This window comes from Pseudonocardia sp. Cha107L01 (assembly GCF_052566575.1).
On record NZ_CP199579.1, the window covers coordinates 4,604,067 to 5,526,812 of the forward strand.

The 922,746-nt window shown below is 71.7% G+C and carries 809 protein-coding genes, 7 pseudogenes and 1 riboswitch; of the genes and pseudogenes, 505 read left to right on the forward strand and 311 right to left on the reverse strand.

Features of this window, described 5'->3' with window-relative positions; translation table 11 throughout:
- Positions 1-21: 21 nt before the first annotated feature.
- Complete coding sequence (qcrC, locus tag ACTXG6_RS21695; protein WP_445189625.1) at positions 22-867, reverse strand: cytochrome bc1 complex diheme cytochrome c subunit; 846 nt, start codon at positions 865-867, stop codon at positions 22-24.
- Positions 868-914: 47 nt separating this feature from the next.
- Positions 915-1,526, reverse strand: coding sequence for an aa3-type cytochrome oxidase subunit III (gene ctaE / locus ACTXG6_RS21700; protein ID WP_445190071.1), 612 nt, complete (start codon positions 1,524-1,526; stop codon positions 915-917).
- A 218-nt stretch (positions 1,527-1,744) separates the two neighbouring features.
- Between ctaE and ACTXG6_RS21705 the strand changes: the two genes are divergently transcribed.
- Both ACTXG6_RS21705 and trpD read left to right on the forward strand, forming a co-directional pair.
- Positions 1,745-2,131, forward strand: a complete 387-nt coding sequence (locus tag ACTXG6_RS21705) for a hypothetical protein (RefSeq protein ID WP_445190072.1) — start codon at positions 1,745-1,747, stop codon at positions 2,129-2,131.
- Between the two features lie 25 nt (positions 2,132-2,156).
- A complete protein-coding gene (gene trpD, locus ACTXG6_RS21710; RefSeq protein ID WP_445189626.1) occupies positions 2,157-3,260 on the forward strand; it encodes an anthranilate phosphoribosyltransferase in 1,104 nt (367 codons plus the stop codon).
- A gap of 114 nt (positions 3,261-3,374) precedes the next feature.
- Here the strand turns inward: trpD and ACTXG6_RS21715 are convergent, their stop codons facing one another.
- Positions 3,375-3,917 (reverse strand): DUF3291 domain-containing protein, encoded by a 543-nt coding sequence (locus tag ACTXG6_RS21715; protein WP_445189627.1) that lies wholly within the window; start codon positions 3,915-3,917, stop codon positions 3,375-3,377.
- Between the two features lie 213 nt (positions 3,918-4,130).
- Positions 4,131-4,382, reverse strand: a complete 252-nt coding sequence (locus tag ACTXG6_RS21720) for a hypothetical protein (RefSeq protein WP_445189628.1) — start codon at positions 4,380-4,382, stop codon at positions 4,131-4,133.
- A 581-nt stretch (positions 4,383-4,963) separates the two neighbouring features.
- Here ACTXG6_RS21720 and ACTXG6_RS21725 point away from each other — a divergent pair.
- The 3 genes from ACTXG6_RS21725 (at position 4,964) to ACTXG6_RS21735 (ending at position 6,962) form a co-directional block, all read left to right on the forward strand.
- On the forward strand, positions 4,964-5,158 hold the full coding sequence (locus ACTXG6_RS21725) for a DUF3046 domain-containing protein (protein WP_445189629.1): 195 nt from the start codon (positions 4,964-4,966) through the stop codon (positions 5,156-5,158).
- A 176-nt stretch (positions 5,159-5,334) separates the two neighbouring features.
- Entirely contained in the window at positions 5,335-6,381 is a 1,047-nt protein-coding gene (gene recA, locus ACTXG6_RS21730; protein WP_445189630.1) for a recombinase RecA, read from the forward strand.
- Positions 6,382-6,383: 2 nt separating this feature from the next.
- A complete protein-coding gene (locus ACTXG6_RS21735) occupies positions 6,384-6,962 on the forward strand; it encodes a regulatory protein RecX (RefSeq protein WP_445189631.1) in 579 nt (192 codons plus the stop codon).
- Positions 6,963-7,048: 86 nt separating this feature from the next.
- Here ACTXG6_RS21735 and ACTXG6_RS21740 read toward each other — a convergent pair whose 3' ends face one another.
- Positions 7,049-7,978 carry a LysR family transcriptional regulator gene (locus ACTXG6_RS21740; protein ID WP_445189632.1) on the reverse strand — a complete coding sequence of 310 codons (930 nt, stop codon included), beginning with the start codon at positions 7,976-7,978 and terminating at the stop codon, positions 7,049-7,051.
- A gap of 77 nt (positions 7,979-8,055) precedes the next feature.
- On the opposite strand from ACTXG6_RS21740, the gene ACTXG6_RS21745 reads away from it, so the two are divergent.
- From ACTXG6_RS21745 to ACTXG6_RS21770, 6 genes are all read left to right on the forward strand, one after another.
- Complete coding sequence (locus tag ACTXG6_RS21745; protein WP_445189633.1) at positions 8,056-8,778, forward strand: succinate dehydrogenase cytochrome b subunit; 723 nt, start codon at positions 8,056-8,058, stop codon at positions 8,776-8,778.
- Positions 8,779-8,781: 3 nt separating this feature from the next.
- Entirely contained in the window at positions 8,782-10,737 is a 1,956-nt protein-coding gene (locus tag ACTXG6_RS21750) for a fumarate reductase/succinate dehydrogenase flavoprotein subunit (RefSeq protein ID WP_445189634.1), read from the forward strand.
- Positions 10,734-11,489, forward strand: coding sequence for a succinate dehydrogenase/fumarate reductase iron-sulfur subunit (locus tag ACTXG6_RS21755; protein ID WP_445189635.1), 756 nt, complete (start codon positions 10,734-10,736; stop codon positions 11,487-11,489). Before ACTXG6_RS21750 ends, ACTXG6_RS21755 begins: the two co-directional genes overlap by 4 nt.
- A 245-nt stretch (positions 11,490-11,734) precedes the next feature.
- Positions 11,735-12,535 (forward strand): hypothetical protein, encoded by an 801-nt coding sequence (locus ACTXG6_RS21760; RefSeq protein ID WP_445189636.1) that lies wholly within the window; start codon positions 11,735-11,737, stop codon positions 12,533-12,535.
- Between the two features lie 28 nt (positions 12,536-12,563).
- The gene (locus ACTXG6_RS21765) at positions 12,564-14,501 is read left to right on the forward strand and encodes a fumarate reductase/succinate dehydrogenase flavoprotein subunit (protein WP_445189637.1); all 1,938 of its coding nucleotides are present in this window, start codon (positions 12,564-12,566) and stop codon (positions 14,499-14,501) included.
- On the forward strand, positions 14,498-15,265 hold the full coding sequence (locus ACTXG6_RS21770) for a succinate dehydrogenase/fumarate reductase iron-sulfur subunit (protein WP_445189638.1): 768 nt from the start codon (positions 14,498-14,500) through the stop codon (positions 15,263-15,265). Before ACTXG6_RS21765 ends, ACTXG6_RS21770 begins: the two co-directional genes overlap by 4 nt.
- A 200-nt stretch (positions 15,266-15,465) precedes the next feature.
- Here ACTXG6_RS21770 and ACTXG6_RS21775 read toward each other — a convergent pair whose 3' ends face one another.
- The 4 genes from ACTXG6_RS21775 to ACTXG6_RS21790 form a co-directional block, all read right to left on the reverse strand.
- A complete protein-coding gene (locus ACTXG6_RS21775; protein WP_445189639.1) occupies positions 15,466-16,347 on the reverse strand; it encodes an amino acid ABC transporter permease in 882 nt (293 codons plus the stop codon).
- Positions 16,344-16,991 (reverse strand): amino acid ABC transporter permease, encoded by a 648-nt coding sequence (locus tag ACTXG6_RS21780; protein WP_445189640.1) that lies wholly within the window; start codon positions 16,989-16,991, stop codon positions 16,344-16,346. The genes ACTXG6_RS21775 and ACTXG6_RS21780 overlap by 4 nt, the downstream gene beginning before the upstream one ends.
- 82 nt (positions 16,992-17,073) lie before the next feature.
- Positions 17,074-17,961, reverse strand: coding sequence for a glutamate ABC transporter substrate-binding protein (locus tag ACTXG6_RS21785; RefSeq protein ID WP_445189641.1), 888 nt, complete (start codon positions 17,959-17,961; stop codon positions 17,074-17,076).
- 127 nt (positions 17,962-18,088) lie between these two features.
- Positions 18,089-18,817, reverse strand: a complete 729-nt coding sequence (locus tag ACTXG6_RS21790; RefSeq protein ID WP_445189642.1) for an amino acid ABC transporter ATP-binding protein — start codon at positions 18,815-18,817, stop codon at positions 18,089-18,091.
- A 164-nt stretch (positions 18,818-18,981) separates the two neighbouring features.
- Here ACTXG6_RS21790 and ACTXG6_RS21795 point away from each other — a divergent pair, with 164 nt between their 5' ends.
- The gene (locus ACTXG6_RS21795; protein WP_445189643.1) at positions 18,982-19,662 is read left to right on the forward strand and encodes a response regulator transcription factor; all 681 of its coding nucleotides are present in this window, start codon (positions 18,982-18,984) and stop codon (positions 19,660-19,662) included.
- Between the two features lie 10 nt (positions 19,663-19,672).
- Positions 19,673-21,079 carry a sensor histidine kinase gene (locus ACTXG6_RS21800; protein ID WP_445189644.1) on the forward strand — a complete coding sequence of 469 codons (1,407 nt, stop codon included), beginning with the start codon at positions 19,673-19,675 and terminating at the stop codon, positions 21,077-21,079.
- On the opposite strand, the gene ACTXG6_RS21805 is transcribed toward ACTXG6_RS21800, so the two are convergent.
- Positions 21,076-22,059, reverse strand: a complete 984-nt coding sequence (locus ACTXG6_RS21805) for a TAXI family TRAP transporter solute-binding subunit (RefSeq protein ID WP_445189645.1) — start codon at positions 22,057-22,059, stop codon at positions 21,076-21,078. The two genes, ACTXG6_RS21800 and ACTXG6_RS21805, sit on opposite strands and share 4 nt — an antisense overlap.
- A gap of 746 nt (positions 22,060-22,805) precedes the next feature.
- Between ACTXG6_RS21805 and miaB the strand changes: the two genes are divergently transcribed.
- Positions 22,806-24,305, forward strand: a complete 1,500-nt coding sequence (miaB, locus tag ACTXG6_RS21810; RefSeq protein ID WP_445189646.1) for a tRNA (N6-isopentenyl adenosine(37)-C2)-methylthiotransferase MiaB — start codon at positions 22,806-22,808, stop codon at positions 24,303-24,305.
- Positions 24,302-24,778, forward strand: coding sequence for an Rv2732c family membrane protein (locus ACTXG6_RS21815; protein WP_445189647.1), 477 nt, complete (start codon positions 24,302-24,304; stop codon positions 24,776-24,778). Before miaB ends, ACTXG6_RS21815 begins: the two co-directional genes overlap by 4 nt.
- 116 nt (positions 24,779-24,894) lie before the next feature.
- On the opposite strand, the gene ACTXG6_RS21820 is transcribed toward ACTXG6_RS21815, so the two are convergent.
- Positions 24,895-26,259, reverse strand: a complete 1,365-nt coding sequence (locus ACTXG6_RS21820) for a DUF349 domain-containing protein (RefSeq protein ID WP_445189648.1) — start codon at positions 26,257-26,259, stop codon at positions 24,895-24,897.
- A gap of 483 nt (positions 26,260-26,742) precedes the next feature.
- On the opposite strand from ACTXG6_RS21820, the gene ACTXG6_RS21825 reads away from it, so the two are divergent.
- From ACTXG6_RS21825 to hflX, 4 genes are read left to right on the forward strand one after another with little or no spacing between them, the layout of a single operon-like run.
- Positions 26,743-27,525: a hypothetical protein gene (locus ACTXG6_RS21825; protein WP_445189649.1), complete on the forward strand. Its 783-nt coding sequence runs from the start codon at positions 26,743-26,745 to the stop codon at positions 27,523-27,525.
- Positions 27,522-28,445: a tRNA (adenosine(37)-N6)-dimethylallyltransferase MiaA gene (gene miaA / locus ACTXG6_RS21830; RefSeq protein ID WP_445189650.1), complete on the forward strand. Its 924-nt coding sequence runs from the start codon at positions 27,522-27,524 to the stop codon at positions 28,443-28,445. The genes ACTXG6_RS21825 and miaA overlap by 4 nt, the downstream gene beginning before the upstream one ends.
- Before the next feature lie 16 nt (positions 28,446-28,461).
- Complete coding sequence (gene dapF, locus ACTXG6_RS21835) at positions 28,462-29,328, forward strand: diaminopimelate epimerase (RefSeq protein WP_445189651.1); 867 nt, start codon at positions 28,462-28,464, stop codon at positions 29,326-29,328.
- A 57-nt stretch (positions 29,329-29,385) separates the two neighbouring features.
- The gene (gene hflX, locus ACTXG6_RS21840) at positions 29,386-30,867 is read left to right on the forward strand and encodes a GTPase HflX (RefSeq protein ID WP_445189652.1); all 1,482 of its coding nucleotides are present in this window, start codon (positions 29,386-29,388) and stop codon (positions 30,865-30,867) included.
- Between the two features lie 60 nt (positions 30,868-30,927).
- Here hflX and lexA read toward each other — a convergent pair whose 3' ends face one another.
- Positions 30,928-31,734 (reverse strand): transcriptional repressor LexA, encoded by an 807-nt coding sequence (lexA, locus tag ACTXG6_RS21845; protein WP_445189653.1) that lies wholly within the window; start codon positions 31,732-31,734, stop codon positions 30,928-30,930.
- 202 nt (positions 31,735-31,936) lie between these two features.
- Between lexA and ACTXG6_RS21850 the strand changes: the two genes are divergently transcribed.
- The 4 genes from ACTXG6_RS21850 (at position 31,937) to ACTXG6_RS21865 (ending at position 36,514) form a co-directional block, all read left to right on the forward strand.
- The gene (locus tag ACTXG6_RS21850) at positions 31,937-32,665 is read left to right on the forward strand and encodes a hypothetical protein (RefSeq protein ID WP_445189654.1); all 729 of its coding nucleotides are present in this window, start codon (positions 31,937-31,939) and stop codon (positions 32,663-32,665) included.
- Between the two features lie 119 nt (positions 32,666-32,784).
- A complete protein-coding gene (gene nrdR / locus ACTXG6_RS21855) occupies positions 32,785-33,237 on the forward strand; it encodes a transcriptional regulator NrdR (protein ID WP_445189655.1) in 453 nt (150 codons plus the stop codon).
- Between the two features lie 84 nt (positions 33,238-33,321).
- Positions 33,322-36,147 (forward strand): vitamin B12-dependent ribonucleotide reductase, encoded by a 2,826-nt coding sequence (locus ACTXG6_RS21860; protein ID WP_445189656.1) that lies wholly within the window; start codon positions 33,322-33,324, stop codon positions 36,145-36,147.
- 187 nt (positions 36,148-36,334) lie between these two features.
- Complete coding sequence (locus ACTXG6_RS21865; protein ID WP_445189657.1) at positions 36,335-36,514, forward strand: hypothetical protein; 180 nt, start codon at positions 36,335-36,337, stop codon at positions 36,512-36,514.
- A gap of 26 nt (positions 36,515-36,540) precedes the next feature.
- Here ACTXG6_RS21865 and ACTXG6_RS21870 read toward each other — a convergent pair whose 3' ends face one another.
- Positions 36,541-37,548 (reverse strand): alpha/beta fold hydrolase, encoded by a 1,008-nt coding sequence (locus ACTXG6_RS21870; protein ID WP_445189658.1) that lies wholly within the window; start codon positions 37,546-37,548, stop codon positions 36,541-36,543.
- Between the two features lie 175 nt (positions 37,549-37,723).
- Positions 37,724-38,671 (reverse strand): proteasome assembly chaperone family protein, encoded by a 948-nt coding sequence (locus ACTXG6_RS21875; RefSeq protein ID WP_445189659.1) that lies wholly within the window; start codon positions 38,669-38,671, stop codon positions 37,724-37,726.
- A 143-nt stretch (positions 38,672-38,814) separates the two neighbouring features.
- On the opposite strand from ACTXG6_RS21875, the gene ACTXG6_RS21880 reads away from it, so the two are divergent.
- Together ACTXG6_RS21880 and ACTXG6_RS21885 are read left to right on the forward strand one after the other, a co-directional pair.
- The gene (locus ACTXG6_RS21880) at positions 38,815-40,137 is read left to right on the forward strand and encodes an MFS transporter (RefSeq protein WP_445189660.1); all 1,323 of its coding nucleotides are present in this window, start codon (positions 38,815-38,817) and stop codon (positions 40,135-40,137) included.
- A 106-nt stretch (positions 40,138-40,243) separates the two neighbouring features.
- Entirely contained in the window at positions 40,244-41,212 is a 969-nt protein-coding gene (locus ACTXG6_RS21885; protein ID WP_445189661.1) for an ATP-binding protein, read from the forward strand.
- A 124-nt stretch (positions 41,213-41,336) separates the two neighbouring features.
- Here the strand turns inward: ACTXG6_RS21885 and ACTXG6_RS21890 are convergent, their stop codons facing one another.
- Positions 41,337-41,807, reverse strand: coding sequence for a winged helix-turn-helix transcriptional regulator (locus ACTXG6_RS21890; protein ID WP_445189662.1), 471 nt, complete (start codon positions 41,805-41,807; stop codon positions 41,337-41,339).
- Between the two features lie 115 nt (positions 41,808-41,922).
- On the opposite strand from ACTXG6_RS21890, the gene ACTXG6_RS21895 reads away from it, so the two are divergent.
- A complete protein-coding gene (locus ACTXG6_RS21895) occupies positions 41,923-43,269 on the forward strand; it encodes a 4Fe-4S binding protein (RefSeq protein ID WP_445189663.1) in 1,347 nt (448 codons plus the stop codon).
- A 95-nt stretch (positions 43,270-43,364) separates the two neighbouring features.
- On the opposite strand, the gene ACTXG6_RS21900 is transcribed toward ACTXG6_RS21895, so the two are convergent.
- Complete coding sequence (locus ACTXG6_RS21900; protein WP_445189664.1) at positions 43,365-44,084, reverse strand: PadR family transcriptional regulator; 720 nt, start codon at positions 44,082-44,084, stop codon at positions 43,365-43,367.
- A 192-nt stretch (positions 44,085-44,276) separates the two neighbouring features.
- Here ACTXG6_RS21900 and ACTXG6_RS21905 point away from each other — a divergent pair, with 192 nt between their 5' ends.
- Positions 44,277-44,930, forward strand: a complete 654-nt coding sequence (locus ACTXG6_RS21905) for a hypothetical protein (protein WP_445189665.1) — start codon at positions 44,277-44,279, stop codon at positions 44,928-44,930.
- Between the two features lie 1,133 nt (positions 44,931-46,063).
- Positions 46,064-46,447 carry a YkvA family protein gene (locus ACTXG6_RS21910; RefSeq protein ID WP_445189666.1) on the forward strand — a complete coding sequence of 128 codons (384 nt, stop codon included), beginning with the start codon at positions 46,064-46,066 and terminating at the stop codon, positions 46,445-46,447.
- Here ACTXG6_RS21910 and ACTXG6_RS21915 read toward each other — a convergent pair whose 3' ends face one another.
- On the reverse strand, positions 46,448-47,299 hold the full coding sequence (locus tag ACTXG6_RS21915) for a helix-turn-helix domain-containing protein (protein WP_445189667.1): 852 nt from the start codon (positions 47,297-47,299) through the stop codon (positions 46,448-46,450).
- A gap of 251 nt (positions 47,300-47,550) precedes the next feature.
- Here ACTXG6_RS21915 and ACTXG6_RS21920 point away from each other — a divergent pair, with 251 nt between their 5' ends.
- Both ACTXG6_RS21920 and ACTXG6_RS21925 read left to right on the forward strand, forming a co-directional pair.
- On the forward strand, positions 47,551-48,498 hold the full coding sequence (locus tag ACTXG6_RS21920; RefSeq protein ID WP_445189668.1) for an NADP-dependent oxidoreductase: 948 nt from the start codon (positions 47,551-47,553) through the stop codon (positions 48,496-48,498).
- A gap of 134 nt (positions 48,499-48,632) precedes the next feature.
- Positions 48,633-50,954 carry an FdhF/YdeP family oxidoreductase gene (locus ACTXG6_RS21925; RefSeq protein WP_445189669.1) on the forward strand — a complete coding sequence of 774 codons (2,322 nt, stop codon included), beginning with the start codon at positions 48,633-48,635 and terminating at the stop codon, positions 50,952-50,954.
- 10 nt (positions 50,955-50,964) lie between these two features.
- On the opposite strand, the gene ACTXG6_RS21930 is transcribed toward ACTXG6_RS21925, so the two are convergent.
- The 3 genes from ACTXG6_RS21930 to ACTXG6_RS21940 all read right to left on the reverse strand — a co-directional run bounded on the left by ACTXG6_RS21930 (position 50,965) and on the right by ACTXG6_RS21940 (position 53,462).
- On the reverse strand, positions 50,965-51,819 hold the full coding sequence (locus ACTXG6_RS21930) for an alpha/beta fold hydrolase (RefSeq protein ID WP_445189670.1): 855 nt from the start codon (positions 51,817-51,819) through the stop codon (positions 50,965-50,967).
- Positions 51,816-52,256, reverse strand: a complete 441-nt coding sequence (locus tag ACTXG6_RS21935) for a helix-turn-helix domain-containing protein (protein WP_445189671.1) — start codon at positions 52,254-52,256, stop codon at positions 51,816-51,818. Before ACTXG6_RS21935 ends, ACTXG6_RS21930 begins: the two co-directional genes overlap by 4 nt.
- A gap of 93 nt (positions 52,257-52,349) precedes the next feature.
- Positions 52,350-53,462, reverse strand: a complete 1,113-nt coding sequence (locus ACTXG6_RS21940) for an ABC transporter ATP-binding protein (protein ID WP_445189672.1) — start codon at positions 53,460-53,462, stop codon at positions 52,350-52,352.
- A gap of 196 nt (positions 53,463-53,658) precedes the next feature.
- Between ACTXG6_RS21940 and ACTXG6_RS21945 the strand changes: the two genes are divergently transcribed.
- Genes ACTXG6_RS21945 through ACTXG6_RS21965 form a run of 5 tightly spaced genes read left to right on the forward strand, consistent with a single transcriptional unit; the run spans position 53,659 to position 58,852 of the window.
- Positions 53,659-55,137, forward strand: a complete 1,479-nt coding sequence (locus tag ACTXG6_RS21945) for an extracellular solute-binding protein (RefSeq protein ID WP_445189673.1) — start codon at positions 53,659-53,661, stop codon at positions 55,135-55,137.
- A complete protein-coding gene (locus ACTXG6_RS21950) occupies positions 55,134-56,054 on the forward strand; it encodes a carbohydrate ABC transporter permease (protein WP_445189674.1) in 921 nt (306 codons plus the stop codon). The genes ACTXG6_RS21945 and ACTXG6_RS21950 overlap by 4 nt, the downstream gene beginning before the upstream one ends.
- Entirely contained in the window at positions 56,051-56,968 is a 918-nt protein-coding gene (locus ACTXG6_RS21955; RefSeq protein WP_445189675.1) for a carbohydrate ABC transporter permease, read from the forward strand. Before ACTXG6_RS21950 ends, ACTXG6_RS21955 begins: the two co-directional genes overlap by 4 nt.
- Positions 56,965-57,993, forward strand: coding sequence for an NAD(P)-dependent alcohol dehydrogenase (locus ACTXG6_RS21960; protein WP_445189676.1), 1,029 nt, complete (start codon positions 56,965-56,967; stop codon positions 57,991-57,993). Before ACTXG6_RS21955 ends, ACTXG6_RS21960 begins: the two co-directional genes overlap by 4 nt.
- 52 nt (positions 57,994-58,045) lie before the next feature.
- A complete protein-coding gene (locus tag ACTXG6_RS21965) occupies positions 58,046-58,852 on the forward strand; it encodes a DeoR/GlpR family DNA-binding transcription regulator (protein ID WP_445189677.1) in 807 nt (268 codons plus the stop codon).
- A 4-nt stretch (positions 58,853-58,856) separates the two neighbouring features.
- On the opposite strand, the gene ACTXG6_RS21970 is transcribed toward ACTXG6_RS21965, so the two are convergent.
- Genes ACTXG6_RS21970 through ACTXG6_RS21980 form a run of 3 tightly spaced genes read right to left on the reverse strand, consistent with a single transcriptional unit; the run spans position 58,857 to position 61,231 of the window.
- Entirely contained in the window at positions 58,857-59,618 is a 762-nt protein-coding gene (locus tag ACTXG6_RS21970; protein WP_445189678.1) for a 2-keto-4-pentenoate hydratase, read from the reverse strand.
- Positions 59,618-60,439: a 2-keto-4-pentenoate hydratase gene (locus ACTXG6_RS21975; RefSeq protein ID WP_445189679.1), complete on the reverse strand. Its 822-nt coding sequence runs from the start codon at positions 60,437-60,439 to the stop codon at positions 59,618-59,620. Before ACTXG6_RS21975 ends, ACTXG6_RS21970 begins: the two co-directional genes overlap by 1 nt.
- Before the next feature lie 3 nt (positions 60,440-60,442).
- Positions 60,443-61,231: an IclR family transcriptional regulator gene (locus ACTXG6_RS21980; protein WP_445189680.1), complete on the reverse strand. Its 789-nt coding sequence runs from the start codon at positions 61,229-61,231 to the stop codon at positions 60,443-60,445.
- A gap of 172 nt (positions 61,232-61,403) precedes the next feature.
- Between ACTXG6_RS21980 and ACTXG6_RS21985 the strand changes: the two genes are divergently transcribed.
- Positions 61,404-64,979: an indolepyruvate ferredoxin oxidoreductase family protein gene (locus ACTXG6_RS21985; RefSeq protein WP_445189681.1), complete on the forward strand. Its 3,576-nt coding sequence runs from the start codon at positions 61,404-61,406 to the stop codon at positions 64,977-64,979.
- A 132-nt stretch (positions 64,980-65,111) separates the two neighbouring features.
- Here the strand turns inward: ACTXG6_RS21985 and ACTXG6_RS21990 are convergent, their stop codons facing one another.
- On the reverse strand, positions 65,112-65,540 hold the full coding sequence (locus ACTXG6_RS21990) for a DUF6069 family protein (protein WP_445189682.1): 429 nt from the start codon (positions 65,538-65,540) through the stop codon (positions 65,112-65,114).
- Between the two features lie 203 nt (positions 65,541-65,743).
- On the opposite strand from ACTXG6_RS21990, the gene ACTXG6_RS21995 reads away from it, so the two are divergent.
- A complete protein-coding gene (locus tag ACTXG6_RS21995) occupies positions 65,744-66,490 on the forward strand; it encodes a TetR/AcrR family transcriptional regulator (RefSeq protein ID WP_445189683.1) in 747 nt (248 codons plus the stop codon).
- 16 nt (positions 66,491-66,506) lie between these two features.
- On the opposite strand, the gene ACTXG6_RS22000 is transcribed toward ACTXG6_RS21995, so the two are convergent.
- Positions 66,507-67,430 (reverse strand): proline dehydrogenase family protein, encoded by a 924-nt coding sequence (locus ACTXG6_RS22000; protein ID WP_445189684.1) that lies wholly within the window; start codon positions 67,428-67,430, stop codon positions 66,507-66,509.
- 5 nt (positions 67,431-67,435) lie between these two features.
- Positions 67,436-69,070, reverse strand: a complete 1,635-nt coding sequence (pruA, locus tag ACTXG6_RS22005; RefSeq protein WP_445189685.1) for an L-glutamate gamma-semialdehyde dehydrogenase — start codon at positions 69,068-69,070, stop codon at positions 67,436-67,438.
- Between the two features lie 156 nt (positions 69,071-69,226).
- Here pruA and ACTXG6_RS22010 point away from each other — a divergent pair, with 156 nt between their 5' ends.
- Both ACTXG6_RS22010 and ACTXG6_RS22015 read left to right on the forward strand, forming a co-directional pair.
- Positions 69,227-70,903: a PucR family transcriptional regulator gene (locus ACTXG6_RS22010; RefSeq protein ID WP_445189686.1), complete on the forward strand. Its 1,677-nt coding sequence runs from the start codon at positions 69,227-69,229 to the stop codon at positions 70,901-70,903.
- A gap of 188 nt (positions 70,904-71,091) precedes the next feature.
- Entirely contained in the window at positions 71,092-72,189 is a 1,098-nt protein-coding gene (locus ACTXG6_RS22015; RefSeq protein WP_445189687.1) for a DUF4192 domain-containing protein, read from the forward strand.
- Between the two features lie 17 nt (positions 72,190-72,206).
- Here the strand turns inward: ACTXG6_RS22015 and galE are convergent, their stop codons facing one another.
- Together galE and ACTXG6_RS22025 are read right to left on the reverse strand one after the other, a co-directional pair.
- Complete coding sequence (gene galE, locus ACTXG6_RS22020; RefSeq protein WP_445189688.1) at positions 72,207-73,178, reverse strand: UDP-glucose 4-epimerase GalE; 972 nt, start codon at positions 73,176-73,178, stop codon at positions 72,207-72,209.
- A 114-nt stretch (positions 73,179-73,292) separates the two neighbouring features.
- Positions 73,293-74,012, reverse strand: a complete 720-nt coding sequence (locus ACTXG6_RS22025; protein WP_445189689.1) for an iron dependent repressor, metal binding and dimerization domain protein — start codon at positions 74,010-74,012, stop codon at positions 73,293-73,295.
- 113 nt (positions 74,013-74,125) lie between these two features.
- Here ACTXG6_RS22025 and ACTXG6_RS22030 point away from each other — a divergent pair, with 113 nt between their 5' ends.
- From ACTXG6_RS22030 to ACTXG6_RS22040, 3 genes are read left to right on the forward strand one after another with little or no spacing between them, the layout of a single operon-like run.
- The gene (locus tag ACTXG6_RS22030; RefSeq protein WP_445189690.1) at positions 74,126-74,995 is read left to right on the forward strand and encodes a sulfurtransferase; all 870 of its coding nucleotides are present in this window, start codon (positions 74,126-74,128) and stop codon (positions 74,993-74,995) included.
- A gap of 19 nt (positions 74,996-75,014) precedes the next feature.
- The gene (locus ACTXG6_RS22035; RefSeq protein ID WP_445189691.1) at positions 75,015-76,184 is read left to right on the forward strand and encodes an acetoin utilization protein AcuC; all 1,170 of its coding nucleotides are present in this window, start codon (positions 75,015-75,017) and stop codon (positions 76,182-76,184) included.
- 3 nt (positions 76,185-76,187) lie between these two features.
- A complete protein-coding gene (locus ACTXG6_RS22040; RefSeq protein ID WP_445189692.1) occupies positions 76,188-78,920 on the forward strand; it encodes a bifunctional acetate--CoA ligase family protein/GNAT family N-acetyltransferase in 2,733 nt (910 codons plus the stop codon).
- A gap of 28 nt (positions 78,921-78,948) precedes the next feature.
- Here ACTXG6_RS22040 and ACTXG6_RS22045 read toward each other — a convergent pair whose 3' ends face one another.
- Both ACTXG6_RS22045 and ACTXG6_RS22050 read right to left on the reverse strand, forming a co-directional pair.
- Positions 78,949-80,601 (reverse strand): fumarate hydratase, encoded by a 1,653-nt coding sequence (locus ACTXG6_RS22045; protein WP_445189693.1) that lies wholly within the window; start codon positions 80,599-80,601, stop codon positions 78,949-78,951.
- Positions 80,602-80,779: 178 nt separating this feature from the next.
- Positions 80,780-81,793 (reverse strand): sigma-70 family RNA polymerase sigma factor, encoded by a 1,014-nt coding sequence (locus ACTXG6_RS22050; protein WP_445189694.1) that lies wholly within the window; start codon positions 81,791-81,793, stop codon positions 80,780-80,782.
- A 399-nt stretch (positions 81,794-82,192) separates the two neighbouring features.
- Between ACTXG6_RS22050 and ACTXG6_RS22055 the strand changes: the two genes are divergently transcribed.
- From ACTXG6_RS22055 to ACTXG6_RS22065, 3 genes are all read left to right on the forward strand, one after another.
- Positions 82,193-83,932 (forward strand): PHA/PHB synthase family protein, encoded by a 1,740-nt coding sequence (locus tag ACTXG6_RS22055; RefSeq protein WP_445189695.1) that lies wholly within the window; start codon positions 82,193-82,195, stop codon positions 83,930-83,932.
- Positions 83,933-84,016: 84 nt separating this feature from the next.
- The gene (locus ACTXG6_RS22060) at positions 84,017-84,469 is read left to right on the forward strand and encodes a helix-turn-helix domain-containing protein (protein ID WP_445189696.1); all 453 of its coding nucleotides are present in this window, start codon (positions 84,017-84,019) and stop codon (positions 84,467-84,469) included.
- A 112-nt stretch (positions 84,470-84,581) separates the two neighbouring features.
- Positions 84,582-84,911 (forward strand): hypothetical protein, encoded by a 330-nt coding sequence (locus tag ACTXG6_RS22065; protein ID WP_445189697.1) that lies wholly within the window; start codon positions 84,582-84,584, stop codon positions 84,909-84,911.
- 90 nt (positions 84,912-85,001) lie between these two features.
- Here the strand turns inward: ACTXG6_RS22065 and ACTXG6_RS22070 are convergent, their stop codons facing one another.
- Positions 85,002-86,423: an NAD(P)/FAD-dependent oxidoreductase gene (locus ACTXG6_RS22070; RefSeq protein WP_445189698.1), complete on the reverse strand. Its 1,422-nt coding sequence runs from the start codon at positions 86,421-86,423 to the stop codon at positions 85,002-85,004.
- 144 nt (positions 86,424-86,567) lie between these two features.
- Here ACTXG6_RS22070 and ACTXG6_RS22075 point away from each other — a divergent pair, with 144 nt between their 5' ends.
- Complete coding sequence (locus ACTXG6_RS22075; RefSeq protein WP_445189699.1) at positions 86,568-87,029, forward strand: Lrp/AsnC family transcriptional regulator; 462 nt, start codon at positions 86,568-86,570, stop codon at positions 87,027-87,029.
- Here ACTXG6_RS22075 and ACTXG6_RS22080 read toward each other — a convergent pair.
- Positions 87,008-87,742, reverse strand: a complete 735-nt coding sequence (locus ACTXG6_RS22080) for a TetR/AcrR family transcriptional regulator (protein WP_445189700.1) — start codon at positions 87,740-87,742, stop codon at positions 87,008-87,010. The genes ACTXG6_RS22075 and ACTXG6_RS22080 overlap by 22 nt on opposite strands.
- A gap of 137 nt (positions 87,743-87,879) precedes the next feature.
- Between ACTXG6_RS22080 and ACTXG6_RS22085 the strand changes: the two genes are divergently transcribed.
- Positions 87,880-88,122, forward strand: a complete 243-nt coding sequence (locus ACTXG6_RS22085) for a hypothetical protein (RefSeq protein WP_445189701.1) — start codon at positions 87,880-87,882, stop codon at positions 88,120-88,122.
- A gap of 15 nt (positions 88,123-88,137) precedes the next feature.
- Positions 88,138-89,760: an amidohydrolase gene (locus ACTXG6_RS22090; RefSeq protein ID WP_445189702.1), complete on the forward strand. Its 1,623-nt coding sequence runs from the start codon at positions 88,138-88,140 to the stop codon at positions 89,758-89,760.
- Here ACTXG6_RS22090 and dtd read toward each other — a convergent pair.
- Positions 89,748-90,212, reverse strand: a complete 465-nt coding sequence (gene dtd, locus ACTXG6_RS22095; RefSeq protein WP_445189703.1) for a D-aminoacyl-tRNA deacylase — start codon at positions 90,210-90,212, stop codon at positions 89,748-89,750. The genes ACTXG6_RS22090 and dtd overlap by 13 nt on opposite strands.
- The gene (locus ACTXG6_RS22100) at positions 90,209-91,819 is read right to left on the reverse strand and encodes a DUF7782 domain-containing protein (RefSeq protein WP_445189704.1); all 1,611 of its coding nucleotides are present in this window, start codon (positions 91,817-91,819) and stop codon (positions 90,209-90,211) included. The genes dtd and ACTXG6_RS22100 overlap by 4 nt, the downstream gene beginning before the upstream one ends.
- 136 nt (positions 91,820-91,955) lie before the next feature.
- Here ACTXG6_RS22100 and ACTXG6_RS22105 point away from each other — a divergent pair, with 136 nt between their 5' ends.
- Together ACTXG6_RS22105 and ACTXG6_RS22110 are read left to right on the forward strand one after the other, a co-directional pair.
- Complete coding sequence (locus tag ACTXG6_RS22105; protein WP_445189705.1) at positions 91,956-92,528, forward strand: HhH-GPD-type base excision DNA repair protein; 573 nt, start codon at positions 91,956-91,958, stop codon at positions 92,526-92,528.
- Positions 92,529-92,635: 107 nt separating this feature from the next.
- Positions 92,636-92,977 (forward strand): DUF3099 domain-containing protein, encoded by a 342-nt coding sequence (locus ACTXG6_RS22110; RefSeq protein ID WP_445189706.1) that lies wholly within the window; start codon positions 92,636-92,638, stop codon positions 92,975-92,977.
- Here the strand turns inward: ACTXG6_RS22110 and ACTXG6_RS22115 are convergent.
- Positions 92,964-93,902, reverse strand: coding sequence for a pseudouridine-5'-phosphate glycosidase (locus tag ACTXG6_RS22115; RefSeq protein ID WP_445189707.1), 939 nt, complete (start codon positions 93,900-93,902; stop codon positions 92,964-92,966). The two genes, ACTXG6_RS22110 and ACTXG6_RS22115, sit on opposite strands and share 14 nt — an antisense overlap.
- A 212-nt stretch (positions 93,903-94,114) precedes the next feature.
- On the opposite strand from ACTXG6_RS22115, the gene ACTXG6_RS22120 reads away from it, so the two are divergent.
- Entirely contained in the window at positions 94,115-94,396 is a 282-nt protein-coding gene (locus tag ACTXG6_RS22120) for a DUF3039 domain-containing protein (protein ID WP_445190073.1), read from the forward strand.
- Between the two features lie 217 nt (positions 94,397-94,613).
- Positions 94,614-96,224 carry a hypothetical protein gene (locus ACTXG6_RS22125; protein WP_445189708.1) on the forward strand — a complete coding sequence of 537 codons (1,611 nt, stop codon included), beginning with the start codon at positions 94,614-94,616 and terminating at the stop codon, positions 96,222-96,224.
- 53 nt (positions 96,225-96,277) lie between these two features.
- Here ACTXG6_RS22125 and ACTXG6_RS22130 read toward each other — a convergent pair whose 3' ends face one another.
- Positions 96,278-97,390, reverse strand: a complete 1,113-nt coding sequence (locus tag ACTXG6_RS22130) for a YihY/virulence factor BrkB family protein (RefSeq protein WP_445189709.1) — start codon at positions 97,388-97,390, stop codon at positions 96,278-96,280.
- 320 nt (positions 97,391-97,710) lie between these two features.
- Here ACTXG6_RS22130 and ACTXG6_RS22135 point away from each other — a divergent pair, with 320 nt between their 5' ends.
- Both ACTXG6_RS22135 and ACTXG6_RS22140 read left to right on the forward strand, forming a co-directional pair.
- Positions 97,711-99,459 (forward strand): DEAD/DEAH box helicase, encoded by a 1,749-nt coding sequence (locus ACTXG6_RS22135; protein ID WP_445189710.1) that lies wholly within the window; start codon positions 97,711-97,713, stop codon positions 99,457-99,459.
- 269 nt (positions 99,460-99,728) lie between these two features.
- Positions 99,729-100,994 (forward strand): cysteine desulfurase-like protein, encoded by a 1,266-nt coding sequence (locus ACTXG6_RS22140; RefSeq protein ID WP_445189711.1) that lies wholly within the window; start codon positions 99,729-99,731, stop codon positions 100,992-100,994.
- Between the two features lie 41 nt (positions 100,995-101,035).
- Here ACTXG6_RS22140 and ACTXG6_RS22145 read toward each other — a convergent pair whose 3' ends face one another.
- Positions 101,036-101,218 (reverse strand): DUF7455 domain-containing protein, encoded by a 183-nt coding sequence (locus ACTXG6_RS22145; RefSeq protein WP_445189712.1) that lies wholly within the window; start codon positions 101,216-101,218, stop codon positions 101,036-101,038.
- A gap of 296 nt (positions 101,219-101,514) precedes the next feature.
- Here ACTXG6_RS22145 and ACTXG6_RS22150 point away from each other — a divergent pair, with 296 nt between their 5' ends.
- Entirely contained in the window at positions 101,515-102,420 is a 906-nt protein-coding gene (locus ACTXG6_RS22150) for an EamA family transporter (RefSeq protein WP_445189713.1), read from the forward strand.
- Positions 102,421-102,558: 138 nt separating this feature from the next.
- On the opposite strand, the gene ACTXG6_RS22155 is transcribed toward ACTXG6_RS22150, so the two are convergent.
- A complete protein-coding gene (locus ACTXG6_RS22155; RefSeq protein ID WP_445189714.1) occupies positions 102,559-102,756 on the reverse strand; it encodes a DUF7455 domain-containing protein in 198 nt (65 codons plus the stop codon).
- Between the two features lie 361 nt (positions 102,757-103,117).
- Positions 103,118-104,650: an RNA polymerase sigma factor gene (locus ACTXG6_RS22160; RefSeq protein WP_445189715.1), complete on the reverse strand. Its 1,533-nt coding sequence runs from the start codon at positions 104,648-104,650 to the stop codon at positions 103,118-103,120.
- A gap of 160 nt (positions 104,651-104,810) precedes the next feature.
- On the opposite strand from ACTXG6_RS22160, the gene ACTXG6_RS22165 reads away from it, so the two are divergent.
- Positions 104,811-105,617: an inositol monophosphatase family protein gene (locus tag ACTXG6_RS22165; RefSeq protein ID WP_445190074.1), complete on the forward strand. Its 807-nt coding sequence runs from the start codon at positions 104,811-104,813 to the stop codon at positions 105,615-105,617.
- Between the two features lie 206 nt (positions 105,618-105,823).
- Here ACTXG6_RS22165 and cei read toward each other — a convergent pair whose 3' ends face one another.
- Both cei and ACTXG6_RS22175 read right to left on the reverse strand, forming a co-directional pair.
- Entirely contained in the window at positions 105,824-106,501 is a 678-nt protein-coding gene (gene cei / locus ACTXG6_RS22170) for an envelope integrity protein Cei (protein WP_445189716.1), read from the reverse strand.
- Positions 106,498-106,860, reverse strand: a complete 363-nt coding sequence (locus ACTXG6_RS22175; RefSeq protein ID WP_445190075.1) for a phosphotransferase family protein — start codon at positions 106,858-106,860, stop codon at positions 106,498-106,500. Before ACTXG6_RS22175 ends, cei begins: the two co-directional genes overlap by 4 nt.
- A gap of 259 nt (positions 106,861-107,119) precedes the next feature.
- Between ACTXG6_RS22175 and ACTXG6_RS22180 the strand changes: the two genes are divergently transcribed.
- A complete protein-coding gene (locus ACTXG6_RS22180) occupies positions 107,120-107,419 on the forward strand; it encodes a DUF4193 domain-containing protein (RefSeq protein ID WP_445189717.1) in 300 nt (99 codons plus the stop codon).
- Positions 107,420-107,514: 95 nt separating this feature from the next.
- Here the strand turns inward: ACTXG6_RS22180 and ACTXG6_RS22185 are convergent, their stop codons facing one another.
- Positions 107,515-108,021 carry a DUF3093 domain-containing protein gene (locus tag ACTXG6_RS22185; protein WP_445189718.1) on the reverse strand — a complete coding sequence of 169 codons (507 nt, stop codon included), beginning with the start codon at positions 108,019-108,021 and terminating at the stop codon, positions 107,515-107,517.
- A gap of 25 nt (positions 108,022-108,046) precedes the next feature.
- Between ACTXG6_RS22185 and dut the strand changes: the two genes are divergently transcribed.
- Together dut and ACTXG6_RS22195 are read left to right on the forward strand one after the other, a co-directional pair.
- Entirely contained in the window at positions 108,047-108,562 is a 516-nt protein-coding gene (gene dut, locus ACTXG6_RS22190) for a dUTP diphosphatase (RefSeq protein ID WP_445189719.1), read from the forward strand.
- On the forward strand, positions 108,563-110,800 hold the full coding sequence (locus ACTXG6_RS22195) for a DUF3710 domain-containing protein (protein ID WP_445189720.1): 2,238 nt from the start codon (positions 108,563-108,565) through the stop codon (positions 110,798-110,800).
- 51 nt (positions 110,801-110,851) lie between these two features.
- On the opposite strand, the gene ACTXG6_RS22200 is transcribed toward ACTXG6_RS22195, so the two are convergent.
- Positions 110,852-111,589 (reverse strand): alpha/beta fold hydrolase, encoded by a 738-nt coding sequence (locus tag ACTXG6_RS22200; protein ID WP_445189721.1) that lies wholly within the window; start codon positions 111,587-111,589, stop codon positions 110,852-110,854.
- A 144-nt stretch (positions 111,590-111,733) separates the two neighbouring features.
- Here ACTXG6_RS22200 and ACTXG6_RS22205 point away from each other — a divergent pair, with 144 nt between their 5' ends.
- Together ACTXG6_RS22205 and ACTXG6_RS22210 are read left to right on the forward strand one after the other, a co-directional pair.
- A complete protein-coding gene (locus ACTXG6_RS22205; protein ID WP_445189722.1) occupies positions 111,734-112,111 on the forward strand; it encodes an OB-fold nucleic acid binding domain-containing protein in 378 nt (125 codons plus the stop codon).
- A complete protein-coding gene (locus tag ACTXG6_RS22210) occupies positions 112,108-112,812 on the forward strand; it encodes a DUF3159 domain-containing protein (RefSeq protein WP_445189723.1) in 705 nt (234 codons plus the stop codon). Before ACTXG6_RS22205 ends, ACTXG6_RS22210 begins: the two co-directional genes overlap by 4 nt.
- A gap of 18 nt (positions 112,813-112,830) precedes the next feature.
- On the opposite strand, the gene ACTXG6_RS22215 is transcribed toward ACTXG6_RS22210, so the two are convergent.
- Together ACTXG6_RS22215 and ACTXG6_RS22220 are read right to left on the reverse strand one after the other, a co-directional pair.
- Entirely contained in the window at positions 112,831-113,490 is a 660-nt protein-coding gene (locus ACTXG6_RS22215; protein ID WP_445189724.1) for a potassium channel family protein, read from the reverse strand.
- Between the two features lie 7 nt (positions 113,491-113,497).
- Positions 113,498-114,160 (reverse strand): potassium channel family protein, encoded by a 663-nt coding sequence (locus ACTXG6_RS22220; RefSeq protein WP_445189725.1) that lies wholly within the window; start codon positions 114,158-114,160, stop codon positions 113,498-113,500.
- Positions 114,161-114,258: 98 nt separating this feature from the next.
- On the opposite strand from ACTXG6_RS22220, the gene ACTXG6_RS22225 reads away from it, so the two are divergent.
- Positions 114,259-116,460, forward strand: coding sequence for an APC family permease (locus ACTXG6_RS22225; RefSeq protein WP_445189726.1), 2,202 nt, complete (start codon positions 114,259-114,261; stop codon positions 116,458-116,460).
- Positions 116,461-116,528: 68 nt separating this feature from the next.
- Positions 116,529-117,713 (forward strand): class I SAM-dependent RNA methyltransferase, encoded by a 1,185-nt coding sequence (locus ACTXG6_RS22230; protein ID WP_445190076.1) that lies wholly within the window; start codon positions 116,529-116,531, stop codon positions 117,711-117,713.
- Positions 117,714-117,785: 72 nt separating this feature from the next.
- Here the strand turns inward: ACTXG6_RS22230 and ACTXG6_RS22235 are convergent, their stop codons facing one another.
- Positions 117,786-118,847 (reverse strand): prenyltransferase, encoded by a 1,062-nt coding sequence (locus ACTXG6_RS22235; RefSeq protein ID WP_445189727.1) that lies wholly within the window; start codon positions 118,845-118,847, stop codon positions 117,786-117,788.
- 170 nt (positions 118,848-119,017) lie between these two features.
- On the opposite strand from ACTXG6_RS22235, the gene dxs reads away from it, so the two are divergent.
- From dxs to ACTXG6_RS22250, 3 genes are all read left to right on the forward strand, one after another.
- Complete coding sequence (gene dxs / locus ACTXG6_RS22240; RefSeq protein ID WP_445189728.1) at positions 119,018-120,988, forward strand: 1-deoxy-D-xylulose-5-phosphate synthase; 1,971 nt, start codon at positions 119,018-119,020, stop codon at positions 120,986-120,988.
- Positions 120,989-121,130: 142 nt separating this feature from the next.
- Positions 121,131-121,796, forward strand: a complete 666-nt coding sequence (locus ACTXG6_RS22245; protein ID WP_445189729.1) for a response regulator transcription factor — start codon at positions 121,131-121,133, stop codon at positions 121,794-121,796.
- A gap of 57 nt (positions 121,797-121,853) precedes the next feature.
- Positions 121,854-123,050: a HAMP domain-containing sensor histidine kinase gene (locus ACTXG6_RS22250; RefSeq protein ID WP_445190077.1), complete on the forward strand. Its 1,197-nt coding sequence runs from the start codon at positions 121,854-121,856 to the stop codon at positions 123,048-123,050.
- A 379-nt stretch (positions 123,051-123,429) separates the two neighbouring features.
- Here the strand turns inward: ACTXG6_RS22250 and ACTXG6_RS22255 are convergent, their stop codons facing one another.
- A complete protein-coding gene (locus tag ACTXG6_RS22255; RefSeq protein ID WP_445189730.1) occupies positions 123,430-124,056 on the reverse strand; it encodes a class I SAM-dependent methyltransferase in 627 nt (208 codons plus the stop codon).
- A gap of 32 nt (positions 124,057-124,088) precedes the next feature.
- Positions 124,089-125,105 carry an NAD(P)/FAD-dependent oxidoreductase gene (locus tag ACTXG6_RS22260; RefSeq protein ID WP_445189731.1) on the reverse strand — a complete coding sequence of 339 codons (1,017 nt, stop codon included), beginning with the start codon at positions 125,103-125,105 and terminating at the stop codon, positions 124,089-124,091.
- Positions 125,106-125,170: 65 nt separating this feature from the next.
- Between ACTXG6_RS22260 and ACTXG6_RS22265 the strand changes: the two genes are divergently transcribed.
- Positions 125,171-125,764, forward strand: a complete 594-nt coding sequence (locus ACTXG6_RS22265; RefSeq protein WP_445189732.1) for a helix-turn-helix domain-containing protein — start codon at positions 125,171-125,173, stop codon at positions 125,762-125,764.
- Between the two features lie 7 nt (positions 125,765-125,771).
- Here ACTXG6_RS22265 and ACTXG6_RS22270 read toward each other — a convergent pair whose 3' ends face one another.
- The 3 genes from ACTXG6_RS22270 to ACTXG6_RS22280 form a co-directional block, all read right to left on the reverse strand.
- Positions 125,772-127,013, reverse strand: coding sequence for an HRDC domain-containing protein (locus ACTXG6_RS22270; protein WP_445189733.1), 1,242 nt, complete (start codon positions 127,011-127,013; stop codon positions 125,772-125,774).
- A 179-nt stretch (positions 127,014-127,192) separates the two neighbouring features.
- Entirely contained in the window at positions 127,193-127,846 is a 654-nt protein-coding gene (locus tag ACTXG6_RS22275) for a LuxR C-terminal-related transcriptional regulator (RefSeq protein ID WP_445190078.1), read from the reverse strand.
- Positions 127,847-128,183: 337 nt separating this feature from the next.
- On the reverse strand, positions 128,184-128,762 hold the full coding sequence (locus ACTXG6_RS22280; protein ID WP_445190079.1) for a DUF3000 domain-containing protein: 579 nt from the start codon (positions 128,760-128,762) through the stop codon (positions 128,184-128,186).
- Between the two features lie 149 nt (positions 128,763-128,911).
- Here ACTXG6_RS22280 and hemE point away from each other — a divergent pair, with 149 nt between their 5' ends.
- Genes hemE through ACTXG6_RS22300 form a run of 4 tightly spaced genes read left to right on the forward strand, consistent with a single transcriptional unit; the run spans position 128,912 to position 132,601 of the window.
- Positions 128,912-130,012 carry a uroporphyrinogen decarboxylase gene (gene hemE / locus ACTXG6_RS22285; protein ID WP_445190080.1) on the forward strand — a complete coding sequence of 367 codons (1,101 nt, stop codon included), beginning with the start codon at positions 128,912-128,914 and terminating at the stop codon, positions 130,010-130,012.
- A 37-nt stretch (positions 130,013-130,049) separates the two neighbouring features.
- Complete coding sequence (hemG, locus tag ACTXG6_RS22290) at positions 130,050-131,630, forward strand: protoporphyrinogen oxidase (RefSeq protein WP_445189734.1); 1,581 nt, start codon at positions 130,050-130,052, stop codon at positions 131,628-131,630.
- Positions 131,627-132,334, forward strand: a complete 708-nt coding sequence (gene hemQ, locus ACTXG6_RS22295) for a hydrogen peroxide-dependent heme synthase (RefSeq protein WP_445189735.1) — start codon at positions 131,627-131,629, stop codon at positions 132,332-132,334. Before hemG ends, hemQ begins: the two co-directional genes overlap by 4 nt.
- A 9-nt stretch (positions 132,335-132,343) precedes the next feature.
- Positions 132,344-132,601, forward strand: a complete 258-nt coding sequence (locus ACTXG6_RS22300; protein ID WP_445189736.1) for a hypothetical protein — start codon at positions 132,344-132,346, stop codon at positions 132,599-132,601.
- A gap of 45 nt (positions 132,602-132,646) precedes the next feature.
- Here ACTXG6_RS22300 and msrB read toward each other — a convergent pair whose 3' ends face one another.
- Positions 132,647-133,072, reverse strand: coding sequence for a peptide-methionine (R)-S-oxide reductase MsrB (gene msrB / locus ACTXG6_RS22305; protein ID WP_445189737.1), 426 nt, complete (start codon positions 133,070-133,072; stop codon positions 132,647-132,649).
- Positions 133,069-133,464 (reverse strand): hypothetical protein, encoded by a 396-nt coding sequence (locus ACTXG6_RS22310; RefSeq protein WP_445189738.1) that lies wholly within the window; start codon positions 133,462-133,464, stop codon positions 133,069-133,071. The genes msrB and ACTXG6_RS22310 overlap by 4 nt, the downstream gene beginning before the upstream one ends.
- 69 nt (positions 133,465-133,533) lie before the next feature.
- Between ACTXG6_RS22310 and ligD the strand changes: the two genes are divergently transcribed.
- Entirely contained in the window at positions 133,534-134,565 is a 1,032-nt protein-coding gene (gene ligD / locus ACTXG6_RS22315; RefSeq protein WP_445189739.1) for a non-homologous end-joining DNA ligase, read from the forward strand.
- Positions 134,566-134,854: 289 nt separating this feature from the next.
- Here ligD and ACTXG6_RS22320 read toward each other — a convergent pair whose 3' ends face one another.
- The 5 genes from ACTXG6_RS22320 to ACTXG6_RS22340 all read right to left on the reverse strand — a co-directional run bounded on the left by ACTXG6_RS22320 (position 134,855) and on the right by ACTXG6_RS22340 (position 141,748).
- On the reverse strand, positions 134,855-134,995 hold the full coding sequence (locus ACTXG6_RS22320; RefSeq protein ID WP_445189740.1) for a hypothetical protein: 141 nt from the start codon (positions 134,993-134,995) through the stop codon (positions 134,855-134,857).
- A gap of 141 nt (positions 134,996-135,136) precedes the next feature.
- Positions 135,137-136,738: an alpha/beta hydrolase gene (locus tag ACTXG6_RS22325; protein WP_445189741.1), complete on the reverse strand. Its 1,602-nt coding sequence runs from the start codon at positions 136,736-136,738 to the stop codon at positions 135,137-135,139.
- Between the two features lie 105 nt (positions 136,739-136,843).
- Positions 136,844-137,572: a pyrimidine reductase family protein gene (locus tag ACTXG6_RS22330; protein ID WP_445189742.1), complete on the reverse strand. Its 729-nt coding sequence runs from the start codon at positions 137,570-137,572 to the stop codon at positions 136,844-136,846.
- 31 nt (positions 137,573-137,603) lie between these two features.
- Positions 137,604-139,820, reverse strand: a complete 2,217-nt coding sequence (locus ACTXG6_RS22335; RefSeq protein ID WP_445189743.1) for a RecQ family ATP-dependent DNA helicase — start codon at positions 139,818-139,820, stop codon at positions 137,604-137,606.
- 785 nt (positions 139,821-140,605) lie between these two features.
- Positions 140,606-141,748, reverse strand: a complete 1,143-nt coding sequence (locus ACTXG6_RS22340) for an acyl-CoA dehydrogenase family protein (RefSeq protein ID WP_445189744.1) — start codon at positions 141,746-141,748, stop codon at positions 140,606-140,608.
- Between the two features lie 45 nt (positions 141,749-141,793).
- On the opposite strand from ACTXG6_RS22340, the gene ACTXG6_RS22345 reads away from it, so the two are divergent.
- The 5 genes from ACTXG6_RS22345 to ACTXG6_RS22365 all read left to right on the forward strand — a co-directional run bounded on the left by ACTXG6_RS22345 (position 141,794) and on the right by ACTXG6_RS22365 (position 146,962).
- Positions 141,794-142,852, forward strand: coding sequence for an alpha/beta hydrolase (locus ACTXG6_RS22345; protein ID WP_445189745.1), 1,059 nt, complete (start codon positions 141,794-141,796; stop codon positions 142,850-142,852).
- The gene (locus ACTXG6_RS22350; protein WP_445189746.1) at positions 142,845-143,486 is read left to right on the forward strand and encodes a TetR/AcrR family transcriptional regulator; all 642 of its coding nucleotides are present in this window, start codon (positions 142,845-142,847) and stop codon (positions 143,484-143,486) included. Before ACTXG6_RS22345 ends, ACTXG6_RS22350 begins: the two co-directional genes overlap by 8 nt.
- 158 nt (positions 143,487-143,644) lie before the next feature.
- Positions 143,645-144,265, forward strand: coding sequence for a malonic semialdehyde reductase (locus ACTXG6_RS22355; protein WP_445189747.1), 621 nt, complete (start codon positions 143,645-143,647; stop codon positions 144,263-144,265).
- 76 nt (positions 144,266-144,341) lie between these two features.
- The gene (locus tag ACTXG6_RS22360; RefSeq protein WP_445189748.1) at positions 144,342-145,724 is read left to right on the forward strand and encodes an FAD-binding oxidoreductase; all 1,383 of its coding nucleotides are present in this window, start codon (positions 144,342-144,344) and stop codon (positions 145,722-145,724) included.
- 5 nt (positions 145,725-145,729) lie between these two features.
- Positions 145,730-146,962 (forward strand): class I SAM-dependent methyltransferase, encoded by a 1,233-nt coding sequence (locus ACTXG6_RS22365; RefSeq protein WP_445190081.1) that lies wholly within the window; start codon positions 145,730-145,732, stop codon positions 146,960-146,962.
- A gap of 127 nt (positions 146,963-147,089) precedes the next feature.
- Here the strand turns inward: ACTXG6_RS22365 and ACTXG6_RS22370 are convergent, their stop codons facing one another.
- A complete protein-coding gene (locus ACTXG6_RS22370) occupies positions 147,090-147,323 on the reverse strand; it encodes a hypothetical protein (RefSeq protein WP_445189749.1) in 234 nt (77 codons plus the stop codon).
- Positions 147,324-147,579: 256 nt separating this feature from the next.
- On the opposite strand from ACTXG6_RS22370, the gene ACTXG6_RS22375 reads away from it, so the two are divergent.
- Together ACTXG6_RS22375 and ACTXG6_RS22380 are read left to right on the forward strand one after the other, a co-directional pair.
- A complete protein-coding gene (locus ACTXG6_RS22375; protein WP_445189750.1) occupies positions 147,580-147,858 on the forward strand; it encodes a DUF3040 domain-containing protein in 279 nt (92 codons plus the stop codon).
- Between the two features lie 145 nt (positions 147,859-148,003).
- Positions 148,004-148,792 carry a TIGR03084 family metal-binding protein gene (locus tag ACTXG6_RS22380; protein ID WP_445189751.1) on the forward strand — a complete coding sequence of 263 codons (789 nt, stop codon included), beginning with the start codon at positions 148,004-148,006 and terminating at the stop codon, positions 148,790-148,792.
- 9 nt (positions 148,793-148,801) lie between these two features.
- On the opposite strand, the gene ACTXG6_RS22385 is transcribed toward ACTXG6_RS22380, so the two are convergent.
- The 3 genes from ACTXG6_RS22385 to ACTXG6_RS22395 form a co-directional block, all read right to left on the reverse strand.
- On the reverse strand, positions 148,802-150,853 hold the full coding sequence (locus ACTXG6_RS22385) for an Hsp70 family protein (protein ID WP_445189752.1): 2,052 nt from the start codon (positions 150,851-150,853) through the stop codon (positions 148,802-148,804).
- Positions 150,854-150,960: 107 nt separating this feature from the next.
- Positions 150,961-151,872, reverse strand: a complete 912-nt coding sequence (locus ACTXG6_RS22390; RefSeq protein ID WP_445189753.1) for an LLM class F420-dependent oxidoreductase — start codon at positions 151,870-151,872, stop codon at positions 150,961-150,963.
- A 74-nt stretch (positions 151,873-151,946) separates the two neighbouring features.
- Positions 151,947-152,399, reverse strand: a complete 453-nt coding sequence (locus tag ACTXG6_RS22395) for a hypothetical protein (protein ID WP_445189754.1) — start codon at positions 152,397-152,399, stop codon at positions 151,947-151,949.
- Positions 152,400-152,463: 64 nt separating this feature from the next.
- Here ACTXG6_RS22395 and ACTXG6_RS22400 point away from each other — a divergent pair, with 64 nt between their 5' ends.
- Together ACTXG6_RS22400 and ACTXG6_RS22405 are read left to right on the forward strand one after the other, a co-directional pair.
- A complete protein-coding gene (locus ACTXG6_RS22400; RefSeq protein ID WP_445189755.1) occupies positions 152,464-153,198 on the forward strand; it encodes an alpha-ketoglutarate-dependent dioxygenase AlkB family protein in 735 nt (244 codons plus the stop codon).
- A gap of 45 nt (positions 153,199-153,243) precedes the next feature.
- Entirely contained in the window at positions 153,244-153,594 is a 351-nt protein-coding gene (locus ACTXG6_RS22405) for a hypothetical protein (RefSeq protein WP_445189756.1), read from the forward strand.
- Between the two features lie 53 nt (positions 153,595-153,647).
- On the opposite strand, the gene ACTXG6_RS22410 is transcribed toward ACTXG6_RS22405, so the two are convergent.
- The 3 genes from ACTXG6_RS22410 to yaaA all read right to left on the reverse strand — a co-directional run bounded on the left by ACTXG6_RS22410 (position 153,648) and on the right by yaaA (position 157,580).
- Positions 153,648-155,027: an FAD-dependent oxidoreductase gene (locus tag ACTXG6_RS22410; RefSeq protein ID WP_445189757.1), complete on the reverse strand. Its 1,380-nt coding sequence runs from the start codon at positions 155,025-155,027 to the stop codon at positions 153,648-153,650.
- Positions 155,028-155,194: 167 nt separating this feature from the next.
- On the reverse strand, positions 155,195-156,142 hold the full coding sequence (locus tag ACTXG6_RS22415; protein WP_445190082.1) for a serine protein kinase RIO: 948 nt from the start codon (positions 156,140-156,142) through the stop codon (positions 155,195-155,197).
- Between the two features lie 682 nt (positions 156,143-156,824).
- On the reverse strand, positions 156,825-157,580 hold the full coding sequence (gene yaaA, locus ACTXG6_RS22420; protein WP_445189758.1) for a peroxide stress protein YaaA: 756 nt from the start codon (positions 157,578-157,580) through the stop codon (positions 156,825-156,827).
- Positions 157,581-157,862: 282 nt separating this feature from the next.
- Between yaaA and ACTXG6_RS22425 the strand changes: the two genes are divergently transcribed.
- Entirely contained in the window at positions 157,863-159,614 is a 1,752-nt protein-coding gene (locus tag ACTXG6_RS22425; RefSeq protein ID WP_445189759.1) for a proline--tRNA ligase, read from the forward strand.
- A gap of 39 nt (positions 159,615-159,653) precedes the next feature.
- On the opposite strand, the gene ACTXG6_RS22430 is transcribed toward ACTXG6_RS22425, so the two are convergent.
- Positions 159,654-160,874: a hypothetical protein gene (locus ACTXG6_RS22430; RefSeq protein ID WP_445189760.1), complete on the reverse strand. Its 1,221-nt coding sequence runs from the start codon at positions 160,872-160,874 to the stop codon at positions 159,654-159,656.
- Positions 160,875-161,244: 370 nt separating this feature from the next.
- A complete protein-coding gene (locus ACTXG6_RS22435; RefSeq protein WP_445189761.1) occupies positions 161,245-161,655 on the reverse strand; it encodes a secondary thiamine-phosphate synthase enzyme YjbQ in 411 nt (136 codons plus the stop codon).
- A 49-nt stretch (positions 161,656-161,704) separates the two neighbouring features.
- On the opposite strand from ACTXG6_RS22435, the gene ACTXG6_RS22440 reads away from it, so the two are divergent.
- Positions 161,705-162,736, forward strand: a complete 1,032-nt coding sequence (locus tag ACTXG6_RS22440; RefSeq protein ID WP_445189762.1) for an aminotransferase class V-fold PLP-dependent enzyme — start codon at positions 161,705-161,707, stop codon at positions 162,734-162,736.
- 38 nt (positions 162,737-162,774) lie between these two features.
- Here ACTXG6_RS22440 and ACTXG6_RS22445 read toward each other — a convergent pair whose 3' ends face one another.
- Together ACTXG6_RS22445 and ACTXG6_RS22450 are read right to left on the reverse strand one after the other, a co-directional pair.
- Positions 162,775-163,470, reverse strand: a complete 696-nt coding sequence (locus tag ACTXG6_RS22445) for a ferritin-like domain-containing protein (RefSeq protein WP_445189763.1) — start codon at positions 163,468-163,470, stop codon at positions 162,775-162,777.
- Positions 163,467-163,898, reverse strand: coding sequence for a hypothetical protein (locus ACTXG6_RS22450; RefSeq protein WP_445189764.1), 432 nt, complete (start codon positions 163,896-163,898; stop codon positions 163,467-163,469). The genes ACTXG6_RS22445 and ACTXG6_RS22450 overlap by 4 nt, the downstream gene beginning before the upstream one ends.
- A 225-nt stretch (positions 163,899-164,123) precedes the next feature.
- Here ACTXG6_RS22450 and rimP point away from each other — a divergent pair, with 225 nt between their 5' ends.
- The 7 genes from rimP (at position 164,124) to ACTXG6_RS22485 (ending at position 171,809) form a co-directional block, all read left to right on the forward strand.
- Positions 164,124-164,690 (forward strand): ribosome maturation factor RimP, encoded by a 567-nt coding sequence (rimP, locus tag ACTXG6_RS22455; RefSeq protein WP_445189765.1) that lies wholly within the window; start codon positions 164,124-164,126, stop codon positions 164,688-164,690.
- On the forward strand, positions 164,687-165,730 hold the full coding sequence (nusA, locus tag ACTXG6_RS22460; protein ID WP_445189766.1) for a transcription termination factor NusA: 1,044 nt from the start codon (positions 164,687-164,689) through the stop codon (positions 165,728-165,730). Before rimP ends, nusA begins: the two co-directional genes overlap by 4 nt.
- Positions 165,731-165,876: 146 nt before the next feature.
- Entirely contained in the window at positions 165,877-166,203 is a 327-nt protein-coding gene (locus ACTXG6_RS22465; RefSeq protein ID WP_445189767.1) for a YlxR family protein, read from the forward strand.
- A gap of 93 nt (positions 166,204-166,296) precedes the next feature.
- Positions 166,297-169,419: a translation initiation factor IF-2 gene (infB, locus tag ACTXG6_RS22470; RefSeq protein WP_445189768.1), complete on the forward strand. Its 3,123-nt coding sequence runs from the start codon at positions 166,297-166,299 to the stop codon at positions 169,417-169,419.
- A gap of 84 nt (positions 169,420-169,503) precedes the next feature.
- The gene (locus ACTXG6_RS22475; RefSeq protein WP_445189769.1) at positions 169,504-169,800 is read left to right on the forward strand and encodes a DUF503 domain-containing protein; all 297 of its coding nucleotides are present in this window, start codon (positions 169,504-169,506) and stop codon (positions 169,798-169,800) included.
- Between the two features lie 30 nt (positions 169,801-169,830).
- On the forward strand, positions 169,831-170,280 hold the full coding sequence (gene rbfA / locus ACTXG6_RS22480; protein WP_445189770.1) for a 30S ribosome-binding factor RbfA: 450 nt from the start codon (positions 169,831-169,833) through the stop codon (positions 170,278-170,280).
- Positions 170,281-170,516: 236 nt separating this feature from the next.
- Positions 170,517-171,809, forward strand: a complete 1,293-nt coding sequence (locus tag ACTXG6_RS22485; protein WP_445190083.1) for an MATE family efflux transporter — start codon at positions 170,517-170,519, stop codon at positions 171,807-171,809.
- 206 nt (positions 171,810-172,015) lie between these two features.
- Here ACTXG6_RS22485 and ACTXG6_RS22490 read toward each other — a convergent pair whose 3' ends face one another.
- On the reverse strand, positions 172,016-173,401 hold the full coding sequence (locus ACTXG6_RS22490) for a cation:dicarboxylate symporter family transporter (RefSeq protein WP_445189771.1): 1,386 nt from the start codon (positions 173,399-173,401) through the stop codon (positions 172,016-172,018).
- 101 nt (positions 173,402-173,502) lie between these two features.
- Here ACTXG6_RS22490 and truB point away from each other — a divergent pair, with 101 nt between their 5' ends.
- The 11 genes from truB (at position 173,503) to ACTXG6_RS22545 (ending at position 184,741) form a co-directional block, all read left to right on the forward strand.
- On the forward strand, positions 173,503-174,390 hold the full coding sequence (truB, locus tag ACTXG6_RS22495) for a tRNA pseudouridine(55) synthase TruB (RefSeq protein WP_445189772.1): 888 nt from the start codon (positions 173,503-173,505) through the stop codon (positions 174,388-174,390).
- Positions 174,391-174,400: 10 nt separating this feature from the next.
- Positions 174,401-175,342, forward strand: a complete 942-nt coding sequence (locus tag ACTXG6_RS22500; RefSeq protein ID WP_445189773.1) for a bifunctional riboflavin kinase/FAD synthetase — start codon at positions 174,401-174,403, stop codon at positions 175,340-175,342.
- Positions 175,343-175,681: 339 nt separating this feature from the next.
- Positions 175,682-176,218, forward strand: coding sequence for an XRE family transcriptional regulator (locus ACTXG6_RS22505; protein ID WP_445189774.1), 537 nt, complete (start codon positions 175,682-175,684; stop codon positions 176,216-176,218).
- Between the two features lie 6 nt (positions 176,219-176,224).
- On the forward strand, positions 176,225-176,944 hold the full coding sequence (locus tag ACTXG6_RS22510) for a 2'-5' RNA ligase family protein (RefSeq protein WP_445189775.1): 720 nt from the start codon (positions 176,225-176,227) through the stop codon (positions 176,942-176,944).
- Between the two features lie 124 nt (positions 176,945-177,068).
- Positions 177,069-177,338 carry a 30S ribosomal protein S15 gene (rpsO, locus tag ACTXG6_RS22515; protein WP_445189776.1) on the forward strand — a complete coding sequence of 90 codons (270 nt, stop codon included), beginning with the start codon at positions 177,069-177,071 and terminating at the stop codon, positions 177,336-177,338.
- 301 nt (positions 177,339-177,639) lie between these two features.
- Positions 177,640-179,901: a polyribonucleotide nucleotidyltransferase gene (locus tag ACTXG6_RS22520; protein ID WP_445189777.1), complete on the forward strand. Its 2,262-nt coding sequence runs from the start codon at positions 177,640-177,642 to the stop codon at positions 179,899-179,901.
- A gap of 2 nt (positions 179,902-179,903) precedes the next feature.
- The gene (locus ACTXG6_RS22525; protein ID WP_445190084.1) at positions 179,904-181,217 is read left to right on the forward strand and encodes a M16 family metallopeptidase; all 1,314 of its coding nucleotides are present in this window, start codon (positions 179,904-179,906) and stop codon (positions 181,215-181,217) included.
- 55 nt (positions 181,218-181,272) lie between these two features.
- Positions 181,273-181,758: a DUF456 domain-containing protein gene (locus tag ACTXG6_RS22530; protein ID WP_445189778.1), complete on the forward strand. Its 486-nt coding sequence runs from the start codon at positions 181,273-181,275 to the stop codon at positions 181,756-181,758.
- A gap of 18 nt (positions 181,759-181,776) precedes the next feature.
- Entirely contained in the window at positions 181,777-182,577 is an 801-nt protein-coding gene (dapB, locus tag ACTXG6_RS22535; protein ID WP_445189779.1) for a 4-hydroxy-tetrahydrodipicolinate reductase, read from the forward strand.
- Between the two features lie 142 nt (positions 182,578-182,719).
- Positions 182,720-183,304 (forward strand): GNAT family N-acetyltransferase, encoded by a 585-nt coding sequence (locus ACTXG6_RS22540; protein ID WP_445189780.1) that lies wholly within the window; start codon positions 182,720-182,722, stop codon positions 183,302-183,304.
- Between the two features lie 198 nt (positions 183,305-183,502).
- Positions 183,503-184,741 (forward strand): winged helix-turn-helix domain-containing protein, encoded by a 1,239-nt coding sequence (locus tag ACTXG6_RS22545; RefSeq protein WP_445190085.1) that lies wholly within the window; start codon positions 183,503-183,505, stop codon positions 184,739-184,741.
- 18 nt (positions 184,742-184,759) lie between these two features.
- Here ACTXG6_RS22545 and ACTXG6_RS22550 read toward each other — a convergent pair whose 3' ends face one another.
- Both ACTXG6_RS22550 and ACTXG6_RS22555 read right to left on the reverse strand, forming a co-directional pair.
- Positions 184,760-186,079: a DUF4097 family beta strand repeat-containing protein gene (locus ACTXG6_RS22550; protein WP_445189781.1), complete on the reverse strand. Its 1,320-nt coding sequence runs from the start codon at positions 186,077-186,079 to the stop codon at positions 184,760-184,762.
- A 10-nt stretch (positions 186,080-186,089) separates the two neighbouring features.
- The gene (locus ACTXG6_RS22555) at positions 186,090-186,689 is read right to left on the reverse strand and encodes a toxin-antitoxin system HicB family antitoxin (protein ID WP_445189782.1); all 600 of its coding nucleotides are present in this window, start codon (positions 186,687-186,689) and stop codon (positions 186,090-186,092) included.
- Positions 186,690-186,810: 121 nt separating this feature from the next.
- Here ACTXG6_RS22555 and thyX point away from each other — a divergent pair, with 121 nt between their 5' ends.
- The 10 genes from thyX (at position 186,811) to ACTXG6_RS22605 (ending at position 197,780) form a co-directional block, all read left to right on the forward strand.
- A complete protein-coding gene (gene thyX / locus ACTXG6_RS22560) occupies positions 186,811-187,563 on the forward strand; it encodes an FAD-dependent thymidylate synthase (protein ID WP_445189783.1) in 753 nt (250 codons plus the stop codon).
- 5 nt (positions 187,564-187,568) lie between these two features.
- The gene (locus tag ACTXG6_RS22565; protein ID WP_445189784.1) at positions 187,569-188,234 is read left to right on the forward strand and encodes a maleylpyruvate isomerase family mycothiol-dependent enzyme; all 666 of its coding nucleotides are present in this window, start codon (positions 187,569-187,571) and stop codon (positions 188,232-188,234) included.
- 49 nt (positions 188,235-188,283) lie between these two features.
- The gene (locus tag ACTXG6_RS22570) at positions 188,284-188,919 is read left to right on the forward strand and encodes a TIGR03085 family metal-binding protein (RefSeq protein ID WP_445189785.1); all 636 of its coding nucleotides are present in this window, start codon (positions 188,284-188,286) and stop codon (positions 188,917-188,919) included.
- A gap of 296 nt (positions 188,920-189,215) precedes the next feature.
- Positions 189,216-190,889, forward strand: a complete 1,674-nt coding sequence (locus ACTXG6_RS22575) for a ribonuclease J (RefSeq protein WP_445190086.1) — start codon at positions 189,216-189,218, stop codon at positions 190,887-190,889.
- Between the two features lie 119 nt (positions 190,890-191,008).
- Positions 191,009-191,389 carry a YciI family protein gene (locus tag ACTXG6_RS22580; protein ID WP_445189786.1) on the forward strand — a complete coding sequence of 127 codons (381 nt, stop codon included), beginning with the start codon at positions 191,009-191,011 and terminating at the stop codon, positions 191,387-191,389.
- Complete coding sequence (locus tag ACTXG6_RS22585) at positions 191,386-192,639, forward strand: RNA polymerase sigma factor (protein ID WP_445189787.1); 1,254 nt, start codon at positions 191,386-191,388, stop codon at positions 192,637-192,639. The genes ACTXG6_RS22580 and ACTXG6_RS22585 overlap by 4 nt, the downstream gene beginning before the upstream one ends.
- 416 nt (positions 192,640-193,055) lie before the next feature.
- Positions 193,056-194,192 carry a sugar ABC transporter substrate-binding protein gene (locus tag ACTXG6_RS22590; RefSeq protein WP_445189788.1) on the forward strand — a complete coding sequence of 379 codons (1,137 nt, stop codon included), beginning with the start codon at positions 193,056-193,058 and terminating at the stop codon, positions 194,190-194,192.
- Positions 194,193-194,291: 99 nt separating this feature from the next.
- Positions 194,292-195,065 (forward strand): ATP-binding cassette domain-containing protein, encoded by a 774-nt coding sequence (locus ACTXG6_RS22595; RefSeq protein WP_445189789.1) that lies wholly within the window; start codon positions 194,292-194,294, stop codon positions 195,063-195,065.
- A 15-nt stretch (positions 195,066-195,080) separates the two neighbouring features.
- On the forward strand, positions 195,081-196,517 hold the full coding sequence (locus tag ACTXG6_RS22600) for a sugar ABC transporter permease (RefSeq protein WP_445189790.1): 1,437 nt from the start codon (positions 195,081-195,083) through the stop codon (positions 196,515-196,517).
- Between the two features lie 81 nt (positions 196,518-196,598).
- Positions 196,599-197,780 (forward strand): ROK family protein, encoded by a 1,182-nt coding sequence (locus ACTXG6_RS22605; RefSeq protein WP_445189791.1) that lies wholly within the window; start codon positions 196,599-196,601, stop codon positions 197,778-197,780.
- A gap of 390 nt (positions 197,781-198,170) precedes the next feature.
- On the opposite strand, the gene ACTXG6_RS22610 is transcribed toward ACTXG6_RS22605, so the two are convergent.
- On the reverse strand, positions 198,171-198,812 hold the full coding sequence (locus ACTXG6_RS22610) for an MBL fold metallo-hydrolase (RefSeq protein ID WP_445189792.1): 642 nt from the start codon (positions 198,810-198,812) through the stop codon (positions 198,171-198,173).
- Positions 198,813-198,913: 101 nt separating this feature from the next.
- Here ACTXG6_RS22610 and ACTXG6_RS22615 point away from each other — a divergent pair, with 101 nt between their 5' ends.
- Positions 198,914-201,490: a DNA translocase FtsK gene (locus tag ACTXG6_RS22615; protein WP_445189793.1), complete on the forward strand. Its 2,577-nt coding sequence runs from the start codon at positions 198,914-198,916 to the stop codon at positions 201,488-201,490.
- Between the two features lie 34 nt (positions 201,491-201,524).
- Here the strand turns inward: ACTXG6_RS22615 and ACTXG6_RS22620 are convergent, their stop codons facing one another.
- A complete protein-coding gene (locus ACTXG6_RS22620) occupies positions 201,525-202,022 on the reverse strand; it encodes an amino-acid N-acetyltransferase (protein WP_445189794.1) in 498 nt (165 codons plus the stop codon).
- Positions 202,023-202,154: 132 nt separating this feature from the next.
- Here ACTXG6_RS22620 and rimO point away from each other — a divergent pair, with 132 nt between their 5' ends.
- The 4 genes from rimO (at position 202,155) to ACTXG6_RS22640 (ending at position 206,035) form a co-directional block, all read left to right on the forward strand.
- Positions 202,155-203,597: a 30S ribosomal protein S12 methylthiotransferase RimO gene (gene rimO / locus ACTXG6_RS22625; protein WP_445189795.1), complete on the forward strand. Its 1,443-nt coding sequence runs from the start codon at positions 202,155-202,157 to the stop codon at positions 203,595-203,597.
- Positions 203,598-203,671: 74 nt separating this feature from the next.
- Positions 203,672-204,367 carry a CDP-diacylglycerol--glycerol-3-phosphate 3-phosphatidyltransferase gene (pgsA, locus tag ACTXG6_RS22630; protein WP_445190087.1) on the forward strand — a complete coding sequence of 232 codons (696 nt, stop codon included), beginning with the start codon at positions 203,672-203,674 and terminating at the stop codon, positions 204,365-204,367.
- A gap of 170 nt (positions 204,368-204,537) precedes the next feature.
- A complete protein-coding gene (locus tag ACTXG6_RS22635) occupies positions 204,538-204,891 on the forward strand; it encodes a helix-turn-helix domain-containing protein (protein ID WP_445189796.1) in 354 nt (117 codons plus the stop codon).
- Positions 204,892-205,195: 304 nt separating this feature from the next.
- On the forward strand, positions 205,196-206,035 hold the full coding sequence (locus ACTXG6_RS22640) for a PspA/IM30 family protein (RefSeq protein ID WP_445190088.1): 840 nt from the start codon (positions 205,196-205,198) through the stop codon (positions 206,033-206,035).
- A 97-nt stretch (positions 206,036-206,132) separates the two neighbouring features.
- On the opposite strand, the gene ACTXG6_RS22645 is transcribed toward ACTXG6_RS22640, so the two are convergent.
- On the reverse strand, positions 206,133-206,936 hold the full coding sequence (locus tag ACTXG6_RS22645) for a DNA-formamidopyrimidine glycosylase family protein (RefSeq protein WP_445189797.1): 804 nt from the start codon (positions 206,934-206,936) through the stop codon (positions 206,133-206,135).
- 37 nt (positions 206,937-206,973) lie between these two features.
- On the opposite strand from ACTXG6_RS22645, the gene ACTXG6_RS22650 reads away from it, so the two are divergent.
- On the forward strand, positions 206,974-208,161 hold the full coding sequence (locus ACTXG6_RS22650; RefSeq protein WP_445189798.1) for a pyridoxal phosphate-dependent aminotransferase: 1,188 nt from the start codon (positions 206,974-206,976) through the stop codon (positions 208,159-208,161).
- A 10-nt stretch (positions 208,162-208,171) separates the two neighbouring features.
- Here ACTXG6_RS22650 and ACTXG6_RS22655 read toward each other — a convergent pair whose 3' ends face one another.
- Entirely contained in the window at positions 208,172-212,806 is a 4,635-nt protein-coding gene (locus tag ACTXG6_RS22655; RefSeq protein ID WP_445189799.1) for an ATP-dependent helicase, read from the reverse strand.
- 72 nt (positions 212,807-212,878) lie between these two features.
- On the opposite strand from ACTXG6_RS22655, the gene ACTXG6_RS22660 reads away from it, so the two are divergent.
- On the forward strand, positions 212,879-213,022 hold the full coding sequence (locus tag ACTXG6_RS22660; RefSeq protein WP_445189800.1) for a hypothetical protein: 144 nt from the start codon (positions 212,879-212,881) through the stop codon (positions 213,020-213,022).
- A 2-nt stretch (positions 213,023-213,024) separates the two neighbouring features.
- Positions 213,025-213,477, forward strand: a complete 453-nt coding sequence (locus tag ACTXG6_RS22665; RefSeq protein WP_445189801.1) for an HIT family protein — start codon at positions 213,025-213,027, stop codon at positions 213,475-213,477.
- 653 nt (positions 213,478-214,130) lie between these two features.
- Here the strand turns inward: ACTXG6_RS22665 and ACTXG6_RS22670 are convergent.
- Complete coding sequence (locus ACTXG6_RS22670; protein ID WP_445189802.1) at positions 214,131-214,409, reverse strand: Lrp/AsnC family transcriptional regulator; 279 nt, start codon at positions 214,407-214,409, stop codon at positions 214,131-214,133.
- A gap of 112 nt (positions 214,410-214,521) precedes the next feature.
- On the reverse strand, positions 214,522-216,234 hold the full coding sequence (locus tag ACTXG6_RS22675) for a DEDD exonuclease domain-containing protein (RefSeq protein WP_445189803.1): 1,713 nt from the start codon (positions 216,232-216,234) through the stop codon (positions 214,522-214,524).
- Between the two features lie 182 nt (positions 216,235-216,416).
- Between ACTXG6_RS22675 and ACTXG6_RS22680 the strand changes: the two genes are divergently transcribed.
- The 4 genes from ACTXG6_RS22680 to ACTXG6_RS22695 all read left to right on the forward strand — a co-directional run bounded on the left by ACTXG6_RS22680 (position 216,417) and on the right by ACTXG6_RS22695 (position 222,605).
- Positions 216,417-217,727 carry an NYN domain-containing protein gene (locus ACTXG6_RS22680; RefSeq protein ID WP_445189804.1) on the forward strand — a complete coding sequence of 437 codons (1,311 nt, stop codon included), beginning with the start codon at positions 216,417-216,419 and terminating at the stop codon, positions 217,725-217,727.
- A 1,220-nt stretch (positions 217,728-218,947) separates the two neighbouring features.
- A complete protein-coding gene (locus ACTXG6_RS22685) occupies positions 218,948-219,943 on the forward strand; it encodes an NlpC/P60 family protein (RefSeq protein WP_445189805.1) in 996 nt (331 codons plus the stop codon).
- A 116-nt stretch (positions 219,944-220,059) separates the two neighbouring features.
- Positions 220,060-221,355 carry a peptidase MA family metallohydrolase gene (locus ACTXG6_RS22690; RefSeq protein ID WP_445189806.1) on the forward strand — a complete coding sequence of 432 codons (1,296 nt, stop codon included), beginning with the start codon at positions 220,060-220,062 and terminating at the stop codon, positions 221,353-221,355.
- 86 nt (positions 221,356-221,441) lie between these two features.
- The gene (locus ACTXG6_RS22695) at positions 221,442-222,605 is read left to right on the forward strand and encodes a glycosyltransferase family 4 protein (protein ID WP_445189807.1); all 1,164 of its coding nucleotides are present in this window, start codon (positions 221,442-221,444) and stop codon (positions 222,603-222,605) included.
- Here ACTXG6_RS22695 and ACTXG6_RS22700 read toward each other — a convergent pair.
- Entirely contained in the window at positions 222,578-224,404 is a 1,827-nt protein-coding gene (locus ACTXG6_RS22700; protein ID WP_445189808.1) for an AMP-dependent synthetase/ligase, read from the reverse strand. The genes ACTXG6_RS22695 and ACTXG6_RS22700 overlap by 28 nt on opposite strands.
- A gap of 275 nt (positions 224,405-224,679) precedes the next feature.
- Between ACTXG6_RS22700 and ACTXG6_RS22705 the strand changes: the two are divergent.
- The 9 genes and pseudogenes from ACTXG6_RS22705 to ACTXG6_RS22745 all read left to right on the forward strand — a co-directional run.
- Positions 224,680-225,066 (forward strand): annotated as a pseudogene (locus ACTXG6_RS22705) (polyketide cyclase / dehydrase and lipid transport); the annotation flags it as partial.
- Between the two features lie 178 nt (positions 225,067-225,244).
- Entirely contained in the window at positions 225,245-226,033 is a 789-nt protein-coding gene (locus ACTXG6_RS22710; RefSeq protein WP_445189809.1) for a metallophosphoesterase family protein, read from the forward strand.
- 82 nt (positions 226,034-226,115) lie between these two features.
- A complete protein-coding gene (locus tag ACTXG6_RS22715) occupies positions 226,116-226,550 on the forward strand; it encodes an SRPBCC family protein (protein WP_445189810.1) in 435 nt (144 codons plus the stop codon).
- A gap of 91 nt (positions 226,551-226,641) precedes the next feature.
- The gene (locus ACTXG6_RS22720) at positions 226,642-227,919 is read left to right on the forward strand and encodes an ArsA family ATPase (RefSeq protein ID WP_445189811.1); all 1,278 of its coding nucleotides are present in this window, start codon (positions 226,642-226,644) and stop codon (positions 227,917-227,919) included.
- Positions 227,916-228,485 carry a hypothetical protein gene (locus ACTXG6_RS22725; protein ID WP_445189812.1) on the forward strand — a complete coding sequence of 190 codons (570 nt, stop codon included), beginning with the start codon at positions 227,916-227,918 and terminating at the stop codon, positions 228,483-228,485. The genes ACTXG6_RS22720 and ACTXG6_RS22725 overlap by 4 nt, the downstream gene beginning before the upstream one ends.
- The gene (locus tag ACTXG6_RS22730) at positions 228,479-229,453 is read left to right on the forward strand and encodes an ROK family protein (RefSeq protein ID WP_445189813.1); all 975 of its coding nucleotides are present in this window, start codon (positions 228,479-228,481) and stop codon (positions 229,451-229,453) included. Before ACTXG6_RS22725 ends, ACTXG6_RS22730 begins: the two co-directional genes overlap by 7 nt.
- Positions 229,454-229,459: 6 nt before the next feature.
- On the forward strand, positions 229,460-229,705 hold the full coding sequence (locus tag ACTXG6_RS22735; RefSeq protein ID WP_445189814.1) for a hypothetical protein: 246 nt from the start codon (positions 229,460-229,462) through the stop codon (positions 229,703-229,705).
- Between the two features lie 103 nt (positions 229,706-229,808).
- Positions 229,809-229,997 carry a hypothetical protein gene (locus tag ACTXG6_RS22740; protein WP_445189815.1) on the forward strand — a complete coding sequence of 63 codons (189 nt, stop codon included), beginning with the start codon at positions 229,809-229,811 and terminating at the stop codon, positions 229,995-229,997.
- A gap of 92 nt (positions 229,998-230,089) precedes the next feature.
- Positions 230,090-231,466, forward strand: coding sequence for a DUF4032 domain-containing protein (locus ACTXG6_RS22745; RefSeq protein WP_445189816.1), 1,377 nt, complete (start codon positions 230,090-230,092; stop codon positions 231,464-231,466).
- Positions 231,467-231,569: 103 nt separating this feature from the next.
- Here ACTXG6_RS22745 and ACTXG6_RS22750 read toward each other — a convergent pair whose 3' ends face one another.
- On the reverse strand, positions 231,570-231,911 hold the full coding sequence (locus ACTXG6_RS22750) for a hypothetical protein (protein ID WP_445189817.1): 342 nt from the start codon (positions 231,909-231,911) through the stop codon (positions 231,570-231,572).
- Between the two features lie 267 nt (positions 231,912-232,178).
- On the opposite strand from ACTXG6_RS22750, the gene ACTXG6_RS22755 reads away from it, so the two are divergent.
- The 4 genes from ACTXG6_RS22755 (at position 232,179) to ACTXG6_RS22770 (ending at position 235,971) form a co-directional block, all read left to right on the forward strand.
- Entirely contained in the window at positions 232,179-232,901 is a 723-nt protein-coding gene (locus ACTXG6_RS22755; protein WP_445189818.1) for a lysophospholipid acyltransferase family protein, read from the forward strand.
- Between the two features lie 17 nt (positions 232,902-232,918).
- Positions 232,919-233,434, forward strand: coding sequence for a polyadenylate-specific 3'-exoribonuclease AS (locus ACTXG6_RS22760; protein WP_445189819.1), 516 nt, complete (start codon positions 232,919-232,921; stop codon positions 233,432-233,434).
- Positions 233,435-233,447: 13 nt separating this feature from the next.
- The gene (locus tag ACTXG6_RS22765; protein ID WP_445189820.1) at positions 233,448-234,473 is read left to right on the forward strand and encodes a 6-phosphofructokinase; all 1,026 of its coding nucleotides are present in this window, start codon (positions 233,448-233,450) and stop codon (positions 234,471-234,473) included.
- A gap of 106 nt (positions 234,474-234,579) precedes the next feature.
- Positions 234,580-235,971 (forward strand): class II 3-deoxy-7-phosphoheptulonate synthase, encoded by a 1,392-nt coding sequence (locus tag ACTXG6_RS22770; RefSeq protein WP_445189821.1) that lies wholly within the window; start codon positions 234,580-234,582, stop codon positions 235,969-235,971.
- A gap of 78 nt (positions 235,972-236,049) precedes the next feature.
- Here the strand turns inward: ACTXG6_RS22770 and ACTXG6_RS22775 are convergent, their stop codons facing one another.
- Positions 236,050-237,885, reverse strand: coding sequence for a protein kinase domain-containing protein (locus ACTXG6_RS22775; protein ID WP_445189822.1), 1,836 nt, complete (start codon positions 237,883-237,885; stop codon positions 236,050-236,052).
- A gap of 101 nt (positions 237,886-237,986) precedes the next feature.
- On the opposite strand from ACTXG6_RS22775, the gene ACTXG6_RS22780 reads away from it, so the two are divergent.
- Positions 237,987-238,352, forward strand: coding sequence for an Rv2175c family DNA-binding protein (locus tag ACTXG6_RS22780; RefSeq protein ID WP_445189823.1), 366 nt, complete (start codon positions 237,987-237,989; stop codon positions 238,350-238,352).
- 384 nt (positions 238,353-238,736) lie between these two features.
- Here ACTXG6_RS22780 and ACTXG6_RS22785 read toward each other — a convergent pair whose 3' ends face one another.
- The 6 genes from ACTXG6_RS22785 to ACTXG6_RS22810 all read right to left on the reverse strand — a co-directional run bounded on the left by ACTXG6_RS22785 (position 238,737) and on the right by ACTXG6_RS22810 (position 245,597).
- The gene (locus tag ACTXG6_RS22785; RefSeq protein WP_445189824.1) at positions 238,737-239,726 is read right to left on the reverse strand and encodes a phytoene/squalene synthase family protein; all 990 of its coding nucleotides are present in this window, start codon (positions 239,724-239,726) and stop codon (positions 238,737-238,739) included.
- The gene (gene mptB / locus ACTXG6_RS22790; RefSeq protein ID WP_445189825.1) at positions 239,719-241,347 is read right to left on the reverse strand and encodes a polyprenol phosphomannose-dependent alpha 1,6 mannosyltransferase MptB; all 1,629 of its coding nucleotides are present in this window, start codon (positions 241,345-241,347) and stop codon (positions 239,719-239,721) included. The genes ACTXG6_RS22785 and mptB overlap by 8 nt, the downstream gene beginning before the upstream one ends.
- Before the next feature lie 52 nt (positions 241,348-241,399).
- Positions 241,400-242,947 (reverse strand): phytoene desaturase family protein, encoded by a 1,548-nt coding sequence (gene crtI / locus ACTXG6_RS22795; protein ID WP_445189826.1) that lies wholly within the window; start codon positions 242,945-242,947, stop codon positions 241,400-241,402.
- Between the two features lie 82 nt (positions 242,948-243,029).
- Complete coding sequence (locus ACTXG6_RS22800; RefSeq protein WP_445189827.1) at positions 243,030-244,145, reverse strand: polyprenyl synthetase family protein; 1,116 nt, start codon at positions 244,143-244,145, stop codon at positions 243,030-243,032.
- 100 nt (positions 244,146-244,245) lie between these two features.
- Positions 244,246-244,923: an LppM family (lipo)protein gene (locus tag ACTXG6_RS22805; RefSeq protein WP_445189828.1), complete on the reverse strand. Its 678-nt coding sequence runs from the start codon at positions 244,921-244,923 to the stop codon at positions 244,246-244,248.
- A 26-nt stretch (positions 244,924-244,949) separates the two neighbouring features.
- The gene (locus ACTXG6_RS22810) at positions 244,950-245,597 is read right to left on the reverse strand and encodes a GNAT family N-acetyltransferase (protein WP_445190089.1); all 648 of its coding nucleotides are present in this window, start codon (positions 245,595-245,597) and stop codon (positions 244,950-244,952) included.
- Positions 245,598-245,823: 226 nt separating this feature from the next.
- On the opposite strand from ACTXG6_RS22810, the gene ACTXG6_RS22815 reads away from it, so the two are divergent.
- Together ACTXG6_RS22815 and ACTXG6_RS22820 are read left to right on the forward strand one after the other, a co-directional pair.
- Positions 245,824-246,141, forward strand: coding sequence for a hypothetical protein (locus tag ACTXG6_RS22815; protein WP_445189829.1), 318 nt, complete (start codon positions 245,824-245,826; stop codon positions 246,139-246,141).
- 53 nt (positions 246,142-246,194) lie between these two features.
- Positions 246,195-246,611 (forward strand): SAV_6107 family HEPN domain-containing protein, encoded by a 417-nt coding sequence (locus tag ACTXG6_RS22820; protein ID WP_445189830.1) that lies wholly within the window; start codon positions 246,195-246,197, stop codon positions 246,609-246,611.
- On the opposite strand, the gene ACTXG6_RS22825 is transcribed toward ACTXG6_RS22820, so the two are convergent.
- Positions 246,583-247,479: a ParA family protein gene (locus ACTXG6_RS22825; protein ID WP_445189831.1), complete on the reverse strand. Its 897-nt coding sequence runs from the start codon at positions 247,477-247,479 to the stop codon at positions 246,583-246,585. The two genes, ACTXG6_RS22820 and ACTXG6_RS22825, sit on opposite strands and share 29 nt — an antisense overlap.
- Positions 247,480-247,683: 204 nt before the next feature.
- Here ACTXG6_RS22825 and ACTXG6_RS22830 point away from each other — a divergent pair, with 204 nt between their 5' ends.
- Positions 247,684-248,481 (forward strand): class I SAM-dependent methyltransferase, encoded by a 798-nt coding sequence (locus ACTXG6_RS22830; protein WP_445189832.1) that lies wholly within the window; start codon positions 247,684-247,686, stop codon positions 248,479-248,481.
- A 576-nt stretch (positions 248,482-249,057) separates the two neighbouring features.
- Positions 249,058-249,435, forward strand: a complete 378-nt coding sequence (locus ACTXG6_RS22835) for a DUF3040 domain-containing protein (RefSeq protein WP_445189833.1) — start codon at positions 249,058-249,060, stop codon at positions 249,433-249,435.
- Positions 249,436-249,633: 198 nt separating this feature from the next.
- On the opposite strand, the gene ACTXG6_RS22840 is transcribed toward ACTXG6_RS22835, so the two are convergent.
- From ACTXG6_RS22840 to ACTXG6_RS22850, 3 genes are read right to left on the reverse strand one after another with little or no spacing between them, the layout of a single operon-like run.
- Entirely contained in the window at positions 249,634-252,399 is a 2,766-nt protein-coding gene (locus ACTXG6_RS22840; protein WP_445189834.1) for a transglutaminase family protein, read from the reverse strand.
- Positions 252,399-253,643: a DUF58 domain-containing protein gene (locus tag ACTXG6_RS22845; RefSeq protein WP_445189835.1), complete on the reverse strand. Its 1,245-nt coding sequence runs from the start codon at positions 253,641-253,643 to the stop codon at positions 252,399-252,401. The genes ACTXG6_RS22840 and ACTXG6_RS22845 overlap by 1 nt, the downstream gene beginning before the upstream one ends.
- Complete coding sequence (locus ACTXG6_RS22850; RefSeq protein ID WP_445189836.1) at positions 253,636-254,688, reverse strand: AAA family ATPase; 1,053 nt, start codon at positions 254,686-254,688, stop codon at positions 253,636-253,638. Before ACTXG6_RS22850 ends, ACTXG6_RS22845 begins: the two co-directional genes overlap by 8 nt.
- 331 nt (positions 254,689-255,019) lie before the next feature.
- Here ACTXG6_RS22850 and mraZ point away from each other — a divergent pair, with 331 nt between their 5' ends.
- From mraZ to ACTXG6_RS22955, 21 genes and pseudogenes are all read left to right on the forward strand, one after another.
- Positions 255,020-255,451 (forward strand): division/cell wall cluster transcriptional repressor MraZ, encoded by a 432-nt coding sequence (mraZ, locus tag ACTXG6_RS22855; RefSeq protein WP_445190090.1) that lies wholly within the window; start codon positions 255,020-255,022, stop codon positions 255,449-255,451.
- Between the two features lie 179 nt (positions 255,452-255,630).
- Positions 255,631-256,608, forward strand: a complete 978-nt coding sequence (rsmH, locus tag ACTXG6_RS22860; protein WP_445189837.1) for a 16S rRNA (cytosine(1402)-N(4))-methyltransferase RsmH — start codon at positions 255,631-255,633, stop codon at positions 256,606-256,608.
- 85 nt (positions 256,609-256,693) lie between these two features.
- Positions 256,694-257,557, forward strand: coding sequence for a hypothetical protein (locus ACTXG6_RS22865; RefSeq protein WP_445189838.1), 864 nt, complete (start codon positions 256,694-256,696; stop codon positions 257,555-257,557).
- Between the two features lie 107 nt (positions 257,558-257,664).
- Positions 257,665-259,401, forward strand: a complete 1,737-nt coding sequence (locus ACTXG6_RS22870) for a peptidoglycan D,D-transpeptidase FtsI family protein (RefSeq protein WP_445189839.1) — start codon at positions 257,665-257,667, stop codon at positions 259,399-259,401.
- A 647-nt stretch (positions 259,402-260,048) separates the two neighbouring features.
- Positions 260,049-261,755, forward strand: a complete 1,707-nt coding sequence (locus ACTXG6_RS22875; protein ID WP_445189840.1) for a UDP-N-acetylmuramoyl-L-alanyl-D-glutamate--2,6-diaminopimelate ligase — start codon at positions 260,049-260,051, stop codon at positions 261,753-261,755.
- Complete coding sequence (locus ACTXG6_RS22880) at positions 261,752-263,224, forward strand: UDP-N-acetylmuramoyl-tripeptide--D-alanyl-D-alanine ligase (RefSeq protein ID WP_445189841.1); 1,473 nt, start codon at positions 261,752-261,754, stop codon at positions 263,222-263,224. The genes ACTXG6_RS22875 and ACTXG6_RS22880 overlap by 4 nt, the downstream gene beginning before the upstream one ends.
- Before the next feature lie 8 nt (positions 263,225-263,232).
- Complete coding sequence (mraY, locus tag ACTXG6_RS22885; RefSeq protein WP_445190091.1) at positions 263,233-264,303, forward strand: phospho-N-acetylmuramoyl-pentapeptide-transferase; 1,071 nt, start codon at positions 263,233-263,235, stop codon at positions 264,301-264,303.
- 60 nt (positions 264,304-264,363) lie between these two features.
- Positions 264,364-265,770 carry a UDP-N-acetylmuramoyl-L-alanine--D-glutamate ligase gene (murD, locus tag ACTXG6_RS22890; protein WP_445190092.1) on the forward strand — a complete coding sequence of 469 codons (1,407 nt, stop codon included), beginning with the start codon at positions 264,364-264,366 and terminating at the stop codon, positions 265,768-265,770.
- A complete protein-coding gene (gene ftsW, locus ACTXG6_RS22895) occupies positions 265,767-267,233 on the forward strand; it encodes a putative lipid II flippase FtsW (RefSeq protein ID WP_445189842.1) in 1,467 nt (488 codons plus the stop codon). Before murD ends, ftsW begins: the two co-directional genes overlap by 4 nt.
- Positions 267,230-268,327, forward strand: coding sequence for an undecaprenyldiphospho-muramoylpentapeptide beta-N-acetylglucosaminyltransferase (gene murG / locus ACTXG6_RS22900; RefSeq protein ID WP_445189843.1), 1,098 nt, complete (start codon positions 267,230-267,232; stop codon positions 268,325-268,327). The genes ftsW and murG overlap by 4 nt, the downstream gene beginning before the upstream one ends.
- 26 nt (positions 268,328-268,353) lie before the next feature.
- Positions 268,354-269,805, forward strand: a pseudogene (murC, locus tag ACTXG6_RS22905) (UDP-N-acetylmuramate--L-alanine ligase); the annotation flags it as partial.
- 143 nt (positions 269,806-269,948) lie between these two features.
- The gene (locus ACTXG6_RS22910; RefSeq protein WP_445189844.1) at positions 269,949-270,725 is read left to right on the forward strand and encodes a cell division protein FtsQ/DivIB; all 777 of its coding nucleotides are present in this window, start codon (positions 269,949-269,951) and stop codon (positions 270,723-270,725) included.
- Positions 270,726-270,879: 154 nt separating this feature from the next.
- A complete protein-coding gene (ftsZ, locus tag ACTXG6_RS22915; protein WP_445189845.1) occupies positions 270,880-272,157 on the forward strand; it encodes a cell division protein FtsZ in 1,278 nt (425 codons plus the stop codon).
- A gap of 50 nt (positions 272,158-272,207) precedes the next feature.
- Entirely contained in the window at positions 272,208-272,915 is a 708-nt protein-coding gene (gene pgeF / locus ACTXG6_RS22920; protein WP_445189846.1) for a peptidoglycan editing factor PgeF, read from the forward strand.
- Positions 272,912-273,661: a YggS family pyridoxal phosphate-dependent enzyme gene (locus ACTXG6_RS22925; RefSeq protein ID WP_445189847.1), complete on the forward strand. Its 750-nt coding sequence runs from the start codon at positions 272,912-272,914 to the stop codon at positions 273,659-273,661. The genes pgeF and ACTXG6_RS22925 overlap by 4 nt, the downstream gene beginning before the upstream one ends.
- Positions 273,662-273,759: 98 nt before the next feature.
- Positions 273,760-274,452, forward strand: a complete 693-nt coding sequence (locus ACTXG6_RS22930; protein WP_445189848.1) for a cell division protein SepF — start codon at positions 273,760-273,762, stop codon at positions 274,450-274,452.
- 238 nt (positions 274,453-274,690) lie between these two features.
- Positions 274,691-275,569 carry a DivIVA-like cell division protein Wag31 gene (gene wag31, locus ACTXG6_RS22935; protein WP_445189849.1) on the forward strand — a complete coding sequence of 293 codons (879 nt, stop codon included), beginning with the start codon at positions 274,691-274,693 and terminating at the stop codon, positions 275,567-275,569.
- Positions 275,570-276,200: 631 nt separating this feature from the next.
- The gene (locus ACTXG6_RS22940) at positions 276,201-277,136 is read left to right on the forward strand and encodes a hypothetical protein (RefSeq protein ID WP_445189850.1); all 936 of its coding nucleotides are present in this window, start codon (positions 276,201-276,203) and stop codon (positions 277,134-277,136) included.
- 260 nt (positions 277,137-277,396) lie between these two features.
- The gene (gene ileS, locus ACTXG6_RS22945) at positions 277,397-280,624 is read left to right on the forward strand and encodes an isoleucine--tRNA ligase (protein ID WP_445190093.1); all 3,228 of its coding nucleotides are present in this window, start codon (positions 277,397-277,399) and stop codon (positions 280,622-280,624) included.
- Between the two features lie 62 nt (positions 280,625-280,686).
- Entirely contained in the window at positions 280,687-280,965 is a 279-nt protein-coding gene (locus tag ACTXG6_RS22950; protein WP_445189851.1) for a DUF167 domain-containing protein, read from the forward strand.
- A gap of 279 nt (positions 280,966-281,244) precedes the next feature.
- Positions 281,245-282,027 carry a class I SAM-dependent methyltransferase gene (locus ACTXG6_RS22955; protein WP_445189852.1) on the forward strand — a complete coding sequence of 261 codons (783 nt, stop codon included), beginning with the start codon at positions 281,245-281,247 and terminating at the stop codon, positions 282,025-282,027.
- 72 nt (positions 282,028-282,099) lie between these two features.
- Here ACTXG6_RS22955 and ACTXG6_RS22960 read toward each other — a convergent pair whose 3' ends face one another.
- Positions 282,100-282,258: a hypothetical protein gene (locus ACTXG6_RS22960; RefSeq protein WP_445189853.1), complete on the reverse strand. Its 159-nt coding sequence runs from the start codon at positions 282,256-282,258 to the stop codon at positions 282,100-282,102.
- Positions 282,259-282,274: 16 nt separating this feature from the next.
- Between ACTXG6_RS22960 and ACTXG6_RS22965 the strand changes: the two genes are divergently transcribed.
- From ACTXG6_RS22965 to dnaE (ACTXG6_RS22990), 6 genes are all read left to right on the forward strand, one after another.
- Positions 282,275-282,505, forward strand: a complete 231-nt coding sequence (locus ACTXG6_RS22965) for a hypothetical protein (RefSeq protein ID WP_445189854.1) — start codon at positions 282,275-282,277, stop codon at positions 282,503-282,505.
- Positions 282,506-282,678: 173 nt separating this feature from the next.
- Positions 282,679-284,169 (forward strand): potassium/proton antiporter, encoded by a 1,491-nt coding sequence (locus ACTXG6_RS22970; protein ID WP_445189855.1) that lies wholly within the window; start codon positions 282,679-282,681, stop codon positions 284,167-284,169.
- 11 nt (positions 284,170-284,180) lie between these two features.
- Positions 284,181-284,792: a signal peptidase II gene (gene lspA / locus ACTXG6_RS22975; protein WP_445189856.1), complete on the forward strand. Its 612-nt coding sequence runs from the start codon at positions 284,181-284,183 to the stop codon at positions 284,790-284,792.
- Between the two features lie 41 nt (positions 284,793-284,833).
- Positions 284,834-285,721 (forward strand): RluA family pseudouridine synthase, encoded by an 888-nt coding sequence (locus ACTXG6_RS22980; RefSeq protein WP_445190094.1) that lies wholly within the window; start codon positions 284,834-284,836, stop codon positions 285,719-285,721.
- On the forward strand, positions 285,714-286,616 hold the full coding sequence (locus ACTXG6_RS22985) for a hypothetical protein (protein ID WP_445189857.1): 903 nt from the start codon (positions 285,714-285,716) through the stop codon (positions 286,614-286,616). The genes ACTXG6_RS22980 and ACTXG6_RS22985 overlap by 8 nt, the downstream gene beginning before the upstream one ends.
- Before the next feature lie 153 nt (positions 286,617-286,769).
- Positions 286,770-290,381 (forward strand): DNA polymerase III subunit alpha, encoded by a 3,612-nt coding sequence (dnaE, locus tag ACTXG6_RS22990; RefSeq protein ID WP_445189858.1) that lies wholly within the window; start codon positions 286,770-286,772, stop codon positions 290,379-290,381.
- Between the two features lie 93 nt (positions 290,382-290,474).
- Here dnaE (ACTXG6_RS22990) and ACTXG6_RS22995 read toward each other — a convergent pair whose 3' ends face one another.
- A complete protein-coding gene (locus ACTXG6_RS22995; RefSeq protein ID WP_445189859.1) occupies positions 290,475-292,271 on the reverse strand; it encodes a tetratricopeptide repeat protein in 1,797 nt (598 codons plus the stop codon).
- A gap of 219 nt (positions 292,272-292,490) precedes the next feature.
- On the opposite strand from ACTXG6_RS22995, the gene ACTXG6_RS23000 reads away from it, so the two are divergent.
- Both ACTXG6_RS23000 and ACTXG6_RS23005 read left to right on the forward strand, forming a co-directional pair.
- Complete coding sequence (locus tag ACTXG6_RS23000) at positions 292,491-294,164, forward strand: benzoate-CoA ligase family protein (RefSeq protein ID WP_445189860.1); 1,674 nt, start codon at positions 292,491-292,493, stop codon at positions 294,162-294,164.
- The gene (locus ACTXG6_RS23005; RefSeq protein ID WP_445189861.1) at positions 294,161-294,997 is read left to right on the forward strand and encodes an amidohydrolase family protein; all 837 of its coding nucleotides are present in this window, start codon (positions 294,161-294,163) and stop codon (positions 294,995-294,997) included. Before ACTXG6_RS23000 ends, ACTXG6_RS23005 begins: the two co-directional genes overlap by 4 nt.
- 3 nt (positions 294,998-295,000) lie before the next feature.
- Here the strand turns inward: ACTXG6_RS23005 and ACTXG6_RS23010 are convergent, their stop codons facing one another.
- Positions 295,001-295,885 (reverse strand): PaaX family transcriptional regulator, encoded by an 885-nt coding sequence (locus ACTXG6_RS23010; RefSeq protein WP_445189862.1) that lies wholly within the window; start codon positions 295,883-295,885, stop codon positions 295,001-295,003.
- Between the two features lie 65 nt (positions 295,886-295,950).
- Here ACTXG6_RS23010 and ACTXG6_RS23015 point away from each other — a divergent pair, with 65 nt between their 5' ends.
- From ACTXG6_RS23015 to bsaP, 6 genes are all read left to right on the forward strand, one after another.
- Positions 295,951-297,249: an adenosylmethionine--8-amino-7-oxononanoate transaminase gene (locus ACTXG6_RS23015; protein WP_445189863.1), complete on the forward strand. Its 1,299-nt coding sequence runs from the start codon at positions 295,951-295,953 to the stop codon at positions 297,247-297,249.
- Between the two features lie 476 nt (positions 297,250-297,725).
- Positions 297,726-299,342 carry a SulP family inorganic anion transporter gene (locus ACTXG6_RS23020; protein ID WP_445189864.1) on the forward strand — a complete coding sequence of 539 codons (1,617 nt, stop codon included), beginning with the start codon at positions 297,726-297,728 and terminating at the stop codon, positions 299,340-299,342.
- A gap of 71 nt (positions 299,343-299,413) precedes the next feature.
- Positions 299,414-300,604: an 8-amino-7-oxononanoate synthase gene (locus ACTXG6_RS23025; protein WP_445189865.1), complete on the forward strand. Its 1,191-nt coding sequence runs from the start codon at positions 299,414-299,416 to the stop codon at positions 300,602-300,604.
- The gene (bioD, locus tag ACTXG6_RS23030) at positions 300,601-301,302 is read left to right on the forward strand and encodes a dethiobiotin synthase (protein WP_445189866.1); all 702 of its coding nucleotides are present in this window, start codon (positions 300,601-300,603) and stop codon (positions 301,300-301,302) included. Before ACTXG6_RS23025 ends, bioD begins: the two co-directional genes overlap by 4 nt.
- Before the next feature lie 32 nt (positions 301,303-301,334).
- Complete coding sequence (gene bioB / locus ACTXG6_RS23035) at positions 301,335-302,345, forward strand: biotin synthase BioB (protein ID WP_445189867.1); 1,011 nt, start codon at positions 301,335-301,337, stop codon at positions 302,343-302,345.
- Positions 302,342-302,581, forward strand: a complete 240-nt coding sequence (bsaP, locus tag ACTXG6_RS23040; RefSeq protein WP_445189868.1) for a biotin synthase auxiliary protein BsaP — start codon at positions 302,342-302,344, stop codon at positions 302,579-302,581. Before bioB ends, bsaP begins: the two co-directional genes overlap by 4 nt.
- A 12-nt stretch (positions 302,582-302,593) precedes the next feature.
- Here bsaP and ACTXG6_RS23045 read toward each other — a convergent pair whose 3' ends face one another.
- Positions 302,594-303,274 carry an LON peptidase substrate-binding domain-containing protein gene (locus ACTXG6_RS23045; RefSeq protein ID WP_445189869.1) on the reverse strand — a complete coding sequence of 227 codons (681 nt, stop codon included), beginning with the start codon at positions 303,272-303,274 and terminating at the stop codon, positions 302,594-302,596.
- Positions 303,275-303,278: 4 nt separating this feature from the next.
- Complete coding sequence (locus tag ACTXG6_RS23050; RefSeq protein ID WP_445189870.1) at positions 303,279-304,046, reverse strand: NUDIX hydrolase; 768 nt, start codon at positions 304,044-304,046, stop codon at positions 303,279-303,281.
- Between the two features lie 78 nt (positions 304,047-304,124).
- On the opposite strand from ACTXG6_RS23050, the gene nadA reads away from it, so the two are divergent.
- The 11 genes from nadA (at position 304,125) to ACTXG6_RS23105 (ending at position 319,224) form a co-directional block, all read left to right on the forward strand.
- Positions 304,125-305,117 (forward strand): quinolinate synthase NadA, encoded by a 993-nt coding sequence (nadA, locus tag ACTXG6_RS23055; RefSeq protein WP_445189871.1) that lies wholly within the window; start codon positions 304,125-304,127, stop codon positions 305,115-305,117.
- Positions 305,114-306,766, forward strand: coding sequence for an L-aspartate oxidase (locus tag ACTXG6_RS23060; RefSeq protein WP_445189872.1), 1,653 nt, complete (start codon positions 305,114-305,116; stop codon positions 306,764-306,766). Before nadA ends, ACTXG6_RS23060 begins: the two co-directional genes overlap by 4 nt.
- Positions 306,763-307,686, forward strand: a complete 924-nt coding sequence (gene nadC, locus ACTXG6_RS23065; protein WP_445189873.1) for a carboxylating nicotinate-nucleotide diphosphorylase — start codon at positions 306,763-306,765, stop codon at positions 307,684-307,686. Before ACTXG6_RS23060 ends, nadC begins: the two co-directional genes overlap by 4 nt.
- 738 nt (positions 307,687-308,424) lie before the next feature.
- Entirely contained in the window at positions 308,425-309,753 is a 1,329-nt protein-coding gene (hisD, locus tag ACTXG6_RS23070; protein WP_445189874.1) for a histidinol dehydrogenase, read from the forward strand.
- A complete protein-coding gene (locus tag ACTXG6_RS23075) occupies positions 309,750-310,853 on the forward strand; it encodes a histidinol-phosphate transaminase (RefSeq protein ID WP_445189875.1) in 1,104 nt (367 codons plus the stop codon). Before hisD ends, ACTXG6_RS23075 begins: the two co-directional genes overlap by 4 nt.
- On the forward strand, positions 310,850-311,461 hold the full coding sequence (gene hisB / locus ACTXG6_RS23080; protein ID WP_445189876.1) for an imidazoleglycerol-phosphate dehydratase HisB: 612 nt from the start codon (positions 310,850-310,852) through the stop codon (positions 311,459-311,461). Before ACTXG6_RS23075 ends, hisB begins: the two co-directional genes overlap by 4 nt.
- Positions 311,462-311,486: 25 nt before the next feature.
- Positions 311,487-312,122: an imidazole glycerol phosphate synthase subunit HisH gene (gene hisH, locus ACTXG6_RS23085; protein WP_445189877.1), complete on the forward strand. Its 636-nt coding sequence runs from the start codon at positions 311,487-311,489 to the stop codon at positions 312,120-312,122.
- A 184-nt stretch (positions 312,123-312,306) separates the two neighbouring features.
- The gene (locus tag ACTXG6_RS23090; RefSeq protein ID WP_445189878.1) at positions 312,307-313,908 is read left to right on the forward strand and encodes an APC family permease; all 1,602 of its coding nucleotides are present in this window, start codon (positions 312,307-312,309) and stop codon (positions 313,906-313,908) included.
- 28 nt (positions 313,909-313,936) lie between these two features.
- Positions 313,937-315,922 (forward strand): primary-amine oxidase, encoded by a 1,986-nt coding sequence (locus tag ACTXG6_RS23095; protein ID WP_445189879.1) that lies wholly within the window; start codon positions 313,937-313,939, stop codon positions 315,920-315,922.
- Positions 315,923-315,973: 51 nt separating this feature from the next.
- Positions 315,974-316,711: a bifunctional 1-(5-phosphoribosyl)-5-((5-phosphoribosylamino)methylideneamino)imidazole-4-carboxamide isomerase/phosphoribosylanthranilate isomerase PriA gene (gene priA, locus ACTXG6_RS23100; protein ID WP_445189880.1), complete on the forward strand. Its 738-nt coding sequence runs from the start codon at positions 315,974-315,976 to the stop codon at positions 316,709-316,711.
- Positions 316,712-316,893: 182 nt separating this feature from the next.
- Positions 316,894-319,224 carry a helicase gene (locus ACTXG6_RS23105; protein ID WP_445189881.1) on the forward strand — a complete coding sequence of 777 codons (2,331 nt, stop codon included), beginning with the start codon at positions 316,894-316,896 and terminating at the stop codon, positions 319,222-319,224.
- An 18-nt stretch (positions 319,225-319,242) separates the two neighbouring features.
- Here the strand turns inward: ACTXG6_RS23105 and ACTXG6_RS23110 are convergent, their stop codons facing one another.
- Positions 319,243-319,659: a PPOX class F420-dependent oxidoreductase gene (locus ACTXG6_RS23110; protein ID WP_445189882.1), complete on the reverse strand. Its 417-nt coding sequence runs from the start codon at positions 319,657-319,659 to the stop codon at positions 319,243-319,245.
- A gap of 117 nt (positions 319,660-319,776) precedes the next feature.
- On the opposite strand from ACTXG6_RS23110, the gene hisF reads away from it, so the two are divergent.
- From hisF to hisI, 3 genes are read left to right on the forward strand one after another with little or no spacing between them, the layout of a single operon-like run.
- Positions 319,777-320,550, forward strand: coding sequence for an imidazole glycerol phosphate synthase subunit HisF (hisF, locus tag ACTXG6_RS23115; RefSeq protein ID WP_445189883.1), 774 nt, complete (start codon positions 319,777-319,779; stop codon positions 320,548-320,550).
- Positions 320,547-321,524: a hypothetical protein gene (locus ACTXG6_RS23120; RefSeq protein WP_445189884.1), complete on the forward strand. Its 978-nt coding sequence runs from the start codon at positions 320,547-320,549 to the stop codon at positions 321,522-321,524. The genes hisF and ACTXG6_RS23120 overlap by 4 nt, the downstream gene beginning before the upstream one ends.
- Positions 321,525-321,529: 5 nt before the next feature.
- Positions 321,530-321,880, forward strand: coding sequence for a phosphoribosyl-AMP cyclohydrolase (gene hisI / locus ACTXG6_RS23125; protein WP_445189885.1), 351 nt, complete (start codon positions 321,530-321,532; stop codon positions 321,878-321,880).
- 103 nt (positions 321,881-321,983) lie between these two features.
- Here the strand turns inward: hisI and ACTXG6_RS23130 are convergent, their stop codons facing one another.
- On the reverse strand, positions 321,984-322,619 hold the full coding sequence (locus ACTXG6_RS23130; RefSeq protein WP_445189886.1) for a TetR/AcrR family transcriptional regulator: 636 nt from the start codon (positions 322,617-322,619) through the stop codon (positions 321,984-321,986).
- A gap of 97 nt (positions 322,620-322,716) precedes the next feature.
- Here ACTXG6_RS23130 and ACTXG6_RS23135 point away from each other — a divergent pair, with 97 nt between their 5' ends.
- From ACTXG6_RS23135 to ACTXG6_RS23230, 20 genes are all read left to right on the forward strand, one after another.
- Positions 322,717-324,420 carry an anthranilate synthase component I gene (locus tag ACTXG6_RS23135; protein ID WP_445189887.1) on the forward strand — a complete coding sequence of 568 codons (1,704 nt, stop codon included), beginning with the start codon at positions 322,717-322,719 and terminating at the stop codon, positions 324,418-324,420.
- Positions 324,417-325,040, forward strand: coding sequence for a Trp biosynthesis-associated membrane protein (locus ACTXG6_RS23140; RefSeq protein ID WP_445189888.1), 624 nt, complete (start codon positions 324,417-324,419; stop codon positions 325,038-325,040). Before ACTXG6_RS23135 ends, ACTXG6_RS23140 begins: the two co-directional genes overlap by 4 nt.
- A 170-nt stretch (positions 325,041-325,210) precedes the next feature.
- On the forward strand, positions 325,211-326,020 hold the full coding sequence (gene trpC / locus ACTXG6_RS23145) for an indole-3-glycerol phosphate synthase TrpC (protein ID WP_445189889.1): 810 nt from the start codon (positions 325,211-325,213) through the stop codon (positions 326,018-326,020).
- Positions 326,017-327,369: a tryptophan synthase subunit beta gene (gene trpB, locus ACTXG6_RS23150; RefSeq protein WP_445181450.1), complete on the forward strand. Its 1,353-nt coding sequence runs from the start codon at positions 326,017-326,019 to the stop codon at positions 327,367-327,369. The genes trpC and trpB overlap by 4 nt, the downstream gene beginning before the upstream one ends.
- Before the next feature lie 76 nt (positions 327,370-327,445).
- Positions 327,446-328,240 carry a tryptophan synthase subunit alpha gene (trpA, locus tag ACTXG6_RS23155; RefSeq protein ID WP_445181451.1) on the forward strand — a complete coding sequence of 265 codons (795 nt, stop codon included), beginning with the start codon at positions 327,446-327,448 and terminating at the stop codon, positions 328,238-328,240.
- Between the two features lie 33 nt (positions 328,241-328,273).
- Positions 328,274-329,461 (forward strand): prolipoprotein diacylglyceryl transferase, encoded by a 1,188-nt coding sequence (lgt, locus tag ACTXG6_RS23160; RefSeq protein ID WP_445181452.1) that lies wholly within the window; start codon positions 328,274-328,276, stop codon positions 329,459-329,461.
- 268 nt (positions 329,462-329,729) lie between these two features.
- Positions 329,730-334,298, forward strand: a complete 4,569-nt coding sequence (gltB, locus tag ACTXG6_RS23165; protein ID WP_445181453.1) for a glutamate synthase large subunit — start codon at positions 329,730-329,732, stop codon at positions 334,296-334,298.
- Between the two features lie 83 nt (positions 334,299-334,381).
- Positions 334,382-335,902: a glutamate synthase subunit beta gene (locus tag ACTXG6_RS23170; protein ID WP_445181454.1), complete on the forward strand. Its 1,521-nt coding sequence runs from the start codon at positions 334,382-334,384 to the stop codon at positions 335,900-335,902.
- Between the two features lie 123 nt (positions 335,903-336,025).
- On the forward strand, positions 336,026-338,131 hold the full coding sequence (locus ACTXG6_RS23175) for a RecQ family ATP-dependent DNA helicase (RefSeq protein WP_445181455.1): 2,106 nt from the start codon (positions 336,026-336,028) through the stop codon (positions 338,129-338,131).
- A gap of 10 nt (positions 338,132-338,141) precedes the next feature.
- Positions 338,142-338,777 (forward strand): DUF2461 domain-containing protein, encoded by a 636-nt coding sequence (locus ACTXG6_RS23180; RefSeq protein WP_445181456.1) that lies wholly within the window; start codon positions 338,142-338,144, stop codon positions 338,775-338,777.
- Positions 338,778-339,009: 232 nt separating this feature from the next.
- On the forward strand, positions 339,010-340,434 hold the full coding sequence (gene pyk, locus ACTXG6_RS23185; protein ID WP_445181457.1) for a pyruvate kinase: 1,425 nt from the start codon (positions 339,010-339,012) through the stop codon (positions 340,432-340,434).
- A 45-nt stretch (positions 340,435-340,479) separates the two neighbouring features.
- Positions 340,480-341,403 (forward strand): acyl-CoA thioesterase, encoded by a 924-nt coding sequence (locus ACTXG6_RS23190; RefSeq protein WP_445181458.1) that lies wholly within the window; start codon positions 340,480-340,482, stop codon positions 341,401-341,403.
- Positions 341,404-341,434: 31 nt separating this feature from the next.
- Positions 341,435-342,148 (forward strand): dienelactone hydrolase family protein, encoded by a 714-nt coding sequence (locus ACTXG6_RS23195; protein ID WP_445181459.1) that lies wholly within the window; start codon positions 341,435-341,437, stop codon positions 342,146-342,148.
- Positions 342,141-343,205 carry a cation diffusion facilitator family transporter gene (locus ACTXG6_RS23200; RefSeq protein WP_445181460.1) on the forward strand — a complete coding sequence of 355 codons (1,065 nt, stop codon included), beginning with the start codon at positions 342,141-342,143 and terminating at the stop codon, positions 343,203-343,205. The genes ACTXG6_RS23195 and ACTXG6_RS23200 overlap by 8 nt, the downstream gene beginning before the upstream one ends.
- A gap of 28 nt (positions 343,206-343,233) precedes the next feature.
- Positions 343,234-344,529, forward strand: coding sequence for an O-acetylhomoserine aminocarboxypropyltransferase/cysteine synthase family protein (locus ACTXG6_RS23205; protein ID WP_445181461.1), 1,296 nt, complete (start codon positions 343,234-343,236; stop codon positions 344,527-344,529).
- On the forward strand, positions 344,526-345,008 hold the full coding sequence (locus ACTXG6_RS23210) for a CoA-binding protein (protein ID WP_445181462.1): 483 nt from the start codon (positions 344,526-344,528) through the stop codon (positions 345,006-345,008). The genes ACTXG6_RS23205 and ACTXG6_RS23210 overlap by 4 nt, the downstream gene beginning before the upstream one ends.
- On the forward strand, positions 345,005-346,147 hold the full coding sequence (gene metX, locus ACTXG6_RS23215) for a homoserine O-acetyltransferase MetX (protein WP_445181463.1): 1,143 nt from the start codon (positions 345,005-345,007) through the stop codon (positions 346,145-346,147). Before ACTXG6_RS23210 ends, metX begins: the two co-directional genes overlap by 4 nt.
- Positions 346,148-346,252: 105 nt before the next feature.
- A complete protein-coding gene (locus ACTXG6_RS23220) occupies positions 346,253-346,705 on the forward strand; it encodes a hypothetical protein (protein ID WP_445181464.1) in 453 nt (150 codons plus the stop codon).
- A gap of 35 nt (positions 346,706-346,740) precedes the next feature.
- Positions 346,741-346,965, forward strand: coding sequence for a hypothetical protein (locus ACTXG6_RS23225; protein ID WP_445181465.1), 225 nt, complete (start codon positions 346,741-346,743; stop codon positions 346,963-346,965).
- Positions 346,966-347,272: 307 nt separating this feature from the next.
- On the forward strand, positions 347,273-347,836 hold the full coding sequence (locus ACTXG6_RS23230; RefSeq protein ID WP_445181466.1) for a DUF6529 family protein: 564 nt from the start codon (positions 347,273-347,275) through the stop codon (positions 347,834-347,836).
- Between the two features lie 26 nt (positions 347,837-347,862).
- Here the strand turns inward: ACTXG6_RS23230 and ACTXG6_RS23235 are convergent, their stop codons facing one another.
- The 5 genes from ACTXG6_RS23235 to treZ form a co-directional block, all read right to left on the reverse strand.
- Complete coding sequence (locus tag ACTXG6_RS23235) at positions 347,863-349,275, reverse strand: DUF2252 domain-containing protein (RefSeq protein ID WP_445181467.1); 1,413 nt, start codon at positions 349,273-349,275, stop codon at positions 347,863-347,865.
- Between the two features lie 86 nt (positions 349,276-349,361).
- Positions 349,362-350,345: a methylmalonyl Co-A mutase-associated GTPase MeaB gene (gene meaB / locus ACTXG6_RS23240; protein ID WP_445181468.1), complete on the reverse strand. Its 984-nt coding sequence runs from the start codon at positions 350,343-350,345 to the stop codon at positions 349,362-349,364.
- Between the two features lie 5 nt (positions 350,346-350,350).
- Positions 350,351-352,588, reverse strand: coding sequence for a methylmalonyl-CoA mutase (scpA, locus tag ACTXG6_RS23245; protein WP_445181469.1), 2,238 nt, complete (start codon positions 352,586-352,588; stop codon positions 350,351-350,353).
- 73 nt (positions 352,589-352,661) lie between these two features.
- Positions 352,662-354,563, reverse strand: coding sequence for a methylmalonyl-CoA mutase family protein (locus tag ACTXG6_RS23250; RefSeq protein ID WP_445181470.1), 1,902 nt, complete (start codon positions 354,561-354,563; stop codon positions 352,662-352,664).
- Between the two features lie 161 nt (positions 354,564-354,724).
- Positions 354,725-356,458, reverse strand: coding sequence for a malto-oligosyltrehalose trehalohydrolase (treZ, locus tag ACTXG6_RS23255; RefSeq protein ID WP_445181471.1), 1,734 nt, complete (start codon positions 356,456-356,458; stop codon positions 354,725-354,727).
- A gap of 166 nt (positions 356,459-356,624) precedes the next feature.
- Here treZ and ACTXG6_RS23260 point away from each other — a divergent pair, with 166 nt between their 5' ends.
- Positions 356,625-357,638, forward strand: coding sequence for a LacI family DNA-binding transcriptional regulator (locus ACTXG6_RS23260; protein WP_445181472.1), 1,014 nt, complete (start codon positions 356,625-356,627; stop codon positions 357,636-357,638).
- Between the two features lie 62 nt (positions 357,639-357,700).
- Here ACTXG6_RS23260 and ACTXG6_RS23265 read toward each other — a convergent pair whose 3' ends face one another.
- The 5 genes from ACTXG6_RS23265 to glgX all read right to left on the reverse strand — a co-directional run bounded on the left by ACTXG6_RS23265 (position 357,701) and on the right by glgX (position 366,365).
- Positions 357,701-358,711, reverse strand: coding sequence for a substrate-binding domain-containing protein (locus ACTXG6_RS23265; protein ID WP_445181473.1), 1,011 nt, complete (start codon positions 358,709-358,711; stop codon positions 357,701-357,703).
- A 15-nt stretch (positions 358,712-358,726) separates the two neighbouring features.
- On the reverse strand, positions 358,727-359,905 hold the full coding sequence (locus tag ACTXG6_RS23270; protein WP_445181474.1) for an ABC transporter permease: 1,179 nt from the start codon (positions 359,903-359,905) through the stop codon (positions 358,727-358,729).
- Complete coding sequence (locus ACTXG6_RS23275) at positions 359,902-361,491, reverse strand: sugar ABC transporter ATP-binding protein (protein ID WP_445181475.1); 1,590 nt, start codon at positions 361,489-361,491, stop codon at positions 359,902-359,904. The genes ACTXG6_RS23270 and ACTXG6_RS23275 overlap by 4 nt, the downstream gene beginning before the upstream one ends.
- A 265-nt stretch (positions 361,492-361,756) precedes the next feature.
- On the reverse strand, positions 361,757-364,177 hold the full coding sequence (gene treY, locus ACTXG6_RS23280) for a malto-oligosyltrehalose synthase (protein ID WP_445181476.1): 2,421 nt from the start codon (positions 364,175-364,177) through the stop codon (positions 361,757-361,759).
- Between the two features lie 34 nt (positions 364,178-364,211).
- The gene (glgX, locus tag ACTXG6_RS23285) at positions 364,212-366,365 is read right to left on the reverse strand and encodes a glycogen debranching protein GlgX (protein ID WP_445181477.1); all 2,154 of its coding nucleotides are present in this window, start codon (positions 366,363-366,365) and stop codon (positions 364,212-364,214) included.
- Between the two features lie 170 nt (positions 366,366-366,535).
- Here glgX and ACTXG6_RS23290 point away from each other — a divergent pair, with 170 nt between their 5' ends.
- The 6 genes from ACTXG6_RS23290 to ACTXG6_RS23315 all read left to right on the forward strand — a co-directional run bounded on the left by ACTXG6_RS23290 (position 366,536) and on the right by ACTXG6_RS23315 (position 373,142).
- Positions 366,536-366,961, forward strand: coding sequence for an HIT family protein (locus tag ACTXG6_RS23290; RefSeq protein WP_445181478.1), 426 nt, complete (start codon positions 366,536-366,538; stop codon positions 366,959-366,961).
- Entirely contained in the window at positions 366,961-367,611 is a 651-nt protein-coding gene (locus ACTXG6_RS23295) for a histidine phosphatase family protein (protein WP_445181479.1), read from the forward strand. Before ACTXG6_RS23290 ends, ACTXG6_RS23295 begins: the two co-directional genes overlap by 1 nt.
- Positions 367,612-368,223: 612 nt before the next feature.
- On the forward strand, positions 368,224-369,462 hold the full coding sequence (locus tag ACTXG6_RS23300) for a diguanylate cyclase (RefSeq protein ID WP_445181480.1): 1,239 nt from the start codon (positions 368,224-368,226) through the stop codon (positions 369,460-369,462).
- 609 nt (positions 369,463-370,071) lie between these two features.
- The gene (locus ACTXG6_RS23305) at positions 370,072-371,244 is read left to right on the forward strand and encodes a 5-methyltetrahydropteroyltriglutamate--homocysteine methyltransferase (RefSeq protein ID WP_445181481.1); all 1,173 of its coding nucleotides are present in this window, start codon (positions 370,072-370,074) and stop codon (positions 371,242-371,244) included.
- 178 nt (positions 371,245-371,422) lie between these two features.
- Positions 371,423-372,292: a MaoC/PaaZ C-terminal domain-containing protein gene (locus tag ACTXG6_RS23310; protein ID WP_445181482.1), complete on the forward strand. Its 870-nt coding sequence runs from the start codon at positions 371,423-371,425 to the stop codon at positions 372,290-372,292.
- Between the two features lie 28 nt (positions 372,293-372,320).
- A complete protein-coding gene (locus ACTXG6_RS23315) occupies positions 372,321-373,142 on the forward strand; it encodes a TrmH family RNA methyltransferase (protein ID WP_445181483.1) in 822 nt (273 codons plus the stop codon).
- Positions 373,143-373,169: 27 nt separating this feature from the next.
- On the opposite strand, the gene ACTXG6_RS23320 is transcribed toward ACTXG6_RS23315, so the two are convergent.
- The 7 genes from ACTXG6_RS23320 to ACTXG6_RS23350 all read right to left on the reverse strand — a co-directional run bounded on the left by ACTXG6_RS23320 (position 373,170) and on the right by ACTXG6_RS23350 (position 380,995).
- Positions 373,170-375,197 (reverse strand): prolyl oligopeptidase family serine peptidase, encoded by a 2,028-nt coding sequence (locus ACTXG6_RS23320; protein ID WP_445181484.1) that lies wholly within the window; start codon positions 375,195-375,197, stop codon positions 373,170-373,172.
- Positions 375,194-376,447 carry an MFS transporter gene (locus tag ACTXG6_RS23325; RefSeq protein WP_445181485.1) on the reverse strand — a complete coding sequence of 418 codons (1,254 nt, stop codon included), beginning with the start codon at positions 376,445-376,447 and terminating at the stop codon, positions 375,194-375,196. Before ACTXG6_RS23325 ends, ACTXG6_RS23320 begins: the two co-directional genes overlap by 4 nt.
- An 85-nt stretch (positions 376,448-376,532) precedes the next feature.
- Positions 376,533-377,672 (reverse strand): serine hydrolase domain-containing protein, encoded by a 1,140-nt coding sequence (locus tag ACTXG6_RS23330; protein ID WP_445181486.1) that lies wholly within the window; start codon positions 377,670-377,672, stop codon positions 376,533-376,535.
- 79 nt (positions 377,673-377,751) lie between these two features.
- A complete protein-coding gene (locus ACTXG6_RS23335) occupies positions 377,752-378,756 on the reverse strand; it encodes a LacI family DNA-binding transcriptional regulator (protein WP_445181487.1) in 1,005 nt (334 codons plus the stop codon).
- 235 nt (positions 378,757-378,991) lie between these two features.
- The gene (locus ACTXG6_RS23340) at positions 378,992-380,197 is read right to left on the reverse strand and encodes an amidohydrolase family protein (protein ID WP_445181488.1); all 1,206 of its coding nucleotides are present in this window, start codon (positions 380,195-380,197) and stop codon (positions 378,992-378,994) included.
- A gap of 38 nt (positions 380,198-380,235) precedes the next feature.
- The gene (locus ACTXG6_RS23345) at positions 380,236-380,619 is read right to left on the reverse strand and encodes a hypothetical protein (protein ID WP_445181489.1); all 384 of its coding nucleotides are present in this window, start codon (positions 380,617-380,619) and stop codon (positions 380,236-380,238) included.
- Positions 380,606-380,995: a Rieske (2Fe-2S) protein gene (locus tag ACTXG6_RS23350; protein ID WP_445181490.1), complete on the reverse strand. Its 390-nt coding sequence runs from the start codon at positions 380,993-380,995 to the stop codon at positions 380,606-380,608. Before ACTXG6_RS23350 ends, ACTXG6_RS23345 begins: the two co-directional genes overlap by 14 nt.
- Before the next feature lie 110 nt (positions 380,996-381,105).
- Here ACTXG6_RS23350 and ACTXG6_RS23355 point away from each other — a divergent pair, with 110 nt between their 5' ends.
- From ACTXG6_RS23355 to ACTXG6_RS23365, 3 genes are all read left to right on the forward strand, one after another.
- Positions 381,106-383,775, forward strand: coding sequence for a LuxR C-terminal-related transcriptional regulator (locus ACTXG6_RS23355; RefSeq protein WP_445181491.1), 2,670 nt, complete (start codon positions 381,106-381,108; stop codon positions 383,773-383,775).
- Between the two features lie 51 nt (positions 383,776-383,826).
- Positions 383,827-384,585 (forward strand): ArsR/SmtB family transcription factor, encoded by a 759-nt coding sequence (locus ACTXG6_RS23360; RefSeq protein WP_445181492.1) that lies wholly within the window; start codon positions 383,827-383,829, stop codon positions 384,583-384,585.
- A gap of 219 nt (positions 384,586-384,804) precedes the next feature.
- Positions 384,805-385,431: a TetR/AcrR family transcriptional regulator gene (locus ACTXG6_RS23365; protein ID WP_445181493.1), complete on the forward strand. Its 627-nt coding sequence runs from the start codon at positions 384,805-384,807 to the stop codon at positions 385,429-385,431.
- Between the two features lie 300 nt (positions 385,432-385,731).
- Here ACTXG6_RS23365 and ACTXG6_RS23370 read toward each other — a convergent pair whose 3' ends face one another.
- On the reverse strand, positions 385,732-386,733 hold the full coding sequence (locus ACTXG6_RS23370) for an aldo/keto reductase (protein ID WP_445181494.1): 1,002 nt from the start codon (positions 386,731-386,733) through the stop codon (positions 385,732-385,734).
- A 131-nt stretch (positions 386,734-386,864) separates the two neighbouring features.
- On the opposite strand from ACTXG6_RS23370, the gene ACTXG6_RS23375 reads away from it, so the two are divergent.
- The 3 genes from ACTXG6_RS23375 to ACTXG6_RS23385 all read left to right on the forward strand — a co-directional run bounded on the left by ACTXG6_RS23375 (position 386,865) and on the right by ACTXG6_RS23385 (position 389,691).
- A complete protein-coding gene (locus ACTXG6_RS23375; protein ID WP_445181495.1) occupies positions 386,865-387,287 on the forward strand; it encodes a hypothetical protein in 423 nt (140 codons plus the stop codon).
- Positions 387,284-387,997 (forward strand): GntR family transcriptional regulator, encoded by a 714-nt coding sequence (locus ACTXG6_RS23380; RefSeq protein WP_445181496.1) that lies wholly within the window; start codon positions 387,284-387,286, stop codon positions 387,995-387,997. The genes ACTXG6_RS23375 and ACTXG6_RS23380 overlap by 4 nt, the downstream gene beginning before the upstream one ends.
- 215 nt (positions 387,998-388,212) lie before the next feature.
- Positions 388,213-389,691, forward strand: a complete 1,479-nt coding sequence (locus tag ACTXG6_RS23385) for an aldehyde dehydrogenase (RefSeq protein ID WP_445181497.1) — start codon at positions 388,213-388,215, stop codon at positions 389,689-389,691.
- 167 nt (positions 389,692-389,858) lie between these two features.
- Here ACTXG6_RS23385 and ACTXG6_RS23390 read toward each other — a convergent pair whose 3' ends face one another.
- Entirely contained in the window at positions 389,859-390,635 is a 777-nt protein-coding gene (locus tag ACTXG6_RS23390) for a hypothetical protein (RefSeq protein ID WP_445181498.1), read from the reverse strand.
- A 451-nt stretch (positions 390,636-391,086) separates the two neighbouring features.
- Between ACTXG6_RS23390 and ACTXG6_RS23395 the strand changes: the two genes are divergently transcribed.
- From ACTXG6_RS23395 to ACTXG6_RS23415, 5 genes are all read left to right on the forward strand, one after another.
- The gene (locus ACTXG6_RS23395) at positions 391,087-391,242 is read left to right on the forward strand and encodes a putative leader peptide (RefSeq protein ID WP_445181499.1); all 156 of its coding nucleotides are present in this window, start codon (positions 391,087-391,089) and stop codon (positions 391,240-391,242) included.
- A gap of 174 nt (positions 391,243-391,416) precedes the next feature.
- Positions 391,417-392,328, forward strand: coding sequence for a TauD/TfdA dioxygenase family protein (locus ACTXG6_RS23400; protein ID WP_445181500.1), 912 nt, complete (start codon positions 391,417-391,419; stop codon positions 392,326-392,328).
- Complete coding sequence (locus ACTXG6_RS23405) at positions 392,325-393,380, forward strand: ABC transporter substrate-binding protein (RefSeq protein ID WP_445181501.1); 1,056 nt, start codon at positions 392,325-392,327, stop codon at positions 393,378-393,380. Before ACTXG6_RS23400 ends, ACTXG6_RS23405 begins: the two co-directional genes overlap by 4 nt.
- Positions 393,381-393,430: 50 nt before the next feature.
- On the forward strand, positions 393,431-394,279 hold the full coding sequence (locus tag ACTXG6_RS23410; protein WP_445181502.1) for an ABC transporter ATP-binding protein: 849 nt from the start codon (positions 393,431-393,433) through the stop codon (positions 394,277-394,279).
- Complete coding sequence (locus ACTXG6_RS23415; protein ID WP_445181503.1) at positions 394,263-395,111, forward strand: ABC transporter permease; 849 nt, start codon at positions 394,263-394,265, stop codon at positions 395,109-395,111. Before ACTXG6_RS23410 ends, ACTXG6_RS23415 begins: the two co-directional genes overlap by 17 nt.
- Positions 395,112-395,117: 6 nt before the next feature.
- Here ACTXG6_RS23415 and ACTXG6_RS23420 read toward each other — a convergent pair whose 3' ends face one another.
- Together ACTXG6_RS23420 and ACTXG6_RS23425 are read right to left on the reverse strand one after the other, a co-directional pair.
- Complete coding sequence (locus ACTXG6_RS23420) at positions 395,118-396,713, reverse strand: purple acid phosphatase family protein (RefSeq protein ID WP_445181504.1); 1,596 nt, start codon at positions 396,711-396,713, stop codon at positions 395,118-395,120.
- A 98-nt stretch (positions 396,714-396,811) separates the two neighbouring features.
- Complete coding sequence (locus ACTXG6_RS23425) at positions 396,812-397,882, reverse strand: LacI family DNA-binding transcriptional regulator (protein WP_445181505.1); 1,071 nt, start codon at positions 397,880-397,882, stop codon at positions 396,812-396,814.
- 205 nt (positions 397,883-398,087) lie between these two features.
- On the opposite strand from ACTXG6_RS23425, the gene ACTXG6_RS23430 reads away from it, so the two are divergent.
- From ACTXG6_RS23430 to ACTXG6_RS23460, 7 genes are all read left to right on the forward strand, one after another.
- Positions 398,088-399,119, forward strand: a complete 1,032-nt coding sequence (locus ACTXG6_RS23430; protein ID WP_445181506.1) for an asparaginase — start codon at positions 398,088-398,090, stop codon at positions 399,117-399,119.
- A gap of 1 nt (position 399,120) precedes the next feature.
- A complete protein-coding gene (locus ACTXG6_RS23435) occupies positions 399,121-399,999 on the forward strand; it encodes a polysaccharide deacetylase family protein (protein WP_445181507.1) in 879 nt (292 codons plus the stop codon).
- Between the two features lie 141 nt (positions 400,000-400,140).
- The gene (locus ACTXG6_RS23440; RefSeq protein ID WP_445181508.1) at positions 400,141-401,466 is read left to right on the forward strand and encodes an MFS transporter; all 1,326 of its coding nucleotides are present in this window, start codon (positions 400,141-400,143) and stop codon (positions 401,464-401,466) included.
- Positions 401,467-401,487: 21 nt separating this feature from the next.
- Positions 401,488-402,237 (forward strand): SDR family NAD(P)-dependent oxidoreductase, encoded by a 750-nt coding sequence (locus ACTXG6_RS23445; RefSeq protein WP_445181509.1) that lies wholly within the window; start codon positions 401,488-401,490, stop codon positions 402,235-402,237.
- A gap of 66 nt (positions 402,238-402,303) precedes the next feature.
- Positions 402,304-403,023 (forward strand): SDR family NAD(P)-dependent oxidoreductase, encoded by a 720-nt coding sequence (locus tag ACTXG6_RS23450; protein WP_445181510.1) that lies wholly within the window; start codon positions 402,304-402,306, stop codon positions 403,021-403,023.
- A gap of 195 nt (positions 403,024-403,218) precedes the next feature.
- Positions 403,219-403,914: a hypothetical protein gene (locus ACTXG6_RS23455; protein WP_445181511.1), complete on the forward strand. Its 696-nt coding sequence runs from the start codon at positions 403,219-403,221 to the stop codon at positions 403,912-403,914.
- Positions 403,915-404,301: 387 nt separating this feature from the next.
- Positions 404,302-405,540: a DUF222 domain-containing protein gene (locus tag ACTXG6_RS23460; protein WP_445181512.1), complete on the forward strand. Its 1,239-nt coding sequence runs from the start codon at positions 404,302-404,304 to the stop codon at positions 405,538-405,540.
- Here the strand turns inward: ACTXG6_RS23460 and ACTXG6_RS23465 are convergent.
- The 5 genes from ACTXG6_RS23465 to ACTXG6_RS23485 are packed head-to-tail and all read right to left on the reverse strand — an operon-like array spanning position 405,527 to position 410,032.
- Positions 405,527-406,579, reverse strand: a complete 1,053-nt coding sequence (locus tag ACTXG6_RS23465) for an alcohol dehydrogenase catalytic domain-containing protein (RefSeq protein ID WP_445181513.1) — start codon at positions 406,577-406,579, stop codon at positions 405,527-405,529. The two genes, ACTXG6_RS23460 and ACTXG6_RS23465, sit on opposite strands and share 14 nt — an antisense overlap.
- 56 nt (positions 406,580-406,635) lie before the next feature.
- Positions 406,636-407,454, reverse strand: coding sequence for an SDR family NAD(P)-dependent oxidoreductase (locus ACTXG6_RS23470; protein WP_445181514.1), 819 nt, complete (start codon positions 407,452-407,454; stop codon positions 406,636-406,638).
- A gap of 52 nt (positions 407,455-407,506) precedes the next feature.
- Entirely contained in the window at positions 407,507-407,971 is a 465-nt protein-coding gene (locus ACTXG6_RS23475) for a hypothetical protein (protein ID WP_445181515.1), read from the reverse strand.
- Complete coding sequence (locus ACTXG6_RS23480) at positions 407,968-409,002, reverse strand: phosphotransferase family protein (protein ID WP_445181516.1); 1,035 nt, start codon at positions 409,000-409,002, stop codon at positions 407,968-407,970. The genes ACTXG6_RS23475 and ACTXG6_RS23480 overlap by 4 nt, the downstream gene beginning before the upstream one ends.
- Positions 408,995-410,032, reverse strand: a complete 1,038-nt coding sequence (locus ACTXG6_RS23485; RefSeq protein WP_445181517.1) for a hypothetical protein — start codon at positions 410,030-410,032, stop codon at positions 408,995-408,997. Before ACTXG6_RS23485 ends, ACTXG6_RS23480 begins: the two co-directional genes overlap by 8 nt.
- Before the next feature lie 140 nt (positions 410,033-410,172).
- Here ACTXG6_RS23485 and ACTXG6_RS23490 point away from each other — a divergent pair, with 140 nt between their 5' ends.
- Positions 410,173-410,823 (forward strand): TetR/AcrR family transcriptional regulator, encoded by a 651-nt coding sequence (locus tag ACTXG6_RS23490; protein ID WP_445181518.1) that lies wholly within the window; start codon positions 410,173-410,175, stop codon positions 410,821-410,823.
- A gap of 13 nt (positions 410,824-410,836) precedes the next feature.
- Here the strand turns inward: ACTXG6_RS23490 and ACTXG6_RS23495 are convergent, their stop codons facing one another.
- The 3 genes from ACTXG6_RS23495 to ACTXG6_RS23505 are packed head-to-tail and all read right to left on the reverse strand — an operon-like array spanning position 410,837 to position 414,983.
- Positions 410,837-412,522 carry a thiamine pyrophosphate-binding protein gene (locus tag ACTXG6_RS23495; protein WP_445181519.1) on the reverse strand — a complete coding sequence of 562 codons (1,686 nt, stop codon included), beginning with the start codon at positions 412,520-412,522 and terminating at the stop codon, positions 410,837-410,839.
- On the reverse strand, positions 412,519-413,472 hold the full coding sequence (speB, locus tag ACTXG6_RS23500; protein ID WP_445181520.1) for an agmatinase: 954 nt from the start codon (positions 413,470-413,472) through the stop codon (positions 412,519-412,521). The genes ACTXG6_RS23495 and speB overlap by 4 nt, the downstream gene beginning before the upstream one ends.
- Before the next feature lie 41 nt (positions 413,473-413,513).
- Positions 413,514-414,983 (reverse strand): sodium:solute symporter, encoded by a 1,470-nt coding sequence (locus tag ACTXG6_RS23505; RefSeq protein ID WP_445181521.1) that lies wholly within the window; start codon positions 414,981-414,983, stop codon positions 413,514-413,516.
- Between the two features lie 118 nt (positions 414,984-415,101).
- Between ACTXG6_RS23505 and ACTXG6_RS23510 the strand changes: the two genes are divergently transcribed.
- Positions 415,102-416,721 (forward strand): PucR family transcriptional regulator, encoded by a 1,620-nt coding sequence (locus ACTXG6_RS23510; RefSeq protein ID WP_445181522.1) that lies wholly within the window; start codon positions 415,102-415,104, stop codon positions 416,719-416,721.
- Positions 416,722-416,738: 17 nt separating this feature from the next.
- On the opposite strand, the gene ACTXG6_RS23515 is transcribed toward ACTXG6_RS23510, so the two are convergent.
- The gene (locus ACTXG6_RS23515; protein ID WP_445181523.1) at positions 416,739-417,713 is read right to left on the reverse strand and encodes a LysR family transcriptional regulator; all 975 of its coding nucleotides are present in this window, start codon (positions 417,711-417,713) and stop codon (positions 416,739-416,741) included.
- Between the two features lie 362 nt (positions 417,714-418,075).
- Here ACTXG6_RS23515 and ACTXG6_RS23520 point away from each other — a divergent pair, with 362 nt between their 5' ends.
- On the forward strand, positions 418,076-418,282 hold the full coding sequence (locus ACTXG6_RS23520) for an NAD(P)-dependent oxidoreductase (protein ID WP_445181524.1): 207 nt from the start codon (positions 418,076-418,078) through the stop codon (positions 418,280-418,282).
- Complete coding sequence (locus ACTXG6_RS23525) at positions 418,279-418,452, forward strand: hypothetical protein (protein WP_445181525.1); 174 nt, start codon at positions 418,279-418,281, stop codon at positions 418,450-418,452. The genes ACTXG6_RS23520 and ACTXG6_RS23525 overlap by 4 nt, the downstream gene beginning before the upstream one ends.
- A gap of 80 nt (positions 418,453-418,532) precedes the next feature.
- On the opposite strand, the gene ACTXG6_RS23530 is transcribed toward ACTXG6_RS23525, so the two are convergent.
- The 5 genes from ACTXG6_RS23530 to ACTXG6_RS23550 form a co-directional block, all read right to left on the reverse strand.
- Positions 418,533-419,102, reverse strand: coding sequence for a hypothetical protein (locus ACTXG6_RS23530; RefSeq protein ID WP_445181526.1), 570 nt, complete (start codon positions 419,100-419,102; stop codon positions 418,533-418,535).
- Between the two features lie 220 nt (positions 419,103-419,322).
- On the reverse strand, positions 419,323-420,591 hold the full coding sequence (locus tag ACTXG6_RS23535) for an OFA family MFS transporter (RefSeq protein WP_445181527.1): 1,269 nt from the start codon (positions 420,589-420,591) through the stop codon (positions 419,323-419,325).
- A 402-nt stretch (positions 420,592-420,993) separates the two neighbouring features.
- A complete protein-coding gene (locus ACTXG6_RS23540) occupies positions 420,994-423,138 on the reverse strand; it encodes an acetate--CoA ligase family protein (protein ID WP_445181528.1) in 2,145 nt (714 codons plus the stop codon).
- A 2-nt stretch (positions 423,139-423,140) separates the two neighbouring features.
- Positions 423,141-424,370, reverse strand: a complete 1,230-nt coding sequence (gene frc / locus ACTXG6_RS23545; RefSeq protein ID WP_445181529.1) for a formyl-CoA transferase — start codon at positions 424,368-424,370, stop codon at positions 423,141-423,143.
- A gap of 28 nt (positions 424,371-424,398) precedes the next feature.
- Positions 424,399-424,590, reverse strand: a complete 192-nt coding sequence (locus ACTXG6_RS23550; RefSeq protein ID WP_445190335.1) for a hypothetical protein — start codon at positions 424,588-424,590, stop codon at positions 424,399-424,401.
- Positions 424,591-424,757: 167 nt separating this feature from the next.
- Between ACTXG6_RS23550 and ACTXG6_RS23555 the strand changes: the two genes are divergently transcribed.
- Positions 424,758-425,735: a 2-dehydropantoate 2-reductase gene (locus ACTXG6_RS23555; RefSeq protein WP_445181530.1), complete on the forward strand. Its 978-nt coding sequence runs from the start codon at positions 424,758-424,760 to the stop codon at positions 425,733-425,735.
- A gap of 87 nt (positions 425,736-425,822) precedes the next feature.
- Here the strand turns inward: ACTXG6_RS23555 and ACTXG6_RS23560 are convergent, their stop codons facing one another.
- The 4 genes from ACTXG6_RS23560 to kdgD form a co-directional block, all read right to left on the reverse strand.
- On the reverse strand, positions 425,823-427,151 hold the full coding sequence (locus tag ACTXG6_RS23560) for an MFS transporter (protein WP_445181531.1): 1,329 nt from the start codon (positions 427,149-427,151) through the stop codon (positions 425,823-425,825).
- 64 nt (positions 427,152-427,215) lie between these two features.
- Complete coding sequence (locus ACTXG6_RS23565) at positions 427,216-428,541, reverse strand: glucarate dehydratase family protein (protein WP_445181532.1); 1,326 nt, start codon at positions 428,539-428,541, stop codon at positions 427,216-427,218.
- Between the two features lie 35 nt (positions 428,542-428,576).
- Entirely contained in the window at positions 428,577-430,166 is a 1,590-nt protein-coding gene (locus ACTXG6_RS23570; RefSeq protein ID WP_445181533.1) for an aldehyde dehydrogenase (NADP(+)), read from the reverse strand.
- Positions 430,167-430,174: 8 nt separating this feature from the next.
- Positions 430,175-431,110 carry a 5-dehydro-4-deoxyglucarate dehydratase gene (kdgD, locus tag ACTXG6_RS23575; protein WP_445181534.1) on the reverse strand — a complete coding sequence of 312 codons (936 nt, stop codon included), beginning with the start codon at positions 431,108-431,110 and terminating at the stop codon, positions 430,175-430,177.
- Between the two features lie 108 nt (positions 431,111-431,218).
- Between kdgD and ACTXG6_RS23580 the strand changes: the two genes are divergently transcribed.
- Complete coding sequence (locus ACTXG6_RS23580; protein ID WP_445181535.1) at positions 431,219-432,124, forward strand: LysR family transcriptional regulator; 906 nt, start codon at positions 431,219-431,221, stop codon at positions 432,122-432,124.
- 36 nt (positions 432,125-432,160) lie between these two features.
- On the opposite strand, the gene gcl is transcribed toward ACTXG6_RS23580, so the two are convergent.
- From gcl to sucC, 5 genes are all read right to left on the reverse strand, one after another.
- Positions 432,161-433,861, reverse strand: coding sequence for a glyoxylate carboligase (gcl, locus tag ACTXG6_RS23585; protein WP_445190095.1), 1,701 nt, complete (start codon positions 433,859-433,861; stop codon positions 432,161-432,163).
- A 14-nt stretch (positions 433,862-433,875) separates the two neighbouring features.
- Positions 433,876-434,754 (reverse strand): 2-hydroxy-3-oxopropionate reductase, encoded by an 879-nt coding sequence (locus ACTXG6_RS23590; protein WP_445181536.1) that lies wholly within the window; start codon positions 434,752-434,754, stop codon positions 433,876-433,878.
- On the reverse strand, positions 434,751-435,650 hold the full coding sequence (locus tag ACTXG6_RS23595; protein WP_445181537.1) for a hydroxypyruvate isomerase family protein: 900 nt from the start codon (positions 435,648-435,650) through the stop codon (positions 434,751-434,753). Before ACTXG6_RS23595 ends, ACTXG6_RS23590 begins: the two co-directional genes overlap by 4 nt.
- A gap of 75 nt (positions 435,651-435,725) precedes the next feature.
- A complete protein-coding gene (gene sucD / locus ACTXG6_RS23600; RefSeq protein WP_445181538.1) occupies positions 435,726-436,664 on the reverse strand; it encodes a succinate--CoA ligase subunit alpha in 939 nt (312 codons plus the stop codon).
- Positions 436,665-436,667: 3 nt separating this feature from the next.
- Positions 436,668-437,837 carry an ADP-forming succinate--CoA ligase subunit beta gene (gene sucC / locus ACTXG6_RS23605; RefSeq protein ID WP_445190096.1) on the reverse strand — a complete coding sequence of 390 codons (1,170 nt, stop codon included), beginning with the start codon at positions 437,835-437,837 and terminating at the stop codon, positions 436,668-436,670.
- A gap of 193 nt (positions 437,838-438,030) precedes the next feature.
- Between sucC and ACTXG6_RS23610 the strand changes: the two genes are divergently transcribed.
- Complete coding sequence (locus tag ACTXG6_RS23610) at positions 438,031-439,386, forward strand: MFS transporter (RefSeq protein WP_445181539.1); 1,356 nt, start codon at positions 438,031-438,033, stop codon at positions 439,384-439,386.
- A 178-nt stretch (positions 439,387-439,564) separates the two neighbouring features.
- Here the strand turns inward: ACTXG6_RS23610 and ACTXG6_RS23615 are convergent, their stop codons facing one another.
- Entirely contained in the window at positions 439,565-440,290 is a 726-nt protein-coding gene (locus ACTXG6_RS23615) for a GntR family transcriptional regulator (protein ID WP_445181540.1), read from the reverse strand.
- 513 nt (positions 440,291-440,803) lie between these two features.
- Here ACTXG6_RS23615 and ACTXG6_RS23620 point away from each other — a divergent pair.
- A complete protein-coding gene (locus tag ACTXG6_RS23620) occupies positions 440,804-441,328 on the forward strand; it encodes a DoxX family protein (RefSeq protein WP_445181541.1) in 525 nt (174 codons plus the stop codon).
- 96 nt (positions 441,329-441,424) lie between these two features.
- On the opposite strand, the gene ACTXG6_RS23625 is transcribed toward ACTXG6_RS23620, so the two are convergent.
- Positions 441,425-443,305: a bifunctional homocysteine S-methyltransferase/methylenetetrahydrofolate reductase gene (locus ACTXG6_RS23625; protein WP_445181542.1), complete on the reverse strand. Its 1,881-nt coding sequence runs from the start codon at positions 443,303-443,305 to the stop codon at positions 441,425-441,427.
- Positions 443,302-444,630, reverse strand: a complete 1,329-nt coding sequence (locus ACTXG6_RS23630) for a PucR family transcriptional regulator (RefSeq protein ID WP_445181543.1) — start codon at positions 444,628-444,630, stop codon at positions 443,302-443,304. The genes ACTXG6_RS23625 and ACTXG6_RS23630 overlap by 4 nt, the downstream gene beginning before the upstream one ends.
- Positions 444,631-445,025: 395 nt before the next feature.
- Between ACTXG6_RS23630 and ACTXG6_RS23635 the strand changes: the two genes are divergently transcribed.
- Positions 445,026-445,565 (forward strand): methylenetetrahydrofolate reductase C-terminal domain-containing protein, encoded by a 540-nt coding sequence (locus ACTXG6_RS23635; RefSeq protein WP_445181544.1) that lies wholly within the window; start codon positions 445,026-445,028, stop codon positions 445,563-445,565.
- Positions 445,562-446,602: a methylenetetrahydrofolate reductase gene (locus tag ACTXG6_RS23640; RefSeq protein WP_445181545.1), complete on the forward strand. Its 1,041-nt coding sequence runs from the start codon at positions 445,562-445,564 to the stop codon at positions 446,600-446,602. Before ACTXG6_RS23635 ends, ACTXG6_RS23640 begins: the two co-directional genes overlap by 4 nt.
- 72 nt (positions 446,603-446,674) lie before the next feature.
- On the opposite strand, the gene ACTXG6_RS23645 is transcribed toward ACTXG6_RS23640, so the two are convergent.
- The 7 genes from ACTXG6_RS23645 to ACTXG6_RS23675 all read right to left on the reverse strand — a co-directional run bounded on the left by ACTXG6_RS23645 (position 446,675) and on the right by ACTXG6_RS23675 (position 454,315).
- Complete coding sequence (locus tag ACTXG6_RS23645; RefSeq protein WP_445181546.1) at positions 446,675-447,622, reverse strand: DMT family transporter; 948 nt, start codon at positions 447,620-447,622, stop codon at positions 446,675-446,677.
- 39 nt (positions 447,623-447,661) lie between these two features.
- Complete coding sequence (gene cobF, locus ACTXG6_RS23650) at positions 447,662-448,444, reverse strand: precorrin-6A synthase (deacetylating) (protein ID WP_445181547.1); 783 nt, start codon at positions 448,442-448,444, stop codon at positions 447,662-447,664.
- 214 nt (positions 448,445-448,658) lie between these two features.
- Positions 448,659-450,356 carry a glycerol-3-phosphate dehydrogenase/oxidase gene (locus tag ACTXG6_RS23655; RefSeq protein ID WP_445181548.1) on the reverse strand — a complete coding sequence of 566 codons (1,698 nt, stop codon included), beginning with the start codon at positions 450,354-450,356 and terminating at the stop codon, positions 448,659-448,661.
- Complete coding sequence (locus ACTXG6_RS23660; RefSeq protein ID WP_445181549.1) at positions 450,353-451,276, reverse strand: class II aldolase/adducin family protein; 924 nt, start codon at positions 451,274-451,276, stop codon at positions 450,353-450,355. The genes ACTXG6_RS23655 and ACTXG6_RS23660 overlap by 4 nt, the downstream gene beginning before the upstream one ends.
- The gene (locus ACTXG6_RS23665) at positions 451,273-452,787 is read right to left on the reverse strand and encodes an FGGY family carbohydrate kinase (protein WP_445181550.1); all 1,515 of its coding nucleotides are present in this window, start codon (positions 452,785-452,787) and stop codon (positions 451,273-451,275) included. The genes ACTXG6_RS23660 and ACTXG6_RS23665 overlap by 4 nt, the downstream gene beginning before the upstream one ends.
- On the reverse strand, positions 452,784-453,431 hold the full coding sequence (locus tag ACTXG6_RS23670; protein WP_445181551.1) for a class II aldolase/adducin family protein: 648 nt from the start codon (positions 453,429-453,431) through the stop codon (positions 452,784-452,786). Before ACTXG6_RS23670 ends, ACTXG6_RS23665 begins: the two co-directional genes overlap by 4 nt.
- 56 nt (positions 453,432-453,487) lie before the next feature.
- Positions 453,488-454,315: a DeoR/GlpR family DNA-binding transcription regulator gene (locus ACTXG6_RS23675; RefSeq protein ID WP_445181552.1), complete on the reverse strand. Its 828-nt coding sequence runs from the start codon at positions 454,313-454,315 to the stop codon at positions 453,488-453,490.
- Positions 454,316-454,655: 340 nt separating this feature from the next.
- Between ACTXG6_RS23675 and ACTXG6_RS23680 the strand changes: the two genes are divergently transcribed.
- From ACTXG6_RS23680 to ACTXG6_RS23735, 12 genes are all read left to right on the forward strand, one after another.
- On the forward strand, positions 454,656-455,414 hold the full coding sequence (locus tag ACTXG6_RS23680) for a histidine phosphatase family protein (protein ID WP_445181553.1): 759 nt from the start codon (positions 454,656-454,658) through the stop codon (positions 455,412-455,414).
- Complete coding sequence (locus ACTXG6_RS23685) at positions 455,411-456,856, forward strand: extracellular solute-binding protein (protein WP_445181554.1); 1,446 nt, start codon at positions 455,411-455,413, stop codon at positions 456,854-456,856. Before ACTXG6_RS23680 ends, ACTXG6_RS23685 begins: the two co-directional genes overlap by 4 nt.
- 70 nt (positions 456,857-456,926) lie before the next feature.
- The gene (locus ACTXG6_RS23690; RefSeq protein WP_445181555.1) at positions 456,927-457,883 is read left to right on the forward strand and encodes a carbohydrate ABC transporter permease; all 957 of its coding nucleotides are present in this window, start codon (positions 456,927-456,929) and stop codon (positions 457,881-457,883) included.
- Positions 457,883-458,749, forward strand: a complete 867-nt coding sequence (locus ACTXG6_RS23695; RefSeq protein ID WP_445181556.1) for a carbohydrate ABC transporter permease — start codon at positions 457,883-457,885, stop codon at positions 458,747-458,749. Before ACTXG6_RS23690 ends, ACTXG6_RS23695 begins: the two co-directional genes overlap by 1 nt.
- On the forward strand, positions 458,749-459,936 hold the full coding sequence (locus ACTXG6_RS23700) for an ABC transporter ATP-binding protein (protein ID WP_445181557.1): 1,188 nt from the start codon (positions 458,749-458,751) through the stop codon (positions 459,934-459,936). The genes ACTXG6_RS23695 and ACTXG6_RS23700 overlap by 1 nt, the downstream gene beginning before the upstream one ends.
- Entirely contained in the window at positions 459,933-461,129 is a 1,197-nt protein-coding gene (locus ACTXG6_RS23705; protein ID WP_445181558.1) for an ABC transporter ATP-binding protein, read from the forward strand. The genes ACTXG6_RS23700 and ACTXG6_RS23705 overlap by 4 nt, the downstream gene beginning before the upstream one ends.
- On the forward strand, positions 461,126-462,190 hold the full coding sequence (locus ACTXG6_RS23710) for an NAD(P)-dependent oxidoreductase (RefSeq protein WP_445181559.1): 1,065 nt from the start codon (positions 461,126-461,128) through the stop codon (positions 462,188-462,190). Before ACTXG6_RS23705 ends, ACTXG6_RS23710 begins: the two co-directional genes overlap by 4 nt.
- Before the next feature lie 142 nt (positions 462,191-462,332).
- Positions 462,333-463,526, forward strand: a complete 1,194-nt coding sequence (locus ACTXG6_RS23715) for a purine-cytosine permease family protein (protein ID WP_445181560.1) — start codon at positions 462,333-462,335, stop codon at positions 463,524-463,526.
- Positions 463,520-463,993, forward strand: a complete 474-nt coding sequence (locus ACTXG6_RS23720; protein ID WP_445181561.1) for a hypothetical protein — start codon at positions 463,520-463,522, stop codon at positions 463,991-463,993. Before ACTXG6_RS23715 ends, ACTXG6_RS23720 begins: the two co-directional genes overlap by 7 nt.
- A 340-nt stretch (positions 463,994-464,333) precedes the next feature.
- Positions 464,334-464,651 carry a hypothetical protein gene (locus tag ACTXG6_RS23725; RefSeq protein WP_445181562.1) on the forward strand — a complete coding sequence of 106 codons (318 nt, stop codon included), beginning with the start codon at positions 464,334-464,336 and terminating at the stop codon, positions 464,649-464,651.
- A complete protein-coding gene (locus tag ACTXG6_RS23730; RefSeq protein ID WP_445181563.1) occupies positions 464,648-465,310 on the forward strand; it encodes a class F sortase in 663 nt (220 codons plus the stop codon). The genes ACTXG6_RS23725 and ACTXG6_RS23730 overlap by 4 nt, the downstream gene beginning before the upstream one ends.
- A 519-nt stretch (positions 465,311-465,829) precedes the next feature.
- Positions 465,830-466,849, forward strand: a complete 1,020-nt coding sequence (locus ACTXG6_RS23735; protein ID WP_445181564.1) for a zinc-dependent alcohol dehydrogenase — start codon at positions 465,830-465,832, stop codon at positions 466,847-466,849.
- Positions 466,850-466,856: 7 nt separating this feature from the next.
- Here the strand turns inward: ACTXG6_RS23735 and ACTXG6_RS23740 are convergent, their stop codons facing one another.
- Positions 466,857-467,435 (reverse strand): TetR/AcrR family transcriptional regulator, encoded by a 579-nt coding sequence (locus tag ACTXG6_RS23740; RefSeq protein ID WP_445181565.1) that lies wholly within the window; start codon positions 467,433-467,435, stop codon positions 466,857-466,859.
- Positions 467,436-467,881: 446 nt separating this feature from the next.
- On the opposite strand from ACTXG6_RS23740, the gene ACTXG6_RS23745 reads away from it, so the two are divergent.
- The 6 genes from ACTXG6_RS23745 to ACTXG6_RS23770 all read left to right on the forward strand — a co-directional run bounded on the left by ACTXG6_RS23745 (position 467,882) and on the right by ACTXG6_RS23770 (position 475,194).
- Entirely contained in the window at positions 467,882-468,664 is a 783-nt protein-coding gene (locus ACTXG6_RS23745; protein WP_445190097.1) for a response regulator transcription factor, read from the forward strand.
- 14 nt (positions 468,665-468,678) lie between these two features.
- The gene (locus ACTXG6_RS23750) at positions 468,679-470,484 is read left to right on the forward strand and encodes an ATP-binding protein (RefSeq protein WP_445181566.1); all 1,806 of its coding nucleotides are present in this window, start codon (positions 468,679-468,681) and stop codon (positions 470,482-470,484) included.
- 165 nt (positions 470,485-470,649) lie between these two features.
- Positions 470,650-470,871, forward strand: a complete 222-nt coding sequence (locus ACTXG6_RS23755) for a DUF4332 domain-containing protein (RefSeq protein ID WP_445181567.1) — start codon at positions 470,650-470,652, stop codon at positions 470,869-470,871.
- Between the two features lie 59 nt (positions 470,872-470,930).
- Entirely contained in the window at positions 470,931-471,962 is a 1,032-nt protein-coding gene (locus tag ACTXG6_RS23760) for an NADPH:quinone oxidoreductase family protein (protein ID WP_445181568.1), read from the forward strand.
- Positions 471,952-473,838: an ABC transporter ATP-binding protein gene (locus ACTXG6_RS23765; protein ID WP_445181569.1), complete on the forward strand. Its 1,887-nt coding sequence runs from the start codon at positions 471,952-471,954 to the stop codon at positions 473,836-473,838. Before ACTXG6_RS23760 ends, ACTXG6_RS23765 begins: the two co-directional genes overlap by 11 nt.
- A 195-nt stretch (positions 473,839-474,033) precedes the next feature.
- Positions 474,034-475,194 (forward strand): LLM class flavin-dependent oxidoreductase, encoded by a 1,161-nt coding sequence (locus tag ACTXG6_RS23770; protein ID WP_445181570.1) that lies wholly within the window; start codon positions 474,034-474,036, stop codon positions 475,192-475,194.
- A 294-nt stretch (positions 475,195-475,488) separates the two neighbouring features.
- Here the strand turns inward: ACTXG6_RS23770 and ACTXG6_RS23775 are convergent, their stop codons facing one another.
- Both ACTXG6_RS23775 and ACTXG6_RS23780 read right to left on the reverse strand, forming a co-directional pair.
- Positions 475,489-477,249 (reverse strand): DUF4407 domain-containing protein, encoded by a 1,761-nt coding sequence (locus ACTXG6_RS23775; protein WP_445181571.1) that lies wholly within the window; start codon positions 477,247-477,249, stop codon positions 475,489-475,491.
- 188 nt (positions 477,250-477,437) lie between these two features.
- A complete protein-coding gene (locus ACTXG6_RS23780; RefSeq protein WP_445181572.1) occupies positions 477,438-478,244 on the reverse strand; it encodes a DUF427 domain-containing protein in 807 nt (268 codons plus the stop codon).
- 130 nt (positions 478,245-478,374) lie between these two features.
- On the opposite strand from ACTXG6_RS23780, the gene ACTXG6_RS23785 reads away from it, so the two are divergent.
- From ACTXG6_RS23785 to ACTXG6_RS23800, 4 genes are all read left to right on the forward strand, one after another.
- Complete coding sequence (locus ACTXG6_RS23785) at positions 478,375-478,680, forward strand: SDR family NAD(P)-dependent oxidoreductase (protein WP_445181573.1); 306 nt, start codon at positions 478,375-478,377, stop codon at positions 478,678-478,680.
- A gap of 60 nt (positions 478,681-478,740) precedes the next feature.
- On the forward strand, positions 478,741-479,619 hold the full coding sequence (locus ACTXG6_RS23790) for an LLM class F420-dependent oxidoreductase (protein ID WP_445181574.1): 879 nt from the start codon (positions 478,741-478,743) through the stop codon (positions 479,617-479,619).
- 151 nt (positions 479,620-479,770) lie between these two features.
- Entirely contained in the window at positions 479,771-480,820 is a 1,050-nt protein-coding gene (gene ppk2 / locus ACTXG6_RS23795; protein ID WP_445181575.1) for a polyphosphate kinase 2, read from the forward strand.
- On the forward strand, positions 480,817-482,355 hold the full coding sequence (locus tag ACTXG6_RS23800; RefSeq protein ID WP_445181576.1) for a CYTH and CHAD domain-containing protein: 1,539 nt from the start codon (positions 480,817-480,819) through the stop codon (positions 482,353-482,355). Before ppk2 ends, ACTXG6_RS23800 begins: the two co-directional genes overlap by 4 nt.
- Positions 482,356-482,358: 3 nt before the next feature.
- Here ACTXG6_RS23800 and ACTXG6_RS23805 read toward each other — a convergent pair whose 3' ends face one another.
- The gene (locus ACTXG6_RS23805) at positions 482,359-483,624 is read right to left on the reverse strand and encodes an MFS transporter (protein ID WP_445181577.1); all 1,266 of its coding nucleotides are present in this window, start codon (positions 483,622-483,624) and stop codon (positions 482,359-482,361) included.
- Positions 483,621-484,289: a GntR family transcriptional regulator gene (locus tag ACTXG6_RS23810; RefSeq protein WP_445181578.1), complete on the reverse strand. Its 669-nt coding sequence runs from the start codon at positions 484,287-484,289 to the stop codon at positions 483,621-483,623. The genes ACTXG6_RS23805 and ACTXG6_RS23810 overlap by 4 nt, the downstream gene beginning before the upstream one ends.
- Positions 484,290-484,494: 205 nt before the next feature.
- On the opposite strand from ACTXG6_RS23810, the gene ACTXG6_RS23815 reads away from it, so the two are divergent.
- Positions 484,495-485,697 carry a hypothetical protein gene (locus ACTXG6_RS23815; protein WP_445181579.1) on the forward strand — a complete coding sequence of 401 codons (1,203 nt, stop codon included), beginning with the start codon at positions 484,495-484,497 and terminating at the stop codon, positions 485,695-485,697.
- A 55-nt stretch (positions 485,698-485,752) separates the two neighbouring features.
- Here ACTXG6_RS23815 and ACTXG6_RS23820 read toward each other — a convergent pair whose 3' ends face one another.
- Positions 485,753-486,040 (reverse strand): hypothetical protein, encoded by a 288-nt coding sequence (locus ACTXG6_RS23820; protein WP_445181580.1) that lies wholly within the window; start codon positions 486,038-486,040, stop codon positions 485,753-485,755.
- 40 nt (positions 486,041-486,080) lie between these two features.
- Between ACTXG6_RS23820 and ACTXG6_RS23825 the strand changes: the two genes are divergently transcribed.
- Genes ACTXG6_RS23825 through ACTXG6_RS23840 form a run of 4 tightly spaced genes read left to right on the forward strand, consistent with a single transcriptional unit; the run spans position 486,081 to position 491,167 of the window.
- Positions 486,081-488,111: a tetratricopeptide repeat protein gene (locus tag ACTXG6_RS23825; protein WP_445181581.1), complete on the forward strand. Its 2,031-nt coding sequence runs from the start codon at positions 486,081-486,083 to the stop codon at positions 488,109-488,111.
- Between the two features lie 5 nt (positions 488,112-488,116).
- Entirely contained in the window at positions 488,117-489,190 is a 1,074-nt protein-coding gene (locus ACTXG6_RS23830) for a PP2C family serine/threonine-protein phosphatase (protein WP_445181582.1), read from the forward strand.
- 10 nt (positions 489,191-489,200) lie between these two features.
- Positions 489,201-490,481 carry a vWA domain-containing protein gene (locus ACTXG6_RS23835; RefSeq protein WP_445181583.1) on the forward strand — a complete coding sequence of 427 codons (1,281 nt, stop codon included), beginning with the start codon at positions 489,201-489,203 and terminating at the stop codon, positions 490,479-490,481.
- Positions 490,478-491,167 carry an FHA domain-containing protein gene (locus tag ACTXG6_RS23840; RefSeq protein ID WP_445181584.1) on the forward strand — a complete coding sequence of 230 codons (690 nt, stop codon included), beginning with the start codon at positions 490,478-490,480 and terminating at the stop codon, positions 491,165-491,167. Before ACTXG6_RS23835 ends, ACTXG6_RS23840 begins: the two co-directional genes overlap by 4 nt.
- Positions 491,168-491,221: 54 nt before the next feature.
- Here the strand turns inward: ACTXG6_RS23840 and ACTXG6_RS23845 are convergent, their stop codons facing one another.
- On the reverse strand, positions 491,222-491,902 hold the full coding sequence (locus tag ACTXG6_RS23845) for an IclR family transcriptional regulator (RefSeq protein ID WP_445181585.1): 681 nt from the start codon (positions 491,900-491,902) through the stop codon (positions 491,222-491,224).
- 227 nt (positions 491,903-492,129) lie between these two features.
- Between ACTXG6_RS23845 and ACTXG6_RS23850 the strand changes: the two genes are divergently transcribed.
- Positions 492,130-492,453 carry a hypothetical protein gene (locus tag ACTXG6_RS23850; protein ID WP_445181586.1) on the forward strand — a complete coding sequence of 108 codons (324 nt, stop codon included), beginning with the start codon at positions 492,130-492,132 and terminating at the stop codon, positions 492,451-492,453.
- Positions 492,454-492,571: 118 nt separating this feature from the next.
- Complete coding sequence (locus ACTXG6_RS23855; protein WP_445181587.1) at positions 492,572-494,395, forward strand: hypothetical protein; 1,824 nt, start codon at positions 492,572-492,574, stop codon at positions 494,393-494,395.
- Here the strand turns inward: ACTXG6_RS23855 and ACTXG6_RS23860 are convergent.
- Positions 494,383-495,366 carry a transporter substrate-binding domain-containing protein gene (locus ACTXG6_RS23860; RefSeq protein WP_445181588.1) on the reverse strand — a complete coding sequence of 328 codons (984 nt, stop codon included), beginning with the start codon at positions 495,364-495,366 and terminating at the stop codon, positions 494,383-494,385. The two genes, ACTXG6_RS23855 and ACTXG6_RS23860, sit on opposite strands and share 13 nt — an antisense overlap.
- On the reverse strand, positions 495,363-496,706 hold the full coding sequence (locus ACTXG6_RS23865) for a hypothetical protein (RefSeq protein ID WP_445181589.1): 1,344 nt from the start codon (positions 496,704-496,706) through the stop codon (positions 495,363-495,365). The genes ACTXG6_RS23860 and ACTXG6_RS23865 overlap by 4 nt, the downstream gene beginning before the upstream one ends.
- Positions 496,707-496,910: 204 nt before the next feature.
- On the opposite strand from ACTXG6_RS23865, the gene ACTXG6_RS23870 reads away from it, so the two are divergent.
- From ACTXG6_RS23870 to ACTXG6_RS23890, 5 genes are all read left to right on the forward strand, one after another.
- Positions 496,911-497,114 carry a cold-shock protein gene (locus ACTXG6_RS23870; protein WP_445181590.1) on the forward strand — a complete coding sequence of 68 codons (204 nt, stop codon included), beginning with the start codon at positions 496,911-496,913 and terminating at the stop codon, positions 497,112-497,114.
- Between the two features lie 1,597 nt (positions 497,115-498,711).
- Entirely contained in the window at positions 498,712-499,983 is a 1,272-nt protein-coding gene (ectB, locus tag ACTXG6_RS23875; RefSeq protein WP_445181591.1) for a diaminobutyrate--2-oxoglutarate transaminase, read from the forward strand.
- A 28-nt stretch (positions 499,984-500,011) separates the two neighbouring features.
- Complete coding sequence (locus ACTXG6_RS23880) at positions 500,012-504,124, forward strand: Pls/PosA family non-ribosomal peptide synthetase (protein ID WP_445181592.1); 4,113 nt, start codon at positions 500,012-500,014, stop codon at positions 504,122-504,124.
- Positions 504,121-504,801, forward strand: coding sequence for a BPL-N domain-containing protein (locus ACTXG6_RS23885; protein ID WP_445181593.1), 681 nt, complete (start codon positions 504,121-504,123; stop codon positions 504,799-504,801). Before ACTXG6_RS23880 ends, ACTXG6_RS23885 begins: the two co-directional genes overlap by 4 nt.
- A gap of 134 nt (positions 504,802-504,935) precedes the next feature.
- Complete coding sequence (locus ACTXG6_RS23890) at positions 504,936-505,904, forward strand: IS481 family transposase (RefSeq protein WP_445190098.1); 969 nt, start codon at positions 504,936-504,938, stop codon at positions 505,902-505,904.
- A 385-nt stretch (positions 505,905-506,289) separates the two neighbouring features.
- Here ACTXG6_RS23890 and ACTXG6_RS23895 read toward each other — a convergent pair whose 3' ends face one another.
- Positions 506,290-506,706 (reverse strand): nitroreductase family deazaflavin-dependent oxidoreductase, encoded by a 417-nt coding sequence (locus tag ACTXG6_RS23895; RefSeq protein ID WP_445181594.1) that lies wholly within the window; start codon positions 506,704-506,706, stop codon positions 506,290-506,292.
- 163 nt (positions 506,707-506,869) lie between these two features.
- Between ACTXG6_RS23895 and ACTXG6_RS23900 the strand changes: the two genes are divergently transcribed.
- Positions 506,870-507,631 (forward strand): response regulator transcription factor, encoded by a 762-nt coding sequence (locus ACTXG6_RS23900; protein WP_445181595.1) that lies wholly within the window; start codon positions 506,870-506,872, stop codon positions 507,629-507,631.
- Positions 507,628-509,193: a sensor histidine kinase gene (locus ACTXG6_RS23905; RefSeq protein WP_445181596.1), complete on the forward strand. Its 1,566-nt coding sequence runs from the start codon at positions 507,628-507,630 to the stop codon at positions 509,191-509,193. The genes ACTXG6_RS23900 and ACTXG6_RS23905 overlap by 4 nt, the downstream gene beginning before the upstream one ends.
- On the opposite strand, the gene ACTXG6_RS23910 is transcribed toward ACTXG6_RS23905, so the two are convergent.
- The 6 genes from ACTXG6_RS23910 to ACTXG6_RS23935 all read right to left on the reverse strand — a co-directional run bounded on the left by ACTXG6_RS23910 (position 509,162) and on the right by ACTXG6_RS23935 (position 516,915).
- Positions 509,162-510,067, reverse strand: coding sequence for a hypothetical protein (locus tag ACTXG6_RS23910; RefSeq protein WP_445181597.1), 906 nt, complete (start codon positions 510,065-510,067; stop codon positions 509,162-509,164). The genes ACTXG6_RS23905 and ACTXG6_RS23910 overlap by 32 nt on opposite strands.
- 75 nt (positions 510,068-510,142) lie before the next feature.
- Complete coding sequence (gene atzF, locus ACTXG6_RS23915; protein ID WP_445181598.1) at positions 510,143-511,885, reverse strand: allophanate hydrolase; 1,743 nt, start codon at positions 511,883-511,885, stop codon at positions 510,143-510,145.
- Positions 511,882-514,029 (reverse strand): 5-oxoprolinase/urea amidolyase family protein, encoded by a 2,148-nt coding sequence (locus ACTXG6_RS23920; protein ID WP_445181599.1) that lies wholly within the window; start codon positions 514,027-514,029, stop codon positions 511,882-511,884. The genes atzF and ACTXG6_RS23920 overlap by 4 nt, the downstream gene beginning before the upstream one ends.
- Entirely contained in the window at positions 514,026-514,670 is a 645-nt protein-coding gene (locus ACTXG6_RS23925) for an urea amidolyase associated protein UAAP2 (protein ID WP_445181600.1), read from the reverse strand. Before ACTXG6_RS23925 ends, ACTXG6_RS23920 begins: the two co-directional genes overlap by 4 nt.
- Positions 514,667-515,359: a DUF1989 domain-containing protein gene (locus ACTXG6_RS23930; protein ID WP_445181601.1), complete on the reverse strand. Its 693-nt coding sequence runs from the start codon at positions 515,357-515,359 to the stop codon at positions 514,667-514,669. The genes ACTXG6_RS23925 and ACTXG6_RS23930 overlap by 4 nt, the downstream gene beginning before the upstream one ends.
- Positions 515,359-516,915: an amino acid permease gene (locus ACTXG6_RS23935; protein ID WP_445181602.1), complete on the reverse strand. Its 1,557-nt coding sequence runs from the start codon at positions 516,913-516,915 to the stop codon at positions 515,359-515,361. The genes ACTXG6_RS23930 and ACTXG6_RS23935 overlap by 1 nt, the downstream gene beginning before the upstream one ends.
- A 1,012-nt stretch (positions 516,916-517,927) precedes the next feature.
- Between ACTXG6_RS23935 and ACTXG6_RS23940 the strand changes: the two genes are divergently transcribed.
- Positions 517,928-519,490, forward strand: a complete 1,563-nt coding sequence (locus ACTXG6_RS23940; protein ID WP_445181603.1) for an efflux RND transporter periplasmic adaptor subunit — start codon at positions 517,928-517,930, stop codon at positions 519,488-519,490.
- A gap of 97 nt (positions 519,491-519,587) precedes the next feature.
- On the opposite strand, the gene ACTXG6_RS23945 is transcribed toward ACTXG6_RS23940, so the two are convergent.
- The 6 genes from ACTXG6_RS23945 to ACTXG6_RS23970 form a co-directional block, all read right to left on the reverse strand.
- On the reverse strand, positions 519,588-520,301 hold the full coding sequence (locus tag ACTXG6_RS23945) for a GntR family transcriptional regulator (RefSeq protein WP_445181604.1): 714 nt from the start codon (positions 520,299-520,301) through the stop codon (positions 519,588-519,590).
- Positions 520,302-520,400: 99 nt separating this feature from the next.
- Positions 520,401-521,075: a hypothetical protein gene (locus tag ACTXG6_RS23950; protein WP_445181605.1), complete on the reverse strand. Its 675-nt coding sequence runs from the start codon at positions 521,073-521,075 to the stop codon at positions 520,401-520,403.
- Positions 521,072-521,899 (reverse strand): HAD-IIA family hydrolase, encoded by an 828-nt coding sequence (locus ACTXG6_RS23955; protein WP_445181606.1) that lies wholly within the window; start codon positions 521,897-521,899, stop codon positions 521,072-521,074. The genes ACTXG6_RS23950 and ACTXG6_RS23955 overlap by 4 nt, the downstream gene beginning before the upstream one ends.
- A complete protein-coding gene (locus ACTXG6_RS23960) occupies positions 521,896-523,341 on the reverse strand; it encodes an iron-containing alcohol dehydrogenase (protein ID WP_445181607.1) in 1,446 nt (481 codons plus the stop codon). Before ACTXG6_RS23960 ends, ACTXG6_RS23955 begins: the two co-directional genes overlap by 4 nt.
- Positions 523,338-524,816, reverse strand: coding sequence for a xylulokinase (locus ACTXG6_RS23965; protein ID WP_445181608.1), 1,479 nt, complete (start codon positions 524,814-524,816; stop codon positions 523,338-523,340). Before ACTXG6_RS23965 ends, ACTXG6_RS23960 begins: the two co-directional genes overlap by 4 nt.
- A 3-nt stretch (positions 524,817-524,819) precedes the next feature.
- The gene (locus ACTXG6_RS23970; protein ID WP_445181609.1) at positions 524,820-526,325 is read right to left on the reverse strand and encodes an APC family permease; all 1,506 of its coding nucleotides are present in this window, start codon (positions 526,323-526,325) and stop codon (positions 524,820-524,822) included.
- A 190-nt stretch (positions 526,326-526,515) separates the two neighbouring features.
- Here ACTXG6_RS23970 and ACTXG6_RS23975 point away from each other — a divergent pair, with 190 nt between their 5' ends.
- The gene (locus ACTXG6_RS23975) at positions 526,516-527,604 is read left to right on the forward strand and encodes a CobW family GTP-binding protein (protein ID WP_445181610.1); all 1,089 of its coding nucleotides are present in this window, start codon (positions 526,516-526,518) and stop codon (positions 527,602-527,604) included.
- A 444-nt stretch (positions 527,605-528,048) separates the two neighbouring features.
- Here the strand turns inward: ACTXG6_RS23975 and ACTXG6_RS23980 are convergent, their stop codons facing one another.
- From ACTXG6_RS23980 to ACTXG6_RS24010, 7 genes and pseudogenes are all read right to left on the reverse strand, one after another.
- Positions 528,049-528,207 carry a hypothetical protein gene (locus ACTXG6_RS23980; protein ID WP_445181611.1) on the reverse strand — a complete coding sequence of 53 codons (159 nt, stop codon included), beginning with the start codon at positions 528,205-528,207 and terminating at the stop codon, positions 528,049-528,051.
- 130 nt (positions 528,208-528,337) lie between these two features.
- Entirely contained in the window at positions 528,338-528,709 is a 372-nt protein-coding gene (locus ACTXG6_RS23985; RefSeq protein WP_445181612.1) for an STAS domain-containing protein, read from the reverse strand.
- Positions 528,710-528,879: 170 nt separating this feature from the next.
- Positions 528,880-529,140, reverse strand: a complete 261-nt coding sequence (locus tag ACTXG6_RS23990) for a DUF4235 domain-containing protein (RefSeq protein ID WP_445181613.1) — start codon at positions 529,138-529,140, stop codon at positions 528,880-528,882.
- Positions 529,137-529,505 carry a DUF3618 domain-containing protein gene (locus ACTXG6_RS23995; protein ID WP_445181614.1) on the reverse strand — a complete coding sequence of 123 codons (369 nt, stop codon included), beginning with the start codon at positions 529,503-529,505 and terminating at the stop codon, positions 529,137-529,139. The genes ACTXG6_RS23990 and ACTXG6_RS23995 overlap by 4 nt, the downstream gene beginning before the upstream one ends.
- Positions 529,495-529,914, reverse strand: a complete 420-nt coding sequence (locus ACTXG6_RS24000) for a phage holin family protein (RefSeq protein WP_445181615.1) — start codon at positions 529,912-529,914, stop codon at positions 529,495-529,497. The genes ACTXG6_RS23995 and ACTXG6_RS24000 overlap by 11 nt, the downstream gene beginning before the upstream one ends.
- Positions 529,915-529,950: 36 nt before the next feature.
- Positions 529,951-530,103, reverse strand: coding sequence for a hypothetical protein (locus tag ACTXG6_RS24005; protein ID WP_445190336.1), 153 nt, complete (start codon positions 530,101-530,103; stop codon positions 529,951-529,953).
- Positions 530,104-530,156: 53 nt separating this feature from the next.
- Positions 530,157-530,390 (reverse strand): annotated as a pseudogene (locus ACTXG6_RS24010) (GAF domain-containing protein); the annotation flags it as partial.
- A gap of 364 nt (positions 530,391-530,754) precedes the next feature.
- Between ACTXG6_RS24010 and ACTXG6_RS24015 the strand changes: the two are divergent.
- Genes ACTXG6_RS24015 through ACTXG6_RS24060 form a run of 10 tightly spaced genes read left to right on the forward strand, consistent with a single transcriptional unit; the run spans position 530,755 to position 536,244 of the window.
- Positions 530,755-531,495 (forward strand): hypothetical protein, encoded by a 741-nt coding sequence (locus tag ACTXG6_RS24015; RefSeq protein WP_445181616.1) that lies wholly within the window; start codon positions 530,755-530,757, stop codon positions 531,493-531,495.
- Positions 531,492-532,688 carry an SRPBCC family protein gene (locus ACTXG6_RS24020; protein WP_445181617.1) on the forward strand — a complete coding sequence of 399 codons (1,197 nt, stop codon included), beginning with the start codon at positions 531,492-531,494 and terminating at the stop codon, positions 532,686-532,688. The genes ACTXG6_RS24015 and ACTXG6_RS24020 overlap by 4 nt, the downstream gene beginning before the upstream one ends.
- A gap of 6 nt (positions 532,689-532,694) precedes the next feature.
- Positions 532,695-533,150, forward strand: a complete 456-nt coding sequence (gene gvpJ / locus ACTXG6_RS24025) for a gas vesicle protein GvpJ (RefSeq protein WP_445181618.1) — start codon at positions 532,695-532,697, stop codon at positions 533,148-533,150.
- Positions 533,147-533,878, forward strand: a complete 732-nt coding sequence (locus ACTXG6_RS24030; RefSeq protein WP_445181619.1) for a GvpL/GvpF family gas vesicle protein — start codon at positions 533,147-533,149, stop codon at positions 533,876-533,878. Before gvpJ ends, ACTXG6_RS24030 begins: the two co-directional genes overlap by 4 nt.
- A 6-nt stretch (positions 533,879-533,884) precedes the next feature.
- A complete protein-coding gene (locus tag ACTXG6_RS24035; protein WP_445181620.1) occupies positions 533,885-534,148 on the forward strand; it encodes a gas vesicle protein GvpG in 264 nt (87 codons plus the stop codon).
- Positions 534,138-534,608, forward strand: a complete 471-nt coding sequence (gene gvpO / locus ACTXG6_RS24040) for a gas vesicle protein GvpO (protein WP_445181621.1) — start codon at positions 534,138-534,140, stop codon at positions 534,606-534,608. Before ACTXG6_RS24035 ends, gvpO begins: the two co-directional genes overlap by 11 nt.
- A gap of 1 nt (position 534,609) precedes the next feature.
- Complete coding sequence (locus tag ACTXG6_RS24045) at positions 534,610-534,975, forward strand: gas vesicle protein (RefSeq protein WP_445181622.1); 366 nt, start codon at positions 534,610-534,612, stop codon at positions 534,973-534,975.
- The gene (locus tag ACTXG6_RS24050; RefSeq protein WP_445181623.1) at positions 534,972-535,736 is read left to right on the forward strand and encodes a GvpL/GvpF family gas vesicle protein; all 765 of its coding nucleotides are present in this window, start codon (positions 534,972-534,974) and stop codon (positions 535,734-535,736) included. Before ACTXG6_RS24045 ends, ACTXG6_RS24050 begins: the two co-directional genes overlap by 4 nt.
- Before the next feature lie 41 nt (positions 535,737-535,777).
- Positions 535,778-535,966 carry a gas vesicle protein gene (locus tag ACTXG6_RS24055; RefSeq protein ID WP_445190099.1) on the forward strand — a complete coding sequence of 63 codons (189 nt, stop codon included), beginning with the start codon at positions 535,778-535,780 and terminating at the stop codon, positions 535,964-535,966.
- On the forward strand, positions 535,963-536,244 hold the full coding sequence (locus tag ACTXG6_RS24060; RefSeq protein ID WP_445181624.1) for a gas vesicle protein K: 282 nt from the start codon (positions 535,963-535,965) through the stop codon (positions 536,242-536,244). Before ACTXG6_RS24055 ends, ACTXG6_RS24060 begins: the two co-directional genes overlap by 4 nt.
- Positions 536,245-536,424: 180 nt before the next feature.
- Here ACTXG6_RS24060 and ACTXG6_RS24065 read toward each other — a convergent pair.
- A pseudogene (locus ACTXG6_RS24065) lies at positions 536,425-536,478 on the reverse strand (hypothetical protein); the annotation flags it as partial.
- 60 nt (positions 536,479-536,538) lie between these two features.
- Between ACTXG6_RS24065 and ACTXG6_RS24070 the strand changes: the two are divergent.
- Positions 536,539-536,679 carry a hypothetical protein gene (locus tag ACTXG6_RS24070; RefSeq protein WP_445181625.1) on the forward strand — a complete coding sequence of 47 codons (141 nt, stop codon included), beginning with the start codon at positions 536,539-536,541 and terminating at the stop codon, positions 536,677-536,679.
- 55 nt (positions 536,680-536,734) lie between these two features.
- On the opposite strand, the gene ACTXG6_RS24075 is transcribed toward ACTXG6_RS24070, so the two are convergent.
- Positions 536,735-537,547 (reverse strand): family 1 encapsulin nanocompartment shell protein, encoded by an 813-nt coding sequence (locus tag ACTXG6_RS24075; protein ID WP_445181626.1) that lies wholly within the window; start codon positions 537,545-537,547, stop codon positions 536,735-536,737.
- Positions 537,548-537,549: 2 nt separating this feature from the next.
- Positions 537,550-538,206: a hemerythrin domain-containing protein gene (locus ACTXG6_RS24080; protein WP_445181627.1), complete on the reverse strand. Its 657-nt coding sequence runs from the start codon at positions 538,204-538,206 to the stop codon at positions 537,550-537,552.
- Positions 538,207-538,327: 121 nt separating this feature from the next.
- Between ACTXG6_RS24080 and ACTXG6_RS24085 the strand changes: the two genes are divergently transcribed.
- The 5 genes from ACTXG6_RS24085 (at position 538,328) to ACTXG6_RS24105 (ending at position 540,896) form a co-directional block, all read left to right on the forward strand.
- Positions 538,328-538,897: a type 1 glutamine amidotransferase domain-containing protein gene (locus tag ACTXG6_RS24085; protein WP_445181628.1), complete on the forward strand. Its 570-nt coding sequence runs from the start codon at positions 538,328-538,330 to the stop codon at positions 538,895-538,897.
- On the forward strand, positions 538,890-539,108 hold the full coding sequence (locus ACTXG6_RS24090; protein ID WP_445181629.1) for a hypothetical protein: 219 nt from the start codon (positions 538,890-538,892) through the stop codon (positions 539,106-539,108). Before ACTXG6_RS24085 ends, ACTXG6_RS24090 begins: the two co-directional genes overlap by 8 nt.
- 13 nt (positions 539,109-539,121) lie before the next feature.
- Entirely contained in the window at positions 539,122-539,448 is a 327-nt protein-coding gene (locus ACTXG6_RS24095) for a plasmid stabilization protein (protein ID WP_445181630.1), read from the forward strand.
- A gap of 124 nt (positions 539,449-539,572) precedes the next feature.
- The gene (locus ACTXG6_RS24100; protein WP_445181631.1) at positions 539,573-539,899 is read left to right on the forward strand and encodes a DUF2267 domain-containing protein; all 327 of its coding nucleotides are present in this window, start codon (positions 539,573-539,575) and stop codon (positions 539,897-539,899) included.
- 430 nt (positions 539,900-540,329) lie between these two features.
- A complete protein-coding gene (locus ACTXG6_RS24105; RefSeq protein WP_445181632.1) occupies positions 540,330-540,896 on the forward strand; it encodes a hypothetical protein in 567 nt (188 codons plus the stop codon).
- Position 540,897: 1 nt separating this feature from the next.
- On the opposite strand, the gene ACTXG6_RS24110 is transcribed toward ACTXG6_RS24105, so the two are convergent.
- On the reverse strand, positions 540,898-541,554 hold the full coding sequence (locus tag ACTXG6_RS24110; protein ID WP_445181633.1) for an HAD family hydrolase: 657 nt from the start codon (positions 541,552-541,554) through the stop codon (positions 540,898-540,900).
- 109 nt (positions 541,555-541,663) lie between these two features.
- Between ACTXG6_RS24110 and ACTXG6_RS24115 the strand changes: the two genes are divergently transcribed.
- Both ACTXG6_RS24115 and ACTXG6_RS24120 read left to right on the forward strand, forming a co-directional pair.
- Positions 541,664-542,662, forward strand: a complete 999-nt coding sequence (locus ACTXG6_RS24115; protein WP_445190100.1) for a TIGR03557 family F420-dependent LLM class oxidoreductase — start codon at positions 541,664-541,666, stop codon at positions 542,660-542,662.
- A 134-nt stretch (positions 542,663-542,796) separates the two neighbouring features.
- Positions 542,797-545,322, forward strand: a complete 2,526-nt coding sequence (locus ACTXG6_RS24120; protein WP_445181634.1) for an ATP-dependent Clp protease ATP-binding subunit — start codon at positions 542,797-542,799, stop codon at positions 545,320-545,322.
- A gap of 96 nt (positions 545,323-545,418) precedes the next feature.
- Here the strand turns inward: ACTXG6_RS24120 and ACTXG6_RS24125 are convergent, their stop codons facing one another.
- Entirely contained in the window at positions 545,419-545,928 is a 510-nt protein-coding gene (locus ACTXG6_RS24125) for a mycothiol transferase (RefSeq protein WP_445181635.1), read from the reverse strand.
- Positions 545,929-546,071: 143 nt separating this feature from the next.
- Between ACTXG6_RS24125 and ACTXG6_RS24130 the strand changes: the two genes are divergently transcribed.
- A complete protein-coding gene (locus tag ACTXG6_RS24130) occupies positions 546,072-547,646 on the forward strand; it encodes a Na+/H+ antiporter (RefSeq protein ID WP_445181636.1) in 1,575 nt (524 codons plus the stop codon).
- 363 nt (positions 547,647-548,009) lie between these two features.
- Here ACTXG6_RS24130 and ACTXG6_RS24135 read toward each other — a convergent pair whose 3' ends face one another.
- Together ACTXG6_RS24135 and ACTXG6_RS24140 are read right to left on the reverse strand one after the other, a co-directional pair.
- Positions 548,010-548,507, reverse strand: coding sequence for a VOC family protein (locus ACTXG6_RS24135; RefSeq protein ID WP_445181637.1), 498 nt, complete (start codon positions 548,505-548,507; stop codon positions 548,010-548,012).
- A 62-nt stretch (positions 548,508-548,569) separates the two neighbouring features.
- Complete coding sequence (locus tag ACTXG6_RS24140; RefSeq protein ID WP_445181638.1) at positions 548,570-549,331, reverse strand: pirin family protein; 762 nt, start codon at positions 549,329-549,331, stop codon at positions 548,570-548,572.
- 101 nt (positions 549,332-549,432) lie between these two features.
- Here ACTXG6_RS24140 and ACTXG6_RS24145 point away from each other — a divergent pair, with 101 nt between their 5' ends.
- Positions 549,433-549,894, forward strand: coding sequence for a MarR family winged helix-turn-helix transcriptional regulator (locus ACTXG6_RS24145; RefSeq protein WP_445181639.1), 462 nt, complete (start codon positions 549,433-549,435; stop codon positions 549,892-549,894).
- Between the two features lie 114 nt (positions 549,895-550,008).
- Here ACTXG6_RS24145 and ACTXG6_RS24150 read toward each other — a convergent pair whose 3' ends face one another.
- Entirely contained in the window at positions 550,009-550,494 is a 486-nt protein-coding gene (locus tag ACTXG6_RS24150; protein WP_445181640.1) for an SRPBCC family protein, read from the reverse strand.
- A 139-nt stretch (positions 550,495-550,633) separates the two neighbouring features.
- Between ACTXG6_RS24150 and ACTXG6_RS24155 the strand changes: the two genes are divergently transcribed.
- The gene (locus tag ACTXG6_RS24155; RefSeq protein ID WP_445181641.1) at positions 550,634-552,631 is read left to right on the forward strand and encodes an ATP-dependent Clp protease ATP-binding subunit; all 1,998 of its coding nucleotides are present in this window, start codon (positions 550,634-550,636) and stop codon (positions 552,629-552,631) included.
- Between the two features lie 34 nt (positions 552,632-552,665).
- Here ACTXG6_RS24155 and ACTXG6_RS24160 read toward each other — a convergent pair whose 3' ends face one another.
- Together ACTXG6_RS24160 and ACTXG6_RS24165 are read right to left on the reverse strand one after the other, a co-directional pair.
- Complete coding sequence (locus ACTXG6_RS24160) at positions 552,666-553,469, reverse strand: SDR family NAD(P)-dependent oxidoreductase (protein WP_445181642.1); 804 nt, start codon at positions 553,467-553,469, stop codon at positions 552,666-552,668.
- Between the two features lie 13 nt (positions 553,470-553,482).
- A complete protein-coding gene (locus ACTXG6_RS24165; RefSeq protein ID WP_445181643.1) occupies positions 553,483-554,439 on the reverse strand; it encodes an SDR family NAD(P)-dependent oxidoreductase in 957 nt (318 codons plus the stop codon).
- 302 nt (positions 554,440-554,741) lie between these two features.
- Here ACTXG6_RS24165 and ACTXG6_RS24170 point away from each other — a divergent pair, with 302 nt between their 5' ends.
- A complete protein-coding gene (locus ACTXG6_RS24170; protein WP_445181644.1) occupies positions 554,742-554,933 on the forward strand; it encodes a hypothetical protein in 192 nt (63 codons plus the stop codon).
- A 37-nt stretch (positions 554,934-554,970) separates the two neighbouring features.
- Here ACTXG6_RS24170 and ACTXG6_RS24175 read toward each other — a convergent pair whose 3' ends face one another.
- Both ACTXG6_RS24175 and ACTXG6_RS24180 read right to left on the reverse strand, forming a co-directional pair.
- On the reverse strand, positions 554,971-555,192 hold the full coding sequence (locus tag ACTXG6_RS24175) for a hypothetical protein (RefSeq protein WP_445181645.1): 222 nt from the start codon (positions 555,190-555,192) through the stop codon (positions 554,971-554,973).
- 201 nt (positions 555,193-555,393) lie between these two features.
- Positions 555,394-557,010, reverse strand: a complete 1,617-nt coding sequence (locus tag ACTXG6_RS24180; protein ID WP_445181646.1) for a thiamine pyrophosphate-binding protein — start codon at positions 557,008-557,010, stop codon at positions 555,394-555,396.
- Here ACTXG6_RS24180 and ACTXG6_RS24185 point away from each other — a divergent pair.
- Genes ACTXG6_RS24185 through ACTXG6_RS24195 form a run of 3 tightly spaced genes read left to right on the forward strand, consistent with a single transcriptional unit; the run spans position 557,009 to position 559,896 of the window.
- Positions 557,009-557,551, forward strand: coding sequence for a pyridoxamine 5'-phosphate oxidase family protein (locus ACTXG6_RS24185; RefSeq protein ID WP_445181647.1), 543 nt, complete (start codon positions 557,009-557,011; stop codon positions 557,549-557,551). The genes ACTXG6_RS24180 and ACTXG6_RS24185 overlap by 2 nt on opposite strands.
- A 16-nt stretch (positions 557,552-557,567) precedes the next feature.
- A complete protein-coding gene (locus ACTXG6_RS24190) occupies positions 557,568-558,746 on the forward strand; it encodes an FAD binding domain-containing protein (protein WP_445181648.1) in 1,179 nt (392 codons plus the stop codon).
- 52 nt (positions 558,747-558,798) lie between these two features.
- Positions 558,799-559,896 carry an alpha/beta hydrolase fold domain-containing protein gene (locus ACTXG6_RS24195; RefSeq protein WP_445181649.1) on the forward strand — a complete coding sequence of 366 codons (1,098 nt, stop codon included), beginning with the start codon at positions 558,799-558,801 and terminating at the stop codon, positions 559,894-559,896.
- Between the two features lie 210 nt (positions 559,897-560,106).
- On the opposite strand, the gene ACTXG6_RS24200 is transcribed toward ACTXG6_RS24195, so the two are convergent.
- From ACTXG6_RS24200 to ACTXG6_RS24220, 5 genes are all read right to left on the reverse strand, one after another.
- A complete protein-coding gene (locus ACTXG6_RS24200) occupies positions 560,107-560,304 on the reverse strand; it encodes a hypothetical protein (RefSeq protein WP_445181650.1) in 198 nt (65 codons plus the stop codon).
- A gap of 50 nt (positions 560,305-560,354) precedes the next feature.
- A complete protein-coding gene (locus tag ACTXG6_RS24205) occupies positions 560,355-561,989 on the reverse strand; it encodes a purine-cytosine permease family protein (protein ID WP_445181651.1) in 1,635 nt (544 codons plus the stop codon).
- A 126-nt stretch (positions 561,990-562,115) separates the two neighbouring features.
- Positions 562,116-563,411 (reverse strand): amidohydrolase family protein, encoded by a 1,296-nt coding sequence (locus tag ACTXG6_RS24210; protein ID WP_445181652.1) that lies wholly within the window; start codon positions 563,409-563,411, stop codon positions 562,116-562,118.
- Between the two features lie 31 nt (positions 563,412-563,442).
- Positions 563,443-564,204 carry an alpha/beta fold hydrolase gene (locus tag ACTXG6_RS24215; protein ID WP_445181653.1) on the reverse strand — a complete coding sequence of 254 codons (762 nt, stop codon included), beginning with the start codon at positions 564,202-564,204 and terminating at the stop codon, positions 563,443-563,445.
- 59 nt (positions 564,205-564,263) lie between these two features.
- Positions 564,264-565,148 (reverse strand): fumarylacetoacetate hydrolase family protein, encoded by an 885-nt coding sequence (locus ACTXG6_RS24220; protein ID WP_445181654.1) that lies wholly within the window; start codon positions 565,146-565,148, stop codon positions 564,264-564,266.
- Positions 565,149-565,295: 147 nt separating this feature from the next.
- On the opposite strand from ACTXG6_RS24220, the gene ACTXG6_RS24225 reads away from it, so the two are divergent.
- Complete coding sequence (locus tag ACTXG6_RS24225) at positions 565,296-565,958, forward strand: FadR/GntR family transcriptional regulator (protein WP_445181655.1); 663 nt, start codon at positions 565,296-565,298, stop codon at positions 565,956-565,958.
- Between the two features lie 535 nt (positions 565,959-566,493).
- On the opposite strand, the gene ACTXG6_RS24230 is transcribed toward ACTXG6_RS24225, so the two are convergent.
- The gene (locus ACTXG6_RS24230; protein WP_445181656.1) at positions 566,494-567,414 is read right to left on the reverse strand and encodes an NmrA family NAD(P)-binding protein; all 921 of its coding nucleotides are present in this window, start codon (positions 567,412-567,414) and stop codon (positions 566,494-566,496) included.
- Between the two features lie 208 nt (positions 567,415-567,622).
- Here ACTXG6_RS24230 and ACTXG6_RS24235 point away from each other — a divergent pair, with 208 nt between their 5' ends.
- The 5 genes from ACTXG6_RS24235 to ACTXG6_RS24255 all read left to right on the forward strand — a co-directional run bounded on the left by ACTXG6_RS24235 (position 567,623) and on the right by ACTXG6_RS24255 (position 577,406).
- Positions 567,623-568,639: an alcohol dehydrogenase catalytic domain-containing protein gene (locus ACTXG6_RS24235; RefSeq protein WP_445181657.1), complete on the forward strand. Its 1,017-nt coding sequence runs from the start codon at positions 567,623-567,625 to the stop codon at positions 568,637-568,639.
- Between the two features lie 94 nt (positions 568,640-568,733).
- Positions 568,734-570,209: a hypothetical protein gene (locus ACTXG6_RS24240; RefSeq protein ID WP_445190101.1), complete on the forward strand. Its 1,476-nt coding sequence runs from the start codon at positions 568,734-568,736 to the stop codon at positions 570,207-570,209.
- Complete coding sequence (locus ACTXG6_RS24245) at positions 570,206-571,003, forward strand: hypothetical protein (RefSeq protein WP_445181658.1); 798 nt, start codon at positions 570,206-570,208, stop codon at positions 571,001-571,003. The genes ACTXG6_RS24240 and ACTXG6_RS24245 overlap by 4 nt, the downstream gene beginning before the upstream one ends.
- 15 nt (positions 571,004-571,018) lie before the next feature.
- A complete protein-coding gene (locus ACTXG6_RS24250; protein ID WP_445181659.1) occupies positions 571,019-575,533 on the forward strand; it encodes a hypothetical protein in 4,515 nt (1,504 codons plus the stop codon).
- A 67-nt stretch (positions 575,534-575,600) separates the two neighbouring features.
- Positions 575,601-577,406 carry an ABC transporter ATP-binding protein gene (locus ACTXG6_RS24255; RefSeq protein WP_445181660.1) on the forward strand — a complete coding sequence of 602 codons (1,806 nt, stop codon included), beginning with the start codon at positions 575,601-575,603 and terminating at the stop codon, positions 577,404-577,406.
- A gap of 33 nt (positions 577,407-577,439) precedes the next feature.
- On the opposite strand, the gene ACTXG6_RS24260 is transcribed toward ACTXG6_RS24255, so the two are convergent.
- Together ACTXG6_RS24260 and ACTXG6_RS24265 are read right to left on the reverse strand one after the other, a co-directional pair.
- Complete coding sequence (locus tag ACTXG6_RS24260; RefSeq protein ID WP_445181661.1) at positions 577,440-578,075, reverse strand: universal stress protein; 636 nt, start codon at positions 578,073-578,075, stop codon at positions 577,440-577,442.
- A 215-nt stretch (positions 578,076-578,290) separates the two neighbouring features.
- Positions 578,291-579,394: a malate/lactate/ureidoglycolate dehydrogenase gene (locus tag ACTXG6_RS24265; RefSeq protein ID WP_445181662.1), complete on the reverse strand. Its 1,104-nt coding sequence runs from the start codon at positions 579,392-579,394 to the stop codon at positions 578,291-578,293.
- Positions 579,395-579,580: 186 nt separating this feature from the next.
- On the opposite strand from ACTXG6_RS24265, the gene ACTXG6_RS24270 reads away from it, so the two are divergent.
- From ACTXG6_RS24270 to dnaE (ACTXG6_RS24280), 3 genes are all read left to right on the forward strand, one after another.
- Entirely contained in the window at positions 579,581-580,486 is a 906-nt protein-coding gene (locus ACTXG6_RS24270; RefSeq protein ID WP_445181663.1) for an alpha/beta fold hydrolase, read from the forward strand.
- 89 nt (positions 580,487-580,575) lie between these two features.
- Entirely contained in the window at positions 580,576-581,805 is a 1,230-nt protein-coding gene (locus tag ACTXG6_RS24275) for a CoA transferase (protein WP_445181664.1), read from the forward strand.
- A gap of 547 nt (positions 581,806-582,352) precedes the next feature.
- A complete protein-coding gene (gene dnaE, locus ACTXG6_RS24280; protein WP_445181665.1) occupies positions 582,353-585,922 on the forward strand; it encodes a DNA polymerase III subunit alpha in 3,570 nt (1,189 codons plus the stop codon).
- On the opposite strand, the gene ACTXG6_RS24285 is transcribed toward dnaE (ACTXG6_RS24280), so the two are convergent.
- A complete protein-coding gene (locus ACTXG6_RS24285; RefSeq protein WP_445181666.1) occupies positions 585,906-586,322 on the reverse strand; it encodes a Zn-ribbon domain-containing OB-fold protein in 417 nt (138 codons plus the stop codon). The genes dnaE (ACTXG6_RS24280) and ACTXG6_RS24285 overlap by 17 nt on opposite strands.
- 17 nt (positions 586,323-586,339) lie before the next feature.
- Complete coding sequence (locus ACTXG6_RS24290; protein WP_445181667.1) at positions 586,340-587,548, reverse strand: thiolase family protein; 1,209 nt, start codon at positions 587,546-587,548, stop codon at positions 586,340-586,342.
- A 65-nt stretch (positions 587,549-587,613) separates the two neighbouring features.
- Between ACTXG6_RS24290 and ACTXG6_RS24295 the strand changes: the two genes are divergently transcribed.
- Positions 587,614-588,105 carry an NUDIX hydrolase gene (locus tag ACTXG6_RS24295; protein WP_445190102.1) on the forward strand — a complete coding sequence of 164 codons (492 nt, stop codon included), beginning with the start codon at positions 587,614-587,616 and terminating at the stop codon, positions 588,103-588,105.
- Between the two features lie 397 nt (positions 588,106-588,502).
- Here ACTXG6_RS24295 and ACTXG6_RS24300 read toward each other — a convergent pair whose 3' ends face one another.
- A complete protein-coding gene (locus ACTXG6_RS24300) occupies positions 588,503-590,233 on the reverse strand; it encodes a GMC oxidoreductase (RefSeq protein ID WP_445190103.1) in 1,731 nt (576 codons plus the stop codon).
- 222 nt (positions 590,234-590,455) lie between these two features.
- Between ACTXG6_RS24300 and ACTXG6_RS24305 the strand changes: the two genes are divergently transcribed.
- The 3 genes from ACTXG6_RS24305 to ACTXG6_RS24315 are packed head-to-tail and all read left to right on the forward strand — an operon-like array spanning position 590,456 to position 591,935.
- Positions 590,456-590,713: a hypothetical protein gene (locus tag ACTXG6_RS24305; RefSeq protein ID WP_445181668.1), complete on the forward strand. Its 258-nt coding sequence runs from the start codon at positions 590,456-590,458 to the stop codon at positions 590,711-590,713.
- Positions 590,714-590,718: 5 nt separating this feature from the next.
- Entirely contained in the window at positions 590,719-591,174 is a 456-nt protein-coding gene (locus ACTXG6_RS24310) for a hypothetical protein (protein ID WP_445181669.1), read from the forward strand.
- Positions 591,171-591,935: an enoyl-CoA hydratase/isomerase family protein gene (locus ACTXG6_RS24315; protein WP_445181670.1), complete on the forward strand. Its 765-nt coding sequence runs from the start codon at positions 591,171-591,173 to the stop codon at positions 591,933-591,935. Before ACTXG6_RS24310 ends, ACTXG6_RS24315 begins: the two co-directional genes overlap by 4 nt.
- 10 nt (positions 591,936-591,945) lie before the next feature.
- Here ACTXG6_RS24315 and ACTXG6_RS24320 read toward each other — a convergent pair whose 3' ends face one another.
- Positions 591,946-592,722: an SDR family NAD(P)-dependent oxidoreductase gene (locus ACTXG6_RS24320; RefSeq protein ID WP_445181671.1), complete on the reverse strand. Its 777-nt coding sequence runs from the start codon at positions 592,720-592,722 to the stop codon at positions 591,946-591,948.
- Between the two features lie 114 nt (positions 592,723-592,836).
- On the opposite strand from ACTXG6_RS24320, the gene ACTXG6_RS24325 reads away from it, so the two are divergent.
- The 3 genes from ACTXG6_RS24325 (at position 592,837) to ACTXG6_RS24335 (ending at position 597,217) form a co-directional block, all read left to right on the forward strand.
- Positions 592,837-594,951: an acetate--CoA ligase family protein gene (locus ACTXG6_RS24325; protein WP_445181672.1), complete on the forward strand. Its 2,115-nt coding sequence runs from the start codon at positions 592,837-592,839 to the stop codon at positions 594,949-594,951.
- Positions 594,952-594,999: 48 nt separating this feature from the next.
- Positions 595,000-596,145 (forward strand): NAD(P)H-dependent flavin oxidoreductase, encoded by a 1,146-nt coding sequence (locus tag ACTXG6_RS24330; protein ID WP_445181673.1) that lies wholly within the window; start codon positions 595,000-595,002, stop codon positions 596,143-596,145.
- Positions 596,146-596,248: 103 nt separating this feature from the next.
- The gene (locus tag ACTXG6_RS24335; RefSeq protein WP_445181674.1) at positions 596,249-597,217 is read left to right on the forward strand and encodes a zinc-binding dehydrogenase; all 969 of its coding nucleotides are present in this window, start codon (positions 596,249-596,251) and stop codon (positions 597,215-597,217) included.
- 74 nt (positions 597,218-597,291) lie between these two features.
- On the opposite strand, the gene ACTXG6_RS24340 is transcribed toward ACTXG6_RS24335, so the two are convergent.
- Complete coding sequence (locus tag ACTXG6_RS24340; protein WP_445181675.1) at positions 597,292-598,107, reverse strand: nuclear transport factor 2 family protein; 816 nt, start codon at positions 598,105-598,107, stop codon at positions 597,292-597,294.
- A gap of 59 nt (positions 598,108-598,166) precedes the next feature.
- On the opposite strand from ACTXG6_RS24340, the gene ACTXG6_RS24345 reads away from it, so the two are divergent.
- From ACTXG6_RS24345 to ACTXG6_RS24420, 16 genes and pseudogenes are all read left to right on the forward strand, one after another.
- Entirely contained in the window at positions 598,167-599,405 is a 1,239-nt protein-coding gene (locus ACTXG6_RS24345; protein WP_445181676.1) for a cytochrome P450, read from the forward strand.
- 47 nt (positions 599,406-599,452) lie between these two features.
- Positions 599,453-600,112: a TetR/AcrR family transcriptional regulator gene (locus ACTXG6_RS24350; RefSeq protein WP_445181677.1), complete on the forward strand. Its 660-nt coding sequence runs from the start codon at positions 599,453-599,455 to the stop codon at positions 600,110-600,112.
- A 157-nt stretch (positions 600,113-600,269) separates the two neighbouring features.
- Positions 600,270-601,436, forward strand: coding sequence for an acyl-CoA dehydrogenase family protein (locus ACTXG6_RS24355; RefSeq protein ID WP_445181678.1), 1,167 nt, complete (start codon positions 600,270-600,272; stop codon positions 601,434-601,436).
- Positions 601,433-601,894 (forward strand): hypothetical protein, encoded by a 462-nt coding sequence (locus ACTXG6_RS24360; protein WP_445181679.1) that lies wholly within the window; start codon positions 601,433-601,435, stop codon positions 601,892-601,894. Before ACTXG6_RS24355 ends, ACTXG6_RS24360 begins: the two co-directional genes overlap by 4 nt.
- Entirely contained in the window at positions 601,891-602,322 is a 432-nt protein-coding gene (locus ACTXG6_RS24365; RefSeq protein ID WP_445181680.1) for a MaoC/PaaZ C-terminal domain-containing protein, read from the forward strand. The genes ACTXG6_RS24360 and ACTXG6_RS24365 overlap by 4 nt, the downstream gene beginning before the upstream one ends.
- Positions 602,319-604,082, forward strand: a complete 1,764-nt coding sequence (locus tag ACTXG6_RS24370) for a class I adenylate-forming enzyme family protein (RefSeq protein WP_445181681.1) — start codon at positions 602,319-602,321, stop codon at positions 604,080-604,082. The genes ACTXG6_RS24365 and ACTXG6_RS24370 overlap by 4 nt, the downstream gene beginning before the upstream one ends.
- Positions 604,072-605,190, forward strand: a complete 1,119-nt coding sequence (locus tag ACTXG6_RS24375) for an NDMA-dependent alcohol dehydrogenase (protein ID WP_445181682.1) — start codon at positions 604,072-604,074, stop codon at positions 605,188-605,190. Before ACTXG6_RS24370 ends, ACTXG6_RS24375 begins: the two co-directional genes overlap by 11 nt.
- 110 nt (positions 605,191-605,300) lie before the next feature.
- The gene (locus tag ACTXG6_RS24380; protein ID WP_445181683.1) at positions 605,301-606,812 is read left to right on the forward strand and encodes a flavin-containing monooxygenase; all 1,512 of its coding nucleotides are present in this window, start codon (positions 605,301-605,303) and stop codon (positions 606,810-606,812) included.
- A 105-nt stretch (positions 606,813-606,917) separates the two neighbouring features.
- Positions 606,918-607,748, forward strand: coding sequence for a hypothetical protein (locus ACTXG6_RS24385; RefSeq protein ID WP_445181684.1), 831 nt, complete (start codon positions 606,918-606,920; stop codon positions 607,746-607,748).
- A gap of 797 nt (positions 607,749-608,545) precedes the next feature.
- On the forward strand, positions 608,546-609,277 hold the full coding sequence (locus tag ACTXG6_RS24390; RefSeq protein ID WP_445181685.1) for a cytochrome P450: 732 nt from the start codon (positions 608,546-608,548) through the stop codon (positions 609,275-609,277).
- Positions 609,278-609,296: 19 nt separating this feature from the next.
- Positions 609,297-609,617, forward strand: a pseudogene (locus ACTXG6_RS24395) (AMP-binding protein); the annotation flags it as partial.
- Between the two features lie 88 nt (positions 609,618-609,705).
- Positions 609,706-610,482 (forward strand): class I adenylate-forming enzyme family protein, encoded by a 777-nt coding sequence (locus tag ACTXG6_RS24400; RefSeq protein WP_445181686.1) that lies wholly within the window; start codon positions 609,706-609,708, stop codon positions 610,480-610,482.
- A complete protein-coding gene (locus tag ACTXG6_RS24405) occupies positions 610,479-610,814 on the forward strand; it encodes an AMP-binding enzyme (RefSeq protein WP_445190104.1) in 336 nt (111 codons plus the stop codon). Before ACTXG6_RS24400 ends, ACTXG6_RS24405 begins: the two co-directional genes overlap by 4 nt.
- A 227-nt stretch (positions 610,815-611,041) precedes the next feature.
- A pseudogene (locus tag ACTXG6_RS24410) lies at positions 611,042-611,170 on the forward strand (Rieske 2Fe-2S domain-containing protein); the annotation flags it as partial.
- Between the two features lie 103 nt (positions 611,171-611,273).
- The gene (locus tag ACTXG6_RS24415; protein WP_445181687.1) at positions 611,274-611,729 is read left to right on the forward strand and encodes an SRPBCC family protein; all 456 of its coding nucleotides are present in this window, start codon (positions 611,274-611,276) and stop codon (positions 611,727-611,729) included.
- The gene (locus ACTXG6_RS24420) at positions 611,726-612,487 is read left to right on the forward strand and encodes an SDR family NAD(P)-dependent oxidoreductase (RefSeq protein ID WP_445181688.1); all 762 of its coding nucleotides are present in this window, start codon (positions 611,726-611,728) and stop codon (positions 612,485-612,487) included. Before ACTXG6_RS24415 ends, ACTXG6_RS24420 begins: the two co-directional genes overlap by 4 nt.
- 13 nt (positions 612,488-612,500) lie before the next feature.
- On the opposite strand, the gene ACTXG6_RS24425 is transcribed toward ACTXG6_RS24420, so the two are convergent.
- Positions 612,501-613,529: a mechanosensitive ion channel family protein gene (locus tag ACTXG6_RS24425; protein WP_445181689.1), complete on the reverse strand. Its 1,029-nt coding sequence runs from the start codon at positions 613,527-613,529 to the stop codon at positions 612,501-612,503.
- Positions 613,530-613,760: 231 nt separating this feature from the next.
- On the opposite strand from ACTXG6_RS24425, the gene ACTXG6_RS24430 reads away from it, so the two are divergent.
- Both ACTXG6_RS24430 and ACTXG6_RS24435 read left to right on the forward strand, forming a co-directional pair.
- Positions 613,761-614,546, forward strand: coding sequence for a tyrosine-protein phosphatase (locus ACTXG6_RS24430; RefSeq protein ID WP_445181690.1), 786 nt, complete (start codon positions 613,761-613,763; stop codon positions 614,544-614,546).
- A 155-nt stretch (positions 614,547-614,701) separates the two neighbouring features.
- Positions 614,702-615,997 carry a cytochrome P450 gene (locus ACTXG6_RS24435; RefSeq protein WP_445181691.1) on the forward strand — a complete coding sequence of 432 codons (1,296 nt, stop codon included), beginning with the start codon at positions 614,702-614,704 and terminating at the stop codon, positions 615,995-615,997.
- Positions 615,998-616,082: 85 nt separating this feature from the next.
- On the opposite strand, the gene ACTXG6_RS24440 is transcribed toward ACTXG6_RS24435, so the two are convergent.
- Positions 616,083-616,913, reverse strand: coding sequence for a mycofactocin-coupled SDR family oxidoreductase (locus ACTXG6_RS24440; protein WP_445181692.1), 831 nt, complete (start codon positions 616,911-616,913; stop codon positions 616,083-616,085).
- A gap of 256 nt (positions 616,914-617,169) precedes the next feature.
- On the opposite strand from ACTXG6_RS24440, the gene ACTXG6_RS24445 reads away from it, so the two are divergent.
- Together ACTXG6_RS24445 and ACTXG6_RS24450 are read left to right on the forward strand one after the other, a co-directional pair.
- The gene (locus tag ACTXG6_RS24445) at positions 617,170-617,970 is read left to right on the forward strand and encodes an enoyl-CoA hydratase/isomerase family protein (RefSeq protein WP_445181693.1); all 801 of its coding nucleotides are present in this window, start codon (positions 617,170-617,172) and stop codon (positions 617,968-617,970) included.
- Between the two features lie 102 nt (positions 617,971-618,072).
- Positions 618,073-618,657, forward strand: a complete 585-nt coding sequence (locus ACTXG6_RS24450) for a peroxiredoxin (RefSeq protein ID WP_445181694.1) — start codon at positions 618,073-618,075, stop codon at positions 618,655-618,657.
- Between the two features lie 784 nt (positions 618,658-619,441).
- Here the strand turns inward: ACTXG6_RS24450 and ACTXG6_RS24455 are convergent.
- Positions 619,442-619,765, reverse strand: a complete 324-nt coding sequence (locus ACTXG6_RS24455; RefSeq protein ID WP_445181695.1) for a hypothetical protein — start codon at positions 619,763-619,765, stop codon at positions 619,442-619,444.
- Positions 619,766-620,118: 353 nt separating this feature from the next.
- A riboswitch (SAM riboswitch) is annotated at positions 620,119-620,232 on the forward strand.
- 217 nt (positions 620,233-620,449) lie between these two features.
- Here ACTXG6_RS24455 and ACTXG6_RS24460 point away from each other — a divergent pair.
- Positions 620,450-621,538 (forward strand): LLM class flavin-dependent oxidoreductase, encoded by a 1,089-nt coding sequence (locus tag ACTXG6_RS24460; protein ID WP_445181696.1) that lies wholly within the window; start codon positions 620,450-620,452, stop codon positions 621,536-621,538.
- 152 nt (positions 621,539-621,690) lie between these two features.
- Here ACTXG6_RS24460 and ACTXG6_RS24465 read toward each other — a convergent pair whose 3' ends face one another.
- Entirely contained in the window at positions 621,691-621,981 is a 291-nt protein-coding gene (locus tag ACTXG6_RS24465) for a hypothetical protein (protein WP_445181697.1), read from the reverse strand.
- 305 nt (positions 621,982-622,286) lie between these two features.
- On the reverse strand, positions 622,287-623,123 hold the full coding sequence (locus ACTXG6_RS24470) for an LLM class flavin-dependent oxidoreductase (protein ID WP_445181698.1): 837 nt from the start codon (positions 623,121-623,123) through the stop codon (positions 622,287-622,289).
- An 82-nt stretch (positions 623,124-623,205) separates the two neighbouring features.
- On the opposite strand from ACTXG6_RS24470, the gene ACTXG6_RS24475 reads away from it, so the two are divergent.
- Both ACTXG6_RS24475 and ACTXG6_RS24480 read left to right on the forward strand, forming a co-directional pair.
- Positions 623,206-623,817: a hypothetical protein gene (locus ACTXG6_RS24475; RefSeq protein ID WP_445181699.1), complete on the forward strand. Its 612-nt coding sequence runs from the start codon at positions 623,206-623,208 to the stop codon at positions 623,815-623,817.
- Between the two features lie 70 nt (positions 623,818-623,887).
- A complete protein-coding gene (locus ACTXG6_RS24480) occupies positions 623,888-625,363 on the forward strand; it encodes a pyruvate, phosphate dikinase (protein WP_445181700.1) in 1,476 nt (491 codons plus the stop codon).
- 11 nt (positions 625,364-625,374) lie between these two features.
- Here the strand turns inward: ACTXG6_RS24480 and ACTXG6_RS24485 are convergent, their stop codons facing one another.
- Together ACTXG6_RS24485 and ACTXG6_RS24490 are read right to left on the reverse strand one after the other, a co-directional pair.
- On the reverse strand, positions 625,375-626,088 hold the full coding sequence (locus ACTXG6_RS24485) for a TetR/AcrR family transcriptional regulator (RefSeq protein ID WP_445181701.1): 714 nt from the start codon (positions 626,086-626,088) through the stop codon (positions 625,375-625,377).
- Positions 626,085-627,947 (reverse strand): AMP-dependent synthetase/ligase, encoded by a 1,863-nt coding sequence (locus tag ACTXG6_RS24490; RefSeq protein ID WP_445181702.1) that lies wholly within the window; start codon positions 627,945-627,947, stop codon positions 626,085-626,087. Before ACTXG6_RS24490 ends, ACTXG6_RS24485 begins: the two co-directional genes overlap by 4 nt.
- Positions 627,948-628,161: 214 nt before the next feature.
- Between ACTXG6_RS24490 and ACTXG6_RS24495 the strand changes: the two genes are divergently transcribed.
- Genes ACTXG6_RS24495 through ACTXG6_RS24505 form a run of 3 tightly spaced genes read left to right on the forward strand, consistent with a single transcriptional unit; the run spans position 628,162 to position 632,625 of the window.
- Positions 628,162-629,553: an aromatic ring-hydroxylating oxygenase subunit alpha gene (locus tag ACTXG6_RS24495; RefSeq protein WP_445181703.1), complete on the forward strand. Its 1,392-nt coding sequence runs from the start codon at positions 628,162-628,164 to the stop codon at positions 629,551-629,553.
- 1 nt (position 629,554) lies between these two features.
- Positions 629,555-630,937: a cytochrome P450 gene (locus tag ACTXG6_RS24500; protein WP_445181704.1), complete on the forward strand. Its 1,383-nt coding sequence runs from the start codon at positions 629,555-629,557 to the stop codon at positions 630,935-630,937.
- Positions 630,937-632,625 (forward strand): PEP-utilizing enzyme, encoded by a 1,689-nt coding sequence (locus ACTXG6_RS24505; RefSeq protein WP_445181705.1) that lies wholly within the window; start codon positions 630,937-630,939, stop codon positions 632,623-632,625. Before ACTXG6_RS24500 ends, ACTXG6_RS24505 begins: the two co-directional genes overlap by 1 nt.
- An 804-nt stretch (positions 632,626-633,429) precedes the next feature.
- On the opposite strand, the gene ACTXG6_RS24510 is transcribed toward ACTXG6_RS24505, so the two are convergent.
- A complete protein-coding gene (locus ACTXG6_RS24510) occupies positions 633,430-634,110 on the reverse strand; it encodes a TetR/AcrR family transcriptional regulator (RefSeq protein ID WP_445181706.1) in 681 nt (226 codons plus the stop codon).
- Between the two features lie 133 nt (positions 634,111-634,243).
- Here ACTXG6_RS24510 and ACTXG6_RS24515 point away from each other — a divergent pair, with 133 nt between their 5' ends.
- Positions 634,244-635,008, forward strand: a complete 765-nt coding sequence (locus tag ACTXG6_RS24515) for a hypothetical protein (protein WP_445181707.1) — start codon at positions 634,244-634,246, stop codon at positions 635,006-635,008.
- Here ACTXG6_RS24515 and ACTXG6_RS24520 read toward each other — a convergent pair.
- From ACTXG6_RS24520 to ACTXG6_RS24530, 3 genes are read right to left on the reverse strand one after another with little or no spacing between them, the layout of a single operon-like run.
- The gene (locus tag ACTXG6_RS24520; RefSeq protein WP_445181708.1) at positions 634,973-636,577 is read right to left on the reverse strand and encodes a phytoene desaturase family protein; all 1,605 of its coding nucleotides are present in this window, start codon (positions 636,575-636,577) and stop codon (positions 634,973-634,975) included. The genes ACTXG6_RS24515 and ACTXG6_RS24520 overlap by 36 nt on opposite strands.
- Before the next feature lie 15 nt (positions 636,578-636,592).
- A complete protein-coding gene (locus tag ACTXG6_RS24525; RefSeq protein WP_445181709.1) occupies positions 636,593-637,156 on the reverse strand; it encodes an aromatic-ring-hydroxylating dioxygenase subunit beta in 564 nt (187 codons plus the stop codon).
- The gene (locus ACTXG6_RS24530) at positions 637,153-638,496 is read right to left on the reverse strand and encodes an aromatic ring-hydroxylating dioxygenase subunit alpha (protein WP_445181710.1); all 1,344 of its coding nucleotides are present in this window, start codon (positions 638,494-638,496) and stop codon (positions 637,153-637,155) included. The genes ACTXG6_RS24525 and ACTXG6_RS24530 overlap by 4 nt, the downstream gene beginning before the upstream one ends.
- Positions 638,497-638,616: 120 nt before the next feature.
- Between ACTXG6_RS24530 and ACTXG6_RS24535 the strand changes: the two genes are divergently transcribed.
- From ACTXG6_RS24535 to ACTXG6_RS24560, 6 genes are all read left to right on the forward strand, one after another.
- Complete coding sequence (locus tag ACTXG6_RS24535; protein ID WP_445181711.1) at positions 638,617-639,321, forward strand: TetR/AcrR family transcriptional regulator; 705 nt, start codon at positions 638,617-638,619, stop codon at positions 639,319-639,321.
- Between the two features lie 123 nt (positions 639,322-639,444).
- On the forward strand, positions 639,445-640,281 hold the full coding sequence (locus ACTXG6_RS24540) for a hypothetical protein (RefSeq protein ID WP_445181712.1): 837 nt from the start codon (positions 639,445-639,447) through the stop codon (positions 640,279-640,281).
- Between the two features lie 71 nt (positions 640,282-640,352).
- Entirely contained in the window at positions 640,353-641,012 is a 660-nt protein-coding gene (locus ACTXG6_RS24545) for a TetR/AcrR family transcriptional regulator (RefSeq protein ID WP_445181713.1), read from the forward strand.
- A 167-nt stretch (positions 641,013-641,179) separates the two neighbouring features.
- Complete coding sequence (locus ACTXG6_RS24550; protein WP_445181714.1) at positions 641,180-642,169, forward strand: thiamine pyrophosphate-dependent dehydrogenase E1 component subunit alpha; 990 nt, start codon at positions 641,180-641,182, stop codon at positions 642,167-642,169.
- Positions 642,166-643,149: an alpha-ketoacid dehydrogenase subunit beta gene (locus ACTXG6_RS24555; RefSeq protein ID WP_445181715.1), complete on the forward strand. Its 984-nt coding sequence runs from the start codon at positions 642,166-642,168 to the stop codon at positions 643,147-643,149. The genes ACTXG6_RS24550 and ACTXG6_RS24555 overlap by 4 nt, the downstream gene beginning before the upstream one ends.
- Before the next feature lie 12 nt (positions 643,150-643,161).
- The gene (locus ACTXG6_RS24560) at positions 643,162-643,389 is read left to right on the forward strand and encodes a biotin/lipoyl-containing protein (RefSeq protein ID WP_445181716.1); all 228 of its coding nucleotides are present in this window, start codon (positions 643,162-643,164) and stop codon (positions 643,387-643,389) included.
- A 98-nt stretch (positions 643,390-643,487) separates the two neighbouring features.
- On the opposite strand, the gene ACTXG6_RS24565 is transcribed toward ACTXG6_RS24560, so the two are convergent.
- Positions 643,488-643,688: a ferredoxin gene (locus ACTXG6_RS24565; RefSeq protein WP_445181717.1), complete on the reverse strand. Its 201-nt coding sequence runs from the start codon at positions 643,686-643,688 to the stop codon at positions 643,488-643,490.
- A gap of 292 nt (positions 643,689-643,980) precedes the next feature.
- Between ACTXG6_RS24565 and ACTXG6_RS24570 the strand changes: the two genes are divergently transcribed.
- From ACTXG6_RS24570 to ACTXG6_RS24580, 3 genes are all read left to right on the forward strand, one after another.
- A complete protein-coding gene (locus tag ACTXG6_RS24570; protein WP_445181718.1) occupies positions 643,981-644,289 on the forward strand; it encodes a 2Fe-2S iron-sulfur cluster-binding protein in 309 nt (102 codons plus the stop codon).
- 127 nt (positions 644,290-644,416) lie between these two features.
- Positions 644,417-645,046, forward strand: a complete 630-nt coding sequence (locus tag ACTXG6_RS24575; RefSeq protein WP_445190105.1) for a TetR/AcrR family transcriptional regulator — start codon at positions 644,417-644,419, stop codon at positions 645,044-645,046.
- 156 nt (positions 645,047-645,202) lie between these two features.
- On the forward strand, positions 645,203-646,087 hold the full coding sequence (locus ACTXG6_RS24580; RefSeq protein WP_445181719.1) for an SDR family NAD(P)-dependent oxidoreductase: 885 nt from the start codon (positions 645,203-645,205) through the stop codon (positions 646,085-646,087).
- Positions 646,088-646,114: 27 nt separating this feature from the next.
- Here the strand turns inward: ACTXG6_RS24580 and ACTXG6_RS24585 are convergent, their stop codons facing one another.
- The 3 genes from ACTXG6_RS24585 to ACTXG6_RS24595 form a co-directional block, all read right to left on the reverse strand.
- Positions 646,115-647,317 carry a thiolase family protein gene (locus ACTXG6_RS24585; RefSeq protein WP_445181720.1) on the reverse strand — a complete coding sequence of 401 codons (1,203 nt, stop codon included), beginning with the start codon at positions 647,315-647,317 and terminating at the stop codon, positions 646,115-646,117.
- Complete coding sequence (locus tag ACTXG6_RS24590; RefSeq protein ID WP_445181721.1) at positions 647,314-647,718, reverse strand: Zn-ribbon domain-containing OB-fold protein; 405 nt, start codon at positions 647,716-647,718, stop codon at positions 647,314-647,316. The genes ACTXG6_RS24585 and ACTXG6_RS24590 overlap by 4 nt, the downstream gene beginning before the upstream one ends.
- A 117-nt stretch (positions 647,719-647,835) precedes the next feature.
- Complete coding sequence (locus ACTXG6_RS24595; protein WP_445181722.1) at positions 647,836-648,666, reverse strand: enoyl-CoA hydratase/isomerase family protein; 831 nt, start codon at positions 648,664-648,666, stop codon at positions 647,836-647,838.
- A 185-nt stretch (positions 648,667-648,851) separates the two neighbouring features.
- Here ACTXG6_RS24595 and ACTXG6_RS24600 point away from each other — a divergent pair, with 185 nt between their 5' ends.
- Genes ACTXG6_RS24600 through ACTXG6_RS24610 form a run of 3 tightly spaced genes read left to right on the forward strand, consistent with a single transcriptional unit; the run spans position 648,852 to position 652,721 of the window.
- Entirely contained in the window at positions 648,852-650,000 is a 1,149-nt protein-coding gene (locus tag ACTXG6_RS24600; protein ID WP_445181723.1) for an acyl-CoA dehydrogenase family protein, read from the forward strand.
- A complete protein-coding gene (locus ACTXG6_RS24605; protein WP_445181724.1) occupies positions 650,000-651,100 on the forward strand; it encodes an acyl-CoA dehydrogenase family protein in 1,101 nt (366 codons plus the stop codon). The genes ACTXG6_RS24600 and ACTXG6_RS24605 overlap by 1 nt, the downstream gene beginning before the upstream one ends.
- Positions 651,101-651,104: 4 nt before the next feature.
- A complete protein-coding gene (locus ACTXG6_RS24610) occupies positions 651,105-652,721 on the forward strand; it encodes a long-chain-fatty-acid--CoA ligase (RefSeq protein ID WP_445181725.1) in 1,617 nt (538 codons plus the stop codon).
- A 16-nt stretch (positions 652,722-652,737) separates the two neighbouring features.
- Here the strand turns inward: ACTXG6_RS24610 and ACTXG6_RS24615 are convergent, their stop codons facing one another.
- On the reverse strand, positions 652,738-653,514 hold the full coding sequence (locus ACTXG6_RS24615) for an SDR family NAD(P)-dependent oxidoreductase (RefSeq protein ID WP_445181726.1): 777 nt from the start codon (positions 653,512-653,514) through the stop codon (positions 652,738-652,740).
- Between the two features lie 222 nt (positions 653,515-653,736).
- Here ACTXG6_RS24615 and ACTXG6_RS24620 point away from each other — a divergent pair, with 222 nt between their 5' ends.
- A complete protein-coding gene (locus tag ACTXG6_RS24620; protein ID WP_445181727.1) occupies positions 653,737-654,462 on the forward strand; it encodes a hypothetical protein in 726 nt (241 codons plus the stop codon).
- Positions 654,463-654,474: 12 nt separating this feature from the next.
- Here the strand turns inward: ACTXG6_RS24620 and ACTXG6_RS24625 are convergent, their stop codons facing one another.
- Together ACTXG6_RS24625 and ACTXG6_RS24630 are read right to left on the reverse strand one after the other, a co-directional pair.
- Positions 654,475-654,876 (reverse strand): nuclear transport factor 2 family protein, encoded by a 402-nt coding sequence (locus tag ACTXG6_RS24625; protein ID WP_445181728.1) that lies wholly within the window; start codon positions 654,874-654,876, stop codon positions 654,475-654,477.
- 36 nt (positions 654,877-654,912) lie between these two features.
- Positions 654,913-655,671, reverse strand: coding sequence for an SDR family NAD(P)-dependent oxidoreductase (locus tag ACTXG6_RS24630; protein WP_445181729.1), 759 nt, complete (start codon positions 655,669-655,671; stop codon positions 654,913-654,915).
- Between the two features lie 198 nt (positions 655,672-655,869).
- Between ACTXG6_RS24630 and ACTXG6_RS24635 the strand changes: the two genes are divergently transcribed.
- Positions 655,870-656,577, forward strand: coding sequence for a hypothetical protein (locus tag ACTXG6_RS24635; RefSeq protein WP_445181730.1), 708 nt, complete (start codon positions 655,870-655,872; stop codon positions 656,575-656,577).
- A 166-nt stretch (positions 656,578-656,743) separates the two neighbouring features.
- Here the strand turns inward: ACTXG6_RS24635 and ACTXG6_RS24640 are convergent, their stop codons facing one another.
- Positions 656,744-658,096 carry a protoporphyrinogen/coproporphyrinogen oxidase gene (locus ACTXG6_RS24640; protein WP_445181731.1) on the reverse strand — a complete coding sequence of 451 codons (1,353 nt, stop codon included), beginning with the start codon at positions 658,094-658,096 and terminating at the stop codon, positions 656,744-656,746.
- Positions 658,097-658,176: 80 nt separating this feature from the next.
- Between ACTXG6_RS24640 and ACTXG6_RS24645 the strand changes: the two genes are divergently transcribed.
- From ACTXG6_RS24645 to ACTXG6_RS24660, 4 genes are all read left to right on the forward strand, one after another.
- A complete protein-coding gene (locus tag ACTXG6_RS24645; RefSeq protein ID WP_445181732.1) occupies positions 658,177-659,790 on the forward strand; it encodes a PEP-utilizing enzyme in 1,614 nt (537 codons plus the stop codon).
- A complete protein-coding gene (locus tag ACTXG6_RS24650; protein WP_445181733.1) occupies positions 659,787-660,791 on the forward strand; it encodes a DUF7064 domain-containing protein in 1,005 nt (334 codons plus the stop codon). Before ACTXG6_RS24645 ends, ACTXG6_RS24650 begins: the two co-directional genes overlap by 4 nt.
- A gap of 130 nt (positions 660,792-660,921) precedes the next feature.
- Complete coding sequence (locus ACTXG6_RS24655) at positions 660,922-662,178, forward strand: cytochrome P450 (RefSeq protein WP_445181734.1); 1,257 nt, start codon at positions 660,922-660,924, stop codon at positions 662,176-662,178.
- 78 nt (positions 662,179-662,256) lie between these two features.
- The gene (locus ACTXG6_RS24660; protein WP_445181735.1) at positions 662,257-662,694 is read left to right on the forward strand and encodes an SRPBCC family protein; all 438 of its coding nucleotides are present in this window, start codon (positions 662,257-662,259) and stop codon (positions 662,692-662,694) included.
- Positions 662,695-662,732: 38 nt separating this feature from the next.
- Here the strand turns inward: ACTXG6_RS24660 and ACTXG6_RS24665 are convergent, their stop codons facing one another.
- The 3 genes from ACTXG6_RS24665 to ACTXG6_RS24675 all read right to left on the reverse strand — a co-directional run bounded on the left by ACTXG6_RS24665 (position 662,733) and on the right by ACTXG6_RS24675 (position 667,031).
- Positions 662,733-664,376, reverse strand: a complete 1,644-nt coding sequence (locus tag ACTXG6_RS24665; protein WP_445181736.1) for a phytoene desaturase family protein — start codon at positions 664,374-664,376, stop codon at positions 662,733-662,735.
- A 15-nt stretch (positions 664,377-664,391) separates the two neighbouring features.
- Complete coding sequence (locus tag ACTXG6_RS24670; protein ID WP_445181737.1) at positions 664,392-665,273, reverse strand: hypothetical protein; 882 nt, start codon at positions 665,271-665,273, stop codon at positions 664,392-664,394.
- Between the two features lie 144 nt (positions 665,274-665,417).
- Positions 665,418-667,031: a PEP-utilizing enzyme gene (locus ACTXG6_RS24675; protein ID WP_445181738.1), complete on the reverse strand. Its 1,614-nt coding sequence runs from the start codon at positions 667,029-667,031 to the stop codon at positions 665,418-665,420.
- A gap of 166 nt (positions 667,032-667,197) precedes the next feature.
- Between ACTXG6_RS24675 and ACTXG6_RS24680 the strand changes: the two genes are divergently transcribed.
- The 3 genes from ACTXG6_RS24680 (at position 667,198) to ACTXG6_RS24690 (ending at position 669,828) form a co-directional block, all read left to right on the forward strand.
- Entirely contained in the window at positions 667,198-667,830 is a 633-nt protein-coding gene (locus tag ACTXG6_RS24680; RefSeq protein WP_445181739.1) for a TetR/AcrR family transcriptional regulator, read from the forward strand.
- Positions 667,831-667,975: 145 nt separating this feature from the next.
- Entirely contained in the window at positions 667,976-668,545 is a 570-nt protein-coding gene (locus ACTXG6_RS24685; protein ID WP_445181740.1) for a hypothetical protein, read from the forward strand.
- A gap of 425 nt (positions 668,546-668,970) precedes the next feature.
- Positions 668,971-669,828, forward strand: a complete 858-nt coding sequence (locus ACTXG6_RS24690) for a hypothetical protein (RefSeq protein ID WP_445181741.1) — start codon at positions 668,971-668,973, stop codon at positions 669,826-669,828.
- A 95-nt stretch (positions 669,829-669,923) separates the two neighbouring features.
- On the opposite strand, the gene ACTXG6_RS24695 is transcribed toward ACTXG6_RS24690, so the two are convergent.
- Positions 669,924-670,619: a GntR family transcriptional regulator gene (locus ACTXG6_RS24695; RefSeq protein WP_445181742.1), complete on the reverse strand. Its 696-nt coding sequence runs from the start codon at positions 670,617-670,619 to the stop codon at positions 669,924-669,926.
- A 63-nt stretch (positions 670,620-670,682) separates the two neighbouring features.
- On the opposite strand from ACTXG6_RS24695, the gene ACTXG6_RS24700 reads away from it, so the two are divergent.
- Positions 670,683-671,069, forward strand: coding sequence for a hypothetical protein (locus ACTXG6_RS24700; RefSeq protein ID WP_445181743.1), 387 nt, complete (start codon positions 670,683-670,685; stop codon positions 671,067-671,069).
- 6 nt (positions 671,070-671,075) lie between these two features.
- On the opposite strand, the gene ACTXG6_RS24705 is transcribed toward ACTXG6_RS24700, so the two are convergent.
- The gene (locus ACTXG6_RS24705) at positions 671,076-671,957 is read right to left on the reverse strand and encodes a hypothetical protein (RefSeq protein ID WP_445181744.1); all 882 of its coding nucleotides are present in this window, start codon (positions 671,955-671,957) and stop codon (positions 671,076-671,078) included.
- A 279-nt stretch (positions 671,958-672,236) separates the two neighbouring features.
- Here ACTXG6_RS24705 and ACTXG6_RS24710 point away from each other — a divergent pair, with 279 nt between their 5' ends.
- The 3 genes from ACTXG6_RS24710 (at position 672,237) to ACTXG6_RS24720 (ending at position 675,261) form a co-directional block, all read left to right on the forward strand.
- Complete coding sequence (locus ACTXG6_RS24710; protein ID WP_445181745.1) at positions 672,237-672,497, forward strand: SDR family oxidoreductase; 261 nt, start codon at positions 672,237-672,239, stop codon at positions 672,495-672,497.
- Positions 672,494-674,215 (forward strand): PEP-utilizing enzyme, encoded by a 1,722-nt coding sequence (locus tag ACTXG6_RS24715; protein ID WP_445181746.1) that lies wholly within the window; start codon positions 672,494-672,496, stop codon positions 674,213-674,215. The genes ACTXG6_RS24710 and ACTXG6_RS24715 overlap by 4 nt, the downstream gene beginning before the upstream one ends.
- A gap of 236 nt (positions 674,216-674,451) precedes the next feature.
- The gene (locus tag ACTXG6_RS24720) at positions 674,452-675,261 is read left to right on the forward strand and encodes a FadR/GntR family transcriptional regulator (protein ID WP_445181747.1); all 810 of its coding nucleotides are present in this window, start codon (positions 674,452-674,454) and stop codon (positions 675,259-675,261) included.
- 10 nt (positions 675,262-675,271) lie between these two features.
- Here ACTXG6_RS24720 and ACTXG6_RS24725 read toward each other — a convergent pair whose 3' ends face one another.
- Together ACTXG6_RS24725 and ACTXG6_RS24730 are read right to left on the reverse strand one after the other, a co-directional pair.
- Positions 675,272-676,636, reverse strand: a complete 1,365-nt coding sequence (locus tag ACTXG6_RS24725) for an aromatic ring-hydroxylating oxygenase subunit alpha (RefSeq protein ID WP_445181748.1) — start codon at positions 676,634-676,636, stop codon at positions 675,272-675,274.
- Between the two features lie 52 nt (positions 676,637-676,688).
- Positions 676,689-677,498, reverse strand: coding sequence for a hypothetical protein (locus ACTXG6_RS24730; RefSeq protein ID WP_445181749.1), 810 nt, complete (start codon positions 677,496-677,498; stop codon positions 676,689-676,691).
- Between the two features lie 492 nt (positions 677,499-677,990).
- Here ACTXG6_RS24730 and ACTXG6_RS24735 point away from each other — a divergent pair, with 492 nt between their 5' ends.
- Entirely contained in the window at positions 677,991-678,749 is a 759-nt protein-coding gene (locus ACTXG6_RS24735) for a COG4705 family protein (RefSeq protein ID WP_445181750.1), read from the forward strand.
- Positions 678,750-679,048: 299 nt separating this feature from the next.
- Here ACTXG6_RS24735 and ACTXG6_RS24740 read toward each other — a convergent pair whose 3' ends face one another.
- Positions 679,049-679,699: a TetR/AcrR family transcriptional regulator gene (locus ACTXG6_RS24740; protein WP_445181751.1), complete on the reverse strand. Its 651-nt coding sequence runs from the start codon at positions 679,697-679,699 to the stop codon at positions 679,049-679,051.
- Positions 679,700-679,833: 134 nt separating this feature from the next.
- Here ACTXG6_RS24740 and ACTXG6_RS24745 point away from each other — a divergent pair, with 134 nt between their 5' ends.
- The 5 genes from ACTXG6_RS24745 (at position 679,834) to ACTXG6_RS24765 (ending at position 684,204) form a co-directional block, all read left to right on the forward strand.
- Positions 679,834-680,625, forward strand: coding sequence for a citryl-CoA lyase (locus tag ACTXG6_RS24745; protein ID WP_445181752.1), 792 nt, complete (start codon positions 679,834-679,836; stop codon positions 680,623-680,625).
- Positions 680,618-681,814, forward strand: a complete 1,197-nt coding sequence (locus ACTXG6_RS24750) for an acyl-CoA dehydrogenase family protein (RefSeq protein WP_445181753.1) — start codon at positions 680,618-680,620, stop codon at positions 681,812-681,814. The genes ACTXG6_RS24745 and ACTXG6_RS24750 overlap by 8 nt, the downstream gene beginning before the upstream one ends.
- Positions 681,811-682,986: an acyl-CoA dehydrogenase family protein gene (locus ACTXG6_RS24755; RefSeq protein ID WP_445181754.1), complete on the forward strand. Its 1,176-nt coding sequence runs from the start codon at positions 681,811-681,813 to the stop codon at positions 682,984-682,986. The genes ACTXG6_RS24750 and ACTXG6_RS24755 overlap by 4 nt, the downstream gene beginning before the upstream one ends.
- 31 nt (positions 682,987-683,017) lie before the next feature.
- The gene (locus ACTXG6_RS24760) at positions 683,018-683,842 is read left to right on the forward strand and encodes a helix-turn-helix domain-containing protein (protein WP_445181755.1); all 825 of its coding nucleotides are present in this window, start codon (positions 683,018-683,020) and stop codon (positions 683,840-683,842) included.
- A 161-nt stretch (positions 683,843-684,003) separates the two neighbouring features.
- A complete protein-coding gene (locus tag ACTXG6_RS24765; RefSeq protein ID WP_445181756.1) occupies positions 684,004-684,204 on the forward strand; it encodes a hypothetical protein in 201 nt (66 codons plus the stop codon).
- Here ACTXG6_RS24765 and ACTXG6_RS24770 read toward each other — a convergent pair.
- A complete protein-coding gene (locus tag ACTXG6_RS24770) occupies positions 684,197-685,306 on the reverse strand; it encodes an NAD(P)H-dependent amine dehydrogenase family protein (protein WP_445181757.1) in 1,110 nt (369 codons plus the stop codon). The two genes, ACTXG6_RS24765 and ACTXG6_RS24770, sit on opposite strands and share 8 nt — an antisense overlap.
- A 149-nt stretch (positions 685,307-685,455) precedes the next feature.
- Between ACTXG6_RS24770 and ACTXG6_RS24775 the strand changes: the two genes are divergently transcribed.
- From ACTXG6_RS24775 to ACTXG6_RS24785, 3 genes are read left to right on the forward strand one after another with little or no spacing between them, the layout of a single operon-like run.
- The gene (locus tag ACTXG6_RS24775; RefSeq protein WP_445181758.1) at positions 685,456-686,193 is read left to right on the forward strand and encodes a hypothetical protein; all 738 of its coding nucleotides are present in this window, start codon (positions 685,456-685,458) and stop codon (positions 686,191-686,193) included.
- 21 nt (positions 686,194-686,214) lie between these two features.
- Positions 686,215-686,580 (forward strand): hypothetical protein, encoded by a 366-nt coding sequence (locus ACTXG6_RS24780; protein ID WP_445181759.1) that lies wholly within the window; start codon positions 686,215-686,217, stop codon positions 686,578-686,580.
- The gene (locus tag ACTXG6_RS24785) at positions 686,580-686,774 is read left to right on the forward strand and encodes a PEP-utilizing enzyme (RefSeq protein WP_445181760.1); all 195 of its coding nucleotides are present in this window, start codon (positions 686,580-686,582) and stop codon (positions 686,772-686,774) included. The genes ACTXG6_RS24780 and ACTXG6_RS24785 overlap by 1 nt, the downstream gene beginning before the upstream one ends.
- A gap of 24 nt (positions 686,775-686,798) precedes the next feature.
- Here ACTXG6_RS24785 and ACTXG6_RS24790 read toward each other — a convergent pair whose 3' ends face one another.
- Entirely contained in the window at positions 686,799-687,896 is a 1,098-nt protein-coding gene (locus ACTXG6_RS24790) for an NAD(P)H-dependent amine dehydrogenase family protein (RefSeq protein WP_445181761.1), read from the reverse strand.
- Between the two features lie 176 nt (positions 687,897-688,072).
- The gene (locus ACTXG6_RS24795; protein ID WP_445181762.1) at positions 688,073-689,629 is read right to left on the reverse strand and encodes a long-chain-fatty-acid--CoA ligase; all 1,557 of its coding nucleotides are present in this window, start codon (positions 689,627-689,629) and stop codon (positions 688,073-688,075) included.
- A 344-nt stretch (positions 689,630-689,973) separates the two neighbouring features.
- Here ACTXG6_RS24795 and ACTXG6_RS24800 point away from each other — a divergent pair, with 344 nt between their 5' ends.
- From ACTXG6_RS24800 to ACTXG6_RS24810, 3 genes are read left to right on the forward strand one after another with little or no spacing between them, the layout of a single operon-like run.
- Positions 689,974-690,948 (forward strand): thiamine pyrophosphate-dependent dehydrogenase E1 component subunit alpha, encoded by a 975-nt coding sequence (locus tag ACTXG6_RS24800; RefSeq protein ID WP_445181763.1) that lies wholly within the window; start codon positions 689,974-689,976, stop codon positions 690,946-690,948.
- Positions 690,945-691,976, forward strand: a complete 1,032-nt coding sequence (locus ACTXG6_RS24805) for an alpha-ketoacid dehydrogenase subunit beta (protein WP_445181764.1) — start codon at positions 690,945-690,947, stop codon at positions 691,974-691,976. The genes ACTXG6_RS24800 and ACTXG6_RS24805 overlap by 4 nt, the downstream gene beginning before the upstream one ends.
- A 28-nt stretch (positions 691,977-692,004) precedes the next feature.
- On the forward strand, positions 692,005-692,436 hold the full coding sequence (locus ACTXG6_RS24810; RefSeq protein WP_445181765.1) for a hypothetical protein: 432 nt from the start codon (positions 692,005-692,007) through the stop codon (positions 692,434-692,436).
- Positions 692,437-692,555: 119 nt separating this feature from the next.
- Here the strand turns inward: ACTXG6_RS24810 and ACTXG6_RS24815 are convergent, their stop codons facing one another.
- The 5 genes from ACTXG6_RS24815 to ACTXG6_RS24835 all read right to left on the reverse strand — a co-directional run bounded on the left by ACTXG6_RS24815 (position 692,556) and on the right by ACTXG6_RS24835 (position 697,297).
- Positions 692,556-693,299, reverse strand: a complete 744-nt coding sequence (locus tag ACTXG6_RS24815; RefSeq protein ID WP_445181766.1) for a hypothetical protein — start codon at positions 693,297-693,299, stop codon at positions 692,556-692,558.
- On the reverse strand, positions 693,296-694,255 hold the full coding sequence (locus ACTXG6_RS24820; protein WP_445181767.1) for a TIGR03564 family F420-dependent LLM class oxidoreductase: 960 nt from the start codon (positions 694,253-694,255) through the stop codon (positions 693,296-693,298). The genes ACTXG6_RS24815 and ACTXG6_RS24820 overlap by 4 nt, the downstream gene beginning before the upstream one ends.
- Before the next feature lie 17 nt (positions 694,256-694,272).
- Positions 694,273-695,067 (reverse strand): SDR family NAD(P)-dependent oxidoreductase, encoded by a 795-nt coding sequence (locus ACTXG6_RS24825; protein ID WP_445181768.1) that lies wholly within the window; start codon positions 695,065-695,067, stop codon positions 694,273-694,275.
- Between the two features lie 53 nt (positions 695,068-695,120).
- Positions 695,121-696,479 (reverse strand): cytochrome P450, encoded by a 1,359-nt coding sequence (locus ACTXG6_RS24830; protein ID WP_445181769.1) that lies wholly within the window; start codon positions 696,477-696,479, stop codon positions 695,121-695,123.
- Between the two features lie 107 nt (positions 696,480-696,586).
- Positions 696,587-697,297: a TetR/AcrR family transcriptional regulator gene (locus tag ACTXG6_RS24835; RefSeq protein ID WP_445181770.1), complete on the reverse strand. Its 711-nt coding sequence runs from the start codon at positions 697,295-697,297 to the stop codon at positions 696,587-696,589.
- 90 nt (positions 697,298-697,387) lie between these two features.
- On the opposite strand from ACTXG6_RS24835, the gene ACTXG6_RS24840 reads away from it, so the two are divergent.
- The 9 genes from ACTXG6_RS24840 (at position 697,388) to ACTXG6_RS24880 (ending at position 705,606) form a co-directional block, all read left to right on the forward strand.
- The gene (locus tag ACTXG6_RS24840; protein ID WP_445181771.1) at positions 697,388-698,701 is read left to right on the forward strand and encodes an aromatic ring-hydroxylating oxygenase subunit alpha; all 1,314 of its coding nucleotides are present in this window, start codon (positions 697,388-697,390) and stop codon (positions 698,699-698,701) included.
- A gap of 3 nt (positions 698,702-698,704) precedes the next feature.
- On the forward strand, positions 698,705-700,069 hold the full coding sequence (locus ACTXG6_RS24845) for a protoporphyrinogen/coproporphyrinogen oxidase (protein ID WP_445181772.1): 1,365 nt from the start codon (positions 698,705-698,707) through the stop codon (positions 700,067-700,069).
- Between the two features lies 1 nt (position 700,070).
- Positions 700,071-700,844, forward strand: a complete 774-nt coding sequence (locus ACTXG6_RS24850; protein ID WP_445181773.1) for an enoyl-CoA hydratase/isomerase family protein — start codon at positions 700,071-700,073, stop codon at positions 700,842-700,844.
- Complete coding sequence (locus tag ACTXG6_RS24855) at positions 700,841-701,869, forward strand: acyl-CoA dehydrogenase family protein (protein WP_445181774.1); 1,029 nt, start codon at positions 700,841-700,843, stop codon at positions 701,867-701,869. The genes ACTXG6_RS24850 and ACTXG6_RS24855 overlap by 4 nt, the downstream gene beginning before the upstream one ends.
- Before the next feature lie 20 nt (positions 701,870-701,889).
- A complete protein-coding gene (locus ACTXG6_RS24860) occupies positions 701,890-702,162 on the forward strand; it encodes a biotin/lipoyl-containing protein (RefSeq protein ID WP_445181775.1) in 273 nt (90 codons plus the stop codon).
- Between the two features lie 13 nt (positions 702,163-702,175).
- The gene (locus ACTXG6_RS24865; protein WP_445181776.1) at positions 702,176-702,613 is read left to right on the forward strand and encodes an Imm1 family immunity protein; all 438 of its coding nucleotides are present in this window, start codon (positions 702,176-702,178) and stop codon (positions 702,611-702,613) included.
- A 174-nt stretch (positions 702,614-702,787) separates the two neighbouring features.
- Positions 702,788-703,705: a universal stress protein gene (locus ACTXG6_RS24870; RefSeq protein ID WP_445181777.1), complete on the forward strand. Its 918-nt coding sequence runs from the start codon at positions 702,788-702,790 to the stop codon at positions 703,703-703,705.
- Between the two features lie 155 nt (positions 703,706-703,860).
- The gene (locus ACTXG6_RS24875; protein ID WP_445181778.1) at positions 703,861-704,445 is read left to right on the forward strand and encodes a TetR/AcrR family transcriptional regulator; all 585 of its coding nucleotides are present in this window, start codon (positions 703,861-703,863) and stop codon (positions 704,443-704,445) included.
- A 102-nt stretch (positions 704,446-704,547) separates the two neighbouring features.
- Entirely contained in the window at positions 704,548-705,606 is a 1,059-nt protein-coding gene (locus tag ACTXG6_RS24880; RefSeq protein WP_445181779.1) for a hypothetical protein, read from the forward strand.
- Between the two features lie 9 nt (positions 705,607-705,615).
- On the opposite strand, the gene ACTXG6_RS24885 is transcribed toward ACTXG6_RS24880, so the two are convergent.
- On the reverse strand, positions 705,616-706,272 hold the full coding sequence (locus tag ACTXG6_RS24885; protein WP_445181780.1) for a hypothetical protein: 657 nt from the start codon (positions 706,270-706,272) through the stop codon (positions 705,616-705,618).
- A 288-nt stretch (positions 706,273-706,560) separates the two neighbouring features.
- On the opposite strand from ACTXG6_RS24885, the gene ACTXG6_RS24890 reads away from it, so the two are divergent.
- From ACTXG6_RS24890 to ACTXG6_RS24900, 3 genes are all read left to right on the forward strand, one after another.
- Positions 706,561-707,328 (forward strand): hypothetical protein, encoded by a 768-nt coding sequence (locus ACTXG6_RS24890; protein WP_445181781.1) that lies wholly within the window; start codon positions 706,561-706,563, stop codon positions 707,326-707,328.
- Between the two features lie 58 nt (positions 707,329-707,386).
- Positions 707,387-707,944 carry a MarR family winged helix-turn-helix transcriptional regulator gene (locus ACTXG6_RS24895; RefSeq protein ID WP_445181782.1) on the forward strand — a complete coding sequence of 186 codons (558 nt, stop codon included), beginning with the start codon at positions 707,387-707,389 and terminating at the stop codon, positions 707,942-707,944.
- A 75-nt stretch (positions 707,945-708,019) separates the two neighbouring features.
- On the forward strand, positions 708,020-709,105 hold the full coding sequence (locus ACTXG6_RS24900; protein WP_445181783.1) for a homogentisate 1,2-dioxygenase: 1,086 nt from the start codon (positions 708,020-708,022) through the stop codon (positions 709,103-709,105).
- A 29-nt stretch (positions 709,106-709,134) separates the two neighbouring features.
- On the opposite strand, the gene ACTXG6_RS24905 is transcribed toward ACTXG6_RS24900, so the two are convergent.
- From ACTXG6_RS24905 to ACTXG6_RS24925, 5 genes are all read right to left on the reverse strand, one after another.
- Positions 709,135-710,304: a CaiB/BaiF CoA transferase family protein gene (locus ACTXG6_RS24905; RefSeq protein WP_445181784.1), complete on the reverse strand. Its 1,170-nt coding sequence runs from the start codon at positions 710,302-710,304 to the stop codon at positions 709,135-709,137.
- Positions 710,305-710,378: 74 nt separating this feature from the next.
- Entirely contained in the window at positions 710,379-710,660 is a 282-nt protein-coding gene (locus ACTXG6_RS24910) for a cytochrome C oxidase subunit IV family protein (RefSeq protein ID WP_445181785.1), read from the reverse strand.
- A 4-nt stretch (positions 710,661-710,664) separates the two neighbouring features.
- Positions 710,665-711,270: a cytochrome c oxidase subunit 3 gene (locus ACTXG6_RS24915; RefSeq protein WP_445181786.1), complete on the reverse strand. Its 606-nt coding sequence runs from the start codon at positions 711,268-711,270 to the stop codon at positions 710,665-710,667.
- A gap of 45 nt (positions 711,271-711,315) precedes the next feature.
- A complete protein-coding gene (locus ACTXG6_RS24920; RefSeq protein WP_445181787.1) occupies positions 711,316-712,053 on the reverse strand; it encodes a hypothetical protein in 738 nt (245 codons plus the stop codon).
- A gap of 145 nt (positions 712,054-712,198) precedes the next feature.
- Positions 712,199-713,215, reverse strand: a complete 1,017-nt coding sequence (locus ACTXG6_RS24925; protein ID WP_445181788.1) for a spirocyclase AveC family protein — start codon at positions 713,213-713,215, stop codon at positions 712,199-712,201.
- Between the two features lie 223 nt (positions 713,216-713,438).
- Here ACTXG6_RS24925 and ACTXG6_RS24930 point away from each other — a divergent pair, with 223 nt between their 5' ends.
- The 15 genes from ACTXG6_RS24930 to ACTXG6_RS25000 all read left to right on the forward strand — a co-directional run bounded on the left by ACTXG6_RS24930 (position 713,439) and on the right by ACTXG6_RS25000 (position 728,547).
- Positions 713,439-714,065, forward strand: a complete 627-nt coding sequence (locus ACTXG6_RS24930; protein ID WP_445181789.1) for a TetR/AcrR family transcriptional regulator — start codon at positions 713,439-713,441, stop codon at positions 714,063-714,065.
- Between the two features lie 183 nt (positions 714,066-714,248).
- On the forward strand, positions 714,249-715,451 hold the full coding sequence (locus ACTXG6_RS24935) for a cytochrome P450 (protein ID WP_445181790.1): 1,203 nt from the start codon (positions 714,249-714,251) through the stop codon (positions 715,449-715,451).
- Positions 715,452-715,612: 161 nt separating this feature from the next.
- Positions 715,613-716,323, forward strand: a complete 711-nt coding sequence (locus tag ACTXG6_RS24940) for a TetR/AcrR family transcriptional regulator (protein WP_445181791.1) — start codon at positions 715,613-715,615, stop codon at positions 716,321-716,323.
- A gap of 486 nt (positions 716,324-716,809) precedes the next feature.
- Complete coding sequence (locus ACTXG6_RS24945; RefSeq protein WP_445181792.1) at positions 716,810-717,631, forward strand: MlaE family ABC transporter permease; 822 nt, start codon at positions 716,810-716,812, stop codon at positions 717,629-717,631.
- A gap of 19 nt (positions 717,632-717,650) precedes the next feature.
- The gene (locus tag ACTXG6_RS24950) at positions 717,651-718,508 is read left to right on the forward strand and encodes an MlaE family ABC transporter permease (protein WP_445181793.1); all 858 of its coding nucleotides are present in this window, start codon (positions 717,651-717,653) and stop codon (positions 718,506-718,508) included.
- 5 nt (positions 718,509-718,513) lie between these two features.
- Positions 718,514-719,734 (forward strand): MCE family protein, encoded by a 1,221-nt coding sequence (locus ACTXG6_RS24955; RefSeq protein ID WP_445181794.1) that lies wholly within the window; start codon positions 718,514-718,516, stop codon positions 719,732-719,734.
- A complete protein-coding gene (locus tag ACTXG6_RS24960) occupies positions 719,734-720,909 on the forward strand; it encodes an MCE family protein (protein WP_445181795.1) in 1,176 nt (391 codons plus the stop codon). The genes ACTXG6_RS24955 and ACTXG6_RS24960 overlap by 1 nt, the downstream gene beginning before the upstream one ends.
- A gap of 7 nt (positions 720,910-720,916) precedes the next feature.
- Positions 720,917-722,068 carry an MCE family protein gene (locus tag ACTXG6_RS24965; RefSeq protein WP_445181796.1) on the forward strand — a complete coding sequence of 384 codons (1,152 nt, stop codon included), beginning with the start codon at positions 720,917-720,919 and terminating at the stop codon, positions 722,066-722,068.
- Entirely contained in the window at positions 722,068-723,363 is a 1,296-nt protein-coding gene (locus ACTXG6_RS24970) for an MCE family protein (protein WP_445181797.1), read from the forward strand. The genes ACTXG6_RS24965 and ACTXG6_RS24970 overlap by 1 nt, the downstream gene beginning before the upstream one ends.
- Positions 723,363-724,598: an MCE family protein gene (locus tag ACTXG6_RS24975; protein ID WP_445181798.1), complete on the forward strand. Its 1,236-nt coding sequence runs from the start codon at positions 723,363-723,365 to the stop codon at positions 724,596-724,598. Before ACTXG6_RS24970 ends, ACTXG6_RS24975 begins: the two co-directional genes overlap by 1 nt.
- Entirely contained in the window at positions 724,591-726,000 is a 1,410-nt protein-coding gene (locus ACTXG6_RS24980; protein WP_445181799.1) for an MCE family protein, read from the forward strand. The genes ACTXG6_RS24975 and ACTXG6_RS24980 overlap by 8 nt, the downstream gene beginning before the upstream one ends.
- Positions 725,964-726,575 (forward strand): hypothetical protein, encoded by a 612-nt coding sequence (locus tag ACTXG6_RS24985; RefSeq protein WP_445181800.1) that lies wholly within the window; start codon positions 725,964-725,966, stop codon positions 726,573-726,575. The genes ACTXG6_RS24980 and ACTXG6_RS24985 overlap by 37 nt, the downstream gene beginning before the upstream one ends.
- Positions 726,572-727,234, forward strand: coding sequence for a hypothetical protein (locus ACTXG6_RS24990; protein WP_445181801.1), 663 nt, complete (start codon positions 726,572-726,574; stop codon positions 727,232-727,234). The genes ACTXG6_RS24985 and ACTXG6_RS24990 overlap by 4 nt, the downstream gene beginning before the upstream one ends.
- Before the next feature lie 65 nt (positions 727,235-727,299).
- On the forward strand, positions 727,300-728,325 hold the full coding sequence (locus tag ACTXG6_RS24995) for an ABC transporter ATP-binding protein (RefSeq protein WP_445181802.1): 1,026 nt from the start codon (positions 727,300-727,302) through the stop codon (positions 728,323-728,325).
- A 15-nt stretch (positions 728,326-728,340) separates the two neighbouring features.
- The gene (locus ACTXG6_RS25000; protein ID WP_445181803.1) at positions 728,341-728,547 is read left to right on the forward strand and encodes a hypothetical protein; all 207 of its coding nucleotides are present in this window, start codon (positions 728,341-728,343) and stop codon (positions 728,545-728,547) included.
- On the opposite strand, the gene ACTXG6_RS25005 is transcribed toward ACTXG6_RS25000, so the two are convergent.
- Positions 728,544-730,421, reverse strand: coding sequence for a hypothetical protein (locus ACTXG6_RS25005; RefSeq protein WP_445181804.1), 1,878 nt, complete (start codon positions 730,419-730,421; stop codon positions 728,544-728,546). The two genes, ACTXG6_RS25000 and ACTXG6_RS25005, sit on opposite strands and share 4 nt — an antisense overlap.
- Before the next feature lie 134 nt (positions 730,422-730,555).
- Between ACTXG6_RS25005 and ACTXG6_RS25010 the strand changes: the two genes are divergently transcribed.
- From ACTXG6_RS25010 to ACTXG6_RS25045, 8 genes are all read left to right on the forward strand, one after another.
- Positions 730,556-732,187: a class I adenylate-forming enzyme family protein gene (locus ACTXG6_RS25010; RefSeq protein ID WP_445181805.1), complete on the forward strand. Its 1,632-nt coding sequence runs from the start codon at positions 730,556-730,558 to the stop codon at positions 732,185-732,187.
- 62 nt (positions 732,188-732,249) lie between these two features.
- Positions 732,250-733,461: an FAS1-like dehydratase domain-containing protein gene (locus tag ACTXG6_RS25015; RefSeq protein ID WP_445181806.1), complete on the forward strand. Its 1,212-nt coding sequence runs from the start codon at positions 732,250-732,252 to the stop codon at positions 733,459-733,461.
- Positions 733,458-734,681, forward strand: coding sequence for an acyl-CoA dehydrogenase family protein (locus ACTXG6_RS25020; protein WP_445181807.1), 1,224 nt, complete (start codon positions 733,458-733,460; stop codon positions 734,679-734,681). The genes ACTXG6_RS25015 and ACTXG6_RS25020 overlap by 4 nt, the downstream gene beginning before the upstream one ends.
- A gap of 12 nt (positions 734,682-734,693) precedes the next feature.
- Complete coding sequence (locus ACTXG6_RS25025) at positions 734,694-735,854, forward strand: acyl-CoA dehydrogenase family protein (protein WP_445181808.1); 1,161 nt, start codon at positions 734,694-734,696, stop codon at positions 735,852-735,854.
- A 51-nt stretch (positions 735,855-735,905) separates the two neighbouring features.
- Positions 735,906-737,429: a class I adenylate-forming enzyme family protein gene (locus tag ACTXG6_RS25030; RefSeq protein ID WP_445181809.1), complete on the forward strand. Its 1,524-nt coding sequence runs from the start codon at positions 735,906-735,908 to the stop codon at positions 737,427-737,429.
- Positions 737,426-738,202, forward strand: a complete 777-nt coding sequence (locus ACTXG6_RS25035) for an enoyl-CoA hydratase/isomerase family protein (RefSeq protein ID WP_445181810.1) — start codon at positions 737,426-737,428, stop codon at positions 738,200-738,202. The genes ACTXG6_RS25030 and ACTXG6_RS25035 overlap by 4 nt, the downstream gene beginning before the upstream one ends.
- Complete coding sequence (locus ACTXG6_RS25040; RefSeq protein ID WP_445181811.1) at positions 738,135-738,608, forward strand: acyl-CoA dehydrogenase family protein; 474 nt, start codon at positions 738,135-738,137, stop codon at positions 738,606-738,608. The genes ACTXG6_RS25035 and ACTXG6_RS25040 overlap by 68 nt, the downstream gene beginning before the upstream one ends.
- A gap of 22 nt (positions 738,609-738,630) precedes the next feature.
- Positions 738,631-740,073: a DUF222 domain-containing protein gene (locus ACTXG6_RS25045; protein WP_445181812.1), complete on the forward strand. Its 1,443-nt coding sequence runs from the start codon at positions 738,631-738,633 to the stop codon at positions 740,071-740,073.
- A 32-nt stretch (positions 740,074-740,105) separates the two neighbouring features.
- Here ACTXG6_RS25045 and ACTXG6_RS25050 read toward each other — a convergent pair whose 3' ends face one another.
- Positions 740,106-741,290, reverse strand: a complete 1,185-nt coding sequence (locus tag ACTXG6_RS25050; protein ID WP_445181813.1) for an aromatic ring-hydroxylating oxygenase subunit alpha — start codon at positions 741,288-741,290, stop codon at positions 740,106-740,108.
- Positions 741,291-741,680: 390 nt separating this feature from the next.
- Positions 741,681-742,394, reverse strand: coding sequence for a TetR/AcrR family transcriptional regulator (locus ACTXG6_RS25055; protein ID WP_445181814.1), 714 nt, complete (start codon positions 742,392-742,394; stop codon positions 741,681-741,683).
- Between the two features lie 88 nt (positions 742,395-742,482).
- Here ACTXG6_RS25055 and ACTXG6_RS25060 point away from each other — a divergent pair, with 88 nt between their 5' ends.
- Positions 742,483-743,694 (forward strand): cytochrome P450, encoded by a 1,212-nt coding sequence (locus tag ACTXG6_RS25060; protein ID WP_445181815.1) that lies wholly within the window; start codon positions 742,483-742,485, stop codon positions 743,692-743,694.
- A gap of 49 nt (positions 743,695-743,743) precedes the next feature.
- On the opposite strand, the gene ACTXG6_RS25065 is transcribed toward ACTXG6_RS25060, so the two are convergent.
- Positions 743,744-744,379, reverse strand: a complete 636-nt coding sequence (locus ACTXG6_RS25065) for a TetR/AcrR family transcriptional regulator (protein ID WP_445181816.1) — start codon at positions 744,377-744,379, stop codon at positions 743,744-743,746.
- A gap of 244 nt (positions 744,380-744,623) precedes the next feature.
- On the opposite strand from ACTXG6_RS25065, the gene ACTXG6_RS25070 reads away from it, so the two are divergent.
- The 7 genes from ACTXG6_RS25070 to ACTXG6_RS25100 all read left to right on the forward strand — a co-directional run bounded on the left by ACTXG6_RS25070 (position 744,624) and on the right by ACTXG6_RS25100 (position 751,447).
- Positions 744,624-745,475: an SDR family NAD(P)-dependent oxidoreductase gene (locus ACTXG6_RS25070; RefSeq protein ID WP_445181817.1), complete on the forward strand. Its 852-nt coding sequence runs from the start codon at positions 744,624-744,626 to the stop codon at positions 745,473-745,475.
- The gene (locus ACTXG6_RS25075) at positions 745,475-745,684 is read left to right on the forward strand and encodes a ferredoxin (RefSeq protein ID WP_445181818.1); all 210 of its coding nucleotides are present in this window, start codon (positions 745,475-745,477) and stop codon (positions 745,682-745,684) included. Before ACTXG6_RS25070 ends, ACTXG6_RS25075 begins: the two co-directional genes overlap by 1 nt.
- Positions 745,685-745,710: 26 nt before the next feature.
- Entirely contained in the window at positions 745,711-746,883 is a 1,173-nt protein-coding gene (locus ACTXG6_RS25080) for an aromatic ring-hydroxylating oxygenase subunit alpha (RefSeq protein ID WP_445181819.1), read from the forward strand.
- A gap of 34 nt (positions 746,884-746,917) precedes the next feature.
- Positions 746,918-747,883, forward strand: coding sequence for a hypothetical protein (locus ACTXG6_RS25085; RefSeq protein WP_445181820.1), 966 nt, complete (start codon positions 746,918-746,920; stop codon positions 747,881-747,883).
- A 70-nt stretch (positions 747,884-747,953) separates the two neighbouring features.
- Complete coding sequence (locus ACTXG6_RS25090; protein ID WP_445181821.1) at positions 747,954-748,697, forward strand: Zn-ribbon domain-containing OB-fold protein; 744 nt, start codon at positions 747,954-747,956, stop codon at positions 748,695-748,697.
- Positions 748,694-749,860: a thiolase C-terminal domain-containing protein gene (locus ACTXG6_RS25095; protein ID WP_445181822.1), complete on the forward strand. Its 1,167-nt coding sequence runs from the start codon at positions 748,694-748,696 to the stop codon at positions 749,858-749,860. The genes ACTXG6_RS25090 and ACTXG6_RS25095 overlap by 4 nt, the downstream gene beginning before the upstream one ends.
- Positions 749,861-749,902: 42 nt before the next feature.
- Positions 749,903-751,447: a class I adenylate-forming enzyme family protein gene (locus tag ACTXG6_RS25100; protein ID WP_445181823.1), complete on the forward strand. Its 1,545-nt coding sequence runs from the start codon at positions 749,903-749,905 to the stop codon at positions 751,445-751,447.
- Between the two features lie 8 nt (positions 751,448-751,455).
- On the opposite strand, the gene ACTXG6_RS25105 is transcribed toward ACTXG6_RS25100, so the two are convergent.
- Entirely contained in the window at positions 751,456-752,100 is a 645-nt protein-coding gene (locus ACTXG6_RS25105; protein WP_445181824.1) for a TetR/AcrR family transcriptional regulator, read from the reverse strand.
- 118 nt (positions 752,101-752,218) lie between these two features.
- On the opposite strand from ACTXG6_RS25105, the gene ACTXG6_RS25110 reads away from it, so the two are divergent.
- Genes ACTXG6_RS25110 through ACTXG6_RS25120 form a run of 3 tightly spaced genes read left to right on the forward strand, consistent with a single transcriptional unit; the run spans position 752,219 to position 755,100 of the window.
- Positions 752,219-753,559: a protoporphyrinogen/coproporphyrinogen oxidase gene (locus ACTXG6_RS25110; RefSeq protein WP_445181825.1), complete on the forward strand. Its 1,341-nt coding sequence runs from the start codon at positions 752,219-752,221 to the stop codon at positions 753,557-753,559.
- A gap of 2 nt (positions 753,560-753,561) precedes the next feature.
- Positions 753,562-754,326 carry a hypothetical protein gene (locus ACTXG6_RS25115; RefSeq protein ID WP_445181826.1) on the forward strand — a complete coding sequence of 255 codons (765 nt, stop codon included), beginning with the start codon at positions 753,562-753,564 and terminating at the stop codon, positions 754,324-754,326.
- 18 nt (positions 754,327-754,344) lie between these two features.
- Positions 754,345-755,100, forward strand: a complete 756-nt coding sequence (locus tag ACTXG6_RS25120; RefSeq protein ID WP_445181827.1) for a hypothetical protein — start codon at positions 754,345-754,347, stop codon at positions 755,098-755,100.
- Between the two features lie 32 nt (positions 755,101-755,132).
- Here the strand turns inward: ACTXG6_RS25120 and ACTXG6_RS25125 are convergent, their stop codons facing one another.
- Genes ACTXG6_RS25125 through ACTXG6_RS25140 form a run of 4 tightly spaced genes read right to left on the reverse strand, consistent with a single transcriptional unit; the run spans position 755,133 to position 760,072 of the window.
- A complete protein-coding gene (locus ACTXG6_RS25125; RefSeq protein WP_445181828.1) occupies positions 755,133-756,185 on the reverse strand; it encodes an NAD(P)H-dependent flavin oxidoreductase in 1,053 nt (350 codons plus the stop codon).
- 16 nt (positions 756,186-756,201) lie between these two features.
- Positions 756,202-757,404, reverse strand: coding sequence for a cytochrome P450 (locus tag ACTXG6_RS25130; RefSeq protein ID WP_445181829.1), 1,203 nt, complete (start codon positions 757,402-757,404; stop codon positions 756,202-756,204).
- On the reverse strand, positions 757,401-758,960 hold the full coding sequence (locus tag ACTXG6_RS25135; RefSeq protein ID WP_445181830.1) for an AMP-binding protein: 1,560 nt from the start codon (positions 758,958-758,960) through the stop codon (positions 757,401-757,403). The genes ACTXG6_RS25130 and ACTXG6_RS25135 overlap by 4 nt, the downstream gene beginning before the upstream one ends.
- On the reverse strand, positions 758,960-760,072 hold the full coding sequence (locus ACTXG6_RS25140; RefSeq protein WP_445181831.1) for a hypothetical protein: 1,113 nt from the start codon (positions 760,070-760,072) through the stop codon (positions 758,960-758,962). Before ACTXG6_RS25140 ends, ACTXG6_RS25135 begins: the two co-directional genes overlap by 1 nt.
- Positions 760,073-760,185: 113 nt before the next feature.
- Here ACTXG6_RS25140 and ACTXG6_RS25145 point away from each other — a divergent pair, with 113 nt between their 5' ends.
- Positions 760,186-760,884: a TetR/AcrR family transcriptional regulator gene (locus ACTXG6_RS25145; RefSeq protein ID WP_445181832.1), complete on the forward strand. Its 699-nt coding sequence runs from the start codon at positions 760,186-760,188 to the stop codon at positions 760,882-760,884.
- Here ACTXG6_RS25145 and ACTXG6_RS25150 read toward each other — a convergent pair.
- Both ACTXG6_RS25150 and ACTXG6_RS25155 read right to left on the reverse strand, forming a co-directional pair.
- Positions 760,827-762,080, reverse strand: a complete 1,254-nt coding sequence (locus ACTXG6_RS25150) for a cytochrome P450 (protein WP_445181833.1) — start codon at positions 762,078-762,080, stop codon at positions 760,827-760,829. The two genes, ACTXG6_RS25145 and ACTXG6_RS25150, sit on opposite strands and share 58 nt — an antisense overlap.
- 10 nt (positions 762,081-762,090) lie before the next feature.
- Positions 762,091-762,630, reverse strand: coding sequence for a glutathione peroxidase (locus ACTXG6_RS25155; protein WP_445181834.1), 540 nt, complete (start codon positions 762,628-762,630; stop codon positions 762,091-762,093).
- A 260-nt stretch (positions 762,631-762,890) separates the two neighbouring features.
- Between ACTXG6_RS25155 and ACTXG6_RS25160 the strand changes: the two genes are divergently transcribed.
- Complete coding sequence (locus ACTXG6_RS25160) at positions 762,891-763,241, forward strand: hypothetical protein (RefSeq protein ID WP_445181835.1); 351 nt, start codon at positions 762,891-762,893, stop codon at positions 763,239-763,241.
- A gap of 25 nt (positions 763,242-763,266) precedes the next feature.
- Here the strand turns inward: ACTXG6_RS25160 and ACTXG6_RS25165 are convergent, their stop codons facing one another.
- Positions 763,267-763,839, reverse strand: coding sequence for a hypothetical protein (locus ACTXG6_RS25165; protein ID WP_445181836.1), 573 nt, complete (start codon positions 763,837-763,839; stop codon positions 763,267-763,269).
- A gap of 81 nt (positions 763,840-763,920) precedes the next feature.
- On the opposite strand from ACTXG6_RS25165, the gene ACTXG6_RS25170 reads away from it, so the two are divergent.
- Positions 763,921-764,397: a Rieske (2Fe-2S) protein gene (locus tag ACTXG6_RS25170; protein ID WP_445181837.1), complete on the forward strand. Its 477-nt coding sequence runs from the start codon at positions 763,921-763,923 to the stop codon at positions 764,395-764,397.
- Positions 764,398-764,451: 54 nt separating this feature from the next.
- Here ACTXG6_RS25170 and ACTXG6_RS25175 read toward each other — a convergent pair whose 3' ends face one another.
- Positions 764,452-766,935, reverse strand: coding sequence for an Hsp70 family protein (locus ACTXG6_RS25175; RefSeq protein ID WP_445181838.1), 2,484 nt, complete (start codon positions 766,933-766,935; stop codon positions 764,452-764,454).
- Positions 766,936-767,019: 84 nt separating this feature from the next.
- Complete coding sequence (locus ACTXG6_RS25180; RefSeq protein WP_445181839.1) at positions 767,020-768,348, reverse strand: PucR family transcriptional regulator; 1,329 nt, start codon at positions 768,346-768,348, stop codon at positions 767,020-767,022.
- Between the two features lie 268 nt (positions 768,349-768,616).
- On the opposite strand from ACTXG6_RS25180, the gene ACTXG6_RS25185 reads away from it, so the two are divergent.
- The 4 genes from ACTXG6_RS25185 to ACTXG6_RS25200 all read left to right on the forward strand — a co-directional run bounded on the left by ACTXG6_RS25185 (position 768,617) and on the right by ACTXG6_RS25200 (position 774,470).
- Positions 768,617-770,938 (forward strand): PEP-utilizing enzyme, encoded by a 2,322-nt coding sequence (locus ACTXG6_RS25185; protein WP_445181840.1) that lies wholly within the window; start codon positions 768,617-768,619, stop codon positions 770,936-770,938.
- A 66-nt stretch (positions 770,939-771,004) separates the two neighbouring features.
- On the forward strand, positions 771,005-772,606 hold the full coding sequence (locus tag ACTXG6_RS25190) for a pyruvate, phosphate dikinase (RefSeq protein ID WP_445181841.1): 1,602 nt from the start codon (positions 771,005-771,007) through the stop codon (positions 772,604-772,606).
- Positions 772,603-773,565, forward strand: a complete 963-nt coding sequence (locus ACTXG6_RS25195) for a DUF7064 domain-containing protein (protein WP_445181842.1) — start codon at positions 772,603-772,605, stop codon at positions 773,563-773,565. Before ACTXG6_RS25190 ends, ACTXG6_RS25195 begins: the two co-directional genes overlap by 4 nt.
- Positions 773,565-774,470: a DUF7064 domain-containing protein gene (locus ACTXG6_RS25200; RefSeq protein WP_445181843.1), complete on the forward strand. Its 906-nt coding sequence runs from the start codon at positions 773,565-773,567 to the stop codon at positions 774,468-774,470. Before ACTXG6_RS25195 ends, ACTXG6_RS25200 begins: the two co-directional genes overlap by 1 nt.
- 260 nt (positions 774,471-774,730) lie before the next feature.
- On the opposite strand, the gene ACTXG6_RS25205 is transcribed toward ACTXG6_RS25200, so the two are convergent.
- The gene (locus ACTXG6_RS25205; RefSeq protein WP_445181844.1) at positions 774,731-776,032 is read right to left on the reverse strand and encodes a cytochrome P450; all 1,302 of its coding nucleotides are present in this window, start codon (positions 776,030-776,032) and stop codon (positions 774,731-774,733) included.
- A 322-nt stretch (positions 776,033-776,354) separates the two neighbouring features.
- On the opposite strand from ACTXG6_RS25205, the gene ACTXG6_RS25210 reads away from it, so the two are divergent.
- The 5 genes from ACTXG6_RS25210 to ACTXG6_RS25230 are packed head-to-tail and all read left to right on the forward strand — an operon-like array spanning position 776,355 to position 780,863.
- The gene (locus ACTXG6_RS25210; protein ID WP_445181845.1) at positions 776,355-777,428 is read left to right on the forward strand and encodes an extradiol ring-cleavage dioxygenase; all 1,074 of its coding nucleotides are present in this window, start codon (positions 776,355-776,357) and stop codon (positions 777,426-777,428) included.
- Positions 777,428-778,270 (forward strand): alpha/beta fold hydrolase, encoded by an 843-nt coding sequence (locus ACTXG6_RS25215; protein ID WP_445181846.1) that lies wholly within the window; start codon positions 777,428-777,430, stop codon positions 778,268-778,270. The genes ACTXG6_RS25210 and ACTXG6_RS25215 overlap by 1 nt, the downstream gene beginning before the upstream one ends.
- A gap of 12 nt (positions 778,271-778,282) precedes the next feature.
- The gene (locus ACTXG6_RS25220) at positions 778,283-779,584 is read left to right on the forward strand and encodes an aromatic ring-hydroxylating oxygenase subunit alpha (RefSeq protein ID WP_445181847.1); all 1,302 of its coding nucleotides are present in this window, start codon (positions 778,283-778,285) and stop codon (positions 779,582-779,584) included.
- Positions 779,581-780,090 carry an aromatic-ring-hydroxylating dioxygenase subunit beta gene (locus tag ACTXG6_RS25225; protein WP_445181848.1) on the forward strand — a complete coding sequence of 170 codons (510 nt, stop codon included), beginning with the start codon at positions 779,581-779,583 and terminating at the stop codon, positions 780,088-780,090. The genes ACTXG6_RS25220 and ACTXG6_RS25225 overlap by 4 nt, the downstream gene beginning before the upstream one ends.
- Positions 780,087-780,863 (forward strand): SDR family NAD(P)-dependent oxidoreductase, encoded by a 777-nt coding sequence (locus ACTXG6_RS25230; RefSeq protein ID WP_445181849.1) that lies wholly within the window; start codon positions 780,087-780,089, stop codon positions 780,861-780,863. The genes ACTXG6_RS25225 and ACTXG6_RS25230 overlap by 4 nt, the downstream gene beginning before the upstream one ends.
- A gap of 44 nt (positions 780,864-780,907) precedes the next feature.
- Here ACTXG6_RS25230 and ACTXG6_RS25235 read toward each other — a convergent pair whose 3' ends face one another.
- Together ACTXG6_RS25235 and ACTXG6_RS25240 are read right to left on the reverse strand one after the other, a co-directional pair.
- Positions 780,908-782,890 carry a NosD domain-containing protein gene (locus tag ACTXG6_RS25235; RefSeq protein ID WP_445181850.1) on the reverse strand — a complete coding sequence of 661 codons (1,983 nt, stop codon included), beginning with the start codon at positions 782,888-782,890 and terminating at the stop codon, positions 780,908-780,910.
- Positions 782,887-784,566 (reverse strand): glycosyltransferase, encoded by a 1,680-nt coding sequence (locus ACTXG6_RS25240; protein WP_445181851.1) that lies wholly within the window; start codon positions 784,564-784,566, stop codon positions 782,887-782,889. Before ACTXG6_RS25240 ends, ACTXG6_RS25235 begins: the two co-directional genes overlap by 4 nt.
- A gap of 695 nt (positions 784,567-785,261) precedes the next feature.
- On the opposite strand from ACTXG6_RS25240, the gene ACTXG6_RS25245 reads away from it, so the two are divergent.
- The 3 genes from ACTXG6_RS25245 to ACTXG6_RS25255 all read left to right on the forward strand — a co-directional run bounded on the left by ACTXG6_RS25245 (position 785,262) and on the right by ACTXG6_RS25255 (position 790,661).
- Positions 785,262-785,597 (forward strand): hypothetical protein, encoded by a 336-nt coding sequence (locus ACTXG6_RS25245; protein WP_445181852.1) that lies wholly within the window; start codon positions 785,262-785,264, stop codon positions 785,595-785,597.
- Positions 785,598-786,552: 955 nt separating this feature from the next.
- Entirely contained in the window at positions 786,553-789,117 is a 2,565-nt protein-coding gene (locus ACTXG6_RS25250) for a hypothetical protein (RefSeq protein ID WP_445181853.1), read from the forward strand.
- A gap of 170 nt (positions 789,118-789,287) precedes the next feature.
- Positions 789,288-790,661 (forward strand): NADP-dependent succinic semialdehyde dehydrogenase, encoded by a 1,374-nt coding sequence (locus ACTXG6_RS25255; protein ID WP_445181854.1) that lies wholly within the window; start codon positions 789,288-789,290, stop codon positions 790,659-790,661.
- A gap of 41 nt (positions 790,662-790,702) precedes the next feature.
- Here the strand turns inward: ACTXG6_RS25255 and ACTXG6_RS25260 are convergent, their stop codons facing one another.
- Positions 790,703-791,707: a glutathione S-transferase family protein gene (locus ACTXG6_RS25260; protein WP_445181855.1), complete on the reverse strand. Its 1,005-nt coding sequence runs from the start codon at positions 791,705-791,707 to the stop codon at positions 790,703-790,705.
- Positions 791,708-791,845: 138 nt separating this feature from the next.
- Positions 791,846-793,417, reverse strand: coding sequence for a pentapeptide repeat-containing protein (locus tag ACTXG6_RS25265; RefSeq protein ID WP_445181856.1), 1,572 nt, complete (start codon positions 793,415-793,417; stop codon positions 791,846-791,848).
- Between the two features lie 570 nt (positions 793,418-793,987).
- Between ACTXG6_RS25265 and ACTXG6_RS25270 the strand changes: the two genes are divergently transcribed.
- Complete coding sequence (locus ACTXG6_RS25270) at positions 793,988-794,485, forward strand: right-handed parallel beta-helix repeat-containing protein (protein ID WP_445190106.1); 498 nt, start codon at positions 793,988-793,990, stop codon at positions 794,483-794,485.
- 85 nt (positions 794,486-794,570) lie between these two features.
- Here ACTXG6_RS25270 and ACTXG6_RS25275 read toward each other — a convergent pair whose 3' ends face one another.
- A complete protein-coding gene (locus ACTXG6_RS25275) occupies positions 794,571-795,416 on the reverse strand; it encodes an LLM class flavin-dependent oxidoreductase (RefSeq protein WP_445181857.1) in 846 nt (281 codons plus the stop codon).
- A 26-nt stretch (positions 795,417-795,442) separates the two neighbouring features.
- Complete coding sequence (locus ACTXG6_RS25280; RefSeq protein WP_445181858.1) at positions 795,443-796,495, reverse strand: zinc-dependent alcohol dehydrogenase; 1,053 nt, start codon at positions 796,493-796,495, stop codon at positions 795,443-795,445.
- Between the two features lie 54 nt (positions 796,496-796,549).
- Between ACTXG6_RS25280 and ACTXG6_RS25285 the strand changes: the two genes are divergently transcribed.
- The 4 genes from ACTXG6_RS25285 (at position 796,550) to ACTXG6_RS25300 (ending at position 800,894) form a co-directional block, all read left to right on the forward strand.
- Positions 796,550-797,137 (forward strand): TetR/AcrR family transcriptional regulator, encoded by a 588-nt coding sequence (locus ACTXG6_RS25285; RefSeq protein WP_445181859.1) that lies wholly within the window; start codon positions 796,550-796,552, stop codon positions 797,135-797,137.
- Between the two features lie 31 nt (positions 797,138-797,168).
- Positions 797,169-798,197, forward strand: coding sequence for an L-glyceraldehyde 3-phosphate reductase (mgrA, locus tag ACTXG6_RS25290; RefSeq protein ID WP_445181860.1), 1,029 nt, complete (start codon positions 797,169-797,171; stop codon positions 798,195-798,197).
- Between the two features lie 286 nt (positions 798,198-798,483).
- Positions 798,484-799,605 (forward strand): serine hydrolase domain-containing protein, encoded by a 1,122-nt coding sequence (locus ACTXG6_RS25295; protein WP_445181861.1) that lies wholly within the window; start codon positions 798,484-798,486, stop codon positions 799,603-799,605.
- A gap of 506 nt (positions 799,606-800,111) precedes the next feature.
- Positions 800,112-800,894, forward strand: coding sequence for a hypothetical protein (locus ACTXG6_RS25300; protein WP_445181862.1), 783 nt, complete (start codon positions 800,112-800,114; stop codon positions 800,892-800,894).
- Positions 800,895-801,203: 309 nt separating this feature from the next.
- Here the strand turns inward: ACTXG6_RS25300 and ACTXG6_RS25305 are convergent, their stop codons facing one another.
- From ACTXG6_RS25305 to ACTXG6_RS25315, 3 genes are all read right to left on the reverse strand, one after another.
- A complete protein-coding gene (locus tag ACTXG6_RS25305) occupies positions 801,204-803,141 on the reverse strand; it encodes a primary-amine oxidase (RefSeq protein ID WP_445181863.1) in 1,938 nt (645 codons plus the stop codon).
- A 38-nt stretch (positions 803,142-803,179) separates the two neighbouring features.
- Positions 803,180-804,577, reverse strand: a complete 1,398-nt coding sequence (locus ACTXG6_RS25310) for an APC family permease (RefSeq protein WP_445181864.1) — start codon at positions 804,575-804,577, stop codon at positions 803,180-803,182.
- Between the two features lie 720 nt (positions 804,578-805,297).
- Positions 805,298-805,948: a GntR family transcriptional regulator gene (locus tag ACTXG6_RS25315; protein WP_445181865.1), complete on the reverse strand. Its 651-nt coding sequence runs from the start codon at positions 805,946-805,948 to the stop codon at positions 805,298-805,300.
- Between the two features lie 83 nt (positions 805,949-806,031).
- On the opposite strand from ACTXG6_RS25315, the gene ACTXG6_RS25320 reads away from it, so the two are divergent.
- A complete protein-coding gene (locus ACTXG6_RS25320) occupies positions 806,032-807,054 on the forward strand; it encodes a cupin domain-containing protein (RefSeq protein WP_445181866.1) in 1,023 nt (340 codons plus the stop codon).
- Between the two features lie 119 nt (positions 807,055-807,173).
- The gene (locus ACTXG6_RS25325) at positions 807,174-808,094 is read left to right on the forward strand and encodes an isochorismatase family protein (protein ID WP_445181867.1); all 921 of its coding nucleotides are present in this window, start codon (positions 807,174-807,176) and stop codon (positions 808,092-808,094) included.
- A gap of 1 nt (position 808,095) precedes the next feature.
- Here the strand turns inward: ACTXG6_RS25325 and ACTXG6_RS25330 are convergent, their stop codons facing one another.
- Positions 808,096-808,857 (reverse strand): alpha/beta fold hydrolase, encoded by a 762-nt coding sequence (locus ACTXG6_RS25330; RefSeq protein ID WP_445181868.1) that lies wholly within the window; start codon positions 808,855-808,857, stop codon positions 808,096-808,098.
- Positions 808,858-809,083: 226 nt separating this feature from the next.
- On the opposite strand from ACTXG6_RS25330, the gene ACTXG6_RS25335 reads away from it, so the two are divergent.
- Positions 809,084-809,839, forward strand: coding sequence for a transglutaminase-like domain-containing protein (locus ACTXG6_RS25335; RefSeq protein ID WP_445181869.1), 756 nt, complete (start codon positions 809,084-809,086; stop codon positions 809,837-809,839).
- Between the two features lie 21 nt (positions 809,840-809,860).
- On the opposite strand, the gene ACTXG6_RS25340 is transcribed toward ACTXG6_RS25335, so the two are convergent.
- Positions 809,861-810,883 (reverse strand): NADP-dependent oxidoreductase, encoded by a 1,023-nt coding sequence (locus ACTXG6_RS25340; protein ID WP_445181870.1) that lies wholly within the window; start codon positions 810,881-810,883, stop codon positions 809,861-809,863.
- Between the two features lie 102 nt (positions 810,884-810,985).
- Positions 810,986-812,236 (reverse strand): MFS transporter, encoded by a 1,251-nt coding sequence (locus tag ACTXG6_RS25345; protein WP_445181871.1) that lies wholly within the window; start codon positions 812,234-812,236, stop codon positions 810,986-810,988.
- A gap of 90 nt (positions 812,237-812,326) precedes the next feature.
- On the opposite strand from ACTXG6_RS25345, the gene ACTXG6_RS25350 reads away from it, so the two are divergent.
- A complete protein-coding gene (locus ACTXG6_RS25350; protein ID WP_445181872.1) occupies positions 812,327-812,881 on the forward strand; it encodes a TetR/AcrR family transcriptional regulator in 555 nt (184 codons plus the stop codon).
- A gap of 114 nt (positions 812,882-812,995) precedes the next feature.
- Here ACTXG6_RS25350 and ACTXG6_RS25355 read toward each other — a convergent pair whose 3' ends face one another.
- The 3 genes from ACTXG6_RS25355 to ACTXG6_RS25365 form a co-directional block, all read right to left on the reverse strand.
- The gene (locus ACTXG6_RS25355; protein ID WP_445181873.1) at positions 812,996-813,574 is read right to left on the reverse strand and encodes a hypothetical protein; all 579 of its coding nucleotides are present in this window, start codon (positions 813,572-813,574) and stop codon (positions 812,996-812,998) included.
- A 130-nt stretch (positions 813,575-813,704) separates the two neighbouring features.
- The gene (locus tag ACTXG6_RS25360) at positions 813,705-814,904 is read right to left on the reverse strand and encodes a fatty acid desaturase family protein (RefSeq protein WP_445181874.1); all 1,200 of its coding nucleotides are present in this window, start codon (positions 814,902-814,904) and stop codon (positions 813,705-813,707) included.
- A gap of 11 nt (positions 814,905-814,915) precedes the next feature.
- Entirely contained in the window at positions 814,916-815,998 is a 1,083-nt protein-coding gene (locus ACTXG6_RS25365) for a ferredoxin reductase (protein WP_445181875.1), read from the reverse strand.
- Between the two features lie 63 nt (positions 815,999-816,061).
- Here ACTXG6_RS25365 and ACTXG6_RS25370 point away from each other — a divergent pair, with 63 nt between their 5' ends.
- Positions 816,062-816,835: a MerR family transcriptional regulator gene (locus ACTXG6_RS25370; protein WP_445181876.1), complete on the forward strand. Its 774-nt coding sequence runs from the start codon at positions 816,062-816,064 to the stop codon at positions 816,833-816,835.
- Positions 816,836-816,853: 18 nt separating this feature from the next.
- Here the strand turns inward: ACTXG6_RS25370 and ACTXG6_RS25375 are convergent, their stop codons facing one another.
- Positions 816,854-817,471 carry a class I SAM-dependent methyltransferase gene (locus tag ACTXG6_RS25375; protein WP_445181877.1) on the reverse strand — a complete coding sequence of 206 codons (618 nt, stop codon included), beginning with the start codon at positions 817,469-817,471 and terminating at the stop codon, positions 816,854-816,856.
- A 27-nt stretch (positions 817,472-817,498) separates the two neighbouring features.
- Positions 817,499-818,215: a TetR/AcrR family transcriptional regulator gene (locus ACTXG6_RS25380; protein ID WP_445181878.1), complete on the reverse strand. Its 717-nt coding sequence runs from the start codon at positions 818,213-818,215 to the stop codon at positions 817,499-817,501.
- Between the two features lie 57 nt (positions 818,216-818,272).
- On the opposite strand from ACTXG6_RS25380, the gene ACTXG6_RS25385 reads away from it, so the two are divergent.
- Positions 818,273-819,343 carry an aldo/keto reductase gene (locus ACTXG6_RS25385; protein ID WP_445181879.1) on the forward strand — a complete coding sequence of 357 codons (1,071 nt, stop codon included), beginning with the start codon at positions 818,273-818,275 and terminating at the stop codon, positions 819,341-819,343.
- Here the strand turns inward: ACTXG6_RS25385 and ACTXG6_RS25390 are convergent.
- On the reverse strand, positions 819,291-819,515 hold the full coding sequence (locus tag ACTXG6_RS25390; RefSeq protein WP_445181880.1) for a hypothetical protein: 225 nt from the start codon (positions 819,513-819,515) through the stop codon (positions 819,291-819,293). The two genes, ACTXG6_RS25385 and ACTXG6_RS25390, sit on opposite strands and share 53 nt — an antisense overlap.
- 144 nt (positions 819,516-819,659) lie before the next feature.
- Between ACTXG6_RS25390 and ACTXG6_RS25395 the strand changes: the two genes are divergently transcribed.
- The 11 genes from ACTXG6_RS25395 (at position 819,660) to ACTXG6_RS25445 (ending at position 828,980) form a co-directional block, all read left to right on the forward strand.
- On the forward strand, positions 819,660-820,883 hold the full coding sequence (locus tag ACTXG6_RS25395; protein WP_445181881.1) for a cytochrome P450: 1,224 nt from the start codon (positions 819,660-819,662) through the stop codon (positions 820,881-820,883).
- The gene (locus ACTXG6_RS25400; protein ID WP_445181882.1) at positions 820,880-821,338 is read left to right on the forward strand and encodes a phenylacetate--CoA ligase family protein; all 459 of its coding nucleotides are present in this window, start codon (positions 820,880-820,882) and stop codon (positions 821,336-821,338) included. Before ACTXG6_RS25395 ends, ACTXG6_RS25400 begins: the two co-directional genes overlap by 4 nt.
- Complete coding sequence (locus ACTXG6_RS25405; RefSeq protein WP_445181883.1) at positions 821,335-821,607, forward strand: hypothetical protein; 273 nt, start codon at positions 821,335-821,337, stop codon at positions 821,605-821,607. Before ACTXG6_RS25400 ends, ACTXG6_RS25405 begins: the two co-directional genes overlap by 4 nt.
- Positions 821,608-821,618: 11 nt before the next feature.
- Positions 821,619-822,668, forward strand: a complete 1,050-nt coding sequence (locus ACTXG6_RS25410) for an alpha/beta fold hydrolase (RefSeq protein WP_445181884.1) — start codon at positions 821,619-821,621, stop codon at positions 822,666-822,668.
- 174 nt (positions 822,669-822,842) lie between these two features.
- Positions 822,843-823,340 (forward strand): DUF6616 family protein, encoded by a 498-nt coding sequence (locus ACTXG6_RS25415; protein ID WP_445181885.1) that lies wholly within the window; start codon positions 822,843-822,845, stop codon positions 823,338-823,340.
- A 61-nt stretch (positions 823,341-823,401) separates the two neighbouring features.
- Positions 823,402-823,551, forward strand: a complete 150-nt coding sequence (locus ACTXG6_RS25420) for a hypothetical protein (protein ID WP_445181886.1) — start codon at positions 823,402-823,404, stop codon at positions 823,549-823,551.
- Positions 823,552-823,994: 443 nt separating this feature from the next.
- Positions 823,995-824,561 (forward strand): histone-like nucleoid-structuring protein Lsr2, encoded by a 567-nt coding sequence (locus ACTXG6_RS25425; protein WP_445181887.1) that lies wholly within the window; start codon positions 823,995-823,997, stop codon positions 824,559-824,561.
- 124 nt (positions 824,562-824,685) lie between these two features.
- Positions 824,686-825,021 (forward strand): histone-like nucleoid-structuring protein Lsr2, encoded by a 336-nt coding sequence (locus tag ACTXG6_RS25430; RefSeq protein WP_445181888.1) that lies wholly within the window; start codon positions 824,686-824,688, stop codon positions 825,019-825,021.
- A 38-nt stretch (positions 825,022-825,059) separates the two neighbouring features.
- Entirely contained in the window at positions 825,060-827,438 is a 2,379-nt protein-coding gene (locus ACTXG6_RS25435) for a penicillin acylase family protein (protein ID WP_445181889.1), read from the forward strand.
- Positions 827,435-828,097, forward strand: a complete 663-nt coding sequence (locus tag ACTXG6_RS25440) for a TetR/AcrR family transcriptional regulator (RefSeq protein WP_445181890.1) — start codon at positions 827,435-827,437, stop codon at positions 828,095-828,097. Before ACTXG6_RS25435 ends, ACTXG6_RS25440 begins: the two co-directional genes overlap by 4 nt.
- A gap of 220 nt (positions 828,098-828,317) precedes the next feature.
- Positions 828,318-828,980 carry a peroxiredoxin-like family protein gene (locus tag ACTXG6_RS25445; RefSeq protein WP_445181891.1) on the forward strand — a complete coding sequence of 221 codons (663 nt, stop codon included), beginning with the start codon at positions 828,318-828,320 and terminating at the stop codon, positions 828,978-828,980.
- Positions 828,981-829,022: 42 nt separating this feature from the next.
- Here the strand turns inward: ACTXG6_RS25445 and ACTXG6_RS25450 are convergent, their stop codons facing one another.
- Complete coding sequence (locus tag ACTXG6_RS25450; protein ID WP_445181892.1) at positions 829,023-830,153, reverse strand: DmpA family aminopeptidase; 1,131 nt, start codon at positions 830,151-830,153, stop codon at positions 829,023-829,025.
- Entirely contained in the window at positions 830,150-830,779 is a 630-nt protein-coding gene (locus ACTXG6_RS25455; protein WP_445181893.1) for a TetR/AcrR family transcriptional regulator, read from the reverse strand. The genes ACTXG6_RS25450 and ACTXG6_RS25455 overlap by 4 nt, the downstream gene beginning before the upstream one ends.
- Positions 830,780-830,895: 116 nt before the next feature.
- Here ACTXG6_RS25455 and ACTXG6_RS25460 point away from each other — a divergent pair, with 116 nt between their 5' ends.
- Both ACTXG6_RS25460 and ACTXG6_RS25465 read left to right on the forward strand, forming a co-directional pair.
- Positions 830,896-832,305, forward strand: a complete 1,410-nt coding sequence (locus tag ACTXG6_RS25460; RefSeq protein ID WP_445181894.1) for an APC family permease — start codon at positions 830,896-830,898, stop codon at positions 832,303-832,305.
- A 487-nt stretch (positions 832,306-832,792) separates the two neighbouring features.
- Positions 832,793-833,962: a branched-chain amino acid ABC transporter substrate-binding protein gene (locus ACTXG6_RS25465; RefSeq protein ID WP_445181895.1), complete on the forward strand. Its 1,170-nt coding sequence runs from the start codon at positions 832,793-832,795 to the stop codon at positions 833,960-833,962.
- 55 nt (positions 833,963-834,017) lie between these two features.
- Here ACTXG6_RS25465 and ACTXG6_RS25470 read toward each other — a convergent pair whose 3' ends face one another.
- Positions 834,018-834,851, reverse strand: a complete 834-nt coding sequence (locus ACTXG6_RS25470) for a methyltransferase domain-containing protein (RefSeq protein ID WP_445181896.1) — start codon at positions 834,849-834,851, stop codon at positions 834,018-834,020.
- Between the two features lie 29 nt (positions 834,852-834,880).
- On the opposite strand from ACTXG6_RS25470, the gene pdxR reads away from it, so the two are divergent.
- Together pdxR and ACTXG6_RS25480 are read left to right on the forward strand one after the other, a co-directional pair.
- Positions 834,881-836,386 (forward strand): MocR-like pyridoxine biosynthesis transcription factor PdxR, encoded by a 1,506-nt coding sequence (gene pdxR / locus ACTXG6_RS25475; protein ID WP_445181897.1) that lies wholly within the window; start codon positions 834,881-834,883, stop codon positions 836,384-836,386.
- 31 nt (positions 836,387-836,417) lie between these two features.
- Positions 836,418-837,050 carry a DedA family protein gene (locus ACTXG6_RS25480; RefSeq protein ID WP_445181898.1) on the forward strand — a complete coding sequence of 211 codons (633 nt, stop codon included), beginning with the start codon at positions 836,418-836,420 and terminating at the stop codon, positions 837,048-837,050.
- A 52-nt stretch (positions 837,051-837,102) separates the two neighbouring features.
- Here ACTXG6_RS25480 and ACTXG6_RS25485 read toward each other — a convergent pair whose 3' ends face one another.
- The 4 genes from ACTXG6_RS25485 to ACTXG6_RS25500 all read right to left on the reverse strand — a co-directional run bounded on the left by ACTXG6_RS25485 (position 837,103) and on the right by ACTXG6_RS25500 (position 841,571).
- Positions 837,103-837,981, reverse strand: coding sequence for an amidohydrolase family protein (locus ACTXG6_RS25485; protein WP_445181899.1), 879 nt, complete (start codon positions 837,979-837,981; stop codon positions 837,103-837,105).
- 298 nt (positions 837,982-838,279) lie between these two features.
- Positions 838,280-839,386: a DNA alkylation repair protein gene (locus ACTXG6_RS25490; protein WP_445181900.1), complete on the reverse strand. Its 1,107-nt coding sequence runs from the start codon at positions 839,384-839,386 to the stop codon at positions 838,280-838,282.
- Between the two features lie 86 nt (positions 839,387-839,472).
- On the reverse strand, positions 839,473-841,209 hold the full coding sequence (locus tag ACTXG6_RS25495) for a pyruvate dehydrogenase (RefSeq protein ID WP_445181901.1): 1,737 nt from the start codon (positions 841,207-841,209) through the stop codon (positions 839,473-839,475).
- Positions 841,182-841,571: an acetyl-CoA hydrolase/transferase C-terminal domain-containing protein gene (locus tag ACTXG6_RS25500; protein ID WP_445181902.1), complete on the reverse strand. Its 390-nt coding sequence runs from the start codon at positions 841,569-841,571 to the stop codon at positions 841,182-841,184. The genes ACTXG6_RS25495 and ACTXG6_RS25500 overlap by 28 nt, the downstream gene beginning before the upstream one ends.
- Between ACTXG6_RS25500 and ACTXG6_RS25505 the strand changes: the two genes are divergently transcribed.
- From ACTXG6_RS25505 to ACTXG6_RS25555, 11 genes are all read left to right on the forward strand, one after another.
- A complete protein-coding gene (locus ACTXG6_RS25505) occupies positions 841,488-842,375 on the forward strand; it encodes a LysR family transcriptional regulator (protein ID WP_445181903.1) in 888 nt (295 codons plus the stop codon). The two genes, ACTXG6_RS25500 and ACTXG6_RS25505, sit on opposite strands and share 84 nt — an antisense overlap.
- Before the next feature lie 566 nt (positions 842,376-842,941).
- Positions 842,942-843,955 carry a LacI family DNA-binding transcriptional regulator gene (locus ACTXG6_RS25510; RefSeq protein ID WP_445181904.1) on the forward strand — a complete coding sequence of 338 codons (1,014 nt, stop codon included), beginning with the start codon at positions 842,942-842,944 and terminating at the stop codon, positions 843,953-843,955.
- 272 nt (positions 843,956-844,227) lie between these two features.
- On the forward strand, positions 844,228-845,532 hold the full coding sequence (locus ACTXG6_RS25515; protein WP_445181905.1) for an ABC transporter substrate-binding protein: 1,305 nt from the start codon (positions 844,228-844,230) through the stop codon (positions 845,530-845,532).
- Positions 845,533-845,573: 41 nt separating this feature from the next.
- Positions 845,574-846,563, forward strand: a complete 990-nt coding sequence (locus ACTXG6_RS25520) for a carbohydrate ABC transporter permease (RefSeq protein ID WP_445181906.1) — start codon at positions 845,574-845,576, stop codon at positions 846,561-846,563.
- Entirely contained in the window at positions 846,556-847,395 is an 840-nt protein-coding gene (locus tag ACTXG6_RS25525) for a carbohydrate ABC transporter permease (protein ID WP_445181907.1), read from the forward strand. The genes ACTXG6_RS25520 and ACTXG6_RS25525 overlap by 8 nt, the downstream gene beginning before the upstream one ends.
- Before the next feature lie 36 nt (positions 847,396-847,431).
- A complete protein-coding gene (locus tag ACTXG6_RS25530; protein WP_445181908.1) occupies positions 847,432-849,399 on the forward strand; it encodes a glycoside hydrolase 5 family protein in 1,968 nt (655 codons plus the stop codon).
- The gene (locus ACTXG6_RS25535; protein ID WP_445181909.1) at positions 849,399-850,778 is read left to right on the forward strand and encodes a GH1 family beta-glucosidase; all 1,380 of its coding nucleotides are present in this window, start codon (positions 849,399-849,401) and stop codon (positions 850,776-850,778) included. The genes ACTXG6_RS25530 and ACTXG6_RS25535 overlap by 1 nt, the downstream gene beginning before the upstream one ends.
- A gap of 78 nt (positions 850,779-850,856) precedes the next feature.
- Positions 850,857-851,831: a formyltetrahydrofolate deformylase gene (gene purU / locus ACTXG6_RS25540; RefSeq protein WP_445181910.1), complete on the forward strand. Its 975-nt coding sequence runs from the start codon at positions 850,857-850,859 to the stop codon at positions 851,829-851,831.
- Between the two features lie 220 nt (positions 851,832-852,051).
- Complete coding sequence (locus ACTXG6_RS25545; protein WP_445181911.1) at positions 852,052-852,312, forward strand: MbtH family protein; 261 nt, start codon at positions 852,052-852,054, stop codon at positions 852,310-852,312.
- The gene (locus ACTXG6_RS25550) at positions 852,305-853,726 is read left to right on the forward strand and encodes a salicylate synthase (RefSeq protein WP_445181912.1); all 1,422 of its coding nucleotides are present in this window, start codon (positions 852,305-852,307) and stop codon (positions 853,724-853,726) included. Before ACTXG6_RS25545 ends, ACTXG6_RS25550 begins: the two co-directional genes overlap by 8 nt.
- The gene (locus tag ACTXG6_RS25555; protein ID WP_445181913.1) at positions 853,723-855,360 is read left to right on the forward strand and encodes a (2,3-dihydroxybenzoyl)adenylate synthase; all 1,638 of its coding nucleotides are present in this window, start codon (positions 853,723-853,725) and stop codon (positions 855,358-855,360) included. Before ACTXG6_RS25550 ends, ACTXG6_RS25555 begins: the two co-directional genes overlap by 4 nt.
- 48 nt (positions 855,361-855,408) lie before the next feature.
- On the opposite strand, the gene ACTXG6_RS25560 is transcribed toward ACTXG6_RS25555, so the two are convergent.
- Positions 855,409-856,416: an iron-siderophore ABC transporter substrate-binding protein gene (locus ACTXG6_RS25560; protein WP_445181914.1), complete on the reverse strand. Its 1,008-nt coding sequence runs from the start codon at positions 856,414-856,416 to the stop codon at positions 855,409-855,411.
- 222 nt (positions 856,417-856,638) lie between these two features.
- Here ACTXG6_RS25560 and ACTXG6_RS25565 point away from each other — a divergent pair.
- Positions 856,639-857,432: pseudogene (locus ACTXG6_RS25565) on the forward strand (DUF899 family protein).
- A gap of 60 nt (positions 857,433-857,492) precedes the next feature.
- On the opposite strand, the gene ACTXG6_RS25570 reads toward ACTXG6_RS25565, so the two are convergent.
- Both ACTXG6_RS25570 and ACTXG6_RS25575 read right to left on the reverse strand, forming a co-directional pair.
- Entirely contained in the window at positions 857,493-859,220 is a 1,728-nt protein-coding gene (locus ACTXG6_RS25570; RefSeq protein ID WP_445181915.1) for an ABC transporter ATP-binding protein, read from the reverse strand.
- Positions 859,217-860,941, reverse strand: a complete 1,725-nt coding sequence (locus ACTXG6_RS25575) for an ABC transporter ATP-binding protein (RefSeq protein ID WP_445181916.1) — start codon at positions 860,939-860,941, stop codon at positions 859,217-859,219. The genes ACTXG6_RS25570 and ACTXG6_RS25575 overlap by 4 nt, the downstream gene beginning before the upstream one ends.
- Positions 860,942-861,147: 206 nt before the next feature.
- Here ACTXG6_RS25575 and ACTXG6_RS25580 point away from each other — a divergent pair, with 206 nt between their 5' ends.
- The 3 genes from ACTXG6_RS25580 to ACTXG6_RS25590 all read left to right on the forward strand — a co-directional run bounded on the left by ACTXG6_RS25580 (position 861,148) and on the right by ACTXG6_RS25590 (position 878,193).
- A complete protein-coding gene (locus ACTXG6_RS25580; protein WP_445181917.1) occupies positions 861,148-865,143 on the forward strand; it encodes an amino acid adenylation domain-containing protein in 3,996 nt (1,331 codons plus the stop codon).
- 67 nt (positions 865,144-865,210) lie between these two features.
- Positions 865,211-874,687, forward strand: coding sequence for an amino acid adenylation domain-containing protein (locus ACTXG6_RS25585; RefSeq protein ID WP_445181918.1), 9,477 nt, complete (start codon positions 865,211-865,213; stop codon positions 874,685-874,687).
- A gap of 35 nt (positions 874,688-874,722) precedes the next feature.
- Positions 874,723-878,193 (forward strand): amino acid adenylation domain-containing protein, encoded by a 3,471-nt coding sequence (locus tag ACTXG6_RS25590; protein WP_445181919.1) that lies wholly within the window; start codon positions 874,723-874,725, stop codon positions 878,191-878,193.
- Positions 878,194-878,207: 14 nt separating this feature from the next.
- Here the strand turns inward: ACTXG6_RS25590 and ACTXG6_RS25595 are convergent, their stop codons facing one another.
- Both ACTXG6_RS25595 and ACTXG6_RS25600 read right to left on the reverse strand, forming a co-directional pair.
- The gene (locus ACTXG6_RS25595; protein ID WP_445181920.1) at positions 878,208-879,959 is read right to left on the reverse strand and encodes an ABC transporter ATP-binding protein; all 1,752 of its coding nucleotides are present in this window, start codon (positions 879,957-879,959) and stop codon (positions 878,208-878,210) included.
- Positions 879,956-881,638: an ABC transporter ATP-binding protein gene (locus tag ACTXG6_RS25600; protein ID WP_445181921.1), complete on the reverse strand. Its 1,683-nt coding sequence runs from the start codon at positions 881,636-881,638 to the stop codon at positions 879,956-879,958. The genes ACTXG6_RS25595 and ACTXG6_RS25600 overlap by 4 nt, the downstream gene beginning before the upstream one ends.
- Before the next feature lie 96 nt (positions 881,639-881,734).
- Between ACTXG6_RS25600 and ACTXG6_RS25605 the strand changes: the two genes are divergently transcribed.
- Both ACTXG6_RS25605 and ACTXG6_RS25610 read left to right on the forward strand, forming a co-directional pair.
- Positions 881,735-882,106 (forward strand): alpha/beta fold hydrolase, encoded by a 372-nt coding sequence (locus ACTXG6_RS25605; RefSeq protein ID WP_445181922.1) that lies wholly within the window; start codon positions 881,735-881,737, stop codon positions 882,104-882,106.
- Positions 882,082-882,249, forward strand: coding sequence for an alpha/beta fold hydrolase (locus tag ACTXG6_RS25610; protein WP_445181923.1), 168 nt, complete (start codon positions 882,082-882,084; stop codon positions 882,247-882,249). Before ACTXG6_RS25605 ends, ACTXG6_RS25610 begins: the two co-directional genes overlap by 25 nt.
- 104 nt (positions 882,250-882,353) lie before the next feature.
- On the opposite strand, the gene ACTXG6_RS25615 is transcribed toward ACTXG6_RS25610, so the two are convergent.
- The 4 genes from ACTXG6_RS25615 to ACTXG6_RS25630 form a co-directional block, all read right to left on the reverse strand.
- On the reverse strand, positions 882,354-883,151 hold the full coding sequence (locus ACTXG6_RS25615) for a YqcI/YcgG family protein (RefSeq protein WP_445181924.1): 798 nt from the start codon (positions 883,149-883,151) through the stop codon (positions 882,354-882,356).
- Complete coding sequence (locus ACTXG6_RS25620) at positions 883,151-884,593, reverse strand: hypothetical protein (protein ID WP_445181925.1); 1,443 nt, start codon at positions 884,591-884,593, stop codon at positions 883,151-883,153. The genes ACTXG6_RS25615 and ACTXG6_RS25620 overlap by 1 nt, the downstream gene beginning before the upstream one ends.
- 442 nt (positions 884,594-885,035) lie before the next feature.
- Positions 885,036-885,527 carry an Lrp/AsnC family transcriptional regulator gene (locus tag ACTXG6_RS25625; RefSeq protein ID WP_445181926.1) on the reverse strand — a complete coding sequence of 164 codons (492 nt, stop codon included), beginning with the start codon at positions 885,525-885,527 and terminating at the stop codon, positions 885,036-885,038.
- 71 nt (positions 885,528-885,598) lie between these two features.
- Positions 885,599-886,978 carry an aspartate aminotransferase family protein gene (locus tag ACTXG6_RS25630; protein ID WP_445181927.1) on the reverse strand — a complete coding sequence of 460 codons (1,380 nt, stop codon included), beginning with the start codon at positions 886,976-886,978 and terminating at the stop codon, positions 885,599-885,601.
- Between the two features lie 206 nt (positions 886,979-887,184).
- Here ACTXG6_RS25630 and ACTXG6_RS25635 point away from each other — a divergent pair, with 206 nt between their 5' ends.
- Both ACTXG6_RS25635 and ACTXG6_RS25640 read left to right on the forward strand, forming a co-directional pair.
- A complete protein-coding gene (locus tag ACTXG6_RS25635; protein WP_445181928.1) occupies positions 887,185-888,633 on the forward strand; it encodes an aminobutyraldehyde dehydrogenase in 1,449 nt (482 codons plus the stop codon).
- Positions 888,626-890,200: an APC family permease gene (locus ACTXG6_RS25640; protein WP_445181929.1), complete on the forward strand. Its 1,575-nt coding sequence runs from the start codon at positions 888,626-888,628 to the stop codon at positions 890,198-890,200. Before ACTXG6_RS25635 ends, ACTXG6_RS25640 begins: the two co-directional genes overlap by 8 nt.
- Positions 890,201-890,242: 42 nt before the next feature.
- On the opposite strand, the gene ACTXG6_RS25645 is transcribed toward ACTXG6_RS25640, so the two are convergent.
- Positions 890,243-890,965: a dienelactone hydrolase family protein gene (locus ACTXG6_RS25645; protein ID WP_445190107.1), complete on the reverse strand. Its 723-nt coding sequence runs from the start codon at positions 890,963-890,965 to the stop codon at positions 890,243-890,245.
- A gap of 547 nt (positions 890,966-891,512) precedes the next feature.
- Between ACTXG6_RS25645 and ACTXG6_RS25650 the strand changes: the two genes are divergently transcribed.
- The 7 genes from ACTXG6_RS25650 to ACTXG6_RS25680 all read left to right on the forward strand — a co-directional run bounded on the left by ACTXG6_RS25650 (position 891,513) and on the right by ACTXG6_RS25680 (position 899,556).
- The gene (locus ACTXG6_RS25650; protein WP_445181930.1) at positions 891,513-892,373 is read left to right on the forward strand and encodes a DeoR/GlpR family DNA-binding transcription regulator; all 861 of its coding nucleotides are present in this window, start codon (positions 891,513-891,515) and stop codon (positions 892,371-892,373) included.
- Positions 892,370-893,989: a rhamnulokinase gene (locus ACTXG6_RS25655; RefSeq protein ID WP_445181931.1), complete on the forward strand. Its 1,620-nt coding sequence runs from the start codon at positions 892,370-892,372 to the stop codon at positions 893,987-893,989. Before ACTXG6_RS25650 ends, ACTXG6_RS25655 begins: the two co-directional genes overlap by 4 nt.
- The gene (locus tag ACTXG6_RS25660; protein WP_445181932.1) at positions 893,977-895,011 is read left to right on the forward strand and encodes an autoinducer 2 ABC transporter substrate-binding protein; all 1,035 of its coding nucleotides are present in this window, start codon (positions 893,977-893,979) and stop codon (positions 895,009-895,011) included. The genes ACTXG6_RS25655 and ACTXG6_RS25660 overlap by 13 nt, the downstream gene beginning before the upstream one ends.
- A gap of 69 nt (positions 895,012-895,080) precedes the next feature.
- Positions 895,081-896,625: a sugar ABC transporter ATP-binding protein gene (locus ACTXG6_RS25665; protein WP_445181933.1), complete on the forward strand. Its 1,545-nt coding sequence runs from the start codon at positions 895,081-895,083 to the stop codon at positions 896,623-896,625.
- On the forward strand, positions 896,622-897,647 hold the full coding sequence (locus ACTXG6_RS25670; protein WP_445181934.1) for an ABC transporter permease: 1,026 nt from the start codon (positions 896,622-896,624) through the stop codon (positions 897,645-897,647). The genes ACTXG6_RS25665 and ACTXG6_RS25670 overlap by 4 nt, the downstream gene beginning before the upstream one ends.
- Entirely contained in the window at positions 897,644-898,744 is a 1,101-nt protein-coding gene (locus ACTXG6_RS25675) for an ABC transporter permease (protein ID WP_445181935.1), read from the forward strand. Before ACTXG6_RS25670 ends, ACTXG6_RS25675 begins: the two co-directional genes overlap by 4 nt.
- Before the next feature lie 194 nt (positions 898,745-898,938).
- Positions 898,939-899,556 (forward strand): Rv1733c family protein, encoded by a 618-nt coding sequence (locus tag ACTXG6_RS25680; protein ID WP_445181936.1) that lies wholly within the window; start codon positions 898,939-898,941, stop codon positions 899,554-899,556.
- Between the two features lie 117 nt (positions 899,557-899,673).
- Here ACTXG6_RS25680 and ACTXG6_RS25685 read toward each other — a convergent pair whose 3' ends face one another.
- The 4 genes from ACTXG6_RS25685 to ACTXG6_RS25700 all read right to left on the reverse strand — a co-directional run bounded on the left by ACTXG6_RS25685 (position 899,674) and on the right by ACTXG6_RS25700 (position 904,409).
- Positions 899,674-900,642 (reverse strand): ABC transporter permease, encoded by a 969-nt coding sequence (locus ACTXG6_RS25685; RefSeq protein ID WP_445181937.1) that lies wholly within the window; start codon positions 900,640-900,642, stop codon positions 899,674-899,676.
- Positions 900,643-900,743: 101 nt separating this feature from the next.
- Positions 900,744-901,721, reverse strand: a complete 978-nt coding sequence (locus ACTXG6_RS25690; RefSeq protein ID WP_445181938.1) for an ABC transporter permease — start codon at positions 901,719-901,721, stop codon at positions 900,744-900,746.
- Positions 901,702-903,246 (reverse strand): sugar ABC transporter ATP-binding protein, encoded by a 1,545-nt coding sequence (locus tag ACTXG6_RS25695; protein ID WP_445181939.1) that lies wholly within the window; start codon positions 903,244-903,246, stop codon positions 901,702-901,704. The genes ACTXG6_RS25690 and ACTXG6_RS25695 overlap by 20 nt, the downstream gene beginning before the upstream one ends.
- A gap of 53 nt (positions 903,247-903,299) precedes the next feature.
- Positions 903,300-904,409, reverse strand: a complete 1,110-nt coding sequence (locus ACTXG6_RS25700; RefSeq protein ID WP_445181940.1) for an ABC transporter substrate-binding protein — start codon at positions 904,407-904,409, stop codon at positions 903,300-903,302.
- Positions 904,410-904,588: 179 nt separating this feature from the next.
- Here ACTXG6_RS25700 and ACTXG6_RS25705 point away from each other — a divergent pair, with 179 nt between their 5' ends.
- The gene (locus ACTXG6_RS25705) at positions 904,589-905,593 is read left to right on the forward strand and encodes a LacI family DNA-binding transcriptional regulator (RefSeq protein ID WP_445181941.1); all 1,005 of its coding nucleotides are present in this window, start codon (positions 904,589-904,591) and stop codon (positions 905,591-905,593) included.
- 20 nt (positions 905,594-905,613) lie between these two features.
- Here the strand turns inward: ACTXG6_RS25705 and ACTXG6_RS25710 are convergent, their stop codons facing one another.
- The 3 genes from ACTXG6_RS25710 to ACTXG6_RS25720 all read right to left on the reverse strand — a co-directional run bounded on the left by ACTXG6_RS25710 (position 905,614) and on the right by ACTXG6_RS25720 (position 910,420).
- Complete coding sequence (locus ACTXG6_RS25710; protein WP_445181942.1) at positions 905,614-907,050, reverse strand: glucose-6-phosphate dehydrogenase; 1,437 nt, start codon at positions 907,048-907,050, stop codon at positions 905,614-905,616.
- Positions 907,051-907,148: 98 nt separating this feature from the next.
- Complete coding sequence (locus ACTXG6_RS25715; protein ID WP_445181943.1) at positions 907,149-908,879, reverse strand: MDR family MFS transporter; 1,731 nt, start codon at positions 908,877-908,879, stop codon at positions 907,149-907,151.
- 116 nt (positions 908,880-908,995) lie between these two features.
- Complete coding sequence (locus tag ACTXG6_RS25720; protein ID WP_445181944.1) at positions 908,996-910,420, reverse strand: WS/DGAT/MGAT family O-acyltransferase; 1,425 nt, start codon at positions 910,418-910,420, stop codon at positions 908,996-908,998.
- Between the two features lie 165 nt (positions 910,421-910,585).
- Here ACTXG6_RS25720 and ACTXG6_RS25725 point away from each other — a divergent pair, with 165 nt between their 5' ends.
- Both ACTXG6_RS25725 and ACTXG6_RS25730 read left to right on the forward strand, forming a co-directional pair.
- Positions 910,586-910,813, forward strand: coding sequence for a hypothetical protein (locus ACTXG6_RS25725; RefSeq protein ID WP_445181945.1), 228 nt, complete (start codon positions 910,586-910,588; stop codon positions 910,811-910,813).
- A gap of 39 nt (positions 910,814-910,852) precedes the next feature.
- Positions 910,853-912,292, forward strand: a complete 1,440-nt coding sequence (locus ACTXG6_RS25730) for a DUF2867 domain-containing protein (protein ID WP_445181946.1) — start codon at positions 910,853-910,855, stop codon at positions 912,290-912,292.
- Between the two features lie 207 nt (positions 912,293-912,499).
- Here ACTXG6_RS25730 and ACTXG6_RS25735 read toward each other — a convergent pair whose 3' ends face one another.
- The 5 genes from ACTXG6_RS25735 to ACTXG6_RS25755 all read right to left on the reverse strand — a co-directional run bounded on the left by ACTXG6_RS25735 (position 912,500) and on the right by ACTXG6_RS25755 (position 919,842).
- On the reverse strand, positions 912,500-913,357 hold the full coding sequence (locus tag ACTXG6_RS25735) for an alpha/beta fold hydrolase (RefSeq protein WP_445181947.1): 858 nt from the start codon (positions 913,355-913,357) through the stop codon (positions 912,500-912,502).
- 67 nt (positions 913,358-913,424) lie between these two features.
- Positions 913,425-914,939, reverse strand: coding sequence for an MFS transporter (locus ACTXG6_RS25740; RefSeq protein ID WP_445181948.1), 1,515 nt, complete (start codon positions 914,937-914,939; stop codon positions 913,425-913,427).
- Between the two features lie 26 nt (positions 914,940-914,965).
- On the reverse strand, positions 914,966-918,139 hold the full coding sequence (locus ACTXG6_RS25745; protein ID WP_445181949.1) for a DUF3604 domain-containing protein: 3,174 nt from the start codon (positions 918,137-918,139) through the stop codon (positions 914,966-914,968).
- 161 nt (positions 918,140-918,300) lie between these two features.
- Positions 918,301-919,209, reverse strand: a complete 909-nt coding sequence (locus ACTXG6_RS25750) for a LysR family transcriptional regulator (protein ID WP_445181950.1) — start codon at positions 919,207-919,209, stop codon at positions 918,301-918,303.
- 21 nt (positions 919,210-919,230) lie between these two features.
- Entirely contained in the window at positions 919,231-919,842 is a 612-nt protein-coding gene (locus tag ACTXG6_RS25755; RefSeq protein ID WP_445181951.1) for a TetR family transcriptional regulator, read from the reverse strand.
- Positions 919,843-919,961: 119 nt separating this feature from the next.
- Here ACTXG6_RS25755 and ACTXG6_RS25760 point away from each other — a divergent pair, with 119 nt between their 5' ends.
- The gene (locus ACTXG6_RS25760) at positions 919,962-920,492 is read left to right on the forward strand and encodes a PaaI family thioesterase (protein ID WP_445181952.1); all 531 of its coding nucleotides are present in this window, start codon (positions 919,962-919,964) and stop codon (positions 920,490-920,492) included.
- On the opposite strand, the gene ACTXG6_RS25765 is transcribed toward ACTXG6_RS25760, so the two are convergent.
- Positions 920,476-921,702, reverse strand: a complete 1,227-nt coding sequence (locus tag ACTXG6_RS25765) for a cytochrome P450 (RefSeq protein WP_445181953.1) — start codon at positions 921,700-921,702, stop codon at positions 920,476-920,478. The genes ACTXG6_RS25760 and ACTXG6_RS25765 overlap by 17 nt on opposite strands.
- A gap of 31 nt (positions 921,703-921,733) precedes the next feature.
- Positions 921,734-922,699, reverse strand: a complete 966-nt coding sequence (locus tag ACTXG6_RS25770) for a PDR/VanB family oxidoreductase (RefSeq protein ID WP_445181954.1) — start codon at positions 922,697-922,699, stop codon at positions 921,734-921,736.
- Between the last annotated feature and the right edge of the window lie 47 nt (positions 922,700-922,746).

Here is a 922,746-nt window from a genome sequence, read left to right on the forward strand (position 1 = left end):
CTCGCTGTCGGCCTCGCGCGCTCATGCCTTTGCTCCCAACCACAGCGTGAAGCCGACCAGCGCGCCGATCCCGACCAGGAAGGCGATCAGGCCCTCGGAGACCGGTCCGATCCCGCCGAGCCCGTTGCCGCCGGGGTCGTTGCCGCCGTCAGCCACGGTCTTGACATAGGCGATGATGTCCTTCTTCTCGTCCGGCGACAGCTGCCGGTCGGAGAAGTGCGGCATGCTCTGGGGGCCGCTGAGCATGGCGGTGTAGATCTGGTCCTCCGTCGCGGGACTCAGCGGCGGGGCGAACTTGCCGGAGGACAGTGCGCCGCCCTGGCCGGTGAAGTTGTGGCACTGCGCACAGTTCAGCCGGAACAGCTCGCCGCCGCGGGCCGGGTCCGGGCCGCGCAGCGCGATGCCGCTCTCGGCCGGCCGCTGCGGACCGCCACCGTTCGCCTGGACGAACGCGGACAGCGCGTCGATGTTGTGCGCGCCGATCGCGGTGCTCGGGTTCAGGTCGGCCAGCGGGTGCTTGCGCTCGGCCTGCGCCTCCTGGCGGGCCAACGGCATCCGCCCGCTGGACACCTGGAAGTAGGTGGCCGCCGAGCCGACGCCGATCAGGCTCGGCCCCCGGTCGGTGACGCCCTGGAGGTTGGCGCCGTGGCAGGTGATGCAGTGGTTGTCGAAGACCTGCTGGCCCTGGGCAACGAGCTGGGAGTCGTCGGCCGCGACGGCGGTCTGCGGCCTCGGTGCGAACACGGAGTACAGCGCGCCGGCGCTGAGCAAGGCGATGCCCAGGGCGAGCGCACCGGCAATGCGGCGACGCAGCTTGCTCCGCGCGGACCGGCTCGTCGAACGGCGCTGTGTGGTGGTGGTTCTCATCGCGGAGTCTCGAACCCTCGCTGTCAGATCGGGCGCTCGGAGAGCGGTCAGCGGATGAAGTAGATCACGGAGAACAGGCCGATCCAGACGACGTCGACGAAGTGCCAGTAGTACGACACCACGATCGCCGCGGTTGCCTGGGCTGGGGTGAACTTGCTGAGCTTGGTGCGGATCAGCAGGAAGATGAACGCGATGAGGCCGCCGGTCACGTGCAGCGCGTGGAACCCGGTCGTCAGGTAGAAGACCGTCCCGTAGGCACTGGACGCGATCGTGGTGTGGTGGTTCACGATCAGGCCCCGGTACTCGTTCACCTGGCCGAGCACGAACAGCGTGCCCATCACCAGCGTGATCAGGTACCACCGACGCAGCCCGAACACGTCGCCCCGCTCAGCGGCGAACACGCCGTACTGGCAGGTGAACGAGGACGCGACCAGGATGATGGTGACGACCAGCGCGTAGGGCACGTCGAGCTCTGTCGGGGGCGGTGGCCACTCGCCGACGTTCTGGGCCCGAGCGGTGAAGTAGATCGCGAATAGCCCCGCGAAGAACATCAGTTCGCTGGACAGCCAGACGATCGTGCCGATGCTGACCATGTTCGGCCGATTCAGCGAATGGATCCGCTGACTGATGTTGGGCGCTGCCGTCGTCACGGGGGTCATTATTACCCGCGAGGTCAGCCCGGTCCGTTCAGGGTTGGGCACTATCGGTCACACGTCTGGATCACATGTCCCGCGCGGACCCGCCCGGGATCGCCTGATCGCCCGGATATCATCGTGCGCGCCGCCGATGTGGGAGGAAACTGAGCCTCGTGAGCAACACCGTGAGTAGTGCAGGAAACGCGGGGAATTCGAGTGCGTCCTCGGGTGCGGTACGGACGATCCTGGTGTTCAGCCACCGTGCCCCGGTCCGGGAGTCGATCACCAACGCGGTGGGGCGACGCCCCGCGCCGGACGTCGGTCGGGTGAAGTTTCTCGAGGTCGGCGGGGTGGCCGAGGTCCTGGCCGCGATGGACTCCGGTCAGGTGGACCTGGCGATCCTGGACGGCGAGTCGCAGCCGACCGGCGGGATGGGACTGTGCCGGCAGCTCAAGAACGAGATCACCAACTGCCCCCCGATCGTGGTTGCCGTGCAGCGACGCGACGACCGGTGGCTGGCGACCTGGTCGCAGGCCGACGCGGTGCTGGTGCACCCGCTGGACCCGCTGACCGCCGCCGAGACGGTGGCCGACGTGCTCCGCGGCGGCGTCCCGGCCGTCCGACACTGAGCCGGCGTTCGGTTACCGGGGCCGCATGACGCCGCCGACCGAGACAGGCGCTGCCTCCGCAACCAGCGCAACCGGTGCCGCCGATACCGGGGAACGGAGCTGGCCGGGGCTGCTCAGCAGGTTGCTCGCCGGCACCGACCTGACCGCGTCCGACACCGCATGGGTGATGGACGAGGTGCTCGCGGGTGACGCGAGTGATGTCCGTCTCGCCGGTTTCCTGACCGCGCTGCGCGCCAAGGGGGAGACCGCCGAGGAGATCGCCGGGCTCGCCGAGGCGATGCTGTCCCGCGCCCGCCGGGTTCCGCTGGCCGGCGCCGCGGTCGACGTGGTGGGCACCGGCGGTGACCACTCGCAGAGCGTCAACATCTCGAGCATGGCGGCCATCGTCGTCGCGGCCGCCGGTGTCCCGGTGGTCAAGCACGGCAACCGGGCCGCGTCCTCCCGGTCCGGCGCGGCCGACCTGCTCGAGGCACTCGGGGTGGCGATAGACCTGCCGCCGGACGGTGTGTCGCGGTGCCTGGCCGAGGTCGGGATCGGGTTCTGCTTCGCGCCGGTGTTCCACCCGGCCATGCGCTACGCGGCAACCGCCCGCCGGGAGCTGGGTGTGCCGACCGCGATGAACCTGCTCGGCCCGCTCACCAACCCGGCGCAGCCGCCGGCCGGCCTGATCGGCTGCGCGGACCTCCGGCTGGCCCCGGTGATCGCCGCCGTATTGGCCGGTCGGGGGGCGTCCGCGCTGGTGGTGCGTGGTGACGACGGTCTGGACGAGATCACCACGACCAGTACGACCTCGGTGTGGCTGGTGGCCGGCGGGGCGGTGCGGCTGGAGTCGCTGGACGTCGCCGAGCTGGGCGTACCCAGGGCCACCGCCGCTGACCTGCGCGGCGGCGATGCGGCGTTCAACGCGGACGTGGCGCGGCGGTTGCTGGCCGGCGAGACCGGGCCGGTGCGCGATGCGGTGCTGGTGAACGCGGCGGGTGCGGTGGCCGCTTTCACCGGATTGAGTGACGATCTCCTCGCCGACCTGCGCGCGTCATGGGACCGGGTGGTCGAGGCGGTGGACTCCGGCGCCGCTGCCGCGCTGCTCGCGCGGTGGGCCGAGTTGTCCAGCTCGCTGCGGGGGGCCTGAGCCGGGGCTGGCCGCTCAGGCCGGGCACGGGCGAGTCGTGATCCCGGGTGAGTCGTGATCCCGGGCGAGTCGTGACCGGGTGAGTCGTGACCGAACTGTGCCCGTGCGGGCCGCTCAGGCCGGGCAGAACCAGTCGTCCCGGGCGGTGGGGGCGGCGGCGGGTGCGGTGGGCGCCGCACCGGCGGGCGCCGCACCGGCGGGCGCCGCACCGGCGGGCGCCGGGAACGGCGTGCGGAAGGTGAACGCGTACTCGGTCGGGCCATGGGTGCGCAGGTGGGCGAGCCGCTGTTCCGCGTCCGCCATCGTGGGCAGCTGCCCGGCCGGCACCCACCACAGCACCTGGTAGGCCTCGCCCATCGCCTCGAACCACTCCTTGCGACGGCGCAGCACCCGGACGTGGCCGCTGCGGTAGGCGTAGTCGGCCAATGCGTCCAGTGAGATCCAGACACTCATGTTCACGATCAACCGGTCGTCGTCGAAGGCCCGGACGGCGGTCGCGTCGCCGTCCTCGGTCTGCAGCCGCCAGACGAACCCGGGCGCCGCGTCGGCGAGCGCGTTGATCTCGTCCAGCGCCGCCACGAAGCCGGCCAACCGCGGTGAGGTCAGCGGCTCGATGGGCAGCGCGATGTTCAGCTGGGCGAGCTGGTGGCTGGTCACCCACAGAAGCTAGCGCCCGCACAGCCGGAAACGGACCGAATTTCCGGTCACGACCCCGGAGGGACTTCGCTCGGCTTTCGGTGGCGCGGGTTTCGGTGGCGCGGGTTTCGGTGGCTCGGCGTCGGTGTCGGCGTCGGTGGCGCGGCGTCGGTGGCTCGGCGTCGGTGGCGCGGCGTGGTGGCGCGGCGGTGGCGCGGCGTCGCGGGGGCCCAGCTAGCGCCGGCGCTGCCACCACCAGCGTGCCAGCACCACCAGGCTGGCCACCAGTCCGGCCAGCACCACCAGCTGGCCGAGCGGCGAGGAGAGCCCGGTCGGGTCCGGCGAGGTCAGCACCCCCGCACGGTACCCGGACCGGCGGGCACCGTGCCGCCGGCGGCGCACGCCGCCGCCGCGAGTGTTACCGAGCTGCACACCAGGCAGGTTGTGGGCGCCCGCGGCATGCCTGGTGTGCAGCTCGGTAACCACAGGCAGCTGCCACGGCAGCCTGGTGGCCGGTTCGGTGACTGATGACGCAGGCGTTGGGCAGTGAGCCGCCCTTGGCCGGCCGCCTGAGCAGGGCCCCATGATCAGCGGGACTTCAGGGTTGTTCTCGCGGCCTCGAACAGCCGTGGTGTCCCGTTGATCACTCGCCGGCGGTTCATGCGGAGTCGTGCGTGAGTGTCGGTGCGCCGAGCGCCTTGTTACCGAGCTGCACAGGGTGCAGGTCTAGCGGCCGAAAAACCTGCACCCTGTGCAGCTCGGTAACAGCGGACCGGCGGGACCGGCGCCGCGCGGCTGGCCGCGGACCGGCGGGAGCTGCGGGGGGCCGGCGGCGCTGCGCTGCCGGTGGGATCGGCGGCGACGCGGGCCCGGCGGCGCTGCGCTGCCGGTGGGATCGGCGGCGACGCGGGCCCGGCGGCGCCGCGCTGCCGGTGGGAGCGGCGGGCCCGGCGGCGCTGCGCTGTCGGAGCGGCGCTGCGCTGTCGGAGCGGCGCTGCGTGGCTGGTCGGGGCGGTGCCGTGCGGCCGGTTGGCTGATTTCGGCGGGCACGCTCTAGCGTGGGGCGGGTGCGACTGAGTCAATTCCGCGAGCTGATGGCCGACGAGTTCGGTTCGGTGCGGGCCAGCTCGCTGGCCACCGACCACGTGTTCGCCGAGCTCAACGGGCAGACCGTGAATCAGGCGCTGGAGGCCGGCTGGGACCCCCGGGACGTCTGGCGGGCGGTCTGCGGTGCCTTCGAGGTACCCCCCGAGCGGCGGTGAGCGCGCCGAATTATCCCGTATCGGCGTGTCCTGTCGGATTCGAACAGCCGTTCGGCTAAGGTGTTGTCCACACCCGGTGGAGTTGTCCACAGACGACGCCCGCGGTCACCAAACCGTCGGTCGCGCCGCCTAGCGTCAGCCGTACCGCGTTCCCTACTTCAGCAAGGTGGCATTCGATGAGCGCAGCTCCCGACCGCGAGAAGGCGCTAGCACTCGCGCTCGCCCAGATCGAGAAAAACCACGGCAAGGGCTCGGTGATGCGCCTCGGTGACGAGGTCCGTGCGCCGATCAGGGTGATCCCGACCGGGTCCATCGCGCTGGACGTCGCGCTGGGCGTCGGCGGGTTGCCCCGCGGCCGGGTGGTGGAGATCTACGGCCCGGAGTCCTCGGGTAAGACGACGGTCGCGCTGCACGCGGTGGCCAACGCCCAGGCCGCCGGCGGCGTCGCCGCGTTCATCGACGCCGAGCACGCGCTCGACCCGGACTACGCCAAGGTCCTCGGCGTGGACACCGACTCGCTGCTGGTCTCCCAGCCGGACACCGGTGAGCAGGCGCTTGAGATCGCCGACATGTTGATCCGCTCCGGCGCGATCGACCTCATCGTGATCGACTCGGTGGCCGCGCTGGTACCGCGCGCCGAGATCGAGGGCGAGATGGGCGACAGCCACGTCGGCCTGCAGGCCCGGCTGATGAGCCAGGCCCTGCGGAAGATCACCGGTGGGCTGAGCAACTCGGGCACCACCGCCATCTTCATCAACCAGCTCCGCGAGAAGATCGGCGTGATGTTCGGCTCGCCGGAGACCACGACCGGTGGCAAGGCGCTGAAGTTCTACGCCTCGGTCCGGCTGGACATCCGGCGGATCGAGACGCTCAAGGACGGCACCGACGCGGTCGGCAGCCGCACCCGCGTCAAGGTGGTGAAGAACAAGGTCGCCCCGCCGTTCAAGCAGGCGGAGTTCGACATCCTCTTCGGCCACGGCATCAGCCGGGAGGGCTCGCTGATCGACGTCGGGGTTGAGCAGGCGCTGATCCGCAAGTCCGGTGCCTGGTACACCTACGAGGGCGACCAGTTGGGCCAGGGCAAGGAGAACGCCCGCAAGTTCATGCTGGAGAACCCGGACGTGGCCGACGAGATCGAGAAGAAGATCAAGGAGAAGCTCGGCATCGGCGCGAAGCTCGATGCCGACGCCACCATCCCGGCTCCGGCCCCCGTCGACTTCTGACCGTGCGACGGGAACCGACCCGGGCATCGACCAATCCGGCAGGTGAGCAGGCGGATCCGGACGGCGATCCGGAGACGGCGGCCCGGGCGATCTGCCTGCGACTGCTCACCGACCGGGCGCGTACCCGTGCCGAGCTGGCCGGGGTGCTACGCAAACGCGGCATCCCGGACTCGGTGGCCGAAGGGGTGCTCAGCCGGTTCTCCGAGGTCGGGCTGATCGACGATGCCACCTTCGCCGAGCAGTGGGTGCGCACCCGGCACTCGACGCGGGGGCTGGCCCGCCGCGCGCTGGCCGCCGAGCTGCGCCGCAAGGGCGTGGACGGCGAGGTGGCGGGTCAGGCTGTCGCGGCGCTGGACCGGGACAGCGAGGCCCGGCGGGCACGGGAGCTGGTGGACCGCCGGCTGCGCACGCTCTCGGCGAACGACGCCAGGGTGGTGCCAAGGCTGGTCGGCATGCTCGCCCGCAAGGGCTACCCGTCGGGGCTGTCCTACCAGGTGGTCCGGGAGGCGCTGCGCGAACACGGCGTGGACGGTGTGCCGGACGAGGCCGACTTCGAGCTCGACCACCTCGGCGACAGCTGATCCCGGCGACAGCTGATCCCAGCGACAGCTGATCCCAGCGACAGCTGACCCCGGCGACAGCTGACCCCGGCGACAGCTGACCCCGGTCAGCGCCGCAGCACGGTGATGTCGGCGTCGAGCCGGCCGCTGGCGGGCAGCGCGCGCAGGAACGACAGCAGCACCCCGTCGAACGCCGCCGTGGCATGCGTCGGGGCGACCTCGGCGCGGCGCGCCAGCGCGACGGTGCGATACAGCGGCGGGGTCAGCGTGGTGCGGCGCAGCCGCGGCCGGCCGGCGAACACCAGGTCGGGTACCACCGCGACGCCGGTCCCCGCTTCGACCAGCCGGAGCACGGCGTCCATCTCGCCGCCCTCCACCGCGAACCGGGGCGCCACGCCGGCCTCCCGGTAGGCCTGCAGCGTGACCTCCCGCAGGTCATAGCCCTCGCGCACCATGACCAGCGACCGCCGGGACAGCTCGGTGATGGTCATCGACCCCCGGCTGGACGGCGGCCGACCGGACCGAGGTGACGCCACCGACAGCCGCTCGCGCAGCAGCGGGGTGATGTGCAGCGCGGGGTCGAGGCCGGTCGGCGGCACGATCACCAGCGCCACGTCGAGGGCACCCCGGGCGAGGTCGTGCACCAGTGGCTGCGATCCGTTCTCGGCCAGCACCAAGTGGATCTCCGGGTGCTGCTCGTGGAACACCCGCAGCACGTCGGCCAGCACACCGATGCACAGGGAGGGGGTGGCACCGACCCGCAGGCGCCCCCGGCGCAGACCGACGATCTCGGCGACGGCGGTGTGCGCGCTGTCCGCGTCGGCGAGCATCCGCCGCGCCAGCGGGAGCACGGCCTCGCCGGCCGGCGTGAGTGTGATGCTCTTGCCGCGGTTCACCAGCGGGGCGCCCAGTTCGTCCTCCAGCGCCTTGAGCTGCCGGGACAGTGTGGGCTGGGCGACACCGACAAGTTCCGCCGCCTGAGTGAAGCTGCGCACGTCGGCAACCGCGACGAAGTAGCCGAACTGCTGAAGTGTCACTTGTATAGCGTACGTGCATCGAAGTCAGTGCCTCGATGCATTGGACGGCCGGATCGTCCGATAGTGCACTGGAGTTCGTGAAATCCCTAGTCTTCAGCAGGCAGACCGCGGTGGGGGTGACGCCACCGGCCCGGCACGTGAAGCTGCCGTCGGTCCTGCTCAAGTTCGTGATGGCGGTCAGCGGCGGGTTCATGCTGCTGTACCTCGTCCTGCACATGGTCGGGAACCTGAAGATCTTCCTCGGCGCCGCCGCGCTGGACGGGTATGCGGCCTGGCTGCGCACCATCCTGGAGCCGGTGGTGCCCTACGGGGGCACGCTGTGGCTCGTCCGGTTCCTGCTGGCGGTGTCGGTCCTGGCGCACATCTGGTCGGCGGCCCTGCTCACCGTGCGCGCCCGCCAGGCCCGGCCGGTGAAGTACGCGGTGCGCAACAAGGTCCCCGGCAGCTACGCGGCGCGGACCATGCGCTGGGGCGGCGTGATCGTGGTGCTGTTCGTGATCTACCACCTGCTCGATCTGACCACCGGCACGCTGAACCCGCACGGGGTTCACCTGCAGGTCTACGACAACCTGCACGCCGACTTCACCCCCGGGCGCTGGTACGTGACGCTCTTCTACGTCCTCGCCGTGGTGGCCGTCGGGTTTCACATCCGGCACGGCCTGTGGAGCGCGCTGCAGACGCTCGGCTGGTCCAACAACGCCAGGCAGGCGCGGCTGAAAGCCGTCTCCACCGCCTTCGCCGTCCTGCTCACCGTCGGATTTCTGTCCGTACCGCTCGCTGTCACCTTCGGATTGGTCTAGGTCATGAACTTCTCCGAGTACACCGTCGGTTCGCCGATCGCGGACATGGTCGCCCCGGACGGGCCCATCGAGACCCGCTGGGAGCGCCGCCGCTTCGACATGAAGCTGGTCAACCCGGCCAACAAGCGCAAGCTGCACGTCATCGTGGTCGGCACCGGCCTGGCCGGCGGGGCGGCCGGGGCGTCGCTGGGGGAGCTGGGGTACCAGGTCAGCTCGTTCTGCTACCAGGACAGCCCGCGCCGGGCGCACTCGATCGCCGCGCAGGGTGGGATCAACGCGGCGAAGAACTACCGCAACGACGGCGACAGCGTGTTCCGGCTGTTCTACGACACGGTCAAGGGCGGCGACTTCCGGGCCCGTGAGTCCAACGTGCACCGCCTCGCCGAGATCAGCCGGCAGATCATCGACCAGTGCGTGGCGCAGGGCGTGCCGTTCGCCCGCGAGTACGGCGGCCTGCTGGACACCCGCTCCTTCGGCGGGGTGCAGGTGTCGCGCACCTTCTACGCCAGGGGCCAGACCGGACAACAGCTGCTGATCGGCGCGTACCAGGCGCTGGAGCGCCAGATCGGCCCTGTCAACGGAGCCGGCAACGTGAAGATGCACTCCCGGCACGAGATGCTCGAGCTGATCGTGGTGGACGGGCGGGCTCGCGGCATCGTGGCCAGGGACATGGTCACCGGCGAGATCAGCACCCACCTCGCCGACGCCGTGGTGCTGGCCTCCGGCGGCTACGGCAACGTCTTCTACCTCTCCACCAACGCCAAGGGCTGCAACGTCACCGCATCCTGGCGGGCGCACCGCAAGGGCGCGCTGTTCGCCAACCCGTGTTACACGCAGATCCACCCCACCTGCATCCCGGTCTCCGGCGACCACCAGTCGAAGCTGACCCTGATGTCGGAGTCGCTGCGCAACGACGGGCGGGTCTGGGTACCCGAGCGGGCGGGCGACGACCGCGCGCCGAACGACATCCCGCACGCGGAGCGGGACTACTTCCTGGAGCGGATGTACCCGGCGTTCGGCAACCTGGTGCCCCGCGACATCGCCAGCCGGGCCGCCAAGAAGATGTGCGACGAGAAGCGCGGCGTCGGCCCGACCGGGCTCGGCGTGTACCTGGACTTCGACGACGCGATCCAGCGGATGGGCCGACCGGCCGTCGAGGCCAAGTACGGGAACCTGTTCCAGATGTACGAGCGCATCACCGGCGAGGACCCCTACCAGGTGCCGATGCGCATCTTCCCGGCCGTGCACTACACGATGGGCGGCCTGTGGGTGGACTACGACCTGCAGAGCACCATCCCCGGCCTGTACGTCGCCGGCGAGGCCAACTTCTCCGACCACGGGGCCAACCGGCTCGGCGCCTCGGCCCTGATGCAGGGGCTGGCCGACGGCTACTTCGTGCTGCCGAACACGATCGGCGACTACCTGGCCAGCAACAAGCTGGACCCGGTCGCCCCCGATGCGCCCGAGGTGGTGGCGGCCGAGCGGGAGGTGAGCGACCGGATCGAGCGGCTGCTGTCCATCAAGGGCAACCGGACCGTCGACTCGTTCCACCGCGAGCTGGGCCACCTGATGTGGGACTACTGCGGCATGGAGCGCAGCGACGAGGGCCTGCGCAAGGCGCTGGACCGCATCCCGGAGCTGCGCCGCGAGTTCTGGACCAACGTGACGGTGCCGGGTACCGGCGCCGCGCTCAACCAGAGCCTGGAGAAGGCCGGCCGGGTCGCCGACTTCCTCGAGCTCGCCGAGCTGATGTGCCTGGACGCGCTGCACCGCACCGAGTCCTGCGGTGGGCACTTCCGCGCCGAGAGCCAGACCGAGGACGGCGAGGCGGAGCGCGACGACGAGAACTTCTCCTACGCCGCCGCCTGGGAGTACGCCGGTGCGGGTCAGGCGCCGGTGCTCCACAAGGAGGAGCTGGACTTCGAGTACGTGCACCCGAGCAAGCGGAGCTACAAGTGAGACTGAAACTGCGGGTCTGGCGTCAGGACGACACCAAGGCCAAGGGCAAACTCGTCCGCTACGAGGTCGAGGACGCGACCGAGGACATGTCGTTCCTCGAGCTGCTGGATGTGCTGAACGAGAAGCTCATCCTGCGCGGCGAGGAGCCGGTGGCGTTCGACCACGACTGCCGCGAGGGCATCTGCGGCGCGTGCAGCATGGTCATCGACGGGGAGCCGCACGGCCCGGCGAAGGCCACCACCACGTGCCAGCTGCACCTGCGCCAGTTCGCCGACGGCGACACGATCACCGTGGAGCCGTTCCGCTCCGGCGCCTTCCCGGTGCTGCGCGACCTGGTGGTGGACCGCGCCGCGTTCGACCGGATCATCCAGGCCGGCGGCTACATCACCGCACCGACCGGGTCCGCCCCGGACGCCGCCGCGATGCTGGTGCCGAAGACCGCCGCCGACCGCTCGTTCGCCGCCGCGAACTGCATCGGCTGCGGGGCCTGCGTGGCGGCCTGCCCGAACGGCTCGGCGTCGCTGTTCCTCGGCGCGAAGATCACCCACCTCGGCGAATTGCCGCAGGGACAGCCGGAGCGCTACGAGCGGGTGCTCAGGATGGTCGAGGCCCACGACGACGCCGGCTTCGGCGGCTGCACGAACACCGGCGCCTGCACCACCGTCTGCCCGAAGGAGATCCCGCTCGACGTGATCTCCCAGCTGAACCACGACTACCTGGCCGCGAAGGTGGGTGGTCGGGCGGCGAGCTGACGCGCGGCAGGCGCTACCGGCGCGGCCCGGTTCCCCATCGGCGGGACTGGGCCCCTCGGCATGCCCGCGTACTCGGGTGATCTTCATCCGGTCTTGTGAAACGCGTCTCGGCCTGGTCAAAGTTGCCGACCTGACACGGCTGCCCCGTGACGCGAGTCGTACGCTCCGTGAGATCCGAACGACACGGCGCGGTGCGTTCTCCGAGCGTATGGCGTCGACACCGAAGCAGATGAGGACTCTCCGACGTGTCATCCACCACAGAAGCGTCCGCCGGTCGGGCGCAGATCGCGGCCAGAACCCTCCGCACGGACCGATGGTGGCTGCCGCCGCTGATGACCGTCATCGGTCTCGCCGCGTGGGTCATCTACGCCACGGTCCGGGTGTTCATGCAGAAGTGGTACTGGGTGCCGGAGTACCACTACCTCACCCCGTTCTACTCGCCCTGTGTGTCGCTGGGTTGTGACCCGGAGGCATCACTGTTCGGGCGGTTCCTGCCGGACTGGCCGATCCTGCCGTTCGGCGCGATCACGCTGCCGTTCCTGCTGCTCTTCCGGCTCACCTGCTACTACTACCGCAAGGCGTACTACCGCAGCTTCTGGCAGTCCCCGCCGGCCTGCGCCGTCGCCGAGCCGCACGCGCGCTACACCGGTGAGACCCGCTTCCCGCTCCTCGGGCAGAACCTGCACCGCTACTTCTTCTACATCGCGGCTCTCATCTCGGTGGTCAACACCATCGACGCCGTGGAGGCGTTCAAGGGCAAGGGCGGCGGCTTCGGTGTCGGGCTGGGCACGCTGATCATCGTGGCCAACGTCGTCCTGCTGTGGGCCTACACCGCGTCCTGCCACTCCTGCCGCAGCATCATGGGCGGGCGGCTCAACCACTTCTCCAAGCACCCGGTTCGTTACTGGCTGTGGTCGCAGGTGACCAAGCTCAACGCCAAGCACCAGCAGCTGGCCTGGACCACGCTGGGCACCCTGGCGCTGACCGACTTCTACGTGATGGCGCTGGCGGCCGGCTGGTTCGCCGACCCGCGGATCGTGAACTGAGGCGCCGGACATGACAACAGGTGAAGGCATGAGCGAGTCCACAAGCGAAGCATCGGCAGCGACCGACATCGAGCGGCACTCCTACGACGTCGTGGTGATCGGGGCCGGCGGCGCCGGGCTACGGGCCGCGATCGAGGCCCGGCTGCAGGGCAAGAGGACCGCGATCATCAGCAAGTCGCTGTTCGGCAAGGCGCACACCGTCATGGCCGAGGGTGGCTGCGCGGCGTCGATGGGCAACGTGAACCCCCACGACAACTGGCAGGTGCACTACCGCGACACCATGCGCGGCGGCAAGTTCCTGAACAACTGGCGGATGGCCGAGCTGCACGCCAAGGAGGCGCCGGACCGGGTCTGGGAGCTGGAGACCTACGGCGCGCTGTTCGACCGCACCAAGGACGGCAAGATCAGCCAGCGGAACTTCGGCGGGCACACCTACCCCCGGCTGGCGCACGTCGGTGACCGGACGGGCCTCGAGCTCATCCGCACCCTGCAGCAGAAGATCGTGTCGCTGCAGCAGGAGGACTTCAAGGAGACCGGGGACTACGAGTCCAAGATCAAGGTCTTCCACGAGTGCACCATCACCGACCTGATCAAGACCGACGGCAAGATCTCGGGTGCGTTCGGCTACTGGCGCAACACCGGCGGGTTCATCCTGTTCGAGACCGCCGCCGTGGTGCTGGCCACCGGCGGTATCGGCAAGTCGTTCAAGACGACGAGCAACTCGTGGGAGTACACCGGAGACGGCCACGCGCTGGCCCTGCGCGCCGGCGCGACGCTGATCAACATGGAGTTCATCCAGTTCCACCCGACCGGCATGGTCTGGCCGCTGTCGGTGAAGGGACTGCTGGTCACCGAGTCGGTCCGGGGCGACGGCGGGGTGCTGCGCAACTCCGAGGGCAAGCGGTTCATGTTCGACTACGTGCCGGACGTGTTCAAGGACCAGTACGCCACCACCGAGGAGGAGGGTGACCGCTGGTACACCGACGCGGACAACAACCGGCGCCCGCCGGAGCTGCTGCCGCGCGACGAGGTGGCCAGGGCGATCAACTCCGAGGTCAAGGCCGGTCGCGGCTCACCCCAGGGCGGCGTCTACCTGGACGTCTCCACCCGGATGAAGCCCGAAGAGATCATCAAGCGGCTGCCGTCGATGCACCACCAGTTCAAGGAGCTGGCCGACGTCGACATCACCAAGGAGCCGATGCAGGTCGGCCCCACGTGCCACTACGTGATGGGTGGCGTCGAGGTCGACCCGGACACCGGCGCCTCGAAGGTGCCCGGCCTGTTCGCCGCCGGTGAGTGCTCCGGCGGCATGCACGGCTCGAACCGCCTCGGCGGCAACTCGCTGTCCGACCTGCTGGTCTTCGGGCGCAGGGCCGGGATCGGCGCGGTCGACTACCTGACCGGGCTGGGTGGCGCCCCGGCGGTGAACGAGCACGACGTGGCCGCCGCGCACGACCGGGCCCTGCTGCCGTTCCACACGGCCGGCGGCGAGAACCCCTACACCGTGCACATCGAGCTGCAGCAGACGATGAACGACCTGGTCGGCATCATCCGCAAGGGCGACGAGATGGAGATGGCCCTCAAGAAGCTCGAGGACTTCGCCACCCGCACCCGCCAGGTCGCGGTGGAGGGCCACCGGGAGTTCAACCCCGGCTGGCACCTCGCGCTGGACCTGCGGAACATGCTGCTCGTGTCGCTCTGTGTGGCCAAGGCCGCCCTGGAGCGCACCGAGAGCCGGGGCGGGCACACCCGCGACGACTACCCGGTGATGGACTCCGACTGGCGGCACGTGCTGCTGGTGCTGTCCGCCAACGGCGAGGACGACGTGCACCTGCGGCGCCAGGAGCAGATCGCCATGCGCGGCGAGCTGCTGGATCTGTTCGAGCTCGACGAGCTGAAGAAGTACTACACCGGTGAAGAGCTCGGCGATCACAGGGCTGACGCCGGGAAGGGCGGTTCGGCATGAGCACCTACTCGGCGCACTTCCGGGTCTGGCGCGGCGACTCGGAGAAGGGTGACCTGGTCGACTACCAGGTCGACGTGAACGAGGGCGAGGTCGTCCTCGACATCATCCACCGGCTGCAGCAGACCCAGGCCGGCGACCTGGCGGTGCGGTGGAACTGCAAGGCCGGCAAGTGTGGCTCGTGCAGCGCCGAGGTCAACGGCCGGCCTCGGCTGATGTGCATGACCCGGATGAACACCTTCACCGAGGACGAGGTCGTCACGGTGACCCCGCTGCGGACCTTCCCGGTGGTCCGTGACCTGGTCACCGATGTCGAGTTCAACTATCAGAAGGCGCGCGAGATCCCGGCCTTCGCGCCGCCGGTCGGGGTGGCTCCGGGCGAGTACCGGATGCAGCAGGTCGACGTGGAGCGGAGCCAGGAGTTCCGCAAGTGCATCGAGTGCTACCTGTGCCAGAACACCTGTCACGTGGTGCGCGACCACGAGGAGAACAAGGCCGAGTTCGCCGGGCCGCGGTACCTGATGCGCATCGCCGAGCTGGACATGCACCCGCTGGACTCCGCCGACCGGCAGCGGGCGGCCCAGGAGGAGCACGGCCTCGGCTACTGCAACATCACCAAGTGCTGCACCGAGGTCTGCCCCGAGCACATCAAGATCACCGACAACGCGCTCATCCCGCTGAAGGAGCGTGTGGTCGACCGCAAGTACGACCCGCTGGTGTGGTTGGGCAGCAAGATCTTCAAGCGCGGCGAGAAGACCGACGCCTGAGGCGCTGAGCCGACGAAGGGGCGCCGCCCCGACCACACCGGTCGGGGCGGCGCCCCATCTTTGTCATTCGGCGGCCGTCGTTCGTCGAGTTCAACCCCAGCGGCTCTCGATCATGGTGCGCGGCCGGCTGTGGTTGAACTCGGCGAAGTTCATGGCCCGGCACCGCCCCCTGTGGCGTATAGCTACGCAGAGCTGAGCGGTCAGTCCGTGGACTGTGCGGCGACCACTTCACCCTCCGCCTTGGCCTTGGCGGCCGGGTCCAGTGCGGCGATCTTGGGGTTGCGGCGGGTGCGCCGCTCCAGGTAGTTGGCCAGCATGGAGAGCAGCAGACACATCGCGATGTAGATCACCGCCACCACCATGGCCACCGGCAGGATCGGTGAGCCCAGCTGACCCTGGCTGCCGAGGAAACGAGCCTGGTAGAGCAGCTCCGGGTAGAGGATCAGGAACCCGAGCGCGGTGTCCTTGAGCACCACGACGAGCTGGCTGACGATGGTCGGCAGCATCGCGCGGAGCGACTGGGGCAGCAGCACGTTCGTCATGACCTGGGTCTTGCGCATGCCCAGCGCGTAGGCGGCCTCGCGTTGGCCCTTCGGCAGTGCGAGCACGCCGGCGCGGAAGATCTCGGCGAGCACCGACCCGTTGTAGAGCGTCAGGCCGAGCACCAGCGCCCAGAACGTGCTGATGTTGAAGCCGAGACTGCGGGATACCCCGTAGAACAGAATGAAGATCAGCACCAGCAGCGGGATCGCGCGGAAGAACTCCACCACGACCGTCGCGGGCCGGCTGACCCAGCGGTGTTCGGACAGGCGGCCGGCGGCGAGGACGGCACCGGAGACCAGGGCGAGCACCGCGGCCACCGCGAAGGCTGCCAAGGTAGCGAGCAGCGAGTTCAGCAGCAGGATCTGGATCGCGGAGTACTGGATCCACTCCCATTCCCGCGCGGAGAACTGGCCGGTGACGATCAGTCGGTAGATCACGAAGCCGATCGCCGCCACGATCAGCACGACGCCGACCACGCCGGTGCCCGCGTTGCGCACCCGGGCCTTGGGACCCGGGATGTCGTACAGCACCGCGGTCATCGGGCCGCGCTCCAGCGCTGGTCCAGCCGCCGTTGCAGCAGGGTGAGCGGGATGACCAGGATCAGGAAGCCGAGGGCCACCCAGAGCAGGCCGACCAACACGCTGTAGCCCCGGTCGGACAGCGTGCTGTAGATGCCGCCGGCCTCGATCACCGAGAAGCCGGCGGCGATCGTGGTGTTCTTCAGCAGCGCGATCTCGATGTTCGTCAGCGGCGGGACGACCGCTCGCACGGCCTGCGGAAGGACGATGCTGGACAGCGTCTGGTTGAAGGTGAAGCCGAGCGCACGGGATGCCTCGGCCTGCCCGACCGGCACCGTGTTGATGCCCGAGCGGACCACCTCACAGACGAACGCCGAGGTGTAGACGATCAGAGCCAGGCAGGCCCGGGTGAAGAACGAGAGGTCCGCGATCTCCAGCCTCGGATAGGCGAAGGCGAAGAGCAGCAGGACCAGGGTGAGCGGGGTGTTGCGGACCGTGTTGACGTAGGCCGCGCCGAACGTGCGCAGGATCGGCACCGGGCTGACCCGCATGCCGGCCAGGACCGTGCCGCCGATCAACGACCCGACCGCGGCCACGACGAAGAGCTTGATCGTGCCGAGGAAACCCTGACCGAACAGCCCGAGATTGTCGAGGAGGACGTTCACCGGCAAAGCTCCTTGTCGGAGACTGGGCCCGTCGGGGTGGTGGCCGGCAGTACCGCGCCAGCCACCACCCCGGACGGCCGGGTCAGTAGCGCTCGAGCTTGGGCGGGCTGGCCGGCGAGCCGGACTTGCCCAGCGTGCCGTCGTAGATCTTCTGCCAGGTGCCGTCGTCGAACGAGGCCTGCAGGATGTCGTTGACCTTGCCGCGCAGTGCGGAGTCGTCCTTGGGTAGGCCGACGCCGTAGGGCTCGGTGGAGAACGCGTCACCGACCAGCTTCAGCTTGTCGGGCTGCTGTGCGGCGTAGCCCTTGAGGATCGCGTCGTCGGTGGTGAGCACGTCGACCTGGCTGTTGAGCAGCTGGTCGACGCACTGGCTGTAGGTCTGGAACTGGACGATGTTGGCGGCCTCGGTGAGCTGTTGCTGCTGCACCCGCTGGATCGGCGTGGACCCGGTGACCGAGCAGACCTTCTTGCCCTTCAGGGTGTCCTTGCCGGTGATCGCGGTCTCGTCCTTGCGGACCAGCAGGCCCTGGCCGGACACGAAGTACGGGCCGGCGAACGACACGCTGTTCTTGCGCTTGGCGTTGATGGTGTAGGTGCCGACGTAGTAGTCGACGTCGCCGCGGGAGATGGCGTCCTCACGGGCGGCCGACGGCACGGTCTTGAAGGTGATCTTGTCGGTGCCGTAGCCGAGCTTGGCGGCCACCAGGCGGGCCACCTCGATGTCGAAGCCGGAGTACTCGCCGGTGGTCGCGTCCTTGAACCCGAGGCCCGGCTGGTCGTCCTTCACACCCACGACCACGCCGCCGCGCTGCTTGATCTTGTCGAAGGTGGGGGAGCCGGCCACCTGCACGTCGGCGGCCGCCGGCTCACTGACGACGGAGCCGCCGCCTCCGGGGCTGCCTTCCTTGCCACACGCGGTCAGGGACAGGGCGCCGACGAGCAGGCCGACGGCGAGCGATCTCCACTTCATCCGGTTCTCCAATTCTTGTTGTCGCCAAGGCGACACGTGGTGTGCTCGGAACCCGTGCCCGGGTGAGTAGTGCTCAGGTGAGCCGTGCTCGGGTGAGGGGGCGGCGGGCGCTCGGTGGCCGCCCCGGCTAGTGGGTGAGGATCTTGCCGAGGAAGTCCTTGGCCCGCGCCGAGCGCGGCTTGGTGAAGAAGTCGTCCGGGGTGGCGTCCTCGACGATCTCGCCGTCGGCCATGAACACCACCCGGTGCGCGGCGCGGCGGGCGAAGCCCATCTCGTGGGTGACCACCAGCATGGTCATGCCCTCCCTGGCCAGCCCGGTCATCACGTCCAGCACCTCCTGGACCATCTCCGGGTCCAGTGCCGAGGTGGGCTCGTCGAACAGCATCACCTTGGGCCGCATGGCCAGCGCCCTGGCGATCGCGGCCCGCTGCTGCTGGCCGCCGGACAGCTGGGCCGGGTACTTGTCCCGCTGGTTGGCGATGCCCACCCGCTCGAGCAGTTCGAGGCCGCGTTGCTCCGCCTCCGCCTTCGGTGACTTGCGCACCTTCAGCGGGGCGAGCGTGACGTTCTCCAGGATCGTCTTGTGCGCGAACAGGTTGAAGCTCTGGAACACCATGCCCACATCGGCGCGCAACCGGGCCAGGTCCTTGCCCTCGGCGGGTAACGGCTGGCCGTCCACCTTGATGGTGCCGCTGTCGATCGGCTCCAGCCGGTTGATGGCCCGGCACAGCGTCGACTTACCCGAGCCGGACGGCCCGAGCACCACCACGACCTGGCCGGCCGCTACTTCGAGATCGATGTCCTTGAGCACGTGCAGCTCGCCGAAGTGTTTGTCGACGTGCTGGATCTGGATCATGGGAGCACCGGCAGGTCCGGGTCGATCCACGGTCTCAGCGTCCTCTCAGTAGAGGATAGGTTGGGCGAGGCTAAGCGGCGCCGGTCACTATCGTCCAGGGCTTTGAGCAACACTTAGGGTCTCAACTCGGTCACGCGTGAGTGATCTATTACCAGGAGCGACAGTTGCGGATTCTGCTGGTCGAGGACGACGACCGGGTTGCAGCGGCGTTACGGCCGGCGTTGCGGCGGCATGGTATGAGCATCACGCGGCTGTCCGGCGGCCGGGATGTGGTGGCCCATCTCGGCGACGTCGACGTGGTACTGCTCGATCTTGGACTGCCAGACGTGGACGGGGTGGACGTGTGCCGCACCATCCGGGAGACCTGTGATGTGCCGATCATCATCGTGTCCGCGCGGGGTGAGGTCGACGACCGCATCCTGGGGCTGCACTCCGGCGCGGACGACTACCTGGTGAAGCCGTACGACGTGGGCGAGCTGGTCGCCAGGGTGGAGGCGGTGTACCGGCGGCGCCGCGCGGCACAGCCCGGGGCGATGGTCCCCGAGCTGATCGAGGTGGACGGGGTGGCCCTGGACCTGGCCCGGCACACCGTGGTGGTGGACGGGGAGTCGGTGACGCTGTCCCGCAAGGAGTTCCAGGTGCTCGCCCTGCTGGCCACCGCCGGTGGCGCGGTGTGCACCCGCAACCGGATCGTGGCCGAGGTGTGGGGCCGGAGCTGGCCGGGGGCGAACCGAACCCTGGACGTGCACGTGGCCACCCTGCGGACCAAACTCCGCCGGCCGGAGCTGGTGCAGACCGTGCGCGGTGTGGGCTACCGCCTCGGCCTGCCCGCCGCGGGCGAATAGAGGACGGGCGGTGCGGCGCCGGTTGCTGGTGACCGTGATGGTGCTGGTCGCCATGGTGCTGCTCGGGCTCGGCGTCCCGCTCGCGGTGGCCGGCGCCCGAGGTGCGCTGCAGGCCCAGTTCGTGGACCGCCTCGCCGACACCGTGCGGTTCGCCTCGCTGGCCCAGCGGCCGCTGGTGGAGGCCGACCCGGCGGCACTGCTGCCGGAGATGCAGCGCTACGACGAGGTCTACGGCATCTCGGTGGCGCTGGTGGCCAGGGACGGCGCGATCCTGGCCGCATCCCGGCCGGGGCTGGCGCTGTCCACCGCCGACCGGGTCCGGGTGGCGTTGGCCGGCCGCCGCTCCGAGCCGTACCCGCTGGTGCTGCCGTGGAACGGGGCGCCGATGCTGCTCGCCGAGCCGGTGCTGGTGGACGGCGAGGTGCGCGGCGCCGCCGTCACCGTCTCGCCCACCGACACGCTGCGCCACGACGTGCTCGCCGAGTGGCTGCTGCTGGTCGGCGCCGGCCTGGTCGCGCTGGCACTGGCCGCGCTCGGTGCACTGCCGGTGGTGCGCTGGATCCTGCGGCCGGTGCGGCGCCTCGACGCCGGGCTGTCCCGGGTGGCCGCGTCGGTGCTGTCCGGCGCGGCGGCCGAACCGGTCGGGGAGAGCCGGGGACCGGCCGAGCTACGCCAGCTCACCCGCTCGTTCGACCAGATGGCCGTCACCGTGACGCAGGCGCTGGCCGCCCAGCGCGCCTTCGTCGCGGATGCCTCGCACCAGCTGCGCAATCCGCTGACCGCGTTGCGGCTGCGGCTGAACAACCTGGACGGCAACGGCACCAACGCCGTCGAGGAGCAGGCGGCGGCGCTGGAGGAGGCCGACCGCCTCGGCGAGGTGCTGGACGGGCTGCTCGCGCTGGCCAGGGCGGAGCGGGCGCCGACGGAGCTGGCGTCGATCGAGCTGGACGCGGTGCTCGCCGACCGGTTGGACGCCTGGCGGGTGCTCGCCGAGCACGAGGGGCTGCGGTTGCGCCGCACCGGGCAGCCCGGGTTGCGGGCCCGCGCGCCCGCCGGTGCGGTGGAGACGGTGCTGGACGCGGTGTTGGACAACGCGATCAAGTTCAGTGCGCCGGGCGGCGAGGTCGAGGTGCACACCCGGCCCGCCGGTGAACACGTGCTGCTCACGGTCCGCGATCAGGGGCCCGGGCTGGCCCCGGACGAGCTCGAGCGGGCCACCGACCGGTTCTGGCGCAGCCCCGCCCAGCACAACGTGGACGGGTCCGGGCTCGGCCTCGCGATCGCGCTGAGCACGGTGCGCCGCGGCGGTGGTGAGCTGAGCCTCGAGTTGCCGGAGGGTGGCGGGCTGCGGGTCGCGGTGCGGCTGCCCGTCGCCGAACCCGGGCTGGCAGGCCCCGGGACGACCCTCGCGACCTAGTCGTACTCCTTGGCCGAGCGGTAGAAGCGCTCCGCGCCGGGGTGCAGCGGTACCGGCTGGGTACCGATGGCGGACCGGGTGTCGATGGCCCGGCCGGCCGGGCTCGCCCGGACCAGCCGGTCCCGCTCGGCGAACATCGCGGCCACCAGCCCGCCGGCCAGATCGTCCGGCAGCTCGGCGGCGACCAGCAGGAAGTTGCGCACGAACAGGGTCGTGACCGGGGCCGGGATGCCGTAGGTGGCGGCCGGCACAGTGCCCACGTCGTAGACCGGGTAGCGGGCGCGGATGGCCGGCACCACCGGGAGCAGGTCCAGCAGCCGGATGGGGCGCACGGCGGCCAGCCCGGTGAGCCCGCCGGTGGGCAGCCCGCCGGACCAGAAGAACGCGTCGATGGTGTTGTTGCGCAGCGCGACGACCGACTCGTCGATGCCCAGGGTGCTGGCCGAGAGGTCCTTCGCCGGGTTCAGCCCGGCCGCCGTGAGCAGGCGGTTCGCCGCCACGATGACCTGCGAGTCGGCCGCGCCGAGGGAGACCTGCCGGCCACGCAGGTCGGTGAGCCGGGTGATCGGCGAGTCCGCCGGCACCACCACCTGCAGCGCGTCGTCGTAGATTCGGGCCAGCGCGCGCGGTGCCCGGCCGGGCGGGCTCGCGGCGGTCAGCGCGGCGTCCGCGACGTCGGCCGCGCTGAAGATCACGTCGACCGACCTCGCGGCGAGCAGGGCGAGGTTCTCCACCGAGCCGGCGGTCGGGCGCACCACGGGATGCTCGGCCAGCCCCAGACCGTCCTGCCAGGCGTCCGCCAGTGCGCCGCCCAGCGTGTAGTACACCCCTTGCGACCCGCCGGTGCCCAGCGTCAGCCGGGTACCGGCGAACCGCGAGCCGCAGCCCAGCGCGCCGGCGCCGACCAGCGCGCCCATCGCCGCCAGCGCCCCGGCGCGCAGCACTGTGCGCCGCGACGGTGATCCCCCTGCGGCACGCACGCCGGCATCCTGCCTCGCGAGGGCTCGCTCGCGCTATCTCCACGGCCGGGTCCGGTCCCCGGCCGGGTGCTCGGCCGAGCCGACCGCCTTGCCGAGCCGACCGCTTTGCCGAGCCGACCGCCTTGCCGAGCCGACCGCCTTGCCGAGCCGACCGCCTTGCCGAGCCGACCGCCTTGCCGAGCCGACCGCCTTGCCGAGCCGACCGCCTTGCCCAGCCGACCGCGATCGTGACGACGGCCCTGCCGGGCCGACCGCCTTGCCGCGTGGCTAATTGGTGCCGGGCCCGACCTCGAGCGTGGCGGCGGTTCTCGGCGCGACTCGTCCGGTCGGGGGTGCACCTCAGGCCCCCGACCCGGGCGACTGGGCCTGATAGTAACGCCAGTACTATTTGACCTTGATAAACGCAGTACTGAGGTTACTGTCGAGGTTGTAGACGGCCCGAATCGGAACTGGCACCGGAACCGCGGCGGCCCGCGTCCGGCGCCGTGCCCGCCCGCCGTGCCCGCTGGGTCGTGCCCGAGCCCGCTCGATGTGCCCACCCGTTCCCGCCGTGCCGGACCCCACCCGCTGTGCCCACCCCCGCGGGCCGAACGCCATGTGCTCGGCGGAGGCCACCCGTCAAGCTTGCTTACCGACAGGTCCCCGGGGCCGGCCGGCACAGGTCCCGGCGGTTGCGGGGCATACCCTGGTGGTGCACCCGATTGACCGACCGCCGCCGCAGCCGGCGGACCCCGGAGAGGCTCAGCGTGACCCGCAGCTACGCGATCCGCACCTACGGATGTCAGATGAACGCACACGACTCCGAGCGGTTGGCAGGCATGCTCGAATCCGCCGGCTACGAGCCGGTGGCGGACGGCGCCGATCAGGCCGACGTGATCGTGTTCAACACCTGCGCGGTACGGGAGAACGCGGACAACCGGCTGTACGGCAACCTCGGCCACCTGCGCCCGGTGAAGGACGCGCACCCCGGCATGCAGATTGCGGTCGGCGGCTGCCTGGCGCAGAAGGACCGCGCCGAGATCGTGCGCCGGGCGCCCTGGGTGGACGTGGTGTTCGGCACCCACAACCTGGGCTCCCTGCCCGCGCTGCTCGAGCGCGCCCGGCACAACGAGGTCGCCCAGGTCGAGATCAAGGAGTCGCTGGAGGTCTTCCCGTCCAGCCTGCCGGCCCGGCGCGACTCGGCGTACTCGGCCTGGGTGTCGATCTCGGTGGGCTGCAACAACACCTGCACGTTCTGCATCGTGCCCTCGCTGCGCGGCACCGAGGTGGACCGCCGCCCCGGCGACGTGCTGGCCGAGGTGTCCGCGCTGGCCGCCGAGGGTGTGCTGGAGGTGACCCTGCTCGGGCAGAACGTGAACTCCTACGGCGTGGAGTTCGGCGACCGGGCCGCGTTCGGCAAGCTGCTGCGGGCCTGCGGCGAGATCGACGGGCTGGAGCGGCTGCGGTTCACCTCGCCGCACCCACGCGACTTCACCAGCGACGTGATCACCGCGATGGCCGAGACGCCGGTGGTCTGTCCGCAGCTGCACATGCCGCTGCAGTCCGGCTCCGACTCGATGCTGAAGGCGATGCGCCGGTCCTACCGGTCGGCCCGCTACCTGGGCATCCTGGACGAGGTGCGCGCCGCCATCCCGGACGCCGCGATCACCACCGACATCATCGTCGGCTTCCCGGGCGAGACCGACGCGGACTTCGAGGCCACCCTGGACGTGGTGCGGGCGGCCCGGTTCGCGAGCGCGTTCACCTTCCAGTACTCGCCCCGGCCCGGGACGCCGGCCGCCACGCTGGCCGACCAGGTGCCCAAGGCGGTCGTCACGCAGCGCTACCAACGGCTGGTCGCGGTGCAGGAGGAGATCTCCTGGGAGCTCAACCGCGAGCTGGTCGGGCGCACCGTGGAGCTGCTGGTCGCCCAGGGCGAGGGACGCAAGGACGCGGCGACCAGCCGGCTGAGCGGTCGCGCGCGGGACGGTCGGCTGGTGCACTTCGCGCCCGGCGCGGCCGTCGGAGCCGCTGCCGTGCGGCCCGGTGACGTGGTCGAGGCGACGATCACCTACGCGGCCCCGCACCACCTGGTGGCGGACGGGCCGCTGGTCGCGCACCGCCGGACCAGGGCCGGCGACCTGTACGGCCGCCCCGGCGCGGCCCCGGCCGCCGGCACGGGGGCCAACGTGACCGGTCTGGGGCTGCCCGGGATCGGCCGCCCCGGCGCGCTTTCGATGCAGTCTTCGGTGGGAGGTACCCGATGAGTTCGATGCCTGACGGTCTGGACCGGTTGGACCGGGAGCTGTCCGGTTACCGGGCGTGGCCGCGGCTCGACCCGGGTCCGGCGGCGATGGTCGTGTCCGTCGGGGTACTGCTGCTGCTGGTCGCGCACGCGTTGCCCTGGACGGGCTCGATCAGCGGCTGGAACGTACTGCTCGGCGACGGCCAGCTGGGCATCCTGCCCCGGCTCTTCGCGATCACCTCGCTGCTGTTCGGGGTGATCGGCTCGACCAGTGCGATCCTCACCCGGCTGTGGGCCATCGGCTGGGCGTGCGCGCTCGGCTGCGGGTTCTCGGTGGTCAACGGGCTGTGGGCGGTGTGGTCGCGCAACACCGCGCCGAACGGAGCGCCCGGGCCGGGAATCGGGCTGATCCTGTCGGTGCTGTGCATGGCGCTGCTGGCCATGATGTGGGTGCGGCTCGCCTGGTCCCGCCCCGGCGGCCGGGCGGACGGCTGACCGCCTCGGCTCTCGGCCGGGCGGACGGCTGACCGCCTCGGCTCGCGGCCGCACACCCGGTTCGGTTGCCGCGCACCCACTGCAGTGGGTGCGCGGCAACCAGAGTGGGTGTGTCCCTAGCGCTGGACGGCCTTCTCCGCGGTCGCCAGCCATTCGCGCCACTGCTCGGCCTGTCCCTCGGCCTGCGCGGCGCGGCGGGCGTCGCCGGCCGCCCTGGCCTTGGCCGCCTGGGTCTCGAACTGCTGCACCCGGTCCCGGAACTGCGCCACCCGGGCGTCCACCTCGGGGTCGGCGCGGCGCCAGCGGCGTTCGAGGTCCTCGCGGATCCGGTCCTCGACCGTCTTCAGCCGGTCCTCGAACTCCCGGATCCGCTCCCGGGGCACCTTGCCGGCCTCTTCCCAGCGCTCGTGGATCGAGCGCAGCGTGGCCCTGGCGTTGTCCGGGTTGCCGGTGTCGATCTGCTCGGCTTCCTTGAGCAGCTGTTCCTTGCGGGTCGCGTTGGCGGCGAACTCGGCGTCCCGCTCGTTGAACACCGCCGAGCGCCTGGTGAAGAACGCCTCCTGGGCGCCGCGGAAGCGCTGCCACAGTGAGTCGTCGGCGTCCTTCTGAGCCCGGCCGGCGGCCTTCCAGTCGGCCATCAGCTGCTTGTAGCGCACTGCGGTGGCACCCCAGTCGGTCGACTCGCTGAGGCTCTCCGCCTCCGTGACCAGCTCTTCTTTGCGGGCCTTCGCGGTGGCACGCAGCCGGTCCAGCTCGGCGAAGTGTGAGCCGCGGCGGCGGTTGAACGCGTCCCGGGCCCGGGAGAAACGCTTCCAGAGCTGCTCATCGGTCTTGCGGTCGATGCCGCGGATGGCCCGCCACTCGTCGAGGATGGCCTTGAAACGGTCGCCGGCCTGTTTCCACTGGGTGGTCTCGTTGGCCAGCTGCTCGGCCTCCTCGGCGAGCTCCTCCTTCCGGGCGATGGCCTGGGTCCGGACCGCCTCACGGGCCGACCGGGCCCCGCTGACCGCCTCCTCGGCCTGGCCGACCAAGGTGTCCAGGAAGCCGCAGAGGCCGGTGACGTCGCCGACAACGGCCGCATCGGCCAGCCCGTCGCGGAGCTGTCGGGCACTGGTCAGCGCGTGTTTGGGATCGCTGCCGCCGGTGCTCAGCCGGGCGGCGAGCAGCTCGGCCTCGGTGAGCAGGTCGTCGAACCGGCGGGCGAAGTGCGCCAACCCCTCGACCGGCTCACCGGCCTGCCAGCAGCCGACCGAGCGCTCGCCGTCGGAGGTACGCAGGAAGACCGTGCCGTCCTCGTCGACCCTGCCCCAGCGGGACGGATCGGAGCTGGCCTGCGGTACCGGGTGCACGATCGCCGTCGCCGGGGGTGCCGACGGAGCCACCACGGGGGCCGCGGCCGGGCCGGGTGCCGCCGGGGCCGGCCGGGGCGGTGCCGCCGGTGTCGGGCGCGGGCCGGGCGGCGGTGCCGGTCGCGGTGGCATCGGCCCGCCGGCGCGCGGCGCGGCCGGACCGGGCACCGGCCGGGGGGCCGGTGCGACCGGGCGAGGTGCGGGGCCAGGTTCGTGTTCCGTCCGGGGGGCCGGCGTCACCGAACCGGCCGGTGCCGTGTCCCGATCGGGCTGGGCTGCCTCCTCGGACTCGGTGCCCGACCGCTCGAGCCCCGCAACGTCCGTTCCGGTCCTCTCCTGATGCCCCACTATCGGCCTCCCTGATCCAGCCCGGTCGCCGTGGCGGTCGGGCGCTCCGCACGAGGCGGAGCCTGACGTTAGGGCACGCCCACCCGCGGGCCCGACCGCGATTGAAACAGCTCAGAGGGCATACCGAAACCAACTCCACCGCATCCGAGCAGTCAGCGGCACCCCCAGAGAGACGAGTCGACGTCCCGGCGGTCCCCATGGCGGACCCCGGCAGGCGGTCCGACGGCACGATTACGCTGACCGGTTGTGGTCGAAATGGTGGCGGTCGTGCCCCAGCCGCCGCTGATGCTTCCTCAGCTCACGGTGGGTCGCGCGGCGGAGTCGGAGCCCATGCGGGCGGCGTGTCTGGACGTGGCGGCGCGACTTGCGGCGGTCGCGGACCGGTGGATCGTGGTGGCCGCGGACCCCGGCGGGCGGCAAAGCATGGATCATCCGGTCGGGGGAACGTTCCTCGGCTACGGAGTGGACGTGCCGGTGACCCTGGCGCCGGCTGGGCCCGCCGCGGCGGAGGGCGCCGGGCCGGTGCGCGACGACCTGCCGCTCCCGCTGCTGATCGCCGGCTGGCTGCGCGGGCAGGCCGCGCCCCGGGTCGTCGTCTCGGCCGAGCTGGTGCCGCCGGACCTGCCCACCGAGGACTGCCGCCGCCTCGGCACCCGGATCGCCGCCCGCGCCGCCGCCGAGGCCTCCCCGGTGGCGCTGCTGGTGGTCGGTGACGGCGCGACGACCCACGGCGAGAAGTCGCCCGGTTACCTGGACACCCGGGCCGGGCCGTTCGACGAGGCGGTGGCGGCCGCGCTGGCCGCTGCCGACCCGGCCGGGCTGCTCGCGCTGGACCCCGGGCTGGGCCTCGAGCTGAACGCGGTGGGCCGGGCGCCCTGGCAGGTACTGGCAGGGGTGGTCGAGGGTCAGCGCGACGCCCGGGGTGACGCTCGGGATGACGCTCTGAGTGACCGGACCTGGAGCGGCGAGCTGCTGTACTCGGCCGCCCCGTTCGGGGTGGCCTATCACGTGGCGCTGTGGCGGCGCGGTCAACGGGGGGTGCAACGGTGAGCGAACCGGCGCGATCCCGGGTGCGGCTGGTCGCGGTGCTCGGCCCGACCGCCACCGGCAAGTCCGACCTAGGCGTGGAGCTGGCGCTGCGGCTCGGCGGCGAGGTGCTCAACGCCGACGCGATGCAGCTCTACCGGGGGATGGACATCGGTACCGCCAAACTCAGCCTCGACGAGCGCCGCGGTGTGCCGCACCACCTGCTCGACGTCCTCGAGGTCACCGAGACCGCCTCGGTGGCCGCCTTCCAGCGCGAGGCCAGGGCGACGGTGCAGCGGGTGCTCGACGCGGAGCGGGTCCCGGTGCTGGTCGGCGGCTCGGCGCTCTACCTGCGCTCGGTGCTCGACGAGATGTCGTTCCCCGGTACCGACCCGGTGGTGCGGGCCCGGCTGGAGGGCGAACTGGCCAGCGAGGGGCCGGCGGTGCTGCACCGGCGGCTGGCCGAGCTGGACCCGCCGGCGGCGGCCGCGGTGCTGGTCGGCAACGCGCGGCGGATCGTCCGCGCGCTGGAGGTCATCGAGATCACCGGCCAGCCGTTCAGCGCGCAGCTGCCCGAGCTCGGCGAACCCAGGTACGGCGCGGTGCTGCTCGGGCTGGAACTGCCGACCGACGTGCTCGACTGGCGGATCGGCGACCGGGTCCGCCGGATGTTCCAGGCCGGGCTGGTCGACGAGGTACGCGGGTTGGCCGAGCGCGGCCTGCGGGAGGGCCGGACCGCGTCCCGCGCCGTCGGCTACCAGCAGGTACTCGCCGCGCTGGACGGCGACGGCGACCTCGAGCGGGCCCAGGCGGAGACCACCCGGGCGACCCGCCGGCTGGTGCGCCGGCAGCGGTCCTGGTTCCGCCGGGACCCCCGGATTCACTGGCTGGACGGCCTGGACAACCCGGTGGACGCCGCCTTGGGAGTGCTCGCCGGGCACTGACCCGTACCCTGGTGGGGTGGCTGATCCGGAAGCGGGCATCCCGTTCCGCAAGGGGCACGGCACGGAGAACGACTTCGTGCTGCTGCCGGACCCGGATGGTGCGCTGGAGCTGACCGAGGCGCGCGTGCGGGCACTGTGCGACCGGCATCGGGGCCTCGGCGCGGACGGCGTACTGCGGGTGGTGCGCACCGCCGCGCTCGGTGAACGGGTGGATGCGCCGCCGGCCGCCGAGTGGTTCATGGACTACCGCAACGCGGACGGCTCGATCGCGGAGATGTGCGGCAACGGGGTCCGGGTGTTCGCCCGGTACCTGGTCGAGGCCGGGCTGGTCGGGGCCGGCGAGCTGGTGGTGGCTACCCGCGGCGGTCCGAAGCGGGTCTGGTTCGAGCCTGCGGGCGGGGCCGACCTGCCGGACGTCGGCGTTGCGATGGGTGCGGTCGGGCTGCTGGGCGGGAGCGTCGCCACGGTGGCCGGGCGGCGGTTCCCCGGGCTGGTGGTCGAAGTCGGCAACCCGCACCTGGCCTGTGTCACCGAGGTGCCGCTGGACGAGCTGGACCTGCGCGACGCGCCCGGTTACGACCCGGCGGTGTTCCCGGCCGGGGTGAACGTCGAGTTCGTCAGTCCCGCGCGGGATGGCGTGACCCGCATGCGGGTGTACGAGCGAGGGGTGGGGGAGACCCGCTCCTGTGGCACCGGGACGGTGGCCGCGGCCGCCGCCGCGCTGCGCCACGACGGCCGGTCCGACGGCGTGCTGACCGTGCGGGTACCCGGTGGCCGGGTGCGGGTCGAGCTGACCGGCGGCGCCGCCACGCTGACCGGCCCGGCGGTGCTCGTCGCGGCCGGCGAGCTCAGCGCGGACTGGTGGCGTTCCCTGTCCCGCTGAACCCGGCGGGGTCAACTCCGGGAAATCGGATGCAAAGCGTGGGACGATGGTTGGTATATGAATCAACCGACTGTGTATCTGGAACCGTCCACCGGGGACCTGGAGCTCGAGGAGCGGTCCTCGCTGCGGCGGGTGGCCGGACTGTCCACCGAGCTCACCGACGTCACCGAGGTCGAGTACCGACAGCTGCGCCTGGAGCGCGTCGTCCTCGTCGGAGTCTGGACCGAGGGCTCCGCCGAGCAGGCCGCCGCGTCCCTCGCTGAGCTCGCCCGACTCGCCGAGACCGCCGGCTCCGCCGTGCTCGACGGGCTGGTGCAGCGCCGCCAACGGCCGGACCCGGCCACCTTCGTCGGCTCCGGCAAGGTCGAGGAGCTGCGCAACGCGGTGCTCGCCAACGGCGCCGACACGGTGATCTGCGACGGCGAGCTCTCACCCGGCCAGCTGCGCCAGCTGGAGGAGAAGCTCAAGGTCAAGGTGATCGACCGGACCGCGCTGATCCTGGACATCTTCGCCCAGCACGCCCGCTCCAAGGAGGGCAAGGCTCAGGTCGAGCTGGCCCAGCTGTCCTACCTGCTGCCGCGGCTGCGCGGTTGGGGTGAGGCGCTGTCCCGGCAGGTCGGCGGCCGCGCCGCCGGCGGTGTCGGCATCGGTGGCCGTGGCCCCGGTGAGACCAAGATCGAGCTGGACCGCCGGCGCATCCGCACCCGGATGTCGAAGCTGCGCCGCGAGCTGGCCGGCATGCGTACCGTGCGGGATACCAAGCGCGGCTCCCGGCGCCGCAACGAGGTGCCCGGGGTGGCCATCGCCGGCTACACCAACGCGGGCAAGTCCAGCCTGCTCAACGCGATCACCGGCGCCGGTGTGCTGGTCGAGGACTCGCTGTTCGCCACGCTGGACCCGACCACCCGGCGGAACCAGACCGCGGACGGCAGGGCATACACCCTGACCGACACGGTCGGGTTCGTCCGGCACCTGCCGCACCAACTGGTCGAGGCGTTCCGCTCCACCCTCGAGGAGGTCGCGCAGGCCGACGTGCTGTTGCACGTGGTGGACGGCAGCGACCCGATGCCCGAGGAGCAGATCAAGGCGGTGCGCGAGGTACTCGCCGAGATCGGCGAACAGCACGGCGGGTCGATGCCGCCGGAGCTGCTGGTGATCAACAAGGTGGACACCGCCGACCAGCTGCAGCTCGCCCGGCTCCGGCACCTGCTGCCGGACGCGGTGTTCGTCTCCGCGCGCAGCGGGATCGGGATGGACCGGCTGCGTGAGGTCATCGCGCAGCGGCTGCCCCGACCGCACTACGAGCTCGAGGTGCTGCTCCCGTACACCGAGGGCGGACTGGCCGCGCGGATTCACGAGCACGGTCAGGTACTCGACGAGGAGCACCGCGCCGAGGGCACCTGGCTGCGCGCCCGAGTGTCGGAAGACCTGGCGGCGGCACTGCGCGACTACCGGGTCGCCGGGGCGACGGGCCCTCGGGGTGAGGCGAGCCCTCGGGCCGAGGTGGCCGCCGCGTCGGGGCACGAACGGCTGGCCTGACGGGCTCGATCGGCGCCTCCTGGACCGGCCACACCGCGCGGCGGCCGGTCCCCGGTCGGGCTACAGCCGGCGCAGTACCGCGACCACCCGGCCCAGCACGGTTGCCTCGTCGCCCGGGATCGGCTCGTACGCGGGGTTGCTGGGGAGCAGCCAGATGTGTCCGTCGCGGCGCTTGAAGGTCTTCACGGTGGCCTCACCATCGATCATCGCGGCCACGATGTCGCCGTTCTCGGCCACCGACTGCTGGCGGACCACCACCCAGTCGCCGTCGGTGATCGCCGCGTCGACCATCGAGTCACCACTGACCGTGAGCAGGAACAGGGTGCCCTCCCCGACGATCTCGCGGGGCAGCGGGAACACGTCCGAGATGGCCTGCTCGGCGAGGATCGGCCCACCGGCGGCGATCCGGCCGACCACCGGTACGAACGCCGGCGTCGGGCGCAGCGCGCGCAGCTCCTCGGTGACCTCGGGGCCGTCTCCGGGGTCGTGGACAGCGATATTGGTGACGCCACCCTCGAGGTTGCCCTCGTCCGGGCCCCGGACGTCGACCGCGCGGGTGCGGTTGGGGTCGCGCCGCAGGTAGCCCTTGCGTTCCAGGGCACGCAGCTGATGGTGCACCGACGAGGTGGAGGTCAACCCCACCGCGTCGCCGATCTCCCGCACACTCGGCGGGTACCCGAAGCGCTCCACCCAGTCCCGGATGACCTCGAGGACCTTGCGCTGCCGGGGTGTCAGCACGGTCGGTTCCGCCTCGGGTGGGTCCGGAAAGGTGTGGACCTCGGCGCCGACCGCTCCTGCTGCCTCGACCGCTCCGGCTGTCCCGGCTGCCCCGGCTGCCCCACTGTCGTTCGTCGATCCGCGCGCCATGGTCGCCGATCCTCCCTGCCCAGTCGGCATCGTTCGCTAGTTTGTTCGACTCGCACGGTAGACCGGCGGGGGGACAAGTCCAAACACATGTTCGAACGACACGCCCGCGATTTCCCAGTTTTGTCGGACCCCGGTGGTACACAGATCGCACGCACGTTCGATCGAACGGGCGTGCGATTCGGTGTTACGTCGAGGAGGCGTGATGGGCGGGAGTGCGAGCTCGGTGCGGGTGATGTCGGCCGATGCGACGGGTCGGGTCCCGGTCGCGCTGCCCGGCCCTGTGCCGACCGAGGTGACAACCGAGGTGTCGACCGAGGTGACAACCGAGGTGCTGACCGTGATGTCCGGGGCGACGTCCGGAGAGGTGTCCGGCGTGATGTCCGCCGGGGTGCCGGTCGAGGTGTCGGTCGGGAAGCTGGCCGGTGGCTCGGTGCGGCGGCTCCCGGCCCGCCGGATCGGCCCCGGTCCGGAGCCGACGGGCCCGGGGCGTCCGGTTCGCCACGCGGCGCCGGCCCGGGCGCGTGCGCGCTCATGTGCGGCGGTCCGCCGGGCGCCGGCGGGTCGGGCCAGCGCGGCGCGGCCGGTGTCGGTACGGCCGGTGTCGGTGCGCTCCCTGGGCGGTCGCGGCGGGTTCGCCCTCGAGGCGCGCTACGCCACCCGTCGGATGGTGGCCCAGTTCGTGCTCGTGGTGCTGGCCGCCGCGGTCGTGGTCGGGGGTCTGGGCCTGCTGGCCGACGGAGTGCGCGCGGCGCGGGTCCCGGCGGCCACCGGGATGGTGCAGGTACACGCCGGCGAGTCCATCTGGCAGGTCGCTCGGCGTGCCGCCCCGTCCGCCGATCCGGGCGCGGTAGCTGCCCGGATCGTCGAATTGAACGACCTTGCCTCACCGTCGGTGCGCGACGGGCAGGTCCTGGTCAGCCCCATCGGGTGAGTTTCGCCATTAGGGCGCCATATAGGGTTAGATGGCTTTGCCAACCCCCACATGTTGTGGTTACATGGTTGTAGTTCGGCTAGTGCCGAGCTGGGACGTGTGGGGGAGGATGTCCGCAGGTGCGCTGCCCGTTCTGTCAACACGCGGACTCCCGGGTGATCGACTCCCGGGACGTCGACGAAGGCAAGGCCACCCGCCGCAGGCGGTCCTGCCCGGAGTGTGGGCGCCGGTTCACCACGGTCGAGGAAGCTGTGCTGGCCGTGGTCAAGCGCAGTGGTGTCACTGAACCATTCCTGCGTGACAAGGTCGTCAGCGGGGTACGCCGGGCGTGTCAGGGCCGGCCGGTCACCGAGGACGCGTTGCAGCACCTCGCGCACCGGGTCGAAGAGGCTATTCGCGCAGGTGGGTCCGCTGAGGTGCCCAGTCACGAGGTGGGGTTGGCGATCCTCGGCCCGCTCCGCGAACTGGATGAAGTTGCGTATCTGCGCTTCGCAAGCGTCTATCGCTCGTTCTCCTCTATCGAGGACTTCGAGAAGGAGATCGCCGACTTGCGCCAGATCGCACCCGACTAGATCAGCCGTCCGGCCGCCGCGCCGCGCACCGCCGGACAGCCAACTGACGCCAAGACTGTGCACGCTAGAGAGGGACGAACACGCATGACCGACGTGGTGGGACATCGGGACCCCGGCAACGACCAGCCGATCGTGGAGAACGGCGGCAAGACGCGCAAACGGTTGAAGGTCGAGCGGGTCCACACCACGCCCGGCGTGCACCCCTACGAAGAGGTCAAGTGGGAGCGCCGCGACGTCGTCATGACGAACTGGCGGGACGGCTCGATCAACTTCGAGCAGCGCGGCGTGGAGTTCCCCGATTCCTGGTCGATGAACGCGACCAACATCGTGACCAGCAAGTACTTCCGCGGTGCTGTCGGTAGCGCGCAGCGCGAGAGCAGCCTGCGTCAGCTGATCGACCGGGTCGTCTCCAGCTACGTCGCGGCCGGCATCGAGCACGGCTACTTCGCCGGCGCCGACGACGCCGAGGTCTTCGAGCACGAGCTGACCTGGATGCTGCTGCACCAGGTGTTCAGCTTCAACTCGCCGGTCTGGTTCAACGTCGGCACCTCGTCCCCGCAGCAGGTCAGCGCCTGTTTCATCCTCTCCGTGGACGACACCATGGAGTCGATCCTGAACTGGTATCGGGAAGAGGGGCTGATCTTCAAGGGCGGCTCCGGCGCCGGGCTGAACCTGTCCCGGATCCGGTCCTCCAAGGAGCTGCTGTCCTCCGGCGGCACCGCCTCCGGCCCGGTCTCGTTCATGCGCGGGGCGGACGCCAGCGCGGGCACCATCAAGTCCGGCGGCGCCACCCGGCGGGCGGCCAAGATGGTCGTGCTGGACGTGGACCACCCGGACATCGGCGAGTTCGTGCAGACCAAGCTCCGCGAGGAGGAGAAGATCCGGGTCCTGCGCGACGCCGGCTTCGACATGGACCTCGGCGGCTCGGACATCGCCTCGGTGCAGTACCAGAACGCGAACAACTCGGTCCGGGTCTCCGACGAGTTCATGCGCGGGGTGGAGGGCGACAAGGAGTTCGGGCTGCGCGCCCGGATGACCGGCGACGTCATCGAGACGGTCCCGGCGCGGGGGCTGTTCCACGACATCGCGCACGCCGCCTGGGCCTGCGCCGACCCGGGTCTGCAGTACGACGACACCATCAACGACTGGCACACCTGCCCGGAGTCCGGCCGGATCACCGCGTCGAACCCGTGCAGCGAGTACCTGCACCTGGACAACTCCAGCTGCAACCTGGCGTCACTGAACCTGATGAAGTTCCTGGCCCCGGACGGCACGTTCGAGGCCGCCCGGTTCGCCAAGGCCGTCGAGCTGGTCATCACCGCGATGGACATCTCGATCTGCTTCGCCGACTTCCCGACCGACCCGATCGGTGAGACCACCCGGGCGTTCCGCCAGCTCGGTATCGGCTACGCCAACCTGGGCGCGCTGCTGATGGCCACCGGCCACGCCTACGACTCCGAGGGTGGCCGCTCGCTGGCCGCCGCGATCACCTCCCTGATGACCGGCACCGCCTACCGGCGCTCGGCCGAGCTGGCCGGGGTCGTCGGGGCGTACGACGGCTACGCGCGCAACGCCGAGGCGCACCAGCGGGTGATGCGCAAGCACGCCGCCGCGAACGACTCGATCCGCACGCTGAACCACGTCGACTCGAGCGTGCACAAGCTGGCCACCAAGGCCTGGCAGCAGAACCTCAAGGTCGGCGAGAAGTACGGCTGGCGGAACGCGCAGGCCAGCGTGCTGGCGCCGACCGGAACCATCGGCCTGATGATGGACTGCGACACGACCGGTATCGAGCCGGACCTGGCGCTGGTCAAGTTCAAGAAGCTGGTCGGCGGCGGTTCGATGCAGATCGTCAACCAGACCGTGCCGCGCGCGCTGGCCTCGTTGGGCTACCAGCCCGAGCAGGTCGAGGCGATCATCGAGTACGTGGCCGAGCAGGGCCACGTGGTGGACGCGCCGAGCCTGCGGCCGGAGCACTACGAGGTCTTCGACTGCGCGATGGGCGAGCGGTCCATCCCGGCGATGGGCCACGTCCGGATGATGGCCGCCGTGCAGCCGTTCATCAGCGGCGCGATCTCGAAGACGGTGAACATGCCGGAGGCGGCCTCCGTGGAGGACGTCGAGGAGATCTACCTGCAGGGCTGGAAGCTCGGCCTCAAGGCGCTGGCGATCTACCGGGACAACTGCAAGGTCGGTCAGCCGCTGTCCAACGCCAAGCCCGCCAAGGCCGTCGAGGAAGCACCGGTGGTGGTCGAGTCGCGGCCGGTGCGGCGGCGGCTGCCCAAGAAGCGCCCGAGCCAGACCGTCTCGTTCACCGTCGGCGGCGCGGAGGGCTACCTGCACGCCGGCTCCTACCCCGACGACGGCCTCGGCGAGATCTTCATCAAGCTCGGCAAGCAGGGTTCGACCCTCGCCGGTGTGATGGACGCGTTCTCCATGTCCATCTCGGTCGGGCTGCAGTACGGCATCCCGCTGGAGTTCTACGTCTCCAAGTTCTGCAACCAGCGCTTCGAGCCGGCCGGCATGACCGACGACCCGGACATCCGGATCGCCACCAGCGTTCTGGACTACCTGTTCCGCCGGCTGGCGCTGGACCACCTGCCCTACGAGAAGCGTTCCCAACTGGGCATCTTCTCGGCTGACGAGCGCACCGCGCAGGTTGCGGAGAACTACAACGACGGCACTGTCGACCTCGTCGAGCTGCGCACCACGGTGGAGGCCGCACCGGCCATAACCTCGGTCGGTGCCTCGCCGGCACCGGTGGAGGTGGGCAGCTCGACCGAGCTGCTGGAGCTGCAGCAGGGCAAGCTCGCGGACGCTCCGCTGTGCCTGACCTGTGGCACCAAGATGCGGCCGGCCGGTTCCTGCTACGTCTGCGAAGGCTGCGGATCCACCTCCGGCTGCAGCTGACCCAAGCCCAGTCCGCTCCCCGCGCTGACGGTCACCATTGCGCTTTGATGGTGGCCGTCAGTGTTCTCCGGGGCTTCCCCTGAGATACCGGCGCGGGTGGTCGCCCGTGCCGGGTCAGGGGTCGTCGGGGGGCGGGATCGGGGTCTTCCCCGATGTCGGGCGCCGGCCGGGGCGGTTGACTGGTGTCATGTTGAAGCTGATCGGGATCGCGGCCGTCGTGGTCGTCGGAATTGTGTTGCTCGGCTACGTGGCGAAGGCGGTGCTCTGGATCGCGCTGATCGGCGTGCTCCTGGTCATCGGCCGGGCCGCGTACCAGGTGATGTCCAGCTCGCGGCACGCCGACGAACTGAAGTCACCGACGAGCTGACGAGAGGTCGCCGGTCGGTCGCCGGGTCAGGTGGCGCTGCGCTCGCTGGCGCTGTCGGGCACCTCCAGGGCGGCCGACGGAACCCGGCCGTTGCGCAGCAGTTGGCGCCACTGTTCCAGGTTCCAGGTGGCCGGCATGGTCTCGTCGAGGAACCGTTCCACCGTCGAGACGAACCGCGCCGGGTCGGTGTGGAACGGGAAGTGGCCGGCGCCCTCGAAGATCTCCAGCTGGCTGCCCGGCATCGCGGCGTGCGCCCGGTGCCCGTGTTCGACCGGCACCACCGCATCCCGCGAGCCCCAGACCAGCAGCGTCGGCATGCCCTGGGTCAGGTAGCAGCGGTCCAGCATGGTGATCACCTGGCCGCGCCAGTCCACCACCGAGCGCAGGCTGCGGATGAACGCGGCACGGGAGGTGGCGTCGGGCAGCGCGTCGACGACCCGGAGCAGATCCGGTGCGTCCTGCCCGAGCGCGGTGCCCATGGCGCGCAGCGCGGACACCACCAGCCCGGTCTGCCAGCGCGCGGTGGGCAGCCGGAGCAGGTGCAGCAGAGCCTCGCCGCCGGGCAGCGCGAGCATCCGCAGCACCGGGCTGACCTCCGGGCCGCCGCCGCCGCTGCCCACCAGCACCAGCCGTTCGGTGCGCTCCGGGAACTGGTAGGCGAACTGCATGGCCACCCCGCCGCCGAGCGAGTGCCCGACCAGGGTGGCCCGCTGGACGCCGAGCACACCGAGCAGGTCCCGAACCCCGTTGGCGTACGCGGCCACCGAGTAGTCCGCCCGGGGTTTGTCGGACTGGCCGTGGCCGAGCAGATCGGGTGCGATCACCAGGTGGTGCCGGGCCAGCGCCGGGATGATCGCCTCCCAGGTCGCCGAGTTGTCGCCGATGCCGTGCACCAGCACCAGAGGCGGGCCGGAGCCAGCCACCCGGAAGGCCCTGCGGTAGCCGTGTACGAGCCGAAAGCGCAGGTCAGGACTTCGGACCGGGACCGGACCGAGTCGTCCCTTGCTTCCGCTGTAGATCCGGCTGGCTGTCATCTCCGGTGCACCCCGCCACGCTCGTCAGGGCGCTCGGCCCCTGTGTGAGGCGAGGCTAGAGGTGATCGGCGGCGACGAGTTTCCGGTGACGTTTCCACCGTGTTGCGGGCGACGCAAAGCTCACCCGGCGCGCCGGGTGGGCTTGCGGTGTCGGACGGTAGCGGCAGGCGGCGGCTCAGTTCGAGCCGTGGTCCTCCTGCTCGGCCAGGAACCGCTCGGCCTCGGCGCCCAGCTCGTCCGCGGTCGGCAGCGGCTGGTCGTCGGCGAGCAGGGAGGGCCGGCCGTCGGCGGCCACCGTTGAGTCGTAGCGGCGCTCCAGCGCGCGGACCACCCGGCTGGCCTGCTCCGAGCCGGCCACCTTGCGCTCGATGTCGGCGCCGATCTCCTCGGCCGCCTCGGTCAGCGCGTCGGTCGGCAGCAGCAGCCCGGTGCTGACGCTCACGTGGTCGAGCAGGGTGCGCGCCGCCTGCGGGTACTCGGTCTCGGCCAGGTAGTGCGGCACGTGCGCGGCGAGCCCCATGGCGTCGTGCCCGGACTGGCCCAGCCGCAGCTCCAGCAGCGCGCTGGCACTGCCCGGCAGCTCGGCGGTGTTCGACCACTGCTCGTGGTCGCTGATCAGGTCGGGGCGGGTGGCGTGCGCGGTCAGACCGGCCGGGCGGGTGTGCGGCACGGCCATCGGGATCGCGGTCAGGCCGACCGTGATGTCCACGCCGAAGCGCTCGATCAGCTCGCCCACGGCGGCGGCGAAGCGCTCCCACTGGGTGTCCGGCTCGGGGCCGGTGAGCACCAGGAACGGCGTGCCGGCCAGGTCCCGCACGGAGTACAGAGCCAGCAACGGCTCGTCGTAGTCGGCCCAGTGGTCGCGGTCGAAGGTCATGGTGGGGCGACGCGAGCGGTAGTCGAGCAGCTGGTCCACGTCGAAGGTGGCGATGATGGTGGACGGCAGCACGGTGAGCAGGTGGTCCATCGCCAGCCGCCCGGCGTGCCCGGCGTCGATGTAGCCCCCGAGGTGGTGCACCAGCACCCTCGGCTCCGGCACGGCGTTGACCAGCGCGTCCTCGGACGGAGCCAGGCTCGCCTCGGCGTCTTCCTCGACCTGGTACAGCTCGGTGGGATCCAACACTTCGGACCTCCTACTTCTCACGCTCCACTCCGGCGCCCCGTTGTCGGGCGTTCGGCGTTCTCTAGAAGTGTCAACGCCGCGCACCGTCAGATCCATCCCATTTCGGTGACGGGGAACGTTGGGTCCGTCACCATGGGGACGTTATGAATACGCGGCGGAGTCCCTGGTTGGTCTGGTCGGTGGGTGTCTTCGCCTATCTGGTGGCGGTACTGCAGCGGTCCTCGTTCGGGGTCGCGGGGCTGGACGCGACGGCGCGCTTCCACACCGCGCCGGCGGTGCTGTCCACCTTCGTGGTGCTGCAGCTGCTGGTCTACGCGAGCCTGCAGGTGCCGGTCGGGCTGTTGTTGGACCGCTTCGGCGCCCGCCAGCTGATCGTAGCCGGTGGCCTCACCATGGCCGCCGGTCAGCTGCTGCTGGCGGTGGCCACCTCGCTGCCGGCCGCGTTCCTGGCCCGGGGGCTGGTCGGGGCCGGCGACGCGCTCACCTTCATCAGCGTGCTGCGGGTGCTCAACGCCTGGTTCCCGCCCCGCCGGGTGCCGGTGATGACCCAGGTCACCGCCCTGGTCGGGCAGTTCGGCCAGGTGCTCAGCGCGATCCCGCTGGTGCTGCTGCTGCACGGCCCGGGCTGGACCGCCGGATTCGGCTCGGCCGCCGGGCTCGGCGTGCTGGCCACGGTCCTGGTGCTGCTGGTGATCAAGAACCGCCCGGACCAGAAGTCGGCGCCGGTGGCCGCGCCCGAGGCCACCAGGATGTGGCCCGGGATGTGGCAGAGCCTGCGGTCCGCCTGGCTCACCCCGGGCACCCGGCTGGGCTTCTGGTCGCACATGGGCACCCAGTTCTCCGGCACTGTGTTCGCGCTGCTCTGGGGGGTGCCGTTCCTGGTCGCCGGGCAGGGACTGAGTCCGGCCGGGGCGAGCGTGCTGCTCACCCTGTTCGTCGTGGCCGGTCTGGTGGCCGGCCCGGCGATCGGCGAGTTCACCGCCCGGCACCCGCTGCGGCGCTCCTGGCTGGTGCTCACGGTGATCGGTATCACCGCGTCGGTGTGGACGGCGGTCCTGCTGGTGCCGCCGCCGGTGCCGTACTGGCTGCTGGTGCTGCTCGTGGTGGTGCTGGCGCTGGGTGGCCCGGGTTCCATCATCGGGTTCGACTACGCCCGCACGTTCAACCCCGGCTGCCGCCAGGGCACCGCGGTCGGGATCGTGAACGTCGGGGGTTTCAGCGCGTCGGTGGTCGTGGTGCTCGCGGTCGGCCTGCTGCTCGGCGCGGTCGCCGGGCCGGCCGGCTACACCCCGGCGGCGTTCCGGGTGGCGTGGTGCGTGCAGTACCTGGTGTGGGTCGTCGCCGTGGTCGGCGTGTTGCGGACCCGCCGGCTCGCACGGCGACGGATGGCGGAGGACGGCGTGGTCGTGCCGCCACTGCGGGTCGTGCTGGCCCAGCGACGGGCGGAGCGCACCCCAGCCCGGTGAGTGTCCGGCCGGTGAGTCGATCACCCCTTAGTGAGAATGACTACCATGTTCTCCTGAGTCGATCGCAGGGCCGATCGCGGTATTCGGGAGAAGGGCTGACGCGGCAGTGCGCATTGCGTTTGTGGGCAAGGGAGGTAGCGGCAAGACCACGCTCGCCGCTCTGTTCACCCGGTACCTCGCCGAACTCGACCGGCCGGTGCTGGCCATCGATGCCGACATCAACCAGCACCTGTCGGCGGCACTGGGGCTGGACCAGGCGACCGCGCCGCGACCGCTCGGTGCCGACCTCGGCTGGCTGAAGGACCACCTGCGCGGCACCAACCCGAGGATCCCCTCGGCCGCGGAGATGATCAAGACGACGCCGCCGGGTCGCGGCTCCCGGCTGCTCGAGCTGTCCGAGGACGACGAGGTGCTGGACCGGTACGCGGTGCGCTGCCCCGGCGGCCATTCGGGCATCCGACTGATGGTCACCGGTGAGTTCGACTCCGAGGATATCGGGGTCTCCTGCTACCACGCCAAGACCGGCGCGGTGGAGCTCTACCTGAACCATCTCCTCGACGGTCCCGGCGAGTACGTGGTGGTCGACATGACGGCCGGCGCGGACGCGTTCGCCTCCGGGCTGTTCACCCGCTTCGACCTGACCGTGCTGGTCAGCGAGCCGACCCAGCGGGGGATCGGGGTCTACCGGCAGTACCTGGCGAACGCGGCCGCACACCGGGTGGCACTGCGGGTGGTCGGCAACAAGGTGGCGGACCAGACAGACGCGGACTACCTCGGCGACCAGGTCGGGCCGGCTCTGCTGACCACACTCGAGCACTCGGCGTGGGTGCGGGCCGCCGAGCGCGGCACCCCCAGGCCGCTGGACACACTCGAGCCGGCGAACCGGTCCGCGCTGGGCGAGGTCCTCGCCGCACTGGACGCCACTGAGCGGGACTGGGGCGCCTACCACCGCGACACCGTGGAGTTCCACCTGCGCAACGCCCGCGCCTGGGCCAACCAGTCCGTCGGCCGCGACCTGAGCGACCAGGTCGACCCCGGCTTCGTACCGGGTACCGCGACCGCCGGCCTCAGCTGACCTCCGCCGGCCCGCTGCTGGTCGAGGGCCTTCCCCGTGATCATCAGGACCTCACGGCTGTTTCGGGCCGCGGAAACAGCCCTCAGGTCCTGATGATCACGGATTCCGGGCGGGCCGCTGTCGGTCAGGGGCAGGTGGCGCCGGGGCCGGGGACGAGCTGGATCCGCTGGTCGGTGGGGTGCGGGTGCACGGGCTGGCCGCAGTGCCGGCAGGTCGCGCCGATCACCACCGCGCCGCCGCACCCGGTGTGCTCGGCCAGCCGGGGTGGCCCGGCCGGCCCGGCCAGGTGCGTGTCGCCCCACTGCATGAGCGCCAGCACCGGTACCGACAGCGCCCGGCCTCGGTCGGTGAGCCGGTACTCGTAGCGGTCCGGGCGGCGCTGGTAGCGCTCCCGCTCCAGGACACCTGCCTCGACCAGGCGGCCCAACCGGTCGGTGAGCACGTTGCGGGCCAGCCCGAGGCTGTCGGAGAACTCCTCGAAGCGGCGCAGCCCGAGCAGCGCGTCGCGCACGATGAGCAGCGACCAGCGCTCGCCGACCACCTCGAGCGCCCGCGCGAGCGAGCAGACCTGGTCGTCATAGGTTCGGCCCAGCACAGCGTCCCCTTTCCGCCGGTGACGCTAGCAGAGTTAGTTGCTTCACAGGACTGAAGTGCTCTACGGTTCAGTTTCGTGATGCAATGCACTGCGAGCTGATCGGAGGACGCCGTCCATGGCCAAGCTCGACAGGCACCCCAATGTGATCGAGGTCCGCCGCCGCGCGGCCGCCGGGCAGACGCGGGTCCCGCCGGCCGTGCTGGACGCCGACTGGCTGGCCCAGGTGTGCCGCCGCGCCGGCGCCGACGACGTGGGCTTCGTGGAGGTGGAGCGCCCCGAGCTGGCCGAGGAGCGGCCGCATCTGGAGGCGGCCTTCCGCCGGCCCCGGGCGCTGATCAGTTTCGTGTGCACGATGAACCGGGAGGCGGTGCGCAGCCCGGCGCGTTCGGCGAGCAACCTGGAGTTCCACCTGACCAACCACGACACCAACGAGGTGGCCCGGCGGGTGGTCGGGGAGCTGGAGTCGATCGGGGTGCGCGCGTTCAACGGTTCGGTCGGCTTCCCGATGGAGATGGACCGGTTTCCCAGCGAGCGGATCTGGGTGGTCGCGCACAAGCCGATCGCGGTGGAGGCCGGCCTCGGGCGGATCGGCATCCACCGCAACGTCATCCACCCGAAGTTCGGCAACTTCATCCTGCTCGGCACGGTCGTGCTGGACACCCCGGTCAGCGAGTACTCCCGGCCGCTGGACTACAACCCGTGCCTGGAGTGCAAGCTCTGCGTGGCGGCCTGCCCGACCGGGGCGATCAACCCGGACGGCCGGTTCGACTTCTCCGCCTGCTACACGCACAACTATCGGGAGTTCCTCGGCGGCTTCGGCGACTGGGTGGAGCAGGTCGTGGAGTCCGACAGCGCGGCGGACTACCGGGCCAGGGTGACCGAACCGGAGACCGCGTCGGTGTGGCAGAGCCTGTCGTTCGGGCCGAACTACAAGGCGGCCTACTGCGTGTCCGTCTGCCCGGCCGGCGAGGACGTGCTCGGGCCGTTCCTGGACAGCCGCAAGACGCACCTCGCCGAGGTGGTCAAGCCGCTGCAGAACAAGGCGGAGACGGTCTACGTGGTGGCGAACTCGGACGCCGAGGCCCACGTCAGGCACCGTTTCCCGGCGAAGCGGACCAAGCGGGTGGGCAACGGTCTGCGGGCCCGCACGGTGGACGCGTTCATGGTCGGGCTGCCGCTGATCTTCCAGCGCGAGGTGTCCCGGGGGCTGGCCGCGACGTACCACTTCACCTTCACCGGCGCCGAGGACCGGACGCTCACCGTGGTCATCCGGGACGGCGAGCTGACCATCGAGGAGGGCCACCACGGCGTCGCCGACCTGCGGGTCCGGGCCGATACGCGGAGCTGGTTCGGCTTCCTGGCCGGCGAGCGCTCGCTGGTCGCGGCGCTGCTGCTGCGTCGGATCCGACTGAGCGGTCCGCCCCGGCTGCTGGTCGCGTTCGGGCGCTGCTTCCCGAGCTGAAAACGAGGAACGGCACACACCGCGCGGCCGCCGCACACAGGTTTGGACCTGTGTGCGGTGCCGTCACGATGTGTGCCGTGGGTTGCCGCCCGAGCTCAGTCCTCGGCGAGGAGCCGGTAGATGGCCTTGCGGGCGTCGGCCAGCGCGGTGGCGGCGGTCTCCCGCTGCTCATCGGTGCCCGCCGACATGATCTGTGCCACGGCGGCGTGCAACTGGCCGTACTGGGTGCGCAGGTTGGCGACGGCGATACTGACCTCGTCACCGACCACCGCCTCCCAGACCTTGGTCAGCTCGTCGCGGTGTTCCTCGACGTAGCTGGTGCCGGCCTCGGTCAGCGCAACCGTGCGCCGGCCGTCGGAGTCCTCGATGAGCACCAGGCCCTCGTCCGCCAGCTGTTGTAGCGTCGGGTAGACCGAGCCGGGGCTGGGGCGCCATGAGCCCTGGGTGCGCTCGTTGATCTCCTGGATGATCTCGTAGCCGTGTCTGGGCTGCTCGGCGAGCAGCGCCAGTACGGCGAGCCGGATGTCGCCCCTGGACCGGCGCCCGCCCCGGCGGCCTCGGCCGCGCGGGCCGGGCCCGAACTCAGGTCCGAACCCCGGCGGGAAGTCGGGCCCGAAGCCCGGGCCGTCGAAGCCACGTGGGCCCCGTCGGCGGCCGGGCCTGCCAGGCCCACGTGGGCGTTCAAAGCCCGGACCGCCGAGTGCATCGTCGTCGCCCGGACCCCGCTGGGCGAATGCCGCCATCCGGCCGCGGTGCCGCATGGCACCTCGGAGCGCGGTGAAGCGTGGGTCCCAGGCTGCGTTAATGCTAGTCATGGTGATACCTCCTGGATATCTCTCGTCATGTTGCGACTGTCATCGCTGCAGTCACGATATATCGTAACGTGTCGGTTGGCAAGAAATTCCCGCGGCCGATCGGGTGGCGGACTGAACCGGCTGTCAGTCGACCCCGTGTGAGGTGGGACGCGCCGTATCCCCAGCCGGCGCGGGATGACCGAGGAGAGAGCCATGTTCAGGCCCATGCCCCTGCTGGTGGGCGCGGCGTTGGCGCTGGTCGCCCTGGGCGGCTACGACGTCCTGCGCGGAGCGCCCGAGCCCGTCGCCCCGCTGCCGGCGGCCGCCGCGCCCGCACCGATCGAGCTGACCGCGAGCCTCGCCCCGATCGGCGAGGTGGTGACCAGTTCCGGCGCGACGCTCTACCGGTTCGACAAGGACACCGCGAAGCCGGCCAAGTCGAACTGCGCCGGGCAGTGCGCGACGACCTGGCCGCCGGTGCTGGCCGTGGACGGCGCGCCGAAGCTCACCGGCATCGAGCCGGCCCTGGTCGGTATCACGGTCCGGGCCGACGGCACCCGACAGCTCACCCTGGCCGGCTGGCCGCTCTACCGCTACACCGGCGACACCACTCCGGGCCAGACCAGTGGCGAGGGCGTCGGCGGCAGCTGGCACGCGGTCGGGCCGCTCGGCAAGCCGGCGGTGGTCGCCGGCAAGTCGGCGAAGCGGTCGTCCCAGTCGGTGGGGTCGTCCGACCCGTCGGGGTCGGCCGGCGCGGGGGGGTCGGATTCGGGGTCGGGTCCGGCCGCGGTTCCGGCGCCGGCCCCCCACCCGGCCCCCGCGCCGGACCCGGAGTCGAGCGACAGCGGCGGCGGGTACGGCTACTGAGCGCCGGGGGAGTTCCGGTCCACCGACTTCGGCGCCCAGGGCCGACGTCCGGACGAGCCCGGCGCGCGGGGTCGTCGGCGGACGCGACGGGTGCGTTGGCCGCCGGCTGTCGGATGGGCCGGGCGCGCGGGGTCCTGGCCGGACGAGACGGGCGCGCGGGGTCGTGGCCGGACGAGACGGGCGCGCGGGGCCGTCGCCGGACGAGACGGGCGCGTTGGCCGTCGGCCGTCGGCGGTCGGGAGTCGGACGGGCCGGGCGACGCGCCGGTGGCTGTCGGCCGCGGGCCGTCGGCTGTCGGACGAGGTCGGCGACCCGCGCCGAGTTGAACACCACGCTGGTCGACCCGTCGAACCAGTCCGGTCTTCGGCTCGGCGTCGGATTTGAGGTCGTGGTCAGGTCAACTGTGGGCGGCTCGCCGCGGAACGGCTCGTTCCGTCCCATGAGAGTAACTTCAGGCCGGTTTTGGCAAGCGAGAACCGGACTCAAGTTACTTTGATCTTCGGGCTCGCATACGACAGTGCCGGCTCCGGTGCCCCAGACTCCCGCGCTCGACCCCGCGCCGCGCGCCGGCGGGGTACGGCTCATGAGCTGCGCGACCACCCGATCCTGGCACGCGTTCGTCGGCCGTCGGTCGAGGTCGGCGACCCGCGCCGAGGTGAACACCAAGCTGGTCGACCCCGTGATCGAACCAGTCTGGTGTTCGGTTCGGCGTCGGTTGCGGGCCGGCGAGATGCGACCGCGAGTTGCTTGGTCCGCCTAAGGCAGCCACGCCGCTGCCCGGCTCTGCCGGCCACGCCGCTGCCCGGCTCTGCCGGCCACGCCGCTGCCCGGCTCTGCCGGCCACGCCGCTGCCCGGCCACGCCGCTGCCCGGCTCTGCCGGCCACGCCGCTGCCCGGCTCTGCCGGCCACGCCGCTGCCCGGCTCTGCCGGCCACGCCGCTGCCCGGCTCTGCCGGCCACGCCGGTCCCCAGCCACGCCACAGCCCAGCCCAGCCCAGCCTGACCCGGCCTGACCCGACTCGACCCCGCCGCGCCCTGGCAGGCCCGGCCCGACCCTGCCGGCCCGGGACCAACCCCGGAACGCGGCCCGGAACCTCCGGCATTGCCCGGGCGTTGGGGCTGGTGTGGCGGCAATGTTGAACCCGCGGCGGATGTCCGCGTTCCGAGCGCTCTGGCGCGCGGTCGCGCAGGGCCGCAAGCCGGGTGCGCCCGGCCTCGGTGAGCGGGCCAGGGCGCTGCCGCGGCTGGCCGGCGCGTCGATGGCCGGGCGGTACCGGGAGCTGAGTCGGGGCCGCCTGGCGCTTTTTGTGGTCGGCCTGGCCTACCTGGTCTCGCCGGTCGACCTCGTGCCCGAGCTGCTGTTCAACGTGTTCGGCCTCGGCGACGATGCTGTTGTCGCGCTCTGGCTGGGGGGCTCGTTCCTGGTGGAGACCGACCGGTACCTGCGGTGGGAGCGGGAGCTCGGCGGCGGGGCGCCGGGCACGGCCGGCGGAGAACTGGGCTGGGTTGGCGACTGATCAGTTGGCGACTGAGTCGCCCAGCTCCAGCGCGAGCGTGGCGATGAAGTCGAACGCGCGCTGGCCGTGGCTGGCCGCGTCCCAGTAGGTGTCGAACAGTCGCGCGTAGAGCGCGATGTCCTCGCGGTCCCGGATGGCCAGCTCAGCGTTGATCGTCTCGATCAGCACCAGGGAGTCGTCGAAGATCCAGAAGCCGTGGCTGGTTGCCTTGAGCAGCTGCGCGGTGGCGGGGAGCACCGACAACTCGACGTTCTCCATCCCGGACAGCGCCAGCAGCCGGTCCAGCTGGGCGCGCAGCACCGGCGGCGGGCACAGCCGCGCGCGCAGGGCCGCCTCGGTGACCAGGAACTTGAACTGGCGTTCGGGCTGGTAGAGCGCCTCCTGGCGGCGCATCCGGGAGCGCACCGCGTCCTCCACGTCGTTGGGGCTGCGGTAGAGCTCGGACAGGCCCTGGAAGACGTGCCGGGCGTACTCGGCGGTCTGCAGCAGCCCGGGCACGATCGCGGTCTCCACCGCCCGCAACCGGGTGATGGAGTCCTCCAGCACCACGCCGGCCCGCTGCCGGGGGGCGAGCCCTGAGCGGTACTGGCGCCGCCAGGTCGCGTACTCCACGCGCAGGCTGCGCAGGTCCGAGACCAGCTCGTCGCGCAGTTCGGTGGGTGCGCTGAGCGCGGTGGCCCAGGCGCGGACGTCGTCGGCGGACGCGGTCTGTCGGCCGTTCTCCAGTCGGGACACCTTGGACGCGGGCCAGCCCAGCCGCTCGGCCAACTCCTTGCCGGACAGCTCGGCTTCCTCGCGCAACTGACGGAGCCGGATGCCGAATCCGCTCCGCCCGTCGTGGTGCTCGGTCACGGTCCTCCAGTGGACACATCCGGGGTCGACGAGATCAACGGTCGGCCCCGGGGCGTTTGCTTCGCAACGTAGTACTTCCGCGGTACGGCATGTGTCAGGTTCAGCTCAAAGATCCGGAAATGTGGCGCGTGAGGCTGACCAGTCCGGTTGGGGCGCCTGGTCGTATCGATTGTCTCCCGACCGGGCGTCCCGGCCTGGCAGGCGGCGTGCCGGTGCGAACCGTGTCGCGTTGATCCGATAGACAGCGGGGTATGGACTTCATGCGGGCGGTCAGCCTGGACCGATTCGGCGACCCCGAGGTGCTCTCGGTGGTCCAGCGCCCGGTACCGGTGCCGCTGCCCACCGAGATACGGGTCCGGGTGGCCGCCGCCGGGGTGAACCCGGTGGACTGGAAGACCCGCGCCGGGCAGGGCATGGCGGCCGCGCTCGGCGACCTGCCGGTGGTGCTCGGCTGGGACGTGGCCGGCGTGGTGGACGCGATCGGGCCGGGGGTGACCCGGTTCGCGGTCGGTGACCTGGTGTTCGGCATGCCGTGGTTCCCGCGCCAGGCCGCCGGTTACGCCGAGTACGTCACCGGCCCGTCCCGCCAGTTCGCCGCGCTGCCACCGGAGCTGGACCCGCTCGCCGCCGCCGCACTGCCGCTGGCCGGGCTGACCGCCTGGCAGGCCCTGGTGGACGTCGCGCGGCTGGTCGAGGGGCAGCGGGTGCTGATCCACGCCGCCGCCGGGGGAGTCGGCCACCTGGCGGTGCAGATCGCGAGGAGCCTCGGCGCGTACGTGATCGGCACGGCCAGCTCGGCGAAGCACCGCATGCTCGGCGAGCTCGGGCTGGACGAGGCGATCAACTACCGGGGTACCGACTTCGAGAAGGTCGTCGAGCCGGTGGACCTGGTGCTCGACCTGCTCGGCGGTGAGGTGGCGACCCGCTCGCTGGACGTGCTGCGCCCCGGCGGACTGCTGATCTCCCTACCGTCCCGCACCGCCGCCGCCGCGGTGGCCGAGGCATCGGCCAGGGGCCTGCGGGCCACCGGCATGGTGGTCGAGCCGGACGGGTACGGCCTCGAGCAGATCGCCGCACTGGTCAGCGCCCGGCGGCTGCGCCCGGTGCTGGCCGAGACGTTCCCACTGGAGCGGGCCGACGCCGCGCACCGGCTGGGGGAGGCCGGCAGGACCACCGGCAAGATCGTGCTCACGGTCTGAGACACCCTGTGCTGAGGGCCACCTAACTGAGGGGGGCCGGTCCCCTCCCCGATCGTGTAGCGCGACTAAATTCGAGGTGGAAGGACGTCTCGGCATCGGTGCCGAACTTGCGGTCCCGTAGCCAGGAGGTCAGTTTGTCCACGCCCAGGGTCGACCCGCCGATCGATGCGGAAGAGGCGGACCTGCGGGTCAGCGAGCCCAAGACACACGCCGCCGGGCTGACCGCCGTGCGGGTCAGCCTGACCATGGCGGTCAAGCAGATGGGTGTGGCCGGCTCCGCGCGGAACCTGACGCGGCTGAACCAGGTCGACGGTTTCGACTGCATGAGCTGCGCCTGGCCGGACCCGGACCAGAACCACCGGCACAAGGCCGAGTTCTGCGAGAACGGCGCCAAGGCCGTGGCCTGGGAGGGCACCAGGGACCGGGTCGGGCCGGAGTTCTTCGCCGCGCACTCGATCGCCGAGCTGGAGGGCCAGACCGAGCACTGGCTGGAGAAGCAGGGCCGGCTGACCCACCCGATGGTCCGCCGCCCGGGTGGCACGCACTACGAGCCCATCGAGTTGGCCGACGCGTTCGCGCTGATCGGGCACCACCTGAACGGCCTGATCAGCCCCGACGAGGCGCTGTTCTACACCTCGGGGCGGGCGTCCAACGAGGCCGCGTTCGTCTACCAGCTGTTCGCCCGTGCCTACGGCACCAACAACCTGCCCGACTGCTCCAACATGTGCCACGAGTCCACCGGGGTCGGGCTGTCCGAGACCATCGGCATCGGCAAGGGCTCGGTCTCCCTGCGCGACGTGCAGGAGGCTGACCTGATCGTGGTCTCCGGGCAGAACCCGGGCACCAACCACCCCCGGATGCTCTCCGCGCTCGAGCTCGCCAAGCAGCGCGGCGCGAAGATCCTGGCGGTCAACCCGCTGCGCGAGGCCGGCCTGCTCAAGTTCGACAACCCGCAGACGCCGCGCGGCATGGTCAAGGGCACCGCGCTGGCCGATCTGTTCCTGCAGATCCGGTCCAACGGTGACCTGGCGCTGTGGCAGGCGATCGGACACCTGCTGATCGAAGCGGAGGACGCCGCCCCGGGCACCGTGCTGGACAGCGAGTTCATCGAGGCGAACACGGTGGGCTTCGAGGCCTACCGCAAGCACATCGGCGAGCTGGACTGGGACGAGGTGCGCGACGCCACCGGGCTGGCGCGCGACGAGGTCGAGGCCGCCGCCGCGATGTTCCTGGCGTCGCGCAAGACCGTGCACTGCTGGGCGATGGGCATCACCCAGCACCGCAACGCGGTGGCCACCATCAAGGAGATCGTCAACGTCGCGCTGCTGCAGGGCATGATCGGCAAACCGGGCGCCGGCCTGTGCCCGGTGCGCGGGCACTCCAACGTGCAGGGCGACCGCACGATGGGTATCTGGGAGCAGTCCCCGGACTCGTTCCTGGACGCGCTGCGCGACGAGTTCGGGTTCGAGCCGCCGCGCAAGCACGGGTTCGACGCGGTGAACGCGGTCCGGGCGCTGCGGGACGGCCAGGCCCGGGTGTTCGTCGGGCTGGGCGGGAACTTCGCCGCGGCGATGTCGGACACCGCGGTGACCGAGGCGGCGCTGCGCTCGGCCGAGCTGACGGTGCAGATCTCCACCAAGCTGAACCGCTCGCACCTGACCCACGGCGAGACCGCGCTGATCCTGCCCACCCTGGGGCGCACCGAGAAGGACCTGACCGGCGGCCTGGTGCAACGGGTCACCGTTGAGGACTCGATGTCGGCGGTGCACGCCTCCCGGGGCCGCTCCGAGCCGGCCGGTGAGCTGCTGCGCTCCGAGGTCGACATCCTGTGCGGCATCGCCTCGGCCACGCTCGGTACCCGCTTCGACATCCCGTGGCGCGAGTTCGCCGCCGACTACGACCAGATCCGGCAGCGCATCGGCCGGGTGGTGCCGGGCTGCGAGGGCTACGCGGAGACGATCCGCGAGCGCGGCGGGTTCACCTTGGCGCACCCGCCGCGCGACTCGCGCACGTTCCCCACCCCCGAGGGCAAGGCGGTGTTCACGGTCAGCCCGCTGTCCGTGCTGACCGTGCCGGAGGGGCGGCTGGTACTGCAGTCGCTGCGCAGCCACGACCAGTTCAACACCACGATCTACGGGCTCAACGACCGCTACCGGGGCATCCACTCCGGCCGGCGGGTGGTCTTCATCTCGGCCGCCGACCTGCGCGAGCTCGGCTTCGCCGACGGCGACATGGTGGACCTGGTGAGCGAGTGGACCGACGGTGTGAAGCGCCGCGCGGACGCCTTCCGGCTGGTCGAGTACTCGACGCCGAAGGGCTGCGTCGCCGCCTACTACCCGGAGACGAACCCGCTGATCCCGCTGGACTCCACCGCGCTGGACAGCAACACGCCCACCTCGAAGTGGGTCGTCGTGGGCCTGGAGCGCCGGGAGCCGGCGGCCGCCCCGACCGACTGAACCGACCTCGTCAGCTGGTCAGGAAGGCGTGCTCGACGGCCGGCCGCGGGGGCACGAAGTGGCCGACGCCAGGCAGCAGGCGCACGGTCGCACGCGGCGCAACCGCCTCGAGCCGCCGCTTGGTCTCCCGGGAGTCGAGCATGACGTCCAGCTCGCCGGCGAGCACGTGCACCGGCATGGTGAGCCGGCGCAGCGCCGCGTCGTCGAACACCGGCAGGTCGCCGGAGCGGTAGCGGTAGTTGCGCGCCACGAGCAGCACCTGGTCCAGCACCATGGCCGTCTCCGCCGGGGCGAGGGACGCCAACCCGGGGCCGAGGACCAGCCGCACGCCCCTGAGCCGGCCCCACCGGCCCAGCAGGTTCAGCAGCAAGGCCTTGACCAGGAAACCCTTGCGCTGCCGGCTGACCCCCGCCGGGCAGGACAGCGCCAGCCGCTCGACCCGGTCGGGCCGGCGGGTGGCGTAGTCCAGCGCCACCCAGCCGCCGAGGGAGACCGCCATGATTGGTACCCGGCCCAGCCCCAGGGCGTCCAGCACGGCGTCCAGCCAGCCCGCGTAGCGGTCGGAGTCCAGCGGCGGCCGGGCCGGCGCGCTGAGCCCGGGCTCGCCGATGATGTCGATCGCGTAGACCCGGAACCGGGCGGCGAGCTCGGCGACCCGGCTCATCCACTGCGTCGAGTTGGCGCCGGAGCCGTGCAGCAGCACCAGCGGGTCGGCGTCGGCGGGGCCGCAGCTGAGCACGAACGTCTCGCCCTCCGGCGTCGGCACGCGGTGCTGCTCGTGGTCGACCGGCCAGTGCGTCAGCGCACGCAGGTAGTGCTCCCGCAGCAGCTGGGCCCCGGCCTCGGACCGGTATATCTCGCTCATCTGTCCGGCTCCTCGAGGACGGCGTTGATCAGGCTGAAGATGTGCGCGCTGGTGGCCAGGCTGCCCAGTACGACGATCTTCAAGTGGGCGCGCCGCTCGTCGTAGATCGTCTCGATGCGCAGCCGCTCGTCACCCTCGCGGCGGTGCGCGGTGGCGCCGGTGAGCAGCGTGCTCACGCGGCTGGCCGTGTCGGGATCGACCGCGTCGGCGTCCACGATGCTGGACGCCTCCACGTGGCGGTGTCGGCCGGCCGAGTCCCGCGCGGCGGGTTCGACCGGCCGGCCGGTGAACGCCTCCAGGTCCGCCCTGGCGATGCGGTACTGCTTGCCGATCCGGACGGCGGTCAGCCGGCCGTCCCGGACGTAGTTGCGCACCGTCCGCACGTGCAGGCCCAGCCGGTCGGCCACCTCGTCGGCGGTGAGCAGCTCCTGTGCCATACCAACGACCGTAACACTCCCTAAACTTCCCTCGGTAACGGATTTATAGGGAGTGTTTCGGTAGTTTTCGGCAGTTCAGGTTCGGGCCGACGCTCAGGGCCCGATCCGCTCCCCGGTCGCCGGCACGAACAGGTGGTGGCCGCCGGGCTTGACCCGCAGCCGCACGGTGTCGCCCGCGCGGGGTGCCTGGCCGCCGGTGATCCGTGCGACGACATCGAACTCGTCGTCGGTGTGCTCGATCCCGGGGATGGTGCCGTACAGGTAGGCGTCCGACCCGAGGTCCTCGACCAGCCGGACCGCGACCTCGAAGCCGGACCCGTTGCTGTTGCCGTCGCCGACCAGCTCCAGCGCCTCCGGCCGGAACCCGACCAGGGCGCTCGTCGCGCCGGCGGCCCGCAATGCGCCGAGCTCGGCGCGCGACAACGGGGTGCGGTACCCGCCGATCGCCACCGCGTCGTCGATGACCGGGAACTCCCGGATGTTCATCGCCGGCGATCCGATGAAGCCGGCCACGAAGGCGTTCGCGGGGCGCTGGTAGAGCACGGACGGGGTGTCGCACTGCTGCAGCTGACCGTCCTTGAGCACCGCGACCCGGTCGCCCATGGTCATGGCCTCGACCTGGTCGTGGGTGACGTAGACGGTGGTCACCCCGAGCCGGCGCTGCAGCGCGGCGATCTGCGACCGCGTGGAGGTGCGCAGCTTCGCGTCGAGGTTGGACAGCGGTTCGTCCATCAGGAACACCTGGGGCTCACGCACGATCGCCCTGCCCATCGCGACCCGCTGGCGCTGGCCGCCGGAGAGTGCCTTGGGCTTGCGGTCGAGGTAGGGCACCAGGTCGAGCAGTTGGGCCGCCTCTTCGACCCGCTGGCGGATGTCCGGCGCGGACCACTTGGCGATCTTGAGTGCGAAGCCCATGTTCTCCGCGACCGTCATGTGTGGGTAGAGCGCGTAGTTCTGGAACACCATCGCGATGTCCCGGTCCTTCGGCGGGAGGTTGCTGACGTCCCGGTCGCCGATGTGCACGGTGCCCCGGGTGACGTCCTCCAGGCCGGCCAGCATCCGCAGCGAGGTGGACTTGCCGCACCCGGACGGGCCCACCAGCACCAGGAACTCGCCGTCGGCGATCTGCAGGTCCAGCGAGTCCACCGCTGGGCGCTCGACCCCCGGGTAGACGCGGGTCGCGTGGGCGAAGGTGACGGTTGCCATGGCGTTCCCCTCGGGGGTCTCCCGGGACAGTGGAACAGCCACGCCCGCATGGTGGAGGGCCGGGCCCTAGCCGACGCGAGCGTGACTGTGATGTCAGATGGTAAGTCACCCATGAATTCCTCACAATTATTGATTGATCCGGGGGTTGGTGTTAGACATTCAGGGCCGTGACCAGCGAATGCTCCCTGGAGGGCCGATGATCACTCCCCGAGCCGCGAGCGGTGTCAGCCGGCGGGGTTTCCTGGGTGGCGCGTTGGGCGGTGCCGCGGCACTGGCCGCCACCGGTCTGCTCAGTGGTTGCGGCGGATCCGGGTCCGGCGTGTCGCGGCACCTCGACGCCGGAATGTGGCGGCAGTACGCCGGATCGACGCTGAACTTCATCTCGGAGAACACCGCGCCGACCGCCGCGATCGCCGCGAACGTGACGCCGTTCACCGAGCTGACCGGCATCAACCTCAACATCGTCACCCTGGAGCTGTCCGCGCTCGTCCAGAAGGTGGCCCTGGACCTCGCCTCCGGCCACTCCACCTACCAGGCGATCTACGCCGACCCCTACCAGGTGCTCGCCCCGTACTCGAAGGGGCTGGTGGACCTGCGGGAGCTGATGGCCGACCGGTCGCTGCCCCAGGTCCCGCTCGGGGTGGGCGACTTCATCCCCACCCACCTGGAGGCGGCCGGCAAGTTCGTCTCGCCGGACACGATCTTCGCGCTGCCCTACGACTGCCCGACGCTGATCTGGCAGTACCGCCGCGACCTGTTCGAGAAGTACCACGACCGGATGGCGCACGACCTCGGCTTCGACCCGATGCCCGGCGACACGAGCACCTGGGACCAGTACTACGCGATCGCCCGCTGGTTCAACGACAACGCCCGCGACGACGTGCCCTACGGCACCGGGCACCAGGCCAAGCAGCACGACTCGCTGATGAACGACTTCTCGAACGTGCTGTGGGCCCACGGCGGCGACTACTTCGACAACGGCGGGCAGGTGGGTGGCCTCGGCACGGTCGACCCGGGCCCGTGCCGCCTGGACAGCCCCGCCGCGATCGAGGCGGCGAACTTCTACTCGAAGCTGCTGTCCATCGCCCACCCCGGTTCGCTCACCTGGGACTGGGACGGCCTCGGCAACGCCTTCGCCGCCGGGCAGGTGGCCATGTGCCCCAACTGGCACGAGTACGCGGCGACCAACGAGTCGAAGCTGCCCGGCAAGGTCGACTACGCGCCGATGCCCCGGGGGCCGGTGCGCTCGGCGAACATGTACGGCGGCACCGGGCTGGGCATCAGCGCCAGCACCACCGACGACGAGCGCCGTGCCGCCTGGCTGTTCGCGGTGTGGGCGACCTCGCCGGAGATCGAGCTGGCCAACCTCAAGAGCAAGGCCGGCGGCGGCACCCCCACCCGCACCTCGGTGTACCAGCTGCCCGAGGTCGCCGCGGCCGAGCACCGGCCCTCGTCGATGCCGAACATCCTCACCGCGCCGGCGGTGAGCAAGGCCTGGCGACCGGAGAACATCGGGCTGCGCCCCAAGATCCCGATGTGGAACGAGTGCGACACGGCGATCTTCACCCAGCTGTCCCGGATGCTCGTCGGTGACTCCCGCCCGGACGAGGCGATGCGCGCCACCACCGACCAGATCAACCGGATCGTCTCCCGGGGATGGGTGGCCTCGTCATGACCACGACCGCGCCGGTGCGGCCCGCGTCCGCCGACACCGCACCACCCCGGCGCCGCTGGCTGAGGTTCGAGGGCCGGTTGTTGGCGCCGGGCATCCTGCTGCTCGCACCGCTGTCGCTGCTGCCGTTCGTGTTCATCGTGGCGATGAGCCTGTCCCGGGTGCACCTGCTGGGCGGGGTCCGGTTCGACTTCGCCGGGCTGACCAACTGGGTGCGGGTGTTCACCGATCCCGACATCGGGCTGGCCTGGGTGCGCTCGCTCGTCTACTTCGTGCTCACGGTGGGCATCGAGATGCTGCTCGGCGTGGTGTTCGCGCTGTGCCTGTGGCGGCTGCTGCGCGGTCGCAACACGGTGCTGAGCCTGCTGCTGCTGCCGATGTTCGTCGCACCGGTGTTCGTCGGGCTGCTCGGGCGCTTCCTCACCGACTCCACGTTCGGCCTGTACGCCTGGGTGCTGCGCCACCTCGGCATCGAGACCGACGTGCTGGGCTCGCAGGGCACCGCCTTCGCCGCGGTGGTGCTGATGGACGTCTGGGAGTGGACACCGCTGATCACGATGATCGCGCTGGCCGGGCTTTCCTCGGTGCCGCTGGCGATCCGCGAGGCGGCCGCACTGGACGGCACCAGCGGCTGGCAGCTGCTGCGGTACGTGGTGCTGCCGTCCATCTCCAGCGTGCTGCTCGTGGCGCTGCTGATCCGCTCGATGGACGCGATCCGCTACTTCGACATCATCTGGGTCACCACGAACGGTGGCCCGGCGGACGCGACGAAGATCGTCCCGGTGCGGCTGTACGAGGTCGCGTTCCGCTTCTTCGACCTCGGCTACGCCGCCGCGATCGGGTTGCTCATGCTGGTGGTGTCGATCGTCATCGCCAGGGCGTTCGTCCGGTTGCTCGACCAGAAGGGGCTGGCCCGATGACACCCTCGACGGCACCCGAGACCGCCGTGCCCGGCACCGAGGCTCCCCGGCACTCGCCCGCGCTGGCGGCGGCCACCCCACTGGACCGGGGCACGCCCCGCTCCCGCACCGCGAACAAGGTCATCCTGGCCGTCGGGCTGCTGTGGACGCTGGTCCCGCTGGTGTGGATGCTGCTGTCCTCGTTCAAGTCGAAGACCGACGTCACCGCGCCGACCCCGACGCTGTTCTTCACCCCGACCCAGGACAACTACGTCGGCCTGTTCACCGGCGCCAACAACCTGACCCCGTACCTGGTGCACAGCGTGCTCGCCGCCGGCTTCTCGGCGATCCTCGCGGTCGTACTCGGCGCGCTCGCCGGCTACGGTCTCGCGCACACCCGGATGCGGGGCAAGAAGCACCTGTCCTTCTGGATCATCTCGACCCGGATGGCACCGATCGCGGCGGTCGTGCTGCCGCTGTTCATGATCTTCCGGGGACTCGGCCTGATCGACTCCATCCCGGGGCTGATCCTGGCGTACCTGACCTTCGACCTGCCGTTCGCGATCTGGCTGATGAGCGCGTTCTTCGCCGACCTGCCGCCCTCGCTGGAGGAGTCCGCGCTGGTCGCCGGGTGCAGCCGCTGGCAGGCCTACTGGCACGTGGTGCTGCCGCTGACCCGTTCGGGCCTGGTCACCACGTTCGTCCTGTGCCTGGTGTTCGCCTGGAACGACTACGCGTTCGCGCTGGTGTTCAGCGGGCCGAGCTCGCAGACCCTTCCGATGGCGGCTAGCCAACTGGTCACCCAGACCGGTATCGACTGGGGTCAGCTCTGTGCGATCGGGGTGTTCGTGGTGGTTCCGATGATGCTGGCCGGACTGGCCGTACGCCGGTGGCTGGTCACCGGCCTGACCCTGGGGGCGGTGACCGGCGAATGACGGACTCGATGCGCGCGGCCGTGCTGCGCAACGTGCGGGACGTGGTGACCGAGGAGCGCCCGATGCCGGTGCCCGGGCCGCGCGAGGTGCTCGTGCGGGTCAGCTCGGTGGGGGTCTGCGGATCGGACGTGCACTACTTCGAGCACGGCCGGATCGGCGACTTCGTGGTGAACGCCCCCCTGGTGCTGGGCCACGAGGCGTCCGGCGAGGTCGTCGCCGTCGGTTCGGACACCACCCACGGCCTGCTCGGCAAGCGGGTCTCGCTGGAGCCCGGGGTGCCCGACCTGACCTGCGAGCAGTGCCGGGCCGGCCGCTACAACCTGTGCCCGAACGTCCAGTTCTTCGCCACGCCGCCGGTGGACGGGGCGTTCTGCGAGTACGTCACGATCCTGGAGGAGTTCGCCTACCCGGTCCCGGACACCATCGACGACGACGCCGCCGCGCTGCTGGAGCCGCTGTCGGTGGGCATCTGGGCCTGCCGCAAGGGCGAGGTCACCGCCGGGTCCCGGGTGTTGGTCACCGGTGCCGGGCCGATCGGGCTGATGGCCGCCGAGGTGGCCAGGGCGTTCGGCGCCGCCGAGGTGGTGGTCACCGACGTCAACGCCTACCGGCTCGCGCTGGCCGCCGACCTCGGCGCGACCGGCATCATCGACGTCGGCCGGGACAGCCTGGAGGACTCCGGCTTCGAGCCCGACGTGCTGCTGGAGTGCTCGGGCAACGCCGGCGCCACGGTGGCCGGCATCCGCAGTGTCACCCGGGGCGGGCACGTGGTGCTGGTCGGCATGGGCGGCGGTGCGCTGCCGCTGCCGGTGTCCGACATCCAGACCCGCGAGCTGCGGCTGACCGGCACCTTCCGCTACGCCAACACCTGGCCGTCCGCGATCGCGCTGACCAGCTCGGGTGCCGTCGACCTCAACCGGCTGGTGACCGGCCACCACGGGCTCGACGACGTGACGGGCGCGCTGACCGGCGCGGCCAAGGACGACCACGTGATCAAGGCCGTCGTGACCCCCTGGGCGGACTAGCCCCGGGTCAGCCGGTCCAGCCGTGGCTTTCCCGTCAGCGCAAGGAGACAGCATGGGGCGCGCGCGCCCACCGGACGCGGTTGTCGCCGCGCGCCGCGAACGCATCATGGAGCGTGTCGGCGCGGCGGGCGAGGTGTCCATCGCCGACCTGGCCGACGAGCTCGGCGTCAGCCTGATGACCGTGCACCGCGACCTCGACGAGCTCGCCGGGCGGAGCCTGCTGCGCAAGCTGCGCGGCCGGGCCAGCGCGCTGCACTCGATGCACGCCGAGTTCGCCATCCAGTTCCGCCGGCGCAGCATGGTGGCGGAGAAGGAGGCGATCGCGGCGGCAGCCATCGAGCTGGTCGGCTCCGGCTCGACGATCCTGCTGGACGACTCCACGTCCTGCCTACCGCTGGCGGCGAAGCTCGCCGACCGCGCCCCGCTGACCGTGATCACCAACTTCCTCGAGGTGGCCAGGGTCATCGGCGGCGCCGAGGGCATCGAGGTCCTGCTCCTCGGCGGTGAGTACTCGGCGGACTTCGACGCGGTGTTCGGCCACGACGTGCACCAGGGGCTCAGGGGCATCCACGCGGACTACTTCTTCTGTTCCGCGCCGGCGGTCACCGCCGGCGCGCTCTACCACCCGGTGCGGCGCTCGGGCAGCATCAAGCGCTCGATGCTCGAGGCGTCGGCGCGGCACGTGCTGCTCGCCGACCACACCAAGTTCGGCCGCACCGCCCCGTTCGTGGTCGCGCACGCCAGGGACTTCGACGTGCTGGTCACCGACGAGAACGCGCCGGAGGAGGAGCTCACGGTGTGGAGCACGGAGGGCGCGACCGTCACGATCGCACCCTCCGCCGACTCCGCACCCGTCTAGCAACTCAGCGGCAGCTCAGCTCGACGGTGCCGAGGCGGTCCACCGAGGCGACCACCACGTCACCGGGCGCGACCGGCACCGCGGCGGTCAGCCCGCCGGACAGCACCACCTCGCCGGCGCGCAGCCCCTCGCCCTCGGCGGCCAGGGCCCGGACCAGCCAGGCCACCGCGGCGGCCGGGTGCCCCAGCGTCGCGGAGCCGGACGCGGTGGCCACCACCTCGCCGTTGCGCTCCAGCACCACGCCGACCAGGCGCAGGTCGATCCCGGCCGGGGGCACCGGGGCGCCGATCAGGTAGCGCCCGGCGGAGGTGTTGTCGGCGACCACGTCGGCCATGGTGAACCGGTAGTCCCGATACCGGGAGTCCAGGATCTCCACGCCGACGGCCACCCCGGCGGTCGCGCGGAGCACATCGGTGGCGGTGACGTGCGGGCCGGCAAGGTCGCTGCCCAGGGTGAACACGATCTCCGGTTCGGCGCGCGGCTGGATCAGCTCGCCGGTGTTCAGCGGGGCGCCGAGATCGAGGGCGTTGCCGGCGGCCAGGAAGCCGTAGATCGGGGCGCTCACCCCGACCTGGGCCTGCTTGGCCCGCGAGGTCACCCCGAGCTTCCAGCCGGACAGCGGGCCGGCCTGCTCCCGCAGCGCGCGCTGTACCGCGTAGCCGGTGGCCAGGTCCAGGTCCGGTGCCTCGTCGGAGAGCTGGTCGATCGCGGTGCGGTCGGCGACCGCCTTGCTCAGCCGGGCCGCCAGTTCGGTCACGTTCGCCATCAGGACCCCTCCGCCGCCGCACTCGTGGTACCGCTGCCCCCGACCACCCGGACGGTGACCGGACCCAACCGGTCGAACTCGGCGCGGAACACGTCACCCGAGTTCATCGGCACCGCCGAGTGCAGCGCCCCGGTCATCACCAGGTGCCCGGGTTCGAGCGCCACGCCGTTCTCGCCGAGCACGTTCGCCAGCCAGGCCACCACGGCCACCGGGTCGCCCAGCGCGGCCGCGCCGGCCCCGGTGTCGATCAGCTCGCCGTTGCGGGTGAGCGTCATCCCGATCAGCCGGGTGTCCAGGCCCTCGAGCGGTACCAGCCGGCTGGCCGTCGCGACCGCGCCGTTGGAGGCCAGGTCGGCGACGGTGTCCGCGAGCTTGATCCGCCAGTCCTCGATCCGCGAGTCCACGATCTCCATCGCGGCCGCCGCACCGGCGATGGCCTGCCGCGCCTCGATCGGGGTGACCCCCGGGCCGGCGAGCCGGGACCCGAGCACGAACACGATCTCGGCCTCGATCTTCGGCGCGATGAAGCGGTCCAGCGGGATCGCGTCGCCGTCGCCGTACACCGTGGACGCGAGCACCGGGCCGTAGTCCGGCGAGTCGACCCCGATCATGCGCTGCATCGGCTTGGAGGTCAGGCCGACCTTGTAGCCGATGATCCGGTCGCCGTCGGCCAGCAGCAGCGGCACCAGCTCGCGCTGGATCGCGTAGCCGTCGGCCATGCCCAGGGTGGGGTCGGCGTCGGTGAACGGTGGGATCGGCACCCTGGTTCGCCGGGCTTCGTACAGCGCGCGGGCCTTTCCGGGCGCGTCGGTCACGGGCATCGGTCAGCTCTCCTTACGGTGGGCGTGTTCGGGGGCCCAACCCAGCCGGCGCGAGACAGCCGCGGCGGCTTCGGTGACAGTTTGGGCCAGGCGGCGCCTCGGCACCCCTCGAAACCGGCTGACCGAGGCGTTCACGCTGAGCGCGGCGACCACGCTCCCGTTGAGGTCCCGGACCGGTGCGGCGAGCGAGGCCGTCCCGACCTGCCGCTCGTTGATCGCCTCGGCCCAGCCCCTGGCGCGGACCGTTTTCAGTTCGCCGCGCAGCTGCACCGGGTCGGTGATGGTGTGCCGGGTCAGCGGTGTCAGGCGGACCCGGGCCAGGTAGTCGGCCCGCTCCGGGTCGCTCCGGAAGGCCAGCAGCACCTTGCCCGAGCTGGTGCAGTACAGCGGTGCCCGGCGCCCCGGTTCGCCCAGCAGCCGCAGCGTGTGCGCGCTGTCCAGCCGCTCGACGTAGATCACGTCGTCGCCGTGGGCCACGCCCAGCTGCACGCTCTCCCCGGTCTCCTCGCGCAGCTGCAGCAGCACGGTGGCGGCGGCGCCGTGCAGGTCCATGTGCAGCCGGACCGCCTCGCCGAGCTCGAACATCACGATGCCCAGCCGGTACCGGCCGGTACGGGCGTCCTGCTCGACCAGACCCTCGCCGAGCAGCGTGGTCAGCAGCCGGTGCACGCTGCTCTTGCCGAGCCCGAGCCGCCGGGACAACTCGGCGACGCCGAGCTCTTCCTCCCTGGTCAGGAAGGCCTTGAGTAGCCGGGCGGCATTGCGCACGGTGGACAGCGTCGCGTCAGACATCACCGGCCGCCCGTCATGTTCTGATATCCGGAACGCTCATCGTCCCTCCGGGAAGCTAGGTCGGACATCGCGGAGCCGTCAAGCGCTGTCGGTGCGGGCTCGGCCGGTGTGGGGCAGAGTAGGTCCATACCCGCCGGGCGTTCGGCGGGCGGAGCGATCACAGGAGTGCCCGGTGACCCTGCAGTCCGAAACGGCCGGCTCAGCGACCCCGGTGGAGTTCTCGCTGGCGCAGCGGTACCGCGCCGGAGCCGGGCCGGTGCTGCTCACCGGCGTGCAGGCGATCGGCCGAATGTTGGTCGAGCAGCACGCCGCCGACGCCCGCGCCGGCCTGAACACCGCCTCGTTCGTCTCCGGTTACCAGGGCAGCCCGCTCGGTGTCCTGGACAAGGCACTGACGAGTGCGCCCGAGCTGGTCGAAACGGCCGGGCTGAAGTTCGTCCCCGCGGTGAACGAGGAGCTGGCCGCGACGGCGATCTGGGGCAGCCAGGTGGCGGTGCCCGGCCGGCGCCGCGGCGTGGACGGCGCCGTCGGGCTCTGGTACGGCAAGGCGCCCGGGGTGGACCGGGCCGGCGACCCGATGCGGCACGGCAACATCTGCGGCGCCGACCCGCGCGGCGGTGTGCTGGTGCTCGCCGGCGACGACCCGGCCTGCAAGTCCTCCACGATCCCGTGCATCAGCGAGCGGGCGCTGGCCGGCTTCGGGCTGCCGGTGCTGTTCCCGGGCAGCGCGGAGGAGATCGTCCGGCTGGGCCGCTACGGCGTGGCACTGTCGCGGGCCTCCGGCCTGTGGGTCGGCATGAAGATCGTGGCCGACGTGGCGGACGGTGTGTGGACGGTGGACGGCTCGGTGTCCGACGTGCCGATCACGGTGCCCGAGCTGGAGTGGGAGGGCCGGCCGTGGCGCTACGTGCAGGTCCCGATGCTGCTGCCACCCGCGTCGATGCACGCCGAGGAGCAGCTCTACGGCCCCCGCTGGGCGATGCTGCACGAGTTCCTGGCGGCCAACCCGGTCAACACCGTCGAGGTGGACACCCCGGATGCCTGGTTGGGCATCGTCGCCGCCGGCAAGGCGTTCCAGGACGTCCGCCAGGCGCTGCGCGACCTCGGGCTGGACGACGACGCGCTGCGCCGTTCCGGTATCCGGCTGCTGCGCCTCGGCATGATCCACCCCATCCAGCGGGACCTGGTGCGGCGCTTCGCCGAAGGCCTGGACACGGTGCTGGTGGTCGAGGAGAAGACGCCGTTCGTCGAGGCGGCGATCCGGGACGCGCTGTACCGGCTACCGGGCGCACCCGAGGTGATCGGCTCGGCGGACGCGGCCGGCGCCCCACTGGTGCCGGTGGCCGGCGAGATCACCGCCGGCGCGTTGGCCGGTCCGCTGCGCCGGGTGCTGCGGGTCCGCCCCGAGGTCGCCGAGCGGCTGGCACCACCGGACCTGGCATCCCGCCCGATGCTCGAGCTGCTGCCGGTGAGCCGCACGCCGTACTTCTGCTCGGGCTGCCCGCACAGCCGCTCCACCCTGCTGCCGGAGGGCTCGGTGGCCGGCGGCGGCATCGGCTGCCACGCGATGGTGGCGTTGGCCGGCCGACCGGGCACCGAGGTGAGCTCGCTGACCCAGATGGGCGGTGAGGGCGCCCAGTGGATCGGCCAGTCCGCGCTGCTGGACGGCTCAGCTGGCCCGCCGCACATGTTCCAGAACATCGGCGACGGCACCTTCGCGCACTCCGGCCAGCTGGCCGTGCAGGCCTGTATCGCCGCCGGGGTGTCGATCACCTACAAGATCCTCTACAACCGGGCCGTCGCGATGACCGGCGGGCAGGACGCCGAGGGCGGCCTCGAGGTACCCGCGCTGACCCGCAAGTTGGCCGCCGAGGGCGTCGTCAAGATCATCGTGTGCGCGGACGAGCCGGAGCGGTACAAGGCGATGGAGCCGCTCGCCGCCGGCACCCAGCTGTGGCACCGGGACCGGCTGGACGAGGCGCAACGCGAGCTGGCGGCGGTGTCCGGGGTGTCCGTGTTGATCTACGACCAGCGCTGCGCCGCCGAGTCCCGCCGGCTGCGCAAGCGGGGTACCATCCCGATCCGGCCGACCAGAGTGGTGATCAACGAGGCGGTCTGCGAGGGCTGCGGCGACTGCGGGGTCAAGAGCAACTGCCTGTCCGTGCAGCCGGTGGACACCGAGTACGGCCGCAAGACCCGGATCGACCAGACGTCGTGCAACACCGACTACAGCTGCCTGCGCGGCGACTGCCCGTCGTTCGTCACGGTGCAGGTCCCGTCCGGGCGGCCACCCACCCCCCGCCGCGCACCGCGCAGCCGCCCGGAGCCCCCCGAGGTGCCCGAGGTGACCGGGCGGGCGGCGCAGCTGTCCCGGGTCGGCACGGTGGACGTGTTCCTGGCCGGCATCGGGGGCACCGGCATCGTCACGGTGAACCAGGTGCTGGGCAGCGCCGCCGTGCGGGACGGGCTGGCCGTGCACGGGGTGGACCAGACGGGGATGTCGCAGAAGGCCGGCCCGGTGACCTCCCACCTGCGGGTGGCCGCCGACGCCGCCGAGCTGGCCCCGGCGAACCGGGTCGGGTCCGGGCGGGCGCACTGCTACCTGGCGTTCGACGCTCTCGTCGGCGCCGACGCGAAGAACCTCTCCTACACCAGCCCGGAGACGACCACCGCCGTCGTCTCCACCACCGAGGTGCCCACCGGCGCCATGGTGCGGGACGCCTCGGTGCTGGCGCCCGGCGGCGACACCCTGCTCGGCCGCATCGCCGGCAGCGTGCGCGAGCTGGTGTCGCTGGACGCCTCGGCCGCCGCGCTGGCACTCTTCGGCGACTCGATGCCGGCGACGTTCCTGCTGGTCGGAGCCGCTTACCAGAGCGGCGCGCTGCCGTTCTCGGCGGCCGCGATCGAGTGGTCGATCGAGCTGAACGGAGTCGCGGTGGCCGCCAACACCGCCGCGTTCCGGTGGGGGCGGGTCGCGGTCGCCGACCCGTCGGCATTCGCCTCGGCGACCGCCACCGAAGGGACCGGCTCGGAAGGTTCCGGCTCAGCCTCCGGGGTCGGTGACACGCCAGCCGCCCCGGCCGGGCCACCCGAGCTGCCGGCCGGGCTGGACCTGGGCGAGCTGGCCGGGGAGACCCGCCGGCTGGCCGCCGTCCGGGCCGCGCAGCTGGTCGGCTTCCAGAGCGTGGCGACCGCGCGCCGCTACCTGGGTGTGGTCCGGGCCGCCTGGCGCGCCGAGCGGGCCCTGTCCCTGCCGGGGGAGGGTACGGCCTACAGCGAGGCGGTGGCGCGGGGGCTGCACCGGCTGACCGCCTACAAGGACGAGTACGAGGTGGCCCGGCTGCTCACCGATCCGGAGTTCGAGCGGCGGTTGGCCGCCGAGGTGCCGGGTGGGACGAAGCTGCGCTACCGGCTGCACCCGCCGGTGCTGCGCGCCATGGGCCGGGACAAGAAGATCGCGTTCGGGCCGTGGCTGCGCCCGGTGCTGCGCGGGTTGGCGCGGGGCAAACGGCTGCGCGGAACCCCGCTGGACCCGTTCGGCCGTACCGAGGTGCGCCGGTTGGAGCGGGAGCTGCGGGACTCGTACACCGCGATGATCACCCGGCTGACCGGGGCGCTGACCGCCGGGAACTACGACACCGCGGTAGCCGCCGCCGAGGCCGCCGACCTGGTGCGCGGCTACGAAGGCGTCAAGGCCGCCAACGTGGAGCGCTACCGGGCGCGGCTGGCCGAGCTGGGCGTCGGCTAGGTCGGCCCGGGCCGACCTAGTCTGGCAGTGCCGGCCTGGTCAGGCCGGCACTGCTAGGACCGACGGCACCGGCCGGGACCTCGGCGCCGGTCACCATCCGGTCAGCACCGCCCTCGGCCCGACGGGCACTGTTCAGCGGGCGGTCCGGGTCCGGCGGAACGCCGGGACCAGGACCGCGGCGACCGCGAGGTGCAGCACGGTCAGCGCGACCCGGGTCGCGGTGCTGGCGCCCTCGAGGAAGATCGGCACGATGGACAGCAGGGCCACCGCCACGGCCAGGCCGGTCCAGATGGCGACGGCCCGGCCGGTGAAGCGCTCCAGCAGCGCCAGCGTGCCCCAGCCGAGCAGCCCGAAGATCGCCGTGAAGATCACCGCGACCGGCAAGGTCACCACGCCGGTGCCCGTCGAGTCGGTGAGTACAAAATCCGCGCCCAGCAGGCTGGCGATGCCCCAGAGCACGGCGTTGAGCGCCATGGCACCGACAACGGCGGTGCCCCGCGCGATCCGGCGCTGGGCGGCGGCCGAGCGGGTGGTCCCGGGGGATGAGGTGGCGGCGGTCATGGTGTCCTCCGTTGAGTTGGTCCGTTGCTGTCACGTCGAGTGGTGGAGCCTGGAATCGACATGCCCGGAGAAGCGTTCCTGAACTGTGTCTCAGGGACACTGTGTATGATAGACACAGTTTTTCGGCTCTGACAACGGCGAAACTGCCGCGGCGACACTGCTCTGAAGAAGCTGCTCTGACGAAATCTGGGATGTGACGGCGGATGGTCCAGGCGGGTACCGGCGAGATCGATGCGGACCAGGGCACAGTCGCCCTGTTGTGGGGGTTGCGCGAGCCGCCCCGCCGGGGACCGCGGCCAGGGCTCACCGTCGAGCAGATCGCCCTGGCGGCGATGCGGATCGCGGACGCCGACGGACTGGACGCCCTGTCCATGCAGCGCATCGCCGCCGCGCTGGGCGTCACCAAGATGGCGCTGTACCGCTACGTGGCCGGCAAGTCCGACCTGGCGGCCATCATGATCGAGGCCGCCGTCGGCGAGCCGCCTGATCTGAGCGGCGTGCCGGGTGGCTGGCGCGCGCGGTTGGAGGAGTTCGTCTCGCTGCTGGTCGAGACGTGGCGGCTGCATCCCTGGTTGCCCTGGGCGACCGTCGGTGACCGGGTGATGGGGCCGCGCGAGCTGGGCTGGGTGGAGAGCGCGGTCAGCGCGCTGGACGGCACGCCGTTGGACGGCACCGAGCGGCTGGACGCGGTGTTCGTGCTGTTCGGGCACATCCGCACCACCCAGTCCCTGTCCACCGCGGGCACCCAGCCCTGGACGGACGACAAACGGGTCACGCGCCAGCTGCTCGCCGCGCACCGGGAGCGCTACCCGGCGCTCACCCAGGTGTTGTCCGCCGAGGGTTCGCTGGGGGGCTCGGCGGACAACGGCCGCGAGTTCGGGCTGCGCCGGCTGTTCGACGGCCTGGAACAGCTCGTCGACCAGCGCGGCGGCACCGCGCCGGTCGAGTAAGCCGGTCGGCGCCCGGTCAGTGGCGGCTGGTGACCGAGCGGAGGAAGAACATCATGTTGGCCGGGCGTTCGCCGAGCCGCCGCATGAAGTACGGGAACCAGGCAGAGCCGTACGGCAGGTACACCCGCACCTGGCGGCCCCGGGCGGCCAGCTCGCGCTGCGCCTCCGGGCGGACCCCGTAGAGCATCTGGAACTCGAACCCGGTCGCGTCCCGCCCGGTGCTGTCGGCGAGCTCGTCGGCGTAGCTGATCAGCGCCGGGTCGTGGGTGGCCACCATCGGGTAGCCCTGCCCGCCCATCAGCACACGCAGGCACCGCCGGTAGGACTCGTCCACCTCGGCGCGCTCCCGGAACGCCACCGAGGCCGGCTCGTCGTAGGCGCCCTTGCACAATCGCACCCGCGAGCCCGGCCCGGCCAGCGACGCGCAGTCCGCCTCGGTACGGCGCAGGTAGGCCTGCAGGACGGCGCCGGTGCCGGGCCAGTCCCGGCGCAGTGCGCGGACCGTCTCCAGGGTGGCGTCGGTGGTGGTGTGGTCCTCCATGTCCACCGTCACCGTGGTGCCCACCGCGGCCGCCCGGGCACAGATCCGGGCCGCGTTGTCGGTGGCCAACGTCGGACCGCCCGGCAGCGCCTGCCCGAGCGCGGAGAGCTTGACCGAGACCTCGACCCGGGCGGCAAGGCCCTCGGCGCCGAGCCGGTCGAGCAGCCCCAGGTACGCCTCGGTGGTGGCGGCGGCCTGGCCGGGGTCCTCGGTGTTCTCGCCGAGGTGGTCCACCGACACGAGCCGGTCGCCGACCAGCGTCCGGACCGAGGTCAGCGCCGCGTCCAGGTCGGCACCGGCGACGAACCGGTCGACCAGCGGCCGGGCCAGGGCGGAGTGCTCGGCGGCCGAGCGCAGCACCGGTGAGCGGGCCGCGGAGAGCAGTGCCGATCGAAGCATGTCACTCACCCCTGGTGCGGGTAGCCGGAGGACACCGGCGGGTTGAGGTTCTCCTTGATCGAGCGCGGGCTGGTCCAACGCAGCAGGTTGAAGATCGAGCCGGCCTTGTCGTTGGTGCCCGAGCCGCGCGCGCCGCCGAACGGCTGCTGGCCGACCACCGCGCCGGTGGGCCGGTCGTTGATGTAGAAGTTGCCGGCGGTGAACCGCAACGCCTCGCTCGCCTTGGTGATCGCGGCCCGGTCGGTGCCGATGACCGCGCCGGTCAGCCCGTACGCGGAGCCCCGGTCCACGGTGCCCAGTACCCGCTCGAACGCGGTGGCGTCGCTGTCGTCGTAGACGTGCACCGCGAGCAGCGGGCCGAAGTACTCGGTGCGGAACACGTCGTGCTCCGGGTCGGTGCCCTGCACCAGGGTGGGCTGCACGAAGTAGCCCTCGGAGTCGTCAGCGCCGCCGCCGGCCAGTACCTCGAGGCTCGGGTCGGCCGCCGCCCGCTCGAGCGCGCCGCCCAGGCGGTCGAAGGCCCGCTTGTCGATCACCGCGCCGGTGAAGTTGCCCAGGTCGGCCACGTCACCCACCCGCAGCGAGGCCACCTCGTCGACCAGGTCGTCGCGCAGCCGCCGCCACACGGAACGGGGCACGAAGGCCCGGGAGGCCGCCGAGCACTTCTGCCCGGAGTATTCGTAGGCGCCCCGGACCAGCGCGGTACGCAGTACGTCGATCTCGGCCGACGGGTGCGCCACCACGAAGTCCTTGCCGCCGGTCTCGCCGACCAGCCTGGGGTAGCCCCGGTACTGCCCGATGTGCGCGCCGACCTGGCCCCACAGGTGCTGGAAGGTGGCGGTGGAACCGGTGAAGTGGATGCCGGCCAAGTGCTCGTCGGCGAGCAGCACCTCCGACAGCGCCCGGCCGTCCCCGGTCACCATGTTGATCACGCCTGGCGGCATGCCGGCCTGCTCCAGCAGTCGCATGGTGTACCACGCGGACAGGGTCTGGGTCGGCGACGGCTTCCAGATCACCGTGTTGCCCATCAGCGCCGGCGCGGTCGGCAGGTTGCCGGCGATGGCGGTGAAGTTGAACGGGGTGATCGCGTAGACGAAGCCCTCCAGCGGGCGGTGGTCCATCCGGTTCCACACGCCGGGGGAGGACTCCGGCTGCTCGGCCAGGATGCGCCGGGCGAAGTGCACGTTGAACCGCCAGAAGTCGGCCAGCTCGCACGCGGAGTCGACCTCGGCCTGGATCGCCGTCTTGGACTGGCCGAGCATGGTGGCCGCGTTGAGGGTGTCGCGCCACGGCCCGGCGAGCAGGTCGGCGGCGCGCAGCAGCACCGAGGCCCTGGCCTCGAAGGGCAGCTCCCGCCACGGCGCGGCGGCCCGCAGCGCCGCCTCGGTGGCGGCCTTCGCGTCGTCGGCGGTGGCGGTGCCGAAGGTGCCGAGCACGTGCGCGTGCCGGTGCGGGGCCACCACGTCGACGGCGGCGCCGCCGCCGAGCCGCTGCTCGCCGTCGATGGTCTGGGTGAGCTCGTGGCGCTGTCCGGCCAGCTCAGCGAGCCGCGCGGTCAGGCTGGCCCGCTCGGTCGAGCCGGGGGCGTAGTCGTGCACCGGCTCGTTGCGGGGCGTCGGGGTCGTGGCGATCGAGTCCACGTCGGTACACCTCCCGGGTGCGGTTGATGCTGGAAACGGTAGCCCCGCGAGACCTACCGGCATCTGGCCAACTGGCTATAGTCGGGATCACAATCTTGTCCCATCGGACAATATTGTGGTTGGAGTGACGGGGGCGGAGTGGCAGAAGGTGCCGTCATGCGCGGAACCCCGTTGGACCAGCTGCTGGAGGGGATCGAGGGCGCCCTCGTCGAGCTGCCGGTGGTGCCCGCCGGCGGGCACCCGTCGGTGGTCGGGGTGGCCATCCTGGACCCGGACGACGAGCTCGGTGACCACCACGACCAGCTGGTGCTGGTGATCGGGGTGCGCGGCCGGGCGTCGCTGCCGTTCCTGCGGGCGGCGGCGCGCAGCGGTGCGGTCGCGGTGGCGGTCAAACCGGGCCCGTCCGGGTCGGTGGGCGAGCTGGTGGGGGCCGCGGCGGAGGCCGGGGTGGCGCTGCTCGCGGTCCGCCCACAGGTCCGGTGGGACCAGCTGGGCGCGCTGCTGCGGGAACGGCTGGACGCGGCGGAGCTGGTCGCCGACCGGTCCCCGGACGCCTCGGGCACCCCGGGGGACGACCTGTTCGCGCTGGCCGAGGCGACCGCGCTGGTCACCGGCGGGATCGTGGACATCGAGGACCACGGGAACCGGGTGCTGGCCTACTCCCGCTCCGACGACGCGGTGGACGAGCTGCGCAGGCTGTCCATCCTGGGCTGGCAGGGCCCGGAGACGTACATGAAGATGCTGCGCGACTGGGGCGTGCTGGACCGGTTGCGCGACGGTGAGCGGGTCGTCCGGGTCGACGCCCGCCCCGAGCTGGGCGTCCGGGCCCGGCTGGCGGTCGGCATCCGGGCGGGACAGCGCTATCTGGGCACCATCTGGGTCCAGCAGCGGTTCTCCCCGGCGGTCGTGCCGTTCGCCGAGCGCGCCGAGGAGGCACTGGTCGGCGCGGCCCGCCTCGCCGCCGCCGAGATACTGCGCCGCCGCACCGGGGCCGGGCCGGTGTCGAGCGGGACGCAGCTGACCGAGCTGCTCACCGGCCCCGCCAACACCGACCTGGTGGCAGGGCGGCTGGGACTGGACCCGGCGGCCGCCGTACTGGTGGTCGGCTTCGGCGGGTCGGTCGAGCTGGATGCGCCGGCCCGGGCGCTGCATGCCGACCAGGTGCGCGGGGTGGTCTCGGTCTACGCCACCGCCTACCACCGGTCGGCGCTGGTCGGCGTGGTCTCAGACCGGGTCTACGCGGTGCTCTCCGGGGTGCCCCGGGGCCGTATCGAACCGGCGCTGATGTCCTGGGTGCGCGACGCCGCGGCCGTGGCGCGGGACCGCACCGGCCAACCGTGGCGGGCCGGTGTGGGTTCGCCGGTGACCACGCTGGCCGACCTGCCGGACGCCCGCGCCGAGGCCGACCGGGTGCTCGACGCGCTGTCCAGGCCGCCCTCGGTGCGCGGTTCGCGGGTATCCGGGCCGGCGGTGGCCACGATCTCCGAGCTGCGTGCGGAGATGCTGCTCGGCGAGGTGCACGGGGTGCTGGGGGAGCACCCCGAGCTGCGCCATCCCGGTGTCGCGGCGCTGGTCGAGCACGACGAACAGCGCGGTGGCGAGCTGGTCACCTCGCTGCTGGCCTACCTGGACGCGCTCGGCGACGTCCGGTCGGCGGCGGCCACCCTGCACGTGCACCCGAACACGCTGCGGCACCGGTTGCGTCGCGCCCGCGCGGTGTCGCGGATCGAGCTGGACGACCCGACGGAGCGGCTGTCCTGCCATCTGCAGCTGGTGCTGGTCGGCCGGGAGACCCGGTCACCCCGGTCACCCCGGCGGTCCGCTCGACGCTAGCGCCCTGCGTCCCTGCGTCCGGGCCGCGGCGCGGCCATACCCGGGCCGCGGCGCGGCGATACCGCGACGGGCGGACAGTTCCGTGCGCGGCGGCGCGGTTCATCCACAGTTGGCGGCTTCAGCTCGAGTTGTCCACAGCCAGCCCCGCCGAGCCGCCCGGCGCCGGCCTCGCGGCGCACGCTGGGCAGATGAGTTTCGATGCCAGCCAGCCCACCGACCACGAGACCGCGCTGGGGTTGCGTACGCCGGCCGACCTGGTGGCCGCCGTTCCCTACCTGCTCGGCTTCCACCCCGCTGACTCGTTGGTGCTGGTGAGCACCAGGACCGCCGGCCAGCCGGGCGTCGAGTTCACCCTGCGGGTCGACCTGCCGCCGCCGAGGGCGGTCGCCGACCTGGCCCGCGAGCTGGCCGGCGCGGTGCGGGCCCAGCGGTGCGACGAACTGCTGCTCGTCGTGGTCGGTGGTGGTGCCCCGGTGCCGGTGCCCCGGGCGCCGAGGGCCGGTCGCCACGTCGACCCACCCCGCGCCGAGGTGGTGGCCGCGGTGGTCGAGGCCTGCACGAACGCCGGCGTTCTCACCCGCGCGGCGATCTGGGTGGCCGAGGTCGCGGCCGGCACCCCGTGGCGTTGTTACGGGGAGTGCGGGTGCGTGGGTGCCCTGCCGGATCCCACCTGCTCGCCGGCCGCCGCCGCCGCGGTGGCCGCCGGCCAGGTGACCTACGCGGACCGGGCCGAGTTGGAACAGGTGGTCGCGCCGGCCCCGAGGCCGGTCCTACGGCGTCGCTCGGCCCTGCTGAACCGGCGTCTCGACGAGCTCTGCGAGGCCGGTGAGCCGATCCCGCCGAGCGGCCCCGAGGTGGTTCTCGCGTTGGAGCGCTGGATCGACCTGGCATCGGGCGACGGGCCGCGGTTGTCCGACGAGGACGTGGTGGACCTGTGTCTGGCGCTGAGTGACCCGCTGGTCCGGGATGCCGCGTTCGGCTTCGCCTTCGACTCCCGGGCGGCCGGCGCCGAGCGGCTGTGGAGCACCCTGGTGACCGAGGCGCCGGCCCCGGAGTCGGCGGAGGCAGCGGTGCTGCTCGCGCACAGTGCGCTGATGCGGGGGGACGGGGCACTGGCCGGCATCGCGCTGGCCCGCGCGCAGGAGATCTGGCCCGGGCACCGGCTCAGCGCGATGATCCGGTCCGCGCTGGAGGCCGGCATCGGCCCGGACCGGCTGCGCGACTGGTTCGTCGAGGGCAGCCAGCGTGCCACCGAGCTGTTGGAGCGCCGGGCGGAGCAGTGGTGAGCCGGCGGTCCGGTGGGTCAGCCGGCGTCCGGGGTCAGGTAGCGCTGGGTGAACCGCCAGGCGTCGGTGACGATCCGGTTCAGGTCGGTGCGGGTGGGCCGCCAGCCGAGTTCGTCGCGGGCCCGCTCGCTGGAGGCGATCAGCACCGCCGGGTCGCCGGGTCGCCTCGGGGCAACCTGGGTGGGCAGCGGGTGGCCGGTCACCGCGCGGCAGGCGTCGATCACCTCGCGCACCGAGAAGCCGGTGCCGCTGCCGAGGTTGTAGATCCGGTGCTGCTTCGGGACGGCGTGCTCGAGAGCCAGCAGGTGTGCCTCGGCCAGATCGTCGACGTGGATGTAGTCCCGGACGCAGGTGCCGTCCGGTGTCGGCCAGTCCTCGCCGTAGATCTGCACCGATGCCCGGCGCCCGGTGGCCACCTGCAGCACGATCGGGATCAGGTGCGTCTCCACGGCGTGCCGCTCGCCGAACCGGTCGTGCGCACCGGCCACGTTGAAGTAGCGCAGGCTGACCCCGGCCAGCCCGTGGGCGCCGGCGTAGGAGGTGATCGCGTGGTCGATCGCGAGCTTGGTGGCGCCGTAGGTGTTCGTCGGGCGGGTCGCGGTGTCCTCGGTGACCGGCACCTGTTCCGGCTCGCCGTAGGTGGCGGCGGTGGAGGAGAACACCAGGCGCGGGGTGCCGTGCGCGCGGATGGCCTCGAGCAGTCGGAACGTGGTCACCACGTTGCCCTGCCAGTACAGCTCCGGGTGCTCCATCGACTCGCCCACCAGCGATTTCGCCGCCAGGTGGAGTACGCCGTCCATTCCCTCGGCGAGGATGGGCTCGGCCGCATCGGCCACGTCGCCCTCGACGAACCGGCAACCGTCCGGGACGGCGTCGCGGTGGCCGGTGGACAGGTCGTCCAGCACCACCACGTCGTGTCCGGCCTCGACCAGGTGCGCCGCGCACACACTGCCGAGGTAGCCGGCCCCGCCGGTCACCAGAACTCGCACGCTGTTCCCCTCGCCGATCGGATCCGCCCCTGGCGCAGCGTCTCATGCCCGGGCGGGGGCACTCCAACGGACCGGCACGGGACTACTCGTCCCTGGCCGGCCCGGAGCGCGGCCTCAGCGAGCGCGCACCAACACCGCGTGCGCCAGCAGCGGCTGCACCCTGGCCTGCTCGCCCTCGGAGTTCACCGGAACCGCGTCGCCGAACCGCGGGATCGCGCTGACCTCGACGTCCTGACCGGGCACGATCCCGGCGCCCTTGAGCTCGGTCATCAGGTCGGAGTCGGCTTGTACGTGCTCCGCGATCCTGCGGACCTCCACAGTGCCGCCACCGCGGCGGGCGAACTCGTCGAGCCGCTGCAGGCCCAGTTCCAGGGTCGGGATCGCGGTCGGTCCGCGCTCCGCCTCGGGAACGGACGAGCTGAGCTCGTCGAGGCCGGGGATCGGGTTTCCGTAGGGCGAAACCGTCGGGTCGCCGAGCAGCCGTACCAGCTTGCGTTCCACGGCATCGCTCATCACGTGTTCCCAGCGGCACGCCTCGGCGTGCACGTGCTCCCACTCCAGGCCGATCACGTCGGTCAGCAGCCGCTCGGCGAGGCGGTGCTTGCGCATCACCGACACCGCCCGGGACCGGCCGGCCTGAGTGAGCTCGAGGTGGCGGTCCCCGGCGACGATCACAAGTCCGTCCCGAGACATCCGGGCGACGGTCTGGCTCACCGTGGGGCCGCTCTGCGCGAGTCGTTCGGCAATGCGCGCCCGCAGCGGGACGATGCCCTCCTCTTCCAACTCGTAGATGGTGCGGAGGTACATCTCGGTAGTGTCAATGAGATCGTTCACAGCTGCCGCCCCTTCTTTCACCACCAATGGTATCCGTTCCGGGGCGGTACGGATTCGGCCGACCCTTCCGGGTTAACCGGTCGCCGGAGTGAGGTAGGAGCAGGATGCACGGCGTGTCGCCCCTGATCTCGCCAGCGGACCTGGCGCAGTTGATGACCGAGTCCGGTACGGAGAGTCCGGTGGTGCTCGATGTGCGGTACCGCATCGGTGGCCCACCGGCTCTGGCCGACTACCGCGCCGGCCATCTGCCCGGTGCCGTGTTCGTTGATATGAACACCGTGTTGGCCGGTCCGCCGGGCACCGCCGGTCGGCATCCGTTGCCCGATCCGGCGCGGTTGGCCGGCGACCTGTCCTCGGCCGGAGTCGGCGACCGGTCGGTCGTGGTCTGCTACGACGACGTGGACGGTTCGGTGGCAGGGCGCGCCTGGTGGCTGCTGCGCTGGCTCGGGTTGGCGGCCGACCGGGTACGGGTGCTCGACGGCGGCTACGCCGGCTGGGTCGCCGAAGGTCTGCCGGTGAGCGCCGACGTGCCCACTCCGGCTCGCGCCGTGCTGACGCCCCGGCCTGGCTCGATGCCGGTGCTGGACGCCGACGGCGCCGCCGACACCGCCCGTCGCGGTCTGTTGCTGGACGCCCGCGCGCCGGCCCGGTACCGGGGTGAGACGGAGCCGATCGATCCGCGCGCCGGGCACGTCCCCGGCGCGCGCAACGCCCCGTTCGCCGAGCACCTGGGCCCGGACGGCCGTTGGCGCGCCCCCGCCGACCTCGCCGAGCACTACCGCGGTCTCGGGGTCGCCGACGCCTCGACGGTGGGCGCGTACTGCGGTTCCGGGGTCACCGCGACCTCCGTGCTGCTCGCCCTGGAGCACTCCGGGCTGCGGTCGCCCGAGCACCCAGCCGCGCTGTACGTCGGGAGCTGGTCGAACTGGAGCGCCGACCCGGGCCGCCCGATCGCGGTCGGCGCCGAGCCGGAGTCGTCGTGAACGCCTACGGTTCGTACTCATGAGCACCTCGCCCGCCGTCGTCTGGACCCCGCGCTACCTCGGTTACCGGCTCAGCGAGACCCACCCGCTGGACCCGATCCGGCTGGACCTGACCATGCGACTGGCCACCGGGCTCGGTGTGCTCGAGGGCATCGACATCCTCACCCCCGAGCCGGCGCCCGACGAGGAGATCGAGCGGATCCACCGGCCGTCCTACCTGGCCGCGGTGAAGACCGCGCCGGAGGCGCCGTTCGACGTCGGCCACGGTCTCGGCACGCCGGACAACCCGATCTTCTTCGGCATGCACGAGGCCAGCGCGTTGGTGTGCGGGGGGTCGCTGCTGGCCGCCAAGCAGATCGCCGACGGGCGGGTCGACCGCGCGGTGAACATCGCCGGCGGGCTGCACCACGCGATGGCGGCGTCAGCGTCCGGCTTCTGCGTCTACAACGACTGCGCGGTGGCCATCTCCTGGCTGCTGGACCACGGCTTCGACCGGATCGCCTACGTGGACGTCGACGTGCACCACGGCGACGGCGTGCAGGCGGCCTTCCAGGACGACCCCAGGGTGCTCACCATCTCGGTCCACCAGCACCCGATGACGCTGTGGCCGGGCACCGGGTGGCCCCGCGAGGTGGGTGCCGGCGCGGCCGAGGGCACCTCGGTCAACCTGGCGCTGCCACCGGGCACCCGCGACGGTTCCTGGTTGCGCGCCTTCCGCGCGGTGGTTCCCTCGCTGCTCGCCGAGTTCCGCCCGTCGCTGCTGGTCACCCAGTGCGGCGTGGACACCCACCACGAGGACCCGCTGGCCGAGCTGAGCCTCACGGTCGACGGCCACCGGGCGATCTACCAGGAGCTGCGCCGGCTGGCCGATGCCACCGCCGGTGGCAAGTGGCTGGCCCTTGGCGGCGGCGGGTACTGCCTGTTCCGGGTGGTGCCCCGGTCCTGGACGCACCTGATCGCCACCGTGCTGGACCGGGACGTGGACGCCGACCGCGGTATCCCCGCCGACTGGGTGGCGCATACCGCCGGGCTCACCGGTCGCCCGCTGCCGACCACGATGGGCGAGAACGCGCCGGTGGACCACCAGCCCTGGGGCACCGGCGGCGACCCGGTGGACGACGCGGTACGGGAGACCAGGCGCGCGGTCTTCCCGCTGCACGGGCTCGACCCCGACGATCCCCGGGACTGACGGATGTCCGGTGCCGAACGCGGCTACGGGGCGGGGCAGCACACGGCGCCCGAGCCGGAGCCCGCCGGGCCGGTCACCGCGGCACCCGGCCCGGAGGACAGCGGCTACCCCCGGCACCGGGAGGCCGACGTGGTCGCCTCCGACGGTGGAGTGGTGCACCTGCGCCCGATCCGCCCCACCGACGCCGACGCACTCGTCGAGTTCCATGCCCAGCTCTCCCCGCGCACCCGCTACCTGCGCTACTTCGGGGCGTACCCGCGGATACCACCGCGCGACCTGGTCCGGTTCACCGTCGTCGACCACCACGACCAGGTCGCCTTCGTCGGTCTGCTCGGCAGCGAGATCGTCGCGGTCGGGCGCTACGTGCGACTCGACGACAGCCTGTCGGCCGAGGTCGCGTTCGTGGTCCGGGACGACCACCAGGGCCGGGGGTTGGGCTCGATCCTGCTCGAGCATCTGGCGGCGGCGGCCCGGGAGAGCGGACTGCGACGCTTCGAGGCAGAGGTGCTGGCGGAGAACACCCAGATGGTGCGGGTGTTCCGCGACGCCGGCTACCAGGTCAGCCGCGAGTACGCCGAAGGAGTGCTGCACCTCGAGTTCGACGTCGACCCGACGGAACGGTCGCTGGCCGTGCGGGACGCCCGGGAGCAGGCCGCCGAGGCTCGCGGTGTGCACAACGCACTGCACCCCAGGTCGATCGCGGTGATCGGTGCGTCCAACGACCCCGCGAAGATCGGCCATGCGGTGCTGGCCAACCTGCTGCGGGGCAACTTCAGCGGCCCGGTGTTCCCGGTGAACCCGTCGGCACGGTCGGTGCGCGGAGTGCGCGCGTACCGCTCGGTCACCGAGATCCCGGACGAGGTGGACCTCGCGGTGATCGCGATCCCGGCCGCCGGCGTCGACAGCGTGATGGACTCCTGCCTGGCCAAGGGCGTGAAGTGCCTGGTGGTGCTCAGCTCCGGCTTCGCCGACGCCGGGCCGCCGGGGGTGGCCGCACAGCGACGGCTCGTCGAGCAGGCCAGGGCGCACGGCATGCGGGTGATCGGCCCGAACGCGCTCGGCGTGATCAACACCGCGCCGGAGTACTCGCTCAACGCCACACTCGCACCAGAGCTGCCCGGCCGGGGCCGGGTCGGGTTCTTCTGCCAGTCCGGGGCGCTCGGCATCGCCATCCTGGCTGGGCTGCGCGACCGGGGCCTGGGGCTGTCCACCTTCGTCTCCGCCGGCAACCGCGCCGACCTGTCCGGCAACGACCTGCTGCAGTACTGGCAGACCGATCCGGCCACCGAGGTGGTGCTGCTCTACCTGGAGACGTTCGGCAACCCGCGCAAGTTCGCCCGGCTGGCCCGGCGGGTGGCCCGGACCAAGCCGGTGGTGGCGGTCAAGAGCGGGCGGTTCGCTGCGCAGCTGCCGTCCTTCGGCACCAACGGCGAGCCGGTCGACGACGCGAGCGTGCAGGCGCTGTTCGAGCAGGCCGGGGTGATCAGGGTGCAGACCCTGCCCCAGCTCTTCGACACCGCGCAGCTGCTGGCCTACCAGCCGCTGCCGGCCGGCCCCCGGGTGAGTGTGGTGGGCAACTCCAGCGCGCTCGGGCTGCTGGTCACCGACGCCCTGCTCGACGAGGGCCTGTACCCGGCCGGCCCCCCGGTGGACGTCGGCACCGCGGCCACCCCCGAGCAGTTCGCCGAGGCCGTCTCCGCCGCCGCGCACTCGTCCGACACCGACGCCCTGATCGCGGTGTTCGTCCCGCCGGTGGCCACGCCGGGGCTGGAGTACGCCCGCGCGTTGCGGGCCGCCGCCGACGGGGCCGGCAAGCCGGTACTGAGCACGTTCCTCGCGGTCGAGGGCGTGCCGGCGGAGCTGGCGGTGCTGGGTCCGGACGGCCAGCCGGGACGCGGGTCGGTGCCGAGTTACCCCAGCCCGGAGCGGGCGGTCGCCGCGCTCGCGCGGGTCCTGCGCTACGCCCGCTGGCGGGATGCGCCGGCGGGGGAGTTCGTCCGCCCGGACGGCATCCGGCGGGAGGACGCTCGGGCGCTGGTGCACGAACGGCTCGGTGCCGCCGCCGCGTCGATCCCGCTGGCTGACCCGGACGCCACCGCGCTGCTGGCCTGTTACGGGATCGAGGTCACCCCGTTCCGGCTGGTCGACTCGCTCGACTCGGCGCGGGCGGCCGCCGAGGAGTTGGGCTACCCGGTCGCGATCAAGGGGGTGGGCGAGCGCTGGCAGGGGCCCGAGCTGATCGGCATCCGGCTCGACCTGGGCTCCCCGGACGCGGTCGCCGACGCCTACCGCGACCTGGCCCAGGTGACCGACCGGGCCGAGCTCTACGTGCAGCGGATGGCGCCGAAGGGGCTGTCCTGCGTGTTGGAGGTGCTGGACGACCCGTCGTTCGGCTCGCTGCTCTCCTTCGGCCTGTCCGGTATCGCCACCGAGCTGCTCGGCGACCGGGCACTGCGGGTCATCCCGCTGTCCACGGCGGATGCCGCCCGGCTGATCCGGGCGCCGAGGGCGGCCCCGCTGCTGTCCGGCTACGGCGGTGCGACGCCGGTCGACCTGGCCGCACTGGAGGATCTGGCGCTGCGGGTGAGCTGCCTGGCCGAGGACCTGCCGGAGGTGCGGTCGCTGCGGCTGGGTCCGGTGCTGGCCTCGGCCGAGACGGCCTCGGTCACCGCCGCCCGGATCGTGCTCGGCCCGCCGCCCAACTGGCAGGACAGCGGGCCGCGCCGGCTCGCCTGAGCGCGCCGACTAGTGCCGGACCGCCGGGTCAGCGGAAGCTGACCTGCAGGGTGGGCTGGCTGGTGGAGGCGAAGAAGTCGTTCCCCTTGTCGTCGACCACGACGAACGCGGGGAAGTCCTCGACCTCGATCTTCCAGACCGCTTCCATGCCGAGCTCCGCGTACTCGAGCACGTCGACCTTGCGGATGCAGTCCTTGGCCAGCCGGGCCGCCTGGCCGCCGATCGAGCCCAGGTAGAACCCGCCGTGCCGCTGGCAGGACTCGGTGACCTGACGGGACCGGTTGCCCTTGGCCAGCATCACCATCGATCCGCCGGCGGCTTGGAACCGCTCCACGTAGGAGTCCATCCGCCCCGCCGTGGTCGGGCCGAATGAGCCGGACGCGTAACCGGCCGGGGTCTTGGCCGGCCCGGCGTAGTACACCGGGTGATCACGCAGGTAGTCCGGCATCGGCTCGCCGGCATCCAGCCGCTCGGCGATCTTCGCGTGCGCGATGTCCCGAGCCACCACCATGGATCCGGTCAACGCCAGGCGGGTCTTCACCGGCAGCTGGGACAGCTGAGCGCGGATATCCGACATCGGCCGGTTCAGATCGACCCGGACGACGTCGGTCTCGGTCGGCAGCTCCTCCTCGGCCACCTCGGGCAGGAACCGGGCCGGGTCGCGTTCCAACTGCTCCAGGAACACCCCGTCGGCGGTGATCTTCGCCTTGGCCTGGCGGTCGGCCGAGCAGGACACGGCGATGCCCACCGGCAGTGACGCCCCGTGCCGGGGCAGCCGGATCACCCGCACGTCGTGGCAGAAGTACTTGCCGCCGAACTGCGCGCCGATGCCGAACTGGCGGGTCAGCTCCAGTACCTGCGCCTCGAGGTCGCGGTCACGGAACGCCTCGCCCAGCCCTGAGCCGCGTTCCGGCAGGGTGTCCAGGTAGCGCGCCGAAGCGAGCTTGGCCACCTTGAGGGTGTACTCGGCGGACATCCCGCCGACCACGATCGCCAGGTGGTACGGCGGACAGGCGGCGGTGCCGAGCGAGCGCAGCTTCTCGTCCAGGAACTGGGCCAGCCGCGTGGGGTTCAGCAGCGCCTTGGTCTCCTGGTACAGGTAGGTCTTGTTGGCCGACCCGCCGCCCTTGGCCAGTACCAGGAACTCGTACTTCGGCCGGTCGCCGGGGATGTGCGTGAGCTCGATCTGGGCGGGCAGGTTCGAGCCGGTGTTGCGTTCCTCCCAGAACGTGGTCGGCGCCATCTGCGAGTAGCGCAGGTTGAGCTCCTGGTAGGCGTCGAACACCCCCCGGGAGATCGCGGCCTCGTCGGCACCGCCGGTCAGCACGCCCTCGGTGCGCTTGCCGATCACGATCGCGGTGCCGGTGTCCTGACACATCGGCAGGATGCCACCCGCTGACACGCAGGCGTTGCGCAGCAGGTCGGTGGCGACGAAGTGATCGTTCGCACTCGCTTCCGGGTCGTCGATGATCGAGCGCAGCTGCGCGAGGTGGGACGGGCGGAGCAGATGTTGGATGTCGGTCACGGCGGCCTTGACCAGGCCGGTGAGGGTGGCGGGCTCGATCCGGAGGAAGTCCTGGCCGTCAACTCGAAGCGGCGTGACGCCGCCCAGGTCGAGCTGGCGGTACTCGGTGTCGTCCGGGCCGAGCGGGAGTACGTCAATGTGGTGGAACTCGGGCACGAGCAGAAAGGTACCCGGCTCAGACGAGTGTGGCCGCTCGAGCGGCGGACCCCGGCTCGCACAGACCGGGCGCCGGCCGCGCAGACTCTGCGGCGTCTGTGCGGCCCGCGGCAGGTCTGTGCGGCCGGGGACTGGGGCGTGGTGGGTGGCGCCGCCGTAGTGGCGGGGCGCCGGTCGGTCAGCTGGCGTAGGCGCGCAGCCGGTTGGCCCGGTCGCCCACTCGCAGCTTCGCCATGACCTCACGCTCGATCTGGCGGACCCGCTCGCGGGACAGCCCGAACGAACGGCCGATCTGGTCCAGGGTGCGCGGCTGGCCGTCGTCAAGGCCGTAGCGCATCCGGATCACGTTCTGCTCCCGGTCGTCGAGCGTGGCCAGCACCCGGCGCAGGTCGTCGTGCAGCAGGTGCGAGATGACCGTGGTCTCGGCGTCGGTGGCCTCGGCGTCCTCGATGAAGTCGCCCAGGGGGGCCTCTTCCTCGTTGCCCACCGGCATGTCCAGGCTCACCGGGTCGCGGGAGTGGTCCAGCAGGTCGGCGATCTTCTCCTCGGCGATCCCGGACTCCGCCGCGATCTCCTCGTGGGTGGCGTCCCGGCCGAGCCGCTGGTGCAGGTCGCGCTTCACCCGGGCGATCTTGTTGACCTGCTCCACCAGGTGCACGGGCAGCCGGATGGTGCGGGCCTGGTCGGCCATGCCACGGGTGATGGCCTGCCGGATCCACCAGGTCGCGTAGGTGGAGAACTTGAAGCCCTTGGCGTAGTCGAACTTCTCGACCGCGCGGATCAGGCCCAGGTTGCCCTCCTGGATCAGGTCGAGCAGCGGCATGCCGCGACCGGTGTAGCGCTTGGCCAGCGACACCACCAGTCGCAGGTTCGCCTCCAGCAGGTGGTTGCGGGCCCGTTCGCCGTCGCGCACCAGGGCGCGCAGGTCAGCGGCCTGCTGGAGGGAGAGTTCGGGGTCCGTGTTGAGCATGTGGTTGGCGAAAACGCCGGCTTCGATACGCTTGGCGAGATCAACCTCTTGCTCAGCCGTCAAAAGTGCGCGTTTGCCGATACCATTGAGATACACCCGCACGAGGTCGGCGGCTGGGCTCTGCGCGTCCAGCTCTTCGGCCGTCGGCTCGAGCTCCAGGGTCACCGACTCCGGAGCGGCTGAGGCGATCCGTCGACGTTCCATGGTCTGCGGCGCAGTCATAGTGAGGTCCCTCCCTACGCGTACCGCTGGGGCATCTCGCGGTGTCCTCTGTGCGGCTTCACCATGTAAGACGCATCAGGGGGGACAATCGTTCCCAAAACCGGGACGTGGCCTGGCGCACTCCTGAGTTTCCTGAGAACCGCAACCAGGCCCGTGTATGAGGTATACAACGTCTGACCAGGCAATCTGTCCGGGCGGCGGATCCGGCCGCAGCTGAGGGTCACCGGACGTGGGTGTGACCGCCGTCGCCGATCCGCTCGCCGATCCGCTCGCCGGACCTCCTCCCGGGTGCCCGCCCGGCCCAGCCCGCCCGGCCGGCGCGCTCCCGATGGCCCTCGGCGTGTGCGTACTGACCGGTAGGACGGCAGGATGCCCTGGGAACGTGGAGGAGGCGCGACTGTGACCAGCACCGAAGAGTCGCTCACCCGGGTCAGGGAGACCGCCGCCGAGATCGTGTCCGGTCTCCGCGAGCTGCTCGGCACCGACGACATGTTGCCCAGGCTGGACCCGGTCGGCTTCGGGGCCGCGCTGCGCCGGGCCGCTTTCTCACTGGCCGGCCGACCGCTCCCGGTGGCCCGGGTCACCCTGGACTACTGCGGCGGTACCGGGCGGGCCGCGGTCGCGTCGGTGCTGCGCGCCGCCGGGGTGGACGTGCCGGGGCCGGCGGAGGTGGCGGACGACGACCGCCGTTACCGCGACCCCGCGTACACCTCAAACGCCTGGTTCTACCTGTCCCGCCAGCAGCACGTGCTGTTCGCGGGCTACCTGCGCGCGCTGTTCGATCACGCCGAGGTGGATGACCGGACCCGGGCGAAGGTGGACTTCGCGCTCGGCCAGATCATCGATGCCACCGCGCCGGCCAACTTCCCGATGACCAATCCGACGGTGCTCAAGCGGGCGTTCGACACCGGCGGGCAGAGCCTGCTGCACGGGCTGCGCAACATGGTCCGCGACCTGGCGACCAACCAGGGCCTGCCGCGCCAGGTGACGCCTGGGCAGTTCACCGTGGGCCGGGAACTGGCGGCCACCCCGGGCAAGGTGGTCTTCCGCAACCGGCTGATCGAGCTGATCCAGTACGCCGCGCAGACCGACACGGTGCACCAGGTGCCGATGCTGTTCAGCCCGCCGTGGATCAACAAGTACTACGTGATGGACCTGGCGCCGGGGAAGAGCCTGGTGGAGTGGGCGGTCAAGCACGGCCACACCTGCTTCATGATCAGCTACCGGAACCCGGACGAGAGCCTGCGCGACGTCGGGATGGCCGACTACCTGCGGGAAGGCCCGCTCGCCGCGCTCGAGGTCATCGAGGAGATCACCGGTGAGCCGGAGGCCAACATGGTAGCGCTGTGCCTCGGCGGCACGCTGGCCACCGCCACGGCGGCCTGGCTGGCCGCCCGGCGGCGGCCCGGCGTCGCCTCGCTGACCCTGATGAACACGCTGCTGGACTTCGAGGTGCCCGGTCAGCTGGGCGTGTTCGCCGACCCCGACGCGGTCGCCAACCTGAGCCGGCTGATGCGGCGGGACGGCTACCTGCCGGCACAGAGCATGAAGGCCACCTTCGACGCGTTGCGTGCAACCGACCTGGTGTGGAACTACGTGGTCAACGACTGGCTGCTGGGCGCGGACCCGGCTCCGTTCGACCTCCTCACCTGGAACGCCGACTCGACCCGGATGCCGGCGACCATGCAGACCGAGTACCTGCGCACCTGTTACCTGGAGAACCAGCTGGCCAAGGGCAAGATGGAGCTGGCCGGCGAGCGGCTGGACCTCAGCGACGTGCAGCAGGACGCCTACGTGATCACCGCCGAGTCCGACCACATCGCCCCGTGGCACTCGGTGTACACCGGCGCCCGGTTGCTCGCCGGCCCGGTGCGGTTCGTGCTGTCCAACTCCGGGCACATCGCCGGCGTGGTCAACCCGCCGAGCCCCAAGTCCCGGCACTGGTGCGCCGAGGGCGCCGACCTGCCGGCCGACGTCGCGGACTGGCGGGCCGCCGCGGTCGAACGCACGGCGAGCTGGTGGACCGACTGGACACCCTGGATCGAGACGCGCGCGGGCCGGCGGGGACGCCCGCCGGAACTGGGTAGCGCCGCCCATCCGCCGCTCGCGGACGCCCCGGGCAGCTATGTGCACGCCTGACTGGGCGCCCGCCGGCCGCGGCGAAGCGGGCACCTCCAGTGCTGCCTGTGGATCAACCGATTCTTCCGGGACACAATGAGGGGTATGAGCGAGCAACGGCCCGACGAGGATGCCGGGCGGCCGGGCACCGATCCCTGGTCGGCGCAGATGGATGCGCTGGGCGGGTTCATCCGCGCGCAGCGGCACCTGGCGAACCTGTCGCTGCGTGAGATGGCCAGCCTGACCAGCGTGTCCAACGCGTACCTCAGCCAGATCGAGCGCGGCCTGCACCAGCCTTCCCTGAAGGTGCTGCGCTCGATCGCGGACGCGCTGAACCTGAGCACCGAGCAGTTGCTCGCCCAGACCGGCTGGATGCGCGGGAACGGCCACCGGGCGGCGGGCGCGGTGGCCGAGGAGTCGGCACCGCCGAGCCGGGGCGCGGCCGGCGCCCCGGACACCGAGGACGCGATCCGGCGGGACCCCCGGCTGTCGCCGGCCCAGCGTGAGGCGCTGCTCGGGGTGTACCGCAGCTTCACCGCCGGCGGATCCACCGGCTGACCCACCCGCTGACCCGCCGGTGAGACAGGTCATGCGGATCTTTGATTGAAATACTTAACACGGGTGCGTAGTTTGATGGGCAGACACCGTGAGCATCTCGGAGAGGCACCCCATGAGCACCGCCCAGGAACAGTTCACCGACTTCGCGCAGCGCGGCCAGCAGGCGCTGATCAATACCGTCAAGGACTGGACCGACACCGCGGCGGGGTACGCGCGGACCGTCGCCGGCGCACAGCCGGAGCTGCCGACCGCGGGTGACGTGGTGAGCAACGTCTTCGACTTCGCCGAGCAGCTGCTGCACGGACAGCGTGAGCTCGCCGCCAATCTGGTCGCCGCCGGCACCGAGGTTGCCGAAGCGACCCGTAAGGCCGCCGAGCAGGCCACCCAGGCAGCGACCGCCGCCGCCGACCGGGTGATCACCCGGACCGGCGCGACCGGCTGAGCCGGTGAACCAGCCCGGGCCCGCCGCTGAGCCGGCGAACCTGGCCCGCCCGGCTGAGCCGGCGAACCAGGCCCGCCCGGCGAGCGGGGATCAGCTGTTGAAGCCCATCCCGGTCGCGTCCATCGCGCGCAGCCAGGCGTTGCGCCGCCCGTCCCTGGCGTCGGCGCGGGCCAGTGACCAGCAGGTCAGCTGCGCACCGAGCCAACGCAGCGGCTCCGGCGGGAACGGTAGCGGGGTGCTGCGCACCATCTTCAGCGCGGTCCGCTCGGTCTGCTCGCCGTCCAACAGGTCGAGCATCACCTGGGCGCCGAACCGGGTCGCGGCCACGCCGAGACCGGTGAAGCCGAGTGCGTAGCTGATGCGGCCGCGCCCGGCGGTGCCGAAAAAGGCGCTGTAGCGGCTGCAGGTGTCGATCAAGCCGCCCCAGCTGTGGGTGAAGCGCACGTCCTCGAGCTGCGGGAACGTCTCGAAGAAGTGGCCGGCCAGGGTCCGGAAGGTGGCCGGCCGCTGATCCAGTTCGGCACCCACCCTGGACCCGAAGTGGTAGACCATGTCGTAGCCGCCCCACAGGATCCGGTTGTCGGCGGTCAACCGGTAGTAGTGGAACAGGTTGGCCGCGTCCGCGATGCCCTCACGCCCCCGCCAGCCGATCGAGTCGAGCTGCTCGGCGGTCAGTGGTTCGGTCACCAGCACGTGGTCGTAGACCGGCACGATGTAGCGGCGCAGCCTCGGTACCAGCGGCTGGAACGCGTTGGTGGCCAGCGCCACCCGCCGACCGGTCACCCGCCCGTACGGGGTGTTCACCGCCGTGGCGGCGCCGCGCCGCGCCAGCCCGGTGGCCGGACTGCGCTCGAAGATACGCACGCCCAGTTGCAGGCAGACCTGCTTGAGGCCCCAGGCCAGCTTGGCCGGGTGCACCATGGCCACCCCGCGCGGATTGCGGACCGCGGCCAGGTAGGTCGGTGAGTGGACCGCCGCGCGGATCGCCTCCCCGTCCAGGAACTCCAGCTCCGACCCGTGCCGGGGACCCTGCTCGGCCTCCTCGACCAGCGCGGCGACCTCGTGCGGCCGGGTCGCCACATCCAGCTGGCCGGTGCGTTCCCACTCGCAGTCGATGCCGTAGCGGCGCACCGTCGCCTCGAGCTCGTCCAGGTTCTCCAGTCCGAGGCGCTGCAGGGTGTCCAGCTCGCCCGGCCACCGCTGCAGCCCGTTGTGGAACCCGTGGGTGAGGGTCGCCTCGCAGAACCCGCCGTTGCGCCCGGACGCCGCCCAGCCGACCTCGTGCGCCTCCAGCAGCACCACGTCACGCCCGGGGTCGCGTTCCTTGGCGAGCAGCGCGGTCCACAGTCCGCAGTAACCGCCGCCGACCACCACCAGGTCGCAGTCCGTGTCGCCGACCAGTGCGGGCCGGGCCGCCGGCCGGGCCGGGTCGGTCAGCCAGAACGGGGTCGGCTCGGCTTCGACGAGTGAGCGCGCTGGGTCGCGTTGGGACACTGATCCCGGCGTAGACATGACACAAGCATACGTAATTAGTCGTCGAAGATGTTAGTAGCAACGGATATCGTTGTTCTGGATGTCACAGGCTTGTTCCTGGTCGGTCGGCCTACCGGCCTGTCGCACACCGCTCCGGCGGGCTGGCGCTGTTGTAATGGCCGGGTGACACGCGAGACCGCGCCGCTGGACGAGATCTCCAAGCGGATCATCGAGCAGTTGCAGGAGGACGGCCGGCGGCCCTACGCCACCATCGGCAAGGCCGTGGGGCTGTCCGAGACCGCTGTCCGGCAGCGGGTGCAGCGGCTCTCCGAGTCCGGAGTGATCCAGATCGTGGCGGTCACCGACCCGCTGCGGGTGGGCATTTTCCGCCAGGCGATGGTCGCGGTGAACGTCGCGGGGCCGATCGAGCCGGTCGCCGATGCGCTGGCCGAGATGCCCGAGGTGCCGTACGTGGTGATCTGCGGCGGGCGCTTCGACATTCTGGCCGAGGTGGTCTGCGTGGATGACGCGAGCCTGCTCGAACTGATCTCCAGCCGGATCCGCACGCTGCCCGGGGTGCGCAACGCCGAGGCGCTGGTCTACCTGCGGCTGCGCAAGGACTCCTACCGGTGGGCCATCCCGTGACGATTCTGGCGGCCGGCGCGCCGGCCCTCCCTCGGCGCGGTCTCCAGCGCGGTCAGGAACAGCTCAAGGGCCAGCGGGAACGAGCTGCTCGAGAGTCTGGGCAGCAGCTCGTCGAAGGTGGCCGCGATGTTCGGGTACTGCTCGGGCGGCAGCGAGGCGTACCCGGTCCGCCAGGCGCGCTCCGAGGAGTCCGTCCCGGGACCGGACTGGGCGGCGGCGTCCAGTGCCGAGAAGGCGAGCACCAGGTCGATGAACGACAGGTAGTGCCGGACCGCCTCGGCGTCGTCGAAGCCGGCGCCGCGCATGATGCCCAGCATCATCTCGACGGTCTTGATCTCGTTCGGCCGGCCGGTGATCCGGGACGCCGCGAGCACCGCCGTGCGCGGGTAGGCCAGGTTCCTGCGGTACACCAGCACGGCCAGCTGGCGCAGGTCGCCGATCCACTTGCCGGTGGGGCGGAACAGCTCCAGCGACCGGCCGATCAGCTCGTCCGCGACGGCCAGCAGCAGCTCGTCCTTGCTCGGGAAGTACCGGTAGATCGCGGTGGCGTCCGAGCCCAGCGCGGCGCCGAGGCGGCGCATGGACAGTGCCTCACCGCCGTGCTGCTCGATCAGCCGCATGCTGGTCTGCACGATCAGTTCCTCGGAGAGCACCTGCCCGCTGCGGGTCGGGCGCCGTCGGCGCCGCTCGGCGGGGACCCGGTCGCTGGCCATTCGAGCAGGGCAACACGGGTTCGACCCTTATGTCAACACTATTGACCTAGTAGTGGTGGGCGACGTTCCATAAGTTCACCTCCCGGGGTGAAGGGGTCGGCGTTGGCGACATCGGGGTATCGACCAGAGCGTCCGGGGTGGCGGCCACCACGAGCATCGGCATCGGCATGGGTTCGCTGGCCAGCATTGTGGGCAACCAGCTGCCGATCCTGCTGGTGCTCGCGTTCCTGCCGATGCTGGGTATCGCCGGTGCCTACGCCCGGTTGAACCGGGTGGAGCGCAACTGTGGGAATGGCTATGTGTGGGTCGGCATGGGGCCGGCGCTCGGAGTACTTCCGCACCGGTCAGGGCACCGACGACCTGACCTGCGGACCTGCTGACCCCGGAGGCCGACCGTGTCCGCTGACCTGATCTTCACCGGCGGCCCGGTGTACCTGGGCGGGGCGCGGGTCGGCACCGGCGTCGCGGTGACCGGCGACCGGATCAGCGCGGTGGGCGCCGACGCGGCCCGCGTGCTGGCCGGCCCGCGTACCGAGGTGGTCGACCTGGCCGGGCGGCTGCTGCTGCCGGGCTTCATCGACGCGCACGTGCACGCGGTGAGCGGGGGCGTCGAGCTCGGCCAGTGCGACCTGAGCGGCGCCGAGACCGCGCCCGACTACCTGAGGCTGGTCGCCCGGCACGCCGCCGCGCACCCTGGTGAGCCGTGGGTTCGCGGCGGCGGGTGGGCGCTGGCCCCGTTCGCCGGTGGCATCCCCACCCGGGAGCTGCTCGACGCGGTGGTGCCGGACCGGCCGGTGTACCTCGTCAACCGGGACCACCACGGCGCCTGGGTGAACAGCAGGGCACTCGAGCTGGCCGGGATCGACCGGCGCAGCGCCGACCCGGTCGACGGGCGGATCGAGCGCGACGCCGACGGGGTGCCCAACGGCATGCTGCAGGAGGGCGCCGCGCACCTGGTCGGGCGGCTGTTGCCGGCGGTCACCGCGGCGGACCGGCTGGCCGGGCTGCTGCGGGCGCAGCGGCTGCTGCACTCGCTGGGCATCACCGCCTGGCAGGACGCACTGCTGGGCTCCTTCAACGGGATGGGCGACCCGAGCGAGGCCTACCTGGCCGCGGTCGCCGGCGGGCAGCTCACCGCGCGGGTCAGCGGCGCACTGTGGTGGGACCGGGCGCTGGGGGCCGAGCAGATCGACGACCTGTTGCGGCGGCGGGCGCTGCTGGCGGCACCGCCGCTGCGGGCGCGCACCGTGAAGATCATGCAGGACGGGATCGCGGAGAACCACACCGCCGCACTGCTGGAGCCGTACCTGACCCCGTGCGGCTGCGCGGGCGCGAACCGGGGCCACAGCTTCGTCGACCCCGCGGAACTGGGCAAGTACGTGGTCGCGCTGGACGCGCTGGACTTCCAGGTGCACTTCCACGCGCTCGGTGACCGGGCCGTCCGGGAGGCGCTGGACGCGGTGGCCGCCGCGCGGGAGGCCAACGGCGACCGGGGCAACCGGCACCACCTGGCGCACCTGCAGGTGGTGCACCCGGACGACATCCCGCGCTTCGCCCAGCTCGGCGCGGTCGCCAACATCCAGCCGCTCTGGGCCTGCCACGAGCCGCAGATGGACGAGCTCACCATCCCGTTCCTGGGGCCCGAGCGGACCGCGCGGCAGTACCCGTTCGGCGCGCTGCTGGCCTCCGGGGCCCGGCTCGCCGGCGGGAGCGACTGGCCGGTGAGCAGCCCCGACCCACTCCAGGGCATCCACACCGCGGTGAACCGGGTCGCCCCGGGCGCGGACGGGCCGGTGTTCCTGCCCGAGCAGCGCATCGGGCTGGCCGCCGCGCTGGACCTCTATACGGCGGGCTCGGCCTACGTCTGCCACACCGACGACACCGGCCTCATCGCCGAGGGCCACCTGGCCGACCTGACCGTGCTGGACCGCGACCTGCAACGCCAGCCGCCGGAGCGGATCGCCGACGCCTCGGTGGACCTGACCTTCGTCGGCGGGCGGTGCGTCTACGCGCGCTGAGCGCCCGGCACCGCCGGGGCCGGCGGGTTCGCCTCGACGAGCACGGTGAACGGGCCGTCGTTGACCGACTCGACGGCCATCATCGCGCCGAACCGGCCGGTCTCGACCCGCGCGCCCCGCTCCCGCAGCAGCGCCACCACCCGCTCCACAAGCGGTTCGGCCAGCTCCGGCGCCGCGGCGGCCGACCAGGACGGGCGGCGGCCCTTGCGGGTGTCGCCGTAGAGGGTGAACTGGCTGACCACCAGCAGCGGCGCTCCGACGCTCGCGCAGGACTGTTCGTCGCGCAGCAGCCGCAGCTCGTGCAGCTTGCGGGCGAGCACGGCGGCCTGCTCAGGGCCGTCGTCGCGGTGCACCCCGAGCAGCACCAGCAGCCCCGGCTCGTCGATCGCGCCGACCACGTCGCCATCCACCCGCACCGCCGCGCTGCTGACCCGGGCGGCGACCGCCCTCACCCGAGCCGCCCAGTGGCCGGCGCGGGGGCCGGGGCACTACCGGCCACCGGGTCCGCCCGGGCAGCGGCCCACTCCGCCGGCACCAGCAGGCCGTGGCGCACCAGCTCGCGCACCGCCGGCAGACTGGCTGCCACCAGCTCGTCCACCGGACGGTCCTGGGAGAAGGAGAGCAGCGCCAGCAGCTCGCTCAGCGGCAGCGCGCCCTGACAGCCGGCCAGCAGCGCGGCGGCCACCTCGTCCACCTGGTGCCGCCAGCCCGGCCCGTCCACCCGGCGCACGGTGGAAAGGACGGACTCCCAGCCTTCCTCGCCGGCCCGGGAGACGTTCTCCAGCACGACCGAGGGCGCCACCGCCAGCCGGGCGTCCAGCAGCCCTTCGTCGTCACGCCGGCGCAGCCAGTCCACCCGGTCCAGCCAGCCCTCGGTCTCCACGCCCAGCGGGTCGGCGAGCGCCTGGGGCAGGTCCTCGCAGAGCACGGTCGGCTCCACCCGGCCGGCGGCGGAGCCGGTGTTACGCAGAGTGATGAACCCGAAGCCGACGCCCTCCACCCGGTTGCGGTCGAACCAGGAGAGCCACTCCTCGGCGTCGCGGCGGCCGGCGGGGGAGGACGGGTCGATGCCGGAGTCGCGCATCCAGGTGCCCACGTAGAGCGCCGGGTCGGCCACCTCACGCTGCACGAACCAGGCGTCCAGCCCACCCGCGGGGCCGTTCCCGGGGAGCCAGGAGGTCACCCGGTCCGGCCAGTCCTCGCCGCGCACGTGCAGCCAGCAGGCCAGCAGCTGGGCCACGCCGCCGTCGGCGAGCAGCCCGGGCAGCGCGCCGACCAGCCGGGCCGCCACGTCGTCGCCGGCCAGCCCGGAGTCGCGGTAGGTGTGGCGCACCCGGGGTGGCCCGACCACGAACGGCGGGTTGCTCACGATCTGGTCGAACCGCTCGCCGGCCACCGGCTCCAGCCAGGAACCGGCGCGCAGCTCGACGTCCACCCCACTGAGCGCGAAGGTGGCCCCGGCCAGCGCCAGCGCGCGCGGGTTCACGTCGGTGGCCACCAGGTGCTCGGCGTAGCGGGCCGCGTGCAGCGCCTGTACCCCGCAGCCGGTGCCGAGGTCGAGCAGGCGGCCGACCGGGCGGCGCACCGTCGCCGACGCGAGGGTGAGCGATGCCTGGCCGACGCCGAGCACGTGGTCGGCGCGCAGCTCCCGGGACTGGCTCATGGTCCGGTCCCGGTCCAGGTCGGAGACCACCCACCAGGCCCCGTCGTCGTCGCCGTGCGGACGGACGTCGAGCGCGGCGTCGAGCCCGGGACCGTCCCCGTTGCGCTCGCCGTGCTGGAGCAGGCCGGCGGCGAGCGCCCGCTCGACGGTCACCGGGGCCAGGGCCTCGGCCACCGCGTCGGCCGGCTCGGTGTCACCGAGCAGGAACAGCCGCACCAGGGTGCCGAGTGGGCCACCGTCCGCGCTGGCCAACCGGGCCGGCACCGGCTCGTCGCGGCCCAGTGCGGCGTGCGCGTCCTCGCCGAGCAGCTCCGGCACCCCGTCGACGTCGTAGCCCACCCGCTGGAACGCCGCGCGCAGGGCGGCGCACAGATCGGGATCCAACCGAGGAATCATGAATCGATCCTGTCACCGAGCCTGTCGCCCGGGCCCCGAGACCCCACGGGGTAGCCTGGTCGTCCCTTCACGAACGGTGGGTGGCGGGCGGTGCCGACGGTGCCGTCCGCCAGCCACCACTGTCCCGGGAGAGATCGTGGCCCTGAGTCTGAGCCTGCGCGACGACGCCGACGCCCTGCTGGACCGGGATCCGCTGGCGCTGCTCGTCGGCATGGTGCTGGACCAGCAGATTCCCCTCGAGCGCGCCTTCTCCAGTCCGTACGAGCTGACCCAGCGACTGGGGCACGACCTGGATGCGCGCGAGCTCGCCGAGTTCGACCCGGAGGCGCTGGCCGCGGTGTTCGGCCAGCCGCCGGCGCTGCACCGGTTCCCGAAGTCGATGGCCGGCCGGGTGCAGGAGGTGTGCCGGGCACTCGTGGAGCGCTACGACGGTGACGTGACCGGGTTGTGGGCCGACGTGCCGGACGGCGCCACGCTGCTCAAGCGGCTCAAGGCGCTGCCCGGCTTCGGGGAGCAGAAGGCGAAGATCTTCCTGGCGCTGCTGGGCAAGCAGCGCGGGGTCACCCCGCCCGGTTGGCGGGAGGCCGCCGGGGTGTACGGCGAGGACGGCTCGTACCGCTCCGTCGCGGACATCGTGGACTCCCAGAGCCTCGGCAAGGTCCGGGCGTACAAGCAGGAGATGAAGGCGGCGGCGAAAGCCAAGGCCTGACAGGCCGACAGCGCCGGTGAGCTCGTGCACCGCTGGGCGCGGCGGGGACCTCGCACCGCTCGGGCGGACGTGACGAGGAGTAGGGTGCTGACGGCGGAGGTGGTGTCGTGAAGAGTCCGGATCCGGGCGACGCACCGGTCCTGATCACCGACGCGGCGCGGTCGTACGAGGAAGAGTTCGCCACCCGCCGGCGCCGCTACTCGATCATGATGGCGATGCGGGTGCCCTGCCTGGTGCTGGCCGCGGTCTTCTACCACACGCCCTGGCTGGCAGCGACGCTCATCATCGCGTCCATCCCGCTGCCGTGGATGGCCGTACTCATCGCCAACGACCGGCTGCCGCTGAAGGCCTCGAGGTTCAAGCGGTACCGGGACGAGACCGGCGCCCAGCAGGTCGGTTCCGGTGCCAAGCAGCTCGAGGCCAAGGACCACCCCGTCATCGAGTCCTGACCGCGCCGGCCAGTGCGATCCCGCCGGCGAGCGCACCGGCCACCCGTGCGGCCAGGCCCACGTTGGCCCGCACCAGTGCGATGTTGCAGGCCAGGCTGGCCCGGCCGGTCGCGGTGTGGAAGTAGTCCAGCAGCATCGGCGTGACGTCCCGCCCGCGCACCGCGCGCTGCTCGGCCAGTGCGAGCGCCTCACCGAGGACCCGGTCGTGCAGCGTCCGGTCCAGCTCGTCGGCCGCCGGCACCGGGTTGGCCAGCACCAGCCCAGACGGGCTGCCCAGCGCCCAGTGCGCGGCGGCGATCTCGGCAACCTGGGGCACCTCGTCCACCCGCCACGGCGTGGGGCAGCCGGAGTCCCGCAGGTAGAAGCCGGGGAAGGCGTCGGTGCCGAAGCCGAGCACCGGTACCGACAGCGTCTCCAGCTGCTCCAGGGTGGCCGGTACGTCCAGCAGCGACTTGACCCCGGCGCACACCACCAGCACCGGGGTGTCGGCGAGCACACCCAGGTCCGCCGAGACGTCCCAGCTGTCCCTGGCACCTCGGTGCACCCCGCCGAGGCCGCCGGTGCCGAACACGGCGATGCCGGCCAGCCGGGCCAGCAGGCAGGTGGAGGCCACCGTGGTGGCGCCGTCCAGGCCGAGCCCCAACGCCACTCCGAGGTCGCGGCGGGACAGCTTGGCCAGTCCGCCGCCGCACACCCGGTCCAGCTCGGCCGGGGTCAGCCCGACGACCGCCGTGCCGTCCAGCACCGCGATGGTGGCCGGCACCGCGCCGCCCTCCCGGACGACCTCCTCCAGCTCGGCGGCCACCTCCCGGTTGTCCGGGGCCGGCAGGCCGTGCGCGAGCAGGGTGCTCTCCAGTGCGACCACCGGGCGGCCCTCGGCGACCGCATCGGCCACCTCGGGCGCGACCCGCACGGCGTCGGGCATGTGTCCTCCTCCGCGTCGGGCACCTCACCGTCGCCGGCGTAGAAACCTACCCGGCGCACCGGGACGGAGATCGATCCGCCCACCGCGAGATCGACGAGTTTCCGGTTCGATCTTGAAATATCCAGATCCCGTCGATCTCGGCGCCCGACGTAGCCGGCGTGCGGTGCCGTCGGTCCCGCGGGGCGGCCGAGGTGCCGGCTCGCTCCCCGCTCATGGTCCCGGTGCGGCATCATGGTCGGGTGAGCACCTCGACGCAGACGCTGCCAGACGTCGACACCCGCCCGGAGGAACGGCACTCTACGGGTGACGACACCCCGAAGATGTTCCACTACGTGCGCAAGGAGAAGATCGCGGAGAGCGCGGTCCTTGGAAACCACGTGGTCGCGTTGTGCGGGGAGACCTTCCCGGTCACCCGGGCCGCGAAGCCCGGTTCGCCGGTGTGCCCGGACTGCAAGAAGATCTACGAGTCGATGCCGGCCGGCGGGGACTCCTGACCCCGGGCGGTTGCTGACCCCGGCGGGTCACTGGATCGGGTGATCCGAACAGCTCGCCGGGGCCGTTTGCAATCGCACACGATCCGTCCCGTTCGGCCCCGGCGCGCGGGGGTGACGGTGTTCGCTGCCCGGTATGACGTGGCCTGGGCAGCGAGCTGGATACCGCCGCGGTGGCCCCCCGCGCACCGAGCGAGGCGATCTCGCCCGCACAGCGGTGGTGATCGGTGCGGTCCTGGCGGCCGCCGTGGTCTTCGTCGCGACGCTCACCGTGGTCCTCGGCCCCTCCCGGGGCCACGGTCTGTCCTCCTTCCTCGGCTCCGTGCCGGCCAAGAGCGACTCCAGCAGCAAGGACTCCGGCAGCAAGAAGGACAAGGGTTCCGGCGACTCCGGCGACTCGAGCGGCGACTCCGCCAAGGGTTCTGACAAGGGCTCGGGGGACTCCGGCGACGATTCGAGCGGTGACTCCGACATGGGCTCGGGCACCGACGACTCGGGAGACGACTCGGGGGGTGACAAGTCGGACGCCTCCGACAAGTCCAAGGGCTCCGACGGGGACTCCTCGGATTCGGGCGGCGGCTCGTCGGGCGGCGGTTCGGGCGGGAGTTCGTCGGGCGGCGGCACATCGAGCGGCGACTCGGGCGGGAGTTCGTCGGGCGGGAGTTCGTCGGGCGGGAGTTCGTCGGGCGGGGGATGGGGCGGCGCCGGCTCGAGCGCGGGCGGCAGTACCGGCCCGACGGGCATGGCGAGCCCTGGCGCCGGATCGGGCGCGGGGTCGAGTTCGGGCGCCGGCCCGGCGGGGCAGGGCGCCGGCCCGAACGGGTTCGGCGGACCGGGCGGCGGGTCGGCCGGTCCGGGTGCGTTCAACGGGTCGGGCGGGTCGGGCGGGTCGGGCGGTGGCGAACGGGCCACGGTCGGCAGCGGGAACGGCACGACCCAGGTCAACTGTTCCAGGGTGGTGTACGACCAGGCCGGCCTGCGGGACGCGCTGTCCAGCGCCAGCCCCAACGACGTGATCTGTGTGAAGGGCAACCTGAGCCAGCCCGGCGGCCCACCGGCGCCGTCGTCCAACTCGTCGGGTTTCCCCAACCCCGGCGGGTCCGGTAGCACAGGCGCACCCGGCAATCCGGGCGGCTTCGGCGGTGCCACCGGCGGCAGCTCGGGCGGGCCGAACGGCTCGGGCGGCTTCGGCAGATCGGGCGGGCCGAACAGCTCGGGCGGCTTCGGCAACTCGGGCGGGCCGAACAGCTCGGGCGGCTTCGGCAACTCGGGCGGCCCGAACGGCGCGAACGGCCCGAACGGCTCGGGTGCCTTGAACAACTGGACGGGTTCCGCCGGCCGGTCCGGGTCCGGCAACACCTCGGCGGCGCCGTCCGCGTTCTCCCCGGGGCCGAGCAGGCAACTGCGTATCTGGCTCACCGGGTACTCCTGGCAGGACAACACCCCGCCCGGGTCGTCGACCGTCAGCCACCCGATCCTGCACAAGGACGCCGGCGGCACCGGCACCTACGCCGACCCGATCACCGTCGCGGTGCCCGGCCAGGGCGATGGCATCTGGAAGGCCGGCAGCCGGTTCTACCTGCCGACGGTCAAGCGCTACGTGATCGTCGAGGACACCGGTGCCAGCCCGCCGCCGTCGGGTCAGGACGGGCACCTGGACATGTGGATCGGTGGCCAGGGCGGGTCCCGGTCGGCCACCGACGCGTGCATGGACAAGATCACCGGCACCAATGTGCCCGCTCAGCTCAACCCGCCGCCCGGCCTGCCGGTCATCCAGGGCCCGGTCTACGGCAACGGGGGCTGCGACGTGCCCGGCGACGCCAAGCCCTGAGCCGGCGAGCGGGGCGAACCGGGCCGAACCGGGCGAACCGGGCCAGCCGGGGCTCAACGCCCGGGTTGCTGCTCCGAGCCGCCGGCCAGCTGGTCCTGCGCAGCCCGTGCGCGCCGGGCCACTCCCGGCCTCGGCCGGGGGTGGCCGGGCGGGTGTGTTCCCGGCGGGCTGGGCGCGGCCTCCCGATCGATACCGAGCGACTCGGTCAGCTGCCGCACCCCGAGCATCCGCTGGATCCGCCGCCTGCGCTGCTGCGGGTGCACCGGCCAGATCTCCTGGATGGCGTTGTTCAGCTGGGCCCCGAGCACCACGGCGAACCCGATCAGGAACGCGAACAGCAGGAACGCGATCGGGGTCGCCAGCGCGCCGTAGGTGTAGCCGGTGCTGGTGATGGCCGCGATGTAGATCCGCAGGCCGAGGGCCGAGATGGCGAACACCAGCATCGCGAGCACCGCGCCGGGCAGCAGCCGGCGCCACGGCAGGCTGCGCGGCAGCGAAACCTTGTAGAGCGTGGTCAGCCCGAGCACGATCACCACGACCACGACCGGGTAGTAGAAGGTGTTGATCAGGCTGAGCACCGCCGGTGCCCACGAGCTGGGCAGGATCCGCTTCAACAGTTCGGGGCCCAGAGTCAGCAGCGGAAGTGTGATGACGGTCACCACGAGCGCGACCAGGTAGATCAGCAGCGCGAAGATGCGCTGCCAGGCAGGGTGCCGGATGCTGTACTGCCCGTGCGCGAACGTGATCGAGTCGACCAGCGAGGAGATCGCCGACGAGCCGGCGACCAGCGCGATCGGGAAGCCGATCGAGACGATGTCGGCCCGGCCCCGGCTGAGGATGTCGCCCACCGTCGGCTCGATGAACTGGCTGACCACCTCGTGGTTGAAGATGGTGCCGGCGAACCGGATGATGCCGTGCTGGACCTGGATCAGGCTCTCCGGGCCGATCCAGCCGGCCACGTAACCCATCGAGCCGAGCAGCCCGAGCAGCAGCGGCGGCAGGGACAGCGTCTCCCAGTAGGCGGCCTGCGCGGCCATCGCGAAGATTCCGTCGTCCCACGACTTCGAGAGGGTGCGTCCGGCCAGGCGGCGCGCGGGCGAGCCGGAGACCGGCACGGCCGGCGCGGCGGCCTCGCCGTCCGCCGCTGAGCTCCCTTGCGTCCTCATTGCGAAGTAAGTGTGCGGCACCGCGGCGGAATACGGGAGTTCCCGGCGACGACTCGCCGGCCCGGGTGCCCGATCCGGTGGCAGTGCCGGGAACTAAACTCCAACCGCCCTCGCGGCCTCGCGGCGTGACTCTCCCGCCGCGCTCGACTGCGGGTCCCGAACACCGAGGTGGTGGGCGGGTGGCACGGGGAGGGCGTATTCGAGTGTCCCTGACGCGGCACCGCCGCTGCGTCCTGACGCGGTCGTCGTCCCCGAGCCGGGGCGTCGCCGCGGAGAGGAGTCGTGTGTCCGAGCTGGGCTCTCGTTCACGATCGTCAGCCGTGCGGACAGCACCGGAGGCAGCGCCGGAGACAGCACCGGCCGCGCCGGCCGGACCTGGTCTGCGGGGCTGGCAGCGGCGTGCGCTGGCGCGGTACCTGGCGGCCTCGCCGAAGGACTTCCTGGCGGCGGCCACCCCGGGCGCCGGCAAGACCACCTTCGGCCTGCGGATCGCCGCCGAGCTGCTCGCCGACCGCACGATCGCCGGGATCACCGTGGTCACCCCGACCGAGCACCTGAAGTACCAGTGGGCGGAGGCCGCCGGCCGGGTCGGCATCGCGCTGGACCCGGAGTTCCGCAACACCAGCGGCGCGACCTCCCGGGACTACCACGGGGTCGTCGTCACCTATGCGCAGGTGGCCGCCCACCCGGTGCTGCACCGCGCGCGCACCGAGACCCGGCGGAGTCTGGTGATCCTGGACGAGGTGCACCACACCGGCGACGCCAAGTCCTGGGGCGACGCCATCCGGGAGGCCTTCGAACCGGCCACCCGGCGGCTCGCGCTGACCGGCACCCCGTTCCGCAGCGACGACAGCCCCATCCCGTTCGTGAACTACGAGCCGGACGGCGAGGGCGTGCTGCACAGCAAGGCCGACCACTCCTACGGCTACTCCGATGCGCTGCGCGACGGCGTGGTGCGGCCGGTGGTGTTCCTGGCCTATTCCGGGCAGGCCAGCTGGCGGACCAGCGCGGGCGAGGAGTTCACCGCACGCCTCGGCGAGCCGCTGACCGCCGAGCAGACCGCGCGGGCTTGGCGCACCGCGCTGGACCCCGCCGGGGAGTGGATCTCCTCGGTGCTCAGCGCGGCGGACACCCGGCTGAGCCAGCTGCGCGCCGGCGGGGTGCCCGACGCCGGCGGGCTGCTGATCGCCAGCGACCAGACCACGGCCAGGGCCTACGCCGGGCTGATCACCCAGCTGACCGGGACGCCGCCGGTGCTGGTGCTGTCCGACGAGGCGGGCGCGTCGGCCCGGATCGCCTCCTTCGCCGACTCCGACGCCCGCTGGCTGGTCGCCGTGCGGATGGTGAGCGAGGGCGTCGACGTGCCCCGGCTGGCCGTCGGGGTGTACGCCACCAGCGCCTCCACACCGCTGTTCTTCGCCCAGGCGATCGGCCGCTTCGTCCGCGCCAGGAAGCCGGGGGAGACCGCCAGCGTGTTCCTGCCCAGCGTGCCCGCGCTGCTCGAGCTGGCCAGCGCGCTGGAGAAGCAGCGCGACCACGTGCTCGGTAAGCCGGACCGGCCGAAGGAAGGCTGGGAGGACGACCTGCTCGCGGACGCGCTGAAGCAGAAGGACGAGCCCGGCGAGGACGAGAAGGCCTTCACCTCGCTGGGCGCCGACGCCGAGCTGGACCAGCTCATCTTCGATGGCGCGTCGTACGGCACCGCCGCGTTCGCCGGCTCCGACGAGGAGCAGGACTACCTCGGTCTGCCCGGGCTGCTCGAGCCGGACCAGGTCCGGGCGCTGCTGCAGAACCGGCAGCAACGCCAGCTCGACCGGCCCGGCGGGGCCGTCCCGGTGGTGGAGGCGCCGGCGCGCCCGGCCGCCGACCGGCCCGTGTCGGTGCACCAGCGGCTGTCCGAGCTGCGCCGGGAGCTGAACACGCTGGTCGCGCTGGTGCACCACCGCACCAGCAAGCCGCACGGGGTGATCCACGGCGAGCTGCGCCGGTCCTGCGGTGGGCCGCCGACGGCGATGGCCTCCGCGGATCAGCTCCAGGAGCGGATCGCGGCTCTGCGTTCCTGGCGCTGAGCGGCTCCGGGCGGCTCCGGGGGAGCTTCGGGCGGCGCTGAGCGGCTCCGGGCTCCGGGCGGCTTCGGGTACGCCGCCGGGCCCGGGGCACGAGTGCCCTGAGTCCGAAATCTGTCACCAGTCTCCGGCGCCCAGATGGCGCCTCGCGGCGTTGTCGTCGCGGCCGATACAACAGCGGTATCGGCCACTCCTCCGCCTTGCGATGCATCCATCTGGATCACCGGATACTGGCAACGAACTTCGGACTCAGGGCACTAGCGTCGGCTGCTGTGGACTTCGACGTAGCGGCCGTACGGGCCCGGTATCCCGCGCTGGCCGACGGGCGGGTGTGGTTGGACGGTGCCGCCGGCACCCAGGTGCCGGACGCCGTCATCGACGCCGTGAGCGAGGTCTACCGGACCGGGCTAGGGAACCAGGGGGCGGCGTTCCCGGTCAGCCAGCGGCTCGGTGAGGTGGTCGCGCGGGCCCGTCAGGCCGTTGCCGACCTCCTCGGCGCGCCGGATCCGGCCGGTGTGGTGTTCGGCCCGAGCACGACGGCGCTGACCTACCGGTTCGCCTCGGCCCTGGCGCCCGGCTGGCGCGCCGGTGACGAGATCGTGGTCACCGAGCTGGACCACGAGGCGAACCTGTGGCCGTGGGTTCGGGCCGCCGAGCGGGCCGGGGTGCGGGTGCGGACCGCCCGCCTCGACCGGGCCAGCGGCACACTTCCGGTCGAGGCGGTCACCGAGCTGCTGTCCGAGAGGACCCGGTTGGTCGCGGTCACCGCGGCGTCGAACCTGCTGGGCACCATGCCGGATGTGGCGAGCATCACGGCGGCCGCCAGAGGCGTCGGCGCGGTGAGCTACCTGGACGGCGCGCACCACTGCCCGCATGCGGTGGTGGCGCTGCCGGAGCTGGGCGCGGACTTCTACGTGACCAGCGCCTACAAGTGGTACGGGCCGCACCTGGCCGCCGTGGTGACGACCCGCCCCGAGCTGCTGGACGGGTTGGCCGTGGACAACCTGCGGCCGGTGACCGGGCCCGGTCCGGTGCGCTTCGAGCTGGGCACCAACCCGTTCCCGGCGCTGGCCGGCGTGGATGCCGCCGTCAGCCACCTCGCCGACCCCGGGTCGAGCGCGCCGGCGAACGGCGTCGGCCGCGGCGCGCGGCTGGTCGGCGCCCGGGCCTCGGCGGTGGCCCACGAGCGCGACCTCGCCGCGCGGCTGCTCGCCGGGCTCCGCGGGATCGAGGGGGTCGAACTACTGCCCGGGGCGGACGCTCCGGTGGACCGGCGCACCCCGACGTTCTCGTTCCGGGTCGGTGGCCACGAGCCGCGCGCGGTGGCCGAGGCGCTGGCCCGGGCCGGGATCAACGTATGGCACGGGCACGCCTACGCCGTGGCGGCGGCCGCCGCGCTCGGCATCGCCCAGGGAGACGCGGCTGGCGCGGTGCGCGCCTCGGTGAACCACTACAACACCGTCGAGGACGTGTCCCGGCTGCTCACAGCTGTCTCCGAGTACGTCTCCGAAAATACGACAGGGCGGAGGCCCTGGTAGGCCCCCGCCCCGTCGCGGTAGTCGGTGGAGTGCAGTTGCGCTCAGGCGCCCGTCTGCAGTTCGACGGACAGTTCCTTCAGCTTTGCTTCGTGGGCGCGCGCGTGGTGGCCGCAGAACAGAAGCTCGCCACCGGACGGAAGAACCGCGCGTACTTTCGCGGCTGCTCCGCAACGGTCGCAGCGATCGGTGGCGGTGAGCTCGGGCCGGACAAGTGTTCCTGGCATAGCTGCCTCCTCCGTCTCCGACACCGGTACTCCCGGTGCCCTCGTGCGGGAACTCACCGCGCAACCGCGGTCCCATCACTCTTCCAGACGTTCGGCCCCCCCGCACTTGTTCCCGGCCCAGACGCGACATGTGTCACGGTCATTTAGCGTGTCGGTTACACACGGGGTTGCCGATTGACTACGCAATGCATCATCCGTCGCCACCCCCTGTTCAGGCAATCCGGCAATAGCGGTAACCAGTCGTGGTGAGTTGCTTCCTCTGCGTGAGCACCTGAGGAGGTGTCAAGAAGGGTGCGATGAGCGGGAAAACGTCTCAGGGTCTTGCGCGTGTTCCGGCTCCCGCGCTCTTCCTGCTCGGCGGCGGCTCGCAGTACGTGGGTGCCGCGGTCGCCGTGGGCCTGTTCCGGGAGCTCGAACCGGCTGCGGTGGCCTGGCTGCGGCTACTCGGCGCGGCGGTCGTGCTGGTGGCGTGGCGACGCCCGCCGGCGGCGGCCTGGTGGGGCCGAGGACTGCTGTTGGCCGGGGCGTTCGGGCTGGTCACCGGGGTGATGAATGCCGCGTTCTACGAGGCCATCGACCGGCTCCCGCTGGGTACGGCGGTCGCCGTGGAGTTCTGCGGACCGGTCGCCGTGGCGGCCCTGGCGTCGCGCGGCGCGCGGGACTGGGCGGCTCTGGTGCTGGCCGGGCTGGGCGTGGTGCTGATCGCCGACGTGCAGTGGGCGGGCAGTGCGTCCGGGGTGCTCTGGGCACTGGCCGCCGCGACCGCCTGGGCCGGCTACATCGTGCTCGCCAAGCGGGTGGCCCAGGGCGGCAACGGGGTCGACGGCCTCGCGGTGGGGTTCGCGGTCGCCTCGGTGCTGCTGGTGCCGCTCGTGCTGGGTTCCGGGCGGCTGTGGGGGAGCCCCCGGCTGCTGCTGCTCGGCGTCGGCGTCGGCGTGCTGAGCAGCGTGCTGCCCTACGTGCTGGACCAGGTGGTGCTGCGCCGGATCGGCCGGGCCCGGTTCGCGGTGCTGCTCGCGCTGCTGCCGGTCACGGCGGCCCTGGTCGGGCTGGTGGCACTCGGCCAGGTTCCCGGGTGGGCCGAGGGCGCCGGCATTCTCGCGGTGATGGTCGCGGTGATGCTGAGGTCCCGCGACGACGACCCGGAACGGGCCGGGGCGCCGCCGGCGGGTGCCGGCGGCCCCGGGAGCGCCTCGGTCTGACACTGGCAGGAGGCCGGAATGGCCTCTGGTTGCCCTGTGGAGGGCCTAGCTGACGGACTGTGTGGAACAACGAGCGGCGGGGAGCTGGCTGCGCTCGGGTGCCCTGTGAGGGGCGCTCCTAGCTGGCGGACTGCGCTCCTAGCTGACCGACTGCAGGGCCACCGCGGCCTGGCGCAGGCTGTCCTCGTGGGCGCGGGCGTGGTGGCCGCAGAAGAGCAGCTCTCCGCCGCTGGTCAGTACCGCGCGGACCTTGGCCTTGGCACCGCAGCGATCGCACCGCTCAGCGGCTTCGAACGGGCGGGTCCCGGCCAGGGACGCACTCTCGATGGCGGACATCGGCGTCTCCATTCTGTGGGGGAGCGTGTGCCGGGAAGATCGGCATCCAGCTGCCCCCCGTTACCTACCCCTCGCACGGTCGGGTTATCCCTGTTCGGACCGACCAGTTTGTCCGAGGACGTCGCGGGCGCGTGCCCGGGCGGGTCGACAGGTGTCGCCCGGGCGCCGTTCTGCCCGCTCAGAGGGTGGACCGTGGACCGGGCACGCCAGACCGCCAGTGACCGGGGCAACAGCGCCGGGGAGTTGTCCGGCCTCGTTGCCCGGCACCGGCTTCACCCGATGGGTACCTCGCTCCGCCGGGGTGGCCTCCTGCGGCCACCCCGGCGTCGCTCGGTTCGACCGCTCAGTCCAGCCCGGTCGCTCAGTCCAGGTAGTCGCGCAGCACCTGGGACCGCGACGGGTGGCGCAGCTTCGACATGGTCTTGGACTCGATCTGCCGGATCCGCTCGCGGGTGACGCCGTAGACCTGGCCGATCTCGTCCAGGGTGCGCGGCTGGCCGTCGGTGAGGCCGAAGCGCAGCCGGACCACGCCGGCCTCCCGCTCGGACAGCGTGGCGAGTACGGACTGCAGCTGGTCCTGCAGCAGGGTGAACGACACGGCGTCGACCGCGACGACCGCCTCGGAGTCCTCGATGAAGTCGCCGAGCTGGCTGTCGCCCTCGTCGCCGATGGTCTGGTCCAGGGAGATGGGCTCCCGGGCGTACTGCTGGATCTCCAGAACCTTCTCCGGAGTGATGTCCATTTCCTTCGCGAGCTCTTCGGGAGTGGGCTCGCGGCCAAGGTCCTGCAACAGCTCACGCTGAATTCGGCCCAGCTTGTTGATGACCTCGACCATGTGCACCGGAATGCGGATGGTGCGGGCCTGGTCGGCCATCGCCCGGGTAATGGCCTGGCGAATCCACCACGTCGCATAGGTGGAGAACTTGTAGCCCTTGGTGTAGTCGAACTTCTCGACCGCGCGGATCAGGCCGAGGTTGCCCTCCTGGATCAGGTCCAGGAACGCCATGCCACGGCCGGTGTAGCGCTTGGCCAGCGAGACGACCAGCCGCAGGTTCGCCTCGAGCAGGTGGTTCTTGGCGCGCTCGCCGTCGCGGACGATCCAGTTCAGGTCGCGGCGCAGCTGCGGGGAGGCGGCCTTGTTGTCCTCGGGGGACTTGCGCACCCGCTCGGCGGCATAGAGCCCGGCCTCGATCCGCTTGGCGAGCTCCACCTCCTCCTCCGCGTTGAGCAGCGCGACCTTGCCGATCTGCTTCAGGTAGGCGCGGACCGAGTCGGCCGAGGCGGTGAGCTCGGCGTCCTTGCGCGCCTGGCGTAGCGCCTCCGACTCCTCCTCGTCCCAGACGAAGTCGCCGGACTTGCGCGCCGTCGGCGGCAGGTCCCGCTGCGCCCGGCCGGTCAGCCGCCCGGGCTCCGGCTCCGGCTCCGCCTCGTCCTCGTCATCGTCGTCGGTGGCGCTGCCGGCCGGGACCGCGCCCGAGGGGGTCTCCTCGTCGGCGACGTCCAGCGTCACGTCGACCTCGACCTCGACGTCGCCGAGGTCTTCGACATCGGGGCTGCCCTCAAGGTCTACGTCCTCACCGTCGGCCAGCGCGGCCTCGTCGTCCGGCGCTGCCTTGGCCTTGGCCGGACCGGACTTGGCGGCACCGCGGGTCCGGGTCGCCGTCGTGGTGGCGGCCCCTGCGCCGCGGCGCGTGCGTCGCGCGGAGGCCGTCGTGCCGTCGACGGTCGTGTCCGGTTTGGTTGCGGGTTCTACGGCTGCCACAGGGGCCCTTTCGCGACGTGTACGGCTTGGCGAGTGACATTCCGAACTAGGCCGGTTGCCCTCAGCTCTGCGGGTGCCCGTCGAGCCGGCTAGGCCGATTGGCCGGTGCGTCCCGGCGCGGGCACTCGTCATTGTAACGAGCCGGTGCCCGCCTGTGCTGACCTCGGGCATCCGCGAGTTGCCCTGATGTTTTCCAGACGCTCGGCGAGACCCTTCGATGTGCTCGAATAACGGTATGGACGGCGGCGTGCACAACGATAGGGACACTGGTCGGGACGGCAGCGCCGAGGAGATGAATCCGGAGCAGCTGCGCGGCGTGGCGGTACGGGTGGCGGCGGAAGCGGCACAGGTCGCGGGCCGGCTGCGGCCGAGTGCTATCACGCAGGTCCGGACCAAGTCCTCGGCCACCGACCCGGTGACAGCGGCCGACACCGCCACCGAGGAACTGCTGCGCGCCAGGCTGGCAGAGCTGCGCCCGGCGGACGCGATCCTGGGGGAGGAGGGCGGCTTCTCCGGCAACGGTCGGGCGGTGCGCCCGGGGCAGCTGTGCTGGTTGCTCGACCCGATCGACGGCACGGTGAACTACGTCTACGGCTTCCCCTGGTACGCGGTGTCGGTGGCGGTCACCCGGGACGGCGTCGCGCTCGCCGGCGCCGTGGTCGAGCCGGCCTCCGGCCGGGTGTGGAGCGCCTCGCTCGGCGGCGGCGCCAGCCTGGACGGGCAGCCGTTGCGCGCCTCCTCGGCGGACCGGCTGGACATGGCGCTGATCGGCACCGGGTTCAGCTACGCGCGGGACCGGCGGATCCGCCAGGGTGAGCTGGCGGCGGCGCTACTGGGCCGGGTCCGGGACATCCGCCGGGCCGGCGCGGCGTCGCTGGACCTGTGCGCGGTCGCCGCCGGTTGGCTGGACGGCTACTACGAGCACGCCACCAACCCGTGGGACTGGGCGGCCGGCGCGCTGGTGGCGACCGAGGCCGGCGCCGTCGTGCACCCACCGGACCCGGCGGCCGCGTACGGCGACGCCATCGTGGCCGCGGCGCCCGGTATATCCGATGAGCTGAGCGGCCTGCTGGCCGAGCTCGGCGGTGCCGGCATCTAGCGCGGGCAGCCGGCGGGGGCAGTTGGCGCGGGCAGCCGGCGGGGGCAGTTGGCACGGGAAGTTGGCGCGGGAAGGTGCGCGGCGCGCTCTGACCGTGCGCGAGGTCCACGGGACGTGCGCGGCGCGCTCTCACCGTGCGCGCGAAGCACGCGAGGTGCGCGGCCGGAAGTGCGCGGCGGGACGTGCGCGGCGCGGCGCAGGTCGCGTCAGCAGGGCACCTCGCGGGCCCTGGCCAACAGTTCCGGGTCGGCGGTCGGGCTCGCGCCGGCGTCCCCGGAGTCGGTCTGGCCGGACGGCCCGCCCAACTGGTCGAGCGCGTCCCTGGCGGCCTTGCTCGGGTTCACCTCGCCGAACGAGCTGCCGATGGCCACGTCGACCGAGTCGTCGGCGCGCCCGTCGCTGACCAGGGCCACGCAGGGCAGCACCAGGCTGACCGTGCGGGCCGCCGCCGCGCCGTTCGGGCCGTAGCGGATGTTTCCCCGGCAGACCAGGTTGCCGTCCGGGTAGTACGGGTCGTTGGTCGGGTCGGCGGCCTCGGTGAACCCCAGCTCGCCGAGCTGGCTGGCCACCAGGGTCGCCTGGCCGCGCTGCCCGCCGCCGTTGAGCACCCTGATCCGGACCGCGTTCGGCGGCGCGGGCGCGACCTGGTCCAGGGCGGTGCTGGGCTGCGCCTCGCCCAGCCCGGGCAGGCCGGCGGGCGCGGCGCTGGGCTGGGGGCAGACCGATCCCTGCGGCCCGGTGGACGACTTGCTGAGCACGACCGACCAGGTCACCACCACGATCACCGCGAGGACCGCGACCAGGATGGTCACCGGGCGGGAGGTCCGCCGCTGGTAGGCCCGCCCCGCCCGGCCGAGGGCGGCGGGCCGCCGGGGGCCGGTCACGTCAGTCCCTCGGCGGGCAGGTCGCGCCCGAGTGGGTCCACCGGCTCGCCGCCGCTGCAGTGGGCGAGCACCCGGGGCACCGGTACCGGGGCGCCGGCGAGGGCCGTGAGCACCCGCTGCTCGCGGGCCATGTCGTGCGTGGTCGCGGCCACCGAGCCGACCGGCGGGCGACCCGGAACGACCGCTCCCGCCGGGCTGCTCACCCGATAGGTGCGGTTTGACCGGCCGTGCCCGATGCTGCTCATCTCACAGTCCCGCGACCCGGAGTCGCCCAGCCGCTCGGCCAGCCACCGCCCGACGTACCCGGGTTCCGTGCCCTTCGGGCTGGTGGTGACGGGGGTCGCCTGGTCGGCGGGCATCTGGGTCACAGCGAGCACCCTAATGCGGTAAGTGGCGAAGCTCGCGCAACGCGCGGCGGTCTCGATGGTTACACCTGGCGTGAGCTGGGCTATCCTCTCGCCGCCGATGCCGACGGACCCTGGGGGACGGCGCACGGACGGCAGTGGAATGGCCCCTCTCAGGGTGAGACGGGAGTCACTCCGATGCCGGGCACAAAAGCCGGAGCTGGGACGTTGTGCTGCGGCACGACACATGACTGAGTTGTTGAGGGTGGGAGCAATGGCGACCGACTACGACGCACCGCGCCGCAACGAGACCGACGACATGGCGGAGGACTCCCTCGAGGAGTTGAAGGCGCGTCGGAATGAGGCGCAGTCCGCGGTGGTGGATGTGGACGAGTCGGATACGGCGGAGAGCTTCGAGCTCCCCGGCGCCGACCTGTCCGGTGAAGAGCTGACCGTGAAAGTGCTGCCCAAGCAGGCAGACGAGTTCACGTGTTCGAGCTGCTTCCTGGTTCATCACCGCAGCAGGTTGGCCGCGCACCACAACGGTCAGCCGATCTGCCGGGACTGTGCCTGATCCGAGGGCAGTGCCTGATTTCGAGGGCTGCGCCGGTTCCGAGGGCGTGGCGCGATGAGGTAAGACGGCTGTGGCGCGCTGACCGGCTCGACGGGTCAGCGCGGGCGTGCGCTCCGGAGGCACTCGAGCAGTGCCTCCGGATGGCGCACGCTGAAGACCCAGTATGGCGTGGGGTCCTCAGGATCGCTCAGCTCCACGCGTACCGCCGGCCCGACCCACGGGCGGTGTAGCACGAAGGCGCTCGGATTCAGTTCCGGGCCGAGAAGAGACTGTTTGTCCGCCGCCGTGACCGAGGTCGCCCCGGCGATGAAACGGCCGGGCAGACTTGCCGGCCCCACCCGCAGCAGCGGCTCGCCGTCGCGGTCCTCGGTGACCGTGACCCGCTGCCGGCTCAGCCGGATCAGTGCGAGCGCGGCGAGCGGCGCCAGGACGACCACGGGCACCCACTCGGGCACGCCCGGATGGCCCAACCGCACCGAGATCACGATCGGCACGATGATGACGGCGGCCAGCGGCCACCACCACCAGGGCACTGACAACCGTTCGTCGAACCGCACCGCGCCGGAGGGCGCAGGCGTTCTTGCGTGGCGGCGGACGATCACCTGGGTCAGGGTAATCTCGCCCGCCATGGGTGCCGGCAGCGGTGTTGAGGGCAGTGTGCGGGTGCAGCTGACGCGGCTCGACCCCGGCGTGCCGATCCCCTCGTACGCGCACCCCGGCGACGCGGGCGCCGACCTGGTGACGGTGGCCGATGTCGATCTCGGGCCGGGCGAGCGGGCGCTCGTGGGCACCGGTGTGGCCATCGCGCTGCCGCTCGGCTTCGCCGCGTTCGTGCACCCCCGCTCCGGGCTCGCGGCGCGGCACGGGTTGTCCGTGGTCAACGCGCCGGGCACGGTGGACGCCGGCTACCGGGGCGAGATCAAGGTGTGCCTGATCAACCATGATCCGCGCGAGGCGGTGCGGCTGCGCCGGGGCGACCGGATCGCCCAGCTCGTCGTGCAGCGGGTCGAGCGCGTGACGTTCGACGAGGTGCTCGAGCTGCCCATCTCGGTGCGCGGCAGCGGTGGCTACGGCTCGACCGGGCTCGACTCGGTGCTGGTGGCGGACTCCTCGGCCGAGGGGCCGAACGGCGGTGGTCGGTAGGTGTTCGGCCGCGCCAGTCAGGACATTGACGAACTCGACGAACTCGGGGAACTACCGCCCATCGAGCCGAGGCAACCGGTCGGCGAGCGGTTGGTGGCCGACCGGCGGGACGGCCCGTTCGACGTCGACGACCCGGACTCCTTCGACATCGAGGGTGGCCTGGACTTCGGGTCGCTGCGGCTGCCGATGCCGGCCAGGGCACAGCTGCAGGTCGAGCACGGTTCGGGCGAGCTGCTGCGCGCGGTGCACGTCCTGGTGCCCTCCGGTCGGGTCAGCCTGAGCGCACTGGCCGCGCCCCGCTCCGGTGCGCTGTGGCGCGACCTGGCCTCGGAGATCGCCGGTTCGCTGACCAAGGACGGCGCGCGGGTCTGGGCGGAGTGGGGAGGCTGGGGCCGCGAGGTGCTGGCCAGCTCCAAGGGGGCGCTGTCCCGGTTCGTCGGCGTGGACGGGCCGCGCTGGATGCTCTACGGGGTCGCCACCGGTCCGGCGGACGGCGCCGAGGAGCTCGCCGAGACGCTGCGCGAGATGATCAGGAACACCGTGGTGACCCGGGGCCCGGATCCGCTGCCGGTCAAGACGGTGCTGCCGTTGCGGCTGCCGGAGCACCTCGAGGAACGCGTCGAGCAGGCCAGGGCACAGTCCGCGCGGCGACCGGGTGTGGACATCGACGACGACATCGACGCCGTGGTCTCGGTGGAGCCGACCGGATCCGACGCGGTGGACGAACCCGGTGCCGCGGTGCCGTTCCAGGCGGGGCCGTTCCAGGCGGGGCCGTTCGGGGCCGTGCCGTTCGGGGCCGTGCCGCCTGCCGCCGTGCCGCCCGACGCCGTGCCGCCCGCCGCCGTGCCGTCACCGCCGCCGGCGGTGCCACCACCGGTGGCAGCGCCAGCGGTGGCCGCCGCTGCCGGCCCCGCCTACGACCAGCCGATCCCGGCCCGCCGGCCGGCGGCGCCCGAGCACGGGTCGCCCGGGCAGCGGCCGAGGCGATCCGGCCCGCCGACCGGGCCGGCGCGGATCGGCTACCCCGGCCAGTCGACCGGGCCGCGCCGGGTGCCGCCGGCACCGCCGTCCCGCGCCGCCCGCCCCGGCGGGTACCCGCCGGCCGAGACGTACCAACCGGCCGCCGCCGCACGGCCGCCGAGACAGCCGAGCGCCCCGCCGGGGCCGCCGTACCGGTCGATCGGGATACGCCCGACCACCCCCCCGACAGCGCCTCCGACAGGGCAGCCCACGCCGGCCTGGCCGGCCGGTCACCCCGGCGCGGCCGGTCCGAACCCGAGGGCCGCGCCCCCGCCACGGCCGCCCGCGCCGCCCGCCGGGTCGCCGGTCGCGTCACCGACCGGCCCGTTCCGCGGTCAGATCTCGGGTCAGGTCGCGGGCCGGGGCGCACCGGGGCCCGGCGACCGCCGGCGGGGGCTGCCACCCGTTCCGACCAGCTCGCCGCTGGACAGCAACGGTGTACCGGGGCCCTCGGTGGAGTCGACGTGGACGCTGGCGCAGCCGGTGGTCAGCGCCGACCAGGTGGCACAGCAGCCCGCCTGGGCGCTGCTCAGTGACGCACCGGCGTTCTGGCCGCACCCCAGCCCGCCCCGCCGACCCAACGTGCCCGAGCCGACCGACCACCGGAGGCGCGACGACGCAGGGGTGCCCCCGATGCGTCGCCAGGCGCCACCCCCGGCCCGTGGCGACACGCCGCCCCGGTACCGCCGGACCGAGCCGCCGTTCCGTTCCGACGCGCAGCCCCCGTACCGGCCGGCCGAGCTCCCGCCGGCTCCGACCGGACCGAGGTCCCGCCCGCCCGGGCCACCCCCGCACCCGCCCGCGCCGGCCTCCTACCTGGCCGGCCCGCCGTCGCACCTGACCGGGCCGCCGCCCAACCCGGCCGGCCCGCCGTCGCACCTGACCGGGCCGCCGCCCAACCCGGCCGGCCCGCCGTCGCACCTGACCGGGCCGCCGCCCAACCCGGCCGGCCCGCCGTCGCACCTGACCGGCCCGCCGCCCAACCCGGCAGGGCCGTCCCGCCCCGCCGGTCCGTGGCTTGGCCGGCCCGAGCGCGCCGGCCGGCCCGCCGCCGCGCCGCTGTCCCCAGCGGAGCTAGCGGAGTCAGCGGACCGCTCGGAGCCGAAGCAGCCGCCGCCGTACAACCCGGGCGACACGCTGCACCTGGCACTGACCCAGGACTGGGCGCTCGCCCAGGACGGGGTGGACCGCCAGGGTCGACACCGCCGCCCGGAGTAGTTCCGGCCCGGCTCCCGACGTCCGGATCTGAGCGTTGGTCTCAGCGTTGTCTCAGTGTTCTCTCAGCACCGTTCTCTCAGCGCTGTCCTTCTCAGCCTCTTCGCTCTGCGTGGCGGCCCGCAGCCAGGCCAGTGCCAGGGCACGCCCGAGGGTCGCCCGGTCCCGGCCGAACGCGGTCAACGTGGTGGTGACCAGCGCCGAGCGCGGGGCCAGCCGGGCCCACTCGCGGGCCACCGGCAGCGGATGCACCGGGTCGTCGCGCAGGCCCACCAAGGCGACCGGTACCCGCAGTCCGGCCAGTTCCGGCGCGGACGGGCCCGGGGTGGCCGCCGCGGTGTCCAGTGAGTCGGCCAGCCCGGGCCCGTGCCGGTGCCAGGCCCTGGCGAGCTCGTCACCCAGCCAGCGGGGGGTGGACTCCCGGGTCGACGCGAGGGTCTCGCCCAACCCGTCCCGGCGTACCGCGGCCGCGGTGACCAGCGCGGCCACGGCCGCCGGCGCCTCCCCGGGCGGCCCGATCCAGGCCGGCAGCGCGAGCAGCAGCCCGGCGAGCACGCCGTCGGTGCGCCGGGCCGCCCACCGCGCCGCCACCTGCGCGCCCAGCGAGATGCCGCCGACCAGCAGCGGGCCGCCGATCGCCGCCGCCTCGTCCAGTGCGTGCAGATAGCCGTCCACCACAGCGGGGCCGGACCGCACCGGGGGAGCGTGCACGGTCAGCCCGATCGCCCGCAGCGGCGCCTCCAGCGCGGCCCGTACGAACACCTCGTCGGACCCGCTGCCGGGCAGCAGCACGGCGATCCGAGGACCCCCTGCGGGACCGTGTGACGCACCCATGACGGGGATGGTGCCGTACCGTTACTGAATGGCGCTCAGGAAGGTTATTGTGGTAGCGCCGACCGGCTCGGCCGGCACGTACCGCAACACCCGGGAGAGGGCATGGGAACCACCGACGGTGGCCTCCTGAAAAGGTTCATCCGAAAACTCACCTCTGATGTCGAGGAACTCGACGCGGACGACCTGACCCGGGATACCGAGCTTTCCGGAGCACAGCGGGCCTGTGACTGCCGCTGCGGCGACGAGGTCACCATGGTCGGTAGGCTGCGCTGCGTGGAACTCAGCCCCAAGGACGCCGACGCCTCACTGCAGGCGGAGCTGTTCGACGGCACCGACGGAGTCACGTTGATCTGGGTCGGCCGCCGCCGGATCCCGGGTATCGAGCCGGGCCGCCTGATCAAGGTTCGCGGCCGCGTCGCGGTCAAGAACGGCCGCAAGGTGCTCTACAACCCGTACTACGAACTGCGGCAGGCCTCGTGACGGGACGGCACTCCCGTTCGAAGACCGACTCCACGACGGCCACCCCAGGCGCCGAGGAGTATGCCACCGCGGTGATCCCCAGGGTCGACGGCGAGGAGCCGCCGAAGTCCATCCTGGAGCAGCTCGGCGGCGTCTCCGGCATGATCTACTCGACGGTGCCGGTCGTGGTTTTTGTGCTGGTCAACGCGGTGGCCTCGCTGGGCCCGGCGCTCGTCGCCGCGATCGGTGTCGCGGTGGCCATCGCGGTGTGGCGGCTGGTCCGCAAGGAGCCGCTGCAGCCGGCGGTCTCCGGGCTGTTCGGCGTCGCGATCGGCGCGTTCATCGCGCACCGCACGGGTGAGGCGCGGGACTTCTTCCTGCTCGGCATCTGGTACAGCGCACTGCTCGGCGTGGTCTTCCTGGTGTCCGCGCTGGTCCGCTGGCCGTTGGCCGGCGTGATCTGGCACGGCATCAACGGCGACGGCCAGGGCTGGCGGTCGGACCGGGAGCTGCGCCGGGCCTACACGCTGGCCACCCTGCTGTGGGCGGTGATGTTCGGGGTGAAGTTCGCGGCCCAGCAGTGGCTCTACGACGCCAACCAGCCGGGCTGGCTCGCGGTGGCCCGGATCGCCGGCTACGCCCTGACCGGGCTCGCCCTGCTCGGCACCCTGTGGGCGGTACGCCGCGCCCGGGAACGCAGCGCCGCCACCCAGGCCGCCTGACCCGTCGGGGCCAGACCTTCAGTCCGTCCCGAGCGCGGTGCGGATCTCCTCCTCGACGTCCGCCGTGGCGACCAGCAGCAGCTCGTCGAGGCCCTCCAGCGAGTCGTCCGGCTGCGGCACGATCACCCGGCCGCCGCGCAGGATCACCAGCAGCGCCGCGTCGGTGGGCAGCCGCAGGTCACGCACGGCGCGGCCGGCCAGCTCGGTGTTCTCCTGCAGCGTCACCTCGACGAGGTTCGCCTGGCCCTGGCGCAGCGTCATCAGCCGCACCAGGTCGCCGACGCTGACCGCCTCCTCGACCACCGCGGCCAGGATCCGGGGCGTGGACACCGCGACGTCGACACCCCAGTTGTCGTTGAACAGCCACTCGTTGGTCGGGTCGTTGACCCTCGCCACCACGCGGCGCACCGCGAACTCCATCTTGGCCAGCAGCGAGACGACCAGGTTGACCTTGTCGTCGCCGGTGGCCGCGATCACCACGTCGCAGCCGTGCAGCCCGGCCTCTTCCAGGGAGGCGAGCTCACAGGCGTCCGCGTTGACCCACTCGGCCCGCTCGACGCTCTCCGGCTCGATCGCGGCGAGGTCACGCTCGATGAGCATCACCTCGTGCTCGTTGTCGATCAGTTCGCTGGCGATGGACCGGCCGACCGCTCCGGCGCCGGCAATGGCGACCCGCATGGTTCGCTCAGCTCCCCTCGGGCTCGCGCGCGGCGGCGGTGGTGACATCGCTGATGGTGCCGGACACCGCCGCGACGTACACGGTGTCCTCGGCCTGGATCACGGTCTTCGCATTGGGCAGCACGCCCGCGCCGAAGCGCACGATGAAGGCCACCCGGGCGCCGGTCTGCTGTTCCAGCTCGGCCACCGAGTGGCCGGCCCAGCCCTCGTTCAGCGGCGGCGCGAGCACCGCGACCTTCCCGGACGGGTCGCGCCATGCGCTGTCCACGCTGTCCGGCAGCAGCATCCGCATCAGCCGGTCGGTGGTCCAGGGCACGGTGGCCACGGTCGGGATGCCGAGGCGCTCGTAGACCTCGGCGCGGCGGGCGTCGTAGATCCGGGCCACCACCCGCTCGATGCCGAACGTCTCGCGGGCCACCCTGGCCGCGATGATGTTGGAGTTGTCACCGCTGGAGACCGCCGCGAACGCCGTCGCCTGCTCCACCCCGGCTCGGCGCAGCACGTCGGGATGGAACCCGATGCCGCACACCTGGTCGCCGCGGAAATCGCTGTTCAGCCGGCGGAACGCCTTGGGATCGCGGTCGATCACCGCAACCTCGTGGCCCTGCCGTTCCAAGCCGGCGGCCAACGCGGAACCCACCCGGCCACAACCCATGATCACCACTCGCACGGATGGAGTCTCCCCTCGGGTGCTGTCCGGCGGAACCCTAACGCGAGAAAAGGTGCCCAGCACCGGTGACATGCTCAGGCACCGCATAGGCTGCGCGCGTGCCGAAGGTAACCACCGCGCTCAAGCGGATTCTGGTGGGCCGCCCGCAGCGTAGTGATCGGCTGGGCGACACGCTGTTGCCCAAACGGCTCGCGTTGCCGGTGTTCGCCTCCGATGCTCTGTCTTCGGTGGCGTACGCCCCCGAGGAAATCTTCGTCACCCTGTCCATCGCGGGCATCGCGGCCTACTCGTTCTCCCCGTGGATCGGGTTGTGCGTGGTCGTCGTGTTGCTCACGGTGGTCACCAGCTACCGGCAGAACGTGCACGCCTACCCCTCCGGCGGCGGCGACTACGAGGTGGCCACGGTCAACCTGGGCCGCTACGCCGGCCTGACCGTGGCCAGCGCGCTGCTGGTCGACTACACGCTCACGGTGGCGGTGTCGATCTCGTCGGCGGCGGCCAACATCGGGGCGGTGGTCCCGTACGTGGCCACCCACAAGGTCGCCTTCGCGGTGGCGGCGACGGTGCTGCTCACGGCGATCAACCTGCGCGGCATCCGGGAGTCCGGCACCGCCTTCGCGATACCGACCTACGCCTTCATGTTCGGTATCGGGGTAATGATCATCTGGGGCCTGACCAGGATTCTCCTCCTCGGCGACCACGTCGAGGCGACGAGCTCGCACCTGCAGCTGGTGAGCGAGGGCAACCAGCTCAGCGGGTTCGCGATGGTGTTCCTGGTGTTGAGATCGTTCACCCAGGGCTGTGCCGCCCTGACCGGTGTGGAGGCGATCAGCAACGGGGTCCCGGCGTTCAAGAAGCCCAAGTCGAAGAACGCCGCGACGACGCTGCTGATGCTCGGCGCGATCGCGGTCAGCCTGGTCATGGGCATGATCGCGCTGGCGAGGCTGACCGGGGTCAAGGTCGCCGAGGACCCGGCCACCCAGCTGATCGGCGCGCCACCCGGCTACCAGCAGCAGACCATGGTCGCCCAGCTCGCGGACGCGGTGTTCGGCGACTTCCGCCCGGGCTTCTACTTCGTCGTGGTGTTCACCGCGCTGATCCTGGTGCTGGCCGCGAACACCGCGTTCAACGGGTTCCCGGTGCTCGGCTCGATCCTGGCGCAGGACCGCTACCTGCCCCGCCAGCTGCACACCCGGGGCGACCGGCTGGCGTTCTCCAACGGCATCGTGTTCCTGGCCGGCTTCGCCGTCGTGCTGGAGGTGGGCTTCCAGGCCGAGGTCACCCGGCTGATCCCGCTCTACACGGTCGGTGTGTTCGTCTCGTTCACGCTGTCCCAGACCGGCATGCTGCGGCACTGGAACCGGCTGCTGTCCACCGAGACCGACCCCGGCGCGCGGCGTCGGATGCGCCGCTCGCAGGGCATCAACGGGTTCGGCCTGACCATGACCGGCGTCGTGCTGGTGCTGGTGCTGGTCACCAAGTTCAGCGAGGGCGCCTGGATCGCGCTGGCCGCGATGGCCGGCGCGTACGCGCTGATGTTGGCCATCCACCGGCACTACTCCACGGTCTCCGCCGAGCTGCAGCTGGACGACGAGCTGCCGGTGCTGCCCGCGCGCAACCACGCCATGGTGCTGGTCTCCGGGTTGAACCGGGCCACCATCCGGGCGCTCGGCTACGCCAGGGCGACCCGGCCGGACGTGCTCGAGGCGGTCACGGTCAACGTGGACGACAAGGACACCCGCCGGCTCACCAAGCTCTGGGAGGACCGGGGGTTGCCGGTACCGCTCAAGGTCATCGAGTCGCCGTACCGGGAGATCACCCGCCCGGTGCTGGAGTACGTCAAGCGGGCCCGCACGGACAACCCCCGTGACGTGGTGACGGTCTTCATCCCGGAGTACGTGGTCGGGCGCTGGTGGGAGCAACTGCTGCACAACCAGAGCGCGCTGCGGCTCAAGGGCCGGCTGCTGTTCCAGCCCGGGGTGATGGTCACCAGTGTGCCGTGGCAGCTGGCCTCCTCGGAGCGGGCCAAGCAGCGCGCCATCTCGCGGGGCCGCCAGGAGAGCGCACCGGGCGCGGTCCGCCGCGGCCACCCGGGGGTGCCCGTCGGACCGGGCAGCACCAACGGGCCCGCCCCGACCGGACCCGGCGCGGCCGGTGACGGGCACACCCCGACCGGGCAGGCCCCGACCGGGCACACTCCGACCGGGCAGGCCCCGACCGGGCACACTCCGACCGGGCACACTCCGACCGGGCACACTCCGACCGGGCACACCACGGCCCCGCCGTCGCCGCCCCGATGAACCGGACCAGCGAGGAGACCGACCTGACGACAGGAACCCCGGCGGAACCGACCGAGGCGCCGCTGCCCGTGCCGGAGAGCTGGCTGGACCGGGTGCTGGACCTCGAGGTCGGCCCGGTCGCGCACGGCGGACACTGCGTGGCCAGGGCGGACGGCCGGGTGGTCTTCGTCCGGCACGCGCTGCCCGGCGAGCGGGTCCGCGCGGTCGTCACCGAGGACCGGCACGGCTCGTTCTGCCGCGCCGACGTGCTCGCGGTGCTGGTGCCGTCACCGGACCGGGTCGAGGCGCCGTGCGTGTGGGCGCGGGCCGGCGGCTGCGGCGGCTGCGACTACCAGCACGCCACCCCGGCGGCACAGCGGCGGCTGAAGGCGGACGTACTGGCCGAGCAGCTGCAGCGGCTCGCCGGAGTGGACCGCGCCGCCTTCGACACCGAGGTCGAGGAGCTGCCCGGCGGCGCGCTGGGCTGGCGGCACCGGATGCGGCTGGCGGTCGGCCCGGACGGGCAGGCCGGGCTGCGCGCGCACCGGGCCCACGACGTGATCCCGATTGCGGACTGCCTGCTGGCACCGACCGGCATGCTGACACCGGTGCTGGAGCGGACGTGGCGCCCCGGCGACGAGGTCCAGGTCGAGCTGGACGGCGACGGCGAGGTGCACGTCAGCTCAGGTGCCGGGCGGGACCGGCGGCCGGTGCCCCGGCGGGTGGCCGGGCGGGAGTGGCTGGTGCCGCCGGGTTCGTTCTGGCAGGTGCACCCGGCACTGGCGGACACCCTGTGCGAGGTGGTCGCCGAGTGGGCCGAGGCGCCGGCCGACGGCTGCGCGTGGGACCTCTACGGCGGCGCCGGCGTGCTGGCCTCGGTGCTCGCCGACCAGGTCGGCCCGGAGGGCTCGGTCACCGTGGTGGAGTCCGACCGGGACGCGGTGCAGTCCGGCGCCGAGGCGCTCGCCGACCTGCCGTGGGTGCAGTGGCGGGTCGGCCGGGTGGAGCGGGTGATGGCCGAGCTGGCCGAGATGTGGCGCCCGGACGTCGTGGTCGCCGACCCGCCGCGCAAGGGCCTCGGGCGCGGCGTGGTGGATCAGCTGGTGGCGGTCGGCCCGGCCCGGCTGGTGTACGTGGCCTGTGACCCGGCGGCGCTGGCCCGCGACGTCGCGCTGCTCGCCGAGCGGGGCTACCGACTGGAACGGCTGCGGGCCTTCGACGCCTTCCCGATGACCCACCACCTGGAGGCGGTCGCCCTCTTCCTGCGCGACTGACCGGGCGGGGCCGCTAGCAGTAGGCCCTACACCGCGTCTGGTGACCACACACCCACTGCGGTGGGTGTGTGGTCACCGGAGCGGGTGTGCGGCGAACCAGGGCAGTGCGCCCACCGCCAGGCCCAGGACCAGCAGCAAGCCGGCCTGGCGGGTGTGCAGCCAGGCCAGCGCGGCGTACCAGAGCGGCCAGACCGGGAAGTCCTTCGGCGGCTCGGGCGGCGGCGGGCGGCGGAAGTGCGGCCACACCTTGACCAGGCGGGGCAGTCCGAGCACCACCAGCAGGGCCGGCCACGGCATCGTGCCGAGCAGCACGGACAGCCCGACGAGCAGGTAGAAGCCGACCATCAGGCCGAGCGTGGCCGCGCGGGCCCGCCGGTCGCCGAGCAGCACCGGCAGCGTGTGGATGCCCAGCGGCCGGTCGAACGGGATCTTGTCGGTGTGCTTGCCCATCAGCACCGCGACGCACAGCAGCCCGTAGGGCAGCGAGGCCAGCAGCACCGGCCAGCCGACGTGGCCGACGGCGCAGTAGTAGGTGCCGCACACCATCAGCGGACCCCACACCACCAGCACGTCCGGCTCGCCGAGGCCGCGCTTCTTCAGCCGCAGCGGCGGTGCCGTGTAGGCCACGCTGAGCAGGAAACCGGCGAGCGCGAAGGCCACCACCGGCCAGCCCCTGGCCAGTGTCAGCACCACCAGGATGACCAGGTCGAGCAGGTTGACCGCGACCGTGGCGGCCACCAGCGCCCGCTTGGCGACCAGGCCGGACAGGATCGGGTGCGGGGCGTAGAGGGCGCGCGGGTACTGCGCGGTGTCCGAACCGGCCTGGGTGTCGTACAGGTCGTTCATCAGGTTGTTGGCCAGGTGGGCCAGGGTGATCCCGACGACGGCGAGCACCAGCCAGCGCCAGTCCAGCCCGGGTTCGCCGACCGCCAGCAGTGCCGCGACGAGCCCGGCGACCAGGGTCATCGGCAGGACGGCGGCGCGGCTGACCACGATCCACCTGGTCACCGGGTCGAGTGCGTCGATCGGGCCGGGCGGCGGGTTGGTGGTGCGCAGTGCGTACGCCCACGAGGACGCCAGGGTGGCCAGCCGGGACGGGGCCCGTTCGGTGGCGTCTCCGGTGGCGTCGCTCACCCGGCGCAGCCTACGCCGGACGGACGATGAACAGCCCCTGTGACCCGATCGGTATCTGGCCGCCAACCCGGCGATGCGCACGGGTCAATCCATTGACCTGAATGATCTCGGGGACGCTGACGCGGCCCTACGCCAGGACCGCTGAGATCGTCCTCCGTACACTCACCCGAGTGTCCTTGCTGCGGAAGATGCACGGCCCAGCCGACCTGAAGCGCCTCGGTACCGCCGAGCTGCAGACTCTCGCCGGTGAGATCCGGACTTTCCTGGTGGACACCGTGTCGCGTACCGGTGGACACCTGGGTCCGAACCTGGGTGTGGTGGAGCTCACCATGGCGCTGCACCGGGTGTTCGACTCGCCGCACGACGCGCTGATCTTCGACACCGGCCACCAGTCGTACGTGCACAAGCTGCTGACCGGTCGCCACGACGGCTTCGCCAAGCTCAAGGCCACCGGCGGCTACTCCGGATACCCGTGCCGCGCGGAGAGCGAGCACGACCTGGTGGAGAACAGCCACGCGTCCACGGCGCTGTCCTACGCGGACGGGATGGCCAACGCGTTCGCGATCACCGGGGCGCGGCGGCACGTCGTCGCGGTGGTCGGGGACGGCGCGCTGACCGGCGGGATGTGCTGGGAGGCGCTGAACAACATCGCGGCGCGCAAGGACCGCAACCTGGTCATCGTGGTCAACGACAACGGCCGCTCCTACCTGCCCACCATCGGCGGGCTGGCGGACCACCTCGCCTCGCTGCGGCTGCGGCCGAGCTACGAGCGGATGCTCGACGTCGGCAAGCGCGCGCTGTCGCAGACCCCGGTGGTCGGCCGCGCGGTCTACAGCGGGCTGCACGCGTTCAAGGTCGGCGTGAAGGACGCGCTGGCCCCGCAGGCGCTGTTCTCCGACCTCGGGTTGAAGTACGTCGGCCCGGTGGACGGGCACGACCTGGTTGCCATGGAGGCCGCGCTGCGGCGGGCCCGCGATTTCGGCGGTACCGCGATCGTGCACGCGGTCACCCGCAAGGGCTACGGCTACCTGCCGGCCGAGAACGACGACGTCGAGCAGATGCACGGGCCGGGGGCGTTCGACCCGGCGACCGGGGAGCCGCTCGGTGCCCCGAAGGCCGGCTGGACGAACGTGTTCGCCGACGAGATGGTGGCCCTCGGTGCCGAGCGGCCGGACCTGGTGGCCATCACGGCGGCGATGCTGCACCCGGTCGGGCTGGCGCCCTTCGCCGAGGCCTACCCGGAGCGCTGCTTCGACGTCGGCATCGCCGAGCAGCACGCGCTGACCTCGGCGGCCGGGTTGGCGATGGCCGGCATGCACCCGGTGGTCGCGCTCTACGCCACGTTCCTCAACCGGGCGTTCGACCAGCTGCTGCTCGACGTCGCGCTGCACCGCCAGCCGGTTACCGTGGTGCTGGACCGGGCCGGTGTCACCGGGACGGACGGCGCGAGCCACAACGGCATGTGGGACCTGTCCCTCCTCGGTGTGGTGCCCGGGATCCGGGTGGCCGCCCCGCGCGATGCGGTGAACCTGCGGGAGCAGCTCCGCGAGGCGGTCGCGGTGGACGACGGCCCGACCGTCCTTCGCTACCCGAAGGGCGCGGTGATCCCGGAGATCCCGGCCCTGCGCCGGGAGAACGGGCTGGACGTGCTGCGCGAGCCGGCGGGCGCGCCGGTGCAGGGCAGCACCGAGGTGCTGCTGGTGTGCGTCGGGTCGTTCGCCGAGCTGGGTCTGGCGGCCGCCGACCGGCTCGCCGACCAGGGCATCGGCGTCACGGTGGTCGACCCGAGGTGGGTGCTGCCGGTGTCCGGCGCGCTGGTCCAGCTGGCCGCCCGGCACCGGCTCGTGGTGACCGTCGAGGACGGCGGCGGCCACGGTGGGATCGGTTCGGCGGTGGCCGCCGCGCTGCGCGCTGCCGAGGTGGACGTGCCGCTGCGTGACGTGGCGCTGCCGCAGCGGTTCTTCGAGCACGGCAGCCGCGGCGAAGTGCTGAGCTCGGCGGGGCTGACCGCGCAGGACGTGGCCCGCCGGGTCACCGAGTGGGCCGCCGCGCTGCCCGCCGAGTTCGGCCGGCCCACCACCGCGACCGCGGACGGTACCGCCGCGGCCGACACCGACCAGGAATTCCGCCGCCGCACCTGACCGGCCGCTTCCCTCGTCCGCACAGACCCAGCACGGTCCGCACAGACAGTGCAGGGGCTGTGCGGGCGGTACTGGGTCTGTGCGGGCCCGGAGGAGGCGGGCACCCACGTCACCGTCGGGGTGAGCGCCTAGGGTGGTCGGCGTGCGGGTACTGATCGTGGAGGACGAACAGCCGCTGGCCGATGCGCTGGCCAGGGGACTGCGGCGCGAGGGCATGGCGGTCGACGTCGCCTATGACGGGGACGTGGGCCACGAGAAGGCCGCGGTGACCCGCTACGACGTGGTGGTGCTGGACCGGGACCTGCCGGGGATGTCCGGCGACGACCTGTGCGCCCAGCTGACCCAGGACGGCGGCACCACCAGGGTGATCATGTTGACCGCGAGCGGCACGCTGGCGGACAAGGTCGAGGGGCTGACCCTGGGCGCCGACGACTACCTGGCGAAGCCGTTCGACTTCCCGGAGCTGGTCGCCCGGATGCGAGCGCTGGCCCGGCGGGCGACTCCCGCGACGCCGCCGGTGCTCGCCGCCGGTGACGTGGTGCTGGACCCGGCCCGCCGCACGGTGCGCAGGTCCACCGAGCTCGTCGAGCTGACCCGCAAGGAGTTCGGCGTGCTCGAGGTGCTGCTCGGTGCCGGCGGCGCGGTGGTGAGCAGCGAGGAGCTGCTGGAGCGGGTGTGGGACGAGCACGCCGACCCGTTCACCACCACGGTGCGGGTGACCGTGATGACCCTGCGCAAGAAGCTCGGCGAGCCCGGGATCATCGAGACCGTGGTCGGCTCCGGCTACCGGGTTCCGTCGGCCGGCTAGGTGCCTGCGGTGGGACTGCCCCAGCTCACACGACGCCCCGGTAACCGGGCGCCGAGGCTGCGGTGGGAGCGCCCCGGACCGGCCACCCCGGCCACCCCCCGGCGGCGCGGGCCCGGTTTGCGGCTGCGCCTGACCGTGCTGTGCACCGTGCTGGCCGCGCTGGTCAGCGCGCTGCTGCTGTGGCTGGGCTGGCTGCTGGTCGGCGGCGTGGTGAGCGCGGTGCCGGCGCTGCCGCCGGGCACCACGGTGCGGGTGCACGACCAGGCGGTGCCGGCCGAGGCGCTCGGCAGGGCGCTCGCCGACGCCGCCAGGGCCGACGTGCTGCGCACCGGGCTGGTGGCCTTCCCGCTGGTGGTGGCCGCCGCCGCGGTGGTGTCGTTCCTGGCGGTCGGCCGGGTGCTACGGCCGCTGCGCCAGGTCACCGGGACCGCCCGGCGGCTGTCCGCCGAGTCTCTCGACGAGCGGATCGCGCTGCCCGGCTCGCACGGCGAGGTGACCGAGCTGGCGGACAGCTTCGACGCCATGCTGGACCGGTTGCACGCCGCGTTCGAGATGCAGCGCCGGTTCGTGGCGAACGCCAGCCACGAGCTGCGCACCCCGCTCGCGGTGATGCGCACCGAGGTGGACGTGACGCTCGCCGACCCGGGCGCCGACGTCGTCGAGCTGCGCCGGATGGCGGAGGTTGTCCGGGGCGCCACCTACCGGGCCGACGCGCTGGTGCAGGGCCTGCTGCTGTTGGCCAGGACCGAGGCCGGGGTGGCCGGCCCGGAGCGGCGGGTGGACCTGGGCGAGCTGGTCCGCCCGGCGCTCGCGGCGGTGCGCGGGGAGGCCGACGAGCGGCGGCTGCGGGTCCAGCTGCGGACCCAGCCGGCGCCGACCGTCGGCGACCCCGCGCTGCTGGAGCGGGTGGTGGGCAACCTGGTGGAGAACGCGGTGCGGCACAACGTCGAGGGCGGCTGGCTGGAGGTCGCCACCCGGGTCGGCGTGGCGGGCCAGCCTGAGCTGCGGGTGACCTCGAGTGGCGCGGTGGTCACCGACGCCCGACTGAACGAGTTGTTCGAGCCGTTCCGCCGCGGCGCGTCCCGGGCCTCCGGTACCGGGTCGGGCCTCGGCCTTTCCATCGTCCGGGCGGTGGTGTCCGCACACCACGGGACGGTGAGCGCCGCGCCGGTGGACGGCGGCGGGCTCGCGGTCACCGTCCGGCTCCGGCCGGCCGGTCCAGAGGCGGACAGCTTCGCCCGCGACAGCTCGTAGCAGGGCCCTGGGACCCTGGAACAGTGACGCTTGAGCAGCGTTGCCGGATGCCTACTGTCGATCAGTGGGGTTCGGACGCCCAGTGGCCTCCGAGGAGGACACAAACACCGGCATAACGCTCTTGGTGACGCCGCGTCACCGACAGGCGGCCCGGTGTTGACCCTGGCGCGCCCGATCGTCACCGAGACCAACGTCAGTCCGGAAATTCTCGATGAGAACCGGACTCACGTCGATGTCGACGCAGGGTCGCCCCAGGTCAGCGGTCTGATTTCAATCGACCAGTCACCAACTGTGACCGGCGCAGTCCCATCCCGACCACACACCGAGCCCAACCCCGGTACCGACGCCACGCCACCCGACGACAAGCGGAACGCCCAGCTCAGCTTGCACGCCGCCGGGCGCGGAGGACGGTGTCGTGGAGGGTGACCGGCTGGCCGGCCGGGTCGGTGGCCAGGCGTGGCCTGGCCTCGGCGGCGAGGATGTCCCACCGGTCCGGGTCCAGGGAGTCCGCGAGCTGCTCGGCGGAGTAGAACAGGTCGGGCTCGTGCGGGCGGTGCACCGTGGTCAGCAGGTCGGCGGGGTGGTGACCGACGATCAGGAGCGTGCCGGCGGGCGCGACCGACGCGGCGAGACCGGCGAACAAGGGGTCGCGCAGCGCCGGCGGGAAATGCACGAACTGGGCGCTCACCAGGTCGTACGTCCGGCCGTCCGGTGCCCAGCCGATGAGGTCGGCCTGTTCCCAGGTGATCCGGTCGGCGGTGTCGGGTTCGGCCCGGGCGGCGGCGCGGTCCAGGGCGACGGTGGAGATGTCGATGGCGGTGACCCGCCAGCCCCGGTGCGCGAGCCAGAGGGTGTCGGCGCCCTCGCCGCAGCCGGCGTCCAGTGCGGTGCCGGGCGTCAGGTCGGCGACCTCGAGCACCAGCTGCGGGTTCGGGCTGCCGCTCCAGATCTGGGTGCTCGAGCTGTAGCGCTCGTCCCAGAACCGCGCGGTGTACTGCTCGTGCATCGGTGCTCCTGTCCTCGGTGCGGGCGATCGGTTCATGGTGTGATCCCGTGCCGGCGGTCACCGAGGACGAGCAGGCAGTTGCGGGCCTCGGCGGCCGGGCTGAACGGGTCGCGGCGGCGTTCGACGGCCAGCCGGGTGTCCTCGGCGATGAGGTCGCTGTTGATCGCGGCGCCGGCGGTGACAGCGCCGGCGGCGGCACCGATGACCGGGGCCATGAGATCGGTGACGTTGCCGGCCGCCCAGACCCCCGGGACGGCGGTCCGGCCGGTCGCGTCGGCCACGATCTGGCTGCCGACGCCGGCCGGGTGCTCGGTGGTGGCGAGGCCGAGGTCGGCCGCGATGCCGCCGCGGCCGCTGAAGCGCGGCAGGACCGCCAGCGCCCGGGTCGGCACCACCCGCCCGGACGCCAGCCGGACGCCGGTGAGCTGGTCGCCGGTCACCTCGAGGGCGGCGACCTCACCGTCCACCACGGCGATCTCGCGGGCGGCGAGCTCCTCCCACTGCTCGTCGGTGGGCTCGGGCGCGGTGTGCGGGAACAGGGTCACCTCGGCGCTCCACTGGCGGAACAGCAGGGCCTGGCGCACGGCGTGCGGCCCGGTGCCCAGCACCCCGATCGGCTGGTCACGCACCTCCCAGCCGTGACAGTGCGGGCAGTGCAGCACGTCGCGGCCCCAGCGCTGGCGCAGGCCCGGGATGTCGGGCAGCTCGTCGACCAGTCCGGTGCAGAGCAGCAGCCGGCGCGCGGCGAACCGGCGACCGTCCCCGGTGCGCACCGTGAAGCCGGACCCGTCGGGCCGCGCCGAGGTGACCGAGGCGGCCAGGATCCGACCGCCGTAGCGGGTGACCTCGGCCGCGCCAAGGCGGATCAGGTCGGCGGGCGCGATGCCGTCCCGGGAGAGGAACCCGTGCACCCCGGCGGCGGGGGCGTTGCGCGGCTCGCCACCGTCGAGCACCAGGACCGAGCGGCGTGCCCTGGCCAGGGTCAGCGCCGCGCTGAGGCCGGCGGCGCCGCCACCGATGACGATGACGTCGAAGCTGAAGTCGTCCATGGCGCCACTGTCCGCCCCAGTCTGCGAACTTGACAAAGAATGTTGCTGTACTGGCAAATAATGGGATGACTGACGACGCGCCCGACCTGGATGACGTGCTGCACGCTGTCGGGCCTCGGCTGCGGGCCCTGCGGCGGCAACGCGGTACCACGCTGGCCCAGCTCGCGTCGGTCACCGGGATCTCGGTGAGCACCCTGTCCCGGCTGGAGTCCGGTCAGCGCCGCCCCACTCTGGAGCTGCTGCTACCGCTGGCCCGGGCCCATCAGGTCCAGCTGGACGAGCTGGTCGGCGCGCCCGCCACCGGCGACCCGCGCATCCATGCCCGCCCGTTCAAGCGCCACGGTTCGACGTTCATCCCGCTGACGCGGCGCCCCGGCGGGGTTCAGGCCTTCAAGCAGATCATCCCGCCGCACTGGCCGGAGGGTGAGCCGGACCTGAAGGTGCACGAGGGCTACGACTGGTTCTACGTGCTGTCCGGGCGGCTGCGCCTGCTGCTGGGCGAGAACGACCTGATCCTGACCGCGGGGGAGGTGGCGGAGTTCGACACGCACATCCCGCACTGGTTCAGCAACCCTGGCCCCGAGCCTGTCGAGGTACTCAGCCTCTTCGGACCACAGGGTGAACGGATGCACGTCCGCGCCCGCCCCGCCGGCAGGTGAACCGGGTTCAGGCCCGGGTTACTCCGACTGCTTGGGTCAGCGGCTCCGCGGTCAGCTCGACCTGCCAGTCCCTGGCCCCACCGGCCCGCAGCGCGTCCTCGACCGACGGGGGCGGTTGCCAGCACACCCGCCGGAGCAGGTCGGGCTGCAGCAGGTTCTCCACCGGCAGTTCGTAGCGCTTGCCGATCTCCGCGATGGCGGCGCGGGCGGCGGCCAGCCGGGCGGCGGCCTCGGGGTCGCGGTCGGCCCAGCGGCTGACCGGGGGAGGGCCGTCCGAGGTCAGGGTGGTCGGCGGCAGCTCGGCGTTCGGGAGGGTGGCCGCGCGGTTCAGCGCCGACCACCAGTAGCTGGCCAGCCTGCGCTGCGCCCTGCCGCGGAAGACCGGGAGCTTGGACAGGTCGTCGGCCGAGGTCGGGGCGGTGACCGAGGCTTCCACGATCGCCGAGTCGGGCAGCACCCGGCCGGGGGCTATGTCGCGCTGCTCGGCGAGTTCGTCGCGCGCGCGCCACAGCTCCCGGACTGCGGCCAACTGGCGCGGCCGGCGGACCCGGTGGATGCCCGAGGTACGCCGCCACGGGTCGGTCCTCGGCGGCGGCGGTGGCGCGGTGCGGACCGCCTCGAACTCCTGGGCCGCCCAGTCCCGCTTGCCCTGCCGGGTGAGCAGGTCGTCCAGCACGTCGCGCAGCTCGATGAGTACCTCGACATCGAGCGCGGCGTAGACCAGCCAGTCCTCGGGCAGCGGCCGGTTGGACCAGTCGGCGGCGCCGTGGCCCTTCTCCAGCCGTAGCCCGAGCAACTGCTCGACCATCGGTCCGAGGCCGACCCTGGGCAGCCCGGCCAACCGGCCGGCCAACTCGGTGTCGAAGAGTCGGGTCGGGTGCAGGCCCAGCTCGGCAAGGCAGGGGAGATCCTGGGAAGCCGCGTGCAGCACCCACTCCGGCCCGGCCAGTGCCTCGGCCAGCGGTGCGAAACGGCCGGCGATCGGGATCGGGTCGATGAGGGAGCTGCCGGCACCCTCGCGCCGCAGCTGAATCAGGTATGCCCTGGCCGAGTAGCGGAACCCGGAGGCGCGCTCGGCGTCCACCGCGATCGGGCCCTGGCCCGCCGCGATGCTGACCGCCAGGTCCCGCAACGCGGCCCCGGAACGCACCACGTCGGGAAGCCCGTCGGCCGGGGTGAGCAGCGGGATCGGCTCGGCCACCTCGGCCGGGCCGTCCCGCGACTCCGATGGACCGTCGCGTGCGTCCACCTGTCCGTCGCGGGCGGGCGTCAGCCCGTCCCGCGTGTCTACCAGCGGGCCCGAGGTACCTGAGGGCTCGTCCTGAACACCGGCGGGCAGCCGCCCGCCGTCGCTTCCGACCTGACCCGAGGGACGGATGTCCCCCGAGAAGGTCGCGTCGACGGCGCGGCTGGCCGGGCCAAGCGAGCTCAGCGGATGACTCCTGCGCGCATCGCGAGTGCCACCATCTGGGCCCGGTCACCTGTCCCGAGCTTGCGCCCGATCCTGGACAGGTGGCTCTTGACGGTCAGAGCGGAGAGGTTCAGGGCCTCGCCGATCTCTTTGTTGGACTGACCGTCGGCGACCAGTTGGAGCACCTCCACCTCGCGCGCGGACAACTCGCGCGGGGTGTTGTCGGTGCCTGGCACCCTGGTACCGGTGGCGAGCAGCGGCGCCACTGTCGGGTCGGCATAGACGCCGCCGTCCAGAACGCGCTTCACGCCGTCGGTGACGATTGCAGCCGATGCCGACTTCAGCAGATACGCCTGCGCACCGGCCTGGAAGGCCGAGCGCACCGCATACGGATCGTCGGACGAAGCCAGCACCACCAGTCGGTTCCATCCCATGGACCGCAACTCGGTGACCAGATCCAGACCACTGCCGTCAGGCAGCCCCAGATCCAGTACCGCGAGGTCACAGGGACCACTGGCCTGGGCTCTGGCGCGGGCCTCGGCCACCGAAGCGGCCTCGTGCACCGTGCCAGCACCCATGGTGCGCAGCCGCGCCGCGATTGCCTCGCGCAGCAGCGGGTGGTCGTCAACCACCAGCACCGAAAACAGCTCTTCCCGCGGATGCGGGACCATGGCGGGCGGCAACACGGCATTCACACCGGCGGTGCGAATAGGCGTGCCTTGGCCGACTACAGCCACGTCACTACCTCCCTGGAGTCGGTCGTGCCCCCCGACCGGCACCGGGACCTCGTCCGTTCGGCTGTGCAGGCCGCGCGTCCGAGGAGGTGTCGTGGACGCAGGGTAGCCCCCAAGCGGCCTAACCGCGCGGATTCATCGAAAGTTTTTCCTTCGAGATCTACGACGTTGGTCGAACTAGGCCACTCTTTTGGGCGATCGAGCTGACTTCGGAGAGTGACCCGCAGCTTGGTTTTGACCCTGATTGATCTCGAGGGGAGCACTGATGCCGAGATCAATTGTTACGTTCCGTCATTAAAGATACGCCGACTTCTGGTAACCCGATCGCGTGGGTCACCAATCGGTAGAACGCCTCGGCGTGTCGACCGAACTCTTCGTCGGTCGGAGTCCACGACGCGCGCAGCTCGACGTCGTCGGCCCTGGTCGGTCCGGGGATGTCCCCGAAGCGGGCCGAGCACGTCCGGGTGACGGTGCCGCCGAGCGCGGCGTAGCCGGCCCGGCAGGTCTCCAGGGCGTCGGTCAGCCAGGACCAGCCCACCGCGAGCAGCATTGGGTCATCGGCCTGCTCCACGTCCAGCGGGGCGCGTAGGTAACAGACCATCCGGAAGGTTCCGGCCCAGGCGTCGCGTGCCTCCGGGTCGTGCAGCAGCACCAACCGGCCGGTCACGTCGACCTCGGCGTCGGCCGGCCCGGTTTGATCGACGTAGTCCTCGGCCAGCTCCACCCCGAGGGCGAAGCTGTGCGGCGCGAGTCGGCGCGGCGGGTCGATGTCGACCAGCTGGAGCTCCGACCGCGGCTGGACGGCTTGCAGCGCGTCCACTGCCTGGCGGAATATCGGCGGGCTCACGTCGATCGAGAGTAGGTGGCGTGGCGCACCGCGGCAGGCAGGCGCGCCGCCGGCCGTGCGAGGATGGTTGGGACATGTCGAATCCCGTCGCACCCGAGACTCGGTCCGACGCCACCGTGGCGACAGCCGGCGGGTACCCCGCCGCGCCTGGTGTGATGCCGGACACAATACCCGCACCGACGTCGAACGCGCCGCATCCCGGCGCCGCCGCCGGGTCGCGTCGCGACCTGACCGGCGCGCCGTTCCTGGCCGCCGTCCGGCGCGAGCGCCCGTCCCGGACGCCGGTCTGGTTCATGCGCCAGGCCGGGCGTTCGCTGCCCGAGTACCGGGAGTTACGCAAGGGCACCGAGATGCTCGCTGCCTGCCTGACCCCCGACCTGGCCTGTGAGATCACCCTGCAGCCGGTGCGCCGCTACGGCGTGGACGCGGCCATCCTGTTCAGCGACATCGTGGTGCCGCTGAAGGTCGCCGGGATCGGCGTGGAGATCGTCGCCGGCACCGGCCCGGTGGTGGCCGAGCCGGTCCGCACCGCCGCCGACGTGGCCGCGCTGCCGACGCTCGAGCTCGAGGCGGTGGCCCCGGTCGCCGAGGCGGTCCGGCTGCTGACCGCCGAGCTGGGCACCGGCCCGTCCGGCACCCCGCTGATCGGCTTCGCCGGCGCGCCTTTCACGGTGGCCTCCTACCTGGTGGAGGGCGGCCCGAGCCGCAACCACGAGCGCACCAAGGCTCTGATGCACTCCGACCCGGACACCTGGCACGCGCTGCTCGGGCACCTCGCCGGGATCACGCTGACCTTCTTACGTGCCCAGATCGCGGCCGGGGTGGACGCGGTGCAGCTGTTCGACTCCTGGGCCGGCGCGCTGTCCGAGCGGGAGTACCGGCGGTTCGTGATGCCGCACTCGGCCGCCGTGCTGGCCGGCCTTGCCGACGCCGGGGTGCCCCGGATCCACTTCGGGGTCGGCACCGGTGAGCTGCTCACCGCGATGGGCGAGGCCGGCGCGGACGTGGTCGGTGTGGACTGGCGGATTCCGCTCGACGTGGCCACCCGGCGGATCGGGCCGGACAAGGCGGTACAGGGCAACCTGGACCCGTCGGTGCTGTTCGCCGGCACGGACGTGGTGGACGCCGAGGTACGCCGGATCGTGGCCGAGGGCAAGGCCGCGCCGGGGCACGTGTTCAACCTCGGGCACGGCGTGCTGCCGGAGACCGACCCGGACATGTTGGCCAGGGTTGTGGAGCTGGTGCACTCGCTGTGACCGGGGCGCGTTCGGGGCCGGAGCGGTGACTCGGCCGGTGACTCGGCCGGTGAGCGGGGCCAGCGCGCTGGTCCGGCCGGTGCACGTGGCCGTGGTCGGCGGTGGGATCTCCGGACTGGCCGCCGCGCACCGGCTGCGCACCCTGCTCGGGCCCGGCGCCCGCATCACCCTGCTGGACCGGGCCGAGCGGCTCGGCGGCGTGCTGCGCACCGTGGACCTGGCCGGGTTACCGATGGACGTGGGTGCCGAGGCGTTCCTGGCCCGGCGCCCCGAGGTTCCGGCGCTGGCCGCCGAGCTGGGGCTGACCGACCGGTTGGCGCACCCGTCCGGGGCGTCGGCCACCGTCCGGGCCGGCGGGCGCACCATCGGGCTGCCGGGCCGGACCGTGCTCGGCGTGCCCGGCAGCACCGCCCGGCTGGACGACCTGCTCTCCCCGCACGCGCTGGCCAGGGCCGGGGCGGAGCGGGAGCTGGCGTTGGACTGGGACGGCGCGGACCGCTCGGTGGGCGGGTTGCTGCGGGCCCGGTTCGGCGACGAGCTGACCGATCGACTGGTGGACCCGCTGCTCAGCGGGGTGTACGCGGGCCGGGTGGACGGTCTGGGACTCCGCGCCACGATGCCCGCGCTGGCCGCGCGACTGGACGCCGGCGCCACCTCACTCACCGCGGCCGCCGACACCCTGCTCCCGCCGGAGCCACCTCCCCCGCCGGGGCCACCGCCCCCACCTTCCCGCGAGTCGGGGGTTTCGTCCGGGCGAGTCGGGGATTCCGTCAGCCGGGATTCCTTCAGCGCGGCGGAACCCGCGATGCCAGCCCCGGTGTTCGGCGCGGTGCGCGGCGGTTACCGGGTGCTGCTCGACGCGCTGCGCGAGGCCGCCGGCGCCGAGATCCGGCTCGGGTTGCCGGTCCGTGAGCTGACGCGGCGGCCGTCCGGTTGGCGTCTCGAGGTGGGCACCGCCGTCGCCCCGGAGGTACTGGACGTCGACGCGGTGCTGCTCGCGGTGCCGGCCCCCTCGGTGCGCCGGCTGCTGGACACGCTCGCGCCGAGGGCCGCCAGGGCAGCCGCCGCGGTGGAGCTGGCCTCGCCGGTGGTGGTCGCGCTGGCCTACCGGGCCGACGACGCCGCCCGGCTGCCGGCCAGCTCCGGGCTGCTGATCGCCGCCGACGAGCCGTTCTCGGCCAAGGCGTTCACCCACACCGCGCGCAAGTGGCCGCACCTGGCGCCGACCGCCACCGACGGCCTGGTGCGGCTGCGGGCGTCGCTGGGCCGGGCCGGTGCCGACCTCGACACGGCGGCGGAACTGCGGGTGCCCGACGACGAGCTCGTCGCCCGGGTGCGCGCCGACCTGGCCACCCTGACCGGGATCACGGCCGCGCCGGTCGCGGTGCACGTGCAGCGCTGGGGTGGCGGGCTGCCGCAGTACGGCGTCGGGCACGGCGACCTGGTCGGTGAGCTGGAAGCGGCGGTCGCCGAGCTGCCCGGACTGGCGGTGGCCGGCGCGATGTTGCACGGCGTCGGGGTGCCCGCCTGCCTGGCCACCGCGCAGGCGGCGGCGGCGCGGATCGTGGCGGACCTGACGCGCCGCGCGGCCGCCCCGGGTGGCAGCATGGCGGTATGACCCGCACGGACTCGAAGCTCGACTTCAAAGCGCTGAACGACACCGTCCGCTACACCATGTGGTCGGTGTTCCGGGTCGAACCCGGGCGACTGGGGGAGGACCGCACGGCGGCCGCCCAGCAGGCCGGCGAGTTCATCGCCGCGCTGGAGGGGAAGGGCGTCGCGGTCCGCGGCGTCTACGACCTGTCCGGGCTGCGCGCGGACGCCGACTACATGATCTGGTGGCACGCGACTGAGATCGAGGCCGTGCAGGGCGCGTACGCCGACCTGCGCCGCGAGACCGCGCTCGGCCGGGCCAGCGTGCCGGTGTGGAGCCAGGTCGCGCTGCACCGGCCGGCGGAGTTCAACAAGAGCCACATCCCGGCGTTCCTGGCCGGCGAGGAGGCCAGGCGGTACGTCTGCGTGTACCCCTTCGTGCGGTCCTACGAGTGGTACCTGCTGCCCGACGAGGAGCGCCGCGGCATGCTCGCCGAGCACGGCAAGAAGGCCCGGGAGCACCCGGACGTGCGGGCGAACACGGTGGCCAGCTTCGGTCTCGGCGACTACGAGTGGATCCTCGCCTTCGAGGCCGACGAGCTGCACCGCATCGTCGACCTGATGCGGATCATGCGGGAGACGGGCGCCCGCCGCCACGTCCGCGAGGAGACCCCGTTCTACACCGGCCCCCGGCTGGATATCGCCGACCTCGTCGCCGTGCTCCCCTAGGGCGACGACATGCGCACCCTGGTGGCGGTCGTGGTCGGGCTGGTCGTCCTCGGGCTGTTCCTGCTGGCTGCCCGCCGACCCGGTGCCCGGGGCCGTCGGCTGTTCACCGTCTTCGTCGTGGTGTGGCTGGTGGCCTGCGCGGCCGACCTGACCGTCGGGGTCACGCACGGGTACGGCTTCGGCGAGGAGTTGGCGATCCACCTGCTGATCTTCGCGGTGCCGGCCGCGGCGGCCCTGGTGTTGGCCAGGACCGCCGCGGCCGGCTGAGACTCAGCGCTGGGGACTCAGTGCTGGGGACTCAGTGCTGGAGACTCAGCTCTCGGCCGGCTCCAGCTTGAGCGACACGCTGTTGATGCAGTACCGCAGGTCGGTCGGGGTGTCGTAGCCCTCGCCGGCGAACACGTGGCCCAGGTGGCTGTGGCAGTTGCCGCAGATCACCTCGGTACGGGCCATCCCCATGCTCCGGTCGACACGCTCGATCACCGCGCCCCCGGCCAGCGGGGTGAAGAACGACGGCCACCCGCAGTGCGACTCGAACTTGGTGTCGCTGCGGAACAGCTCGGCGCCGCACGCCCGGCAGGAGTACACCCCTACCGTCTTGGTGTCGGTGTACTCACCGGTGAACGGCCGCTCGGTGCCCGCCTCCCGGAGCACGTGGTACTCCTCCGGGCTGAGTTCCTCGCGCCACTCCCGCTCGGACTTGACCACCTTCGCATCGTCACTGGTGACTGGTTTCATGCCTCCACGCTAATACCGGCGGCCGGCTGCGTGTCGAACGAGTTGGTGACATGTGCGCTCTGGACCGTCGGCGCGGCCGGAAACCAGGTGGAAACGACGAACCCCATTGCGTCCATGATCAGGTACACGACCACGAGGAGTAACAGCAGCACCAGCACGACCGCGCCGAGACGACGTCCGCCCTGCGCCCGGTTCGCCGAGTCCGCGAAGTCCGAGACCCCGTGCAGGTAACCCTCAATGGTGAAGCTGGGGCGGTCGTTGCGCATCCGGCCCAGGTGCTCGGCGAAGGCCCGCGTCTCCGGGTCGTCCGGGTCCAGCCCGATCAGCTCGTCCTCGATCGGGTCGATCGGGTCGCTGGAGCGACCGGGGTCAACGGGATCGCGGCTGGGCATGTCTCCACGGTAGCGTCTGGCCGATCTGACCGAGGAAAGATCCCCGGTCAACTCAGGGAGGCGTGTCCGATGAGCCCGTCCCGATCGCCGGCCGTGGAGCTGACCGTGCCCGGGCCGGACGGCGACCGCGCGGTACGGGTCTCCAACCCGGACAAGGTGTACTTCCCGGCACTGGGCATCACCAAGCGCGAGGTCGTGGAGTACTACCTGACCGTCGCCGAGCCGCTGCTGCGGGCGATCGGCGACCGGCCGACCACGCTGAAGCGCTTCGTGGACGGGGTGGACGGCGAGCCGTTCTATCAGAAACGGGTGCCCAAGGGCGCCCCGGACTGGGTACGCACCGCCCAGATCACCTTCCCCAGCGGCCGCACCGCCGACGAGGTCTGCCCGAGCGAGCCCGCCGTGCTGGCCTGGGCGGCGAACCTGGGCACCCTGGACTTCCACCCGTGGCCGGTGCGCAGCGCGAACCCGGACCACCCCGACGAGCTGCGCATCGACCTGGACCCGCAACCGGGTACCGACTTCTCCGACGCGGTCGCGGTGGCCGCCGTGCTGCGGACGGTGCTCACCGACGCCGGGCTGGTGGGTTGGCCGAAGACCTCCGGCGGCCGGGGCGTGCACGTCACCGTCCGGATCCGGCCGGAGTGGACCTTCACCGAGGTGCGCCGCGCGGTGATCACGATCGGCCGCCGGGTGGTCGCGGAGCTGCCGGAGCGGGCCACGCTCGAGTGGTGGAAGGAGAGCCGGGGCGAGCGGGTCTTCCTGGACTACAACCAAGCGTGCCGGGACCGCACGGTGGCGAGCGCCTGGTCGGTGCGCGGCCGCCCCAAGGCCACCGTATCCATGCCGGTCACCTGGGACGAGCTGCCCGAGGTCGACCCGGACCAGTTCGACCTGCGCACCGTGCCCGACCTGCTGGCGCGCCGCGGCGACCCGCACGCCGAGCTGGACGCCCACACCGGTGGCCTGGAGGAGGTGCTGGGCTGGGCGGAGAAGGACGCCGCCGAGGGCCTCGGTGACCTGCCCTACCCGCCGGACTACCCGAAGATGCCCGGCGAGCCCAAGCGGGTGCAGCCGTCCCGGGCCAGGAAAGAGCCGTAGCGGGCGGGTGAGACCGGCGGGATGGCTAGAGCCGTAGCGGGACCGCTGGACCGGCTGGACGGCTAGACGGGCGGTACAGCGCCCGGTAGCCACTCGCGGCCGTCGCAGCCCGGACAGGAGCGCACCTCGTAGGGGTGCAGCGGCTCGTCCCCGCTCGTGACGGTGCAGCGGTGATAGCCGAGGGCGCCGTCTCCTCGGCACTCGTGGCACAGCGTGCGCAGCCGCCGCTGCGCTGGTGCGCGCCGTGCCCGAGGTATCACATGGCAGAGCATGCCAGGCGGCGAACGGCCTAGTCGTCCCGGTAGGCCTTGCGGCCGTTCCAGACGCGGTCCTGGTCGAAGCGGGCCCGACGGTTCTCGGCGCGCCATCGGCCGAGGTAGAACCCGAGGAATACGCCGACGAGCAAGATGAGCCACAGCCCAGAATCCATTACTGCCCACTAACGAGTGAGATACAGGTCTCTATCCTGAGAGGATCTCACGCAGGGTCATCAACGGCGCTGGTTCAACCGGGTGGTAGCGGCGCCGAGCCGTCACGCCGAGCCGTCACGGTGGGCGGTCACGGTGGGCGGTCACGGTGGGCAGAGCACGCTGGCCTGCGGCACCGTGCCGTCGACCCACAGCGAGTCCGCCGCCTGTGTCACACAGGGCGTGCGCGGGTAGGCACCGCGCCCGGCGCCCTCCCAGTTCACCACCCGCGCCGGCCCGAGCTGGTCGGCGGCCCGCTGGTAACCCTGCTCCGGCACCCGGGGGCTGACCGCGGTGGTGAGCACCAGCATCGGCGGCGCGGCGGCCGCCGGGCCGACCCTGGCCGGGTCCGACGGCACCGGCCACGCCGTGCACAGCAGCAGCTGCTGCGCCATCAGCGCGCCGAACAGCGGGTGGGCGGTCCGCCACTTGCCGACCAGCGCCATGACCTGCGGCGGACTGACCCGCTGCGTGGTGTCGTTGCACCGGGTGGCCAGGGCCAGGTCGAAGCGGCCGTTGAGGCCGAGCAGCTGGTCCAGGTACTGCAGCAACCCGGTCGGGTTGCCGGCCTTGGCCGCTCCGATGGCGCCGGCCAGCGCCGACCAGCCGTCCGGGTCGTCGAGCCCGATCAGCACCGCGTGCAGCATCGCGCTGGCGGTCAGCTGCTCGCCGTCCGGGCCGGTCTGCGGCCTGCCCCGCAGCTGGTCGGCCAGCTGGGTGACCGCGGCGCGCGGGTTCGTGCCCAGCGGGCACCCCGGGCGCGCGGCGCAGGACTGGCCGAAGGCATCGAAGGCCGCCTCGGCCGCCGTCGCGCGTGCCTCGGTGGAGCCGACCGAGTCCTGGGTCGGGTCCGGGGGAGCGTCGAGCACCAGCCGCCCCACCGAGCCGGGGAAGTTCTGCGCCCACACCTCGAGCGCCCGCGCGCCGTCACCGAGCCCGAGCGCGCTGAGCGTGCGCACCCCGAGCAGGGCCTTGGCCCGCTCCACATCCTGCGCGGTGTCGCCGGTGTCGTACCTGGTCAGGGTGTCGCCCTCGGTGAGATAGCACTCCTGGACCACCTCGCGGGCGTCGTCGAGCAACCGGCCCGCCGCGCTGGGGTCGGCGTCGGTCAGGTCGGTATCCAGGATGTCCTCGCGGACGTCCGGCGGCGCGCAGTCCAGCCGGCTGGTGCCCTCGCCACGGCGGTCCATGCCGACCAGGGTGAAGTGCTGCAGCAGCGTCAGCGGGACCTGGGCGGCCAGCCGGGCGGCCCGCAGCGTGCCGGTCTCCCCGTCGCTGTCGCCGAGCACCAGCAGCGGCGGCCTGGCCTGCGCCGGCTTGTCGGTCAGGGACACCCGCATCAGCCCGATCGAGGACTGCCGGCGGCGCCCGTTGTCGGAGTCGGTGTCCACCGGCATGTCGGCGCACTCGAACTTGAGTGCCCGACCGGCCGGGACCGGCACCGGCAGCACCGCCCGCATGTCGTCGGTGCAGTCGATGAAGTCGACGCGGCTGGCATCCCCGACGTCGGGCACCGGGACCTGGGGACCGGGCGGGACGGGCCGAGGGGGCGGCTCCGGGGCGCCGTCGCCGGTGCTCGACCCGTGCACGGCGACCGGGGGACGGATCGAGGGCCCGACCGCGCAGGAGCACAGCAGCAGCCCGAACGCCGCCAGCACCGCCGCCAGCACGGCCGGCCTGCGTGGTCGAGGGGCCGGTCGCGGCACGCCTGTCTCCCTGAGGTCACCCGCGGCGCGGAGTACGCCGCAACGTACAGACTGCTAGGCGACCGGTGAGGATCTGGTGAGCCGACGCCGATCGGGCGGAGCGAGTTACCGATCTCGCAGGTAGCGCAGCAGCAGGACGTCGTCCTCGGTGAGCGCGCTGGCGAGGCGCAGCCCGCGCGGCGGATGGTCCGGTCCCATCGCGATCCGGTTGATGCCGCCGCCGACCAGGATGGGGGAGACGGTCAGGCACAGCTCGTCCACCGCGTCCGCCGCGAGCAGGTCGCCGAACAGGTGCGGACCGCCCTCGCACAGCACCCGGTACAGCCCCAGCCCGGCCAGCGCGGTCACCACCTGCGCGCCGTCCACCCGGTCACCGGCCAGCGCCACCACCTCGGCGCCGGCGTCGGCGAGCCGGCGCAGGTTGGCCGCCGGTGCCGTGCTCGCGGTGAGAATCAACGGCGGTACCTGGGTGTCGGTGAACAGCCGGGCGGCCGGGTCCAGCTGCGCGCTCGCGGTGACCACCGCGATCCTGGGCGGTACCCCGGTCGTCCGGTTCGGCTTGCTGGCGCCGCCGTAGTTCTCCGCACGGGCCGTACCGGCGCCGACCAGGACCACCTCGGCCAGCTGGCGCAGCACGCCGAACAGCCGTCGGTCCGGCGCCGACGACAACCCTGCGGACAGGCCGTCGGCGGTGGCCGCCCCGTCCGCGCTGGCCACGAAGTTGACCCGGATGTAGGGCCGGTCCAGCGACTCGGGGTAGGCGTAGAGCCGGTCCAGCTCGTCGTCGCCGAGCGGGGTCGGGTCGGGCGCCGTCAGGGGCAACAGCTGGTACACCGGGCTATCCCACCACGGAAACCGCCGAGGGTCAGCCGGTGGAGGCCAGCGCGAGCGGCAGCACGGCCGGTGCACCGGCCCGGCGCAGCAGCATGGCCGCGACCGTCATCGTCCAGCCGGAGCTGATCACGTCGTCGACCAGCAGCACCGGGCCGGCGCCCAGCTCGAGCCCGGGCGGCACGGCCAGCCTGCGGTGCACCTGGGCCAGGCGCTGGGCCGAGTTCGGTGGCTCCGGCTCGGCCGCCATCTCCGGGTCGAAGTCCTCGTCGTCCGGGTGGTGCTCGACCGCGAACAGCGGCGGTGCCGAGTCGAGCAGGGTGCCCAGCAGCGGCAGCCGCCCGATCGCGGCGATCCGCTCGGCGAACGAGGCCACCAGCTCGGGGTGGGCCCGGGACGGCAGCGCCACCACGCCGGCCGGCCGGGTGTCCCACCCCCAGCCCTTGAGCACGTCGACGGCGGCGGCCACCACCTCGTCCGGGACCGGGCCGTCGGCGCGCAGCAGCGGCCGCAGTCGCGGGCCCCAGCCGACGTCGACCAGCCGGCCGATCACCCGGCCCTCCCCGGCGGCGTCGGCCGGGCCGAGCTTGCCGGACAGCGGCACGTCCAGCGCGGTCATCCCGGACGGCCACATCTTGCGCGGCGTGACCGGCACCCCGGGGCGGCCCAGCCAGTCGTCGGCGCCGCCGCGGACCTCCTCGGGCACCGAGCTGTCGTAACGGTGCCCGGTGCAGTTGTCGCAGCGCCCGCAGGCCACCGCGTCCGGGTCGTCCAGCATCCGGCGCAGGTACTCCATCCGGCAGCCGTCGGTGTCCAGGTACCGCAGCATCGCGTCCTGCTCGGCGCGCCGTGCTCTGGCCAGCCCGGCGTAGCGCGCGCCGTCGTACTCCCAGTCCTGGCCGGTGGCCGTCCAGCCGCCCTTGACCCGGCGCACCGCGCCGTCGGTGTCCAACACCTTGAGCATCATCTCCAGCCGGCCCCTGGCCAGCTCGACGTGCGGCTCCAGCGCGGAGGTGGACATCGGGCGCCCGGCGGCGCCGAGCACCGCGAGGGTGGCCCGCACCGCGGGCTCGGCCGGGAAGGCGAGCGAGGCGAAGTAGGCCCAGATGTCGCGGTCCTCCGGGCCGGGCAGCAACAGCACCTCGGCGTGCTCGACACCACGGCCGGCACGGCCGATCTGCTGGTAGTAGGCGACCGGCGAGCCGGGGGCGCCGAGGTGCACCACGAACCCCAGGTCGGGCTTGTCGAAGCCCATGCCCAGCGCGGACGTGGCGACCAACGCCTTGACCCGGTTGGCCAGCAGGTCGTCCTCGGAGCGCTGCCGCTCGGCCGGGTCGGTCTTGCCGGTGTAGGCGACGACCGGGTGGCCCCGCTCGCGCAGGTAGCCGGCGAGCTCCTCGGCGGCGCTGACGGTGAGCGTGTAGATGATGCCGGAGCCGGGCAGCTCGCCGAGGTGCTCGGCCAGCCAGCCGAACCGGTCCGTGCCGGTGGGCAGCCGCAGCACCCCCAGGCGCAGCGAGTCGCGGTCCAGCGGGCCGCGCAGCACCAGCGCGTCACCGCCGGTCACCCCGAGCTGGTCGGCGACGTCGCGGGTCACCCGGTCGTTCGCGGTGGCCGTGGTGGCCAGCACCGGGACCCCGGCCGGCAGGTCGGCGAGCAGTGAGCGCAGCCGCCGGTAGTCCGGGCGGAAGTCGTGGCCCCAGTCGGAGATGCAGTGCGCCTCGTCGACCACCAGCAGGCCGGCGGTGCGGGACAGCTCAGGCAGCACCCGGTCGCGGAACTCGGGGTTGTTCAGCCGTTCCGGGCTGACCAGCAGCACGTCGATCTTGCCGTCCTGCACCTGTTGGTAGACCAGCTCCCAGTCGTCGGTGTTCGCGGAGTTCACCGTGGCGGCCTGGATGCCGGCCCTGGCGGCGGCGTCGATCTGGTTGCGCATCAGCGCCAGCAGCGGCGAGACGATCACCGTCGGCCCCTTGCCCCGGGCCCGCAGCAGCGCGGTGGACACGAAGTACACCGCCGACTTGCCCCAGCCGGTGCGCTGCACGACGAGCGCCCGGCGACCCTGTGCGACCAGCGCGTGCACGGCCTTCCACTGATCCTCGCGCAGCACCGCGTCCGGTCCGGCCAGGGCCCGCAGCGCCGCCTCGGCCTCGGTGCGCAACTCGGCTTCGGTCCGCTCGGTCTCGGCGCGCTCGGTCTCGGCGCGCTCGGGGTCGGTCGGCTCGGGGTCGGTCGGCTGGGTCAGGCTCATGTCCCTATGGTGCGGCCCGACCCCGACAGCCTCGCGCCGGGGCAGGGTGGCGCCCCCGTCGCGGTGCCCGGAGCCTTGTGACGCAAGGTGCACGGGAGACTCGGTGTGCGGAGCCGCCACCCGACTTCCATGATCAACGGGACGTGAGTGCTGTTTTTCGGCAGGGAAACAGCCCTGATGTCCCGTTGATCATGAGGTGCCGATCCAGGGGGCTCGCACGGTGTTGTCAGCAGCCCGTGGTGAACGTTCGTCAACAGCGCTCGGTGATCATCAGTACTTGTGGGCGGTTCCGAGCGCGCGAAACAGCCCTCAGGTACCGGTGATCATGAAGTCGCTGCCGGGGTGCTTGGGGTCCGGGCGGAGCAACGTCGCGCACCTTCCGTGGCTCCCGCGTGCCTCGTGACCTGCGCGGCAACCCCGGAACGTACGCGACGTCGGCCCGCAAGGTACGCGGCAACTACGCAAGGTGCGCGGCAACTACGCAAGGTGCGGCAACTACGCAAGGTGCGCGGCAACTACGCAAGGTGCGCGGCGTGTTTCCGGACGCCGAGCGGTGTGCAGCCGCCAGCGGGGAACCATGCGTCCGCGGGCGGGGAACCACGCGAGCGGCGGCCCGGCCGCGACGGCTCCGCGCACCCTCTTTCTGCGCCGCGCACCCACTGCAGCGGGTGCGCGGCAACTACACGAGGTGCGCGGCGCGTACCCGGACGCCGAGCGGCGTGCGGCGGCCGGCCCGTGCGCGCCGGCGGCCCGCCACACAGGCGGCCGGCCTGCCCCCACCCCGGCTAGCTGAACAGACTGCGGCCGACGATCTCCTTCATGATCTCGTTGGTGCCGCCGAAGATGGACTGCACCCGGGCGTCCAGGAACGCCTTCGCGATCGGGTACTCCAGCATGTAGCCGTAGCCCCCGTGCAGCTGCACGCACCGGTCGACGGTGCGCTTGAGCAGGTCGGAGGTCCACCACTTGGCCATCGCGGCGTCGGTCACCGACAGGTTGCCCACGACGTGCTCGGACAGGCAGCGGTCCACGAACACCCGGGCGATCTGGGCCTCGGTGGCGATCTCGGCGAGCTCGAAGCGGGTGTTCTGGAACGAGGAGACCGACTTGCCGAACGCCTTGCGGTCCTTGGTGTACTGCGCGGTCGTGGCCAGCGCCTGCTCCACACCGGCCGTGCTGCCCACCGCGATGGACAGCCGCTCCTGGGGCAGGTTCTGCATCAGGTAGATGAAGCCCTGGCCGACCTCGCCCAGCACGTTCGCGGCCGGTACCCGCACGTCGGTGAAGGACAGCTCGGCGGTGTCCTGCGCCTTCAGGCCGACCTTCTTGAGCCGCCGGCCGCGTTCGAAGCCGGGCATGCCGCGCTCCACCACGATCAGGCTGAAGCCCTTGCTGCCGGCGTCGGGGTCGGTCTTGGCCACCACGATGACCAGGTCGGACAGGATGCCGTTGGTGATGAACGTCTTCGACCCGTTGACGATGTAGTCGGAGCCGTCGCGGACCGCGGTGGTCTGGATGCCCTGCAGGTCGCTGCCGGTGCCCGGCTCCGTCATCGCGATGGCGGTGATGATCTCGCCGGAGCAGAACCCGGGCAGCCAGCGGCGCTTCTGCTCGTCGTTGGCAAGCCGCAGCAGGTACGGCGCCACCACGTCGTTCTGCAGCGGGAACCCGATGCCGCTGGCCCCGGCCCGGACCAGCTCCTCGACGATGATCGCGTTGTACCGGTAGTCGTCCACCCCGCCGCCGCCGTACTCCTCGGGCACGTCGGTGCCCAGCAGGCCGGCTTTGCCGGCGGCCAGCCAGACCTCCCGGCTGACCTGCCCGTCCGCCTCCCACTGCTCGTGGTGGGGCTCGATCTCGCGCTCCACGAAGGTGCGGGCGAGGTCACGGAAGGCCCGGTGGTCGTCGTCGAAGATGTTCCGCTCCATGCACCGAGTCTCACATACATGCGCACCTGCCGGTAACCTCGCGCCATGGATCTGCTGGGCGCGGCCGCGAACGTGCGGGACAGGGCGGTCGCCGGGCACCTCGCCGACCTGCGCCGGATGCCCCGCGAAGTGATCGACGAGGCTCCCTCGGCCACGCTCTACCGCTACCTGCCGTTGGACGGCCAGGCGAGCCATCCCGACCCGGGCCTGGCGCCGGTGCTGCTGGTGCCGCCGCTCGGCGCCCCGGACTTCGCCTACGACCTGCGGCGCGGCTGCAGCCTGGTGGAACACCTGCTGGGCACCGGGCGGGACGTCTACCTGGTGGACTACGGCGACATCTCGTTCGGCCAGCGCGGTCTCGGGCTCGAATTCTGGGTGGAGAACGTGGTGCCGCGCGCGGTGCACCGGGTCAGCGCGCACCGGGACGGCACGCCGGTGCACCTCGTCGGGTGGTGCCTCGGCGGCATCTTCTCGCTGCTCGCCGCCGCCGACCGGGCCCAACTGCCGGCGCACACGATCACCGCCGTGGCCAGCCCGTTCGACGTGAGCGCGGTGCCGTTGGTGGCCCCGCTGCGCCCGCTGGCGGCGATCACCGGCGGACGGCTGGTCTCCTCGGTCTACCAGGCGCTGGGCAGCATCCCGGCGCCGATGGTGAAGTGGGCGTTCCAGCTCTCCACGGTGGACAAGTACCTGACCAAGCCGCTCACCGTGCTGTCCCGCCTCGACGACCGGGACGTGCTGGAGCAGATCGAGGCCGTCGACTACCTGATGAGCCACATGCACGGCTACCCGGGGCGCACGTTCGGCCAGATCTACCATCTGATGATGCGGGCCAACGACCTCGGCGACGGCGGGCTGGACCTCGCCGACCGGCGGATCGAGCTGGCCGAGGTGCGGGTGCCGGTGCTGGTGGTGGCCGGCGAGAACGACGTGATCGCGCCGCTGCGGGCGGTGCGGCGGGGCGCTGAGCTGCTCACCGGCTCGCCCGAGGTGCGCTTCGAGACCGCGCCGGGCGGCCACCTCGGCGTGCTGACCGGGCGCCGCGCCCGGGACACCACCTGGGCGTACCTGGACGAGTTCCTCGGCAAGCACGACGTTGTCTGAGGAGCCGCCCGCGCGGCGTCCGGTGCCCCCGCGACCCCGCCGCACCCAGGCGCAGCGCCGGGCCACCACCCGGGCGGCGCTGTTGGAGGCCTGCGTGGACTGCCTGCTCGAACAGGGCTACGCGCGCCTGACCACGGCCGCCGTGGTCAGCAGGGCCGGGGTGAGCCGGGGCGCCCAGGCACATCACTTCAGCACCAAGGCCGAGCTGGTGCTTGCCGCGCTGCGCCACGTCGCCGACCAGCTGGCCGCCGAGATGATCGAGGATCAGCCCCGCCCGCCGGAGCGACCCGAGCAGGCCCAGCTGGCGTTGCTGGACCAGTTGTGGGCCCTGCACACCGGCCGGCTCTTCCCGGCTCTGATGGAGCTCTGGCTGGCCGCCCGCACCGATGCCGAGCTGCGGGCCGGGCTGAGCGACTTCGAGCGGGAGCTGACCCGCCGGGTGGTCAAGTTCTGCCACGAGCGGATGCCGGCGCTGGCCCGGCGTCCGGACTTCCGGTCGTTCCTGGCCACCGTGCTGGCCGCGATCCGGGGTCTGGCGGTGCTCGACTTCCTGGACCGTGGCGACGAGATCGCCCGGATGTGGCCGGGGATGCGCGCCCAGCTGCATTCCATGGTGGCGAACGGCGCCTCCTAAGCGGTGCGGCCGCTCCTGTCAAGTGTTGTTGATTGAACACTCAACATTATGACCTGTCTCACTTCCGGAATCCCCGCCGGCCCAGTCGAGGTTTGCTGGGTCATAAGCGGTGCGCCCGGGGTCGTGCGCATTGACCGGCCCCTGTGAGGAGTTCAACCATGACTGAAAAGATCGCCGACTACTCGGACCTGCTGACGCTGGACGAGGAAGCCCGCAAGTTGCTGTTCACCGAGGCGCGCACCGCGAACACGTTCACCGACGAGCCGGTGAGCGACGACCAACTGCGCGCCATCTACGAGCTGACCAAGTTCGCTCCGACCTCGGCCAACACCCAGCCGATGCGGGTGCTCTACGTGCACAAGGGCGAGGCGCGGGACCGGCTGGTGCGGCACATGCTCGGCGCCAACGGCCCGAAGACCGCCGCCGCCCCCGCTGTTGCCGTACTGGCCGCCGACCTGGGCTTTCACGAGCACATCCCGACGGTCTTCCCGATTCGCCCGGAGATGAAGGACAGCTTCGAGGCCAACCCGGAGGGCCGCGAGGCGCACGCCAAGTTCAACGCGACGATGCAGGCCGGTTACTTCCTGCTCGGCGTCCGGGCGGCCGGACTGGCCGCCGGCCCGATGACGGGCTTCGACGCGGCGGGCGTGGACAAGGAGTTCTTCCCGGACGGTCGGCTGAAGAGCCTTGTGGTGGTCAACATCGGCTACCCCGGCGACGGAGCCTGGTTCGACCGGCTGCCGCGCCTGGAGTACGACGAGGTTGTTAGTCATATCTGAGACTCACCCGGAGTAGTGAGTGGGATAGAGCGGAAACACTAGGAATCTCAGGGTCCCAGCAATTAGCGTCTTCCCTGTGAATGCGTTAACGGGGCACCGGGCGGCTACCGCGGATCTGCGGGCCCGCTACGCCCGGCTGCCCGAGGGGCACGGCGTCCGGCTGGGCAAACCGACCTCCAACCTCTTCCGGTTCCGCTCCGACGGCGACCGGGTCAGCCGGTTGGACGTCGGGGCGCTGGACAAGGTGCTCGAGGTGGACCCGGCGGCCCGCACCGCCACCGTGCAGGGCATGACCACCTTTGAGCACCTGGTCGAGGCCACCCTGGCCCACGGGCTGATGCCGTTGGTCGTCCCACAGCTGAAGACGATCACCGTCGGCGGCGCGCTGGCCGGGCTCGGTATCGAGTCGACGTCGTTCCGGCACGGGCTCGCGCACGAGTCGGTGCTGGAGATGGAGGTGCTCACCGGGGATGGCCGGCTGATCACCGCGACCAGGGACAATGAGCACGCCGAGCTGTTCCGCGGCCTGCCCAACTCCTACGGCACGCTCGGGTACGCCGTCTCGCTGAAGGTGGAGCTGCAGCCGGTCACCCGCTACGTGGCGCTGCGGCACGTGCCGTTCGCGGACGCGGCCAGCTGCGCGGAGGCGATCGCGGCGATCAGCGCGACCGGCAGCCACGACGGCGTGGAAGTGGACTTCCTGGACGGCACCGTGTTCAGCGCGGGGGAGCAGTACCTGACGCTGGGCCGGTTCACCGACGAGCTGCCGGCCGGCTCCGGTGACTCGCCCAGCGACTACACCGGCCAGCGAATCTACTACCGGTCCATCCAGGAGCGGCGCGAGGACGTGCTCACCACGCACGACTACATCTGGCGCTGGGACACCGACTGGTTCTGGTGCTCGCGGGCGATGGGGGCGCAGCACCCGCTGGTGCGCCGGCTCTGGCCCAGCCGCTACCGGCGCTCCGACGTGTTCCGCAAGCTGGTCGCCCGCGACCGGCGGTACCGGATCAGCGAGCGGATCCGCGGCCGGCTGGGTCAGCCGGTCGAGGAGCCGGTGATCCAGGACATCGAGGTGCCGGTGGAGCGCCTAGCCGAGTTCCTGGCCGCGTTCCACGCCGACATCGGCATCACCCCGGTGTGGCTGTGCCCGGTGCAACTGCGCGACCCGGCCGGCTGGCCGCTGTACCCCATGGAGCCCGGCCGGCTCTACGTCAACGTCGGATTCTGGTCGGCCGTGCCACTGGCCCCGGGACAGCCGATGGGCACCCACAACCGCCGCATCGAGCAGCTCGTTGCGGACCTGGATGGGCACAAGTCGCTGTACTCGAACTCCTACTACACGCCGGAGGAGTTCGAGCGGCGGTACAACGGAGCGGCCTACCGGGCACTGAAGAAGGGCTACGACCCGGCCGGCCGGCTGCCTGACCTCTACGACAAATGTGTGCGGGAGCGCTGATGGCTATGCAGGTAGCGGAGCTGTTCCAGAGCGTCATCGGTCCGGACACCTCGGTGCGGGTGACCGGCTACGACGGCAGCGCGGTCGGGCCGCCGGACTCACCGTTCGGTATGCGCGTCCGCACCCCGAGGGCGCTGGCCTACCTCGCGGCGTCGCCCGGCTCGCTCGGCCTGGCGCGCGCGTACGTGACCGGTGACCTCGAGATCGATGGCGAGATGTCCGCGGTGCTGCGCGAGCTGGCCGACGTCACGCTGCACTCCATCCCGAAGGAGCAGCGGGTCAAGCTGGTCCGCTCGCTGCTCGGGGTCCGGCTGCGGCACCGGGCGCCCATCCCGGACGTCGAGTACCGGCCGCACGGGCGGCTGCACTCCAAGCGGCGCGACGCGGGCGTGATCGCCCACCACTACGACGTGTCCAACCGCTTCTACTCCTGGGTCCTCGGGCCCTCGATGGCCTACACCTGCGCGGTCTACCCGACCGGGCACGCCACCCTCGAGGAGGCGCAGCGGACCAAGCACGAGCTGGTGGCGCGCAAGCTCGGTCTGGAACCGGGTATGCGACTGCTGGACGTGGGTTGCGGCTGGGGCGGCATGGTGATGCACGCCGCCGCCGAGCACGGGGTCAAGGCGCTGGGTGTGACGCTGTCCCGGCAGCAGGCGGAGTGGGCGCAGAAGGAGATCGTCGAGCGCGGCCTGACCGAGCTCGCCGAGGTGCGGCACCTGGACTACCGCGACGTTCCGGAGACCGACTTCGACGCGATCTCCTCGATCGGGCTCACCGAGCACATCGGCGAGGCTCAGCTGCCGGCGTACTTCGCCTCGCTGTACGCCAAGCTCAAGCCGGGGGCCCGGCTGCTCAACCACTGCATCACCCAGCCGACCTCGCACGGGCCGAAGCAGGTCGACGCCTTCATCGACCGCTACGTCTTCCCGGACGGCCAGCTGCACGGGATCGGCCGGCTGGTCGACGAGATGAACGAGCAGGGCTTCGAGATCCGGCACGAGGAGAACCTGCGCGAGCACTACGCGCGGACCCTCTACGGCTGGTGCACCAACCTGGACGACCACTGGGACGAGGCGGTCCGCGAGGTCGGCGAGCAGCGGGCCAGGGTCTGGCGGCTGTACATGGCCGCCTGCGTGGTCGGGTTCGAGCGCAACAACATCCAGCTGCACCAGGTGCTCGGGGTCAAGCTGGACGACCGCGGCGAGTCGTCCATGCCGCTGCGGCCGAACTGGTGACGCTCTAGTTCGCGGCCCGGTTCGTTACCGAGCTGCACACCAGGCTTGTTCGATCATGCTTCGACAGGCCTGCTGTGCAGCTCGGTAACGGGCGTGTCGGTGGCGGGCGTGCGGCTCGGGGTTGGGGTCAGCTTCGCTGGGCGCTCTTGCCGGCACCCTTCTTGCCCAGCCGGCGCCACAGGACGAACGTGAAGATCACCGACCCGACCAGCAGTACCCCGCTGAACACCGCGCGGACCCACCAGCCGGCGCCCGGGGTGGACAGCGTCAGGTTGATCAGGAAGAGCACCAGCCAGCCCACCGAGGCCGCTGCGAACATGATGACGTGGCCGAGAGTCGGCTCAGCGGCGTTATTGCGCACCCGTTCAGCTTGACAGGTCACGCTGGGTATGACGACGACGGGCCCGAATCCACGTGAGCGTGATCTCTGTGACTCGAAAGGGGACCCCGCGGCCGTCTCAGGTCACGTTCCGGTAACCTCAATCGTGTCGGCCCGCGCGGATTGCTGGCGGGACCCGACGGTGAGATCCACTCGATCGGGCACTCCTCCCCGGTGTCGTCACGCTGCGCGTGGCGCCCCTACGGTGCCCCGGGTAAGAAACCGAGGAACCTCCGCCATGCCACTGAGCCCGAAAGAACGCGCGGACTTCGACGAGATCGTCCTGCGGCTACGGCTGGAGGACGCCGACATCGGCATGATCGCGCCCAAGCGACGGTCCTTTGCGCTGCTGATCAGTGTGATCGCCGCGACCCTGGTGTTCGGCCTCGGGGTGGCACTCGTCGGCCATGGCGTACTCGGTCCGATCCTGATCATCATGGTGCTGCTGGGCAGCCTGGCGCTGGTCGGCCGGAACTGGTGGCGCTCCCGTGCGAACGACCGCCGCCGTCGCCGCTGATCCTCGGTCCCGGTAGCCGGCGCACGGCCCGGCTGGACCCCGCGCCGGCCGGCGAGTGCCCCGGCGGTACCGGCGGTCATGGGAGAGAATGCCTCCACGGTGCGTCGGTGACGACGGTGACAACTCGGAGGAGAGGACGCCGCCCATGCCGGTCGGGATGGACCAGTTGGCCAACGATCTGCTGGGCGAGACCGAGGCGCTGCGGGTGCTGTTGGTCGGCCTGGACGACGCCGACTGGGAGCGACCCACCCCGGCCGAGGGCTGGTCGGTACGGGACCAGATCAGTCACCTCGCCTACTTCGATGACGCGGCGGTTCGCTCCGCCACCGACCCGGACGGTTTCCAGGCCGATCTGCGTCGGGTGGTGGAGAGCGGCGGGCTCTCGCCCGACGACATCGCCGCGCAGTACCGCGAGCTCGCCCCGGACCGGCTGCTGAGCTGGTTCGACGAGTCCCGCGGCCGCCTGATCAGCACCTTCGCCCAGCTCGACCCGGGCGCCCGGGTGCCCTGGTACGGCCCGCCGATGAGTGCGGCCTCCTCGCTCACCGCCCGGGTGATGGAGACCTGGGCCCACGGCCAGGACGTCGCCGACTGCCTCGGCGCCACCCGGGAACCGACCGACCGGCTGCGCCACGTGGCGCACATCGGGGTGCGGGCCATGCCGTTCAGCTACGCACTGAACGGCCGGCGGGCGCCCAGTACGCCGGTTCGGGTGGAGCTGACCTCGCCGGGCGGCGAGCTCTGGAGCTGGGGACCGGCGGGCGCCGCCGACCTGGTGCGCGGCCCGGCGCTGGACTTCTGCCTGCTGGTCACCCAGCGGCGGCACCGCGACGACCTCGCGCTCGAGGTGACCGGCCCGGTCGCCTCCGAGTGGCTGGCCATCGCGCAGGCCTTCGCCGGCGAGCCGGGCAAGGGTCGTGCGCCACTGGGGTGAGGGTGCCGGTCAGCCGCCGGGCTGGTTCTGCTCAGAATCGGGCGGGCCGGCCGGCTCGTCCGACTCGGGCCCGGCACCGGACGGCGGGTCGGCGGCCAGGACCTGCAACCGCGCGGTGGCGGAGCGGCCGGAGGTGAGCCCGGTCGCGATGATCACGTAGTTGCCCGGCGGGTCCCGCTCGAGGATCGGGCCCTGCACCTTCTTGCCGGTCGCGTCCGCGGGCAGGTCGTCCATCATGCCGTTGGTGGGCCCGGTCCAGCTGAACTTGACCTTCTCGTTCGGGGCGAACCCGGTCGCGGTGGCGAGGTAGGTGGTGCCCATCTTGACCTGGGTGCTGGTCAGCGACAGCTGGGCCGCGGTGGCGGCCGCCGCCGGTGGCCGCACCAGCACGATGTAGACCACGACAGCCAGCACCAGGATGACCGCCACGGCGATGCCGATCAGGAGCAGGCGCCGGGCAGAGCCGCGAGGGCCGGCCGAGCTCGGCGGCGGGCGGTTCGGTTCCTGCCACGGGGACGGCCCGGCACCGGGTGGCGGGTACGGCCGCTGGCGGGGTGGCGCGGGCGGCCGGACCGGCGCCATCCGGCCCGGCGGAATGGTGTTGGAGTGCGCGGGCGAGTAGGCGTGGGTGGGTACGGGCGCACCGGTCGGGCGCTGTCCCGCGCCCGGTCGCTGCCGCGGCGGCGGTGCCTGGTTCGGAGGCACCTGCCACGGCGGCCCCTGGGGTGGCTGTCCCTGAGGTCGGGGCCCGTGCGGCTGAGGTCCGCGCGGTTGGGGCATCTGCTGTTGGGATCCCGGTTGGGGGCCCGGTGGGGGTCGCTGTGCCGGGGGCCGCTGGGGTGGGGGTGCCTGTGCCGGCGGTCCCTGGGGCGGGGTCCCCTGGGGTGGGGGCACCACTTGGGTTGCCGCCGGGTCCGCCTGGGCGGACACCGGAGGTTCGGCCGGTGCGGGGGCCCGCTCGCCGCGGGCGAGGAGCACGGTGCGCACCTGCGAGGCGGGTGCCTGGGCCGCGAGGGTGGCGGCGCCGAGGGCGACCGCGTACTTGGGATGGGTGTCCACCACGGTCGGGCGCCCCAGCTCGGCCGACACCATGCGGGCCACCAGCGGGATCCGCGAGGAACCGCCGACCAGCAGGACCGCGCTGAGGTCGGCGGGTTCGACCTGCGCCGAGCGCAGCGTGCGGGACAGGGCCCCGATGGTGGAGTCGATCTGTGCCCGCACCAGGTCCTCGAAGTCCGAGCGGGTGAGGGGTATGCCGAAGTGCCGCCCCGGCAGGAACACCGGGATGGTGGTCTCGGTGTCCACCGAGAGGGTCTCCTTGGCGAGCACGCAGTCCTGGCGCAGCCGGGCCAGCGCGGACGCGGTCTGCGGGTCGCGCATGTCCAGCTCGTTCAGCGCGCCGTCGCTCTTGTGGCTCACGTAGCCCAGGATCGCCTCGTCGAAGTCGACCCCGCCGAGCCGTTCGACGCCCTCGGGCGTGCCGAGGATCTCCACCCCACCGGGCACCGCGCGCAGCACCGTGGCGTCGAACGTGCCGCCGCCAAGGTCGTAGACCGCTACGGTCTGGCCGTCGGCCAACTGGCGGGAAGCGGCGTAGCGGGCCGCCGCCGCCTCGGGCTCGGTCACCAGCTGGGCGTTCAGCAGTCCCGCGAAGCCGGCGACCTCCTCGAACAGGGCCCGGCGGAACGGCCCCCAGTTGGCCGGGTGGGTCAGCACCACCCGGTCGGGCGGGCCGCCCTCGCTCTCCACCACCCGGTCCAGCACGTCCCGGAGCAGGGTGCCCAGCAGCGCGGTGACCGAGTACGGCTGGCCGCCGAGGATCACCGGTGTCGGGTCGCCGAGGCGGCGCTTGAACACCCGGGTGGTGCGGTCCGGGTTGCTCAGCGCGCGCAGGCTGTTGACCGCCTCGCCGGTGAGCAGGACGCCGTCCTCCTGCAGGTACACCACGGCCGGCGTGACCTCCGAGCGGTCGCCCAGGGTGAACATCTCGACCCGGGACGACACGGCGAGCGCGGCCGCGACAAATGTCGTGCCGAGGTCCACGCCCAGGCTGTAACCCACCGCAACCCTCCGCTCACAGGGAAACCGATGGTAACGGCTGGGGCCAGATCAATGGCCGTTTCCGCATGATCAGCTGCCCCGCCCCGGGCGGCGGTGGGCCGGGGCGGCTACCGGTCGCGCAGCGACATCAGCGCCGGGGCCAGGTCGCGCCACTGCCCGTCCGGCACGCCGCGCTTCGTCTCGGGCAGCGCCTGCACGGCCACGTGGTCCGCGCCGGCGTCCAGGTGTTCGCGCACCCTGGCCACGATCTGGTCGGCGTCGCCCCAGGCCACCAGTGCGTCGACGAACTTGTCGCTGCCGCCGTCGGCCAGGTCCGCCTCGGTGAAACCCAGCTCCAGGATGCTGTTCACGTAGTTGGGCTGGCCCAGGTAGACCTTGGTGTACTCGCGCCCGATCGCCCGGGCCTTGTCCGGGTCGGACTCGAGGACGACGGCCTGCTCCGGGCACAGCAGCGGCCCCGCGCCGAGGGTCTCCCGGGCGCGCGCGGTGTGCTCCGGGGTGACGAAGTAGGGGTGGGCGCCGTCGGTCCGCTCGGCGGCCAGCCGCAGCATTCTCGGCCGTAGCGCGGCGAGTACCCGGCGCACCGGGGTGGTCGGGCGCTGCGCCAGGTACGGGGCCTTGTCCATGCCGTCCAGGTAGTTGCGCATGGCGGTGAGCGGTTTGTCGTAGTTGTGCCCGCGCAGGTCGCCGACCAGGTTCTGGTGGCTGACCCCGAGCCCGAGCAGCATCCGCTCCGGGAATGCCTCGGTCAGCCCCTTGACCGCGCCGGAGGTGGCCACCGCGTCGCGGGCCCAGATGTTCGCGATGCCGGTCGCGCCGATCAGCGTCCTGGTGGCCGAGAGGATCAGCGCGAGATGGACGAACGGGTCCCGGCCGGCCACCTCGGGCAGCCACACCGCGCCGTAGCCCAGCTCCTCCAGCTCGGCGGCCAGCTCGCGGGAGCGGCTCGCCGGCACCGTGTCCAGTGCGCCGGTCCAGATGCCGATCCGGGGGATGGGGAAGCGATCGCCGTCAGCCATGCGCCGAACCTATCGCCGGGGCCTCCCGGTCGCCCGGCGGAACCGCCGGATGCTCCGCGCGGAGCACCGTCGCACTAGACGTGCTGGTCGCGCGCACCCACCACACCGCGCAGACCCGAGCAGTTCACGCAGCCGGCGCAGCCGACACAGTCCCGGCAACCCACGCAGGCCACACACCCGACGCATCGGGTGCACCCGATGCAGAGCAGGCACGCCACGCAGGCGCTGAGCGCGACGCAGAGCAAGGTCAGGACGCTGCCGGCGACCCCGGCGCTGCCGGCGGTGGCGACGCTGCCGGCGACCCCGGCGCTGCCGGCGGTGGCGACGCTGCCGGCGACCCCGGCGCTGCCCGCCGTAGCGACGCTGCCGGCCACCGCGGCGCTGCCGGCAGTGGCGACGCTGCCGGCCACCGCGGCACTGCCGGCGCTGGCGACCGAGCCGATGACCGCGACCGAGTCGGCGGCGCCGGACTCCGGGTGCGCACCGGAGGGGTCGGATCCGGCGCGGAGCCCGCGGCTTGTGGTCACCGGATGAGCATGTCAGGTAACACCGTCGGCGCGGCAGCCCGGCGCCGGGCACACTGGCGATGTCATGACGTCACCCGCCTCGAGCTCGCCGCGCCCCCGAGCGGCCGCCCACCCCGCTGCCGGTCAGCCGGACGCGCTGATCCCTCGGCCCCGCCTCGAGGTCGCGCCCGGCGCGGTGCACCTGCCGGACTGGTTGGACCTCGACGAGCAGCGCCACCTGGTGCGGGCCTGCCGGGAGTGGGCGGCGCCGCGCGCGTCGGGCGAGCCCGGGATGCGGGCCACCCGGCTGCCCAGCGGTGGGGTGATGTCGGTCCGCTCGGTGTGCCTCGGCTGGCACTGGCGCCCGTACCGCTACTCCCGGACCGTGGACGACGGCGACGGCGGGCCGGTACTGCCCTTCCCGGCCTGGCTGGCGGACCTGGGGCGCCGCGCCGTCGCCGAGGCGTACCGCGACCCGGCCGCCGGTGCCGCCTACGAGCCGGACATCGCGCTGGTCAACTACTACGACGAGAAGGCCAGGATGGGCCTGCACCAGGACCGCGACGAGCGCAGTCGCGACCCGGTGGTGTCGCTCAGCCTTGGCGACACGTGTGTGTTCCGCTTCGGCAACACCGAGCACCGCAACCGGCCGTGGACCGACCTGGAGCTGCGCTCGGGCGATCTGTTCGTGTTCGGCGGGCCGTCCCGACTGGCCTACCACGGCGTGACGCGCACCATGGCGGGCACCGGTGACCCTGCCACCGGGCTGAGCAGCGGCCGGCTGAACATCACCCTGCGGGTGTCCGGTCTGGACACCTGAGGCGGGGGAAACCGCACGGGCCGGGTCTGGCGATCAGTTCACCGGATGACCGATACTTCGAACATGTGTTCGAGTTCAGAGAACTGGCAGCCACCGCCCGCGCCGGCCATCGCCCGGTTCGCGGCGCCCGCGGCGGCGCCGGACGTGCGGCCGGTCTGGGTCCTGCTGGAGCAGGTCGTCAGGCACGATCCGGCGGTGGCGCGCACCGTGGGCGACGGGCTGGACCTGACCGGTCGGGCCAAGGGTTTCCTGCTCGAGTGGCTGCGCAGCTCCCGGGGCGACTGGCTTGCCGTGGTGCACTACGAGGTGCACTTCGCGGACGGCAGGGAGACCACTCAGTGGTGGCGTGACCAGCGGGTACCCGGGTATGCACTGCTGCCGAGGCAGGAGCGGTGACCTGTGAGTGGTATTGGTCGCCCTGGCGACCAGTACCACTCACGGGTGCTGCGCTAGACGTCCGCCCGTGTCCGGTTCAGCGCGATGTCCAGCAGTGCGTCGGTGCGGCACAGCTTGACCCTGGGCCGGCCGTGCGGCTCGCCGGCGGTGCGCTCGGCTGCGTCGATGAGCTGCCAGCCCTGCTCGGTGACCAGGTCGGGCTGGCGCTCGGCGAGCCAGTCCTCGATGTCGACCGAGCCGTCCCGGTCGTGCCGGCGCAGCTTCCCGCTCGCCAGGTCGGCGAGCAGCTGGGTGACCGTCTCGACCGAGTCCTTCCGGTTGGTGCCGATGATCCCGGTCGGCCCGCGCTTGATCCAGCCGACCACGTACTCCCGCTCGGCGCCGACCACCCGGCCCAGCTCGTTCGGGATGACGCCGCGCCGCTCGTCGAACGGCAGGCCGTCGATGGCGATGCCCTTGTAGCCCACCGCGCGCAGCACCAGGCCGGTCCGCACCGTCTCCCGCGCGCCGGTGTCGTGCGCGCTGACCCAGCCGTCCTCGGCGGTACGCAGCTCGTTGTGGCCGAGCACCAGCTCCTCGACCCGGCCGTCGCCGCGCAGCTCCACCGGGGAGCGCTGGAAGCGCAGCGTGATGTGCCGCTGCCCGTACTCAGTGTCGCTGTCCGCGTAGACCCGCATCACCCCGAGGTTGCGCTTGGCCACCTTGGACAGCGAGTCCTCGTCGATGTCGGCGACCTGCTCGGGTGCCACGTCGACCCCGGACTCGGTGTACTCGGGCAGCTCCTTCAGCTCCGGGGTGGTGAAGGCGGCCTGCCCGGCGCCGCGCCGCCCGACCACGAGCACTTCGGTGATCTTGCTGTCCCGCAGCACCTCCAGCGCGTGGTCGGCGATGTCGGTCTTGGCGAGGCGGTCGTGCGGCGAGCAGAGGATGCGCGCGACGTCCAGTGCCACGTTGCCGTTGCCGATCACCACCGCCCGCTCGCAGCTCAGGTCGAAGGTGAGGTCGGCGTAGTCGGGGTGCCCGTTGTACCAGCCCACGAAGTCCACGGCGGCCACGCTGCCGGGCAGCTCCTCGCCGGGGATGCCCAGCTTGCGGTCGCCCTGGGTGCCCACGGCGTAGATCACCGCGTCGTAGCGCTCGGTGAGCTCGTCGCGGGTGATGTCTCCGCTGATTCCACCGCCGACCTCGACGTTGCCGAAGAACCGGAACGACTCCTGCGCGGCGATCTTGGCGTATACCGAGGACACCGACTTGATCTTCGGGTGGTCCGGCGCGACCCCGAAGCGGACCAGTCCCCACGGGGTGGCCAGCCGCTCGAACATGTCGACCCGGACGTCCAGGTCAGGGTTGTCCAGCAGTGCGCCGGCAGCGTAGAAGCCGGACGGTCCGGATCCGATGATGGCAACGGTGAGCGGGGCCTCGGCGACGGCCATGGGCTTCACATCCTGGATCGCGCGGTCGAGCGGCCGGGGGAGCCCGGCCGGTGGTGGCTCGTGAGCCCCACCTTGCCAGGTCCGGCCCGGTCCGGCCCGCTGGCCCGCCCGGCGGGTGGACCGGGCGGGCCGTGCACGATGGCCGGTTCTCCCGGTCGCCCGGCTGCTCACCCGGTGCCGAACGCCTCGCTGACCAGCCGCGCGAGCAGGGCGTCCGGGTCGCCGAGGCGCGCCGGCAGGCCGCGGGCGGCGAACCAGGTCGCGACGTTGTGCACGTCGCGGTGCAGAAACTCCGCGCCGCGCGGGTTGGCCACCACATCGACCACCTGGGGCAGGTCGATGAGGATCAGCCGGCCCCGGTGCACCAGCAGGTTGAACGCCGAGAGGTCGCCGTGTGCCAGGCCGTCGCCGGCCAGTGCCAGTAGTGCGTCGGTGAGCTGCGCCCACAGGTCGGCCAGCTGGGTCGGGTCCGGCCGCAGCTGGGCGAGCCGGGGCGCGGCGGTGCCGTCGGGCTCGCCGAGGAACTCCAGCATCACCTCGGTGCCGGCACGCTGGGCCGGGTAGGGGACCGGCGCGCCGACCCGCCACAGCCGGCTCAGCGCCCCGAACTCGGCCGCCGCCCACTGCTCGGCGAGCAGGTTGCGGCCGAACGCGGTGCGGCCGGTCATGGCGCGCATCTCCCGGGACCTGCGCACCCGGCGGCCCTCGAGGTAGCCGGCGTCCCGGTGGAACATCCGGTGCTCCGCCGGCCGGTACCGCTTGGCGGCCAGCAGACAGTGCCGGTCGGTCCCCGGGAGCACCCGCCGGACCAGGTGGACGTCGGCCTCCTTGCCGGTCTTCAGCACGCCCAGCTCGGTGTCCACGGCGGCCAGTTCGGTGATCAGCCAGCCGGGGTGGGGCTCCGGGCCGTGGTCCGCGCCGTCCCAGCTGGACCAGCGGTCACCGGCCGGTGGGCCGCCGGCGGTGTCCAGGTGGTCCTCGCGCTGCTGGGCGAGCCTGCCCCGCTCGGCCTCGGTCAGCCGACCGCGGCGGGTCGGTTCGGGTTCGTCGTCGAAACGCGGGCGCCGGCGCGGGCCGCCGCGGCGGGGCCGGGCCGGCCGTTCACCGCCGAACAGACCGGTGTCGGAGTAGCTGGAGTCGTTCGGGTGATCGTTCGGGTGATCGTTCGGGTGATCGGAGTGCGAGCGCACTGGGAGGTCTCCTGACCAGGGGTACGGGTGCCCCACCGGTGCTCGCGTACGACGCGGGAGCTACTCGGGAGGGGCGGGCGGACGGGAACGGGCCACGCCCGTGACGGCAGTCGTTCGCATCGGGCCACCTCCGTCGTCTCCGCCGGTCAACCGGCTCCTGATCTCCTCGGGCACCACGGTGCCCCGGATGCACACGCCTGACAACCGAGTTTCGCCGCGCCGGCTCACGCGGTTCCACCGGCTCCGGCGGCTCCGGCGGCTCAGAAGCTGAGCAGCGCGAAGGTGGTCGAGAAGACTTTGACACTTGGGCAGAGGACACACCGCCGCCGTTCCGCTGGGGGTGACGCCGAGTCACCGACAGGACGGCCCAGTGTCGACCCTGGTGCGTCCATCGTCACCGAGACCAACGTCAGTCCGGTAATTTTCGCCGGGAACCAGACTCACGTCGACCTCGACGCAGCCCGCCCCCAGGTCAACAGCCTGATTCAGTCGGCCGGTCACCGACTGTGATCCCGGCGACTCCAACCCGACCACCGACCGAGCCCCGCCCCGGCTCAACCACTCACCTCGGCGGTCCGGCCGAACCGGTGTCACGTCATCGCTTCCCTCAGCCGAGTGGGTCGGGCAGCACCAGGTCGAGCTCGTTCTCGGTGTCGCCGCGCTCGATCGGCAGCCCGGCCCGGCGCAGCACGCGCAGCAGCCCGGCCAGGTCCGTCGGCTCGGCCTTCGAGGTGGCCAACAACCGTGCCAGCCGCCCCTTGGACGCCTTGTTGTGGTGGCTGACCACGGTCCGGGAGCCGTCGGCGCGTTCGGTGAGCACTCGCACGGTGACTGCGCCCGGCACCCGGCCGAGCGCGGCGTAGGAGCCGGAGCGCAGGTCCACGACCAGCCCCTCGAGGCCGGCCAGTACCGGATCCAGGGTCGGTCGCCAGAAGGCGGCGAGGGTGCCGCGCCCGGGCAGCGCCGACCCGGCGGAGAGCCGGTACGCCGGGACCGGGTCGCCGGCCCGGAGCAGGCCGAACAGCGCGGAGCCGACCGCCAGCCGCTCGGTGGCCCTGGCCGCGCCGGCGCCGCGCAGTGAACCGGCGTCCAGCGCGTCGTAGAGCACCCCGGTGTAGCGCCGCAGCGCCGGGCTGGTCGGCGTCGACCAGAGCGCCGCGTTGCGGGCGACCTCGCCGTCCTGGCGCTGCGAGATGCCCAGTGCGGCGCGGCTGGCGGCGGGGTCGGCGGCGAGCGCGACCAGGTCGTCGATCAGTTCCTTGCGGGCCGGGTTGAGCTCGCCGAAGGACAGCTGGTCCAGCTCGAGCGGTGGCCCGTCACCGCCGTCGGACTTGGTCTCCGAGGGGGGCAGCAGGATCAGCACGAGTCGCAGGCTAGCCGACCGATCGGAGCCGACCTGAGGCCCGGTGTGACCATCGTTATTTAGGAAGCCTTACTTTATTTCGATACCGTGGCGCGGACGAACACTGCCCAGCGAGTGGAGGAATCGACCTCATGGTTCGGGTGCTGCGAGTGGCGGTCGTCGGGGCGCCACCTCGGCGACCCGGCTGGTCCTCTCGAGATCGATGTGCACCCGGTTCTTAGCGTCATGCCGGTGACGGTAACCGGGGGGACCGACGAAACCGGTCCTCAGTACGCTCGAGACGTGTTTACCAGGATGTCCTCGCTGTTCCTGCGCACTCTGCGCGACGATCCCGCCGATGCCGAGGTGCCGAGCCACCGGCTGCTGGTGCGGGCCGGCTACGTCCGGCGGATAGCACCGGGGGTCTACTCCTGGCTGCCGCTCGGGCTGCGGGTGCTGCGCAACATCGAGCGGGTGGTGCGCGAGGAGATGGATGCCATCGGCGCGCAGGAGATCCACCTGCCCGCGCTGCTGCCCCGGGAGCCCTACGAGGCCACCGGGCGCTGGACCGAGTACGGGCCGAACATCTTCCGGCTCAAGGACCGCAAGGGCGGCGACTACCTGCTCGGCCCGACCCACGAGGAGCTCTTCACGCTGACCGTGAAGGGCGAGTACAGCTCGTACCGGGACTACCCGGTGATCCTCTACCAGATCCAGAACAAGTACCGCGACGAGGAACGGCCCCGCGCCGGCATCCTGCGCGGCCGGGAGTTCCTGATGAAGGACTCCTACTCGTTCGACCTGACCGACGAGGGCCTCGCCGAGTCCTACCGGCGCCACCGCGAGGCCTACATCGCGCTGTTCGACCGCCTCGAGCTCAAGTACGTGATCGTCTCGGCGATGTCCGGCGCGATGGGCGGCTCGGCGTCGGAGGAGTTCCTGGCCGAGGCGGAGACCGGCGAGGACACCTACGTGCGCAGCACCGAATCCGACTACGCGGCGAACGTGGAGGCGGTGCACACCCCGGCGCCCCCGGCCCAGTCGATCGAGGACAAGCCGGCCGCCTCGGTGCACCACACACCGGACACCCCGACCATCGAGACGCTGGTCGACTTCTTCAACCGCGCCGGGCTCGGGCGCACCTTCACCGCGGCGGACACGCTCAAGAACGTCATGGTCAAGACCAGGACGCCGGGCTCGACCGAGTGGAAGCTGCTCGGGGTAGGCGTGCCCGGCGACCGCGAGGTCGATATGAAGCGGCTCGAGGCGGCGGTGCACCCGGACGAGGTCGCGCTGCTCGACGAGGCCGACTTCGCCGCGAACAGCTTCCTGCCCAAGGGGTACATCGGGCCGGTGGGGCTGGCCGCGAACGGGGTCCGTTTCCTGGTCGACCCCCGGGTGGTACCCGGCACCGCCTGGCTGACCGGCGCGGACAAGCCGGACCACCACGTCGTCGACCTGGTGTGCGGGCGGGACTTCACCCCGGACGGCACCATCGAGGCCGCCGAGGTCCGCCCTGGCGACCCCTCGCCGGACGGTCAGGGAACGCTGGTCGCCGCGCGCGGGATCGAGATCGGGCACATCTTCCAGCTCGGGCGCAAGTTCGCCGACGCGTTCGGGCTGGACGCGCTCGGGCCGGACAGCAAGCCCATCCGGATCACCATGGGGTCCTACGGCGTCGGGGTGTCCCGGCTGGTCGCGGCGATCGCCGAGCAGTCGCACGACGGCTCGGGGCTGATCTGGCCGCGCGAGGTGGCGCCGGCCGACGTGCACGTGGTGATCGCCGGCAAGTCCGAGGAGATCCGCGCCGGCGGGGAGAAGCTGGCCGGTGAGCTGGATGCCGCCGGGCTGCGGGTCCTGCTGGACGACCGCACCTCCTCGCCGGGGGTGAAGTTCGCCGACGCCGAGCTGATCGGGGTGCCGACCATCGTGGTGGTCGGGCGCGGGCTGGCCAACGGCGTGGTGGAGGTCAAGGACCGCCGCTCCGGCGAGCGGGCCGACGTGCCGGTGGACGGCGCCGTGGCCCACCTGGCGGAGTTGGTGCGAGCCCGGTAACGGCGGTGACAGCGGCGGTGGCGCGGCCGTGGCACTGGGTCAGTGGTCGGTGACCCGCACGCTGCTGAGGATCTCCGACACCACCTGAGGGTCGACCGGCGCCGGCGTCGCGGGACCCCCGGCCGCGTCGTGCGCCACGACGAGCAGGAGCACGCCGGTGCCGCCCGCCGCACCCTTTCTCGCGGTCGGCAGCGCCACCACGGTCAGCCGGCCGGTGAGGTCGGGACAGCCCGCCGCTGCCACCGGGCGCACCGTGACCAGCGACGTCGAACCGGTCAGGTTGCCGACGCTCAGCGGGGCCGGTGCGGTGGCGTTCGTGGTGGCGCCGGCGCCGTAGAAACTGGTGGCGAACAGCGGCCCGAAGTCGCGCGCGGCATCCTCGGGGCGTGCGTCGACACCGTCGCGGCGCATCAGGAACGTGCTGCCCACGGTGGCCCGGTAGCGCCCGTGCCCGCCGCAGACGTACCGGGCACCGGTGGCCACCCCGTCCAGCGCGACGCCCTCGACGGAGGTCTCCGGCCCGCCGGGGGTGAGCTTCCAGTCGGCCGGCACCAGGTAGCTGAGGTCCCTGGCCTTGACCGCCAACCCGTCCTGCCGCGCCCCGAGCCGGTGCGTCAGCAGAGCGGTGCCCGCGATGCCGAGCGCGCCGAGGGCGACTATCGCCACCGCCGCGACCACCCACCACCGCCGGCTCTGGCCCAGCCAGCCACCTCGGGCCCCGACCTGGCCGGCGATCGGCGGCAGGATCGGTGCCGGGTAGTGCATCGGCCCGAGACCGGCCGGTGGTTCGGTGACCCGCTGGTTCGGCGAGTAGAGCGCGGCCGGATCGCGGCGCCCGGGCCGGCTGCCCCAGACGGCGTTGCCCGGTGTGCCGGGGCCGGCGAGTCCGTCGGGGCCGGCGGGTGCGTTCGGGGCGGTGGGTGTGTTGGGGCCGGTGGGTGCGTTGGGGCCAGTGGGTGCGTTGGGGATGCCGGGTCGGGGAGCGCCGGGTGGGCTGAAGGTGCCGGGTGGGCTGAAGGTGCCGGGTGGGGTGATGGTGCTCAGGCGGGCCGCGCCGGTGCCTCGGCGGGTCGGTCCCGCCGGCGACCTCGGACGGCGGATCGGCGGCGTGGGAACCGGCCGGTTCGACCGTGGCCGCACCGCCTCCCCGGGGCCGCCGATGTCCGGTTCCGGCCCGCTGAACGGGTTGATGCCACCGCCCGAGCGCGCCGCGTCGGGGTCGGCGCTCCGGCGCGGTTCGAGTTCGTCGGACCAGGTCACGACCGCACGGTAGCGGGGCGCCCGGCGCCGCCGGGGCCGTTTCGCCGAACTCGGCCCGACCGGGACGGCCGCCCCGACGGACGCGTGGCCGGCCGTTGCGACGGCGCGCACCGTGCGTGGACGTCGCGCACCTCGCACCGTGCGCGAGGTCCACGGAGGGTGCGCGGCGTGGTGTCGCAAGGTGCGCGGGAGGTACGGGAGGTGCGCGGGCACCACGGGAAGGCGCGCGGCGCCATGTCGGGGTACGCGGGAACCACGGAAGGTGCGCAGCGCGGAGTCGGAGGGGTGCGCGGCGTGGTGTCGCGGGTGCGCAGCGTCCACACCAGGTGCCCGGCCGTTGCGACGCGGGCGCCCTCCCGGGACGGGCTCCTCAGCCCGGCAGGAAGGACAGCCGGACCGTGCGCACCGGGTTGTCCACGTTGGTGTCCACCAGGCACAGCGACTGCCAGGTGCCCCAGGCCGGGCGGCCGGCCAGCACCGGCACGCTCATCGACGGCGCGAGAACGGCGGGCAGCACGTGGTCCCGGCCGTGCCCCGGGCTGCCGTGCCGGTGGGTCCACCGGTCGTCGGCCGGCAGCAGCGAGCGCAGCGCGGTCAGCAGGTCGCGGTCGCTGCCCGCGCCGGTCTCGATGACCGCCAGCCCGGCCGTGGCGTGCGGTACCCAGGCGTGCAGCAGGCCGTCCTCGTCCGCGTGCTGGCGCAGGAACGCCGCCACCTCGTCGGTGAGGTCCACCACGGCCTCGTCCCGGCCGGTCCGGATCTGGATCTCCTCGCTGTGCACGGGCCCGACGCTACGCCGCGCCGGACCGCGCGTTGTAGCGTCCCTCGGCATGCGTGCGGCGTTCGGTCAGCAGTTCGACATGCCCGACGGCTACCTGAACACGGCGAGCATCGGGATGCCGCCGGTCGCGGCCGCCGAGGCGGTGGTGGAGGCAGTGCGGGACTGGCGGGCCGGCTCCGGGCGGGCCACCGACTTCGACGAGCCGGTCGCGGTGGCCAGGGCGGCGTTCGCCCAGCTGATCGGGGTCCGGGCGGACCGGGTGGCGATCGGCTCCTCGGTCTCCGCCCTGGTCGGCCTGATCGCGGCGAGCCTGCCCGACGGCGCCCGCGTGCTGGTCGCCAGGGGTGAGTTCAGCAGCGTCACGCTCCCGTTCACGATCCGGGCCGACCGGGGCATCACGGTCACCGAGGCGGACCTGGCGGAGCTGCCGGCGAAGGTCGGCGAGGCGGACCTGGTGGCGGTCAGCGTGGTCCAGTCGGCGGACGGCGCACTCCTGGACCTGGCGGCGCTGCGCGCCGAGGCGGCCCGGGCCGGCGCCAGGGTGCTGCTGGACGTCACCCAGGCCGTCGGTTGGTTGCCGCTGTCGCTGGACTGGGCGGACGCGGTGGTCGCCGCCGGTTACAAGTGGCTGCTCTGCCCCCGAGGGGTGGCCTGGCTGGCGGTGTCGGACGCGCTACGGGACAGCGTCGTGCCGCACAGCGCCAACTGGTACGCCGGTGCGGACCGCTGGAACAGCATCTACGGCGCCGCCCCCGCGCTGGCCGCCGACGCACGGCGCCTGGACACCTCGCCGGCCTGGCTGTGCCACGTCGGCGCGGCCGCCGCGCTGCCCTGGCTGGCCTCGCTGGACCGGGAGGCGGTGCGGGCGCACTGCGTGGCGCTGGCCAACCGGCTGCGGGTGGAGCTGGGCGATGTGCCGGCCGAGTCGGCGATCACCGTGGTGCACCGGCCCGGCGCCGCCGAGCGGCTCGGGGACGCCGGCGTGGTGGTCAGCACCCGCAACGGCGTCGCCCGGCTGGCCTTCCACCTGTACAACACCGAGGCCGACGTGCACCGCGCGCTGGCCGCGCTGGCGCGCTGAGCCCGGCGTCGACGCGCCCGCCGAGCCGACCCCGCGGTTCAGTCCCGGCCGGGGAACGCCGGTACCACCGGCTTGCTTCCCAGTTGCTCCGACCAGCGGGCGCCCCGGACGGCGGCGTCGGTGAGCCCGTCCAGTGCCATCCGGCGCAGCCCGGAGTCGTCGCAGCGCTCCAGTACCGAGCGCCAGGCCGCCGCCGCGTCCGACTCGGCGCTCACCACCAGCCGCATCGCCGAGTTCTGGTCGGTGACCGGCGCCGGGGTGCGGTAGGCGGCCTCGGCCGGTACCGCGCGCACGCCGCTGTCGGCGAGCAGCCGGATCGTGGCGTCGCGGCGCACGCGGTGCGCGGTGAGGTCCTCCCTGGCGTGCTTGTCCAGGGTCTCCGGCAGGAACGCCTCGATCAGGCTGTAGCACCAGACCGCCGCGTACTCGGTGCCCAGCGCGGTCTGCACGGCCGCCGTGGTGACCGGGTCCGCCGCCGGTTGGCCGGCCTTCGGCTGGCTCGGCGGCTCGGAGTACGAGCCGGCCGGGGCGGGCGCGGCGGGCTCGACGGCCGGGGTGCTGGAGGCGTCCACCGAGTCGGTCGGGCTGGGCGGGCTGGACGCGTCGGCCGAGTCGGACGGGGCCGCCGAATCCGACGGCCGGGCCGAACGCGACGACCGGGGTGAGTCCGCCGAATCCGCACCGGGCCGGGGTGACGGTGCGGGGGACGGCGTCGGCGTGGCGCTGGGGCTCACTGGAGCACCGCCTCGTAGGCCGTGCAGCACGCCGCGATCGAGCCGGCGAGTGCGGCGCGCTTGCGGGGCAGTGTGAGTACCCGCAGGCCGGCCTGCCGGGCGGAGTCGTTCAGTGCAGCCCGTACCCGCTGCAGGGCACTGTTCACGTCGGTCGGGCCCGGCGGGGTCGGCTCGGTCGAGTGGGGCGCCGTCGTCGGGCTGGTGTCGCCCAGCTCCACACCGAGTGCGACCGCGTGCTGCCGGCGGGCGTCGGCCACCGGCCCGAGCCGGGTCGACAGGACCGCGCCGAGGAGCCCGACGTTGAGAATCGAGTCGATCAGGGCGGCGTCCGCCCTGGCCCGGGTGGCGAGCGCCGCCAGCGGGTCCGGCTCCTCGGCGCCGCAGCCGGCCAGCAGCCCGGCCACCGGAACCGCCGCCGCGGCAGCCACCAGTCCGAGCAGAACCGGCCGTCGTGGCAGTCGGCGGATTACCCGATAACGGGTCGGGGGGGCACACTCGGGACTGACCACGCCGGATGATCCTGCCAGGCCGGTCGGACTAGGTCGGCGCGATACCCTGAGCGACCGGTGCGGAAACGCTGACTTCGCAGGCAGAGCCGCCGTCGGCAACGACTACGCCGCCGGCACCGAGATCGAGACCGAGGAGTGGACCGAATGCCCCGATCCGAGCAGGACCAGCTGAACGCGGAGCTGCGTCCGACGGTGGAGCAGGCGGTGGCATCCGTTGGCTTCGATCTTGAAGAGATCGACATCCGGCCGGCCGGCCGGCGCCGTCTCGTCCGTGTGGTGGTCGACGCCGACTCCGGCGTGGGCCTGGACGACATCGCGATGGTGAGCCGTCGGGTGGCGGCCGAGCTGGACGAGCACGACGAGGTACTCGGCGGGCCGTACACACTGGAGGTCACCTCGCCCGGGGTGGACCGGCCGTTGACCGCCCCACGGCACTGGCGGCGCGCGCGGCTGCGCCAGGTCGAGGTGACGCCCAAGGTCGGGGAGCTGATCACCGGTCGGGTCGGTGACGCCGGTGAGGACGCGGTTGCGCTGCTGGTCAAGGGGAAGCTGCGGGAGGTGCGCTACGCCGATGTGCAGCGCGCCGTCGTGGTGGTGGAGTTCCGGCATCCACCGGAGGAAGAGCTACGGGCGCTGGGCGGCAGAGAGTCCGCGAAACCGGCACCGAGTGATCGTCATGACGTTGGGGAAATAGCGGAGGAACACAAGTGAACGTCGACATCGCCGCCTTGCGGGCGATCGAGCGCGACAAGGACATCCCCTTCGACACGGTGATCGAGGCCATCGAGACAGCATTGCTGACGGCCTATCGGCACACGGAGGGCCACCAGGCACAGGCCCGCATCGACATCGACCGCAAGTCGGGCCTGGTGCGGGTGCTGGCCCAGGAACACGCCGACGACGGGCAGCTCGAGCGGGAGTGGGACGACACCCCCGAGGGGTTCGGCCGGATCGCCGCGACCACCGCGCGGCAGGTCATCCTGCAGCGGCTGCGCGACGCCGAGCACGAGCGCACCTACGGCGAGTTCTCCGCGAAGGAGGGCGAGATCGTCGCCGGGGTGGTGCAGCGCGACGTGCGGGCCAACGCCCGCGGTGTGGTCGTGGTGCAGCTGGGCGGCACCGAAGGGGTGATCCCGTCGGCCGAGCAGGTGCCGGGCGAGCGCTACGAGCACGGCGAGCGGATCCGCTGCTACGTGGTCGGGGTGTCCCGGGGCGGCCGGGGTACCCAGATCACCCTGTCCCGGACGCATCCCAACCTGGTCCGCCGGCTGTTCGCGCTGGAGGTACCCGAGCTGGTGGACGGTTCGGTGGAGATCTGTGCGGTGGCCAGGGAGGCCGGGCACCGGTCGAAGATCGCGGTTCGGGCCATGGTGCCCTCGGTCAACGCCAAGGGAGCCTGCATCGGCCCGATGGGTCAGCGGGTGCGCAACGTGATGAGCGAGCTGGCCGGCGAGAAGATCGACATCATCGACTGGTCGGACGAGCCGGCGGACTTCGTCGGGAATGCGCTGTCGCCGGCGAAGGTTATCTCGGTGACCGTGCTGGACCCCCGGACGAAGACGGCCCGGGTGGTGGTGCCGGACTTCCAGCTCTCCCTGGCCATCGGCAAGGAGGGGCAGAACGCCCGGCTGGCCGCCCGGCTCACCGGCTGGCGCATCGATATCCGCAGCGACGCCGACCCGCGACCCCTGGTGGACGCGCCCGCGCCAGCCGACTCGTCGGCCGGGCAACCGGGCGATTCGTCAGGGTGAGGCCGGGTGGGCGCGGCGAGCTGAGCGCGCCGGGGAGATCGGGCTTTGACCGTGACTTTGACCAAGGCATGGACCGAGGAATGGCGGTCGAGCGGGGACGCGCTACACTTCTCATGGCCTCCCGCCGCGATCCAGTTCCCGCAAGCATGTCCGCGGACCGCACCTCACGTGCGGCTCCGGAACGGACGTGCGTCGGGTGCAGGTCACGGTCCCGGGCCACTGGGTTGTTACGAGTCGTCACGGTTGCCGGGGTGCTGACCCCGGACCCGAGGCGGCGGTTTCCCGGTCGAGGTGCTTGGTTGCACCCTGATCTGGAGTGCCTGCGCCGCGCGGAGCGGCGGGGAGCGTTCCCGAGGGCGTTACGCGTCCCCGGTCCGCTCGCCGTCGAGGCCGTCCGGCACTACCTTCAACCTGAACCGAAGTGCGAGACCGTCTCGCACCTGGATCACGAGAGTCAGGTCGACCCGACATGAGCCAGCTGTGAAGATCGCACCATGAGTGTGCTGCGACAGTAGGGCGAGGTCGAGCGGGCACGATGCCGCCGGCCTCCGAGCAAGAGGAGAGCAGTGGCAGGCAAGGCCCGCGTGCACGAGCTCGCGAAAGAGCTCGGCGTCACCAGCAAGCAAGTACTGAGCAAGTTGCAAGATCTTGGGGAGTACGTGAAGTCGCCGTCCTCCACCGTGGAAGCCCCGGTTGCCCGCAAGCTGCGGGACTCGCTGTCCGGCGGTGGCGGCGCCGACGGCGGCAGGGGACAGGCCCGTGGCCGCCGCCCCGGCCAGGCTCGTCCCGGCCCGGGTGGTTCAGCGCCGGCGGCGGGTAGCCCCGCCACGCCGGCCGGCTCGGCACCGCGGCCCCCGGCCCCGTCCGGACCGTCCGCCGCACCGGGCCCCCGTCCCGGTCAGGGTCCAGGTCCGCGCCCCGGCGCGCCCCGGCCCGGTCCGGTCCCGCCCCGCCCGGCGGCGCCCGCGCCGGTCGCCGCCCAGTCGGCGCCCCCGGCCCCGCCGGTGGAGTCGGTTCGGCCGGCTTCGCCACCTCCCGCCCGGCCCTCGACACCGCCACCGGCGGCTCCGTCCGCCCCGGCCGAGCCGGCGGCGGCTCAGCAGCCGCCCGCGCGGACGGAGCCCTCGGCGGACCGCCCGGCTCCGCCCGAGCAGCAGCAACCGGCCGCCGCGAGCGCCGGCGACACCGCTGTGGTGCCGCCGCGCCGTACCGGGCCGAAGCCCGGCCCGAGGACCCCCCGGATCGGCAACAACCCGTTCGGAGTGGGCTCCGGCGCACCCGCGCAGCGGCCGCCGTCGGCCCGTCCCGGGCCGCCCAGCCCGGGTGGCCCGCAGCAGACGCCGCCGCCGCCCCGTCCGGGCGGCAGCAGCGGTCCCGGTAACCGGCCGGCCAGCGGACCCAGGCCCGCCAGCCCAGCTGGTCCGGGCGGTCCCCGGCCCAACCCCGGCATGATGCCGCCCCGGCCGAACCCGGGAATGATGCCCGGCCGTCCGGCCGGTCCCGGTCGCGGCGGCCCCGGTGGCGGCCGTCCCGGTGGCCCCGGTGGCCGTCCGGGTGGTCCCGGCGGCGGTGCTGGCGGCGGCGGTCGTCCCGGCGGCGGTGGCGGTGGCTTCCGTCCCGGTGGCGGCGGCGGTGCCGGTGGCGGTTTCCGTCCCGGTGGCGGCGGCGGTGCCGGTGGCGGCGCGCCCGCTGGTGGTGGCGGCGGTTTCCGCGGCGGCCCCGGTGGCGGCGGTGGCCGTCCCGGTGGTGGCGGTCGCGGTCGCGGTGGCGCGGCCGGTGCGTTCGGTCGTCCCGGCGGACCGGCCCGTAAGGGCCGCAAGTCGAAGCGGCAGAAGCGCCAGGAGTACGACGCCATGCAGGCGCCCAGCGTCGGTGGCGTGCGGCTGCCGAAGGGCAAGGGCGAGGTCATCCGGTTGCCCCGGGGCGCGTCCCTGACCGACTTCGCGGACAAGATCGGCGCGAACCCGGCGTCGCTGGTCCAGGTGCTGTTCCACCTCGGTGAGATGGTCACGTCGACCCAGTCGGTGTCCGACGAGATCCTCGAGCTGCTCGGCGGCGAGATGAACTACCAGGTGCAGGTGGTCTCTCCCGAGGAGGAGGACCGCGAGCTTCTGGACAGCTTCTCGATCTCCTACGGCGAGGACGCCGGTGGCGAGGACGACCTGGTCGTACGGCCGCCGGTCGTCACCGTCATGGGTCACGTCGACCACGGCAAGACGCGCCTGCTGGACTCGATCCGCAAGGCGAACGTGATGGAGGGCGAGGCCGGCGGCATCACCCAGCACATCGGTGCCTACCAGGTCATCACGGAGCTGGACGGCCACGAGCGCCCGATCACCTTCATCGACACCCCGGGCCACGAGGCGTTCACTGCCATGCGTGCCCGTGGTGCCCAGGTCACCGACATCGCGGTCATCGTGGTGGCGGCGGACGACGGCGTGATGCCGCAGACGGTGGAGGCGATCAACCACGCCCAGGCGGCCTCGGTGCCGATCGTGGTCGCGGTCAACAAGATCGACAAGGAGGGGGCCAACCCCGCCAAGGTCCGTCAGCAGCTCACCGAGTACGGGCTGGTCGCCGAGGAGTATGGCGGCGACACGATGTTCGTCGACGTCTCGGCGCGGGCGAACATCAACATCGACCAGCTGCTCGAGGCGATCCTGCTGACCGCCGACGCGGCGTTGGACCTGCGGGCCAACCCGGACATGGAGGCCCAGGGCGTTGCGATCGAGGCACACCTCGACCGCGGTCGTGGCCCGGTGGCCACTGTGCTGGTGCAGCGCGGCACGCTGCACGTCGGCGACTCGGTGGTGGCCGGCGATGCGTCCGGCCGCGTCCGGCGGATGCTCGACGAGCACGGCGGGGACGTCATCGAGGCGCTGCCGTCGCAGCCGGTGCAGGTCATCGGCTTCACCTCGGTACCCGGTGCCGGCGACACGTTCCTGGTCGTCGACGAGGACCGGGTGGCTCGCCAGATCGCCGACCGGCGCCGCGCCCGTGACCGCAACGCCGAACTGGCGTCGCGTCGCAAGCGCGTCAGCCTCGAGGACCTGGACGCCGCGCTGAAGGAGACCGACAGCCTCAACCTGATCATCAAGGGTGACAACTCGGGTACCGTCGAGGCCCTCGAGGACGCCCTGATGAAGATCGACGTCGGCGACGATGTCGAGCTTCGGGTGACGCACCGCGGTGTCGGTGGCATCACCGAGAGCGACGTCAACCTCGCTATCGCGGACAACACCATCGTGCTGGGCTTCAACGTCCGGGCCGAGGGCAAGGCCACTGAACTGGCCAACCGCGAGGGTGTGGAGATCCGTTACTACTCGGTGATCTACCAGGCGATCGACGAGATCGAGGCTGCCCTGAAGGGCATGCTCAAGCCGGAGTTCGAAGAGGTCGAGCTGGGTCGGGCCGAGGTGCGGGACGTCTTCCGCTCCTCGAAGGTCGGCACCATCGCGGGCTGCATGGTGCTCAGCGGGGAGATCCGCCGCAACGCCCGCGCCCGGTTGCTCCGCGACAACGTGGTTGTCGTGGAGAACCAGCCGATCAGTTCGCTGCGGCGCTTCAAGGACGACGCGGTCGAGGTCCGTGAGGGCTTCGAGTGTGGTCTGACGCTCGGCAACTTCAACGACCTGAAGGTCGGCGACATCATCGAGACCTTCGAGATGCGGGAGAAGCCGAGGAGCTAGTCCGGTGGCCGGGGGTGGCGCCGCGTGAGGCAGCGCCACCCCCGGCTCCGACACCGCTCCGCGGGATCGGGTACTAGTCAGGTCATGTACGTAGGAGCCCTGGAGCTCGACGTCCTGCTCGGGGACGTCAGCTCGCTGAAGGAGAAGCGGTCACTGGTACGCCCGGTGATCGCTGAGTTGCGCCGCAAGTTCGATGTCGCGGTTGCCGAGGCCGGCCATCTCGACCTGCACCGCAGGACCCTGATCGGGGTCAGTTGCGTGGCCGCCGATGCGGGGCAGGTGACCGGGGTATTGGATCGGTGCGAACGGCTGGTGGCCGCCCGCCCGGAGTTGGAGTTGCTCTCCGCCCGGCGGAGGACCATCGGCCCGCACGACGAGTAGCACGGGCCAGCCCGGGACAGGAGAGACATCGTGGTGGACCAGGCGAGAGCGAACCGGCTGGCCAAGCGGATTGCCCAGATCGTGGCAACCGCGCTCGAGCGCGAGGTGAAAGACCCTCGGCTGGCCATGGTGACGATCACCGACGCGCGGGTCACCGGCGACCTGCACGACGCGACCGTCTTCTACAGCGTGCGCGGCGAGACAGTGGACGCGGAGCCGGATGCTGAGGGCGCGGCCGCCGCACTGGCCAGCGCGACGGGAGTGCTCCGGTCGATGGTCGGGCAGCGCACCGGCGTGCGGTTCACCCCGACGCTCGCGTTCGTCCGGGACGCGATCCCGGAGGGCGTCCGGAAGTTCGACGACCTGCTCGCCCAGACCAGGGCGGCCGATGCCGAGGTGGCCCGGCTGGCCTCCGGCGCGAAGCCGGCCGGCGACCCGGACCCGTACAAGGCGCCGCGCGAGGACACCGACGAGGACTGACGCCAGGACCTCCTCTCAGCGTGATCCGCGCCACTTCTGTCCGGCCCTCGAAGCCGCGCCGGTCGAACCGACTCGTGCCGGCGGGTCCGGCCGGGCAGGCTGGGCCGGTGGCAGTACCGGAACCGGGAGCTGTACCGGATCGAGCGGACGGGGAGCGAGCCGGCGAATTGGACGTCAGCAAGGCCGAGCCGGCTGACGCGGACCGGGCTGACGCGGACCGGGCCGGCGCGCGCGAGCTGTTGCGGCTCGCGGTACCGGCGTTGCTGGTACTGGCCGCCGAACCGCTGTACCTGCTGGTCGACACCGCGGTGGTCGGACATCTGGGCGCGGTCCCACTGGCCGGCCTGGCGATCGGCGCCGTGCTGCTGGCGCAGGTGTCGTCCCAGCTGAACTTCCTGTCCTACGGCACCACCGCGCGGGCCGCCCGGTTGCACGGGGCCGGCCGGCGCGCCGAGGCGGTCGGCGAGGGCGTGCAGTCCACCTGGCTGGCGCTCGGGGTCGGCGCGGTGCTGGTGCTGATCGGTGAGCTGGTGGCCGGCCCGGTGGCCAGGGCGCTGGCCGGCGGCCCGGGACCGGTGTCGGACGCCGCGCTGAGCTGGCTGCGGATCGCCCTGCCCGGCGCGCCGCTGGTGCTGGTGACACTGGCCGGCAACGGCTGGATGCGCGGCGTGCAGGACACCGCCCGCCCGATGCGCATCGTGCTGCTCGGCAACGGGCTGTCCGCGATCGCGTGCCCGGTGCTGGTGTACGGCCTCAGCGGGGTGCCCGCGCTGGGGATGGTCGGCTCGGCGGTGGCGAACGTGTCCGGCCAGCTGGTCGCGGCCGTGCTGTTCATCCGGGCACTGCTCAGGGAACGGCCGCCGCTGGCCCCGGTGCCCGCGCTGCTGCGCGCGCAGCTGCGGATGGGCCGCGACCTGGTGTTGCGCAGCCTCGGGTTCCAGGCCTGCTTCCTCTCCGCCGCCGCCGTCGCGGCCCGGTTCGGCGCGCCCTCGGTCGCCGCGCACCAGGTCGTGCTGCAGCTCTGGAACTTCCAGGCGCTGGTGCTCGACTCGCTGGCGATCGCGGCCCAGTCACTGGTCGGGGCCGCGCTCGGTGCCGGCGGCGCGGACCGGGCCCGCCGGGTCGCCACGCGGGTGTCCCGGTACGGGCTGGTGCTCGGCTGCGGGTTCGGCGTGTTGTTCGCGGCGCTCGCCGGGGTGCTGCCCCGGCTGTTCACCAACGACGCCGAGGTGCTCACCGCCATCCCGGTGGCCTGGTGGTTCTTCGTCGCGCTGCAGCCGGTGGCCGGGCTGGTGTTCGCCCTGGACGGCGTGCTGCTCGGCGCCGGGGACGCCCGGTTCCTGCGCACCTGGACGCTCCTGGCCGCCTTCTGCGGATTCCTGCCGCTGATCTGGCTGTCGTTGGTGTTCCGTTGGGGGCTGGCCGGGATCTGGACGGGGCTGGCCATGTTCATGCTGGTCAGGCTGGTCAGCGTGGTGGCAAGGAGCCGCTCCGGGGCGTGGGCGGTGACCGGCGCGGTGCGCCACTGACTCCGGTTGTCCAGGACTCCGGTTGCCCAGCGCAGGTTGGTGAGCTAGTGTCCCGCGCCGGAAATTCGTGTGATAAGTCCGGTGATTCAGATGGTGGCTGGTAAGGCGCCGCCCGCAGCTCATACCGGGCGTATCCGCCAGGGCGGCAACGCCGCCAGGCGCCATCTGGGCGCCGGAATTATTGCGCAGATTTCCGGTGCGGGGCACTAGCTCGCCTGGCTCATCCGGCTCATCGCGTCGTCCACCAGGCTCGGGTCGTTCAGCACCGCCTGGAACCGCTCGTCGTCCCGCTCGCCCTGCAGCCGGGCGATCACCATGGTGGCCACCCCGTTGCCGATGCAGTTGGTCAGCGCGCGCCCCTCGCTCATCACCCGGTCGATGCCGACGACCAGCGCGATGCCGATCGCGACCGCCTCGGGGCTGAAGAACTCGCCGCCGAACGCCTGCAGCGACGCGGCCAGGGTGACCAGCCCGGCACCGGTGATGCCGGCGGCGCCCTTGGAGGTGAGCACCATGAGCAGCAGCAGCCCGATCTGGGTGCCGATCCCGATCTGCTCGCCGCCGGCCTGCAGGATGAACAGCGCCCCCAGGGTCAGGTAGATGCAGGTGCCGTCCAGGTTGAACGAGTAGCCGGTGGGGATCACCACGCCGACCGTCTGCCGGGACGCGCCGGCGGCCTCCAGCTTGGCCAGCAGCCGGGGGAGCACGGTCTCCGAGGACGAGGTGCCCAGGATGATCAGGAGCTCGTCCTTGATCAGTCGGATGAACTTGAAGATGCTGAACCCGCTCCACGCGGCCACCGCGCCGAGCACGCCGAACACGAAGACCGCGCAGGTGCCCCAGAACGCCAGCATCAGCAGCCCGAGGCTGCCCAGCGCGCCGCCGCCGAACACCGCGACCGTGTAGGCCATGCCGCCGAACGCGCCGAGTGGGGCCACCCACATGATGATCTTGATGATGCCGAAGATCACCTTACTGGCCGTGTCCACCACGCCGACCACCCGCTCGCGCAGCGCCGGGGCCAGCATCGAGGTGGCGCAGGCGGTCAGGATGGCCAGCACCAGCACCTGCAGCACCTGGTTGGTGACGAAGGGCTGCAGGAAGCTGGTCGGCAGCAGGTCCTTCGTGATGAAGTCGATCACACCGGCGTCGTGCGTTGCCGGGGCCAGCTGCGCCTGCGCCTGCTTCAGGTCCGCGGCGCTGGGCGGTGCGCTGAACCCGGCGCCCGGCTGGATCACGTTGGCCGCCACCAGCCCGAGGGCCAGCGAGGCCACCGTGGCCAGCAGGAAGTAGACCAGTGCCCGCACGGCCAGGCCGCCTGCCCTGGCCAGGTTGCCCAGCGAGGCGATGCCGACCACCACGGTGCAGAAGATCACCGGGCCGGTGATGACCTTGATGAGCTGCAGGAAGGTGTCGGCCAGCCACTTGGTGTTGCGGGCCACCCCGGGCGCCAACAGCCCGAGCAGGATGCCGGCCACGATGGCGACCAGGATCCAGAACCACAGCTTCGAGTAGTACCGGCCGCCGCGACCGCGCGCGGTTGGCTTCTCGGGCGGGGTGGTGGGTGTGTCTGTGGTGGCCTGATCGGACATGCCGCCTCCCCGCGGTCAAAGTGTGGCTCACCTTAGGAGCTGCATCCGGCGATGACCACCGGTTCGGGGCGCCGGACATCGCCGCGGCAGGATCGGTATCCATGAGCCCCCCATCCGGCCTGGTGGTCGTGGACAAACCAGGCGGCCTGACCTCGCACGACGTGGTCGGGCGGCTGCGCAGGTTGCTGGGCACCCGCAAGATCGGGCACGCCGGCACGCTCGACCCGATGGCCACCGGCGTGCTGGTGCTCGGGGTGGAACGGGCCACCCGGCTGCTCGGGCACCTCGCCCTGGACACCAAGGCGTACGCGGCCACGATCCGGCTCGGCGTCGCCACCAGCACCGACGACGCCGAGGGCGAGGTCACCGCGACCCGCGACGCCGGCGGGGTCGAGGAGGCGGCGGTGCGCGCCGGGATGGTCCCGCTGACCGGCGCGATCGAGCAGGTGCCCAGTGCGGTGAGCGCCATCAAGGTGGACGGCAAGCGCGCCTACCAGCGGGTCCGGGACGGCGAACAGGTGCGGCTGGCCGCCCGCCCGGTCACGGTCAGCGAGTTCACCCTGGACGCGGTCCGCCGCGGTCCCGGGTACACCGACCTCGACGTCCGGGTGGAGTGCTCCTCCGGTACCTACATCCGTGCGCTGGCCAGGGACCTGGGCGCCGGCCTGGACGTCGGTGGGCACCTCACCGCGCTGCGCCGCACCCGGGTCGGCCCGTTCGCCCTGGACACCGCGCGCACCCTGGACGAGCTGGCCGAGCGGCCCGAGCTGACGCACGACCTGGCGGCGGCGGTGACCGCGGCGTTCCAGGTGCGCACGGCGGACCCTGACGAGGCCGAGGCGCTGTCCCACGGCCGGGCGCTGACCGCCGCCGGCATCTCCGGGGTGTACGCGGTGACCGGTCCGGACGGGCGCGCGCTCGCGCTGGTCAGCGAGGTGGACGGGCGCGCAAGGCCGGTGCTCGTGCTGGCCCCCGCGAACGCCACGTAGGCTCGCGGCCGTGTTGCGCTGGCGAGGGCTGGACGACGTGCCCACCGGCTGGGGGCGGAGCGTGGTGACGGTCGGGGTGTTCGACGGGGTGCACCGCGGCCACCAGAAGTTGATCGGACGGGCGGTGGCGGTGGCCGCCGCCCGGGGTCTGCCGTCGGTACTGGTCACCTTCGACCCCCATCCGACCGAAGTGGTCCGGCCGGGGCACCACCCGGCACAGCTCACCACGCTGGCCCGGCGTGCCGAGCTGGTCGGCGAGATGGGTATCTCGGCGTTCTGCGTCCTGCCGTTCACCACCGAGATGGCCCGGATGCCGGCCAACGAGTTCGCCCACGAGGTGCTCGTCGAGCGACTGCACGCGGCCGCGGTGCTGGTGGGGGACAACTTCACCTTCGGGCACGGCGCCAAGGGCGACGTTCCGCTGCTGCGCCAGCTCGGCCGCCGCTTCGGCTTCGCCGTCGAGGGCCTGGAGCTGATCACCGACAGCACCGATCCCGGCAACGGGGTGACCTACTCCTCGACCTACATCCGGGCCTGCATCGACGGCGGTGACGTGACGCTGGCCGCGCAGGCGCTCGGCCGCCCGCATCGGCTGGAGGGTGTCGTGGTGCGCGGTGACCGGCGCGGCCACGAGCTGGGATTCCCGACCGCGAACCTGGCGCCGCCGCCGTTCTCGGCGGTTCCGGCGGACGGGGTCTACGCGTGCTGGTTCGTGCACGGCAAGCGGCAGCTGCCGGCCGCCGTCTCGGTCGGCACCAACCCGACGTTCTCCGGCCGTCAGCGCACCGTCGAGGCCTACGTGCTGGATGTGGACGAGGACTTCTACGGTCACCAGGTGGCGCTCGACTTCGTCGCCCGGCTGCGCGGGATGGAGCGGTTCGACAGCGTCGACGCGCTGGTCGAGCAGATGGGCCGGGACGTGGACCGCACCCGGGAGCTGCTCGCCGACTGAGCCCGGGGAGAGCTGGCGCCGCAGCGGTCACTGTCAGTGACCGGCGGGTAGGTATGGACTGCGTCGAGGTCGGCGTGAGTCCGGTTCTCGACGAAAATTACCGGACTGGCGTTGGTCTCGGTGACAAGGGACGGCCCCAGCCGTACCAGGGCCGACACCGGGCCGTCCGGTCGGTGACTCGGCGTTAACACCCAGCGGTGCGGCGGTGCTCAAGGCTTCCACCCGAAGGATCTCTAGCCGCCTGCCGGGGGAATTGCACCGGGAGATTCGCCATTCCGCCCCAGGGGCACCCGCCGGGCTGCGAGCATTCGCGGTGTCCGGCAAAGGAGTGGGGTCAGCGTGGCAGTCCAGGAGCGGGTAGAGCCCGGCGGTCGGCTCGGAGCCGAGGTCGGCGGGCCGGCGGACACGTCGGCCGAGGCCGCCGCGCGGGCGACCTTCGCCAGGAACGTGGCCCGCCAGCGGGAGCTCTACGGCGAGCCGCTCGGCGACCGGATCCGGCGGCTGCAGGCGGCGCTCGGGGTGTCCCAGGCCCGCCTGGCCGACGGGTTGGGACTGTCCACCGCGATGCTCAGCCAGCTGGTCAGCGCACGCCGGGTGAAGATCGGTGACCCGGGCGTGCTGGCCCGGCTCGCCCTGCTGGACCGGCATGTGCGCCGGCTGCCGCCCGGTGAGCCGGTGCGCGCCGACGAGCTGCTGGCCCAGCTCCGGCAGACCCGGCCGCACCTGGGGCTGCCCGGGGGAGGGCCGCAGGATCCGAGCGAGGCGTTGCGCGCGGTGGCCGCGCCGGCTCAGCTGGCCGCCGCCGCGAGTGTGCTCGGCCCGCGCTTCCCGGCGATCGCGGAACTGCTGCGGCGTGCCGCGGCCGAACGGAGGTGACCGCGGATGACCCGGTTGTTCACCGCGCTGTGGCCCTCGCGGGCAGCGGTGCTCACGCTGGACGGCGAGCTGTCCGCCCACCCGGACTGGCCGCCGGAGGGTTGGCGTGCCACGCCGACCGCCCGCTGGCACGTCACGCTGGGCTTCCACGGCGAGGCGGAGCCCGGCGTGCTGGCCCGTCGGCTCGAGGCGCGGGCGGGTGGCCTGGCGGCGCCCTGGCTGCGTCTGGCCGGCACGGTGTCGTTCCCGAAGGTGGCCGCGGTCGGAGTACTGCCCGCCGGGGCGGCCGACGCCGACGCGCTGGCCGAGCTGGTGGTGGCGGCCGGCGGTGATCCGGCCAGCTTCCGGGGGCATGTCACGGTGGCGCGCACCTCACGGCGCACCGACGCGCCGCCGTCCGCCGGGCCGCTGGGCCGGCACCGGGGGCCGTGGTGGCGCCCGGCGGAGGTGTGCCTGGTGCGTTCCGAGCTGAGCTCGGCGGGCCCCAGGTACACCGTGCTGCACCGGGTGCCGCTGCGCGCCCGGCCCGGCTCGGTGCCCCCGGGTGTGCAAATGTCGGTGTCAGTGTCTGTGCCGACGGCTGTGCCGGTGTCTGAGTCGGTGTCTGAGTCGGAGTCACGGCCGCCGGCCGGTGAGGGTGCGCCGGAGTCCGAGCAGGCCCGGCGGTGCGCCCCGCGACCGCGCGCGCGGCTCGCCCATGCCCGGCCGGCGTCGCTGCGTGAATAACGCCTGGTAAACTTTGTTGCTGGGTGCGGCTGTGGTCCGTGGCGGCCGGCACCGACTTACCTTCCGCGCCGAAGCCGAGCGCGGGACCGCACGGCACAGCACAGAACCGAGGAGTACCCCACCCGTGGCACTTGACGCCGCCGAAAAGAAGACCATTCTCACCGATTACGGTGTCCACGAATCGGACACCGGGTCGCCGGAAGCCCAGGTCGCGCTGCTCACCAAGCGCATCGTCGACCTCACCGAGCACCTCAAGCTGCACAAGCACGACCACCACTCGCGTCGTGGTCTGCTGCTGATGGTCGGCCGCCGCCGGCGCCTGCTGAAGTACCTCAGGCAGGTCGACGTGTCGCGCTACCGCGCGCTGATCGAGCGCCTCGGTCTCCGTCGTTGAGAGTCCGGCAGGGGGAGCGTCCGCGTCGCGGCGCTCCCCCTGCCGGCATTCCGGCCGCCGGGCCCACTCGGGCCGGCCCGGAGCAGAGCCAAAGATGAGCTAGCCAGACCTCTCAGAACGACACAGAACTACACATTTCAAGGCCACCGCGGCCCGGACCGGGAGGAACACCCGAATCGCCGGTCCTCGGTAGTGGCCCCCGGGCGCGGCGGAGAGCCGCGCCGAGGGCTTCGATCGAAGACCGGCCTCGATCCGGATCACGCGGTTGCCTCACCGTGAACCAAAGAGGAGATTTTTCTACATGTCAGATGACACCCGAGACGGGGTGCACGAGACCACCGCGGTCCTCGACAACGGGAGCTACGGCACCCGCACCGTGCGGTTCGAGACCGGCCGGTTGGCCAGGCAGGCGGCCGGTTCGGTCGTCGCCTACCTCGACGACGAAACCATGCTGCTGTCCGCCACCACGGCGTCCAAGCACCCGAAGGACAACCTCGACTTCTTCCCGCTCACCATTGACGTGGAGGAGCGGATGTACGCCGCCGGGCGGATTCCCGGCTCGTTCTTCCGCCGCGAGGGCCGGCCGTCCACGGACGCCATCCTGGCCTGCCGGCTGATCGACCGGCCGCTGCGCCCGACCTTCGGCGACGGCCTGCGCAACGAGATCCAGGTCGTGGTGACCGTGCTCTCGCTGCACCCGCAGGACCCCTACGACGTGCTGGCCATCAACGCCGCGTCCGCGTCCACCCAGATCTCCGGGCTGCCCTTCACCGGGCCGGTCGGCGGCACCCGGGTCGCGTTGATCGCCGACGAGGCCGGCAAGACCCAGTGGGTCGCGTTCCCGACCTACGAGCAGCTCGAGCGCGCCGTGTTCGACATGGTCGTGGCCGGCCGCATCGCCGGTGACGACGTGGCGATCATGATGGTCGAGGCCGAGGCCACCACCCGGACGATCGAGCTGGTCGCCGGTGGCGCCGCCGCACCGACCGAGGAGGTCGTCGCCGCGGGCCTCGAGGCCGCGAAGCCGTTCATCCGCGCGCTGTGCGTCGCGCAGCAGCAGCTGGCCGACGTGGCCGGTAAGCCGACCGGCGAGTACCCGACCTACCCGGCCTACCAGGCCGACGCGCTGGACGCGGTCTCCGACGCGGTCTCCGCCGAGCTGGCCAAGGCGCTCACCATCGCCGACAAGAAGGCCCGCGAGTCCCGCCTCGACGAGATCAAGGCCGAGGTGCTCGACCAGCTCGGCCCGAAGTTCGAGGGTCGCGAGAAGGAGCTGGGTGGCGCGTTCCGCGCGGTCACCAAGAAGCTGGTCCGCCAGCGCATCCTGCGCGACCAGGTCCGGATCGACGGCCGTGGCCTGACCGACATCCGGCCGCTGTCGGCCGAGGTCGAGGTCGTGCCGAGGGCACATGGCTCGGCGCTGTTCGAGCGCGGCGAGACCCAGATCATGGGTGTCACCACGCTGAACATGCTCCGGATGGAACAGCAGATCGACTCGCTGTCCCCGGAGACCAAGAAGCGCTACATGCACAACTACAACTTCCCGCCGTACTCGACCGGTGAGACCGGCCGGGTGGGTTCGCCGAAGCGCCGCGAGATCGGCCACGGCGCGCTGGCCGAGCGGGCGTTGCTGCCCGTGCTGCCCAGCCGCGAGGAGTTCCCGTACGCGATCCGCCAGGTCTCCGAGGCGCTCGGCTCCAACGGGTCGACCTCGATGGGCTCGGTGTGCGCCTCGACGCTGTCGCTGCTGAACGCCGGCTGCCCGCTGAAGGCCCCGGTCGCCGGCATCGCAATGGGTCTGGTGTCCGACGAGGTGGACGGGAAGACCCGCTACGTCGCGTTGACCGACATCCTCGGCGCCGAGGATGCCTTCGGCGACATGGACTTCAAGGTTGCCGGCACGAAGGACTTCGTGACCGCGCTGCAGCTGGACACCAAGCTGGACGGTATCCCGTCCGAGGTGCTGGCCAAGGCGTTGTCGCAGGCCCGCGACGCCCGGCTGACCATTCTGGACGTCCTCGCCGAGGCGATCGACGAGCCCGACGAGATGAGCCCGTACTCGCCTCGGGTGACCTCGGTGAAGATCCCGGTCGACAAGATCGGCGAGGTCATCGGCCCGAAGGGCAAGATGATCAACTCGATCACCGAGCAGACCGGTGCGGACATCTCGATCGAGGACGACGGCACCATCTACGTGGGTGCGGCCGACGGCCCGTCCGCCGAGGCGGCCATCGCCATGATCAACGGGATCGCCAACCCGCAGCTGCCGAAGATCGGCGAGCGGTACCTGGGCACGGTCGTCAAGACCGCCGCCTTCGGTGCGTTCGTCTCGCTGGTGCCGGGCAAGGACGGCCTGGTGCACATCTCCAAGCTGGGCAACGGCAAGCGGATCAACAAGGTCGAGGACGTCGTCAAGGTCGGCGACAAGCTCCGCGTCGAGGTCGTCGACATCGACAACCGCGGCAAGGTCTCGCTGGTCCCGGTCGCCGAGAACGAGGCACCCGCCGCTCCGGCCACGGATGCCCCGGTCGCCGCCGAGGCTGAGAAGGCCGAGGTCAGTTGACCCTGCTCGCACCGTCGGGCAACTCCGGCGGCGCGGGCACCCCGGAACCGGATTCGGTCACCCGCAGCCTGCTACCCAGCGGGCTGCGGGTGGTCACCGAGTGGGTGCCCGGGGTTCGGTCGGCGTCGGTCGGGGTCTGGATCGGCGCCGGTTCGCGGGACGAGACGCCCGAGGAGGCCGGTGCCGCGCACTACCTGGAACATCTGCTGTTCAAGGGCACGACCCGGCGCACCGCTGCCCAGATCGCCCAGGAGATCGACGCCGTCGGCGGTGAGCTGAACGCGTTCACCGCCAAGGAGCACACCTGTTTCTACGCCCACGTGCTTGACTCGGACCTGCCGCTCGCGGTGGACCTGCTGTCCGACGTGGTGACCGCGGCGACGTTCGCGCCCGGCGACGTCGAGCTGGAGCGGGCGGTGGTGCTCGAGGAGATCGCCATGCGCGCGGACGACCCCGAGGACCTGCTCGGCGAGGTGTTCGACAGCGCGCTGTTCGGCGCGCACGCGCTGGGCCTGCCGGTGATCGGCTCCGAGGAGTCCATCCAGGAGATGACCAGGGATCGGCTGCGGGGCTTCTGGCAGCGGCACTACACCGCGCCGCGGATGGTGGTGGCCGCCGCCGGCAACCTGAGCCACGAGCGGGTCGTCGAGCTGGTCGAACGAGCCTTCCCGGCCGGTGAGCCAGCCGTACCCGCTCCGCTGCGCACCGGTACCCCGCCGGCCACCGCGCCCGGTGAGCTCGTGCTGCAGAGCGAGGACACCGAGCAGGTGCACCTGATGCTCGGCGTACCCGGGTTGGTCCGCCACGACCCGCGCCGTGCGGCACTGGAGGTACTCAACACCGGGCTCGGCGGCGGGCTCAGCTCGCGGCTGTTCCAGGAGGTGCGCGAACAGCGTGGCCTCGCGTACTCGGTGTACTCGGCGACCACCAGCTACACCGATGCCGGCCAGCTCGCGGTCTACGCCGGCTGCCAGCCGGACCGCGTCGACGAGGTGGTCTCGGTGACCAGGAAGGTGCTGGCCGACGTGGCCGCAGGCGGGCTGACCGATACCGAGGTCACCCGGGCCAAGGGCGCACTGCGCGGTGGCCTGGTGCTCGGCCTGGAGGACACCAACTCGCGGATGAACCGCATCGGCCGCCACGAGCTGGACCTGGGCCGGCAGCGCTCACTGCGACAGAGCCTGGACGCCATCGAGGCGGTCACGCCAGACCAGGTCACCTCGGTGGCTGTCGAGGTGCTGGGCCAGCCGTTCACGGCCGCGGTGGTCGGCCCGTACGACTCGGTGGCCGAACTACCGGGCGCGCTCAAGTCGTGATCGCATGGCAGTGGTGATCGCGTGGCAGTGGTGATCGCATGGCAGTCGTGATCGCATGGCAGTGACGATCTATGCGGTGGTGGCCGGGCTGCTGGTCGCGGCCGGCCTCATCGGCTCCGTGCTCACCGTGCTGCCCGGCCTGCTCCTCGTGGTCGCCGGTATCGCGGTGTGGGCGGTGCCGCGCAACGACGTCGTCGGCTGGACGGTGCTGGGCGCGGCGGTCGGCATCGCGCTGCTCGGCTCGGTGGCGAAGTACCTGCTGCCAGGCCGGGCGTTGAAGGCCGCCGGGGTTCCCGGGCGCTCGCTGCTGGCCGGCGCGGTGCTCGGCATCATCGGGTTCTTCGTGATCCCGGTGATCGGGCTGTTCCTCGGCTTCATACTGGGCGTCTACCTCGCCGAGCTGTCCCGGCTGCGGGAGCACGCGCGAGCCTGGCCGTCCACCAGGGAGGCGCTGCGCGCGGTCGGCTGGAGCATCCTGATCGAGCTGGCGGCCGGGCTGCTGGCGACCGCGGTGTGGATCACCGGAATGATTGTCGGCTGACAGGCGGAGGTGTGCGGCGTGAGTGAGCCGGACGAGGTGGCGGCATCCGATACGGCGTCCGATACGGCCGAGGCGCCGATCCGGGTGGCGGTGCTGGGCGCGCGGGGCCGGATGGGGGTCGAGGTCTGCCGCGCGGTGGAGGCCGCCGACGATCTCGACCTGGTCGCGATGGTGGACGCGGGGGACTGGCTGTTCAACGTCGCCGACGCCGGTGCCCAGGTCGTCGTCGACTTCACCCACCCGGACGTCGCGCTGGAGAACGTCCGGTTCTGCATCGACCATGACATCGCCGCCGTGGTCGGCACCAGCGGTTTCGACGCCGCCAAGCTGGCCACCGTGGCCGACTGGTTGACCCACAAGCCGGGCCTCGGCGTACTGGTGGCGCCGAACTTCGGCATCGGTGCGGTGCTGACCATGCACTTCGCCCAGCTGGCCGCGCGCTTCTTCGACTCCGCCGAGGTGATCGAGCTGCACCACGCCGGCAAGGTCGATGCGCCCTCCGGCACCGCCGCGCACACCGCCTCGCTCATCGCAGCCGCGCGGGCCACCGCCGACTCGGCCCCGATGCCGGATGCGACCACCCAGGAGTCGCCCGGCGCGCGGGGTGCCACCGTCGACGGGATCCGGGTGCACTCGGTGCGGATGGCCGGCCTCGTCGCCCACCAGGAGGTGCTGTTCGGCACCGAGGGCGAGATGCTGACCATCCGGCACGACTCGCTCAGCCGGACGTCGTTCATGCCCGGCGTGCTGCTCGCCGTCCGCGAGGTCCTCGACCGCCCCGGCCTCACCGTCGGCCTGGAACCCCTCCTCGGCCTCTAGCACCTCACCCCGTAACCCTTCCGCGAGTCGGGCTTCTCAGCACACCGAGTCGGGGCTCTCAGCACACTCGGGCCGGCCGCGCCGTACTCGATCAGCCCGGGTCGGCGCCGCCGCTGCCTCGCCCGTCGTGTAAGCAGGTGCGATGGCTCTTGCGCAGGTCCGCGCCGCGACCCCGGACGACGTCGACGAGATCATCCGTATCCAGGCCGAGACCTGGCGGGTGGCCTATGCCGAGTGGGTGCCTGAGGACGCACTGGAGCAGCTGACCGGACCGGCCGCGCGGCAGGCCTGGGCGGCCGCGGTGACCGCGGGTCAGGGACACCACGTGCTGGTGGCGACCGAGGGTGACTGGATCGTCGGCTTCTGTGCCGCCGCTCCGGTGGACGCCGAGGAGGTCGGCGTTTCCGCTGATCAGGCCCAGATCGTCACGTTGCTGGTGGAGCCGAGGTGGGGCCGGCGCGGGCACGGGCGGCGGCTGCTGGGCGCCGCGTTCGAGGCGGTGGCTCAGGACGGCGCCCAGGGGGGCATTGCGTGGCTCCCCGAGCAGGATGTGGCGTCGCGGGCCTGTTACGACCGCGTCGGCTGGGATCCGGACGGTATGGGGCGCACCCTGGACGCCGGTGACCGCGAGCTGCGCGAGCTCCGGTTGACCGGCCCGCTCCGGGTGGAGAACCGGGACCCGAGGCGGCGGATCATGGAGTCCGGCGGCATCCCCGACCTGCCCTGACGGAATCCCCGACTCGCGGTGACAAAATCCGCGACTCGCGGTGTGCTGTGAGCCCCGACTCGGTGTGCTGTGAGCCCCGACTCGCGGTGTGCTGTGGGCCCCGACTCGGTGTGCTGTGAGGCCCGACTCGCGGGGGGCTGGGCGGCGGGGGGGGGCGGCGGGGCGGAAGTGTCGGGGGTGCGTGCGAAACTGCGCGGGATGGACACGATCACCGCGGCGGCGGCTCGGCGGGCCGCCCTCGCCGCTCAGGGGTTCGCCGAGCCACGACCGTCCGGGCCGGTCGGCCGCCGCCACCTCGGCCGGCTGACGGAGCGACTGCGGCTGCTCCAGCTGGACTCGGTCAACGTGGCGGTGCGGGCGCACTACATGCCGGTGTTCAGCCGGCTGGGCGGTTACCCGATGGCGCTGCTGGACGAGGCCGCCTGGTCGCACAGCGCGCGCCGGCCCCGGTTGCTGGTGGAGTACTGGGCGCACGAGGCGAGCCTGCTGCCGGTGCAGGACTGGCCGCTGCTGCAGTCCGGTGCCAAGCGCAAGGGCTGGTGGCGGCACTACCACGAGCTGGTGGACCGGGAGCCCGCCCTGGTGAGCGATGTGCTCGCCGCCGTCAAGGAGGTCGGCCCGGTCGGCGCGGGCGCGCTGGAGCAGCTGCTCGGCGCCGGCAGCGGGGTGCCCCGGCCCAAGGGTGCGTCCTGGTGGAGCCGGTCGGATGTGAAACGGATCTGCGAGTTCCTGTTCGGCACCGGCGAGCTCACCACCGGCACCAGGGTCAACTTCCAGCGGCTCTACGACCTGCCGGAGCGGGTACTGCCGCCGGAGGTGCTGGCCGCGCCGCCGGTCGAGTCGGACGAGGCGGCGCGGCGGCTGATCGGCTACGCGGGCGCCGCGCTCGGGGTGGCCACCGAGGCCGAGCTGCGCGACTACTACCGGATGGGCCCGGAGACCTGCCGGACGGCGGTCAGTGAGCTGGTCGACGCCGGTGAGTTGGAGCCGGTCGAGGTCCGGGGCTGGGCGAAGGTCGGCTATCGCCGTCCCGGGGCGCGGATGCCGCGCAAGGTCGCGGCCCGTGCCCTGCTCTGCCCGTTCGACCCGCTGATCTGGGAACGGGCGCGCACCGAGCGGCTCTTCGACTTCCGGTACCGGATCGAGATCTACACCCCGGCGGAGAAGCGGGAGCACGGCTACTACGTCTTCCCGTTCCTGCTCGACGACGCGCTGGTCGCCAGGGTCGACCTGAAGACCGACCGGGTGGCGAACGTGCTGCGGGTGCCGGGGGCGTTCAGCGAGCCCGGCGGCGAGATACCCAGGGTGGCCGCCGAGCTGGCCGCCGAGCTGCGGCTGATGGCTGACTGGCTGGGGTTGGACGACGTGCGCCTTGGCGAGCGGGGCGACCTGATCGCCCCGCTCGCCAAGGCACTGGCCGCACGGCCGGCGAGCTGACGAGCTGACGAGCACCAGCTAGCCGGCCGCCCCCGCCGGACTCAGCGCCCTGGTCACCAGGACGTCGCCGTTGCCGGTCCGGCCGTGGATGCGCAGCACGGCGGCGCCGCTGGTCGGGGCGGTGTCGCTGACGTCGAGCTCGCTGCGGGCGCGGCCGGAACCGGACTGCAGGTCGAGCTCGGCGGCCACCCCCGCGTGAACCCCGACCCGCAGGTTGCCCGAGCCGGTGGTCAGCTCGAGGCGGCCGGCCTCGGCGTCGTCGACGGTCACGTCACCGGAACCGGCGCGGGCGAACAGGTCGGCCCGCACGGTGCCCAGCCGCAGGTCGCCGCTGCCGCTCTGGACCTCGGCCGGGCCGTCCAGCGCATCCACCGCCAGGTTGCCCGAGCCGCTCTTCGCACTGGTGCGCCCGGACACCGCTCGCACCCTCGCCCCGCCGGAGCCGGTGGACAGCTTGAGGTCGCCGGAGACACTGTCCAACGCGATGTCGCCGGAACCGGTCCGCGCGCTCGCGGTGCCGGAGCGCCCGGTGACGCTGATCTGGCCGGCCTTGGTGCGCAGCGTGATCCGCGACCCGGCCGGCGCCCGCACGGTCAGCACCAGCGGCACGATCCGCAGCGGCATCGTCGACGAGTGCACCACCAGCCGCCGGGTCGGCTCCGACCAGGTCACCTCGGTGGCGCGGACGGCCTCGGCGGCCAGGTCACGGCCGGCCAGGTCGCGCAGGTCGAAGTCCGGGCCGCCCAGCCCACCGAGACCGCCCAGGCCACCGAGTCCGCCCAGGTTGCCCAGATTGCCCAGGTCACGGAGGGAGAACCCGCGACCGCCCAGATTGATGTCCCGGCCGCCGATCCGGATCGAGCCGCCCGGGCCGGAGGCCTCGTTCAGCCAGTTGAGCACCCCGGACAGTCCCTTGGTCCAGCCGCTGCCCGGGCCCTGCTCGGCCCGCAGGTCGACGTCGACGGACGAGGCGCTGTCGTCCAGCGCCACCTCGATCCGCCCGACGTCGATCGACAGGTCCAACTCGGCCGGCTCGGCACCCGGCCAACTCTCGGTTCGCACCGCCTCCACCGGCTCGTCGCCGGTCCGGTCGGCGCTCGTCGGTCCGGCGCCCGGCTCGGCGCCCGCTTCTGCGCCCGCTTCTGAGCCCGGCTTCTCGCCGGGTTCGCCGGCGCTGGCCGCGTCGGTCGGGCCGGCGGTGGCCGCGTCGGTCGGGTCGGCGGTGTCGCCGGTGCTGGTCGCCTCGGCCCAGACGTCGGCCGGGTCGCCGCCCGCCCCGGCTGCTCCGGGTGTCTCGGGTTTGCCGTGCTCGTCGCGCGGAGTGCTGTCCTCGGTCATGATCGCCCTCTCAGCCCTGTACCCAGCCGCGCAGCCGGCGGTCGTCGTCGCGTCCCCGGTCCCGGTTCGAGCCACCGTCGCCGCGTCCGTCACCCCGGCCGTCACCGCGACGGCCCTCACCGCGCCGGTCACGTCGGCCGTCGCCCCGACCCGACTGACCCCAGTCGCCCCAGTCCGGCGACGCGCCGTGCAGCGCGCCCTGCACGGCCTGCGAGATCCACGCGTTGAGCGACATGCCCTGCGAGTTCGCGGCCTGCTCGGCGCGGTTCTTGATCTGTTCCATCAGCCGCAGGGTGATCCGGCTGATGTCGCCGGCGTCGCCGAGCGGGGGGACCGGTGGTGGCTCCTCCGCCGGCCGGGGCCGGGTGGGTTCGCTGACCGCGACCCGCACCTGGCGCCCATCCAGGCGCACCTCCACGACCCGCTCGCCGTCGAGCGCTTCGGTGACCTCGGCGGCGAGGTCGGCCAGCGCGTTCATGACGGCCAGCCGGGCGGCTGGTTCGATCGCGGCCGCGAGCAGCGCCGCGGTGCGTTGGGTCTGTTCGTCTCCGGCGGAGGCGGCGGACATCAGGTCCTCGCGCAGCCCGGTGACGTACGGCGTGACGTCCATGACATCACTATGACGTCATTCATGGCGTCACGCAACGTCAATCTTGGACAGTTCCAGTGTTGCGAGTGGTGTCACCGGGAGGTCAGCACGGAGCGCCGAACGGCGCCGTTACGCTGCCGGCATGCCTGACACTGTGCCTCTGAGGGTCCAGCTGATCGCGAAAACCGAGTTCCTGCCGCCCGCCGACGTGCCGTGGGAGACCGACGCGGACGGTGGGCAGGCGCTCGCGGAGTTCGCCGGCCGGGCTTGTTACCAGTCCTGGAAGAAGCCGAACCCGGCCACCGCGACGAACGCCGGCTACCTGCGGCACATCCTCGAGGTGGGCCACCTGAGCGTGCTGGAACACGGCACGGTCACGTTCTACCTCACCGGGGTGTCCCGGTCGCTCACCCACGAGCTGATCCGGCACCGGCACTTCTCGTACTCCCAGCTCTCCCAGCGCTACGTGCCGGGGCGGGGCTCGGCGGTCGTGGAGCCGGGGGTGATCGCCTCGGAGCCGGAGCTGCACGCGGCCTTCGTGGAGGCCACCGAAGCCGCCGAGAAGGCCTACGACCTGCTGCTTTCCGGCCTCGAGCAGCGGTTCGCCGACGTGCCGAACGCCACCCTGCGCCGCAAGCAGGCCCGGCAGGCGGCCCGTGCGGTGCTGCCGAACGCGACCGAGACCAAGATCGTGGTCACCGGCAACTACCGGGCGTGGCGGCACTTCATTGCGATGCGCGCCACCGAGCACGCCGACGTGGAGATCCGCGAGCTGGCCATCGAGTGCCTGCGCCAGCTGCAGGATGCGGTGCCGAACGTGTTCGCCGACTTCGAGATCGGCACCCTGGAGGACGACAGCGAGATCGCCTCCAGCCCGCTGGTTTCCGAGGGCTGAGGCCGGTGTCACCGGGGGCGGTGACCGAAGCGGGCCGGGAGCGGGCGGCGCTCTGCGCGGAGTTCGAGCGGGTCGGGCCGGGCGCCCCGACCTGCTGCGCCGGGCGCGACACCGCGGAGCTGCTGGCCTATCTGCTGGTGCAGGAGCGCCGGTTCCTGGTCAGCCTGCTCGGCATCCTGGTCCCCCCGGTCGCACGGGCGGCCCAGCACAGGATGCGGCGGCTGCCCTGGTTGGACATGATCGAGCTACTGCGTACCGGGCGGAGCAGTTGGCTGCCTGCTCGCCGCCCGACCGACGGGCTGGAGTTCCTGCGGCTCTACGTGCACCACGAGGACATCCGCCGGGCGGTGCGCAACTGGGCGCCGAGGCCGGCCGAGAACTACCGGGACGAGACGCTCTGGCACAGCGCGGAGAAGCTCGGCCGGCTCGCTTACCAGCGCAGTCCGGTCGGGGTGCTGCTGCAGCGCCCGGACGGCTCGAGCTGGCAGGTCCGGCCCGGCCCCCGCCCGGTCACGGTGCACGGCGAGCCGGGTGAGCTGGTCGTACACATGTGCGGGCGGACCCGGGTGCGGGTCTGGCTGGCGGGGGAGACGCGGGACATCACCGCCGCGCTGGCCGCGCGGCCCGGCACCCTGTTCGGCGGCGCCACCGCGACGCATCCGACCAGCTGAGACGCACGCGGCACTAGGACGTACGACCCGAGGAAGAGGACTGACAGGCATGAGGCTGGTACCCGGCGAGCGCGCCGCGATCTGTGATCTGTTCGAGGCCACCGGCCCGGACGCACCCACCGTGCTGCCCGGTTGGCGCGCCGGGGAACTGCTCGCCCACCTGCTGGTGCGGGAGCGTCAGCCGCTGGCCGCGCCGGGCATCCTGGTCCCGGCGCTGGCACGGTTCGCCGAGTCGGCGATGGACACGTACAAGAAGGTGCCGTGGGCCGAGCAGGTGCGGTTGCTGCGCGACGGGGCGCCGCTCTGGTCGCCGTACCGGATTCCGCTGCTGGACGAGCGGGCCAACCTGCTGGAGTTCTTCGTGCACCACGAGGATCTGGCCCGGGCGCAGCCCGGCTGGCAGCCCCGGGCGGCGGAGCCCGATCGGGACGAGGCGCTGTGGTCGGCGCTGCGGCTGACGGCACGGCTGATGTACCGGCACAGCCCGGTCGGGGTGCGGCTGCGGCACGCCACCAGGGCGCGCGGCGCGGAGATCAACGCGCGGTCGGGACCGCGCCAGGTGACGGTGGTCGGCACGCCCGGCGAGCTGGTGCTGCACGGCTTCGGCCGCGAGCTGGCGCAGGTCGACCTGGACGGCGCGCCGGCCGATATCGAGGCACTGCAGGCCACCTCGCGGGGCATCTGACCCACCGCTGAGGAAGCCGCTAACCGGTCCGGTTGGCTTAGCGGTAATATCGGTGGTAATGCGCGCCTTCAGCCGATCTGGCGGCGCTAAGTGTGCCGGAGCCCCGATGCTCGCTGGCCCACCCCTGACGATGTCGCCCGCACTGCGCCGGCGACCATGACCTGGCCGGCCGAGCCGGCTACGAAAGTTGTTGCCCTGTGAGTCGTTCACACCAATCCAACCGCCGATCCTCGCGCGAGCGCGAGCGCGAGCGCGAGCGCGACCGCCCCACCGAGGCCCCGGCGCCGAACCCGGAGCTGCCGATCAGCCAGCCGCCCGAGCTGCCCGAAGGCGGCCTGCGGATCGTCGCACTGGGCGGCATCGGCGAGATCGGCCGCAACATGACCGTGTTCGAGTACGCCGGCCGGCTGCTCGTGGTCGACTGCGGCGTGCTCTTCCCGGCCGAGGACTCGCCGGGCGTGGACCTGATCCTGCCCGACCTGCGCGCCATCGAGAACCGGCTCGACGACATCGAGGCCGTCGTGCTCACGCACGGCCACGAGGACCACATCGGCGCCATCCCGTGGCTGCTGCGGCTGCGCCCGGACGTGCAGATCGTCGGCTCCAAGTTCACCCTCGCGCTGGTCGCCGCCAAGTGCAAGGAACACCGGCTCACCCCGCACCTGCGTGAGGTGCGCGAGGGGCAGAGCACCCGGCACGGCGAGTTCAACTGCGAGTACTTCGCGGTGAACCACTCCATCCCGGACGCGCTCGCGGTGGCCATCCGCACGCCCGCCGGCCTGGTGCTGCACACCGGCGACATCAAGCTCGACCAGCTGCCGATGGACGGCCGCCTGACCGACCTGGCCGGCTTCTCCCGGCTCGGCGACGAGGGCGTCGACCTGTTCCTGGTCGACTCCACCAACGCCGACGTGCCCGGGTTCGTCATCTCCGAGCGGGAGATCGGGCCGGTGCTGGAGAGCGTCTTCGACGACTCCAAGAGCCGGATGATCGTGGCCTGCTTCGCCAGCCACGTGCACCGCGTGCAGCAGGTCCTGGACGCGGCCGCCGCACGCGGGCGCAAGGTCTGCCTGGTCGGGCGGTCCATGCTGCGCAACATGGGGCTGGCCGCCGACATGGGCATCCTCAAGGTGCCGGACGGCCTGCTCGTCGAGCTCGACGAGGCCATGCTGCTGCCCGACGAGAAGCTGGTGTTGGTCTCCACCGGTTCGCAGGGCGAGCCGCTGTCCGCGCTGTCCCGGATGGCCCGCGGCGAGCACCGGCAGGTGCGCATCAAGCCCGACGACACTGTGGTGCTGTCCTCGTCGTTGATCCCCGGCAACGAGACCGCGGTGTTCGGCGTGATCAACGGCCTGACCCGGCTCGGCGCGCGGGTGGTGCACCAGGGCAACGCGCGGGTGCACGTGTCCGGTCACTCGCCGGCCGGTGAGCTGCTGTACCTGTACAACGCGGTGCGACCGAGCAACGTGATGCCGGTGCACGGAGAGTGGCGGCACCTGCGGGCGAACGCGGCGCTGGCGGTCAAGACCGGCGTGCCCGAGGACTCCGTGGTGATCGCCGAGGACGGCGTGGTCGTCGACCTGGTGGACGGCAAGGCGAAGATCTCCGGCCGGGTCGAGGTCGGCCGCGTGTACGTGGACGGTTCGGCTGTCGGCGACATCGGCGAGAGCACCCTGAGCGACCGTCTGGTGCTGGGCGAGGGCGGCTTCATCGCCATCACCCTGGCGATCGAGACGGCGACCGGGCGCACGGTCGCGCCGCCGACAGTCTCCGGCCGGGGCTTCTCCGACGACCCGAAGGCGCTCAACGGGGTGATCCCGCTGATCGAGGCGGAGCTGTCCCGCGCCGAGTCCGAGGGGGTCACCGACCCGCACCGGATCGCGCAGGGCGTGCGCCGCGTCGTCGGCCGCTGGGTGTCGGACAACTACCGGCGCCGGCCGATGATCGTCCCCACCGTCATCGCACTCTGAGTCGAGGCTGGCGCGAAGACAGTTCGGTGCGGGATTGCCGCGGGATGTCAAAGTGGGGCGGTCGGCCACGACCAGGGTGCGTATGTGCCCGCCGGGCGCCACCACCGCGAGGAGACGACGTGAAGTTCCTGCTGATCATGCACAACAACCCGGCGGTCTGGGAGTCACTGACCGAGAGCGAGCGGGACGAAGTGATGACCGGGCACGGCGATTTCATCAAGACGATCCAGCAGTCCGGCGAGATGATCGTGACCCAGGCGCTGGCCGACCCGTCGAACACCGTCGTGGTCCGGGTCCGGGTCCGGGGCGGGGTGCCGGTCGTGACCGACGGGCCCTACCTGGAGGCCAAGGAGTTCCTGGGCGGCTACTACCTGGTCGACGTCGCGAGCCGGGAGCGCGCCATCGAGCTGGCCGCGCTGATTCCGGACGCGCGGTTCGAGGGCCTGGGCATCGAGGTGCGGCCGGTGATGTTCTCCGCCGGTATGGAGATGGAGATTTGACCGAACCCGTCCGGGTGGACCGGCGCGTCGAGGACCTGCTGCGGGCGACCGCTCCCCGGGTCCTCGGCGCGTTGGTCCGCCGGTACGGCCATTTCGACGAGTGCGAGGACGCGGTCCAGGAGGCGCTGCTGGCGGCCTCCGTGCAGTGGCCGGAGCAGGGCGTGCCGGACAACCCGCACGGCTGGTTGAGCACCGTCGCGTCCCGCCGGTTGATCGACCAGATCCGGGGCGAGGCGGCGCGGCGGCGCCGCGAGGAGGTCGACTTCGCCCGGCTGCCGCTCGACGAGCAGGTCGGGGCCGCGGCGGACCGGGACGGCGCGGCGGACCGGGACGACACGCTCACCCTGTTGTTCCTGTGCTGTCATCCGGCGCTCACCGCCGCCTCCCAGGTCGCGCTCACGCTCCGTGCTGTCGGCGGCCTGACCACCGAGCAGATCGCCAAGGCCTTCCTGGTGCCCGAGGCCACCATGGGACCGCGGATCAGCCGGGCCAAGCAGCGCATCAAGGCGGCCGGCGCGACCTTCGAGCCACCGGCGCGCGGCGACTGGCCGGACCGGCTCCGGGTGGTGCTGCACGTCCTCTATCTGATCTTCAACGAGGGGTACACGGCGAGCTCCGGACCCGAGTTGCAGCGCGCTGACCTGGCCGCCGAGGCGATCCGGCTGACCCGCGCGGTGCACCGGCAGCTGCCCGAGGACGGCGAGGTGGCCGGCCTGTTGGCACTGATGCTGCTGACCGACGCCCGGCGCGCGGCGCGGACCACCGCCGACGGGGCGCTGGTTCCGCTGGCCGAGCAGGACCGGTCCCGCTGGCACCGGCCGGCGATCAGGGAGGGTCTCGAGCTGGTCACCGGGGCGATGGCGCGCTCGGAGCTGGGGCCGTACCAGTTACAGGCAGCGATCGCGGCGGTGCACGTGGAGGCGGCGCGGGCGGCGGACACCGACTGGGCCCAGATCAAGGTGCTGTACCAGATCCTCGAGCGGATCTCGCCGAACCCGATGGTCACGCTCAACCGGGCGATCGCGGTGGCGATGGCGGACGGGCCGGCCGAGGGGCTGGCGCTGCTGGAGCCGCTGGGCGAGGACAGCCGGATGGCCGGGCACCACCGGTTGCCGGCCGTCCGGGCACACCTGCTGGAGATGGCCGGCGACCGGAGCGGCGCCCGCGAGGCCTACGAGCTGGCCGCCCGGCGCACCGCGAGCCTGCCCGAACAGCGCTACCTGGCCGAGCGTGCCGACCGACTCCGCTAGCCCCGGGGCAGCCCGCACAGACGAGGTTCAGGTGGCACAGGGTCTGCAGGGTCTGTGTCGGCGGGACTGGGTCTGTGCGAGCCGGGTTCGGGCCTACTGTGCAGCTCGTGCACGGTGGGGCGGGGCGGGGGCAACAGGGTGGGAGTGACCGGCGGTACTGGTGGCCGGTTGCGGGTGTGACTGATGAGGCTAATGTGACTGCTGGTGAGTGGTTTCGGCGGACCCGGGGACGTGGCGCCGTCCGTGTCGAGCCGATGGCCGCATCTCAGCGGGATGTCATCGCCGTTGCGCAACCGTGACCCTGAATCGTTCGAGCCACCTTGTTGATGAGCTGCGGTCGGAAGTACGTTGTGCGCCACAACATATTCGGCGAAGGCTCGAAGGAGCGCCGCCGTCGAGGCTCAACCGGAGGAAACATGCGCAAGACCGGCAGGCGCGGCACCGCCCTGATTGCGGTGGGCGCGGGGCTGACACTCGTACTCACCGCCTGCGGTGCGAACAGTTCCGGCGGCGGGGGCGGCGCGGGATCCAGCAGCCCGTCGGCGGGCGCCGGCGGCGGCGCCAAGGTGGGTGTGGTCCTGCCCGACACCGCGTCCTCGGCCCGGTACGAGAGCTTCGACCGCCCGTTGCTGGACAAGGCGCTGCGCGCCGAGGGGCTCGACCCAGACATCCAGAACGCCCAGGGTGACGTGCAGAAGTTCTCCGCGCTGGCCGACGGAATGATCAACAACGGGGTCAAGGTGCTGATCCTGGACGCGCCGAACACCGACGTCGGCGCGGCGGTCGAGAAGAAGGCGCAGGCCGCCGGCATCCCGACCATCGACTACGACCGGCTGAACCTCGGCGGCTCCAGCGACTACTACGTCTCCTTCGACAACACCAAGGTCGGCGCGCTGCAGGGACAGGGCCTGGTCCAGGGCCTCGCCGGCAAGCAGGGCGCGCAGGTCATCGAGATCGAGGGCGCGGCCACCGACAACAACGGGACCCTGTTCTACGAGGGCCAGCAGACCGTGGTGGGCCCGCTGTACAAGTCCGGGGCGCTCAAGCTCGTCGCCAGCCAGCGCATCCCCAACTGGGACAACCAGGCGGGCGGCACCACGTTCGAACAGTTCCTCACCGCCAACGGCGGCAAGGTCGACGGCGTGCTCGCCGCCAATGACGGGCTGGCCGGCGCGGTGATCACCGTGCTGAAGAAGACCGGGCAGAACGGCAAGGCCATCGTCACCGGCCAGGACGCCACCCCGGACGGGCTGCAGGCCATCCTGCGCGGCGACCAGTACATGACGGTGTTCAAGCCGATCTCCGACGAGGCCAACGCCGCGGCGAAGCTGGCCGGCGCGCTGGCCAAGGGCGACAAGGCCGGCGCCGACGCGCAGGCCACCGCCAGCACCCAGGACACCAAGGCCAACCGGGCCGTCAAGTCGGTGCTGCTGACCCCGATCCTGATCACCAAGGACAAGGTCAAGCAGGTCGTCGACCAGGGCAGCGTCAAGGCCTCGGACATCTGCGTGAGCGAGACCCAGGCCGCCTGCGACCAGCTCGGAATCAAGTAGTCCGGCAACGGACTTGGCCGGGGCGCCCGTGAGTAGTCCGGGCGCTCCGGTCATCCACTGTGGTGTGTGAGACTGATGTGACTTTGATAGGAGGGCCCGGTGACCAAGCCGATCCTGGAGCTCACGGCGGTGAACAAGAGTTTCGGCCCGGTGCACGTGCTGCACGACGTGGACCTGGCGATTCGCCCCGGTGAGGTTACCGCGCTCGTCGGCGACAACGGCGCCGGTAAGTCGACGCTGGTCAAATGCATCGCCGGCATTTATCCGATCGACTCCGGCGAAATGCGTTTCGCTGGTGAACCGGTCAAGGTCAGCGGCCCGAAAGAGGCCGCAGCGCTGGGCATCGAGGTCGTCTACCAGGACCTCGCGCTCGCCGACAACCTCGACATCGTGCAGAACATGTTCCTCGGCAGGGAACGCGGCAAGGCCTGGGCGCTGGACGAGGCCAGCATGGAGCAGGCCGCCCGGGAGACGCTGGCGACGCTGTCCGTGCGCACCGTGAAGTCGGTGCGCACGCCGGTGTCCGCGCTCTCCGGCGGGCAGCGCCAGACCGTGGCCATCGCCAAGGCGGTGCTCTGGAACAGCAAGGTCGTGCTGCTGGACGAGCCCACCGCCGCGCTCGGTGTCGCGCAGACCCGCCAGGTCCTCGACCTCGTCCGCCGGCTAGCCGAGCAGGGCCTCGGCGTGGTGCTGATCAGCCACAACATGGCCGACGTCATGGAGGTCTCGGACCGGATCGCGACGCTCTACCTCGGCCGGCTGGTGGCCGACCTGCCGCGCCGCGACCTGACGCACAGCCAGGTCGTCGAGCTGATCACCGCCGGCCGGTCGGGCGAGCTCGGCCTGGCCCGCCCCGACACGGTAACGATCTAGCGGCGAGGACCGGACATGACTGAGACTTCTCCGGCCGGCGCGCCCCCCACCCCGGGCCGCTCGCCCCAGGCCGAGGCGGTATCCGACTTCGGCATCGACACCACCTCCCGCTCCACCACCGAGGCGGTCGGCGACTACCTGGCCAAGGTCCGAGGCGGTGAGCTCGGCTCACTGCCCGCCCTGTTCGGCCTGGTCGTGCTGCTGATCCTGTTCTCGGTGGCCTCGGACAGCTTCCTGACCCTCGGCAACATCGCGAACCTGCTGGCCCAGGGCGCCGGCGTGACCATCATCGCGATGGGCCTGGTGTTCGTCCTGCTGCTCGGCGAGATCGACCTGTCCGCCGGCACCGCGTCCGGTGTCACGGCGGCGGTGCTGGCACTGCACCTGGTCACCGGCGGCAACCTGCTCGGCAAGCTGGGCATCGGCGTGTTCGCGCTGTTCTGCCTGCTGCTGCTGGTGGCCATCGGGATCGCGGTCCAGCTGAAGATCTGGTACGCGGTGGCGCCGCCGGCGATCGCGCTGCTGATCGTGCTGATCGGGTTCGGTCCCAACCCGTGGCTGGAGATGGTGCTGGCCATCTGCGTGGGTACCGCGATCGGCCTGCTCACCGGGTTCCTGGTGTCCCGCATCGGCATCCCGTCGTTCGTGGTCACACTGGCCCTGTTCCTGGCCTGGCAGGGCGTGATCCTGCAGTTCATCGGCGACGGCGGCACCCTGTCCCTGCAGAACGACACCCTGTTCGCGGTGGCCAACGGCAACCTGCCGCCGTGGGCGAGCTGGGTGCTGTTCGTGCTCGCCGGCGGCGGCTACGCAGCGGTCGTGCTCGGGCGGCACTACCGCCGGCTGCGCAACGGACTGGTCACCCAGCCCACCCCGCTGGTGCTGACCAAGGTCGCGGTGGTCGTGGTGCTCGCCGCGATCGGCACCTTCCTGCTCGCGCTGAACCGGTCACAGAGCTCGCTGATCGTGATCAGCGGCGTCCCCTACGTGGTGCCGATCATCCTGGTGCTGCTGGTGGCCGGCACCTACGTGCTGGACCGCACCAGCTACGGGCGGCACATCTACGCGGTCGGCGGCAACATCGAGGCGGCCCGGCGCGCCGGCGTCAACGTGCCCCGGATCCGGGCCAGCGTCTTCGTGGTCTCGGCGAGCATGGCCGCCATCGGTGCCATCGTCTACTCCTCGAAGGTCGGTTCGGTCGACCCGAACGCCGGCAACGGCACCACGCTGCTCTACGCGGTGGGGGCCGCGGTGATCGGCGGTACCTCGCTGTTCGGCGGCCGGGGTCGGATGAGCAACGCGGTGATCGGCGGCACGGTGATCGCGCTGGTGCAGAACGGTCTGGGGCTGCTCAAACAACCCGCGTCGGTGGTGCTCGTGGTCACCGGTGTGGTGCTGCTGCTCGCGGCGAGCGTGGACGCGCTGTCCCGGCGACGGTCGGCGGTGCGGTGATCGGAATACCGGCACGGGGGGCGTTATCGGCACGGAACGAACTTTCGGCACGCAACCGGCGAGCCCGACGCGTAGTCCAGTGTGAGTAGCACGATCACCGAGGGCGCCCGTCCGGACGACGCGAGGCGACACAACAGAGGTGCGGTCCTGCGGCGACTGCACCTCGACGGACCGTGCACCCGTGCGGTACTGGCCACCGAGTTCGGCCTCAACCGCAGCACGATCAAGGCGGTGGTGGACGGGCTGGCGGACACCGGCCTGGTCAGCGAGCGGCTGCCGTCCCGGCGCAGCGGTGCCGGCCGGCCGTCGCTGTTGGTGGTGCCGAACCCCCAGGCCGCGCTGGTGCTGGCCACCGACATCCGGGTGGACCGGGTGGCGATGGCCCTGTTCGGGCTGGGCGGGGAGATCCTCGGCCGGCTCAGCTGGCGGCTGCGCCCCGGCTCCGCCTCACCCCGCGACGTGATCACCCGGGTGCTCGAGTCGGCGGTGGTGCTGGCCAGCGAGCTGTCGCTGCCGGTGGTCGCCGCCGGCGTCTCGATACCCGGTGTGGTGCGGCAGTCCGACGGCCTGGTGCGGGAGGCGCCGCACCTGCGCTGGGTGGACGTGCCGCTGGGGGAGCAGCTCTCGGCCGGGCTGCAGATGCCGGTCACGGTGGCCAACGACGCCGAGCTGGGCGCGCTGGCCGAGCTGACCCGGGGCGTGGCCCGCGGCGTCTCCGACGTGGTGTTCGTGGCCGGCGACATCGGCGTCGGCGGTGGGGTCATCTCCAGCGGCAAGGCGATGCGCGGCGCCGGCGGCTACCTGGGCGAGCTCGGGCACATGGTCGTGCGCCCGGACGGCCTGGAGTGCCACTGCGGCTGCCAGGGCTGCTGGGAGACCGAGGTGGGCGCGGCCGCGCTGTGCCGCGCGCTGGGCCTGCCGCTGGCCATCGGCCGCGGTGAGCTGCACGCCGAGCTGCGCGAGCTCGCCGACGACCCGCCCACCGCGCTCGCCCGGCTGTCGGACTACGTCGGCTGGCTGGGTCTCGGGCTCGTCAACGTGGTCAACCTGCTCGCGCCGCAGGTCGTGGTGCTCGGTGACCTGTTCGCCGCGCTGCCGGAGCCGGCGCTGCAGGTCGTGGCCACCCGGGTCCGGGAACGCAGCGTGGTGAGCCGGGCGGTCGGGCACACCCTGGTGGTGCGCTCCGCGCTCGGTCGGGACGCACACCTGATCGGGGCGGCCGAGGCGGCGTTCAGCCCGGTGCTGGACTCCGCCGCCGGCTAGAGATCCGCGGGCGTGGGAACCTTGGCGCTTGGGCAGAGTTTCTGGGCACATCCACCGCCGCGGCGCTGAGGCGTAACGCCGCGTAACCGACCAGGGCGGCCAGGTGTCGACCCTGGCGCGACTGGCGCCGTCCCCTGTCGCCGAGACCCACGTCAGTCCGGTATTTTTCGCTGATACCCGGACTCAGGTCGACCTCGACGCAATCCCCACCCTCGGGTCAGCGGCCTGAGTTCATCGGCTGGTCACCAACTGTGACTGTCGCGGCGTAGCGGCGGTCCGTCGATCATGACTGCGTGTCCCCGGGCGTGAGCGTCGGTCACATCGAGTCGCCCAGCTCGCAGCAGAGCATGCATTGTTCAGGGCACTAGACCCTGGGGGACCCCGGTCGGCTCACAGGTCGGTGCTCTCGCCCACCGGCAGCCGGACGTACTCCTGGCCGGTCCGCTCGCTGGTCACCCCGAGGATGTTGTCCACCACCATCAGCCCGACGTCGTTGAGCAGCCCGTCGTGGATGGAGAAACCCCGCCGGGCGCCGACCTTCTGGGCGTACTCCACCACCTCGATGGACTTGAGCCACGGCGCGTTGCTGGGCAGCAGCAGGGTGTCCACCGAGTCCTCGGGCACGGTGAGCGCATCGCCGGGGTGGAACACCCGCCCGCCGACCAGGTAACCCACGTTGTTGATCGGATCCATGTGCGTCGGCGCGTGCCACTCGCCGTACACGTGCACGTCCAGGCCGCCGATGCGCAGCACGTCGCCGTGCGCTGCCGGGTGCAGCCGCCCGGCCAGCTCGTCGATGCCGGTCAGCTGCGCGACCACCGAGGCGGGCGCCCAGACCACCAGGTCGGGGTTCGCGGTGGCGGCCGCTTTCAGCGTCTCCGGCACGAAGTGGTCGAAGTGCCCGTGGGTGATGAGCACCGCGTCCGCGTCGTAGGCCGCGGCCGGGTCGGTCAGTGCCCCCGGGTCGAGCACCACCGTGGTCCCGGCGTCCTCCAGCCGCACGCAGGCATGCCCGAACTTGGTCAGTCGCATGCACGTCACGCTACCTGTGCAGCCCCCGGCGGCGCCCGTCAAGCCGCGCGCGCCGAGGCGCTTGCGACGGTTTGACGGCCCGGCCGGCTACCGTGTTCGACATGGCAGGACGGTCGACCACGGGCAGACGCACGACCACATCCGGGGGCCGGCAGGCGCCCCGGGGCGCCTCCGTGAGTCGTTCCACCGCCCGCCGCGCGCCGGCCCGGCGCCCGGCCGCCCGGCCCCGCAAGGACATCATCACGGTGATCGGCATGGGGTTCGGTGGCCTGCGCCGCATCGTGGGCCGCACCCGCGACCTGGACCCGGCACACCGGCGGGACGGCATCGGCATCGTCGCGCTGGTCCTCGCCGTGGTGACCGCCGCCGGGATCTGGTGGAGCGCGGGTGGGCCGATCGGGGCCGCCGTCAAGATCGGGCTGACCACGGTGATCGGTGCCGCGTCGGCCCCGCTGCCGGTGGTGCTGCTCGGTATCGGGATCTATCTCATGTCCACCCCGTCGCACCCGGAGATCCGGCCCCGGGTCGTGCTGGGCGCCCTGCTGCTGGTGTTCGGCGGCCTGGGACTGATGCACGTGCTGCGCGGTGCCCCGGTGGATCTGCCCGGCTGGCGGCAGGCCGGCGGCGCACTCGGCTACGTCTCCGGCGCCCCGCTGACCCTCGGGTTGACCGGCTGGGTCGCCGCGCCGGTCCTCGCCCTGGTCGCGCTGTACGGGCTGCTGGTGCTCAGTGGCACCCCGGTGCGTGCGGTGGTGACCGGGCTCGGCTCGCTGATCCGCGGCGCCCCCGCCGAGAACGCCGACCCGGCGGGCACCACCGACGCCGACCGGCCGGTCGACCCCACCGAGCAGGCCGCGCTGGACGCCGTCCGGCTGCGCCGCCCGTCCCGCCGCCGCCAGGCCGGCAGCCTGGCCGACGCGGTCGCCGACGCCTTCGACCCTGACGGAGACCCACGAGACCCACGGGACGCCCGGGGCTCGGCAACCGGTCAGCCCAGCGTGGTCGAGGGGACCGTGGTGCCGCCGGGCAAGGCGCCCGCCAGGCCGCCGGCCGCCCCGCGCCGCCCGGCCGCGGCGGTCAAGCCGGCCGCCACCCCGGAGAAGGCGGCCGCCGCGGACTCGGACAAGCCGGTGGTCACCCGGGTCATCGACGGCGACTACAAGCTGCCGCCGTCGGACCTGCTGCCCGCCGGGGCGCCGCCGAAGACCCGCAGCGCCGCCAACGACGCCATGATCGAGTCGATCACCGGCGTGCTGGAGCAGTTCAACGTGGACGCCCAGGTCACCGGCTTCACCCGGGGTCCGACGGTGACCCGGTACGAGATCGAGCTCGGCCCGGCGGTGAAGGTCGAGAAGATCACCCAGCTGACCCGCAACCTCGCCTACGCGGTGGCCACCGACAACGTGCGGATCCTGGCGCCGATCCCCGGTAAGTCGGCGGTCGGCATCGAGGTGCCCAACACCGACCGGGAGATGGTCCGCCTCGGCGACGTGCTGCGCTCCGGCAACGCGCGCGAAGAGCAGCACCCGATGGTCATCGGGCTGGGCAAGGACATCGAAGGGCACTTCCTCTGCGCCAACCTGGCGAAGATGCCGCACCTGCTGGTGGCCGGCTCCACCGGCTCCGGTAAGTCCAGCTTCGTCAACTCGATGCTCGTCTCGCTGCTGTCCCGGGCCACCCCGGACGAGGTCCGGATGATCCTGATCGACCCCAAGATGGTCGAGCTGACGCCGTACGAGGGCATCCCGCACCTGATCACGCCCATCATCACCCAGCCGAAGAAGGCGGCCACCGCGCTGGCCTGGCTGGTCGAGGAGATGGAGCAGCGCTACCAGGACATGCAGGTCAACAAGGTCCGCCATGTCGACGACTTCAACCGGAAGGTGAAATCCGGGGAGATCACCGCGCCGCTGGGCAGCGAGCGGGTGTACCGGCCCTACCCGTACATCCTGGCGATCGTCGACGAGCTGGCCGACCTGATGATGACCGCGCCGCGCGACGTGGAGGACGCGGTGGTGCGGATCACCCAGAAGGCCCGGGCCGCCGGCATCCACCTGGTGCTGGCCACCCAGCGTCCCTCGGTCGACGTGGTCACCGGTCTGATCAAGACCAACGTGCCGTCCCGGCTGGCGTTCGCCACCTCCTCGCTCACCGACAGCCGGGTCATCCTGGACCAGCCGGGCGCGGAGAAGCTGATCGGCATGGGCGACGGGCTCTACCTGCCGATGGGCGCGGGCAAGCCGGTCCGGATGCAGGGCGCGTTCGTCAGCGACGAGGAGATCTCCGCCGTCGTCAACTTCGCCAAGGAGCAGGCGCAGCCGGACTACAACGACACCATCACCGCGCAGAAGGCCAGCGAGAAGAACGACGTCGACCCGGACATCGGCGACGACATGGACGTGCTGCTGCAGGCCGCCGAGCTGATCGTCACCTCGCAGTTCGGGTCCACCTCGATGCTGCAACGCAAGCTGCGGGTGGGCTTCGCCAAGGCCGGGCGGCTGATGGACCTGCTGGAGTCGCGCGGTGTGGTCGGCCCCTCCGAGGGCTCCAAGGCACGGGACGTGCTGGTCAAGCCGGAGGAGCTGGAGAACCTGCTCTGGTCCATCCGGGGCGGCGGCCCGGCCGAGGAGGACACCGACTACGACAGGGAAGACACCGACCCGGAGACCGAGTACTGACCCGGTGCCGGGCCGGTCTCCCGGCCCGCGCGGGTCAGAGCTCGAGCAGCATCCGCACGTTGCCCAGGGTGTTGGGGCGGACGTAGGCCAGGTCCAGGAACTCCGCGACACCGGCGTCGTAGGACCGGCGCATCTGCTCGTAGATCTCCGGCGACACCGGGGTGCCGTCGATCTCGACGAACCCGTGCCGGCCGAAGAACGTCTTCTCGAACGTGAGTACGAACACCCGGCGGACGTCGATCTCGCGGGCGGTCCGCAGCAGCGCCTCGACCAGCAGGTGCCCGATGCCCCGCCCGGCGAGCGCCGGGTCGACCGCGATGGTGCGGATCTCGGCGAGATCCTGCCACAGCACGTGCAGCGCGCCGCAGCCGATCACCTGTCCGTCCCGCTCGACGACCCAGAACTCCTGGATGTCCTCGTACAGGGTGATCAGGTCCTTGGCGAGCAGTACGCGCCCCGCGTACTTGTCCACCAGCGACTTGATCCCCACCACATCACCCGTGCGGGCACGCCGCGCGACCAAGGACGTCACGTCAGATCACTTTAGAGCGTGGCCCGGCGGCCATTCAGCCGGCCGCGCCACCAGTAGCGGCGCGGCGACCCGGACACCGCCGGATACCCTGGGGGTGTGCCATCAGGAAGAACAGAGCCGAGCGGACCAGCCATGCCCCGCGCGGCCCTGGTGACCCTGGGTTGCGCGCGCAATGACTTGGACTCCGAAGAGCTCGCCGGCCGGCTCTCCGCGCAGGGCTGGTCGCTGGTCGACGCGGACTCCGAGGGTGACCGGGCGCCGGACGTGATCGTGGTCAACACCTGCGGATTCGTCGAGCAGGCCAAGAAGGACTCCATCGATACCCTGCTCGCCGCCTCGGACACGGCCGCGGCGACCGGGGCCAAGGTGGTCGCGGTCGGCTGCCTGGCCGAGCGGTACGGCGCCGAGCTGGCCGCCGGGTTGCCCGAGGCCGACGCGGTGCTCGGCTTCGACCACTACGCCACCCTGGGTGACCGGCTGAACGACGTGGTCGCCGGGCGCCTGGTGGAGTCGCACAAACCGGTGGACCGGCGCACCCTGCTGCCGATCAGCCCGGTGCAGCGCCCCGCCGTGGTCACCGACATCGCGGTGCCCGGGCACGGCTGGGTGCCGGACGTGACCCGGCGGCGCCTCGACAACCGCCCGGTCGCGCCGCTCAAGCTGGCCTCGGGCTGTGACCGCCGGTGCGCGTTCTGCGCGATCCCGTCCTTCCGGGGGGCTTTCGTGTCCCGTCCGCCGGGGGAGATCCTGGGGGAGGCGGCCTGGTTGGCCGAGCAGGGCGTCCGGGAGCTGATGCTGGTGAGCGAGAACTCCACCTCCTACGGCAAGGATCTCGGCGACCTGCGCTCGCTGGAGCGGTTGCTGCCCCAGTTGGCCGCCGTGGCGGGCATCTCCCGGGTCCGGGTCAGCTACCTGCAGCCGGCCGAGACCCGCCCCGGGCTGGTCGAGGTCATCGCCCGGACCGAGGGCGTCGCGCCGTACTTCGACCTGTCCTTCCAGCACGCCAGCGAGTCGGTGCTGCGCCGGATGCGGCGGTTCGGCTCGGTGGACGCGTTCCTGGAGCTGTGCGCGCGGATCCGCTCGCTGGCCCCGGAGGCGGGCATCCGCAGCAACGTGATCGTCGGGTTCCCCGGTGAGACCGAGGCCGACCTGGCCGACCTGGAGCGCTTTCTGACCGAGGCCCGCCTCGACGCCGTCGGCGTGTTCGGCTACTCCGACGAGGACGGCACCGAGGCGCTCGACTACCCCGACAAGGTGCCGGCCGCCGAGATCCTCGAGCGGGTCTCCCGGATCTCCAGCCTGGCCGAGGAGCTGACCAACCAGCGCGCCGAGGACCGGATCGGAACCCGGGTGAGCGTGCTGGTCGAGGAGCTCGGCGACCCGGACGCGGCGGACGCCGACGGTGCCGAGGCCGGCGAGCCGGTCGGCGTGGGCCGGGCCGCGCACCAGGCACCGGACGTGGACGGGGAATGCATCCTGACCGGCGGTGGTTGGACTGTCGGGGAGTTGGTCGACGCCGTGGTGCTGGACGCTGAGGGTGTGGACCTGGTGGTGGCTCGCGCGGGGCAGCAATGACCACTGAACCGAGGCCGCCACTGAAGCCGGCCGAGTCGCCCCCGCCGTCGGGCCTGCCGTCGGTCGAGCCGGCGATGGCCGCGCCGCTGCAGTCGGTGCCGGCGGTGGTGCCGCCCGCGGCCGCGGCGCTGGCCGGGGCGTCCGCCTCGACGGCGTCGCCGGGATCGTCGGGCGAGCCGGCGCTGCTGAACGTGGCCAACCTGCTGACCTTGCTGCGGCTGGCCCTGGTGCCGGTCTTCATCGCGTTCCTGCTGGTCCAGGACGGGCACCAGGCCGGGTGGCGGCTGGCCGCGACCGGCGTGTTCGCGGTGGCCGCGCTGACCGACCGGTTCGACGGCGAGATCGCCCGGCGCCGCGGCCTGGTCACCAAGTTCGGCACCATCGCCGACCCCATCGCGGACAAGGCGCTGATCGGTGCCGCACTCATCGGGCTGAGCGCGCTTGGCGACCTGCCCTGGTGGGTGACGGTCGTGATCGCGGTGCGCGAGCTCGGGGTGACCGGCCTGCGGTTCTGGGTGCTGCGCCACGGGGTGATCGCGGCCTCCCGGGGCGGCAAGCTCAAGACGCTGGTGCAGAGCCTGGCGATCGGGTTCTACGTACTGCCGCTGACCGCGATGGCACCGGTCCCGGTCGTGGACTGGGTACGCTGGTGGTTGATGGCCCTCGCGGTCGCGCTCACGCTGGTCACCGGCGGCGACTACGTGTTGCGCGCGCTGCGGCTGCGGGCCAGGGGGTTGGCGGCGGCGCGCGCGGTCACCAGGGCGGGTTGAGCGGTTGCCCGGGCCGGCCGGTTACCCCAAGTGGTCACACGTTCGCCGTGGGCGGACAGGCCGGGAGGGTCGCGGCCGACTATCCGGCCCAGGAATCGGTAACGTGAGAGCACCAGAACATGAACCCATGAAGCGGAGCTCGCCGATGCGGGCAAGGGAGGTTTAGGCCGATGACCCTGCTACTGCGAGAGGCCATCGGCGGGAGCCTGCGCCGTGCCCGCACGCACCGCCGACGCACCCTGCGTGAGGTGTCGCACCAGGCGAGGGTGAGCCTGGGCTACCTGTCGGAGGTCGAGCGAGGCCGCAAGGAGGCGTCCAGCGAGCTGCTGGCCGCAATCTGCGACGCGCTGGAGTTCCCGCTGCCGGAGCTGTTGACCGAGGTGGCGGACGCGATGCGCCCGGTGCCTGTGCAGCCGCTGGTGCCGATCGGCACCCGGCACACCGACCTGCGTCGCCCTGTCACCGTGCCGCAGTCGGTGAGCGCGGGCACGCCGGCGACACCGCTGGTCAGCGTCGCCGCCTGAGCTCCCGGCACGGTGTCCGCCGCCGTCCGGCGCTGTCCGCCGTCGCTCCGTTCGTCGACGCGCCGCCGCCCGTCGTCCTACCGGTGCGCGGCCCGTGGAGCACGTCCTCGGGCCGCGCACCGCTGTGTTTGCGCACTGATCACCCGGCCCGGGCCTCAGGGGTGCCCGGAGGGCGGCGGTCAGGGGGAACCCCGATATCGTTCAAGTCCGGTGGAAGCGGCGCGCCGCTCCTGCCACCATGGATCTCGGGGGCGCGGGCGATCCGCGTCGCAGAGTCGGCTCGATGAACAGGCAGGCGGAGGAGATGGCCAACGGATTCGCGAAAGCCTGGAAGTATCTGGGGGCGTTGTTCTCGTCGAAGGTCGACGAGTACGCCGACCCCAAGATACAGATCCAGCAGGCCATCGAGGAGGCCCAGCGGCAGCACCAGGCGCTCTCCCAACAGGCCGCCGCGGTGATCGGTAACCAGCGTCAGTTGGAGATGAAGCTCAACCGCCAGCTCGGCGAGATCGAGCGGTACCAGGCCTCGGCGCGCCAGGCGCTGGTGCTCGCCGACCAGGCCCGCGGCCAGGGTGACGTGCAGAAGGCCCAGCAGTTCGAGCAGGCCGCCCAGGTCACCGCCACCCAGCTGGTCACCGCGGAGCAGTCCGTGGAGGACCTGAAGGTGCTGCACGACCAGTCGCTGGGAGCCGCCGAGCAGGCCAAGAAGGCCGTCGAGCGCAACTCCATGGTGCTCCAGCAGAAGATCGCCCAGCGCACCAAGCTGCTCAGCCAGCTGGAGCAGGCGAAGATGCAGGAGCAGGCCGCCAAGTCGCTGCAGCAGATGACCGAGATCGCCGCGCCGGGTAACACGCCCTCGCTGGACGAGGTGCGGGACAAGATCGAGAAGCGGTACGCGACCGCGCTGGGCTCGGCCGAGCTGGCGCAGAACTCGGTGCAGGGTCGGATGCTGGAGGTCGAGCAGGCCACCGTCGACATGGCGGGGTCCGCGCGGCTGGAGCAGATTCGCGCCTCGCTGGGCGGCGGTGGGGCCAGCGCGCAGCAGCAGCTCGAGGCCGACGCGCCCCGGCAGGTCACCTCCGGCAACTCGGCCGCACAGGACCAGGCCGCAACGCAGTCCCAGCAGCAGCCCAACCAGGGCTGAGTCAGCCGCCAGCGCTCGCACAGACCGGGTGCGGGCCGCACAGACGCTACGGGGTCTGTGCGGCCTGGGAGCGGTCTGTGCGGGCGTTTCAGGGCGTTCAGGGCGGGACCGGGCCGGGCTGACAGCGTGGGCAGTAGTACGAGGACCGGGCGTAGCCGATGTCGCCCTGCTCGCCGGTCCGGATCCGGGTGCCGCAGCGGCGGCAGGGCTGCCGGCCGCGCAGGTACACCCAGTGCTGGCGGCCGCGGCCCAGCTCGCCGGTGGTGGACTGCTCCGGCCGGTCGGCGTTGCGCAGCAGCAGGGTGCGGGCCAGCGTGACCGCCCGGGCCGGATCGGGCAGCTCGCCGACCGGCGACCAGGGCGACACGCCGAGCAGGAAGCAGACTTCGGACTTGTACAGGTTGCCGACGCCGGCCATGACCCGCTGGTCGAGCAGTGCGAGGCCGATCTCGGTGGCCGGGTCGGCGGTCAGGCGTCGCAGCGCCTCGGTCTGGTGGGTCTCCGACCAGGTCGGGTCCAGCAGGTCCGGGCCGAGGTGCCCGACCAGCCGCTGCTCGTCGTTGGTGGCCAACAGCTCGAGGTCGTGCAGCCGGAACCCGACGGCGACCCGCTCGTCGGTGGCCAGCACCGCCCGCACGTCGTGCGCGGCGCCGCGCCACCTGTCGGCGGGGCGGTAGAGGTGCCAGCTGCCGTCCATCCGGAGGTGACTGTGCAGACTGAGACCTGCGTCGAATTGAGTGAAAAGGTGTTTCCCGACACTACGCACGGCGAGCACGGTCCGGCCAGCTAGATCATGTGTTACCCAGCGCGGATGTCGCAGCTCTGCACGGCGCAGCCGATGACCGGCCAGCGCGGCGTTGAGCCGGCGCGCGGTCAGAAACACGGTGTCACCCTCGGGCATGGTGCACGATCGTGCCAGCGGGATGAGGGGAGTGCAGATGGTGCGGCCGGTAGCCGGGTTCGATCGGCTCGGTGAGGAGAACGCCTTCGCGGTGTTGGCTCGGGCTGCCGAGCTGACCGCGCAGGGCCGTGATGTGATCAACCTTGGCATCGGGCAGCCGGATTTCCGTACCCCGGACCACATCGTCGAGGCGGCGGTCCGCGCACTGCGGGACGGCAAGCACGGCTACACCGATGCGACCGGCATCCCGGAGCTGCGCGAGGCGGTCGCGGCCCATGTCGCGGGCAGCACCGGGGTCACGGTGCCGGCCGACCGGGTGATGATCATGCCGGGCGGCAAGGTGACCATGTTCGCCGCGATCATGATGTTCGGCGAGCCCGGGGTGGACATCCTGTACCCGGACCCGGGGTTCCCGATCTACAAGTCGATGATCGACTTCACCGGGGCGCGGGCCATCCCGGTGCCGATCCGCGAGGAGAACAACTTCGCGTTCGCGGCCGAGGAACTGCTGTCGCTGATGACGCCGAACACCAGGCTGGTCATCCTGAACTCGCCAGCCAACCCGACGGGCGGGGTCGCGCCGCGGGGTGAGATCAACCGGCTGGTCGCCGGCCTGCTGGACCACCCGTACGCGGCGGTGCTCTCGGACGAGATCTACGACCGGATGCTCTACGACGGGGCCGAGCACATCTCGCTGCTGAGCTTCCCGGAGATCCGCAACCGGGTGATCCTGCTCAACGGCTGGTCGAAGGCCTACGCGATGACCGGGTGGCGCCTCGGCTGGTCGATCTGGCCCACCGCGCTCGTCGACCGGGTGCGCCGGTTGGCGGTGAACGCATGGAGTTGCGTGAACGCGCCGGCCCAGTACGCCGGCATCGCCGCGCTGGAGGGCCCACAGGACTCGATGACCCGGATGGTCGAGGAGTTCGACCGGCGCCGGCAGGTCACCGTGGACCTGCTCAACGGCCTGCCCGGGGTGTCGTGTCTGCTGCCGCGCGGTGCTTTCTACACCTTCCCGAACATCTCCGGCACCGGCTGGTCGGCCAAGCCACTGGCCTCGGCGCTGCTGGAGCGGGCCGGGGTGGCGCTGATCGGCGGCCCGGACTTCGGCGAGCTCGGCGAGGGCTACCTGCGGGTCTCCTACGCCAACTCGGAGGAGAACATCCGCCAGGCACTGGGCCGGGTCAGCGAGTTCCTCACCGAACACCGGGCGGCCGCGCACTGAGTCGTCGGCTTCAGGCGCGCAGCCGCAGACCCTTCGGGGTGGCCCGGAAGCCGGCTTCGGTGAGTACCTCGGCCAGGTGGCTGCCCAGCGAACCGACCCCGTCGGCGCGCTCCACCGCCAGCGAGCCCAGCCAGCCCTCCCGCACCGCGCCGGCCAGTGCGTGCGCCGCCGCCCGCAGCGACTCCTCCCGCTCGGTGAAGCTCAGCAGCGACCGGCCGCCCCGCTCCACGTACAGCGCGGGGGAGCCGTCGACCAGCACGACCAGCGCTCCGGCCTTACGCCCGGGTCGGTGCTTGGACTCCCCGGAGGTGGCCGGCCAGGACAGCGCGGCGCCCCACGGCTGGGCCGGGTCGGCCGCCGCCAGCACCACGGCGCTCAGCTCGCCGGGGGTCTCGGCCGGGCGGGCCAGCGCGCGGAGCTGGTCGATCGCGCCGGGCACCGCGAACTGCGCGGCGCCGAGCCCCTCCACCACGTAGCCGCGCCGGCAGCGCCCGGACTCCTCCATCGCGCGCAGCACCCGGTAGATCCCGGCGAAGCCGCCCTCCACCCGTTCGGTACCCAGTGCGCCCCTGGTCAGCACGCCGTGCCGCTCCAGGAGCGCCTCGGCGCGGGCGTGTGCGCGGCGGGTGGTGTCGGCGGAGCGCCCGGCCGCCAGCGACCAGCGGCCGCCGACGGTCGGTGGCCCGCTGCGCGAGGGCATGCTCGGGCGGCCGGCGCGCAGCCGCGCGTAGCGCCCTCGGGGGGCCGACTGGCGGGGTTTGTGCGCGGCGCCCTTGCCGGCGGTGAGCGCCCGTACCGGGCCGAGGGTGTCGTTGCTGAGCAGCCCGGCCCAGACCAGCTCCCACATCGCGCTGACCAGGGTGGCGTCGTCCGGCGTCGGCTCTCCGGCGGCGACCAGCGCGCCCCCGACCGCATCGGCGAGCTGGCGGAAGAACAGCGCGCCACCGCCGGCCAGCGCGCCCAGCACAGCGGTGTGGAGCGGGCTGGCCGGCGGCTCCGGGTCGGCGTCCGGCAGCAGCAGGTCAGCCACGTCGGTGGGGGCGAGCGCGAGCCAGCCGTCCGCGCCGGCCAGCGGTCCGCAGCCGGTCCAGGTGACCTCGCCGGCCGCGGTCAGCTCGTCGAGCAGCGCCGGGCTGTAACCGGGCAGCCGGGCCGGCAGCACCAGTGACTCCAGCGCGCTGGCCGGGATCGGCGCGCCGGCCAGCTGCTCGACCGCCGACAGCACGTCCTCCGCGCCCGGTGCGCGGCGGATCCGGGCACCGATACCGTGCCAGGACGGCAGGAACCGACCCAGCGCCGCCGGCTCGACCGGCTCCACCTCGGCCCGCAGCCGGGCCAGCGAGGCGCGGCGCAGCCGGCGCAGCACCTCCGCGTCGCAGTACTCGAGCCCGGTGCTGTGCTCGCCGTGCAGCTCACGGACCGGCCGCAGCTCGCCGCGCACCAGCCGCCCGGTGCCGACCAGCCGGTCGAGCACACCGCGAACCACCGCCACGCCCAGCCCGAACCGCTGGGCCGCCTCGCTCGCCTCGAACGGGGTGCGGGTGCGGGCGTAGCGGATCAGCAGCTCACCCAACGGGTCGGGCACCGGCTCGGTGAACACCTCCGGCACGCCGACCGGCAGCGCGGCGCCCAGCGCGTCACGCACCCGCCCCGCGTCCTCGATGGCCAGCCAGCGCTGCTCACCGGCGATCCGGACCTGGATCACCCGCCGCGCCGACTCCAGCTCGGCCAGCCAATCCGCCAGCACGCCCCGCGCCGCGGCCTCCTCGGTGCTCAGGTCGCCCAGGAAACGCAGCAGGTCGGCGGCCCCCTCGGCATCGCGCGCCCGGCGGTCCGGCGCCAGCCGCTGCAGCTGGGCGGCCACCTCGACGAGCACCTCGGGGTCGAGCAGCTCGCGCATCGCCTCCGAGCCGAGCAACTCGGCCAGCAGCGTCGAGTCGAGCGAGAGGGCGGCGGCCCGGCGTTCGGCCAGCGGCGCGTCCAGTTCGTAGAGGAACATGCCCACGTAGCCGAACAGCAGGCTGCGCGCGAACGGCGACGGGGACGGCGTGGTGACCTCGACGACGTGGACCTTGCGGTTGGCCACGTCGCTCATCAGCTCGCGCAGGCCGGGCAGGTCGTAGACGTCCTGCACGCACTCCCGCATGGCCTCCAGGGACACCGGGAACTGCTCGTACTTGCTGGCCACCGTGAGCAGCTGGGCCGAGCGCTGGCGTTGCTGCCAGAGCGGCGTGCGCCGGCGTGGGTCGCGGCGGGGCAGCAGCAGCGAGCGGGCCGCGCACTCCCGGAACCGGGCCGCGAACAGCGCGGAGCCGCCCAGCTCGTCGACCACGATGCGCTCCACCTCGTCCGGCTCGAGCAGCACGTCGTCGGCCGACGGCAGCACCTCGGCGCCGGAGTCGTCCAATGCGTCGGGCAGCCGCAGCACGATCCCGTCGTCGGCGCTGGCCGCGCTGACCTCGATTCCGCGCCGCTCGCGCAGCCGGGCCGCGATGGCCAGCGCCCACGGCCCGTTGACCTGGGCGCCGAACGGGGAGTGCACCACCATCCGCCAGTCGCCCAGCTCGTCGCGGAAGCGCTCCACCAGCACCGTCCGGTCGCTGGGGACGTGCCGGGTGGCCTGGCGCTGCTCGTCCAGATAGCTGACCAGGTTGTCGGTGGCCCACTCGTCCAGCCCGGCCGCGGTGGCCCTGGCCCGCGCGGCCTCGGTGCCCAGCGCGGACATCTCCCGGACGAACGCGCCGACCGCCCGGCCCAGCTCCAGCGGCCGGCCGATCGCGTCGCCCTTCCAGAACGGCATCCGGGCCGGTTGGCCGGGCGCGGGGGTGACCACGACCCGGTCGTGGGTGATGTCCTCGACCCGCCACGACGAGGTGCCGAGCAGGAACGTGTCGCCCACCCTGGACTCGTAGACCATCTCCTCGTCGAGCTCACCGACCCTGGAGCCAGCGCCGTCGGCACCTCCCGGCGTCATCACGGTGAACAGGCCGCGGTCGGGGATGGTGCCGCCGGAGGTGACCGCCAGGCGCTGCGCACCGGGCCGACCGCGCAGCTCGTCGGTGATCCGGTCCCAGGTGATCCGGGCGCGCAGCTCGCCGAAGTCCTCGCTGGGGTAGCGACCGGCCAACATGTCCAGGGTGGCATGCAGCGCCGAGTCCGGCAGAGCGGCGAACGGGGCCGCGCGGCGCACCACCGCGGCCAGCTCGCCCACCTGCCAGGGCTCCATCGCGACCATCGCGACGATCTGCTGAGCCAGCACGTCCAGCGGGTTGCGCGGGTAGCGCAGAGACTCGATCGCGCCGGTCGCCATCCGCTCCGCGACCACCGCACAGGACACCAGGTCGCCGCGGAACTTGGGGAACACCACGCCCCGGGAGATCGCGCCGACCTGGTGCCCGGCCCTGCCCACCCGCTGCAACCCGGACGCCACGCTGGGCGGTGCCTCCACCTGGACCACCAGGTCGACCGCGCCCATGTCGATGCCCAGCTCGAGGCTGGAGGTCGCGACCACGCAGGGCAGCCGGCCGGCCTTGAGCTCTTCCTCCACGAGCGTTCGCTGCTCGCGTGACATCGAGCCGTGATGGGCCTTGGCGACCACCGGATCGGCACCGGTGGACAGCCCGGACTCGCCGATCGCCTCGGCCGGGAACCGATCGCCGGGCCGCAGCTCGGTCTGCTCGGCGGCGAGCTCGTTGAGCTTGGCCGTGAGCCGCTCGGCCAGGCGCCGCGAGTTGGCGAACACGATGGTGGACCGGTGTGCCCGGACCAGCTCCAGCACGCGGCGCTCCACGGCCGGCCAGATCGACGGGCGCTGCGCCGAGCCGGCCGCCGAGCCGATGACCTCCTCGTCGGTGCTGCCCGGCTCGGGGCGGGTGTCGAGCGCGGCCAGATCGGGGACCGGGACCTCGACGGACACCTCGATGGTCTTCGCGATGGGCGGCCGGATCACCTCGACCGGGCGGTTGCCGGCCAGGAACGCGCTGACCTCGTCCACCGGGCGGACGGTAGCGGACAGGCCGATGCGCTGCGCCGGGCCCGGCGCCGGCAGCGGCTCCCCGGCATCGGCGCTGAGCAGCTCGTCGAGCCGCTCCAGGGACAGCGCCAGGTGCGCGCCGCGCTTGGTGCCGGCGACGGCGTGCACCTCGTCCACGATCACCGTGCGGACCCCGCGCAGCGACTCCCTGGCCGCCGAGGTGAGCAGCAGGAAGAGCGACTCCGGCGTCGTGACCAGCACGTCCGGCGGGGTGCGGGCGAACCGGCGGCGCTCGTCGGCGGACGTATCGCCGGTGCGCATCCCGACGGTGATCTCCGGCTCGGGCAGGCCGAGGCGGTGCGCGGCCTGCCGGATGCCGGCCAACGGGGACCGCAGGTTGCGCTCGACGTCGACCGCGAGCGCCTTCAGCGGGGACACGTAGAGCACCCGGCAGCGGTGCTTGGGATCAGCCGGCGGCGGCTCGGCGACCAGCCGGTCGAGCGCCCAGAGGAACGCGGCGAGCGTCTTGCCGGAGCCGGTGGGCGCCACCACCAGGGCGTGCCGGCCGGCCCGCGCCGCCGCCCAGGCGCCCTCCTGGGCGGGAGTGGGCGCGGCGAACGCCCCGGCGAACCAACTCCGGGTTGCCGGGGTGAAGCCGTCCAGCGCGTTCACCCCACCATCATGGACTCAGGGTCCGACAGTCCGGTGCGGCCGGGCGGGCACGGGGTGCGGTAGGAATCACGCATGCGATCACCGCGGTCCCGCGAGGAGCTCCACATCCCGCCGGCCGGCCCCGGTCGGCTCAAGGTGCTGAGCCGGGGCGACACGGTGACCAACCGCCGCGGCCTGGCCAAGCTCACCGACCTGCGCCCCCGGTTGGCGGGGTAGAGGTGGCCCGCCGGGTCTCGCTGCCCTCCGAGGTAGCCGGCCAATGCGTGTTCTGCGGCATCGCGCGGGGTAGCCAACCGGCCAGTGTCGTCGCCGAGTCCGATGACGTGCTGGCCTTCTGCGACATCCAGCCGGTGCACCCTGGCCACCTGTTGGTGATCCCCCGCGCGCACGCCGGCGACCTGGCCGAGCTGCCGGAGGAGACCGGCCGGTCAATGTGGTCGCTGGGCCAGCGGCTGGCCGGCGCGGTGCGCGCATCCGGGTTGCCCTGTGACGGGGTGAACCTGTTCCTCGCCGACGGGGCGGCCGCCGGCCAGGAGATCTGGCACACCCACCTCCACGTGATCCCCAGGATCGCCAGGGACGGGATGCTGAGGATCAGCGCCAACTGGTCGCTGCCGCCGCGCGCCGCGCTGGACGAGACGGCGGCCCGGGTCCGAGCCGCGCTGGGTTGAGCTGGGCTGGGTGGGCTGGGCTGCCGCGAGGGGTTCCGCGGTCCGGGCGCGTGGGCCGGGGCCGGGCGCGTGGGCCGGGGCCGGGCGCGTGGGCCGGGGCCGGGCGCGTGGGCCGGGGCCGGGCGCGTGGGCCGGGGCCGGGCGCGTGGGCCGGGGCCGGGCGCGTGGGCCGGGGCCGGGCGCGTGGGCCGGGGCCGGGCGCGTGGGCCGGGGCCGGGCGCGTGGGCCGGGGCCGGGCGCGTGGGCCGGGGCCGGGCGCGTGGGCCGGGGCCGGGCGCTGCCTGGGCCGGGGCCGGCGCGTGGGCCGGGGCCGGGCGCACGATCCACCGCGCGGGGTGGCCGGGCGGGGAGCGCTGTTCGGAAGCCTTTGCTCTGCGTAGGTATACGCAACAGGCGACCGGGCGCGTTGGTATGTGTACGCAGAGCTGACGCGAGAGTAACGTCAGTCCTGTTCGATCTCGGCCAAGGCCGGACTGGGGTTACGTTGATCATGATCGAGCCGCCACCGGCCAGCCGCGCCGGTCGTACCGTCGGCCAACCGCGCCCGCCGGCCGACCGCGTCCGCCGCCGCCGGCCGACCGTACCCGCCGGCCGTGCGCCGGCCGCCGGCCGAGCGCGCCCACCTGCCGTCCACCGACTGAGCGCGCCCGGCGCTAGTCCTGGCCGACGGAGAAGCCTTCCTCCAGGTCGCGGCGGGAGTAGGAGCGGAACGCGATGTGGGTGTCGGTCTGCGTCACACCGGGCACCTTGCTGAGTCCACCGGCGATGACGTCGGCCAGCTGCTCGTGCTCGCGGACCTTCACCACCGCGATGAGGTCGACATTGCCGGCGCACGAGTACACCTCGGTCACGCCCTCGAGCTCGGCGATCGCCTGCGCTGTCTCCGGGATGTGATCGGCGGCGGTGTGGACCAGGACGAACGCGGTGATCACGACGGTGACTCCTTCGCAGGCGCGGGATGATTCGATCGTAGTGCGGCCCCGTCGACGCCCAGATCGGGCGGCAGGGCCCACCGCCCCTCGGCTCGACCCGACCGTGACGCGCTCAGTCCTCGCCGGCGTAGCCAGCCGGTGCGGCCCGCGCGACGGCCAGCCAGCCGGTCCACCGGCCGGCGCCGTGCGCGGGCTCGGTCCACGGTGTCGGGCAGTGCACCAGTCGGGTACCGGGCCGCTCCAGCCAGCGCAGCAGCACACCAGCCTCCTCGGCGGGCGCGCCGCGCAGCGGTCCCGGGCCGGGGCGGACCGTCTCGGCGCCGGCCCGCAGCGCGGCCACCACCGGCATCGGCGCCACCCCGCGCCGCGCCACACCGGCCGCCGCCAACCGGCCATGCCGCAGGACCGCGAGCTCCCAGCCACCGGCGCCGTCCGGGCGCGCCGCCACCATCTCGGGCAGCGCGGTCAGCGCGGCGAGGCGTTGACCCCGGCGCAGCGCGGTCAGCAGGTCGGCGAGCTTGTCGCGGCGGGTGGCCGCCGCCTCGAACCGCTGCGCCGCGCCGAGCCGCTCCACCTCCGCGGCCAATTCGCGCAGCGCGCCGTCGGACTGGCCGGCGAGCAGGTCGGTGACGGCGCCGGCGGTCACCGCGTACTCCACGACGCTCTGCCGGCCGGCGCACGGCGCGGCGCACCGACCCAGCTCGGCCAGCGCGCACGCGGTGCCCTTCGGGTTGCGCGCCGGGATGCGCTGCGTACAGCGGCGTAGCGGCACCGCGTCCTGCACCGACTCCATCGCGGCCACCGCGTCACGTCGCGACCGGAACGGGCCGAACGCGCCGTCCCTCGGCTCCTTGATCACCGAGAGCCGGGGGAACGGTTCGTCGGTCAGGGTCAGCCACCAGGCCAGGTAGGGCGTGCGGGACCGCCGGTTGAACCGGGGCCGGTGCGCGCCCAACAGCCGCAGCTCGCGGACCTGTGCCTCCAGCGCGTGCGCACACTCCACCGCGTCCACCCGAGTGGCCAGCGCCACCATGTCCCGCACCCGGCGGCGCCGTTCGGCGGCGGTGAAGTAGGAACGGACCCGACGGCGCAGGTCGCCGCTGGTGCCCACGTAGAGCACCTCGTCCCTGGCACCGCGGAACAGATAGACGCCGGGCGCGTTCGGCAGGTGCTCGGCCAGTCCGCGCTTGCGCCGCTGGGCGTCCGTCGGGCGGTTGCCGGCGGGGCTCGCGGCCAGCGTGAGCAGCTCCTCCAGGCTCTGCACGCCGAGGTTGCCGACCCGCTCCAGCAGCGCGTGCAGCACCTGCACGGTGGCGCGGGCGTCGTCCAGGGCCCGGTGCGTCGGGCGGACCGTGCTGCCGAACAGCTCGGCCAGCGCGGACAGCCGGGCCGACGGCGCCTCGTCCCGGCTCAGCACCGCCCTGGCCAGGCGCGCCGTGCACAGCACCGGCGGCTTCGGCCAGGCCAGCCCGTGCCGTTCGCAGGCGGCGCGCAGGAAACCGGTGTCGAACGGTGAGTTGTGCGCGACCAGCACGGAGCCGGCGAGGAACTCCAGCAGGCTCGGCAGGACCCGCTCGATCCGGGGCGCCCCGGTCACCATCGCCTGGGTGATCCCGGTCAGCGCGACGATCATCGGCGGGATGCCGCTGCCCGGGTCGACGAGGGTGGCCAGCTCGCCGAGCTGTTCGCCGCCGCGCATCTTCACCGCGCCCACCTCGGTGATCGCGTCGACCGCCGCGCTGCCCCCGGTGGTCTCCAGGTCGAGCACCACGAAGGTGACATCGCGCAGCGGCGTGCCGAGCTCGTCGAATGACAGCTGTGGCATTTGCCGGACGGTAGGGGCGGGCACCGACCATTTCCGGGCTTCGGTGGGGTCTGTGCGGGCAACAGTTCGGTCACGGGTTGCGGTCGGCCGGTCACCGGGGGCTCACCGACCGCCGGGATCCCGGTTGATCGAACCTGGCGGCTGAGCGTCCTCGACCACCCGGTGCGGACTAACCTGGGCCGATGGCGGAGCAGGCGTGGACCGAGCTGCCGGAGCCCGTTCGGGCTCGGCTGGCCGAGGTCGCGTCGGTCGCGGTGGGCGAGCTGCCGATCGCCGAGCTGCCGGCGGGGCTGCGCCGGCTGGCCAAGTTCACGCCGAGTAAGCGGGCCCGGCTGGGCGCCCGGATGCTGCTGGGCGAGCTGAGGGACTCGGCCGCGTTCCGGGCCGCTGTGCTGGCGTGGTGGGACGAGCACCGCCCCGGCGAGCTGACCGGGCCGGATGCGGATCAGGTCGGGAGCACCGCAGGCGCCGTGCTCGCCGACGCGCCGGACCTCGCCGAACGACTCAGCGAGGTCGCCGAGCGGGCCGACGTGGTGACACTGCGTGCGCAGCGCGACGCCGCGCTGGCCCGCGTGGAGAAGCTCACCAGCGAACTGGAGCGGCTGCGGACCGAACTGGCGGAGACCCGGTCGCAGGCGCGCGAGACCGACCCTGGTCGCGACCAGGAGCTCGACCGGCTGCGCAAGCGGTTCCGCGAGCAGGGCACCCGGCTGCGCCACGCCGAGGACGGCACCCGCGCCGCCGAGCACGAGCTCGCCGAGCTGCGCCGGACCAGTGCCGCCGAGCTCGACGCCGCCCTCACCGCCAGGGACCGGGCGCGGGAGCGGGCCGACGCCGAACGGGCCAGGGCGGCCAGGGCGAGCGACGAGGCCACCGGCGCCCGGCAGGCCGCCAGGGAGGCCAGGCAGGCCGACGAGGTCCGGCTCGAGCTGCTGGTGGACACGCTGGCCGGTGCGGTGGCGGGCCTGCGCACGGAGCTCGCGCTCGGCAATGGCGGCAGTGGCGGCGGCGGTGGCGGACCCCGGCCGGCGGACCTGGTCGGCGGGGTCCGGACGCCGGGGCGCGGCGGTGCCCGGATCGCCGACGCCAGTGGGCTGGACCGGCTGCTGCGGCTGCCCTCGGTGCACCTGATCGTGGACGGTTACAACGTCAGCAAGACGGGCTACCCGGAGCTCACCCTGTTCGACCAGCGCACCCGGTTGATCGGCGCGCTGGGTGCGGTGACGGCGCGGACCGGCGCCGAGGTCACCGTGGTGTTCGACGGCGCCGCCGTGGTGGCCGGGCCGATGCGGCAGCCACGCGGGGTCCGGGTGCTGTTCAGCGAACCGGGCGTGCTGGCCGACGACGTGATCCGCGAGCTGGTCGCGGCCGAGCCGGCTGGCCGGCCGCTGCTGGTGGCCACCTCGGACCGGGCGGTGGCCGACTCGGTCCGCCGCCGCGGTGCGCACCCGCTGCCGTCCTCGGTGCTGCTGGACCTGCTCGCCAGAATCTGACCCGGCGCCCGGGGTCGGGGTCGTGGGGTGGCTGGTGGGGGGCCTGTGGTCGTGGGTGGCTGTGGCCCGGTGGGCCGTGGCCCGTGACCGCTGCTGGTCGCCCGCGATCGGTGGGCGTGGCTCGTGATCGGTGGGCGTGGCTCGTGATCGGTGGGCGTGGCCGGTGGGTCGTAGGCGGTGCCCGGCGCGGCCGGACCGGCTAGCGGGGGACGGATGACCCGGGGTACCGGGTGCGGCGGCTCGGCGCGGCCGCGGCGCTGAGTGCGATCCGGCGTGCACCGGGTCTCCCTGCCCTCGGCAGGACCGCATTCATCGAGCCCGGGTCTTGCGGCGGCCACCGAGATCGACGAGATTCTGGATATTTCAAGATCGAACCAGAAACTCGTCGATCTCGCCGCGTGCGGGCCGGTCTGCGTGCAGGTGGTTGTCGCGTATACCTACGCAGAGCAAAGGCCCACATTAGGGGCTCTAGGTCTGGGCGCGGTCACTGTCCGGAAGGCTGGGTCGGACCGGTCGGTCGCCCGATCGGGGCATCCGTCCCCGGAAACTGTCGGAGCGTCGTCCTACGGTGCGCGTGTCGATTCAGAGCCGACCGAGGAGAGACCGACATGATCATCGACTGTGACCGCTGCGTGGTCCGTGGGAACGCCTGCCGCGACTGCGTCGTGGGGGTATTTCTCGGCCTGCCGGGCAGCGCCGGCGACGGAATTGATCAATCGGACCTGCCGTCCGGCGCTCGATCGGTACAGCTCGACGCACCAGAGGCTCGAGCGCTCAATGTGCTAGCCGAGCAGGGGCTGGTGCCAAGGTTGCGGCTGGTGTCTGTTGAGCCTCGGCGGGTGTCACCCACAACGCCGGATGAAGACGACTACAGTGACGTTGGGTGATAAGTCGACCGAATTCAGCGCTTTCCGGTCACCTCCAGTGATGATTGAGACCTGATCGCTCCCGCGCCACGCCGGGAGGGGCCCCTCCTGGACGTCGTCGCCCCGGCTTCGTAATCTCGCCGAGACCTTGCGGGGCGTCAGCCACTCGCTCCCCGATTGGCGCCGCGGGGTCGCCGCCGCAAAGGCTCGCGCGAGTCGAGTCAGGTCCCCCGAAGGCCTGACTTCGCCCCCAGACTCCGCGTATCCCGACCGGTGGTTCACGGAAGGGAGAGCGGCGTAGTGGCGTCGAGCGGTTATCTGCGCGCAGTGGCTGGCGCGCTTTCCGCGACCGCGATGGCAGTGACCGCCTGCATCGTGCTGAGCACCCCCGCCTACGGGGACCCGCCCGCGCCCGCACCGCCCCCGACCGCCTCCGATGCGGCCAAGCAGCTGGCGGTGGCCCAGCACGACGCCGAGGCCCTCACGGAGCAGTGGCACGCCGCCCAGGACGACCTGCAGGCCCGGCAGGACGACGCGGGCCGGGCCCAGGCCGCGGTGGCGCCGGCGCGCAGGGCAGCGGCCCAGGCCGATGCGGCCAGGGAGCGGTTCCAGGTCCAGGTCGACCAGGTCGCCACCGAGGCGATGGAGGGCGGTCACCTCGACCAGCTCAACGCGCTCGTGCTGAGTGACTCGCCGAGCGACTTCCTGGACCAGATGACCACGCTGGACTCGTTCACGGCCGACCAGAAGGACGTGCTGGACCACGCGCGGGAGCTGGTCGCGGCCACCCAACGGGCGCAGGCCGCGGCCACGGACGCGGTCGCGGCGGCGCAGCAGGCCACCGCGCTGGCGCGCGGGGCGTTCCAGGAGATCGACGTCCGCAAGCGGGCGGCCGACGTCCGCATCGACCAGGCGGAGCAGCTGCTGGGGCGGCTCAGCCCGTCCGAGCGGGCGTCCCGGATCGCCAGCGACGGTGTGCCGATCGGCGTCACCCTGGGCCGCGGCCTCGGCGCCCAGGCACTCAAGATGGCGATGACCCGGATGGACAAGCCCTACGTCTGGGGCGCCACCGGGCCGGGCACGTTCGACTGCTCCGGGTTGGTCTACTGGGCCTTCAAGAGGCTCGGCATCACCATGCCCCGGTCCAGCTCGGCGCAGTCCCAGGTGGGCAGACCGGTGTCGCGGGCCAACCTGCAGCCCGGTGACCTGATCTTCTTCTACCACCCGGTGAGCCATGTCGGTTTCTACGCCGGTAACGGCAAGGTGCTCAACGCGGTGCAGACCGGTGACGTGGTGCGCTACACGGACCTGTCCCGGATGAAGAGCTATGCCGGTGCGCGGCGGCTGTAGGAGCCCTGACGCCTCGAAGACCTAACCGCTCCCCAGCGCGGGCGGCGGCCGGTGATCGCAACCGGCCGCCGCCGCGGCTCGGCGGCAGCCGGCTGAACCTTCCCGCCGCGCTCGGCGTGGCGCTCGTACTGCTCGCCGGGCTGGCGGTGCTCGTCCTCGGGCCGGACCCCGACCGGTCCGTCCCGGTGGCGGGCCAGGGCGCGACCGCGGCAGCGTCCGCGCCCTCGCCAGCCGCCACCGAACCTTCGCCGACAGCCGCCGCCGGAGTGCGTGAGCTGCTGCGGCGCCGCGCCCGGGCCATTCTGGACCGGGACCGCGCGGCCTTCGCCGCGAGCCTGGACCCGCGTGCCGACCCGGGCTTCCGGGCCGCTCAGCTGGCCATGTTCGACAACCTCGACGGCGTGCCGCTGGCGCACTGGGAGTACGCGCTCGACCCGGCCGACCGGGCGCCGATCCCGCCCGGCGTCGCCGATCCGACCGCCGACGAGACCTGGGCGCCGGCCACCGAGCTGCGCTACGCGCTCGCCGGCGCCGACAGCGAGCCGACCACCCGCCCGGCCGGCTACCTCTACCTGCGCCGGGGCGCGGACTGGTACCTGTCCTCGGACACCGCACTGGACGCCGTGGGCCGCACGACCTGGCGTGGCCCGTGGGACTTCGGCCCCTGCCTGGCGGTCCGGGTCAGCGGCGGGCTGGTGATCGGCCATCCCGGCGCTGAGCAGCTCGTCAGGAGGCTGGCCGCCGAGCTGGACGCGGCGGTGGCGGCGGTCAGCTCGGTGTGGGGGACCGGCTGGGCGCAGCGGGTCGGTGTGCTGGTGCCCGGCACCCCGGCGGAGCTGCGCGCGCTGGTGGGGGACCGGTCGACCAACGCCGCCATCGCCGCGGTGGCCGTCGCGGACCAGGTCGACCGGGCGGCCGGGCGCGCCCGAGGCCAGCGGGTGGTGTTCAACCCGGACAGTGACGCCCTGCTCGGCCCGACCGCGCTGCGGGTGGTGCTGCGGCACGAGCTGACCCACGTGGCCGCCCGCGCCGCCACCGACGACCACACCCCGCTCTGGCTGCAGGAAGGGCTCGCCGAGTACGTGGCCTACCGGGACAGTGGGCTGTCGCCGGCCGCGATCGCGCCCGGGTTGACCGCGGCCGCCCGGGCCGGCCGACTACCCGGGCAGGTGCCGGCGGACGCGGTGTTCCAGGGCCCCGAACCGGACCTGGCCTACCAGCAGTCGTGGAGCCTCATGCGTTACCTGGCCGCCCGGATCGGCCCCGACGGGCTGGTCGCGCTGTACCGCCGGTTGGCCACCGATCCCGGCGCCGCAACCCAACCCAGGCTCGACGGCACCCTGCGCGCGGTGCTGGGCACCGACCTGGCCGGGCTGCTCGCCGCGTGGCACGGCGACCTCGAACGGCCCTGAGAGCTGGCTCAAAGGCACGCCCCGGCCAGGACCCGGCCAGGACCCGGCTCGGTCCGGGGGGTTCGCGCTGGTTAGCCTGCCTGGCGATGCCCACACTGCTGGTGACCAACGACTTCCCGCCGCGCGCCGGCGGGATCCAGAGCTACCTGGCGGAGCTGGCCGGGCGGCTGCCGGCCGGCGAGATCGTGGTGTACGCGCCCAGCTGGCCAGGCGCCGCCGAGTTCGACGCGGGGGCGAGCTACCCGGTGCACCGCCACCCCACGTCGCTGATGCTGCCGGAGCCCTCGGTGGCCCGCCGCGCGGCCGAGCTGGCCAGGGACTACGGCTGCGGCACGGTCTGGTTCGGCGCGGCCGCCCCGCTGGCGCTGCTCGGCCCGGGACTGCGCCGGACGGCCGGGGTGGACCGGGTGGTGGCCAGCACACACGGCCACGAGGTGGGCTGGTCGATGTTGCCGGGGGCCAGGCAGGCGCTGCGCCGGATCGGCGGTCGCAGTGACGTGGTGACCGTGGTGTCGCGCTACACCCGGCGCCGGTTCGCCGCCGCGTTCGGCCCGCTGGCGGCGCTGGAGTGGCTGCCACCGGGCATCGACAGCGACCGGTTCCGCCCGGACCGCGGCGCCCGCGACGAGCTGCGCGCTCGGTACGGCCTCGGCGACCGCCCGGTGGTCAGCTGTGTGTCCAGGCTGGTCGCCCGCAAGGGCCAGGACGTGCTGATCGCCGCGCTGCCCCGGGTCCGGCGCCGGATCCCGGGCGCCGCGTTGCTCCTGGTCGGCGACGGACCCTACGGCGAGCGGCTGCGCCAGCTGGCCGTCGAGCACGGCGTCGCCGAGCATGTCGTGTTCACCGGCCCGGTGCGCTGGGACGAGCTGCCGGCGCACCACGCGGTGGGCGACGTGTTCGCGCTGCCGTGCCGGACCCGGGGACGCGGGCTCGACGTCGAAGGCCTCGGCATCGTCCTGTTGGAGGCGGCCGCCTCCGGGTCGCCGGTGCTTGCGGGTGACTCCGGCGGCGCGCCCGAGACGGTGCGCGACGGTGAGACCGGTCAGGTGGTGCCCGGTCGCGATCCCGCCGCGGTGGCCGACGCGCTGGTCGAGCTGCTCGCCGACCCGGACCGGGCGGCCGCGATGGGCGCCGCCGGCCGGGCCTGGATGCGGCGGGACTGGCAGTGGGAAAGCTCAGCGGGCCGGTTGGCCGAGTTCCTCGGCGTCGGCCCCGAGCCGGCCTACCGGCGGGCGTCGTCCTTGCTGTAGAGCGCGGCGATATCGGCGGCGTAGCTCTCCGTCACCACGTTGCGCTTCAGCTTGAGCGTCGGCGTGAGCTCCCCGCCGGCCTCGGTGAAGTCGACCTTGAGCACGCGGAACTTCTTGATCGCCTCGGCGTGCGAGACGGCCTTGTTGGCCTCCTGCACCGCCTTGTCGATCGCCTCCAGCAGGTCCGGGTCCTCGACCAGGTCGGACGGGTCGGCCGGGTCCTGGGTGGCCGGCTTGCCGTGCGCCTCGCGCCAGCCGGGCAGCGCCTCGGGGTCGAGGGTGATCAGGGCCGCGATGAACGGCTGGCCGTCGCCGACCACCATGCACTGGCTGATCAGCGGGTCGGCGCGCAGCCGGTCCTCGAGCACGGCGGGTGCCACGTTCTTGCCGCCGGCGGTGACGATCAGCTCCTTCTTCCGGCCGGTGATCTTCAGGTAGCCGCTGTCGTCCAGCTCGCCGATGTCGCCGGTGTGGAACCAGCCGTCGCTGGTGGCCTCCTCGGACGCCTCCGGGTTGTTCCAGTAGCCGCGGAACACCAGGTCGCCGCGCAGCAGGATCTCCCCGTCGTCCTCGATCCGCACCCCGGTACCGGCCAGCGGCTGGCCCACCGTGCCGATCCGCTGCGCGGCCGGGGTGTTCACCGTCGCTCCGCCGCTGGTCTCGGTCAGGCCGTAGCCCTCGTAGACCGGCACCCCGATCCCCCGGAAGAAGTGGCCGAGCCGCTCGCCGAGCGCCGCCCCGCCGGACACCGCCGCGATGCACCGCCCGCCCAGCGCGGCCCGCAGCTTGCCGTAGACCAGCCGGTCGAACAGCGCGTGCCGGGCGCGCAGCAGCAGACCGGGGGAGGGTTGTGCCCTGCTCCACTCCTCGGCGGTGGACGCCGCGGCGTCGAAGATCTTGCCCTTGCCGGCCGCGTGCGCCTTCTGCTGCGCGGCGGTGAACACCTTCTCGAACACCCGGGGCACCGACAGCACGAACGTGGGCTGGAACGCCGCCAGGTCGGCGAGCAGGTTCGAGGTGTCCGAGATGTGCCCGACCGTGGTCCTGGTGTACACCCCGCCGCACTGGATGACCTTGGCCAGCACGTGCGCCAACGGCAGGAACAGCAGCAGCGAGTTGTCCTCGCTCATCATCGTGGAGAAGACCTTGCCGGCCGTCTTCAGCTCGGTGAGCAGGTTGCGGTGGGTCAGCTCGCAACCTTTCGGCCGGCCGGTGGTGCCGGAGGTGTAGATCAGGGTGGCCAGGTCGTCGGCGCGGATCCGGTCGCGGCGCTCGGTCACCCGCTCGGCCGGGACGGCGGCGCCCTCGGCGGTGAGGTGGTCGACAGCCGGCTGCTCGGCAGGGTCGGTGGGGTCGATCTGCCACACGTGGCGCAGGTTGGGCAGCTCCTCGCGCAGCTCGGCCACCACGGCGCGGTGCGCATCGGACTCGACGACGGCGGCGATCGCGCCGGAATCGCTGAGGATCCAGGCGATCTGCTCGTCGGAGGACGTCTGGTAGATCGGCACCGTGGTGCCGCCGACCGCCGCGATCGCGTAGTCGATCACCGTCCACTCGAACCGGGTGCGGGACAGCACGACGACCCGGTCGCCGGGGTCCACCCCGGACGCGATGAGGCCCCTGGCCACGTCGGTGACCTGTTCGGCGAACTCCTTGGCGGTGACGTCGACCCACCCGGAGTCCAGCTTGCGGCGGAAGCTCACGGCGGCGGGGAACTGCTCGGCGTTGTCGAAGACGGCGTCGGACAGGCTCTCCCCGTCGGCCACCTCGTCGATCGCCGGCGCGTCGTACTCGCGCATCCCGAACCTCCCCGACCTCTGCCGACCTCGTTGCCGAAGGGCCAACCTATAACGGTTACTCGTCCGTAGGGGAGGATTGTGATCGCCGCGTCCGGTTACCGATCGGGGCGGGCGCGCCGCCCGCTCCAGCGATCTTCGCGGACGTTCCACCGAGTCGGCGGCAGGTGCTACAGGCCGCCTGGATACGGTCGGGGCATGAGCACCGAGGGCGACAGCGAGCGAGCATCGCAGGGAGCGACAGCGACCGAGGAGCGGAACGAGCGCGGAGCCGAGGCATGAGCACCGTGGACGTGGTGGACGAGACCTTCCTCGCCGTCCCGCCGACCCGGGTGGCGGCCGAGTTCGCCGACCCGGCCGGCTGGCGCCGATTCTGGCCGGACCTGCAGCTCAGCGTGGTGATCGACCGTGGGCCCAAGGGTGTCCGGTGGACCGTGGCCGGGGCGCTGGTCGGCAGCATGGAGGTCTGGCTGGAGCCGGTGCTGGACGGCACCGTGCTGCACTACTACCTGCGCGCGGACCCGTCCGACCCGAACGGCCGGCCCGCGCCGCTGCCACCCCGGCGGGCCGGTGCCGAGATCTCCCGCCGCCAGCGCGCGGCCAAGGCGATCGCCCTGTGGCTCAAGGACGAGCTGGAGGAGGGGCGGCCCCCGGGGGTGGCGCCGGTGCCGCTGCCCTCGGCGTCCACCGCTCCGGTCGAGCCGGCGCCGTCCGCGTCACTCTCGGCCGCGCCCGCACCGCCGTTGAGCGGGCCCGGGACGCCGCGGTCGAGCGAGCAAGGTCACCCCTCACCCGGGACGACTCCCGGCGCGGGGACCACCGTCAGCCCGTAGGTTGGGCTCGATGCGGGTTCACGTGGTCGCCGATGTGCACGGCAACAGTGACGCCCTGGCCCGCGCCGGCGAGGGTGCGGACGCCCTGATCGTGCTCGGTGACCTGATCGACTTCGTGAACTACGACGACCACCGCGCGGGCATCCTCGGACACATCTTCGGTGCCGAGGTGGTCGGCCGGTTCGCGAAGCTGCGGGCCGACGGCCGTCCCGGCGAGCTGGGCCGCTACGCCGACTCACTGTGGGCCGGTCTGGCCGACCCCCGGGACACGTTGGAGAACGCGGTCCGGGAGCAGTACGGCAAGTTGTTCCCGGCGATGGCAGCGCCCTGCTACCTCACGCCCGGCAACGTCGACCTGCCGCACCTGTGGCAGGAGTTCCTCGGCGACGGCCAGCGGATGCTGGACGGCGAGGTCGTCGAGCTGGGCGGGCTGCGCTTCGGCTTTGTCGGCGGGCTGCCGTTGCCGGTGGGAATGAGCCCTTCGACGGACGGGGCGTGGCGGCCCTACGTCCGGCTCGGCACCGAGTACGACGCCGCCTGCGCCGCCCTGACCAGCGTCGACGTGCTGTGCAGCCACGTGCCGCCCCGGGTGCCCGAGCTGGCCTACGACGTGGTGACCCGCCGCGCCGAGGTGGCGAGCGCGGCCCTGCTCGAGGTGATCGAGCGGGACGCGCCGAGGGCGGCACTGTTCGGGCACGTGCACCAGCCGATGGCGGCCAGGGCCCGGTGGCGTCGCACCGAATGCGTCAACGTCGGGCACTTCCGCCTCACCGGGCGGCCCTACGTGCTCACCTGGTGAGCCGGCGGTCAGCTCGCGTTTGATCAGCTGAGCCCGGACACCCTAGGACCGCGCCCGGCCCGCGCCGGTAGCCTCTGCGGCCATGGCCGACTCCACCACTCAGTCCATCACCATCGACGCCGCACCGGAGGCGATCATGGCGGTGATCGCGGACTTCCCCGCGTACCCGGAATGGGCCAACGCGGTCAAGTCCGCCGAGGTGGTCACCGAGGGCACCGGTGACCACGCGGCGGAGGTGGCCTTCGGGCTGGACGCCGGGGTGTTCAAGGACGCGTACACGCTGGCCTACGACTGGGCCGACGACGGGCTCTCGGTGCGCTGGCACCTGACCAAGGGCCAGATCCAGAAGGCCCAACAGGGCTCCTACGTACTGGACCCCGCCGACGGGGTCACCACGGTGACCTACACGCTGAGCGTCGAGCTGAACATCCCGATGATCGGCATGCTGCGGCGCAAGGCTGAGAAGATCATCATCGACACCGCGCTCAAGGAGCTGAAGCGCCGCGTCGAGGGCTGAGCGGGCCGAGGTATCCTCGCCGGGCCGATCGCCGGGGCTCCCTGTCGGGCCGGCGCGGAGCTGGCACATCGTCGAAGCGGGGTAGGGCGCGTTGCGGATCCTGCTGTTCACCGGCAAGGGTGGCGTTGGCAAGACCACGCTGGCCGCGGCCACCGCCGCACGCCTGGCGCGCGCCGGGCGCAAGGCGCTGGTGATCTCGACCGACCCCGCGCACTCCCTTGGCGACGCACTGGACACCGAGCTCGGCGGTGAGCCCAGGGAGGTCGACTCCGGGCTGTTCGCCGCCCACCTGGACAGCAGGGCGCTGCTGGCCGGCGCCTGGGGCGAGCTGCAGGGCCACCTGCGCACGGTGCTCGCCGGCGCCGGGGTGGACGAGATGGTGGCCGACGAGCTCACCTGGCTGCCCGGTGTCGATGAGCTGCTCGCCCTGGGTGAGGTACGCCGGCTGGCGCAGGCCGGTCCCTGGGACGTGGTGATCGTGGACTGCGGGCCGACCGCCGAGACGCTGCGGCTGCTCGGGCTGCCGGAGGCCATCGGCAGCTACCTGGAACGGCTGTACCCGGCGCACCGGCGCGCGGTGCGCGGGCTGCTGGCCGGGATCGCCGGTGCCAGCCCGCCCCGCCCCGGCGCGCCCCGGGGCGGGCTGAGGAACTGGGACGAGGCGGCCGACGCACTGGGCCGACTCGCCGAACAGGTCGCCGCGCTGCGCGCCATGCTCGCCGACCACCACAACACCAGCATCCGGCTCGTGCTCACCCCGGAGCGGCTGGTGGCCGCCGAGAGCCGGCGCACCATGACCGCGCTGGCGCTGCACGGGCTGCGGGTGGACGGGATCATCGCCAACCGGGTGGTGCCGTCGATCGCGCCGTCGGTCCGCGGCCCGGCCGCCCGCTGGGTCCGCGCCCGCCGCGCCGAGCAGCAGGAGGTGCTCGGCGAGCTCGCCGCGCTGTGGGGTACCGGGGCGACCGCCGTGTCCGGGCGGCGACCGGTGCGCGCGGTGCCCTACACCGCCGCAGAGCCGATCGGGGTGGCCGCGCTCGTCGAGCTGGCGGACGCGCTCTATGGCGACGACGAGCCGCTGGCCGGGGCGGACGCCCCGCCGCTGCTCTCCGTGCGGCGTACCGGCGGCGACGGCACGGACCGCGACTCGGAGTTCGAGCTGGCGCTGCGGCTGCCCGGGCTGGACAAGCGCACCCCGCTCGAGCTGACCCGGATCGACGACGACCTGGCGGTGACCGTCGGCGGGGTGCGGCGGCTGGTTGCGCTGCCCTCGGTGCTGTCCCGCTGTGAGGTGCTCGGCGCCCGGGTGGGCATCGACGAGCTGGTCGTGGTGTTCCGCCCTGACCCGGCCGTCTGGATGGACCGGTGAGCGAACGCGGCTGCCAGGGCCACGCCAACCTCGCCGATGATCTGCGGGACTACGCCGGGGGCGCGTTGGATCTGCTGGAACCCCTGGTCGAGCGGATCCGCGAGCAGGTGCCGGGGGACGGTGCCGAGCCGGAGCCGGCCAGCTGCGCGGTCTGCCCGGTGTGTGCGCTGATCACCGTGCTGCGCGGCGGCCGGTCCGAGCTCGCGGTGCGCCTCGCCGAGCACGCCGCCGGTCTACTGGCGGTACTGCGCGCCGCGCTCGAGGAGGGCGGGGGCTCCCTCGGTACCCCGCCGCACCGACCCGCCGGAGCCCCGGCCGAGGACGGTCCGGCGGCGCCTGACCGCGCGCCGCCACCCGACCCGGCGGCACCGCCCCCGGCTCAGCACCCGACGGCCGGGACGCAACCGCCCACCGGGCCAGGTCAGCGGCCCCCGGCCCCGCCGTACCGACCGTCGCCGCCTCGGCACCGGCCGATGCCCCGGGGTGGGCCGCGTGGCGGGCGGGTGGTCCAGCACATCGAGATCACTCGGGACGGCCGGGGCCGGCCGTCTCCCGAACCGTGCTGACCATTGGTGTCGACGTCGGTGGTACCAGTGTGCGGGCCGGCGTCGTGGATGCCGAGGGTGCGGTGCTGGACACCGCCAGGGCACCCACCCCCGGCCAGAACGAGGCGCTGGAGTCGGCGATCGTCGGCGTGATCGACGAGCTGCGCGAGCGGCACGACGTGCGGGCCGTCGGGCTGGCGCTGGCCGGTTTCATCACCCCGGACCGCCGGGTGGTCCGGTTCGCCCCGCACCTGCCGTGGCGCGGGGTGCCGGTGGCGGACCGGCTGACCGCCCGCTGCGCGCTGCCGGTGGTCATCGAGCACGACGCGAACGCCGCCGCACTGGCCGAGCGCCGGTTCGGTGCGGGCGCCGGTGCCGGCTCCGGGTCGCGTTCACCGGCACGGACCTCGGTGTTCGTGGCGCTGGGCACCGGGATCGGCGCCGCACTGCTGATCGACGGCAAGCTGTACCGCGGCGCGCACGGGGTGGCCCCGGAGCTCGGGCACCTGCGGGTGGTGCCGGACGGGCGGGCCTGCCCGTGCGGCAAATACGGCTGCTGGGAGCGCTACTGCAGCGGGACGGCGCTGGTCACCACGCTGGTCGAGCTGCTGGCCGCCGACCCGGCGGCGTCCCCGACGCTGGCCCGGATGGCCGCCGTCGAGGCGCGCGGCATCACCGGCCGGCAGGTGGCCACCGCGGCCAGGGACGGCGACCCGCTCGGCCGGCGCGCGATGGCCGAGCTGGCCCGCTGGCTGGGGGAGGGCCTGGCCCTGATCGCCGACGTGTACGACCCCGAGCTGGTGGTCATCGGCGGCGGCGTGTCCGGGTCCGCCCCGCTGTTTCTCGACGAGGCCAGGGACCACTACGCGCGGGTGCTCACCGGCGGGCACCACCGTCCGCTGGCGCGGATCCGGACCGCCCAGCTCGGCGACGAGGGCGGCGTGATCGGCGCCGCCCAACTGGCCCGCGAGCGGTGTGGTCCACGGTGAGGGGGGATGCACGGTGCGAGGCGAGAAGGAGCCCGGCGTGAGCCTGGACCGGGCGGCCGCCCTGCGGCAGTAGGCACGGCGGTCGGCACGGCGGCGGGCGCGGACCGGGACAGCGTCACGCACATCGCCGGGGCCGCCGCCGAGTTCCCGGGGTGGGCCACCCTCCGCGCGCCGTGGCGGGAACGGGACGTGCGGATCGAGGGCGACGAAGCGCTCGGCGCCGCGCTGCTGGATCACATGAACGTCGTGTAAACCCTGCCGTGCTCCACCCGTGAAGCGGACCACATCGGCGCGACCAGGGGTTCGGTGGCGCGTTGAATTGACCAATCGGGTCACGCGTCACCAGGAGGACCCCATGTCGCCATTTTCGCCGCCACTGTGCGAGCGCTGCTGGCAAGCGGTGCAGCCCGCCGAGGAGTTCATCCGCCTGGGCCACATCGTGGACGTCCGGCCGGACGGCGAGCCGGTCTACCTCTGGTCGTACCTGCACGCCTACGACCCGGTCTCCGGCGGCTGCGACATCCCGGCGGCCGCCGCGGCCTGACCGGTCGTGCCACCGCAGCCGTTCGGGTGAGCCCGCCGGGCCCGGACCCGGGCAGAATCGGTGCGGTGCGACCACCGGAGCTGCGGCTGAGAGTGACCTCGCCAGGGTTGCTCGCGCTGCCCTGGGACCGGCCGCTGCGCGAGTGGGACGCCACCGAGGTCCCACTGCGCGACATCCCGGTCGGGCCGAGCCGGCACCTGGTCCGGTTCGTGGAGACCGACGGGCAGCTATGGGCGTTGAAGCAGCTCCCCGAGCGGATCGCGGCCAAGGAGTACGCGGTGCTGCGCGAGCTGGAGACGATGGGCCTGCCGGCGGTGCGCGCGGCCGGCCTGGTCATCCAGCCGGAGGAGCGGGCCGACGACTCCGGCACCCACGAGGACTCCGCGGTCCTGGTCACGCACTTCCTGAGCCAGTCGTGGCAGTTCCGGCGGTTGTTCATGCGGCTGCCGCCGAACCGGCCGAGGCACCGGGCGCGGTTGCTGGACGCGATGGCCACGCTGCTGGTCGAGCTGCACCGGCACGGCGTCTTCTGGGGTGACTGCTCGCTGGCGAACACGCTGTTCTCGAGGGACGGTCAGGTGCTGCAGGCCTGGCTGGTGGATGCCGAGACCAGTGAGGTGCACCGACAGCTCAGTGACGGGCAGCGCCAGTACGACCTGGACATCCTGGTGGAGAACCTGGCCGGCGGGATGATGGACATGGTCGCCCGGCTCGCGGAGCAGGCGGAGCTGGCCGGTGAGCAGCCGCCCGAGGACGAGGGCCTCGGCGCTGGGTTGAGCGCGGGCTTCGACGACCCGGACCTGGACGAGATCCTGATCGAGGAGGCGCGCGGGGTCGCGGTCCGCTACCGCGAGCTCTGGGATGCGCTGCACGCCGAGCCGACGTTCAACTTCGCCGACCGCTACCGGATCGAGGGCCAGATCCGCCAGCTCGAGGAGCTCGGCTTCGTGGTGGACGAGATCGCGCTGCAACCCGTCGAGGGCGGCGACGACCAGCTGCGCCTCAAGGTCGCGGTGGGGGACCGGCGGTTCCACGCCGAGTACCTGCGCAGGGTCGCCGGCCTGGACGTGGGCGAGGGGCAGGCCAGCATCCTGCTCGGCGACCTGCGCGCCTACCAGGGCATTCTGCGCCGCCAGTCGGGGCGGGAAGTGTCCGAGGCGGACGCCGCGGTCGGCTGGCTGGAACGGGTGGTGCTGCCCGGAATGCGGCGTGCGCACGATGCGGTGGGCGGCGTCGGCTCGCCGATCCAGGCCTACTGCGACCTGCTCGAGGTGCGCTGGATCCTCAGCGAGCGGGCCGGCTCCGACGTCGGCGACGCGGAGGCGCTGGAGGCACTGGCCCGAGGCGGGCCCACCGACTCGGCCGCCCGCATGGCCGTCGCGGACGCCCCGACCGGTCAACTGCCCAGGGTGACTGCCGGGCTGCTCCGCGAGCTCGACGCGACTGAGGAGAGTACCGGTTCGGAGTAACGGAGACCGGGTGACCGCGGGATGAAAATCAATGGAACAAGTCGGTCAAATCTAACCATTTGGCGTAACCGAAGCGTGCCTCTGCCTTCGGCGCGCAGCGTGGCTAGAGGACCGCGCCGTCGTCGCCGTCGTCGTCCGGCACCGACGGCCAGGACCGCAGCACCAGCCAGCCGAGCCCCAACGCGAGCGAGACCAGACCCAGCGGCAGCCCGAGGGAGGAGTTGGAGCCGAGCACGGCGGGCAGCGCGAGCAGCACGATGCCGAAGCCGAGCAGGGCGAGCCCGATCGACGCGGTGACCCCGATCCGGGGCATCGGCGGCGGGTCCGGCGGGATGAAGTGCTCGTCAAACGCCCTGACCTCGGGAGGCTGGGCAGGCGGGACCGGGGCACAGGCCGGCGGCGGCACAACGGCGGCCGGCGGCTGGACAGCTGTCACATCCGTCACGGCGGTCTCAGTTGCCTCAGCCGGGTGCGGAACTCCATCGGGCCATGTGGGTACTGTCCCTTCGGCGATCCATCCGGAGATGATCTCCTCGAAGCTGACCCCGTGCCCAGTGGCGTCGGCGGCGCGGCCGGCGTCCTCAGGTTCCGCCTGATTCACCGCGCCATCGTGACACGAACGACCCTCGGAAGGGGAGAGGTCCGCGTTGTCGATAACCCGGACGGCTCCGTAGGCTGGGTCCGCGGTCCGGGAGGGAGAGGCGGCGTCCACGTGCTGTATTGGTTGCTTAAGTTCGTGCTGCTCGGACCACTTCTACGGCTCTGGTGCCGCCCCACGATCGAGGGCGCGGACAACGTCCCGCCCGACGGTGGCGCAATCCTGGCCAGTAACCACCTCGCGGTGGCCGACTCGTTCTTCCTGCCGCTGCTGGTGCGCCGGCGGATCGTGTTCCTGGCCAAGCGCGAGTACTTCACCCAGCCCGGCTTCGTCGGGTGGCTGAAGCGCGAGTTCTTCTACGGGATGGGTCAGGTGCCGGTCGACCGGGGCAGCGGCTCGGCCGCGCGCGCGGCCCTGGACACGGCCAACCGGCTGCTGAGTGAGCAGCGGTTGGTCGGGATCTACCCGGAGGGCACCCGGTCGCCGGACGGCCGGCTGTTCAAGGGCAAGACCGGGGTGGCCAGGATGGCCCTGGAGACCGAGGTGCCGGTGATCCCGGTGGTCATGATCGGGACCGACAGGGTGAACCCGATCGGCTCCCGGATGTGGCGGCCGAGCAAGGTGCGGATCCGGATCGGTGAGCCGCTGAACTTCTCCCGCTACTACGGCATGGCGAACGACCGGTTCATCCTGCGTTCGATGACTGATGAGATCATGTACGCCCTGATGGAGCTGTCCGGTGCGGAGTACGTGGACATGTACGCCGCCAAGGCCAAGGAAGACGCGGCGCGGGCAGCGCGACCGCCGGCTCGAATGCCGGGAACCAGAGCCAGCTGATAGGGCATTTGATCTCCGTGCGCTTTTTCTATGACTGTGAGTTCATCGAGGACGGCAAGACGATCGAGCTGATCTCGATCGGCGTGGTGGACACCGACGGCCGCGAGTTCTACGCGGTGTCCACCGAGTTCGACGACCGCAGGGCCGGCGCGTGGGTGCGGGCCAACGTGCTGCCCAAGCTGCCCTCGCCCGGTGACCGGGCCTGGCGGTCCAGGGAGCGGATCAAGAGCGATCTGCTGGACTTCCTGACCGCGCCCGGCGAGGACATCGAGCTGTGGGCCTGGATCGCGGCCTACGACCACGTGGTGCTCTGCCAGCTGTGGGGCGCAATGCCCGCGCTGCCGCGCCCGCTGCCCCGGTTCACCAGGGAGCTGCGGCAGCGCTGGGAGGACGCCGGCCGGCCGCCGCTGCCGTCCCCGCCGCAGGACGCGCACGACGCCCTCGCGGACGCCCGGCACAACCTCGCGCGATGGCACACGATCGAGGAGCACCTTTCGCGCAAGCCTGGCTTGGTGCACCGATCGAGCACGTGAGAGTCTTCCGCACGTGCGCATTGGAGTGCTGACCGGCGGCGGTGACTGCCCCGGTCTGAACGCGGTGATCCGGGCGATCGTCCGCAAGGGTGTCCCGGAGTACAAGTACGAGTTCGTCGGTTTCCGGGACGGTTGGCGCGGGCCGCTGGAGAGCCTGACGATGACCCTGGACATCCCGGCGGTGCGCGGCATCCTGCCCCGGGGCGGCACGATCCTGGGCTCGTCCCGGACCAACCCGTTCAAGATCGAGGGCGGGGTCGACCAGATCCGCAGGACGCTGATGAACCTCGGCGTCGACGCGTTGATCGCGATCGGCGGCGAGGACACCCTCGGGGTGGCCAGCAAGCTGGCCGACCTGGGCGTACACGTGGTCGGCGTGCCGAAGACGATCGACAACGACCTGTCCGGCACGGACTACACGTTTGGCTTCGACACGGCCGTCGGCATCGCCACCGAGGCGATCGACCGGCTGCACACCACCGCCGAGTCGCACCACCGGGCGCTCATCGTCGAGGTGATGGGCCGGCACGCGGGCTGGATCGCGCTGCACTCCGGGATGGCCGGCGGCGCGAACGTGATCCTGATCCCCGAGGTGCCGTTCGACATCGCGAAGGTGTGCGACTGGGTGGAGAGCCGGTACCGCAACCACTACGCGCCGATCATCGTGGTCGCCGAGGGCGCCACCCCGCTGGACGGCACGATGGCGCAGGTCGCCGGGGAGAAGGACGCCTTCGGGCACGTCCGGCTCGGCGGCATCGGCGAGTCCATCGCCAGGGAGATCGAGTCGCGCACCGGCAAGGAGGCCCGCACCACGGTCCTCGGGCACGTGCAGCGCGGTGGCACCCCGAGCAGCCGGGACCGCTGGATGGCGACCCGGTTCGGGCTGCACGCGATCGACGCGGTGCACGACGGCGACTGGGGCACGATGGTGGCGCTGCGCGGCTCGGACATCATCCGGGTGCCGCTGGCCGAGGCGACCGAGAAGCTCAAGACGGTCGACCCGACGCTGTACGCCGAGGCCGAGGTCTTCTTCGGCTGACATGGCTGTCCGACGGGCGGCCGACGAGCGGCCGACGTGGTGGTCTCGGTCACCGGAGGCCCCGTACTGGAACGATCTTGCTTGTCGACGATTAGGCTGGGCGACCGTGAACTGGACCGTTGACGTGCCGGTTGAGGACCTCCCCGAGCTCCCGCCGCTGCCCGAGAAGCTGCGGGCGCGGCTGGACGACGCATTGGGCCGCCCGGCGGCGCAACAGCCTGACTGGCCGGACGCGGACGCCGTGCGCCAGGTGCGCACCGTGCTGGAGAGCGTGCCGCCGGTGACCGTGCCCGAGGAGGTCGACCGGCTGCGGCTTCGGCTGGCCGCGGTGGCGAACGGCGAGGCGTTCCTGCTGCAGGGCGGCGACTGCGCCGAGACCTTCGCGGACAACACCGAGCCGCACATCAGGGGAAACATCCGCACCCTGCTGCAGATGGCCGTGGTGCTCACGTACGCGGCGAGCATGCCGGTGGTCAAGCTGGGCCGGATCGCCGGGCAGTACGCCAAGCCGCGCTCGGCGCCGCTGGACGCGCTGGGCCTGCCGTCCTACCGGGGCGACATCGTGAACTCGATCAAGGCGACCCCGGAGGCCCGGGTCCCGGACCCGAGCCGGATGATCCGCGCCTACGCCAACGCCAGCGCCGCGATGAACCTGGTGCGGGCCCTGACCGCCGCCGGGATGGCCGGGCTGAACCGGGTGCACGACTGGAACAAGGACTTCATCCGCAACTCCGGCGCCGCCGAGCGGTACGAGGCGCTGGCCGCCGAGATCGACCGGGGGCTGCGCTTCATGGAGGCGTGCGGGGTGGACGACCCCAGCCTGCACAGCGTCGAGTACTACGCGAGCCACGAGGCGCTGCTGCTGGACTACGAGCGGGCGATGCTGCGGCTCGACGTCCGCGACGCCGCCGCGCCCAAGCTGTACGACCTGTCCGGGCACTTCCTGTGGATCGGCGAGCGGACCCGCCAGCTGGACGGGGCGCACATCGCGTTCGCCCAGGTGCTGGCCAACCCGATCGGGCTCAAGATCGGCCCGACCACCACGCCCGAGCAGGCCGTCGAGTACGTCGAGCTGCTCGACCCGGAGGGCGTGCCGGGCCGGTTGACGCTGGTCAGCCGGATGGGTAGCACCAAGGTCCGGGATGTGCTGCCGGCGATCGTGGAGAAGGTGACCGCCTCCGGGCACAAGGTGATCTGGCAGTGCGACCCGATGCACGGCAACACCGTGGAGTCCACCAGCGGGTACAAGACCCGCCACTTCGACCGGATCGTGGACGAGGTGCAGGGCTTCTTCGAGGTGCACCACGGGCTCGGCACCCACCCGGGCGGGCTGCACGTGGAGATCACCGGCGAGAACGTCACCGAGTGTCTCGGCGGCGCCCAGGAGATCTCCGACGCCGACCTGCACGGCCGCTACGAGACGGCCTGCGACCCGCGGCTGAACACCCAGCAGTCCCTGGAGCTGGCCTTCCTGGTCGCGGAGATGCTGCGCGGCTGAGCCGGTCGGCCCAGGCGGCGACCCCGGTCGGGCCAGGCGGGCGGAACGAGTCGGCCGGCCGGGGTGGCGCCGACCCGGTCAGTGGTCGCCGCGCAGCGCGCGCTCCAGCCCGTTGCGCAGCAGCTCGCCGATCGTGTCACCGGGGTTGTCGTCGCGTTGGCGCCGCGCCGGGGCCGGGCCGCTGCTCAGCACCAGGCCGACCGGGCCGCCCACCGTCACCTCGGTGCCGGCGGCGGGCGAGGTGCCGACCACCGAGCCGGGCGGTGCGGTCGGGTGCGCGGCGTAGCTCGCGGAGTCCTCGCGGGGGGTCAGGCCGGCGTCGCGCAGGATCCGTTCCGCGTCCGGAACCGCGGTGCCCGGTGGTACCGCCGGCACCCGGGGGTGGCCGGTGGACACCGTGAGGGTCACCGTGCTGCCCTTGCGGACCCGGGTGGCCTGGGCGGGCACCGCGTCGGCCACAGTGCCCGCTGGGTGGCCGTCATTTGGCTGCTCCCGCACCTCCGGCACCAGTCCGGCCAGGGTGACCAGCCGCTCGGCGCTGGCCCTGTCCAGGCCGATCAGGGCCGGGGTGCTGCTCCACTGGCCGGCGCCGGCGCCCCAGGCCAGCGTCGCGATCAGCACGGCGAGCAGCAGCACGGCGCCGATCCAGATCGCCTGGATGCGCCTGCTCCGGCGCCGCCGCGCCACGTGGTCGGGTGGGTCCACCTCGGTCGGCCAGGTCGACGGGTCGGTGCCGGCCACCGCCCAGCTCGCCGCCGGTGCCGAGTCGTACCCGGCCGAGTCGTACCGGGCCGCGTCGTACCCGGCCGCGTCGTACGGGGTCGGGCTGGCCGCGGTCATGGCCCTGGTCGGGCGCGGCGGGGCGGCGTGCCGGGGTGGCGGTGGCGGGTTCAGCGGCAGCGCGGCCGGCCGGGACGGTGCCGGTGGCAGTACGGCGGCGCTGGGTTGGCCGGGATAGCCCAGCCCGGTCCGGGCGGCCGGCGGGATGCTGCCGACCCCGGAGGCGCGGTTCGACCCCGAGCCGGGGTGCCCGGGGATCGGTACCGGCACCCGGGGGATGCCCAGCGCGGCCCGTACCCCGCGCACCGCGTGCAGCATCGTCTCGGCGTCCGGCGGGCGGGCCTGCGGGTCGCGGCGGGTGGCGCTGGCGACCAGGGCGTCCAGGTCCGGCGGCAGCCCCGGTACCAGCCGGGACGGCGGCGGCACGTTCTGGTTCACGTGCTGGTAGGCCACCGCGAGCGGGTGCTCGCCGTCGTACGGGGGCAGCCCGGTGAGCAGTTCGTAGAGCAGGATGCCGGCCGAGTACACGTCGCTGCGGGCGTCCACCGCACCGCCGGTGACCTGCTCGGGGGACAGGTAGGCCACCGTCCCCATGATCATGCCGGTGCTCGTCCCGTTGCCCTGGGCGGCGGCCGTGACCAGGCCGAAGTCGGCGACCTTGACCGCACCGGAGCGGCCGATCAGCACGTTCTCCGGTTTGACGTCGCGGTGGGTGAGGCCCTGGGCGTGCGCGGCGGCCAGCGCTCCGAGCACCGGTTCCAGTACCGCGAGTGCCTCCGGCGCCGGCAGCGCACCCCGCTCGCTGAGCAGGTCCCGCAGGGTGCCGCCCAGGATGAGCTCCATGACCAGGAAGACCACCGGATCGGGCGGTCCGCCGTGCTCGCCCTGGTCGTACACGTCGACCACGCAGGGATGGTCGATCCGGGCGATCGCGCGCGCCTCCCGCTCGAACCGGCCGCGGAAGCTCGGGTCGGCCGCCAGCCGGCTGTCCATCACCTTGATCGCGACTTCCCGCTCCAGCCGCAGGTCGGTGCCCCGGTAGACCCTGGACATGCCGCCGACGGCGAGCAGCTCACCCACCCGGTAGCGCTCCTCCAGAAGCACTCCGGACAGCTCGGGCTCGGTTGCGACCACGCCGGCAAGCGTACGAAAGCCGACCGGTGGGCGAACGGGGGGTAGTTCCAGGTGATCCCAACTCTGCCGGAACAGGGGTCCTCTGTGGCATGGTGTGCCGCGTGAGTGAGCGACCCGTTGCACCCGCCATTGCGGGCGACGACCTGAAGGCACTGTCCATCCCAGAGGTTGCGCAGCGGTTGGGGGTCCCGGTCAGCCGGGTCCAGCAACTGGTGCGTGACGGCCACCTACTGGCCATCCGTAGGGACGGGGCACTCGCTGTCCCGGAAGAGTTCCTCGGCGACGAAACCGTGGTCAAGGGCCTCGCCGGCACCGTGACGGTGCTGCGCGACGGCGGCTATGACGACGAGGAGATCGCCCGCTGGCTGCTCGAGGACGACCCCTCGCTGCCCGGCACGCCGATCGAGGCACTGCGGTCCAACCGGGGGCGCGAGATCAAGCGGCGTGCCCAGGCGATGGCGCTCTAGTGTCCTGAGTGATGCCGTTCGCTGCCAGCGGTGATCCAGTTGGATGCGTCACAAGGCCCTGACGTCTTCGGAGCGGCCGATACCGCTGATGTATTGGCCGCGACGACAACGCCGCGAGGTGCTGACTGGGCGCCGCGCAGGCAGAGCATTCATTGTCCAGGGCGTTCCCGGAGGCTTCGCCTCGGTCCGTCGGGGTCACAGTCGGTGACTGGCCGATTGAACTCAGGCGGCTGACCTTGGGGCAGGCTGCGTCGAGGTCAACGTGAGTCTGGTTCTGAGCGAAAAATACCGGACTGGCGTTGTTCTCGCTGACGAGGGCCGCACCAGTCGCACTAGGCCCGACACTGGGCCGCCCTGCCGGTGACTCGACGTTACCCCCGGCATTTAGGACGGTGTTTGTGCCCTGTCCGGAGCGCATGGCCCTGGCCGGGGCGTGGCGCGGCGGCGCGCCGTGTGGGACCCCACCAGTGCCGGCAGCGCCACCACCAGGCGGCGGTGCACCGGCACCGACACGCGGCGGTTCAGCACGTCGTAGTCGGCCGCCTCGATGTGGTCCAGGATGGCGCCGTAGAGCGTGTACGCCGTGTGCACGCAGGGCCGCGACACCGGGTCCAGCAGCGCGATCCCGGGCGCCGCGCGCCGGTAGACGGCCCGGGTGCGCGCCACCAGGTGGGCGAGCGCCCGGCGGACCCGGGGGTCGGGCCGGCGCCGGCGGTGGCACCAGGACAGCAGCGCCCGGTCCACGCCGAACGCGGCCAGCTCGTCGGCCGGCAGGTACACCCGGCCCCGGTCCAGGTCCTCACCGACGTCGCGCAGGAAGTTGGTGAGCTGGAACGCGACGCCCAGCGCCGCCGCCGAGTCCGCCGCGGCGTCCCGGTCGCCGACGGTGCCCAGTACCGGCAGCATCTGAAGCCCGATGACCGCCGCCGAGCCGTACATGTAACCGGCCAGCGCGTCGAATGTCGGGTAGTCGGTGACGTGGGTGTCCATCCGCATGGCGGCCAGGAACGCGGTGAACAGCGCCGCGTCGAGCTGGTAGCGACGGGCGGTGTCGGCCACCGCGACCAGCACCGGGTCGGTCGCCGGCCCGCCGTTCAGGGCCTCGAGCAGGGCGAGTTCGAGCCTGTCCAGCGCGGCCAGCTTCTCGGCCGCCGGCCGGGTGTCGTCGAGCGCGTCGACGATCTCGTCGACGTAGCGGGCGAAGCCGTAGAGGGCGTGCACCGCCGGCCGCCGCGCCGGGGTGAGCAGCCGGGTGGCCAGGAAGTAGGTCCGGCCGTGCTCGGCGTGCAGCGCACGGCAGCGGGTGTAGGCGTGCTGGAGAGCGGTGCCGGTGATCCCGGCGGCGTGCAGTTCGCGGACCGCCAGATCAGCCATCGGTTGCTGGTTGGGGAACCGGGCGGGACCGCAGCCGCAGCGGGTCGGGCTTGACCAGCGCGATCGCCGCCACCAGCGCACCGGCCATCACGAGCAGCAGGTAGCCGAACGCGTACAGCGAGACCTCGCCGTCCGGGAACGCCGCGATCACCAGGAACACCGACACGAAGATCACGACCTGCATCTGCCGGGCGGACCAGGCGATGCCGGCGAGCAGCGCCATGCCCCAGGTGTAGTACCACGGCAGGGTGGCCGGCGAGAGCAGCGCGACCAGCAGCAGCACCACGCCGGCGCGGCGCACCGCGTCGGGCCCGCCCGCCGCCCTGGAGGCGAGCCACTGGCGCACCCCGACGGTCAGCAGGATGATGCCGCCGATCACCCGGGTGACCGAGATGAACGGGGTCTTCGACAGGCCGCCGATCGCCCAGCTGACGATGTTGTAGACCAGCTCGCCGGCCCCGGTGGACAGGGACAGCCAGTTGACGATCATCGCCGGGGCGTTCAGCGCGGGCAGCCAGCCGAGGCCCACCTTGGCGGCGAGCGTGCAGGCCGCGAACACCGGCAGGAACACCCCGACGCCGGCGGCGGTGGCCTTGATGATCCGGGTGCGCTGCGGACCGGTCAGCCGCGCGGCCCAGACCAGCACCAGGAAGGGCAGTGCCACCCCGGCGGAGGCCTTGACCGCCATCGCGAGGGTGACCAGCCCGATCCCGGCGGCGTGTTTGCGGTTGAGCACCAGCAGGCTGCCCATGCTCAGCAGGCCGACCAGCAGCAGGTCGTTGTGCGGGCCGCCGACCAGGTGGACCACCATCACCGGGTTGGCCACCGCGATCCATAGCGTCACCGGCAGCCGGCCGCCGAGGTGGCGGACCAGGCCGGGCAGCGAGGCCACGAACAGCGCGAGCCCGACCAGCATGGCCAGCCGCATCAGCAGCACACCGGCGATCATGTTATCGCCGGTGACCGCGGCGATGCCCTTGGCGATCAGGATGAACAGCGGGCCGTAGGGCGCCGGTGTGTCCTGCCAGAACCAGTGCACGTTGTCCAGCACCGGCCCGCTCAGCACGTCGGGGCCGCCGCCGTACGGGTCGAACCCGCGCAGCGGCATGGTGCCCTGGGCCAGGTAGCTGAACACGTCCCGGGTGAACAGCGGCGGCGTGACGAGCATCGGCAGCAGCCACAACGCGGAGGTGGTGAGCACGGCGCGGGCGCCGGCACGCTTGGCCAGCACATCGCGGCCGAGCAGCATCCAGGCCCATACCTCGAGCCCGAGCCCGAGGTAGACGACCATCACCGCGAGGTCGTAGCCGTGCCCGAAGCGCCAGGCGGCGAGCGGCGTGCCCTCCAGGATCGGGTCGTGCACCAGCACCCCGCCGGCGCCGAGCCCGCCGAAGGCGAGCAGCAGGCTGCCGAGGAAGCCGAGGAACAGCGGCTTGGGCCTCGGGCTGCCGAAACGCTGCCACCAGCCCCACGCGGACGGCGTGGGCGGTGCCGCGAGAGCGGGCTCGATCAGTTCGGTTGTCGTCGTGCCCACCTGCGCGGCAAGGGCCGCCGGGGTGGCGCGGAGCGCCGCCTCGGATGCCTCGGCGGGGGTGGTCGACAGCTGCGGCTGGGACGTCATCTTGCGCCCTATGCTGCCACGGCCTTGATCGGCGGCCGGTGGCAGGTCCGGTTCAGACCCCGGTGATGCGCAGCGCGGCCAGTCGGCCCGAGATCAGCACCGGTGGCACCCCCACCCCCGGCGTGGTGCCGCAGCCGGCGAGCACCACATTCGACCAGCCACGGACCAGGTTGGCCGGCCGGAACGGCCCGGTCTGGGCGAACGTGTGGGCCGCCGAGAACGGCGTGCCGGCCGCCAGCCCGTCCTCGGCCCAGTCGTCCGGTGTCACCAGCCGGGAGGCCGCCATGTCGGCCACCGAGGCGCTCAACCCGGTGTGACCCCGGGCAGCGAGCACCCCCAGCAGCTCCTCGGCGTAGGCCGGGCCGATGCGGGACCAGTCCAGCCTGGCCCGCTGGGTGTTCGGGCACGGTGCGAGCAGGTAGTACAGCTGGTGCCCCGGCGGGGCCAGCGCCGGGTCGGTCGCGGTCGGGTTGGTGAGCAGCAGCGACGGGTCCGACATCAGCTGCCCCCGGTGCAGGATCTGCTCGAACGTCTCCGACCAGGCACGACCGAACGACAGGGTGTGGTGCGCCGGCGCGTCCCGCCCGCTCGGCGCCGTCCGGTCGGGCGCTCTCGGCGCTGTCGGGTCGGGGCCGCCGGCGTGCAGGACCAGCGCGGAGGGTGCCCAGCGCAGCGGCACCGGCCGCCGGGGTGTCCGCCGCAGCAGCCGGTACACGGCCGGCAGGTCGGGGGTGAGCACCACCGCGTCGGCGTCCACCCGCGCCGGTTCGCCGGACCCGTCGAGGTAGCGCACCCCGGTCACCCGGCCGCCCCGGCGGACCAGGCCGGTGGCGGTGGCCCGGTACCGGATGTCCGCGCCGGCCGAGGTCGCGGCGTCGGCGAGCGCGGTGGGCAGCGCCCGCATCCCGCCGCGCGGGAAGAACACCCCGGCGACCGTGTCCATGTACGCGATGACGCCGTACGCGGCCAGTGCGCGGTCCGGCGACACGCCGGCGTACAGCGCCTGGAAGGAGAAGATGCGGCGCAGCCGCTCGTCCTTGACGAAACGGCCGACCCGCCGGCCGAGGCGGCCGAACCCGCCGAGCGCGGCCAGCCGGGCCAGGTCCGGGGTGAGCAGGCTCAGTGGCGAATCCATGTTCGAGCCGATGAAGGTGTCGATCTCGGAGCGGTACAGGTCGGTGAGCCAGCCGCGCAGCCGCCGGTAGCCGGCGGCGTCGGCTGGGCCGACCTGCTCGGCGATCTCGGCCTCCATCTCGTCCGGGTCGGTGTGCACGTCGATCGTGGACCCGTCGGCGAACCGGGCCCGGTACGCGGGGTCCAGTCGGATCAGCTCGAGCCGGTCGGCGAGCTTCTCCCCGACCGGGGCCAGGGTGGCCTCCACCAGGTCCGGCATGGTGAGCACGGTCGGCCCGGTGTCGACCAGGTAGCGCCCGGCCGGCCCGTGCAGGTCAACCCGACCGGCCCGGCCGCCCGGGTGCTCGGCCCGTTCCAGCACGGTCACCCGCCGCCCGGCGCCGAGCAGGTGCAACGTGGCGGCCAGCCCGGACAGCCCGGCGCCCACCACCACGACGTGATCGGTGCGCCCTGCAACGGTGCGCATCGCTCTCCCCCCACCCCCGCGCAGGTCGCGGTCCGTGCTGTCGTCGGTGCGCTGTCCTCGGTGCGCTGTCGGCGGAGCGCCGTCAGGCCAGCCGTCTGGTGGCCGCGTGCGCCAGCTCGGGCAGCCTGGTGGCGGCCGGCTCGGCCACCTCGGCGCCGGCCAGCGCGGCCAGCGCGGACTCGGTGAGCTGCTCGATCCGCTGTTCCAGCACATCCGAGGTGCCCAGCTCGCACAGCGCCTCGCGGACCCGGTCCACCCCGTCGGCGTCGAGGCCCGGGTCGCCGAGCGCCTCGGTGAGCAGAGTCAGCGTGGCGCCGTCGCCGCGCTCCCGTGCCGCCTTCATCGCGAGTGCCATCAGCAGGGTGCGCTTGCCCTCCCTGAGGTCGTCGCCGGCCGGTTTGCCGGTCACCTCGGGGTCGCCGAACACGCCGAGCATGTCGTCGCGCAGCTGGAACGCGACCCCGATGTCGGCGCCGAACCGGCTGTAGGCGTCCACCAGCTCGGCCGGCGCGCCGGCGAGTGCGGCGCCCAGCTGCAGGGGGCGCTCCACGGTGTAGGCGGCGGTCTTGAACCGGTTCACCCGCAGCGCGGTCGCCGCTGTGTCGTCGCCGCTGACCTGGCCCCACACGTCCAGCAGCTGCCCGCCCACCAGGTCGGTGCGCATCGCGGCCCAGACTGGCCGCACCCGTTCGCGCACCGGCTCGGGCAGCTCGGCGGAGTGCAGCAGGTCGTCGGCCCAGACCAGCGCGAGGTCGCCGATGAGGACGGCGGCGGCCAGGCCGAACCGGTCCGCGGTGCCCAGCCAGTCCCGGTCCCGGTGCCGCGCGGCGTACGCCACGTGCACCGTGGGCCGGCCGCGGCGGGTGTCCGAGGCGTCGATCAGGTCGTCGTGCACCAGCGCGCTGGCCTGCACCAGCTCGAGTGCACTGACCGCGCGCAGCACCTGCTCGGCCAGCGCGCCGTCCGGCTGGCCACCCGCGCCGCGCCAGCCCCACCAGGCGAAGGTGGGTCGGATCCGCTTGCCGCCGCCGAGCACGAACCCGGTGAGCGCGTCGGCGGCGTCGGTGAACGAGTGGTGCACGGTCTCGGTGTAGCGGCGCCGCTCGGCCAGGTACTCGGCCAGCGCCGCCTCCACCCGGGTGACGAGCTGCTCGTCCAGCGGGTGCGGCGGGGAATCGGCGAGCGGTCGGGCGGTCATGGCTACTCCTCGGCGGGGCGGGTGCCCGGTGTGCAGGGTGACAGTCTCCGGCCATCCCCGCCCGGCGGTGCGGCCGGCACGGGCGGGCGGGGCCACCCGCTCAGGGACCACGCCCCGACCCCGGCACCGGCGGGTTGCGGTGCGCCTTGGCCAGCAGCACCACGGCGACCGCGGCGGCGCCCACCACGGCGGCGACCAGCAGGGTCCACCGCCCGACCGACGGGGTGGACGGGTCCGGCGAGCTCAGCACCGCGTTGAACTGGCTGACCTGCCCCGGGGTGAACACCCAGCTCACGGTGCCCGCGGTCGAGATCCCGTCGGTGCTGACCAGGTCGCCGGGGAAGGCGACCTTGAGCTGCACGTCCGCCCGGTCCACCGGCACCGCGCTGAGATCGACCTGGCCGCCGAGCACCACCAGGCCACCGGTGCGGCGCAGCTCGAAGCGGAACCGGCCGTTGGCCAGCGGCGCCACCGAGGTCAGCGAGTTGACCTGGTCGAACCGCAGCCCGCTGAACTGCAGCCGGGACCCCACGTAGCCGCTGTCCTGGTAGGGCGCCACCGATACCCGGCCGACCAGTGGGGCCGGCACGGTGATGACGGGGGCGGGCCCGCCGGCGGTGCCGATCACGATCTCGCCGGCCACCGTGTCGTCACTCTGGATGGCCAGCGCGGTACGCACCTGGGTGCAGCCGCCCAGCAGCCCCGCGGCCACGAGCAGGAACAGTGCCAGCGCGGCCCCGGCGAGGCGGCGCGGCGGCCGGGCGAGGGGGGAGCGCACCCGGCCATCGTGCCACCCGGGGTTCGTCAGCCGCGGCCGGACGGATACGGCTCGCCCGGTGAGCCCTCCGGCGGGCCGCCGGCGGCGGTCGCTCCGGGCGGTGGCGCGGGCAGCGGGAGGGACCGGCCGAGCACCGCGAACGGGCGCGGGTCGCCGACGAACCGGTGCTGGCGCAGCACGTCGACGAAGCCCAGCCGGCGGTAGAGCCGCCAGGCGCGCGCGGGTGCGGCGGGGTCGAGCTCCGGGGTGGACAACAGCACCGAACCCCGGTCGCAGCCCTCGAGCAGGGCGCGCAGCAGGTGTTCGCCGAGCCCACCGCCCTGGGCGCGGGGCAGCACGTGCAGCTCGGTGAGCTCGAAATAGTTGTTCAGCCAGTGCAGGCCGCGCGGATCGGTGCTGAGCAGGCCGCGCCGGACCTCCTCGTGCCACCACTGCCCTCGGGCGCCGATGTAGCCGTAGCCGAGCCCGAGCAGCGCGTTGCGCTCGTCCAGCGCGCCGACCGCCCGCCAGCCGGGGCGGTGCGTGTGCTCGCGCCACAGCGGCGCGCGCTGGCGGATCGCCGACCGCGGATAGCCCATCGCGGCCACGTAGACGCCCAGCGCGTCGGACAGCCGGTCGGTCAGCCCGAGCGGGGTCAACCGGACCACCCGCAACCGGGGCGGCGCGGCGGTCACCGGGCGGCCCCGGTGGTCGGGCGACACGCCGGCGGGGCGCCGGCGGGGTCCGGGGGCGCGGCGGGGGACGCGGCGGGCATGCACACATGACATCACATGTGGGGCCCGTGTGGACTTGACGATCGACCGCGGAAGCGCTGTACTTGTCGTATCGAACATGTGTTCGAGATCGGGTCGGGCCGGTGGCGCGACCGGGTTCCGGTGACGTCTGAGGAGTGTGGCAGCTGTGGGTGTGCTGACCCGCCGGTTCGGATCGCGGCAGCCGACGCCGGTCCAGGTTCGCTGGCAGGACGGCGAACCGGTCGAGTTCCAGCGGCGCCCGGTGCGGCGCGGTCCCCGGTTTCTCGTCATGGATGTGCGGGAGCGCTGGATCGAGGAGTCGCCGTGGCCGTTCCCGTCCCCGATGCCGGTCGGCGGGGATCGGCTGCGCTGCTGGCGGGTGATGGCGCGGTCGTCGGCCGATCTGGAGCGCCCGGCCGAGGAGTTCGTGCTCCGGATGCGTGCCGGGCCCGGCGTGTGGGACCTGATCCGGCTCGAGGACTGACGAGCTGGACGACGTGGCGAGCTGGCAGACGTGGAAGAGACGGGAGGTGTGAGATGACAGCAACGTTGCCGTTGGGGTTCGCAATGGTGGCCGGCCCGCCGCCATCGCAGGCCGCGTTGGGTCTGCTCAGGCAGGCCGAGCAGGGGTTGGCCGAGGCGGAGCGGCACACGGACCCGCTCCGGCGCTACGCGACCGCGCACCTGGCCGCGCTGCGCGCCGGTGCGGCGGTACTCGCGGTGCGGGCACAGCCGGCCCGGCCGAGGCGTGGCGGGCGCAGCGTCTGGCAGCTGCTCACGGCCGTCGCGCCCGAGCTGACCGAGTGGGCCGCGTTCTTCGCCGCCGGTTCGGCCACCCGTGCCGCCGCGGAGGCGGGCATCACCCGGCTGGTGACCGAGCGGGCGGCCGACGACCTGGTCCGTCAGGTGGCCCAGTTCATCGACGTCACTCGCTCGCTGGTGGGCCGCCGCTGAACATCGCGTGCCGGGAGCCGGGCCAGTTCGGAGCGTCGCGATCCGCGCTGCGCAGGATCCGGCCGAGCAAGCTGTTGAACACCGTGGACACCTCGCGGGCGCCGGGAGTGTCCCAATGCTGGATCGGCACGCACGCGCCCTGCGCCTGTTGGATGGCCGAGCGGTCCGGCACCGTGCCGGTGAGCACCAGCGGTCCGAACAGTTCGCGCAGCTCACCGACCCGGAAGGTGTGCTCGGCGGACCGCGAGCGCACCCGGTTGATCAGAACCCCGAGTGGCTGCAGTCGGGGGTTGTGCTCGACCCGCTCGTTCTGCACCGCCTCGAACGCGCGCTGCACGCCGGCCACCGCGAAGATCGTCGGGTCGGACACCAGCACCGCGCGGTCGGCGGCGACCAGCGCGGAGCGGGTGAGCTGCCCCAGCGAGGGCGGGCAGTCGATGATGACCAGCCCGTAGTCGGTTTCGTCGGTGCCGTCCGAGGCGGCTCTGTCCGCTCCGTCCGCCCCGTCTGCTCCGTCGCGCGGCCGCAGCCGGTCCAGCGCGCGGTCGAGTCGGCCCAGCTGCTTGAGCGACGGATCGGGGTTGTTGTGCCGCTCGTTGGTCTCCGACCCGACCAACACATCAAGATCGTCACCCCAGGCGCTCGGGCTGATCGCGCGGCGCAGCACGGAGCGGCGAGGGTCGTCCAGGACGTCGGACACGGTCGCCGCGGTCGGCTCCGGCTCCAGGGCCACGGTGGCATTGGCCTGCGGGTCGAGGTCGACGACCAGGGTGCGCACTCCGCGCTCCAGCGCCGCGCCGGCCAGCCCCAGTACCACCGTTGTCTTGCCCACCCCGCCCTTGAGGCTGAGCACGGCGATCACCTGCACCCGGTCAACCTACCGTGCCTGCTCATCGGCGGGACCGCTGCCTGCCTGTGCCTCCGGCGCGGCCCGGCGCCCGGCCGAGCGCTCGGCACCGCGTCGGCCCCGAGCGCCGATCATCCAGCCGGATCCCGCCGATCCGGCTGGATGATCGGCTGGGCACGCCCTAAGCTGCCGCCGTGCGTAGCCGGTGGGCCGGATGACGGTCGGATGAGGGTGGCTGGTGCCGGCGAATCCGGCCAACTGTCGGAGGGGGGTCTGCCCAGCGTGGACTCGGCCGTCCGTCGAGCTCTGCGCGCCGAGGTGGCGCGGGCCCGGGAGCGGCGCGGCGATCTGCCGGTCCGGGTGCTGGATGTGGGCGGGGGCAGCGGCGTCTGGTCGGTGCCGATGGCCGCCGCCGGGTGCCAGGTGACCGTGGTCGACCCCAGCCCGAACGCTCTCGCCGCACTGCGCCGCAGGGCCAGGGACGCCGGCGTCGCGGACCGGGTGACCGCCACCCAGGGCGACGTGCAGACACTCGCGGACGCCGTCCCGGCGGACGGTGCGGACCTGGTGCTCGGGCACGGGCTGCTCGAGGTCGTCGAGGACGTGGCCGCCGCCGTCGCCCAGCTCGCCGAGGCGACGGAGCCGGGTGGCGCGGTGTCGGTGCTGGTGGCCGGCCGCCACGGGGCGGCCCTCGCGCTGGCGCACGCCGGTCGGCTGGCGCAGGCGCGCACCGTGCTCACCGATCCCGGCGGTCGATCCGGACCGACCGACCCGCTGCAACGCCGACTGGACCTGGCCGGTCTGCGGGGACTGCTCGAGTCCGCCGCCCAGCTGTCCATCGAGCTGGCCCAGGGCGACGGAGTGTTCGAGGGCTGGCTGCCGGCGGCGGTGGCGGGAGATCCGGGCGGCGGGGACGGGCTGGCCGAGTTGGCCGACATCGTGGCCGGCACGCCCGAACTCCTCGTGCTGGCCGCCCGGCTGCACGTGCTGGCTCGCCGGCCCACGCCCGACTGGCCCGGCTGACGCCCGAGTGGCCCGGCTGACGCCCGAGTGGCCCGGCTGACGCCGAGTGGCCCGGCTGACGCCGAGTGGCCCGGCTGACGCCGAGTGGCCCGGCTGACGCCGATCCGGGTATCGCGGGGTTGCCCAGGGGTGGGGCCGAGGCCCGCGAAGATCAAGTGTGCTCCGCCACGCCACCCCATTTGGCTGTCACCCGATCCGGCGACATTTTGGGGTCGGATCCGGGGCGCTGGGGCGGCGACGAGCGGCTGACCACGGGCGACGGGGTGCGGTTCACGTTGCCCCGAACGGGGCGGTCCACCCCGTAGGGGACGTTGAGCTGGCGGCAAATGCCGCTCGGCGCGGATCGGACGCCGTTTCGGCGGTGCCAGCCGAGGTTGTCGACGAGGCTCGACGGAGCCGCCCGGCGCGGGCTCACGGGCTCCCCATGGAGTATCTTCCGGACCTCTTTTCAGGTCCGGGTAGTCGCATCTTGCCGAGGCTCGTATCCTGGCAGTAACGCCCGCTCCTGGGCGCTCGTTGGGTGGCGGTGGCACGGCGCGGCACCTGACGACCAGACCCTGTGCCGGAGGCGAAGACATGCCCCTCTCCGAGCACGAGCAGCGGCTGCTCGAGCAGATTGAGCGCGCTCTCATAGCGGAGGACCCCAAGTTCGCGTCGACCGTGCGCGCGGGCCGGTTGCGACGGCCAACCCGGCGGCGACGGCTGCAGGGATTGGTTCTGTTCGTCCTAGGTCTGGTAATGCTCGTCGTCGGTGTGGCGGTCCGCTCCATCTGGCTGGCGAACGTCCCAGTCGTCAGTGTCATCGGGTTCCTGGTCATGTTGACCGGGGCGGTTCTGGCCGTTACCTCGATCGGCGCAGGCAAGAAGGCACCGAACAAGAGCGCCGAGCCCGACCGCAACCGGTTCGGCGGAAAAATGGAAGAGCGGTTCCGGCGGCGCTTCGAGCAGGACTAGAAGCTTCCCGAATTCCCTCGCGCACCAGGCGGCCACCCAGCGGGTGGCCGCCTGAATCGCTATGGGCCCACGTTGCCGCGCTCAGCTAGCCCGGGTTCGCCAGTCAACCGCGGCCCACGTTGCCGAGGTCAGGCCGGCCCGCCGGTCAACCGCCGATGAGCCGCGCCGCCGGTCACCGCCGATGAGTCGGCCCGCCGGTCAACCGCCGATGAGTGAGCGGGCCCGGTTGCCGATTCGCTCGGTGAGCCGCCGCCACCACCGCCGGCCCGGCATCGCGGAACGCGGCCACAGTCGGGCGGGCAGTGTCAGGGGTGCCCTGGTGCTCAGCCCGGCGCGCACCGTGGTGACCGCTGAGACCAGCGCGGATCCGGGTCCCGGGTCGTGCCGCTCGGCGTACCAGCCGCGTTCGACCGCCCCGATGACCGTCTTCATCCCGTCGATGGCCGGCCCGTCGAGCCGGTAGGTCCGGACCAGTTGGCGCGCGGTGGCCCGAACCGTGTCGTTCTCGGCCGGCTCGCTGCCCCGGTCCCGGAACTCGGCGAGCACCTCGCGCCAGGCGGCCACCGCCCCGTCCGGGCCACCGCCGCCCGCGCGGGACATCCGCCGGCGGCGGCTGAGCGCGCGCACCGCGGCCGGGGTGAACGCCAGCGCGACGAGCGCCAACAGCACCAGCATGGCCAGTAGCAGCGCCCAGACCGCGACCAACAGCCCGGCGATGCTCAACTCCCGGCTGAGTCCCGTCCCGTTGTCGGCCGTCCCGTTGTCGGCCGACTCCTTGTCGCCCGACCCGTTCTGGTCGCCGGACCCGTCCTGGCCGCCGGTGGACTGATCGGCTGAGTCACCCGACTGGCCACCGGACGGGTCGGCCCCGGGCCGGTCACCGCCGGACTGGTCACCGCTGGACTGGTCACCACCGGCCGACGGGCCCGGCGCGGCGCCGGCCGCCGCGCCGGGCCCGTCGGCCGGTGGCACCGGAGCACCCTGGCCACCGGGCGGAGGGCTGGCCTGGGGGGCGGGGCCGCTGTCGCCCTGCTGGGGGTTGCCCGCGCCCGTCGAGGACGGGACGTTGATCGGCACCCGCGGCGCGTCGGCCACGTAGCCGGGCGTCACGGAGCGGCCGTCGTCCAGTGGGGTGGGGTCGAAGGTGAGCCAACCGATGCCGGCGAAGTACGCCTCGACCCAGGCGTGCGCGTCGCCGGTGGTGATCGAGCGGTAGGTGCCGTTGTCCTTGCCGGCGCTGAACCCGACGGCCACCCGCGCCGGCACCCCGACGGTGCGCAGCATCACCGCCATGGCGGAGGCGAACTGCTCGCAGTAGCCGGTCTTGCCGTTGGTCAGGAAGTCGACCAGGGCGTCGCCGGAGTTGCCCGGCCTGGTCTTCAGGCTGTATTTGAAGCCGAACGCCGGGTCCAGGAAGTACCGGTTCAGCGCCACGGTCCGGTCGAACGGGGTGTGTGCCTGCCTGGTGACCGCCTTGGCGATCGCGGTGATCCGGGGGTCCACTCCGCTGGTGTCCAGGAAGGTGGGGCTGACGTCGGTGGCCGGCGGGATGTTCTCCAGGGTCGCCACCGACGGGTTCGGCAGCCCGGCGCGCTCGGTCCAGGTCAGCTCGTGGGTCGGCAGGTCGGTGAAGGCGGTCCCGCTCAGCACGTCGTAGTGCCAGCGGCCGGGCACCACGCCGGTCACCCCCATGGGCAGCCCGTAGAGCGGCAGCCACTGGTCGAGGTATCCGACGTTCCTGATCTGCACCGTGGCGGTCGGGTTGTCGACCGGCACCGCCAGCCCGGACGGCAGGGACTGGTCCAGCGTGACGCCGTTGTAGCGGTCCGGCAGCAACCAGCCCTGCTGCGGCACGTAGCGGTTCAGGGTCAGCGCGCGCAGGTACAGCGGGCCGGGCAGCCCGGTGACCCGGAGCAGCTCGTTGGGATCGCCGTTGTCCAGTTGGCCGCGCAGCGAGGTGAACGGGTTGAGCCCGAACTGGCCGGTGGTCTCGGGGGAGGAGCCGATGCCGTTGCCGGTGAACCGGCCGTGGGTGCCGATCGGGGTGGCCAGCAGTCCGACGCCGATGGCGGCCAGTACCGCGACGGCCGTCAGCACCAGGGCCAGCGGCGCGCCGGCCCCGGTCGGCAGCACCCGGCCGACCCGGTGCAGCGTCCGCCGGGCCGAGGACAGCGGGGTGACGTCCGCCCGGACCGGCCGCGCGGTCGGGATCCCGCGCCGGGCCTGCCGGCGGCGGTGCTCGGTGACCAGCAGCAGTGCGTAGCCGACGGCACCGGCGGCGATCGAGAGGTCCGGCAGCGCCTTCGGGGCCAGCGCGGTGGGCACCGTGTACGCGCCGAGCAGCACCAGCCCGCAGACCGCCGGCCCCTGCCCGGCCACCGCCATGGCGTCCACGCCGATCGCCACCACGCCGAAGCCGACCGACACCAGCAGCAACATGGCCGGCGAGGTGGCCACCGGTGGCACGCCGCTCTCGATCTGGGTCATCGCGGCGGACAGGCCGTGCCAGAGATCGCCCAGCGCGGACGGCCCCGGCAGCACCCCGATCACCGGGTCGGTGCTGAACACCCCGGCCAGCAGCAGCGCCAACCCGACCAACTGGATGGCAGCCACGATCGCCACGTGCAGCCGGAACAGCCGGGCCAGCCCGCCGAGCACCACCACCAGGCTCACGACGGCCAGCGCGTACCAGAACCAGCGGTGTCCCTGCAGCACCCCGCTGAGTGCACTGGAGCTGAGTGCCACCGCGAGCCCGGCGGCCACCGGCACCAACCGGGGCGCCCAGCGGGCCGAGGCGGGCGTGGGCGGGCGGTGCTGCGGAGGCGCCGACCGGGAAGCCGGGTCCGCCGGCCACACCGGGCCGGCGCCGGCCGAGGTGCCGCCCGCCGAACCGGTTGGCGATCCGGTGCCGGAGTCGTCCCGGGGGCCGGCGGTCGCCGCCGGCGGCGCGGTCGGTGAACTCATCAGCCGCTGCCCAGCCGGACCGGCAGCCGCCGGCAGAAGTCGTTCCACACCTTGTCCGGTCCGCGTTCCGGCCGGCCCACCAGCACGGACCAGCCGGCCTCGGTGAATGCCCTGGCCGGTGCGGCGACGCCGGTCACCGGCCGGGTCTCCTGAGGCGCGGTCCAGGCGGCCACGTCGAGCAGCACCGCGTGCCCGTGCCCGCCGTGGGCGCCGGCGATCAGCGGCTGCACCAGGGCGGAGTCGACCGAGCCCAGTACCGCGAACAGCTCACCACCCTCGCTGGGCGGCGGCACCAGGCCGGGCTGGGTGCACGGGCGGACCGTGGCCAGTACGTCGAGCAGTGCCTCGGGGTCGCGCCCGGCGGCCAGCGTGGTGCCGTTCTCGGCGACCAGGGTTACCCGGCGGCCCGCGTTCATCAGGTGCCGGCAGACGCTGGCCACCAGCTCGATGGACCACTCCAGGCTGGCCTGCGCGCCGATGCCCCGGTGGGCGTGGACGCGCCGGTCCAGCAGCACGGTGACGCCGCCGTGCCACGGCCGTTCCTCGACCCGCACCATCAGCGCGTCCCGGCGCGCGGTGGAGCGCCAGTGCACCGTGCGCAGCGCATCGCCGGGCTGGTACTCCCGGACCATCGCATCGTGCTCGCCGAGACCCCGGCGCAGGCCGGTCGCGCCGGCGTCGCCCTCGCCCCGGCCGAACCCGTCCGGCAGCCCGGACAGCTCGGTGACCCGGGGGAGCACGGTGAGCTGGGTGCGGCCGGACAGCTCGCGCTCGTACTCGGCAAGGCCGAGCGGGTCGCTCACCCGCATGGTGAGCGGGCCGACCAGGTGCACCCCCCGGACCGTCGGGGTGATCTGGTAGCTCAGCTCCAGCGGCGGGTCGCCACGGCGGGGTGGCCGGGTGACGAACCGGGCCGAGCCGCCCAGCGCGTCCGGCAGCGCGTCGGAGAGCACCAGTCCGCCGCCGAGCAGCCGCCCCGAGGTGTGCACGGTCAGCTGGGCCGTGGCGGCCGACCCGGCGGACAGCCGCACCGGTTCCAGGGTCCGCTCGGCCCGCACCACCAGCCTGGTCCGGGCCGCCACCAGGGCGGCGAGCAGCGCCAGCACGATCACCAGCACGCCGATCCGCAGCAGGTCGCGCTCGTTGAGCACCACCGAGCACACCGACGCCGAGACGCCGGCGGCGATCAGGCAGCGGCCCAGCGTGGTCAGCCCGCTGGGTACGTGGTGGTGTTCCTCAGCCACGGGGCGCGCCGGGGCCGCCCGGTCCGTGCGGTACCGGCAGCCGGCTCAGCAGCGCACGCACCAGGTCGGGCGCGGTCCGCCGGGTGGTGAGCGATTCGGGGGTGAGCACCAGCCGGTGCGCCAGCACCGGTCCGGCCACCATGTGCAGGTCGTCGGGCACCACGTACTCCCGACCGGACAGCGCGGCCTGGGCCCGGGCGGCGCGGACCAGGTGCAGGGTGGCCCGGGGTGAGGCGCCGAGGCGGACCTCCGGCAGCCGCCGGGTGGCCGAGGAGATCTCCACGGCGTAGCGACGCAGCTCGGGGGCCACGTGCACGCCGCGCACGGTGGCCAGCAGGGCCTGCACCTCGGCCGTGTCGGACACCGGGCCGAGGGTGGCCAGCGGATCCTGGGCCGAGTGCTCGTCGACCATCGCCAGCTCGGCGGCCGGGTCCGGGTAGCCGATGCTGATCCGTGCGGTGAACCGGTCCCGCTGCGCCTCCGGCAGTGCGTAGGTGCCTTCCATCTCCAGCGGGTTCTGGGTGGCGACCACGAGGAACGGGTTGCCGAGCGGGTAGGTCATCCCGTCGACGGTCACCTGGTGCTCCTCCATGCACTCCAGCAGCGCGGACTGGGTCTTGGGGGAGCCGCGGTTGATCTCGTCGCCGATCACCACGTTGGCGAAGATCGGGCCGGGGCGGAACTCGAACTCGCTGGTCTCGCGGTTGTAGACGGACACCCCGGTGATGTCGCTCGGCATCAGGTCCGGGGTGAACTGGATCCGGCTGACCGCACAGTCGATGGACTTCGCCAGCGCCTTGGCCAGCGAGGTCTTGCCCACCCCCGGCACGTCCTCGACCAACAGGTGTCCCTCGGAGAGCAGGGTCACCAGTGCGATGCGGATGGCCTCCGGCTTCCCCGCGATCACCCGCCCCACGTTCTCGGTGATCCGCCCGGTGACGGTGGCGAGTTCCGGCAGCGACATGGGGGCGGGTCGGCTGCTCGTCGTCGTCATTCGACCTCCCCGTAATCCGACAGCGCCGGTCCGACACCGCCAGTCCGGCAATGCCGGTCCGGCAGCGCGCGATCAGTCTGTCAAACCGTGACCGGACGGTCATCGACTCGGTACCCCCACCTTCCCCCACGGCGACCCCCGCTGGTCCGGACGGGCCGCTCTGCCGCGGCATTTGCCCAGTTCCGCTGGGTCGAATGGGGTCCAAGCCGGTCTGCCAGGACCATGATCGGCACTCCGGCCACATTGCCGCCCCCACCTTCCCCCACCGGTTGTGAACTGGGGAAACCATCACTGATCGGGCGGTGCCGGGGGGAGTGCGCGTTGACTGTGGTGCAAAGTGGGGTAATGTGGTGATCGTTGGAGCCAAGGGGAGGCGATGCCGGTGTTTCTCGGCACGCACACGCCCAGGCTCGACGACAAGGGCCGGCTCACGCTGCCGGCGAAGTACCGGGACGAGCTGCGAGGGGGGATGATGATCACCAAGGGTCAGGACCGCTGTCTCTACGTGTTCCCCCGTGACGTCTTCGAGCAGCTGGCCCGCAAGGTGGCCGAGGCGCCGTTCACCAACGAGTCGGTGCGCGCCTACCAGCGCTACCTGTTCGCCGGCACCGATGAGCAGAACCCGGATTCGCAGGGCCGCATCCCGATCACCGCCGAGCTGCGCCGCTATGCCGGGCTGAGCAAGGAGTGCGTCGTCATCGGCGCGGTCAACCGGCTGGAGATCTGGGACGCCCAGGCCTGGCAGAGCTATCAGGAACGACACGAAGACGAGTACGCACAGGCGCAGGAAGAGGTACTGCCCGGCATGTTCTGACATGCCGCGGCGTGGCGAGGTTCGGGTGTCCCGAGGCCTCCACTCCGCTGCTGGTGGCCCTGGCGCACCTTCCCCGGTGCCAGGTCCGCCGGGAGGGGAGCGGAGACCTCGGGACATCCGGGTTCCGCGCCCGGTACACGTCCCGACCCTGCGCGAGTGACCCAGAAAGGGGGCGGCCGGTGTCAGACTCAGTCCCGGAACCAGCGCCGGGTGCCCAGCACGTCCCGGTGCTGCTGGACCGGGTCCTCGAGCTGCTCGCGCCGGCGCTGAGCGGCGGCCCGGCCGTGCTGGTCGACTGCACGCTGGGGCTCGGCGGGCACTCCGCCGCGCTGCTGGCCGCGCACCCCGAGCTCACCCTGGTCGGGCTGGACCGCGACCCGCAGGCACTCGAGCTGGCCGGGCGCCGGTTGGCCCCGTACGCGGAGCGCACCCACCTGGTGCACGCCCGCTACGACGAGCTGACCGAGGTCCTCGAGGAGCTGGACATCCCCAAGGTCCAGGGTGTGCTGCTCGACCTCGGGGTGTCCTCGCTGCAGCTGGACGCGGTGGACCGGGGTTTCGCCTACTCCCGGGACGCCGCGCTGGACATGCGGATGGACCCCACCACCGGCCAGACCGCCGCCGACGTGGTGAACACCTACCCGCCCGGTGAGCTGATCAGGGTGCTGCGCGACTACGGCGAGGAGCGGTTCGCCAAGCGGATCGTCTCCGCCGTGCTGCGTCGACGTGAGCGGGCTCCGCTGCGCACCAGCGAGGAGCTGGTCGAGCTGCTGTACGAGGCGGTGCCGGCGGCCTCCCGGCGCACCGGCGGGCACCCTGCCAAGCGGACCTTCCAGGCGTTGCGCATCGAGGTCAACGGCGAGCTGGAGTCGCTCGAGGGGGTGCTCCCGGCGGCGATCGACGCGGTCGCGGTGGGTGGGCGCCTCGTTGTGCTGGCCTACCACTCGCTGGAGGACCGGCTGGTCAAACAGGCATTCGCGGAACAGTCGCGCTCGCGCACGCCGCCCGGCCTACCGGTCGAGCTGCCCGGCCACGGGCCGAGGTGGCGGATGCTCACCCGAGGGGCCGAGGGGGCCGGCGCGGAGGAGACCGCCGAGAACCCGCGCGCGGCGTCGGTCCGGATGCGCGCCGGCGAACGAATCGCGGAGGCGGCATGAGTGGCACGGAGCGAGCGGGCGAGCGAGTCAGTGGCACGGAGCGAGCGGGCGAGCGAGTCAGTGGCACGGAGCGAGGAGGGTTGCGATGAGTGCACCCGCGGTTGAACGTCCCCGCCCGACCCGTGCGGCCCGCCCGGCTCGCCAGGCCCGCCCGACCATGCCGCGGCGGTCGACCGGGGTGCCCGCGCCCCGCGACGCCAACGGCGCGATCGGCCGCGCCTATGCCCGGCGCGCGGTGCGGGAGCGGCGCCAGTCCGGCGAGGCGAACGACGCCACGTCGGGGCGGTCCCAGTTCGTACTGCTGATCATGGTGCTGTTCGGGGTCGGCCTGGTCGCCTCGCTGTGGCTCTCGACCACGGCGGCCGCCGACTCCTACCGACTGGATGCCGCGCGGCAGGCCACCCGCGACCTGTCCGAGAGCAGCGAGTCGCTGCGCACCGAGATCGCGTCGATGCAGTCCGCCCCGGCGTTGGCCGCCGCCGCCCGGCAGATGGGCATGGTGCAGGTCTCCGACGTGGCCCGCTTGGTCGTGCGGCCGGACGGATCGGTGCAGGTCGTAGGCGCGCCGAAGGCCGCCGTCGCACCCGCCGCGCCGGCTCCGGTGCTGGCCCCGGCCGCCCCGCCGCAGGTGCCCGGCCAGCCGCCGGTCGACCAGCAGCAGGGGACCGGTACGCAGGTACCCGACCAGCAGCAGGGCACCGGGCAACAGGCCGCCGACGACCAGGTCGCACCCGAGCAGCCGGGGGTGCCCGCTGAGCAGGGACCGGTCCAGGGGACCGGGACGGTCCAGCAGGCACCGGTGCAGCAGGCGCCGGTCCAGCAGGCGCCGGTCCAGCAGCAGGCGCCGGTCCAGCAGCAGGCGCCGACCCAACAGGCGCCGACCCGACAGCCGGGCTATGCGCCGCCGGCCGCCGCCGCGGGCCCGTCCGTCGCCGTCGCCGGGCACTGATGCGCACCGCCACCCCACCCCGGACCCGTCCCAAAGCCCGCTCGAGCCCACCCGTCCGCCGTCCCCGGGGACCGGCCGCCGGCCGCGTCGACCACAACCGGCGGTTGGTGATCGGCCGACTGATCATGGTGACGCTGCTGGTGCTGGCCGGCGTGAAGCTGGTCACCGTGCAGACGGTGCAGTCCGGGCAGCTGCGCGCGGACGGTGACAAGCAGCGGGTCACCCGGCTGCCGCTGCCCGCCGAGCGGGGTTCGATCCTGGACCGCTCCGGCGCGCCGATGGCGTTCAGCGTGCAGGCCAAGGCGCTGGTCGCGAACCCGTTCCTGATCGGGCGGGACCAGGGCGCGAACGCGATCAACCGCAAGACCCAGATCGCGATCGGCATCGCCCAGCTGACCGGCGTGGACGCCTACCAGCTCTACGCCGCCCTGAACACCGACAAACACTACGTGATCCTGGTGCCGCTGGTCGAGCCGGCGGTGGCCCGCGCGGTCACGGAGCGCTTCCCGGAGATCGCCCAGGAGGACCGGGAGTCCCGGCAGTACCCGGGCGGCCCGCTCGCCGCCAACATCATCGGTGCCGCCTCCTGGAACATGGACCAGCACAAACTGCACGGCGTGGTGGGTCTGGAGGCGTCCCAGGAGAGCCTGCTGGCCGGCACCGACGGTTTTCGCGTGGTGGACACCGCCGAGGGCGGCAACACCGTCATCCCGGGCAGCGAGCGCGCCGAGAAGGCGGCGGTGCCCGGGTCGAACCTGCAGCTCACGCTGGACTCCGACCTGCAGTACACGGTGCAGCAGCAGCTGGCCGCCTACGTGAACCTGCACGGCGCCAAGGACGGCAGCGCGGTGGTGCTGGACGCGCACACCGGTGAGGTGCGCGCGCTGGCCACCAACGCCACCTTCGACCCGCGCGACCTGGCGGCGGCCAGCGCCAACCAGCTCGGCAACCCGGCGGTGACAACGCCGTTCGAACCGGGCTCGGTCAACAAGATCATCACGATGGCCGCCGCGCTGGACTCCGGGCTGGTCAACCCGATGTCGGTCAAGGACGTGCCGGACAGCATCAAGATCGCGGACCGGACCATCCACGACGCCTGGACGCACCCGACCCAGCGGTTCACCCTGACCGGGATCCTGGCCCGCTCGTCGAACGTCGGCACGTTGATGACGGCGCAGCAGATCGGCCCGGACCGGTTCTGGACGATGCTGAACAAGATGGGCCTCGGCAAGCGCACCGGCGTCGGCCTGCCCGGCGAGAGCTCCGGGCGGGTGCCGCCGAGAGACACCTGGTCGGGTTCCACGTTCGGCAACCTGCCGATCGGGCAGGGACTTTCGATGACCGTGCTGCAGCTCGCCGACATGTACCAGTCGGTGGCCAACGACGGGCTCCGGGTGCCGCCCCGGATCGTGGCGGCCACCATCGACCCGGACGGCACCCGGCACACCGAGCCGAGGCCCGACCCGGTGCGCGTGGTGTCCCCGCAGATCGCCCAGCAGCTGCGCCAGATGCTCACCGCGGTCACCCAGGCCGGCAAGGGCGTGCAGCGCGGCACCGGGGTGGACGCGGCGGTGCCCGGCTACGAGATCGCCGGCAAGACGGGAACCGCGCAGCAGGTCAACCCGGCCTGCGGGTGCTACTCGTCGAACAACTACTGGATCACCTTCGCCGGCATGTTCCCGGCGCAGGCACCCCGGTACGTGGTGGCGATCATGCTCGACGCGCCGACCCACGGCCAGAACGCCTCCGGACTCTTCCACCAGATCGCGTCCACCCTGGCGCAGCGCGACCAGATCCCGGTGGACCCGAACCCGGCGCCGATGGTGCCGCTGGTGGTCCCCTGACCGTCGGGTGTCGGCCTGTTACGTGCCGGCCTGTTACCGAGCTGCACACCAGGCAGGTTTCACGGCTCGGCAGCCGGCGTCCTGTGCAGCTCGGTAACAACGTGCGCTCGGCGCCCCCGCTCAAGGGGCCGGCCGCCGGGCTGCCGAGGCAGCTGCCTGTCGTTACCGAGCTGCACATCAGGCTGGTTTTTCGGCCGCCAGACCTGCACCCTGTGCAGCTCGGTAACAACGTGCGCTCGGCGCCCCCGCTCAGGGGGCCGGCCGCCGGGCTGCCGGGACAGCTGCCTGTCGTTACCGAGCTGCACACCAGGCTGGTTTTTCGGCCGCCAGACCTGCACCCTGTGCAGCTCGGTAACAACGTGCGCTCGGCGCCCCCGCACAAGGGGCCGGCCGCCGGGCTGCCGGGGCAGCTGCCTGTCGTTACCGAGCTGCACATCAGGCTGGTTTTTCGGCCGCCAGACCTGCACCCTGTGCAGCTCGGTAACAACTGGGGTGTCAGGCGGCGGGCCGGCCGTTGGTTGCCCGCTCGACGGTGATTCCCGGGTGATAGCAGCGTGGCGTCGCCCAGCGGGCGGTGCGGCACGACGGGCGGCCCGACGCCCCACCCACCCCAGCTCGGGGAGCCAGTGCCCCGCCAGGGCGCGATCATGACGCCGGTAGCCTTCCGCGACGTGCCCCCGACCCAGATCGCGGCCGCCGCGACGGCCGCCCCGCGGCCAGCGCGGATCGCGCCCACCGCGCTGGCCGAGTTGGCCGAGCTGGCCGGTGCGCGCCTGGTCGAGAGCCCGGTGCCCGGTACCGCGCCCGGTACCGCGCCCACCAGCACGGCCAGCAGCACGACCGGCAGCACGACCGGCAGCACGACCGCCAGCACGACCGGCAGCACGACCGGCAGCACGGCCGGCAGCACGACTGGCACCGTGACCGGCGTGACCCTGCGCACCCAGGACGTCCGCCCCGGCGACCTGTTCGCGGCACTGCCCGGGTCCCGGGCGCACGGCGCCGACTTCGCGGCGAAGGCGCTCGCCTCGGGCGCGGTGGCGCTGCTCACCGATCCGGCGGGGGCCGCCCGCCCGGCCGTCGCCGGCGCCGGCGTGCCGACCCTGGTGGCCGACGACCCGCGAGCGGTGCTCGGTGCGCTCGCCGCCCGGGTCTACGGCGACCCGACCGCCCGGTTGCCCGTCCTCGGCGTGACCGGCACCAGCGGCAAGACCACGGTGACCTTCCTGATCGAGGCCGGGCTGCGAGCCGCCGGCATGGTGACCGGGCTGGTCGGCACGGTGCGCACGACGATCGCCGGCGAGCGCTGGAACGCCTCGCTGACCACCCCGGAGGCCCCCGACCTCCAGGCGATGTTCGCGATCATGGCGGAGCGGGGCGTGACGCACGCCGCGATGGAGGTGTCCAGCCACGCGCTCGCGCTGCACCGGGTGGACGGCACCCGGTTCGCCGTCGGCGCGTTCACCAACCTGTCCCAGGACCACCTGGACTTCCACCACGACATGGCCGGCTACTTCGCGGCCAAGGAGTTGCTCTTCGACGGCCGGGCCGGCACCGAGGTGGTGAACGCCGACGACGAGTGGGGCCGGCGGTTGCTGCGCCCGCACACCGTCACGGTCTCCGCGCGCGGCCGGGTGGACGCCGGGTGGCGGGCCGAGTCCGTGCTGCCGACCGGGGACGGCGGCCAGCGGTTCGTGGCGATCGACCCGGCCGGTGCTCGCACCGAGGTCAGGCTGCCGCTGCCCGGGGCGTTCAACGTGGCGAACGCGCTGCTCGCATTGGCCTGCCTGGACCAGGTGGGCGTCCCGGCGGGCACCGCCGCCGAGGGGATGGCCGAGGTGGTCGTGCCGGGCCGGCTGGAGCGGGTCGATGCCGGCCAGCCGTACCTGGCGCTGGTGGACTACGCGCACAAGCCGGGCGCGGTGGCCGCCCTCCTCGACACCCTGCGGGCCCGGCTGGGCAGCCCCGACCTCGCCGGCGGCCGGCTGCTCGTGGTGCTCGGCTGCGGTGGCGACCGGGACGCGGCGAAGCGCCCGCTGATGGGCGCCGAGGCGGCCGGCCGGGCAGACCTGCTGGTGATCACCGACGACAACCCGCGCAGCGAGGACCCGGCCGCGATCCGGGCCGCGATGCGGGTCGGCGCGCTGTCCGCCCCACCGCTCGGCGAGGTCATCGAGGTGGGTGACCGCCGCGACGCGATCGCCGCCGCGGTGGCCAGGGCCGGTGACCGGGACGTGCTCGTGGTCGCCGGCAAGGGGCACGAGACGGGACAGGAGGCGGGCGGGGTGCGCCGGCCGTTCTCCGACGTCGACGTGCTGGCCGAGGCGATCCGCGCCCGCGAGGCCGGCCGATGATCCCGATGACGCTCGCCGAGGTCGCGGAGGCGGTCGGCGGCCGGCTGCACCGGGCGACCGGCGAGGAGCTGGTCTCCGGCCCGGTGGAGTTCGACTCGCGGGCGATCACCAAGGGCGGGCTGTTCGTCGCGCTGCCCGGCGAGCGGGTGGACGGGCACGACTACGCGGCCGGGGCGCACGCCGCCGGGGCCACCGCGGTGCTCGCCGCCCGCCCGGTCGAGGCGCCGGCGGTGCTGGTCGGCGAGCGGGGTGCGGCCAGCGCCGAGGCGCGGAGCGCGGCCGTGTTGGCCGCGCTGAGTGCACTGGCCGCCGAGGTGGCCCGCCGGCTGCCCGCGCTGGAGATCGTCGGGCTGACCGGCTCGTCCGGCAAGACGTCCACCAAGGACCTGGTGGCAGCCGTGCTGGCCCCGCTGGGTGCCACGGTGGCCCCGCCCGGCTCGTTCAACAACGAGCTCGGGCACCCCTGGACGGTGCTGCGCGCGGACCGGCTCACCCAGCACCTGGTGCTGGAGCTGGCCGCGCGGGGCCTCGGCCACATCGCGGCGCAGTGCGCGGTCGCCCAGCCCAGGATCGGCGTGGTGCTGAACGTGGGCAGTGCGCACCTGGGCGAGTTCGGCTCCCCGGAAGCGGTGGCGGTGGCCAAGGGCGAGCTGGTCGAGGCGCTGCCGCCGGCCGTCCGGGGTGGCGTGGCGGTGCTCAACGCCGACGACGGGCGGGTGGCCGCCATGGCCTCCCGCACCTCGGCCCGGGTGGTCACCTTCGGGGTGGCCGGCGAGGACCGTCCGGGGACGGCCGACGTGCTGGCCGCCGACGTCTGGCTCGACGACGCCGGCCGGGCCGGGTTCCGGCTGGTCACCCCCGCCGGCGAGACCGACGTCGGGCTGCGGCTGGTCGGCGCGCACCAGGTCGGCAACGCGTTGGCGGCGGCCGCCGTCGGCCTCGAGCTGGGCGCCGACCTGGAACAGCTGGCCGACGTGCTCAGCGCCGCCCGACCGACCTCGCGCTGGCGGATGGAGGTCAGTGAGCGGCCGGACGGGGTGACCGTGATCAACGATGCGTACAACGCGAACCCGGAGTCGATGCGGGCCGGTCTGGAGGCACTCGCCGCGATCAGCGGGTCCACCCGGCGCGGTTGGGCGGTGCTCGGCGCCATGGGGGAGCTGGGCGACACCGCGCCGGCCGCGCACGCCGGGGTCGGCCGGCTGGCCGCCCAGCTCGGGGTGCGCCACCTGGTCGCGGTCGGCGCCGCCGACTACCGCACCGGCTACGGGGAGGAGTCGATGGTCGTGCCGGACGTGGCGGCGGCACTGGAGGTGCTCCACGAGCGGCTGCGGCCGGGTGACGTGGTGCTGGTCAAGGCGTCCCGGGCAGCCGGGCTGGAGCGGGTGGTGGCCGGTTTGCTGGCGGGTTCGACGGTCGAGACGGGCCAGCCGGGCACACCGGCCGAGTCGACGGAGGATGCCCGGTGAGGGGCATCATGATCGCTGCCGGGGTTGCACTGGCGGTGTCCATCCTGCTCACCCCGTACCTGATCCGGTTCTTCGCCCGGCAGGGCTTCGGGCAGGAGATCCGGGCCGAGGGGCCGGCCAGCCACCAGGCCAAGCGCGGTACCCCGACCATGGGCGGGGTGGCCATCCTGATCTCGATCTGGCTGGGCTACCTGGCCGCCCACCTGGTCACCGGTGAGGCCGGGGAAGGCCCGACCGCGTCGGCCTGGCTGGTGCTGCTGCTGACCACCGCACTGGGCCTGGTGGGCTTCCTGGACGACTTCATCAAGCTGCGCCGCCAGCGGAACCTGGGGTTGAACAAGACCTCCAAGCTGGTCGGCCAGCTGCTCACCGCGATCGTCTTCGCGGTCCTCGCACTGCGCTTCACCAACGCCTCGGGGCTCAGCCCGGCCTCGGTGCGGCCGTCCTTCGTGCGCGACATCCTGGTGCTGTCCTTCGGCACCGTCGGGTTCATCCTGTTCTGCTACCTGCTGGTGACCGCCTGGTCGAACGCGGTGAACCTGACCGACGGGCTGGACGGGCTGGCCGCCGGCACCTCGGCCATGGTGCTGGCCACGTACGTGATCATCTCGTTCTGGCAGTTCCGCTACACCTGCGCGCTGCTCGAGCCGCACCCCGGCTGCTACTCGGTGCGCGACCCGCTGGACGTGGCGCTGGTGGCGGCCGCCGCGATGGGCGGCTGCGTCGGCTTCCTGTGGTGGAACGCCGCCCCGGCCCGGATCTTCATGGGCGACACCGGCTCGCTGGCACTGGGCGGGCTGGTCGCCGGTCTGTCCATCGTGACCCGCACCGAACTACTGCTGGTGATCATCGGCGGGGTGTTCGTGGTGGAGGCGCTGTCGGTCGCACTGCAGATCGTGGTGTTCCGCTCCACCCGGCGCCGGCTGTTCCGGATGGCCCCGTTCCACCATCATTTCGAGCTGGCCGGCTGGGCCGAGACCACGGTGATCATTCGCTTCTGGTTGCTCGCCTCGATCTGTTGCGCGCTGGGGCTGGGCATCTTCTACAGCGAGTGGCTGGCCGCCGCGTCCGGGGGTTAGGCCGTGTCGTCACAGGCGGAGTCGTCACAGGCGGAGCCGTCACAGGCGGAGTCGTCACCGCTGACCGACCTGCGCGGCCGGCCCGTGCTGGTGGCCGGCGCCGGTGTGTCCGGGCTGGCCGCGGCGGCGGCGCTGGTCGAGCTGGGCGCCGAGGTCACCGTCGCCGACGGGGTGGCGGAGCGGCTCGCCGAGCTGCCCCCGGGTGTCCGGGGCGTCGTCGGGCTCACCGACCCGCCGGCGGGCACCGCGCTGGTGGTGACCAGCCCGGGCTGGCGACCGGACGCGCCGCTGCTGGTGGCTGCCGCGCGGGCCGGCATCGAGGTGATCGGTGAACCCGAGCTGGCCTGGCGGTGGACCCGACCGGGTGGCCCGGGAGCTCCGGAGGCCGGTGGCGCGGGCGTGCGCTGGCTCGCGGTGACCGGGACGAACGGCAAGACCACCACGGTCGGCATGCTCGAGACCATCCTGCGCACCGCCGGGCGGGACGCGGTGGCCTGCGGGAACGTCGGCACCCCGGTGATCGACGCGGTTCGGGGCGCCGGCGCAGTAGGTGCCGGGACCAGGGAGCTGGCCGTCGAGCTGTCCAGCTTCCAGCTGTACTGGTCACCGTCGATCCGCCCGGCCGCCGGCTGCCTGCTCAACATCGCCGAGGACCACCTGGACTGGCACGGCGGCATGGCCGGGTACCTGGCGGCCAAGGCCAGGGTGCTCACCGGGGCGGTCGCGGTGGCCGGCGTGGACGACCCGCTGGCCGCCGCCGCGCTGGCCGACTCACCGGCCGCGCGCCGCATCGGGGTGACCCTCGGCGAACCGGCCGACGGGCAGTTCGGCGTGCTCGGGGCGACGCTGGTGGACCGGGCGTCCGGAGGCGACCCGGTGCCGCTGGTCGAGGTCGCCGACGTGCGCCCGGCCGGCCCACCCGGGGTGTTGGATGCGTTGGCCGCCGCCGCACTGGCCCGGGTCGCCGGGGTGGGCGCCGCGGCGGTGGGTGCCGGGCTGCGCGCGTTCTCGCCCGGCCCGCACCGCGGCGGCGTGGTCGGCGTGGTGGGCGGGGTCCGGTACGTGGACGACTCGAAGGCCACCAACCCGCACGCGGCGGCCGCCGCCCTGGGGGGCCATTCGAGGGTGGTGTGGATCGCCGGCGGCCAACTGAAGGGCGCTTCGGTCACAGATCTGATCCATCAACACGCACATAGGTTGGCCGGAGTAGTCCTCCTGGGTACCGATCGGGGGATGTTCCGTGACGCACTGTTGCGACACGCACCCGACGTCCCCACCGCCGAGGTGACGCCGGGTCAAGATGCCCCCATGACTGACGCGGTACGGCTGGCCTCCGAGATGGCCGCGCCAGGTGATGTGGTGCTGCTCGCTCCGGCGGCGGCATCGTTCGACCAGTTCGCCGGATATGCCGATCGGGGGCGGGCGTTCCAGGCCGCCGTCGCGGCACTCCCGGCGGTCTCCAGGTGACCGGGACCCGTACCGGCCGGTCCCGCCTCACCCAGTCCGACGCCTCGGTCGCGGCGGCCAACGCCGCCAAGGCACGGGCCGCGCTGACCGCCTGGCTGGCCCGCCCGCTGACCTCGCTGCACATCGTGCTCGGGGTGTTCGGGCTGCTCACGCTGCTCGGGCTGGTGATGGTGCTGTCCGCGTCCAGTGTGGAGTCCTTCGAGCAGGTGGGCTCGTCCTACTCGGTGTTCCGCCGGCAGCTGCTGTTCTGCCTCGGCGGCCTGGTGGTGTTCTGGGTCGGCATGCGGATCCAGCCGAAGGTGCTGCGCGCGCTGGCGCCGGCCATGCTGATCGGCGCGGTGCTGCTGCTCGTGGCGGTGCTGATCCCCGGGATCGGGCAGGTCCGGGGTGGCGCGCGCAGCTGGTTCGTGGTCGGCCCGATCTCCATCCAGCCGGCCGAGATCGCCAAGGTGGCGCTCGCGCTGTGGGGGGCGCACGTTCTGGCAGCCCGGCAGCGGGTACTCGGCAACTGGCGCCAGCTGCTGTCCCCGCTGCTGCCGGTGTCGCTGGTGATCTTCACCCTGATCGTGGTGGAGCCGGACCTCGGCACGTCGGTCTCGCTGGCCATCGTGGTCTACGCGCTGCTGTTCTTCGCCGGGGCGCCGGTGCGGCTGCTCGCCGCGCTCACCCTCGGCGGCGCGGTCGGCGCGGTGGTGCTCGGCTTCAGCGCCGGCTACCGGCAGAGCCGGATCATGTCGTTCCTGTCGCCGAACGCCAGCGACCCGCTCGGGGCCGCCTACCAGGCCAAGCAGGCGCTGTACTCGCTGGCCGACGGCGGCCTGTTCGGGGTCGGCCTCGGCCAGGGCCGGGCCAAGTGGAGCTACCTGCCGAACGCGCACAACGACTTCATCTACGCGATCATCGGCGAGGAGCTCGGCATGGTCGGCGCGATCGCCGTCCTGGTGCTGTTCGGCCTGCTCGCCTACGTTGGGCTGCGCATCGCGACCCGCAACACGGACCCCTGGCTCAAGCTGGTGGTTTCCACCCTGACGGTGTGGATGGTCGGCCAGGCCACGATCAATATCGGCTACGTGGTGGGATTGCTCCCGGTGACCGGCATTCCGTTGCCGCTCGTGTCCTCAGGAGGTTCCGCTCTGGTGACCGCGATGTTCGTCGGAGGTCTGCTCGCCAACGCCGCCCGGCACGAGCCGGAGGCGATCGCCGCGCTGCGTACCCACGGCCAGGGCCGGGTCGCCAGGCTGCTCGGGCTGCGGCTGCCCGAGCCGTACCGCTCGCCGGGTGCCCGTGCGGCCGCACGGTCGGCGGCGCCGAGCCCGCGTGCGCCCCGGGACGCCCGGCCGCCGGCCCAGCGGTCCGCCTCGTCGGGCTGGGGGGCCGGGTCCGGCCGGCGCGGTGCCGGGAAGCAGGTTCCCGGCCAGCGCGACGGGCGCCGGCAGGTGCCGGGGCAGCGGGGTCGGCGATGACCGGGCGCCCGCTGTCCGTGGTGATCGCCGGCGGCGGGTCCGCCGGGCACATCGAACCGGCGCTGGCTTTCGCCGACGCGGTGCGCCGGCTGCGCCCGGACGCCCGGGTCACCGCGCTGGGTACCGAGCGCGGGCTGGACCGCACGCTCATCCCGGCACGCGGCTACCCGCTGGAGCTGATTCCGCCGGTGCCGCTGCCCCGCAAGCTCACCCCGGAGCTGCTCACGCTGCCGGCCAAGGTGCTGGGCTCGGTGCGGGCCACCCGCGCCGTGCTGAGCAGGGTCGAGGCCGACGTGGTGGTCGGCTTCGGCGGTTACGTGGCACTGCCGGCCTACCTGGGCGCCCGGGGCCGGGTGCCGATCGTGGTGCACGAGGCGAACGCCAGGGCCGGACTGGCCAACCGGGTGGGTGCCCGGTTCGCCGCCAAGGTCGCGGCGGCGGTACCGGACAGCGGGCTGGCCGGCGCCGAGGTGATCGGGATCCCGCTGCGCCGCCAGATCAGCACGCTGGACCGCCCGGCCGAGCGCGCCGCAGCCCGCGAGCACTACGGGCTGCCCGCCGACGGCCCGGTGCTGCTGGTGTTCGGTGGCTCGCAGGGCGCGCGCTCGCTGAACACCGCGGTGGCCGAGGCGTTCGGTGCGCTGGCCGAGGCCGGTATCGCGGTGCTGCACGGGCACGGCGCGGGCAACCAGGTACCGGTGCCGGCCGGCGCCCAGGCCTCGGGTGGCCGCTATGTCGGACTGCCCTACCTGGAGCGGATGGACCTTGCCTACGCCGCCGCCGACGCGGTGCTGTGCCGCTGCGGGGCGATGACGGTGGCCGAGGTGTCCTCGGTGGGACTGCCCGCCGTGTACGTGCCGCTGCCGCACGGCAACGGCGAGCAGGCGCTGAACGCCGCGCCGGTGGTGCGCGCGGGCGGTGGCGCGCTGGTGCCGGACGCCGAGCTCACCGGGCAGCGGGTGCTGGCCGAGCTGATGGGGCTGCTCACCGACCCGGTGCGGCTGGCCGCGATGAGTACCGCCGCGCGCCGCTCCGGGCACACCGGCGCGGACGAGACACTGGCCAAGCTGGTCTTCGACGTGGTCGGCCAGTGACCGCACCGAATCGGGGGAGTGCCGGGATGACCGCGTCGACCGGGCAGCCGGCCGGAGTGTCCGCCGCGCCGCCCGCCGTGCTGCAGCGGGTGCACCTGATCGGCATCGGGGGCGCCGGGATGAGCGGGATCGCGCGCATCCTGCTGGCCAGAGGGGTACCGGTGTCCGGCTCGGACGCCAAGGACTCCCGCACCGTGCTGGCGCTGCGGGCGCAGGGGGCCAGGATCGCGGTCGGGCACGACGCGGCGAACCTGGCGCAGCTGGACGGACCGCCCACGGTGGTGATCTCCACCGCGATCCGGGCGGACAACCCGGAGCTGGCCGCCGCCCGGCAGCGGGGGCTGGTGGTGCTGCACCGCTCGGAGGCGCTGGCCGCGCTGATGGCCGGTCGCCAGGTGGCCTGTGTGACCGGTACCCACGGCAAGACCTCCACCACCTCGATGCTCACGGTGGCCCTGCAGCACTGCGGGCTGGACCCGTCCTTCGCGATCGGCGGTGACCTCGCGGCCGCCGGCTCCGGCGCGCACCACGGCGCCGGCGAGATCTTCGTCGCCGAGGCGGACGAGAGCGACGGCTCGTTCCTGCGGTTCAGCCCCCGGGTCGCGGTGGTGACCAACGTGGAGGCCGACCACCTCGACCACCACGGCACCGCGGCCGCCTACGCCCAGGTCTTCCGCGACTTCCTGGCCCGGATCACCCCCGGCGGCACGCTGTTGAGCTGCGCCGACGACCCCGGCGCCGAGGAGCTGGCCCGACGCGCCGAGCAGACCGGCCTCCGGGTGCGCCGCTACGGCCGGAACGCACCCGGCGCGGCGGGCGACGCGGTACTGCTGGACTACCGCCCGGCCGGCACCGGCGGCCGGCTGCGGGTGCGGCTGCCCGGCACCGGGGCCACACCCGAGGAGGAGACCCACAGCGTCACGGTGGCGGTCCCCGGTGAGCACATGGCGCTCAATGCGCTGGGTGCGCTGCTGGCCGGGCTGGAGCTGGGCGCGCCGGCGACCGGGATGCTCGAGGGGCTGGCCGAGTTCTCCGGGGTGCGGCGGCGGTTCGAGTTCAAGGGCCGGGCCGGTGGGGTCGCGGTCTACGACGACTACGCGCACCACCCGACCGAGGTGGCCGCGCAGCTGACGGCGGCCCGCTCGGTCGCCGAGGGACGGCTGCTGGTGGCGTTCCAGCCGCACCTCTACTCCCGCACCCGCACGTTCCACCGCGAGTTCGGTGCCGCGCTCGCACTGGCCGACGAGGTTGTGGTGCTGGACGTGTTCGCCGCCAGGGAGGACCCGGAGCCCGGGGTCAGCGGCGCCATGGTGGCCGACGCGGTGACGTTGCCGCCCGAGCGGGTGCACTACGTGCCGAAGTGGTCGGCGGTGCCCGAGGTGGTGGCCGGCCTGGCGCGCCCCGGGGACCTGGTGGTGACTATGGGCGCCGGCGACGTGACCGTGCTCGGCCCGGAGATCCTCACCGAGCTGAACCGCCGCGAGCCGGACCGGCGCGCGCCGGTGACCGGCTCAACGCCCGGCGAGGCGACCGGCCCGACCACCGGCGAGGCGACGGAGCAGGACACCGGACCGGACAGCCGGGCGGCCGGGCCGGCTACCGAGCGGCCGGAGCGGGCCCGATGAGCCCGGTGGACACCGCGCCGGACCGGACCCCGACCGATCCGGCGACCCCCCGCCCGCCTCGCCGAGGCCGGGACCGGCGGAACCAGGTGCGCTACCGCCGCAGGCGGCTGCTCGCGATCGTGCTGCTGCTGGTGCTGGTGGCCGGCGCGGCGCTGATCGGCGGCCGGGCCGCGCTGATGTACGGGGCCCGGTTCCGGGTCAACCAGATCGACGTCGTCGGGACCACCCAGCTGAACCCGGCGCTGATCCGGGCGGCGTCCGGCATCGAGATCGGCCAGCCGCTGCTCGCGGTGCGCGCCGACGAGGTCCGCCGGCGGCTCTCGGCCGTCCCACTGCTGGCCTCCGTCGAGGTGACCCGGGACTGGCCGAACACGGTCCAGCTGTCGGTGACCGAGCGCACCCCGGTGGCACTGGCGGCGTCGACGGCCGGTCCTCAGCTGGTGGACAGCACCGGGCTGCCGTACGAGCGGGCCCCCAAGCCGGCCCCCAAGCTGCCGAGGCTGGCCGCCGACCGGGTGACCCCCGGCGATCCGGACACCGAGGCCGGGCTCGCCGTGCTGGCCGCGCTCAACCCCGCCGTGCGGGACGAACTGCAGGTCATCGAGGTTGCCGGCCCCACCCAGATCACCCTGCGGCTGGCTGGCAACAAGCAGGTCAGGTGGGGCTCCTCGGACGACTCGGTCCGCAAGGCAGCGGTGTTGGCGGCGCTGCTGACCCAGCCCGGGACGATCTACGACGTGACCGCGCCGGACCTGCCGACCATTCGGCGCTGAGTACCAGCGCAATCCGGCCTGACGGCCTACCGGCGCGCCTGCTGGACCGCGACCGGTGGCGACCCTACCGTTCCCGTGCGAGGCAGATGGCTGACATAACTCTCAGTCTCTGGTCGAGAGAGACAGTGCTAGGCCAGTAAGGAAGGTGCCGCGCATGACGCCCCCGCACAACTATCTTGCGGTTATCAAGGTCGTCGGAATCGGTGGCGGCGGCGTGAACGCGGTCAACCGGATGATTGAGCACGGTCTGAAAGGCGTCGAGTTCATTGCGGTGAACACCGACGCCCAGGCACTGCTCATGTCCGATGCCGACGTGAAGCTGGACATCGGCCGTGAACTGACCAGGGGACTCGGCGCCGGGGCGAACCCCGACGTGGGCCGCAAGGCCGCCGAGGATCACCGGGAAGAGATCGAAGAGGTGATCAAGGGCGCCGACATGGTGTTCGTGACCGCCGGCGAGGGTGGTGGAACCGGCACCGGCGGCGCCCCGGTGGTGGCCAGCATCGCCCGCAAGCTCGGCGCGCTGACCATCGGCGTGGTGACCCGCCCGTTCACCTTCGAGGGCAAGCGGCGCGCGGGGCAGGCCGAGGACGGCATCAGCCAGCTGCGCACCGAGTGCGACACCCTCATAGTGATTCCGAACGATCGCCTGCTCCAGCTCGGGGATGTCGGTGTGTCCCTGATGGACGCGTTCCGCTCCGCCGACGAGGTGCTGCTCTCCGGTGTGCAGGGCATCACCGACCTGATCACCACCCCCGGTCTGATCAACCTGGACTTCGCCGACGTGAAGAGCGTGATGTCCGGCGCGGGCAGCGCGTTGATGGGCATCGGTTCGGCCCGCGGCGAGGGCAGGGCGGTGCAGGCCGCCGGCAAGGCGATCAACTCGCCGCTACTGGAGGCGTCCATGGACGGCGCGCACGGCGTGCTGCTGTCGGTCGCCGGCGGGTCCGACCTGGGTCTGTTCGAGATCAACGAGGCGGCGTCGCTGGTCCAGGAGGCCGCCCACCCCGACGCGAACATCATCTTCGGGACGGTGATCGACGACTCGCTCGGCGACGAGGTGCGGGTCACCGTCATCGCGGCCGGGTTCGACTCGGGCACCCCGACGCACAAGAAGCTCGACCCGGCCGCCTTTCGCGCACCCCGACCGGACAGCGGCAGCTCCGCCCGTCCCGCCCCGGGGAGCTCGAACAACGGTGGCGGCAGCAACGGCAACCTGAGCAACGGGGCGTCCAGGACCCCGTCGCCCAGCCAGTCCTCGGCCGCTTACGCACCGGCGCCGAACATCCCGCCGCAGTCCACCGCGCCGCACAACCACGCCGCCCCGGCGTCCCCGCCGCCGCCCCCGCTGCCGCCGCCCCCGGTGACGGCCCGGAAGGTGCTGGATTTCGAGGACGACGAGGTCGATGTACCGCCCTTCATGCGCCGCTGATCAACTAGCTCGCACGCCCACCACCGTCACCAGCTACTAGGGTGGCGGTGGTGCGCGTTCGGCGAGTGGTGACCACCAGGGCAGGCGGCGCCTCGCGCGCGCCGTTCGAGCGGTTCAACCTGTCCTCCGGGGTCGGTGACGACCCGGCGGCGGTGGCGGCCAACCGGCGTCGGCTGGCGGCCGGGGTCGGCCTGCCGGCCGGTTCGGTGGTCTGGATGCGACAGGTGCACGGCACCACCGCGGCCACCGTCAGCGCGCCGCCCGAGCGGGAGCTGGCCGAGGTCGACGCGATGGTCACCGACCGCCCGGAGCTGGCGCTGGCGGTGCTGGCCGCCGACTGCGTGCCGGTGCTGCTGGCCGACCCGGTCGCCGGCGTGCTGGGCGCGGCGCACGCCGGCCGGGTCGGGGCGGCGGATGGCGTGCTGCCGGCCGCGCTGGCCGCGATGCAGCGGCTGGGGGCCCGCCCCGAGCGGACCGAGGTGTTGCTGGGGCCGGCGGTCTGCGGCGCCTGCTACGAGGTGCCGGCCGCGATGCGCGCCTCGGTGCACGCCGCGCTGCCCGGCAGTGCGTGCGTGACGAGCAAGGGCACCCCCGGGCTGGACCTGCGGGCCGGGCTCCGCCAGCAGCTGCGCGCGCTCGGCGTGACCAGGGTGGACACCGACCCCCGCTGCACCGTGGAGGACCGCGACCTCTACTCGCACCGCCGGGACGGCAGGACCGGCCGGCTCGCCGCGGTGACCTGGCTCGATCCCCGATGACCGCGGCGCACCCGGTGCGGCGCGACCGCCGCGCCGAGCTGGCCGCCGCACTGGAGACCGTGCGTGGCCGGGTCGCGGCGGCCTGTACCGCCGCCGGGCGTTCGGCCGACGAGGTCGAGCTGGTCGCGGTCACCAAGACCCGCCCGGCCAGCGACGTGGCGCTGCTGGTCGATCTCGGGCAGCTGGCGTTCGGCGAGAACCGCCCGCAGGAGGCCGCCGCGAAGGTGGCCGAGCTGACCGAGCTGCGCGCCGGGTGCACGCCACGCTGGCACCTGGTCGGGTCGCTGCAGCGCAACAAGGCCCGCTCGGTGGCGGCCTGGGCGGCCCGGGTCGAGTCGGTGGACTCCGCACGGCTGGCCGATGCGCTGGACGCGGCCGTGCCGAGGGCGGTGGACAGCGGGGAGCGGGCCGGGCCGCTGTCGGTGCTGATCCAGCTCAGTCTGGACGGCGACCCGGCGCGGGGCGGGGTGCCGGCCGGGCAGCTGGCGGAGCTGGCCGACCGGATCGCCGGATCCGGGGGTCTGGTGCTGCACGGGCTGATGGCGGTGGCCCCGCTCGGCGGCGACCCGGACCGGGCGTTCGCCGCGCTCCAGGAGGCCGCTGGGAGGCTCCGGAACAGCCATCCGGGTGCTCGGGTGGTGTCCGCGGGGATGACAGCTGACTTCGAACGGGCGATCCGATACGGATCGACCTGTGTGCGTGTCGGAGCCGCCCTTCTGGGTGACCGGCCATTAGCCTCGCCCTGAGCGATAACGCGGTGTCACCGGACACGTAGATCGGGACGGTGACGCGACTTGATGCTGCCCGCGTTGGCTCGTGAGGCTGTCGGGAAGGGGGCGTGGCCATGAGCGCGCTATATCGGCTGAAGGCATACTTCGGGATGGTTCCGGCCGAAGATATGGACGCGTACCTCGACTACGACGATGAAGCCAGCTACTACGACGAGGGCCGCCCCGGGTATGCCGAACCGCACCCGGAACCCCGCGCCGAGCGTGCCGGCAACCCGACCGAGCGACCCTATGCCGAGCGGCACTACGGGGACCGTCCGCACACCGAGCGCGCCTCGCTGGACCGGCCCCTGCCGGCACCGGCCCCGATCGGTGTGCCGGCGGCGCGGAACGGCTCGGGCGGTGCCGGTCGGGCACCGCTGACCCGGGGGGCTCTGGCGGTCGAACCGCTGGCCGCGGCGCCGCCCCGGGTGCAGGAGCCGCTGACCGAGTCGAACCGCGCCACGGCCGCCGCCGCCAAGGAGGCGCCGCTGTCGCGGATCACCACGGTGCATCCGCGTAGCTACAACGAGGCGCGGACGATCGGGGAGAGGTACCGGGAAGGCATCCCGGTGATCATGAACCTGACCGAGCTGGACGACGCGGCCGCCAAGCGTCTGGTGGACTTCGCCGCCGGGCTGGCCTTCGCCCTGCGCGGTTCCATCGACAAGGTCACCAGCCGGGTCTTCCTGCTCTCGCCCACAGGCGTCGATGTCTCAGCGGAAGAGCGCAGAAAGCTCGCGGAGCGCGGCTTTTTCGGCCAAGATTGAAGCGTGTCCCTTCCCGCCATTTCGGCCCCCAATGGGCTCCGTAGCGTCATTACGGAGCGTGACCGGACCGGTGACGTTGGGGTGGCTGGGACTGGACCAGTGGATTATGGTTCTGCCCCTGGCCGTGTTCATACTGTTGACGTTCATCGGCACGGCCTGATGGATGATCCGTTCGATCCGAGGTCTCTATGAGACGTGTAAAGGGCCTCGGTTGCCCAGGACTGCGTGAGGTGATCCGATGCCGCTGACCCCGGCCGACGTGCATAACGTCGCCTTCAGCAAGCCCCCGATCGGAAAACGGGGTTACAACGAGGACGAGGTGGATGCCTTCCTCGACCTCGTCGAACAAGAGCTTGGCAAGCTCATGGAGGAGAACACCGAGCTGCGCGACCAGGTGAACGCCCTGGAGCAGCAGCTGGGCAACGCGCAGAGTGACCTGTCCGAGGCGCGCGCCCAGGCCTCCCGTGCTCCCCAGCAGCGCCAGCGTCCGGCGGAAGAGACCCGCCAGACCATGGCGATGGCCATGCCGCCACCCCCCGTCCAGGCCCCGCCGCCGCCTCCCCAGGCTGCTCCCCAGGCGATGATGGACCCGGTCTCGCTCGGTGGTGACCACCACGTGCAGGCCGCGAAGGTGCTGGGACTCGCCCAGGAGATGGCCGACCGGCTGACCGCCGAGGCCAAGACCGAGGCCGATGGCATGCTCGGCGATGCGCGGACCAAGTCCGAGCAGCTGCTCTCGGAGGCTCGTACCAAGTCCGACGGACTGGTCAACGAGGCCCGAGTGCGTGCCGAGACCATGCTGAACGACGCCCGGACCAGGGCCGAGACGATGGAACGCCAATCTCGTGACAAGGCTGCCGCGCTGGTCGGGGAAGCCGAGCGTAAGCACAGCGAGATCATGGGCGGTATCCAGCGCGAGAAGTCGGTACTGGACAAGAAGATCGACGAGTTGCGTACCTTCGAGCGGGAGTACCGTACGAGGCTGAAGACGTACCTCGAATCGCAGCTGCGGGACCTCGCTGGCCGGGGATCTGCCGCTCCGTCGGACGGTCGGGCAAACTCGAGTCAGGGTTACGCGGCCACCGGCTACGGCTCAAGGGCAGACGCCGGCAGCTGAACCTCGGCCCGGCCCCAACGATTTGGTGGCCGGCGCCACAAGCGACGTCGTCACCTCGGAGTGAACTGTGTTACTGCTGGTCTTGATATTCGTGCTGGTGGCCTTCGGGTTGCTGCTGGTCGCCCTGGTGACCGGTACCGCGGCTTGGGCCTGGATCTCGGTGGTGGTGAGCGTGGCCGCCGCCGGGGCTCTGGTCTACGACTGGGCACAGCGGCGCGCCGCGGTCAAGACCGGTGCCGGAGAGCGTGCGCCTCGCGGCCAGTTCGCCGCGCCGACCAACATGATCGAACCGCCGACCACGGCGATTCCGGTCATGGGTGGCGCGGTGACTGATCCGCCGACCGAGGTTTTCGCGGCGATACGGCCCAACTCCGGAGTTGGACCGTCCGTCGCGGATGCACCGGAGACGGTTGCGATTCCAGCTGTGCCGCCGCCGTCCGGCTCCCCCGATCGACCGTCTAGCGCTGTGCCAGATGGAAGCCAATCAGGGGATGCACAGTCACCAAGCGTGACATCCGCGAGTGGCGATCGCTCGAATGTGCCGAATTCCGGCGCATCGTCACTAACGGGTGACAATGCCGGGGAAAAGGCACCTTCGGAATCCGGCAAATCGGCCGACCGAATTGGCGGAGTGGCCGCTGGCGCCGCGGGAGTGGCGGCGGCGGGTGCTGTGGCGGCCGGTGCCGCCGCGGCCCGGTCCGCGGCCAAGGGGCGCGATGCCGAACCCGCCGAAGGGGACGACCGGGCCAGGGATGACCGGGCCAGGGACGACCGGGCAGCGGCCGGCCGCCCGGCGGATGCCCGGCCGGTGGACGCCGAGCGCGGCGCCGACAGGTCCGAGACGAGGGTCGGCGGTCCCGCCGAACCGGACCGCCCGGCCAAGGCCGGCGAGCCGGTCAAGCCGGACAGCGTCACGTCGGACGGCGTCACGTCGGACGGCGTCACGTCGGACGGCGTCACGGACGGCACAGCCCGGGAGGCCCGGACCGAGGCGGACGCCGCGCCCCGGGACGCCGCCCGGACCACCGAGGGCGCGGACGGCGACAACGGGAGTACCACGGTGTTCCCGGCCGTCGGCGCGGCCGGTGCCGCCGCGGCGGCCCAGTCCGGCGAGCGCACCCCCGAGGGCGCTCCGGGTGAGCCCACCAGGGCGGGTCGGCCGGACGACGACGACAGCCACACCGCGGTGATCGCGAGGACGAACGACACCGCCGACGGTGCCCCGGCGCGGGAGTCCACCCCGAGGGAGCCGGTCGAGGCAGCAGCGGCGGCCGACGGCGCGAGCGGCGCCCAGGCGGTCCCGCCGGTGCAGGGCGGGCCGCCGCCCGAGCCCGACGAGGAACGGACCAGCCCGGCCGCCGAGGCGATCGTCGCGACCCTCTCCGAGGAGGTGGCGGTCATCGACGAGCAGCCGCGCTTCCACCTGCTCAGCTGCCGGCTGCTCGCCGGCAACGACACGATCCCGCTGCCGGCCAAGGAGGCCGTCGAGTACGGCTTCACCCCGTGCGCGGTGTGCTCGCCGGTGCGCACACTGGCCGCGCGGAACCGGGCGGCGTCGTCCTCCTGACCCGCGCTATCCTGGAACCAGCACGACAGGCGTCGATCCGGCCATCACCGGGGAGCCTCCGGAAGAACAGGGTCACCGCCCGCGGCGGCGATCCCCAGTAGAACCGGACGGGTCGGCCCGTCACAGCCTGGCGTAACGAGCGGTCGCCGACGATGTATCTCACGCCGTCGGCGGCAAGCGGGGTGGTACCGCGGTCCGGGCGCAGCCCCGGGTTCGTCCCCGTGCGGAGCACGACAGGGCTGCACGAGGAGTACTGCGAGATGGTTTATCCCAAGGTCGACGTCACCAGCGCGGACGACGGCGCGAGCACCGGCGGCGGTTCGGTGCCGCCCCAGCCGTCGTTCCCGGTGCTGGAACGCACCGTGCTGGCCCGCTGGGAGGCCGACCGGACGTTCCAGGCGTCGGTCGACGCCCGCCCGGCCGGGGAGAACGGCGCCAACGAGTTCGTCTTCTACGACGGGCCGCCGTTCGCGAACGGCCTGCCGCACTACGGCCACCTGCTCACCGGCTACGTCAAGGACGTGGTGCCGCGCTACCAGACCATGCGCGGCAAGCACGTGGAGCGCCGGTTCGGCTGGGACACCCACGGCCTGCCCGCCGAGGTGACCACCGAGCAGGAGCTCGGCCTCAAGCACAAGTCGGATATCGAGGAGATGGGCGTCGCGGCCTTCAACGAGGCCTGCCGCGCCTCGGTGCTGCGCTACACCTCGGAGTGGCGGGACTACGTCACCCGCCAGGCGCGCTGGGTGGACTTCGACAACGACTACAAGACGCTCGACCTGCCCTACATGGAAAGTGTCATGTGGGCGTTCAAGACACTGTGGGACAAGGGCCTGATCTACGCCGGGTTCCGGGTGCTCTGGTACTGCTGGCGGGACGAGACGCCGCTGGCCGCCACCGAGACCAAGATGGACGACGCCTACCGGGACCGGCAGGACCCGGCGGTCACCGTCGGCCTGCGGCTCACCGCGCCCGGCGACGCCGACCTGGACGGCGCGCTGGCGCTGATCTGGACGACCACCCCGTGGACGCTGCCGTCCAACCTGGCCATGGCGGTGGGCACGGACATCGACTACGCGCTGGTCAGGGCGGCGAACGGGGAGCGCTACCTGCTCGCGGAGGCCCGCGTCGGGCACTACGCCCGCGAGCTGGGCGAGGTCGGCACAGACGGGGCAGCGACGGTGCTGCGCCGGCTCAAGGGCAGTGAGCTGCTCGGGCTCGGCTACACCCCGCCGTTCGACTTCTTCGCCGGCCGGCCGAACGCGCACCGGGTGCTCGCCGCCGACTACGTGACCACCGAGGACGGCACCGGCATCGTGCACATCGCGCCGGCCTTCGGTGAGGAGGACAAGGAGGTCACCGACGCGGCCGGTATCGAGGTCGTGGTCCCGGTCGACTCCCGGGGCGAGTTCACCGTCGAGGTGCCGCCGTACGCCGGCATGCACGTGTTCGATGCGAACGCCCACATCATCCGCGACCTGCGCGACGGCCCGAGCGGCGCGAACCCGCACGTGCAGGGTGTGCTGCTGCGGCACGAGACCCACGACCACCCGTACCCGCACTGCTGGCGCTGCGGCAACCCGCTGATCCAGCGCGCGGTGGACTCCTGGTTCGTCAGGGTCACCGCGTTCCGGGACCGGATGGTCGAGCTGAACCAGCAGATCACCTGGGTGCCGGAGAACGTCAAGGACGGTCAGTTCGGCAAGTGGCTGGAGGGCGCCCGGGACTGGAACATCTCCCGCAACCGGTACTGGGGCAGCCCGGTCCCGGTCTGGCAGTCCGACGACCCGAACTATCCGCGCACCGACGTCTACGGCTCGCTGGACGAGTTGGAGCGCGACTTCGGGGTCCGCCCGACCGACCTGCACCGCCCGCACATCGACAACCTGACCCGGCCCAACCCGGACGACCCGACCGGGCGCTCCACCATGCGCCGGGTACCCGAGGTGCTGGACTGCTGGTTCGACTCCGGCTCGATGCCCTTCGCCCAGGTGCACTACCCGTTCGAGAACGCCGACTGGTTCAAGTACCACTACCCGGGCGACTTCATCGTCGAGTACAACGGGCAGACCCGGGGCTGGTTCTACCTGCTGCACGTGTTGGCGACCGCGCTGTTCGACCGGCCGGCGTTCTCCTCGTGCATCGCGCACGGCATCGTGCTCGGCGACGACGGCCTGAAGATGTCCAAGTCGAAGGGCAACTACCCGGACGTCAACGAGGTGTTCGACCGGGACGGCAGCGACGCGATGCGCTGGTTCCTGATGGCGTCGCCGATCCTGCGCGGCGGCAACCTGGTGGTCACCGAGCAGGGCATCCGGGAGGGCGTCCGGCAGGCCATCCTGCCGCTATGGAACACCTGGTACTTCCTCGCGCTGTACGCCAACGCGGCCGGGCGCGAGGGTCGCATCAGGACGGACAGCCCGCACGTGCTGGACCGCTACATGCTGGCCAAGACGGCCGAGCTGGTCGACGCGGTGACCGAGGCGCAGGACCGCTACGACATCGCCGGCGCCTGCGCCATCGTCCGCGACCACGCCGAGGTGCTCACCAACTGGTACGTGCGCCGTTCCCGGGAGCGGTTCTGGGACGGTGACCAGGACGCCATCGACACCCTGCACACCGTGCTCGAGCTGACAGCCCGGGTGGTGGCACCGCTGCTGCCGCTTACCGCCGAGGCGATCTGGCGGGGGCTCACCGGCGGCCGCTCGGTGCACCTGACGGACTGGCCGGCGCGCGGCGAGATGCCGCACGACACCGCGCTGGTGGCCGGGATGGACCGGGTCCGCCAGGTCGCGTCAACGGCGCTGTCGCTGCGCAAGGCGAACAAGCTGCGGGTGCGGCTGCCGCTGACCAGGCTCACCGTGGCCGCCGAGGACGCCGCCCTGCTGGCGCCGTTCGCCGACATCCTCGCCGACGAGGTGAACGTCAAGGACGTCGAACTGTCGACCGAGGTGCGGCGCTTCGGCCGGTTCGAGCTGACCGTGAACGCCCGGGTCTGCGGGCCCCGGCTCGGCGGCGACACCCAGAAGGTGATCCGTGCGGTCAAGGCGGGCGAGTGGGAGCAGGCCGCCGACGGCACGGTGAGCGCCGCCGGCATCGATCTGCTGCCGGGGGAGTACAGCGAGCGGCTGGTGCCCGGCGAGGCGGTGGACGGCGCGTCCAACGTCACGGCGGCGCTGCCGGGCAGCTCCGGACTGGTCGTGCTGGACACCGAGGTCACCCCGGAGCTGGCCGCCGAGGGGCTGGCCAAGGACGTGGTGCGACTCGTGCAGCAGGCTCGCCGGGAGGCCGGCCTCGACGTGTCCGACCGCGTCGCGCTGACCCTCGACGCACCCGCCGAGGTGCTCGAGGCGGTACGGGCGCACCAGGACTTCCTCGCTGACGAGGTGCTGGCGACCTCGGTGACCTATGCGCCCGTGGCGGAGCCGACCCTCGCCGCTCCGGTCACCGGCGGTGCCGCTGTCACCGTCCACGTCGCCGCCGTCTAACCCTGTGAGTGGTATTGGTCGCCAGGGGGACCAATACCACTCACAGGGAATGTGGAGGTGCGGTGCGGGTTCGGGTGCGGGCGCGGCCCGGCGCACGTCGCGTCGAGGTCGGCGGCTGCTGGGACGGGCCGGGCGGGCCGGCGCTGCTGGTCGCGGTGCGGGCCAGGGCGGTCGAGGGCCAGGCCAACGAGGCGGTGGTCGAGGCGCTGGCCTCGGCGTTCGCCCTGCGCCGCGGCGAGGTGACGATCGCCGCCGGCCACCGGGGTCGGGACAAGATCGTCGAGCTGGCCGGCGAGCCCGGGGCACTGGCCGCCAGGCTGGCGGAGCTGCTGCGGCGCTGACACCCCGGCACCGCCCCCTGCACCCGGAACCCGCCGCACCCGGAACCCGCGCACCCGGAACCCGCCGCACCCGGAACGCGCCGCACCCGGAACCCGCCCGCGGCGCGTTACCGAGCTGCACACCAGGCAGGTTCTGAGCGCCCGCAACCTGCCTGGTGTGCAGCTCGGTAACAACAGGCGCCGCGCTGGCCCGGCCTGGCGCCAGCGGTGTTGCGTATACCTACGCAGAGCAAAGGGCTCACGGGTGGCGGCGGTCGGGCGCCCTGGCATGCTGAGCCGGTGACGAGTACCGGGACGGCCAGCGACCGCTGGCGGGAGTTGCAGGAGGCGCGGGGCATACCGCCGGAGATCGTGGCGAACGCCCCGGACAACCCGTGGCGACACGACCCGAAGCACTTCGGAGCACCCGCCGAGCCCCATGACACGCCCTCCCGGGACGCCGCGATTGCCCTGCTCAGTGCGGATGGGCCCCGGCGCGGGCCGTTGACCGTGCTGGACGTCGGCTGCGGCGGCGGGACCGCCTCGCTGGCCGTCGCCGACCACGCCGGCCTGCTCGTCGGCGTGGACCAGAACCCCGGCATGCTCGAGGTGTTCGCCGCTGACTGCGAGGCCCGCGGCGTCGAGTACCGCACCGTGCTCGGCGCATGGCCGTCGGTCGCCAACGAGGCCGGCATCGCCGACGCGGTGCTGTGCCACCACGTCGGCTACAACACCGTGGAGTTCCCGCCGTTCCTGGTGGCCATGACGGCGGCGGCGCGGCGCGGCGTGGTCATGGAGCTCACCGCCGCGCACCCGATGGCCTGGTTGGACCCGCTCTGGGTGCGGTTCCACGGACTGCATCGGCCACCACCGGCCACCGCGGACGACGCCGTCGCGGTGCTCAACGAGCTGGGCATCGAGCCGACCGTGGTGCGCTGGGACCGGCCGGCCCGGCTGCCCGAGGACCCGGAGTGGGTGGCCCGGCGGCTGTGCCTGCCGCCGGAGCGGATCGGCGAGGTGGCCGACGCACTCGCCGAACTGCCGGCCGGCCGCCCGAGGTCGACCGTCACGCTCAGCTGGTAGGGGCGAGCCGGGTCAGCGCCCGCTGACCAGCCACCGGGCGAGCAGGATGCCGAGCGGCCGCCCGGCCTGAGCTCAGCGCCGGACCGGTGCGGCCGGACCGGCACCGAGCAGCCGCCGTCCCACCCGCACCCAGAGCGACCACCGGACCGGCCGCGCCGGCGGGTCACCGACCGCGTACCCGGCCCGGTCCAGCAGCTCCTCCAGCACCGCGTCGTGCAGCCAGCGGATCACATCGGACGACCCGCTGGTGGCACCGACCGTGCGCCGGGTCACCCAGCGCCGGCTCGACTACCTGACCGGACTGTTCACCAGCCTGGACTTCGACCCGGTCTCGGCCGGCCGGCGCGCGCTGCTGGCGTACACCACCTACCTCGGGCACGCCCAGCTCGCCCGCACCGTGCCGGACGCGGTTCCGCCGGGCGGCCCGGAGCGGCAGGCCTACCTCGACTCGGTCCTGGCGACTCTGCTGGCCCGGTGAGGCTGGCCCGGTGAGGCTGGCCCGGTGAGGCTGGCCCGGTGAGGCTGGCCCGGTGAGGCTGGCCGGGCGAGGCTGGGCCGGTCTCGCTGGGGCCGGTGACCTGACCCGGTGATCGGCCGCGCCCGCCGCCGCGGTGAAATTACCGGTCAGAGCCGGCCGCGGACGGGGGTGCGATGAACGTCTCCCTCGAAGCGGTCCTGGGCATCGGCGCCGCCGTCGTGCTGCTCAGTGTGGTGGCGGTGCGCGCCTCGGTCCGCCTGGGGCTGCCGTCGCTGCTGCTGTACCTCGGGATCGGCGTGCTGCTCGGCGAGTCGGTGCTGGGCTTCCAGTTCTCCAACGCCGGGCTCACCGAGTCACTCGGGCTGGCCGCGCTGGTACTGATCCTCATCGAGGGCGGGTTGACCACCCGCTGGGAGGACGTCCGGCCGTCGCTCAACATCGGTATCTCGCTGTCCACGCTGGCCGTGGCCGTCAGCATCGGGGTCACCGGGACCGCGCTGCACCTGCTGCTCGGGCTGGACTGGCGCACCGCGTTCCTGTGGGGCGCCGTGCTGTCCTCGACGGACGCGGCGGCGGTGTTCAGCGTGCTGCGCGGGGTGGGGGTGCGGCGTCGGATGTCCGCGGCGCTCGAACTGGAGTCCGGGCTCAACGACGCCCCGGTGGTCATCGCGGTGGTCCTGCTCGCCGCCCCGGGACCGCTGCAGTGGTGGAGCCCCGCGCTGGTGGTCTACGAGCTCGCGGTGGGCGGCGCGGTCGGCGCGGCACTCGGCTTCGGCGGGGCGTGGGCGCTGCGCCGGGCCGCACTGCCGGCGACCGGGCTGTACCCGCTGGCCACCATGGCCGTCTGCGTGCTCGGCTACGCCGGCGGCCAGTGGTTGCACGCGTCCGGGTTCCTCGCCACGTACCTCGCCGCACTGATCCTCGGCAACTCGAACCTGCCGCACCGGGGCGGCGTGATGTCCTTCGCCGAGGGCACCGGATGGCTCGCCCAGATCGGGCTGTTCGTGCTGCTTGGGCTGTACTCCTCACCCGGCGCGCTGGGCGGCGCGCTGCTGCCAGCGCTCGTCGCCGGGCTGGTCCTGGTGCTGCTCGGCCGGCCGCTGTCCATCGTGGTGTCCATGCTGCCGTTCCGATTGCCCTGGCGGGAGCAGGCCTTCCTGTCCTGGGCCGGGCTGCGCGGCGCGGTACCCATCGTGCTCGCGCTGATCCCCGTGACCCGTGCCCCGGACAGCCAGGGCGCGCGGCTGCTGGTCGACGTGGTGCTGGTGCTGGTCGTCGTGCTCACCCTGCTGCAGGGCACCACGCTGCCCTGGGTGGCTCGACTGCTCCGCGTGTCGCGCGCCGCGGAGGCCACCGAGATCGAGGTCGACTCCGCCCCGCTGGACGAGCTCGCCGCCGACCTGCTGCAGGTGCGGGTGCCGGTCGGCTCCCGGCTGCACGGGGTGTACCTGCGCGAGCTGAGACTGCCCAAGGGGGCGCTGGTCAGCCTGATCGTGCGGGGCGGCGACGGCTTCACCCCCACCCCGGACACCCGGTTGCAGGAGCGTGACCAGCTGCTGGTGGTCACCACCGCCGCGGTCCGGAGCCGGGCCGAACAACGGATCCGCGCGGTCGACCGGGCCGGCCGGCTGGCCCGGTGGCGCGGTGAGTCCGGCCGGTCGTAGACAATTGACTCATGACCACGTCGTCCGAGCCCGAGGCCGCCGAGGAATACCCGCGGCCCGGCGGCGGTCGCGCCCCGGGCACCCGACCGCTGCGGGGGCTGACCCTGGCCGTGGTCGCCGCCGCGGTATGGGCGATCGACCTCAAGACCAAGATGCTCGCGGTGGACCACCTGGAGTGGCAACCCCCGCTGCGGGTCCTGGACGGCCTGGTCTATCTGCAGCTGGTGCGCAACCCGGGTGCCGCCTTCGGAATGGCCACCGGGATGACCTGGTTGCTCACTCTGATCGCGGCCGGCGTGGTGGTGGCCATCGTGCGGGTGTCCGGGCGGTTGCACTCGCGGGGCTGGGCGGTGGCCCTGGGCCTGGTGCTCGGCGGCGCGCTGGGCAACCTCACCGACCGGGTGTTCCGCTACCCCGGGATCTTCCGGGGCTGGGTGGTGGACATGGTCTCGGTGTTCGCCCCGGACGGGCGGGTCTGGCCGGTGTTCAACGCGGCCGACTCGGCGATCTGCACCGGCGGTGTGCTGCTCGTGCTGCTGGCGCTGATCGGTATCGAGCTCGACGGCACCCGGGGACGCAAACGGCGCCCCGAGCCCGGCCAGGACAGTGAGGCCGGCGAGTGACGGACACACGGGAGCTGCCGGTACCGGACGGACTGGACGGCATGCGGGTGGACGCCGGGTTGTCCCGGCTGCTCGGGCTGTCCCGGACCGTGGTGGCCGGGCTCGCCGAGAACGGCCAGATCCAGGTGGACGGGCGGACGCTGGACAAGTCGGACCGGCTGATCGCCGGCACCTGGCTCGAGGTCACGCTGCCCACGCCGGAGCGGCCGGCGCCGACCGAGCCGGCCGCCCGGGTCGACGGCCTGAACCGGCTGTACGAGGACGACGACATCGTCGTGGTCGACAAGCCGGTGGGGGTGGCCGCGCACCCGAGCCCCGGGTGGGACGGTCCGACGGTGACCGGTGGGCTGGCCGCGCTGGGGGTACAGCTGTCCACGTCCGGCGCGGAGGAACGCAAGGGCATCGTGCACCGACTCGACGCCGGCACCACCGGGATCATGGTGGTGGCCAAGTCCGAGCGGGCGTACACCGCGCTGAAGTGGGCGTTCAAGCAGCGCGAGGTGACCAAGCGCTACCACGCCATCGTGCAGGGCCACCCGGACCCGAGCCGGGGCACCGTGGACGCCCCGATCGACCGGCACCCCAGGCACGACTACCGCTTCGCCGTGGTGGCCGGCGGCAAGCCCAGCGTCACGCACTACGACACGGTGGAGGCGTTCCCGGCCGCCAGCCTGTTGGACATCAAGCTGGAGACCGGGCGCACGCACCAGATCCGGGTGCACATGTCCGCACTGCGGCATCCCTGCGTGGGTGACCTCACCTACGGCGCCGACCCGGCCCTGGCCGAGAAGCTGGGGCTGACCCGGCAGTGGCTGCACGCCCGCCAGCTCGGTTTCGCGCACCCCGGCGACGGCCGCCAGGTGGAGTTCACCAGTCCCTACCCGGACGACCTGCGGCACGCTCTGGACGTGCTGCGGGACGATGGCTGACGCCGGCACCGACAGCGACACCGGCGGGCGGACCGCGCACCGGCCGCTCTGGCCGGCGCTGCTCTGCGTGCTGCTGGTGCTGCTCGCGGTGGCCTGGGTGGCCGGCCGGCAGTCCCTGTTCGGCGCACCCGACCAGCCGGCCTCGCTCGACGCCGTGCGGCTCGGCCCCGACCCCGGCGCCCCGGTGGCCGCCTACCTGGCAGGTCTGCCCGCCCGGTGGCCGGCGCCCGGTGCGCCGGCGGTCCCCGCGCTGGTGCAGTTCGGTACCGAGCTGGACGGGGCGAGCGTCGCCCGGCTGCTCGCCGGCGTCACCCCGGCCACCGCGGTGATCCGGGTGCCGCTGCCCCGGGTGCAGACCGCGCTGCGGTTCGAGGCGTTGCCCCCGGTCGACCTGGCGGACCCGGTGCTCGACGCCCAGCGGCAGCTCGCGCTCGCCCAGCAGGCCGCCGCGCGGGACGCCTCGGCGGAGGCCGGCCGGCTGACCGGGCGGGCCGCCTCGGTGGCCCGCTACGAGGCCGCTGTACTGGGCGGAGGGCTGGGCGGCGCGGCGGGCGGTGCACCGAGCGGCGCGGCGCCTGGCGCACCGAGCGGCGCGGCGCCTGGGGGACCGAGCGGCGAGGCGGGCGGTGCACAGAGCGGCGCACCGAGCCCGTGTCGGTGTGTGCTCGCGGTGCTGGTGGTCGGCGACCGGGCGGCGCTGTCCCGGCTGGCCGAGCAGCCGGCGGTGCGCGCGGTGGACGCGGCCCCGGCGGGGACTCCGACGTCCGGGGTGGCGCTGGCGCCGCTGCTGCCGGAGCAGACCCAGGCGGCCGACCCGGTGCCGGACGACGGCCCGGTGCCCAGCTCGACGGGTCGCGGTCCCGGACCGGAGCCGACCGTGCCGGGTGGCTCCTGAGCTCCCTTTGCTCTGCGTAGGTATACGCAACACCGCAGGTCCGGGCAGCGCCATCGGACCCGCTGACAGGCAGGGCAACGTTGCCCACCGCACGGGACTGTCGGTGGCCCGGATTAGATTGGGGGCCGTTCCGGCGGGGAGGAGTCCTGTTCCATGTCGACTCGGTCGTCCGGCACCAGCCGGGACAGCTTCGTCCATCTGCACACCCACACCGAGTTCTCCATGCTCGACGGGGCCGCCCGGCTCGACGACCTGTTCACCGAGGCGTCCCGGATGGGCATGCCGGCGCTGGCCATGACCGACCACGGCAATGTGTTCGGGGCCTACGAGTTCTGGCGCAAGGCCAACGCGCACGGGGTCAAGCCGATCATCGGCATGGAGGGTTACCTGGCCCCGGGCAGCCGGCACGAGCGCAAGCGGGTGACCCTCGGCGGCCAGCAGGTCAGCGACGACAACCCGGGTGAGATGTACACCCACATGACGCTGCTCGCGGAGAACACCGAGGGCATGCACAACCTGTTCCGGCTCTCCAGCCTCGCCTCGCTCGAGGGCTACTACTACAAACCCCGGATGGACCGGGAGCTGCTGGCGACCTACGGCAAGGGCATCATCGCCACCACCGGGTGCCCGTCCGGTGAGGTGCAGCGGCTGCTGCAGCAGGGCCGGTTCGACGACGCCTGCCAGGCGGCCAGCGACTACCGGGACATCTTCGGCAGGGAGAACTTCTTCTGCGAGCTGATGGACCACGGCATCGCGATCGAGAGGCAGGTCCAGCAGCAGCTGTTCGAGCTGAAGAAGAAGCTCGACCTGCCCGGCCTCGCCACCAACGACCTGCACTACACCTACGCCTCCGACGCCAAGCCGCACGAGGTGCTGCTGTGCGTGCAGACCGGCAAGACGCTGGCCGACCCGAACCGGTTCAAGTTCGATGCGCAGGACTTCTACCTCAAGTCGCCGGAGGAGATGCGCCACCAGTGGGACCCCCGGTTCCCGGAGGCGTGCGACAACACCCTGGCCATCGCCGAGCGGGTCCACGTCGAGTTCACCGAGGGCCAGGACCTGATGCCCCGCGCCCCCGTCCCGGAGGGCGAGACGGAGCAGAGCTGGCTGGTCAAGGAGGTCGAACGGGGCCTGCACCGGCGGTTCCCGGAGGGCATCACCGGGCAGTACCGCACGCAGGCCGAGTACGAGGTCGGCGTCATCATGCAGATGGGCTTCCCCGGCTACTTCCTGGTGGTTGCCGACCTCATCCAGCACGCCAAGTCGGTCGGCATCCGGTGCGGCCCCGGCCGGGGCTCGGCCGCCGGCTCGCTGGTCGCCTACGCCCTGGGCATCACCGACCTGGACCCGATCAAGCACAAGCTGATCTTCGAGCGGTTCCTCAACCCCGAGCGCATCTCGATGCCCGACATCGACATGGACTTCGACGAGCGCCGGCGCGGCGAGATGATCCGCTACACCACGGAGAAGTACGGCGAGGACCGCATCGCCCAGATCATCACCTACTCCACGATCAAGGCGAAGGCGGCGGTCAAGGACTCCGCCCGGGTGCTGTTCGGCCAGCCCGGGTACTCGGTGGCGGACCGGATCACCAAGGCGATGCCGCCGCCGGTGATGGGCAAGGACATCCCGCTGTCCGGCGTGTTCGACCCGGCCCACAAGCGCTACTCCGAGGCGTCGGAGGTGCGCGCGCTCTACGAGGCCGACCCGCAGGTCAGGGAGATCATCGACACCGCCCGGGGGCTGGAGGGGCTCAAGCGGCAGTGGGGGGTTCACGCGGCCGGCGTGATCATGTCCAGCAAGCCGCTGATCGATGTGATCCCGATCCAGCGCCGGGAGGCCGACGGCGCGATCATCACCCAGTTCGACATGGGCGCCTGCGAAGCGCTCGGGCTGCTCAAGATGGACTTCCTCGGGCTGCGCAACCTGACGACCATCGACGACGCACTGGAGAACATCGAGCTCAACGGCAAGCCGGCCCTGACGATCGAGAGCGTCGAGCTGGACGACCCGGCCACCTACGCGCTGCTCGGCCGGGGCGACACGCTCGGGGTGTTCCAGCTGGACGGCGGCCCGATGCGCGACCTGCTGCGCCGGATGGCACCCACCGAGTTCGACGACATCTCCGCCGTGGGCGCGCTGTACCGGCCCGGCCCGATGGGCGCGAACGCGCACAACGACTACGCCGACCGCAAGAACAGGCGCCAGGAGGTCACCCCGATCCACCCGGAGCTGGCCGAGCCGCTCAAGGAGATCCTCGGTGAGACCTACGGCCTGATCGTCTACCAGGAACAGGTCATGGCGATCGCGCAGAAGCTGGCCGGCTACACGCTCGGCCAGGCCGACCTGCTGCGCCGCGCGATGGGCAAGAAGAAGAAGGAGATCCTGGACAAGGAGTACGCCGGCTTCGCCCAGGGCATGAACGACCACGGCTACTCCCCGGCCGCGGTCAAGACGCTGTGGGACATCCTGCTGCCGTTCTCCGACTACGCGTTCAACCGGGCACACTCCGCGGCCTACGGGGTGGTCACCTACTGGACCGCGTACCTCAAGGCGAACTACCCGGCGGAGTACATGGCCGCCCTGCTGACCAGCGTGCGCGACGACAAGGACAGGGCGGCCGGCTACCTGGCCGAGTGCCGGCACATGGGCATCACCGTGCTGCCGCCGGACGTGAACTCCTCGGTGCGCAACTTCGCCCCGGTCAACGACGACATCCGGTTCGGGCTCGGCGCGGTCCGCAACGTCGGCGTCAACGTGGTCGACGCGATCGTCGAGGCCCGCCGGGAGAAGGGCGCCTTCGTCGACTTCTCCGACTTCCTGCGCAAGGTCGACGCGGTGGTGTGCAACAAGAAGGTCATCGAGTCGCTGATCAAGGCGGGCGCCTTCGACTCGCTCGGGCACCCGCGCAAGGGCCTGTTGTTGGTGCACGCGGACGCGGTGGACGCGGTGATGAGCACCAAGCGGGCCGCCTCGGTCGGTCAGTTCGACCTGTTCGGCGGCGACGACGCCGCGGCGCTGGGCGGCGTGTTCGACATCCCGGTGCCGGACGAGCACTGGCCGGCCAAGCACCAGCTCGCGGTGGAGCGGGAGATGCTCGGGCTCTACGTGTCCGGGCACCCGCTGAACGGGTTGGAGGCGCTGCTCGCGGCGAAGACCGACACCCAGATCCCGACCATTCTGGCGGGCGAGGTCGCGGACGGCGCCCAGGTCACCGTCGGCGGCCTGCTCACCGGGGTGAACCGCCGGGTGAACAAGAACGGCGAGCCGTGGGCGTCCGCGCAGCTGGAGGACCTGGCCGGCGGGATCGAGGTGCTGTTCTTCCCCCGCACCTACACCGTGGTCGGGACGGACATCGCCGAGGACGCGGTCGTACTGGTCAAGGCCAGGGTGAACCGGCGCGACGACAAGGTCTCACTGATCGCCAACGACCTCGCGCTGCCGGATCTCACCGCCGCGACCGCTAGCACCGGCGGGACGCCCACCGTCGCCGCCGCCACCTCAGCCACCACTACCGTCGCCGCCGCCGGGGCGCCCACCGGGCCGCTGGAGGTGAGCCTGCGGGCCGACCACTGCACCCCGCGCCGGGTCGCCGAGCTGAAGGACGTGCTGGGCCGCCACCCCGGCCAGCACGAGGTGCACCTGCGGCTGCTCAACGGCACCAGGGCCACCGTGCTGAAGCTGGACGACGGGCTGCGGGTCAACCGGAGCCCGGCGCTGCTGGCCGACCTCAAGGCGCTGCTCGGCCCCGGCTGCCTGACTTGAACTGCCTGACCTGACCGACGGCGCCCGGCTCTCCGTCGGGCGGGCCCGCTCCGTCAGGCGGGGCGCTGACCTGACCGACGGCGCCCGGCTCCGTCAGACCGGGCGCTGGCCTGAGCGGTGCCGCCCTCGGGACGCCGGCTGCATCGCCCGGACCCGGGCCAGCGCACCGGCCACCGTGAAGGTCTGCGGGTTGTCCGCGCCGAGCACCCGGGCGTACTCGGTGTAGGCCCGGTCGTACTGGCTGGCCGCCTCGTCCAGCTGACCGGCGTACTCGTGGGCGTACGCGACCGTGTAGCGCGAAGCCAGCGTGTCCAGGTTGTCCCCGCCGAGCACCCGTTCGCGGGCGTCCAGCACGTCCTCAGCCAGCCCGATGCCGTCCGCCGCGCGCCCGGCCGCCACGTAGGCGATCACCAGGTTGTCCGAGGCGGCCAGGCTGTCCGGGTGCTCCGGGCCGAGCAGCGTCTCGCACTCGGTGCGGATGCTCTCCGCCAGTTCGACCGCGCGCACGCCGTCGCCGACCGCGCTGAGCTGCCGGGTGGCCCACTGCCGCAGGCCGAGGACCCGCTCGGTGGCCTCGGCGGACAGCGAGGCCGACGCCGAGCCGGCGTTGGTGGACAGCGCGGCGATGTGCGCGACGAGCTGGTCGCCCTCGCCGCGCCGGTCCCAAGCCTGCTCCTCGCCGAAGGTGGCCCGCCCGAGCAGGTCGGCCGCGTCCGCGATCACCCGCGGCAGGACGTCCTCCGCGCGCAGCCGGTCGGTCACCACCCGGCGGGTCAGCTCGTGCAGCAGCACCCCGTCGCGGTCCATCCGCGTCGACACCAGCGACCAGCGGGCCAGCCGGTTGAGGGTGTCGTCGACCTCGTTGGGGTCGGCGGCCAGGTACAGCAGGCCGCGGAACGGGCCGGCGGGGGAGAGCACCGCGAGCAGGCCGAGTAGCCGCCGGGTCACCGGGTCGGTCTCGAAGCCGGCGCCGTCCAACGCGAGCAGGGCGGCCTCGGCCGCCGCCGGCGGGTAGCTCTCCTCGTGCCGGGAGCCGTCCCGGCCGTCGCCGAGCAGCTCACCGGCGGCCACCGAGTCGAGCAGGTCCAGGTAAGTCTCCTGGCTGATGCCTTGCTCACGGACGGTAGCCGCGGCGAGGTCGACCGCGGCGGGCAGCAGGCCCAGCTCGCGGCAGGTCGACTCGGTCAGCCCGGACTGGGCCGCGAGGTCGCCGCCGGGGGCCAGGTCGAGGGGCAGCTCGATGCCGAGGGTGTCGGCGTCCGGTGCACCGGAGGTCACGATCACCCGCCAGCCGGGCATGGTCGGCAGGTAGGGCCGGACCGCCTCCACGTCCACCACGCCGTCGAACACGATGATCGACGGCTGGGTGCCGGTGGGCGGGTGCTGGCGCAGCCGCTCGACGGCGCGGGAGCTGCCCTCCTCGGGCACCCGCAGGCTCATCGCGTCGGCGAAGTCCAGCAGGCCGGCCAGCATCTCCTCCTGGCTGCCCGAGTTGATCCAGGCCACCAGGGGCCAGCCCTCGGACATCCGGGCCCGCGCGTAGCCGGCCGCGAGTTGCGTCTTGCCGACGCCGGACGGCCCGGTGACCACGACAACCGGGCTGCTCTTGCCCTTGTAGCCGTGGAACGCGCCGACCAGGGCAGCCTCGTCGGCCGAGCGCCGCAGCGTCCAGCCGGGCATCTCCGGCACCCGGCGCCAGGTCACCCAGGCGACCTCGGCCGGTTCGTCCAGCAGCTGACCGCGGAACGACCACCAGGACAGCGGCACGCCGATGGCCGCCGCGGTGACCGCGGCTATCTCCAGCGAGGTGGCGCTGCCCAGGTCGTAGACGTTCTCGCTGACTGCCCAGGTCAGGGCAAATATCAGCCCGACCGAGGCCGTTGCTATCAACCATCGCACCGACATCAACACGGTTCATCCCCTCGCCGGTTGCGTTGTGGTGCGGGTCAGAATACGGACCCGGTCCGGGGTGCTCCGCGCGGCCGAGCCGGCTACCAGCGATCATCACTCGGGGTTGCAAAAACTAGCCCCGTACTGGTGAGCGCGGGACGTGGACCGGCCTGCTCGGATACGCTCTGTACACACCCGCGCCGGTCATCGAGGGGGCCCATGTCCATCCCACCGACCAGCACCGCGCCACCGACCAGCACCGCGCCCGCGCTGTTCAACGCCGCCGAGTACCTGGTACACCGCCGGGTCGCCCTCGGGGACGGCGACCGCATCGCGCTGGTGCACCCGGGCGGCGAGCTGAGCTACGCGGCGGTGGCCGAGCAGGTGCGCGCGGTCGCGGCCGGGCTGACCGTGCTCGGGGTGCGTGCCGAGGAACGGGTGATGTTCTTCGCGGCGGACTCCGCCGAGCTGGCCGTCGGTATCCTGGCCGCGATGCACCTTGGCGCGGTGGCGGTGCCGGTGTCCACGATGCTCACCGTCGACGACCTGGTCGGCCTGCTCGTCGACTCCAGGGCCCGGGTGCTGGTCACCTCGGTGGAGTTCGCCGACACCGCGCGATCCGCCGTGGCCACCCTGGTGAAGTCGCGGACCGGGCCGGACGCGGCCCCTCCCGACCTGGCCAGGGTGATCACCATCGGCACCGTCGCCGAGGACTTCGCGGTAGCCGGCGTGAGCTGGTCGGAGCTGCTGGCCACCGGGGCCGGCACGCCCGCGCCGTGCTACCCCAGCTGGGCCGACTCGCCGGCGCTGTGGCTGTACACCTCCGGCACCACCGGCAGGCCGAAGGCGGCCATGCACCGCCACGGCAGCATCCGCTTCGTCTGCGAGAGCTACGGCCGCCAGGTACTCGGCATCCGCCCGGACGACCTGTGTTTCTCCGTGGCCAAGCTCTTCTTCGCGTACGGAATCGGCAACTCGCTGTTCTTCCCGTTCTCGGTCGGGGCGGCCGCGGTGCTGGAGCCGAGGCGACCCACCCCCGACCTGGTCGCCGAGGTCGTCGGCCGGTACCGCCCGACGCTGTTCTTCGGGGTGCCGACGTTCTACTCGGCGCTGCTGGCCAGCGCGATCCCCGACGACACCTTCGCCAGCGTCCGGCAGGGTGCGTCGGCCGGCGAGCCGCTGCCGGTCACCCTGTTCACCAGGATGCGGGACCGCTTCGGGTTCGAGGTGCTGGACGGCATCGGGTCGACCGAGGCGCTGCACATCTTCCTGTCCAACGTGCCGGGTGCGGTCCGGCCGGGCAGCTCGGGCACGCCGGTCCCCGGGTACGCGGTGCAGCTGCGCGACGAGACGGACGGGTCGGTGGTCACCGAGGCGGACACCGCGGCGGTGCTCTACATCTCCGGCGAGTCGGTCGCCACCGGCTACTGGTGCCGGGCCGAGACCACCCGCGCCGCGTTCCAGGGCGACTGGCTGCGCACCGGCGACACCTACCAGCGCAACGCCGACGGCAGCTACTCCTACCTCGGGCGCTCCGACGACATGATCAAGGCCGGCGGGATCTGGGTCAGCCCGAGCGAGGTCGAGGCACGGCTGCTGGAGCACCCGGACGTGGTCGAGGTGGCCGTGGTCGGGGTGCCGGACGAGGCGGGGCTGGACAAGCCGGTGGCGGTGGTGGTGGCCCGGCCGGGCGCGGTCGTGCGGGAGGATGAGCTGGTGGAGTTCTGTCGGGCCGGGTTGGCGGCCTTCAAGCGACCGCGGCGGGTGCTGCTGGTCGAGTCGCTGCCCAAGACGGCGACCGGCAAGCTGCAGCGCTACCTGGTGCGGGCCACCCTGGGCTCGACACCCGGCTCGACACCCGGCTCGACACCCGGCCCGGTGACCGCCCGGTGATCGTGGACGCACACGTGCACCCGGCGCGGCTGGCGACGTTGAAGCTGCCCTGGGACACCTGGCTCGGGCCGGCCGCCGACGCCGACGCGGTCGCCGCGCTGTACGGCCCGGACGGCGCGCTGGTCCCGGAGCGGTTCGACGCGCTGTTCGAGGCGGAGGGGGTGGACCGGGCGCTGCTGTTCTGCGAGTACAGCCCCCGGGTTACCGGCATCCAGGCGATCGAGGACATGCGGCCGCTCCTGGAGCACAACCCCGAGCGGTTCCGGGTGGTCGCCAACGTCAACCCGCACCTGCACTACCCGGTCGACGCCGAGGTCCGCCGCCAGCTCGACCTGGGCGCGGTGGCGCTGAAGGTGCACCCGGTGCACGGCAACTTCGCCCCGAACGACCGCGAGCTCTACCCGGCCTACGCCGAGTGCCAGGCCAGGGGCATCCCGGTGATCACGCACACCGGCCCGAGCTCGTTCCCCGGGGCGAGTGGGCGGCGCGGCGACCCGGTGCTGATGGACGACGTGCTGCGCGACTTCCCGGACCTCACCGTGGTGCTCGCGCACGGCGGCCGGGGCTGGAGCTACGAGACCGCCGGCTTCATGGCGCTGGCCAGGCCGAACCTGTGGCTGGACATCGCGGGGCTGCCCCCGAAGCGGCTGCCGCACTACTTCGAGCGGTTCGAGCTGGCCCGGATCGCCGCGAAGTGGATCTTCGGTACGGACTGGCCGGGCATTCCCGGGGTGGCCGCCAACATCAAGGCGGTCGCCGATCTCGGGCTGCCCCCGGCGGTGCTGGACGCGGTGCTGGGTGGCAACGCGGAGCGCGTCTACCGGCTGAGCTGACGCTCAGCCGGCGGACTCGAGCATCTCGCGCCACTGCCGCCGCGCCGCCGCGTCCCACTGCTCGTGCCGTTCGCGGAACAGCTCGGCGGCCTTCGCGCCGGCCCAGCCGCCGGGGAGGAGCTCAGCGGGCAGCTGCGGGTCCAGGAACGGGAACCGCCGCCAGGCGTGCACCAGGTGGATCTGGTCCCGCAGCACCTCCTTGGGGCTGGCCGGCTCGGCGGCGCTGAAGGTGGTGATGAAGTCCTGGTACGCCGCCTCGACCCCGGCCAGGTTCCAGGCCTCGGCGACCAGCTCGCGCTCCTTGCCGATCTGCCCGAACTCGCCGACGAAGGACGAGGTGACCTCCTCCAGTGCGAGCTCGTGGATGACCTCGGACACCTCCGGCTGCTTGCCGGGCTCGGGCGAGAGCCAGACGCCGGGTGCCGGGGTGCCGAGGCCGGCCCAGGCCAGGCGGGTACGCAGCCGGTGCCGCAGCTGTCGCCGGGACTCCGGCACGCTCACCAGCAGCACGAGCCAGCGCCCGTCCCAGCCGGTGGGGGACGCGCCGAACGAGTAGATCCGCTGCGCGCCGGTGGACAGCAGCTGGTGGCCGGTCGCGGTCAGCGACCAGCGCACCCGCCGCCCGGACCGGTCGGAGCTCAGCAGTCCCTCGGCGGCGGTGCGGGCCAGCGCCTGGCGGCCCGACTTGTGCTCGACACCGAGGTCGCCCAGCACGTCCAGCAGCACCTGGGTCCACACCGCCTCGTCGCGGGGCAGCACGAACTCGCCCAACACGGTGAGCAGCAGCGAGCGGGCGCTGGTGGCGCTGAGCTCACGGCGCCGCGACAGCACCGGGGGCGCAAAATCGGGGCCGGACTCACCCAGCGGATCGAAGTCAGGGCTGGTCATAGCCGCCCCAGAGTAGTCCGATCGGCACCGGCGTCGGCCAACCGCACACTCTAAGGTGCCCCAGAGTGACCCCCGAACAGCTGCTGGCGATCGACCGGATGCACGTCTGGCACCCCTACGAGTCGATGCCGGGGGTGTCCAGCCCGGTGCCGATCGCCGGTGCGGAGGGGGTCCGGCTGCGGTTGGGCGGCCCGGCGTTCGGCCGGCCGGCGGGCACCGAGCTGATCGACGGGATGTCCTCGTGGTGGGCCGCGATCCACGGCTACCGGCACCCCGCGCTGGACGCCGCGGTCACCGACCAGCTGGGCCGGATGAGCCATGTGATGTTCGGCGGACTGACCCACGAGCCGGCGGTGGCGCTGGCGCGGCGGCTGGTCGAGATCACCCCGGAACCGCTGCGGCACGTCTTCCTGGCCGACTCCGGCTCGGTCTCGGTCGAGGTGGCCATCAAGATGTGCCTGCAGTACTGGCGGTCCCGGGGGTGCCCGGCCAAGCACCGGTTGATGACCTGGCGCGGCGGCTACCACGGCGACACGTTCGGCGCGATGAGCGTGTGCGACCCGGACGGCGGCATGCACTCGCTGTGGGCCGACGTGCTGCCCCGCCAGGTCTTCGCCGGCCCGCCGCCGGTGGAGTTCGAGACGGCGTACGTGGCGGAGCTGGCCGAGCTCGTCGAGACGCACGCCGACGAGCTGGCGGCGGTCATCGTGGAGCCGGTGGTGCAGGGTGCCGGCGGCATGCGGTTCCACGACCCGCGCTACCTGCACGTGCTGCGCGAGCTGTGCCTGACCCACGACGTGCTGCTGGTGTTCGACGAGATCGCGACCGGCTTCGGGCGCACCGGTGAGCTGTTCGCCGCCGACCACGCGGCGGTGAGCCCGGACGTCATGTGCCTCGGCAAGGCCCTGACCGGCGGTTACCTGTCGATGGCCGCCACGCTGTGCAGCTCGGAGGTGGCCCGGGGGATCAGCGACGGCGAGGCGGGCGTGCTCATGCACGGCCCGACGTTCATGGGCAACCCGCTGGCCGCCGCGGTGTCGCTGGCCTCGATCGACGAGCTGCACCGGCGGGACTGGCGCGCCGAGGTCGCCGGTATCTCCGAGGGCCTGCGCTCCGGCCTGGCCCCGCTGCGCGGGCGGCCCGGGGTGCGGGACGTGCGGGTGCTCGGCGCGATCGGGGTGGTGCAGCTGGACCGCCCGGTGGACCTGGTGGCGGCCACCGCCGCGGCGGCCGCGCACGGGGTGTGGCTGCGCCCGTTCCGGGACCTGATCTACACGATGCCCCCGTACCTGACCGGGCCGGCCGACCTGGCCACCGTGACGGCCGCCATGGGTGCCGCGGCGGCCGCCGCGACGGCGATCTGACCGCCTTGTGAGCCAGCCCACCAAAGATCACACGTTGGTGCCAGTGGTACTCCTGAGGTGGGCGACACGTGGGTCGGGCGGCGACCTATAGGTCATATCGAGGGGTTTATAACGGACGGTCGTCACTCGATTGTCAGGTCAGGGCAACACATGGCGTGACATGACGTGCCGTGGATGGGCCACTGGGACGGGTGCGCGTTGGGCCGGTGGGAACTCGGCGGGCCCGGTGATCCGTTGGCAGGGTGCCGGTGCGGGCGACGGTGACCGCGGTCCGGCGACCCCTCTCGACGCCTATTCTGAGGAGCCGCATGCCCGCGCCACCGCCAAGGCAAGGCCCCCGGCACGCGATTGGCCGTGCCACCCCCCGGGCCACCTCGCGCCCCGCGCAACACCCGGATCAACAACGCCGGGACACCCGGGCCGACCTACCTGCGCGGACGGTGACCGAGCCCGTGAACGAGCCCGTGAACCAGTCTGTGAACGAGCCCGTGAACGAGCTGATGACCGAGCCGATGAGCAAGGTCCCGACCGAGCCACGCCGGCCGGGGGGCTGGCGGCCGGACTGGTCGGTGGCCAGGGCCGACGTCGGCGCCTCGCTGGTGGTGTTCCTGGTCGCGGTGCCGCTGTCACTGGGTATCGCCGTCGCCTCCGGCGCGCCGATCCTGGCCGGGCTGATCGCCGCCATCGTCGGCGGCATCGTGGCCGGGCTGCTCGGCGGTTCGCCGTTGCAGGTCAGCGGCCCCGCCGCCGGGCTGACCGTCGTGGTGGCGGAGCTGGTCACCACGTTCGGCTGGCAGACCACCTGCGCGATCGTGGCCGGCGCCGGACTGGTGCAGATCGGCTTCGGGCTCAGCCGGCTGGCCCGGTTCGCGCAGGCCATCCCGCCGGCCGTGGTGCACGGCATGCTGGCCGGCATCGGCGGCACGATCGTGCTGGCCCAGCTGCACGTGGTACTCGGTGGCTCGCCGCAGACCAGCGCGCTGGAGAACCTCGTCGAGCTGCCCGGTCAACTGATCAACGCGCACGGCGCCGCCGTGATCGTCGGCGTGTGCACCGTGGCCCTGGTGCTGGGCTGGCCCCGGCTGCCCGGCCCGCTGCGGGTGGTGCCCGGCCCGCTGGTCGCCGTCGCGGTGGCCACCGGGCTGAGCCTGCTGCTGGACACCGTCTCGGGCCGGCCGGTGCCCCGGGTGGACCTGCCCGGCGGGCTGCTCAGTGCGGTGCACATGCCGCTGCTGCCGGACGGCAACTGGGGCGCGGCGGTGGGTGGTGTGCTCACCGTGGCGCTGATCGCCAGCGTGGAGAGCCTGCTCTCGGCGGTCGCGGTGGACCGGATGCACAACGGCCCGCGCACGAACGCCGACCGCGAGCTGATCGGCCAGGGTGCGGCCAACACGCTGTCCGGGCTGCTCGGCGGCCTCCCGGTGACCGGGGTGATCGTGCGCAGCTCGACGAACGTCCGGGCCGGCGCCCGCACCAGGGCCGCCGCCGTGCTGCACGCGGTGTGGATCGCGGTGTTCGCGCTCGCCCTGGTGTGGCTGGTCGAGTCCATCCCGCTGGCCGCGCTCGCCGGGCTGCTCGTGGTGGTCGGTGTGCAGCTGGTCAAGCTGGCCGACCTGCGGACCGCCCGCAAGCACGGCGAGCTCGTGCTCTACCTGGTCACCGCATTCGGCGTGATGGCACTGAACCTCCTGGAAGGGGTCGGCCTCGGGCTGGCGCTGGCCGCCGTGCTGGTGCTGCGCCGGGCGGTGCGGGCCCGGGTACGCCACCAGGCGCCGGAACACGACGGCGAGCACCTCGTGGTGGTGGAGGGCCTGGCCACGTTCCTGTGCGTGCCGACCCTGTCCCGGGTGCTGGGGGAGATCCCGGCCGGCGCGTCGACCCGGGTCGAGCTGGCCACGCACTACGTCGACCACGCGGTGCGCGACCACCTGGACAACTGGGTCACCCGGCAGCGGGCCGGCGGCGCGGCGGTGATCATCACCCAGCGCGGGCCCGGCGGCCGGGGCGACCCGCCCGCACAGGACGGCCCAGCGCCTCGGCGGCACAGCATCGGCGTCCTCGACCGGCGCCTGCAGCAGGCCGGCGGGCGGTAGGACAGGGCAGTGCGGACAGGGCAGTGCGGACAGCGCGGCCCGGGGACGGGGCTGACGTAGGGTCAACCGCTGTGCCCGAGAATCCCCTGGACTGGCTGTCCGGCCACGCCGAGCGGCGGCGGGCCGCCGGGCTGCGCCGCGAGCTGCGCCCCCGCCCGGCCGGTGAGCCGGTGCTCGACCTGGCCGGGAACGACTACCTCGGGCTCAGCACCCACCCGGCGGTGATCGAGGGCGGGCTGGCCGCGCTGCGGACCTGGGGTGCCGGCTCCACCGGGTCCCGGCTGGTCACCGGCAGCACGGAGCTGCACGCGGAGCTGGAGGACGAGCTCGCGGCGTTCGCCGGTTACCGGGCCGGGCTGGTGTTCTCCTCCGGCTACCTGGCGAACCTCGGGGTGGTCGGCGCACTGAGCGGCCCGGGCAGCCTGGTCGTCTCCGACCGCGCGAACCACGCCTCCCTGATCGACGCCTGCCGGCTGTCCAGGGCCCGCGTCGAGGTCGTCCCGCACAACGACGTGGCCGGGGTGGACGCGGTGCTCGCGGGGCGGTGCGAGCGGCGTGCGCTGGTGGTCACCGACAGCGTGGGCAGTGTCGACGGCGACCACGCCCCGCTGGCCCGGCTGCACGCGGTGGCCAGGGCGCGGGGTGCGGTGCTGGTGGTGGACGAGGCGCACGGGCTGGGCGTGTGCGGCCCCGGCGGGCGCGGGCTGCTCGCGGAGGCGGGGCTGGCCGGCGCGGACGACGTGGTGGCCACGGTGACGTTGTCCAAGGCGCTGGGCAGTCAGGGCGGCGCGGTACTGGGCCCGGCCGCGGTGATCGAGCACCTGGTGGACACCGCGCGCAGCTTCATCTTCGACACCGGGCTGGCGCCGGCCAGTGTGGGCGCCGCGCTGGCCGCGCTGCGGGTGCTGGCCGCCGAGCCGGGGCGCCCGGCCGCCACGCTGGCGGCGGCGGCCGCGATCGCCGACTCGGCCGGGGTGCCGGTGCCGGCGTCCGCCGTGGTGTCCGTGGTCCTCGGTGACCCCGCGGTGGCGTTCGAGGCGGCGGAGCGGTGCCTGGCGCACGGGCTGCGGGTGGGCTGCTTCCGGCCGCCCTCGGTTCCGGCGGGCACCAGTCGGCTGCGACTCACCGCCCGGGCCACCCTGACCGCGGCCGAGCTGGCGCTGGTGCGCGGTGTGCTGGCCGAGGTGCTCGGCGACGTGCGCAGGTCCGACAGCCCGGCCGGCAGCGCCGCCGCCGGTGCGATCGGGGCGCCGGTTCGATGAGTGTGTTGATTGTCACCGGCACCGGGACGGGCGTCGGCAAGACGGTGGTGGTCGCCGCGCTGGCCGCCCTCGGGATCGCCGCCGGCCGCCGGGTCGCGGTGCTCAAACCGGCGCAGACCGGCGTGGGCCCCGACGAGCTCGGCGACCTGGACGAGATCCGGCGGCTGGTCGGCGAGACCGGGGCGCTGACCGGGGCGCTGACCACTAGCGAGCTGGCCCGCTACCCGGACCCGCTGGCCCCGGCCACCGCCGCCGCCCGGGTCGGCCGGGCGGCGGTGACGACGGAACAGGTCGTCGACGCGGTCGCCGAGCTGGCCCGGGACCACGACCTGGTGCTGGTGGAAGGTGCCGGCGGGCTGCTGGTGCGGTTCAGCGCAGGGGAGACCCTGGCCGACGTGGCCGCCAAGCTGGACGCCCCGGTGCTGGTGGTGGCCGCCGCCGGCCTCGGCACCCTCAACCACACCGCGCTGACCACGGAGGTGTTGGTGGCCCGGGGGCTGCGCCCGGCCGGTGTGGTGATCGGCAGCTGGCCGGCCGAGCCCGACCTGGCGGCCCGGTGCAACCTGGCCGACCTGCCGGCGGTCACCGGTGTCCCGCTGCTGGGGCAACTGCCGGCCGGTGCCGGCCGGCTCTCCCCGGGTGAGTTCCTGGCCACCGTCGAGGCGGCGTTCGGGGCGGCGCCGGCCTGGCTCGCCTAGGATCCGAACCACTTGACGTTAGGGAGAGCTGCATGGCCGCGCCTGTCCACACCGACCTCCTGTCCGAGCTGCGGGACTCGGTACTCGAGCGGGGCGTTCCGGCCACCTCGGCCCAGGTCTTGGAGCTGTTGAGGTTGCCGGACGAGCAGTTGGAGAACCTGCTGGCGCTGGCGCACGAGGTGCGGATGCGCTGGTGCGGACCGGAGGTCGAGGTCGAGGGCATCATCAGCCTGAAGACCGGCGGCTGCCCCGAGGACTGCCACTTCTGCTCGCAGTCCGGCCTGTTCGCCTCGCCGGTGCGCTCCGCGTGGCTGGACATCCAGATGCTGGTCGAGGCCGCCAAGCAAACCGCGAAGACCGGGGCCACCGAGTTCTGCATCGTGGCCGCCGTGCGCGGCCCGGACGAGCGGCTGATGACCCAGGTCGCCGCCGGCATCCAGGCGATCAAGGACGAGATCGACATCAACATCGCCTGCTCGCTGGGCATGCTGACCCCCGACCAGGTGCGGCGGTTGGCCGCGATGGGCGTGCACCGCTACAACCACAACCTGGAGACGGCCCGCTCGTACTTCCCCGAGGTGGTCAGCACGCACACCTGGGAGGAGCGCTGGGACACCCTGCGCCTGGTGCGCGAGGCGGGCATGGAGGTCTGCTGCGGCGGCATCGTCGGCATGGGGGAGACGCTCGAGCAGCGCGCCGAGTTCGCCGGTCAGCTCGCCGAGCTGGAGCCGGACGAGGTGCCGCTGAACTTCCTCAACCCGCGCCCGGGCACGCCGTTCGGTGACCTCGAGCTGATGCCGGCCGCCGATGCGCTGCGCACCGTGGCGGCGTTCCGGCTCGCGTTGCCCCGCACGGTGCTGCGCTTCGCCGGTGGCCGGGAGCTCACCTTGGGCGACCTCGGCGCCCGCAAGGGCCTGCTCGGCGGGATCAACGCGGTCATCGTGGGCAACTACCTGACCACGCTCGGCCGCCCGGCGGAGTCCGACATCGACCTGCTCGGCGAGCTGTCCATGCCGGTCAAGGCGCTGAACCAGACCCTGTGAACGACACCGCGCCGAGCGCCGCCGACACCGCGCCGAGCGCCGCCGACACCGCGTTCTGCGACCAGTGCGGGGAGCCGACGGAGGCCGGCGGTCACGAGCGGTGCGCGGCCCGCCGGGCGCTGGAACCGCCCAGGTACTGCGCGGACTGTGCGCGCCGGATGGTGGTGCAGGTGACCCCGACCGGCTGGACGGGCCGCTGCAGCCGGCACGGCGAGCGGCGCAGCGCGGGGTACTGAGCCCGGCCGGGCTCAGTTGTCGCTGTGCTCGACGGCGTAGCTGGACAGCGGCGCCGGCACTGCCCGCAACTCCGAGAGCAGCGACGCCTCCCGGTACAGCAGTGCGCGCACCATGCGCAGCCGACGGGTCGGGCAGGTCTGTTCCAGCAGCAGCTGGCGGTCCCGCATGGGCAGCAGGCAGTCGGCCGCGAGCAGGTGCGGCAGGTTCTCGCTGCCGACGTCGAGCGCCGGCTCGTGCCATTCCTCGGCCCGCCACGCGGTCCGGCAGTATCGCTGGTGCGCCGCCCGGGCAGCGCTGGTCAGGCCCAGCAGGCTGTCCTCGCCGGTGTCGTGGTCGGGTACGTCCGGCAGCCACTCCACGGTGCCGATCAGGTACGGCCGGGACCGGGTGTCCAGGTCCATCAGCCGGAAGCGCCGCGACCCCCGGGTCACGATGTCGAACCGGCCGTCCGGCAGCTTGCGCACGTCGCGCAGCTCGGCGGTACAGCCGACCCGGTGCAGGCCGTGGATCCCGTCGCTGTCCGGCGCCCAGCCCTCCCGTACCGCGATCACGCCGAACTCCTTGCCGGGGACCGTGCCGGTGACCAGATCGATGGTGAGCTGGCGGTACCTCGGCTCGAATACGTGCAGCGGCAGCGAGGTTCCGGGCATGAGGACGGTCCCGAGGGGGAACAACGGGAGCGTCTGGGCCACCCGGTTACGTTACGACGGTGTGGCCCTGATCGCTGGTTGAGCTCCCGTCCGGGTCGGGGTGGCCGGGCGCCGCGTCGGCCGCGTGCGACGGCCTGAGCACGGCGGATGCGTCGGTGACCCGCAGCCGCCGCTCGGCGAATCGGAACAGTGCGGCCGGGCGGCCACCGGCGGGGCCCGTCGGCGCGGTCCGCCCGGTCGACACCAGCACTCCCCGCCGCGCCAGCACCCGCTGCAGGTTGGTCGCCGACACCGGGTGGCCGAGCGCGCTCACGTAGAGGTCGCGCAGGGCGGACACCGAGAACTCGGCGGGAGCCAGCGCGAAGCCCAGGTTCGTGTAGGACAGCTTGGCGCGCAGCCGGTCCCGGGCGACCCGCACGATGGCGGCGTGGTCGAACGCCGTCGGGGGCATCGTGCCCACCGGGTGCCACTGCGTGTCGTCCGGCACAGCGGGATCCGCGTCACACGGCACCAACCCGAGGAACGCGGTGGCGACCAGTCGGATGCCCGGCACCCGGTGTGGCTCGCTGAATACCCCGAGCTGTTCCACGTGCGCGACTTCCCGCACGTCGACCTTGTCCGCGAGCTGGCGCAGGACCGAGGTCTGCACGTCCTCGTCGGCCCCCAGCGCCCCGCCGGGGAGCGCCCAGCGGCCCAGATCGGGCTGTTGCGCGCGTTGCCAGAGCAACACCTGGAGGGTGCCGTGGCGGATCTGCAGGACGGCGGCGAGCACTTCGTGTCCCGTTTCCGTTTTCCTGCTGGTAACATCGGCCATAGTTTTCGATTGTAAGGCGAAAACCATCCGACCGACAAGCGGGGGTGCCCGGCCACATCCGGCCGGGGAGGAGGAGCTGTGACGATCACCGAACTAGGCGCGCCACCGTTGCGGGCCGACTGGGCCGATGAGGTCCGTCGGCTGGCCCGCGAGCGCGACGCGGTGGTGCTGGCGCACAACTACCAGCTGCCCGAGATCCAGGACGTGGCGCACCACACCGGCGACTCGCTGGCCCTGTCGCGCATCGCGGCCGCCGCCGAGGAGTCCACCATCGTGTTCTGCGGCGTGCACTTCATGGCCGAGACCGCGAAGATCCTGGCCCCGGAGAAGACGGTCCTCATCCCGGACGCCGCCGCCGGCTGCTCGCTGGCCGACTCGATCACCGCCGACCAGCTGCGGGAATGGAAGACCGAGCACCCGGAAGCGGTGGTGGTGTCGTACGTGAACACCACCGCCGAGGTGAAGGCCGAGACCGACGTGTGCTGCACCTCGTCCAACGCGGTCGAGGTCGTCGAGTCCATCCCGGCCGACCGCGAGGTGCTGTTCCTGCCCGACCAGTTCCTCGGCGCGCACGTGCGCAGGGTGACCGGGCGGGACAACGTGCACGTCTGGGCCGGCGAGTGCCACGTGCACGCCGGGATCAACGGGGCCGAGCTGACCGCGAGGGCCGCCGAGGACCCGGAGGCGGAGCTGTTCATCCACCCGGAGTGCGGCTGCGCCACCTCGGCGCTGTACCTGGCCGGCACCGGCGCGGTGGAGCCCGACCGGGTCAGGATCCTGTCCACCGGCGGGATGCTGGACGCCGCCAGGGCCACCCGCGCGAAGTCGGTGCTGGTGGCCACCGAGGTCGGCATGCTGCACCAGCTGCGCCTGGCCGCCCCGGAGGTCGAGTTCCGCGCGGTGAACGAGCGGGCGTCCTGCCGGTACATGAAGATGATCACGCCGGAGAAGCTGCTGCGCGCGCTGCGCGAGGGCCGCGACGAGGTGACGGTCGACCCGGCGACCGCCGCGCGCGGTCGGGCGGCGGTCGAGCGGATGATCGCCATCGGCCGACCCGGCGGTGGGGAGTGACCGGGCCGGCGGCCACCTGGGAGGCGCGGGCCGACCTGGTGGTGGTGGGCAGCGGGGTGGCCGGTATGACCGCCGCCCTGGAGGCCCGTGACCTGGGTTTGCGGGTGCTGGTGGTGACCAAGGACGACGCCGACGCCGGGTCCACCCGGTGGGCCCAGGGCGGCATCGCCGTGGTGCTCGAGGACGGCCACGAGCCGGGTGACTCGGTGGACCGGCACGTGGCCGACACACTGGCCGCCGCCGGTGGGCTGGCCGACCCGGCCGCGGTGGGCAGCATCCTGGCCGACGGCCCGGCCGCGGTGGCCGCGCTGCGCCGCCGGGGCGCGGTGTTCGACCCGGCCGAGGGGGTGGGCGCGGCGGGGGCGCTGGCACTGACCCGGGAGGGTGGGCACACCGCCTTCCGGGTGGTGCACGCCGGCGGCGACGCGACCGGCGCGGAGGTGGAGCGCGCGTTGCTGGCCGCCGCCTCGTCCGCCGGGTCCTCGGCGGGTCCGGTCGCGATGTTGACCGGGCACGTCGCGGTGGAGGTGGTCCGCGCGGGCGGTGACCGGGGCCCGGTCGGTGGGCTCTGGGTGCTGGACGACACCGGCCGGCTCGGTCTGCTGCGGGCTCCGGCCGTGCTGCTGGCCACCGGCGGCTACGGCCAGCTGTTCGCAAGCACCACCAACCCGGACACCGCGACCGGGGACGGTGTCGCGCTCGCGCTGCGGGCCGGCGCGGTGGCCGCCGACCTGGAGTTCGTCCAGTTCCACCCGACCGTGCTGTACACCGGGCCCGGAGCGCGCGGACGGCGTCCGCTGGTCACCGAGGCGGTGCGCGGACACGGTGCGGTGCTGGTCGACAGCGCCGGCCACCGGGTGATGGCCGGTGAGCACCCGCTGGAGGACCTGGCCCCGCGCGACGTGGTGTCCGCCGCGGTCACCCGGCGGCTGGCGGCCACCGGCACGCGGTGCGTGTACCTCGACGCCACCGCGCTGCCCGGGTTCGCCCGCCGGTTCCCGACCGTGTTCGCCGCGTGCTCGGCGATCGGGGTGGACCCGGCGGCCGACCCGATCCCGGTGAGCCCGGCGGCGCACTACTGCTGTGGCGGCGTGGTCACCGACGTGGACGGCCGGACGGGTGTGGCCGGGCTCTACGCCGCCGGCGAGGTCGCCCGCAGCGGCCTGCACGGGGCGAACCGCTTGGCGTCGAACAGCCTGTTGGAAGGGCTCGTGGTGGGTCGGCGGGCGGCCCGCGCGGTCGCCGGGGAGCTGACCGGGCCGCGCCGGCTGCCGGCCGCCGTCGACGCCGTGCTCCTCGGCGGCTGGGCGCCTGCCGACCGGGACCTCGTGCAGCGGGCGATGAGCCGGGGCGCCGCGATCGGGCGGGACGGTGCCGGGCTGGCCGCCGCGTCCGACGCGATCGAGGCGGCCACCGCGCCGGCGCCGGGCCTGAGCCGGGCCGTTGTCGAGGACACCGCGATGACGCTGCTGGCGCAGGCCGTGCTGGCCGCCGCCGGCACCCGTACCGAGAGCCGGGGCTGCCACGTGCGCACCGACTTCCCCCGCACCGACGACACCTACCAGCGGAGCAGCCTGCTGGTCGGATGCAGTGGTGGCGCGCTGACCGTGCGCGGCGCCGCCGACGAACAGACCCAAGGAGTGGCATGAGCGAGCTGGTACGCGAGTCGGCGGTGCTGGGCGGGTTGTCGGCGTCGGGAACGGGACGGCCGCTGATCCCCGACGCCGACGACCTGGCCAGGGTGGTGGCCACCGCGCTGGAGGAGGACCTGCGCTACGGCCCGGACGCGACCACCGAGGCGACCGTCCCGGCCGGCGCCGTGGCCACCGCCGAGTTCACCCCGCGCCGCCCCGGCGTGCTGGCCGGGGTGCGCGCGGTGCGCGCGGTGCTGGACACGGTGCTCGGCGCCGAGGGCTACCAGGTGCTCACGCAGCGCACCGACGGCGAGCGGCTGGCCGCCGGTGAGCCGGCGCTGCGGGTGCGGGGGCCGGTGCGCGGGCTGCTCACCGCCGAGCGGACCGCGCTCAACCTGCTGTGCCACCTGTCCGGGGTGGCCACCGCGACGGCGGCCTGGGTGGAGGCGGTGGCCGGCACCGGAACGGTGATCCTGGACACCCGCAAGACGCTGCCCGGCCTGCGGCTGCTGCAGAAGTACGCGGTGCGCTGCGGCGGTGGGCAGAACCACCGGCTGGGCCTCGGCGACGCCATCCTGATCAAGGACAACCACGTCGTCGCGGCCGGCTCGGTGACCGCCGCGCTGACCGCCGCCCGTACCGCCGCGCCCGGCCTGCGCTGCGAGGTGGAGGTCGACTCGCTGGCCCAGTTGGACGAGGCACTGGCCGCCGGGGCCGAACTGGTACTGCTGGACAACTTCACCCCGGAGCAGTGCGAGGCGGCGGTGCGGCGGCGGGCCGAGGTGGGCGCGCGGGCGAAGTTCGAGGTGTCCGGCGGGCTGTCGCTGGAGGTCGCCCGCTCGTACGCGGTGGCCGGGGTCGAGTACCTGTCCGCCGGCGTACTCACGCACTCCTCGGTGGCCCTGGACCTCGGCCTCGACCTGCTCCCGGAGTAACCCACCGTGCGTGCGCGTGCACGCTTAGCTCTGCGTAGGTATACGCAGCAGCGCTCAGCTCTGCGTCCCGGTTTCAGGGAGTCGTCGCAACATCGCCGGCGGGCTGATCAGAACCGGCGGGCTCGACCAGGCCCGGCGGGCTGACCGGGCCACTCCCTGTCCAGGCCGTCGGAGCCGACCAGGCCGCACTCGGAACACCAGCCGGCCGTCGGTGTGGGCACCGGCGGCGTTCCAGGGGTGGTGCATCCGGCGACCCCCCGGCAATGGTCAACTCGACGAAATTCTGGTCAAATTCATGATCAAACCAGAAATACGTCGAGTTGACCATGAACGCGAGGTCGCGCGGGTCCGGCTGACCGGACAGGGGCGAGACGCGCGCCGGAACCACTCGCCCAGGACGTCAGCGCGGCTCTGCTCGGCCCAGGCCAGCGGGCCAGCAGGTGAGACTGCGCACCCGCACCCACCCGGAGCTGGTGACGCCCCGGTCACCAACCGGCAGTGGTAACACCAGGCATGTTCTGGCCGGCCCGTAGGTATACCCAGCAGCGTCGATCTCGGTGAGCGCGCAGGTCTCGCCGGAGATCGACGCCAGGGTCGTTCGATCTTGAAAATCCCAGCCCTACTGTCGATCTCGGCGCCGGCCCGGGCTCGGGCTGCGCCTTGTTCGGCGGACACCCACCGGGGCGGAGACCGGAGAGGCGCACAAGCCGGTCGCGGGCGCCTTCTAGAATTCAAGGCATGCTGACCCGGATCGACCTGCGCGACGGCCTGCCGCCGACCGCGGCGCTGCGCGCGCTGCTGCCCCGAGCCGACGTGGACGTGGACGCGGTCCTCGACCGGGTGCGGCCGATCGTGGCCGAGGTGGCCGAGCGCGGCGTCGACGCGGTGATGGACTTCGCCGAGCGGTTCGACAAGGTCCGCCCCGCCTCGGTGCGGGTGCCGGTCGCCGAGCTGGCCCGTGCGCTGCGCGAGCTCGAGCCCGCGGTGCGCGACGCGCTGCAGACCTCGATCGACCGGGCCCGGCTGGTGCACGCCGACCAGCGCCGCGAGGAGGTGGTCACCAAGGTGACCACCGGCGGCACCGTCACCGAGCGGTTCGTGCCGGTCCGCCGGGTCGGGCTGTACGCGCCCGGCGGGCTCGCGGTGTACCCGTCCAGCGTGGTGATGAACGTGGTCCCGGCGCAGGCGGCCGGGGTGGAGTCGCTGGTGGTGTGCTCGCCGCCGCAGTCCGAGCACGGCGGCCTGCCGCACCCGACGATCCTGGCCGCCGCCGCGATGCTCGACGTCGACGAGGTATGGGCGGTCGGCGGCGCGCAGGCGGTCGCGCTGCTCGCCTACGGGGGCATCGACTCCGACGGCGCCGAGCTCGAGCCGGTCGACGTGGTGACCGGCCCGGGAAACATCTACACCACCGCGGCGAAGCGGCTGCTGCGCGGGATGATCGGGATCGACGCGGAGGCCGGGCCCACCGAGATCGCCATCCTGGCCGACCACACCGCCGACCCGGTGCACGTGGCCGCCGACCTGATCAGCCAGGCCGAGCACGACCCACAGGCCGCATCGGTGCTGGTCACCGACTCGACCGAGCTGGCCGACGCGGTCGACGCCGAGCTGGTGCGACAGGTCGCGGCCACCAAACACACCGAGCGGATCGGCACGGCGCTGACCGGCCGGCAGTCGGGCACCGTCCTGGTCGCCGGCGTCAAGGACGGTGTCACGGTGGTGGACGCCTACGCGGCGGAGCACCTGGAGATCCAGACCGTGCGCGCCGCCGAGGTCGCCAGGACGGTGCGCAACGCGGGCGCGATCTTCGTCGGGCCGTGGGCGCCGGTATCCCTCGGCGACTACTGCGCCGGCTCCAACCACGTACTGCCCACCGGCGGCTGCGCCCGGCACTCCGGCGGCCTGAGCGTGCAGACCTTCCTGCGCGGGATCCACCTCATCGAGTACTCCGAGGACGCGCTGCGCGAGGTGGCCGACCAGGTGATCACACTGGCCACCGCCGAGGACCTGCCGGCGCACGGCCAGGCCGTGAGCGCCCGTTTCGCGAGCAGGTCCGGCGCATGAGCGTGCCCGGAGCCGACGTCACCCTGGCCGACCTGCCGCTGCGCGAGGACCTGCGCGGGCGCAGCCCGTACGGCGCCCCACAGCTGGACGTGCCGATCCGGCTGAACACCAACGAGAATCCCTTCCCGCCGCCGCCCGAGCTGGTCGCGGAGCTGACCCGCGAGGTCGGGCGGGTGGCCGCCGAGCTGCACCGCTACCCGGACCGGGACGCGGTGGCGCTGCGCACCGAGCTAGCCGAGTACTTCAGCCGTGCCACCGGGGTCGAGCTGCACACGAGCAACCTGTGGGCCGCCAACGGCAGCAACGAGATCCTGCAGCAGGTGCTGCAGGCGTTCGGCGGCCCCGGGCGCACCGCGGTGGGCTTCGAGCCGTCGTACTCGATGCACCCGATCATCGCCTCCGGCACCCGCACCGAGTGGTTGGCCGCCCCGCGCCGGGACGACTTCACCCTGGACGTGCCGGCCGCCGCCGCGCTGCTCGCCGAGAAGGCACCCGACCTGGCGTTCGTCACCAGCCCGAACAACCCGACCGGCGGCTCCATCGAGCCGGACGAGCTGGCCCAGCTGATCGACGCCGCGCCCGGCATGATCGTGGTGGACGAGGCGTACGCGGAGTTCTCCGACCGGCCCAGTGCGGTGTCCCTGCTCGCGGACCACGGCCACAAGCTGATCGTCAGCCGCACCATGAGCAAGGCGTTCGCGTTCGCCGGCGGCCGGCTCGGCTACCTGGCCGCCGCCCCGGCGGTGGTCGACGCGCTGCAACTGGTCCGGCTGCCGTATCACCTCTCGACACTGACCCAGGCGGCCGCCAGCGCGGCGCTGCGGCACGCCGAGGCGACATTGGGCCTGGTGGCGGTGCTGCGCGCCGAGCGGGACCGGGTGGTACCGGCGCTAGCCGCAATGGGTTACCACGTGGTGCCGAGCGATGCGAACTTTGTGTTGTTTGGCCGGTTTCCTGACGCAACAGCGAGTTGGCGTGCTTTCCTGGACCGTGGCGTGCTGATCCGGGATGTGGGCATCCCGGCGCATCTGAGGGTGAGCATCGGTGCCCCCGAGGAGAATGACGTCTTTCTGCAGGTTGCCAAGGAGATTGCATCGTGAAGGTCGAAGGCACTCGCACCGGGCGGGTGGAACGGATTACCAAGGAGTCCTCGGTACTGGTCGAGCTGGACCTCGACGGCACCGGGCGCACCGAGATCAGCACCGGGGTGCCGTTCTTCGACCACATGCTGACCGCGCTGGGCAAGCACGGCGCGCTGGACCTGGGGGTGCGGGCGACCGGCGACCTCGAGATCGACGTGCACCACACCGTGGAGGACGTATCCATCGTGCTCGGCCAGGCGGTGCTCGCCGCGCTGGGCGAGAAGGCCGGCATCCGCCGCTTCGGCGACGCCTGGATCCCCATGGACGAGTCGCTGGCCCAGGCCGTGGTGGACGTCTCCGGCCGGCCGTACTGCGTGCACACCGGCGAGCCCGAGTCGATGGCCGGGTTCGTGATCGGCGGGCACTACCCGACCGTGCTGAACCGGCACGTGTTCGAGTCGCTGGCCTTCCACGCCGAGCTCGCGCTGCACGTGCGGGTGCTCGCCGGCCGGGATCCGCACCACATCACCGAGGCCCAGTTCAAGGCGGTCGGCCGGGCCCTGCGCGCCGCGGTCGCCCCCGACGACCGGATCACCGGCATCCCCTCCACCAAGGGCGTGCTCTGACCCGAGGGACGGTAACCTGGCGGTCGTGTCGAGGATCGTCGTACTGGACTACGGCTCGGGCAACCTCCGCTCCGCCGAGCGGGCGCTGCGCCGGGTCGGTGCCGACGTCACGGTGACCGCCGACGCCGACGCGGCGATGGAGGCCGACGGGCTGGTGGTGCCGGGTGTCGGCGCGTTCGCGGCCTGCATGGAGGGGCTGCGCGCTGCCGGCGGCGAGAAGATCATCGACCACCGGCTCGCCGGCGGGCGGCCGGTACTGGGTATCTGCGTGGGCATGCAGGTGCTCTTCGAGCTGGGCGTCGAGCACGGGGAGCGCACCGAGGGGTGCGGGCAGTGGCCGGGCACGGTGGAGCGGCTCACCGCGCCGGTGCTCCCGCACATGGGCTGGAACACCGTGCGGCCGCCGGCGAACTCGACACTGTTCGCCGGGCTGGACGCCGACACCCGGTTCTACTTCGTCCACTCCTACGCCGTGCGGCGCTGGGAACTGCAGCCGGAGGAGCCGTTCCGCCCGCCGCTGGTCACCTGGGCGAACCACGGCGAGGACTTCGTGGCCGCGGTGGAGAACGGCGCCCTTGCCGCAACCCAGTTCCACCCGGAGAAGTCCGGCGACGCCGGCGCCACCGTACTGCGCAACTGGCTCCGCGAGGTCGTGGGCTAGCGAGCGCCGCGGCGGCCGACAGTTGCCGCCGGCTTGTTTCTGGCAGATGACCGGTAAATTCTCAGCTTGAACACGAACAGCCGACAGCGGTCACCCGTTCGTGATTTCGACGTCACACCTGGTGCAGAGAATCGGGGCCGAACAGGGACCCCCGAACGCGCATCGAGCACCCCGTGGAGCCGAAATGACCGAAGTGATCCTCCCGCCCGGCGGCAACGCCGGCGGCGGCGGTGCCGCGACCGAGGTGGCGCCCCGCCAGACCGGTCAGCTGGCCGGCCAGGCGCTGGGCCTGCCGTCCGTGCTGTTCTGCATCGTCACCGGTGCCGCCCCGCTCACCGCGATGCTGTTCAACGTCCCCGTCGCCGTGCAGGGCGGCGGCTACGCCGCTCCGGCCGCGTTCCTGATCGCCACCGTGGCGCTGACGATCTTCTCGGTCGGCTATATCGCGATGAGCCGCCGGGTCACCTCGGCCGGCGGTTTCTACACGTTCATCAGCCGGGGGCTCGGCCGGGTCGTCGGTGTCGGCTCGGGGCTCCTGATCGGGCTCTGCTACATCATCTTCTCCGCGTCGGTGATCGGCGTGATGGGCTACTTCGCCGCCACCAGCGTCAAGACCTGGACCGGCATCGAGCTGCCGGCCTGGTTCTACATGGTCATCGGGCTTGCGGCCATGAGCGCGCTGGCCTGGTTCCATGTCGAGCTCACCGCAAAGGTCCTCGGGGTCAGCCTGGTGGCCGAAGTGCTCGCACTGCTCGTGCTGGGGGTCGCGGTGCTCGGGCACGGCGGCGCCGAGGGCTTCTCCGCCGCGCCCTTCAACCCGGCCGAGGTGTTCGGCAACCCGGCTGCGATCAAGGTGTTCGGCGCGGCCGCCTCCGGGGTGGCGCTGTTCGCGGCGTTCTGGTCCTGGGTCGGCTTCGAGATGGCGCCGAACTACGCCGAGGAGTCGCGCGACCCGAACCGGATCGCCAAGATCGCCACCTACGGTTCGGTGATCGGGCTGGGCCTGTTCTACATGTTCATCTCGTACGCGTACATCACCGGCTGGGGCCTGGAGGGCGCGGTCAAGGCGGTGTCCGACCAGTTCAGCGGGGCCTACGCCTCGGCGTTCTACCCGCTCTCGGACCGCTTTGTCGGACACCCGCTGACGGTGATCATCCAGCTGCTGGCCATCACCAGCTCGTTCGCCTGCGCGATGGCGTTCTACAACACCAGCGCCCGCTACCTGTTCGCGCTGGGCAGGGAGGGGGTACTGCCGGGCAGGCTGGCGAGTACCTCCAAGCACCACAGCCCGGCGACCGCGTCGATGACGGTGACCATTCTGGTGGCGCTGTTCGTACTGGGCTTCGTGATCTACGACCCGAGCACCGAGGGCGCGCTGCTCAAGCTGGGCACCTGGTCGCCGCTGCTCGGCGTGCTGGGCATCCTGGCCGTGCAGGCATTGGTCTGCGTGGCGATCATCCGCTACTTCCTGACCACCGCGCGGGACGATTTCCGCTGGTGGAGCACGCTCGTTGCGCCGATACTCGGCTGTGTGGCCATGGTCGGCGCCTGCTACCTGCTGGTCAGCAACCGGACGACCCTGGCCGGTGCGACCGACGTCCCGTTCATCACGCTGCTGCCCTGGATGGTGGTGGCGATGTTCGTGGCCGGTGTGGTGATCGCCGTCGTGATGCGCACCCGGGCGCCGGCGCGGTACGCCGACCTCGGGCATTTCACCCTCGCCGAGATCGACACTGCCGAGCTCGACGCCGTCGAGGTGCACGCCGCCAAGCACGCCGCCCACTGACCACCCGAGCCAGAGGAGCAACCCGAGCATGACCGCCGTCTCCGACAGTCCGACCAGCACCGCGGCCCCCGTCGGCCCGCCAGCGCACCCGCTCGAGCCATTGTCCGCCGCCGAGATCGCCGCTGCCGGATCGCTGCTCCGCGAGCTGGCGGGGCTGGCTCCGACGGCCCGGTTCGTGTTCATCACGCTGCACGAGCCGGCGAAGGCGGACGTGCTGGCGTGGACACCGGGGGCGCCGGCCCTGCCCAGGGAGGCCGAGGTCACCGTCTACGAGCGTGCTGAGCGCACCACCTACGAGGCGGTGGTGTCGCTGAGCGCCGGTGAGCTGGTGTCGTGGCGGGCGGTGCCGGGGGTGCAGCCGCCGATCATGGCCGAGGAGTTCATGTCCTGCGAGGACATCGTGCGGGCCGATCCGCGCTGGCAGGAGGGCATGCGCAAGCGCGGGGTGACGGACTTCTCGCTGGCCATGATCGACCCGTGGGCATCCAGCTGGACCGGGCCGGAGGACGACCCGTCGGTGCGGCGGATCGCCCGCCCGCTGACCTGGGTGCGTTCGGCGCCCGGTGAGCACGGCTACGCCCGGCCGGTGGAGGGCCTGGTCGTGGTTGTCGACCTGGACGCCGGCGAGGTCGTCGATGTACAGGACCACGGGGTGGTGGAGCTGCCGCCGATGGCGGGCAACTACGAGGCGGCCTGGCAGTTCGATCCGGACAACGTGCCCGCTTTCGACGGGTACCGCGACGGCATCAAGCCGATCCAGATCACCCAGCCGGACGGGCCCAGCTTCACGGTGGACGGGCACGCCGTGCGCTGGCAGAAATGGGAGCTGCGGATCGGGTTCACCCCGCGCGAGGGCCTGGTGCTGCACCAGATCGGCTACCGGGACCGGGGCGCGCTGCGGCCGGTCATCTACCGCGCCTCGCTGGCCGAGATGTACGTGCCCTACGGCGACCCGAAGCCCACCCACCGGTTCAAGAACGTGTTCGACCAGGGCGAGTACGGGGTGGGCTGGCTGGCCAACCCGCTGACCCTGGGCTGCGACTGCGTCGGGCACATCCACTACTTCGACGGTGTGGTCAACGACCAGGACGCGGCGGCGGTGACCATCCCGAACGCGGTGTGCATGCACGAGGAGGACGCCGGCATCGCCTGGAAGCACACCGACTTCCGCACCGGCGCGGTCGAGGTGCGCCGGCGCCGCCGCCTGGTCATCTCCACGATCGTCACCGTCGGAAACTACGAGTACGGCTACTTCTGGTACCTCTACAACGACGGCACCATCGAGTACGAGGTCAAGCTGACCGGGGTCATCTCCACCGCCGCCGTACCGGTCGGTGAGCAACCCGCGCACGGCACGCTGGTGGCGCCGGGGCTGTACGGGCCGAACCACCAGCACTTCTTCTGCGTGCGCCTGGACATGGCGGTGGACGGGCCGGTGAACCGGGTCGTCGAGGTCGACTCCCAACCCAGCCCGGCCGGCCCGGACAACCCGCACGGCAACGCCTGGGAGACGGTCAAGACGGTCCTGGCCAGCGAGGCGGTGGCGGCGCGGGACACCGACGCCCGCCGCGCCAGGTACTGGCGGATCGAGAGCGCGACGGAGGAGTCCGCCCTCGGCGCGCCGACCGGCTACGCGCTGATGCCCGGCGCCAACGTGCCGCCGATGTACTCGCCCGACGCGGTGTTCGCGCGACGGGCGGGGTTCACCGACCACCAGTTCTGGGTCACCGCGTACGACCCGGAGCAGCGGTTCGCCGCCGGTGACTACCCGTACCAGAGCCCCGGCGGGGACGGCCTGCCCGCGTACACCGCCGCGGACCGTCCGCTCGACGGCACCGACGTGGTGGTCTGGTACACCTTCGGCGCCCACCACATCGTGCGGCCGGAGGACTGGCCGGTGATGCCGGTGAGCACCATCGGGTTCATGCTCAAGCCGAGCGGCTTCTTCGACGGCAACCCGGCGCTGGACCTGCCGCCGAGCGAACCGGCGGGCGGCCACTGCCACAGCGGCTGACGCCCGTCCCGTGGCGGAACGGCCCATGGCCCATGCCTTAGGCTGCCCGCTGTGAGCTTTGTACTGTTACCGGCCGTGGACGTGGCCGACGGACAGGCCGTCCGCCTGGTACAGGGTGCCGCTGGCACCGAGACCGGCTACGGCGACCCGTGGGAGGCCGCGCTCGCCTGGCAGCGCGCCGGTGCCGACTGGATCCACCTGGTCGACCTGGACGCGGCGTTCGGGCGCGGTTCGAACGCCGAGCTGCTCTCCGGCGTGGTGGGCCGGCTCGACGTCGCGGTGGAGCTGTCCGGCGGGATCCGCGACGACGAGTCGCTCAAGCGGGCGCTCGGTACCGGCTGCGCCCGGGTGAACCTGGGGACCGCCGCGCTGGAGGACCCGGCCTGGTGCGCGAGCGCCATCGCCGAGTACGGCGACCGGGTCGCGGTCGGGCTGGACGTGCGGATCACCGACCGGGGGCACCGGCTGGCGGCGCGCGGCTGGACGACCGACGGCGGCGACCTGTGGGAGGTGCTGTCCCGCCTCGACGCCGACGGCTGTGCCCGCTACGTGGTGACCGACGTGAGCAAGGACGGCACGCTGCGGGGCCCGAACCTGGACCTGCTGCGCGACGTCTGCAAGGCCACCGACGCGCCGGTGATCGCCTCCGGCGGCGTGTCCGAGGTGGCTGACCTGGTCGCGCTGGCCGGGCTGGCCGGCGACGGGGTGGAGGGCACGATCATCGGCAAGGCGCTCTACGCCGGCCGGTTCACCCTGCCCGAGGCGCTCGCCGCGGTGGCCGACGCGTAGCGGCTCCCGGCGGTGCGGAGATCCCGCGCGTAGCGAGGTGAAAAAAAGAATTCCGGCAGCTACTATTCAATGAGGTTGTATCACTGAATAGGAATGCCGGAATCGGACCTCATTATAGCAGATGCGGGGAATTCTTGTCCACCAATCACCATGAGCAGGAATTGCGCGCCGAACAGGCCTATATGGCCCAGTTGTACGTGCGGTTGGACGCCGAGCGGGTCTGGGTGTCGAAGGCGCTGGACGCGGCGATGTCGGACGCGTCGGCGACCGGGCCGGAGTCCCGCTGGCTGCGCGACGCCACGGTCGACACCTGGGCCGATCGCCGCCGTCGGCTGCGGGTGGCGGACAGCGGGCTGTGCTTCGGCCGGATCGACACCGAGCGGGACGGGCCGCTCCACGTCGGCCGCATCGGGCTGACCGACTCGTACGACGAGTCGCGCGCGCTGCTCACCGACTGGCGGGCGCCGATTGCCCGCCCGTTCTACACCGCGACCGGGGCGAATCCGGAGGGCATCTCGCGGCGTCGCCATTTCCGCACCCGGGGCCGCGCTCTGGTGGATTACCACGACGAGTCGTTCGCCGGTAACGCGCGCACCGAGTCGGACACCTCGGACGAGGCGTTGCTGGCCGCCGTGAACGCCGCCCGGACCGACGGCATGCGCGACATCGTGGCCACCATCCAGGCCGCCCAGGACGAGGTCATCCGGCTCGGCGACACCGGGGTGGTGGTCATCGAGGGCGGCCCCGGCACCGGCAAGACCGCCGTCGCGCTGCACCGGGTGGCGTACCTGCTCTACAGCCACCGCGAGCGGATGGCCCGCAGCGGCGTACTGCTGGTCGGCCCCAACCCCGGATTCCTGGACTACGTCAGCGGGGTGCTGCCGGCACTCGGCGAGACAGACGTGGTCTTCACTACGCCCGGAGACCTACTGCCGGGGGTGCGCACCTCGGCGCGGGACAGCGCGGAGACCGCCCGCATCAAGGGCGGCGAGGCGATGGTCGAGGTGCTCGAGCAGGCCGTACTGGACCGGCAGGGGATCCCGGACGAGCCGATGGAGATCCCGCTGGACGACGTCACCGTCTGGCTGGACGCCGAGGTCGGCGGCGCGGCGCGGGACGCGGCCCGGGCCAGCCGGCTGGTGCACAACCAGGCCAGGGCGGTGTTCGACCACCATGTGATCGAGGCACTCACCCTGCGCGCGATAGCCAAGATCGGTGCCGGCTGGCTGAACCCTGAGCAGCGCGACGGGATGGACCTGCAGATCGACGCCGAGTTCGGCGAGGCCGCCGAGGACGACGGGCTGGCCGAGGTACTCACCGCCAACGTGCGCGCCGAGCTGGCCGGCAGCTCGGCGCTGTCCGACGCGCTGGACGAGCTGTGGCCGATGCTGACCCCACAGCGGCTGCTGGCGGACCTGCTCAGCTCACCGGACCGGCTGGAGAGTGCCGCCGCCTCGTTGTCCGAGACCGACCGGGACGCGCTGTACCGGCCGAGGGGCCACGCCTGGACGGTGTCCGACGTGCCGCTGCTCGACGAGGCGGTGGACATGATCGGCTCGGACGGCACCGAGTTCCCGCCGATCCTCGACGAGGACGACGACGAGGCCGAGGAACCCGACGAGCACCTGGACTACGCCGAGGGTGTGCTGGAGATCCTGGACACCGAGGAGGACCCGGACGAGGAGGTGCTCCGCGCGGTCGACCTGATGGCCGCCGACCAGCTCGCCGAGCGCCAGGTCGAGCAGGACCTGCGCGGACTGGCCGAGCGGGCCGCCGCCGACCGGAACTGGACCTACGGGCACGTCGTGGTGGACGAGGCCCAGGAGCTGTCCGACATGGACTGGCGGGCGCTGATGCGGCGCTGCCCGACCAAGTCGATGACCATCGTGGGCGACCTGGCCCAGCGCGAGTCGCCGGCCGGCGTGCGGTCCTGGGCGGCGGTGCTGGACAAGCACGTGCCGGAACGGTGGGCGTACCGCCAGCTGACCGTGAACTACCGCACCCCGGCCGACATCATGGACGTGGCCGCCGATGTGCTCGCCGAGGTCGACCCGGCGCTGCGCCCGCCGACCTCGGTGCGCCGGACCGGGGTGGCTCCGTGGGCCAAGGCCGTCCCGTCGAACGGGCTGGCCGGGGCGCTGCTGGCGGCGGTGAGCGAGCTCGCCGACCAGGTCGGGGAGGGCACCGTGGCGGTGATCGCCCCGTCCGGCACGCCGCTGCCGGCCCGGTTGCGCACCGCGCTGGCCGACGGGCTCGGCCGGCCGGTGTCGGTGCTCACCCCGTACGGCGCCAAGGGGCTGGAGTTCGACGCGGTGCTGCTGTGTGAGCCGGGCCGGCTTCTGGACGGCTCCCGCTCCGGTGCCGCCGAGCTGTACGTGGCGCTCACCAGGGCCACCCAGCGCCTCGGAGTGCTGCACAGCACCCCGCTGCCGGCGGCGCTGGACGGTCTGGTGGCGGACGGCGTCGGGGCGGTGTCCTCGCCGTCGGAGGCGGTGCCGGTCGGCGGCGCGTGAGCCGGTCGTTCGGGTAGCTCAGGTCGGTTCGGGCAGCTCGGTCGGTGCCGCGGGTTGCTCGGGCACGGTGAGCCGGATGCCGATGGTTCCGCTGGGCCCCCGGCGCAGCCGGCTGCCGAGCATTGCCACCCGGCCGAGCAACCCGTAGCGGGCGGCGATGAGCCGCCGGGCGCGGTCGGAGCCGGTGGCGTCGAGCAGCTCGGCGTACCCGTCCACCTCAGGGCCGGTGGGTGCGCCGCGCACCGTGCACGGGGCCAGCCGGACGGCGCCGTCCCGCCGGATCCGTTTGACCTTGCCGGCGTCGGCCGCCGACCAGACCACCAGGCTGTCCGCGTCCTGGGCGGCCCATACCGGGGTCGGGACCGCTCGGCCGTCCCGTCGGAAGGTGGTCACCAGTAGGTATGCGCCGGCAGCGAGCCGGGCAATCTCATCCACCGGCGAACCTTAGCGCCCCAGTGATCGTCACGGCCGCCGCTGCCGGCGACGTGCCCCGACCGACGGCGGACCAAGGGTGGGATCAGGGCCCACTCAGCGGGCGCTTAGGCTGGACTCGTGGCGGTTGCGGTGCGAGTGATCCCCTGCCTGGACGTGGACGACGGCCGGGTGGTGAAGGGCGTCAACTTCGCTGACCTGGTCGACGCGGGCGATCCGGTCGAGATGGCGCGGGTGTACGACGCCGAGGGCGCCGACGAACTCACCTTCCTCGACGTCACGGCGTCCTCGGGGGAGCGCGCGACGATGATGGACGTGGTCCGGCGGACCGCCGAGCAGGTGTTCATCCCGCTGACCGTCGGCGGCGGCATCCGGGCCACCGAAGACGTGGACCGGCTGCTGCGCGCCGGCGCGGACAAGGTGAGCATCAACACCGCGGCGATCGCCCGCCCGGAGCTGTTGGGTGAGGCCAGCCGTCGGTTCGGTGCCCAGTGCATCGTGCTCTCGGTGGACGCCCGGCGGGTGCGCGAGGGCAGCGCGCCGACCCCCTCCGGCTGGGAGGTCACCACGCACGGCGGTCGCCGGGGCACCGGCATCGACGCGGTGGAGTGGGCAGAGCGCGGACAGTTGCTCGGTGTCGGCGAGATCCTGCTGAACTCGATGGACGCCGACGGCACCCGGGCCGGCTTCGACCTCAAGATGATTGCGGCGGTGCGTGCTGTCGTCGACGTGCCGGTGATCGCCAGCGGTGGCGCCGGGGACCTGGCGCACTTCGCCCCCGCGGTGCGGGCCGGCGCGGACGCGGTGCTCGCGGCGAGCGTGTTCCACTTCGGCCAGCTGCGGATCGGCGAGGTCAAGGAGGCGCTTCGCGCGGAGCGGGTGGAAGTTCGGTGAACCGGCTGGCGGCGCTCGGCCGGGAGCGCCTGGCCGCCGGAGTACTGATCATCGGCGCCGTCGCGTTCGCCGGCACCGGGATGGTGCGGCTGTTCCGCGAGGGTGGCATCGAGGTGTTGACGCTGCCCCTGGCGCTGCTGGCCGCCGACCTGCTCATCGCCGGCGCGCTGGTCACCCGCTGGTACGCGATCCGGCCGGTGGCACAGGGACTGGCCATCTTCGGCGCCGTGGTGCACCTGCTGGTGCTGCTGCGCAGCGGGGCGTGGTGGATCCGGGGCTGGTCCGCGCTGCTCGCCGCGGCGCACATCTACGCCCTGGTGCTGTTCTTCGCGCTCAGCGCCCAAGAGCAGTACGACGACGAGGACGCCGACGAGTTCGAGGACGAGTTCAACGGTGACGGGCCCGGCGGTGCTGGCCGCGGCGGAGAATTTGCCGCCCTGCCCGTGCAACGCCGCGGCCCGGTCGACGCCGACTGGCCCCGGCTCGACCCGGCGGCCGCTGCCACAGCGGCGGGCGTCGAGCGGCCGGCGCCGGTCGACGACCCCGGGACGCAGTCGGCGGAGGTTGCGGAGCCCGCCGAGCCGGCGGCGCCGGCACCCGACGGCGACACTGCCGGACCAGCACCCGACGGCGACACTGCCGGACCGGCACCCGACGGCGAGCAGGAAGCCCACGGCAAGGCGGCCACCGGCGGCGACACGGCCGAACCGGCGACGCCCAACACCGCCGGCGCGGACCGCGAGGCGGACACGAACCCAACGAACGCCGCGGACCTGACGGCCAACACCGGCACCGCCCGGGGGGAGACCGACAGCGCGGACACCGCCGGCGCGGACCGCGAGGCGGACACGGACCCAACGAACGCCGCGGACCTGACGGCCGACACCGGCACCGCCCGGGGGGAGACCGACACGACCTCGGAGCGGGTGGAGTCCGGCGTGGGCCGACGCGGTGCCGCGGAGAGCAAGGAGTGAATGGTGTGAGTCTGAATCCCGAGATCGCGGCCCGGCTCAAGCGCAACCCGGACGGGTTGGTCTGTGCGGTGGCCCAGCAGCGCGGCACCGGCGAGGTGCTGATGGTGGCGTGGATGAACGACGAGGCGCTGGACCGGACTCTGACCACCCGCCAGGGCACCTACTTCTCGCGCAGCCGGCAGCGGCTGTGGGTGAAGGGGGAGTCCTCGGGGCACGTGCAGCGGGTGCACGAGGTACGGCTGGACTGCGACGGCGACACCGTGCTGCTGGTCGTGGACCAGGAGGGCGCGGCCTGCCACACCGGCGACCACACCTGCTTCGACGCGGACCTGCTGCTGGCCGAGCAGCCGGTCTGACGCGCGCCACGGCGGCTCGCACAGAGCCGCCGCCGTCCGCGCAGACCCTGCACGGCCTGTGCGGGCCGGACCAGGTCTGTGCGACCCGAGAAGGCGCGGCGGCTCAGTGCAGCGGTTCGGTCAGGTAGCGCTGCAGGTTGGGGCCGATGGTGGCGGCCAGCGTGGCGACGTCCGCCGAGGCCAGCGGCTCGAGTTTGATCACATAGCGGGCCATGCCGAGGCCCACCACCTGAGAGCCGCACAGCGCCGCCCGCAGGTCGGACCGGTCCGGGCCGACGGCCGCGGCGAGCTTGGCGAACAGTGTCTGGGAGACGAACTCCCGCATCATCCGGGCCGCCTGCTCGTGGGTGGCCACGCTGCGCAGCAGAGCCACGAACGCGCCGCCCGCATTCGCGTCCCACACGGACAGGAAGGTCCGCACGATCCGCTCGCCGAGGTCCGCGAGGTCGCCGTCCAGGAGGCGGGCGATCAGCTGTTCGGGGTTGATCGGCAGGTCCATCGCGGCGACGAACAGCCCCTCCTTGCCGCCGAACCAGTGGTTGACCATCGCCGCGTCGACCCCGGCCGAGGTGGCGATGGACCGCACCCTGGCGCCCTGGTAGCCGCGCTCGGAGAACTCCGACCGGGCCGCACCGAGCAGGGCGTCCCGGGTGTTCTGGCCGGCCGGGCGACGGCCCCGGCGCCGTCCGGGGGGCGCGGTGAGTCCGGCGGCCGGGTGCTCCGGGACGGGTGGGGTCACCCGGTCATCCTGACATCAGAGGCGACTGCCCGCTCGGACTGGCGGACGGCACAATGGCAGACATGACAGGTATCACCGCAGAGGTCGCGGGGGCGGCATGACCGCGAGTTCGGTGTACACCGGCACGGCTGAGCTGGGCGCGGTGACGCCCACCCGAGAGGCCTTCCGGGAGCTCGCGGAGGGGCACCGGGTGATCCCGGTGGCCCGCCGGCTGCTCGCCGACGACGAGACCCCCATCGGGCTCTACCGCAAGCTCGCGGCCGACCGACCGGGCACGTTCCTGCTGGAGTCGGCGGAGAACGGCAGGTCCTGGTCGCGCTGGTCGTTCGTCGGGGCGCACTGCGCGGCGACCCTGACCGAGGTGGGGGGCGAGGCGACCTGGCTGGGTACGCCGCCGGTCGGGATGGTCTCCGGCGGTGACCCGCTGACCGCGCTGCGCCAGTGCGTCGAGGAGCTGCGCACCGAGCCGCTGGCCGGGCTGCCGCCGCTGACCGGGGGCATGGTCGGGTACCTGGGCTATGACGTGGTGCGCCGGCTGGAGCGGTTGCCCAACTTGGCCGAGGACGACCTGAAGCTGCCCGAGCTGGTCATGATGCTGGCGACCGACCTGGCCGCGCTGGATCACCACGAGGGCACCGTGACGCTCATCGCGAACGCGGTGAACTGGGACGACAGCCCGGACCGGGTGGACGCCGCGTACGACGACGCGGTAGCCCGGCTGGACCGGATGACCGCCGAGCTGGGCGTCGCGGCCCCGTCGACGGTGGCGGTCTACCGGCCGGCCCAGCCGAACTTCATCCGGCGCCGCAGCCTGGAGGAGCACTGCGCGGCGGTGCTCGCGGCGAAGGAGGAGATCCTCGCCGGCGAGGCCTTCCAGGTGGTCGTCTCGCAGCGCTTCGAGGCGGAGATCTCGGTCGACTCGCTCGAGGTCTACCGGGTGCTGCGGGCCACCAACCCGAGCCCGTACATGTACCTGCTGCGCCTGGCCGACGCGAGCGGGCAGCGGTTCGACATCGTCGGGTCCAGCCCGGAGGCGCTGGTCACGGTGCGGGACGGGCACGCCACCACGCACCCGATCGCGGGCACCCGGTGGCGCGGTGCCACCGAGGAGGAGGACCTGCTGCTGGAGAAGGACCTGCGCTCCGACGAGAAGGAGCGGGCCGAGCACGTGATGCTGGTCGACCTTGGGCGCAACGATCTCGGCCGGGTGTGCGCGCCGGGCACCGTCAAGGTGCACAACTTCTTCCAGGTCGAGCGGTACTCGCACGTGATGCACCTGGTGTCCACGGTGACCGGGCGCCTCGCGGAGGGCCGCAACGCGTTCGACGCGGTCACCGCCTGCTTCCCGGCCGGCACCCTGTCCGGGGCGCCGAAGCCGCGCGCGATGGAGATCATCGAGAAGCTGGAACCCACCCGCCGAGGGCTCTACGGCGGCATCGTCGGCTACCTGGACTTCGCCGGTGACGCCGACACCGCCATCGCGATCCGCACCGCGCTGGTCCGCAACGGGACCGCCTACGTGCAGGCCGGCGGCGGCATCGTGGCCGACTCCGACCCGGTCGCCGAGGACACCGAGTGCCTGAACAAGGCGCGGGCGGTGCTGTCCGCGATCGCAACCGCTGCGACGCTCGCGGAGCCGCGCATCGACTCGGTGGCGACGCTTGCGGAGCCGCGCATCGACTCGGTGGCGACGCTTGCGGAGCCGCGTATCGACTCGGTGGCGACGCTTGCGGAGCCGCGCGTCGGCCCGGCGGCGTCAGCGGACCCGCCCCCCGGGGCGCGCCGTTCGGAGCGCAGGTGACTCCTGCGCGCCGGCTCGCCGTCACGTTGCTGGCGCTGGCCATGGCCGCCTTCGGCCTGTGGCTGGCAACCCGCCTGGTGTGGCTGCGGGCGGCCTATCAGAGCCCGCTGCGAGGCTCGGTGACCGTCCAGGCCACCGGCGCTCAGCTGCGCCCTGAGCTGGCCGCGATCGCGCTGGTGGCGGTGGCGGCGGCCGCCGCGATCGTGGCGACCTCGGGCTGGGCGCGGCGGCTGGTCGGCGTCCTGGTCGCCGCGGCCGGTGGGTGGGCGGTGTGGCTGAGCCTCGCGCCCGGGGACGCCGTGCCCGGGGACGCCGTGCCCGGTCGAGCCGGGAGCGGCACGGCGCTGGAGAGCGGCCCGCCGGCGGACGCCGTCGCGGTCGGGTTGCCGGCGCACACCGCCGCGCCGCTGGTCGGGATCGGCGCCGGGCTGCTGCTCGTGGCGGCCGCGGTCGGGCTGGTGTGCTGGGCGGACGCCATGCCGAGGTTGGGCGCGCGCTACGCCGCCCCGGGGACCGCGCGACGGGTGCCGGACCGCGACACCCAGTGGTGGGATGCCCTGGATGCGGGGCAGGACCCCACCCTGAAGAGTCCGCCGGCCGACCCTGGGGCCTCGCGCTGATTGCGCGCAGTTAGCATTCTCTGGAACGCCATGTTGCAGGTCCACCTCGCCAGCTACACCCACGACTGCCGACCGGTCCGGTCGGTCCCGAGAGGGGGGATCGCCTCCGTGATTGAGCGGAGCACGCGAGCCATCCGCGACGGCTTGATGGACGGCACGGTGAGCTACCGATGAGCGTTCTGGATTCGATCCTGGACGGTGTCCGGGTCGACCTGGCGCAGCGCGAGTCGTCAGTGACCTTCGAGCAGGTGAAGCGAGCGTCCCTCGCCGCGCCCCCGCCGAAGGACGTGATGGCCGTGCTGAACGAGCCGGGCATCGGGGTGATCGCCGAGGTCAAGCGGTCCAGCCCGTCCCGGGGAGAGCTCGCCCCCATCGCCGATCCGGCCGAGTTGGCCAGCCAGTACGCCGCCGGGGGTGCCCGGGTGATCAGCGTGCTCACCGAGCAGCGCCGCTTCGGCGGTTCGCTGGCCGACCTGGTCGCGGTCCGCGCCGCCGTCAACGTCCCGGTTCTGCTCAAGGACTTCGTGGTCGGCACGTACCAGGTGCACGAGGCGCGCGCCGCCGGTGCCGACCTGGTGCTGCTGATCGTCGCCGCGCTGGAGCAGAACGTGTTCGCCTCGCTGCTGGACCGGGTGGAGTCGCTCGGGATGACCGCGCTGGTCGAGGTGCACAACGAGGAGGAGGCGGACCGGGCCCTGGAGGCCGGCGCCTCGCTGATCGGGGTCAACGCCCGCAACCTGCACACCCTCGAGGTGGACCGCTCCCTGTTCGGCCGGCTGGCCCCCGGGCTGCCCGCCGATGTGCTGCGAGTGGCCGAGTCCGGTGTCCGCGGCCCCGGCGACCTGCTCACCTACGCCGGCTACGGCGCGGACGCGGTGCTGGTCGGTGAGGGCCTGGTGACCAGTGGCGACCCGAGGGTCGCGGTGACCAAGCTGGTGGCGGCGGGGTTCCACCCGTCCTGCTCGCGGGCCGTCCGGTGAGTGCGTCCGAGGTGGTGACGGCAACCGCGAGCAGCGGGATCTCCACCCGCAGCGGGCACGAGCCGGACGAGGGTGGGCACTTCGGCCGGTTCGGCGGGCGGTTCGTGCCGGAGGCGCTGATCGCGGCGCTGGACGAGCTGACCGCGTTCTACGAGAAGGCCCGGGTGGACCCGGAGTTCCTGACCGAGCTGGACCGGCTGCAGCGCGACTACGCCGGCCGGCCCTCGCCGCTGTCCGATGCGCCGAAGCTGAGCGAGCACGCGGGTGGGGCCCGGCTGCTGCTCAAGCGTGAGGACCTGAACCACACCGGCTCACACAAGATCAATAACGTGTTGGGTCAGGCACTGCTGGCGAAGCGGATGGGCAAGACCCGGGTGATCGCGGAGACCGGCGCGGGCCAGCACGGGGTGGCCACCGCGACGGCGGCCGCGCTGCTCGGCCTGGACTGCGTGGTCTACATGGGCGAGGTCGACACCCGGCGCCAGGCGCTGAACGTGGCCCGGATGCGGCTGTTGGGCGCGCGGGTGATCTCGGTGACCATCGGGTCCCGCACGCTCAAGGACGCGATCAACGAGGCGCTGCGGGACTGGGTGGCGAACCTGGGCTCCACCCACTACCTGCTGGGCACCGCCGCCGGCCCGCACCCGTTCCCGGTGATGGTGCGCGACTTCCACCGGGTGATCGGGCTGGAGGCGCGCGAGCAGGTGCTGGCCCGGTGCGGCCGGCTGCCCACCGCGGTCGCGGCCTGTGTCGGCGGCGGTTCGAACGCGATCGGGATCTTCCACGCCTTCCTGGACGACCCGGGGGTGCGGCTGTTCGGCTTCGAGCCCGGCGGTGACGGGGTGGCGACCGGGCGGCACGGCGCGACGCTGACCGAGGGCTCCCCGGGCGCGCTGCACGGGGCCATGTCGTACCTGCTGCAGGACGACGAGGGCCAGACGCTGGAGTCGCACTCGATCTCGGCCGGGTTGGACTACCCGGGGGTCGGCCCGGAGCACTCGCTGCTCAAGGACATCGGGCGGGCGGAGTACCGACCGGTCACCGATGCCGAGGCGATGGACGCGTTCGCCCTGCTGGCCCGCACCGAGGGCATCATCCCGGCGATCGAGTCGGCGCACGCGGTGGCCGGCGCGCTCGTGCTGGGCCGCGAGCTGGGTCCGGACGCGGTCATCCTGATCAACGTGTCCGGCCGGGGGGACAAGGACATGGACACCGCCGCGGCGTGGTTCAAGCTCACCCGCGAGGAAGGCGCCGACGCGGCCGAGGTCGCTGAGGTCGATGGCATCGCGGGAACCACCGACAGCCCGGTGGCCCCCGGGGCGCCCGCGCGCAACGGGGTGTCGTCGTGAGCGAGCTTGCGAGCTCACCATTGGGCACAGCAGCGGCTCCGCTCACGTGTGCGACGAGCCTCAGCGAGGAGGGCGCGTGAGCGGGCTGGACGAGCTGTTCGCCGACTGCCGGGCCGAACACCGGGCCGCGCTGGTCGGCTACCTGCCCGCCGGCTACCCGACGGTGGACGACTCGGCGCGGCTGCTGTCGGCGCTGATCGACTCCGGCGTCGACCTGGTCGAGGTGGGGCTGCCCTACACCGACCCGGTACTGGACGGGCCGACGATCCAGGCCGCCGCCGATGTCGCACTGCGCGCCGGCACCCGGATCCGGGACGTGTTCAGCGTCGTGGAGCGGGTCAGCGCGGCGGGTGGACGTGCCGTGGTGATGACGTACTACAACCCGGTGTTCCGCTACGGGGTGGACCGCTTCGCGCGGGATCTGGCCGCCGCCGGCGGGTTGGGGTTGATCACTCCGGACCTGATCCCGGACGAGGCCGGTGACTGGCTGGCGGCGTCGGCCACGCACGGGCTGGACCGCATCTTCCTGGTCGCGCCGTCGTCGACCGAGGAGCGCATCGCCCGGACCTCGGCGGCCAGCAGCGGCTTCCTCTACGCGGCGTCGGTGATGGGGGTGACCGGTGCCCGGGACGCGATCGGCCCGGCCGCCGCCGAGCTGGTCGCCCGCACCCGCCCGCACACCACGCTGCCCATCGGCGTCGGCCTCGGCGTGCGCTCCGGTGCGCAGGCCGCCGCCGTCGCCGGCTTCGCCGATGCGGTGATCGTCGGATCCGCGCTGGTCAGCGCCGCCGGCGTCGGGGAATCGGCGATGCGCGCGCTGGCAGGCGAGCTCGCGCACGGGGTCCGGCACCCGTCTACCCAGCCGGCCTGATCGGGCGAATCCGGCGACAAGTACGGTGAGCCCGTGCTGCCCGCGCTGACTGCCCGATTCCTGGCCAACATCCCAAGTCCGGACCAGGGTGTCTGGCACGTCGGCCCGATACCGATCCGCGCCTACGCGCTGTGCATCATCATCGGGATCGTGGTCGCGGTGACCTGGGGCGAGCGCCGGTTGGTCGCCCGCGGCGGGCAGCCCGGCACGGTGGTCGATGTCGCGGTCTTCGCGGTCCCGTTCGGCCTGGTCGGCGGGCGGCTCTACCACGTGGCCACCGACTTCGAGACGTACTTCGGCCCCGGCGGGCACCCGATCGACGCGCTGAAGATCTGGCAGGGCGGCCTCGGTATCTGGGGTGCCATCGCGCTGGGCGGGGTGGGTGCCTGGATCGGCTGCCGCCGGCGCGGGACGCCGCTGCCGTTCTTCGCCGACGCGGTCGCCCCGGGCATCGTCGTCGCACAGGCCATCGGGCGGCTCGGCAACTACTTCAACCAGGAGCTCTACGGCGGCCCGACCACGCTGCCGTGGGGTCTGGAGATCTACGCCAGGGTGGTGCCGGGGACCTCGATCCCGGACCCACTCGGCGGGGTCGCGGTGGACAGCACGCCGATCGCGGTGGTGCACCCGACGTTCCTCTACGAGCTCATCTGGAACTTGCTGGTGGCCGCCCTGGTGGTCTGGGCGGACCGGAAGTTCCGCCTCGGTCACGGTCGCGCGTTCGCGGTCTACGTGGCGGGCTACACGCTCGGCCGGTTCTTCATCGAGCAGATGCGCTCCGACCCGGCCACCCGGGTGTTCGGTGACATCCGGATCAACGTCGTGGTGGCCGGCGTGGTCTTCCTGGCCGCGGTGGCCTACCTGGTGGTGGTCCGCAAGCCCCGCGAGGTGCTCGGCGACCTGCCCGGCGACTCCACGCCGGCTCAGCCAGTCCCGGCGGCGGTCGGCGCGGCCGGAGCCGCGGCCGCCACCGGACCGGAGAAAGCCGACCCGGGGAAAGCCGACGCGGCGGCGACGACCAAGGCCGACGCGGCCGAGGTCAAGTCCGAGCCGACAGGGCACGAGCCGACAGAGCCCGCGCCGACCGAGTCCGGGCCGACCGGGGCGGCGTCGGCCGCGAGCGATCCGGCACCGGTCCCGTCCGGCGCGCCGGACGAGAGGTCGACGGGCGAACCGGCTGGTGGCACCTCCTTGGCCAAGCCGGATTCCGGCAAAGCCTGAGCCTGCTGGGGTCGGACAAATCGCCCCGGCTGTCGTATCGTTGTGCTGGGTCGCATCTCGTCGTGGCGATGGGTCCATGGCGGGTACTCGTTCGATCGCGGGGGTGGCGCGAGACGGGTGCTGGGGTTCGGTCCAAATGATCGACGGTGATTGAGAATCCTCACCGGCGAAGGTTTGTGCCTGCCTGTTTCCAGCCTGTTACAGTCTCGGAAATCCGCGGGCCACCGTCGTCCCGACATGTGCACCAGTGTCGAGGGAGGTACTCGCGGTGATTTTCTCTACCCAACCGCGCCCGCGTGGGCTCTACGACCCGGCATCCGAACACGATTCGTGCGGTGTCGCGATGGTAGCCGACTCACTCGGTCGGCGAAGCCATTCCATTGTCGTCGACGGGCTCACCGCGCTGGCCAACCTCGAGCACCGGGGAGCCGCCGGCGCCGAGCCGACCAGTGGTGACGGCGCGGGCATCCTGCTGCAGGTGCCGGACGCGCTGTTGCGCGCCGAGGTCGACTTCACCCTGCCGGAGCCGGGCCCGGACGGCGCCGGGGCGTACGCGGTCGGCCTGGCGTTCCTGCCGGTCGAGGACGACCAGCGGACCAAGGCGATCGAGCTGGTCGAGCGCATCGCCGCGGAGGAGAAGCTGCGCGTGCTGGGCTGGCGGGAGCTCGTGGTGCGCCCGGACGAAGCCGAGGTGGGGCCGTCCGCGCAGTCCTGCATGCCCCGGTTCGCCCAACTGTTCGTGGCCGCCGAGCCGGCGCCGGGAGAGGCCCCGGTCACCGGCGTCGCGCTGGACCGGTTGGCGTTCTGCCTGCGCAAGCGCGCCGAGCGGGACAGCGCCGCGCTCGGCTGCGGCACCTACTTCGCCTCGCTGTCCAGCCGCACCCTGGTGTACAAGGGCATGCTCACCACCCACCAGCTGCCGGCGTTCTTCGCGGACCTGACCGACGAGCGGCTGGAGAGCGCGATCGCGCTGGTGCACAGCCGGTTCTCCACCAACACCTTCCCGTCCTGGCCGCTGGCGCACCCGTTCCGCTACGTGGCGCACAACGGCGAGATCAACACCATCCGGGGCAACCGGAACCGGATGCGCGCGCGGGAGGCGCTGCTGGCCAGCGACCTCATCCCGGGTGAGCTGGACCGGCTCTACCCGATCTGTACCGAGGGCGCGTCAGACTCGGCCTCCTTCGACGAGGTACTCGAGCTGCTGCACCTCGGCGGACGCGCCCTGCCCCACGCCGTGCTGATGATGATCCCGGAGGCGTGGGAGAACCACGCCGAGATGGACGAGTCGCGGCGGGCGTTCTACCGGTTCCACGCGAGCCTGATGGAACCGTGGGACGGCCCGGCCTGCGTGACCTTTACCGACGGCACCGTGGTCGGCGCCGTGCTGGACCGCAACGGGCTGCGCCCGGCCCGCTGGTGGCGGCTGGCCGACGGCAGGGTGGTGCTGGCCAGCGAGTCCGGGGTGCTGGACGTGCCGCCGGGCGAGGTGGTGGCGAAGGGTCGGCTGCAGCCGGGCCGGATGTTCCTGGTGGACACCGCCGCCGGCCGGATCGTGGCCGACGAGGAGATCAAGTCCGAGCTGGCCGCCGCGCTGCCCTACGACGAGTGGTTGCACGCCGGCCTGCTCGACGTCAGCAACCTGCCCACCCGCGAGCACGTGGTGCAGCCCCACGAGTCGGTGCTGCGCCGCCAGCTCACCTTCGGCTACACCGACGAGGAGCTGCGGGTCCTGCTCTCGCCGATGGCGACCACGGCCGCCGAACCGGTCGGCTCGATGGGTACCGACACCCCGGTGGCCGCGCTGTCCCAGCGCCCCCGGCTGCTCTACGACTACTTCGCCCAGCTGTTCGCGCAGGTCACGAACCCACCGCTGGACGCGATCCGGGAGGAGATCGTCACCTGCGTGGCGCGGGTGACGGGCCCGGAGCAGAACCTGCTGGAGCCCACCCCGGCGTCCTGCCGGCACCTGCGGCTGCCCTACCCGGTGATCGACAACGACGACCTCGCCAAGATCCTGCACGTCAACGACGACGGCAACCTGCCCGGGTTCGCCGCCGCCGTGATCAGCGGCCTTTACGAGGTGGACGGCGGCGAGGCGGCGCTGGCCGCGGCGCTGGACCGGGTGCGCCGGGAGGCCTCCGAGGCGATCGCCGAGGGCGCCAGGATCCTGGTGCTGTCCGACCGCGACTCCGACCACCGGATGGCGCCGATCCCGTCGCTGATGCTCACCTCCGCGGTGCACCACCACCTGGTGCGCCAGCGGGAGCGCGTCCGGGTGGCGCTGGTGGTGGAGAGCGGCGACTGCCGCGAGGTGCACCACGTGGCGCTGCTGCTCGGCTTCGGCGCCGCCGCGGTGAACCCGTACCTGGCCTTCGAGACAATCGAGGACCTGATCGCCAGCGGCGACATCACCGGGCTCGCCCCCGCCACGGCGATCAAGAACTATGTGAAGGCGCTGGTCAAGGGCGTGCTGAAGGTGATGTCCAAGATGGGCATCTCCACGGTGGGGGCCTACACGGCCGCGCAGGCCTTCGAAGCGATCGGGCTGTCCCACGAGCTGGTCGACGAGTACTTCAGCGGCACCGCGTCGCAGCTCAGCGGCGTCGGGCTCGACGTGCTCGCCGAGGAGGTGGCCGCCCGGCACCGCCGCGCCTACCCGGAGAACCCGACCGACCGGGTGCACCGCCGGCTCGACGTGGGCGGCGAGTACGCCTACCGCCGGGAGGGTGAGCTGCACCTGTTCACCCCGGAGACGGTGTTCCTGCTGCAGCACGCGACCAGGACCGGCCAGCGGGATGTGTTCCGTCAGTACACCGCCGAGTGCGACCGCCTGGCGGCCGAGGGCGGTGCGCTGCGCGGGCTGTTCAAGTTCCGCACCGAGGGGCGCGCGCCGGTGCCGCTGTCCGAAGTGGAACCGGTGGAGGCGATCCTCGGCAGGTTCAACACCGGCGCGATGTCCTACGGCTCGATCTCCGCCGAGGCGCACGAGACGCTGGCCATCGCGATGAACAAGCTGGGCGGCCGGTCCAACACCGGCGAGGGCGGCGAGGACATCGACCGGCTCTACGACCCCAGGCGGAGCAGCGCGATCAAGCAGATCGCCTCCGGCCGGTTCGGCGTGACCAGCGAGTACCTGGTCAACGCGCGCGACCTGCAGATCAAGATGGCACAGGGCGCGAAGCCCGGTGAGGGCGGTCAGCTGCCGCCGAACAAGGTGTGGCCGTGGATCGCCCGGACCAGGCACTCCACCGCCGGCGTCGGGCTGATCTCGCCGCCGCCGCACCACGACATCTACTCCATCGAGGACCTGGCGCAGCTGATCCACGACCTGAAGAACGCCAACGACCGGGCCCGGATCCACGTCAAGCTGGTGTCCTCGGTCGGGGTGGGGACGGTGGCGGCCGGTGTCGCCAAGGCGCACGCCGACGTGGTGCTGATCTCCGGGCACGACGGCGGCACCGGCGCGGCCGCGCTCACCTCGCTCAAGCATGCCGGCGCGCCCTGGGAGATCGGCCTGGCCGACACCCAGCAGACCCTGATGCTCAACGGGCTGCGGGACCGGATCGTGGTACAGACCGACGGGCAGATGAAGACCGGCCGCGACGTCATCGTGGCCGCGTTGCTCGGCGCGGAGGAGTACGGCTTCGCCACCGCCCCGCTGGTGGTGGCCGGCTGCGTGATGATGCGGGTGTGCCACCTGGACACCTGCCCGGTCGGGGTGGCCACCCAGAACCCGGAGCTGCGTGCCCGCTACACCGGCAAGCCCGAGTTCGTGGAGAACTTCTTCCGGTTCCTGGCCGAGGAGGTCCGGGAGTACCTGGCCGAGCTCGGTTTCCGGTCGCTGGACGAGGTCATCGGGCACGCCGAGCTGCTTAACACCGACATCGCGGTGCGGCACTGGAAGGCGTCCCGCGGCCTGGACCTGGCGCCGCTGTTCGTGGTGCCGGACCTGCCCGACGCATCCCGGCGGCAGACCCGGGACCAGGACCACGGCCTGGACAAAGCACTGGACCAGACGCTGATCCAGCTCGCCGAGGCGGCGCTGGAGGACGCGCACCGGGTGACGCTGCGGCTGCCGGTGCGCAACGTGAACCGCACGGTGGGCACCCTGCTGGGCGCCGAGGTGACGCGCCGCTACGGTGGCGAGGGCCTGCCGGACGACACCATCCACGTGCAGCTGGACGGCTCCGCCGGGCAGTCGCTCGGCGCGTTCCTGCCACCCGGGATCACCCTGGAACTGGTCGGCGACGCGAACGACTACGTGGGCAAGGGACTGTCCGGCGGCCGGCTGATCGTGCGCCCGCACCCGGACGCCGGGTTCGCCGCCGAACGGCAGGTGATCGCCGGCAACGTGATCGGCTACGGCGCCACCGCGGGGGAGATCTTCCTGCGGGGCAAGGTCGGCGAACGGTTCTGCGTGCGCAACTCCGGCGCGCTGGCCGTCGCCGAAGGGGTGGGCGACCACGCCTGCGAGTACATGACCGGCGGCACCGTCGTGGTGCTCGGCGAATGCGGCCGCAACGTGGCGGCCGGCATGTCCGGCGGCACCGCCTACGTGCTGGACCTCGACCCCGGGCGGGTGAACCGCGAGCTGGTCGACCTGGAGGCCCCGTCGGCGGACGACCTGAAACTGCTGCACGGCGTGGTCACCCGGCACCGGGAGCTCACCGGCTCAGCCGTCGCGGCGTCCCTGCTCGGTGACTGGCCGCGGCGGTCCAGGTCGTTCACCAAGATCATGCCGAGGGACTACCGGCGGGTGCTCGAGGCCGTCCGGCTCGCGACCGCGGAGGGCCGCGACCCGGACGAGGCCGTGATGGAGGCGGCCCGTGGCTGAGCAGCCGTCCCCCAGAACCAGCCCCGTCCCCAGTTCCGGCCCCGCGCCCGGGATGACCCTGAGCAGCGAAAAGGAGGCCGCACGTGGCTGATCCGCGTGGCTTTCTCAACTACCGACGCGTGGATGCCCCCAAGCGGCCGAAGCCCGAGCGGGTGGCCGACTGGGGGAACGTCTACCAGGACCAGACCGCCAAGGCACTGACCGACGAGACCCGCACGCAGGCCGCGCGCTGCATGGACTGCGGCATCCCGTTCTGCCACTCCGGCACCGCCGGCTGCCCGCTGGGGAACCTGATCCCGGAGTGGAACGACCTGGTGCGCCGGGACGACTGGGCGCAGGCCAGCGACCGGTTGCACGCGACGAACAACTTCCCGGAGTTCACCGGCCGGCTGTGCCCGGCGCCGTGCGAGGCGGCCTGCGTGCTGGCGCTCACCCCGGCCGCCGGCGGCGCGGTGACGATCAAGCGGGTCGAGCAGTCGATCGCCGACGTGGCCTGGGAACACGACCTCGTGGTGTCGCAGAGCCCCGGGTTGGCCTCGGGCAAGCGGGTCGCGGTGATCGGTTCCGGTCCGGCAGGGCTGGCCGCCGCCCAGCAGCTCACCCGGGCCGGGCACGACGTCACCGTGTTCGAGCGGGACGACCGGCTCGGCGGCCTGCTGCGCTACGGCATCCCGGAGTTCAAGCTGGAGAAGTCGGTGCTGGACCGCCGGCTGGCCCAGATGCACACCGAGGGCACCCGGTTCGTCACCTCCTGCGAGGTGGGCGGCAGCGCCCCGGGCGACCTGCAGGTGGACCGGTTGCGCGCGGACTACGACGCCGTCGTGCTGGCGGTGGGCGCGCTGCAGGGCCGGGACGCCCCGGAGCTGCCCGGGCGCGAGCTGGCCGGGGTGCACCTGGCGATGGAGCACCTGGTCCCGGCGAACCGGGAGTGCGAAGGGGACGGCCCGACCTCGATCTCGGCGAGCGGCAAGCACGTGGTGATCATCGGCGGTGGCGACACGGCGGCGGACTGCTACGGCACCGCGCTGCGCCAGGGCGCCGTCTCGGTGCACCAGCTCGACCAGTACCCCCGGCCGCCCGATGTCCGCGACGACGACCGTTCGCCGTGGCCGGTCTGGCCGTGGATCCTGCGCACCTACCCGGTGCACGAGGAGGGCGGCGAGCGCAAGTTCGAGGTGGCCGTCGAGGCCTTCGTCGGTGACGAGCACGGGCAGGTCCGCTCGGTGCGGCTGCGCAAGGTCCGGGTGGAGAAGGACCCGGCGACCGGTCGGCGTGAGGTGGTGCCCCAGTCTGACGAGGTGATCGACCTGCCCTGTGACCTGGCGCTGCTGGCGATCGGCTTCACGGGCGTCGAGGACATGCCGCTGCTGGGCGGGCTGGGGCTGACCCGCGCGCCCCGGGGCAACCTGAGCTGCGGCCCGGACTGGGAGACCGAGGCTCCCGGGGTGTTCGTCTGCGGCGACGCGCACCGGGGCGCCTCGCTGGTGGTGTGGGCGATCGCCGAGGGCAGGGCGGTGGCACACGCGGTGGACGCCTACCTCACCGGCGCCTCCCAGCTCCCGTCCCCGGTGCACCCCACCGCCCTGCCCCTGGCCATCGCCTGACCTGTGAGGGGCGAGTTGAGCCGGCCGTTGAGTCATAGCCCAACTCGCCACTCACGGGTGTGGGCGGCGCCGGGTTAGCGGGTTCGGCCGCGGCCGGTCGGGGGGCCCTCGTACGATCGGGGCGTGGTTCTCCCCGGCATCGCCCCCGCCCCGACCGACGTGCTCAAGAGGGTCTTCGGCTACGACACCTTCCGAGGCAACCAGGCCGAGATCATCGAACACGTCTGCGCCGGCGGCGATGCGCTGGTGCTGATGCCGACCGGCGGCGGCAAGTCGCTCTGCTACCAGATCCCGGCGCTGGTCCGCGACGGCGTCGGCGTGGTCGTGTCGCCGCTCATCGCGCTGATGCAGGACCAGGTCGACGCGTTGAAGGCGCTCGGCGTCCGGGCCGGGTTCCTCAACTCGACACAGGACGCCGGCGAGCGCCGGGCCGTCGAGACCGCGTTCCTCGCCGGCGAGCTCGACCTGCTCTACCTCGCACCGGAGCGGCTGCGCGTCGAGTCCACCCTGCGGCTGCTCGACCGGGGTCGAATCTCGCTGTTCGCCATCGACGAGGCGCACTGCGTCGCGCAGTGGGGCCACGACTTCCGGCCCGACTACCTGGCGCTGTCGCAGCTGCACGAGCGCTGGCCCACGGTGCCGCGCATCGCGCTGACCGCGACGGCGACCGAGGCGACCCACACGGAGATCGCGACCCGGCTGAACCTGGCCGAGGCTCCCGGGCCCGCCCAGGGCACCGCTGCGGGGTCCGGTGCGGGCTCCGGGCAAGGCGCCCGGCACTTCGTCGCCAGCTTCGACCGGCCGAACATCCAGTACCGGATCGCGCCGAAGGACGAGCCACGGCGGCAGCTGCTGGACCTGCTGCGCACCGAGCACCCCGGCGACGCGGGCATCGTCTACTGCCTCTCCCGCAAGTCGGTGGAACAGACGGCCGAGTTCCTCGTCGCGCAAGGCATCACCGCGCTGCCCTACCACGCGGGGCTCGACGCGCGGGTCCGCGCGCGGAACCAGTCGCGCTTCCTGCGCGAGGACGGCGTGGTCATGGTGGCGACCATCGCGTTCGGCATGGGCATCGACAAGCCCGATGTGCGGTTCGTCGCGCACCTGGACCTGCCGAAGTCCGTCGAGGGCTACTACCAGGAGACCGGCCGCGCCGGGCGGGACGGCCTGCCGTCCACGGCCTGGCTGGCCTACGGGCTGCAGGACGTGGTGCAGCAGCGCAAGATGATCGACGACTCCGAGGGGGACCGGGCCCACCGGCAGCGTCTCGGCCAGCACCTCGACGCGATGCTGGCGCTCTGCGAGACGGTGGGCTGCCGGCGGGTGCGGCTGCTGAACTACTTCGGCCAGCCGGGCGAGCCCTGCGGCAACTGCGACACCTGCCTGACCCCGCCGGAGTCCTGGGACGGCACGGTCGCGGCGCAGAAGGTGTTGTCCACGGTGTTCCGGCTGAAGAACGAACGGAACCAGAGCTTCGGCGCCGGCCAGATCATCGACATCCTGCGCGGCAAGCGCACACCGAAGATCGAGCAGTTCCGGCACGACTCCCTGACCGTGTTCGGGATCGGGGTCGACCTGTCCGACACCGAGTGGCGCGGGGTGATCCGCCAGCTGATGGCGCAGGGGCTGCTCGCGGTGGAGGGCAACTACTCGACGGTGGTGTTCACCGAGTCCAGCCGCGAGGCGATGCGCGGCGGGCGCCAGGTGATGATGCGCCGCGAGCAGCCGAAGCAGGCCCGGACCAGGACCCGCGCCTCGGGCCGCTCCGGTACCGCACAGGTCGAGCTGTCCGGCGAGGCCGCGCCGGTGTTCGAGCAACTGCGTGCCTGGCGCGGTGCCACCGCGAAGGAGCAGGGCGTGCCGGCGTACGTGATCTTCCACGATGCCACGCTGCGGGAGATCGCCGCCCGGATGCCGGCCGACCTCGGTGCGCTGGGCGCGATCAGCGGCATCGGCGAGAACAAGCTGGCGAAGTACGGGGAGGGCGTGCTCGGCGTGCTCGGCGGTGCGGCCCCCGAGGCGGCCACGACAGCGGCACCGAAGGCAGCGGCACCAGCGGCCGAAGCACCCAAGGCAGCGGCACCCAGGGCAGCGGCACCCAAGGCAGCGGCGCCGGCGGCGGTGGCATCGCGGGCGGTCGCGCCGGCGGACGACCTGGACGACCCGGGGTTCCCCGAGGAACCGGACTACCCCGAGGACCCCGGATACCCCGACCACTACGAGGGATAGCGTGCCAGTCATGGGTTTTGCCGGGTTCGGGGAGCAGCTGGTCGACTTCTACGACGGGTTGGAAGCGGACAACTCCAAGGCGTACTGGGCTGACAACAAGGCGGTCTACGACGAGCAGGTGAAGGCGCCGATGACGGCCCTGCTCGCGGCGCTGGAGCCCGAGTTCGGCCGGGGAAAGATCTTCCGCCCGTACCGCGACGTGCGGTTCAGCGCGGACAAGACGCCGTACAAGACCCACTGCGGCGCGATCGTCGGCGGCTACTACGTCCAGGCCGGCGCGGACGGGATCATGATCGCCGGTGGCTACTACCAGATGGCCGGCGACCAGATCGCCCGCTACCGGGTGGCGGTGGACGAGGAGCGCCGCGGCGAGGATCTGCGCCGCCGGCTGGGCAAGGTCGCGGCGGCCGGGCTGACCGTCGCCGGAGACCAGTTGGCCACCCGCCCGCGCGGGGTGGACCCGGGACACCCCCGGCTGGAGCTGCTGCGGCACCGCTCGCTCTACGCCTGGCGACGCTGGCCCGGGGAGGACCTGATGCTGAGTCCCGAGCTGACCGGCGAGGTGGCCGCGCACTGGCGCACGCTCAACCCGCTGATCGAATGGCTGGCCGACCACGTCGGCCCGACGGAGCGCCCCCGGCGCTGAATCGCCGCCGGGACACGGGTTGGCGCAAATGGCGCAAATGACCGAAACGAACTCTCAGCTGGGCTGACGGGCCGTCCGAGCACCGCCGCTGAGGTGGGCAAAGGTGCTGCTCAGGCAACTGATGACCACCTGGCAGGGCCGCCGGACCGGCCCGCCGGCCACCGCCCGTCGGACTAGACGTTCACCTCGTAGTAGCCGGGGTGGGTACGAGTGAGCGCTAGGATTTGCCGGTGTGAGCCGTCGTGCGAAGATTGTTTGTACCCTGGGACCCGCCACCGCGAGCCCCGAACGCATCAGGGACCTGGTGCAGGCCGGAATGGATGTTGCCCGGCTGAACTTCAGCCATGGCAACCGGGAGGACCACAAGCGGGTCTACGAGCTGGTCCGGGAGGCCGCTGACGCGGAAGGCCGGGCAGTCGGCATCATGGGCGACCTGCAGGGCCCCAAGATCCGCCTCGGTCGCTTCGCCGCGGGCCCCGTGGAGTGGCGCACCGGTGAAGAGGTGCGGATCACCGTCGAAGAGGTGGCCGGCACCCACGACCGGGTGTCCACCACCTACGCCGGCCTGGCCGACGACGCCCGCCCGGACGACCGGCTGCTGGTCGATGACGGCAAGGTCGGCCTGCGGGTGGTCAAGGTGGACGGCCTGGACGTGGTCTGCCGGGTCGTCGAGGGCGGCACGGTCAGCGACAACAAGGGCATCTCGCTGCCCGGCATGAACGTCACGGTGCCGGCGATGAGCGAGAAGGACATCTCCGACCTGGAGTTCTCCCTGGGGCTGCGGGTGGACTTCGTGGCGCTGTCCTTCGTGCGCAGCCCCGCCGACATCGACGCGGTGCACCAGGTGATGGACCGGGTCGGCGGCGGCCGGCTGCCGGTGATCGCCAAGCTGGAGAAGCCGGAGGCGGTGGACAACCTCGAGGCCATCGTGCTGGCCTTCGACGGGGTCATGGTGGCCCGCGGCGACCTGGGTGTGGAGCTGCCGCTGGAGCACGTGCCGCTGGTGCAGAAGCGCGCGATCCAGATCGCCAGGGAGAACGCCAAGCCGGTCATCGTGGCCACCCAGATGCTGGATTCGATGATCACGAACCCGAGGCCGACCCGGGCCGAGACCTCGGACGTGGCCAACGCCGTGCTGGACGGCGCGGACGCGGTGATGCTGTCCGGCGAGACCAGTGTCGGCCGGTACCCGATCAAGACCGTGCGCACCATGTCGACGATCGTCGAGGCGGTGGAGGCCGGTTCGTTCGGGGTGCCGCCGCTGAACCACGTGCCGCGCACCAAGCGCGGCGTGCTCTCCTACGCGGCCCGCGACATCGGCGAGCGACTCAGCGCCCGGGCACTGGTCGCGTTCACCCAGTCCGGCGACACGGTCCGCCGCCTCGCCCGGCTGCACAGCAAGCTGCCGCTGCTGGCGTTCACCCCGGTGCCGGCGGTGCGCAGCCAGCTCTCGCTGACCTGGGGCACCGAGACGTTCCTGGTCCCCGAGGTCGACTCCACCGACGCCATGGTGCGCCAGGTCGACGCGGCGATGTTGAGCATCGAACGCTCCGAACCCGGTGACCTCGTCGTCGTGGTGGCCGGTTCGCCGCCGGGCACTGTGGGTTCGACCAACCTGATCCGGGTGCACCGTCTCGGCGAGGAAGATCTGTCCTGAGCGCACCCGCCGGATGGCGTCCCGGATAGGGCAGACTGCTCGCTCATGACGCAGTCCGATACCGACACCGGGGCCGGCGGCGAGGTCGTCGGCGCGGACGGGGTCCCGACCGGCCAGGCCGTGCTGGACGCCCTCGTCGCCGGGCTCGACCTGGAGCGGATCGAGGTCAACCTGTTCCGCGGTCACAGCCCGCCGCGGTCGCTGCCGAGGGTGTTCGGCGGCCAGGTGGCCGGGCAGGCGCTGGTCGCGGCCGGCCGGACCGTCCCGGTGGAGCGGGAGGTGCACTCGCTGCACGCCTACTTCATCCGGCCCGGCGACCCGACGGTGCCGATCGTCTACGAGGTCGAGCGGGTGCGCGACGGCTTCTCGTTCACCACTCGGCGGGTGCTCGCCATCCAGCACGGCGAGGCGATCTTCTCTCTGTCCGCGTCCTTCCAGGTCCACCAGCCCGGCCTCGAGCACTCCGAGGAGATGCCGACCGGGGTGCCGACCCCGGACGAGCTTCCGGACATGGGCACCCGGATCGTGGAGCTCGGTGCGGCGGTGGGCCCGTTCCAGCAGCTGCCCCGCCCGCTGGACATCCGCTACGTGGGCGACCCGGTCTGGTCACCGGGGTTCACCCCGACCCGGGAGCCGATGCGGGTCTGGATGCGCGCGGACGGCACGCTGCCGGACACCAAGCTGCTGCACGTCTGCCTGCTCACCTACGCCTCGGACCTGACCCTGCTCAACTCGGTGTTGGCCAGGCACGAGATCCCGGTGCGGGACGAGGAGATCCGCCGCGCCAGCCTGGATCACGCGATGTGGTTCCACCAGCCGTTCCGGGCCGACGAGTGGCTGCTCTACGAGTGCTACTCGCCGGTGGCCTCCGGCGCGCGCGGGCTGGGCACCGGCCGGTTCTTCACCCAGGACGGCCGCCTCGTCGCCACCACCGTGCAGGAGGGCCTCGTCCGCATCGCCGCACGCTGAGAGCCGGCGCGCCAGCCGCTAGGGTCAGCGCATGCAGAGCGACGTGACGTTCCGATGTGACGACGGCTTCGCCATGCCCGGCGTACTGACCACCCCGGACGGCCAGCCGGATGCACCCCGGCCCGGGCTACTGCTCATCTACGAGATCTTCGGCATGAACGACGAGATGACGCGGGTGGCCGCCGACCTGGCCGGCGAGGGCTGGACGGTGCTGATCCCGGACCTGTTCGCGCGCGGTTCCAAGCCGCTCTGCGTGGCCCGCTGCCTGCGTACGGTGGCGACCGGCAAGGGTGACGCGCTGGACGATCTGGACGCGGCGCGGCGGTACCTGACGGCGCTGCCCTCGGTGGACCCCGAGCGGGTCGGCGTGATCGGCTTCTGCATGGGCGGCGGCTTCGCTCTGCTGCTCGCGATGACAGGCAACTACCAGGCCAGCGCGCCGTTCTACGGCATGGCGCCCAAGGAGATGCCCCGGTCCTGCCCGGTGGTGGGCAGCTACGGCGCCAAGGACCTGAGCCTCAAGCCGATGCCGGCGAGGCTGGAGCGCAACCTCACCGAGCTGGGCGTGCCGCACGACGTCAAGGTCTACCCGGAGGTCGGGCACTCCTTCTACACCAAGGCGCCGAACCGGGTGATGGAGCTGGTCGGCCCGTACACCCCACTGCGGCTCGGCCACCACGAACCGAGCGCCCAGGACGCGCGCGAGCGGGTCGTGGCGTTCTTCCGGGAGCATCTCGATGGCTGATCAGCCCGAGGTCGCCAGCGACACCGGTGACGACAGTGCGTCGGAACACGGCGAGAGCCTGCTCACAGTGCTGCTCGCGCTGGGCGCCAACCTCGCCGTCGCGATCGCCAAGGTGGTGGCCGGGCTACTCACCGGCAGCTCCGCGCTGCTGTCCGAGGCGGCGCACTCCTTCGCCGACTGCGGCACCGAGCTGTTCCTGCTCACCGCGCTGCGCCGCTCGTCGAAGCCGGCCGATGCCAGCCACCCGTTCGGCTACGGCAAGGAGCGGTACTTCTGGTCACTGCTGGCCGCGGTGTCCATCTTCACCGCCGGCGCGCTGTTCTCCATCTACCAGGGCGTCCACACGCTGACCGGGCACCCGGAGGACCACAAGAACGTACTGGTCGGCTACCTCGTGCTGGCCGCGTCCGCGGTGCTCGAGTCGGTCTCGCTGACCCAGGCGATCCGCCAGGTGCGCGCCGAGAAGACCAAGGACGACCTGCCGCTGTGGCTGTACCTGCGGCGCAGCGACGACCCCACGGTGAAGACCGTGCTCTACGAGGACAGCGCCGCGCTGGTCGGGCTGTTCCTCGCCTTCGCCGGGGTGGGGCTGACCCAGCTCACCGGGTCCCCGATGTGGGACGGGATCGCCTCGCTGCTGATCGGTGTGCTGCTCGTGCTCGTGGCCTACCTGCTGGGCCGGACCAACATGAACCTGCTGATCGGGCAGCAGGCCGACCCCCGGTTGGTGTACGCGGTGCGCGACCGGCTCGCCGCCGAGCCCGAGGTGGAAGCCGTCGTCGACCTGCTCACCATGCTGACCGGCACCGACCGGGTACTGGTCTGCGCCCGGCTGGACTTCGTCGACTCGGTGACCGCCGCCGACCTGGAACGGGCCTGCATGCGGATCGACGGCGAGCTGCGGGCGGAGTTCTCCGACCTGGACGAGATCTTCCTGGAGCCGGTGCCGCGCAATGACCCCGACCTGCAGGCGAGGGTGCGGGCCCGGTACGGGCCGGACCGCCTGCAGGCGCCCGAGCGGACCGTCTCAAAGCCCACAGATGTGATAGGAAAATAGGTATGTATCGCCGGCGCGAGGAGAGTTGATGGCCGACCGCCAGTGGGGGTTCCGCACCCGGGCGGTGCACGCCGGAGCGGCACCGGACCCGACGACCGGGGCCCGAGCGGTGCCGATCTACCAGTCGACCAGCTTCGTGTTCGAAGACACCCAGGACGCGGCCAGCCTGTTCGCGCTGCAGAAGTACGGCACCATCTACAGCCGGATCGCCAACCCGACGGTGGCGGCGTTGGAGGAGCGGCTGGCCAGCCTGGACGGCGGGCTCGGCGCGGTGGCCACCGCCAGTGGGCAGGCCGCCGAGTTCCTCACCTTCGCCTGCCTCGCCGGCGCCGGCGACGAGATCGTGGCCGCGGCGGGACTGTACGGCGGCACCGTCACGCAGCTCGACGTCACGCTGCGCCGGTTCGGGGTGAACACGGTGTTCGTCGGCGGTGGCGACCCCGCCGACTTCGCCGCCGCGATCACCGACCGCACCAAGCTGGTGTTCGCCGAGGTCATCGCGAACCCGTCCGGTGAGATCGCGGACATCGCCGGGCTGGCCGAGGTGGCGCACGCGGCCGGGGTGCCGCTGGTCATCGATGCCACCCTCGCCACCCCGTACCTGTGCCGGCCGATCGAGCACGGCGCCGACATCGTGATCCACTCCGCGACCAAGTTCCTCGGCGGGCACGGCACCACGCTGGGCGGCGTGGTCATCGAGTCCGGGCGCTTCGACTGGGGCAACGGGCGCTTCCCGCAGATGACCGAGCCGATCCCGTCCTACGGCGGGCTGAGCTGGTGGGGCAACTTCCAGGAGTTCGGCTTCCTGACCAGGCTGCGCTCCGAGCAGCTGCGTGACATCGGCCCGGCGTTGTCCCCGCACAGTGCGTTCCTGCTGATCCAGGGCGTGGAGACGTTGCCGCAGCGGATGGAGGCGCACGTCGAGAACGCCCGCACGGTGGCCGAGTGGCTGGCCGCCGACTCCCGGGTGTCCTACGTGCGGTGGGCCGGCCTGCCGGACCACCCGCACCACGACCTGGCCGCGAAGTACCTGCCGAAGGGCCCCGGCGCGGTGTTCGCCTTCGGGGTGCGCGGGGGCCGGGCGGCCGGCCAGACGTTCATCGAGTCGGTCGAGCTGTGCAGCCACCTTGCCAACGTGGGCGACGCCCGCACGCTGGTCATCCACCCCGGCTCGACGACGCACCAGCAGCTCTCCGACGAGCAGCTGCGGGCCGGCGGGGTGCCGCCCGACATGGTCCGGATCAGCGTCGGGCTCGAGGATCCGGACGACATCCTGTGGGACCTGGACCAGGCGCTCGCGGCCGCGACCAAGGAGGCCGGATGAGTACCGAGTGGGTCAACCCCCCACCCAGCGCCCGGCTCGCGCTGCTGCGCCGGACCCACACGGTCGCCATGGTGGGCGCGTCGCCCAACCCGGCCAGGGCGAGCAACTTCGTGGCCACCTACCTGTTGGCGAGCACGAAGTTCGACGTCTACTTCGTCAACCCGAACGCCACCGAGATCCTGGGGCACCCGGTCTACAAGACGCTGACGGAGCTGCCGGTGGTACCGGACATGGTGGACACCTTCCGCCGCCTCGAGGATCTGCCAGCTGTGCTCGACGAGGTGCTCGCGGTCGGCGCGAAGTCGTGGTGGCTGCAGTTCGGCCTGTGGGCGCCCGAGCTGGCGCGCCGCGCCGAGGCGGCCGGGCTGACCGTGGTGATGGACCGCTGCCTGAAGATCGAGCACGCCCGGTTCCACGGCGGGCTGCACCTGGCCGGCTTCGACACCGGGGTGATCAGCTCGCGGCGGGCGGCCCGGTGAGCACCGCGGCGGGCCGTACGGTCAACGGGGTGGCGCAGCGGGCGACCGGCGCCTGGCTGGAGGGTGACCCGGCCGGCGAGCGCCGGTTCGTCGACCTGCCCGGTGTGACGCTGGAACTGGGCGGCACCCTGCCCGGCGTCCGCCTGGCGTACCAGACCTGGGGGAAGCTGTCCCCGGCCAGGGACAACGCGGTGTTGGTGCTGCACGCACTGACCGGGGACAGCCACGCCGTCGGCCCGGCCGGCCCGGGCCATCCCACCCCCGGCTGGTGGGAGGGCGTGATCGGCCCCGGCCTCGGGCTGGACACCGACCGCTGGTTCGTGGTGTGCCCGAACTCCCTCGGCGGCTGCCAGGGCAGTACCGGGCCGGCCTCGCTCGCGCCGGACGGGCGGCCGTGGGGCAGCAGGTGGCCGGACACCACCATCCGGGACCAGGTGACGGTCGAGCTGGCCTTCGCCGACGCCCTCGGGGTGTCGGCCTGGGCCGCCGTGGTCGGCGGCTCGATGGGCGGCCAGCGCGCCCTGGAGTGGGCGATCGAGGCGCCGGACCGGGTCAGGCGGATGATCGTGCTGGCGGCGAACGTGGAGGCCAGCGCGGACCAGATCGCGATCTGCACGATCCAGCTCGACGCGATCCGGGCCGACCCGCACTGGCTGGGCGGGGACTACTACGACGACCCGGTCGGCCCGCACGTCGGCATGGGCATCGCGCGCCGGATCGCGCATCTCACCTACCGCACCGCCACCGACCTGGACGCGCGCTTCGGCCGGCGCTGGCAGGGCGACCTCGACCCGCTGCGCGGCGGCCGGTACGCGGTGCAGTCCTACCTGCGGCACGCCGAGGACGGGCTGCGGAACCGGTTCGACGCGAACAGCTACCTGGCGCTGACCTCGGCGATGAACAGCCACGAGATCGGCCGGGGGCGCGGCGGCAACCGGGCCGCGCTGGCCCGGCTGCGGGCCACGCCGACGATCGCCGGGGTCGACTCGGACCGGCTGTACCCGTTCCGGCAGCAGGTCGAGCTGGCCGAGATGCTCGGTGTCGAGCCGATACTGATCCACTCCGACCGGGGCCACGACGGCTTCCTGGTCGAAGCCGAACAGGTGAGCGCGATCCTGGCGGGCGCACTGCGGGACTGACCGGGTCCACGCGCGGCCGGGGCCCGCCGGCTGCGCAATTTTGGTGGTGTCCTTCTCTCAGCCGGCCCGGTACCTTGCGTCTCCTAGCTCGCGAGGAGATGCGCCATGAGAGCACGCGGCCCCATCCTCACCCTCCTTGCCGTGGTGGTGCTCGCCGGGATCCTGCTGGCCATCAACCTGACCAAGTCGCCCGCCGGGGACCCCACCGCCCAACCCGCCGCCCAGCCCGCTGCGGCTCCCGCCGTGCCCGGGCCAGCTCCGGCCGCGCCTGCCCCCGGGGCAGCCCCGCCGGCCGCACCCGGGGCAGCCCCGCCGGCCGCACCTGGGGCAGCTCCGCCGGCCGCACCCGGGGCAGCTCCGCCGGCCGCCACCGAGTCGTTCCCCGGGCAGGCGAAGTACACCGGCTACACCGACGGCAACCACGCCGCGCTCGCGGTGACCGTCCGGAACAACAAGGTCTCGGCGTACCTGTGCGACGGCAAGGCCATCGAGGGCTGGTACAGGGCAGCAGCAGCGGCGGCACACTCGGCGCCAAGGGGCGCGGGACCAACGAGCTGACCGGGTCACTGAGCGGCGGGAAACTGTCCGGCACCGTGTCCGCCGCCGGCAAGTCCTGGACCTACACCGCCGCTCCGGCCGCGGCACCGGCCGGGCTCTACCGGTCCAAGACCGCGTCCGGCACCACCGGTTGGGTCAAGGACTCCACCGGCCAGGTCACCGGTTTGACCAACAAGGGTGGCGTGTCCGCACCGGCGCCGCCGCTCGATCCCGCGACCGCCCAGTCGGTCGAGGGTGGCGACCAGGTCGTCGGGCAGTAACGCGCACGGGCCAGGGCAACCGAGGAGTCCCGATGACGAACCCGCACCCACCACGCGAGCCCCACCCGGAGGACCAGGGCTACCCGGAACAGGGGTACCCGGAGCAGCAGGGGTACGCCGAGCAGGGGTACCCGGAGCAGGGGTACCCGGAGGAGCACGGGTATGCCGAGCAGGGGTATCCGGAGGAGCAGAGGTACCCGGACCAGGGGTATACGCCGAGCACGGGTACCCGGAGCAGGGGTACGCCGAGCAGGGGTACCCGGAACAGGGGTATGCCGAGCAGGGGTATGCCGAGCAGCGGGGCCCGGTGCGCCATGCGGCCGCGCCCACCGCGGCGGCCGCGCCGGACCCGAGGGCTGCCGGCATCCTGGTGCCGCTGCTGGTCGGCTGCCTCGTCGCCGTGCTGCTCGGCGTCTACGGCAGCCTGCACGAACCGACCGGCTTCTCCATCAACATCATCGGGTTCAGCACCGGCGCCTACGCCAAGGCCTGGCTGGCCACCCTGGCCGCGCTGCTGGGCGTGGTCCAGGTGCTCTCCGCCCGGATCATGTACAGCCGCCATGGGGCACCGGCCTGGATATCGACGTTGCATCGCTGGTCGGGCCGCGTCGCCGTGCTGCTCACCGTGCCGGTCGTCGTGCACTGTCTGTTCGCGCTCGGCTTCGGTACCTACAGCACCCGGGTGCTCGTGCACTCGCTGCTGGGCTGCGTGTTCTACGGCGCGTTCGTCGCCAAGATGCTCTCGCTGACCCGGCGCGGGCTGCCGAACTGGGCGCTCCCGGTCTTCGGTGGCCTCGTGTTCACCGCGCTGATCGTGGTCTGGCTGACCTCGGCGGTGTGGCTGTTCGGCGCGAAGGGCCTGCACACCTGAGCTGGGCACACCCGTCGGACCACCCGCTACTCGGAGGGCAGCCGGCCGTTCGCCACGGCCTTGACCATCGCCTCGTGGTCCGCCTCGGTCTGGTCGGCGTAGGCCTGGGCGAACCGGCAGAGCGCCTCGTCCAGCGCTTCCGACTTGCCCACGTAGCCGGCGATCATCGACGCGCCGCTGGTGCGGGAATGGCCCTTGGCCAGCAGGTGCCCGACCACGCCGGCGTAGTCGTCCAGCGCCGCGGAGTCGATCGAGTCCAGCGCGACGGTGCCCTTCATGTTCCGGAACTGGCGCACGTAGTACTGCCGGCCGCCGGCCGTCATCCAGCCCAGCAGCGGGTCGCTGACCGTCTGCAGCGCCTGCTGGTACTCCACCACCCGCTGTCCCTGGTGCTTGTGCCAGGCCGAGTCGCCGTGCACGAAGCGGGCCAGCACGGACCGGCGGGCCTGCTTGAGCTGCAGGAACACCACGTCGTCCGAGCTGCTGCCCTCCAACAGGGCGACGTAGGCGCGCAGCCCGACGCTGCCCACGCCGACCACCTTGTGCGCGATGTCGACCAGCGTGTAACCGCCGAGGACCCGACGCCAGTGCGGTGCCAGCGTGTTCAGGTACTCGTCGAGGCCCACGGCGAGCTCCTCGGCCTCGGCGTCGGGTACCCGGGTGATCAGTGGCGGCTCCTCGACGATCCGCCGGCTGCCGTCCTTCGTCTCCTCGGTGAACCGGGGCAGCGCGCGGTCACTGGTGCGCTTGCGAGCCCGCGCGGCGGCCCGCTCGATCTCGGTGCGCAGCCGCTTGTCGCTGGCGTCGGCGGCGAGGCGGTCCACGTCCATCCGCTCGTAGGACCGGGACATCAGCGGCTGGTCGGCGAGGTAGCGGACCTCCTGGCGGTAGGCCGCCGCGCATGCCGCGACCGCCTGCTCGCAGTCCGCCTCGCTGGCCCCGTTGTGCCGGCCGGCCACCCAGATGCTGGCCACCAGCCGGCGCACGTCCCACTCCCAGCCACCCGGGTGCGCCTCGTCGAAGTCGTTCAGGTCGATCACCAGGTCGCGTTCCGGTGAGGCGTAGAAACCGAAGTTGCCCAGGTGGGCGTCGCCGCAGACCACCGGGGTGATCCCGGTGCTCGGCAGGTGCGCGACGTCCTCGGCCATCACCACGGCCGAACCGCGCAGGAAACCGTACGGCGAGGCGATCATCCGGGACACCCGCACCGGGATCAGCCAGTCCAACCGGCCCTCGTGCGACTCGTTGATCAGCTCCACCGGGTCCGGCCGGCCGACGGCGGGCGGGCGCCACTCACCGAGCGACGAGCGGGGCACCCGCCCGCGCAGCTCGCGGCCCATCCGGTACCGCTCCGCGCGGGACTCCGGGCGGCGGCGCAGCGACGCGTACGCCGTGCCGTCCGCGCCTGCCATGACCACGTGCCTGTGCGGTTCGTTCATCTGCCACCCACCGAGGGAAGTGCCGAATGCGGACCGGCGTGCATAGGGAACATCCGACCGCCCGGGGCGATCCTACGTCCCGGCGGTCAGTTACCCAGCCCGAAGGCCTCCAAGATCCGGTCCGCGCCGAGCGCCGGGGTGAGCTTGCCGTCCAGCACCGCCCGCTCCAGCTCCGGCGCCAGCGACCGGACCTCGGGGTGGTCGCGCAGCCGCGCCCGGAGCCGGTCCGTCACCATGGTCCACATCCAGCGGACCTGCTGGCGCCGCCGCCGCTCGGTGAGCTCGCCGGAGGAGTCCAGCCGGTCCTGGTGGTCCACGACCTTGCCCCACACCTCGTCGACCCTGGCACCGGTGGCCGCACTGCAGGTCAGTACCGGTACCTCCCAGCCGTTGTCCGGCCCGCGCAGCATCCGCAGCGCGCTGGCCAGCTCGCGGGCGGCCCGGACGGCGTCCTTCTCGCCGGGGCCGTCGGCCTTGTTCACCGCGATCACGTCGGCCAGCTCGAGGATGCCGCGCTTGATGCCCTGCAGCGCGTCGCCGGTACGGGCCAGGGTGAGGAACAGGAACGTGTCCACCATGTCGGCCACCGCGTACTCGGACTGCCCGACGCCGACCGTCTCCACGATCACCACGTCGTAGCCGGCGGCCTCCATCACGACCATGGTCTCCCTGGTCGCGGTGGCCACGCCGCCGAGCGTGCCGGCGGTCGGGGAGGGCCGGATGAACGCGTTGTCGTCGGCGGCGAGGCGGGACATCCGGGTCTTGTCGCCCAGGATGCTGCCGCCGCTGCGTGAGGAGGACGGATCCACCGCGAGCACCGCGACCCGGTGCCCGTCGCCGGTGAGCTGGGTGCCCAGCGCGTCGATGAACGTCGACTTGCCGACCCCGGGCACCCCGGTGATACCCACCCGGCGAGCCTTGCCGGTGTCCGGCAGCAGCTCGACCAGCAGCCGCTGGGCCAGCTCGCGGTGATCGGGGCGGCGGGACTCCACCAGGGTGATCGCGCGCGCGATCCACCGGCGCGAGCCTTGCCGCACGCCGTCCAGGTAGGCCTCGATCTCGTCAGCCACGGTGGTCAGGAGGTGGCGGCGTGCGCCCGCTCGCGCAGCGTGTCGAGTAGCTCGGTCGCGGCCTCAGCGATCACCGTGCCGGGCGGGAAGATCGCGGCAGCGCCGGCCTCGCGCAGCGCGTCGAAGTCGCCCGGCGGGATCACCCCGCCGACCACGACGAGGACGTCCGAGGCGTCCAGCGCGGCCAGCTCGTCGCGCAGCGCGGGAACCAGCGTCAGGTGCCCGGCGGCGAGCGAGGACACCCCGACGACGTGTACGTCGGCCTCCACCGCCTGGCGGGCCACCTCGGCCGGGGTCTGGAACAGCGGGCCCACGTCCACGTCGAAGCCCAGGTCGGCGAACGCGGTGGCGATCACCTTCTGGCCCCGGTCGTGGCCGTCCTGGCCCATCTTGGCCACCAGGATCCGGGGTCGCCGGCCGGTCTCGCGCTCGAACTCCTCGGCGGCGGCCCGGCAGTCCTCGATGGCACTCACCTGTCCGGCCTCCTCCCGGTAGACCCCGGACAGTGTCCGCATGGACGCGGTGTGCCGCCCGTACACCTTCTCCAGCGCGTCGGAGATCTCTCCGACGGTGGCCTTCGCCCGGGCCGCGTCCACCGCCAGGGCCAGCAGGTTCTGCTCCAGGCCGGTGGACTGCTCGCCGCGTTTGCCGGCCTCGGCGGCCGAGGTGAGCGCCGCGAGCGCGGCCTCACACTCACCGGTGTCGCGCTCCTCGCGGAGCTTGCGCAGCCGGGCCACCTGCTGGGCCAGCACGTCGGCGTTGTCGATCTTGAGAACGTCGATCGCCTCGTCGGCGTCCACCCGGTAGGTGTTGATCCCGATCACCGGCTGGCGGCCGGAGTCGATCCGGGCCTGGGTGCGGGCGGCCGCCTCTTCGATGCGCAGTTTCGGGATGCCCTCGTCGATCGCCTTGGCCATCCCACCGGCCGCCTCGACCTCCTCGATGTGCTCCCAGGCGCGCCGGGCGAGGTCGTAGGTGAGTCGCTCGATGTAGTAGCTGCCGCCCCAGGGGTCGATCACCCGGGTGGTGCCGGACTCCTGCTGCAGCAGCAGCTGGGTGTTCCGGGCGATCCGCGCGGAGAAGTCGGTGGGCAGCGCCAGCGCCTCGTCCAGCGCGTTGGTGTGCAGTGACTGGGTGTGGCCCTGGGTGGCGGCCATCGCCTCGATACAGGTGCGCACCACGTTGTTGTAGACGTCCTGGGCGGTCAGTGACCAGCCGGAGGTCTGGCAGTGGGTGCGCAGCGACAGCGACTTGGCGTTCTTCGGGTCGAACTGCTTGACCAGCCTGGCCCAGAGCAGCCGGCCGGCCCGCAGCTTGGCGACCTCCATGAAGAAGTTCATCCCGATCGCCCAGAAGAACGACAGCCGTGGCGCGAAGGCGTCGATGTCCAGCCCCGCGCCCACCCCGGCCCGCAGGTACTCCACGCCGTCGGCCAGCGTGTACGCCAGTTCCAGGTCGGCGGTCGCCCCGGCCTCCTGGATGTGGTAGCCCGAGATCGAGATCGAGTTGAACTTGGGCATCTTCTGGGAGGTGTAGGTGAAGATGTCCGAGATGATCCGCATCGACGGCTGCGGCGGGTAGATGTAGGTGTTGCGGACCATGAACTCTTTGAGGATGTCGTTCTGGATGGTGCCGGCCAGCTTCTCCGGGGGGACGCCCTGTTCCTCGGCGGCCACGATGTACAGCGCGAGCACCGGCAACACCGCGCCGTTCATCGTCATCGAGACGCTCATCTTGTCCAGCGGGATGCCGTCGAACAGCTGGCGCATGTCGTAGATCGAGTCGATCGCCACGCCGGCCATGCCCACGTCACCGGGCACCCGGGGGTGGTCGGAGTCGTAGCCGCGGTGGGTGGGCAGGTCGAACGCGACCGAGAGGCCTTTCTGCCCGGCCGCCAGGTTGCGCCGGTAGAACGCGTTGGACTCCGAGGCGGTGGAGAACCCGGCGTACTGCCGGACGGTCCACGGCTGGGTCGCGTACATGGTCGGGTAGGGGCCGCGCAGGTACGGGGCGATACCCGGGTAGGTGCCCAGGAAGTCGAGCCCCTCGGTGTCGGCGGCGGTGTACAGCGGGGGCACCGCGATGCCCTCCGGGGTGGCCCAGCTCAGCTCGTCCGGGTCGCTGCCGGTGGCATCGCGGACCAGCTCGGCCCACTGTTTACCGGCCGCGGGGTCCCCATTGTAGGGCGGTCCCGCCGCGGTGGGCTCCTCGAACGGCAGCTCGCCGAAGTTCGGGATGGTCACGTCAACTCCTCGCTGGCGCTCGTCGCCGCCGTGCCCGGCGTCGCTGTGTCCACCGGTGACCTCGCGGGCTCGGTCACGAGTTCACCCCCAGTTCATCCAGCGCGCCGGTGAGCACCTCGATGGCGTCGCAACCGGCGTACACGTACCCATCGATCGCGTCGGTGCCGCTCACGGTGCCAGGCTTTCCGGCAAGAAGCACCTTGGCGGCGCCGGCCTCGCGCAGCGCCGTGGCCAGCTCCCCGGCCCCGTCCGCGTAGGACTGGTCGGTGCCGCACAGGCAGGCGATCTTCGTGCCGGCCGCGGTGAACGCCTCGGCGACCTCGGCGGGGCTGCCGCCACCGCTCGGCGTCTGAAGGCCGCCCGCCTGGAACAGGTTGGTGGCGAAGCCGGCGCGCGCGCTCGACGAGGCCAGCGAGCCGAGGGTGGCCAGGAACACCGCCGGGCGTCGGCCGGTCTCGGTGGTGTGCGCGTCGGCGCGGTCCCGCAGCGCTTCGAAGGCGGCCGCCCTGCGGACCCGGGGGAGCACACCGTGGCTGGCCGGGCGGTTGTCCGGGGCCCGGGTGGGCAGCTTCTCCGTCGGATTCGGGAACTCGCTGACGCCGAGGATCGGCTCCTTGCGGGTGGCCAGGCGCCGCTCGCGTTTCGACCAGGTGGCGGCCAGCGTGCCGGCCAACGAGCCGTCCCGCAGCGCGGCCAGCAGGCCGCCGGAGCGCTCGATGCCGGTGAACACCTCCCAGGCGCGGCGCGACAGCGCGGTGGTGAGCTGCTCGACGTACCAGGAGCCGCCGGCCGGGTCGATCACCCTGGCCACGTGCGACTCGGAGATCAGCAGCGACTGGGTGTTGCGGGCGATGCGCCGGGAGAACTTGTCGGGCAGCCCGAGCGCGGAGTCGAACGGCAGCACGGTCACCGAGTTCGCGCCGCCAACGCCGGCGGCGAAGCAGGCCAGGGTGCCGCGCAGCATGTTCACCCAAGGGTCCCGTGCGGTGATCATCGTCTCGGAGCTGACCGCGTGCTGCAGCTGCGCGGACTCCGGGCCGGGCGCACCGCCGTCGCCGCACTCCCGGGCCACCCGCGCCCAGAGGCCCCGTGCCGCGCGCAGCTTGGCGATGGTGGCGAACTGGTCGGCGGTGGCCGCGTAGCGGAACTCCAGCTGACTCAGCGCCTCGGCGACGGGCAGCCCGGCACCGGTCAGCGCGCGCAGATAGGCCACCCCGGCGGCGAGCGAACACCCCAGCTCCTGGGCGTCGTCCGCGCCGGCACCGTGGTAGGCGGTCGCGTCCACCGTCACCGCGCGCAGGTTCGGGTACTCCCGCCGGCACCGGGTGGCCAGCTCCGCGGCGAGCCGCAGTCCGGCGTCGACGTCGGTGTCGGCGTCCACGGCGGCGAGGCGCCCCAGCGGGTCGGCGCCGAGGGTGCCGGACAGTGCACCGGCCGGTACCTCGCGCTCGCCGGCCAGCGCGAACAGCGACCGCGCCGCCTCCTCGGTGTGCGGCCCAGCGTCCAGCGCGATCGGTGCCAGGTCGAGCAGCACCTTCTCCAGCACCACGGGCAGCGAGTCGACCGGCAGCGCACCCTCGCCGAGAACCAGCCACAGCGACGTGACGCCGTTCTCCAGGTCGCCCAGCACCGCCTCGGCGGTGGCCGCCGGGTCCGGGTCGGTGTGCCGCTGGCGCAGGTCCCAGCCGTCCGGGCTGGCCCCCATCGGGCGCGCACCCCGCACGAACGGGGCCAGGCCGGGCGCGCCGGGGGGCTCGCTGGCGTCCTCGGCGGTGTAGAGCGGGGCGATGGTGACGCCCTCGGCCAAGGCGGTGGCGAGCAGGTCTTCCACCGGCCCGGCGGCGTCCTCCGGCAAGCGGCCGGCCTTGCGCAGCACACCGGCGACGAGCTCTCGCCACTCATCCCTGGTGGCGGGCGGGAACTCGCCGGCAAGCGTCAGCATCGGATCGGACGACTGTGTCGACGGCACTGTCATGGGCAGCACTTTAAGGCAATGCGGTTAGGGGAAACCGTACTGTGGCGCGCTCAACGCCAGAGCGTGGTCAATCGAACACTGGAGGGGTACTGGGCGCCCGTCGGGGCGCGCGCGGTGGCACCCCCGAACCGCCGCTCACCGCAAAGGGGCGCCGAACGGGGTCAGAGTTCGACGACGGCGAAGGATTCGGCGGGGATGAACAGGTCGGTGTCCTTGATCGAGGGGGCCGCGCTGGCCAGCAGGATCTCGCGGCCCGGCCCGTCCAGTGCGACGGTGGCCGGCCGGGCGCCCAGGTTCACCACGACCCGCAGGTCGCCCCGGTGCAGCACCACGGTCCGCGCCGCCTCGTGCACCTCCACCCGCAGCCGGTCCAGCCACGGGTCGGTGAGCTCGGGGCGGGCCCGGCGCAGTGCGATCAGGTCGCGGTAGGTGCGCAGCAGCGTGGTGTGCGGTTCGGCGTCCGGCTCCGACCAGTCCAGCTTGGAGTCCAGGAACGTACTTTCCGCGTTCGGGTCCGGCACCTGGGCGGCGGCGTCCCAGCCGTGCTCGGCGAACTCGTTGGTACGCCCGATGCGGACCTTCTCGCGCAGCTCCGGGTCCGGGAAGTGGGAGAAGAACTGCCACGGGGTGCGGGCGCCCCACTCCTCGCCCATGAACAGCATCGGAGTGTAGGGCGAGCACAGCACCAGCGCGGCGCCGCAGGCCAGCAGCCCGGGGGACAGGGTGGCCGAGATCCGGTCGCCGGCGGCCCGGTTGCCGATCTGGTCGTGGTTCTGCAGGTAGGCGAGGAAGCGGTGCGCCGGCAGAAGATGGGTGTTCACCGGCCGGCCGTGCAGCCGGCGGCGGAACGCGGAGCGCGTGTCGCTGTGGAAGAAGGCCTGGCGCAGGGTGGTGGCCAGTCCGGGCAGCGAGCCGAAGTCGACGTAGTAGCCCTGCCGCTCGCCGGTCAGCGCGGCGTGCAGCTGGTGGTGGATGTCGTCGTCCCACTGCGCGTGCAGCCCGTAGCCGCCGCCCTCCCGCGCGGTGATCAGCTTCGGGTCGTTCAGGTCCGACTCGGCGATCAGCGTGAGCGGCCGCCGCACGTGCGCGGACAGCGCCTCGACCTCGACGGACAGGTCCTCGAGCAGGTGCACCGCCCGGGAGTCGCGCAGCGCGTGCACCGCGTCGAGGCGCAACCCGTCGACGTGGAAGTCACGCAGCCACATCAGGGCGTTCTCGATCACATAGCGGCGCACCTCGTCCGAACCCGCGCCGTCCAGGTTCAGCGAAGGGCCCCAGATGTTGCTGCCGGCGAAGTACGGGCCGAACCTGTCCAGGTAGGCCCCGGACGGTCCGAGGTGGTTGTGCACCACGTCCAGCAGCACACCGAGGCCCCGGTGGTGGCAGGAGTCCACGAACCGCTGGAACGCCTCCGGCCCGCCGTAGTTCTCCGTCGTCGCGTACCAGAGCACGCCGTCGTAGCCCCAGTTGCGCGGCCCGTCCACGGCGTTGACCGGCAGCACCTCGACCAGGTCCACGCCCAGTTGGACGAGGTGGTCCAGCCGCTCGATGGCCGCGTCGAACGTGCCGGCCTCGGTGAACGTGCCGATGTGCAGCTCGTAGATCACGCTGCCCGGTAGTGCCCGACCGGTCCAGGCGTGGTCGGTCCAGGCGAACGCCTCGGGACGGTAGATCTGGGACGGGCCGTGCACCCCGTTCGGCTGACGGCGCGAGCGGGGGTCGGGCAGCGGGGTCGGGTCGTCGTCCAGCAGGTAGGCGTAGTCGGTGCCGGGCCCTGCGGTCGGCACCTCGACCCGCCACCAACCGTCGCCGGCCGGCGTGAGGTCGTGCACCTCACCCGCCACGTCCACCCGCACCCGGGCCCGCTCGGGCGCCCACACCTCGAAGTCCGTCACGTCGGGCCATGATGCCGGGGCATCGGCGGCGCCGCGAGCGCTGGGCTCCTCCGGTGGCGTGTCCCGCCGGTCAGCGACTGGAGTAATCGTTTACCCGGGTACGGCGCTATCCTGCGCCGAGGGCGGTGCCACAGGCCGCTGGCGGGCCCGGGAAGAGGCGACCGACATGGCGACCATCACCGACGTTGCCGCGCGGGCGGGGGTGTCGGTGGCCACTGTCTCGCGCACCCTGAACGGCAAGGCGACGGTCGATCCGGGGCTGGCGGCCAGGGTGCGCGCGGCGGCGGCCGAACTGGGCTACCAGCCGAACGGCCTGGCCCGCAGCCTGCGCAAACGCCGGACCGCCGTGCTGGCGTTGATCATCTCGGATGTGGCGAACCCGTTCTTCACCTCGGTGGCGCGAGGTGTGGAGGACGTCGCGCTCACCGCCGGTTACTCGGTCGTGCTGTGCAACTCCGACGAGAACCTGGACAAGGAGCGCCGGTATCTGGACATGGCGGTCGAGGAACGGGTGGCCGGTGTGGTCCTGTCGCCGTCCGGGGAGTCGACCAACGTCGGCGCGCTGCTCGGGCGGGGCACCCCCGTGGTGGCGGTGGATCGGCCGCTGCCCGGGGTGGACCAGGTGCTGGTGAACACGCGGCTGGCCGCCGCCGAGGCCACCGCCCACCTGATCCGGTCCGGTTATCAGTACATCGGCTGCGTCACCGGCCCGGTCGGGATCCGCACCGCCGACGATCGGCTGGCGGGCTATCGAGCCGCGTTGGCCGCCGCCGGTCGCCGGGAGGACTATCGGCTGGTACGCCGCACGGAATACCGTGCCGAGGGCGCCGAGCGGGCCACCGCGGAGCTGTTGGTCGCCGGCCGGGTGGACGCCCTGTTGGTGGCCAACAGCGCGCAGGCCATCGGCGTGCTGGAGGCGCTGCGGGCCGCCGGGTCGAGGTTGGGCGCCGACGTCGGGGTGGTGGCCTTCGACGACGCGCCCTGGGCCTCGCTGATCGACCCGCCGCTCACTGTGGTCGCGCAACCTGCCTACGAGCTGGGTGCGCTGGCCGCCGAGTTGCTGCTCGACCGAATCCGCGGCGCCACCCCCGAGGTCACCGTCCGTACCCTCGAGGCCCGCCTGATCGAGCGCGGCAGCAGCTGCCGGAGCCCAGACTCCGCCGACACAGGGCGCGGCTAGCCCACACAGCGGCCTGGGCCGCTGTGTCGAGCCGGTGGAGCTGTGTGTGCGGGGAATGCGCGCTAGCTCTTGTTCAGCTCGGCATAGACCTGGTCCGCGTTGTCCTTGGTGATCAGCCGGGTGGGCAGCGTCTGCGTCCTGGGCGCCTGCTGGCAGTCGAGCAGGATCTGCTTCGCCGTGTCGATCGCTTCCCTGCCGCCGGTCGGGTACATCCAGGTGGCGGACAGCCGGCCGGCGGACACCGCCTTCATCCCGCCCGACTCGATCGGCAGGGCGTCGATGCCGGTGATCGGCAGGTCCGGCTTGCCGGCGTTCTGCGCGGCGATGCGGGCGCCCTCGGCCATCGGGTCGTTCTCCGAGTAGATCGCCTGGACGTCCGGGTGTGCCTTCAGCACCGCGTCCGCCTGCTGCTGGCCCTTGTCCCGCAGCCAGTCACCGTCCGCGGTGGCCACGACCTGGATGTTCGAGCCCTTCATACCGTCGTTGAAGCCGTCCAGGCGCTCCTTCGCCGGGGTCGAGCCGGCCAGCCCGCGCAGCACGGCGATCTTCCCGCCGTTCGGCAGCAGCGTCTTGGAGAAGTACTGGCCGGCCTGGCGGCCGATCTCCACGTTGTCCGCGCCGATGAACGAGGTGTACGCGTCGCCGTCCACCTTGCGGTCCAGCACGAGCACCGGGATGCCCTTGTCGAAGGCCCGTTTCACCGGCGCGGTGAGCGGGGTGGCCTCGTTCGGGCTGATGACCAGTAGGTCGATCCGCTGGGCGAGGAAGGTGTCCACCTGCTCGACCTGCTTGGAGTTGTCCTGGGCGGCGTCGGCGAAGTTCACCGTGAACTGGGGTACGGCGGCGGCGGCCTTGCGGATGTCGTCGTCCATCCGCTGCCGGTACGGCTCGGCCACATTGGCCTGGCTCATGCCGATGGTGTACTTGCCGTCGGCGCCACATTTGGCCGCGGTGGGCGCGCCGCTGGGCTTCGGCTGGCTGTTCTCACTGGTCGTCCCGCAGGCGGACAGGATGAGCACGGCGCAGGCCGCGAGCGCGGCCGCCCAGGTCTGGCCGGTTGACTTCGTTGTCATGGCGTATCCCCCTTCTTAGGAACTCACGGACGCGGGTCTGAGCCGCTGCAGGCCGGCGGCGAGCACGATGACCAGGCCGATGATCAGGAGCTGGATGTTCGAGTCGATGTTGTTCAGCGCCAGGATGTTGCGCAGCACGCCGACCAGCAGCGCCCCGGCCACCGTGCCGACCACCGAGCCCCGGCCGCCCATCAGGCTGGTGCCGCCGATCACCACGGCGGCGATGGCGTCCAGCTCGTACATGGCGCCGTCGTTCGGCGCGCCGAAGTTGAGCTGCCCGGCGTGCACCAGTCCGGCCAGCGCGGCGAGCACCCCGCAGATCCCGAAGACCGCGATCTTCACCCGGGTGACCGGTACACCGGAGAGCCGGGCCGCCTTCTCGTTGCCGCCGATCGCGTAGACGTGCCGGGAGAACGCGCTGACCCGCAGCAGCACGATGGCCAGCACGGCGACCACGATGAAGATCAGCGCCGGGATCGGTACCAGGCCGTTGAACGTCCGCTCGCCGAGCAGGGAGAACACCACCGGCGCCTGTCCAGGACCGTCGCCGTAGGTGATCGAGATACCTTGGCCGCCGGACCAGATCCGGGCCAGGCCACGGGCGATCTGCATGCCGGCCAGCGTGACGATGAACGCCTGGATGCCGAACTTGGCGACGGAGAACCCCTGCAGCAGGCCGAACCCCAGGCCGATGGCGAGCACCAGCAGCACGGTGACGGCGACACCGAGGTCGTTGTTCACCAGCAGGGTGGCCGCGCCGACGCTGGCCAGACCGAGCACCGAGCCGACCGACAGGTCGATGCCGCCGACCAGGATCACCAGCGTCATCCCGACCGACAGGATGCCGATCTCGGAGATCGAGCGCACCACGTTGAACAGGTTCTGCGAGTCCAGGAACACCAGCTCGCCGTCGCGGCTCGGGGACAGCGCGGCGGCGGCGACAAACACCAACACCAGGCCGAACAGGCTCTGGAACTTGAACAGCGTGGCGGCGATCCGTGCGACGCGGCCGGGAAGCTGCCCGTCCGGCGACTCGCCGGCAGGCGCGCTGCCGCCCGGCGACTCGCCGTCGCCCGGCGACTCGCTGCCGCCCGGCGACTCGGTGCCGGCCGGGGTCTCGCCGTCGGTCGGGGTCGGTAGGTCGGGCGTGGCGCCGGCGGCCTGCTCCTCTTCGGTCCTGGTGTGCTCGGTCATCCGGCTTCTCCCAGCGCCGGTTCCGGCGGTCGCGCACCCTCGCCCATCGCGCCCTCGCCCATCGCCGACGCGAGCAGCGTGGCCTCGCTGACCCCAGCCGTGTCGAGCTCCCGCACGCTGCGGCCGCCGCGCAGCACGACCACCCGGTCGCAGACGCCGATCAGCTCCGCCGGCTCCGAGGAGGCGAGCAGCACCCCCACCCCTTCGCCGGCGATCTCGCCGAGCAGCCGGTAGATCTCCGCCTTGGCGCCGATGTCCACGCCCCTGGTCGGCTCGTCGAGCAGCAGCAGGGTCGGCTCGGTGAGCAGGCCGCGACCGAGCACGACCTTCTGCTGGTTGCCGCCGGACAGCGAGCCGACCGGGCTGCTCATCGAGGCCAGCTTCACGCTGAGCCGCTCGGTGGTCCGCCGGGTGAGGGCCTGTTCGGTGGACCGGGACACCACGCCCAGCTTCGCGATCCGGCCGACCACCGAGAGCACCGTGTTGGCCAGCACGGAGTGGTCCAGCGCGAGCCCGGCGATCCGGCGGTCCTCCGGTACGAACGCGAACCCCAGCCGCAGCGCCTGCCGAGGCCCGGTCGGGCGCACCGGCCGGTCGGCGAGCAGCACCCGCCCGGTCCAGTGCCCCTTCAGCCCGAGACCGAACAGCGTTTCCAGCAGCTCGGTGCGCCCGGAGCCGAGCAGGCCGGCCAGCCCGACGATCTCGCCCCGGCGCACCCGCAGGCTGATCCCGGCCGGATCGCGCCGGCCGGCGCGCGGGCGCCGGGGGATGACCACCAGGTTCTCCACCCGCAGGAGCTCGTCCGCCTCGGCCACCGGCCGGTGCGTGCCGGCCCGGAACATCTGGTGCAGCGGCCGGCCGACCATCGCCTCGGAAGCCTGCGTCGCGGTCATCGAACGGGCGTCGAACTCGGCGACCACCGACCCGTTGCGCAGTACCGTCGCCCGGTCGGCCACCCGGCCGATCTCGTCCATCCGGTGCGAGATGTACACGATGCCGGTACCCGCCCCGCGCAGCTCGCCGATCACCCCGAACAGCTGGTCGACCTCGTGGCTGGACAACGCCGAGGTGGGCTCGTCCATGATCAGGATGCGCGCGTCTAGGGAGAGTGCCTTGGCGATGGTGACCAACTGCTGCTCGCCGGTGCGCAGCTGTTCCACCGGTCGGCGCGGGTCCAGCCGGACTCCGGCGCGGGCCAGCAGCCGGGCGGTGTCCCGGACCATCCGGCGCACGTCGACGGTGCGCAGCCGGGTCCGCGGCTCGCGGCCGAGCCAGACGTTCTCCGCGATGGACAACGCGGGCACCAGGTCCAGCTCCTGGTGGATCATCGCGATGCCGGCGCGCTGCGCGTCCACCGGGCTGCTCAACGCCACCGGCCGACCGTCGATCCGGATCTCGCCCCGGTAGCCGCTCACCTCACCGCAGAGCACCTTCATCAGGGTGGACTTGCCAGCGCCGTTCTCCCCGAGCAGCGCGTGCACCTCGCCGGGCCGGATGCTGAAGTCGACGCCGCGCACGGCGTGCACCCCACCGTAGGACTTGCTCACGCCGATCATGTCGACCGATGCGCCCGGCTTGCCGTCCATCACACCTCACGCCGAAGCAGCCGCTCGAGTCTCTGCTCGATCTCTCGATCGCTGAGGAAGGGCGAGAAAACGATTACTCGGCGAAGCTAGGTCCCCCCGACCACTGTGTCAAGCGTCACTCCGCCGGGTGATCCGCGGCCAGTCCGCGGCGGCCGTTCGGTAGGTCCGTGCGGCCGCGCTCGGCCGCCGAGATCGACAGGACGGTCGTCCTCCGACCCTGGCGGCAGCCATGGTGTCGATCTCGGCGGGAACCCGACGAGCTCCCCTAGGCAGGGCGGACCAGGAGGGCGACCGGGTACTGGGCCAGCAGCTCGCCCAGCCGGGGTGCCGAACCCCGCACCGACTCGCCGGTGATCACGTCGGTCCAGTCGGCGGCGCCGTCCGGCAGCGCCAGCGTGGTGTCGCTCCAACCGCCCCGTGCGGCCAACCCGACGGGGAGCCGGGTGGCGACCGCGACCACGCCGGCATCGCGGGCGAACGCGACCGCGTGCCCGGCGGCCGGGCCGTCCGCGACCAGTGCTCGGTAGCCGTCGAACAGCTCGGGCCGCCACCGGCGCAGCCGCAGCGCGGACGCGGTGACCAGCAGCTTGGCCGCCCCGGTCTCGTCCACCGGGGGTAGCCAGTGGTCGTCGAGGCGGGCCAGCAGGGCGCGGCGTGTGGCGAAGTCGACCGGGCGCCGGTTGTCCGGGTCGACCAGCGAGTACTCGAAGCACTCGGTGCCCTGGTAGACGTCCGGCACGCCCGGCCCGGCCAGCTGCACCAGCTTCTGGCCCAGCGAGTTGGACCAGCCGGCCGGGGCGATCCGGGCCACGAACTCCTCGATCGAGGCGACGGTCGCCGGATCGGCAAGCACCGCCGCCGGCCACTCGGCGATCGCCGCGTCCACCTCGGGCACCGGGTCCACGTGGCTGGTCGCCAGCTTGGCTTCCTTGGCGGCCTTGAGCAGGTAGGCGGACATCCGCTCGGCGGTGATCGGCCAGGCGCCGACGAGGCACTGCCAGGCCAGCAGCTCCAGCGACCGCTCCGGCAGCGGGTGCGCCGCCGCCCAGCCGCGCACCGCCGAGGCCCACTCGCCGGGCAGCTCGGCCAGCACCGCCAGCCGGGCCCGGACGTCCTCGGAGCGCTTGGTGTCGTGCGTGGACAGGGTGGTCATGCTGGCCGGTGTGGCGGCCTGTCTGGCGGTGGCGCCGGCGTGCAGGTCCGCCACCGAGATCCCGAACTGGGCCGGGTCGCCACCGACCTCGTTCAGTGCGACCAGCCGGTTCCACCGGTAGAAGGCGGTGTCCTCGACACCCTTCGCGGTCACCATCCCGGAGGTCTGCTGCACCCGCCGGGCCAGCTCGCCGTCCGGCTCGGCCAGCATCCGCAGGTAAAGCTGCTCCAGTGGCTCGGTCAGGTCCGGCCGGTTGGTCCGCGCCACCGACAGGGCCACGTCCAGCGCGCTGCGCCCCTCCGGCAGGTAGGAGCGGTAGACCGGGAACGAGCACAGCAGCTCGGCCACCGCCTCGACCGCCTTGGCCGGGTCGCCGTCGACGGGGGTCTCGGCCTCGGCGGCGGTGTCGCTGCCGCTGTCGGTGCCGCTGTCGGGTTCGCTGTGAGTGCCTCCCGGGCCGCCGGTGGTCGGCGAGGGCAGCAGCCGGGCGATCCGGCGCACCTCGGCGGCCAGGATGCTGCCCGCCACCTCGCGCCGGGCCCGGCGTTCCACGGTGTGCGCGGCCAGCCGCTCGCCGGTGTGCTCGGCGGCGAACTGGGTGAGCAGCCCGGCGCCGGCCGGGTCCACGAACACCCCGCAGATCTCGCGCAGGGCCTCGTAGCCGGTCGTGCCGTCCACCGGCCAGGACGCCGGCAGCGTCTCGCCGACACCGAGGATCTTCTCCACCAGCAGCCAGCGGTCGGGGCCGAGCGCGGCGCGCAGCCGGCGCAGGTACCCGCCCGGGTCGGTGAGCCCGTCGGGGTGGTCCACCCGCAGCCCGTCCACCTCACCGGCGGCCACCCAGCGCAGCACCTCGCGGTGCACGGCCTCGAACACCACCGGGTCCTCCACCCGCACGGCGGCGAGGTCGGAGACGTCGAAGAACCGCCGGTAGGTCAGCTCGGCGGCGCCGCGGCGCCAGGACACCAGCCGGTAGTGCTGCCGGGCGTGCACCTCGCGCGGGGAGCCGTCGTCGGCGCTGCCGTGCGCCACCGGGAACAGGTGCTCGTAGTAGCGCAGCCCGGGGTAGCCGTGCTCGTCGCGGACCACCTCGAGCCGTTCCAGCTCGGCGTCCTCGTCGGCCTCCGACGCCGCTCCGAGCACCGGCAGCAGCAGCGGCCCGGCCGCCCAGTCGATGTCGAAGTACGTCGCGTAGGCGGAGTCGCGCCCGTGCACCAGCACATCGGACCACCACGGGTTGGCGGTCGGCACCGCGACGCCGACGTGGTTGGGCACGATGTCGACCAGCAGGCCCAGCCCGGCCGCGCGCACGGCGGCCACCATCTGCTGGCGGCCCTGCTCGCCGCCCCGTTCGGTGGATGCCCTGGTCGGGTCGGCCACGTCGTAGCCGTGGTTGGACCCGGGGGCGGCCTGGAGCATCGGCGAGGCGTACAGCGCACCCACGCCGAGCTCGGCGAGGTAGTCGGTGAGCTCGGCGGCCTGGGTGAAGGTGAAGCCGGCGTGCAGCTGCAGCCGGTAGGTCGAGGTGGGCACCTGCGGTCGCGTGGCGCGGTCTGTCGGCACAGCTCTAGTCCGTTCGTTGCAGCACGAGCAGGGAGCGGGACGGCACGGTCATCGTGCTGCCCTCGGTTAGGGTCTCCGGCTCGTGAGCCACGATGCCGGGCGCGTCGGACAGCGTGTGCACCTCGCCGACGGCGGTGTCGACCACCACGGCCCACGGGCCGCCGTACCGCTCACCGGGCAGGGTGACCTCGATGTCCTCGGAGGAGGCGTTGAAGCAGAGCAGGAACGAGTCGTCGAGGATCCGGTCGCCGCGCTCGTCGACGTCCGGGATGCCGTCGCCGTTGAGGAACACCGTGACGCACTGACCGAAGCCCGACGACCAGTCCCGGTCCGTCATCTCCTCGCCGGACGGGGTGAACCAGGCGATGTCGTTGAGCTCATCCGTGTCCGCCGCGCCGCGGACCAGCGAGCGACCGGAGAAGAACCGGCGGCGCCGGAAGATCGGGTGCGCGGCCCGGACCGCGGCCACCCCGGCGGTGAAACCGAGCAGCCCGGCGTTCTTGTCGGCCAGCTCCCAGTCCATCCAGGACACCTTGTTGTCCTGGCAGTAGACGTTGTTGTTGCCGCCCTGGGTGCGGCCCAGCTCGTCACCGTGCAGCAGCATCGGCACGCCCTGGCTGAACAGCAGGGTGGCGATGAAGTTGCGCTGCTGGCGCTCGCGCAGCTCGAGCACCGCCTGGTCGTCGGTGGGACCCTCCACCCCGCAGTTCCAGGACCGGTTGTGGCTCTCGCCATCGTTGCCGCCCTCGCCGTTGGCGTCGTTGTGCTTCTCGTTGTAGGACACCAGGTCGGCCATGGTGAAGCCGTCGTGCGCGGTGACGAAGTTGATCGACGCGTAGGGCCGGCGGCCGTCGTGCTGGTACAGGTCCGAGGAGCCGGTGAGCCGGGAGGCGAACTCGCCGAGGGTGCCCGGCTCGCCCCGCCAGAAGTCGCGGACGGTGTCCCGGTACTGGCCGTTCCACTCGCTCCACAGCGGCGGGAAGTTGCCCACCTGGTAGCCGCCGGGGCCGATGTCCCACGGCTCGGCGATCAGCTTGACCTGGCTGATCACCGGGTCCTGCTGGATCAGGTCGAAGAACGTGCTCAGCCGGTCCACGTCGTAGAACTCCCTGGCCAGCGCCGAGGCCAGGTCGAACCGGAACCCGTCCACGTGCATGTCCAGCACCCAGTAGCGCAGCGAGTCCATGATCAGCTGCAGGGTGTGCGGGTTGCGCACGTTGAGCGAGTTCCCGGTGCCGGTGTAGTCCAGGTAGTACTGCTTGTCGTTCTCCACCAGCCGGTAGTAGGCCGGGTTGTCGATGCCCCGCATGGACAGCGTCGGGCCCATGTGGTTGCCCTCGGCGGTGTGGTTGTAGACCACGTCGAGGATGACTTCGATGCCGGCCTGGTGCAGCGCCCGGACCATCGACTTGAACTCCCGGACCTGGCCGCCGGGGCGCAGGTCGGAGGCGTAGCCGTGGTACGGCGCGAGGAAGGCGACGGTGTTGTAGCCCCAGTAGTTCGCCAGCCCCTTCTCCTCGAGGTGGTGGTCGTTGAGGAACTCGTGCACCGGCATCAGCTCGACGGCGGTCACCCCGAGCCGCTGCAGGTGCTCGATCATCGTGGGGTGGGCCAGCCCGGCGTAGCTGCCGCGCTCCTCCTCCGGGATGTCCGGGTGCGCGATGGTCAGGCCCTTGACGTGCGCCTCGTAGATGAGCGTCTCGTGGTACGGCGTCTTGGGCGGCCGGTCCGAGCCCCAGTCGAAGTACGGGTTCACCACGACGGACTTGGGCACGTGCAGCGCGGAGTCGTTGTCGTTGCGCTCGCCCGGGGACGCGAACTGGTAGCCGAACACCGCCTCGTCCCAGTCCACCCCGCCGTCCACCGCCTTCGTGTACGGGTCGATGAGCAACTTGTTCGGGTTGCAGCGGGTGCCGGTGGCCGGGTCGTACGGCCCGTGCACCCGGTAGCCGTAGCGCTGGCCGGGTTCCACGCTGGGCAGGTAGCCGTGCCAGACGAAGCCGTCGACCTCGCGGAGCCGGATGGCCTCCTCGTTGCCAGCCTCGTCGAACAGACACAGGTCGACCCGGTCGGCGATCTCGGAGAACACCGCGAAGTTGGTACCCGCGCCGTCGTAGCTGGCGCCGAGCGGATACGCGCTTCCCGGCCAGGGCTGCATTACATCTCTCCTTGCTGCGAACGAACCCGGTCAGGTGCCGACCGGGGTCGGTTGGGGGTACAGGCTAGCTGGGGTGGTCGTGGTGGCCGACGCGCGCGCTCATCGCGGCGACGGCCGTCGACTAATGTCCGAGGGGGTCCGTCGACTGGGCCACGGGGGAAGGAAAGCCGATGGCAACACTGTTCACCAAGATCATCGAGGGCGAGTTGCCGGGACGGTTCGTCTGGCGTGACGACGTGTCGGTCGGGTTCCTGTCCATCAACCCGATGGGCCCGGGCCACACCCTGGTCGTGCCGCGCGCCGAGGTCGACCACTGGGTGGACGCCGACGATACGCTGCTCGGCCACCTGCACGGGGTCAGCCACCGGATCGCCGAGGCGGTCCAGGCGGTCTGGCAGCCGCCCCGGGTGGCGCTGATCATCGCCGGCTTCGAGGTGCCGCACCTGCACCTGCACGTGTTCCCGGCCTGGGGGCTGGGGGACTTCGACTTCCGCAACGCCCAGACCAGCCCGGACCCCGGCGAGCTGGACAAGAACGCGGACGCGTTGCGCGCCGCGCTGCGCGACGCCGGCCACAGCGACCAGGTACCAGCCTAGTGCGACTGATCCTGGTCCGGCACGCCCTGCCGAACCGTGCGTTGGGCGGCGTGGCCGCCGCGCGGGAGGCCGGGGGAGAGCCCGGCGCCGGCCCCGCGCTGACCGAGCTGGGGCACCGGCAGGCCGCCAGGGTGGCCGAGGCGCTGGCCGCTGAGCCGCTGGCCGCGCTCTACACCAGCCCGCTGCTGCGGGCCCGGCAGACGGGGGAGCCGCTGGCCAGAGCGCGCGAGATGGCGCTGCTCACCGTGCCGGGGCTGGCCGAGTACGACGCCGGGGAGGGCCACTACATCCCGGTGCACGAGATGCCCCAGGCGGACCCGGCGGCCTGGCAGCGGATGCTCGACGGGCAGCTGCCGGAGTACGTGGACGTGGCGGCCTTCCAGACCAGGGTGGAGCGCGCCCTGACCGACATTGCCGACGCCCACCAGGGCACCGAGACGGTCGTCTGCTTCGCCCACGCCGGGACCATCAACGTCTACCTGGCGGCGCTGCTCGGACTGGACCGGCCGCTCACCTTCCCGCTGGACTACACCGGCATCACCCGGGTCAGCGTGTCCCGGGGCGGCCGCCGCTCGGTGCGCACCGTCAACGAGCTCGCGCACGTGGCCGACCTGCTCGACCCGGCCGGGGTGAGGACTGGGGACAACTGAGCTCGGCCTGGCGCCGGTGGCGGGCCGCCGCCGGTATCCGAGGGGTCGGATCTGGCGGCGCGCCCATCTCCAGCGGCGGCTGAGCGGTGTGGATCACCAGTGGCGGTTGTCCATCGGGACACCTCCTTCACATTGTCGTGCGGTGGGCCTGGCCCGGTGTCTCACCAGTGCCGGTTGTCCATGGCGCAGCTCCTTTCCGGTCCATTTGTTCGGCGCCTTTTCGGGTCGTCAGTTCCAATGCTTGTTGGACATAGCTGTTCCCTCCTCAACTATTCGCGCCAATGGTTGTCCACCAATTTTCACCAGTGGCGATTACGCATTTCGGCACCCTCCTTCCGATAAAGTGGGGTCACCGTCCATCGGTCAGTGCCAGTGCTTGTTCCGCACGGGGCTCACCTCCTTCGCGGGTGGACACGCTCGCCGTGACAGCAACGCGCGCACGGGCTACTCTCACGTCACGTGATGCTCGGGTCACAATGAGTATGAGTCCGAGTGTGAATCTCGACTGAGCTGGGAGAACACATGGAGGCAGAGCCGTCACCGGCTCGCCCGTGGCAGCTCACCCGATGGGCGGTCTGGGCTCTCCCCAATCGGGTCCTGACGTCGGTCCTATTGGTCGAACTCACCGCGTTCGGCCTGTTCCTGGTGGATACTTCGCGTGGCTCGTTCACCCAGTTGGCCCTATTCGGCACCCTGATGCTGAGTGTGCTGGGAGTGCTGCACACCGAGATAGCTGTCGGCCTGGAGCGGCTGCGCCGCCAGGTTGCCGACACCCCGCACGGCGACCTTAGCTCGGTCTGGACGTTCGCGGCCGCCGTCCTGCTGCCGCCGGCGCTGACCACCGTGGTGGTCTTGGTCATATTTACCCACCAGTGGTTCCGGGTGTGGCGCTCGATTCGGGTCCCGGCCTACCGGCACATCTTCAGCACGGCGACCGTGGTGCTGGCCTGCCACGCGGCCGCGGCGGTGCTGGGCTACGCCGGCGGTGGCGGATTGCGTGGATTGGACGGTCCGCGCGAATTGCTCACCGTCGCAATGGCGATCCTGGCCTATGCGACGGTGAACACCGGCCTGGTGGCGGCCGCAATTGCGCTGAGCGCACCGTTGCCCCGGCCCAGCCCGGCTCAGCTCATCGGGCATTGGGACGACAACATGCTGGAACTGGCCACCCTGTGCCTCGGCGCGCTGGCCGCTTTCGCGCTCGGCTCCAACCCGTGGCAGGTGCCGCTGGTGATGGCGCCGCTGCTCGTGCTGCACCGCGCGGTGCTGGTCCGCCAGTTGGAAGAGGTGGCCAGCACGGACAGCAAGACCGGGCTGCTCAACGCCGCGGCCTGGCACACGCAGGCGGCTAAGGAGCTGCGCCGGGCCCAGCGCGGGCGTACCAGCGCGGCGGTCCTGATCCTGGACCTCGACCACTTCAAGTCGGTGAACGACGACCATGGGCACCTCGCCGGTGACGAGGTGCTCAGTGCGGTCGCCTCGGCACTGCGCGCGGAGGTCCGTGAGCACGACCTGGTCGGCCGGTTCGGCGGCGAGGAGTTCGTGGTGCTGCTCCCGGAGCTGGGCCGCGAGCTCGACGGCTCCGGTGAGCTGCACGCGATCGCCGAGCGGATCCGGCACCGGATCAGCACGCTGTCCGTGGTGGTCTCCACCCCGCACGGCTCGCTGACCATCGCCGGGCTGTCGGTCTCGGTGGGCGGCGCGGCGTTCCCGGAGCACGGCGCCGGCCTGGAGAACCTCATGGACGCCGCTGACACCGCGCTGTACGCCGCGAAGCGCGACGGTCGGAACGCGGTGCGCATCGCCGAACTGTCCGAGCTGCCCCGCCAGCGTGCGCCCGGCCGGCGCTGACGTCCTGAGTCGGAAGTTCCCGGGACCGGCCGACCGTTCACCGCCTCGCCCGTGGCGTCGGGCTGCCGCACCGCGCCGGGACGTCCGACCGGAGCGGGGGCGGGGTCGCTCGGCGCGCCGAGTGGGAGGACTGGAGCGATTCCCGTGAGGGGTCGAGCCGTTCGTCGCGCCGTTGTGCGCGGCAAGCTAACGGGAGGCAACTTCGGGATTGACCGCCGTGGTTGTCCGGTAGCTTTGCTCACGGATCAGTGACGACGCGATAACGAACGGGATACGGACGCCCCCCGACGTCCGCCGGACCCCCGGCCGGCAATCCTCCTCGAGTCACTGATCCGGCTGAAGGTTCGTGACGCGGCGCTCCCCCTTGTGCTCGCGGTGCGCACCGGGTGCCCCCGTCGCCGGGACTGGTCCTGGCGGCGGGGGCCGGCGGCCCTCCGCATCCGGTTCCCGGTGCTGGATCAAGATCATTCGTTGACGTGACGCACGTCACCCGGGTACAGTCCGCATCCCACGAGAGAGACAAATCTGTCTCATGCGTATGCGCAGTCCTGTGCCACCAGTCAATGCGGACTGAGCTAGCTGACTGAGCGACCGGAGTGATGACGACCCATGAGCGACTACGACCCCAGGACCAGCACCGGAATTCCCACCGAACCTGTCGGCTCGCTGCCTCGACCGGCCAGGCTGCAGGCCGCCTACGCGTCCTACGACGCCGGCGAGATCAGTAAGGAACAGCTTGAGGGCGAGCAGGAGGAGGCCGTCAAGGACTCGATCCAGCGCTCGGAGGCGACCGGCGCCCCGATCATCTCCGACGGCGAGCAGCGGTGGTCCAGCTTCGCCACCTACCCGATCGCGGACACCCTGGCCGGCACCGGCCTGGCGCCCAGCCTCGGCCCGGGCGGCCAGTACTTCGCGATCTTCGCCGACGGGCACGGCCGCCAGCTGCCCAAGCTCGAGCGCGGCCCGTTCGCGTACAACCACTACGCAGCCGACTCGCTCAAGAAGTCTCTGCCGTACGCGAACCGACCGATGAAGCAGGCGGTCATCGCGCCGTCGATGCTCGCGCTGCTCTACCCGCTGGAGGACCCGGTGGAGGGCTACAGCCGGGACGACTTCGAGGCCGCGCTCATCGACGAGTGCGAGCGGGACATCCGCAAGGCGTTCGAGGCCGGCGCGGTGCGGGTGTCGGTGGACTTCACCGAGGGGCGCCTGGCGACCAGGGCCGACCCACGCAACCCGTGGACCGGCGCCGGGTTGCTGCCGCACTTCATCGAGCTCAACAACCGGGTGATGGCGCGCTTCACCCCCGAGGAGCGGGTGAACATCGGGGTGCACACCTGCCCCGGCGGCGACCGCGACTCGGTGCACAGCGCGGACGTGCCGTACAACAACCTGCTGCCGGAGATGTTCAAGATCAACGCCGGCTACTTCCTGATCCAGCTCAAGAGTGAGCGGGACAAGGACCCGGTGTTCGAGTCGATCGGCAAGTACCTGCGGGACGACGCGGACGGCGTGACTCCGATGGCCTACCTCGGCGTGATCAACCCGGGCAACCCGAGGGTGGAGACCGCCGGCGAGGTCCGCGACCAGCTGGTCCGCGCGGCCAACTTCATCGACCGCCAGCGCATCGGCGCGACCGACGACTGCGGCTTCTCCCCGTTCAGCATCGACGAGAAGCCCAACCACGGCTCGCCCGACTTCGCCCGCGACGTGGCCTTCGAGAAGATCAAGGCCCGGGTCGAGGGCGCCAGGGCGGCCGCCGAACAGCTCGGCGTGTCCTGATCTGCGCAAGCCTGACCGTCACGGCGTGACCGTCACGGCTTGATCGTCCACCCGGCCCCGGCTCGCCACGCGCGAGCCGGGGCCGGCCGGTGTCCGGGTCCGCGATCATGTGTCAGAGTGTCGGAGGTCAACGGCGCCAGGTGTGGCGTCGAGGTAGCCGCCGAATGGGGAGGACCGCGTGGGGATCGATCCGAGCAGTGTGGGTGCGACGGCCGGCCCGGATACCCGGAGCTGGGTCGACCGGGACACGCTCCTCTACGCGATCGGGGTGGGGGCGGGGCTGGACGAGCTCGCGTTCACCACGGAGAACTCGCACGACATTCCCCAGCGGGTGCTGCCCACGTACGGGGTGATCGCCTGCGGCCGGGTCGACGTGCTGGCCAAGGCCGGCGACATCAACTGGGGCAAGCTGGTGCACGGCTCGCAGAGCGTGCGGCTGCACAAGCCGCTGCCGGCGTCCGGTGAACTGGCGGTGACCAGCGAGATCGCCGACATCCAGGACAAGGGTGAGGGCAAGAACGCGATCATCACGGTGACCACGAAGGGCACCGACCCGGCGACCGGCGACGTGATCGCCGAGACCTCGTCCACCCTGGTGATCCGGGGCGCCGGCGGGTTCGGCGGCCAGCCGGGGCAGTCCCCGGCGAAGGTCGAGTACCCGGACCGCGAGCCCGATGCCCGGCGCGCCGAGACAACCCGGGAGGACCAGGCGCTGATCTACCGGCTGTCCGGGGACCGCAACCCGCTGCACAGCGACCCGTGGTTCGCCACCGAGCTGGCCGGCTTCCCCCGGCCGATCCTGCACGGCCTGTGCACCTACGGCTTCGCCGGCCGCGCCCTGCTGCACGAGGTCTGCGGCGGCGACCCGGCCCGGTTCGTGTCGATGTCGGCGCGGTTCTCCGCCCCGGTGTTCCCCGGCGAGACGCTGACCACCTCGGCGTGGCGCACCGGTGACGGGGTCGCGGTGTTCCGCACCGAGGCCGCCGGTCCGGGCGGGGAGAACCAGCGCGTGGTGCTGGCCGACGGCGTCCTCTCCTACACCGGCTGACCGGCCGCCCGAGCCGTCGGACCAGCACGTGACCCAGCCGTTCGTCAGTCAGATCACGAGTACCGCCAACCCCCGGATCAAGGGGCTGGCCAGGCTGCGCAGGCGCCGCTACCGCGAGGAGCGGGGCGAGACGCTGGTCGAGGGCTTCGAGGAGCTCTCCCTGGCACTCGCCGCCGGGGTCCGGCCGGTCACCGTGTACCACTGCGCGGAGCTGAGCCGTCCCGGTGAGCTCGAGGCGCTCGGGGCGCGCGCGGAGTTCGCCGAGGCCGAGCTGATCCAGGTCAACCGGGCGGTGTTCGACAAGATCGCGTACCGGGAGTCGCCGGACGGCTGGCTGGCCGTGCTGCCCTCGGTGCACACCGCGCTGGCCGACCTGCGCCCCGGTGCGGAGCCGCTGCTACTGGTCTGCGAGGGAGTGGAGAAGCCGGGCAACCTGGGCGCCATGCTGCGGACCGCCGACGCCGCCGGGGTGAGCGCGGTGATCGCCACCGACCCCGGTACCGACTGGGCCAACCCGAACGTGGTGCGGGCGAGCAAGGGTGCGGTGTACGCCCTGCCGGTGGTCTCGGCCGACACCGACGACGTGCTCGCCTGGCTGGCCGAGCGGGACATCCCGGTGGTGGCCGCGACCCCGGAGGCCAGCGCCGTGTACACCGAGCTGGACCTGCGCGGGCCGCTCGCCATCGCGGTGGGCTCGGAGAAGTACGGGCTCTCGCCGGCCTGGCTGGCCGCCGCGCGGCAGCGCGCGCTGATCCCGATGAGCGGCCTGGTCGACTCGCTGAACGTGTCCACCTCGGCGGCCATCCTGCTCTACGAGGCGGTCCGGCAGCGGTCCCGCCCGTCGGGCTGAGTTCCTGGCGGCTCGGTACCTGGCCGCTCAGTACAGCAGCTCGGGCACCTCGAACTCCTTGCCGAGCAGGTGCTGGTCCAGGAACGCGATCACCGTCTGGTACCAGAGCGCGGCATGCCGCGGCTTGAGGACCCAGTGGTTCTCGTCCGGGAAGTACAGGAACCGGTGCGGCTGGTTCTCCGGGTCGGCCTGCCGGGCGAGCAGCTCCCACCACAGCCGCAGCGCCTCGCCGATCGGAACCCGGTAGTCCTTGTCACCGTGGATCACCAGCATCGGCGTGGTGATCTTGTCGACGTGCGCGTGCGGGGTGTTGCGGCGGGCCATCTCCTCGGTCATCTCGGTCGTCCAGTAGTACGCGGCGTCGGTGGTCGGCCCGAACTGGTCGAGCGCCCACAGGCTGGCGTGCGAGACGATCGCGTCGAACCGGTCGGTGTGCCCGGCGATCCAGTTCGCCAGATAGCCGCCGAACGAGCCGCCCATCGCGGCGGTGCGGCTCGCGTCGACGTCCGGGCGGGCCTCGGCGGCGTCGGCCAGCGCGAGCACGTCAGTGTACGGCGCGTCGCCCCAGTCCGGCCAGCCGCGCTGCAGGAACGCCTGTCCGTAGCCGGTGGACAGCGCCGGGTCGGGCAGCAGCACGGCGTATCCCCGGGCCGCCAGCAGCCACGGGTTCCACCGCCAGTGCCAGGAGTTCCAGCTGGTCATCGGGCCGCCGTGCACCCACACCAGCAGGGGCGCCGGCTCCTCGGCGGCCCCGGTCGGCAGCACCAGCCAGCCGCGCAGCCCGGTGCCGTCCACGGCGGTGGCCTCGACCTCGGTCAGCGTGCCGGGCACCGAGGGCGCCTCGGCCGGCGCGGGCAGTGCCACCGGGTGCTGCCCGGCGGCGTGCGCATCCAGCCGGACCGGGGCGGGCGGCGCGTCCACCGCGTTGCGCAGGGCGTAGACGAACCGGCCGTCCGGGGACACCCTCGGGTCGCTGTACGCGCCGTTGTCGCCGGTCAGCCTGGTCAACGCGCCGTCCTCGGCCGACACCCGGAACAGTGGTGCCCGGCCCAGCTGGTCCGCCACCACGATCAGCGCGGCGGAGTCCGGCGTCCAGCGCACGTCGGCCGGCCAGTGGTCCCAGTCGGCGGTCAGCTCCCGCGGCGGCCCGCCGGCCAGCGGCACCAGCACCAGGTCCAGTCGCGGCGCCCTGGTCGGCGACGAACGGCGGGTCCGGGTCACGGCCACGGTCCGGCCGTCGGGGCTGATCCGGCCGTTGTTGAACTCGAAGTCGGGGTCGTCGAGCAGGGTGCGGCGGGCGCCGGAGGTGACGTCGAAGGCGACCAGGGTGCTCCGGCTCGCCCCGTGCGGCTCGGCGACCTGCCAGTCGGCGAGCACGGTGCCGCCGTCCGGGCTGATCGCGGTGGTCGTCTCCCGCAGCGCGGTGCCCGGCGTCGGGGTCAGGTCGTGCCACTCGGTGCGGCCGCCGTCGCCGGGTAGGTCGCCGACCAGCAGGCGGGCCTGGTCCGGGCCGAGGTCGTGGTCCCAGAACCGGACCGGGTAGCCGGAGTGCAGCATCGCGGTGACCTTGCCGTCGCGCCGGGCCGCGCGCCTCTTCTCGTCGTCCGCGCCGGTCAGCGCGCCGGGCAGGGTCATCGAGGTGACCAGCACGACGCCGGCCCCGGCGGCAGCGGCCGGGGCGGTGACGCCGCCGGGCCGCTCGCCCACCAACCTCGCCTCGCCGCCCTCGGCCGGGAGCAGCCAGAGCGCGGTCGGGGTGTCGTCGCCCGGTGTGGCGTCCGGGCCCGGCCGGGCGGCAACGAAGAGCAGATCGCCCGCCGAGGTGAACGCGGGGGAGCGCTCGCCCTTGCTGCCGTGGGTCAGCCGGCGTGCCGGGCGGCCGCCCGCCGGGTCGATCTCCCACAGGGCGGTGACGTACTCGTTCTGCTCCGGGTTCAGCTTGGCCACCGAGGTGACCAGCCGGGTCCCGTCCGGCGACAGCTCGAGCCCGGTGAGCCGGGGCAGCTCGAGAAACCCGGGCAGCTCGTCGAACGGGGTGTGCGCAGAGGTGGTCACCCATCCTTCTTAGTCGCCGTCACCTCGGGGGTCTCCCCCCGCGCGCTCTCGTCACCCGGCCGTGGTCGGCCGGGCCCGGCGGGGACGGCCCCGCGCAGCGCGAGCAGTGCCACCGCCGCCACCAGCAGCGACGACCCGGCGGCGGCGAAGGCCACCGCCGGGTGCACGTGGTAGAACGGCAACCAGACGACCGGGGCCAGCGCGGCGCCGCTGAACCGGAACGCGGAGACCGCCGAGAGCGCGCCGCCGCGGTTGGCCGGCACCGCGCGGATGGTGAGGTACTGCAGCGCGACGTTGAGCATCGAGGAACCCGCCCCGGCGGCAGTCCAGCACGCCGCCAGCACCCAGGGTGAGTCGGTGAGGCCGACCGAGGCCACGAACGCCGCCGTGACCACCGCGGCGGCCGCGCCACACCAGCGCGCGCTGGCCCGGTCGAGCAGGGTGCCCCACACAGCGCCGAGCAGCAGCCCGGCCAGCCCGAAGCCGAGCAGCGCGAGGCCGGTCAGGTCAGAGCGCAGCCGCAGGTGGTCCTCCGCGTACAGCGCGACCAGGAACGGCAGCCCGGAGCCGCCCAGGTAGGACACCAGTGCCCCGGTGGACAGCAGCGCCAGCCGACCGCTGAGCAGCGGACGCCAGCGGGGCGCGGCGGCACCCGGCCGGGCCGCACCGGGCGGTGGCGCCAGCGCGAGCAGCCCGGCCGCGGCGGCCACCGCGACGAATCCCCAGCGCCAGGAGGTCGCCGCCGCGACGCCGCCGATCAACGGTGCGAACGACTGGCCGGCGGCCTGGCAGCTGGCGAAGATCCCCACCGAGCGGCTGAGCCTGGCGACGGGAACCATGTCGGCGAGCCCGGCCAGCAACAGCGGCGAGGTGAACGCGTTGGCGACACCCTGCAGCCCGCGCATCGCGAGGAACACCGTGATGTCCGGGGCGAACGCGCAGATCAGCGAGGCGATCAGGTAGACCAGGTACGCCGCCAGCACCGTGTTGCGCCGGCCCCACCGCTCGCCGAGGGTGCCCGACACCAGCTGCACGGCGGCGAACGGCACGAAGTACACCGTCAACGAGAGAGCCACCGCGTTGGCCGAGACACCGAGGGACTGCCCGACCTGCGGCAGCATCGGTGCCACCACGCCACCGCCGAGTGGGCCCAGCGCGGCGCCGATGTAGACGGCGGCAATGCGGATCCGCCGGCGCAGCGAGCCTTCCCGAGCGTCGGTCACCTCGACCGACTGCGGTACGGCGTCCACGGATCCCCCGAGCGTGCGTGTCAGAGACTGCCCACGAGCCTAGACCGTTAGCGGTGCTTAGCACTTGGGCGGCCGGACTCGCCCGCTAGCGCAGCAGCGAGTACAGGCTGGTCAGATACGCCTTCGAGTTCGCCGAACCGAGAATGCCGGGGGACATCTTGTTCATCACGTAGACGAAGGTCATCCGGCGGTCCAGGTCGTTGACCACCATCGAGCCGCCCCAGCCGCCCCAGAAACAGATCCGGCCGTCCGGCAGCTCGGCGGTCGTGACCGGGGTCGGCAGGCCGTAGCCGATGCCGAACCGGAGGTGCTCGCCCAGTGCCAGGTCGACGCCGTCGGACTGCTTGTCGAAGATCCGCTCGATGGTGGCGGGGGAGAGCAGCCGGATCCCGCCGGTCTCGCCGCCGTGGCTGATCGCGGACTGGATGCGGGCGATCGAGCGGGCGTTGCCGTGCCCGTTCGCCGCGCCGATGTCGGCGCGCCGCCACTCCTCGGTCCAGGCGTACTCGGCGTTCGGTGGCGGGTTGGTGAACGTCCTGACCGCCACGCTGTCCATACCCAGCGCCGCCAGGTCCATCGGCAGCGGGGGCGGCGGCACCACGTTGGACACGCGCGGGAAGTGCACCGGGTCCAGCCCGATGTGGAAGTCCGCGCCGAGCGGGCCGGTCACCTCCCTGGCCAGGAACTCGCCGGGCCGCAGCCCGGTGATCCGCCGGACCACCTCGCCGACCAGGTGGCCCATGTTCAGCGCGTGGTAGCCGGACGCGGTGCCCGGCTCCCACCAGGGCTCCTGGGCGGCCAGCAGCGCCGTGGAGCGCTCCCAGTCGTAGAGGTCGGCGACCGTCACCGGCTGGGCCCAACTGGAGACCCCGGAGGTGTGCGAGAGCAGGTGCCGTACCTCGATGTCACCCTTGCCGGCGGCGCCGAACTCCGGCCAGTACCTGGCCACCTTCGCGTACGGGTCCAGCTCGCCCCGGTCCACCAGCATCAGGGCGATCAGCGCGACCATGGTCTTGGTGCTGGACCAGACGTTGGTGATGGTGTCCTCGGCCCAGGGCGTGGTGCGCTCCGGATCGGCCCAACCGCCCCACAGGTCCACCTCGCACTCGCCGTCGATGATCACGGCCAGGCACGCACCGAGCTCGTGGTCGGCGCCGAGCCGCTCGGCGAGCACGTCGCGGAGTGGTTCGAAGCGGGCGCTGCAGCTGCCCTGTACCTCGGTCATGGGTCTCCCATCTGACGGTGTGGGTTCTGTGCGTCCGGCGCATTCGGGCGCCGGGGCGGCCGGGGTCGTTCAGCGTCGTTCAGCGGGCCGGCGGCCCGGTGGACGCGCGGACCACGAGCTCCACCGGCTCGGTGACCACCTCGGCGATGGTGTCGTCCGGACCGTGCCGCGCCAGCAGCTCCAGGGCGCGCCGGCCCAGCTCCTCCAGCGGCATCCGGACGGTGGTCAGCGCCGGAACCAGGTGACTGGCCAGCGGCATGTCGTGGATCGCGACGACCGAGATGTCGCCGGGCACCGAGAAGCCGAGGGCGTGCAGCGCGTGCAGCGCGCCCACCGCCGAGGCCACGTTCGCCACGAACACCGCGGTGGGCGGCGTCGGCGCGGACAGCAGCCGGTCCAGCGCGGCGGCGCCACCGGCCGGGGTGTAGTCGGCGTGCTCGATGGCGTGCGGGCCGACGGTCAGCCCGGCGTTGCGCATCGCGGACAGGTAACCCGCCAGCCGCCGCCGCGCGGTGTCCGCGCCCTCTGGGCCGGCCAGGTGCGCGATGCGCCGGTGGCCGAGCTCGACGAGGTGGTTGACCGCGAGCTCACTGCCCCGCGCGTCGTCCAGGATGACGTAGCGGTGGGATCCGGCGATCGTGCGGTTCACCAGCACCCACGGCACCTGCGAGCCGCGCAGCTGGGCCAGCTCGTGGCCGGACTCCTCACCGGCGAACAGCAGCCCGTCCACCCGGCCCTGTCCGAGCAGGTCGAGGTAGTGCTCGAGGCCCAGCCGCACGCCCCTCGAACTGGCGGTCATCAGGCCGTAGCCGAGAGTGCCGGCGGCCCGCTCGGCGCCCTTGATGATCTCGGCGTACACCGGGTTGGCGAAGTCGGGGATGAGCAGGCCGAACATGTATGCGCGCGCGGTACGCAGACTTCTGGCCGCCGCGTTCGGCCGGTAGCCGAGCTTGTCGATCGTCTCCCGGACCCGCTGGCGCGTCTCCGGCCGGACGTTCAGCCGGGGGTCGTCGTTGATCACCCGCGAGACCACCGAACGATCCACACCGGCCAGCAGCGCGACGTCGTTCAGAGTGACCTTCACCGGTCGTGCTGGGTTCGCCTCCCCCGGCATCGGCCCCCGCCTTCTCCCCGGTCCGCACCTTTGACTCCGCTGACTCCGCGAAAGGATATTCACGTTCGGCCGTTATGAGGTGCAAATCACCGCCGAGCCTGTCGACGCACGCCCCCGGGCGGCCAGCGGCGCTCCGTCACCGGCTGCCGGTGCCGGGGCTAGCGCCGCCGGGTTTGCCGCGCACCTCCCGGGTTCGACGCGCGGGTCAGAGGTTGAACAGCTTGCGGGCGTTCTCGCCCAGGATGTTGCGCTTGGCCTGCTCGGTCAGGAACGGGATGCTCATGATCCGGCCCGGTACGTCGAAGTCCCAGTGCGGCCAGTCCGACGAGTAGAGCAGGCTGTGCTCGGCGTCGACGGCCCGGAAGGTGCTCTCCAGCAGGCCGAAGTCGGTGACCTCGAGCGGCTGCGAGGTGTAGAACATCTCGCGCATGTAGTCGCTGGGCATCTTGGTGAGCAGCGGCGCGTCGGACTGGCGCAGCTGGTACTCGTGGTCGAGGCGCTGCATCATGAACGGCACCCAGGCCAGCCCGCTCTCGATCCAGATGACCTTCAGGTTCGGGAAGCGCTCGCCCATCCCGTTGATCACCCAGTTCGTCAGGTGCGTCATGTTGCAGGTGACGAACGAGATCGCGTGCGCGGACAGGAACTTGTTCATCGTCGAGGTCATCGAGTCGTTCTGGTTGGGCCCGGCGTGGAAGCCCAGCGGCAGGCCACGTTCCTGCAGTTCGGCGTAGAGCGGCATGTACTCGTTTCGGTGCACGCCGACCGAGCGCTGGCTGGTCACCAGGAACCCGATGACGCCCGGGTGGTCGGCGTACTCCCGCACCGTGCGCAGTGACGCCTCGGGGTTCTCGAACGGCAGCCCCAGCATCGTCTTGATCCTCGGGTCGGTGCCCAGGATCGTGTCGGTGAACCACCGGTTGTAGGCCATCAGCAGCTGGGTGGCCACCTCGGGGCGGGGGTGCAGGCCGATCTCCAGCATCGGCTGCGGGAAGACGACCTGGATGTCGATGCTCATCGCGTCCATGGCCCGGCGCACGAGCGTGACGTCACGGTGTACGGCGGTCTCGGTCACCGGCTCGGCCAGCGCGGCCTGGTGCAGGATCCGGCCGCCGACGTCCTGCGCGGTCATGCCGGGGGTGAAGGTGCCCAGCGCGGTCCGGTCCGCGCCCGGCCAGTTCTTGATCATCTGTTGGCCGGAGTCGCGCAGCACCGGGTTCTCGATCCGGGCGATGATGTCGGGCCAGGAGTCCAGCTCCACGTGGTGGGAGTCCACGTCGACGATGAAGTAGTCGTCGAGGTGGTAGCGCTCGGTGTCCCGGCGCGCGTTGGCCAGGATCTCGCGGGTGTCGGTGCGGGTGGTGATCTCCTGGGTGGGGTGTGGGGTCACCCTGGGTGTCGCCTGGGTCATGTTCTTCTCCGAGATGGGCGTGGTGGGAGGTGGCGTTCTCAGCCGGCGGTACGGCTGCGGGAGAACCACAGCGCTAGGTCGAACGGGTTCAGGTCGCGTGCCTTGAGCAGCGCGCAGGCCAGCACGACCGCGTCGGTGGTGGAGACCTCGGCGTCGATCGGCACGATGTCCTGGGCGGCCTGCTCGCTGACCGCCGCGTAGAGCCGGATCGCGGCGCTGAGCAGCCGGCGCAGGTCCTGCTCGGTCACCCCGGCGGCGGGCTCGGGGGGCAGCGCGCGGGCCCGGGCGGCGAGACGTTCGAGGTGACCGGCCAGTTCGGCCACGTCGGCCGGCTCGGCGGCGGCGACCGGCTCGGCGGCGTCGACCGGCCCGGCCGCGTCGACCGGCCCGGCCGCGTCGAGAACGTGCTCAGAGCGTGACATAGACAGTGCCGCCTTCCTCCTCGACGGGAAACGCGCGCAGCGTGAACAGCGGCTGCGCGGGGTGCGCGCCGGTGGTCACGCTGTACTCCGCGCCGTGCCACGGGCAGACGATGTGCAGGTCGTCCTCGTCGAACGCGGCACCGACGGTGCGCTGTGCCTCGTCGAGCAGCTCGCGGACCCTGGGCACCAGCCGCCCCTGGCAGACCGGCCCGCCGGAGTGCGCGCAGACGTTCTCGTAGGCGTACAGCGCCGTCTTGAACCGGAACACCCCGACGGTGGTCGCGCCGATGTCCACCACGAACCGCCCGCCCTCGGGTACCTGATCACTGCGGCCTATCGGATGGCGCACCGCGGCCCGCGGCTGCACAGTGGACATCGAGCCTCCCTCGTCGGTGGAATTGCCTGGTTGATGTACTCCACCAGTGAGGTTGGCCCGATCGGCAACCTGGGGAATCTGTCAACTGACTGGCCGGGGAGGGAGTCGCGATGGCGCCGAGCGGCGGCCCCGGCGACTCGGCGGTGAGCCAACTCCTCGGCGGCATCCTGGACGCGGTCCGGGCCGGCACCGGTTACGCCGCGGTGCTGCGGGCCGACCGGGGTCGGGGCAGGTCCACCGCGCTGTGGTTGCTGCGCGCCGAGTCCCGCCGGCTGGACCCGGGGACGACCGTGCTGTGGTCCAGTGGTGCCGGCGGCACTGGCTTCGACGGCTCCGACTCCTGGTGCCGGGTCGGCGAGCTGCTCCGACGTGGCCCGGTCCTGCTGCTGGTCGACGACGCGCACCTGGCCGCCGACGGGACCGCCGTTGAGCTCGGCCACCTCGGCGGCGGCGTCACCGGCACCCGGCTGGGAGTCGTGCTGACCGCGCCGACCGGGGCGCCGCTGCACCCCGACCTGGAGCGGCTGCCGGAGACGGTGCTGCCCGACCCCGGTGAGCCGGAGGTCCGGGCGCTGCTGGCCGACCGGTCCGACCGGACGCCGCCAGCCGTGGTCGCCGAGCTGCTGGCGCTGTGCGCGGCGCACCCCCTGGTGCTGCGCGAGTTCCTGCCCACGCTCGACGACGTCCAACTGCGCGGCGCCGCTCCGCTGCCCCGCCAGGCCACCCTGGGCCCGCGCTCGATGCGCCTGTTCAGTGGTCCGTGGACCGTCTTGCCGGAGCGCACCCGCCGGTGGCTGCTGGTGCTCGCACTGGGCAACGACAACCTGGCCACCTGCGTGCGCGCCGCGCGGCGGCTGGGCCTGGCACTGGACGACCTGGCCCCGGCGGAGGCGGCCGGGGTGCTGCGCACCGACTGTGGCGGCACGGTGACCTGGGGATCGCCGCTGTCGCGGAGTTCCGTCGCCCAGGCGGCCACGCTGGCCGAGTCCACCCGGGCCTACCGTGCCCTGGCCGAGGTCAGCTCGGCGCGGACCGAACCGGTGGAGCACCCGCGCTGGCTGGCCCGCGCACTGGCCGCGCCCCGGATGGAACCCGAGGCGGACCCGGGGCAGGACGAGGCCGCGTTGGTCGAGGCGATCGTCGCGCTGGCCGTCGACGGGCGGTTGCTGGAGGGTTACGAGCTGGCCCGCCATGCCGGGGCGGTGGCCACCGATGCGGCCGGGCGGCAGCGGTACCAGGTGCTCGCCGCCGGGCTGTGCTGGCTGGCCGGCTACGGGGAGCACTCGCTGGAGTTGCTCGACCAGTTGCCGTCGCCGCTGCCCGGCGCCGACGTGGACGCCTCGGCGGTGGTGCTGCGCTGGGTGATCCAGGGCCTGCGGGACTCCTGGCCGACCGGCCAGGGTGTGCTCGAGCTGAAGCCGGACCGGTCCGGGACGCACGCCGCGCCCGGGTACGCCGGCCAGGCCGCCCGGTCGCTGGGGACCGCGCTGCTCGCCGGCTGGGAGACGCTGCCGGCGGAGTCGCTGTCCGGCACGCTGGTGGCGCTGCGGGAGCTCTTCGCGCGGTACCCGGAGCCCCGGCCGGGCATGGCCGCCGCGTTGGCGAAGGTGGTCGCCGGGGACAACGACCTGGACACCGGCGAGCGGTCCGCGCTGCTGGCGGTCTCCTGGTGGGTGCACCACGACGACGCGCTGTACCCGAAGGCGTGGCCGCCGCCGCTGTTGCCGGTCTACCTCGGCGACGAGTCCGGCTACGCCCGGCAGTTCACCGAGCTCCTGCGGACCAGGCACGTCCGGGCGGCCCGCAGCACCCGCGCGCTGTTGCTGCTCAAACTGGCCACCGCGCAGTCGGCACTGGGGCACTGGCCACACGCCCTGCGCAACGCGGCGAGCAGTCGGGAGCTGGCCAGGGACATGGGGTTGTGGGCGCTGCACACGGACGCGCTCACGCTGGCCGCGTGGGTCTGCGCGGCGCGCGGTGACGAGGATGGCTGCCTCGCGCTGATGGGCGCGGCGTACCGGCAGGAGGGGCGGCGCCCCGCCGGCGGCGAGCCACGGATGGTGCAGTGGACCCTCGGTCTGCTCGGTCTGTCGATGGGCCGCCCGGCCGAGGCGTACCAGCGGCTGCGGCCGCTGCACCAGGAGCCGGTCGAGTCGCCGCAGCACCTGGCGATCCGGCGGCTGTGCACCGCCGACTTCGTCGAGGCCGCGGTACAGGTGCGGCAGTACGACGCCGCGGCCGGATCGGTCGCCGAGTTCGCCGCCTGGGTCGACGGTGGCGCCGCCGACTGGGCGCGGCTGGACCTGGCGCGCTGTCGGGCACTGACCGGCGAGGAGGGCGCGGAGCAGTGGCACCTGCGGGCCCTGGAACACCTCGGCCCGGTGGGTCGGCTGGCCACCTCCGCGCGCGCCGAGCTGAGCTTCGGTTCCTGGCTGCGCCGCCGCAAGCGCCACCAGGAGGCCAGGTCCCACCTGCGGCTGGCACAGCAGTACTTCGACCGGCTTGGCGCGCCGCCGTGGCGGGAACGCGCGCACGCCGAGCTGCGGGCGACCGGCGAGGCCACCACACACTCCGCCGGGGTGGCCGCCGCCCTGACCGCTCAGGAGTGGCAGATCGCCCGCCTCGCCGCCGAGGGCCGCAGCAACCGGGAGATCGGCGACCGGCTCGCGCTGAGCCCGCGCACGGTCGGCTATCACCTCTACAAGATCTTCCCGAAGCTGGACATCACGTCCCGCACCCAGCTGCCGCTCGCCCTGCGCGAGATCGGGGGAGCGGAGTAGACGGGGCTCGGTTCGGCCGTCGCCGAACTATCGCTGAGCTACCGTCGAGGCATGGACACCCGTACCGAACCGGTGCTCGGCGACGTCGAGATCGCCGAGATCGGCGCGCTGTTGTCCGACCGGGCCCGCTGCCGCGTCCTGATGGCACTCGACGACGGCAGGGCACTGCCGGCCAGCGTGCTCGCCGATGAGGCCGGAGTCTCCCGGTCCACGGCCAGCGGGCACCTCGGCAAGTTGACCGACGCGGGCCTGCTGTGGGTGGAGATCCACGGCCGGCACCGTTACTACCGACTGGCCGGTCCCCAGGTGGGGGAACTGCTGGAGAAGCTGACCGCGCTGGCCCCGACCCGGCCGGTGCGGTCGCTGCGGGAGGGCACCAGGGCGGCCCAGCTGCGGGCGGCGCGTACCTGTTACGACCACCTGGCCGGCCGGCTCGGCGTGGCGGTCATGGCTCAGCTGCTGGCGAAGGGTTATCTGGCGGGTGGCGACGGGCTGTTCCACCCGGACCTGGCCGGGACGGACCGGATCTCCGCGCCCGGCGGCGATGTCGACTATGCGCTCACTCCGGCCGGCCAGGAGTTCCTGGTCGAGCTGGGCGTACGGGTACCGGCCAGTGGTCGACGGCTGGTCCGCTACTGCGTGGACTGGAGCGAGCAGCGCCACCACCTGGGTGGGCGGCTGGGCAGGGCGGTGCTGGACCACTTCCTCGCCGAGTCGTGGATCATCCGCCGCGACGTCGGGCGCGCCGTCCGGGTCACCCCGGCCGGCCGGACCGCACTGGCCGACCTCTTCGGGGTCAGCTGGGGCTGACCCCTGCCCCGGCTGTCCACCTGGACGGGCGCGGCGGGCTGTGGGTGGTGGACACCAATCTGCTGCCCAGCCGGTGCTGACCATCGGGAATCTGGCGGCCGGTTGCACTGGCCACCGCGTTCGACGCCTGATGACGGTGATCCGGGTCGCCGGGAGGGTGCCGGTGACGGCTGTGACGACACCCCGGCCCGGCGACCCGGCCCGCGGCGGTGAGTGCCGGTGACGACGACGCAGCCCGGCGACCGCGATGTCGCCGCCACCGAGGCGGCCCGTCCGCAGCGCCCGCGCAGCGTGCGGGCCCGCCAGGCGGTGCTGGACGCGACGAACGACCTGCTCGACGAGGGCGGCCTGCCGGCCGCGACGATCGATGCGATCAGCGCCCGGTCCGGGGTGAGCAAGGCGACGGTCTACAAGCACTGGCCGAGCCGCACCGCGGTCGCCGCCGAGGCGTTCGGCCGGCTCATGTCGTCGGCCGTCGAGCTGCCGGACACCGGGTCCGGGGCCGCGGACCTGCGCGAACAGGTCCGGCGGGTGAGCGCGTTCTACGCCAGCCCGGCCGGCGTGATCTTTGCCCAGCTGCTGGCGGCGTCGGTCATCGACCCGGAGGCGGCGTCGTTCTTCCGGGTCTTCTTCCTGGCCGCGCGGCGCCGGGCGATCGGCGTGCTGTGGGAACGTGCGCTGGCCAACGGCGAGGTGAACCCGGACATCGACGTCGAGGTCGCCCAGGACATCCTGTTCGGCCCGCTGATCTTCCGGCTGCTCAGCGGGCACGCGCCGCTGACCGAGGAGCTGGCCGTGCAGATCGCCGACGCCGCTCTCGACGGCCTGCTCGTGCCGAGGTCCTGACCGGTCGCGGGGGTGGGGGCGCGGCGGTCGCGCGACCGGCCGCGCGGCCTGCGGTGGGACACGGTTGCCGGGGCTTTGCTCTGCGTAGGTATACGCAACAACCGGTCGGGCCCGCGCTGACCTCTCCGGTCTGTTGCGCATATATGCGCAGAGCAAAGGGCCGCCGAACGCTCCAGCCGCGCCGGCGTGCCCGCGCGGCCCGGCGGGCCCAGATGTTGCAACAACTAGACGGGCCCGGCCGCGGTGCGCGGCGTGCGCACCGCGGCCGGACGTGCGGTCGGCGACAGGCTCGCGCGATCGCTACCGGGCCGACGGCTCCGGAGTACGGCCGACGGTGCCGGGGGCGTAGCGCGCACCCTCCACCACGTCGCCGAGCGGGTCCAGCGCGCGGAGTGCGTCCTCGTCCAGCTTCACGTCCAGCGCCCCGGCGTTCTGCTCCAGGCGCTCCGGGCGCTTGGTACCGGGGATCGTCACCACGGACACCCCGAGCCGCTCGGCCTGCGCGTACACCCAGGCCAGTGCGACCTGCGCCGGCGCGGCGCCCACTCGCTCGGCCACCTCGCGGACGGTCTGGGCGATCTTCTCGTTGGCGTCGCCGGCCGCGCCCTGGAAGCGGGGGTTGTTGCGGCGGAAGTCGTTGGCGTCCAGCGTCGCGCGGTCCAGCGCACCGGTCAGGAAGCCGCGCCCGAGCGGGGAGAAGGGCACCAGTCCGACGCCGAGCTCGGCCATCACCGGGGTGACCTGCTCGACGTCCCGGGTCCACAGCGAGTACTCGCTCTGCACGGCGGTGATCGGGTGTACCGCGTGTGCCCGGCGCAGCAGCTCACCGGTAACCTCGGATAGACCCAGGTAGCGCACCTTGCCGGCCGCGACCAGCTCGGCCATCGCGCCGACGGTCTCCTCGATCTCGACGTCCTGCGGCGGCCGGTGCAGGTAGTACAGGTCGATCACGTCGACGCCCAGGCGCAGCAGCGAGGCGTCGCAGGCGCGCAGGACGTAGTTCCGTGAACCGCGGATCCGCCGATCCTCGTCGCCGCCGCTGCGGTCGATGCCGAACTTGGTGGCCAGCTGCACCTGGTCGCGGCGGCCGTGGATGGCGCGCCCGACGAGTACCTCGTTGTGGCCGGTGCCGTAGACGTCGGCGGTGTCGAGGAACGTGATGCCGAGCTCGAGCGCCCGGTCGAAGGTGGCGAGCGAGGTGTCCCAGTCGGTGGCGCCGTAGTTCTCGCTCATGCCCATGCAGCCCAGGCCCATGGCGCTGACCGTGAGGCCGGACGCGCCGAGGGCGGTGCGGGAAATCATCTGGAGTGCTCCTCTGTCGTTTCCTCGAGCCTACGTTTCCGACCCTAAGAGCTGGAGCGCACTCCAGGTCAAGCGCGGCCGCCCCGTCAGGTGCCCGGTCGAAGATCTGGTCTAGACCAATATCGCGTATAGTGACCGGCGTGGTCGGTGGGCATGCTGTGATCTCCCTGGTGGACGAGGTCGAATGCTCGCTGCGCGGGGTGTGGGACGAGGAGGCCGTCGACGAGCTCGACCACGGGCTGCAGGCGGCGGGTCGCGCGGCCGCCCGGGTGCCGGGGGACGACGAGCTACTGGTGGCCGCCCTGCTGCCCGACGTCGCGCACTCGCCGCTGCTGGCCGTTGCGGCCGCGGCGCACGACGAGATCGCCCGGAGCTGGTTGACACCGCGGTTCGGGCCCAGGGTCGGCTGGCTGGCCGGCGCGCACGTGGTGGCCAAGCGCCACCTGGCGGCCATCGATCCCGGCTACGCCGCCGACCTGTCCGCCGCGGTACGCCGGGTGGCCGAGCAGCGGACCCGGGGCCAGTACGGCGAGCCTCGGGGGGCAGGGTCATGAGCAGCACGGAGATCCGCGAGCCGAAGTACCGTGCGGTGGCCGACCACCTGACCCGGCTGCTCGAGGAGCTGGGCGAGGGCGCCGCCATCCCGACCGAGCGCGAGCTCGCCCGGCACTTCGCGGTCTCCCGGGTGACGGTGCGGCAGGCCGTGCAGGAGCTGCTGGTCGCGGGGCGGCTGCGTCGCCACGGCCGGGGCACGGTCGTCGCCGGGCCGAAGATCGTCCAGCAGCTCGTGCTCGGCTCCTACACCGAGGGACTGCACGAGCAGGGCCGGCAACCGGGCCGGCGGCTGGTGCACGCCGACCGGCTGCCGGCGTCCGCCGAGCTGGCCGCCGAGCTGGGCATCGCCGAGGCCGACGAGGTGATCGTGCTGGAGCGGGTGCTGCTGGCCGACGGGCACCCGGTCGGCCTCGAGGACACCCGGCTGCCGCTGGTCCGCTTCCCCCGGCTGCTCGCCGAGTTCGACCCGGCGACCTCGCTCTACACCTACGTGCGCTCGACCGGTGTGGAGCTCGAGACCGCCACCGAGCGCATCGAGACGGTGCTCGCCGCGCCCCGGGAGGCGATGCTGCTGGAAACCAACCCGGGCGCGCCGATGCTGCTGCTCAACCGGGTCTCCCGCGACGTCGCCGGGCGGCCGATCGAACGGGTCCGCTCGCTGTTCCGGGGGGACCGGTTCAGCTTCGTCACCACGCTGCGCCGCGGCTGAGCGGCCGCCGCGCACCGACCCGGTGGGTCAGCCGGTGCTCCGCCGGACCGTCTCCGAGGGCAGCGGGCGCTCTAGCCACGCAGCGCAGCGGGGCAGCCCGCCAGTGCGGATTCCGCCGTGCGCGGCTGTCTCGATGCTGAACTCGGCTGGTCCTCGGCGCGGTGTGCTCCTAGGTTCGGTGGGGAGTACCGACGATGTCGAGGAGGACGCAGCGGATGACGGAGCAGCTCGAACGATTCCAGATGGTCATCGGTGGCAAGCCGGTCGACGCGCTCTCGGGCAAGACGTTCGAGTCGCAGAACCCGTACACCGGCGAGCCGTGGGCGCAGGTGCCCGACGGTGGCCCGGAGGACATCGACGCGGCGGTCGCGGCGGCCCGGGCGGCGCTGGACGGCGAGTGGGGCGCCATGACCGGGTTCGCCAGGGCCGCGCTGCTGCGCCGCCTGGGCGACCTGGTGACGCAGAACGCCGAGCGGCTGGCCCGGCTCGAGGTCAACGACTCGGGCAAGCTGTACCGGGAGATGATCGGCCAGCTCAACGCCCTGGGCGGCTGGTACCACTACTACGCCGGGCTGGCCGACAAGATCGAGGGCCGGCAGATTCCGTCGCCCAACCCGAACTACCTGGTCTACACCCGCCGCGAGCCGGTGGGAGTGGTCGGCGCGATCACCCCGTGGAACTCGCCGCTGCTGCTGATGACCTGGAAGTTGGCGCCCGCGCTGGCCGCCGGTTGCACCGTGGTGGTCAAGCCGTCGGAGCACTCGCCGGTGTCCTCGCTGGGCTTCGCCGAGCTGTTCGAGCGGGCCGGGTTCCCGGCCGGTGTGGTCAACGTGGTGTCCGGGCTGTCCCGGGAGACCGGCGCGCGCCTGGCCGGGCACCCCGGGGTGGACAAGGTGGCCTTCACCGGGTCCACGGCGACCGGCCGCGCGGTGGCCAAGGCGGCCGGCGAGAACATCAACAAGGTGACTCTGGAGCTGGGCGGGAAGTCGCCGCAGGTGGTGTTCCCGGACGCCGACCTGGCCGCCGCCGCGAACGGGATCATCGCCGGGGTGTTCGCCGCGACCGGGCAGACCTGCATGGCGGGTTCCCGGCTGATCGTGCACGCCGACGTGCACGACGAGCTGATCCGGCTGATCGCGGAGCGGGCGTCGCGGATCAAGCTGGGCGACCCGAACGACGCGGATACCGAGATGGGCCCGGTGGCCAACCGGCCGCAGTACGAGAAGGTGCTCGGCTACCTGGACAAGGCGAAGTCCGAGGGTGCCACCGTGGCATACGGCGGCGCCGCCGAGTCCGGTCTCGGCGGACTGTTCGTGCAGCCCACCGTGCTCACCGGGGTCACCGCCGAGTCCACCGTGGTGCGCGAGGAGGTGTTCGGCCCGGTGCTCGCCGCGCTCACCTTCACCGAGGAGGACGAGGCGATCAAGCTGGCCAACGACACCCCGTACGGGCTGGCCGGCGCGGTCTGGACCAAGGACGTGCACCGTGCGCACCGGGTCGCGGCCAAGATCAAGGCGGGCTCGGTGTGGATCAACGCCTACCGGGTGGTGGCGCCCAGCGTTCCGTTCGGCGGCTTCAAGGCCTCCGGGCTGGGCCGGGAGAACGGCCTGCACGCGGTCGACGAGTACCTGGAGGAGAAGGCCATCTGGGTGGAGCTGTCCGGCGGCACCCGCGACCCGTTCACCCTCGGCTGAGCACCCGCCGCCCTGAGCACCCGCCGCCCAGAGCACCCGCCGCCCTGAGCACCCGCCGCGCACCCTCTCTAGGCGCGGCGCACCTACTGCGGTGGGTGTGCCGCGACGGAAGAGGGTGCGCGGTGCGACCGGCGACCGCGGACGGCGGCCGGCCCGGCGGCCGGGTGCTACCGGCGGGCCCGGGGTTTCGGCAGGATCCGGGGCCTGGCGTGCGGCGTGGCGTGCGGCCTGGCCCTCGGTCCGGCGTGTGGCCTGGCCCTCGGTCCTGCCGGTGCCACGCCCAGCGCCGGGCCCGGTACCTGGCCCAGCGCCGGGCCCAGTACCGGAAGGTGGCAGGCGCTGTTGGCGAAGATCGGCCCGCGCAGCACCGGCAGACCGGCCCTCGGGTTGAGGATCGCGGGGACCCGGCCGGTGAGCCGGCTCATGCAATCATCGGTCGCGGAACGGGTGCCGCCCTGGCCGCCGATCCACATGTCCAGGTGGGTGTCCACGCCGTCCGGTGCCGGGCTGGCCCCGGAATCCTCGACGATCACGTAGCGCCGCACCGAGGGCAGGTAGAACCGGGTGCCCGGTTTCCACTTCATGGTCGTCGGGCCGCCCGGCACCGCGACGGTGATCGGGTCTCGGTAGGTGCCCTGACCGCCGGCCGCCTTGTGCAGGATCGGGTGGCTGACGATCGCGGACAGCGGCGGCGTGTTGTCGTGGAACGAGTAGCCGGTCAGGAAGATCTGCAGCTGCCGCGCCGGGCCTCGGCTCAGGGCGGTCGTCGCCGGGCCGGCCGGGTCGGTGCTCACCGAGTCAGCGCTGGTGGAGTCAGCGCCGGCCGGGTCAGCGCCGGGCGGGTTGGCGGCGAGTGGGTCGCCGCCGGGGGGTGCATTCGGCGGCGCGGGCAGCGGGGGTGCCGGCATCGGCGCCGGGGCGGGTGCCGCGGCTGTGCTGGTCACGAAGCTGACCAGAACCGGGGCATCGGTGGAGCCCGGTCCGGTCCGGGGTGCGGCGCCGATCGGTGCCGCGGCGAGCAGTGCCGCGCCGAGGCCGAGCAGGGCCAGAAGAGCGGCTGGGAGCCGGGCTGTCGAACGTGCGCGGGACCGCGGTAATCGCGGTCGCTGGGGCCTTGTCATTGCTGTACCTCCGTACCAGTGCATCAACCTGTGCCTGCCTGGTTCGTTAACGGCAGGTTAGTCCCATAATGCGCACATACAACTTGGTTCACTCTGTTCACAGGTGTCACTTCGATAACAAGCAGCTCCGCTGCGCTCAACGGCGCGGGGGTACACCGGGACTCGTCTCATTTATTGGGACAATCTCTACTCAATTGGTAGGAATTGTGTTGTACTCCTGAGCGGGTCGAGGGCGGCCCGATAAGTGACGGTCGATTCGGCGGGAGGTGCCCCGGTGTCCATCCTGGAGAACTCCCCGGCGAGCTCCGACCCGGCCCACTCGAACCTCTCTCAGATGGCTCGGCGGCGGCTCCAGCTCGTCCCGGTCCGGTTGGTCGCACGGCTGCATGTCGATCTGCAGCGGCTGTCCAGCGCGATCTGTCGACCCTGACATTTCCGCCGCTCTGACCCGGTAACAGGTCGAGCTCGGCACTGAGTCCACTCCTCGGCGAGGAGTGTTCGCCACCCCTGTGCACAACGCATCGGCCGGCGCTCCCCATCGGCTGATGCGCTCTCTCGCCATGCCCGAACAACGAAATCGAGAACCGCCCGGAATGGAGCAGCAATGAGCACCGTGGAACAAATTCTGGACGTCCGGAAGGTGGGCGGCGTGATCGGCGCCGAGGTGACCGGGGTGCGGCTCTCCGGAGATCTGGACGCCGTTGTGGTCGCCGCGGTGCGGGCCGCGGTCCTGGAGCACCGGGTGGTGTTCGTCCGCGGCCAGGAGCACCTGGACGACGACACGCAGGCGGCGTTCGCCCGCCGGCTCGGCGAGCTCACCACCGCGCACCCGACGGTCGAGGGCTACGGCCGCAATGTGCTTGCCGTCGACTCGCAGACCGGTAACCGGGCGAACAGCTGGCACTCCGACGTGACCTTCGTGGACCGCCCGCCGGCGTTCTCGCTGCTGCGCGCGATCGTGCTGCCGCCCTACGGCGGCGACACCAGCTGGGCCAACACCGTGACCGCGTACCAGGGCCTGGCGGCGCCGCTGCGCGCGCTGGCCGAGCAGCTGTGGGCCGAGCACACCAACGACTACGACTACGCGACCAGCCACGCGGTGGCCGAGCTGACCGAGGAGCAGGCCGCGTACCGCGAGGTGTTCACCTCCACGACCTACCGGACGGAGCACCCCGCGGTGCAGGTGCACCCGGAGACGGGCGAGAAGGCGCTGCTGCTCGGCCAGTTCGCGCAGCGCTTCGTCGGCGTCAACGGGGCCGACTCGAAGTACCTGCTGGCGCTGTTCCAGGAGCACGTCACGCGGCTGGAGAACACCGTGCGCTGGCAGTGGCAGCCGGGCGACATCGCGATCTGGGACAACCGGAGCACCCAGCACTACGCGGTGGCCGACTACGGCGACCTGCCGCGGCGGCTGCACCGGGTGACCGTCGCCGGCGACGTGCCGGTCAGCGTGGACGGCCGGCGCAGCGTCGCCCGCCAAGGTGATGCCGGCGAGTACTCCGCAGCCAGGTCATGACCCGCGCCCTGGTCGTCCTGGCCGGGCTGCTGACCCTGTTCGTGGCGTCCTGCGCCGGGCCGGCCGCGCTCCCACCGGGCGCCGCCGGGACGCGCTCGACTGAGACGAACTCGACTCAGACGAACTCGACTCAGACGAACATAGTCCGCTACCAGGGCCAGGTCGGTCAGGTCACGTTCCCCGAGCTGGCCGCCGACCTGGGCTACCTGGGCGGCGTGCGGCTGCAGTGGATCGGCAACTCGACCAGCGGCCCGCAGGACATCCAGGCCACCGTCACCGGGGACACCGACGTCGGTGGCGCGTTCAACGGCTCGGTGCTGCGGCTGGCGGCCGCCGGCGCCCCGATCACCGCCGTGATCGGCTATTACGGCGTCGACGACCAGACCCTGACCGGGTACTTCGCCAGGGACGGCAGCCCGATCCGCACCGCCAGGGACCTGATCGGCAGGACGGTCGGGGTGAACACCCTCGGCGCGCACTACGAGGACGTGCTGCGGATCTACCTGGCCCGCAACGGGCTCACCGAGCAGGAGATCAACTCGGTGCAGCTGGTCGTGGTGCCGCCGGTCTCCGCCGAGCAGGCGCTGCGGTCCGGGCAGCTGGACGTCGCCGTGCTGCAGGGCATCTACCGGGACAAGGCGCTGTCCAGGGGTGGGGTGCGTGCGGTGTTCAGCGACTACGACGTGCTGGGCAGGTTCACCGCGGGCAGCCTCGTGATGCGCAACCGGTTCATCCGGGACAACCCCGACACGGTGCGCGCCTTCGTCGCCGGCACCGCGCGGGCCATCGCCTGGGCGCAGCGGCAACCCCGGGACGTGGTGGTGGCGCGGATGAAGCAGATCATCGCCCACCGCGGCCGGGCCGAGAACACCGACGCCGTCAGCTACTGGAAGAGCACCGGGGTCGCGCTGCCCGGCGGGGTGATCGCCCGGGCGGAGTTCAGCACCTGGGTGGACCGGCTGACCGAGGACGGCCGGATCACGCCGGGCGCGGTCGACCTCGACACGCTCTACACCAATCAGTTCAACCCGTACGCCGGGACGCCGCGGTGAGCGGGCCCCGCGGGCGGTCCCCGAGCAGTCCGAGAGCAGTGAGGACAACGATGAGCGGCAGCGGCATCAGGTTCGACAATGTGTCCAAACGGTTCAGCGCCGGCTCCGGCGAGGTGCTGGCGCTGGACGGCGTCTCGTTGGACATCCGCCCCGGCGAGCTGATGACGGTGGTCGGGCCCAGCGGCTGCGGCAAGTCGACCCTGCTGGACCTGCTCGCCGGGCTGACCGAGCCGAGCGGCGGTGAGCTCACCATCAACGGCTCGCCGGTGCGCGGGCCCGGGCTGGACCGGGGCGTGGTGTTCCAGCAGTACGCGCTGCTGCCGTGGCGCACGGCGCTGGGCAACGTGGAGTTCGGCCTGGAAGCCAAGGGGGTGCCCCGCCGCGACCGGGCCGAGCTGGCTCGCGGCTACCTGGAGCTGGTCGGGCTGGACGGGTTCGCCAAGCGGTACCCGCACGAGCTGTCCGGTGGCATGAAGCAGCGGGTGGCGATCGCCCGCAGCCTGGCGTTCGACCCCGAGGTGCTGCTGATGGACGAACCGTTCGCCGCCCTGGACCCGCAGACCCGCGACACCCTGCAGGACGAGCTGCTGCGGATCTGGTCGCGCACCGGCAAGACCGTCCTGTTCATCACCCATGGCATCGAGGAGGCCGTCTACCTGGGGCAACGGGTCGCGGTGCTGACGGCCCGCCCCGGCCGGGTGAAGGAGGTCATCGACGTGGACCTGCCGCACCGCGACGCGCGGGAGGACCCCCGCTCCGCCCCGGAGTTCGGGCACTACCGGCATCGGGTGTGGTCGGCGCTGCGCGACGAGGTCAGCCAGCTCGGGGCGTCCGAGCGGCGCACCGAGGTACCGGCCCAGAGGTTGCGGGAGGTGGCCGGCGTTGGCCACCACGACTGAGCTGCGCCCCGAGCCGGTCCGGGAGGCGGGCCGCCGGGTATCGACGCGGCTGCTCGCGGGACGACTGCTCCGGCCGGTCGGCTGGCTGCTCCGGCGCGGCACCGCGATCGTGGCGTTCCTGCTGGCCTGGGAGTTCGTGCCGCGCTCGGGCCTGGTGGACAGGGTCTTCCTGCCGCCGCTGCACACCGTGCTCGGCGCCTGGCTGGCGCTTGCCGGCAACGGTCAGCTCGAGCAGCACCTCGGCGCCAGCCTGCTGCGCTCGGTGACCGGGCTGGCCCTGGCGGTACTGATCGCCGTGCCGCTCGGCGTGCTCGTCGGCTGGTACCGGCCGGTGGCCGAGGCGCTCAACCCGCTGCTGGAGATCTTCCGCAACACCGCGCCACTGGCCCTGCTGCCGGTGTTCGTGCTGCTGCTCGGGCTCGGCGAGACGTCCAAGATCGCTCTGGTGCTGTTCGCGTCGCTGTGGCCGATCCTGCTGAACACGGTCAGCGCGGTGCGCACGGTCGACCCGCTGCTGGTCCGCTCCGCGCGCTCGCTGGGGCTGTCGTCGCTGAGCCTGTTCTGGAAGGTGGTGCTGCCCTCGGCGCTGCCGACCCTGTTCACCGGGGTCCGCCTCGCCGTGGCCTCGTCGATCATGGTGCTGGTCGCCGCCGAGATGATGGGCGCGAAGGCCGGCCTCGGCTACCTGATCAACTCCGCCCAGTTCAACTTCCAGATCCCGCAGATGTACGCCGGGATCCTGACCATCTCGCTGCTCGGGTTGGGGCTCAACCAACTGCTGGTGACCCTGGAGCGGCGGTTCTCCCGCTGGCGGGCCCCGGTCTCCGGGTGAACGGGCTCAGCTGTGCCGGGGGCGGGTCAGGGTGAACCGGTCCACCGGCGTGAGCTCGCCGTACGGGCCGGTCACCGCGTAGTAGGTGACGTGGATGGCGGTGGTCGGCCCGGTGCCGCCGGGGTCCACGTCGAACGCGGCGAAGCCGTAGGCGTGCTCCGCGTCGCGCACGGCCGACCACGGGGCGTCCTCCAGCACGTAGTTCGCCTTGCGCTTCCCGGTTGCCGGGTCCGGGGCGCCCACAGCGGTGATCACCCGGCACTTGGCCGGGGCGAAGAGCAGCTTGTTGGACGGGATGGAGGTGCCCCCGCCGCCGATCACCATGTGCACCGTGCCCTTGCTGGTGTCCAGCACGTCGGTGCTGGTCTGGGTGGGGATCGGGGTCCGGGTGTCGGTGGGTTGCTGGCCGCGGATCGGGTGTGACCGCTCGTAGTGGTGCTCGTGCCCGCACACCACGAGGTCCACGCCGTACTGGTCGAACAGCGGCACCCACTGCTCGCGGACGCCCAGGTCGGCGCCGTTGAACTGGTCCGCGGTGGAGATCACCACCTGGTGCATGCAGACCACGATCCAGTCGACGTCCGGGTTCGCCCTGCTGGTGCGCAGCTCGTTCTCCAACCACCGCCGCTGCGCGCCCCCGGAGTAGCCGCTGACGTAGGAGCTGCCGCCGTCCTGCAGCGCGATGTCGTCGTTGTTCAGGCTGATCACCCGTACCGCGCCGGCGGTGAAGGCGTACCAGAGCCCCGCGAAGGTCGGCTCCGCGCCGGCGTCCGGCAGCGCGAAGTAGGCCTGGTAGGCCCGATAGCCGATCGGCCCGTTGCCGAGCTCGTTCTCGTGGTTGCCGGCCGCCGGCATCCACGGCCGGTGCCGCGTCGAGCGCCCGTTGTTGGCGAACCAGTTCGACCAGGTGCGGACCCGGTCGTGGCTCAGGTTCGCGTAGCAGAGATCCCCGTTGACCAGGTGGAACAGCGGCGCGATGCGTTCCACGGCGGCGGTCAGGTCACCGGCGGCGGGGGAGCCGTAGTTGTCCGCGCCGTAGTTGCTGCCGGTGCCGTTGGCGCTGCCCGGGCTGACGCCGGTGACCATGTCCAGCGCGGGGGTGGACTGGTCGCCGAAGCTGGTGAAGGTGAACGCCACTCTGCCTCGGGGCGCGGTGTGCAAGGTGCCCAGTTCGGGGCTGGCTCCGTCGTGCACGGCGGCGTAGATGTAGTCGGTGTCCGGGGTGAGGCCGGTCAGCCTGGTGTGGTGGATCTGTACCTCGGTGCCGGAGGCGCTGTCCCGGTAGGTCCGGGTCGCCGCGGCCACCTCCTGGCCGAAGCCGGCAGTCGGTGTGCCCAGCATGACCCGGGGCCGGCCGACCGAGCTGGTGCTGTGCCAGGACACCACTGCCTCGGTGCCCGCGTCGGCGCCGAACTGCAGGTGCAGCCCGGCGACCGGCGGTGCCGCCGACCGGTCCGGCCGCTGCCAGGCCGGCCCGCTGGTGGCGCAGGCGGCCAGCCCCGGCACCCCGAGGGCGACCGCGCCGCCCAGGCCGGCGGCGGCGCCCAGCACGCCCCGGCGGTTGAACCGCGGCCCGGACGGAAGGTCGGTGTCGGATCCCATGGCACCGGATCTTCATCGCCGGTGGTGAACGCAGCCCGCACTGCCGGTGAACGCCACCGAAACCGTACTGAGCCGGGAGTCCGGAGCGGGGACTGGCTCTAGGCGCCGGCGGCCGGTGTCGGGTGCGCCGCCTCGGCGCCGCTGGAGGCGCGCACCATCAGCTCGGGGCGCAGCCGCTCGGAGGCCACCTCTTCGCCGCGCATCAGTCGGGTCAGCAGTTCCAGGCCGCGCCGGCCCATCTTGTGCATGGGGGAGCGGACCGTGGTCAGCGCGATCGGCAGCTCGGCGGCCAGTGGGGTGTCGTTGAAGCCGACCACGGCGATGTCGGTGCCCGCCAGCAACCCGAGGTCGCGGGCCGCGCCGAGGGCGCCGATGGCCGCGAAGTCGTTCACCGCGAAGATCGCCGACGGGCGGCGGCCCACGCTGAGCAGTTGCTCCGCCGCCAGTCGCCCGCCGCGGGCGTCGAAACGGGAGTGCAGGATGCGCTCCGGCGGGATGCGCAGCCCGGCCTCGCGGAACGTGTCCACGAAGCCCGCCGTACGGTCGATGCCGGTGCTGGCGTACGGCTCACCGGCGATCACCGCGACCGAGCGGTGGCCTCGATCGAGCAGGTGTTCGGCCGCCAGCTGACCGCCCCGGTAGTCGTCGCAGGTGACCGAGATGTGCCGCCCGGCCCGGCGGCTGACCAGCACGAACGGCACCCGCCGCGCGGTGATCTCCTCGAGGAAACCCCCGTCGACGTAGGCGTCACCGAAGATCATGCCGTCCACCCGCCGGCCCAGCACCATCTCGGTGCGGGCCCGCTGGACGGCTGGGATGTCCCGGGTGTTCGTCACGAACGTCGACAGCCCGTGTTCGGCGGCTGCCTCCTCGATGCCCTCGTAGATGGTGGCCAGCACGATGTCCGACAGGCGGGGCACCAGCACCCCGACCAGGTTGCTACGCCGGGTGCGCAGGCTGGTGGCGTGCGGGTTCGGCTGGTAGCCGAGCTCGTCGGCCAGGGCGCGGATGCGCTCGACGGTCGCCCCGGACGCGGCCCGCAGCTGCTCGTCGGGCTTGGCGTGCAGCACCCGCGACACGGTCGAGACGTGCAGCCCCAGCCGGTCGGCGATGGTGCGCAGGGTGACCGGCCCGTTGTGCTCGGTGTCCACGATGCGCCCGTCCTTCATGCGCTGGTCGGCGGTCGGTGTGCCAGGTCGCTGTCGCTGTCGCTGCTGCCGCCGCTGTTAACGCGATCGTCGCACTCGTCGGCGAGCGTAACAGCGAGTTTATTGACTTCGGCCGACAGTCACGCGCATGATACCCAAACGATTGGCCCAATCGTTTGGGTACAGCAGACATCAACCAACTAGCTGAACGAAGTGGAGCGGCCGAGTGCGCAGGGTTGTCATCATCTCCACCGGCGGGACCATCGCCTCGCGCCGCGACGAGCGCGGCGCGAGCGTGGCCAGCGACGGGGTGACCGCGCTGTTGGAGCGCCTCCCGGTCGCGCTGGAGGTGCCGGTCGAGGGGCGGGACGTGTGCTGCCTCGGCAGCTACCTGCTCACACCGGGCGACATGGCCGGGATCGTCCGGGAGATCCACCGGACGCTCGCCGACGACTCGGTGCTCGGCGTGGTGGTCACCCACGGCACCGACACCATGGAGGAGACCGCCTACCTGGCCGAGCTGGTGCACAGCGACCCCCGACCCGTCGTGTTCACCGGCGCCCAGCGCGCCGCCGATGTGCCGGACACCGACGGCCCGCGCAACCTGGCCGACGCGGTCGCGGTCGCCGCCGATCCCGCCGCCCGCGACCTCGGCGTGCTGATCACCTTCGACGGCGCGGTGTTCGCCGCCCGGGGCACCCGCAAGACGCACACCGGCGCGCCCGCCGCCTTCAGCGCGCCGGACACCGGCCCGCTCGGTGGCGTGCGCGACGGCGTGGTCAGCCTCGGCGCCCGCCCGGTGCGCTTCCCGCCGCTGGACATGGCCGCGCTGGACCTGGACGACATCCGGGTCGACGCGGTCACCTACTACCCGGGCGCGGACGCCACCGTGCTGGATGCGGTGCACGCCGCCGGAGCCCGGGGCGTGGTGCTCGCCGGTACCGGTGCGGGCAACGCGAACCGGCAGGTCTGCGCCGCCGTCGAGCGGCTGACCGCCGCCGGCGTCGTGGTGGCGCTGTCCACCCGGGTTGCCGCCGGCCCGGTCGCCGCGATCTACGGCAACGGCGGCGGACTCGACCTACTGGCGGCCGGCGCGGTCCCCACCGGGGTGCTCCGGCCGTCCCAGGCCCGGATCCTGCTGGCCGCGCTCCTCGCCCAGTACCGCGACCCGGTACGGGTGGGCGAGGAGCTGGCCCGGCGGACCGGAACTTCGTACGGCGCGCGGCTCGATCCGTGCCTGGCAGAGAGGAACAGCTGAGATGGCCAAAGAGATTCGGGTTGCCTTCGGTGTCGACGTGGACGCGGTGGCCGGCTGGTTGGGCTCCTACGGGGGCGAGGACTCGCCGTGCGACATCTCCCGTGGCATGTTCGCCGGCGAGGTCGCGGTGCCCCGGCTGCTCACCCTGTTCGAACGCAACAACCTTCGTACCACCTGGTTCATCCCGGGCCACTCGGTGGAGACGTTCCCCGAGCAGACCGCGATGGTGGTCGACGCGGGCCACGAGGTCGGCGTGCACGGCTACTCGCACGAGAACCCCATCGCGATGACCCGCGCGCAGGAGAGCGCCGTGCTCGACCGGAGCATCGAGCTGCTCGAGAAGGTCAGCGGCACCCGCCCCACCGGGTACGTGGCGCCCTGGTGGGAGTTCTCACCGGTCACCAACGAGCTGCTGATCGAGCGCGGCATCAAGTACGACCACTCACTGATGCACCGTGACTTCACCCCGTACTACGTGCGGGTGGGCGACAGCTGGACGAAGATCGACTACGCCAAGAACGCCGAGGACTGGATGAAGCCGCTGGTCCGGGGCGAGGAGACCGGCCTGGTGGAGATCCCGGCGAACTGGTACCTGGACGACCTGCCGCCGATGATGTTCATCAAGGCCAGCGCGAACAGCCACGGCTTCGTCAGCCCGCGCGCGCTGGAGGAGAGCTGGCGCGACCAGTTCGACTGGGTCTACCGCGAGCTGGACTACGCCGCGTTCACCTTCACCATCCACCCGGACGTCTCCGGCCGGCCGCAGAACCTGCTGATGCTGGAGCGGCTGATCGAGCACATCAACTCGCACGAGGGCGTGCGCTGGTCGACGTTCGACGAGATCGCGGACGACTTCCTGGCCCGGTTCCCCCGGTCCTGAACGGGCGAGCACGGCACATCGAGCACGGCACATCGAGCACGGCACATCGAGCACGGCAGATCGAGCACGGCAGATCGAGCACAGCATTCGAGCAAGGACTGATTTCGCGACCACTGTGATCCCTCCCGAAAGGGCACCACCATGTCACTGGAATCCACCGCGAATGCCGCCACCACGGCGCTGCCGCGCTTCGGCATCAAGGACACCAGGCGGGCGACCGTGCTCGCCTTCCTGGCCTGGACGTTCGCCGTCTACGACTACATCCTGTTCGGCACGCTCCTGCCGGAGATGTCCAAGACCTTCGGCTGGGACGCCTCGAAAGCCTCGTTCGTCTCCACCCTCGTCTCGGTCGGCACCGCGGTCGTCGCACTGGCCATCGGCCCGGTGGTCGACTGGATCGGCCGGCGCCGGGGCATGATCCTCACCGTCGCGGGCACGGCGGTGTCCTCGGCGGCGAGCGCGGCCACCCCTGGCATCGGCTTCCTGGTCGGCATCCGGGCTCTGAGCGGGCTGGGGCTGTCCGAGCAGGCGGTGAACGCCACGTACCTCAATGAGATCTACGCAGTCACCGAGGACGAGAAGATCAAGAAGCGCCGCGGCCTGGTGTACAGCCTGGTGCAGGGCGGCTGGCCGCTCGGCGTGCTGATCGCGGTGGCGTTCGTGGCGGTGTTCCTGCCGCTGGTCGGCTGGCGCGGCTGTTTCCTGCTGGCGTTCTTCCCGGCCGTGATCATCGCGCTGCTCTGCCGGAAGCTCAAGGAGAGCCCGCAGTTCGAGCTGGAGCTGACGCTGCGCAAGATGCGCAAGCAGGGCCAGGTCGCCGAGGCCGACGCGATGGCGGCGTCGTACGGGCTGGTCAAGCAGGAGTCCGGCGGGTTGGTCGCGATCTTCCAGGGCAAGGCGCTGCGCAACACGCTGGTGCTCGGCCTGGCCTGGATCGTGAACTGGTTCGGCATCCAGGTGTTCAGCGTGCTCGGCACCACCGTGCTCACCGAGGGCAAGGGGGTCAGCTTCACCGGCTCGCTGCTGATGTTGATCGTGATCAACGCGGTCGGCTACCTCGGCTACATCTTCCACGGCTGGGCCGGTGACCGGTTCGGCCGGCGCAACGTGATCGCGGTCGGCTGGCTGCTGTCCGGCATCCTGTTCTCCCTCACCCTCACCGTCGCGCACGGCACCTTCGCCGTCGTCGTCCTCTACTCGTTCGGCATGTTCTTCCTGATCGGGCCGTACGCGGCGCTGCTGTTCTACATGGGTGAGTGCTACGAGACCCAGTGCCGCGCGACCGGTACCGCGTTCCTGAACGCGCTGTCCCAGCCCGGCGCGATCGTGGCCGGCGTGATCGTCACCTCGATGCTGGCCTCCGGTCACACCTGGGGCTCGGCCGCGCTCATCGTCGGCGCGCTCGGCACGTTCCTGTCCGGGGTGTTGATGTTCGCCGCGCGCACGGCGGAGACACTGAAGGGGTGACCGTCGGTGGCGGATGAACAGGTGGCAATCATCAGTGGCGCGGCCAGCGGGATCGGTCGGGCGGTCGCGGTGGCCTACGCCTCGGCGGGTATCCGGACCGTGGTCGGCACGTTCCCCGGTGACCCGCACGACCCCGAGGAGACCGCCCGTCTCGTGCACGCGGCCGGGGGCGAGTGCGTGGTGCACGAGGTCGATGTGCGCGACTCGAAGCAGGTGGACTCGTTCGCCCAGCGGGCGCTGGACCAGTGGGGCCGCCTCGACATCGCGGTGGCCAACGCCGGGGTGCTGCGCAGGGCGGCGCTCGCCGAGCTGGACGACGACGCCTGGGACGACCTGCTGCAGGTCGACCTGACCGGGGTGCTGCGGGTGTTCCGGTCCGCCTCGGCGCGGATGGCCGGGCCGGGTGCGATGGTGGCGGTGTCCTCGATCGCCGGTGGCGTCTACGGCTGGGGCGAGCACGTGCACTACGGCGCGGCGAAGGCCGGCGTGCTCGGCCTGGTGCGCAGCGTTGCGGTGGAGTTGGCGCCGCGCGGGATCCGGGTGAACTCGGTGATCCCGGGCTACGTGGTGACCCCGCAGTCACTGGACCCGGTCAACTCGCTGGGGCCGGACGGGCTGGAGCGGGCCGGCAAGGACATCCCGCTCGGCCGGGCCGCCCGGCCGGAGGAGCTCGCGTCGGTGATCCGGTTCCTGACCTCGGACGAGGCGTCCTACGTCACCGGCCAGGCGCTGATCGCCGACGGCGGCCTCACCATCCGCATGCCAGCCTGACCCCGTGAGTGGCGAGCGACCTTATCGGACCACTCGCCACTCACGAGGCCTGACCAGGGAGGATGCATGTTGCAAGGGCGGACCGCGCTCGTGGTCGGTGGTGCGAGCGGCATCGGCGCCGCGATCGCGGCGGCATTCACGGCGGCCGGCGCTGCCGTGGTGGTGGCGGACCGGACTCCGTGCGACCCGGCGTCGCTGGGTGTGGCGGGCGCGGTGTCGCTCGACGTCACCGACGAGGGGTCGGTCGCGCGCGCGGTGGCGGCGGCTGGTGAGCTCGTCGGCCCGCTGGACATTATGGTCAACTCGGCGGGCATCCTGACCGAGTCACCCTTGGCCGAGATGTCCCTGGACACCTGGTCGGAGACTCTCGCGGTCGACCTGACCGGGGTGTTCCTGTGCTGTCGCGCGGTGCTGCCCGGCATGCTGGAGCGCGGTTCCGGGCGGATCATCAACATCGCCTCGCAGCTGGGTATCAAGGGCGGGCGCGAACTGGCGCACTACGCGGCGGCCAAGGCGGGGGTGATCGCGCTGACGAAGTCGCTCGCGCTGGAGGTGTCTGCGCACGGTGTGCTGGTGAACGCGATCGCGCCCGGCCCGATCGATACGCCGATGGTGGAGGGCATCACCGAGGACTGGAAGCGGGCCAAACGTGCCGAGCTGCCGCTGGGTCGGTTCGGCCGCCCGGAGGAGGTGGCGCCGACCGCGGTGCTGCTGGCCAGTGACCCCGGCGGCAACCTCTACGTCGGCCAGACGCTCGGGCCGAACTCCGGCGACGTGATGCCGTGATCGTCTCCGGGGACGTGATGGCGTGACCGTCGGGCGGCGCTGATGTGCGGAGCGTGCGGGTCGGATCGGGGTGCGGCGGACTGGGCGCGCCCGTTCCTCGCCGGGCTGCCGGCTCGGTCAGCGGTGGCGAACGCGGTAGTTCGCCTGCTCGGCCCCGCAGGGCCGCGGGTGCAGGCGCGGGGTGGTGGCTGGCTCGTGCGATCCCCGACCGGCGCGATGACCGACTGCGCCGGGCTGGGCGAACTCGTCGTGGCGGTGAGCCGGTGGCTGGGTACGCCGGTGAGCGCCTTCGGTGCCGGGGCCGCGGCACCGGGTGGCGCGGCTGGTACCGGTGCCGGTGCCGCGGCACCGGGTGGTGCGGCTGGTACCGGTGCCGGTGCCGCGGCGCGGGCCGGGGCCGGACCGGGTGCCGCGGCCGGAGCCCTTGGCGCGGCCGTTGCTGGGGCCGAGCCGTCCGGCCGCCTGTTGGTGCCACCTCCGGACGCTCGCCGCGGTGTTCGACTGCGCGTCGATCCGGCGGTCGCTCCCCAGCCGCTGTCCGACCGGTCGGACACCGTGGTGGTGCCTTGCGCCGAGGACGCGCTGCGGGTGCTGGCCGAGCTGTCCCTCCCGCCGTGGTCGTTGCGCCGCTACCTGGCGTCGGTCACCGGTACGCCGGAGAGTTGGGCGGCGGCGCCGGTTTCGGTCCGGGCACCGGCCCCGGAGTACGCGGCCGACCTGCTGCTCTGGGTCGAACACGGCCGGCGATCCGGCCTGTGGGATGACGCCGCGGTGGTGGCCCGGTGCCCGCTGGACGACGACGGAGCCGAGCTTTCCGTCGAGGTGCGCGCGGGGTACGTGGTGCGGGCCGGCGTGGTCGGACATGCGGTCGAGCCGCTTTGCTCTGCGTAGGTAGACGTAACAGGGCTGGTCGGGGGCGGGTTGTTGCGCATATGTGCGCAGAGCAAAGCGTCGTGGGAGGTACGTGGTTCGGGGTGGCTGTCCTACGTGCTCCGTCGGGAGCCTGCGGTGTCCCGACGGCTCGATTGACTTCGTCGGCTTGGGGTGGCTGGGCGCGTTTTACTGAAGCTTTGGACGGGACAGCAGTCAGTTAGGGCGTCGGGATCCTGACCTTTGTTCTTGAGTCGGGGACTCGCGTCGGGGACGTTCGGCGGGGTTCGCAAAAAATCATGAAACCTTTTTTTCGGGGGCGGCGGTATCGGTCCGGAAATTGTCGTACCCGTTCGACATAATTGCCGTATGTCGGAGGGTTCGGTTGTTGCGGCGCGGCGGGTGGTCATGGATTCCATGGCCGCGTTGCGCGCACTCGAGCGCACCGGTGATGCGGAGTGTCGGATTGATGGGTTGAAGAGTTACCAGGTTTTGCGGCGCCAATGTGAGTACGACTCGTTGATGCTGGTTGCCGGGTTGGATCGGGATGGGGAGTTTCTCGAGCGGGGGACGTGCTCGAGGAATGCGGTCAGCGATCTGCTCGGGGTGAGCCAGCGCGACGGGCGGCGGATGGTGGCGGTGGCCGCCAGTGTGTTCCCCACCCGGTCGTTGGTGGGTGAGGTGTTGGAGCCGAAACTGCCGGCGACGGCGATGGCGTTGGGTGCGCTGGAGATCGATCTGGCGCATGCTGAGGTGATCGAGTCGGTGTTGGCCACGGACGCCGCCCGGCGGATCACGGTGGAGCAGTGGGTCGCGGCGGAGGTGTTGTTCGCCGACTGGGCCCGGCAGTACAGCCCGGAGTTGTTGGCCCGCAAAGCCCGCGAGGAACTCGACCTACTCGACCAGGACGGCGCGCCTCCCGGCGAGGACGATCCCCAGGTCAACGAGCTACACCTGGCCAAGTCCCGCCACGGGGTCGGCGGGAAGATCAAGGGCCAGTTGGACTCGGCGACGTTCGAGACGGTGGCCCGGGCGATCGGGGCGATCCTCAAACCGGCCGCCGACGAGAACAAGTCCCTCGGGCAACGTCAGGCTGATGCGCTCGGGGAGATCTGCGCGCACACCCTGGACGAAGGCCGGCTCCCCGCGCAGGGCGGTGAGCGCCCGCACGTGGCGATCACCATGGGTTTAGAGGCGCTGAAGGCCGGGTTGCGCGGGGCGAACCTCGAACTCGGCGGCCACATCGGGCCGGGTGAAGTACGCCGGCTCAGCTGCGACGCGCAGATCACCCCGATCGTGCTCGGCGCGAACAGTGAGCCGTTGGATGTGGGCCGGGAGAAACGCTGCGCCACGTTGGCGCAGCGGCGGGCGGTCGCGGTTCGGGACGGTGGATGTGCCCATCCGGGGTGTGACCGGCCACCGAGTTCCTGCGAGGTGCACCATATTGTGCACTGGGTCCATCACGGTGAAACAAGACTCGACAATTTGGTGATGTTGTGTTGGACGCATCATCGGATGGTGCACCAGTCCGATTGGGAAGTCCGCATGCACGAAGGGCTCCCTGAATTTATTCCGCCTAAATGGATCGACTACTCCCAAACGCCTCGCCGAAACCCGCGGCCCATTCACCAGCTCAGTGCATGGTGATGAGCGCGCGACTGCTCAGCGCACCAGAGCGCAACCGTTCGTACGCGTCGGCAACCTGAGCGAACGGGAAATCCTCCGTCTCGATACGGAACGCGCCCTGCTCGGCGAGCGCGACCACATCCCGAATGTCGGAGAGCGTGTGACCGTAGGAGACCACCAGCTCGCAGCCACCGGGAAGCCGCCCCCAACCCGCCGCGACCTGCCCACCCGCCGCACCACAGACCGTGATCCGACCGGCCGCCGCCGCGCTGGCCAGCGACAGGGCGAGCGTGTCGTCGGTGCCGACGAAGTCGAAGACCGCCGCGCACCCCTCGCCGCCGGTGAGCTCCCTGATCCGGGCCGCCGTGGAGCCGTCGGACGTGAGCAACTCATCGGCACCGAGCTCGCGGGCGAACTCCAGCCGGTGCGCAGCGGTATCCACCGCGATCACCCGGACGCGGCTGAGCAACCGGAGGTGCTGGATGGCGAAGCCGCCGAGCCCGCCGGCGCCGATGACCAGTGCGGTCGACCCCGGTGGCAGCTTCGCCAGGCTGCACCGCACCGCGTGGTAGGCCGTCGCACCCGCATCGGAGAGCACCGCCGCCTGCCGGGGAGTCAACGACCGCAGTCGTACCGCCTCCCGAGCCGGGGCGACCACGTACTCGGCCAGTCCGCCGTCCAGCCCGACGCCGCGGGTGGTGAAACGCAGGGACAGCGCGCAGTAGTTCTCCTGGCCCCGGACGCACCGCTCACACAGTCCACAGGAGTGCACGCAGGACAACAACACCGCGTCGCCTTCGCGCAGCACCGACGACGACTGGGAAGACACCGGGGGACCGAGCGCGGCGACCGTCCCGGCTACCTCGTGGCCGAGCGTGAACGGCGGTGCGAACGGCCACGCCCCCGCCGGCGCGTCCTGCAGCAGCAGGTCGCTGTGGCACAGCCCCACCGCGTCGGTGCGCACCAGAACCTCGCCGGCCCCGGGCACGGGTACCGGCACCTCACGGAACTGGGCCGCCGCCTGCCACTGCACCAGCCGGTATGCCGTCATCGTGGTCATGTCATCGTGGTCATGTCATCGTCACTTCCCGGGATCGTCCGCCGCGCCGGCGAGAACTAGGCGTCGGCCCGGTCCGAGTAGGACTCCAGGACCAGATCGGTGGGATAGCGGGTGGCGATGTGTGCGCCGCCGTCGATGGTGAACTGGGTACCGGTGACGAACCCGGACTCCTCCGACGACAGGTAGACGCACGCCAACGCCGTGTCGTCCGGGATCCCGAACCGGGGGGTGAGGTGGACGGCGGCCATCGCGTCGCGGAACCGGGGGTCGGTCAGATAGAACGCCCAGCTGTCGCCGGGATGCAGTCCGAGCACGAGGCAGTTGCAGCGGACCCCGGCGCGGGCGTAGTCGGTGGCGATCGATCGGGTGAGGCTGTTGAAGGCGCCCTTGGTCGCGGTGTACGCGGCGCTGCCGGGCAGGCCGGTGATCGACGCGATCGACGAGATGTTGACCACGGTGCCGCCGCCGGCCGACTCCATGTGCCGTAGTGCGTGCTTGGTGACCAGGAACATCCCGGTCAGGTTGATCCGGAGGATCTCGTTCCAGCCGGCCAGCTCGATGTCGCCGAGGCGGCCGTCGACGGCGCCGAGCTCGGTCGCCGCGGCGTTGTTGACCAGTGCGTGCAGGCCGCCGTACCGCTGCACCGTGGTCGCCACGGCGGCCTGCACATCCGCTTCGTCGCCGATGTCGCAACGCACGAAGGTGGCCTCGCCACCCTGCGCGCGGACCTCCGTCTCCACCGCCTCCCCGGCCGCCGCGGTGCGCCCCACGAAGACGACCCTCGCGCCCTCGGTGGTGAACCGCTCCACGATCCCGCGACCGATGCCCCGGGTGCCTCCGGTGATCAGTGCGACCTTGCCGTCCAGCCTGCCCATGGTTCTCCTCCGTCGGATCCCCGGCGCCGTTGTCCGTGGGATGTGCGAGAGCTCAGATCCGTCCGGCCAGCGAGAACTCGCCCCGGATCAGTACTTCGCGGCGAAGGCGCTCCTCGAGCACCTCCTCGACCGTGCGTCGCAGCCGCCCTCCGGCCCGCGACCCGGCCTCCACCGCGCGGGACAGCACCTCGCCGGCCAGGTTGTACTCGGCGTGCAGGTCGGGCAGTCGGTAGCCGGTGGCGCGGTTGGCGCGCAGGACGGCGAGCGCGGCGGCCACCTGACCGGTCTCGTCCGCCCTGTCCGCGAGCACCGCATCACCGGCCCGTTCGATGGCGGCGATCTCCTCGCGCAGCCAGGCAACCTCGTCGTCGCTGCGCATGATGACGCTGCCCAGGATGGAGTCGATCATGTCCAGCCGGGCCAGCGCATCCGCGTCGGTGACGGCGTGCTTGATCGTGGTGCGCAGCTCCGTCCGGACCGTCTCCAGGAGCTGTCGGCCGGACGGGCGCGCGATCATGCGGACACCTCACTGGACTGTTTCGCGGCCTCGAGCTGGCGGGTGGCGTGGAACCAGCCCTCGAAGGCGGTGATGTTCGCGTTGAACAGGAACGCGGTGCGCAGGTCGGTGTTCGTGCCGGTCACGTAGTTCTGCTGGGTTCGCAGTAGGCCGGCGAACACCCGGATCGCCGGCAGGATCGAGAAGTACGCCACGGTGAGCGGGTTGATGATGTCCTCGCTGAGCCCGGTGCGCTCCCGGTACCGCGCGCAGAACGCCACCGGGTCCCGCCCGATCAACGCCGGCGGCTGGATCGCCTCCACCCACGTCGCCCAGCCGAGATCCTCGCGGGGGTCGCCGATGTGGGCGAACTCCCAGTCCACCGCCACGAGCCGGCCGTGGGGACCGATCATGATGTTGCCGGGTTGGAACTCGCCGTGCACCAGGGCAAGCGGTGCCTCGGGTGGGCGGTTGCGCTCCAGCCAGGCGCCCACGTACCGCAGCATCGGGATCGACTCGCTGAGCTCGGCCTCGACCCCGCGCCACTGGGTGATCAGCTCGTCGAGGTAGGAGTGCCAGTCGGCCGGCCGCTCGACAGCGGCGGGCAGCACGGCGGTGTCGACGGCCTGCACGTCGGCGGCCAGATCGCAGAGCGCGTCGGCGTGTGCGGGCAGCGCCGTGTCGTCCGAGGCGCGTACCAGCGACAGGAACGGCCCGCCCTCGACGTAGTCCAGCACGATCGCCTTGCTGCCCAGCTCATGACCGTCCTCGTCGGAGTACAGCGCGTCCGGCATCGGTGCGCCGCCCTGGCGGGTGAGCGCCGCCAGCAGCTCCCACTCGCGCACCCGGTCGGTCTCGATCGGAGCTGCGCTGTCCACCGCGTCGGCACGCAGGACGAGCGTGCGCGGGGCGCCGTCGATGTGCGCGGTGAACCTGGTCATCAGCCGGCTGTAGCCGCCCTGCAACGGCACGCAGTCGGTGACCGAGACAGTGTCGGCATCGGGCAGTCGCCGGGACAGAAATGCCGCCAGCCGGGCGGCGAGGTCAGACATGGCTCAGTGGCGCGTCGACCCGCAGGACGCGATCACTGCCGGACCGCATCCAGTGGCTCAGGTGCCGGCCCATCAACCAGTCCTGCAGCTCACCGGGGGCGTCGACGTGCCCGTCGAAGGTCCAGTTCTCGTAGCACCAGTGCGTCATCACGCCGCCGTACGGGGAGTGCCACTTGAGCAGCGAGACGATCTCGCCGGTCGCGGAGAGCTCACGGCCGTGCTCGTCCACCGCCTCCAGGACCTCCCGGACCGGGCGGCCGTCCGCGCGGCGCTCGACCATGCGCCGGGTACCGCTGACCAGCCGGCCCTCGACCCCGTCCTTCACGTAGAAGCCGGACACCACCGGGTCGGGTGCGCCGACGATCGGGTCCTGCTCCCAGGGGCGGTCGCTCATCGCGAAAGCCTGGAAGGAGTTGTCCTTGTCGGCGCGGGCGAACATGTAGGAGCCGCGCGGCTTGCGCTGCGGGATCAGGATCCGGCGCGGCCCCCAGGTCCGGTCCTTGATCACCGCGGCGTCGACCACCTCGACGGACTCGCCCTCCAGCACGAGCGAACCGTTCATCACCCCGGTCTGCTCGTAGTGCCCGGTCCGGGCGGCCGCCACGTCCTGGACGAAGTCCCGCATCCCGGTGTTGATCCGTTCCCCGGCGGACTGCATGGCCACCGGCAACCGGTCGGCGGTGAACGTCAGGTCGAACTCGCAGCCCGGCGCCTGGTACGTGTGCCGGTAGGCGCGCTGCGGCTCCAGGGTCTGTACCGCGTACCCGTTCTCGCAGGTGAAGTCGAACATGTCCGCGCCCGCCGGCATGGGCAGGTGCCAGTCGAACCCGTTGTAGCGGCAGTTCGACATCTCGTCGCCGGTCGTATCGACGAACCACGGCCCGGCCATCACGGTGTCCTGGTTCGGCCGGAAGTAGTGGTAGAGGATGCCGAAGAGCTGCCGTTCGGGGACCCGGAAGGTGGTGAACGAGCTCTCGTTCCACCAGGGGTCCCCGGTGCGCGGATGGAACCCCTCATCGGCTTCCGACACGACGTTCGACCAGGCCACGGGCTTCCTCCAGGACGGGACGGGCGATGCCGGACGAGCAATTCCGAACGTGTTCGGAACACGTTCGCAGAACGAACCGTACGTGTCCCGAACATGTTTGGCAAACGGCGTAGGATCGGCGGATGCCTCCTCGCCAGCGGGCCTCCGCCGACCGTGTGACGGTGGGCGACCTCGTCGACGCGGTAGCCCAGCTGATCGACTCCGGTGGGGTGGAGGCGGTCACCATGCGCGGCCTCGCCCGCCAGTGCGGCGTCGGAGTCACCACGCTCTACGGCTACGTACGCACCAAGGACGAGCTGCTCGGGCTCTATGCGGACCGGCTACTCGGCGAGATCGATGTGCCGGACGCCGCGCACCTGCGGTGGGACGAGCAGATCGCCGCGATCTTCCGCGCCGTGTACCGGGTACTGGTCGAGCACCCGGAGCTGGCTCTGATCGTCGGGACCCAGCCGGTACCCGGCGCGGCCGCGCAGCGGCTGTTCCAGCAGGTGCTGCGCGCGCTGGCCGAGATCGGCCTCGACGACCGGCAGATCCGGACGGCGTACGAGGTGCTCGCCGCCTACACCACCGGCTTCGTGCAGCAGCAGGCCGCGCGCCAGGCCCGGGTACCCGGGCTGGCCGACCTGCTGGCCGGCGTGCGCGCGGGTGATCAGGAGGCGCACCCCGTCGGCGGACCGGGCGGCGACGGGTCGGTCGATCAGGAGTCGGCGTTCGGCGCCGGCCTCGCGGTGGTCCTCGCGGGGTTGTCTGTGCAATCCGGGGTCAGCGGCTGAGCCGCTGGCCGGCTCAGCCGCCGAGATGGGTCGGCGCGAACATCCGGAGCAGGGCGGGCAGCACCACGACACTCGGGCCGGGCATGCGCAGTGCGGCCGCCAGGTCGTCGCCGACGGTGTCGACCGTGGAGACAGTGGCCGGCACCCCGAAGGCACCTGCCAGCGCGGCGAAGTCGGGGCGCGTCAGCTCGGTCGCGGTGGACTGGCCGAACGCGCCGGTCAGGTACTCGCGCAGGATGCCATAGCCGCCGTCGTCGACGATCAGCCACGTCACGTCGAGCTGGTGCTGCACAGCGGTCGCGAGCTCGGCGATGCTGTACATCGCACCGCCGTCCCCGGACACGGCGAGCACCGGGCCACCGGTCGCGGCGGCCACGCCGAGCGCGGCGGGCAGTCCGTAGCCGAGCCCGCCGGCGCCCTGCGCGGTGTGCATCGGCGCTTCGTCGGTGTTCCAGCCGGACCACGCCCAGTACGCCAGGATCGTCATGTCCCAACAGCTCTGGGTACCCGGCGGCAACGCCCGGCGGACGTCGGCCAACACCCGCTGCTCCAGCTCGAGCGGCTGTGCGGCGAGCCGGGCGCGGATCTTGGTGAGCAGCTCGGCGACGGCGGCCTCGGCGCGCCCGTCGGCCGGCCGGCTGGTGACCCGGGTGAGCAGTTCGGCGAGGGTCGGTTTCACGTCGGCGTGGATGCCTAGCGCCGGGTAGTTCGCCTCCAGCTTGCCGGCGTCCGCCTCGACCTGGATCACCCGCCCGCGCGGGGTGAACGTGTGGTAGTTGCTGGAGAGCTCGCCGAGTCCGGAGCCGAGGACCAGCAGCACGTCCGCCGCGGCCAGGAAGTCGGTGGCGTGCTGGTCCTCCAGCCAGGACTGGCCGGACAGCGGGTGCTCCCAGCCGAACGCGCCCTTGCCACCGAAGGTGCTCAATACCGGCGCCCGCAGTGCCTCGGCCAGCGCCCGCAGCTCCTCGCGTGCCCCGGCGCGGAGCACGCCGCCGCCGGCCAGGATCACCGGGTGCTCCGCGCCGTCCAGCAGCAGGGCCGCCTCGGTGATCAGCTCGGGCAGCGGGGACAGCGGCGCCGGGTGGGCGGTGACCGAGGTGATCGGCGGCAGGATGGTCGGCGCCAGCAGCACGTCCTGCGGGATCTCCACCCACACCGGTCCGAACGGGGGTGTCGCGGCGGACTCCCAGGCCTCCCGCAGCACGGTCGGCAGCTGGCTCGCGGTCAGTACCGGGTGCACCGACTTGACCACGTCGCGGAAGCTCGCCCGCTGGTCGGTGAGCTCGTGCAGGTAGCCGTGCCGCCCGCCGCCCAGCCCGGCCACCGGGATCTGGCTGGAGATGCCCAGTACCGGTACCGACGCCGCCCGCGACTCCTGCAGCGAGGCCAGCGTGAGCAGCGCGCCGGGCCCGGTCGAGACGATCATCGGGGTGACCGGGACGGGTCCGTCGGGCGCGGTGGCCAGCCGGGCCCTGGCGTGCCCGTCGGCTGCGAACGCCAGGTTGTTCTCGACCCGGGAGCTGACCAGTCTGATGTCCGGCGCCCGGCGCAACGCCTCGAACAGCCCCAGGGCGTGCTGCCCCGGCAGCCCGAACACGGTGTCCGCGCCGAGCGCGCGCAGCGTCTCGACCACCAGATCGCCACCGATCCGCTGCTTCCCGGCCTCAGCCTCAACTCCGGCCCGGTCCTGCCCGGTCACTTGACGAACTCCAGCGCGAGCAGGCTGACCAGGTCGTATGTCACGTGCGCCGCGGCGATCGCGGTGATCTCGGCGTGGTCGTAGGCCGGGGCGAGCTCCACCACGTCGGCGCCGACCAGCTTCAGGCCGGCCAGCCCCCGCAGGATCTCCAGCAGCTCACGGCTGGTCATGCCGCCGGCCTCCGGGGTGCCGGTGCCCGGGGCGTGTGCCGGGTCGAGCACGTCGATGTCCACCGAGATGTAGAGCGGCCGGTCACCGATCCGCTGGCGCAGCGCGTCGACGGTCTCGTCGATACCTCGGCGCAGCACATCGCCCGAGGTCACGATGCCGAACCCGAGCCGGCGGTCCTCAGCGAGGTCGTGCTGGCCGTAGAGCGGACCCCGGATGCCAACGTGGCAGAGCGCGCTGGTGTCCAGGATGCCCTCCTCCGCGGCGCGGCGGAACGGGGTGCCGTGCGTGTACGGCTCGCCGAAGTAGGTGTCCCAGGTGTCCAGGTGCGCATCGAAGTGCAGCAGCGCGACCGGCCCGTGCTTCGCGGCGGCGGCGCGCAGCAGCGGGAGTGCGATGGTGTGGTCGCCGCCGACGGTGACCAGCTTGGTGCCGCCAGCGGTCAGCTCCAGGGCCCCGGCCTGCAGCGTGTCGATGGCCTTGCCGATGTGGAACGGGTTCACCGCGATGTCACCGGCGTCCACCACCTGCGCGGCGGCGAACGGCGAGATGTCCAGCTCCGGGTGGTAAGGGCGGAGCAACCGGCTGGCCTCGCGCAGCGCGGCCGGACCGAACCGGGCGCCAGGGCGGTAGCTGACGCCGGCGTCGAAGGGCACCCCGACGACGGCGATGTCGGCGCGCTGGACCTGGTCGATCCGGGGTAGCCGGGCGAAGGTGGCGAACCCGGCGAAGCGGGGCACCTGGGACGAGTCGACCGGGCCGAGCGGCGGTGTGGCGAGCATGGGGAACTCCTCTGGGTCTTCGCCGGTGTGCGGCGTGGGGGCTATTCGGCGGCGGGGCCGGCGGTCGAGCCGGCCACCGTGAGCTCATCGTCGGCGGGTGGACCGCCCTCCCCGGCCAGCCGCCGGCTCCAGGCTTCCAGCACGTCGGCCGGGGTGCGCGGGGTGAGCGCGCTGACCAGGAGGTATGCGACCAGGCTGGCACCGAGACCGTAGAAGATCGGCTCGTTCGCGTCGAGGCCCTCGATGATCATCATGACCACCGCGACCACCGAGCCGGCAGCCATCGAGGCGACCGCGCCGGCCGTGGTGCCGCGCGTCCAGAACAGTGCGCCGACGATCGCCACCAGCAACCCGGCGACCAGCAGGTTGTAGGCGACGGTGAGCGCCCCGACCACGTCGTTGACCGCCATGGCGATGCCGATCGCGAGCAGGCCTAGCACCAGCGTGGTGACCCGGTTCTGGTTCACCTCGGAGAGCCGGGACCGCTGCCAGAGCTTGCCGAGCAGGTCGGTGGTGCTCACCGTGGAGCAGCCGATCAGGGCGCCGCTCGCGGTGGACATCATCGCGGACAGGGCGGCGGCCAGCACCAGGCCGCGCACCCCGGTCGGCAGCAGCTGCTCGACGACGGTGGCGAAGGCGTCCTGCGGGTTGGCCAGGTTCGGGTACAGGGCCTTCGTGCACGCCCCGATCACCGCGCCGGCCAGGCCGTAGATCAGGCAGTACACCCCGGACAGAATGCCGCCGCCGACGGCCACCCTCGGGGTGCGGGCGGTGAACACCCGCTGCCAGATGTCCTGCCCGATGAGCAGCCCGAGGCTGTAGGTCACCAGGTAGGCGACGATCGTGGCGCCGCCGATCGCACCGAAGTCGAAGTAGCTCGCGGGCAGGGTTGCGTGCAGGCCGGCGAACCCGCCCGCCGCGCTGACCGCCACCGGAACCAGGATGAGCAGGAAGCCGACCGTCTTGATCACGAACTGGGCGATGTCGGTCAGCGTGATCGACCACATGCCACCCAACACCGAGTACAGCACCATGATCGAGCCGCCGACCGCGATCCCGACCGCGTCCGGCACGCCGAGCAGAACCTTGAAAATGGTGGCGAACGCGAGCGTCGAGGTGACCGTGATCATCAGCGTGTACGCCCACATCACGATGCCGGACATCTTCGTGGTGGCGTTGCCGTACCGCAGCTGCAGCATCTCGCTGACGGTGTACACCCGCAGCCGCACCAGGCGCCGCGCGAACAGCGCGTGCAGTACCAGGATGCCGATCCCGATGGCGACCACCAGCCAGGCGCCGGAGATGCCGTAGGTGTAGCCGAGCTTGACCCCGCCGACTGTCGAGGCGCCGCCGAGCACGATCGCCGACATCGTGCCGGAGTACATGAACCAGCCCAGCCGCCGGCCGGCGACCAGGTAGTCGCTCTTCGTCTTGGCCATCCGCATGCTCAGCCAACCGATGCCGATCATGGCGGCGATGTAGATAACGATCACCAGGTAGTCGCCGACCATGGCGTCCTCCTTGTTGGTGCGGTGTACTCCGGGACGAGCTGTTCGGGTCACCGTAAGTTCGGCCTGCACGCAGTTGAATGGGATGATTCGTCTCAATCCGGCGTACTCTTGGGATGAAATGACCCAAAGTGTCGCGTCAGTTGTCGAGCAGGTGTCAATCCCGTTACGCACCGTCGTCAACAATGCCCAGCTGGCTGTCGAAGTGGTCCGGGAGAGCCTGCGGCAGGGTGCGCTGGACCTGCCGGTGCGCTGGGCGCACGTGTGTGAGCTGCGGGATCCGGCGCAGTACCTGCTCGGCGACGAGCTGCTGCTCAGCTCCGGGGTGAACCTGCCCAGCGAGCCGGGCGAGGTGGACCGGTACGTGCGCCGGCTGCGTACGGCCGGCATCACCGCGCTCGGCTTCGGGGTGACGCCGCCGATGCACGAGGTGCTGCCCGCCACGCTGCGCCGCGCGTGCGCCCGGCACGGGCTGCCGCTGCTCGTGGTGCCCGAGCGCATCCCGTTCCTGGCGGTCAGCCGTGCGGTGTCGGTCGCGTTGGGTGAGGCGGCCCAGCGGGAGCAGCGCAAGATCGTCGAGGCCCGGGAGGCGTTGACCAGGGCGGCGGCCGACGGACTCGACGAGGTGGCCACCGAGCTCGGCCGCCGGCTGGACGGCTGGGTCTGTCTGGTGGGCGGGGGCACCACGAGCAGTGGCAGTGGTGGTGGCGGGGACGGAGCCGCGGCCGGCGCGCGACCCGCTGCCGGAGCGGCGGCCGCGACGCGAGCCACCGCCCACCCTGGAGCCGGATCCGGCGAGGTGCCGATCGCCGGGCACCGGGTCCCGCGTCCGCTGCCGGCCGAGGCCGCCGAATTGCTCGCCAGGGTCCGGGCCGGCAGTGGCATCCGGGGTGCCAGCACAGAGCTCCCGGACGGCACCTTCCTGGTCGCGCAACCGGTCTATCCGCAGGCCACCGCGTCGCGCCTGGTACTGGTCGGCCGGCGGGCCCGGTTCGGCGGTGCCGAGCGGGCGATCCTCGGGGTGGGGGCCGCGCTGCTTGGGCTGGCCGGGGGCGCCGGGTCGGACGCCGCCGTGCTCGGCGCGGCCGCCACCGGGCTGTTGCTCGGCGGCACGGCTCCGGCGCAGGTGGCGGCGGCGCTGCTCGGCGCGGGGGAGTACCGGGTGCTCGCCGGGGTGCCCTACCGCCGAGGGCCCAGCCGGGCGGCGGCCGGCTACCACTGGCTGCGCGCCCGGCTGGACACCCCGCTGGTCGAGGTTGCCGACGGCCCCGGCTTCACCGCGATCGTGCCCGCCGCCACCGGGCTGACCCAGCTGGACGGGCTGCGCGCCGACGGCTGGCTGGTGGTGGGCGGCAGCCCGGTGCCCGCCGAGCTGTTGGCCGACGCGGTGTCGGAGGTCCGGGCGCTGAGCGAACGGGCGATCGCGCTGCGGCGGCCGGTGCTGGCCCGCTCGGCCGGCCTCGCGGCGATGGTGGGCCCGGCGGCCGGCGCCGACTTCGCCGCCCGGTTGCTCGCCCCGCTGCGCGAGCTCGAGAGCACCCGCCCCGACGAACCGCTGGTGGACACGCTGCGCACCTGGCTGGCCAACCACGGTGGGTGGGACCGCACCGCCGCCGCGCTCGGCGTGCACCGCAACAGCGTGCGACACCGGATCGGGCGGGTCGAGCGCGAGCTGGGCGTGGACCTGGCCGATCCGGAGACCCGGATGGAGCTCTGGTTCGCGCTGCGCTGGGCCCGCTGAGAGCGGTGCGGCACGCGCTACGCCGTCGTGGTCGGTTCCGCCGTCGGTTCTGCCGCGGCCCTCGCCATCGCCGCCGCGACCGACCGGTCCAGCACCTCGGAGACGTTGGTCTCGCGGACCGCATCGATCAGGGCGGACGCCACGATCGACTCGGGATGGTGATCGGCGATGACGATCCCGACGGCCGGGCGGGGACCGGGGTCGGCCAGCGGGATGGCCCGCATCCCGGGCGGTACACCGAACGCGTGCAGCCAGGTGTGCGCGATGATGCTCGACCACCGGTGCGTCGCCACGTGCGCGTACAGGGCCGCGACGTTGTCCGCCTCCACCACGGGGTCGAGCCGGGCACCGGCGGCGGCCATCGCCGCGTCCAGGATGCGGCGGTTCTGCATGTTCGGGCCCAGGGTGCACAGCGGCAGCGCCGCCGCCGCGGCCCAGCCGACGGTCTCCCGCTGGGCCAGCTCGCTGTCCGCGGTGGTCAGCAGCAGGTACTGCTCTTGGTAGAGCTCGAGCGCGGTGCGGGCCGATGCACTGCCGCCCAGGTAGGTCAGCCCGACGTCGAGGTCGAACTCGCTGAGCCGCCGGACGATCTCCCGCGACGAGAGCACCTCGATCCGGACCTTGGCGAGCGGGTGCCGGGCGCAGAACGGGGCGGTGAGCAGCGAGGTTGCCGGCACGGCGGTGGGAATCGCGCCGATCCGGACGGTGGCCACCATCCCGTGCCGCATCCGGTCGAGGTCCTGGTGCAGCGCGTCCCGCTCGGCGAGGATCCGGTGCGCCCAGCCGACCACCCGGTGGCCCTCCGGGGTGAAGCCGCTGAACCGGGCCCCACGCTGCACGATCATCACGCCGAGCGCGGTCTCCAGCTTGCGCAGCGCGGTGGACAGCGCCGGCTGGCTGGCGTGGCAGGACGCGGCGGCCCGGCCGAAGTGCTCCTCCCTGGCCAGCGCGGCCAGGTACTCCAGCTGTCGGATCAGGATGTCGCCGGGCACGACCCGACCCTACTGATCCATGGCGCGAATCGGCCCATCGAAGAGTCGATCAGCTCGACGTCTTGTCCCGTGCACCGCCGGGGCCCCAAGGGTAGGCGTATACGAAATACACCCAGCGCGAGGAGGCGGCTATGGGAGCGCTGCTGGGCAGTGTCTCCGGCGAGCCACGTCGACCTGGACGCGGCGATCGCACACGTCGTCACGGTCGCCGAGGTGACCTTCTGCAACAGCATCAGCGTCGCCGAGCACGTGGTGATGATGATCCTCGGGCTGGTGCGCAACTACCTGCCGTCGCACCAGTGGGTCCGCGACGGTGGCTGGAACATCGCGGACTGTGTGGCCGGTCCTACGACGTCGAGGGCATGGACGTGGGTACCGTCGCCTCCGGCCGGATCGGGCTCGCGGTGCTGCGCCGGCTCAAGCCATTCGACATGCGGCTGCACTACACGGACCGGCACCGGCTGCCGGCCGAGGTCGAGGAGGAGCTGGGTCTGACCCGGGCGACGTCTGGTACCCGCAACCCGCGCCGGCCGACCACCCGTGGCGGACCATGCCGCACCACGGCATGACCCCGCACATCTCCGGCTCGTCGCTGTCCGCGCAGACCCGTTACGCGGCCGGCACCAGGGAGATCCTGGAGTCGTACTTCGCCGGCACGCCGATCCGCGACGAGTACCTCATCGTGGACGGCGGCAAGCTGGCCGGCACCGGAGCGCACTCCTACAGCACCACGAGCTGATCCGGCACGTTCCGATTCCGGCAGGCCCCGGGTGCCACTGGCACCCGGGCCTCCCGCTGTGTTCCCGGTCTGTCGCTCGCTCAGCTGCCGGCTGGCCGGGAGCCGGCCAGCCAGGCGAAGCGGCCCAGTCGGCCGTGCAGGCGGCTGTCCAGGCTCCAGGTCGCGCCCGCGCAGGCGAACAGCAGCGCCAGCGACGCGATGATGTAGCCGACCGAGGGGCCGAGGTCGGTGATGCCCGGGCGGGACCACGGCAGGTGGAAGCCCTCGGCGGCGGACCAGATGCCGAACGAGAAGATCGCACTGCCCACGAACACCGCGTTGCTGAACAGCCCGAGTAGCAGGCACACCGCGATCACCGTCTCCACGACCGCGGTGCCGGCCGCGAAGGCGCCCGGGTTGACGCTGCCGATGGCGCTCCACATGGAGATCCACTCGTGCACCAGCGGTGTGTGGATCTTCTTGGCACCGCCCAGCTCGTCGGCGATGGTCTGGCCGTGAATGAATCCGGGCAGCCATTTGAACGATGCGTCGATCGCCCAGACGAGGCCGTAGGCAATTCGAACCAGGGCGGCGGCGTGCAGCCGTCGCAGCATGGGGTCCGCCCCGTTGATGGTGCTGGTCGGGGAGGGTGCGGTGCGTGCCGCGGTCATGGGTGGGTCCGTTCAGCCGGGTTTCGAGCCACGCTCAGGCGGGGCGCCTTCGGGACCAGTCAAGACGCTCAACCTGTGCGGCGGCCATGATTGCGCTGTCGGCTGCGTCACCGCGGTGACACCAGGGAGTCCCCACGGACAGACCTCGGCCACCGTGGGAGGCAACCACGGTGGCCGAGGTCTTCCGTCCGAGTGCTGACGGAGGTGGGGCGGGCGGGCCTCAGGTCGCTTGGCCCGCCGTGGTGTTCGAGGTGGCCGGCGCGGCGTTGCGCACCGGCTTGCGCCGACCCGGCTGTTTCAGGAACAGGGCGAGAATCGCCGAGCCGAAGGCGACGAACCCAGCCATGGTGTACGCCCCGGTGTAGCCCCAGGCGCTCACCACCCCGGACGCGAGTCCCAGGCCGAACACGCTGCTGACCAGCTTCGCGCTGTACACCAGCCCGTAGTTGGACGCGTTGTTGTTCTCCCCGAAGTAGTCCGGCGTGAGCGCGGCGTACATCGGGTAGAACGCGCCGCCACCGAACCCGGCCAGGAAGGCGAACGCGATGAACAGCACCTCGTTGTGCGAGTTGCCGCTCCACAGCAGGCCGAACTGCGCCACGCCTTCCACCACCAGGACCAGGATCAGGGCCTGCTTGCGCCCGATCTGGTCGGACAGCCAGCCGACGACGCCCCGGCCGATCCCGTTGACGACCGCGAGCACGCCGGCCGACGAAGCTGCTACGAACGGTCCGAAGCCGAGCGACTTGGCGAACGGCACCTGGAACCCGATGCCGAACAGGGACACCCCACCGATGACCGCCAACGACAGCCACAGCAGCGGCAGCTGGCCGGACTTGATCGCCTCCATCGGCGTGTACTGCTTGGTCGCCGGCGGGTTGACCCGCAGGCTGCGTGCCGACTTGGGCTGGGCCGACGCGTTCATCGGGTCGACCTCGGCGGGCCACCAGTTCTTCGGCGGATCCCGGAACAGGAAGCCGCAGGCGCCGACCACGATGAACATGTAGAGCCCGACCAGCCCCATGATCCACGTGTAGTTGTGCGCGTTGAACAGGTAGCTGAACACGAAGATGAAGGGCAGGGCGCCGTAGGCGAAGCCGCCGTTGACGAACCCGGTCTTGCCGCCCCGCTTCTCCGGGTACCACTTGCCGACCATGTTGATGCAGGTCGCATACACCAGGCCGGCTCCGATGCCACCTGCCACGGAGTAGAACAAGATGTTCACCAACAGGTTGCTGGTGATGCCGAGCACGAAGAATGCGAGGAAGCACAGGACCGCGCCGGTGAGCATCGCTGCCTTCGCCGAGACGATCCCCTTCTCCCGCAGCCGCCCGGCCGGGAACGCGATCCCGGCCTGGAACACTGCCCAGATGCTGACCAACCAGAACGTCTGGGTCAGCGTCCAGCCGTGCTGGTGCTCCAGGGTCTTCTCAGCGGCCCCGAAGCCGTACTCGAATACGCTCACCCCCATCATGGCGAGCCAGGGCATCCACATCATCCAAGATCTGGATCTGCCCATCAGTTGTTCGGGCGATTGTCCGACCTGATAGATCCGACCGTTCGAATCCACGATTTCCCGGTAGGGAAGGGCTGTAGTGGTCACGCGTCGTCTCCCTTGACGAGGCCCCAATCGGGGGCGACCTTTCACCGATTAATACTTGTGGGCCTCGCCGGCTGATTGTCAGATCCTGGCGAGTCGGATGGTGCCTGGCCTTGGCAGTTGAGGCAACCCCCTGAAAACTGCCAAGGCCACCGGCGGTGGTAGCTGTACCGGCCGGACCGCGGGGCACGCGGGTCCGGCCGGCTCCGGTCTGTCCCGCCCGGCCAGCGGACCGGCCGACGGGTCGAACGAAGTTGAGAGGTGTCCCGTGGTTGACGGAGTGGGGAACGGTTAGAGCAGGCCCGCGCCGCGCGCCCACTTGTACTTGGCGCCGAGCACCGCGACCGGCGTCTCCGTGGTGTACGGGTAGGCCACCACGCCGTGCTGGTAGAGGTAGGCGCTGGCCTCCTCGACCTCCACATCGCCGGCCAGCGACGCCACGATCGGCTTGTCGATGCCCTTCGCCCTCGCCTCGGCCGCCACCCGGGCGGTCAGCTCGGCGAAGACCATCGGGGGCGTGACGATGGTGTGCCAGTAGCCCAGGATCAGCGCGTGGATCCTCGGGTCCTCGAGGCCGAGCCGGATGGTCGCCTCGTAGGTCGAGGGCGGCTCGCCGCCGGTGATGTCGATCGGGTTGCCGGCCGCGCCGAACGGCGGGATGAAGGCCCGGAAGGCCTCGTCCAGGTCCGGCGGGATGTCCATCAGGGTCAGGCCGTTGGCCACGCACGCGTCGGAGAGCAGCACCCCGGACCCGCCGGCCCCGGTGATGATCACGACGTTCTCGCCCGTCGGCGTGGGCAGCACCGGCAGGCCCCTGGCGTACTCGAGCATGTCGCTCAGCCCGGGCGCCCGGATGACGCCGGCCTGGCGCAGGATGTCGTCGTAGACCTTGTCGTCACCGGCCAGTGCGCCGGTGTGCGAGCTGGCCGCCCTGGCGCCCATCGCGGTGCGGCCGGCCTTCAGCACCACCACGGGCTTCTTCTTCGTGATGCGCTGGGCCGCCGAGACGAACGACCGGCCGTCCTTCAGGTCCTCCAGGTGCATCGCCACGCACGTGGTGTTGTCGTCGGACTCGAAGAACGTCAGCATGTCGTCCTCGTCCAGGTCGGACTTGTTGCCGAGCCCGACGATGGCCGAGACGCCCATCTTGCTGGTGCGGCTGAAGCCGAGGATGGCCATGCCGATGCCACCGCTCTGTGAGGTCAGTGCGACCCCGCCCTTGACGTCGTACGGGGTGCAGAACGTCGCGCACAGGCTCTCGTGCGTGTAGTAGTAGCCGTAGATGTTCGGCCCGAGCAGCCGTACGCCGTGCTCACGCGCGATCGCCACGATCTCCTGCTGGCCCTCGACGTTCCCGGTCTCGGCGAAGCCGGACGGGATCAGCACGGCGGCGGGTACCCCCTTCGCACCCACCTCCCGCAACGCCTGGGGGACGAACTTCGCCGGCACGGCGAACACCGCGACATCGACCTCGCCGGGCACGTCACCGATGGATCGGTACGCGGTGCGGCCCAGGATCTGATCGGCCTTGGGGTTGATCGGGTAGATCTCCCCGGTGTAGCCCCCGTTGATGAGGTTCTTCATCACCGAGTTGCCGATCTTGCCGTCTTCGTTGGATGCCCCGATCACGGCGACTGCCCTCGGGTGCATCAGCCGGTTCATGGTCGCCAGGATCTCGTCCTTGCTGTACCGGACCGGCTCGACGATCTCCTCGGTCTCCAGCAGGATCCGGACGTCGGCGGCGGACGCGCCGTCCGGGCGGGCGAAGACCGGGTTGAGGTCGAACTCCCGGATCTGCGGGAAGTCGGTGACCAGGTCGGACAGCCGCCGGATGACGTCGGCCAGCGCGTCGGCGTCCACCGGCTCCGCGCCCCGGGCGCCGCGGAGAATCTCGGCGGCGGCGATGTCGTCGAGCATCGAGCGGGCGGTGCCGGCATCCACCGGGGCGAGCCGGAAGGTGACGTCGCGCAGCACCTCGACCAGCACCCCGCCGAGCCCGAACACGACCACCTTGCCGAAGGTCGGGTCGGTGGTGGCGCCGATGATCACTTCCTGGCCGCCGGTGAGCATCTGCTGGACCTGGACGCCCTCGATCACGGCGTCCGGGTTGTAGCGGTTCGCCGAGGCGAGGATGGTCTCGTAGGCCTCCCGGACCGCCTCGTCGCCGGACACTCCGACGCGAACGCCGCCCGCCTCGGTCTTGTGCAGGATGTCCGGCGAGACGATCTTCATGACCACCGGGTCGCCGGGTGCGGTGCCGATCTCCTTGGCCAGCGTGACCGCCTGCTCGACGGTGCTGGCCAGGCCTTCGCCCGGGGTGGGGATGCCGTAGGCGATACAGACCTTGCGGCCCTCCGGCGCCGTGAGCGAGTCGCGGTTCTCGGCGAGTGCCTTGTCCAGGACCTCGCGCACCGCGTCCTTGTCGTATCCGCCCATGCCTAGATCACCCCGATCTTCTGCAGTTCGGCGAAGCGGTCGGGGGCGATGCCCAGCTCTCGCACATACACGTCCTCGTTGTGCTGGCCGAGCAGTGGTGACGTCTCGACCGCCACCGGGGAGTCCGACAGCTTGATCGGGCAGCCGACCGTGGTGAAGGCGCCCCGCTCCGGGTGGTCCACCGTCACGATCATGTTGTTGTCGACCAGCGAGGCGTCGGAGATGAGCTCCTCGGTGGACAGGATCGGCCCGCACGGGATGTTGTGGGCGTTGAGCTGCGCCAACACGTCCCACTTGTCGTAGTCGATCGACCACTCCTCGATCAGCTGGAACATCTTGTCCAGCTTGTTCAGCCGCGCCTCCGGGGTGGCCCATTCCGGGTCGTCGGTGAGCTCCGGCCGCCCGATCAGCGCACTGATCGGCGCCCAGCCCGGCGGCTGCACGATCACGTAGATGTAGTCGTTCGGCCCGCCCGGCTTGCACTTGACCGCCCAGCCCGGCTGGCCGCCACCCGAGGCGTTGCCCGAGCGGGGCACCTCGCCGGTGAACTCCTTGTTCGGGTACTCGGCCAGCGGTCCGTGGGCCAGTCGCTGCTGGTCGCGCAGCTTCACCCGGCACAGGTTGAGCACGGCGTGCTGCATGGCCACGGTGACCCGCTGGCCCCGGCCGGTCTGGCCGCGCTGGACCAGGGCGGCGAGGATGCCGGCCACGGCGTGGATGCCGGTCCCGGAGTCACCGATCTGGGCGCCGGTGGCCACCGGCGGGCCGTCCTCGAAGCCGGTGGTGCTCATCGAGCCGCCCATTGCCTGGGCGACCACCTCGTAGGCCTTGTAGTGGGTGTACGGCCCCTCGCCGAAGCCCTTGATCGAGGCGTAGATCAGACCGGGGTTCAGTCCCTGGAGCAGATCCCAGGTGAACCCCATGCGGTCCACCGCGCCGGGGCCGAAGTTCTCCACCAAAATATCGGACTGGCGCACCAGATCGGTGAAGATCTGCTTGCCTTCCGGGCTTTTCATATTGAGTGTGACGCTGCGCTTGTTGCAGTTCAGCATCGTGAAATAGAGGCTGTCGACGTCCGGAATATCGCGCAGTTGCTTCCGGGTGATGTCGCCGGTCAGGGCCTCGACCTTCACCACGTCGGCGCCCAACCAGGCCAGAATCTGGGTGGCTGACGGGCCGGACTGGACGTGGGTCATGTCGAGGACGCGGACACCTTCAAGGGCCTTGCTCATAATTGCTCTCCCGGGCTGAGTAAGGCGGTCACTTGTACATCGTCTGGTTCATGGTTCCGGGTGCGTACACATCCGGATCGACCCAGACATTGATCAGGGACGGCAGGCCGGACTCACGTGCACGCTGGAGTGCCGGGCCGATGTCGGCGGGGTCGCGGACCTCTTCGCCGTAGCCGCCGGCCTGGGGCAGCCGGGGAGTGCCGGGGATCGTCTGCGTCATTGGCCTCTCCCTCGTCACCGCGCGTAGCGGCGTCCATACTGCATACCGTATCCCCGAATTGGTACTCCTCGGTAGAGCCGTTGTCCAGACCCTTGTTCACGCAAAGGAATCCTTGACCCGTTTGTCGCATACTGCATACTAGATACAACTTACGACGGGAGCTCACCATGAGAGTTGCTGTGCTCGGGGCGGGCGCGATCGGCGCCTATGTCGGGGCGAGCCTCTGCCGTGCCGGTGTCGAGGTCCATCTGGTGGCCCGTGGCCCGCACCTCGCGGCGCTGCGTGACCAGGGGGTGCAGGTGCTCAGTCCACGCGGGGATTTCACCGCCCATCCGAACGCGACCGACAGGCCCGAGGAGATCGGCCCGGTGGACCACGTGTTCCTGGGCCTCAAGGCGAACGCATACGCGGCGGCGAGCCACCTGGTTGAGCCGTTGCTGGGGCCGCACACCACGGTCATCGGAGCGCAGAACGGCATTCCGTGGTGGTACTTCTACGGGCTCCCCGGCCCTTACCAGGGACGCCGGATCGAGAGTGTGGACCCGGGCGGGGCGGTGACCAAGGTGCTGCCGCTGCACCGGGCGGTGGGCTGCGTGGTGTATCCCGCGACCGTGATCGAGTCGCCCGGCGTGGTGCGGCATCTGGAGGGCACTCGGTTCTCCATCGGCGAGCCGGACCGCACGATCTCGTCCCGGTGCACCGAGTTCGCCGCCGCGATGATCGCCGGCGGTCTCAAGTGCCCGGTCGAGGAGGACCTGCGTAACGACATCTGGATCAAGTTGATGGGAAACATCTCCTTCAACCCGCTCAGTGCGCTGACCAGGGCGACGATGGCCGGGATCTGCAGACACAAGGGCACCAAGGCGCTGGTGGCCACGATGATGGAGGAGACCATCGAGGTGGCGCGGCTGGTGGGCGCGCAGGTGAGCGTCTCGATCGAGCGCCGCCTCGCCGGGGCCGAGCGCACCGGAGAGCACAAGACGTCAACCCTGCAGGACCTCGAGCGGGGCCGTCCGATGGAGCTGGACGTGCTGCTCACCGCGGTCGTGGAGCTGGCCGACATGGTGGGCGCCGACGTGCCGACCCTGCGCGCCATCGCCGCCGTCGCGGACCTGCTCAACCAACAGGTGGCGGCCGGGGCGTAAGGCGGATCTCGCCAACCCCCCGGCCGGTCACGGCCGGCCGCTGCGCATGCGGCCGGCAGGACGCCGCCGCGCCATCCCCGTGGGTCGTCACGGGGCCAGCGCGGCGGCGTCTCCTGTCTGGGTCGCCGTGCTGACGCGGCGGGCCCGCACCAGCACGACGGTGACCGCGGCGATCAGCGAGGCCGCGGACAGCCCGTAGAGCCCACCGGTGGTGCTGCCGGTGGCCTGTTCGAAGTAACCCAGGGCGGCCGGGCCGAAGAAGCCGCCGAGGTTGCCGAGCGAGTTGATCAGCGCGATGCCCGCGGCGGCGATCTTGAGGTCCAGGTTGTGCTGGGTCATCGGCCAGAACGCGGCGGCCGCGCACTTGAACCCGGTGGCCGCCACGCACATCGCGGCCAGCCCGAACCAGGGCGAGCCGATGGTCGCCAGGAAGGTGCCGATCGCGCCCACCACCAGGCCGACGGCCACCCACGGCCGGCGTTTCCCGGTGCGGTCGGTGTGCCAGGCCAGCGTGTACATGGCAATGATCGCGACGATCCACGGGATCGCGGAGAGCAACCCGATCTGGAAGTCGCCGAGGCCGCCGATCTTGGCCACGGTGCTGGGCAGCCAGAAGGTGATGGCGTACCCGGTCAGCGACATGGCGAAGAAGATCCAGCACAGCAGCAGTACCTGCGGGTCCGCCAGTAGCCGCCACCGGGACACCCGCTCGTTGCCGCTGTCCCGCCGCGCCAGCTCGTCCTCCGCGATCGCCGCGCTCAGCGCCGCCTTCTCCTCGCTGCTCAGCCACTTCGCGTCGCCGACCCGGGAGACCAGCAGGAAGCCGGCGGCGATGCCGACCGCGATGGAGAAGGCCCCCTCGAGCAGGAACATCCACTTCCAACCGGCCAGCGTGTGCAGGCCGTCGAGCTCCAGCAGGGCGCCGCTGATCGGGCCGGTGACGATGTAGGCCGACGCCGAGCCGCCGAGGAAGATTGCGCTGGCCCGACCGCGGTCGGCGTTGGGCAGCCACTTGGTGAAGTAGTACATGACGCCCGGGAAGAAGCCGGCCTCGGCGACGCCCAGCAGGAAACGCAGGAGGTAGAACGTCTCGGCGTTGTGGGTGAGCGCGGTGGCCGCCACCACGACACCCCAGCTGATCATGATGCGGGTCAGCCAGATCCGGGCGCCGATCCGCTCCAGCAGCATGTTGCTGGGCACCTCGAAGATCGCGTACCCGACGAAGAACAGCCCGGCGCCGAGCCCGAAGGCGGCCGCGCCGAGGCCGAGGTCGGTCTTCAGGTGCGACTGCACGAAGCCCACGTTGGTCCGGTCCATCTGGTTCACCACCAGCATGAACACCAGCAGCGGCAACATCCGCCGGAAGAACTTGCGCACCGCGCTACGGCACGCCGGGTTCTCAGACGCCAGCGTCATCGGTGTCTCCGCTCCGAGGTCATGGCGGTCGGGTGGTCCTGGCGGGCAGGTACGGACGGGACGGCTACCAGCGGGGGAGCCGCGGGGTGACCCAGTCGGGATGGACCCGGCGCATCGCGGCCGCGTCGTCCCGGCCCCGGACGTCACTGTCGAGCCAGCGCTGGTGCAGCGCGGCCAGGCTGTCGCGGTCCAGCTCGATGCCCAGCCCCGGACCGTCGGACACCGCGACCGCGCCGCCGACGAACCGGTGCGGCTCGGTGATCACGTCCTCGGTCTGCCACGGCCGGTGCGAGTCGCAGGCGTAGCGCAGATCGGGAATGGTCGCGGCCACCTGTGTCATCGCGGCCAGGCTGATGCCCAGGTGGGTGTTCGAGTGCATGGACAGCTCGACGCCGTAGGTGCGGCAGACCGCCGCCAGGTCCTGGGTGGCCCGCAGCCCACCCCAGTAGTGGTGGTCGGACAGCACTACCTGCACCGCGTCACTGGCGAACGCGGTCGGGATCTCGTCGAACGCGGTCACGCACATGTTCGTGGCCAGCGGCAGGCTGGTCTTCCTGGCCACCTCGGCCATGTTGGCGGTGCCGCTGGTGGGGTCCTCCAGGTACTCCAGGACCCCTTCGAGCGCGCCGGCCACCTCGAGACTGGTGGGCACCGACCAGGCGCCGTTGGGATCCAGCCGCAACGGATGTTCCGGGAACGCCTCGGCCAGCGCCCGGATCGCGGCGACCTCCTCGGCCGGTTCGAACACGCCGCCCTTGAGCTTGAACGAGGTGAAGCCGTAGTCGTCGGCCATCCGCTGTGCCTGGGCGACCACCCCGGCCGGGTCCAGCGCGGCGCCCCAGTCGTCGCTGGGCTCGCCGGGCCCGGGGTGCTCCGCCCAGCGGTAGAACAGGTAGGCGCTGTAGTCCACCGCGTCGCGGACCTTGCCGCCGAGCAGGGCGTGCACCGGCACTCCGAGCTCGTGGCCGAGCGCGTCCAGGATGGCCACCTCGAACGCGGACACCACGCTGCGGCACACCTTGGGCAGCGTCCGGCTGCCGCGCAGGCCCTCCGCGTAGACCCGGTTGTCCAGCTCGCTCACCTCGACCCGCTCGGCGCTGGCCAGCACCCGCCCGAGCAGCCCGTTGACGGTCAGCGGCGAGCCGACCAGTTCGGGCCCGAACGCCTGCGCGACCCGGAGGTAGTCGGTGTCGCCGTAGGTCTCGCCGAGCCCCGTTGCGCCGTTCTCGGTGGTGACCTCGACGATCGTGCGGGGCGTGTAGGGCTGGTGCACGCCCTGCACGTTGAGCAGCGGTGGGTCGGAGATCAGGATCGGGGTGACTCTGACTTCGGCGATCCGGAACAACGGCGTTCCCTCCTCTTCGAGCGGTCGGGCCTGTTCGGCGGTCAAGTCTGTTCGGTGGACTGGCCTGTTCGGTGTCTGGCCTATTCGGTGGTCAGGGTGCCGTCGACGCGGCGCGGGACCCCGGCCGACTCGTCGCGCAGCACCTCGGGCAGCAGTCCGGCGGGGACGTCCTGGTAGGACACCGGGCGCAGGAACCGCTCGATGGCCCGGGTGCCCACCGAGGTGGTCCGGGAGTCGGAGGTGGCCGGGAACGGGCCGCCGTGCACCATCGCGTGCCCGACGGTCACGCCGGTGGGCCAGCCGTCGAACAGCACCCGCCCGGCGATCCGCTCCAGTACCGGCAGCAGTCGCGCGGCCAGCGGGTGGTCGCTGGGGTCGGCGTGCACGGTGGCGGTGAGCTGGCCCTCCAGTGAGCGCGCCAGCTCGACGAGGTCGTCGGCGGTCGCGGCGCGGACCACGAGTGACGCGGCGCCGAAGACCTCCTGCTCGAGGGACTCGTCGCCGGTGAAGTGGTCGGCCTCGACGGCGGCCAGTACGGCCTGGCCGCCGGCGGCCGCCTCGGGCCGCTGGCCCCTGGCCAGCACGGTGACCGCCGGGTTCCCGGTGAGCCGGGCCGCGCTGTCCCGGTAGGACTTGGCGATGCGGCCGGTGAGCATCGGCGCACCGGCGTCGCCCTCCACCGCCTTGGCCGCCGCATCCAGGAAGGTGTCCAGCTCCGGCCCGCGCGGGGCGAACACGAGCCCCGGGTTGGTGCAGAACTGGCCGGCGCCGAGAGTCAGCGAGGCCGCGTAGGCGGCGCCCAGCTCAGCTCCCCGGGTGGCCAGCGCGCCGGGCAGTACGAATACCGGGTTGACGCTGCTCATCTCGGCGTAGACCGGGATGGGCCGGGGCCGCGCGGCGGCGGCCGCGACGATGGCCAGGCCGGCACCCCGGGACCCGGTGAAGCCGACCGCCTGGATCCTGGGGTCGGTGACCAGGCTGGTGCCCACGCCGGGCCCGTCGCCGTAGAGCAGGGAGAACACGCCCTCGGGCAGGCCGGCGATCCGCACCGCCTCGGCCACCGCCCGGCCCACCAGCTCGCTGGTACCGGGGTGTGCCTCGTGTGCCTTCACCACGACCGGGCAGCCGGCGGCGAGTGCGGAGGCGGTGTCGCCGCCGGCCACGGAGAACGCCAGCGGGAAGTTGCTCGCGCCGAACACCGCGACCGGGCCGAGCGGGATCTGGCGCTGCCGGATGTCGGGTCGGGCCGAACTGCCCGGGTCGATCCGGGCGCCCTGCCAGCTGCCCTCCCGCAGGACCTGGCCGAACAGCCGCAGCTGGCCGGTGGTGCGGGCGAGCTCGCCGGTGAGCCGGGCCTCGGGCAGGCCGCTCTCGGCCACGGCGCGCTGCACCAGAGTGTCGCCGAGGGCCTCGATCCCGGCGGCGACCGAGTCCAGGAAGTCGGCCCTGACGCCGACCGGTGCGTTCCGGTAGTCGTCGAAGGCCTGTTCGGCGAGCTGGCAGGCGCGGTCCACGTCGTCGGCGTTGGCGCCGGCGTAGCCGGGTTCCAGCTGGTCCCCGGTGCGCGGGTCGACGCCGTACACCGTCTCGCCGGTGCCGCGCACCAGGCTGCTGCCAATGATCATCTTGCCGGTCAGTTCAACTGGGTTTGTCTGGGTCACGGGGTACATCCTCCGGCTCAGCGCGACACCTGGCGGATCGGAGCCACCTTTTCGATCAGCGCGGTCAGTGCGGCCAGCTCGTGGGCGTCCAGGTCGGCCAAGGGCGGGCGCACCGGACCGGCCGGTCGGCCGATGGCGCGCATGCCGGCCTTGACGATGCTCACCGCGTAGCCCCGGCCGCGATTGCGCAGCTCGGTGTACGGCAGGACGAACTCGTCGAGCTTGGTGAGCACGGTCTCCCGGTCGCCGGCGCGGACCGCGCGGTAGAAGTCGAGCGCGAACTCCGGCATGAAGTTGAAGATCGCCGAGGAGTACGTGCTCACGCCCAGCTGCAGGTAGGGCAGCGCGAACATCTCCGCGGTGGGCAGCCCGCCGACGTAGATGAGCCGGTCGCGGAGCCGGGTGTAGATCCGGGTCATCTGCTCCAGGTCGCCGGCGCCGTCCTTGAACCCGATCAGGTTCGGGCACTCGTCGGCGAGCCGCTCGACGGTGTCGGCGGAGTAGAGCGCGTTCGACCGGTTGTAGATGATCACGCCCAGCTCGGTGGCACGGCACACCGAGGAGACGTAGGCGGCCAACCCGTCCTGCTCCGACTCGGTGAGGTACGGCGGGAACAGCAGGATGCCGTCCGCGCCGGACTCCTCGGCGGAGCGGGCCAGCCGCACGGCGGTGGTGCCGCCGTAGCCGGCCGGCGCGAGCACCGGGGTGCCCTCGGGGGCGCTCCGCGCGGCGGCCCGGACCACCGCCTCGACCTCGTCCGGCGCGAGCGAGAAGAACTCACCGGTGCCACCGGCGGCGAACAGGCCGGCGACCTCGTAGCGGCTGAGCCAGGCGATGTTGTCCCGGTAGCTGCCCTCGTCGAAGGAGAGGTCGTCACGGAAGTGCGTCACCGGGAACGAGAGCAGCCCGGAGGCGACCTTCGTGGCGAGTTCGGCGGGGGAGTACCCAGTCACGCTGCTCGAATCTCCTGTGCTCGGCGAAGGATCTCGCTTCACCGTAGGGAGACCGACCGATATAAGTCCAACACTCGTTTTGCATGGATTGATACTTAAACTGGATCGGTGTTCACCTTCGACCAGTTGGAGACGTTCGTCGCCGTCGCCGAGGAACTGCACTTCGGGCGGGCGGCGGACCGGCTCTCCATGACACAGCCGCCGCTGAGCCGGCGGATCAAGCTGCTCGAGGACGAGCTCGGGGTGCGGCTGTTCGACCGGGCGCACCGGTCGGTGAAGCTGACCCCGGCCGGGCGGGTGTTCCTCGCCGACGTGCGCCAGCTGCTGCACCTCTCGCACGAGGCGGCGCTGTCCGCGCGCCGGGTGCCCCGGGGGGAGTCGGGCGTCGTCACGCTCGGCTTCACCGCGACGACGGCGTACTCGTTCCTCGAGCACGTGCTCACGGCGGCGAACGCCAGGCTGCCGAGGGTGGACCTGGTGCTGCGCGAGATGGTCACCTCGACGCAGCTGGAGGCGCTGCTCGCGGGCAGCATGGACCTGGGCATGATCCGGCCGCCGGCCATCGGGGCCGACCTGGTGACGATGCCGCTGACCAGGGAGCCACTACTCGCCGCGCTGCCCCGGCGGCACCCGCTGGCGGTCCGGGCGGCGGACCCCACCGTGCACGACTTCGACGGCCAGCCGTTCGTAATGTACTCCCCGGCCGAGGCCCGCTACTTCTACGAGGTGCTGGTCAGCATCTTCCGAGGTGCGGAGTCGACGCCGGACTACGTGCAGTACCTGGGCCAGGTACACAGCATCCTGGCGCTGGTGAAGGCCGGTATCGGGGTGGCGCTGGTGCCCGCCGCGGCCACCGCGCTGCACTACGACGGGGTGGTGCTGCGCCCGGTGCGCGGCATCGACCCGCGCCCGGTGAAGCTCGACCTCGCCTGGCGGCGGGGCAACGACAACCCCGCGCTGGACGGCCTGCTGACCGTCATCCGCGAGGTCGCCGAGGACCAGCGCCCATGGTGAGGCGCCGGCCCCCGGCGATCAGAGGCGGTGACCCGGTCAGGGCGCCTCGGCCGGCACCAGGTCCGGAACCGGCTCGTACTCGGTGATGTTGTCCAGCGACGGACCCATCGCCGCGTTCGCCTCCCGCTCGACCATGATCTCCACCAGCACCGGCAGCTGGGCGGCCTCGGCCTCGAGGGTGGCCCAGCGCAGTGCGTCGGCGATCTCGCCGGGCTGCTCCACCCGCCGGGCCGGGCAGCCGAACGCCTCCATCAGCTTGACGTGGTCGATGCCGCCCTCGCCGTAGTGCAGGTCGACCGCGTAGTTCATGTCGTAGCCCAGCTCGGCCTGGCGGATCAGCCCCAGGTACTCGTTGTTCACCATGACGATGACGAACGGGATCTGGTACTGCGCGGCCACCGCGATCTCCTCCATCAGGAACTGGAAGGAGTAGTCGCCGACCACCGCGACCACCGGCTTGTCCGGGTAGGCGCACTTCACCCCGATCGCCGCCGGGATCTCCCAGCCCAGCGGGCCGGCCTGCCCGCAGACCAGGTAGTGCCGGGGCCGGAAGGTCTGCTGGAACTGGCCCGACCAGATCTGGTAGAGCCCGATCGCGGTGACGAACGTGGTGTCCGGGCCGAACACCTCGTTCAGCTCGCGGTACACCCTGGGCGGCTTGATCGGCACGTCGTCGAAGTCGTCGCGGCGCAGCAGCGTGCCGCGCAGCTCGGCGACCCGCTCCGCCCACGGCCCCGGGTCGTGCCGGGGGGTCCGGTGCCTGGCGTGCGCGTCCAGGGCGGCGAGCGTGGGCTTGGCGTGCCCGACGATGCCCAGGTCCGGCTCGAACACCCTGCCGAGCTGGGTCGGCTCGATGTCCACGTGGATGAACTTGCGGCCACGCCGGTAGGTCTCCAGGTCACCGGTGTGCCGGTCGCCGAAGCGGGCGCCGACCGCCAGCACCAGGTCGCTCTCCAGGAACGCGGCATTGCCCCAGCGGGTGTGCGTCTGGATGCCCGCCATGCCGGCGAACAGCGGGTGGTCCTCCGGGAACGCACCCTTGCCCATCAGCGTGGTCTGCACCGGCACCTGCAGGTACTCGGCCAGGTCCCGCAGCTCTTCCCAGGCCTCGCCGCCGATCACGCCACCGCCGGCCAGGATGAGCGGGCGCTGCGCCTCGAGCAGCATGTCGATCGCCGCGCGGACCGGCTCGGAGCGCGGCTCCGCCAGGGCGATCGGCAGCGCCGCGTCGATCGCCGGGTCGTAGAAGCACATTCCGCGCTGCACGTCCAGCGGCAGGTCGATGAGCACCGGACCCGGTCGGCCGGACCGCGCGATCCGGAACGCCTCCCGGAACACCCATGGCGCCTGGCCCGGTTCCTTCAGCTGCACCGCCCACTTGGTGACCGGCTTGGCGATCTCGACGATGTCGACCGCCTGGAACGCCTCCTGGTGCAGCTTCGAGCGGGGGGCCTGGCCGGTGATGCAGATGATCGGGATCGAGTCGGCGAGGGCGGTGTACAGGCCGGTGATCATGTTGGTGCCGGCAGGGCCGGAGGTGCCGAGGGTGACGCCGACCTTGCCGGTGGCGCGGGCCCAGCCGTCGGCGGCGTGTGTGCCGCCCTCCTCGTGGCGCACCGTCAGGTGCTTGATGCCGCTCTTCCGCAGTGCCGCGTAGAGCGGCAGGATCGCGGCGCCGGGAATGCCGAAGACCGTGTCCACGCCCTCCGACTCCAGCACCTGGGCGACTGCTTCCATGCAGGGGATCTTGCTCATGCCGCTGTCCTTCCGGAGGCGTTCTCGAGCACCTTGAGCAGCGCCGAGTGGTCGAGTGCGCCGTAACCCTGGGCCCGGGCGGCGGCGATGAGCTGGGCGACCAGTGCGGTCACCGGCAGGGAGATCTCGGCCTGCCGGGCGGCAGCGACCGCGATGCCCATGTCCTTGTGGTGCAGGTCGATGCGGAAACCGGGGGCGAACTGCCGGTCCACCATGGACTTGCGCTTTAGTTCGAGGATCCGGCTGCCGGCCAGCCCGCCGGCGAGTACGTCCATCCCGCTGTGCGGGTCGACCCCGGATGCCTCGAGCAACACGATCGCCTCGGCGACCAGTGCGTAGATGCCGCCGACCACGAGCTGGTTGGCCGCCTTCACGGTCTGCCCGGCGCCGGGGCCGCCGACGTGCACGATCGTCTTGCCGAGCGCCTCGAGCACCGGCAGCGCGGCCTCGAAGTCCTCCTCGGTGCCGCCGACCATGATCGACAGAACCGCGTCGACCGCGCCCTTCTCACCGCCGCTGACCGGGGCCTCCACCGCCCGGACGCCCCGGCCGGCAGCCTCGGCGGCAACTGCCCGCGAGGTATCTGGCCTGATCGTGCTCATGTCGATCAGGAGCAGGCCGGGCTTCGCGTGCTCGAGCACGCCGTCCGGCCCGAGCACCACCTCCTCGACCTGCGGGGAGTCCGGCAGCATGGTGATCACCACGTCGGCGTCCGTCGCCTCGGCCAGCGAGCCGGCGGCGCGGCCACCGGCGGCCACCAACTGGTCCCGGCGGGCCGGGTCGAGGTCGTAGCCGGTGACGTTGTGCCCGGCCTTGACCAGGTTGGCGGCCATCGGCGCGCCCATGATCCCCAGGCCGATGAAACCTATGTTCATCGCACGCTCTCCTCGATCGGCTCGGTCGTGCTGACATCGGCGGGGTTGGTGCCCGCGGGGTTGGGACTGCCGGCGGCACGGTGCGCCCGGGGCAGCCAGTCGAAGCTGTCCGCGCTGGGGCCGACCGGGCGGTACTCGAGCCCGACGTAGCCCTGGTAGCCGTGCCTGGTCAGCGCGGTGAGGACGGCATCCCAGTCCAGCTCGCCGGTGCCCGGCTGGCCGCGCCCGGGTACGTCGGCGATCTGTACGTGGCCGAACCGCGCGGCGTGCTGCTCCACGAGGCGCTGGACCGACTCGCCCATCCGGGCCAGGTGGTAGAGGTCGGCGAGGAAGGCGATGTTGCTGACCTGGTGGACCACCCGGAGGTAGTCGACGATCTCCAGCGCGTGGCGGGAGGAGGTGATCGGGTAGCGGGCGTTCTCGTGGCTGTTCAGCGCCTCGATCACCACGGTGGCGCCGACCCGGCTCGCCGACCTGGCGGCGAGCACCAGGTTCTCGGTGGCGAGCTCGCGCTGGGTCGACTGGCTCACCCCGGGCTCGGTGTTGCCGTACAGCGCGTTGAGCACCGTGCAGCCCAGCGATGCGGCGAAGTCGACGGCCACGTCGATGTTGGTGCGGAACCGGGCACTCTGCGCCGGCCGGGAGAGCAGGCCGCGGTCGCCGGCGGCCATGTCGCCCGCGTCGAAGTTGAGCCCGACGAGCTGTGTGCCGGCGTCGGTGATCGCCCGTCGCAGCGCGGCGAGGTCGCGCTCCGGCGGATCGGGTTCGCTGAACGGCCACCACAGCTCCACCGCGGTGAACCCGGCCGCCGCCGCGGCGGCCGGCCGTTCCAACAGCGGGAGCTCGGTGAACAGGATGGACAGGTTGACGTCGTAACGCAGCGGATCACCGGGCATCCGGTGCCTCCTCGGGTGGCGGTTGACGAGGTGGTCGTTGGCGGGGTGGTCGTTGGCGGGGCGGCGGGCCGGCGCTCAGGCGGCAGTACTGTCGGCGAGCGCGGCGAGCAGCGTCCGCATCAGCGCGGCGGTCTCGCTGGGGGTTTTGCCGACCTTGACCCCGGCGGCTTCGAGGGCTTCCTGTTTGGCCGCCGCGGTGCCGGCGGAGCCGGAGACGATGGCGCCGGCGTGGCCCATGGTCTTGCCCTCGGGGGCGGTGAAGCCGGCGACGTAGCCGACGACCGGTTTGGTGACGTTGGCCTTGATGAAGTCGGCGGCGCGTTCTTCGGCGTCGCCGCCGATCTCGCCGATCATCACGATCGCGTCGGTGTCGGGGTCGGCCTGGAAGGCCTCGAGCGCGTCGATGTGGGTGGTGCCGATGATCGGGTCACCGCCGATGCCGATGGCGCTGGAGAAGCCGATGTCGCGCAGTTCGTACATCATCTGGTAGGTCAGCGTGCCGGACTTGGAGACCAGTCCGATTCGTCCCGGGCCGGCGATGTCGGCGGGGATGATGCCGGCGTTGGACTTGCCGGGGCTGATGATCCCGGGGCAGTTCGGCCCGATGATCCGGGTCCTCGGGGTCCGGGGTGCCCCCGGTGTGGCCGACTCGGTGCCCTTGGCGCAGGCGTGCGCCCAGAAGTACGCCGCGTCGTGCACCGGGATGCCCTCGGTGATCACCACCGCAAGGCCGATCTCGGCGTCGATCGCCTCCAGTACGGCGTCCCTGGCGAAGCGCGGCGGCACGAAGATGATGCTGACGTCGGCGCCGGTCTCCTTGATGGCGTGCTCGACGGTGCCGAACACGGTGAGGTCCCGGCCGCCGATGCTGACCTGCTGCCCGGCTTTGCGGGCATTGACGCCACCCACGATGTCGGTGCCGGCGGCGAGCATCTTGGTGGTGTGCTTGGTGGCTTCAGCGCCGGTGATGCCTTGGACGATGACCTTGCTGCGTTCGTTCAGGAAGATCGACATAGTTCAGGCCCCCACGGCTGCCAGCTCGGCGGCCTTGTCGGCCGCGTCGTCCATGGTTTCCACCAGCGTGATCAGCGGGTGGTTCGCTTCGTTGAGGATCGCCCTGCCCTCGAGGACGCTGTTGCCGTCGAGCCGCACGACCAGCGGTTTCGTCGCCTGCTCGCCGAGGATCTTCAGTGCCTCGACGATGCCGGTGGCCACCGCGTCGCAGGCGGTGATGCCGCCGAAGACGTTCACGTACACGCTGCGCACGTCCGGGTCGCCCAGGATCACGTCCAGCCCGGCGGCCATGACGGCGGCCGAGGCGCCGCCGCCGATGTCCAGGAAGTTGGCCGGCTTGACCCCGTTGTGCCGCTCGCCCGCGTAGGCGACGACGTCCAGGGTGGACATGACCAGGCCGGCGCCGTTGCCGATGATCCCGACCTGGCCGTCGAGCTTGACGTAGTTGAGGTTCTTCGCCTTGGCCTTGGCTTCGAGGGGGTCCTCGGTGCGCTTGTCCACCAGGGCGGCGTGCCCGGGGTGGCGGAAGTCGGCGTTCTCGTCGAGGGTGACCTTGCCGTCCAGGGCGATGATGTTGTCCTGCGGGTCACGGACCAGCGGGTTCACCTCGACCAGCGTGGCGTCCTCGGCCACGAAGGTCTCCCAGAGCTTCACGATGACGTCGGCGGCCTTGTCGGCCACCTCGGCCGGGATCTTGCCGGCCGCGACGATCTCGGCGGCCTTGGCCTTGTCCACCCCGGTGATCGAGTCGACCGGAATCTTGGCGAGCGCGTCGGGGCGCTCCACGGCCAGCTGCTCGATCTCCATGCCGCCCTCGGCGCTGGCCATCGCCAGGAAGGTGCGGTTCGACCGGTCCAGCAGGAAGGAGAAGTAGTACTCCTCGGCGATCCCGCTGGCGGCGGTCACCAGCACCTGGTGCACGGTGTGGCCCTTGATGTCCATGCCCAGGATCGCGGCCGCGCGTTCGCGGGTCTCGGTGACGTCCCTGGCCAGCTTGACGCCGCCGGCCTTGCCCCGGCCACCAACCTTCACCTGGGCCTTCACCACAACGGCGCCGCCGATCTCGGTCGCGACGTCGGCGGCCTCCTCCGGGGTGGCCGCCGTCCGGCCGGGCAGCACTGGAACGCCGTGCGCCTCGAACAGGTCCCTGGCCTGGTACTCGTACAGGTCCATGTCGAGGCGTCTCCTGTCGTCGGTCCGGGAGCGCTGCGCGCGATCCATCGTCACGGTCGACTGTATGCAGTATGGAAAGTGAAGTCCAGAGGGACTTTTGTCACCTGAACCGGTAGTCGACGGTATACAGTATGGACTGTAGTGTGGCCTCGATCACTTGTTTCTCGGGTGGTACGTCTGGACGGAGGGTGAGATGGCTGAGAGTGAGAACGCCGGCCGCGAGGTGCGGGACTACTACGGCCGCCGTTACTACCTGCGGGACAAGCCCGAGGACCGGGCCGGTCGGGAGTCGGCGGTGTGGTTGGCCTGGCCGCCGATGGCGGCGGTCGGGGTGTTGCAGTACGGCTTCGGAGCGGCCGTGCCGGCTCTGATGGATCGCAACGGCTGGACGCTGATCGGGACGTTCTCGGTGCTCGCCGCCTGGGCCGTCTGCCAGGCCGGCGTCGCCTTCCCGACCGCGTGGCTGCGCGAACGCAACCGGATCGCCCCGCGAACGGTGATGCTGGTGGGTGCGGTGCTCTGCGCGATCGGGCTGGTCAGCCTTGCGCACGGACCGGGAATGCTCGGCGCGTTGCTCGGTTACGCGGTGCTCGGCGGTGCCGGCGCGGGGCTGGTCTACAGCACCTGCAGCACCTCGGTGGCCAAGTGGCACCCGGACCGGGTCGGCGGCAAGGTCAGCCTGGTGACCGGGGCATTCGCCTACGGTGCGGTGCCGTTCGCGGTCGCCGCCGTCGTCCGGTTGACCCCCGCGAACCTCTCGGGTGCCCTGGACGTGACCGCTCTGCTGTTGTTCCTGGTCGTCGCCGGGTTCGGGGTGTTCTTCCGGGACCCGCCGGCGGACTGGTGGCCGAGCCGGATCGACCCCCGGGAGTGGGCGCTGAGCCACGCTCCCGGTCGGCGGGTCAATGCTCCGGCGGTGGCGCAGTACTCCCCGCAGAGTGCGTTGCACACCAGTGCGCTGCCGGTGATGTATCTGATCGTGCTCGCGGCCGGGGCGGTGTCGCTGTTCAACGCGGCTTTTGTGGTGGTGTTCGCGGTCAAGGCGGGTATGGCGGTGGGTGTTGTCGCGGTGGCGGCGGCGTTGTTCATCGCGGTCAACGGTGCGGGGCGTTCGGCGGTGATGCGGTTGTCCGATCGGCTCGGGCGCGCTCGCACGCTCAAGCTCGTGCTGTTGGTGCAGGCGGGCGGGCAGTTGTTGCTGGCGCTGTCGGCGTCGTCGGGCTCGTCGGTCCTGCTGGTCCTCGGAGCGGCGGTGGCCGGTGCCGGTGGCGGCGGTTTCTATCCGCTGTTCGCGAGCCTGGCCAGGGACTACTTCGGGGACCGCCGTGCGCTGGAGGTGCACGGGATGGTCTACAGCGCCAAGGCGTTCGCGGGCATCCTCGGGGTGGGCCTCGCGGCGCTCGCGGTGACCGACTGGGGCTACCCCGTGACCTTCGTCGTCGCGGGCGGCGTGTCGATCGCGTCGGCCGTCGCCATCGCCCGGCTGCAGCGACCCGGACTGCCGAGCACACTGCCCCGGGTCCACTCCGGGGCGCGCCTGATCGGCTGAGACCCCCGACTTCGACGGAACGGTCGAGCGACTAGCGGCCTGGGGGGACGCTCTAGCTCGGCCAGACCGTCGTTGTTCGGGTCAGCTCGCGGCTGGCCGGCCGAACGCAGTCGGCCGGCCAGCCGCGAGATTCAGGCTGGGGTGCCGCTGCGCTGCCGGGCCTGGTTACCGGGCCTGGTTACCGGGCCTGGCGGTGGCGCGGCTCGATCTCGTCGTCGATCGCCGCACCGCCCGAGTTGGCCGCGGTGCTCGCGAGGTAGGCCCGGCGGGTGTGCTCGGTGTGCTCGCGCATGATCCTGGCGGCCTGGTCGCCGTCGCGCTGCTCGATGGCGTCGATCAGCGCGGCGTGCTCCCGCCAGGACTGCTCGCCGCGCTGGCGGGCGATCGGGGTGTAGTACCAGCGGACCCGGCGGTCGACCTGGGCGGCGAGCTCGACGAGCACCCGGTTGCCGGAGAACTGGGCCACGGCGGTGTGCAGGTCGGCGTTGGCGGCGACCATGCTGGCCAGGTCGTCGGCCTCGAGCGCGGCGACGCCCTGTCGGCATACTTCGCGCAGCTGCTTGATGTCCTCGTCGGTGGCGTGCGTCGCGGCCAGCCTCGCGGACTCGGTCTCCAGCAGCGCGCGCACGGCCAGCAGCTGGTCGGCCTCCTCGACGGAGGGGGCGTGCACGAAGGCACCGTGCCCCGGACGCAGGTCGACCCAGCCGTCGTTCTTGAGCCACTGCAGTGCCTCGCGCACCGGCTGGCGGGACACCCCGAGCATGACGGCCAGCTCGTTCTCCACCAGGTGCTGGCCGGGGCGCAGGGTGCGCTCGACGATCATGTCCAGGATTGCCTCGTAGACGCTCTGGCGCAGCGGCACTGGCCGCGCAATCTGACGCGCCGGGCTGTCAGGGAGCGACATGTGTGGACTCCATCGGTCTCGCGGTTGTGATCTCCGCCATAAATCAACATCTGTTTTTCACTGAATGGCTACAGCATACGATGTGCGAGTCAATGTCCGGAGAACTCACCCCCGAGAGGGTGGTCACACCATCGGGGGTGGTGGACCGGCCCTGGGTTGCTCCAGACCTCATTCTCGCCACCCTATCGGTCTAGTCGTGGTCGCGGTCCGCCAGTCGATTGGCCCAATTTCTGAGAGTTCACTGAGGTCGTCCCGCGGTGCTTCGCGCCCCAGTCGGGTCAGAGATCTGCGCTACGCATCGTGATCGTCTGGTGCTATTACTGATGCTCTCTATCGCCCTAAGTGACTTACCTCACAGTCAGGGTGTAGCTCCAGACCGTATCGAGTGGTTCAACGTCAGCTGTTCGCGTATTTCGCCGACTTCGGCCGCCGCGCCTGCCTCGGACCCGTGGTGCGCGTCCTAAGGTCCGGCGAAAGTGCCTCACCGGCGCTCACTTCGTCGCAGAGGGTGTCATGGACTGGATCACTCACACTGACTGGGCGCTGGGACTCCTGCGGGTGGTCACCGGGGTCACGCTCGCCGCGCACGGGTACAGCAAGATCTTCCTGGGTGGCCGCCTCGCCGGTACCGCGGGTTGGTTCGACAGCATCGGTATGCGGCCTGGGTGGCTGCACGCCCGGGTGGCCGCGGCCACCGAGATCGGTGCCGGGCTGCTGCTCGCGATCGGTCTGCTGACCTCGCTCGCCGGCGCCGCGACGGTGGCCCTGATGCTGGTCGCTTTCTGGACCGTGCACCGCAACAACGGCTTCTACATCGTCGCGTCGGGCTGGGAGTACAACCTGGTGCTCGCCGTGATCGGCACGGCGTTCGCGGTCAGTGGCGCCGGTCGGCTGTCGTTGGACAGCGCGATCTGGGGTGGTGCCGGAGCCCTGAACGGCTGGATCGGGCTGCTGATCATCCTCGTGCTCGGGGTCGGCGGCGCCGCCGTTCACCTGGCGGTGTTCTACCGGCCGGCGAAGACCTCGTCGGCCGCCTGACCCGGCGGGCTCAGTGGGCCGAGGCCGGTGCGAGCCAGGGGTGGATCTCGGTGACCGGCTCTCCCGGATCGCCGCTGCCAGCACCGCCCGGCCACCTCAGTGCGAGAGCAGCCGCCGAACCACCGCGACGGTGTCCGAGGTCGGTGCCAGCACCACGCCCTTGGCCAGCGCGCGGACCTCGGCCACCAGCTCGGCGGCCAGCTCCAGCCCGGCGGTGGCGGCGCCGGAGCGGGCCCGCCGCAGCGCGTCGAGGGTGGCGGGCGGGATGGTCACGTCTGGCACCTCGTAGGCGAGGTACTCGGCCTCCTGGAAGCTGGTCAGCGGCGATACCGCGACGAGCACCGGGACCGAGTCGCCGATGGCGTCCAGCATCCGGCGGACCCCGGTGAGCTCGTAGACCGGCCTGGTGATCAGGAACTGGGCGCCGGCGGCGATCTTGTCCCGGGCCCGTGCCTCGGCCCGCTCCGGCTCGTGGCTGCCGGGGTTGATCCGGGCACCGATCTCGAAGCTGGTCTTGGTCGACAGCGGCAGCCGGTAGTAGTCGGTGCCCTCGTTGAGCGAGCTGAGCAGCTCGATCAGGCCGATCGAGTCGACGTCCCAGATGCCGTCGGTGTGCGGGTAGTCGCCGACCAGGGGCGGGCTGCCGGTCTCGCAGATGATCCGGCGCATGCCCAGCGCGTGCGCGCCGAGCAGGTCGGCCTGCAGGGCCATGATGGTCCGGTCCCAGGTGGTCACGGCGGCGAGCACGTCCAGGCCGACCCGATGGTGCAGGTGCACGGCCAGGTCCACCGCGTTCACCTGGGCGCGGGTCTGCAGCGGGCGCGCCACCGAGACCAGGCCGATGCCGGACTCGTGCAGCTGGGTGGCGACGTCCACCAGCCCTTCCACGTCGCCGAGCGGGTCCGGGGTCAGCTCGACGACGACCTGGTGCTCGGGTTCGCCGTGCCCGACGGTGATCGCCTCGCCGGCCGGCTCGACCCGCCGCGGTGCCGAGGTGGTGGGGGCCGCCCGGTCGCGGTACTCCCGCACGGTGCGGGCCACCGCCGCGATCTGCCCGGGCGTGGTGCCGCAACAGCCGCCGACCACGGTGGCCCCGACCGCCAGCGCCTGCCGCATGTACCGGGCGAAGTAGGTGTCGTCCAGGTCGTACTCGAACCGGGCCGGCGCGACCCTCCTGGGCAGCCCGGCGTTGGGCTGCACGGTCAACGGCAGGTCACAGTGCGAGCGCAGCTCGCGCAGCACCGCCAGGGAGTGCTGTGGGCCGATGGTGCAGTTGGTGCCCAGTGCGGCGATCGGCGCGCCGGCCAGCGCGGCGGCCGCCTCTCGGGGCGACTGGCCGCTGCCCAGCGTGCGGAAGTCGGGCCCGAAGGTCAGCTGCGCGATCAGCGGTACCGACGTCGCTTCGGCCGCCGCCTCGATCACCGCGAGCAGCTCCTCGAGGTCGCCGAAGGTCTCCAGGATGATGAGGTCCACCCCGGCCGAGGCCAACACCTCGATCTGTTCGCGGACCGACTCGACCGCGGCACGGCGCTCGACATGGCGGTGTCGCCGGACGCTGACCGCGGGGGAGACCGAGCCGGCCACCAGTACCGGGCGCCGGACGTACTCGTGGCGCGCCGAGGCCAGCGCGATCCGCGCCCCGGCCTGGTTGATCTCCTCGGTGCGGTGGCCGAGGTCGTGGTCGGACAGCCGCACCCGGCTGGCGCCGAACGTGTTGGTCTGGATGATGTCGGCGCCGGCGTTCACGTACCGGTCGTGGATCTCGCGCACCAGGGCGGGGTCGCTGAGGTTGAGCGCCGGCAACGCCTCGCCGAGGGACCGGCCGGCGGCGTGCAGCATGGTGCCCATCGCGCCGTCACAGACCAGCACGGTGCTGCCCAGTGCGGCCGCGAGATCCGCGACCGGGTTCGGTGTCGGCTCCGCCCGCGCCGCGGGGCCGTCCGTCGGGTTGGTCGCCGGGTTCGTCGCCGGGCTCACGGCCGGCTCCGCAGCGCGGCCAGGATCTCCACCGCGACCTCGGCCATCAGCCGATCACGGTGCAGCCCGAAGGACAGCCCGGTGATCTCCTCGATCCGTCGGATGCGGTAGCTCACCGTGTTGGGGTGGACGTGCAGGCGCTGCGCGGTCCGCCGGGGGCTGCTGTTCTCCTGGAAGTAGACCGACAGGGTGCTCAGGTACTCGGCGCCGCCGGCGTTGTCCTCGTCGAGCAGCTCACCGAGCACTTCGCCGGCGAACGACCGCAGGTCCGCGATGTCCGGAATTCGTACCAGCAGCCGGTGGATGCCGAGGTCGGCGAACACCGTGACGCCGCCGAACTCACCCATCCGCTCACTCACCGCGAGCGCCCGGCGGGCCTCGGTGTAGGACCGGGAGATGCCGGCGGCGGTACCGGTCGGGCGACCGAGACCGATGGCGGCGATGCCGAGGTGGTGCTCGGTGACGGCGGCCGCGCAGGCCCGCCCCAGCGCGCGGGCCTGCTCGGGGTGCGCGACGGATCCCGAGCTGACCGGCACGATGGCCACCACCTCGTCGGTGCGGCTGGTCACCACCGCGTCCCTGGCGAGGCGGGCGAGCAGCGACTCGATGGCGTCCAGGCCACCGCCGCGGGGGCGGGCCAGGCTGACGCTGAGCACGTAGTGCTCCTTGCCGGCGTCCAGGCCGAGGTGCTGGGCCCACCGCTCGACCTCGCCGTCCTCCCGCCCGCCCGCGGCCAGCAGGCCGTCCACCAGTTCCTGGCGCGCCCGGCCACCGGCGGCGGCGATCACCAGGTCCCTGGCCAGCAGGATGCCGCACACCATGGCGGCGTGTTCGGTGCCGAGCAGCCGCATGTCCTCGCTCAGCTCGGCATTGCGGCTGCTGCGGGTCAGCAGGTACCCGGCGAACTCCTGGCCCACCGAGACCGGGGCCACGGCGACCGAGCGCTCCGAGCCGGTCAGCCCGGGCACGGTCAGCGCCCTCCGGTGGTGCGACACCGCGAGGAGTACCCGGTCCACGGCGGCCGCGCCGGCGTGCTCCCGCAGCTGGCCCATCACGCCATCGGGCTCGGCGATGCCGGCCGACGCGAGCAGGTCCAGCTCCCGGTCCAGGATGGCCACGGAGGTGCCGATGCCGCCGGCCAGCACCCGCGCGACGGCGTCCAGATCGGCGTCCTGCGCGGCGAGCGCGGAGAGGTGGCTGCACAGCGCGAGCAGTTTCCGCAGCCGGGTGGCCTCGTCGTGGGAAGCCGGATTCGAATCGTTCAGCTGGTTCGGTAAATGTCGGGCGGGCACCCCCGTCCGCGCGCTCGAGCCAGCACCGGCCATATGGGGACTTTACGGGCCGGGAAGCGGTACCGGCAATGTTCCAATCGGGCCTATCGGGGAATTATCAGCTGCTGTGGGTTCTCACAAGGTAGTTGTCGCGTCTCGGTGGTCCGGGTGCGCGGTGGTGCCCCCTTTCCGGGTGACAGCGGGCATGATCAGCAGAGACTCTCTGCTCGACCGTGCCAGCACCGGTGCTACGGGCAGACGTCGGGACTGTGCAACACCACAAGACCGGACCGGTTGAATTTGGCGGTTGCACTGAAGACAGCGAGACCCGGAGCTGGCAAGCTGGACCACCGCACGTGTTCCGGGGAATTCCGAATTGCTCCTGGGAACGCGGTCCGAATTCGTCCGGAATGCGCCCGCTGAACTTTTCGCCGACGAGGAGGCCGTGGGTGAGCATTGATTCTCCGGGAAGCGATGGGTGGCCGCGCCCGGCGAGGCCGCGCCTCGGTGCCCGGCTCACCTACGCCCTGCATGCGCTGCTCGCCGAGAACACGCTCTACCGACGGCTGGCCGGGGCGATCGAACGGCACCCGAGGGCCTACCGATGGTTCACGGCGGGGGAGCGGGCGGCCAAGGAGGAGCTGTTCGGCTGCCGGATGTGCGGGCAGTGCGCGCTCCCGACGACCGGCTACGCCTGCCCGATGACCTGCCCCAAACAGCTGCGCAACGGGCCCTGCGGCGGGGTGTCGCCGACCGGTGCGTGCGAGGTCCACCCGGAGCTGCGGTGTGTGTGGGTGATCGCCTACGAGCGCGCAGAGCAGGGTGGTCACGGTGCGGACCTGGATCTGCTGCAGCGGCCGATCGACCACCGGCAATGGGGACGCAGCTCGTGGGTCAACTACTGGCAGGGGCGGGACGAGGGACTCTGGGCGGGGACGGGCGAGGCGCGCCCGCTGCTGCGCCGCGAGCTGGGCCTGACTCCCCGATGACCCCGGCAACCGAGCCGGGGGTTCCCGGCCCGGCGGGCGGGCTGCGTACCGCGCTGGCGGCCGGTCGTTGGGTGGTCACCGCCGAGATCGGGCCGCCGAGGGGGGCCGACCCGGACGCGGTGGGTCGCACGGCCGGGCTGTTGCGCGGTTGGGTGGACGCGGCGAACGTCACCGACAACCAGGGCGCGAAGGTCCACCAGTCCAGCCTGGCCGGCAGCGTGCTGGCCCAGCGCGCCGGGGTGGAGCCGATCATGCAGCTGACCTGCCGGGACCGTAACCGCCTCGCGCTGCAGTCGGAGCTGCTCGCGGCCGGCGCGCTGGGCGTACCCAACGTGCTGCTGATGACCGGCGACCATCCGCGTTTCGGCGACCACCCCGAGGCCAAACCGGTGTTCGACCTCGACGGCTTGCAGCTGTTGGAGACCGCGCGCACCCTGCGCGACGAGGGCACACTGCTGTCCGGTCTGCCATTGAACGGCCGGCCGGACTGGTTGATCGGCACCGTGGAGAACCCGTTCGTGCCGCCGCCGGGTTCCCGGTCCCGCCGGCTGGGCACGAAGGTCGCGGCCGGTGCCGAGTTCGTCCAGACCCAGTATGTGTTCGACATCGAGTGGTTCGAACGGTGGATGGCGGAGCTGGGCGAGCTGGAGCTGCTCGGGCGGTGTGCGGTGCTGGCCGGCGTCGGCCCGATCCGGTCGCTGCGGATGCTGGATTTCCTGAGCACCGAGCTGCCCGGCATGCACGTGCCGGAGGACGTCGCCCGCCGGCTGCGCGGGGTGCCCGCCGAGCGCGTTGCGCGGGAGGGGATCGACATCTGCGTGGAGACCATCCAACGGCTCTGCCAGGTGCCGGGCGTCGCGGGGTTCCATCTGATGGCGCTGGGTCATGAGCGGGGGATCCCGGACCTGCTCGACCGGGCCGGTCTCGGTCCCCTCGGCTCGGCCGGCCGGGAGCGCCCCTCCGGTGTGGATGCGGGCGCCCCGGAAGAAGACGGGGGGTGTCGTCGGGCCAGGAGAACGAGAGGTTCGAACAGATGATGAACGCATCGGACATGCGAGAGTCCTCGGGCGTGGCGCGGGCGCGCCGGGGCCGCCCAGTCGGGAACGGGGCTATTGGGTTGCGCCGGCCGGGTCGGCGGTCTCCGGTGTGGTCACCACCGGTCGTTCGGACCGCTCCCGCAGGCCGAGGGCGGTCACCGAGCCCACCACGACGGCCAGGCCCAGCCACTGCGTCGCGGACAGCGAAGCGCCGAGCGCGCCCACTCCGATCAAGGCGGCGGTGACCGGGAACGCCAGCTCGGCCAGCGTCGCCCGGGAAGCCGCCGTCGCCCGCAGACCCAGGTAGTACAGCGCGAGGCTGAGTAGCCCGGGGATCAGCGCGAGCGCCACCAGCGGCCAGAACTGCGTCCCACTGATCGCCACCGGGGCGCCCTGCACCGCGAGTACCACAGCGGCGGCCGGCAGTCCGATGGCGAAGCGCAGCACCGTGATATCCCGGCTGGCCATCCGCTCGCTCACCAGGCGACCGAGCACCGTGCCGATCGCCCACAGCGCGGCGGCGGCGACGGCGAGCAGCGCGGCGGTGACGGCTTGCGGGCGGACGTCGAACGGGTTGGCGAACGCCATCAGCCAGGCCCCGGCCAGCGTCGGTACCGCGAACATCCAGTAGCCGGGGCGCAGCCGTTCGCCAAGCATCGTGGTCGCCACCGCGATGACGAGTACCGGTTGCAACTTCTGCAGCACCAGCGGAGTGATCGGGTCGCCGAGCCGGAACGCCTGGGTGAACAGTGCGGTGGCCACCGCGGACGCGCCGGCCCCGATGCCGACCAGCGCCCACCGCTCCCGGGCACTCGCCGCCCGCAGCGCGCGGAACGCCGCCGGCAGCCACGGCACCAGTACCACCACGACGATCAGGTGTTCCCAGAACACCACGGTCGCGGCGGGCAGCTCGCCGCTCAGCGGTTTGCGGAGCAGCCCGTCGGTGCCCCACAGCGCGGCGGCCGCCGCGACGAGCCAGGTGCGGTCGGTCAGGCGGTGCTCGGCCACGCTATTGGTCACGCCTGTGTGCAACGCACGAGAGCCGTCGGTCATACCGCGTCACCCGGTGACGGAGTAAGTGTCGGGCGCGGCTCGCCGGAGCAGGTACGTGTCCATGATCCAGCCCTTGCGCTCGCGCAGCGCCCGGCGGGTTTCCTGGATCTCGTCGATGACCTCGTCGAGCGGGCCCGCGACCAGGGCCTCGTCCTTGGTGCCCAGGTAGGCACCCCAGTAGATGTGCCAACCGGGTTCGGTGCGCAGCTCGGTGCAGGCGAGCCCGGCGTCGAGCATCACCACGACGTCGTCGACGCCCGCGGGTAGCCCGTCCCTCAGCCGCCGGCCGGTTGTGATGTGCACCGGGCGGGCCACCTGGTTCAACGGGATCCGGTGCCGCGCGGTCAGCACCTGCACGCTGCTGATCCCGGGGATGACCTCGTAGTCGAGCTCGAGGCGGCCCTGCTCGAGGATCCACTCGACGATCCGGATGGTGCCGTCGTAGAGGGCCGGGTCGCCCCAGACCAGGATGCCGGCGCTGCCGTCCGGTCCCAGCTCAGTGGCCAGCACCCGCTCCAGCTCGCGTGCCCTGGCATCCCGCCAGTCGCGCACCGCGCCGGTGTAGTCGGCGGCGCCGCGGTCCCGGGGCGGGTCGACGACCTCGATGAGGCGGTAGTCCTCCCGGCGGACGAAGCGCTCGCAGATCTGGCGGCGCGCCTCGGACAGCTCGGACCCGTTCTCCTTCTCGAACACCACGAACAGGTCGACCGCGTTGAGCGCGTCGACGGCCTGGAGGGTCAGGTGGTCCGGATCCCCGGCGCCGATCCCGATCAGCAGTAGCTTGCGCACCAGGGGACTTCCTCATCTTCGCGGGTCACGTTCCGGGGTCGGGCCTTCGCGGTCGAGCGCGGCGCACCGAGCGTAGCCAAGCCGGTGCCGAGTCGCCCGGGAGCGGTTGGCTGTAGCGGTCGCAACGGGCCGGCTCGGCGCTGAGGTGTGCGCGGCTGCGCCGCGTGCCGACCCCGCTGCCGGGCACGCCCGAGGGTGGTTTCAAGGCGCTGGGTCAGGCCCGCGAGTCGGCCAGCCTCGGCTCGTTGCGGTAGCCGGCGACCTCACGGGCCCGCCGAGCCTCGTCCCAGCCGAGCAGCGGGGCGACCAGCTCGGCCACCCGATCGGCCGCCCCGGATCCGCCGTCCGGGCGCTCGATGGCCAGCCGGGTCCGCCGGGCGAACACGTCGGCCAGCCGCACCGCGCCCTCGTGGCTGGCCGCGTACCGGAACTCGACGGGCAGGTAGTCGCCGGTGCCCGGGATCGGCTCGGCCAGTTCGGGCTGGTCCAGGATCGGCGCCAGCACGGCCGGTAGCTCGTCGCCGTAGCGGTGCAGCATCCGGCGCAGCTGGGCCTCGTCGACCCCGAACTCGCCTGCCAGCCTGGGCAGCTGGTTGGCCACCACCTGCCAGCCGGCCGCGCCGACCAGCGGCAGCGCGGCGGTCGGGGACGGCGGCAGCGTCCGGCCCAGCGCCCGCGCCGAGGCGTCCACGGCGTCCCGGGCCATCACCCGGTACGTCGTGTACTTGCCGCCGACCACGGTGACCAGGCCGGCCGGTTGCTCGAGCACGGTGTGGTCGCGGGACAGCGCCGACGTGACGGCGGACGCCGTGGCGGCGGAGGACCCGGCGCGCCCCGGGGCGGCGGCCAGCAGCGGGCGCAGCCCCGCGTACGCCCCGAGCAGCTGGGACCGCCGCAGCGGCCGGGCCAGGTACCGGTTCACGTTGCGCAGCAGGTAGTCGATGTCCTCGGCATCCACGGTGGGCGAGGCCCGGTCGCCGTGGAACGCGGTGTCGGTGGTGCCGAGCAGCCAGTGCCCGAACCACTTCCGCAGGATGATCACCGAGTCCTCGGCGCGGGCAAGGATGCCGGTGTCGGACTCGAACGCGTCGTGCGCCACCACCAGGTGCACGCCCTTGGCCGGGGTCACCCGGAAGCTCGCCGTCCCGGCCATCGCCTGCACGTCGGCCGCCCAGACCCCGGCCGCGTTGATCACCACCCGCGCACGCACGCCGAACGGCTCGCCGGTCGTCAGGTCCACCGCGTCGACCCCGGTCACCCGGTCGCCGGTGCGGCGCAGCCCGGTCACCGTGGCGTAGCTGAGCAGGTGTGCGCCGTAGCCGGCGGCGGTGCGGGCCACCGCCAGGGTGTGCCGGGCGTCGTCCAGCCGCCCGTCGTAGTACTGCAGCGCGCCGGTCACCACCGCCGGGTCCAGCCCCGGTGCCTCCCGCAGCGCGCCCCGGCGGGTGAGGTGGCGGTGGTGCGGCACCCCGCCCCGGCCGCCGGTCCGCCCGGCCAGCCTCATCGACACAGCCATGAGGTCGTAGAGCGCCACGCCGGCGCCGATGTAGGGCCGTTCCCAGTGCCGGGTCAGCGGGAACAGGAAGGGTTCCGGGGCCACCAGGTGCGGTGCCAGCGTGCGGATCATCAGGTCGCGTTCCCGCAGCGCCTCGGCAACCAGGGAGAAGTTCAGCTGCTCGAGGTAGCGCAGACCGCCGTGCGCGGTTTTGCCGGAGCGCGACGAGGTGCCGCTGGCCAGGTCGCCCGCCTCGAGCAGCACCACCGAAAGGCCCCGGGCGGCCGCGTCCAGTGCCACCCCGGCGCCGGTCACCCCACCGCCGATCACCACCACGTCGTGGTGACCCTCGGTCGCGGCGGCCAGCGCGTCGCGGCGCGCGGCGGGGGAGAGCCGGGCGCCGTCCGGTGTACTCACCCGCCCTCCTCGGCGCCCGCACCGGAACCGGCAAGCACCCGGCGGCGGTGCTGCTCGTCGGCCCGGTTGTCCAGACGGGCCACGGTGTCCGGCGCCAGGTAGCGGGGCGCACCGACGGCGAGTGCCCCGGACAGCACCCGCGCGGCCTTGACCGCCATCGTGGTCACCGCCAGGACCTGGGCCGCGTTCTCACCGAGCGCCACGATGCCGTGGTTGGCCAGGTGGATCAGCCGCGGCGGTGACCCGTGCCGGTCCAGGTGCCCGGCGAGGCCCCGGCGCACCGCCCTGGCCAGCGGCAGCCCGGGCTCGGCGTAGGGCACCAGCAGCGCGTGCGCGCCGCACACCACGACCTGGTCCGGGAACAGGCTGCCGGCCACCAGGTCGGCGGCCCGGTCCGAGCACAGCAGCGCGTTCACCGCCGTGGGATGGGTGTGCCCGACCACCCGGGTGCCGGGCAGCTCCAGGGCCAGCGCGTGCAGCATCGTCTCGATGGACGCCAGTTTCAGGGGTGCCCCCGAGGCGGACCCGCTGGACCCGGAGCCGAACGCGGTGTCCGTGTCCCCGGTGGATTCCGTGCCCGGGTCGGGGTGGGCGGCCGCGCGCAGCCGGGCGGCCAGCCCCGGCTGGTCGTGCTCGTCCAGCTCAGGGTCGTCGATCAGCGCGAGCACGTCGGCGTGATCCAGCCGGACCAGATCGTCCCCGGTGACCCCGCCCAGCCTGGTGCCGCTGGCCTTGACCAGGAAGGTGCCGTCGCCGAGCGCGGCGGAGGTGTTTCCCTCGCCGAGCACCACCAGGTCGGCGGCCGGGTCACCCAGCTGGTGCGACAGCGCGACCAGGCCGCGCCGGGCGGCGGTGAGATCGGGCGGCGGCGGTGTCGGTGTCGGCGGCGGTGGTGTCCGGGGCGGCGTTGATGGTGTCACTGCGCGGCTCCCGTGGCTGGGTCGTTCGGCGGGTCCTCGGCGGCCGGCCCGGTCCAGAGTGGCCGCGCGGCACCGAGGTGGGCGAGGTAGTCCCGGTAGCCGTCGTCGTAGCGGTGCCGGTGGTCGTCGATCGGCTCGATGATGTCGTCCGGGGCGGTCCAGGCCGCCGCGTCGAGGTCGGCGCCCTGGGCCCGGGCGGCCACCAGCACGGCACCCCGGGCACCGACCTCGGGCGTGCGGGCCAGCTCCAGCGGCACCCCGAGGATGTCGGCGAACACCTGCATCCAGGCGCGCGAGCGGGTGCCGCCGCCGCAGACCACCAGCCGCCCGGACCGCCCGGCGACCTCGAAGCAGTGCCGGGCCGCGTACGCCAGCCCTTCGCACATGGCCCGCACCAGGTCGTGCCGGTCGGTGGTCATCCGCACCCCGGTGACCTGCCCGGACGCGTTCGGGTCGACGAAGGGCGCCCGCTCGCCGGCGGTGGCCAGGTAGGGCAGGACCTGCACCCCCCGCGCCCCGGGCGGACTCGTGGACAGCGCCTCGCCGACGGCTTCGACGCCGACCCCCAGGGTGCGCAGCAGCCAGTCCAGCGACGCGGTGCCCACCATCGCCGGCATCGCCCGCAGCCACCGCCCCGGCACCCCGGTGGACACGTTGAACCCGGCCGGTTCGCCGCTGGTCCGCAGCTCGTCGGAGTGCACCAGGCAGCCCAGCGTGGTGCCGACGATGAGCAGCGCATCCCCGACGCCGGCCAGCCCGCCGCCGAACCCGCAGGCCGGGAAGTCGAACGGGCCGGAGCTCACCGGCAACCCGGCCGGTAGCCCGAGCAGGTCGGCGCCCGCCCCGGTGAGCGCCTCGAGCGGGGTCGGCGAGACGATCGGGGCGAGCAGCTCGCGGCGGTGGGTCAGTCCGGTCAGGGCGAGTACCTCGTCGCTGTACCCGGTGCCGGTGCCGTCGCCGAACGGCATCGAGCTGTCCGACGGGTCGGTGGCGCGCACCCCGGTGAGCCGGCCGAACACGGCGTCCTTGCAGTACCCGGCGGTCACCGCGCGGTCCAGCACCTCGGGCTCGTTGCGGTCCAGCCAGCCGAGCAGAGGGGCCGGCGCACCGGGGAACAGCGCGCTGCCGTTGACCCGGTAGATCCGCTCGGCGATCCCGGCGTCGGTCCACTCGCCGAGCAGCCCGGCGGCGCGCCCGTCCAGCCAGGACATAGCCGGGCGCACCATCCGGTGCTCGGCGTCGGTGAGCCAGCAGCCGTCGCCCTGCCCGGTCAACGCGACCAGCTCGGGCGCCACCCCGGCCTCCTCGACGACGCCGTGCACCACCTCGCCCAGCCGCGACAGCACCTGCTCGAGGTCCTGCTCCACCGCGCCGGCCCCGCCGTGGGTCAGCTCGAGCGGGCGGCCGGCCACGGCCAGCGCGCCGCCGCCGGAGTCGAACAGCACCGCCTTGACCACCGAGGTGCCGACGTCGATCCCCAGCCGGACACCCCGCCCGGGTGCGGTGGTCATGACCCGGCTGGCACGGTCTGCCCGTAGCTGTTCAGCACCTGGGCGACGCCTTCGATCTCGTCCAGCGGCAGCAGGTTGGGCTCGCCGAGCAGCTTGGCCTGGTGATACAGCTTGCACACCCATTCCAGGTAGATGCTGCGGGTGTAGGCCTTGGCCAGGGTGTCGCCGTAGGTGGTCGCGCCGTGGTTCTGCATCAGCGCGCCGAACCGGCCCTCCATCGCGCGCACGCTGTTCTCGGCCAGCTCGTCGCTGCCGAAGCGGGCGTAGCGGGCCACCCGCACCGGGCCGCCGAGCAGCGCGATCATGTAGTGCACCGGTGGCACCTCGTCGAGCACGACGGACAGCGCGGTGCAGTACAGCGGGTGGGTGTGCACCACCGCGCCGGCGTCGGTGCCCCGGTAGACCGAGGTGTGCATCGGCACCTCCGAGGAGGGGTCGAGGCCGTCCTCCACCCGGTTGCCGTCCAGGTCGATCACACAGATCGACTCCGGGGTGAGGTGGTCGTAGACCACCCCGCTCGGGGTGATCGCGATGTGGTTGCCGTTGCGCACGCTCAGGTTGCCCGAGGTGCCGACGGTCAGCTGGTCGGCCTGCATGCGGAGGCAGAACTCCACCAACTGGACGCGTTCGTCGTGCAGCAGCATGTCGGGATCCCTTCGGGGTGGTCGCGGTGGCCCGGGCGCGCCGGTGCCGTGGAGCTCTAGGTGATCGGGGCGGCCACGTCGACCCGGACGTCGTAGTCGCGCAGCGAGGCCAGCGCGGGCTCCGAGATGCCGGCGTCCACGATGACGGACTCGAACCGGTGTATCGGCAGTAGCCGGTGCATCGCGCTCCGGGCGAGCTTGCTGTGGTCGATGAGCAGATGCGAGCGGGTGGCCACCTCGACCATCTCGCGCTTGACCGCGACGATCCGGTCCTCCTGGTGGAAGGCGTACCCGTCGCGGACCGCCGAGGTGCTCAGGAAGGCCGCGTCGAAGCGCAGCGAGCGGATGGTGTCCATGCACACCGTGCCCAGGTAGGAGTCGTGGTGAACGTTGTACGCACCGCCCAGCGCGATCACCTGGATGTCCCGCATCCGAGCGAGCTCGTTGAGCGCGGTGAGGTAGTTGGTGGCCACCGTGAGCGGTGCCAGGGCGGCCAGGTGCGGCAGCATCTGCAGCGCCGTGGTCGAGTCGTCCAGCAGCAGCGACATACCGGGCTCGATGTGCCGACAGGCGTGCTGGGCGATCATCCGCTTGGCCTCGATGTTGGCCTTGGCGCGGTACTCCACATTGGACTCGAATGTGCCGCTGGGCTGCGCGGTCGCCGCGCCGCGGGCCTTGCGCAGGACCCCCTGGCGCTGCAGCTCGTCGAGATCCCGGTGAATGGTCATGACCGAGACGCCGAACACCTCGGACAGCTCCTGCGCGGACATCGAGCCGGTGTCCAGCACCAGGTCGCTGATCCGGGCCTGGCGGCCTTCGGGGCTCAGTCGCCGCAGTCGCGGGCCGTCGGCGCCCTCGACGCTCGGATCCCGGGCGGCTTCCATGACCGGTGCCTCCTCCTCGAGAGCCAGCCGGCGGTGTCGGACCGCCTGCGACTCGCATCACAACGCCTCGGCGTGGTTCCCGTCAAGTTCTGCTGTGAAATCAACATCCTAGACCGTGAAGTTCCTGCCGCTCGCGGCCCGGGCAAATGCCCGAATCAGGCCTGGTTAGATCAAAGATCCAGGTCAGTCGGCCGCTGGAGGTCACGGTTCAGAATGTTACTTCCACATATTGACCTGAGATGTGGACCCGTCTTACTGTGGCCCGAACCGGTGAGCGGTGAGGCGAGTCACACCCGTTCGGGCTGGTCTGGCGGCGGTAGGTCGATGGTGAGGAGCTGTGGTGCTCGGTCCCCAGGGAGTCGTGCCGGACGAGGCGGCCGGCCCGGCAACCGAGCTGACCCTCGTCCGGCACGGCCGCACCGGCTGGCACTCGGACAACCGTTACGCCGGCGCCAGTGACGTGCCCCTGGACGAGGTCGGTCTGCGGCAGGCCCAGCAGCTGGCGAGCTGGGCGGCCCAACACCCGCACGACGTGGTGGCCTGCTCGCCGCTGCGCCGCGCGCTGCAGACCGCCACGCCGGTGGCCGCCGCGCTCGGGTTGCGGCCCGAGGTGATCCCGGCGCTGCGCGAGATGGACTTCGGCGTGGCGGAGGGCCGCACCCTCGGCGAGCTACGCGAACAGGACCCGAAGGCCGCGGCCGCCTTCCTGGCCGACCCGACCCGGAATCCGTTCCCCGGCGCCGAGCTGCCGGACGCCGTCGCGCACCGGGTGGTCGGCGGCCTGCGCACACTGGTCCACCGGCACCAGGGCGCGTCGGTTCTCGTCATCGGGCACAACACCGCGCTGCGGCTGGCGCTCTGCGGCTGGCTGGGTATCCCGCTGGCCCGTTACCGCGACGTACTGCCCCGGCTGGAGAACGCGGCGATCACCCGGCTGCGGGTGTCCGCCGACCCGGACCGGCCGCCGGCCCTGCTCTGCCTGAACCTGCCGACGACCACCGGCGCACCGGCCACCGGCGCACCGACCAACTCGAACTCGCACTCGCCCGACCCCGCCGTGTCCAGCCCATCGATGAAGATGAACCGGAGGACCCGATGACGCGTCCCGAGTCCGTCAACCCGCTCACCATGGGGCTGAACCGCCGTGACCTGTTGCGCCTGCTCGGGGTGGGTGGCGCGGCCGCCGCGTCGGCTGGCCTGCTGGCCGCCTGCGGCGTGGGCACCGGCGGCGGACCGGCCCACCAGAACGGCGCCGGCGAGGTGACCGGCGGGTTCGACTGGCGCAAGGCCGCCGGCACCGAGATCTCGGTGCTGCAGACACCGCACCCGTACCAGGTGGCGTTCCAGCCGTTGCTCGCCGAGTTCACCCAGCTCACCGGCATCAACGTGAAGGCCGACCTGGTCGCCGAGGCGGACTACTTCACCCGGCTCAACACGGAGCTGGCCAGCGGCGCCGGCAACTACGACGCGTTCATGACCGGCGCCTACTTCATCTGGACCTACGGCCCGCCCGGCTGGATGGAAGACCTCAAGCCGTGGCTGTCCAACACCGCGGCCACCGCCGCCGACTACGACTTCGAGGACATCTACCCGGGCCTGCGCAAGGCCACCTCCTGGGACTTCCAGACCGGCAGCCCGCTGGGCACCGGCGGCCAGTGGGCGATTCCGTGGGGCTTCGAGACCAACGTGATCTGCTACAACAAGGCCGAGTTCGACCGGCGCGGGATCAAACCGGCCGAGTCCTTCGACAATTTCATCCAGCTCGCCACCGACCTGACCGACCGGGCCAACAACCGGTACGGCGTCGCGTTCCGCGGCTCGCGCTCCTGGGCCACCATCCACCCCGGCTTCATGACCCAGTTCACCCGCGAGGGCTGCGCCGACTACACCAAGGATGGCGGCAAGCTGACCGCCGCGATGAACTCGCCCAAGGCCGTGGACTTCACCCGCAAGTGGGTGGCGTTGGCCAAGGCCGCCGGGCCGACCTCGTGGACCACCTACGAGTACCCCAACTGCACCCAGGACCTGGGCGCCGGCACCGCGATGATGGTCTACGACGCGGACTCCGCGACCTACCCGCTCAACATCAAGGGCAACGCGGCGCAGGCCGGCAACATGGCCTGGCACCCGGGTCCGGCCGGGCCGGACGGCAGCTACGGCACCAACCTGTGGACCTGGTCGCTGGCGATGAACGCGGCGTCCAAGAAGAAGCTGGCGGCCTGGTTGTTCATCCAGTGGGCCACCGGGAAGCAGGCCCAGGCCAAGGCGGTCCAGACCGGCCAGCGCGGCTTCGCCGACCCGACCAGGGAGTCGGTGTTCAACGGGGCGTTCAAGCAGACGCTCGGCAAGTTCCCGGGCTACCAGGACACCTTCGAGCGGGTGATCCAGTCCACGGATATCAAGTTCACCCCGCAGAAGCAGTTCTTCAAGACCACGGAGGACTGGGCGGTCGCCCTGCAGGACATCTACGCCGGGCAGGACCCGAAGACCCGCCTCGACGCGCTGGCCACGGCGAGCAGCGCCGCGGTCAACTCCGTCTGACACCCGTGAGTGGCGATGGTCGCGATAGCGACCATCGCCACTCACAGGTCCGAAGCGAAGCGAGGACACGATGACCGCTCCCGCGCGGGTTCGCCCGGACGGCGGCACCGAGGGCAACCGGCCTCGGCATCCGGACGGGCCGCCCTCGGTGCCGCCGTGGCGGCGGGGGATGCGGCCCTACCTGCTCTCGCTGCCGGCGGTGCTGATCATCGTCGGCATCCTCTACCCGTTCGCGCTCGGCGTGTACTACGCGTTCCTCAACTACGCCGCCGTGGTGCCGAACCCGGTGTTCGTCGGCCTGCGCAACTTCGCCACCGTGCTCACCGACCCGGACTTCTGGTCCAGCGTGCGGACCACGCTGACCTACGCGGTGTCGGCCACCGTGGTGGAGACCGTGCTGGGCATCGGCATCGCGCTGCTGCTCAACCGCTCCAGCCTGGTGGGGCAGATCTTCGAGCGGGTGCTGATCCTGCCGCTGATGATCGCCCCGGTGATCGCCGGCGTGCTCTGGAAGCTGATGTTCAACCCGCAGTTCGGGGTGCTCAACCACGTGCTCGGGCTGGGCTCCACGTTCGACTGGCTGAGCGAGACGCACGCGTTGTTCTCGGTGGTGCTGGTGGACGTGTGGATCTTCACGCCGTTCGTCGCGGTGCTGGTGCTCGCCGGCATCCGGTCGCTGCCGAAGGAGCCGTTCGAGGCGTCAGCGGTGGACGGGGCGAGCTGGTTCTACATGTTCCGGCGGCTGATGCTGCCGATGATGTGGCCGTACATCCTGGTCGCGGTGATCTTCCGGTTCATGGACTGCCTGAAGATCTTCGACCACGTCTACGTGCTCACCGCCGGCGGTCCCGGCGACGCGACCCGCACGCTGCAGATCAGCGCGTACCAGAACTCGATCATCAACTTCAACTACTCGGTGGGCAGCACCTACATGTTCCTGCTCTGGGCGATCGTGTTCCTGACCGCGCGGTACCTGGTGAGCGTGCTGGGCAAGGCGCAACGCCGCGCCGCCGGATCGGAGGCCTGATGGCCAGGGAGCTGCAACCGGGGCAGCGCCGGTTCTCCGCCGCGACGCTCGGCGCGGACCTGCTGCTGCTGGCCTGGTTCGTCTTCTCGCTGTTCCCGCTGGTCTGGCTGGTGCTGCTGTCGCTGAAGACGGAGGCCCAGCAGATCAGCACCTACTTCACGTTCACCCCGACGCTGCACAACTTCGTGACCGTGCTCAGCTCCGACGGGACCCGCCTGACCAGCGTCAACTTCTCCGGCGCACTGCTCACCAGCGTGCTCAACTGCGCCGGGGCAGTGCTGGTGTCGCTGGTGATCGGGGTGCCGGCGGCCTACGCGGCGGGGCGCTGGCAGTACCGAGGCAGCAACGACGTCATGTTCACCATCCTGTCGTTCCGGTTCGCCCCGGAGCTGATGGTCATCGTGCCGCTGTTCGTGATCTACAACCAGATCGGCCTCTTCGACACCAACGTCGGGATGATCTGGGTGCTGCAGCTGGTCACCATGCCGCTGATCGTCTGGATCCTGCGGTCCTACTTCCAGGACCTGCCGGCCGAGCTCGAGCAGGCCGCGCTGCTCGACGGCTACACCCGCACCCGGGCCTTCCTGATGGTGGCGCTGCCGCTGGTCCGACCCGGTATCGCGGCATCCGCGCTGCTCGCCTTCATCTTCGCCTGGAACAACTACGTGTTCCCGCTGATCCTCACCGGCAGCCAGCACACCCCGGTCACGGTCGCGGTGACCAGGTTCCTCGGCGGCGGCGGGCAGGCGTTCTACAGCCTCACGGCGGCCGCGGCCATCATCGCCGCGCTGCCGCCGCTGCTGGTCGCGCTGTCCATCCAGCGCTACCTGGTGCGCGGGCTGTCCTTCGGGGCGGTGAAGGCCTGATGGGGTCGCTGCGCGTGGTCGGGTTGCGGGCCCGCTACGGCAAGACGCAGGCGTTGCACGGGATCGACCTGGACGTCGCGGACGGCGAGTTCTTCGTCATCCTCGGCCCCTCCGGCGCCGGCAAGACCACCACGTTGAAGAGCGTCGCCGGGCTGGTGGACGCGGTGGAGGGCAAGGTGCACATCGCCGGTCGGGACATGGCCGGCGTGGAGCCGTACCACCGCAACGTGGCGATGGCGTTCGAGAGCTACGCGCTGTATCCGCAGAAGACCGTGGAGCAGAACCTCGCCTCGCCGCTGCGCTCCGGGCGGACCGGCACCTGGAGTCCCGCCGAGCAGTCCGAGCGGATCCGCCAGGTGACCACCACGCTGGGCATCGAGCACCTGCGGCACCGGTTCCCCCGTGAGCTGTCCAACGGGCAGCGCCAACGCACCGCCCTGGGCCGGGTGCTGGTCCGGCCGGCCGACGTGTACCTGCTGGACGAGCCGTTGTCGCACCTGGACGCGAAGCTGCGCGCCGCGATGCGCGCCGAGCTCAAGCAGCTGGGCGAGATGTCCAGCACCACCACGCTCTACGTCACCCACGACTACCAGGAGGCGTTGGCGTTGGGCGACCGGGTCGGTGTGCTGCGGGAGGGCCGGCTGGTGCAGGTCGGCACCCCGGCCGCCGTGTGGCACGAGCCGGCGGACACCTTCGTCGCCCGGATGTTCGGTCAGCCGGAGATCAACCTGTTCCCCGCTGACCTGACAGGGGACCTCGCCGCGGTGCCGGAGGGGGGCACCGCGGCGAGGACCGAGGGCGGCGGCATCGCGGTCGGGGTGCCGGCCGAGCTCGCCGCTGCCCTCGGCGACCCCGGCGGGTCGGTCCGGCTCGGCATCCGGCCGAGGGACCTCGACGTGCTCAGCGGGCCGGAGCCGCGGGACCGGCTGGTGCTGCGCGGCCGGGTCACGCTGGCCGAGCGGCTGGGGCGGTCGGTCGAGCTCAGCGTGGCTGTGGCCGGCGACCTGGTCATCGCGGTGACCGACGACCAACGCGTTCGGGAGGGTGATCAGGTGGCCCTGGCGGTGGACTGGGAGCGGGTGCACGTGTTCGCCTCCGGCGCGGCGGGAACCGACACCGCGCGGCTGGGGTCGGCGGCACCGCTCGAGGCCGGCGCCACCACCGCGCCGACCGGAGGTGCCCGGTGACCACCGACGCGCCACCCCGGACCGGTGCCGCCCCGGTCGCCCAGCGGCTGCGCCTCGAGCAGCTGCGCAAGACCTACCGCAGCCGTGGCCGGGAGCCGTTCGAGGCGGTCAAGGGCATCGACCTGGACATCGAGCCCGGCGAGCTGGTCGCTCTGCTCGGGCCGTCCGGCTGCGGCAAGACCACCACGCTGCGCATGATCGCCGGGCTGGAGACGGTCACCGGGGGGCGCATCCTGATCGGCGACCGCTCGGTCGGCGACCTGCCGGCCGGTCGGCGCCAGGTGGGCGTCGGGTTCGAGAGCTACGCGCTCTACCCGCCGCTGTCGGTGCGGGAGAACCTGGCCTACGGGCTGCGTGCCCGCCGCGACCGGGATGTCCGGCGCAAGGTCGACACCATCGCCGAGCGGCTGGAGATGACCGAGCTGCTCGAGCTGCGGCCGGCCAACCTGTCCAGCGGGCAGAAGCAGCGGGTCGCGCTGGCCCGCGCCCTGGTGCGCAACCCGCCGGTGCTGCTGCTGGACGAGCCGCTGTCGCACCTGGACGCGGGGCAGCGGCAGCGGGTGCGCCGCGAGCTCAAGGTGCTGCAGCGCGAGTTCGGCTACACCACGATCATCGTCACGCACGACCAGCTGGAGGCGCTGAGCCTGGCCGACCGGCTGGCCGTGATGGACGGCGGGGTGATCCAGCAGTTCGGCACCCCGGACGAGATCTTCGACGACCCGGCCAACCAGTTCGTGGCCGACTTCGTGGGCGAGCCGCCGATCAACCTGCTGACCGGGGTGGCCGTCGGGGACGGCACGGTGCGCCTCGGTGACGCGGGTGCGCTGCCGGCCTCGGCGTCCTCGGTCCCGGCGGGCCGTCAGGTGGTCGTCGGGCTGCGACCGCAGGACTGCCGGACCGAACCGTGGCTGCCCGAATCACGGCGCCCGGAGGCGCGGCCGACGGGCGCGGGACTGCGCGCCACCGTCCTGGTGTACGAGAACCTGCTGGAGTACGGGCTGGCCACCGTCGAGCTGGCCGGGCTGCCCGGGCGGGTGGTGGTGCAGGTAACCGCCGGTCAGACGCTGGCCGCCGGCGACACCATCTCGATCACCGCGGCGGCGGAGCGGGTGTACCTGTTCGACGCGACCGAGAGGAGCGCCAGCGGAACGAGCATCAACACCGAGGACAGCGCCGGCGGGCGGCTGCGGTGAGTGCCGGATCCGGGCCGCGCGTGGTCTGCGCAGGCGACGAGTTCATCTCCGCCGAGCTGCTGGCCGCCGCGATGGTGGCCGAGCTGGACCGGTTCGGGCACACCGCCGACCCGGTACCGATCGACTCCCGCTGGCCGAGCGAGCCGTTCGACGACATCGACGGGGTGCGCGAGGCCGCCGGCGACCCGGCCCGCCTCGCCGAGCTGGTCACCGGGGCGGATGCGCTGATCACCCACCTGGCGCCGGTCACCGCCGAGGTGATCGCCGCCGGCCGGGGGAGCCTGCGCGTGGTCGGGGTGACCCGCGGCGGCCCGGTCAACGTGGACCTGGCGGCGGCCGCCGACGCGGGCATCCCGGTGGTGTACCTGCCGGGGCGCAACCTGGGCGCGGTCGCCGAGTACACCGTCGGAACCATGATCTGCGCGATGCGCGGGCTGCCGGCGGCGGCCGCCGAGCTCTCCGCAGGTCGCTGGGACGGCACCGGGTTCCGCTACGAGCGGGTGGGGCTCGAGCTGCGGGCGGCGACGGTCGGCCTGATCGGGCTGGGCGCGGTCGGGCTGCGGGTGGCCGAACTGCTGGCCGCGTTCGGCACCCGGGTGCTGGCGCACGACCCGTACGCCGACCCGGCGGCCGCCGAGGGGGTGGGCGCGCGGCTGGTCGGGCTGCCCGAGCTGCTGGCGGGCAGTGACGTGGTGAGCCTGCACGCCCGGCTCACCGAGCACACCCGGCGGATGATCGACGCCGCCGCGCTCGCCGCGATGCGCCCGGGCGCGCTGCTGGTGAACACCGCCCGGGGCGAGCTGGTCGACTCCCGGGCACTGGACGCGGCGCTGGCGTCCGGGCGGCTGCGCGGTGCCGTGCTCGACGTGTTCGACCCGGAACCGCCGAGCGCGGACGACCCGCTGCCGCGCCGCCCGGCGGTGTTCGCCACCCCGCACCTAGCCGGCGCGTCCCGCCAGGTCGCCGAGGAGTCCGCGGCCCGGATCGCCCGCGAGGTGGCCACCGTGCTCACCGGCGGCACCGCCACCCACCTGGCCACCCCGCCGAACCGCGTGGCGTGAGCCGGGGCGTGTCAACTCACACAGCACATCTCACCCCGACACAGCGGCTCGAGCCGCTGTGTCGAGCCGGCAGAGCTGTGTGAACAGGTGCTGTATGGACAGCCAGCTCGTCGCTGGGCCTTCGGAGAGGTAGCGGTTCACCATGACCCACACCAGCCAGTCGACGCCGGGGTCCGGAGTCGAGCGCAACGGCATCAACCCGGTGCCGGAGGCCGAGCGCAGGGGCACGCCGCGCGAGCTGTTCGCGGTCTGGTTCTCCTGGAACGTCTCCATCCTCGGCATCAGCTACGGCATCTACGTGTTCGGGCTCGGGCTGAGCGTGCTGCAGGCCATCGTCGCCGGCGTGCTCGGATACGCGGGCTCGGCGTTCCTGGTCGGCGTGCTCGCCGTCGGCGGGCCGCGCACCGGGCTGCCCACGCTGACCCAGACCCGGTTCGCCTTCGGCTTCCACGGCAACAAGCTGCCGACGCTGTTCGCCTACCTGTCCAACGTGGGCTGGAAGATCACGATCATCACGCTGGCCTCGACCACCGGCGCCGGGCTGTTCGCGCGGTTGTGGCCGGCCCGGTTCGCGCGGCCCGACGGCCATTCGACGACCGCCGCCGTGCTGCTCTGGTACGTCGTCGTGCTCGCGGTGACCCTGGTGGTGGCCGTGTTCGGGCACAAGGTGATCATCCGGGTGGAGAAGTGGATCGCCGGGCTGACGTCGGTCATGACGATCGTCTTCATCGCGCTGATCCTGCCGAACATCCGGTGGAGCGCACTCGGCTCGACCGGGCACGGCTCGTGGGGAGCGTTCGTCGGCGGCGCGATCATGGCGATGACCATGGTCGGCATCGGGTTCCTGAACTACGGCGGCGACTTCGCCCGCTACCTGCCGAGGTGCACCCGTGCGCGGGGCGTGATCGGCTGGACGGCCGGCGGCATCACGCTGCCGGTCGCGGTGCTGCTGATCCTCGGCGTGCTACTGGTCGGCAGTGACGCCAAGCTCGGCGCGGCGGCCGCCTCGGACCCGATCGGCGCGCTCACCGCACTGCTGCCGCTGTGGTTCTTCATCCCGTTCTCGCTGGTCATCGTGATCTCTAGGTGGTGGTGCGCGATGCGGCCCCCGGCACGACGGTGTGGAGCCGGGCCGGCCGCACCGCCGACGGGGTCACCAGGCTCGCGCTGTTCCACGACGCCGACCGCGAACAGACTCTCAGCGTCGTACCGGCGTCGGTGCCGACCACCGTCAGCCGGTTCGATCCGGCGACGGGCCAGCTGCACTACCTCGGCCCGGCGGCGGGGGAGCTGCGCCTGCGCTGCGGCCCGGACGAGCTGGTCTGCCTGTTGCTGACCGACGGCGACCGGTCGGTGCCCGGCGAGACCGTGCTGTGCGCCGGCTGGACCCTGGACATCGGTGCGGAGCGCGCGCGCCCGATCCGGGTGGACCGGGGGTGGGAGGAGCAGGGCTGGCCGACGTTCTCCGGCATCGCCGAGTACCGGTCCCGGTTCGACCTACCGCCCGCCGACCTTGCCTGGCCGGACTGGGAGCTGGTGCTGGCCCGGGTGCACACCGGCGCCGACATCGAGCTCAACGGCACCGTGATCGGGCGGTTCGGCTGGGGTCCGTTCGACTGCCGGGTGCCGGCCGGCCTGCTCCGCGCGGCCGGCAACGAGCTCAGCGTCCGGGTCGCCTCCACGGCGGCGAACCGGTACTACGCCGGGACTCGTCAGCAGGGCGACGGCCTGGATCCGAGCGGACTCGGCGCCGCGCCGGTTCTCCGGCCCCGGCTGGCCGGGGGTCCGCTGCACGTCTTGTGACCGGGCGGGTCGTCGCGACACGGGACCGGCGGGCGAAGGTGACCCGCCAGCGGTGCGTCACCGTCGAGCGTGGAACCCGCCAGATCCGGTGTCACCAACGGGTGATCCGGTCTCGCGGATTGCAAATTCTTTCGCTGATTGGTGACAATTTCACCCGGTGGGGGCGGTCGATGCTTCTATGTAGCGATAGATCCTCTAAGGTGCCGCTATGAATCTCCCCACTCTGCGTATGAAGCACGCGGCACTTGTGGTGACAGTTGTTCTCGGTGCCCTTTCATTGGGCGCATGTGGTGGGGGCACCGCACCCACTCCGACCACCAACACCGGAACGTCCACCGCCGTGGGTGCCCCGGCGCCCGGCGCGGCGGCGCCGTCGACCGGAGCCGAGGCCGGCGGTGCCGCCGCCGGGAGCGCCGGCGCGGCTGGCGGCAGTACCGCGGCCCCGGACAGCTCCGGCAACGCCACAGCCAACGGCGGAGCGGGCAGTGGCTCGGCGACCGACGGGTCCGGCACCCCGAGCGGGGTCAACGCCGGCTCGGGCGGCCTGGCGGCCACGGCCGGTGACTCGGCGGCGCTCGACCTCGCACTCGTGCTGGGCGGACTCGCCGCGGCCGCCGGCGCCGGTGGCCTGCTGCTGCGGTGGCGCCGGCTCGGATGATCGGCGGGCGGTGGATCGCCGGTCCGGTCGCACCGACCCGGACGATCGCCGTGCAGTGGGCCCTGCTCTGGGTCGTGGTCGTGCTCGGGGTGGGGATCGCGGGCCTGGGGAGTGCCCGGTTGCTGGCGGCTCCCCGGCTCCCGGATGTCGGGTCGGTGCCGGCCGCGCATCCGCAATGGTTCGACTCGAGCGGTGTCGCGACCCTGGACAGCGCGGTCGAGCCGACTTGGTTGAGTGTGCCTGAGCAGGGCGTCGAGGCTCCTGTGGTGGCGGTCGGGATCGAGCCCGGTGGGGAGCTGGCGGTTCCGGACGATCCCAAGGTGCTCGGCTGGTGGCGGGACGGTGTGCGCCCCGGTTCCGCGCGCGGAACCGTGGTCATCGACGGGCACGTCGATACCCGGGAGGTCGGTGCGGGCGCGCTGTACCGGCTGTCCGACCTCAAGGTCGGGTCGACGTTGTCACTCGCCACCACGGCCGGTTCCCAGACGTACGTGGTGCGGGCCGTGCACAGCTACCGGAAGACGGCGCTGCCCACGGAGATCTTCGATACCACCGGCGTTCCCCGGCTCGTCCTGATCACCTGCGGCGGCGAGTTCAACTTCCAGACGCACCAGTACGCCGACAACATCGTCGCCTATGCCGTCCCGGTCGGAGCCTGAGCGCAGGTCGCTCGGGCTCCGGCTCAGGACGCTGGCGCCTGGTGGGCGGCTCGAAGGTGGCGGACGACTGACCCCCGAACGACTGCGCGGTCTCACTTCGTCCTCCGGCGGTGCCCCGGATCGGGCCGAGTGGTGTGCCGCCGGTTGCCGCGCGGGAGCCCGCCGCCCTGGGGCGGTCCGATTGACCGCGTGGGCGGAATCAATTCGGATCGTTGCCTACGTTTCCGGGCAATGGGCGGTTGCCCGGTATTCCCGATAGGTGCCCCACCAAAGGCGCGCGGCCCTATTCGCCGGGCGGTCGGAATTCATCGACCGGCGGACGATGGGCGCCTGCCCCCCTCGACGGCACACATGCCCGCGTCGCGGCACACAGGTTGGGCGTTGTGTGCGGCGGCATGACGATGTGTGCCGTCGGAGCGCTGCGTGGGGGCGGCGGCGGCGGGCGGCGGCGGCCGGGTGCGGCGGCGGGCGCTCGGTAAAGCCTTGACAGTGCAATCGGCTTAATAAGACAGTCGTCTTATGCGACGGTTGCTGCTCGACGGTCCCGCCACCCTGCACTGGGAAGACGCGCCGGATCCGGTGCTGGAGACCGAGGGCGCGCTGGTGCGGCCGCTCGCGGTGGCCACCTGCGACCTGGATGTCGCGGTGTTGACCGGTCGCTACCCGCTGCCGGGGCCCTATCCGCTCGGTCACGAGGGAGTGGCCGAGGTGGTCGAGGTGGGCGCGTCGGTCCGCTCGGTGCGCCCCGGCGACGTGGTGATCGTGCCGTTCCAGATCTCCTGCGGCGAGTGTGCGCCGTGCCGGCAGGGGCGCACCGGCAACTGTGCCGCACACCCGATGATGAGTACCTACGGCCTCGGGCAGCTCGGCGGCCTCGGCTGGGGCGGATTCCTGGCCGACCTGGTCGCGGTGCCGCACGCGGACGCGATGCTGGTCGCGCTGCCCGCCGGGCTGGACCCGGTGGCGGTCGCCAGCGCGAGCGACAACCTTCCCGATGCGTGGCGCACCGTGGGTCCGCAGCTGGCGGCCACTCCCGGCGCGGACGTGCTGGTCGTCGGTGGCGACCACGGGTCCTGGTCCATCGGGCTCTATGCCGCCGGCATGGCGGTCGTGCTCGGTGCCGGCCGGGTCGTCTACTCCGACCCGGATCCCGGCCGGCTGGCGATGGCCGAAGCGGTCGGGGCCACCCCACTGCCGGGACCGCCGCCGCGCAAGGCCGGCTCGTTCCCGGTCACCGTCGACGCCAGCGGCGACCCGGACGGACTGCGTTGCGCGCTGCACAGCACCGCCCCGGACGGCACCTGCACCAGCAGCGCGCTGTACCCGACCGACGTGGCACTGCCGTTGCTCGCGATGTACTCCCGGGGACTCACGTTCCGCACCGGCCGGGTGCATGCGCGGGCGGTGCTGCCGGCGGTGCTGGACGTGCTCGGCTCCGGGTTCGACCCGAGCCTGGTGACCGCCACCGTAGCCAGCTTCGACGACGCGACCGACGCCTTGGCCGCACCGCTCGGCAAGACCGTGCTGAGCCGGGTGTAGGGCGGGCTCAGTCGGGGATCCGGGCCCGCAGCACCGCGGCCAGTTCGTGCCCGACGTCCTCCAGCGGCCCTGCGGACCGTTCGGCCCTGGCCAGGATCAGCGCGCCCTCGATGCCGGCCAGGACGAGGGTGGCCAGTGACCGTGCCTGCGCCTCGGGTAGTCCTCGGGCGCCCAGCGCGTCGGCGAGGGCGGCACGCCAGCTGCCCAGCGCCTCGGCGCAGGCGGTCCGGAGGGCGTCGGAGGAGTGCGCCGTCTCCAGCGTGACGGTCGCGACCGGGCAGCCGTCGCGCCAGTTGCTCGTGGCCAGCTCGGCGGCGGCCGCGTGTACCCAGCGATGCACCGCGACCGCCGGGTGCACGCCGGCGAAGACGGTCCGGATCGCCCGCTCGAAGCCGGTGGCCGCCCAGCTCAGCGCCTCCACCCCGAGCTGTTCCTTACCGCCGGGGAAGTGGTGCGCCTGCGAGCCCCACGGTGCCGCGCTCTCGGTCACGACCTGGCGCCAGCCGGTGGCCGGATAGCCCTGCGCGCGGAACAGTCGCGCGGCGGCCGTGACCATCCGGCGTCGGCTGTCAGAGATACGGGGCACGGGAACCAGCCTAGGAGGGTCCTCGGGCGTGGGACCTTGGGCAGAGTTTTCTGTCCGCGGGTCGCGGGTGGCGGCGGTGGTCGATCATGGCGACAGGTGGTTGCGACTGGACGTCCACGCCCTGCGAACGGGACACAACCACGGCCGTGAGGCCGGGGGTGACGCCGAGTCACCGAAAGGGCGGCCTGGTGTCGACCCCGGCGCGACTGGCGCGACTGGCGCGTCAATTGTTCACCGAGAACCAACGTCAGTCCGGTAATTCTCGGCGTGAACCGGACTCACGTTGACCTCGACGCATCCCGAGTCAATCCGCCGATCACCGACTGTGACTGGCGCGGCGTAGCGACGCGCCGCTCGTCGCCGGCTGTGATGTGTTGTCGACCGGTGCACAGCTCGCGCACAAGTTGTCCCCATCGAGAGCACATTCCACGCCGGAGACTAAGGCCATGAGCAGCGGAAATGCCGCCCCAGCTGGGGCGGGGGACGAGCGGGGCCAGCTGCGTCGCCCGGACGGGAGTCCGGTGCGGGTACTGGTCGTCGACGACGAGGCCACGTTGGCCGAGTTGTTGTCGATGGCGTTGCGTTACGAGGGTTGGGATGTGCGGAGTGCGGGGGACGGTTTGACCGCGGTGCGGTTGGCCAGAGAGTTCCAGCCGGATTCGGTGGTGTTGGACATCATGCTGCCGGATATCAGTGGGCTGGAGGTGTTGAAGCGTATTCACGCCGACACACCGGATCTCCCGGTCCTGTTCCTGACCGCAAAGGACGCGGTCGAGGAGCGAATTGCCGGATTGACCGCGGGCGGCGACGACTATGTGTCCAAGCCGTTCTCTCTGGAAGAGGTGGTGGCTCGGCTGCGGGCGCTGATGCGGCGGTCCGGGCGGGGGACGGCGCGGACGGATGCGCTGCTGGTGGTGGGTGACCTGACGTTGGACGAGGACAGCCGCGAGGTGCGCCGGGGCGGGGCATCGATCACCCTGACCGCGACGGAGTTCGAGTTGCTCCGCTATTTGATGCGCAACCCGCGCCGGGTGTTGAGCAAGGCCCAGATTCTGGACCGGGTCTGGCACTATGATTTCGGCGGCCAGTCCAACGTGGTCGAGCTGTATATCTCCTATTTGCGGAAAAAGATTGATGTGGGACGTTCGCCGATGATTCACACCTTGCGGGGCGCCGGATATGCGCTGCGCCCGGTCAGTGGTGTGGACGAGGAAGTCGGCCGGCCGTGAGTGCGGGGCCCGAGGTGGCTCGGCCGCGTCGGGTCGTCCTGCGTGCCACCGGATCGGTGCGGCGGCGGTGGCGGCTGGCACCGCTGCGCATCCGGCTGCTGCTCTCGACGATCGGGTTGCTGGCCGCCGTGTGTCTGGTCGTCGGGTCGATCTCGCTGCTGCTGTTGCGCGGCGTTCTGATCGACCAGCTCGACCAGCAGCTCTCGGTGGCCGCGTACCGGTCCGTGGTGCTGTCCAAGCCGCCGCCCGATCATGCGCCGTCGTCGTCCGGCAACAGCAGCAACAACAGCAACAACAGCAACAACAACAACGGCAACGGCAACGGCAACAACAACAACGACAGCGACTCGCACGGCGGCCCCGACGGTGACGGCGGTGATGCGGACGGCCCCAGGTTCCTGCTGGCGCCCGGCCAGGCCGTCGGCACGCTCGGCGCGCACCTGGTCAACGGCGTAGCCAGCGAAGCCGGTGTACTCGACTCCAGCGGTGTCGCGCACGGGCTGGGACGCCGCGAGGACGGCGCGATCGGCGCGGTCCCGGTCGACGGGCGCCCGCACACCCTGGATATCGGCTGGCTCGGGCCCTACCGGCTGATCGCGCTGCACGGCGCGAACGGCCAGATCGTGATCACCGGGCTGCCGCTGAGCGGGGTGGACGCGGTGCTGTCCCGGTTGGCGGTGATCGAGCTGATGGTCGCCGCCGCCGGTGTGCTGGCCGCCGGTGCCGCCGCCACGATGATCGTCCGGATCACGCTGCGCCCGCTCGCCAGGGTCGCGGTCACCGCCGGCCGGGTGGCCGAGCTGCCGCTGGACCGGGGCGAGGTCGCACTCGCCGAGCGGGTACCTGAGCAGGACACCGATCCGCGCACCGAGGTCGGCCAGGTCGGGGCGGCGCTCAACCGCATGCTGGAACACGTCAGCGGCGCGCTGGAGGCCCGGCACGCGAGCGAGACCCAGCTGCGCCAGTTCCTGGCCGACGCCAGCCACGAGCTGCGCACCCCGCTGGCGGCGATCAGGGGCTACGCCGAGCTGGCGCGCCGGGCCGGACCGGACATCCCGGAGGACACCGCGCAGGCGCTGCGCCGGGTCTCCTCGCAGACCGAGCGGATGACGTCGCTGGTCGAGGACATGTTCCTGCTCGCCCGCCTGGACGCTGGCCGCCCGCTGGCCGCCGACCCGGTCGACCTGACCCAGCTGGTCGTCGACTCGATCAGCGACGCGCATGCCGCCGGTCCGGAGCATCGCTGGAAGTTGCGGATCCCGGACGAGGCGGTGACGGTCACCGGCGATGCGACCCGGCTCGCCCAGGTACTGGCCAACCTGCTGACCAACGCCAGGGTGCACACCCCGCCCGGCACGTCGGTGACCGCCGGCCTGGACACCACGCCCAGCCACGTCATCCTGTCCGTCTCGGACAACGGCCCGGGCATTCCCCGCGCACTGCTGCCGCACGTGTTCGGCCGGTTCGCCCGAGGTGACACGTCACGGTCGCGGGCGGCCGGCAGTACCGGGCTCGGGCTGGCCATCGCGCACGCCGTGACGACCGCGCACGGCGGCACCCTGCGGGTGGACAGCGTGCCGGGGAGCACCACGTTCATGGTGGCGCTGCCCAAGGTCCCCGAATACGCGGACCTCCCGGCGCCGTCGGTGGCCCAGCTCCCGGTGGCCCAGCTCCCGGCGCCGGAGCAGACGGGGCCGGAGCAGGCGGGGCCGGAGCAGGCGGGGCCGGAGCAGGCGGGGCCGGAGCAGGCCGGGCCGTCCGGACCCGTGCTCCCGGACCGCGCATCGGCCGGCCCGCGCCCGGCGTCACCACGATCCTGAGAATTGGCCAAGCGGCGCCGCCCACTGGGCTGGCAGGCTCTGGAGACTTACCGACCGATGCGGCACCATGATCCTCGCGGTGCGCCGATATCCCATATATAGCTGTCCAACGATGCACGGCAACCAGCAGTCGATCACTGTCGATCCCGCGCTGAAGGAGATGTCATGGCCGACCATGTCGAGAACGATCTGGCGAAGCTCAAGGGAATTGGCCCGAAGTACGCCGAGATGCTCAAGGAGGTCGGCGTCGACTCGATCAAGGAGTTGCGACACCGCAACCCGGCCAAGCTGAAGGAAATGATCGAGACCCGGCACGGCAAGGTCGTCGGCCTGTCCGAGAACGAGTGCAAGACCTGGATCGACGAGGCCAAGGAGTTCGCTCTCTGACCCCGACGTAGCCTGCATCGGTACCCGAGCCCTCGGGTCGTGGAGGAAGGACGCCCACGATGCGGGCACTGATCCTGACCGAGCTGGCCGGGCCGCGGGCGCTTCGGTTCACCGACGCCGACGAGCCCGACCCGGCCGGCCGGGTACTGGTCGAGGTGCGTGCCGCCGGTCTGATCTACCCCGACCTGCTGATGTCCTACGGCCGCTACCAGCTGAAGATCCCGCCGCCGTTCGTGCCGGGTTCGGAGATCGCCGGTGTGGTGGTGTCCGCTCCCGAGGGCAGCCGGTTCGCGCCCGGGCAGGATGTCGTCGGGGTGAGCGGTACCGGTGGCTTCGCCGAGCGCGTCGCCCTCCAGGACAGCCAGCTGTTCCCGATGTCGAAGCACCTCGACCACGCGGAGGCGGCTTCGATGTTGGTCAACCACCAGACCGTGCACTTCGCGATGGTCCGCAGGGCCGGCCTGCGGCGCGGGGACACGGTACTGGTGCTCGGACCGGCCGGCGGGGTGGGCTCGGCCGCGGTGGCTGTGGCGAAGGCGCTGGGCGCGCGGGTGATCGCGGTGGTGCACCGGGCCGGCGCCGAGGACTTCCTGCGTGGGCTCGGCGCGGACGAGGTGGTGGCACTGACCGACGGCTGGGCCGCGCAGGTTCGCGAGCTCACCGCCGGCGCGGGGGTGGACATCGTGGTCGACCCGGTCGGCGGCGACGCGTTCGACGACGCGGTGCGGGTGCTGGCGCCGGAGGGACGGCTGGTGGTGCTCGGCTTCGCCGGTGGTGCCATTCCCCAGGCGAAGGTCAACCGGCTGCTGATGCGCAACATCAGCGTCGTCGGAGCGGGGTGGGGGGAGTTCCTGCGGACCCATCCCACCGCGCTGGCGGAGACCGTGGCGGCACTCGACGGGCTCGTGGAGCGGGGTCTGCGCCCGCCCGCGCCGGCGCGGTACCCGCTCGCGCTCGGGGCCGTCGCGATGGCCGACCTGGAGTCCGGGCAGATCCTCGGCAAGGCTGTACTGGTCACCGACGAGCTGGTCACCGACGAGCTGGTCACCGACAAGCTGGTCACCGACAAAGTCACCGACAATGTCGGATGAGCGGATCGGCCGCCGGCTGTGGGCGCTGTTCCTGCCCTACCGGGTGGGCATGGTGGCGATCCTGCTCGCGGTCCTGCTCAGCAGTGGGCTGGGGATCATCACCCCGTTCCTGACCCAGGCGGCGTTCGACAGGGCGCTGTTCCCGACGGCCGGCGGCCCGGTGAACGTCCCGCTGCTCGGCTGGCTGGTCGGCGGCATGATCGCGGTGCCGGTGGTGTCCGCGCTGATCGGCGTGTGGCAGACCTACCAGACCACGCTGCTGGGCAACCGGGTGATGGCCGACCTGCGCGGGCGGCTGTTCGAGCACCTGCAGCGGATGGACCTGTCGTTCTTCACCGCCACCCGCACCGGTGCGATCCAGTCCCGGCTGTCCAACGACGTCGGCGGCGTGCAGAGCGTGCTCACCGAGACGGCGACCTCGATCCTGGGCAACGTCGTCACCGTGGTCGCCGCCCTGGTCGCGATGGTGCTGCTGTCCTGGAAGCTCACCCTCGTCGCGGTGATCATGATCCCGGTGTTCGTGGTGCTGCAGATCCGCGTCGGGCGGGTCCGGCGCAGGCTGGCCGGCCACACCCAGGAGTCGCTCTCGGACATGACCGCGATCACCGAGGAGTCGCTCTCGGTGTCCGGGGTGCTGCTGTCCAAGGTGTTCAACCGGCAGGAGTTCGAGGTACGCCGCTACCGGGCGGAGAACGCCAAGCAGGTCGACCTGCAGGTCCGCCAGGCGATGACCGGGCAGACGTTCTTCGCTGTGGTGCAGACGTTCATGGGAGTCACGCCGGCACTGGTCTACCTGGTCGCCGGGCTGCTCATCGCCGCCGGCAGCGGGGTCAGCGCCGGCACCGTGGTGGCCTTCACGACGCTGCAGGGCCGGCTGCTGTTCCCCACGGTCAACCTGCTGCGGGTGTCGCTGGACGTGCAGACCTCGCTGGCGCTGTTCCGGCGCATCTTCGAGTACCTCGACCTGCGGCCCCGGATCGTGGACCGGCCCGACGCGCGGGAGCTGGACCCGCGCACGGTGCGCGGTGAGCTGTCGCTGCGCGGCGTGTGGTTCGCCTACCCGCCGGCCGAGCGGGACGGGCCCGATCCGGCGGCGGACGGCTCGCCGGCGCGGCCGTGGGCGTTGCGCGATGTCAGTTTCGACGTGCACCCCGGTCAGTTGGCCGCGATCGTCGGCCCGAGTGGGTCCGGCAAGACCACCCTGTCGTACCTGATCCCCCGGCTCTACGACGTGGACCGGGGCGTGGTGTTGCTGGACGGGAACGACGTGAGGGAGCTGACCCAGGCGTCGGTGACCTCGGCAATCGGGATGGTCACCCAGGACACGTACCTGCTGCACGCGACGGTCGAGGACAACCTGCGTTACGCCAAGCCGGACGCCACCCGGGAGGAGCTGGAGGCCGCCGCCCGCGCGGCGAACATCCACGACCGGATCATGTCGTTCAGCGAGGGCTACGCCACGGTGGTGGGGGAGCGCGGCTATCGCCTCTCCGGTGGCGAGAAGCAGCGGCTGGCCATCGCCAGGGTGCTGCTCAAGGACCCGCCGGTGCTCATCCTGGACGAGGCGACCAGCGCGTTGGACACCGCCAGCGAGCGGCTCGTGCAACAGGCGCTGGAGAACGCCACCCGGCAGCGCACCACGATCGCCATCGCGCACCGGCTGTCCACGGTGCTGGGCGCCGACGTCATCCTGGCGGTGGAGAACGGTGAGATCGTGGAGCGGGGCACGCACACCGAGCTGCTCGCCCAGGGTGGGCTCTACGCCCGCCTCTACACCGAGCAGTTCGCCGGTGGCCAGGTCGAGGCGCGCTGCGCGAACGGCGTGGTGTTCCGCGACGGTCACACCCTGGTCACCAGCGCCCGCCCCACCCCCTGACCCCGGTCACGCAGCCCCGCCCACACAGCCTCAGTGGCTCGACACAGCCGCCTGAGCCGCTGTGTCGGCGCCAGACGTGCTGTGTGCGCGGAGGGCCTGTGTGCGCAAGCGCGACGTGCGCGGGCCCGGCGGGTCTGTGATTCTGGCCGTGGGCGCCGGGGTGTCCGGCGTGGTCCTCAACGTGGAGGAGTCAGCGTGTCGCGTCTCCGGTTCGGAATATTCATGGCCCCGTTCCACTCCCCGGTCGGGCAGGACCCGACCTCGGCGTACGAACGGGATCTGGACGTGATCAAGCAGCTGGACAAGCTGGGCTTCGACGAGGCGTGGATCGGCGAACACCACTCGTGCGGGCACGAGACCATCCCGGATCCGATGATCTTCATCGCGCACGCCGCCAACCACACCCGGCACATCCGGCTCGGCACCGGCGTGGTCTCGCTGCCGTACCACAACCCGCTGTGGGTGGCGGACCGCGCGCTGTTCCTGGACCACCTCACCCGGGGCCGCTTCATGCTCGGCCTCGGCCCGGGCGCACTGCCCACCGACGCCACGATGATCGGTATCTCGTTGGAGGATCAGCGGGGTGCGTTGGAGCAGGACGTCGACGTGCTGATGGCGCTGCTGCGCGGGGAGACCGTCTCGGCGCGGACCGGCCGCTACAACCTGGTCGAGGCGCGCACCCAGTACACCGCCTACAGCGACTTCGACATCGCGGTCGCCGCCATCGCGTCGCCGACCGGGCCTCGCACGGCGGCGAAGAACGGCCTCGGGCTGCTGTCGGTCGGGGCCACCGTGCAGGACGGCTTCGACGCGTTGGCGCTGCACTGGGATGTGATGGAACAGCGGTCCGCCGAGTTCGGCCACCGCGCCTCGCGGGAGAAGTGGCGCCTGGTCGGGCCGATGCACCTGGCCGAGACCCGCGAGCAGGCCATCGAGGACGTCCGGTTCGGGTTGGACGACTGGTGCGAGTACACCCAGAACGTGGTGGCCGCGCCGCACTTCCGGGCCGTGGGCGCGTCCTTCGAGGAGCGGGTGGCGTGGGTGAACGAGACCGGCCTCGGCGTGATCGGCACTCCGGACGATGCGGTCGCCCAGGTGGAGCGGCTGAGCAAGCAGTCCGGCGGCTTCGGCGCCTACCTGCTGATGCATCACGAGTGGGCGCGGCCGGAGGCGACCGCGAAGCACTACGAGCTGTTCGCCCGCTACGTCAAGCCCCGGCTGCAGGGCACCACCGCCCGGCTCCAGCAGTCCGAGGACTACGGCCGGACCCGCTGGCAGGAGCTCGACAAGCGCCAGGCCGACGCGATCCAGGCGGCGACCGACCGCCACGCGAAGGAGCGCGCCGAGGCCGGCTGAGTGGGCGTCCGGCCCGGCGTGTTGCGTAGACCTCCGCCGGGCTGGGACTCGGTCTGTGGTCGGGATCGGGCCGCGGCGGTTACAGTCGGTAACTGGTCGATTGAGTCAGGGCTGCTGACCTGGGGGTCGGCTGCGTCGAGGTCGACGTGAGTCTGGTTCGTGGCGAAAAATACCGGACTGACGTTGGTCTCGGTGACGCAAGGGACGTGCTAGGGGCGACATCGGGCCGGTCTGTGGGTGACGGGGCGTTACCGCCCTGCCCAAGTGCCAAATTCTCCACGACCTAGGACCGTCCTAGTGTCCTGAGTCCTCCGACGCCGGCGGGAGCTCGCGGCGGGCCCGGCCCTTGACCGCTCCCCGGCGCCGGCCGGCGACCTCGCCCGGACCCCGGCCGGTGACCTCGGGTTGGGCGGCCGCGTCGGACAGTGCGGCCGCCGACCGGGCCGCCGGCGGGTGGACCACCAGGTCGGCCTCCGCCCAGGTCGTTGCCGGGACGGTCGGTGAACCGACGGCGCCGCCCGCGCCGGCGGGCTCGGCCTCGGCGGCCTCGTCGATCTCGTCGCTGGCGAGGCGGACGGTCCGCTTGCGCAGCATGGTGAACTGGAACTCCTCGACCTCTTCCCACAGGCCGCGGGCGATCTTGATCGACCGGGGCGCGGCGTCGGCAAGGCGGGCCACCGGGGCGGGTACCAGCGGCCGGACCAGGCCGGTGATGGTGCGTACCGCGCTGGGAAGTGGTCCGGGCAACAGGTCGAGTGGGCTGCTCTGCGCGGGCACCAGATCACGCTGTTCGGCCAGGGCAGGGAGCCGGGAACTGGCCAGCTCGCGGCCCGCTGGGACCGGCTCGGGTTCGGCCGGCGCGGTGAGCTCGGCCCGTGTGACGGCCCGGTCCAGCGGCTTGCCCGCGTCGAGCGGGGTGCCCGCGTCGAGCGGGGTGCCTGGCAGGATCGCACTGCCCGCGTCGAGCGAGGCGGCGGACCCGGACGCCAGCAGGGTGCGGTGCCGGTCCAGCTCCAGTGCGGCCCGCAGCTGCGCCCGGCTGATCGCCACCGTGGTGTCGGCCTCCTCCTCGGCCCGGTTGCGCAGCTTGCGGGCGAGGATGCGGCGGTCCTGGTCGGTCTGGCCGCGCCAGCGCCGCAGGATCAGCGGGAGCAGGTTGAGCAGCACGAACAGCACCACGACAGCGGTCCGCAACACGAGCGGCCCTGCCGTGCCGGCGGTGTGCGTGGTGTAGGTGTTCATCGCGGCCCAGCGCGCGTCCAGCCCGGTGTCGGCGGCGGCCAGCGACTCGGCCCTCGCGGTGTCCCGGCCCAGCTCCGCCCGGGCGTCGGCGATGTCCCGGTCGAGGCCGGGGGCCAGCTGGTCGCGGCGCGCGCCGGCCTCGGCGAGGTCGTGCTCGGCGGCGGCCAGCTCGGTGTTCGCCTGCGCCGCCTCCGGGCCGTGCCCCGGGTCGCCGGTGATCTGGGTCGACGGGCAACCGGGTCCCGGGTGGTACTCGCAGCGCGCCACCACCAGGGACCGGTCCCGGCGGGTCGTCGCGGCGTCGACCTGGGTGTCCAGCGCGGCACGGTCGGCCTGCAGGGCACCCAGCTGGCGCGCCTGCGCGGACTGCGACACCGAGGTGCCGGCCCCGTCCAGGGAGCTGTTCAGCTCGCGGTCGATGGCGCCGGCGAAGATGGCCAGCGCGGCCAGCTCACCGAGCAGCACCCCGATGAGCACGGCGACCAGCCCTCGGGCGAGGTCACCGAGCAACCCCCGGGCCCGGCTCAGGGCGGGATCGGCGGGCGCGGTGGCCAGCGTCCGGCCGATCGCGCCGACCAGCAGCCCCGACGCGATGGCGAACAGCCAGCCGGCGGGCCCGGGTACCCCGGCGAGGCCGAGTACGAAGGAGACCACCGAGCCGGCGACGACCGCGTTGAGGGCCACGAAGAAGCCGGCCGTCTGGTAGGCCGACCGCTCGGCGTGGTCGTCGATGTCGCGCCAGTTGCCGCCACCCAGCCAGACCATCAGGTGGGCCAGGCGGGCGAGCGGCGGGGGACTCACGGGGGAGTTCACCGGGTTCTCCTCGGCTGCAGGGTCAGGCTGGAGGGTCAGGCTGGAGGGTCAGGATGGGCCACGTCGACGGGGCCGGCACAGCGACTGCCCATGGTGCGGCGTTGGGCCGAACAGTGGACCGCCGTTGTGCGCGGAGTCACGGCACCGGGGTTCCCGCCGCCGGACCGGGCCGGACGCGGTACACGGCGCTACTCCGCGCGGTTGACCGGGAAGAAGTGGGTACGTGCCCGGGGCAGCCGGACTCCGTCCACCAGGATATCGACCTGCTCGTTGTAGAAGGCCACCAGCCCCGTGATGGGCAGCAGCTGCCGGGTCGGGAAGTCGTAGGCCCAGGCCAGGTCGGGGTGCAGCGTCCCACCGGCGCGGATCGACCAGTAGGCGCTGGTCACGCCCTTGTACGGGCATGCGGTGACCGTGTCGCTCGGCTCCAGGGCGGAAAAGTTCACCTGCGTGCGGTCGAAGTAGTAGCGGGTGGGCAGCCCGGTCTCGAACACCATCACGGTGGCGGCGGACTCGGCCAGCTCGACGCCGTCCAGCTCGACCCGGACCTGGCGGCCCGAGCGCAGCGCGTCGACCCGGGTGTAGGGGTTGCGCGGGTGCACGAACACCTGCTCGTCCTCCTCGAACCAGGAGTCGAGGGCCTCCCAGCGGAACCGCACCAGGCCGTCGAGGCTGTCCCGCCTCGGCTGGGCACCGCCACCCCGCTCGGACTCGGGATAGACCAGCGCGGCACCCGGCCGGGTCAGCTCGCCGACCCGCAGGCCGTACCGGTTGGCCGCCACGCCGGCGACCCGTTCGGTCTGTTCCTCGTCCACGAGCAGGCCGGGCGCCACGTCGGTGAGCGGGACGTAGTACTGGGGGTAGTTCGGCCACTCCCACACGTAGCGCGCGGATGTGGTGTCCACGACGACGGTGCCGCCGAGCAGGGCACGGATCCGCCGGGGCACCGGCTCGACATGGCCGGCCGAAACGATCGTTCGCGGATAGTCGCGCATGGCTACCTCCGATGCCGGCCGTGACGCTACCAACGCCCGACCCGCGTCCGGCCTTGTCGTGATCGGTCGGTAAGGACTCCGCGCTCGCGCGGCGCCGGCAGAATGGGTCGGGAGGGGGTCGTGAACACCGATGACTGATCTGCACGAGGGACGGCTCGTGGGCAGGTTCGCCCTGGTGACCGGCGCCGGCCGGGGGATCGGGCGGGCGATCGCCCACCGGCTCGCGGCGGAGGGGGCGCGACTGGCCCTGGTGGCCCGGTCCGCCCACGAGATCGCCGAGACCGCACGCCAAATCGGCGCCGCCCTGCACGACTACTTCGTGCGGACCCACGCGCGCGGCGCGCTGCTCACGCCGGAGGCTTCGGCGCGGTCGATGGTGGCCCGGCTGGCGGGGCAGGCGACCGGCCAGCTCTGGGACGTGGCCGACCCGCTCTGAGCCACCCGTGGCTGTCCGGAATCCGGGCGGGCCCGCCTCGGCCGTGCCAGGATCGGGACAATGAGATACGCGTTGGGCGGAACCGGGATCTGGGATGCGGCGCTCAGGTTCGGGGATCCCGGCGAGGCAGCCGACTGCGCCGCCGAGATCGAGGAGCTCGGGTACGCCGCGGTGTGGCTGCCCGACGCCGGCGGCGACCTGTTCGGTTCACTCGACAACCTGCTCGCCAAGACGCGCGGCATCACGGTGGCCAGTGGCGTCCTGAACCTGTGGATGCAGGACCCGACCGAGAGCGCCGCGCGCTACCGGGAGCTGGTCGCCGAGTACGGGCGCCGGGTACTGGTCGGCATCGGCGTGAGCCACGCGCCGATCATCAACCAGCTGACCGAGCCCGGGAAGTTCACCAGGCCGCTCGCGAGCATGCGCGCGTTCCTGGACGCGCTGGACGCCGCCCCGGTGCCGCTGTCGGCGGAGGACCGGGTGCTGGCCGCCCTCGGGCCGAAGATGCTGGAGCTGGCCCGCGACCGCGCCGCCGGCGCACACCCGTACCTGGTGAGCCCCGAGCACACCGCCGACGCCCGCGCGGCGCTCGGCCCTGGCCCGCTGCTGGCACCCGAGCAGGGCGTGGTGCTCGAGGCCGACCCGGACCGGGCCCGGGCGATCGCGCGCGGGAAGCTGAGCATGTACTTCGGGCTGCCGAACTACGTCAACAACTGGAAGCGCTACGGGTTCACCGACGCCGACATCACCGGCGGCGGCAGCGACCGGCTGGTCGACACCCTGGTGGCCTGGGGTGACGAGGACGCGATCGCCGCCAGGGTGCACCAGCACCGCGACGCCGGCGCCGACCACGTCTGCGTCCAGGTCCTGACCGAGCGGGAGGGCACGGAGTCGTTCCCGAGGGAGCAGTGGCGGCGGTTGGCCCCGGCTCTGCTGTGAGCTCGCGCCAGTTGAACGACCTGCTAACACCGGGCGAACTCTTGCGGCCGGCACACCGCGTGCTCGTCCCCGGCCATGGACAGTGTCTTTCGGCGGTATCTGGCCCAGGTACCCGATAATGGATTCAGCGCGGCGTGATGGGGGAACGGACATGGCTTCACTTGAGCAGGCTGTCGAGGAGTTCCGGCGCACCCCCCGTGGGGTCGGCCATTCCGAGGCGACCCGCCACGAGCTGCGCGAGGCGTTGCGGTCGGTGGACCTGCTGGACAACTCCCAGGACTGGTCGGTGCGTGAGCTCGACGACGACGACGCGGTGCTGTTCGGTGCGAACGGGCAGGAAATCACCACCTGGAAACAGGACTATCCCTACTCCGAGCGGATGACCCGCGACGAGTACGAGGAGATCAAGCGGGCACTGCAGATCGAGCTGCTGAAGATGCAGTCCTGGGTCAAGGACACCGGTCAGCGGATCGTGGTGCTGTTCGAGGGGCGCGACGCCGCCGGCAAGGGCGGCACCATCAAGCGGTTCACCGAGCACCTGAACCCGCGCGGCGCCCGGGTGGTGGCCCTGGGCAAGCCGACCGAGCAGGAGCGCACCCAGTGGTACTTCCAGCGGTACTTCAACCATCTCCCGTCGGCCGGCGAGATCGTGCTGTTCGACCGGTCCTGGTACAACCGCGCGGTCGTCGAGCGGGTCATGGGGTTCTGCAGCGACGAGCAGTACCAGGAGTTCATGACGCAGGTCCCGAGCCTGGAGCAGGCGCTGGTCGACACCGGTATCCACCTGCACAAGCTGTGGTTCTCGGTGTCCAGGGCCGAACAGCGGACCCGGTTCACCATCCGGGTCATCGACCCGCTGCGGCAGTGGAAGCTCAGCCCGATCGACCTCAACTCGCTGGACAAGTGGGACGACTACACGAAGGCGAAAGAAGACATGTTCCGGGGCACCGACACTCCCGCCGCCCCGTGGACGGTCGTGCGCAGCAACGACAAGAAGCGCGGCCGGATCGCGGCGTTGCGCTGGGTCCTGTCGACGCTGGACTACCCGACCAAGGACCACGACGTGGTCGGCAAGCCCGACCCGCTGATCGTCGGCCCGCCGGAGCAGGTCTACGAGCAGAGCGAACGGGAGCACCGGAACGGCGCTGATCCATCCGGCGGTGTCGCGGCCGAGGTCAAGGCGGGTACGCAAGGGCCATGACCAAGTCGATGAACGTGGTGCGGGAGACCGAACGTAAGTACGAGGCCGCCGACGCGGCCGAACTGCCGGATCCGGCGGGGCTGCTCGGGCTGGACGCCGGTGCCGGCGCCGAGCAACAGCAGCTCGAGGCGGTGTACTTCGACACCTCCGATCTGCGGCTGCTCCGCGCCGGTGTGACGCTGCGGCGCCGCGTCGGCGGCTCGGACGAGGGTTGGCACCTGAAGCTGCCGGCGGGCGGCGACAGCCGCGACGAGCACCGGCTGCCGCTGGCCGGGCACGACCCGGTGGACCCGCCCGCCGAGCTGGCCTCGTTGGTCAGGGTGCACTCCCGGGGCGCCGCGCTCGCGCCGGTCGCGCAGCTGAACACCACCCGCCGGCGCTGGCTGATGTCCGACTCGGACGGCCACGAGGTGGTCGAGCTGGTCGAGGACCAGGTCTCGGCGCACACCATGGGCGCGGAGACCACCGCCGTGTCCTGGCGCGAGGTCGAGGTGGAACTCGCCGAGCACGGCCAGGCGGAGCTGCTCGACCGCATCGAGGCGCAGCTGCTGACGGTCGGGGTGCACCGCTCGCAGTCGAAGTCCAAGCTGGGGCGCCTGCTCGCCGACCGGCTGCCGGCCGAGCCGGAAAAGAAGTCGAAGGTCAAGCCCGGTTCGGCCGGTGCGGTGGTGCTGGACTACCTGCGCGCGCAGGCCGAGCAGATCCGCGCCCAGGATCCGCTGGTGCGCCGTGACGCCCCGGACGCGGTGCACCAGCTGCGGGTCGCCGCGCGCCGGATGCGCAGTGCGCTGCAGGCCTACAGCGAGGTGATCGACGGGGACGCCACCCGGGGTCTCACCGACGAGCTGAAGTGGGTCGGTGGTGAGCTCAGCGCGGCCCGCGACACCGAGGTGATCGAGGAGCGGCTCGTCGAGGCGATCAACGGGCTGCCCGACGAGCTGGTGATGGGCCCGGTGGCCGCGCAGGTCACCCGCACCCTGCAGCGGCGCCGGGCGGAGGGGCAGGAGGTGGCGCTCGCCGCGCTGGACAGCGACCGTTACCTGGCCCTGCACGAGCAGATCGACGCGCTGCTGAGCGACCCGCCGCTGACCCCGAGGGCCAAGCGGCCGGCGGACCGCGAGCTACCCAAGCAGATGGGCAGGGTGTGGCGCCGACTAGCGAAGCGGGTGGTGGCCGCCGAGGCCCTGGATGCCGGCGCGGAGCGGGACATCGCGCTGCACGAGACGCGCAAGGCCGGCAAGAGGCTGCGCTACGCCGGCGAGGTCGCCGAGCCGGCCGTGGGTGAGCCGGCGGCGCGGCTCCAGCTGCACGCCAAGGCCGTCCACAAGCTGCTCGGTGACCACCAGGACTCCGTGGTGGCGCGGCCGGTGATCCGGGAGCTGGCCGGCCAGGCGCATCTCGACGGCGGCAACGGGTTCACCTTCGGGATCCTGCACGGGCTGGAGGCGGATCGCGCCGACCGGGCCGAGCGGGAGCTGCCCGAGGCCTGGAATCAGCTGAGCAGGCCCGAGAACACCAAGTGGCTCAAGTCCTGACTGTCACGGGGTGAGCGCCGGCTCCAGCGGCAGGTGCGCGCGGGAGTGCCGGACGATCACCAGGGTGCCGGTCAGGGCGAGGACGGCGAGCGCGGCCAGTAGGACCGGGTAGCCGGCGACGCCGTTCAGGGCGGCCAGTAGCGAGGGCAGCAGGAACCCGACGTAGGCGAGCGCGTAGTAGATGCCGGTGAGCTGGGCGAGCTCGCCCGGCCGCGCGAGGCGCTGCAGTTCGAGCAGCCCGGACACCACGGCGATGCCGTACGCCGTGCCCAGGACCAGTGCCGTGCCGAGAGCGAGCCACGGCGAACGGAGCGCGGCGGCCACCGCGCTGCACGCGAGCCCGGCGCACATCACGACCATCGACACCACCACGGCCCGGGCGCTGGTGGTCCGGTCCAGCCGCTTGGCGATCGGCTGGATGCCGACCCCGGCGCCGATCGTGCACACGGTGAGCAGCGTGGAGTAGGCCAGCGACCACGAGCCGAGCTTGTCGCTGACGATCTCCGGCATGATCGCGTAGGCCACGCCGGTCGACCCGAAGATCCACGGCGCCATCGGGATGATCACCCGCCGGAACCGGGGGTGCCGGGCGCCGCCGGTGCGCGCGGGGACGGCGCGGGAGCGGTCGGGACCGTCAACGGGTGGCGTGGTCCGCGTCTCCCGGCTGAGCGGCACGAACGCCAACACGGCGACGCAGAGCGCGATGTGCGCCAGGTAGGGCAGCACCATCGGCCAGGGGCCCCACTGGGCGAGAGCGCCGGCCGCGCCGGGCCCGATGCCGAGACCGAGGGTGAGCCAGAGCGCGGCGCGGCGGGTGCCGAGATCGGGGGCACCGGCCGGGTCGGTGTCGGTCAGCTCCTTCACCCAGGTGGAGCCCACCGCCATGGCCACCGCGACCGCCATGCCGGCCACGAACCGACCGGCCGCGAGCCAGGCGACGGCGTGCGCCGCGTGGGCACTGATCGCCATCATGACGCTGGCGAGCAGTGCGAGCCCGGTGCCGAGGATCATCACGGGCCTGCGCCCATAGCGGTTGGACAGGCCACCGGCCAGCAGCAGACTCGGGATCAGCCCGATGACGTAGGCGCCGAGCAGTGCGTCGACAGTGAAGGCTGAGTAGCCCGCCTCCTTGTACATGATCAGCAGTGGGGTGAACTGGTTGCCGCCCCAGCCGCAGCAGAACATCGCGGCGGCGACCGGCGCCCACCTGGCACGGCTCGGCGCCGCGGGCCGCGGTGGGAACTCGCGGCGGGGGTTCCTGGTGCTCATCGGCGGTGTGTCCGATCCAGGTGGGTGCGCAGCGCCGGACCGAACGCCGAGTCGTCCCCCGAGGCGATGATGGTGATCAGCTCCTGGTGCTCGCGCAGGATGGCCGACGGTCGTTCGGGTGCCGGCCCGATGGCCCGGATGTTCATGCGGCGCTGCCGGTCGGCCAGCGTGGCGTAGAAGTCGATCATGAGCTGGTTACCCCCGGCGGCGACGATCGCGCGGTGGAAGGCTTCGTCGGCGTCGGCGAACGCGTGCAGGTCGCCGGACTCGCCGTGTGCCCGCTGGGTGCGCAGTGCGGCCCGGAGTCGCTCCAGCGCGGCCGGTACCAGCTCCGGCTGGCGCACCAGGCGGCGCACCGCGGCCGTCTCGATGGCCTCGCGGGCATCCAGGACGTCCTCGGCCTCGCCGGGCGGTACCGGCAGCACGACGACGCCCCGCTTCGGGATGAGCTGGAGCAGGCCCTCGGTCTGCAGGCGGATGAACGCCTCGCGCACCGGGGTCCGACTCATGCGCAGCCGCTCCGCGATGTCGCCCTCGCTGAACAGGTGGCCGCCCGGGAGCTCGCCGGTGAGGACCAGCTCCTTGGTCAGCGCATAGGCGCGGTCCGCGGCGGGCGGATCGGGTCGCTCGGGGTTGCCGCCCGGCCGGTCGCTACTGGGTGTCACACAGATAGACGCTAGCATAGATACAAGCTTGCATCTAAGAGTCCCTCAGCTGGGCAGGAGTCCCTCAGCTGGGCAGAGCTCCGCTGCCCGGCCGGAAAAGCCAGCGCACCGCCGCGCCGCGGCGTTATCGTGTGCCACACGATCGGGCGAAGGTGGTCAACTGCCCGGTGGCCTGGCCAGCGCGGACCGGCGACGTGGGGGGCTGATGTTCTACGGCGAGCTGCTGGACGCCGAGCTGAGTGACCGCTCACGGGAGGAGACCCGGATCGCCGCCTCGCTCGTCGAGCTGGAGCGCCATCCCGGCCACCGGCTGCTCACCGGCGGTCCGCTCACCGGCGCCACCGCCGCCCGCTGGGCAACCGCCGCGCCGCTGCTGAGCGGGCTGTGGCGGGACTTCGCCCTCTACCGGGACGCGCTGGATACCGCGCGCAGGGTGCGGGGGAGCCGACCCCGGCCGAACGAGACCGCGCTGGCCGAGCTGCACCGAGTGCTCGCGCTGCCCTCGGTGGAGGTCTCCCGTACCGAGGTGGGCCTGTCCGAGCGTGGCCTGACCGGTGCCGCCGAGCGGGTCGAGAAGATCACCCTGGACGAGCTGAGTACCCGAATGCACGCGGCATTCGCCGAGGTCAGCGAACTGGTGACCACCTGCGGGCGGTTGCGCGAGGAGGCGCTGGCCGAGCTGGCGCCGATTGCCGAGCGAGTGCGCGCGGCCGGTCGGCTGGTCGCCGAGCTGGATGTCGGCCAGCCCTCGTTGACGGCGGCCGCCTCGGCGCTGGCCGACCTCGAACGGCGTGCCGGCGCTGATCCGCTGTCGCTGGCCGACGGATCCGGGGGCCTCGGTCGAGAGCTGCCGGCACTGTCCGTCGCGCTGGACGACCTCACGACCCGGCTCACCGCGATCGCGTCGGTCCGCGACGGCTGGGCGGACCGGCTCGCCGAGCTGGACGGCCAGCTGCGCCGGCTCGACGAACTGCGCGCGCGGGAGCGGACGGAGCGGGACCGGGCCACCGAGCTGGTCGCGGCCTCGCTGACCGCGCCGCCGGACCGGCTGCCCGACCTGCTCAGCCGGCGCGCCGGCCTGGAACGGGCAGCGAGCTGGGCGGCCAGGGCGGACACGCTGGGCGAGCTGCGCACGACCGTCGGCGCCGCCGCAGCCGAGCTGGGCGCCGCGGTGGAGCTGGCCACCGGTCTGGTCGAGCGCCGCGCCGAACTGCGCGGCCGGTTCGAGGCGTACCGGGCCAGGGCGCTGCGGCTGGGGCGGATCGAGGAACCCGGGCTGATGCGGCTGGAGGAGGAGATCCGCCGACTGCTGTGGACCCGGCCGGCCGAGCTGGCCGGGGCCACCCGGGCCATCGGCGCCTACCAGCGCCTGCTGCGCCAGGCCAGCGACGCGGGTCGGTCGGCGTGACGGCCAGCGCCGCATCCTGTACCCGGGACAGCTGCACGGGCGCCATCGAGGACGGCTACTGCGACGAGTGCGGCATGGCTCCGTCGTCCGGGCCGGGCACCGCCTCGTTCGCCGGGCCCGCGACGGCGGCCGCCGGGCCCGCTACGGCGGCCGTGGGGCCGCCCACGGCCGCTGCCGGGCCGCCCACGGCCGCTGCTGGGCCGCCCACGGCCGCTGCCGGGCTGTCCACAGCGACGGCCACGGCGGCCGCCCCGTGGGCGTACTCCGGCACGCTCGGCGGCGGGAGCCGGTCCAGCAGGCCCTCCAGGCGCGGCAGCGTCCGCTCCGCGACCACCGGTCCCACCCGGGGACAGCTCGGCGGCGGCCTTGTCGACGTCCCGCCGGTGCCGGTGATCGACCCGACGCACGCGCTGATGACCGACCCCCAGGTCCCCGAGGACCGCCGGTTCTGCAGTCGCTGCGGCGCTCCGGTGGGCCGGGGCCGGGATGGGCGGCCGGGGCGGGTGGACGGGTTCTGCCCGAAGGACGGCGCGCCGTTCTCCTTCTCCCCGAAGCTGCGCCCCGGCGACCTGGTGGCCGGGCAGTACGAGGTGCGCGGCTGCCTGGCGCACGGTGGTCTGGGCTGGATCTACCTGGCGGTCGACCACAACGTGAGCGACCGGTGGGTGGTGCTCAAGGGTCTGCTCGACTCCGGGGACGCGGAGGCGATGGCCGCCGCGGTGGCCGAACGCCGGTTCCTGGCCCAGGTGGACCACCCCAACATCGTGAAGATTCACAACTTCGTCGAGCACCCGGGCGCGGACGACGTCCCGGTGGGCTACATCGTGATGGAGTACGTGGGTGGTTCTTCGCTCAAGCAACTCCTGCAGGACCGACGGCGCCCGGACGGGTCGTTCGAGCCGCTGCCGGTCGCCCAGGCCATCGCCTACGCGATGGAGGTACTCACCGCGCTGGGCTACCTGCACTCGCGCGGGCTGGCCTACTGCGACTTCAAGCCGGACAACGCCATCCAGTACGACCGCCAGCTCAAACTCATCGACATGGGCGCGGTGATCCGGATGGACGATGAGCACAGCGCCGTGTACGGCACCCTCGGCTACCAGGCCCCGGAGATCGCCAAGGAGGGCCCGTCCGCCTACTCGGACGTGCACACCGTGGGCCGGTCGCTGGCCGTGCTGGCGCTCGGCCTGCCGCCGACCCTCGGCGGTGCCCCGAGCCCGATCCCGGCCGACCATCCGGTGCTGCTCGCCCACGAGTCGTTCCACCGCGCGCTGCTGCGCGCCGTCGACCCGGACCCGCTGCGCCGGTTCGAGTCCGCCGAGGAGATGTCCGAACAGCTCGACGGTGTGCTCCGTGAGGTGCTCGCCGCCGAGGACGGCAAGGCCAGGCCCACCATCTCGACCAGGTTCGGCCAGCCGAGGGGCAGTTTCGCCGCTGGCCTGCTCATCGAGGGCGACCAGCCGGGCCGGCCGGTGCCCGAGCGGGTGGCGCGGCTGCTGCCGGTGCCGGTGGTGGACCCGACCGACCCGGGGGCGGGCCTGCTCGCCACCCTCGCCACGGTCGAGCGCGGGGAGGTGACCAGGGCCATCGAATCGGCTCCCGAGCTGACGCCGGAGCTGCGGCTGCGGCTGGTCCGCGCGCATCTGGACGCGGGCGACCCGGAGGCGGCCACCGCGGCGCTCGACGAACTGGCCGCCGGGTACCCGGATGACTGGCGGCTGGAGTGGTTCCGAGGCCTCACCGCGCTCACCGCCGCAGGCACGAGCACAGCGGGCACGGGCAGAGCGGGCACGAGCACAGCGGGCGCGGGCGATCACCTGGACCGGGCCGCCGCCGCGTTCGAGGTGGCCTACTCGACACTGCCCGGGGAGGCGGCGCCGAAGCTCGCGCTCGCCGCGACAGCGGAGTGCGCCGGGCGGGACGAGGACGCCGGGCGCTACTACGCGCTGATCGCCCGGCCGGACCCGGGGCTGGCCGACGCCGCGTTCGGCAGCGCCAGAGTCGCGCTGCGGGCCGGTGACCGACACGCCGCGCACGACACCCTGGACGCCGTCCCGAACACCTCCAGCCAGCACGTCGCCGCCCAGCTCGAGGCGGTGACCGCGACGCTGCTGGGCCGCTCCGGCGCCGAGATCGGCGAGTCCGCGCTGCGGGCCGCCGCCGCGCGGGTGGAACGGCTGGACCTGGACGCCATCACCGACCACCGGATCCGGGCAGCGCTGCTGACTCGGGCGCTGGAGCTGCCGGACGCCCCCGGCGGCCCGCCGTTCCTCGGCCACCCGTGGCGCCAGCGGGACCTGCGCCTTGGCCTCGAGGCCTGCCTGCGCACCTCGGCCCGACTGACCGCGGACCCGGCCGAGCGCATCGAGCTGGTGGACCGGGCCAATGACGTGCGACCCCGGACCTGGATGTGATGGCGATGTGCCCCGAGTGCGCCGAGTCGGTTGCCGACAGCGACCTGTTCTGCGAGAACTGCGGCACCGACCTGCGCACCCGTCGCGGCGGCACGGCACAGGCCGAGGCGGTCGCCGACCCGTGCCGGCGGTGTGGCGAACCCGCGCCCACCTCGGTGACCACGACCGAGGCCGAGGCCGGCACCGAGTACTGCCCCGGCTGCGGGCTGCGCCGCCAGGACGGCACCGACCGGGTGGAGACCGACCTGGGTGCGATCGGCGGGGTCAGCGACCGCGGCCTGGTGCACGCCCGCAACGAGGACGCGATGGCGCTCGGGCTGCGGCTGCCGGCCGGGGTGGCGGCGGTGCTCTGCGACGGCGTCTCGTCGGTGCGCTCACCGGAGCTGGCCTCGCGGGCCGCCACCGAAACCGCGTTGGGTGTGCTGCTGTCCGACCCCGGCCTGCCGCCCGAGGACGGGCGCGCCCAGCCGGCGTCCCGGTCGGCGGCGGTGGTGGGCGCCCGGTTGGTCCGGGCCGCGGTGGCCCAGGCGGCGACCGCGGTGGCCGCGCTCGGCGCACCGGGTGACCACGACGCCCCGTCCTGCACGCTCGTCTGCGCCCTCCTGGACTACCCGGACGGTGCCGGCGCCGATCCGGTGATCACCGTCGGTTGGGTGGGTGACAGCCGCGCCTACTGGCTGGCCGCCCCGAGCGCCGCGGAACCCGCACAGCGGCTGACCACCGACCACTCCTGGGCAACGGCCATGATCGACTCGGGCAAGCTGGACGAGGCCACGGCGCTCGCCGACCGCAGGGCGCACGCGATCACCCGGTGGCTCGGGCAGGGCGGCGAGCCGGAGCCGGAGGTGCTCAGCTGGCGTCCCGAGGGCCCTGGCGTGCTGCTGCTGTGCAGTGACGGGCTGTGGAACTACCTCCCGGGCGCGGAGCAGCTGGCCGCCGCGCTGCCTCCGCCGGAACGGGGCACCAGCCCGGTGGAGGTCGCCCGTCTGCTCACCCAGATCGCCCTGGACGCCGGCGGCCGGGACAACATCACCGTGATCGTCATCCCGGTGCCGACCCCCGCCGAGGTACGGCCGTAGAGGAGCCCGCATGACCGGACCGGAGCCGTCGTTCGCCGTCGAGGTCGACCAGAACGTCCACCTGCCGGCGGGCGCGACCGAGGTGGACGCGGTGGTCACGGTGACCGCTACCGGCGGTCCCGCCGCCGCGCCGGGTGACGCGCTCGAGGTACTGGTCGTGGACACCTCCGGCTCGATGCACGGCGAGAAGATGCGCTCGGCGCGGCAGGCGACCTCGGCGGCGCTGGCCGAGCTGCGCGACGGGGTGTCGTTCGCGGTGATCTCCGGCGTCGGAATGGCCGTGCAGGTGTACCCGAGGGACGGTGGCACGGCGGTCGCCGACGCGCGCACCAGGGCCGAGGCGAACAGCGAGGTGGCCAACCTGCGCGCCGGTGGGGGCACCGCGATCGGCAGCTGGCTGTCCGCCGTCGGCCGGCTCGCCGACGCACACCCCGGCGGTCTGCGCCACGCGCTGCTGCTCACCGACGGGCAGAACGGCGAGCGCGAGCCGGTGTTCGCCGCCGCGCTGGATGGCGTGCGCGGGCTGTTCACCTGTGACTGCCGGGGCGTGGGCACCGACTGGCGGGTCGAGGAGCTGCGCACCATCGCCGCCGCGCTGCTCGGGACGGTCGACATCGTGGCCGATCCGGCCGACCTGGCCGCCGACTTCCGGGCGATCACGGCGGCCGCGATGGGCAAGAACACCGCTGACGTGGCGCTGCGGCTGTGGACACCGCGCGGCGCGAGCGTGCGGTTCGTCAAGCAGGTGGCGCCGACGGTGGCCGACCTGACCGGGCGGCGCACCGAGTCCGGTCCACAGCGCGGCGACTACCCGCTCGGCTCCTGGGGAGCGGAGAGCCGCGACTACCACGTGGGGGTCGCGGTCAACGCGGGCGGTGTCGGCGAGGAGATGCTGGCCGGCCGGGTCCAGTTGGTGCGCGCGGGGTCCACCGAGGTGCTCGGCCAAGGCCTGGTCAGGGCGGTGTGGACGGACGACACGTCGCTGTCCTCGCGGATCAGCCGGGGCGTCGCGCACTACACCGGGCAGGCCGAGCTGGCCGACGCGATCCAGGAGGGCCTGGCGGCGCGCAAGGCGGGCGACGAGCCGACCGCGACCGCGCGGCTGGGGCGGGCGGTCGCGCTGGCCCACGAGTCGGGCAACGAGAACACCGCCCGGCTGCTGTCCAAGGTCGTCGACGTGCTGGATGCGCCGTCCGGCACGGTGCGGCTGCGCAAGAAGGTCGACGACGTGGACGAGATGACGCTCGACACCCGGTCGACCCGGACCGCGCGCTTCCGGGGCGCCTCGTGACCGCAACGACCTGTCCGGACGGGCACCGGTCCGACACCGACGACTACTGCGACGTCTGTGGCACGCCGATGACCGCGCCGGCGAGTCCGGCGGCTCCGTCAGCCGCGGTCGCCCCGGCCGCGCCGGCACCCCAGGTCTGCGCGAGCTGCGGCGCGGCCCGGGACGGGCGGTTCTGCGAGGACTGCGGACACGACAGCGCGCTGCCCGTGCCGGCCGCCACCCCGGGTGCCGGTGATGCTCGCGATGCCGAGCTCGGGGCCAGGTCCACGCGGTCCGGTTGGTCGGCGGTGGTGCGGGCGGATCGGGACTGGTTCGAGGTGGTTCGCGCTCGGGAGGGGCCGGACGCGGCGGGCCTGGCGTTCCCCCTGTACTGCCCGGAGCGCCGTTTCACGCTGGTCGGGTCACGGCTGAGCATCGGGCGGCGCAGCCGGTCCCGCGGCATCGAGCCGGACATCGACCTGAGCGGCCCGCCGCTGGACCCGGGCGTCTCGGCGCTGCACGCCGTGCTGCTGTCCCAGCCGGACGGTGGCTGGCAGATCGTCGACCTGGACTCCACCAACGGCACCGCGGTCGGCACCACCGTGCACAGCGCCCTGATCCCGTCGAACACCCCGGTCCCGATCGGTGCCGGCGACCAGATCAGGCTGGGCGCCTGGACCACCATCACGCTGATCCACACCCCGTGAGTGGCGAGTGGCCCCTCGCCACTCACGACCTCCGAGGCGCTCCCTTGGGACCGGTCACTGGCAGGCGAGGAAGCGGGTGGTTTCCCGGGCCGCCCGCAGCACCAGCTCGGACAGGTCCCTCGGCGGGGTGCGGTTGACGAACAGCGTGCAGATCGAGGCCACCTGGCCCGGTGTGGGCAGCGGGATCGCGGCTGCCGCGCAGAACACACCGGGCAGGACGTCCTGGTGGTCCACCGCGACCGCGGCGTGGCGGGAGAGGGTGTCCCGCACGCGTTTCCACTCCGGGCGGGAGAACCCGGTCGGCGGGTCCCGATCGGGCTGGGCGGCGAGCAGTACCTGACCGACCGCGGTACGCACCGTCATCTCGTCCTCGGTGTGCATTCGAGGGGACGGGCTGCCCGTCCCGCCGGCGGAGGTCACCACCCGGATCGAGGTGTCCTCGAGCACGCAGACGGCCACTGAGCTGCCGGTCATCCGGGCCAGCGTCCGGGACGAACGCAGCGACGCCCGCCGCAGCGCCGGATGTGGCTGCCAGGAGCGCCCGAGCCGGGCCAGCGCACCGCCGACGTAGTACCGCTGCCCGTCGCGCTGCACCGCGCCCAGTGCGACGAGCTGCTCGAGCAGCCGGTGGGTCGTGGCCTTGGGCAGACCGGAGTCGCGGGACAGCCCGGACAGCCCCGCGCCGCTCGGCATGCGCGACAACACGTCCAACAACTCGAACGCACCCTCGAGCACGCCCCGACCGCCCTGGGAAGTCGGAACGCTCCGAACGTCGGGCCCCGCGCCGTTGCCGATAGTGCGGTCGAGGCCGATAGCTGCACGGTCCACGTCCCACCTCGCGGGCCATTCGTCGCCGGTCCAAGCTGCCTGAGGATATCCTCAGTCCGCCGGTTCCGATAGCAATTGATTTTCCTCCTCCCGGGCCTCTGGCCACCGAAAACGGCGGTCCGCTGAGCGGACCGGTGTCTTCCCGGCGCGGTCTGCCCCGGCTCACACTCGCGCCGCTGGCGCTCGTCCAGATCACCGTCGAGGGCGGACGCGGCGAACAGCTGGCCAACCTGTCCGTCCGGGTCGAACTGGCCGACGGGACACGGGCGGCGGACGTCCGGCTCGGTCGTACGGGGGAGCTCACCCTGCTGGTGCCGGACGAGAACGCGCGAGTCTGCCTGCACCTGCCGGAGGGATGGACCGGTGGCGCGGAGCGGGACGTGACCGCCGGAGACTCCTGCTGGTCGCTGACCGAGGGACACCAGGCGGCTCCGATCGCGCTGCGCCGGGGGAACTGAGCCGGCGAGCGGCCGGATACCCGGCGGGTAGGGCGAGCCTGCTTGTGCGACCGGAGACCGAACGGTGTGATCGTCGGCGGTGCTGGCTGGCTCGTCGGGAACGGAGTCCGGAGTGGCGATGGGCAGATATCCGGCTGATCCGCCGCTGGACTGCGACGTGATCATGAAGGGTGGGATCACCAGCGGAGTGATCTATCCGCTGGCGGTGTGCGAGCTGGCCAAGGTCTACCGGCTGCGGTCGGTGGGCGGGGCGTCGGCCGGGGCGATCGCGGCCGCGGCGGCGGCCGCCGCGGAGTACGGGCGGGCAGCGGGCGGTTTCGAGGCGCTCGAACAGGTACCCACCGGGCTCACCGCGAAGTCCGAGGTGGGTGGCTCCGTGCTGTTCCGCCTGTTCCAACCCGACGCGCGGACCGCCGGGCTCTTCGCCGTGGTGACCGCCGGGGCGGGCAGGTCCGGCGTCGGGCGGCTGATCGCGGTGCTGCGCGCCCTGCTGTGGGCGTTCGCGGGCGCGGCGGTCCTCGGCGCGGTGCCCGGGATCGTCGTCCTCGCCGTCGGGTTGGCCGGTGTCGGCGCCGCCCGGCTGGCCGCCGTGCTGGCCGGCGTGCTCCTGCTCGTCGGGGGCGGCCTGTCCGGTGCCGCCGTCGGGGCCCTGCGGCGGGTCGGCGCGGTGCTGCCCGACCACGGGTTCGGGTTGTGCTCGGGCATGCCCGGCACCCGGCGCTTCCGCACCGCCGAGGCACTCACCCCCTGGCTGCACCGGAACCTGCAGCAACTGGCCGGTCGCGCGCCGGATGCCCCGCCGCTGACGTTCGGCGACCTGGCCTCCCGGGGCTGCGAGCTGCGCATGATGACCACGAACCTGACCCGTCGACAGCCGGTTGCGATGCCGTGGCGCAACCAGGAGTACTTCTTCGACCCGGCCCGGTTCCGCACCCTGTTCCCGGCGGACGTGGTCCGGTGGATGGTGGACCACCCACCGCCGGTCACCGGTGGCCCCGCTGAGCAATGGAACTCCGCGCTGCTCAGGGCCCAGGCGCTGCCGCTGGTGCCGCTGCCACTGGCGCATGACAAGGGTTCGCCCGAGGAGGGGGCCGCCGCGGTTCCCCGCCGGCGGTTCGCGGTCAACTGGTTCTCCGACGGCGGGATCTGCAGCAACCTGCCGGTGCACTTCTTCGACCGCCCACTGCCGGTCCGGCCGACCTTCGCGATCGACCTCGCGCCGTTCCCGGCCGGGCAGGCGAAGTCGGAGTGCGAGGCGGACAACACGAGCCTGCCGATGGTGAACCAGGACGGCCTGCTGCGCCGCTGGAGCAACTGGCCGACGACCGGGCTCGGCGGCCTGGCGGCGTTCGGTGGCGCGATCCTGGACTCGGCCCGCTCCTGGGTGGACGAGTCGCTGCTCGGCATGCCCGGCTACCGCGACCGGGTGGTCACCATCTACCACGACGAGGCGGAGGGCGGCCTGAACCTGGACATGGAGCCCCCGGTGGTCGCCAGCCTGTCCGCCAGGGGCCAGGCCGGCGCGGCGAAGCTGGTGACCCGGTTCGCCGGCCCGGCGCCAGGGGTCGAGCCCGCGCCGGGGTGGGAGAACCAGCGTTGGGTGCGCTTCCGGACGGCCACCGCGGGACTGTCGCACTGGGTCGGCAGCTTCCGGGGCGGCTACTCGGCCGATCCGCCGGGCGCGACGCCGTACCGGGACCTCGCCGGGCCGGGCGCGGCCGCCCCGCTGCCCTCGTACGGGCTGACCAAGGGGCGGCGGAACGCCGTGAACGACCGCACCGGCGACCTGCTCGGGACGGCGGAGCGGTGGGCAGGTGCGCACGCCGACGCGTTCACCGCCGACGCCCCGGCGCCGACCCCGGTCCTCCGGTTAGTGCCCAGCGAGAAGCCCGAGGAGCTCACCCCGCCCCCCACCGACGCAACCCCAGCTCAGTCGCGGTAGCGGGCGGCGGCGGGCTGCGGTACCGGGTTCAGCGCGCCGAACCAGCGCCGGTCGCTGGCCGCCAGGCTGCCGTCCGCCCTGGCCCGTTCCAGCACCCCGTTGACGAACCGCACCAGATCCGGCGTCGCCGGGCTCATGCCCACCGCGTAGCGGGCGTTGTCCAGCGCCCGGCCGACCACCCGGGTCTGCGGGTCCTGGGCGGCGAGCCCGGCGAGGATCGCGTCGTCGCTGGACACCGCGGCCACCCGGCCGTGCTGCAGCTCGACCACACAGTCCGGGATCCCGGTCAGGGACAGCACGTTCAGGTGCAGCGGCAGCGCGTGCAGCACGCCCTCGGTGGTCGAGCCGCGCGAGGTACAGACCCGCTGGCCGGCCAGGTCCTCGACCTCGTGCACGTTCGCGGAGACCGGGACCAGGATGCGCTGCGCCGCGGTCAGGTAGGCGCTGGAGAACTCCACGGTGCGCTGCCGCGCGCAGGTGACGGTGAACTGGTCGACCACCAGGTCCACCTGGCGGCGCTCGATCGCGGCGGCCCGGTCGGCGATGTCGAGCACCACGAACTGCACCTTGGCGGGGTCACCGAACAGCGCCGCAGCGATCTGGTGCACCAGGTCGATGTCCGAGCCCTGCAGGTCCCCGGTCGCCGGGTTGCGGTAGCCGGCCAGGTACTTGCCCTGGTCCACCCCGGCGATCAACCGCCCCCTGGCGACGATCGCCGCCATCGTCGACCCCGGCGGGAACGCGCCCGGGGCCGGCGGTGGGCCGCTCGGGCGCAGGCTGTCCCGGGTCTGGCCGCACGGCGCCGCCGGGGGCGCGGCGGGCGCCCCAGCGGCCACCCCAGGAGCCGAGGTGGGCGTGGCCCCGGCCGCACCCCGGTCACCACCCGGCGTCGGCAGCAGCAGGCTGAGCAGCGCGAGCAGGCAGCCCACCGCGAGGTAGAGCAGCGGCCGGCGGGTCGAAACGCCGTTCACCGGTACTCCCGCACCCGCAGGGCGATGCCGGCCGCCGCCGCCGCACCCGCGAGCAGGGCGAGCACCATGGGGCCGATGGCCAGTCCGGTCAGCGCGCCGCTGGCGGAGCCGGCGTCCGCGTCGAGAGCGGCCCGCTGGGTGGCGAGCGCACCGGCCAGTGCCGCGTCCAGCCGTTCGAAAGTGGCGCGCGAGCCGGCGGGGTCGGTGCCGATCGCCGCGGCGACCGCGTCGGTGTAGCGCCCGGCGTCGTCCAGTTGCCGCACCTGTTGGTGGGCCTGCTGCCAGCGGTGCGCCGCCGCACGCACCTCGTCGATCGCTCCGGCCCCGTCCGGGCCGGCGTCGTCGGCGGCGGTGCCCAGCAGCCCGCCGGTGCCGTCCGTGCCGAGCACCCTGGTGAGCTGGCCGGTGAACCCGGCGTCCGAGGCGCTGCCGCCGCTGCGGGCCACCAGCACCAGGCTCTCGTTGCTGCGGGCCTGCAGGACGGCCGCCCGCGCGTCGTCCAGGGCCGTGGTGGCCCCGCCGTGCCGGATCGCCGCGTCCAGCCTGGCATCGGTGACGACGGTGGCGGTGACCCACCACAGCATGGCCACCACGAGGAGGCCGGCGGCGGCCCCCAGCCCCGGGTTGACGGTCCGTTTCGTGCGGCGCCGTTCCCGCATCCCGGCGTCGAGGAGCGCGGCGAGGGTTGCGCCGCAGACCAGCAACACCGCGAACGGGATGGCGCCGCCCCGGCCGTAGTCGTCGGCCAGCGTGACGCTCTGCTGGCGGCGCAGCTGCTCGACAGCGGGCAGCACGGTCTCGCGCATCAACCGGGAGCCGCTGCCCAGGTAGGACTGCCCCAGCGGCAGGCCCTGCCGGTTGTAGAACCGGGCGGTCTCGATCAGGCCGCTGTACACCGGCAGCTGCCCGGCGACGGTGGCCACGAGGGGGCGGCCCGGGTCGGCCGCGTCAAGCTCGCCCGCCGCGCGCACCAGCCGCTCGGCGGCCTGGGCGAGGTCGTCGTCGTAGCGGGCGCGGACGGTGGCGGGTTCCACCCCACCGGCCACGTACCCGCTGGTGGCCATCGCGTCGGCGTCGGCCAGTGACCGGTACAGCGCGGCGGCGTCCATGCTCAGCGCCGCGACCCGCCCGTCGCCCTCCGCCGTCGCCGACTGCCGGGAGAGGCCGCTGCCCAGGCTGACCGCCGCGGTGAGCAGGCAGCCCACCACCAGCACCGCGCCGAGGCGCAGCAGCCGTGCCGGGGTGCTCGGCCCGGCGACCGGCAGGGACCGCAGCCGGGAGAGCGGCCGAGGCTGGAACGCGGCGCGCGCGCGGGTGAGCGGCTGAACGTCCAGGCTCATCCGTCCCCCACAGCGGGTCACTCTAGTGGCCCGGATCACCCTCGACGAAGGCGTTTCGGACCCGTTTTAGAGCCGGTAGTTGCCGGTTTGTGCCGCCCGGATGGGCCGCCCGGTGACGAGTGTGGTTGTCTGTCGCCGGGATGTGGCGTCCTTGTGATCGTGAAGTTGCACGATCAGCGCCGCAACCAGGAAACAAGGGAAATCATGACTGAGGGCACCGTGAAGTGGTTCAACGGCGAGAAGGGCTTCGGTTTCATCGCCCCCGACGACGGCAGTAAGGACGTCTTCGTGCACTACTCCGCCATCGGCGGCAGTGGTTTCAAGTCGTTGGAGGAGGGGCAGCGCGTGTCCTTCGAGACCAGCCAGGGCCAGAAGGGCCCGCAGGCGGACAACGTCCAGGTCATCTGACCAGGACCCGTTTCCGCCGGTCGACCGGCGGTGTACCGAAGAGCGCAGCCCGTTGAGGGCGGCGTGGTATGAGGAGTTGGCCGGGCGCCTGTAGTTGGCGGCGCCCGCCAACCGTGAGACATCGTCTGGTCGGTCCGTGACCGGTGGGCAGTGAGAGCTCGTCCACCGGTCACGTTCCGGTTGAGCTTCACCGGCCTCTCGTGCTGGCTACGGAGGCCGGTGAAGCTTGTCCGCCGTACCCCGGCGGGCCAGTCGGTGACCTTGAAAGTCAGCCCGGTCCAACAGCGGACCGGGACGACACGACTGTCGGACTCGTGTGCAGCTACCGCGAAGTGACAGTCCCAGCGCTGTCCGCGGCGGGTCTCGGTGCTGGCCCATTCCAGGTCGCGGTTCCGCGACCCAGGTCAGCAGTCCCTGGCAGCGAACGTCCACGCCCTCAGAGCACTCAGGTCACCAGCACCGCCGTGACGCTGGGGGTGACGTTGCGTCACCGACAGGACGGCCCGGTGTCGACCCTGGTGCGTTCTCTCCTCATTCGAGGACCAACGTCAGTCCGAATATTTCGCCGAGAACCAGGCTCAGGTCGACCTCGACACAGCCCACCCCTCAGGGTCATCACGCTGATTCGATCAGTCGATCACCGACTGTGACCGCTGCGGTTCCAGCCCGACCACAGACCGAGCCGCTGCCCGGTACGGCGGCGGCGGGCTGCCCGGCGCCCTCTCGGGTGGCCGACGTCCGTCATGACTACTCGGGCCACTCCTGGCCGCGAAACGCATGGCTCTTCAGGTGACTTCGGTTCCCCCGGCGGGCAAGTCGAGGAAAAGGCTTCGCCCCCCGCCCGGTTTCCTGGAAGTGTCGGCGCCGCCCGGACCGGAGTGCGCACTGCGATTATCTGGCCGGGGCCGAGGGCCACGACCAACCGGGCTGTTTAGCCGAATCTCATTCGGCGCGGTCGGTCACCCGTTCCGCTCGCCTCAGCGACACGCCGGCGTACCGTCGCGGCTGGCGGCTCACCGCCGTTTACCGATCCCGAGAGCGTGGCCGAACATTCGCCCTCGCCGACGGCGCCGTCAGTTCCCTCGGGGTTACGAAGAGGTGTACCCGGCGGATCCGTGCGGTAGGTGACTCCCGGTGGTGTATACCGGCCCATTCGCTCTTTCAGGTCATCCCCGGGACGAATGATCGTAGCTCCACGTCAAAAAGCGTTGCGGTGGCACGAGAGCGGTTTGATTCGCCATAACTTAGGGATCGTTCCTGTTTGATCTCAGTATCGGCTCAGTTCTGTGTCCTGGGTCATCGGATGTGTCAGGGGTGAACTGCGTAGGCCGACATCCACAAATTGGTTGAACTCGGTAGTTTGTGACTGTCTGCCGCCGCCATCGGCTTTCCGTCAACCGATCGGGCAGTCATTTGCATTGCCCTGGACCGGGCAGGACAGGTGGTGCTTCAATCGGGTTTTGGTGCGGGTTGTCGCGATCGACGATGTCGCGGATGGAGAATGTAACGATTCGACATCGCCACGGGCGACCCGCCATTCACGGACCGCAAGCCCCGACACCCGCAACGGTCCGCGGCTGTATTGAGGGGAGAATGGGTGACTGCCAGCGAGATTTTCGAACGCCGTGAATCGGTTGTCCGGAGTTACTGCCGGAACTTCGACGCGGTTCTTGCCGGCGGGCTCGGGACCGTTGTGTGGGACACCGATGGGCGCGAGTACCTCGATTTCCTGGCCGGCGCGGGCGCATTGAACTACGGGCACAACGACCCGGACATGCAGCGGGCACTGCTCGACTACATCACCGCCAATGGCATCGCGCACGGTCTTGACCTGCACACCAATGCCAAGCAGGCGTTCCTGGAGAGCTTCGAAGACATCGTGCTGGCACCGCGCGGGATGGATCACCGGGTCCAGTTCACCGGCCCGACCGGCGCGAACGCGGTCGAGGCGGCACTGAAGCTGGCCCGCAAGGTGACCGGGCGGACGAACGTCATCTCCTTCACCCGGGGGTTCCACGGGCTGTCGCAGGGCGCACTGGCGGCGACCGCGAACTCGGCGATGCGCGGTGGCCCGGTCAACGCCCTGTCCGGGGTGTCGAGGTTGCCGTTCGACGGCTACCTCGGTCCGGACGTGGACACCGCCGAACAGCTGGCCCTGATGCTCGAGGACCCGGCCAGCGGGCTGGACGCCCCGGCGGCGATCGTGGTGGAGACGGTGCAGGGCGAAGGCGGCCTCAACGTCGCGTCCGACAGGTGGCTGCGGCGGCTGGCGGAGCTGGCCACGGCGCACGGCGCACTGCTGATCGTGGACGACATCCAGGCCGGATGCGGCCGCACCGGCACGTTCTTCAGCTTCGAGCGGGCCGGCATCACGCCGGACCTGGTCGTGCTGTCCAAGTCGCTGTCCGGCTTCGGGCTGCCGATGTCCGTGCTGTTGATCCGGCCCGAGCTCGACATCTGGGCTCCCGGGGAGCACACCGGGACCTTCCGCGGCAACGGGCACGCGTTCGTCACCGCCAGGGTGGCGCTGGAGAAGTTCTGGGCGGACGGCACCTTTGCCGGTGACATCGCCCGGCGCGCGGAGCTGGTCACCCGGCGGCTGACCGCGATCGCCGGCGGGATCCCCGGCGCCGGTCTGAAGGGCCGCGGCATGATGCAGGGTCTTCAGGTCGACCCGGCACTGGCCGAGCGGATCAGCCGCACCTGCGCCGCCAACGGCCTGATCATCGAGCGCGCCGGGCCGCACGACGAGGTGGTCAAGGTGTTCGCGCCCCTCACCACCCCGGACGAGATCCTCGACAAGGGCCTGACGATCTTGGCCGACGCCGCCGGCGCGTCGGTCGATCCGACGCACCCGGTCACGGCCTGAGCGGCCTGGACCGAAGGGGTTTGGACACGTGCTGGGAGAGACACCCACCCGGGCGCCGAAGCTGACGCCGAGGAGTTCGAGCAGGACCGTCGCGGATCCGCGCGCCGACCGCGTGCTGGTGGCCGACGGCGGCGAGAACCAGCCGCGCACCACCGAGGGGGAGCGGCTGGAGCACCTGTTCGAGCAGCGGTGCGACTGGCTGCGCGGACACGGGGATGCCCAGCACCTCGCGGTGGACGGCGGGCACCTCACGCTGACCTACGACGAGCTGGACCGGCGCGCGAACCAACTGGCCCGCCACCTGCTCGCCGAGGGCGCCCGCGCGGGGGACCGCATCGCCCTGCTGTTCGACCGCCCGGTGTACTCCTACATCGGCATGCTGGCCGCACTGAAGATCAACGCCGCGTACGTGCCGCTGGACGTCGGTTTCCCGGCCGACCGGATCGCCTACATCGTCGCCGATGCCGGTGCCACCGTGGTGCTGGCCGCGTCGTCCGCCGCGCGGCGGGTCGAGGGCATCGGGCAGCTCGGTGCGCGGTTGGTCCTGGTGGACGAGGCCGCGCAGCTGATCGAGAGGCACAGTCAGGACCGGCTGACCGATGCCGAACGGGGCGAGGCCACCGACGAGCTCGCCTACATCATCTACACCTCGGGTTCGACCGGCCGGCCCAAGGGCGTCGCGGTCGACCACCCCAGCATCTGCAACTTCGTCCGGGTCGCCGCCGAGGTGTACGGGATCCGTGCCCACGACCGGGTCTACCAGGGCCTCACCATCGCGTTCGACTTCTCCTTCGAGGAGATCTGGGTGCCGTGGGCCTCCGGCGCCACCCTGGTGCCCAAGCCGCCCGGCGGCAGCCTGCTGGGCCAGGACCTGCACGAGTTCCTGACCGACCAGCAGGTCACCGCGATGTGCTGCGTGCCGACGCTGCTGGCCACGGTCGAGGACGAGCTGCCGGGCCTGCGCTTCCTGCTGGTCTCGGGTGAGGCCTGCCCGCAGGACCTGATCGCCCGCTGGCACCGGCCCGGCCGCCGGTTCCTCAACGTCTACGGGCCGACCGAGGCGACCGTCACGGCCACCTGGACGGAGTTGCACCCGGACCGACCGGTCACCATCGGCGTGCCGCTGCCCAGCTACGCCATCGTGATCCTGGACGCGGAGGACCCGTACCGTGCGCTGCCCCGCGGCCAGGTCGGTGAGATCGGCATCGCCGGCATCGGGCTCGCCCGCGGCTACCTCAACCGCGACGAGCTGACCGACCGGGCCTTCATCCCGGACTTCCTGGGCATTCCGGACAACCCGTCCGGGCGGATCTACCGCACCGGCGACCTGGGCCGGATCAACGCCGAAGGCGAGATCGAGTACCAGGGCCGGATCGACCTGCAGGTCAAGATCCGGGGCTACCGCATCGAGCTGACCGAGATCGAGTCGGTACTGCTCCAGGTCCCGGGCATCGCGGCCGCGGTGGTGGACACCTACCGAACGGACCCGGAGACCGTCGAGCTGGTCGGCTACTACAGCCTGCGCACCGACAGCGGACCGGTCGAGGTGGAGACGATCTACGCCCAGCTGCGCGAGCGGCTGCCCGCGTACATGGTGCCGGCCTACCTGGAGCACCTCGACGCCATCCCGCTCACCCCGCAGGACAAGGCCGACCGCAAGAACCTGCCGCCCCCCACCCGCCGCCGCGCCGCCGGCGGCGAGCACACCGCCGGGGCCACCGATCTCGAGCGGCGGCTGGCCTCGGCGCTCGCGGACACGCTGCGCGTCGATCAGATCTCGGTGACCAGCCATTTCTTCACCGAACTCGGTACCAGCTCGCTGGTCTTGGCGCAGTTCGCCTCACGGGTCCGCAAGCACACCGACCTGCCCTCGATCTCGATCAAGGAGATCTACCAGAACCCCACCATCCGGGAGCTGGCGGCCGCGGTGGGCAGCACCGCACCGGAGGAGTCGCCCCAACCGGACGCGGCCCCCGAGCGGGGCGTCGGCTCGGTGGCCCGGGGCAGCAACCGGGGCTATGTCCTGTGCGGGGCGGGACAGCTGTTGTTCTTCGTGGGTTACGTGCTGCTCGCCGGCTACATCGCCGACGTCGGCTACCAGTGGCTCTCCGCCGCCGTGGGCGTGGTGAGCCTCTACGAGCGCTCGCTGGTGTTCGTCCTGCTCGCCTCCGTGGTGTTCTGCCTGCTGCCGATCGTGGCCAAGTGGCTGCTGGTGGGTCGCTGGACGGAGACCGAGTTCCGGCTGTGGAGCTGGCGGTACCTGCGGTTCTGGCTGGTCAGCTGGCTGGTGCGGACCAACCCGCTGGTGTTGTTCGCCGGTTCGCCGCTCTATCTTTGGTACCTGCGCGCGCTCGGGGCGAAGATCGGCAAGGAGGTGGCCATCTTCTCCCGCGGCGTGCCGGTGGTCACCGACCTGATCAGTGTCGGGGACGGCACGGTGATCCGGCGGGACTGCTCGTTCACCGGGTACCGGGCGATCCGCGGCGTGATCCAGACCGGTCCGGTCAGCCTGGGCCACGACGTCGTGGTGGGCGAGAAGACGGTGCTGGACATCGGCACCGCCATGGGCCACGGCGCCCAGCTCGGGCACAGCTCGACGCTGAGCGCCGGTCAACGGGTTCCCGCCGGGCAGAGTTGGCACGGCACCCCCGCGCGGCCGGCGGCGGCCGACTACCGGGGGATCGGGGCGGGCCCGTGCAGCGACCTGCGCCGGTTCGCGTTCAGCCTGATGCAGCTGGTCGGGCTGTTCGGCGTCGGCCCGGTGCTGGTCACGGTCGGTGTCCTGGTGTTGACCAGGGTCCCGGGGGTCGACGCGGTGATCCTGCAGGGCCAGGACACCCTCGCCAACCCTTCGTTCTACCTGGCGGTCGTCTGGATCTCCTGCGGGTTGTTCTTCGGGTTGCTGCTGCTCGGCACCGCGGTGATGGTGACCGTGCCCCGGCTGCTGAGCCGCGCGGTGCAGCCGGGCCGGGTCTACCGGCTCTACGGGGTGCGCTACCTGATCCAACTGCTCATCCAGGCGATGACGAACGCGCCGATGCTGGTGATGCTGCTCGGCGACAGCTCGTTCATCGTCGGCTTCATGCGGGCACTCGGCTACCGGATGACCCCCGTGGTGCAGACCGGGTCGAACCTGGGCACCCAGCACACCCACGACTCGCCCTACCTGACCACCGTCGGGACCGGGACGATGATCTCGGACGGCCTGTCGATCATCAACATGGCCACCACCAGCACCTCGTTCCGGGTCGACCCCGTCGTGGTGGGCACCCACAACTTCCTGGGCAACAACATCGCGTTCCCGGCGTCGGCGAGGACCGGAACCAACGTGCTGCTGGCGACGAAGGTGATGGTGCCGATCGACGGCCCGATCCGGGAGAACGTCGGCCTGCTCGGCTCGCCGCCGTTCGAGATCCCGCGCACCACGCCGTCGAAGGCCCGGTTCGCCTTCCTGGACGACCCGGACGAGGTGGGCCGGCGGCTGTTGCAGAAGAACTGGTACAACGCGGGCACCGTCTTCACCGTGCTGCTGGCGCGGGGTCTGCAGTTCTTCATCACCCTGCAGCTGGGCGCGGTGGCCATGACCCTCTACGAGCCGTACCACGCCGCCGCCATCACGGTCGGCGTGCTGGGCGTGCTGGCGTTCAACACCTGCTTCGGGCTGCTGCTGGAACGCGCGGCGCTGGGTGAGCCGCTGCGGCCGAGGAACTGCTCGATCTACGACGACTACTTCTGGCGCCACGAGCGGCTGTGGAAGTTCTACACGACCCCGCACCTGGCCGGCACGCCGTTCCAGATCCTGCTGTGGCGCCTGGCCGGCGTGCGCATCGGCCGGCGGGTGTTCGACGACGGCTGCGCCATCCCGGAGAAGGGCCTGGTCACCATCGGCGACGACGCGGTGCTGAACGCCGGCACCGTCATCCAGGGCCACTCACTCGAGGACGGCGCCTTCGCCTGCGACTACATCACCATCGGCGCCGGTGCCACCCTCGGGATCTCCTCGTTCGTTCACTATGGCGTCACCATGGGGGACGGCAGTGTTCTCGACTCCAACGCCTTTCTGATGAAGGGTGAGGAGGTGCCCGCACACGCGACCTGGATCGGCAACCCCGCCGCGCCGAGCCCCCGGACCACCCCGTGACGGGCCGGCCGATCGCCGTCGTCTTCAGTGACGACTCCACCGGCCCCGCCGACGGGGACGACACCGGCGCGATGGCCGCCATGCTGACCGCGTCCGCCTGGAACTTCGAGGTGATCACCGCCGGGCCGAGGGGTTCGATGTCGGTGCCCGAGGCGCTCGCCCGCCCCGACGTCCGCCTCTACGCCCAGCCCGGCGCGGACGGTGACGACGACGCCGCGTTCCGCCGGCAGAAGCGCGACAAGCCGGCGATCCGCGACTACGTCGCCCAGGGTGGCCGCTACCTCGGCATCTGCATGGGCGGGTTCCTGGCCGAGCCGGGGCACTTCAACCTGTTCCGCGGCCGGGTGAACGAGTACTACTCCTCGCGGGGGGCGTCGGTGACCACCGACGACGCCGCCGTGATCCCGGTGCTGTGGCGGGGCAGGCGCCGCAAGATGTACTTCCAGGACGGCGGTTACATGGTGCCGAAGCGCAAGGCGACCGGGATCACCGTGCTGGCCACGTACACCAACGGCTCCATCGCGGCGTGTGTGGCGCCCTTCGGCCTGGGCAAGGTCGGCCTCTGCGGGCCGCACCCGGAGGCCCCGCCGGAGTGGTACAGCGACGAGAAGCTCCGCTACGCCGGGCCCACCCAGGACCTGGGCGACGATCTTGTCGACACCCTCATGGCGCCCTGAGGGCTCTAGGTGTACTCGGCCAGGACGTTGGTGACAGATTGAATGTTGGGGACACGCGGTCGAGGTAGTTGATCGAGGGAGAACCTCCGGTTGGGTGTGGCTTGTCTAGGGCCCGCACTCGACCGGAGGTTCTCGTGTCCCACCGTAATGCCCGCCTGACTTTCCACGCCCGCATGACGGTCGTTGATCGAGTCCTGAATCAGAGGCGTCCGCGCTCGCATGTGGCCAAGGAGATGGGTGTCTCGCGCCAATGCGTGAGTCGTTGGGTCAGTCGCTACGAAGTCGAGGGCGAGGACGGGCTGCGCGAGCGGTCCTCACGCCCGCACACCTCACCCAGCCGTACGGACGTTGCTACCGAGGCCCGGGTATTGGCGCTACGGGATCGTGAGCGGCGAGGACAGGACTGGATCGGGCCCGAGCTTGGCATCCCGGCGCGGACGGTGTCGCGGATCCTGCGTCGCCACCACAGGCCGTATCTGCGTGAGTGTGACCCGATGACCGGCGAGGTGATCCGGGCCAGTAAGACCACCGCGGTCCGCTACGAGCGCGGTCACCCTGGCGAGCTGGTGCACATGGACGTGAAGAAACTCGGCCGGATCCCCGAAGGTGGCGGCTGGCGGGCCCGCGGGCGCGAGGCCGGCAGCACCAGCCGCGACCACAAGGGCAGGGTCGGGTTCGACTACGTCCACTCCCTGGTTGATGACCACTCCCGGCTGGCCTATTCCGAGGTGTTGCCCGACGAGAAGGGACCTACCTGCGCGGCGTTCCTCGACCGGGCCGCGACCTACTTCGCCGCGCACGGAATCACCCGGATCGAACGCGTGATGACCGACAACGCCTGGGCCTACAAGTACTCACTACGCGAGGTCGTCGCCCGACTAGGCGCCCGACAAAAGTTCATCAAACCCCACTGTCCCTGGCAGAACGGCAAGGTCGAACGGCTCAACCGCACCCTGCAAACCGAGTGGGCCTACCGACAGGTCTTCACCAGCAACACTGCCCGCACAGCAGCCCTTGCACCCTGGATCGAGCACTACAACAATCACCGCCGCCACAGCTCACTCGCAGGACTCCCACCCATCAGCCGACTGTCACCAACCTGATGGCCGAGTACATCTAGCTGGCGCGTTCCAGCACGACGACCGGGACACAACAGCCGCCGTGACGCTGGGGGTAACGCCGCGTGACCGGCACGGCGGCCTGGTGCCGACCCCGGCCCGACTGGCGCGTTCATGTTCACCGAGACCAACGTCAGTCCGGTATTTTTCGCCCAGAATCAGACTCAGGTCGACCTCGACGCATCTCCGCCCCCTCAGGTCAGCGGCCTGAGCCAATCGGCCGATCACCGACTGTGACCGCCGCGGCGTAGCGGCGGGCACGGCCTGTCGATCATGACCGCGAGTCCCCGGCGTGAGCCTCGGTCACATCAAGGCCCCCAGCGGAACACCCAGCCCAACCACCACCTAAGCGGTCCGAGTCGCAGCCTCATTAGCTGGCGGGTTCCAGCACGACGACGGGGATGACGCGGTCGGTCTTCGCCTCGTAGTCGGCGAACCCCGGGTAGGCGCTCTTCTGCCGTTCCCAGATGTCCGACCGCTCGCTGCCCTCGGTGACCCGCGCCCGCGCGTGCACGGTCTCGGAGCCGATCTCGATCTCGACGTCCGGGTGGGCCACCAGGTTGTGGAACCAGGCGGGGTTCTTGGGCGCCCCGGCGTAGGAGGCGAAAACCGCGTAGCCGCCGTCGACGGCCTGGTACATCATCGGGTTGACCCGCTCCGCGCCGCTCTTCGCGCCCTTGGTGTGCAGCAGCAGCACGGGGGCGCCCTCGAACTGGCCGCCCAGCTTGCCGGCGTTGGCCCGGAACTCCTCGATGATCTTATTGTTCCAGTCGTTCGAGTCAGCCATGGTGGTCTCCTGCGCTGTCGGTCGGGTGATCAGAACCCTAGCGCCGTACCGACGCGTGCGGTGGGCATCCGGCTCTCAGGTAGCTTCCAGGTTCCTTGCAGCGGTGCCACACAGACTGGTGCCACACAGACTGACGGCACACAGACTGACGCCGCACAGACTGATGTCGTCGATTGCGACGGGACGAGGGGGAGGCCGGTTGAGCGGGGGGAACGGTGTTGACGAGCGCGGCGGGACGCGCCTGTTGGTGGTCGACGACGAGCCCGGCATCGTGGAGCTGCTGTCCACGGCGCTGCGCTTCGTCGGCTTCGAGGTGCGGACCGCCGGCTCCGGCTCCGAGGCGCTCGCGGTGGCCCTGTCATGGCGCCCCGACCTGGTGGTGCTCGACGTGATGCTGCCCGACCTGGACGGGTTCGAGGTCACCCGGCGGTTGCGTGCCCGCGACGGCGCGGTGCCGGTGCTGTTCCTGACCGCGCGGGACGAGGTGCGGGACCGGATCACCGGGCTGACCATCGGCGGCGACGACTACGTGACCAAGCCGTTCAGCCTGGAGGAGGTCGTGGCCCGGATCCGGACCGTGCTCCGGCGCAGCGGGTCCGGGGCGGCGGGGCAGGTCGACGAGGGGGTGCTGCGGTTCCGGGACCTCGAGCTGGAGGAGGACACCCACGACGTGCGGCGGGACGGCCGGCTGGTCACGCTCTCGCCGACGGAGTTCAAGCTGCTGCGCTACCTGTTGCTCAACGCGGGCAAGGTGGTCAGCAAGGCGCAGATCCTCGAGCACGTCTGGCGCCACGACTTCGCCGGGGACTCGCGCATCGTCGAGTCCTACATCAGCATGCTGCGGCGCAAGGTCGACCGGGTCGACCCGCCGCTGATCCACACCTTGCGCGGGGTCGGCTACAGCCTGCGACTGCCCCGCGAATGACGCCGTCCCGCCCACTGGGCCGGCCGCTGGACTGGCTGAGCCGACTGCGGCCCCGGCTGGCCGCCGGTGCCCGGCGCGGCTCGCTGCGGGTCCGGTTGGTGGTCGGGGTCCTGGTACTCGCCACCGTAGGCCTCGCCGTGGTGGACGTGACCGCGGTGTTCCTGCTGGAGTCCTACCTGGTCGCCCGCAGCGACGCGCAGCTGTCCGCGATGCAATCCAGGCTGCGGCAGTACGAACAGCTGCGCCAGGCACCGGACCTGGTCCCGCCGGGAGACAGAGCCGCCGCCGGGACGCTGCTCGGCACCTTTGTCGTGGAGCTGCGCGACCGGGACGGCCGGCTCACCGCCCGCTACGCCACCGACCCGCAGGCGCCGGCACCGGTCCTGCCCGCGCTGGACCTGCTGCGCGCGCGCGGGCAGCTCGACACCCCGTTCGACCTGACCGCCCGCGCCGGGCCGAGGAAGCGGGGGTACCGGGTGCTGATGTGGGTGCACCCGCTCGACCAGGGCACCACCATGATCGCGCTGGACATGAGCGCGCTGCACGCCACCACGGGCCGGCTGATCCTCATCGAGCTCGTGGCCAGCCTGGTGGTGCTGCTGCTGATCGGGGCGCTCGGTGTCGGCGTGGTGCGGGTGGGCCTGCGCCCGCTCGACGACGTGGAGAACACCGCCGAGGCGATCGTCGCGGCCGGCGACCTGTCCCGCCGCATCCCGGTGCCGGCCAACCCGCGCACCGAGATCGGCCGGCTGGCCGACACCCTGAACACGATGCTGACCCGGCTCGAGGGGGCGTTCGCCCAGCGGGCCGAGTCCGAGGCCAGGCTGCGCCGGTTCGCGGCCGACGCCAGCCACGAGCTGCGCACCCCGCTGGCCGGCATCCGGGGCTTCGCCGAGCTCTACCGCCAGGGCGCGGCCCGCGAACCCCAGCAGGTCGCCGAGCTGCTGGCGCGCATCGAGGCCGAGGCGACCCGGATGGGACTGCTCGTCGAGGACCTCCTGCTGCTCGCCCGGCTGGACCAGCAGCGCCCGCCCGAGTCCGAGCCGGTGGATCTGCTCCCGGTCGCCGCCGACGCGGTCGAAGCCGCCCGGGTGATCGACCCGCAACGGCCGCTGCGGCTGGTGATACTGCCCGAGCTGCAGACCACCGCATCGCCGCTGCCGATCGTGCTGGGTGACGAGTCGCAGCTGCGCCAGGTCGCCACCAACCTGGTGAGCAACGCGCTGCGGCACACCCCGACCGACACCCTCACCGTCGTCCGGGTCGGGGTGCCGCCAGGCTCCGCGGTGGCGGTCCTGGAGGTCATCGACCACGGTCCGGGGCTCACCGCCGACGACCACGAGCGGGTCTTCGAACGTTTCTTCCGGGCCGACCCGGCCCGCGGCCGACAGCCGCACCGACTCGCCGACGAGCACCTGGGCAACGGCATCGGCGCCGGGCTGGGCCTGTCGATCGTCGCGGCGATCGTGACCGCCCACCGCGGCCAGGTCGACCACCGGCCGACCCCGGGCGGCGGCGCCACCTTCAGCGTCACGATCCCGCTGGCGCCGCCGGACGAGTGATGACCCGCTTCGCGCCGACCAGCACGGCGTACCGGTCGGTGGCCCGGAACGTGTCGAGCGTCCACACCGCCGGCACGCCCACCTCCGCGCTCAGGTGCAGCACCTGCCCGTCGCACATCCACACGCCGACGTGCGCGCCGTGGGCTTGTGGATGTGCGTCGGGGGTCGCGTTGAACAGCAGCAGGTCCAGCGGTTGCGGCGCGCCGTCGACCGGGGTCGTGTGTGCCGTGTCCGCCCACAGCTCGCTCGAGCGCAACGGCGGCGGCCGCCGGCCGAACAGCGCAAGGATCTCGTAGGCGTAGCGCTGGCAGTTCGCGCCCTGCTCCATCGGCGGCGGGTGATCGGCGCCGGGGTGGGCGGACCCGAGGTAGGGCACCGTCCACAGCCAGTCCGGCCAGCCGCCCGGGGGTGTCGGCCACTCCGGGGGCGGTTGCGGTTCGGTGGCCCGCCACGACTCGATCTCCCCGGCCCGCGCGAGCACCGCGGTGAGGTCGGCATAGCTGTGCCACTCGGTGAGCGGACCGGTGCGGACCGGGCCGGCCCGCTCGATGCGGGGGGTGCGGTCCGCGTCCTCGGTCAACCGGGTCGGGGTCAGCGGCACGGCGCGGGCCTCGTCCCAGCGGGGGTCGTCCGGGTTCCAGTCCGGGGGCACCGACGGGGGGTAGAACCAGGCCGGCCCGTGGTCGCCGCCCCGGGTGTCGAGCCGCCACCCCCGGCCGGTCAGCTCGCGGTGGATCACGTGCTGGGCCGGGCCGAGGTCGTCGAGGGTGTAGCGCGCGCCGGGCGGCAGCGGCGGTGGTGGCGGCAGCGGCGGCAGCCGGGTGCCGACACCGGGCGGCGGCACCCGGCGCTTCTTCTTCCGGCTGCGCGACACGGGGGACACAGCGGATCACTCTAAGCGGCGCCGAGGGCGGGCCGCCGGCGTGACCCCGGTGCCGGGTTCGCGGACTCAGCTCAGCGGCGCCGAGGCCAGGTACGCGGGCCAGCCGCCGTGGTGGGTGATGTCCACGCCCGCCTCGGCGGCAACGGAGTTGCAATGGAAACCGAGCACCGTGCCGCCGTCGTCCAGCTCGATCACACCGAGGCTCATCGGCGCCGGCAGCCCGGCCAGGAACCTGCCCAGCGCGGCCGGGGACAGCGTCCAGCGCTCCCCGGGCAGCGCGGCGCCACCTGCCGCGACCCGCAGTATGCCCGGCTTCGGCGGCTCGGTGGGCAGCGCGAACATCCGGTACTCCGGCGCGGTCGCCACGGTGCCGGCGAAGCGCGCCCCGAGGGTGGTCAGCTCGCCGTTGAGCGGGTGCCCCCGCAGGTGCGCGCCGAAGACGGCCAGATCGATCCCGGTCGGCGGCAGCGGCACGGCGGCCTGCTCCCCGGTGAGCAGCGCCGCGATGTCGATGCCGACCTGGTCGTCGAACGCCCTGGTGATCACGCTGACGCCGAACGGGCCGCCGTCGGCGGTACCCGCCGGTACGGCCACCGCGGCCATGTCCAGCAGGTTGACGAAGTTGGTGTAGACGCCCATCCGGGAGTTCACCGCGACCGGCTCGGCCCGGACCTCGGCGATCGTGGGGTGCCCGGTCGTGGTGGGCAGCAGCAGCGCGTCGAAGCCGGCCAGTGCGGCGGCCGCGGTCACCCGGTGCCGGTCCAGCAGCTCGAGGTCGGCGGCGAGGCGGTACGCGGGCAGCTGCTTCGCGGCCAGGATGATGCCGGCGACGGTCGGGTCGATCCCGTCATCGGCGCTGCCGGCCCCGTCGGCCCCGCCGGGGCTGCCGGCCCTGCCCTCGAGGAACTCGCCCACCGCCGCGTAGCGCTCGGCGACCAGCGCGCCCTCGTAGAGCAGCGTGGCGGCGGTGAGGAACGGCCGGACGTCGATCGCCTCGACGACCGCGCCGCCGGCCTCCAGCCGCTCGGCCGCCGCGTGGAACGCCGCGCTCGCCGCCGCGCTGAGCGGGGCCAGCCCGGCGGCGTCCGGCACGGCCACCCTCGGGCGGGCGCCGGCGGCGAGGCGCACCGAGTCCGGCCAGGTCCGGCTCCTCGGGTCGAGCGGGTCCGGGCCGGTCATCGCCGCGATCCCCCGCTGGGCGAGGGTGAGGGTGGCGGCGAAGACGGTGACGCAGTCGTAGGGCCGGGCGGCGGGCACCACCCCGGTGTTGGGCACCAGGCCGAGCGTGGGTTTGAGGCCGACCAGGCCGTGCAGCGCGGCGGGGACCCGCCCGGAGCCGGCGGTGTCGGTACCCAGTGCGAGGTCGGCGATGCCGAGCGCCACCGCGACCGCCGAACCCGAGCTGGACCCGCCCGAGATCCGCTCCGGCAGGTGCGCGTGCCGCACCGCGCCGTAGGGACTGCGGGTACCGACGAGCCCGGTCGCGAACTGGTCCAGGTTGGTCTTGCCGAGCACCAGCGCGCCCGCGTCGGTGAGCCGGCGCACCGAGGTGGCGCTGTTGCCCGGGGTGTAGGCGTAGGACGGGCAGGCCGCCGTGGTGGGCAGGCCGGCCACGTCGATGTTGTCCTTCACCGCGACGAGCAGCCCGGCCAGCGGCAGCTGCTCACCGCCGGCGAGGCGGTCCTCGATCTCCTTGGCCGCCACGAGCAGGTCGTGCTCGTCGCACAGGGTGATCCAGACCTCGGGCCGGTCGGCCTCGGCGATGCGCCGGTACGCCGCCCGGACGCGGTCGGTGGGGCTGTGGCTCACGCTGGGAGTCCGTTCTGTCCGTGCCTGTCTTCGGATGGTGCCGATGGGTGATTGTGCGCCGGCCCCGCCGCCCAGCGCTCCCGCTCGGCGGCGAACGCGGCCCGGCGCCGGGTCTGCAGGACGTCGATCTCGGCGCGGTTGGCCGAGGCGAGCGCGGCGGCCTCGCGGACCGAGAACGTCGCCGGCGCCACCTCGAGGTCGGCCCGGCCGGCCTTGATGTCGGCCCGCGCGGCGGCCAGCTCCGCCACCGAGACCGGCCGGAACCGGAGCCGGTCGAACTGGCGCAGCAGCCAGGGCTGGGGATCGCGGCTCGGGCCGCCCGGCGGCCGCCAGACCGGCACGGTGCGGCCGACCAGCTGGTAGCCGCCCGGGCCCTCCATGCCGTAGACGCACAGGTAGATGCCGCCGATGCCGACCGCGTTCTGCGGCGTCCAGGTGCGCGCCGGGTTGTACTTGGTGGTGACCAGCCGGTGCCGGGGGTCGATCGGTACCGCGACGGGGGCGCCGAGGTAGACATCGCCCAGCCCGATCACCAGGTAGGTCGCGGCGGCGACGACGTCGAACACCTCGGCGCGCTCCGGCAGGTCGTTGACCCGCCGTATGAACTCGACGTTGTCCGGGCACCACGGCGCGTCCGGGCGCACCGAGGTGGCGTAGCGGCGCATCGCCTCGTGCGCCTCCGGGTGGTCGAACGCGATGGGCAGGGTGACCTCGCGGACCTGCAGGGTCACCGTGGCCGGGTCGGCCAGGTCGCCGGTCAGCTCGGTCAGCAACCCGGCCAGCACCGGCAGCGGCAGCCGGGCGTCGTCCACCGCGACCAGCAGCGACCGCACGCCCTCGACGATCTCGGTCACCCCGGCCGGCGCGGCCGCTCGCAGCGCGTTGGCCAGCAGATGCACCCACATGCGGACGGTGAGGTCCAGCTCCGCAGGGCCCGCCTCGACCAGCAGGTGCCGGTCCCCGGAGCGCCGGATGCGGAACGCGGGCGCGGACCCGGTGGCGGCCCGCCGCGCCAGGGCGGCCGGCCTGCTCCCCGGGGCCGGGGTGGCGGTGGCGGCGGCCCTCGGGGTCCCGGCGGCGGCCCGCGGCCGGACCGCCCGGCGGCCCAGCGCGGTCTCGAACTCCTCGGCCAGCGCCGCGCGCGGGTCGGACAACAGGGCCCGGCGCCGGGCGGCCAGCTCATCGGCCCGTTCCGGGCTGATCGGCTCCAACCGCACCGCGTCGCCGGGGCGCAGCTGCCCGAGCTTCCAGCGGTCCACGCCGACCACGACGGCCGGCACCACAAAACCGCCGAGGCTCGGGCCGTCCGGGCCGACGATCACCGGGGTGTCGCCGGACAGCATGATCCCGCCCACCGGGTAGGCGGAGTCGTGCAGGTTGGACGGGTGCAGCCCCGCTTCGCCGCCGTCGGTGCGCGCCCACCCGGGCAGCGGCCCGACCAGTCGCACGCCGGTGCGGTCCGCCCGGTGGTCCACCCGCCAGTCGGCGGCGAAGAACTCGGCGACGCCCGCGTTGGTCAGGTAGTCCGGCGCACCGTGCGGCCCGGCCAACACCCGCAGCGTCCAGCTCCCGGACAGCACCGGCAACAGCGGCGCCACGTCCAGCGGCCCGGCCAGGTTCTCCGCGCGCCCGACGCCGAGCAGGTCACCGTCGCGCAGGGCACGGCCGTCCAGCCCGCCGAACCCGCCCAACAGGAACGTCGCCCGGCTGCCCAGTGTCGCCGGCACGTCGAAGCCGCCCGCCACACTGAGGTAGCCGCGCATGCCGGGGCCACCGACCGGGCCGAGGTCCAGCACCGCGCCGGCCGGCACCACCCGCACCACACCGGGGCGGACCGCTCGGCCGTCGAGCAGGGCACCGCCCAGCGCACCGGTCAGGCACACCGTGGCCGTCCGGTCGAAGCGCAGCACCGGGCCGCGGACCACGCACTCCAGGCTCGCCGCGCTCGCCGGGTTGCCCACCGCCAGTGCGCCGAGCGCCGCGGCCAGGTCGTCGAACGCCCCGGACGGCGGCACGCCGACGTCCCAGTACCCGGTCCGCCCGGTGACGTCCTGCAGCGTGGTCTGCGCCCCGGCCCGCAGCACGGTCACGGACCCGGTCGGGAACTCCACGCGCGTCGGAACGGGGTCGACCAGCAGGCTCACGGCGCCCACCAGCCGAGCAGCCGCACCGGGGTGGGGTCCCACCCGTTGCACGGGTTGTTCAGCTGCGGGCAGTTGCTGATCAGCACGAGCACGTCGCGGGACGCGCGCAGCTGCACGTACTTGCCCGGCGCGGAGAGCCCGTCGGCGAAGTGCAGCCCGCCGTCCGGGGCCACCGGCACATTCATGAAGAAGTTGATGTTGTGCCCGAGCTCGCGCTGCCCGATGCCGGCGGCCGCGCCGTAGCGCAGGAAGGTCTGCCGGCAGGCGTGCTGGTGGCGGGTGTGCTCGCCGTAGCGGATCACGTTGGACTCCTGCGCGCAGGCACCGCCCACCGTGTCGTGCCGGCCGCAGGTGTCCGCGCTGATCACCGCGAGCTCGTCGAGCCGGGTGGACAGCAGCCGGGACCCGGTCGTGAGGTAGACGGCGCGCTGCTCGCGGACGGTGTCGAAGGCGGAGTACCGGTTGCGGACGTCGTGGGCGTCGTAGAGCAGGGTGTCCACGGCCTGGTTGCCGTGCAGGTCCACGATGCGCAGCTCGCCGCCGGCCGGGACGGTGATCAGTGCGCCGTCGCCGGCCGCCACGACCTCGTCGTACACCGCCGTGCCCGCGTCCAGTTCGGTGGTGCTCAGTGAGCTGCTCACAGCAGTGCCTTCCGGGTCTCGTCGAGCGCGCGGGCGCTCTCGTCGCGGAATGTGCGCGACGCGTCGTCAGGTGCTGGGGGCTCGGCGATCCCCACCTCCACCAGCACCGGGGCCGGCGCCCAGGGCCCGGGGTTCATCGGGTGCGGTGCGGTGGCGGCGACCAGCAACAGGTCCTGTTCGGTGCGCAGGGTGAACGTGTCCCCCTCGTGGCAGTGCCCGGGGGAGTAGCTCAGGCCGGAGTCGTCCGCGACCGCGATCTTGGTGAACACGTTGACGCAGCCGTGCAGATCGACCGCGGAGAGTCCGTGCCGGGTCAGCTCACTGACCAGGCCGGTGTGCGCGGCGCGGCGCCAGGCGTTGCGGTCGGCGCCGTAGCTGGACGGGCCGAACCGCTCCAGGTGGGTCTCGTGCCCGAAGCCGGTGAGCGCGTCGTGCCAGTCCAGTGTGGACCCGGTGACCGAGGCGAGCGCCTGGCCTCGGTCGGACATGAGCACCATCGGCGGGCGGATGCAGGCACTCATCTGCGCCTTGAGGGTGTCCGGGATGTTCAGCCGGTCCAGCCGGTCGGCGCTGACGAGCAGCAGCGACAGGTTTGCGTCGGCACCGCGCGCGGTGAACGTGACGGTGCGCGCGGCGCGGACCGTGGCCGACCAGGCGGCGCCGCCGGGGATCTCGTGTGCGTACCCCATCACGCCTCCTCAGCGGCCACGGCGGACCCACCCAGCCAGCGGCGTGGCTGCGGGGAACCGATGGTCGCGTGGTAGTCGCGGCGCTGGGCGGCGTAGGCGATCAGCCCGAGCAACGCGGTCGCCCCGAGGGCGATCGGCCCGAGGAACTGCAGGTACCAGTGCCCGCCCTCCGGGTCGAACACCTCGGCGCGCGGCCAGCCCAGGTTGATCGCCATGCCGAGGCCGTAGAGCACCGCGACGGCGTTGACGAGCGTGCCCCAGCGGCCCATCGAGAACAGCGGGCGGCCGGTCTCGTCCAGCTCGCCGGTGGCCAGTCGGCCCCGCAGCCGTTGCACCAGCATCGGCACGGTGACCATCAGGTAGGCCAGGTACATCAGCATGATGCAGACGCTGGTCAGCGCGAGGAACAGCGCGGGGTTGCCGATGTTGACCGCGAGCAGGGCGGCCGCGAGCACACCGGAGACGACGGTCGGTACGACCGGGGTGCCGGTGCGGCCGGAGACCTTGGCGAGCTGGGCGGAGAACGGCAGGACCCGGTCCCGGGCCATGGAGAAGATCATGCGGCTGGCCGAGGTCTGGATGGCCAGCGTGCAGACGAACACCGCGACCGCCACGTCGAGCAGCAGCAGCTTGCCGGGCACCGTGCCGAGCCGGCTGGTCAGCACGTAGGGCAGTCCCTCGGTGGCGAGCTTGCCGTCGGTCAGGCTCGGCGCGGCCATCAGCGCGGCCACGATGAGCAGGGCCCCGCCAAGGCCGGAGGCTGCCACCGCGCGCAGGATGGTGCGCGGCGCGGTCCGGCGCGGGTTGTGCGTCTCCTCGGAGAGCTCGCCGGCACTGTCGAAGCCGACCAGCACGTACGCGGCCATCAGCGAGGACATCAGCAGCGGGACGAAGTAGCCGGTCGTGGAGTCCAGGTTGGTGGCGTGCAGCAGGACGGCCGGGCCGCGCTCGGCATGCACGAACAGCAGCACCACAACCAGTGCGACGCCGACCAGCTCGCACACCACGCCGACCGAGCTGGCGATCGCGGTGATCCGGATGCTGGCCGCGTTGAGCACGGTGGTGACGGCGAGCAGGACCACCCCGAGCAGTACCGCGTTGGAGGCGCCGGACACCGAGTCCAGCGCGGGGTCGGTGCCGATCACCTGGAACCCGGTCCAGACCACCGGCAGCACGACCTGCAGCGCGATGGCCGCCGCGGCCAGCGTCACGATCTGCGCAATGATCATCGTCCAGCCGGCGAACCAGCCGACCACCGCACCGCCGAGGCGGCGCGACCACTGGTAGATGGCGCCGGAGATCGGGTAGCGGGCGGCCAGCTCGGAGAAGCACAGCGCCACCAGCAGCTGCCCGGCGAACACCGCCGGCCAGGTCCAGAAGAACGCGGTGCCGCCGAAGCCGTAGCCGAGGCCGAAGAGTTGGAAGACGGTGGTCAGGATGGATACGAACGAGAACCCGACCGCGAACGAGGCGAACGTGCCCACTTTGCGTTCGAGCTGCTGGTCGTAGCCGAAGGTCTGGAGGTCGGCCAGGGGTCGGTCATCGACGGCTGTCATCGGAGTCTCCCTTGCGAGCAAGGGACCGGACGACCACAACAAGACACGCCCGGGCCCAATCGGCCTCCCGGGCTTTTCCCCCGCCGTGGAGCAGCACGCCGCGCCAGCCGCGACAGAACTGCCTGCATCTCTCGGACCAGGCCCGCCGGTGACCAGCACTGCTGGCGATCGGCGGCGGAACCCTAGACGCGCCCCGCTTGGTAGCGGGTCAGTTACGAGTTCACCGTCGCAATATTGCCGGCGGACATGCGCGGGGTGACGATCGCGTGTCCGGTGCGGCCGCCGGTGTTTCGTCGAGATGACAGTGGTGTTAGGCGATCGCTGCGGCGGGTGTCCCGGGCCTTCGGCGAGCCGGGCCGGTCGGGGCCGGTCGGGCGATTCCCGGTGCCGGTGGATCTCGACAATCGCCGCATTCGGCTACGGGCCCGCTATGCGCGGGCTATCGGTGACCCGCAATGGCGGCCCGTCGAATTGCTTCATTCGAATGCACGGCCGTCTTCGCCGGGGAACGGTTCGACGGGTCCCTCGGTTGTAGGGTTCGGCTCCATGGTGCTGCGGCGTCGCCGCGATGTCGCAGTTCGCGCGCATGGTGGTGCTCGTGGTCGGGCAGGGGAGCGTGTGTGTCCTCCAGGTCGTCGGCGGGCCGAGCAGAGCTGACCCGGATGGGCAAGTGTCGGCTTCCTACTCATACCGTCGTCACGTGTCGTTGATAACCGCGAATTCAATGCGGCGGCATCCGGATCGGGCCACTGCGTGCGTACCGGGTCGTGCTGACTGAAGTTCCTTGCCGCTTTCGTGTGGAATTTGGGCGTGGCCTCCAGGCGACTTTCGCAATTTTCGGTGATGATCCGCATTGTCCGTAACCGCCTGTCGTCGGCGTCGTTGTCGGAGTAGGGCGCAGGACTACGGACATGATCGGGATCGGCGCGGCACGCGACAGCGCTTCTCGGGTGTGCGGGCGAAAGGCTGAGGTTTCATGGCTCACACGACTTGCCGCGGCAGGAGCCGGGGGGTGCGGTTAGCCGCCGCGGTGTCACTGGCGTTGCTGGTGACGACGGTGACCGCGGCCTGCGGGAGCACTGCTCCGGCGCCGCCCACGTCGCGCGTGGAGCGTGGGCAGGTGTCGACGAAGGTCTCGGCCTCCGGTGCGCTGGCCGCGGTGACCTCGCAGAACCTGGGCTTTGCCCAGGCCGCCCAGCTGGTCGAGCTGAACGTCAAGGTCGGTGACACGGTCCGCGCCGGTCAGGTGCTGGCCCGGGAGGACCCGTTCAACTTCCAGCAGCTGCTCAACCAGCAGCAGGCGCAGCTGAACAACCAGCAGGCCATCCTGGACCGGCTCGTGCACTCCCCGACGGTGCACGGCGACCACCGCACGCTGGACCAGGCGAAGAAGATCCTCGACGTCACCAAGAAGAACAGCGACGCGATCCACGAGAAGGACGAGAACTCGGTCGACCGGGCCCGCGTCGCCCTCAACTTCGCAAGGCGCCAGTTGGTGCTGGCCCGCGAGAAGCTAGCCTCGGATGAGCATTCGTCCACCGGCTGCATGTCCAGCTTGCTTGGTACCACTGTTGTGCCCGACCCGTGCCCCGCCGATAGAACTGCGATCGCCACGGCGAAGTCCAACCTGATCGCGGCGAGGACGACCTACGAGCAGGCGAAGAAGACCCTGGAGGTCGACGACACCCAGGCGCGGATCACCGAGGAGACCCAGCGCGCCAACATCGTGACGGCGCAGAACGCGGTCGACTCGGACAGCTCCGACCGCGGCCCGAACATCGCCGCGCAGGCCGCTCTGGTGGCCAACGGCGCCGCTCTGGTGGCCAACGCACAGCGGAACCTGAACAACACGGTGCTCTACGCACCGGTGGCCGGCACGGTCTCCTCGATCACCGGTGCGGTGGGTGAGTACGTGGGTGCCGGAGGTGGTACCAGCGCACTGGCGCCGGGTACCGATGCCTCCATTCCCGGGGTCGGCGCGGCCGCGACCAGCGACCAGTCCTCGGCCTCGAGTACCGGTGCCCCATCGGCGACCCGCCCAGGTGGCTCGGCCTTCATGGTGTTGAACAACATCAACACCTTCCAGGTCGTCGTCCCGTTCGAGGAGTCGGACGCGGCGAAGGTGGCGCCGAACCAGAAGGTGCAGGTCAGCTTCGATGCGCTGCCGGACCTGACCCGTGACGGCACCGTGTTGTCCGTCGCCCCCGGTGGTGTGGACATCTCCGGTGTGACGAACTACTACGCGACGATCCTGCTCACCGACACCGACCCCCGGCTGCGTACCGGCCAGACCGCCGAAGCCGGCGTCCTGGTGGCAGACCTGGAGAACGTGCTGGTGGTGCCGAACTCCGCGGTCATCAAGCAGGGCGGCCGGTCCTTCGTCAACGTCCCCGGACCGAATGGTCAGCCGACTCTGAAGCAGTTCCAGCCCGGCCTGGTCGGCGACGACAACACCCAGGTGCTGTCCGGCCTGACCGAGGGCGAGCCCATCCAGCTGCCCCAGGCAACCGTCTCCGGCAGCCCCAGCGGCGGTACCGGCGGCGGCGGCGGCGGTGGAGGCCGCGGCGGCGGCTGATCGCCCACCCGATCACAACCCAGCGCTGGCCCGCGCCCGTCGAGAACGTTCGACAGGCGCGGGCCAGCGCTGTTGTCTGCCCTGGCCGCAAGCGGGGTCAGGAGCGGCGGTTCACCCGGAGCTCGAAGATGCCGGGTACGTGCCATTCCGAGGAGCGCATCACCGGCGCACCCACCTCGGAGTAGTCGGTCTCCTCGATGCGCTGCAGCGGGGCGCCGCGGGAGACGCCGAGAAGCTTCGCCAACCGGGCGTTCGCGATCACCGGGGTCAGCACGGCGGTCGCGGTCCGCACCGGTGAGCCGACGCTCGCGAGCAGCTCGTAGAGCGGGGTGGTCAGCGCGGGTGCCGGAACATCGGTCAGCAGCACCTCGGAGATGCGGTCCAGCGAGTAGACCACGGGGCGGTCGTCGGCGGTACGGATCCGCTCGACCTCCCGGAGCGCCTCACCCGGGGACAGGTTCAGCTCGGCGGACTCCTCCTCGGTGGCCGGGCGGGTCTGCTGGGACAGCACCCGCAGCCCGGGCCGCATCCCGGCTTCGCGGATCATCCGGGTGTAGCTCAGGGTGGCGTCCAGGGCGTGCTGACGGGTCGGCAGCGAGGTGACGTAGGTGCCGCTGCCGTGCCGGCGCACCAGGTAGCCGCCCTCGACGAGTGCGCCGACCGCCTCGCGGACGGTCGCCCTGCTGACCTGGAACCGCTCGGCGAGCAGCTGCTCGTTGGGCAGCTTGCTCCCGGCCGGCGCGGCGCCCTCGAGCAGATCGGTCAGCAGGCCGTCCCGCACCTGCTCCAGCCGGCTGTTACCCACGGGCATCGGGACGTAGACCTTCCGTACTGATCGGCCTGATCGGCATGGCGAGCTCCGGACGCGGCTACCGTACCCGGCCCGGTCGGCGGGCTCCGTCGGAGATCGTCAGACCGACTCGGCGATCGTGAGAACCTCGCGGACCTGGGCGGCCACGTCCGGCGCGCCGGGCAGCTGGCCGTCGAAGATCGCGCTGCCGATGGTGAACCCCCAGGCGCCGGCTTCGGCGAGGGTGCGGATCTGGCCGGCGGAGGTGACCGACCCGGCGGCGATCACCGGCCCGGCCGACGCGGCGACGACGGCCTTGGTCAGTTCCGCGATGTCCGCGCCGGCGTGCCGGTAGGCGAGCAGGTCGACGCCGTAGACACCGTCCATGGCGGTCAGGGCCGCCGCGCTCGCCGCGATCTCGTCGACCGTGCCCTCGAGCACGCTGGGGTGCCCGACGACCCGGCCGGGAAACGGGCAGTACCTGATCGCCGTACCGCGCAGCAGCGGCACCACCGCGTCCGGGTTCGTACCGCCGAGGACCCAGTCGACGCCGGCCGCGATCGCCGCCTCCACCGAGGCCACCTCGGCCTCCCGGCTCACCGAGACGACCTCGAGCATGGTGGTGAAACCGGCCGCGTGCGCCGCCTCGTTGATCTCCTTCTGGCGCTCCGGGGTAGCTCCGACGTCCTTGAAGCCCAGGTAGCGCAGGCCGGTGGCGGCGAGCTGGTCGATGTGGTCGACCGCGTCCGGCACGGTGCTGTCGTGGTGCGTCAGCATGAAAACGAAATTGATCACGGTGCTGATCTCCTCGGGATCACGTCGGCGAGCGTCGCGATGATGTAGTCGGGGTGGATGTCGAAGCCGGCGAGGTCGGACAGTCGGGTGGCACCGGACAGCACGAGCACGCCGGCCATCCCGAGCTGTTGGCCCATGGCGATGTCGGTGGCGATCCGGTCGCCGACCATGGCGGCCCGCTCCGGCGCGACGCCGAGGCGGTCCAGGACCGCCGCACCCATGTGCCGGCTCGGCTTGCCGACGACCGCCTCGGCGGCGCGCCCGGTGCACGCCTCCAGCGCGGCGAGCATGGCGGCGCAGTCGGGCAGCCCGCCGTCGGCGGTGGGGCAGTAGGGGTCGGGGTTCGTGGCCACGATGGCCGCGCCGTTGCGCACCGCGCGGAACCCGGCGAGCAGCTTGGCGTAGTCGAAGGTGCGGTCGAAGGACACCACGACGACCTCGGCCTGGTGCGGGTCCGCCACCACGTCGAACCCGGCGTCCCGGCAGAGCTGGTCGACCAGCGGCTCGGCGACCGTGAGCAGGCGCGCCGCCGGGTGCTCGGTGCGCAGGTAGCGCAGCAGCGAGTCGAGCGCCGTGACCACGTCCTCGACGCCGGTCGCGATGCCGAGCGCACTGAGCTTCGCCGCGTAGTCGTGCGCCGTCTCCAGCGGCTTGTTGGTAGCGAAGACCACGTGTGCCCCGCTGGCCCGCATCAGCCGGATGGCCTCGGCCGCCCCGGGCAGGATCTGGTTGTCGACGTAGACGGTCCCGTCGAGATCGAGGCCGTAGCCGTCGAACAAGCACTCGGGCCGCCTGAGTACGGCGGCCGGCGGTCCGGTCTTCACTGGAGTAGCCGCTGCGTCCCGTGCAGCACGTCCGCGACGTCCTCGCCGGTCCACAGGCCGGCGATCTCGGCGAGGTCGACCACGGTGAACCGGTCGCGCATCAGGTGGCAGTTCGCGGCCGCCCAGCCGGCCGTGCCCGGCTCGGGTGCCGGTTCGAGCTCGCCGAACCGGCTCGCCGCGCCGGCGGTCCGCAGCGTGCCGGCGATCGTCTCCGGGGCGGCCAGCAGGTCGGCGGCGACCGGGTCGTGGCTGCCCCAGTCGTCACAGAGCCGCTGCAGGCGGTCCTGATGCGCGTTGATCCAGGTGAGCTTGCGCCGGTAGGCGGTCCAGCACTCCCGCGCGGTGGCGCCGTCCTCGTCGAGCGGCGCGAACGCGGCGGACACCCGCTGCCGCAGCTGCTCCTCGTCCAGTGGGCGCACCACGACGCGGGACCCGGTGAGGCGGGCGCGGACCCGGTGCCAGATCGCGGCGGCGACGACGCTGGCCACGCCGACCTGGGACCCGTGCGAGGCGGCGGCGGTGTCGTGCGCGCCGGCGTGCATGTCGAGCAGGTGGCTGATGGTGTGCTCGGCGCCCGAGGACGGCGAGGTGCGGCCCGCGAGCCCCATGGCCAGACCGCCCCTGGTCAGCGAGGCGGCCAGAGCGACCACCGCGTCCGGGTCGTCCCGGCGCAGGCCCTCGGCGGCGCCCAGCAGCTCCGTGGTGCCCTGCCGCAGTACCCGCACGACCGTGGGGGAGTAGGAGGCGTCGAACCCGGCGGCGGCGCCGAGGTACCAGTCCGCGGCGGCGGTGAACATGGAGAGCTGGTCACCGAGCCCCGAGCCGGTCATCGCCCTCGGCGCGGCGGCGACGATACCGGAGTCGATCACCACCGCCTCAGGCCAGCGGCTCGGCGTGGTGCGCTTCGTGCCGTTGAGCAGCAGCACCGACTGGTCGTCGGCGAACCCGTTGACGCTCGCCGCGGTCTGCACGACGACGTGCACCAGGCCGAGCCGGTGCGCGGCCACCTTGCCGATGTCGGCCATCGTGCCGGAACCCACGCTGACCAGGCTCCCCGGCACCACCGCCTTCACCCCGGCGACGGCGTCCTCGACGGTGCGCTCGTCGGCGTGCACGATGCCGGCGCCGGCCGGGTGCAGCCGTACCGGGACGGGCCGGTAGCGCGGCGCCAGCGCGTCGTGCACGACGTCGACGACGTCGCCGCCCCCCGGGCCGGCGCTCTTCGGCACCGGGTCGGTCAGCACCGCGACGATGCTGCCCCCCGGAACGCCGAGGCGCCGCAGCACGTCGGCCAGGGTCCGGGCCGCGGCCGCCCCCCGGACCACCTCGCGCAGGCCGATCGGGTTGAGCCCCGCCGCGTCCGGAGCGTCCCGGGCGATGGCTCTGATGTCGTCCAGCGTGTCGATCGTGATGTCCTGCTCCCCGCTCAACTCAGTGCTCAACTCAGGGTCTCCTCGACCTTGTCGAAGAGAGTCCGGTACCGGCCGTAGGCGTCGTCGTAGGTCGCGTGGGTGTGCGGGTCCGGCAGGTAGGTCTCGCCGGCGAGCGGGACGCAGTGGCCGACCGCCTCGTCCAGGTCACCGAAGGCGCCGACGGCCACGGCCGCGAGCAGCGCGGCGCCGAGCACGGTCGCCTCGGGTACGTCGACCGCCCGTACCGCACGCCCGGTCACGTCCGCCTTGATCTGCATCCAGGTGCGGCTGCGCCCGCCGCCGCCGACGACATGGATCTCACCCGACCCGAGCCCGAGCTCGGTGAAGCGGTCGGTGATGTCGCGCAGCGCGAAGCAGCAACCCTCCAGGACCGAGCGGGCCAGTGCCTCGCGGCCGTGGGCCATGGACAGGCCGGCGAAGACACCGCGCATCCGCCCGTTCCACCGGGGCGCCATCGACCCGGACAGCGCCGGGATGAAGGTCAGCCCGTCGCAGCCCGGTGGGGCCTGCCCGGCCAGCGCGAGCACCTCGCCCTGGCTCACCCCGAGCACTCCCCGGGCCAGCCACAGCGTGCTGCCGCCGGACACGAACCCGGGGTTCTCGATCAGGTAACGCCCGGGCACGGCGTGGGCGTGGGTCTCGACCAGGCCGCCGTGGTCGAACAGCACCGTCTCCGCGCACACCGCGACCGGCTCGGCGGTGCCGGTGACGTCGGCGATCGGCCCGGGCGCGATGACACCGGCACCGATCGACCCGGCATGGTCGTCCCCGGTGCCGACCAGCACCTGGCAGTGCCTGCTGAGGCCGAGCTCGGTGGCGGCGGCGGAGGTCAGTGTGCCGATGATGTCGGTCGCCTCGTGGATGGTGCCCAGCTGCGTCTCGGACAGCTCCGCCGCCTCCAGTGCCTCCGGCGACCAGGCGCGCCGGGTGACGTCGTAGAGCAGGCTCGAGGAGGCGTTCGCGTGGTCCAGCGCGAACACTCCGGTGAGCCGGTGCAGCAGGTACCCGGCGACCGGGGGGAACCCGGTGGCCCGTGCGAAGACGTCGGGCAGGTTGTCCCGGAGCCAGAGGATCTTGGGTGCGGTGTGCGAGGAGTCCGGCATCAGCCCGGTGATCGCGAACAGCCGTTCCGGGCCGATCCGCCGCAGCAACCACTCGGTCTGAGCTTCCGCGCGACGGTCCAGCCAGATGATCGCCGGTGCCAGCGCGGCACCGGAGGCGTCGACCGCGACGACGCCGTCGACCTGGCAGGCCAGGCTGAGCGCGGTGACCTCGGCCGCGGTGATGCCACCGGTGTGTACGAGCTCGCGCACCACCGACGCGAGGGCGGTGCTCCAGGCGGCCGGGTCCTGCTCCGCCTCGCCCGGCCGGGGGTGCGCGATCCCGAGCTCGGCGCACGCGCTGGCGCGGACCTGCCCGGCGGCGTCCAACAGGATGCCCTTGACGCTCTGCGACCCGACGTCGACCCCGATGACGTGAGACATCTCCTAGGTTCGGTTCCCGCTCCGGGTGGCGCCGGTGCCCGCCGGGACGTCCACCTCCGCGTCGCCGGTGGCCAGCACCGACCCGGCCACCGCGAGTGCCTCGGGCCGGCGCCGGCCCAGCCAGTACGCCCCGGCGGCGACGACCACGACCCACGCCACGATCACGTACACGAAGGAGGCGTACGGCTCGGTGGTGTTCAGCAGGATCTGCCCGACCAGCAGCCCGGTCATCAGCACGATGCCGACGACCGGGAGCACCAGGTGGAAGAACGGGTTGAAGTCCGGGCGCCCGCGCAGGAACCGGATGGCGGCGAGGTTGGTCAGCACGTAGACGGGCAGGATGCCGAGCGTCAGCAGGAAGCCAAGGTAGCCGTACACATTGCTGCCACCGGAGGTACTGGTGAGGCCGCCGGACAGCGCGCCGACGATCATCGCCACCGCGATCGAGAAGGCGCCCTGGGTGAAGACGGCGTTCGTCGGTGTCTTGCGCTTCGGGTTGACGTGCGCGAACCACCTCGGCAGCAGTCCCTCGCGCCCCATCGCGTAGAAGATGCGGATGATGCCGTTGTTGCTGTTCACCATGACCGCGAACATGCTGGACACCGCCGCGAGCACGATGAACAGGTTCAGCCAGGGCGCGTACTGCGCGGCGAGGTCGTTCCACGGGGTGGCGGACCCGGTGAGGTTGTTCGTCGCCTCGATGCCCAGCCCGTTGACCTCGGCCCAGATGCAGAACACGTAGATCCCGCCGACGAGGATCACCGAGAGCAGGATCGCGCGGGGGACGTTCCGCCGGGGTTTGCGGACCTCCTCGCTCAGCGTGGCCGCCCCCTCGAAGCCGACGAAGCTCAGGGCGGCGAACACGAAGCCGGTCACCAGGCCACCCACGCCGTGCGGCGACGAGTGCGGCGACAGCGGGGCGAGCGTCAGGCCGCCCTCCGCCCCCTTCTTGACCACGACGATGATCGAGATGACCATCACCACGATCACCTCGGCGGTGAACAGCACGAGTGCGGTCTTGATGCTGGAGCCGATGCCCTCGTACGCGAGGAAGATCATCGCGGCGGCCGGCACGAGGCCGAGGAGCCACCACGGCACGTGGACCCCGAGCTCGGCCTCCAGGGTCCCCTGCACGTAGCTGCCGATCAGCCCGATCTCGGCCGGTGGCAGCAGCGCGTAGGCCACGAACATCAGGCCCCCGGTCACGAAGCCCGAGCGGGGGCCCAGACCGCGGGTCACGTAGGTGTAGAACGCACCGGCACTCGGCAGCCGGGCCGCCATCGCCATCACGCCGCTCGCGGTGATCAGCATCGCGACCAGGCAGGCGAAGTAGACGAACGGCGTCGCGGCACCGGCGAAGGGTGTCGAGAACTGCGGGTTGAAGAACGTCGAGACCGCCGGACCCATGATCGCGGCGGACATGATGACCGCTCCGCCGAGGCCGAGCGCATTCGTGCGCAGCGCGGGGCGAGCGGGTGTGTGTGTTGGCAGTTCGTTGCTTGTGGTCATTGGCTACCGACCCCTGTGTCGAAGTCTGTGTCACTCGCAACGCGCCCCCGGCGCGTGGGGGAAGACACTAGACGTCTGACGACTTCGCGACAAGACTTCCCGGGTCAAAGAGGCCGGACGGAGCAGTCGTCCGGCCGGGCCGAACGGCGGTGCCTCTCGACCGCCGCCCGGCCCGTGATAGGCATACCGCGTGCGGAGCGAACGGATACCGGTGCTCGTGCTCGCCGGCTTCCTGGGCTCCGGCAAGACGACGCTGCTCAACCACCTGCTGGCGAACAGCCTCGACCTGCGCATCGGCGTGATCGTCAACGACTTCGGCAGCGTGGGCGTCGACGCGATGCTGGTCGGCGGGCAGGCCGACGGTGTGGTGTCGATGGGCAACGGGTGCCTGTGCTGCGCGGTGGAAGAGGGCGGCGTCGGCCCGATGCTGGACCGGCTCGCGCGCCGCCGCGCCGGGGTCGACGTGATCGTCATCGAGGCCAGCGGGATCGCCGAACCCGGCGTGCTCGTCCAGCTCGTGCTGAGCTGCGAGAACCCGCGGATCACGTTCGGCGGCCTGGTCGAGGTGATCGACGCCGCCGAGTTCGAACGGACCAGGGCCAAGCACACGGAGCTGGACCGCCACGTCGGGCTCGCCGACCTCGTGGTGATCAACAAGGCGGACCGGGTGGACCCGACGGCGCTGCAGCGGGTGGAGGACCTGTGCCGGGCGGTGAACGGCCGGGCGCCGATCGTCGCCACCAGCCACTGCGTCGTCGACCCGAGGCTGCTGTTCGACATCAGCGTCGTGACCGGCCGACAGCTGATGCTCGGGCAGTCCGCCGGTGCCGATGCGGAGCCCGGCGAGCACCCCGCGGCCGGCGAGCACGGCGGCCACGCCGAGCACGGCGAATCCGGGGACCACGGGGACCCTGGTGGCGACCACTCGGAGCATCTGCACGCCCACTACGAGGCGGTCTCGTTCATCACCGACCAGCCGGTGGACCCCCGGGGTCTCGTCGACTTCCTGAGCGAGCGCCCCGAGGGCGCATACCGGATCAAGGGCTTCGTCAACTTCGGGGTGGCCGGGCACCGGCAGCGGTTCGTGCTGCACGCGGTCGGCCGCTACCTGCGGTTCAGCAGGTCGCCGTGGCCGCCGGGTGAGTCCCGGCACACCGCGCTGGAGATCATCGGCTCCGGGCTGGACCGCCGCGCGCTCGGGGTGGCGCTGGGCGCCTGTGTACGCCCCGAACCCGCCGGCGAGGACTCGATGCTGGCCGTGATCAGGTACACCTTCTAGCGTCCCGGCCTGTTGTTACCGAGCTGCACAGGAGGCAGGTCGCGGGCGCCCAAAACCTGCCTGGTGTGCAGCTCGGTAACAGTGGACCGGCGAGACCGGGGAGCGGCGGAACCGGCCCCGGACCGGCGGGACCGGCGCCTGACGGGGTGGGCGGCGGGACCGGCCCGGGGTGAGCGGCGGGACCGGCGCCTGACGGGGTGGCCGGCCCGGCGGCACGCCGAGATCATTACCAGGCACCTTTGATCACGAGCCGCGACCGACCCATGGTGAACTCGGCGGGCCGGCGGCCGCCGCGCGAACCAGCTCCGCACTGTCCACCCGGGCTCCTGTGGATGGTGCCCGGCCTGTTGTTACCGAGCTGCACACGAGGCAGGTCGCGGGCGCCCACAACCTGCCTCCTGTGCAGCTCGGTAACAAGCCCCCGGCGGGCGCGAGCGGCGTTATTCAGGGCCCCTCGCTGGCCGTGTCCGGGGTCAGCCGCCAGACCACGTCGGTCCCGCTCTCACCCGACAGCGGCGGTCCCTGGCCGGGCCGCCGCTCGACCTCGACGAAACCCAGCCGCCTCGGGATGGCACCGCTGCGGACGTTCGCCAGGTCGTGCACGATCTCGACCCGGTCGGCCGGCCGATGCGTCGATCTCGAACCATGCGTCGACCTCGAACCATGCGTCGATCTTGAACAGCAACGCGCGCCGGCACAACGGGTTATCAGCGGGCTCGGGGCCGCCGACGGCCTATGCGGCGGCCGTGTCCGCCAGCGGCGAGGCCTGTGCCGCGTCGTCCGCACCCGTGAGCCCGATCTGGACGAACGGCCGCTCGGTCAGGCCGAGGACCGCCAGTGTCTGCAGCACGTCGGCGGACCCGTCGACCAGCACGAGCTGCGCGCCCTGCTCGTGCCAGTACCCGGCGGCCCGCTGCAGCGCGATGGCACCGGATGGCGCGAGCAGCGTCACGCCGGCCATGTTGATGGTCACGACGCCGTCCACGCCGGCCGTGTGCAGGGCGGCGGCGAACTGGCCCGCGATCTCATCGGTGATCTCCCCGCCGACCACCAGTTGGTCCTGCCGGCGCTCGAACGAACACGTACTTTCCCCGTTACTGCTCACTTCAGGGTCACCTGCTCCTTAGTCCAGATCCGAGCTGTACGACAGCTCCGAAGATCAGAAAAAGGAATACCCCGTTAACATGGTCGTAAACAGGATGTGTCTCACAGCTGTGCATCTTGACACGCTGCAGGCCTACCTACTTGCGCTGGTCACCCGGGGGACTGGTGCCGCTACTGCCCCGGGTCGGTGCCGGTGATCTTCTTGTAGCCCTTGGCACCGGCTCGGTCGACCGCCGCCTTCACGGTGCCGAAGATCGCGCCCTGCAATGCGGCGGCGAACAGCACCTCGCGGGTGGAATGCCGGGCGGAGGTGGCGGGCGGTACTTCCTCGTCATCGGAGACGCGGGCCCAGACGCGGTCGAACACCATGCTGGCGAGGATGCCGCCGAGCACACTGACCAGCAGGCCGAGCGGCTTGTAGAGCAGTGTCATGGCCCGACCTTCTTCCGGCGCCGCCGACCGCGCACGATCAGTAGCCCGAGTACGGCGAGGACCACGGTGACTGCCACCCCCGGTCGCTCCCGCAGGGCGCCCCCCAGCTGGCGGGCCTGCTCACGCGCGTCCTCGGACGTGCGTGGGACCCTGGTGCCGGCCTGGGCGCGGACCTCCCGCGCCTTCTCGGTGAGCTGCGTCTGCAGCTCCCGCGCCCGGTCCTGCGAGCGGGCCTTGATGTCCGCCTTGAAGGCCAGCGCCTCCACGGTGTCCGCCAGCGCGTTCCGGGTCGACTCGATGTCGTGGCGCAGCTGTTCGGGATCCGTCGCCGCCGGGCCGGCCTTCGGGGAACTGTCAGGACTCACGTCGGCCACTCTCCTTCACAGCTCGGGCGTCGCGCTGGAGGTTGGTGATGGCCTGCTCCGGAATCGGCGGCACCCCACTCTTCAGCTTCCTTGTTCCGAGCAACGCCAACACTCCCGCCACCACCAGGAGGACGGCCCCGACGATCAGCGCACTCGCCCAGACGGGCAGTACCAGGGCCAGTGCGGCGATCGCGGCGGCGAGCAGCGCCGCCAGTCCGAACAGTCCCAGCACGCTGCCGGCGCCGGCCAGGCCGGCGCCGACCCCGGCGCGCTTGCCCTTCTGTTGAAGTTCGAGCTGTGCCAGCCGCAGCTCGTACTGCGCCAGGCGGGACACCTGTTTCGACAGCAGGCTGACCAGCTCGCCCGTGGGGAGTTCCCGCAGGTCGCCCGCTCCATTGGTCTCGGTCATGTGGAATGGCGTACCCGACACGTGTCGCTCTAATCCTCATGCGGCGGGTGACGGTCCCGGGCCACCCATGACGATGCCGAGGGCCTGGTCGATCGTGGTGCGCGAGGTGAGCGCGTTCTCCAGGTGGCGGCCGCGTTGCTCGCTCTCGGCGAGCCGGGAGGCCAGGACGACCGCCCCGGCGGACTGCACGGCGAAGTCCCCGGCGCGGGTCCGGTCGCTGTCGGCGAACGCCCCGCCTCGCGCGCGTAGAGGGTCAACGCCCCGATCGCCCGCCCGGCCGCGCGGAGCGGGACCGACAGACTGGCGCCGACGCCCTCGGTCCGGCCGCAACGGCTGAACGCGGCCCATCGTGGATCGGTGACGATGTCGCTGACCTCGACATCGCTGTTGTCGCGCAGGCAGGTCAAGCAGGGACCCTCGTCCAGGTCGTACTGGATCTGCTCCATCCGCCGCGCGAGCTCGCTGCTGGTGATCACCGCGTGTCGCGGCTCGGGATGGCGTTTAGCTCGCGAGGGGCTCGATGGCGCCGGCAATTGTCGGGTGCTGAGAGGTGTTCCGTTTGCGGCTCTGCCTCATTTACCGATGGATACCGGGTGTCGTCCCATTGCGATTTCCATGATTGAACCCGTAGGGATGAACGGTCTAACCATCTAGGCCGCTCGGCCCAATTGTGGGCGAACTTGGTCGGCTGTGGCGTGCGTCATGTTTTCGGGGGTAATCACTACGGGACGGGTCAGTGGCTGCCTCGCGGAGTGTGGCGGCCGGTCGGGCTGGCCCGGCGGGATTGTGTGTTACCGACTTGAACCGACTCCAGGAGATCTCATGAAATGCGGAGCACGAGTGGCCATCGGCGTCGCCGGCGGCTATTTCCTCGGACGGACGAAGAAGATGAAGCTCGCGCTGATGCTGGGTGGGATGGCGGCGGGCCGGCAGGCCGGCGGGCCGGGGCAGTTATTGGGTCAGGGCGCGAAGCTCCTGGGTAGTTCCCCCGAGCTCGCGGCGCTGCGCGACCAGCTCACCGGGCGACTGGTGGACGCCGGCAAGGACGCCGTGATGGCGGTCGCCGCCCGGCAGATCGGGTCACTGACCGACCGCGTCTCCGATCGGGTCGAGTCGTTCGCGGACCCGGAGCGGCTCAGCGCCGTCCGGCCGCGACGCAAGGGGCGCAGAGCCGCCGAGGACGCCGAGGACGCCGAGCCGGTCGAGGCCGACGACGAGGCCGAGGACGAGGACGAGGCGGTCGCCGACACCGAGGTTCCGGCCAACGAAGCCTCCGACGGCGAGGTGGACGACGCCCCGGACGACGGTGCGGACACTGACGAGGAGACCGAACGCGCCCCGGCCAAGTCCGGCGCCCGCTCCCGTTCCGCGTCCGCCAACAGCTCGCGAAACCGCACGTCAACACGGAGCAGCTCGTCGTCGGGGCGGACATCCACCACGAGCAAAGCGGCATCCACCGGCAACGCGACGCCGAAGCGTCGGGCCGCTGGGGCCGCTGCGACCCGCACGGTCGGCGCGGCCCGGTCGGGGGCGAAGTCGACGACCGGCCGGGCTTCGCGCGGTAGCCGGAGCGAACGGTGACCGCGACGGGCAAGACGGCCGAGACGGCCGAGACGCTCAACGACGCCTCACCGGGCGACGCGCTGCGTGACGCCGGACAGAAGCTGCTCGGGTTGTTGGTGCAGCGCGCCGCGCAGGCCGCGACCGACCGGGTCGGCGGCCTCGCGGACCGGTTGGGTGACGTCGCCAAGGACGGGGGTCCCGGGCTGTCGGCCGCATTGAGCGGGGGCAAGTCGCTGGCGGAGGGGGACTCGCCGGTCCGGTCCGCGGTCAGCGCGGGACTGACCGGCCTGAAGGAGAAGGTCAAGGGCATGTTCGGCGGCGGTGGCGGCGGGAGCGGGAAGAAGCTGAAGGTCACCAACATTGTCGAAGAGATCGACATCGGCCTGCCGCTGCGGGTCACCTACGACCTGTGGACGCAGTTCGAAGACTTTCCCGGCTACATGAAGAAGGTCAAGAGCGTCGAGCAGGCGGCAGATGAGAAGGTCAACTGGAAAGCTCAGATCTTCTGGTCCAACCGGAGCTGGGAAGCGACCATCCTCGAGCAGGTTCCCGACTCGCACATCGTGTGGCGCTCCAAAGGTGCCAAGGGTCATGTGAATGGTGCGGTGAGCTTCACCGAGTTGGGCCCGAACCTGACGCGCGTGCTGCTGGTGTTGGAGTACTACCCGCAGGGCCTCTTCGAGAGGACCGGAAATATCTGGCGGGCACAGGGCCGGCGCACCCGGCTTGAATTCAAGCATTTCCGTCGCAACGCAATGGCGAACGCGATTCTGCATCAGGACGAGATCGAGGGTTGGCGCGGCGAGATCCGCGACAGCGAGGTGGTGCGCTCCCACGAGGACGCGCTGCGGGACGAGGAGGAGCAGACCGGCGGCCCGGACGACGAACAGGTCGACGGCGCCGATGACGGCGACCGGGTCGACGAGGCCGACGAGGCCGACGAGGCCGAGGACGCCTACGAGGAGGACGACGCTGAAGGCGAGTACGAGGACGAGGACCAGTACGACGACGAGTACGACGACGTCGACGAGGAAGACGAGTACGACGACGCGGATGACCGGGGGGACCAGAGCGACGATGACGACGAGCGGGAACAGGACGAGGACGTCGCCGAGCCCGCGGACGACGAGCCCGAGAAGGAGCGGCGCAACGGCCGGCCGGCCCGGCGCCGGGCCGCCCGCGCCGGCGGCGGTACGCGACAGGGGCGGTGAGCGTCGATGACTGTTGCCAGCCAACGCGGCGGCGCCAGCGGCGGCGTCGAGCGCTACACCGGCGGCGGATCCTCCGGACTGGCCGATGTCGTCGAGATGATCCTGGACAAGGGCCTGGTCATCGACGTGTTCGTGCGGGTGTCACTGGTCGGGATCGAGATCCTGACCATCGACGCGCGGATCGTGGTGGCCAGCGTGGACACGTTCCTGCGGTTCGCCGAAGCCACCAACCGGCTGGACCTGTACGGCAAGGGCAAGGGCGGCAAGGACCTGCCGGAGATGATGCAGGGCATCACCGAGAGCGGCGCCAAGGGAAAGACCGGCGGGGTGCTCGACGCCGCCGCCGACAAGGTCGGCCAGCTGCTGGGGGGTGGTGACGACGACGAGGAGGACGAGGAACCGGCGGAACAGCCGCGTCGTCGCCCGCGCCCGCGCGAGCGCAGCAGGGAGCGTGAACGGTGAGCCCCACCTACGTATACGGACTGGTACGGGCGGATCTCGCCGTCCCGGCCGGGCTCGACGGCCTCGGCGGGGCGCCGGTCGAACTGGTGGCGCACGAGGGACTCGGTGCGCTGGTCAGCGCGGCCCCCACCGGCCGCCCGCTCGGTACCCGCGAGGACCTGTTCGCCCACGAGAGGGTGGTCGACACGGTCGCGGCCGAGGTGACGGTGCTGCCGATGCGGTTCGGGAGCGTCATCGAACGGCCGGCGGTCGTGGACGAGCTGCTCGCACCGCACCTGGCTGAGCTGGACGCCGCGATCGCCGACCTCGACGGACACGTCCAGTACTCGGTCAAGGGCCGCTACGAGCGCGAGGTTGTGCTCCGCGAGGTCGTGGTGGCCGACCCGGAGATCGCCGAGCTGCGCGAACGGGTGCACGGGGTGCCGGAGGAGGCGTCCTACGAGGATCGGATGAGGTTGGGAGAGCTGGTGGTGGGCGCGATCGAGGAGCGGGCCCGGCGCGAGGGCGGCCGGATGCACGAGATGCTGAGCGCACAGGCCGCGGCGGCGGTCGCTCGCCCGTCCACCGATCCCGAGCAGGTCCTCGACTCCGCGTTCCTGGTGCCCAGGGATCGCCTGCACGAGTTCGAGCATGCGGTGGACCAGCTCGGCACGGACCTGGCCGGCACCGTCAGGTTCCGGCTGATCGGCCCGGTCGCTCCGTACGACTTCGTCGCCGCGGCGGGGTGAGAGGCGATGGGAGTGCTCACCGGGCTGCTGACGCTGCCGCTCGCACCGTTGCGCGGAGTGTTGTGGGTGTCGGAGCTGATCCGGGACCACGCGGAGCAGCAGTACTACGACCCCGCCGAGATCCGCCGTCAACTCGAGTTGGTCGACGAGGCACGCCGCTCCGGTGAGCTGTCCGAATCGGAGTGCGCGGCGGTGGAGGACGAGCTGCTCGCCCGTCTGATGCACGGCCCGGCCCGCCCGCCCCCGGGGAGCGATCGCGGTGGCGGCTGACCGTACTGGCGACGCCGACGACACTGAGCCGGTCCCACGACCGCGGCGGTCGCGCCGTGACCCGCCTGAGCGCCGTGAGCCGGCTCAGCGCCGTGAGCCGGCTCAGCGCCGCGCACCGACCCGGCGGCGGGAGCCGACCGACCGAACGGAGCCGACCGAGCGGGCTGAGCGGGCACAGCCGTCCGCCGGCCGCAACGGGCAGGTCCGATCGGCGGCCGCGGCCGCCAAGAGGGCGATCCGGGAGATCGCGGAACTGACCGGACGCACGCCGGACAACATCGTGTCCATCCAGCGGCGGGAGGACGGCTGGTGTGTCGCCGTGGAACTGGTGGAGACCCATCGCATCCCGGACACCGCGGACATCCTGGCCATCTACGAGGCGGAGCTCGACGAGCACGGCGAGCTGGTCTCCTACCGGCGGACCCGGCGCTACCTGCGCGGTCGGGTCCAGGAGAACTGAGATGCCACTTCCAGACGGACTCGTGACCTCCAACACCGCCGGGCCGCCCGCCCGGCAACAGACCGCGAACCTGGCCGACATCCTGGAACGGGTGCTCGACAAGGGCATTGTGATCGCGGGCGACATCCGGGTGAACCTGCTCGACATCGAGCTGCTGACGATCAAGATCCGACTGCTCATCGCCTCGGTGGACAAGGCGCGCGAGATCGGCATCGACTGGTGGGAGCGCGATCCGTCGCTCAGTTCTAAGCAGCGTGACCTGGCCGGGGAGAACAAGGCGCTGCGCGAGCGCATCGAAGCGCTCGAAGCCGCCGCGCCGGCCGAGCTGGACGGGGCGCGGTCGCGCAGGGCGGAGACGGACCGGTGACCGGCGGCCCGCTGTGCTACGTGTACGCGATCGTCGACGCCCCGCCACGGCACCTCGAGGTGTGCCCCGGCGTAGACGGGACGGCCGTGACGACCGTCGAGCGGGGTGAGTTGGCGGCTGTGGTCAGCCTGGTCGACCGGGATCGCTTCGACGCGGAGTCGCTGCGGGCCAATCTCGAGGACCTGGACTGGCTGGAGCAGACCGCGAGGGCGCACCACCAGGTGATCGACACGATCGCCCGGCAGACCCCGGTGGCGCCGCTGCGGATGGCGACGATCCTGTGGGACGAGCGTGGCGTCGCCGAGCTGCTCGAGGCGAACCGGCCGGAGTTCACCGAGGTGCTCGAGCGGGTCCGGGGCCGGGAGGAGTGGGGGGTCAAGGCGTACGCCATGCCCGTCGGACCCCCGGATGCGCCGCAGGGCCCGGCGGAGTCGGCGGGCGGACCGGGCACCGCCTACCTGATGCGCAAGCGCGGCCAGCGGGACCGGGCGCGGCAGGCCGTCCAGGCCGGGGCGGACCTCGCGCGGCGGTTGCACGATGTACTGACCGGGCACTCGGTCGCCGCCAGGGTGTACCCGCCGCAGGACCCTCGGCTGTCCGGGCGCACCGAACCCATGGCGCTCAACGCCGCATACCTGGTCGCCGCGGTGGACGCGGAGAGCCTGCGCGCGGCCGCCGCCCGGTTCGAGTCGCCGGACCTGCGGGTCGAGCTGACCGGGCCGTGGGCGCCCTACTCGTTCGCCGAGGTCAGCCAACCGTGACCACCCAACCGAACGGAGCCCGGCCGGTGCCCGCCCAGCCGATGCCCGCCCAGCCGTGGCCGGGGCGACCCGGCGAGGAGATCGCGCTGGTCGACCTGCTGGACCGCCTGCTGGCCGGGGGAGTCGTGCTCACCGGCGAGGTGACCATCTCGCTGGCCGGCGTCGACCTGGTGCACCTCTCGCTGCGCGCCCTGATCAGCTCGGTGTCGACGTTGGCCGCGCGCCCGTGACCGAGCTGCCGCACCGGATCGACGCGGACCCGGACTCGGTCGGGCGGGACCTGGGCCGCTTGGTGCTCACCGTCGTGGAGCTGCTCCGCCAGCTCATGGAGCGACAGGCGATCAGGCGGATCGACGCGGGTGACCTGCCGGAGGAGACCGTCGAGGAGCTCGGGGTGGGGCTGATGCACCTGGAGGACGCGATGGCCGAGTTGCGTGAGCACTTCGGCCTCGAACCGGGCGACCTCAACCTCGACCTCGGTCCGCTCGGCAAGCTGCTGCCCGACTGACCCGGGTCGGTCCGTCCCCGTCAGCCGACGACGGCGTGCACCGCCAGATAGACGAGCGCGGCGGCCGCGGCGGCCATCGGGATGGTGAGGACCCAGCCGATCGCGATGTTCCCGGCCACCCCCCCAGCGCACCGCGGAGCGTCTCTTGGTCGCACCCACCCCGAGTACCGCGGAGGTCATCGTCTGGGTTGTCGAGATCGGCGCGGCGAAGACGAACGCGCTGACGTACAGCAGGCTGGACGCGGTGACCTCGGCGGCGAACGCGTGCCCTTGAGCTTGATCAGGATCTGGTGGGTGAGCTCGTCGCCCTCGGTCTCCAGCTCCTTGATCTGCTTGGCGATCGCCTCCCGGTTGGGTGGTTCGGCGGCGACCAGCGTGGCGAGCTGGTCGGCCGCGTCGGCGATGATCTCGGCGGCCTGGATGAACAGTGGGTAGCGGCAACCAACTGTTCAGCGAGCGGCAACCTACCAGGACGGCCGGGAGGGGTCGGTCAGCTGGTGAGCGCGATGGCCGCGTCGGGCTCGGTGACCTGGAAGGTGAAGCTCTCTTCGAGGTAGAGGTACACCGTGTCGGCGTCGTGGTGGCTGTAGCCGATGGAGATGTCCTGGCCGACGTTGAGGTGGAAGTCGTCACCGCGCTGGCTGAGCACCACCGCGCTGTCCAGCCCCGGGGTCCAGACCACGTTGCCGCCGAGGATCTTGGTGAGGTGGTCGAGCAGCAGGTAGCCGGTGTCCTCGGTGGTCTCGATGATGCGGGTGTAGGCGTCCGGCCCGACGGCGAGGGCGTAAGGCCCTTCGACGCCCGCCAGCCGCAGCCGGTCGACCGCGCCCGCGACGACCCCGGGGTAGCTGTGGGTGTCCGCGCCGAGCTTGACGTTGGGTGCCGGCGCGGCCGCGATGATGCCCTCGATGTCGGCGTCCGGCCAGCCGTGGAACACCGCCCGGTTCTCGATCTCGGCGGCCTGGCGCGCGGCCCGGTCCAGGTCGTCGAACTCGAGGTCGCGCGCGCCGCGCTCGGCGTTGTCGATCTCGTCGCGACTGACCGTGAACGGCACCCTGACCTCGGCCAACGGCCGTACCCGGCGTTGCCGGGTGCGCACGGTGCCGCCATCGGTACCGGGCGGCCCGCTCAGCTGCTGGGTGCGTCCCAAGCTGACGGCCGAGTGCTCCCAGCCACCCGGACCGGTCCAGTCGACGACCCGGCGCGCGGCGAGCAGCGGGACGAGCCGCTCACGGGCCTCGTCGTCGATCTGTGCCCACGCACCGGTGGGGATCGGGGCGATGTCGCGCAGGAGGTGGTCCATGGTCAGCGTCCTTTCAGACTGCCGATGCCGAGGGAGTTGTCGGCTCGGGAAGTGGTGGTCGACCTGGGTCCCTGGTCGGGTGCGACCCGTGAGTCGACGTAGCGCTGTGGGTCCTTGTCGGAGGTGTCCAGGTCGCGGGCGTCGTGGTGCTCGGCCATGAACTGGCGGAACCGGCGGCCCAGTGACTCGCGCAGCCCGAGGGTGGCGTGCTGACGGAAGTCGGCAAGGCCCTCGCGCTCCTCCTCGGCCATGTGTTCGTCGTTGGCGACCCGTGCCCTGCCGACTGCCGCCCACCAGTCCTGGCTGCCCACCGGCCGGCGGGCAGCGTCGTGCACGGCGTCCCGGATGTCGTTGTGGTCCCCGATCGCGTCGAGCGTCTCGTCCCGCGCATCGGCTCCCTTGCGCAGCAGCTGCGGGTAGAAGATCTCCTCCTCGGCGATGGCGTGCACGTCCAGCAGGTCCGCGAGCGGGTCCCACACCTCGGACAGGTCCGCCGCCGGCAGCGACTCCTCGGCCTGCAGGTCATCCAGCCGCGCGAAGGCCCGCCGGAAGTGCTCGTGGTCATCGAGAATGAGTTGGGTGATGTCGTCCGATCCGCTGCCGCCGGCCCAGGGCGGCCGGGGCGCGCCGGATTTCTCAGCCGCGCTGTGCTCAACCATGCCGGATGGATACCCAGATGCGCGCCGGTCATGCGGGAGGCGGCGGCGATTAGCTGAGCCGAGGTCGGGGGCGCCCCGGACCGGGTGGGTTTGTCTCCCGGGGCGCCGGGTAGTCGAATCCATGACCAATTCGACACAGACCCTGCGGGGTCGCAAGGTTGCCTTCCTGGTTGCCCCCGAGGGTTTCGAGCAGGTCGAGCTGACCGAGCCGTGGAAGGCGGTCGCCGAGGCCGGCGGGACGCCGGAGCTGGTCAGTACCGCCTCCGGTGAGGCTCAGGGCTTCAACCACCTGGACAAGGCCGACACGTTCACCGTCGACCAGGTGGTCTCGGACGTCAGCGGGGCGGACTACGACGCGCTGGTGCTTCCGGGCGGGGTGGCCAACCCCGACTTCCTGCGTACCGAGCCGGACGCGGTGAGCTTCACCCGCGGTTTCTTCGACCAGGGCAAACCGGTTGCCGTCATCTGCCACGGCCCGTGGACGCTGATCGAGGCGGACGTGGTGCGCGGCCGCCGGATCACCTCGTGGCCGAGCCTGGCGACGGACCTGCGCAACGCCGGCGCGGACTGGGTCGACGAGCAGGTCGTCACCGACCAGGGCCTGGTGAGCAGCCGGAATCCGGATGACCTGCCGGCGTTCTGTGCCGCGCTCGTCGAGGAGTTCGCCGCGAACGGACCGTCCCGTGGCTGAGCAGCGACAACGCGACGGCGACCAGGGCGATACGGCCGCGGCGGAGCGGCCGATCAACCTCGAAAAGACCGTGGACCAGCTCGAGGAGCGGGTCCTCGGCCACCGGGTGGACCAGGTCCGGTCGGAGGACGACGACCCGACCGCGCCGGCGTTCGAGCAGGACCTGGCCGACGAGCCGCCCGCCGACGGCCCGGCGGCGGAACCATCATGAGCGGAGGAAGCTGGTGCCTCAGCAGGCATGGAGCAAGAAGCGCGAGCGGCAGTACGAGCACATCAAGGACTCCCAGGTGCAACGGGGGACCGGGGAGGGGCGCGCCGAAGAGATCGCGGCCCGCACGGTGAACAAGAACCGGGCGCAGGCGGGCGAGTCCGACCAGGCCAGCCGGACCTCCACCGAGGACATCTCCCCGCAGCGGCGCGGTGGCAAGCGTTCCCACTCCGGCTCGGGCGGCCGCACGAAGGAGCAGCTGTACCAGGACGCGAAGCGCCACGGGGTGAAGGGTCGTTCGAAGATGAGCAAGGCTCAGCTCGAGCGGGCGCTACCGGACTGACAGTCCGCGCGCACCGCCACCCGAGCCCGGCATGAGCATTTCTCAGCAACCCATGTGTACCCGGCGCGTGCCCGGGTACTTGGGATCGGGCCCGTCGCGGGGGCCGAGGGGGAAGGTGGCCGAGATGACTGAGGACGAGTTCCTCGCGGACGTGCGGCGACTCGGTGGGTTGGATTCGCCGGAGGAGACCGAGCGCGCGGTGCGCGCGACGTTGGCGGTTCTCGGCACCCGACTGCCTGCCCACCTGCTGGGCCCGCTGGGGCGGCTGCTGCCCGGCAACCTCGGAGAGTTGTTGCACACGCTGCCGCCCGGCCAGAACGGAGCTGTCGAGCCGGTGGGTTGGCCCAGGGACAGCGCCGAGCTGTGGGCCGCGGCCGACACCGCGGCCCGGATCGACCTCGCGGAGGCCCAGGCCAACGGCACGTGGTCGGTCGCAGAGCCGTGCTGCTGACGGACCGGTGACTGACGGACCCCGACTGACACCCTGACTGACGGACGCCGACTGACGGGTCAGGCCCCGGCCATGGATATCGAGGGCCGCTCGGGAGTGGGCCTGGGCGTGCGCGCCGGGGCGGCGCCGCGCCGTTCCGGCCGCGGCGGGGCGACCACCGAGAGCGACTTCTCAGGCTTGCGCGTACCGGGTAGGACACCCCCGCGATGCTCGACCCAGTGAGCTTCGACGACCTGCAGGCCGAGCGGTACGACCAGGACGAGTATCGGAACGATGCCTACGGCCCACATGGTCCCGTATATCCCCCCTGGCCGGATCTAATCCTTCTCCTCGGGCATCCGTTCGGGTCATCCCGCGTGCGCCCGCTCGTTCGGGCGGCTCCACTGGTACCGGCCGAGTAGACCAACGGCCCGTTGACGGAGGGACAGAGATGTCGAGCCAGTCGGGGAAGTCGAGCACCAGGGTCGAGTCGGCCGTCGAGCGGATCAGGGAGCTCAACGATCGAATCGTGAAGTCCGCCAAGCAGGGTGGCGAGGAGTCCATCAGGGCCTACGAGCGAATGCTGGAGAACCTGGCCGAGGCGCAGGAGGCGGCCGGGGACCGCGGCTCGGACTGGATCCGGGAGTTCGCCCACGCCCAGGCCAACTTCACCCGCCAGCTGGCCGAGGCCTTCCCCGCGCTGCTGCAGCGGCTCGGCGCCCGCGGCACAGGAAACGACACGGAGAACGACACGGAGAACGACACGGACATCGACACGAACATCGGTGGCGGGGCGACCGACCGGGTCCGCGACGTCCCCGGTGGCGCCGATGCCGAGGGGCCGGTGCCCGGCGCGGCGGACCTGCCGATCGAGAACTACGACGAGCTGACCGTCCAGGAGATCAACCGGCGCCTCCGTGGACTGTCCGAGGTCGAGCTCGCCACGGTGGCCGCCTACGAGGCCAGGACGAAGAACCGCAGGACGATCCAGGCCAAGATCGACGCGCTTCGTCAGTGAGTCATCGGTGCGCGGTGAGGACCTCGTCCAGGTTCTCGCGCAGCTCGGTCAGCGAGTCGTAGACCGCCGCCGCGCCCGCCTCGAGCAGCTCCTGCTCGGAGAACCCGCCGGTGCGCAGCGCGTAGCCGGGATAGCCGGCCCGGCGCGCGGCGGCGAAGTCCCAGACCGAGTCCCCGACCATCACCGGGGAGTCCCCGCCGGCCTTGCGCAGGGCAACCTGCAGCAGGTCCGGAGCGGGCTTGGTGCGGTCCACGTCGCCGGACGTCGTCCAGCCGTGCGCCACCGACTTGCCGTCGATGAGCTCCAGGTAGTGGTCGACGTGCTCGGGTTTGCCGGAGCTGGCCAGCACCACGGTGACACCGCGGTCCCGCAGCTCGACCAGTAGCTCCCTCGCACCGTCGAAGGGCTGCACCTCGTGCAGCATCGGGTCGAACTCCGCCGACCAGCGCGCCCGCAGTTCGTCGCCCAGCCGCTCCTCGACCTCGTCACCGGCGACGGACCCGACGAGCTGGTCGCCGCCCATGCCGATCGCCCGGTGCAGCCGCCACACCGGCAGAGTCAGACCGTAGTGCCGAAACGCGCGGTACCAGGCGAGCGCGTGCTGGTAGTTCGAATCGATCAGAGTGCCGTCGACGTCGACCACCGCGGTATCCACCATGGGGTACCGGTTGCCCCGGACCGGGCCCGTCAAACCCGCCCGGTGCACCGGCTCACATTGGTGCCCGGGGCGGTTTGAGCGCCGCCTCGACGGGTAGAGGCCCGGAATGGTGGCAATGGGATACACCTTGATGACCGAGCAGCGTGGTCCGAAGGGCCTGGTCGCGGACGCGGTCGGGGCGGAGCGCGCCGGTTTCGACTTCGCGGTCAGCAGCGACCACTACTTCCCCTGGCTGGAGGAACAGGGGCATGCGCCGTATGCCTGGTCGGTGCTCGGCGCGGTCGCCGCGAGCACCGAGCGGATCGGGCTGATGACCTACGTGACCTGTCCGATCATGCGGTACCACCCGGCCGTCGTGGCGCAGAAGGCCGCGACGCTGTCCCTGCTCGCGGACGGCCGTTTCCTGCTGGGTCTCGGCTCCGGGGAGAACCTGAACGAGCACGTCGTCGGCCAGGGCTGGCCGCCGGTCAACGTCCGGCACGAGATGTTCGGCGAGGCGGTGACCATCATCCGGGCCCTGCTGGACGGCACGGACGTGAACTTCGTCGGTGACCACTTCCGGGTCGACTCGGCACGGCTCTACGACCTGCCCGAGTCGCGGGTGCCGATCGGCGTCGCGGTCAGTGGCGCGCAGAGCATCGGCCTGTTCGCGGCGGACGCCGACGCGATGATCGCGGTCCAGCCGGAGCGGGACCTGGTCGGCCGGTTCGACGCGGCAACGTCGAAACGGGTTCCGAAGATCGGCCAGCAGCCGATCTGCTGGGACCCCGACAAGGATGAGGCGGTCCGTCGGGCGCACGAGCAGTTCCGCTGGTTCGCCGGCGGGTGGAAGGTCAACGCGGAGCTGCCGGGACCGTCGGGTTTCGCCGCCGCGACCCAGTTCGTCCGGCCCGAGGACGTGGCCGCGTCGATCTCCTGCGGACCCGACACGAAACAGCACGTTGAGGCCCTGCGGCCATGGGCGGAGGCGGGGTTCAGCCACGTCGCCCTGGTGCAGATCGGCGGGGAGACGCAGCCGGAGTTCCTGGACTACGCGCGCGAGGAGCTGTTGCCGGCGTTGCGCGGCGAGTACGGCGACGCGCCCGAGCACTGGCTCGACGCGCCGTAGCGGGGACGGCGCCGGACACCCGGGGTGCTCGAATTCCGGTTGCGGCGGGTCCGCCGTGGGTAACCAACCCGCGTGATCGAGGACATCAGGCGACCACGGCGCAGGCCCAGCGATCCGGTCGGGGAGTGGGTGCGATGACGGCCGGATTCGGCTCCGAGCCGGAGTCCTTCGATGACTTCATCGCACACTTCTTCGGCGGCGAGCCCGGCGATCCCCGCCGGCTGACCTACCAGGTGGACATCGCGCGGCTGATGTCGGCGCCGACGAAGGCGATGGTGGCCGCGGCCGCCGAGTTCGTCGCCACCCGGGGCGGGATCGACCTCGGGGCCGAGCACCTGCTGTGGGCGTCCACCCGCATCAGCCTGCTCGCGGAGCTGCTGCGGGTGGCCGGCGCCGACCCCGACGAGCTGGCCCGCCAGGTCCACGAGCTCACCCCGGGCGGCCCGGTGGCCGAGAACATGCCCACCCTGACCCCGGCGGCCAAACGGGCGCTGCTGGACGCCCACCACGTCGCCCAGGCACTGGGGTCGGAGTTCATCGGGCCGGACCACGTCCTGCTGGCGCTCAGCACAAACGAGGAGTCGCCGGCCGGACAGCTGCTGCGCACCTTCGGCGTCACCCCGGACGGGTTGCAGCGCGCCGCGGCCGAGCTGGAGACGCGGGCCGCCCCCCAGGTCGGGACGAACCAGCGGGCCGGCGGGGCGCCCCAGATCTCGACGCTGGACTCGTTCTCTATCGACCTGACGGCGGCCGCCCGGGCGGGGCGGCTGGACCCGGTGATCGGGCGGGACAGCGAGATCGAGCAGACCGTCGAGGTGCTGGCGCGGCGGACCAAGAACAACCCGGTGCTGATCGGCGAGGCCGGCGTCGGCAAGACGGCCATCGTGGAGGGGATCGCCCAGCGCATCGTGGACGGGGACGTGCCCGCCGCGCTGGCCGGGCGCCGGGTGGTGTCGCTGCAGCTGTCCACCATGGTGGCCGGCACCCGCTACCGCGGTGACTTCGAGGAGCGCATCACCCAGGTCATCGACGAGATCCGGGTCAACGCCGACGAGCTGATCGTGTTCATCGACGAGCTGCACACCGTGGTCGGGGCCGGCGCCGGGAGCGACGGCGGCGGGATGGACGCGAGCAACATGCTCAAGCCGGCGCTGGCCCGGGGCGAGCTGCACGTCATCGGTGCCACGACGCTCGACGAGTACCGCCGCAAGATCGAGCGCGACGCCGCCCTGGAACGCCGCTTCCAGCCGATCCTGGTGCCGGAGCCGTCGGTGGCGGACTCGGTTCACATCCTGACCGGCCTGCGCGACCGGTACGAGGCCCACCACCAGGTGCGCTACACCGACGCCGCGGTCCAGGCCGCGGCCTCGCTCGCCGATCGCTACCTGACCGACCGCTTCCTGCCGGACAAGGCGGTCGACCTGCTCGACCAGGCCGGCGCCCGGGTGCGGCTGCGGGTCAGGGGGCCGGCGAACGACGTCCGTGAGCTGGAGCGCCGCGTCGCGGAGCTCGAGCGGGACAAGGGCGAGGCGGTGGCGGCCGAGGACTACGAGCGGGCCAGTACCGTCCGCGACCAGCTCGGTGAGCTGCGCAGGGAGGCCGACTCGGCGCGCGGGAGCGGCGGCGACGGCGTACCCGAGGTGGGCGCGGTGGAGATCGCCGAGATCGTGGCCCGGTCCACCGGTATCCCGGCCGCCGCGCTCACCGAGGCCGAGCGGGACCGGCTGGTCCGTCTCGGGGACGACCTGCACGCCAGGGTGGTCGGCCAGGACGAAGCGGTGCGGGTCGTCGCGGAGGCGGTCCGGCGGTCCAGGGCCGGCGTGGCCGATCCGGCCCGGCCGGTCGGCAGCTTCCTGTTCCTTGGGCCGACCGGGGTGGGCAAGACCGAGCTGGCCAAGGCGCTGGCGGCGAGTCTGTTCGGCGACGAGGCCCGGCTCGTGCGGATCGACATGAGCGAGTACACCGAGCGGCACACGGTCAACCGGCTGGTGGGTGCCCCGCCCGGCTACCTCGGCTACGACGATGCCGGTCAGCTCACCGAGCAGGTCCGGCGGCGCCCGTACTCCGTGGTTCTGCTGGACGAGATGGAGAAGGCCCACCCGGACGTCTTCCACACCCTGTTGCAGGTTCTCGACGACGGCCGGCTGACCGACGGCCACGGCCGTACCGTCAACTTCCGCAACGCGGTCGTCATCATGACCAGCAACGTCGGCTCGGAGGCGATCGCCAGCACCACGTCCCTGGGTTTCGGCGGCACCACCGACCGCGGTGACGACGAGACGGTCCGGGCCAAGGTCATGAGCCAGCTGAAGGAGACGTTCCGGCCGGAGTTCCTGAACCGGGTGGACGAGATCGTGGTGTTCCGCCGCCTCGGTGACGACGAACTGCGGCTGATCACCGAGCTGCTGCTCGCCGAGCTGCGGCAGCGGGTGGGCGAGCTGGGCGTGCGGGTGCACACCGAGCCGGCCGCGCTGAGCTGGTTGGCCCGGCGCGGGCACCAACCCGAGTTCGGGGCGCGGCCGCTGCGCCGGGCGATCCAGCACGAGGTCGGCAACCGGCTGTCCGCCATGCTGCTCGGCGGGGAGCTGAGCCGTGGGGACGAGGTGCGGATCGCGGTCGCCGACGACGAGCTGACGTTCTCGACGGCCCCGGCGGGCTGAGAACTGGCGGGCTGAGAACTGGCGGGCTGAGAACTGGCGGGCTGAGAACTGGCGGGCTGGGCCGACGGGCTGGGCTGGGCAGGCGGGCTGGCGGGCTTATCGACGCGCCAGCACGCCCCGGATGAACGCGGCCTGCCCGGCGTGCTGCAGGTCGTCGGACAGCACGCTGACCAGCCGCACCCCCAGCGTCACCGGCGGGTCCCATGCCTCGTCCACCACCCTGGCGAGGTCGTCGTCACGCAGGTCCCGCACGAAGCGGACGGTCTGTTCGTGCACCGCGTCGTAGTACTGGGTCAGTAGCGCGGGAGGGTCTACGCGCACCGCGGCGACCTCGGCGGAGGTGTGCCCGTAGCCGATCGAGCCGGGACGGAACGGCAGCCCGAAACGGTCGTGCCAGCCCTTCGCGGTCCAGACCTGCTCGTCGCCGGACACGCCCGCGATGTGGTCGTCCTGCACTCGGGTGAGGTGCCACACCAACCAGCCGATGGTGTTCGCCCGGTCGTCGAGGCGCACGGTCAGGTCGTCGGCGGTGAGGCCGTCGACCACGTCGTGCACCAGCATCTGGATGCGGTCGAAGCCGTCCAGCAACAGGTCCGCGCTGGTCATCCCGGTTCCCTTCGGATAGGTGCGGTCCAGATCGGGTTCGGCGTGTTGCCGGTCAGGGTAGTGGCGAGCGTGCTGTTGCGACCTGGCGCACTGTTGCCCGGCGTCCGGGCATGCCGCCGCGCGGAACGGGTAATCCCGAGGTCGTGCCGAGCCAAGTTTTCCTCGTCGCGGCCGCGCTCGCGGTCGCGGTGCTCGTCGGCCGCCTGCTCGCGGGCCGGATCGGGGTGCCGGACGCGGCGGCGTACGTACTGATCGGGGTAGCTGCCGGACTGGTGCCCGGGCTGCCCGAGGTGCGGCTGTCCCCGGACGTCGTGCTGCTGGCGTTCCTACCGCCGCTGGTCTACTACGCGGCCTTCTTCAGTGACCCGCGCGAGACGGTGGAACACGTCGTACCGGTCGTGGGGCAGTCGGTGGGTCTGGTCCTGGCGACCGCGGTGGCCGCGGCGGGGACCTTGCTGCTGGTCTTCCCCGATATCGGCTGGGCCGCGGCGCTGGCCTTCGGTGCGGCGATCGCCCCGCCCGACCCGGTGGCCGCCACCAGCGTGCTGCAGCGCCTCGGCGTGCCCCGCCGGCTGGTCACCGTGCTGGAGGGGGAGGGGCTGATCAACGACGGGGTGGCGTTGACCCTGTTCGCGATCGCGGTGTCCCACCTCGGTGCCCCGCCCACGGTCCCCCAGGTGCTGCTCGGGATCGCCGTCGAGGTCGGCGGCGGGATCGGGCTCGGACTCGTCGTCGGGATCGCGGTGGCGTGGCTGCGCGAACGGACCCGGGACCCGCTCAGCCAGGTCGTCTGGTCGCTGGCCACCCCGTACCTGGCCTTCGTGCCGGCTCAGCTGCTGCACGCCTCCGGGGTGCTGGCCACGGTGACCGCCGCGGTCTGGCTCGGTGTCCGGGGTCGCGGTGTGATCGCACCGAAGGCCCGGGTGCAGACGGAGACGTTCTGGCGGATGCTGAACCTGCTCCTGGTCGCGTTCCTGTTCGTGCTGCTCGGGTTCCAGGTCCCGCACATCGTCGCCGCGGTGGCCGACTACCCGATCGGCCCGCTGGTGTTGGCCACGGTCGGCATCGTCGTTGCGGTCGTGGTGATCCGGTTGCTCTGGGCGCTGCTGATACCCGGGCTGGTGTCCCGGGTCGGGGTCCGATCCGGGGAGTTGAGCCGGGCGGAGCGGTTGGTCCTCGGCTGGTGCGGACCGCGCGGGGCGGTGTCGCTGGCGGTGGCGTTGTCGCTGCCGCTGGCCACGCCACAGGGCGAGCCGCTGATCCGCCGCGACCTGCTGCTGTTCCTCACGGTCGTGGTGGTGCTGGCCACCCTGGTCGGCCAGGTGCTGCCGCTGCCCGTGCTGCTGCGCCGGCTGCACCTCAGCCCGGCGGAACGGGAACGGACCGAGGGCGTGCGTGCCCGGCGCACGATGGTCGACGCCGCGCTGCGCGAGGTCGAGGACCTCGCCGCCGACCACAAGGACGAACCGCCGGGTTTGGAAGCCATGCGGCAGGTGCTCGAGGTGCGCCGCGACAACCTGGTCAGGGAGTTGGACCCGGACGAGGCGGGCAGCGAGGCGTCGGCGGCGGCGGAGCACGACCTCCAGATCCGCGTGCTCGCCGCCCAGCGGCGCACCCTGCGCCGGTTGCAGGCCGACGGTGAGATCACCCGGCGGACCCTGATCGAGATCAGCCAGGAGCTCGATCTGGAGGAGGCCCGCCTGCATCACGCCGAGTGATCTCCGGGCGGCTGGACATCCTCGGACGTGGGAACTTTGGCACTTGGGCACCAACCACCGCTGTGACGCTGTCGGTAACGCCGCGTCACCGACAAGGCGGTCTGGTGTCGAGCCTGGCGCGTTCATTTGTCACCGAGACCAACGCCAGTCCGGCTCAGCCACCACCTCGGCAGTCCGTGGCGCGGCCTCACTGGGAGCGCCCTGAACGATGCATGCTCTGCTGCGCGGCGCCCAGTCGGCGCCCCGCGGCGTTCTCGGAGTGGCCGCTACAACAACGGTATCGGCCACTCCGAGAACGACGGAGCCTTGCGATGCAGCCAACTGGATCACCGCTCGCGACGAGCGGCATTAGTCAGGACCCTCCTACAGCACCTTTTCGCCGTACATCTCACCGAGCGGGTCGGCGATGAGCTCGATGCGGGCGCCGTCCGGGTCCCGGAAGTAGACCGACACCGTGCTGTGCACGGTGTGCTCGACGCCGGCATTCTCGAGCTTGTCGACCAACTGCTCCCACCGCCCGGGTTCGACACTGATGGCGATGTGGTGCAGCCCGCCGAGGACCTCGGCGTACGGGCCGACGTCGAGCCCCGGGAAGTCGAAGAACGCCAACAGGTTCCCGTTGCCGATGTCGAAGAAGAAATGCGACGAACCCGGGTAGTCCCTGTTCTCGATCAGTTCGGTGAGCGGGAACTCGAGCACGTCCTGGTAGAAGCGGATGGTGCGGTCGACGTCGCTGCTGATCAACGCGGTGTGGTGCAACCCGCGGGCGGCCGACGGCGGCCGCTGCCCGGTGGGGCGGAGGTGTTCGCTGCGCAGGCGCTCCCGCCCGGCCTCGATGCTGGCGGTATCCGGTGCGGTCATCGTGGTCTCCCTGTGGTCGAGATCGGCAAAGTGCGGGGGCGGAGTGCTAGTCGGCGGGCTGGTCAGGCAGCGAGCGTGGCGTGCATCTCCCACACCAGCACCTCGGCGGCCTCGGTCGCGGTGACCCGCTGTCCGCCGGTGGCGGTGAAGCGGACCGCGTCGCCCTCGACGAGCTCTCCGGCACCCTCGAGGGTGACGGTGCCGCGCGGTACGAACAAGTGCAGGAATGGGGCCTCGGGCAGTTCCACGGACTGTCCCGGGGCGAGCCGCGCGGCGTGCAGCGCCGCGTAGCGGTTGCCGATGTGGATCGCCGTCTCCCCGGCATGCTGGGGCAGACCCGAGGCGACCGGGACGAGGCCCGAGCCCAGACGCTCGTCGGTGATCTCCAGCTGCTCGTACCCGGGGGTCTTCGCCGCGCCGTCGGGCACCACCCACATCTGCACGAAGTGCACGGGATCGCTGTGCGAGTCGCCCTCGAGGCGCCAGGAGTCGTTCTTCTCGGAATGTAGGATCCCGGTCCCGGCGCTCATCCGCTGGGCGAGCCCGGGGTAGATGATTCCGGAGTGCCCGGTGGAGTCCTGGTGCACGAGGGAGCCGCGCAGCACCCAGGTGACGATCTCCATGTCCCGGTGCGGGTGGGTCTCGAACCCGGCGCCCGGCGTCACGGTGTCGTCGTTGTTCACCAGGAGCAGCCCGTGGTGGGTGTTGTCGGCGTCGTACTGGTGGCCGAAGGAGAAGGAGTGCTTGGAGTCGAGCCAGCTGATCTTCGTGGCGAAGCGGTCCTGCGCGCGCCGGATGTCGATGGTCGGCGACATCGTGCTCATATCGGGTCCTCTCGCGGTGGGTGCCACACCATCTGGTTGATGCGTCATCTACCAGCCGTCAACATAGATGATACGTCAACTATTCCGGTAGAGTAGTGCCTGTGACCGAAACCCGTTGGCTCGACGAGCGCCAGCACCGCGCCTGGCGGGCCTACCTGCGGATGCAGACGCGCCTGACGGCCCGGATGCACCATGAGCTGCAGGCCGACGCTGGCCTGTCGCTGGCCGACTTCGACGTGCTGGTGGCGCTGAGTGAGGCGCCGGAGCAGCGGATGCGGCCGTTCGAGCTCAGTGCCGCGCTCGAGTGGGAGAAGAGCCGACTGTCGCACCATGTGCGGCGGATGGAGCAGCGCGGCCTGGTCGACCGCGAGGAGTGCGAGGACGACGGCAGGGGGGCCTACCTGGTGCTCGCCCCGCTCGGCGGCCAGGCCCTCACCCGGGCGGTGCCCCGCCATGTCGAGATCGTCCGGCAGCTGGTGTTCGACGGACTGACCCCCGCGCAGGTCGACGGGTTCGCCGAGGTGTTGGCCACGGTCCTGGCCCGGCTAGACGCGCCCGGGTAAAGCCCACCGTCACCGTCACCGTCACCGCACCCGCACACAGTGCCGGGCCACCGCACACACGGTCCAACCTAGGTGCCGCGGCACCGGGCTGTGTGCCGTCGGCGCGCGGGCGGGTCAGGTCGATGCGGCGAAGCTGCCCCGGGTCACCGTCCGGTCCAGGATTCCGAGGGTGGCCCGCAGTGCGCCCTCGGACAGGATCGGGAAGATCGCGCGTTCGCGCCACACCGGGTCGATGTCCGACCAGTCGTAGTACGAGGTCACCAGCGTGCCCTCGTCAGCCGGTGCGAGCTGGTAGCCGTAGACGTGGCCGATCTGCGGGCGGAGCTTGCCGAGGACCGTCCAGGCGATCTCGCGGTCCGGCTCGAACTTCGTGATCGTGACCGTGACGTCGTAGCGGCCCATCGGGAAGTCGTTGAGCGCCTCGCGGTCCATGTGCACGATGAAGCTGTCGCCGGCCGTGGTCACCGGTTCGCCGGTGGCATCCTGCAGCATCCCGGAGCTGTCGATCGCCACGTGTCCCTGTGGGTCGCACAGCAGTCGGAAGATCGTCGCCGGGTCCGTCGCGATGGTGCGCTGGACCTCCAACCGCTCTGTCGTCATGCGGTCATCCTCGCATCAGGCAGCGACCCGGCCGCCGCGACGGCCGCGAGAGCCGCCGTTCCGCCGCTGCGTGATGCCGGGCCGAGGGGCACCATCGGGGGTAGGCGCCCGCGCGGGCGCCGGATCAAGGAGGCCCCGGATGCCTGAGGAGCCGTTCGAGCAGGGCTTCAACCCGCTCGAGGTACTGGTCAAGGGGCTGATCGACGGGCTGGAGTCGATAGCCGGCCCGTTCGGGCCGGACCCGGAGCCGGAACCGGACGGCCCGCCGCCGCCGGGTGCCCGGCGCCCCCGGCCGCGCCGCCCGACGCCCACCCTGGACCGGTACGGCCAGGATCTGACCGACGCCGCCCGGCGGGGGCGGCTGGACCCGGTGATCGGGCGGGACCACGAGGTCGGGCAGGTGCTCGAGGTGCTGTCCCGGCGGACGAAGAACAACCCGGTGCTGATCGGCGACCCGGGGGTGGGCAAGACGGCGATCGTGGAGGGCATCGCGGCACGGGTGGCCGCCGGCGACGTGCCGGAGACGCTGCGCGGGCGGCGGATCGTGGCGCTGGACCTGGCCGGGCTGGTTGCCGGCACCCGATACCGGGGTGACTTCGAGCAGCGGCTCACGGCGGTGATCGATGAGGTGGTCGCGGCGGACCGCGAGGTGGTGCTGTTCCTGGACGAGCTGCACACGGTGATCGGCGCGGGCGGTGCGGAGGGCGCCCCGATGGACGCCGGCAGCATGCTCAAGCCGGCGCTGGCCCGCGGCGGGCTGCAGCTGATCGGCGCCACCACGGTGGAGGAGTACCGCCGCCACATCGAGCGCGACGGGGCCCTCGAACGCCGGTTCCAGCCGATCCTGGTGGGGGAGCCGTCGGTCACCGACACCATCGGCATCCTGCTCGGGCTGCGGGACCGGTACGAGTCGCACCACCGGGTCCGGATCACCGAGGCGGCCGTCGAGGCGGCGGCCAGGCTGTCGGACCGCTACCTCACCGACCGGTTCCTGCCGGACAAGGCCATCGACCTGATCGACCGGGCCGCCGCCCGGGTGCGGATGGGCACCCCGGACCCAGGACCGGACCCGGTGCCGAACTCGGTGCCGAATTCGGTGCCGGACTCTGGGGGCCCGGAGACTCCCGAGGTGAGCGCCGAGCACGTGGCCGAGGTCGTCGCGCAGCTCACCGGCATCCCGGTCGCCCAGCTCACCGCGGTGGACCGGCAGCGGCTGCTGCGGCTGGAGGAGCTGCTCGGCGAGCGGGTGGTCGGGCAGCGCGCTGCCGTGCAGGCGGTGGCGGACGCGGTGCGGGCCGGCCGTGCCGGGCTCACCCACCCGGACCGGCCGGTGGGTTCGTTCCTCTTCCTCGGCCCGACCGGTGTCGGCAAGACCGAGCTGGCCCGGGCGCTGGCCAGTGCGCTGTTCGGCGCCGAGGACCGGCTGGTCCGGTTCGACATGAGCGAGTTCGGCGACCGGCATACGGTGTCCCGCCTGGTCGGTGCGCCACCCGGTTACGTCGGGCACGACGAGGCCGGCCAGCTCACCGACGCGGTCCGCCGCACCCCGTACACCGTGGTGCTGCTGGACGAGATCGAGAAGGCGCACCCGGACGTCACCAACATCCTGCTGCAGGTGCTGGACGCCGGGCGGCTCACCGACGCCCGGGGGCGCACCGCCAACTTCACCAACACCGTCGTCATCCTGACCAGCAACATCGGCGCCGACGCACTGCTCGCCGCGACCGCGGCCGGCCGCGCCGCGGAGGACATCCGGGAGCCGCTGATGGCCGGGGTACGCGGGCACTTCCGGCCGGAGTTCCTCAACCGGATCGACGAGATCGTGCTGTTCGCCGGTCTCGGCCAGCCGGAGCTGCGTGCCATCACCGAGCTCCTGCTGGCGCAGACGCGGGAGCGGTTGCGGGCCCAGGGCATCGAGCTGCGGCTGGAGCCGGACGCGGTGGACTGGCTCGCCGAGCGCGGTCACCAGCCGGAGTTCGGCGCCCGGCCGCTGCGCCGCACCATCGCCCGTGAGCTGGAACGCCAGCTGTCCCGCCTGCTGATCGGCGGCGAGCTGGTCGCCGGCCAGCTGGTCGTCGGCACGGTGGCACCAGGCGGTGACGGCCTCGACCTCGCCGTCACCGAGCCGGTCAGGTAGGCCGCCCGGCCGTACTACGCGTCCCGGGCGGCGGTCAGGACCGCGACCGCAGCCGCTTGCCGAACGCGATCCCGGGCAGCAGCAGCGTCCTCGGCGCGAAGTGCCCCGCGATGCTCATCGCCTTCGGCACCAGGCCGGGCACCACGGACCGCTTGCCCTCCAGCATGCCGACGATGGCCGCCTCCGCGACGTCGTGCGGCGAGACCTTCGCCGGGCCGATCATGACCACCTCGGCCGACGCGATCTCCGACCACTCTGTCTCCACCGGTCCGGGGCAGAGCACCGTGCAGGAGACCCCGGTGCCGCGCAGCTCCTCGTGCACAGCCTCGGAGAAGGTCTGCACGAACGCCTTCGACGCCGAGTAGGTGGCCATCGTCGGCAGCGGTTGGAACGCCGCGATGGATGCCACGTTCAGGACGGCTCCGCGCTTGGCCGACACCATGTCGCCCAGGAAGGCGTGCGTGAGGTCCATCAGCGCGACCACGTTCAGCTCGACCTGCTCGCGCTCCCGCTGCAGTGGGAGGTCCTGGAACTTGCCCGAGGTACCGAAGCCCGCGCAGTTGCAGATCCCGCTGATCTGGCGGCCGGTGGCGCGCAGGTCGGTGACCAGGGCGTCCCGCTCGGTGGACGAGCCGAGGTCACGGGCGTGCACGGTGACCGCGACCTTGTGCTCGGCGCGCAGCTGTTCGGCCAGCGCCTCCATCCGGTCCTTGCGCCGCGCCACCAGCACGACGTTGTGCCCCCGGCGGGCGAGGCCCTTCGCGATCTCGGTGCCGATCCCGGAGGAGGCACCGGTCACGACCACGTCGGCGTTCGAGTTGGGTCCAGGCAGGCTCATCGGTCCATCTCCTTCACCAGTGCACGCCGCGGGTGGCTTCGACAAATGCCTTGCTGGCCGGCGTGAGCTTGTCGTCGTCGACCGGCGCCGGCCGGCCCTTCGCGGCCGTGGAGTCGCCGAACAGCTTGAAGCCCCGGTTGCGGACGCTGTCCAGGATCTCCGGGGTGATCGCGTCGGCCAGGAACGCGAACCGGCCGAAGGCCGGGCTGACCCGGCGGGGCCGGTCGGTGATCGCCTCGCAGACGACCCCCGCGGCCTGCTCCGGGGTGAGCGCCGGGAACTTCTGGTAGAGCGTGGTCGGCGCGATCATCGGCGTCCGGACCAGCGACATGTAGACCGTGGTGAACCGGACGTTGTCGTCCTGGGTCTCGGCCTGCCAGGCGTCGGCGAGGGTGTCCAGCGCGGCCTTCGAGGCGATGTAGGCGCCGAACCGGGGCGCCCGGGTCAGTACCCCCACCGAGGAGATGTTGATGACCTGGCCCGACTTGCGCTCCCGCATCCCGGGCAGCACCCCGAGCATCAGCCGCACCGGCGCGAAGTAGTTCAGCTGCATGGTGCGCTGGTAGTCGTGGAACCGGTCGTAGGACAGCGCCAGCGACCGCCGGATGGACCGGCCGGCGTTGTTCACCAGGATGTCCACCCGCCCGTGCTGAGCGAGGACGTCGGCGACCAGCTTGTCGATGGCGTCCAGGTCGGTCAGGTCGCACGGGTGCACGTGCGCCACGCCGCCGACGGACTCGACCTTGGCGGCGGTGGCCCGCAGCTTCTCCTCACCGCGGGCCACGAGCAGCACCGTGCCGCCGGCCGCGCCGACGGCGATCGCGGCCGCCTCGCCGATCCCCGAGGACGCGCCGGTGATCAGCACCAGCTTGTCGCGGACCGCGTCGGGCAACGAGGGATGGCCGCGCAGCGAGCGCACGATCGCGTGTGGCGTCGATTCGGTCCCCGGTTTGTTCAGGGCGTTACTCACCGCCTCGACCGGTTTACCGAGTATCGCGCCCACCTGCTTCAAAGGATTCATCTCAACCCCGCTGTTGTCGGCGGGGTCTGCCGGAGATACCGACCCCACGCCCCGCCGTTCGCGCCATCTTTGGGCCGTGATCAACGCGGGTCAAGCCTCGGAGACCTCGATGATGTGCGCGCCCTGCTCTATGGTGTCGTGATCGACACGTGATCGACATGTGATCGACACCGCCGGTTCGCTGTTCGATCCCCGGTGTGACCTGCGGCAACGGCGGCGGCCCCGGCGGGTGCGGGGATGAGGAGCCAACGATGGTTGACCTGGATCCCCGGTCGCTGCTGGGCGAGGCCGGCAAGCTGGCGCTGCGGTTCGGGGACGAGGCGTACTTCGCGGCGCTGTGCCTGCGCAGTGGCCTTGTCGGGATCGAGCTGCCGCACCGGACCGCGTCGATGCTGCTCTCCTTCGAGCGCTGCTGTTCATCGACGGCCGGGACGACGAGATGATCGTCTCCGGTGCCGCGCAACCCGACGGGCATGGTGCTCAAGCGGCAACTCGCCGAGCTGCCGGTCGACTGACGGCCAGTTCGTAGAGGCGCACCGACAGGGTGCTGAGCGTGTCGACCACGAGATCGGCGGCGCCCACACCGGCGAGCACCGGGGTACGCACGCCGCTGAACCCGTCACTGAGTGTCTCGGCGACCCTGGCCCTGGCGGTACGGAGGTCGCCGGAGGTCGGTACCGGGTTCGGGAGGAGCAAATCCATAGTTGTCACCTGCGATGAATGCGATGGCTGCGACGGTTCGGGGTGAGGCGCGGCGTCGCGCCCGGGCACGTGAGCTTCAGGAGCAGGGCGGCACCGGCATTCCCGCCGGGCCCTGCTCGACCGTCGTCGGTCGCCCACCAGCCGTCGTGTCAACGCCTCGCCGCGGCGGTTCGTTCCACCGCGGCCTGAGGACCGCTCAGATCAGCCCCGGGAGACGGTGAGGATGTGCCGGTAGCCGGCCGGGCTGATCCGCGCGTCGAGCAGGAACGGGCCGACCCGGGGCCCGCGCAGCGCGGAGCGCACGCCGGCGAGGTCGTCGGCGGTCGCGGCGGGCACACCCATCGCGGTCGCGACGGCGGCGAAGTCGACCGGGCCGAACCGGACCGCGCCCCCGTCGCCCTGCCCGGTCCGCTGCTTGATCTCGATCAGGCTCAGCGCCGCATCGTCGAACACCACCACGGTGACGGGCAGCCGGAGCCGGGCCAGGGTCTCCAGCTCGGCCAGGGTCATGCCCAGCCCACCGTCGCCGACCAGGCAGAACACCCGCTCACCCGGCCGGGCCAGCGCCGCGCCGATCGCCGCCGGCAGTGCGTAGCCCATGGTGGCCAACCCGTTGGAGATCAGCACCTGGTGCGGCCGGGAGGCCGGCCAGAACGGCATCACGGCGAGCATGTGCGCCCCGGCATCGACGCTCACCTGGGCGTCGCCGGCGGCCTCGGCGACGGCGCGGGCGAGGTCGACCGGGTGCAGGGCGGCCTCCCGGGCGCCGGCGGCCAGCTCGGTGAGCCGAGCGTCGCGGTGGGTCCGCCCGGCGTCGGCCGGCCAGGCGGGCGCTGTGGCGGCGAGCACGGCCGGCACGGTCCGGCCGAGCGGGCCGAGCACCACGTGCGGCGCGCCGTAGTAAGCGCCGTCCACCTCGGTGTCGCTGAGCAGCAGCACCGGGGCCCGGTAGGTCCACGGCCCCGGCATCGGCTCGATCCCGTCCAGGCCCACTCCCACGATGAGGTCGGCCCGCTCCAGCAGGGGCCGCTCCAGCGCGGCGTTGGTGAACAGGCCGGCGGACCCCGGCCCGGTGGCGTCGACGCAGCCGAGCGCGTGGTACGTGGTGAGCACCGGGATGCCGGCGAGCGCGGCCCGCACCGCCGTGTACTGGGCCGCCGCTTGCTGTGCCGCCGGTTGCGCCGCCCGTGCCGCGCCGGCGCCCAGGATGACCACCGGGTGGCGGGCTCCGGCGGCCAGCGCGGTGGCGTGGCGCAGCGCGAGGTCGTCGACGGGCGGCAGCCCGGGTGGCGCCGGCGGGAGGTCGCCGGGGACACCGGGGTCGTAGTCGAGGTGGACCGCCCCGGCGGGTGGGCCGGCGGCCAGCGCGGCCGCGGCGGCAACGCAACCGGCGGGGTCGCGGTGCCCGAGCGTGCCGCTCCACCGGGTCAGCGGCGCGGACACGGCGAGCTGGTCGAGGCGCTGGTGGCCGGTCCGGTCCCGCTGCCCGCCGGGCACACAGTCGCTGACGAGCAGCAGCGGCGCGCGGTCCAGGTCGGCCTCGGCGAGCCCGTTGGCGGCACTGGTCAGCCCGGGGCCCCGGGTCACCAGCGTCACCCCGGTAGTGCCGGTGAGCAGCCCGAACGCCCCCGCCATCACGCACGCGGCGGTCTCCCCGTGGGCGAGCAGGAAACCGATGCCGCGCCGCGCCGCCGCGCCGATCATGTCCAGGTTCGGGCCGCCGCCGGGCATGCCGAACAGCTGGCGCACCCCGGCGGCGGCCAGACCGTCGGCGAACCCGGCGCTCACCGGAACGGACGGGTGGGCGGAGGCTGTCATGGCCCCTACGCTAACCGCCATGACGATCAGTGTTGCTCGTTTCCTCGACGTGGCCGACGGTTTGCAGCCCGGCCAGTTCACCGTGGGCAACCACGACGACGTGGCGTCCCTGGCCGACCTCGACCCCACCTACCGGCAGCTGTTGGACAACCCGGTCACCGCGGTCGTATCCGTCACCGGCGGTGACGGCCGCTCGAACCTCACCCCGGTGTGGTTCGACTACGAGGGCGACCTGGTGCTGTTGAACCTCGCCACCCACCGCAAGAAGGTCGACTGGCTGCGCAAGCAACCGAGGGCCACCTTCGCGCTGGTCAACCCCGCGAACGCCTACCACTGGGTGTCCATCAAAGCCACCGTCGCACGGGAGGTCTCCGAGGACGACCCGCAAGAGGGCCCCCGGGTCACCGCGCAGCTGGACAGGATCTGGACCAAGTACACCGGCAACGCGCCGCCGTACGGGCTCCGTGACCCGTCCATCGACGAGCGCCGGGTGCTCTTCGAGCTCAAGGTGGACCGGGTCGCGACCTTCGGCCGACCCTGAGCCGGTTGTGCCCGGCATGCCGAGCGTCGCGGTCGTCGGCGGCTCGCTGGGTGGCCTGACCGCCGCGCTGGTGCTGACCGACGCGGGCTGCGACGTCACCGTGCTGGAGCGCGCGCCGGCCACCCTGGAGGCGCGCGGCGCCGGCATCGCCGTGCTGGACGAGGCGGTGCGCTGGTTCGCCGAGAAGACGGCGGTGGACCCGGACTCGCTGTGCAGCTCGACGAACTTCATCCGGTTCCTGGACGCCAGGGGTGGGCTGGTGCACGAGCGTGCGCACCGGTACCGGTTCTCCTCGTGGAACACCATCTACCGGGCACTGTTGGCGCAGCTGGCGCCGGAGCGCTACCGCCTGGGCCACGAGGTCGCCGGCCTGGAGTCGTCGCCGGGCGGGGTGGAGCTGACGCTGACCTCGGGCGGGCGGCGCCACGCCGACCTGGTGGTCGCGGCCGACGGCATCAGCTCCGCGACCAGGGCCAGGCTGTTGCCGGGAGTGACCCCGGAGTACTCCGGTTACGTGGCCTGGCGCGGCACCATGGCGGAGTCGGAGCTGCGCCCGGGCACGTTCGCGGCGCTGTCCGACGCGATCACCTACCAGGTGCTCCCGCACAGCCACATCCTCGTCTACCCGATCCCCGCCGCGTCCGGCTCACTGGTGCCGGGCCAGCGGCTGATGAACTTCGTCTGGTACCGCAACGTGGCCGCCGGCGCCGCGTTCGACGACCTGATGACCGACAGCGCCGGCCGGCTCCGGTCGGTCTCCCTGCCGCCGGGCGCGGTGCGGCGGGAGTTCGTGGACCGGTTCCGCGCGGACGCCTCGGCGCAGCTGGCCCCGGTGATCGCCGAGGCCGCGCTCGGCGTGGCCGAGCCGTTCGTGCAGGCGGTGTTCGACATCGAGGTGACCCGGATGGCGCTCGGCCGGATCTGCCTGATCGGGGATGCGGCGTTCGCGGTCCGCCCGCACGCGGCCGCGGGCACCGCCAAGGCCGCCGCCGACAGCTGGGAGCTCGCGGCCCAGCTGGTCGGGCACAACGGCGCGGTCGAACCCGCGCTGGCCGACTGGGAACGCCGCCAGCTGCGGCTGGGGCGGGACGTGCTGGTCCGCTGCCGGGAAATCGGCGACGCTTCCCAACGACACGGCACCTTCACTCCGGGCGATCCAGCGCTGATCCTCGGTCTGCGCGGTCCCGGCCGGTGAGGCGACACCGGAACCCGACAACCGACTCGTGACAACCGACTGGAGATCATCAATGGCGATTGATCCGTCCCCGAGCCCGACCGTGTCCGTGGCCCGCCCCGGCAGGTTGGGCGATCCGGCGCTGAGCCTGCGCGACGACCCTCGGGCCGATCCCCGGATGGTGGCCGCGCTGGCCGCGTTCGGGCTGGACGCCCATCCGGAGCCGCCGCCGATCTCACCCCGGTCGTCGCGGGAGGAACTGCTGGCGTTCTGCGCGGCGGCCGAGGGCGGCTTCGAAGCGGTGTTCGCGGCGCTCTACGAGGGACTTGCGCCGGTTCGGGGCGTCACCACCGAGACGACCTCGATCACCGGGCCGGACGGCAACGAGATCACGTTGTACGTGCACCGGCCGGAAGGCAGCGGTGACACCGCGCTGCCGTGCGTGGTCCACCTGCACGGTGGCGGCATGGTCATCCTCGAAGGCGCCGGCGTCTGCTACGCGCGGATCCGCGACGAGCTGGCCGCGACCGGTCTGGTCGTTGTCGGTGTCGAGTTCCGCAACGGCGCCGGCAAGCTCGGCAGCCACCCGTACCCGGCCGGCCTGGACGACTGCGCGGCGGCGGTGGCGTGGGTGCTCGACCACCGTGGCGAGCTCGGTGCCGGCAAGGTGATCGTGGCGGGGGAGTCCGGTGGCGGCAACCTGTCGCTGGCGGTCACCCTGCGGGCCAACCGTGAGGGCTGGGCCGACCGCATCGCCGGCGTCTATGCCATGTGCCCGTACATCTCCAACCTGTGGGACGCCCGGCCCGCCGAGCTGGCCTCGCTGCACGAGAACGACGGCTACTTCCTGAGCTGCGAGCTGCTCGCGGTCATGGCTGCCGCGTACGACCCGGGCGCCGCGCACGCCGAGGATGCGACCTGCTGGCCGTACCGGGCGACCGACCGCGACCTCGCCGGCCTTCCGCCGCACGTCATCTCGGTCAACGAGCTCGACCCGCTGCGCGACGAGGGCCTCGCCTACCTGCGCCGGCTGCTCGCCAACGGGGTGAGCGCGGTCGGCCGCACGGTCAACGGCACCTGCCACGGCGGCGACGTCATCTTCCGGGCCGCGATGCCCGACGTCTACGCCTCGACCATCCGCGACATCAGGGGGTTCGCCGGCTCGGTGTAGGGGGTGCTGACTGAGGCCGCTCGGTCTTTGGTCGGGATGGGCCTGTGGGAGTCACAGTCGGTGACAAGCCGATTGACTCAGGATGCTGACCTGGGGGTGGGCTGCTTCGAGGTCGACCTGAGTCCGGTTCGCGGCGAAAATTCCCGGACTGACGTTGGTCTCGGTGAGGAATGCTGTCAAGGTTGCCACGCCCAAGGATCGCCAGGAGAGTCAGTCCAGGTGCTCCAGGCTCACGATGTGTTCGTCGCGGACCCGCAGGAAGACGTCGTTCCCGTTCCAGAAGACGGTCCAGCCGTCCTCCCGGTCGACCTGGCTGGCGTGGATCTCGTTCTCGAACTGGAACTCGTCGCTGCGCAGGTGGATCCGGTAGGCCTGCAGTGCCGGCGCTCCGGCGTCGCTCGTGCTCATGACGTCCTCCTGGGGGTGGGGCCCTGATTATGGCCGTCGCTGCGAGGGGGTCACCTCTCGGTGGGGGTGGACTCGGCGAGCGCCGCCGTCCTGAAGGCCCCGCTGGTGGCACAGGCCGCGCAGATGGGCCGGTGCCCGTGCCGGGGGTCGCGGTCCATCTCCAGCGCCACGTAGGACCGGTGGCACACACCGCAGCGGATGCGGTCGTCCCAGCTGCTGTCGACCTCGTCGCGGGGGTCGTGGGGCCGGGGCAGTGCGAACCAGCCGTCCTTGGCCACCGCCAGCGCCGCCGCGTACACCAGCACGGCGAGGACGAACGTGATCACCAGCGCCCAGGTGGTGGCGACCGCGCTGCCGCTGGCGATGAGGTAGATGCCGACGCCGGAGGACACGACCCAGGCGGCGAGCCCGCCCGGGTTGGCGTTCGGTACCCGGCCGGGCCGGAACTCGAAGCCGCCGCCCGAGCCGGATCGCTTCGCGGCGAAGGCCATGTGCACGAGCGCGATGCCGACCCAGGCGACCAGCACCGCTCCCTGGTAGGAGAGCCAGGTGTTGATGAACGAGAAGACGTTCAACACCATGATGCTGAACGAGACGACCCCCACGAAGAAGACCCAGACGATGCGCGGCAACGTGAGGTGGAAGACGCGCGAGAAGAAACTCTGGAAGTTCGTGGAGGCGACGTAGAAGTTCGCCGTGTTGATCTTGGTTTGGGTTGCCACGATGAACAACAGCCCGAAGATCCCCATCATCTTCACGATCCCGGTGACGAGGCTGGACTCGGTGATGCCGCCGGCCAGGGGGATCGTGTGGGCCAGGTAGATCCCGGCCGCCCCGTTCACGAAGATCGTGAAGAAGTAGAAGGTGAAACCGAAGGTGTGGAACCCGTTCACCCTGGTGTCCTGCGGCCGGCCCATCCGGGCGAAGTCGAACGTGTAGAACATGTTGGAGAACACGCCCATGTAGAGCGCGAACACGAACAGCCAGCCCGGGCCGGCCATCGGGGTGGGCACCGACGGCTCGGACGTCAGCCAGCCGCTGTGGTACCCGAACTTCACCGTCGCCCAGACCACGGTGGCGACCAGGCCGACCGCGAAGACCGGCAGCAGGTACGCGTTGACCTTCTCCAGCCACACCCGGACACCGCCGATCACCAGCGGGATGGCGCAGGCGGTGACGACGAGGTACCAGAGCTGGATCGGTCCGCCGAACTGCGCCTGCGCCGCGACCGCGAGCACCGAGCCCTCGAACACGGCGAACCAGGTACCGGTCACCGCGAAGACGAAGGTGGCGATCGAGGCGCCGTAGTAGCCGAAGATTGAACGGGAGAACAGGCCGGGCGTGAGCCCGGTCCTGGCCGCCGTCCGCGACATGGCGAAGCAGATCGCGCCGTGGACCAGCGTCGCCGCCGCGAGCCCGACCAGCGCCTGGACCGTGCCGACCACCATCGACGCCCCGGCGGCCACGACCACCCAGAACATCGCCGCCATCACAGCGGACCAGGCCAACGCCATCTTCGGCGCGCTCAGCCGCCAGGTCCGGGGCACCACGTGCAGCGAGTAGTCGTCCCGCACCGCCTCGGCGACAACGGCCGGATCATCGGTGCGGGTGACCTCCAGAGCCGGGAGCGAGCCGGCGGGAGAGGGCAGAACGGCCGCATCCCGGCCGGGGTCGGGAGTGTCCACGGGGTCCTCCAGCTGGGATCGAGTGCGGTGCGGTGCGGCGTGCGCGGCCAGGCGGCATTGCCCCGCCGGCCCCGGGACGGGGCACGGCGGGCTTCGTGAGCGGAGTCAGCGGAGCGGCGTCAGCGGCTAGGCGTTGGCCGGGGCCCGGTTGTGGTCGACGCTGCCCGGGTTGGGCGGCAGCGGGGCCGGGTCGTCGGCGCACTCCTTGTGGAACAGCCCGTCCTTCATGATGTAGTCGAGCTTGTCGTGGTCCTGCAGCACGGTGATGTCGGCCAGCGGGTCACCGTCGACGACGATCAGGTCGGCCAGGTAGCCGGGCGCGACCTTGCCCAGCTCGTCGGGGCGCAGCATGATCTCGCCGCCTTGGGCCGTCGCGGACAGGATCGCCTCCATCGGGGTGAACCCGAGCCGCTGCACGAAGTGCTCCAGGTCGCGGGCGTAGGTGCCGTGCGGGGTCCAGGCGAAGCCGTAGTCGCCGCCGGGCAGCACCCGGATCCCACGCCGGTGCATCTCCCGCAGTCCCTCGGTGGCGATCTCCAGCTCGCGCTTGTAGCCGACGGCCTCGGCGGCCTGCTGCGGGAAGCCGAACGACTCGGCCTCGTAGAGCGTGGCGACCAGCCAGTTGATGCCGGGCGCCACGAACACCCAGTCCTTGTTGGCCTCGAGCAGGTCCATGCCCTCGGCGTCGGTGAAGCTGGCGTGGTAGATCACGTCGACGTGGTGGCGCACGCACATCTTCACGCTCTCCGCGCTGCGGGCGTGCGCGCAGACCCGCTTGCCCCGCCGGTGCGCCTCGGAGACCGCGGCGGCCACCTCCTCGTCGGAGAAGTAGGTGTCCTCCGCGCGCTGGCTGCCGGTGATCTCCTCGCCGGTCATCGACAGCTTGATCTGGTCGACGCCCAGCGAGACGAGCTCGCGGACGGCCTTGCGCATGCCTTCGGGGCCGTCCGCGAACTTGGTGATCGACTTGATCAGGGCGCCGCCGGTGACCGCGATCTCCGGGCCGTTGGCCAGGTAGCGCGGGCCGGGGAAACGCCCGGCGTTGATGGCGTCCCGGCAGACCACGTCGAGGCGGTCCTTGGCCGACGCCGCGCCCAGGCACATGGTGTACCCGGAGTCGAGGTAGGTGCGGGCGGACTCGAGGCAGAACAGCAGGTGCTCCTCGACCGGCATGGTGCCGAGGCCGTCGAGGTCCGCGCTGTTGTTCCAGGAGAAGTGGGTGTGCGCATCGCACAGCCCGGACATCAGGGTGCGCCCGCGCCCGTCGATCACCCGGGCGCCCTCGGCGCGCGCCGGCTCGACGGACCCGACCGCGGCGATCCGGTCGTTGTCGACCAGCACGTCGCCGGGGTAGGGGTCGGCGCCGGTGGAGTCGAGAATGCTGACGTTGCGGAACAGGGTCTTGGTGGACGGGACAGGCACGGTGGCCTCCTCCTCGTTGAGGGCCTGGCGCTTACAGGAACTTGAGCAGGTGGTCGGTGACCGGGCCGGCGGCTTCCAGCGCGGTCCAGTGCCCGACGCCGGGCAGGATCTCCACGGCGGCGTTGCCGTGGGCGTCGGCCAGTTCCTGGCTGGCTTCCGGCGGCCCGACCTTGTCGTCGTCGCCGGTGATCAGCAGCAGCGGCAGGCTGGTGGCGATGGGGCCGGGGTCGGTGGCGGCGCCGAGGGCCTCGCAGTTGCGGGCGTAGCCCTCCGGGTCCTGGCGCATGACCAGCTCGCGGACGAACGCGGCGACCTCGGGCCGCCGCTGGCGGGTGGTCTCGGACAGTGCGTTCGCCACCACACCCGGGGCGACCGCGGCGGTGCCCTTCTCGCGCAGCACGGCGGCACGGTCGCGCTGCGCCTGGCGGCCGGCCTCCGGGGGTTCGCGGACGGCGCCGAGCAGTGCCAGCGCCGACACCTTGCCCGGGTGTCGGGCGGCGAGCGCGCGCACGACGAGGGTGCCCATCGAGTGGCCGACCACAGCGGCGGAGTCGACGTCGAGCGCGTCCAGCACCGCGGCCAGGTCGTCGGCGTGCGACTCGATGCTGATCCCGTCGGCCACCGGGGACCGGCCCGCGCCGGCGGAGTCCACCCGGATCACCCGGAACCGTTCGGCGAGGGCGTCGGCCTGCACCTGGTAGAAGTTCGAGGTGCCGCCGAGGCCGTGCACGAGCAGGACCGCCGGGCCCTCCCCGTCGACCTCGACCGCGAGTTCCTTGCCGTTGACCTGCATAGTTCTCCCTTGCACTGGTGAGCGAGCTAGGTGTCCGGAGCGGGTGATGCGGCGAGTGATCAGGCGATGCGGTTGCGCTGCGTGCCGAGCCCGGTGATGGACACCTCGACCACGTCGCCGCTGACCATGAACCGGGGCGGGTCGAAACCGATCCCGACGCCGGCCGGGGTGCCGGTGGCGATCAGGTCACCGGGCAGCAGCGTGATGCCGGCGGAGAGGGTGGCGATCAGCTCCGGGATGTCGAAGATCAGGTCCTTGACCGGGGCCGACTGCCGGGGCTCGCCGTTGACGCGGCTCTCGACCATCAGGGCGGTCACGTCGGTGATCTCGTCGGCGGACACCGCGTAGGGGCCCATCGGGCAGTGCGTGTCCAGCGACTTGCCGAGCAGCCACTGCTTGTGGGTGCGCTGCAGGTCGCGCGCGGTGAAGTCGTCGATCATCGTGTAGCCCCACACGTGCTCGAAGGCCTGTTCGCGGCTGATGCCCCGCCCACCGCGGCCGATGATCACGCCCAGCTCGGCCTCGTAGTCCAGCTCCGCGGTCACCCCGTGGTGCGGGTCGATGTCGCCGTAGGGACCGGTCACCGAGGTCGTCGCCTTGGAGAACACCACGGGGTACTCGGGCAGGTCCTCGGATCGGTCCGGCTGGTCGTAGCCGCTGCGGCCGAACTCCAGCACGTGGTCGCGGTAGTTCTTGCCGACGCAGAAGATGTTGCGGCGGGGGACCGGGATCGGGGCGAGCAGCTCGACCCCCTCGACCGGCCGGGCGGGCAGCCCGGACGCCCGCTCCCGGAGCACTGGGCCCAGCTCGGCCCACTGCTCGATGACCTCGAGCAGACCGGCGCCGGCCGGGAGCAGCTCGCTGACATCGCGCAGGACGCCGGCCTCAGCGTCGACCACCCCGACTCTCCTGCTCGATCCGGCGGAGAAGGTCACCAGCTTCATTACGAACCAATCTGGACCAATTGAGACCAATTCGGACATCTCTGACGTTACGCTTGGACCTGACTGGTGTCGATGGGCTGGCGTAACTTTGGTCTGAAATGGTCGATTGGTCCGAATTGGTTCGGCAGTGGGGCTATAGTGCTGGGCATGATGGCGGTGGAACAGACGCTGCGCGCGCTGCTGGCCGAGGGGGCGCGGGACGGCACCCTGGGGCCAGGCTCGAAGCTGCCCACCGAGCGTGACCTCGTCGAGCGGCTCGCCGTGCCGCGCGGTGCCATCCGCCGCGCGCTGGAGGTTCTGGAACGCGACGGGGTGGTGATCCGGCACGTCGGCCGGGGCACGTTCCTGACCGACTCCGCCCCGGGGCGCGTCGAGGGTGCGCCGCCCGACACCAGCCCGGCGGAGATCATGCAGGTGCGTCAGCTGCTCGAACCGCAGGTCGCCGCCCTCGCGGCGCGGGTGGCCACCCAGGCCGACCTGGACCGCATCACCGAGTGCCTCAACCTGGGCGGCGCCAGCGAGGACTTCGAGGGCTTCGAGGTCTGGGACGCCAAGCTGCACCGGGGTATCGCGCTGGCCGCGCACAACGGCCTGCTGATGAACATGTTCGACGTGATGAACACCGCCCGCGCGCTACCCGTCTGGGGCACCCTCAAGCGGCGCACCTCGACCCCGGAGCGGCGCCGGTGCTACCACCGTGAGCACACCGCGATCGTCGAGGCGCTGCTGGACCGCGATCCCAACGGTGCGCAGGACAACATGCGCCAGCACCTCCAGAACGTGGCCGACAACCTGCTCGGCCGGCACTAGAAGCGTGGCTCAGGTGGGGGAGGGCCGCTCGTTTCGGGCGTGGTGACGCCGCGTCACGGCTTTTTCATCGGCAAGGCGTTCGGCGTCGGAGCTGACCCCGCAGGCGGGCTGACCATGCCCGGCGGGCTGGACCATGCCCGGCGGGCTGACCGGGCCACTCCCTGTCCAGGCCGTCGGAGCCGACCAGGCCGCTCACGGGACCCCGAAATACGTCGAGTTGACCATGAACGCGAGGTCGCGCGGGTCCGGCTGACCGGACAGGGGCGAGACGCGCGCCGGAACCACTCGCCCAGGACGTCAGCGCGGCTCTGCTCGGCCAGGGCCAGCGGGCCAGCAAGTGAGACTGCGCACCCGGCACCCACCCGGAGCTGGTGACGCCCCCGGTCTCGCCCAGATCGACGCCAGGGTCGTCGATCTTGCGGGCAACCCGACTCAGGTAGACCTCGACGCAGATCGACCCTTAGGTCAGCGGCCTGCTTCGATCAGCCGGTCACCGACCGTGACTCCCGCTGACGGTCGGCTGGGGCCGGGTGGCTCAGGCGGGGGAGTAGAGCGCCCTGCGCGCCTCGACGAACTGCTGGACCGTCTGAGCCGGGCTGCCGGTGATCTCCTCGACGGTGCGGGTGGACCGGTCGTAGCGGCCCTCGCGGTGCAGACGGGCCATCGTGACCAGGTGATCCCGCACGTGTGGCGGCAGCCCGGCCGGCTCGACGGTCTGCTCGAGCCAGGTCTGTGGTGACACGTCGACGTAGCCGACCGGCCGGCCCAGTGCGCGGGAGAACTCCTCGGCGACGCCGTGCATGTCCTGCACCGTCGGGCCGGTCAGCTCGTAGGTGTGCCCGAGGTGATTTCCCGGCTCGCGCAGGATCGCCGCGACGACGCCCGCGACGTCGCCGGCCGCGATCGGGGAGGTGCGGCCGGTGCCGAAGGGCAGCCGGATCGTGCCGGTCTCGGCGATGGAGCGCGCGGCCAGCAGGGTCAGCAGCGGGTTGTCCAGGAAGATCGTGGGCCGGACGTGCACCACCGGCAGCGTCGACCAGTTCAACACCTGCTCGGCGAGCCAGTGCAGCCGCTGGTGGTGTGACTCCTCGGTGCTCGTGACGTGCATCTGGGACACGGTCATCTGCGAGATGGACACCAAGGCCTCCAGCGTGCCGAGCGCGCGGGCGACGGTCGCGACCACCGCCGTGGCCTCCAGGTAGTCCGGCGACACCGTCATGCTGAAGAACATCCGCGAGGCGCCGTCCAGCGCGCGGCTCACGTCGTCCGGCCGGGTCAGGTCGCCGACGATGACCTCCGCGCCGAGTGCGCGCACCGCGTCGGCGCGCTCGTCCTCGCGGTGCAGCAAGGCCCGCACCGGCAGGTCGTGCTCGCGGAGCAACTCGACGACGGTGCGGCCGACGCCGCCGACCCCGCCGCCGGCACCGGTCACCAGAATGACGTCCTGCGCGGTCATGAGAGGCTCTCCTACTCCTTAGTTGGAACTTCCAACGTACATGCCCAGCCGTTGTTCACCACTGCCGATCGGACCGCCGGGCGCACTCGGCGAACCGTCCGGCCGATCGCCTTGACGAGGCTAAGACAACCGGTCATATTTAAACCAGACAACACGGCCGGCCCCGCCAGGGACTTGCCCTCCACCGGCACCCACCCAGGAGAGAAGCATGTCCACCTACCGTGCGTTCGAAGTGACCGGATCGCGCCAGTTCAAGCTCGTGGACCGGGAGCTCGGCTCGCCGGACCCGGGCCAGGTGCGGATCAGGGTCGAGACCTGCGGGGTGTGCCACAGCGACGTGCTCGCGGTGGAGGGGCTGCGCGCGGACCCCACCCAGCCGGTCGTGCCGGGGCACGAGCTCGTCGGCGTCGTCGACGCGGTCGGCGCCGGGGTGCACGCCTGGCAGGCCGGTGACCGGGTCGGCGTCGGGTACCTCGGCGGCCACTGCGGCGAGTGTGAGTACTGCCGGCGGGGCGACTTCGTGAACTGCGCCGACCAGCCCCAGACCGGCACCACGGTGGACGGCGGCTACGCCGAGGTCGCGTTCGCCAGGGCCAGCGGACTGGTCCGCGTCCCGGACGGCCTCTCCTCGCTGGAGGCGTCCCCGCTGCTGTGCGCCGGCCTGACCACGTACAACGCGCTCCTGCAGGTCGACGCGCGCCCCGGCGCACTGGTGGCGATCCAGGGGATCGGCGGGCTCGGGCACCTCGGCCTGCAGTATGCCAGCAAGCTGGGCTACCGGGTCGCGGCCATCGCCCGGGGCACCGACAAGGCCGAGCTCGCCGCGCGGCTGGGCGCCGACCACTACATCGACAGCGCCGCCGAGGACCCCGGAACCGCACTGCAGGCGCTCGGTGGCGCCGCCGCGGTCATCGCCACCGCCTCCAGCGGTGCGTCGATGTCCCCGCTGGTCGCCGGGCTCGCGCCGCGCGGACGGATGATCGTCGTGGGGGCGGCGCCGGACCCGATCTCGGTCAACACCGCCGACCTCATCTTCGGGACCCACACCGTCAGCGGCAGCCTTACCGGCAGCTCGATCGAGAACGAGGACAACCTCGGGTTCAGCGTCGCCCGGGACATCCACCCGATGACCGAGACGCTGCCGCTGAGCGAGGCGCCGAAGGCCTACGAGCGGATGATGTCCGGCGCCGCCCGGTTCCGCATCGTGTTGGACGCGGCGGCCTGAGACCGGCCCTCGGGCGCCCCCGGTCGACGGTGCGCGACCACGTCGCCGGGGGCGTGCTCGTAGAGTGCCCGCCGTGGTGGTGCAGGATGTGCGCGTGGGGATGGCCGATGAGGCGGTCGCTCGTCGGTTGAAGGCACTGGCGTGCACCGCACCGCTGCACGACCTGGACGCCCGGAAGTCGCACCTGGAATGGGTCGACGCGGGCGGCTACCAGATGGCGGAGATCGCGCTGCAGGCGATCGACCAGGTCACCCTGGCCATGGACTTCGACCACGGCGCCGACCAGGACCAGGTGGTGCGGCGGCTGGTGCCGTTCATCGCCGCGCAGGGGCCGCTGCGCACCGCCGAGGAGCACGACCGGGTCGGGCACTGGGTGGTCGACAGCCTGCTCAACGTGGGCAGCGTCGACCGCGGCTTCAAGGTCGACTACGGCACGTTCGACGCCGACGGGCACTACGTGCGGCGCCGGTTCGACTTCAAGCTGCTGGTCGAGCTGGCCGCGCCGGACGGGCAGGTCTTCCTGCGCGCCACCGACGAGGCGATCAACGTGCTGGTCGGCGCGCTCGACACCGACGTGGAGTCGGCGCAGGTCGCGGCCGAGGTAAAGCTGGAGAACCTGATCAGGCGGGGTCGCCTCGGCGACGCGCGGCTGGCCGCTGAACAGGCCCGGTACCGCACCGTGCAGTACGCCGAGGCACTGCGCGCCAAGCTGGACGCCACCCGGCGCGACGTGCGTTCGGTGGACTGGCTCGCGGCGGTTCCGGAGCTGATCGAAGAGGCACTGGCGCACATCGAGTCCCGCTACCGGGCGGAGACCGCGATCCTGAGCAACATCGCCGACGCCCGCGACGACGCCACCGAGCCGGACCGCCGACGGCAGGCCGCCGACCTGGTGGTGATCGTCAACGACTGCATCCGCCGGCACACCCAGCTGCAGGCCCGGTTGCAGGAGGCCGGGGCACTGTTCCGCGCCGAGCAGGACCGCCAGCAGTTCGCCGGCCGGCCCCAGCGCGCCTCGGTGGACGTGTTCGGCCAGCTGCTGCGGCCCTGCCTCGACCTCGGCGTGGTCACGGCGGTGGCGCCGACGTCGGCGTTCTTCGGGGCCGTCGTCGGGGTGCGGGTGCCCAGCGTGCTGAGCCTCGGCGGCCTGGTGGAGACGCTGCTGGTGCCGTCGGCGGAGCGCGACCCGTTCGGCGCGGCGGTACCGGAGCCGGAGCTGATGGACGCCGAGCCGGACCGGTTCAGCGAGGAGCACTGGGAGCGCGCGCGGGAGCTGCTGCGGCTGCCCGACGTGGCCCGGCGGCTGTCCGGGCTGCTCGCCGAGGCGCGCACCGTCGACCCGGAGCTGCCCGGGCTGGTCCTGCTCCGGGTGATGCACGCGGTCGGCTCCACGATCTCCAGCGCGCGGGGCCAGGACGACGGCGGGGTGTGTCTGGCGATCGACGACGGCACCGTGCTGCGGGATGAGGAGTTCGGCGGCAGCGACCTGCTCGTCACCCTCGCCGGGCTGCGCACCGCCGCCGTCGAGGAGACGGACCCGGCTCCGGCGGCCACGGAGGACGTCGCATGACCGGGGAGGGACTGCGGCCGAGGGATGCCGAGTCGGCCGCCCAGCTGGTGGCATTGGGCATGCGCCCCAAGCAGCTGCCCAGCCGCGACTCGCTGTACACCGACCTGGTCATCCGCTACCGCGACGACGACGGGTTCAAGGATCTCGTGCACAGCGTGGCGGCCGGCCTCGGCCTGATCGTGCTGGCCGTGACCGAGCAGTCCGGCGCGGTGCTCGCGGCCACCGAGGACTCGGTCTTCGAGATCAAGATGGACGAGTACGCGCGCCGGACCGCCCTGCAGAACCGGCAGGCGGACAAGGTGCTGCACGGGCTGGCGCAGCTGGCGGTCGCCGCGCTGTCCTTCCCGCGCCCGGACGACCTCGGCAACGACGCCTACGTCGGGCGGGTGTCGGTGGAGCTGGTGGACGGCGCGGTCCGGGAGGCCTGCCGGGTGCTCGAGGAGCGGACCGAGGGGAGCGAGGAGGCCGACCCGCTGTCGGATGCCCCCGAGCTGGAGCGGGTCTGGCGGATGTACCTGCGCCGCCCGGCCGCCGCGGCCACGAAGGACGGCCGCGCCGCGTCGGACACCACCCGGGGCATCGCGGCCCGGGCGTTGCGGTTCCTGGCCGAGCAGGGCTTCCTGGTGGCGGTCGGTGGCGACTCCGGGGTGTACCGGACCACGCCGCGCTACCAGGTCCAGGTGCGCGAGCTGGCGGCCCAGCGCACCTTCGACGAGCTGCTGGAGCTGGGTGTGCTGCCGGCCACGTCGGCGGAGGCGAGCCTGCACGTCGCGGCCGCCGAGACGCTCGCTTAGGCCGGGGGAGAAGACATGTACGAGCTGTCCCGGGTCCGGCTGTTCTCGGTGGGCCCACCAGGAGCGCGCTACCAGGACGTCTGCCTTGACTTCCGCGGCGTCGGCCCGGCGGTGCGGGTGGCGCCGCAGCAGGACCTGTTCGCCGCCGACGACCTGGACCGCATCCCGCGCCGGCCCTCACCCGCCTCGGTCCTGTTCCTGGAGAACGGCGGCGGCAAGTCGGTGCTGCTGAAGCTGGTGTTCTCGGTGCTGCTGCCGGGGCGGCGCCAGGTCGTCGGCAGCACCAACAGTCGGGTGCTGGAGAAGTTCGTGCTCGGTGACGACGTCGCGCACGTCGCGCTGGAGTGGATGCACACGGTCACCGGCGAGCGGCTGGTCACCGGCAAGGTCTCCGAGTGGCGCGGTCACGTGGTGTCCACCGACCCGGCGAAGCTGATCGACGCCTGGTACTCGTTCCGGCCGGGGCAGACGTTCTCCCTGGACGACCTGCCGTTCACCGTCGGGCCGCGCCGGGTGACCCTGGCCGGGTTCCGGGAGCGGCTGGACCAGGCGCAACAGGGCGAGCCGGCGCTGCGGCTGGCCTGGGAGACGGTGCACCGCGAGTGGTCGGCGCACCTGGTCACCCTCGGGCTGGACCCGGAGCTGTTCCGCTACCAACGTGCGATGAACGCCGGCGAGGGCGAGGCGGCGGAGGCGTTCGCCTTCCCCAGCGACGAGGCGTTCGTCGACTTCCTGCTCCGTGCCGTGGTCGACCAGGAGGAGCCGCAGGGGCTCGCCGAGGTGGTCGCCGGGTACGCGACGAAGATCGCGCAGCGCTCGGAGCTGGAACTGGAGCGCGAGTTCGTCGAGGGCACCCTGGACCGGCTCGGCCCGCTGGCCGCCGCCGAGCAGCGCGCCGAGGCGGCGCGGGGGATCGAGGCGTCGGCGCGGCGCGGCGCCCAGCGGCTGGCGGCGGCGATCGCCGCACGGCAGGCCACCGAGGCGGAGCGCCTGGACATCATCCGCGCCGCGCTGGCCGACGCGACCGAGGCCGCCCACACCGCTGCCGGCGAGCAGCGGCGGTTGCACGACATCTCGACCGAGCTGCGCCGCCTCGTCGCGGAGCTGAAGTGCGGCGCCGCCGAGGCGAGCAAGGACACCCTGGCGCGGCTCAAGGACGACGCCGCCGAGCTGGTCGACGGTTGGCACGCGGTCGAACCGGTGCTGCGCGACCAGCTCGCCGCCGCCGAGGCCGCCCGGTTGCGCAGGGTGGTCAACACCGAGCAGGAGCGGGCGCGACCGGCTCTGGAGGCCCGGCAGGCGGCCGCCACCGCGCTGGCCGAGGGGCTGCGGGCGGTGGTCGACGACGCGATCGAGGCCGCGCGGGCGGCGGGCGAGCTGGCGGCGGCATCGGCGGAACAGGCCGAGACGGCCCGCTCCCGGGAGCTGCGCTGGAGCACCGAGGCGGCCGAGCACCGGACGGCGGTCGACCAGGCGCACACCGAGCTGGGCAGGATCCGGGGCCTGGTCAACGCCGCCGTGCGGGACGGCCTGCTCGGCGCGGACGACGACGTCGGCGCGGCCCAGGCCCAGGCACAGCGGGAGGAGGGCGCCGCGATCGCCGCGGTGGAGGACACCCTCGGCGAGCTGGCCGGGCTGCGGTCCGGCCGCCGCGAGGCCGACGCCCGGCTCACCGAGGCGCGCGCCACGGCGTCGGCCGAGGCCGCCGCGGCCACCACCGCCGAGGCCCGGCTGCGGGAGGCGGAGTCCCGGCACGCCGAGCTGGCCGCCGAGCCCAGGCTGGCCGAACTACTGGGCGTCGAGTCGGTGCACCCCGACACCGACGCGGCCGCGCTGCTCGACCGGCTGGCCGCCTCGCTCACCGCGCTGGAGAACGAGCGCACCGACCTACGGGACCAGCAGCAGCGCGACCTGCGCGCGGTACGGGCGCTCGGCGACGGCGGCCTGCTGCCCGAGCCCGCCGAGGTGGAGCAGTCGCTGGCCGTGCTGGAGGCGGCCGGCATCACCGCCTACTCCGGCTGGCGCTACCTGTCCCGGCTGCCCGAGAGCGACCGGGCGAGCGCCCTCGAGCTCGTCCCGCACCTGGTCTCGGGCCTGCTGCTCAACGACGCCGCCGACGCGGAGCGGGCCCGTGCGGCGCTGACCGAGGCGCGGCTGCTGCCCTGCGCCCTCATCGCCGTCGGCTCCACCAGCTCCATCCAGCGCAGCGTCGGCGGCGGCGAACGGCCGGACACCGGCGTCGACTTCGTGGTACCGCCGAACCCGGCGATGTTCGACGAGGCGGCGGCCGACCGGGTCCGCACCGAGCTCGCCGAGCACACCCGGCGCCGCCGCGAGCGGATGGCGGCCGTGGACGCCGCCTGGGATGCCGATCGCACCCTGACCGAGCGGCTGCGGAACTGGCGCGACAGCTACCCGCCCGGTGCGCTCACCGACCTCGCCGAGGCCGCCGCCACCGCGCGGGACGAGGTCGCGGCCGCGGCCGCCGGCGTCGAACAGGCCGCCGCCGAGGTCGCCGAGCTGGACGCCCGGTCCGATCAGCTGGATGCCGAGCTGCCCCGGCTGCGCGCCACCGAGACCGCCGTCCGCACCCGCGCCGCCCGGCTGGCCGCGCTGCGCGCCGAGGTGGACAAACGCGGCGGCCTGACCGAGCAGGTCATGCAGCGCACCGCCGCGTCAGCCGCCGCCGACGCGCAGGCGACCCAGGCCAGGGAGGCCGCCGGCCAGGCCCAGCGGGACGGCCAGGAGCACCTGCGTGCCCAGGACCGGAGCACCGCGGTCGCCGCCACCGCGCGCGACGACCTCGCGGAGCTGCCCACCGAGGTGGTCGCCGCGGCTGGCGTGGTCACCGCGGCCGGCGTTGTGGCCGGCGCGGATGCCGAGCCCGCCGCCCGGCGCACCGAACCGAGGCAGCCGCTCAGCGTGCTGCGCACCGAGTACCGCAGGGCCGACGCGGCCTACGCCGCCGCCGAGGTCGACGCCGACCTGCGCGCCGGCCTCAACGCCGCGGAACGTGAGGCGGAGTCCGCGCGCACCGCGATCGACACGCTGTCCGACCAGGTCCGGGCCAGGGCCGACGAGCTGTTGCGCAGCCCGGACGGGTCCGACGCCTCGTCGCGCCGCGCCGCCGCCGAGCAGGCGACCCGCGCGCTGCGCGACGTCGAGGCGCGCCTGCAGACCGCGCACACCGAGCTCGCGCTGGCCCGCCGCGCCCGCGACGAGTACCGGCCGCAGCACACCTCGCTCGCACCGTACGGACCGCCCACCGACATCGAGCACGGCGCGACGCTGATCGAGTGGGCGGACGCCGACCGCCGGGCCGCGGAGCAGGCCGCCGCCGCGGCGGAGAACCGCCGGGAGGCCGCGGCCGCCGAGGTCCGCAACGTCGAGGTGTCCTCGGACGGTTTCGGCCGGCTGGTGCAGGGGCTGGACGATCTGGGGCCGGCAACGCCCGACGGGGCCGACGGCCCGGAGGTGTTCGAGGGCGACGTCAACGCTGCCTCGCAGCGCTGGGTGGCCGCCCGGGCCAAGCTCCGCGAGGTGGCCGGGTCCAGGGAGGCCCTGGACGGCGAGGTGCGCAAGGCGGCCGACGACGTCGCCCACCACGCGCAGGAGGCCCGCTTCGGCAACGTGACCAGCCCGGTCCGCCAGCACATCCTCGGGGTGTCCCGCGCCGAGATGCCGCCGCTGGCCGGCGACTGGGCGCGGGCGCTGCGGCCCCGGCTGCGCTCACTCGACGACGACCTGACCAACATCGGCCGGCACCGCACCGGGATCGTGACCCGCCTCGGCGGTCTGGTCGGCGAAGCGCTGCGCACCCTGCGGCTGGCGCAGCGGCTGTCCCAGCTGCCCGACGGGCTCTCCGACTGGTCCGGCCAGCAGTTCCTCCGGTTCCGCTTCGAGGAGATCGACGACGACACCGTGCTGGCGGAGAAGCTGGGCGAGGTCGTCGACCGCACCGCCGAGGGCTACCTCAGCGGCGGCAAGGAGCAGCGCGACGGGATGTCCCTGCTGCTGCGCGGGGTGCGGGCGGCCATGCCCAAGGGCGTGCGGGTGGAGATGCTCAAGCCGGACGCCGTGCTGCGCACCGAGCGGCTGCGGGTCTCGGAGATCCGCGACGTGTTCTCGGGCGGCCAGCAGCTCACCGCCGCGATCGTGCTCTACTGCACGATGGCTGCACTGCGGGCCAACCAGCGGGGCGAGGGCCGCCGGTCGCACGCCGGCGTGCTGTTCCTGGACAACCCGATCGGCCGCGCGTCCGCCGGGTACCTGCTGGAGCTGCAGTTCGGGGTCGCCCAGGCGCTCGGCGTGCAGCTGGTCTACACCACCGGGCTGTTCGACGCCGGCGCGTTGAGCACGTTCCCGCTGATCGTGCGGCTGCGGAACGACGCGGACCTGCGGGCAGGGCGGAAGTACCTCTCGGTCGACGACCAGATCGCCCGCCGCCTGGACGAGCTGCCGCCCGAGGACGGCACCGGTCAGCTCGCCGCCGTCCGCGTCTTCCGGAGACCCGAGCCCGTCGGTCAGTGACCCGGCTCCGGCTCTCCGCGGCATGATCCCCGGGCGCGACCGCGCCGAGGGTGATAGACGTCAGGGTGTGACAACCTCGGCGACCACCCGGACGACCCGGCTGATGGCCGACGCCCGGCTCGTGCGCCGGGTGATCGGTCTGCTGCTGCCGCACCGGTGGCGGATCGCCGGGCTGGTTGCCAGCGTGGGGGTGCAGGCCCTGTCCGCGGCCGCCGCGCCGTTCCTGATCCGGGCCATGCTGGACGACGCGCTGCCGCACCGGAACGTGTCGCTGCTGGTCGGGCTCGGTGCCACCACCGCCGGGGCGGCCGCACTCGGCGGGGTGGCCGGGGTGAGCGCCACCCGGCTCGCGCACTCCACCGGCCAGCGGGTGGTGCACGGCCTGCGCACCTCGATGTTCGACCACCTGCAGCGCATGCCGCTGACGTTCTTCACCCACTCCCGGACCGCCGAGCTGCAGACCCACCTGGTCACCGACGTGGACGGGCTGGTCGTGGTGCTCACGGTGGCGGCCAGCTCCGCGGTGCAGAACGGCATGCTGCTGCTCGCCATCGGCACCGCGCTGATGTTCCTGGACTGGCGGCTGGGGCTGATCGCCGTCGGGGTCGCCGCGGTCCTGATGGCGGTGACCGGGCGGATCGGCAAGGAGCGGCGCGAGCTGACCCGCTGGCGCCAGCGCGGCTTCTCGGTGCTCGGTGGGCTCATCGAGGAGTCGCTGTCCGCCTCGGCCGTGCTGCTGGCCCGCACTCTGGGCCGCGACGGTGACCATCGCGAGCGGTTCCGTTCCGAGTCCGGTCGCCTCGCCGACCTGCAGCTGCGCTCGGCGTTGGCCGGCCGGTGGCGCACCGCGGTGCGGGGCGCGGCATTGATCACGCTGCCGGCCGCCGTGTACACGGTCTCGGGCATCCAGCTGGCCGCCGGGGCGACGCTCAGCATCGGCACCATCGTCGCCTTCGCCACCACCCTGACCAGGGTGATCCGGCCGGTCACCGCGCTGCAGAACGCCGGCCAGGGCTTCTCCGGCTCGCTGGCGCTGTTCGAGCGGATCTTCGCGGTACTGGACCTGCCGGCCCCGGTCGGTGCGGCCGACGACGCGCCCCGGTTGACGGTCACCGAGGGCGCGGTGGAGGTGCAGGACGTCACGGTGCGCTACGAAGGCGCCGAGCAGCCGGCGCTGGACCGGGTGCGGCTGCGCGCGGAGCCCGGCGCGGTGACCGCGGTGGTCGGTGCCTCAGGCGCGGGCAAGAGCACGCTGGCCCAGGTGCTGCTCGGGCTGCACCGCCCGGACAGCGGCCGGGTGCTGGTGGACGGGCAGGACCTGGCGACGGTGGCCCCCGGCTCGATCGCGGACGCGGTCGGCTTCGTCGCGCAGGACACCTACCTGTTCCACACCACGGTCCGGGAGAACCTGCTGTTCGCCCGGCCCGAGGCCACCGAGGACGAACTGGTGGCCGCCTGCCGCGCGGCGCGGATCCACGCGCTGCTGGCGGAGCTGCCGAAGGGCTACGACACCGTAGTCGGCGACCGGGGGCACCGCTTCTCCGGCGGTGAGCGGCAGCGGCTGTCGCTGGCCCGGCTGCTGCTGCGGGACCCGCCGATCGTCGTGCTCGACGAGGCCACCAGCGCGCTGGACACCCGTACCGAGGCCGCCATCCGGGCCACCCTGGCCAGCCGGGGTACCAGCCGCACCACGGTGATCATCGCGCACCGGCTCTCCACCGTGCGGGCCGCCGACCAGATCGTGGTGCTGGACCTGGGGCGGGTCGTCGAACGCGGCACCCACGCCGAACTGATGGCGCTGCGGGGCTACTACCGCCGCCTGGTCGACGCCGGTGAACCGGCCGAACTGAACGTCCCCACCGACGCGGCCTGACCCGAGCGCCGCCCCGAGCCGGCGATGGCGGTCCTACCGGCGCGGCGTGACCACCACGGGGCAGGGGGCGTTCCGCACCGCGCCGAGCGTGACCCGGCCCAGCACCGACGGCTGCCCTGGCCGGCTGCCGCCGACCACCAGCACGTTGGCCTCGAGCTTGTCGTTCACGAGCTCGTGCGGGTGTGCCCGCAGCAGCTCGGCACTGGCCGGCACGTCGAACGGGCTCTCGGCCAGGAACGCGAGGCCGTCCTCCAGGGTGGCGAGGCCGCTGGAGACGGCCGAGTCCAGGCCGACGCTGCGCTCGGCGAACGACACCGGCGTGCTGTGCACGAGGACGACCGTGCCGTCCAGCGCGGCGGCACAGGCCGCGGCGTCGGCGATCACGTTCAGGTCCTCCGGCAGGTGCTGGACCGCGGCCACCACCCGGGGCTTCTCCGGCATCCGCCAGCAGGGCCGGTTGACCAGGACCGCGGCGCCGGCCGATGTCGCCTCCGCGACGTCGGCGACCACCCGGGACCACCCGGCGGCGGCACCGGGACACGGGTCGGCCCCGGGCATCGTGAGGTGCGCGTCCAGCTCGAACCCGGCGCGGTTGCGCCAGGCATAGGCCCAGCGCGGGATGTCGGCCTCGGGTTGCTGCACCACGACGAGCCGTGGGCGCGTCCCCACCGTCGGTTCTGGCGCGAATGCGGTTCTACCGGGTCCCATGCTTCCCACCGTTCGGGCTGGCGTTCGGCGTCGAGGGTCCTCCGCCGGCGCTGCTCGGACAAGGGCTGAACAGTGGGCCGTGGGATGGCGCTCGCCGAGCGGTGGTCCGGGGGCGGGCGGTGCCGCCGTCGTGATCGCCGCTCGGATCGACGGGCACCACCCTAGTCCTCCTCGGCTCAGCGTGACGGAACCGCCCCGACGTTCTCGGCGGTTCGACAGATCGCTGTCCAGGTGTCCGTCGGCAGTGGAATTCCGGTGGCCAGCCGGGCCTCGCGGGTCCGCTCCTCGGGTTGCCCCGGCGCGAGGACGGGCACCGCCGGATCGATCGGCCGGGCGGCGAGCACCCAGTCCAGGTACTCGCGCCCGATCCGCTCGAACTCGTCCTGGGTGCCCAGCCGCGAGGGCGACACGTAGATCGACAGCATCCCGTTGGAGATGCCCCGGAACTCCGGCCCGACCGGGCCGGAGCCGCCGCCCCCGGTCAGCGCGCCGGCCAGCAGCTCGCACATCAGGGCGAGCCCGGAGCCCTTGTGCTCGCCGAACGCGCGGATCGCGCCCGTCCCGCTGGACGCACGGCGCAGGTCGGCGCTGCCGAAGTCGCCGTAGAGCACCCGGGGGTCGCCGGACAGCTCGCCCTCGTCGCTGATCAGCGCGTCGGGCGGGAGCGGTTTGCCACCGTAGGAGGCGACCTGCACCTTGCCCTCGGCGACCAGGGAGGTGGCGAAGTCCAGCACGACCGGCTGCCCCGGCAGTGGGACGCCGGCCGCGAACGGGGCGGTGGAGAACCGCTTCTCGACGGCTCCGAACGGGGCCACCAGCGGGGAGTCGGACACGTTGACGAAGTGGATCGACACCAGCCCGGCCCGGATGGCGGTCTCGGCGAACGCACCGACCCGCCCGATGTGGCCGGCGTTGCGCAGGGCCACCACGCAGGTCCCGTGTTCCAGCGCGCGCTCGATGCCCAGCTCCACCGCCTGCGCGGCGATGGTCTGGCCGAACCCCCGGCACCCGTCCAACACGGCGAACGAGCCACCGTCGGTCACCACCCGCGCGGTCTGCCCGGCCAGCACGAAGCCGGAGCGCAGCCAGTCGACGTACAACGGCACCCGCACGACGCCGTGGCTGTCGTGGCCGGTCAGGTTGGCGTCGACGAGGTTGTCGGCGATCCGGGCGGCCTCGTCCCCGGCGCAGCCCGCCGCGGCGAAGATGTCGCGCACGGTTCTGCGCAGTGCGTCCGCCGACAGCAGCTGGACCCGGTCAGTGTGTTCTCCGTCTGTCACCACGGGGTCCAGGATGTCGGACCCGCCGGCGTGGCGCTCGACGCCGTGGCCGGGGGCAGACCCCACCGGGAGAAGTAGGGGATATCCGGGCGGCGGTAGGGCCCACTCGATCGGCTCCCGCCCGGTTCGGGAGCACGCTGGTTACCAGTCCGGAACGCGACCTCCGGCCCGGTCCCTGGAGCCGCCATGACCGTCACCCGCCACCGGTTGGCGCCGCACGGCGAGCAGCTGAGCTACCTCGAGGCCGGCCGGCACAGCGGCGGCCCGGTCGTGGTGCTGCTGCACGGGCTGGCCAGCGACTCGGGTACCTGGCGCGCGGTGGTGCCACTGCTCGGCCGGCACGCACACGTGCTCGCCCCCGACCTGCTCGGCTCCGGCGACTCGGCCAAGCCCGCCGGCGCGGACTACTCGGTGGGGGCGCACGCGGCGCGGCTGCGGGACCTGCTGCGCGAGCTGGAACTGGGCCCGGTCAGCGTGGTCGGCCACTCCTTCGGCGGTGGGGTGGCGATGAGCTTCGGCTACCAGTTCCCGGAGCGCACCGACCGTCTCGGCCTGATCTCCAGCGGCGGCCTCGGCGCGGAGCTCAACCTGGCTCTGCGCGCCGCGAGCGTGCCCGGGGCGCTGCGCGCCGCGCACGCGGTGGCCACGCTGTCGCCGCGCTGGCTGGGGCAGCTGGCCCGGCACGCCGCCACCGGGCTGGGCCTTGCACCGGGTGCCGACGTCGACGCGGTGGCCAGGGCGCTGCGCGGGTTCGCCGATCCGGGCGCCCGGGAGGCGTTCCTGCGCACCCTGCGCGGCGCGGTCGGCTGGTCCGGGCAACGGCTGAGTGCCGTCGACCGGTTCGGCCTGCTCGGCGAGCGGCCCGTCCTGCTGATCACCGGGCGGCGGGACACCTGCATCCCGTACCAGCACACCCTGCGCGCGCATGCCCAGCTGCCGGGCAGCCGGCTGGAGGTGCTCGACGCCGGTCACTTCCCGCACCACGAGCACCCGGGTGACGTCGCCCGCATCCTCGCCGAGTTCCTGGTCGCCGAGAGAACCGGCGAGCTCGCCACCGTCCACCCGCTCGAAGCCGCGTCGCGGGCCAGCTGACCGGCACCGCCGGGGGCGCGGGTCCGTACGATTCGAGCGCGCACAGGGCGTGCGGGTCGAGCATGTGGGTCGAGCGTGGAGGAGTGGGTATGACGGATCCTGGGCTGCCGCTGGCCGGGATGTGCGTGGTGGAGGTGTCGTCGTTCGTGGCGGCGCCGCTCGGCGGGATGACGCTCGCCCAGCTCGGCGCCGAGGTGATCCGGATCGACCCGCTCGGCGGCGCACCGGACCACCACCGCTGGCCGCTCGCGCCGTCCGGCACGTCGCTCTACTGGGCCGGGCTCAACAAGGGCAAGAAGTCGGCGTCGGTGGACCTGCGCTCGGCGGAGGGGCAGCAGCTGGTCACCCGGCTGATCACCGACTCCGGGCCGGACGGCGGCATCGTGCTGACCAACTCGGTCGGCCGGGACTGGCTGAGCTACGACGCGCTGGTGCCGCACCGGCCGGACCTGATCCACGTGCAGATCGAGGGCCACCACGACGGCACCCCGGCGGTGGACTACACCGTCAACGCGGCCGTCGGGTTCCCGATGGTGACCGGCCCGGAGGGCCACGCCGACCCGGTGAACCACGTGCTGCCCGCCTGGGACATCGCCTGCGGCCTGTACTCGGCGCTCGGCATCCTCGGCGCGGACCGCCAGCGCAGGGTTTCCGGGCGCGGCCAGCGGATGAGCGTGGCGCTCTACGACGTCGCGCTCGCCGCCGCCGGCAACCTCGGGTTCCTGGCCGAGGCGCAGGTCAGCCGGGTGGTGCGCAAGCGCTACGGCAACTATCTCTACGGCGGGTTCGCCCGCGACTTCACCACCCGGGACGGCGGCCGGGTCATGGTGGTCGCGCTCACCAAGCGGCACTGGGCGGACCTGCTCACCGCCACTGAGCTGGTCGACGTGGTCGGGGCGCTGGAGAAGAGCCTGGGTGTCGACTTCGCCAGCGAGGACGACCGGTTCGAGTACCGCGAGGTCCTCGCCGGCCTGCTGTCGCGCTGGTTCTCCCGCGCGGACCTGGCCGGGGTCAAGGCGGCGCTGGCCGGTACCTCGCTGCTCTGGTCGACCTACAACACGTTCACCGATCTCGTCGCGGACACCGGCGAGGGGCCGGAGATCGCCGGCAACCCGATGATGGCGCTGATCGACCAGCCCGGCGTCGGGCCGCACCTGGCCCCGGGGCTGCCGGTCTCATTGGACGGTTCCTCGCCGCGGCCGGTGCGGGCGCCGGTGCTCGGCGAGCACACCGACGACCTGCTGGGCCGGCTCGGCCTGTCCGGCGGCGAGATCGCCGACCTGCACGAGCGCGGCGTCGTGCGCGGCACCGACGGCTAGTGCGGCGGGTGCGGGGCTCAGCCGACCCGGCGGAACCAGCGCATCAGGTGACCCGAACCGCCAGCACGGGCTAGAGCGGCTCGACGTCGACGGTGGGTGCCGGGCTCCGAAAAGGACTCACACCGCCGTGACGCTCAGCTTAACGCCGCGAGTCACACTGCGTCACAGACCCGGGGGACTTGTGGCGATCCGGGGGCGGACAATCATCATCGACAGTAACCTAGGTACGGTATTCCTCGAGCCATACCCGGACTCAGGTTACTGTCGGCGTCGGATCCCGCGCCCAGGTCACCGATCCGAACCCGACCAACCGGTCACCGGCTGTGACCGGTCGCAGGCTGGCTGGGCCATCGCGCATCGGCCGGCTCGCCGGGCCGTCGGCCGGTGCGGAACCGCCCGGGACACGGCTCGCCGGGCGGTTCCGGGCCGGACACGCCGTAAGCACCAACCGTCGCGAGACACACCGTGGAGGTCTGCCAGGGGGCACCCGGGCTGTGGACTAGCCTCCTTCTCACCCCGTCCCACGCGTACTTGTGCAGGGAGAGTTGTGTCTGATTCGTTCGTCCACCTGCACGTGCACACCGAGTACTCGATGTTGGACGGCGCCGCGAAGGTCAACGCGCTGTTCGCCGAGGTCGAGCGCCTGGGAATGCCCGCGGTGGCGATGACGGACCACGGCAACATGTACGGGGCGGCGGAGTTCTACCGGACGGCGAAGCGCACCGGGATCAAGCCGATCATCGGGATCGAGGCGTACCTGGCGCCGGCCAGCCGCTTCGTGAAGAAGCCGGTGTTCTGGGGCGACCGGGGCCAGCGCGGCGCCGGGGCCGAGGAGGGCGGCATCGGCAAGGACGTCGGCGGCGCCGGCGCGCACACCCACATGACGATGCTGGCGCGCAACGTCACCGGCCTGCACAACCTGTTCCGGCTCTCCTCGCGGGCCAGCCTCGAGGGCATGTACCGCAAGCCCCGGATGGACCGCGAGATCGTCGCGGAGCACTCCGAGGGGATCATCGCCACCACCGGATGCCTGGGTGGCGAGGTCTCGACCAGGCTGAAGCTCGGCCAGTTCGACGAGGCGCTGCAGGCCGCCTCGGACTTCCGGGACATCTTCGGCCCGGACAACTTCTTCCTCGAGGTGATGGACCACGAGATCGCCGAGGAACGCGCGCTGCGCACCCAGCTGCTCGAGGTCGGCCGCAAGCTGAACCTCAAGCCGGTGGCGACGAACGACTCGCACTACGTCACCGTCGACCAGGCCAAGACGCACGACGCGCTGCTGTGCGTGCAGTCCGGCCGGATGCTGAGTGACCCGAACCGGTTCAAGTTCGAGGGCGGCGGCTACTACCTCAAGTCCGCCGCCGAGATCCGCGAGTACTGGGACCGGGAGCTGCCCGGGGCGGCGGACAACACACTGCTCATCGCCGAGCGCATCGAGTCCTACGACGACGCGTACGCCCACCACGACCGGATGCCGATCTACGAGGTGCCGGACGGGTTCGACCAGGGCACCTGGCTGCGCGACGAGACCATGCGCGGGCTGAACTGGCGGTTCCCCGACGGTGTCCCGGACGGCTACATCGAGCGCATCGAGCGCGAGCTCACGGTCATCATCGACAAGGGGTTCCCGGCGTACTTCCTGGTCGTGGCCGACCTCATCAGCCACGCCCGCAAGTCGGGGATCCGGGTCGGGCCGGGCCGCGGTTCGGCGGCCGGCTCGCTGGTCGCCTACGTACTGGGCATCACGAACCTGGACCCGATCCCGCAGAAGCTGCTGTTCGAGCGGTTCCTGAACCCCGAGCGCGCGTCGATGCCCGATATCGACATCGACTTCGACGACCGCCGGCGCGGCGAGATGATCCGCTACGCGACCGACAAGTACGGCGCGGACAAGGTCGCCCAGGTCATCACCTTCGGCACGATCAAGACCAAGGCGGCCATCAAGGACGCCGCGCGGGTGCACTACGGCCAGCCCGGCTTCACCATCGCGGACAAGATCTCCAAGGCGCTGCCGCCGCCGATCATGGCCAAGGACATCCCGCTGGCCGGCATCGTCGACCCGAAGCACGAGCGCTACGGCGAGGCCGCCGAGGTCCGCGCGCTGGTCGAGACCGACCAGGACGTCGCCACCATCTTCGGCACCGCGCGCGGGCTGGAGGGACTGATCCGCAACGCGGGCGTGCACGCCTGTGCGGTGATCATGTCCCGGGAACCGCTGATGGACGCGATCCCGGTCTGGCAGCGCGACGACGGCTCGATCATCACCGGCTGGGACTACCCGTCGTGTGAAGAAATCGGCCTGTTGAAGATGGACTTCCTCGGCCTGCGGAACCTGACGATCATGGGCGACGCGATCGACAACGTGAAGTCCAACCGCGGCATCGACATCGACATCGACAAGCTGCCCCTGGACGACCCGAAGACGTACCACGCGCTGGGCCTGGGTGACGCGCTCGGCGTGTTCCAGCTCGAGGGCGGCCCGATGCGGGACCTGCTGCGCCGGATGCAGCCGACCGGCTTCGACGACATCGTGGCGGTCGGCGCGCTGTACCGGCCCGGCCCGATGGGCATGAACGCGCACAACGACTACGCCGACCGGAAGAACAACCGGCAGAAGGTCACCCCGATCCACCCTGAGCTGGAAGAACCGCTCAAGGACATCCTTGGCGACACCTACGGGCTGATCGTGTACCAGGAACAGATCATGTTCATCGCCCAGAAGGTGGCCGGCTACTCGATGGGTCGAGCGGATGTGCTCCGCAAGGCCATGGGTAAGAAGAAGCAGGAGGTCCTCGAGAAGGAGTACGCGGGCTTCCACGCCGGCATGGCTGCGAACGGCTTCTCCGACGAGGCCGTCAAGGCGCTGTGGGACACGATCCTGCCGTTCGCCGGGTACGCGTTCAACAAGAGCCACGCGGCCGCCTACGCGCTGATCACCTACTGGACGATGTACCTCAAGGCCAACTACCCGGTCGAGTTCATGGCCGCGCTGTTGACCTCGGTGGCGGACAACAAGGACAAGACCGCCGGGTACCTGTCCGAGTGCCGCCGCCACGGCATCAAGGTGCTGCAGCCCGACGTCAACGAGTCGGCGCTGCGGTTCGCCGCGGTGGGCAACGACATCCGGTTCGGGCTCGGCGCGGTGCGAAACGTCGGCGCGAACGTGATCGAGTCGATCATCGGCTCGCGCCGGGACAAGGGCAAGTACTCCTCGTTCACCGACTTCCTGGACAAGTCGGAGCTGGTGGCCTGCAACAAGCGGGTCATCGAGTCGCTGATCAAGGCCGGCGCCTTCGACTCGCTGGGCAACACCCGGCTCTCGCTGGTCGAGGTGCACGAGGGCGCGGTCGACGCGGTGGTACCGCTGAAGCGACAGGCCGCGATGGGCCAGTTCGACCTGTTCGGCTCGGGCGACGACGACCCGGTCGCCGGCATCTCCTCCTCGCCGCTGGCGCACCTGAAGTTCCTCGAAGACGAGTGGCCGCGCAAGCGCAAGCTCGCCTACGAGCGGGAGATGCTGGGCCTGTACGTGTCCGCGCACCCGCTCGACGGCGCCGAGCGGATCCTGCGCAAGCACGCCAAGCGGCCGATCGGCATCCTGCTCGCCGACCCGCCGCAGGAGGGCGAGGTCGAGGTCGCCGGCCTGATCACCTCGGTCGAGCGGCGGGTCAACAAGAACGGCGCGCCGTGGGCGATCTGTTCGATCGAGGACCTGGACGCCTCCATCGAGGTGCTCTTCTTCCCCAAGAGCTACGCGGTGCTGGCGCCGGACCTGATCGAGGACAACGCGGTCGTGGTCCGGGGCCGGGTCAACTGGCGCGAGGACAAGATGTCCGTCTTCGGCAGTGACCTCATCGCGCTCGACCTGTCCGGCATCACCGGCAACGACGAAGAGCCGCCGCTGGTCCTGCTGGCCGCCGCCGACATGATCGACACAGCGGTGGTCAGCGAGCTCAAGTCGACGCTGCTCGCGCACAAGGGCGACACCCCGGTGCACATCAAGCTGGTCGGGAAGCGGAACGAGATCCTGCTGGCGCTCTACGACTACCCGGTCAACGTCAGCTCGATGCTGATGGGGGAGATCAAGGGCATCCCCGGCATCACCGTGGCGGCCTGACCGCGGGATCGGGGACGAACACCGGGACCGGCTCACCGCCGTCGGCCCGCTCGAACGCGACCCGCATCCGCAGGCCTGAGCCGGGGCGGGCGCCCTCGGCCAGGCGCAGTGGCCCGCGCAGCCAGGGGCCCTCGTCGAGCTGGACGATCGCGACCGGCGTCGCGGCGGGCGTGGGGTCCGGGCCCGGCTTGTGGTGCACGACCGCCCAGCTCAGCACGCTCCCGGTGCCGGCGGAGTCGGCCCACTCCAGGGTCGCCTGGCCGCATTCGGTGCAGGTCAGGGCCGCTGGGGCGTTCCAGTGCCCGCCCGGTCGGCAGCGACGCAGCAGCAGCCGACCCGCCGAGGCGGCGTCGAAGAACGGCGCCGACGCGTCGTCGCGCCGCAGGGGGAGTACCGCCATCGAGTTCTCTCCTCGAGTCAGTCGCGCCGGTGCGGGCTGAGCACGAGCGTCGAGTGGTAGTCGAGTACGCCGCCGTTGCCGCTGACCAGGATCAGGTCGTGCTTGCCGACCTGCCGGTCGCCGCCGTCGCCCCGGGCCTGGATGACCGCCTCGGACAGCGGAGTCATGCCCCACATGTAGTAGCCGGAGAGCTGGCCGCCGCCGGTGTTGGTGGGCAGCGCACCACCCGGCGCGAGCGCGCCGCTCTCGGCGAGCGCACCGCCCTCGCCCTTGGCGCAGAAGCCGTAGTCCTCGAGCGTGACCAGCGTGGTGAACGTGTAGCAGTCGTAGATCTCCCGGACGTCGATCTGTTCCGGGGTGACCCCGGCCATCGCCAGCGCCGCCCGCCCGGACTGCCTGGCGCCGGTGACCAGGCCGAACTCGCTGTCGGCTCGGTCCGGGTAGCCGGGGTGGCCCTGGCCCCAGCCGTGCAGGTAGACCGGCGGCCGGCGCAGCGAGCGGGCCCGCTCACCGGACGTGACCAGCACGGCGATGGCCCCGTTGGAGACCAGGCAGCAGTCCAGTAGGTGCAGCGGCTCCACGATCCACCGCGAGCTCTGGTGGTCGGCGAGGGTCATCGGCTTGCGCAGCTGGGCGAGCGGGTTGCGCATCGCCCACTCCCGGGTGCTGACGGCGATCGCGCCGAGCTGCTCGCTGGTGGTGCCGAACCGGTCCATGTGCCGCCGCGCGGCGAGCGCGTAGCCGACGTTCGGGCCGAGCAGCCCGCCCGCGGCCGCCATCCCGGCGAACCCGGGCCGCACCCGCAGCGCCGGGTCGACGTACGCGTCCCCGGTGCTGCCCCCGGCCCGCAGCGGCGCATCGGCGAACACGCAGGCCACCACGCTCGCGGTGCCCGAACCGATGGCCATCGCCGCCTGCGCCATCATCACCCCCGCCGACGAGCCGTACGACTGCAGCTCGGCGAGCAGGCGCAGGTCGCGCAGCGCGAGGTCGCGTTGCAGCGGGAGGCCGATGCCCCGGGTGATGCCCGGGTCGATCAGCAGACCGTCGATCTCGTCGAGCTCGATGCCGGCGTCGGCCGCCGCCGCATGCACCGCTTCGACGGCGAACTGGCTGGCCGTCCGGTCGTAGACCTTGCCCAGCTCGGTCAGGCCCAGCCCGGCCACGGCCACGTCGGGCACCCGCCGCCAGTCGTCGTGCGTACCGCCGTCCATCTCGCCGTACACGCCCCCGCCTCCCCGTCCCCGAACGATAACGGCGTGCGACGATCGGCGCCGTGGCAGCGGACGAATTGGTCGCGGTGTACGACGCCGACGGCACCGAGGTGGGCAGCGCGACGAGGGCCCGGATGCGCGCCGACGGGCTGTGGCACGCGGCCACCATGGTCCTGGTCCGCTCCGGTGACCTGCGGCGGGTCTACGTGCACCGGCGCAGCCCGGACAAGGACGTGTTCCCGGGGCTGCGGGACTGCTGGGCCGGCGGCGTGCTCGGTGCGGGCGAGGAACCTGAGGACGGGGCCCGCCGCGAGCTGGCCGAGGAGCTCGGCGTGACCGGGGCGGCATTGCGCGCCCTGTTCACGTTCCCGTTCGTACAACCCCCGGTGCGCTGCCACAACTTCGTCTACGAGACGAGCTGGGACGGCCCGGTCGTGCACCAGCCGGAGGAGATCGTCTCCGGCGGCTGGCTGGAGCTGGCCGAGCTGGCCGCTCAGCTGCGCGACCCGGGCACCGACTTCGTCCCGGACGGCCGCGCGGTCGCCCTCGAGTGGCTGCGCCGCCAGTAGCGAGTTCTCGCTACACGTTGCCGAACATCTGGAGGCATTCGGCGAGGTTTCTGCCCTCCACATGGAAATCGGCTCCGCATTTGCGAAGGCGCGCAGATGATCAACTGGCCGGAGGAGTTCTGCGGACTCGCGGTCATGATCGGCAGGCCGCCGCCCGCCGCGACAGTCACGGTTGGTGACCTGACCTGGGGGTGGCGATGCGTCGAGGTCAACCTGAGTCTGGATCCGGGCGAAAAAACCGGACTGACGTTGGCCTCGGTGACAATGAACGCGCCAGGGTCGAGACCAGGCCGTCCTGTCGGTGACGCGGTGTTACCCCCAGCGTCACGGCGGTGGGGGAGGGCAGACGCAACAGCAGACCAGAGAACTCTGCCAAGTGCCGTGACGCTGGGGATCTCTAGCTGCTCGTGGGGGAGTCGTGCCGGACCTCGGTGATCGGTAGCCGCAGCGCGGCGGGGGCGTGCTCCGGCACGGTGGGGCGCCTCGGCCGGACCGGGAGCAGGCGGCGGTACCGCGAGCCGACGGCCGGCCGTTGGTCGGTCTCGCCCCGGTTCGGCCAGAACGACATGGCTCGCTCGGCCTGCGCGGTGATGGTCAGCGACGGGTTCACCCCGAGGTTCGCCGAGATCGCCGAGCCGTCGACGACGTGCAGCCCGGGATGACCGTAGAGCCGGTGCCACGCGTCGATGGCCCCGTGCTCGGGTGAGTCGCCGATGGCGCAGCCGCCGATGAAGTGCGCGGTCATCGGGATGTTGGCGATCTCGCCGATGGTGCCGCCGGGGATGCCGTCGATCTTCTCCGCGACCCGGCGGGCCGCCTCGTTCCCGGCCGGGATCCAGGTCGGGTTGGGCTCGCCGTGCCCCTGGGCCGAGGTGAGCCGGTAGTGGCCGAGCCTGGTCCTGCGACCCGAGACGGTGATCGAGTTGTCCAGTGTCTGCATCACCAGGAGGATGATCGTCTTCTCGGACCAGCGGCGCACCGACAGCGAGCTCAGTGCATCCTTCGGGGACCGGGCCATCACGGCGAACCAGGTCAGGAAGCGGGGATACCGCTTGCCGCCGTCGGTCAGCGCGGTCTGCAGCAGCCCCATCGCGTTGCTGCCCTTGCCGTAGCGCACCGGTTCGATGTGCGTGTGCGGGTCGGGGTGGAACGACGAGGTGATCGCCACGCCCTGGCTGTAGTCGACGTCGGTGTGCCTGGACTTGGCGCCGAGGATGGACTCGGAGTTCGTGCGGGTGAGCATCCCCAGCCGTGCCGAGATACGTGGCAGCGTTCCGGTGTCCCGCATCCGGTGCAGCAGCTTCTGGGTGTTGTAGGTGCCGGCGGCGAAGACGACCTGCTCGGCGGTGAACGTCCGCCGGTTCTTCGCGCGCCGGGGTGAGCGGCCGGTGTGTACCGAGTCCACCGCGTAGCCGCCGTCGGTGAGCGGGCGCACGTCGGTGACCGTGGTGAGCGGGTGCACCTGGGCGCCGGCGTGCTCGGCGAGGTAGAGGTAGTTCTTGTCCAGGGTGTTCTTCGCGTCGTGGCGGCAGCCTGTCATGCACGAGCCGCAGCCGATGCAGGTCAGCCGGTTCGGGCCGGCGCCACCGAAGAACGGATCCTCGACCTGGGTGCCCGGCGGGGTGTCCGGGCCGCCGAAGAAGACGCCGACCGGGGTGGGGTGGAAGCTCTCGCCGGCCCCCATGTCCTCGGCGACCTGCTTCATCACCCGGTCGGCATCGGTGGTCACCGGGTTCTCGGTCACCCCGAGCATCCGTTTGGCCTGGTCGTAGTAGGGGCTCAGCTCGCTGCGCCAGTCGGTGATGCCGGCCCACTGCGGGTCGTCGTAGAAGGCGGCCAGCGGCTCGTAGAGGGTGTTCGCGTAGACCAGCGAGCCACCGCCGACGCCGGCCGCCGCCAAGATCACCGCGTCCCGCAGCAGGTGGATCCGCTGGATGCCGTAGCAGCCGAGGTGCGGCGCCCACAGAAAGCTGCGCAGGTCCCAGGAGGTCTTCGGGTAGGTCTCGGGGGAGAACCGCCGGCCGGCCTCGAGCACGCCGACCCGGTAGCCCTTCTCGGTCAGTCGCAACGCGGTGACCGAACCGCCGAAGCCGGAACCGATCACCAGCACGTCGTAGTCGTAGCCCATGTCGTTCACGTCATTTCCTGAGCGCTGCATCGCGGAGAGCGAGGTGGTGGTCAGAGCCTGGTCCCCAGACGGTATGTCACATCGGCGGATGGCGCGATGCGGCCTGGTCGACGGTGCCCGCCCGCCGGATCGGCGAGTCGCTGAATTGTGCTGGGGTCCCCCGAACAGTTGAGCACGGCTCCCTCGGCGTCCGAACGGTCGCCGGGGCCAGGGGCCGGGGGAGTGCCCGGTCCGGTCGACTCCGGGGTGGCGGCCGAACCGGTCGCGTCGTCCTGGCCGGTCCGCGCCGAAGACCTGCGGCTGGTCCGCTCCGGCAGTGCCGAGCTGGCGTTGCAGTTCGAGCTGGTGAACCGGACGTCGGACACCTACTCGGGTGAGGACCTGGGGCTGGGCGCGGTGGAGCAGCTGGTGATGCTCGCCGATCTGCCTACAGCGCCTCGGCGGCCGACCAGATCCCGGTCGGCGGCTCCACCACGGTGACGGTCGTGTTCCCGGCGCCGTCGGCCGAGACCACGTCGATGCTGTTCGTGATGAACGGGCTGCTGCCGGTGCGGGTGCCCGTGCAGCCACCCGGGGCAGCCGCGCTGCGCGAGGACCCGGTGCTGCACGCCGCGATCACCCCCGGCGAGCTGCGGATGACCGACACCTCGGGAACGCTGGCCAGCCCGTGCGAGTTCGAGCCGCCGACGTACTTCGACGTCCTCGCCAACGCGCACGCGGAGCAGCTCCGCTACCACCTCGACGCGGTGCCGCCCGGCGCGACGCTCACCATGTGGGCGCTGTTCGTCGCGCCGCCCGCGAGCTCGCCGACGGTGACGATCGGGATCGGCGGTTACGCGGCGAAGTTTTCCGGCCCCGGTCACCGCGGGCTGAGGGGGCAGCCGCGCGCGGGGGCTTCCACCCGTGGGGCCGTCGTCGATCGTGCAGGATGCGCACGATGACCGACGTGGTGACGTATCAGGTGTCCAACGGTGTGGCCTGGTTGACCATCAACCGCCCGGACGCCCGCAACGCGCTGAACGCCGAGGCGCGGGCCGGGCTGACCGACGGGACGCACCGGTTCAACGCCGACGACGAGGCGCGGGTGCTGGTGCTCACCGGGGCCGGCGACAGGGCGTTCTGCGCGGGCGGCGACCTCAAGGAGATGGCCGATACCCAGCTGGCGGTGCCGCCGCCGGACTTCGTGCCGCAGTTCGGCCGGACCGTCGAGGTGACCAAGCCGACCATCGCCGCGGTGAACGGCGTGGCGCTGGCCGGCGGGTTCCTGCTCACGCAGCAGTGCGACCTGGTGGTGGCGGCCGAGCACGCCCAGTTCGGCGTCAGCGAGGTGAAGGTCGGTCGCGGCGCACCGTGGGCGGCGCCGCTGTCCTGGCTGGTGCCACCCAGGGTGGCGCTGCAGATCCTGCTCACCGGCGACCCGATCTCCGCGCGGCGGGCGCACGAGGTCGGCCTGGTCAACGAGGTCGTGCCGGCAGCGGAGCTGCGCTCGAGGGTGCAGGCACTGGCCGAGCGGATCGCCGCGAACGCCCCGCTGTCCGTGCTCGCCGGCAAGCGCACCGCCTACCTGTCCGCGCGGCACTCGCTGGACGAGGCCTACCAACTGGCCGAGGAGATCTGGGCGCCGGTGTACCTGTCCGAGGACGCCCAGGAGGGCCCGAGGGCGTTCCGCGACAAGCGCGCGCCGGTCTGGCGGGGACGTTAGTGAGGGAGCCCTAGCGGGGGCTCTGGCCGTCGTCGACCTTGACGACGGTGCCGGTGACGAACTCCGAGGACGGCGCGACCAGGTAGAGCAGGGTGCTGTCCAGCTGCGCAGGGTCGCCGATGCGCTTGCGGGGGAACGCGCCACTGGGGTCGCCGATGCGCCCGACCATACCGTCGGTCATCTCCGAGGAGACCAGGCCGGGCGCGATGGCGTTGACGTTGATGCCGTAGCGGACCCACTCCACCGCGAGCACCTCGGTCATCCGGGCGATCGCGGCCTTGCTGACCGAGTACAGCGTGGCGGCCGCGTTGCCGTTGTAGCTGTAGGCGCCCATCGAGGACAGGTTCACGATGCGGCCGGGTTTCTTCGCGGCGATGAGCCGGCGGGCGACCTCGCAGGACAGGATGTACGGGCCGCGCACGTTGGTGTCCAGCACCGAGTCGATCAGCTCCAGCGGCATCTTGTGCGCCCGCATTGCATCGGTGACGCCGGCGTTGTTGACCAGGATCGTCACCGTGCCCAGCGCGGCCTCGGCCTGCTCGACGGCGTGCAGGATCTGCTCGGCGTCGGTCATGTCCAGCGCGACCGGCAGGCAGGTGCCGCCGGCCGCCTCGATCTCCTTCCGCAGCTCCTCGAGCTTGTCGGTGCGCCGCGCGGCCACCGCGACCGCCGCGCCCGCGCTGGCCAGGGTCAGCGCGAACCGTCGGCCCAACCCGACAGAGGCGCCGGTGACCAGCGCGACCTGCCCGGTCAGGTCGGTGGACGCGTTCGGCAGCGGAAAGCTCACGCGGGTCTCCTCGTCGAGTGGCTGGGGTGCGGGGCTTGCTGGACGGTACCCGTCGCTATAGCGTCGGACGAATTACGGACGGCTTCCGTTCAGGTACTGGTGGGAGGAACTCGAGTGATCGACCCCCGTCGGCTCGACGCACTGTTCCGCCCGCGCAGCGTCGCGATGGTCGGCGCGGCGGACAAGTCGATGTTCTCCCAGCTGGCGTACCGCAACCTGGTCGAGTTCGGCTTCGCGGACCGGACGTACCTGGTCAACCGCCGCGGTGCCGAGACACACGGCCGGCCGACGGTGACCTCGTGCGCCGGGATCGGTGAGCCGGTGGACGTGGCGTTCTTGATGGTGCCGAAGGCGGCCACCCTGGATGCGCTGTCCGACGCGGCGGCGGCGGGTATCCGCAACGCCGTGGTGCTCTCCGCCGGTTACGCCGAGGCTGGTCCGGGCGGTCGGCTGGCCGAGGCGGAGCTGGTTGCGCACGCGGAGTCGCTGGGTGTGGTGCTGCTCGGGCCGAACCACCTCGGCTTCGCCAACTTCGCCGCCGGGGTGCCGGTGACCTCGGTGCCGGGGCTGCCCCGCGAAGCGGGTCCGGTGGCGCTGCTGTCGCAGAGCGGCGCCAGCTCGTCGGCGATGCTGGACTTCGCCACCATGACCGGCGTCGGGCTGTCCTACCTGGTCACCCTCGGCAACGAAGCGATGATCACCGCCGGGCACGTGCTGGACTACCTCGTCGACGACCCGGGGACCCGCGCGGTCGCGGTGTTCATGGAGACCGTGCGCGACCCGGAGGTGTTCCGCCGTGCCGCGCGCCGGGCCGCCGCCGCCGGCAAGGCCGTGGTGGTGCTCAAGGCGGGCAGCAGCGCGCTGGCCGCTCGGACCGCGGCGGCACACACCGGCGCGCTGGTCGGCGACGACCGGGTGATCGACGCGGTGTTCCGCGACCTCGGGGTGATCCGGGTCGACTCGATCGAGGACATGCTGCTGACCGCCGGCGCGGCGGCCCAGCTCGGCCGGCTGGCCCGCCCCGGGGTCGGAGTGGTGTCGATCTCCGGCGGGGCCTGCGACATCCTGGCCGACCGCGCCCAGGACCTCGGGATGGCGCTGCCCGGGCTGGCGGCGGAGACCGAGGCGGCACTGACCGAGGCGATGCCGGACTACGGCACGGTGCAGAACCCGCTCGATGTCACCGGCGCGGCGATCATCGACCCCGGGCTGTTCACCCGCGCGATCGCCGCCATGTCCGCCGACCGGTCCGTCGGCGTGGTCGCCGTGGTCAACTCGCTGCCCTGGGCGTCGGACGGCCGGCCCTACCCCGGGCAGCTGCTCGTCGACGCGATCGGCGCCGGCATCGCGGCGGCGCCCGGTCCGGTGGTCTACGTGAACCAGGTGCTGCAGCCGGTCACCGCGTACACCCGGGAGGTGATGGCGAAGGGCGGCGTGCCCTACGTGCTGCCCGGGCTGCGCCAGGCCGTCGTCGCGCTGCGCAACGTGGCCTGGTGGTCCGATGCCACCCGCCACGCCGGCGGGGCCCCGGCGGCCGGACCCGTTCCGGTGGTGGCGGCGGCCCGCCGCCGAGGCGCCTGGTCGGAGGCCGAGGCCAGGGAGCTGCTGGCCGAGGCGGGCCTGCCGGTGGTGCCCGGTGGCCTGGTCACCTCGGCGGACGGGGCGGCCAAGCTCGCGGCCGAGCTGGGCGCCCCGGTGGCGCTGAAGATCGTGTCCCCGGACATCGCGCACAAGAGCGACATCGGCGGCGTGCGGCTCGGGGTCACCGGCGACGAGTCGGTGCGGCGGGCCTATGCGGAGGTGGTGGCGGCCGCCGAGGCGGTGCCGGGTGCGCGGGTGGACGGGGTGCTGGTGTCGCCGATGCGCGCCGGCGGGGTGGAGCTGCTGGTCGGCGTGGTGCGGGACCCGCGGTGGGGGCCGATGCTCGCGGTCGCGGCCGGCGGCATCTTCGTCGAGGTACTGGGCGACTCGGTGCTGGCTCCGCTGCCGGTGAGCCCGGTGCGGGCCCGCGCGATGCTGCGTGGCCTGCGCGCCGCCGCGCTGCTGGACGGGGTGCGCGGTGGGCGCCCCGCCGACCTCGACGCGGTCGCCGACGTCGTCTCCCGGATCGGCGACCTGGCGTTGGCCCTCGGCGCGGAGCTGGAGTCGCTCGAGGTCAACCCGCTTTGGGTTGACGGCTCGACGGTCGAGGCACTGGACGCGATGGTCACCTGGCGCGACAACGGATGAGGCACGGCCCGCTCGGATGGCTCGGATGGCTCGGATGGAGGAACGCTGATGCGTACCCCGCTCACTGACCTGCTCGGCATCGAAGCGCCGCTGGTCGGGTTCAACCGCTCGCCCGGGGTGGTCGCCTCGGTCAGCAGGGCTGGTGGGCTGGGCGTCCTCGCCGCCACCGCGTACACCCCTGCGGAGCTCGACGCCCAGCTCACCTGGATCGAGGGGCAGCTCGACGGCCGCCCGTACGGGGTGGACCTGCTGGTGCCCGGCCGGACCGCCGTCGGTGACCCGGACGACCTGGTGGCCAGCCTGCGCGCGCAGATCCCCGAGGAACACATCCGGTTCGTCGACGAGCTGCTGGCCCGCTACGACATCCCGCCGGCCACCGGCCCGGTCGGCACCGCCGGTGGCCTGGTGGCCAACCTCGACCCGAGCGGCGTGCCGGCCCTGCTCGACGTGGTCTTCGCGCACCCCATCGCGCTGATCGCCAATGCACTGGGCACCCCGCCGCCGACGCTGGTCGAGCGCGGCAAGGCGGCCGGCGTTGCGGTGGCGTCCCTGGTCGGCAAGCCGGAGCACGCCCGCCGGCAGCTGGACGCCGGGGTGGACGTGCTCGTCGCGCAGGGCACCGAGGCGGGCGGGCACACCGGCACCATCGCCACCATGATCCTCACCCCGGAGATCGTCGACCTTGCCGGCGAGGTGCCGGTGCTGGCCGCCGGCGGGATCGCCACCGGGCGGCAGATGGCCGCCGCGCTGGCGCTCGGCGCGGCCGGCGTGTGGTGCGGTTCGGTGTGGTTGTCCAGCCACGAGGACATCACCCCGGACTCGGTGAAGCAGAAGTTCCTCGCCGCGACCAGCTCGGACACGCTGCGCTCGCCCACCCGGACCGGGAAGCCGGCGCGGCAGCTGCGCAGCGCCTGGCACGACGAGTGGGAGCGCCCGGGCAGCCCGAGCCCGCTGCCGATGCCGCTGCAGCCGATGCTCATCGCCAAGGCCTGGCACCGCATCGACGAGGCGGCGGCCACTGGTCACCCGGGCGCCACCGCGCTGGAGTCGTTCTTCATCGGGCAGGTGGTCGGCGCGTTTGCCGAGCTGCGCCCGGCCGAGGAGATCGCCCGCCGGATCGTCGCCGACTGCGCGGCCCGGCTGACCGAGCTCGGTGCGCTCGCCGAGGACGCGCCGGCGCCGCAGCCCTCCTGATAGCGGGCCGGTCCGGTCCGCGACGGCGGATGGTACTTGTTCGAGATCATCAACCAAACGTATGGTTGGTATCCCGTGACCCCGCCGGAAGGAAGCCAACGCCATGCGCGCAGTGGTCGCCAGCAAGATCTCCGCCGACAGCCCGGCCGCCGCGGTGGACGTCGTGGACCTACCGGAGCCGGTTCCGGCGGCCGGCCAGGTGCGGGTCCGCGTCCGGGCCGCGTCGCTCAACCACCACGACCTGTGGTCGCTGCGCGGGGTCGGGCTGGACGAGAGCCGGCTGCCGTTCGTGCTCGGCTCGGACGTCGCGGGGGTGACCGACGACGGCCGCGAGGTCCTGGTGCACGCACTGGTCGCCGACCCGGACCGCGGCGGCGGGGACGAGCTGCTCGACCCGGCGCGCGGCATGCTCGCCGACGCGCTGTGCGGTGGCCTGGCAGAGTTCGTGACCGTGCCGGCGCGCAACCTGGTGGACAAGCCGGCCTCGCTGTCCTTCGAGGAGGCTGCCTGCCTGCCCACCGCCTGGCTGACGGCGTACCGGATGCTGCATCTGCGTGCCGATGTCCGCCCCGGGCACACCGTGCTGGTCCAGGGCGCCGGCGGGGGACTGTCGACGGCCGCGGTGACGCTGGCGGTGGCCGCCGGACTGCGGGTGTGGGTGACCGGGCGCAGCGGCCCGAAACGGGAGAAGGCCCGGGCACTGGGCGCGGATGCGGTCTTCGAGACCGGGCAGCGGCTGCCCGACCGGGTGGACGCGGTGATCGACACCGTCGGCGCGGCGACCTGGGAGCACTCGCTGAGGTCGGTGCGCCCGGGCGGCACCGTGGTGGTCGCCGGGGCCACGGCGGGGGCGCTGGTCAAGACCGACCTGTTCCGGCTGTTCCTGCAGCAGATCACCATCCGGGGCTCGGCGATGGGGCGGGTCGGCGAGCTCCGCGACCTGGTCGCGCTGTGCGATGCCCGAGGTGTCCGGCCGCACATCGACTCGGTGCACCGCCTCGAGGCCGCGCGGGCCGCCTTCGAGCGCCTCGAGTCCGGCGACGCGTTCGGCAAGGTCGTGATCACCCCCTGACCGACCCCGTGAGTGGCGAGTGGTCCCCGGGACCACTCGCCACTCACGACCCCGTTCGGTGGACGCGGGGCCGGTCAGCCGCGCACCCGGTCGGCGTCCAGGCGGCGTTCCGCGGCCAGCCGGTCGGTCACGACCCGCACCCGGGTCACCGACCCGTCCCGGACGGTGGCAAGTCCGGTGAGGTACAGGGTGGCCGGGCGGTGGCGGTAGCCGTCCAGATCGTCCAGGCCACCCGCGTAGCGGCCGTGCACCGCGAGGTGGAATGCCGCCCGGTCACCCGCCGTGAACAGGTCCAGCACGGTGACCTCGGCGGCGCTGAGCAGCATGCGGCGCGCCGGCGCGCAGTGCTCGTCGTCCAGGCTGCCCAGGGGTGCGTCGAGCGGGCCGCCGGCACTGAGCCAGCGGCGCACGGTGCTCTCGGTGTCCGGGTCGGCGGGCGCGGCCGGCGTCACCCAGGGGTCCAGCGCGGGGGCCGTCACCGGGTGCGCCGGGCCGGCCCGCAGCTGGCCGCGCCGACCGTAGTAGTCCTGCTCGACGCGGCACTCGACGAGGCGGGCGCCGTCCCACCGGTACAGGCTCACGCCCTGCCAGGACGCCGCCGCGCCGCGCAGGGTGGAGTGGCCGTGCTCGGTGAAATGCAGCGCGGCGCGGTTCTCGCCGAGCACCAGCTCGTGCACGGTGAAGCCGAGCCCGGGGAACTGGCGGTACTGCTTCGCGGTCGCCGGGATGTACTCGGTGTCCCGGCCGCGCAGCTCGTGCTCGCCCATCCGCAGTACGTAGTCATCCACCATGATCTGTGAGCACACCCCGAAGTCGTGCGCGGCGGTGTAGGCGAACGCGTACCGACGCAGCAGGGCAGCCAGTGGATGCAGACCGTCGGTGAGCTCCATGGTCTACACAGTGACAGACCAAACAACCGATTGGTAGCCTCCGTGTCGGAGGTGTTGTCGTGGATGCCGTATCCGTAGCGAGTGACCTGCTCGGTCCGACAGCGACCGAGGACCCGTACGCGCTGTTCGCGGAGCTGCGCGAGCGTGAGCCGGTGTGCTGGAGCGAAGCCCACCGCGCGTGGCTGGTCACGAGGTACGCCGACGTGGCCGCGGCGTTCCAGAACAAGCGCCTGTCCTCCGACCGGGTGCGCCCGATGCTCGCGGCGCGCGCGACCGAGGGCGTGCCGGCGGCCGCCGACGAGATCTTGTCGATGATGAGCGAGTGGATGGTGCTCAGCGACCCGCCGGCGCACACCCGGCTGCGCCGGCTCGCGGCGGCCGCGTTCCGGGGGCAGCGCATCGCCGCTCTGGAGGGCCGGATCGGGGAGTTGGTCGACGGCTTCCTCGACGGGTTCGTCGCCGGCGGCCACCGGGACCTGATCGAGCACGTGGCCTACCCGCTGCCGGCGACGGTCATCGCCGAGATGCTGGGCGCGCCGCCCGCCGACCGGGACCGGTTCCGGCGGTGGTCCGGCGAGCTCGGGCTGGTGGCTTTCGGAGCAGGTGGGGACGCCCGGCCGGATCGCCATGAGCGGGCCCTGGGCGGGCTCCGGGAGATGTTCGAGTACTTCACCGAGCTGGCCGAGATCCGGCGGGCCGCGCCCACCGGCGACATGCTCAGTGCCCTGCTCGGGACCGAGGGCCCGGATGGGGCCGCGTTGCGGCCCGACGAGCTGGTCGGCATGTGCTCGCTGCTGTTGTTCGCCGGGCACGAGACCACCACGAACTCCATCGCGAACGGCGTGCTGACCCTGCTGAAGCACCCGGACCAGCTGGCCCGGCTGCGGGGGCACCCCGAGCTGATCCCCAGCGCGGTGGAGGAACTGCTGCGGATCGAGGGGCCGATCAAGACGCTGGTGCGCTGGGTGGTGGAGGACCACGAGCTGGGCGGCCGGACGATCCGCAACGGCGAGCGGGTCTACCTGCTGATCTCCTCGGCGAACCGCGACCCGGACCGCTTCGCCGATCCGGAGCGGCTGGATCTCGGGCGTGCGCCGAACCCGCACATCGCCTTCGGCAGGGGTGTGCACGCCTGCATCGGGGCGCAGCTCGCCCGGATCGAGATGCGGGTGGCGCTGGACCGCATCCTGGGCCGGCTGCCCGAGCTGGCGCTGACCGAGGATCAGCTGACCTGGAACTGCAGCCTCGCCTCCCGCTCGTTGGCCGCACTGCCGGTCACCCACCGGGCGCCGCGTTGACCGTCCGCATGAAAGGTTGTCGGTCGGGTGCCTGTTAGGTTTCCTGGGTGGCGAACAAGGTGGCGGTGAACAAAGCGGCGGTGAACAAACACAAGTCCGGGCGGGTTGCGCGCCATTCGGGAGATGCGCCGGCGCGCCAGGAGGATGGCCGCTGGAACGAGCTCCTGGAGATCTCCGCGAAATCGTTCGCCGAACACGGCTACAAATCCACCACGTTGCAGGACATCGCCGACCAGTTCGGAGTGCTCAAAGGCAGCCTGTACCACTACATCCGGAGCAAGGACGATCTGCTCTTCGAGATAGTGCGGGCGGTGTACACCCGCGGTCTGGACAATTTGCGGGAGCTCGCCGCGGCCGAGTCCGACCCGGCTGCCCGGCTGCGCTCGGTGGTGCGCGGGCACGTGCTGTACCTGATCGACAACCTGGTCGAGACCTCCGTGCTGCTACACGAGTTCGAGCAGCTGTCCACGGCCCGCCGCGAGCAGATCGCGCTGCACGAGTACTCCGCGATCCTGGCCGACCTGATCGAGGACGCCCAGCGTGCCGGCGTGGTCAAGCCCGGTGTGGACGCACAGCTGGCCGCGCTCGCCGCGCTGGGCGCGATGAACTGGGTGTACCGCTGGTACCGGCCGGACGGGCGCAGGTCGCCGGCCGAGATCGCCGACCAGTACGCCGAGATCGTGATTGCCGGCCTGCTCGAGGCCTGATCGTACCGACGTCGGCCTGAGGCCGGTCCGACCCTGTTCCGCTCCTCGGTGAAGAGCTCCCACGTCCTCTCTAGCCAACCAAACGGTTGTCTGGTTTACTGCACCGGACGGCCACGCCGGTTCGACGCGCAGTGCCTCCCGATCGTGAGGGCCACGGATGGACTTTGATCTCAACGAACAGCAGCAGCTCTTCCAGAAGACCGTCCGCGAGTGGGTGGACCGCGAGGTACCCAAATCGTGGGCACGTGAACTGGAGAAGGACGAGCACGCATTCCCGCACGCGCTGTGGGACAAATTCACCAAAGCCGGGTTCCACGGCATCGGGCTGCCCGAGGAATACGGCGGCCAGGGCGGCGACATTCTGACTCAGATGATTCTGGCGCGAGGTCTGGCGCGGTCCTTGGCCGGACTGACCTGGGTCTGGGGCATCACCTCGTTCGCGGGCGGCAAGTCGGTGGGGCTGTACGGCACCGAGGAGCAGAAGCGGGTCCACCTGACCGCGATCGCCGAGGGCCGGGAGAAGTGGGCGATCGGCTTCACCGAGCCGGGCGGCGGCACCGACCTGCTCGGCGGCATGCGCACCCGGGCCAAGCGGGTGGACGGTGGCTGGGTGCTCAACGGCCAGAAGACGTGGAGCTCGATGGCCCACGTGGCGGACTACATCCTGCTGCTGGCCCGCACAGACGAGTACACCGAGAAGCGGCACCAGGGCGTCACCCTGTTCATCCTGCCCACCAGGAGCGCGGGTGTGACGATCCACGAGATCCCCAAGCTGGGCATGCGCTCGCTCGGCTCCTGCGACGTCTACCTGGACAACGTCTTCATCCCCGAGGAGAACCTGCTCGGGGAGGAGAACCGGGCCTGGTACATGCTGCTGCCCACGCTGAACAACGAGCGCATCATGCTCTCCTCGTTCTGCGTCGGGATCATGGACGGCGTCCTGGAGGACGCGCTGCGCTACGTCCAGGAGCGGGAGGCCTTCGGTGGCCCGATCTCCCGGTTCCAGGCGCTACAGCACCACATCGCCAACATCGCCATGTGGCGCGACCAGTCCGAGCTGATGGTCAACCGGGCAGCCTGGCTGCAGTCACTGGGCCGGCCGTGCGGGCAGGAGGCGAACATGGCCAAGGTGGTCGCCTCCGAGCTGGGCGGCCAGGCCGCCGACCTCGGGCTGCAGATCCTCGGCGGGATGGGCTACTCGGCGGAGACCGACATGCAGCGGTACTGGCGCGACGTCCGACTGTTCCGGATCGGCCCGGTGACCAACGAGATGGCCCGCAACGGGATCGCCGAAGGTCTCGGGCTGCCCCGGTCGTTCTCATGACCGGCGCGGTATCGGTCCACCCGCTGCGGCACCTGGTCGGGGCGCCGCTGCCCGGCGGGCGGCACACCGTGGCCGGCTACGAGAGCTGGCTCGGCCACGACGTGCTCTACTCCGAGCCGGTCGAGGAGCCGCACCCGGTGATGGCGTTCGTCGCCGCCCAGCGGGGATTGGGTGTCTCGGTGGCCGAGCTGTTCCGGCTGTGGGGTACCGAGATGTCCGACGGCCCGATGCTGACCGAGTCCACCCTGGAGTTCCCCGGTGAGTTCCGCGCCGACGTCGAGTACGGGGTGCGCGGCACCGTGGTGTCGGTGGTCCGCAAGTCCGGCCGCACCCTTGGCGTGTTCGACCTGCTCACCGCACGTTTCGAGCTGTTCGACGCGGCCGGGGAGGCGGTGGCGGTGGTGACCAACGTGTACGCGCTGCCCCGGCGTGGCGAGGCGGCGAGGGTGCACCGGTGAGCACCGCGGCGGAGGTCGAGGAGCTGCCGGTCTGGACGCTGGACCGGGTCGACCCGGAGAAGATGAAGCTGCTGGCCCTGCTGCTCGCCGACCCGAACCCACTGCACTTCGACCCCGAGGCAGCGTCGCGGCTGGGCATCGCCGAGCGGCCGGTCAACCAGGGTCCGTCCAACATGGCGATGCTGGTGAACCTGCTGCGCGCGGCCTACCCGACCGGGCGGCTGTCCCGGCTGCGGGTCCAGCTGCGCGGCACCGTCATCGCGGGCCAGGCGGTGCGCGCCGGCGGCCGGGTGACCGAGCGGGTCGCCGACGGTGACGGCGAGCTGGTCCGCTGCGAGGTGTGGCTGCGGGTCGAGGGCGCCCCCGAAGGCGGCGCGGTGCTCTCCGGGCAGGCCGAGGTGCGCTGCCCGGCCGGGACCTCCCGGTGACCGGCACAGTGGCGGGCACAGTGGCGGGCACAGTGGCGGGCACAGTGGCGGGCACAGTGGCGGGCGGAGTGGCAGCGGCCGGGTTGACCGTTCCCGCGCTGCTCGAACGGTCCGCCCGGCTGCACCCGGACAACGACAGCTTCGTCTTCGCCGACGCCCGGCAGACCTACGCCGAGCTGGAGCGCTCCGCACTGGATGTGGCCCGGTCGCTGACCGCACTGGGCATCGGCCGGGGCGACGCGGTCGGCGCGTTGATGCCGAACTGCCTGGACTTCGTGCACGCGATGCTCGGGACCGCGATGGTCGGGGCGCTGTTCGTCCCGCTCAACGCCCGGCTGGCGCCCCGCGAGCTGCGCTACCTGATCCCCGACTCGGGCATGAAGCTGATCGTCACGACGGACGCGGTCGACGAACACGTGGACTACGCCGGCCGACTGTGCGAAGCGCTGCCCGGCCTGGCTCGCACCGGCACCGGCAGCGGCGCCGAACCGGGCGGCGCGCCTCGGCTCGCGGAGGCGCCGGCCCTGCGCCACGCCGTCGTACTGGGCCGGCGCACGGTGGCGGGCTTCCTGTCCGGCGAGCAGTTCCGCGCGTTCGGTGCCCCGGTGGACGCCGCGTCGGCGCGGGCGGCCGCGACGGCGGTCCCGCCGGACGCGCCGTACATCATGATGTACACCTCCGGCACCACCTCGGTCCCCAAGGGCTGTCCGCTGTCGCACGCCTCGGTGGTCCGGCTCGGCAGGGCGGTGGGTGAGGAGGCGTTCCGCGTCCGCCCGGAGGACCGGATGTGGAACCCGCTGCCGATGTTCCACGTCAGCGCGCAGGCACAGATGATCGGTGTGCTGAACGCCGCCGCCGCGTACATCTCGATGACCCACTTCGAGCCGACCGAAGCACTGGAACTGATCGAGCGGGAACGTGCCACGCTGCTCTTCCCGGCCTACCCGACGCTGACCGGCCCACTGCTCAACCACCCCGACTACCACCCGGACACCTTCGCCCGGGTGCGCGGTTTGCTCACCGTCGGGCCGCCCGAGCTGCTGCGCCGCTACCAGGAGTTGCTGCCGCACACCGCGCACGTGAGCTGCTACGGCTCCACCGAGACCGGCGGGGTGGCCGTGATGGGACGGCTGGACGACCCGCTGGAGCAGCGGCTGACCTGCGGCAAGCCGTTCGACGGCGTCGAGGTCGAGGTCCGTGACCCGGCCACCGGTGGGCCGATCCCGACCGACGTCGTCGGTGAGCTCTACGTGCGCGGCTACAGCCTGTTCCTCGGCTACCACAACGACCCCGCCAAGACCGCCGAGAACATCGACGCCGAGGGTTGGTTCCACACCGGCGACCTCGGCCGCATCGACGGGCACGGCAACCTGACGTTCACCGGGCGCCTCAAGGACATGCTCAAGGTCGGCGGCGAGAACGTCGGCTGCGCGGAGGTCGAGGTGTACCTGCTCAGCCACCCGGACGTCGTGGTGGCCGCCGTGGTCGGCATCCCGGACCCGACGTACGACGAGGTGCCGGCCGCGTTCCTGCAGCTGCGGCCCGGCGCCGCGCTGAGCGGGGACGACGTGGTCGCGTTCTGCCGCACCGGCCTGGCGAAGTACAAGGTGCCCCGCTTCGTCCGGTTCGTCACGGACTGGCCGATGTCCGCGACCAAGATCCAGAAGTTCCGGCTGCGCGACCGGCTGCTCGCCGAGCTGCCGGACCGGAGGGACCACGACGAACCAGTTCGGCTGGGTGGAGGCCCGCGTGAAGACTGAAGGTGCGCTGCTCTGGGAGCCCGGCACCAACTCCGGCTGGAGCGTCGAGGAGATCGAGCTCGACCCGCCGAAGGCCGACGAGGTACTGATCAAGCTGGCCGCCTCCGGGCTCTGCCACTCCGACGCGCACCTGGACACCGGGGACATTCCGCTGCCCTGGGCGCCGGTGCTGGGTGGGCACGAGGGCGCCGGAGTGGTCGTGGAGGCCGGCGCCGAGGTACACGGCCTGGCGCCCGGTGACCACGTGGTGACCACGTTCCTGCCGTCCTGCGGGCGGTGCCGGTGGTGTGCCTCCGGGGTGTCGAGCCTGTGTGACGTGGGTGCGGGCGTGCTCGGCGGCAGGGCCCCGGACGGCACGAACCGCATCCACGCCCGGGGCAAGCCGGTCGGCGCGATGTCGTTCCTCGGCACCTTCGCGCCCTACGTGGTCGCGCCGAGCACCTCGGTGATCAGGATCGGGAAGGACATCCCGCTGGAGAAGGCCGCTCTGATCGGCTGCGGGGTGCCGACCGGCTGGGGCTCCGCCGTGCACGCCGCCGGGACCGAGGTCGGCGACACCGTCGTGGTGGTCGGCACCGGGGGAGTGGGCATCAACGCGGTGCAGGGCGCCCGGATGGCCGGCGCCGCGAACATCGTGGCCGTCGACCCGGTGCCGTTCAAGCGCGAGATGGCCGAGCAGCTCGGCGCCACCCACTCGGTGCCCGACTTCGACGGGGCCGGGGCCGTGGTCCGCGAGCTGACCGGCGGGGTGATGGCGGACCGGGTGATCCTGACCGCGAGCGTCGGGCTGGGCGAGCTGGTCGGGCCGTGCGGGCTGCTCACCCGCAAGGGCGGCACCCTCGTCGTCACCTCCGCGGCGCCCGCCCTGCAGGGCCAGGTCGACCTCAACCTGCTGGACTTCGTGATGTCCGGCAAACGGCTGCAGGGCGCGCTGTACGGCAACTGCAACGCACGGGTGGACGTGCCGAAGCTGCTGGACCTGTACCGGGCCGGCGAGCTGCACCTGGACGAGCTGGTCACCCGGACGTACCGGCTCGAGGAGATCAACCAGGGTTTCCGCGACATGGACGAGGGCCGCAACCTGCGCGGCGTCATCGTCTACGACTGACCCGACTTCGGCCGGCAGGTCCCCCCACCTGCCGGCCGATCCCCGCCACCGCACCCCGGCTCATCGCAACCGTGAAGAGCCCACCGCACCCGTGAGGGAGTGCCCGCGCCATGTCCCGAGCTGAGGCGCCCCCGGCAACGAAGCCGAGGGTCCGATCGCCCCGCGTCGCCATCGTCGGGGCCGGCATGTCCGGCCTCGGCCTGGCGATGCGGCTGGTCAAGGCGGGCCTGCACGACTTCACGATCTTCGAGAAGGCCGACGACCTCGGCGGTACCTGGCACCACAACAGCTACCCGGGGCTGGCCTGCGACGTGCCGGCGCGCTTCTACACCTACCTCGACGAGCCGAACCCGGACTGGAGCCAGTTCTTCCCCGGCGGCGCGGAGATCTGGCGGTACTTCGACGGGGTGGCCCGGCGCTACCGGCTGCGCCCGCACATCCGGTTCGGCGCGAAGGTCACCGCCGCCACCTGGACCGGATCCTCGTGGACGGTCCGCACCGAGGCCGGTGACCAGGGCAGGTTCGACTTCCTGGTCACGGCGACCGGCATCCTGCACACGCCCAAGCTGCCGGCCATCGACGGCCTGGACAGCTTCGCCGGCCCGGTGCTGCACTCGGCCCGCTGGGACCACACCGTCGACCTGGCCGGCAAGCGCGTCGGGGTCATCGGCAACGGCTCCACCGGGGTGCAGATCATCAGCGCGCTCGCCCCGGAGGCGGCCCGGCTCGCGGTCTTCCTGCGTACGCCGCAGTGGATCCTGCCGGTGCCGAACTGGCGCTACTCGACGCTGAGCCGGGCGGTGATCGGGCGCTCGCGGCGGCTCGGGCGGCTGGGCTACCGGCTTTACCAGCGGATCTTCGAGCTGACCTTCGGCGAGGCGACCACCCACCCGGGCTGGCAGCGGTCGGTGATGTCCGCCCTGTGCCGCTGGCATCTGGGCCGGGTCCGGGACCCGGAGCTGCGCGCCCGGCTCACCCCGGACTTCGAGCCGATGTGCAAGCGCATCGTGATGGGCCTCGGCTTCTACCGCGCGGTACAGCGGCGCAACGTCGACCTGGTCACCGACCCGATCACCTCGGTCGTGCCGGACGGCGTCGTCACCGAGGGCGGAACCACCCACCGGCTCGACGCCCTGGTGCTGGCCACCGGGTTCGACGCGCAGGCGTACCTGCGGCCGATGGCGCTCACCGGCGCGGGCGGGGTGACCTTGGACGAGCTGTGGGCGGACGACCCGTTCGCCTACCGCAGCGTGGCCCTGCCCGGGTTCCCGAACTACTTCATGCTGGTCGGGCCACACAGCCCGTTCGGCAACTTCTCGGTGATCTCCATCGCCGAGGCCCAGGCGGACTACGTCATGCAGTGCCTCGAGCTGTACGCCACCGGCCGGCTGGAGGCGCTGGCGCCGCGCCGGGACGCCACCGAGCGCTACAACGCCGAGCTGGTCAAGGCCATGCCGGGCACCATCTGGACATCCGGCTGCACCAGCTGGTACCTGGACAAACACGGCCGGCCGAACACCTTCCCCGGCACCCCGGCCGAGCACCGGGCGCTGCTCACCGAGCCGGAGCTTGCGCACTTCGAGGTCTCCACGCCGGTTGTGCAGCCTTCCGTTCAGCGGTGACTGCGGCTAATCTGTGCAGTGGGTGCTCACTAGCGAACAGCTGCCCTTTCTGACGAATCCCCCCGGCCCGGGCGGCGGTCGATGATGACCAAGGAGGAGATGTCGATGACCGGTCGGTCCAGCGGTGACGTCATCGGTCCCATCCCGACGATCTCGGCCCAGCACGCCGAGGTGTTCTTCTTCGTGTTCGGGGCGATCGCGGTCCTGGTGGTGCTCGCGGCGATCGCCGAGTCGGTCCGGCGGCGCTCGCCGCTGATGCTGATCTGCCTGGTCGGCAGCGTGCTGTGCAATCCGGTGGAGCCGATCTGGGACGCGCTCGGCAAGCTGCGGTTCCATCACGGCAACTACTGGGCGTGGACCGAGTTCCCCGATCTGGCGCAGCCGGTGCAGTACCCGTGGTGGGCGGCGTTCGTCTACACGTTCTTCACCGGGGTCACCTGTTACGTGTTCTTCCGGATGTTCGAGAACAGGGTGAAGTGGTCGACGTACTGGCTGTTCGTGGCCGGGCAGGCGGTGATGAACATCGTGCTCGAGGGTTACGTGATCACCAGTGCGTACGACTACTACGGCGATCAGCCCTGGCGGATCGGCAGCGACTTCCCGCTGTGGTGGGTGTTCGCCAACTTCGGCGAGCTACTCGGCGGTGCGCTGCTAGCGCTCGCGGTGCGCCGGTTCGGCCGACGCGGTTACCCGCTGGCGATCGTGCTCGTGCCGTCCTCGTTCGCGGCGTGGGAGCTGTGGGCCGGGTGGCCGGTGTTCGCCACGTTGAACATGAGCGTCGGGCCGATGTGGCGCAACGTCGCGGCCGCACTCACCGCCGCGATCGCGGTCGGCACGATCTGGGTCATCGGCAGGTTGATGCTCCCCGCTGAGCAGCGGATCGGCGCGCTACCCGAGCAGCGGCCGATCCCCACCGGCGCGACCGTCGACTCCTGACCCGGCTCGCATCCGCCCGTGGCTCGCGTCCGCCCGTGGCTCGCGTCCGCCCGGGGCTCGCGTCCGCCCGTGGCTCGCACAGAGCTGGTGCCGCTCGCACACAGGGTGCACGGTCTGTGCGGCCCGCGGCCGGTCTGTGCCGGCGGCTCTTGTCAGCGGTGGACGTGCCGCTGGTCCCGGTCGGTCGACGGCGTACGAGCCACAGGGTGTTCGGCAAGTGTGCCGCTTGCTCTGCGTAGGTGTACGCGACAGGAGGTGAGCATTGCGGGGCAATCAAATGGCCACCTGCCCGGTGCACAGCAGCGCGATCAGCATCGGCACCGGGCGCGACGCGTGAGGAACTAATCGCCATCGAGATCGACGAAATTCTGGTTTGATCATGATAAAAACCAGAGAAACGTCGATCTCGGTGAGCCGATGCGCGGGGATCTGTCGGCCGCGCCATGCACCGCCGGCTCGCACGCGCCTGACGCCGTGCCCTGCGCGCGCGGGCTGGTCCGGTGGCGCGCGCAGGCTGGTCCGGTGGGACGGGCGCTGTCGGTGGGATGGGCGCTGTCGCCCGGGAGTCGGCCGCTCGGGTACGGCGCTGTCGCCCGGGAGTCGGCCGCTCGGGTACGGCGCTCCCGCCGGGATCGGCGCTGTCGCCCAGGTCAGCGCTCCCGCCGGGTAGGGGGTGCTTCCGCTCAGATCAGCGGTCCCGCTCGCCCGGATCGGCGCTCCCGCTCGCGTCGGGCGGCCAACCTCGCGTGGGACGGTCCATGCTTGCGTGGGACGGCCAACCTCGCGTGGGACGGTCCATGCTCGCGTGGGGCCGGCCTGCTTCGGAGGAGGAGTCCAACGCCGCGCGGATGGATGCCGCGCGACGGCTGACCGAGTACTTCGTGGGGATCATCGCCGACCGCCGGGGTGGCTCGGCGGACTCGGCGGACGTCACGACCTCCATCGTCAACTCCGAGGTCGAGCTGGACGGGGTGACCCGGCAGATGACCGACCAGGAGCTGGGCAACCTGTTCCACCTGCTCGCCATCGCCGGCCTGCACACCACCCAGGGTTCGCTGGCGTGGGGGCTCGCCTACCTCGCTGACCGCCCGGAGCAGCGGCAGCGGCTGCTCGACGAGCCGACGCTGCTCCCGTCGGTGATCGAGGAGGTACTGCGGATCGAGGCGGCCGTATCGCCGGGGCGCAAGGCCATGCGGGACACCGAGCTCGGCGGGGCACCGGTGCGCGCCGGCGACCAGCTGCTGTGCATTCTCGCCGGTGCCAACCGGGACGAGCGGGAGTTCGCCTCGGCCACCGACCTCCTGGTCGACCGGGTACCGAACCGGCATCTGTCCTTCGGCGCCGGGCCGCACCGGTGCATCGGGTCGCACCTGGCCCGGGTGGAGCTGGCGATCGCGTTCGGCGAGCTGAACCGCCGGATCCCGGACTACCGGCTGGACCCGGACGGCTCGGTGGTGTCGCACGGCAGCCAGACCCGCGGCGTGATCCGGATGCCGATCCTGTTCACGCCCGAGACGGTGTCGCACTGAGCGCGGCCGGGGCCGGGGAATGACCGCGTTGGTCACCGACGGGCTGCGCTGGTGGGCGGTGAACACCCCGGAAAGCCCGGCCATCGTGTTCGACGGGCACGACACCGTCAGCTACCGGGAGCTCGACAGCTGGACCGACGGCGCCGCGCACGCACTCGCCGCGCGCGGCATCGGCCGGGGCGACCGGGTCGGGATGATCGGCGCGAACAGCCTGGAGTGGTGCGTCGCCGCGATCGGGGCACTCAAGCTGGGCGCGGTGGTGGTGCCGTACAACAACCGGTTCGTCGCCGCCGAGCTGAGCTACCTGGTGGACAACTCGGACCCGGCGCTGGTGCTGACCGACGATCAACACCGGGCCCGGATGGCCGAGGCGTTGGTCGGTGGATCGGTGCCGCTCGGCGGGCTCGCGGAGTTCACCGGCCTGCGTGGTGGCGAGCACCGGTCGGTGCGAGGCCGGACGCCGGCCGGACGACGTCGCGGTCCTCGTCTACACCAGCGGGACGACGTCGCGGCCCAAGGGCGTCGGGTTCACCCACCGCGGCACGGCTGCCTTCGTCACCGAATGGGCGTTCATGGAGCCGGCGCTGCGGCAGGGCGCCGGGATCATCTACGTGTTGTCCGTGTCGGGCGCGCCGGGCCTGCTCTGGCACATCCTGCACCCGCTGACCCGGGGCATGACGATCCACTACGAGCGGGGTTTCGAACCGAGGACCACGCTGTCCCGGCTGGCCGGGGGCACGGTAGCGGTGATGCTCGGGGTGCCGGTGCTCTTCGAGCAGATGGCCGCGCTTCCCGAGTTCGCCGACGCCGACCTGTCCGCGCTGGAGCTGGTCAGCGTAGCCGGCGCCCGGGTGCCGCTGCCGACGATCAGGGCGTGGCTGGCCAAGGGCGTGACACTCCGGCAGGCGTACGGCATGACCGAGCTCGGCGGCAACTCGACGATCAACCCGGCCGGCGAGGCGCTCACCAGGCCGGAGTCGGTAGGCCGGGACGGGATGTTCACCCGGCACCGGATCGTGCGCCCGGACGGCGGCGAGTGCGACCCCGAGGAGCCCGGCGAGATCATCGTGCGCGGCCCGGCGGTGACCGCGGGTACTGGCGCAACCCGGAGGCGACGGCGGAGGCGCTGGGCGACGGCTGGTTCCACAGCGGCGACGTCGGCGTCCGGGACCGCGACGGCTTCATCCGGGTGGTGGACCGGATGATAGACATGATCATCTCGGGTGGGTTCAACGTCGCGCCGTCCGAGATCGAGTCGGTGATCGGTGACCTCGACGGGGTGGATGAGGTGTGCGTGATCCCGGCTGACGACGCGAAGTTCGGCGAGACCCCGGCGGCCATCGTCGCCACCGCCGGGCCGATCTCGGCCGAGACGGTGGTAGCGGCCTGCGCCGCGCGGCTCGCCGCGTTCAAGGTGCCCCGCTACGTGGTCTTCCAGCGTGAACCGTTGCCCCGGATGGCCAGCGGCAAGATCGCCCGCCGCGAGCTCAGGGCCCGCTACGCCGACCTGGCCGCGACACACGAGAGGGTGCGCTGATGGTGGCACTGGACATCGAACTGCCCCATGGCTCGAAGGCAGACCTGGCGAAACGGCTCTTCGCGCACATCGAGAACAAGGCAACCGACCTGGCCGACTCCACCATGCGGGTGGACCACCGGGAGTACCTCGACCCGGAGCTGGCCGCCCGGGAACGGGAGGCGATCTTCGGGCGGGTGCCGGTGGTGGCGGTGCACGGCTCGGAGATGCCGGAGCCGAACGACTTCATGGTTACCCAGCTGCCCAACAACGAGGTGCTCCTGGTGCGGCAGCGGGACGGGGCCGTCAAGGCGTTCGTCAACGTGTGCCGCCACCGAGGTGCCCGCCTCGTCCCTCAGGACTCCGGGTCCCGCAAGATGTTCACCTGCGGCTACCACGGCTGGAGTTACGGGCCGGACGGTGCGCTGCGGGTGGTGTCCGGCGCGAACACCTTCGGCGAGGTCCGAGCCACCGGAGAGCGTGCCGATCGAGAAACACGTCACCATCGGCTACTCGTTCATGCCGAACATGGTGCTGCTGCGCCAGCCGGACCACTTCCAGCTCCTGAACTTCCTGCCGCACCCGACGGACGCCCAGCGCTGCCGGATGCAGATCCGGGAGCCGGCCGAGACCGAGCGGCAGCGCGCGTTCTGGGACAAGAACTGGAAGATCCTTATGGACGTGCTGCGGGACGAGGACATGACGCTGAACCGGGACCTGCAGCACGCCCTGTCCAGCCGTGACGCCGAGTCGTTGGTGTTCGGCCGCAACGAGATCGTCAACCAGTGGTTCCACACCTGGTTGGCGGGCGCGCTGCGGGATCCGCCAGACTTCGGCTGGTCTCCCGGGCGCGGGGTGTCGGACTGGACGAGGAGTGGGATGAAGATCGACCTGGCCGCTGTGTCCACGCGAGTTGCCGAGACGGCCGGAGCGTGAGCGGGGGCAGATTCGACCTCACCGGGCACGTCGCGCTGGTCACCGGCGGTAACAGCGGCATCGGACTCGGGATGGCCCGCGGTCTCGCCGAGGCGGGCGCCCGGGTCTGCATCTGGGGGACCAACGTCGAGCGCAATGCGGAGGCCGCCGAGTCGATCGGCGCGCTGGCCACCGCGATGCGCGTCGATGTCGGCGACGAGGCCCAGGTGACCGAGGGGCTGCGCGAGGTGGTCGGCAGCCACGGGCGGCTGGACTCCTGCTTCGCCAACGCGGGGCTGCCCTCCGGGCGCAAGCCACTGGTCGAGACCAGCCTGGCCGACTTCCGCCGCATCACCCGGGTCAACCTGGACGGCGCCTTCGTGACGCTGCGGGAGGCCGCTCGGCACATGATCGAGCTGGGCAACGGGGGCAGCCTGGTGGCCACGTCCAGCCTCTCGGTGCTGATGGGGCAGGCCGGCGGGTACGCGTACACCGCGAGCAAGGGTGGCCTGGTGACCATCGTCAAGGCGCTCGCGGTCGAGCTCGCGCGCTACGGGATCCGGGCCAACGCCCTGCTTCCCGGCTGGACCGAGGCCGGGATCACCACCGATGCGTTCGCCAATCCGACCTTCGTGCGCAATGTCATGCCCCGGATGCCGGTGCGCCGGTGGGGGACCGGCGAGGACTACGCCGGGATCGCCGTGTACCTGGCGAGCAGCGCGTCCTCATTCCACACCGGCGACTCGATCCTGATCGACGGCGGCTACGCCGCGTTCTGAGATACCCGCGGCCCTACGAGACGACGCTGGCCTCCGCCGCGGCCGGGGTGTTGCCGTTCGTGGGGGGCGGGATGCCCTGCTCGGTGAACGCGGTGGCGATCGCCTCGAACATCGCGCGCCGCACACCGACCTGCTGACCGGGCCGGGTGGTGACGGTGAGGCGCAGCGTGACGCCGGCCGTCGTCACCGACTGCACGCCGAGCATCGTCACCTCGCCGAGCAGGTCCTCGGACAGCGGCCGCTCGGCCACCGCCTCCCGGGCGGCGCGGGTGGCCACCTCGGTGGCGTGGGTGATGTCGGCGCCGTGGCCCAGCGGCACGTCGACCAGCGCGATGGAGAAGTGCTGGCTGAGGTTGCCGACCCGGGAGACGGTCCCGTTGCGGACGTACCAGAGCGTGCCCTCGATGTCGCGGATGGTGGTCACCCGCAGGCCGACGCTCTCCACCGTGCCGGACGCCGGGCCCAGGTCGACCACATCACCGACGCCGTACTGGTCCTCCAGCATCATGAACATGCCGGACAGGAAGTCCTTGATCAGGTTCTGGGCACCGAAGCCCACCGCGACACCGATCACCCCGGCGGACGCGAGGATGGGCGCGAGGTTGACGCCGAACTCACCGAGGACCAGCACGAATGCCGTCCCCAGGATCACGAAGGAGGCGATGGAGCGCAGCAGCGAGCCGATGGTGGCGGCCCGCTGGCGGCGCCGCTCGATCGGTGACGCCCCGGTGTGGTGTCGCGTGCCGTGCGCGGCGCGCTCCCGCAGCGGGCGCAGCAGCGCCGGGGCGCGACCCTCACCGATGCCGCGGGACACCCGCGCGATCGCCCGGTGGCACAGGCCCCGGATGACGATCGCGATCACCAGGATGAGCACCGTCTTCAGCGCGCCGTCGATCAGCACACCGGCCGAGTGGGCCAGCCAGGTCTGCCCGGTGAAGCGGTAGATCACCTGGCACCACGAGCTGTCGGTGGCGGTGCACCCCGAACTGTCCAGCGGGTTGTTCGGTGCGAGGGCCAGGGCCCATCCGGATGCCAGCGTCATTGTTTCGGGTTACCTCCAGTAGATGTCTGGGTGGGGTGTCACAGGTCCCCCAGGGAACCAGGTCTCCGCCCGAGGCTGGCCGCCGGCCCGGGCGTGTCGCAAGGTGGGAAATCTCATGGCCTCAGGAAGTGCCGGCAATCCGGGGGTGACCGCCCCGGGCGTGAGCGGCATCACCCGGTCGAGTGGTAAGCGCTTCACTGACCGTTCATTTCAGCCTTCTAATGTCATGGAATGGCTGACACCCGACAGGTTGACAGAGCCGCCACTCCCCGGTGGGTGCCGCTGAGCACCGCGCTCAATCTGCGGGACGTCGGCGGGTTGCCGGTGGCCGGCGGCGGATCGGTCCGACCCCGGACGTTGCTGCGCAGCGGTTCGTTGCGCCAGCTGTCGCCGGCCGACGCGGCGACGCTGGTCGCAGAGTTCGGGCTGCGTACGGTGGTCGACCTGCGCACGCCCGAGGAGCTGGCCGTGGACGGCCCGTCCAACCTGGCGAAGGCCGGCGTGGCCACCGCCCACCTCCCGCTGATCAGTGACGTCGACGACGCGGTCCTCAAGGCCCAGGGCGACACCGACGCGGTGCGGGTGCTGGCCGACGCGTACCAGGCCTTCCTCGACCAGCGCGGCGAGCACCTGGTGACCGCGGCGCGGCTGGTGGCGTGGACCGGCTCGGGGTCGGTACTGGTGCACTGCGCGGCCGGCAAGGACCGCACCGGCGTCACCATCGCCGTGCTGCTGGACGCGGTGGGGGTGGAGCGGGCCGCCGTGCTCGCCGACTACGACGCCACCAACGAGGTCATCGCCGACGTTCTCGCCAGCCTGGTGGCCGCGCTTGGCGACGAGTCGATGATCAGCCGCGTTCCGCTGGCCATGAAGCGCGCGCAGCCGGACGCACTGCGCGCAGTGCTCGACCGGATGGACCGCGACTACGGCGGCGCGGCGGGGTGGCTGCGCTCGCATGGTTTCGACGACACCGAGCTGGACCTGCTGCGGCACCGTCTGGTGGAGCGCCCGGCCTGAGTCCAGCGCGTGGGGTGCGGTCGGTACGGGTCCTCGGGGCCCGGCCGCAGTCACCCGCTGCGCCGAGTGGGATTGCGGTGCGGACGGCAGGTAGGCAAGAATCAAAGAAAGCGAGTACACACTGCACTGAGTCGACACTGCATTGGGGGCACTTGATGACGATGCCCGAGGCGTACGACCCCCTCGCGCCGGAGGTCAAGCAGCATTCGCAGGCGGTCTTCGAGACCCTGCGGGCCCAGTGCCCGGTGCACCACCACCGGATGCCCCCCTCGGAGGTGGAGCGGCAGGAGGCGAGCTATCTGGTGGCCGAGCCGACCACCGAGTTCTGGTCGGTGTTCCGCTACGAGGACGCGGTCCGGATCCTGCACGACCCCGCGACCTTCTCCTCCAAGGAGGGCCCGGGTCCGGAGCGAATGGCCCCGATGAGCCCGGACGGCATGCTGCTCACCGCCGACGCACCGGCGCACCGGCGGCAGCGTCAGATCGCCAACAAGGCGTTCCTGCCCCGCATGGTCACCCAGCGGTTGCCGCTGGTCAGGTCGGTGATCGACGATCTCATCGACAAGGTCGCGGCGCGTGGCCAGTGCGACCTGATGACCGAGATCAGCTTTCCGCTGACCGTCGCGATGATCACGGACTTCTTCGGGGCCGGCGGTGAGCGGCGCGATGACATCACCCGCTGGGGAGCCGCGTCGATCGCGCTGATGGGCGGCGACGCGAAACAGCTCGAGGCCGGCACCATGGCGACGCTGGAGCTCTTCGGCTTCCTCTCCGGGATCATCGCCGAGCGGCGCGCGGCGTTGGCGGCCGGCGAGAAGCTGCCCGACGACGTGCTGTCCGCCATGATCATCGCCGATCATGAGGGCAGCAGCTTCAAGGACGAAGAGATCCTGATGGCCGCCCACCAGTTCCTCACCGCCGGCTTCGAGTCCACCGCCACGGCCATCGGCAACGGGATCCACCTGCTGTGCGCCAATCCCGCGGAGCGCGCCAAGCTCGAGGCGGACTGGTCACTGGTCGACTCGGCGGCCGAGGAGGTGCTGCGGTTCGAGGCGCCGGTCGAGGGCACCTTCCGCACCACCACGAAGCCGGTGACGATCGCCGGCCAGGAGCTTCCCGCCGGCGCCAAGGTGCGGGTGGTCTACGCCTCGGCCGGCCGGGACGGTGCACGGTTCGAGGACGCGGACACCTTCCGGGTGGACCGCCCGATGGTGGACGTGCGCGGGCACCTCGCTTTCGCGGTGGGCCCGCACTCCTGCCTGGGCTCCGCGCTCGCGCGCGCCGAGCTGAAGGTCGCGATCGAGACGGTGCTGCGCCGGCTGCCCGGCCTGCGGCTCGACCCCGACCAGGCGGCCACCCGGTCCACCGCGCTCACCGTCAACGGGTTCACCAACCTGCCTGTCGCCTGGGACCCGGCGCAGGCCCGACCACGGCTGTGGGGCGAGCAATAGTCGCCGGGGAACCGGGCGGCAATGCGTTACTCAATGCATAACCGATTCCGTGTTCCCGCCGGCGCGGGCGGGAACACGGCACGGTTCAGTACACCATTGCTCCGGCGTCGACCGGCATGGTGATCCCGGTAACGTATCGGCCCGCGTCGGAAACCAGGTAGACAATCGCGTTGGAAATGTCGACGGGTTCGATCAGGGGCACCGGCAGAGTGTTGTGCATCGCCTCCATGAGGCTCGGCTGCTTCTCGGCCAGGGCGTAGAACTCGGGATTGGCGACCATTCCGGTGTTGACGCCGGTGGGGTGAATCGTGTTGCACCGGATCCCGTAGGGGCCCAGCGAGTTCGCGTACGAGCGCATCAGGCCGATCACACCGTGCTTGGCGGCGATGTAGCCGAGGAAACCGTCGTTCTTGACGTCGAGGACGCGCATCGGGGCCTTGAGCCCCGCGGTGGAACTGGTGATCACTATCGACCCGCCGTCGCCCTGCTCGATGAGCCGGGGGATCGCGGCTTCGCAGGTGTGCAGCACGCCGGTGAGCATGATGTCGATCGCGTCGTGCCAGGCCTGCCGCTTCTGGGCCTTCTCGCCGATGACGGGCATGATCCCCGCGTTGGCCAGCACGATGTCCACCCGGCCGAACTCGGCGATGCCCTCCTCGAGTACCGCCGACACGGCCTCCTGGTCTCGCACGTCGGCCTTCTTGGCGACGATGCGCCGGTCCAGGGACTCGACGTGTTTGACCGTTTCCTCGAGGTCTTCCTCGGTGGCCTGCGCGTACGCCACGGTGTCGAACGGCGCGCAGATGTCGAAGGTGATGATGTCCGCGCCCTCCTGCGCGAGACGTACCGCGTGTGACCGGCCCTGGCCGCGGGCGCCGCCGCTGATGAAGGCGACCTTGCCGTCGAGAACACCCATGCTCGGTACTCCTCTTTGAGTGGATCGGGGCGGCGGACATCGGCTTGTCAGCCATTCGCCCGCGTTCGGGGAGAAGTGTCCAGCGTAGCGTGGCCGCACCGATTGCGCGCCCCGATCCGCTATCATTCCGCTCCGGATGAGCCTATATCCGGCACGATTTCAGCGGAAGCTGGAGACGTTCCCGCCCGACCGCGAACACTATCTTGAAACGGTCGTGGGAATAGTAGTAGCTGAACCGACCTCGCGGAGCGACCACATGACAGAACGGGCCGGCCTCGGGAACGAGGACATCAGGCGGGACGAGCGGGACGGCATCCTCACCCTCACCTTCACCCGGGACCGCAAGCTGAACGCGGTCACCGAGGGCATGCTCGGCACCCTCCGGGCGGCGGTCGCCGACCTGCGCGACCGGGGCGACCTGCGGGTACTGGTCATCACCGCCGAGGGACGCTACTTCACCGCCGGGGCCGACCTCACCGCGCTGCCGGTCGGTGAGACCGGGCCGGGCACCCCGGGGCCGGTGTTCCGCGGCGCCTATCGCCGGCTGCACGAGCTGTTCGACGAGATCGAGGCGATCGAGAAGCCGGTGATCCTGGCCGCGCAGGGACCCTGCCTGGGCATCGGTGTCGAGCTGGGTGCGAGCTGCGACTTCCGGTTCGCCTCCGGCGCGGCGCTGTTCGGGCTGCCGGAGGTCCGAAACCTCGCCGCGCTCCCGGGTTCGGGCGGGATCAGCCGACTCACCCGGCTGGTCGGCCCGCACTGGACGAAGTGGCTCGCGATGGCCGGCCAGCAGGTCTCCGCCGCCGAGGCGCTGTCCATCGGCCTGGTGCACGCGGTCTACCCGGTGGACGGTTTCGCCGCGCGGGTCGAGCAGTTCGCCCGTGACCTCGCCAGCCAGCCCGAGGAGGCGCTCGGCCTGGCGAAGCTGGTCATCGACGCCGCTGCCAACTCCGACCGGACCTCCGCCCGGCACGTGGACCGGATCGCCAACACCGTGCTGGTCAACAGCGCCGAGCACCGCGCCAAGCTGGACGCATTCGCCCAGCGCAAACGGTAGCCCGGCTCAGACCGCCGCGAGGCGCCATCTGGGCGCCGGAATTATTGCGCAGATTTCCGGCGCGGGGCACTAGATCGGGTGCGCTGGAGATACCCTCGGTTGATGATCACAGGCGACAGGGTGCCGGACTTCACCCTGTACGACCACACGGGTCGGGCGCGGACACTGTCCGTGCTTCTCGCGGACGGCCCCGTGGTGCTGTTCTTCTTCCCGATCGCGTCGTCACCGATCTGTACCGTCCAAGCCTGTCATTTCCGTGACCTCAGCAACGAGTTCGCCGCACTGGGGGTCCAGCGGGTGGGCATCAGCACCGACACGGTCGACAAGCAGGCCCACTTCGCGCAGCAGCGCGCATTCGACTACCCGTTGCTCTCCGACGTGGGTGGCGCGGTGTCCGAGCAGTTCGGGGTGCGGCGAGGGGCGCTGATCAAGCTGGGCGGGAAGATGGCCGGGCGCCGGGGGGACCGCCATGGTCGGCATACCCGACGCCGCGGCCTGTTGGCCCGGTTGTTGCCGGTCAAACGGTCGACGTTCGTCATCGATGTCGACCGAACCGTACTCAAGGTCGTCTCGAACGAGCTGCGCGCATCCGTGCACGCCGACCAGGTCCTGTGGTTCCTGCAGAACCGCAACCTGCCGTCGGGTGGTTCGCCACCACCGCGCGAGAAGCACCGCAAGCACACGTAGCTCGGACAGTCATTCGTGTCGATGTCCGCCGCGGAGATCGCCGGCGAGGTGCGGGCGCTCAAGGCGGAGGTCGCGCCCGATTCACGCAGCGATGCCGCTGCTGGACGAAGGGTTCATCCAGCAGCGGCAGTTCGCTGCCTAAGCGTTGGCCCTGCTCAGTGATGTGCGGGAGGTGCTGGGTGCTGTGGTGCGGGAGGTGCCGGGTGCTGGGGGCCGGGGTGTGGTGCGGGAGGTGCTGGGTGCTGGGGGGCGGGGTGTGGGGCGGGAGGTGCTGGGTGCTGGGGGGCGGGAGGTGCCGGGTGCTGGGGGCCGGGGTGTGGGGCGGGAGGTGCCGGGCGCTGGGGGCTGGCGTGTGGTGCGGCCGGAGATGGGCCAGGCAGCGGGTCGGCCCATGCCGGTGAGCTCGTCAGGCCCACTGCGATGACCGCGGCCGCAACCGCTGTCGCCGCATGAATCAGTCGTTGGTTTGACACTAAGTATTGCCTTTCTACGTGGGGAGATCCGGCTCACGCTGTTGTGCGAATCCATGGGGCCGGTGCACGACAGCATTTCGGTTATGCTTAGACCAAGCTCAGGGATAATCCGCGAGCTCGCCTGCAACTATTCTATGGGTTTGAGTTTCGATTTTATGATATGGCGAGTCATCTTGAACTGAGGGCATCCACAGATAGCGTCAAAGTTCACACGCCTCGGGAACCGACGCCCGCGCACCAAGGGCAAGGTGCGTCTGATTGCAATCGGTGCCTGGTCTTGGCTGCCGGTTAGCTTACCTGCCTATCCCGGCTCAGCCGTGGTTGTCAGAGTTCTTCTGGTTCTTGGTGAGAATCCCCAGAACACCATCGAGCACGCTGTTGTTGCACGCCTGGATCGGAACCTGGACAGTCGTGTCCTGAACGTTGACCAGGCCGGCCTGTCCGTGAACGCCGTGCGCCTTGTCCTTTGCGCCATTGTTCTGGTAACAGCTGGCGCTGCTCTCGTGGTCGTTGCTGCCGCCGTGGTGATGGTGATGGCCCGAATCGCCCTCGTAGTCACCAGCGAAAGCCAGCGGGCTCAGCGCGAGCAGACCCGCGGTGGTGGCTGCCGCCACGATTCCAGCCTTCTTCAGCACAGTCGATCTCCTGTTCAACCAGGCGGTGTCTCGACGACCACCTCGAAAACCAGCGACGAGTGGGAGCCCTGCTGGCACTATCGGAGGTAACGGATCGTTCGCGGTAAAGATACGGAGCCACATAACCGCGGACCTCAGCGCGATCTCAGTTCCCCAGGGTCCGAATAGATTGAGTCAGTGGTATGTCGAGCCGACCGGAGCATTCGACACCAGGTCGACGACCGCGATCAGGTAACTGCTCGGCGAACTCAACCAGGCTGGATGCCTACGCGCTGCATTGATGATGCCGGTCCGACTGTGAGCTAGGGAATACGGGGGTTCTCGGGCGAGAGCCCGCTGCTAGTGTTCGAGACGGTCGCGAATGCCAGCGCGGAGCCCCGGCTTGCTGGCTGACAACCCTCGCTGTGCGGTGGGGTGCCCCGGGTGATGACCAGGCTTCGCCGGAGACGGCCGAGCAAGCGCACCGGACTCAAGGGGCCGATCATGGCGATGGCGTTGGCGATTGCGGAGAGCATGGGACGCCTGCCCAGCCGCGTGGCATCGCTGGGCCGGGGCGAGCTGTTGGTGACGCGTCTGCATGTTGATCTGCACCGGGTGTCCACCGCTCTCTGTAGCGGCTGAGTGCCCCGACCACTCGGCACCAGCTGACCTCTGCCCGCGGCTTCTTCAGGGAGAACCACCGTCATGTCCAGCACCGGAACGGACCCCTTTCCCCACCAGCGGCAGCGGAATCCGTTCCGCCTCGGTGTGTTCACCCGGCTCGTCGACGAGGTCCCGCCGCCACGGCGCTACACGCGCGCGCTGGAACTGCTGATGACCGCGGACCGGCTCGGCTTCGACACCGGATGGGTCGCGCAACACCACGCCGGCAACGAGGGCGGCCTACCGTCCCCGCTGGTGTTCCTGGCCGCCGCCGCGCAGTACACCCGCCGGCTCACCCTGGCGACCGGCATCATCACCCTCGCCCTGGAGAATCCCGTCCGGCTCGCCGAGGACGCGGCGGTGCTCGCGGCACTGAGCAACGGGCGACTCGAACTGGGCTTCGGCACCGGTGGCGGCGAGCCCGCGTTCGCGATCTTCGGGGTGCCCTTCGAGGACCGGCAGCAGGAGTACGACCGGGCGTTCGCCGTGGTCCGCGACGCCCTGGCCGGCCAGGAGCTCACCCCGGCCGGGTCCACGCTGTTCCCGCCCGCGCGGCCGCTGCTCGCCACCGTGTGGGAGGCGACGTTCGGGGTGGCGGGCGCCGTGCGGGCCGCCGAACACGGCAGCGGCCTGCTCCTGGCGCGCACCGCGATCCGACCCGGCCAGAATGGCGCGAGCTGGGCCACCGCCGCGCACCGGCCGCTCGGGGAGGCGCAGTCCGAACTCGTCGAGGCCTACCTCGGCAGCTGGTCCCATCCCGACATCACGCCCCGGATCGGTCTGTCCCGCTCGCTGTACGTCGCTCCGACCCGGGTGGAGGCGTTCCGCGAGGCCGAGGCCGGGCTGCGCCGTTCCGCCACCCAACTGGCCGGCCGGGGCGGCCTCGACCCGCATGCGCCGTTGGCGGACCTGGTCACCCGGAGCGACCTGCACCTCGGCTGCCCGGAAGACGTCATCGCCAGCCTGCGCGCGGACCGGGTGCTCCCGCTGGCCACCGACCTGATCCTGCAGGTGCACCCGGCCGACCCAGGGCACCGGGAGACCCTGCGGTCACTCGAGCTGATCCGCAACGAGGTCGCCCCGTCGCTCGGCTGGAGCCCGGCCACCACGCCGCGCGCCGCTCAGCTCTGACCGCCCCCAGGGGGCGACTCGGGCACCGCCCGCCAGAAGCCGGACAGATCACCCGAGCCATCGCGCGCGAACTGTCCGCCGCGCTGGGGCGGCCCTCGAGCTCGGCCAGCCGGAACCCGCGGCTGGCCGAGCAACAAGCTAGAACGGCACCATTAGCGCAGGTTGCTGAGGCCCTCGGCCAGATCTTCCCTGTTCATCACGGGAGTCAGGTCGACCTTCGCCCCCAGCTCGGTGAAGAAGGGTTCGGCCACGACCGGTATGCGGCTGGCATCTTCCAGGTCGAAGACGATGTACGCCGCCCGGTTTCCGGATCGGGTCGCGAAGTAGACAGCCTCGGGGTTGATGCCGCTCAGGACAGACTCGATCACCTTCCCCAGCCGGCCATCCTTGATCGCCAGATTGCCAGGTTCCGTCGGGATCTCAACAGTCATGAGCACGCGCATCGTATTGTCTCCTCGGGCAGATCACGAGGCCGACGCTTGTCCAGCCAGACAGGCAGAGCGCCGGCGAGCTGACGAACCCTCGCGGTCGGTCGACGGCGATGCATCCTCAAAATTGAGGATCCGCCGATACTCATTCGTCGGCTCGGTGTCACGGCCCGCGGTCATGTCCCGAAACAGGTCGCACGGCCCTAGACAACAACTTCCAGCAGCTGAGACCTGGGAGGTGTGGGACACCCTCGGGTTCCTGCAGCAGCTCGGCGTGGTTCCAGCCACCACCTAGAGTCCCGAGCCGGAAGTTCCCGCGCTCACCGTTGCGGGCTGATCGGCACTCGGGTCCGACGCCGCGAAGTGGCCTCGATGGCCTTCGTGGCGGCCTCCCGGCTGCGCGCGCTCAGGTCCGCTCGACGGTTCCGCGTCCACAGGTAGGACTCGTGCCTCGGGCCGGCCGAACCGGTGAACGCGGGCATGACCTCGTCCACGAATGTCCGGTACGACCGTCGGGTGGCCTCGTCGTCCGCCCAGTGGGTCTGCTGGTTGAGGATGCAGCCGAACCCACCGGACTTGTTCCAGTACCGGTGCAGGGCGTTCACCGCGTCCTCCACCGTGCCGATCGCCCCGTGGCCCTCCTCGTTGATCCTCTCGAGGCTGTCGTAGCCGAGCAGCGAAGGGCCGCCCTCGAGCGTGTCGATCATGTACCCGCACCACCGCTCGTACCCGGCCTGTACCTCGCTCAGGGCCTGGTCCCTGGACTCGGCGATGTGGAACGGCGCGACCAGTCGCAGCCCGGACCGGTCCATCACGTGCCCGTGCTCGGCGGCCTGCTCCTCGGCGATCCGCCAGTTCAGGTCCAGCACCTCGTAGCCCGGGCTGCTGCCCGCCGCCACACACAGCAGCCCCAGCACGTGCCGACCGGCGATCCGCCCGGCGGAGGGGGTGATCGCGCTGGCCACGGCGAGGTGGGGGCGCGGCCTGGTGTACGGGCCGATGTGCAGGGTGGCTTCGTCCAGGGTGTACCAGTCGGTGTGCCTGGTGACCGTCTCGCCGCCGAGCCGCCCCAGATGACGTGCTCGACCGCGACCGAGCTGACAACCACACCCGGTGGTCGGGGCTCGACCCCGGTGCTGGTGCCCGGTGCGCGCCAAGACTAATCTATGGGGTGCGCACTAACTCGCTGACCGTGCTACCGGCACCAGACCAACTGGACTCGAGAGCGAGGAGGGGAGCATGACGGAGCTGCTCTTGCTCCAGGCCGTACGGCTCAAGGGCCGGATCAGCGTTGAGGCCGCTTCGGTCTGCGCCTCCATCGGTGTCGACGAGGCGCGGACCGGCCTGGACGCCCTGATCGGCGCCGGCAACGCCAAGGCGGCCGGCACCTCGGTGCGGATCACCCCCGAAGGGCGGGAGCGTCTCGCGGAGCTGCTGGTCCAGGAGCGGGCCGGTGTCGACGAGGCGGCGCTCGAGGCGGCGTACCACGAGTTCGACGACCACAACAGCGCGCTGAAGTCGGTCGTGACCGCGTGGCAGTTGAAGGACGCCGACACCCCGAACGACCACACCGACGCGGCCTACGACCAGGGCGTGATCGATCGGCTGGTGGCGCTGCACGGGAACTTCTCCCCGCTGCTCGAGCGCATCATCGGCCAGGCGCCCCGGTTGGCCCCGTACGCGGGCCGGTTCGACAACGCGGTGCGGCAGCTGCGCGCCGGCGACCACTCGTTCGTCGCCCGGCCGATCGCGGACAGCTACCACACGGTGTGGTTCGAGCTGCACGAGGAGCTCATCGGGCTGCTCGGGCGCACCCGCGCCGACGAGGCCGCCGCCGGTCGCGCGCTGTGACCCACCCACTGACCCACCCGGCGACCCACCCACTGACCCCACACCGACCCCGGACGACGGAGTACCGAGCATGACGTTGCTGTGGATGGGCGAGCACGCTGACCTCGACCGCGAGCTGGTCGGCGGCAAGGCGCACAGTCTCAACAAGATGCACGCCCTCGGCCTCTCGGTGCCGCCGGCATTCGTGCTGACCACCGACGTCTGCCGGGAGTTCAACGCGGCAGGCGGCCAGCTCGGGTCCGAGGTCACCGACGCTGTGCGGGACGCGGTCGCCGAGCTGGAGCGCAGGACCGGCCGCGGCTTCGGCGGTACCGACCGGCCGCTGCTGGTCTCGGTGCGCTCCGGTGCCGCGCGCAGCATGCCGGGGATGATGGACACCGTGCTCAACCTCGGCATCAACGCGGAGGTGGAGAAGGCGCTGCACGCCCTGACCGGGGACCAGACGTACGCGGCGGACACCCACCGGCGGTTCATCGAGCAGTTCGAGCGGGTGGTCGGGGTGGCGCCGCCGAGCGATCCGTGGGAGCAGTTGCTCGCCGCGATCACGGCGGTGTTCCGGTCGTGGAACTCGCCGAGGGCGATCGCCTACCGGGGTCACCACGGCATCTCCGACGACGGCGGCACCGCGGTCACCGTGCAGGCGATGGTCTTCGGCAACCTGGACGACCGGTCCGGGACGGGCGTGCTGTTCACCCGCAACCCGTTGACCGGGGACCAGGCGCCCTACGGCGAGTGGCTGCCGCTCGGCCAGGGTGAGGACGTCGTGTCCGGCCGGCATGACCCGCTGCGCCTGGACGCGCTGGCCGAGCAGCAGCCGGGGGTGCACGCCCAGCTGCTCGCGGCGGCCACCCAGTTGGAGCTGGCCGGCAAGGACGTGCAGGACATCGAGTTCACCGTCGAGTCCGGCCGGCTCTGGATGCTGCAGAGCCGGGCCGCGAAGCGCTCACCGGACGCCGCCGTCCGGCTTGCCGTCGGGCTGCGGGAGGACGGCATCCTGAGCACCGACGAGGCGCTGCTCATGGTCACTCCGGAGCAGGTGGCCGCGGTCTGCCGGCCGAGGGTCGCCCCGGAGGCGCGGGTCGGCGCGACCGTGCTGGCCCGGGGTGAGCCGGCCTGCCCCGGCACTGCGAGCGGTCGGGTCGTGCTGGACGTCGAGGAGGCCGAGGACCTCGCCGATGACGACGTCGCCGTTGTGCTGGCCAGGCCGACCACCGACCCGGACGACGTCGCCGGCATGATCGCGTCGGTGGCGATCCTGACCGAGATCGGCGGGTCGACATCGCACGCCGCGGTGGTGAGCCGCGAGCTGGGCACGCCGTGCGTGGTCGGCTGCGGCCCCGGCACGCTGGGCCCGCTGGCCGGCCGCGAGGTCACCGTCGACGGGGCCACCGGCGAGGTGTTCGACGGGGTGCTGGCGATCGCGCCGGGGACCGAGGACGGCAACCCGGCACTGGCCACGCTCGGTGGCTGGGCGCGGGCCCGCGTCGGTGACACCGACGGCCCACTCCCGACGGTGTTCGCGGCGGCCCGCAAGAACATCGGCTGAGCGCGGGCCGGTCAGTCCGTGCCGTCGTCCCGTCGGCTCGCCAGTGCGTGGTACATGTAGTTCGTCAGCTCGCGCACCACCCGCTCGCGGCTCGGGTGCTTCGGCCCGGCCTCGAAGAGCAGGTCGTCGTGCAGCACCATGCCCATCACCATGGCGAACGAGCAGCGCAGGGTCACCGGGTTGTCCAGGTCGAGGAACCCCAGGTCGGCGGAGGCCCGTTCCGCCCACTCGTCCATCTTGACCAGCTCCTGGCTGATCACCGAGCCCTGCTCGTTGTCGCTGGACGGGAACGAGCGGAACCGGGTCACGCAGATGTAGGCGAGGATCATCGGGCGGTTGTTGCTGAGGGTGTCGTAGAGACCCGCGACGAACGACCGGACGACCTCCTTGCCGGACCTGGGCTCGCGGACCTCCTGCTGCCAGGCGTCCATGAACTCCGTCATGAAGCGCTGGTAGGGCTCCACGACGGCGGCGTCGAACAGGGCGGCCTTGGTGCCGAACTGGCGGTAGATGGTCGCCTCGGTGACCCCGGCCTCCAGCGCGACGTCCCGGGTGGTCGCACCGGCGTAACCGCGGGCGGCGAAGAGCTCCCGGGCGGTGGCCAGGGTGAGCTCGCGGACCTCCTCCGAGGAGCGGCGCTTGCGCGGCTTCGCCTTGGCGGGGCGGACCGGCGGCGCGGGAGCTCCCGGCTCCGTCCCGGTGCCTCGCGGCGCGGCGCGACTCATTTCGATAATCCTAGTGGGGTTTCCGAGTACATCTTCTCGATCTCGGCCGCGTACCGGGCGTGGACGCCGCGCCGCTTGAGCTTCGAGGTCGGGGTGAGCAGGTCGGTGTCGGGCAGCCACGGGTCGGCCAGGATGGTCCACGACCTGATCCGCTCGGCCGGCGCGAGCTCGCCGTTGACCCGCGCGATGGCCGCCCCGAGCTGGTCGGCGATCTCGGGGCTGTCCGCGAGGCCGGCGAGGTCGAGGGCCTCCAGCCCGTGCTCGCGAGCCCACGCCGGTGCCAGATCGGGGTCGAGCACCGCGATCATCGAGAGGTACGGCCGGGCGTCGCCAATGGCGCAGGCCTGCCCGACCAGCGGGCACTCCCGCTTGACCGCGCTCTCCAGCAGCACCGGGCTGACCTTGTGGCCGGACGCCGGGACCAGGATCTCCTTCTTGCGGTCGATGATCGAGAGGTTGCCGTCGGCGTCCCACCTCCCGATGTCCCCGGTGTGGTACCAGCCGTCCTCGGTCAGTGCCTCCCGGGTCCGGTCCGGGTCCCGGAGGTAGCCGTGGAACACGCTCGGTGCCCGCACCAGCACCTCGCCGTCCTCGGCGATGCGCATCTCAAGGCCGGGTAGGGGTTTGCCCGAGGTGCCGGGCACGACGTGGTTCGGCGACCACGCCATGAACCCCGAGGTCTCCGACGAGCCGTACACGTCCGACACGTTGACCCCGCAGGAGACGAAGAAGCGCAGCGTCTCCGGTGCCAGCGGCGCGGCCCCGGTGATCGCGAGCACGACGTCGGCAAGGCCGATCCGGGCCAGCACCGGCGACACGACCTCGGTGCGGGCCTTGGACCAGGCGCGGTCGAGCTCGTCGGGCAGCGGCTGGCCGTCGTTGGTGAGGCGGTGCGCCCGCCAGCCGAGCTCCAGTGCCTCGTCGAACTCGCGCTTGGCCGCCGGCTCGGCGAGCAGGCTCGCCTCCACCCCGGCGCGCAGCTTCTCCCACAGCCGGGGCGCGGAGAACCACCACTGCGGCCGGACCTCGGCCATCAGCACCGGCAGTTGGGCCAGGTCGGCGCAGGTGGTCACGAAGGTCCCGCCGAGGATGTGCAGGTAGTGCGTCACGAACCGCTCACCGATGTGCGCCATCGGCAGGTAGGACAGCTGGCGCAGTCCCGCCATGGACAGCCCGCTGGCCCGGGAGTCGGCCTCGACGGCGTAACACATGTTGTGGTGGCTCAGGATCACGCCTTTCGGCGCACCGGTCGTGCCGGACGTGTAGATGACCGTGAGCGGATCCTCCGGGCGGACCCGCGCGACCGCCTCGGTGAGGTCGACGCCGGGGCCGTCGGTCAGGTCGGCCAGCGCGACGGCGCCGTCCAGCGGGTCGGCGCCGGGGTCGATCACCACGATGTGGCGCAGCTGGGGGAGGCGGTCGCGGACCTGTTCGACCCGGTCCAGGAAGGCGCGGTCCTCCACCACCAGCACGGCGGCCCGGCTGTGCCCGAGCGCGAACGCGATCTGCTCCGGCGGCGAGGAGTTGTACAGCGAGAACGGGGTGCCGCCGGCGAGCAGGGTGCCGACGTCGAGGAAGTGGAACTCCGGGCGGTTGCGGCACAGGATCGCGACCAGCTCGCCCCGCACCAGCCCGAGCCGGCGCAGCCCGGCGGCGACCCGGGCGGCCCGCTCGCCGTAGTCCGTCCACGAGTACGTCCGCCAGCCGTCGTCGACGCGGCACCGCAGTGCCGGCTCGGTCGGCCGCTCCTCGATCAGGCGGAGAAACTCCGAACAGATCGTCCGGCCCGCGACGGTGCTCTCGATGTCGCGGCGGGTCTCGAGGATCGAAGCACGTGAGGGGTGCTGGGGATCGGACACGACGCACCTCTGCTCGTTAGATAGTTGCGGCTCTCGTAGAGCCGGCGAAGGCAGCATGACCTGTCGCGTTGTGGTGAGTGTCTGCCAACCAATCGCTAGCCCTTGCTATCTAACACCAAATCGCCCTACTGTGGCCCGGCGCACATTCTGCCTAAAGCTGTTCGGTTTCCGCCAGAGGCATCTCGGCCGTTCGATCCGCCCCAAGGAGCGCTCGATGACCACCACCACGAACAAGCCGCCAGGACAGGCCCGCTCGACCGGTCCCACCGTTCAGGAAGTGCTCGCCGAGGAGGCCGCGCGCCAGGTCGTGCCGAGCGCACTGCAATCCGAGTCGGCGGGGTACTTCGGGGTGGCCGACCTGCCCAAGGAGCGCTACCTCAGCCCGGAGTACCACGCCCGCGAGGTCGCGAAGATGTGGCGCAAGGTGTGGCAGATGGCGTGCCGGGAGGAGGACATCCCGAACGTCGGGGACACCATCGTCTACGACATCGCCGACGACTCGGTCGTGGTCGTCCGGGTGACCCCCGACGAGATCAAGGCCTACCACAACAGCTGCCTGCACCGGGGCACCCAGCTGGCCAGGGGGCAGACCAGCATGGCCAGCCTGACCTGTCCGTTCCACGGCTGGTCCTGGAACCTCGACGGCAGCATGCGGAACCTGCCCTGCCAGTGGGACTTCCCCCAGGTGGACAAGGCGAAGCTGACGCTGCCCGAGGTGAAGGTGGATACCTGGGACGGCTGGGTGTTCGTCAACCTGGACCCGGAGTCCGGCACCCTGGCCGACTACCTGGGCGAGGTGCTGCCCGCGCACTTCGAGCAGATGCCACTGAAGAGCCGGTTCAAGGCCGCGCACGTGCAGGCCCGGGTGCCGGCCAACTGGAAGGCCACGATGGAGGCCTTCATCGAGAGCTACCACGTGTTCGTCACCCACCCGCAGATCGTGATGTTCACCGGTGACCACAACACCCAGTACGACGTCTTCGACCAGCACAGCAACCGGATGATCACGCTCATCGCGGTGCCCAGCCCGAGCCTCGGCGACAGCGTTGGCGACGACGAGGTCACCGAGAGCCTCATCGTCGACTTCCTGGGCAGCGACGCGCCCACCGAGCTCGGCGAGGGCCAGACCGCCCGCGACGTGGCTGCCAACGCGCACCGCATCGAGTTCAGCAAGCTCTACGGCGTGGACCTGAGCAAGATGTCCAACACCGAGGCCATCGACGCCATCGAGTACGCGCTGTTCCCGAACTTCATCCCGTGGGCGGGCGACGGTTTCCCCATCGTCTACCGCTTCCGCCCGGACGAGAACAACCCCATGGCCTGCATCGTCGACGTGATGCTGATGGGGCTGTGCCCGACGGGCATCGACCCGCCGACAGCCAAGATCCACTGGTTGGACAACGCGCCGGGATCGGACTCGCCGGACTGGACGGAGGCACCGGAGCTCGGCGCACTCGGCGCGATCCTGAACCAGGACATGGGCAACCTGTCCCGGGTGCAGCGCGGCCTGCGGGCCAGCCGCAAGGAGGGCGTGACCTTCTCGGCGTACCAGGAGTCCCGGATCCGCCACTTCGCGCAGATCCTCGACCGGTACCTGGAGGCGTGAGATGACCGCCACCGCCGACAACGCGGCCGCCGGTGTGACTACTGATGTCACCGGGTACGACCCGGCCTCGTACGACCCGCGCTCGCCCGAGGTCAAGCAGAACATCGAGGAGCACTTCGAGCGGCTGCGCACGACCTGCCCGGTGCACCACCACGTCTTCGACCAGGCGGAGCTGAAGGAGCTGAACGACAACCCCTACGTCGCCGGTCCGGTGACGGAGCTGTACTCCTTCATGCGCCACCGCGACGTCGAGGAGATCCTGCAGAGCCCGGACCGGTTCCTCTCGATCGAGGGCGCCGGGCCGGAACGGATGACCCCGGTGGAGGGCACCGGGATGCTGGTGTGGTCCGACGGTGAGACGCACCGGCGGTCCCGCAAGATCTGCCTGCCGGCGTTCTCGCCTAAGAACATCGCCCCGCTGGCGCCGATGCTGCAGACCCGTATCGACGACCTGATCGACGGGTTCGCGGATACCGGCCACCTCGACCTGATGGCGGACTTCGCGCTGCCGGTGACCAGCGGGATGATCGCGCACCTGATCGGCCTACCGATCGAGCGGGCCCCGGAGATCCTGGAGTGGGGCTACGCGGTCATCGCCACCTTCGGTGGGGACGACGCCTCCTACCAGCGGGGGCTCTGGTCACTGGGCAAGATCGGCGAGTTCCTGGCCGAGGTGGGCCCGGACCGGGCGCGCCGGCGGGCCGAGGGGGAGGAGCTGTTCGACGCGATCACCCACGTGCTCACCACCGAGGACGACAACGGCTCGCGCTTCACGCCGCAGGAGGCGGTGGTCGCGGTCTCCCAGTTCCTCGGTGCCGGCATCGAGTCCAGCGCGACGGCGATGTGCAACGGCATCTACCTGCTGTGCACGAACCCGGACGAGCGGCGCAAGCTGGCGGAGAACCCGGCGCTGATCGGCACGGCGGTCGAGGAGATCCTGCGCTACATGGCGCCGATCGAGGGCACCTGCCGCACCGCCGCGGCGGACATGGAGTTCGGCGGCGTCCCGCTGCGGGCCGGTACCAAGATCCGGCCGGTGTACGCCTCGGCGAACATGGACGAGGAGGTGTTCGCCGACCCGAAGCGGTTCAGGGTCGACCGGGACCGCTCCGAGCTGCGCAGACACGTCACGTTCGGCACCGGCGTGCACTCCTGCCTCGGCGCCGCACTGGCCCGCCGGGAGCTGGCGCTCGGCATCAGCACTCTGCTGCGGCGCATTCCCACGCTGGAGCTGGACCCGGCCGAGGAGCCGACCCGGAACACGATCTTCCTGGTGCACGGGTTCGACTACCTGCCGATCCGCTGGGACCCGGCGAGCGTGCTGCCCAGGGCCGAGGATCCGGTGCGGGCGGCCACGGCGGCCACCGGCCCGGCGGTGTCCTGATGAGCGGCGGTGTCCTGATGAACGGCGACGGCCTGGACAGCTGGGACGTGCTGACCGATCCCAGCGACCCCGGGCTGCACTGGACCACCGGCAACATCGGCGAGGCGGTGCCCGGCGTGCAGACCCCACTGAGCTGGAGCCTGTGGGGCACCACCATCGAGGAGGGCATGCGACTGAGCATGCGCGACATGGGCGCGTTCTCCCGGGCCGAGTCGCGGTTGCCACCCAAGGGCCGACAACTGTGCCAGGCGTTCTACGGCCGGGGCGCACTGTCGGTGGAGCTGCTGGCCCGGCTCGGCGACCGGATGCCGGGTACCACCGGTCAGCAGGTGGCGACCGGTGTGTATGGGGAGGCCCCGGACACCATCGACTACCGGCCGACGGTGAAGCGCTACCCGTTCGTCGCGGTCGCGGTGCCGTACCAGATGCTGCGCATCGCGGGACGGCTGCGGGTGGCGCGGGCCACCAGCGCGGAGTTCTGGCCGCGCCAGACCGGCCGGGTCGCCGCGATGGGGCTGCCCGAGGCACTGGCGGTGTTCGCCGAGGCCTCGGCCCAGTTCAGGCGCTGCGTGTACCTGCAGTCCATGGCGCTGTTCTGTGCCGTGCAGCCGATGTACGACGCGCTCACCAAGCTCACCCGCAAGACCGGGGTGGGCGACCCGACCGCGCTGGCCGGGGGCTACGGCGGGGTACCGGAGACCGAGGTGGTCGCCGACCTGTGGCGCACCTCGCGGGGCGAGATCGAGCTGGCCGAGGTGGTGCGCAAGCACGGCTTCCACGGCCCGTCGGAGGGTGAGCTGTCCGGGCGGGTGTGGCGCGAGGACGACAGCCCGCTGCGCCGCCTGGTGAACGACTACCGGGACCGCCCGGATGACGCCGACCCCAGGCTGCGGGACAGGGCGCGGCGCGAGGAGCGGCTTCGGCTGGAGAAGGAGCTGATCGCGGCGGTGCCGTCGGCGCAGCGCCCGGTGGTGAAGCTGCTGCTGCGCCGTGCCGAGGTCAGCATCCCGCTGCGCGGCGTGTCCAAGACGGCGTTCCTGCAGGCCTTCGACGTGGTTCGGGCCACCGCCCGGCGCGCCGGCACGCTGCTCGCCGAGCAGGGGGTGCTGGCCGAGCCGGCGGACGTCTTCTTCCTGACCGTGGCCGAGCTGCTGGCCGGCCCGACGCCGGCGGTGCGGGAGCTGGTCGCGCTGCGCCGGCAGCGGCACGGCGAGTACCTGAGGATGCGGCTGCCGGAGGCCTGGGTGGGTACGCCCGAGCCGGTCGTCGAGCAGCCGGTGGTCGCCGGCACCGCGCGGGTGCGGTCCCTCACCGGCGTCGGGGTCAGCCCCGGTGTGGTGGAGGGGCTGGCCAGGGTGGTCACCGACCCGGCGTTCGACGAGGTCGAGCCGGACGAGATCCTGGTGTCCGCGACCACCGACCCGAGCTGGTCCTCGATCATGTTCATCTCGGCCGCGCTGGTCGTCGACATCGGCGGCGCGCTCAGCCATGCCGCGGTGGTGGCCCGTGAGCTGGGCATCCCGTGCGTGGTCAACACCCGCGAGGGCAGCCGGCTGCTGCGTACCGGAGACCTGATCCGGGTGGACGGCGGCGCCGGCACCGTCGAGGTCCTCGAGCCCGCGGTGGAGCCGCGGGCGGTGGAGGAGCCCGCGGCGGTGGCGGAACCGAAGGCGGTGGCGCAGCCGTAGGCAGCGGCGGGGTCAATGGCTGCGCCGGTGGCGGAGCCGGTGGCGGCCGTGCGATGGCGAAGCCGGCGGTGGCGGAGCCGTAGGCAGCGGCGGGGTCAATGGCGGCGCCGGTGGCGGAGCCGGTGGCGGTGGCGGAGCAGCGGGCGGTGGAGCCGCAGGCGCTGGCGCAGGCGGAGACAGCGGCGAAGCCGGTGGTGGCGAAGCTGGCCGTGCCGGGGGCGGAGCCGGAGGCGGCCGTGCCGGAGCCCGCGGCGGTGGCGGTGGCGGAGCCGGTGGCGGAGCCGGTGGCCGTGCCGGAGGCGGAGATCAGTACCGGCGCGCAGCCGGGTGACCGGCACCCACCTCCCGTACTTCCCGCGCACCTCGCGACACCATGCCGCGCACCTCCCGTGGACGTCGCGCACGGTGCGAGGTGCGCGGCGTCCACGGGAGATGCGCGGCGTCGACCCCGCGCTGCCCACAGGAGCCGCAGCCACTCACCTGTCGACCGAGGCAACGCCCAGCCAGTTGCCGGCCGGCGCGGCGCCGTCTCGGACCCGCGCCCTGTTACCCAGCTGCACACCAGGCAGGTATTTTGCGCTCGCGCCATGTCTGCTGTGTAGCTCGGTAACAACAGGCCGGCGCGTAACGACAGGCCGGCGCGTAACGACAGGCCGGCGCGTAACAACAGGCCGGCGCGTAACAACAGGCCGGCGCGTAACAACAAGCCGGCGTAACAACAAGCCGGCGTAACAACAAGCCGGCGTAACAACAGGCCGCCGGGTCCGAGCTCCCGCCCGGGTCCGGGTGGCCGGGGAGTCGGCGCTAGCCGGTGGTGCCGCCCGGGATGGTGCGGTGCGCGATGCCGTGCACGCAGACCGCCACCAGCTCCCGGATCAGCCGGTCCCGGGTGGCCGCGCGGCACTCGTCGGGCAGGAACCAGTCGTCGTAGACAGCGGTGGCGACGACCATGGCGGAGTTGACCGAGATGGAGATCGGCTCGTCGAGGCTGTAGCCACGGGCCGCCGCGCCGATCCGGACGACTCGCTGGACCCGCCCGAGTGAGTTGGCGAAATGCCGGCTGATCCGCTCGGCGATGTCGCGGAACGCGGGGTCGCTGTCCTCCGGTGCCGCCATCAGGGCGCGCAGCAGCCGGCGGTTGCGTCGCGCCATGGCGTAGAGACCGTCGATGTAGCTGGCGGCGATCTCCTCGATGTCGCTGTCCACCGGGTTGGCTTCCCACGAGGTCACGAAGTCATCGATGAAGTCGGTGAACGCGCTGACCACGGTGACCTGGAACAACTCGGCCTTGGAGCCGAACCTGGTGAAGATCAGCGACTCGGCAACGCCGGCGCGGGTCGCGATGTCCCTGGTGGTCGCCCGGTAGCCCTGCTCGGTGAACAGCTCGCGGGCCGCCTCGACGAGCAGCGCCCGGACCTCCCCGGAGGACCGCCGGGTGCCGCTGCCGCGGGAGGGATCGGTGGATGTCGGGGCGGTGCTCGTCACCCCACGATTCTAGCGAGTGCCGCTCCCCAATTTAGCTAGTGACATTTGACAGTGCTTCTGAGCGCTGCGAGCATCGGTAAACCGGACGGTGTCGGGTTCCGGTGGTCGGTATCCCGATGACGGGAGAGCGCTGATGAACACCAGGCTCCAGCTGTTCTGCGTCTGGTCGGGTCCGGCTTTCCTGGTGCTGTACGTCGTCTTCTTCTGGGGGGTTGCGGGTTGGATCCCGCCGTCGCCGCCGTCCTGGAGCGTCGAGCAGGTCGGCGCGTTCTACGCCGCGCACCCGGACGAGATCCGGGTGGGGCAGCTCGGCGCGCTGATCGCGTCGACCCTGCTGTTCCCGTTCTGGGCGGTGATCACCGGCCAGATCGCGCGCATCGAGCGGGGCCGGCCGCCGGTGCTGGCGCTGATGCAGTTCGGCGGCGCGGTGCTGTTGCAGGTGTTCTTCGTGCTGTGCGGCATGTTGTGGATCGTGGCGACGTTCCGCCCGGAGTTGGACGCGACGACGGTCCGGGTGCTGCACGACGCCGGCTGGCTGATGTTCGTGATGGTGTTCCCCGCGTTCGTGATGCAGATGTTCTGCATCGGGATCGCCGCGCTCATCGACGACAGCCCGGATCCGATCTGGCCGCGCTGGGCGGGCTACCTGAACATGTGGGTCGGCTTCGGCGGCGCAGGCGGCGGGCTCGCGGTGTTCTTCAAGCAGGGGCCGTTTGCCTGGAACGGGGTGGTCGGCTTCTACATCCCGGTTGTCGTGTTCACCGTCTGGATCATCACGATGACCTACCTCATGCACGTCGGCGTCAGGCGCCAGGCCGCCGAGGTACCAGCAGCGGGCCTCGCGCCCGCCGGTCCCGAACGCTCAGCCCCGGCGGGCCAGCGTGCGGGCCCGCTGTAGCGGCGACGGGCCGCGCAGCAGCATGTTGGCGGTGTTGCGGCCCGGCCAACCGCTGATGAACGACATCGGGAACGCCCCCGACGCGGAGTGCCACAAGTTGTCCACCGGTGTCTTGTAGCCGGCCATCGAGGGCACCGGGCGCCACGGGCCCAGCTGCGCGAGGGTGACGTCGGCGTGCTCGTAGTTGCCCTTGTGCACGTGGTAGCGGCTGGCGAAGTCGTCCGGGTTTGTGACGTGCAGGTCGATGATGCTGTCCTTGAACCCGGGTGAGTACTGCTCGAACTGGTCCAGGCAGGCATCGATGTACCGCTTGCCCTCGACGGCCCAGTCGCGGTCGTCCGACAGCTGTACCGGGGTGTTGAACGCGTAGAGGTAGAAGCTGTCGCCGGTGCTACCGCCGGGGACCAGGGTGCGGTCGTCGATCGACGGCACCGCCATCTGCAACGCGATCTCGTGGTCGAAGTCGCCGGCCATCGCCTTCGTCGTGGAGCGGCGCAGGAAGTCCATCGAGGGGCAGACCATGGGCGCGGCCACCGCGTGCGGGTTCGCCAGGTCGTGGTTCGGGTACTCCGGCCGCTTGCTCAGCGCTGCGTCGATCTTGAACGTGTAGAGGTTGTTGCGCAGGCTCTGCAGGCCGCGGATCTCCTCCTTGGTCTGCAGCGGGACGTGGCTCTGCTCGACCAGCTTGGTCATCAGGGTGGTCGGGTCGACCGCGCCCACGACGTCGCCGGCGCGGATCTCCTCGCCGGACGCCAGCACGACGCCCCGCGCCCGGCCGTTCTCGATCAGGATCTCCCGCACCGGCGCGCTGGTGCGGACCGTGCCGCCGTGGGCCCGCACGCACGCGGCCAGTGCCTGGGTGAACGAACCGGACCCGCCGACGGGGTGCCGCACGCCCCACTCGTGCAGGCCGCAGAGCAGCGAGAGGTGCAGGCCGCTGCCGGGCTCGTGCATCGGCCCGAAGTTCGCCAGCGAGTACGTCGCGATCGGGATCTGCACCTCTTCGCGCTCGAAGTACTCCAGGCAGATCGTCTCGATCGAGGACAGCATCACCCGGGCGCCGCGGGCGACGTTCTTGCGGCCCTTGGCCAGGTTCTTGAGCACGTCCCGCAACACGCTGGGGCGGACCCGGAACGGGTGGCCCTGCAGGTAGGGCAGTGCCACCATCAGGGTGTCGGTGATCTCGTCGACGAGCTGCTCGTACTTGACCGCGTCGCGCCGGGAGTACTTGCGGATCTCCTCGAGCATCTTCTGCCGGTCCTTCCAGACCGTCAGGTGCTGCCCGTCCGGGCCGAGCCAGGTGGTAAGCGTCTGGGGGTGCTCCCAGCTCAGGCCGTAGCGGTGCAACTCGAGCTCGTGGTCAACCGACGGCTCGACCCCGGTGAGCAGGAACTCCAGGCCGCAGGGGTTGACCTTGTAGCCGGGCGCGTTCGGCATGTCCATGGTCCAGCAGAGGCCGCCGACGGTGTCGCGGGCCTCCAGCACCAGGACGTTCTTCCCGCCGCGGGCGAGGTAGGCGGCGCAGGTCAGGCCGTTGTGCCCGGCTCCGATGACGATCGAGTCGTACATGGTGGTCCGCCTTGTCTAGAGGAAGAGGTTGAGGTTGTTGGCCAGCACCGTGGTGTGGTCGAGGTAGACGGTGCGGGCGGCGATCCGGAAGCTCTCGCCCTCCCGGCGGAGCACGTCGTTCCGGGAGCCGGTGAACACCTCGACCTCGCGGTCCAGGCGGTAGCGGTGTGCCTGGAAACAGCAGTCCGCGGCGAGCTCACCGCTGTCCAGGGTGCGCACCTGCACGTTGGTGACCAGGTGCCGCTGGACCGAGGGCGGGTCCTCGGTCCAGGCCAGGCCGGACACCATCCGCAGGACCCGCTTGCGCAGGACGGACTTGTCGTCATCGAAGTGGGCAAGGCCGAGGTCGCCGAGCTCGTCGGTGAACTCGGCGCCGGTCTGGTTGCGGTGGATCGGCACCAGGTAGCGGGTGTCGTCGGTGAACAGGTCCAACCAGCCGTGGAAGTCCCGCTCGTCGATCATCCGGGCCTCGGCGTAGTAGAACTGCTCCACCTGGTGTTGCAGCAGCAGCGCCGCCATCCCTGGCGGCGGTGCCTCGTCCCGGGTGTTGTGGTCCTGGGTCGGCAGAGTGGTGGTCACTGGCGCGCTCCCTCCGCGTGGCGGGCCTTCGCGGCCTGGTCGAGGTCGGTCCAGGTGTCGTGGGTGAGCATCTCCAGCCAGCGGTGGTAGAAGCCGCGCGCGGCCACCTCGGAGTAGGCCCGCTGGGTGACCCGGCCGGGGTAGTCGGCGTCCGGTCCCTGGTTCGTGCGGTCGCCCATTCCGACGTTGAACGGGAGGCGCCGGCCCATGGTGCCGCGCAGGGTGCGCTGGATGCCGGCCCAGACGGCGCTGTCGTCGGTCTCGAACAGCCCGCCGGCGCCGAACGCCCGCTGCACGTTGGCCGCCCAGGTCTTCTTCACCTCCAACGGTGCCGCCGCCGGGACGAACTGCCAGGTCCAGATCTCGGACTCCTGTGGCCCCACCGCCTGGATCACCCGCAGGTGGTTGAAGCCGAACAGCACCACGCAGCTGGGGAACAGGTTCATGTGCGCGGCCTGGACATCCGCGCGGGCCCTGCCGACACGCGCCACCGCCGCCGGGTAGGACTCCTCCATGAAGTACCGGCGGGCGACCGGCCCGATCGTCAGGTCGAGGATCGGGCCGTCGGTCCAGAGCCCCATGCCGTGCCCGTGGGGCGAGGTGAACTGTCGGCCGGTGACCGGCAGCTGCATCTTCGACAAGTCCGCGTCCGGCGGGACGCTGGCCAGGAACGCGGAGATGTGGGTCTGCTCGGGGTGCAGCATGTCGTTGACGAACTGCTCGGCGACGATCTTCCAGTTGGCCTTGATGACCCACTTGTTGACGCCGCCCATGAGCTCGAGCCCGCCCTCGAACCGGTCCAGGAAGATGTCGAGGTACCAGGCAGCATCCGCCAGGTAGTCCTCCAGCGGGGGCGCGGTCGGGTCCCAGGTACCGAACACCAGACCCTTGTAGCTCTCGACCTGAGCCATTGCGCCGCAACCCCACGCAGACTTGTCGAAACCATTCGGGAAAACGATGTCCTCGTGCGGGACATTGCGGAGATTGCCCTGCAGGTCATAGGACCAGCCGTGGTAGGAGCAGGTGAACATCTTGGTATTGCCCGAGTCCGGGCGGGCCAGTTCGTTGCCCCGGTGCCGGCACTGGTTGAGCAGGCCCTTGATCGACCCGTCCTTCTGCCGGACCACGATCACCCGGTCCGCGCCCACGTAGGTGTTGAAGAAGTCGCCCGGCTTCGGGATCTGCTGCTCCGGGCAGAGCAGCACCCAGGCCCGGCCGAATATCCGGTCCAGCTCCAGGCGGTAGATCGCCTCGTCGGCGTAGATCCGAGGGCTCAGCACGCCCTCGTCCATGTCGCACAGGGTGCGGAGGTCGTCGGGACTCAGCTCGGCATCGCGCATGGTGGTGGGCCTCCGGTCGAGGGTGCGCTCGGGTGTGCCTCAGCTCACTGTAGGAGACCGCTACGGCGGACACAAGGGATCGAGAGTCCCTTGCGACGAATGAGGTGGGAAGATGGTCCGATGGCCAGCGTGTCGGACAAGTCCAAGCCGCCGAAGGCGGAGCGCCAGCACCGGCGCAGCCCCGCCGAGCTCCGCACCCTGCTGCTCGATGCCGCCCGGGCCGAGTTCGGCGCCAACGGCTACGCGAATACCACGAACCGCGACGTCGCCCGGCGCGCCGGGGTGGCCCTCTCGGTGCTCTACCGCCACTTCGAGACTAAGGCCGAGCTGTTCTCCGAGGCCGTGCTGGAGCCGTTCGTCCGCGGGTTCGAGCAGCTCGGCAACGACTGGCTGCGTCAGCTGGGGGAGCCACTCGCGGACGAAGAGCTGATGAAGGTCTTCATCCGGGACATCCACGACAACCTCGCGGCCAACCAGCACGCACTCGACCAGATGCTCTTCGGGCGGGCCGAGCTGCCCGCTCCGATGATCGTGCGGATCCGGATCGCGTTCGAGAAGCTGATCACCCAGCTGCGGCTGATGACCGAGCTGGAGGCGCGGCGGCGGGGCTGGATGTCCACCCAGGGGGTCGACATGTCGGTCCGGGTACTGCTCGGCATGATCATCGGGATGTCGTCCTACGGCTGGATCCTGCTACCCGACGACCACGCCGAGTCGGGCAGCGACGACGTGGTCGAAGGGATGATCAAGCTGGGCCTGTGGGGGATGACCCGGCACCGCGACGGGCTGCCGCCGCCGGCGGCGGCCGACTCGCCCGCTCCCTGAGCGGGCCGTCCCGCCCTGGCGGTACGGGATCTCTGATCCCTTGACGGTCGATCGGTGGGATCGTACGGTCTCCCGGTGCGGACCGGTGACTGAACTGTCTTGTTCGGCGGAGGGCGACGACTCATGGACGGCGTGCTGCTCGCACCGGCGGAGGGCCCGCTGGGCGCCCCACCGGACAACCTGGTGTCGAACCCCGCCGGGGTTGAGCTGATCTTCACACTCGCCTGCGCGGCGGTGGTGCTGCTCGGCCTCGCCGCCATGCTCGTGCACTGGCGGCGGACCGGCCGTGCCGTCGGCGTGCTGGTCCTGGTCGGCGGGATGCTCGCCACCATTCAGGAACCGATGGTCGACACCCTCGGCAACATGTACATTCCGCCGTCGCATTTCACCCTCTTCACGACCTACGGCCGGGAAATGCCGATGTACGCGCCGTTCGGCTACGGGCTGTACTTCGGAATTCCGATCTTCCTCTATCTGCGCGCGGCGCGGCGCGGAGCCGGGCCGGCGCACTTCCAGAAACTGTTCGCCGGTTCGGTCGCGCTGGAGCTGGTCTTCGAGCTGATTGCCGTCAACGGGAACTTCTACGCCTACTACGGCAACCAGCCGTTCCGGTTCTTCGAGCTCCCCGTCCACTGGATGACGCTGAACATGGCGGCGGCCTGGGTCGCCGCGGCGGCGGTGCACAAGGCGCTGCCGCACCTGCCGGGCTGGCGACAGTTGGCGGTCCCGCTGATCGTGCTGTGCACGGTTACCTGCTCCTACTACGCGCAGGGCTGGCCGATCTTCAGCGCAATGCACGCCGAGAACGCGCCGCCCGGCCTGCTGGCGCTCGCCTCGCTGGCCACCGTCGCTCTCGGCGTTGGCATCATCCAGGTCATGATCAGAGTCCTGGCCAGCCCCGGCCCTGAACGGTCGGGCGCCGGACTGGCGGCTCCCGACCGTGCCCCGGCACGCGCATGACCATGGCGGCCGAGGCGGAACTCTAGGAGTGCCTGCCGCGTTATCGGTTGTCCGATAGGTAGGCTTCCCTGATGAGCATCCCCGCTCCCACCCCGCCGCCCGAGCGAGCACGAGCCGCTCGGCGCGCGCCAGGGGAGGTGCGTGAGCTGGTCCTGGACGCCTCGCGCGAGCTGTTCTCCTCACACGGCTACTCGAACACCAGCACCAAGCGGATCGCCGAGCAGGCCGGGGTTGCCGAGGCGCTGCTCTTCCGGCACTTCGGCAGCAAGGCGCAGCTGTTCCGCGAGGCGGTGGTCGAGCCGCTGGTCGAGGTGCTGCAGGGTTATGCCGACCAGTGGCTCGCCTACGACAGCCCGCACGAGGCGGAGCTGCCGGTGCGCTCCTTCATCGACACGTTCTTCGGCACGCTGTCGGATCGGCGCGGTTTCGCGATGGCGCTGACGGCGGCCTCGATCTACTCCGACGACGTCGTCGAGGACTCCGGCGCCCCCCTCGCGGACGTGCTGCGGCTGATCGAGAGTGTGGTGGCCCAGGAGGCGGAGCGGTTCGGCTACCGGGGCCTGAACATCCCGGTCACCGCCCGGGTCGGTGTCGGTTCGGTACTCGCCACCGCGATGTTCCGGGGCTGGATCTTCGGGACGAACGCCGGCGAGGTGGCCGACGATCGGATCACCAACGAGCTGGAGCGCCTGATGATCTACGGCGTGCGGAACCGCTCGGAGATCGAGTAGCCGTCCGGACACCCCGTCCGTGCTCCGGGTCGGATGCGCCGAGCGTGGCGACCCGCCGAGGTCCGTTGACACCGTCCCGGACCTGAAATAGTTTCCCGGCTACAGTTAGTACTCGCTCCATAAGCCTGTCGCGCTCCGCGATGGGCTGGTCATGTTGAGGAGTCGCGGTGGCCGACGACGACGTGCAGCTGGACGCCAAGATCAGGTTGCAGATCTACGAAACGATGACCAAGATCAATCTTGCTGACGAGCGGGTCCGTGGCCTGCTGATGAGCGGCAAGATCATGATCGTCTACTACTCGCCGCGAGGGCAGGAGTGCATTCCGGCGGCGGTCGCCGCCGCGATGGAGTCCGACGACTACACCGTGACGACCTACCGGGGGATGCACGACAGCATCGCCTCCGGCGCCCCGCTCGGCGAGATCCTCGCCGAGATGATGGGCAAGGCGACCGGCACGTCGAAGGGCAAGGGCGGCCCGATGCACCTCTCGGACCCGAACTCGGGGCTGATGGTGACCACCGGGATCGTCGGCGGCGGCATCCCGATCGCCAACGGGGTCGCGCTCGCCTCGCAGATGAAGGGCCTCGACCGCGTCACGGTGTGCTACTTCGGCGACGGAGCGACGAACATCGGGGCGTTCCACGAGGCGCTCAACCTGGCCGCCGTGTGGGACCTGCCGATCGTGTTCGTCTGTCAGAACAACGAGTACGGCGAGTACACCCCGCGCCTCGACTCACAGCGGGTGGAGCACATCTCCGAGCGTGCGGCCTCGTACGGCATGCCGGGGGTGACGGTGGACGGCAACGACCCGGACGCGACCTACCGGGTGGCCACCGAGGCGGTGCGGCGGGCGCGGGCCGGCCTCGGACCGACCCTGATCGAGGCCAAGACCTACCGATTCATGGGTCATCTCTTCGGTGACCAGATGCCGTACATGCCCAAGGAGGAGCTGCAGGCGGCGATCGCGGCCGACCCGGTGCCGAGGTACCGGGAACTGCTGATCGCCGACGGCACCGCGACCGAGGCGGAGCTCGGCGAGATCGACCAGCGGTTGACCGGAGAGCTCGAGCAGGCTGTCCAGGCCGCGCTGGACGCACCGCTGCCCGACCCGGCGGAGCTGTTCACCGACGTGTACGCGGCGGAGGTGCCGGCATGAGCGACCCGCAGATCACCCTTGTGCAGGCGCTCAACCAGGCGCTGGACAACGAGCTGGCCCGCGACGACTCGGTGTTCCTGCTCGGCGAGGACATCATCGACCCGGCCGGCGGCGCGGCGAAGGTGACCGCGGGACTGTCCACCAAGTACGGCACGCAGCGGGTCCGGGAGACGCCGATCTCCGAGCAGGCGATCATCGGCGCCGCCACCGGCGCCTCGCTGCTCGGCATGCGCCCGGTCGCGGAGATCATGATCGCGGACTTCTACGCCGTCTGCCTCGACCAGCTGGCCAACCACGCCGCGAAGCTGCGCTACATGTCCGGCGGTCGCACGAATGTGCCGATCACGGTGCGCGGGCTGGCCACCGGCGGCCTGCAGTTCGGTGCGCAGCACTCGCAGATGGTCGAGGCCTGGTTCGCGCACACGCCCGGCCTCAAGATCGCGATCCCGAGCACCCCGGCGGACGGCAAGGGGCTGTTGACCGCGGCGATCCGGGACGACGACCCGACGATCATCATCGAGCCGGCCACGCTCTACGCCATGAAGGGGCCGGTGCCGGCGGGGGAGCACGTCGTGCCGCTGGGCAAGGCGGACATCAAGCGGGCCGGCTCGGACGTCACGATCATCACCTACGGCAAGCAGGTGCACGACAGCCTCGATGCGGCCGCCCAGTTGGCCGGCGAGATCGACGTCGAGGTGCTGGACCTGCGCTCGATCGTGCCGTGGGACGCCGAGGCCATGCTGGAGTCGGTGAGCAGGACCCGCCGCGCCGTGGTGGTCCACCAGGCGGTACAGCGGTTCGGGGTCGGCGCAGAGATCGCGGCCTGGCTGTCGCAGGAGCTCTTCGGCTCGCTCGCCGCGCCGATCCTGCGGGTGGGCGCCGAGTACACACCGGTGCCGTACTCGGCGGAGCTCGAGGCCGCGCACCTGCCCTCGACCGCCCGGATTCTCGACGCGGTCCGCACCGTGTGCAAGGCGTGAGGAGGGTGCTCAATGGCTGACTTGATCGTGCCTCGGGTCGGGGTGACCGTCACAGAGGTCACCATCGTCGAGTGGCTGGTGGAGGACGGGGCGACGGTCAAACCCGGCGAGCCGATCCTCGTCGTGGCGACCGACAAGACCGAGGTCGAGGTCGAGGCGACGGAGCGCGGCGTGCTGCGCCACGGTGCGCGGCCGGAGGAGGACTACCCGGTGGGCGCGGTGATCGGCGCGATCGACTGAGGCGAGTACCGGCGACAGTCGCGGCTGTCGCGGGAACGGGATCCCGGCGTCCGGTGCCGGGACCCCGTGCCGTCCATTCCGGGCCGGGCCGGGCCGGCTCAGTCGCCCCGGTGCTCCACCGCGATGGCGAAGTTCGGGCACTCGGCGGCGATCTTCTCGGCCTGCTCCTCGGTCAGCGTGGCCGCATCGAGGACCTCGGCGATGCCGTCCTCGTTGAGGTCGAACGTCGCCGGGGCCAGGAACATGCACCGCTGGGCGCCCATGCAGCTGTCCGCATCGACGCTGATCGTGAAGGACATGTGGTGGCTCCCTGGGGTCGGGGACACTGCTGGCGGACCGTCGGACCCTCGTCGATGCCGTGTCGGCCGCCCCGGCTATTGTGAAGCGAGCGAATACTGCACAGCAAGCTACCGGGCCCGGTGTCGTGGCCTCGGTCGCGGTCGGGCTGCCTTGACTGGCCCGCGAGTGGCCGCGTAGCGTATCCGCAAGTTGTAAGCGCATACTTCATTCAATTTGCCTGTCGACCTACGGGGCCCGGATTGTGCACATGCATGCCGTGAACGAGCGGAACCCGGGCGCGGAGTAGGTCGAGTGGCCGGTCGGATCCGAGTTCTCCCCGCCGATGTCACCTTCGCGGTGGGTGACGGTGAGCCCGTCTACCGGGCGGCCCGGCGTCAGGGCATCCGGTGGCCATCCATCTGCAATGGCGACGCCGAATGCGGCATTTGTTACATGGTGGTCGAGGAAGGCGGCGAGAATTTGTCGGAGAAGTCGTCGGTCGAGGCCGATCGATTGTCGCTGGGGATGAAGGCGGGCGAGCCGAGAGCTCGGCTGGCCTGCCGCGCCACCCTGGACGGTGATGTGACCGTGTTGCGCAAAGGCGTGCGGGCAGCTGGTTGACCCGGTCTGTTTCCGGGTGCGACCCCGAGCGTGGGGAGAGATTCGCATGAAGTGTGAGACACGGGCCCGCGGGCATAGGACCCGCCGCCGGCGGACGACGTAGGATCGCGTGGTGGCAAAGGCTGAAGTGGGGAAGCCGAGACTGCGCCGGACCTCCCAGGAAATTCGCGGTCTGCTGCATGCCGCCGCATCCAGCTATTTCGCTCAGAACGGATATGCCGGAACCAGTACCCGAGCCATTGCGACCGAGGCGGGCGTGTCCGAAACGCTGCTCTTCCGCCATTTCGGCAACAAGTCGGGGCTCTTCGAGGCGACCACGCTGGAGCGGTTCCGCGCCAGTATCGACGAGTTCGTCGCCCGGTGGGACAAGCGGCGGGTACCGGCCGGGGGCGAAGAGGCGCACGCGCGCGTCTTCATGCACAGCCTGATCAGGTTGTTGCGCTCACAGCGCGCGATCATGCTGGCGCTGTTGACCCTGGACTCGGACGACAGCGACGTGGAGTCGATCCAGGCCACCGCTCTCGAGTCGTTCGACCAGCTGTTGGTGCTGATCCGAACCCACGCGCTGAGTCACGCGGACGGCTCGCTGTACCCGGGGCTCGACGCCGAGCTGACCCCTCCGGCCGTCGCCGCTGTGGTGCTCGCGGTGACCCTGCTCGACCAGTGGCTGTTCCAGCCCGGCGCCGACCGGCCCACCGTCAGCGCGGTGGATCAGGAGGTCATCACCTACGTGTTGCATGGCGTAGGTCGCCGGTAGGCACCCGCCCGGTGCGGCGATTTGGCTGTTTCGCGGGTGTTCATATGATGTGTCCACTCACTACAATAATACCGTTCTGACGGCGCTCCCGGGCGAGCGGCTGGTTCGACGATCGGAGACGGTGACGTGGGAAGTCTTGACGGTTTGGTGGCCGTGGTGACCGGAGCCGGCCGCGGCATCGGTCGGGAGCACGCGGTGCTGCTCGCTGCCGAGGGCGCGAAGGTTGTGGTGAACGACCTTGGCGGCGCGGGAGACGGCACCGGCGCGGCGAGCCCCGTTGCCGACGAGGTGGTCCGGGAGATCGCCGAGGCCGGCGGCGAGGCCGTGGCCAGCGGGCACAACGTGGCCGAGGCCGATGGCGCCGCCGGGATCGTCGCCGCCGGGCTGGACGCCTTCGGCAAGATCGACATCCTGGTCAACAACGCCGGCGTCCTACGTGACCGGGTCCTGATCAACCTCGGACCGGACGACTGGGACGTCGTGCTGACGGTGAACCTGCGCGGCACCTACCTGGTGACCCGCGCGGCCGCGCTGCACTGGCGGGAGCGCAGCAAGGCGGGCGAGCAGGTGTCCGCATCGGTGATCAACACCAGCAGCGAGTCGGGCCTGTTCGCCAACCCGGGCCAGGCGAACTACGCGGCCGCCAAGTCCGGCGTGGCCACCCTGACCCAGGTCGCGGCGAAGGAGTTGAAGCGCTACGGCGTCAGGGTGAACGCGATCCTGCCGAGGGCCCGGACCAGGCTGACCGAGGTGATCGCGGGCAAGACGGTCGAGGCCCTGCAGCCGACGGAGGGCACGTTCGACCGCTGGCACCCGGGAAACGTCTCGCCGTTCGTGGCCTACCTGGCCAGCCCGGGGTGCGAGATCACCGGCGAGGCCTTCGTGGTCGGCGGCAGCGTGGTGCAGCGGGTCATACCGTGGCAGCTCGACGAGGCGTGGAAGATCAACGGCGAGGGCCGGCTCACCGTCGAGGGACTGGCCAAGGAGATCGGCACGCTGGGGGTACCGGTGCGCGCCAAGGGCTCGGGAATGGTCTCCTGAGCGGGTAGGGCGAGGTCGTCGCCCGGGCTACGCCGCGCGCTCCAGAATGTGCACCGCGCAGGCGGAGGCCAGGCCGATGACGTGGGTCAGGCCCACCCGGGCGCCCTCGATCTGCCGGTCGCCCGCCTCGCCGCGCAGGTGGGTCACCACCTCGTAGAGGTTGGCCACCCCGGTCGCGCCGATCGGGTGGCCCTTGGACAGCAGGCCGCCGGACACGTTGACCGGTGTCTTGCCGTCGCGCCAGGGGCCGCCGGAGGAGATGAAGTCGCCCGCGCCGCCCGGTTCGCAGAGTCGCAGGTTGTCGTAGTGCAGCAGCTCGGCGGTGGCGAAACAGTCGTGCAGCTCGACCAGGTCGAGGTCGTCCGGACCGATGCCGGCCTTCTCGTACGCCTGGTCGGCCGCGGCCCGGGTCAGGGTGTTCACGTCCGGCTGGACCTGCGCGGACTCGGTCCACGGGTCGGAGGTGAGCACCGAGGCGGAGATCTTGACCGCGCGCCGCCGGACGTCCGGGTCGAGGGTCCGCAGCTTCGCGTCCGACACCAGCACGACGGCGGCCGCGCCGTCGCCGGTCGGGCAGCACATCGGCAGCGTGTTCGGGTAGGAGATCATCTCCGCGCCGGTGATCTCCGCCAGGGAGAACTCCTTGCGGTACTGGGCCAGCGGGTTGAGCACCGAGTGCGCGTGGCTCTTTCGCGCGACCTCGGCGAACTGTTCGGCGCTGACCCCGTGGCGCAGCGCGTACTCGGTGCCGGCCTGCGCGAACACACCCGGCATCAGGCCGGTGCCGAGCAGCCCCTCCGGCTTGGCGACCGAGCCGTAGCGCCCGCTGGGGGTGAAGACCTTGCGGTCGGCGCGCTTCTTGGCGGCCCCGCCGAGCAGGCCCATCTTGCCCATCTTCTCCACGCCAACGGCCAGCCCGTAGTCGGCCTCGCCGGCCCGGATCGACAGCCAGGCGACCCGCACCGCGGTGGCCCCGGTGGCGCACGCGTTCACCACGTTGTAGGCCGGGATCCCGGTCTGGCCGATCTGCTTCTGCAGCCGCTGCGCGTTGTGTGCGTCGGCCTGGTACATGTTGCCCACCGCGAGGGCGTCCATGTCCCGGATGGTCGTGCCGGCGTCGCCGAGTGCGTCCAGCGCCGCCTCGGTGGCCAGGTCGAGCACGTCCTTGTCGGCGAACCTGCCGAACGGCGTCATGGCCGCCCCGATGACCCACACGTCCGCGCTGCTCATGATCGTCCTCTCTGCCGGCAGTAGCCGAAGCCGACCGCCTCGGTGCCGTCGTCGTCGGTGCCCACGACGAACGTGGTCAGCTCGACCCGCAGGTCAGGGGTGATCTCGGCCGGCTCGGTGGTGTCGAGCAGGTTCGCCTTCACCGCGCCGCCGCCGTCCAGGTCCACCACCACCGAGGTGTACGGCGTCGGGATCGACGGTGCCGCCCGGTGCACCACGGTGAACGCGCGGACCCGCCCGGAGTTCGAGAGTTTCCTCGAGCTGAAGTCCCGGCCGGAGCAGCGCGCGCATGCGTTGCGCCGGTCCAGGTAGAGCGCGTCACAGGCGTCGCAGCCGTGCGCGCGCAGGTGTGGCGGGTTGCCGAGCACGAGGTAGTCGACGATCGGTATCTGGTTCGTCATCACCGAGACCTGCCTGCCGGAGCCGAGTAACTGTCGCTTCCCCAAGTATCTACCGCTAGAGTATCCACGGAATAGGATAGTGACCAACTACTACTTAGTGCGAGCCCGGCCAGCGGGTCAGCGGCCGGTCCACCTGCCGGGGCGCTTCTCCTGGAACGCGGCTATCGCCTCCAGCATGTCCGCGCTGCCCATGGTGATCGCCTCGAGGTAGAAGCCCAGGTCCAGGACGTCGTCGGTGTGGCAGGACAGGTACTTGTTCAGCGCCCGCTTGGTCAGCTGGACAGCGAGCGGCGGCAGGTCGGCGAGCCGGGCGGCGAGCGCGAGCGCGGCGGGGCGGACCTCCGAGCGGTCCGCCACCAGGTCACTCACCAGGCCGAACTGGTGGGCCTCGGCGCCGGTGAGCGGGTCGCCGGTGAGCAGGTGGCGCTTCGCCCTGGCCAGCGGCATGTTCACCGGCCAGGCCACCGCGCCACCGTCGCCGGCGACCAGGCCCATCCGCACGTGCGTGTCGGCGATCTTCACGTCCGGCGCGGTGACCACCGCGTCGCTGAGCAGCACCACGGTGGCGCCGAGGCCGAAGGTGTCGCCGGCGAGCGCGACGACCAGCGGTTTGGGGAAGTCCGCCAGCGCGCGGAACAGCCGTCGGCCGTTGTCGAGCATGGCCATCCGGACCTGGATGTCCTTGGCCGCCGCGAGCATGATCTCGGTGTCGCCACCGGCCGAGAAGTACTTCCCGGTGGAGGACAGTACGACGGCCAGCACCCCGTCGTCCCGGGTCGCCTCCTCGATCGCGGCGATGAGCTCGTGGTGCAGGGCATCGTCGAAGCGGTTCAGCAGCTCCGGGCGGCTCAGCTGGATCTCCGCGACGGCGGCGTTGCCCTCGCTGTCGCGGTGCACGGTGAGGGTCTGGTAGGTCGGTCCGCCGGCGGCCGATCCGGTCGCGCTCATGACGCCCTCGATCTCTCGGGAGGAACTCGGGTGCTCGATAGTAGAGCTAGCGATGATCCTTCGGCGGCGACCATCGAAGAGCCTGGCCGACGGCACCACTTGAAAGATAGTACTTACTTCTAATATCGTGCCTGGACGGCCATCGTCGACCGCGGAGGTAACCAGGTGGTGCTCAGGTGACGGCGATGTCGGCGAACGACCGCGCCGAGCTCGAAGAGTTCCAACGGGGGTTCGGTCGGTGGCTCGACGAACACCGCGAGGACCTCGAGCCGCTGCGTTCGCTGCCCCCGGAACTGGACGCACAGTTCGCCGTGCAGCGGCGGCTGCAGCGCCAGCTCTACGACGCCGGCTGGCTGCGCCGCGGTTGGCCCGAGCAGATCGGCGGCCTCGGTGGTTCTGTGGTCGTCCGGGGTGCGCTCGCCGAGGGGCTGACCAGGCACGGTTACACGTTCCCGTTCGCGCTCGGCATGATCGAGGTGCTGGCGCCCTCGGTCACCCGGTTCGCGGCGCCGGAGCTGGCGGCCGAGATGTTCCCGCGGTTCCTGAGCGGGGACGAGCTGTGGTGCCAGGGGTTCTCCGAGCCGGAAGCGGGCAGTGACCTCGGTTCGCTGCGTACCCGGGCGGTCGACGAGGGCGAGCACTGGCGGGTCAACGGGCAGAAGATCTGGACCAGCTGGGCACAGTTCGCGCAGCGCTGCGTCCTGCTGGTGCGCACCGGGGAGCAGGCTGAGGGCTTCCGGGGCGTCACCGCGTTGTTCGTGGACATGGACTCGCCGGGCATCACGGTGCGCCCGCTGCGCGCCATGAGCGGCGACGAGGAGTTCTCCGAGCTGTTCTTCGACGACGTGCTGGTGCCGAAGTCACGGACCGTCGGGGCGGTCGGCGCCGGTGTCGCGGTGACCATGGCGGTGCTGGAGAACGAACGTGGTGTGCTGGCCTGGCAACGCCAGACCTGGCTGCACCAACGGCTGCGGGCGCTGGTGGCCGAGCACCGGCTGGAGCAGTCCTCGGCGGGCCGGATCGGGGAGGTCTACGCCTCGCTCTACGCGCTGAAGTTGCGGTCCAGGGACACCTTCCGCGCTGTGGTGGCCGGGCAGGTCATCGGGCCCCGGTCCTCGGTGGACAAGATCCTGCTGAGCACCGGGGAGAAGGCGGTGTTCGACGCCGTCTTCGATCTGCTGCCCGACCACACGCTGTTCGACGACGAGCCGGGCGCCCGCCAATGGCGCCACGAGCACGCGTACTCGCGGGCGTCCTCGATCTACGGGGGGACCGCCGAGGTGCAGCGCAACATCCTGGCCGAGCGGATCCTGTCGCTGCCCAGGGAGCGTTGATGACCGTCCGCGAGCGAGCTGCCGAGTCGGTGCCCGATCAGGCCCCCGAATCGGCACCGGGCGCCGAGGACCTCAAGCTGTTCCAGGAGAGCATGGCCAAGGTGCTGGCCGGCGCCGAAGGCCCGGAGCTGGTGTCCTCGCTGGAGGAGCAGGGCTGGTTCGAGCTGTGGGACGAACAGCCCAGGGCGGCCGCCAGGGCACTGTTCGGGCAACAGGGGCGGCTCGCCCGGACCTCGCCCGTGCTGACCCTGCTGATGGGCGCGAGCGTCGCGGGCCCGACCGGGTCGATCAGCGCTGAGTCGGTCAGCGCTGGGTCGGTCGGCGCTGGTTCGATCAGCGGGGTGGTGCCGGTGTTGCTGCCCGGGCCCGCGGCGTTCTCCGACAGCGCGTTCTCCGACGGCGGCTGGGCGGTCGCCGGGCCGGACGGCACCGTCCGCGCGCTGGCCCAGTCCGCGGCGCTGGATGTCGGCCGTGCCGCGGTGCTCCCGGTCCGGGACGGCGACGGCCTTTCCCTGGTGGAGCTGGCGACCGGGACGTTGCGCCGGACCCCGGTCGAGGGCCTGGACCCCGCGCTGGGCCTGTGCCGGGTGGACGCGACCGTCCGCGCCGGGACACCCGTGCTCATCGGCGCGGAGGCGGAGTGGGCCTGGCGGCGATCGGTCGCGCTGGGTCGGCGACTGCTGGCCGAGGAGATGTGCGGGGTGGTCGCCGAGCAGCTTCGGCTGGCGCTCGGGCACGCGGGCTCGCGCACCCAGTTCGGCCGGCCGATCGGCTCGTTCCAGGCGGTGAAGCACAAGCTGGCCGAGGTGCACGTGGCGCTGACCGTCGCTGAGCTGGCCGCCGAGGAAGCCTGGGCGCAGCCCGCCGCGACGTCCTCGCTGTTGGCCGCGCTGCTCGGCGCGACCGCAGTCGAGACCGCCAACCTGCACTGCCAGCAGGTGCTCGGCGGGATCGGCTTCACCTGGGAGCACCCGTTCCACCGCTACGCCCGCCGCGGTCGGGTGCTGGCCGCGGTGCTCGGCTCGCGCGCCCAGCTGGCCCGCGAGCTGGGCGGTCAGATCGTCGACTCGGGCGAGTTGCCGGTGCTGGCCGAGCTCTGACGCCGTGGCTGGGCCCGGGGACGGGTACAAGTCCGACCGAGTGGAGACCTCGATGGGCCAGCACGACCAGCACGGCCAGCGCAACCAGCACGGCCCGCGCAACATCGCCGACCTCCTCGACCGCTGGCTCGAGCGCGCGCCCGACCGTGAGGTGGTCCGTTTCGGGGACCGGTCGTGGACCTGGGCGCAGTGGGTCGACCGGGTCCGCCGTAACGCCGGCGCCCAGGTGGCTGCCGGCCTGCGACCAGGGGACCGGGTCGCCTTCCTGGACAAGAACCACCCGGCATCCCTGGAGACGACCATGGCGTGCGCGTTGGCCGGCACGGTGAGCGCACTGCCCAACTTCCGGCTGGCCGCCGAGGAGATCGCCTACCTGCTCAACGACGCGAAGGCCCGGGTCCTGCTCGTCGGGGCGGAGTTCGCCCCGCTCGTGGCGGGCATTCGGGACCAGCTCGGACACCTGGAGCGGGTGATCGTCGTCGGCGGCGTGGACGACGAGTACGAGGCCTGGCTGGCCGGGGCGCAACCGCTTGCGCGGCGGCATCCCGCCGAGCCGGACGACTGTTTCCTGCAGCTCTACACGTCCGGCACCACCGGCCGCCCGAAGGGCGCGATGCTCACCCACCGCGGCGTGCTCGCGCACTCGGTGAACGGAGCCGGCTACTTCGGCGTCGACGAGACCAGCACGGCCCAGGTGGCGATGCCGCTCTACCACGTCGGCGGAACGAACTGGGCGCTGATCGCGCTGAACGCCGGTGGCGCCGTGGTGATCGACCGGGACGTGGTGCCGGCCGCGGTCGCCGACGAGCTGGAGACCGCCGGTGTCACGCACACCTTCCTGGTGCCCGCGGTGCTGGCGTTGCTGCTCGCCCTGCCGGACCTCGGCAACCGGGACTTCTCCGCCCTGCGGTGCGTGTCCTACGGCTCCTCGCCGATCCCCGCGCCGGTGCTGCGGGCCTGCCTGGCGACCCTGAAGGCGGACTTCCTCGGGCTCTACGGCATGACCGAGACGAGCGGCATCCTCACCGCGCTGCCCAAGGAGGCGCACCGCGACACCGCCAACGAGCACCGGCTGCTCTCCGTCGGGCGCCCGATGCCCGGCGTCGCGCTCATCGTGGTCGATCCGGCGACCGGCGACCCGGTACCGATGGGGGACAGCGGCGAGGTCTGGGTGCGCGGCGAGCAGGTCATGTCCGGCTACTTCGGCAGACCTGAGCAGACCGCCGACGCATTGCGGGCGGACGGCTGGTTCCGCACCGGCGACGCGGGCCGGCTGGACGGCGAGGGGTATCTGTACCTGACCGACCGGGTCAAAGACATGATCATCAGTGGCGGCGAGAACATCTACCCGGCCGAGATCGAGCGCGTGCTGGTGGAACACCCGGCCGTCGCCGAGGTCGCGGTGATCGGGGTCCCGCACCCGAAATGGGGCGAGACACCCAAGGCGGTCGTCGTCGCGGCGGCCGGGCACCCGGTGGACGAACCCGGCCTGATCGAGTACTGCCGGGAGCGGCTGGCCCGGTTCAAGTGCCCGACCTCGGTGGAGCAGGTCGACGAGCTGCCGCGCAACCCCACCGGCAAGGTGCTCAAGACCGAGCTCCGCCGCGTCTTCCCCGGCTGAGCAGCGGCGCACGCGCTCAGACCTGGGCCCCACCGTCGACGGCGAGACTCTGCCCGCTCACGAACGCGGCCTGCCGCGAGCACAGGAACAGCACCGCCCAGCCGATGTCCTCGGCCGTGCCGAAGCGCCGCAGCGGGATCACCTCGTTGCGGATCTTGTCGCGCTGGCGCTCGTCGAGCTTGCCCTGGAGCGCCTCGCGGCCCAGCCCGGCGTCGATCCAGCCCGGCCCCACGCAGTTGGCGCGGATGCCGAACCGGCCGGACTCCTTGGCCACCCCCCGGACCAGCATCTCGATCGCCGCCTTCGGCGCCGCGGACAGGATGTCCCCGCTGGGCACCCGCTCGACCGCCGACGTCGTCACCGCCACCAGGTTGCCGCCGTCCTGCGCACGGAAGGCCCGCACCGCGCTCTGGATCAGGTGGAACGCGCCGTTGACGTCCGAGTCCAGCACCCGGTGCCAGTCCTGCTCCGGGATGGCGCCGATGAAGTTGAAGTCGAACGACGGACCGGCCGCGTAGACCACCTGCCCGAGCCGTTCGTAGCGGGCGCGCACGTCGGTGACCAGCGCCTCGACCTCCTCCGCGCGGGTGAGATCGCACCGCTGTGCCTCGCAGCGCCCACCGGCGCCCTCGATCTCCGAGCGGATGGCGGCCGCCCCCGCCTCGTTGCGGTGGTAGGTCAGGACCACGGGCACGCCGGCGGACGCGAACAGCCGGGCGATGCCGGCCCCGATCCCGCCGCTGCCACCGGCCACCAGCGCGGCGCCCGGTTCGAAGCTCAGGCTCGCCGTCACCCGAGGACCCGGGTGCTGATGGCGGTCCGGCTGCTGGCGTCGCTGCCCATCGGCGATCCCCTCCAAGTGCTGGTGTGATCCAGTGCACTGAGACTAGTCTATGGGGTATGCACTCACTCGTTGAGTGCGAACGGTGCGCCCGGATCCATCCGCTCGGGAGGCGACGATGTACGACCCGGCCGTCCCGATGCGCGCCGCGCTCGCGGTGGAGGTGGGTGGCTGATGTACCAGCCGGCGGAGGTCCTGCGGTACGTCTCGGACCACGCGGTCCTCGTCGTGCTGCTCGGCGGCATCACGCTGCTGTGCAACTTCGTCTACTTCGGTGAGGCCGCCCGGCTGGGTTTCCGGGACCGCTGCGCGCCGATGGCGCTCTGGGGTACCGCGATCTTCCTGGCGCACGACGGCAACTACCTGCTCGACTACGGCAAGTGGTTCAACACCTACGACCACTGGTTCCCGAAACTGTTCTGGGTCGCGCTCTGCGTCACGTTCACCTTCGAGCTCGTCTTCTTCAGCCAGATCGTCCGGTTCGGCAGGGCGGAGTTCGCGCCGGCGCTCTCGCAGCGGATGTGGACGCTGTACTGCGTCGGCGCCGTCGCCGCCGGCGTGATCGGCTGGGCCATCGTCAAGCGGGTGCTCGACGACGATCTCTACCTGGTGAGCTTCATGGTGACGATCCTGCTCTGCGGCCCGTCCAGCATGCCGATCATGATGCGCCGCGGCACCCGGCGGGGGTTCTCGCCGCTCGAGTTCGGCGCGTTCACCGTGATGGCGCTCGGGTTCGCGGTGACCACCCAGCTGTTCAGCGCCAGCTTCCACAACCTGATCTGGATCGTGCTCAGCGCGGCGGCCGTGGGCTACGGGCTCGTGATGATCCGCACCGTGGTCGCGCTGCCGCCGTACCGACCGACCGAGGTGAGTGCGCCGGCGATGTCCCTGCTCGACTAAGGGGCCGCCGGGTCAGGGGGCCAGACCGGCGATCAGTGCGAGCGGGTCGAAGAACTCCTTGGTCTCGACGATCTTGCCGCCGCGCACCCGGCAGAGGTTGACGTAGGTGTTCGCGTAGGGCCTGCCGTTGGCGAAGACGCCCTCCGAGGTGTACTCGGCGACAACCAGCTCGGGGTCGGCCTCGGCGCGCACGTCCAGGGTCGGGAACCGGATCTCCTTCCAGAGACCGGCGGCGACCGGCCCGAAGAACTCGGCGAACGCCTTCTTGCCCTCGACCCGCTTCGGCATCCCCTCCGGTGCGACCGGCAGTTCCAGCACCACGTCCTCGTCGAGCTCGGCGAACATCGCCTCGGGATCGAGCCGCCGCAGCGCCTCCAGGTACCTGCGCACGACCGCCACGGAGCCGTTCGTCATCTGTTCTCCCTCGTTGTGAGCACAGGGTGGGCGAGACTACTTCGGAGCCATCCGGATCGCCCCGTCCAGCCGGATCGTCTCACCGTTGATCATCGGGTTGCCGACAACGAAGGCCACGCAGTCGGCGAACTCCGCCGGATGGCCCATCCGGCTGGGGTGCGGCACCTGCTGGGCCAGTGAGCGCTGCGCGGCCTCGGGCAACCCGAGCAGCAGCGGGGTCTCGAACATGCCGGGGGCGATACTGACCACCCGGACCGCGTGCGCGGCGAACTCGCGGGCGATCGGCAGCGTCATGCCGGCGATGCCCGCCTTCGACGCGGTGTAGGCGGCCTGGCCGATCTGGCCGTCGAAGGCCGCGACGGACGACGTGCACACCACCACGCCTCGGTCCCCGTCCACCGGCTCGTTGCCGATCATCGCCTCGGCGGCCAGCCGGATGACGTTGAACGTGCCGATCAGGTTGACCGAGAGCGTGCGGCTGAACCTGTCCAGCGCCGATGCCGCGCCGGAGCGGTCGAGCACCTTCGTCGCGTCCGGGACGCCCGCGCAGTTCACGACCACGCGCAGCGGGCCGAGCTCGGTCGCGGCGGCCACCGCCGTGCGGACGTCGGCCTCCGAGGTGACGTCGGTCGGCGCGAACACCGCCCCGAGCTTCTCCGCGACGGCCGCTCCGTCGGACCCGGGCAGGTCGCAGATCACCACCTGCGCGCCGTCGTCGACCAGTCGCTCCGCTTTGGCCCTGCCGAGGCCGGAGGCCCCGCCGGTGACCAGGCCGACCGATCCGGTGAGCCTCACTCAGACATCCCAGACATCCCGCCGCCGACCGGGGGTGCCGACCCGGTGATGTGTCGTGCGTCGTGCCGCGGGATCACCTGGCTGCCTCGTCTCCTCGGGCCGTCCACATAACCATATGGAGTTTGATTTGCGGACACAAACCTAACGTTGTTCGAGCCGCGGTGTACGGTCGCCGAACGTCAGGGGAGGGGTCGGTCCGTGGTATCCACCGGGCTCGTTCGGGGCTACGAGGCGCTGTCGGCGCTGTTGGTGATCGCCGGTCTCGGCTACGTCGTCCGGCGCCGCAATCCGCTCTACGCCGGGCTGTACCTGGGGTCGGCGGTGGGTGGCGGCGTCTTCGAGTGGATCTTCGACACGCGCTGGTACTTCAACCTGACCTCGGACCCACGGCTGGTGCCACTGTGGCGGATCGAGGGCGTGCCGGCCCCGCTCGCCATGGTGTTCTTCTACACGTTCTTCTTCGGGATCCCGCTGATCCTGCTGCTCGAGCACTCCGCCGCGCTGTTCGACCGCTTCGGCCGGGCCGGCTTCTTCGCCCTGCTGGCCGTCGGCGCCGCGGTGGGGGTGCTGGCGTTCGAGGGCTTCAACACCTCGGTGATGGGGGTGTACGCCTACCACCAGGCCCCGCGTTTCCTGCTGCTCGGGATGCCCTGGTCCAACCTGTGGTTCAGCCCGCTGATCTTCTGCTTCGCGTTCTGGGCGGCGCTGCGCTCCCGGGACGTGCTCGACGTGGTGGCGGCCGCCGGTACCCCGGACACACCGGCCGGCACCCGCGCCGCCCGCCCGGCCACCGCGGTTGCGCTCGGCTCCGCCGTGCTGGTTACGGCCTACTTCGCCGCCGCCACCCTGAACGGTGTCTGGTACGCGCTTGCCCGCCCGTGGCTGGAGAGCGGCCGCCCGTTCTAGCTCGCGCGCCCGCCAGCGCGCCGGGCGCGCGGTGCGGGCCACCTGTTGTTACCGAGCTGCACAGGAGGCAGGTTGCAAGCGCCGAAGACCTGCCTGGTGTGCAGCTCGGTAACAACAGGCCGGTCGGCCGCACGCAGCCGCGCGCCCGCGTGCCCGGGCGGCCCGCTCAGTGCAGGTGCAGCGTGTTGATCAGTCGTTCGGCGGCCTGTGCGCCGGCGGCCACGCTGGCGTTCACGCTGGTCTGCGCGTGGTAGTCCCCGGCCAGCTGGATCCGGGCGGCCGGGTCGGTGTGGGCGTGGAAGTCGACCAGACCGGCGTAGGTGCCGACCTCGCTGGCCACCAGCGCGGGCCGCCAGCGGGACACCACGGACGCCCGCACGTCGTCGGCCCAGCCGGGCAGCAGCCGGTTGATGGTCGCCCTGGTGACGGCGACGATCTCCTCGTCGGTGTCGCCGAGGTGACGTTCGCTCCAGCTGCTCATCCAGTAGGCGGTGAGCACCCCGGCGCCGGCCGGTGCCCGGTGTGCCCCGAGGTTGTGCCCGAGGCCGACCACGGCGAGGTCGGGCTCGATGTCGCGGGGGATCAGCACCATCGACGCGGTCTCGGCGGGCGCCGGCGCCACCCCGAGCGAGACGACCACCGAGGTGGAGTACCGGAGGTTCTCCAGGTACTTGCGCCGCACCGGGTCCAGCTCCGGGTGGATCGTTAGAGTCGGCTCGGCCGGCAGGGCCAGGACGGCGGCGTCGAACCGCTCGAGCTGGGTACCGCGCGCGTCGCTCCAGTGCACCTCGACGCCGTCCTCGGTCTCGTCGACCCGGTCCACCACCGCGCCGAGTGACACGTCCAGGTGCTGGGCAGCGCGCTGCAGGAAGAACCCGACGCCCTCCGAGTGGGTCAGGATGTGCCCGGCGAGCAACAGGCTGCGGCACGCCGCGAACAGGTCGACCACCGAGCTCTGCTCCGGCTCGACAAGCAGCAGCGCGCGGGTGATCGGCTCGAGCAGGTTGTCGCGGACCGAGTCGGGGTAGTGCCGGGTGCAGTAGTCGTGCATGGTCTCGACGTCGAACCGGGCGGCGGTGCCGAGGTCGTGGTAGTTGATCGAGCGGAACATCCGGCCGAGGTCGAGGCCAAGGCGCCACAGCGACGCCTTGTCCTTCGCCGGGATGTGCCGGGCGGACAGGAACGACAACGGGTTGCGCCGGGCGATCCGGTGCACCGCGCCGTCGCGCAGCGCGCCGATCACCGCGCCGCGCAGCTCGATCTCGTGCCGGACACCGAGCGCGTCGAGCAGCCGAAGCAGGTCGGCGTAGGTCGACGGCAGCGCGCCCGCGCTGATGTCGAACCGGAACCCGTCCCGCTCGACCGTCCGGCAGCGCCCACCGACCTGCTCGCCGGCCTCCAGTACCCGCACGTGCGCGCCGGCCCGGCGCAGCCAGAACGCGGCCGAGATGCCGGCCGCGCCCGCACCGACGACGGCGACCCGGCGCCCGGCAACGATCGAGCTCTCGGTTCCCGACATCGTGCTGCTCCTTCGCCGACAAACCATACGCTGCTAGGATAGTGCCGCCGGACCGAGCTGATCCAGCACCGGAGGGACTGATGTCGCAGGATCCGCTGAACCAGGTCGGCGGCGCGCGGACGTTCTGGACGACGGTCAACGCGACCGAGGCGATTCCGGGCGCGACGACCCCGCTGACCTGGAGTTTCTACTCCGACGCCACCGAGCTGGCGCTGCGTGGCACGTTCGCCGAGATCGGCACGCTGCCCCGGTCGGAGGTCACTGGGGCGACCGTGCCGGCCGATCCGGACGGTCGCTTCATCGGCATCTTCTTCGGCCATCCGGCCGCCAATATGAACGTGTTCCGGCGGATGGCCGATCTGACGCCAGGTGGCTCCGGCGATGCGCTCGAGGAGCAGTTCTTCGGCACGAAGCGCTCCGACATCGCGCCGATCCGGTCCCGGCGGCGCTACCCGGTGGTCGCGGCCCGGATGCCGGTGGCGGCCTGGCGGGCACCCGGGCGGATCCGGGCCGGGCACGACGAGGCTGACGCCTGGTGGCGCGAGGTGGTGTCCGCGCCGGTCACCCCGGAGCTGGCCCGCGAGCTGCTGCCGGCGGCCGCCGACCGCTACCGCGCGGTGCTGCACTGGCACGGCGTGGGCACCATGTTCACCCAGGGCCTGTTCGACCAGCTCACCAGGTTGGCGGCCGGGGCGGGGCGGCCCGGTGCCGAGTTGGAGCTGGTGGGTGGCCTGGATGATCTTGCCGAGTCCGCTGTGCTGGACGACCTCTGGGCGGTCTCCCGCGGTCGGCTGAGCCTGGCCGAGGTGGTGCGCCGGCACGGCTGCCACGGGCGCAACGCGGGGGAGCTGTCCACCCGGTCGTGGCGGGAGGACCCGGACCAGGCCCGCGCCGCGGTCGAGCAGTACCGCGACAGGCCCGACGAGACGGCGCCGCGCGTCGCCGTCGCCCTCAGCGCCGACCGCGCGGCGGCGGCCCGTGCGGAGTTCCTTGCAGGGCTACGGCCGGTCACGCGCGCCAAGGCCGGTTTGCTGTTGCGCCTGGTGCGCCGGTTCATGCCGCTGCGGGAGGTGGGGCGGGGTGGCCTGCTGCGGGCGCTGGATGCCGGCCGCCTGGCCGCGCGGTGCCTCGGCGCAGAGCTGCACCGGACGGGGGCGCTGGCCGACCCGGCGGACGTCTTCTTCCTGACCATCCCGGAGCTGGTCGGCCCGCTGCCGGCCGACGTGGGCCAGCTGGTGGCGCTGCGCCGCAAGCAGCACGCGGAGTACGCGCTGCTCGAGCTGCCGGACGCCTGGCTGGGCACCCCGGAACCCCGCACCGCGGACGTCAGCACCGCAGGCACCGGTACCGCGGGCCCCGGTGCCTCGCTGTCCGGGGTGGCGGCCAGCCCGGGCTCGGCCACCGGGACCGCCCGGGTCGTGGACGATCCCGACGAGGTCGACCTCGAACCCGGCGAGATCCTGGTCTGCCACACCACCGACCCCAGCTGGGCGTCGTTGATGAGCCTGGCCGCCGGCCTGGTCATCGACGTGGGCGGCCCGTTGAGCCACGGCGCGATCGTCGCCAGGGAGCTCGGCGTGCCTTGTGTGATCGGTACCCGCAACGGGACCCGCGTGATCCGTACCGGCGACACCGTGCAGGTGGACGGCTCGACCGGCGTGGTGCACCTGCCCGACACCGGAAGGACGACATGACCGCGAGCCCGTCCGTCGACAGCCTGAGCCCCACGAACCCGGCCGACGAACTGCCCCACCCGACCCGGCCGGACACCCCGCTCTGGAGCGAGAACTACGCGTGGGTCGGCTACGACCCGGCCGCCCAGGTGGGCTTCATGGCGCACCTCGGCCGCACCCCGTTCGACCAGGAGCTGTGGCGCGGCACCGCGGTCGCCTTCCTGCCGGGCGAGGAGCTGCTGATCGCCAAGACGGTCGGCCGCCCGCCCACCCCGGAGCAGGCCGGCAACGGCTCGATGCTGCTGACCTGCCGCGAGCCGTTCGTGAACTGGCACCTCGGCTTCGAGGGTGCGGGCCGGCGCACCAGCCGCGCGGCGGTGGCCAGCCAGCTGGTGCCGGACACGGAGCTCGACCTGCTGCGGTTCGACCTCGAGTTCGCCGCGCTGTCGCCGGTGTGGGACCTCGGCGCGGCGATGGGGAACCAGGACTGGGGGCACGCGCACCACGAGCAGGCCGGGCGCTACCGGGGCACCGTGACCGCCGGCTCGCAGCGCCACGCCATCGACTGCACCGGGTTCCGGGACCACACGACCGGTCCCCGCGACTTCGGCCACCTCCGCCGGACGTTCTGGGCGCACGGGGAGTTCCCGTCCGGTCGGGTCTTCTGCGTACTGCGCATCTGGGACCCGTCCGACACCGCGTCGCTGAACCAGGGCTTCATCTACGACGGCGAGAAGCTGATCCCTGCGGTACCCACCGAGCTGCCCACGCTGACCAGCCCGGACGGCTCGCCGCACCGGTTCACCGTGCACGCCGACGCGCCGGGCGCCATCGAGATCACCGGCGAGGTCGTGCACTCCACCGCGTTCATGATGAGCGAGCCCAACGACCTGGCCGTCGGCACCGACCACGGCCACCCGGGCACCAAGGTGATCGTCGAGGCGCCCACCCGCTACGAGTGGGACGGCGAGGTCGGCTGGGGCTGGGTGGAGCGCAGCCGGGTGCTCGGGGAGATCAGCTGAGCGGTCACCTGGGCGATCGCGCCATCACGGGCCGCTCCGCTTGTCATACCAAACACCGTTAGATATCGTCGGGACGGATGGTCCGCCGCGGCCAGACCCGCCGCTCGAGCCGCTCGATCCGGGAGTAGTCGTGGAAGATTTCGACCATCACACCGAGTATTTCGCGCAGCACTGGCGGCAGACCTACGCCGACCTGAGGCAGCGGTGCCCGGTCGCGCACAGCGAGCGGCATGACGGGTTCTTCGTGGTCACCCGGTACGCCGACGTGAAGCGGGTGCTGCAGGATCCGGCGACCTTCGCCTGCGGGCGAGACCTGGAGTTCGACGACCACCGCACCGGCGGGGTCACCGTGCCGGTCAACCCGGTGCGGATGGGCTTCATGGAGATGGACCCGCCCGACTCGCAGGCCTACCGGCGGGTGCTCGCGGCCCGGTTCACCGGCAAGGCGATCAAGGACTACCAGCCCCGGCTGGCCGAGATCGTCACCTGGGCGGTCGACCGGGTGATCGAGTCAGGTCAGCTCGACTTCGTCGACGACCTGTCGAACCCGTTGCCCGCGCTGGTCTCGCTGGACTACTTCGGGCTGCCGCTGGACAGGTGGGAGGAGTACGCCACCGCGCTGCACAAGGCGGCCTACCGGGAGAAGGGCTCGGCCCGTGCGGTCGGGGTGGTGCTGCGGGACCTGCGTGGTGTCGTCGAGCGGCGACGGGCCACCGTGTCCGAGGATGATGACGACATCGTGAGCCGGCTGTTGACCGTCGAGGTCAACGGGGCGCGGATGGACGACGAGATGGTCACCGAGCTGCTGTTCATGCTGCTCAACGGCGGTATCGACACCTCGACGGCGCTCATCGCCGCCATGTTCGGCTACCTCGGCGACAACCCGGACCGGCGCGCCGAGCTGGCGCGGGACCCGTCGAAGATCCCCACCGCGGTGGACGAGATGCTGCGGTACTTCACCCCGGGCACCGGCGTCGCGCGCACCGTGCTGGAACCGGTCGAGCTCGGCGGCCGGCAGCTGCAACCCGGGGACCGCGTCCTGCTCGCGCTCGGCTCGGCGAACAACGATGCCGAGATGTTCCCGGAGCCGGACGAGATCCGCCTCGACCGGGACAACAACAGCAAGCACCTCGCGTTCGGCTACGGCATCCACCGCTGCCTCGGTGCGTTCCTGGCGCCCGCCGAGATGACGGTGCTGCTCGGGGAGGTGCTGCGCCGGATGCCGGACTACGTGATCGACTCCGGCGCCGTGGTCAGCTACCCGACGATCCCGCTGGTCAACGGCTACATCGCGATGCCGGCCAGGTTCACCCCCGGCGAGCGGGTGCTCAGCGGCTTCGACGATCACCTGCCGGTCCGCCGGGAGGCGGCGGCGACAGCGGGCTGACCGTGGCAATCTGAAACGCGGCAAGCTGACGGGGCAAGCTGAACGCGGCGGCCGAGAGCGACGAGTGGGGGAGCGACCGTGAGCCTGGCTTACGTCAGTTCGACTGTGGACGCCGACCTGGCAGCCGTGTGGTCGGTACTGGGCGACTTCCACGGCATGTCCACCTGGATCGGGCGCATCGAGAAGTCCGAGCCGGAGGGCGGCGAGGGCCGAGGTGCGGTCGGCTCGGTGCGCCGCCTGACGCTGACCGGCGAGCTCCGGGTCCGCGAGCGCCTGGTGCACTACGACGAGCCCGGCCACCAGTACTCCTACGAGTTCGATGGCGAGGTCAGCCCGTTCCCGGTCGCGTTCTACCGGGGGACCGTGCACCTGCTGCCGATCACCGAGACGGGCTCGACCTTCATCGAGTGGTATGGCGAGTACGACTGTGAGACCGCGCTGGTCGAGCAGCTGCGGGCGACGTTCACCGCCATCTACACCGAGTTCATCGCCGACCTGCGCAAGACGCTGAGCTGAGGGGCCCCGGCCGGCGGTGAGCCGGCCGGAGCACCTGGTCAGCCGCGGCCCAGGCCGGCCCGCGCCCGGGCCTCGTGCAGCGCGCTCCTGGCCTTGCCCTGCTTGTCCTGCCGCCGGAAGAACTTGATCATCGTGTCCGCCGCGTTCTTGCCGGGCAGGCCGTTGATCCCGGCGATGGGGTGGGTGCCGGAGCCGCTCAGGAACAGTCCGGGCACCGGGGTCCGGTAGCCGGCGAGCCCCGGTGCCGGCCGGCGTGGGCCGAACCGGGTGATGATCGGGTCGACGTGGTAGACGTTGCCGTCGATGGCGGAGAAGCGCTCGGCGATGTCCGGCTGAGCCAGCGGGCGGCGGGCCACCTCGAACTTGTCGATGCCGTTGTAGTAGTGCGCGCTGTCCCGGATGACGGTCTCGGTGATCTCGTCGCGGGCCTTGTCCCAGCCGATCCGGGGGTCGGCCGGGGTGAGGCCGGTCCAGAACCAGAACATGTCGCACCCCGGGGGCGCCATCGACTCGTCGAAGGAGGTCGGCGCGATGGCCAGGCCCGGCACGTGCTCGGGCACGTCGCCCCGGGCGCACGCCCGCGCGGCGTCCAGGGTCTGCTGGTAGTCGTGGTAGGAGTTGCACGGCAGCCGCAGGTCCAGCCCGTCACCGCGCCACTTCTCGTGCAGCGGCATGGTGATCTTGCCACTGAGCGCGAGGTTGAGCTTGTAGTCGCTGATGCCGCGGCCCTTGGTCGGGATGTGGTCGACCCGGTTCTGCAGCTTGTCCGACAGCACCCCCTTGGGCAGCAGGTACGTCAGCACCGACGCGGGGCTGAACGCGGTCAGCACCCCCCGGCGGGCGTAGATCTCCTCGCCGCCCTTGACCCGGACCCCGGTGACCCGGCCGTTCTCCACGATCAGCTGCTCGACGGGGGAGCTGGTCCGCACCCGGCCGCCGTGCTCCTCCAGGCACTGGATCAGCGCCTTCGGGAACGACCCGGTGCCACCCTCGAACATCGCCACGCCGTACTTGGAGAGCACCCCGAGGTAGATCAGCGCCCAGCCGCCGAGGTCGGCGTTGAACGGCATGAACGGCAGCCCGATCATCAGCGCGGCCTTGATGACATCGCTCTCGAAGTACTCGTCCAGCGCCTCGGCATGCGAGGAGGTGGCCCAGTGAGCGATCGCGGACAGCTCGCGCCGGCCCTTCAGCGCGGCCTTCGCCGTCTTGAACACCGCCGACAGCGCCGGCCGGGTCGGGTGGGTCTGCATCAGCGGCAACCCGACGGCGACGGCCGCGTCGATCACCCGGTACAGATCCAGCAGTGCGTCGGCGTCGTGCGGGGAGAAGTGCTTGAGCTCCCCGGCGGTGCGCCGGGGGTCACGCCAGAGCGCCAGTGACGAGCCGTCGTAGTTCAGCTGCACGTGCGCGGGGTCGATCACCCGTTGCTTCAGGCCGTACCTCGAGCCGAGCTTGAGGTCCTTGTCGATCGTCGTGGTGCGGAACAGCGAGGCCTGCAACGAGGCCTCGTTGATCAGGTACTCCGGTGCCTCCGGTTCCATCGGGTTCGTCGAGGTCATCCCGCCGGGCGTCCGGTAGGCCTCGACCACGAGCACGTCGAGCCCGGCCTTGGCCAGGTAGGCGGCCGCCACCAGCCCGTTGTGGCCGGCACCGACCACCACCACATCCGCTGCACGCATCTGCTCGCCCATGTCTCAGGCCGATGTCGAGGCGAGGTCGTCCGACGTCGGCCGGACGGCGATCCTGTTGTCCATCCGCTGGCGGGCGCTGGTGGTGAGGACCCGGTAGATGAACATGCGGCCGAAGTTCCAGTTGTGCGTCGCCTCCGGGACGGCCGCGAAGGAGCCCAGGAAACGCACCAGGCCGTAACAGAGCGCCATCGTGATCGTGGTGGCGACCCACCTGGTCCACACCGGCAGGTTGGCGTTCTGCGCCAGGATGTGCACCCACCCGGTGGTGAAGTAGGCCATCATCATGCCCATCGGTGAGATGCCCAGCAGCCACAGCTTCTTGATGCCCTGCAGCCGGGGAACCAGGAACCAGAGCATGAAGCCGATCGTGAAGAACGACGCCCCGTTGATGAAGCCCCACCAGTAGGGGAACTTGAACAGCGTGTACGGCTGCAGGCCGTAGTACTCGTAGATGTTCAGGTTGAGCCCGACGGTCTCCATGATGGCGTCGGTGAGACCGCCGACGGCCCACACCATGACGCACTGGTTGACCGTGATGCCCTTCTTGAGCATGTAGTAGCAGAAGTACGACTCGAGTCCGAGGAACGCGGCATAGCACGGCGGGATCAGCCACGGGACGTCGATGCCGAAGTTGGTGAACGCGGTCGGCAGATTGTTGGCCCACCGCAGGTGACCCAGCAGGTCCAGCATCGGCTCCGACAGGGAGCACAGGAAGCCGCTGCCGATGACGATCAGCGGGATCCAGTTCCCCTTCTTGACGCCGGCATAGACCGCCCAGGGCAGCGCGGCCAGGACGGCGGCCGCCCCGGCGAAGAAGAAGAACACCCAGATCGCCCAGATCGGCGCCCCGAAGGGCGGCGGACTCGGCAGGATGTGTGGCGGCATCGAGAACCTCCTCGAGCATCGTGGATCGCGGCGGCACCTAACCAAACAGTGTTTTTACGGTATCATCAATTAATTGGCTGTCAAGACTTCTGGCAGGTCAGCTGGGGTGACGGTGGGTTGCGCTGGGTTAGCGAGGGCCGGGTGTCAGCTCAGGACCTCGACGGTCCCACGGTCGCCGTCCACCCGGATCCGCTGCCCGTCGCGGATGCGGTTGCTGCCGTCCTCGGTGCCACAGACACACGGGATGCCGAGCTCCCTGGCCACGATCGGGCCGTGGCTGAGCAGGCCGCCGAAGTCGGTGACCACGCCGCCGGCGACCAGGAACAGGGACACCCAGCCGGGGTCGGTGGTCTCGCAGACCAGGATGTCGCCGTCGTCCAGCTCGGTGTTGGCCGGGTCGCGGACCACCCGGGCCCGGCCCTCCGCCACGCCGCCACTGGCCGCGACGCCGGTGACCACCAGCCCGGCCACCGCGTCCCGGGTGGCGTCGCCGGCGGCCTCGCTGACCTCGGGAACCCCCGCCCACGCCTTCGGCAGCCGCAGCTGCTGCCGCTCCTGGTAGCGCGCGCGACGCTCGGCCACCACCTCACGCTGGTCGCCGGTCGGGTGGCCGCGCAGGTCGTCGTAGTGCAGGTGGAAGACGTCGTTCGGCTCGGCGATGACGCCGCGGGCCACCAGGTGCTCGCCGAGGCGGCGGGCGGCCGCCCTGGCCACGTCGAAGGTGAGCAGGTAGCCGGCCTTGCCCTGCTCGCGCAGCGCGAGGAACCGGGCTGTCAGGTTGGTCAGTACGCCGACCGGTCGCCGGCGCAGCGGCGAGATGCGCGCGGTGAGCTCGGTGGCGGCGGCGCGCCGCACCCGCTCCTGCTCGGCGCCGCGCCGGCGCGGGGCGCGGGGGCTGTCCGCCGGGATCGCCCGGTAGTCCGCGAGCCGGGCCAGCACGGGCGCGGGGTCCTCCCGCCACGAGACGCCGGAGAGCTGGCCCTCGTTCGGGCCGTGGTACCCGTGCCGGTCCAGGAACTCGCCGAGCGCGAGCTCGTCGTGGGCGAGTGCCCACAGGTCGTGGGCGACCTCGTTCTCGTCCGACCCGACCCCGGAGAGCAGCTTCGCCTCCAGCCCCGCCAGCTCGGCGCCGGCGACCGTCGCCGTCAGGCGCTCGGCGAGGCCCGAGCTGGCGAACGCCACGATCATGTGCTCGGTCATGATCGACTCGAACCGCGCCCTGGCGTCGGCCAGCAACGCGAGGCAGCCGTCCTCGTCGAGTCCCGGCACCACGCGCAGTCGCGCCAGGCGCCAGGCGCGGAGCTGGGCGAACATCGCGTCGTGCCGTTTCGGCAGCGTGCCCAGCGTCCATGGGGCCTTCACCGCGATCACCGGGTAGCGCCGGTACGAGTTCCGGTCCACGGTCGTCGGGCGGACGTAGCCGAACAGCTGCTTCTCCACCGCGGTCGCCGAGGTCCCCGGGGTGAGCCCGGCGATGCGGCGGAACTGGTCGATGTTCCCCGCGCCCCGCCCGGAGAAGACGGTCCAGAACTGGTCCTCGATCCGCGTCGGCAGGCTCACCCGTCCGGCGGGGTACACGCCGAGACGTTGGAAGGTCCGCCGGAACGCGAACTCCATCGGCCGGTGGACGTAGCTGAAGCCGAGGGTGGTGAACACGCCGGGGAAGGCCTCGGCGACGTTGCCGGTCGTCCAGGTCACCTCGGGATCGCACGCGGCGTTGTCCAGGAAGTCCGGCACCGGTTGGGTGGGCGTCGTCATCTGTCTCCTCGCCGGCTCGGGACGGCATAAACCAAATGCTGTATGATTACAGGCGCCGTGCGAGGTCCTGGGGGCGGCTTGACGGCCAGTGGGCGGCGTGCTTAATTAACGCGCAGGTAATTTCTTACGTACAGCCCTGTTTGTCAAGCCAGGGAGCGGTGAGCGGGTGACGGAGGCAGGGGCGGCCGGCCGGCGGCGTCGGGGCAGGCCGAGGGGGTCGGACGGAGCGAGCACCCAGGAGCGGATCCTGCAGGCCGCCCGGGAGCTGTTCAGCGAGGCCGGGTACGAACGGACCAGCCTCACCGAGATCGCGGAGCGCGCCGGCCTGACCCGGCCGGCGATCAACTACTACTTCGTCAGCAAGGAAGACCTCTACGGCGCGCTCTTCGAGTCCACCCGGGACGGCGTGGTCGCATCCGGGGTGAAGAAGGCGGTGGACGCGGACTCGCTGTCCACCCGGTTGGCCGCCTTCCTGGAGGCGGCGACCCAGGTCGACTCGCGGGACCGGTCCTACGCACGGTTCATCGCCTCCTCGCTGCTCGACGCGTTCCGCCACCCGGAGCTGCGGGACCAGGCGCAGAGCCAGCTGGACGATGTGCGCGGGTTCGTCGAGCAGGCGCTGCGGGCGGCGATCGAGGACGGCGAGATCCGGGCCGACACCGATGTCGCGTCGGTGACCGAGATGCTGATCGCGGTGATGTGGGGGATGGGCCTCTACGCCGGTTTCGTCGGCACCCACGACCAGCTCGAAGCGGTGGTGGAGCAGTTCACCAGGCTTCTCGAGGGCACCCTGTGGTGAGCACGGGGCACTGAAACAGCGCGGCGGCAGCGCGGGTATCAGCGTCCCATCAGCAACCCGGGGCGCCGGTCCAGATCTGCCGCCACTGTCCCGGCTACCTTGATCGGGCTCGTCGCGGATTCGAGGGTTTCTGGAGGGTGTGCGGATGGTGGCAACCGGGCTCGGACGGCGTAGCTGGGCACTGCTTCTCGGGGTCGTGCTGATAGCCCTTGTCGCGGTGACGGGGTGCGGTCCGTCCTCGTCGAACTCGGCGGCGGCCTCCAGCTCCCCGAGTGCGTCGGCGGTGGCGGGCGCGGCGTGCCAGCAGGTCGGCTCGGTGAGCTTCGACAAGACGAAGTTCGTGCTGCACGCCGGGCTGGCCTTCGGCGCCTTCCACCACTGGATCTACGCACCGTTCAAGGCGGGCAACCTGCACGGGTTCGGCGCGCTGGCCAAGGCCGGTCTGGCCGGGCTGTTCACGGTGCACGAGCTCAAGCTGGCCAAGGCCGACGCGGAGTCGTCGCCGACGCTGTGTCACCTGGCCGCCCCGTTCGACAAGGCGAGCGCGGCGATCAGCAGCTCGATCAGCAAGATCAAGAGCGGTAAGGCGACCAACGGGGACATCGAGGGCCTGGACAACGATGTCAACGCGGTGCAGAGCGGCGCACAGTCCGACGGGGTGCCGGCGCCCGACCAGGTGCCGAGCGACTCGCAGCTCGCCTCCGGCGGGAGCTGACCGCCTCGACAGCCGCGGCGGGTGGGGTTTGCCCCCACCGTGAAGTGGGGTTCGGCCCGGCGGGTTGTCGGGTCTGGCCGATCGATCATCGGCTGCGTTTCGCCCAGTGTTGTGGCCAGGCCACCCACCGGAAGGAACCTCCAGCCATGTCGACTTCGCCGCCCTTCGGACCAGCGCCGCAACTGCCACCGGGTTCGTACGGGCCGGGGTCACAGGGCTACCCGCCCGAGGGGAGTCCGCGGCAGGCGTATCCGCAGCGGGGCTATTCCCAGCAGGTGTATTCCCAACAGGGTTATTCACAACCGGGTCCTCCACAGCAGGGGTATCCACAGCCGGGACATCCGCAGCCGGGGTATTCGCAGCCGGGGTATTCGCAGCCGGGGTTCGCGCCGTATCCCGGTCATGGCCAGGGTCAGCGGCCCCCGGTGGAGGACCCGTTGGTGCCGGTCGACCTCGGCGGCTGGTTCAAGCGGGTGTTCGGCGTGGTGCGCCGCAGCTTCGGCCGGGTGCTGCTGCTGCAGGGGGTGGTGCTGCTGGCCGCCGGTGTGATCGAGCTGGTGACGGTGCAGAACGTGATCAGCAACCTGGCGGGCTCGGTGTCCGCACTCGGAGAGGCGGGCGCGCTCGACCAGACCGGCGACCCGAGCCAGTTGAGCCCGGCGATCGTCGGTGCGTTCGCATCACTGTTCTCTCCGGTCACGGTGATCGCCTGGCTGGCGTTCATGGTCATCGCGGTGTTCGCCCAGGCGGCGTCGTGGTATGTGGTGGTCGGTGACGCGGCCGGTGAGCGGACGTCCATCAGCGCCGCGCTGCGACTGTCGGCCCGCCGCGTCCTGCCGCTGCTCGGGTGGGGGCTGCTCGCCAACCTGATCGCCGCCGCCGGCTTCGTACTGCTGATCGTGCCGGGGATCTACCTGATGATCGTCTTCGGTTCGACGCTGGTCGGCGTGGTCGTGGTGGAGCGCCGCGGCATCGGGCGCTGCTTCGCCCTGCTCAAGGGACGCTTCTGGGCCACCACCGGGCGGCTGCTCCTGGCGTGGGTGATCCTCGGCGGCTACTCGGTGATCGTGAGCATCGTCGTGACTCCGGTCGTGGTCGGCCTTGCGTCGAACGGCATCGACCTGACCACCGGCATCGTGATGGCGATGCTGGTCAACCTGGTGCTCTCGATCCCGGCCGGCGTCGCCATGGTCGCCGTGGTCGTGGTGACCTACGCCGAGCTGCGGGGACACGAACGGCCCGGGGTCTCCACGCCGACGCTGGCCGCCGAGCTGGCGCGCTGACCTATCTATCTTCCTACCTACCCACCAACCGGCCGGTGCCGTCGCTCGACCACGAGCGACGGCACCGGCCGGAAGGTCGCGAACGCCGACGGGCCTCAGCCCGGCGGCCCGGATGCGACGTCGAATCCCCAGAACGAGCGCATGACGAAGTCGGTTGCGGCGCGCACGGCGTCCATGGTGACCTGGCGGGCGCCCTCGCGGGTGCCGTTGGTGAACTCGTCGATCAGCCCGGCGTGCCAGTTGGTGCCGATATCGGTGTAGCCCGGGACGGACGCGGAGAAGTCCGGGAAGTACCGCAGCGTCGTCCTCAGCATGAACGCGAGGCCAGGGGACCGGGCCGCGGTCTCGAGTGCGCTGTAGACGGCGAGGTTCGCCTCCAGCATCTGCTCACCGCTGTGGCGGCGGAGGCCGACCAGGAAGTCGCTGTGCAGCACCTTGAGGGTGGTCAGCAGCGACTCGTCGCGCTGGTCCCAGGCGCGGGCCGTCATCTCACTGATGAGCATCCCGTGCGTCCAGTAGATGTCCTGGATGCGTTCTCGCGTCGAGTCCGCCACGGTGAACGACCGGCTGGTGAGCGCGTCGACGAATCCCTCGGCCACCAGGCGCAGCAGCGCCTCCCGCACCGGCATGGTGCTGACGCCGAGCATGTCGGCCAGTTCCGCCTGGGTGACCCGCCGGCCCGGTTCCAGCTCGCGGGACAGCACCATCCGGCGCAGCGTGTCGGCGACCTGGTCCGCCTTGGAGCTGTGCTGGAGTCGCACCGAGTGTGGAGCATTGCGGAGCGGCGGCATCGCGATATCCTATCGGCAATCTTGCAAGATCGACGTTGACCTTGACCAAAGGAGTTGGACACGTTGCCACTCACCGGTAGGCGGGCCGCGACGACGCTCGCCGTGGTTCGGGGCGTCGGTGCGCCGGGCTGGTTCGTGCCCACACTGACCTGCAAACTTCTGGGTCTGCCGCGCAACAGCGAGCAGACCAGGGACTACTGGTTCCGGCTCTTCGTCTCTCGTGATGTCGCGCTGGCCGGCTGGCTGATGGCCACCGAGGCGGGGTCCGAACAGCGCCGGCTCGCCCTGCGTACCGGTATCGCGGTCGATGTGGCCGACGCGGCTGCCTGGGTGCTCGCGGTCCGGCGCGGCGAACTGCCCAGGCTGGGCGCGGTCGCGCTGGCCGCACTGCACGTGGGGGCGATCGCGCTCGGCGCGCTGGCGCTGCGCGACGATCCGGCCACCGGCTGACCAGGGTCAGTACAGCTGGCGGACGACGCCGTGCTGGTGCGTGCCGGTGCCCTTGCCCCAGGGGCTGCTGACCAGGGTGAACTCGTCGTAGGAGCTCATCGTCGGGCCGACCCGCTCATGTCCCATCGGCACCCAGAAGCCGCCGATCCGGTCCTCCGAGCGGATCTGCCAGCTCGTTCCGGCCTCGGTGGTGAAACGGCCGGCGGCGGCCAGTCCCTCGGCGTCCCTGGTCACCTCGATACCGGTGATCAGCTCGGGTTCGGTGCCGATGGCGCCGAGCACGAACCCGTCCGCCGCCAGCCGGCCGTCCGGGTACCGGAACTTCATCGCCGTGACGGCGCGGTCGTCGAAGATGGCCAGAAATGCGACGTACTCGGTCCAGTTCGCGGACTCATCGCGATATCCCCACGTGCGGTCGCGCCAGCCGACGCCGTCCACGAGGACCTGCTCGCCGTCCAGCACGAACCGCCCGTGCACGCGGGCCGGCTGCTGGAAGTGTTGCAACGGTTCGCCCTCGACCATCGCCGGGACCAGGCCGCCCGTGCTGTAGTCGGCGAGGCCGAACAGCGGGGTGCCGCTGAACGAGCCGGACACCCTCGGGCTGTCGACCGTGATGTCACCGTCGAGGTCGAAATTGATCGATTCGCTGGTGAAGGTCTCTGAACTGGGTGTTTCCATCACCCGGAGTCGGCGGCCCCGAACGTTGATCTCGAACCGGGTGCTGCTGGACGGTGCGTTCGGCGACGTCGCCACGTGGGCGCAGCCGTAGACCTCCCGCTCGACGTCCCAGAAGCTGAGGAAGGCGCTGTCCTTCCACGGCGGGCGGCCCTCCGGTACCGGCGGATGGATCGGTTCGGCCAGCGGTCCCCAGGTGTCCCGGTCAGTCATCGTCGGTCCCTTCCGAGCGGGTTATGTGCCGCTTGACACGCTACCTGCGACCCGTGAAACTTCCGATATGGTATCGCAGATTCAACGGTTGGTCGGCAGGACAACGATCGTCACCGGCTCCACGAAGGGCTTCGGCCATGCGATGGCACGGCGCTTCGCGGCCGAGGGTGCCGTCGATGCCCGGCTACTCCACCTGCAAGGGCGCGATGGGGCACTGACCCGGCAGATGGCCTGCGACTACGGGCCGAAGGGCATCCGGGTCAACACGATGATCTGCGGGTGCTGGCCGACGGGCTGGCCGCCGCGGTCGAGTCGCACCCGGTCGCCGGTCCGCTGATGGCCGAGGCCCAGCTGACCCGGTACGGCACCCTCGACGATATCGCTGGGATGGCCACCTACCTGGCCAGCGACGAGTCGGGCTTCGTCAACGGCGCTGAGCTGCGCATCGACGGCGGCTGGACCTCGTCCGCCCGCTTCCCCAACCTCGTCGACCTGGTGTTCGCCGACCTCGCCGCGTCGGCCGCGCCGCGGCGGTCGTGAAGGGCAGGCGCCGCCGAGCCCTCGGGTGGGGGGCCGAGATCGGCGGTGGCGCCCCGCGCGCGTCGATGCACATGGACAGTGGCCCGGACGTCATGTGGACCACGCGCAACTTCGGCGAGGCGATCCCGGGGGTGCAGACACCGCTCGGGCTGACGTTCTGGGTGGAGACCTCCGACGTCACGCTGGTGCGGACCACCTCGGACATCGGCGCGGTCGCGGCGAGCAGAGCCAACCCGTCCGGGACCGCCGACGAACGGTTCATGGGGATGTTCTACGGGCGGATGGCCGGCAACATCAGCAGGTTCCGTGACCTCGCCGACCGGATGCCCGGCAGCTCCGGCGACTCGTTCGAGGAGCAGATCTTCGGCATGGTGCGCTCCGGTGAGCGGAACCGGCCCCGCCGCGCCCGCTACCCGATCACCGCGGTGAAGATGCCGTACGCGGCCTGGCGGTCCTCGCGGGCACAGCGCAGGGACCGGGTGGAGCTGGACCGCTGGTGGACGGCCGTGGTCGCCGATCCGCCCACCGGCCTGGACGCCGCGCGGGCGCTGTTCGACGAGGCCTGCCGCCGGTTCCAGCCGGTCATCGGCGCCCACGGGCTGATCACGATGATGGCCCAGGGCTGCTACGAGCAGGTGAGCAGGCTGGCGACGCTGGCCGGGATGCCCGGCGCGGAGGCGGAGCTGATCACCGGGTACGGCGGCCTCGAGGAGACCCTGCTGCTCAGCGATCTGTGGCGGGTGGGCCGGGAGGGCGCCTCGCTCGAGGAGTTCGTGCGCCGGCACGGGTCGCACGGCTCCTCCTCCGGTGACCTGTCCCGACCGTCCTGGCGGGAGGACCGGGGGCAGGTCGAGTCGCTGCTCGAGGCGTACCGGAGCCTGCCCGAGTCCGAGCGGCCGGAGCAGCGCCAGCGCCGGCAGGTCGAGTCGCGCCGCTCGACCGAGCTGCGGCTGCTCGCCGGGCTGCCGAGGTGGCGCCGCCCGCTCGCCAGGGCCGCGCTCAAGGGCGCCGCGTACTTCGTGCCGCTGCGCGAGACCGGTAAGACGGCGTACATCCAGGCCATCGACGTGGCGCGCCTCGGTGCCCGGGTCGCCGGGCGCGAGCTCGCCCGCGCCGGTGTCATCGAGGCCGCCGACGACGTCTTCTTCCTCACCAGGGCCGAGCTGGCCGGGACGTTGCCGACCGACGCCGCGGCGGTGATCGAGGCGCGCAAGCAGTTCTACCGCGAGTGCCAGCTGGTCCGGCTGCCGGACTACTGGAAGGGCGTGCCCGAGCCGCTGCCGCTCGAAGTACCGGCGGAACACCGGGACGGGCCGGTCACTCTGCGCGGTATCGGGGTGGCGCCCGGCGTCGTGGTCGGCACCGCCCGGGTGGTGCGGGACAGCGAGGAGGACCAGCTCCAACCGGGGGAGATCCTGGTCTGCGAGACCACCAACCCGAGCTGGGTCACGCTGTTCCTCGTCGCCGAAGCAATGGTGATCGACATCGGCGGGGTGATCAGCCACGGGGCGATCGCGGCACGTGAGCTGGGTATCCCGTGCGTGATCAACACCCGGGACGGCACCCGGCTGCTGCGCACCGGTGACCTGATCAGGGTCGACGGGAGCACCGGAATGGTCACCGTGCTCGACCGGGCTGTCACGCGCGAACCGGTCGTGGCCGAAACCGTCGTGGCCGAAACGGTCAGCGAACCCGAGCAGCGGGAGGCCATCTCATGAACGAGCTCACGAACGAGTACGGGATAGTCCTGCCGGCCATGCTGGGTTCGCTGCACCGGCTTGCCGACCTCCTTCTCGGGGCACCAGCCCAGTGACCCGCCAGCCTGTGCCCGGCCCCCTTTCCTCGACGGGACCGGGTGAGCCATGATGACGTCCGTCGCCCAGCCGATCATCCGGGCCGGTCATCGGGCCGATCATCATGGCGCCGGCGGCGGAAGTCAGTGGAGAGGTTGCCCATGTCGACGAGCCCCGAGACCGGCAGCGGGTCCCGGCCGGCTGGGGGCACCAGGTCCGGTGGGAGCGCGTTCCGCACGGTCCGGACGCCGCGCGCCGCCGACCTGGTCGGCGCTCAGCTGCGTCGGCACATCATCGGTGACATGTCCGACGGCGAGACCCTGCCGCCGGAGTCGGTGCTGATGGAGCGATTCGGCGTCGCCCGCCAGACGCTGCGGGAGGCCTTCCGGGTACTCGAGGCGGAGGGCCTGCTGACGGTCCGGCGTGGCGTGCACGGCGGCGCGGTCGTGCACCGCCCGGACGGCGCGGTGGCCGCCCGCAACGCCGCCGTCGTGCTGCAGTCCCGGGGCACCACACTCGCCGACGTCTACCAGGCTCGAGCCATGATCGAACCGGCCTGCGCGGCCCGGCTGGCGAAGAACGCCACCGGCGCGGACGTGGCCCAGCTGCGCGAGGCGCTGCGCGGCACCGCCACCCCGGACACCGACGCGGTGGAGGCCATCCGCGCCCTGATGGGCTTCCACGCCCTCATCGCCCAGCTCGCCGGCAACCAGACCGTGGCGCTGCTGACCGACCTGGTGCGGCACATCATCGAGCTGGCCAGCGAGGAGCAGGTCGTCGCGGACCCGAGCAGCCCGACGACGCGGCGGGCGCTGCGCAGCGGCCACCGGACCCACGAGCAGCTGGTCGACCTGATCGAGAAGGGCGACGTGGCCGGCGCGCGGGACCTGTGGACGCGGCACCTCGAGGGATCCGAGGACTACCTGATCAGCGGCGCGGCCCGGCGCACCGTGCTCGACCTGCTGAACTGAGCGCGCGGCCTCAGAGTTCCAGCCACTTGTCCAGCAGCTGGTGAAAGTGCCGGATCCGGGCCTCCTGGTACTCGGCCAGGGTGACGCCGGGTTTGCCGTGGGTCTTCATGCCCTTCTGGATGGCGGCCATGTTGCTGAAGTCCTGGTCGAAGATCTGACCGAACAGGCCGAGCTCGGGCACCAGGGTGAACGACTCCTCGGTGGCCAGGGTGCGCAGCGGCGCGCTGGGTGGGCGCGGTCCGTCGGGGTTGAACGGCAGCAACAGCTTCACGTCGAAGATGCAGCTGTCCGGGTCCATCCCGTTCGGCCGGAAGCGGTACTGCAGGCCCTGGGCGATGCCGGCCCACGGGAACCAGTTCGGGAACACGAAGTACTCGATGGAGTCGAGCACCTCGGTGTCCGAGCGGCCGCCGAGGTCCAGCCCGACCATCGGGCCGATCATCTGCCGGGTCATCGCCGCCAGCACCCCGCGCGCGGTGGCGCCCTCGGGCAGCGGCGGGATCTCCGCCCCCGGCGGCGCGAAGGCCGCCGCCGCCGCCTCGAAGATGTCCGCCTCCGTGTAGTCCTGCGACAGGTGCGGGCTGGGCACCCCGGTCACCGTGTAGAGGCGGCTGACGGTGTCCCAGATGTCGTACTGGGTGTTCGCGTCGCCGGTGAACTCCAGGGCCTGCATGTGGGTGGCCACCACGTGGTAGGACTCCAGGAAGGCCTCCATGCCGGCTTTCCAGTTGATCGGCAGGATCTTGCTGACGTTGGCGACGGCGAAGCGGTGCTCCAGCGGGAAATGCTTGAAGTGCTCCGGGATCACGTCGAGTGAGTCGGCCAGCGGGGCGGCCCGGTCGTCGAAGTTGATGAAGACGAAGCCGCCGTACCGCTCGGCGCGGACCTGGCGCAGGCCGAACCGGGCGCGGTCGGCCTCGACCTGCGGGAAGTCCCATTCACAGGGCAGGCTCTTCAGCGACCCGTCCAGGTTGTAGGTCCAGGCGTGGAACTGGCAGACGAACGAGGCGGCCTGGCCCGGCCCGTCGGCGAGCAGTCGGCCGCGGTGTTGGCAGGAGTTGTAGAACGCCTGGATCCGGTCCGGCTCGGAGCGCACCAGCAACACCGACCGGTCACCGATCTCGTAGACGGTGTGGTCGCCGACGTTCGGGATGTCGTCCTCGGTGCAGGCCCACTGCCACACCCGCGACCACAGCTTGTTGTACTCCAGCTCCAGGAACTCCCGCGAGAGGTAGCGGTCGACGTTCAGGTCGTCGGTGCCGAACGAGCGGGGCGACTCCTCCCGCAACACCGGCGGGATGGCCGGCCCGCCGTCCGCATCGAGCACCTCCGAGACCGGCGTCATCGTCGAACGGGCGGAACTCGGCAGCGTCATGGATCTTTCCCTTTCGGTGTCGCGGTGGGGGTGCGTCAGCGCGGTGGGTAGGTCAGGCCCTGGCGACCGGGGCCGTCACGCGGGGAACGGGCGCGGGCGGCGGCACGGGTGCGCGCTGGCCCACGGCGGCCTTGCCGGCCAGCCACATGCCGGTCAACGCGAGCAGCATGGAGGCCAGCGAGGCGAGGGTGGTGATCACCCGGTTGTCGGTGCTGTTCAGCGCGGTGAAGATCGGGATCGCGGCCGCGCCGTGTACCGCGAACAGGGCCAACGGCACCATCGGGATCAGCAGCACGCTGGTCCGGCGGGTCAGGAGGCGCGCCCGCAGGTGGTGGAACAGCGTGGCGATGACGAATAGGCAGAACGAGTTGAGCACCCACCACCACATCGGGAAGCCGAGTACCCGCAGTGCCTGGTTGTCGCCGTAGTACTGCCACCAGCCGCGGTGGATCGGGACGAACTCGAAGCAGGTGACCAGCACGGTGAACACCGCGTAGTAGGTCCACCACTGTCGCGCCGTGATACCGGCCGCGATGCGCCGGGAGATCCACAGGATCGAGGCGGAGAAGTAGAAGAAGTACACGAAGCCGATGTAGACCGGGATGTCCCGGCCGAACGTGCTGATCCAGGTGAACTGGCCGATCTCCGGGTAGGTGCAGTGCCCGAGCACGTTGTTGATCGGCTCGTAGAACACGCCGAGGCCGCAGCCGAGGAACAGGTAGACCGGCCACATCGTCCGCTCGGCGCGCGCGACGTAGATCATGTAGGCCAGCGCGGCCAGTGCGGCCAGGCCGAAGATCACGCCGGCGATCGTCTGTTCGGTCGGGGCGAGTGCCCAGTCGGGGCGGGTGATGGTCGGCATCGACTCGGTCCTCCGCGGTCGGCGAAGTGGGGCAACGGTCCGATAACAAGCGACAGTTGTTTGAACTTAACACCGGCGTGTTCGCGGTCACAAGAGCGCCGCGCCGCGCGGGCCCGGCGGACTAGGCGATAGCGGCTGTGATCGTGTCGGTGGTGGTCGGCCGGCAGCGGGATCAGCATCGGGTCGTCGCCGGCCTGGCCGGTGCCGCGCAGCATGGCGACCGGCGGTGCCGCTCCTTAGGTCGGGACCCTCGAGTTCGCGGTACGGGAAGGTTACAAAGGGAGCTTGCCTGTGGCTAAGCTCTCATCATTACGGACGGAATCGTCCTTGACGGGGTGTAGGTCGGTCAGTAGCGTCCAAATGACAGCACCGGCCGGCGCCGGTTTGGCTCGTCACGCATTTTGCGGCGTGGATTTATTGCGGTTCCCCGCGCGGAGGGAGGCAGCGATGGCATTGGTCTCCGCGCAACTCGCAAGGAGCAAGGTCCCAGAAGTGACCGTCGTCTTCTGGGTCATCAAGGTACTGACCACCGGTATGGGCGAGTCCGCGTCGGACTGGCTGCTCAACAGAGGAGCCGGCGTCGCGGACATTGGTCTTGCTATCCCGCTCAGCTTGGACGTCGGCATCTTTGTGTTGGCGCTGATTTTTCAGTTCGCCGTTCGCCGATATATCCCGTGGGTGTACTGGTTTGCCGTCGTCGCGGTGAGCCTTTTTGGTACCATTGCCGCGGATATCGCATTCTTCATCGGTCTCCCCCTCTGGGCATCCAGCACGTTCTATGCGAGCGCACTGGCGGTAAACTTTGCGATCTGGTATGTGAGCGAGAAGACTCTATCCATTCATAGTATCCACACTCGACGTCGAGAAGCATTCTACTGGATTACGGTGTTTCTCACATTCGCACTCGGCACCGCTTTGGGTGATCTCACCGCAGTGAGCTTCAAATTAGGTTTCCTTGCATCGGGCATCATGTTCGCTGTCCTCATCGCGGTGCCGGCGATCGCCCACTGGCGGTTCGGCATGAACGCGATTGTGGCCTTCTGGTTCGCCTATGTCCTGACACGTCCACTCGGCGCGTCGTTCGCGGACTGGTTCGGCGCCTCCCGCGCCGACAGCGGCCTCGGATTGGGCGCGGGATGGGTAGCCTTGGCCCTGACGCTAATCATCGTCGGCTTCGTCGGCTATCTGGCGACGAGCCAGAGAGCCCACAAACAGCAACACTCCCCGGGTGCGATAGCACCGAACGCCTGAGTGGAACAGATTGTCAAGGTGACGCCGGCTCCTGAGTCAACTTTGCGGTTGGAGGAGTCGATCGAGAGAAATCGCACTCGATCGAAACACGAGCCTGATCATCGAGTACTCAACGCCCAGGATTTAGCAGACACGGACTAGTGTCCCGCGCCGGAAATTCGTGTGATAAGTCCGGTGATTCAGATGGTGGCTGGCAAGGCGCCGCCCGCAGCTCATACCGGGCGTATTCGCCAGGGCGGCAACGCCGCCAGGCGCCATCTGGGCGCCGGAATTATTGCGCAGATTTCCGGCGCGGGGCACTAGCGCGGCCGGTGCGCGATGCCGTGCAGGAGCAGTGCGGTGATTTCGTCGATGCGTTCCGCCCGGCTGGGCAGGGGGCCGGCGGGGAACACCCAGTCCTCGAACAGTGTCATCGAGAGCACCATGCCGGTGGCGGCCGCGATCGTCGCATCGGGTGTGTGGATGCCCCGGTACCCCTGCTCGCGGGCTTCGTCGACCAGGATCTCCCGGATGGAGATGAGCCCCTCGCTGAGCTGGCGGGCGACCTCCCGCGCGAGCACGCCCAGCTCGTCGCTGTCCTGGCTGGCCGACAGCAGCAGGCGAATCGAACCCCGGTGCGGTTCGATCACCGCGAAGAACCCCTCGACGAATCGGCCGATCAGCTCGTCGGGTGCGCCGGTGCCCGGCGGCGCGGCGCGCCATTCGTCGAAGTAGCTGGCCAGGAACTCCTTGAACGACCCGAGGATGGCGACCTCGAACAGCTCGACCTTGGAGGCGAAGTGGCGGTAGAGCGTCGGGGCGTCGACCTGGGCGAGCGCCACGATCTGCTGCGTCGTGGTCGCCTGGTAGCCCTGCTGCTCGAACAACTCCCGGGCCGCGGCCAGCAGCAGCCGCCGCACCTCGCGGGAAGAGCGCCGGGTAGCCCGGACCCTCGGCCTGGCCTCGGTCACGGCCCTCAGCCTACGCAGCGACCGGGGTTCGGTACCGGTGATCTCCGGTCGGCGCGCTCCGGAGGCCGCGAGCTTGACACCGAATCATACCAATGATTGGCTAATTCGATACCTCGGCGACGCGGGAGGTCCCGGTGACCAGAAGTTCGAAGGAAATACGGTCGGACATCGCCTGGAGCTCCGCCGACCGGATCGTGGTCCGCGGCCGTGACCTGCCGACCGAGGTGCTCGGTCACATGGATCTGGCCGCCTTCTCGTTCCTGCAGCTGACCGGTCGGCTGGCCACGGCCGAGCAGGCCCGGGTGTACAACGCGGTGTTGATCACGCTGGTCGAGCACGGGCTCACCCCGAGCGCGCTCGCGGCGCGGCTGACCTACGCGGGCGCGCCGGAGGCGATGCAGGCGGCGGTGGCCGCGGGGCTGTGCGGCCTCGGCAGTGTTTTCGTCGGCACGACCGAGGGCGCGGCGAAGATGCTCGCCGACGAGCTGGACGGCGACGACGGGACCCTCGACCTGGAGCGGGCCGCGGCGCGCATCGTGGCCGCGCACCGGGAGCGCCGCGAGTTGGTACCCGGGCTGGGGCACCCGTTCCACAAGCCGATCGACCCGCGCACCCCGCGACTGTTCGAGATCGCCGCCGAGTGCGGCCTGCGCGGCCGCTACGTCGAGCTGATGGAGCTGGTCGGGCGGGAGGCGGAACGGGTCATGGGCCGGGCGCTGCCGGTCAACGCCACCGGGGCGATCGGCGCGCTGTGCGGGGAGCTCGGGCTGCCGGTCAAGGCGGTGCGGGGGCTGGGGGTGATGGCGCGGGCCATCGGCCTGGTGGGCCACATCCTCGAGGAGAGCGAGCAGCCGCTGGCGATCGAGCTGTGGCGACGGGCCGACGACGAGGCCTCCGCGCACCTGCGGGAACAGGCGAATGCCTGAGGCGGCGGGCGCCGCGCTGACGGACGCGGACAGCGAGCTCGACGAACTGCTGGCCGATCTCGCCTCGGTGGTGCGCGCCGCGGTGGCGGACCAAGCCGGTGATCAGCCGGCCGCCGCCCCGACCGGTCCGGACCGCGCCCGCTGGCGCCGCTACGCCGAACTGGGCTGGCTGTCCCTGCTGGTCGATGCGGAGCGGGGCGGCGCGGGGGCGGACGAGCGGGCCGCCGCGGTGGTCGCCCTCGGTATGGGCGCCGCCTGCCGCCGCGAGCCCTTCGTGGCGGCCGGCGTCATGGTGCCGCGCTGCCTGACCGGTCTCGCCGACAGCGCACCGGTACGGGCACTGCTGGCCGAGGTGATCGAGGGGGACACGCTCGCGGTGTTGGCCTGGCAGTCCGAGCGCGGCGAGTGCGACACCCGGGTGGTGGCCGGGGACCTGCCGGTCGAGGCGCGGCCCGACGGCGACGGCCTGGTGCTGAGCGGCAGCGTGTCCTGGGTCCCGACCGATGCGGCCGACGCGTACCTGGTCGCGGTTAGGTACGCCGGGGAGATCGTGCTGGTCCGGGTCGATCGGGGCACCCGGGGGATGACCGTGGCGCCGCGGCGCGCGGCCGACGGCACCCGCTGGGCCCGCCTCGACCTCGACGGCGTCCGGCTGCCCGGCAGCGCGGTACTGGGCGGCGGGACGGCGGCGCGCGACGCCCTGAACTCGGCGGTCGACACCGGCACCCTGGTCTGCGCCGCCGAGCTGCTCGGGTTGATCGACCGGATGCTCGAGCTGACGCTGAGCTACCTGTCCACCCGCCGCCAGTTCGGCCGGCCGATCGGCAGTTTCCAGGCGCTGCGGCACCGCGCCGTCGACCTGTGGGTCCAGCAGCGGCTCACCAGCGCCGCGGTGCACAGCGCACTGCGGCGGGCCTGCTCGGACGGGGTCGGCCCGGACACGCTGGCGCTGGCCGCGAGCAGCGCGAAGTCCAGGGCTTCCTCGGCGGCGCTGCGGGTCGGGAACGAGGCCGTGCAGCTGCACGGCGCCATCGGTTTCACCGACGAGTACGAGCTCGGCGGGTACGTCAACCGGGCGCTGGTCCTCGCGGCCTGGCTGGGCAACGCCCGCGCGCACACCCGCCGCCACGGGCGGCTCGGCGCCGAGATGGCGGCGGCGCCGGCGGAGTACCGGCGGGTGGCCTCGTGACCAGTTATGGCGTTGCGCCGGAGCAGGACTGGAACGCGCTGGGCAACGAGGAGTTCCGGACGTTGGTGCGGTCGGACTTCGAGCAGCACTACCCGGCACACCTGCGCTACCCGTCGCGCCGGCTGCTCTGGAGCGAGCAGGACGACTGGTACCTGCGGATGGCACGCAAGGGCTGGATCGCGCCGAGCTGGCCCGTCGAGTTCGGCGGCATGGGGCTCGCGCCGGCCAAGTTGCTGATCTTCCTGGAGGAACAGGAGCGGTGGGGGATCGCCCGGTTCCAGGACCACGGGATCCGCATGATCGGACCCGTCCTGATCCGGTACGGGACACCCGCGCAGCAACGTCGGCTGCTGCCGCCGATCCTGCGTTGCGAGCAGCGCTACTGCCAGGGCTACTCCGAGCCGGAAGCCGGCTCGGACCTGGCCGGACTCCGCACGACCGCGACGCCCGACGGCGCGGACTGGGTGGTCGACGGCACCAAGATCTGGACCACCATGGCCTACGACGTCACGCACATGTTCCTGCTGGCCCGGACCGGGTCGGCCGGTGCGAAGCAGGCGCAGATCAGTTTCTTCCTGCTCGACCTGGCCATGCCCGGTGTCACCATCCGGAAGATCCGGGACATGGCGGGGGAGGAGGAACTGTGCGAGGTCTTCCTCGACCGGGTCCGGATCCCCGGCGACAACCTGGTCGGCGCGGTCAACCAGGGCTGGACGGTGGCGAAGTCGGTGCTCGGGTTCGAGCGCATCCACGTGGGCAGCCCGGCGCTGCCGACGTCGGGGCTGCGGCTGCTCGAGCAGGTGGCCGGTGCCCGGGGGCTCGCCGACGACACCGCGTTCACCGACCAGATCGCGGGGCTACGGCTGGACGTGGAGCACCTGACCGCCGTGTACGAGGAGTTCGCGCTTCGCCTGGAACGCGGCGAGGAGCTGGGTCCGGACGTCTCGATGCTGAAGCTCTGGGCGACCGAGACGTTCCAGCGGATCGCCGACCTCGTGATCGAGGTCGCCGGCCCGGCCGGTGGCTGCGCCGGGGCGGTGGAGCTCGGGGGTGAGCTGGTTCCCGTGCTCAGCGCCTACTACCGGGCCAAACCGAGCACGATCTACGGCGGTTCCAGCGAGGTGCAGCGCAACATCATCGCGAAACAAGTACTGAAGCTTCCGTCGGCCTGAGCGGCGGCCGGCGGCCGATATGCTGGCTGGCGTGCCGTCCACATCGAACAACGGGCTCGGCGACTTCCTCCGTGCCAACCGCGCGCGCGTGGACCCGGCGGTCGCCGGCCTGCACGGAGGCGGCAGCCGCAGAGTCGCCGGGCTCCGCCGTGAGGAAGTGGCCGTGCTCGCCGGCGTCAGTGCCGACTACTACGCACGACTCGAGCAGGGCCGCGAGCGGAACCCGTCGGCCCAGGTGCTGGACGCGATCGGCAGGGCACTGCAGCTCGACGCCGACGCGCGCGGGCACATCTACCGGCTCGCGGGGCTGAACCCGAATCTGACACCGGTCAGCTCGCGCGAGCTCGTCGACCCGGCGTTGCTCCAACTACTGGACTCGTTTCCCGCCGCGGCCGCGTACGTTCTCAGCCCGTCGTTCACCGTGCTGGCCAAGAATGCCATCGCCGCCGCATTGATGTCGCCTTTCGCGGGGACCGACAATATGTTGCGAGTACTCTTCCAGCACCCGGAGGCGCGGACAGTTTTTGTCGAGTGGCCCCTCGTGGTGCGGGCCACCGTCCATGCATTGCGGCTGAATGCCGGCCACAACCCCCGCGACCCCGAAATATGCGCGCTCGTGGATGAGATGAAGGAATTTCCTGAGTTCCGTTCCCTGTGGGACGACCAGGAGGTGAGTGGCTTGACCCGCGCCTACAAGGTCTTCGTCCATCCGGAGGTCGGCCGGGTCGAGCTGACGTACCAGACGTTCGGTGTGCAGGATGCGCCCGGTCAGCAACTCCTCGTCGGGACGCCCGAGCCGGGCAGCCGGAGCGCGGACGCCATCGCCATCCTGGGCTCCCTGCACGCCGCGCACTGAGCGGCGGGAGTGGGTGTCTCGCCGGCTACCTGCGGGCCTGGAGCAGCGCCAGTCCGAGAGATCTCGAGGGGATCTTCGCCGAGGACGCCGAGTCCTACGAGTGGCCGTACGACACCTCGTGGGTCGGCCTCGCCGAGATCAAGGAGGGCTGGACCGCGCGGGTGCCGTGGCAGGAGGGCGGCTGGAAGGTCAGCTGGAACCTCCTGGCCGTCAAGGGCGACACGTTCGCCGTCCGGGGCCTGGGTGTGTACGAGAAGCTGGGCACCTTCGACAACCTCTGGGTCGTCACGCTGAACGGCGAGGGAATGTGCACGACATTCCGGATGTGGAACAACGAGGCCCGAGCATCGGCGCTCAGCTGAGCAGGCCGTACCGGGCACCGAATGCCGGAAGGTCGTTGACGGTCTTGTAGCCGGGGGTCGCGCGGACCACGGCGTCAATGGCATTCACACACCGCGCGGCGGTCATCACGACCGCGTCGTCGAGGCTGTAGCCGGTACCGCCCGGCGTGGCGAGCGGGAAGTCGCCCCGGTACGGCGGGAAGCCGTCGATCTCGATGCGGTACCCGCCCTGGGTGCCCAGGTTCGGCCAGTCCGGCGCCATTTCCGGGCCCATCCGGTTGACGTGGTTGATGACCAGTCGCGGCTTGCCGGCGACCATTCCGGTCAGTGACCAGCGCAGTGCGCCGATCCGGCCCTCCTTGATCTCGAGGCCGCTCGCCACGGTCACGGTCCTCGGGGACAGGAAGTGGTCGACGTCGAGCACGACCTCCTCGACGACCGCGCCGAGGGCGTCAGCCATCGAGTAGATGGCCCCGCCCCACCCGGCCCGCAGCACCGCCGCCGCGGTTCTGGGGATGTCCTCCGGCAGCCGCCCGTAGCCCATCCCCAGCATCACCTCCGGCACCGGATAGTTCGAGTAGTCGATGAACTCCCAGGTGCGGACCTGCTCGATCCGCCCGGCCACACTCGACATGGTGATCGCCAGGGCGTCGGTGACGAATCCCGGATCGATGCCGGTGAAGTAGATGCTCGACGAGCCCTTCTCGCAGGCCTCGGCCAACTCGTCCCGCAGCTGCGCACCGTGCGCCAGCTGTGCCCAGTGCATGCCGGACGCGACCGAGCTGACGACGTTCTTGCCGCTGGTGAGGATCGGGATGACCGCGTCGACCCACTCCCGGCCCGGACTGTCCGGAACGGTCGGATCCAGCTGGGTCACGTCCCGGGGCATGAACAGCACACAATCGGCCTCGAGGCTCAGCAGTGCCTCGCTGTCCTTCGTGGCCAGGACACCGACCGGGGCACGCCCGGCGATCTCCCCGGCGTCCTTGCCGGCCTTGCCGTCGGTATGGCACTTCACGCCGACGAGCTCGAGCTCGCTGTGGTCGAGGACGAAGTTCAACGCGTGCAGACCGACCGCGCCGGTTCCCCATTGAATGACCCGAGTGACACGCCGAACGGTCATGGAATCCAGCTCTCGTTGACTTCCCTTCTCAGTGATGCTAGTCACTAGTAGAAGTGACTGTCAAAATATTCAGACGTGACTGTCACATACTTCTCGTCAGGTCTTCAGCCACAGGTCTCACCCGCAGATCGAAACGGAAGGACGGTCCGATGACCGCGAAGGTTCAGCGGTGGTGCGCGTGGAGCGGCATCGTTTTCCTCGTTTTGTTCGGCATCGGATTCTGTGTTGTCGCGGGCCTGGTCCCGCCGCCGTCGCCGAACGACAGTGCGCAGCAGATCGCGGACTTCTACTCCCAGCACACGAACCTGATCCGCGCCGGCCTGCTGATCTCGATCTTCGGTGTCCCGCTGGCGTTCCCGTTCGTCATAGTGATCTCGATGCAGATGAGGCGCATCGAGGGCAGTGTCGCCCCGCTGTCCTACATCCAGCTCACCACCGGCACGGTCGGCACCCTGATCTTCGGGTTCCCGCTGATGATGATGCAGGCGGTGGCGTTCCGGCCGGGTCAGCGCAGCATCGAGGTCACCCAGGGGCTGTCCGACGCCGCCTGGCTCCCCTTCGTCGGGCTGATCTCGCTGGCCATCGTGCAGAACGTGGCGATCGCTGTGGCCATCTTCAACGACACCCGGCCGGAACCGGTCTTCCCGCGCTGGCTGGGCTACTTCAACATCTGGGTCGCGCTCGGCTTCGTGCCGGGCGGTTTCACCGTCTTCTTCAAGACCGGGCCGTTCGCCTGGGACGGGGTGTTCGCGTTCTGGGTCCCGCTGGCCGTGTTCTCCGTCTGGTCGGTGGTCATGCTGGTCGCGCTGCTCAAGGCGATCGGCCAGGAGGAACGGGAGCGGCAGCTCCCCGCCGGGGTCCCCGCGCGGGAACCGGAGCTGGCCTGAGCGGGCCTGGGCGATCGCGCCGTGAGTGGATCAGGCCGGTCCTCGGGCGTGGCGATGCCGGCCTCCCTGGCCTCGGTGGACGGTGACCCTCTCATCCAGAGCTCGCCGCCGGGAGTTCTGTGGACCCGGGGCAACTCGGCGGAGGCGGCGCCCGGCGTGCTGACCGCGATGAACTACTCGTTCTACGGGCAGTTGTCGGAGGTCAACGTCCGGCGGGCCCTGTACGGCGCTCCGCCGGCCCACGACCTGCGGGAACTGGTCGCGCTGCGCCGGAGCCAGCACCGGAGCCATCTCGGCGTCACCATCCCCGAGACCTGGACCGGGCAGCCGCCCGCGTCCCCGATCGTGGTCGGGAGCCCCCGCGACGTCCGGTCCGTCCACGGGTGATGACCGTCGCCGGCACCCTCGTGATCGACATCGGCGGTATGGCCAGCCACGGCGCCGTCATCGCCCGTGAGCTCGGCGTGCCCTGCGTGATCGGTACCCACAGCGGCACCCGTGACCTGCGCGACGGCGACACCGTCCGCGTCGACGGCTCGAGCGGCGTGGTCGAGGTCCTGCACCGGGCCGGGCCGGGCTGAGGTGAAACCTGGTCCCGCGGCGCGTTACGCGAGCATTCCGTAGCGGGCGCCCACCGTGGGCAGGTCGCCGACGGTCAGGAAGCCGGGCCGGGCCCGCACCACCGCGTCGATGTAGTTCACACACCGGGCGGCGGTCATCGCGACGGCGTCGTCGAGGCTGAAGCCGGTGCCGCCGGGCATCGCGAGCGGGAAGTCGCCGCGGTACGGCGGATAGCCGTCGACCTCGACCCGGTAGCCGCCCAGTCGGCCCAGGTTCGGCCAGTCCGGCGCCATCTCGGGGCCCATCCGGTTCACGTGGTTGATCACCAGTCGGGGCTTGCCCCGGACCATGCCGGTCATCGACCAGCGCAGCGCGCCGATCGTGCCCTCCTTGATGACCAGGCCGCTCGGCACGGTGACCGTGGTCGGGGACAGGTAGAAGTCCACGTCGAGGGTGAGGTCCTCGATGGTCGCCCCGACCGAGTCCGCCAGCTGGTAGAGCGCGCAGCCCCAGGTGGGGCGCAGGGTGGCGAGCGCGGTGTCGGACAGGTCCTCGGGCAGCCGGCCGAACCCGATCGCGTCCATCGTGGCGACCGCCGCGTAGTTCGAGTAGTCGATGAACTCCCAGGTGCGGATCTGCTCGATCCTGCCGACGACGCTGGCCATGGTGATCGCCAGGCAGTCGGTCACGAAGCCCGGGTCGATGCCGGTGCTGAAGAAACTCGAACCACCGTCGCGGCAGGCCTCGTTGATCTCGTCGCGCAGTGCCGCGCCGTGCTCCAGCTGGCCCCAGTGCATCGCGGCGCCGATCGAGCTCACCACGTTCTTGCCGCTGGCCAGGATCGGCAGCACGGCGTCCACCCAGGCGCGGGACGGGCTGCCCGGCGTGGTCGGGTCCAGCAGTTCGTCGCGGGGCATGAACAGCACGCAGTCGGCGTCGAGCGCGATCAGCTCGTCGGCGTTCGCGGTGGCGGTGACGCCCACGGCCGGCCGGTCGACCAGCTCACCGGCGTCCCGGCCGACCTTGGCATCGGTGAAGCACTTGAGCCCGACGAGTCGCAGCTCGGCACTGTCCAGCAGGAGGTTCAGCGCGTCCGTCCCGACCGCCCCGGTTCCCCATTGGATTACTCGATGCGCGGACATTGGGCCTCCTGGCGCTCGGCACGACGTCGGTGTCGGATAGGTGTCGCGGGGGAGTCGTGACGTAGAGCAACTGCTCTACGCACTGCGACAGAGATACCGCAGACCATCTGGGGGCGCAAGTAGCAGGTGCTCTATTCAGTCCGAAGGCTGGAAATCGGGACCGGGCGGCCGCGCGGCTAGTTGATGCGGCGCTCGGTGCCCTGCCAGTAGGGCTCGCGCATCTCCCGCTTGAGCAGCTTGCCGGCCGCGTTGCGGGGGAGCACGTCGATGGTGTCCACCGAGGTCGGGCACTTGTAGCCGGCGAGGTGCTCCCGGCAGAACGCGATGACCTCGGCCTCGTCCAGCTCGGCTCCGGGCCTCGGCACCACCAGTGCCTTCGGCGTCTCGCCCCATCGAGGGTGCGGGACGCCGATCACCGCAACGTCCGCCACCGCCGGATGTTTGGCCAGCACGTTCTCGATCTCGGCCGGGTAGATGTTCTCCGCGCCGGACACGATCATGTCCTTGATCCGGTCGTGCAGGTAGAGGAACCCGTCGTGGAAGTAACCGGCGTCGCCGGTGCGGAAGAAGCCGTCCTCGGTGAAGGCGGCCCGGGTCTGTTCCGGCTGGCGCCAGTAGCCGAGCATGTTCTGCGGCGAGCGGACCAGGATCTCGCCGACCTCGCCCGAGGGGAGCTCCTTGCCGGTGTCCGGGTCGACCACCCGCACGTCGTTCCACGGCAGCGGGCGCCCGCAGGAACGCAGCAGATCGGGGGAGTGCACCGGGTCGTGGAACCGCGGTTCCAGCTGGGAGACGCTGCCGCTGCACTCGGTGATGCCGTAGAGCTGGATGAAGTCGCACCGGAACAGGTCCATGGCCCGGCGCAGCACCGCATCGGTGATCGGTGCGGCGCCGTACATGATCGCGCGCAGCGACGACCAGTCGGCGGTCGCGGCGCCGGGCACGTCGAGCAGGAACTGGATGACGGCCGGCACCAGCAGCGTGTTGGTGACGCCCAGCTCGGGGATCAGGGCGGCGATGCGCGCCGGGTCGACCTCCGGCAGCAGCACCGTCGTGGCGCCGGGCAGCACGCTGAGCAGCACGGTTCCGGTGCCGCCGATGTGGAACAGCGGCATCGCCGCCAGGTTCACGCTGTCCTGGTCGTACCGCCAGAACTCGCACATCCCGCCCATCCGCCCGAGCAGGCTGGCGTTGGTGAGCTGGACGCCCTTGGGCAGGCCGGTGGTGCCGGAGGTGTACATCTGGACGATCACGTCGTCCGGCGCGCCGGGGTGGCCGGGGTCCTCCGCCGGCTGCGCGGTGAGCCACTGCTCGTAGGACGGGTAGCGGTCCGACTCGCCCGTCACCAGGATCGTGCGCACCCCGCTGAGCTCGGCCTCGATCTGGGCGACGGTGTCGGTGAACTCTGGCCCGACCACGAGTACCCGGGCGTCGGAGTGCCCAACGATGTAGGCCACCTCGGGTGGCGCGAGCCGCCAGTTGACCGGAAGGGCCGCCGCGCCGCACTTGGCCGCGCCGAACAGCACCTCGAGCACCGCCGGGCTGTTCTTGCTCAGTACCGCGACCCGGTCGCCGGCGGTCACTCCGGCGCGCACCAGTCCGGCGGCCACCCGGCTCGACCGCTCGCCCAGCTGCGCGTAGGTCACCCGCTGTCCCTCGAACCAGAGGTAGGTGTGCTCGGCGCGCTCGACGGCCAGCCGCCGCACCGTACCGCCCAGCGTCGGTCCGCTCACCAGCTGCTCCCCGCTGTCGACCCTTCCCCGAACGAGCTCACCGTCATCGGGGGCTGCCGCCGAATATAGAGACGGCTGGTCGCTTGATGGAAGCCCTCCCGCCGGAGCGTGCCAGGACAGACCTTGTCCTTGACCGATTATGACCCATATAGCGACCAAGTGTCGCTTGACTGAGCACGTCGGTCGCTGGTTGACTCATGGCGATATCCGCTGACCTCGCAGTGCTGGGGCGACCGGGGTCCCCACGCCGCGCGCCGCCCCTCCGGTACCAGGCCCGCTCCCCGGCGAATCAACCGGCTGACCACACCGCCGACCCACCACGACGATCGAAAGGAAGGTAGGTCGTGAGCGACAGCGACACGCGGCGCGGAATCTACGAGCGCATGTATCGGATCCTGACAGTGGACACCACGATGCGTGGCCTGATCATGAAAGGCGTCGTATCGGTCATCTACTACTCGCCGAGGGGTCAGGAAGCGATCCCGTCGGCCATGTCCGCGGTCCTGACCGGCGACGACTACATCACCACGACCTACCGGGGCCTGCACGACACCTTGGCCAAGGGCGCACCGGTGCACGAGGTGATCGCGGAGATCATCGGTCGCTCCGGCGGGACCAGTAAAGGCAAGGGCGGGATCATGCACCTGTCCGACCCGCGCTGCGGCGTGATGGCCACGTCCGGGATCGTGGGCGGCGCGGTGCCGATCGCGAACGGCCTGGCGCTGCGCTCGCAGATGACCGGCAGCACCGCGGTGACGGTGGCCTACTTCGGCGACGGCGCCTCGAACATCGGGGCGTTCCACGAGTCGCTCAACATGGCCGCGGTGTGGCACCTGCCGGTGGTGTTCGTCTGCCAGAACAACGAGTACGGCGAGTTCACCCCGCGCATGGAGTCGATGAACGTCAAGCAGATCTCGGGCCGGGCGGACTCCTACGGGATGGCCGGCATCAGCGTGAACGGCAACGACCCGGACGAGATGTACGAGGCGTCCGTGGCGGCGGTGGCGCGGGCCAGGGCGGGGGAGGGTCCGACGCTGATCGAGGCGAGCACGTACCGGTTCATGGGCCACATCTTCGGTGTCGACCAGATGGAGTACATGCCGAAGGAGGAGATGGCCGCCGCGGTCGCCGCCGACCCGGTACCGGCGTACCGGCGCCGCCTGATCGACGAGGGCGCGGTCTCCGAGGCGGAGATGGCCGCGCTGGAGGCGGCGGTCGACAAGGAGGTCGCGGACGCGGTGGAGTTCGCGTTGGCCTCGCCACCGCCGGACCCGTCCGAGACCTATACCGACGTCTACGCAGAGGTGGTGCCGGCATGAGCAGCCAGACCGTGACCGAGTCAGCGGCGCCGGCCCGGGTGGCCGCCGAACGGAAGATCACCATGGTCGAGGCGCTGGCGCAGACCTTGGACTGGGCGCTGGCCACCGACCCCGACGTGTTCCTCCTGGGCGAGGACATCATCGACCCCACCGGCGGCGCGTTCGGCATCACCAAGGGCCTGTCCACCAGGTACGGGCGGCAGCGGGTCCGGGAGACCCCGATCTCCGAGCAGGCCATCATCGGGGCCAGCATCGGCGCGGCGATGCTCGGCGCCAAGCCGATCGCCGAGATCATGATCGCCGACTTCTACGCGGTGTGCCTGGACCAGGTCGCCAACCACGCGGCGAAGCTGCGCTACATGTCCGGCGGTCGCACCACGGTGCCGATGGTGGTGCGCGGCATGCTCTCGGGCGGGTTGAACTTCGCCGCGCAGCACTCGCAGTCGGTGGAGTCCTGGATGATCCACACCCCCGGCCTGAAGGTAGCGATGCCGTCGACCCCGGCCGATGCGAAGGGAATCCTGACCGCCGCGATCGAGGACCCGGACCCGGTCATCATCTTCGAGCCAGTCGGTCTCTACGGGGTTCCCGGGCTGGTTCCGGACGGTGAGCACCGGGTGCCGCTGGGCAAGGCGGCGGTGGTGCGCGAGGGCAGCGACGTCACCGTGGTCACCTACGGTTCGCAGGTGCCGGTCGCGCTCGGTGCGGCCGAGCAGCTGGCCGGCGACGGCATCTCCGTCGAGGTCGTCGACCTGCGCTGGCTGGTCCCGTGGGACGAGGCGACGGTGCTGGAGTCGGTCCGCAAGACCACCCGCGCGGTGATCGCGCACCAGGCGGTCAAGCGCGGCGGGTTCGGGGCCGAGCTGGCGGCGGTGCTGCAGGAGAAGCTGTGGGGCACGCTGCGTGCACCGGTGCTGCGGGTGGCCGCCGCCAACACGCCGGTGCCGTTCGCCACCGAGCTCGAGCGCACCCACTTCCCCACCCAGGACGGTCTGGTCGCGGCCATCCGCCGGAGCACCTCCAGTTAGGCCTCGCACGACGGACCGAGCGGGGTCGGTGCGCACCGAGGAGGCCTTCGACGGCGACGGCTGGTTCCGCACCGGCGACATCGGGCGGTTCGACGCGCTGGGCAACCTGACGATCGTCGACCGGAAGAAGGAGCTGATCGTCACCTCCGGCGGCAAGAACATCAGCCCGGCCCTGCTGGAGTCGGCGCTGAAGGAGTCCACGCTGATCGGCCAGGCCTGTGTCGTCGGGGACGGGCGCTCCATGATCACCGCGCTGCTGGTGCTCGACCCGGAGACCGCGCCGGCGTGGGCGCGCGAACGCGGCCTGCCCACCGTCCTCGGCGAGCTGGTGAAGACACCGGAGCTGCTGGCCCGGATCGAGCCGACGTGGCGCACACGAACCAGCGGTTCAACGCCGTCGAGCGGATCAGGCACTGCACCGTGCTCGCCGATGCCTGGCTGCCCGACTCCGACCTGCTGACACCGACCGCGAAGCTCAAGCGCCGGGGGATCACGGCCCGCTACAGCGCCGAGATCGAGGCGATGTACCGGTGACCGCGGACCGGGGCGACGTTCGTAGCCCGACCACGCGGCCGCCGCTCAGGCAGTGGCCGGCTCGGTCTGCCGGTTGACCGCCTGGATCACCAGCGCGGTCATGACGATGATCCACACGAAGAACACCCCGAGCGGGATCCAGATCGCGAACAGCCCGTTGAACGCCAGCGGCCCGGTCTTGAAGAAGATCATCAGACCGCCGGGCGCGGACAGCGTGGTGACCCACAGGCTCAGGTAGGCCGACCAGCGCGGGAAGACCGGGAACGGGCTCCGGTCGCCGAAGATCGCCACCGCCACGGCCAGGTACCAGACGGCCAGCGGTGACCAGTCGAAGACGAAGAAGAACCAGCCGAGGTCGGAGAACCCCCGGGTCAGCTCGGCGGACACCTCGTCGGGGCGGAACGAGGCGACGCCCCAGCAGATCACACTGGATACGCCGATGATGGTGGCGACACCGAATGCCGCGACCTGCACGAACGTCATCGACGAGGACGAGTCCCTGATCCGGCTGGTCATCGCGGCGATCGACGCGCCCCACGGCATGATCAGCCCCATGCCGGCCATCATCAGCGCCAGCCCGGCCCGGATCCGCAACGGTGAGCCGGCGTAGAACGCCTTGATCTCCTCGGCGCTCGCACTGGCTCGCGGCGGCGGCCAGAGCCCGGCCAACAGCAGGCCGCCGCCGATCAGCACGATGAGCAGCGCGCCGCACCAGGCGCACATGAGGACCTGCCTGCGGGAGACCGTGAGGTCGACGGTGACCCTGGTGGCCAGACCGGATTCGGTCATGCTCGATCTCCTGGTCCCGGGTTCGCCCGCGCCAGCCCCGCGAGCAGTTCCCTGGTGGCGGCGAAATCCTTGCTGCTGAGCCCGAACTCGGTGGCCGAGAAGTCGGTCGCGCCCGCGTCGGCCAGGGCCCGCAGCCGCGAGGTCACCGTCGCGGCGTCACCCACGATCGCCACGTCGGCGGGACCGATCGAGTCGCCTTGGCCACCTTCCGCGTCGAGCATCGCCCGGTAGGACGGCAGGGTCGCATAAGTGGCCAGCGCACCGGCGATCATGCTCCGTACCTCGTCGGGCCGGTCGGTGACGCACACCGGCAACCCGGCCACCACCCGCGGCGACGGACGGCCGGCGGCAGCGGCGGCGGCATCGAGAGCCGGACGGATGGCGGTCCCGATGGTGCGCGGGCCCGACAGCCACAGGATCGACCCGTCGGCTCGCTCACCCGCCATCGCGAGCATCCGGGGCCCCATCGCGGCGACCAGCACCGACGGCGCAGCCGCACCGCGCGCACCACCCGAGAGGTCTTCGAAGCCGGACCAGATGTCGCCCGTGAACGCGACCTTGCGGTCCCGCAACGCCGGCAGCAGCACGGACAGGTACTCGTCCATGTGCTTGGCCGGCGTCGTGAACGGGATCTTCAAGGTCTGCTCGACGAGCGGCTTGTGCGCGAGCCCGATGCCGAGCGCGAGCCGGTTGCCGCACGCCTCCTGGGTGGTCAGGGCCTGCGCGGCGAGCATCAGCGGATGCCGGGTCCACGTCGGCACGACCGCGGTGCCCAGCTCGATCCGTGACGTCGCCGCTCCGGCCGCCGCGAACACCGTCAGCACGTCCGGCACGGCCAGCTGGCCCAGCCAGTACGAGGCGAAACCCGCCGCCTCGGCCGCCGCGGCGTGCGCCACCAGCTTCGACACCGATGCCCCGGTGGCGACGAGACTCGACCCGTTGATCCCGATCCGCATGCCCGTACTCCCGAAGATCAGGTCGAGACCTGGCTGAACATCTCCACGCCGACGCCGGAGGTCGCGCCGCCGTCGACCACGATGTCGGTGCCGGTGATGTACGAGCTCTCGTCGCTGGCCAGGAACAGGGCAGCGGCGGCGACCTCGTGTGCCTCACCGATCCGGCCCAGGGGCGCCATCCGGGCACTCATGGCCTCGATGTCGACGCCGGCCATGTCGGGGGCGTCCATCATGCGGGTGCGGGTGGCACCGGGGCACACGGTGTTCGCGCGGATGCCCACGGAAGCGAGCTCCAGCGCGGCCACCCGGGTCATCCCGCACACCGCGTACTTGGCGGCCACGTAGGCGACCAGCGTCGGTGTGCCCTGGTGGCCGTCGATGGAGGAGATGTTGACGATGGAGCCGCCGCCGGCCGCCACCATCGGGCCCACGACGGCCTTCATGCCGAGGAACACCGCGATCTGGTTGACATCGATGACCTCGCGGTAGATGTCCTCGGTCATGTTCGGGATGGGGACCGCGCGCAGGACGCCGGCGTTGTTCACCAGCACGTCGACCTTGCCGAAGCGCTCCACGGCGTCGGCGACCGCGGCGGTCCACTCGGCCTCTCTGGTGACGTCGAGGTGGCGGTAGGCGACCCGATCCACCCCGGCCCCGCCGATCTCCTTGACCAGGGCCTCGCCCTCGTCGTCTATGACGTCGGTGACCAGCACCTTGGCGCCCTGCTCCGCGTACAGCGTGCTGATGGCCGCGCCCATTCCGCGCGCGCCACCGGTCACGATCGCTACCTTGCCGGCGAGTCGGTCGCCCATGTCAGGTCCTGCCTTCTGGGTGGGTGAGTGCTCAGTCGCGGGGGATGGCGAGATCAGCTGGTCTTGCGGGTGAGCGGGATGGAGTCGAACGCCCGGGTGAAGGCGCTGCGGTCCAGTCGCAGCACCTGGGAGTCGAGCTCGAAGTCCGGCAGGTGCGCCACGATGGCCTCGATCGCCTTGTTCGCCTCGACACGACCGAGATGGGCGCCGAGGCAGACGTGCACGCCGTGGCCGAACGCCAGGTGGTGGCCCTTGCGGGTCACGTCGAAGCGGTGCGGGTCCGGGTACTGGCGCTTGTCGCGGTTCGCCACGTGGATCATGCAGATCAGCGGCGAGCCGGCGGGGATCGTGACGCCCTGCAGCTCGACCTCGACGTTGTTCTCGCGGTAGACGAACTGCACCGGGGCGCACAGCCGCAGCGCTTCCTCGTTGGCCTGCGCGACCAGCGACGGGTCCTCGATCACGAGCTTGAGCTGGTCGGGGTTCTGCATCAGGTAGGTGATGGTGTTCCCGATGAGGCTGGTGGTCGTCTCGTTCGCCGCGCCCATCAGGATGATCAGGAACAGCACCGCCTCGATGAGGGTGAGGGTGTCGCCCTCCTCGGCGCGCACCATGTCGCTGATCAGGTCGTCGCCGGGTTCCTGGCGGCGGGCCTCGATCAGCGGCATGAACGTCATGGCGAACTCCATCAGCATCCCGATGAGGTTCGCGGCGGCCCCGGCGGTGCCCCGCTCGGGGCCGTGCACGCTGGCCGAGAGCACGTCGGACCAGCGCTTGAGGTCGGGGTGCTTGTCGACGGGCAGCCCGAGGATGTCGCCGATGACCCGGATCGGGACCGGCACCGCGAGCTTCTCGTTCACCTCGAAGGTCGAGGCAGTCTCGATGCCGTCGAGGCACTGCTTGACGATGGCGTTGACGCTGTCGCCGAGCGCCCGGATGCGGCGCGGCACGAAGCCGCGGGCCACGATGGCGCGGATGCGGGTGTGCAGCGGCGGGTCGACCCCGACGATGACGTTCGCGTTGCCGAACTCACTGAGGTCGAACGGGATGGATGCGATCAGGTCCTGCAGCCGCTGCAGCATCTCGGGGTCCTGGTCGCCCTCGAGCCGGGGCGGGAAGCCGATCAGCTGCTCCTGGTTCGGGCGCGCCGTGTAGAGGTCGTGGTTGCCCAGGATCTCCTTGACGTCCTCGTACCGCGAGATGACGTACTTGCCGTCGGGCAGCCGGTACACCGGGTGGTTCTCCACCAGCTGGTCGGCCGTCTCGGCGGTTCGGTCGTCACGCCAGGACACGTCCCAGGGATCGAAGAGAAACGTGTCGCTCCCAGCGGGGACGGGCGACTCCAGGCTAGCTCCGTTCCTCCCTCGCGGTAGCTCGGTCGATGCTCGCTCGCCCTTCGTCTCCGCAGTCATCGGTGATCACTCCATCCGCGGGCCTCGGTGCACGTGTGCACTGAAGTGAAGCAATGCCGGCGGCTGGCGTCAAGCGACAGCTGGTCACAAAAAGTGGATTGCCGGGCTCACTCCGACGGGTGGGCGGTGCCTGTGTCGGTGCCTGTGTCGACACCTGTGTCGGCAGCTGTGTCCGTCGCTGGGTCGGGGGGCTCCAGCCGGATGCCGTAGAGGACGAGGTTGGTCAGGTGGTCGATGATCTGGTCGCGGGACGGCCGCGCCCGGCCGCCGGGAACGAACAGCGGCTCCAGCACCGTCATCGAGGCCACCATTCCGATGATCATGCGGATCGACAGCTCCAGGTTGACCTCGGAGAACCAGCCCCGCCGGCGGGCCTCCTGTTTCCCGATCTCGGTCACGTCCTGGAACACCTGGTCGAGGACGGCCCTGGTCTCGCGGGCGACGTCCTGGTCCATCGCCTCGGCGGAGGACGCCACGCCCAGTACACCGGTGCGATGGGCGCGGAAGCTGTCGTACATCGTCGAGACCATGGTCCGCATCAACCGGTACTCGGTCCAGACCTCTTCCTGCTGCGCGTTCCAGGTCTCCCGGAAGCCGGCGAGCAGGTCGATGAAGGGCTGCAGCTGAGCCGCCCTGAACAGGTCGGACTTGGTGCCGAAGTGGCGGAAGATCAAGGTTCTGGCCACTCCCGCCTCGGCGGCGATGTCGTCGGTGGTCGTCGCGGCGTAACCCTTGCGGGCGAATACCTCGGTCGCCGCGTCGAGCAGTAGCTCGCGGACCTCCGACGTTCGGCGCCGGGTGCGGGGCGGGTTTGTCATGTCATGACGGTAACTGGTCGGGCGGTCTTCCGTTAAGCTACCAACTGTCGCTAGAGTCCGCGGCAGCCTTTGGGTATTGGAGGTTCAGCGATGACGGTGACCGAGCAACCCAGCGGAGTCGAGGCGACGATCGCCAGTGGGCAGCTGCCGACAGTGCGACCGGCGGCGCCGACGAATCTGTTGGCCAAGGACCGCTACCTGTCGGACGAGTTCGCCATGGCCGAGTTGACCAAGATGTGGTCGCGGGTCTGGCAGATCGCCTGCATGGACGCGGACATCCCGAATGTCGGCGACTACTACGAGTACCGCATCGGCCGGGAATCGGTACTCGTGGTGCGGGAGACCGACGATTCGGTCCGGGCCTACCACAATGTCTGCCAGCACCGCGGCCGCCCGATCAAGCAGGGCCGCGGCAATGCCCAGCAACTGCAGTGCCCGTATCACGGGTGGACCTGGAAGCTGGACGGCACGATCGCGCAGGTGCCCGAGCGGCAGGAGTTCTGCCCGTTCGGCGACCGGGACGTGTCGCTGCGCGAGGTGCGAGTCGAGGCGTGGGAGCAGTTCATCTTCATCAACCTGGACCCGGATGCCGGGCCACTGCTGGAGTACCTCGGTGACATCCCGCGCCGGGTCGCACCGTACAAGCTGTCCCGGCAGTACAAGTGGTGGTCTCGTTCCACCGTCGTGCCGGTGAACTGGAAGATCGCGCTGGATGCGTTCCAGGAGGACTACCACGCGCGCTACATCCACCCCGAGACCAACAGCTTCGCCGACTACACCGACAACCCGATCGAGCTGATCGGGGACCACTCGATGCTCGCGGCGCGCTTCGGCATGCCCGACCGGCTGCTCGAGCAGGCGCCGGACATGGAGGAGACCCTCGAGGCGATGCAGTGGACCTTCGATGCGTTCGGGGAGGACACCGCGATGATCGCCGCACTGCGGCAGATGGACCTACCGGACGGGGCGCCGCTGCGGGATGTTCTGCTGCCCATCATCAAGGGCGGGATGGCGCAGGTCGGCATCGACATCACCGAGCTGTCGGACACCCAGGTGGTCGACGACTACGAGTGGTTCATCTTCCCGAACATCCAGATCCACACGCTGGCCTTCGGATCCTGGATGTTCCGGATGCGCCCGAACGGCGTCGACCCGGCATCGATGATCTTCGACATGTGGTACCTGCACAAGGTTCCGGAGAGCATGGACATGCCGCCGTCCGCGGCGAATATCGACGTCGAGCAGGGCGGCTCCTGTGGTGCGGTGATGGACCAGGACTTCGCCAACATCGTCATCCAGCAGCAGGGTCTGCACTCCAGCGGCTTCCAGGGCTTCCGGATCAGCGCGATGGAGACCCGCATCTCGCACATGAACGACACCCTCGACCGGTACCTGGAGAGCTGACCGATGCCCCCCACCACGGACAACACACCCATGGCGGTGATCGGCACCGGGCCGGCGGGCCTGGCGGCTGCCTGGCGACTGCGCGAGGCCGGGCACCAGGTGAAGCTGTTCGAGCGCAACGGCCAGCTCGGCGGCCGGATGCGCACGGTCCGGCGGGACGGCTTCCAGGTGGAGGACGGCCCGAGCCAGATCGCGGGCAGCTACACCCGCTTCATCAAGATCCTCCGCGAGTCCGGCCTCGGCGACCAGCTGATCCCGGCCTCGACGGTGCTGGCCATGTTGGACGCGGACGGGAAGCAGCACGACTTCACCATCGAGCGCATCCACCTGGACATGGTCACCACGAAGCTGATCGGCCTGCGGGACAAGCTGGACCTGGCCAAGATCACCCTCGAGGTCCTCAAGCACCGCAAGAAGCTCGACGTCGAGGACCTGTCCAAGATGGCCGAGCTCGACCACCTGTCGGCCGAGCAGTACGGCCGCACCCGGCTCGGCGACGGGGTGTACGACCACTTCGTGGACCCGGTGATCCGGGGCTTCGTGGGTACCGCGCCGTCCACCGTGTCGGCGGCGGACATGCTCTGGGTGTTCGCCAACTTCATGAAGATCCAGAAGTACTACGCCATCTCCGGCGGCATGCAGGTCTACGCCGACCACCTGGGCACGTTCTTCGACAAGCAACTGAACGCCGAGGTGATGGGCGTCGACGAGCGGGCCGACGAGGTCGACGTGACCTGGCGCGACAGCGACGGCGTCGATCACACCGAGACCTTCGCCGGCGTGGTGATCGCCACGCTGCCCAAGGGCGCGGCGAAGATCCACAACGGCCTCGACCCGTGGCGCCGCGACTGGCTGGCCAACAAGGTCGACAACGCCACGATCGTCGAGGCCCACGTGGCGCTGGAGCGCCCGCCCGCCTCGAAGGCGTCGATGGTCTACTCGACCGAGGTGTCCAACCAGACCAAGGTGCTGGCGGTCAACCTCGAGCACAACAAGGCGCCCGGGCGGGTCCCGGAGGGCAAGGCGATCGCGACGATCTTCGGCTCCAACGACTGGAGCAAGCAGGTCCTCGAGGACGAGGACGACGACGTGCTGATCAAGGAGCTCATCGAGTCCGCCGAGCCGATGGTGCCCGGGGTCGGCGACGGCGTGGTGTTCACCCAGCTGACCCGCTGGCCGTACTCGTGGGCGAAGAGCTACCCCGGTTACTGGACCGGCATGCGGCAGTTCAACCAGCTCAGCGAGGACAACGACCGGCTGGTCCGGCTGGCCGGTGACTACTTCTGTGTGACCAGCCTCAACGTGGCCACCGCGTCCGGTGAGCGAGCGGCCCGGCAGCTGCTGGGCACCCGGTCGGTGGTGCGCTGAGATGGGCTCCTCCGGCGACACCCTGGAAGTCATCACCGACGGCGCCGTGCGGATCGTGCGGATGTCACGGCCCGAGCAGCGCAACGCGGTGAACACCGAGCTGCACGGCGAGCTCACCGAGGTCTGGGGGGCGTTGGCCCGCGACCCCGAGGTCCGCGCGGTGCTGTTGTGCGGCGCGGAAGGCGCGTTCTCGGCGGGCGGGGACGCGGACTGGCTCTACGAGGTGGCCACGGACCAGACCGAGCGGGCCCGGTCCCTGGAGGAGGCGAAACGGCTGGCCGGGGAGATGCTGCGCTTTCCGCTGCCGATCGTGGCCGGGGTGCAGGGCCCGGCCGTCGGGCTCGGCTCGAGCCTGGCCTCGATGTGCGATCTGGTGGTGATGGGGGAGAACGCCTTCTTCGCCGACCCGCACGTGGCGCTCGGGGTGGTCGCCGGCGACGGCGCGGTGGCGACCTGGCCGTTCCTGATGGGCATGATGCGCGCCAAGGAGTACCTCTACACCGGGGCGAAGATCGACGCCGCGACCGCGCTGCAGCTCGGGCTGGCCTGCCGGGTGGTGCCCGACGACAAGGTGCTGGACGAGGCCACCGCGTTGGCGCACCGGCTGGCCAGGCTGCCGGCCACCGCGCTGCGAGCCACCAAGCGGGCGCTGAACATGCACCTGGAACGGGCGTCGATCGGCATCCTCGACTACGCCTGCGCCGCGGAGGCGGAGACCTTCACCCTGCCCGACCTGCAGGAGAAGCTCGCCGCCATGCGCAAAGGGCGGTCATGACGAACCAGGCCAGCTCGGCCCGCGACCGGATCGGCGGCCCGCACCACGCGGTGTACGACGAGGAGCACGAGCAGTTCCGGGACACGGTCGCCAAGTTCGTCGAGACCAGTGTGCGGCCGTTCGACGAGCGGTGGGAGCGCGCCGGCATCGTGGACCGGAGCCTCTACACCGACGCCGGCGCCCAGGGTCTGCGGGCCGAGCAGCGGGCCCGCTGGCTGCCCGGTATCGGCACCGGCGCCACCGTCACCGCCATCGCGATGACCGAACCGGGTACCGGCAGCGACCTGGCCGGCATCGCCACCCGGGCCCACCGGGACGGCGAGCACTACGTGCTCAACGGCTCGAAGACCTTCATCACCAGCGGCCAGAACGCCGACCTGGTGATCGTGGTGGCCCGGACCGACCCGCACCCGCACCGGGGGCTGACCCTGCTGGTGGTGGAGCGCGGCATGCCCGGGTTCGAGCGCGGCCGCAACCTGGCGAAGATCGGCCAGCACGCCCAGGACACCAGCGAGCTGTCCTTCACCGACGTGCGGGTTCCGGTGGCCAACCGGCTCGGCGAGGAGAACAGCGGTTTCAGCGCCCTGATGCGCAACCTGCCGCAGGAACGGCTGACCATCGCGGTCAACGCGACCGCCTCCGCACTGGGCGCACTGGACCGGACGCTGGACTACGTCACCCAGCGCACCGCCTTCGGCAGGACGGTCGGCAGCTTCCAGAACAGCCGGTTCTCCCTCGCCGAGCTTGCCACCGAGGTGGACATCGCCAGGACATTCGTGGCCGACTGCCTGGCCGCACACGTCGCCGGGAAGCTCAGTCCGGCTCGGGCGGCGAAGGCGAAGTGGTGGACCACCGAGCTGCTCACCAAGGTCGTCGACCGGTGCCTGCAGCTGCACGGCGGCTACGGCTACATGACTGAGTACCCGATCGCGCGCTCGTACGTCGATGCACGGGTGCAGACGATCTACGGGGGCGCCACCGAGATCATGAAAGAGATCATCGGGCGAGACCTCGGCCTCGGCTGAGTCATCGAGGCACCGCCGGCGTGGTTCCCGAGGAACAAGATGCATCGAGTTGGAAGGACTTGGCGATGGCGGATCTAATCGTTCCCCGGGTCGGGGTGAGCGTCACCGAGGTCACGATCGTCGAATGGTTGGTGGCCGACGGTTCAACCGTGGCGGCGGGCGATCCGATTCTGACCGTGGCCACCGACAAGGTCGAGGTCGAGATCGAGGCGTCCGCCGGTGGTGTCCTGCGCCATGGTGCGGCGAACGAGGAAGAGTATCCGGTCGGCGCGGTGATCGGATCGATCGAATGAGGCGGTCGTGGGCATGACGGTGCACTTCACGATGCCCACCTCGATGGGCCGCCGGGCGGTCGGGCAGCGCGGCGTGTCCTCGGCCACCGAGGTGGAAGAGCTGGTCAACGCCATCGCGGAGCTGCCAGAACGGTCGGTGGTGATCCACCACGCTGGTCGGCCGGTCACCGGGAACGTGTTCTTCGACGACGGGGTGGATGTCTACGACCACGAGCTGGTGGCCGCGGTGCACGGGGACTGGGGTTATCTGCGGATGTGGGCGGTGGACGACGGCGACGACACCTGGATCCTGGCCGGCGACCCGGCGTCACCGACATTTGTGAGTGACGAATCGGAATTCCCCGAAGGCTCCGGCATTCCACTGTTGCGTTTGGTGGTGGCATTGCGGGAGTTCCTCGAGACCGGGCGTCGCCCGCTCTGCCTGAACTGGGTCGCCGAGCGGGGCGACTGATCGCTCGCGCGGGCTTGAGTCGCCCTGACCAGCGACGGCAAACCGAACACCGATCGTTAATGAGTGAACCTCATTAGGCGATTGCATGACGGGCGTCACAGGCGGATCGTGGTACTCATCGGTAACAGTGCGGTCGCTGTTCGTGACGGCGACGTTGGCCCGGGGGAGGAAGTCATGCCTGCTTATCAGACTGTGGTCGTCGGGGTGCACGACAGTCCGACGGGCGCGCGTGCGGTGGAGATGGCGGCCCTGATGGCCGCCGAGACGGACGCCAGACTGATCCTGGTCTCCGCCTACCGCCACTGGGGAGCCGGTCGGAAGGGCGGGAGCGGGTACCAGGTGCGGGGGTCGGTGTCGGCGGAACGGACGCTCGAGCGGGCTGTCGCGCAGTGCGCCGAGATGGGCGTCCACGACGTCGCGACCTCCGCCGCGCCCGGCAACCCGGCGACCGTGCTCAACGCGGCGGTCCGCGAGCACTCGGCCGATCTGCTGCTGGTGGGCAGTCACGGGCTCGCCACCCTGGGTGGGCGGCTGCTCGGGTCTGTGCCCGGCACCGTCACGGCCACCGCGAGCTGTGACGTGCTGGTCGTCCACACCACCACGGACCGCTGGCAGAAGCTGGTGAGCCGGCGGTACCGCCAGCGGCCCTCCAGGTACGTGCGGACCATCCTGGCGGGTGTGCACGACTCGGAGCGCTCGATGCGCGCGGTGGAGAAGGCCGGGAGGATCGCGGCGGACGGCGGCGCGAAGCTGGTGCTGGTCGGGACCTACGAGCCCGCCCGGAAGAAGGAGATGGCGCTGGCGAGCGATGCGCTCAAGGGGGAGAGCTTCCTCGCGCAGGGCTCGTTCGCCATCGAGACCGTGCTGCGTGCGGGGGAGGCCCGGGCGCGGGCACAGGGCGCGCAGACCGTGGAGAGCGTGATGGCCGAGGGAGATGCCCTGCACGGGTTGCTCACGGTCGCCGACATGCGCCGCGCGGACCTGCTGGTCCTGGGTAACAACCACCTGCCCGAAGGAGGCGTGCGGCTGATCGGGACGATCAGTGAGCAGGTCACCCGCAACATTCCGACACACGTGCTGCTGGTGAACTGACCCACTCCGCGGGCAGTGGCGCTCCCCGGTTCGGTCGGGGGTCCACCGCCCGAGTTACCGGAGCCGGATCCGGTCGGGCCGGCCGATAAAGTCGTCCCATGGGTGCGCAACGGTCTGTGCGAGCACCGCGCCGGCCGACGAGTGAGATCCGAGCGTTGCTGGTCGAGGCCGCCCGGGAGCTGTTCGTGGCGAACGGCTACGAAGCGACCCGCATCAAGGAGATCAGCCTGCGCGCCGGGGTCGCCGAGCAGTTGATCTTCACCAACTTCGGGTCCAAGGCGGGGCTGTTCGAGGCGGCCGTGGTGGAGCCCTTCTCGGAGTTCGTGAACGACTACATCGCCTCGTGGGGTCAGGATGCCCCCGCATCGAGCTTCGAGGAGCGCGTCGGCCTGTTCGTCGAACGCCTCTACGCCCTCGCCGAGCAGGATCGCAAGCTGCTCATCTACTCCGTCACGCGACGCATGTCCGGTGAGACCTCGCCCGAGGGCGACATCCCCAACCGGCTGGCGACCCTGCTGCAGACCATCCAGCCGGTGACCATGGCCGAGGCCCCGGAGCACGGGTTTCCCGATCCCGACCCCTCGCTGCTCATCGCGGCGTCGGCGGCCATGATCCTGGGCATGGCGCTGCTGGACGACCTCCTGTTTCCCATCGGGAGCACCCGCCCCAGCCGCGCGCGCATCACCGCCGACCTCACCACGTTGTTGGTCAACGGGTTCCGCCCGGCAAATCGATCCTGAACGTTTGCCTGTTCGCACCGTGACGGTAGCGCGGGTGGGGCAAGCGCTGACTACTGTGGGCACGCGTGCACCCGGCATCCAGCGGATCGTGAGGAGCCCTCGTTGACCACGGCAACCACCCTCGGTGTCGAGCCGGCCCGGATCGGCAACCCGCACCGGGTACCGGAGCGGCTGGACCAGGTCCTCCCGGTCCGCCGAGATGTGCCGGGCTACGGCGAGACCTGTTTCCTGACCACCTGGAACCCCACCGACGGGGTCGGCCTGTTCCTGCATGCCGGGCGCTGCCCGCAGGACGTCGACCTGTGGTGGGCCCAGTCGCTGGCCTACCTGCCCGGCGGGAAGATCGCGGTGGACCGGTCCTGGGGGCGGTCCCGCGACGGCGGCGCCATCCAGACCGGGAACTTCACCATCCGGATGGACAACCCGCTCAAGGGCTGGACCTCGACGTTCGACGGCGCCGGCGAGATCACCACGGCGGCGACCATGGTCACTCGACCGTCCGGTGCCGGCCCGGCGCGGCCGATGCGCTGGGAGCTGGCCACCGAGGCCGCCGGGCCGGTCTGGGACATGTACACGGCGCTCGGCAGGCAGTCGAACGGCAGCCAGGACTGGGCCAGCGGCACGCACACCCAGCAGGTCCTGCGGGTGCGGGGCACGCTCACGGTCGACGGCGTCGAGTACCGCCTGGACGGGACGGGCGCGAACGACCACTCGTCCGGCACCCGGGACCTGCGCAACTTCGGCAGCCACCACTTCCTGATCGGTGGTTTCCCGGGTCGGGCCCTGCACAGTATGTCGATCTTCGGGATGGACGGTGCGGTGTTGCTGGACAGTGGCAGCGAGTTCGGGGAGGGGGAGGGCACCGAGCCGGTCACGCTCACCGATGTGCCGCCACTGGCCGGCTTGGACGCCACCCCGCTCGACTTCGAGGCCACCCTCAACTACGCCGACGGCACGAAGACCCCGGTCCGGCTGGAGGTCCTGCATACCGCGCCGATCAGCATCAACACTGACAACGACAACATCAACGGCGTCGACTGGGACAGTCCGGACACGCTGTTCCTGTCCGAGAGCAGGGTTCGGATGACCCTGCCGGACGGCACTGTCGGCTTCGCCCACCTCGAGCGGAGCTGCCAGCGGTCCACCCACGCGGCGAGCTGAGCCTGGCGGTCAGGCTCGGCGGCGTTGCAGCACGAGCACCTCGCCCCGGCCGCCGTCGACCCGCACCCGGTCGCCGGTGCGCAGGGCGGCGGTGCCGGTGCGGGTGCCGATGACACACGGGTCGGCCAGCACTCCCTCGGCGGCCAGGTGGTCACCGTGTGCCCGCGCGACGAACCGGACCACGTCGGCGCACTGCAGGAACGCGCCCTTGCCCACCCCGCGCAGTGGGAAGAACCGGGCGGCGAGCCGCAGGGTCAGCCGGGCCGAGGGCCGCTTGACGGGCGACACGGCGGCGAGCACGTCCGCCTCGGTGCACAGTCGCTCCCGCGTCCGCTGGGCCTCGACGACGCGCGGGTCACGGTCCTCGGGCATGTCCCGGTACGCCTTGAGCAGTGCGTGCAGCGGCGCCCGGTCGACCCGCCACGGGTGTGCGGCGAGCTCGCCCTCGGCCGGGCCGTGGTAGCCGTGCCGGCCGAGGAAGGTGTCCAGGGCAAGCCGGTCGCGGGAGACGTCCCAGAGGTCGCTGACCACCGCGGTCTCCGCCATCGCCCCGTAGCCGGTCACCAGGGAGGTCTCGGCGCCGGGCCGACCGGCGGCCGAGGCCAGCGCCCGGACCTGCTCGTAGAGCCCCTGGCAGATCAGCGCGGCGAGGGTGTGCGGGCGCATCACGGCCTCGCTGCCTCCGCGGGCAGGAACCGCAATGCACCGGATCTCGCACTTGGCCGACTTCCCCTAAACCGCACGCTGTTTGGTTCTGGGCGATGTTAGTCCACGCCGCCTAGTCAGTGCTGGTCAGTGCTGGTCAGTGCGTTCTGTGACCGGTCCGTCGAACGCGGTATCAAATCGGGTCGAAAGCCGGACTCCAGCTTGACGCCAAGAATCCAACAGTGTTTACCTGGCTCGATGAACCTGCTCGCCGAATTTGTACCGCCGCAGCCGCCCCCTGGTTTGGTGATGAATTCGTTCTGGCAGCCGTTCATGACGTTCGTGCAGATCATCCCGGTGGTCGCGGTGCTCTGGCTGGGCCTGCGCCGCTGGCTGCCACAGGACAGGGCACTGTTCGTGGTCTGTCTGCTCGGCGGCGCCGCGACCAGCCTCTTCGAGCCGGTCACCGACGTACTGGCCGGTGTCTGGTTCGCGCCCGGCGGCATGTGGGTCATGTTCACCACGTTCAACCGGCCGATGCCGTGGTTCATCCTGCCCTGCTACATCTGGTTCATCGGGGGACAGGTCGCGTACGTGCTGTACCGGATGCGCAGGGGAGTGACCGCGCGGCAGCTGTGGATCCTCTACGCCGCGTTCATCGGCACCAACATCGTGATGGAGGTGCCGGCGATCGCGGCCGGGATCTACACCTACTACGGCCCCCAGCCGTTCCAGATCGCCGGGCTGCCGCTGTGGTTCCAGTCGATCAATGCCGCGGTCCCGTTGGTCGCCGCCGCCGCGGTGGCGTACCTGTGGCCGCGGCTGCGCGGTTGGCGCCGGCTCGCCGTGATCGCGGTGCTGCCGTCGGCGCATGCGCTCGGCAACGCGGTGGCGGGCTGGCCGATGTGGTCGGCGGTGCACTCCACCGACAACATCGTCGTCATCTACCTGGTCGCGGTGGTGAGCGTCGCGCTCGCGGTCGGGCTCGCCGCGTTCGCGATCAGCATCATCGTTCGGCCGACCTCTCCGGTGCCGGGCGTCGCCGCCGAGGCGCCTCGGCTCTCGGTCGGGACCTGACCGTTGCGCCGCGCTCGGCGCGGCGGCGGCTGATCGGGCCTTCGCTAGGCTGCGGCTCGTGAGCGCCCCGACCGACGGCGACGAGGGACGGCTCCCGGTCCGGGCCTATCGGCAACTGATCAGGGACCGGCTGGTCCGGGAGGACATCCTCGACGAGTCGGACTCGGCGCGCATGGAGCTGGTGTTCAATCTCAGCCGGTTGCTGAACCGACTCGGGCAGGACTTCGAGACCGTGCACCGGCGCCACGGCTGGACCTGGGCCGGGTTCCGGATCATGAACGTGCTCTGGGTGGCCGGCCCGGTGGAGCTGCGCGAGGTGGCGCGGCTCTCCGGCTCCTCGCGCGCCAGCATCTCCAGTGCACTCAACACCCTCGAGCGCGATGGCCTGGTCACCAGGAGCCGCAACGGCACGGACCGGCGCCAGGTGCTGCTGGAGCTGACCGAGCGCGGCCGGTCCGAGCTGCGCGGCGGCATGCGGGACCAGGCTGACCTGGAGCGGGAGTGGTTCGGCCCGCTCTCCGCACAGGATCAGGAGGTGCTGACCCGGTTGTTGGGCGCGCTCGCCGATCAGGTTCGGCCGACCAAAACCAAACCGCGTTCGTCAAAAGCTTGGTGATTGCTGCCCTCTCTCCTATCGTGGTGTCCAGGCGCGCGCTGCCGGTGTGCTGGGCAGCGCCACGGAAGGAGCACCATGCGCACGCTGATCCAGTTCAGCAGGGGCAACACGAGCAAGCAGGCGCACCGCGATCTGCCCGACCTCAGGGACGAGGAGCTCACCCGCGACGGCTTCGACGGGCGGGAGGCCGTGCTCTACCGGCGCAACGACCCGACCACGTTCCGGACCACCGGCCGGTTCCGCGCCACCAGTGCGCTGCTCAATGAGGTCAAGCCGTCGGACCTGACCGACGCACAGGGGAGCGCGCAGCGGCTGTACCACAACACTGACGCCACGATCTGGCTGTCCCGCCGCGCCGAGCCGATGCCGTTCTTCCGCCGCAACGTCGACGGTGACGAGTGCTGGTTCGTGCACCGGGGTTCGGGGCGCGTGGAGACCGAGTTCGGCCCGCTGACGTTCGAGCCGGGGGACTACGTGGTGATCCCCAAGGCGATCACGCACCGGTGGGTGGTGGAGTCGGGCGAGTCGAGCCTGCTCGGCATCGAGACGGTCGGCGAACTGCGCGCGCCGACCTATGTCGGCCTCGGCCGGCACGCGCCGTTCGACCCCGACGTCATCCGGGTGCCCGAACCGGCCGCCGAGGAGTCGACCGAGGCCGAGTACGAGATCCGGGTCAAGTACGACGGCGAGTACTCGTCCCTATTCGTGGACCACCACCCGTGCGACGTCGAGGGGTGGAAGGGCGACTACTTCCCGTTCGCGTTCAACATCCGCGACTGGAACGTGATCATGTCCGACAGCCTGCACCTGCCGCCGTCGATGCACGTGTTCCTGGTCGCCGAGGGCATCAACATCATCAACCTGCTGCCCCGGCCGTTCGAGTCGGTCAGCGGGGTGGAGCGCATCCCGTGGTACCACCGCAACGCCGACTACGACGAGATCGCCCTGATCCACGGCGGCAACTCGCTCGGCCGCCCTCTCAAGGCGGGCCTGATCAGCCACGACCCGCAGGGCATCCACCACGGCTTCCCCGAGCGCGCCAGGGTGAAGGCCCGCCGTGAGTGGGACGACCACACCCGGATCGAGTGGGAGATCATCATGATCGAGGCCAAGCGCCCGCTCAAGCTCGACCCGGTGCTGCACCAGCCACCCACCGGCTGACCCCACGACCACCGCTCCAGTCTGTCGGGCTACGACTGGGCGGCCACGGTTCCGTTCGCTTCGAGCCGGTCGATCTCCTCGTCGCCGAGGCCCGCTTCGCGCAGTACCTCGCGGGTGTGTGCGCCACGGCCGGCCGGCTTGGGGCGCAGCCGGCCAGGCGACGCGGACAGTCGGGGAGCGGGCGCCGCGGCCACCTCACCCCCGTCCCGGACGACGGTGCCCCGGGCGCTGAGGTGCGGGTCGTCGGCCAGCTCCTCCAGGTCGAGCACCGGCGCCCCGCAACCGTCGATGTCGCTGAACGCCGCCGCCCAGTACGCCATCGGGCGGTCCCGGAACACCGAGGCGACCCGCTCCCGCAGTGCCGGCCAGCACGCCGGGTCGAACTGGTGCTCCCCGGCCTGGTCGTCGATGCCGAGCACGCTCAGGAACTCGGCGTAGAACTTCGGCTCGATCGCACCGACCGCGAACCACCGGTCGTCGGCGCACCGGTAGACACCGTAGAAGGGCGCCGCGCCGGACAGCATCCCCCGGCCCCGCCCGGCCCACCTGCCCGCGCTCAGCTCCGCGAGCTGAGGGGTGTTGAGCAGTGCCGAGCCGTCCGCGATGGACGCGTCGATCACCTGGCCCCGGCCGGTCGCGGACCGTTCGATGATCGCCATGAGGATGCCGAACGCGGTGACCATCGACCCGCCGCCGATGTCCCCGACCAGGGACAACGGCGGCACCGGGGCATCCTCGCCGATCACTCCGAGTGCGCCGGAGACGGCGATGTAGTTGATGTCGTGGCCGGCGCGGTTGCGGTACGGTCCGTCCTGGCCCCAGCCGGTGAGCCTGGTGTAGATCAGCCGGGGGTTGCGGGCGCACAACACGTCCGGGCCGAGACCGCGGCGTTCCATGGTGCCCGGCCGGTTGCTCTCCAGCAGGACGTCGGCCCGATCCGCCAGCCTGGCGATGACATCCGGGCCGTCCGGGGCGCGCAGGTTCACGATGGCCGAGCGCTTACCTCGGCTGAAGAAGGCCGACGGGTCGAACGTCGGCGCATCCGGGCGCTCCACGCTGATGACGTCGGCACCGAAGTCGGCCAGCAGCATCGAGCAGAACGGACCGGGGCCGAGCGCGCTGAGGTCGAGCACCCGGACTCCGCGCAGCGGACCGAGTGAGCTCAGCTCGCCGTCCTCCGCGGAGCCCTGAGCTGCCACGTTTCCCCCTCGTACCCGTTCGACGGCCACGGTGACAGACTACCAAACGGCGTTCGATTTCAGTGCAGGGTCAGCTAGGCGAACAGGTAAAAGCCCAGGATCATCGCGCACACGACCAGGCAGTACCCCTCGAACAGGCCGCGCAGCACGTGCGGGGCATCGCGCAGCTCCATGAAGTAGAGCCCGACGAAGCGCACCTTGATGAAGGCCACAAGCATGATCAGGACGGTTCTGGCCTCGACCGAGGAGAGCCCGTGGTCGGTGCCGAGCCAGAACGAGATCAGGGTGGCGGCGACGAGCACGAGCCAGACCGCGGTGAACCGTGCTTTTACCAGTGAGATCAGCGGTGTGGTCACGGTGTCACTTCATCAGGTAGAGGAGCGGGAACAGGACAATCCAGAGCAGGTCCACCATGTGCCAGAAGCAGGCGCCGCCCTCGACGAAGGCGAACTGCTTCACGGTGAGCGACGGCGCGCGGCTCTTGACGATCAGGAAAGTCAGGACGCCCATTCCGACGATCAGGTGGAAGAAATGCAGCCCCGTGAGGACGTAGTAGTACATGAAGAAGCTGTTCGTGTTGGGCGTCAGGCCCTTGCTGAGCTTCTCGCTGTACTCCAGGAACTTCATGAACGAGAACCCGAGCCCGCACAGCAGCGCCCCGGAGAACATCCACGGCGCGACATTCCGCACCTGGCGCCGGACTGCCCGGAGCCCGATGACGACGAGCAGCGAACTGGTCAACAGCAACAACGTGTTGATCACGCCGTAGCCGGGCCGCAGGCTCAGCTGCGAGACATTGAACAGCTCGGGTTGCTGAGCCCGGTAGTAGAGGTAGGTGGCGAAGAAGACGGCGAAGACCGTCATGTCACCCAGGATGAACACCCAGGTGCCTTCCTCGCCCGGAATGCGGCGCGTCGGCCGAGAAGGCGAGTCCTCGTGGCGAGCGTCCTTCGACAGCGTGGTCACAAAACTCCCGCGGTATCTCGATGCGTCGGTCGGGGCGGCGGTGGATCAGGCCAGTTGAGGTTGTCCCACCGGCGAGGAATCGTCGGCGCCCTGCTCCCGCGCCGCCTCCTCCTTGATCGCCCGGAAGAGAACCACGGCCATGACGACGAACCAGCCGCTGAAGACGGTCAGGGGAACCCAGAAGGCGAACATGCCGTTCCACGCGAACGGTCCACTGTGGAAGACGATCACCAGTAGACCGGGCACGAACAGCAGCGCGCACCAGACGTTGAAGTAGCCGACCCACCGCGCGAACACCGGATGTTCTTCGTGGTCGCTGAGGATGGCAATGGCGATCACCACCGTCTGAACGATCGCCGGGCCGCCGAAGCCCACCAGCGCCAACCAGCCGAGGTCGTTGAGCGCCTGGGTGATCTCCGGCGAACGGCTGTCCGGCCGGTACGCGGCGGCGGCCATCGCGAACATCGGGAAGACGAAGAGCAGCGGGTTGACCATCCCGGCGACGAGCTGGGTGTAGCCGAGTGCCGTCCCGCCCCTGATCCGCCGCAGCTGCATCATGATGGGTACCGGGAAGGCGAACGACAGGGCCGCACCGAGCATCGAGACCACCAGGCCGAGCCGGATGCGGGTCTGGTTGTCGGCGTAGAACTGGGCGAGGGCGGCCGCGCTGGTACCGGGCGCCGGCGGCGGCACCAGCCCGGCTATCCCGACGAACCCCACCCCGAACAGCACCATCGTGAGCGGCCCGGCCCAGACGCACAGCCGTTGGTTCCGTGCATTCATTGCCGCTCCCATGCCGTGTACTCGGGCGAGCTCGGGCCGATGTCGCACGACTCGCCAAACGTAGTTAGGTTATCGTGGCGTCGAGGACTGTCAAAGTCCACGATCAGGGCCTCGCCGCCGGCCCGTGGGTGACACAGCGTGACCGTCACTGAACGAGCTGGCCCGGCCGTAGGTAACTGGGCAGCGCGGCCATGGAGTGACCGATCAGCCCGAGCCAGTTGAAGGGCAGGTGGTAGATCAGGATGGTGGCGACGGAACAGAACCCGATCACCGCGAGGGTCCGGACCGGGCCGCGCAGGGCGGGCAGCCACCGGTGGAAGCCCCGCTCGACCGGGGAGAGGCCGTCCGGGTCCTGGAGAGCGGCCATCCGCATCCAGGTGTAGAGGCACCCCAGGGTGGCGACCAGGATCGACTCGTAGATCGGGAACTGGTACAGCTGGCCGGCCCAGAGGGTGGCGCCGCCGAGCGTCTGCGCGTACGCGTAGCCGTGGGTGGTGCGGATGATCAGGTTCTCGAGGACGAAGTCGAACACGAACTCGCCGACCCAGATGGCCGAGAACAACGCCACGCTGCTCAGGTCCGGGTATCGCCTGCGCAGCGGTGCCACCGCCCGACAGGCCACGATCGCCACGCCGGCACAGAAGTAGACGTACATGGGCGGACCCCAGAGCAGCGACTCCGCGTACCGGGTGGTGGCACCGCCGCCGTGGAACGGCAGGAACGATGTCCAGACGCCGCGGTTGACGTTGTTGCTGTTCCACGCGAACAGGTATGCGTTCGAGTTCAGGAACCCGTCGGCGACGAACGCGACGAGACCGCCGAGCACGAACTTGCCGTCCAGTGACAGTCGGCCCCGCTGCCGCCAGGGCCTGACCACACAGAACCAGAGGAAACCGAGCAGCACGCCGACGCTGAGCACCTCGAGGGCGCGCAGTGCGACCAGGCGCCACTCGGCCGGCACGTCCGGACCGAGGATCGGGGCCGGCGCGAACTCGGTGGGAGATGCTCCCCAGCGCACCAGCGCCTGGGCGGCCACGACCAGCCAGAGCACACCGAGACCGGCCCAGACGGTGGCCGCGCCCCGGCGATCGGAGTCCGTGCTCGCCGCCGTCTCCGGTGTCGGCGCGGGGATCTCGAACGGCTGGCTCTTCGCGAGAGTCATGGAGCCTCACCTGGGTCGATCGTCGATGACAAACCGGCTATTTTGTATTCCGCGTGCTTGATTTGTAACTTCTCGTCTCCGGCGTTGTCAACCGGACTCACGCGGTCACTCCTGGGAGGTGAGCGCCCTGGACCGATCAGTGCGCCCCGTTGTGCGACCGGATCCCGAGCCGCCCCGCGGGTACCGTGAAGCCGTGCCAGACCGAGACGACCAGGTGCCTCGCATGCCTGTGCCGACCTCCTCCGAGGCGCGGGTGGCCGCACGCGAGCACGTCCTGCGCGCCGCCCGTGCCTGCTTCCTGGCCACCGGTGTGCGCCGGACGACGATGGAGGCCGTGGCGCGTTCGGCCGGCACCTCGCGCCAGGTCGTCTACAAGCTGTTCCTCGGCCGCAGGGAGCTGGTGGAAGCCGCCGTCGCAGAGCGGATCGCCGAACTGGCCGATGAGTTGGCGACCGGCCGGTGGGGCGGCGGTGCGACAGTCGAGACGTTCACCTCGGTCTCCGTTGCGGTGATCGAGGGCATCCGGGGCGACCACGAACTGGGAGTTCTGCTCGGCGACGGCAGCCCGCTGACGCTGCACGAGGCGCTCTGGATGGAGTCGGTCGCCCAGCGCGGCCTGCGCTTCTGGCTGCCCTGGTTCGAGCGGGCCAGGAGTGAGGGGCTGTTGCGCGACGACCTCTCCGACTCCGACCTCTCGGACTGGCTGCAGACCATCTACGCCTCGATCATCCTGCGGCGGAACATGGCGCCGGGCGATGAGCGGGCGCTGATCGAGCGGTTCGTCCTCACCTCGCTCGCCATGGCCAGTCGTCCCGACCTGTCCCGGTTGTCCGAGCCGATCGGCTCCTGAGCGGCCCGCCGACCCCGTGCGGCTTCTTGACCGGCGGGGCATGTCACCTCTAGCCTACAACATTTAGGCAATGGCTGATGCGTGTGCTATTCGGTACCTCATCCCACCCGAAGTTCGAAAGAACGGCCGACAGGAGAAACGCAAATGGCTACGACGGTTGCTGATGTCCCGGCGCACCTAGTCGTGGACTTTGATGTCTATGACCCGTCGCTCACCATTCCGGTCGACCGCATGCAGGAATGCGCCGCGGAGCTCGCCAAGATCGGCCCGCTGGTCTATTCGACCGCGCACGGTGGCCACTGGATCGTGACGAGGTACGACGCGGTGCAAGACGTGCTCCGCAAGCCGGAGATCTTCTCCAGCTACCCGAACAACCTGGTGGACGCGGGGGCGGGAAAGTTCCTGCCGCTCGAGTTGGACCCACCGGAGCACACCGCGTTCCGCGCCGCGCTGCAGCCGCTGTTCAGTCCCACCCGGATGCGTGAGCTCGAGGTCGAGATCCGGCGCATCGTCAACGAGCTGATCTCCGAGTTCGCCGCCCGAGGCAGCGCCGAGTACATCTCGGAGTTCGCCCACGAGCTCCCGACCAGGGTGTTCCTCGCGCTGATGGGCTGGCCGCTGAGCGACGCGCCACTGTTCACCGAGGCCACCGAGATCGCGCTCAACGGCCGGCCGGGGGACACCCCTGAGCAGGCCAACGAGTCCCGGATGCAGGCGGCCTTCCAGATGTTCGGCTACTTCGGGAAGGTCATCGCCGAGCGCCGTACCGGCGGCGCGGACCTCGACGACATCACCAGCAGGGTGCTGCGGAACAAGATCGAGGTCGATGGGCGGGAGCGGCCGCTCACCGACGAGGAGCTCGCCCGGATGTTCTTCCTGCTGCTGATCGCCGGCCTGCACACCGTGCAGGGCTCGCTGGCCTGGGCGGTCCTGCACCTGTCCCAGAACCCCGATCAGCGCAAGCTGCTGGTCGAGGATCCCGGTCTGGTGCCCGCCGCCGTCGAGGAGGTGCTGCGGTACGAGGCCGCCGTATCGATGGGGCGGCGCGCGGTGGCCGACACCGAGATCGGCGGGGTGGCTGTCCGGGAGGGCGACCAGCTCCTGGTCATGCTGTGCTCGGCCAATCGCGACGCCACCCAGTTCCACGAGCCGGACGCGATGCGGATCGACCGCACCCCGAACCGGCATCTGACCTTCGGGTCCGGCCCACACCGCTGCCTCGGGTCCCACCTGGCGCGGATCGAGCTCCGGATCGCCCTCGAGGAGTTGCACCGACGGATCCCGGACTACGCACTCGACCCGAACGAGCCGCCGACGGTTCTGCCTAGTCAGGTGCGGGGCGTGGCGCGGATGCCGATCGTTTTCACTCCCGTCGCCACCGGCTGATCCGCGCTCGGTGCGGGGGTGTCGGCGCATCCGTTGAGCTCCCCCACGGGGCCGGCGAGTACTCCGGACCGGACGGTGTGGCCTAACATGCACTGCCGGGCCGGGCACGGCCGGCGGCTCGACGGTTCGCCGGACCGTGCACGAGAACGGGGGGAGCGCGGATGGCGGAAGGTGAACCAGGTACCAATCTCAAGCGTGAAAGCGCGATCGCCCGTCGCCGTCGCGCCGCTCAGGAAGCGGGCAGCGAGGAGTATCTGGCCAAGCGGCAGGAAGTGATCCGCGCCGCCGCGACAGTGTTCCAGGAGAAGGGATACGACACCGCGACCCTGCACGATGTCGCGGAAGCTCTCGATACCGACCGGGCCACGCTGTACTACTACATAGCGGGCAAGGATGACCTTCTCCGCGAGATCGTCCAGGAACACGTACTGAAGATCACGGCAGAGGCGCGCCGCATTGCCGCCGCTGAATCGTCGGCGGCGGAAAAGCTGACCAGATTCCTCCCGGCCCTCATGGCCTCGTTCGAGGCCTATTTCCCGTACATATTCGTCTTCATTCAGGAAGACGCCGGCATGAGCAAGCGGCGAAGCCAGTGGGGGCGCCATCTGGCGACCGCTGTCAACGATGTTCAGGCGCAGATCGTCCAGATCGTCGAAACCGGGATCCGGGACGGCGAGTTCCGCCGCGATGTCCCGGCCGACCTGGTCACCAACGCGATGTTCGGCATGGTCAACTGGTCGCACCGGTGGTTCACCCCCGGCGGCCCGCACAGCGGCGAGGAGATCGGGAACTACTTCGCCAAGCTGTTGCTCCACGGACTGGTGAGGACGCCGGGCCAGGGGAGTGCCGCGGCGCCGCGCTCCGGCCGCTGACTTCGGAGAGTTTTTTTTCGGACGCCCGGTGGCTCCGCCATCGCGGCATCGTCGACGTCCAGTTCGCGCACGCTACTCGGTGTAACTAGCGATCTACCAGCAGTTAGGTCCTTGATTGGGTAACGCTCGCCGGGTGAGGTGAGTGCCCACTAGACAGGTTCTCGCTCTACCAGCGGAGCTGTCGCAAGATCGGCTAACCCAACCATGTTTGCGACGAGGCGTAACTCACGCGTTGACGGCTCGTTGGGGCTCGCGACGGGCAGCGCATGTGGCCCCGGTCATAGTCGTCGCCCATCCATTCAACGCCAAAGGAGGCGTCGTGACCCGGTGGTTCCGCATCGCACGAGCTAGGTACTGGCTCGCGTCGGTAGCGCCGAGGCCGGAGGGCCGGCCGGCTGGTCTCCCGGGGGTGTGGCGACGCGGTGGCATGGGTCGCGCGATGGCCGCCGCTGTCAACGCCGGTCCAATCCTGAGCGTGGAGGTCTGATGGTTGCCGAGCAGGGCGCGGCGCCCTCGAGAACACCGGCCCTGGGGCACGTCCCCACCCCGCTGGAGAGGGCCGCGCAACCGATCGGCGGGTTCCTGTCGACGGCCGCCGACACGATCATCGCGACGTTCAAGCCGCCGTTCCAGTGGCGGGAGTACATCCAGCAGTGCTGGTTCGTGGCGAGCGTGGCGATCGGCCCGACGATCCTGCTGGGCATCCCGTTCGTGGCGCTGGTGACGTTCCAGTTCAACCAGGTGCTCACCGAGCTCGGCGCGATCGACCTCGCCGGTACCGGTTCGGCGTTCGCCACGGTGAGCCAGATCGGGCCGGTGGCCACGACGTTCATCATCGCCGGCGCGGTGGCCACCTCGATCTGCGCCGATCTCGGGGCGCGGCGGATCCGGGAGGAGATCGACGCCATGGAGGTGCTCGGGATCGACCCGGTGCAGCGCCTGGTGGTGCCCCGGGTGCTGGCCGCGGCCACCATGGCGATCTTCCTGAACGCGCTGCTGATCCTGATCGGCATCGGCGGCGGCTACTTCTACTCGGTCTTCCTGCAGGGTGCCAGCCCCGGCGTGTTCATCGACTCGATGAAGGTACTGACCGGCAACGACAACCTGGTCTCGGCCACCGTGCGCGCGGCCGTGTACGGCTGGCTCGGCGCCATGATCGGCGGCTACCGCGGCCTCATCGCGAAGGGCGGCGCCAAGGGCGTCGGAAACGCGGTGAACGAGACCGTGGTCTACGTCTTCCTCGCACTCTTCCCCGTCAACACGATCTTCACCCAGCTGCAGTACGTGCTGGGCCTCGTCAAGCACTGAGCAGGAAAGGGACAACCCGATGGTGCAGAAGGTAGCGACCCCGAGCAGGGCTCGCTCCATCACGCGGTCGCTCGGTGCACCGTTGCGAGCGCTCGACGACCTGGGAAAACAGGCGAGCTTCTACGGTGAGGCCTTCGGCTGGGTACCGAAGGCGGTCAAGAGCTACAAGCGGGAGCAGGTTCGCCTGATCGCCGAGGTCGGCATGAGCGACGGGGCGCTCGCTGTCATCGGTGGTTCCTCGGTGATCACGCTGTTCATCACCTTCTTCGCCGGCCTCAACGGCGGTGTGCAGGTGTACTACGGCCTGAGCAACCTGAACCTGGAGGCGTTCGCCGGCTTCAGCGGCGCGATCATCGTGCCCCGGCTGCTGACCCCGATCATCGCGGGAACCGCGCTGGCGGCCACCGTCGGCACCGGCTTCACCGCCCAACTCGGCGCCATGCGGATCAGCGAGGAGATCGACGCGCTCGAGGTCATGAGTGTGCGCTCGCTGCCCTACCTGGTCAGTACCCGGGTCGCGGCCGGGATGGTCACCATCATCCCGATCTACGCGATGGCGCTGGTCGGCGGCTGGATCTCGTGGAAGCTGGCTCTGGTCCAGTTCTACGGCCTGTCCGGCGGCACCTACGACCACTACTTCGACTCGTTCATGCAGCCCACGGACATCCTCTACGCGATGATCCAGGCCGTCGGGATCGCCGTCGTGGTCATCCTGATCCACACCTACTACGGCTACACCGCCAGTGGCGGGCCGGTCGGTGTGGGTGAGGCGGTCGGCAAGGCTGTGCGGGCTTCCTTCGTCGCGGTCATGACGGTGTGTCTCCTGGTCGCCACCGCGCTGTACGGCGGCGGGGACACTCTGCGGATCTCTGGGTGACGTCGATGCCTCAGCCACTTCCGGTGCCCCAGGCGACGTTCTGGGACAATATCAAGTACAAGATCTACGCACTGGTCCTCATCGCGATCATCGTGGTGGCGGCCGGGATCTCCGCCGCGGCCTACAACCATGCCTTCACCTCCTCGATCCCGGTGACCTTGCAGGCGGGCCGCGCCGGCCTGCAGATGCACCCCGGGAACCGGGTGAAGATCCGCGGCGTCGACCTCGGGCTGGTCAAGTCGGTTGACCTCAACCCGGACCAGAACGGCGTCACGATCGTGATGAACCTGAACCCGGAGCTGGCCGGCGAGGTCCCGGTCAACGTGAACGCAAGCCTGGACCAGCTCACCGCGTTCGGGAACAAGACGGTACAGCTGCAGTATCCGGACAACCCGTCGCCGCAGACCCTGCGCGCCCATTCGGTGATCGCCGCCGACCATGTGGCAGGGGAGATCAACAGCACCTTCGACCACCTGATGACGGTGATCAACAACATTCAGCCGGCAAAGCTGAACGCCACCCTGGGCGCGTTCGCACAGACTTTGCAGGGCCGGGGTGACTCCATCGGGACCACCTTGACCAAGGCCGACAGGTACCTGGCGAAGTTCAACGGGAACCTGCCCGCGCTGCAGAACGACTTCCGGGTCACCGCCGGCTTCGCCAACGTCTATGCGGATGCCGCTCCGGACATCGTGAAGCTGTTCAGCAACGCCGGTGTCACCTCGGAGACGATCGCGGACGGCGACTTCCCGGGCCTGCTGGACGGACTGCGCCACATCGGCGGCGAGGCGGACGACTTCTTCGCGGAGAACGCCGACCCGCTGACCGACATGCTCGACTCGCTGCGACCGACGACGAGCCTGCTCAAGGAGTACTCGCCGGCGTTGACCTGCTTCCTCGACGGAACGGCCGTCACGTACCACCAGCTCAACAAGACCGGTTTCAACGAGTCCGGGGTCCAGTTCGAGGCGACGCTCTCCCAGGCAACGCCGATGTACCAGTACCCGAGAGATCTGCCGAAGATCGGCCCCGGCGCCATCCCGGGCCCGAACTGCCGAGGTCTGCCGGTGGTGGGCATCCATCAGCAGAACGTGGCAGACCCGGTGGTCGACCCGCCGGGCGTGCGCTCGCCCAGCAATACGCCCCAGGTGTCCCGCGAACCGGCGGTCGTTCAGATGTTCGGCCCGAGGGCGCTGCTGCCTCCGGCACTGAAGGGTGGTCACTGATGGCGAGCAGGGATAACGCGCTTGCGGTTGGCCCCGCCCTGGTCAAGACGATCATCTTCGCGGTGGTCGGGACGTTGATCCTCGCGGTGCTCTGGGTGCAGTTCGGCCAGCTTCGCTTCAACCGGCAGAACACGTACTCGGCGGTGTTCCAGAACGCCTCGGGCATGCAGCCGGCCTCGGCTGTCACCGCGTCCGGCGTGCAGGTCGGCCGGGTCGACGATGTCGAGCTCTACGACAACGACCAGTCGAAGGTGACCTTCACGATCGACGCGTCGCTGCCGCTGACCCAGGGGACGCGCGCCGCGATCAAGTACGCGGACCTCACCGGAGACCAGTACATGGACCTGAGCCCGGGTCCCGGCTCGACCCGGCTGCTGGCGGCCGGCGCGACGATCCCGGTGGCCCAGACCACGCCGTCACTGGACCTGGACGTACTGCTCAACGGCTTCAACCCGCTGTTGCAGGGGTTGCAGCCCGCCCAGGTCAACCAGCTGAGCGGTGAGCTGGTCAGTGTCCTGCAGGGTCAGGGGGGCACGATCAACTCGGTCCTCGCGCACGCGGCGTCGTTCAGTGGCTCGCTGGCCAACCAGGACAAGGTGATCGGCAATGTGATCACCAACCTGAACACCGTGCTCGGCTCGCTGGACTCGCACTCCGCGCAGCTGTCGGACACGGTCCTTCAGGCTCAGAAGCTGGTCAGCCAACTGAACAACGACCGGGACGACCTGCTCTCGGGTCTGCACAAGACGTCGGGCCTGGCCAACCACATCGGCGATATCGCCTCGGCGCTGCGGTCCGGCCATGACGCTTTCCACGAGCTGGGCCGCACCGCCGAGGTCTTCAACGACCAGTCGGAAGAGTTCAACCGAATCCTGACGCTGCTCCCGGGTGCCTATGAGCGCCTCGGCCGGGTGAGCACCGGTTCCGCCTCGTACAGCCTCGTCGTCTGCGCGGTGCGACTGCGACTGACCGGACCCGACGGCAATCCCTTCTACACACCGCAGATTGGGCCCAGTGCAAACAACAGGCGCTGCAGCCGCGATGACATCACGCCGTTGCAGAACAGCCCCGGGTACCCCCCGAACGGTCCGCCGGAGAGCCCCGCGCCATTCGACGGCCAGACCGTCGCCAAGCCCGACTACGAGCGGGTCCACGGCTCGGGGAACGGCGGGTGAGTGACCGATGATGCCAAGATTCCGCGAGTTCAACCCGCTCAAGACCGCGATCGTCGGCCTCGGGATCACGTTCGTGCTCCTCGTCGGGGCGTTCGAGTTCCCGAAGCTGCCCTTTGTCGCCGGCCCCAGCTACCTGGCTGACTTCAGCGACGGCGGCGGCATGGCGGTGGGCGACCAGGTCTGGGTGGCTGGCACCCTGGTCGGCAAGGTCACCGACATGGAGCTCGCCGGCACCAAGGTGCGGGTGACCTTCACCGCCAGCGGCGTCCGGCTCGGGAACCAGACCACCGCGGCAATCAAGACCGCGACGCTGCTCGGCAAGCGCTTCCTCGGGGTCAGCCCGGGGCCCGGTCCCGAGATGGGCTCCGGCGACGTCATCCCGCTCGAGCGGACCACGTCGCCGTACAACATCAGCCGCAGCATCGAGGACGTGACCGCGCAGTTGCAGGGCTTCGACAAGCCGAAGCTCGAAGCGGCGCTCAACTCGTTCAGCGACGCGTTCCAGGACACCCCGGAGAACTTCAAACAGACCTTCGCCAACGTCAAGGCGTTGTCGGAGACGATCAACACTCGGGATGCCGCACTGCGCGAGCTGCTCTCCCATGCCAACGGGGTCAGCGCGGTACTCAGCGACCGGACGACGCAGTTCCAGTCGCTCCTGATCGACGGGAACAGCCTGCTTGCCGAGCTGCAGCACAGGCAAGAGGTGATCAACAAGATGTTCGACGACTTCAACTACGTCACCGAGCAGGCCAAGCAGTTCGTCAAGGAGAACAACGACCAGCTGGGTCCGGTGCTGGATGAGCTGAACGACGTCCTGGACATTCTCAAGAAGAACAACTCGAACCTGTCCTTGGCCATCCAGCGGGTGTCGAGCTTCATCGGCGGCCTGGGTGAAGGGGTGGCGACCGGACCGCGCTTCACCGCTTCGGCCTACCTGAGCACCCCGGGGCTCATCTTCAACTACACCGATCTGTTGCGCCAGGTGAACAACCCGCAGGCACCGAGGTTGCCGAATACCCCGGGCGTGCCGGGTGGCCTCGGCACCCTGCCGAACCCGCTGTCCGCGCCGCCGAGCGGGGCAGGTGCGAACCGACCGAACCCGCAACCCACCGACCCGGCCAACAAGCCGCTGGTTCCGCCGATGGGAGGCAACTGATGGCTGGGACTGCGAGCGGGCTGCCACGCCTGGCCCGCCTCGTCGCGGTCGGCCTGGTCGCGGTCGTGGTGATCGCCGTCGCCTATGTACTGCTTGGTGGCGGCACGAAGACCGGAACCGCGTACTTCAGCGAGGTGAAGAGCGTCTACCCCGGTGACGCGATCCGGATCCTCGGCATGGAGGTCGGCAAGATCGACAAGATCACCGCCGAGGGCAACAAGGTCCGGGTCGACTTCCACTACAACAGCAAGTACTCGGTGCCGGCGGACGTGAAGGCGGCCATCGTGTCGCCGACGCTGGTGGCTACCCGGTTCATCCAGCTCGACCCGCCCTACTCCGGCGGCCCGGCCCTGCCCGACGGCGGGGTGATCGAGCAGGACCACACGGTCGTACCGGTGGAGTTCGACGAGCTGAAGACCCAGCTCAGCCAGCTCTCCGACGCACTCGGGCCGAACGGCATCAACCACGCCGGCGCACTGAACCGGGCGCTCACGGTGATCGACACGAACGGGCGCGGCCAGGGCCAGAACTTCCACGACATGATCACCGAGCTGTCCAAGGCGGCGAAGACGCTCTCCGACGGTCGGGGCGACCTGTTCGGCACCGTGCGGAACCTGGCGCAGTTCTCCTCGGTGCTGAACACGATGGACGGGCAGATCGTCGAGTTCGACCACCGGCTGGCGGATGTGTCCGGCACGCTGAGCGACAACGACGACCAGCTCCGCAAACTGCTGCCCCGGCTGGACGACGCCGGACACGAGGTCGACAGGTTCCTCAAGGACCACGGCGACCAGCTCACCGACACCGTGGACAAGGCCGGGTCGATCTCCCGCGCCCTGGCTCAGCAGCGCGACAACATCGCCACCATCCTGCACGTCGGTCCCAACGCGCTGACCAACTTCAGCAACCTGTGGGCGCCGAGCCAACAGGCCGTCATCGGCAGCCTCGGAGTGGACCAGCTCGCCAACCTCGGCGGTCCCGGTGACCAGCTCTGCGCGGTGATGTCCTCGACCGCGGCGGCGAACGAGAAACAGGGCCAGGACATGTGTGTGAAGTACCTCGGCCCGGTGTTCAGCTACCTGGCCCAGAAGCCGCCTCCGGTGGGGGTTGCCCCGGTGGTGCGTCCTGGCGGCGGGGTGACGCCGTCCTACGGCGACCTGGAAACCGGCCAGGCCGACACCAACCACTCGCCCAACGGCACCAACTCCGACCTGCCGCGTTCCCCGACCGCGAACGGCAACGACAACGCCAACCCGGGTGGACTGCTCGGCCTCATGCAAGGAGGGAGTAACTGATGAGGCGCAGCATCCTCCTCGTCTCCTCGGCGCTGGTGGCGCTGTGCCTGACCGGCTGCTCGTCCTACAAGGGCATCAACTCACTGTCGCTGCCCGGCACCGTGGGTACCGGGAGTGACTCCTACCAGGTCAAGGTGCAGCTGAACAACGCGGCCAACCTGGTGCCCAACGTGCCGGTGATGATCAACGACATCAACGTCGGCACGGTGACGAAGGTCGAGCTGGACGGCTGGACGCCCACCCTGACGCTCAGCCTGCGCAACGACGTCAAGCTGCCGGCGAACGCGATAGCCAAGTTGGGGCAGACCAGCATCCTGGGCTCCAAGCACATCGAGCTCGCCGCCCCGACCGATACTCCGCCAGAGGGCACGCTGCTGGCGGGTGCGCTGATCCCGGAGACCCGCTCCCAGCACTACCCGGAGACGGAGGAGGTGCTGGCGGGAGTGTCGATGCTGCTCAACGGCGGCGGGCTGCAGCACTTCCAGACGATCACCAGCGAGCTCAACCGTGCGCTGGGCGGCCGGGAGAACGACGCTCGGGACTTCCTGACCCAGCTGAACGACTTCACCGGTGGGCTGGACAAGCAGAAGGGCGACATCGTGATGGCCCTGCAGGGGCTGGACCGCTTCAGCGGGACGCTCGCCCCCCGGATGTCGCAGATCGACACCGCGCTGCAGAGCCTGCCGAAGGGTCTGCGAACGCTGAACGACGAAGAGCCCGACCTCAGGCATGCGCTCAACAAGCTGGGCGACGCCTCGGAGTCGATCGCGCCCTTCGGTGAGGACGGCGCGGAGAACCTGCGGGACGTACTGAACGACATGGAACCGGTGCTCAGGCACACCGCCGACGCCGAGGACGGTTCGGTGATCTCCGCGCTCAAGCTGCTGCCGTTCGTGATCTTCCCGTTGGACCAGATCCCCTATTCCTTCCGGGGTGACTATGTGGACCTCATGGTGACCGTCAACCTGACCAACGAGGCGTTGGACAAGTTCGCACTCGCCGGTACACCCGGCGCCGGTGCGCTCGCCGCCGGGGACAAGGTGCTGCAAGGCCGGATGCCGAGCCTGGCCGGCCTGCAGGCGGGCGACCCGCTGCACCTCCCGATTGCTCAGCAGACCAGTCCGGGGAAGGCCGACAAGGCTCCGATCGGCGCGCTGCCAATCGCGCCGAAACCGCCGGCGGAGGGGTCCGACGGCGGACTGCTCCACAAGGCCGTGCCGGGAATGGGTGGCTGAGCAGATGATCTCCGCCTACGTCAAACGGCAGCTCATTATCTTTGCGATCCTGACACTGACCGCCACCGTGGTCATCGTATTCGTGTACGCGCACATCCCGACCGTGCTCGGCTTCGGCCAGATGAAGGTGACCGCGCTGTTCAGCGACGGCGCCGGCATCTACCCCAACGGCAACGTGACCGCTCGTGGGGTGGGAATCGGGAAGGTCACCAAGGTGTCGCTCACCCCGCAAGGGGTGGCGGTCACCATGTCGGTCGACTCGAACGCCCAGGTCGGGTCCGATGCCCGGGCCGAGATCCACAGCGTGTCCGCGGTGGGCGAGCAGTACGTGGACCTGATCACGAACCAGGCCGGCGGTCCGTACCTGGCGGACGGCACGGTCATCCCGGTCAGCCGCACCAGTGTGCCGGAGCAGATCGCGCCGGTACTGGACAAGACCGACACCCTGCTGGCGTCGATTCCCAAGCAAGGACTGCAGACGTTCCTCGACGAGGGCTACAAGGCCTTCCAGAATCTGGGACCCGACCTCGGCACGTTGGTCGACAGCAGCCAGTACCTGATCGACGAGGCGGACCAGAACTACGCACAGACCGCCCAGCTGATCAACACCATCGGCCCGCTGCTGGACACCCAGAACGTGGCGGCCGATAGCGTGCGCGCGTACTTCCACAACCTGGCCAGCTTCACCGGTGTACTGCGCGACGGCGACCACCATCTGCGCGACGGCATCCCCGCGGTGCACCGTGCGGCCGACCGGGCGGCCGATTTCCTGAGCGACAACGAGAACGGCGCCCCGATCCTGGCGCACAATCTCGAACGGGTCGGGCAGGTACTCGGCGTCTACCGGCCGGCCATCGAGCAGGTGCTCGTGCAGTACCCGATAGCCATCGCCTGGGAGCAGCTGTTCTCGAAGGGCAACCGCGGTCTGCACGTCGCGTTGGAGCCTGCCATCCAGGAGGGCTGCAGCACCGGTTACAACTCGAACCACCAGCGCAACTCGGAGGAGTTCAGCGACATAGACGCCGAGAAGGGCACCTACTGCAACGTGCCGCACAACGATCCCCGCGCGGTGCGCGGTGTGCGGAACATCCCCTGTCTGGAAGGGAACGTGGGGATGCGGGCGGCCACGATCGACCAGTGCTTCGGCCGCGAGCCGAACGTTCCGGTGCCCGGCAGCGGCGGACCGAGCCTCCAGCCGAAGCTCCCGGTGCCCGGCTTTGCGCTACCGCCGAGGGGCCCCCTCACGCCGCCGGACAACCAGGAGGACTCCGACTCCGATTCGAGCTCGAGCTCGAGCTCGAGCTCGAGCGAACCGTTGTCGATGTTCGGCGCAGTGGGCTCGACGGACTCAGGAAAGGACCAGACATGGCAATCACTGCTCACCGGCCCACTGGGCCGTTGACCGACCCGGACGAGGTGACCAGCGTGACCAGCGCTGACGTCGCCGCGACGGGCGATGTCGCACCCCCGCCGGACGGGGACGGCTCCTCTCGGCCCCGTTGGCTGGTACCGACCGCGGTCGGGCTCGGCGTGCTCCTGGTCGCGCTGCTGGTCCTTGCGGTGATCTTCGGTGCGAGGACGGCCAGCGGCTTCGGCGTGGAGCAGGGTCGGGCCGCCGCGCTGGCCACCGGGCGACAGGCCGCGGTCAACCTGACGAGTTTCGACTTCACCACGGCCGAGGCGGACGTACAGCGACTGCGCGACAGCACCACGCAGAATTTCGAGAACGGTTTCGCCACGGACAAGGACGCTTTCGTGAAGTTCCTGCGTGACGGCAAGGTCAAGATGACGAGCAACGTCACCGAGGCGGGACTGCTGAGCTACAGCGGCAATGCGGCGCACGTGCTGGTGGCCGTCAAGTCGCAGGTCTCGAACAACCAGACGCCGGCTCCCGAGGCCCGCAACTACCGGATGGACGTCAGCATGGTCTACCAGGATGGCCGGTGGCTGGCCAACGGTGCGGAGTTCATCTCATGAACGGGCTCAAGGAGGCCACGACAAGTTCCCCCGACCCGGTGGCCGAGGAGGACGTCGCTCGTCCGGAGAAGTCCAGGGGCAACGCCGTCATGGGCGTACTGGGCGGGATCGGGCGCGCTCTCAAGTCGTTGCCGCGCAGCTCCGAACTGCTGGCGCAGCGGGTGGTTGCCGACGTGCGACTGCGCCCGGTGCGGGCGGTTCGCATTCTGGGTGCCACCGTGCTGGTGGTGGCGATCGTGACCGGTTTCTTCTGGTACCAGGCCGGGCGGTACGAGCGCACCAGCCAGGCGCGCGATCAGGCGCTCGCCGTGGTGAAGGACTCGGTGGTCCAGCTGCTCTCCTACAACTTCCGGACCATCGACCGCCAGGTGTCGGACACCGAGGGAATGCTGACCGGCAAGTTCAAGGACGACTACGCGGCGCTGGTCAAGAACACGGTTGCACAGGCCGCGAAGGACGAGCAGGTGGCGATCCAGACGGCGATCGTCAACGAGTCGGTCGTGTCGAGCAACCCCGATCGGGTCGTGCTGCTGGTGTTCATCAACCAGCAGTCGGAGGGTAAGGCGAACCCGAATCCAATCTTGACCGGGAGCCGCCTCCGCGTGACTCTGGAACATCAGGCAGACAAATGGCTGATCTCGGAGTTGACCCCGGTATAGCCGTCCGGAATACCACCAGCGAAGCCCGCAAGAATCAGCGGAAGCATCAGAAAGCGAGAGTTCGGATGGGTGTTGGGGTCGAGGTCAAGGTGGAGGGCCTCTCAAAGTCGTTCGGAAGGGCAAATGTCTGGTCGGACGTGACCTTCACAATGCCCAGGGGCGAGATCAACGTGTTGCTCGGCCCCTCCGGGACCGGTAAGTCCGTCTTCCTGAAGTGCCTGATCGGGTTGCTGAAGCCCGAAGCCGGCTCGATCTTCATCCACGACACCGACCTGGTCCGAACCAAGGCGGACCGGCTCTACGAGATCCGGAAGCTCTTCGGGGTGCTGTTCCAGGACGGTGCGTTGTTCGGGTCGATGAACCTATTCGACAACGTCGCCTTCCCGCTTCGTGAGCACACGAAGAAGAAGGAGTCGGAGATCCGTGACATCGTCATGGAGAAGATGGACATGGTCGGCCTCACCGGCGACGAGATGAAGCTGCCCGGCGAGATCTCCGGTGGTATGCGCAAGCGCGCCGGCTTGGCCCGGGGCCTGGTGCTCGACCCCGAGATCATGCTGTTCGACGAGCCGGACTCGGGTCTCGACCCGGTGCGTACGGCCTACCTCAACCAGCTGATCGTCGATCTGAACCAGAAGACCGACTCGACCTTCCTGATCGTGACACACGACATCAATACCGCACAGACGCTGCCGGACAACATCGGCATCATGTACCACAAGCACCTCGCCATGTTCGGCCCTCGGGAACTGCTGCTCACCAGCGAGGACCCGGTGGTGTCGCAGTTCCTCAACGGCCGCCGGGAAGGCCCGATCGGGATGTCGGAGGAGAAGGACGCCGACGAGCAGGCGGCGGAGCGTTCCTCGGGCGCGAAGAAGTTCCAGCTGCCGGCAATGAAGCCGCAGATCATGCCCATGGATGGCGGTACCCGCGCGGCGGAGGGCCGCCGCCGGGACCGCGTGATGGGCATGCTGCACGAGCTGCCGCTCAAGGCTCAGCAGGCGATCAAGGACAGCCTCACCGATGAGCAGCGTCGCCAGTACGGCGTCAGTGGCGGGGGCGCGCACCGGGACGGCCCTCGGCAGTACTAGTCCGAGGGGGTCGCGATGCGGTGGCGTCCGGCACTCATGGTCGCATCGGTCACCGTGCTCGGCTGGTTGCTGGTGCTGGGCAAGCTCCGGGCGATCGTGGGCAACCCGGACATCTACTCCACGGGCGAGGTGGTCGAGCCGATCGCCGCCGGCCTCGCGCTGATCGTGATCGATACGTGGGCGGTCTGGTACGGGCTGAAGGACTTCACCGATCGGGACTAGTACGGGTCGGGGCGGATCTGCAGGTCGTACTCCAGGTCGCCGGGCCCGCCTGCGGAGGCCACCCGCAGCCGCCACTGCCCGGCCTGTGGCGCGGTGAACTCGATGCCGACGGTCTTCGGCTCGCCGTCGCTCGGGATGGTCGCCAGGTCGGCCGCCCACACGCCGCCGTGCTCGTCGCACACCGCGATCTCGCCGGCCAGGCCGTCGGGTGCCCCGCCGGGCTCCGGCGATCCGGGCGCCCCGGCGATGATCCGCGCCTTGGCCCGGATCCGCTGTTGGTCGTCCAGTCGGATGGAGTGCAGGCTCGGCCGTCCGGCGGAGACGACCCCGCTGAACGAGGTGCGGCCGCGCAGCGCGTCGGACTCCCGGGCGACGGGCTCGGGCCGGTCGGTGACCAGCTCCGCCGCGACGATCCGGCGACTGGCCTCGGCGAGCCGCCGGTTCAGTTCCGCGGCGACCCGGTGGGGGAGCAGTTCGGCGAGGGCGCGCTTCAGCAACGGGATCCGCCGGCCGCCGACCTGGCGCGGCGGCTCGACGAGCCGCAGGTCACCGGCCGACACCGGATCGAACGTCACCAGCAGAGCCGCCGGACCGGTCATCGTCGACACCCGCAGCGGGACCTGGGCGTCCAGCGTCGAGGTCAGCACGGTGGCACCCGAGCCGGGCCCGATGGTCAGCTCCAGATCGACCAGCAGGGACAGCCGGAACCGGAGCTCGTCCTCCCCGGGCGGCAGGGCGGTGACCTCGGTCAACCGGGCACCGATGGTGCCGCGGACCAGGTTCGGCGTGTTGAACTCCACCTGCGCGCCCCGGGTGAGCTGGTCGCCGACGGCGTTCGAGACGGTGGTGCGGTCGACACCGAGCCGGATCAGGGACTCACCGAACTCGGCGAAGCCGATCCGCTCGCCCGCGACGGTGCGGCGCTGGTCCTCGATCCGGTACGCCAGCGGCCGTGCGCCCCGGTTGACCAGCCGGGCCAGGTAGTCGCTGGCCCGGCTCGCGGCCACGGTGAGTCCCGCGCCGGCCGCGGTGGTGTCCAGGTCGGGCACGGTCCGGTAGACCGGCAGCCGCACCTCGCCGATCGGGCGGCCGCCGCCGTCGCTGAGCGAGAGCTCGATCGGCACCGCCGGCGGCGGGGTCAACGACCACCAGCTCGGCGCGGTCGGGTGTCCGGTGCCGGGCTCGGTGCGGATGCCCGCCCAGAGCATCAGCGCCATCCGTTCGTGCTCGCGCAGCTCGATCGGCCACTCCACGCGCTCGTCCGGCAGCAGCGTTCCGGTCCGGGACTCGACGGGGCTGCCGGCACCGGCCTGTGACCGGCGGATCCGGTCCACCACGTCGAACTGGCGCTGCGCAGTGGTTGCCGCCAGGGCCCGGTTCAGGGCGCCGGCGAAGATCGGCAATGACCTCTCCACCAGTTCGGCGAGCGGTCGGGTGCCGCCGGCGCTGAGGGGGAGCGGCAGTAGGCCGGCCCGGGTACGGGCCCGGACCCGCAAGTCCCGGGAGGTCACCGGATCGATGTGCAGCTGGGCGATCGCCGGCCGGAAGGTGCGGACCCGGACCGTCAGGTCGATCTCCGCGGTGGCGTCGACGCTCATCCCGAGCAGTCGGGGCCCGACCTCCACCTCGAGCACCGCGCGGACCGTGACCGCGAAGCTGCGTTCGAAGCCGTCGTCGGAGAGCAGCCTCGGGGTGGCGGCACGCGCGGAGACCAGGTCGGCGGCGAAGTCCGGCAGCCAGTTGGTCCCCCGCCGCAGCGAGGAGAGGGCGGCGTCGAGCTGCCGCTGCAGGAACCGCGGCGTGAATACCTCGCCGAGCGCGGCAGCGCCGAACTCGCCGAACGTGGCTGGGCTGGCGCCCGGCTCGGAACCCATCCGGGCTCCTCTCGCATCTCGTCCTGGCTCCCAGGATCCCGGTCGGCCGGCGAAAACCGAAATCGGCGGGACGTAATTGAAGTGAACACTTACTTCATGTAGCGTCCGCTGGGGCGGCTCGCTGGAGGATGATGGTGGGGACTGGCACGGGCTCGATGGTGGCGCCGTGGGGCCGGGACGTAGCGGTTGACGACAGTGGCGCCTACCCGGTGCGGGTGTACGGGTCGAGGCGCGCACTGGTGCCCGAGTTGTTGCTGGACTGTCGGCGGTGGTCGGCGCGGGAGTGCCTGGTGCAGGGCGATGTCCGGCTGACCTACGCCGGGCACGAGCGGGCCGTGCTGAGGGTGGCGGCGGAGCTGCGCGAGCGCGGGGTGCGCCGCGGCGACCCGGTGCTGCTCTACGCGACGAACAGTGTGGAATGGGTGGTCGCCTACTGGGCGGTGCTGCGGCTGGGTGCGCTCGCGGTGCTGGGCAACGGCTGGTGGAGCGCGGCCGAGGTGGCCGGCGCGCTGGCCACCGTGACGCCCGCCCTCGTGTTCACCGACGCTCGTCTCGCGGCACGGCTGCCCGCCGGGGTGCCGCGCGTGCTCGCCTCGGAGCTGACCCCGCTGCTCGGCGACGGTGTGTCGACCCCGGACCTGGAACCGGCGTGCGGCGTGGAGACCGACCCGGCGGTGGTGATCTTCACGTCCGGGACGACCGGTCCGCCGAAGGGTGCGGTGCTCTCGCACCGCGCGGTGATCGCCAACCTGCACAACCTGCTGAGCCTCACCCGCCGGCTGCCGGGCGACATCCCCGACTCGCACCCGGCGAACTCGAACCTGCACACACTGCCGTTGTTCCATGTCGGCGGCCTGCAGGCGCTGGGCATGAACTTCATGAGCGGCTCCAAGATGGTGTTCCTGGACGGGCGGTTCGACCCGGCGCGGGTGCTGGAACTGATCGAGCGGGAGCGGGTCAGCAGCTGGGCGTGTGTGCCGACCATGCTGGCCCGGGTGGTCGAGCACCCGGACGCGGCCGTCCGGGACGTCTCCGCGCTGCGGTCGCTGACCGCCGGCGGGTCGGCCGCACCGGACGAGCTGGCCGCGCGGGCGGCGCGCGCGTTCCCGAACCTGTCCAAGGGGATCGTGTCGGTCTACGGCCTCACCGAGGCGGGCGGCACGGTCGCCTCGGCGTCCGGGCGCCACATCCTGGAGCACCCGGGCACGGTGGGCCGGCCGCTGCCGGTGGTGGAGGTGCGGCTGGCGCCCACCGGCGAGCCCGAGTACGACACGCTCGGCGGTGAGATCCTGGTGCGTTCGCCCAGCGTGATGAGCGGCTACTGGGGAGGCCCGGACGTCGAGCAGGTGGTGGACGCCCACGGTTGGTTGCACACCGGTGACCTCGGCCGACTGGACGGGGACGGCTGGCTCTACCTGGTCGGGCGGAAGAAGGACGTCATCATCCGGGGCGGCGAGAACGTCGCCAGCGCACACGTGGAGTCCCGCCTCCGGGCACATCCTGACGTCGCCGAGGTTGCCGTGGTCGGCCTGCCGCACGCCGACCTCGGCGAGGAGGTGGCCGCCGTCGTCGTACCCCGCGCGGGTGCGCGGCCCGAGCCGACGGGGCTCGCCGCGTTCGCCGCCCAGGAGCTCGCCCGGTTCGCGGTGCCGTCCCGGTGGTGGGTCCGCACGGAACCGCTGCCGACCAACGCGGTCGGCAAGGTACTGAAGCGGACCCTCGTGTCGGACTGGCCCCAGGAGGGTCCGGCCGGGCGTGGCGCCTAGTGTGATTTTAGTCGAGTGCCCAATACTCGACAACTAGACTAATTTCCGCCTACGATGGGACCATGTCGGTGGACGAGAAGGCCGCGGTAATGCCGCAGGCGGTCATTGATGACGCCATGATCGAGTCGATGCAGGCCAAGGTCGGCGCCCAGCTGCGGATCGAGCATTCGGTCAACAACGAGCTGGCGTCGCGGATCGCGGTGAACAAGTTCGCCGGCGGGATCGGCGACATCAACCCGCTGTGGACGGATGCCGAGTACGGCTCGAGCTCCCCGTACGGTGCGCCGGTGGCGCCGCCGTCGTTCATCATCGGCTGCTTCTCCGGCATCCAGTTCGGCTGGCCCGGGCTGGGCTCGTTCCACTCGATGTCGCACTTGACCTTCGAGCGGCCGGTGTACTGGAACGACCGGGTCGACTCGACGTGTCTGTACGACGGCTTCGACGGGCCGTCGCCCAGCAAGTTCGCCGGCCGCACGGTCACCGACAAGTTCGTCAACAGCTACCACAACCAGGACGGCGAACGGATCGCCACGATCCGCTGGAATGTGATCAACTTCGAGCGGGGTTCCGCGTCGGCGAAGCAGAAGGACACCGGGACGAACGGCGCCGCGAAGGCCGGGCCGGTGCTGCCGCACCCGTGGGAGCCGGCTGAGCTCGTCGACATCGAGGCCCGGATCCTGGCCGAGGCCCCGCGCGGCGCCGAGCCCAGGTACTGGGAGGACGTCGCCGAGGGCGATGTGGTGGACACGCTGACCAAGGGCCCGATCGGGCTGACCGACGAGATCGCCTTCGTGGCCGGCGGCGGCACCCCCATCCCCAGGCTGAAGGCGCACGCCGCCGCGCTGCACGACTACAAGGCGCACCCTGCCTGGGCGTTCCGCGACCCGATCACCAGCGCCCAGGAGCCGATCTACTCGGTGCACTACAACCTGCAGGCCGCCCGGGCGATGAGCGTGGCGTTCCAGTACGACGTGGGGTTCCAGCGCCAGTGCTGGCAGGTTCAGCAACTGACGCACTGGGCCGGTGACCACGCCTGGATCAAGGAGTGCCAGGCCGAGTACCGCAGGTTCGTCTACCTCTCCGACGTCATCGAGCTGCGTGGCGAGGTGACCGGCAAGCGGGTCGACGATGACGGTGAGCACGTCGTCGACGTCGTCACGAAGGCGGTCAACCAGCGCGGTGAGACCGTCATGCCGGGTAGCGCCGTGGTGGCCCTGCCGACCCGGGAGGGATCCGGCTCGCCGGCCGCCAGCCGAGCCCGGGGGCCGCGATGAGCACGCCGGAGCCGACGGTGGCGGAGTTCGTCGCCGAGGTCGAGGCCTACCTGGGTGCGCACTACCCGAAGGCGCGCCGTACCTCGAAGCAGCGGTTCGTCTGGGGTGAGGGCAGCGACGAGGTCCGGGTGTTCCAGGAGCCGGATCCCGAGGAGGAGGCCGAGGCGATGCCGGCCATCCGGGCCTGGCGCGCCGGGCTGTGGGAGGCCGGGCTGGGCTGGATCAACGGTCCGACCGAGTACGGCGGCCGCGGCCTGCCCAACTCCTACCAGCGCGCCTTCGAGCGGGCGGTGCGCAACTACGAGGTGCCCGGCGACTCGTCGCTGACGATCAGCCTCGGCATGATCGCGCCGACCGTGCTGAAGCACGGCAGCGAGGAGCAGAAGAAGCACTACCTGCCGGCGATGTACTCGGCGGAGCAGATCTCCTGCCAGCTGTTCTCCGAGCCGGGCGCGGGCTCCGACCTGGCCTCGCTGAGTACCAAGGCGGTCCAGTCCGAGGACGGCAGCTGGCGGATCACCGGGCAGAAGGTGTGGACCTCCGGCGCGCACCTCGCCGACATCGGCGAGATCATCTGCCGCACCGCGGACGAGCCGCGACACCGCAACCTGACCGCGTTCCTGGTCGACATGCGCGCCCCGGGTGTCGAGGTGCGGCCGCTGCGCCAGATGACCGGGGGCGCCTCGTTCAACGAGGTGTTCCTGGACGACGTCGTGGTGCCCGACTCGGCCCGCATCGGCGACGTCGGCGACGGCTGGCGGGTCGCGCTGACCACGCTGGCCAACGAGCGCAACTCCATGGGCGACAGTGCCTTCGGCGGTGCCGGCATCCTGTCCACCGACCGCCTGCTCGAGCTGACCCGCCACGTCGGCGCCGCCGACGACCCGGTGGTCCGCCGCGCGTTCGGTGAGCTGATGATGCAGCTGCGGGTGGCGCGCTACACCCAGCAGGTGATGGGCGCCCGCGCCAAGGCCGGCGACTCGCCAGGGCCCGAGGTCGCTCTGAACAAGATCGCGCTGTCGGCGAACATGGGCCGGCTCGGCGAGTACGTCGCCGAGGTGCTGGGCGCGAGGGTGGCGGCCGATACCGGCGAGTGGGGCACCTACGCGTGGACCTCGGTGATCCTCGGCGCGCCCGGCTACCGGCTCGGCGGCGGTACCGACGAGGTGCTCAAGAACATGATCGCGCAGCGGGTCCTCGGCCTGCCGCGCGCGCAGTGAGGAGAGACGGCAATGGTTGCCCAGAGTGCGCTCGCGGACAGTGACGAACAGAAGGAGCTGCGGGACTCCGTCCGGCGGCTGCTGCGGGACAAGGCGCCGCTGTCGGCGGTGCGCGACGGTGCTGACTCCGGTGCTGATCCCGGCGCTGATTCCGGCGCTGATTCCGGCGCTGGCTTCGACCGGGACCTGTGGCGGCGGCTCGCCGAGCTGGGGCTGACCGCGCTGGCCGTGCCGGAGAAGTACGACGGCCTCGGGCAGACCGCGCTGGAGACCGGCGTGGTGTTCGAGGAGATGGGTCGCGCGCTGTACCACGGGCCCTACCTGGCGACCGTGGGGCTGGCCGTCCCGGCCCTGCTGCTGTCCGGGGACGAGGCGGCATGTGCGGAGCTGCTGCCGGCGATCGGGGCCGGCGAGAGCATCGCCACCGTCGCGGTCGCCGAGGCCGACGGGCTCTTCGATACCGCCGCCACCGCGACGCGGGCGGTGCGCGAGGGGGACGGCTGGCGCCTGAGCGGCACCAAGCAGTTCGTGCTAGACGGGGTGGCCGCTGACCTTCTGCTGGTGACCGCTCGGGACGGGGAGAACGTGAGCCTGTTCGCGGTGCGCGGCGTGGCCGACGGACTGACCCGTACCGCGGTCGAGTCCCTCGACCTGGCCCGCTCGGTGGCCAGGGTCGACCTCGACAACACGCCGGCCCGGCTCATCGGCGTCGCCGGTTCCGCCCCGGCGGTCGTCGAGCAGATCCTGGACCGGGCGTTGCTGGCACTGGCCGCCGAACAGGCCGGCGGCGCCGGGGCGTGCCTGGCGATGTGCGTGGAGTACGCCAAGACCCGCCAGCAGTTCGGCCGGCCCATCGGTTCGTTCCAGGCCGTCGCGCACAAGCTGGTCGACATGCTGCACCAGGCCGAGTTCTCCCGGGCGAGTGCCCGCTACGCGGCGGCCGCCGAGGCCGAGGGCGACGCCGAGTTCCCGGTCGCGGTGCGGGTCGCCGCCGCGTACTGCGGCGAGGCATTCCGCAAGGTCACCGTCGAGACCGTCCAGGTACACGGTGGCACCGGGTTCACCTGGGAGCACGACACGCACCTGTACTACCGCCGCGCCTGGTCTGCCCAACACCTGTTCGCGGGCCGTGAGGAGCACTTCGCCGCGATCGCCGACCGCATCGGCCTGTAGTCCACCTCGCAGGCATTCTTTACAACCGACAAATCCTGTAACCTTGTCCGAGTGAACGTGGCCGAGGTGGGCGAGTACTGGGCTCGGTGGCAGCCCGAGGCCGTGGCGATAGCGACGGGCGGGGTGTCTGTCACCTGGTCGCGGCTGGAGGATCGGACCCGCCGCATCGCGGTGGGGCTGCGGGCGATCGGGGTTCGGCCCGGTGACCGGGTCGGCATCCTCGGTGCGAACTCACTGCACTGGTGCGAGCTCGCGTTGGGCACGATGCGGGCCGGCGCGGCGGTGGTCCCGCTCAACGTCCGCGGCACCACCGCCGAGCTCGCCTACCTGGTGGACAACGCGGACCTGGCGGTGATCGCCTACGACTCGGCGCTCGCCGGCAGGTACGGGGCGCTGGCCGCCGACCGGCCCGCCGTCGTACAGGTCGCCCTGGACGACACCGCACCGGCCGACACGACCATGGCCGCCCTGCGCGACCGGGGCGGTGAGCTACCGGAGATCGACATCGCCGGCGTCGACCCGGCCGTCATCGCGTTCACGTCGGGGACCACCGGCTACCCCAAGGGCGCTGTGCTCACCCACCAGAACCTGTTGGCCACGATCAACGCCTACACCCGGTTCGAGGGCTACAGCTCCGACACCACGATGCTGTGCTGCGTCCCGCTCGCGTTCACCGGCGGAATCGTCAACAACTTCCTGACCGCCTACGGGGTCGGCGGCACCCTCCTGCTCGAGGAGTTCGACCCGGCCAGGGCGCTGGAGCTGATCGTCGACCGGCCGGTCAACGCGATGACCGGCGTGCCGATCATGTACGAGGCCATCGCGGCGGCGCCGGGCTTCGACGAGGCCGACCTGTCCGCGCTGACTACGGCCATCACCGGCGGTGCGCTCGTGCCGGACGCGCTGCTGCGGCGGTACGAGGCCAAGGGGGTACAGATCCGACAGGCGTACTCGCTGACCGAGGCCACCGGCAACACGACTCTGCTGCCCCGCTCGCACTTCCTGAGCAAGCGGGACTCGGCCGGTATCCCGGGCGTGCACACCCGGGTCCGGATCGTCGATGCGAGCGGTGTCGAGGTCGCCACCGGCGAGGTCGGCGAGATCGTGATCCAGGGTCCGCAGGTCAGCCCTGGCTACTGGAACGACCCCGGTGCGACAGCGGCCGCCGTGGTGGACGGCTGGCTGCACACCGGGGACGTGGGCACGCTCGACGACGAAGGCTTCCTGCGCGTCGTCGACCGGAAGAAAGACATGATCATCTCCGGCGGCCTGAACGTCTACCCGGCGGAGATCGAGCGGGTGGTCGCCGAGTTCCCGGGTGTCGCCGAGGTCGCCGCCGTCGGCACCGGGCACGAGCGCTGGGGCGAGACCGTGGCGGTCGTGGTCACCGGGGACGATCTGGACCTGGACACGCTCTACCAGCACTGCCGGGAGAACCTGGCCGACTACAAGGTGCCCCGCTACATCACGCACCGGGGACAGCCGCTGCCGCGCGGCATGTCCGGCAAGATCCTGCGCCGGGTCCTGCGGGACGAGTTCGACGCGGCGGGTGCACACCGGACGGCGGCCCGGTGAGCGAGCCGGCGAGCCCGGTGTCCTACCGGGAGCTGGAGTCCGGCGTCGCGATGATCGAGATCGACCGGCCCGAGGTGCACAACGCGCTGAACCGGGAGGCGCAGCAGCGGTTCGCGGAGTACCTCGACGAGGTCAACGAGAACCCGGCGATCGGCGCCCTGGTGCTCGCCGGCGCCGGCGGCAAGGCGCTCTCGGCCGGCTGGGACATCAACGAGATGCTCGCACTGAGCACCGAGGAGAACGTGCGCCTGCTGCTGGAGCGCGAGGAGTGGCTCTGGCGCTGGTACGCAAGCCCGGTACCGACGGTCGCCGCCATGCGGGGCATTGCGTACGGGGTCGGGGCGCTGTTGTCGGCCTGCGCCGACCTGCGGGTCGGCGGCCCGGGCACCCGGTTCAAGGTCACCGGCATGACCTACGGCTACGCCAACCTCACTTGGCTACTCCCGGACCTGGTCGGGACCTCGCGGGCCAAGCAGATCCTGCTCGCCGGCGGTGTCCTGGAGGGCGCGCGGGCCGCCGAGTTCGGCCTGCTGAACGAGTACGTGGCGGACGAGGCGATCCGGGACACCGCGGTGGCGGCCGCCGCGCGGGTGGCCGCACTGCCGCCGGCCGGGGTGCGCAACGCCAAGCGGCTGATGCGCGAGGGGATCGGCCGGGACGCGAGGGCCCGCTACGACGCTGAGTGCCTGCTCGAGAGGGCCGGCCTTGCCGACCGGTCCGCGGCCGACATCTTCACCCGCTTCACCGACCGGAAGGCGGACCGAGCGCGTTGATGTCCGGGCCAGGCGCCCGTTCTTCGCCGACGACCACCAGGCGTACCGCGACTTGGTGCGCACCTTCATCGAGCGGCACGTGGAGCCGTTCGTGGAGACCTGGGAGGAGGACCGGCTGGTGCCGCGCGAGCCGTGGCTGGAGGCCGGTCGGCAGGGTTTCCTGGGGCTCTCGGTGCCGGAGGAGTACGGCGGGGCCGGCGTACGGGACTACCGGTTCCAGTGCGCGATGACGGAGGAGTTCGCCCGCATCGGGGCCATGTCGGTGCTGAACGGGTTCGCCAGGGCCTACCGTGACACCCGGGTGACCACCATCTACGCCGGCACCACCGAGATCATGAAGCTGATCATCGGCCGGGAGATCGTCGGCCGGCCCTTAGTGGTCGGCGCTGTCGGTGTTCCGACGTAGTATCGAACATATGTTCGATACGTTGAAAACCTCTGAGCTGGAGACCGAGTTGGTCGCACTGGCCGGCCGAGTAGCCGCCGCGCAGTGCCGGTTCCTGCTGCTGCTGGCGGAGTTCGACGCGCGCGAGGGCTGGGGCGGCCCAGGCATCCGGTCGTGTGTGCACTGGCTTTCCTGGCGCGTCGGACTGAGTCAGCGGGCCGGGCGTGAGCAGGTGCGGGTGGCCAGGGCGCTGGTAGGGCTGCCGCTGATCGCCGAGGCATTTGGAGTCGGGCGGTTGTCGTACGCGAAAGTGCGGGCCGTCACCCGGATCGCCACGCCGGACACCGAGCAGGCGCTGGTCGATGTGGCACTCGCTGGTACCGCCTCGCATGTGGAGCGGGTGGTGCGTGCGGCGCGGCGGGCGGCGACGTCGGGCCAGATGGCGGCGGCGCGCCGCTCGGCGAGTTGGCGCTGGGACGAGGACGGCTGCCTGGTGCTTCGAGCCACGCTGCCTCCCGAGGAGGGCGCCCGACTGCTCGGCGCGCTGCAGGCGCAGCTGCGGGATGGTCCCACGGCATCGTCGCGCGCTGATGGAACCGGCGGCCCGGACGTAGGAGGCTGGCTCAGCGGTGCCGTGGAGCTGGCGCACGCCGACTGGTCGTCCTCGGCTGACGGCCAGTCGGGTGCTGACCAGCCGCCGGGTGTCGACGGGTCGCTGAGCGCCGCCGAGTGTGGCGTCCTCGCGGGGTCGCGAGCGGCGGAGGCGGACGGTTCCGCGGAACCGGCAATCGGCCGATCACTCGAGATGGCGCGGGAACATCCACCTGGCGTGGCGGTCGACCGGCTCGCGGCGCGGCGGGCGGATGCTCTGATGGCGCTGCTCGCCCCCGACCTGGGGCAGCATGAGGTAGTGGTGCACCTCGAGGTGGCCAACGGCGGGGCGAGGCTCGACGACGCGTTGCCGGTCGCGGTGTCGACGGCGGAGCGGCTGGCTTGTGACGCACGGGTGCGGGCGCTGATCAAGGACCCGGCCGGCAACCCGTTGTACCTCGGGCGTGCGCACCGCGGGGTCAACGCGACGCAGCGGGCCGCGTTGGACATCCGTGACCAGCATCGTTGTCGATTCCCCGGCTGTGAGCACGAGCGTTATCTGCACGCCCACCACGTCAGGCACTGGCTGCGCGGCGGACCGACTGACGTCGACAACCTGGTGCTGCTGTGCTCGTTCCACCATCGGCTGATCCACGATCACGACTATCGCGCGTCGCTGGACCGCAACCGGTTCCGGGTGTGGCGACGGGACGGCGGCGAGGTCGCCGCACAGCACCCTGCCGCCGCGCTCGCGGACGTACTGAGCAGGGTGGACCTGCTCGCCGAGGTCCACGTCGACGACGAGGCCATCGTCCCCGCCTGGACCGGCGAACGGCTGGATCTCGACGCCGTCCTGTCGGCCCTGTTCCCGGGGCGCGCCACCGAGGCGGCTTGAGCCGGGCTCCGACTCCAGCCCGGCTCCGGTGGCTACGAGGGGCGACCGTCGGGGACGGCGGCATCTGGGCCGTCCACGTCATGGGCGAGTTGGCTGTGCAGCAGCTGGGTGGCCTTCTCGTTGCGCCCGTAGATCAGCTCGGGCCGGTCGCCGTGGGCGAGCCCCTCGGAGATGGTCTTGGCGACGACCCAGTCCTCGCCCTCGACCGTGCTCAGCAGCAGGTCCCAGTTCTTGTCGAAGAACCGGGTGGCCTTCTCGGTCTCCGGCAGCTCCGGTACCAGGAACAGCAGGGTGACCAGGCAGGTGGCCAGATTCGCCGGGTCGGGCCGGACGCTCCACACCTCGAAGTGCGCGGGCTCGGTGGTGATCACGGTGCCCGGGTAGATGGTGAAGTTCGGGATCGCGTACTTGGCGAACTCGTCGTAGTCGAAGTTGGTGTCGTCCCGGAACTTCTCGATGCCGCGCCGGGCGACGACCATCCGCCAGTTCTTGCCGAACGAGTCGACCTTGTAGACGTTGGTGTGGAAGAACGGGCCGACCGTCGTCGGATGCACGAACTGCAGGTGGTAGGCGTCGGTGAAGCCGTCCATGACGACTTTCCAGTTCATCTCCAGGTGGAAGGTCCGCTTGCGGTACAGCTCGGCCGTGGCGATCCCGGAGGCCTGCACGTCGCGGTCCAGCTCCGGGCCGACGCGGGCGGTCATGTCCAACGCCGCCCCGGTCGTCGGCAGCACCCACACCAGGCCGGCGTACTCGTCCGCCGGGTACTCGACCAGTGATCGCTCGCCGAGGTCGACCCCGTCGAACCCGTCGTCGAACGGGATGGAGCGGATCGACCCGTCCCTGCTGTAGCACCACCGGTGGTACGGGCAGCTGAACATCTTCCGCCGGCCGCTCGGGTGGGCCTCGACCTGCGCGCCCCGGTGGCGGCAGATGTTGGCGAACGCCTTGACCGACCCGTCGTCCTGCCGGATCACCAGCATGGGGGTGCCTGCCACGACGGCGGTCAGGAACGAACCGGGCCCGACCAGCTCGGAGGAGTGCGCAACGATCATCGGGTGGGTCTTGATGACCTTCTCGTGCTCGCGGGCCAGGTAGGCCGGGTCCGAGTAACGCTTGGCGTCCATCCGCATGGTGGACTCGGCGTAGTCGGTGGTCCTGGTGTCGACGAAGCCGACGAGGTGCTTCCTGATCTCTGCCTTGCTGTCCTGGTGCATCGGTGGCTGCTTCCCATCGCGGACGTGCGGCGGGCGGTTGGCGCGCCGTCGACTGACGTGAAACATAATGCGTCCGTTGTAACAACCTTAGCTCAGTCGTCGCCGACATTGAAGGGCCCGGCCCGTCGCGCGGAGGGTGCCGCTCTGGACCGTCCTGAACATCCATCCGACTGGATCACCGCTCGCGACGAGCGGCATCGTTCAGGGCTCTCCCAGTGAGGTTTCGCCTCGGACCGCCGAGGTGGTGGCTGAGCTGGGCGACTTGAGGTGACCGAGGCTCACGCTCGGGGCTCGCGGTCATGATCGACGGACCGCTGCTCGCCACTACGCCGCGACAGTCACAGTCGGTGACGGGCCGATCGACTCAGGCCGTTCCACACCCAAGGATCGCTAGCCCAGGAAGGCGGGGGCCAGGAAGCGACGCAGCATTTCTCGCTTGTAGCTCAGCGGCTGGTCGTCGTAGTCCTGCCAGCCGATGAGCATGAAGTTGATCGAGGTGAGCCAGCGGTAGGCCATCCGCTCGTCGAAGTCGTCCGGCAGGATGCCGGCGCCGGCGGCGGCCTTGACGGTCGGCGACCAGACGGCCTCGGCAAACGCCGTCGCGGTGCCCTGCTCGATCATGAGCTCGTTGGTGAAATGGTCACTGTCGGAGCGGATCAGCTCGCGGATGAACTGGTCGTTACGCCCGATGTCGACAAGGAACAGAATGCCCGCGACGAGCTTGTCCTCGAGCCGTTCCTGTTCATCCAGCAACCGGTGCACCTTGCTGACCAGTTTGCCGGCCCGGTGTTCGACAATGCTTTTGATCAGGGAATCCCGATCGCCGAAGTACCGATAGAGGGTGGGCCGGGAGACCCCCGCCGCCGACGCGATCTCATCCATCGTGACCCGCCGGACGCCGTAGCGCTCGAAGCACTCCTCGGCGGTCTTGAGCAGGGACATCTGTGCGGCCTCTGGATCATTCGGCAGCGACCGTGCGGTCCGTCGGCCAGCCAACAGAGGACTCCTCGTGCACAGGGTGGCGGTGATGATGAGGGCGGGCGTGATCGGCCAATGGGTGCGCTCAGAGCATACCTCATGAGACGCTTGACGTTTCTTGTTCATCGACTCACACTGAGGTTCTCGCCCAGTCGTGGCGGTTGCCGCCCGCGTGCCCGACGCCCCCCACCGGTAGCTGGATTGGAGTCCCGAGGTGACGATCGAGAGCGCGACGAGCAGATCCGATGACCAGACGGAGTTCGATGCCGCGACGTTCGATCACTTCGGTCAGGAGCACGCCGAGCACCCGGAGCAGGTGTGGGCGGCGCTGCGGCGGATCGCCGGCCTCGCCAAGAGCGAGAAGTACGGCGGCTTCCGGATCATCTCCCGGTACGACGACATCTGCGCGGCGGCTCGCAACCCGGCGGTGTTCTCGTCGGCCAAGGGCGTGGCGATTCCGCCTCACCAGCTGCCGCCGCTGATCCCGGTCGGTATCGACCCGCCCATGCACGGGCAGTACCGCAAGGTGCTCAACGCCGAGCTCGGGCCGAAGGCGATCGCCCGCAAGGAGGCCGAGTACCGCGAGCTGGCGGACCAGCTGCTGAGCGAGATCGGCGACCGGCGGGAGTTCGACTTCTGCGAGGCGTTCTCCGCCCAGTTCCCGGAGCGGGTGGCGCTGCGGACCATCGGGTTCGACCCGGAGGATCGGCAGAGCCTCGGCCGGTGGTTCCACGACATGACCCACCTGCGCGGTATCGACGAGGAGGCGGCCGGGATGGCCGCGATGAGCATGTTCGGTCGGGTCACGGAGGTCATCGCGCTGCGCCGAGGCGAGCCGAGGCGCGACGACCTGCTGAGTGTGCTGCTGGACGGCGAGGTGGACGGCCGGCCGATGCGGGACGACGAGATCCTGATGTACATCGTGCTGCTGCTGTTCGGCGGCCTGGACACCACGGCCAGTGCGATCTCCGGCGCCTTCTACTACCTGGCCCAGCACCCGAAGGACCGGGAGCGGCTGCTCGCCGACGAGGTCGCGCTGGACCGGGCGGTGGAGGAGTTCGTCCGCTGGACCAGTCCGGTGCAGGCGCTGGGGCGCACGGTGACCGAGTCGACCGAGCTGGGCGGCTGCCCGCTGCGCGAGGGCGAACCGGTGCTGCTGCTCTGGGGCGCCGGCAACCGGGACGAGACGGTCTTCGAGTCGCCGGACGAGATCCAGCTCGATCGCTTCCCGAACCGGCACCTCGGATTCGGCATGGGGCCGCACCGCTGCCTGGGCTCACACCTGGCCAAGACGATGGTCAAGATTGCGATCGAGCGCGGTGTGAAGGCGCTCGGCCACTTCGAGCTGGCCGACGAGAGCCGCATCCGCTGGGCCACCGGCGAGGCCAGGGGCATTGTCGAGCTGCCGTTGCGCCGACGCGGCTGAGCGCCCGGTGGGTGCGGTCGGTCGCCGCTGAACGACCCGCCGCGGTGGTTCAGCGGTGACCGTTCTTTGCGGCCGCTTCGACACCGGACAGGAAGGCGCGGATGGTCTCGATGAACAGCTGTTCCGCGTCGAGTGCGTTGGCGCCGACCGCTGAGGCCAACTGCGGGTGCGCGTCGGGGTCCACGTTGGGGAAGGCGGTGTCGGGCCCGTGCGACGGCCGGGACGCTTCGATCAGCGCGGTGCCGATGGTGAGGCGCTCGAGGCCGTCGAGGATGAGCACGTGCGCCGACAGCGGCACGGTCGGCACCTCGGCCAGGATCAGCGCCGCCGTCTCGTACAGCGGCGCGAGCACGTCGCGGGGCAGGAACTGGACCAGGACCGCGGCGGTGTTGTGGTGCCGCAGGATGGTCCGGCGGAAGTTCACCGACAGCTCGACGAAGTAGTCGGTCCACGGCGCGTCCGCGCGCCGGTGCGGGACCTCGGTCTCCAGGACCACGACCTTGGCGACCTCCACCAGAATGTCCGCGCGGTCCCGGAAGTGGTGGTAGAGCGACGGTGTCCGCACGCCGAGCGCATCGCCCAGCTTGGGCATGCTGAATGCCCCGTAACCGTCCTGGTCCATGATCGCGAGGGCGGTCTCGACGATTACCCGGCGGCTCAGTGCGGGCGGTGTATTGCGGGGCATGGCCGAAGTATGCAGCACGTCGGAGGGAAGCGGACTCCACTGGTGGCGAGCGTGCGGAGGACCGCTCGGAGGAAGAGGTTCCGGGCAGTCCGCCGGGTGTGGTTGACCACCATTGCCTAAAGGTATAAGGTTATTTCATTCCGGGAACCGAATTCGGTTTTCCCGCACTTAACGGATCTAGCTTGCGTAACCGTCCGGAGTGGGCGGGATCGCGTGCGCGCCGCTCAAGTCGGAGGGAACTGCCATGCCGAGGCTCGAGGGCAAAGTAGCCGTCATCACCGGGGCCGGTTCGGGGCTCGGCCGCCAGGCCGCTCAGCTGTTCGCCGCCGAGGGTGCTCGCGTCGTGGTGATGGACATCCTGCTCGACCGCGCCGAGGGCACCGTGAAGCTGGTGGCCGAGCAGGGTGGCACCGCTGTCGCTGTCGAGGCGGACACCACTGTGGAGGCCGACGTCGCCCGCACCGTGGCGACCGCGGTCGCGGAGTTCGGCAAGCTCGACATCATGTGGGCCAACGCCGGCATCGTCTCCCGCGGCGGGGTGCCGTCGGTGCTCGGCGGCGAGCACGTCGAGTTCCAGGACTTCACCCTGGAGGACTGGAACAAGGTCGTCGCGGTCAACCTGACCGGCCCGTTCCTGTGTGCCAAGCACGCGGTGCCGGCGCTGCGGGCGAACGGCGGCGGCGTCATCCTGGTGACCTCGTCGGCGGCAGCCACGGTGGCTCATCACAGCATTGCGCCCTACTCCGCCACGAAGGCCGGCGTGAACGGAATGGTCCGCGCGCTGTCCCTGGACCTCGGCAAGTACGGAATCAGGGTCAATGCGGTGGCGCCGACGCACGGGATGTCGCCCAACTTCCTGATGGAGCCGGGCGCACCGGTGGTGGGGCAGTCCTACGAGGAGGTCCAGGGCCCGTGGGACCCGGCGGCCTCGCCCATTCCGCTCAAGCTGAACCGCCCGCCGAATCTGCTCGACAATGCCAATGCGGCGCTCTTCCTGGTGTCCGACGAATCCGCGTACATCTCCGGTGTCACATTGCCGTCGACGGACGGCGGCACCTTGTCCCGCGTCGCCATGCGGTTCCCGGAGGACGGCTGATGAGTGCGTATCTCAGGGTCGATCGGCAGGCCTGTGCCGGTCACGGGCTGTGCTACGGGGCGGCTCCCGACCTGCTCGACTGCGACGAGGTGGGTGATCCTGTCGTGCCCGCCGGGCCGGTGCCGTCCGAGCTGCTCGGTGCGGCGGAGTTGATCGTGCAGATGTGCCCGGAACGAGCGCTGGCCATCGAGCCTGGCGAGGCCAGCTAGTGGCCCATCCAGCCGAGGAGGATGCCGTGACCAGCTCGATTGCCCCCCGTGAGGCCAGGATCAGGCGCGCGCTGGACCACCTGCGGAATCAGACCACCGACGACTACGGGTCGATCGGCTCGTTCGAGGCGACCGACTTCACGGACCCGGGCATCGCGGCCCGGGAGCGGGACCTGGTCTTCGGTCGAGTGCCCTCGATCGTCGCGCACACCTCGGAGCTGCCCGAGCCCCAGGACTTCCTGACGCTGCGGATGCCGCGCAACCAGATCATTGTCGTTCGGCAGAAGGACGGCGGGGTCAAGGCGTTCGTCAACCTGTGCCGCCATCGCGGCGCCCTGCTCGAGGAACGGGAGAAGGGCCGCTGCCGGCTGTTCTCCTGCGGGTACCACCGGTGGTCCTACGACACCGACGGCTCGCTGCGCACGGTCACCCGAGGGTCGACCTTCGGTGAGATCGACCGCGCCGACCACGGCCTTGTCGAGCTGCCCACGCAGGAACGGCACGGCTTCATCTGGCTGGTCGACGACGCGGACGCGGACATCGACGTGGCCGACTGGCTGGGCCCCGACATGGACGGCGTGCTGGCCCAGTACGGCCTGGCGGACCTGGTCGCGTTCCAGGCCGAGGGCTTCGAGGAGCCGGTGAACTGGAAGATCATGCAGGATGCCTTCCTGGACGGCTATCACATCCAGTACGCGCACCCCAACACGGCGGCCAAGCACGTGCACACGAACGTCCAGGCGTTCGAGGACTTCGGTCGGCACTGCCGGTTCATCGCACCGCGCAAGACCATCGACCGGTGGATCGACGAGGACCCGGGCGACCGGAGCCTGGCCAAGGACGTGATCGAGACGCACTTCCTGATGCCGAACAGCACGCTGCTGCGCCAGCCCGACCACTTCCAGCTGCTCACGTTCCGCCCGCACCCGAAGGACCCGGGCCGGTCGCGCATGGAGATGCGGCTGATCGTGCCGAAGGTCGAGGACAGCGGGATGGACGAGGAGTCCTGGTCGCGGCTGTGGGCGAAGAACTGGAAGATCCTGCTGGCCGTGCTGCACCAGGAGGACTTCCCGCTGCTGCGCGGCTCGCAGAGCGGCATGGAGAGCGCCAGCGCCGGGCCGATGTTGCTGGGGCGCAACGAGATCGCCAACCACGTCTTCCACCGGGAGCTCCGGCGGCTCACCCAGGAGACCCCCTGAGCGGGGGCGCCACCGGCGGGATCGGAGCGCTCAGGTGATCACTTACCGGTGGTACGCCGGCACCGCACCGGATGACGTGTGCGACCTTCGCCGGATGCTGGCGGACGCGGCCGCCGAGGACGACGAGGCCGGGTTCCCGAAGGTGACCGCCGACGAGCCGGACATCGCCGGCGCGACGCACCTGCTGGTGTGGCTGGTGCCCGACGAGCGGCCCGGCGACGGACGTCGGGTCACCGGGGTCCCGACGCTCGCCGCCTACCTGCGGCTCGAGGCGGGCGCGGGCGGCGAGGGCCTGGTGCGGTTCGTGGTGCGCCCGGAGCTACGGTCCCGGGGGATCGCGACGATGCTGTTCGAGCAGCTCGGCCTTGACGTGCGCGCGGCCCGTGGCTGGGCCGGTACCGGGGTGTGCGCGCTGCGCGGCTGGGCGCGCGGCGACCACCCGGCCGCCGACCGGATGGCCCGGCGGTTGCACCGCTGGGGCGTACGCCGCACCCGCCGGGAATGGCAGCTGTCGATGCCGCTGCGGGCCGGCCGGGAGATCGGCTCTGGCTCTGGTTCCGTCTCCGGTTCCGCCACCGGGGTCCGGGCCTTCGACCCCGACACCGACAGTGCCGCGCTCACCCGGTTGCTCGCCGCCGCCGGCCGGTCGCCCGGCCCGGACCGGGACGGCTATCTGTTCGTGGCGCCCGGAGCCGGTACCGCGACCGGTAGCGCGCCCGGGGCCGGGGAGCTGCGCGGGGCCGTGTCGGTCGACCCGGACGCGGGGCAGCGCACCGAGTACGGCGTCGCGGGGCGGATCACCGAGATGGTGGTGCACCCCGGGCACACCGACGGCCGGACCGGGACGGACCTGCTGGTCGCGGCGCTGGAGTCGCTGCGGGACAAGGGGCTGCGGATCGCCGCGATCACCCTCGACCCCGACGACGAGGACCTGGTGCGGGACTGCCGGCAGCTGGGCTTCCTGCACGATCGGACCGACTGCCTCTACGAGGTGCCCTAGCGAGCCGAGCCACCCCACACCGCCGTCCCCGAACCGCCGCCACGCCACCACTCAGCGAGGAGCCACCGCGATGCCAGTCGAGGTCATCGGATCTCTGCCGCCCGACATAGCCGACCTGGTCGAGCGGCACGGCCGGGCGGTCGCGGCCGGCGACCTGCGGGCCACGATGGCCGACTTCCGCCCGGACCGGATCGGCCAGCTGGCGGCGTCGGCGTCCCTGCCCGTCGACCTGGAGTCGTCGGAGGTGCGGCGGCTGGTGGCCGAGCCGGACGGCTCGGTGACCGCCTTCATCCGCTACCGCGCGGCCGGCGGCGCCGCGATCCTGCTGCGCTCGCGGTGGGTGCGGCTGGCGGAGGGCTGGCGGGTGCACCACGTGCGCAACCTCCCGGAGACCCCGCCGAGGCCGCCGACCGGGGGACCCTCCGACGGCGGCCTGGACGCACCGCACTGGCAGGGCCTGCGCGCTGGTGAGCTGCGGATCCAGCGGTGCGGTGGCTGCCAGCGGTGGATCTGGGCGCCGCGCCCGATGTGCCCGAACTGCTACAGCACCGACCTGCGCTGGCCCGCCGTGGCGCCGGCCGGCACGGTGTACTCCTGGACCCGCACCTGGCAGCCGTTCACACCGGAGCTGAGCGGCCACCTGCCCTACGTGGTGGTCCTCGTCGAGCTGCCGGAGGCGGGCGGGCGCCGGGTGCTCGGCGTGCTGCGCGACTCCGACGCGGCGACGGTCCGCATCGGGCAGCCGGTCAAGGGCGACTTCGACGAACCGGCGGACGGCCAGGGCTGGCCGCTGCTGCGCTGGTCGCAGTCGTGACCGGGCAGCGCGGCGCGGCCGCCGTGGTGGGCGTCGGCAACACCAGCTTCTACGAGCGCGGCACCAGCCCGCACTCATCGCTGCAGCTCACCCTGCAGGCGGTCCTGGACGCCTGCGCGGATGCCGGCGTCGACCCGCGCGATGTCGACGGCTTCGTCTCCTACGCGAACGACAGCACCGAGGGGCTCGCCGTCGGCGCCGCGCTCGGGGTCCACGAGGTGCGCTGGTCGAGTTTGGTGTGGGGCGGCGGCGGGGGAGGTGTGGCGGCGGCGGTCAATGCGGCCGCCGCCGCGGTGATCAGCGGGCAGGCCGAGCGGGTGATCGTCTACCGCGGCCTGAGCGAGGCCGACGACGGCCGGCAGAGCTACGGCAAGGGCCACTTCCCTCCGCTGCTCAGCGCGCACGGTGTGCTCACCCCGGTACAGGTCTGTGCGTTGCGCACCCAGCGTCTGTTGGAGGTGGACGCGGTGCCGGCCTCGGCGCTGCGGGCACTGGTACTCGCCGACTACCACCATGCCCAGAACAACCCGGAGGCGGTGGCCTACGGGCGCCCGCTCAGCGCCGAGCAGTACGCCGACGCGCGGATCGTGTCCGAACCGTTCCGGCTCTACGACTGCTCGCGGGAGAACGACGGCGCCGGCGCGTTGCTGGTGGTCGCCGCCGACCGGGTGCCGGAGTACTCGGGCCACCCCGCGTACGTGCTGTCCGGGGTCCAGGGCGCGGGTCCCGGCTGGTCGGAGTCGGTGGAGAACGACGACGCGTACACCAGCGCCGGGTTCCATCCGGCCCTGGTGGAGCGGCTGTGGGCGCAGGCGGCGGTGAAGCCGGGTGAGGTCGACGTCGTGCAGGTCTACGAGAACTTCAGCGGGCCCGCGGTCGCGTCGCTGATCGACTTCGGGATGTGCCCCACCGGCCCCGACGCCGGCGCCGTCATGACGCTGGAGAACCTGACCGCGCCATCGGGCCGGCTGCCGATCAACACCGCCGGCGGCAACATCGCCGAGGGCTTCGTGCACGGGATCGGCCTCGCGGTGGAGGCGGTGCGCCAGATCCGCGGTACCTCCAGCAACCAGGTCCCCGGCGCCGACGTCTCGCTGTTGCTCGGTGGGCCGATGGCACCGCTGGTCAGCGCCACCCTGTTCGGTTCCGAGTCGACACTCTGAGCGGCCCCGCCGCCACACCCGGCACACAGCCTGAGGAGACACATGGCCACATCGGTCGCATCGGCGCTCAACTGGTGGGCGCGGACCAAGGGTGACCAGCCGGCGGTCGTCCTCGGCGAGGACCAGCTGACCTACCGCGAGCTGCGCAACTGGTCCGGGCGGGTGGCCCGGCGGCTGGTGGAAAGCGGAGTGCGGCCGGGGGACCGGATCGGCGTGCTCGGCGGCAACAGCCTGGAGTGGACGGCCGCCGCGTACAGCGTGATCAAGGCCGGCGCGGTGCTGGTGCCACTGAACCCTCGGCTGGTGCCGGTCGAGCTGCACAAGCTGATCGAGGAGTCGGGGGCCACCGCGGTCCTCGCCGAGGCGACACGGGAGGCCGCGCTGAAGGAGGTCGCCGAGCTCGGTGCCCGGTTCTCGGTGACCGGTTTCGACGCGGTGGCCGACCTGCGGGTGGGTGCCGGGGACGAGGACTTCCGGCTGGACCGCGAGCCGGACGAACCGGTGGCGATCCTGTTCACCAGTGGCTCGACCGGGCTGTCCAAGGGTGTGATCTGCACCAACCGGACCCTGCTGGACATCGTGTTCGAGGCGTCGCTCGTGGAGGAGGGGTTGCGTCCCGGCGCCCGCAGTCTGTTGCTGCTGCCGCTGTGCTTCACCCCCGGCCTGGTCTGGGGCCTGGTGATGTCCACGGTGCTCGGCGGCACGCTCGTCGTGGAGCCGGACCTGAACCCGTCCAGGGCGGTGCGCCGGCTCGACGAGTTCAAGATTCAGGTGATCTTCGGGGTGCCGCTGATCTTCGAGGCGCTGGCGAGGGCGCCCGAGTTCGCCGGTGCCGACCTGTCCCAGCTGCGCACCGCGGTGGTCGGCGGTGCCGCGGTTCCGATGCCGCTGCTGGCGGCCTGGGCGGAGAAGGGCGTGGCGCTGCGCCAGATCTACGGCATGACCGAGGTCGGCGGCATCGCCACGGCCACCTGGCCCAGCGAGGCCGCCGAGTATCCCGGCTCGTGCGGCAGCGGCTCGGTCTTCACCGACCTCAAGGTGGTCCGCGCGGACGGAACCGAGTGTCCACCCGGTGAGGCTGGCGAGATCCTGATGCGCGGCCCCGGCATGACGGTCGGCTACTGGGAGGACCCGGACTCGACCGCGCTGGCGGTGCGGGACGGCTGGTTGCACAGCGGTGACCTGGGCGTACGCGACGCGCAGGGGCGGCTGACCTTCGTCGACCGGATGAAGGATCTGATCATCTCCGGCGGCATCAACATCTCACCGGTCGAGATCGAGGCCGTGATCGGTCGCCATCCCGGCGTGAGCGAGGTGGCGGTGATCGCGGCCAGCGACGAGCGCTTCGGCGAGACACCGGCGGCGATCGTCAGCGTCACGGGGTCGGCCAGCGGATCTGACACCGAGCCGGTCAGCGTGGCCGAGCTGATCCGGACCTGCCGCGCCCAGCTGGCCGACTACAAGGTGCCCCGCTACGTGGTGCTCCGCGAGGAGCCACTGCCCCGGCTGCCCAGCGGCAAGATCTCCAAACGTGCGGTCCGGGACGAGTATCCCGACGTCACCGCCCGCTTCGAGAAGATCAGCTGACCGGCGGGTCAGCCGACCTCGGGCCGGTAGCCGGCATAGAAGATGCGCCAGATCATGTCGGTGACCGCATCCAGAAGTTGCTCGACCTCGGTCTCGTCGGCCGAGCTGACGAGTTGGTACAGCCCGTGCTCGAGCATCCACACCGTCCATTGGGCGCCGCGCTTCGGGTCGATCGTGGAATCGGCGGTGCCCGCCTTCTGGGCCGCCGCAATGTGGTCGGCCAATGAGGCGACGACCTGGTCGATGAGTGACTGTTGTTGTTCGCGCACCCGGGCGTCGTACGCCGCGGTCTCGACGACGGCGCCGAAGATCGTGCGGTGCGCCCGGTAGGTGTTGATGGGGAGGCGCAGTGCCCTGCGCAGGTCCGCCTTGGTCGCGTCGGGGGACAGGTCCCACCAGGCATGGCCGACGCCGACGAGGTCGCCGATCACGTCCCGGGCCATGGCGACGAGCAGGTCGCCCTTGTCGTCGAAATAGGAATAGAACGTCGAGCGGGAAATTCCGCCGGCGGTGATGATGCGTTCGACGCTCAGTTCGGCGTACGAGTCGCCGGAGCCGACCAGATTCTCCACGATCGAACTGAAGTGTCGGCTGAGCATGGTCCGGCGCTGCGGGCGGGAGACCTGGAACGGCTTAGGGGCGGAAGAATCCACCTGTGCAGTGTACAACTGCGCCGTACACCCTGTATGGACCATCGAACACAGTGTTTGCTGGCCGGACAGAACGTTTGATACCGTACGATGTATGGTTAATCCAGGTCCGATCTTCGTCGTGGGAGCCGGACCCTCGGGTCTCGCCGCCGCGTGGCGACTGCAGGAGGCCGGTCGGGACGTTGTCGTCCTGGAGTCGCGAGACCGGGTCGGCGGGCAGCTGCTCTCGGTCGAGCGGGACGGCTTCCTCATGGAGGCCGGCACGACGATCCTGCCCGAGGCGTACGACAGCGTCATGCAGCTCGTCCGCGACGTCGGGATGGCCGACGAGCTGATCCCGGCGAGCTCGCTGATGGGCTTCATGCGCGGCGAGGAGATGCACTACCTGCGCGCGAACCGGCTCGCGCTGGACGCGGCGCGCACCAAGCTGCTGTCGCTGTGCTCCAAGCTCAAGGTGGCGCGCCTCGCGATCGACACCTTCAAGCTGCGGAAGCTGCTCAGCTACGAGGACCTGTCGCTGGCCAGCGAGTACGATGTCGAGACACCCGAGGAGTACTGCCGGCGGCGCGGTCTCGACGGCGAGCTCTACGACTACCTGATCGAGCCCACGGTGCGCGGCGGGGCCGGTGTGCCCGGCAACATGATCTCCGTCGTGGAGTTCTTCTTCCTGTGGCAGAAGGTGCTCGGTACCAAGCTGTTCGCGTTCCGCGACGGCTACTCGTCGTTCCCCCGGCGGCTCGCGGCCGGGCTGAAGGACGTGCGCCTGAACTGCACGGTCCGGGAGGTCAGAGAAGACACCGCGGACGGTTGCGTCCGCGTCACCTACCAGGGCCCGGACGGCGAGCACACCGAGACCGGCGCCGGGGCGGTGGTCAGCGCGATGGGCAACTGGGTGCCGGACATCGTCCCGCAGCTCGACCCGCACCGCGCGAAGTTCCTGCGCGACCTCAACTACACCTCGACGATGTCGATCAACCTCGCGCTCAGGCGGGTCCCGGAGTGCCCGGCGTCGTTCGTGGTGGTGCCGCAACCGGTGTCCGACGGCCTGTTCGCGGTGATCCTCGAGCACAACAAGGCACCCGGCAGGGCACCTGAGGGCAAGGGCCTGGTGTCGTTGTTCATGATGAACCAGTGGGCGGTCGACCACATGGAGGCCACCGACGAGGAGATCCTCGCCGACGTCCTGCCGGACGCGGAGAAGGTCATCCCGGGGCTCGGCGCCGACATCGAGTTCAGCCGCGTCAACCGCTGGTTCCCGGTGCTCGTGTACAGCCACCCCGGCCTGTACAAGGAGCTCGGGCGCTTCCACGCGTCGCGCGATCTCACCAGCCGCATCCACCTCGCGGGCTCGTACAACTCGTCGGGCAACGTCAACACCGCCACCACCGCGGGCGAGCGCGCCGCCCGCGAGCTGCTGCGGGCACTGGCCAGCCCGGTCGCGGCCACCCCGGCGGTCGGGTGAAGGTGCGGATCACGCCGAGCGACTTCAACGCGCCGCACGGGTCGGACGGGATGGCCTTCCCGCTCACGGCACACCTGTGGGCGGACGCGGTGCTCTGGGTGGTGGCCGGTGGCCTCGGGCTCCTCGCGGTGGTCGAGCTTGTCCGGCGGCGCACCCCGCTCAGCCTGGTCCTGCTCGCCGGTGGTGCGATCGCACTGTTCAACGAACCGGTCGACGACATCCTCGGACTGGTGTGGCACCCGCGCCCGGGACAGAACACCGTCATCGACACGATCGGGCCGGTCCCCATGTGGGGGCTGCCCACGTACATCATCTTCTTCGGTGCGGTGCCCTGGCTGCTGCTGCGCGAGCTCCAGAAGCTCCAGTTCACCCTGCGCGCGTTCTGGGCCGGCATCGCCATCACGTTCGTGCTCGACCTGCTGATCGAGCTGCCGCTGCTGCGGGCCGAGCTGTACACGTACTACCCGGTCGGGGACGTGCCGATGTCGATCGCGGGGTTCCCGCTGTACTGGCTGATGATCAATACGACCGGGCCGGTGGTGGCCGACGCGGCGTGCAGCATCGCGGTCGGCCTGCCGGTCTACACGGCGCTGCACACCCCCGGTGCGAGCGAGCTGGTGCGCTGGGCCTGCGCGGTCCTGTCCTGCCTGATCGGCCTGGTGATCCTCGACGCGCTGTCCCGCTTCATCCTCGGCCGTACCCGGCAGCTGGGTGACAGCACCCCGCCGGCACGGCCCGCCCTGTCCCGCGAGTTCGAGAAGACCTGATCGGAGCGAGGAATCCCGATGAATCCGCAGCTGACCTTCCAACGTGTCTGTGCCTGGAGCGGCGTCATCTGCGTCGCGCTGTTCTTCGGGGCCTTCGCCCTCGCCGGCTTCATCCCGCCGTTGTCACCGAGCCTGTCGGCGGCGGAGGTGGCCGCGCACTACCAGAGCCACACCGCCGGAATCCGGTTCGGCGCCGGCGCGATGCTCGTCAGCGGGATGTTCTACGTGGCCTACACCGCCGTCATCTCCGGACAGATGCGCCGGATGCACGGTGTGCACCACTCGGTGACCTATGCACAGCTTGCCGGGGGAGCGGCCGGGGTGTTCACCTTCATGCTGCCGGCCATGCTGTTTGCCGCCACCGCATTCCGCGCGGACCGGTCGCCGGACATGACGCAACTGCTCAACGACCTGGGCTGGATCATCCTGGTCATGCCGTGGCCGCCGTTCATGACGCAGAACTTCGCGTTCGCCTTCGCCATCTTCAGTGACAAGAGACGCGTGCCGGTGTTCCCCCGTTGGCTGGCCTACGTGAACATCTGGGCGCCGATCCTGTTCACCCCGGCGCTCGCACTGCCGTTCTTCAAGACGGGGCCACTCGCCTGGAGCGGAATCTTCGTCATCTGGATCCCGGCGTTCGTCTTCATTCTCCAGTTCGTGGCAAACACGACCATGCTGCTGAAGGCGATCCGGGCCGAGGAGCTGGACGGGGGACCGCGCTACGAGGTGACCGACAGCGTCCCGTCCGGGTACGGCACCCGCGCGGCGACGTAGACCGGGCGCGCCCTACCTGCCGGCGGCGGCAGTCACGCGGCGGTAGTCACGCGGCCCAGCCTGAGCTGCTCGGCGGTGGCCGCTGCGCCGCCGAGCAGATCCGCCGCGTCGCGCACGATCCGCTCGATCAGCTCGGCGACCGTCGGCATGTCGGTCAGCGCGGCCGCGACCTGCCCGCCCGGTAGTAGGCCGTTCTCGATATCGCCCTCCCGCATGGCGCGGCGCATCTCGCCTTCCTCCCACTCCTGGAACTCGTCCGGGGTCTTGCTGCGCAACGCCTCGGGCAGCTTCTCCAGCCCGGGGTTCTTCAGTCCCCGGCACGGTGCGTACACACCCTGGAAGACCTGGTCGCCCCACTCGGGGGTGTCGACGACGCGCTGTTTGTAGCGCTCGTGCCACTCGTGCTCGACGGTGGCGATGAACCGGGTGCCCATGGCGATCCCGGCCGCGCCCATGGCCAGCATCGCCGCGAGGCCGCGCCCGTCGCACAGCCCGCCGGAAACGATCACCGGGCAGTTCAGCCGCTCGATGACCTGCGGGGCGAGCACCATCGTGTGCACGCCGTTGACGTGGGTGTGCCCGCCCATCTCGTAGCCGGAGGCGATGATGACGTCGGTCCCGGCGTCCCGGGCCTTGATCGCATGCCGCACTGAGCCGACCTTGGCCTGGTGGATCAGCCCGGCGGCCTGGATCGTGGCGATGAACTCACCGGGGTAGCCGGCCGACGTGGTCAGCGCGACGAGCTGGTTGCCCACCTTGCCGCCGTCGCGCTTGGCCGCGATCGCCTCGGAGATACACGTCTCGCTCACCGGCAGCAGCTCGCCGGAGGCGACCCGGCCGACCGGGACGTTGACCGCGAACGGTGCGTCGGTGTGTGCGGCGATGTACTCGATCGCGGCCCGGAAACCGTCCCTGAGGTATGTCTCCGAGGTGTTGACGATGCTCGGGCTGCTGATCGAGCCGAGGCCGCCGGCGTTGGACACGGCGGTGGCGAGCATCGTCGTCGGCTGCGGTCCCATCCCGTCCTGCACGATCGGATGGCTGATCCCCAGCATGTCCCGGTAGCGCTCCCACATAGAGGTCATTGCGTGCCAGGTCCTTTCAGCAGACCTTGTCGAAGGTCACGGGAATCCGGTCCGGCGCGTTGGCGATGCCGGGCTTCCAGACGATGTCCTCGGGCGCGCACTCGAGCCGGAAGTTGGTGACCCGGGCGAGCAGCTCGTCAAACGCGATGGCGATCTGCACCCGGGCGAGGTGCGCGCCGAGGCACCGGTGGATACCGAGACCGAAGCCCGCGTTGCCGCCCCGGGGCGGTTCGAATTGCAGCTGTGAGCCGTTCGGGAACTTCTTGTCGTCGCGGTTGGCGGAGTCGAACCGGATGAGTACCCGGTCGCCCTCCTTCATCCGGATGCCGCCCACCTCGACGTCGCGGGTGACATTGCGGGCGAAGGTGCAGACCGGGGCCTGCTGCCGGATGAACTCGTCCATGTCGCTGCGGACCCACCGGGGGTTGCGCACCCGCTGCTCGAGCTCGGGGTGCATCGCCATCTGCATCACGATGTTGCCGATGGACGAGCGGGTGGTGTCCAGGCCGCCGAGGAAGATCACGTTCAGCGAACCCAGGGCCTCCTCCTCGGGCACCGGCTTGCCGTCGATCTCACCGGTCACCAGCGCGCGCAGCACCCCTTCGCGCTCGGGCGGGTTCTCCAGCGCGGCCGCGAGGTACGCCGCGGAGAGCATGGCGAGGTTGAAGAACGCCTCCGGGGTGCCCTCCTCGGTGACCGCGTCCGTGACGTGGATGGCCGCCGCCATCTTGTCCTGGTCGTCCTCGTCGAAGACCATCCGTGCCAGGGTGCGGCTGACGAACGGGCCGGCGAACTCGCCGAGGATCTCGACCCGGCCGTTGTCGATGAAGCTGTCGATCAGCATCCGGCAGTTGGCGCGCATCTCGTCCTCGAAGCGCAGCGAGAACGTCTTGGAGAACACCGGGTTGAGCAGCTTGCGCAGTCCGGTGTGGACGGGCGGGTCGGCGTCCAGCGGGCCGAGCCGCACCGGCGTGGGCGCCGGCGAACCCTGCACCGAGGAGAAGGTCTGGTGGTCCTCGAGGATCCGGCGCATGTCCTCGTACCGGGTGATCAGCCAGAACCCGGTGCCCGCCTCGGTGCGCACGATGGGGCAGTGCTCGCGCGCGTAGGCGAACGCGTCGTACTTCCACTCCTCGTGCGCGGGGTTGAACAGGTCGAACTCGCGCAGCAGCGCCGGGTAGTCCCGCTGTGTTGTTTCCGTCTCGGGTGCCTGGGTCATGACACATCTCCGTACTTCTGTTTGAGGGTGCCTTTCACGACCTTGCCGGAGCTGTTGCGGTCCAGCGCCGCCACGGTCACCACGCTGCGCGGCAGCTTGAAGGCGGCGAGTTTGTCGGCGGCGAAGGCGGTGATCGAGTCGACGGTGACCGCCGCGCCGCCGCGGACCACCACGACGGCGCGGCCCACCTCGCCCCATTTCGGGTCGGCGACGCCGATGATGCCGATCTCGGCGATGTCCGGATGGCCGACCAGCACGTCCTCCACCTCGGCGGCGAACACGTTCTCGCCACCGGACTTGTACATGTCCTTGAACCGGCCGGTCAGGTAGCAGAACCCGTCGGGGTCGATGCGCATCGCGTCGCCGCTGCGGAACCAGCCCCGGTGGAACGCCGGGTCGGTCGCCGGGTCGCGGCGCCAGTAGCCGGGCAGGATGCTCGGCCCGCGCACCCAGGCCTCGCCGACCTCGCCCGGCGCCACGTCGTTTCCCTCCTCGTCGACCACCCGCAGGTGGGTGTGCTGCACCGGGAACCCACACGAGCCGATCTTGTGCGGCGCGGCGGCCACGGTCATGGTGGTCGCGGACGGGCCCATCTCGGTGGCGCCGTAGCTGGGCAGCAGGTGTACCCCGCGCTCGGCGTACCGCGCGGCCAGCTCGCCCTCCAGGTAACCGCCGCCGAGCTGGCCGTAGCGCATGCCGGAGAAGTCAGCACCGTCGAAACCGGGCAGGCCGGACATCATCAGGTACATCACCGGGGCGCCGGAGAAATGGGTGACGCCGCTGCGCGGGTCGCCGAGCAGGCCGAGCACCTGCTCGGGGTCGAACCGGGACGCGACGCGGGCGCAGCCCCCGCTGAGCAGGACCGGGTTGGTGACGCCGTTCAGCCCGCCGGCGTGGAACAGCGGCAACGCGGCGAGATGCCGGTCGCCGGCCCCGGTGACCCGAGCCGGGCCGGCGATGTTGAGTGCGTTCCAGATCAGCGTGCTGAAGGTGGTGATCGCGGCCTTCGGCCGGCCGGTGGTGCCGGAGGTGTAGAGCAGCTGCGCGGGTTGGTCCAGCAGGTTGTCCGGCGACGGTGGCCTCGGCTGGGCGCGCTCGGCGGCGGCGTCGAGGTCCAGCGGCCCGTCCGGGGTGGCCCAGCAGGCCAGTGCCGGGACAGCGCCGGCCAGGGCCGAGGCGGTCTCCGCCCACTTCGCGTCGTGCACGAGTACGGCGGGCTCGGCGTCGGCGAGCATCGCCTCGAGCTCGGGCAGCGCGAGGCGCCAGCTCAGCGGTACGAACACCGCGCCGAGGCGCCAGCAGGCGAACTGCACCTCGAGCACCCTCGGATCGTTCTCGGCCAGCACCGCGACCCGGTCGCCGCGGCGGACACCGAGCCGCTCGGCCAGCACGCCGGCGAGCCGGGCCACCCGGTACTCGGTCTGTGCCCAGGTCTGCGTCGCGGGGGTGTCGACGCTCTCCAGGGCGGATTCGTTCGGGTAGCGCCGGGCGTTGTAGTCGACCCAGTCGGTCGCGCGCTGACCGGTCTGCCGGACCTCTTCGGCCGGCCGGGCCATCAGCGGCCCCGTTCGTCGCGGGCCAGCGCGGGCGTCTTGGGGTGCGGCATCGGGTGCGCGGTGGGCGGTGCCTCGTCGGGTGCCTGCTCGTGCACCCAGCCGATGGCGGCGGCGTAGGCGGCGATCAGCCGGTCTTCCAGCGGGTAGTCGAACTTGGCCGGGTACATCGGGTAGGCCTCCGGCGTCACCGGGTTCTCGGTGAACCAGTCCAGCGTCTGGCGCATCGCCTCGTGCGCGCTGATCACCTGCCGGTAGCCGAGCTCGACCTTGGCCTTGGTGGCGTCCAGCAGCATGTGCGGGCGCCCGGTCGGCGGGTACAGCTCGACCAGCGCGGACGGCGCCATTACCGACGGGATCCCGACGAACTCCAGCTCCGCGCCGAGCAGACCGGCCACCGTCTCGGCCCACTGGCGGATGGAGAACTGGTCGTCGTCGGCGACGTTGTACACCTGTCCGTCGGCGACGGCCGACCTGTCGACGATCTTGAGGATCACCTCGGCGGCGTTGCGGGCGGCGCAGCGGGAGATGATGCCGAGCCCGTCGTCGGGCAGGATCATCTGGCGCCGCCCGTCCTGGACCCGCTTCAGCACCGACCACTCCCAGGGCACCAGGCTGCGCGCCCCGTAGATCGCCGGGAACCGGACGTAGGAGGCGCGGTAGGCACCCTCGGCCCGCTTGGCGAACACCGCGCGTTCGGCGGCGATGATCGGCCTGGCGAACTTGGGGACGTGCGCGTGCTCGTCGGAGAGCGGCCCGTCCTCCCTGGCCAGCACCCGCATGCCGAACGGTGTGACCGTGTCCGGCTCGAGGCAGCCCCGGTAGGCCGGGACGCCGCCGACGCCGACCAGGTGCCCGGTACGCCCGGCGAACACGTCCGCGATGACCTTGACCCGGCCGTACATCGCGAGCACCACGTCGAAGGACTCGTCGCCGACTGCCTCGGTCAGACTCTCCGCGAAGTGCGGGTCCGCGTGCACGTGCGGGACGTCGGGGAGTCCGGCCGGCTCGTGCACGCCCCGGTGCAGCAGCCGCACGTCGTGGCCCCGCTCCACCAGGCCGCGGACCACGTCGACACCCGTCGAGCCGGTGCCGCCGATCACGAGTGCCCGCATGGGCCGCCTCCGACGTCGGACACTATATGGCGGGCGTGCCATATCCTGGCATATCCTTGCACGGGGATGTCCCTTTGTCACCAGATGAGGGGCCGGACCGTAGGGTCGGGTGCATGACTGAGGCTCAGTCGCGGCGAGGTCGACCGCCCGGGTCCGACGGTGTCGAGACCCGCCGCCGCATCCTGCGCGGCGCCCGCACGGTGTTCAGCAACACCGGGTTCGACCGGGCGACGATGGAGGAGATCGCCCGGGAGGCGGGCCTGACCCGCAACGCCATCGCCAACTACTACCCGAGCAAGATCGAGCTGCACCGGGCCGCGTTCAGGTCGATCCAGCAGGACGCGCTGGTCGAGATCATGAGCAACCTGCCCGATGCGGACCGGCCGGCGGCGGAGCGGATCTTCGGGCTGTTCGAGTCCGCGATCCGGGTGAACGACTCGGACAGCACGTTCGTCCGGTTCTGGGTCACCTCCACGCTCGACGCGGCGCGGCACACCGGGCTGCGCGAGGGGTCCCAGCGGCAGTTCGCGCAGGTGCGCCAGTACTTCGTCGACTGCCTCGAGGAGGGCAGACGCAGCGGTGAGATCGAGGCGGCCGTCGTGCCGGACGATCTCGCCCAGGTGCTCGTCGACCTGCTCTGGGGGCTGGCGATGGACTCCGGCTTCCATTCGACGCCGGAGCGGGTCAAGCGGGTGCTGACCGCGCTGAACCTGCTGATCACCAGCTCGCTGCGCGCTCGGCCCCTCGAGAGGGGTCAGCGCACCGTGACCGGCAACGACCGCAGCCCGCGCACCACGAAGCCGGGTTTGTAGGCCGGTTCCGCCGCCGCCGCCAGCTTCGGGACCCGCCGCACCAGTGCACCGACGCTGGCGGCCAGCTCTCTCCTGGCCAGCGGCGCACCGAGGCAGAAGTGGATGCCGGCCCCGAAGGTGAGGTGCGGGTTCGGTGACCGGGACACGTCGAACCGGTCCGGGTCGGCGAACACCGCCGGGTCGCGGTTCGCCGAGCCGAGCAGCAGGGCCAGCTCCGCGCCCCTGGCCACCTCGACGGCCTCCGTACCGCCGGTCCCGTCGCCGATCGTGACGTCGTTCAGCACCCAGCGCTCGAACATCGGCGTCGCGCAGTCGTAGCGCAGCATCTCCTCGACCGCCGGAGCCAGCAGCGCGGCCGGGTCGGCACGCAGCTGGGCGTGCTGCTCAGGATGACGCAGCAGCGCCCACACCCCGTTGCCGGTGGCGTTGACCGTCGCCTCGTGACCGGCGTTCAGCAGCAGCACGCAGGTGCCCACCAGCTCGTCCTCGGAGAGCCGGCCGCCGTCGGCATCGGCGACCTGGGTGAGCGCGGTGAGCAGGTCGTCGGCGGGGGTGGCCCGGCGCGTCGCGGCGAGCCGGCGCAGGTAGTCACCGAACTCCGCGCAGGCCGCCGCCGCCGCCATCCCGTCCGCCCGGTCCGCGTCCAGCTCGAACATCCGGCAGATCGCCGCCGACCACGGCCGCAGCAGTGACCGGTCGGACTCGGGGACACCGAGCAGCTCCGCGATCACGGTCACCGGCAGCGGTTCGGCGAGCACCGCGACCAGGTCCACGGGGGAGCCGTCCGAACCCGCGTCGAGCAGCTCGTCGACCAGTTCACCGGCCAGCGTGGCGATGCGCGGGACGAGCTGCTCGACCCGGCGGGCGGTGAACGCGGCGGACACCAGCCGCCGCAGCCGGGTGTGGTCCGGGGGCTCGCGGTCCAGCATGCCGTTGCGGATGGTGGCCCAGAACGGCGCCAGGTACGCCGGTTCCGGGGGGCGGCCGAACTCCGCGTGGTCGGCGACGTGCAGGTAGGTGCGGCCGAGGCGGCGGTCCCGTAGCAGCCGGTCCACCAGCGCGTACCGGGACACCACCCACTGCCGCGTGGCGTCGTCGTACAGCGCGGGCGGACCGGCGCGCAGCGTGTCGAAAGCCGGGTACGGATCGGTCACGAACCGCGGGGAACCCGGCTGGTAGACCACTGGATCTCCCATCGCGGTCCGCTCAGGCGGTGAGCAGGGCGTCCAGGTCGGAGCGGATGTCCTCCGGGGTGGCGGTGGACTCGTAGCGGCGGATGACGTTGCCGTCGCGGCCGACCAGGAACTTGGTGAAGTTCCACTTGACCTCGTCGGTGCCGATCGCCTCGGGGCGGGTCTTCTGGACGTGCTGGAACAGGAATCCGTTGTCCGGGCCGAAGTCGCCGGGGGCCTCGGTGCGCAGGTAGGTGTAGAGCGGGTCCGCGTCCGGGCCGTTGACGTCGACCTTGCTCAGCACCGGGAAGGTGACGTTGTACGTGGTGCTGCAGAACTGCTGGATGTCGGCGTCGGTGCCTGGCTCCTGGTCACCGAACTGGTTGCACGGGAACCCGAGGACCTGCACACCGCGGTCCCTGGTGTCCTGGTACAGCGCCTCCAGACCTTCGTACTGGGGCGTGAAACCGCACTTGCTCGCCACGTTGACCAGCAACAGCACGTTGCCCTTGTACGCATCGAGATCCTGGGTGCTGCCGTCGGCGGCTTTGACAGAGAAGTCGTAAACGCTCATGGACAGCTCAACGGGGCCGCGGCCGGGAAGATTCCGGTCCGCGGCCGGATACCCATGCTTGTCCACACCCTGAGATGCCCTGAGCGCGTGGCGAGGGCGCTGCCAGTAGCGGCCGGTGACGGCCGGTAGAGTGGACGGTAGTTCCGCCCGGCACGCACGATATGATCTTGGGGTCCTGACGTTCCGCCCTCCTGCGTCGTATTGGCCAAGCTCGCCGCCTGGCACTCACGCTCGGCTGGGCGCCGGTGAAAGCGGTGGTCATGGCTGAGGTCGACAGCATCAGAGTGTTCCGGGGAATCTACGGCGGTTTCGCCCTGGCCATGAGCGAGGCCGAGTCGGGCATTCACTTCGACGAGCTGCCGTCCTCGGACGAGATGGCGAGCAGGGCCTTCGAACTGACCTCCCAGGTCGTCACCGCCGACCAGCGGGACGTGATGCCAGGTGCCCAGCAGGAGTTCACCGCCACGACCGTCGCCCTGGCGATCATCGAGCACAACGGAAAGGCCGAGGAGCTGTCCGCGCAGTCGATCAGCGACGCCCTCGACGGGTTGTGGACGTTGGTCGGCGGGCGCTGGTCCCGGCAGGAGACGGTCCCGAGCGAATCGGCCTGACGTCCGGAGCAGCTCTAGAGTTTGTCTAGTCGCCTGACCAGCAGCCCATGATCACGGTGGCGATGATGCGACTGGTGGCGGCAGGCGGGGCCGGCGGTCTGCCGAAGTTGGGCGGCAGCGCGGACACATCGACCAGCAACACCTTGTTGTCCTTGCGAGCCACGATGGAGCGGTTGCGGGTGTAGAACGCGCCCTCGCCGATCCCGTCCAGGGGCGCGAGCTCACCCAAGGTGGCGGCGAGCTGGTCGATGTAGGCGACGGTTTGTGCGTTGTCGGCCAGCTCCTTGACCGACAGCACGAAGGAACCGTCCGGGTAGTCGTACCGGCAGGAGTACAGGTGGTCCCGCCAGGTGGGCTGCTCGACCCTGGTCGGGGTGACCCCCAGCGCGCCGGCGATGTCCTTCTGCCCGTCGTCCGTGCTGCACACCTGCAGGGCGCTCGGCGACGGTTGCCCCGGGCCTGCCTGGGCGGGGGCCGGCGCCGACCAGCTCGGGGGCGGGCCGGGCACCGGACCGGGGCTGGGCCGACCACACGCGGTGACCACGAGCAACGGCAGAGCGACCAGGACCGCGAGGTACCGGATAGATATTGCGTTCATGCGGTGCTCCGGAGGATTGTGTGGCGGCTGCCCGGGCCCTGGCACGGCCGGAGGTCCGGTAGCCCACCCTGGGAGATGGCCATGTCGAACAGTCAGCGCGGCGACCGTGGAGAACTGGGGCGGGCACAGCTGGACCGCCGCAACCTGGTCGCGGGTGCGGGTCTGCTGGGATTGTCCCTTGCGCTCACCGCGTGCGGCGCCGGCACCGCGGCCCCGGCCACCCCGACCGGTGCCGCGGCCGCCCCGCCGGTGCCGTTGGAGACGCCCGCCGCTGACCTAGCCAAGGCCGTCGACATCCCGGTCGGCGGTGGCACGGTCTTCCCGACCAACAGGGTCGTGGTGACGCAGCCCATTGCCGGGCAGTTCAAGGCGTTCAGCGCGATCTGCTCCCACGAGGGGTGCACGATCAGCCAGGTGGCGGACGGAACGATCAACTGCCCCTGCCACGGCAGCCGGTACTCGATCACCGACGGCTCGGTGGTGCACGGCCCGGCCACCCGCCCGCTGCACACGCGCTCGCTCACCGTCCGGGATGGTGCGGTCCGGCTGAGCCAGTGAGCCAGCCAGTGAGCCGCTGCGTTGCGAGGGCGCGCCCGGTGTCACTGGTCGACCTCACCCGGCGGTCTTGAGCACGGAGACGTCGTTGGAGCTGATGTTGGTGACGTAGGCGTGCTTGCCGTCCGCCGCCACGAAGACGGACGTCGGATCCTGCCCCACCTGCACGTTGGCGGTGACCTGGTTGGTCGCGGTGTCGATCACCGAGACGGTGTTGCTGCCGTCGTTGACCACGTAGGCGTGCCGGGAGTCCGGGGCGAAGGCGACGCTCTGCGGCTCCAGCTGCACCGGGATCGTCGCGGTGACCTTGTTGGTCGCCGGATCGATGACTGAGACCGAGTTGCCGTCGTAGTTCACCACGTACACGCGGGCCCGGTCCGGCGACATCGCGATGGAGTGCGGGCTGCGGCCGACCGGGATCTCGGTCAGGACCGCGCCGTTCTTGGTGTCCAGCACGGTCACGACGTTCGACGCGTGGTTCGCGACGTAGGCCCGGCGGCCGTTGACCGAGTAGGCGACGCTGTGTGGGTTCGGTTTGACCGCGATCTTCTGCACGACGGTGTTGGTGGCGGTGTTGACCACGGACACCAGGTTGACGTCGTGGTTGGGGATGTAGACCTGCCGGCCGTCCGGGCTCACCGCGATGGCGTACGGGAACTTCTCCGCCGGGATCGACGCGACGACCGCCCGGGTCGCCGTGTCCACCACCACGACGGCGTTGCCGGTGTTGCGGATCTCGTCGTACACGCTCACGTAGGCGAACCGGCCGTCCGGCGTGAACGCCACGAACTGGGGCGGCCCGGCGGCGATCGGGATGCCGCCGACCACCCCGTTGGTCGCCAGGTCGATCAGGGTGATGCTGTGCGTGTTGGTGCTGGCGACGTAGGCGAGCTTGCCGTCCGGGGTGATCGTGCCGGACTGCGGGCCCGCCGGAACCTTGATCAGACCGACCACGGTCGGGTTCGGCAGGCTGGCCGAGGGCGGCACCGCCGGTGCGGTGGCGACCGGTGGTGCCGGGGCCGGCTCGGGTGCCGGGGCCGCCTCGGGGTTCGCCGTGGTGCCGCCCGGCCGCAGGAGGGCCACCAGGACCACCGCGAGCACCATGACCGCGGCGGCGACCGCGAGGAACCACTTCCAGGTGTGCGACCGGCCCGAACCGCTCGGGTCGGCCGCGGCGTGTTGTGCCCATGGCGGCGGTACCGGCTCGTGCCGGGCCGGTGTCTCGGCGTGTCCGTTTGCTCCGCCGAAGCTCGGTGGGCCGGCCGCCAGGTGGGCGCCGGCGAGCGTCGCGGCGCCGTTGACGGGCGCGCCGGCGCCGTCGACCGGTGGCGGGGTCGGAGCGGGCACGGCGATGGGCGTCGGAGCGGTGATCGGGGCCGAGGTGGCGTCGTACTGCCAGTCCGTCGTGCCGGCCGCGGCGCTCGTTGCGGGGACGGGGACCGCCTCGTGCGTCTGCTGTGTGTTGGCGGTGGAGCCGACGCCCGACGCGGCCGCGATGCTGGCCGCGCCGAGCGCCACCGTGTACTTGGGGTGGGTGTCCACCACGGTCTTGCAGCCCAGTGCGTCGGACACCATCCGGGCCACCAGCGGGATGCGTGAGGAACCGCCGACCAGCAGGACCGCGCTGAGGTCGGACGGCTCCAACTTGGCCGACCGCAGGGTCCGGACCAGAGCCTGGGTTGTCGACTCGATGGGCCCGCGGACCATGCCTTCGAACTCCGCGCGGGTCAGTTTGACCTCGAAATGCCGGTCCGGCAGGAACACCGGGATGATGGCCTCGGTGTCCAGGGACAGTGACTCCTTGGCCAGCACGCAGTCCTGGCGCAGCCGGGCGATCGCCAGCGCGGTCTGCAGATCCGTCATGTCGAGACCGTCCAGCGCACCGCCCGACGTGACGTTGACGAATTCCAGCACCGACTCGTCGAAGTCGACACCGCCGAGTCGTTCGATTCCCTCCGGTCGACCGAGGATCTCCACACCGTCCCTGGCGCCGCGCAGAATGGTGGCGTCGAAGGTGCCGCCGCCCAGGTCGTACACCGCGACGATCTGGCCGTCGTGCAGCTGCCGCGACGAGGCGTAGTGCGCGGCCGCGGCCTCCGGCTCGGTGATCGTCAGGGTGTCGCTGAGCCCGGCGTTTGTCGGAACCTCTTCGAACAGGCCACGGCGGAACGGTCCCCAGTTGGCCGGGTGAGTGAGCACCACCTGATCCGGCGGCCCGCCCTCGAGGCTGACGACCTGCCGCAACACGTCGCGCAGCAGGGCGCCGAGCAGATCGGTGACCGCGAACGACGTGCCGCCGAGCATCACCGGTGTCGGGTCGCCGAGGCGGCGCTTGAACTCGCGACCGACCCGGTCCGGCCGGGAGACCGCGCGTCGGCGGGCCGCGTCGCCGGTCACCAGGGTGCCGTCCTCGCGGAGGTACACCAGAGCCGGGGCGACGACGGACTGAGGGGACAGGGTGAGCATTTCGGCCCCCGTCGGACGGGCGATCGCCGCCGCGACAAAGGTGGTACCGAGATCCACGCCAAGGCTGTATGACACCGTGCCTCCTCCGGAACCGGAGCGCGATTCTAACCCTCTATTGGCGCTGGTCCATGGCCTTTCCTTACCGATTGTTACCGGGCCCTACCGGGAATCCGGTTCGGGAGCTTTACCGGCGCCCTCGGAGTTGCCGCGCAGGGTGCGGTCGATGAGCAGCGCGGCGCCGAGCTCGAGTACGTCCTGGGACAACGGTCGGCCCAGCAGCGCCTCGGCCTGGCCCAGCCGGTAGCTGACCGTCTTGTGGTGCACGTGCATCAGCTGCGCGGTACGGGTCTTGCTGCAGCCCTGGGACAGGTACACCAGCAGCGTCTCGCGCAGGCGCCCACAGGTGTCGTCCTGGCTGCTCAGGGCACCGAGGCGGTCGTCGGCGAGACGTCGGGCGCGGTCCGGGTCGGTACAGAGCACGGCGGCCAGTTCGACGTCGCGGTGCCGGGTCACGCCAGGCCTCGGGTGCCGGCTCAGCCGGGCGGCCCGGTCGGCCTCGCGGGCCTGGTGGTGCGAGCGGCGGAACCCCGCGCGCCCCCGCCCGGGTGAGCCCATCCCGGCCAGTACCCCGCGCAGCGGGGTTGCCGTGACGGCGGTCAACGCGTCGTCGCCCGGGCGGGCCGGCCAGCTGAGCCACACCCACCAGGTGCCGTCGCCGACCGGCAGGGTGAGCGTCGCGGCGGCGCCGGTGCCGGCCCGCAGGTCGTCCAACGCCGCCCGGACGTCACCGGTGGGCTCGATCGGCGCGAGCACCAACGCGACGTGGTAGCCACGCACGTCGAAGCGGAGCAGTGAGCCCGCCGCGCTCTCGTCGACGGGCGCCTCGCCCAGCAGGTCGCGGATGACGTCGGCGGGGGCGCGGTGGCTCCCGTCGGCCGGTCGGAGCCTGCCGAACTGGCTGCGGTACTCGGTGACCAGGTGCTCACACGACCGGTCGATGAAGGTGAACATGTGCCGCGAGGACGACGCCAGCACGTCGCTGAGCAGCTCGGAGTCGGTCAGCTGCAGGCCGACGTACTCACTCCACCGCTGCCAGAGCAGTTCGTGGCCGTACCGGTAGGCGCGGAGCAGATCGGTGATGTCGCCGCCGCCGGTCACCGAGTGCCGCATCAGCTTCCGGGCCCCGAGGGGCGGTTCCGTCGCGGTGGCCGGAACGCCGAAGGCGAGGGTCGACAGGATCGCGCCGACGTTCTGCTCGGTGCTCTCGCGCACCGCGTCGACCGCCTCCGGGGAACCGTCCGGCACCAGCCCGGGCAGCTTCGCCAGCACCTGCGCGGTGATGTCCGCGGAGATCCCGTGGGACCTCGGCAGCAGATCGTGCGCGCACCGTTGGATCGCCTCGGCGGCTCGTTCCGAGGCCGCTAGTTCGGAGGCGGTGACGGCCTGCTGAGTTACCAGCTCAGGCGGGGTGACGGACCGGGGTGACACGACGGTGACAGTAGTGGGATCCCGACCCCTTCTATGACCCAGGTCACCCGGACGTTATCCATTTTGTCGATTTCTCTGGTCCGTCGGGGCTAGTCGAGTGCGACGGCGCCGGGCATTGCGAGTGTCTCCTGCCGGCGTGGATAGCGGCCCGAGCACACCTTGCCTCCATCGGCCATTGGCTCCCCGGTGCCGGTCCACCACCATTTCAGCCACTGTCCACCGGCGCGAGTCCCGGAGTCGGACGGAACATCACAAGGGAGTGATCGAGGTGGACGACTTCGAGTTGGTCGGTGCCGGTCTGACCGTGTTCGAGCACGACGAACCGGTACAGGGCCCGGTCGTCTGGCTGGACTCGCCCTCGGCGGTGCTGGACTTCGTCTCCGGCGGCGACGTGGCGGACTCGATCGTGCTGGCCCGGGGCGGGACCACCACGTTCCTGACCCCGGCCCTGTCCGCCGGCGTCAAGGGCGTGATGACGCTGCAGGGCGCCCCGGAGAGCCACCTGGGCATCCTGTCCAGGGAGTACGGCATCCCCTGCCTGATGTCGGTGGCGTTCACCGAGGGTGTCACCAGCAGCCGGGGCGAGACGATCCCGCCGGACGGCGCGCTGGTCCGCATGATCGTCTCCGGCTCGCCGGAGGGCCAGGTGTTCATCGAGCGGGGTGCCCGGACCTACGGCACGTCCGGTGGCGAGTGTGCCAACGCACCGGACCCGGAGGCGGCCGCACAGGCCGAGCAGCTGCGCGCACTGATGGCCAGCTACCGGGGTGAGATCGCCGACGGCCCGGCGGGGGACCGGCAGCTCCGGGCCCGGCTGCGCACCGGGGTGCTGGACGGGGTGCTGACCGGCGAGCGGGCGAACCTGCACCGGGACCTGGACCCGGCCGAGGTCGGCGACTTCCTGGCCTACTCCGGCTGGAACCTCTGGGACCTGATCAAGGCCCGGCAGACCGAGGGTGAGTCCGGGCTGATCCCGCGCCAGGAGTACGAGACGGTCGGCTTCGTCCAGCAGTGGGGCAGCTACGCCCGCTGGATCGACCTGATCACCGACAAGATCGGCGCCGACGGTGTCATCGAGCTGGGCGGGCTGCCCCGGCGCGAGATCGGCACGAAGGCGAACCACGTGCACATCTGGGGCGCCGGGGCCTGTCCGCTGATCGGCAGGGCGATCGCCGGGCAGCTGGGTCTGACCTCCGACCTGGACGACCACCGCAACGCCAACACCATCATCTCGTTCATGCGGCGGCTGCAGTACGGGCTCTGGGGTGAGGGCCCCGGCTTCGTGTCCGGGCGTGGCTACCGGGTGCCGGCGCTGGCGCGGAGCTGGCTGGACCGGTTCCGCGACGAGGAGTCCCGGCTCGCCGACCGGGACCAGCTCGCGGCGTTCCGCAAGTTCAACGCCACCACCGAGCTGACCGGGTTCCTGCTGCACTACGACTGCCGCGCCGGGCTGTGCGACACCGGGCCGTACCCGCTGCCCGACGGCGGCTTCGTGATCGTGCGCGACCACTTCCTGTACGAGCCGGCGTACGAGTGGGCCGCCGAGCTCTCCGACCTGCCGTACTGCGTCACCGAGGCGATGTTCTTCCGCCCGGACACCCCGGTGACCATCGCCATCAACGACATCGCCACCACGTTCGCCCAGCCGCGTAACTACCTGAAGTACCTGTCCGGCGCGGTGGTCTACGCCCGGGACCGCTGGGACACCCCGGTGTCGGAGGTGCGGCGGCTGGACGAGGCGGAGATGGCGCGCATCGTGGACCGGTGCAACGAGTCGATGCTGTCGCTGTACACCTCGATCGGCGAGCTCTCCTGGGACGAGCGGATCCGCAACGGGGTGAAGGTGTACTGCCGCGAGATGCTGCTGCCCTACGCCCGCGCGGCCGGGGTGTGGGACTCGATGATCTCGCAGGACTACGACGCGCTGACCGACCTGACCGAGCAGGCCTACCCGGTGTTGGCCGGCGGCCAGGCGCAGCAGGTGCTCGGCGCGGTGTTCCTGATGGGGCAGGGGTTGGTACCCGACACGGGGTTGGGCGCCGCGCCCGAGGTCGGGCCGGACGCGCTGCCGGCACTGCACGCCCTCGCGCTGCGCGGCAACCTGGCCGAGCTGCCCGGCGACCCGGACCCGCTGCTCGACGCCGGGCTGGTGGCGCACACCCCGGCCGGCTACCTGCTCACCGAGGCCGGCCACCGCCGCCACGGCGAGCTGCTCGCCGCCGAGCGCTGTGGTGTCGACCAGGAGCGTCTCGGTCAGGCGTACGAGCGGTTCCTCGCGGTGAACGGGCCGCTGAAGAGCCTGTCCGCCCGCGCCGGCTCGGTGGACGAGGACGGCCGCTTCGCGCTGCTCGGCGAGGTCGAGGTGTTGATCGAGCGGGTCGGCCCCGCGCTGCGCCGCACCGCGGAACTGCTGCCCCGGTTCGGCGGCTACCGGTCCCGGCTGGCCGAGGCGCTGCGCCGGGCGGAGGACGGCGAGTGGGCGTACCTGACCAGCCCGACCGTCGACTCGGTGCACACGGTGTGGATGGAAGCCCACGAGGACTACCTGCGGACGCTGGACCGAAGCCGCGAGGCCGAGGGCAGCTACTGACCCCGTGAGTGGCGGGTGGTCCCCCAGGACCACTCGCCACTCACGACCTCCGAACTGGGGAAATGCATGCTGACGTACGGCTTCGAGGACGCGGGCACCACCGACCGGGCAGTGCTCGGCGGCAAGGGCGCGGGCCTGGTCGAGATGGTCGGGCTGGGGCTGCCGGTGCCGCCCGGGTTCGTCATCGGTACCCCGTGCGGCCGCGCCTACCTCACCGAGGGCGCGCTGCCCGGTGAGCTGGCCGGTGAGATGGCCGGGCGGATGGGCTCGTTGGAGGAGTGCGCCGGACGGCGGTTCGGCGCCTCCGCCGACGACGCGGACCCGCTGCTGGTGTCGGTCCGGTCCGGGGCACCGGTGTCCATGCCGGGGATGATGGACACCGTCCTGAACGTCGGGCTCACCGTGCGCGGCGCCGAACTGCTCGCCGAGCGCACCGGGGACCCTCGGTTCGCCTGGACCTCGCTGGAGCGGCTGCTGGACGGCTTCGCCCGCACGGTGCGCGGTGTCGGCGCCGGCGAGGTGGAGGACGTGCTGCTCGACCTGCCCACCGAGCGGGACCCGGCGCGTGCCGCCCGCGCCCGGTGCTCGGCGCTGCTGCGGGTGATCGAGCGGGAGTCCGGCTCGGCCTTCCCGGAGCCGGACGGCCAGCTGCGCGAGTCGATCGAGGCGGTGTTCCGGTCCTGGCGCAGCCCGCGCGCGAAGGCGTACCGGCGGCACAAGGGCATCGACGAGGACCTTGGCACCGCCGTTGTCGTGCAGACCATGGTGTTCGGCAACCGCGACGAGCGCTCCGGCAGCGGGGTGGCGTTCACCCGCGACCCGTCCACCGGCGCCCGAGGCGCCTTCGGTGACTTCCTGTTCGCCGCGCAGGGCGAGGACGTGGTCTCCGGCGAGCACGACACCGACCCGCTGCCGGTCATCGGCGACCGGCTGCCCGAGGTGTACCGGCAGCTCACCGACCTGTTCGGCACGCTGGAGAAACACACCAGGGACCTGTGCGACGTCGAGTTCACCATCGAGTCCGGCCGGCTGTACGTGCTGCAGACCCGGGTCGGCCAGCGCAGCGGGCGGGCCGCCGTCGCGCTCGCCGTGGACCTGGTCGAGGAGGGGCTGATCACCGAGGCCGAGGCGGTGGGCAGGGTGACCGAGGAACAGCTGGCCGCCGCCACCGCGCCCCGCTTCGACGGTGAGCCACCGGCCGGCGCGGTGATCGCCCGGGGTCTGGCCGCCTCGCCGGGAGCGGTGACCGGCCGGGCCGCGTTCGACGCCGACCGGGCCCAGGCGCTGCACGGCGACGGCTCGGACTCGCCCGTGGTGCTGCTGCGCCCGACCACGTCACCCGCCGACCTGCCCGGGGTGATCGCGTCGGTCGGCGTGGTCACCGGGCGGGGTGGGCGGACCAGCCACGCCGCCGTGGTGGCCAGGGGCATGGGGCGGGCGGCGGTGTGTGGCGTCGGCGAGATCGCGGTGGCGCGGGACCGCCGGTCCGCGACGCTGGCCGGCCACCCGCTCACCGAGGGCGAGCTGATCTCCGTCGACGGCGATCGGGGCATCGTCAGCCTCGGCCACCGACCCACCTCGACCGCCGCCCGCACCGACCCCGCACTCGCCCGGTTCCTGGGCTGGCGGGACAACCACCCGGCACCGACCCTGAGAGGCAGTGCATGACCGCCACCCGCCGGCTAACCCGGTTCACGCCAGAGGACGACCTGCTGCACGACGAGATCTCCAGGTCCGGCCCGCACGCCCGGGAGAGCCTGCTGCTCACCGCGCCCATCCCGGAGGAACAGCTGCTGGTGTTCCTCTACCTGTGGCGGGAGGGCGGCACCCGGTGGGGCCGGTTCCTGTTCGTCGGCGGGCCGGACATGGCCGAGCCGCTGTTCGTCTCGCACTCCGACGACGCCGAGTTCACCGGGGACGACCTGCGGGACTTCACCGTCGGCGGGCTGCACTGGCGCCAACCCGACCCGCTGACGGTGGCGGAGGTGGATTTCCGTACCGAGAGAAGCGCCAGCGGAACGAGCATCGGCGCCGACGGCCTCGAGCTGTCGCTGCGCTTCGACGGCATCCACGAGCCGTTCAGCTGGCACGACAACGCCGACGGCTGCCCGGACTGGGTGGCGCACAACCGCTACGAGCAGTCCGGGGTGACCCGGGGCAGTCTCACCCTGGGCGAGCGGCGCCTCGAGTTCACCGGCGTCGGGCACCGGGACCACTCCTGGGGCTCCCGCAACTGGAACATGCTCCAGCACTGGAAGTGGATGAACGCGGCGACCCGGGACGGCGCGGTGTCACTGCACGCCATGATCATGTTCGTCAAGGGGCGGATCCTGGTGAACGGGTACCTGAACCGGGATGGGCTGGTCTCACCCATCGCCACCGCCGAGGCCACGGCCGAGCTCGACGAGCGGATGATCCACCGCTCGCTGTCCGGGGTGTTCACCGACGAGGCCGGGCGGGAGATGGCGCTGGAGTGCGGCTACGCGGCCGGCTGGTCGATGCCGATCCAGCACCTGCTGCTCAACGAGATCAGCATGACGGCCACGCTGGACGCAGCGCCGGCGGTGGCGCACGTGGAGCTGGGCTGGCCGGCCGACTACGTGCGCGCGCTCACCGGGGGGAGCTGATGCTCGAACCGAAGGACGACCTGCGTCACCAGCTGCGACCCGACCCGCACGCCAGGGAGAGCCTGTTCTACAACGTGCTGCTGCCGGACGAGGGCCTGATGGTCTTCGTCTACACCTGGGTGGACGCCGCCAACCGGGCCGGCCACCTGTTCGCGGTGGTCGGCGACGACAACGAGCGGCTGGTGTTCAGCACCATCGACGGCGCTGACGGCGTCGATGTGGGCGGCCGCGACTTCGACGACTGGGCGGTGCGGGGTCTGTGGCTGCGGCACACCGACCTGCTCCGGACCGCCGAGTTCGGGGTGGACATCGAGGGGGCGTCGCTGCGTGCCACGTTCACCGGGACCCACGAGGCGTTCGACTACGCACAGAACGCGGACGGGTGCCCGGCGTTCATCGCGGACAACCGGTTCGAGCAGTCCGCCCGCGTCACCGGCGAGCTGGTGCTGGACGGGCGCACCATCCCGTTCGAGACCACCGGGCACCGCGACCACTCCTGGGGCACCCGCGACTGGGACACCATCCAGGACTGGAAGTGGATCTCCGCGCAGGCCGGTGACGGGGTCTCGCTCAACGTCATGCAGCTGCACGCGCGGGGCGAGACCACCCGGCACGGCTACGTGTTCCGGGACGGCACGCTGGAACCGGTCGTCGACGTGCGGACCAGGGCCGAGTACGACGACAACTGGTGGCAGACCGCGCTGCGCCTGACCGTCACCGACGCCGGCGGCCGGCAGACCGAACTGACCGCCCGGCGGTACGCCCTGCTGCGGTTCGACGCGGGGGAGCGGCTCACGCTGCACGAGGCCGGGTGCCGGGGAACGATCGACGGCCGGGCCGCGGTGGTCCACTTCGAGGCGGGCTGGGACCGGGCCTACGCGCAGGCGCAGGCCGCCCGGGGCTGACACTCGGCAACCGGGCAGTTCGGCGAGCGTCGGTGCTCCGCGCGAGCTAACGCTGTTCGGGGGCCTTTGCTCTGCGTAGGTATACGCAACAGGCGACGGAGCGAGTTGCGTATACCTACGCAGAGCTGACACGAGAGTAACGCCAGTCCTGTTCGATCTTGGCTCATGTCGGACTGAAGTTACGTTGATCAAGATCTAGCGCGATCAAGGTCCATCGGCAGCCGCACCGCGCCGCCCCCCGCGGGCTAGTGCGGCTCCGGTCAGGCCTTCTCGAAGCGCACCGGAAGGCTCTTCAGGCCGCCGACGAAGTTGGTCTGGGTGTACCTGGGGGTGCCGTTGAGCTCGATGGACTTCAGCCGGGGCAGCAGCTCCTCGAACAGGATCCTCATCTCGAGGCGGGCGATCATCATGCCCTGGCACTGGTGCGGCCCGAAACCGAAGCCGGCGTGCTTGCCCCGGTCGACGGTCACGTCGAAGTCGTGCGAGTTCGGGCCGAACTTCTCCTCGTCCCGGTTCCCCGAGGGGAAGCACAGCATGAACCGGTCGCCTTCCTTGATCTGGCGGCCGCGCACCTCGGCGTCCTGGGTGGCGCTGCGCATGAAGTGCTTCACCGGCGAGACGTAGCGGATCGACTCCTCCACCAACCGGTCCACCAGCGACATGTCCCGCTGGACCAGGCGCAGCTGGTCCGGGTTCTCGATCATGGCGAGGATCGAGCCGACCAGGGTGGCGGAGGTGGTGTCGTGACCGGCGGTGGCGATCGCGATGTACTGCCCGTTGCAGTACCGCTCCTCGATGAGCTCGCCGTCGATCCTGCTGTTGGCCACGACCGAGAGCAGGTCCTCGGTGGGGTTGGCCCTGCGGTCCAGGGTGTGCTGGTGGAAGTACTCGTTGAAGCTCGCGATGGCGGCGGTCCACGCCCGGCCAGCCGCGTCCGGGGTCAGCTGGATCTCTTCGCGCTGCTCCTCCGGGTCGTTGGTGCCGAAAAACTCCTGGGTCAGCTTCATGACGACGGGCTCGTCCTCGGGCGGCAGGCCGAACAGTGTCATGATCACCCGCAGCGGGTAGAGCAGCCCGAAGTCCTTGGCGAAGTCGCACTCGCCGTCGAAGTCGAGGAGCCGGTCGACCTCTCGCCTGGCCAGCGCCCGGACCTGGTCGGAGAACCGCTTCACGTTGCCGGGCCGGAACCACGGATTGATCAACCGACGGATCGCGGTGTGCTCGGGCGGGTCCATGAACGGGGTGACGTCGATGCTGCGGATCGAGCCGCCGGTCAGGCCGCGGATGAACGCGTCGTCGGCCTGGCTGTTCAGGATCGGGTTCTTCAGCCCGTTGGCGAACACCTCGGGCTGGCGCTCGATGGTGATCAGGTCGTCGAGCTTGGTGACCAGGTAGAGCGGGTCGAAGCCGTCGATCTTGGCGATGCCCAGCGGGTTGTTCTCGCGCAGCCACTTGAAGGCGGGGTAGGTGACGTTCTTCTCGTCCATGTAGGACTCGGGCAGGACGGCCGCCCTGGCGATCTCATCGGGGATCAGGGCTTCGGTGCTGGTGGTCACGGTCATCGGGACTCCTGCTGGGTGGTGGGCCGTCAGTGGCGGGCGCGTGGCGGACAGGGTAGCGACGAAGCCTCACGAGTGGCTGGTTGAGTGCGTCAAGGCAATCGTGGCCAATCCTAGTGACACAATCAAGGGCGGTCAGGCCTTCGGTATAGAGGCATTTCCTGCAGAGATGCTGGACTGGTCCAGATTTTGAGGTAAATCTTTCCAAGGTTGTTGAGACCTGATGTCAGGACTCCTATGGTTGGGCAGAGCGTCCGGACGGGCCGAGGAGCAGCCGCAACGAGGCAGGCTGAGCCGATCTCCGGGCCGACGTGAGGAGCGCGTTGTGGCGGAGTTTCTGGGCCTGGGGTTGACCCACTACCCCCTGCTGTCGGTGGCCGACGACCGGATGGCCGACCTGCTGCGCTGGACCCTGACCGACCCGGGTATCCCCGAGCGGGAGAAGGACCCGGCGAGCTGGCCGGAGCTGATGCGTCGGGGATGGGCCGGCGACGGCGGCACGGCGGCCGCCGCCGGGCACCGCAAGGAGCTGCGCGCCGGGTTGGCCCGCACCCGGGAGGCGCTGGACGAGTTCCAGCCGGACGTGGTGCTGGTCTGGGGCGACGACCAGTACGAGAACTTCCGCGAGGAGGTCGTGCCGCCGTTCTGCGTGCTGGCCTACGGCGAGACGCGGGTACAGCCGTTCGAGGTGATGAACGAGCGTGGCGCGCCGAACGTCTGGGGCCTGCCGGACGACATGGCGTTCACCCTGCACGGCGATGCGGACGGGGCGCGGCGGCTGGCGAACGACCTGCTGGGCGACGGGTTCGACGTGGCGTACTCGTATCAGAAGCGGGAGAACGGGCACTTCCCGCACGCGATCGCGAACACCCAGCTGTTCCTGGACTACGACAACGCCGGGCGGGAGTTCCCCTACAAGATCCTGCCGATCACGGTGAACTGTTACGGCCAGCACGCCATCGCCCGCCGCGGCGGCCTGGCCCGGTTCGCCGACATCACCGACGAGCGGCTCGACCCGGTCGGGCCCTCGCCGGCGCGGTGTTTCGCGCTCGGTGCGTCGGTGGCCCGGGCGCTGCGGGCCGGGGACCGTCGGGTGGCGCTGGTCGCCTCCTCCAGCTGGTCGCACGCGTTCCTGAACGACAAGGACTGGCACCTGCGCCCGGACACCCCGGCCGACCGGCGGCTCTACGACGCATTCACCCGCCGGGACTGGGACGTCTGGACGGCCACCACCGGCAAGGAGGTCGTCGATGCCGGTCAGCACGAGATGCTCAACTGGTTCTGCCTTGCCGGCGCCATGCACGAGCTCGACCTACCGCTGAGCTGGTCGGAGTTCCTCACCACCGATGTGTTCAACTCGAACAAGTGCTTCGCGATCTTCAACGGAGGGGACGCCTGATGACCACGACCACCGAAGGCACCGGGCTCAGGATCGACGCCGGCGGCATCGGCACGCACTACCACGACGTCGGCAGCGGTGAGCCGGTCCTGATGCTGCACGGATCCGGTCCGGGGGTGTCCGCGTGGGCGAACTGGCGGCTCAACCTGGGGGCACTCGGCGAGCGGTACCGGGTGCTCGCGCCCGACCTGGTCGGCTTCGGTTACACCGAGCGGCCCGGCGACGTGCACTACTCGCTGGAGACCTGGCGCGACCACGTGTGGGCGTTCCTGGATGCGCTGGGCCTGGAGCGGGTCTCGATCGTCGGCAACTCGCTGGGCGGGCGGATCGCGCTGGCGATGGCAGGCCAGCACCCGGAGCGGGTCGAGCGGATGGTGCTGATGGGCGCGCCGGGGGTCGGCATGACCCTCACCGAGGGACTGAAGGCGCTGCGCGCCTACCAGCCGTCCGAGGACAACATGCGCAGGCTGCTGCTGGACTGCTTCGCGGTCGACAAGTCGATCATCACCGACGACCTGGTCCGCACCCGTTACGAGGCCAGCGTCGCGCCGGGCGCGTTCGAGGCCTACCGGGACATGTTCTTCTCCCCGGAGCATTCCGGCAGCCAGCTGGGGATCACCGAGGAGCAAGCCAGCGCGATCGGGACCCGGACGTTGCTGCTGCACGGCCTGCAGGACAAGGTGGTGCCCGTGGAAGTGGCCTGGACCATGCTGAGGTTGCTACAGAACGCCGACCTGGCGGTCTTCGCGCGGTGCGGGCACTGGACCCAGATCGAGCGGGCGGACGACTTCAACAACCTGGTCGGTGACTTCCTGGTACCGGCCGACCAGACCCACCTGTGACCGGAGACGACGATGACTCTGATCGACAGCCCGCCGACCGACCGCGCTGACGCAACCGGGTTCCCGCTGGTCGACGAGGACCCGGCGCACCACCGATTCCGGGTGCACCGCTCCACGATGACCTCGCCGGAGATCTTCCGCGACGAGCTGGAGCGCATCTTCAAGCACTGCTGGCTGTACGTGGGTCACGAGTCGGAGGTGACGAACCCCGGCGACTACGTGCGCCGCCCGGTCGCCGGCAGGCCGGTGTTCATGGTGCGCGGGGTGAAGTCGGGCACGGTGCACGTCTTCCACAACACCTGCACCCACCGGGGCGCGGTCGTCTGCCGGCAGCGCTCCGGCAACGCGAAGGTGTTCCAGTGCTTCTACCACGCCTGGACATTCGACTCCGAGGGCCAGCTGAAGGGCGTCCCCGACCGGGAGGCCTACGGCGAGAAGTTGGACTTCGACGCGCTGGCGCTGAAGTCGGTGGCCCGGGTGGAGAGCTACCGGGGCTTCGTGTTCGCCTGCTTCGACCCGGACGTGGAGGACCTGGTCGACTACCTCGCCGGGGCGCGCGAGTACCTCGACCTGATCATCGACTCCGCCGACGGCGAGATGGAGATCATCAAGGGCACCAACGAGTACTGCATCGAGGCCAACTGGAAGCTGTTGTGCGAGAACAGCATCGACGGCTACCACGCGGTGTCCACCCACGACACGTACTTCAAGTACCTGGTCGCGCTGGGCACCGACCTGCAGGGTGGCGTGAAGGGCACCGCGAAGGACCTGGGCAACGGGCACGCGGTGCTGGAGTACGCCGCGCCGTGGGGCCGGCCGATCGCCAAGTGGGAGCCGTTGTTCGGTGAGCACGCGAAGGACGAGATCACCGCGTTGCGGGCCGATCTGGTGGCCAAGCACGGCGAGGAGCGGGCGTCCCGGATGGCGGACACCAACCGCAACATGCTGATCTACCCGAACCTGGTGGTGAACGACATCATGGCGGTCACCGTGCGGACGTTCATGCCGCTGGCGCCGGACCGGATGGACATCACCGCGTGGGAGATGGCGCCCCGGGGTGAGCAGCCGCAGCTGCGGCAGCGCCGGCTGGACAGCTTCCTGACCTTCCTCGGCCCGGCCGGCTTCGCCACGCCGGACGACGTCGAGGCGCTGGAGTCGTGTCAGCAGGGCTTCAACTCGGGCGGGGTGGAGTGGAACGACATCTCCCGGGGGATGGCACGCGAGCAGCGGGGCAACGACGAGGGACAGATGCGCACGTTCTGGCGGCGCTGGCAGCAGCAGATGGGCCCGTCCAGCTACGGGGAGATCCGGTGACCGCCACCGTGCCGACCGTGGACCTCCACACCCTGGGCAGGCCCGCCGTGGAGGACTTCCTGTACCGGGAGGCGGCGCTGCTCGACGAGTGGGACCTGGACGGCTGGTTCGCCCTGTTCGCCGAGCAGCTGCGCTACGTGGTGCCGTGCAACGACACCCCGGACGGCGACCCGAGCCAGGACCTGGTGCTCATCGACGACAACGAGCTGCGGCTGCGGCTGCGGGTGGAACGGTTGAACAGCCGCAAGGCGCACCGCGAGTACCCGCACTCGCGCACCAACCACCAGATCTACAACGTGGTGCTGGGGCCGGTCGAGGACGAGCAGCTGTCGGTGACCGCATCGTTCACGGTGTGGCGCTTCCGCAACGGCAAGTCGTCGTACTACGTGGGCAGGCACCACTACCGGCTCGTGGTGGAACGCGGTGAGCTGCGGATCCGCTCCAAGCGCGCGGTGCTGGACATGACCGAGCTGCGTCCCGCCGGCGATCTCGCGATCATCCTGTGACCGGCGTGCTGCACGGGCGGGCCGCGATCGTCACCGGCGGCGCCACCGGGATCGGGCTGGGCATCACCCGGCGGCTGCTCGCCGACGGTGCGTCCGTGCTGGTCGGCGCACTCGGCGACGTGGAGCTCAAGGGCGCGCTGGACGCCCTGCGGGCGGACGGCCACGAGGCGGCCGGGTTCGTCGGCAACCTGTCCGAACAGGGGCGGGCCGAGGAGCTGCTGGCCACCGCCGTGGCGGCTTTCGGCGCGGTCGACATCCTGGTGAACAACGCCGGCGGCGGGGTGATCCGGCCGACCCTGGAGCACACCGAGGAGACGCTGCGGGCCACCATCGACAACAACCTGTGGACCACGATCCGGTGCACCCTGGCGTTGCTGCCGCACATGTCGGCGAACGGCTACGGGCGGATCGTGAACATCGGCGCCGAGTCGGTGCGCAACGGGCTGACCGACCACGCGATGTACAACGCGGCCAAGGGCGGCGTGCACGCCATGTGCTCCGCGCTGGCCCGGGAGTTCGCGCACGCCGGCATCACGGTGAACACGGTGGCGCCGTCCTACGTGGAGACCCCGGAGATCACCGCCGCGGTGGCCGCCGGCAAGTTCGGCGACGGGTTCCTGCGCATGCTCGACCGGGCAACCGAGCTGATCCCCATGGCGCGGCCCGGCACGGTGGCCGATGTCGCGGGCGCGGTCGCGTACCTGGCCGGTCCGGACGCCGGGTTCGTCACCGGCCAGGTGATCAGCGTCAACGGGGGCAGCAGCATGGGCTGAAGCCTGGGTTGGCGGCCGACACCGAGGTGCCGGCCGCCCGCCGTTCAGGCGCCCGAGCGGGCGGGCTGTGGAATGCCGCGGTGCCGTACCGAGGACATCGGCGCGAAGATTCGGTGCAGCAGGTGCAGGATGAGCGCCAGCGCCACGAAGGTCGCGCCGGCGATCGCCAGCCACGACATCGTCGCGGTGAGCTTGTTGCTGCTCACGTCGGCCAGCGAGGCGCCGGCCACCGGGTCGGTGGCGCGCAGGTCGGAGTTGTGCAGCACGATCCGGTCGCTGCCGCCCAGCCCCTGCACCTCCAGGCCGACGTCCTGCGCGGCGATCTGGCCGTCCTCCACCGACAGCCGGCCGACCGGGCTCAGGACCACGCCCTTGGCGACCTTGTCCATGGTGACGTTGCTCAGGTTCGCCATCCCGCTGACCACCAGGCCCTTGCGCGCCCCGGTGATCGTCGTGGTGTTCGCCCCGGCCAGGGTCACCGTCGCGGCGTCGTGCACGTCGATGCCGACCTCACGCGTGTCGAGCTGCGCGCCGGCGATCGTCGCGGTGGTGCCGTCGGCGAGGACCACACCGCGCGCCGACTGCTGGACCGAGAGGCCGGTCAGTGTGGATGCTCCATGCCGGACCAGGACGCCCTTCTGAGCGTTGATCACGGTGTCGGACTGGCTGGTGGTGGGCTCGCTGAGCACGATGCCGGTGTTCACGGTATCCCGGACGACGTTGTGCGCCAGTGCGGTGTCGCGGGCCCCGCCGTAGATCTTGATGCCGTTGTAGTTGCCGCTGAGCTGGTTCCCGGTGATGCGGTTGGTGGCGGCGATGCCCAGTTCGTTGCCGTTGACCCGGATGCCGAGCGTATTGCCGGCGACCACGTTGTTGGTCACCTGGATGTTCGAGGAGCCCTGGATCACGATGCCGCCGCCGTGGTTGCGCTCCACGACGTTGTTCTGGACGACGTTGTTGCTGGACATCTCGTCCATCATGATCCCGTTGGCGCCGTTGTCATGCGAGTGGTTGTTCGCGATGACGCTGCCGACCACGCCCTTGGAGAAGATGATCCCGTGCGTGTTGTTGCCGTACGCCTCGTTGCCGATGATCGTCAGACCTCGGCTGTCGGAGTGTGGGTCCAGCCCGTACCGCGCGTTGTTGCGGAAGACATTGTTCTGGAAGGTCACGTTCACGGCGCGCCCGGTGTAGGCGCCGAACAGGTTGTCGTGGAACACCGAGCGGAGGGCCTGACCGGTCGTGCCGGTGCCCCAGCTGACGCCGTACCCCTCGCTGCTGTCCGAGCCGAGGAAGCTGAAGTCCGAGTCGATGGTGTCGAGCCGGGAGCCGGCGCCGTCGTAGGAGACGAACGGCCGGCGGTGCGTCGCGTCGGAGTCCGGCGCATTGGTGGCGGGCAGCCAGGAGGTGACCTTGACACCGCGGAACGTGCCGGTGGAGGAGACCCCGGCGACGTAGACATACGGGTTGGCCGCCATACGCAGCTCGGTCACCCGGGGCGCCGCCACGGTCATCGTGGTGCCCGGGGACTGGACCAGCCCGACCATGAGCAGGAACACTCCCGGATCGGTCTCGCGCAGCCATTCCGGCGTCGGGCTGTCCGCGATCAGCCCGGCGATGTTCTCCAGGGAGATGTTGCCGTCGTAGTGCGGCAGCGAGCGGAAGTAGCCGATCCAGGTGATCCGGTTGCCGATCATCGTGCGGACCCCGTCGGCCTGGACCGTGATGTTGGCCCACGGGGTACCGCGCAGCTTCTTCGGCGAGGCGACCGCATCGAACTGGCTCGGCTGCATCCGGACCCGCTGGCGCGGGGGAGCCTTGGCGATCCCTACGTCGGAGGTGAACGAGTCGGCCGGGTTGGGAACCGTGTTGGCCAGCGGGTTCGTGGCGGCCGACCAGGAGCCCACGAAGGAGCCCTGCGGTTTCCACACGCCGAGCCCGGCGAGCACGCCGAGCGTCGCGCAGGCCACCGCGGCGACCGCGACCATTGCCAGGGCCGCACGGCGCACCCGGTGCTGCCGGCTCATCGGCTGTGCTCCGTGGCGCTGGATGCCGGCTCGGCGTCGGGCATGGACTCGAGGTCACCGGTGTCCGGGACCGACGCGAGCTCGGCGTTGTCCGGTACGGCCTCGTGAGCTCGGTCCGGCAGGGACTCGCCGTTGCGGTCGGAGGGGGCTTCGCCGTTGCGGTCCGACCGGGACTCGCCGTTGCGGTCCGAGGGGGCCTCACCGTTGCGGTCGGCTACGGACTCGTGATCGATGTCCGGCACGGACTTTTGATTGAGGTCCGGCACGGACTTTTGATTGAGGTCCGGCACGGACTTTTGATTGAGGTCCGGCACGGACTCGTGATCGCGGTCCGGCACGGACTCCTGATCGCGGTCCGGTAGGGACTCGCGGTCCGGTGCGGGCTTCCGCGCCGGCAGGGCGACGAGGCCAGTCGAGTCAGTGCCCGCGGCGCCCGCGGCGCCGACTGCCGCGCCGACCGGAACCAACTCCGGCTCCATGGCCGGCTGGTCGGACATGCCACCCGTGCGGCCCACGGTCTTGGTCTTGGCCGAGATGGCCACATCGCGGGTGAGCCAGCGCTGCTTGCGGATGGAGAGCAGCGCGAAGATCTTGGTGAGCGACATGGCGAAGCTGACCAGGATGAAGAACGGCATCATCGTGAAGAAGTGCCAGGGCCTGCGCTCCAGGTGGGCCAGCATCTTCGCCGAGCGGCTGAACATCCACCACGCGCCGAGGATGCCGGCGATCGCATAGCGGTGCTCGACCAGCGACAGGATCAGGTACGCCGGCGAGAACAGCAGGGTGAACGAGCTGATCGCTTTGTCGATCATCCAGTAGGCGAGGAACTTGCGCTTCCACAGCCACGGGCTGCTCAGCGCCCGAAGGTCCGAACGCCAGGTGTTGCGCGCCCAGCGCAGCCGCTGCTTGAAGAAGTTGCGTCCGCCGGGGGGGAACTGCGACCAGACGCTGGCCGAGCGCTGCAGGACGGCGTGGTACCCGTTCTCCAGGATGAGCATGGTCAGCCGCTTGTCGTCACCGGACAGACACGGCACGCCCCAGAACGACTCGTTCATGAACTCGTAGGAGATCGACTCCAGCAGCGGCCGGCGGTAGATGGCCGTCCGGCCGGACAGACACGACACCGCCTTGCCCATCACCGACTGGGAGGCGAGTTCGTGGTAGTACCGGTAGTCCAGGTACATGTCGTTGAGGTGCTGCCACGGCGTGTGCGGGTTCATCACGTTCTGCCGGGTGGTGACCGCGCCGACCTGGGGGTCCGCGAACGGCATGCAGGCCTGCACCGCGACGTCAGGGGCCCAGACGGTGTCCGAGTCGACGAGGGCGACCAGCGGGGTGGAAGCGGCTTCCCAGCCCCGGCGCAGCGCGTCGCGCTTACCCGGCACGTCAGTGATGATCACCCGGACGCCGAGCTCGCGAGCGATCTCGATAGAGCGGGTGTCGGTGTAGTCGATGACGCAGATGACCTCTTCGATGTCATTGGCCAGCCACGATGTCACGGCGGCCCGGAACAGCGCAGGGTCTTCCTGGTACACCGGGGTGACCACGGACATCCGTTCCCGGTGGTCGTTGACTACCGGGCGGTAGAAGGTCGCGGGGATCTGCCGGAACAGCCAGCTCAGCCACCGGATGAACCCGAGAACACCGAGCGGAATGTAGACGAGAAGGTTATCCATCAGCCCCTCCGCGGCGGCAGGCCCGCACGATTGACCCGACTCAGCGTCAGAGCCACAACCAACTCCCTCGCCCTCCTGATAGCCACTACCCGCTGATCCGTCTCCCCGCGCTACTAGCTGGCCCGTCCCTGTCGAGTGGGTGGTCCTCCGGAGAGTCACCACATCGACGTGGGTTGCCCCCCAGCCTCACGCGTCCGTTACGACGACGGTGTCAGCGGTGACGACCGGGCCGCGGTACAGCAGAAATAGCCGTTTGGCGTTGATTCTGCGATCAGGATATTGCCGCGGCGGGAAGGTTGGGCCGGCGGGGTCCGGCGAAATGCGTACGAAACAAAGCAGCCGATCGGGGTAACCGGGGGATTGCGGGCACGGCCCTCTCAAGTACACGCCGTGCGGTATCCCTGGTGAGACCAGCGGTAAGCACTTAGGCTACGGGCAGTTAGCTGACTAGAACGCTTAGCACTTTAGTAGGTACTTTTGTGATATCCGTCAATCGCGTTGGTTGCACGCTGTGACAGTGCGGTTTGCTAGCGAGTATGAGATCTTGATCACCGCCACCCACAAGATCTACATTTGTCGCCGGGGACAACGGTTCCGTGACCTCCGCCGCGCCGGTGCGGCGGAGGAGAAACGACGGGCCGGCCTGCGGCGATTCTCCGGGTAACGGTTCGTTGGTCGCGGCGGGGGGAGCACACGTGCCGAGCACCTCGATCACGGCGCGAGTCGGCTCGCCGCCGGCTACCACATACGTGCCGCCGCCCCGACAGGCAGGTCGCGCCGCGGCGGCGGGAGCCGGGGCGCCGGCCCCACTCGCCGCATGGGGGCCACCCCCGGCCGGCCTGGACTGGTCGGACGTCGCGAGCATTCCCGATCTTGCCTCGGTCCGGCGCCGGGTCGCCGCACTGGTGTTGTGCCTGGTGTTGCTGGGTGTGAGTCTGGTCGTCGCGCTCACCCTGAGCGCGGCGCCGGGGCTGTTTCCGATCACGCCGCACTGGAGTGCGATCGCGCCGCTCATCCAGTCCAACCGCTGAGCCCCCGTTGAGGGCGGCGCGGTCGCTGAGACCGTCAGTGTCGCCGTCAGTGCCGCTCTCGGACGCTCGAGGGCGGCGTTCGGGATCTGGGGCCGCCGGCGTCCCTCGGGGGCCGCTCCGGTCGGGTAGCGCGGGTCGAGAGGGCCGGCCTCGCCGGGGCGTTCGATCATGCCCGGCGGGGTGGCGCGCCCCGGATGGACGACGCCGGTGAGGTTGACGTCGGTCGTCTCCCGCCAGAGTTCGGGGCTGACGCGAATGGCTCGGGCAGACGAGTCGACCGCATTCATTTCGGCGACCGCGCCGGTGCGCCGGCGATGGCGGACGTTTCCGGCCGGCGGCGCTGTGGGGCATTTTCCGGAACCCGCTGGGCGCCGGACGGCGGCACGGGTGCGGGCGGCGCTTTTCTCAGCGTCCGCCGAGGTGCCCCGCTTGGCCGCAATCCCGCGCCCGGGAATGCGCCCGGTCCCATCCCACCCGGTCAGTCGTCGCCGAGCGGGCCCGTATCGGGGCGGTCGGACTCCGTCGGTCGGAACGGAGCAACGGGGCGAGGCTGGCGAGTCGATCCGGTTTAGTCCAATAGGTGTAGTCGGGCTCGTTCTCGCCTTTCTCGGACGGTCTAACGGCTCTGAGTGTCCGGAGTACGCACAGAGAGGACAACTGCCTCGTCGACGAGATGAGCGGTCGCTTGTGTGCGGTAAGCGGTCGTTGCGCTAGACGGGTGGTAGCGATGGGCGGTTGAGTAGCACTTGGCGTACCTGGCTACGCCCAGTACAACTAAGGATCCTTATCACTCGAACGAGGGATATAGATCGTGGCAAGGCCTGCTCCCCGACACAGCGGTCAGCCGAACGAGCCCCGGATCATTCTTGGTGAGCTGCTCGGAAGACCTACCCAACCGACAGCGGCGCGTACCTCGTACGCGCCCGCGAAACGCACGGCGATACCGCTCAAGGCGATGACCCGACGGGAGGTTCGTGCACTGCGCCCGGTAGATCCGGCACTGGTCTTCTGCCCAGCCGTCGGGGCGGCCGTGCGGTCACCCTTCCCACACCGCAAGCTCGCCAACAGCGCGGGCGCGATCGTGGCCGTCAGCTCCCTCGCGGCCGGCGCCGCACTGTTCGGGCCGGCACTGGCCGGCCCGGCCATCTCCGGCGCGCCGGACAGCGCCTATCCGGAACGCAGCATCCTGGGGTTCCCCGGCCTCCGGCTGCCCGGCGGTCTGGCCGAGGCACTGAACGCGGACGGATCCATCGGCGGCCAGCTCGCGGTGCCGATGGCGTTCGCACCGACGTCGTTCGACGCCCCGACCGGAGCTGTCGGAGCTGTCGGTGGCCAGGTGCCGGCGGCCCTTGCCGGCCGAGGCGCGACAGGAGCCCTGCCCGGTGTGCCTGTGCTGCCCGGTGGCGGCACAGTCGTGCCACCTGTTGGTGGGACGACTCCGCCCACCACCGGTGGCGGGACGACGGTGCCGACTCTTCCAGGTAGCGGAAACAGCGGTGGCGGGGGTGCTCCTACTACTCCTTCCGCCCCAGCTACTCCTTCCGCCCCTGTGGGGACCGGAGGCGCTGTGGGTGGCGCTGTGGGTGGCGCTGTCAGTGGTGCTGGTGAGGCCGCCGGCGGGTTGGTCAGCGGTGCTGGTGGCGCCGTCGGCGGGTTGGTCGGCGGTGCTGGTGGCGCCGTTGGCGGGTTGGTCGGCGGTGCTGGTGGCGCCGTCGGAGGGTTGGTGGCCGGTGCTGGCGGCGGCCTGGTGAATGGCGCCGGCGGCCTCGTGAGCGGCGTCGGCGGCGCGGTGTCCGATGTCGGCGGCGCGTTGGGACCCGGCCTCGGCGGCGTGGTGGACGGTCTAGGCGGCGTGGTGAGCGGCCTCGGGAACACGGTCGGTTCGCTCAGTGGGACGGTCGACGCTCTGGGTGGCGTGGTTACGGGCACGACCGGGGTACTGGGTGGCGTGGTCTCCGGCACGACGGGCGCGCTCGGCGGCCTGGTCACCGGCACGACCGGGGCGCTCGGCGGCGCGGTCACAGGCACCACGAAGGGCCTGGGTGGCACGTTGGACGCCACGGTCGGCGGTGTTGGCGGCATCGCGCAGGCGGGCACTCAGTCGGTGTCCGAGGTGGTCGCCGGCGCGGGCGGGGTGGTGGGCGGCACGCTGGAGAGCGTCGGCGGCGGACTGCCGCTGCTCGGTCCGGTCGTCCAGGGTGTCGGGTCGACCGTGACTCAGACGACGCAGGGCTTGGCCGACGCCGTGGACGACACGGTCAGCGGGCTCGCCGGCGGCCTGCTCGGTGGTACCAAGCCGGCCGCGGCATCGACTGCCTCGACTGCGGTGGCCGCGGCGGTGCCGGGCTCTGACGCGTTGACGGGTGTGCTGGGCGGGGTGACCGGAGCCGTGGGGGGTGTGACCGGTTCGCTCGGAGTCGTCGGTGGCTTGACCAGCGGCCTGACTGGCGCGGCGGGCGGTGGGACGCCGACTCCAGCCTCTGCTGGCGGGACAACTGCGGCTGCTGCTCCCACCTTCGGTAGCGGGACGACCGTGCCAGCTCCCACCTCCGTTGGGGCGACAACCGTGCCTGCTCCCACCTCCGGTGGCGGGACAACTGCGCCCGCGGCGGTCGGCGGCGGTACGGCCAGCGCGACAGGTGGTGCGGCCGGTAGCGAAGCGGTCGGCGCTGCCGGGGGCCTGACCGGAGTGGTCGGCGGCGCGGTCGATGGCGTCACCGGGCTCCTCGGCGGCCTGACCGGCGGTACGGCGAAGAGCAGTGCCGGCACCTCGAGTCCGTCCACCTCCAGTCCGTCCACCTCGAGCCCGGCGGTGACCAGCGCGCCGTCGTCCAGTCCGTCGGCTGCCAGCCCCGAGGCTGCCAGTCCGCCGGCGTCGAGCAGCAAGGTGGCGAGCAGCGGAGCGTCGAGCAGCGGAGCGTCGAGCGACAAGGTGGCGAGTCCGGCACCGAGCAGCACCGGGTCGAGTAGCGCCGGGTCGAGTGACCCTGCTCCGTCGGCGGGCTCGGCGCTGAGCGGCCTGACCGACTCGATCACGCACTCCGATGCGGCGCGATCGACCGGCTCCGGCTCCGGCTCAGCCAAGTCCAGTTCCAGCTCAGCCAAGTCCGGTTCCAGCACAGCCGAGTCCAGCTCTAGCACGGCCGAGTCCAGCTCTGGCGCCAGCAAGAGCTTGAGCAAGGCCACTACCAGCAGCTCTGGCACCTCGGGCGAGTCGAGCAGCAAGAGCTCGCACTCCACGTCGAGCGCCTCCGACTCCAGCGGCGGAGACTCCAGCGGCGGATCCGGGTCGGGTGGGCGGTCCAAGCAGAGCGAATCCAGCGGCGACTCCAGCGGCGACTCCAGCGTGAAGTCGGACTCCGGGGGCAGCTCGGACAGCGGCTCCGAGAGTAGCCATTCGAGCGAGCACAGTTCGGGCGACGGCGGTGGTCACTCCGACAGCGGCGGTCACTCCGATAGCGGCGGCGACTCCGGTGGCGGCTCCGGCGGCGGTCACGGAGGTGGCAAGGGCGGCCAATAATCGGGTCCCGTAGCTGAACCCTCCCTCAGAGGCCACCCCATCGGCGCACCCGAGGCGCCGGTGGGGTGGCCCATCAGTGTCCGGACTGCCTAGGTTGGAGTGAGGCAGGCGGCACCGGGGTAGTCGTGTCATTTGGCCGCACCGTCGTAGAGGGAAGGACCACACGGACCATGATCGCCACGATCAATCCGGCAACTGGCGAGACGATCAAGACCTTCGAGGCAGCCGACCCGTCGGAAGTGACCTCGCGGATCGCGCGGGCCCACGATCGTTGGCTCAGCTATCGGACCACGAGTTTCGAGCAGCGGGCGACCTGGCTCCGGGCAGCCGCGGACCTGCTGGACGCCGAGGTCGACGACGTCGGCCGGCTGATGACCACGGAGATGGGCAAGACGCTGGCCTCGGCCAAGGCCGAGGTCGGCAAGTGCGCCAAGGGCATGCGCTACTACGCCGAGCACTCGGAGAGCCTGCTCGCCGACGAACCGGCCGACGCCGGCGCGGTCGGCGCGGTCCAGGCCTACGCCACCTACCAGCCGCTGGGCGTGGTGCTCGCGGTGATGCCGTGGAACTTCCCGCTCTGGCAGGTCGTGCGGTTCGCCGCGCCGGCGCTCATGGCCGGCAACGTGGGCCTGCTCAAACACGCTTCGAACGTGCCGCAGACCGCGCTGTACCTCGAGGACGTACTGCGCCGGGCGGGTTTCCCGGAGGGCTGCTTCCAGACCTTGCTGATCTCCTCCGGCCAGGTCGAGGCCGTGCTGCGGGACCCGAGGGTGGCCGCGGCGACGCTGACCGGCAGTGAGCCCGCCGGGCGTTCGGTGGCGGCGATCTGCGGCGACGAGGTCAAGCACACCGTGCTGGAGCTCGGCGGCAGCGACCCGTTCGTCGTGATGCCGTCGGCGGACCTGGACAAGGCCGCCCAGGTCGCGGTGACTGCGCGGGTGCAGAACAACGGCCAGTCCTGCATCGCGGCCAAGCGGTTCATCGTGCACACGGACGTCTACGACTCGTTCGCGGAGAAGTTCGTGGCCAGGATGAAGGCGCTGAAGGTCGGCGACCCGTTCGACTCGGCGACCGACGTCGGGCCGCTGGCGACCGAGCAGGGGCGTGTCGACGTCGAGAAGCTCGTCGAGGAGGCCGTCGGGAAGGGCGCCACCGTGCTCTGCGGCGGGAGCCGCGCGGACGGGCCCGGTTGGTACTACCCGCCGACGGTGATCGCCGACATCACCGAGGACATGCCGCTCTACCGCGAGGAGGTGTTCGGCCCGGTTGCGTCGCTGTACCGGGTGGCGGACATCGAGGAGGCGATCGCGGTCGCCAACGACAGCCCGTTCGGGCTCGGTTCGAACGCCTGGACCAGCGACCCGGACGAGCAGAAGCGGTTCGTCAACGACCTGGAGGCCGGCCAGGTGTTCATCAACGGCATGACGATCTCCTACCCGGAGCTGCCGTTCGGTGGCGTCAAGCGGTCCGGCTACGGGCGAGAGCTGTCCGGCCACGGCATCCGGGAGTTCTGCAACCTGAAGACGGTCTGGGTGGGCGCCTAGGCACCCCCGGCCGGCGCCCGTGCGGCGCCGGCCGGGTGTTGCTAGCCGGCGATGTGCGGGACGCGCTCGCCGGCCGGCGGGGGGCCGGGCGGGGTGCCGTCGCCGAACGGCCGGCCGCCGAGCTCCTCGCGTCCGTGCGGGGTGAGCCAGCCGGTCGGGTCCGGGCCGAGCGGCACGACGCCGCTCGGGTTGATCGTCCGGTGCACGCCGTAGTAGTGCTGTTTGATCTGCTCGAAGTCGATCGTGTCACCGAAGCCCGGGGTCTGGAACAGATCGCGGGAGTACGCCCACAGCACCGGCATCTCGGTGAGCTTGCTCCGGTTGCACTTGAAGTGTCCGTGGTAGGCGGCGTCGAAGCGCACCAGGGTGACCCAGAGCCGGATGTCGGCCTCGGTGATCGTGTCGCCCACCAGGTAGCGCCGCGTGGCCAGCCGCTCGGACAGCTCGTCCAGCCGGGCGAACAGCGCGTGGTAGGCGTGCTCGTAGGACTGTTGGCTGCCGGCGAACCCGCACTTGTACACGCCGTTGTTCACGTCGTGGTAGACGCCTTCGTTGACCTCGTCGATCTCCGCCCGCAGCGCCTCCGGGTAGAGGTCCGGGGCGCCGTCGCGGTGCAGGGCCCGCCACTGGGTGGCGAAGTCCAGGGTCAGCTGCGCGAAGCCGTTGGTGGCCACCTTGCCGCTGGCGACCTCCACCACGGCGGGCACGGTGATCCCCGCCGCGAACTGGGGGTCGGCCGCGCGGTAGGCCTCGCCCAGGTACTCGATGCCCAGCACCGGGTCCCGGTCGCCCGGGTCGAGATGGAACCGCCAGCTGCGCTCGTCGTGCAGCGGCCCCGCGATCCCCATCGAGAGCACCGGCTCCAGGCCGAGCAGTCGGCGGGAGATCGAGGCGCGGTTCGCCCACGGACAGGCCCTGGCGATGACCAGCCGATAGCGGCCCGCCTCCACCGGCCAGGGCGAGGACCCGTCCGAGGTGATCCGCTCGTCGAGCGCTACCGGCTTGCGGACGTACGCGCGCTCGTCCTCGTCGATCTTGTCCGTCATGCGACCCTGCCCGTCAGATGCGTTGTCCGCCAGCGGTCTCGCCCGGCCGGAATGGTGCCGGGACGCTGTCCCTCCCATTCAACCCACATCTCGCGCGGGCCGCGGAGCGAGATGACGTTCGCCGGGTACAGCGGGTCGTCACGTGGTCTTGTCGATCGCCGGCGGTGACGGCCGCGGCGGGGCCTCGGCGACAGTCGGCGCGGCCCCTTCGGCTCCGCCTGCCCCGCCTGCTCCGCCGCCACCATCCGAGGCAACCACGGTGAGCCAGCCGCTGCCGTCGTCCGGCGCCCACCTCACCGGAAGGCTTCGGGCGATATCCGAGTCCGCGAAACACGCCCGCCTCGCGGTTTTGGTGAAGGTCGCCCCGTCGAACCGGGCGTTCTTGGTGAACGTCGCAGTGTGGAACCCGGCTTCCCTCGTGAAGGTCGCCCTCCCGAACCAGGCGTTCCCGGTGAAGGTTGCCCCGCCGAACCAGGCGTTCCCGGTGAAGGTTGCTCCGCCGAACCAAGCGGCTCCGGTGAAGGTTGCCCCGCCGAACTGGGACGCTCCGGTGAAGGTCGCTCCGCCGAACTGGGACGCTCCGGTGAAGGTCGCTCCGCCGAACCAGGCGGCTCCGGTGACGGTCGCCCCGTCAAACCCGGCGTCCCCGTTGAAGGTCGCCCTCCCGAACCCGGCGTCCCCGTTGAAGGTCGTCTCGCCGAACTGGGCGTTCCCGGTGAAGGTCGCCCCGCCGAACTGGGCGTCCTCGGCGAAGGTCGTCTCGCCGAACTGGGCGGCCCCGGTGAAGGTTGCCCCGTCGAACCGGGCCTCCTCGGTGAAGATCGCCTCGCCGAACCGGGCGGCTCCGGTGAAGGTTGCCCCGTCGAACCGGGCCTCCCCGGTGAAGGTCACCCCGTCGAACCGGGCGGCCCCGGTCAAGGTCGCCCCGTCGAAGCGGACGGTACCTGGCTGGCTGTGGGACAGGTCGACGTCGATGAGCACCGCGCCGGTCAGGTCGAGGGTGCTATCGGGCCAGAACGTGACCGCGGGATGCTGGGGATCTGGTCCCGGGCGCAGATGATCGGCGAGGATACGTTGGGCGGTCAGCCGCACCTCCCGTTCCTGTACCCGTCGCGCCCGATCGTCGGAGGCACCACCGGTGGATTCGACCGCTCGGGGTGGCTCGGGCTCAAGTGGCTGGTAGGGCATGCGCAGGTAGGCGCACAGCACGTTGACAACCGTCTGGCGGTGGGTGGGGCTGGCCTGGGCCAGGCGTTCCAGCGCATACATCCCCCCGAGGCGCACCGGGGCCTTCTCGGAGTCGAGTTGCTCCACGGCTTTGCTGTAGAGCTCGGTGACCCGGCGTTCGGTCGCGTCATCGACGGTGTCTTGGGCGGTGAGTTCCTGGTGCCATTGGCGGCGCACCGCGAGCAGCAGTAGCGCGAACACGCCGCCGGTCCCGGCGCCAATGGTCAGGCCGGACTTGATGGCGTCCACCCGGGTGGCCGCGATGTCCTTCGCGAACGCGGCTTCGCGCAACAGCCACGCCGTGACACCCCACGACACCAGGGCGACCACGAACAATGCGCCGGCGACCACCCACCAGCTCAGCGCCACCCGAGGCCGAGCCCGAGTGCGCACTCGAACACCCCGGGCCCAGGACCAGCCGGCGGCACCGACGAACCCGAGCGCGACCAGCAGCGCCGCGATCGAACCCGTGCGCGCCGCCACCCACGCGCCCACCGCCGGCCAGGTCACCCACCCCGCCGCCGCGGCTACCCAACACAACAGCACAACTAGGCCCGCGGCCAGCAGGAACATTGCATGACGCGGCGCTGTTTCTTGGCTCACATTGCTACCTGTCGCCGAACAGTGCCAAAACGTAACGCCCGCGCCCCAACCGGCCCCGGCACGCGAGTCCCCGCCGCCATGACCACCGAGATGGATTTCCCGCACCTGCCGCGCCTACGGCCGCGGGCTGTACGCTCCGTCGCCCGAGGACCGGGATCAGGGTCCGCCGGAGCCCGGTCAGGGGAGCGCGCATGGGTGTCGAGGGAGGGCCGGCGCCGCCGTCGGCGCGGGGCGCCCAGCCGGTGTCGTTGCCGGCGGACTGCACCGCGCGTCGGTCCGGGTGACGGACGTGGTGGCCCTGCGGTCGGCTCTGCGGTCGGTGGCGCCCGGAGGCGGGGTGTGCGCCGTCGGGGACCTGCGGGGTAGCCGGCTGGAGGTGTTCCGGTCGGGGACGGCGCAGCAGCCGATCGAGGTGATCGGGACGGCCGGACGGCGGTCGACGGCGTCACGATCAAGGCCGACCACGTGGTGGTGAAGGGCTTCAGCGTGATCGACGGCAAGGCGCCGGGGATCTGGATGAAGGGCACCGACATCACGGTGGAGAACAACACCGTGCGGCACCCCATCGGCGACGACTACGACGGCCTGCGGTTCTTCGGCGACGACCTGAAGATCGTGCACAACACGATCGGCGACATCTCCCCGGACAGCACCGACGCGCACGCGGACTGCATGCAGTCCTTCGCCACCGGCCCCAAGTCACGCACTCCGAACTCGGGCAACGTGAACCGCGTGCTCATCGACGGCAACCGAATCGAGCGGATCGACAACCAAGGCCTGATCGTCGAGGGACCATTCAGCAGCGCCGGTGACGGCAGCGGGATCGGGCGCTCCTCGGACATCACGTTCAGCAACAACTACTGTGACGCGCACGCCTCGCAGGCGGTCTGGTTGGACGATACGTCGGAGATCGACTACCACGGACCGACGCCGCAGGGCAGCCCGTAGCCGGTATCCCGGCGTGGCCCGCCGGCCCGGCGGCGGGCGGGTCAACTCCGGGATCTATTCGGCACAGGACCTCCGACTCAGGACACTAGCGATACTCGTCCAGCCGGCCGACCACCTTGTCGAACACCGCCTGCTCCTCGGGTTTGGGGGCGTAGCAGACGATCTCGTCGAAGCCGATCTCCCGGTACCGGTCGACCATCGCGGCGAACCCGTCGACGGAGGACCACGGCGTGATCGCGCCGTAGGCGAGCAGGATCCTGCGCAGTGTCCCCGGGTCGCGGTCCCGTTCCCGGCAGAGCCGGTCCAGGGTCGAGCCACGCCCGACCGAGGCCGGGCCGAACTCCTCCTCCGTCGCCGCGCCGGGGAAGGTGACCCAGCCGTCCCCGTGCTCGGCCACGACCGCGAGTGCCCTGGGGCCGTTGGCGGCCACGATGATCGGGACGCGGGGCTGGACCGGCCCGGGTGTGGTGGCCGCGTCCTGATACGGATAGTGCGGGCCGTCGTGGTCGCCGGTGTCGCCGGCCAGCAGACGGTCCACGATGCCCACGAACTCGGCGAGCCGGTCCGCGCGCTCGCGGGCGCTCCAGAACGGCACCCCGGCCATCGCATGGTCGGTGGGCCACAGGCCGGAGCCGATCCCGAGGTCGAAACGCCCGGCCGAGACGTGGTCCAGAGTGATCGTCTGCTTGGCCAGCACCGTGGGCCGCCGGAACACCGCGTTGGCGATCAGCGTGCCGACCCGGATGGACGTGGTGGTGGCCGCCCAGGCCGCGATCAGCGTCAGGCCGTCGTGCACCGCGACCGACGGGTCCCGGGGGTTGCGCATGTTGTCCCCGGTCCACAGCCCGTCGAAGCCCGCACCCTCGGCGACACCAGCCCAGCGCCGTGCCTCGTCCCACGTACCGGCATTGACCTTGAGTCCAAATCGCATGTGCGGTATCTCCTCGGTGGTTGGTTTCACGCGGTGCGTGCTGAGGTGCCGGCCCGTGCGGACCCGAGCGATGCCCGGACGAACAGCGGCTTGAGGGAGGGCGCGGCGAGCGCCGTGGTCGCGTCGGCGATCGGCAGCGTCTCGCTGACCACCCGGGCGGGATCGATCCGTCGCCGCCGGATGAGGTCGAGCACGGCGGGTACGTGCGGGCCGGCGTTGGCCCTGGCCGTGTGGAAGGTGACGCCCTGCACGTACATCCGGAACAGCGGCAGCTCGACCCGCTCGAAGTAGACGCCGCTGGACTCGACGACTCCCTCCGGAGCCAGCAACGCGATCGAGTCGGCGAGGCGTTCCGCGTCGAACGCGGAGTCGAAGACCACGTCGAACTCGCCGAGGCTCGGCACCGGCGGGCCGGCGTGCGTCTCGGCGCCACCGCCGGCGGCGACGGCGCGGCGGGCGCGGTCGGTGTCCAGGTAGAGCACGCGGCCGGCACCCAGCGCGGCAGCCAGCTGAGCGCCGTACAAGGCGACGCTGCCACCGCCGCCGAGCACCAGCACCCGGGCCCCGGGCCGACGCCGCAGGTGCCCGCGCAGCAACTCGAGGCCGAGCGTGAGGTTGTCACCGGCAGACACGGCGGCGGCCGGATCGATGTCGTGGGGCAGCGGGTGCAGCATGGCGTCGGCATAGGGCACCCGCACCACCTCGTCGAACAGCCCACCCCACTCACCGCCCGCCGGCAGGCCGAACATCGCGCCGGCCGGCACCGTGCGGCAGTGCGCGGTCAAGCCGGTGCGACACCGGTCGCAGCCGCCGCAGTTGATGTGCCACGGCACGACGACGCGGTCTCCGGGGTGGACCCCGCGGACAGCCGCGCCGACCTCGAGCACCTCGGCAACGCATTCGTGGCCGAACGCGAACGGCCCCAGGAACGGTGTGCGGCCGGCGAGGATGCGCAGGTCGAGGTCGCAGACCGAGCTGGCGATGGGCCGCACCAGCGCCTCGGCGGCGCCGCGCAGGGCCAGCTCCGGCACCTCGTGCCACTCGACGATCCCGGGACGGATGTAGACGAGCCGCAACATCGACAGCCTCCGAACGGCACAGAAGTACACCGACCGGTATGTATAGTCGGCCCGGTGACGCCGCGCACGCGATTAACCAGACAGGCCCTGCTCGACGCGACCGCCGAGCTCACCTACCTGCGCGGCATCACCGCGACCGGTGTCGACCTGATCGCCAAGCGCGCCGGGGTCACCAAGCGCACCCTTTACCAGCACTTCGCGTCCAAGGACGAGCTCGTCGCCGCGTCGCTGGCCGCGCGGGACGAGGTGGGGCTGGCGCTGCTGCGCAGCGGTGCGCACGCGCGCGCGGAGCGCACCGGCCAGCTGCCGGGACTGGCGCTCTTCGACGTCATCGAGCGGTTCCTGGCCGGCCCGGGCGCCGCCGGCTGCGCATTCCTGAACGCCGGCCTCGAGCTCGGCGACCGTGACCACCCGGCCGGGCATGCGTCCCGGCGGCACCTCGCCGGTCGGGAGGCGCTGGTCGCCGAGCTGCTCCTGGAGTCCGGGCTGGACGATGCCGAGCTGGCCGCCGGGGTCGCGCTGCTGGTCGACGGTGCGTTCGCGGTCGGGGGCGCCCGCCGGGACCCGGCCGCCGCGGCGCGCGCCAAGCGCGCCGCCAGCACGCTGATCGAGCACCACCGCGCAGCCGACAGACAATTTTGACAGGTCGGCCGGCCGAACCAAGATGGACACCATGACCTATCTCGCCGCGTCGGACCGCTATGACGACGCCACCTTCCGCCGTTGTGGCCGCAGCGGGCTGAACCTGCCCGCGATCTCGCTGGGGTTGTGGCACAACTTCGGTGACCGCGAGCCGTTGGAGACCCAGCGGGCCATCCTGCGCCGAGCTTTCGACTCGGGCGTCACCCATTTCGACCTGGCCAACAACTACGGCCCGCCCTACGGCAGTGCGGAGCGCAACTTCGGCACGCTGTTCGCCCAGGACTTCCGCCCGTACCGTGACGAGCTGATCATCTCCACCAAGGCCGGCTACGACATGTGGCCGGGCCCGTACGGGCAGGGTGGCGGCTCGCGGAAGTACGTGCTGGCCAGCCTGGACCAGTCGCTGAGTCGGATGGGGCTCGACCACGTCGACATCTTCTACAGCCACCGCTTCGACCCGGACACGCCGCTCGAGGAGACGATGGGCGCGCTCGATGCGGCGGTGCGGGCCGGCAAGGCGCTCTACGTCGGGATCTCCTCCTACGGCCCGGACCGGACCCGGGAGGCGGTGGACATCCTGCGCGCGCTCGGCACCCCGCTCCTGATCCACCAGCCGTCCTACTCGATGCTCAACCGGTGGATCGAGGAGCAGCTCCTCGACGTGCTCGGCGACACCGGTGTCGGCTGTATCGCCTTCTCGCCACTGGCCCAGGGCATGCTGACCAGCAAGTACCTCAACGGTATCCCGGAGGGCTCGCGGGCCAGCCGGGATGCGTCGTTGTCGACGGACCTGCTCAGCGAGAAGAACCTCGACCACATCCGGAGCTTGAACGCCATCGCGACCGACCGGGGGCAGTCGCTGGCGCAGCTGGCCCTGGCCTGGGCGCTGCGCGACCCCAGGGTCACCTCGGTGCTCATCGGCGCGAGCAGTGTCCGGCAGCTCGACGACAGCCTCGGTGCGCTGGACAACCTCGAGTTCGGTCCCGACGAGCTGGCGCGCATCGACGAGCACGCGGTGGAGGCCGGCATCAACCTGTGGGCCACCTCCGGCGAGGCCTGATCGGTTGGCGGTCTGACGTGGACCCGCCGGGAGATACCGATTTCCCGGCGGGTCCGGCGAATTGATAGTGCGCTTAGTTAACAACTTCCTGGGGTATCGACCATCGGTTTATTCGGATCACTGATGACCAGCTGACGGCGTGCCTCGGATGGCCTTTCGAGATGTGCCGCAATCCAGTACTTTCTAGTCCCAGTGGGGGCTAGATCCAGTGCCGGAGGAGTCGGTTGCGGATGGCCGGTGCTGTGAGCCTGCAGACGCTTCACGCCCCGTCGCGAGGTGTCTGACCATGGATAACGTCGACGGTCTCCTGGAGCGTGCGGTCGGCGCCGGCGATGTCTCCGGCGTGGTGGCGATGGTCGCGGCTCGCGGCTGTGTCGCCTATTCGGGTGGCCATGGCTCTTGTTCTTCCGGTGGCGCCGGCGGAATGACCGTGGACACCGTGTTCCCGCTTTCCTCGATGGCACGGCCGGTGCTGACCGTCGCGGCGTTGCGACTGGTGGACTCCGGACTGCTGCGGCTCGACGAACCACTCCAGACCGTTCTGCCCGAGTTGACCGGGCTCCGCCGCCTGACCGGGTTCGACTCGGCGTGGAATCCGGTGCATCGGCCGGTGCGCGGGGCGGTCACGCTGCGCCGGCTGCTCAACCACACGTCCGGCCTCCTGGACGGTGCGCTGGCCGGTGGCGCGCGGCGCGCGGGCGGCTCCGTCTCGGTGTCCTTCGAGCCTGGCTCGCGCTGGCTCTACGGCGGCGACATGAGCCCCGTCGGTTTGGTCATCGAGCGGGTGTCCGGCATGTCGGTCGCGGACTACCTGCGCAAGGGCGTATTCGACGCGCTGGATATGCGGCATACCGGCTTCGACGCTGTGAGCTCGACCGGTGGCGTCGGTTTCTACTCGACGCCGAGGGACTACTTCGCGTTCGTCGAGGCGCTGCTGCGCTGTGACGGGACGTTGTTGTCCCGGGAGTCGGGCGAACTGGTGCGGCGGAACCAGATCGGTTCCCTGAGCGCGCCGAGGGTGTTGGGTGCGGGCCCGGTCCGGGTGCCGGGTGAGATGAACTTCTATCCGGAGATCCGCCTGTACCCGGAGTCCGAGCGCAAGTGGAGCCTCGGGTTCATGGTGAACCTCACGGCGATACCGGGCGGTCCGGGCGCGGGGAGTCTGACCTGTGCCTCCTCCGGCGCCTACTGCTGGATGGACCCGGCGTCGGGTGTCGCCGGGCTGCTCTTCGCGCGGCGCCCGGTCGGCGGCCCCGATCTCAGCGAGAAACTGTTCGGCGACTTCCAGCGCTCGGTCTACGCCGCCTGGACGACGGGACTGGTCGGCGGGCGACGGCGCAAGAACGTGTTCGAGCACCTCTTCCAGGGTTGGTCGAGCGATGTGTGGGCGACCTGGTGGCCCATGTGAACCGCCGTACCCACGGCACCGCGAGTCGCTAGATTCCGCCTGCCGGGTCGCGAGCGTCCCGACTGGACACTGAATTTTCGCCCCCCGGCCTGAGTGCGGCCCTCGGTAATTGGCGGGTTGCCTTGGGCCGAACGGACCACTGGGCACGCAACTCGACGTTCGGGATGCGCCGATCGGCGTCTTGCGCCCCGATGGGCGCTCAGAATGCGACGGACCGGGCGGCGGCCGGTTAATCTGTGCCCGCCGACGTGAGAAGCCCGACCTCCCCCTCGCGTCGGTAGGCAGGCCGCTGTTCGATTTCCCCACGCTCGACCCGTCGAGCGGATCGACCGGCCCCGCCGCACGCCCCCGCCGAGAAGGGAACCACGCTGGTGCCTTCCCGAACACCAGAACGGGCGCGCCACGCCAGTCAGCTGGCCGCCCGGCGAGCACGTACCCGGTCGCGCTGGCTGCTCATCGCGCTCGCGGCTGTCGTTGTCGTGGGCGGCGCGTCCGTCGGAGTGGCGATGTGGAACTCCAGTCACGACTCGGCGGTCGACGCCGGCGGCGCGAACAGTGCGGGGAACACCGGCTCGACCTCTGCGGGTGCACCACCGGCGGGGCTGCCGCCAGGACCATCCGTGCTGGCCGAGCCACCCCCCGTTGCTCCCGCCGTGCCGCCCGCCGTCGCGCCGGCACCTGGGGAGAAGACGGCGCCCGAGGGGGCGACCGGGTCGGGCGCGGCGAAGTCTCCGGCGGCAAAGTCACCGGCAGCCAAGTCACCGGCAGCCAAGTCACCGGAAGCGAAGTCACCGGCGGCGAAGTCTCCGGCCGGGGGGTCGGGGTCGTCGAAGTCCTCGGCGGCCGGATCGTCGTCAGGGGCCGCGGTCTCGAAGGCCCCGGGCAAGCAGATCAGGGTCGAACTGACCGGGTACTCCTTCTACGACAACACACCGGCCGGATCAGCCGAGGTCAGCAACCCGATCGTGCACAAGAAGGCCGGCGGTCGGGGCACCTACAGCGACCCGATCACGGTGGCCGTCCCCAGCGAGTCGAGCTTCAAGCCCGGGACCCGCTTCTACCTGCCCTCGGTCAAGCGGTACGCGATCGTCGAGGACTCCGGCGCGAGCTCGTCGGACGGCAACCACCTGGATCTGTGGGTGGACGGCGAGGACGGCTCGGAGAGCGCCGTCGAGGCCTGCATGGACCGGCTCACCGGCAATGCGACCGCGGAGGTCAACCCGCCACCGGGCCGACCGGTGATCGCCAGCCCGATCTTCGCGGGATCCTGCCACCTGCCCAGCGGCTGACCACCCCGGTGCGGCGAGCCGGACCGACCGCCGCTATCGAGTGACCGATTGGGCCGGCCGATAGTGATCTACTTGCCGCCCATGACATCCAGCACCCGCCGCACCGGCGCGGCCAAGACTCCCGTGTCGGTGCGCCTGACCGACGTCCTGGGCAGGCCGGAACTGGAGGCGTGAAATCGCCGACTATGTCCGGCAGTTGAGCCCGAGCCGTTCGACCTGCGCGACGAACTGCTGAAGATGGTCGACCTGATGCTGCACGGCTGCCTGACCCGCGATCCCGACTGACCCGGCGCGCGGAGGCCGCGTTGGTCAGTGTTGGCAGTGCCCGGCGGGCGGCACGTCGAGCGTCGGGTTGCCGTTGAAGAACCCCGAGGGCTTCAGCGCGAAACCGCAGGTGTCCACCGGCATCACCGGCCAGTCCTCGAGCCGGGGGAAGTGGGTCATGCCGAAGGTGTGCCAGACCACGATGTCCTCGCCATCGATGTCGCGGTCGGCCGCCGTCCAGGCCGGCAGGCCCGCTCCGCCGGGGTGCTGGTTGACGAAGTCACCCGCAGGGTACTGCTCGTCGCGCCGGTACGGGGTGACCCAGAGGTGCTTGGTCGTGGCGGTCGCCCGCCGGGAGATGTCGCTGTCCTCGTCGGCCAGCAGGGTCGGGCGGCCCTCCGGGATCAGCACGTAGCCGGTCTCGCCGCCGAGCCGGTTCCGCGCCGTCGGGTTGACGATGCGCCACACCCGGCCGGCGCCGGTGTCGGCCAGGCGGGCGGCATCCGACTCGCGCTCCAGCCGCCGCACGCTCTGGGTGAAGCCGTTGCCGTGTGGGTTCTCCGCGCCGACCGGCACCCGCACCGCCTCGAGCTCGTCGACCGCGTTGGTGACCCCGTCGATCTCGGTGTCCAGCCGGGCGACGAACAGGTGCTGGTGATACGGCGCGCCGAGGCCCGGCGCGAGCTGCGAGGCGTAGCCGTACCCGTCACCGGGGTAGCCGGATGTGAACACCACGCCGGTGGCCTTGACCTGCAGCTCGATGGTGCCGTCGAGGTAGAAGTACCAGTAGAAGCCGTAGTCGTAGTTGCCGACGGTGGTGAAGAAGGAGACCACCAGGCGGCGCTGCCGGCGGCTGTCCGACGAGCCGGTGAACGAGTCGGTGTGCTTCCAGAGGATGCCGGCGTCCTCCTCGTGGATGCAGATCGCCTGTGGCACGACCCTGGGCCTGCCGTCACCGTCGGCCAGCACCACGTCGAGGTAGGTGATGTCGCCGAGGCAGTCGCAGCCCAGCTCGAGGGAGTTGGCGTAGGAGCCGAGCAGGTACTCGCCGCAGTCGAAGAAGTTCTGGAACCAGCGGTTCGGCCTCGGGTCGGCGTACGGCACCACCATCTCGGCGACCGAGGCGCGGTAGAGCAGCGGCCGCCGCCGGCCCCGGTCGGCGATGGAGACGTCGCGGATGATCAGGCCCTCGCGGGCGTCGAACCCCACCCTCAGCTGCCAGCCCAGCCACGACAGCTGGTTGCCGTCCAGGGTGAAACTCGGCCCGTCCGGTTGGGTGATCTCGATCGGCCGCATGCCGGACCGGGTCGGTCCGATGAAGGCGGGGTCGTGGAAGTTCGCGTCCTCGTCTGGCACCGGCAGGACCGCGTCGTCCACCACGTCGTCCACCACGTCGATCACCTCGCGGGTGATGACGTCCACATAGGCGGTGACCCCGTCGACCGGGTGAGCCCACGGCAGGTCGTTCTTCGACTTCTGGACGAAGGTGAACACCCGCTGCAGGCGGCGCCCGCGCTCGTCCGCGTTGCCCGGTGCACCGGCGGACAGTGGCTGGGCGCGCAGTACCGACAGGTCGGTGAGCCCGCGTCGGGCCATCGCCGCGAGCCAGCGCGGGTCCGCGTGCACGATCTCCTCGACGATCTCGAACTCCAGCCCGATGACCGGGACGCCCCCGTCGACGGCGGGGTCCAGCTCGCGGGCCGACACCACCCGTGAGTCGGAGGTCGAGACGACCACATCGTGCGAGCGCCCGGTCGCGGTGTCGATCAACATCACCCGGAGCTGCCGGCTGACGCGGTCGCCGGGGGAGTGCGCCGCCACCGCCGACTTCTCCGGCTCGTCCAGACCGACGTAGGCGAACTTGGTGCTCGCGGCGACGAGGCCGGCGTCCACCAGGATCCGCCGGCAGTCGACGATCTCACTCTCGCTGATCACGTCCAACGGGTGCGACTGGGCCACCCTCGGTCCGAGGTCAGTGCTCATGCTGTGGCTCCTCGTGGGTCCGTGCGGAGGGGGCTGGTTCAGTGGGCCGGTTCGGTGGTGGCGGGGGAGACCGAGGGCGCCTCCTCGCTGAAATCCATCACCGGCGGCCGGCGCCGGAAGCCGTGGGTGAGGTAGACGAGGTAGGCGAACCCGACGGCCAGCCAGCAGATGCCGATGACGAAGGTCGTCCGGGACAGGCTGGTCCACAGCCACAGGCTGAGCACGAACCCGATCGCCGGCGCGAGCCCGTACTTCAGTAACGCCGAGGAGGACCGCTCGCCGCCGTCGAGCAGGAAGTGCTTGATCACCGCGAGGTTGACGAAGGTAAAGGCGATCAGTGCACCGAAACTGATCATCGAGGAGGCGGTGTCCAGGCTGATGACCAATGCCAGCAGGCCGACCGCGCCGACCAAAAGGGCGTTCAAATACGGGGTCTGGAACCTGCGGTGCAGCGCGCCGAACACCCGCCTCGGCAGCATCTCGTCGCGGCCCATGGCGTAGAGGATGCGCGCGACGCTCACCTGCGAGGTCATCGCCGAGGCGAAGCTGCCCGCGATGAACGCCGCGGTGAACAGTGCCGCGAGCACCGCGCCGCCGGCGCGCTCCATGACGTCCAGGGTGCCCGCGTCGGCGCTGGAGAAGTGCTGCCAGTCGGGGAACACCAGGCCACCGGCGTAGGCGACGACCACGAAGGTGATCCCGCCGATCAGCGTGGTCAGCATGATGGCCCGGGGGATCGACTTCGACGGTTGCCTGGCCTCCTCGGAGAGCGTGGACACCGCGTCGAAGCCGAGGAACGCCAGGCACAGGATGGCGGAGCCCGCCGCGATGTCGGACAGGTGCGTCGAGGAGGAGAACAGCGGGGCCAGCGGGTCGATCGGGGCGCCCGCCTGGGAGAGGTGGTGGACGCAGGCGATCACGAAGATCACCACGAAGACGAACTGTGCACCGACCAGGACAAAGTTGAGGTTGGCGACCACGTTCACGCCGACCACGTTGAGCGCGGTGACGACGAGGGCCGCGGCCAGTACCCACACCCAGGCCGGCACGGCGGGGAACTGGGCGTTCAGGTAGATGCCGATGACCAGGTAGTTCAGCAGCGGCAGGAAGAGGTAGTCGAGCAGCAGCGCCCAGCCGGCGAGGAAGCCGAGGTGGCCGCCGAAGTTCTTCAGCGTGTAGGTGTACGCGGAGCCCGCCGCCGGATACACCCGGGACAGGTTGGCGTAGCTGTAGGCGGTGAACAGCATCGCCACCGTGGTGACCAGGTAGGCGCCGGCCAGGTGCCCGCCGGTGGTCACGGTCACCAGGCCGTAGGTGGTGAACACCGCGAGCGGCAGCATGTACGCCAGCCCGAACAGCAGTACCGAACCGGTGCCGAGCACCCGCCGCAACCGCACGCCGTCGTCCTGCCCGGTTCGTCCCGTCGGTTGGTCCATCTTGCGCTCCCTGGAGGTCGGTGGCGGCGGTGTCTGTGTCCCGGGCGTGCCCCGGCATCTGGATGCCAGCGGTGGGGTCGGCACGGGCGCCGCGACGGGTGGTCTGTGGGCGGGACCGATCTTGGAAAGCGCTTTCCGAGGTTCCCGCAATGTACGCGGCGGCACAGCGCCGCGCAAGAACTTGACGGGGAGTATCGGAGCGCGGTTCCGATCAGCGCCTGGTTGGGGCTCCGGTTGTGTGGGCGCGTGCGCGGCAGGGTGGGGGATAGCGGTTGCCGGTGTTGCGTATCCCTACGCAGAGCAGCTCTGCGTAGGCATACGCAACACCGCTAGCCGTGCACGCTCCGGGCGTGGGCGTGGGCGTGGGCGTGGGCGTGGGCGTGGGCGTGTCGCGCTGTCGCGCTCGGTCCGCTGTTACCGAGCTGCACACGGTGCAGGTTTGCTGGCTGCGAAACCTGCCTCCTGTGCAGCTCGGTAACAACAGGCGTTGTCCGCGCCGCTGCCACCGTTCGCCCTGCGCGCACCCCACCGGGGCTGCTGCGGCGTTCCCCGGCCGCGGTCGCACAGGCCGCGTCGGGGCGGCACAGACCCTGCACCGTCTGTGCCGCCGGTACCTGGTCTGTGCGACCCGGGTGCCGCGGCCGGCACGCGGTCTGTGCGGCCCGGGTGGCGCCGGCACGCGGTCTGTGCGACCCGGTACCGCAGCCGGTACGGCGTAACTCAGGCCCGCCGGAGCACGGTGCGGGTGCCGTCCAGGTGTTGGCGCAGGTGCTCGTCGAGCCGGTCGGCGTCGCCCGCTTCGAGGCCCTCGACCAGGTCGGCGTGTTCCCGCACGATGCGGCGGCCGCGGTCCGGGTCCCGCACGAGGGCGCCGATGCCCATGCGCAGCTGCCGGTCCCGCAGTGACTGGTACAGCTCGAGCAGGATCGGGTTCCCGGCCTCGGTGACGATGATCTGGTGGAAAGTGCGGTCCGCGTCCACGAAGGCCCGTTCGTCACCGGTGGCCAGGCGTGCCTCCTGATCGGCCAGCACCTCGCGCAGCTGGGTGGTGACGGCGGTTCTGGTCTCATCCGGGCGTCGCAGGATCTTGCGCAGGGCGTGGCCCTCGATCAGCTCGCGGGCCTCGAGCACCGACTCGATCTCGTGCGCGGACACCGGCACCACGAGGGCGCCGCGCTTCGGGAACAGTCGCAGCAGTCCCTCGGCCTCCAGCAGCAGGAACGCCTCGCGCACCGGGGTGCGACTCATCCGCAGGGCATCGGCCACCGCGCCCTCGCTGATCAGCTCCCCGCCCGGGAAGCGACCGTCCAGTACGCCGTCCTTGGTGTAGCGGTAGGCCCGGTCCTTCGCGGTCGGCGTGTCGCGGGTCATGCGTTTCCCCCGTTGCCCGAAGTCGGCCGTCACCCTACGGTATTCAACATAGATGCAAGTTGTATCTAAGGAGCGGAGCGGCGATGACAACGACGGAGCAGCTGTCGGCGTTCGATCTCGACCCGACCGTGGCGGCGCCGGTGGTGGACGTGTCCCGGTTCGGGTTCGAAGGCCCGCTGGACGAGGCGGCGGCGGAGTACGCGCGGGACGCCCGGTTCTTCGAGTACACGAAAGCCGCCAACCCGCTGGCCACCGGCACGATCAGCGCGGTCCCGGCGACCCGGTTCGGCGCCGAGCTGTACGCCGACGGCCCGACCCGGCGCGTGCCCCTCGACATCGCCGCGCAGCTGGGTATCGACTCCGGGCCGGCCACCAGCCCCGGGCTGTTGGCCAGCTTCCTGCGGATCCGCGCCGGCGAGTCGTACGACACCGCGCCGAATGCGACCTCCGAGCTCTACTACGTGTTGCGCGGACGCGGGTACTCCCGGCTCGGCGACCGCGCGGTGCGCTGGGAGAAGGGCGACTTCCTGACCCTGCCGGCCGGCACGGTCGCCAGCCATCGCGCGGAGTCCGACGCCGCGCTGTACTGGGTGACCGACGAGCCGTTGCTGCGCCACCTCGGGGCGACCGCCACGCGGCCCCGGTTCCGGCCCACGAAGTTCGGCCGGGAGGCGGCGACCGCGGAGCTGCGTCGGATCGCGGAGCAGCCCGGCGCGAACGAGAAGAACCGGGTGAGCGTGCTGCTGGCCAACGCCGAGGAGGAGCAGACTCTCACGATCACCCATGTGCTATGGGCGATGCTCGGGCTGCTGCCGGCCGCGCAGGTGCAGCGACCGCACCGCCACCAGTCCGTGGCGCTGGACCTGATCCTGGACTGCCAGCCCGGCTGCTACACCGTGCTCGGTGACCGCCTCGACGAGCGCGGCGAGATCGTGAACCCGCGCCGGGTGGACTGGGAGCCGGGCGGCGCGTTCATCACCCCGCCGGGTATGTGGCACTCGCACGTCAACGAGTCCGGCGCCGACGCGCACCTGGTCCCGGTGCAGGATGCGGGCCTGCAGACCTACCTCCGCGCGCTGGACATCCGGTTCACCGACCGCCGCTAGGCACGTCGGTAGCCGCTGGTAGATGCCGGTAGCCGCCGGTAGAGAGCTGACCGGATCCGTCCGCATCGCGCCCCGATCCGGCCTGGCGGACCCACCCCGGACGGCCGCAGAATTCCGGTATGACCCGTGCGCTTCTCGTCATCGACGTCCAGGAGTCGTTCCGCCGCCGGCCGAACTGGCAGGCGATCAGCAACCCGCGGATCGCCGAGCGGGTCGGCCGGCTCGTCGAGGCCGCCCGCGCCGCAGGCGAGCTCGTCATCTGGATCCTGCACTCGGAGCCCGGCTCCGGGACGGTCCTCGACCCCGAGGGCGGCTACGTCCGGCCGATGGGCGACCTGCATCCGCTGCCGGGCGAACCGCTGCTGGTCAAGACGTCGATCAATGCGTTCACCACGACGAACCTGCACCAGCAGCTCACCCAGCGGGGTGTGCGCGAGGTCGTCATCTGCGGGATCCGGACCGAGCAGTGCTGCGAGACGACGGCCCGGGTGGCCTGCGACCTCGGTTTCGACGTCACCTTCGTCACGGACGCGACGGCGACCTCGGCGATCCCCAGGCTGCTGTTCACCGAGGACGACCGGGTGGTGACCTCGGCGGGCATCGCCAGCGGGATCGACCTGGCGCTGCACCTGGTCGCGGTGCGGCACGGTGTCGCGGCGGCGGCCCGCGTCGCCCGGTCGATGGTGGTCTACGCGCGCCGCAACGGCGACTCCGCGCAGGCCAGCGCGATGCTGCGACACCGTGCGCACCTCAACGACTGCGTGCACCGCGCCCAGGACCTCATCGATGCCGGCTTCGACCGCCCGCTGCCGCTGTCCGAGCTGGCCGGTGCCGCCGGCGTCAGCGAGCGCACCCTGACCCGGCTGTTCAATCGGGCGACCGGGACCACGCCGCTGCGCTACCAGCAGGCCCTGCGGCTGGAGCGGGCCGAGCACCTGATCGCCCAGGGCACGACCGTGGAGTCCGCCGCCCGGGTTGTCGGTTTCGAGGACGCCCGGATGCTCCGCCGGCTGCGCGCCGCGCCAGGACAGCCTGACTGACCTACCGCTCGAGGAACGGCCGGACCGCGGGCAGCAGGTCGGCGCGCCGCATCAGGTCCATGTGCGTGCAGTTCGGCAGCACCGCCAGGTGGGCGTTCGGGATCAGGTCGTGGATGGCGGCGGCGTGCTCGACCCGGACGAAGTCGCGGTCGCCGATGACGAGCAGGGTGGGCGCGGTGAGCGCCCGCAGCTGCTCGTCCGACCAGCCCCGGAAGCCCACGACCGTCGGTTGGAGCCTCTCCAGGAAGGCCTCGAAGTGGTCGGGGTCGGGGGCGACCGCGGCGTACGCCCGCTGCATCTCGGCGAAGTGGGCCTCGGTCGGCAGCAGCGGGGAGTCCTGTCGCGGATCGAAGATCTCGGGGTGGTAGCCGTCGGGGCGGAAGTGCGTGGCCACCAGCACCAGCCGGTCCACCCGCCCCGGGTGCCGTACCGCCAGCTCGGTCGCGACCAGGCCGCCGAGGCTGTAGCCGAGGATGTCGGCGCGTTCGAGGCCGAGGTGGTCCATCAGCGCGACCACGTCGTCCGCCAGCACATCCAGCCGCGGCGCCCGGTCGATGTCCTCGGTGTGTCCGTGGCCCTGCAGTTCGACGCCGATGGCCTGGTGCTGTTCGGTCAGGGCGGGCAGCACCGCGCCGAAGGACAGGTCGATGGTGAGCATCCCGCCGTGCAGCAGGATCAGTGGACGCCCGCTGCCGTGCACCTCGTAGTACATCCGTAGGCCGTTGACGGTGGCGTATGCGCCCTGGGTCCCGGTGGTGGTCACTCTTGATCCTGCCTCTCGCGGTGGTCGTTCGGTTCACAGGGCAGACTCGCCGACCGCGTAGGACTCATCGGCCGGACCGGGATCGAGTGTCCAGGTCCACCAGACCCGGTGTTCGTCGGCACGGTCGTTAGGTATCCGGCGCCGTGGACGGGATGATGCGCTGATGGGGCTGCGTCGGGTTCGAATTGGTTGCGATTTCACCTACGTGGCTGAGGTGGATACGCCGGTGATCTTCCAAGTGCAGCCGATCGAGTCACGGCGGATCGCGCTCGAGGGCGAGCGGTGGTCCTCGGACCCCGCGATCGACGTCCGCGGCTACACCGATCTGTACGGCAACCCGTGCGTGCGCGCGGTGCTGCAGGCCGGTCGGTCGAGCTTCAGCTACGACGCGGTGGCGATGTGCCCGGACGCGACCGAGGACGTCGACGAGGAGGCACCCGAGTGCCTGCCGGACGCGCTGCCGGACGCCACCCTGCTCTACATCCTGCCCAGCCGCTACTGCCTACCCGACGTGCTCGGGAACGAGGCATGGTCCCGGTTCGGCGGGATGGCGCCGGGCTACCGGCGGGTCCAGGCGATCTGCCAGCACGTCCATGACCACCTGACGTTCCAGTACGGCAGCACGAACGCGTGGACGACGGCCGCCGACGTGAACATGTCCCGACTCGGCGTGTGCCGGGACTTCACCCAGCTGGCGATCTCGTTCTGCCGGGCGCTGAACATCCCCGCGCGCTACGTGTTCGGGTACCTGCCCGACCTCGATGTCCCGGTCGATCCGAACCCGATGGACTTCGCGGCCTGGATGGAGGTGTGGCTGGGGGACCGCTGGTGGACCTTCGATCCGCGCAACAACATCCCCCGCAAGGGGCGCGTGGTGATCGGACGCGGCCGGGATGCCTCGGACGTGGCGATGGCGACCACGTTCGGCGGGCCGTACCTGGAGACGATGGTGGTGCGCTCCGAGGAGGAGCTCGGCTCCTGAGTACGGACCCGGGCGGGCCGGTCAGGCGGTGGCCGGGGCCAACCGGACGATCATTTTGCCGGTGTTCTCGCCACGCAGCAGCCCGATGAACGCGGACACGGCGTTGTCCAGGCCGTCGACGACCGTCTCCCGCACGTGCAGCTGACCGGTCCGCAGCCACTCGCCGACCGTCGCGGCGAACTCCGGCTGCAGGTCGGCGTGGTCGATGACGATGAAGCCACGCAGCGTCAGCCGCCGCCCGACCGCGAGGCTCAGGTTCCGGGGCCCGGCGGGCCGCTCGGTGGCGTTGTAGCCGGAGATCGAGCCGCACAGCGCCACCCGGCCGTGCATGTTGAGGTTGCCGATCGCGGCCTCGAGGTGCTCGCCGCCGACGTTGTCGAAATAGACGTCGATGCCGTCCGGCGCCGCCGCGCGCAGCTGGTCCTGGACCGGGCCCTCGTGGTAGTTGAACGCCGCGTCGAAGCCCAGCTCGTCGGTGACGAACGCGACCTTGGCGGCCGAGCCGGCGCTGCCGATCACCCGTTTGGCCCCGCGCAGGCGGGCGAACTGGCCGACCAGCCCGCCGACCGCGCCGGCCGCCCCGGACACGAACACCGTGTCGCCGGCGCGGAACTCGCCGGTCCGGAACAGGCCGCCGAACGCGGTGAGGCCGGGCATGCCGAGCGCGCCCAGGTAGAGCGACTCGGAGACGCCCTCGACCCGCTCGAGCCGCCGTACCGCGTCCCCTGCGAGCAGCGCGTGGTCGCGCCAGCCGGCGTCGTGCAGCACCAGGTCGCCGACCGCGAGCCCGTCGACCCCACTGGCCAGCACCTCGCCGACCGCGCCGCCCCGCGCCGGCTCGTCGAGCTGCCAGGGCGGCGCGTAGGACGGCACGTCGTTCATCCGGCCCCGCATGTACGGGTCGACCGACATGACCAGGTTGCGCACCAGGACCTCGCCGGCGCCCGGGTCGGCCAGCTCCGTGCTGACCAGACGGAAGTCCGAGGGGACCGGTTCGCCGGTGGGGCGGGCGGCCAGGTGGATCTCGCGGGCGGTGGTTGGCACGCTGGTGAACTCCTCGATGAGGTGGGTGTTGAGGTCAGGTGTCCCGGTTCCGATCCTGCCCGATCCGCCGGTGCCGCGGGACGGGCAGATCTCGGCGCACGGTCAGCGGGCCGCGACCCGGGTCTGGGCGAGCAGTCCCGCCGCGGCCGCCACGATGATCACAGCGCCGTAGCCGAGGACCGTGCTGCCCAGGCCGATCGGGGCGACGAGCAGGCCGGCGATGATCGTGGGAATGCCGAACGCGAGGTAGGCGACCAGGAAGATGGCCGCGAACAGCCCGGCGCGGTGGTGCGGCTCGACCAGCGGGGTGATGGTGCGCAGCGCGCCGGAGAAGGAGGCACCGAAGCCGACGCCGCCGACGATGCCGCCGACCCAGACCAGCGGCAGGACACCGGCGGCCACCCCACCCACGATGACCGCGGTGCCGGCCAGCACGGTCACGCCGCCGACCAGGGTGGTGTGCCGAGGTGTCAGCCGCCCGAGCCAGAAGCCGGCGAGCGCCGCGGCGCCCGGCTCGAGGAACGCGGTCGCCCCGTTGAGCAGGCCGCTGTCGAGGTGGAAGATGTCCCGGATGATCGTCGGCACCAGGCCCATGAACAGCCCGGCGAGCATCCACGAGCCGATGTGCACGGGCACCGCGGCGGCGAACTCGCGGCGCGCGACCTTCGGGACCGAGACCTGGGGGATGAGGGAGCGGCCGGCACCCGGGCGGGGTGTCGCGGTCTCGGTGGAGAAGACGGTCACGGCGGTGCCCAGCACCATGACCGCGGCGAGGGTGGCGAACACGACCAGGTTCGCGTCCCTGGTGAACTGCACCGCCGCGCCGGTCAGCAGCGCGCCGAGGCCGAGTCCGCCGGCCGGTGCGATGCCGCCGACGATGGTGCCCAGCTTCTTGTGCCGCTCGGGGGCGAGCTCGACGACCGAGGCGGTGAAGGCGCTGCTGGCCGCGCCGGTTGCGATGCCCTGGACGATGCGCGCCGCGATCACCCACCCGATGTCGGGCGCGAACACGAACATGACCATCGCCGCGAGCTCCACCAGCAGGGACACCACCAGAACCGGGCGACGGCCGAGATAGTCCGATAGTGAGCCGACCACCAGGAGGGCGCCGAGCAGCCCGAGCGCGTACGCCGCGAAGGCGATCGTGAGCACCGACGACGGGAATCCCCACTGGCGCTCGAACACCACCAGGAGCGGCGTGGGGGCGCCGGCGGCGAGGTAGAGGGCGGCGAAGGCGAGGGACGCCCCGGCGAAGGCCGCCGTGGGAGGCAGGGTGCGGCGGGCGCGGGGCGGGTCGGCGGTGGTGAGTGGGCTGGCCATCGCGGGCTCGCACGTGGCGCCGGCTGCGGACATCGGTGGCTCCTTCTAAAGCAAAGGGCTTTGCGTTAACGAACGTACGCGCCAGGGTGCTAAAAGCAAAGGGATTTGCGTTAGGCTGTGAGCATGGCCTCGAACACAGCTCCGGCACGGCGCACCGGCGGTCGCAGCGCGGCCGTCCTGACGTCGATCAAGAACGCCGTCGAGGAGCTGGTGAAGGAACGTGGCAGCGAGCGCGTGACCATCCCGATGGTGGCCGAGCGGGCCGGGGTGAACCCGACCAGCATCTACCGCCGCTGGGGTGACCTGCCCACGATGATCAACGACATTGCCACCTACCGGCTCGACCCCACGCGCACGATCCCGGACAGCGGTGACCTGCGGGCCGATCTGACCGAGTGGGCGCGCGGGATCATCACGCACTACCGCAAGCCGGTGAACGCCGCCCTGCTGCGCGGGGGCGCCGCCTCGGCCGGCGAGAGTGAGTCGGACTGCCTGCGCAACCGGCGGGGCGAGGCGGCCATGCTGGTGCGGCGCGCCGGTGCGGACAGTCCGGTGACCGGCGACGAGGTCATCGACCACCTGGTCGCCCCGATCATCTACCGGGTCATCTTCCTGCCCTGGACACTGACCGAGGACACCGTCCCGGTGCTGGTGGACCACCTGTTCCGGGGGCGCTGAACCCCGACCGCGGCGGTGCGGGTTACGCCGTCATCGCGGCGACGACCTTGTCCGCGAGCCGGTCGAAGTAGTCCTCGCGCAGTGGGCTCCGGATGATGGTGAGGCTGACCCGCGTCAGAGCTCGTCGTTCTCCGGCGCCGAGGTCAGGGCGGACCAGCGCGGCACCTGGTGCGCGATCTTCATCTCCTCGCGGGGCGCCGGGTCGAGCTGCAGCTCGCGGCGCAGGTAGTCGACCAGGTCGGCGCCGTAGTAGATGACGTCGGTCTGGTACACCGACAGGACCGGTGCGCCGCTCACCGACGGAGCCGCCGGCAGGTACCGGTGTCCGTACACCGGGACCAGCTTCGGCCACCGCGACAGTTGCTCACGGGCCCGCTTCTCGGCGACCTCGTCATCGAGTGGCCGGGGCCCCCAGGAGGCGGGCCAGAAGCCGTTGTGCAGCACATCGTGGACGGCGCCCTCCACCGGCCAGGCGAGGCGTTTGCGCAGGTCGCTCTCCGCGTCGCGGCGCCAGTCCGGCCACCCGTCACCCACCGGCAGCGCGAGCCGGAGCAGATCGGCGTGGTCGGGCCCGAACTCGAAGCCGAACCGGCGTTGGACCGCGCGGAACTCGTCGCTGTCCAGGCCGTCCTCCAGCGGGACGTCGGCTTCGCGCAACAGGGCAACCGCACGGGTCGCGAGGGTCGTTGCCACGCCCGCAGTATCCAGGGTCGGCCGATGATCTCGTCAACCCGGGAGAACTTCGCGCTGATCATCGAGAGCGCGGGGGCCCGGGCGGTCGAGGGTGTCGACCGCCCGGGCCCCGGGCCCTACTGAGCAGGGGTCAGCCGATCTGGCGGGGAGTGACGTGCTTCGGCGGCAGGGCCAACCGGTTGATCTTCTTCAGGACCTGCAGGTACTGGGTGCCGAGGCTCCCGGTGGTGTACGGCAGGCCGTACTCGGCACACAGCTCGCGCACCTCGGGCGCGATCTCCGAGTACCGGTTGCTGGGCAGGTCGGGGAACAGGTGGTGCTCGATCTGGAAGCTGAGGTTGCCGGTCATCAGGTGGAACAGCGGACCGCCGTCCAGGTTGGCCGAGCCGAGCATCTGGCGCAGGTACCACTGGCCCCGCGTCTCGCCCTCCAGCTGCTCCTCGGTGAACTGCACGGTGCCGTCCGGGAAGTGCCCGCAGAAGATCACCGCGTGCGACCACACGTTGCGCACGAAGTTGGCCGTCAGGTTGCCCACCAGCACCGGGGCGAAGAACGGGCCCGCGAGCGCCGGGAAGACCAGGTAGTCCTTGGTGAACTGGCGGCGCATCTTGCGGCCGATGCCCTTGAGCTGCTGCCAGACGTCCTTCTTGCTCTTCTCGCCGCTGGCGACCTTCTCGACCTCCAGGTCGTGCAGCGCCACACCCCACTGGAAGAACAGCGAGAGCAGGAAGTTGTAGACCGGGTTGCCGAGGTAGTAGGGCCTCCAGCGCTGCTCCTCGGACAGCCGCAGGATGCCGTAGCCCACGTCGCGGTCCTTGCCGACCACGTTGGTGTAGGTGTGGTGCATGTAGTTGTGCGAGTGCTTCCAGCTCTTCGCGTCGCTGACGGTGTCCCACTCCCAGGTGCTGGAGTGGATCTTCGGGTCGCGCATCCAGTCCCACTGGCCGTGCAGCACGTTGTGCCCGATCTCCATGTTCTCGAGGATCTTGGCGATCGAGAGCAGGGTGGTCCCGGCGAGCCAGGCGGGCGGCAGGATGCCGGCGAACAGCATTGCCCGGCCGGCGATCTCCAGCTTGCGCTGGGTGCTGATCACCCGGCGGATGTAGGCGGCGTCGTCGGCTCCTCGGCTGGCGATGACCCGGTCGCGGATCTCGTCGAGCCGGCGGCCGAGCTCCTCGACCTGCGCCGCGGTGAGGTCGCACGCCTCCGGGGCCGGGGTGGACGGGACCGGGTGGACCCTCGGCTCGGCGGTCTTGTTGCTCGTGGTCTTGTCGGTCGTGGTCTTGTCGGTCGGGGCCGGGGTGGCCCGGTCAGGCAGTGTGATGGTCACGGTGGGGCTCCTCAGGTAGTGGGGGTGTCCAGGCGGGCAGCGCCGCTCGCGCCGGAGATGCAGGTCTGCACCAGGTCGCCCGGCTCGCCGTGCACCTCACCGGTGCGCAGGTCCCGGACCTGGCCCTCGCGCAGCGGGAGTACGCAGCCGAAGCAGATGCCCATCCGGCAGCCGCTGGGCAGCAGTACACCGGCAGCCTCGCCGGCTTCGAGAAGGCTGGTGGCGCCGTCCACCTCGACGGGGTCGGCGCTGCCGTAGGAGACGGCGCCACCCGACCCGCCGGCACTGCGCGGCGGGGGAGTGAAGCGCTCGAGGTGCAGCCGGTCGGGCTGGCTCGCCCAGTGCCGCGCAGCGGCGTCCAGCAGTCCGGTCGGACCGCAGACGAACGCCTCCCGCTCGCGCCAGTCCGGGCAGAGTGTGTCCAGCTCGGCCAGGTCCAGCCGGCCCTCGGTCGTGGTGTGCCGCAGTGCCAGCCGCGCCGAGGGATGCTGTTCGGCCAGTGCCCGCAGTTCGTCGTTGAAGATCACCTCGGCGGCGGTCGGCGCACTGTGCAGCAGCACCAGGTCCGGTAGCGGGCCGAGCGCCGCCAGAGTGCGCAGCATGGCCATGACCGGGGTGATGCCGCTGCCTGCGGTGATCATCAGTAGCGGGCCGGACACCGCGCTGGGCAGCACGAAGTCACCGTCGGCCGGTTCGAGCTGCACGATCGTGCCGACCGGCGTCGAGTGTGCGAGGTGGCCGGACACGACGCCGTCCGGCTGCGCCTGCACGGTCACCGTCAGGCATCCGTCGGTCGGCGACTCCGGACCGCTCAGCGAGTAGGTGCGCCAGTGCCGCACGCCGTTGACGTCCACACCGATCCGGACGTACTGGCCGGCGCGGTGACCGGTCCAGCCGCGTCCCGGGCGGATCCGCAGGGTCGTGGCGCGCGCCGTCTCGGGCCGCACCTCGACCACCCGGCCGCGCAGCGCCGTGGTGGACCACAACGGGTCCACCAGGCTGACGAAGTCCTCGGGCAGCAGGGGGGTGGTGAGCGAGGCGGCCGCCGCGAGCAGCCGGCTGGGGCGGCGGGGCGAGACAACTCGGAAGAACATGACATCAGGAGATCACAGATCGATGTCACATGACAAGGAGGGTGGGGTGGTATGTTGTGTCACATGTCGACTGAAGTTGACGGTGTCGAGTGGCGGACCATTGACGAGCTGGCCCGGGTGAGCGGCGTGACCGTGCGCAACATCCGCGCCTACCAGGCTCGGGGGCTGCTGCCGCCGCCGCAGGTCCGGGCCCGCACCGGGTACTACGGCCCCGGTCACGAAGCCCGGCTCGAGCTGATCAAGGAGCTGCAGGGCGAGGGCGTCAAGCTCGATACGATCAAGAAGCTGCTGGACACCACGGGTGGCTCGACCGAACAGGTCGTGCACTTCATCCGTACGGTCCGCCAGCTCTTCGCCGCCGAGGAACGCCAGATCGTGCACGTCAACGAGCTGGGCGAGCGCTTCGGTGAGGACGGTGCCGGGCTGCTGCGCCGCGCCCTGAAGCTGGACCTGCTCCGCGAGGTGGGTGACGACCAGTACGAGGAGGTCAGTCCCCGCCTGATGGGGGTGGCACAGTCCATGGTCGAGATGGGCATCCCGCTGACCCGCTCGCTGGACGTGGTCGAGCAGCTGCGCAAGCACGCCGACGGCATCGCCAAGATCTACGTGGAGCTGTTCCTGGGTGAGGTGTGGCGGCCGTTCGACGACTCCGGCCGGCCGTCCGAGCGGTGGCCGCAGGTGTACGAGACGATCGAGCAGCTGCGCAAGGTCTCCGGCGACGCCATGCTCGCGGTGCTCCAGCTCGCGGTCTCCGAACGCCTCGACGTCACCTTCGGCCGCGACATCGTGCGCAACGTCCGCACCAGCAGCTCGGACGAGCAGCCCGCGGCGGAGTAGCCCGGAGGGCTCACAGGGTCAGTGGGCCTGCGCCGTGCCGAGCGACATCGCGGAGAACGGCTTGGGCGCGCCGGGCTCGTAGAACACGTCGAGCTCGGCGATGGTGAAGCCCGCCTCGGTGATCAGCTCGGCGATCGGCCGGGCGAGGTGGCACCCGCCGAAGAGCCGCTTCTGCACGGGCTCCAGGCGCCGCTGCCACTGGCGCACCGGCTCGTCCGGGGCCAGGCCGTGCTCGACGAAGTGCAGGGTGCCACCGGGCTTGAGGACCCGGCGCACCTCGGTGAGCGCGGCGGCGACGTCCGGGATGGTGCACATCGTCCAGGTGGACAGCGCGGTGTCGTAGGTGTTGTCCGCGAAGGGCAGTGACTGGCCGTCCAGACCGGAGCGCCGCACTGGCACACCGGTGTCGGCCAGCCGCTTCGCGGCCAGCTTCCAACCCAGGTCGGCTGGCTCCACCGCGGCCACCCGGGTGACCGTCGCCGGGTAGAACGGGATGTTCAGACCCGAGCCGAAACCGATCTCCAGTACATCCCCGGCCAGGCCCGCGCAGACCCGGCGCCGCAGCGGCTGGATGGTCTTCATCCCGCAGGCGACGTTGACGATCCTCGGCACGACGTGCGCTTCCCAGAGACCCATGCGGTCACCCCCTCGGTTGGTTCCGGATCATCGCACCTGCCCGGCGGTCCCGCTCGGCGACCCGGTCCGGGTGACCGTGCCGGGCCTGGGTACCGGCCGTCGGTAGGCACCGGCCTTGGCTGCCGAGGCCGCGGCCCGCGCGGCCTGCTCGGCGGCGGCGTCGTCGAGCGGTTCGCCGCTGTTCAGCAGCCGGTAGTAGAGCGGGGCGGAGACCGCCCGGATCACCTCGTGGGCGTCGGTGTCGCCGGGTAGTTCGCCCCGGTCGATCGCCTGCTGCACGCAGGGCGCCCACTCGTCGATCCGGATGGCGTAGAAGCGGTGCAGCGCGTCGGCGGTGTTCGGGTCGCAGGTGGCCGCCGCGATCATCGTCTTGAAGAGCGCACCCTGGCGCGGATCGGCCAGGGTGTGCCGCACCAGCCGGGCGTTGGCGAGCAGGTCGTCGAGCAGTGCGCCGGTCTCGGTGCGCGGCAGCGACTGCTCGGCCATGTCCGCGAGCAGGTCGGCGACCAGGTTGGTGAGGGTCCCCCAGCGGCGGTAGACGGTGGTCTTGCCCACCCCGGCCCGACGGGCGACGTCGGCCAGGTCCAGGTGGTCGATGCCGTGCTCGGCCAGCGCGTCGCCGGCCGCCCGCAGCACCGCGGTGCGGGTCCGTGCCGTGCGCCCGCCGGGCCGGACGGTCCCGGGTTCCAGGGTGTCGTCGGTCATGACCGGGTCATAACGGGGCTCCAGTGCCATTAGTTGCATTGCCTGTCAGCTTAGGGCACCATCGTAATGGAACTACAGACCCGTTAACGAGAGGCCATGATGGAGTACCGAAGGTTGGGCGCGTCCGGGCTCAAGGTGCCGGCGCTGTCGTTCGGCGCCGGCACGTTCGCCGGCCGGGGACCGTTGTTCAGCGCCTGGGGCAATACCGATGCCGAGGAGGCCCGCCGGCTGGTGGACCTGTGCCTGGAGGCCGGCGTCACCATGTTCGACACCGCCGACGTCTACTCCGACGGCGGGTCGGAGGAGGTACTGGGCCAGGCCGTCAAGGGCCGCCGCGACCAGGTGATCCTGTCCACCAAGACCAGCCTGCCGATGGGCGACGGGCCCAACGACGCGGGCTCCTCGCGGTCGCGGCTGATCCAGGCGTGCGAGGACGCGCTGCGCCGGCTCGACACCGACTACATCGACCTGTTCCAGCTGCACGCCTTCGACGCCGGTACGCCGATCGAGGAGGTCCTGTCCACCCTCGACGACCTGGTGCGCGCCGGCAAGGTCCGCTACATCGGCGCGTCGAACTTCGCCGGTTGGGAGCTGATGAAGTCGCTGGCCGTCGCGGAGCGGCACGGCTACCCGCGCCATGTGGTGCACCAGGTCTACTACTCACTCGTCGGGCGCGACTACGAGTGGGAGCTGATGCCGCTCGGGCTGGACCAGGGCGTGGGCGCGGCGGTCTGGAGCCCGCTCGGTTGGGGCCGGCTCACCGGCAGGATTCGTCGCGGGCAGCCGCTGCCGGCGGCCAGCCGGCTGCACGAGACCGCCGAGTTCGGCCCGCCGGTGCCCGACGAGCTCCTCTACCAGGTCGTCGATGCCCTCGAGCTGGTCGCGGCCGAGACCGGCCGGACCGTGCCGCAGATCGCGATCAACTGGCTGTTGCGCCGGCCGACCGTGTCGACGGTCATCATCGGGGCGCGTACCGAGGAACAGCTGCGGGACAACCTCGGGGCGGTCGGCTGGGAGCTGTCCACAGAGCACCTGGCCGCACTGGACGCGGCCAGCGGCCGGCCGGCGCCCTACCCGTACTTCCCCTACCGGCGCCAGGAGGGGTTCGCCCGGCTCAACCCGCCGCTGCTGCCGGGAATATCGCCGGGCCACCCAGCACCGCGTTGAGCTCGAGCAGGGTCTCCAGCACGTCGCGCTGGGCCTGCAGCAGCTGGGTGCGCAGCCGGTTGGGATCGGCGTCCGGGGTGGCCAACCGCTCGGTGATCCGGTTCAGCTGGGCGGCGATGCCCGAGGCGTGCAGCTGAGCCGAGGTCAGCACGGGTTCACTGAAAGTAATCATGGCTGACAGTGTGGCCGGGCATTGTTCACTCGAAGTAATCGACGTGTCACATCTGGGCGTCCGCGATCGGGCCGGTCGGCCGGCGGGTTCGCTCGGTGAACCCGGTGGCTTGCGCGCCGCCCCACGGCGCCACAGAGTCTGGTCATGAGCGAGTCGTGGTCGGTTGGCCAGGTGGTACGGCGGTTGTTGGAGCCGGCGGGGCTCACCGACCCGTACTCGATCTACCGGGAGATCCGGGCCGCCGCCGACGCCGGTGCGCCGACCGGACGGTTCCTGTTCCGTTACGACGATGTGCGGGCCGCGCTACAGGACCCGTCGTTGAGCTCCGACCGGGTGGCGGCGATCCTGCGGCCGCTGCCGGCACCGGTGCGGGCCGAGACCGGGCTGCTCGAGCAGACACTGCGCGACATCGTGGTGTTCAACGACCAGCCCGATCACCGGCGGTTGCGCCGCCTGCTGACCCAGGCTTTCACCCCGCGCACGGTGGAGCTGGCCCGGCCGATGATCGAGCGGGTGGCCGACGAGCTGCTCGACGAGCTGACCGGCGACGGGTCCGGGGTGCTCGACCTGCACCGGGACCTGACCTACCCCCTGCCGGCGATGGTGGTCGCCGCGCTGCTCGGCATCCCGGCGGCGGACCGGGCGGCCTTTCGGGCCTGGGCGCTGGACATCGTGCTCGTGGTCGGTTCGGGCACCCTCACCCCCGAGCTGGCCAGACGGGCGAACGCGAGCATGGCGCGGATGCGCGAGCTGATGGCCAGGCTGGTCGAACAACGCCGGCGCGAGCCCGGGCCGGACCTGCTCAGCGCGATGATCGCGGCGTCGGAGGACGGCGAGCGGCTCAGCCTGGACGAGCTGTACGCCAACGCACTGTTCCTGATGACCGCCGGCCACGAGACCGCCACGAACATGCTCAGCAACGCGCTGCTCACCCTGCTGCGCCATCCTGACCAGCTTAAACTCCTGCGCGCGGAGCCGGAGCTGCTGGACGGCGCGATCGAGGAGTCCATCCGGTTCGAGGGGCCGGTGCAGATCGCCGCCCGGATCGCGGAGGAGGACCGTGAGCTGCGCGGGGTGCCGCTGCGGGCCGGCCAATCGCTGATCGCGATGATCGGGGCGGCCAACCGCGACCCGGACACCTTCCCGGACCCGGACCGCTTCGACATCACCCGGACCGACGGTCCGCACGTCGGCTTCGCCCAGGGGGCGCACTACTGCCTGGGCGCGGCGCTGGCCAGGGCCGAGATGCGGGTCGTGCTGCCCAGGGTGCTCGACAGGTACCCGGCGGCGCGGCTGGCCGAGGAACACCTCGAGTGGCAGCCGACGCTGGACTTCCGGGGACCCACCCGGCTGCTGGTACAGCCGTGACGGCCGTCGACCCGGCGCCGCTGCGCGCCACCCTGGAGCGCGGCTACGCCGGTTCGCCGATGCTGCGCGCCAAGCTGGACGCGGCCGGAGTCGTCCCGGAGCGGGTCGACGCGGCCGAGGACCTGCTGGGCATCGAGACCTTCGACATCTACGGGCTGACCGAGCTCTGGGGGCCCGGCACCGGCATCGAGTGCGCCCGCCACGACGGCATCCACGTGTGGAGCGACCACTTCCACGTGGAGATCCTCGACCCGGAGACGCTCACGCCGGTGCCGCCGGGCACCCTCGGCGAGGCGGTGGTCACCACGCTGACCAAACAGGCCCTGCCACTCGTGCGCTACCGCACCCGTGACCTCACGTTCAGCATCCGGAGCCGTGCGCGTGCGGCAGACCGCACCCGAGGATCGGCCGGTTGGTCGGGCGCTCCGACGACCAGGTCAAGGTGCGCGGGGTGATCTTCCTGCCGGCCCAGGTGGACGGGGTGCTCGAGGCGTTGGGGGAGTGCGGGCCGGAGTTCCAGGTCCACCTCGACCGCGTTGAAGGCGGCCGCGACGAGGTGACCGTGCGGGTCGAGGGCGCGGAGCGGCCCGGGTTGGTCGACGAGCTGGCCGCGCGGTTGCGCGCCGCGATCGGCCTGCGGGTGGGCGTGGAGCTGGTCCGGTACGGCTCACTGCCCCGCACCGAACGTAAGACCCAGCGGGTGTTCGACCACCGCGAGCCGTGAGGAGCGGGCCGATGGCCGTCCGACGCCGATTTGTGGACACCCGGTACGGGCAGGTGCACCTCGCCGAGCACGGCAGCGGCGACCCGGTGCTCCTGCTGCACCAGACGCCGCGGTCCTGGGACGAGTACCGGGACGTGCTGCCGTTGCTCGGGGCGCACCGCCGCGCCATCGCGCTGGACACGCTGGGCTTCGGTGACTCGGCCCGCCCGGACGAGCCGTGGACGGTCGAGCTGTTCGCCGCCGGGGTGCTCGCCGCCGCCGACGCACTGGGCCTGACCGGGTTCGACCTGGTGGGCCACCACACCGGCGGGGTGATCGCGGTCGAGGTGGCCGCCGCCGCACCGGAGCGGGTGGGCCGCCTCGTGCTGTCCGCCACCCGTATGTCGACGCGGGAGCTCACCGAGTGGGGGTTGCTGGAGCGCAGCGGCACCCGTTACCACCTTGGCCTGCGGCGGTTCGAGCTCGGCCAGCTGGTACCCCGCCAACGGATCCTGCGCCAGGCAGCGCTGCCGTTCATGGAGGACCTGTTGATGGCCACCCAGGAGACGGTGCACTTCGCGATCAGGGAGGGGCTGGACGTCCTCTACATCGAGAAGATCATCGGTCACTGCGGGCTGCGCGAACAGTCCAGGGTGGCCGGGCGGCTGCCGCTGCACAGCACCGCGACCGGCAAGGTGATCCTCGCGTACTCCCCGGCCGCGCTGTTCGACGACGTCGTCAAGGAGGGCTTCACCGCGCTGACCCGGCACACCACGATGTCGGTCGCGCTGCTGCGCAAGCAGGTGGACCGGGTGCGGCTGGAGGGTATCGCGGTGGAGCGGGAAGAGGTACGCCTCGGCTACCTGAGCACGGCGGTGCCGGTATTCGGCAGCCGGGGCATGCTGGCCGGGGCACTGTCGATCACCGGCCCGACCAGCCGGCTCAACGTGGACCGGGTCGCTGGTGCGCTGCGCACGGCGGCCGCCGGGATCAGCCGCGCGGTGGCCGCGATGAGCTGCGAGGCCGGCTCCGAGGGCTGCATCTCAGCGCAGTGTCCGCTACCCGACTGCGGTCGGCACTGAGCCCACGTGCCGCTGGTACCGGCGGTTCCACACCGCGGTACCCGCCCGGGCCATGTCCAAGCCGGCCCGCCCGCCACACCGCTCGCCGGCCCGCAATCGCGGCACCGGCCGATCCCGCCCGCCCGTCGAACCGCGCGGGGCAAACCAGGCGTGAAACTTGACCGAGGAGAATTCGTGCAGCAGGTCTTTGTCGAACTGTACAAGTACAACGACGCATGGCGCGCGACCACGCCGGCGGAGCGTGCGGGCTTCGTGCGGAACGGTTCAGGATCATTGAGTCAGCTGACCCGCGGCGGCGTCGAGGTAATTGCCTTTGCAGTCAATGACCCGGGGACCGACCGCCGGGCTCCCTACGATATTTTCTGCGTGTACCTGGTGCCGGACCGAGATGCCCAGCGAGAGTTCGCTCGCGGTGCCCATGGCGAACGCGGCGGACCATGGCCTACCTGGACGAAGGGTACGGCCCGGTCGGTCGCCTTCCTGCACCGTGACGCCATGTCCTCCTACCTGTTGGGCGCTTTGCTGGATAGCCTCGAACTCGGTGACGAGGTCGTCCTGGTGGGACATGACTGGGGTGCCAACCTCGCTGTCGACTGGGCGATGAAAAATAGTCATCGGGTGAGTGGGATCGTATTCGGAGAGGCGTTGATGCCCCCCGTTCGAATGGTCTGACTGGGCCGCCGATGTCCGGCCCGAGTTCGACTATCTCCGGACCGCCGAGGGAGAGCGTGCGGTGCTGGAGGAGAACTATTTCGTCAACAATGTGCAGCAAGCGGTACTGCGCAGGTTGTCGGCCGCGGAACTGGCCGAGATCGCCCGCCCGTACGCCGACCCGGGGGAGGGCCGCCGCCCGACGATCACCTGGCCGAGGTGGTCGCGGTGACCGGGCCCCACTGGACTCCGGAAGACGATCCGCACGCAATCGGCTCGACGGTGAACACCTGGATCAAGGAGATACGCGGCTGAGTGGTTGCCGAGCCCCAGGCCGAGGCCGGCGCACGGATGGTTCCGGCAAGCCATCCGGGCGTCGGCAATGCTGTGGGTTAGCTGAACATATTCGGGCAAGGCGGCGGGGGGCAAAGCGCGCCGACAGGGTCTCCCCGCCGCGCTGGCCTCGGTGAACCGCTTCCTCGTCCACGACTCGACGACTCGGGGGCCACCTTTCGAGACGGTGTCCCGGCTTGCACCATCGAGCTTCTGTTTTGAGTTTCGACGCGAACTCCGGCATGCTTACCTTGCGGTATATATTGTTGTTGCCGCGTGTGGCGGACGCCGATGGCAGGCGTCAGTTCATTTGGGTCCAGCCGGAAGAAGCAGGAGTGTTAGATGGCGCAAAAGGTCTTCGTTGAGATGGTGGACGATCTTGACGGGTCCGTCGGCGAAGGCGTCACCACCGTGGGTTTCGCACTCGATGGTCGAAGCTATGAGATCGACCTGAACAGCGGCAACGCGGAGAAACTGCGCGACAGCCTCGCGGAGTTCATCGCGGCGGGCCGGCGCCAGCGCTCGGGTCGCGCCGCTTCTCGGTCGCAGGCCAGCGCGAGTGTCGACCCGGCGGCGCGTGAGCGCGCTCACGCGATTCGGGAATGGGCGCGCGGAGCGGGCCACGACGTTTCCGAGCGCGGCCGAATCCCCGCGGTTGTTGCCGAGGCGTACGAGGCTGCCCAACAGGCGACCAAGAAAGTGGTCGCCAAGGTCACCAAGGCGCCCGCGAAGACTTCTGCCAAGGCCCCGGTGAAGGCAGCCGCGAAGGCGCCGGCGAAGACGGCCGCGAAGGCACCGGCCAAGGCACCGGCCAACGAGGCCGCCAAGGAACCGGCGCCGAAGGCCGAGAAGAAGAAGTCGACGCGCCCGGCAGCGGACAAGGCGAAGCTGCCGTCGTTCTCCGGCTGATAGCACGCCGGATTCGACACGGCCGTGCAATTCGAGCTGGCCTGAAATGTGGCCCGGCGGTGGATGAGCTCGTTGCCGCATCGGTCATCACGGGTGGACACCGGAGAGTGTGGAGGCTGTCAAGGTGGCGCAGAAGGTTACGGTTTCCCTGGTCGACGATCTCAGCGGTGACAACGCCGACCTGACCGTCCAGTTCGGCCTTGACGGGAAGAGCTATGAGATCGACCTGTCGAACAGCAACGCGGATAAGTTGCGCGGCTTGCTCGCAGCGTATGTCGCGGCGGCTCGGCGGTCCGGCGGACAGCGCCGTTCCGATAGTCCGGCCGCTGGGAAGCGCGCACCGGCGGATCGCGAGCAGAACCAGGCGATTCGCGAGTGGGCTCGCAAGCGCGGCATGAAGATCTCCGACCGCGGCCGCATTCCGGCGGATCTGCTGGATGCCTACCACAACGAGAACTGAGAACTGAGCTCGTTTCCAGCGCCCGCCGGTCGAGACGCATGGCTCTACCTACCCAGCAATTTGCCCTGTCCGGTCTCGAAGAGCCGGCGGAGATCATCGTGGACCGGTGGGGCGTTCCGCATATCTACGCGCGGAGCACCTACGACGCATTTCGGGCGCAGGGTTTCAATGCGGCCCGGGACCGCCTGTGGCAGATCGATTTCTGGCGGCGCCGAGGGCTCGGGCAGTTGGCGGAGGTCTTCGGCGCCGGGTACGTGGAGCGGGACAGGGCCGCGCGGCTGTTCCTGTACCGGGGCGATCTGCACGGCGAGTGGCTCGCTTACGGGTCGGACACCAAACGGGCGTGCACGGCCTTCGTCGAGGGGGTCAACGCATTCGTGCGGCTCGCCAGGGACGACGCCGGTCTGCTACCGGCTGAGTTCCGCGAGCTGGGCTACCTGCCGGCGTTCTGGTCACCGGCCGACGTCGCGCGGATCCGTAGCCACGGTCTGTTCTACAACCTGCGCGAGGAGGTCGCCCGCGCGTTGACCCTGCGCGACTTCCGACCCGAGGTGGAGGAGCTGCGTCGCCGCCGCGAGCCGGCGCGCGAACTGACGGTCCCGGACGGGCTCGACCTGAGCCTGATCCCCGACGACGTGCTGCGGGTGTACGACCTGGCCATCCTGCCGCCGGTGTTCGGCCCGGCCGAGCCACCGCCCGGAGTGTCGCCGGAGGGCAGCAACAACTGGGTGGTCGCCGGGCCCCGGACCGCGACCGGGCGACCGATGCTGGCCAACGACCCGCACCGGGCGGCCGCCGAGCTGCCCGGACTGCGCTATCTCGCGCACCTGTCCGCGCCCGGATTCGATGTCATCGGCGCCGGCGAGCCGGCGCTGCCCGGCATCTCCATCGGGCACAACGGGCGCATCGCCTTCGGTCTGACGATCTTCCCCATCGACCAGGAGGACCTCTACGTCTACCGGACCAACCCGGCGAACCCCCGCGAGTACCGCTACCGGGACCGGTGGGAGCCGATGCGCCGCGAGCACGCCGAGATCCCGGTCCGCGACGCGCCGCCGATCGAGGTCGAGCTGCTGTTCACCCGGCACGGGCCGGTGATCTACACCGACGAGCAGCGGGGCACCGCGTTCGCCGTGCGGGCCGCGTGGCTCGAGGCTGGCATGGCTCCGTACCTGGGCAGCATGGACTACATGCGGGCGCGGGACTGGGACGAGTTCCTGGCCGCGCTGAACCGGTGGGGCTCGCCGCCGGAGAACCAGGTGTACGCCGACCCGGCCGGCAACATCGGCTGGAAGACCGGCGGGTTGACGCCGATCCGACCGAACTGGGACGGCACGCTGCCGGTACCGGGGGACGGCCGCTACGAATGGGCCGGCTTCTACGACGGGGACGAGCTGCCCGGGGAGCTCAACCCGGAGCGCGGATTTCTGGTCACCGCGAATGAGATGAACCTGCCGGACGGCTTCCCGCCGGACCGGCACGTCACCTACGACTGGCATGCGCCGTACCGGCGACACCGGATCGACGAGGTGCTCGATGCGTCGACGGCGGCCACCCTGGCGGATCTGGTCGCGCTGCAGAGCGACTTCGTGAGTGTGCCGGCCCGGCGGATCCTGGCCCGCGTCGCGTCGCTGCCGGTACCGGCGGAGCTGGACGGCCTGCGCCTGTTGCTGGACTGGGACGCCGACCTGCGCGCCGACTCGGCGGCGGCGGCGCTGTTCGAGGTCTGGTACCGGCGCCATCTCCGGCCGGCGCTGCTGAGCACGGCGCTCGAGCGGCTCGTCGGGGTCGACCGGGTCACCGAGGCGCTGGGCCGGATCTGGCGCGCCGAGGACGGGTCCGCGGACGCCCGGATCGACCTGGAGCTGCTGGAGAACCCGGGCACCCGGCTCGGCGCCGACCCGGAGCTGGTCCTGCGTGACATCGTGGTGGCGACCCTGCCGGCCGCGGTTGCCGAGCTCGAACAGGTGATGGGGCCGGACCGGGCGGCGTGGAGCTGGGGGCGGCTGCACGTCGCGCGCGCGGCGCATCCGCTCCGGGCGCTGCTGGCCGCGGTCCCGGGGGAGCAGCTGGTCGCCGGGCCGGTGCCCCGCGGCGGGAGCGGCGACACCGTCGGCAGCACCGCGTACGGCGCGGACTACCAGCAGACCTCCGGGTCGACGTTCCGGATCGCCATCGACGTCGGTGACTGGGACGCCTCGCTGGCGATGAACGCCCCGGGCCAGTCCGGCCGCCTCGGCGACCCGCATTCCGTCGACCTGTTCGAGCAGTGGGCGTCGGGTTCGGCGTTCCCGCTGGTGTATTCGCGGGACCGGGTCGAGCAGGTCGCCGAGCAGGTCATCACGCTGACCCCAGATCCGGCGGGGGCGCGTCGACCGGGCGGCCACGATCCGGTCGCGGGTAACCTGGGCAAATGACCGGCCACGACCCGCTCGCGCCCGGCTCGCGCCTCACGCGCAAGGGCCAGGCCACCCGCGACCGGATCGTGGCCGCGGCCTCGGGTCTGGTGTACGAGCGCGGTGTGGCCGGCACCAGCACTGACGACGTGCAGGCGGCGGCCGGCGTCAGCACGTCGCAGATCTACCACTACTTCCGCGACAAGAAGGCCCTGGTGCGGGCGGTCATCGCGCACCAGACCGACGCGGTGCTCGAAGGACAGCAGCCGCTGCTCAGCCGACTGGACACCCTGGACGGGCTGCGCGAGTGGCGCAACTTCGTCGTCGACCTGCAGCACCGGCACCACTGTGCGGGCGGCTGCCCGATCGGTTCGCTGGGCAGTGAGCTGGCGGAGGCCGACGACGAGGCGCGGGCCGATGTCGCCGCCGGCTTCGAACGGTGGGCCGGGGCCATCCGCGCGGGCCTGCACGCCATGCGCGATCGCGGCGATCTGAGCCGCGACGCGGACCCTGACCAGCTCGGCCTGGCCATCCTGACCACGCTGCAGGGTGGGCTGCTGCTCACCCAGATCCGCCGGGACACCGTCGCGCTGGAGACGGGGCTGGACGCGATGTTGGACCACGTCGCGTCCTTCATGCCGCTCCGCGACCGGGTCGACGAGGCGTCGATCGCGCGATAGGCGACCTGGCACCGCTGGCCCTGTGCGTGGCGGTGGTCGCGAAGGCGACCATCGCCACTCACAGGCCGCAACAATCTCAGGTTTGGAGTTGACGCTCCAGAACATGCCTGACAGAGTCTAACTGGAGGAAACGCTCCAGTAAGTTCGACACGGTCAAACCGCCGCGCCGAGCGGTAAGCGCTTCGGCGGACCGCCGGCCACCACGATCGAAAGGCACTCCGTGACCACCAGTGCACCGACCATCGCCGAGCAGGTCGCCACCTTGACCGAAGGCCTCGCCGCGCGGGCCCCCGCCGAGGTGCTCGCGCCGTTCGCGCGGGAGCGGGCCGACCTCGACGCCGGCGGCCTCCCGGCCGGCATCCCGACGCCCGGCGCCCCGATGCCGGACGGGAAGCTGCTCGACGTGCGCGGCGAGCCGACCACGCTGGCGCTGGCCAGGGCTGGGCGGGCCGCGGTGGTGGTGTTCTACCGCGGTGCGTGGTGCCCGTACTGCAACCTCGCGCTGCGTGCTTACCAGCAACAACTCGTGCCGGAGCTGTCCGCCCTCGGCATCGCGCTGGTCGCGGTCAGCCCGCAGAAGCCGGACGGTTCGCTGTCCATGCGGGAGACCAACGAGTTGACCTACACCGTCGTGTCCGACCCGGGTAACCAGGTTGCCGGCCAGCTGGGCATTCTCACTGCCCCGACCGACGCCGCCCGCGGGTCACAGGCCGCGCTGGGGGTCGATGTGGCCGGCTTGAACGCCGACGGCACCGACACCCTGCCGATGCCGACGGCGGTGCTCGTCGACGCCGGGGGCACGATCCGGTGGATCGACGTGCACCCCAACTACGCCACCCGCTCCGAACCGGCCGAGATCCTGGCCGCGGTCGCCGCGCTCTGACCGGGCGGGGTCGGCGGGCAGCGATGGCCCGGCGGTGGGCGGCTACCGGGCCCGGTGCCCGTCGAGCAGCGCCGACAGCGCGTCATGCGGCAGGCCGGGGGAGCGGTGGCCGTCGCGCCCGATCATGGTCTCGCCGGCGACCAGCGCGTTGACCACGGCCTCCTCGACGGCTCGCACCACCGCCGTGTAGAACGCGTCCAGCCGACCCCAGGGGATGAAACGCAGCGTCTCGTACGCGTCCGCCTCCGGTGCGGTCGTGGGGAAGGTGCTGGTCAGAGCGCCTGGGTTGGCGGTGGAGAAGGCGAGGAAGAGGTCGCCGGAGAAATGCGAGCCGGCGGTACCGGTCCGTGCCAGCCCCAGCGGGACCCGCCGGGCCAGCGCCGTGCACTGGCCGGGCAGCAGCGGCGCGTCGGTGGCCACCACCGCGATCACCGAGCCCGAGCCCGGCGGTGCGAGCCAGTCGGAGCTCTCCTGGCGGTTGTCCTCGGCGAGCCGGCGGCCGACCGGCACACCGGCGACCGTGAGCTCGGCGCGGGCGCCGAAGTTGGCCTGCACGAAGGCGCCGACGGTGTAGCTGTCCGGCCCGTACGGCACCCGCCGCGATGCGGTGCCGCAGCCACCCTTGAACGAGTAGCAGGTCATCCCGGTGCCGCCGCCGACCGCGCCCTCCGCGACGGGGCCACCGGCGGCGGCGTCGATGGCCCGCCCCGCGTGTTCGGGCCGCACATGGGAGCCGTTGATGTCGTTGAGGTAGCCGTCCCAGGTCTCGGCGACCACCGGCAACAGCCAGCCGGCCGCGACCTCGGGCCGGTGCTCGACGACCCAGTCGATCACTCCCCGGTGGCAGGGTCCGATGGCGTGCGTGTTGCTGAGCAGCACCGGCAGGGTAAGTGACCCGGTCTCCTCGAGCCACGCCGTTCCGGTCATCTCGCCGTTGCCGTTGAGCGAGAAGTAGCCGGCGGCGCACGGCACGTCGATCCCGGCGCGGCCGCGGGGCAGGATGGCGGTGACCCCGGTACGCACCGGGCCGTGGCCGGTGCGCAGCGCGCCCTCGCCCTCCACCAGTGTCACGTACCCGACCTCGACGCCGGCTACGTCGGTCAGCGCGTTCAGTGGACCGGGCACGCCGTCGAAGGGGACGCCGAGCTCGCGGGCCCTCGGCCGGCCGGTCACGGGGTTGGCTCCGGGCTCAACACCTGGTCGAGGTCGCAGCGGGTGGCGGTGGCGGCGTAGCTGAGCAGCAGGCGCTCGGCGGTAGGCACGTCGAAGGTGGCCACCGCCATCAGCATGTGCAGGCCGTAGCCGTCCTCGAGGACCACGAGGTTGCGCGCGATCGTCTCGCTGTCGCTGGCCAGGTCGAACACCCCCAGTGCGGAGCCGGCCTCCAGAATGCCCAGGTAGAGCGCGACCTGGCGCTGGTAGAGGTCGAGGTATCGGGCCGCGTACGCCGGATCGCGCCGGGCCACCGTGCCGAGCTCGTAGAGCAGGCGGCACAGCTCGTCGTCCTGGCCGGTCGGCAGGCCGCTGCGGATCATGGCGACCAGCCGCCGGCGCGGATCCTTCTCCTGCCGCGCCACCTCGGCGCGGGCCGAGCAGAACCGCTCGACGGCCTGGTCCTGCACCTCCTTGAGCAGCTCGCTCAGTGCGGAGAAGTAGTAGAGCACCGAGGCGGGTGACAGACCCGCGCGCTTGGCCACGTCGGTGAGCCGCAGCGCCACCACGCCCCGCTCCACCACCAGCTGCCGGGCGATCTCGACGAGCTGAGCACGCCGCTCGTGCTGTCGTTTGGGCCGCGCCACGCCAGGGAGTATGTCTAACAGGAATCGATGAATGCAACTGTTTGCGCAGGCAGTATTGACTTTAAGCGGAGCCCAGTTCTTCAATGGTCGTTCGAAGAACTAGCCAGGGAGCCCCGATGGCCGCTCATGACGACGTCTCCGAGAATGTCACCTCGCCGGCCGCGCGGCCCCGGTTGCACCGTGGTCTGATGGTGCTGGGCACGCTGCTGATCACGCTCTCCGCGGTCACGCCGGCGTCCTCGGTGTTCATCATCGCCCCGGGGGTGATCGGTGCCGCCGGCACCGGCGCGCTCCTGAGCTTTCTCGCGGCCGCCGTGGTCGGTGTGTTCATGGCGTTCGTCTACGCCGAACTGTCCTCGGCGTTCCCGCTGACCGGCGGCGAGTACGCGATCGTCGGCCGCACCCTGGGGCGGCTGCCGGGATTCATGGTGCTGCTACTGGTGCTGGTGACCCAGCTGCTGATCCTGGCGGTGATCGCCCTCGGCGTCGGCACCTACCTCGAGGTCGTCTTCCCCGGCCTGCCGGGACAGTGGATCGCCGCCGTGGTGTGCCTGCTCGCCGCCGCGTTCGCGATCCTCGACATCAAGGTCAACGCGGTGCTGACCGGCATCTTCCTGGCCATCGAGATGCTGGCCCTGGTGGTGCTCAGCGTGCTGGGTTTTGTACACGCGCAGCGCTCGCTCGCCGATCTCCTCGTGCACCCGGTCGTCGGCACCGGCGGCGGGACGCAGCCCGCCACGTTCGCCGTCATCGCCACCGCGACGGCCGTCGCGATCTTCGCCTACAACGGTTACGGCAGCGCGGTCTACTTCGGTGAGGAGACGGTGGACCCGGGCCGCAACATCGCTCGCACCATCCTGTGGGCGCTGGTGGTCACCGTTGTCGCGGAGCTGGTCCCGGTCACCGCCGTGCTGCTCGGCGCGCCCAGTCTGCCGGCGCTGTTCAACGCGCCGAACATGCTGGCCTACGTGATCACCGAGCTCGGCGGCGGGCCGCTGAACACCGTGCTCAGCCTCGCGGTCGCGGTGGCGATCATCAACGCGGTGCTCGCGATCATGCTGCTGAGCGCGCGGCTGTTGTTCAGCACCGGCAGGGACGAGGCGTGGCCGCTACCGGTGAGCAGGGCGCTCGAGGCGCTGCACCCTCGGTTCGGCACGCCCTGGGTGGCGACGCTGATCGCGGGGGTGATCTCGGCGGGAGTGTGCTTCGTCAGCGAGGACCTGCTGATCGTGCTCACCGGGACCTCGCTGGTGGTGGTCTACCTGGGACTCTGCCTGGCCGCGCTCAACGGCCGGCGCAACGGCACGACCGCGCACGGCGCCTACCGGATGCCGCTCTTCCCGCTGCCGCCGGTCGTGGCGCTGCTCGCGCTGGCCTACGTGATCTATGCCAGTGCCGTGGACCCGCTCGTCGGCCGGCCCAGTCTGATCGTCACCGCCGTCGTCCTCGTGATCGCCGCCGGGTACTACCTGCTGTGGCTGCGGCGGCGCGGTGACTGGGTGCTGCGCGGCGAGGAGCCGGGTTAATTCTCGTTACGTAAACGTCATATCGGCGCAACCCGTCGGTGGAGGGTCCGACAGAGGCTCTCTTGCGGGCGCGGTTAGCGATTTCCGCGCTCGGCGGTATCGCGTACCTCGCCGACTTCGCAATCGGTGCGAACATCGGGATCGCGTGCGGCACGACGAATGCTCTCCTGGGGATTCTGGTATTCGCCGTCGTCATCTTCGCGACCGGGCTCCCGCTCGCGTACTACGCCAGTAGCTGGCGTAGACGTAGGGGATTGCCCTCAGCTCGGCCACCGAGCGAGCGGCGATCTGCAGTGCGGTGGCTCCCACGAGGACGTCGCAGCCGTCAGCCGGCGGGATCGTGCCGCAGGTTCCCCTCTCCGCTGTACGACATTCCCTAGGAGGGTTCTTGCAAGGGGACTGCAAGGCGGGTCCGTGATCGTGGCGGGCACGCGCCCCGGCGGCTGAGAGCCGGCCGGGGCATCCCCGGCCCCAGGAGGTTCTCAGCATGAGTCGGAAGCGGACGGCCGTAGGCGCCGCCGTGTTGCTGGTCGGTGCACTCGCACTGTCGGCGTGCGGTGGAGCAGGTGGCGGTGCTGCCGGCGGATCGGACACGATCAAGCTTGGGTTTCTCGGTGACTTCACCGGTGAGAGCTCCGGACTGGTGATCCCGCCGTTCAACGGTGCACAGATGGTGATTGACGACTACAACGCGACGAACCCCCCGAAGAAGATCGAGCTGATCAAGTACGACAGCCAGGGCAGCCCGGACCAGGCGGTCCCGTTGATCACCAAGGCCGCCCAGCAGGACAAGATCGTCGGGCTGATCGGGCCGACGTTCTCCGGTGAGTCCAAGGCCGCCGACCCGATCCTGGAACAGGCGAAGATCCCGAACATCTCGGCGGTGGCCACCAACCCGGGCCTGGCCGAGAACGGCTGGAAGTACTTCCACCGGGTGGTGGCCAGCGACGCGGCGCAGGGCCCGGCGATCGCGGACTTCCTGGTCGCCGCCAAGACGCCGAGCAAGGTGTTCGTGGTCAGCGATGACCAGGAGTACAGCGTGGGCATCGCCGACGCGGCCAACAAGGAGCTGGAGGCGAAGGGCATCTCGGTGCAGCGCGACCAGTTCGCGCAGGGCGCCTCGGACTACTCCTCGACGATCGCCAAGATCAAGGCGTTCGACCCGCAGGCGGTCTTCTTCGGCGGTTACTATGCACAGGGCGGGCGGCTGCTCAAGCAGGTCCGGGACGCGGGCCTGACCGCGACCTTCGCCACCGGCGACGGCAGCCTGGACGTCGGGCTGATCAACGGAGCCGGCGCGAAGGCGGCCGAGGGCGCGATCATCGGTTGCCCGTGCGCGGTGGTCGGTGCCAAGTCGACCCAGGGCGAGCTGAAGACGTTCTACGACGCCTACCAGGCGAAGTACCACGTCGAGCCCGCCGTCTACGCGGCCGAGGGGCACGACGCGGCCACCGCGTTCGTGAAGGCCGTCCAGGCGGGTAACACCACCCCGGAGGCGATCAACAACTTCCTGGCCACGGTGAGCTTCCAGGGCGTCGCCAAGCTGACCCAGTTCCAGCCGGACGGCAACGTGGTGGGCACCGCGATCTTCATCCACCAGGTGCGCAACGGGAAGATCGAACTGCTTGGCAACTCCAAGGAAGCCAAGCTCGGCTGACCGCGCGCACCGCCGCGGTTGCCCACCCGGGCGACCGCGGCGGTCGCGTCCCCGGTCAGCCCGCCGCGGGTGGGTTCACCGCGAGCACCTTGAAGAACGTGTAGTGGAAGGTGCCGTCGTCGGCCGTGGTGCGGTGCAGGTCGGCGATGCCCCGGTCCCAGTCCGTCCGGGTGGTGAGGCCGGCGGCCAGCGCGTCGTCGCGCACAGACTCGATCATGGCGGTGAACGTGTTGCGGGTGAACCCGTCGACCAGCGCCGGGCGGGTCCGGTCGGCGTACACCGTGCGCGGATGCACCCTGACCTCGACGTATCCGGCACCGGCGAGCAGTGGCTGCAGCCGGCGGCCGATCAGTGCATTGCCCCCGGCGTCCGACTGCAGTCGGACCAGACAGCCGATCGCCGCGCGCGCGTAGCCGCTGTCCGGGTGGAAGATCGCGGATCCGTGGTCCCCCTCGATCACGGTGATGGTGCCGCCGGGGCGCAACACGCGGCGCAGCCCGGCCAGCGCCCGGCCGGGGTCGGGCAGGTGCTCGAGGACGAAGCAGACGAACAGGTGGTCGAAGGCCGCGTCGGCGAACGGCGGGTCGAACAGATCGGCGCGGCACCATTCGACGTTCGCCGCCGGCACGTGCGCTGCCAGTCGGGCGCGCGCCAGCGCGAGGGAGCGGTCGGAGACATCCATCGCCACCAGGTGTGCTCCCGGACTTGCCGCGACCAGGTGCGCCGTCTGCGCGCCGACGCCACAGCCGACCTCGAGCGCCCGGGTGCCGGCCGGGAACGCGGTGCCGCCGTGCAGCAGCTCCGCCAGGGTGTTCGCCTGGTCGGCCAGTCGGCGGGTCTCGTACTCGGAGTACCCGTGCACGTAGCTGGCCGTCATTGCGCTGTCCATACCGCCCACCCTGACGCCACAATGGCCCGGTGAGCAGAGCCAAAGAAAGCCCTGAGCATCGGTCCATAACGCCAGGGTCCGACTTTCTGCAGCTTGACGTCGCCGACGCCCCGGCCGGGGGGTTGTCCGACTGGCTGGCCGGGCGGCTCCGGCTCGCCATTGCCGACGGCCGGCTGCCGCTGGGCAGCAAGCTGCCGGCCACCCGGGTGCTGGCCGGCGAGCTCCGGGTCTCCCGAGGTGTGGTCACCGAGACCTACCAGCGGCTGATCGAGGCCGGGCACGTCGTCGGTCGCGGGCGCGCGGGCACCATCGTCGTCGCGGCGCCGGTACCGGCGCCGCCGATGGCTCCGCCTCCGCCGGGCAACCGGCCGCGGTCGACTGCCCGGTCGGCGTCGGGTGGGCTGTTCGCCGCGACACCCGGGCTGGACGTCTTCGACGCACTGCGGGACATCCCGGCCCGGATTGACCTCTCACCCGGGGTGCCAGATCTGGCCGCGTTCCCGAGGGCGGCCTGGCTGCGCGCCGAACGGTCCGTGCTCGAGGACCTCACGCCGCCGGACTTCCGCTACGGGAACCCGCGCGGAACACCGGCTCTGCGGCTCGCCGTCTCGCGCTGGCTGGGCCGCAACCGCGGTATCAGGGTGGACCCGGGCGAGGTGGTCATCGTCGCCGGCGTCGCCCAGGCGATCGCCCTGCTCGCGCAGGTCCTGCGGGCCGACGGGATCCACCGGGTGGCGGTCGAGGACCCGGGGTCGCTCGGGGTCCGCCAGCACCTCGAGAACTGGGGGCTGGAGACCCCGCCGATCCCGGTCGACGCCGAGGGGGTGCGGGTCGACGAGCTGCGTGCCAGCGGTGCCGCGGCGGCCATGCTCACCCCGGCGCACCAGTTCCCGACCGGCGTGGTGCTGGACGGTGAGCGGCGCCGCGAGCTCATGCGCTGGGCCGGCGACGGCGGGCTGATCATCGAGGACGACTACGACGCCGAGCACCGGTACGACCGGCCGCCCGTGCCGGCGCTGCGGGGCATGCTCGCCGAGCAGGTCTGCTACACCGGGAGTGTCTCGAAGCTGCTGGCCCCCGCGTTGCGGGTGGGCTGGGTGCTGGTGCCGCCGCGCCACCTCGACGCCGTGGTGGCCGCGAAACGGAACGCCGACCTGGGCAATCCGGTGCTGGCACAGCTGGTGCTGGCCCGGTTGATGGAGTCCGGCGGGATGGAGCGCCAGCTGCGCTTCGTCCGCAAGCTGCACCGGCGCAGGCGCGACGCCATGATCGGGGCGATCCGCACCCACCTGCCGGATGCGGTCGTGCACGGTGCGGCGGCCGGGCTGCACCTGATGATCACCTTCGACGCACCGTTCGACGACGCCGAGCTCGCCGCCGGCGCGCTCGCGGGAGGGGTGAAGGTGCAGCCGCTGTCCTGGCACAGCCAGCGCCGCCGGTCGCCCGGGCTCGTGCTGGGTTACGCCGCGAGCACCCCGACGGATATCGCGGAGGGAATCGCGACCATCGGCGACGTGCGGCGCGCCCTGACCTGACAGCGGGCCCGCACCGGGGCAAGATGTCGCGATGTCCGCCGATCCGTCGCATGTGGTCGCGGCGTTGATGCCGGTGCTGGCCCGGTACGGCTACCTCGCGGTGGTCGCGTTGGTGCTGGTGGAGAGCTTCGGCATTCCGGCGCCGGGGCAGACCATCCTGATCGTCGCCGGGCTCTCCGCCGGAACCGGCCGGCTGAACGTCGTGCTGGTCGCCGCCCTGGGGTTCCTCGCCGCGGTGACCGGGGACAGCGTCGGTTACTGGATCGGCCGGGCCGGCGGTCGTCGACTGGTGCTGCGGGTGGGCCGGTACGTGTTCCTCACCGAGGAACGCCTGGAGGCGGTGGAACGCTTTTTCACCCGGCACGGCGGCAAAATCGTGGTCGTCGCGCGGTTCGTCGACGGGTTGCGCCAGTTCAACGGCGTGGTGGCCGGGTTGGCCAACATGCGATGGTGGCACTTCCTGGCCTGCAACGCGCTCGGCGCCGCGGTCTGGGCCGCCCTGTGGACGTCGGTCGGCTACTTCGCCGGCAGGCATCTCGACCGGGTCTACCGCGCGGTCGAGCGCTACCAGCTGTACTTCCTGTTCCTGCTGATCGCGGTCGTCGCGGTGTTGCTGGGCCGGTGGATCTGGCGGCGGCGCCGCGCGCGGGCCGCGTCGGACTGAGCACTCGGGTGCGACGGCGGTGGCAGGTGGGGGCGGTGTCCCGCGGCCAGGTTCAGCGGGTGTCGAGCCCCAGGGCGCGGACGGCGTTGTGCTTCAGGATCTTCGGGCGGACGTGGTCCTTGATCTCCAGCTTGGCGAAGTCCGCGAGCCAGCGGTCCGGGGTGATCAGCGGGAAGTCGGAGCCGAACAGGACCTTGTCCTGCAGCAGCGTGTTGGCGTACCGGACCAACTGAGGCGGGAAGTACTTCGGGGACCACCCGGACAGGTCGATGTAGACGCTCGGTTTGTGCGTGGCCACGGCCAGCGCCTCGTCCTGCCAGGGGAACGACGGGTGGGCCATGATGATCGTCAGGCCGGGTAGGTCCACCGCGACGTCGTCGAGCAGCATCGGGTTGGACAGGCTCAGCCGGACCCCGCCACCACCGGGCATGCCAGCGCCGATGCCCGTCTGGCCGGTGTGGAACAGCGCGGGTACGCCGAGCTCCTGGGCCACCTCGAGCAGCGGGTATGCGCTGCGGTCGTTGGGGGCGAAGTTCTGGATGGACGGGTGGAACTTGATCCCCCGGACGCCGCGATCCTCGATCAGCCGCCGGAAGGTGCGGGCGCCGGCCCGGCCCTTCGCGGGGTCGATGCTGGCGAAGGGGATCAGCACGTCGGGGTACTCGGCGGCGCCGTCCGCGATCTCCTCGTTGGACAGCGCCGGATGGCCCATCGCGGCCTCGACGTCGACGGTGAACACCACGGCGGCGGTCCGCCGCTCGCGGTAGTACTCGGCGATCTCCCGCAGCCCCGGCGACTGGTGGGTGGCACCGAAGTACGCCTCCGCCGCCTCCTGGATCTCCGCCGGCAGCGACATGTGGCCGCACGAGTCGGTCTCGACGTGGACGTGGACGTCGATCGCGTCGAGCGCGTCGAGATCGAGCGCGGTCATCAGGGGCTACCTCCGTCGGCGTCTGCCCACGCTCGGCACCGGACCGGCGACGTGAACACATCATTGATAAGACATATGATTGTGAAAGTCAACGATCTGTGTTGAAACCGCTGCGGCGCCCGGAGAAGGCCCCCGAGTCGTCCTGGCCCTCGGTACTTCTCCGCTCGCACCCGCACGGTGCGAGGTGCGCGACGTCCACGCGAGGTGCGCGAGGTCGGAGCCGAGTTGTCCCCAGGCCACCGACGCCGCCCGACCCGCCCGGCCGACCTGCCCGACGTCCGCGGGATGAGCGCCTGCCTTAAGTGGTGACCAGGACGAACTCCCGCCGGCCGTGCCGGGTGCCGTTGACCTGGATCTCGATGGCGTGCTCGCCGGGGTAGTAGCGGCGGGTGCTGATCGGCCGGAACGAGTGCGTCCGCGCGATCGTGGTGCCGCCGCCCGGTTCCAGGGTGCGCGTGGCGAGCTTGAAGACCTTCGGGGTCAGTGCGCCGTTGGCCTTGCGGTGGTGGATCACGTAGTCGATGGCCAACCTGATCGGCTCGGCGCCGTTGTTGCGCAGCGAGAAGTCGAAGCTCAGCTCGCCGCCGATCCGCACCGTCGCCGCCGTCACGGCGAACCCGGTGACCGTGATGTGCGCGGGCGGGGCGAAGCCGAGCAGCCCCAGTGCAGCCGGGTCGCCCGCCTTGACCAGGGTGCGCATCGCGTGCCGGACCAGCGCTTCGGTGTGGGCGTCCGGCTCGTGCAGCCAGCGCCGTGCGGTGTCCGCGGCCAGCCCCGGCTCGGCTCGGCTGATGTCGTTGAGATGGTTGGCCACCGACCGGCGCACGTAGTCCGAGGGGTCGCGGTACAGCGCGTCGAGCACCGGGATCACGGCGTCCGGGCGGGCCAGGATGGCGCGCACCCGCCGCGCCCAGGGCAGGCGGGGCCGGGTGCCCTCGCTGGCGAGGCGGCGGACGTGCTCGTCGGGGTGCGCGGTCCAGCCCTTGACCACGGCCAGCGTCCGGTCCAGGTCGCTGTCCAGGAACGTGCGGATCGCGAACTCGCCGGTCAACCTGGTGGTGAGCCGGGCGAGCAGCTCGAGGCCGCTCTCGAACGCATCGGTACCCGAGTCGGGCCCGGTGGCGAGCACCGCGACCGCCTCGGTGACCGGCCACGTCATCCAGCCGGTGAACGCCGGGTCGTCGAGCGCACGGTGCACGACCGCCGCGAACTGCGGGAACCCGCCGGGCAGGTCGGTGAGCAGTGCATCCCGGACCGCGCGGGCCCGCTCGGCGAGGGCCTGCCCGGGCAGTTCGGTGACGGCGCGGCGCAGCGCGGTCGGCCGCCGCTCCGGGGCTGCCACCGCGAGGCAGTCGATCAGCCCACGGACCGCCGCGGCGCTGAGCAGTTCATCGGCGGTCGGCATAGCGCGATCTAACCGGATACCCCCGACAGCCAGGCGCGCGCCGCCGGTCCGTGGCACCGCGATCGCGCACCGACCCCACGGGTCCACTACGGGCGGGGGATGGAGCGCAGGTTGCTGCGCGCGAGGTCGATCATCTTGCCGACGCCGCCGTCGAGCACGGTGCGAGTGGCGGCGAGGGCGAAGCCGCGTACCTGGCTGGCGGTGATGTGCGGCGGGATGGACAGTGCGTTCGGGTCGGTGCGCACGTCGACCAGGTACGGGCCGCCGCTCTCCAGTGCGGTGCGCAGCGCTTTCGGCAGGTCGGCGGGGTCGTCCACCGCGACCGAGGGGATGCCGCAGGCCCGGGCCACGCCGGCGAGGTCGGCGACGCCGTGGTCGGTCTCGAAGGATGGGTAGCCGGCGACCATCATCTCCAGGCGGATCATGCCCAGCGACCCGTTGTTGAACGCCACCACCTTGATCGGCAGGTTGTGCTCGGCGACGGTCAGTAGCTCGCCGAGCAGCATGGTCAGCCCCCCGTCCCCGGACATGGACACGACCTGGCGGCCGGGTTCGGCGAAGGCGGCGCCGATGGCGTGCGGCAGGGCGTTGGCCATGGTGCCGTGGCGGAACGAGCCGATGATGCGCCGCCGCCCGGTGGGGGTCAGGTAGCGCGCCGCCCACACGTTGCACATGCCGGTGTCCACGGTGACGATCGCGTCGTCGTCCATCGCCTCGTCCAGCAGTGCCGCGACGTACTCCGGGTGTACCGGGCGCAGTTTGTCCGCCTTCTCGGTGTAGGCGGAGACGATCTTCTCCAGGGAGGCGGCGTGCTTGCGCAGCATCCGGTCCAGGAAGCTCCGGTCGGACTTGGCCTCGAGCAGCGGCAGCACCGCGCGCAGGGTGGCACCGACGTCGCCCTCGACGCCGAGGTCGAGGCGGGTGCGCCGGCCCAGGTGCGCGGCGTCGCGGTCGACCTGCACGGTGCGGGCCTGGGGCAGGAACGTGTCATAGGGGAAGTCGGTGCCCAGCAGGATCAGCAGGTCGGACTCGTGGGTGGCCTCGTAGCAGGCGCCGTAGCCGAGCAGCCCGCTCATGCCCACGTCGAAGGGGTTGTCGTACTGGATCCACTCCTTGCCGCCGAGTGAGTGCCCGATCGGCGAGTGCACCTTCTCCGCGAGCTGCAGTACCTCGTCGCGGGCGTCGCGGATGCCGGCGCCGACGAACAGGGTCACCGTGCCGGCGGCGTTGATCTTGTCGGCGAGCGCCTGGACCTTCGCCGGGTCCGGCTGTGCCACGGCGGACGGGGTCACCAGGTCGTGGTGCCCGGTCGGGTGCGCGGCCGGTTCGCCGGTGATGTCGCCGGGCAGCACGAGGACGCCGACGCCGCGCTGGGCGATCGCGGTCTGCATCGCGATGCGCTGCATCCGGGGCAGCTGCTCCGGGCGCGACACCAGCTCGCAGTAGGCGCTGCACTCCAGGAACAGGTGCTGCGGGTGGGTCTCCTGGAAGTAGTTGGTGCCGATCTGGGTGGACGGGATGTGCGAGGCGATCGCCAGCACCGGTGCGCTACTGCGGTGCGCGTCGTAGAGGCCCTGCACGAGGTGGGTGTTGCCGGGCCCGCAGCTGCCGGCACAGACCGCGAGCTGGCCGGTCAGCTGGGCCTCCGACGCCGCCGCGAGCGCGGCCGCCTCCTCGTTGTGCACGTGTACCCATTCGATGGCCGGGTTGCGCCGGATCGCATCGGCCAGCGGGTTGAGGCTGTCGCCCACCAGTCCGTACACGCGGCGGACCCCGGCTTGAACGAGCACCTCGATCATCTGATCGGCGACGGTGTAGGCCATGACTCCTTCTTCGTTCTGCTGCGGATTCGGGGCAGCGGGCCGGCGCGGTGAGCGTCGAACCGGAGCTGGTCCCGGTGGTCGGGGTGGGCGATGTTGATCAGCTCGCGGGCCCGCTCGGCGAATGAGCGGTCCAGCGGCGACGCTACGCCGGTATCGGTCACCGCGTGATCCACGGTGCGGTTCCGGATATGCCGGGAGGTAGCCGGCTCGCGGTGGGTGAAACGGGCGCACTGATACCGGTACGGTATGAGGGGATCGCGCCGAGCGGGGAGCAGCGGATGGACCTGGACCTGCGCAAATTGCGGTACTTCATGGCGGTCGCCGAGCACCTCAACTTCGGGCGGGCCGCCGACGCGCTGCACATCGCCCAACCGGTGCTGTCCCGGCAGATCCGGGCGTTCGAGGACGAGCTGAAGGTGCAGCTGTTCGACCGGGACAAACGCGGCACCGCGCTCACCGCCGCCGGCGAACAGCTGCGCATGGACGCCGCGGCGCTGCTCACCGAGGCCGAGGCGGTGCACCGGCGGCTGCGCCGGGCGTCCCGGGGCACCCGGACGTTCACCGTCGGGTTCATGCCCGGGTTGATCGTGACCGGCCCGGTGCGGGCGTTGCGCGGCGCCCACCCCGACCTGTCCGTCGAGGTGCTGCGCACCGGCTGGGGGGACCAGGTCGAGGCGTTGCGCGACGGGCGTATCGACGTCAGCTTCGTCCGGCTGCCTCTCAGCCCGCAGGACCGGCGCGGGCTGGCGCTGCGCCCGCTGTTCACCGAGCCGAGGGTGGTGGTGGTACCCGCCGACCACCGGCTCGCAGGCAAGGAGACCATCCGCATCGCCGACCTCGCGGACGAGCACCTGCTGCAGCCGCCGGACGCCGTTCCGGAGTGGCGCGACATCGCCACCGAGATGCGCAGCCGGACGGGGGCCAAGCCGGTCACCGTGATGACGCACAGCGTCGAGGAGAAGCTGGAAATGGTCGCGGGCGGGCGCGGCGTCGTGGTGCTGCCCGAGTCGACGGCGACGTTCTACCGCCGCCCGGACGTCCGCAGCGCCACCATCGAGGACATCGGCCCGAACCAGGTCGCCCTCGCCTGGGAGGCGGCCCAGCGGGACGCACTGATCGACGAGTTCGCCGAGCTGGCCGTCGCGCAGTACCGGTCGCCGGGCTGACCGCGGCGGCGAGCTCGAGGCCGCGGCCGCTCCGCGCCGAGATCGACACCAGGGTCGGGAGAGTTCGCGCCGTCGCCCGACGCGGGGCGAGTACGGGAGTCTGGCGCACCGGAACCGGCGCGCGAACGGCGGCCCGATCCGAGCCGCGGACCCCGATCACGGCACACCCCCGGCCTCCGGGTCGGCCGGCCTCGCTCAGGGCGTCGCTGAGGGTTCTGGACCGGGCCGCGGCATTGCGGTTGTGGGCAAGCGCGGAGATCAAAGTAACTTGAGTCCGGTTTGCGCTTGCCAAAATCGGCCTGAGGTTACGCTCACGAGCACGTTTCATCCAACGGACGTACAGCGTCGGTGAGGGTTCCGCGACGGTCGCCCCGCTGGGTTCGGCCATCGGCGCTGACCTGCTCCGGGCGCTCGATCCGACAGCGAGCATGCGCGTTGTTCTGCTGGCGGCCGGCGTGGTCACCGCCGCTCAAGCCCTGACTCAGCGACGGCGATACGGCCAGCCGGGGCTCGACGACTCGCCCTTAAGCGGTTAAGTTACCTCCGACCAGCGGAGGCGGTGCGCGATGTCACGTCCGACGATACGGGACATCGCCCGCGCCGCCGGGGTGTCCAAGGGGGCCGTGTCGTACGCGCTCAACGGCCGCCCCGGGGTGTCGGTGGAGACCAGGGCGCGGATCCTGGGCATCGCCGAGGAGATCGGCTGGGTGCCCAGCAGTGCGGCCCGCGCGCTGTCCAGTGACCGGGCCGAAGCCGTCGGCCTGGTCGCGGTGCGGGACCCGGAGCTGGTCGCCACCGAGCCGTACTTCATGCGGATGGTGGCCGGTGTCGAGCGGACCCTGTCGCAGCACGGCGTCGCGCTGCTGCTCACGGTGGTCTCGGACCCGGCCAGCGAGCTCGACCTGTACCGGCGTTGGTGGGGCGGCCGCCGGGTGGACGGGATGCTGCTGTTCGACATGCGGGTGCACGACCCCCGGCCGGGCTGGCTGCGCGAGTCCGGCGCGCCCGCCGTGATCATAGGAGCGCAGCGACCGTACCCGGGGATCGCGTGCACCCGGGTGAAGTACCAGGATGCGATGTCGCGCGCGGTGAACCACCTGCTCGATCTCGGGCACCAGCGGTTGGCGCGGATCTCCGGGCCGAGCACGCTGGAGCACGTGGCCCGCCGCCAGCGGTACTTCACCGAGGTCACCCGCCAGCTGCTGGGCGCCGAGCAGCCCCAGCTGGAGGCCGACTACACCGCCCAGGCGGGCGTGCGGGCCACCCGAGAGCTGCTGGCCAGCCCGCAGCCGCCCACCGCGATCATCTACGACAACGACGTCATGGCGGTCGCCTCGGTGGCCGCGCTGACCAGCGAGGGTGTCCGGGTGCCCGCCGACCTGGCGGTACTGGCCTGGGACGACTCGCCGCTGTGCCAGCTGGTGGCGCCCGCCGTCACCGCGTTCACCCACGACATCATGGGTGAGGCCGGGCAGGCCGCCGAGCTGCTGCTCGCGCGGATCGAGACCGGGGAAGCCGCCGACCGCTGGCTCGACCCGCCCCAGCTGACCATCCGGGGAAGCACGGCCGGCGCCAACTGATGCACGCAACGGCGGGCGCCAGGCGTCCCGTCAGTCCCCGCCGCCACACCGGTTCACGGCAGCCCCACGACCCCGTTCGGGCGGGCCGAAATTGCGCATGAACCGGTTCACGGGACGGCGTGACTCAGCTAACATGACGCGCAGCTGAACCGGTTAACTGACCGGCCGCCACCGGCCCTCAACAGGGGCGATCGGGCACCTGGCAGTCGCGGTGAACCGTCCCCGCACCAGGTGTCCCGGACCTTTCGGGCACCGCGACGAAGGAGTCGACCGTGCGCCTGAAGACACTCACAGCCGCGCTCGCGGTGGCACTCGCGGCGACCGGCCTCGCCGCCTGCGGATCCGGTGGCGGCTCGGACCCGAAGGCGATCACCTACTGGGCCAGCAACCAGGGCCCGAGCCTGCAGCGGGACAAGGAGATCCTGACCCCCGAGCTGGCCGAGTTCACCAAGCAGACCGGCATCGCGGTCAAGCTCGAGGTGATCGACTGGACGCACCTGCTGGACCGGATCACCACCGCGACGACCTCGGGCGACGGGCCCGACGTGGTCAACATCGGCAACACCTGGTCGGCATCGCTGCAGGCCACCGGGGCGTTCGTGGACTTCGACGGCCCGACCCTGGACGAGATCGGCGGGCAGTCCAAGTTCCTGGCCACCAGCCTGCGGTCCACCGGCGCGGAGGGCAAGACGCCGACCTCGGTGCCGCTCTACGGCCTTTCCTACGGGCTGTTCTACAACAAGAAGAAGTTCGCGGCCGCCGGGATCTCCACCCCGCCGACCAACTGGACCGAGTTCGTGGCCGACGCGAAGAAACTGACCAACCCGGCGGCGAACACCTACGGCCTGTCACTGGCTGGCGGCAGCTACACCGAGAGCGCCCACTTCGCCTTCATCTTCGGCAAGCAACACGGGGGCAACTTCTTCGACAAGTCGGGCAGTCCCACGTTCGCCACCCCGCGGAACGTGGCCGGGGTGCAGCAGTACCTGGACCTGCTGGGCGTCGACCAGGTGTCCATCCCCAGCTCCGCCGAGCACGACACCACCCAGGACGCCACCGCCGACTTCACCTCCGGCAAGGCCGCGATGATGATGGGCCAGAGCAACACCACCGCGTACATCGCGGCCAACGGCATGGCGGAGAGCGACTACGGCATCGCGCCGCTGCCGATCGAGGCGCCGCTGCCGCCCGGTGGGGAACGGGTCAACAGCCACGTGGCCGGGATCAACATCGCCGCGTTCAAGGACAAGAACACCGACGCGGCGCTGAAGTTCATCAACTTCATGACCGGCAAGGCCGAACAGGTCAGGCTCAACAACGCGTACGGCTCGCTGCCGGTCACCGCCGAGGCCGCCGCCGACCCGGCGTTCCAGGTCCCCACCACCAAGACGTTCCTGGACGTGCTGGCCAACACCTCCGCCCCGATGCCGATGGTCACCAACGAGAGCCAGTTCGAGACCACGGTCGGTTCGGCGCTCAAGGACCTGGTCGCGCAGATCGTCGGCGGCAAGCCGGTCACCGAGAACGACGTGCAGGCGGCGCTGAGCGCGGCCCAGCAGAAGTTGGGCGGGTCCTGAGTGGCGCCCGTGGTCCGGCCGCGCCCGGCGCGTCGCGGCTGATGGCGACCCCGGTCTCGTCCCCGGCCCGGCCGGGCGACTCCCCGCCGGCGCCGGTCACGCCGCCGGTCGAGCGGCGCCGAGCGCGGTGGTCGGGGCACGGCGGCGCGCTGCCCTACCTGCTGCTCGCGCCCGCGCTGCTGTTCGAGCTGGTGGTGCACGTCATCCCGATGATCACCGGCGTGGTGATCAGCTTCCTCAAGCTCAACCAGTTCTACCTGCGGCACTGGCTCGACGCGCCGTTCGCCGGCCTCGCCAACTACCAGCTCTCGCTGGACTTCCACAGCGAGATCGGGGTGGACCTGCTGCGCTCGGTGGCCATTACGATCGCGTACAGCGTGGTCGTGGTGAGCTTCAGCTGGCTGTTCGGCATCTTCGGCGCGACGCTGCTGCAGCGCTCCATGCGCGGCCGCGCGGCGCTGCGCACGATCTTCCTGATCCCGTACGCGCTGCCGGTGTTCACCTCGGTGATCGTCTGGAAGTTCCTGCTCAACCAGGACAACGGGCTGGTCAACCACGTGCTGGCCCAACTGCACCTGGGCAGCGGCAAGCACTTCTGGCTGCTCGGCGACAGCGCGTTCTTCAGCATGGCGCTGGTCGGGGTGTGGCGGCTGTGGCCGTTCGCGCTGCTCACCCTGATGGCCGGCATGCAGTCCATCCCGACCGACCTGTACGAGGCGGCCGAGGTGGACGGTGCCAACCGGTGGCAGCAGTTCCGCAAGCTGACGGTGCCGATGCTGCGCCCGGTCAACCAGGTGCTGGTGCTGGTGCTGTTCCTCTGGACGTTCAACGACTTCAACGTGCCGTACACGCTGTTCGCCGGGTCGACGCCGGCCAGCGCGGACCTCATCTCGGTGCACATCAAGCAGAGCTCGTTCATCACCTGGAACTTCGGGCTGGGCTCGGCGATGTCGGTGCTGCTGCTGCTGTTCCTGCTGGTGGTCACGGTCGGCTACCTCGCGGTGACGTCGAGGAGGACCCGCGATGCATGAGTCCCGCTCGTACCGGCTGGTCAGGGCGGTCGGCCTGAGCTTCCTGTTCCTGTTCACCGTGCTGCCGCTCTACGTGATGCTGTCGACGTCGCTCAAGCCACTGGCCGACGTGCAGGACGACTTCCATTGGCTGCCGTCCACGATCACGCTGCGGCCGTTCGTGGATATCTGGTGGACGGTGCCGCTGGCCCGCTACTTCGGCAACAGCGTGGTCGTGGCCGGCTTCGCCAGCGTGCTCTCGGTGACCATCGCGGTGTTCGCCGCGTACGCGATCAGCCGGTACACCTTCCGGGGCCGGGAGATCTTCCGGATGGCGGTGCTGTCCACCCAGATGTTCCCAGGCATCCTGTTCCTGCTGCCGCTGTTCCTGATCTACGTCAACGTCGGCCAGGCCACCGGGATCAAGCTGAACGGCAACCTGTCCGGGCTGATCATCACCTACCTGACGTTCTCGCTGCCGTTCTCCATCTGGATGCTCGTCGGCTACTTCAACTCGATCCCGAGAGAGCTCGACGAGGCCGCCCTCGTGGACGGCGCGAGCCCGGTGCGGGCCCTGCTCTCGATCATCGTGCCGGCCGCAAAGCCGGGCATCGTGGCCGTCGGCATCTACTCGTTCATGACGTCGTGGAGCGAGTCGCTGTTCGCCTCGGTGCTCACCGACGAGAACTCCAAGACCCTCGCCGTCGGGCTGGCCGAGTACTCCACCCAGAACGCCGTCTACTGGAACCAGATCATGGCCGCCTCGCTGGTGGTCAGCCTGCCGGTGGTGCTCGGGTTCCTGCTGATGCAGCGGTACCTGGTGCAGGGCCTCACCGCCGGCGCCGTGAAGTAGCCGCCCCGCACAGTTCCGCCAACTGAAGGGAGAAGCGTGCCGATCCGGCGCCCCTCGAGAAAACTGACCGTCGACGGCGAGCCGACCAGCTGGCTCGGCGCGAACTTCTGGTCCCGCACCGGCGGTCCGCTGATGTGGCGCAACTACGATCCGGCCGTCGTGCGCGCCGAGCTGCGGGTGCTGGCCGAGCACGGGCTGCGGCAGACCCGGTCGTTCTTCTACTGGCCGGACTTCCACCCGGAGCCGGACCGGATCGACACCGCCAAGGTCGAGCTGTTCCGGGACTTCCTGGACGCGCACCGCGAGCAGGGCATGTCCTCGATCCCGACCTTCATCGTCGGGCACATGTCCGGGGAGAACTGGGACCCCGCCTGGCGCGGCGGCGGTCCCGATGGCACAGAACGTGACCTCTACGCCGACGTCTGGCTGGTCAGCAGGCAGGCCTGGTTCATCGAGCGGACGGTTGCGGCGCTGCACGAGCACCCGGCTGTTGCCGCCTGGCTGATCAGCAACGAGATGCCCATCTACGGCCGGCGCCGGGGTCAGCCCAGCGCGCCCACCCGGGACGTGACCAGCTGGGCGACGCTCATGGTCCAGGCGGTCCGGGCCGGCGGCGGCACCCAGCCGGTGTCGCTCGGGGACGGCGCCTGGGGGATCGAGGTGACCGGCGAGGACAACGGGTTCTCGGTGCGCCAGACCGGCGAGCTGGTGGACTTCGTCGGCCCGCACGTCTACCGGATGGAGACCGACCAGATCCGCCAGCACCTGGCCGCCGCGTTCCTCTGCGAGCTCTCCTCGGTGGCCGGCAAACCGGTGATCCTGGAGGAGTTCGGGCTGTCCACCGACTTCGTGTCGAGGCCGAACCAGGGGCACTACTACCGCCAGCAGCTGCACAACTCGCTGCTGGCCGGCGCTACCGGTTGGGTGGCGTGGAACAACACCGACTACGACAACCTGTCCGGGCAGGATCCGTACCGCCACCATCCGTTCGAGATGCACTTCGGCATCACCACGAACGCCGGTGAGCCGAAGGCGCCGCTGCTCGAGCTCGCCGAGTTCGCCCGGACCCTGGCCGCCGTCGACTTCGTGCACACCGAGCGCACCGACGCGGAGGCGGCGCTGGTGGTGACCAGCTATCTGGAGCGGGACTACCCGGTGTCCACGGCGGTGGACCGGAACTTCGCGTTCCGCACCCTGCGCCAGGGGTACGTGGCGGCGCGGGAGGCGAGCCTGCCGGTGGCGCTGACCCGCGAGGAGGACAGGCTGGCCGGCGACGCGAAGCTGTACCTGCTGCCCTGTGTGCGCCAGCTGCTCGCGCCGACCTGGCACCAGCTCGGCGAGCTCGCCGCCGGCGGCGCCACCGTGTACCTGTCGTTCTGCTCCGGCGAGCAGGACTTCCACCGGGCCTTCTGGCACCCGAGGCTGGACGAGATGTTCGGCGTCGAGCACGAGCTGGCGTACGGGCTGGTGAGCCCGATCCCCGACAACGAGGTGGAGTTCCACTTCACCGACGACTTCGGCTCGGTCAAGGCCGGCGAGGTCCTCCGGTTCGCCACCGGCGGCAACGAGAACAGCCGCGCGTTCCTGCCGGTCCAGCCCCGGGACGCGAAGGTCGTCGCGGTCGACGGGCACGGTCGGCCGGCGCTGTTGCGGCACGCCACCGGCACCGGCGAGACGATCCTGTGCACCTACCCGCTGGAGTACCTGGCCTCGGCGCGGGCGGCGGTGAACCCGGAGCCGACCTACCGGGTCTACGACGCGCTGGCCGAGGTCGCCGGGGTGCGCCGGGAGCTGGTGGTGGACGACCCGCGGGTGTTCACCGACACCCTGGTGCACGCCGGCGGGCGCCGCTTCGGCTGGTTCGTGAGCCAGCACGCCGAGGAGGTCACGGTGCGCCCGCGCACCGGTGCCCGCCTGGTCCCGCTGGGCGGCGGCCCGGCCGTGGACACCGTCACGCTGCCGCCGTTCGGCGCGGCGGTCCTGGAACTGGTGGAGGGAAAGTAGTGGCAGCCACAGACATCCCGGCGTTCCCGGCCGGCTTCGTGTGGGGGGCCGCCACGGCGGCGTACCAGATCGAGGGCGCGGTCGACGAGGGCGGCCGGGGCCGCTCCATCTGGGACACCTTCGCCGCGCTGCCCGGCAAGATCGCCCGAGGCGACACCGGCGAGGTGGCCTGCGACCACTACCACCGCTACCGCGACGACGTGGCGCTGCTCAAGGACCTCGGCGTCGGCTCGTACCGGTTCTCGGTGGCCTGGCCGAGGATCCAGCCGGACGGCAAGGGGCCGGCCAACCCCGAGGGCCTGGACTTCTACTCGCGGCTGGTCGACGAGCTGCTCGGCGCCGGGATCACCCCGTGCCTGACCCTCTACCACTGGGACCTGCCGCAGGCACTGGAGGACGCCGGCGGCTGGCGGGTGCGGGACACCGCCGAGCGGTTCGCCGAGTACGCCGGCATCGTGCACGCCGCGCTGGCCGACCGGGTGCCGATGTGGATCACGTTGAACGAGCCGTACTGCTCCTCGTTCATCGGCTACGCCGAGGGCCGGCACGCGCCGGGCGCCCGGGAGGGACACGGTGCGCTCGCCGCCGCGCACCACCTGCTGGTCGGGCACGGGCTGGCCGTGCAGGCGATGCGCGCGCAGGCTCACGGCGGCGAGCAGCTGGGCATCACGGTCAATCTCAGCCACGTCACCCCGGCCACCCAGGACGCGGCCGACGTGGCCGCCGCGGCGCGCAACGAGCTGCTGCTCAACCGGGTGTTCACCGACCCGCTGCTGGCCGGGCGGTACCCGGCGGGGGAGCGCGAGCTGTGGTCGCCGATCAGCGACTTCTCGTTCCGCCGGGACGGCGACCTGGAGCTGATCGGGCAGCCGCTGGACCTGCTCGGGCTGAACAACTACTTCCCGTCCTACGCCAAGCACGCGCCGACGGCCGACGAGGACCCGGCGTACCGGGTGGCCACCGACGTCAACGTGGTGGAGGCGCCGCCCGCCGAGCTGTCCCGCACCGCGATGGGCTGGCCGGTCGAACCCGCCGGGCTGGGCCGGCTGCTGCGCTGGCTGCGCGACGAGTACCCGGGCCTGCCGCCGATCTACATCACCGAGAACGGCAGCTCCTACCTCGACGCCCTGGCCCCGGACAAGAGCGTCGACGATCCCGGGCGGGTCGCCTACCTGGACGGGCACCTGCGCGCGGTCCGGGACGCCATCGCGGACGGGGTGGACGTGCGGGGCTACTACTGCTGGTCGCTGCTGGACAACTTCGAGTGGGCGCTGGGCTACGCGAAGCGCTTCGGGCTGGTGTACGTCGACTACCCGTCGCAGCTGCGCATCCCGAAGTCCAGCTACCACTGGTACCGGGACCTCATCGCCGGGCGGTGACCTGCGGGCCAGGTATGTTCGGCGGCAGGAAGCGGGCCGTCGTGGGTGCCGCGGTTGGTCGGAGAGGGTTAGCGCACTATGACGTCCGTACCGGACCTGCGTACCGCCAGTGACGATGTCGGGGGCCTGAGCCCGGTCGAGCCGAGCCTGGCCGGGATCACCGCGCCGAAGCCTGGCGGTACCCGCGCCGCCGAGCCGGACGCCGACATCGGCCGGCTGGTGGTGTCCTGCGTGGATGGCCCCGGCATCGTGGCGCAGGTGACGACGTTCCTGCACCGCAGGGGCGCCAACATCGTGCAGTCCGACCAGTACTCGACCGGCCCGGTGGGCGGCAGGTTCTTCCTGCGCACCGAGTTCCACCTGCCCGGGCTCGCCGAGGAGCTGCCCGGGCTGGAGCGCGCGTTCAGTGAGGAGGTGGCCGGCCCGCTGAACGCCGAGTTCCGGCTGCGGGACGCCGCGCGGCCGGTGCGGGTGGCGCTGTTCGTGTCCCGCTACGACCACTGCCTGCTCGACCTGTTGTGGCGCGCCCGGCGCGGCGAGCTCCCGTTGCAGGTCGAGCTGGTGGTGTCCAACCACCCGGACCTGGCCGCCGACGTGGCCGCGTTCGGGGTTCCGTTCGAGCACATCCCGGTCAGCAGGGCGACCAAGCCCGAGGCGGAGCAGCGCGAGCTCGACCTGCTGCGGGACCGGGTGGACCTGGTCGTGCTGGCCCGCTACATGCAGGTGCTGTCCGCCGACTTCCTGGAGCGGGTGGGCGTACCGGTGATCAACATTCACCACTCGTTCCTGCCCGCCTTCGCCGGCGCCGGGCCCTACGAGCAGGCCAAGAACCGCGGCGTGAAGCTGATCGGGGCCACCGCGCACTACGCCACCGAGGACCTCGACGAAGGCCCGATCATCGAGCAGGACGTGGTCCGGGTGACCCACCGGACCAGCGTGGCCGAGCTGACCCGCAGCGGCGCCGACATCGAGCGCACCGTGCTGGCCCGTGCGGTCAAGTGGCACTGCGAGGACCGGGTGCTGGTGGACGGCCGCACCACGATCGCCTTCTGACCGAGCCCCCTCGGGCGGTCCGGATCAGGTGCCGCCGATCGCCGGGAGATCGGCTGAGGTCGCCTCAGGAAGAGTGGCCGCGACCACTCGCCGATCCTTAGGGCTGCGTTGCATGTTTTGTTAGCCTCGCCTAATAATGAGGCCACTTAGCACTGCTCACCCAGCGACCGGGCGACCTGGCGGCGCCGGGCTGTGTGGCGGCGGCGTTGGAGGGACAGACATGTCGGACAACCCGTTTGATGATGAGAACGGTATCTTTTTCGCCCTGGTGAACGACGAGGGGCAGTACTCGCTGTGGCCGACGTTCGTCGCGGTGCCGGACGGCTGGTCGCAGGCCTACGGGCCCGCCGGGCGGAAGGCCTGCCTCGACCACATCGAGAGCGTGTGGACGGATCTGCGGCCGGCCAGCCTGGTGGCCCGGATGGAAAGCGGCACGGGGAGCGACACCGACAACAGCGCGGCGCGGCGGTCCCATGTCTGAGCGGGCCAACGGCGCGGCGGTGCTCGCGGACCGGCGGTACGCCCGGACCAGCGTCCGGCTCGGCGTCGACCCGATCACCGGCGGTGTCGGCCTGACCCGGGCCGTCGGCGGGTCGTTCCTGCTCTACGAACGGTCGGGTGAGGTGGCCGTCGGCTTCGGCGCGGCCGCCGAGATCGTGGTGAACCGCCACGAGATCCGACTGCGCGGTTTCGGCGGCGGTTTCGGCGGCGGTTTCGGCGGCGGCACTGCCGGCTGGCACCGGGTACCGACCGGTGAGCAGCCGTTGCAGCAGGTCCGCCAGCTGCTCGCGGAGACCGGCATCCCGGACTGGCGGGTGTACGGCTGGTTGGGCTTCGAGCTCAGCTACCTGCTGCACGGCATCCCCGAGGCGGCCGGCGATGCCACGCTCGGGCACCTGGTGGTGCCGGCGATGGAGGCCCGGCTGACCGCCGGAAACGCCGAGCTGCGGGCACTGCGGCTGGCGGATCTGGCCGACCTGTGCGGGCACGTGGAGCGGCTGACCGAGGTGCCCGTGCGGGTGCCCGGCGCGGCGATGAGCGACGACCTGGCCGGCGGCGAGGCCTACCGGGACACCGTGGCCGCCGCCGTCCGCGACATCCGGGCCGGGCAGCTGCAGAAGGTGATCCTGTCCCGGGTGGTGCCGGTCGACGGGGAGGTCGACCTGGCCGCCTCGTACCGGGCCGGGCGGCGGGGCAACACGCCGGCGCGCTCGTTCCTGCTCGACCTCGGCGACCTGCGCGCGGCCGGGTTCAGTCCGGAGACCGTCGTCGAGGTGCAGGCGGACGGCACGGTGTCCACCCAGCCGCTGGCCGGCACCAGGGCACTGACCGGGGACCCTGGCCAGGATGCGCTACTGCGCGCCGAGCTGCTCAACGACCCGAAGGAGATCTACGAGCACGCCGTCTCCGTGCACGGCGCCCAGCAGGAGCTCCGCGAGGTCTGCGCGGACGGTTCGGTGCTGGTCGAGGAGTTCATGGGGGTGCGCCGGCGGGGCAGTGTGCAGCACCTCGCGTCCCGGGTGTCCGGCCGGCTCGCCACCGGTCGCAACGGCTGGCACGCGCTGGCCGGGTTGTTCCCGGCGGTCACCGCCTCCGGGCTGCCCAAGGCGCCGGCCTGCCGCACGATCTCCCGGTACGAGCCGGAACAGCGCGGTCTGTACAGCGGAGTGGTGCTCGTGGCGGATGCCGAGGGCGCGCTGGACGCGGCGCTCGTGCTGCGCACCGTCTTCCAGCGGGACGGGCGCACCTGGCTGCGGGCCGGTGCCGGGATCGTCGAGCAGTCCACCCCGGAGCGTGAGTTCGAGGAGACCAGGGAGAAGCTGCGCAGCATCAGCCGGTTCCTGGTGCCGGTGGCCGAGCGGGCGCCGGTCGAGAGCCCGGTGGTCGTCCCGTGACCGTGCCCGCTGGCTCCGTGCCGGTGCTGGACGGGTTCACCCCGTGGCCGGGCGAGCTCGCCGAGCGCTACCGGGACGCGGGCTACTGGCGGCCGGACACGCTGGGCGGGCTGTTGCGGGCCTGGGCGGCGCGCTCCGGCGACACGGTGGCGGTGGTGGACGGCCGCCCGGACGGGCCGAGGCTGAGCTACGCGGAGCTGGACCGGCGGGCCGACGAGACCGCGGCGGGGCTGCGCGGGCTGGGCATCGAACCCGGCGACCGGGTGGTGGTGCACCTGCCGAACACCGTCGATTTTGTGGTGGCGCTGTTCGCCCTGCTGCGCTGCGCCGCCGTGCCGGTGCTCGCGCTGCCGGCCCACCGGTTCGTCGAGATCGAGCACTTCGCCCGCCTGTCCGACGCGGTGGCGTACCTGATCCCGGACCGGCACGAGGGTTTCGACTACCGCGAGCTGGCCGCCCGTGTCACCGAGGCGGTGCCCTCGCTCCGGCACGTGCTGGTGGCCGGCGACCCCGGCGAGTTCACCGGCCTCGACGCGCTGCCCGCCGGGCCGTCGGTGCCGCTGCCCGAGGTCGACCCGGGCGAGGTGGCGGTGCTGCTGATCTCCGGCGGCACCACCGGCAAGCCCAAGCTGATTCCCCGGACCCACCGCGACTACGCCTACAACGCCAGGGGCAGCGCCGAGGTCTGTGAGCTGACCAGCGACGACGTCTATCTGGCCAGCCTGCCGATCGCGCACAACTTCCCGCTGGCCTGCCCCGGGCTGCTCGGTGCGCTGGGCGTCGGCGCCACCGTCGTGCTGGCACCGGGACCCAGTCCGGACGTTTGCTTCGGGCTGATCGAGCGGGAGCGGGTGACGGTGACCGCGCTGGTGCCGCCGATGGCCAGGATGTGGGTCGAGACCGCCGCCTGGGACACCCGCGACCGGTCCAGCCTGCGGCTGCTGCAGGTCGGCGGCGCGAAGCTGGACGCGGATCTGGCCCGGCGCATCCCGCCGGCGCTGGGCTGCGCGGTGCAGCAGGTCTTCGGGATGGCCGAGGGGCTGCTCAACTTCACCCGGGCCGGGGACTCCGACGAACTGGTGGCCGGTACCCAGGGTCGGCCGCTGTCGCCCGCCGACGAGATCCGGGTGGTCGACGGCTGCGGTACGGCGGTGCCGCCGGGTGAGGTCGGCGAGCTGTGGACCCGGGGGCCGTACACGCTGCGCGGCTACTACCGGGCGGCGGAGTACAACGCCACCGCGTTCACCGCCGACGGCTTCTACCGGACCGGTGACCTGGTGCGCCGGCTACCCAGCGGGCACCTGGTGGTCGAGGGCCGGAGCAAGGACGTGATCAACCGCGGCGGCGAGAACGTCTCGGCGGCGGCGCTGGAGGAGCACCTGTTGGCGCACCCGGCGATCGCCCAGGTGGCGGTGCTCGGGGTTCCGGACGAGAGCGTCGGCGAGCGGGTCTACGCCGTCGTCACCCTCGAGGCGGGCGTCGAGCGGGCACCGAAGCTCCGGGAGATCGGGGCGTTCCTCGCCGAGCGCGGGCTGGCCAAGTTTTTCAACCCGGACAAGCTCGTGGTACGCGACGAGCTGCCGCTCACCGGTGTCGGCAAGATCGACAAACGGGAGCTGGCCGCCGGTCTCTGAGTACTTCTACCCAGGCCCGGGCTCAGGCCCGGCACCTCAGTCCCGGGCTCAGGCCTTGGCCGCCGCGGCCAGCTTCGGCAGTACCTGGTTCAACGCCCACTGGATGCTGAGCGGCGACGGGAACGCGAGCGCCACCGACGCGGTGTAGCCGAGCGGCACGTAACCGCCGCGCCGGACCGAGGTCAGGTTGGCGAACACCGGGTTCTTCGCGAGGTCGGCCAGCGCGTCCGGGGAGCCGGTGGCCAGCACCACGTCCGCGTCCAGCACGCTCAGGTTCTCCGGGCTGATCTGGGCCCTGCCCGGCAGGCCGGAGCTCGGCAGACCCAGCACGGTGGGGGACAGGCGCATGCCGAGCGCGGCGAGCAGCTTCGCGGACACGTCCTGGTTCGAGTTGACCGTGAACGCCCCGGCCGCGGTGGGCGCGATGACGTAGCTGAACGTCTTGCCGGCCAGTTCGGGGTGGGCCGAGCGCTGCCGGTCGATCTGGGCCTGGGTGTCGTCGGTGACCTTCCTCCCCTCGGCGGCGCGGCCGAGGGCGGTGGCCACGTTGGCCAGGCCCTGCTGCCAGGAGTCGCTGTTGACGGCGTCGACGTAGGTCACCACCGGGGCGATCTGGGACAGCTGCGGGTAGCTGCGGGTCAGGTTGTAGTCCTTCGTCGCCAGGATCACATCCGGTGCCAGCTTGGCCACGTCTTCGATCGGATCGCCGCCGATGACGTCGAACAACGTCGGTTTCGCGGCACCGAGCGCCGTCCCGGTCCACGGCTCGAGGCCGGCCCGGGTGTCGTTCGCCTTCGCGATGCCGACCGGGGTGATGCCCAGGGACAGCGCCAGGTCCGCGTCGGTCCAGCTCATGGCCACCACCCGGACCGGTTTCCGGTCGATCGTCGTGGTGCCGAACTTGCCGGTGACTCGGGCGTGGAACTCCCCGCCCGAGCTGTCGGCCGGCCCCGCGCCCGTCCCGCCGGAGCCGCACGCCGCCAGCACACCGACCAGCAGGACGGCGGCGAGCGGGCGGCGGACGCAGCGCCGGGCGTCCCCGAGCCATCGGAACATCAGGGCGGACTCCTGTCGTCGGTGCGGCGTCGGTTGGGCGCTGTCGTCGGTGCGCGGCAGGGCCAATTATAGGTGAGGCAACCCTAATTCAATGCTGACGAGCCGCTCAAGAGCTCGGCCGAGGGCCTCGCCGCGATGAGTTCCGGCCGGGTCGCGGGTCTGTTCTGGTGTCGTAGGACGTCGTACGACGCTGCCCGGCACGAGACACCACGGAGGACACCCATGACGACGACACCGAGTGACCCGACCACCTCGCTGCCCGGCCGACCGCCCGTCGTTGACCTGGCCACCTGGCAGGTCGCCCGCGACGAGCTCCTGGTCCGCGAGAAGGCCCACACCCGCGAGGGCGACGCCCTTGCCGCGGCCCGCCGCCGGCTGCCGATGGTGGAGTTCGACGGCACGGTCGAGGGCGTCGGCCCCGACGGCCCGGTTCCGTTCCTGGACCTGTTCCAGGGCCGCGACGAGCTCGTGGTCTACAAGCACATGTGGTGGGACGGCGCGCCGCACCAGGGGCAGTGCGAGGGCTGCACCAATGCCGCCTGGCACCTGAAGGACGCCGTCTACCTCAGTGCCCGCGGTGTCTCGTTCGCCGTCCTGACCACGGGCCGCTGGGACGAGGTGGCCTCGTTCGTCGCGTTCATGGGCTACACCCAGCCCTGGTACTCGGTGCGCGACGTGGCCGCGCCGGTCGGCGGCGACATGGGTCACCTCACCTGCTTCCTACGCGCCGCCGATCAACAAGGCGACCGCGTGTTCCTCACCTACTCCACGACGGGCCGTGGCAACGAGCGGTCAGCGGGTCCTTCGGCCTGCTCGACATGACGCCCTACGGCCGCGGCGAGGCGTGGGAGGACAACCCCGAGGGCCGGCCCGAGGGACGCCATTCGTGCTGGTACTGGCGCACGGACGCGGACGGGACTGCCACCTGGGGCCCGACCAGCCGCCCCGTACCGCAGTGGACCCGCCCCGGCGCAACACCCGTGGAAACCCTCGGCCGGGACGGCCACGACCACTGACGGCCCTTCGGCGTCGGCAAAGGTGTTACGTGCCGGGCGGAACCTCCGGACGATGCGCTCTCAGTCGTGGTGAGCCTTCAGCCGCCAGCCCCGGGCCCGTTCGCGCTCCGCCCACAGCCGCGCGTACCGGCCGCCCTCGGCGAGCAGCTCGCCGTGGCGACCCTGCTCGACCACCCGGCCGCCGTCCAGCACGGCGATCTGGTCGGCGCCCGCGATGGTGGTGAGCCGGTGCGCGATGACCAGCAGCGTCCGGCCGCGACCGAGCTCGGCCAGCGCCTCGTGCACGGCCGCCTCGTTCGCCGCGTCCAGTGCCGAGGTGGCCTCGTCCAGCAGCACGATCGGGGCGTCCTTGACCAGCGCCCTGGCGATGGCCACCCGCTGGCGCTCGCCGCCGGAGAGCAGCCGCCCGCCCTCGCCGACCCTGGCGGACCAGCCGCCCGGCAGGCGCTCGGCGATCGTGTCCACCCTGGCCCGGCGCGCCGCCTCGCGGACCTGCTCGGCGCTCGCGCCCGGGAAGCCGATCCGGATGTTGTCCTCGATGCTGCCGTCGAAGAGGTAGGTGTCCTGGAACACCAGCGAGACGTTCCGCTCCAGCTCGGCGGTGGAGATCTCCCGCACGTCGACGCCACCGATGCGCACGCTGCCGGCGTCCACGTCGAAGAAGCGGGCCACCAGCTTGGTCACCGTGGTCTTGCCGGCGCCGGACGGGCCGACCAACGCGGTCGTGCTGCCCGCCGGGATGCGCAGGTCGAGGCCGTCCAGTACCGGCGTCGCGGCATAGCCGAAGCGCACGCCGCGCAGCTCGATCGACGGCTCGCCGACCGGTTGCGGGGCGGCCGGTTCCGGCAGCGGCGCGACGGCCAGCAGCGCGTCGATCCGCTCCATGGCCGCCCGGCAGACCCGCAGCGAACTGGCCGCCCCGGCCACCACCTCGAACGGCCGCAGGAAGTGCACCCCGAGTACCAGCAGCGCAACCACGCGGGCCGGGGTGACGACGTCCCCTGCTCCGGTGGCCAGCAGCAGCCCGACCGACAGCACGGCGGTGAAGGCGAGCTGGATGGCGAGCTGGCCGAGGTGCTGGCCGGGCAGCCCGCCCAGTACCTCCCGCCGGGCCGCCCGGTGCTGCCCGGCCAACGCGGTGTCGAGCAGCTCCCGGCCGCCCCGGGACCGGCCGTTGGCGCGCAGCACCGGCTGTGCCCCGGCGAACTCGACGAGGCGGGCGCTCGCCTCGGCGGTGGCGGCGTCGTGCTCGGCCTCGGTGCGGTCGGTGAGCCGGCGGGCGGCGGCGAACACCAGCAACACCAGCGGCACCGTGACCAGCACAGCCAGCGCCATCCGCCAGTCGAAGCACACCAGGAAGACGAAGATCACCGTGGGCGTGACCACCGAGGCGATCATGGTCTGGGCCAGGTTGACCGCGCGCACCACGGTGCTGACACCCCGGCCGAGCAGCTGGGTCAGCTCGCCGGTGCGGGCGTCGTCGAACCAGCCAAGCGGCAGCCGGACCACGTGGTCGCCGATCCTGGCGTACAGCGAGCGCCGCCACGCCGAGGACAGCCGCAGCGCGCGGACCGCCATGTCGTAGTGCGCGACCCAGCCGAGGGCGACGCACCCGGCCAGCGGCACCAGCCACCGGGCCGCGTCGGCGGTCCGGCCGCCGAGCAGCGCGGTCAACAGGGGCACCAGCAGGCCGAACGCGGCGCCCTCGCTGAGTGCGTAGACCGTGGTGGACAGCAGGTAGCGGCGCAACAGCCGGGCGCCACCGATGCGGAACAGCAGCGCGATCACGACCGGCCGCCGTACTGGGCCCGCCACAGCCGCGCGTAGGTGCCGTTCGCCGCGAGCAGCTCGGCGTGCCGGCCGCGCTCGGTGATCCGCCCGGAGTCCAGCACCAGGATCTGGTCGGCGCCGACGATGGTGTGCAGCCGGTGCGCGATGACCAGCAGGGTCCGGCCCTGCGCCAGCTCGGCCAGCGCGTCCTGCACCGCCGCCTCCGACTCCGGGTCGGCGAACGCGGTGGCCTCGTCCAGGACCAGGATCGGGGTGTCGGCGAGCAGGGTGCGGGCGATGCTGACCCGCTGCGCCTCGCCGCCGGACAGCCGGGCGTCCACGCCCACCACCGAGTCGTAGCCACGGGGCAGCGCCAGGATCCGGTCGTGGATCGAGGCGGCCTTCGCTGCGGCCCGCACCACCTCGTCGCTGGCGTCCGGGATGGCCAGCGCGATGTTGTCCCGCACCGACTGCCGCAGTAGCACCACGTCCTGGAACAGGAAGCCGACGCGGCGGTACAGCTGGGCGCGGTCGAGGTCCCTGATGTCGTGGCCGCCGAGCCGGATCGCGCCGCCGCCGACGTCCCAGAACCGCGCCAGCAGCAGGCCGAGGGTGGACTTGCCGGCGCCCGACGGGCCGACCACCGCCGTCACCGTGCCGGGTTCCAGCACCGCGTCGACGCCGTGCAGCACCTCGCGATCGGCGGCGTAGCCGAAGCTCACCCCGTCGATCCGCAGCGCCACGGCGGTGTCCGGCACGGTCTGCGGGTGCGCGGCGGTCGGCTCCGTGGGCTCGCGCAGCAGGGTGGCGACCCGTCGCGCGGCGGCGTGCGCGGTGCGCCGCTGGTCGCGCGCCGCGTAGATCGGGGCGAGCAGCTCGAACAACCCGAGGCCGAGCAGCACGAACGCGACGATGTCCGCCGGCTGGCTCCAGCCGAGCGCGACAAACCCGGTGCCACAGCCGGTGACCAGCAACAGGATCGTCGCCGGAGCCACCGTCGCCCTGGTCAAGGCGCGCTGCCGGATGAAGATCCGCTGGGCCTCGTCGTTGACGTCGGCGAACGCCTCGGCGGCGCGGGTGAACCGGTCGGGGGCGCGCGACTGCCCGAAGGCCTTGACCACGCTGATGCCCTGGACCAGCTCGACCGCCGAAGCGAACAGCTCGGCGTTGGCCTCCGCGATACGCCGTACCGGGTCGGCGGAGCGGCTGGCCATCCGCATCCGCACCACCTGGGCCGCCGCTGTGGTGGCGAGGGTGAGCAGGGCGAGACGCCAGTCCACCCACAGCAGGTAGCCGGCGATCACTGCGGGTCCGGTCACCGCGGCCGCCAGGTCACCCCGGGCGTGCGCCACCGCGTGGTGCAGCGCGGCGACGTCGTCCTGCACCGTGGTCTTCACCTTCGCCGACACGCCGCCGGCGAACCAGTGCAGCGGCAGTACCGCGAGGTGGTCGGCCAGTCGCCGGCGCAGCGTCACCGCCAGCTCCGCATCGGCGAGATGACTGATCAGGCCCGCGAGCACGTAGAGCACCAGGCGCGCGGCGAACAGCCCGACCGCCAGCCAGGCGATCGGCCAGAGCCCGCCCCGCTGCCCGTCGAGCAGTCGCCGGCCGATCTCCACCACGGCCACCATCGGCGCCACGGACAGTGCCGTGGCCAGCGCCTGGAACGCCGCGGCGAGGGTCACCCGGCCGCGTACCGGCCGCTGCAACTCGGCCAGGTCCCGGTCCGTCTCCGCCATGAGCCCCCTCGCTTGAGTGATCTCAGACTTGTGGTCTTACTTGAGTTGTCCGCATAGTTAGGCAAGCCTAGGTTTAACTACCTGGGTGACGCCGACCCGGGTGACGAACGGCCGTGGACAGCGAGGAGGAGAGCGACTGTGGGCGAGGAGTTCGACGACGTGACAAGCCTGGACCTCGAGCTGTTGAGCTCGGCGGACGGGAACCGATGACCCGTGCTCCCGCACGCATCTCCGACGTCGTTCCGCTCTCGCCGCTGCAGGCGGGGTTGTTCTTCCACGCCACCGCCGGCGACGCGGACGTGTACCGCTACCAGCTCGAGCTGCAGCTCGACGGGCCGCTGAACGTGGCCCTGCTGCACCGCTGCGCCGAGCTGTTGCTCGAGCGGCACACCGCACTGCGCACCGCCTTCCTCGCCGAGGAGACCGACGAGCCGGTCGGGGTGGTGCTCGACGGGTTGGCGCTGCCGTGGCGCGATGTCGATCTGGCCGGCCTGGCCGAGGCCGACCAGCGGGCCGAACTGCGCGCGCTGGCCGTCGGGGAACGGACCCGGCCCTTTCCGCTGGACCAGCCCCCGCTGCTGCGGATGATGCTGGTCCGGCTCGGCGACCAGCGGTTCCAGCTGCTGCTGACCAACCACCACATCCTGCTGGACGGCTGGTCGGTGCCGGTGTTGCTGCGGGAGCTGTTCACCCTCTACGCCTCGGGTGGTGCGCCGAACGCCCTGGCACCGGCCCGCCCGTTCCGCAACTACCTGGCCTGGCTGGCCGAGCAGGACCCGGCGGCCGCGCGCGCCGCCTGGCGGGAGTCGCTCGCCGGGCTGGCCGGCCCGACGCTGATCGCCACCCCCGGCACCACCGTCGACCTGCCGGTGCGCCGCCCGGTCCCGGTGGACGCCCAGCTCTCGGCCCGGCTCGTGGCGCTGGCCCGCGACCGGGGCGTCACCCTCAACACGGTGCTGCAGGTGCTCTGGGGCCTCGTGCTGGCCACCGCGACCGGGTCGAAGGACGTGGTCTTCGGCACCACGGTCACCGGCCGCCCACCCGAGCTGACCGGCGTCGACTCGATGGTCGGGCTGTTCATCAACACGGTGCCGGTGCGGGTCCGGCTCGCCCCTGGGGACACCGTCGGACAGCTGCTGGACCGGGTGCAGCGCGAGCAGACGGCGCTGCTGGACGGGCACCACGTTGGCCTCGCCGACCTGCAACGCGACGCCGGGTTCGCGCCGCTGTTCGACACCCTCGTGGTGTTCGAGAGCTACCCCAGCGGCGGGCTCGCCGAGCTGGTGGACCGCACCGGGTTGAGCGTGGCGCCCCGGGCGGTACGGGACGCGACGCACTACCCGCTGGTGCTGGTCGCGGCCCCCGGCGATGCGCTGTCGATGACGTTGAAGTACCAGCCCCGGGCGTTGGCCGAAGCTCAGGTCGAGCAGATCGCGGCGCGGCTGTCCGATCTGGCCGCTGCGCTCACCGAGAACCCGGACCGCCCGCTCGCCGCGCTGCGGCCGCTGACCGGTGCCGAGGACGACCAGCTGCGCGGCTGGAACGACACCGGCGCGCCGGTCACCGACGACACCCTGGTCGACCTGGTCGAACGGGCCGCCGCCGCGACCCCGGACGCGACCGCGGTGAGCTGGGCGGGCGGCAGGCTGAGCTACCGCGAGCTCGACGGCCGGGCCAACCGCATCGCCCACCGGCTGCGCAAGAACGGGGTGGCCGCCGAAGCCCGGGTGGGCCTGTACCTGACCCGCTCGCCGGAGCTGGTGGTGGCGATGCTCGCGGTGCTCAAGGCCGGCGGTGCCTTCGTGCCGCTGGACCCCGACTGGCCGGAGATCCGGGTCCGGTCGGTGGCCGAGGACGCGGGCATCGTCGCTGTCTGTGTCGCCGGGAGCGCGGCCGGGAGCGTCGCCGGGAGCGCGGCTGGGAGCGCGGGTCCGGCGCCGGTCCCGGTGCTGGCCGTCGACCTGGCCGAACCTGGCGTGCCCGCCGGGCCGGGGCGGCGGATCCACGGCGAACAGGTGGCCTACGTCATCTACACCTCGGGGTCGACCGGCACGCCGAAGGGCGCGATGATCCGGCACCGGGCCATCGCGAACCGGATAGTCTGGCAGGCGGGCCTGCTCGACTTCGGCCCGGGCGACGTGGCGCTGTTCAAGGCGCCGCTCGGCTTCGACATCTCGATCAACGAGATCTTCCTGCCGCTGAGCACCGGTGCGGTGCTGGCCATCGCCGCGCCCGGCGAGGAGCGCGACGTCGAGGCGCTGGTCCGGTTGATGGCCAGGGAGAAGGTCAGCTTCTGCTACCTGGTCTCCTCGATGCTCGCCGCGATGCTCGAGCTGCCGGACCTCGCCTCGACGACCGGTTCGCTGCGGCACCTGTGGTGCGGCGGCGAGCTGCTCACCCCGGAGCTGTACGCGCGGTTCCGGGCCACCGTGAACGCCACCATGTACCACGGTTACGGGCCAGCCGAGGCCACCGTCGGCGTCACCCACGAGATCTACCGCGCCGGCCACGGCCGCGACGGCGCCACCATCGGCCGGCCCAACCCGAACACCCAGGTGTACGTGCTCGACGAGTGGCTGCGCCCGGTCCCGCCCGGGGTGGTCGGTGAGCTGTACGTCGGCGGCCTGCTGCTCGGCCGCGGCTATGTCGGTGACCCGCGCCGGACCGCGGCGCGGTTCGTGGCCTCCGGCCTCGGCCCCGCCGGGTCACGGCTGTACCGGACCGGCGACCTGGCCAGCTGGCTGCCGGACGGGCGGTTGCGGTTCGCCGGGCGGGCCGACAACCAGGTCAAGATCCGCGGCATGCGGGTCGAGCCGGAGGAGATCGAGTCGGTGCTCGCGGCGCACCCCGGGGTCGCGCAGGCGGTGGTGCTCAGCCCGGCCGACGCCACCGCCACACCACGACTGGTCGCCTTCTACGCCCCGCGCGACGAACCGCACGACAGCTCTCAGGGCTCTCCGGCGGGCGCACCCGACGGCGCCGCCGGGGGAGCGGGCGCGGTGGCGGCACCCTCGGCCGACGAGCTCCGCCGCTGGCTGCGTGCGCGCCTGGCCGAGCACATGGTGCCGGCCGAGCTGGTCGAGCTGCCGATGCTGCCGACCCAGCCCTCCGGCAAGGTGGACCGGGCGGCGCTGGCCGGCTCGGTACCCGCGAGGCGTACCTCGGCGGAACCGGCGCGGACCCCGACCGAGGTCCGGCTGCTCGAGTCGTTCCGGGCGGTGCTCGGCCGCCCCGACTTCGGCGTCACCGACGACTTCTTCGCCTTCGGCGGGCACTCGGCGCTGGCCACCCGGCTTACCGTGACCCTGCGGGCCGCCCTCGACACCCCGCTCGCCGTGCGCACCCTGCTGGAGCACCCGACGGTGACCGAGCTGGCGGCGTGGCTGGACTCCGGTGCGGCCGCCGCGGCACCCCGGCTGGCCGACGGCGTGCTCCTGCCGCTGCGCACCGGGGGGAGCGGGGCGCAGCTGTTCTGCGTGCACCCGGTGAGCGGGCTCGCCCTGGCCTACGCCGGGCTGCTCCGGCACCTGCCGGACCGGCCGGTCTACGGGTTGCAGGCACGCAGCCTGGTCGGCGGCACGGACCTGCCCGGTGACCTGGACGAGATGGCCGCGCAGTACGTGGCGCAGGTGCGCACGGTGCAGCCGTCCGGCCCGTACCACCTGCTCGGCTGGTCGCTGGGCGGCACGGTCGCGCACCTGATGGCGGGCCAGCTGGCGCGCGACGGCGAGCGGGTCGACACGCTGGCCCTGCTGGACTCGGTGCCGGCCCGGTACTTCAGCGGCGTCCCCGGGGCGGCCGGTGGCGCGGTGGCGGCCGGCGGGCACTGGTCGCTGGAGCGTGGACTGGCTCAGCTGCTCGAGGTCAGCGGCTACCAGGTCGCGGAGGATGAGGTGGACCCCGGCCGGGCTCTGGAGCTGATCGCCGAGGGTGCCGGCGGGCTGGCCGGGTTCAGCGCCGACGACCTGTGCAACGTGGCGCTGAGCTGGCGCCACTCGGCCGGGCTGCGCGGCGGCGACCTGCCGGTCCACCCGGGCGACCTGCTGCTGTTCGAGGCCACCCGGGAGCCGAGGCCGGTGGGCCTGACCGAGCTGTGGCGGCCGGGGGTGAGCGGGTCGGTGCGGGTGCACCCGGTCGACGCCACCCATTGGGAGATGGCCGGGCCCGGCCCGCTGGCCGTGGTCGCGGCCCAGCTGCGGTGACCGCTCCCAGCTCCCCGTTCTCGACGTGCGGCCCGCACCTGGGCGATCTGCGGAAGGTGATTCGCGAATGAACAGTGAGCTTGCCGAGCGGCGGGCCGCGGTACTGCGCAAACGGTTGGCCGACGCCGGGTTGGGTGCCGACCGCGCCACCGCGGCGTCGGTCACCCGCCGCGCCGACCGGAGCAGCGCGCCGCTGTCCCCCGCGCAGCGCCGGATGTGGGTGCTGGACCGGTTCGACCCGTCCGGTGTCGCCTACAACGTCTGCCTGCACGTGACGTTCGCCGGGTCGCTGGACGTGGCGGCACTGGGTGCGGCGCTGCGGGCGATGGTGGTCCGGCACGAGGTGCTCCGCACCCGCTACCCGCTCGCCGCCGACCAGCTGCCCCGCCAGCGGATCGACCCCGTCGCCGAGGTCGCCGAGTTCCCGGTCCCGCTGATCGACCTGCGGGACCGGCCGCCCGGCACTGCCGAGGACCTGGTCACCGAGCTGGCCCGGCACCGGTTCGACCTCGCGCGGGACTGGCCCCTGCGGGCGGTGCTCTACCGCACCGGCGCGCGGGAGTACCGGCTCGGCCTGGTCGTGCACCACATCGCGTGGGACGGCGGGACCTGGCCGGTGATCTCCGCCGAGCTGACCCGTGCCTACGCGGCGGCGGTCGGCGGCGGGGCGGCTTCCGGCGCCGCTACCGACGTGGAGCCGCCCCCCGTGCAGTACGGCGACTTCGCGGCCGCCCTCGCCGACGCGCCGGTGCGCCCGGCCGAGCGCGACTACTGGCTGGACCGGCTCACCGACCTGCCCGGCCCGCTCGCGCTGCCGGCGGACAACCCGGGTGGTGCGGGCGGCGGTCGGCGCTCGATGGTGTTCGGCGCGGAGCGCACCGCCCGGTTCACCGCACTCGCCGCCCGGGAGGGCGTCACACCGTTCACCGTGCTGCTCGCGGCGTTCGGTGCGTTGCTGCACCGCTACGGCGGCGGCACCGACCTGCCCATCGGTTCGGCCACGATGAACCGCGACAGCGCCCAGGCGCAGGCCCTGATCGGGAACTTCGGCAACACGCTCGTGCTGCGGCTGGACGCCTCGGGCGACCCGACGTTCACCGAGCTGGTGCGCCGCGCGGACACCGTCTGCTCGGGTGGCTTCGCGCACCAGGACATGCCCTACGACCAGGTCGTGGCCGCCCTGCGGGAGCGCGGTGGTGCCCGTGGCGGTTCTCGGGACGTCGACCCGTTCAACGTGATGCTGCTGTTCCTCACCCAGGGACTCGTCGGCCCCCGGCTGCCCGGCGTGCGCACCACCTGGCGCAACGTGCACAACGGCACCAAGCAGTTCGACCTCTCGCTGGAAGCGTTCCTGATCGAGGGCGACCTGGAGATCGAGGCCAGCTACTCCGCCGAACTGTTCTCCGCCGAGCGGGTGGACGAGCTGCTGGCGGACCTGTGCGCGGTGCTGGATGCGGTCGCGGCGCGCCCGGAGGCACCGCTGTCCGCGCTCGCCGTGCGGGACTGGCCGGTGAGCGTGCCGGACACGGCGCCGGCAGAGCCGACGGCGGTCGGCGACCAGGAGGTGGAGCTCCGGCTCCGAGGGCTGATGGCCGAGCTGCTCGAGTACGACGCGGTGTCGGCGGGGCAGGACTTCTTCGCGCTCGGCGGCAACTCCCTGCTGGCCACGAAGCTGGTCGCGCAGGTGCGCTCGAGCCTGGGCGCGGACATCTCGATACGCACCGTCGCCGAGTACCCCACCCCCGCCGCGCTCGCCGCCGTGGTGTCGGGGCTCGGGCGGGACGCGGACTGGCGGGACGTCTCCCCGGCCGGGGACGCCCCGGTCGGCGCCGCGAGCCGGCCGCTGTCCGTGCCGCAGCACGCGCTGTGGTTCCTGTACCAGGTCACCGGCCCGTCCCCGGACTACAACCTGGCATTCGCCCGCCGGCTGTCCGGCCCGCTGGACGTGGCCGCGCTGGCGGACGCGGTCGGGGACCTCGTCGAGCGCCACGAGGTGCTGCGCAGTGTGATCGTGTCGCACGACGGGGTGCCGGAACAGGTCGTGCTGGGCACCGAGGCCGCCGCGTCGGCGGGCGCCCGGCTGCGGGTGCACCCGGACCGTGAGCTCGAACCGAACCTGGACCGGGAGGTCGAGCGGGAGCTGTGCCACGAGTTCCAGCTGGACACCGAACCGGCGTTCCGCCCGACCCTGTTCCACCTCGGCGGCGACGAGCACGTGCTGCTGTTCCTGCTGCACCACACGGTGTCCGACGAATGGTCGGAGTCCGTGCTGTGCGCCGACCTGTCGGTGGCCTACCGGGCGCGGCGGGCCGGCGCGGCACCGGCGTTCGCCAGCCAGCCGGTCAGCTACGGCGACTACGCGCGTTGGCAGCGCGCCGCGCTGGACGGCCCGGAGATGGCAGCGCAGCGGGAGTTCTGGCGGGAGCAGCTGCGCGACCTGCCGGAGCAGATCGGGCTGCCCACCGACCGCGCGCGCCCGATGGAGGCCGCATCGGACGGGGCGGTGGTGACGATCCCGCTGGCCCGCCCGGTGCTCGCCGCGCTGCGCGCGCTGGCGGTGCGGGAAGGCACCACGCCATTCGTGGTGTGGCACGCGCTCGTCGGGCTGTTGCTGCTGCGCAACGGCGCCGGTCCGGACATCCCGGTGGGTACGCCGGTGTCCGGGCGGGGGTCGGCGGCGGTGCACGGGCTGGTCGGCATGTTCGTCAACAGCGCCGTGCTGCGGGCCGATCTGAGCGGGAACCCGACGTTCAGCGAACTGGTCGCCAGGGTCGCGGCCACCGACCTGGCCGCGTTTTCCCAGCAGGACCTGCCGTTCGAACGGGTGGTCGACCTGGTCGCGCCGCCCCGGGTGTTCGGCCGGCCGCCGCTGTTCCAGACCATGGTCGTCTACAACGGCGCGACGCCGCCCCCGCTGCGGCTGCCCGGCGTCACGGACACGCCGTTCCCGGTGCGCCTGGAGATCGCGAAGTTCGACCTGACCTTCATCCTGAACGACGAGGCCACCGCGCGGCCCAGCGCCACGGTCCGCTACAGCACCGCACTGTTCGAGCGGGAGACCGTGCGGCGTCTCGCGGACGAGCTGCACCAGCTCGCCGAGGAGGTCGCCACCGATCCGGGCCGCCCGCTGTCCGCCATCGAGCACCTGCCGGCCGGCGTGCGCACCCGGATGCTGCGGACCTGGAACGACACCGGCGCGGCGACCTCGGACACCACGCTGCCGGCGATGTTCGCCGACCAGGTGGCGGCCACCCCGGACGCCGTCGCGGTGGTGTACGGGGACCGGGAGCTGACCTACCGCGAGCTGGACGACTGGTCGGCCCGGCTGGCCGGCGAGCTGGTCGCCCGCGGCGTCGGGCCGGAGCGCACGGTGGGCATCCACCTGGAGCGCTCGCTGGAGATGGTGGTCGCGCTGCTCGCCGTGCAGCGCGGCGGCGGTGCCTTCGTGCCGCTGGAGCCGTCCTGGCCGAGGCGGCGGATCGAGGACACCGTCCTGACCTCGGAGCCGGTCCTGGTGCTGTCGCACGACCCGGGCTCGCTGAGCTGGTCGGGTTTGCCGGCGCTCGCCGTGCCCCCGTACCCCGGGTCGCCGGACCCGGGGTGGACGCCCCCGGCGCTGCCCGCGCTCGACCCGGAGAACCTCGCGTACGTCATCTACACGTCGGGGTCGACCGGTGCGCCGAAGGGCGCGATGATCCGGCACCGGGCCATCGCCAACCGGCTGCTCTGGCAGGTCGACATGCTCGGGTTCGGCCCGGGTGACGCGGCGCTGTTCAAGGCGCCGCTCGGCTTCGACATCTCGGTCAACGAGATCTTCCTGCCGCTGGTCTGCGGCGCGCGGCTGGTGGTCTGTGAACCGGGGCTGGAGCGCGAGGTCGCCGAGCTGGCCGGGCTGATCGCCGAGCAGCGGGTCACCTTCTGCTACCTGACCTCGTCGATGCTGGAGCTGCTGCTCGGCGTCGGTGCCGGCCCGATCGTCGGGTCCGCGCTGTCCTGCCTGCGGCACGTCTGGTGCGGTGGGGAGCTGCTCACCCCGGAGCTGTTCGCCCGCTTCCGGTCCCACGTCGATGACACCCGAGCCACGCTCTACCACGGCTACGGGCCGGCCGAGGCGACCATCGGGGTCAGCCACGAGATCTACCGGGAGGGCCACGAGCGCCGCGCGGTCACCATCGGCAGGCCCAACCCGAACACCGCCATCTACCTGCTGGACGAGCAGCTGCGCGCGGTGTCGGTCGGGGTGGCCGGGGAGATCTACCTCGGCGGCCTGCCCCTCGCGCGGGGCTACGTCGGCGAGCCGAGGCGCACGGCGGAGCGGTTTGTCGCCGACCCGTTCGGCGGCCGGGGGGAGCGGCTGTACCGCACCGGTGACCTGGCCCGGTGGCGCACCGACGGGGTGTTGGAGTTCCTCGGCAGAGCGGACAACCAGATCAAGATCCGCGGCATGCGGGTCGAGCTGGAGGAGATCGAGTCGGCGCTGGCCCGCCATCCCGCCATCCGCCAGTCCGCCGCCCGCGCCCACGAGGGCCCGACGACACGGCTGGTCGGCTACCAGGTCCCGGCGCCCGGGGCCGAGCCGGTGGACGGCGCGGAGCTGCGCGGCTGGCTGACCGGCCAGCTGCCGGCGCACATGGTGCCGGACACGGTCATCACGCTGGACTCGTTGCCGATGCTGCCCTCCGGCAAGATCGACCGGGCCGCGCTGCCGCCGCCCGCCGCGGTGCGCACCACCTCGCGACCGCCCGAGGGCGAGCTGGAGACCCGGCTGGTGAAGCTGTTCACCCGGGTGCTCGGCCTGACCGAGTCGGGTGGGGTCGGTGCCGAGGACGACTTCTTCGGTGCCGGCGGGGACAGCATCATGTCCATCCAGCTGGTGTCGACCGCGCGGTCCGAAGGCCTGCGGTTCACCGTGCGGGACGTGTTCGCGGCACCTACGCCGGCCGCGCTCGCGCCGAGGGTGGCGCTGGTGGACCCGGACGGCCCGACCGAGGTTGCGCCCGCCGCCGCGCCGGGGGACCGGGCCAGGCTGCCCCTGTCCCCGCTGCAGCGCGGGCTGGCCTTCCACTCATTGGCCGGCGGCGCCGACAGCACCGAGGCCGACGCCTACCTCGCCCAGCCGGTGATGACGTTCACCGGCGACCTCGAGCCGGCCAGGCTGCGTGCCGCGCTGCAGACGGTGCTGCGCCGCCACGACAGCCTGCGCGCCGCGTTCCTGCACGAGGGCCTGCGCGAACCGGTGCAGGTGATCGCGGAGGACGTCGAGGTCCCGTGGGACGAGGTGGACCTGAGCGCTGTCGACCCCACCGCGCGGGAGCGGCGGTGGACGGAGCTGCGGGAGGCCCGGCGCACCCGGTTCGCGCTGGACCGGGCGCCGCTGCTGCGCGCCACCCTGGTCGACCTCGGCGAGGGTCGGCACCGGCTGTTGCTGACCAACCACCATCTGCTCTTCGACGGCTGGTCGCTGCCGCTGCTGGTGACCGACCTGCTGGCCGCCTACGCGGACGGCACACTGGCACCGGCCAAGGGCCAGTACTCGGGGTACCTGGACTGGCTGGCGGAGCGCGACACCGACGCGGCCGAGCAGGCCTGGCGGACCGCCCTGGACTGCGTGACCGGGCCGACGCTGCTGGCCGGCACCGCCGGGGTGGACGCCGTCTACCCGCCGTCCGAGCAGCTGCACGTGCACCTCGGCCCGGAGCTGACCGCGGCGCTGAGCCGGCTGGCCCGCGAGCACGGCGTCACGCTGAACACGGTCCTGATGGCCGGCTGGGGCACCCTGCTCGGCGTCCTGACCGGCGAGCAGGACGTGCTCTTCGGCATGACCGTTTCCGGTCGGCCCACCGAGCTGCCGGCCGCGGCGGAGACCGTCGGGCTGTTCATCAACACGGTGCCGGCCAGGGTGGCGGCCGCGCCGGGCGACACGTTCGGCGCCCTGCTGCGCCGGGTGCACACCGCCCAGGTGGACCTGCTGGAGCACCAGTACCTCGGGCTCGCCGACATCCAGCGCACGGTCGGGCTGGGCGAGCTGTTCGACACGCTGCTGGTCTTCGAGAGCTACCCGATGCGGCGGTCCACGCTCGAGGACGCGGCGCGCCGGGCCGGGCTGAGCCTATCCGAGATGGACGCCCACGACGACACCCACTACCCGCTCACCGCGCTGGTGCTGCCCGGCGAGGACCTGCGCATCTCGCTGAAGTACCAGCCGGCGCTGTTCGACGCCGGGCAGATCGGCGCGCTCGGCCAACGGCTGCGCGCGCTGCTGCGGCGGTTCGCCGACCGGCCGGACGCTCCGCTCGCCGGGCTCGACCCGCTGCTGCCCGCCGAGACGAGCAGCTTCGCGGCCGACGCGGCGCCGGAGCAGGTCGACGTCGTCGAGTCCATCGCGCTGGCCGCGGCGCGGTGGCCGGACCGGGAGGCACTGACCTTCGAGGACCGGCGGCTGACCTACGCCGAGCTCGACGCCCGCGCCAACCAGCTCGCCTGGGCGCTGCGGGAGCGGGGCGCCGGGCCGGAGCGGGTGGTCGGTATCGCGGCCCGCCGCGGCGTGGAGCTGATCGTCGCGCTGCTCGCCACCCTGCGGGCCGGGGCGGCGTACCTGCCGCTGGACCCGGACCAGCCCGCCGCCCGGCTGCGCGCGATGCTGGACGAGGCCAACCCGGTGATCGTGCTCGGCACCTCGGACGTGCTCGGGGCCCTCCCGCGCGCGGCCGGCAAGGCGCTGGCGCTGGACGACCCGGCCGAGGGGCTCGCGCGGCGGCCCACCGGCCCGCCACCGGTGCGCGTCGACCCGGCCCACCCGGCCTACGTCATCTACACCTCCGGCTCCACCGGCCGGCCCAAGGGCGCGGTGCTGACCAGGGGCGGCCTGCGCAACCGGCTCAACTGGATGGTCGCGCACTACGGGTTCGACGCCGACGACGTCGTGGCACAGAAGACGCCGGCCGGGTTCGACGTGTCGGTGTGGGAGTTCTTCCTGCCGTTCATGGTCGGCGCCCGCCTGGTCGTCGCCCGCCCGGACGGGCACCGCGACCCCGGGTACCTGATCGAGCTGATCCGGCGGGAATGGGTCAGCAGCGTGCACTTCGTGCCGTCGATGCTGCGCGCCTTCCTGGCCGAGGAGGGCGTCGCCGAGTGCCGGTCGCTGCGTCGGGTGCTCTGCAGCGGTGAGGAGCTGACCACCGAGCTGGCCCGGCGCGCCACCGGTCTGCTCGACGCCGAGCTGCACAACCTGTACGGGCCGACCGAGGCCACCATCGACGTCACGGCCACCCGCTACCTGCCCGAAGAGCCGGCAGGCCCGGGCGTGCCGATCGGACGCGCCATCGACGGCGTGCGGCTGCGGGTGCTGGACGCCGCGCTGCGCCCGGTGCCACCGGGTGTGCCGGGTGAGCTGTACCTGGGCGGCGTGCAGCTGGCCAGGGGATACCTGAACCGCCCCGGGTTGACCGCGGCGAGCTTCGTGGCCGACCCGTTCGGCGGTCCCGGGCAGCGGCTGTACCGCACCGGCGACATCGTGCGCGCGGAGCCCGACGGGACGTGCGTGTACCTCGGCCGCGGCGATCACCAGGTGAAGATCCGCGGCGTCCGGGTGGAGCCGGGTGAGGCCGAGGCGGTGCTCGCCGCGTTACCGGAGGTGGCCGCCGCCGCGGTGGTACCGAGGGAGGACGGGCCGAGCGGCACCTGGCTGGTCGGGTACGTGGTGCCCTCGGCCGGTGCCCAGGTCGACCCGCAACGGCTGCGCGGCGTGGTCGCGGCGGCGCTGCCCGACCAGTTCGTGCCGGCCGCGATCGTGCTGCTGGACGAGCTGCCGCTGACCGGTTCGGGAAAGCTCGACCGACGGGCGCTGCCGGCTCCGGTGCGGTCCGGCGACTCCGCGTCGCGCGCGCCGGACGGCCCGGTGGAGACGCTGTTGACCGAGCTGTTCGCCGACATATTGGGCATGGACGGCGTCGGGGTGGACGGCAACTTCTTCGCCCTCGGCGGCGACAGCATCTCCGCGCTGCGCCTGGCCTCGCTGGCCCGCCCGGCCGGTCTCGGGTTCACCCCGAGGCAGGTGTTCGAGGCGAAGACCCCGGAGGCGCTGGCCCTGGTGGCGGTGCCGCTGGCGGCGGGGCAGACCGGCCCGGCCACCGGCGACGACGGCACCGGGGACGTGCCGCTCGCGCCGATCATGCACCGGATGCTGGACCGGGGCGGGCCGTACCGGACGTTCTCCCAGTCCGTGCTGCTGCACACGCCGGCCGGGATGACCGAGGCGGAGCTGCGCACCGGCTTCGGCGCGGTGGTGGCCGCCCACGACATCCTGCGCGCCCGGCTGGTGCTCGACGGCGAACCGCGGCTGTGGGTCGAGCCGGGTGCTCCCGGCCCCGTGCCGGCCCGGGTCGACGGCGTGCCGAGCGCCACCGAGCTGGCCGAGGCGGCGCAGGCCGCGGCACGGTCGCTCGACCCGGAGTCCGGTGAGATGGTGCGGGCGGTGTGGTTCGACGCCGGGCCGGGGGCCCGGGGCCGGCTGCTGATCGTCGCGCACCACCTGGTGGTCGACGGCGTCTCCTGGCGGATCCTGATCGGTGACCTGGCGCAGGCCTGCCGGGGTGAGCCGGTGGCACCGGTCCGGACGTCGTTCCGGACCTGGACCAGCGGGTTGCGCCGCCGCGCACCGGAGCTCGCCGGGCAACTGCCGGTCTGGCGGGCGATGCTGGCCGGCCCGCCGCCCCAGCTGGGCAGGCGGGGGCCCGACCCGGAGCGGGACGTGCTGTCGGCCACCGAGCGGCTGGTGGTGCGGGTGGACCGCGACGTCAGCCGGACCGTGCTGACCTCGTTGCCGAGGACCCTGCGCGCGCAGACCCAGGACATGCTGCTCGCCGCGCTGTTGGCGGCGACCGCCCGCGCGGGTGACGCCACGCCGTTGATCCGGTTGGAGGGGCACGGGCGGGAGGAGGAGCTGGTGGGCCCGTTCGGCCCGGCCGTCGACCTGACCCGCACGGTCGGCTGGTTCACCAGTGCGTTCCCGGTCCGTCTCGACGCGGCGGGCACGGACGTCGACGAGGCGTTCGCCGGTGGCCCGGCGGCCGGGACGCTGGTGAAACGGGTGCGGGACACGCTGGGCCGGCTACCGGAACGCGGTGCCGGCTACGGGGTGCTGCGCCACCTGCACGCGGAGTCGGCGCGGGAGCTGGCGGCGCTGCCGGAACCGCTCATCGGCTTCAACTACCTGGGCCGGTTCGACTTCTACGCCGAGGGTGACTGGTCGCTGGACGCCGGTGTGCTCGGCGGCAGCGGTGACCCCGGCATGCGGGTGGGACACGCGCTGGACATCAACGTACTGGTGGACGAAGAGGGCCTGCGTGCCTCGTTCACCTACCTGCCCGAGGTGGTGCCGGCGGCCGATGCGCAGCGGATCGCCGAGTCCTGGGTGGCGGCGCTGCACGGCCTGGTCGAGCACGGCACGCATCCGGACGCCGCCGCGCCCAGCACCGAGGACCTGGGACTGGTCACGGTGAGCGCGGGCCAGCTGGACCGGCTGCGGCAACGGTTCGAACGCTGAGAATCGACAGTGGAGAGACTCGGAGTGGAGAGACCATGACCGACCGCACGAGGATCGACACCTGGCTGGACGAGGTCCGGGACCTGCTCACCGAGGACGACGACGCACCCGGCGAGCACGACAACCTGCTCGAGTGGGGCCTCGACTCGATCGCCCTGATGGGCGTGGCCAGCCGGTGGCGCCGCGAGGGGACCGAGGTGTCCTTCGGTGAGCTCGCCGCGGAGCCGACCCTGGCCCAGTGGCGCGAGCTGCTCGCCACCCGGGTCGGGCCGCCCCCGGCGCCCGAGCAGCCCCGACCGGCGGCCCCCGGCAGCGCGGACGGGTTCGCGCTGGCCCCGCTGCAGCACGCGTACTGGATCGGCCGGGAGGACGGCCAGGAGCTGGGCGGGGTCGCCGCGCACCTCTACACCGAGTTCGACGGGCCGGCGGTGGATCCGGACCGGTTGACGCGGGCGGTCGAGGCGGTGGTGCGCCGGCACCCGATGCTGCGGGTCACCGTGCGGGGCGACGGGACCCAGCGGGTGCTGCCGGCGCGGGACCACCCGCCGGTCACGCTGCTCGACCTGCGGGACGCCGCCGAGGAACAGGTCGAGGCGGAGCTGGCGGCGCTGCGGCAGCGGCTCTCGCACGAGGTGCTGGACATCGAGGCCGGCCACGTGTTCGACATCGGGCTGACCCTGCTGCCGGGCGGGCGCAGCCGGCTGCACGTCGACGTCGACATGGTGGCCGCCGACGCGCGCAGCTACCGGATCCTGCTGGCCGACCTGGCGCGGAGCTACACCGGAACCGACCTCGGCGAGCCCTCGGAGTACGACTTCGCGCGCTACCTGGCCGAGCACGAGGCGTCCAGCGCACCCGCCGCCGAGCGGGCCGCCGCCTGGTGGTCGCGGCGCCTCGACGAGCTGCCCGGTGCGCCCGAGCTCCCGATCGACCCGCTGGCCGCCGACCCCGGGCGGACCGGTCGCCGGGCCCGCTGGCTGGCCCCCGAGCTGCGCGACCAGCTGGCCGAGCGGGCCCGCCGGCACGGCCTGACACTCGCGATGGCACTGGCCACCGGGTACGCCGAGGTGATCGGCGGCTGGAGCGCGCGGAGCCGGTTCCTGCTCAACGTGCCGCTGTTCGACCGCGAGCCGCTGCACCCGGACATCGCCGAGCTGGTCGGCGACTTCACCTCGTCGGTGCTGCTCGACGTGGACCTGCGCGAGCCGGCCGGGTTCGCGGTGCGGGCCCGGCGGCTGCAGGCGCAGCTGCACGAGCGGGCCGAGCACGCCGCGTTCTCCGGCGTGCACCTGCTGCGTGAGCTGACCAGGGCGCGCGGCGAGCAGGTGGTGGCACCGGTGGTGTTCACCAGTGCGCTCGGGCTCGGCGAGCTGTTCGACCCGGCGGTGCTCAGCGAGTTCGGCGAGCCGGTGTGGATCATCTCACAGGGTCCGCAGGTGCTGCTGGACGCGCAGGTCACCGAGCTGCACGGCGGCGTGCTGGTGAACTGGGACATCCGGGAGAACCTGTTGATGCCCGGGGTCGCCGATGCGATGTTCGACGCCTTCACCGATCTGCTCGACCGCCTCGCCGGCAGTGACGCCGCCTGGGAGCAGCCGTTGGTGGAGCTGCTCAGCGCCGCGCAGCACACGATCCGGGACCGGGTGAACGACACCGCGGTCGAGTATCCGTCGCGCTGCCTGCACGAGCAGTTCTTCGCCCGCGCCGACCGGGACCCGGGGGCGCCGGCGCTGCTCTGGGGCGAGGCCGGCACGTGGAGCTACGGCGAGCTGGCCGACCGGGCGCTGCGGGTGGCGGCCGCGTTGCGCGCGCACGGCATGAGCGCCGGCGACCCGGTGGCGGTGAGCCTGCCCAAGGGCGCCGAGCAGGTCGCCGCGGTGCTCGGCGTGCTGGCCGCCGGTGGTACCTACCTGCCGATCGGTCGGGATCAGCCGGACAGCCGGCTGCACCGGATCATGTCCATCGCCGGCAGCCGGCTGATCGTCACCGACCGGGAGCTGCCGGCCGGCGACTCCGTCAACCTGGACGGCACCGCCGTGGCACCCGGGGTGGCCCTGGGCTGGCCCGACCGGCTGGGCGCGCCCGCTCTCGCCGACCCGTCCTCGACCGCCTACCTGCTGTTCACCTCGGGCTCCACCGGTGAGCCCAAGGGCGTCGAGGTCTCGCACTCCGCCGCGATGAACACCATCGACGACCTGGTCGAGCGGTACGCCATCGGCCCCGGTGACCGTGCGCTCGGGGTGTCCGCGATGGAGTTCGACCTGTCGGTGTTCGACGTGTTCGGCCTGCTGTCCGCCGGCGGCGCGGTGGTGGTGGTCGGCGAGGACGAGCGCAAGGAGGCCCGGGACTGGGCGCGGTTGGTGCGCGAGCGGGGTGTGACGGTGCTGAACTGCGTGCCGGCGCTGTTGGACATGCTGCTGGTGGTCGGCCGCTCCGACGGTCTCGGCGAGACGCTGCGGCTGGTGCTGCTCGGCGGTGACTGGGTCGGGGTGGACCTGCCGGTGCGGCTGGCCGAGCAGCGGCCGGACTGCCGGTTCGTCGGCCTCGGCGGCACCACGGAGACCGCGATCCACTCCACCGAGTGCGAGGTCGTGGACGCGGCGGTGCCGTCGCACTGGCGCGCGGTGCCCTACGGGGTGCCGCTGCACAACGTGGCCTGCCGGGTGGTCGACGAGCAGGGCAGGGACCGGCCGGACTGGGTGACCGGCGAAGTGTGGATCGGCGGCGCCGGGGTGGCGACCGGCTACCGCGGCGACCCGGAGCGCACCGCCGAGAAGTTCGTCACCAGGCAGGGGAGGCGCTGGTACCGGACCGGCGACCTCGGCCGCTACTGGCGCGACGGGACCTTGGAGTTCCTCGGCCGGGCCGACCACCAGGTGAAGCTGCGCGGCTACCGGGTGGAGCTGGGTGAGGTGGAGGCCGCACTGGCCGCGCAACCCGGCGCCCGCCGCGCGGTGGCCCGGTTGTCGCAGCGGCGCGGTGGGTCGTTGCAGGCAGTGGTGGCCGGCGATCCCGGGCTGGTCGAGTCGGCCGTGCGTGCGGGGGTCGCCGACCTGCTGCCCGGCTACATGATCCCGGAACGGATCGTGGTGCTGGACGAGCTGCCGCTGACCCGCAACGGCAAACCCGACCGCGCGGCGATCGACGCGCTGCTGGACCGGCACACCGGTGCCGGCGCGGTGGGGCCGGTCGAGCCCCGCTCCGCGCTGGAGCGGGTGCTGCTCAGCGCGTGGCGCGACACCCTCGCCGACCAGTCGCTGGGCATCGAGGACGACTTCCTCTCCAGCGGCGGCGACTCCGTGCTGGCGACCAGGGTCGTCGCGAACCTCCGGGAGGCGCTGCAGAGCGACGACGTCCGGGTGCGCGACGTGTTCACCGCACGGACCGTCGCCGCGCTGGCCAAGACGATGGTCGGCGCGGACTCGCGCTGGGAGGAGATCGCCGCGATCTCGCTCGAGGTCAGCGCGCTGACCGAGGACGAGCTGGAGCTGCAACTCCGCGACTGACACGACCCCTGTGGTCAGCGGCTGGCGTGCCAGGCGGCCCACAGCTGGGCGTAGCGGCCGCCCGCGGCGACCAGCTCGTCGTGGGTGCCCTGCTCCACGACCCGGCCGCCGTCCAGCACGATCACCGTGTCGGCCGTGGTCGCCTGGGTGAGCCGGTGCGCCACCATCAGGCCGGTGCGGCCCGCCAGCGCGGCGAGCGCGGCGGCGTCGAGCACCCGGGCGCCGACGCTGCCGGCCTCCGCCGTGGCTTCGTCGAGCACCGCGACCGGCGGGTCGGCGAGCACCAGCCGGGCCAGTGCGAGCTGCTGGGACTGCACCACGGTGAGCGGGTGCCCGCCCCCGCCGACCACCGTGTCCAGCCCGTCCGGCAGCGCCTGGGCCCAACTCAGCGCGCCGACGGCGGCCAGCGCCCCGCGCAGCTGTTCGTCGGTCGCCTCCGGCCGGGCCAGGCGCAGGTCGTCGGCCAGCGGGCCGGCGAACACGTGCACCTCCTGAGTGATCAGCGCGACCGATCCGCGGGCCGGTGCGGAGCCGTCCTCCTCCAGTGCCACGCCGCCGATCCGCACGGTCCCCCGGGTCGGCCGGTGCACCCCGGACACGAGCTTGGCCAGCGTGCTCTTGCCGGCCCCGCTCGCACCGACCAGCGCGACCCTGCTGCCGGCGGCCACGTCGAGGTGCACGTCGTGCAGCACGTCGGGGCCGCCGGGGTAGGCATGGCTGACCCGGGCCAGCTTGACCGAGCTGTCCACCGGGTGGGCGGCCGGCTCGGTGCCCGCGGCGCCGTCGGAGACGTCGAGCACGCCGACCAACCGGGCCAGTGCGGCGCCGGCCGACTGCACGTCGTCCAGCAGCAGCAGTACCTGGTTGACCGGGCCGAACAGGTTGATGAAGTACAGCGCGGCGGCGCTGGCGGTCCCCACCGAGGCGGTGCCGGTGCGGACCAGCCAGAACCCGACGCCGAGCACGGCGGCCGCGCCCACGTACTCGGCGATGTTGAGCCGGTTGAGGAACCCGGTGCGGGCCCGCACCGAGCGGACCGAGGCCTCGACGACGTCCTCCGAGCGGCGGGCCACCCGGGCCGCGTGGTCGTCGCCGAGCCGGAACGCACGCACGGTGCGCGCGCCGCCGACGGTGTCCAGCAGCTGTTGCTGCTGCGCGCCCCCGGCGATCCGCTGCGCCCGGTACATCGGGATGGCCCTCGGCAGGTACCAGCGGGCGGCCAGGACCTGCACCGGGGCGGCCAGCAGCGCGGCCACCATGAACCGCCAGTCCAACACGGCAAGGCCGACCAGGGTCAACGCGATGATCAGCGCCGACCGGGCGAACTGGGGCACCGCGTTGCGGACCGCCTCGCCGATCAGCGCCACGTCGGTGGTGACCCGCGAGGTGAGGTCGCCGGAGCCGGCCTGCTCGATGCGCTCGAGCGGCAGGTGCAGCACCCGCGCGATGAACTGCTCGCGCAGCGCCGCCAGCATGCTCTCGCCGACCCGGGTGACCAGGTACACCCCGAGCACCGCGAACACCCCCTGGCCGAGCGCGACGCCGACCAGCCCGGCCACCGGGCCGTCGACCGCCGACGCCGGCCGGCCCTGGGCCACCAGGTCGACGATGCGACCCAGCAGCGGCGCGGTCAGCAGGCTCACCGCGGCACCGGCGAGCAGCGCCAGGGTGGCCAGTGCGGCCGGGCCGCGGTGCGGGCGCAGCAGTGCGGCGATCTCGATACGCACCCGCGCCGCGCCGGCGGTCGGCAGCAACTCCCGGCTCATCCGAGCACCAGCTCGCGGTAACCCGCCTGCTCGCGCAGCAACTCGGCGTGGCTGCCCTGCGCGGTGACCCCGCCGCCGTCCAGGGTGACCACCCGGTCGCAGGAGGCGAGCAGCGCCGGGCTGGTGGTGAGCACGATGGTGGTCCGACCGTGCCGCAGCGCCCGGATGCCGCTGGCGATCCGGGCCTCGGTGACCGTGTCCAGTGCCGTCGTCGGGTCGTGCAGCACCAGGACCGGGGCCTCGGTGGCCAGCGCTCTGGCCAGCGCCACCCGCTGCCGCTGGCCACCGGACAGGGAGCGCCCCTGTTCGCTGATCTCGGCGTCCAGGCCCCCGTCGAGGGTGTCGGCCACCTCGTCGGCCTGTGCGGCCCGCAGCGCCGGGTCGGTGTCCACGCCGGCGGCCGCCGCGGCGGTGACGTTGTCCCGCAGCGTGCCGGCGAATAGTTCGGCGTCGTGTGCGGCGACCACGATCGCACCGCGCAGGGCAGACGGGTCCAGAGTGGTCAACGGGTGGCCGTCGAGCTCGACCTGGCCCTGCTCCGGGTCGGCCTCGCGGTTCAGCCAGGCCAGCAGTGTCACCGCCACCGCGGGGTCGGCGGTGGCCAGGCCGAGGATCTCCCCGGCCGGCACCTCCAGGTCCAACCCGTGCAGCGGGCCGGCGCCGACCTGGCGCAGCCGCAGCGCGCCCCGGGCCGGTTCCGGCGGTGCGGCGGTGCCGCCGGCGACCGCCGGGGGAGCCGCGAGCACGTCGGCGATCCGGTCCGCGGAGGCCCGCGCCTGCGCCAGCGCGGAGGTGACCCGGCTGAACACGCTGAGCGGGCCGAGCAGGAACTGGGCGAGCCCGACGGCGGAGACCAGCTCACCGACACTGATCGAGCCGCCGGCCGCCAGCCGCCCGCCGATCAGCGCGATGAGCGCCAGGAACAGGCCGTTGGCGACGAGGACCGCGCCCTCGTACCAGGACTGGGCGCGACCGGCCCGCAGCGTCGCGGCCAGCGACTCCTGGCTGGTGGCCGCGTAGCGTCGCTGCGCGGCCACCTCGGCCCGCAGGCCCTTGAGCACCCGTACCCCGCTGACCAGGTCCGCCGCCACGCCGGCTGCTCGGGCGGCCCGCTCCTGCTCCGGGCCGCTGCGCCGCTGCATCGGCAGCCCGAGCAGCCGGAGCAGGTACAGCAGCGGCGGGGTGCCGAGAAGGATCAGCAGGCCCAGCGGCAGCGAGATACGCAGCAGGGCGACGGCGGCCACCACCAGGGCGGCCACGGCGGCGGTGCCGAAGGGCAGCGCGAGGAACAGCAGCGACACCCGCTTGGTGTCCGCCGTGGCGATGCTGACCAGCGCACCGGGCAGCCGGCCCGACTCGGCCCCGCCGCGCGGGTCGAGCACCCGGTCGGTCAGCCGCAGCCGCAGCCGTTGGTCCGCGCGGGCCTCGGCGAGCCAGGTGAGCCGCGAGCCGATCCGGTAGCCGTTGGACAGCAGCAGGAAATCCAGCCCGAGCACCGCCAGCCAGCCGATCAGCTCGCCGGGGCTCCCGGTGCGCACTGCCCGGTCGATGATCACGCCGACCAGCACCGGGACCAGCGCCTCGCAGGCTTGGTGCACGATCAGGAACAGCGACGCGATGCTGAGCTCGCGGCGTTGCGCGGAGATCGCCTCGCGCAGCACCTGGGGTCTGACGGCCATAGGTGCAGCATGGCAAGGTTAGCCTGGGCTATCAACGCGAGGAGGGCAATGTTTGTCGGGGGGTCTGACGCGAGGTCTGTCGCGAGGCTGAACGGTGTGCCGCTGCGCTACGAGGTCGCCGGTTCCGGGGAGCTCGTGGTTCTGGTGATGGGCACCGCGAGTTCCGGGCGGGTGTGGAAGCTGCACCAGTTGCCGGCGCTGGTCGCGGCGGGCTACCGGGTGGCGACCTTCGACAGCCGGGGAGTGACCGCGGACGCCGGCGCGGCCGGAGCGACAACCCGAGCGGCGACCCCAGATGCGGCGGCTGATGCGGTGGTCACCGATGCCGTGACCATGGAGGACATGGTCGGCGACGCGGCAGCTCTGATCGAACACCTGGGTGGCGGCCCGGCCCGGGTGGTGGGCACCTCGCTGGGGGCACGCGTGGCCCAAGAGTTGGTCTTGTGGTCGCGTTCGCCGACGACGTGATGATCCCGCCGTACCTGAGCTGCGAGGTGGCCGACGTGATTCCCGGCGCCCGCTACGCGGAGGTACCGGCTGCGGGCCATTTCGGCTACCTCGAGCGCCCGGACGAGGTCAACCGGCTGCTGCTGGAGTTCTTCGCCAGCTGAGCGCTGAGTGATGAGCGCTGAGTGATGAGCGCTGAGCGCGGTCGCGCCCAGGCGGCGACGTCGAACAGGCGTGCGGTCGGACCCGCCTGTTCGACGTCGCGGCCTCAGTCAGCGGCGGCCGGCCTGGTGCGCGACTCCCGGTGCAGGAACGGGCACCGGGGTACCTCCGAGTCGTTCGTATCGGGCAGGAAGTACTGCTCGTACTCCCTGTTGTCCGGGTTCCCGTAGTCACCGAGGTGGCGTGCCGGCGGCATGTTGTCGAACGCCAGCAGCCGGCGACGGATCGCCTTCCGTGCCGCCATGCCCTGGTTGGTGTCCGGACCGATGTGCTCGAAGACCCAGCGCGGCTGGAACGTGATCAGGAAGTTCGAGCCGTTGCGGCTGAGTCGCGCGCGGTGTGCCGGCGTGTTGCAGACCACGAAGATGGGGGTGCCGCCGAAGCAGAACTCCCACATCGGGTCGTCCGGGTCGGCCGGCAGCTCCGCCGGCCATGGCTCCGGGTCCTGCTCGTGCAGGTACTGCAGGATCGACCAGAACCGGCGGTGGTACTGCTCGAGCGTCTGCCCGGTGTCCTCGGTCCGGAACATCACGATGAGTGACGTGTTGCGGCTGAGCTCGCGGTAGCTCTTCAGATAGGTGACGAGGATATCCACGAGCGGCGCCCACGCGGACGGGTCGTCCAGCGCTTCCACGAACGCGAAGCGCAAGGTGTTCTTCCGGGCACCGGCCACCGCGAACGTGCACGGGAACGGCTTCTCACCGGACAGGAGAGTGTCTACCAACTCGGTGAAGTGCGGCCTACTCCACTCGGGCAGGTCGCCGATGACCCAATCATCGATGGGGCATTCGGACTGACTCTCGGGCAGCTGATCATCCATCGGGCCGGGCTGCATGTCGCTCATTACAGGAATTGCTGCAGCATCTCGTCCGGAATGATCGGTTGGTGATAGGTACACGAGCCCGACAGCACGGTGGAGCCGTGTAACCGGGAGACCGGGATGAGCAGCTTGTCGCCCTCGTTGAGCTCGATCTTGTGCGTGGTGTTGTTCCAGAAGTGCATCTGGCCGGACTCGATCATGACCAACCGGTGCTCGTTGTGCACGTGGGTCGTCGAGGTCTCCTCGTTGGTCTCGACGAACGTGTCGAGGTCAACCGTGATGTTCTCGTTGGTGAGGTGCTGGTCGATCTTCTCGGCCTTCTCCTGGAACTCCTCGATCCGGTCCGCCCAGCTCAGCTGCTCGGCGAGGTCGCGGTCCCAGAGCGCGGCGAACCAGCTGGCGTCGTGGAAGCCCCGGTGGAAGTCCCGGGTGACTCCCGCGCCGAACCGCTCGCGCAGCGGGCCGAGGATCCGGTGGACCAGGTCGGCGGCACCGGTCGGCGTCAGCTCCTCGGCCGCCAGCCGGGGGCCGTGGTGGCCGAGGCCTTCGGCGGCGGCCTGGGCGAGGGGCCCGGCGATCGCGGCCTGGTCGATCAGGTCGTGCACCAGGGCGCCGAGCAGCGCGAAGAACTCTTCCGGGGCCGACGCCAGCCGCAGCAGGTGGTTGCCCCGCCCGAGCGACGAACCGAGGTAGAGCTGCCAGTACGCCCCGACCACCGGGGTCAGCTCGGCGGCGGCGAGCAGGTCCCGGTAGCGGCTCGCCCCGGTGAGGACGCGGTGGTAGCGCTCGTGCAGCAACGGGCGCAGGTCGGGGTGCGCGCTGTGGTACTCACCGAGGGTGAGGTGGCCGAGCGCCGCCCAGCCCGCCGGGCGGAACGCGGACAGCTGGAGCAGCAGGAACGTCGTCGACTCCCGGCGGTGTTTGGTCTGCCGGGCCGCCAGGAATGCCGCGCCGGGCTCCGCGAGCCGCCGCTCGCAGGCCGAGGCGACCTCCCCGGCCAACGCCGCGACGTCCGCTCCGGTGTCGGCCGCGCCCGGGTCGAACGGGGACCGGACCTCCTCGAGGACGGTGAACAGGTGGCGCTCCAGGACGGGCCGGGCCAGTGCGCCGAGGATCCGGTTGCGCGGGGAGTGGAACGTCGCACGGTCGGTTTTGTTCGCATCGTCGAGTTTTTCCGGGAGGTGATGGAACTCCGCGTCGTAGATGTTGCGCAGCATGCGGTGCCCGAGCAGCGCGGACAGTCGCAACGCCTTGACCTCCGGCATGGGCCGCGAGTAGTCGAGCCAGGCGAGGTCGGCCGGGCGGACCGGCCGGCGGTACGGATTGTTCTCGGTGGTCAGCTCCTCCCATTCCGCGGCACGGAAGGCCGGGTTAGCCGCGAACGCCTTGACGATGTCGTTCGGATTCGCGGCGGAGAGGAGATCGCGCAGATCCAGGAGATCGTCGGTGGCAGTCGGTGTGCCCATCAAAGGCATTCCTCTCAATGCAGTTCGGACCGCCGCCATTGCGTGCGCCGGCACGGACGCCCGCCGTGGCGGGCGCCATCACGCGTGAGGGCAGCGGCTCCCATCCTGAGCCGGCCTCATCGTTACTTAGGCTAGGCTTCACATACTTTCGAGTGACGTCAAGACGTGGCAGCGGGACGATCGTCACGACCTGGCCGTCGGGCGCGTCGCGGCCGGTCCCGGGCGGGGTACGGCGGGGTCGCGTGTTACGGGCCTGTTGCGGCCGGCTACCAGCGCATCCCGGTCCGGCCGCACGGTCGGTCCGGAGCGGCGATGCGGGGCGGGGAGGACATCGCGACCGCGGGAGGGGTCCGATGTCGCGGAAGCAGCGAAACCTGAGAGATTATCAGGGAAAGGCTCGCGCTGTGACGCGAGTGTTCGGTGGTGCTCCGGCGGGGTGGAGTCAGCCGGTGATCGTTCCCCATGCGTAGGTCTGCTTGGCCAGCTTCAGATAGACGAACGTCTCGGTGCTGGCGATGCCCGGAATGGGACGGATGCTGTCGTTGAGCACTTCGAGGAGGTGCTGGTCGTCCCGGCAGATCACCTCGACCAGCAGGTCGAAGCTGCCCGCGCAGAGCACCACGTAGTGCACGTCGGGCAGCGCGGAGAGCTCGGCGGCCACCACGTGCAGATCGCCGTCGACCCGGATGCCGACCATGGCCTGGCGCGCCAGGTCGACGTCCAGCGGGTCGGTCACCGCGACGATCTGCATGGTGCCGTCGCGCAGCAGCCGCTGCACCCGCTGCCGGACCGCCCCCTCGGACAACCCGACCGCCTTGGCCAATGTGGTGAACGAGGTGCGCCCGTCCTGCTGCAGCAGTGAGATCAGCGACCGGTCGACCGCGTCCAGCCCACGCGGCGTGCGTGCTTCCGCGCGGTCCGGTTCAGCGGTCATCGAGGTCCTCCCCATCGGGGCCGGTGTTCGCGACAGCGTAGCGGCGGCGCCAAGGGGGCGGCCGCGGGTGCTCAGAGCAGCGCGGATGCCTTGGTCAGCACGTCGCGCAGGATCCGTTCCATCTCGTCGAACTCGGTGGGCCCGCAGATCAGCGGCGGGGCGAGCTGGATCACCGGGTCGCCCCGGTCGTCGGCGCGGCAGTACAGCCCGGCGTCGAACAGCGCGGTGGACAGGAAGCCACGCAGCACCCGCTCGGACTCCTCGTCGGTGAACGACTCCTTGGTGGCCCGGTCCTTGACCAGCTCGATGCCGTAGAAGTAGCCGTCGCCGCGCACGTCGCCCACGATCGGCAGGTCGGTCAGCTTCTCCAGGGTGGCCCGGAAGGTGCCCTCGTGCTCGCGCACCCGGCCGTAGAGGTCCTCGCGCTCGAAGATGTCCAGGTTGGCCAGCGCCACCGCGCAGGCCACCGGGTGCCCGCCCCAGGTGTAGCCGTGCTGGAACACCGTGTCACCGTGCAGGAACGGCTCGGCCAGCCGGTCGGAGATGACGGTCGCGCCCAGTGGGGCGTAGCCGGACGTGAGGCCCTTGGCGCAGGTGATCATGTCCGGCTGGTAGCCGTAGCGCTCGGCGCCGAACGGGTAGCCGAGCCGGCCCCAGCCGCAGATCACCTCGTCGGAGACCAGCAGCACGTCGTGCCGGTCGCAGATCTCGCGGACCCGCTGGAAGTAGCCGGGTGGCGGTGGGAAGCAGCCGCCGGCGTTCTGCACCGGCTCCAGGAACACCGCCGCGACCGAGTCGGCGCCCTCGGCCTCGATCGCCGCCTCGATCTGGTCGGCCGCCCATCGGCCGAACTCGACCAGGTCGTCGCCGTGCTCGGGCGCGCGGTAGAAGTTGGTGTTGGGGACCTTGCGGGCGCCGGGCACCAGCGGCTCGAACGGGATGCGGTGCGTCGGGATGCTGTTGAGCGACAGGGCGCCGTGCGTGGTGCCGTGGTAGGCGATGGCCCGGCTGATCACCTTGTACTTGCTGGGCTTGTCGGTCAGCTTGAAGTACTGCTTGGCCAGCTTCCACGCGGTCTCGACCGCCTCGGAGCCGCTGCTGCTGAAGAAGACCCGGTTGAGGTCGCCGGGCGCGGCGGCGGCGACCCGCTCGGCCAGCTCCACGGCCCTGGGGTGCACGAACGACCAGAGCGGGAAGTAGCCCAGCTCGGCCGCTTGGCGGGCGGCGGCGTCGGCCAGCTCCTGGCGGCCGTGACCGGCCTGCACGACGAACAGCCCGGACAGCCCGTCGAGGTAGCGCCGCCCGGCCTCGTCGTAGATGTAGGCGCCCTCGCCCCGGGTGATCACCGGGACGGAGTCGGTCTGGAACGCCGAGATCCGGGAGAAGTGTGGCCACAGGTGCGCCTCAGCGCGCTGGGCGAGGGAGGGCTGGTGTGACGCGGTGGCGGTCATGGATCGGATCCCCGGGGGTCGTAGGGGCGAAAGTCGATTCGAGCCTGGTTGAGTCAACATCATTTATCGCACATTGGCGTGCCTGAAACAACTGATTACGTACTTTTTACAAGATTTTGCTACGAAATTCTTGTCAGAGCTCCGCGTCGGATGTCAGCATCGCACCCGGACATGACCCAGGTCACCGCCGTGGAAGGTCAGACAGGATGCCGGAAGCCCCGGACGCAACAGCCATCCAGAACCCGGCGACGGGGGAGGTCATCGAGCGGCTCGAGCTCGCCGGCCCCGCCGCCGTGGACGCGGCCGTACTGGCAGCCCGCAAGGCGCAACCCGACTGGGGCGCGGCGACGCCGGGCGAGCGGGCCGCCGTGCTGAACCGGGTGGCCACCCTGCTGCAGGAGCGCGCCGAGGACTTCGCCGCCGTCGAGACCCGTCAGTGCGGCAAACCGATCCGGCTCTCCCGGGAGTTCGACGTGCCCGGCACGGCGGACAACGCCACCTTCTTCGCCGGCGCCGCCCGGGTGCTGGAGGGCAAGGCCAGCGGCGAGTACTCCGCGGCGCACACCTCCAGCATCCGGCGCGAGCCGCTCGGCGTGATCGGCTCGATCGCGCCGTGGAACTACCCGCTCAACATGGCGGGCTGGAAGGTGTTCCCGGCGCTGGCGGCCGGCAACGCGGTCGTCATCAAGCCGGCCGAGATCACCCCGCTCACCACCGTCATGCTGGCCCGGCTGTTCGAGGAGGCCGGGCTGCCCGACGGCGTGCTGGGCGTGGTGGTCGGCACCGGCCCGGTGGCGGGTGAGGCGCTGGTCAGCCACCCCGAGGTGGACATGGTGTCGTTCACCGGTTCCACCCCGGTGGGCAAGCGGGTCGCCGAGCTCGCCGCGCGGGGCCCGCGCCGGGTGCACCTCGAACTGGGCGGCAAGGCCCCGTTCCTGGTGTTCGACGACGCCGACCTCGAGGCCGCCGTGCACGGCGCGGTGGCCGGCGCACTGATCAACGGCGGGCAGGACTGCACGGCGGCGACCAGGGCCTACGTGCAGCGGCCGCTCTACGAGCAGTTCGTCGCGGGCGTCGCCGACGTGCTGGGCACGGTGCGGATGGGCGACCCGGCCGACCCGGCGACCGACCTCGGCTCGCTGATCTCCGCCCGACAGGCGCAGCGGGTGCACGGCTTCGTGTCCCGCGCGCTGGCCGCCGGGGCGCGCGCGGTGCGCGGCGGCAGCGCCCCCGACGGGGCGTTCTACTCACCGACGCTGCTGGTCGGCGCCGCGCAGGACGCCGAGATCGTCCGCGACGAGGTGTTCGGCCCGGTGCTGGTGGTGCTGCCGTTCGACTCCGACGAGCAGGGACTGGCGCTGGCCAACGACACCCGGTTCGGCCTGGCCGCCTCGGCCTGGACCAGGGACGTGTTCCGGGCCGGGCGCGCCTCCCGCGAGCTGGCCGCCGGCTGCGTGTGGATCAACGACCACATCCCGATCGTCAGCGAGATGCCGCACGGGGGGATCAAGGCCTCCGGTTACGGCAAGGACATGTCGGCCTACGCACTCGAGGAGTACACCGCTGTGAAGCACGTGATGACCGAGAACACCGGAATCGCCAGGAAGGACTGGCACCGCACGGTGTTCGGCGCCGGCGGAGGTTCGGATGTCTGAGCTGGTGGACGACCCGGCGGTCGGCTTGAGTGGGGGCCAGCCGGCCGCCAACAGCTCGGACAAGGGGTTGCGTGGCGGCGCGCTCGGCATGGTGTCGAACGTGGTCATCGGGATGTCCTCGACCGCGCCGGCCTACTCGATCGCGGCCACCCTGGGGCTGTTGGTGCTGGCCGGTACCGGGGTGAAGGCCGTCGCGTTCGTGATCGTCGCCTTCATCCCGATCCTCTTCGTCTCCTCGGCGTTCCGGGAGCTGAACTCGGTCGAGCAGGACTGCGGCACCAACTTCACCTGGGCGGCCCGCGCGTTCGGCAGCCGTACCGGGTGGATGGTCGGCTGGGTGGTCACGATCGCCCAGCTGCTGGTGATGACGAGCCAGTCCGCGATCACCGGCCGGTACACCCTGCTGCTGTTCGGGCTCGACTCGCTGGCCGACAACACGGCGGTCACCACCGCGGTCGGCGCGGTCTGGCTGCTCGCGCTCTGTTACCTCTGCTACCGGGGCATCGAGATCTCCGCCAAGGTGCAGTGGGTGCTGCTCGGCACCGAGCTGTCCATCCTGGGCATCTTCTCGGTGGTCGCGCTTGTCCGGGTCTACTCCGGTACCGCCGGGCCGCAGGCCCTGCACGTGAGCTGGGACTGGTTCTGGCCGTCCGGTATCGGGGTCGGTGCGTTCGTCTCGGCGACGCTGCTCGCGGTGTTCATCTACTGGGGCTGGGAGAGCTCGCTGTCGATCAACGAGGAGTCGGCGGACCCCCAGCACGCACCGGGCAAGGCCGCCGTGCTGTCGACTGTGCTGCTGGTCGGCAACTACCTGCTGATCACCATCGCGGCGGTGGCCTTCGCAGGCGTCGGCGAGACCGGCATCGGGCTGGGCAACAAGGACAACTCCGACGACGTGCTGGCCGGGTTGGGGCACGCGGTGTTCGGCAGCGGCGGCTGGGGGCAGATCTTCGGCACCCTGCTGGTCATCTCGGTGCTGACCAGCGGCGCGGCCAGCAGCCAGGCGACGATCATGCCGGCGGCGCGGACCACGCTGTCCATGGCCTGGCACGGCGCGCTGCCCAAGGTGTTCGGCAAGGTGCACCCGCGCTACCGCACCCCGTCGGTCTCCACCTGGGCCTTCGGCGGCGTTGCGCTGGCGCTCTACATCGGGCTGACCGTGCTCAGCGAGAACGTGCTGTCCGACTCGGTGGACGCGGTCGGGCTGGCCATCGCCATCGAGTACGGCATGACGGCGGCGGCCTGCGTCTGGGTGTTCCGGCGCACCCTGTTCGCCAGCTTCCGCAACCTGATGCTGCGCGGCGTGCTGCCCGGGTTGGGCGCGCTGTTCTTCGGCGTCGTGCTGGTGGCGGCGGTGATCGAGTACGCCAAGCCGGACGCCGGCTCCACCACGGTGTTCGGCATCGGCGGCGTCGCGGTGATCGGGCTGACGTCGATCCTGATCGGGGTACCGCTGATGGCTCTGGTCTACCGGCCCTGCCGGGCCTACTTCGAAGGCCGCACGCTCCCCACGGGCAGCGTGGCACCCGGCGGCGAGACCATCGAGACGGTCCCGGCGAGCCAGTGAGTGGCGATGGTCGCGATCCCGACCATCGCCACTCACAGGTGATCAGCCGGCGGCCGTGGTCGTCTCGATGAACTGGACGGCCTGCGGCCAGGCGAGCGCGGCGGCCTCGGCGTTGACCGGGTTGCCGTGCCGGGCCCTGGCGCTGAAACCGTGCTCCGCGCCCGGGAAGAAGGCCACGACGCTGGTACCGGTGCTCCGGGACTGCAATGCGGTCTGCAGCCGCTGGAAGCTCTCCACCGGGACCAGGCTGTCGGCCCCGGGGTAAAGCATCAGCACCGGCGCCCCGATCGAGGCGGCGGCGGCGACCGCGTCCACGGTGTGGTTCGGCGCCGGCGTACCGGGCACGGTCGGGTGGTAGGCGACCACGTTGGCCAGCCTGGGCTCGCGGCCGCCGAGCAGCAGCGCGAACCGCCCGCCCATGCACCAGCCGATGGTCCCGGCGCTGGTGCAGCCGAGCTCGCCGAGCAGGTGGTCCAGCAGCTGGCGCGCCTCGCCCAGGCAGGTCTCGTCGTCCAGCTCGGACATCCACCCGAACAGCGTGTCCATCGGTGTCTCGTCGCCGCTGGGGCGGCCGTGCCACGGGTCCCAGGTCAGCGTGGTGATGCCGCGGCCGGCCAGTGTGTCGGCCCACTCCCGGACCTGCGCGCTGATGCCGCTGATCATCGGCAGCAGCAGCATCCCGGCCGTTGAGCCGCCGGCCGGTCGGGACAGGTACGCGCCCTGCCCGGCCACGGTGATCATGGAGTTCTCGATGTCGGTTGCCACAGTGCTCACGATACGAGCTGATCGGCTGGACCGGGCCGCGCCGCACAGACCGGGCCGCGCCGCAGCAGGGGCCGCGCCGCACAGACCGGGACTAGCCCGTGCAGACCCTGCACAATCTGTGCGGTCCACACCGGGTCTGTGCCGGCGAGGATCGATGTCGGTGCAGTGCGAGGCAGAGGTGAGCGGGCCGAAGCGGTGGGCCATCCCGGCGTGGCCAGGCCCGGTCCTGGCAGTGTCGAGCTGAACACCACGCTGCTTTGATCAAGCGTCGGCCAGCATGGTGTTCAACTCGGCGGTGCCGCGGGTGGCGTTGGTGGCGGACCACGCCGTAGCGACGTGACACGGCCCCGGCGGGGGTCCCCCTAGAGCCGAGCCGGGCCGGTGCCGAGCCGGTGTCGGGCCGCTGCCGGCTCTCCGATCGAAGGCCGGCGAGCAACGTTGCGAAGGCGGCAGACTTTCACTTCCTTTCATTGCGTTGACTCTCAATTTCGGTGGTGGCAGGTTTCTTGCACTGTTGCTCGTCGGCGAGATCAGTCGGGAGGTTGTGATGCGACCACTCGACGAGTTCGAACGGGAACAGGCCATCCTGCTCGACCTGGAGATCTCCGGCCGGGTCATGGTCAACGAGCTGACCGAGCGGTTCGGCGTGTCGGCGGTGACCATCCGCAAGGACCTCGGCGCGCTGGAGCGCCGCGACCTGTTGCTGCGGGTGCGCGGTGGCGCGGTCAGCTCCGGCCACACCGACGAGGGCGCCTGGACGATGCGGGTCCGGCACTCCCGCAAGGCCAAACGGGCGGTGGCGCGGGCGGCCGCCGAGCTGGTCGGGCACGGCGACGTCATCGCGCTGGACTCCTCGACGACGTGTTACCACCTGGCCCAGGAGCTGGTGACCCGGCGCAACCTGGTGGTGATCACGAACGGGCTGCGCACCGCGACGCTGTTCATGGAGCAGACCAACGCCATGGTGCTGCTACCCGGCGGGGTGCTGCGCCGCGCCGCCGAGTCGCTGGTCGGCCCGATCGGTGACCTGCTGACCGGGCGCGGCCGGATCCAGCTCGGCTTCTTCGGGCTGGTCGGGCTGTCGCCGAAGAACGGGCTGATGGACATCAGCGCCGAGGAGTCGCAGACCAAGGCGTTCATGGCCAGCGTCTGCGACCAGGTCTACGGGGTGTTCGACTCGTCGAAGGCGGAGCGGTTCGCGCTGCACCCGTTCGTACCCGCCGACCGGGTCACCGGGCTCTACACCGACGACGGGGTGCCGCCGCACGTGGTCGCGAGCTGGGCGGAGATCGGCGTTCCGGTGCACCGCGCGGTCGTGCCGGCCGGGCGGGCCGACGAGCCGGATTCGCCTGCCGGTGAGCCCGACCCGGTCGCCGAGGGGGCCGGGCCACCGGCGGGTACGCCGTGACCGCGGTCAGGACGGTGGCCGCCGTCGACCTCGGTGCGGAGAGCGGCCGGGTGGCCGCGGTGGGCTTCGATGGCGAGCAGCTGGAGCTGGACATCGTGCACCGGTTCGAGCACGGCCCGAGGGTCAGCGACGGCGTGCTGCGCTGGGACCTGGACACGCTGTGGGGTGGCGTGCGCGCGGGCCTCACCGCGCTGGACGGCGGCCGGGTACCGGTCGCCTCGGTGGGGGTGGACACCTGGGGCGTCGACTACGCGCTGCGCCGACCGGACGGCGAGCTGGTCGACGAGCCGACCTGTTACCGCGACCCGCGCCAGCTGTCCGGTATGTCCGCCGCGGTGGCGCGGGTCGGGGAGGCGGAGCTCTACCGCGCGGCCGGCGTCCAGCTGATCCCGATCAACACGATCTTCGGACTGGTCTCCGACGTGCGCGACCACCCGGATCGGATCACGGCGGCGAGTGGGTTGCTGATGATGCCCGATCTGTTCCACTATCTGATGAGTGGCGCCGTGACCAGCGAGTACACCATCGCCTCGACGACCGGCGCGCTGGACACCCGGACCGGGGAGTGGGCGTGGGGCCTGCTCGACCAGCTCGGCATCCCGCGCCGGCTGCTGCCCGAGGTGGTGCCGCCGGGGACCGAGCTGGGTGCCCTGCGCGGTGGCTACGGAGGGGCGCTGCGCAACTGCCGGGTGATCGTGCCGGCCGCGCACGACACCGCCAGCGCGGTGGTGGCCGCGCCGCTGCACTCCGCCGGCTCGATCTTCATCTCCTCGGGTACCTGGTCGCTGGTCGGCATGGAGACCGACCGGGCCTGGGTGACCGAGGATGCCCGCCGGGCCAACCTGACCAACGAGGGCGGCTACGGCGCGACGATCCGGCTGCTGTGCAACGTGATGGGGCTGTGGCTGCTGCAGGAGTGCCGCAGGCAATGGGCGCGCGAGGGGCACCGGCTCGGCTACCCCGAGATCGCCGAGCTGGCCGGTGCCCAACCGGGGCTGGCCAGCCTGGTGAACCCCGACGCCACCGTCTTCCTGGCACCCGGCGACATGCCCCGGCGCATCCAGGACTACTGCGCCCGGACCCACCAGCGGGTACCGGACAGCATCGGGGCCATCGCCCGCTGTGTGATCGACTCGCTCGCGCTGAGCTACCGGCGGGTCATCGAGGCGGTCGGCGCGGTCACCGGGATCGCACCGCCGGCGGTGCACATCGTCGGCGGCGGGTCCGGCCACACGCTGTTGTCCCAGCTCACCGCCGACGCGAGCGGGCTGCCGGTGTACTGCGGCCCGGTCGAGGCCACCGCGCTCGGCAACGCCGCCGTGCAGCTCGCCGCACTGGGGGAGCTGGCCGGCCTGCCTGACATCCGGGCCGTGGTCGCCGCGTCGACGGCTGCCGTCGAGTACCTCCCGCGCGACGGGCAGGACTGGGTGGCGGCCTCGGCGTTGCTGGCCACTCTCGTCAGCGCCGACTCGAGCAGCGCCGACTCGAGCAGCGCCGACTCGAGCAGCGCCGACTCGAGCAGCGCCGACTCGAGCAGCGCCGACTCGAGCAGCGCCGACACAGACCCCTACCAGCTCCAACCCTGCGCGACGGAGGAATCTCAATGCGGAGATTAGTCAACAGAACCGCTGTCATCGCCGGCCTGATTGCCGTGCTGGCGGCCGCCGGGTGCACCCAGAAGAACAACGGGCCGGCCGGCTCGGCGGGCGGCGGGGCCGAGGGCGCCAAACACCAGGTCGCGTTCGTGCCCAAGCTGCAGGGCATCCCGTACTTCGAGGCGATGAACACCGGCGGCAAGTCCGCCGAGCAGGCCCTCGGTGACGTGACCTGGCTGTACCAGGGCCCGACCCAGGCCGACGCGGCCGCGCAGACCCAGATCGTCCGGTCGTTCATCCAGCGCGGGGTGCAGGTGATCGTGGTCGCGCCCAACGACCCGGACTCGATGGCACCGGTGCTCAAGGAGGCCCAGGCCAAGGGGATCAAGGTGATGACGTCCGACACCGACGCACCGAACTCGGTGCGCGACGTCTTCGTCAGCCAGGCGTCCACCCAGAAGATCGGCGAGGCGCTCACCGACAACCTGCTGAAGGCGATGGGCGGCAAGGGCAAGTACGCGATCGTGTCCTGCGGCGAGACCGCCGACAACCTGAACTCGTGGATCAAGGTCCAGCAGGCCTACACCGCCCAGAAGTACCCGCAGGCGCAGATCGTCGACGTCGTCTACGCCGGTGAGGACCAGGCCAAATCCACCCAGATGGCCGCCGACCTGATGAACGCGCACCCGGACCTGACCGGCCTGGTCGGCGAGTGCACCTCCTCGGCACCGGGCGTGGCGCAGGCGGTCAAGGACGCGAACAAGATCGGCAAGGTGTTCACCGTCGGACTCGGCACACCGCAGGCGATGAAGCCGTACCTGACCGACGGGTCCTCGTCCGGCGCGATCCTGTGGGACGTCGAGCAGCTCGGTTACCTGACCGCGTGGGCCGGTGACCAGCTCGCCACCGGCAAGGCCCTGCAGCCGGTCAACCACGTCAGCGACAAGCTGCCGTCGGTCAGCTGGGACGCGGCGACCAAGACGCTGCTGCTCGGCGACCCGCTGGTGATCACCAAGGACAACGCCGACCAGTTCAACTACTAGGCGGTGCCGGGGTGGGCGGGAGCGCCCGCCCATCCCGGAGGCTGTCCACAACCGCGAGGGGGCCGGTCCATGGCAGACGGCTCGGACGGGGTGACTCCCCGCCTGACCATGCACGGCATCGCCAAGCGCTACGGCGCGGTGCGGGCGATCCGCCACGCCGACATCGAGGTCGCGCCCGGCTCGGTGCACGCGCTGGTCGGGGAGAACGGGGCCGGCAAGTCCACCCTGATCAAGATCTTGTCCGGAGCGGTCACGTCGGACGCCGGCACGATCACCTTCGACGGCGACCCGGTGCAGATCGCCGGCACCACCGACGCCATCGCGCTCGGCATCGCCACCGTCTACCAGGAGCCGGCCCTGTTCGCCGAGCTCACCGTCTCGGAGAACATCTTCCTGGGCCGGGAGCTGCGCAGCGGCCCGAGGATCGACTGGGCCGCGCAGCACGCCAAGGTCGTCGAGCTGCTGGACCTGCTCGGCGTCCCGGCCCGCGACGCCACCGTGCCGGTCGGCACCCTGTCCATCGCCGAGCAGCAACAGGTGTCCATCGCCAAGGCGCTCGCCGGCGACGCGAAGCTGCTCATCCTGGACGAGCCGTCGGCGATCCTGACCGACTCCGAGATCGACGTACTCTTCGGCGTCATCCGGCGGCTGACGGAGTCCGGGGTCGCCGTCGTCTACATCTCGCACCGCCTCGACGAGCTGTTCCGGATCGCCGACGCGGTCACCGTGATGCGCGACGGCGCCACCGTCGGTACCTACCCGCTGGCCGGGCTGTCGGTCCGGGAGATCGCCGAGCTGATGGTCGGCGGCATCCTGAACGAGGACCGGCCGGCGCGCACCGTGGCGGACGCGCCGCCCCGGCTGGCGCTGGAGTCCCTCGGCCTGGCCGGCAAGTTCCACGACGTCGATCTCGCGGTCCGGCCCGGTGAGATCGTCGGGCTCTACGGGCTGGTCGGGTCCGGGGTCGCCGAGATCGCCAACACCGTCTACGGGATCGACCCCGCGACCAGCGGCGAGATCCGGCTCAGCGGCAAGGCGGTGCGTCCCACGTCGCCCCGGCACGCCCAGCGCCTCGGGATCGCGCTGCTGCCCGCGGACCGCAAGCGCCAGGGCATGTTCGCGTTCCAGGCGATCGCGTTCAACATCTCCATCGGCCACCTCGGTGTGCTGTCCAAGTTCGCCTTCTGGGTGGACCGGGCCGGGGAGCGGCGGGTGGCCAGGGAGCTAATCGAGCGGCTGGCGGTGCGCACGCCCAGCGAACGCCAGCCGATCGGCGCGCTGTCCGGGGGCAACTCGCAGAAGGTGGTGCTCGCCCGCCAGCTCGTCGAGCGGCCGGACGTGCTGGTCCTCGCCGAACCGACCCAGGGGGTGGACGTGGGGGCCAAGGAGGAGATCCACCGCATCATCGACGCGCTGGCCGCCGAGGGGACCGCGGTTCTGGTGGCGACGTCCGACCTGCCGGAGGCCCTGCGCATCGCGGACCGGCTGCTGGTGGTGCGCGGCGGCACCACGATCGCCGAGTTCGGCCGGGGCGCCTCCCAGGTCGATGTGCTCGCGGCGGCGGCCGGCGCGGGCGAGGAAGCGGCACCCGACGGGAGCGAGGTGACGGCATGACGGCCACCTCCAGCCCGCCGCCCCGCACCCGGGGCGCCAGGCGCGCCCGAGGTCCCCGGGTGATCGCCCCGCTGGTGAGCGGCCAGGAGATCGTGCTGCTCGCGGTGATCGCCGTGCTGTGGGTCGTGCTGGGCTTCACCACGCCGGCGTTCCTGACCGCCGGGTCGCTGCGCCCGCTGTTCATCGAGGTGGCCCCGATCGCGCTCATCGGGGTGGGCATGACGCTGGTGATCGTGGCCGCCGGGATCGACGTCTCGGTGGGCAGCCAGATGATGGTGTGCGGCGTCATCACCGCCCGGCTGCTGGTCGAGGCGCACGTCCCCCTGCCGCTGGCCGCGCTGGTGTCGGTCCTGGTGGGGGCGGTGATGGGCGCGGTCAACGGTGTGCTGATCGCGTGGGGCCGGGTGCACGCCATCATCATCACGTTCGGCACGCTGAACCTGTTCCAGTTCGTCGGCCGGCAGATCTTCGGCTCACAGACGGTGAACGGCATCCCGGCCACCCTGGACGTGTTCGGCCGCGGCGAGCCGGGCCAGACGCTCGGCCTGCCGCACAGCTTCCTGCTCACCGCCGTCATCGCCGGCGCGGTCTGGTGGTACCTGCGCCAGACGCCGGGCGGTCGGCACTTCTACGCGATCGGCGGCGACGCGCTGGCCGCCGAGCTGGCCGGCATCCGGGTCCGGCGCCGCGTGCTGCTCGCCTACGTGGTCACGGGGGCGCTGGTCGGGCTGGCCGCGATCTTCACCATCGCCAAGGGCACCACCACACTCGACCAGAGCATCGGTGCGGGGGAGGAGCTCGCGGTGATCGCCGCCGTGATCATCGGCGGTACGTCGATCATGGGCGGGCGCGGCTCCGTCCTCGGCACCATCCTCGGTGCGCTGCTGGTGCAGACCGTCACCTCCGGGGTCACCCAGCTCGGCTGGCCCAGCAACCTGTCCGACCTGTTCGTCGGCGTGTTCGTGATCGTCGCGGTGGGCACCGACCTGCTGCGCCAGCGCACCAGGAGGGCGGACCAGTGACCACCACGGCACCCTCGCCCAGCAACCCGGCCGAGGCACCGGACAACGGCGGCGACGCGCCCGGGCCGCTGCTGCGGGCGTGGCGCGCGATCCTCACCCGGCGGGAGTTGCTGCTGGTCATCCTGCTGGTGGTGGTGCTGGTCTGGATGACCGCGCTGAGCTACGGCGGTTACCTGACCGGCCCGTACGACCCCGACTACCTGGCGACCTCGCTGGTGGACGCCGTGCCGCTGGCGATGCTGGCGCTGGCCGAGCTGCTGGTGATCGTGTCCGGCCGCGGCGGCATCGACCTGTCGATCGGCTCGATCGTCTCGCTGACCGGCATGGTGTTCGGCATCGTGCACGGCCTGTGGGGCTGGCCGGTCGCGGCGGCGATCCTGCTCGCGGTGCTGGTCGGCGGGTTGCTGGGCGCGGTGAACGGCGTGCTGATCGCCTGGCTCGGGTTCCCCGCGCTGATCACGACGCTGGCCACCTACTACGCGTACCGGTCGCTGGCGTTAGTGATCAACGCACAGAAGCCGATCAGCACGCCGAACATCCAGTCGCTGTACTCGCTGACCGGCGCCGTGGAGATCCCGGTGATCGGGCACGACATCCCGAACGTGCCGCTGGGCGTGTTCACCTTCCTGGTGCCGACCGTCGTCGTGGTCTGGCTGCTGCTGCAACGCACCACGTACGGCCGGCGGCTGTTCGCGATCGGCACCAACGACGTCGCGGCCACCTGGTCCGGCGTGCCGGTGGCCAGGACCAGGCTGCTGGCCTACGTACTGGCCGGGGTGCTCGCCGGGGTGGTCGCGGTCTACGTCACCGGGCAGTTCGCCTCGGCCCGGCCGGACGCCGGCACCAGTGGCAACGGGCTCGCGCTCCCGGCGATCACCATCGCGGTGCTCGGCGGGGTGGCGATCACCGGGGGGATCGGCCGGGTGTCCGGCGTGCTGCTCGCCGCGGTACTGATCACCTGGCTCGACGCGGGCATCCTGTTGATGTTCGAGGGCAACGACGGGACCCAGTTCCAGCTCCTGGCGCTCGGCGCGGTGCTGGTGTTCTGCGCGCTGCTCAACAGCTTCACCACCCGGCGCTACGGCGGCACCCGATGAGCCGGGCAGAGTGACCGACGTCGCACGGACACACGCGCTGACCTGCGGTTTAGTGACTTGGATCGCATTAGAGCGACGAATCTGAGAGTAACTCATGTGTGCAGGGTGAGGAAAGTCAAACGATTGGGCGCGCCTTCCGCTCGACGCGCCCCGAACCGCGCGGGATCCTCGAAGTAACGAGGAAGGGCGGAGCGATGCGAGCCGACGGGGAGCATTGGCGGCTGACCCGCGCGGAGCGGATCTCGACACGGAGGATCCCGAGGCGCGGCACCGACTGGCTGGAGGACGCCACGGCGTGGGTGCTGGCGTCACTGGGGCTGCTCGGCGCCGCCCTGTCGATGATCGTCGGCCTGCAGGTGCACGGCAGCCTGCTGGAGCGGGCCCAGCTGGAGTCCTCGGCACGCACCCCGGTGCGGGCGGTAGTGCTGCAGGACTCCCCGGTGGTCCCGGATGCCGACTACCAGCAGAACGCCCCGCCGGTGCAGGTGCCAGTGCGGTGGATCGACACCGACGGCACCGTGCGGGTGGACCAGGCGACCGTGGACGGTCTGCCCCGCGCCGGCGACGCGGTCCAGGTGTGGGTGGACCGCCAGCACCATCTGGTACCGCGGCCCACCACCGCCGACGATGCCACCGCGGCCGGCATCGTCGTGGCCGGGATCACGCTGTTCCTGTCGGTCGCGCTGCTCCTGGTGGCCTGGTGCGGCGTGCGGCACTACGCCTTCACCCGCAACCGCGCCCGTTGGGAGCGGGAGTGGGCCGAGGTCGAGCCGCGGTGGAGCGGCCGGGCGCTCGGCGGCAGATTCTCCTAGTGTCCCGCGCCGGAAATTCGTGTGATAAGTCCGGTGATTCAGATGGTGGCTGGCAAGGCGCCGCCCGCAGCTCATACCGGGCTGAGCGTCACGACGGGTCACCGACAGTCTCCGCCGTCAGAGCAGCCGGCGGCGCCTGCTCAGTACGGTTTGCAGCAGCACCACGACGGCCAGGAATGCGCCGTTGACCAGGTCGGACGCGGAGGATCCGTACTCCGACAGGTGCACGCCGATCAGGTTGAGGATCACCGCGAGCAGCAGCACCCCGGATGCGGTGCCGGCCACCGAGCCCGCGCCGCCGGTGAGCAGGGTGCCGCCGATGATCACCGCCGCGATGGCGGTCAGCTCGTAGCCCACGCCGATGTTGGTCACCCCGGACTGCAGGCGCGCGGCGTTGAGCATCCCGGCGCCGCCCGCGAGCAGCCCGGACAGCGTGTAGACCAGGGTCTTCGTCCGCGCCACCGGCAGTCCCATCAGCAGCGCGGCGTTCTCGCTGCCGCCGATCGCGAACAGTGCCTGGCCGAACCGGGTCCGCAGCAGCAGCACCGCGCCACCGGCGAACAGCACCACCGCGGTGAGGATCGGGACCCAGGCGCCGCGACCCAGCGCCAGGAACGCCGAGCCGGGCGGCACCAGGTAGGTGGTGGAACCCTCGTTCGACATGGCCTGCAGGAACCCCCGGGCGAACAGCAGCCCGGCCAGCGTGACGATGAACGGCGCGAGCCTGGCCCGGGTGATCAGCAGACCGTGCACGGTGCCCAGTGCGCCGCAGCAGACCAGCGGCAGCAGCACGGCCACCGGGGCGCCACCGTGGTCGACACCCCAGGCCGCGAGCACCCCACCGAGCGCGAAGACGGACCCGACGGACAGGTCGATACCGCCGGAGATGATCACGAAGGTCATCCCCAGCGCGAGCAGCGAGGTGTAGGCGTTGCCCACCAGGATGCTCTGGAAGTTGCCCCAGTCGGCGAAGCCGGGGGAGAACAGGCAGGCCAGCACCACGACGATCACCAGCACGGCCGTGCTGCCCTGCTGCTGCACCAGGGCCAGCAGGCGCTCCCGCGGGGTGTCCGTGACGATCGGCACGGTGACCGGCCCGCCGGTCGGCCGGTCCGTTGTCGGCCCTGTTGTCGGCTCCGTCGTCGGCCCTCTGGTCGATCCTGTCGTTGGCCCCGTGGTCGGTCCCGTCATCGCCCTGCCCGTCCCCGCGCCGCGTAGACCGCCGCGACGATGATCACCGCTTCGATCATCTGCTCGTACGACGACTTCACGTTGTGCTGGATGAGGGTCGCCTCGATCAGCTGCATGAACAGCGCGCCAGCCGCCGTGCCCAGCACCCGTACCTTGCCGCCGGACAGCGGCGTGCCACCCACCACGACCGCGGTGATGGCGGACAGCTCGTAGTCCAGGCCGTAGTTGGCCGGGTCGGCGTAGCCGCCGTGGCCGACTATCAGTACCCCGGCGACCGCCGCGAGCACCCCCGAGATGACGTAGACGCTCACCAGCACGCGGCGCACCGGGAGCCCGGCCAGCGCACTGGCGGCCCGGTTGTCGCCGATCGCGGTGAGCTGGCGGCCGAAGGTGGTGCGCCGGACGACGAACGCGACCACGGCCAGCAGCGCCGCGGCCAGCCAGGCCATCTCCGGCAGCCCGAGCCAGCTGTCCAGCCCGAGACCGAGGATCGCCGGGTCGTTCACCGGTTTCGCGGTCGCCCCGTTGAGGATGACCGAGAATCCGCGCAGCCCGATCATCAGCGCGAGCGTGGCCACGATCGGCTGGACCCGCCCGAACGCCACGAGGCTGCCGCCGACCAGCCCGGACACCGCGCCGCCGACCAGACCCATCGCGACCGCCGGCCACGGGCCGTAGCCGAGGTACAGCGGGATGACCGCCGACGCGAGGGCGATCACCGCGCCGACCGAGAGGTCGATGCCCTCGGTGCCGATGACCAGCCCCATGCCCAGCGCGACGACCAGCACCGGGACCGCCTGGAAGAGCTGTACCCGCAGGTTGTCCAGGCTCAGGAAGTGCGGCGCGAGCGCGGTGTTGACCGCCACCAGCACCACGATGGCGGCGTAGACCCCGTAGTCCTGCAGCAGCTGGGTGAGGCGGTCCCGGTCCAGCCCGATGCCGCGGCTGCCGACCTCAGCCGTCATGCGCGTCATCCGGCTCCCCGGCCGGTGCGGCGGCGAGTGCGCGCAGCAGCGCCGGCTCGGTGACCTCGTCGCCGGTCAGCTCACCGACCAGCCGGCCGTCCTTCAGTACGACCACCCGGTCCGAACCTTCGATCAGCTCCTCCAGGTCGGAGGAGATCAGCACCACCGCGAGCCCGTCGGCGGCCAGCTCGTCGATCACCGCCTGCACCTCCGCCTTGGCCCCGACGTCGATGCCCCGGGTCGGTTCGTCCAGCAGCAGCACCTTCGGGTTGAGGCACAGCCAGCGGGCCAGCATCACCTTTTGCTGGTTGCCACCGGACAGCTCGCTCACCTTCTGCTCCGGGCTGGACGCGCGGATCCGCAGCCGGTCGATGAAGTACTTCACGATCTCGTCCTGCTTGGCGCGGTCGACCAGCCCGGCCCGGGAGATCCGGGGCAGCGCGGCGAGCACGATGTTCTCCCGCACCGAGAGGTTCGGGATGATCCCTTCGCTATTGCGGTCCTCCGGGAGCATCACCACGCCGGCCCGGATGGCGGCCGCGGTGGAGTTGCGCCGCACCGGGGTGCCGTTCACCTCGACGCTGCCGGCCTCGGTGTGCAGCGCGCCGACGATGGCCTTGGCGGTCTCGCTGCGGCCGGCGCCGAGCAGCCCGCCCAGGCCGACGACCTCACCGGGGCGCACCTGCAGCGACACGTCCGCGATGCGGTGCGCGGCGGTCAGGCCGTGCGCACGCAGCACGGGCTCGCCCTCGGCCCGGTGCTCGGCGCCGAACGCGGTGGCGCCGTCGCGGCGGACGTCGGCCACGTCGCGGCCCAGCATCAGGGAGATCAGGGTGAGCCGGTTCACCTCGGCGATGTCCGAGACGTGCACGACCCGACCGTCGCGCATGACGGTGACGCGGTCACAGATCCGGTAGAGCTCATCGAGCCGGTGGCTCACGTAGATGATCGCGATGCCGGCCGCGCGCAGCCGGTCCACCACGCCGAACAGCGTCTCGACCTCCCGCTGCTCCAGCGAGGACGTCGGCTCGTCCATCACGACCACCCGCGCGGCGCTGGCCCTGACCTGTACGGCCCTGGCGATGGCGACCATCTGCTGGGCGCCCAGCCCGAGCGAGCGCAGCGGCCGCGCCACGTTCACGTCCACGCCGTAGTCGCGCAGGATGTCGCGGGCCTCCCGGCGCATCCGGGCGCTGTCGACGAGGCCGAAGCGGCGCGGTTCGCGGTTGAGGAACAGGTTGCGGGCCACGCTCATCAACGGGATGAGGTTGACCTCCTGGTAGATCGTCGAGATGCCGGCCAGCTGCGCCTCGAGCGGGCTGCCGAACGACACCGGCTGGCCCCGGTACCGCACCTCGCCCGAGTCGGCGCGGTAGACACCGGTGGCGACCTTGATCAGCGTGGACTTGCCGGCCCCGTTCTCACCGACCAGCGCGTGTACCTCACCGGCGCGCAGCTCGAAGTCGACCTCGCGCAGCGCGTGCACCCCGGGGAACCGCTTGGACACCCGCTCCACCCGCAGCACCGGCTCCACCTGTGAGTGGTATCGGCCGTGTGGGCGACCAATACCACTCACAGGGTCCGGGGTCAGTAGACGTCCCCGTTCTTCAGGGCGTCGGCGGCGTTGGTCGAGGTGAAGTGGTGGTCGCTGATGATCACCGTCGTTGGGACGCCAGTCGGTTCGCCGGTGCCGCCGTAGAACTTCCGCAGACTCTGGAACGCCAGCGGGCCGAACCGGGGGTTGGTCTCGACGTCGGCCACCATCACCCCGGACGCCACGTTCCGCACGCACTGCTCGGTGCCGTCGATGGCGACGATCTTGATGTCCTTGCCCGGGGTCTTGCCGGCGGCCCGGATCGCCTGGATCGCGCCGAGCGCCATGGTGTCGTTCTCCGCGTAGACCCCGGTGATGTCCGGGTTGCTCTGCAGGATCTGCTCCATGACCTTCTGGCCGGTCGCCTGGTCGAAGTTCGCGGTCTGCGAGGCCACCACCTTGATGCCCGGGTACTTCGCGCTGAGCTGCTGGTTGAAGCCGTTGGTGCGGTCGGTGGCCACGTTGTTGCCGGAGGTGCCCTGCAGCACCGCGACGCTGCCCTGCCCGTTCAGTGCGCCGCCGAGGTCGTCCGCGGCGAGCTTGGCCTGGCCGAGGAAGTCCGAGCCGATGAAGCCGATGAAGTCGCTGCAGGCGGTGCCGTTGACCGTCCGGTCGATGGTCAGGATCGGGATGTGCTTGGCCTTGGCCTGCGCGAATGCCGGTGCCAGCCCGTCGGAGTTCTCCGGCGCGACGATCAGGACCTGGGCGCCCTGGGCGATCATGTCCTCGATGTCGGTGTTCTGCTGCGGCACGTTCGCGTTGGCGTTGCGCTGGATCAGCTTGATGCCGAGCTTGGCGGCCTCGTCAGTGATCGACTTGGTCTCGGTGGCGCGGAACGGGTTGCTGGTCGACTCCGACTGGGAGAACCCGACCGTCGCCTTGGTCAGGTCCAGCGCCGGCGCGCCGTACTGGGCGGCGGAGCACAGCGGGCCGCTCGCCCCCGACCCGGAGACCTCCTGCTGGCCGCCGTTGCCCGAGCCGCCACCGGCCGGGGCGGGGCTCTCGGCGCTCTTGGCACAACCCGCGGCAAGGAGCACGGAGGCCAGGGCGCACCCCAAAACCGCGGTGACGCGCAGACCTCGGCGGTGGCTGGTGAGGACCATTCGGGAGTCAACTCCTTCTGGTGTGGGTGCGTCGATGCACCGGTGCCACCTCATGGTGAACGGCACGGTGGAGTATTTTTTACATCGTTGGTACAACGTTGTAAAGCCGGCTAACGTGGCTAAACTCCGCGGCTCGGGAGCCGGGGTGTGGCTGGTGTGGCGCGGAGGTGGGGAGGCGGATGGCGGTCACGCTCAAGGACGTCGCCACCCTGGCCGGGGTGTCGGTGAAGACCGTGTCCAATGTGGTCAACGGTTACGCCTTCGTGAAGGCCGACAACCGGCGCCGCGTCGAGGAGGCGCTGGCGGCCACCGGCTACCGGCCCAATATGGGCGCCCGGAATCTGCGCCGGGGCCGTACCGGCTTCATCGCCCTGATGGTGCCCGAGCTGAGCGTGCCCTACTTCGGTGAGCTCGCCGGGCTGGTGATCACCGCCGCGCAGCGCCGGGACTGGAACGTGCTGATCGAACAGACCCAGGGCACCCGGGACCGCGAGCAGGCGAGCCTGGCGTCACTGGGGCCGCACCTCATCGACGGCGCGATCGTCAGCCCCGAAGCGCTGGAGGCCGACGACTTCGCGCGGCTCGACCCCGGCGTCCCGATGGTCATGCTCGGCGAGCACGCGGTGGACTTCCCGATCGACCACGTGGCCATCGACAACGTCCGCGCCGCACAGCAGGCGGTCGGCCACCTCGTGGCGATGGGCCGGCGCCGGATCGCCGCGATCGGGCAGAACCCGCACCGGGGCACCGCGGCGCTGCGCCTTGCCGGGTACCGGGCGGCCCTCGCCGAGGCCGGGTTGCCGGAGTCGGGCGCACTGGTGGCGCCGGCGCTGAACTACCACCGCCGCGACGGCGCCGAGGCGATGGCCGCGCTGCTCGACGGCCCCGAACCGCCCGACGCGGTGTTCTGCTTCAACGACCTGCTGGCGATCGGCGCGCTGCGGGCGGCCGCCGAACGCGGCGTCCGGGTGCCCGCCGACCTGGCGGTGGTCGGCTTCGACGGCACCGAGGAGAGCGCCTACAGCCTGCCCTCGCTGACCACCGTGGCGCCGGACAAGTCGGCCATCGCGCAGCGTGCCGTCGAGCTGGTCCACCGCCGGATCAACGCACCGGGGGTGTTCCCGCCCGAGGACGTGCAGACCCCGTTCTCGCTGCGGATCCGGGAGAGCACGACCGGCGGGTGACCCCCCAGCGCCAGAACAAGCTAGGCCTTGCTGTTCCCGATGCCGTTGGAACGGCTCAGCAGCCACCCGGTCGGCCCCGCGAGCTGCTCCGCCGCGTCCGGACCCCACGAACCCCTCGGGTAGGGCAGCGGCTCGGGCTTGTCGGCCACGAGGTCGCCGGCGACGGTCCAGACGTGCTCGAGGCCGTCGGGGCGGGTGAACAGTGAGCGGTCGCCGAGCAGGACGTCGTGGATGAGCCGGACGTAGGGCGGCAACGGGTCGGCGCCGTCCACCGAGGCCAGCGACAGGTCGGTGTGCGCGGTGCCGAGGTTGATCGTCGGGCCCGGCTGCTTGACCACCAGGGACAGCCCGAGGCCGCCGGTGCCGGCGAGGTCGAAGCTGAGCACGTTGCCCATCTCCGGCAGGTCGTGCACCGCCGCGTCCGGGTCCCGGAACACCAGGCTGACCACCTGGCGGGACTGCGCGAGCTGCTTGCCGGTGCGCAGCAGGAACGGCACCCCGCGCCAGCGGTCGGTGTCCACCCACATCCGGGCCGCCACGAACGTCTCGGTCCGCGAGTCGCCCGGCACCCCGTCGATGTCGCGGTAGCCGTCGAACTGGCCGAGCACCACGTCGTCGGCGTGCAGCGGGCGGAAGCACCCGATGACCTCTTCACGGGCCGCCGCCAGGTCCTCGGCGGACAGACTGGCCGGCGGCTCCATCGCGACCTCGGCCGCCACCTGGAACAGGTGGGTGACCACCATGTCGAGCATCGCGCCGGTGCCGTCGTAGAACGACGCGCGGTCGGCGACGTCGAGCGTCTCGGGTACGTCGATCTGCACCTCGGCGATGTGCTCGGCATCCCACACCCGGCTGAACAGGCCGTTGGCGAACCGCACCACGTGCAGGTCCTGGGTCGCCTCCTTGCCCAGGAAGTGGTCGATGCGGAACACCTGCGACTCGTCCAGCACGTTGTGCACCGCGGTGTCGAGCGCGCGGAAGGAGTCGAGCGAAACACCGAACGGCTTCTCGTAGACCACCCGGGACCGCTCGGCCAGCCCGTGTTCGCCCAGCGCCTCGGTCAGCGGGCCGAACGCGGTGGGCGGCACAGCCAGGTAGTGCACCCGCTGCGGGTCGGCTCCGAGATCCTTCTCCGCCTCCTCGATGACCTCGATCAGGTGACCGGGGTCATCGGTGCCGAAGCCACCGCCGGCGAACCGCAGCCTGGAGCGGAACTCGTCCCACGGCCCCTCGTCCGGGTGCGGCCCGAACTCGATCAACGCCTCGCGCACCCGACCCTGGAAATCCTCGTGGCTGACGTCGCCGCGCCCGTTGCCGATCAACCGCCAGTCCGGCGGCAGCAGATTCTCCTGGGCGAGCCGGTAGAACGCGGGCAGCACCATCCTGCGGGCCAGGTCACCGGTGGCGCCGAAGAGCACGAAGACAGTGGGGGCCAGCACGCGCTGCGGCTCAGACATACCTGTGAGCCTGCCGCACGCGTCGCGCCGGCGTCACGACGACCCTCCATTGGCGCTGAGAGTCAGCTCGCCCGATCTCAGTCACGGCGGGTCGGGCTTCAGAGGTGGACGCCGGAGTGTGCCTTGGCCGCCTCTTCGTTGCGCCGTGCCTCGGTCTCCTCGAACGTCTCGTAGTGGTGCCGGGGGGCCTGTCGCACGGGCACCGGCTCGGGCATCCGTTCCGGTGTCGACACCGTCGGCCCGGCCATGATGACCGGCTCGATCGGTGTTGCCTCGGCGGGCGCGGCGGCGGCCACCGGTGCGGGTGCGGCCTGCGCCGGGGCGGGGGGCGCGGCCTGAGGCGGCCCGGAACGCATCAGCAGGGCCAGCAGCGCGGCGAAGGCGCACATGATCCCGACGGTCAGGAAGGAGTTCGCGTAGGTCTCCGAGACGATGTACTTCTGCAGTTGCTGGTAGACGGCGAGCATCCCCTCGGTGCCCTTCGCCGCGGCGGCCTGCAACTGCGGCAGGGAGTTCACGTTGTCCCCGAGCAGCCCGCCGCGGTCGGAGAGCAACTGGGCCTGTTGAGCGGTGATGAGGCCGCCGAACACGGCGACCGCGATGCTGGAGGACACCCGCTGCGCCACGTTGTTCATCGCGCTGCCGGAGCTGGTCAGCGCGGTCGGCAGGCCGGCGATGCCGGCGGTCATGATCGGCATCATGGCCAGGCCGGTGCCGAGGCTCCGCACCGTGGTCCACAGCACGATGGACGACTCCGGGGTGTCGGCGGTGAGCTGGGCGAGCAGCAGTTGGCCGTACGCCATCAGCAGCAGGCCGATGACAGCGGGCCAGCGGGCGCCGATCAGGTCGTAGAGCCGCCCGGCGAGGGGCATCAGCACGATCAGGACCAACGCCGACGGCATCAGGACCAGGCCTGCGGGTAGCGCCTCCAGTCCCTGGGTGACCTGGAGGAACTGCGGGATGTAGTACAGCGTGGTGAACATCGCCGTGGTGACGATGGCGATCAGGATCAGCGAGTTGGTGAATGGCCAGTACGCGAACACCCGCACGTTGATCAGCGGGTTGGCCACCTCGAGCTCGATGATCACGAAGAGGGCGAGGCTGAGCAGCCCGGACACGATCAGCATTTCGACGCGGTAGCCGGTCCAGCCCCACTTCTGTGCCTTGGAGAAGGCTAGTAGCAGCGCGAACAGCCCGTAGGCGATGCTGAGGAAGCCCCAGAGGTCGAATTTCGGCCAGGTACTCGGGTGGATCCTCGGGAATACCGCGACCGCGGCAATGGTGCCCAGGATGCCGATCGGCACGTTGATGTAGAAGATCAGCCGCCAGTCCACGTACTGCACCAGGTAGCCGCCCAGTGTCGGGCCGATGGCCGGCGCGACGACCACGCCGAGGCCGTACATGCCCATCGCGCTGCCGATCTTCTCCCGGGGCACGATCTGGTAGAGCATGGTCATGGTGACCACCGGCAAGACGCCGCCGGGCACGGCCTGCAGGACCCGGAACCCGATCAGTACGTCGAGGTTCCAGGCCAGGCCACAGAGCCCGGAGGCGACGGCGAACCCGACCAGCGAGAGAATGTAGACGGTGGTGAGACCGAACCGCAGACCCAGCCAGCCGCTCAGTGGGACGATCACGCCGAGCGCCAGGGTGTAGCCGGTGACGATCCACTCGACGTCGTCGGCACTGGCGCCGAGCTCCGTCTGAATGTGCGGAACGGCTACATTGACAATGCTGGTATCTAGCACCGACATAAAGCTTCCGACGATCAGGACGATCAGCGGAATAACCCAGCCAGTGGTGCTCGCCCGACTGGGCCCATTCACCATGGTCGGTAGCGTGCCATAAAGACTAAATAGTCTCTATGTAGGCTACGATATGTACTCTATCGAGTATACGCAATCACCCTTCAGCTGCATTTCCCGCGTTGCCGGTAGCCGTACGTTCAACGAACCGCGGCCTCGAGCGCACTCAATTCCGCGTCCAGGTGATCGATCATCCGCTGCAGGTGCGGCACGCTCCGCCGGCAGCCCACGATCCCGAACGCGAGCTTGTCGACGTAGCTGGTCAGCGTGATGTTCACCGCCTGGCCGTCCACCGGGATGGACAGCGGGTAGGTCTCCAGCAACTCGGCTGCGTCCCAGTACCGCACCTCGCGGCTGCCGGGGACATTCGAGATGATGATGTTGAACGGCGGCGGCGCGAACCGGCCGACCCCGGGGATCGGCGCGAGGACCACACCGCCGGCCAGGAGTCCGCTCAGCGCCAGCACCTGGAACGGGCTCATACCGCGCAGCATGCCCTTGCCGCTGCGGGTCGAAGCCCGGATCCGGGCGAGCCGCACCGCCGGATCGGCCTGCTCGGTGGCCAGGTCGCAGAGGATGGCGCCGACCGCATTGCCCTGGCCAGCGGTATTCGAGCTGGCAGTCGAATTGGCACCGTTCCCGCCGTTCCCGGACGCCTGCTCGGTGCCGCGCAGCGAGACCGGCAGCATGGCGACCAACGGGCGGTCGGGCAGAGCGTCGCGGTCCAGCAGGTACTGCCGCAGCGCCCCGGCGGACATCGCCACCGCCACGTCGTTCACCGTCGCGTCGGCCGCCACGCCGATCGCCCGCACCCGTTCCAGCGGCCAGGACTGCCCGACGAACCGGCGGGCCCCACCGATCGGCACGTTGAACATGGTCGGCGGCGCGTCGAAGGGACGGGTGGCGCCGCTGTCGCGGGCCATGCCGACCAGTGCGTTCGCCACCGCCGGTGGGGTGCCGGCCACGTCGGCGGCCCGCGCCGCCACGTCCCGCACCGCGGCGATCGCCTTGCCCGCACCGCCGGCGGAGGTACCGCCCGCCGGGCCGCGCTGCCGGGGCGCCCACGGCGGGCGGGCCGGGCCGTCCGGGTCGGTCGACAGGCCGCGGGTGAGCACCCGCATCGCGGTGACGCCGTCCATCAGGGCGTGGTGCACCTTGGTGTAGGTGGCGAACCGCCGATCGGAAAGACCCTCGACCAGGTGGAACTCCCACAGTGGGCGGTGTCGGTCGAGCAGCGTCCCGTGCAGCCGCGACACCAACGCCAACAGCTCCCGCACCCGGCCCGGGCTGGGCAGTGCGGAGAGCCGGACGTGGTAGTCCAGCTCGACGTCGCGGTCGTCCGTCCAGGACCACTGGCCCAGGGTTGCCGGGGATCGGTACGGCCGGCGGCGCATGCCGGCGGAGATCTCGGTCCGGGCCAGAAGTGCCTGGTAGAACCCCGACACATAGTCCGGCCCCGCGTCCTCCGGCAGCCGGAACAGCTGCAGGCCGCCGACGTGCGTGGGATGCTCCCTCGACTCGGCGAGCAGGAACATCGAATCCGTCACGGCCATCGGCAAGGGCATGCCGCATCGTTGAGCGTCCCGGGGGCCGTGTCAACGCGGAACGGACTGCCGCCGGCTCCCCGGCGTGATCTCCGACCGCGCGCCGCGAGCCCGCTTGCTGAGAAAGCGACCCGTCTCGGCGGCTTCGAATTTGAGTCGGCCCGGATGCGGGGTAACCATGGAGGGATGGCCGCATTCGGGGCACTGGGACTGGTCCTCGGACTGTGGGTCGTGCTGGCGCAGCAACGCGGCCCGCGCCGACAGCGGGACGGCGTACAGGTCGCGCTCGGCTGGGTGCTGCTCGCGCTGTCCGCGCTGCTCGTGGTCACCGCCGGCGGCCCGCAGGACCTCACCGGCCTCACCTCGGCCACGGACAGCTCGACCCTGTCCGGCCCGGCGACCGTCGACGGCTAGCGCCCGGTTTGGCGATCCGCCACGCGGGAACGCCCTGGTATGAGCAGTTCCGACGAGCGGGGTGGGCGCCCGCTGTGCCTGGTGACCGGCGCGACCGGATACCTGGGCGGGCGGCTGGTACCGGCCCTGCTCGCGGACGGGTACCGGGTCCGCTGCCTGGTGCGGGACCCCGACAAGCTGAGCGGGGTGCCCTGGGCCGGGCAGGTCGAGCTGGTCACCGGCGACGTGCTCGACCCCGGCTCGATGCGGGCCGCCTGCGCGGGCGTCGACACCTTCTACTACCTGGTCCACTCGTTGACCGTGCGTGGTTTCGCCTCGGTGGACCGGCGTGCCGCGCTGGTCACCGCCGAGGCGGCGCGCGAGGCCGGGGTGCGGCGGATCGTCTACCTGGGCGGGCTGCACCCGGACTCCGGCGACGGGGAGCTGTCCGAGCACCTGGGCTCCCGGGCCGAGGTGGGTGAGATCTTCCTGCGCAGCGGTGTGCCGTCGGTGGTGCTGCAGGCGGCGGTGATCATCGGCTCCGGCTCGGCCAGCTTCGAGATGCTGCGTTATCTCACCGAACGGCTGCCGGTCATGGTGACGCCGACCTGGGTGCGCAGCCGGGTCCAGCCCATTGCGGTGCGCGACGTGCTGCACTACCTGGTCGCGGCGCCGACGCTGCCGGCCGGGGTGAACCGGAGCTTCGACATCGGGGGCCCGGACGTACTCAGCTACCGGGAGATGATGCAGCGCTACGCCGCCGTGGCCGGGCTGCCGCGGCGCCGGATGCTGCCGGTCGGGTTGCTCACCCCGAAGCTGAGCTCGCACTGGCTCAATATCGTCACCCCGGTGCCGAGGTCGGTCGGTGCGCCGCTGATCGGGTCGCTGGTGCATGACGCGGTGCGCGGCGAGCACGACATCGACGCGCTGGTCGCACCGCCGGAGGGCGGCCTGATCGGTTACGAGCGATCGGTGCAGCTGGCACTGGCCAGCATCACCCGGGGCGAGAGGGCCCCCCGGTGGGGACGAACCTCGCCGGAGCTGCCGTCCGACCCGCTGCCCTCGGACCCGGACTGGTCCGGTGGCACGGCCTATGTCGACGTCCGGGACCGGTGTACCTCGGCGAGCCGGACCGGCCTGTGGCGGGCGGTCGAGGGTGTCGGCGCGACGCGGGGCTGGCCGGTGGAGTCGGTCGACGAGGGACGAATGCGGCGGCTGCGGCCCCGTCTCAGGATGCCCGGTCGGGCCTGGCTCGAGCTCGGGGTACGCCAGCGGGACCCCGCCGGCCAGGATGGGCCGGGGGCCGTCTACCACCAGCGCGCGATCTTCGTGCCGCGCGGCCTGGCCGGGCATCTGTACTGGTGGGCGGGTGCGTTGCTGCGCGGCGTTGTGCTCGGCGGGCTGGCCCGCTCCGTCGTGCGTGATGCGGAGGGCGAGCGTGGTGCGGAGGGCGAGCGTGGTGCGGGGGGCGTACGCGCCCGGGACGGTGCCGATCGGTGAGCCGCTCGGTGAGCAGCGGCGCCGCGAGCTCCCGGGTCGGTTTCGCGACGGTGTGAGCCCTCGCGCACATTTTGCCCCGATATGTGCGCGATCGCGCACATCACCGCGGCGGCTGCCCGGTGAGCAGCAGGTTGGTCGCCGCGGTGCTGGATTGCTCGGACATCGAGCGGCTGACGGCCGCGCGCGGCGCCGCCGGGTCCGCTGAGATCAGCGGGTCCGGTCCGCCGCGTACTGCGCCTTCTCGATCGCGTCGACCAGCGCCGCCGGCTGCGACAGGAACGGTGAATGCGACGCGTCGAGCGTGACTACGGTCGTGGGTTCGGCCGCGATCGCGTCGATCTCCCGGATGAACCTCCGCTGCAGGTCGGGGCGGATCGCGTTGTCCTGTTCGCACACGACGTAGGTGTGCGGCAGCCGGCCGTAGCGCGCCGCGGTGGCGGTGAACGGCTCGGCCGCCATGCCGGCCGGCGCGTCGGAGCTGAGCAGTGAGATCGCGGCGGCGGCCACCTCGGCCGGCACGTCGCCGTAGAAGGTCTCGACCAAGGCGGCGTGCCGGGTGCTGTCCCCGGTGTCGAACCGCAGTGCCCCCACGGCCATCGGGTCGGCGGCGAGTTGGTCGCCGACCATGGTGCCCGTGTTCTCCGGCATGGTGATGTACGCCGTCGCGGGCAGGCCGGCGGTCGGGGCGAACGCGGCGACGTACACGACGCCGGCCACCAGTTCGGGGAAGCGCTCGGCCAGCGCGGTCGCCACCGCGCCGCCCATGCTGTGCGCGACGACGAGGCACGGCTCGCCCCGCCCGATACGCCGGACCCGCTCGGCGAGCAGCTCGGTTGCGGCGGACAGGGTGACCGCCGCCGACGGCGACGGCTCGGTTGCGTACCCGGCGGGGTCGAACGGCCGGGCCCAGCGCGCGGCGGGGGCCAGGCTGTTGAGACCGTGGCCCTCGAGGTCGACCGCGACGGCGGCCAGACCCCGCGACGCGAGCTCCTCGATGACCGAGGACCAGCACCAGGTGCCGTGCCAGAATCCGTGCACCAGAACGATCGGGGCGGTGTTCTCCATCTGCCCTCACACATGCATGGGCGCGCCGGACTCGACGCGACGGGGGAGCGCGCTGACCTGAGGGACACTAGGCCACCTGATCGGAGCCGGCGAGCCGATCGAGGTGCTCGGGGTGGCGCCCTCGGGGCAGCCAGTGCACAACGAGGACGCCGGCGACCACGACCAGTGCCGCCACGGTGCGAAGACCAGCGCTCATCGCGTGGCTGAAGCCGGTGACCACGGCGTGCAGCGTCGCCGGGTCCGAGGTGCGGGCGCGGGCCGCGGCCACCGTGGACGGCGCGGGCGTGCCGCGCAGTGCGGCCGGTAGCGCGGCGGCGAAGCGGGCGTTGAGGACGCTGCCGACCACGGCCACGCCGAGCGCGCTGCCGAGCTCGCGGGCGACGCTCTGCAGCCCGGAGCCCAGTCCGACGCGGTCGGCCGACAGCGCGGACAGCACCCCGTCCGACAGCGGCGGGGTGGCCAGCCCGCAGCCTGCCGCGATAACCGTGGCACACACCGCGTACCACGGATACGGGGTGGCCGAGTCGGCGAAGGAAGCCCCGAGCAGGCCAACGGCCAGCGCCGCGAGGCCGAGGCTCACGGCGGCGCGCGGGCCGAACCGGCGCACGATCGGCACCGTGGCCCTCGGCGCGAGCCACAGCCCGGCGGCCATCGGGAGCAGCCGAACCCCGGCGCCGAGGACCGAGTAGCCCTTGGCGTACTGCAGGTACTGCCCGTTGACGTACATCAGCGCGAACATGCCGGCGAACACCACCGCCATGCCCAGTGTGCCGGCCCGCAGCGTGGGGACACCGAACAGCCGGGGGTCCAGCAGGGTGTGCTCGGCGCGCAGTTCGTGGTTGAGCCAGCCGCCGAGCAGCAGTACCGACGCACCGAACCCGCCGAGCGTCGACGCGCCGGTCCAACCCGAGCCGGGGGCGCTGACAAGGCCGTACAGCAGCGCAAGACACCCGGCCGTGAGCAGCAGACCGCTGACCACCGCGATCGGGCGGGGCTGGCGGGGCGGCCTCGGGGTGACCCGGGCGGCGCAGAGCATGGCCACCAGTGCCAGCGGCGCGGCGATGAGGAACAGCGCCCGCCAGGAGCCGAGCTGGACGGCGGCGCCGCCACCGACGTTGCCGAGCACCGCGGCGACCCCTGTCATCGAGGCCCAGACGGCGATCAGCCGGGGCCGGTGGCGCGCGGTGGCGGACCCGACCAGCAGCGCCAACGTCGTCGGCAGCACCGCGGCCGCGCCCACCCCGGCGATCACCCGGCCGCACACCAGCACCGCCACGCTGGGCGCTGCCGCGCACACCGCCGTCCCGCCGGCGAAGACCGCCATCCCCGCCAGCAGCGCCCCTTTGCGGCCCACCCGGTCAGCGAGCGCCCCTGCCGGGACCAGCAGACAGGCGAACACCACGACGTAGCCGTCCACCACCCAGAGCAGCTCGGCGGCGGTGGGATGCAGGTCCCCGGCGGCCAGCGCGGGGATCGCCAGGTTGATCGCCGAGACCATGCCGACGACAAGCGCCACGCAGAGGCACAGCACGGCGACGAGCGGCCCGGTCCGCGCCGCGGGGGCGGCCGAGGAGGTACGCATCGGTGTCGACCGTACCGCCGACCGTGTCAGGAGCGGCCGAGCTCTGGTTGCCGGGGATCAACCCAGATGGGTGAGGACCAGGCCATCTCACCGTCGACCTGGATTGCGCGCAGGTGGTACCAGGCCGGTGCGCGGACGCTGTCCGACCAGCGCAGGGTCGCCCCGGTGTCGCCGAGGCCGGCGAGGCCACCCGCCCCCGGCTGGATCCGCAGCTGTCCCGGGCAGCTGACCGGGACCTCCGTGACCCGGTCGGCGAGCTTGCCCAGCTCGGTGGTCAGCTCGCCGTGCCCGGTCCGCAGGGTGACGGTGGCCTCCGGCGGCCCGAGCAGGCTGAACTCGATGCCACCGCGCTGCGCGCCGTACGGCTCGCCGAACGTCTTGGTGGTGGCCGCCCAGCGCAGCTGGTGGCGGTCCGCGTCGGTGACCTCGGGGCTCCAGTACCTGGTGTGCAGCACCTCGCCGCCGTCGATGCGCAGGGTGCCGTCCCAGGCGACCGTGGCGTGCCCGCGCCCCCACTCCAGCCGCAGTGGCACGCACCGCCAGCCGGCGGGCAGCTCGAGCTCGGGCAGCACCGAGTGCACCGTCTCGCCGTCCCGGACGAGGTCGATGCGGGCCAGCTCGGTGTAGCCGCGCACATACCCGGTGACCTCGAAGGGGCCGCTCGCCGTGGTCTCCGAGCCCATGAACGCGGTGCCCTCGGCGGTCTCGATCCGGAAGTCGACCACGATGCCCCGGGTGGAGGCACCGAACACCCGCCGCTGCTCCAGCGCGTCGAAGATCGCCGCCCGGTCCAGGCTCTCGGCGTAGGCGCCGACGTAGCTCGCGCCGTGCCCGTGGTCCGAGGACGCGATCAGCCCGAGCCGGTAGTCCCGCCGCAGCCCGTCGGCGACGAAGGTCCCGGGCAGCGTGCCGTCGTAGTACTGCCGGAAGCAGCCGTCGTCCTCGTAGTTGCCCCGGCAGGCCTGGAACACCTCGGCGAGGCGCAGGTAGCGCGGGTCGTGGTAGTCCCAGTCGAAGGGCACCATGGCCGAGCCGGGATGGTGCGGGATGGTGATCGCGGGGTAGTCGGGGTGGCGGTCCAACAGCTCCCACAGCCGGGCCGGGGTGGACGAGGGCTGGGCGTAGGAGGAGTAGATCGGCGCGCCGCGGGCCACGTCGCCGAAGATGACGTTCTGGTGCCCGCTCATGCCGGTCCACTCGAAGCCGTACAGCGGGATGAACCGACCGTCGATCCGGAACAGGTCGGCCATCTTCTGGATGCTCCACCACTGGTAGTCGCTGCTGTTCTCGGCGTGGTCGGTGACCGCCCAGAAGTCGTACTCGCAGACGTCCCAGGAGTAGCGGTAGAAGTCCTCCAGCGAGGGTTCGTCGCCGGAGGTGCACCGGCTGACCAGCGAATGGCGGTGCAGGTCGCCCCAGTACAGCTGGTAGGTGTGCCCGCCGGCGCTGGTGCGGTACCGGTCGCGGGCCGCGCTCACCCAGGTCCGGGCCTCCCGGCGCCGGTTGCTGTCCACGATGGTGACGCGGTGCGGCGCGGCGGGCGGCCTGTCGGTGGGCTCGGTGGGCTCGGTGGGCACAGTGGCGTACCGGATCGCGCCGGTGCCGTGCACGCTGTGCCAGATCACCTCGCCCTGGTGCTCGAGCAGGAACGGGCACTCCCGCCCGCCGAAGCCCTCGGTCCACTCCAGGCCGCGGCGCAGCCGCCCGTCGACCTGCCAGCTCAGCACGGCGCCGTCGCCGACCGCCGCGAGGCTGGCCTCCTCCAGGGTGCTGTCGCTGCCCGCGTAGGTGGTCGGCGGCGACCAGCCGTCGGGGCCCAGGGTCTGGGTGGCGACCTCCCAGTAGTAGGTCATCAGCGGCAGCCGCCGGTGGCACCGGTACGCCAGCACGAGGCCGCCGGAAGCGGTGGCGACGAGCCGCGGCAACCCGCACGGCGTGGTGTCCAGCTGAGGTGCCAGCTCGCCGGCCGGCTCCCACACCGCGACCCCGCCGCCGCCCGCCCGGTCGTCGGCGCCGACGCGCACCACGCGCATCGACGCCTCGATGTCGGGCAGCAGCTCCGGTGGCACGAACTCGCCGGGCTCCCGCATGCCGGACGGGTCCATCGCGCCGCCGAGCGTCTCCGCCGGCCGGAGCTTGGTCGGGCCGGAGCCGCCGTGGCCGTGCACCGTGATCACGTCGAATGCGCACCAGACGCCGCCGTCGGTGGTCACCGCGATGCTCGGGTGCAGGGCGTAGTCGGTGCCGGAGCTCACCGGGGTCGGCGCGGACAGCGTCCCGTGGCGGTCCCGGTGGCGGACCACGACCCGGTAGGTGCCGTCGTGGTACTCGCTCCAGGCGTACACCGTGCCGCCGTCGGGGGTGGCCGCGAGCGCGGGGTCCCACACGTTGTCCGACGAGGCGTCGCTGAGCAGGACCTCCGGGCCCCACCGCCCGTCCGCCCATCGCCGCGCGTAGATGCCGAAGCGGCCGTCGGTGCGGCCCTGCCAGCACACCTGCACCGAGCCGTCGTCGTGCGGGAGGATCTCCTGGTTGAACGACGGGTGTGCCGTGGTGCTCACCAGCTCCGGCTCGCTCCACCGGTCACCGGTGCACCGGGATGCCCACACGCCGACCCCGTCGGGGCCGGACCGGGCGAAACAGACCCACCCCCGGCCGGCCCGGTCGAACGTCGCCGTGGGGCGGAAACAGTCCGCCGGTGTACCGGACAACACCACCGGCTCACCGATTTCCCCGGCGGCCGGCCGCCGCGCGGCCACCACGGTCTCCCCGATGTCCTTGCGCCATTCCACCCAGGTCCACAACAGGTCGCCGGCCGGGGATGCGGCGACAGAGGGGCGGGCGGCGGCCACGGTGCCCGGCACCTCCCGGCCGTGCCCCCGCTGCCAGCCCGGCAGCACGCGCGCGGTCGACAACGCCCGATCGCCGCGGCGCAGGAACTCGCTCAGCCGGCCGCCGCCCTCGTCCACCCACATGTAGCGCAACGGGTCGGGGTCGATCAGCTTCTCCACCTCGGAGACGTCCCGGCACTCGTCGATCGCCGCCGCCAGCCGCCGGTTGAACGCCAGCACCAGGTCCAGATCGGCCCGCTGCTCGGCGGTGTACTCGCCGCTGTGGTGGTCGATGCCGCAGAAATGGTCGTGCCCGTGGGAGTGCTGGCCCGCTGAGTGATGGTCCGCTGAATGGTGGGACGCAGCCACTGCGCTCCTGTTCCTGAGGGGGGACCGGCGGGGGAAACGCCGTGAACAAAGAGTGAGTGGCGGCGGGCGGTGTGGGCAATGCCGAAGGCCACGGGGCCGAGACCGGTTTTCGATGCAGCCCATTCAGTTGGTCTATGGCAGTGCTGGTCCAGCCAGCGGGGTCAACGGGCCGCGTAGTGCTCCCGGGTCATCGCGACGAACCGGTCCGCGGCCGGCGAGCGCGGGCCGGACCGCCACACCAGCCGCCCCCGGTAGCTCAGTGCCGGCTCGGTCGCGCACAGCACAGCGCCCTTGCCGGCCGCCTCCTCGGCCATGGACCGGGGGAGCAGCGACGCCCCGGCACCCGCGAGCACCAGCGGGACGATCATGGCCCGGTGCGCGGTCTCCACCGCGACATTGAGCGTGAGCCCGATCTCGAGCAGGGCGGCCGCCAGTACATCCCGGATCTCGGTGCCGTCCGGGGTGGCGACCAGTCGCAGTGCGGCCAGGTCCGCGAGCCGGACCGGCACGGGGCCGGACCCTGGCCGCGGCAGCGGCTCGGACTCGGGCCGCCGCGGCGGCAGCACCAGGAGCAGATGCTGCTCCGCCAGTTCGATGCCGTCCAGCTCGGGTGTCGGTACGGCCGCGTTGACCAGCCCCAGCTCGCACTGACCGGTTCTGACCAGGTGGCCGACCTCGGACCCGCGCTCCGGGTCGGTCACCCGGATCCCGACCTTCGGGTGCTGGCGGGCGAACCGTCCGACCATCGCGGCCAGCGGATCGACGGCCAGCGTGGTCTGCGCGACGATGTCCAGTCGCCCGCCGGACAGGCCGAGCACCTCGCGCACCGACGCGGTCGCGGTGGCCAGGTCCCGGCCGACCTGACGGGCTGGTTCGACGAGCGCCGCACCCGCGGCCGTCAGCACCGCGCCGTGCGGGAGCCGGTGGAACAGTGGCCCGCCCAGCTCGGTCTCCAGTGCCGCGATGGCGTGCGAGAGCGACGGCTGGGCCACCCGCAGCACCCGCGCGGCGTTGGTGAAACCGCCGTGCTCGACCAACGCGAGGAAGTACTCCAACTGGCGGCGTTCCATCACCGGGAGCGTAGAGAACGCTCACCGATCCGGGGTGCCGACCAGTGCAGTCAGGTACGGGCCGAGGGCCTCGGCGATGGCCTCACCGGCCAGTTCGGCGGCCTGGTCCGGCATGAGCACGTGGGTGATGACCAGCCGGGCGATCGTGTCCGAGACCAGTCCTGTTCGTTCCGGGGCCGCGGTCGGGGCGCACCGGGTGAGGTGCGCGCGGAAGGTGGCGGAGATGAGCCGGGTCAGCGGTGCCGCCTCGGTCGTCACCAGTGGCAGCAGCTCCCGGGGATCGGGCCCGGACATGATGGCCTTGACCAGTGCATCGCCGCGCGAGCGCCGCAGCACGAACGCGCAGCCCGCGCTCACCGCCGCGCGGAGGTCGGCCGGGTGCCGGGCCAGCACGGTGTCCAGTGCGGCCATCAGCCGTTCGGTCTCCCGCACCACGACGCCCGCCAGCAGCCGCTGCTTGGAGCCGAACTCCGCGTACAGCGTCTGCCGGCTGATGTCGACCGCGGCCGCGATGTCTGCCATCCGCACCTCGCGGGCGCCGGACTCGACGGCCAGGCGCGCCGCCGCATCCAGGATGGCGTCGCGCAGCCGGGCCCGCGCTGCACCCGGAAAGCGCTGACCCCGCTCCGGCATGGCAGTATCTTGACAGAGCCGTGGTTCGTGTCAAGAAAAGCCATGGTGTGCCGCGTTCCCGCTGCCCGCGGGCGGGTGAGTCGAGGAGAGACCGTGAGCCGAACACGCCAGGAGGGCCCGTGACTGTGCCGGAACCCGTGCCGGAACCCGTGTCGGAGCCGGTGCTGCTCCCGCCGCACAGCCCGGACTGTTACGGCTGTGGCCCGGAGAACGCCTCGGGTCTGCGGATGGAGGTCTGGCGCAGCGGCGACGAGGTGTACACCGACCTGGTGTTCCAACCCCGCCACGTCGGCGCGCCGGGGATCGCGCACGGCGGCACCGTCTCGGCGGCCTGCGACGACCTGTTCGGGTTCATGCTCTACGTGGTGGGCACGCCAGCGGTCACCCGGAACCTGACCATCGAATATCACGCCCCGACCGCGCTCGGCCTGTCGCACCGGATCACCGCGCGGTTGGAACGCCGTGAGGGCCGCAAGCTCTACCTGACCGGCAGCGGCGTGCGGGCCGACGGCTTGCTCTGCTTCACCTCGACGGCGTTGTTCGTCGTCGTCGAGCGGGCCCACTTCGAGCGCTACGGTTTGCTCACCGGGCACCCCGGGCTGGACAGGCTCTCCCGGGGTGAGGGCCGGGCGGTCAGCGGGTCAGCCTGAGCGGGATGGAGTCCCAGGCCCGCAGGGTGTTGTTGTGGTGGCGGCGGGTCGGGCCGGCGAGCTCGATCCCGGACACCCGCCGGGCCAGCGCGGTGAGCAGCGCCTCGGACTCCAGCCGGGCCACGTGCTGGCCGGCGCACTGGTGCAGGCCCATGCCGAAGCCGACGTGCCCGGAGGGGTCGCGACCCAGGTCGAAACTGTCCGGGTCCGCCCACCGTCTCGGGTCCCGGTTCGCGGCGGCCAGGAACATCAGGATCTTCTTGCCCCCCGGGATAAGCACGCCGTCCACGGTCACGTCGGTGGTCGTGGTGCGGAAGAAGGTCTGTCCCGGGGACTCCCAGCGGATCGCCTCGTCGAACGCGACCCTGGCCAGCCTCGGCTCCGCGCGCAGCCGGGCCCACTGCGCCGGGTTGCCGGCCAGTGCGTAGAGGGTGGCCGACAACCCGTGCACGGTGGTGTCCACACCGGCGGTCAGCAGCGACCGGACCACCAGCGGCGCCTGCTCCGGCGTGATGTCGCCCCGGTCGGCGGCGGCCCAGATGCGCGCGCCGAACCCGTCGGCGCTGAGCACGTCGCGGGCGCACACCGAGTTCACCCAGCCGGAGTGCTCCGCGACCCTCGGTGCGCCCTTCGCCACCAGGTCGTTGGCCGGGCCGAAGGCGTTGAACGCGTGGTCGCCGTAGGGCAGCAGATGCTCCCGCCCGTCCCGCGGCAGGCCGACCGCGTCCGGGAACACCCGCAGCGGGAACGCCTCGGCCAACACCGGCACCGCGTCGAACTCGACCGGACCGGCCGAGCCGCCCAGCACCTGCTCGACCAGCTCCTCGGCGTCGGTCTGCCACCGCTCCCGGAGCCGGTGCAGCGCGCGCGGCCCGAGGACCTGCCGCAGCACCCGGCTCGGGGCGTCGTGCAGCGGGGGGTCGGCCTCGAGCAGCAGGCTCGGCGGGCGCCAGGGCTTCTCGTAGCGGAAGTTGGACAGCCCGACCCCGGCGGCGGACTGGAACTCCTGCCAGTCGACCAGCGCGGCGTGCACCTGCTCGTAGCGGGCGAACGCGTACACGTCGTAGCGGGTCAGGTGCACCACCGGGCCGGCCTCGCGCAGCGCCGTGTGCATCGGCGTCGGGTCCTCCAGCACGTCGTGCGCGAACGGGTCGACGTCGCTGGTCGGCGGTCTCGACCGCACGCCCGTGTGGTTGGTGGCGGTGGTCACGGTTGCCTCCAGGGGTGGCGGGTCGGCGGGTTCACAGGTCGAGCACGAGACGGTCGTCGAGCGCGCGGGACACGCAGATGAACATGCAGTCGCCCTCCGCGCGCTCGTCGTCCTCCAGGATCGAGTCGCGGTGGTCGGGGGCGCCGGCCAGCACGGTGGTCTCACAGGTCCCGCAGGTGCCCTGGCGGCATGAGGACAGCACGTCGACGCCGGCCGCGTGCACCGCATCCAGCACCGATACCCCCGGCGTGACGGTGACCGTGGCACCGGAGCGGGCCAGCTCGACCTCGAACGGGGCGGTGCGCGCCGGCGCCCCCTGATCGGCGGCGACGAAGCGCTCGGTGCGCAGTGAGTGCGCCGGCCAGGAGGCGCAGGCGGCCTCGATCGCGGCGAGCAGCGGGGCCGGGCCGCAGCAGTACACCCGCACGCCCGGGCCCGGCGCGCCGAGGAACCCGGCCAGGTCGAGCAGCCCGGACTCGTCCTGCGGCACCAGCTGTACCCGGTCGCCGTAGCGGGCCAACTCGTCCAGCCAGGCCATCGACGCCCGCCGGCGCCCGCCGTAGAGCAGCTGCCAGTCGGCGCCGAGCAGGTCGGCCTGGTGCACCATCGGCAGCAGCGGGGTGATGCCGATCCCGCCGCCGACGAACAGGTAGCGCCGCGCGGGCACCAGCGGGAAGTTGTTGCGCGGCCCGCCGACGCCGACCAGGTCGCCGGGGCGCAGCTCGTCGTGCACGTACGCCGACCCGCCCCGCCCGCCCGGCTCGCGCAGCACCCCGACCCGGTAGCTGTGCGAGTCCCACCGGTCGCCGCACAGTGAGTACTGCCGGGTCAGACCGTTGGGCAGCATCACGTCGATGTGCGAACCGGGTGTCCAGTCCGGCAGCCGCCTGCCGTCCGGGTGCGCCAGCTCGAGGCTGGCGACCCCGTCCGCGACGACCGTCTTGGCGGTGACCCGCAGCGTCACGACGTTCGCGGCGCCCGTTTCGGTACCGACCATCGGCCACCTCCCTCGGTGCTCGGCACTGAGCGTCTGCCGGCGCGTGG

Bases quoted from the DNA above. Each gene is read 5' to 3' on its own strand.
- ACTXG6_RS22015 (WP_445189687.1), top strand. From the start codon at position 71,092: ATGAGTTTCGATGCCAGCCAGCCCACCGACCACGAGACCGCGCTGGGG.
- ACTXG6_RS22440 (WP_445189762.1), top strand. From the start codon at position 161,705: ATGCGTGCGGCGTTCGGTCAGCAGTTCGACATGCCCGACGGCTACCTG.
- ACTXG6_RS22530 (WP_445189778.1), top strand. From the start codon at position 181,273: ATGGCAGTGACGATCTATGCGGTGGTGGCCGGGCTGCTGGTCGCGGCC.
- ACTXG6_RS24270 (WP_445181663.1), top strand. From the start codon at position 579,581: ATGACCGTCACCCGCCACCGGTTGGCGCCGCACGGCGAGCAGCTGAGC.
- ACTXG6_RS24190 (WP_445181648.1), top strand. From the start codon at position 557,568: ATGCCGAGCGTCGCGGTCGTCGGCGGCTCGCTGGGTGGCCTGACCGCC.
- ACTXG6_RS24770 (WP_445181757.1), bottom strand. From the start codon at position 685,306: ATGACCGTTCGGCGTGTCACTCGGGTCATTCAATGGGGAACCGGCGCG.
- ACTXG6_RS25130 (WP_445181829.1), bottom strand. From the start codon at position 757,404: ATGACCCAGGCACCCGAGACGGAAACAACACAGCGGGACTACCCGGCG.
- ACTXG6_RS24460 (WP_445181696.1), top strand. From the start codon at position 620,450: ATGTCCAGCACCGGAACGGACCCCTTTCCCCACCAGCGGCAGCGGAAT.
- ACTXG6_RS22610 (WP_445189792.1), bottom strand. From the start codon at position 198,812: ATGCGACTGACCAAGTTCGGGCATGCCTGCGTGCGGCTGGAGGACGCC.
- ACTXG6_RS22540 (WP_445189780.1), top strand. From the start codon at position 182,720: ATGGCTCTTGCGCAGGTCCGCGCCGCGACCCCGGACGACGTCGACGAG.
- rimP (WP_445189765.1), top strand. From the start codon at position 164,124: ATGCCCCGATCCGAGCAGGACCAGCTGAACGCGGAGCTGCGTCCGACG.
- mgrA (WP_445181860.1), top strand. From the start codon at position 797,169: ATGACCTATCTCGCCGCGTCGGACCGCTATGACGACGCCACCTTCCGC.
- ACTXG6_RS25585 (WP_445181918.1), top strand. From the start codon at position 865,211: ATGAACAGTGAGCTTGCCGAGCGGCGGGCCGCGGTACTGCGCAAACGG.
- ACTXG6_RS25370 (WP_445181876.1), top strand. From the start codon at position 816,062: ATGTCGACTGAAGTTGACGGTGTCGAGTGGCGGACCATTGACGAGCTG.
- ACTXG6_RS25735 (WP_445181947.1), bottom strand. From the start codon at position 913,357: ATGGAGAACACCGCCCCGATCGTTCTGGTGCACGGATTCTGGCACGGC.
- ACTXG6_RS23105 (WP_445189881.1), top strand. From the start codon at position 316,894: ATGGCCCAGTTGTACGTGCGGTTGGACGCCGAGCGGGTCTGGGTGTCG.
- ACTXG6_RS24380 (WP_445181683.1), top strand. From the start codon at position 605,301: ATGTCCCGAGCTGAGGCGCCCCCGGCAACGAAGCCGAGGGTCCGATCG.
- ACTXG6_RS22715 (WP_445189810.1), top strand. From the start codon at position 226,116: ATGGCCGACTCCACCACTCAGTCCATCACCATCGACGCCGCACCGGAG.
- ACTXG6_RS24985 (WP_445181800.1), top strand. From the start codon at position 725,964: ATGGCAATCACTGCTCACCGGCCCACTGGGCCGTTGACCGACCCGGAC.
- ACTXG6_RS24435 (WP_445181691.1), top strand. From the start codon at position 614,702: ATGACGATGCCCGAGGCGTACGACCCCCTCGCGCCGGAGGTCAAGCAG.
- ACTXG6_RS24055 (WP_445190099.1), top strand. From the start codon at position 535,778: ATGCCCGCCCAGCCGTGGCCGGGGCGACCCGGCGAGGAGATCGCGCTG.
- ACTXG6_RS22320 (WP_445189740.1), bottom strand. From the start codon at position 134,995: ATGGATTCTGGGCTGTGGCTCATCTTGCTCGTCGGCGTATTCCTCGGG.
- ACTXG6_RS21970 (WP_445189678.1), bottom strand. From the start codon at position 59,618: ATGGCGAACGTGACCGAACTGGCGGCCCGGCTGAGCAAGGCGGTCGCC.
- hisD (WP_445189874.1), top strand. From the start codon at position 308,425: ATGCTGACCCGGATCGACCTGCGCGACGGCCTGCCGCCGACCGCGGCG.
- ACTXG6_RS25630 (WP_445181927.1), bottom strand. From the start codon at position 886,978: ATGACCGCCACCGCGTCACACCAGCCCTCCCTCGCCCAGCGCGCTGAG.
- ACTXG6_RS25490 (WP_445181900.1), bottom strand. From the start codon at position 839,386: ATGCCGACCGCCGATGAACTGCTCAGCGCCGCGGCGGTCCGTGGGCTG.
- ACTXG6_RS25600 (WP_445181921.1), bottom strand. From the start codon at position 881,638: ATGGCCGTCAGACCCCAGGTGCTGCGCGAGGCGATCTCCGCGCAACGC.
- ACTXG6_RS22130 (WP_445189709.1), bottom strand. From the start codon at position 97,390: ATGAGGACGCAAGGGAGCTCAGCGGCGGACGGCGAGGCCGCCGCGCCG.
- ACTXG6_RS25215 (WP_445181846.1), top strand. From the start codon at position 777,428: ATGACCACGACCACCGAAGGCACCGGGCTCAGGATCGACGCCGGCGGC.
- ACTXG6_RS24960 (WP_445181795.1), top strand. From the start codon at position 719,734: ATGGCGAGCAGGGATAACGCGCTTGCGGTTGGCCCCGCCCTGGTCAAG.
- ACTXG6_RS24250 (WP_445181659.1), top strand. From the start codon at position 571,019: ATGTACGAGCTGTCCCGGGTCCGGCTGTTCTCGGTGGGCCCACCAGGA.
- ACTXG6_RS22205 (WP_445189722.1), top strand. From the start codon at position 111,734: ATGGGAACCACCGACGGTGGCCTCCTGAAAAGGTTCATCCGAAAACTC.
- bioB (WP_445189867.1), top strand. From the start codon at position 301,335: ATGGCCGCGCCTGTCCACACCGACCTCCTGTCCGAGCTGCGGGACTCG.
- ACTXG6_RS23090 (WP_445189878.1), top strand. From the start codon at position 312,307: ATGACCGAAGTGATCCTCCCGCCCGGCGGCAACGCCGGCGGCGGCGGT.
- ACTXG6_RS25435 (WP_445181889.1), top strand. From the start codon at position 825,060: ATGGCTCTACCTACCCAGCAATTTGCCCTGTCCGGTCTCGAAGAGCCG.
- ACTXG6_RS22040 (WP_445189692.1), top strand. From the start codon at position 76,188: ATGTCCGGTGCCGAACGCGGCTACGGGGCGGGGCAGCACACGGCGCCC.
- ACTXG6_RS21995 (WP_445189683.1), top strand. From the start codon at position 65,744: ATGGTCCAGGCGGGTACCGGCGAGATCGATGCGGACCAGGGCACAGTC.
- ACTXG6_RS23050 (WP_445189870.1), bottom strand. From the start codon at position 304,046: ATGGCCGATGTTACCAGCAGGAAAACGGAAACGGGACACGAAGTGCTC.
- ACTXG6_RS24385 (WP_445181684.1), top strand. From the start codon at position 606,918: ATGACCGGTCGGTCCAGCGGTGACGTCATCGGTCCCATCCCGACGATC.
- ACTXG6_RS25470 (WP_445181896.1), bottom strand. From the start codon at position 834,851: ATGGACAGCGCAATGACGGCCAGCTACGTGCACGGGTACTCCGAGTAC.
- ACTXG6_RS24600 (WP_445181723.1), top strand. From the start codon at position 648,852: ATGTCGGCGAACGACCGCGCCGAGCTCGAAGAGTTCCAACGGGGGTTC.
- ileS (WP_445190093.1), top strand. From the start codon at position 277,397: ATGGTTTATCCCAAGGTCGACGTCACCAGCGCGGACGACGGCGCGAGC.
- ACTXG6_RS23095 (WP_445189879.1), top strand. From the start codon at position 313,937: ATGACCGCCGTCTCCGACAGTCCGACCAGCACCGCGGCCCCCGTCGGC.
- ACTXG6_RS25260 (WP_445181855.1), bottom strand. From the start codon at position 791,707: ATGACGGACAAGATCGACGAGGACGAGCGCGCGTACGTCCGCAAGCCG.
- ACTXG6_RS24150 (WP_445181640.1), bottom strand. From the start codon at position 550,494: ATGACGACAGAGCGGTTGGAGGTCCAGCGCACCATCGCGACGGACCCG.
- ACTXG6_RS23990 (WP_445181613.1), bottom strand. From the start codon at position 529,140: ATGACACTGCTCTACAAGCCGCTCGGCCTGCTGGTCAGTGTGCTCGGC.
- ACTXG6_RS24465 (WP_445181697.1), bottom strand. From the start codon at position 621,981: ATGCGCGTGCTCATGACTGTTGAGATCCCGACGGAACCTGGCAATCTG.
- ACTXG6_RS24685 (WP_445181740.1), top strand. From the start codon at position 667,976: ATGGTGGCAACCGGGCTCGGACGGCGTAGCTGGGCACTGCTTCTCGGG.
- ACTXG6_RS24995 (WP_445181802.1), top strand. From the start codon at position 727,300: ATGGGTGTTGGGGTCGAGGTCAAGGTGGAGGGCCTCTCAAAGTCGTTC.
- murG (WP_445189843.1), top strand. From the start codon at position 267,230: ATGACCGGGCGCCCGCTGTCCGTGGTGATCGCCGGCGGCGGGTCCGCC.
- ACTXG6_RS23675 (WP_445181552.1), bottom strand. From the start codon at position 454,315: ATGGAAGCCGCCCGGGATCCGAGCGTCGAGGGCGCCGACGGCCCGCGA.
- ACTXG6_RS23420 (WP_445181504.1), bottom strand. From the start codon at position 396,713: ATGGGATCCGACACCGACCTTCCGTCCGGGCCGCGGTTCAACCGCCGG.
- ACTXG6_RS23210 (WP_445181462.1), top strand. From the start codon at position 344,526: ATGAGTACCGAGTGGGTCAACCCCCCACCCAGCGCCCGGCTCGCGCTG.
- ACTXG6_RS25545 (WP_445181911.1), top strand. From the start codon at position 852,052: ATGTCGGACAACCCGTTTGATGATGAGAACGGTATCTTTTTCGCCCTG.
- ACTXG6_RS23490 (WP_445181518.1), top strand. From the start codon at position 410,173: ATGCCTCCTCGCCAGCGGGCCTCCGCCGACCGTGTGACGGTGGGCGAC.
- ACTXG6_RS22080 (WP_445189700.1), bottom strand. From the start codon at position 87,742: ATGGCCAGCGACCGGGTCCCCGCCGAGCGGCGCCGACGGCGCCCGACC.
- ACTXG6_RS24870 (WP_445181777.1), top strand. From the start codon at position 702,788: ATGCCTGCTTATCAGACTGTGGTCGTCGGGGTGCACGACAGTCCGACG.
- ACTXG6_RS24335 (WP_445181674.1), top strand. From the start codon at position 596,249: ATGCGCGCAGTGGTCGCCAGCAAGATCTCCGCCGACAGCCCGGCCGCC.
- ACTXG6_RS25520 (WP_445181906.1), top strand. From the start codon at position 845,574: ATGGCGACCCCGGTCTCGTCCCCGGCCCGGCCGGGCGACTCCCCGCCG.
- ACTXG6_RS25005 (WP_445181804.1), bottom strand. From the start codon at position 730,421: ATGGGTTCCGAGCCGGGCGCCAGCCCAGCCACGTTCGGCGAGTTCGGC.
- ACTXG6_RS22615 (WP_445189793.1), top strand. From the start codon at position 198,914: ATGGCAGGACGGTCGACCACGGGCAGACGCACGACCACATCCGGGGGC.
- ACTXG6_RS21955 (WP_445189675.1), top strand. From the start codon at position 56,051: ATGACACCCTCGACGGCACCCGAGACCGCCGTGCCCGGCACCGAGGCT.
- ACTXG6_RS22260 (WP_445189731.1), bottom strand. From the start codon at position 125,105: ATGGACGACTTCAGCTTCGACGTCATCGTCATCGGTGGCGGCGCCGCC.
- ACTXG6_RS25440 (WP_445181890.1), top strand. From the start codon at position 827,435: ATGACCGGCCACGACCCGCTCGCGCCCGGCTCGCGCCTCACGCGCAAG.
- ACTXG6_RS23510 (WP_445181522.1), top strand. From the start codon at position 415,102: ATGACCCAAAGTGTCGCGTCAGTTGTCGAGCAGGTGTCAATCCCGTTA.
- ACTXG6_RS24920 (WP_445181787.1), bottom strand. From the start codon at position 712,053: ATGAATGCACGGAACCAACGGCTGTGCGTCTGGGCCGGGCCGCTCACG.
- ACTXG6_RS23620 (WP_445181541.1), top strand. From the start codon at position 440,804: ATGGACTGGATCACTCACACTGACTGGGCGCTGGGACTCCTGCGGGTG.
- ACTXG6_RS25770 (WP_445181954.1), bottom strand. From the start codon at position 922,699: ATGGTCGGTACCGAAACGGGCGCCGCGAACGTCGTGACGCTGCGGGTC.
- ACTXG6_RS24530 (WP_445181710.1), bottom strand. From the start codon at position 638,496: ATGCGCGATGCCGAGCTGAGTCCCGACGACCTCCGCACCCTGTGCGAC.
- lspA (WP_445189856.1), top strand. From the start codon at position 284,181: ATGACCACGTCGTCCGAGCCCGAGGCCGCCGAGGAATACCCGCGGCCC.
- ACTXG6_RS22010 (WP_445189686.1), top strand. From the start codon at position 69,227: ATGCGCGGAACCCCGTTGGACCAGCTGCTGGAGGGGATCGAGGGCGCC.
- ACTXG6_RS25620 (WP_445181925.1), bottom strand. From the start codon at position 884,593: ATGGGCACACCGACTGCCACCGACGATCTCCTGGATCTGCGCGATCTC.
- ACTXG6_RS23735 (WP_445181564.1), top strand. From the start codon at position 465,830: ATGCGACGGTTGCTGCTCGACGGTCCCGCCACCCTGCACTGGGAAGAC.
- ACTXG6_RS21910 (WP_445189666.1), top strand. From the start codon at position 46,064: ATGTTGAACCCGCGGCGGATGTCCGCGTTCCGAGCGCTCTGGCGCGCG.
- ACTXG6_RS22145 (WP_445189712.1), bottom strand. From the start codon at position 101,218: ATGCCAGGAACACTTGTCCGGCCCGAGCTCACCGCCACCGATCGCTGC.
- ACTXG6_RS25635 (WP_445181928.1), top strand. From the start codon at position 887,185: ATGCCGGAAGCCCCGGACGCAACAGCCATCCAGAACCCGGCGACGGGG.
- ACTXG6_RS25050 (WP_445181813.1), bottom strand. From the start codon at position 741,290: ATGCACCAGGACAGCAAGGCAGAGATCAGGAAGCACCTCGTCGGCTTC.
- ACTXG6_RS24245 (WP_445181658.1), top strand. From the start codon at position 570,206: ATGACCGGGGAGGGACTGCGGCCGAGGGATGCCGAGTCGGCCGCCCAG.
- purU (WP_445181910.1), top strand. From the start codon at position 850,857: ATGACGTCCGTACCGGACCTGCGTACCGCCAGTGACGATGTCGGGGGC.
- ACTXG6_RS25650 (WP_445181930.1), top strand. From the start codon at position 891,513: ATGCGACCACTCGACGAGTTCGAACGGGAACAGGCCATCCTGCTCGAC.
- mptB (WP_445189825.1), bottom strand. From the start codon at position 241,347: ATGACGTCCCAGCCGCAGCTGTCGACCACCCCCGCCGAGGCATCCGAG.
- ACTXG6_RS24485 (WP_445181701.1), bottom strand. From the start codon at position 626,088: ATGAGTCGCGCCGCGCCGCGAGGCACCGGGACGGAGCCGGGAGCTCCC.
- ACTXG6_RS21850 (WP_445189654.1), top strand. From the start codon at position 31,937: ATGGGCGGGAGTGCGAGCTCGGTGCGGGTGATGTCGGCCGATGCGACG.
- ACTXG6_RS23265 (WP_445181473.1), bottom strand. From the start codon at position 358,711: ATGACAACGAAGTCAACCGGCCAGACCTGGGCGGCCGCGCTCGCGGCC.
- ACTXG6_RS25740 (WP_445181948.1), bottom strand. From the start codon at position 914,939: ATGCGTACCTCCTCGGCCGCCCCCGCGGCGCGGACCGGGCCGCTCGTC.
- ACTXG6_RS24480 (WP_445181700.1), top strand. From the start codon at position 623,888: ATGACGTTGCTGTGGATGGGCGAGCACGCTGACCTCGACCGCGAGCTG.
- ACTXG6_RS25375 (WP_445181877.1), bottom strand. From the start codon at position 817,471: ATGGGTCTCTGGGAAGCGCACGTCGTGCCGAGGATCGTCAACGTCGCC.
- ACTXG6_RS25510 (WP_445181904.1), top strand. From the start codon at position 842,942: ATGTCACGTCCGACGATACGGGACATCGCCCGCGCCGCCGGGGTGTCC.
- ACTXG6_RS25300 (WP_445181862.1), top strand. From the start codon at position 800,112: ATGTGGAACTCCAGTCACGACTCGGCGGTCGACGCCGGCGGCGCGAAC.
- ACTXG6_RS24110 (WP_445181633.1), bottom strand. From the start codon at position 541,554: ATGGTGGATACCGCGGTGGTCGACGTCGACGGCACTCTGATCGATTCG.
- ACTXG6_RS22840 (WP_445189834.1), bottom strand. From the start codon at position 252,399: ATGAGTTCACCGACCGCGCCGCCGGCGGCGACCGCCGGCCCCCGGGAC.
- ACTXG6_RS24645 (WP_445181732.1), top strand. From the start codon at position 658,177: ATGTCGCAGGATCCGCTGAACCAGGTCGGCGGCGCGCGGACGTTCTGG.
- ACTXG6_RS25665 (WP_445181933.1), top strand. From the start codon at position 895,081: ATGGCAGACGGCTCGGACGGGGTGACTCCCCGCCTGACCATGCACGGC.
- ACTXG6_RS24515 (WP_445181707.1), top strand. From the start codon at position 634,244: ATGAACACCAGGCTCCAGCTGTTCTGCGTCTGGTCGGGTCCGGCTTTC.
- ACTXG6_RS24450 (WP_445181694.1), top strand. From the start codon at position 618,073: ATGATCACAGGCGACAGGGTGCCGGACTTCACCCTGTACGACCACACG.
- ftsZ (WP_445189845.1), top strand. From the start codon at position 270,880: ATGACGCCCCCGCACAACTATCTTGCGGTTATCAAGGTCGTCGGAATC.
- ACTXG6_RS25380 (WP_445181878.1), bottom strand. From the start codon at position 818,215: ATGCAACTAATGGCACTGGAGCCCCGTTATGACCCGGTCATGACCGAC.
- ACTXG6_RS21980 (WP_445189680.1), bottom strand. From the start codon at position 61,231: ATGTCTGACGCGACGCTGTCCACCGTGCGCAATGCCGCCCGGCTACTC.
- ACTXG6_RS23780 (WP_445181572.1), bottom strand. From the start codon at position 478,244: ATGCGCGACTATCCGCGAACGATCGTTTCGGCCGGCCATGTCGAGCCG.
- ACTXG6_RS25345 (WP_445181871.1), bottom strand. From the start codon at position 812,236: ATGTCCGCAGCCGGCGCCACGTGCGAGCCCGCGATGGCCAGCCCACTC.
- ACTXG6_RS24035 (WP_445181620.1), top strand. From the start codon at position 533,885: ATGGGAGTGCTCACCGGGCTGCTGACGCTGCCGCTCGCACCGTTGCGC.
- ACTXG6_RS21905 (WP_445189665.1), top strand. From the start codon at position 44,277: ATGTTCAGGCCCATGCCCCTGCTGGTGGGCGCGGCGTTGGCGCTGGTC.
- ACTXG6_RS25280 (WP_445181858.1), bottom strand. From the start codon at position 796,495: ATGTTGCGGCTCGTCTACATCCGTCCCGGGATCGTCGAGTGGCACGAG.
- ACTXG6_RS23460 (WP_445181512.1), top strand. From the start codon at position 404,302: ATGGATTCCATGGCCGCGTTGCGCGCACTCGAGCGCACCGGTGATGCG.
- ACTXG6_RS25525 (WP_445181907.1), top strand. From the start codon at position 846,556: ATGCATGAGTCCCGCTCGTACCGGCTGGTCAGGGCGGTCGGCCTGAGC.
- ACTXG6_RS23440 (WP_445181508.1), top strand. From the start codon at position 400,141: ATGTCACTGGAATCCACCGCGAATGCCGCCACCACGGCGCTGCCGCGC.
- ACTXG6_RS23330 (WP_445181486.1), bottom strand. From the start codon at position 377,672: ATGACCGAGGTACAGGGCAGCTGCAGCGCCCGCTTCGAACCACTCCGC.
- ACTXG6_RS22100 (WP_445189704.1), bottom strand. From the start codon at position 91,819: ATGATTCCTCGGTTGGATCCCGATCTGTGCGCCGCCCTGCGCGCGGCG.
- ACTXG6_RS22255 (WP_445189730.1), bottom strand. From the start codon at position 124,056: ATGCACGAGCAGTACACCGCGCGGTTCTGGGACGAGCGCTACAGCTCG.
- ACTXG6_RS24940 (WP_445181791.1), top strand. From the start codon at position 715,613: ATGGCGGAAGGTGAACCAGGTACCAATCTCAAGCGTGAAAGCGCGATC.
- ACTXG6_RS23525 (WP_445181525.1), top strand. From the start codon at position 418,279: ATGACCCCGCACATCTCCGGCTCGTCGCTGTCCGCGCAGACCCGTTAC.
- ACTXG6_RS25615 (WP_445181924.1), bottom strand. From the start codon at position 883,151: ATGAGCGACATGCAGCCCGGCCCGATGGATGATCAGCTGCCCGAGAGT.
- ACTXG6_RS21770 (WP_445189638.1), top strand. From the start codon at position 14,498: ATGAGCACCTACTCGGCGCACTTCCGGGTCTGGCGCGGCGACTCGGAG.
- ligD (WP_445189739.1), top strand. From the start codon at position 133,534: ATGAGCCCGTCCCGATCGCCGGCCGTGGAGCTGACCGTGCCCGGGCCG.
- ACTXG6_RS24540 (WP_445181712.1), top strand. From the start codon at position 639,445: ATGGACGGCGTGCTGCTCGCACCGGCGGAGGGCCCGCTGGGCGCCCCA.
- frc (WP_445181529.1), bottom strand. From the start codon at position 424,370: ATGAGCAAGGCCCTTGAAGGTGTCCGCGTCCTCGACATGACCCACGTC.
- ACTXG6_RS23540 (WP_445181528.1), bottom strand. From the start codon at position 423,138: ATGGGCGGATACGACAAGGACGCGGTGCGCGAGGTCCTGGACAAGGCA.
- ACTXG6_RS23815 (WP_445181579.1), top strand. From the start codon at position 484,495: ATGTTCTACGGCGAGCTGCTGGACGCCGAGCTGAGTGACCGCTCACGG.
- ACTXG6_RS24640 (WP_445181731.1), bottom strand. From the start codon at position 658,096: ATGTCGGGAACCGAGAGCTCGATCGTTGCCGGGCGCCGGGTCGCCGTC.
- ACTXG6_RS21820 (WP_445189648.1), bottom strand. From the start codon at position 26,259: ATGCCACCGCGACCGGCACCGCCGCCCGGCCCGCGCCCGACACCGGCG.
- ACTXG6_RS25485 (WP_445181899.1), bottom strand. From the start codon at position 837,981: ATGACCGCGCTCGATCTCGACGCGCTCGACGCGATCGACGTCCACGTC.
- ACTXG6_RS25325 (WP_445181867.1), top strand. From the start codon at position 807,174: ATGACCCGTGCGCTTCTCGTCATCGACGTCCAGGAGTCGTTCCGCCGC.
- ACTXG6_RS24315 (WP_445181670.1), top strand. From the start codon at position 591,171: ATGACCGACGTGGTGACGTATCAGGTGTCCAACGGTGTGGCCTGGTTG.
- ACTXG6_RS24155 (WP_445181641.1), top strand. From the start codon at position 550,634: ATGCCTGAGGAGCCGTTCGAGCAGGGCTTCAACCCGCTCGAGGTACTG.
- ACTXG6_RS25170 (WP_445181837.1), top strand. From the start codon at position 763,921: ATGTCGAACAGTCAGCGCGGCGACCGTGGAGAACTGGGGCGGGCACAG.
- ACTXG6_RS24140 (WP_445181638.1), bottom strand. From the start codon at position 549,331: ATGAGCACGATGTCGCCGACCATCGACATCCGGCGCGCGCAGGACCGC.
- ACTXG6_RS22800 (WP_445189827.1), bottom strand. From the start codon at position 244,145: ATGACCGCCCGACCGCTCGCCGATTCCCCGCCGCACCCGCTGGACGAG.
- ACTXG6_RS24440 (WP_445181692.1), bottom strand. From the start codon at position 616,913: ATGGGTGTTCTCGACGGCAAGGTCGCCTTCATCAGCGGCGGCGCCCGC.
- ACTXG6_RS22340 (WP_445189744.1), bottom strand. From the start codon at position 141,748: ATGGAGCGGAACATCTTCGACGACGACCACCGGGCCTTCCGTGACCTC.
- ACTXG6_RS24105 (WP_445181632.1), top strand. From the start codon at position 540,330: ATGTCGAGCCAGTCGGGGAAGTCGAGCACCAGGGTCGAGTCGGCCGTC.
- lexA (WP_445189653.1), bottom strand. From the start codon at position 31,734: ATGGCGCGCGGATCGACGAACGACAGTGGGGCAGCCGGGGCAGCCGGG.
- ACTXG6_RS22695 (WP_445189807.1), top strand. From the start codon at position 221,442: ATGCCCACACTGCTGGTGACCAACGACTTCCCGCCGCGCGCCGGCGGG.
- ACTXG6_RS25065 (WP_445181816.1), bottom strand. From the start codon at position 744,379: ATGCCCCGCAATACACCGCCCGCACTGAGCCGCCGGGTAATCGTCGAG.
- ACTXG6_RS25220 (WP_445181847.1), top strand. From the start codon at position 778,283: ATGACTCTGATCGACAGCCCGCCGACCGACCGCGCTGACGCAACCGGG.
- ACTXG6_RS23900 (WP_445181595.1), top strand. From the start codon at position 506,870: ATGTCGTCGATTGCGACGGGACGAGGGGGAGGCCGGTTGAGCGGGGGG.
- ACTXG6_RS22070 (WP_445189698.1), bottom strand. From the start codon at position 86,423: ATGTCTACGCCGGGATCAGTGTCCCAACGCGACCCAGCGCGCTCACTC.
- ACTXG6_RS24425 (WP_445181689.1), bottom strand. From the start codon at position 613,529: ATGACGCTGGCATCCGGATGGGCCCTGGCCCTCGCACCGAACAACCCG.
- ACTXG6_RS22520 (WP_445189777.1), top strand. From the start codon at position 177,640: ATGTCAGATGACACCCGAGACGGGGTGCACGAGACCACCGCGGTCCTC.
- ACTXG6_RS23385 (WP_445181497.1), top strand. From the start codon at position 388,213: ATGACGGAGCAGCTCGAACGATTCCAGATGGTCATCGGTGGCAAGCCG.
- ACTXG6_RS24990 (WP_445181801.1), top strand. From the start codon at position 726,572: ATGAACGGGCTCAAGGAGGCCACGACAAGTTCCCCCGACCCGGTGGCC.
- ACTXG6_RS23470 (WP_445181514.1), bottom strand. From the start codon at position 407,454: ATGGGCAGGCTGGACGGCAAGGTCGCACTGATCACCGGAGGCACCCGG.
- ACTXG6_RS24605 (WP_445181724.1), top strand. From the start codon at position 650,000: ATGACCGTCCGCGAGCGAGCTGCCGAGTCGGTGCCCGATCAGGCCCCC.
- ACTXG6_RS24215 (WP_445181653.1), bottom strand. From the start codon at position 564,204: ATGCAGGTCAACGGCAAGGAACTCGCGGTCGAGGTCGACGGGGAGGGC.
- ppk2 (WP_445181575.1), top strand. From the start codon at position 479,771: ATGGCTTCACTTGAGCAGGCTGTCGAGGAGTTCCGGCGCACCCCCCGT.
- ACTXG6_RS24925 (WP_445181788.1), bottom strand. From the start codon at position 713,215: ATGACTCTCGCGAAGAGCCAGCCGTTCGAGATCCCCGCGCCGACACCG.
- ACTXG6_RS24620 (WP_445181727.1), top strand. From the start codon at position 653,737: ATGTACCAGCCGGCGGAGGTCCTGCGGTACGTCTCGGACCACGCGGTC.
- nadC (WP_445189873.1), top strand. From the start codon at position 306,763: ATGAGCGAGCTGGTACGCGAGTCGGCGGTGCTGGGCGGGTTGTCGGCG.
- ACTXG6_RS22865 (WP_445189838.1), top strand. From the start codon at position 256,694: ATGAGTGCACCCGCGGTTGAACGTCCCCGCCCGACCCGTGCGGCCCGC.
- ACTXG6_RS23400 (WP_445181500.1), top strand. From the start codon at position 391,417: ATGAGCACCGTGGAACAAATTCTGGACGTCCGGAAGGTGGGCGGCGTG.
- ACTXG6_RS22880 (WP_445189841.1), top strand. From the start codon at position 261,752: ATGATCCCGATGACGCTCGCCGAGGTCGCGGAGGCGGTCGGCGGCCGG.
- ACTXG6_RS23360 (WP_445181492.1), top strand. From the start codon at position 383,827: ATGGACACCCGTACCGAACCGGTGCTCGGCGACGTCGAGATCGCCGAG.
- speB (WP_445181520.1), bottom strand. From the start codon at position 413,472: ATGCTCGCCACACCGCCGCTCGGCCCGGTCGACTCGTCCCAGGTGCCC.
- ACTXG6_RS22265 (WP_445189732.1), top strand. From the start codon at position 125,171: ATGACTGACGACGCGCCCGACCTGGATGACGTGCTGCACGCTGTCGGG.
- ACTXG6_RS24355 (WP_445181678.1), top strand. From the start codon at position 600,270: ATGGACTTTGATCTCAACGAACAGCAGCAGCTCTTCCAGAAGACCGTC.
- ACTXG6_RS21930 (WP_445189670.1), bottom strand. From the start codon at position 51,819: ATGAGCGAGATATACCGGTCCGAGGCCGGGGCCCAGCTGCTGCGGGAG.
- ACTXG6_RS23755 (WP_445181567.1), top strand. From the start codon at position 470,650: ATGGCCGACCATGTCGAGAACGATCTGGCGAAGCTCAAGGGAATTGGC.
- ACTXG6_RS24505 (WP_445181705.1), top strand. From the start codon at position 630,937: ATGAGCGGCGGTGTCCTGATGAACGGCGACGGCCTGGACAGCTGGGAC.
- msrB (WP_445189737.1), bottom strand. From the start codon at position 133,072: ATGAAACCAGTCACCAGTGACGATGCGAAGGTGGTCAAGTCCGAGCGG.
- ACTXG6_RS22600 (WP_445189790.1), top strand. From the start codon at position 195,081: ATGACTGAGACTTCTCCGGCCGGCGCGCCCCCCACCCCGGGCCGCTCG.
- ACTXG6_RS22550 (WP_445189781.1), bottom strand. From the start codon at position 186,079: ATGACCGAGGACAGCACTCCGCGCGACGAGCACGGCAAACCCGAGACA.
- ACTXG6_RS22930 (WP_445189848.1), top strand. From the start codon at position 273,760: ATGAGCGCGCTATATCGGCTGAAGGCATACTTCGGGATGGTTCCGGCC.
- ACTXG6_RS23000 (WP_445189860.1), top strand. From the start codon at position 292,491: ATGTCCATCCCACCGACCAGCACCGCGCCACCGACCAGCACCGCGCCC.
- bioD (WP_445189866.1), top strand. From the start codon at position 300,601: ATGAGTGTGTTGATTGTCACCGGCACCGGGACGGGCGTCGGCAAGACG.
- trpC (WP_445189889.1), top strand. From the start codon at position 325,211: ATGAGCGTTCTGGATTCGATCCTGGACGGTGTCCGGGTCGACCTGGCG.
- ACTXG6_RS23205 (WP_445181461.1), top strand. From the start codon at position 343,234: ATGGCCGACCGCCAGTGGGGGTTCCGCACCCGGGCGGTGCACGCCGGA.
- ACTXG6_RS25595 (WP_445181920.1), bottom strand. From the start codon at position 879,959: ATGAGCCGGGAGTTGCTGCCGACCGCCGGCGCGGCGCGGGTGCGTATC.
- ctaE (WP_445190071.1), bottom strand. From the start codon at position 1,526: ATGACCCCCGTGACGACGGCAGCGCCCAACATCAGTCAGCGGATCCAT.
- ACTXG6_RS22345 (WP_445189745.1), top strand. From the start codon at position 141,794: ATGGATCTGCTGGGCGCGGCCGCGAACGTGCGGGACAGGGCGGTCGCC.
- ACTXG6_RS24135 (WP_445181637.1), bottom strand. From the start codon at position 548,507: ATGACCGCACCGGATACCGCCAGCATCGAGGCCGGGCGGGAGCGCCTG.
- ACTXG6_RS23270 (WP_445181474.1), bottom strand. From the start codon at position 359,905: ATGACCGAGCACACCAGGACCGAAGAGGAGCAGGCCGCCGGCGCCACG.
- ACTXG6_RS23640 (WP_445181545.1), top strand. From the start codon at position 445,562: ATGACCCCGGCAACCGAGCCGGGGGTTCCCGGCCCGGCGGGCGGGCTG.
- ACTXG6_RS24195 (WP_445181649.1), top strand. From the start codon at position 558,799: ATGGCGATTGATCCGTCCCCGAGCCCGACCGTGTCCGTGGCCCGCCCC.
- ACTXG6_RS23835 (WP_445181583.1), top strand. From the start codon at position 489,201: ATGACCGGACCGGAGCCGTCGTTCGCCGTCGAGGTCGACCAGAACGTC.
- ACTXG6_RS25145 (WP_445181832.1), top strand. From the start codon at position 760,186: ATGACTGAGGCTCAGTCGCGGCGAGGTCGACCGCCCGGGTCCGACGGT.
- ACTXG6_RS25480 (WP_445181898.1), top strand. From the start codon at position 836,418: ATGTCCGCCGATCCGTCGCATGTGGTCGCGGCGTTGATGCCGGTGCTG.
- ACTXG6_RS22650 (WP_445189798.1), top strand. From the start codon at position 206,974: ATGGTGCGGCCGGTAGCCGGGTTCGATCGGCTCGGTGAGGAGAACGCC.
- ACTXG6_RS25725 (WP_445181945.1), top strand. From the start codon at position 910,586: ATGGCCGCATTCGGGGCACTGGGACTGGTCCTCGGACTGTGGGTCGTG.
- ACTXG6_RS24675 (WP_445181738.1), bottom strand. From the start codon at position 667,031: ATGACGACGCCCACCCAACCGGTGCCGGACTTCCTGGACAACGCCGCG.
- ACTXG6_RS25390 (WP_445181880.1), bottom strand. From the start codon at position 819,515: ATGATTACTTTCAGTGAACCCGTGCTGACCTCGGCTCAGCTGCACGCC.
- ACTXG6_RS22925 (WP_445189847.1), top strand. From the start codon at position 272,912: ATGACCGCGGCGCACCCGGTGCGGCGCGACCGCCGCGCCGAGCTGGCC.
- ACTXG6_RS22510 (WP_445189775.1), top strand. From the start codon at position 176,225: ATGACCCGGTTGTTCACCGCGCTGTGGCCCTCGCGGGCAGCGGTGCTC.
- ACTXG6_RS21775 (WP_445189639.1), bottom strand. From the start codon at position 16,347: ATGACCGCGGTGCTGTACGACATCCCGGGTCCCAAGGCCCGGGTGCGC.
- ACTXG6_RS25710 (WP_445181942.1), bottom strand. From the start codon at position 907,050: ATGTCTGAGCCGCAGCGCGTGCTGGCCCCCACTGTCTTCGTGCTCTTC.
- ACTXG6_RS23480 (WP_445181516.1), bottom strand. From the start codon at position 409,002: ATGTCTGACCTCGCCGCCCGGCTGGCGGCATTTCTGTCCCGGCGACTG.
- ACTXG6_RS25140 (WP_445181831.1), bottom strand. From the start codon at position 760,072: ATGCGGGCACTCGTGATCGGCGGCACCGGCTCGACGGGTGTCGACGTG.
- ACTXG6_RS25275 (WP_445181857.1), bottom strand. From the start codon at position 795,416: ATGCGATTTGGACTCAAGGTCAATGCCGGTACGTGGGACGAGGCACGG.
- ACTXG6_RS25100 (WP_445181823.1), top strand. From the start codon at position 749,903: ATGGCCACATCGGTCGCATCGGCGCTCAACTGGTGGGCGCGGACCAAG.
- ACTXG6_RS25195 (WP_445181842.1), top strand. From the start codon at position 772,603: ATGACCGCCACCCGCCGGCTAACCCGGTTCACGCCAGAGGACGACCTG.
- trpD (WP_445189626.1), top strand. From the start codon at position 2,157: ATGACGCCGCCGACCGAGACAGGCGCTGCCTCCGCAACCAGCGCAACC.
- ACTXG6_RS23465 (WP_445181513.1), bottom strand. From the start codon at position 406,579: ATGACCACGATGACGGCATACCGGCTGGTGCAGTGGCAGGCGGCGGCC.
- ACTXG6_RS22490 (WP_445189771.1), bottom strand. From the start codon at position 173,401: ATGTCCGATCAGGCCACCACAGACACACCCACCACCCCGCCCGAGAAG.
- ACTXG6_RS22155 (WP_445189714.1), bottom strand. From the start codon at position 102,756: ATGTCCGCCATCGAGAGTGCGTCCCTGGCCGGGACCCGCCCGTTCGAA.
- ACTXG6_RS24695 (WP_445181742.1), bottom strand. From the start codon at position 670,619: ATGCCGCCGCTCCGCAATGCTCCACACTCGGTGCGACTCCAGCACAGC.
- ACTXG6_RS24625 (WP_445181728.1), bottom strand. From the start codon at position 654,876: ATGACGAACGGCTCCGTGGCGGTCGTGCGCAGGTACCTGGAGGCGCTG.
- ACTXG6_RS22300 (WP_445189736.1), top strand. From the start codon at position 132,344: ATGCGCACCCTGGTGGCGGTCGTGGTCGGGCTGGTCGTCCTCGGGCTG.
- ACTXG6_RS23555 (WP_445181530.1), top strand. From the start codon at position 424,758: ATGAGAGTTGCTGTGCTCGGGGCGGGCGCGATCGGCGCCTATGTCGGG.
- ACTXG6_RS23340 (WP_445181488.1), bottom strand. From the start codon at position 380,197: ATGACCCAGGCGACACCCAGGGTGACCCCACACCCCACCCAGGAGATC.
- ACTXG6_RS23870 (WP_445181590.1), top strand. From the start codon at position 496,911: ATGACTGAGGGCACCGTGAAGTGGTTCAACGGCGAGAAGGGCTTCGGT.
- ACTXG6_RS23805 (WP_445181577.1), bottom strand. From the start codon at position 483,624: ATGAGCACCAGGAACCCCCGCCGCGAGTTCCCACCGCGGCCCGCGGCG.
- ACTXG6_RS24950 (WP_445181793.1), top strand. From the start codon at position 717,651: ATGGTGCAGAAGGTAGCGACCCCGAGCAGGGCTCGCTCCATCACGCGG.
- wag31 (WP_445189849.1), top strand. From the start codon at position 274,691: ATGCCGCTGACCCCGGCCGACGTGCATAACGTCGCCTTCAGCAAGCCC.
- ACTXG6_RS22835 (WP_445189833.1), top strand. From the start codon at position 249,058: ATGCCCCTCTCCGAGCACGAGCAGCGGCTGCTCGAGCAGATTGAGCGC.
- ACTXG6_RS24670 (WP_445181737.1), bottom strand. From the start codon at position 665,273: ATGCCGCCACACATCCTGCCGAGTCCGCCGCCCTTCGGGGCGCCGATC.
- glgX (WP_445181477.1), bottom strand. From the start codon at position 366,365: ATGCAGCCCTGGCCGGGAAGCGCGTATCCGCTCGGCGCCAGCTACGAC.
- ACTXG6_RS25700 (WP_445181940.1), bottom strand. From the start codon at position 904,409: ATGGTCCTCACCAGCCACCGCCGAGGTCTGCGCGTCACCGCGGTTTTG.
- ACTXG6_RS24790 (WP_445181761.1), bottom strand. From the start codon at position 687,896: ATGTCCGCGCATCGAGTAATCCAATGGGGAACCGGGGCGGTCGGGACG.
- ACTXG6_RS23830 (WP_445181582.1), top strand. From the start codon at position 488,117: ATGTGCCCCGAGTGCGCCGAGTCGGTTGCCGACAGCGACCTGTTCTGC.
- ACTXG6_RS22985 (WP_445189857.1), top strand. From the start codon at position 285,714: ATGGCTGACGCCGGCACCGACAGCGACACCGGCGGGCGGACCGCGCAC.
- ACTXG6_RS24160 (WP_445181642.1), bottom strand. From the start codon at position 553,469: ATGAGCCTGCCTGGACCCAACTCGAACGCCGACGTGGTCGTGACCGGT.
- ACTXG6_RS24705 (WP_445181744.1), bottom strand. From the start codon at position 671,957: ATGACTGACCGGGACACCTGGGGACCGCTGGCCGAACCGATCCATCCG.
- ACTXG6_RS24275 (WP_445181664.1), top strand. From the start codon at position 580,576: ATGACGGATCCTGGGCTGCCGCTGGCCGGGATGTGCGTGGTGGAGGTG.
- ACTXG6_RS23345 (WP_445181489.1), bottom strand. From the start codon at position 380,619: ATGTCACGCTCTGAGCACGTTCTCGACGCGGCCGGGCCGGTCGACGCG.
- gvpJ (WP_445181618.1), top strand. From the start codon at position 532,695: ATGACTGTTGCCAGCCAACGCGGCGGCGCCAGCGGCGGCGTCGAGCGC.
- ACTXG6_RS24405 (WP_445190104.1), top strand. From the start codon at position 610,479: ATGATAGACATGATCATCTCGGGTGGGTTCAACGTCGCGCCGTCCGAG.
- ACTXG6_RS22275 (WP_445190078.1), bottom strand. From the start codon at position 127,846: ATGGTCCCGCATCCGCGGGAAGAGCTGTTTTCGGTGCTGGTGGTTGAC.
- ACTXG6_RS24720 (WP_445181747.1), top strand. From the start codon at position 674,452: ATGTCGACGAGCCCCGAGACCGGCAGCGGGTCCCGGCCGGCTGGGGGC.
- ACTXG6_RS24430 (WP_445181690.1), top strand. From the start codon at position 613,761: ATGGCTGACACCCGACAGGTTGACAGAGCCGCCACTCCCCGGTGGGTG.
- ACTXG6_RS22590 (WP_445189788.1), top strand. From the start codon at position 193,056: ATGCGCAAGACCGGCAGGCGCGGCACCGCCCTGATTGCGGTGGGCGCG.
- ACTXG6_RS25575 (WP_445181916.1), bottom strand. From the start codon at position 860,941: ATGGCGGAGACGGACCGGGACCTGGCCGAGTTGCAGCGGCCGGTACGC.
- ACTXG6_RS22035 (WP_445189691.1), top strand. From the start codon at position 75,015: ATGAGCACCTCGCCCGCCGTCGTCTGGACCCCGCGCTACCTCGGTTAC.
- ACTXG6_RS24845 (WP_445181772.1), top strand. From the start codon at position 698,705: ATGCCCCCCACCACGGACAACACACCCATGGCGGTGATCGGCACCGGG.
- ACTXG6_RS23695 (WP_445181556.1), top strand. From the start codon at position 457,883: ATGGCCAGGGAGCTGCAACCGGGGCAGCGCCGGTTCTCCGCCGCGACG.
- ACTXG6_RS21765 (WP_445189637.1), top strand. From the start codon at position 12,564: ATGAGCGAGTCCACAAGCGAAGCATCGGCAGCGACCGACATCGAGCGG.
- ACTXG6_RS22785 (WP_445189824.1), bottom strand. From the start codon at position 239,726: ATGGCTGATCTGGCGGTCCGCGAACTGCACGCCGCCGGGATCACCGGC.
- ACTXG6_RS24045 (WP_445181622.1), top strand. From the start codon at position 534,610: ATGCCACTTCCAGACGGACTCGTGACCTCCAACACCGCCGGGCCGCCC.
- ACTXG6_RS22400 (WP_445189755.1), top strand. From the start codon at position 152,464: ATGACGTCACCCGCCTCGAGCTCGCCGCGCCCCCGAGCGGCCGCCCAC.
- ACTXG6_RS23765 (WP_445181569.1), top strand. From the start codon at position 471,952: ATGTCGGATGAGCGGATCGGCCGCCGGCTGTGGGCGCTGTTCCTGCCC.
- ACTXG6_RS23570 (WP_445181533.1), bottom strand. From the start codon at position 430,166: ATGTACCCCGTGACCCAGACAAACCCAGTTGAACTGACCGGCAAGATG.
- ACTXG6_RS23410 (WP_445181502.1), top strand. From the start codon at position 393,431: ATGAGCGGCAGCGGCATCAGGTTCGACAATGTGTCCAAACGGTTCAGC.
- ACTXG6_RS25125 (WP_445181828.1), bottom strand. From the start codon at position 756,185: ATGACCTCTATGTGGGAGCGCTACCGGGACATGCTGGGGATCAGCCAT.
- ACTXG6_RS24340 (WP_445181675.1), bottom strand. From the start codon at position 598,107: ATGGAGCTCACCGACGGTCTGCATCCACTGGCTGCCCTGCTGCGTCGG.
- ACTXG6_RS21945 (WP_445189673.1), top strand. From the start codon at position 53,659: ATGATCACTCCCCGAGCCGCGAGCGGTGTCAGCCGGCGGGGTTTCCTG.
- ACTXG6_RS23535 (WP_445181527.1), bottom strand. From the start codon at position 420,591: ATGCCCTGGCTCGCCATGATGGGGGTGAGCGTATTCGAGTACGGCTTC.
- ACTXG6_RS21860 (WP_445189656.1), top strand. From the start codon at position 33,322: ATGACCGACGTGGTGGGACATCGGGACCCCGGCAACGACCAGCCGATC.
- ACTXG6_RS25235 (WP_445181850.1), bottom strand. From the start codon at position 782,890: ATGAGCCGGCAGCACCGGGTGCGCCGTGCGGCCCTGGCAATGGTCGCG.
- ACTXG6_RS22980 (WP_445190094.1), top strand. From the start codon at position 284,834: ATGCGGGTGGACGCCGGGTTGTCCCGGCTGCTCGGGCTGTCCCGGACC.
- ACTXG6_RS21960 (WP_445189676.1), top strand. From the start codon at position 56,965: ATGACGGACTCGATGCGCGCGGCCGTGCTGCGCAACGTGCGGGACGTG.
- ACTXG6_RS23405 (WP_445181501.1), top strand. From the start codon at position 392,325: ATGACCCGCGCCCTGGTCGTCCTGGCCGGGCTGCTGACCCTGTTCGTG.
- ACTXG6_RS23530 (WP_445181526.1), bottom strand. From the start codon at position 419,102: ATGACCGCGGCACGCACCGCACCCTCCCCGACCAGCACCATCAACGGG.
- ACTXG6_RS25075 (WP_445181818.1), top strand. From the start codon at position 745,475: ATGAGTGCGTATCTCAGGGTCGATCGGCAGGCCTGTGCCGGTCACGGG.
- ACTXG6_RS24865 (WP_445181776.1), top strand. From the start codon at position 702,176: ATGACGGTGCACTTCACGATGCCCACCTCGATGGGCCGCCGGGCGGTC.
- ACTXG6_RS25090 (WP_445181821.1), top strand. From the start codon at position 747,954: ATGCCAGTCGAGGTCATCGGATCTCTGCCGCCCGACATAGCCGACCTG.
- ACTXG6_RS24230 (WP_445181656.1), bottom strand. From the start codon at position 567,414: ATGACCGCGCAGGACGTCATTCTGGTGACCGGTGCCGGCGGCGGGGTC.
- ACTXG6_RS25055 (WP_445181814.1), bottom strand. From the start codon at position 742,394: ATGAACAAGAAACGTCAAGCGTCTCATGAGGTATGCTCTGAGCGCACC.
- ACTXG6_RS24590 (WP_445181721.1), bottom strand. From the start codon at position 647,718: ATGACGAACCAGATACCGATCGTCGACTACCTCGTGCTCGGCAACCCG.
- ACTXG6_RS24825 (WP_445181768.1), bottom strand. From the start codon at position 695,067: ATGGGCGACCGACTCGCCGGCAAGGTAGCGATCGTGACCGGTGGCGCG.
- ACTXG6_RS22165 (WP_445190074.1), top strand. From the start codon at position 104,811: ATGAATCCGGAGCAGCTGCGCGGCGTGGCGGTACGGGTGGCGGCGGAA.
- ACTXG6_RS25730 (WP_445181946.1), top strand. From the start codon at position 910,853: ATGAGCAGTTCCGACGAGCGGGGTGGGCGCCCGCTGTGCCTGGTGACC.
- ACTXG6_RS23715 (WP_445181560.1), top strand. From the start codon at position 462,333: ATGACCCACACCAGCCAGTCGACGCCGGGGTCCGGAGTCGAGCGCAAC.
- rimO (WP_445189795.1), top strand. From the start codon at position 202,155: ATGCCCCGCGCGGCCCTGGTGACCCTGGGTTGCGCGCGCAATGACTTG.
- ACTXG6_RS24785 (WP_445181760.1), top strand. From the start codon at position 686,580: ATGACCGTCGCCGGCACCCTCGTGATCGACATCGGCGGTATGGCCAGC.
- ACTXG6_RS25190 (WP_445181841.1), top strand. From the start codon at position 771,005: ATGCTGACGTACGGCTTCGAGGACGCGGGCACCACCGACCGGGCAGTG.
- ACTXG6_RS25395 (WP_445181881.1), top strand. From the start codon at position 819,660: ATGAGCGAGTCGTGGTCGGTTGGCCAGGTGGTACGGCGGTTGTTGGAG.
- ACTXG6_RS24535 (WP_445181711.1), top strand. From the start codon at position 638,617: ATGGCCAGCGTGTCGGACAAGTCCAAGCCGCCGAAGGCGGAGCGCCAG.
- ACTXG6_RS22820 (WP_445189830.1), top strand. From the start codon at position 246,195: ATGACAGCAACGTTGCCGTTGGGGTTCGCAATGGTGGCCGGCCCGCCG.
- ACTXG6_RS23700 (WP_445181557.1), top strand. From the start codon at position 458,749: ATGGGGTCGCTGCGCGTGGTCGGGTTGCGGGCCCGCTACGGCAAGACG.
- ACTXG6_RS21900 (WP_445189664.1), bottom strand. From the start codon at position 44,084: ATGACTAGCATTAACGCAGCCTGGGACCCACGCTTCACCGCGCTCCGA.
- ACTXG6_RS21785 (WP_445189641.1), bottom strand. From the start codon at position 17,961: ATGAAGTGGAGATCGCTCGCCGTCGGCCTGCTCGTCGGCGCCCTGTCC.
- ACTXG6_RS25690 (WP_445181938.1), bottom strand. From the start codon at position 901,721: ATGACGCGCATGACGGCTGAGGTCGGCAGCCGCGGCATCGGGCTGGAC.
- ACTXG6_RS25135 (WP_445181830.1), bottom strand. From the start codon at position 758,960: ATGGCCCGGCCGGCCGAAGAGGTCCGGCAGACCGGTCAGCGCGCGACC.
- ACTXG6_RS23475 (WP_445181515.1), bottom strand. From the start codon at position 407,971: ATGATCGCGCGCCCGTCCGGCCGACAGCTCCTGGAGACGGTCCGGACG.
- ACTXG6_RS24835 (WP_445181770.1), bottom strand. From the start codon at position 697,297: ATGACAAACCCGCCCCGCACCCGGCGCCGAACGTCGGAGGTCCGCGAG.
- ACTXG6_RS22680 (WP_445189804.1), top strand. From the start codon at position 216,417: ATGGCGGAGCAGGCGTGGACCGAGCTGCCGGAGCCCGTTCGGGCTCGG.
- ACTXG6_RS23895 (WP_445181594.1), bottom strand. From the start codon at position 506,706: ATGGCTGACTCGAACGACTGGAACAATAAGATCATCGAGGAGTTCCGG.
- ACTXG6_RS24815 (WP_445181766.1), bottom strand. From the start codon at position 693,299: ATGACCGAATCCGGTCTGGCCACCAGGGTCACCGTCGACCTCACGGTC.
- sucD (WP_445181538.1), bottom strand. From the start codon at position 436,664: ATGTCGATCTTCCTGAACGAACGCAGCAAGGTCATCGTCCAAGGCATC.
- ACTXG6_RS23760 (WP_445181568.1), top strand. From the start codon at position 470,931: ATGCGGGCACTGATCCTGACCGAGCTGGCCGGGCCGCGGGCGCTTCGG.
- ACTXG6_RS22355 (WP_445189747.1), top strand. From the start codon at position 143,645: ATGACTGAAAAGATCGCCGACTACTCGGACCTGCTGACGCTGGACGAG.
- ACTXG6_RS24235 (WP_445181657.1), top strand. From the start codon at position 567,623: ATGTCCACCTACCGTGCGTTCGAAGTGACCGGATCGCGCCAGTTCAAG.
- ACTXG6_RS25295 (WP_445181861.1), top strand. From the start codon at position 798,484: ATGGATAACGTCGACGGTCTCCTGGAGCGTGCGGTCGGCGCCGGCGAT.
- ACTXG6_RS24965 (WP_445181796.1), top strand. From the start codon at position 720,917: ATGATGCCAAGATTCCGCGAGTTCAACCCGCTCAAGACCGCGATCGTC.
- ACTXG6_RS22635 (WP_445189796.1), top strand. From the start codon at position 204,538: ATGACCCTGCTACTGCGAGAGGCCATCGGCGGGAGCCTGCGCCGTGCC.
- ACTXG6_RS23590 (WP_445181536.1), bottom strand. From the start codon at position 434,754: ATGAACATAGGTTTCATCGGCCTGGGGATCATGGGCGCGCCGATGGCC.
- ACTXG6_RS25155 (WP_445181834.1), bottom strand. From the start codon at position 762,630: ATGAGCGTTTACGACTTCTCTGTCAAAGCCGCCGACGGCAGCACCCAG.
- ACTXG6_RS24390 (WP_445181685.1), top strand. From the start codon at position 608,546: ATGCTCGCGTGGGGCCGGCCTGCTTCGGAGGAGGAGTCCAACGCCGCG.
- ACTXG6_RS24085 (WP_445181628.1), top strand. From the start codon at position 538,328: ATGACCAATTCGACACAGACCCTGCGGGGTCGCAAGGTTGCCTTCCTG.
- ACTXG6_RS25410 (WP_445181884.1), top strand. From the start codon at position 821,619: ATGGCCGTCCGACGCCGATTTGTGGACACCCGGTACGGGCAGGTGCAC.
- ACTXG6_RS25015 (WP_445181806.1), top strand. From the start codon at position 732,250: ATGTCGGTGGACGAGAAGGCCGCGGTAATGCCGCAGGCGGTCATTGAT.
- ACTXG6_RS23970 (WP_445181609.1), bottom strand. From the start codon at position 526,325: ATGACCACAAGCAACGAACTGCCAACACACACACCCGCTCGCCCCGCG.
- ACTXG6_RS22970 (WP_445189855.1), top strand. From the start codon at position 282,679: ATGAACGTCTCCCTCGAAGCGGTCCTGGGCATCGGCGCCGCCGTCGTG.
- ACTXG6_RS22065 (WP_445189697.1), top strand. From the start codon at position 84,582: ATGAGCACCGCCCAGGAACAGTTCACCGACTTCGCGCAGCGCGGCCAG.
- ACTXG6_RS22710 (WP_445189809.1), top strand. From the start codon at position 225,245: ATGCGGGTTCACGTGGTCGCCGATGTGCACGGCAACAGTGACGCCCTG.
- ACTXG6_RS23665 (WP_445181550.1), bottom strand. From the start codon at position 452,787: ATGACCACCGCACCCGGGCGGGGTGTCCGGCTGGGGATCGACGTCGGC.
- ACTXG6_RS22115 (WP_445189707.1), bottom strand. From the start codon at position 93,902: ATGCCCGACGCCGTGCGGGTCGCGCCCGAGGTGGCCGATGCGGTCGCC.
- ACTXG6_RS23800 (WP_445181576.1), top strand. From the start codon at position 480,817: ATGACCAAGTCGATGAACGTGGTGCGGGAGACCGAACGTAAGTACGAG.
- ACTXG6_RS22645 (WP_445189797.1), bottom strand. From the start codon at position 206,936: ATGCCCGAGGGTGACACCGTGTTTCTGACCGCGCGCCGGCTCAACGCC.
- ACTXG6_RS22555 (WP_445189782.1), bottom strand. From the start codon at position 186,689: ATGGACGTCACGCCGTACGTCACCGGGCTGCGCGAGGACCTGATGTCC.
- ACTXG6_RS23855 (WP_445181587.1), top strand. From the start codon at position 492,572: ATGGGCAGATATCCGGCTGATCCGCCGCTGGACTGCGACGTGATCATG.
- ACTXG6_RS22390 (WP_445189753.1), bottom strand. From the start codon at position 151,872: ATGGCTGACGGCGATCGCTTCCCCATCCCCCGGATCGGCATCTGGACC.
- ACTXG6_RS24200 (WP_445181650.1), bottom strand. From the start codon at position 560,304: ATGAGCACGAGCGACGCCGGAGCGCCGGCACTGCAGGCCTACCGGATC.
- ACTXG6_RS23355 (WP_445181491.1), top strand. From the start codon at position 381,106: ATGGCGCCGAGCGGCGGCCCCGGCGACTCGGCGGTGAGCCAACTCCTC.
- ACTXG6_RS21940 (WP_445189672.1), bottom strand. From the start codon at position 53,462: ATGGCAACCGTCACCTTCGCCCACGCGACCCGCGTCTACCCGGGGGTC.
- ACTXG6_RS23250 (WP_445181470.1), bottom strand. From the start codon at position 354,563: ATGACAGTGCCGTCGACACAGTCGTCCGATCCGATGCTGACGCTTGCC.
- ACTXG6_RS23180 (WP_445181456.1), top strand. From the start codon at position 338,142: ATGGGTTTTGCCGGGTTCGGGGAGCAGCTGGTCGACTTCTACGACGGG.
- ACTXG6_RS21865 (WP_445189657.1), top strand. From the start codon at position 36,335: ATGTTGAAGCTGATCGGGATCGCGGCCGTCGTGGTCGTCGGAATTGTG.
- dut (WP_445189719.1), top strand. From the start codon at position 108,047: ATGGGTGCCGGCAGCGGTGTTGAGGGCAGTGTGCGGGTGCAGCTGACG.
- ACTXG6_RS24830 (WP_445181769.1), bottom strand. From the start codon at position 696,479: ATGACTGCGGAGACGAAGGGCGAGCGAGCATCGACCGAGCTACCGCGA.
- ACTXG6_RS25660 (WP_445181932.1), top strand. From the start codon at position 893,977: ATGCGGAGATTAGTCAACAGAACCGCTGTCATCGCCGGCCTGATTGCC.
- ACTXG6_RS25000 (WP_445181803.1), top strand. From the start codon at position 728,341: ATGCGGTGGCGTCCGGCACTCATGGTCGCATCGGTCACCGTGCTCGGC.
- ACTXG6_RS24595 (WP_445181722.1), bottom strand. From the start codon at position 648,666: ATGAGCGCGACCGGATCGGCCGCCGGCGGACCGACCTACCAGACCCTC.
- ACTXG6_RS25755 (WP_445181951.1), bottom strand. From the start codon at position 919,842: ATGCCGGAGCGGGGTCAGCGCTTTCCGGGTGCAGCGCGGGCCCGGCTG.
- ACTXG6_RS24975 (WP_445181798.1), top strand. From the start codon at position 723,363: ATGAGGCGCAGCATCCTCCTCGTCTCCTCGGCGCTGGTGGCGCTGTGC.
- ACTXG6_RS25715 (WP_445181943.1), bottom strand. From the start codon at position 908,879: ATGGTGAATGGGCCCAGTCGGGCGAGCACCACTGGCTGGGTTATTCCG.
- ACTXG6_RS22545 (WP_445190085.1), top strand. From the start codon at position 183,503: ATGGACACGATCACCGCGGCGGCGGCTCGGCGGGCCGCCCTCGCCGCT.
- qcrC (WP_445189625.1), bottom strand. From the start codon at position 867: ATGAGAACCACCACCACACAGCGCCGTTCGACGAGCCGGTCCGCGCGG.
- ACTXG6_RS23730 (WP_445181563.1), top strand. From the start codon at position 464,648: ATGATCGGCGGGCGGTGGATCGCCGGTCCGGTCGCACCGACCCGGACG.
- ACTXG6_RS25385 (WP_445181879.1), top strand. From the start codon at position 818,273: ATGATGGAGTACCGAAGGTTGGGCGCGTCCGGGCTCAAGGTGCCGGCG.
- ACTXG6_RS22310 (WP_445189738.1), bottom strand. From the start codon at position 133,464: ATGCCCAGCCGCGATCCCGTTGACCCCGGTCGCTCCAGCGACCCGATC.
- ACTXG6_RS24120 (WP_445181634.1), top strand. From the start codon at position 542,797: ATGACGGCCGGATTCGGCTCCGAGCCGGAGTCCTTCGATGACTTCATC.
- ACTXG6_RS25550 (WP_445181912.1), top strand. From the start codon at position 852,305: ATGTCTGAGCGGGCCAACGGCGCGGCGGTGCTCGCGGACCGGCGGTAC.
- ACTXG6_RS24075 (WP_445181626.1), bottom strand. From the start codon at position 537,547: ATGGACCACCTCCTGCGCGACATCGCCCCGATCCCCACCGGTGCGTGG.
- ACTXG6_RS23785 (WP_445181573.1), top strand. From the start codon at position 478,375: ATGACTGATCTGCACGAGGGACGGCTCGTGGGCAGGTTCGCCCTGGTG.
- ACTXG6_RS25640 (WP_445181929.1), top strand. From the start codon at position 888,626: ATGTCTGAGCTGGTGGACGACCCGGCGGTCGGCTTGAGTGGGGGCCAG.
- ACTXG6_RS24955 (WP_445181794.1), top strand. From the start codon at position 718,514: ATGCCTCAGCCACTTCCGGTGCCCCAGGCGACGTTCTGGGACAATATC.
- ACTXG6_RS21790 (WP_445189642.1), bottom strand. From the start codon at position 18,817: ATGATCCAGATCCAGCACGTCGACAAACACTTCGGCGAGCTGCACGTG.
- ACTXG6_RS24520 (WP_445181708.1), bottom strand. From the start codon at position 636,577: ATGTACGACTCGATCGTCATCGGAGCCGGGCACAACGGCCTGACCTGC.
- ACTXG6_RS25365 (WP_445181875.1), bottom strand. From the start codon at position 815,998: ATGTTCTTCCGAGTTGTCTCGCCCCGCCGCCCCAGCCGGCTGCTCGCG.
- ACTXG6_RS22215 (WP_445189724.1), bottom strand. From the start codon at position 113,490: ATGCGGGTCGCCATTGCCGGCGCCGGAGCGGTCGGCCGGTCCATCGCC.
- ACTXG6_RS25160 (WP_445181835.1), top strand. From the start codon at position 762,891: ATGGCTGAGGTCGACAGCATCAGAGTGTTCCGGGGAATCTACGGCGGT.
- ACTXG6_RS24650 (WP_445181733.1), top strand. From the start codon at position 659,787: ATGACCGCGAGCCCGTCCGTCGACAGCCTGAGCCCCACGAACCCGGCC.
- ACTXG6_RS23290 (WP_445181478.1), top strand. From the start codon at position 366,536: ATGGCAACACTGTTCACCAAGATCATCGAGGGCGAGTTGCCGGGACGG.
- ACTXG6_RS25315 (WP_445181865.1), bottom strand. From the start codon at position 805,948: ATGACCCGCGACACGCCGACCGCGAAGGACCGGGCCTACCGCTACACC.
- thyX (WP_445189783.1), top strand. From the start codon at position 186,811: ATGCCTGACACTGTGCCTCTGAGGGTCCAGCTGATCGCGAAAACCGAG.
- ACTXG6_RS24585 (WP_445181720.1), bottom strand. From the start codon at position 647,317: ATGAGCAGCGCGGACGTGTGGGTCATCGGGGCGGCCATGACGCCGTTC.
- ACTXG6_RS24890 (WP_445181781.1), top strand. From the start codon at position 706,561: ATGAATTCGTTCTGGCAGCCGTTCATGACGTTCGTGCAGATCATCCCG.
- ACTXG6_RS23935 (WP_445181602.1), bottom strand. From the start codon at position 516,915: ATGACAGCCGTCGATGACCGACCCCTGGCCGACCTCCAGACCTTCGGC.
- ACTXG6_RS23435 (WP_445181507.1), top strand. From the start codon at position 399,121: ATGGCCAAAGAGATTCGGGTTGCCTTCGGTGTCGACGTGGACGCGGTG.
- hemE (WP_445190080.1), top strand. From the start codon at position 128,912: ATGCCGGACACAATACCCGCACCGACGTCGAACGCGCCGCATCCCGGC.
- ACTXG6_RS24330 (WP_445181673.1), top strand. From the start codon at position 595,000: ATGCGTACCCCGCTCACTGACCTGCTCGGCATCGAAGCGCCGCTGGTC.
- ACTXG6_RS25465 (WP_445181895.1), top strand. From the start codon at position 832,793: ATGAGTCGGAAGCGGACGGCCGTAGGCGCCGCCGTGTTGCTGGTCGGT.
- hflX (WP_445189652.1), top strand. From the start codon at position 29,386: ATGAATCAACCGACTGTGTATCTGGAACCGTCCACCGGGGACCTGGAG.
- ACTXG6_RS24360 (WP_445181679.1), top strand. From the start codon at position 601,433: ATGACCGGCGCGGTATCGGTCCACCCGCTGCGGCACCTGGTCGGGGCG.
- ACTXG6_RS22675 (WP_445189803.1), bottom strand. From the start codon at position 216,234: ATGCCACAGCTGTCATTCGACGAGCTCGGCACGCCGCTGCGCGATGTC.
- ACTXG6_RS24775 (WP_445181758.1), top strand. From the start codon at position 685,456: ATGACCGCGAAGGTTCAGCGGTGGTGCGCGTGGAGCGGCATCGTTTTC.
- ACTXG6_RS25310 (WP_445181864.1), bottom strand. From the start codon at position 804,577: ATGGACCAACCGACGGGACGAACCGGGCAGGACGACGGCGTGCGGTTG.
- ACTXG6_RS23275 (WP_445181475.1), bottom strand. From the start codon at position 361,491: ATGGACGGCAAGCCGGGCGCATCGGTCGACATGATCGGCGTGAGCAAG.
- ACTXG6_RS21895 (WP_445189663.1), top strand. From the start codon at position 41,923: ATGGCCAAGCTCGACAGGCACCCCAATGTGATCGAGGTCCGCCGCCGC.
- ACTXG6_RS25350 (WP_445181872.1), top strand. From the start codon at position 812,327: ATGGCCTCGAACACAGCTCCGGCACGGCGCACCGGCGGTCGCAGCGCG.
- ACTXG6_RS22685 (WP_445189805.1), top strand. From the start codon at position 218,948: ATGGCAGTGACCGCCTGCATCGTGCTGAGCACCCCCGCCTACGGGGAC.
- ACTXG6_RS24730 (WP_445181749.1), bottom strand. From the start codon at position 677,498: ATGCCGACCATCACCCGCCCCGACTGGGCACTCGCCCCGACCGAACAG.
- ACTXG6_RS25120 (WP_445181827.1), top strand. From the start codon at position 754,345: ATGAATCCGCAGCTGACCTTCCAACGTGTCTGTGCCTGGAGCGGCGTC.
- ACTXG6_RS22465 (WP_445189767.1), top strand. From the start codon at position 165,877: ATGTCCGCGGACCGCACCTCACGTGCGGCTCCGGAACGGACGTGCGTC.
- ACTXG6_RS22660 (WP_445189800.1), top strand. From the start codon at position 212,879: ATGCGATCACCGCGGTCCCGCGAGGAGCTCCACATCCCGCCGGCCGGC.
- ACTXG6_RS21965 (WP_445189677.1), top strand. From the start codon at position 58,046: ATGGGGCGCGCGCGCCCACCGGACGCGGTTGTCGCCGCGCGCCGCGAA.
- ACTXG6_RS23220 (WP_445181464.1), top strand. From the start codon at position 346,253: ATGAGAGCACGCGGCCCCATCCTCACCCTCCTTGCCGTGGTGGTGCTC.
- ACTXG6_RS24970 (WP_445181797.1), top strand. From the start codon at position 722,068: ATGGCTGGGACTGCGAGCGGGCTGCCACGCCTGGCCCGCCTCGTCGCG.
- ACTXG6_RS25580 (WP_445181917.1), top strand. From the start codon at position 861,148: ATGACCCGTGCTCCCGCACGCATCTCCGACGTCGTTCCGCTCTCGCCG.
- ACTXG6_RS24900 (WP_445181783.1), top strand. From the start codon at position 708,020: ATGCGCACGCTGATCCAGTTCAGCAGGGGCAACACGAGCAAGCAGGCG.
- ACTXG6_RS23195 (WP_445181459.1), top strand. From the start codon at position 341,435: ATGCAGAGCGACGTGACGTTCCGATGTGACGACGGCTTCGCCATGCCC.
- ACTXG6_RS24805 (WP_445181764.1), top strand. From the start codon at position 690,945: ATGAGCAGCCAGACCGTGACCGAGTCAGCGGCGCCGGCCCGGGTGGCC.
- ACTXG6_RS23075 (WP_445189875.1), top strand. From the start codon at position 309,750: ATGAGCGTGCCCGGAGCCGACGTCACCCTGGCCGACCTGCCGCTGCGC.
- ACTXG6_RS23560 (WP_445181531.1), bottom strand. From the start codon at position 427,151: ATGACGCTGGCGTCTGAGAACCCGGCGTGCCGTAGCGCGGTGCGCAAG.
- ACTXG6_RS24945 (WP_445181792.1), top strand. From the start codon at position 716,810: ATGGTTGCCGAGCAGGGCGCGGCGCCCTCGAGAACACCGGCCCTGGGG.
- ACTXG6_RS24285 (WP_445181666.1), bottom strand. From the start codon at position 586,322: ATGGCGGTACTCCCCCTGCGGCGCGACGACGCGTCGGCGCCGTTCTTC.
- ACTXG6_RS22120 (WP_445190073.1), top strand. From the start codon at position 94,115: ATGGTCCCGGTGCGGCATCATGGTCGGGTGAGCACCTCGACGCAGACG.
- ACTXG6_RS24855 (WP_445181774.1), top strand. From the start codon at position 700,841: ATGACGAACCAGGCCAGCTCGGCCCGCGACCGGATCGGCGGCCCGCAC.
- ACTXG6_RS23905 (WP_445181596.1), top strand. From the start codon at position 507,628: ATGACGCCGTCCCGCCCACTGGGCCGGCCGCTGGACTGGCTGAGCCGA.
- ACTXG6_RS23865 (WP_445181589.1), bottom strand. From the start codon at position 496,706: ATGAGCCTGGACGTTCAGCCGCTCACCCGCGCGCGCGCCGCGTTCCAG.
- ACTXG6_RS23930 (WP_445181601.1), bottom strand. From the start codon at position 515,359: ATGGGGTACGCACACGAGATCCCCGGCGGCGCCGCCTGGTCGGCCACG.
- ACTXG6_RS24180 (WP_445181646.1), bottom strand. From the start codon at position 557,010: ATGACAGCCTCCGCCCACCCGTCCGTTCCGGTGAGCGCCGGGTTCGCC.
- ACTXG6_RS25165 (WP_445181836.1), bottom strand. From the start codon at position 763,839: ATGAACGCAATATCTATCCGGTACCTCGCGGTCCTGGTCGCTCTGCCG.
- ACTXG6_RS23520 (WP_445181524.1), top strand. From the start codon at position 418,076: ATGGACGTGGGTACCGTCGCCTCCGGCCGGATCGGGCTCGCGGTGCTG.
- ACTXG6_RS22875 (WP_445189840.1), top strand. From the start codon at position 260,049: ATGACGCCGGTAGCCTTCCGCGACGTGCCCCCGACCCAGATCGCGGCC.
- ACTXG6_RS24125 (WP_445181635.1), bottom strand. From the start codon at position 545,928: ATGACCAGCGCGGACCTGTTGCTGGACGGCTTCGACCGCATCCAGATG.
- ACTXG6_RS23370 (WP_445181494.1), bottom strand. From the start codon at position 386,733: ATGATTTCCCGCACCGCCCTCGGCGCGTCCGGCCTCACGGTCAGCGCC.
- crtI (WP_445189826.1), bottom strand. From the start codon at position 242,947: ATGCGCACCGTTGCAGGGCGCACCGATCACGTCGTGGTGGTGGGCGCC.
- ACTXG6_RS24665 (WP_445181736.1), bottom strand. From the start codon at position 664,376: ATGCGTGCAGCGGATGTGGTGGTGGTCGGTGCCGGCCACAACGGGCTG.
- ACTXG6_RS21815 (WP_445189647.1), top strand. From the start codon at position 24,302: ATGAGTTCGATGCCTGACGGTCTGGACCGGTTGGACCGGGAGCTGTCC.
- ACTXG6_RS24000 (WP_445181615.1), bottom strand. From the start codon at position 529,914: ATGACCGAGACCAATGGAGCGGGCGACCTGCGGGAACTCCCCACGGGC.
- ACTXG6_RS24300 (WP_445190103.1), bottom strand. From the start codon at position 590,233: ATGGGCTACGACTACGACGTGCTGGTGATCGGTTCCGGCTTCGGCGGT.
- ACTXG6_RS22830 (WP_445189832.1), top strand. From the start codon at position 247,684: ATGAGGGTGGCTGGTGCCGGCGAATCCGGCCAACTGTCGGAGGGGGGT.
- ACTXG6_RS25590 (WP_445181919.1), top strand. From the start codon at position 874,723: ATGACCGACCGCACGAGGATCGACACCTGGCTGGACGAGGTCCGGGAC.
- ACTXG6_RS21975 (WP_445189679.1), bottom strand. From the start codon at position 60,439: ATGCCCGTGACCGACGCGCCCGGAAAGGCCCGCGCGCTGTACGAAGCC.
- ACTXG6_RS21750 (WP_445189634.1), top strand. From the start codon at position 8,782: ATGAACTTCTCCGAGTACACCGTCGGTTCGCCGATCGCGGACATGGTC.
- ACTXG6_RS23505 (WP_445181521.1), bottom strand. From the start codon at position 414,983: ATGGTCGGCGACTACCTGGTGATCGTTATCTACATCGCCGCCATGATC.
- ACTXG6_RS25205 (WP_445181844.1), bottom strand. From the start codon at position 776,032: ATGACCGTGACCACCAGCACCGAAGCCCTGATCCCCGATGAGATCGCC.
- ACTXG6_RS23380 (WP_445181496.1), top strand. From the start codon at position 387,284: ATGAGCAGCACGGAGATCCGCGAGCCGAAGTACCGTGCGGTGGCCGAC.
- ACTXG6_RS22050 (WP_445189694.1), bottom strand. From the start codon at position 81,793: ATGACTGCGCCGCAGACCATGGAACGTCGACGGATCGCCTCAGCCGCT.
- truB (WP_445189772.1), top strand. From the start codon at position 173,503: ATGAGCCCCCCATCCGGCCTGGTGGTCGTGGACAAACCAGGCGGCCTG.
- ACTXG6_RS24930 (WP_445181789.1), top strand. From the start codon at position 713,439: ATGCCTGTGCCGACCTCCTCCGAGGCGCGGGTGGCCGCACGCGAGCAC.
- ACTXG6_RS24560 (WP_445181716.1), top strand. From the start codon at position 643,162: ATGGCTGACTTGATCGTGCCTCGGGTCGGGGTGACCGTCACAGAGGTC.
- ACTXG6_RS23450 (WP_445181510.1), top strand. From the start codon at position 402,304: ATGTTGCAAGGGCGGACCGCGCTCGTGGTCGGTGGTGCGAGCGGCATC.
- ACTXG6_RS23425 (WP_445181505.1), bottom strand. From the start codon at position 397,882: ATGAAGGACGGGCGCATCGTGGACACCGAGCACAACGGGCCGGTCACC.
- ACTXG6_RS25720 (WP_445181944.1), bottom strand. From the start codon at position 910,420: ATGCCCTTGCCGATGGCCGTGACGGATTCGATGTTCCTGCTCGCCGAG.
- ACTXG6_RS22740 (WP_445189815.1), top strand. From the start codon at position 229,809: ATGTCGCCATTTTCGCCGCCACTGTGCGAGCGCTGCTGGCAAGCGGTG.
- ACTXG6_RS25305 (WP_445181863.1), bottom strand. From the start codon at position 803,141: ATGAGCACTGACCTCGGACCGAGGGTGGCCCAGTCGCACCCGTTGGAC.
- ACTXG6_RS22475 (WP_445189769.1), top strand. From the start codon at position 169,504: ATGTACGTAGGAGCCCTGGAGCTCGACGTCCTGCTCGGGGACGTCAGC.
- ACTXG6_RS24445 (WP_445181693.1), top strand. From the start codon at position 617,170: ATGACAGAACGGGCCGGCCTCGGGAACGAGGACATCAGGCGGGACGAG.
- ACTXG6_RS25705 (WP_445181941.1), top strand. From the start codon at position 904,589: ATGGCGGTCACGCTCAAGGACGTCGCCACCCTGGCCGGGGTGTCGGTG.
- ACTXG6_RS25320 (WP_445181866.1), top strand. From the start codon at position 806,032: ATGACAACGACGGAGCAGCTGTCGGCGTTCGATCTCGACCCGACCGTG.
- ACTXG6_RS23610 (WP_445181539.1), top strand. From the start codon at position 438,031: ATGGCTGAGAGTGAGAACGCCGGCCGCGAGGTGCGGGACTACTACGGC.
- hemQ (WP_445189735.1), top strand. From the start codon at position 131,627: ATGACCCGCACGGACTCGAAGCTCGACTTCAAAGCGCTGAACGACACC.
- ACTXG6_RS23690 (WP_445181555.1), top strand. From the start codon at position 456,927: ATGACCGCTCCCGCGCGGGTTCGCCCGGACGGCGGCACCGAGGGCAAC.
- ACTXG6_RS22335 (WP_445189743.1), bottom strand. From the start codon at position 139,820: ATGAGCCTGACCCAGCCGACCGACCCCGAGCCGACCGACCCCGAGCGC.
- ACTXG6_RS25200 (WP_445181843.1), top strand. From the start codon at position 773,565: ATGCTCGAACCGAAGGACGACCTGCGTCACCAGCTGCGACCCGACCCG.
- ACTXG6_RS23200 (WP_445181460.1), top strand. From the start codon at position 342,141: ATGGCTGATCAGCCCGAGGTCGCCAGCGACACCGGTGACGACAGTGCG.
- ACTXG6_RS25460 (WP_445181894.1), top strand. From the start codon at position 830,896: ATGGCCGCTCATGACGACGTCTCCGAGAATGTCACCTCGCCGGCCGCG.
- ACTXG6_RS22175 (WP_445190075.1), bottom strand. From the start codon at position 106,860: ATGCCCGCCGACCAGGCGACCCCCGTCACCACCAGCCCGAAGGGCACG.
- ACTXG6_RS24175 (WP_445181645.1), bottom strand. From the start codon at position 555,192: ATGGATTTGCTCCTCCCGAACCCGGTACCGACCTCCGGCGACCTCCGT.
- ACTXG6_RS25625 (WP_445181926.1), bottom strand. From the start codon at position 885,527: ATGACCGCTGAACCGGACCGCGCGGAAGCACGCACGCCGCGTGGGCTG.
- ACTXG6_RS22910 (WP_445189844.1), top strand. From the start codon at position 269,949: ATGAGCCCGGTGGACACCGCGCCGGACCGGACCCCGACCGATCCGGCG.
- ACTXG6_RS24185 (WP_445181647.1), top strand. From the start codon at position 557,009: ATGGCCCCTACGCTAACCGCCATGACGATCAGTGTTGCTCGTTTCCTC.
- ACTXG6_RS24840 (WP_445181771.1), top strand. From the start codon at position 697,388: ATGACGGTGACCGAGCAACCCAGCGGAGTCGAGGCGACGATCGCCAGT.
- ACTXG6_RS22160 (WP_445189715.1), bottom strand. From the start codon at position 104,650: ATGACGAGTGCCCGCGCCGGGACGCACCGGCCAATCGGCCTAGCCGGC.
- ACTXG6_RS25020 (WP_445181807.1), top strand. From the start codon at position 733,458: ATGAGCACGCCGGAGCCGACGGTGGCGGAGTTCGTCGCCGAGGTCGAG.
- ACTXG6_RS23550 (WP_445190335.1), bottom strand. From the start codon at position 424,590: ATGACGCAGACGATCCCCGGCACTCCCCGGCTGCCCCAGGCCGGCGGC.
- ACTXG6_RS21920 (WP_445189668.1), top strand. From the start codon at position 47,551: ATGGACTTCATGCGGGCGGTCAGCCTGGACCGATTCGGCGACCCCGAG.
- ACTXG6_RS24555 (WP_445181715.1), top strand. From the start codon at position 642,166: ATGAGCGACCCGCAGATCACCCTTGTGCAGGCGCTCAACCAGGCGCTG.
- ACTXG6_RS22410 (WP_445189757.1), bottom strand. From the start codon at position 155,027: ATGGCCGTCGCCGAGGCCCCGCTCACCGTTGCCATCATCGGATCCGGA.
- ACTXG6_RS22375 (WP_445189750.1), top strand. From the start codon at position 147,580: ATGCCACTGAGCCCGAAAGAACGCGCGGACTTCGACGAGATCGTCCTG.
- ACTXG6_RS25670 (WP_445181934.1), top strand. From the start codon at position 896,622: ATGACGGCCACCTCCAGCCCGCCGCCCCGCACCCGGGGCGCCAGGCGC.
- ACTXG6_RS23235 (WP_445181467.1), bottom strand. From the start codon at position 349,275: ATGAACGAACCGCACAGGCACGTGGTCATGGCAGGCGCGGACGGCACG.
- ACTXG6_RS24500 (WP_445181704.1), top strand. From the start codon at position 629,555: ATGACCGCCACCGCCGACAACGCGGCCGCCGGTGTGACTACTGATGTC.
- ACTXG6_RS23670 (WP_445181551.1), bottom strand. From the start codon at position 453,431: ATGCTGCTGCACGACGAACGCGTCCAGTTGGTGGAGTTCTGCCTCCGC.
- ACTXG6_RS25070 (WP_445181817.1), top strand. From the start codon at position 744,624: ATGCCGAGGCTCGAGGGCAAAGTAGCCGTCATCACCGGGGCCGGTTCG.
- ACTXG6_RS24565 (WP_445181717.1), bottom strand. From the start codon at position 643,688: ATGTCCTTCACGATCAGCGTCGATGCGGACAGCTGCATGGGCGCCCAG.
- ACTXG6_RS25560 (WP_445181914.1), bottom strand. From the start codon at position 856,416: ATGTTCCGATGGCTCGGGGACGCCCGGCGCTGCGTCCGCCGCCCGCTC.
- mraY (WP_445190091.1), top strand. From the start codon at position 263,233: ATGATCGCTGCCGGGGTTGCACTGGCGGTGTCCATCCTGCTCACCCCG.
- ACTXG6_RS22150 (WP_445189713.1), top strand. From the start codon at position 101,515: ATGAGCGGGAAAACGTCTCAGGGTCTTGCGCGTGTTCCGGCTCCCGCG.
- ACTXG6_RS23010 (WP_445189862.1), bottom strand. From the start codon at position 295,885: ATGACCAGCCCTGACTTCGATCCGCTGGGTGAGTCCGGCCCCGATTTT.
- ACTXG6_RS21950 (WP_445189674.1), top strand. From the start codon at position 55,134: ATGACCACGACCGCGCCGGTGCGGCCCGCGTCCGCCGACACCGCACCA.
- ACTXG6_RS24820 (WP_445181767.1), bottom strand. From the start codon at position 694,255: ATGCGGATCGGGATCAACGGGTCGAGTCTCGTCGCCACCGGGGCATCG.
- ACTXG6_RS23630 (WP_445181543.1), bottom strand. From the start codon at position 444,630: ATGGCCGGTGCTGGCTCGAGCGCGCGGACGGGGGTGCCCGCCCGACAT.
- ACTXG6_RS24545 (WP_445181713.1), top strand. From the start codon at position 640,353: ATGAGCATCCCCGCTCCCACCCCGCCGCCCGAGCGAGCACGAGCCGCT.
- pgsA (WP_445190087.1), top strand. From the start codon at position 203,672: ATGGCCGCGCCGCTGCAGTCGGTGCCGGCGGTGGTGCCGCCCGCGGCC.
- dnaE (WP_445189858.1), top strand. From the start codon at position 286,770: ATGTCGACTCGGTCGTCCGGCACCAGCCGGGACAGCTTCGTCCATCTG.
- ACTXG6_RS23965 (WP_445181608.1), bottom strand. From the start codon at position 524,816: ATGTCTCACGTCATCGGGGTCGACGTCGGGTCGCAGAGCGTCAAGGGC.
- ACTXG6_RS21880 (WP_445189660.1), top strand. From the start codon at position 38,815: ATGAATACGCGGCGGAGTCCCTGGTTGGTCTGGTCGGTGGGTGTCTTC.
- ACTXG6_RS22380 (WP_445189751.1), top strand. From the start codon at position 148,004: ATGCCGGTCGGGATGGACCAGTTGGCCAACGATCTGCTGGGCGAGACC.
- ACTXG6_RS23745 (WP_445190097.1), top strand. From the start codon at position 467,882: ATGAGCAGCGGAAATGCCGCCCCAGCTGGGGCGGGGGACGAGCGGGGC.
- recA (WP_445189630.1), top strand. From the start codon at position 5,335: ATGAGCGCAGCTCCCGACCGCGAGAAGGCGCTAGCACTCGCGCTCGCC.
- ACTXG6_RS24725 (WP_445181748.1), bottom strand. From the start codon at position 676,636: ATGACGCTGCCGAGTTCCGCCCGTTCGACGATGACGCCGGTCTCGGAG.
- ACTXG6_RS23615 (WP_445181540.1), bottom strand. From the start codon at position 440,290: ATGTCGCTCCCTGACAGCCCGGCGCGTCAGATTGCGCGGCCAGTGCCG.
- ACTXG6_RS24495 (WP_445181703.1), top strand. From the start codon at position 628,162: ATGACCACCACCACGAACAAGCCGCCAGGACAGGCCCGCTCGACCGGT.
- ACTXG6_RS21870 (WP_445189658.1), bottom strand. From the start codon at position 37,548: ATGACAGCCAGCCGGATCTACAGCGGAAGCAAGGGACGACTCGGTCCG.
- ACTXG6_RS23135 (WP_445189887.1), top strand. From the start codon at position 322,717: ATGACCGCGAGTTCGGTGTACACCGGCACGGCTGAGCTGGGCGCGGTG.
- ACTXG6_RS22405 (WP_445189756.1), top strand. From the start codon at position 153,244: ATGACCGATACTTCGAACATGTGTTCGAGTTCAGAGAACTGGCAGCCA.
- ACTXG6_RS23190 (WP_445181458.1), top strand. From the start codon at position 340,480: ATGACGCAGTCCGATACCGACACCGGGGCCGGCGGCGAGGTCGTCGGC.
- ACTXG6_RS22180 (WP_445189717.1), top strand. From the start codon at position 107,120: ATGGCGACCGACTACGACGCACCGCGCCGCAACGAGACCGACGACATG.
- ACTXG6_RS23260 (WP_445181472.1), top strand. From the start codon at position 356,625: ATGGCGACCATCACCGACGTTGCCGCGCGGGCGGGGGTGTCGGTGGCC.
- sucC (WP_445190096.1), bottom strand. From the start codon at position 437,837: ATGGACCTGTACGAGTACCAGGCCAGGGACCTGTTCGAGGCGCACGGC.
- ACTXG6_RS25680 (WP_445181936.1), top strand. From the start codon at position 898,939: ATGCGAGCCGACGGGGAGCATTGGCGGCTGACCCGCGCGGAGCGGATC.
- ACTXG6_RS22735 (WP_445189814.1), top strand. From the start codon at position 229,460: ATGCACGGTGCGAGGCGAGAAGGAGCCCGGCGTGAGCCTGGACCGGGC.
- ACTXG6_RS22000 (WP_445189684.1), bottom strand. From the start codon at position 67,430: ATGCTTCGATCGGCACTGCTCTCCGCGGCCCGCTCACCGGTGCTGCGC.
- ACTXG6_RS23305 (WP_445181481.1), top strand. From the start codon at position 370,072: ATGAGCGACTACGACCCCAGGACCAGCACCGGAATTCCCACCGAACCT.
- ACTXG6_RS23945 (WP_445181604.1), bottom strand. From the start codon at position 520,301: ATGCCCGTGGGTAACAGCCGGCTGGAGCAGGTGCGGGACGGCCTGCTG.
- ACTXG6_RS24750 (WP_445181753.1), top strand. From the start codon at position 680,618: ATGCCTGAGGCGGCGGGCGCCGCGCTGACGGACGCGGACAGCGAGCTC.
- ACTXG6_RS24475 (WP_445181699.1), top strand. From the start codon at position 623,206: ATGACGGAGCTGCTCTTGCTCCAGGCCGTACGGCTCAAGGGCCGGATC.
- ACTXG6_RS25255 (WP_445181854.1), top strand. From the start codon at position 789,288: ATGATCGCCACGATCAATCCGGCAACTGGCGAGACGATCAAGACCTTC.
- ACTXG6_RS22640 (WP_445190088.1), top strand. From the start codon at position 205,196: ATGGCCAACGGATTCGCGAAAGCCTGGAAGTATCTGGGGGCGTTGTTC.
- ACTXG6_RS24100 (WP_445181631.1), top strand. From the start codon at position 539,573: ATGACTGAGGACGAGTTCCTCGCGGACGTGCGGCGACTCGGTGGGTTG.
- ACTXG6_RS25240 (WP_445181851.1), bottom strand. From the start codon at position 784,566: ATGGATAACCTTCTCGTCTACATTCCGCTCGGTGTTCTCGGGTTCATC.
- ACTXG6_RS24220 (WP_445181654.1), bottom strand. From the start codon at position 565,148: ATGAAGCTGGTGACCTTCTCCGCCGGATCGAGCAGGAGAGTCGGGGTG.
- gcl (WP_445190095.1), bottom strand. From the start codon at position 433,861: ATGGAAGCAGTCGCCCAGGTGCTGGAGTCGGAGGGCGTGGACACGGTC.
- ACTXG6_RS24170 (WP_445181644.1), top strand. From the start codon at position 554,742: ATGGTTGACCTGGATCCCCGGTCGCTGCTGGGCGAGGCCGGCAAGCTG.
- ACTXG6_RS24080 (WP_445181627.1), bottom strand. From the start codon at position 538,206: ATGGTTGAGCACAGCGCGGCTGAGAAATCCGGCGCGCCCCGGCCGCCC.
- ACTXG6_RS23595 (WP_445181537.1), bottom strand. From the start codon at position 435,650: ATGCCCGGTGATCCGCTGCGTTACGACGTCAACCTGTCCATCCTGTTC.
- ACTXG6_RS25025 (WP_445181808.1), top strand. From the start codon at position 734,694: ATGGTTGCCCAGAGTGCGCTCGCGGACAGTGACGAACAGAAGGAGCTG.
- ACTXG6_RS23685 (WP_445181554.1), top strand. From the start codon at position 455,411: ATGACGCGTCCCGAGTCCGTCAACCCGCTCACCATGGGGCTGAACCGC.
- ACTXG6_RS22365 (WP_445190081.1), top strand. From the start codon at position 145,730: ATGCAGGTAGCGGAGCTGTTCCAGAGCGTCATCGGTCCGGACACCTCG.
- ACTXG6_RS21990 (WP_445189682.1), bottom strand. From the start codon at position 65,540: ATGACCGCCGCCACCTCATCCCCCGGGACCACCCGCTCGGCCGCCGCC.
- ACTXG6_RS24885 (WP_445181780.1), bottom strand. From the start codon at position 706,272: ATGCGCCCGCACACCCTCGCCGCGCTGATCTGCCAGGGGCTCTACGAG.
- ACTXG6_RS25505 (WP_445181903.1), top strand. From the start codon at position 841,488: ATGGACCTGGACCTGCGCAAATTGCGGTACTTCATGGCGGTCGCCGAG.
- ACTXG6_RS23790 (WP_445181574.1), top strand. From the start codon at position 478,741: ATGAGATACGCGTTGGGCGGAACCGGGATCTGGGATGCGGCGCTCAGG.
- ACTXG6_RS25425 (WP_445181887.1), top strand. From the start codon at position 823,995: ATGGCGCAAAAGGTCTTCGTTGAGATGGTGGACGATCTTGACGGGTCC.
- ACTXG6_RS22060 (WP_445189696.1), top strand. From the start codon at position 84,017: ATGAGCGAGCAACGGCCCGACGAGGATGCCGGGCGGCCGGGCACCGAT.
- ACTXG6_RS24225 (WP_445181655.1), top strand. From the start codon at position 565,296: ATGATGGCGGTGGAACAGACGCTGCGCGCGCTGCTGGCCGAGGGGGCG.
- ACTXG6_RS25495 (WP_445181901.1), bottom strand. From the start codon at position 841,209: ATGGCCTACACCGTCGCCGATCAGATGATCGAGGTGCTCGTTCAAGCC.
- ACTXG6_RS25250 (WP_445181853.1), top strand. From the start codon at position 786,553: ATGACCCGACGGGAGGTTCGTGCACTGCGCCCGGTAGATCCGGCACTG.
- ACTXG6_RS24850 (WP_445181773.1), top strand. From the start codon at position 700,071: ATGGGCTCCTCCGGCGACACCCTGGAAGTCATCACCGACGGCGCCGTG.
- ACTXG6_RS23350 (WP_445181490.1), bottom strand. From the start codon at position 380,995: ATGTCCACTGTGCAGCCGCGGGCCGCGGTGCGCCATCCGATAGGCCGC.
- ACTXG6_RS22700 (WP_445189808.1), bottom strand. From the start codon at position 224,404: ATGCGCGAGTACGACGCGCCGGCGATCGACGAGGTGGCCGACGGGGAG.
- ACTXG6_RS25750 (WP_445181950.1), bottom strand. From the start codon at position 919,209: ATGGAACGCCGCCAGTTGGAGTACTTCCTCGCGTTGGTCGAGCACGGC.
- ACTXG6_RS21935 (WP_445189671.1), bottom strand. From the start codon at position 52,256: ATGGCACAGGAGCTGCTCACCGCCGACGAGGTGGCCGACCGGCTGGGC.
- ACTXG6_RS25150 (WP_445181833.1), bottom strand. From the start codon at position 762,080: ATGGGAGATCCAGTGGTCTACCAGCCGGGTTCCCCGCGGTTCGTGACC.
- ACTXG6_RS22570 (WP_445189785.1), top strand. From the start codon at position 188,284: ATGAGGCTGGTACCCGGCGAGCGCGCCGCGATCTGTGATCTGTTCGAG.